Genomic DNA, 922746 nt, shown 5'->3' with positions numbered 1-922746 from the left:
ACAGTGATCTTAGCTGGAGACTTGCTTCGTCAAACAATCGGAGAAGTTTTTTATAACGTCGATGACTTAAAAAGAATCAGATTGGAAACGGGTGATTCAGGTTTGCTGGATATTCGAAGTTATTATGACCCTTATCGCAAACAGTATAATCTTTTTCTTACCAAAAATTCTATGAGCCTCCCTAGCACATCGGTTGATGTGCTAGGGAGGCTTCAGGTACGTATCGTTGAGCGTTTTTTGGATAAGGTAAAAATTGAGGTTCAAAGAAAGCTTGCGGAGCTTCGAGCACAAGAAATGCGAGTGACCAGAAAAGAGATCTTTAATAGAAAGAATGGTGCCCAAAGAAAAGCCGACGCTAAGTCCGACAATTTAACTACCCTAACGGAAATAAGGAGTGACCTTGAAGATCTGTCCTCTCGAAAAATTTCACTTAGTGGATTGAATTTGTTTCGCATCGAGAAGACTGAATCTACAGATAGCGGTAATTCTGGAAAAAGCTTATTATTTGCAATTTTGTGTGCTTTTTCGGGCGTAGCGATAGCCGTGTTAGTTGTTAGCTATTCTGCGGTTAGAGGGGACATGACTTATGAATTTAAAGAGACTTAGATTGTATGAAAGTCTCGATCATTAAGGGATTAGGTTTCAACTCCTTAATTTATCTTATTTCAGGAATAATCAGCGCGGTGATTCCATTTCTCGCAATGCCTCTCTTTACTAAACACTTAAGCACTGAAGAGTATGGGATGGTGGGACTTTTTCAAGGTATTTACACAATTTTCCTTGCTGTGGTGGGGTTTGGAGCTTCGGGTTCAGTAAGTAAAAAGAAAGTTGAATTTAGCGACTCTGAATTTGGTGTTTATAATTATAATATTATTCTATTGTGGTTGTTAAGCGGTATTGTAATTTCCATTGTTTTAGCCACGTTAATTAATCCAACTAAAAATCTTTTCGATATTTCTCCATTTATAGTCTGGGCAGGATTTGGATACGCTTTTTTTTCTTTTGGCTTAAATTTCTTGCTTGCGATCCTTCAATCGGAAGGTGAGACGGTTCTTTATAGTATTTTCCAAATTCTCAGTATTCTTTTAAATGTCGTTCTAGGATTAATTGCCGTCGTCCACTTTTCTGGAGGAGGAAGAGAGCGGATTTATTCTATTTTGTTGGCTTCAGCTGTTATGGGTATTGTCTCTATATTGGGAATTGTTAAAAAGCGGAGAGTGGTGGCAAGTTATGATGCTAGGCACATCCGTAATGCTCTTAAATTTGGTGTTCCTTTAATACCCCACGGGTTGACCATTTTTCTTAGTAATTGGGCATCGTTATTTTTTTTGAAGAAACTCGTAGACGCATCCTCAGTCGGTATTTACTTGTTTGCGTTTCAGTTGTCGATGATACTGGGGGTTGCATGTGATGCTTTCAATCGGGCTTTTGTTCCTTGGCTTTTTGAACATCTCAAAGAGGGTTTAGAGCAAACCAGAATCTTGGTTGTTAAAATAACTTATGCACATTTCGTTGTTATGTTAGGCATAGCAGCTCTGGCTTTTCTAGTAGGTCCACTCTTTATTAGTTTAGTCTTTAACGAAGAGTATCAGGAAGCTAAGTCTCTAATCGGTGTCCTGGTGCTTGGTCAGGCATTTGGCGGGATGTATTTAATGGTTACGAACTATCTATTCTATACCGAAAAAACCGCTATCCTTTCTGTTGTTACTATTGGTTCAAATCTTTTGGGGCTTGGTTTAAGTTACTTTTTAATAAAAGAGAATCAGGTAATGGGGGCCGCTTACGCTTTTTTGATCACTCGGGTTATTGCATTTTTTTTGGTTTGGTGGATATCCAATCTCAACTATAGCATGCCGTGGCGATTAAGGTAACAAAGGGAAAGATTTCGATATGAGTGCAGATAAAGCCATAAGGACAAATCTAATTCTACTTGGGATCATTTATTTAGTATTTACATTTGTAGCGTTTGCATCTCAGAATTTTCTCGTAATGTTTTCGTGGGGAGGTATCAGTACATTATTTATTTTCTTATATTTAAAGAAATCTGAGCTAATCCTTCTTCGAGAAGAGCGAACGGTTGTTACTTTTGTAACTTCCATATTATTAGCATGTCTTCTTGTTTTGCCTTTTTCCGTACAGAGAAGTCTTACCAATTTAGCTTATTTTATTTATATTCTTTTAATTTTTTTTGTTTCCCACTTCCTTTCAAAAAATACCAACTATTTTTACGTTTGTTTCAGGGGCTCGTTGTTTCTTATTCAGATGGGACTTATTTCTATAATCATTTTGCATCCGGCATCTGATCCGTTAAGTTCTTTGGTGGGAGGTTCCAGTGCAAATGGTATTACCTCATATCTAATAATTTTGCAGGCGTGCTATAATGCTTTACATTTTCATTATAAAAGAACTCTCCCTTCTTGGGCACAAAACTTTCTCACGCTGTTCATTTGCTATGTAGGATTTGGGCGTGGTTCTATCCTTGCGTCCTTGATGTTGCTTTCTATAAACTTCTTTTATGGGTTGGCCTTTGATAAAGCAAAAAGATGGGTGTACTTGGCGGTCGTAATTTTTGGATCGTTCCTAATTGTAAAGAGATTTGACTCTATTTTAGCATTAATTATGAATACAAACTTAGCGAGAGGATTCTATGATCAACCGCGTATTGAAATGTGGATTGATTATTATAGGCGCTTAACTCCTATGGACCTGATTCTTGGAGGTGATTTTAAAGGCTCTATCATCGGTGATTTTTATTCGGGAAATCCACATAATTCTTTTATTAGAGCTCATGGCAAGTTCGGTATAGTTTATGTAATTTTATTGCTTGCAAGCCCTTTTGTGGTTTTTTTGAAGAATAAAGTTAATAGAAACAGTCTTTATTTGTTAATAACTCTGCTTGTTATATTCTTCCGCGCCATGACAGAGCCTGTCCTTTTCCCCACCCTTATTGACTTATTTTATTTTGCGACCCTGTATGCGATCGTAAGAATCAATTATAGAAATTCAGAACAAGCATAGCTATAGCAATTTGCGTTATGGGGTCCGAAGTAGCTGATTTCTATATATTTATGTTAGATATTTATATTTTAACGATGCGTATTGAACTTTCTAATTAAATTAATTTGGAGATCCAGTGTCTTCGAGCGAGTACAAAATTTGTAGTAATTGTATTATGGATACTAGCGATCCAAATATTACTTTTGATGAGGCCGGTCTCTGCGATTACTGTCGAAATTTCAGCGAAAGTATAAAACCTAGTTGGCATTCCGATATTCGAGGTGAGGCGAAGTTAGAGCGACTCACGGAAAAAATTAAAAAGGACGGAAAAGGACGTGAATTCGATTGTATCATCGGTTTGAGCGGTGGGCTCGACAGTTCATACGCAGCATACATTGCGAAGGAAAAAATGGGCCTCCGTCCACTTTTATTTCACGTCGATGCAGGATGGAATACAGACCAGGCCGTAGGAAATGTTGAAAAGCTTGTCGATGGTTTGGGGCTCGATCTTTATACGGAAGTTATCAATTGGGAAGAAATGAAGGATCTGCAAACAGCGTTTCTAAAGGCGCAAGTTCCTGATCAAGATATTCCCCAAGATACAGCATTTTTTTCGGCTCTATATAAATTCGCGAAGAAGCACAAAATTAAATATGTTTTGACGGGTGGGAATTACTCCACTGAATGTTGTCGAGAACCCGAAGAATGGGGAGCTTATCCAGGTATTGATAAGACCTTAATTAAAGACATCCACTCCAAGTTCGGGAAAAGACCATTGAAGACTTTCCCTATTGTAGACATTTTGTCGTACAAAATTTTCTATCGATATGTATTAGGAATGGAAGTCGTACGTCCTCTCAATTTGGTTCCCTACATTAAGCGTGAAGCTGAGGAAACTTTAGAGAAGCGTTTCGGTTGGAAAAAGTTCCAGCACAAGCACCATGAATCTCGTTTCACGCGTTTTTATGAAGATTACTGGATGCCGCGAAAGTTTGGTTACGAGAAACGTCGCGCGCATTTTTCAAGTCTTATCATGACAGGTCAGATGACGAGAGATGAGGCACTTGAGCGGATCTCTAAACCTGAAATGAATGAAGAGTTTTTGAAAACAGAATTTGAATACGTCGCGAATAAACTTGATATGAGTGTCGCAGAACTTCAAACAATCTTTGAAGGTAAGAATAAGACATGCTTGGACTATAAAAATAAAAGATTCCTTATTGGAATTGGCTCTCGAGCAATGACAGCGATGGGGCTTGAGAAAAGGCTATTTAGATGATTACCATCATCGACTACGGTTTGGGTAACATTCAGGCATTCGTGAACGTATATAAGCGCCTTCACATCCCTGTGAAGGTGGCAAAAACAGCGGACGAATTGATTGGCGCGACTAAACTTATCCTGCCGGGAGTAGGCGCCTTCGATCATGCGATGGAAAGATTTAGCGCTTCCGGTATGCGCGAAGTGGTCACAAATCTTGTGCAAAAAGATCGTGTTCCTGTGCTCGGTATTTGCGTAGGCATGCAAATGCTTGCAGATAGCAGTGAAGAAGGCGTCTTGCCAGGTCTTCAGTGGATACCTGGAAAAGTACGATGGTTTAAGTCGAATCCTGATCTTGCTGAGTTGCCGATGCCTCATATGGGCTGGAATGACGTTGAGCCTGTGACAGGTTGTCCCTTATTCAAGGGAATCGAAAAAGAAGCACGGTTTTATTTTCTTCACTCATACTATTTTGAATGCAGTCAAAATCAGAATATTGCAGCTACGGCGTCTTACGGCTTAAATTTTAGCTGCGTTGTCTCTGAAGGTCATGTGTATGGTGTTCAGTTTCACCCAGAGAAAAGTCACCACTTTGGTGTCACACTCCTAAAGAATTTTGCGGAGTTGTAAAATGTTACGACCTCGAGTTATTCCTTGTTTGTTAATTCAAGATGGTGGCCTCGTTAAGACAGTTCGATTTAAAGATCCGAAATATGTCGGGGATCCCATCAACGCCGTGAAAATTTTCAACGAAAAAGAAGCGGATGAATTGGTTGTTCTTGATATAGATGCAACTGCCAAAGGACTAGAACCGAACTATAAGCAAATCGCGTTTTTAGCTGCGGAGTGCAGAATGCCCCTTTGTTACGGAGGCGGAATCACGACGGCTGCCCAAGCAAAAAAAATTATTTCTCTTGGTGTAGAAAAAGTGGCGATCAGCGCTGCAGCTATTGAAAATCCTGATTTAATCACTCAAATCGCGGATGAGATCGGAAAACAAAGCGTAGTGGTAGTGCTTGACGTTAAACAGCGTCTTCTTGGCAAGACCTATGATGTGTGGACTCATAACGGCACGAAAAACACGAAGAAAAATGCCTTAGAGTTCGCTATCGAAGCTGAAAAAAAAGGCGCAGGCGAAATAGTCATTAACTCAATAGAGGATGACGGACGCATGAAGGGCTACGACGTGGAGCTAGCTCAGAAGCTCCGTCAAAGTGTTAAAATTCCTATTACCGTCATGGGTGGGGCCGGTTCTTTAGCAGATATGGGAAAGGTAATTTCCGCTTGTGGCGTAGTTGGGGTCGCAGCAGGAAGTCTTTTTGTTTTTAAGGGACCCTATCGAGCTGTTCTAATTAATTATCCAAGTTCCCAGCAAAAGGACGACCTCATTCGGTCGTCTTTATCAAAGTAACGGATAGGAGAATTTTAGTGTTATTCAATGGCAAGACACTCTTAATTACGGGCGGAACTGGTTCATTCGGAAATGCTGTTTTGTCGCGCTTCCTAGAAACGGATATCGGCGAAATACGAATTTTTAGTCGTGACGAAAAAAAACAAGACGATCTTCGTAAGAAATATAAATCTAATAAATTAAAATTTTATATTGGCGACGTGCGTGACTTCAATAGTATCGCAAGTGCTTGTCGAGGCGTTGACTTTATTTTCCACGCCGCTGCCTTGAAGCAAGTTCCCTCTTGCGAATTCCACCCCATGGAAGCAGTTAAAACGAACGTCAACGGGACTGAAAATGTTCTTGAAGCGGCGATTCAAGCGGGAGTCAAAAAAGTTGTCTGTTTGAGTACAGACAAAGCTGTCTATCCGATCAATGCCATGGGAATTTCAAAAGCCATGATGGAAAAAGTTATGGTCGCGAAGTCGCGTGGTTTAAAAGATGAAAACATTGTTATTTCTGGCACTCGTTACGGAAACGTGATGGCGTCCAGAGGGTCGGTGATTCCTCTTTTCGTAGAACAGATCAAAGCTGGAAAGCCGATAACTATCACGGATCCTCATATGACGCGTTTTATGATGTCGTTGGCGGATGCGGTTGATCTTGTCTTGTATGCTTTTGAGCACGCAAAAAACGGTGATATTTTCGTGCAAAAAGCGCCGGCAGCTACCGTGGATGTTTTAGCGAAAGCATTGCGTGAACTTCTCGGTGTTCCTCAGCATCCGATCAGCATCATGGGTACTCGTCACGGAGAGAAGCTTTACGAAACACTTTTGAGCCGAGAAGAAATGGCCTCCGCTCAGGATCTGGGCGATTACTATCGCGTACCACCAGATTTACGTGATCTCAATTATGGAAAGTTTGTTGATCAAGGTGAAGTGGCAATTTCCCAATCTGAGGATTATAACTCTCACAATACGGAAAGACTTGATGTTGCGGGCATGAAAGAGCTTTTGTTGAAGTTGGACTTTATTCGTGCCATTCGTGAAGGTCGCGCCGCAAATCCTGAGGAATAGTTATGAAAGTGTTGGTGACGGGCTCCCAGGGATTTCTTGGCAAAAACCTTATCGTGAGACTGCGAGAGTTAAAGAAATTCGACATCCTCGAGTTTCATCGTGGTGTAGCCGAGAGTGAGTTGGCAACGCTTGTTCATAATGCAGATTTCATTTTTCATTTAGCCGGTGTGAATCGACCTCTTGATGTTAAAGAGTTCTCTGAAGGCAATGCGACGCTAACACAAAAGATCTGTGACTTGGTTGCTCACTCAGGCAATAAAACACCCATCGTCTACACATCCTCAATTCAGGCGGAAAAGAATAACGACTACGGCGTTAGTAAAAAACAAGCTGAGGATTTTTTATTTGCTTTGCAAAAGCAAGCTCCGGTTTATATCTACAGACTTCCGAATATTTTCGGCAAGTGGAGCAAGCCTAATTACAACTCGGCGGTCGCGACATTTTGCTACAATATTGCTAATGACCTACCGATCACAATTCACGATGAACAAGCCGTAGTGAACCTGGTTTATGTCGATGATGTCGTGTCAGAATTCATTTCGGTTCTTGAGGATTCTTTTTCTGAAAATCCTCCACCGCAAGGTTACCGTCAGGTGGCGCCCGTGTTTACGGTAAAGGTGGGAGAGTTGGCGGAAAGAATCAGAGCTTTCAAGAGCAGCCGCCACACGCTCGTTACCGAGCATGTCGGAGTCGGACTTGATAGAGCTTTGCATGCCACCTACCTGAGCTTTCTAAAGCCTGAGCAGTTTTCCTATAGTGTTCCGCGGTACGCCGATCAACGGGGTGTGTTTGTTGAGATGCTGAAAACCAAAGAGTCAGGTCAGTTCTCTTTCTTTACTGCGGGGCCAGGCATCACAAGAGGTGGGCATTATCACCACACTAAAACGGAAAAGTTTTTGATCTTAAGAGGCAAAGGTCGCTATCGCTTTCGTCATATTGTGACAAAAGAATTTTACGAACTTGATGTCGATGCATCCGAGTCGAAAATTGTAGAAACGATTCCAGGGTGGTCGCACGACATTACAAATATCGGTTCTGACGAGCTTGTCGTGATGTTATGGGCGAACGAGATCTTTGATAGGCAAAAACCCGATACCATCGGGCATGAGGTTTAGAGTGAAGAAAATGAAAGTAATGACAGTATTAGGCACAAGACCGGAGATCATTCGCTTGTCCCGCGTCTTGGCGAAGCTTGATGAATTTTGTGATCACACTCTTGTCCATACCGGCCAAAATTACGACTACGAGCTGAATGAAATCTTCTTCCAAGACTTGGGCGTTCGTAAGCCTGATCATTTTTTAAATGCTGTCGGCGAATCCGCGACCGACACGATTGGGAACATCATAAAGCTTGTAGATAAGGTGATGGACCAAGTTCAACCGGAAGCTTTACTGGTTCTTGGTGATACGAATAGCTGTCTAAGTGTTATCGCTGCAAAAAGAAGAAAGATTCCAATCTTTCATATGGAGGCGGGTAACAGATGCTTTGATCAGCGCGTTCCGGAAGAAACTAACAGACGAATTGTAGACCATACGGCTGATATCAACCTTACTTACAGCACCATTGCCAGGGAATACCTTCTAAGAGAGGGTTTGCCTCCAGACCGTGTGATTAAAACGGGCAGTCCGATGTTTGAGGTGTTGAATCACTATCAAAGCAAGATTGCATCGTCAGATGTTTTACAGCGTCTGGGCTTAACAAAAGGACAGTATTTTTTAGTTAGCGCGCATCGTGAAGAGAACATCGAATCTGACGTGAATTTCGATAAGCTCGTCAAAGCGCTAAACTCCGTGGCCGAGCATTTCAACCTCCCTGTGGTTGTATCTACTCACCCTCGAACACAAAATCGCATTAATAAAAGAGGAAGTGTTTTTCACGCGAATGTTCGCTTAATGAAGCCATTAGGGTTTTCTGATTACAACAATTTGCAACTGAACGCTCGAGCGGTTCTTTCTGATAGCGGAACAATCACCGAAGAGTCTTCAGTTTTGAATTTCCCGGCTTTAAATATTCGTGAAGCCCATGAAAGACCCGAGGGATTTGAAGAAGCTGCGGTTATGATGGTGGGACTTGAGACGGAACGAGTGCTTCAAGCATTGGAGGTGTTGAGCAAACAGCCTTCCGGCGCAGAAAGATTGTTGCGATTGGTAGGTGACTACTCAATGCCGAATGTTTCGGACAAAGTGGTCAGAATTATTCTTAGTTATACAGACTATGTTAATCGTGTTGTTTGGCGCAAAAGCTAGTTCCAGGTTTTAAGATGAAGGTTTTAGTTGTTAGTCAGTATTTTATGCCGGAAACCTTCATTATCAACGAGCTCGTTGAGGAGATGGAGAAGTTGGGTCATGAAGTTGCCGTTCTCACGGGAAAACCTAACTATCCGGATGGCGCCATCTTTAAAGGTTATCAAGTTTCCGGTGTTCAAACTGAAAAGTTCGGGAAAGATATAGATATCTATCGTGTCCCTCTTCGTCCCCGTGGACGTGGAGGAGCGAAAAATCTTGCTCTTAATTATTTGTCCTTTGCTTTCTTTGCATCGGTTCTTGGTCCTTGGATTCTGAGAAAACGAAAATTCGATGTTATTTTTGTATTCGCACCATCTCCGATTACAGCAACAATTCCTGCAATTGTGCTTAAGTTTTTTAAAAGGTCTACTCTGGCTTTATGGGTGTTGGATCTGTGGCCTGAAAGCCTCGTCGTCACGAAATTTGTAAAAAACCGCATCATTCTAAAAGCAGTTGAAGTGATGGTTCGGATTATCTACCGATGTTGTGATCTGATCTTGGCGCAGTCAGAGCGTTTTATTGCGCCTATTAAAAGTCTCGCAGGCGGAACTGAAGTCCTTTATTATCCTAATTCATTTAAGAGAGTTGCAAATCGCGAAATGTTGGCGCTTCCGGATGAAGCGGAGAAAGTTCTTCGTGAGAACTTCTGTGTCGTGTTTGCCGGAAACATCGGCAAGGCTCAGTCTGTGGAGACTATTGTCGATGCAGCAAAATATTTAAAAGATATCAAAGATCTCAAACTTGTCCTGGTGGGGAGCGGAAGTATGCTTTCCTGGGTGCAAGATATGAAGAAAGAGCACCGTCTCGATAATCTAGAATGTTTGGGACGTTTCGATATTAGTTACATTCCAACGATCTACGCTAAATCCAAAGTGCTCATGCTGACTCTAAACTCGGACGAAATATTGCAATACACCTTGCCATGGAAAACGCAGTCGTACATGGCCGCAGGAAAGCCCATCGTTGGCGCCATCGACGGTGAAGGTGCGCGGATTATTCTCGAATCTCAATGTGGTCTTGTAGGGCCTGCCGAGGACGGAAAGACGCTGGCAGAGAATATACGTCAAATGCATGCGATGGCTCCGGAGAAGCTACAGGCGATGGGAACTTCTGGATTTAACTATTTTGAAAAAAATTTCGAAATGGTTGCGCAAGTCAAAAGACTCTTGGGCATTTTTTCAGAGAGAGCTAAGTAACAAGCTCTCTCAGTCCTTCTCTTGTTGAATACTTCGCCGTGTATCCTAACTTCTTATTGCTAGCGCTACTGTCCATGGCAAGTGAACCGAAAAGCCGTAGAGAGAGTTTTTTTGAGGCTTTGAAAATCAGAGTTAATAAAAAGCTGGGGACGGAAAAAAGAACGACTTTTCTATCCATGGCTCCTGCAATCTCCTTAACGAGCGTGCTGATCGAAACGGCCTCAGCATCCTGTGGTAGAAGTATTCCAGGTGCCTTCTTTTCGACAGTCAAAGCGATGAAGTGACAGAGATTCCCGACGAAAACGATACTTCTTCTATTCTTCGTATAGTCCAAAGGCAGAAGAGGGCAGAGTTTAATAAGTTTTGCCAAGCTTACGATATTGCCTTTGGCACCTTTGCCGTAGACCATCGGAGGACGAATAATCGACACCGTGAAGTCATTGGATTGCACCGTTAACAGGAATTCCTCCGCCGCTAATTTGCTTCGTCCATAAGGATCATGCGGGTGACAGACGGTCTCTTCAGTAAGCCGTGTTTGATGATCTGTGAGGCTTCCAGAGTCGCCATAAACGTGCGCTGTGCTAATAAAGATAAAATGTTTTACGCCTTCTTGTTTTGCTTTTTCTGCAAGAGCTTTTGTCAATTCATAGTTGACCTTAAAGTACTCTTGCTCGGGAGCGCCTTGCATTTGATGAACCAAGGCTGCACAGTGAACCAGACTGTCACATCCTGCAAAGGAAGTCGACTCTAAGGCAACTTTGCGAAGATCCAAACAAGTGATGTCGAAATCATTCCCATGACGTTTTAAAAAATTACTTCCAACAAAACCTGTGGCTCCCGTAAGGAGAACTTTTTTCTTCATGACATCCTAGTGGCTAACGCCATCACGTTTTAGAACTTTTAGAACTGTAAGAAAAAGAATTTTTATATCGAGACCAATAGAGCAGTGTTCAAGATAATACTTGTCGAACTCCACCTTCACAGGAATAGGCAGTTCGTCTCGCCCGTTAACTTGCGCCCAGCCAGTAATTCCAGGCTTGAGTTTTTGAACCCCATATTGAGTGCGAAGATCGCGTAAATCGTCTTGATTAAAGAGTGCCGGGCGTGGCCCGACAAAACTCATATCACCTTTGAGGACCGAGAGTAGCTGCGGAAGTTCATCCAAACTTGTTTTGCGGATGAATCCGCCGATGGGCGTGAGGTACTGGCTCGGATCCGTCAGAAGGTGGGTAGCCACTTGCGGAGTGTTCACGCGCATGGATCTAAACTTAGGCATCAGAAAAATTTCGTTGTTCTGACCGATGCGTTTGGACCAGTGAAGCGCGGGGCCTTTGGATGTCAGCCTTACGGCAATGAAAACGAGAATTAGAGGGATGCCTAAAAATAAAAAGGCAATAAAACATAAAAGTAGATCGAGAATACGTTTGCTCATAAGTCGTTTAAAAACCTACATTCATTTTTTTCAATTGACTAGAAAATGCGCTATTGCGCTGTCACAACGTCATTTGCAGGCGTTGTTGCTGATGCTACGGCCATCTTTTCCAGAATGCAGCCGGGCCCGATCAAAACTTCTGCGCTAATCTGCGCTCCTCCACAAGCGATGGCGCCCTGACTAAGATGTGAGAAATCTCCGATTGAGGAGTCATGATCAAGAATCGCTGCCGTATTGACAATAACTCCGCGGCCGACTTTGGCATCAGGACCTACAAAAGATTTTGCAGCTATGAGAGTGCCAGAGCCTATCTGCGCAGAGGCGGAAACCTCTGCTGTAGGATGCTTGAGCCAAGGCAAATTGTAGTCATTTTTTTCAAGACTTTCGTGCCACAATTTTCGGATGTTATTCTGTCCTATGGCCACAAATGCGAAGCGTACGGCAGGGAAGTGGAATTTCAGGCTTTCTAGAGATGTAAACACCGGCTTTCCGAGAAAAAGGTCGGCTTTAGGTTGCTCGTCGAGATATGCGACAATCTCCCACTCTGAAGACATGTTAACGATTTCTGTAACGACTTTAGAATGACCGCCAGCTCCGACGACAAGAATCTGTTTTTTCATAATACTTCCTTGGGAAGACAGACTACTGGCTCATTGGAGTCTGCGTCAATACGGGGCTCTCCCTTGGGCGCGACTTGTTGCTGAACCTCTTTCGTTATGTCATTATGGTGCGCTAGGCAAATAAAGGGTTTTTAAATGTTTGTTCGAATCGCTGGACTCCCAAGAAGAACTAAAATTTTAATCATGCTTTTTTGTGATGTTTTGCTTCTTCCCTTGGCATTGTATTCTGCGATTGCATTGAGATTCGGCACTTTTTATCCTGAAGTTTCATCTTACTATTGGCTTTTCATCGTTCTTCCGTTTCTGACTGTTCCAATTTTTATTCGTGTCGGACTTTATCGTGCTGTTATTCGTTATATGGACGATAAAATTATCGCGACCGTTTTCTACGGAGTCACGCTATCGGTATTTATGCTGACAGCGGCTGTGGTCATGGGACGCGTGGAAGGTATTCCGCGCTCTTCGATTGTCATATACTGGATCATCGCCATCGCCTACATCGCTTCGAGCCGTTTTATGGCAAGAGGAGTATTAAGAACTTTGGAGAGTAGATCCGATCGACGTCAGAAGGTCGCTATCTATGGTGCGGGACGTTCAGGATTGCAAACGGCATTGGCTTTGTTATCGAGTCCAGAGTTTGTGCCCGTAGCTTTCTTTGATGATAATAAAGAACTACAAGGCACGAACGTGGCGGGAATCCGCGTTTACGATCCTAAAGATGCATTGCAGGTTATGGCCGAACGTGAATGCCATCAGCTTCTCATTGCGATGCCATCGGCTACGCGGTCTCGTCGTCGCGAAGTCATTCAAAAGTTTGAAGGCAAAGACATTGTTCTTAAAACCCTTCCTGGTATGGGTGAGCTTGTTGATGGGCGAGTGCGTATTGAGGACATCCGTGAAGTCGGAGTCGAGGATCTTCTGGGGCGCGATCCAGTTCCGCCTTATCAAGACTTAATTGCGAGTTGCATACTCAACAAAATGGTTCTGGTGACTGGGGCTGGGGGATCCATCGGAGCAGAGTTATGTCGTCAAATAGCGCAAAACTCGCCCGAAGCGCTCATTCTTTTTGAGCGAAGTGAATATGCTCTCTATAAGATTGAACAAGACCTAAAAAGACATCATCCATGTCTAAAAGTTTACCCCATTCTCGGCGACGTACTAAATCGTGAACACGTTCTGAATGTAATTCGTACGTACAAGATCGGTACTGTATATCACGCGGCCGCCTACAAGCATGTGCCCCTTGTTGAAGCCAATGTTATTGCTGGATTAAAAAACAATGTTTTCGGTACTTGGAGTTGTGTTTCCGCTAGTATTGAAGCCGGAGTCGAAAACTTTGTTTTAATTTCGACGGATAAAGCTGTGCGACCTACAAACGTCATGGGGGCGACAAAAAGACTGGCTGAGCTTGTCTTGCAAGCCATCTCAACGGCAGGCTCGGGAAAAACGCGTGTGACGATGGTTCGTTTCGGAAACGTTTTGGGATCTTCTGGCTCGGTAGTCCCTTTGTTTAGGGAACAAATCCGGGCAGGAGGCCCTGTAACGGTGACCCATCCGGATGTCACTCGCTATTTTATGACTATCCCAGAGGCGGCACAGCTTGTTTTGCAAGCAGGGGCGATGGGAACGGGGGGAGACGTATTTGTCTTAGATATGGGGGAACCCGTTAAAATCGTAGACCTCGCTAAAAAGATGATTGAGTTGAGCGGTTTGGAAGTGCGTGATCCAAAAACAGGCTCCGGTGATATTTCTATTGAGTTTGTTGGATTAAGACCTGGTGAAAAGCTTTATGAAGAGCTTCTTATCGGAGAAAATGTGGAGCGGACTCACCATCCGCGAATTCGCAGAGCCGTTGAAAACATGATCGAGGAGCACATATTGTTCCCAAAACTAGAGGAGCTGAAGCGCTCTTGCGAGGTTGGGGACTCGGTTCATGTCAGAAATATCTTAAGAGATTTGGTTAAAGAATACCAACCGGCGCAAGATTTAGAAGAGCGCGTTTAGTTTTTTTAACACTATATGATTGGAATACGTTTTTAACGCTTGTTCGTAACCGGTCTTTGCAAGCTTGTTTCTTATAACTGTATCCGTGCTCAAGGTGTAAAGAGCTTTTGCGAGACCTCGGCTGTCTCTAGGTTTAAAAAGAAGGCCTGTATTTTCGTGTTTAACTATGTCGATAACGCCGCCAGCGTCAGTAGCGACAATGGCACTTCCACTTGCCATCGCTTCAATAATCACGCGCCCAAAGGTCTCCGCATCTGACGCCATCACAACGACATCCAAAGAGGCCATGATATCTGGAACATCTTCACGATGGCCCGTGAAGATTACATTCTTTTCAAGACTCAACTCTTTAGTAAATGCTTCAAGATTTTTTAAAATGCCGGGTTCATTTAAAGTCTCCGCTCCTACAAGAATGATTTTAAAATCAAAAACTTCATGGTCTTTTTTCAAAAGCGCCGCCGCTTCAATAAGAAGCTTTTGCCCCTTCGCTTTATCTAATCTCCCAACGAGTCCAATCAAACAGCATTTTCCCGAAGGATCGAACTCATGACGGATTTTTTCACTGCGCTTGTTCGGAGAGAATTTCTCTGTGTCTACAGAATTAGGAATAACCACGATTTTTTCTGGGTCGATGGCGATATGTTCCCGCAGATTTTGTGCATGGGATGGCGTGAGTGCAATCAGTTTGTTCAGTAAACGATAGAGCCAGCGATGATAGAAGTCTCTTTTGGAGACTCCAACAAACGTATGAGAAAAACCAATTACACGGGGAGAATGGAAGCCCCACATTGCTAAACGTAGCAAAAACAAGTCTCCAAGATGCTGAACCAAAATGCTTTCAATCTTTTCTTCGATGATCAAAGAGCGCAATTTCTGAACGTTGGCCCATGAGGATTTGCGGCGCGAAGAAGTTTCGATGACAGGAAGACCATTTTTTAAAAGGCGTTGCGCCAGAGGTGAATTTGCCGGTGCGAAAGTAACACAACGGTACTCCGAAGAGTTCAATTTCTCCGCAGTCTCAAAGGCGACCATTTCCAGGCCGCCCCATGAAGATGAAAGGCAGATTTGCAGAATTTTTTTCGGCATGAGAACAACTTTCTGTGCTCTCATTGTTAAACTTTTAGCAAAGCATGGCTACATCTTTTTAAGAAGGCCCCCGAACTAAAAGCGCACGCGAACGCCGATACCTAAATCCAAATCGACATCGGTTTCCGGCGTGAGATCCAATGCGACGGAAATTTCACCAAAAAGCTCGATATCAGGATTATTAAAGTTGTAAAGCAAGCCTAGAGGCGCACGCGGTCCGATCGCAACTTCGCCGTCATGTTTGCCGCCGTCGAATGTGATCAAGCGAACACCAAGGCCGTAATACATCTCAAGAGGTCCGCCACCTTCAACGTTAAATGAGCGTGCCCGGTCCCAAAGATAGGTCGCATGCAAGTGCAAATCCTCATCCTTACCCAATGAAAAAGCCACAGCTCCTTCCAGCGAGTGAGCATTATCTAGACCCATTCTCCCAGAAACCCCGGTAGGGTCACCAAGAACAACGCCCAGTGCATTCGTTGCGTGAGCGTGTTCGATTCCAAGAAGAGACAATAGAAGCAGAAATATAAAGAATACCTTCATCATGAAGTGGTCCTCCGCTGACAAATATTATCGCGAAGTCGCCGAGATGTTACCAGCGAACTTCGTGAGGTGTTTCAAGGGTGGAAGCACTGTCAAAAACCTTGGCAAGAATATGCGAAATTCCACATTTCTGCGGACATATATATTCTCAGCGAAATGACGAACTTTTGCTCTATCCTTAAAAAATCTATGTAAAAAAGTATGTATAAAAGTATGGTTATATGCTAAAAACAATAGTAATAAGAGGATCTTTTGAATGGGATCTCGAAAAAGAAGAAGTTAATGTGCGTAAGCACGGTGTTGATTTTTCGTTAGCAAGATTCGTATTCAGGGATCCCAATAGAATATTTATTTTTGATGAACTCCACAGCCAATACGAGTCTAGATACTTTTGTATAGGCAAAGTCGGAGAAGACATTTTGACGGTGCGATTTAAAGTCATCCATAAAAGAATTAGAATATATGGTGCTGGTCGCTGGAGAAAATGGAAGAGATTTTATGAAAAAGAAATCAGCAAAAAGAAGATCTAAGTATTCATCAGAACAATTCGAGGCGCCAATTGGCAAAGTCGAAAAAATGGAAGATTTTTTGCCACCTCCAGAGGTTCTCTTTGCCACAGACGATAAAGTGAAAATCACAATCGAGATCGAAGGAACCACGCTTGATTTCTTTCGAACTCAGGCAGAAAAAACTGGAAATAAATATCAGCGCCTTATGCGAGAAGTATTGAAACAATACGCAAAGAAGTATAGCGCTTAATTTTTCGGCGAAAAACTATCGCTGCTTAACGATCAGCTCCTTATACCCCGTATGTCCGTCCATCTCGCGCGTGAAAGACAGGTCTACGTTTTCAAGTAACACAATCTCCGCGGTCGTGTAGATTTCACATCCATCCATCAAGTGCCCGCCAATCACATCGCCTTCAAAGTTCGACAAAGAAACATGCAAATGAATTCCTTCAGCGCTCAAGGTTCCATTGAGCGAGATGATTTCAAAGGGCCCCTGAAACTCCACGACGTCTTTGCCACCACTCAAGCGAATGTGTGCCTTCGTGAGGCTCCCGACACTGGAAATTACGCAGGCCGCATGCAGATGATGCATTTGGCAATAATAGAGAAGCTCTTTTTTGAGGTCTTGGCCGGGTCTCAAACGGAAACAGTGAGTAGTGACAGAGCTAGTATAAGGTTGGGTCGACATCACGGGCTCCTTTATAAACACAAATAGAACGCAAATTTATTCAACTTAAACTTTTATCGCCGCGCCTCAGGGAGTATCATTAAACAAGGGCCATTTTTACTGTCAAAAGCCCGGCTAAACTGTATGTAACCGACGAGCAGGCAACATATGAAAATATATTCTGATATCACAAAGACAATTGGTCAAACCCCCTTGGTGGAAATGCAAAGGATCGGCAAGAATTTGCCAGGAAAACTTCTTTTGAAGTTGGAATTTTTTAATCCTCTTGGTTCTGTGAAAGACCGCATCGGCCTTGCGATGGTGGAAGACGCAGAGCTTACTGGAAAATTGAAGCCAGGAATGCAGATCATCGAACCCACAAGCGGCAACACCGGCATTGCTTTAGCTTTCGTCGCGGCGGCCAAAGGTTATCCTTTAACTCTCGTGATGCCAGAGACGATGTCAGCAGAACGCAGAACGCTGTTGCTTCTTTTGGGAGCGAAAATTATTTTGACTCCGGGGCCTCTTGGAATGAAAGGGGCCATTGCGAAGGCGATGGAGTTGATCGATAAAACAGGCAACGCTTGGATGCCGGCGCAATTCGATAATAAAGCAAATCCCGAGATTCACAAAGAAACCACTGCTCTTGAAATCTGGAGAGACACTGACGGTAAAGTCGACATGGTGATCAGTGGCGTAGGAACTTCTGGGACAATCACCGGTGTTGGCCAGGTTTTGAAAGCGAAAAATCCGAAGATCAAAATGATCGCAGTCGAGCCTACAGAAAGCCCTGTGCTTTCGGGCGGCAAACCCGGCCCGCATAAAATTCAAGGACTCGGCGCGGGCTTTGTGCCTTCGGTGATGGATCGCTCCGTCGTTGATGGCGTGGAGCAAGTTTCTTCCGAAGAATCCATGAAGGTGGCGCGCGAAGTGATCAAGACAGAAGGAATTCCCGTGGGAATTTCGTCGGGTGCTGCGATTGCCGCAGGTCTTCGTCAGGCATCGCGCGAAGAAAATCGCGGAAAAAACATTGTTGTTATTATTCCAAGTTATACAGAACGCTATCTTTCAACTTTGCTTGCAGAGCAAGAGCGACAAGAAGCGCAAGCTTTGCAAGTTGCAACCGTTGATGAGGCGTACTTGAATCGAGTGAAGTAATGGTTCCTTACGTCATTCCTGCGAAGGAAAAAGTTTTGATGAAGATCGGAGAAGTGGAGTCTTTACCACTTATCACTCCGCCTTCGGAATTTGATATCTTCGTGTGGAATGTCTACAAAGGGCAAAAAGCTCACATCTTTGAAAATGATTTCCGCAAGCTCGGGGAGGGGAAAGATTTTATTCTCCTTCAAGAGGCGATTATTGATCAGCGCATGCCTAGGATTTGGAAAGAAAGTTTTTCTTCTTATGAGTGGCATTTAGCGCAGAGTTTTCACTATAAAAAAGACCTGCGCAGCACGGGTGTGGCTATAGGTTCTAAGTTGCATCCTCAAGCGGTGGATTTTATCCGCGCCAAAACAAGAGAACTCTTCTGGCTCACGCCCAAGCTGACGCTTTTTAACGAGTATGATTTCGGCGGCACGAAAGCTTTATTCGTCTGCACACACGTTCTCAATTTTGTGACCTTAGGTGCCTTTACAGATTCTCTCTATGAAATCGCAGAGAAAATGTCCGAGTTCAGAGGCCCCATCGTGTTGGCTGGGGATTTTAATACTTGGAATTTCAAGCGCTATATGATTATGAAGAGTATTTTCCGCGATCTCAATCTCGAGCACTTGGATCTCGAAGACGACGGTCGTTTGCTAAAACTCGATCACGTCTTCGTGCGCGGCTTCGACGTCGTCAAAGCCCGCGTACATCACACCATCGTAAGCTCTGACCATTTCCCTCTAGAAATCCGCCTCAAACTCAAAGACCCCACAGCAACTCCAAACCCCATCCTCGGATAGGCGGTAGGTACTAGGCCCTGTCTCTGTTACAACATGCCAATTGTTGAGCGACTGATTATATGTCGCGCGTTTCTACTTTGAATGGCCCCGTCGTGATAGTGCCGTCGTTGCCGGGTTTTCCATCGGCGCCATCGACGCCAGGATTTCCAGCACGGCCATTAGCTCCATCTTTCGCGATGGGACAACCGCTGCCAGGATGAGCTCCAGCTTTACCGCCGCGTCCGCCCAGGGTGCCGGGGCTGCCTTTTCCGCCTTTACCGGGTAAGCCACGATATTTCCCAATCTCGAGAGTAAAGTTATCTGATTTATTGACGAAGACAGCGAGATTGCCCGTATTGCCACCGTTAGAACCGGCTTCACCATCAATACCATCATAACCAGGTTTGCCATCTTCTCCATTCGTGGGAGCTTTGCTGCAAATGTAAGTGATATCGTTGCAAGGGCGGTCCATGCGTGAAGCCGTGCATGGTCTTGTCATCTCACGAGTTTCGCCGGCCTGTCCGTTGGCTCCGTTGAGTTTGCTGAGATCGAAGATTTTTTCTTTCGCAAGCTCGGTGCCGTCTCTTCCGTTAATGCCGTTAACTCCTACGAGAGCGACTCGGAGAGTTCCGTAAGCTTCTTCAGCTTGAATAGCGATGGAAGAACCCGAAAGCTCTTCGTTAGCCTTTGCTATTCGCCCCGGAATAAATGTCACGATTTGTGCTGTTTTTGTGAAAGCTTCCCCGGCCTTTGGAATCTCAGAAATAAAGATTTTATTAGCTTTGAAGCTTAAGAGATGGCCTTCAGTTCGGATTTGCCCATTGGTTTGAAAATAGGCACGGTTTACATTAATTGCTTTTGATTCAGTCATTACGATTAAATCATTTAATACTAAATCATCCGGGCTTTTTGTTTCTATTTCTAACGTTGAAATTGGAGATCCAAATTGATCAAAGGAGCGAAGCTTTAGATTGGACACGGAATCGTCGTTTACCACTTCTTCATATCGAGACGTTTGATTCACGATGACTTCAAGGCGGCTGTTAACTTGAATGCTCACCTTGCGAATATTCTCCGGCCATTGAACAATCATTTTATACGAGCCAGGATTCGGCATTTCTTCGTAGGAAACTTTCACGTTCTCCTTCGTAAGTAAGCCCTCAACAGCCTGCTTCGTCTGCTCTTGCTCAATAGTCTCGATCAAATTGGGTTTTACTTCCGGCGCAGGAGCTTCATCGTCCTTTTTAAAAGAACAAGCATTCAGAACCACTGAAATCGAAAGAACAGCAATGGTAAGAAGACGCATGATAAACCTCGTAAAGATTAGAGGTTTATACCGCAAATGCCGTGGGTAGTTCCACTGTCAGGATTTTAGACAGGAAGTATTTGCAGGACTGTTACGGACTAGGACAGAGGGGCAAAAAAATGCCCTTCGGGAGAGGTTAAAAGCTCATTGTCTTATGCTTATGGATCTTACATAGAAATACGGCCAGTCCGTGACAATTGAAGATCAAGGGCTTGTTAACGCTCTACCTTGTTATTGAATTTGTTGCTGCGCCCACTTATACAATCCATCCGGCGACAGCCCCGGAGTGCCCTCGAGCGGCCAGTAGTTCTTGGGCCATACTTGCTTGTTGAAGCGCATGGGATGAGTTGGGATATTTAATAACTTGGCGATGAGCTCCGTGCAGTAAAGAGCGTCGTCAGTCCATGAATACCAAAAATCAAAAGGCAGGCCCATGTAAGGCTTTACTTGCGAAAGGCGCACGGTTTGCGGGATTTCAATAACCTCCGCGATCACGCCGCGATCTTGCAGATCTTCCCATGTGACAATGGCAACACCTTCGCCGGGGTAAGCGTTGAGCCACTTGTCGCCGATATCATCGAATTGAATGGCCGTGTGAGCAAAACGTCCACCGGGTTCATACTGAACAAGACGACCATGACGATCGTAAAGTTCAAGAAAAGCGATGCGAGTTGTTGCACTGGCAAGCGAAGCTGAAAAAAGCAGAAGAGAAGAAAGAAAAAAGCCCACGAATTTCATGGGCTTTAAGTACGTTTATTTTAAGATGATGGCAAGAAACACCGCCGATACCGCAGCGGCTCTTATAATTTATTTAGAGCGGATGCGAGCCCGCCACAACGAGGGCGATTTAATCAAGGTTACAAGCTCTCCGCCGACGGCCGCACCAAAGAGCCATAAAAGCCCGGTTTCAAAATTGACCTCATGACTCACTAAAGAAAGACCGCCCAAAGACACCAAAGCTAAACTTGAAATGCTCAATACTTTAGAGCGCGCAATCATCAACCATTCGTCAGGACGCAAAGTCATACGAGCGATAAGGAAAGAAATAGAGAAATAAAGGGCACCGCAGAAAGCATAACAAAAAGAAGGACTGATCTTCATGAAGAGATGCATCAATCCGCCGCCGTCAAAAAACAACTGCACGCCAAATTGCGAACAGCTCATCAGAGTCACAAAAGAGCCCGCAAGATGTGCAAGGCCTAACTTACTAGCAACTCTCCAGGGTGAAGGGAGTTCCTTTTTGAGTTGCGAATGAATCTTCGACAGCACAAAAGAAGAGCCGCTTTCTGTAGCAGTGTCATTAGCAAAAGACTCAAAATCTTTTTTTATGTCTTTCATGAACTCCTCCTAGCTCTTTTTTCCAAGTCCCCGCAGTAAACGAAGGCTGCGGCTGACGATCTGTCGAATATTGCTTTCTGATTCTTTCAAAATTTCCGCGATCTCGTTGTATTCAAGTTCATCGAGATAGCGCAGTTTCATAACTTCTTGCTCGCGAGGTTTCAGTTCCTTCAACAAGGCTGAAGCTTCCTCTTTCGCTTCATTAATAGGATGCGACGGCTCCGTTTGTGACAAAGAGTCATCCCATTCCGAGAAATCTTTTATTTCGCGGTTTTTATAATCTTTAAGTTCGCTCCGGGTAATGACGTAAATCCAGGCTAAGGCCGAATGGCGAGGATCGTAGAGGTGTTTTTTGCGATGGAGCTGTAAGAATACAATCTGCAAAAGGTCCTCGGCTCTTTCACGCGAAAGACCTCTTTTAAGAGAATAACTTAGGATTCTGGCGGAATGTCTTAAATAGAGATCATCGAGAGCTTTAAAATCACCCCCGGCCAACTTCAAAAGAAGTTCTTCATCACTAAGAGTTTGAAAATTTATTTTCACTACTTTGTCACAATTCCGTCCTTCACATCCTAATAGAAAATAGAAAAATGAAAAGTGGAAAATAAATCATGAGAAAAATGTATTTAGCGATTCTTGCCTTGATTTTTTTAAGTGCCGAGTTTTCTTTCGCGCATCCTGTGTCTTTTCAAGGCGCGACCTCTTTGATGTCTTATAATAAAGAAAATGAAAACGAACTTATGCTGACGTATTCAGTAAAAAACTATCTCGCGGCGGGTTTGACTTATTATAAAGTCGAAGATGTCGAATACACGGTTCCGCGTTTGAATTTTCTGGCGAAGCGCTGGAATAATGAAGATTCTCAGGGAAATATTTATCTTAGTGCCGGATATGGTTCTGAAAGATCTTTCGAGGAAAGAAACGGTGTGACCCTAGTTTCAGCGGATGTAGATTGGGAGTCGCGCAAGTACTACACGTCATTTCAGTACAACAAATATTTCCGTCAAGACACGGAAGCCGCAAACCGCACGGATTTTGAGATGATGAAAGCGCGTGTCGGGGTGGCTCCGTATCTTGCCGAATACAACGAACTCAATGCCTGGTTCATTGTGCAGTTTGAAAAATCCAATGATAAAGCCATTGAGACAACGCAATTCATTCGTTTGTTTTACAAAAACGTTCTTGTTGAATTCGGCGCCACTATCGGCGGCGGCTGGGCATTCAACTACATGGTGCATTTCTAAGGGAGATTTTATGAAAAAGATTATTCTTGCTATTACATTTTTGGCCTCTGCCGCTTTTGCAGGTGAAGTGGAAACAGTGGGTGTTAAGGGCATGGTGTGTTCGTTCTGTGCTCAAGGAATTACAAAAAAATTTAAAGAGCAACCGGAAGTCGCGGAAGTGCAAGTCAGTCTTGAGCAAAAATTCGTAAAGCTGACTTACAAAGACGGTCAGAAGCTTTCTCACGACAAGATCGCGACTCTTTTGAAAGAAGCGGGTTATGAAGCCTCTTTCGGCAAATAAGTTTTTCACGTTTCTAACTCTTTTTAGTTCCGCAGGCACACTCGTTTGCTGTGCTCTTCCTGCACTCTTGGTGAGCATCGGCGCGGGAGCCGTGCTTGCCGGACTGGCGGGGAATGTTCCTGGTCTTATCTGGGTTTCTGAAAACAAACTCGCCGTCTTTATATTTGCGGGAGCAATGCTCGCAATGAATGGATTCTGGATGTGGAAGATGCGCAACGCTCCGTGTCCCATCGATCCCAAACAGAGAGATGCCTGTTTAACAGGCAGAAAGTTCTCGCGCCGAGTTTATTTTCTCTCTGTATTCATTTTCTTAGTCGGATTTTTCTTCGCCTTCCTAGCTCCGACACTTCTTTAATGCGCCGCACTTCAGTTAAAAACCGGTGTACCTGTAGATTGACTAATTGCAATGAAATCAGGTACCCCTAAGTCTTCGTAATTTAAACGAGAAATCAAACATGGAGTGCAACAATGTTCAGTGAATCTTTGCTAATTTCTCCTGCTATTGCCGGAGTAGTTGGTTTGATCGTGGCCTTGGCTTTGTACCTTCGCGTGAAGGCACAACCAACAGGCAACGAGACAATGAACCGCATCGCGACTTATGTTCGTGAAGGTTCGATGGCTTTCCTTGTGCGCGAGTACAAGGTTCTTTTTGTCTACGCAATCGTCGTAGGCGCAGCTCTTTGGTTCGCCTTGGGCGGAATCGCAGCAGGATCTTTCATCCTGGGCGCATTCTTGTCTTTGCTTGCGGGCTTCTTCGGTATGAAGGCTGCGACTTATGCCAACGTTCGTACTTCTCAAGCAGCCGCTGGTGGTTCTAAAGCAGCCGCTTTGCTTGTCGCTCTTGATGGTGGCGCTGTAATGGGTCTTTCTGTTGCAGGTCTTGGTTTGATCGGTCTTGGCGCTCTTTATCTTATCTTCAAAGGCCAAGATGTTGTTGGAACTATCCTTCACTCTTTCGCAGTAGGTGCTTCTTCGATCGCTCTTTTCGCGCGTATCGGCGGTGGTATCTATACAAAAGCAGCGGACGTTGGTGCTGATATCGCTGGTAAAGTGATCGAAAACATTCCTGAAGACGATCCTCGTAATCCAGGCGTTATCGCAGATAACGTGGGTGACAACGTCGGTGACGTTGCAGGTATGGGCGCAGACATCTATGAGTCAATGGTTGCTGCGATCGTTTCTGCTATGGCGATTGCTTTGACAATCCCGGTTGACGCTTTGTCTTCTTTGATGAACGGTGCAGATGCTGAAACAACTCGTATGACTGGCGTGGCTTTGCCATTGCTTCTTTCTACGCTTGGTTTGGTGATCTCTATTCTTGTGATCTTCGCAGCTCGCATGTTTAAAAACGGCAAGCCAGCGACAGTTCTTCGCAATGCTTTGATCGTTCCACCAATTATTTTGACAATCGCTTCTGCGGTGTTGATGCCAATGTTTGGTATCAGCCAATCAGTCACTGTGGCTTTGGCTGCGGGTGCTTTCGGTGGAGCTTTGATCGGTCTTATCACTGAGTACTACACAGCGGCTCGTCCAATCCGTCTTGTTGCTGAAGCAGCGTTGACGGGTGCGGGTACTGGTGTGATCCGTGGTTTGGCAGTAGGTATGGAATCAACAGCGATCCCAATGTTGATCGTTGTTATCGCAGCTTACGTGGCTGACCAAGCTTTGGGTCTTTACGGTATCGCTATGGCGGCAGTAGGTATGTTGGCTGGTACAGCAGTTGTAATGACTGTGGATGCTTACGGTCCTATCGCTGACAACGCAGGTGGTATCTCTGAAATGTCAGGTCTTGGTAAAAACGTTCGTGACATCACTGATGAGTTGGATGCAGTTGGTAACACAACAGCAGCTATCGGTAAGGGTTTCGCGATCGGTTCTGCGATCTTGACTGTTCTTGCTCTTTTCTCTGCATTCAACATGGAAGTAAACCATGTGCGTGAAAAAGCAGGTCTTGCAAAAATGTCTTTGGATCTGACTTCTTCTGGAGTTTTGATCGGTATCTTGATCGGTTCTATCCTTCCATTCCTTGTTGGTTCTACAACAATGACGGCGGTAGGTAAGGCTGCGCAAAAAATCGTAAAAGAAATTGCTCGTCAATTTAAAGAAATCCCAGGCCTTCGTGAAGGTAAAGCAGAGCCACAACCAGCTGCGATCGTAGACATCGCAACTCAAGCGGCTCTTTGGGAAATGATTCTTCCAGGTATGATTGCGATCCTTGCTCCGGTAGCAGTGGGCTTCATCTTGGGACCTCAAGCTCTTGCAGGTCTTCTTGCTGGTGGTTTGGCTGTGGGTGCAACGATGTCTCTTTACATGGCGAATGCCGGTGGAGCATGGGACAACGCTAAGAAATTCATCGAAAAAGGTGGATTGCCTGGTCATCCAAAAGGATCTGACGCTCACAAAGCAGCGGTCGTTGGTGACACTGTTGGTGACCCGTTCAAAGATACTTCTGGTCCTGGTATCGCGATCTTGATCAAAGTTATGTCTGTCGTATCTTTGTTGATCGCACAATTGATCGCTACTATCGGCGGTTAGTCCGCGGACGCGGGCAGTGCCGAAGCGTCGCCAGACGCTAAGGCTGAAGCAGCATCAAAAACTAAAACCCATAGTCTCCCGACTATGGGTTTGTTTTTTTAGGAACTCGCTCTTTCCGCGAGCTCATTCTATCTAGACAAGAGACCGAATCATCGTAATCTCTATGACAAGTATTCCTCTGAATTTTATAAATAAGATCATGAGAAGAATTCAACTTGGAACTATCGGCACGCTTCTGTCTCTGACCATCACATCTTGCGGAGGAATCGAGGGGAGTATTTCCTCGGCTCCGAAGTGGATCCCCGATGAAATGTACTATCAAACGGATGGCCACTGCGAAAATGGCGATCTCGTTTTCAAAATTTTAGCAGCAGGCGGAACTCCGCTCTGGACAGACCCTGCGCAAGTCCTTACAGCTCAATCAGATATGTATTTGCAAAAAGACGGAACGTTCACAGTTCGTTACCGCGAATTTCCCGGAACTTCGGGCGCGGCTTCTTATGAAACTCGGCTGAGTGGCTCTTACGTCGTCAATCCAGAAAACGGTGAGATATCTTTTGCTAATTTAGGTCAGGGGAGAGTCATCCAAAGAAACGGGCGATATGCTTTGGATTTTCAATACAACGTCGATATTCATTCTTCACAGTTGAACGGCAAGAAAGCCCGATTTCATTTGTGGAGCTCACTTACGGGGCTGGACAGCGATCGCGCCCAGTATTGTGGCTACTAGAAGCGAAGTCCTAAGCCTTCGCTGTTAAAACCCAAATACCAACTAGAATAAAAAGAGTTCCGGAAACGTACTTCATCACGGCTGGATTGAGGACGCTGCCAAGGAAGCGGCCGAAAACAACGCCTAAAGCTCCAGCTAGGCCCAAGGCCAAGACGACCGCAATCATCACAGTGACCGTCGACTTTGTTTGTGAGGACGCAGCTAACGCAGCAAATTGAGTTTTGTCACCCATTTCAGCCAAAAAAATTGTGATAAAAGTACTCGCAAAAATCTTCCAATCCATGTCAGGTCCTTTAGAATAGGGGATGCGCCTTTCCCAATTGCAAGAATATTGATAAAGGCTGAGGTTAAGGAAGGCAAGTTTGAAAAGCCGTTTTATTGCAGCCATGGATCTTTTGCAGGCGGAAGCTGCGCAAGAAGATCTCACCCTCCATCGCATCTTCTTTCTAATGGGAGAAGAGGGGCACGCTATTTTGATGCTCTTTTTATGTCTGCCGTTCCTGCAACCGATCCCTATTCCGGGCCTTTCGACTCCTCTAGGAATCCTTATAGCACTCGTTGCGTTTTTCTTATTTCGCCGTCGTCCACCCTGGTTGCCAAAGAGATTTGAGAACTTAAAAATTTCTGCGGAAGTCGTAACGAAAGTATCCGAGGTCGCAGAAAAAATTTGGGGTTATGCTTCACGCATTGTTAAAAGCCGTTGGGTCTTTTTTCATGACCATTGGTTTTTCCGCATCATCAATTTGATCGTGTTTGTTGTGAACTCGATGCTGTTGGCTTTGCCGCTTCCCATACCTTTTTCTAATACCGTTCCTGTCGTCGCCATCATTCTGTGTGCTATCGGCCACATGGAAAGAGACGGCATTTTTATCCTTTTTAGCTACTTCTGGTGTCTTATAGTTGCATCCTTCTTCGCAACTTTGGCGCTGGGGGCGATTCACTTCTCCTAACCCTCTCAAAGTCGAGGTGGCAATCTAAGGTCCTTAAGACCTCAAGGTCTTTGTCGGACTTCGGAAGCTCTTCTAGAATGAGCTGCATAGGAGGTGCATTGTGTTTAAGTTCGTTACCGTGTGTGCATTTATGTTGGGTGTGTCTTCGTTTGCGCAAGCAAATGAGATGCACGGAAATGGTCCTTGTAAAGCCGATCGCGAAAAACTTTGTGCGGGCGTAGAGCATGGCAAAGGCGCGATGATGAAGTGTATGAAAGACAATGAAGCGCAACTTTCAGCGGAGTGCAAAGCGCACATCGAGACGATGAAAGGCGCGATGAAAGAAGTTAAAGAAGCATGTCATGATGACTATGAAAAATTCTGTGGCAATGAAAAGCCGGGACATGGTCGGATCATGAAGTGTTTGAAAAAGCACAAAGACGAATTGTCTCAAGCTTGCAAAGACGAGATGGGCGCAATGAAAGAAATGCGCAAAAAAATGAAAAAAGGATCGTAGTATTTAGATGAGAGAGAAAAGTCTTCGTCTGAGTTTGATAGACGCTTTTCTATATTCGTTAATGATTGGTGCCGGCGAGACGTACTTGCCGGCATATTCTTTATCGATCGGCATGGGTGAAATTTTCGCCGGTGTTCTTTCGACTTTGCCTATCGTGAGCGGGGCGTTCTTGCAGCTCATTACTCCGCGTGGTTTACAAAGAGTTCAATCGCATAAAAACTGGGTCGTTGCTTCCGCGATTCTTCAGGCGTTGACGTTTGTCCCTTTGATATATTTCTCTGCCACGCGCGCACCGAATTTTTGGACATTGTTTTTTATTTTAACTCTGTACTGGGGTTCGGGTTTCTCTGCGGGACCCGCGTGGAACTATTGGATGGGGCGTCTGGTGCAAGTCGAAGAGGGCAACCGCTACTTCGCCAAACGAGCTCGCGTGTCGCAAATAGGTATTCTCTTGGGATTGATCGGCGGGGGAGTCGCACTTCATAATAACGTCGAGATCGGACCGTTTTCTTCAGTCTTTACTCTGTTGTTTGTTTTCGCTTTCGGCTGTCGTCTGGTTTCGTCTTTTGTTCTTTCCAGTCAGTTTTTTGATCCGACTTGGAAGAAGGAGCCGAAGCTGGGTTTCCGCGCTTCGTGGAAAGTCTTTTGGGCGAATACTTCCAAAAGACAGTTCTTCTTTTATCTCGCGCCTTTTCAAGCGGCGGTTTTTGTTTCTTCTCCGTTTGTGACACCCTACATGCTCGCTCAAGTGAAGATGGACTACGGCACTTATATGACGGCCATTGGAGTTCTTTTTGTCGGTAAGATATTAGCGTTATCTTTGATCGATCGTTATCGCGGTAATATTTCAGGATTTAATCTTTTGGTGTTCGGGGCGGGGGCAATCGTGCCGCTGCCAGCGATGTGGGCGATCAGCTCGCACTCGTATTATATTTTTGCGTTGCAGCTTCTCAGCGGTCTTTCCTGGGCCTTCGTGGAAGTGGGTCTGTCTTTAATTTTCTTCAAAGACATTAAACAAGAAGAAAAAGTTCCTGTGCTTACGGTCTACAATCTTCTCAATTCGCTCGCGATTATTTTTGGAACTTACGTGGGCGGAAAATTTCTGTGGTACTTCGGGGAAAACGTTGTGAGCTATTATGCGGTCTTTATTCTTGGCACGGTCGCTCGCGCAGCCGGGTTTGTTCCTCTTTACCGATACATTAAGAATCAGTCTCTGGACCTTGTGACGGCAAAGACTTCTACTTCAACGGAAAAAGCGTCTTAAATTTTCTGTGAATTTCTTTATCTTCGTAAGGATCTTCGGTGTTTTGCAGATCCTCGTCGCTATATCCCGAAAATACGTGCAGCACATCCACCTTGTCAGCATGGACAGAAAACTCAGCTCGCCATGTTCTATAGGCGATAACAAAATTTTCGTTTGTGGGTTTCACGCGTTTTTTCTTTGCGTTTGTCGGTTCGTACTCTAACTGATGCTGTAAAAATCCTTGAAGCTGAGTCACCCCTTGGCTGTTCAGCCACGCGATTTGCTGAAGCGCTTTATCAGATAAATGAATGGTGTGCTTGTCGGCATCGTGCAGCCATGCCGGCTCCACGCCCGGAAACGAGTCAGCGTAAGCGATATAAGGTTTGATGTCTAATATCGGACTGCCATCAAGTAAATCCGCTCCGGCAACGCGAATTTTAAGTTTATCAATGGAGAGCACCTTCACACAGCTCATGCCCACAGGGTTTGGACGATAAGGGGAGCGGGTTGCAAAGACGCCAAGTTTTGTTGTGCGCCCTCGTGGCGGAAGCACCATCGGATTCCAATGCGGATTATGATGAAAGGTGAAGAGAACCCAAATGCGCTCGCAGCCTTCAAGGCCAATAAGCGCTTGTTCAAAGTTGTGACCTGGTTCCAATTCAATGTAACCTTCAGAGTGAAACTCATCGGGTTGTCGACCGGCTTCGTAAGGATGCACTTGGTTGCTGCGAAAAACGCCAATGGCGTTGAGTTTTATTTCTTGTTGCGCCACTGTCTCATCCATTCAAAGCCTGCAATAGCAGCTGTCACACCGACGTTTAAAGAGTTCTTGCGCCCGCGCAGGGGAACGATGCGAACTTCATCAATGACCTTTAAAACTTCAGGATCTAAGCCAAAGCGTTCGTTTCCTAAAACAAAGGCGGTGGGTTCGCTTTCAAAAGGTTCATAGAGATCCGTGGCACTTGCCGCTGTTTCAAGAGCGACTATGCGATAGCCTTCGTCTTTGAGTTCTTCGAGGCATTCCAAAAGTTTTGCGGACTCTTGCCATTCTAAATATTCTTGCGTGCCCATTGCGGTCTTTTCCACTTTCCATTGTGTAGGAAGGGGTGTGTAGCCGCAAAGGTAGATCTTTTCCGCACCCAAGCATTCGGCCGTTCTAAAGATAGAGCCGACATTGAAGGCCGAACGAATATTATCGAGAACAAAAACAAGAGGAAGCTTTTCTGCAGGAGCTGACTCTTTGTCGTTTTCCACGATCAGGAAGTCATCATCTTGTAAATTTCTGTGCAAAAGGCGTTCAAACGGAACGGCAAAGCTCACAAAGTGCTTTAACGTCATAGCAGCAACAAGATGTTTTTCGGTCTCCGCTAGGCGGGAGACGTCAGTGTTGTCGGACGATTTTAAATTTCTGATTTTCTCTTTCAGATTTTTAAGATCACTGTCCGAAAAAGAAAAATCCCCCGAGGACTTTTCAAGCTTTAGAAAAAGCTGATGAATTTCTTCGAGGGATTTTTTATCTGAGTTCGAAAGAGACATTATTTCACACGCTGACCGACTTGAGCTCCGTCATCGGCCGCTAATACAAATAAATCGCTGCCGCCACTGCCGGCTGCGAGCACCATGCCTTCGGACATGCCGAATTTCATCTTGCGCGGTTTTAAATTTACGCACACAAGAATCTTACGACCCAAAAGCTGCTCTGGTTTGTAAGCTGTTTTAATACCCGCAATGATCTGACGAACTTGACCGTCGCCAATGTCCACCTTCAAGCGCAAAAGCTTGTCGGCTTCTTTGATTTCTTCTGCTTCAATCACCTGACCAATGCGCAGATCCACTTTTTCAAAATCCGCAAATTCAATTTCCGCAGGACGTTCGGCGTTGCGATCGTCGTTCTTAGCGGCTGCCGCAACGGCCGTTGTTTTCGCAGGCGCTGTCGAGCTTTTTGCTTTAGCCGCTTGAATTTCTTCGTTGATCTTGCGGCTTTCTTCAACCATCGCTTTTACTTTATCGGCCTCAACACGAGTCGCAAGATGTTCATAGTCATTGATGGGACGATGTTTGAGAACCGTATTGATATCAGACCACTTGTAGTCTTGTTCACCCAAAAGTTTCGCCACTTTGGCTGTGTAATGCGGGAGAACGGGTTTTAAGTAAATCGCAAGCAAACGGAACATATTGAGCGTTGTGGTAATAACTTGCTTCGTGCCGCTTGCATCAGCCTCCAACGTTTTCCAAGGAGCTTTTTCGTCGAAGTACTTATTCGCATCATCCGCCAAAGAGCGGATTTCATTCACAGCTTTTGCAAAATCACGCGCCTCATAGTGACCAGCGATCACTTCGCCTTTTTTCTGAGCATGCTCGATCAGTTTCAAGCCTTCCGCATCAGGTTCACTCATCATGCCGTCCATTTTCTTTTTAAGCATTTGGCCGCCACGGGAACCTAGGTTGGTGATTTTACCCACAAGCTCGGAATTCACACGATTTACGAAGTCTTCAAGATTCAAATCGATATCGTCAACAGAGCTATTCAACTTTGTTGAGTAATAGTAACGAAGATATTCCGGATTCAAATGATTCAAGTAAGTGCGAGCCGCGATGAAGGTCCCTTTGGACTTCGACATTTTCTCGCCATTCACCATCAAGTGACCATGGACGAAAACTTGATTCGGAGATCTGAACTCGGCCGCTTTCAAAAACGCTGGCCAGAAAATTGTATGGAAGCGGGCAATGTCTTTCCCGATGAAGTGATACACTTCGCGGTTGGGATCTTGCCAAACATCTTTCAACGTCATGCCCTTGGATTTCGCCCATTGCTCTGTCGTGGACATGTAGCCCATTGGGGCATCGACCCACACATAGAAGAACTTTTTATTGTTCGTCCCCGGAATCGGGAAACCGAAATAAGGCTCATCACGAGAAATATCCAGATCGTGAAGATCTTCGTTAAACCACTCGAGCATTTTTTTGGAAATTTCAGGCGAGCAGTGCTGTGGAATCCACTCTTCAAGATACTTTTTGAAATCATTAAGTTTAAAGAAAATACTCTCACTGTCTTTCAAGACAGGCGCATTACCACAAAGAGAGCAGTGCACGTCTTTCATATCGCTTGGCGAATAAGTCGATCCGCAGACGTCGCATGAATCGCCATATTGTTCTTTCGCGCCACACTTAGGGCACGTGCCTTTAACAAAACGGTCCGGCAAGAACATTTTGTCATGGTTACAATAAAGTTGTTGAATCGCTTGGCTGCGCGTGTGATTTCCTTCCACCATTTTTTTGTAGAAGTGTTCGCACAAAGCTTTGTTTTCCGCAGAGTTCGTTGATCCGTATAGTGAAAACTCCACTTGGAAATCTGCGAAGTCTTTGGTGTGTTCTTCATAACTTTTGGCAATCAAAGCTTCCGGAGTGATGCCCATTTCGCGAGCTTTCACCATAATCGGCGTGCCATGTGTATCATCGGCGCAAATGTAAACGCATTCGTTGCCTCTCATCGTCTGAAAGCGTGCCCAGAAATCTGCTTGAAGGTATTCCACCAAGTGACCCAAATGGATGTATCCATTGGCGTAGGGAAGAGCACAGGTGATGAGAATTTTACGATTTTGATTCATGGAGCGCCTTTCAAATTCACGAACAGATTAACGCCACTCGACCTTGCCGGAATCGAGGTGGTACATAGCCTTCATTATTTTTACCTCACCTGAGGCCAAAACGTCACGCAGGATTGCGGAGCGTTCAGCAAGATCGCGAGCGACACCATCCACGTTCGCCCAAGACTCGTCCAAAAGTCCTTGGGAAGGTTGGGAAGTGGCGTATTTTTGGATGCGAGGTTTAATATCCTCTGCCAAAGCGTTAATAGCAGGGCTTCCAAGGTCAGATCCCTGAAGCGACGCAAGGCTTGCGCGAACGGCGCCACAGGATTCATGGCCCATAATCACGATCAGATTTGCGCCCAAATGTTGAACGGCGTACTCAATACTGCCGATCACGTTGTTATCCAAAGACTCGCCGGCTGTTCTCACAACGAAAACTTCACCTAGCTTTTGATCGAAAACGACTTCGGGAGGAACGCGTGAATCACTGCAGGAAAGAATCACAGCATGCGGTTTTTGAGTTGCGATCAGGCGTGAGCGATCTTTCGCGCTAGCGCCGTCATTACGGAAAGTGCCTTTTACAAAGCGGGTGTTTCCATTCTTCAACCAGCCCAAGGATTTATCAGCAGGCACGGAGCCGGGCTGTCGGGCAGAGTGTTGTTTGCCGTGAGTGGCTTCAATATGTTGAGCCGCAGCTGCGACCGCTTGCTTCATTTCCGCAGCTTCATGATGAGCGTCCGCTTCGGCCTCATCGACTTGGACCGGCGTGATCTCTTTAATGCCGTTACTTTGTGCTTGAGCAGGGGCTTCCGTCTTTGTGCCTTGCGAGTCTTTCAACAAAACTTTTGTGTCTTGTGTGGGTGTACGCTTCGTCTGAATAGAAGAGCACCCGGATACACTGATAACTAGCAAGCTCAACGTGAATAGTCTTAACATTTAACAATCCTCCTCAAGATGAATTCTATTCTCAGGACCTCTAGCGAGGGACGTCAAATTAAAAACAAAAAAACTTTTACCTCTACCAAGGTGCCATTAGAATACCTGCATTGAGGAGAGTAAATCATGTCTGTTTCAATTCTTTCCCCCTCTGAGATTCAAGCAAAACTACTCGAAAAATCCTACGCCGCTCAGAAAACCTATTTAGCGATGTACAGCACCTGGCTTGGCGGCATCGTGAAAGACCCGAGCTTGATGATGGTGCCCGTTGACGATCATCTTGTGCATCGCGGGGACGGAGTGTTTGAAGCCTTGAAGGTCGTCAATGGCCAGGTTTTCTTGATGCAGGAGCACTTGGAAAGACTGGCTTCCTCGGCCGCGCAAATTCATTTGCAATTACCAATGTCCATCGAAGAAATGCGCAATATCATTCTGAAAACCACCGAAGTGTCTGGTGTCCAAAATGCCGTTTTAAGATTGTACATTTCGCGCGGACCGGGCGGCTTTACAACGAACCCTTACGACTCTATTGCCTCGCAAATGTATCTGGTTGTGACTTCTTATACGCCGCTTTCTGAAGAGAAATATTTAAACGGCGTGAAAGTCGGGCGCAGTCAGATTCCTCCGAAAGAACCATGGCTCGCAAAAATTAAAACCTGCAACTACTTGCCAAACGTTTTGATGAAGAAAGAAAGTGTCGACCGCAAAATCGATTTTACAATCGGCGTTGATCCGCAAGGTTTCATGACGGAAGGAAGCACCGAGAACATTGTTCTTGTCGATAAGAACAAAAACCTGCTTCGTCCGAAGCTGCGCCAGATTTTAAAGGGCACGACGATGATGCGCAGTTTTGAACTTGCGCAAGCGCTTGTTGCCGAGGGGATTCTTGACTCTGTTCAGGAAAAAGATCTGACCGAGAAAGATATTTTCGAGGCGCAAGAAGTGATGATGATCGGAACAACATTAGATGTGCTTCCGGTTACGGAATACGAAGGTGCAAAAATCGGGACGGGCAAGCAAGGGCCTGTGGCGCAACGTCTTTTGCAGCTTTTGCGTGAAGATATGAAACAGGGGCCGAAAGTGACCCCTGTGTATCGAACAGAAAAAGTTTTGGCTTAAACTTCCAATTGAATCTTATCAAGAAGCTCGGGGTCGCTCAAAACGGCCTCGCCGCCTTTCGCGATCGCCGTGAGCGGGCTTTCCGCAATTCTCACTGGCAAACGAACTTCATTCTGAATACGCAAATCAAAGTCGCGAATCAAAGCGCCACCACCGGCAAGCACGACACCTCTTTCGATAATGTCAGAAACAAGCTCTGGCGGAGTATGTTCCAAGGCGCGGTGAATGGCGTTGATAACTTCTTGAATGCAGTTATTCATCGCAAGTCCTACGTCTTCAGAGCTGACTTCCATCGTCTTTGTCATCCCTGTTTCAGCGTCACGGCCTGAAATAGTCGCCGTGCGAATGTCTTTTTTAGGAACTGCGGTGCCGATAGAAACTTTCAGGTACTCCGCCGTCGTTTCAGAGATGATCAGTTTTTTGTAGCGACGGAAATAGTCCATGATCGCATCGTCAATCTTGTGACCGCCTACGCGCGCAGCTTCGCAATACACGATATCCGCCAAAGCAATCACGGCCACCTCTGTGGTGCCGCCACCGATGTCGATGATCATATTGCCTTCAGCGGATTTAATATTAAGACCGGAACCGATCGCCGCCGCCATAGGCTCGTCAATCAGAAATACGTCTTTTGCGCCCGCTGTTTTGCAAGATTGAATGACCGCTTTCTTTTCAACTTCCGTCACGCCGTAGGGAAGAGAAACCACCACTCGTGGACGAGAGAAAACGGATTTAACTCCGGGGCCGCTCAAGAAATGTTTCAACATGACTTCAGTTGTTTCGAAGTCCGCAATCACTCCGTCACGGATAGGTTTTTGTGCGAAGATACTGCCGGGATTGTTCGCCAATTTTTCTTTGGCGTCGTTTCCAACAGCGATCACGCGTTTTTTACCGGGGCTTGTTTGTTGGTAAGCGATCAAAGAGGGCTCATTGAGAATAATCCCTTTTCCGCGCGCTGCGATCAATGTGTTCGCCGTGCCGAGATCCACATAAAGATCTGCAGCAGTGCCGGCTTCGTCCTTAAAGAACCATGACAACATATTACTTCCCAAATCCTTTGTGGCTCTCAAATGGGAATGTCGCAAAAATAGAGAGATATGAATACGACTTATTCAGTTCGATACCGAGTTCGGCTCCCAATGTCACATCCTTCCAGTCGGCATAGTGGAATTCAGTGCCAACTGTCAAATTGGACGCGATCGTGTTTTCTTCTTTTGTGTTAAGGAATGTGAAAGGCAATGCGAAGTAAGGAACGGAAAGTCCGTACTCGGTTTCAAACTTTTTGCTCAACATCGGAGCCAACTGCAGTTGCAGAAGATTTTCGCCTTCGTCACGCGCAATACCTGCGCCGGCACGAAGTCCCATCGCCGGTTGATTGTCGACATCGGGGAATGGCATCCACTTAGCGCTTGCAAAAGCGTTGAAATCAACAGCCCCTGCGCCCATAGAGATACGACCGCTCATAGACTCATTGATCGCGGCATCGAAGAAAACGTTGAAGTTGGCTCCACCGCCCTTATTCAAAAGCAATTGAGGTTCCGCGCCGACTTGGTAAGTGCCGACCGGAAGAAGTTCGCCGGATTCCGCGATGCTTAGATAAGCATGCGATGTCGAACTTAAAAAGAGACCTAAAACGAAGTATTTAGCAAATTTCATGTATAAAAACCTTTCGCAGCAAACGCGCACGCAAAAATCGTAGCGAGTTGCGAATCGTTTGACAAGACCTTGATCCAAAGAGACCCTAAAAGGGTGACGAAACTTCCAATATCTCTCGTGATCATCACTTTGAATGAAGAAAACCACATTGAGCGCTGTATTCGCTCCGCTCCCTTCGCCGACGACGTCGTCGTGGTCGATAGCTTTTCGACGGATCGCACCGTTGAGATTGCTGAAAAATGTGGCGCCCGTGTTTTTAAAGAAGCTTGGCGCGGTTTCGGTCCTCAGAAGGCCTTCGCCACCTCTCAGGCGAAAAACCCTTGGGTTCTTTCTCTTGATGCTGACGAAGCTTTGAGTCCTGACCTGGCGGCCGAGATCATGCAAAAGTTTACGGATTTGGACTCCGAGGCGGGGTATCTGTTCCCGCGCAAGTCCTTCCATTTGGGGCGCTGGATTTCGCATGGAGGCTGGTATCCCGATTATCAGCTTCGCCTGTTTAATAAAGATAAATCGCAGTGGAATTCCGCAGCCTTACATGAAAAAGTGGAAGTAAAAAGAACCCTCAAGATGAAGAAAGATCTGCTTCACTGGGTGTTCGACGACTTAAGCGATCAGGTGCGCACGAACGATCGTTACTCCACTTTGGGTGCTCAGCAGATGGTTGCTAAGGGGAAGCGCTTTTCCTACTTCAAGTTGATCTTTAAGCCCTGGGGTAAGTTTGTAGAGACGTACTTTTTTAAAGGCGGTTTCCGCGATGGTTTACCCGGGTTTATCATTTCTGTCGGAGCCGCTTACTCTTTGTTTTTAAAATTCGCCAAAGTGTGGGAGATGGAACGTGTTCGCAAAAAGTCTCAAGGTTAAAGGATTACTTTCACTTTTGGTGATGATGGTCGCTTTCAATGCTCACGCGGTCGTGAAGTATCCTCTCGTTAAAGAATGGTACGGACAAGTTTGGGTGACGGGCAAAGATGGCAAGCGCCTGCAAGTTCGCAATAAGCAGATTCTGCGCGAGAAGGCTCTTCTTGAAACGTCTTTATCAGGACAAGTCAAAGTTCAACTTGATGAAAACCGCATGGTCACTTTGATGGGCGACAGCGTTCTTTCCATTCCGATCATTAGTTGGGAAGAAGGCGATGCGCCGGTTTTGATTTTAAAATCCGGAGAGATGCAGTGGACTCAACGAGGTAAAGAAAAGCCTCGGTACAACATCGCTCTGCGCTCGGATCTGTTCGAGTTCATTGCTCCGCCGGGTGATTTTATTTTTTCGATTTATCCAACGAAAGCTTTTGCCGGAGTTAAGGTTCTTGAAGGCACAATTGAATTTTCCGCTCTGAACGGGGAGGAATCCGTCACTGTGAAGACCGGGCAGCAAGCCGGGTTTCAAGGGGTCCTTGAGGGCGGGGAAATTTCTTACGATGTTCTTTTAAAAGGAAAGAAGATTCCCAAGGGTCAGTTGACGTCGGTGACTTCGCTTGATGCGAAAGAGCTCAGCCGAGCGGCTGACGAAGAGAAAAAACGTCGTCAGGATATCGCTAAAAAACAGGCTCGTGCGCGGGAAGCTATCGCCAAAGCCAAACGTGAAGGCGTGATTTGCTCGGCTCCTCCGGCGAAATTTAACGAATGCGCGTGGGTTTGTTTGAACAATCCTAAATCAGAAAAGAAGGCCTGCGCGGTCGATGCCGGGGCTTCTTGTGTGCGTCGACGCTGCAACGCAAACGGGGAATGGGCCGAAGAAACTGTCCTGAGTGCTGAAAAATCCAGCACCTCCTGCCGCCCGCAGCCCCGCGTAGCCCCTTGTGATTATTAAGATTTTTCCAAAAAACCCGCAAGTCGGTTAAATTCCCTCTTGCACTTTGGACAACAAAGTCCTATAAAAGACCTTCCTTTGTGGTGGCTGTAGCTCAGTTGGTAGAGCATCGGATTGTGATTCCGAGTGTCGCGGGTTCAAGCCCCGTCAGTCACCCCATTTTTCTTCTCTTTTTATCCCTGAATAATCTAAGTATCCGAAATCGTTAACGAGTCTCGTTGCGCGTTTAATTTCGTTTAAAAATTCGTGCAACACAAAACACCACAATGAAACACAGTGCTTGGTGCAACTAAAGTACAACTTTGAGCCTAACTTTGTTGAATCGTCCCTAAACGCTGACTCGGCCCATATAAGGGATTTTTCTATGGCTGAGTTTTTATCTAAGGGAAATCGTGAGACTATCGGGAGTTATCAGAGAAACACTGAGTGCCTTAATCTCATTACAGAGCAATAAATAGGTTGATGATCTTATATCAATTTTTTTATTTGTGACGATTCAAAGAATAAGGATTCAAGCGTTTCTTAAGGATGTGGATAATGGTTAAGATGACTCCCGAAGCTCGAAAGAATTGGCGGAATTTTATCGCCGATTTTCTTATTGATACGGCTGATCTTGAGAGAACCAAGCTTGAGTGGGCTGGAAATAATCCAAGCGTTATTCGATCTTTTGCTGAAGATGTAGAGATGTTTTTGGGTGATTGTCTTTCAAGCCAAGACCTTGCTTATTCGGTGGCCACAGGCTTACTGAGTGAGTCAGAAGCTAATACTCTCAGTCCATTTTATAATGCCTTTAACGCATTTGCGGAAGATGCAATTAAGCTTGGACTTAAAGAGGAAGAAATTTTGGTGGATCCGCGTTGGGGAGAGATCACTCGGTTAGCAGGCGAGGCGTCGCGATTACTAGATGCTTCTCTGAGATCTTAGAGTGTTTGCAAAATTGCTTTTTCAGTACAGACAACACTCTTTCAGTGATGCACTCCGATCAAAAGCATAGAGATCTTTTGAAAAAGGCGTTAGCGAAGAATTAACTTTGCCTTCCCACAATTCCGTCCTTCAGTATTGACCCTAGGCTGCTCAACTATCGACAATCAAGGGGCATACGGAGTTGTCATGAAATCACACAATCATAATCAGCAGTCGCCGCAAACGCATACTCATACTCATCATCACCACAGCCACCATCATCCAGCACCACCTCCAAAACCAGAGCCGAAAAATCAAACGGCCGACACCGAGTACACTTGCCCCATGCATCCCCAGATCCGCCAAAAGGGCCCAGGAAATTGTCCCATCTGTGGTATGGCCCTCGAGCCCGTGACGGTTTCCTTGGAGCAAGAAGAAGACAACCGCGAATACCTGGATATGAAAAAACGTTTTTGGGTCAGCGCGATTCTAAGTATCCCGCTCTTAATGCTGACAATGGGAGGCCGCCGTCTTTTTGCCTCTGAAACCCTTTATTCGGTTTTCAAATGGGTCGAACTCGCACTCGCAACTCCAGTCGTTCTGTGGGGAGGTTGGCCTTTCTTTGAAAGATTTTGGCAGTCACTTAAAAACAAAAGCATGAACATGTTCACCTTAATTGGACTCGGAGTCGCTGTTGCATACGTCTACAGCGTAGTGGCAATTGTTTTTCCGAATGTCTTTCCCGCTTCGTTTAAAGATCCGATGACAGGGGAGGTGGGACTTTATTTCGAGGCCGCCGCAGTCATTGTCACCTTGGTATTGTTAGGACAAGTCTTAGAACTTCGCGCGCGAGGACAAACAAGCTCTGCTATTAAGTCGCTCTTAGGATTAGCACCGAAGACTGCAAGAAAAGTGAATCCCGATGGCAGCGAAGTCGACATTCCCGTTGAACATATCCACGTGGGAGATCAATTTCGAGTACGGCCCGGAGAAAAAATCCCAGTCGACGGCAAAGTTCTTTCCGGTCAGTCCTCCGTCGATGAGTCGATGGTTTCAGGGGAGCCGATCCCCGTTGAAAAACTCCCGGGAGCAAAAGTTGTTGGCGCAACCATCAACGGCACGGGCTCCTTAGTCATTGAAGCGGAGAAAGTCGGAAAAGACACATTGTTGTCCCAAATCGTGCAGATGGTGGCCGAAGCTCAGCGCTCTCGCGCGCCGATTCAAAAATTGGTCGATCAGGTTTCAGCGATCTTCGTGCCATCGGTGATCGTCATTGCGCTTATTGCATTTGCGGTGTGGTCCTTGTGGGGACCAGATCCAAAACTCGCTCACGGAATTATTAATGCCGTCGCCGTTCTTATTATTGCGTGCCCTTGTGCCTTGGGTCTTGCGACACCGATGTCAATCATGGTGGCTTCAGGACGTGGCGCCTCGATGGGTGTTTTATTTAGAAATGCCGAAGCGATCGAGATGATGCGAAAAGTGGATACGATCGTGGTAGATAAAACAGGAACGCTCACGCATGGAAAACCCAAACTCGTCACTGTAAAACCATTCGGGAAGTTTTCCGAAGAGGAGTTTTTATCTCTTTCCGCGAGTCTGGAAAAAGCCAGTGAACATCCGCTGGCTCACGCAATTGTCGTGGGAGCTGAGGAACGACGTATAACATTCAGTGAAACCCAGGATTTTAAATCCATCACTGGCAAAGGAGCACAAGCTCGAATCAAAAATCATCGCGTGGCGATCGGAAACAAAGCCCTCTTTGAAGAGCTGTCGATTCCTTTAGAAAATGCAGAGGCCGAAGCGAACAAACTGCGCGAAGACGGACAGACCGTGATGTATGTAGGAATTGACGGCAATATCGCAGGTCTTTTAGGCGTTACGGACCCGATCAAGGAAACAACCATTCCTGCGATTCAAGCTTTAAGGGAATCCGGCATCAAAGTAATCATGATGACCGGAGACAATGAGAAAACAGCACAGGCCGTGGCGAAAAAAGTGGGCTTAGATGATTATTTCGCTGATGTTCTTCCGCAAGGAAAAGCCGACGTTATCAAAAAACTGCAATCGGAAGGAAAGTTCGTCGCAATGGCAGGCGATGGTATCAACGATGCTCCCGCACTGGCGCAAGCTCAGGTGGGTATTGCCATGGGGACGGGAACGGATGTGGCTATGAATAGCGCTGGCGTCACCTTAATTAAAGGTGATCTGACAGGGATTGTAAGAGCAAGGGCTTTAAGTGAGGCAACTCTGAAAAATATTAAGCAAAACCTCTTCTTTGCATTTATCTATAACACTCTGGGAGTGCCTGTCGCTGCGGGAGTTCTTTACCCGTTTACGGGGCTTCTGCTAAGCCCCATGATTGCCGCCGCGGCTATGAGCTTAAGTTCGGTGTCTGTTATTGGGAATTCCCTGCGATTAAGGAGTAAAAAATTCGAGGTCTAAGCCTCCACTCTGGTCGAGATTCCAACGACTGGAAGGTTAAGACGCCTTGTAGCGAATGTCCTAAAATGAGGAATTATAACGGTTTTTTACGACACAACCCCCAAAAAATGACTTTGGACCCTTGACCTTCCAACAATTGGAAGCCCTAGAGTGGATTGTGTTGGAGGAACTGAAAATGCAAAACCTAATAAATACCACCGATTCGAAAGTATCTGATTTTGAGACCACCATTCCCGTGACTGGAATGACATGTGCGTCTTGCGTCGCTCGAATCGAAAAATCAGTTCGTAAGGTTGAAGGCCTTATTGATGTCTCTGTGAGTCTCGCTACGGAATCTGCCAAAGTGAAATTGGATAATCCCGCAAAGCTTCCTCTTGTCGTGGCTGCGATTGAAAATTCCGGGTACGAAGTGCCAACTCAAGAAGCTGAACTTAGTATTGAGGGTATGACCTGTGCTTCTTGCGTGGGCCGAATTGAGAAGTCACTCAAAGCTGTGCCCGGCCTAAAGACAGCGTCTGTGAATCTCGCTACCGAGAAAGCAAAAGTCACCTACGTTCCGGGTCTGGTCTCAATGAATGATTTGATCGGTGCGGTCTCCCGTGCCGGCTATGAAGCGAAGCCAGTCGGTTCAGAAAAAGGCTCTGCGGATAATTTAGATAAGGAAAAAGAAAAACTTTTAAAGAAAGAGCGCAATCATCTTATTATTGCGGCAATTCTCTCAAGTCCATTGGTTCTTCCGATGTTGCTAATGCCATTTGGAATTCATTGGATGCCGCCAGGCTGGGTGCAGCTTCTGCTTGCAACCCCGGTGCAGTTTTGGTTAGGCGCGCGCTTCTATAAAGCGGCATGGAAAGCTGTGAAAGCAAAATCCGGCAATATGGATCTTCTTGTGTCGCTGGGCACATCAGCGGCTTATTTTCTAAGCGTTTACTACGTTGCCCGCTTTGGCGAGCATGTCGGTCACGAAGGAACGGGACATCTTTATTTTGAAAGTGCTGCAGTCGTCATTACATTGATTCTTCTTGGCAAATATCTCGAATCGAAAGCAAAGCAGCAGACATCAGCCGCTATCAAAGCGCTTCAAGCTCTGCGTCCCGAAACAGCTCGTGTTAAACGAGACCGTAAAGAATTGGAAATTTCTATTGAAGAAGTCCGCTTGGGGGACCTTGTTGTTGTCCGCCCCGGCGAAAGAGTTCCCGTCGACGGCATCGTCATTGAAGGTTCAAGTCAAATCGATGAGTCTTTAATCACGGGTGAAAGTTTGCCAGTCGCAAAATCCAATGGCGACAAGGTGACTGGAGGATCCGTCAATGCGGATGGTTTGCTAATTGTGCAAACGGCCGCTCTTGGCAGTGAAACAACTTTGGCGCGCATCATTCGCCTGGTTGAGTCCGCACAAGCGGGGAAAGCTCCAATTCAACGTCTGGTAGATAAAGTCAGCAGCATCTTTGTTCCTGTCGTTCTTGTCATCGCAGCTATCACAATTCTTGCATGGGGATTCATCACAGGTGACTGGGAATCGGCAATTATCGCCGGTGTCGCGGTCCTTGTTATCGCTTGTCCGTGCGCTTTAGGTCTTGCAACACCGACGTCCATCATGGTTGGAACAGGTCAGGGCGCGAAAGCGGGCATTCTTATTAAAGATGCGGAGGCTCTGGAAGTCGCTCACTCCGTTACGACAGTTGCATTTGATAAAACGGGCACATTGACGGAAGGCCGCCCTCAAGTATCAAGCGTTCTTAGTCAAAAACCGCAAAACGAGATCATCACTCTTGCTGCCAGCGTTCAAGCTGGATCTGAACATCCGCTTGCAAAGGCGGTCATGGAAGAGGCTAGAAAACGTGGTCTTGAGTTTGATGACGCTCGCGAATTTCAAGCGATCCCCGGAAGAGGTCTTGAAGCCCGGGTTGCCGACAAGCTTGTTTTCATCGGCACCAAAAGGCTGATGGATGAGCGTCGTGTTAGCACCCACAAGCTAGAAGCTGAGTCCGCACGCCTTGCTGCTGAGGGAAACACAGTCTCTTTCATCGCGCAGGAAGGCGAAACGGAAGCTCTGGGTCTTATCGCATTTAGAGACAAAGTAAAGGCCACATCCAAAGCGACGATCGAAGAGCTAAAACGTTTAGGCGTGAAAACCGTCATGATCACTGGCGACAACCGCGGAGCGGCAGAAAAAGCAGCGCGTGAGCTTGGGATCGACGAAGTCAGAGCCGAAGTTTTGCCACAAGACAAGTCGCGTATCATTGAAGAATTGAAAGCCAAAGGCGAAATTGTTGCGATGGTCGGAGACGGCATCAACGATGCTCCAGCACTTGCCGCGGCTCACGTAGGAATTGCGATGTCGACAGGAACAGATGTGGCGATGCATACTGCCGGAATTACGTTGATGCGCGGAAATCCTCTTCTGATTCCCGATGCGATCGATATTTCCAGAAAAACGTATCGTAAGATCAAGCAGAATTTATTCTGGGCCTTTATCTACAACGTAATAGGAATCCCGCTTGCAGCATTGGGACTTCTAAGTCCCGTGATCGCAGGCGCGGCAATGGCTTTAAGTAGCGTGAGCGTTGTTTCGAATGCGCTTCTTTTAAAGCGCTGGAAACCTTCAAGTCGTACAGAGGCAAATGCTTCTTACGAAGCTGAAGCAGCTTGTCCGTTGCCGATTCAAGCACAAGGTTAGTGAGTTAAGAAAGAATAGCGAGAACAATTATGAAATATGTAACACTTTTACTTTCAATTTTATTTTTTGCCTCAATAGGGGAAGCCAAAACCGTTCGCTATGAACTGACTGTTCGTAATGAAAAGGTCAACATGAGCGGCAAGAAAGAAGTCGACTTTGCGCTGACAGTCAATGGCGGTATTCCCGCGCCAACTCTCGAATTTACAGAGGGAGACGACGCAGAGATCCTCGTAAAAAATGAAATCCCCAATGAGGAGGTTTCCATTCACTGGCACGGTATTCTGCTTCCGCCGGAAGAGGACGGCGTTGCTTATGTTAACACGCCGCCAATTCATCCCGGCAAGTCTCGTCTTTTTAAATTCAAGATTCGCCAGAATGGAACGTATTGGTACCATTCCCACACGGCTGTGCAGGAACAAAAGGGCGTGTATGGTGCGTTCATCATTCATCCGAAGAAAAAGGCCTTTCAGTATGACAAGGATGCTGTCGTTGTCTTAAGTGACTGGTCTGATGAAAACGCGGATCAAATTATTCGTAATCTCCGCAAAGACGGAGATTACTATCTTTACAAGAAAGACTCCATGCGCTCGTACTTCGGCGCTGTTCAAGCCGGGGGTTTGAAAACTCATCTGCAAAATGAGTGGACGCGCATGGGAGGAATGGATCTTTCTGATGTCGGTTACGATGCCTTCTTGATCAACGGTAAAAGGGATGCTCAACTCGTTAACGCACATCCAGGAGAAAAGATCAGAGTGCGCATCATCAATGCGGCAGCCTCGAGCTACTTCTATGTATCTATGGGTGTGCCGATGACAGTTATCGCTGCTGACGGCGTTGACATTGAGCCTATTCAGGCCAAAGAACTTTTGATGGGAATGGCTGAAACATATGATATTCTTGTCACTCTGCCAGAGCATAAGAATTACGAACTGCGTGCCACCGTTCAAGATGTCACAGGCTTTGGTTCGGCGTGGATCGGAATGGCGGGCGCTCCCAAGGTCGTAGCGCCGGATAAACCTCTTCCAGATATGTATGCGTCGATGGACCACAGTGGTCACGGTACTGGTTCCATGTCAGGAATGGACCACTCAGATCACGCGGATCATGCAGGACATCACTCGATGGATCACTCCGCCCACACGATGCATGAGCCACCAAAGGCTAAAAAGGCTGAAAAAGAAAGTGCTCGTAAAGAGTCAATGCCGTTGTCAATCGAACGTGGTGCGATCGATTGGTCAACTCAGTCGGATGCCATGTTAAGACAAAACGCCGGCGCCCGCGATCCAAAAGCGGCATCGACAACACCTGCGGTTGAAACACTGACGGTGGATGCATTGACAGCACTTCAGTCTACAACTCTTCCTAAAGAAGCCAAAGTTCACGAGCTAAAACTCGTACTTGGTGGGGACATGGAGCGCTACGTATGGCACATCAACGGAAAAGCAATCAACCAGGACAGCCTGCTCAGAATCAATAGCGGTGAAGTTGTTCGTATCGTTTTTCAAAACGACACAATGATGCATCACCCGATGCACTTGCACGGACATTTTTTCAGAGTTGTAAATGCGCAAGGCGAGCGGTCTCCACTTAAGCACACGGTCGACGTTCCGCCACATGGGGCGCGCACTATTGAGTTCTATGCGAATGAGCCCGGCCAGTGGATGCTTCACTGTCACAACCTTTACCATATGAAGACCGGCATGGCGCGAATCGTTCGTTACAACGATTATAAGCTGACACCGGAGATGGAAGCGAACGTCCATAAAGATCCGCATCTTCACGAACACATCTACAGTCATACTCAACTCGAAGCAGCCAGCAATCACGCAAAGGCGCAGGTTCGTCTGATGAGAGTATGGGATGAGATCAACTTGGAAGTTGAATCTGCAAATATGGATGGTAAAAATTTCTCCTTCAGCGAAGACTGGGAGACCGAAGGCGATCTCGTCTACCGTCGTTGGTTCTCGAATTACTTCAACGTGTTCGGCGGAGGTACGCTTTACCATGAAGAAGGATTCGGAATGTTGGGTGTAGGATACATTCTTCCGATGTTGTTTGAGGTCAACGTTGCTATCAATCACGAAGGTAAATTAAGATTTGACCTTGAGAAACGCTTTCAATGGACGAAGAATGTATTTTCGGATGCTGAATTCACATGGAGACCCGACTGGGGTGGAGAGCGTGACAGCGAATTTGAAATCTCGCTTATGTATGGACCATCTTGGCATTGGTCAGCGGGGTTTATGTTCACGGAAAAGAGTGCCGGCATTGGTGCTCAGATCCAGTTCTAAATAGAACACGTATTAAATTTTCACAGCCTCAGATTTTATCTGGGGCCTATTTAAGGAGGATTCGATGAAAGATATTACTAAAGCACTTTTGGTGGCTTTTGTTTTGAATTTCGCAGGCGCAGCCTACGCACAAGATTCACATCAAGGGCATCACCCGACGTCCGCATCTGATGAAGCAAGCAAAGGGCACCATGGTGGCCACCATGACCATGATATGTCACACATGCAGAGCATGATAGATGACTGTATGAAAAAGAAGAATGATAAAAAATTCTGCGAAGAAAAAGCGATGAAAGAAATGAAAACAAAAAAGAAATAATACAAAAAAGCGCCGAAGACGGCGCTTTTTTTAATTTAGCTAATAGATAAGCTATCAAGAATCGGACAGTCGGGTCTATGATCGCCGTGGCAGTTCCTGGATAGATTTTTTAATGTTTTTACCATCTCTTGAAGCTCAAATATCTTTTTTTCCATTTCCTCTACGTGTTTCAGCGCGAGAGACTTTACCTCGGAGCTTGCTCGAGATTTGTTTCGCCAAAGGCTGACAAGTTTCTTAATTTCTTTCATTGAAAAACCCAGAGAGCGGGCTCTTTTCACGAAAGACAAAATATGCACGTCCGCTTCGGAGTATGTTCTATAACCAGCATCACTTCTACTGGCTTTGGGAATAATTCCGATCGACTCATAATGACGAATCAATTTAGCATTTACGCCTGAAATTTTTGCGGCCTGACCAATGTTCATAAAAACCTCTGTGCTAATTTTAACCCAACCTTCTAAGAGTTGGAACCTTTATTTTGGAAGTAAAATGGATCTGAGAAAATGTTGTGTTTTTTAAATCCACGCTCGAGGAGGTGAGGATGGATAGAATCAACCATCGGCGGTGGACCGGCGATATAGGCTTGCCAAAGGCCTTCAAATTTTGGCCAGTCTTGCAGAAGAGCCTCGCCGACCCGTCCCGTGCGAAATGAAGGGGAGCCTTGATCGACAACAGGTATAAATTTAAAGTTAGGATATAAATCCGTGAGGTGCTCCATTTCGTTAAGAAAGAAAAGTTCCTTTTCCGCTCGAACACCAAAATAGAAATATATTGCCTGTTTAAATCCGCTTTTAAGCGCCGTACTGACAATCGAATGAATCGGAGCAAGACCCGAACCGCCGGCAACCGCCAGAATAGGTCCCGTGTGATCCGTTCTTAAATGAGCATTTCCAAATGGACCCTCGAGTTGAACGGAATCGCCAACTCTAAGTTCCTTGTGAATGAATGAACTGGTTTTCCCTCCGGGAGTTAGACGAATGAAGAACTCAAGATGAGTTTCTCCCGGCTGATTTGCCAGCGAATAACTCCGCGGTTCATAGCCGTTGACGGAGAATTGAACGTACTGACCAGGTTTAAACTTAAACACTGTTGTGTCGGCAATCTTAACAACAACCCTGCGAATGTCGTGAGTCAAAGCCTCGAGATTAGTGACCTGACCCACAAACTTCTGAGCGGGAATGGCGTCCTCAGATTCTTCTAACCATGAAATCACGACATCGGATTTCGCCTTTGTTCTGCAAGCAAGAAACAAGCCTAACGATTTTTCTTCATCATCCAATGTTGTCGGACGATGACTTAGCTGTTCAATCTCGCCGGCAACCAATCTTGATTTGCAAGCACCACAGTTTCCTTTTGAACAAGAAAACGGGTAGGGAACATTTTGTCTGCGTGCTGCTGCCAATAGAGTTTCGTCTGCTTCGACAGTGATTTCCGAATCCGTCTGAATAATTTTTGCTTTAAAGCGCATTGTGCGGCTCCTTAGTTATCAATCCAATAAGCCTAGAGCTTCCAACTATTGGAAGGTCAACGGTCCTGCAGAACGCCCTTCTCATTTTGATATTTTTTATTATTTGCTATTGACCTTCCAACGGTGGGAAGGCCGAAGATGAATCTAACAAGATCTCAATAGTAGGAGGATCTCATGTACGAATTTAAAGTAGAAGGTATGACGTGTGGAAGTTGCGCAATTTCAATTCAAAAGGTGATCAAGAAGGTTGATCCGGATGTCAAAGTCCAAGTGGACATAGGTCAACAGCTAGTCCAAGTTCAAAGTGAAACCGGAAAAGAAGAAATTGCATCACTCATTGAAAAAGCCGGATACGAAGTTTTAAATAGCCGAGACCTTGAGTCGTGAGGTTATCGCCGTAAAGAGGGAGCTCATAGAGCTTCCTCTTTTTGGATCATTCCTTCGATATAAGTCTTTTTCATAGTCTGAGCTGCAGCCTTATCACCTTGGGCAAGCAAAGAATCCAACCACAAGGCGGAAGCATAAAGCTGCATAAGCTGATAGCGCACCAGCTGCAAATCAAGCTGTTCGTAATACTTCTCATCCATCAACCCTCGCTTTTCGTAAAGTGCTTCTCCGAAAAGAGTGTTCATAGATTTTTTCTCTGCCGAGGTTTGCAAATTGGCATTCACCAAGCTGATAAAGTTTTTCGCCAGGGTTTTAAGTTTTTCCGCATTTTGTTGCGCCGTAATCCGCGCAGTAGCCGTTATCCCGGGCCCCAGTTTTGGGAAGTCGGCCACTGTAAACCTTTGCAGCAAAGCGCTTTGAACCCTCATGGAGTTGTAAATGTCCTCAATCGCGGCAAAGTTCTTCTCAATTTCCCTAGAGCGCAGGTCATAGCTGTCTTTAACGATTGTCGCTTCAAAGGTGGCTTGTTGAAACTTTACTTCCTCCAGTAAGATTTTCATATTTTCAAGGCGAAGAGCTAATCTGTTTTCGCCATCAGGAATCGGTTGCGCGTTCCCAATGTTATTAAAAACAAACGGATAGTTTTCCGTTAGTAAGGCCGGAGCAAAGTCACTCATGTAAGATCTTTTTACGCATTTACTGCGTACTTGTACTGGAGCAACATAGACAGCCTTTGGGTCTTTCATTTTCTGATAAAGAGTAAACATGAAATTATCCCATCCGCCATATCTGCGAGCTTCACTCCAGAAGATCGCCGGGCTAAATGAACATAAACCGTGAATTCCAGCGTCTCCTAACTTCATGCCTTCATAAAGCCCTAGGAAATTTCGTACACGCTCTTCCGCTTTTGCTAAAGGTCTTTCCGGCAGCACAAGATAAGAGGCCAGGGTTGTCGCTGCATTTACTTGGATAAGATCCTTTTCAAGGTCAAAACCCGAAGGAATAATCGCGTATAGATTATTTTGGCGTCCGTCATCAAGCACGACTTGAACGGCATAGCCCGCGAGATGGGCCGTCGGCGCCTCGATCGCAAAAGATCCGTCTGCTTTCACAACATTCATGTGCGCGGCGAAGTACTGCTTGCGATCCGGAGTGAAAAGAAAGACATCGCCTTTTTTAAAACTCCCGCCATACATCACCGTTCCAGCGATTCTCCAGCCATAGCGAGAGCCGACTTCACCCATTTCAACTTGGGGAGCAGGACCATCCGTCGCAAATCCCGTGCATTTTAAAGTCGGCGCGCCGTTGATTCGTTCCACGGTCACTTGAACCCAGTCGCGGGCTTTAGTAGTAAAAAAACAACTCGGAGAAAGAAATTTATGCTCTGCTAAAAAAACCTCGACGGGATAATCCGAGCGCCCAAACTCCGCGCACTGCCACTGCTGATCGGGCTCCTGTTCAAAAACGTGTCTTCCCGGGTCGCGATAGTTCCAAGAAAGCTTTTGTCCCGAAAAATTCCCCACGCAGAAAGGCGCGGCCAGAGTTAGAGACGGGAAGAACAGTAATAATAAAAACGCCTTAAAAATATTTTTCATGATTAACGTCCCTTCTGAAGAGCATTGAACTCTTCAACGGTCAGAGAATCCTTTTTAGATTTCGCATGGGATTTGAATTTACGATCTGCTGCTTCGACGACGTCAATAATTGTGACCTGTCTTTCGGGGCTCGCCGCTTGAATCTCTCCCAGCCACGACGGGAGCTTTGCCGTTTCGTCGTTACTTAAGCGGCCATCACCATTTTTATCGACATACTGAAAGTAGTCGCAGGCGTGATCCCGAAACTCCTCATCGGTGACGCCCTCTTCCAGATCGACAGTGGGCGCTTTAACTAAAGTCGTTTTTTGAGGCTGATGAGAACACGCAGTCGCCAGCAATAAAAAGAGAATAGTAAACGGAAAATTTTTTTTAGATTTGCACATGCCTAATTGAAACACATTCTTCGCGGAAACAGCAACGGGACTCATTGACACCTCGCTTTGGGCTTGAAGTCTCCAAACCTACAAAGAGTGGTAGCAATGAACAGACCAAGGATGAAAATCCTCAGAACAAAACTATAAAGAGACGAAGCGTCTCGTCCTGGAGCGTTGCCGAGTCTCCGGCAAGAAGCTGCCGGTAACCCGGCAGCTTGATATTTTAGCGAGAAGCGTTTTTAGAACACAACTCGGTATATTCTTGGGTGCTCATCGAACGCTCTTCTTTATTTCTGATAACCCAAAGATGTTCGTTCGTCTTTGACAGGAATAGATAGTAGTTGTCGCCCTGGTTATAAATAGAATTTTCTTTACCAAAGGTAACGACACCGTTTTTCATGCTCCATTTTCCGCTCTCAAATACCGCCCCACAGGATTCACAGTCGACAAATTTCTCTGTAAAAGTGTAGTTTTCTCCGACAAGTTGAAGGCTGTAGCGTTTTTTACGATCTTGCGTCGTGATGTCAAACGTCTCCTCAAGAACCTTGCCGTTGTGACAATCAACTGCAAGCGGCCCAACCTGGTGATAAAGAACTCCACCACCGTCGTCACCTTGGCAGCCTGAAAGCGCGACTACGAATATAGATAGTAAAGTTAATTTTTTCATTTGTTTCCTCCTGTTAAATGGATGCGTGTCCTTAATGCAAAACCATTCCCAGGCTGGGGTGCTGATATATTTGAGCTGACGTAAAAACGGCTGATTAAAATCTTATTTAAAGGAAAGCAATCCCGGATTCAGGAAAAGAATCCGGAGATCGGTGGGGGGCCTTAAGAACACACTCCCTTACGGCTTTTTCTTAAGAGAGCCCCGAATCTTCTCTAAAAGAAGTCCCAGCTTGTTTTTGCCTGTGCGGTCGCCGCAGTCGCCCCAATAACAGTCATTCTTCGTGTGTTCATAAAGGCGGGCGTCGCCGGTTGAAAGTAAAAGCGTCGTGAGCTCCGGATAGCGAGTGAATTTATCCCAGACGGCCTTCTCCATAAATTCATCTTTACGCTGTTCCCAATCGGCTCTTTTGGGAATGCTTTTGTCGCGTCCACGATTGGCGGCTTCCATAGGCGTCGGCGCCTCTTGCACCCAGGCGATCAGCTTCGCGTCTTCGTACTTATGTGCCTGGTAATAGTGTTCACTCGTGGGCCACCATTGGCCATCAACAAAAACCGGGAAAAGAGCAAAGTTGGAAAACTCGCCATAAGCTTGCTTCGTCGAATAAAAGTCTAAAACATCTTCTGTGTAAGGAGTCGATGCCGTTCGCGGGAAACTGTCGTAGTGAGAAACCTTTCTGTGTGTGCAAGAGACAGCAAGCGCAAGAAAGAAAATCAGGTTAAGATAACGACATCTCACAGAAAAATTCATCATAGAGATGGTTATTTCAAAAACGCTTCTAAAGCTCAATCAAATTTTAGCGTGTTGCATTCTGCTATCGACGGTTTTAGCATAGAAACTCATCATCAAAGCGAGGGGCCTCCAATGCTTAAAGTCAGTCTTATGGTTGCCGTTTTATCTCAAGCAGCTATTTCTCGCGCGGCAGATCGATGTCACTTCGTAAACGTAAAAGTCACGGCCAAAACTTCGGAATTAAGTGAATTAGTGATTTCTCCGTCGAAAAAAATCCTTTTAGAGGGAGCCAGCGCAGACAGAAAAACGCACGAAGGTCCTCTATGGCTTGAAGTGAAGGGAAAAAAGGTTTGCAAAATAGACGGTGGCATTTTTTCCGACATCTATTTAAATCGCTCCGCGAATGTGCTTCTGGTTAAAGAATATAGCGGCAGTTGTGGGCAGCATCGTATTTTGAGTTTGAAGGACTGCAGCCCCATTGGAGAAGTGGCCGAGTACTGTGGAGACGCTTCTATTCTCGAAAATAAACTCGTCAATGAGCCTCCGTGTGAGCCGCTGGATATGCATACGTCTTCTTGCAGTTCGGGGAAGGTCTTTAATTTTTCAAAGGGCAGTTGTGGTTTGAAGCTAGACCCGAAAGCGTCCGTGCAGCTCACAAAAAAGAAATTGGGAGTCGAACTCCCAATCGATAAAAAGTCTTATAAAGTTCTATATCCAGGGACCCCAAAGGCCGCACTGGGTGCTCCATAAATATCAAGCAGTCAAAAAGCTTACCAGTTCTTGTTTAACTTCTTGTAAACGTCAGGATCGCAATAGGTAGCGACCTTAAGGTTGACCCAAGTACATTGAAGTTGCGCGGCATTGGTCAGCAACAGTCGCAGACTTGCAGAGCTCGAACCCTCAGACAAATTGATGTAGTTTACTTGAATATCATCAAGTTCACGTGCATTCACGTCAGCGGGGCGCAAATCAATCATCTTGGTGGCGACAACCTGACCGTTGCGAACAAGGTTGATACGAAGATTCAGTTTGCCAAATGTTTGCGTGACAGGAATCTTATCGACCACATCCATATAGTAACGGACATGGCTGACGGGGATAACGACTTCGTCTTCAGAGGCGATGCCGAGAAGATTTCCTTCGAGCTTGCGTTCGTATCCGCCACCGACCAAAGCAAGTTGAATCTCTGCATTTTTTACGGATGTCATTCCGCGAATGTTGATGTTGTGAGTTTGCGCGATGTTGATATTAGAATATTCCCAAAACGCAAAATCGTTGTGCGTGGTGCATTCGCCATAACATGTTTTAGGGGCGCTCTTTGTTTCCGCCTGAGCAGAAAAACCGAACGAACCGATCGCCGCCGCCAACAAGAGAGTTCTTTTAAACATTTCTAAGCTCCTTAGTTTTATGATTTCGATGCTGCTTCTCATGCCAGTTCGATGCCACTTCAAACAACATTTATTTTGTGTTCCGCGCACGTCGGTGATTATCGTATAAACACTGCAGACGTCGATTGTCGTCTCATGCGTACGATTACACGGTCCTCTCGGTAATGATGAAACTTGCGAAGAGTGCGCAAGGGCGTACGAGGATTTTTTATTTTATCCGCATTATCGATTTGTAAATGGTCAGTCGACGTTTTCTTGAAATAAGAACTCCGAAAACTTTCAAGCACAAGGATTTGTATGCGGTTATTGTCTTCTTGGAAAACGCTCTTAGTTTGCATTCTCGTGGCAGCTTGTGCTCGCGGGCCCGAGGACGACGATTTCTCCGTAAACTCGTCAGGGCAGATTTTCGGCGGGGAAAAAGTAGCTTTCTCAGAGGCGATCGCTCGTTCGACCGTAGGAATTTATAATCGAAAACAAAAGACTTACTGTACGGGGACGTTGTTAGCAAAAAACATTGTACTGACCGCAGGCCATTGCCTTACGAGTGCTGACAGAGATCACGAGATCCGATTCGGATTGAAGTTGGAGCGAGCGTCACGAAGAGTTTTGAAGGCTCTCAGGGAGCCTCACTATACAAAGGATCCTATCTTCGGCCCTGCGAATGACGTTGCTCTTGTTAAATTCGAAGGCCGTGTGCCCGAAGGATACGTCCCAGCAAAACTCATCGAGAATTTTTCGAGCCTCAGAGTAAATGCGCCTGTTCTTATTGCTGGATACGGAATGGCTTATCCGCGCTTAAGAACGGGCCTTGGCACTCTTCGCAAGACGACGCTGCCTCTGTCTAAGCCTGACTATAAACCCAACGAGTTTAAGATTCTTCAAGAAGGTAAAACAGGAACATGCTTCGGAGATTCAGGAGGACCTGTCTATGCGATGGAGAGAGGCGAGTTCAAGCTCATCGGTGTTACAAGCAAAGTTGCTCGGAAAGAAAACGGGCACAGATGTTTAGGCTCTTCTATTTACTCTCGGGTGGATTTCTATCAGGCGTGGATCAATTCTGCGCTAGAAGCTTTAAATAAATAAAAAGAGCCCTCTCTTTTGCGGGAAAGGCCTTGAGTTTTTTTAAAGTCCGCCGAAAAGTTCGCGCTCGATCGCTCATTTATTGTGAGAGATGTTTATGTTGAGTGGGTGAAGTGCTGAATTACATAGCTGCTTTTGTACTTTTGCGTAGGAATTCAGCAAAAACGTGCTAGTATGCTCAGAAGTTGGGCATTAAAAAAGCTTGCAAGCCAGAAGCTTTCCCACTATAACCCGTAATCTCTTCAACGGGACATGTGCTTTTCAAGCTCTTGTAGACAGCTAACCATTTGATTTGTATTCAAAAGTCAGCGTCGAACTTGTTTTAGAGATTTTGAGTTTTTCTTTTTAAAAGTTTGTTTAAATTTTTTTAAAGAAAATGCTTTTTGGGTGTTGACAAGGTCGCTGACCTTCGATAAAACCTCTACCTCGTCGCTACGAAATATTAACGACGAGTAAGAATTCGCTCTTTGAAAACTGAATTAATATACATATATATATATATACTTTATTACTATTATTATTTTATTAGATTTAATGTGTGTTTTACCAAACACACAAAATTTTTTTTCACTTACAATTATGCATTATCATCCTTTTACACCTTGACATTTATGTATTTGAGCTTTTTACCAAACGCTCATACCCCCCTACTTATGAGAGCTAGTAAGTTAGGCTTTTCGTAAGAGTGTATAATGTATATTCTACAATTAACACTCTTACAATTTGCTTGACATCCCATCACCCTCATGTACTCTCATATCGTACACTCAATCTAACCACACTACACGAGGTTCCACAATCATGGCTCAATTCGACTTTAACGCTATAAAGCAAGCCGTGCATGACGCGCACGCGGAATCATCCGACCCGCACGCGCAACCGTCCGACGTCCAATACATCGACCCACGTTTGCCCGAAGCCGCCATAATCAATAACGGTGCTTTTGGTAAGTTCGGCTCGCAAAATCCATCACTAGCCCAGACTGACGCAATGCTCACCTATCCAGGCGCGGGCGACGTAGTGGTTGACTATAAAACTGGGCCGGAGGTTGTGAGCGGCTCCCCTGATTCATCGGATATCATGACCGCATCGGTTGCCGCCTCAAAAGAGACATTGCAGCGCCGCGCCTATATTGACGACCTGCCAACTTCCAACAGCCGGGGCGCTGATACGCCGCTGGAATGTACGCCGGGAATCACTATCCACAATTGCCCGCTCCTGGTATGGCTGGCGGTCGCGCGGCTCGACCTTGATGGCAAAGTGACGGCGTACGCCTTTGAACGTGATACGCAACATAATATTTATCTGCGCCCGTTTAGCCCAAATGCAAACGCCACTAAATTAAAAATAGATGTCCCGCTTACCATCCCGTATAAATTCAACGATGATTTTATTGTGGTTACATCTGAAGTCCTGAAGGGGGCGCGGCTTGAGCTTTACGACATCTTAGGGGCTGCGGAGCATTGTTTCCCTGAGATACGGCAGACGATGAATCTTGCGCTTGCTGGTAAGCTGTCAGGGCGTAAAGATTCACGCGACGCAGATAAGCGCGTACGCGTTGAACGTGTTAGCACGGTGCCACCTGCAAAGGTTAAGATGTTCGACGCATTATATCACCACATCATTAAACACGGTTTCAGGATGTTTGGCAGCGGTCGCAAGCCCATTTACTGGGATTGGCGGCATGATGCAAACGGGCGATTCCCGGCCCTGGGGTATGATGGTAAAACGTTGACTTATTCATATGACGTTAGCCAGGCGCTTGAATCCTGGGATGGCTTAGAGTTCGGGCGCGTTAACCTGGCTGAGTTTACGCAATCAAACAACACTCGCGTAAGCTCTCACGATTATGTAACGATAGCTGATTGGATGTTCCGAGCGGCTAACCTTGCGTTAAAAGACGGTGACGCGCGGGCGGTGCTGTTCGACGCTGCAAACGGCAATCCTGAGCATATCAAACTAGTTAATGCGTTTATTGACATGACGCCGGGTGTAACGTATCACCATAACGCAGCCAATATGATTGCGGGCGCAAGTCATGATGCGGCCTGGCATAACGTGATTAGATGTATGATGATTGGGGGCGTACTGCTCCAGAACGCGCAACATAGTGAACAGGATTCATTGATTGTTACTGAATCGATATTCAACTCAATAAAACGCGCATTTAGTTAAAAATGTGACGAATATCACTTGTATCTCCTGTACGGAACAGCTATAGTTATTTCAACAGAGCGACATGCTCAATAGCTAACAGGAGATACATCATGACCACATCAAGCCAACTCAAATCGCTCCACCTGGAAGCACAGCCGGATTCCAAATACTTTGACCGTGACACAATGAAGTTTTTCGGTGACACCATGTCAAACTTTGCAGTGTCAAAAGACGTTGTAGAAACTAACGACGGCGACCGTATCGCAGTATATGAACTGCGCCGTAAAGCTAAAACCCATAAGGGTGCGCCCGCTGGTATCGTTGCTTTCTTTGATATGAACGGTTTCCGCCGCCACGACATTAAAAAAGACCGCTTTTAATTATCATCGGGCGCTAGTCGCCCGAATACTAAACACATTCGAGGATAAGAAAATGATTACTTACGCTCAATATATGGCTGACCCGTCTAAACTGCATCAAGCATATTTCCTACAATTCGTTACTCCTTACGTTATGGGCCGTGTGCGCAAGGCTTGCAAGCTGGATTCCCTGAAGGCGTCACAATCGCCGTATTTTAGCGACGTTTACTCATGCGAGGATGTATGGAATAAACTTGCGTGGATTCCGACCGAAGCACTCCAGAAAATGAAAGCATGTGGTGAAACTAATTGCAATACGATTAGCAATGGTGTATGCATCGCAAAAGCGGCGGCGCGTCACTGGGTAGCTACTGCTGATATGACAGGGGTAAGAGTTGGCACCGCTAATTTTGTGAGTCCGAGCGCCGCGCGTACCTGTTACGCTTCTTTCGGTGAATCGCCTGAAGCCGTCAAAGCAATGATTGTTAATGGCGACGTTGTAATCGGTGAGCCTGAAGCCCGCGCGGGTTACTGCCTGGTGATTGACCAGGACGGGCGCTATCATTATGAGGTGATGTAATGGCTAACTATACACCCGCCCAGGTTACTAAGATTATGGCGCTCGCAGAAAATGCGAGCGTAGTTGAGGCCCGCAAAGTTATTACACTGTTCCGCGCTGGTGATGATAGCTATGCACTTTTCAGGCTTCAGGCCGCTAACCACATTCAACGCGTGACTATCTGCGCAGCGCTGAAACGCAAAGCGCTCAAAGGTGACGTAGAATATGCGGAAAAGCGTATTCATGACGGTAACACAATGTTTAAAGACTTTTACGCAGCGTTAAACGCCGCAGCAGGTTACACGGTTATTGAGGTGATGTGATGGATATAATCAAGCGCGTACCAATTAATAAAATTGCGGCCCGCGTGACTGAAGAGGGCGAACATTACACCCCACCTAAAAAGGGCAACGGTGTAGACCGTGAAACGCCGTACCCGGTCGTTAAAATCATTGATTGTGTTAATCCGACTCAGGCGCAAGCAATAATTAATATGGTTGGCAAGCGTCGCGGTCGTCTGGTCGTGATTGGGCGCTTAGACCACGTTTATTATAAGCAACGTTGGGTGTGTCGCTGTGATTGTGGTATGTATACACTACGCAGCACGAAAGCAATGAAAAACACGGCTCACGTTGATATGTGTGAACAATGTCAGCATTTGCTTTATTTAAAGCGCAATGATATATGGAGGCGCACAGGCAAAGAGCCTACGCCTAACGACGTTGCAGATTATACACCAGAGTGATTATATGTGATGCATATCACGGCAATGATATGTTGAACGTCTATACTTAATTCATCTTATACAGGAGGCACAATATGAACCGTTCAACTCAGATTGATAACGATGTTAAATACCTGGCGTACGCTTTCATTAGCATCATTGGCACTGATAAGTTTACGCCTGAGATGTCAACAGCGCTTGACCGCGCCGCTTTTGAAACGGCTCGCATGGCTGACATCTGCGACTTTTGCAACATGGAAACATACGCAACTATTTTCCTTAGCTACATTGAACAGAGTCAGCTTTTTAAACCGTTCATTGCTGGTGCTGTTGATGAATATTCAGTATGCGGCGTCCAGTTCGGAGCGCAGCGGTTAGTTTTCCGCGCGTGCAACATGCAGTCAAACGGCGTCACTATTCAATAATGTGATATGTGTCACTTGACTTACTGTACGCAACAGCTATACTGTATTCATCAAGACAACAACGGAGCAAGACGATGAAAACAGCACATTATTTCGCAAGCGGTAAGACAAAGTTTATTGAGTTCGGTTGGAATGGTAAGTTAGTTGGGAGTGAGCGTATTAGGGTAGTTGGTAAAGTCGATGCCCGCGCAACCGCCAAACGTCACAACGCTAAACCCTGGAACTTTTAACAATCGGCCCCTAGTGGGCCACCCTCACCCTGGAGGTGACTTATGACAAAGCAAAAACAATTTAAACCGCTGAAAGGCAAATGTCCGGTTTGCTCTGGTGAAATCGAAGCGCTGAAGCCGCCGCGCTATGATGTTTGGGATAGCGTTTGCGAGTGTCCGAACTGCAAACACGTATTGTATAAAATCGCTACTCACTGGAAAGTTTCTTTCCATACGGTGCCCAAATTAGCGGAGCGCGTAGCATGATTAGAATGTGGATTGACCAGCCGTCGACGCTTCAGCATTTCCATCACTTACATGGTGTGAATGTACTGGCTGAATTCCCGAACGGCAATTATAACGTAAGGATTTATTTTCTTGATGGGCCAATAGTCTCTCAAATGATTCCTTATTGTGCATTATCAAAAGGCTGGAATAAGAAGGATAACAACTAATGTTACCATCAATTAAAATTCACATTATCGATTTGCTAATTAAGACGGCTCCCGATGACCACAATTCATCATACGCGCTGGATTCCCTAAGCTGCAATATCCCGGCGAGCATGTTAAAGGTCGGTTGCATTGTGTGGAATAAAACCGCAAATGCGCCGATGGTCGTTAACGATATTAGCCGCTTTGCTAATACGAACCATGACGGGCATGATTTAATATTGCATTTGAGCCGCCGCGATGCTGACCCAATTATGTACTTTTGCGCCCGCAAAGAATTAGTGACCCTTTACAGAATCTGAGGTGTATTATGTTTAGTGTAACCTGGCTTTTAGTTTATACCCTGTGCAACTCTGACGGCGTTTGTGATGAATTTATTGCAGACGAACTAAATAACCGCGCTGATTGCGTCGCAGCAATGCCAGCCGTACCACGTGAGGCCGTAGAATTGCGTTGCGTCCTGAACGGTGTAAGCGATAAGGATAAAATGTAATGACTGACAGCAAATTGGATTTAATCAAAATCACTGGTTTTGATTCATATTGCGACGGTGCGCCGCACGATTATAACCCGTATCAACACGGCTCGCCTGAGTTCCGGGCCTGGTCGGACGGCTGGTATGATGCCGCAAAGCAATACAGTTCGCCGCATGACGGATTTAGCGGCCTTATCTCAGCAGTAATAACGGTGATTGTTTTCATTGCCGTTATCGTTGTAAGTGTGGTTAGTCTTATCAACTTTATTTTCGAGGTGTAAAATGAAAAAGTTATGTTTAATGTTGTTTGCAGTCCTGGCGGCGGCGATGCTTTCCGCTTGCTCTCACGGTGATTATTCTGTCGATACTAAAGCGACCGATTACAGCAATTTAAATTTTATCGGTACACCCTCCGCACTTATCGGCGGTATATCCGGCAGCTCAACGCCGTTAACCGAATCGACGTCGGTCACGGCAAAACATGCCGCGCATATGTTGCTTAAAACATCCGTTAAGGAAAGTAGCCTATGTGATGTAAGCGTTATTGCGCAAAGCAATAGCAAGTCGGATATTCATAAATACAACGTTGCTAACGTTGGCGACAATATCACGATTTACGGCTATTCCGGCTTTACCGGGTTGCCCGTATCGAGCAAAGGGCGCATAGTTGCTAATGTTCCGGCGTCGGATTGTTCGTACATGGTGACAACGGCGGGCGGCGTCCAGGGCATGTCCGGGGGTGCGGTAGTCAACGATAAAGGCGAGGTGATAGGTATCCTGTTAGGGCTGGATAAGAAGCGTCAGCAGGTCGCAATTCTCCCGGTACAGAAGTTTATCGGTATGCTGCCAATCGCCATGCGTGACCAGATTAAGGCGGAAAACCCGGATATATTTCCCAAACTGGCAAGCAATTAAAGAAGTGTGATGTTAATCACAGCACGCTTTTCGGAGCGTGCTAGAATTAAATCATACAGAACAGGAGACACAATATGTTAATCGATGCTAGAGACAACGGACATCCTAAACCGATTCAGTACATGGGAACGGTGATAATGGTTCCGCGTCATGCCAAATGGGTAGCTATTGACGCCGATGGCGTAGTGTGGGCATATCTTATCGAGGATGAACCGCCGCACGTACCCGCCGTAAGAGGGGCAACGCGCTGGTGTACTATGTGGAGCAATGACAAAGTATTTTGCGGTGCTGCTGAACTGGGCGGCGTTAACTGGAAAGAAACATTGATGAGGGTTGAATAATGAAAACTGCACATTTGATTAAATATAGTGTTGGTGGCGCTGTTCCGATGATGATGGTTTGTTTTGGCATCGACGGAAAGATGGAACCTGGCGACTATGTAGGGTATTCAGTTAACAGCGTTGAAGAAGCTAGACTTCTGGCAATTAAACACTTTGCAACGCCGCATAATTTCTAAGAGGTGATGAAATGGCGAGATTTAATGAAGTACAAAAAGCATTTGCGCGGGCCATTTCTCTGACTGAGAAATCACCGCTTGATATTAGCGATATCAACTACGCCGCCGTTAACCTGCTTGACTGGGCTATGCGTAACGTCCCGGCTATGAAGTATGAAGCGCGGGCATGTTTACAGGGTCACAGGGGCGCAGATGATGCGATGCGTTGCTGCTGGCGCGTGATGCAAATCAGAGCTGACGAGGTGACGCAATGATGGAATTTAAATGCGTTGTCTCTCACGAGCAGCATAAAAAGATAGTCGAGCAGGTTAAAAAGATAGTCGCAGAGCTTGATTTAGATGAGGCTGACGCATTTATCTACGCTCACGAACTGATTGAACTGGCTTACCGGGAGGCGACTGAACGATGCACTATGAAATAGGCGGGACGTATTATTTAAAGCGTAGTTATCTGGCTAACGGTATCGAGTTAAACAATTATAACGCCGATAACGTGCTACGCGGTAGCGCCGTTTGTTTACGCGCCGTTACGCCTGTGCTTAGCTTGCTGGCTGATACAGTTCAATTAGCCACAATCGAAGCGGTGATTGATTATTGTAATGGCAAAGAGTCAGTTTTCTTTGTCGCTAACCTGGCAGACCTTGCCGCAACGCTGGAGGATTTAGAAAATGAAACGTAGTGATTTGCTGTTGGTGCTGCTGGCGTTGCTGGTATCACTGTTCTACCTGGTTCACATACTTATTCAAGCTCTGTGAGCTGGTTCACATAAAGGCGAGAAATTAAAAATTCTCGCCTTTTTCTATTGCGTTATTGTACGAAACAGCTATAGTTAAATCACCGGGCAGCATTGAGTTGCCGGATGTAAATCAAATCAACCTAACGAGGTGTATCATGGATATCGTATTTGCAATCATTACCGTAACATTGTGGGTCGTAGTTGGCGTTGTCGCTGCAAGGCGTGAGCGCTCTGTCGTAGGCTGGATGTTTATTAGCGCGTTCATTAGCCCCTTTATTGTTCTGCTTATTATCCTGTGCCTCCCTAACAAGCGCAAAGTGCGGTTGGCTGAGGAAGAAAAAGAATTACAGCGCCGCCGTGAGCACTTGGAAATCGTCGCAGCCATTGCGGGCCGCAAAGATTGATGCTCACCCCGGCAGAATATAAGGTAAGGGATAATTTTCGCAACGGTCATTATATTCTGCACGATACCTTAACAGACCGCTTTACCTGGACAGGTAAAATTAGAGCTAACAAGATTAACAATGTATTTATTGAGCATCTTGTTAACGTACAGCTAATCGAATATATCAAGGTCAATATTGACTGTGAAAGATATAAACTAATGGGGCCGGGAAGATGCATGTTACCCAAAGTAAAGTCAGTGAAGAAATCGAGCGCTTGACTGGCTTGATGCGAAATAACCCATACGCATTATCACTAAGGGAGGATTTTTATTTAGCGGTGTTGGTAGCGTTGCGTAATCGGATGACTCCGGTTTATATGGGGCGACCTGTAAACCGCGAATCTGATAACTGGATTCAGCTGACAGAATCCGAATACAGCAACGCCGTAACGAATCCCGATATCTGGGAAGTAACAATTTTCTGGACTAAGTAACACGTCACGGAATGACCTTAACCACAATAATTTAAGAGGTGATAACATGGCTCAACCTAAATTGTTTTGTGACAAAGCATCGGCTCGCCGTTTTCTGGTAAATCTGGGCGTACCGCGTGAATGCGCAGCGCCGCTAATCGAAGGAACAGCCGCGCCCTATGCCGTAAGTGAAGACAACGTAGAAGACACGTTGATGAATCTGAAGGCGCAAGGCCGCTATTCCGCACCCGTTCAACCTGTAAAAAGCCGCAACATCCCGCGCTACGAGCGCAATGGTGTGGTTAAGCCGCTAAGGGGCGTCACGCTGCGAATCTGGGACTGCCTGGACGAACTGCGGGCCGAAATTAGCGGGCGTTTCCCTACTCCCCAGGACGTGAATGCACTGGCTGACGTACACGGATGGAACCGCATAACAGCTAACCGCCAGTTTAACGCATGGCGTACGTTCAACGGTGCCGCATAATTATTTTTAAAATTAGCGTCATTCTACTTGTAATCCTGTACGGAATGACGCTAAATAGTGGCTCACCCTGGAGGCATCACAATGACAATCTTCAAAGACGACGTGAATATTCAGCAAGGGATTTTCGACCGGGATTATATCACCGTTGGGGAAATCTGCGACACGTACAACGTCAAGCGCTCTTCCATCAAGTTCGCACGTGAGTGCGGAAAACTCCCTCACGCTATCGCCGTTGGTACGCAATACATCTGGAACCGCGAAGCGCTGCAACCGTTTTTAGACCAGTGGGTTAACGAGGTAATGGGGCGTCGCAATGGTTGATTACATGGATAACTTTCCTTCGGAAATCCGTGTATTGCCAAACTGGTACCCAGCGAACTCGCAAGGCGCTCCTTGCGCATATTCATCAACCGCCGGATTGTTACCAGTAGACCCGAAAGTCGTGGGCGGCATGGATTACGACACTGCGATTCAAATTGCTGAATTGACAGGCTGTTTCATTGGCTATTATCTCACTGCCAATGATGAATACTCATGCATTGATTTAGATGTTAAAGACGCTGAAACGAATCCGGGCGAACCTGCAAAATGGACTACGCCGGAACAGTTCGCGAACTATCGTCGCATCATGGAAATTTTCGACAGTTATACCGAAGTTAGCCGTCACGGTAAAGGCGTGCATATCTGGTTTAAAGCTAACATTGGCAAGGGTTGCCGTCGATGGGGCGTTGAGCTGTATAGTCAGGAACGTTTTATGATTTGCACCGGGAAATTTCTCGGAAAAATCAAGCCTGTCAATTCATACATCCTCGAAGCTCAACAGCTGGCGGAGTCGCTGCGCGATGGCGACGAGCCTGATTACGAATTGATTGAATTCGATGCTACTGAATCGGATGAAACTATTTATTTGCGTGCTCGCGGTGCTGAGAACGCGGCTAAGTTTATTGGCCTTGCTGAAGTTGGCGACTGGAATAATTGGGGATATCCGTCCCAGTCTGAGGCTGATTTATCGCTCATGTCGATGTTTGCCTTCTATACGGAAAGCAACGAGCAATGTCGTCGACTGTTCCGCATGACTCAACTGGGCTTACGCGAGAAGGCAACGAAGAGCAACTATCACGTTGACCGCTTGCTTAAAATCTGCCGTTCCCGTATGGCTCGCGAAGCGGCTCAGGCGACCGCAGACCTTGAGCACGGTAAAGCCCTGGCTGACAGCCTGATTGCTCGCATGAATGCGCAATATGCCGCCGTTGGCGCTGCGCACATTGAGACTGAGGCCGAAGACCCGTTTATGCCTGAAGACGTCGAGCCAGCTGTCGCCGCACGTGCTGCCAGCTATGTCCCGATGGAATGGCCTCCCGGCTTCGTGGGTCGCCTGGCGCAATGCTTTTATAAATCGTCGATTCGCCCTATCCGGGAAGTGTCAATTATTGCGGCGCTGGGCGTCATGGCGGGCATCGCGGGCCGTAGCTACTCTATTCCGCGCTCTGGCCTTAACCTTTATCTGGTGCTGCTGGCGCAATCTGGTGTGGGCAAAGAGGACATGCATAGCAGCCTGTCGATGACTATGGAAGCGCTGACGCGTACCGAAAACGCATCGCCTCACGCTTATTCTATTTTCGACATCACGCGCTACGCGTCCGGCCCTGCATTAATGAAGGCGCTTGCAACTAATCCGTATAAGAGTTGCATCAACGCGAACGATGAATGGGGTAAAACCATCGAAATGCTTAGCAGCGGCAAGACCCCTAACGGTCTGGATACGTTAAAGCAGGTGATGACGACGGTTTACCACAAATCAGCGGTAAGTAGTACCCTGGGCGGGACGGCTTACGCCGATAAAGAAAACAACGTTCAGGCGACTGGCGGCGTTGCATATTCGTTCATCGCTGAAGCAACGCCGGATACTTATTACGGTGCGCTTGACCGTAGCATGATGGAAGATGGATTCTTATCCCGTTTCCTGTGCATCGAATATACCGGGATTCGACCGCCGCGCGTTAAGAAGCCAGCGGCCTATCTGCCGGATGATGTTATTTTCATCCTGAAGGCCATTGTCGCAAACGCATCGCTTGAGGTTGGTAAGAATTCATCTACTGACGTTTCAAGCTCTCCGGTCGCTGAGAGTATTCTCGACGCATTTGAAAAGGAATGTGATGAGGGTGTAAACGGAACGGATGACGATTCAAAGCGCCAAATCTGGAGCCGTGCGCACCTTAAAGCGCTGCGCCTTGCGTGCCTGTTGGCGGTAGGTGATGATTACCATACGCCATGTGTACAGGAGCAGCACGCTCGCTGGGCTATTGAGCTGGTTAAAACTGATATGCGCACCATGTTCACGCGCGTAAAAGATGGTTCAATTGGTAAGTCTGACGATGCGAGAATTAAAAAGGTTATCGGTCTAATTTCGGAATACTATTCGCAGAAATTAAAACCTGTTAACCCGGTTGCGCGAGCTAATGGAATTGTAACGCGTGCCGATATTCAGAAACGCGCATATAGCTATGCTGCATTTTCTAAAATGAAGGGTGGCAACGCTACGGTTGCAATTGACCAGACGATGCGTGCGATGCTGGATATGGGATATCTGGTTGAGTGCGACCCTAAGAAAATGGCAGAGCTTAATTTAAAAGGTAAATGTTACACAATTACCGAAACTTTAATTAACGTTATAAATGAGGATTATTTACATGATTAAAGCGCCTCAATATCGCCAGCGCAATAAGCCTGGCAAGCGTGAATTCGATTGCGTAGGTGGGCCGTATCATGGGCAGCGCATCCCGTTGCACGCGGTCGACGGGCAAATCTGCTCAGCCTATTTTAGCGTGCCGTCGTACAACAATGGCGAGCGCGGGCGTTATGTTGATTCACGCGGTGACGGTTCCCGCGTAGTTGAATGGGAGCCAATTGTATGAATAAAGTAGTGTGGTCATTATTCGACGGCTCCGGGTTGATGGTTGAAGAATATGCCAAATACGGCTATCAGTGTTATTGTATTAACGCTGACGAAGGTAATCACGGCGAATATTTTATCAAGGTCAAGCATCCAAATATTCATTACGTTAATAAGTGGATTGATACCGATTGGTACGGCGAAGAGCTGCCGCAGCCCGATATCATTTTTGCGTTTCCTGATTGTACTTTCCTTGCCGACAGCGGCGTTAAGCATACGCGTAGTCAAGACGACATCCTTATGGCTGTTAATCTGGCTAAGCACGTTGAAATTATTGCTAATCATTATGGCGTACCCTGGTTCGTCGAAAATCCGGTAGGTAAACTGTCTAAGCTATGGCGTAAGCCTAACGTATACATTGACCCATACCAGTACGGCGGATACCTGGAAGATAGCGATGGGTCATTTCATGCCCGTATGCCGCTCAGGGACGCATACACCAAAAAGACGGGTATTTGGTGCGGCAACCGCTTTGTCATCCCTGAGCGCAAGCCTGTCCCGCATATCGGCTGTTTCTGGGGATGGGCCTACCTGGGCGGGAAGTCGCCGCGAACGAAACAGCTCCGGTCACTGACCCCGCGCGGCTGGGCCAGGGCAGTTTTCCAGGCGAATTGAGATATGCATCACATCTAAGACCCTTCGGGGTCTTTTTTATTGTTGACAGTGTACGCAACAGAGATTATATTTACCACATATCAACAAGAGAGGTGATTTATGACACATTCAGAACTGATTGCGCTGGGCCTGTTACGCATCGCAGAAGCTGAGCCGTTTAAGCTGCGCCCGGTACGCGTACTGACCCGCAAGCGCTCAATGACGCAACCGCGTGCAATTGTCGATATCATGAAAGACGAGGGTGGGCGCTTTGACAACATTCCATGTCGTACAGATGACCTTGAAAAAGATATGCGGGCCGTTGAAAAGTCTCGTGAACGTCGCAATAAGGCTGAAACTCTCCTGTGCGGAGGACGCGGGCGCGGTAAATCGGTTATCGATAAGGCGGTAAGGGTCAGCGAAGCTGCATTAAAGGCTGCGCGAATGATTCAGGGTAAGCCGCCGTATAATACCTGGACTAACTATTGTTACGGTGACGGATATTTTGCTCGCAGCTGCATTGATAAGTTCGGTGAGAAAATGTGGGAAGCAGCAAACGAACTCGTGAGAGGTGAATGATGAAAACGATAGCTCAAATCCATACAGCTGCTCGTGCTAACTACCGCGCTAACTATCGCTCGTTGATGTATAAACTGGTGAAGCTGATTATTGCCAAGCTTGACCGTACGGTTGACCATAATTGTTTCTTCAATCACGACATCTTTATGTGGCGTGATGTATTAGACCATAACGAGCATGTGACATTGATGCGTATGTCTGACACTGCCAAACGTACGGAATCAAAATTTCACGTTAAGCTCTTTAAAATTAAAGAATATACGTTACGTATTCACGTTAGCGAAAGTGGTGTGTCTGCGTTTCTATATCAGGTTAGGGGTGAATGATTATGGCTTTTAAACCTTTCCGCGATTCGCGACCTATGGAAGAAAGGCCGATTGAGATACAAGTCGAAGCTGTTTTCTTTCAGTATATTCGAGATGTGCAACCGCCTTTGTCTAAGAAGCAGCAAGGTAAAGTAATGGGTGCATTTCGTGAGATAACGAGCCGCTTTAAGCTGGAGGTAAAAGATGAAAAAGGTTCGAATTAGCAAAATACTGCATTTTGACGCCAACACGCGTTTGATGTGTCCAAATTGCGGAACTATCAGTAACAAGCATAAGCCGCATTCTCCGCGCGAAGAATGCTACTGGGATGAGCAGCTGAGTCCTAGATTCGTTTTCCTTCATACGTGTCATCGTTGCGGCTACACTGACAATGAAGGAAGTGGCTTCACAGATAGCGGAAACGATTTGCGAGATGAATTTGTTAACATGAATAAGTGGGACGAAGAACTTGACAAGCTGCATGACCAAATTGCTGAATTGCAATTAAAGCTCATTAAAGCTCGCGAGCTATGGGAAAAATGCTGGGAATCTACGGAGGACTACGCCGGATAAAAATAATTTCAAAAACTACTTGTCATCCAGTTTGTGATGAGTACATTAGGTTCCAAGACGAAGAGGAATCGCGCAAGCGTGAACTCCATCCCTGGCGGCGGGGCAGATGACCACACAATACACCGCACGTTGAGCCAGCTTAGTCTGGACAGGGCCGCACGAGGCGCTGACGGAAAAAGATTCGTGACGTAGTTGGGTGAGTTAAGCGGAGCCTGGGGAAGAAGGTCGACCAGAACCGGGAAAACTTAGTCACTCAACAAACAGCAAGTAGTAGGCCGCTATTTGCTGCGCAGTGATAGTGCTCAAAGCTGCTTAAATGGGTAAATAGTCGTAAAGCCTAGTTGACTACCATCTATCAATACTGCACCAGAGATTGCACGTGTCCAGCTCCGCGCTGGAATTAAACGAAGCTACGGCAAAGTAGGCGTGCAGCCTCACCAGAGAGTATTTAAGGATGAGTATTCTCTTGTGAGGTACTATGGTCTATCGGAGAAGATATAGCCCTGTCACGGCTAAGAGCCGGGTTCGATTCCCGGTAGTACCGCCAGAGCATGACGCGTGAGGTGATTGTTTGCAATCGGATAGCCCTAACCATTCCCCTTCGGTTAGGGTTTTTTTTTCGCTTGCAATCAGGTTTAGATGTGTGACAATGCTTCGCACATACAGGAGGGTTACAATGGTTAATATCAGAACTAAAGGCGCAAGCGGTGAACGTGAGATTTGCGACGCCATTAATGAGATTTACGACGAGCTTGAAAAAGAGCTTAACATCACCATAGATTCAATCCTACGCGCTCAGCGTAACCAGATTCAAACGGCTGTAGGCGGCGATGACGTCACGAATACGTGCGGTATGTCCATTGAGGTTAAGCGACAGGAAAAGCTGGCGATTAATACCTGGTGGAAGCAATGCATGGAGTCATCGCGCCGCAGCGGTAAAATCCCTGTGCTGCTGTATCGCCAGTCGCGCAAAGCGTGGTCATGCATCACCTTTGCCGAACCGTACCGCCGTTACTCCCAGGAAAAACAATTATTCGTGCGCGTTGAAATGAGCTTTGATGACTTTAAGAAGTGGTTCAAAGAACATGCACGCGTTTACATCACTATGAACGGGAATCCAAAATGAAATTTATCGACAGTTACAATATTGAATGCAAAGACGCGCTTCATAGCCTCAACTGCGACGTCACCAATGCAATTTCGTTCACTTTACGTAGCAGTGAAACAAATCCTGATATTACATCTAAAGAGATGTTTTACACGGTTAAGGAATTGCATAACCAGATTGTTAAAGACCTGTTCCGTCCGATGGAAAGTCGTCAGGATGAACTGCTCCATGCCGTAGTCGGTATCGGTGGCGAAGCTGGTGAGCTGCTGGATTGCGTGAAAAAGCACGTATATTACGACAAGCCTCTGGATGTTAAAAACATTCTGGAAGAAGCTGGCGACGTACTGTTTTATCTGAAAGCGATGCTCATGCTTATCGGTATGGATATCACTGACGTCGAAGCGTACAACTTTAAAAAGCTGTCGGCCCGCTATCCTGACGGGAAGTTTACCACACTGCACGCAGCGGCTCGCCTCGATAAAGCCGAAGAAGAAAAGCCAGCTTGCGAGCACAGAAATGTGCTGTATAGCGTGAATGGCGCTTACTGTCCTGAATGCGGAAATGATGTGTTGTGACTTAAAAAGTGATGTGCGTCACATCTTCTAACAGATAACAATAAAATCCGTCGAAAGGCGGATTTTTTATTTGACTCGCAATACATCTAAGCATATAGTTAACACATCAAGACGAGACACGGCGACAACGCCGAAAGATACACAACAAAGCGAGGCATCAAAATGGCAACTCCAATTTCACGTTCAATCAGTGACCTTAAAGGTCAAAAGGTAGCACAGTTTAACGACGTTAGCGCCAAATGGTATAACGCTAAACAAAAGCTGGATGCCGCGAAAGAAGAAGAGCGCGAACTCCGCGACGAAACTTTCAGCATGGCGTTTGACGGCAAAGCTGTTGAAGGCACTAACAAATTCGGCATGGCACAGGGTTACGTGCTGACGGCAACTCTGCCGTACAACTACAAAGTCGACCCGGCAATCGCAGCGGCAGCTAAACATCTGAAGGAAGTATGCGATATCGACGTCGCCGCCCTAGTCGAATGGAAGCCGGAACTGCGCATCGGTGAATATCGTAAGCTGAACGCAGAGCAGAAGAAGGAATTCGATAAATTCCTGACCATCACGGCGGGTACTCCGCAGATGAAGATTGCTAAACCGAAACGTTAATTTAATCGGCCCGGTTCTCCGGGTCAGCTTTAAAACAAATCATATTCAATCTGGAGCATTACAATGAACACTATCAGCAAAAACTATCTGTCACGCGTTGTAGATTCTGCCGTCGAAGTCCGTATTGTTTACGACTACGACAACATCGACCAGGCGATTCAGGCCAAAGCTCAGACTGCTATCACGACCAATGTCGTCAGCCGCAACCGCGCACCGTCGTCGGTCGCCGTGGGTCGCGTAGAAGAAGACCGCCCGCCGTTCAAGACCTGGAGCTACCTGGCGGCGAAAGGCTCCGACCTGCAACTGGGCGATGCTGTAATTGTGGTTAACCCGCACAATGGCGCTCCGCAAATCGCTTACGTCTATGACGAGCGTCCGATTAATATCGACCGCATGTCACGCAGCGCTGGCGGCAAAGACAGCTCGAATCCGTACTTCTGGCAGTGGATTGTTCAGGTGATTGACTTCACCGAATACAACAAGCAGAACTCTCTTCGGCACGAGTTTGCTGAAAGCTGTGAAGCAGAGCTGTCTAAACTTGAGCAGTCTGTACGCACGCTGGACTTGCCGAGCAGTCTGCCGTCTGCGCAAGTTGCTCTGAATAATATCCCGTTCGGTACCGCTTAATCAAACTTGCCAGGGACGGCAACCACTAAGGTAATCATTATGGCACAATATGAATTTAACGCATCGTCCTATGGCCGTTGCACCATGATTTGCGATGCATCTTTTTGCCCGGACACTGGCGCGGCTGGCTTTGCTGGCTGGATTAACGGAACTGGTGGAGGTGGTGCGGTTGATGGTGGCGTACGCGAAAAAGTTCGCAGCAGTAATGATGCTGAATTTATTGCAGTTATTAACTGTCTGCACATGGGGTTGCAGCGCGGATTGATTCGGGAAAACTTTTCTGTACTGATTCAATGCGACAATGAGAACGTCGTCAACGCGCTGACCGGGAAGAAGAATGCTACATCACAAGTCGGTATAAAGACGGTCACGCTGCTGAATGAGTACAAGAAGCGTTTCAGTCTCAGCGTATCGATTCGCTGGATGAAGGGTCATGCACAGAATACATGCAGTAAGAACGTTGCCCACAATAAGTGCGACGAGACCGCTAAGCGTCACATGAAGCGTCGCCGCAGCGAGATACGTGCAAACGACTGTCGCAACCTGCACGGCATCGGTCGCGATAAAGCGCCGGAAAAGGTTGACTCCAGTTTTAAAAAGCGTACATATGAGCGCATGGAAATCGACCAGCTCGATATCGATACGCGCAATAGTAGAATTCGCACTATGTTAAAAACAGCTTCTCGCCTCTGGGGGTAATGATGAGCTTTAAACCACTGAAGGCGTGTGACTGGGATGAGACGAAAGTTAAATTCCCGTTGTTCGCACAGCCTAAGATTGACGGTGTTCGCGGTCTGCATCCTAAAGACTTTATGGTTGCTCGCACCCTGAACCGTTTCGATAATAAGTTCTTCAGTACGTCGAATAAATATAACAATTCTAGCTTACGGGGTATTGACTCCGAATTAACGCTAGGGCACGATATCACTCGACAAGATTTGTGCCGTATCACGTCAAGCGCATTGAGCACTATGGCTGGTGAGCCTGAGATTGTGATTAACGCGTTTGACATCTGCGACGTTAACGCCGCTGAAGTACCGTATGAGCGCCGTTATGAAATGTTGCAGCTTCACGTATACAACATGAATCGCGCTGGCTTTAACCACATTCAAATCGTACCGTCGTTCTTGTGTAACAATCTGGACGAGTTTTTGGAGCACGAAGAGCGCTGGCTAGAGCAAGGCATTGAAGGCGGGATTCTCCGCTCACCAACCGGACGCTATAAGCATGGTCGTTCGACGGTGCGCGAGCAGCTGAGTATGCGTGTCAAGCGCTTCGTTGATGAAGAGGCCTGGATTGTCGGCTTCACTGAAGCGATGGAAAACCTGAACGAAGCGACGATTGACGCGCTGGGATACACGAAGCGCAGCTCGCACCAGGCGAACAAGGTCGGCAAAGGCATGGTAGGTAACATCATCATGTTCAATGACGAGATGGGTGACTTCGAAGTAGGCCCAGGGAACTTGACTCATGAAGAGCGTGTGCTAATGTGGAACGCCCAAGAGCAGTACATAGGGAAGATTGGCAAGTTTAAACACTTCCCTCGCGGGCGCAAAACAGGTTATCGCTTCCCGACCTTCATTAGCGTGCGTGACCCGAAAGATATGTAACGCAGCAAAGAGAGGATATATGTTTTCAACTACAGCACAGGAGATATCGACCAGCGGCGTCAAATGTATGGTGTTCGGTCGCTCTGGCATGGGTAAAACCATGCTGGCTGCAACACTGCCGCAGCCGATTATTATCAGTGCTGAATCCGGTCTGCTCTCACTGTCTCGTGAGAACATTGTAAGAATCTACGGTGAAGGTGCATGGGGTGTGAATTACGACCCTATCAACGTCATCAAGATTAAGACAATGCAGGATTTAGCAACGGCGTTAACGTGGTGTAAAGACCCGAACAATCATCAATACTTCCAGTCAATCATGCTCGACTCACTGACTGAGCTGGCTGAAGTAGTGCTGAAAAACGCAAAAGGTCTTGTAAAAGACCCGCGCCAGGCGTACGGTGCTTTACTCGAAGAGATGATGGATGGCGCTCGCCAGTTCCGTGATATCCCGAATAAGCATGTTGTTCTGGTTTGCAAAGAAGAGCAGTTCAAAGATGAGCTGACTGGCTCGAACAGAATGGGGCCGATGATGCCGGGTACTAAGTTATCCGCTCAGCTGCCTTACCTGGTGGATGAAGTTTTTGCATTGCGCATGGGACGTGCGCCGGATGGTTCGAAGTATCGTTACATCCAGACTCAACCGGATATGCAGTACGAAGCAAAAGACCGCTCTGGTCGTCTTGCTGAAGCGGAATTCCCGCACATGGGTATGATTTTTAACAAAATTTTAGGAGTTTCACAATGACTATGATTGCAATGATGGCTGGCTTCTCTTTCGACGCGTCTCAGATTGCACCTGACCAGGGTGTTGCTGGCCCGGTTCCCGCTGGCTGGTATGTGGGTATGGTCGAAAAGTCTGAAATCAAGGCGACCAAAGACGGCACAGGCGCGTATATCGCGATGACCGTCAACATTGTTGAACCGCAGCAGTTCGCGGGCCGCAAGGTGTTTACCAACTTCAACATTAAGAACAACAATCAACAGGCTGTTGATATCGCGTACGGTCAGCTGTCGGCGCTGTCTCACGCTGTAAATATCATCAACTGGAACGACACGAGCATGTTGCATAACATCCCGTTTAAGTTCCGCGTTAAAGTGCGCAAAGGCGATGGTAACTACAGTGATTCGAACGACATCACCAAATACTCACCGATGACTGAAGTCGTCGTGCTGGGGCCGGAAGGCGGTGCGACCGCAGCAGCTCCGGTAGCTGTTCCGGGTATGCAGCAGCCGCAGCAGCCGATGCAACCGCAACAGCCGCAGCAGCCGATGCAGCAGCAAGCTCCGGTTCAACAGCCTGTGCAGCAGCAGGTACAACAGCCACCGATGCAAGCTCAGCCGCAGCAACAGGTTCAGCAGCCTGTCCAGCAGATGCAGCAGATGCAGCAGCAGCCGCAACAACCTCAGCAGCCTGTACAGGCTCAGCAGGGTCTGCCGCAGCAGCCGTGGGAGCAGAATCCGGCCCAGCAGCAACAGGTTCAGCAGCCGCAGCAGGTTCAGCAGGGTGGCGCTCCGGGTTGGACTCAGCAGCCTGTACAGCAGCCGCAAGGCCAGCCTGACGCAGCAGCTCCGGCTAACGCAATGCCCTGGGCGAACCAGCAGTAATCTGGATGTGATGTAAATCAAACGCCGCCGCGAATGGCGGCGTTTTTCTTAGGAGGATTCATGCCAATTTATATCGCATCAAAAACGCTGGCAGCAATCGACGCGGCAATTGAGCGCGACGATGGTGCTGCATTTCGCGTTATGTCTGGGCGAGTATTACCACATATTGAAGATGCTTATCGAGGCGAGGATTCTGGCTATCGTACGCATCTGGGCGCATCGCTTATTGGACGTCCGTGCGGTCGCGAGCTATGGTACGGGTTCCGCTGGGCTAAGAAGGCCAAATTCAGCGCCCGTATTCTGCGCCTGTTTAATCGCGGGCATCTGGAAGAAGGGCGGTTTATCGCCATGCTGCTGATTGCCGGGATGCGTGTCGTTCAGCAGGATGAGAACGGGCATCAATTCCGAATCTCACGTCTGGGCGGTCATCTGGGTGGCTCCGGCGACGGTATCGTTATTGGATGTCCTGACGTGCCTGAAGGTCACAAAGCGCTGTCTGAGTTTAAAACTCACGGCTCCAAATCCTTCGCAAAGCTGAAGGCGAGCGGCGTACAGAAAGCGAAGCCTGAGCACTATGTACAGATGCAGTCCTATATGTACGAGATGTCAATCCTGTATGCTCTGTATGTCGCCGTCAACAAAGACACTGACGAGCTATATGCGGAGATTCTTGTACGGGAAGACACGGTAGCGCACCAGTATTTCGACCGTGCTGAAAAGATTATCATGATGCAAAAGCCGCCGTCTAAACTTCATGAGTCGGCTGCAATGTTCGATTGCAAATTCTGTGATAAGAAGGATGTCTGTCATTATGGTGTGCCGATGGATAAAAACTGTCGAACTTGCATCTTCAGCGAACCTGTCCCGGATGGAACCTGGCGCTGCAACAAATACAACGCCACGATTCCGAAGGAAGCTCAGTTAGTAGGATGTGGTGAGTATCAACAAATCACTTGATATCATATTTAACCTGCACTATAAAAGACGTGTGACAAATCATAAGGAATAATCATGGCACTTCGTAATTACCAACAAGCAGCAGTCGACTCGTTTTTCAGTCACTACGCTAAGGGTTACAAAGGGCATCCGTTAATCGTGATGCCTACTGGTACAGGCAAGTCACACGTCATCGCATTTATCTGCATGTCGTTGCTGAAGCAATGGCCCGGTATTCGCATTCTGATTCTGACTCACGTCAAAGAGCTGATTGGTCAGAACGCCGCTAAGTTACAGGAAGCATGGCCCGAAGCTCCGATGGGTATCTACTCCGCTGGTCTGGGTCGCAAGGAAACTTGCTACCCTGTAACCTACGCTGGCGTGCAATCAGTCGTTAAGGCTCTGGATAAGTTCGGCAAGTTCGACATCATCCTGGTCGATGAAGCTCACATGATTAACCCGCAAGGCGAGTCGAGCTACAAGAAAATATTCAACTATTTCGAGCAGCTGAATCCGCGCATTGCTATCGGCGGGTTGACCGCGACTCCCTGGCGTATGGGATACGGGGCGATTTACGGTCAGGAAGATTCGCTGTTTGAACGCATCGCGCTTGACCTGTCGAACTATGAATGCTTCAACTGGTTCATTGAGCAGGGCTTCCTTGTCGACGTCGTGCCGCGTGCTGTTAACTTTGAGCTTGATACAAGCGGCGTGCATCTCTCAGGCGGTGAATACAATCTGGGTCAGCTGCAAGCAGCTGTTAACGTCGACAAGGTGACGGTAGCGGCGCTGCAACAATGCGTTGCTGAATGCTCACACCTTGACGCATGGCTTATCTTCTGTACAGGGATTGAGCACGCTGAACGCGTAGCTGAGCTATGTACGGAGATGGGTATTCCATGCAAGGCTGTGCATAGCGAGCTGAGCGCTGGCGAGCGTGACCGGATTCTGGACGACTTTAAGTCTGGACGCCTCCAGGCGGTCGCTAACAACGGCGTATTGACGACAGGCTTCGACTATCCGGGCCTGAAGCTGATTGTCGGTCTGCGCCCGTCCAAATCCTCCGCGCTCTGGACGCAGATTGTGGGCCGTCTGACGCGACCGCATTATGCGCCAGGCTTCGACCTGAGCACACAGGAGGGCCGCATAGAGGCAATTCGCCAGTCGGACAAGCCAAAGGGTTACGTCTACGACTTCGCGCGTAATATCCGCACGCTGGGGTCAATTAACGACCCGGTTTATCCTAAGCGCAAGGGTGACAAGACCGGGCGAGCGCCTGTGAAGAAATGCTGTGCGCTTATCAATGGCAAGGAGTGCGGGACAGAGAACCATGCTAAGGCGCTGTACTGCATTGACTGCGGAGCTGAGTTTAGCTTTGAAGTCAAGCTATCCTATACAGCAGCTGACGATGCGATTGTATCTAAGAAAAACGACATGCCTGTGATTGAGGAATTTGAAGTTGACCGTATCAGCTGCCTGAAGTCAGGTGGAAGGCACGGTAAGCCGTTCCATATGCGCGTCGTGTATTATTGTGGTAATCGCATGTTCAACGAAGTTGTTTGCTTTGAACACATGGTAGGCTCATACCCGCTTCGTTTAGCACATACCTGGTGGATGTCGCGTAGCAAAGACGCAATTCCGGCGACTGTCGACGATGCGCTTTTACTCATGAATTCGTCAGGTGTTCGCACGCCTACGCATATTCGTGTTCATACCAACCTGAAATACCCGGAAGTAAAAGCGTTTGATTTTGAGGGTACCAACTTTGGACGTCTGCCGAAGCCTGACTTCGCACGTCCAATTGAGACATCTATTGAATTGCCTGACGGGAGTTATGGCAAGGTCGGGGGAGCAGCTAACCACACTATTCCACACAGCGACGATGACATTCCGTTTTGATTCGATGTCAACCTGATTATTTCGCAGAAAGTTGAAATTAAGGGTTGATATCATAAAAGCAATTGCTAGTATCTACATCACTCGATGAGTACAGGACTCTTTAAACAACAACTGAGGTTTTAACATGACTGAGAAAAAAGCCACCGCGTCCAAAGCTAAAGGCAAGAAAGACGCCGTTACCGTTACCGAAACCGCTGGCGTTGAGACTGTTGACGCGGGTGTAGTTGATGGCGCAATCGCGGCCCCGGTCGCCGCACCGAAGCCGATTACCGAACGCCGCCAGCGTCAGATTGACGGTGAAATTGCTATCGCCACCACTGGCGCTGAAGCGACCTACGATATCATCGCATCACTGGCGAACGACGCTCGTACTCAGCTGGAACTGCTGACCCACGACGCGGGCGAAGGTGAAGTTCAACCAGAGCCGACCGTTGAAGATTTTGACAACCTGGCTGAAAACGCAAGCATTGCGTTAAAGCAAGCTAAAGTTAGCGCACGTTCGCTGAAAACGTTCCTCCGTGCGGGCCATAATGCGCCAGCAATCGCCGGGTTCGTAACTGAAGCTGACAAATTGATCGCTGAAATCTCTGACGTGATGCACAAAGCGAAAGCTCTGGCAACGTCAGCACGTGCCGCTGACCGTGAAGCCAACAAAGCCGCAGCCGCAGAACGTCGCGCTGCCAGCCGCGCACCGAAAGTGAACGGCGTAGGTAAGCCAGCTGACGGCAGCATTTGCGGTAACGTCTGGTTGCTGATTGAAGCAATCGGCGCTGCGCTGGGCCAGCACGCTCCGGTCGCGTACGTCCTGTCTGAAGGCCTGGCACGCGGTTACGATGCCAATACCCTGAAGACCCAGTACGCTCGCTGGAAGAAGTATCACGGTCTGGATGGCGAGATTAAACTCCCGCTGCCGCCGCTGGATATCGACGTGCCGCACGCTCCGGCTAAGGCTGACGCTGAAGTGGTCGAAGACGGGCAGGATGATGACGTTGATGCGCTGTTAGCAGCTAAGTCTGTTCAGCCGTGGGACGCAGATACCTCCGCTGAATAAGATGTGAAACACATCACAAAAGCTCACTTCGGTGAGCTTTTTTATTGCAATCGAAAAAGTAGGTGATATATTTAACTTGTAGCAACATACAACCAACGAGGTGTAAAATGGGTAATCCAAAAATGCAAGCTGATTTAATCCGTCAATGTGCAGCAGCGCTTAACGCCGCAATTGCTGCCAGTAAAGACGTGCATGTTGAATTTCATATTCATCAAATCATTGAGCCATATAAGAATGACGATGTTACCGCTCGCTTTCACGACAGTGTGGTAATTGACCGCATCGTAACTCTTCCGGTTCATAAAGGGAAATAATCATGACCACACCAGGCAGCAAGTACCTCCGCACAATTTCCGGTAAGAAAGAAATCACTCTGCCGGATGGTCGCAAAGAAGTGATGCGCGTCGAAGTTCAGGTTGACATCTACGACGTAATTAACGCGTGGAATTTAACCGACCCGGCTTTACAGCACGCGCTGAAGAAGCTGATTCAACCTGGTCAGCGCGGCAATAAGACACGCTCACAGGATTTGCAGGAAGCTATTTACAGCATCGAGCGCTGTCTCGAAAACACGCGCCCTGAATGCGTTCCGCTCCACGAGTCGCTGAACATCCTGGCGGCTGTAGCGCCGCCGATGCCGAAGATGCCGCAGATGCGGAAGCATGAGCTTCCGCCAGCTCCAACCGGGCCGGGGCCAGCTGTACCAGAGCTTATCAAAACTGTAGCGCCCGATTATTTTATCCAGGAAGGCTCTGCGGTGCGCCGTCGCGCAGGTACGCGCGACGGTTTTTGGGCTGGATTTTGCACAGCGCATAAAGTTCCAGTAGATGCCATTTTTGTAGTAAATTCCGTTGACAGAGGTAAGGGAACGGTATTCCTTGACGTTGAAGATGGCAAGGAATGGAATATCAAAAAGTTTGAGCTTGTTTAACTGGAGGGCCGTCGAAAGGCGGCTTTTGAATATGAAAGCAATCATCAATGACGAATTCTTTGAAAAGTGCAGGGCGTTTCATTTAGAGCATAAATGCAGCGCAGCTGTTGTCGGTCGGCAGTTTAATGTTGCCGCAACGACTATTCAGAATATGGGTAAGCTGTACAATTACAGTTTCACCATTCCAGATTCAGGACATGAGCGACGCGCGTTGTTTGCCAAAGCTAAAGAGCTGCACAGAGAGCTGAAGTGCGGTCACAAAGAACTGTGCCGCAAACTCAATCTAACTACGTCAGAGCTGTATCAACTCCAAAAGCGATACGGTTACAGCTTTGCTGAAATTAACGCATATACTCGCGAAGAAGCAGAAGCAATGGTGATGCCGATGCGAAAATACGGCGTGTCTCTTGCGGTGACTGCCAGATTCAACAACGTAACGGTTCATCGGCTAGATGCTTTAATTAAACGATTTGACCTGGTGATTAAATGATTAAGTACGTAGCCAACCTGGTCAGCGCTGGCTTTTGCCCTGGTCAGGATAATTTCGATAAGCTCAACGAGCATGAGCAGCATGTTATTTTGCAGCTCGCCAATGTCCGGGAGAAATACGACCGGAATATTCACGAGAATGCTGACGTGCTAAAGCGTGCTGGCGGTTGTGCGTTTATTAGCTACACCGAAAAGGGGATAGGTAATGTCTACGACTATCTACGTTTTATCGAGTACAATCAGCAAGTCATTCAAAAGCGCGGCACAAGCGCTATGTACACTGGAATTGCATATCCGGGGGATGAGCAGCAGACGTGGAACGCGCTCGCTTTTATGGAGTCTCGCGGTTTTTCGCCAATACCTGTCTACGTTATCGGTCATGACGTCAGGCTACTCAAACACTACTGTGAGAATTACTCCAATGTGGTCATCATCGGGGCGGAAGGCTCACCGCGTCAGCAGTTTGAAATACTTGACCACATCTGGACGAACTATGTCGTCGCAGCAGACTTCGAAACAAAGGCTAAGATGCACGCGCTCGAATTGTCGTCACCAGCCATAATCGACAGATACAACTGGGACAGCTACGATAATGCTGACTGGCTCCGCGTAGCGAATAGCGGCGATATTATGATGAGCAATGGATTCCAGCTGTGCCTGACCGATAACGAATCTAAAAAGGTAACACGGAAGCACATTGCGACAGTGCCTAGCTTATTAGCACATGAGGCTACCGTTGAAATAACCGTTGCCGGATTTGATATTAATCGCCTCATGTCCAGCCGGGAAAGTCGGGCCGTTTATAATATCTATAAAATGTTGCAATCCAAATATGGCGGGGATAATATCAAATCCCAACCAAAGCCAATGATACAAGGGCTATTCTCATGAAAAAATCACTCTTAGGTTTATGCGTCAATCACATCTTCTGGCAATCGGTACGCGAAGAATATTACCAGGACGAGCCAGCTGGATATTATGTGTTTGCTAATCAGCTGCACGTATTCCGCACCACATTCAATCTACTGAAGGCGAGCCGCTATGCTTGATGACCTGCACTTTGTAAAAGGCGCGGTTGGCAAACGTGAGCTTGTCAAGGGGATGACTCACTTTCAGATTGAGAACGGGCGCATCTATTCGTACAACGGGAATATCTCGTTGTCGAGTCCGATTGCGCTCGACTTCAACTGCTCGCCTAAAGCCGATCTAATGATTAAGGCTATCGAGAATTGCCGTGATGCGACGCAGATGGTACTGACCGGGAACGGCAAGCTATCAATTCGCTCTGGTGGCTTCAGTGCGAACGTGACGTGCATCGACGAACCTTTGCCGCACGTAGTTCCGGCTGGTGAGATTGTTGCGCTGGATGCTGAGGCGTTTATCAACGCTTTCCGCGTCCTGTTGCCGTTCATCGGCACGAATAGCATGTACGCATTCTCGACAGGTGTGCGTATGAAGGGTAGCTGCGTGACGGCGACGAACAACGTCATTTTCGTCGAATACTGGACAGGTTCAGCTTTCCCGCATGAGGTTGTCATTCCTCGTGCTGCGGTTCAGGAGCTGCTGCGTATCAAAGAGGTACCGACCCATATCCAGTACAACCAGAACAACATGACCTTCCTGTACCCGTCAGGGCGCTGGCTTAATACGACGCTCCTGGACGTGCGCTGGCCTGAGACAGACCCGCTGTTTGCGGCAGAGCATCACCCTACGGAGATTGACCACACTTTATTCGGTGCGCTGGAGACAATCGAGCCGTTCTGCGATGACGTCGGTTCGGTCTACATCGAAAACGGTACCGTGCGTACTCACTTCGAAAAGGGAGAAGGTGCAAGCAACACGATTGCAAATCAGGCTATCTATGGCAGATATCAGATTCAGATGCTCAAGATGCTTAAAGGTGTAGCGCAGAAAATTGACATGACGTGCTACGATGCTAAAAAGTTGTCGCCTTCTATCTTTTATGGTGATAGACTGCGCGGTATCATATCTGGAATGAGGCTTTAACTATGACTAACGAAGAAATTCAACAAGCTGCTGCGCGTGTACATCTAGCAGATATTGACGATGAAATAAAGGCGCTCGAAAAGCGTTTAGCTAATCGTCAGGAAGCTCGCCGCGAGCTTATCAACCGTTACAACCTGAACAAATGCAAACCTCGCGATGATTCGTGGGATGGCGATTACCGCAGCGGTGACTTCTACGAGGATGCAGAATGAATAACGTCAGATTAAAGCACTTACTTGAATGGCATCTCATGCGTATACGCAGCGCTGAAGATGAAGAGCATGAGATGATGGCAGTTAAAACCGAAGACCTTAAAGCTCTGCTGGAAGAGCTGAAGCGCCTGACTACTGAGGTGAGTTAAGTATGAAATACAAAGTCGGCGGTATCATGTATTCGTGCTGGCCTTATACTCATGATGACGGACGCGTTGAAGTTACCGTTGATGAATGGGTTATTCGCTCAGTACAGAAGAAGCGTAACAGCCAATCGCGCTACGGCGTACCTGTGCTCAATCCCGATGAGCGCCGTTACGTAAACCTGGCACAGCGTATCGAAGGCTTGACGGTGAATAAGAAAGGTGAATGGCTGAAGACAATTCCGACGTGCTGCAAGTTCCAGTTTGCGGAGAATGTGCCGCCGTTTCATTTATTCACAACACATCTTCAGGCGCTAAAGTTTGCTCTTAAGAACTGTGAGAGTGATGCAGAAACTCGCGCAGTCAAGAGCAAGATTACCAGATTCCGTAACGCTCGCGCTAAGGAGAAAGCTGCATGAAGATGCGCAAGGATGCTCTGGGACTATTCTGGCGTGACGAACCGAAGCCCAGAGCTAAGAAAGCCAAAATCAGGCGTGCGCCACCAGACCCAGTGTGGTTACGCGATGATTACTATCCTCACCTGGAAGAAGCTCTTTCGACCAGGTTTAATCTTATGGACGACCAGCGGCTTTGCTGGCACGCAGCCAACGGCACGCCGCTCGAATTCGATACCGAAATTTATCCCAACTATACGCTAATCGGCTTCCGTACTTTCGATGAGAATCGGGAATACATCATCATGGAGAAGATTCCAGGTGTTTGCGACGTCGATTATGAAAAGTTGCGCTGGATAATGAATAACTTCGTGACGGTCGGCTTTAACAACGCGGCATTCGATAACCCGATTGTTGAGATGGTGCTTGCGGGTCTGGATACGTACCAGCTCCACGAAGCGGTCGGGATGATGATTAACGCGCGTTTGCAGCCGTGGCTTGTTATGCGTCACTTCAAAATCAACCGCAAAGCAATCGGTATGTATCCGCGTTGCATCGACTTGATGAACGTATCCCCTCGCTCCGGCTCATTGAAGAAGTACGCTGGTCGCTGCGGTATTCGCCAGATGCAAGACCTTCCGTTTGCACCAGGTACACACCTCAACGGCAACCAGATTGCAATTCTGCGCTGGTACTGGGCGAACGACCTTAACTCGAACGAAATCCTGCACGCGCACCCGGTCATGCAGGAACGCATATCGCTACGTGAGAAGATGGGTCAGAAATACGGCGTTGACCTTCGCACGAAGTCGGATGCGCAGATTGCAGATGCGGTGTTTGCGGCTGAGTACCATCGTCGTACTGGTGACAAGGTTCAGAAGATTGACCTTGATGAGTATCGAGGCACGTCATTCCACTTTGACCCTCCGCAATTCATTCACTTCCAGACGCCTTATATGCGTGAGGTATTTAAGCACGTTGTCGACGCTCCGGTTTACATCAACTTCGACGCACGTCTTGAATGTCCTGGGCTGGAAGGTCTGAAGGTCACAATTAACAATACCGTATACACGATGGGTATTGGTGGCTTGCACAGTAACGAGAAGTCGCGCTACTACGTGAGCCGTGACGGTTGGAAGCTGAAAGACCATGACGTAACGTCTTATTACCCACAACTTATTTTGAATAGCGGGCGCTATCCTAAAGCTCTAGGCCCGGTCTTCGTTGCGGTATACCAGACGATTAAAGATGACCGTGTTGCTGCGAAGCGTAGCGGCGATAAGGTTGTCAACGAATCTCTGAAAATCGTAATCAACGGCTCATTCGGTAAGTTTGGCGACCCGTACTCAATTCTGTACGCACCGCACATGCTGATTCAGACTACAGTTACCGGACAGTTGTCAATCCTTATGCTTATCGAGCGTCTGGAGCTGGCTGGGATTCAGGTCGTATCTGCCAACACTGACGGACTTGTAACTTACGCGCACGACAGCCAGCAAGCGACTATGGATGCAATCATTGAACAGTGGCAGCGCGAAACTACGCTGGAGCTGGAGCACACTGACTATGCTGCGTTGTTCAGCCGCGACGTCAACAACTACTTCGCAGTTAAAGAAGGCGGGAAGTTCAAAGGTAAAGGGATGTATAACACATCCAGCCTTGAAATTGACCCGAAATTCGAAATCTGCGCAGATGCTGTGATGGAGTTTTGCAGCAACGGTATCCCTATCGAGCAGACTATAAGAGCTTGCTCAGATGTGGCTAAGTTCGTTAAGATTGTTGCAGTGAACGGGGGCGGTGCTGTGCAGGGTAGCGAGTACCTGGGGAAAACAGTACGATTCTATAAATCGACGGCTGAAGTGGAAGAAATGCTTGTTGCCAAAACAGGCGGGATTGTTCCAACATCAACGGGTTGCCGCAGTGCTCAGCTCTTACCGGAAGCACTTCCCAGCGACATCGATACGGAATGGTACATTGACGAAGCCTACCGACAGTTACCGCTGATAGGAGTGATGGGCTACCAGCGGGCCGCATAATCGAATCTGGCGGGGGTTTTATGGGGGTAGGTCGGGACATCTGGCTTACCCCTTACCTTATGACCACATTAATTTCGACAGCTCAGAGGGCCGCACATGACGTCTAAGACCGTGCAAGAATTGGAAGATTTGATTCGCGACCGCGTGGAGAGCGAAGAGGATGCCGATAACCTGATTTACCTGTCGTTATCGATAGCGGCAGAGCTGGCTGACCTGGGTGAAGACGGGCAGCTGATTGCGGAACTGGTGCGAATGCGAATGCTTGAGATGCATTGCGGCAATGAAACGTTGCACTAATAACAAAGGCTCCCGAAGGAGCCTTTTCTTTTACTCGATATCGTCGTCGCCTGAGTTGCGCGGGTCGAAGACAATTTTCGGGAGGTCTGGAGCTGGTGCAGTATTTACTTCCTGTTCCAGAGGGTTTACGTATACTTCGTTTTCTTCATCCATCATGTCACCGGGTATAAGGTATAAGTCTGATTTTGCAGTTCCTGTTCAGTCAGAACCTGCATCGTGCCACCCGACCAGGTAGCTTGCATCGGTGAGTCACCCGCCACAATCGACGCGACCAGCGTGGCGTTGAATGTGAAGTCTTGCTCGTGACCCAGGTCAGTGAAGTTAATGAACGCGTGTTGCGAACGACGGTTGCTTACTACTGCATGGCGCAGACGTGCAGCGATATCGTAGTCGCCTGACGGGTCCTGGTCGTTGTAGACGTGAATCATCAAGTGACGGCTAAGCGAGATACCGCGCCCCAGCGCCCGGATAGTCCGGTCAGGGTTGTACCAGCCTTCCGTCGTGGTGCCGACAAGACCCTGGTTGTTGATGATGGCCTTCACCTTCGAACCATACAGCGAGTAGTTAAAGGTGTTCGTCTGCGACATCATCGACCAGGTGAGTAGCGTAGCGCCACCCTGAGATTTGCCGATAGCAAACAGGTTCGTAATGTCGATGTTGAACAGTGAACGGTCATCAACCAGCGTGTCGACCGTGTATTTGAGGCAAGACTGGAAGTTTTGCACACGGCGATTCAGGAACTGGTTGTAGTTGCGGCGGAAGAATCCCCAGTCATCATACCACGGCGGCTGCGGAGTGTAATCCGGGTCGGTCGACGCAGAATGATGATAGTAGATTACAGCAACCAGCTGGCCCCGGTCAGTATGTGAGGTGATTGCTACTGAGTTAGTTGCATAGCGCTCGTACACACCTGCACCGGGCATAATGTACACCAGCGGGCGCGGGTTGATAGATGGGTTCCACGTATCGTTGTAGAACACGTCCATCAATACCCAATATTTAGAAGTATCAGTAATCGACGTATACGTACTATCGTAGGTAAACGTCGGGTCAAGGGGAACCTTGACCGCGAAACGTTGGATTGCCATTAGAATTTACCCTCAATCTGGTTGGCATACAGGGCCGACATACGAGCACGAGCATTATATTGCATACTTAATCCGCCAGATGCAACGATTACGTCGCCTGGACGTGCGAAGTTAGGTACCGTCAGAATGCTACCAGCTTTGACGACGCTAGTCAGGCTGAAGCAATACTGACAATCCGGGTAGAATGAGACATCCATATCGACCGGGATGACGAACTTAGCATAGAAGCCCTGGCCCCATCCGGCGAACGTTTCCAGCTTAACCTGATTCGGGTCAGCTGTGGTTAGATACAGCATCTCTTCAGACACTAGCTCTGCCGGAACGTTATCTGCCATACCCAGACCGATAAGCTGCTGAGTGTCAGTAATTGCCGCTGGCTGCGAGTACACACCGCGAATAGACAGTTGCACTTGCAGTCTGGTAGTCGCGTCCGGCACTTTGCGATACAGAGTCAGCGAACCTTTCAGACGACCATGCAACGGAGTAGCGTTTGAGAGCGTCCAGTACAGCCAGCCACCTTCACACATTGCAAACGGGCGGAACATCATATGGTCAATCATGCTGTTCTCAGTTCCTGAGTCAATCGCCAGGAGTGGGATATCTGCGCGAGTGCCGATGAAGAAGTTGTACTGACGGTCAAAGCTGTTCTCAAGGCAGCTGTTGAACAGGAAGCTGATATTACCAACCGACGACGGCGGCAGAATACCATGATTGCCGTTGCGAGCGGTGACGCCGCCATTCAGGTCAGCGGTATGCTCAGCAATCGGGTCAATCCCCAGGCGAGTCGATGACGTCTCAGCTGGAGTGGTGCCGAAGCTCGGACGCGGCAACTTCAGGTAATTGGTTGCGTCAACGGCGTACTCGTATCGAGACTCATCGACGTAGAGCGTATAGCCAGTATGACCAGTGTTCCACATTACCAGCTCACTACCCTGGTAACTCTGCATTGCGTCAGTGTCGACAGTCAGCTGCACAGTTACGTTGTGACCAGCCGATGCGTTAGGGCCATTGACGACAAACGTATACGTGCGGATACCCACACCTAATTCAAAGCCGACAGCCGCGTTGTGCAGAAGCTGACGCGTTTCCTGAGTGCGGTAGTTGGTCTTGTTGATTGCTTCGAACTGCACAGCGCCATTCGTGTCGCACATCATGTAGCCGACTTTATAGAACCAGCCCGGTAGCGCACCGATAACTTTGACATCCATGATGACATTGTTAAGGATATCGCGAGTCGTCTGGGATAAGCCTGAGACGCTAGGTGGGTTGACGTTGTTACGGCGACCGCAGTTAACATACGGGAAGATAGTCCCACGGTTCAGCGTAGTGCTTACCGGGACATACGTGTAGCGAGTCTCGTCAATAATCCAACCATAGCCGCTGTTGCTGGTGTTGGTTGCGACGTATGCAGCGCCAGCATTTGCAGCAATGGCGGTTGAGTCCATCGTCACACGCAGAACAGCTTTGTTGTTCAGCTTGTCATATCCAACCGCACCGCGACGGCTGTCAGGAATAACAAGGTCAAGCTCGTAGGTGTGAATCTTACCATCGAGTACCGGAACGACAGGGCCATTGTAAATCATGGTCGTGTCGGTACCAGTCGCGAAGCCTGTCTTGTTAATCATGTACACCTGCATCGTGTACGCGCTTCCCAGAATGTAGTAGCCAATCTGATAATAGAATCCTGGGATAACGTTGATAAATTCGACGTCGAGGAACACTTCGCGAGCAATGGTGCCGTTAGTGCCGCTCAGGTCTACGCTGGTAACGTTGTTACGCTGCGCAGTCTGAGTGAACGGGAACAGGCTACCTTTATTGCGTGATGCATTTTCAGCGACAGCTGAGATGTTCGCAGCATTGGTATCAATCTGAGATTGCAGAGCTGTCACAGCACGGTCAAGGTACACGTATCCGCGCGGGTCGATAATCCACGCATACGCGCTGTGAGTGTTGTTCCAGCCAACGAAGTCAGATGCCATTGCGTTGTAAGCCGCCAGATTCAGCGTCAGCACTAACACAGGCTTGTGGTTAGTTGCACTTGCCAGCTCTACGCGGAAAGTAACGTCGGTATCGCCCAGAGTGGTCGTTACAGCAAGAGCTGCATTGAATACCTGACTGCTTGCGCCAGTCGACGCGTAGGTTGCACGTGGGACAGCATAGACCTGCAACACTGGTGCAGCGCCGCGCCCAAGGAAGCCAATCTGGTAGAACATGTTCGGGTCAGCGTCGTCAATTGTCGCCCCGATGATGACGTTCTTAATCCATTCCTGAATCGCGCCGGACATGCTGGCAATCGGCACTACAGCGGTACCGCCACGGCTACCCTGGTTGTTGAACGGCTGGCTTACGCCGATGTTGCGAGCGCTGTTTTCACCCTGCACAGGCAGGTCAGCTTCCAGAACGCTAACACGGCTTTCAAGGTCGTCGACTTCCGACTGATTCATTACGATGTAATGACGCGGGTCGATAATCCATCCGTATGAACTGGATGTAGTTGCGGTTGCAGTATAGTCGCCAGTCATCGCATTGTAATTCGCAACGTTGATGGTCAGGCTGAACTTAGTCTTGTAGTCAGGCCCGGTTACTGAAGTGTTCAAATCGACCAGCACAGTCACGTCAGTATCTGTGATACCTGTATTGATTGCGACAGTGGCGTTGAAAACCATAGTCCCGGTATTGCTGGTCGCAAACGAGGCTTTTGGCAGAGCGTAGACTTGCAGCGTCGGGTTTGCACCGCGACCCATGAAGCCAATCATATAATAGTAGTCAGGATGCGCGTCGATGACGCTGATATCACTGAATACGTTAAGCAGCCAGTTACGGATGCTGGTCGACATGCTGGACAGCGGCAGCGGTGCCTGATTGTTGCGGTTGCCCTGGGTGCAGTGTGGCTGCGGTACGCCAATGTTACGGCTGGTTGCGTCGAGCTGCGCTGGCATCCCGGCTTCAAATGCTTCCAGAGCCGTTACGCGGTTGCCCAGGGAATCAATCTCACCTGTAACCACACTATTGTCGACGAATTCGTAATGGAACGGGTTGACAATCCATCCGAAGCCACTGTGCGTAGTCTGGAACGCAGTATAGTCGCCAGTCGATGCGTTGTAGTTGTCAATGTTCAGGTTGACTTTCAGACGCGTCTTGTAGCTGGGGTCGAGCGGAGCCGTGTTAAGGTCGATAACGTAGGTGAAGTCTGTTCCGGTCAGGGAAGTATCGACTGCAACCGTAGAGTTGTATACGCTAACGCCGCCAGTGCTTCCGTTGAATGCGCTACGCAGCACAGCGTACACCTGAACCAGCGGGGTAGCATTGTGCGCGTGATAGCCGATATAGTAGAAGTAGTTCGGGTCAGCGTCGATGACTTCGATACCACGGAAGATGTTCAGCATCCAGTTACGGACGTTGAATGCCATGCTTGCAATTGGTAGCGGAGTCTGCCCGTTACGCGTGCCTTGCGTAGTGAACGGGAAAGCAACGCCACGGTTGCGATAGTCGGCTGTAATCTGGTATACGGACTTAACCCAGGTAGATGAAGAAACTACCCAGTAGTAAGTTTCACCAGTCGTGCCGTCGATACCGTAGGCGTTGTCGTTCAGTGGCGTATACGCATCCATTGCCGTCTTGTCGGCAAACATCAAGGCTGTGCAGTTTTCCTGAACACGGTCGGTCAGCCCGCGCCAGGTAAAGCGCTGCGTACCCGACTCATCCAGATAAAACCTGGTAGTCGAGTTCACAATCGCATTAAAGCGGTCGGCGTTACGGTCTGCTAACTCCAAATCAGCGATGGAGATAATTGCCATGTCTTAATCCTCAAGGATGATAGTCTTTATCATGCAGATAATATCTTGAATCGTAGTTGACGAGTTTCAGGTCAACAGTCATATCGTCGTTGCTGGTAATCTCATCTACGAGGAATGCCCGGATTTGAGTTTCGTCAGACGCCACAATATGAAACAGCGTTGTTGCATAATATCCTGAATCCGTCACCAGTGGCAAGCGTGGCGCATACGACAGCATAACTTTGTCGTAAGACGGGCCTTGCACAACCGGGATTGATTCAACGGTGCCGTCACTGAGCTGTAAGAACATGCTGTAAGTCTTGCTGGAATCCAGCCGCACTTGTGGTGATACGGTCAGCATTGTTCCCAATACCGCAGTAACGCTACCCTCCAGCAAGCTGCTGCGAGTGTTGTCAGAATTTAGCACACGTTCAGTCAATAGCAAGATATTTGCGTCATCCATCGCAGACATTTCAATCTTGACATTCTGATACGTCATTTTCTGGTATGCACGCCATGCTAAAACGGTTGCTTGCTTCAGGTTGCGGATACCTCGCACTTCTAACTTTTTATAGTTGCTGCGACCATCGTCAGGGATACGTAAAGTCTGCTGGCTGTCGAAGTCATCCGGGTCGTTCCAGTTAATCTCTACGCCATCATAGTCCTGATAACGACCGAAAGATACAGTACGCTTCTCAGACCCTGGACGTTTGTTGCGATGGTTAAAAAGCAGCACAGCGTCGTTAGTCTCCTTCTCAAAGAAGATGCGATACTTATTACCGCGACGGTACGCTACGCAATGGATAGCCTGAGCAACAGAGCTGAGCGCTTCTTCGAATGAGATACTTGCATCGTCAAACGTATAGTTGAAGCCAACGGACTCGCTATAGCCGAAGTAGTCGCGAGCCTCAGCAACGGTATCGTAGATGTTCTGCACATCAATAGTGCTCTGAGGCTTCTTGCCGAAGTCAGTGTTATAGATGATATAGCACATGATGTCAGCCGCATCTGCTGTAGGAGCGTATGCTGCCGTATTGCCAACATCAAACGTGTTGTCAGGCAGACGTGGCGGCAGACGTGATGTTACACGCAAGTTAGTCTTACGCTCGCTGGCGCTCAACGCAGATGCTGTGCTGTAAATCTTAGTACGCATATGGGTATGAGGCACGTGATACGATGACCACAATCTTGACGAGTAAATCTCCGTGACCTTAATCGTCTCAACATGCTGCGCACCTGAGTCGTCGCCGGAATCGCTGGTGCGGCGCATACGTACACGGCATGGCCCGGTAAATGACGTTTGATAGATGACGCTGACGCCAACGCTATCGCGAGACGTAGCTGACCCGGTAATGCTGCCGTTGTAAACGTCGACCGGGCCGAGCGGGTTCCCCAGGTTATCAATCTGGATAAACTCAATGGTAAAGTCGACCGTAGTCTTGTACTGGTTGCCTGAGCTGTTGCCGACATAGTACAGACCTTGGGGGCCGCGAATGTTGACGATGACATATGAGCGGTTAGCCTGAGTCGTCATGTCGAACGGGCCGACCCACTTATCCGCGTCAGGAGTCAGGTTAGCTGAACAAGTCGGAGTGCTGCCGGACAAGCTGCCCCAGTTCGGGTTAGCGAGCACCGGGTTAGACAGTACAATCTTCTTAGCAACGACAGTCAGAACAACGTACGTTCCGTTGAGGTCGAGGGTGTTACCATTAGATACGCTGTTCGTCACAGTAATTTCTGTGCCAGCTTCAATGTAGTCAGTAAAGTCGCGGTCAGAACTGGAAGACAGCTCGATTGAGTCCGGCCCGGTAAAGAAGATATTGTTATCGCCTTCGAACACGTCAACGTTAGGTGGCAGCAGCGTTTGTCCGGTAACGGACGCGACCGGGTAGACTTCGTGCCAGGGGTCAGTAATCTGCGCACCGATGGAGAAGATAGGCGTATCGTTGATGAAGTCTTTACCTGGGTCGTACACCTGGAGCGATGCGCCAGCCATGCTGTCAAAGCGCGTCTCGCCTTCGAAGGCGTCATGGATTTGCAGATATCCGCGACTAATCACCATGAGACTGTGCTCAATCTCCTGAGTCCCTTCGAGCAGCTTGTATGCTGGCGAATACTGGTCTGGATACGAACGAACGGTGCCGAGAATATTCGGGATACGCTCACCGATTCGGATATCATTCTTACGTTCAGATAGCGAGTTGTTCGACGAGCCGCGTGAGTTGCTTTCGCGCTGCGAGACGACCGGAATAGACGGCTTCAGGAAGAAGGCCATTGCGACAACGGCGACGATTGCGACGACGGCAATAATTGCTACCGGGCCTTCAGGGTAATGCACGACAAAGAAGGTGCCGCGCATATGCATGAATGCGTTAACTGAATCTTCAGTCGACGGAGTGACGTCAGTTTGCTCTGACACCTGCTCATGATAGATGCGAGCGTTAGACGGGAATGAGTCACCGTAGTGCTCGACAAGTGTGGCTAACACGTCATCGGTTTGAATCTCAATCCACGTTGAAGGGTCGAGACAGTTTTCAGCAATCCAGAGAGTGTTTAACATGATAGTAACTTACCTTTTTATATAGCGGCAGCACAGTTTCAGGCAGCTCGAAGAATACGCCGCGATGTGTGTTGTGCAGGATTCGGCCCCGCAGATACATCCCGACATGAATCAAATCTTTCCCGGCATTCATGAGAACAATACACGGCTCTTCCGGCGCACGCAACGGTTTGAAGATGCGCAGCTCACCCAGGGTGACGCGACGCTCTGCCCTGGGTGCGTACAGTCCCGCGATGTATGGCCCCAAATCAAAGCCGTACATATCTAACCACACCTTAGCGACAAAATGACCGCAATTGCGGTCACGAAGGTGATATGGCTCGTAAAAAAACCCGGATTACTTTCGTAACCCGGGTTCGAGTAAAAAAGAGCTGGCATCGTGCTACTCTCCCACATGGTCGCCCATGCAATACCATCGCCGCAAGAGGACTTAACTTCTGAGTTCGGAATGGGATCAGGTGTGGCCCCTCTGCTATAAACACCAGCAAAGCGTTTTTCTTATACAATTCGTTCTTTGAACAGACAACCAATCCAAATGGTGCTGTTCTTTTTATAGATAATTGAATGATTGATTTAATTGATTTTTAGCGATTATCGGTTAGTCCCATAATCTTCATTCTCTGCTCATTGATACCCTAGAGTATCCAGAGAACTAGTCTCTGACTTTAAAAGTTTTCGAGACGAGATCTTCGTTAACTGTCGTTAAGAAGAAAAATTTAAAAAAGCCTCACGACCTATTAGTACGGATCAGCTGAATGTATTGCTACACTTACACCTTCCGCCTATCAACCTCGTAGTCTCCAAGGGGTCTTTAGGGGGCCGAAGCCCCAGTGAAATCTAATCTCGCAGTTTGCTTCCCGCTTAGATGCTTTCAGCGGTTATCAATTCCGAACATAGCTACCCTGCATTGCCACGGGCGTGACAACAGGAACACCAGAGGTTCGTCCATCCCGGTCCTCTCGTACTAAGGACAGGTCTGCTCAAATTTCATGCGCCCACAGAAGATAAGGACCAAACTGTCTCACGACGTTCTGAACCCAGCTCGCGTACCACTTTAATTGGCGAACAGCCAAACCCTTGGGACCTGCTCCAGCCCCAGGATGTGATGAGCCGACATCGAGGTGCCAAACTCCATCGTCGATATGGACTCTTGGATGGAATAAGCCTGTTATCCCCGGAGTACCTTTTATCCGTTGAGCGATGGCCCTTCCACGCGGGACCACCGGATCACTTTGGCCTGCTTTCGCACCTGCTCGACTTGTAGGTCTCGCAGTCAAGCCCCCTTATGCCAATGCACTCGACGCCTGGTTTCCAATCAGGCTGAGGGGACCATCGCGCGCCTCCGTTACTTTTTGGGAGGCGACCGCCCCAGTCAAACTGCCCACCAGACAGTGTCCCTCTCCTCGTTTCGAGGAGCAGGTTAGATTTCAAAGTTGCCAAGGGTGGTATTTCAAGGTTGACTCCACCGGAGCTAGCGCCCCGGCTTCAAAGTCTCCCACCTATCCTACACATGCCAACTCTAAAATCACTGCCAAGCTACAGTAAAGGTTCACGGGGTCTTTCCGTCTTTCTGCGGGTACTCGGCATTTTCACCGAGAATTCAATTTCGCGAGGCATTTGGTTGAGACACCGGAGAAGTCGTTACGCCATTCGTGCAGGTCGGAACTTACCCGACAAGGAATTTCGCTACCTTAGGACCGTTATAGTTACGGCCGCCGTTTACTGGGGCTTCGATTCTCTGCTTCGCTTGCGCTAACAAATCCTCTTAACCTTCCAGCACCGGGCAGGCGTCAGCATGTATACGTCGTCTTGTGACTTTGCACATGCCTGTGTTTTTGATAAACAGTCGCTACTCCCATTTCTCTGCGACCTGAAAAAGCTTGGGGAGCAAGTCCTTACACTCTCTCAGGCACACCTTTTCCCGAAGTTACGGTGTTAAGTTGCCGAGTTCCTTAACCAAAATTCACCCCATCGCCTTAGGATATTCACCCCACTCACCTGAGTCGGTTTACGGTACGAGCTAACTAAGCTAAATTTACGAAACTTTTCTTGGATGCATGGCTTTTCACACTTCCGGGACAAAGTCCCTCGCATTCACACCTCAGAGTTACGACCAGCGGATTTGCCTACTGATCCTCCTACATGCTTACACCTCAATCCAATAAGAGGCTGTGATATCCTACACCGTCATTCCTTAAACACACTTAGCTAGGTAACGGAATATTAACCGTTTTGCCATCGACTACGCCATTTGGCCTCGTCTTAGGACTCGACTAACCCTGGGAGGATTATCCTTGCCCAGGAATCCTTGAGTTTTCGGCGCCCGGGTTTTTCACCCGAGTTCAACGCTACTTATGTCAGCATGATCACTTCTAGTTCGTCCAGCTGTCCTACCGGTCAACCTTCATCCTACACTAGAACGCTCCCCTACCACTAAAATATAAAATATCTTAATCCAAAGCTTCGGTAACACGCTTAGCCCCGTTGTATCTTCCGCGCAGAGTCACTAGACTAGTGAGCTATTACGCTTTCTTTAAAGGATTGCTGCTTCTAAGCCAACCTCCTAGTTGTCAAAGTAACTCCACAACGTTCTCCACTGAGCGTGCATTTAGGGACCTTAGCTGTTGGTCTGGGCTCTTTCCCTCTCGACTCATGACCTTATCACCCTGAGTCTGCCTGCTGAGGAACATATCTGTGGCATTCGGAGTTTATTTGGGTTTGGTAATCCGGTAAAGACCCCTAGCCCATTCAGTGCTCTACCTCCACGATACTTTTTACTCAACGCTATACCTAAATATATTTCGGGGAGAACCAGCTATCACCCAGTTTGATTGGCCTTTCACCCCTAATCACAGATCATCAAAAGAGTTTTCAACCTCAACTTGTTCGGCCCTCCACGAGGTGTTACCCTCGCTTCAGCCTGTCCATGATTAGATCACCGGGTTTCGGGTCTATGCCTGCATACTAAATCGCCCTATTCAGACTCGCTTTCGCTACGGCTCCACCTGCAACGGCTTAACCTCGCATGCAAACATAACTCGCTGACTCATTATGCAAAAGGTACGCTATCGCCCATATAAAGGGCTCTAACTGCTTGTAGACTTACGGTTTCAGGTTCTATTTCACTCCCCTCTCGGGGTTCTTTTCACCTTTCCCTCACGGTACTTGTCCTCTATCGGTCACTAAGGAATATTTAGCCTTAGGAGGTGGTCCTCCTGGATTCCCACGAGATTTCACGTGTCTCGTGGTACTCGGGATGCCGCTAGGGCCATTGAAGTTTTCAATTACGGGGCTATCACCCTGTTTCGCCAGACTTTCCAGACTGTTCTTCTAACTTCTCCGGTCCCACATTGCGGTCCCACGACCCCTCATTCAAATAAATGAATAAGGTTTAGGCTGTTACCCGTTCGCTCGCCACTACTAGGGTAATCTCGGATTTGATTTCTCTTCCTGAGGGTACTGAGATGTTTCACTTCCCCTCGTTCGCTTCAGACACCTATGTATTCAGTGAATGATACCATAAAATGGTGAGTTGCCTCATTCGGAAATCTCCGGATCAAAGTGTGTGTGCCACTCCCCGAAGCTTATCGCAGCTTACCACGTCCTTCATCGCTTCTTAGTGCCAAGGCATCCACCGTAAGCCCTTTGTAGCTTAAAAAAAATGGAACTAACCTCGCTAAAAATCAACTAAATCAATCTATTCAATTGTCAAAGAACGAAAAACGTTCGCGTGTCATCTCTCTCACTCTAACAGTCCAACTCGCTAGTTGGTGGGCCAGGGAAGACTCGAACTTCCGACCCCACGCTTATCAAGCGTGTGCTCTAACCAACTGAGCTACTGGCCCGTGTTAGATGCTTAAGAGATTTCACTCTTTCAAAACTAAATAGCTAGATAAGATTTTTGGGACTCACTCGACTCGGGAAGAGTCAAGTTGACCTAAGATTGGGTCATTTTAACTTACTAAAAACAAGTCTTAGTGAAGATTGACCGGATAATCCTTAGAAAGGAGGTGATCCAGCCGCAGGTTCCCCTACGGCTACCTTGTTACGACTTCACCCCAATCATCGACCATACCTTGGGCGCCTGCCTCCTTGCGGTTAGCGCAGCGACTTCTGGTACAGCCGACTTTCATGGTGTGACGGGCGGTGTGTACAAGGCCCGGGAACGTATTCACCGCGGCATTCTGATCCGCGATTACTAGCGATTCCAACTTCATGATCTCGAGTTGCAGAGATCAATCTGAACTTAGATAGCTTTTCTCCGATTTGCTCCGTCTCGCGACTTCGCTTCAGTTTGTGACTACCATTGTAGCACGTGTGTAGCCCTAGGCATAAGGGCCATGAGGACTTGACGTCATCCCCACCTTCCTCCGGTTTAACACCGGCAGTCCATTTAGAGTGCCCAACTGAATGCTGGCAACTAAATGCAGGGGTTGCGCTCGTTGCGGGACTTAACCCAACATCTCACGACACGAGCTGACGACAGCCATGCAGCACCTGTGTACCGGCCCTTGCGGGCGACGGCGTTTCCGCCAATCTTCCAGTACATGTCAAGCCTAGGTAAGGTTCTTCGCGTTGCATCGAATTAAACCACATGCTCCACCGCTTGTGCGGGCCCCCGTCAATTTCTTTGAGTTTTAATCTTGCGACCGTACTCCCCAGGCGGGATACTTAACGCGTTAGCTTCGTCACTGAAGGGGTCAATACCTCCAACAACAAGTATCCATCGTTTACGGCGTGGACTACCAGGGTATCTAATCCTGTTTGATCCCCACGCTTTCGGGTCTGAGTGTCAGTGTCTAGCCAGTTACCCGCCTTCGCCACCGGTATTCCTCTTGATATCTACGTATTTCACCACTACACCAAGAATTCTAGTAACCTCTCTAGCACTCAAGCTACGCAGTATCAAATGCACTTCTAGGGTTGAGCCCTAGGCTTTCACACCTGACTTACATAGCCACCTGCACCCGCTTTACGCCCAATGATTCCGAACAACGCTAGGATCCCTCGTCTTACCGCGGCTGCTGGCACGAAGTTAGCCGATCCTTTCTTACAAGGTACATTCATTGTGTTATTCCCTTGCGACAGAGCTTTACGACCCGAAGGCCTTCATCACTCACGCGGCGTCGCTGCATCAGAGTTTCCTCCATTGTGCAATATTCCCTACTGCTGCCTCCCGTAGGAGTCTGGACCGTGTCTCAGTTCCAGTGTGACTGATCATCCTCTCAGACCAGTTAAAGATCGTTGCCTTGGTGAGCCATTACCTCACCAACTAGCTAATCTTACGCGGACTCATCTTGAAGCGAAAAACCTTTGACCCCTAGAGCCTCAGCCCCTGTGGTCTTATGCGGTATTAGCTAATCTTTCGACTAGTTATCCCCCTCTTCAAGGCAGATTATCCACGCGTTACTCACCCGTGCGCCACTAGTACTCACCCGAAAGCTTTCCCCGTTCGACTTGCATGTATTAGGCACGCCGCCAGCGTTTGTTCTGAGCCAGAATCAAACTCTCCAGTTTAAATTCTGTTTAGAAGCAAACAACTAGCTTTTACGCTGTGTTTGTTCGAATATTTTTTGAAATTGTGAATATCAATTACTTGATATTCAAAGAGCCCAAAAATCTATATCTCTAGCTATTCAGTTTTCAAAGAGCGAAAAACTTACGCAGTACAGTCGTTTGCTTTTTTTAAGTGAGGCCTCAACTTACTATTTGGCGCTCTTTGAAACGCCCACGCTGACGAAAGAACTTGTCAAAATCACCAAAGCCACAGCAGCTTTAACACCTGTGACCTGCGCGGGTTTTGAACAGCCCAGCAATGCCATCGCACAAGGAGACCTGCTTTATATTCGTGGCATGAAAACGGGACCCGGCTCCGACGTCATCAATTATTTTGACGGAACGACTTGCGCGGAGATTCTTGATCCTGCGACGAACGGCAATTTCTGGTTTTATAAAATCTCTGGCAAAATTTATCTTTATGGCGACAACGGTTCGCTGTGGAAGATCACCGGCACAACGGTCACCGAGTTGCTGGGCGGCACTTACTCAAGTCTTTCTCCGCACGCGATGCCTTATAAGGACAAACTTTATTTCATCGCAACCAATGCGACCTTCACCAATCATTTTTTCAAATTAGATACAGGCACAGACTCGATCCTTCCCGTCAGCGCGGCAGGTGCTGCGGAAATCCGCTCCAAGTCTTTTGAAGACACGAACTACACGTGCAATCCCAAGCTGTGTATCGGCCCGAGCGAAGACACTTTTACAACTCTTAACGGTCCTCCCGGAGGAGACTTATTCAACACGAACTTCGGCACACGCGTCTACTACACTGAAAATGCGGGGGCGACAGATACGCTTTATGTGATAAACCCCGGCGATGCGGCCCCCACGGTGGTGGCGACAGACTTGCCAGTTGAGGAAGGTATTTTAGGCGGCTCCTCGTGGACGAATCCGCGCAATATCGCAAGAACCGGAAGCTATCTTTACTTCAGCAAAAAAGATGGTGATGTCCGTCGATTGTACATGCACCGCGGAGATTCATTTTTAACTCCAGCCATTATAGCCAATCACCTTTTACCGAAATCTTTAGAAGAACATAGTGGCAGCATTTACTTCACCTCTTTCAATAATCCCACAGGACAAAGCCTTTACAAAGCCACAGGAAGTTCGATTGCTACCGTTCAGGAAAACTTCACAACCGTCAATCCTTACCTCAGCCGCTATCAAAGTATTGGCTACATGAATTTGGATACGGAGCCGGTGATTATCGCACCCGAATATAAACCATCTTACATCGGCTATTACTCCGCAGGTGTTTACAAGAAAATCGAAATCCCTTTTGCTTGGGGCAGCGTCAATATTTTGGGTCTTAACGACAACGGTTCGATGGTTTTATCAGGGCTTCGTGTGCCGTCGCTGGCAATGAGCTCTGACATGGATCCATTAAAGGGTTCCCAGGAACTTTGGGTTTACGACGGGACCAAATTCACCGCTTTGGGCGTCGACGTTCCCGTAGATCCGCGCAAGCCCGTTCAGTACGACGGCGAATACTTTTATATTGCTTCTCTTAAAAGCGGGAGCGAAAGCACATGGCGGATTAATGATGGAAAAACCTCGTCGGCCAGTCCCAGTATTACGGCGGTTTCAACAAGTCTCGGATTGCTTCTTTATCCTTTTAAAGGCCTCTATTATGGGGGCACCGCGACGGGTCTTTATCAATTCACTCCATCATCCGGTGCGCTGACTCCGCTGAACACATCCATCGAATCTGTGAAGCTTATTCGTAAAGCCGGAGACGATCTTCTGATCGTTGCCAAAGACGCCACAGATCCTGCAGGGCCCGATCATCTTTACAGTTATCGTCCTTCCGACGGAACGCTTGTGAAAGTCTTTGCATCGCTTGTGCACACTGGTGAATACCTCAACTATCAAAATGTCGCCCGCGAGGAAAAAGAGTTCTTCCTTAATGGCACGTATTTTATCGATCTGCCCGAAGGCGATTACATGGGTGTCCCGCAAACAAATGTCTATCGCTACAATCCCTCAACGCGTTCGGCAGCGCCGATTATCGCGGGCTACACAAGAGCGTGGAGAAAAACCTCCAACGCGTTCTATGCAACTGTCTGGGAAAACAGTATGGGTCTTATGAAGATTCTTAAGTTCACCGACTCTGGTGTTTCGCAAGTTGGAAAGTACGGCGCGTACATCCATCTCGATGTTTTTAATGACGAAGTTTATGCTGTGGGAGGAGAAGTGGACCTCTCCCCATTCCACATCAATCCGTATTACTTATTTAAAGCCAATGAAGATGGCACTTTGACGTCTTTGGCGAGTGCGATCGCGCCCGGCGAAGATTGGGTCGCATATTATTCAAGACCGATTTCCATGATGATGCTTAACATGGAGACCTATTCGCACCTGATGTTTACAAGCTCGGGACAAATTATTTATCCATCTGTTCTTGATGCCGAGGCGGCCCCCCAGTACGGAACGGTGGAGCTTATGTCTTACGATAAAATCACCGGCACTGCGACGAAAGTGGCAGGCACCGCACCTCTGATCGGCAGAAGCCTGCTGCACAATCAAACACTCATGACCTTTTCAACTCAAAAGACCTTCCTGAATCTTAGCGGCGACGCAAATATTTGGGTGGACTCGCTTGATGCCGCCATCGGCAACACCGAAAAAGTCAAAGTTCTTACGGTCACTGGCGAAGAGACTCTTTTTTAAGCGAATTTGTCATTTCGACCCCAAAGATTAAGCTTTCTTCCGGCACGGAACTTGGATATACAACCCCGCGGGGCTTTTTAAGCCCCATTTAGTGCCGAGATGACACTGATTCGGCGGGGGGACATCATGAGATTTATTTCTTTCCTGGTAATTACTTCTTTGCTCGCAGCAGGCTGTACACCTTCCCCTAAAAACGATTTAGGAAACCAAAGCTTCTTGGACGGTCTTTTCGTGACAAGACCGACTGTGGAAGAGCCGATGATCGCCATCTTGAAATTGCAAACACCGGCTCTTTTAGAAATGGCCGAGCGCAAAGACGGCCGTTTGACAATCAATCCAAAACTTTTGAAAGTGATTCTTGCCGAGCAAGAAGAAACGATTGCCGCTCTTCAAGAAATTTCACCAAAGATCCGCGTCTTGATCCGCTATAAACTTGTGTTGAATGGTTTGGCTATTTGGGCTCCTGCGGATGTCTATGAAGAAATCCAAAAAATTCCAAATGTTGTCATGGCGGAAAAACCGGGAACTTTCGCTCGCCCTGCCCTGGCTGAAACAAAAGCTGTCGTGCCCGTGGGAGAAAACACCTCCGTAAAATTTATTGGCAGCGAAGAAGCCTACAAACAAAACATTCGCGGCCAAGGCATGAAGGTGGGCATCATCGATACGGGCATCGACTACACTCACAAAATGTTTTTGGGTGAAGGCACGGAAGAGGCTTATAAAAACAACGATCCCCGCCAAGCCAATGCGGCATTCCCGAATAAAAAAGTTGTCGGCGGCATTGACCTCGTTGGCAGCGATTATCACTCGGGGTCTTTGAATTTTGAAAAACGTATTCCCGTTCCTGACGCAAATCCTTTGGACGAGAGCGGTCATGGAACTCACGTCGCGGGAACCGTTGCGGGATTTGGTGACGGCGTGAATACTTATGATGGTGTCGCTCCTGCGGCGGATCTTTACGCAATCAAAGTTTTTGGCGCGAAAGGTTCTACAAGTGATGAAGTCGTTATTGCGGCTTTGGAATATGCGATTGATCCTACAGGCGATTTGACTTTCAAAGATCAATTAGACGTTGTGAATCTTTCCTTGGGAAGTGGTTACGGTAATCCACATATCATGTACAACCATGCGATTCGCAACACGGTTCGTGGTGGTACAATCGTGGTTGCTTCCGGTGGTAACTCTGGCGACAAACCTTACATTGTCGGGGCTCCGGGCGTTTCTGATGATGCGATCTCGGTTGCTTCAAGTGTTGATAACATGAACCAAAACGTGCAATTCCCTGCTGTTGAGTTTACAGGATCTGCGGGAACAACAACGACAGAGTACGTTGAGGCTGCGATCACAAAAACTTTAGCAACGATCCCGGCTTTACAAGGCGAAATTATTCACTTGGGTGTCGCGGATAAAGATTTTGATTCCGCGTTGAAAGAAAAAATCAAAGGCAAAGTCGCGTTCATTGACCGCGGTGTTGTCGCGTTTGCCGACAAAATCCGCCGTGCGCAGGACGGCGGTGCTATCGCCGTTGTTGTTGCCAATAACGACAATGAGCCGCCGTTTATCATGGGCGGTGACGGCGCTTTCGATATTCCGGCCGTGATGATTTCCAAAAAGGTCGGCGACAGTCTTAAGGCGCAACTTAAAGCGGGTCCCGTCACTGTGGATTTGAAATCTCAAGCAGTGATTGAAAAACCTTGGTTGGTTGATACGATTTCGAATTTTTCTTCTCGTGGTCCCCGCTCTGAAGATGGAATGATTAAGCCTGAAATTGCGGCTCCTGGTTCGAACATCATTTCCGCTTCTGTTGGCGGAGGTGATAAAGGCGAAAGCATGTCAGGCACTTCGATGGCGGGTCCGCACATCGCCGGTGTGATGGCGCTGCTTAAACAGAAATACACGGATCTTGATCCGTACGAACTTAAATCCGTTTTGTTAGGTCATGGCAAAGTGATCGCGGATGCAGAACAAAAAACGTACACGGTCAGCCGCCAAGGCGCGGGCCGCGTGCAAGTGGGCGCTTCTTTGACAGCACAGGTTGTCGCTATTCCTTCCACACTTTCCTTTGGCATTACGGACGTTGAGAAACAAAAAACTCTGAACAAAACGATCACGCTTAAAAATATCGGTACAGAGGCTTTGACTCTGACGCCGGTTTGGAAAGGGTCACAGGCTCTGAAAGTTTCGGCAGCGGCCGTGACTTTGGCTCCGGGCGAGGCGAAGTCCGTTGTCGTCACAGCAAAAATCAATGCGACTTTGATGGCTTCTGCCAATGACGAGCTTGATGGCTTCTTCACATTTATCGCGAACGACAAACAAATGATTCAGTTGCCGGCGCTAGTGGTGGCTCGTCAGATTTCGCAAATCAAAGCAACGGCTTTGACGGTGTTCTCGACTTCCGAAGCGGATGCGGCAGGCAGCGCTGCCGAGTTGAAACTTGAAAACAAAGGCTTGAATAAAGGCCCGGCGTATCTTTTCAATCTTCTTGCCTTGGATACTCGCAAGAAAGAAACAAAGCCCGATCTTGTTCACAATCGTAACTGCGATATGCAATCGGCGGGATATCGCGTCTTGGAAAAAGACGGCGTCCGCAAGTTGCAAGTCGCTGTAAAACTTTATGAAGGCATGACGACTTGGGATACATGCGAAGTGAACGTGCAAATTGATGCCGATAAAGACGGCGTCACCGATCAAGAGATCGCGGGTCTGACACAAGAAAGTCTTGCCGGCCACAAAGGCAGCCAGTTTGTCAGCCTCCTTTTGGATGGCGCAACGGCGCGCGCTCTTCGTCAGCAATACGAAAAGGATTATGTTATCAACCCTGACAAAGCGGAAGAAAACTACACTCCTGCCTTGATTGACGAACAAGAAATGCACGTGTTCGACAACTCGACATTGGCGATCATCGAAGCAGATATTTCTTTACTGGCTCTAGCTGATACGGGGGAGCTTAATATCAAAGTTTCGACTACGCATCAAGATAACGGCGCGATTGAATATGACGATTATTTGGCTGGCCAGGATAAAGAGTGGAAGAAAATCTCCCTTCGCTCAGAGGCTCAAAGCTTTACGGATCTTCCTGAAATGATCGAGTTGCAAGGACGGGATTCCGTTGTCGTCCCTTTGACAAAAGGTTATGGCACAGGTGATTTGATTCTCTATGCTCCTCAAAACAAATCCGTACGTGACGTTTTGTTAGAAGATGCGCAATCACAGATTGTTCCTGTGATTTACTCTTCTGACGAAAACTAAAGTCCTTCTTTAGCAATACGTTTCCACTCTTTGAGAGTGCGAACGTATTGCACTTTCCCTTTAAGATGTTCTCGTGAAAAAATTCGGAGCAGCTCGGGGCGCATTTGTTTGTGCACGCGCCACAAGGTTCTGTAAAGCTTCAGCGTGTGCTCCAGACTGACTTCATCGCAGCCGGGAGGAAGTTCTTCACGTCGTGACCATAAGTTTTTAATCTGTCTTTTCGTGCACCACCAATAGTGACGCCACAGTGGAAAGTCGATGAAAAGAATACGGTCGGCTTTCGCAAATCTTTTTTCAATGATGTCAAGCGGACCATAGCCGTCAATAATCCAACGCTCTTGTTCTTCCACTGCCAAAAGAATTTCAATGGATTCTTTGTGCGGACGGATTTTCATCCCTTGGAGAAATTGAATCGAATCCACATGCGTGAGAGGAAGATCATAAATATGAGCCAAACGACGGCTCAACGCCGTTTTGCCTCCCCCGGCGTTTCCGACCACGGCTATTTTTTTGACGGTGCGATCTTGTGACATGTTCAAATCACATTGCGGTCTTGCTGAAAAAAAAGCAATCGCTAAGATCGCTTACCTGCAGGTCATAAAGGTTGCGAAATTCTGACGATTGGCGTTTCCGCCGACAGAAGCGAAGCTGCCTCCCCCATGCAGATATTTTCCACTCAGAGCAAGAGCATACACGGGGCTGCCAGCCGTTCCGAACCGTGGGTTTAGTGAAAGCGGCGTTCCAGACGAAGCCTCTAGGGCCGCGAAATTGTAGCGCAGAATGCTGTTGAGACTGCTGAAATATCCGCCGACATAAACCATGGAGTTGTCTGCGCTCAGCACGATAGACTTAATGTACGTCGAACCGGGGGCATTGAAAGAAGTTGCGCCTCCCGTGGTGGTATTGAGTGCTGCGATATTTGCTCGTGAAGCACCACCGGCTAAATCAAAGTCTCCGCCGACGTACAAGGTGTTACTATCTGACGTAAGAGCTAAAGTGTATACGACGTCGAATGATCCTGAAAAACCGGCCGGATTAAATCCAGTCACTGTTCCTGCGGCCGTATCAATGGCAGCGAGTGTTCTGCGAGTTAGTCCCCCCGCCGATGTGAAGTCTCCTCCGACATAAAGAAGAGATCCATCTGATTTCATCGTCAACGCGTAAACGATGTTGTTCATGTTGATGTTAAGAGAATTCGCAAGACCTGTGCTTGAATCCAAACCCGCAAGTTTTGTGCGAGCCTGACCACCTATGTTTGTAAAGGAGCCACCGGCATAAACAACAGAACCATCGGGACTGAGAAGCAGCGACCATACGTCTGAATTGGCATTGGGATTAAACGCTGTTGCAACACCCGTGGTGGTATCTACGGCGGCGATGCGATTGCGAAATGACCCGCCGAAAGTGTTAAATGCTCCACCGACAAATATACTAGAGCCAGAAACAGCAATCGTATTCACTGTGCCGTCGGCTCCCTGATTCATGGCCGTGACGTTGCCGGCGGCGTCGATGACAGCATAGCGGTTGCGTGTCTGACCGCCCACGGTTGTAAAACTTCCGCCCATGTAAATGCTGCTTTCATCCGGAGACAACGCGAGCACATTCACAGGGCCATTGGCGTCGGGATTGAAAGACGTCGTCGCTGCCGTCGCTGTGGAAACGGCAGCGATACGGTTGCGGGCAACACCGCCCATTGTTGAAAAACTTCCTCCGATATAAATCGTATTGCCGTCCCCGCTTAACGTCAGCGCACTCACGACGTTATTGGCATTCGGATCCCATGCGGTCGCGGCTCCCGTGCTGAGGTCCAGCGCGGCGATGCGATTGCGGCTGGCTCCACCGATCGTGATGAAGGAGCCTCCCGCATACAGCAACGTTCCTCCGGCATTGATTTCAATGGCGTTGACGACGTTGGAGGCACTGGGGTTCCACGACGTGACCTGCCCTGAAGTCACATCAAGGGCCGCCAAATAATTGCGAACGAAGCCACCGACTTCCCCTACAACGTTGTTCCCGATGTAAACCGCAGAGCGCGCGCCATCAACAGCCAGTGCGACGGCAGAGCCACTACTCCACGACGGATTGAAGTCTTCAACTATTCCGGTCGTGACATTCACGGCGGCGACCCTAGGTCTGTTTTCACCGCCCACTGTGGTGAACATTCCCCCGACGTAGAGCGTGCTTCCATTCAGAGCTAACGACAAGACGCTGCTATTTGTCGTTGGCGCAAACACCGTGGCATCGCCTGTTGTCGTGCTTAAGGCGGCAAGACGGCTTCGGACTTGTCCTCCGATATTGGCGAAAGCACCTCCTGCGTAAATCGTGCTCCCGTCCGGAGACAAATGTATAGAATAAATATCGTTGTCGGCCTTTGCATCAAAAGAAGTCAGCGTACCTAGCGTCGTATCTATGGCGGCCATACGACTGCGGGCGGTGCCTCCAAGCAAAGTCATAGAACCGGCGATAAAAATGCGGCTTTCATCCGCTGATAAAGCGACAGAAAATCCATTGCCGTCGGAGAACGGAGCAAAAGAATTAGCAAGCCCTGTGCTCGTATCCAGAGAAGCGATATAAGTTCTGTTTTGACCGCCCACTGACGTAAACTGCCCCGTTATATAAAGAGTCCCTCCGTCAGCGGAAAGAGCGGAACTCAGAACACTCCCGTTTGCGTTGGGATCAAAGGAAGTCGCAAGCCCCGTGCTTGTACTCAGTGCTGCAATTCTGTTGCGTGTTTGCCCTCCGGCAGAGGTGATTGCTCCGCCGATATAAATAATAGAATCATCGGGCGACAAAGCCAAAGTGTTGACGACGCCGAAAGAAGAAGGATTCCATGCTGTCGCGACGCCGGTCGCAGTCGTCACCGCTGCGACAGAGTTTCGCGACTGCCCTCCGATCGTGGCCGTTCCCGACAAACCGACGTATAAAACAGATTCGTCTGAGTTCAGTAGTAAAGCATTCACATTGTTGGTCGAACCGGGGTTCCAAGCGTTTAAATTTCCCGTAGCAGTGTCGTAGGCTGCCAGACGGCTTCGTGATTGACCGCTCACACTTCCAAATTGGCCACCGACATACAAAGTGGATCCATCGGACTTCAAAGCCAGTGCATTCACTTGCGCATTCGGTGCCGGATTCCACGCTGTCGCCGTTCCACTCGCCGCATCCACCGCCGCAAGATACGAACGCGTCTGACCGCCGATGGTGGAGGAAGCGAACGTTCCTCCCACATACAGCGTCGATCCGTTTAACGTCATAGTCAGAATAGAGCCGTTGCCAACATCAGGATTAAAAGCATGAACGGTTCCGTCGGCGTTAATACGCGCCAATCTTTTGCGCGCGGAACCTCCTACCATTGTGAAATTCCCACCGATGAACCAACCGCCGGCGCCATCCGGGATCACTACGAAAACGGTTCCATCTATTGCGGGGAAATTTTGGTTCACAGCACCGGCCGATGAAAATTCAGCGCCTTTTGTGGATTCAACAAAATTACCGGTCGTCTTGAAGCTGCCTGCCACCCATAAAAGATCATTGTAAGCGGCCAGTTCAGAAACCTCCGCGCTGAATCGCGGATTGAAACTTTGGACCGCTCCCGTTGTTTTATCCACCGCCGCCAGACGAATTCGTGAAACTCCTCCGACGTTTTTAAACGTTCCACTCAAATAAAGATTGTTACCGATCAACGCAAGCGCCAGAACCGTCGAGTCCACGTTGGGATCCATCGCCGCTACGGCACCTGTGGCAGCATTGACAACAGCTAAGTTATTACGTGTTTGTCCACCGACCGAGGTGAACCCACCGCCGATATATAAATTCGCTCCATCGAGAACCAGAGCGTTGACCTGACCACTGACGTTCGGATTAAACGCATGCAGAGTTCCATCGGAATTAATGCGAGCAACACGGCTGCGCGCAACTCCGCCCACGGTCGTGAAACTTCCACCGATGTACCAGCCCCCACTGCCGTCCCCTATCACCGTAAGAACGGGACCATTCACGGCAGGAAAGTTCTGGTTTGCATCACCATTGAAATTGACTTCGGCTCCCGTAGTCGCAGAAACGAATGCACCGGCTCTGGTGAAAGACCCGCCAACATAAACTGTATTACCGAACTTGCGAATGGCGGAAACCGTGTTATTGAAACGCACGTTCAAGGGCAAAAGACTGCCGTTATCATCCACCGCCGCGAAGTTCGAGCGTGATTGCCCGTTGACTGAAGTGAAGGTGCCCCCCGCATAGATCGTGCTTCCTTCGCGTAAAAGCGTCTGCACGGAGCCATTCATTGAGGGACTGAAAGAATGTAAAGATCCATCCGCACTAAGACGGGCCATTCGTGAACGGCTCAATGCGCCCACCGTGGTAAACGCACCACCAAGATACCAACCGCCAGATCCATCCGCAACCGACGACAAAACATCACCGTTTGTGGGCATGGTCGCAAAAGTGTTATTAATAACTCCGGCTGGATCCACAACGACGCTGCGAGCGTTTTTGAAATCGCCAATGGAAGTGAATGCTCCGCCCATGTAAAGGGTTCCCGCTTTCAAAGCCAGCGAGTAAACCGAACCGCTGGCGCCCGGATTGAAGCTCGTCAAATTTCCTGCGGCATCAAAGGCGGCAACACGGTTTCTGGCAACTCCGTTCACCGAGGTAAAATCGCCGGCAATGTACGTTGTTGTCCCGTCGGAAACAATCGCACGTACGGCATTGTCCACTTGATAATTGGGACCAGGAAACATCGGGCATTGCCAGAACCCCACGTTCGAGCGGAAGGCTTCTGCAGAAGTCGCGACGAAGAGAACAAAAAGACATATAAAGCCGCGCATATTAGAACCCCGAAATCCAGGACACGTAAACGATATTGCCAACACGAATCAGCGAATACACTGAATGAGAGTTGGGATCTCTTGTTCCATTCGTAGGCTTAAATCTGTAAGACACGGTGGCGGCGCCATCGCCTGTCAACGCCGTCGCAAAATTGCATTGTGTGCTGCCGGTTCCGGTGACAACCAGCGTGTAAGAACCACCGTCACGCATATTCGCAAATGAAATATTGCTGCCGCAATCGAACGAAGTCGTCACTGCGTTTCCTGTGCTCCAATCTACGGCTCCTGTGGTTATTGAACCAGATGCGGAAACGATTTGCCCCGCGACATTCAAACGCGTATTTGCCCCTGGAGAAGACGTGCCGATGCCGACATTGCCATTGAGAATCGTCGCTCCCGTTCCACTGGGCGAGAGCGTGATATTTTGATTCGAACCACCCGCAGTGAACGCCAAAGCTCCCGTACCGGTGATAGATCCATTCGTAGTTCCTGTACCACCTTTAGAAACGGCCAAAGTTCCCGTTGCCTCTGCAGTGCTTAGATCCACGACGGACTTTGTTGCGAGTGAACCCAAACCCGAAACTTGTGTATTGGAAATCGCAATGTTGGAACAAGTTAAGTTGTCAGAGACCGACGTGTACGTGAGTGTTTGTGAAGCCGTACATGACGTCGCCGATTGTGCTCCCGTCACTGTCGATCTTAAATCTTGCATGGAAACAAATGCAGGAACAAGATTTGTGCCGTCGTAACGCAGAATTTGCCCTGCGAGCGTAGGTGTGGCGGAAACGGCGACGCCTTTGATTTTATCTACGCTGGGGTTCGGATAGGTTCCGCCTAAATCCCCGCCAGCAGTTCCTGTCGGTGCGGCTCCCGTTGTTGCGATCGTGATACTGCCAGCCCCATTGGTGATGCTCACGCCGCTTCCCGCTGTGAGTGTAGCTGCTTGCGGAGCTGCTCCCGTTGAACCAATTAAAACTTGTCCATTCGTCAGCGCGGCAGCTTCAACGATGGCCCCACCACTGGAAACCATAATGCGATTGTTATTGAGCGCCGTTCCTGAGTTGGTGCCTCCGTTGGCGACCGGAATCACGCCGCTAATATTCGCAGAGGAAACCGAAGGCGTGGTCCAAGATAAATTTCCTGAAGTATCTGATGACAGCACCTGCCCGTTCACGGATGCTGTGGCCGTTGGTAATTTCAAAACGTAACTCGTTGTGACGGTCGTTGGAGCTGAAAGGGTCACCGTATTGGAACCAGCGTCCGTGAATACAGCTCCTTTCGTTGTGATAGTGCCCGCGGAAAAATTTCCAGAAGCATCACGCTTTACGATGGTGCTTGCGGTGTTGTTGTTGGTCGCAGCGTTGGCAAGCAATTCGGCGTTATGAACATTCGCCGCACTGGAACCTCCAACAGAATTCACTGTTGCCGTGACGGAGCCGCTGCCGCTTGCCGAAACATCTCCCGTTAAAGCCGTGATGGTTCCAGGATTCCCCGCCGGAAGATTCGCCGGTGCCCACTTCGAACCATCCCACTGTAATACCTGATTCGCCGAAGGAGCGGTAGCATCGACAGGTTGATTTTGTAATGCCACCACTTTGCTTGCACCGATGGAACCAGTCACATCGCCTGCAAGACCGACGTTGATCGCAAGACATTGAAAACTATTACTGACGGAATTCCATGATAACGTTTGGCTCTGTGTGCAGTTTGCGGAAGCGACGTAACCGTTGAATGCCGATTGCGTGACATAGTTCGACAGTGTCGCGCTGAGACCGGAAACATCTCCTGTTGCCACCACCGAGTTCACCCAGTTCGTTCCGTTGTATTTTAAAAACTGACCTGACGCCAAAGACGCCACTGACAAAGCTGTACCGTTGAGTCCCGTCACCGTCGGCGTGGGATAGTTGCCGCTAAGATCTCCCCCTGCAGCTCCACCCGGAGCGACACCGCTGATCGTAACACTGCCTGCGGCAGTGAGACGTCCTTGAGCATCGACCGTGAATGTACCGACTTGGGTGGCAGAGCCGTAACTTCCCGGCGTCACCGCCGTATTGGCAAGACTGATCGTTCCCGTGGAAGTGATGGGACCTCCGCTCAGACCCGTGCCTGTTGCGATATTTGTGACCGTACCACCGCTGGCTCCTGACACCGCCGCGCACGTCATGACTCCAGAGGTGGCGTCCCAAGAAAGAAATGTATTCGCAGCACAGTTCGGCAGTCCCACTTTTGTGAGAAAGTCGCTCGCCACATTGTTCCCGAGCTTTTGCGCCGACTGCGCGAAACCGGCGAAGGGAACAGAGCGAATCACATTATCCGGCGAAATTGTTTTCCAGCCGCTACCGTCATAAAAAGAAACCCGCAGCTTACGTCCATCGCCCATCGCGGAGGGGTAAGTACTCGAAGCATTGCTACATGAATAAGAACTTCCAGAACTTGAACACGAGCCACAGGTAAAAACCGTCACATTATTAAAGACATCTAATAGAGTGCTGCCTCCGCCATTGGGAAACTGCACGGTGCCCTGACCGATCGGCACGTCAAAGACACCTCCGGAATGAGCCATGTTAATACCGGTGATTTGTTCCTGATAAATCAGACATTGTCCTGAGGGATCTAAAATCTGAAATAGAAAGGAAACATCGTTGTACTCCAACGGAGTTCCATCTGCTTTTAAAATGCGGCCTTGGTAAGTCATTGCTGCTGGCGCGGCGAAAGCGGTCTGCATTCCCCAAATGGAAAACGAGATTATTGTAAGAAAGCGTACCATTCCAAGACGAACCACGAAGCCTCCAAGAGTGAGCCTTACCTCGCTATCGGACTCTTTGGAGACCTTATAAAGATTCGGATAAAGAAAATGTTCGTTCACATTTTTGCGAACGTCGTTATAGACCTAAAAACGATGCGCTCTTTTTTTCGTCTTGGATTAGGAAATGGTTTCATTGCCGTAAGGACTTTGGACTGATGAATCCTCACCATCAACAAAAGATAGTTTTCGATTTTCTGGGAATGCTCCTTCGCTTGCCGGCAATCCGGCAGGCGCCGAAAATTCAACAAATCTCCTTGCCGGGTTCTCGGCAGGACTTGTTTCAAAGTCTCTATATTGCATCTAAGAGTCAAAAAAGTTGGTATCGCCATTGCTTTTAAAGGAGGACATCAACAACCCTTTAAAAGGAAAACAATATGAAATCACTTACTAAAAAAATCACACAAACTCTAGTTTTCGCACTTCTTGCGTTACCGGCAATGAGTCATGCCTCTATGCGTGTCGATAACGGCACTCAACATTTGGTCAAATTTGCCATCTATCAAGGAGATGTCATGATCGACAAATGTTTCGGAATGTTGCCCGATCAATTCTATATTTCCAAATACGACGGCACGCTCTCGCTGACGGCAACGACCATTCTTCGCGGCAACACGTATGTCTCTCAACGAGTAGACATTGATACAGAGAGATCCGGTGACTACAGCGCCATCATTCACGCGAGAAACGGACAACAAGAATTTAGTCTTGAGCAAGGCGAGGGCTCTACAGTGGGTGCCATAAATCTAAATAACACTCTACTCGAAGAAACGCAGTTCACTTTTCAATCAGAGGGTCGCCCTCTGCAAAGCATCGTCGTTCCGGGAGGTACACAGAGAACTCTTTCATTAGCAAGACAGTACAAAATCGTAGTCGTGGTTGACGGTGTGACTTTGGATCCTGTGGTGACTGCAAATCCAAATGCGTCTTTCCGAGTGGTTTCTTCCGTTGATCGAGATGGCAATGAGGTTTTCGCGGTTCAGTAGTAATCACAATCCATCAATAAAAAACGACCAGGCCCTCTGGTCGTCACCCCCAGCGGCACCCCCCCCCCCTCCCGCGGAACTCGATACGAACGGGGCCTGCTTCTTTTTTCTGGCGACCGCGCGTTCGCCGCGCTTTCGCCATAAAAAAGAAGCAGGCACCTTTTAAAAAAGCCGCGGGGTTCGCGGCTTTTTTTTAGTTTTTACTTTTTTGTTTTCTTGGATTTTTTCGGGTCTTTGACTTCGGCTTTTTTCTCGTCAGCGACCGGGGTTTTTGCAGGGCCTCTTTGTTTTAAGCGAACATAAAGAGGGAAGTGATCCGCGACACCGTCCATGCGGTCATAGTCCCAGCGTTTTGGGTATTTACCTTTTTTAAGATGGACGTCGCTGTAGCGAATGACGTCGATCGTGTTGGGTTCCATTTGATAGCTGCCGGCACCTTCTGCTAACAAGGCTTTTGAGTAAATGTGTGCATCCAGGAAAGACCAGGATTTGCGATAGTTGTGAGTGCCATCGCAGTCTTTACAGCCGACGAAGTGAGACACCGCTCCAACAGGACTGAAAGTGTCGCGGAAGATATGAACTTTTTCTTCCTCTTCATGCGTGATGTTCAGGTCGCCGCCGGCAATCACCATCGCGTTCGGGCCTTTGTCTTTGATCAACTTTGCCACGAACTCCGCCGCTTGTTGACGCCAGTATGTTGGATTCGCTTGCGAAGGAAAGTGCGCAACAAGGAAGGTCATTGGATCTCCGTTGGGAGCCTTCAGTGTCACTTCCAAAACGCCGCGAGATCTCTCCATCCATTTTTTGTCTTCGTCATTAGCAGGCTTCCACGGAATCGGGTGAAGAACAGGTTTACCGACGACAGGGAAACGAGACATCAAGCCTACGTCGATACCGCGCTTATCGGGACCTTCCAAAAGCACGATCGTTTTGTAAGCGGCTTTTTGCAGATACTTCGCGTTCCAGATATTCAGAACATTTTCATTCTCAACTTCGATCAACATCAAAACGTCAGGGCCGTTGCCATCAACGTCTAAAACCACCTGAGTGAGGTTCGTGAGCTTCTTATCAAGCTGAGTTTCGTTCCAATCCGTTGAAAGACACTCGGAACGGCGATAGGCGCTGTCGTTCTGCTCACAGCCTTTACGCACTTCGGGATCCTGCAATTTCAAAGAACGCGGCAAATAAGTCCAATCCTCACGGTCCTTATCGTGAGTGGTGTCGAACAAGTTTTCGACGTTAAATGACATCACAGTCACTTCGTCGGCCGCACGGGGAGGCAAATCCCATTGCTTCTTTTTGAAGGAGATGGCGCAGCCAACTGTGAAGGATAAGAGGAGGACGAGGATCAGATTCTTAAATGACAGTAATTTTTTCATGCCCCTGTTGTATCGGAATTAAGACGCAGGACTCAAGCCGAAAGAGTTTTAAGAATAGGTTGAGACTCGGGCTGTCTAAACTTTGACTATTGTGTAACATATCGCATTGTGGCATATTCCTGCCTCAGAATTCCCGCATATTTGTACTGGAGCGATCATGTTTAAAAAGGCTTTGGCCCTCACTTTAGCTTTGTCTTGTTTTGGAACTCTTGCGCAGGCCCAGGAACGTGAAGAAAGCATGGTGATGTCGGTCGGTGACTCCCTTCGCAAAAACTGGAACGTGACGCTTTTCTCTATCGCGTCTCAAGCCAATATGAAGCCGGGAAAAACCGAAACAGCGGGCCGCTCGCAAGATTCTTACACTTACTTCGGTATCAACTATAAAATCGACTCAGACCGTAAGGCTTCTTTACGACTTCCATTCTTGTTCAATACAGCGGGACAAAACGAATACGGCGATCAAGTGAAATCAGAGTTTCAACTTTCTGACATTCACATCGCATACTCGATGTACGACCTTGGCTATATCGGCGACGTTGACATCTCAGGAAATGCAAAACTTTATTTCCCAACAAGCAAATATTCGGAAAATTCCGGCATGATCACTAAGCTTCGTTTGGAAGCGTATTTTGAATATGCTTTGGGTCGTTTTTCTTCGATCACTTACGGTATCAAACCTGATTTTTACTGGCAGAGCAGAACAGCGAGCTTCAATCAGGATATCCCACAATTCGACGATGGCAATTACGTGACGGATCCACGTCAAACGAACAAGCAATACTCTTTGATGCAAACAATTGAAGTGGTTGCGGATATCAACAAATACTTCTCTTTAAAGCCGCGTGTGGGCTTTGACGAAGACTGGTATTACTCTTCAGACGTTGAGGATCTTGAAGGTAGTCACGTGACGAAAGCTTTCTATGGTCTTGGTTTGGAAATTCGACCTATGCGTGGTTTGACATTCACAGTGGCGATGGAAAACAGCGCGATCTTGAATTCTTACCGTGGTAAAGACATCGAGTTCTTTAAGCCCGAGAATATTCAATACTCATTGATGACGAACGCGTTCCTTTTCTAAAGAACGAAGTGATGTTCTTCTCCTGTGAGCGGGTTTTTGAAACTGAGCTCACAGGCTTCCAGTTCGATCTTTTCCTCTTCCCAAATTTTCTGCGCGCCATAAGTATGATCACCCACGATGGGATGTTTTTCGTATCCCAGTTGAGCGCGGATCTGGTGAGTGCGACCTGTCTGCAAATGAATCAAAAGCTCACTGCGATTCTCCGGCAAAACTTTCTTCGCTAAGATATCAAGGACACAGTTCTGCCAGCCTTCGCGAGCTTCATGCGACACGGTTTTCGGTGCGCGAGGCGACGGCTCCATATAATGAGTTAGAACTCCGGTGGATATGTTCTGGCCTTCGACGATCGCGCGATAGATTTTTTTCATCTCACGATCGACGAGCATTTTATTAAATGCGCTTAAAAACTCGGCCGTCTTGGCATAAACGATCAACCCGCGTGTGGGTACATCTAGGCGGTGAGTGACATACAATTCATGTCCTAGAGCATTTTCTAAATATTTTTGCAGGTTCTCTTGAATATTGTCGACGCTGGCGTGAACGGGAAGGCCTGAGACTTTCCTTACAACAAGAAAATGTTTATTTTGAAACAAAATGCGCTCTGACCAATTTCCATCATCGCGCAGAAAGCGCCGGGGTTTTGTATGCACGCGCAAATAATCGCCGGAAGAAACCGAGGAATCTTCTTTAACTCTCTTGTGATTCAAATAAATAGAGCCAAGGTCCAAAAGAAAAGTGATTTCTTCACGATCAAGATCCAAAGTGCTTAATAAAACATCACTCAGCCTTCCGGACTGAGGGCTGATTATATGTCGGACTCCGTATTCAAATCCTCTGGCACTCTGCATACTATTCCTTAGTGAGTGAAATACACATAGCACGGTGTAGCATATGTGTTCAAGTCGGACAGTTTACTCCATAGTAGGTGCCTTAGGAGACAGGAAATTTGGAATTTGCTAACGAGCCGATTTTTCAGTGGATGTCGCAGTTCGCCTATCAGCCGGGAACTGTCTATGCTGCATTGATCGGAATGATGATTCTGTCTTCCGTGGGCTTTCCGCTACCGGAAGAGGTGACCCTCATCAGCGTCGGTATTCTGGCGTTTATGGGCGCGCACCCGCAACACTTTCCTCCGCCTTATGAAGGCGCGCCTGTCGTGAACGTTCATACCGCCTCTATTATCGCTTTTTCTGCCGTCGTCATGAGTGACACGTTTATTTATTTAATAGGGCGGATCTTCGGAAGAAAATTACTCTATCATCCTCGCGTGCATAAACTCTTTCCGCCACACATGATGAAACGTGTGGAGGAGTGGACTCACAAGTACGGCGCCTATGCGTGCGGGATCTTCCGTTTTACGCCGGGTCTGCGTTTCCCAGGACACTTGGCCTGTGGAATGCTCCGATATCCTGCGTGGAAGTTTATCGTCATTGATGGGGTTGCGGCTTTGATCAGTGTGCCGACGCAGATTTACCTGTTGGCTCATTATGGCGAGCCTATTCTGAATAAGCTTCGTCAGTTCAAGCTCGTAGTTTTCGCCATTATCGGTTTGCTGTTGGTGTATTTCTTGGTCAAGAAACTGCGGGAACGCTGGGCCGCTCGCCCGCAAAGTTAAACAAATAAAAAAGGCCCGATGAACGGGCCTTTTGTTTTTTGAAATGTCGTCAAAATTAAGCGCTTTTCTTTCCGTAAACAGCTTCTTCCGTCAATGAGCAGCAGAGCTGCAAATGAAACGGTTTTGCATGAAACTTCGGCTCGATGTCTTTCCAGAAAATCTTTTCGTAACCGCTTTGCAAAGAGAAAATCTCTTCACGGACTTTGAAAAGAAGTCCCGCCGGAGAGCCCAAGAGCCAATCCATTTGGACAAGATAGAAGGCCTCTTCAAGTTCCACGGGATTCATGGAGTTGATAAAGTCCTTCGGTAAATTATCGACCAAGTGACATGCATTGTGTGAGTATTTGTGGAAAGCCTTTTCCAACGGATTGACTAAAAGCTTCTCAACACGGCTGTCGGGAGTCTTAGGGCCCGCAAACGGTTGCGAAAACTTTTTGAAATTCCAATACAACAAAGCGTCGTTCACAACGTATTCCGCGCGCGGCAAATAGTCTGTGATCGCATCTACTTTAACACCCTCATGCGAAGGATCTTCCACGTGCGCGTTATGATCTACCGCCACAAGGCTGCGCAAGTGATAAAGGAAAGAGTACAGGGAGTGAAGCTTATCCATAAACGGCTTCGAGAAATTCAAACCGAAGTTATAGAGCAAAGGCGCACCGACTTTATTTTCAAACCAAGTGAAAGTATCCAGCAAAGGCCAGAGTGCCGTAAGATCCACACCCCAAGGTTTGATCGCCATTTCGAAGTGTTCGTTAAAATGATTTTCAAACTCGGCACAAAGCTCGGGATTCACAACTGCCAGATGAGATTGCAAAGCACGCACGCGAGGTTGGGAGCGTTCAAAAAGCTCGACATGCGGGTCCAAAGCTTTCCAGGCGTCAAAGGCGAAGGAGTAATCTAGGTGAGGAGTCGCTACCGGGCTTTTGATATAGTGATTCAGTTTGACCAAAGACAAACCCACCAAAGCATCGGCCATGTATTTAAACGGCTCGCTGGGTTTAAATTTCGAGTAGTTCTCTTCCTGATTCCAGAACTGAACCTTCAAGGGCTTCCAAGTGGAGCCTTTCTCCATCGTGACATCAAAACCTAAACGCAAGCTTTTGTGCTTCATACATACTCCTTCACCTGTCACATATCGGTGAAAGTCGAAGGTTGTTCGAGTCGGGTTTTTATGAGAAAAACAGGGACTATGGTCGGGTTTGGATTCTGGATAGATGCACATGGGCACTTGGCAGACCCTCGCTGGGAGGGAAAGCAGGCGCAGATTATTGAGGACGCTCGTTCGCGCGGGATCCATTTTTTTATGCAAGGCGGAGTCGGTCCCGAAGACTGGCAAAAGCAGCGCGAGCTCAAAGCGCAATTCCCCACGCATATCGGTCTTTGTTTTGGTCTGCACCCTTATTGGGTCGTGGATCATGATGACGAGCAATGTGAAGAAGCTTTGAATCTTCTGGCCACTCAGCTTGTCGATGCCATGGGCTTGGGAGAGATGGGCTTGGATTTCCGCCCGCATATCATGAAAGACTCCCGGGAACGTCAATTAGACGTCTTTACCGATCAACTGGAGTTGGCGCATATCTCGAACAAACCTATGGTTTTGCACCTCGTGCAAGCGCACGAAGAAAGCCTCAGGATTATGGACCTGTACGGGCTGCCAAAGCAAAAAGGCATGGTACACTCCTTCAACGGCAGTTGGGGAAAGGCGCAGGATTTCCTAAAAAGAGGCTTGTTCCTTTCTGTCGGTGGACCGGTGTGCCGGCCCGACAACCAAAAGCTTCACCAGGCCGTGAAAGAAATGCCTTTGGAGTTCCTCTTGATCGAAAGCGACAGCCCGGATCAGGCTCCACCGGCGTATAAAGGCCAATTGAACCCTCCTGAAAGCATTTGGGAGGTGGCAAGAACTATAGGGGAGTTGAAATCACTTGATCCCCTGGAAATATTAGATATCACTACGGAGAATTTCCGTCGTCTTTTTGGAGAGTTTGCCTCATGGAAACTAAAGTAGAAAACACTTTGCCTCAGCCGCAAGAAACTGAATACGTTTTGCACCGTCGTTTTGATCGTATGGGTCGCCTCGTTGGCGATACAGTGATGAAAAAGCTTTTCGACACGCATGTGATGGTGATCGGTCTTGGCGGCGTGGGTTCGTGGGCGGCAGAGTCTTTGGCTCGCTCAGGCGTCGGCAAAATCACGGTTGTTGATTACGACGAAGTTTGTATCACGAATGCAAATCGCCAGATCCATGCGTTGCAAGGTTTGGTCGGAAAGAAAAAAGCCGAAGTGATGGGTGAGCGTTTGCGTAAAATCAATCCGCAAGCGACAGTCAACGTGATCCCTGAATTCTACAACGAAGAAAATTCTGAAATGATGTTGGCGCACAATCCGGATTGGATCGTGGATGCAATCGACAACTTGACGGCAAAAGCGCACTTGCTGGCGACATGCCGTCAGCGCGGTTTGAAAGTGATCACTTCCGGTGGTTCTGCCGCGAAGATGGATCCACTTCGCATTAAGCTTGTGGATTTGGCGGATACTTACGTCGATCCTCTTTCGCATCAAATGCGCAAAATCTTGCGCCAAAAGTACGACTTCCCGGAAAAGAAATTCGGCATTCCTTGCGTATTCTCTGACGAGATTCCGATGCAACCGGAAGAATTGAAGTACGATAACGGTCAGGGCTTTAAATGCGTGTGCCCACAGGGGTCGAAAAACAATCTTCATGGTTGTGACAATCGCAATGTGATTTGGGGTACCGCGAGTTTCGTAACGGGGGCCTTTGGTTTGGCGATGGCTTCACATATCGTGAACGAAATCTATTCTTCCGTTAAAAATCCGGAGGCGAACGCATGATCGTCGCGGCTTGGTTCACCATCGTAGCATTGGTTATTCTTGCGGGCTTTGTGATGCTGGGTGCGACTTTCGTGCACTGGTATCGTGAAAACAAAAAAGCCAGCAAGCTGCAAAACACCTCTTCCAATCTCAAAGTATAATCTTGCGAGCGCCGTGTGCAGGCGCTCGATCTTAAGCCGAGGAATTCACAAAATCTTCGGGATCTCTTCATCAAACGCCTAAGATAGGCTTACACGATGAAGGGGCTTATGGACGTTTTTAAAAAAGCACGAGTACCAGCAGCGAATCTTGCAGGCGTCGAAGAAGGGCGTCTTTTTATTCAATCGACATTAGAGCGACTCTTGGCTCACAAGAGTCACATCCATATCGGCATAGAAGCAGGCGAATATACGACCGTGTATAGAGTTTCTTGTCACCCTGACGATTTAGGAAAGCTTATTGGTAAGAAAGGAAAGACTGTGGGAGGACTTCGCACATTGCTGATCGCGATTGTAGCGAAATATGGACTGCGAGTGGTTGTTGAAATTCCCTTTTTGCCTAAGAAGAAAGACGATTTTGGCGATTTTGAAGACTGAGCGTTTTGCAGGGTGAGCGCACTCCAAAGGCGCTCAGTTGTTGAAAATTATTCTAAAAAAGGCTCTTGCCAGAAAACATACCGCGATACTAAGGTCGACACTTCGGGAGCCTTTATATGAGAAAGAAATTTCCACAATTTCTGAAGAACTTATTGGAAGAGCGCCAAAGCCGCAACGAGCGCTATTCTAAAAGAGCCTTTGCCAAACATTGTGGTATTTCCATCGGCCAACTGAACGATTATTTGACGGGCCGCCGAGTCTGCTCCGCGAAAACGGCGCAAAAAATCATTCTCAGCCTAAATCTTTCCGAAGAGCAAGAACGCCAGGCTTTGAAAATCATCAACAGCAATTCCAATAATCTCCATTCTCTCGAGGTCGAGCACTTTTCGATCATTTCTGATCCCGCACACTTTGCTTTCTTGGCGCTGAGCACGGCCACTGACTTTGTCTTAGACGTTGATTGGATCGCGCAGAAATTGCGACTGACCGAAGACAAAGTGGAAAAGATCCTCCACAACTTAACGACCGTGGGCTTGGTGGAGATTCACGGGGAAAAGCTGACGATCCGCCATGAGCACATTATTACTTCGCTGGATGTCCCTTCGGAAGCCCTTCGTCGCTCCCATAAAACGTCCCTTCAGCGAATCATCAACAGTATGGATGACGTGCCTCTTGAAAAAAGAGAGGTCTGTTCCGTGAGCGTTTGTATTGATCCCAAAAAATTGCCGATCGCAAAGAAACGAATTTTGAACTTTGTCGAAAAAACCGCGCGCTTTTTAGAAAGCGGAGATAAAAAGGAAGTTTATGAAATCAATGTTCAGCTTTTCCCTTGGTCTTAAAAAAGCGTTTTCCGTTTTGGTTTTATTGACGTTTTTTGCAACAAACGCTCAAGCCATATTCATTCGCGGTAACGGTGGGTTTGGGATTCGGGTTCATGACGTGTGGCTCGCTCACGATATCTATGATTTGCAAAAACAAAGCGCACACATGCCGGTGTATTCTCCGCAAGTGTTATTGGATGCCAAGGTCACAGATTATATTTTCCGCTTGCAATATCCGATTATGGTGTTGTCCGTTTTCAAATCTCTGATAATCACTCCGTGTTCAGTGGAAGATTTTAACCGCTCGCAAACCGACTATACCTACGTCTCCACAGCTGAGCAGCTTAAGTCAAATCTTCAGGCAGATCCTGCTGTTTCTGATTTTGCTTTGCTTGCGATTAATTTTTACGATCCGCAAACAAAAAACTACCGTGTTTGCACGACAGCAAGTTTCGAGAGATTGAGTATCGAACAAAAGGCCGTTCTGCTTTTCCACGAAATTATTTATATTCATCTCGAAAAAGAAGGCCACTCAACGCCAACACCGGAATCAGTTCGTAGCACGGTCGTCAACGCGCTCCTTCGCCGATAAAGCTGTAAGCGGGCGGCCTTGTATTTACTTACATGTGAAAGTGGAAGAGACGCTTTCGCTGCCTAGTTTTACGTACAAGCGTCCGATTTTGACTTTACCGGGGAAAGGACGACTCCCGACAGAGAATTCTGCCAAGTCTTCAATGGGAAAAACGGTGGCTCCGGCACGCACGCTTGGTTTCGTCAGAACGGGTTCAGGCCCTGAGCCTTCGGCTTCCACCGCGATGAATGTCTTAGATCCCTTCGTGCAAATTTCGATCGTGTCGGCGATTTGGCCTGCGATTTCATGATCACCCTCTTGCGGAGTGGATTTACACGAAAGAACTGTTTTCATATCGGCATCGCACTTCGCATAAGCACTGCTTGCGAATCCTGTTAATAAGGCCGTTGTTAGTAAGATTGTTTTCATTTTTACTCCTTTGGTTGAATTGTTTTTTAAAATCTTCTGCGTTGGCTCTTCAAAACCTAATCCAAACTGAAAATCGTTTTAAAATGACACTAGAAGAGCGCGTGTAAAATGCGCTCACCATTCAGAACGCAAATTGGCGTGAGGTTTATCATCGGCGCAATGAGCGCGCAGATCCTGCGCTCGCAATAATACGCAGATCCTTTTTGGAGGCGGCCTCAGAACCGATAAGGAACGTAGTGACAATAGGGGAGCCACCTTATGAAAACTTGGATCGTTTCAGGACTCGTAGCATTTCTCGGGGTTTCTTCGAGTTATGCTTCTCCTTCGTCTCTGACCTATCAAGGGCGTATTCTGAAATCTGACGGAACTCCGTTGGAATATGGAAACGTTTCCTTTCTATTTCAAATTACGGATCCTTCGGGAAGCTGCGTGATTTATCAAGAACAGTTGACGGGTTATAATATGGTGAACTCCGGAGGCATCTTTGATGTGCCTATCGGTAACGGGGCCGTTCAATATCCCTTAAGCGGTCCTTCCAGCGTTCTAGATGCCTTTAATAATTCAGCGAATTTTTCGTGTGGTGTTTGCTCTATTTCCGGAAGTCTTTATTCTTGCGTGAATGGCACGCATACTTACAATGCTTCGGCGGGAGACCTGCGTAAGCTTCGCGTTTCTTTTTATGATGGAGTCGGCTGGAAAACGATTTCTCCTGATAATGTGATTCGCACCGTGCCCTATGCGTCCTATGCGAAGTTTTCAGAAAAGCTCGGGGCGTACTCGGCGTCTGACTTTGTTTTGAAAACAGGTGTGCCGACATGCCCGGCAAATACATTTCTTTCTTATAACGGCACGAATTTAAGCTGTATTTCTGCGACATTCAGTCTTGCGAATACGACGGTGGTGCCGGGGACCTATGGTTCTAGTTCGCAGATTCCGAGTTTCACGGTCGATGCCCAAGGACGTTTGACGAGTGCTTCTCACTCCGCTCTGAGTGTAAGTACAAGTCAGGTGACGGACCTTTCGGCGACACTTGCGAACTATGTTACAACAACGGTGTTTGCGGGATACGTATCGACAGCGAATTGTACTGCAGGACAAACAATGTATTGGAATTCTGTCAGTTCTCAGTTTGCTTGCGCAAGTATCGCCATAGATGCGAGTGGAATTACATCAGGGACGATCGCGACGTCGCGCTTAGGAACTGGAGTCGCGGATGCAACGACGTATCTGCGCGGTGATGGCAGTTGGTCCGCACCTCCCGTAGGTCCTTGGAGTATTAATGGCACCGACACTTTTTACAATGCGGGCAATGTCGGCGTGGGAACGAATCTTCCTGAGCGCAGATTGCATTTGCTCTATGATGAATCTGCTCAGGACCAGGGACTCATGATTGAAAACAAAGGGGGGGCGGGTGCGAATCTTTCGTTGAAAAGTTCTGGAGCAGGAGGGCGCGAATACTCTTGGATCTCGACGGGCACTTCGAATTCGACAGGGCCCGGTTATCTTGGATTATTCGATTATGCGACCTTCAGTTATCTTCTAGTCGTTGCACCAACAGGCGATATTGGTATTGGGACTGTTTCTCCTGGTGCGAAACTTGAAGTCAACGGACAGATAAAAGTCACCGGCGGCACACCGGGAGCGGGAAAAGTTTTAACTTCGGATGCGGCGGGTTTAGCGACATGGCAAGATTTGCCATCTTCTGCGAAAGTATGGAGCCAGGGAGGAAGCGGCGGGATTTATTACAGTGGGAATGTCGGCATAGGAACGAATACGCCGACGCAAAAGCTTTCCGTTCTTGGTGTGATCGAATCTTTATCCGGAGGATTCAAGTTCCCTGATGGCAGCACCCAAACATCTGCATCGCAGTGGGCGTTTAGCGGAGGCTACATCAGATCTATTTACCCCGTTAACATCACAGGTGATCTGTTCATAGATCGGGGAGGGCCTACGCAAGTGAGAATCGGGGCCTCCTCAGGAATGTCGACTTATTTTAATAACGGCAGCAACGTCGGCGTCGGAACGGTCAACCCTCTTGCCGGCATTCATGTTGTTAAAGATAACGGAACCGGTTTGGCCTCCATGTTTCAAGCCAGCACGGCAATGGGCGGAGTGGCTTTAGGTTCAAGCGGTACCTCTACAGGTTTGATTCAGGGAATCGATTTTTCGGGAGCCGCAGGCCATCTAAGCATCAATCGTATTGGCGGTAACGTGGGAATAGGAAATTTAACGCCGGCCTCTAAGCTTGATGTTGGCGGTGATATTAATATCGCCTCGGGATCTGCTTTACGGTTTGCAGGCGTTGCTGTTTGTACAAGTTCAGGATGTACTTCTGCGTCTGACGAAAGACTCAAAGAAAACATTAAACCTCTTGAAGACTCGCTGGAAAAAATCTTACGACTGCAAGGTGTAGAGTACGATTATAAAGACAAAGAAAAATTCAGCGCCAGACATCAAGTGGGGGTCATCGCGCAGGAAGTTGAAAAGGTGTATCCTGAAGTGGTGGTGACGGATAAAAAAACCGGGTATAAAACGGTGGCCTACGATCACTTAGTTGCACCGTTAATCGAAGCCGTCAAAGCCCTGCATGGGCAGAGTCAGTCACTTGCCACAGAAAACATTCGCATCACGAGTGAAAATGCACGGCTTCGCCAGGAAAACGCGGAAATAAAAGCGCGCCTCGATAGAATTGAGACGATTCTCAACGCGAAATAACGCGCAGAAGGTATCTGCGCGGTGAGGATTTATTTCATTTGTACGTGAACCGTTCCCGCTTGGTCAAAGATCACATACATTTCGTAAGAACCATTAGAAGTTGGAAGGCGCAAAAGGAAACGACGAGTGTCCCCAGTGTAAATATCTTCGTTGTTAAAATATAAAATCACTTGGTGAGTCACATCATCGAGACGAGAAACTCTTGGAGTCTCTGCGATGGCGTTGCTTGAAGAAAAATCCAAGTCAGACAAAAACGCCCTTGCGAAATGATCTGAGTAAATTGGGACCATTTTTCCATATTCGCAGTTCCCCGCCGCCACGGTCAGAACTACTTTCGTAATATCATTTTTCGTGATTGTCAGACGGACCTGGGGAAACAGAAGTTCGCGAATCACAGTGTTTTTGTCGGGGCCGCAAAGGTATTTTGAGTCTGTCGGAGCATCCACTTTTACATTCTGAGCTAGGGACAAAGAGGGACCTAAAAGCAAAGATAATAAAATCAAGAAACGCATGTTTCCTCCTGTTTGTTTGGTGGCGGATAAATAGCAGCGCTGCCAAAGAAGTCATACAAAATCCGCAAGCTTTCAAGATTAAGTGAGCGCAGTTTTTCGGCGCTCGAAGAAAAATCTTTTTTCGCGACTGAATGGGAAAGTCTGACTATCGTCAATGAGATACTGCTGGAGTTTTGCAGTATATGGCTTCCTAATAAAGGAGAAGAAATGAGACTTTTCGTTTTGATTTTGTCGGGTTTGGTTTTTGGCTGCGCCAGTGTTCCGAGAGAAACTTTACAGGCCCGGGAACTTTCCTCGGTCGAAAGATATTTGAATTCCGAGTCGATGAGAACGATCGATCTTACAGATTTCTCTATGAGAGATGGGGAAGGTAACAATATCTTTCCTTACAAGGTCAGTGCCGTGAAATCGCCGTCGCCAAGTTTGATGCAGGCATTGACAGAAGCCATGAAGGGGGATGTGATTTTATCGCGAATTTTCAAAGCCGAAACACCTAATCAGATTGTTTATGCTTTTATTGCTGAGGAAAAAGATCCCGATACAGGCACGGTTGTATTCAGATTGAATACGGTTTTGCAATCCCGCAGAGGCTCGGCATATTTGGTCGATTATGTTATTACCCGCGCGTCGCCTCGAGAGATGACGGCGGAAAATGGGCCTTCGGATGACCGTCAAAAAATAACGGTGATAGCGGGAACTTCGTTCTTTCCATACTAATAAAGATCTTCAGAGAGATAAACCAAACACGTTCGTCGAGATCCTCGAGTGGCAATTATTGTTACCGCGGTGAGCGCAATAGGCAAGCGTGCGTGGCGGGATCAAAAATAAGCAGGGTAGAGAGTGGCATAATTATGGCTCCTTAGCATTCATATCTAAGGAGTTTATATGAAAACAAACATTGCCCTGTTTTGCGCCTTCGCGGTTACGATGAGTATCGCGCTTTCGTCATATGCGGCTCCCGCCATTTCGATCAGCTCCGAAGATAAAGTTTTCTTTGATGAATCCTACGAGTTTTTAAAAGCGGTCTATACGCTTGATAAAAACAATCAGTTCACTTCGATCAACGGGGTTGAGCTCTTTAAAATGCCGACGAATAATATCTATACCACGGACTATGTGCGCGTGGTGCCTCCTGTTGTGTCTTGGGCCAAAGAAGTGAAAACAAACGAGGAGTCTCGTCATTTTGATCATTGTACGGGATTTGATGCGCACTCTCTTGATGGGTCGGGGGCTTTCCCTGCTGCCGAGATTGCGCGCCGTTTTTATTCCGGATTTAGAACGATCAATGGTTACTACAATTCAGCGCGACTCCATAAAGCCTACAGAGTGGTGCAGTTGGCAGACGGTCGTCAGGCTATGGCAACTGAAGTGATCGAAGGCGCTCTTGAATCCCATGACCGTTATAAAGAAAAGTATATCAATGAGCAGATAAAGGTTTTTCACGAAAAAGGTATCGCCGCTCTTGATAGAGCTGACAAATATGTGCCTGCGCTGATTACTCACACGATCATTTACCGTGATCTAGAAACGGCAAAGGTTGTGGGCATTGAATACTTTGAATCCTCTTTGGAGAGAACTCACCAGTTGGCCCGTGTGCGTGCGAACGATGCAGCTCTTTTAGCACAAGGGCAAATGCCAAAGGCGCTTTCGGCATACGCACGTTGCATGCTTCCTTTAACGAAGACTCCTTAAGGAAGGTAGGAACTCGTGCGCTTTTCTCTGAACTGCATTTTAACTTTATTGAGTTTTCTTTTGCTGGCAAATCATGCGCAGGCAGGAATGTTTACTTGGGTGCGCTGGTTGAATCCCGCCGTGAAAGTCTGTTTTGCGAATCCTGTTCCTGACTCTAAAGAAAAGTACAAACGCGCACCGTGGACTGAAGAAAAGAAGCTTCAAGTTCAGCGTTGGATTGAAGAGGAATACAGCGCCTCTCGCACCGGAGTTCATTTTGTCGGTTTTCAGGATTGCGTGCGCGGAGACCGAAGCAAGGTGATCATTAACTATCGTAAAAAGCTATCATTGGGTCTAGGCGGCATCACTTGGGCGAGTGCAACGGTGGGTGAACAGCTGTCCTTTGTTTCAAAAGATTTCCCCGGCGCTGTCAGTGAAGTTCATTTTTTCGTCGGTGGTTTTGATAAAGCCACTGTTGTGCACGAGTTTGGTCACGTTGCCGGACTTTATCATGAACACGATCATCCGCAGGCGCAGGGTTGCTCGGTCCGCACAGAGGACAACAAGGAACTTGTCTATGTGCGCGGGTACACGGAGTACGATCGCGAATCCGTCATGAGTTACTGTGTGACTCGGGAATTCAAAGACCGGGGACTGAGTGCCGGTGATATTCTCACTTTGAGACTGATGTACATCATCAACGTTTCTCCTCCTCCAGAGCCTACTATTTTGCGCTGATCACGATCGCATATTTTTTGCGTTCGGAATCATAGTCTAATGCCTGTTTGGAACGCTTTGCGAAACCGATAAAGACTCAGTGATTAAAATCACCGAGGGGAACATCGCCATGAGAAGCGGAATCATCGGCCTTTTTTTGATTGTCTACAGCGCTAACGCTGTCGCCTCGGGCGGATCCCAAGGGGTTGAGACGAGAAGTGCGACTCCCTCCGTGCACCAAGGGGCGGAACAAGTTAAAAAAGAAAACGAAAAAGGCAGCGACAAATCCAACATGACGGGAGCTTTGATGTTTGCGATGGCGGCAGAAAGAACGGCCGCGTGCATGGCGATGGATTTTGCTGCTTGTGCGATGGCGGCGTTGTTGGCAAAGCTCGGCTCTGACTCCATGAAGCAGGCAAAGGCTCACGATCAGGCGGCGCGCCAAGCCGGTCTTACGAGCAATCAATCCGATGGTTTTATGGATAGTTCACTGGGTAATGGCAACGATGGAAGCTCTGATATTCCCATTACAAGTCCCAAGCATCCTCTGACAAAAGATCCGAACGTGGCGGCGCTGAAAAAGAATCTCGATACTCTTAAGCCCATTTTTAATTCAAAAACAGGACAGATCACGTTGCCGGATGGAAAGACCTTCAACGCCTCAGATTCGATGAACTCCATGATTGATGGAGGCATTCCTAAAGGCGCCGTCCTGGGAGCCATGGAGTTTTACGGAAAAGCCGCAAAAAAAGTTGAAGAAAAGTACGACAAGATGAATGTCGCAAGAACGAAAGCAAACGGTTTTGAAGAGGGTCGGGGTACGGCTTCGGAGATCAGCGCTGGCTCTTTTGCTGAAGAACCTATCGCTGCGAAAGTTGTCGAAAGAAATCCTTTAGAGCGCGATCCATCGCAACTGGCTGGACTGCAAAAGAACTTCAACGGTGAACCTATCGGAATCGCCGAAGACAATATTTTTCAGATGATGACCCGTCGGTACAAACTCAAAGAGAAACAAGACAGTTTTTTTTCAAGCAGAGATTTTTAAAAAAATGGCGTGGGGGAGCGTATGCGCTTAAGAGGTTTATTTTCACTTTGTGTGCTTTATATCTCGGCCACGGCCGTTGGCTGTGCACTGGAAGGTGATGTTTCGCAGCTCGGTTCAGGATCTCTTATTGGCGGCAAGGGTGACTTTGTGACCGGCAATTCAAATCAAAGTTTTACGGCGGTTTTCAAAGCCAACAATACGGATTATTATGGTGTTTACGATGAAAACACAACCTCGGCGGTTATTGGCGGTAAATGCACTCCGGGTTCGGCGATACGGGTTCAGGTTCAGTTAGCCGCGCGAATCGTTACGCAAGAAGGAACGTTCTGTGGTTCCGACGGTACATGGAGTATTGACGCTGCTAGTGGCCTTTTTATGGGAGGAGTTTTAACAGGCGGGGGTGATGGATTAAAAGGTGGATCTTTTCCAGGAGTTTTGGTCACGGAAACGGGTTCTGCCGCATCGAACGCTCAGGTATCTGTTTTATTCTCTCCCACTCGGTTTCCTCTGGACGTATCTGCGTCCTTAAATGACTCAGGCGCGTTTATCACGGCTTATTCCGGAGTCGGTGGACCGAATGCGAGCGGCATTGTTCGCAACATTGGGCTTACGAATAAAAAGCAATATCAATATCGATTTGAAATTATCAGAGCAGGTGCTCCGATAGTAACGATGGGACCTTTTGCATCTGCTGCGTTAGAGTATGTTCCCGTTCCTTCGGATTATTCATGGCAAAACGGCGACACGGTGAGAATAACAGCTTATGATAGTGAGGGAACCGCCGACACGATAGATATTCCTCTTAGTAGCGGAGTCGTATCGGTAAAGCTGTTTCTAAATAATGCCAAGGAACATAAAACCATGTGACGTGGAGTCTTGAGTAAAAAAGGCTCCCGCAGTATGCTTCTAAGGGAAAGAAGGGTTCATGAAACTCAAAATTCCCTATCAAGACAAAGTGACTTTAGGATACTCTTTGGCGCGGACGGCGCATTTCGCGGCTCAACAGCTGTCCTTGCCTATTTTTGAGTTTCTGACGACTGGCAAGACCCGCCGAAAGCACTCTCTCGAGCCGCAAAAAATGAAGGCGGCTTATCTTGAACTTTTTCATCTTTTAAAAAAAGACAGCGAGAATATTGCGCAAGGATATTATCCGATCGAGGTCTTGAAGCCCGAGAAAATCACGCAGCATTTTATGCGTTATCCGCGCATTGTTATGGATGGCTATCAAATCTCCAAGCGCCGCGCTGATCACAAGGCTCACGATTTTGACAGAGAAGCGGAAGAGTTTCTGCGCGAACTGCCCGAGTATTATCAGCGAAACTTTCATTTTCAGACCGGCGGATATCTGACAAAAGACTCTGCTGAGCTTTACGAGCATCAAGTGGAGATTCTTTTCTCTGGCGCTGCGGATGCGATGAGACGTCTGATTATTCCTCTGGTGAAAAAAGCGCACCCTGGCAATGGAGAAGGATTGCACTTTTTGGAAACGGCCGCGGGAACGGGGCGGCTGACTCGGTTTATGAAGCTGGCATATCCTAAAGCAAAGATAACCGTGTTGGACCTCAGTTATCCGTACTTGAAAAAAGCTCAGGACAATTTGCACGAGTTCGATCGCCTAGATTTTGTGCAAGGAGCGGCGGAGGATTTGCCTTTTCAGGATCAAAAGTTCGATTTGGTCTATTCCTGCTTTCTTTTTCATGAGTTGCCGATTGAAATTCGCCGTCAGGCCGTCAGCGAAGGCTATCGAGTTTTAAAGCCGGGTGGTCTTTATGGTTTGGTCGACTCTGTGCAAAAAGAGGACGCCAAAGAGTTTGAGTGGGCTTTAGAGCAATTTCCCGTGGATTTTCACGAACCTTTCTATAAGAACTACATCATGAATCCGATGGAGGGTTTGCTGCTCCACCAAGGCTTTGAAAAGATCCACAAGGAGCGAGGATTTTTTGCCAAGGCTGTTGTCGGGCAAAAGCCATTCTCTTCTTGAGTTTTACGTTAAAAGTGCTACTTTCGGGGTCCTTTGATGGCAGCTAGAAGTCTTTAAACGGTCCGCCGGTGTGAAGCCTTTCAGCTTTCATTAAAAACACAAGGAGCTGAAATGGGACCTATTACACAGTTTATCGATCATCACTACCGCCACTTTAATGCCGCTGCATTGAAAGACGCAGCTAAAGGCTACAAAAAGCATATCGATAACAAAGGCCAAATGCTTGTGACTCTAGCGGGTGCTATGTCGACAGCCGAATTGGGTCTTTCATTGGCAGAGATGATCCGCCAAGGAAAAGTTCACGCGATCTCTTGCACAGGTGCAAACCTTGAAGAAGACGTTTTCAACTTGGTTGCGCACAATCACTACGAGCGTATTCCGAACTACCGTGATTTGACTCCGCAAGATGAGCAAAAACTTTTGGAAAAGCATTTGAACCGCGTGACCGACACGTGCATCCCTGAAGAAGAAGCGATCCGTCGTATCGAGAACGTTGTTCTTGAGTACTGGCAAGACGCTGACAAAAAAGGCGAGTCTTACTTCCCGCATGAGTTCATGTACAAAATCCTTCTTTCTGGAAAGTTGGAGCAGTACTACCAAATCGATCCTAAGAACTCTTGGTTGTTGGCTGCGGCAGAGAAAAACCTTCCAATGGTTGTTCCAGGTTGGGAAGACTCTACGTTGGGTAACATTTTCGCTGGTCACTGCATTAAAGGCGACATCAAGAAATCCACGACTGTTAAAGGTGGTATCGAGTACATGAAGACTTGGGCGGAGTGGTACATGGGCGCTTCTAAAGCGGCTCCTGTCGGCTTCTTCCAAATCGGCGGCGGTATCGCGGGTGACTTCCCAATTTGCGTAGTGCCAATGCTTGAGCAAGACTTGGGTCACGAAGACGTTCCTTTGTGGAGCTACTTCTGCCAAATCTCTGACTCAACAACTTCTTACGGTTCATACTCTGGCGCTATTCCAAATGAGAAAATCACTTGGGGTAAATTGGCTCCAACAACGCCAAGCTACATCGTTGAATCGGATGCAACTATCTGTGCTCCGTTGATCTTCGGTTACGTGTTGGGTTGGTAGTATCCACAGAAATTTGAAAAATGATGAAAGCCCCTTGTGAAAACAAGGGGCTTTTTGCTTAAGGGTAAATCGAAGAAGAGTAGCAGTCGATAACCTGAGGTGAGGAACCCGGGCCCGTCGTAATCGTCAATGGAACCGTCGCGAGTTCCTGAATGTGCTCGGCCTTGAGTGAAGCAATATCAAAAATAAGATGGGTGCGGTGAAGCGTGTAGATTTGTCCGTCTAACTTATGAGTGAGGCTTCTTGATGTCTCGGCATCGAGCCAAAGGCTTCTCAGAAAAAGGCGCGATACCGAAAACTTTCTTTGGAAGGGCCCGTCTTTTTCGTATTTTAATTGATAGCGTGGATCTTGATTCTGTTTTTGTTCTTTTCCGTCATAAAGCAGTGAAAGGCCTCGTGCTGGACGCAGAAGTTTTCGACAGGTTTGTGGGTTTTGTAAAGTCTCTTGGGCATTTTCCATCACGCGGCGGACGGCTTTGCGAAACTGCAGGCGAACAAAAATCTCTTCTCTTAGAAAGTGGCTTTCTGAGTGAACTTCTGCTAACGCAATAAGAATCAGAGCCACGGTCAGGGCCGTCAGTGGCCAGCGCGGAGTTGAAAACATCGCGGCCTCACGGTTTGCTGATGGGGCGAAGAATCACCTCGTAAACGCCGGCGCTGAATTCATCTTCCAACGAATTTCTGCGTTTTCGGCCGTACATTTCCTCAATAGAGACGTTAAGCGTGTCGCAGACTTTAAACACATGTTCGATCTTCCGCGGTTGTTGCCCCGAAAGCCAATGATAAATGGTCTTCGCGGGAACCCCCGTGCTGCGCGAAAGTTGTGCGACGGTCATCTTTCGAATTTCCAAAATACGGCGTAAGCTTTTTGCCAGGCTCATAAAAGACCTTTCGACCAAACCAAGATTAGTTTTGATAAACTTTCCTGATTCAGAAACAAAATTCTCTAAAACGAGTTGTGAATTCTCGTTTGTGAGAAAAAATATTTTGATCTTGGGTATGAGCTGAATGACATCGAAAAGAATCAGCTCCGCGAGTATCTATGTCGGCCATAGATGAGCCTGTAAGCCGTTTGGCATTTTTATTCTGGAAGAAACCGAGTTAAAAAACAAGCATAAACAAAAATTAAAACGCGATTCGAAGGACTTAAACCTTGATTTCAAAACGGCCCAGCTTACGATAGTTCTATGCAAGTTGAAGAGCTCTATATTTATCCATTGAAGTCCGCACGCGCGCAAAACATCAAAGAGATGAAAATCACCTCCGAAGGCCCGGAAGGGGATCGTCAATGGATGTTGGTTGATGAAAACGGGAAATTTATTTCGCAAAGAACAGTTCCGCGCCTCGCAACCGTGGACGTTTTCTATGAGCAGGACACATTAAGTCTTGGACTGCAGAAAATGTTCTTCAAAGTTCCCAAAAACTCCTTTCAAAGAAAAGTGAAAGTGCAAGTTTGGAACGACACGTTTGAGGCGGCTCTTGAACCCGATCTTTTTTCGCAGGCGTTGTCACAGCACCTCGGTGTGAATGCGCGCTTGGTCCGCTATGCGCCGTATTCGCAACGCCGCGTGCGTTCGACGACGATGGAATGGAAACCTGAAGTTCGTTTTGCTGACGGACGACCATTGCAACTCGTAAACTTAAAAAGTCTTGAAGAGCTGAATTCCCGTTTGGCCCAGCCCATTGGTGTCGACCGCTTCCGCACGAACATTCTATACTCTGGTGTCAACGCCTACGAAGAAGAGCAGTGGAAACGCATCCGGATCGGCGACGTGGTTTTTTCCCTGCCAAAAAAATGCGCGCGTTGTACGATTATCACCATCAACCAAGAAACGGGTGTCCCTTCAGGTCCCGATCCTTTAAAGACTTTGGCAACCTACCGCCGCGAAGATAAAGACATCTTCTTTGGCACCCTGTGGATCCCCGAAAATGAAGGAGTTATCCGCAAGGGCGACACCGTCGAAGTTTTAGAGTAATTTGCGGTTCGATATTCCGGTGGAAGTTCTATCTCGAGGATAAACCCCACTGCTTCGCCGCAAGCAGGTTGTGTGTTCGGCATAAGACTCTCAGATTTTCTTTCTTGTCGCTTCCGCCTTTTGCCAGCGGAAGCCGATGATCAATTTGCAGTTGATATACGCTGTCGCATTTCTTTTTCGTCTTAGGATTGATGTACTCGCAACAGTAACCCGCATTTCGAAGAAGCTCTCTTTTTAAAGTAAGCTTAATGTGAGCGCGTTTTGTTGATGACGCTGGGTTTCTTGGCAGCGCGGTTTGATCTGGCATTTTCGGAGATTTTTGATTTGGGTTGGATTTTCCCAATTCCTTTTGGATGTGTTTCTTTGCAAGATGAGTGAACAAGTCGGCCCAGGTTCTTCCTGGGAGGACGTGGGATAAAAGGCTTTTTGCTTCTTCCAATATTTCCATTTGATCTTCGCTGAACGTAATTTCGAGTCTTACGCTGTTGTCTTGTTGTGGTTTTCTGATCTCGTGAGCTTGGATAGGTTGATCAAATTCTTGCGCCAAGTATTTTAAAGTTTCAAAACTCGACTTGTTTTGGATGTCTTCCAGAATTTGCTCTGTCTTCGCGGTTTCAACTCGATTTCCTATTTTGATTTCTTGTTTTATGCATTTTTGAACTTGGGTCAGCTGCGTGAGATTCAAAGAACCTTCTTCGAGTTTTTCTGCGACTGCCGGAACTTGTTTTAAAAGTCTCGCGGCCTGAAGTCTTCGATAGGCGCTGTCTTCGCCGTAACCGAGATGCTTAGTTAAATATTTAAACATGGAATCAAATCCCAACTCAGCAAACAGTCTGCGCGACTCGACTTCATTTATGTGCCACAAAATCAAATGCGTAATTTTTCTTTCCGTGCGAGCCAGCTTTTCTAAACGATTTAATAATTCGACATTAGAAATTTTTGAAAGATCCATATTTTGCTCCTTCTTTATTGCTGAGAAGATTGCGCCTCATAATCGACGAAGCCACGAATGAGTTTTTCATTCGTAAGAACCTTGTATCACGGGTTTTATTTTTCAATTTTTGAGCTTTTTGAATCTACGAAGATATTTACAAAAAGTGTAATATTAGGGCGACACAAGCGCTTCATCGCCTTCTGCAAGAGAGTAAATTTCACTCGAAGGGCCGGCTATCGCTTTACAAAAATCAATGCGCTGAAGGATTCCTCTCGCGAAGAAAACCTCGTCAACAATTTTATAAAAAATGTTTTGTTTCTATGATTCTGTCACAATTTTCTAAAAAACTTTTTAATAAATAGTGTCTCTCGACGCTTGTATTTTTTGAAGGCCATTCCAATGAGCTTTCCTCAAAATCTTCTTACGGAAGTCTTCTTCGAAGAGCACCGTCCCTATAGCTGCTCGCACGCAAAAGCGCCGAAGTTGGTAACGTGTTTATTTCTTAGGCAGCTCAGTGCAAATTAAATTACACCCTTAGCAGGTCTAAGAAGTGCAGCTAAGAACCCTGACTCATTAGATTTAAGGGTGTATCATGTTGAGACAGCTCAAATTCCTGTTGTTTTTGTGCGTTTTTGCGTTTCGCTTTGTTTGGGCCGCGGCTCCGGAAGCGACCGGGCTGCATTTGTCATTCGAGCAACGCTTGGCCATTACTTACGCTCTTCTCGCTCAAGGTGAGAGTGAGGAAAAGAAGCAAGAAATTCTTAAGCGCGCTAAAAATTATTTCTCTGGCGTTTCGCAACAAGAAATTCAGACTGTAAAAGTGAAAAACTTTGATGAGTTCCTGAAGCTTTTCAAAGGTTCTTGGCCTAACACGCACAGTGTGGATTTGGATGTCGCTCTTATCGAAAAACAGGGCGCGCGCGCTTTGATGGTGTTTGAAGCGGAAAGTCCGCGCGTACAAAGACAGATTGATCGTTATATCGAATGGCAACAAAATCAGCTGGCAGAGATGTCGGGCGCTAACAAGGCAAATCTCAATACAGAAGCGATCGGCGCTCGAGTGATGGGTCTTTTGCAAAATCCAAATGGACAGCAAATCGCAGAGAAATGGGCTTTGGCTGAAAGCGATGCGATTCTCTCTGAGAAAATGAAAGAGCTCGACCGTGTCGGTGAAAAGATGGCGTCTTCAAGCTTCGCGCAACAGCAAGATGCGACGATGCGTATCTTTATGGAGACGATGTTCAGTGAATACTTCTCGCGCTTAAGTTCTGATTCCAAAAAACTCATTGTGTCGTCTTATTTGGGCGGAGACCTTAACATCAGTGACATCAAAAAGTTTGAAGTCATGGTGCAAAACAGCGGCCCGCAGTTGCAAAAGCTTTTGCAGGTGGTCGCTCGTCAAGCGGATTTGAGTCCCGAGATGCTCGAGGTTTTTCGCGGTCTTGAGAATTCCGTCCGCCCAGTTCCTTGGGTGCAGGTGGAAGAGATTCTGAAAAATGAAAAAAGTAATTTCAAATTTACGTATTTCGAACGTAAGGCTTTAGGCGTTGGGACAATGGCGCAGGTTCACCGCGCAAAAATCCTTGTCGACGGTGAAAGAAAAGATGTCGTTGTCCGTTTTATCAAGCCGGGCATTGCAGAGCGTGTGGAAGAAGACAAACGCGTACTCACACATGTCGCGGAAATCCTGGATGCCAATCCGGAATTTAGAAAGACCGGCGCGCCAAAGCTCACGCCGATTATTGAAGATATCACAGCGACAGTGACGGCGGAGCTCAGCCAAGAAGACACGGTGGCTCGACAAAAACTTGCGAAAACCCGCTACGATAAAACAGTCTTTATGAAGACGCCAGATTACAAAAACTATATCGAGTTCAATGTGCCAAAAATCTACGACTCGAAAGAAAAATCCCAATTCATGGTTCAGGAATTGGTGATCGGTAAAAAGCTTGATAAAGAAGCGGCGATTTACGCGGAAGTAGCGCCACAATTAAAACGTGGCATTATCGAAGAGATGGCCAAAGTGTGGGCGTTTGAGGTTTTGTTCGGAGGAGGTTTTTACCACTCGGATTTGCATCAAGGAAATTTCATGATTCAGCTGACGGAGCCTAAAATCCGCGTCAACGTTCTGGATTACGGTATGGGCGGTGTGATTTCTTCCGAGATGCAAAAACAGGTGATGGTGTTAGGAGCCGGAACTGAGCTGAACAGTCATGAGCTTGTCGCGCGTGCTTTCTGGAAGTTAAGCAATAAAGAAAAGAACTCCGTGAACGAGACTCAGTTCAAGTCGCTGGTGCGTGCCCGTATGAATGACGTGATTTCCGGAAAAGAGCCGAACCGCTCTTTAGAACACTGGACCGCTTGGGCGATGGACAATGGCCTTAAGCTTCCGTACGAGTTCATCAGTCTTAATCGCGGAATCGTGATCGTGAACAAACTTCTGGCGGATGCGGGGAGCACTTTGACATTGACGTCCTTGATGAAAACCTTCGCCAAAAGCAATCCGCTTCTGGTCTATAAAAAACTCGTGCTCGAGGAAAAAGTATCGCACAAGGACCTGATCAAACTGGGCTGGTCGGAGCTTAAGAGCATGGTCGTCGGTGAAACTCCCGTGACAAAAATGAAACAACCGGCTCCTTCAACATCTTTAGGCGCAGCCGTTCGCTGTGAGATGGTTTTCCAATAGAAAAACTAATCCTTCTCGTTTCAAATCGAGACGAGAAGGCGCTCCTTGTCTGAAAAATGACTCAGATATCCCTCGTAAAAATCCGATAAGTTTCCTATGCACATTCGCGGTGGAGAGGGGATAGCACAGGCTTTCGGACTGAAGGGGACTTGGTTACCCCTTTTGTTTGTTTTTATTCTCAGCGCTTGTAGTGAGCGTGAACTGCAAATCGGTTTTCTCAACAAAGCCCTCTCTGAAAAATCGGAATTCAAAATCACCAACGTTCAAGGAACGGGCGATATGCTGCCTGACGCTGCGAACGAGTTTATTCCTTTTGAGATTACGTGCAATAAGGCGGTGACAAGCTTCGAGATTCAAAACGCAGAATCGAAAGCCTGGAAAAAAGTTTCTGAACTTGTGGCCGGTGCGACGTTCGATTGCGCGGCGACGGGAACCGTGTCTTTGCAAATCCCTTTGCAACAGATCGTGCCTTTCAGTGCTCCGACGTCCGCCGGTGATCAGCGCAAAGACTTCCAGATCCGTTGGATGGTGAAGAATCTGGAAGGGGAAACGTCCGTTTATTATCGAACGCTGTCGGCATTCTTTAAAGCGCCCGCGGTGACAGTCGCAGCTCCCAATGCCTCTTTGGCGAATGCAGCGAACGGGCAGTATGTGGTGACGGGAACGTGCGCTGAAAATGGCGGTAGAATTGAAATCAATGCCGAGTTTCTGACGAGCGCCTTTGAAGGAACTTGTACCGACAACGGCTTTTCTATTCCGGTGTCTGTGAATACAAGCACTCCTGAAAAAATCAGTGAGCTCAAAGTCGCGCACATGATCGGAACAAATTTCCGTGCTTATGGAGTTGCTTCAACTCAAGTTACGGTCGATTTCACCGCTCCGGTTGTGACCTTTACAGAGCCTTCTTCCGGCAAGATCTTTACCTCCGTTGACTTTGTGACGGTGGGCACGGTTCATCTTGCCGGGACGTGTTCAGAGACGATGAAGGCTGTCGCCATTGAATTGAACGGTGCCAGCTCGCTTGCAAATGCCACTTGTTCGGCCGCGGGAACGTTCGCCGCCGATGTCGTCGTGCCCGAGGGACCTTTTACGCTGACGGCGAAACAAGCCGATGATGCTGGCAATGAAGGCGCCTCTTTACTGCTTTCTCTCGAGAAAGACACAACGGGCCCGGGCAGCTTCAGCATCAGCGGAGTGCGATCTTCCGAAGGACCTGCAGATGTGGCGATTGATGCTCTTTTGACGGACAAGGGCTTGCGTGTGGATCTGTCTTCGTCAAACGGGGCTGCGACTTATGAAGTGATGGTAAAGGACTCCGCCGGTGTCACGGTCTGCCCCATGCAAAGCACGACAAATAGTTACGTGATCTTCACGTCCTGTGTTTTGCAGCAAAGCACGTCTTATAGAATTTACGCCCAAGCAAAGGATGCCAATGGCAATGGCACCTCAGCCGGGCAGAATCCTTTTACGTTTACAACGCAGTTTCCAGTTCCCGTTGTCACACGTGTTACTACACCGATGACAGTGAGCACTCGGCACGGCGGCGGAGCGACCATCACGATTTATGCGGAATATGACCGCCCTATCACACTGACTGGGGATGTGAAGGTCCTTCTCAATACCGGCGAATATGCTTTCTCTGCCGGGTTGGTCGGCGATCGTGTCATCAAATTTATTTATATCGTTCCGCCCAATAAATATGCGGCACCGTTGAATGTGCAGGGCACGGAGATCGAGCTTAATGGCGCGACAATCAAAGACGGATTCAATAATGAGGTTCTAGCTTCAAGAACATTGCCGAATAATTCTTCGTCAAATCCAAACTCTTTGGCTTCACAGAATATCACGATTGATTCGCAGCCGCCTCTGGATCTGACAAGTTTCAGCTTGTCTGCTGTTCCGACCAGAGTCATTGACTCGCCACTGGTGAATTTTACTTTGCCTGCAGATCCGGATGTTCTGACAGTGACGGGAAAGCTTGTTCGCGTTTCAGATAATTTCGTTGTAAGCACGGTTACGGATTTTACCACTGGCTCCGGTTTTGCGATTCCTCAGGGGAATGTCGTTTTAGGCGCGCAATATAGAATAGAAATCGTTTTGGCGGATTCGCTTGGAAACACGACAACGAACTCTCAGCTTTACACGTCTTTTCAGTGTCCCGCAGATTTTGTTTATGTATTTAATCCTGCGGCACCGGCTGTAGATCCGTTTTGTGTTGCGAAGTTTGAGGCGAAAAACTCAATAGCCAATCCGCAGTTCACCGCTGCGGGGGCTCCGCTTGTTAACGTGACCTTGCAGCAGGCAACAGGGGCGTGCTCAAGCATGGGGGCTGGATATAAACTTATCAGCAATCAAGAGTGGAATACGCTGGCGGACTGGATTCGCAGTCAAGCCGCGAACTGGACTTACAACAACGGTGGCGTTTACGAAAGCATTGTTGAAAAAGGCGTTTTGCAAAGGGGAAACAATCAAGTGTCGACACCTGCCGTTGCGAGTGAAGGCGATCCTTGTTATCCCAACTCGGCATCGATTTGTCAGAGCAATGCTCTTCGCCGCACACATCACCTGCCTTATGGACAAGTGATCTGGGATATTTCCGGAAACGTTGCGGAAGTGACTTACGACACGGATAATATCGTTTATTCACCGACAAGCGGGTGGGTGGCGGCTTTGATCTCCACAGCGGGTCAGTTGCGCAGCAAGTACGGCACGCTCAATTCGTGCACTCCCGGCGGAAGCCCTGACTATTGCGGTTATGGAAAATTGGATTTTACTTTATCAGGCCCGGTGATCTGGCGTGGAGGTTCGGGAGGAGACGGTAATGCCGCCGGAGTTTTCACCGCCGTTCGCGATCTTCAGTCGAATCAAGGAAAAACCACGGGCGGATTCCGCTGTGTCTACAATCCGTAGAATTATTTTGTGATAAAGCGATTGCTAAGAATATGAAAACGCCACGTCAATAAAACAGAGGCGAAGATCAATCCGACAAGAAGGCCAATCCAAATTCCCACGGGGCCAACGCCTAAATGAAAGGCGAGCAAATAACCAAGTGGAAGACCCATAATCCAGTAAGCAAAGAACGCGATCACACTCGGCCACTGCGTATCACTCATTCCGCGCAGAGCGCCGATTGCGACGGCCTGAATTCCATCGAAGATTTCAAAAATCGCAACCACGATAAAGAACTGGGCGGCCCACATGATCACGTCTTCATCTTTCACATAGATTGTCGGGAACCAGTGACGAAGAAAGAAGAAACCCAAAGCACACAAGCTCATATAAGCTCCGCCAAGCTTGATCGCGGTGAATCCCGCAAAACGTGCGAGGCTGTAATCTCCGCGCCCTAACTCATAACCGACACGGATGCTTGCGGCGATGCCAATGCCCAGCGTGATAAGGAAGCTTGTGCTGGCCAAGCTGATCGTAATTTGGTGAGCGGCCAGAGGTGTTGCTCCGAACCAACCCATCATCACAGCCGCGGAAGAAAAAGCACCGACTTCGAAAAGGTAAGTGAGGCCGTTCGGAATCCCCAAACGCAAAATATTCTTCATCAAGTGGTGATCAAAACGATGCGTCCATCTTTCCGTAAGGTAGTGATGAAAGTGCGGGTGGAAATGCACGTAAGCTATCATGATCAACGCCATCGCAACACGCGCAATGAGAGTCGCCCACGCAGCACCGTTGAGGCCCAGCTCTGGAAATCCCCATTTACCATAAATGAGAATGTAATTTCCAAGAACGTTAAAGATAACTCCAAAGAGCATCACGTACATCGAAACTTTGGTTTTACCGATGCCGTCTGTGAACTGTTTATAAGTTTGATAAATCAAGCTCGGCAAAACAGACCAAATCGTGATTTGAAAAAAACCTTTTCCCAAAGCCAAAACTTCAGGCGTTTGCCCGAAGAGATGCAGATTCGGCAATAAAATATAAAGAAGGCCTATCGTAAAAAAACTAATGCCGAGGGCGATGACCACGCTGTGTTTTAAGAGCGTGCCGCCGTAAGGATAGTTTTCCTGTCCCTGCATGCGCGCAAACAACGCCGTGAGCGGGGAAAGCATCCCGATACCAAAAATAAGAAAGACGATAAAGACGCTTCCGGCGAAAGCGGAAGCCCCTAAAGCGGCGGGACCGAGCTTACCGACCATGATAGTGTCGGCAAGTGTGATCAGGTTTTGACCAACCTGACCGACAACAATGGGACCTGCGAGTTTAGCAAGGAACTTGCTTTCGTGAAGAAACTTAGACCGCGACAACTTCTTGAATCTCCGGGAAAAGTTCTTTCATGCGCGTTTCGATACCCTCTTTCAGAGTGATCGACGAACTTGGGCATCCCGAGCAAGCGCCCTTCATGTGGATATAAAGAATATTGTTTTCGTATTTATAGAACACGATATCGCCGCCATCCAATGCAACAACAGGACGGATTTCGCGATTGAGTACCGACTTGATATTACGAACCATCGGAGAGTCATTTTCGTCATCTTCCGGAGCCGCCACAAATTCGACAACGATCGGCTCATTGCGATCCAAATGCTCTTGGATCAAGCCGCTCAACGGCTGCGCCAAAAGCTCCCAGTCGACCCAGTCTTGTTTTGTCACAGTGATGAAATCAGGACCTACATAAACTGAGCTTGTCCAAGGAAAGCCAAAAATCTTTGAAGCCAAAGGCGAACGTTCGGCCTCTTGAGCTGTCGGGCAATCAAAGCCTTCCGCCGTGACCTGGCGGTGAAGCAAGAACTTCATTGTCGCTGGATTAGGGGTGGATTCGAAAGTGACTTGGTTATTTGTGCTCATATTCATAGGAACCTCAATGCGGACAGAGCGAACAGTATATCACAGAGTGTCTTCTGCCAAGCGTGTTAATCTCTGAGACGCACTTGATTATATGGGAAAAACTCAATAAATTCTTGGCGCACTGGACTTTTCTAAGAACAACAGGAGATAGAGATGACGCCAAGAGTTAGAGAGATTTTAAGCTGGTACGGAGCTGACAACCCAGGAGTACTTACGAATTTAGCTCGCATGATGAATCACGGTAAACTTGCCGGCACAGGTAAGTTGGTGATTTTGCCAGTGGATCAAGGTTTTGAACATGGTCCTGCTCGTTCTTTTGCGAAAAATCCAGATGGATACGATCCTGCGTACCACGTAGAACTTGCGATCGAATCAGGTTGCAACGCCTACGCGGCTCCACTCGGCGCGATCGAAGCTATTGCTCGCGACTATGCCGGCGAAATTCCTTTGATCTTGAAAATCAACAACTCTGACACACTTTACGGCGATAAACGTCCAATCTCTGCATTGACGTCTTACATTGACGATGCTTTGCGATTGGGTTGTGCGGGAATTGGTTTCACAATCTACCCGGGATCTGGCGAACGCAAGCACATGTACGAAGAGATCGCGGAAGCGTCTCGTTTGGCGAAACAAGCGGGTCTGGTCGTTGTGATCTGGTCTTACGCGCGTGGTGAACAAATTTCTAAAGAAGGTGAAACTGCGATCGACGTGATTGCTTATGCCGCTCACATCGCCGCTCAATTGGGCGCTCACATCATCAAGGTAAAACCGCCAACTGCGCACATCGAACAAGCAGCGGCTGCGAAAGTTTACCAAGAACAAGGCATTAAAGTAGCGACATTGGCAGACCGTGCTCGTCACGTTGTTCAGTCTTCTTTCAACGGCAAACGCATCGTGATCTTCTCTGGTGGCGAAGCTAAAGGCACGGAAGATATCTTGAAAGAAGTGACGGAGCTTGCTCAAGGTGGCGGCTTCGGTTCCATCATGGGCCGTAATGCATTCCAACGTCCTAAAAAAGAAGCGATTCAATTGTTGCACAACGTGATGGAAGCATTCGCAGGGAAAAAACTGTAATGAGTATTCATGAAAATCCATTAAGAGCCGAAAAACGTAAAAAATTGCATGCTCTTCGCGAGAAGGGCATCAATCCGTACCCGTACGTTTTCGAAAATAAAGCGAAGATCTCCGAAGTCGTGGCAGAACATGCGGCGACTCTTCAGCCAGGCGAAAAGAAGCCGGAGTTCGCTTATCGTATCGCAGGGCGCTTGATGACTTTGCGTATGATGGGTAAAGCGTCTTTCTTTAATATCCAGGATCAAACAGGCACTGTGCAAGTTTACGTGAAAACGGAAGAGCTTTCAGAGCAAGACCGTGAAGCGTTCAACTTGGTGGACTTGGGGGATATCGTTGGTATCGACGGCTTTGTATTTAAGTCGCAAAAAGGCGAGTTCTCGATTTACGCGAAGAGCTTCCAAATTTTGACGAAGACGATCGAGCCTCTTCCAGAAAAATTCCACGGCGTGCAAGATATCGAGATCAAGTACCGTCACAGACACTTGGATTTGATCTCCGATGCGGATTCACGCAAGGTCTTTGAAACACGCTCTAAGATCATCAAAGAAATTCGTCGTTTCTTGGATGACCGCGGATTTATGGAAGTGGAAACACCGACGCTTCAACCGGTTTACGGTGGAGCTGCGGCAACGCCTTTCACGACTCACCACAAAGCTTTGGACATGAAGCTTTACATGAGAATTTCTCCAGAGCTTTATTTGAAGCGCCTGATCGTAGGCGGTTTTGAAAAAGTTTACGAGATCTCTAAAAACTTCCGTAACGAAGGTATCGATCGCACTCACAATCCTGAGTTCGCATTGCTGGAGTTCTACGAGGCTTATACAGACTACAACTATCAAATGAAACAGTTTGAAGAGTTGATTTCGTCTTTGGCTTTGAAAATCACTGGCAGCATGAAAGTGTCTTATCAAGGAAAAGAGATCGACTTCACTCCGCCGTGGAGACGTTTGACGGTCTTTGACGGTGTTCGCGAGTACGCAGGCATCGATCCCGATAAGGCCACAGAGGAAGAATTGTTCCAAGCGATCCGTAAAAACGGTGGCGACATTGAAAAGCCTGGTAAAAAAGGCGAAATGATCATGGAGCTTTTCGAACTCACGGCAGAACAGCACTTGTGGCAACCGACGTTCGTTTTGGATCATCCGGTCGAGATTTCGCCATTGACGAAGATTCACCGTCGCGACAACCGTCTGGTTGAGCGTTTTGAACCATTCGCAGCTTGTATGGAAATCGGCAATGCTTACTCGGAGTTGAATGATCCAGAAGATCAGTTAGCTCGTTTGAAAGAACAAGAAGCCAATCGTGCTAATGACGAAGAAGCGCATCCTATGGATGAAGATTTCTTGTTGGCGATTGATGCCGGCATGCCGCCAACGGGTGGCGTGGGTATCGGAATTGAACGTATCGTGATGATAATGACGGATCGTCCAAGTATCCGAGACATCATTTTCTTCCCGACGATGAGAATTACGAAGTAAAATAAAAAGGGAGCGCAAGCTCCCTTTTTGATTTTTGAACACCGAGGTTTTTCGATGAAATACATAGCGCTGAGCTTGCTCACAGTTTTCACAATGATGGCGTGTCAGCAAAAACCGACAAAGGTTGTTAACCAAGAACCGGTCATGGGCGAAAACGTCACGGCAGAAAGCCTTATAAAGGGTTTGCCTGTGATTCTCGATGCGCGTCCCGCATTTGAATTCAACCTTGCGCATGTACCCGGAGCGATCAATGTGCGTTGGGAGGATTTCTCTCAGCAGAATCCGAAGTCCCGCGGTGTTTTGCAGAATGATTTGTTTGCGATCGCTCGTCGTTTATCTCTTATCGGAATTGATCCCGAAACGAAGGTTCTTGTTCTCGGCAAAGGTGCTCAGGGACAAGGTGAAGAGGGACGTGTCGCGTGGACACTGAAGGTTCTTGGCGTCAAAGATGTCTATACCTTGGCTCACAATTCTTACCGCCAAATAAATCCGACGAAAGAAGTTCCCGCGGTGAAAAATAAACCGTACTGGAAGCCGCAAGTGCATGAAGAACTGATGATTGATTTCAAAGACTTTAAAACTTTGGCGCAAAGTACAGAAAGTCCTTTAGTGATTCTTGATGTGCGTTCCAGCCAGGAGTTTGCTTTGCGCAACCTTTCCCAAATCAAAGGTGTCAAAGCCGGCGTTGTAAATGTGGAATGGAAAGAGTTTTTTGACGAAAAAGGTTTGCCACGCAAGCAATCAGAACGACTGCTTTCAGAAAAAGGCATTGGCAAAGATTCGCAAATTCTGGTGATTAGCAATCACGGCGTTCGTTCAGGAGCTGCCGTTTATGCTCTCAATTATCTTGGTTATAAAAAAGTGCGTAACTTTGCCGGAGGTTACGAGCAATGGAAGTAAATGCGGAAGAGCTCATAGCGACTCTTAAAAATAAAATCACGCTGTATGAGCATCTCGGAATTGAGGTTCTTGAAATCAATTCTGAGAAAGTGCGTTTCCGCGTTTCCTTGGAAAAGAATAAAAATCACAAAGGCACGGCATTCGGTGGCAGTCAGTATGCGACGGCAGTGATGGCGGCTTACGCTCTGGTTTTGGCAGGGCTGCATGCACGCCAGATTCCGACGGAAAACATCGTTATCGCCAAAGGGGACATTCAGTATCTTCGCCCTGTAGAATCCGATTTTGAAATCATCTGTGCTTTCCCTTCGCGCGAAGAGGAAAACGCTTTCTATGACGAACTCGTCAAAAACAAAAAAGTAAAAGGGACCTTAAAGTCTCAGATCGTGGCTGACGGGGGCTCTTTAAAAGCGGTCTTGACGGGCGTATTTGTCGTTAAGCTTTGATATAAGATATCAATGATCTCGCTTTTTTTCACGGGTTTCACGGCATAAGAGTCACAACCCGAGGTGATCGCGCGTTCCAGGTCTTCAACAACGGCGGTGGCTGTCAAGGCGATGATCGGTGTGTGCGGCAAGCCGTTCTGTTCCTCATAGTGGCGAATGGTCTCGGTCGCTTTGTATCCGGTCATAATAGGCATTTGCATATCCATAAAGACCAGATCGTATTTATTCTGCTTGAACTTATCGACCGCCTCTTGTCCGTTGATGGCTTCGTCACACGCAAAGGGAAGATTTTTGAGATAGTGAATAATAAGGACGCGGTTGTCTTCCGAATCATCGACTAAAAGAATGTGGAAACGTTTTCCTGCGGGAATATTCCAGCGAATCGGGGCGGTGGTTTTCTTTTCTTGAGAACTCGCAAGATCGGGCCGGTGCGGTAAAAGAATGCGAAACGTTGTGCCTCGGCCGGCCAGACTTTTCATTTCCATTTTTCCGCCCATGATCTCGACAAGATTTTTCGAGATCACAAGCCCTAGGCCGGTGCCGCCGTATTTTCTGTTAATGCCGGGATCCGCCTGAAAAAAAGGAGAAAACAGTCGGGCTTGTTTTTCGCGGGGAATGCCAATTCCCGTGTCTTGCACTTCAATCAAAAGTTTTTCGCCTTGCTCACGATCAATGCGCACGCCGACGTGAACCGCGCCTTCGGTTGTGAACTTCAAAGCGTTTCCAATAAGATTAAAAAGCACCTGGCGAATACGGGTCGGGTCTCCGCGCTGAAAGACGGGGACCTCTTTATCAATCATAAGCTCAAAGCGCAGACCTTTTTCTTCGGCTTTGATTTGCAGAATTTCAAAAACACTGCGCACAGTCGCATGCAAGTTGTAACTGACGTCTTCAACGGTGAGCGCTTTGGCTTCGATTTTGGAAAAGTCCAGAAGGTCATTGATCAACGCTTTAAGATTTTCGCCGGCATGACTGAATAATGTCAAATAGCGTTCCTGATCACGGGAAAGCTGGGTTTCTTTTAACAGCTCCAACATGCCTAGAACGGAATTTAAAGGAGTTCTGATTTCATGGCTCATACGTGCCAAGAACTCGGACTTGGCTTGCGACGCTTCTTCCGCGCTGTCGCGAGCGGCTTTCAAGGCGCCTTCCGTTTCGCGCAGTTTATCGATTTTTTCGGTCAAGGAACTGACGGCGGCGCCTGTAATAAGTGAGCAAAAACATAAAGTCAGCAAGGTCGCGGGTGTCTGAATTAAAACCGGCTCATCCGCCCACGGCAGATTCAATGAGCGCGGCAGAGTGATCGTCAACGCCATCACCCAGGTGTTAATCAAAAGAGCCGCATACAGTCCATACCACGCGGACAGAATCAGAATAAGAATTCCGTACACGTACCAGGTTTGCGAAAGAGGCAAAGACAACGCAAGCACAAGGCTTCCGGCCATCACTCCGGCCAGCATAAACTTTTCTTTGCGCGTGAGTTTTTCAAGTCGCAGGGGCGGCATCGTGTGATAGACAAAAAGAGAAAGACCTTTCTTGTATAAAAACGGCGTAAAAATAATCAAAAGAGGAAACGTCAAAAACACGGCTCCCGTCAGATCGCCAACGGCGGTGATGAGAGTGTTCCAAAGAAAAACTTCCTTTTGCATGAAGCCTGTGGCGACAAAGATTGCCTGAATCGCAAACGACGCAACGATGGAGGGAATCAACAAGCCATAGACAAAAAACAGACTGATATTTTTTGGCGTCGGCTTCCAAGAAGAAAGACTTTTAAAGCGTTCACGCACGAGCATGTATGCCATAAAAACCTCTGCCAATTCCGGGAGAGCATAGAGCGGGTAGAGTTGCGGTTTAGGAAGTCCGATCAATGGCATGGCAAAGAGCGCATTTAAATAAACGGCAATAAGAACTCGCGGGCCCCACCAGAGGGCCATCACCACGCCAAGATTTATCGGGAAGTAGAGCCAATAAACGCTTTGAGCAGTCGTGAAGGGCACGCTCACTAAAGTAGCTAGCATTAAGAGCAATAAAGGGGCGACCCAAGTCCACCATGGAAGGCGTTTTGTATCCATAGCGGTATTGTATTACTTTATAGAGGTCTTACGAAGAGCGACTCGTAAAAGTGCTAAAGGTCAATGTGCGAGGCCTTCGTAAAGGTTTCGCCGAAACAAGTGCCGTTCTGACAGCGGTTGAAGCCAAGGCAGCCGCCTTCTTTCTGAACGCGATAGATGTCATCTTCCAGAATGTCTTCCATACCTGTGCTAAGAATTCCCAGAAGCTCTCCTTGCGCATTGAAAAGCGGAGAGCCGGAGCTGCCACTAAATGTGTCAACCTCCACCTTAAACGAACTCATGCTGTCGTTGTAGCTTAACACTTTGCCGAAGTCTTGTTTCAACGGCAGGCCCAAGGGATACGAAAGGCTCAGAACTCGTTCTCCCACGGTCACGGAAGTTTTTGTCGCGAAAGTGACGGGTGTGACGTCCGTGACGTCGCGATCAAGCTCGATAAGGGCATAATCCAACTTTCCCCGCTGTAGGGTGCTTTTAAGAATGCGTTTGCAGAGGTAAACGTCGTCTTTAGAAACGCTCAAACTTTTTGCCACCGGTGCGGTCCAGCCGAAAAGGAAGCGGGTTTCCTGGCAGAAGTTTTTCGCGGTGACGCAATGACCGGCCGTAAGCACAACCTTCGGCGCCACTAAAACACCTGTGCAAAACCCCAAAGCGGGTTGATCTAAAAATTTTTCGTCAGGGCACAGCGGAAAAGACTGCTGCAGTGTCGGGGTTTTTATTTGCCAAAAAGTTTTTTTATCAGCGAGCCGGCGTTCTTCCACCAAAGTGACGGTGGCTTTTGCGAGAGCATATACGGAAGAAGCGGCGCTTACTTCCGCGCGCGAGTCGTCGCCATAGATAACCGCATTCTTTTGCAACTCATCGGTTTGGTAAGTTTCTTTGCTTGGAGCGCAAGCCGTGAGGATGAAAGAAACCCAAAGAGTTTTGCGAAGGATAGACATTACTTCACCGGCTTGGGATTCACTTGTCCAGTCAGGACGCCGTTAATGATAAGAAAACCGTGCTCATGGGGACCGCCCTTTTTCGGATTCATATGCACCCAGTGAATCACGCCTTTGTGAGGAGAATAAGGGTCCGCCACAAAGTCACCGCAAGCGATGATCTCATCACCGGCGCGGAAATCGGGAATCTCTCCGAATTTGGTGTTGTAGATGACTTCGATGCGATCGTCACTGGTGGAAAAGTCTTTGTCGAAGTCGACTTCGAAGTGAATGTGTTTTTGTCGGTCTTCCATCAGGCGCACGATGGCGCCTTTAACAAAGGCACGCGCGGTGAATTTCTTTTCCATCATATTGCGATAGACAAGAACCTTGTTCTCATTAAACGTCATGCGATCTTTGCGATCCATGCACGCGGGCGTTTTTACGCTGGCAAATGAAGATGTCGACAAAACAAAAAGAATAGTGACAAGAAAAACCCATTTCATAGGCGTGACTATATCAGAGAGGCTTCACGTGCAGTTCCTTGATGCACAGACAGAGAAAACATTTTAAGGCTGTCAAAACATTAGACATGAATATTAAAAACACCTCGTCTTCTCAACACGTTATCTCTGCGCTTTCTTCCTCTTTTCAATTCGCTTCTAAGGCGCCGAAGCGTTTGCGTTCCGCAAGCGAAGTGCTTATGGAAACTCTTCTGTGAAGGAGAAAGCGCAATGAAATTTAATTCGCGGTTCAAACTATCAGTGTTTGTTTTTTTATTCTCGCCACTGATGGTCCACGCCCAAGAAAATGCCAATGAGTCGGAAATTGAAACTATTCAAATTAAAGACGACGCGAAAACCCCCTCGAAAACGATCATCAGCTCAGAGCGCTTAGAGCAAACGCAGGCGGAGGACGTCAAAGAATCCTTGAAAGGTGTTGCCGATGTGATTGTCGGCGGAGGGCAGAAAGCTGGACAAAAAGTTTACGTGCGCGGTGTGGAAGACACGCAGCTCAATGTCACTATCGACGGCGCTCGCCAGAGCGGTTATCTTTTTCACCATCAAGGTCGTTTAAGTATCGATACGGAACTGGTAAAAGAAATCGATATTGAGGCGGGCACAGGAAACGCGTTGGCAGGACCCGGTGCCTTAGGCGGCAGTCTGCGTTTTCAAACGAAAGATCCAGAAGACCTTCTTTTGCCGGGGCAACGTCATGGTGCTTTTGCAAAACTCCGTTATACAACCAACGCAGACGAGAAAGGCGCAAGCCTTGGAGTTTTTGGTAAAGCCACGGACTCGGCCGGTTACTTGCTTTATGGAAATTTCGCAGATTCAGGAAACTATCATGCCGGAGGCGGCGACGCCGTCAACTACACCGCGGGAACACCCAAAAGCGGACTTGCAAAGCTGACTATTGCTGTCAGTGAAGTGCAAAAGCTGACGGTCACAGCGAATCTTCGTGAAGACAATGCCAAACGTTCTTTGCGCGCGCACTTCGGTGATTTGCCATTCAATCCTCCGAACGACCAGAAGTTCGGAAGTGAAACGTATACTTTGCAACACGTTTATGCTCCGATCAGTTCCTGGGTGAATCTGCGCTCTGAACTTTACGTAACAAAAACGACGTTAAGTCAGGAGAGTGCGACGGGAAAATCGCAAGCGTACGCGCAAAGTTTTGGCGGCCAGATTGCAAATAAAACCGAATTCAACTCTTTGCACTCTATGGTGATAGGGACGGACTATAACGTGGATCGCTCTGAAGGGGAGCGCGCGACAGGGACGGAAGCAGAAACCGGAAAAATTTTCGGGCTCTTTGCGCAAGATCAGATCCAGCTGGCTGAAGATTGGAAGATCTCTGCCGGTCTTCGTTTTGACAGCTATGATTTGGAAGACGTTGCCGGCCAAATAATCAATGCTCATCACTTCAGTCCCAATATTAAATTGAGCTATCAATGGAACCTGGTTTGGAGTTCTTACGTCTCTTGGTCGCAAGCCTTTAAAGGGCCTACGCCGATGGAGGCCTTTGTAATGAGTAATGTGAAAACGGTGACTCCGGTGGTGCATCTTAAAGGGACGACCGCAGAAACGTCCGAGGTCGGCGTGCAGGCGAAATGGGCTTCTGTGCATCTTGACACCGTTTTTTATTCAACTGTGATGCGTGATGCGATCGACGTGAGCACGAACCGCATCACCGGTGTTATGACTCGCTCGAATGCCAAGGAAGATTTGAAATTCCAAGGGGTCAATATCAACGCCATTTATTCGCAGGATGTGTTTTCCCTGCGGGGCGGATATGCGCATAATAAATCGGAGTACGGCGACGAACCGCTGGGATACATCGCTTTCAATCAGGGAAGCTCTTTTGGTGATCGCTTCGTCTTGGGTATTGACTATAAAGTCGTGCCTTACAATGTTTTGCTTTCGTGGGACAGTTTAGTGACTTTGAAACTCACCGATGTACCCTCAGGAAGTCGGGAGCAACCGGGATACGATACGCATGACATAGCGGCGAGCTGGATTCCCAATGAGCATTGGCGCTGGGGACTTTCCATCTTAAATATTTTCGATAAAAAGTATATCGCGCAAGGAACGCCTTACCAAGTGCAAGGAGGCGAGAACACCGTGTACGAACCGGGTCGCGATTTCAGATTTACAATGAGCTATTTATTTTAAAGAAAGAGGGGCTCTTAAAGAGGAGCCCCTGCATCAATCCAGCGTTTGAGGTAATCGACTTCATCCGCAGTTAAAGGTGCGATGCCGTACTTGCCGTTTTGTGGGGGCATGAAGCGTTTATAAAGCCCCGGCACGACGATTTGATAAAGAATGCTGTCTTCCGCTTTTTCTTTAAGGAAGCCTTTTTCTCTGATGACATTGACGTCTTCAAGAACAGTGCGTTTGGCGCGTTCTTGCGAGTGGCAGGCCATACATTTGGGACCAAAGATTTCGGCTTGAAGATTGGCAAAGCTTAACTCCAAGGATTTCAAATCGGTTTTAGGTTTTTCTTTCGGAGCTTCAACTCCTGCGCAAGCCGCGAGTTGTCCGACTTTTTGCGTGCTTTTGCGCTCATGAGTTTGGTCTTCAATCCACGTCTCTAGAATCTGTTTTTCACAGGCCGTCAAGGGCTTATAACCGCTGGAACGAGGAGGCATGCTTTCCTTGTGAACAGCACTCAAGATCGATTCTTTTTGCGCGAGCACCTCTTCAGCCGTATCCATGCTGCGACTGCCGCTCGTGTGACATTCAAGACATGTTCGCATGGCTGTGAGTTTCACAGTCTCGAAATTCACTGCTTTTGTTTGCAAAGAGCCCAGGCCAGGAATACCCGCACCGTCGGTTTTGTAAAGACCGAGTTCTTGAAAAGGATAGCTACAACCGCCGGCAAGAAGAACTGAAAATACCAAGAAAAGGAGCGACTTTTTTTCCATAAGGGAAGGTTTTAGCAAACTTCCCATTGCGAAGGGGAGACCTTCGCGTTGCATAGAATAAATTACATAAGGGTGTTAAAACATTCGGCAGCTCGCCGGGCTGTTAATAGCGAACCTTGGATTTTAAAGGCTGGAAAAGACCGTCTTGGGATGTAGAAGCGGGTTTACGTGAACCTTTGGCTGCTTGCACGCAGGAAAGTCTTTGTTCGTCGGAAAGCTCCGCACTGTCTCCGCAGGCATCGAGTGCTTGAGGATTAAAACTTTGTCCTTTGATGCTGTCCCAACAAGTCCAAAAGGCTTTGTCATCTTTTTGCAGATTGCAAATCGTGGCGGCATACCAATCAACTTCGTCTTTTTCTGTGCGGCCTTTGCAAAGCTCAATATCTTTTTCACCGATAAAGCGGTCGCAGAAGCCGGAAGGGTTTGTCGGTTCGATGGCGAAGGCAATAAGGGGCACGCTCGCAATAAGAGCCAAGGAATGAAAAACGATCTTCATGAAGCCACCTTGATCTTAAATAAAACCGAATACATCGCTTTCAACATGTCGGGATCATAACGGCCCGCCAGTTTTTCTTTCATCATCGTCACCGCGTCTGTTGGAGTCATCGGGACGTTGTAAGATCTTTGTGTCGTCATCGCATCGTAGGTATCGGTAATAGCCACGATACGTGCGAACGGGTGGATTTCATCGGCAACCAGTTGCTGAGGATAGCCGTTGCCGGCCCAGGATTCATGATGTTCAAAGCACGCCGCTTTAATAGCGTCACTGATGTTCGGGTGATTGTTCAAAATGACCAAGCCATATTGAGGATGCATTTTCATCTGCTCCCACTCCGCATCCGTCAAGCCGCCTTTTTTGCACAGAATATCGAGACTGACGTTGCGTTTACCGATGTCATGGAAAAGAGCGCCGACGCCGAGTTCTTCCAACGTATTGGCGTCATAGCCCAAGGCTTTGCCCAAGCCGAGAGAGTAAATGCTCACATCCAAGGAGTGGTTGTAAGTATAGAAGTCATGGCCCGAAAGGGAAATCATAAAGCCCATCGCTTCAGGGGCATTCTCCATCAAATCAATAAAGTCTTTGATGATCGGGCGGGAATCGTCGAGGGCTTTGTTAACGTCAGGATTTTCGAAAAGATCTTCCATCAAAGCGACTGAAGACTCGCGCAGGATTTTCGCCTTTTCGAAAGGATCTATAAGGCTTGAGTTCATTTCCTCACGCACCCAATCACGATACTTTTGTTTGTCTTCCGTGCGCACAAAGAACGAATCCCCGGTGTCTTTGCGATGCATGGCTTTGATTTTTCCATCAGACAGGCGGTCGCCTGCGCGCAAATACAAGAGATGCTTTTGATCTACATAAACGTAGATGTCGAAAGAGGTGACTTTGTCAGGACGGATGGTGCTGAGACGGATGCGAAAGAAAGAAGAAGACTCCATAGTTAAAATTCTGCCATGGATACATTGACTTAGATACAAAATCCTGAATAATCGAAAGCCATGGCCCTTCGTCTAGACACGCAAATTCAGTACCTTAAAGGAGTCGGTCCCAAACTGGGAGATCTCTTCACGCGCAAAGGGTTAAAGACTCTAGGGGATTTGTTTGAGTTCTATCCGCGAGCTTACGAAGACCAGAGAGCCGCTCGCAACATTGCCAGTCTCAAACCGGACGATATCGTGAGTATCAAAGCGACTGTTGTCGGTGTTCACAGTATCAATATGGGGCGATCGGCGCGCAAAATGTATGATGTTGTCGTGCGCGACTCATCAGGACAAATTCACTGCAAATATTTTCGTGTCCCGTACAAAGGATATTTTGAACGCTTTAAGCCACACACCGAAGTTCGAGTTGTCGGCAAAGTGACGGAGTATCGCGGTCGCATTGAATTCCATCATCCTGACATTCGAGACATTGAGCCTGACGAAGAAACGAAAGATGCGTTGATTCCGCTTTACACCGAAATTGAGGGGCTCGCGACAGCAAAGATCATGAAGATGATACGTGCCGCCTTCGCGCAAGTCGAGGAATGGCCGACAGAAGCTTTGCCCAAATGGATTCTCGAAAAATACAATCTGCGTCCGCGCAAAGACGCGCTTAAAGAAATTCACTTTCCTGATCCCGCTAAAGCCGCAGAGTACGCGGAGTTCAAAAGTGCTGCGCAGAAAAGAATTATTTTCGATGAATTCTTCTGGCTTGAACTTTATTTGGCGTCCAAAAAAACAGGCTTTCAAAAAGAAGGCGCTCCGCAAATTCAAAACAAAGGCGAAAAACTAAAAGTTCTTGCGCAATCTCTGCCGTTTGAAATGACGGGTGCGCAAAAAAGAGTTTTTTCGGAAATCAAAGCAGACTTGGAAAAGCCGCACCCTATGCATCGCATGGTTCAAGGCGACGTAGGTAGCGGTAAAACTTTGGTGAGTTTTATGGCGGCGGTTTACGCGGCCGAAAGCGGTTTTCAATCCTGCTTGATGGCGCCGACGGAGATCCTCGCTGAACAGCATTTTAAGAACGCGCAAAAAGTTTTATCACCTTTGGGAATCCGTTTGGCATTGCTCGTAGGAAAAACCAAAGCGTCCGAGAAAAAACAAATCCTCGCAAACCTTCAAGCCGGCGACGTAGACCTGATTATTGGAACGCACGCTTTGATTGAAGATGAAGTGCAATTTGCAAATCTGGGGCTTGTTATTATCGACGAGCAACATCGCTTCGGTGTTGAGCAGCGCGGGATTCTAAAAAACAAAGGCAAATCACCACATTTTTTGGTGATGACAGCGACGCCGATTCCAAGAACTTTAGCGATGACCGTGTACGGCGACCTTGATGTTTCCATTATCGATGAAATGCCGGCAGGACGCAGTCCGATTCAAACGCGCGCGACTTATGAAAGTAAAAGACCGCAAGCTTTGCAGTTTATGCTTGAGCAATTGCAAAAAGGGCGGCAGGCGTACATCGTTTATCCTCTTGTGGAAGAGAGTGAAAAGATTGACCTCAAAGACGCTGTTTCCGAATACGAAAAACTCAAAGAACAATTTCCGCAAGTGAAGTTCGGCCTTTTGCACGGGAAAATGAAGCCTGACGAAAAAGATCAGGTCATGACACAATTCCGAAACCAAGAAATTCAAGTTTTGGTTTCTACGACCGTTATCGAAGTCGGCGTTGACGTTCCCAATGCTAACATCATGATTATCGAGCACGCCGAACGCTTCGGTCTTTCGCAATTACATCAATTGCGCGGACGTGTCGGTCGGGGAGAATACAAAAGTTTTTGTATTCTGATTATGGGCTATGCGGTCTCTGAAGAAGGACGTCAGCGTACGGAGATGATGGAAAAAACTTCGGATGGTTTTAAGATCGCCGAGTTCGATCTGGAAATGCGCGGCCCCGGAGAATTCATGGGCACACGCCAATCAGGACTTTCAGGATTTAAGATGGCAAATCTTGTGCGCGACATGCAGATTCTTCAAGATGCTCGCCAAGCCGCCTTTGAAGTTTTAAAGAAAGATCCCAAACTCAGCTACGTCGAAAATCAAGAGTTGCGCGCCGAGCTTTTACGAGAGCATGGTCCCGCGGCACTCGCCGGGATTGCATAAAATAAATCAGCAGATTTCTTGTCTCGAATTAAGACGGGTTTTCGAATTTTTCTTATTTTGGGTGCTAAAACAGCGTTAAAAAACTCCGATAAATAAAACATGATTCAGTCGATTTCTTGCGCGTTTCAGGGACTGGTTCTTTTCATGATCGTATTACTATCGTCAGGTTGCACGATAGAAGCGTTTCTTGAAAAGGAGGCATTATCTTTAAAAGAGGAAGCCATTCCTCTTTCTATTATAATGGATGTAGGTTCCACAAAAAAATTGGAGCCACTCGGTGGCACTCCGCCCTTTAGTTACAAGCCTGCAACTTCTGGATATTTAGACACATCGGCGGGGGAGTATTCAATTCCCGTTAATGCTCCCCTTGAAAATGAGACCGTCGAAATCACCGACAGCACTGGAAAAACATTTGCCGTTACCATTCGTCGAAAAGGCTTCGCGCCTTTTATGAAGGTGGAAATGCCTCAAGTTACGGAGATGGATCAAAACTATGTCTCGGATGCCGTATGGTTGAGTTCTGGCCATGTTTTGGCAACGGCGATTGGCAGTGACTATATGGGAGAGCGCTGGGCCACTTATCGAAGCGCGGACGATGGTGCGACCTGGAGTCGTGTCGATCAGTTTATGGGATTCAGTTACCTCGGTGAATCACACCCTCTCTCCATGGTGGCAAAGGGGAGTATGGTTTTTGTTTGTGGTTATGCCTATCTTTATGACACGACTCCATCAGATCCAAATTCTGGTTGGTTCGTTCGTCGTTCTACTGATGAGGGAACGACGTGGACCACTGTCGACGCCTGGTGGGAGCCGCCTCTGGGAGACCATGTTTGTTACGATATTGCTGTTTCTCCGGTAACTGGATTTATTTATGCCGTGGGGTATGCCGATTCGGGGTTGGGTTCTGATTGGATCGTACGAGAAAGTCGAGATGACGGAATGACATGGCAAACGATCTATCGTGGTGTTCCGGGTGGGGGAAGCTATGCGCTTGCTTATCAAATTGAAATTTCACCGTCCGGTCAACTGTTCATTATGGGTGAAACGAATACGATGTATTTTTTGAGGGGCGAAGAAAATGCGGGAGTTTGGTCATGGACTCCGGCAACAAGCATTCCCGCAGTCACTCCCTACGGAGATTATCAACTTCGTGGCAGTCTCAAAGTTGTCAGCAACACGACGGCCTTTTACTCATGCCGGGTTTCAAGCTCCGGCAAGATCTATAGAACCACGGATGCAGGAGTTACGTGGTCAGAAGTTTACTCCGGACAAAGCTTCTTGCAGGGGATGACGCTGACAAGCTCTGGCAGTCTTGTCGCCGTCGGCGGTAATCGCGTTTCATCCACAGCGGATTGGAAAGTCGTGAGATCCGCTGACAGTGGTGCCACTTGGAACGTCGTCGATTTGGATGTGCAGTTTGGATCAACAAATAAACCGTACGGACTGTCCATTGCATCCCATCCCACCAGCTCCAAGGTGTTGGCATTTAGTTACAATCATGTCGGCGATCAATCGACAAGCGCCTTTTCTGCGGACGATGGAGTGAATTGGAGTGAGCGGGGAAAAGTACGTTTTTACTGGGCCTTTTGGAGTTCGTTGACGAAGATCATTCGCGCATCGTCAACCACACTGTATGCAGTTTTTGATACTGGCGACGAAGAAGGCGGTTGGCCGTGGTTGATTATGAAAAGCTTGGACAATGGGGTGTCCTGGCAAGAGGCAGATCGCTTCAAACTTCCTTCCGGCCAAACTTACGTTCACGATTTTATACAAGGTCATGATGGGGGTCTTTACGCCGTAGGAATAAAAGGAGCCGATCGACTTATCCGCCGCTCTCCAGACGGTGTGACGTGGACGGACGTGCTTTATGCCGGCGCAGGATACAGTGATAAGATGCTGCTCGCAAAGCGAGGGAATACTGAAACCATCTTCGCCTATGATGACGGCTTAACCATTCGCATCCACAAGTCAACGGATGGAGTGACTTGGAGCGAAGTCACGGCACTAACGACCCCCGGAGGAATTGACGACATAACTTTAAAATCCGTGTTGGTCGACGATATAGGGAATCTTTATGTCGAGCTTCGTGAGAGAACCGGAGGCAATGGCAGATGCGTTGTGCATCAATCAAGAGATGGTGGTGTGACCTGGACAGAATCCTTTAGAGGAGCTTTTGTGGGAGACTACTATAGTTTTAACTCAGCCTTAAGGCAGAGCCCCTCAGGTGAAATATTCGTTTCTGATGGCGGTGGTCTTTTCGTTTCTACCGACCACGGTGTAAGTTGGAGTTCATCTAGCAATGCCCCGAGCAGCAGTATCAAAGATATTGCATGGATCGATAATGAAATCTATTTCATGGTGGCAGATACCGCACATAAAACGGCCGTTGTGAAAGCGGGAGAAGCGTCGGGGGCTTGGGTCGTCATGGAAAGTTCGCAGCAACGACGATTAGTCGGTGAAACCGTCGATGAATATGACGTGGAATTGCACGAGGATAAATTTATATATCTTGGACCGTCGGATATTCTGTTGAATTACACCTACAATGATCCATATCTTGGTGCACGCGCAATGCTAAGATCGCTGACTACGTCGTCGCACTAAAGTTCATGTAATTAATCCGTTTCATTCTGAGACGGATTAATGAACTCATGAGAAATGCGAGCAGTTTTATATAGGCCTGTTAAATAATCATCAAAAAAATCCGATAAATAATCTATGACACTCTTTTGTCGGTACGTCTCTTGGATCAGTTTTATGATTCTCTGGTCGAGCGCTTTGTTCGCGTCGCCAGGGTCTTTGACTTATCAAGGGCGTATTTTAAAATCCGACGGAAACCCGCTTGAATATTCCAACGTCAGTTTTATTTTTCAGATTACCGATCCCTCGGGCCAGTGCGTGGTTTTTCAAGAGCAAGTTACCGGCATCAACATGGCAAACTCCAAAGGGGTGTTTGACGTTCCGATTGGCAAGGGAACTGTTAATTATCCATTGAGTGGAAGCACGAATATTCTTGAGGCTTTTAATAACTCCAAGACTTTTAATTGCGGCGCTTGCGCTGGTTATACTTGTGCGGATGGGACGAGCACTTACACTCCCGTGAGTTCGGACGGACGATTATTGCGAGCGCAGTTTCACGACGGCAACGGATGGAGATTGATTTCTCCCGACAATATGATTCGTTCCGTTCCGTACTCTGCTTATGCGCTTTCATCGCAAAAATTGGGAACGAATATCGCCAGTGATTTTTTGTTGAAAGCGGGAATTCCGACTTGTGCGACAAATGAATTTCTGAGTTGGAATGGAACGACGTTGGCGTGTGCTCCCGTCAGCGGCGCCAGCGGAGGTACGGTCACTTCGGTGACGTCGACGAATTCTTATCTTAGCGTGGTGAATGGGACATCCACTCCGGCTTTAACTTTACATGTTGGTACGACAGCGGGAACAGTGGCTGCAGGGGATGATGCCCGATTCAGCGACGCTCGTCCTCCCACAGGCGGTGCTGGTGGAGATCTGAGCGGCACTTATCCGAACCCTTCGGTCGCTAAAATCCAAGGTGTGGCTGTTTCTTCCGCAGCTCCGTCGAATGGTCATTTCTTAAAGTATGACGGCACACAATGGGTGGGCTCCGCAATTGCCATGAGTGATGTGACGAATCTGAATTCGACTTTGAGCAACTACCTTACGGTATCGGCCTTTAATTCTGCAGTAGGTGGGGCGAACTGTGCGGTCTATGAAACGCCTTATTGGAATTCCGTCTCCGGTTCGTTTTTATGTCAGGCGATCAATGTGTCGGTCGCAGGTGACGTGAGTGGAACGATTGGCGCGGTCACTGTAAATAAAATCAAAGGTGTCACCGTTGATACGACAGGGCTGACATCCGGGCAGATTCTTAAATATGACGGAACTAAGTGGGCGCCTGCGAATGACAGCAATGCTGGCGGAACAGTGACGAGTGTTGCAACCGGCACGGGACTTACCGGTGGACCTGTGACGACGACGGGAACGATTTCCTTGGCGAACACTTCAGTGACGGCAGGTTCTTACGGCTCGGGCACGCAAGTTCCAAGTTTCACGGTCGATGCACAAGGGCGTTTGACAGCGGCAAGCAATGTTGCGGTTCCAACGGCTAATACTGCCACGACGGGTTTACTTACTTCCGCGGATTGGAATACTTTTAATAACAAACTTGGCACAGCGACTTCTTTCAGCGGTGATATTTCCGGAACTTACAATGCGACAAGCGTAGACAAAATCAAAGGCACCGCGGTGAGCGCAACGGCGCCCACGACAGGGCAAGTTTTAATTTACAATGGAACTCAGTATGCTCCGTCGTCCTTCAGTGGGGATGCGACGATCTCAGGAACTGGAGCCGTCAGTCTTAAGAACACGGGCACGGCGGGAACCTACACGAAAGTGACAACAGATGCGCAAGGCCGAGTGACCTCGGGAACGACTTTGTCTGCCACGGACATTCCGGCGTTGGATTGGAGTAAAATCACAACGGGAAAACCAACGACTCTCAGTGGTTACGGAGTCACCGACGCCGTTCAAAATACCGGGGGAACACCGAGCATTAAATCCGGCACCGATGCGACGAAAGGAAGCGCCGGTACTGCGGGACGTCTTTATGTCGCGTCGGACACTTTAAAAATCTATCGCGACAATGGAACTTCTTGGGATGTGATTGCTTCCGCTAACGGAAGCGGTGGAACAGTGACGAGTGTTGCAACCGGAACGGGACTTACCGGCGGACCTGTGACGACGACGGGAACGATTTCTTTGGCGAACACTTCAGTGACGGCGGGCTCTTACGGTTCAGCCACGCAAGTCCCAACCTTCACCGTCGATGCGCAAGGGCGTTTGACGGCGGCAAGCAATGTTGCGATTCCAACAGCAAACACCTCTACGACAGGGCTTTTAACTTCGACGGACTGGAATACTTTCAATGATAAGTTAGGTACGGCCTCTACGTTTAGTGGAGACGTCAGCGGAACTTCAAGCACAACAAGTGTCGATAAAATCAAAGGCAAAACAGTGGCGCCTGTCGCTTATGCTGCAGGTCAGACGCTGAGATACGACGGCACAAACTGGGTGAATGCTCTTTTAGGTTTTAGTGATATCAGCGGAACTATCGCGACGTCACAACTGCCCACGGTGCCAGTCAGCAAAGGCGGAACGGGTGTGACATCTTTAACGGCAAACCGCCTTCTTGCAAGCAATGGAACGGGTTCTGCCGTCACCGTATTTAATTGTGCTTTGGGTGAGCTTATCACTTTCGATGCTTCCGGAGTGATGGGATGTTCCAGTAATACCTCGCTGGGATTTTTTACGAATGGCGGTAATAGTTTTGGAGGCGCAACAATCCTCGGAACGAATGACGCTTTTAATCTTAGCTTTGAAACTGCCGGAACCACGCGAATGACCGTCGATACGAATGGTAACATCGCTATCGGTACGAATAGCCCTACGCTGGGAAAAACATCCAACTCATTTTCTCGTTATGTCGGTATCACGGGAACGGGTGGCAACTCAAATCAATCCCATGGTGTTCTTCGTTTGGGAGGAGATCAGCCAACGGCAGCCAGTGGGGATAGAATCGGAGCCATTCAGTTTACGTCTTTAAATAACGTGTCTCCTGGGACGACAGGCGGGGATGCTTATATCATGTCGTCTTTGGAGGGCACCGGCGGCGCCAGCGGATTTGGCACCAACATTTCTTTTTCTACTCGGACTGACAACACCACGACCGTGAGTGAGCGCATGCGCATTTCTGGTTCAGGATATGTGGGTATTGGTACGAGCTCACCGAGTTCCACTTTGCATATCGGCACCGGACAGATTTTAATGCCGAATGGAACGAACACGGCTCCATCGTTGGCCTTCTCTGGCAGCACAACGACGGGAATTTACTCACCCACGGCGGGGCAGGTCGGTATCTCTGCCAGTGGAACTTTTGTGGCTCGCTTTAATGCTGTCGGCACCACTTTTTATAACACGACAGCTACATCGAGCGCGACCGCGCCTGTTTTTCAGACAATGAGATCCGGCACCGTGAGTAATGGCGCAAGTCTTGGAATGATTTCATTCGTCGACGCCAATTCGATCACGCCTCCTACAAACAATATACAAGTGCTTGCGACGGAAGATCACTCGACCACGGCGCAAGGGGGCGCGATGCACTTTTCGACGATCCCTAATGGCACAACCAACAGTGCTGTGCGTATGACGATCAATGACGACGGAAATATCGGTATTGGAACAACGTCGCCAACCTATCCGCTGCATGTTTACAAGAACTTCAATGTGAATAATGCAGGGGAAGAATACGGGTTGCTGACACAGACCTATTTCACGCAAAACAGTGCGAACTGGAAAGCCGGCATTCGCGCTAACGTTTACCCCAGTCATACAAGTGGCACGCTTGCCAAAACGGTGGGAGTCCAATCGCTTATCGTAGGCGGAGCAGCCGGTGGAACAACAACAGAGGCCATGTCGCATTGGGCGAGGGTAGACAGCAGCGCGGGGCAGACGCTCACGAATGCCTACGGTTACTACGCGGAAAACGGCGGAGGAACGGGAACTCCCACAAATCAATACGGACTCTTTATACAAAACCTGACGAAGGCCACGAATAACTTCGCGATTTATGCGGATGGAAGCACGAAAAGTTATTTCGGCGGAAATGTGGGTCTCGGGACGACAAATCCAAATACGAAACTCCACGTTGAGGGTAACACTTTCATCAAGGACAAACTTTATGTGTACGATACTTCCGGGTGGGGTTCGACAACACCTTCTCTTGCGCTGACAATTGGTGATAACGACACGGGACTGGACTGGGTTTCGGACGGTGTCTTAGAACTTTGGACAAACAACTCGCCAAGAATTCACGTCAATACCTTAGGTAATGTCGGCATTGGCACAACAGCTCCGGGTTATAGGCTGGATGTGAACGGCACGCTGCGGGCGTTTGGTATCACCGACTCTTCTGACGTTCGTTTAAAGCGAGACATCGCATCTCTGTCGCCTCAGCAAGAGTTGAATAAGCTATTGCAAGTCGAAGGTGTCAGCTACCACTGGAAAAACCCCGAACACGGCGAGCGTCTGCAATTGGGATTTATCGCGCAAGAAATTGAGAAGATTTATCCAGAGCTTGTCGACACCGACGCCCACGGGATGAAATCGGTGAACTACTCTCACTTGGTGGCGCCCTTTGTCTCGGCTCTCAAGGCTTTATACGCTGAAATAACACAGTTAAAATCCACCGTGGCAGAAAAAGATCAGCGCATCCAAATGCTCGAAAATGAGAAGGCTCAAAAAGAGAAAGAACTTGCAGAAATCAAATCGCGCCTGGATCGTCTGGAGAAGGCTGTTTATCAAAAATAGCAGCGGCAAATATTAGTAGGATGCAAGCCTTTGAACAACAGCCTCGCTGTCAGCAAAATAAAGATGAACCGAAGTCGTTCCGTTGCCAACCTCGCCGAGAAATTTGTCGTGGCGATAGATTCTGTACTTAAACGTCCGGTTCGTCGTTAAAAGGGCTTCAGGACAAGGCAGAAAATCTGGATTGAAGTAATCTTGCTTTAAATACTGCAAAAACTGTTCGTCGTTAAGCTTGTCCGAGATTTCTTTAAGCGTCAGCGTTTGGCCGCCGACGCCTTCATAGATGGCATCCATGGCTAAATGAACGTTCAAATCTTGCGTTTGTGCGAGGGCAATCACCGAACGCGTCGTCTGACAGGCGCAAACTGTAAAGTTTCCTCCCGCAATAACCACGTGTCGGCCTTGCATAATAATTCTGTGCGTGTCGCCCTGAAACGGATAGACTTCATTCGCTGCGATCGGCACAGGCAGGTAATTTTCTTTAGCGATATGCGCTCGGTCTTGAATATCGGCTAAATAAAATAAAGAAAAATTTTGTTGGCGGAAAAAAGCCGCCAGCTTTGCCGTTCCTCTCCAGGTGATCTGTTCGCGATCCCAGTACGTGGAGTTGTGTGTGATTAAAAGAACTTTGTCACTTGTAACGGTCACAAACGGATAAGGGAAGCTGTCCATAATCGTCGCTTTGTACGTATAACCACCCGAGGTGAATACGTGGTCAATGACTTCGCCCGCGAAAGCGCTATTGGAAGTCAGCAAAACAAAGAGAAGAACAAGAAAATTCATGACATAGAAATACCACGAAAACGCGAGGATCCCTAGATCGGCGAAATGGAGCCGTAAGCACTTTGCAATTTTTTTCCGGTTGAAAAGTTTCAGGACATCCAGACCGTCAGCCAGCGTTCCCTGAAAAGCCCAAAGGGAATTTCGATTACTTATCAGATATAAACTAAGAAATATGTAGGGAACACCGAAGAGTGTTGCGTAAACACGGTCGGAGCGTTCATGAATTGGCAGCCTTTTTTAAAATTATTTTTCGCAGTTCTCTTGCTGAGTGGTTGTAATATCGATGCGCATTTTTTTCGTCCAACAGGCAGTCTTCCTGATCTGGGCTCGATCACTCCGCCTTTAACCCCGACAGGAAAAATTCAAATCGGCGGTCGCGTGCAGAAAGTCGCAACGGGCTTTCATCACACGTGCGTGCTGCTATTTTCCGGCGAAGTAAAATGCTGGGGGTCTAATAATTACGGTCAGCTTGGTTATGACGATCAAGTCGCGCGCGGAGCCTCGGCGGGATCGGTTTCTTCTCTGGCACCGGTGCATTTAGGTGCGGGACGAACGGCGATTGATATTGCAACGGGCTCTTACTTTACATGTGCGGTCTTGGACAATGGCGACGTCAAATGTTGGGGCGATAATTGGGCGGGACAGCTAGGACAAAACGATATCGCCAATCGAGGCGGCACGGTCGGAAGTATGGCGGCTCTTTCCGCCGTGAATCTCGGTGCGGGAAGAACGGCGAAAATGATCACGGCGGGATACGATCACGTCTGCGCGATTCTTGATACGGATGATATAAAATGTTGGGGCAATGGCGGCGATGGGCAGCTTGGTTCTGACGACAGCTTCGACTTGGGCGATGACGCAAACGAGATGGCGACCCTCGCGATCGTGAATGTCGGGGCCGGTAGAAAAGTAAAATACATTGCAGCAGGCGGTCTGCATACATGTGCCATTCTGGATAACGACGATCTAAAGTGCTGGGGATATAATGGCAGCGGTCAGCTCGGATATGACAGTTGGGATAACATCGGTGATCTTCCGGGACAAATGGCGGCTTTGGGTCCCGTGAATATCGGCGCTGGTCGCAAGGCCCAACAAGTCGCACTCGCAGAAGAACACACCTGCGTGATTTTAGATACCAATGAAGTGAAATGTTGGGGCAACAGCAATAACGGAGAAACCGGTTACGACGATGAAAACTATCGCGGCGGAGATCCCGGCGACATGGCGGCGTTGGTGCCCGTCAATCTCGGCGTCGGTCGCACCGCCAAAGAAATCAAAGCTGGTTATTATCACACGTGTGTGATTCTCGATAACAATCAAGTGAAGTGTTTCGGAAATAACGTCTCCGGTCAGTTAGGATACAACAACACGGAAGAATACGGGAATACCCCGGGCTCGATGGCCGCTTTGCCGACGGTGAATCTTGGCAGTGGGCGAACTGCGAAGTCGCTCTCTTTGGGGAATTCTTATTCTTGCGCCGTTTTAGACACCGACGTTCTTAAATGTTGGGGCGACAATACTCACGGAAAACTGGGACAAGAAATTTCCCACAACTTCGCTGCCGTTGACGCTAATCTCGCAGATTTGCCGCCGGTCGGGGTGGGTGCTGTCGCTCAAGTCGTTACAGGCGTTAACCACACTTGCGCCATTCTGTCTTCTGGGGATCTTAAATGTTGGGGCAGCAATACCGCAGGGCAATTGGGCTATGACGACACGGTCGCGCGCGGAGGCACCGCAGGCAGTATCGCGGCCTTAGCCCCGGTCAATTTAGGCGCAGGCCGAACAGCGAAAGCCGTGGTCCTCGCGGGAGGTTACACGTGCGCGATTCTCGATAATGATCAAGTCAAGTGCTGGGGTTCGAATGGTTCGGGACAATTAGGTTATGACAGTACGACAGCGAAAGGAAACACGGCGGGCTCGATGGCAGGACTGGGGTATGTCAATCTTGGAGCGGGACGAACTGCAAAAAGCCTCGCAGTAGGCACGGGGCACACGTGTGCCATATTAGATAATGATCAAGTGAAATGCTGGGGCTCGAACCTCAACGGTGAACTTGGCTACGACTCAACCACAAACAAAGGAAACGTCGCGGGTTCAATGGCGACACTGGCTTATGTGAATTTAGGTGCGGGGCGAACGGCAAAAGCCATTGCAGCGGGTGCGATGCACACGTGCGTGATTCTGGATACCAACGGCGTGAAGTGCTGGGGTTATGGTTGGTATGGAAATCTGGGAACGGATTCGACCGCAAACAAAGGAAACAGCGTGGGTTCTATGGCGACTCTTGCAGAGGTCAATATAGGAGCGGGCAGAACTGCTCTTGCTATCGCCGCAGGATTGCATTCGACATGCGTTTTGCTTGATACCGGCGATCTCAAATGCTGGGGAGAAAACACAGATGGCCAACTCGGTTATGGCAACTTCACACATCGTGGGAATGTGGCGGGCTCGATGGCAGGCTTGACGACTGTGAATCTCGGCGCCGGAAGAACGGCGAAAGCGGTTAAGATGGGATGGTACGCCACGTGTGTGATTCTCGATAACGACCAAATGAAATGCTGGGGCCGAAATTCCGATGGTCAGCTCGGCTATGAAGACACAGTCTCTCGCGGAGGAACGGCGGCTTCTATGACGCCTCTTACAGAGGTGAGTCTGGGGGCGGGTCGCACGGTGCAAAGTCTTGCTGTTGCTCAGCATGTCTGCGCCATTTTGGATGGGGATGAGCTTAAGTGTTGGGGTCGCAACAGAGACGGGCAGGCCGGCACCGACAATCATATCAAATATGGTTCAAGTAAAGTCCTTGAGGATCTTTTGCTCATCGGAGAATAGTTAGTGTTGATTGCGTTCGGCTTGTTCAAGATAGCTTGCGGGTAGAGCCTGACGATAAATCGGTTTGTCGTGCCATTCTCTGACGATTTCTTTGTAGCGTCCCGACTTATGAAGTTTTTTAAGTCCGGCATTGAATTTCTCAATAAGAGCCGGTCCGTTTTTGGCTTTTTTGGATATGACCAGATGATACTCTGCTTTTTGAATGGCGCGCGAGTTGTGCGTGAATTTTTCCGCGTCTTTACCGTAAAGTTTGCGCAAATACACGTATCCCACTTCCAAGTCGCTCGGCACGGCATCGACACGTTGGCTAAGAAGCATGTTGAAACTCTGCTTATCCGAGGTCAGCCTTAAAACTTTAATAATTCCTTTTTGCTCTGCTTGAATAAACTCCTCACCCATTCCGCCATATCCGCGAGTGGCGGCAATGGTGATGTTTTTCAGATCGCTGATGTTATTCCACTTCAAGGGACGCGACTTTAAATGAAAAAAGACATATTGGCCGGTATAAAGCACGTCGCTGTAGTAGTAAAACTTTTCACGTTCTTTAAGGCGTACAAAAGCGATCGTCCCGTCCGTAGTCCCGGCCTTAGAAAGTTCCGTGGCGCGCACCCACGGAAAAAAACCGAGATCCATGGTGATGCCGGCGTTAGCGAAGGCTTCGCGGGCCAGTTGCGCGATCAAGCCTTGATGCTCTAAGGATTCTGAAATGTACGGGGACCAATCGCCTGTGGAAAGATGGATTTCTTCTTTCGCGAAAGTGTCGGTTGCGAAGAAAACAAGAAGCAATGCCAAGGCGATTTTTGCGCAAATCAAGAGAGCTCCTTTTCTAAAAGAGTAGTGGCAAAAAAACAAGGAAGCCAGAATATTCCTCTTGATACGTGTGTAATTCCTTGTCACTATGAAAACAGAGATCACAAGGACGTGTTCGATATGACAAAAAGTTTTTTCAGCGCAGTAACGGCATCCGTTTTATTTTCTATTTCTTCTTTCGCGGCAACACCTGCTTACAAGGTGAATATGCGTGTTGGTCTTAAAGGCCAATCTCCTATTTCAATCAACACAGTGGCGAAATCCGGCAAAAAGAGTTTTGTCAGTCAGTTCTCTGATGACGGACAAACGGAAACGTTGGTCGAAGTTTATTCAAAAAAATCTCACGTGAACAAAAAAGACGGTCTTTATATGGATGTCGTCGTCACAAAACGTGTGAGAGGGCAGAGCAAGATCACGGAGCGCGCCCAAGTCTTCGCTCCCGAGAATCAAGAGATGGAATTCGGCATGAACTCCAAAGGCAGAACAGCGGGAAATCTTTCTCTCGCAGTGATGGCCCATAAACTCTAAGAACACTTCTCGAGTTTTCGCTCAGCGCGTAATCATTTTCCTTATTGCACCCCGACCTCGGTCGTGATCTGATTTTTCCCGTAGAGGGGGTATCAGATGATTCAACTTGTGAAAAATCTCACAGTGACCACGGCCGTTGCGGTTCTTTCCGTTAGTGCGGCACAAGCGGGCACAGTGCTTAAGCTCAACGCGGGGGCGATTGAGACAAGCAAACTCGCAAATAACTATGCAGCTTCATGGATGATGGAAAGTCATGCCACGGAGTACATCGTTCAATTCAAAAAAGCGATCACGGAAAACGACAAAGCGAATTTGAAAGCTGAATTTGAAGTGTTCGGCTATCTTCCAGACGATGCTTTGGTTGTTCGTGGTACGTTTGCGAAATTGATCTCTTTCAAAAATTCTCACCCAGAAGTGCAAGCGGTTGTGAAATATGCTCCTGCTTATAAAATAAGCTCTTCTTTTGATGCGGCGAGCATCTTCAACAAAGACACTGTTCAAAGTGTCACTGTAAAGACATTCAAAGCTAACGAAGCTCGCATTATCGCGGCGAAAATGGCGAAACTAAATCCTCAAGTAGAACTTCAAGTTGTTGATGGAAAGTCCATCATGGCTTTGGTTCCTCGCGGATCTGTTGCGCAAGTCGCAGCTTTGACAGGTGTTGAGCACGTTCAACCGACTCCTGAAATCGAATCCTTCCATTTCGTGATGGACGAGACTTTGACTTCAGACGTCGTTGCGACGGCTGCCGGCGACTACTCTGATTTGACAGGTGATGAGCCCGGCACACGTGTGATGAAATTTGACGCTGCTTGGAGCATGGGCTTCACAGGCCGCGGTCAGGTTGTTTCTATGGCCGATACAGGTTTGGATTCTGGTAACATCGCGACGATCCATCAAGATTTCGCAGGTGGTGTGATCTCCGGTTATCCATTTGGTTTGTGGTCGAAGTCTTGGGATGATCCAATGGGACACGGAACGCATGTTGCGGGTTCTGTTTTGGGTCGCGGTACTGCTTCAAAAGGTCTTCTTAAAGGCGGAGCGTTTGAGGCGAAAATGGTTGCTGAAGGCATGTGGTCGCCAATGATGAAGAACCTCAGCGTTCCTTCAAAATTGGGTGATCTTTTCACAAAAGCTTACGCTGATGGCGCGCGCATCCACACAAACTCTTGGGGTGGCGCACGTACTTTCGGAGCTTACGACAACTTCGCGGTGCAAGTGGATGAGTGGCTTTACGCAAATCCGGATATGCTAATTCTTTTCGCAGCAGGGAACTCTGGTGCGGATAAGAATAAAGACGGCCGTATTGATGCGAACTCTATGGCGTCTCCGGGTACAGCGAAAAACGTTCTGACTGTAGGAGCTTCTGAAAACAAAGTTTCGACGGGCGGTATCCAAGTTCCTATCAGCAAATTGAGAGCGGCTAAAGATGAGTGGCCTGCAGAACCTATCTACAGCGACTATATCTCCAACAATGAAAACGGTATTGCGATGTTCTCTTCTCGTGGTCCAACAATTGATGGTCGCGTGAAGCCTGATATCGTGGCTCCGGGAACAAACATCCTAAGCGTGAAATCTCAGGTGAAAGATGCTTCAGATCTTTGGGGCGCTTACAATAAAGACTATGCTTGGTCTGGCGGGACTTCAATGGCGACTCCATTGACGGCAGGGGCTGCGGCAATTGCTCGTCAAGTGTTGGTAGAAAAATTGGGCTTCCAAAATCCTTCAGCGGCTTTGATGAAAGCGACGATGATCCACACGGCGGTTGACATGTATCCAGGTCAATTCGGTGAGATCGGTGCTTCTCGTGGGCAAGAGATTTTGACTCGTCGTCCAAATTCGGATGAGGGTTATGGTCGCGTGGATGTTTCAAATATCGTAAATTTGGGATCACAAACGCAAATGATCGACAACCGCCAAGGTGTTGCTCAAGGAGCTGAGGTTTCCTACGAATTCACATTATCTCGCCCAGGCAACCTTTATGCGAACCTTGTTTGGACGGATGCTCCGGGTTCGGCCAATGCGGCGCAAGCTTTGGTCAATGACTTGGATTTGGTTCTGACAATGCCTAACGGTCAAACGTTGAGCATGAACGATCACATCAACAATCTTGAGATGATCGAGAAGGCGAATCTTCCAGCGGGCACTTACAAGCTTTCAGTAAAAGGCTTTAAAGTTCCGCAAGGTAAGGGTGGGGCTCAAGCTTACGCTCTTGTGTACACAGCAAAAGAGCTCTAAGATTCATATCTAAATAGCTGAAATTGTTAATAAAGGGCTCGATGCTGTCGAGCCCTTTTGCATTTGAAATTTCCTCTGAAAATATTTCCTGCCACAGCGCTCTCATTTGATAACTCGTGTCAAATTTGATAGAACGGACAAGGTCGTAAATCCCTAAACTTTCAGGGGGAGGTTCAATGCAGACGTTTAATATCGGTGATAATGCAGTTTATCCCGGCTATGGCGTTGTTAAAGTGGTTTCTATTGAAACCAAAGAAATGTTGGGCACAAAAACAACATTTTATAATATGCAGTTGGTGGACACAGGCCTGAAAATCATGATTCCTACGACAAATGTTAAATCTGCGGGGCTTCGTCCGATCATTTCTAAAACGGAAGCTGCGCGCGTAGTAGGCATTCTCAAAGAAAAAGACATCAAGATCGACAACCAAACATGGAACCGCCGTTATCGCGAGTACATGGAGAAAATCAAGACAGGATCTGTATTCGAAATTGCTGAAGTTTTACGCGACTTGTTCCTGTTGAAAGCGGACAAAGAGCTTTCTTTTGGTGAGCGCAAGATGCTTGATTCAGCTCGCAGCCTTCTTCTAAAAGAGCTCACTTTGGCAACAAGCCAAGAAGAGCTTTTCAAAGAAGAAGAAGTCAAAGCGATCTTCGGTATCACAGGCTAATCCAGCCTAGACGAACTCCAAAAAACATAATAAATTCAAGGCTTGGTTTTTTAACCAGGCCTTTTTTTATTTGGAGCTGTCATGACCTCAAAAATTTCTCCGCATCCTCGTGTTCGTTTTGCCCCTTCACCAACAGGTTATCTGCACGTGGGTGGCGCAAGAACAGCTTTGTACAATTATCTTTTCGCGAAAAAAAATGGCGGTGAGTTCATCCTGCGTATTGAAGATACGGACGAGGCGCGTTCAACAGAGGAATCTCTGCGTGGCGTGGTTGATGATTTAGTATGGTTGAATCTTCTTTGGGACGAAGGTGTCGATCCAAAAACTTTAAAAGACGTGGGGCCCATGGGACCTTATCGTCAAAGTGAGCGCCAGGACATCTACAAGAAATTCGCCGATCAGCTTTTAAACGCTGGCAAAGCTTACTATTGCTTCCTCACGGATGAAGAAATCGAAAAGCAAAGAGAAGAAGCGAAAGCTGCGGGCCGTTCTCCTCACGTAAATTCTCCTTATCAAGATTGGGATTTGCAAAAAGCCCTCGCGCATATTGAAAAAGGCAACAAGGGCGTCGTGCGCTTTAAAACAAAAGGTTTGGCGAAGGATTATGTGTTCACAGACCTTGTGCGTGGTGAGGTGAAGTTCCCTTCCGACATGGTGGGTGACTTTGTTCTTCTGCGCTCTGACGGAATGCCTGTTTATAACTTCTGCTGTGTGATTGACGATCATTTGATGAAGATCACGCACGTCTTCCGCGCGGAAGAACATCTGCCGAACACTCTTCGTCAAATGATGATCTATGAAGGCCTCGGCTGGCCTTTGCCGGAGTTTGGTCACATGGCTTTGATCCTTGATGAAGACCGCCAAAAACTTTCCAAGCGTAAAGGGGCAGTGGCTTGCGGTCAGCTTAAAGAAGAAGGCTATCTGGCTTCGGCGGTTTTGAACTTCATCGCGCTTTTGGGTTGGTCGCATCCCGAAGGTAAAGAGATCATGACTGTCGACGATATGATTCAGGCTTTCGATATCAGTCGCTTGAATCAGTCCGGTGCGATTTTTGACCGTGTGAAATTTAAATGGATGAACTCTGTGCATTTGCGTGCTCTTCCGAATATGGAACTGTGGAAGGCGATTCAACCTTTCTTGGCGCGTGAAAAAATGGAACTTCCCCAGGATCCTGTGTGGCAGGAAAAATCCATCGAAGTGTTTAAGCCTTACATGGAAATCCTGGCCGATGCGATCGAACTTTATAAACCTCTGAATGACAAGTCTTACGTGATTTTGCCAGAGGCCGAAGAGACTTTGAAATGGGAGCCTACTAAAGCCGTTCTAACAGCTTGGAAGGAATTGGTCAGTGCACATCCATCGGAATATATGACGGAAGATGAGTTCCTGAAGTACCAAGACGAAGTGAAAAATAAAACGGGAGCGAAAGGCAAAAATTTATTCATGCCGATTCGTGTGGCCGTTATCGGAAAGCCGCACGGGGCAGAGCTGAAAATTTTGGTTCCGTTAATGAAGAAAACGTCTTTGATCGCGCGTGCTGAGCAGGCTTTGGCGCAAACATAGGTGATTCATGTCTTTGAAGATTTACAACTCCCAGTCGAAACAGCTTGAAGACTTTGTACCGCTAACCCCGGGCCAAGTGAAAATGTATGTGTGCGGTCCAACGGTTTACAACTTCCTGCATGTCGGAAATTTCCGCGGGGTTGTGTTTTTCAATCTTGTGCGCAACTGGCTTGAATCTAAGGGGCTGAAAGTCTCTTATGCTCTGAATTTTACCGACGTGGATGATAAAATCATCAACCGTGCGCATGAGTTGGGGATGACTCCTCATGATCTTTCAGAGAAGTATATTGCCGAATACAAAAAAGATTTTGCTTCGTTGGGGCTTCGTCCTCACGATTTCAATCCCAAAGTCACTGAAAGCATGGATGATATTACGTCCATGGTGCAAACCTTGGTTGATAAGAAGAAGGCGTACGAAACTCACGGTGACGTGATGTACTCCATCGAATCGTTCGACGGCTATGGCAAACTTTCCGGCAGAAATCCGGAAGAGTTGCAGGCTGGTGCGCGCGTTGACGTTGACGAGAAAAAACGCAACCCAGGGGACTTCGCTCTTTGGAAAGCAGCGAAGCCGGGTGAAATTTCCTGGCCGTCTCCTTGGGGGCCGGGTCGTCCTGGCTGGCATATTGAGTGCTCGGCGATGATTAAAAAAATCTTCGGTGATCAGATTGATATTCACGGCGGGGGAATGGATTTGATTTTCCCGCATCATGAAAATGAGATCGCGCAAAGTGAAGGCTGCACCGGCAAACATTTTGTAAAATACTGGATGCACAACAATATGCTCAACTTCGGCGGTCAGAAGATGTCGAAGTCCTTGGGTAATATCGTGACGATGCGCGAGTTCTTGGAAGAGAACAATTCTGAAATTTATAAATGGATGGTCTTGTCCGTGCACTATCGAACAATGAGTGACTTTAGTGATGCGGCTGTCGAAAGAGCTGTTTCAGGATTGGCGCGTGTTTATTCTGCATTGTCTTTGGCGGAAGATTATCTTTCTGAAGAGGTCTCGGCTGCCGATGCGAGCTTTGAGAAAGTCACAACGGAAGCTTGGACAAAAATTGAAAAAGCCTTGGATGATGATTTCGGAACTCCCGATGCATTTGCGACAGTGTTCGAAGTGGTGCGCCAGTTCAACAACCAAGTTCGTCGCGGAATGAAATCAAACCCGGCCGTTCAAGGTAAAGCCTTGGCTTTCCAAAAGTTCGTAAAGAAATTCGGCGCTTTGATGAGCTTGTTCCAAGAGCCTGCGCATGAATTCTTAGTGAAACTTGACGACATGCTTTTGAAAAAAATGAATGTTGAAAGAGCCGCCGTGAACGCGCTAGTTGCCGAACGCTCACAAGCTCGTGATGCAAAAGACTTTGCAAAGTCCGACGAATTGCGTGCGAAGCTTACGGGCATGGGTATTTCCGTAAGCGATACGCCAACAGGAAGTTTCTGGGAAGTTACGAAGTAGAAAAAGGAGCAAGCATTGTTTCTTGTCGCCTTTTTCTCGGCGCTTTTCACCTTGGTGCTTTGTTCGATCTTAGTGGTGAAGGTGTGGCCCCATCGCAGGTCGCCTCTTCATCGTTTACTTCTTATAAATGAAGCCGCCTATGCCATCTGGATGATTCTGGTTTTGGCGATATTCGTGATTCCTGAATTTGAAACACGGGTTCTTTTGACAAGACTCAGGCCCGTCGTTGTCGCATTTATTCCGGCGAACTGGCTCATCTTAGCGTGGGGCGTTTTCTTTCGGGAGCAATGGGAGCGCTGGAGAAAATGGGTCTTCCTTCTGTGGATATATCCGGCGGTTTCCTTCGTTGTTTCTTTAGCGGCCATTCTCGGTATGCCTTTTGCGCAGAACTTAGTCCTTTACGATTTTTTTGAAGCAAAGCATTTCGGTTTTCTTACGTATAAGTTTGGACCTGTTTTTCGTTTGTTCCTACTGCACAGTTTGATGTGTCTTTTCTCTATCTACACTATCTATATTCTTACGGTTTTCAGAAAAAGGGGCCCGCTGCGAAAGTACGCTTTGCTTTTTGCGGCGGGAGGACTTTGTCATATATCGAGTGAAATCTATTTTCGCTACATCGTGCGTGATCCATTGGCGATGCAGGTCAGCTCGACTTTCGCGTGGCCTATGGTTTTGATGTTTTATATGGCGATTACGCGTTTGGAATTCCTGGATATTAAAACTTTAGCGCAAGAACGGGTCTTCGCCGATTTACCAAGCCCCGTAATAACACTCAGTTCGCGTGGGGAGCTCTGGGATTTAAATAGGGCCGCGAGCCGCTGCTTAAATCTGAGTCCCAGGGATATGGGAAAACCTTCGCAAGATATTCCAATTATCGCCAAGATCACAAACAGCCGCGAGATTGTGGAAATTGAAGAGAAAAAATATCAGCTGTTTCATCATGAAATTCGTGGAAGCTTTGATGGAAAGAAAGCTTCGGTTTATGTATTGAACGACATCAGCCGCCTTCTTGAACTGAATCAAGAGCTCGAAGAAAGCAATTTGGTCCTGCGCGGACTTAACGACGAAATTCTGCGGATGACTGATTTCAACCGTAAGGTGCAAGCCGTTCTTTCTCACGATATGACAGGAGCACTTTCTTCCGTGAATATCTTATTGCACCATACGCGTGACCTTGCCAAAGAGACCTCGCAAACAGATTTGGCAGAGAAAATCGCAACAATACAACAAGCGAATTTTGGAGCTATTGAATTGCTGCAGAATATTCTGGCCTGGACTCAGGATGCGGATCACGCCGTCAATCAGGATGTCGAAAACTGTCTGGATAAGGCTTGGCGGCAATTGCTGCCTCAAGCGTTGCAGAAAACGATTCACCTTGAAAAGAATATTTCCGAAAAAGGAATTACGATCAATACTTCGAGCTTTGTGCTTGAGTCTATTTTTAGAAATCTGCTTTCAAACGCTGTACGCTATAGCGCTTCTGACTCCAGTATTGGAGTTCTCATAACTTCGCGCAAGGAAGGAGTTGAGATACTCGTTGCCGACAAAGGGCAGGGCATGTCGCAAGAGACGGCGAAACAAATCTTGGATCCGCATTCGAAAAGAAAAATGGCCGGCGAAGGTTATGGTTTAGGAATGCGTTTTACGTTGGGTTTCATCGAAAAACTGAATGGGTGTTTGTCGATTGATTCCGTTTTGGGAGAAGGAACCACCGTAAAAGTGTTTTTGCCGAAGTAAATGGGATCAGGCATTCCAGCAGAGAGAAGCTGGAACGCCGGCAAAACTATAATCCTGCAATAATCGAATCAAGATCCGGTTTTTCGTATTTAGAAGGCTTTTCATTACGCGTATTTTTGCTCACGACTCCGAAGGGAATATTGCCCCACCATTTTTCGACGACGACTCCCTCGGGTGTCACGATCGTCATTTTGCAGGTTTCATAAATTCCTGGGTCGGTCGTGATCACTTCAATCTTGCCGCCCTGAGATTCGCATTTGCTGATAATTTCTTTGTAGCGTTCTTTCGAGTAAAGATTGTCGACGTCAAGAAGCTGGGTTGAAGTTTCTTTTCCCATTGTCGCTTCGTATTTCACCGACCATTTTTTCGTCGATTTATTATAGTCGATCACTTCTTTCGTGATCTTTACCGGAACAACGGTGCCATCGGCTTGATTGATGGAACCGGTCCAGCTGACTTTGTCTCCGACATTAGGGTAAGCAAGAACCGTACTCCCAAATAGAATTGAGAAAGAAAAGATCATCATTCGAGAAAACATGGGACCTCCTACTTTGCAAGACTGAGGATGGCACAGCCCGCCCCCGAGGAGACCTGAACTTTTCGTCATCTGTGAGGATACATTATTGTAAAATCAGCTCGTGTGATTTCGCATTCTGGATGTCGCTTTCGTCCATCAATTGCTCTCGGTATTTTCCATGAAGGAACATCTGAACTTGGTTGTCATAGAAGGGTGACAAAAGGTGACCCGAAATTCCAATCGGATTTATGCCCCAGCTTTTTTGAGGATTCGCAAAGTCGACGATTCTGCGGGTAGAGGGACCTGCAACGACTTTGAAATCTCCGCCCAGCGCGCGCATTTTATTGTTGTTTATTTCGTTGTAGGCGCCGCTCATAGGATAGGGACCTAAGTTGAATATTTTATTGAGCGGGAAACTGCGCCCCAAGGGATGCGTGTACTCTACGGTGTGAATTTCGCCCCACTCGGGATTGTGACGGAATTTTTTAAGGGTCGCTTTAAATCCTTCAGTCACAATGTTTTCCATAGAGCGCTTCTTCCAGACCGCGGAGTTTTCGTTTAATAAAGCTCTTTCGTAAAACACCCAAGCGTAAGGTGTGTTCAGGTAAGCTCTTTTCGTTTCTTCATCCCAGTCGTTTAGCATAAGGAGGATGTTTTCGTTGTGCCACTGATGATAGAAGCTCGCTTCTGTTGAATGTGTTTCCGAACGAAGGTTCCAGTTTTTGAGCTTTGCAATTCTTTCGCTGTATTTTTCTTCATCCTTTTTGTCTAAATGAAGTTTATCAAAAAGTTTTTCCAGAAGAACCTTTGTTTGCGCATTGTAGTTCTCAGTTTGGAGGAATTTAAAATCTTCAGCACTCCACTGATCTTTTTCGTTCAGAGCTTTGCTGATTGTTTGAAAGCGGTCATCGGATTGCCAGTCTCCGCGGACCGTGTCTGACAAACCCACCGGACGGGAGTTTGCCGTGACAATGATACCACTTGGAGGATTCACAAGATGCGGCTTTTCCTGCCAGGCAAGAGTTCGCTCGTATTCATCCTCTCCGGAAGCACCGTTCAATATTAAATCGGAGTTCGGGTTTTTCTTAATCGCGACGTCTCCGAACATCCACCACGCGATGTTTTCAGCATCTGCATACATGACGTTCAGGCCCGGCGCGGTTCCGTATTGAAGAGCAGCTTCAAACTCTTTGATGTTCTTGGCTGCACCCATCGCGCGAAGGGCTTTCATCGGATTATTTTCGCGGCGATGAAAGGCCCACTTAAGAGCAAGATTTTTTTCTTCAAGAACTTCATCCATCAAAGGCCCGTGTGACGTCTCGATAACATTCAGGACGACGTCGCCTTCATTTTTAACTTTGATGACTTCTTTCCACTCTTGATACGGCGTTGGCGAGTTTTTAAAAAGTGCCGTCTTCTTTTCCTTGTCCAAGATTTCGCGGTACAAATCCATGTCGTCCGCTAAAGACATCGTAAAGCCCCAAGCAAGCTGGCGACTGTGGCCAAGGATTGCGAAAGGCACAAGCGGGAGATAATGGCCGTAAAGTTCAAACTCTGGAGTTTGAATGTGTGCCTCCATCCACACAGCCGGGTGCGAGTAGCCAATATGCGGATCGTTGGCAAAGATACTTTTTCCCGACTGCGATCTTTTCGGGCTTACCAGCCAAGCGTTACTGCCGTCAAAAACCGGCGCGAATAAGCCTTCCGTAGAAAATTCAAAAGGCGGAATACTTAAGCTCGCGATTTTGAGAGGGCTTTTTAAAGGATCGTTGCGCAAAGCTTGAAATGCTTCCTCGGAAAGCTGTCCCGCCAGTTTTGTCATAACGGGGTCCGCTTTCAAAGCGATTCCGAAACTGTACGCCATGTGACCGGTCATAATGTAAGCATCCATGGGCGTGAATGGTTTTGGTTTTATTCCGACAAGTTGCAACTCAAAAGGGCGCGGCTGCGATTCGATGTATTGATTGACGCCATCGAAATAAGCTTCCATCTCGGTCCACATTTTTTCATCAAAGCGGCCTTGTTCTTTTTCGTAAGCCAGCATCCGCTCGACAGATTTTTCGAGCATCAAGCTGCGATAAAGTTTATCGCTTTTTAGAGCAAGGTTTCCGAAGACCTCGCTGAGCTCTCCTCGGACCATGCGGCGAGAAAGCTCCATCTGAAAAAGTCTTTCGCTGGCCATGACAAAACCCAGTGCACGAAGAGCGTCGAGTTTGTTTTGCGCTTTAAGATGCGGAATTCCGTAAGTGTCGCGAGTGACCGTGACCGGCGCGGAAAGACCTCGCAAAGCCAGCGTCCCATCCAGCGGAGCCAGTGAGTTTCTCATAAAGAAATAAAAGCCGGTAGAGACGACAATAAAAAGGATCAAGAGTCCGAGAAGGCTTCGCTTTAGGATTTTCATAATGCAAATTTCGGACGGAGTTTCCGATTTAGCAAGCGTTAATGTCACTGTGCAAGATTTGAGGGGTTTTCGGAGGAGTCTGGACGAAGGGTTGACGCGGGATTGCCAGAAAAAAGAAGCAGGCACCTTTTTTTGGGAAGTGGTATTCTTGGAGGGATGGGCTCAGCTTTTAAAAAGAACTTTCAACTGGTGTCGGAGTTTAAACCTTCAGGGGATCAACCTAAAGCGATTCAACAGATGTTGGAGAACTTCGAGGCTGGATTAAAACATCAAACTCTGCTTGGCGTGACAGGATCGGGAAAGACCTTCTCGATGGCGCATACTATTGCGCAACTCAATCAACCGGCGCTGGTGTTGGCGCCGAATAAAACTTTGGCGGCACAACTCTATGCCGAATTCAAAGAACTTTTCCCCCACAACGCGGTTGAGTACTTTGTCAGTTACTACGATTACTATCAACCGGAAGCCTACATTCCGTCGACAGACACGTATATCGAAAAAGACTCTGCGATCAATGAGCAGATCGATCGTATGCGCCACTCGGCAACGCGCTCTTTGTTTGATCGCCGAGACGTGATCATTGTGAGTTCGGTTTCTTGTATTTACGGTTTAGGATCTCCGGAAGCCTATGAAGGCATGATGATTCAAATCGTCTCGAACACCGAGATGAAGCGCGATCATTTGCTGCGTGAGCTGATCCGTATTCAGTATCAACGAAACAACGTCGATTTCTCGCGCGGGACCGTGCGGGTTCGCGGCGATAATGTTGAAATCTTTCCTCCTTACGAAGAAGAACGCGCCGTTCGCGTCGAATTCTTCGGTGATTTCATCGAAAGACTTTCGTGGATTGATCCGTTGACAGGCCAGGTTTTGGAAGAACTTGATCAGATCGGCATTTATCCGGGAAGCCATCACGTCACCAGCGATGACAATCTGAAGCGCGCCATTAAATCCATTCAGGACGAGTTGCGTGATCACTTAGGTAAACTCAATACCGAAATGAAGTTTCTCGAAGCGCAACGTCTTGAGCAAAGAACCTATTACGACATCGAGATGATGGAGCAAATGGGTTTTTGTCAGGGAATTGAAAACTACTCCCGTCATATGACAGGCCGTGGGCCTGGCGAACCGCCACCGACGCTTTTGGAATACTTCCCCAAAGACTTCGTCACTTTTATCGACGAGTCGCACGTCACAGTTCCGCAAATCGGGGGCATGTATCGTGGCGACCGCGCAAGAAAAATGACTCTGGTCGAACACGGTTTCCGTTTACCTTCGGCCTTGGACAACCGTCCGCTGAACTTCCAAGAATTTGAAACGATGATGGACAAGGTCGTGTATGTATCGGCAACGCCAGGCACCTATGAACTGCAAAAGTCGGAAGGTATCATTGTCGAGCAGATCATCCGTCCAACGGGATTGATTGATCCTGTCGTTGAAGTGCGGCCCGTAAAACATCAAGTCGATGACTTGCTCAAAGAAATTCGTGAGCGTATCAAACGCAAAGAGCGCGTACTTATCACAACGTTGACCAAACGCTCGGCGGAGGATTTGACCGAGTACTACGAGAACCTTGGAATCAAAGTTAAATACCTGCACAGTGATATTGCGACGGTGGAACGAACGGAAATTATCCGTGACCTTCGTTTGGGTGTCTTTGACGTTCTTGTCGGGATCAACTTGCTTCGTGAAGGTCTGGATATTCCCGAGGTCAGCCTTGTCGGCATCACCGATGCGGATAAAGAAGGCTTCTTGCGCTCGGAGCGTTCGCTGATTCAAACGATCGGCCGTGCCGCAAGGAACGTCAACGGCGTCGTGATCCTTTACGGGGATGTCATCACCGAGAGTATGCAAAAAGCCATCGGAGAGACCGATCGTCGCCGTCGTATTCAACAAGAATACAATGCCGCAAACGGAATTACTCCGCAGTCGATTCGTAAAAGAATCAAAGAAGGTCTTGGCGAAGTCTTTGACGGGTCCGTCGGAGCGACTCCGCTGCAAGGTGAAAACAAAACCGGAGCGATCGTTAATAAGTTCGCGCATCAGCCGGATAAGTTGCAGACCGAAATCGCAAAACTGCGCGCGCGTATGAAAGAGCTTTCGGCGAATCTGGAATTTGAAGAAGCAGCGAAGATTCGTGACGAAATCAAACGTTTGCAGATTGTTGAATTGAATTTGCGCAGCGGTGAAGTGGAATCCGACAGTGCGGAGGTGCTCAAGGATGGCCTCAAATAATATCAAGTTCGAAGAGGTTCGCCTTAAGGTGAAAGAGTTCCCCACGCAGAGTGGGGTCTACCTTATGAAGAGCGTCACCGATAAGATCATCTATATCGGAAAAGCCAAAAATCTTCGCAACCGCGTTCGCAGTTATTTCACGGATAACAAAGATCACTCGCCGAAGACACGCCTGCTAGTGCAGAACATCTGCGAGGTTGAATACATTCTGACGAAAACCGAAGTTGAAGCGTTTTTGCTAGAAGCGTCTTTGATTAAAAAACATCGTCCTAAATACAATATCCGTTTGCGTGATGATAAAGCATATCCTTACATCCGACTAAGCTGGAGCGACGATTTTCCGCGTTTGTATTTGGCAAGAAAAGTGAAGAAGGATGGTTCGTTGTACTTTGGCCCGTACACTTCGGGCTTTGCAGTGCAAGGAACGATTCGTTTTCTGAACCGGACTTTTAAAATTCGCGATTGCACGGATGTGATGTTTAAAACACGTCGACGTCCTTGTATGACTTATCAAATTGGCCGTTGTACGGCGCCATGTGTGAATTACATCTCAAAGCAGGATTATCGTTCTGAGGTCGAAGGCGCTAAACTTTTCTTAAAAGGTCAAAACAAAAAAGTCGTCAAAACCATGACCGAAAAAATGATGACGGCGGCGGAAGAGGAAAAATTCGAAGTAGCCGCTCGGTTGCGCGATTCCGTGCAGGCGATCAAGGCGATTTTAGAAAAACAAGCGGTCATCAATGACACTTCTGAAAAAGACCAGGATGCGGTGGGATTCTATGGCGATCATCGCGGTTGTCTTGTCGAAACAGTTCACGTGCGCGCGGGCCGCGTGATTGGAACAAGACCGCATTTCTTGCCGCATTTTGATCCCAACGATCCGGCGGAAGATCCGCGCGAGTGGATGGTGGATTTCCTCAATCAGTATTACGAAGACAACTTTATCCCTGATGAAGTTTCTTTGCCGTTGGATATCGGTGCCGATTTGACTAAGCTGATGGCGGAAGTCTTAAAAGAACGCTCGGGCAGTAAAGTGACCGTGCGTTTTGCAACGGATGAGCGCGGCCGCAATCTGGTTGATATGGCCAACGAAAATGCGAAAGCCCACTTCTTAAAATACGTATCCAAATCCGAAGAAAAGTTGCGTGGTTTGGATGAGATCAAAGAAAAGTTCAACCTTCCCGATATTCCTCACCGCATCGAGTGCTACGATATTTCGACTTTCCAAGGTGCCGAGACGGTGGCCTCCCAAGTGGTTTTTGAGGACGGTGTGCCGGCGAAAGAACACTATCGCCGCTATAAAATCAGAACGGTGGAGGGTATCAATGACTTTGCCTCCATGTATGAAGTTTTAAGTCGCCGTTTCAAACACACTGAATACGAAGATCCGAACCTGATCGTCATCGATGGGGGTAAAGGACAACTGGCGCAGGCGATGCGTATCTTGGAAGAAATCGGTCGTAAAGACATTCCGGTTGTGGGTCTGGCTAAGGCGCGAACGGAAAGCGACTTCCAAAAACAGGAAGTCGAGTCGACGGAAGAACGCTTCTTCCTGCCCGGACGGCAAAATCCCGTGATTTTTAAAAACAACGCCGAGGCTTTGTATATTTTAACGGGCATTCGTGACGAAGCCCATCGTTTCGCGATCACTTATCATCGTAAGTTGCGTGAAAGTACGTCTTTGGAAAGCGAACTTGATTACGTCGTGGGCTTAGGTGAAAAAAGAAAGAAAACTCTTTTGACTCACTTTAACTCTATTGATGAAATCAAGATGACCGTTCCCGAAGAAATCGCACAGCTTAAAGGATTCAATCGGGTTCTGGCCGAGCGCATTCTGTTACAGTTGAATGAGCCGGAAGAGGAAGAAACTGAGGTTGAAGAGTGAAAAGTCATGCTCTCTTAGTGGGTTTGGGAATTTTTTTAAGTCGTATCGCCGGACTTGTTCGAGAGAGAGTATTCGCCCACTTCTTCGGAAATTCGGATGCGGGTGACGCTTTTAAAGCGGCTTTAAAAATCCCTAACTTTCTGCAGAACCTTTTCGGTGAAGGTGTTCTTTCCGCAAGTTTCATCCCGGTGTATGCCCAACTTCTCGCAAAAAAACACGACGAAGAGGCCGCGAAAGTCGCTTCGGTTGTCGGCAGTCTTCTTTTTTTGCTGACGTCTTTTTTGGTTCTTGTGGGCGTGCTTATCACTCCTTTTATGATTGATCTGATCGCGCCCGGCTTCACAGGGGAAAAACGCGATCTTACGATTCAAATTGTTCAGATTCTTTTTCCCGGCACGGGCTTCCTTGTCATGTCGGCTTGGTGTTTGGGTATTTTAAACTCGCACCGTAAATTCTTTTTGTCTTATGTGGCGCCCGTTATTTGGAACCTTGCAATCATTGCAACGCTTGTGATGTGGGGAAGCAAGCAAGGACAGTTTGAACTCGCGCAAACCGTGGCCTGGGGGCTTGTTGCGGGAAGTTTCCTGCAGTTTGCCGTGCAGTTGCCCTCGGCTTTGCGTTTGGGAAAAAAGATCGCACCGTCTTTGGATTTAAAACTTTCAAGTGTCCGGACCGTGACAAAAAACTTTGTGCCGGTGGTTATTTCCCGGGGTGTCGTGCAGATTAGCGCCTACATTGACAATATGCTGGCGAGTCTTTTGCCAACAGGCGCGGTCTCTGCATTGGCCTACGCGCAAACTCTTTATCTTCTTCCAGTCAGTCTTTTCGGTATGAGTGTTTCCGTGGCGGAGCTGCCGGCGATGTCACAGGCTACGGGTTCTGAACATGAAATCAAAGAGTATCTGCAAGGGCGCTTGAATCGCGGGTTGCAGCAGATTGCTTTTTTTATTATTCCTTCGGTGGTCGGTTTCTTGTTATTGGGTGATCTTATCGTCGGAGCGGTTTTTCAAACCGGTGAGTTCCAAAAAGAAAACACGCACTATGTGTGGATCGTGTTGATTGGTTACTCCATCGGTCTTTTGGCTTCAACTCTGGGACGTTTGTATTCTTCGACTTTTTACTCTTTAAAAGATACTCGGACTCCTTTGCAGTTCGCGATTGTACGAATTATTTTTGCCACGTTAATCGGCGTTCTTTTTGCGTTTTATTTGCCAGAGACTTTGGGTTTTGAAAAACAGTGGGGGGCTCCGGGATTGACAGCCGCAGCGGGTTTAGCCGGATGGTTGGAATTCTATTTCTTGCGCAAAGCTTTGAATAAACGCATCGGTAAGACGGGGCTTCCTTGGAAATTTCAGCTTAAAGTGTGGTTTATCGCGACCATCAGCGCAGGCTGTGGTTTTGCATTTGATTATTTGATTATCCCAGAGCATTTGCACGTTTTATGGCACGCGATTGCGGCGCTCTTGGTTTATGGCATTTTGTATTTTGCTTTGGGAATTTTATTTAAAGTAGAGCAAGCGCACGGCCTCGTGCAAAAAGTCTTGAAACGCCTCCGCTAGAACTAAGAGTACGCTACCAGCGTACTCCCCAGCCATAAAGGTCCACGTAGATATTGTCATACGAAAATGCGAAGCGCAGTCGTCCTGCGAAATGGCCGTCGTACCAGGGGCGAAACTCCACCCGGGTGGCACAGGTTTCTCGAGGTTGTAACCAGCGCGGGCAGTTGCTCCAGGCATAAAAAGCGGAGCCGGTGATAAAGACGCCGCGAATTTCCACGGGGTAGGCCCCTGTGTTTCTAAGAATGACGTTTTCATAACGGCTCCAGTGAACCCTTACGCTGCCGAAGTTAATGTAATAATACTGATTCGATTCTTCTTTCAGGGTTTCATTGTTTACGGAAATTTGCAGGGGCGATGTAGGAGCAAGGGGTGGAGAAGCATCTTTGGCGTAAACATCAGAGGTAAGACTTAGAAAGGTTCCTAAAAAGAAAGCAAGAAAGGTTCTCATAATAAACCTCCTGATATTTTTAGTATTTAGTAATAAGAAATTGGTCGCAAAGTTTTTCCGTAGTATGCTGCTGTTGTCATGAATGAAGCCGGTGTTTGGTCTCCGATGAAAATCTCTGTGTACAGGTCTTTTTGGATCTGTGCTTTTGTGTCAAATGTCGGGACTTGGATTCAAGATGTGGCGGCAAGCTGGGTGATGACACATCTTTCAACGTCGCCGCTGATTATTTCTTTGCTTTCTTTCTCCGGCAGTTTGCCGGTTCTTTTTTTCAGTATTCCTTCGGGATATTTTTCCGATCTGGGACATCGTCGTAAGATTCTTCTTTTTGCGCAATTAGGGATGTTTTTTGCCGCGGGTCTTTTGGCTTATTTAGTTTGGCAAGAAAGAGTCACGGAGCTCAGTCTTCTTTTGCTTTCGCTCTTAATGGGAATCGGTTTTGCTCTAACAAACCCGGCATTTCAGTCCGTGCTTACGGATTTGGTTCCCAATGGGATGCATGCGCAAGCCGTCCTTGTCTACTACATGGGCATCAACATCACTCGTGTGTTGGGCCCGACGGTGGGCGGTGGAGTTTTGAGTGCCTTCGGTCCTAGTACGGCGTTTTTATTGAACAGTATTTCATTCTTAGGTCTCATTTTGTTTTTCTGGAAGTGGCCGGTGCAAGAAAACCTTGAAGCAAAAAAACATTTGCGTTTAACACCGGAAGATTGGCTGCCGCTTTTCTCTTTGCACAATTTGAAACTGTGGATGGAAATATTTTGCGTCACGTTTTTTGCGTCTTCGCTGTGGGCCTTGTATCCAACAAGGGGACGTATTGAATTGGCGTTGTCGTCGTGGCAATACGGCGGACTTCTTGGCAGCTTAGGTTTAGGCGCATGTGTAAGTGCTTTTCTTTCAGATAGAATCATGCAGCCCCATCATACGCAAAAATCTTTGGCGGGATCTTACTTGGTCTATGCTTTCGGAATATTTTTACTGGCTCTTGCGCCGAATTTCTATTTTATGGCGGCAGGAATGTTTTTAGGCGGTGTCGGTTGGCTGGTGCTTTCCACTTTGATGAATATGAGTTCTCGCCAAATCACAGGAGCTTCGCAATTAAAAGCCACGATGCTCGGCGTGTTTCTCGCAGTCTTCTACGCCGGAATGGCCTTGGGCGCTGTCAGCTGGGGAGCCTTGGCTCGCCTTTCTCAAACTTCGCACGCCTTAATTGCGGCCGCTGCCGGCCTCAGCCTCATCGGCCTCTACAAAGCCTTCAAAGAATTCTCCAAATAATAACTTTATCAGGCCTTTTTAGAGAAGACGGCTTTTTCTAATTTGCTGAGACGTTCTTCGATAGAGTTTTGCGGTTCCATGGATTTTCGCAAAAACCAATTGAGGAAAGTCTGATAACCCATTCCTTGCTTTTCTGCTTCTTGCTCCAACCACTCCAAAACATCTGAATCTAACCGAATGGTTTTAAGGACTTTTGTTTCTTTCACAGGCTTTGCTTTTTTCGCCTTCGAAAAATCATACTCTTTTCTCATAAAACACCTCTTATCGAGTAGTATCGCGCTTCCTTTTTTGTTGCTAACCGAGCAGAGATGATGCGAACTCGCTCAGGAGATGCTCTTTCGCAATAAACCACAACAATAAGTCGCGACTTTGAAGATCTCCCAAGGCGTATCCATCTCTCCTCAGAGGAAGAGTTGTCGGGATCGAAAATTTCTAATGCATTTAAGTCATGAAAAACGCTGGAGGCTTCTGAGAATCTAACACCATGCTTTTTGAAGTTAGAATCCGCCTTGTCATTATCCCATTCGAAATACACATTATCACCTTTACTTTGTAAATACAATATAAATACGAGGGTAAAAGCATGTGTTTATTGCAATTTATAGGTGCAGCCAGTAGGGCTGGTATTGAACGAGAACGAATCCGGTAGGCGCATAAAAAAATGCCTAGCGATCCAAGCTAGGCATTAACATTAAAGGCGAGCGTATTTATCAGTGTACGCGGTGGTTGGTGGCTTCTTTGATGAAGTCGCAGCAGGGGCATTGGGCGTCTTCTTTTAAAACGGCGAATTCGGAAAGCTGTTGGTAGCTGAACTCCAAAGCGCTGCCGCAGATCTCGCAGTTGTTGATGGCCTTGCGGAAGTCTTCTCTTTTATTAAATTCTTCAGTGGGAATGATGTTGAATCTGAAAACTTCCATGGGACCTCCTGCGTTGATGTCTTTCTTATCGGCGGATTTTGTCTCAACTTGAGACTGGAAATGTGGCTTTACAGGGTATTGAGCGGCGCATTAGGGTCGGTTTTATTGGTCTCTCGCTTTAGGTCTAGGTAGAATCCTGCCATGAAAGATTACATCCAATACTTGCAGGACGTTCTAGGACTTCAAAATGTGATGCTGCCTGCTTCCGAAGAGGGTGCCGTGAAGGCGCGTTTTTTTACCGCGCAAGGCCCTTTTGAACCTTCGGAGTCTCCTTATTTCGAACTTATTTTTCTAAATATTCTCACGCAAGCCAAAGAAAGCTTCTTTCTTCCGGAAACCCGCGATCTTTTCGAAAAAATGAAAGCGGCGATGAAGCTTAAAAATCTTCAAGTGCTTGAGCTTGATTGCACTGTTGAAGATCGTTCGCAACTGCCTTCGGAATTAGCCGCGATCTGTGAAGGCAAAGTCGTCGTGGTCTTTAGCTCTTTTCCGAAAGACTTAGGTGAGATGATTCTTAAAGGTCCGGGCAAGTGGATTGAGACTTACAGTCCCGCTTACTTAATCGAAGATCCTGGAGCTAAAAAAGTCGTGTGGAATGATCTTCAGAAAGTGATGAAAGAGTTAGGCTTATGAAAAAACTCGCTCTGATTTTCTTTTTGCTTTTTTCCGTGGGCGCTTCGGCGCAAGCCGCGTGCACCTTGGCGGTGACGATCAACGAAGCCATCACGGCGTCGACATCGGATTATCTGGCAAGAGCGGAAAAAAGAGCGGAAGAAAACAAGTGCGAATCTTTGTACGTTCGTATGAACACACCGGGCGGAAGTCTGCAGAGCACACGCCTGATCGTCGAGCGCATCCTGGCTTCGAAAATTCCTTATCTTTGTTTGATCACTCCCAGTGGAGGCCACGCAGGCAGCGCCGGCGCGATTATTTTGCAGGCTTGCCACGTGAACGGCGGACTTGTGGCAACGAACATTGGCGCGGCGACTCCGATTCTGGGTACGGGAGAAAAAACACCCGAAGACCTTAGAAAGAAAATCGTCAACGATACCGTTAGCTGGCTCGAAGGCGTAACAAAGCTTCGCGGTCGCAATTTGGAGTTTTCAAAAGAAATCGTCACAGAGGCGAAATCTTTAAGCAGTGAGCAGGCTCACAAAGAAAAAGCGCTAGATATTCTTGCGAATAATGAACTGGATTTTTTACGACAAGCGCAGGGCCGAGTTGTTCTGACGGAAGAGCGTAAAGAAACCACCGTGAAGGTGGATGCCTTGCAAGAGTTTGCGCCGGATCTCCGCTACAAAGTTCTAAGTTTTGTCGCAGATCCCGAATTCGCTTATTTGTTGTTCATGGGAAGTTTGGCTCTTCTCTATGTTGAGATCACTCATCCTGGCATGATTGCTCCAGGAGTGATTGGTGGCATCGGTCTTGTGTTGTCTTTGATTGCTTTCCATAAGCTGGAAGTTGTCTGGGGCGGGCTTGCATTGATTCTTTTGGGAATTGCCTTTTTGGTGCTTGAGATCTTCCTTCCTAGTTTTGGTATTTTAGGTGCGGGAGGATTGATTTCCATTTTTGTGGGAAGTTTGTTTTTATTTGATGCTCAGTCTACGGGGTATACTTTGCCGTTACCACTTATCATTTCGGTTGTGGGTCTTATCGGGGCCTTCTTTTTGGGATTGGGATACTTGGCTGTGAAGACCATTCGCTTCAAATCGAGTGATGTCGATTCCGATCTGAAAAGGACGGACGGCGTTGTGACATCCGTGGAAAACAACGGGCACTCGGGGCAGATTTTAATTATGGGTGAAACTTGGAAGTTTGTTTCCGAGGATTCGCTGCGAGTGAACGACACCGTGAGCGTGACGGGCCGCCAAGGTTTAACTGTGAATGTAAAAAAGGTGAAATAAGGAGACAGCATGGAGTTTTTAATAGCGATAGTCGTTATCGGCGGAATCATCTTAAGTTCGATGATTAAAATCTTAAATGATTGGGAGCGCGGTGTGGTTTTACGTCTTGGTAAAGCCGTGGGTGTGCGCGGACCTGGTTTGATTTTGCTTATTCCTTTTATCGAAAGAATGATCAAGATTGATACGCGTACTGTGGCAATGGACGTGCAACCCCAGGATGTTATCACTAAAGACAACGTGAGCATGCAGGTGAATGCCGTGGTGTACTTCAAAGTGGTTTCTCCTCTCGAGGCGATTACAAAAATCGAGGACTACTACTTCGCAACAAGCCAGCTTGCACAGACGACTTTGCGTTCCGTGATGGGGCAATATCCCTTGGATGACGTTCTCGAACACCGTGATAAAATCAATGCGGCTCTTCAAGGTATTCTTGATAAGCATACGGAAGCCTGGGGCATCAAAGTCACTATGGTTGAAGTAAAACAAATTGATCTTCCTAAAGAGATGCAAAGAGCAATGGCGCGTGAAGCAGAGGCAGAGCGTGAACGTCGTGCGAAGGTCATCAGCGCGGACGGGGAAGTGCAAAGAGCGCAAAAGCTACAAGAAGCTTCTTTGACTCTCGCTGGATCGCCTTCCGCTTTGCAGTTGGCGTACATGCAAACATTGACGGAAATCGCTGGCGACAAATCCAATACGATCATTTTCCCTTTGCCGCTGGATATCATTAAGCCACTGGTAGAGATGAATCACAAAAACTAGACTTTCATCCGCGCCAGAGTTTGCGGTTTAATAGGGGGGATAGAGCAAGAAGCTCTATCCTTTCTTATTTGTGCGATCTCTACGGATGGAGTTCTAGTGAAACTGGTATGGGCAGCGTGTTGTTTCATCTTTGTTTTTGTCAGTTTTATTTCAGAGGCGCACTCTTCGTTGGTGCAAGATCCTGAACTGGTGCGCGTGCGTCTTCTTTCGGTGGCGCAAAAGATCCAAATTTCTGGCATAGGCCTGCGTTTTCAGAATATCGATCAGAACTACCGTCAAGTGGCTATTCCCAATTCTTCGCAAGCAGAAGTCCGTTTGCTTAATAAAAACGGAAAGAATATTTGGGCTTTGCGCCTTGGCAATCAAGAACCAGAACGTCTTTTCACGCAAAAATTTTTAATGATTCAAGGAGAGGGCTTGCGTATCGGCGCGCAAACTCTTCCGTCGCGCGTTCTTCTCAGCGTCAACAAGCAAAAAGTCGATGTCATTGGTGTCATGCCTTTGGATGAATATATTGTGGGCGTTCTTGCGAGTGAAATGCCATTATCCTGGCCTCTTGAGACACTGAAAGCCCAAGCGGTGGCCGCTCGGTCGTACGCTCTGGCCGTGAAGAGTGAAAGAAAAAATCGCGCCTATCACTTGGAAAGCAACGTTCTTGATCAAGTGTTTCGTCATGTGGTTGCGGAAGACGAATCAAGTCCATTGATTAAAAAAGCTCTGCAAGCTGTGCGTGAAACAAAAGGTTTGCGTCTCTACGCTGCGAACGGTGAAGTGCTGAAAGCTTTTTTCCACTCCGATTGCGGAGGCCGAACGACGTCTCCACGCAATGTGTGGGACCATGGCGTGAATGCGGGTGTGGCAGTCGACAGCTCGTGCCCTACGAATCCGCGCGGGCAGTGGAAGTTAGAACTGACAAAAGAAGAGTTGCAAAAGCGTCTTGGCGTTTCTGAAATCGCGCATCTTGAATTTGTTCATGCGCCTTCAGAGAAAAGAATTAAGGCTGTGCGCATCGCTTTGAATCAAGGATCTGAAAAAATCATCAGTGCGAATAACTTCCGGCAAATGCTGGGGTTCCAGGATTTGCGCAGTTCTCTTTTTGAAATGAAAAAAATCGGCGAAACTTACCTCTTTGAAGGTCGGGGATTTGGACACGGTGTGGGACTTTGTCAATGGGGAAGTCGGACGCTGGGACAGCAAGGAATGAGTTTCACGAAAATCTTAAAACACTATTATCCGTTGGCTCGACTAAAGTAGTTTTAGTTCGCTCTTACTTCGCCCGAAAAGAAGAACATGAAAACACAAAGTCTGATGTTCGTTCTCGTGGGCTTCTTGAGTTCTTCTTCTTTTGCAACAGAGGCGCAGCCTCCTTGTATAGACTGCTCGACTTCGAGTGAAGAGACGGAGTCTCTCAGCACCATTAAGCAAGTCACGCAAGCTTTGACCTCCGGCCAAAGACATTTAGTCGATGCCTATTTCTTTGCGGATACGAAGCCTGTCGGCAAAGAACTCGATATCGTTTTTAAAAATCCCCAAGACCTCGGGCTTTCCTTAAACAGTTTGACGAAGGTTCACACGGACTTTAATTCGTTCTTAGCACAGAAGAATCTGCAAGAGGCTTTGAAGTACACGAAAACCGCCGGCGCAAAGTTGAATCATGAAGAAAAAATGCTTCTTCTCAGTATGCTGGGGAGTCGTCTGTCTGCGGGTTACAGCGCGACGGGTACGGAGAATAAAAATCTCGAAGCCGTTTATCAAAATGCCGTTCGGGCTCACAGAGAAGGCGGCGTTTGCGGAGACATCCATAAACTTCTCGGCGAAGTAGCGAAAAGTTTAGGCTTTGAGGCCGTGGGCCGTCACAACGGGCAGTGGCAGCAGAATCTTTCTAAAGACGATACCGGTGGACACGCGATTCTTCATTTTAGAGACCCCAAAACCGGCGAGTACTACGTTCAAAACTATTCACAGATTTTCAATACGAAACAAAAATCTTTGCAGTCGGCAGTGGATGTCTCTTCAAAAGTTCTTGGTGTTCTGACAGGAACGCAGTACGTAGAGTCTCGCCCTGGAAAATTGCACGAGTACGTACCGGCAACGGCGCAATGGGTGCAGGATCAAATTCAGGGTGTGGCAAGATTTCGCCCACATCAGTCGACGTTCACGGTGCGTGCGGGTGAGCACGAACAAACTCTCGCGATGCAATTGGGAAACGACAACGTCAAAGGTTTCATGCTCGGCTCAAGAGTCGTCACTGATGAAGGCGCTTATCGTCTTGAGGCCGCAGGTATTTCGACAAGAGCCTCCACGGGTATTGTAACGGATGGTATGGTCGTTGATGAAATCCGCGCTTCTGCAGAAGCCTATGGCGGAGCACTGCGAATTTCCGCTCCAGGATTTGATGCGATGTCGAACTCTTTTAAAGAAGGCGAGCGCAGCACTTTGTTCTTCGGTTCTCACTTGAAGGGCACAGCTCGGGTCAACAACACGACGGGACGCCTGGAATTCAACGCCGTCAATTTCGACACGAGATTAAAAGGCGGAGAACAATCAAAGAATGTCTCATCAGGAATGCGCAACGAAATCAAGGCAGGCGTCGATCACGAGATCGCTCCGCTGAATTTGACCGTGTCTGCGGATCGTACGTGGAGCTGGGTGCCGATGGACATTGAGCAGAAACATAAAGGCGAGATGGTCACTTCTTATGATCGTGTAGGTATCATGTACGACACCAGCAAGCCGGGTAAAAAAGAAGCTTACTTGATTGTGGGTACGGATGTTTATTTCTTGGAAGGTGTGAACACAAGCTCGGCGGTGGCTTTGAAGAATTCTATTAAGGCCGTTATTCCAACAGAAAAACTAGGGACATTTAGTGTGGGCGCAGATTTGGGGCGCGTTGTCTCAAATAAAAGCAAAGATCCGTTTTATGATTTGGTGCCGGCGGCATCCGTATCCGTGGATTGGAATAAGAAGTTGAATAACTTTGTCGAGATCGGTGCAACCGCTTCTTACACAAAGGGAAATCAGATCACACCGTTTGGAGTTATTGGGCCGATTACACCGGTGATGGGAACGACTGAAAGAAAAGTGCAGGGGATGATTTACCTACACGCCAAGTTCTAAGAAAACTTTAGAGAAATTGTTTTTTTAGAATCCCAAAAAAACTCGCGCAGCGAACATGAAGACTGCACCGAGGATCAATACATTTGTAGCTGTGATTGTCATGACTAATTCCTTTATAAAATATGTACGAATCCCATTTCGGTAAGATGAGGAAAAATCTTAAATATTTGCTTTTTCGTCGAACTTTTTTCCATCTCAAGATGTGACAGAGTGCCCTTTTTGCGCCCCCTCCCCAGACATTAGACGCTCAACGGGTCTTTGTTTCACCCTGAGAAAGCCCTTTATTCCTTCGAGATTTCAGTAGCTTGCCCGGCTTCTTAGACATTGGCACAGGCATCGCAATAGAGTCTGGGTGAGAGGTCCTTTAACAACCGGACTTCTTAAGAGAGGCTGATATGAAAACATTCAACTCCAAATTGATCTACCTAGTAGCTGCGATTTCCCTTATGGGCGTAGGTTGCGGTAAGAGCAATTCGTTCCAAACGAACTCAGTTGATAACGTATATCAGCCAGGCATCGGCGCACCTAGCACAATCCCAACTGCTCCAGATGGATCAGGCACTGGTGGTTCAACAGGTGGCACGACAAGCTCTAACACAGTGAATTTTGTTCCAGTATCTATCGCTGAAATGAACTCTTACGTAGCAATGCATCCGTTGAACAACCCAACAAACTTCAAGTTAACGGTTGATTTGCAAAACGTAGGTAACGGTCGCTACGCAGGTTCTGTGAAAATCGGTTACACAGACAGCGGTTATAACTATGAAGGTCGTTTTGAAGCAGGTTCTGGTACGAACGTAGACATGTACAAATTAAGAGATGCAGGTCTTTTGGAAGCGGAATTCAACAGATGGTTCATCATCAACGGTAAGTACTACTTCTCAGCGTTCTTCCAAGATCAGTACGGTGCGATCGTTCTCGTGGTTGATAACTATGTAAACCAAGGTGATGCGCAAGGTTCAGGATTCGTGTCAGGTTCGGTATACTACAAAAACTTCGCACAATCTTACGCTCAGCAATCTCCTTACAGAAAGTGCTGGTACATCTATGACGGTCCCTACAACTGCCGCGCTTCTGCAGTGATCAACAAAAACACTCCATACCCTGGAGACGGTTTCAGAAAGCTTGGCACATTCAGCGGTTTGTCTAAGTCAGCAGCTTTCAAACAACAATAATAACAAGGACCGCAAGGTCCTTGATGGAAGAAGCAAAAAAGTTTTAGAAACGTTTAATTAAGAAGAATAATAAGAAGGATTAACTAGGAGAACAATATGGAAACACTTAAAAAGAAGAACTTAAGTTTTCCAGCAAAGACTTTCACTCGTGTTTTGGCAGCGCTGGGAATTATGTTAGCCCTTGCGGCCTGTCAAAAAGACAGCGGCGGAAGTCCTGTGATCGGTGTTGGCATTAACAACTGCGCGAACTGCGTGGGTGTGATTCCTCAACCGGTTGTTTTGACGACTTACCAATCCAAGAGCACCGACGGCAACGTGGTCTTCCAAAACATGCAGATTCTTGTACAATCAACAGGAATCCAGCCTAATGCAACTGGCAATACTTGGAAGTATTATCGCGGTCCGATTTATGTGCAAGGAACAATGGTTGTGACGACTCCTCAGTATGATTACTACCCTGGAACGAATTATCCTATCACTGGATGTGTTATTCCAGCGGGAACGTATCAAGTACAGTCTACAACTGTAGGTCAAATGGACTACGATGGCGTGAACATTGTGCTTCCATCATTGGTAACAGTGGGTGGCGGTATCACGATGAGTGTTGAAGCTCCGTATCCAATGGGACTTGTTGAATCCGGTTCGAGACTTTATGCTGCCGTGAAAGTGACAAGCGTCAACGGAATTGCTTGTTCATCAAATTTCTTCGGTACATTCAACTAATCAGACTTAAATAAGTAATCACCAAGCCCCGGGGACTGTGCTCCTCGGGGTTTTTCTTTTTTAAAGATGACAAGAGAAGTGAGTGGGGCTGTTCGCCATGCAACGAAGACCTTGATTGCAATAGAGGTTCGTTCCTGTCTGATGGCAGTTGTTGCCATTATTGCATGAAACCATCCCGGATTCCCAAACAGTGCAGGTCATTCTGTTGTTACATGAAACAAAAGCACTTCCAGCGCCGGGCTGAATTGTGCACATGACGCCGTTAGAACAACTAATATGGTTACCTACGTGGTTGCAATGAACGATGGGTGCAGGTGCTGGGTTTATTGGGATCATCAAAGAGGCAAAAGCAGAAGACGCGGTCCATACAATTAATGTGATAATTGAGAGAAGTGTTTTCATGTTTTCTCCTTTGATTTGTTCTTAGTTCACTTTAGCAGCCTTATAAAGTGAAAAGAACATGATGATGTGCAGAAGAATCAGGTGATATTCCTTGCCGTTGGAATAAAGTCTGGGTGTAATGGTTGTATGGAATTACCTCTTTGGATCGACTTCTTTGATGAACTGCAAAATGTAAGAGGACGTTCTCAGAATACGGTGATGGCTTATCGCCGCGACCTGGAACTCTATCTTGAATACCGTAAAACAAATAAATCAGTGAGCGGGTTTTATGAGTTTATGAAAAAAAATAAACTCTCGACACGTTCTCAGGCGCGCGTGATCTCTTCGTTGCGCACCTATTTCAAGTTCTGCGAAACACGCGGCATGAAATGCGAAGAGCTGCGTGAGCTGCGTCCGCCGAAAGTCAAAGTCGGTTTGCCGAAAGTTCTGACTCCGCAAGAGTTCCAGCAACTTTTCGATGCGGCGGAAGTGCAAGATCCGGTAAAGACGGCGCGCAACCAGCTGACTCTTCTTTTCCTTTATGGATTGGGTTGCCGCGTGTCTGAGTTGATTTCTTTGAACGTCGTTGACTTCAATGCCACGGATCGCTGGATCAAAGTTCTTGGTAAAGGCAGCAAAGAGCGTTTGGTGCCTTTGACAGAGCGTTTAGCTGAAAACCTCACGACCTATCTTAAAGATCATCGTCCGCAATTGATGAAAGAAAGCACTCCGGCGATTTTGATCAATGATCGCGGTCATCGTCCATCGCGTGTTGATGTGTGGAGATGGCTGGCAGCTTGGTCGGCGCGTGCTGGATTTCCAGAGCCTGTGAATCCACATCGTTTCCGTCACGGCTGTGCCACAGCTTTGTTGGAAAGCGGCGCGGATCTGCGTTCGATCCAAATGCTACTGGGTCACGCAAGCATCCAGACGACACAGATCTATACCAATGTGACGACAAATACGATGACTCGAACTATTGAAGAGCATCATCCGCTCTCGCAAATGGTCGAAGTCGAAAAATAATCCGATCCTCGAAAGAGCCTCTCGCTGAGAGGCTCTTTGTTTTTAAGGCGCCGGGAGATTCTTTTTGCATTCTCGCGAGCGTATGAAAATACATTCCCTTATTCGCGAAAATGACCGTCTTGTTCCTGTCGAAGTAGAGCTGAGCTTCGTTCCAGGTCTTCCTAATATTCAGTTTCTTGGATTGCCTGATCAGGGTATCCGCGAAAGTATTCACCGAATAAAAAGCGCCATTCGCGCGCAAGGTTTTGATTTTCCCAAAGCACAGCAAGTGTTGGTCAATCTTCGGCCTTCGCATCTTAAAAAGAGTTCGCGCGGCTTGGAGCTCGCCGTCGCCGTGGGGCTTTTGTGGGAGACTAATCAAGTCAAAAAGCCCACTGAAGCCTCGGCTCTTGTTTATGGGGAACTCGCCTTAAATGGAGAGGTGTATGAACCAGACGATCTTATTACTGACTTTGATGGCGAAGACGTGACCGTATGGACGGGAGTTACGAAGAATGCAAAATCACCTTTTGCGCGGTCCTGCGTGAAAGAGTTGAAAGATTTATCTGAGCCTGAGGTGATTCCCGCTCAAGCTCGTGAATATAAAATAGAACGTCCTTCCTTTGGTTTGGATCTACAGTTTCCCGTACGGCAAGGGCGAATTCTAGAGCTTGTTGCTTTAGGAGAGCATTCGCTTTTGTTGGCGGGGCCCTCGGGTTCCGGAAAAAGTACGTTCGCAAAAACGTTGTCGTCTCTTTTGTTGGCGCCCTCACAAGAAGACATGCACGAGATTCATCAAAGTAATAAGGGCAGTTCGGAAAAATTAAATTGGCGTCCTTTGGTGCATCCCCATCACTCGACATCGCCCCTCGGGTTGATTGGTGGGGGTGTGCCTGTTTCTCGCGGCGAAATCTCGCGGGCACACAAAGGTGTTTTGATTTTAGATGAACTTTTAGAATTTCATCCGCGCGCACAGGAGGCTTTGCGCGAACCGATGGAAGAGTTTCGCATTCGTTTGCGACGAGGACGGTTTGTTGATGAGCATCCCGCGGAGACTCTGGTGATTGCCACAACAAATCTTTGCCCTTGCGGCGACTGGGTTCCCAATGCTCGCGTGATTTGCGGAAGATCGATTCGTAAATGTCAGTCGTACATGGAAAGACTCTCGGGACCGCTCGTGGATCGTTTTCAGATGACGTTCTTCACACAGAAAAGTGAGTCGGGCGAGCGTGTATCTGGCGAAGAAATTTTGCGAAAGCTAGAAAAGGTTCGAGCCTTTCGCAAAGAAATCAGTCATCGGGATTCAAGGTTTCTGAAATTGGCGGGGAGATGGACCTGGGAAGAACTCATTCGCGACTTGCCGGAATTTTACATGCGCGAGCTTTTCCCCAAAGAGATGATTTCCCGCCGCCGTGACCTTTCGACTCTTCGCGTTGCGCGCAGCATCGCTGACCTCAACCAATCCGAAAAACTCCTCCCGGCCCACGTCGAAGAAGCTCTGAAGTTCACCTATATACCTTTCGAGTCTTTGAAGCGCCTCGGCTGTTAAGGTTGATTGTATGGTTAAAATATGTGCTGCTTCAGGAGTACCTTCCTGATTGGAAATTAGAGGGCTTTGTTAAAGCGAGGTTTCGTTAAAAAAGGCTAGCCCTATTTAAAGTTGACTTAAACGGGCTCTGACCTTAAATTGAGACTCCTTTTAAGGTGGTGTAGCCAAGTGGTTAGGCCGCGGTCTGCAAAACCGCTCACGCCGGTTCAATTCCGGCCGCCACCTCCAAATTTTTCTCAATCGAAGTAAAAACAATACGTCTTAAAAAGCATTTGGCTTCTGTTTCATTGTTGAATCTACTATTAGAAACAATGAGAGGGTCTTCGCGATGACTATTACGATTACTGCTTTTGAGCGTTCACCTGATGGCGGCAAAGGACTCGCACGTGATACTCGTGTTCGTTGGGCTCTTGAAGAAGTAGGCCAGCCTTACGAAGTCCGTCTTGTTTCGTTCAGTGCAATGAAGGAGCCTGCGCATTTAGCTCTGCAACCTTTTGGTCAGATTCCAACGTATGAAGAAGGTGATCTTGTCCTGTTCGAGTCAGGAGCTATTGTTTTCCATATTGCTGAAGGTCGCCCAGGTCTTCTGCCAAGTAATGCCAACGCCCGAGCGCGTGCCATAGCGTGGATGTTCGCGGCTGTTAACACCGTAGAGCCACCGATACTTGACCTCGTCACCGCTAAATTTATAGAGGGTAATAAGCCCTGGAGCACAGAGCGCTTGCCGCTCGTGGTGGATCGTATTCGCGACCGATTAAAACAACTCTCGGCTCGCCTCGGCGATAACGAATGGTTGGAAAATGAATTTACTGCCGGTGATCTGATGATGATTTCAGTACTTCTCCGCTTAAAGCCTTCGGGCATTCTCAACGAATTCTCAAATCTCGCGGCCTACGTCGCTCGCGGCGAAGCACGGCCAGCTTATCAACGCGCTTTTGCCGCACAACTTGCTATTAACGCCAAATAAATCTCTAAAACAGACTGCTATTGTCTGTTTCAAAATCGAGCTACGTGAAGCCTCTCTTTACTTTCACGCGAGGCGGCTATAAACTTATTATTATTTTCCTTCTTCGCAAAGTGAGTTGAAGCATGATCAAAACAGGCTTCCGACATTTCAACGCTGGATATCTATTCTTCGCGCTGGCAGCTATCGGATCTGTCATGGCGTTGGTTCTTCCAAGCATCACGGCAAGTCTTGAACGAGCTGAAGAGTCAGAAGCCCGTATTACATTAGGCTCTATTAAGACCTCCTTAGAGGCTTTCCATCGCGAGTTTAGGACGTATACAGATAACTTAGAAAAAATAGGATTTTCGCCTCAAGAGAGTCAAAGATTTCACTATTATCTTAGCGCCTCCAAGATTCCTGATGAGATAAGATCTCTGCTCCAAGAGAGTGAACTGCCTTTTACATCAAAAGATAATTATCGAATTTTAGCCGTCATAAAGAGCCGTGACCGACTGAAGATCATTATCTGTGAAAAAGAAGATTGTAGGACAAGGAAATTATAATCGTTCGGAAGTTGGGGATCCAATTTTATTTGTATTGATCTTTATCTTTTTGCGAGGAAATTTAACTGATGACGATGCTTCCTGAGGATATTTTGCAGAGACCTTTTGCGGCAAAGGAAGGGCTGAAGTCCTTGAATGAATTTGTCCGCTGGGAAGATATTAAATCTGCAAGAATCAAGCACTGGTATATTGAAGTGAAACGGAAAAATTCTTGGTTTCCAATGAAGGTCCCTCTTCATGTGTCGGACTATCCGCGATTTCGTCAACTCGTTTTGCAAAATGCTCCAGTGGGAAATCCCTTTAGAGAAGTAATAGAGAAAAATGAAACCATTCCTAAGGTTCACCTCTCTCACCTCGCGAATTTTAGAATTATTATTTTAGGTGTTCTTAGAATTCTAACGTGTCTTTGGCTGCTATATATATTATTTTGTTTTTTAAAAAAACAGGTGAGTTAAAAAGAGTCTCAGTAAAACTCGATATCGGGACAGTAAGTTTCCTTGCATTTAGTACACATCTTTAAAGAGAAGAATTTCCTTTATTTTCGTCTCGTTCATTTCTGGAAAGCCGCATCGACTTGCAAAATCATCAGTATCTTTAAAAGTTCCAAAAATTCGATCCCACCATGTGATGTCAGAATAATTATATTTGTGAACCCCTAGTTGATGATGAATAGAGTGGTGTTCGGGACGTTGAATGAAGTATCCGAACCAACGAGGTGTCTTAATATTTGCATGGTAAAAGTACTCTCCCGTTGCTGCGTAGAGTGCATACCAGGCGCCAGCTTCGGCCGATCCGCCAAACACTGTATAAATAATAAAACCGATGAGAATGGAATCCGCTGCAATTTCCACGGGATGTTTATAGAATGACGTCAAAACTTCGATTCGGCTTGGGCTATGATGTAATTGGTGAAATATGAGCCACCAGCCATTGGTGTGTCTAAGTCTGTGCCACCAATAAAAAACGAATGTGCCGATAAACCAATAGAAAAAACCTTCTAACGCAGGAGAGGGCCATCCGCCTACGTGAAATAATGTGTATTCTCTAAAATATTTATTCCAGGTCAAGCCTGCAATGCCAACCATCGCAAGTTGAACTAGATTTATAAGAATAGCGCGAAGATACCAATTTTTAGAATGAGGCAATACTCTTCCTGGAAACACTCGTTCCCAGATGAAGAAAAAGAGAGTGCTTACGAGCAATAATATTGAGGGTAATATTTGGCCGTTCATCTCTATCTCCATATATATTTTGTCCCATCATTAAAGCGTCAATGAGTCGAATAAAAAGTGGGAGGAGATTTCATTTCTATTCCAGCCCGTGTTTTCTAAAAGATTGAGTCATTCTATCGCACGCTGTTTGTAAACAGCAATATATTTGTGGCGACAAGAAAGGCCGTAAATGGGGAGTGTAACTTACTGGACAAAGGGTTGTTTGATAAGCCTCTTAGAAAGCCGGATTCGACAAGGGATCTCTTTGCGCCTATCCTGAATAAAACGTGTAGCGACGGAGCGAAGCAACTATGGGTAAATCAGCTGCTACTTCAAAAGCCTCAAAGAAAAATCAAACTACAATTCCAGCGCGTGTGCGAAGAGCTTTAGGGATTTCTAAAGGGGACACTCTGCTCTGGACGATCAGTGGCAATGAGGTTTCTATACGCATCATCAACAAAGTCAATATCGATTGGACAAAGACTTCCGAGATGTCTCTTTTGGAATGGTCTCCTGAAGAGGATAAAGAAGCCGGTTTGTAAGCTTGGCTACCGAGCGCATAGTACTACATCACAAATCAAAACAACTCCTTTTGCGAAGGGCAAACGCTCTTGACGTTTCGTCGTTGCGTTTGTTGCTGAATATCTCTTACAAGGAACTTGCCGATCAAGGTTGGAACTTTACTGGCAGTTATCAAGACGAAGCCGTCACTTTAAAACAGGTTCTAGAAAGAAGAGTCTTCGTTCTTTGCGATGAAGACGAACTGATCGGTACAGTCAGTGTGCGGGATGAGAATTGGTTCACGAATCGCAAAAGCCTGTATGTCGGTAAACTTGCGATTTTACCAAGGCTGAAGCGCCAAGGACTGGGGGGTTTGTTGATGAACTTTGCGGAAAATCTCGCGAAGAATGAAGGCTATGAAAGTTTGCAGTTGGACACGGCAAAATCAGCCGTTCATCTCATTAAATGGTATCAAGAGCTTGGATTTCAAATTGTCGGCGGTACGCAACACCAAGGGAAGACTTACGAATCGCTAGTGTTCGAGAAGTGTTTTTCTTAAAAAACTTAACGATACCGCTTAAATAAAAACTGCCGTAACCAGCCGAAGGCTGTCACAAGTAAAATTCCGGCAAATACTAAGAGGGCGCCAATTACGAAGCTTGATTCTAAAGGTTCATTCAACAAAAGAACGCCGAGAGCTATTCCGAAAAAGGGCGTCATAAATGATAAAACTCCCAAGCGGGACGCCAAGTAATTTCGCAGCATCATGAACCAAATCAAGTAGCTTATAAACGAGACAATAATGGACTGAAAGAACAAACTCGCCAAAGCTCGAGAGGTCAGTTCGAAATGGTTTTGGCTGAAAACAAAACTTCCCAAAAGCAGCAGAAAGAAAGCGACGGTGAGTTGATAGAAAAGCGTTTGCGATGCGGGAGCATTTGATAAACGACTTGAACGAATGGCGACAGTGGTGGCTCCCCAGGCCAGGCCGCCGAGAACGGCAAAGAAATCTCCTAATATCATATTTGGTGATGAGGTCGTAGCGGCGTGAGGTTTGGCACCAAGAAATGCATAAGCGACTCCGGCAAACGCTAAGAACAACCCAAACCATTGAACTTTGTGAAGTCTCTCTGAAGGAAGTTTCCAGTGCAATCCTAGGGCGGCGAAGGCCGGTGCGGTATATAAAAAGACCGACGTATGAGAAGCCGTTGTAAGTCGAAGAGCTTCACTTAAAAAGAGAAACTCTAAGGCAAAGAGAAAGCCGACCAACAAACCTGCTTTTATAGTTCCATCGCGTAAGGAAATGGTTTCTTTCTTAAAGACCATAACGATGCCAACAAGAAGAGCCGCGATTCCACAACGAATGGCTGTCTGAAGCATGGGTGAGATATCGGAAGCGACATGTTTAACGGCAACTTGTTGCGCACCCCAAATCAGACATAACAAAACCATGATTGAAGCGGCTTTGGCATCAATGCCTGTACGGTGCTCCATCGTTTCTCCCGAAGACTCTTAATAGTTCTTTTGATAAAAAGCTTTTTTGGCGGGAGCTAAGCGCTTTTTATCGTCACTGCTTAACCAGCGATCAACACCATGAGCAATATTATCTAAGGTCTTCTTATCGTGCAGGGCTTTATTTACATTGGCAATGACTTTTGCGCCCCAATCCGTTCGGGGACAGGCGATCACGACTTCGACGAAAGGAGCATTGTCGGCAAGCGGAATGTGCACGACAGTTTCACTTTGCGGTCCTAGAAGTTGGTTATAATAGACAGCCTCAAAAGGATATCCCAAAGTATATTGAATACGATCCGCTTGAAGCATTTTATGAACCCGCAGGCTTGTTGCGATGGTGATGATCTTCGGATTCTTTTGATAGTTGTTTTTTCTAAGCACATCGTCGATGCCTTCGCCATAAAGCCTGCCGATGCCCAACTTCCACTGGGGTTTTTTATCAAGGAGAGTTTGTAAAGAAAAAGGGCGCTTCAAGTCGGCCAGCTGTGAAACGTTTTTCTTCTTAATTAAAACCCCGTTTGTGGGAATTAGGAAAACAGGTTTAGAGAAGTAAAAGAGTTTGGCCCATTCGGGAGTATCCAACCAACCCGCATTGCATATAGGAGATTTAAGCTCCGCTTCTTTCAGAACGCGCGGAACGGTGGCGTCCAGGCGTTTGTGCTGATACTGCGGAAGTTTTTTTGTGATTTCATTTTCCACGACATCAAGAAGCCCCTGATTTTTAAAAGGGCCCTCGAAAATAAATATGGGCGGATCATCCCAGCGAATCCAGACAAGTTCTTTGGGGTTTTTGTTAGAAGAGTTTTGCGCGAAGGAGCGGGGGAGAGCCACAAAGAAGCTTAAAAGGATTACAACTGCGAATAAAAATTGTTGCCAGCTTATCATTGCAATCCAGGGCCCCTTTCGTTAAGGCTCACCTTAGTCCTTGAGCGGTTCGATAGCAAGAAAGTCCTCAAAGGACAGGTAAATTACCAACAATGCCTTTGTGTAACTTAAAAAAGTCCAGGTCCAAAAGTCTTTTTGTAAATAAAAAATGTTTAGTTATCGTTTGCTCCTTCGAGGAGAAATTGCTAGCTTCATAAACACGAGTGTGATTATGGCATATGTTGCAGTTGTTTTAATAGTCGTGGGGCCACTTCTCTTTATCGGCAGTTATATTCTGCGAAAACGTCTTAAGAAGAGGGTTGTTGTTATTCTGCTGGGGGGCTTGCTCTCGTCAGTTTTCGGTTTGTTATTAGCTTTGGCGATGGCCAGTAATAAGAGGCTTCCGAAAACGCATCCAGCTCAAGAAGATAAAAGTTCCATTTCAAAAATCTAACGAGCTGTTTACGTCGGGCTGGGGTAAGTTCGGCGGATGAAAAAAATTATTGCGACATATCTTTTTGGAGTTCTGGGGTTAGGATTTGGAACTGCCGAGGCATCTATAGCCAGGCTTGAGACGGCCATTCGTAATTCGAGTGATTACAAAAAAATCGAAGCCTCTTATCGAAAAAGAGGAGGCTCACTTGTGTGCCATAGTTTTACCGAATTCGGCTCTGTGGACCTAAAGCCGGCATTGTCTGATTACACCATGCATGCAAAATCCATAACGGCCGATTGCAAGGCGGACCCTCATGATGGCTTGGATCCGATTTCGGAAAGGTTGCTTGCCATTGTGACGGTGACGACCGAGCGCTCGCTCCCAGAGAGCATCGATGTTCAGTCTGTTACATTCGTAACTCCACCGCAGCCGGATTGAGATCGCTTTTTGGCGCGAGTTCAAGAGAAATATGTGACAAAGGTCTCTTTGAAATTACAGCCTAGACGGAGTCCTGAACTGACTTTACACTGAGGTCATGCGAATCAGACAAATGGCCTTTTCCTCACGATTGAAAGCTCACCGAAAACTTCTTACGCTCGAGACGTTGCGGTTTATTGTCGAATTTTTTAAAGACGGGAACGCGCGCATGGCGGCGTTGCGATCGGGGATTCCTGAAACTTATGCTGCTCGGCAAGGGCAGTGGCTGAAAAAGCATCCCATCGTCGTGGCTGCTCTAGAGGCTGACGTGGACGAAAGAGACATGTTGAAACTCGACAAGGCACTTGCAGAAATTGATCGTCAAATGGAAATCTGTAAAGAGATTTTGGGTCTTCAAGATTTTTAGTTATCTTTTCCAAGTAAAAAGGCCCGGCGAACCGGGCCTTTTTCGTTGCAATTATTTCTTCTTAAATTACAGAGACGAATCAAGATAGAAAAGCATTCTCATTGGTTGAAGATGTTCTCCTAAATCCATATTCGCTCCGGTCGTTTTGCCCTCCAGAGCAGCCTTAGCCGCGGCTTGGCAGGCGGCTGTCGTGCTTGCCATACGGCCTTGCTCTTTGAGATCCAAAAGCAGGCGAGTTGCAGAAACTTTTTTGAACGTGATATTCGTGCGACGAACCACTTTACAGAATGTGCTGCTGTTTAATCCCGTTGGAAGAGTGATAGTTTCCTCTTGCTCATCTTCTAACGTTGCGGACTGTCCGTCGGCTGCGTAGTTTAAGATATTCGTCACAAACGCATTCTTAGGTTTACCGCGATAGTCTTGAACTACGAACTCAGCAGATGTTGTCGCCGCCCAATTGAAGCGGAACTCGCGTGAACAAGAACCGGCACCGGCTTGATTGCTCCAATAGCTTTCCGCGTAACAGCGATAAGCAGCAAGCTTCGCGGAATCCGTGGCGTCACCAATTGAAGAGCAGGCTTGGCCTTGCGCGACCAGTTCTTCTGGTTGGCCAAGGTATTCGCCTTGGTTCATTGTCGCAGGAGCCGCCATGTTTGGAGCACCACTGTTGTCATCGAAGAATCCATGTGTTCCGCCGCATGTGAAAGTGATTGCAGCTGTGTTTGAATCATTGTCATGGTCGGCATTGGTATAAGTGCAATTATTTGTAGCAAAGCCAGCGCCGTAAGTTCCTGTTGCGCTGGATTGCGAGCAGCTTGCAGAGCCACCGATGTTGCCCCAGTTCGTAACGTTGACAGGTTTTCCGTTGCTAAAGCAACCTCCACCTTCAACATTCACCATCCATTTTGTTTGACCCGTCGGAGTTCCCGGCCACTGACCTGACATCACTTTCGATTTACAAGCCCAGCCGCGATAAAGCGAGTTGATCGTCATTGGGCGGCAATCGTGAACGGGGTGATTCGATTGTGCGCCCGTTTTCATCCAATCTTGATTGAAAGGCGCGGCATCGCCACCGAAACCGGTTTTCGTGAAAATGTAATCGCCGAACGTGATCGAGTTTCCTGAAACTGTTGGCAACGAAGGAATGTGGATTCGTCCGAAGGCTCTGGCTTCATCCGCAGAGAAACCTGCTTTTGATCCGCAAGCTCCGATACTTTGTGAAAAGTCGCCACCCCAAATAGAAAGCGCGTAACGATCTGCACTCCCAATGGTGCCGTCTGACGACGCACACGCGCCGCTCAGCGATCCGTTGGTGACTGAACAATTGCTTGTCGGTGTAAATTCTTTTCCGGCATAACGAACGAATGTGACAGGGAAGTTTACGCACGGGCCATGGCTGCAATCCGCTGTGACGGTTTGATAGCCTGTCGCCAGCGTGCCAGTGAAAGGTTTCATGTACCAAGTTCCGGTCGGATCAAAGGCGCTGCCCGAGCTCACGTCGCTTGCAGAACCCAGCTTATCCGCGACTTGTGCAACGGGCACTTTCACCTTTCCGTCGGAAGAAAGTGAAATACTTCCCAAAGCCACGCTATCTTCAAGAACAACAGAAGAGCTTTGCGAGTTATTTCCATTCAAATCTTTTTTCGCGGAGTCTTCAAAAACGAGAACGCCAATCTCTGCTTCCGTATTTTTATCTCGGAAGATAGCGGTGACAGGGGCGCCCTTTGCGCCGGGAATGGAGATTGTAAAGCTGCCATCAGCGCCGATGCTGGCGGTGGCTGATTTCATACCATCAGCGGTGAATGCCTCGGCATAAACTTCAAGATCGCTGACGGAAACGGCCTCTTGTGAAGACACGTCGTCGCCGGCTTTGGCTGAAACTTTCGAGAGACTCTGCAAAGAGGCACCTCCGAGAATTCCACTGATATTCAGACTGTTGCTTGTAAGATCGGCGCCGCCACCCCCGCTACATGCGGTAATAAAAGCGGGCAGAGAAAGTGCGACCATTTTCTTGAACGCATTACCTTGAGACATTCATCATCCTCCATGGATTGTTGTGCTTAATTTGACCTCCGAAGTATTTCATCTAACAAAAAGCACCTCAACTCACATTGGTGTAAGAAAGCAAAACTGGATTTCCGTGTTGTGGTCAGTTTGAGAAAAGCGAAAATCATCAATAAATTGGAATTTATATAGGCACGACGAAAACGGATGAGGTTTCTAGAGTTTATAAAGAGGTGAGGATTGCCTCGCAAAGAGCGAGTCGAGTTTATTACACGAATTCAAAGTTCGATTTAATGTCGAAGTATGAGACGAAAAAAATCGGAAATCATTTTTTATTCTGGCTTTCAATCTTCGCAATATATTCTTCCACGTACTTCTTCAGTTCCGGAGCTTTGTTGTTCAGTGTTTTTAAAAGTTCCGAATTAGCGAAAGATTTTTTCAAGGCGATACCGTACTTCTCAATCACGACAGGTTTCGGGTTGAGTTGCAGATTGTTTTTGTAAGGCCTTAAAGTGGGATCCGTTGACACAAGATAACGAAAAACCAGAGGATCTGTAAAAACAAAGTCCACACGTTTGGTCGCAAGCTTCAGGATATTATTAGTTTGGGAAGAAGTCGTTTCCACTCGGAGCTTTTTTTGTTCAACGAGTTCTTTTGTGCCAGGTCTTAACTCCACACCAAGCTGATTGCCGGCAACATGCGCGGTGAGATCGTCAAAGCTCTTCCAGTGAATCGGGTGGTCTTTTCTTTCGCCGATCATCCACGGACTTTCAAAAAGATAATTGGAGAAGACAAAAACATCTTCTTTTTCGGGCACGCGATAGGGAGCATAGCCGTCTATTTTCGGATCTGTCTCTGCAAGCATTTTCGTGCGAGTCCATGAGGGTGCGAATTCAGCGCGCAGATCGTAACCCATTTCTTTGAGGACCTTGCGAAGCGCATAGAACATAGCGCCTTGGTCAGGAAGAGTCTCAGACATGTAAGGAGGTGATTCGTGAGTGACTAAGGTGAGAGTCTCTTTGGCGAAGGAGATTGAACTGCAGAATAAGAGAGCCGCTATAAAAGATACTAGTGGAACTCTCATTCTTCCTCCTGTTTCCACAGTATCAACCCTGGGGAGCAGTGGCAACCCCGACTAAACATTTTCTGTTTTGTGAGTGAAGTTTATTTAGGAGAGATAAATAGTACGATTGTTCGAAAATTTGCTTAAGTCAGAACATTACAGGTCCGAAAGGTTAGGTACCATATTGTCGGGGTGAATGAATGTCTGGCCTGAAAGAGATCAAAGTGATCCGTAAAAGACCTGAAAGTCCAGTTGAAGGAAATGATAATCTCGCGCGCGAAGAAGGACGAAAGCTCTTAGAGGGTTTGATCCGAGGTCTAGTGGATTATCCAGACACCATTCAGGTGAGTTACGCTGTCGGCGATAAGACGACGGTTTATAGGGTTGAATGTGATCAGCGTTGCCTAGGGCAAGTGATTGGCTCTAAAGGGAAAAATATTTCCGGCGTGCGAGCCGTGCTTTCTGCAACGATGGCCCGCAAGGGGATTCGAGCCGTCGTTGAGATTCCGTATTACTGCATTGATGTCTAAGGTTCTACGTCGACGTTGTACTGCGCTTGTTCGCCGTTAACGAAGAAGCGCACTTGCCAGCGTCCGGCCATGACAAAATAAGCTTCTGAAACAAAGTAAACGCCTTGATCCTGTTTCACGATCTTAACAGGTGAAGATCCGTGGCCGTGATGGCCCATATTCATCCACAAATCTATTTTGAGATGGGCCGGATCTTTCATAACGTGCTCGCCGTGAGCAGAGGCATGATCAAAAAACTTCACGATAAACTGGGACTCTTCGCCGTTAAAAGGCCCTTTTGCAAATTCAATTTCCGCGCAAAGCTGATTGTTTTTGAAATAGATTGGACAAGCACTGTCTTCGTGCACAACCTGCGTGTGTTCGGTCGCGTGTTCCGCGCAGGCATAAGCGGTAGAAGCACCGACGAGAAATGCGGAAATTAAAGTAAATAGTATTTTCATAAAATCTCCTAGCGAGGCCAGCGTTGCTGGTAGCTTAAATTAATTGTTTTACTTAAACTTGAATTAATTGGATTCCCGATCAAAGTTTGATCGTTGTAACTCACCGTGATGGCAGACTCTAAGCTCAACATGTAGCTGCCAGAAAGACCCCAGGTAAAGTTTTTTTGCGCAGTTCCCTCAGAGTGAGTGACACCGTCGATAGAAATCGCTTCCTCATAAAGAAAACTCAGCGCACTTCCCAAGCGAAGATCACCACGGTTCCATCCCACCCCGAGAGTTTGCGACGTGCCCCAACCCGGAATCACCGTCGCGTTTCCTCCGAAGTTTTCATTGGAGACATCTCGCGTGAAAGAGCGATGAATTTCGGCGCTCACGTGGTAGTCCCAAACGCGCAAAGTTTTTAATAAGGCAAGACCGGCTCCCAGACTGTAAAACCCGCGTCCGCGAATTTCGTTAGCGGTCGTTGCGTCTTCGTCATAGACAGACGGACTGGTCGGTAGGGTCAGCTGTAAAAACGTAACGCCTTTGGGTTTCCATTGAGAATAGGTTGTTTCCGCAAAGGTCTCGTGTCCCAAATAAATCGAAACATCACCGACGCCGGAGCTTCTCTCGGAAGAGTCCGAAGATTTTGCGATCATCGGAAGAGAAATTCCCGTTTGCAGTCCCTCCGAAAGAAGCAAGGCGCCTTCAAGTTTAAGAGTTTGCGAATTGTTGCCGTCATCGCGACGAAGCCATTTTCCGTTTGCGAGCACTTCGTCGCTGACTTCAGAATAAGAATAAGTGCTGGTCACCTGTGCTTTATCGTCGCCAAGAATCAACGCGGGGATAGAAAATCCGCCGCCGCAGCAACTCGCAGCCAACGAAAGGGAGGGCGAAAGAGCGAAAAGAAAAAGAATTGATATTCTCATGGTACCATCAGCGGAATAAAAAGTTCATCCACAGTTTGACTGTTTTTCTTTAGATACAGTCGGACTTCCCAATCGCCAGGCATAATAAAATAGATATTGGTGATGCGATAATGGGTTTCGTCGAGTTTTTCTATTTTTACCGGCGCAGAGCCGTGGCCCATCGAAGGCATCCATAGAAGTGCTGAAAGCTCCGCCGGTAACGGAGAGGCAAAACTCAAAAGCAAAGAAGAAGCTTCGCTGCTGGAGGGCGGTGTCAGCCATTCGAGGGTTCCCGGTGCTTGCGAAACCGGGAACATGATGGATTGCTGTTTTGCGTGCGGATCCATTTGCTTTTGTAAATCACCGCTAGAAACATAATCGGGGCGCGCACATCCACCAAGGAGCAGAACCGCGAGTGAAAAGAAGATTTTCATTAGTCGTCCTCTCTTTGAATATAGCATCCTAAGGCGCGGCCTTCTTTGTGGCGTGGCTTTTTGCCAGCGCGGATGTCATCAAGCACTTCTTTCAGAAAATTCTTTTTTGCACTAGGCCCCACATGGCTGTCGGTCACTCCACCTTGATAGATAAGCTCGCCGTTCTTACTGAAAACAAAGACGTGCGGAGTTTTGAGAGCGCCCAGTTCATTGGCCCATTTGTTTCTTTCATCTTGAAGAATGGAAAAAGGTAAGGATGCTTGAGTAAAATGCTCTTTCGTGATTTCCGGAGTTTCATCTGAATTAGAATGGATTCCGATGAATTTTATTTCTGAAAACTCTTGGCTTAGGTTTCTAAGAACATCTTCATGACTGGCAGAGCAGGGACATTGGGCGGAAACAAAAACAATCACCGTGGCGAGAGTCGATGTTGGGAACTGCAAATTTTCTTCTTTGGCTGTGACAAGATCGGAGCCCTTGATAGCGGGCGCAGCACCCAAGGCAAACGATGTCGAAAAAATAAGCAAAAGAAATAAAAATATTTGTCTCATGAGGGAGGGTTTAACACGCGGGGTCTTTTAATGAAATGCCTCAAATTGTTGCGCTCATCGGAGATTACGGTAGAATTTTTTGTATGTTTAGAAAATTAAAAGCGTTTCGAGCGCGACTACTTCAATACAAACAAAGTGGCAAAGTTCATAGTGATCTCGACGTCTTGCTGTCGACGGCAAAAGACAACAGAGCTTTGGAAGACAAACTTCAGTGGCTTGTGAAACTCCTGCAATGGATTCGTTATGAAGGCTCTGTCGATTCCCATCTCGAAAAAGAAACGGGTCGTTTACCTGTCGCAAGATTGCGCTTTTTGCTGCTCGTTTTAGACCGCAATCCCGAATGGAAAAAAAACGTCGCGATCATTTTAAGAACCGTAGTTCATGAGGTGAGCGGACTTGAACTTTATACGGAAACGGGGCTGCCTCGCGAAATGGGTTTGTGGGGCGAGCTCTCAGATCGTTTGGCGATGAAGATCTTGCCAACGCCGCCGTTGGATCATGAATTAGGATATTTGTTCTGGGCTCTTTTTCCGGATAAAGACGATCCGTTGTGGGTGGCTTCCATCGACAACACGACATTTGAAAAACTAGTTGAGCTCTTCCAGTATGAAGTCGGATCTGATGAAAAAGATTGGAACCGCCTGAATACGGATATCGAGGATGCTCTGACATATCTTGTGATTCAAGTGCGGGCGATTGGTTTGTCGCCGGCCGTTCGTTATCGTCTTGATAAACCGACTTTCCGCGATTCTGCTTTTTTTGCTTTGGTGCGCGGTCTTGAAGAGTTCATGCATGCGTATCACGCAGGTGATAAAGACCAGTCCTTTGAGAAAGCGTCGCGCTTTCGCATGATCGTGTGGGAGTGCCGTCGAGAACTGCAGCAAGTGACCAAACATTTGGAAGAATACGGTGTCAGCCTGAGTCTGGTTTTCCAGATGATGCTTTTGCGCACTTATTTGCAGCGAATCGACAGTCTGCTTGAAATTCTGCTGACAGAAAAACTGGATCATCGCAAAGTGACGAGCTTTCTTTCAAAGTTGATTGAAGAGAATCAAGATCTGCGCAGTATTAAATCTTTATTGTCGCAAAACGTTTCCTTGCTTGCGAAGAAAGTCGTCGAGCGCGCCGCTGAAACCGGGGAGCACTATATCACGCGCACGCGTGAACAATATCGCCACATGGTGCAGGCGGCCGGCGGCGGCGGCGCTGTGACGGCGCTGACGGTTTATGTAAAAGTCGGCATTTTGGCTTTGGGACTCTCCGGTTTTGCGGAAGGGATGCTGGCTTCCGTGAACTATGCCATCAGTTTCGTGGCGATTCATTTGTTGGGATTTACTCTTGGAACAAAGCAACCGGCGATGACCGCACCCGCGCTGGCAGAGAAGATGCAAGATGTCGCCAGCGATAAAGGGATGGATGATCTTGTTACCGAGATCACGCATTTGATCCGTTCGCAAGTCGCCGCTGTTTCAGGAAACGTTTTGTTCGTTGTTCCGTGTGCGATACTTATTGATATGGCTTTTTTCCTGCTCTTCGGAAATCACCTCATGGGTGAGGATAAAGCGCACTACGCTTACAAGTCCGTGGATATTTTGGGGCCGGCCGTTTTATACGGCGCTTTCACGGGGATTCTTCTGTGGCTTTCGAGCTTGGCGGCAGGCTGGGGAGATAACTGGTTTGCGCTCAACTCCTTACGCAAGACTTTAGCTCGCAGCCCGACGTTGCGAACTATTTTTGGCAAACGGGGCGCGCGCAATATCGCCGTGTTTTTAGAAAAAAACATGTCGGGTTTGACGGGGAACATCTGTCTGGGTGTTTTCTTGGGAATGACTCCGGAGATTTTAAAATTCATGGGCATTCCTCTGGATGTTCGCCATGTGACGCTGTCTTCAGGAACCTTGGGCGGCGCTTTACCGGTTCTGGGTATGGACTTTTTAAAAACCTGGGATTTCTGGCGCGCCGTGATTGGTATCTTCTTTATTGGCGCGTTTAACGTGTTGGTGAGTTTTGGATTGGCCTTGATGGTCGCAATCAAAGCTCGCAGCATTGAGCCGCCACAACGTCGTGCGATTCGTCGCGCGGTGGTTCGACGTTTCTTCTCGTCGCCTTTAAGTTTCTTCCTGCCTGTGGGAGCCACGGTGGCAAAGACCTCTGAAGGATCGAAGCACTGATGTCTTCTATTTCCGTGGTGATTCCCGCATATAACGAAGAAATGCGTTTGCCTAAGACGCTGCAAGCTTTGCAGCGTTATATGGAGCAGCCTCACCGCGAGTGGAAAATCCACGAAGTGATCGTCGTGAATGACGGTTCCGACGACGGGACCGTCGCAACCGTAGAGCAACACCAGAAAAACTGGACCGCTTTGCAGTTGCACTCTTTTGCGCAAAATCACGGAAAGGGAGCGGCCGTGCACGAGGGCCTTCGTGTGGCCAAGTCCGATTGGGTTCTGATAGCTGACGCGGATATGGCGACTCCATGGGAGGAGCTTGAAAAGTTGTGGATAGAGCATTCCGATGCGCACTTGGTGATGGGCTCGCGTGCTCTTCCGCAAAGTGACATCGTTGTTCGCCAACACTGGCTTCGTCAGAGCATGGGAAAAACTTTTAATAAGATTCTTAAGCTCTTCATTGGTCTGCCGTTCAAGGATACGCAATGCGGGTTCAAGCTTCTTCGCAACGACAGTTTCTTTCGCGCGGAAGTTTTGTCAAAACTGCGCGTGCAGAGATTTGCTTGGGACGTGGAAGTGATTTTGTTTTTGATGAACAACAAAAAGAAGATCGTCGAAGTGCCCATTCGTTGGCAGCATCAAGAGGCTTCGCATGTGCATATTCTAAAAGACAGTCTGGAAATGCTGATCGCCGTATTGAAAATGAAGAGGCGTGTTCGCCAAGAGTTGCGAAACGGGCGGTTGTAGCTGCTTCTTTTATGTTCTGGAACAACAATTTAGAGACTCGCGGCGTTATTTTCTGTGATTTAATATTAAGCATCATTTCACCAAAAAAATGATGGTAACTATAAGAGTTACTAATAATTTAGCTTCATGTGGTCCTAAAATTGAACTGGGGTTCCACTTTGGAACTAGTGTGGTCATGACAGAAAATTTCACTTTTTTCCCTCTAAAAAAATATTTAAGTGGTTCCAAAAGAGTACTTGATAAAACTTTCAACCTGAAATGAAGTGCTTCCCCATAAGAGGACTTCAATAGTTGGAGTCCATGGATATGGGGGGATTTAATGAAACTTAACGTGTTTGCAATCATCCTTACGGTGTTGTTTGCGACGGCAGCTCAAGCAGAGCGCGTGATCGTTATTATGAAAGACAAAGAGGCTTTCAAGTCTGCACACATGGCTTATAAGATGAAGGGGTCTTATGCGCTTAAGGGCTTTACTTGGGGATCTTCTTCCGCTTTGGCGCAAGTAGACGGTCAAGTTGAAGACTCACTTGCAAATTTGAACACTCTCATCATCGACGCTAAGAACGATGCTGAAATCGAAAAATTGAAAGCGAATCCAGCAGTTGCTTACGTAGAAAAAGAAATCTTCCACGAAGCTCCACGTCCGGTAAAAGGAATGTTGGCAAGCCCTCGTACAAAACAACAAAAATTGGGTCAAAAAACTCCATGGGGTATCCACACTGTTAAGGCTCCTCAAGCATGGGCTGTTTCTAACAAAGGTGAGGGCGCTCGCGTTCTTGTGTTGGACACAGGTATCGATGAAGCTCACCCTTCTTTGAAAGCGAACTTTGAAAAAGGTCAAGACTTCACAGGTGACAGCAATGGTTCTGACTACACTGATAAAGTAGGTCACGGAACTCACGTTGCAGGTACAATCGCTGGTGTGATGGACAGATCTGGTTTCACAGGTGTTGCGCCTAAAGCAAAAGTTCTTGCTGGTCGCGTATGCTCTGACAACGGTTGCTCTAACATCGCGATCGCTCAAGGTATCAACTGGGGTATCTCTGAAAAAGTAGACGTTATCTCTATGTCATTGGGTGGTATGTGGTCGACTCCTGCTGAAAGAGACGCTGTTAACAAAGCGGACAAAGCAGGTATCACAGTAGTTGCAGCTTCTGGTAACAACGGCACTGGTAAAGTTTCTTACCCAGCGGCTCTTCCGACTGTTATCGCAGTAGGTGCTATCGACAACACTCTTAAGAAAGCGGACTTCTCCCAATACGGTCCTGAATTGGCGATCGTAGCTCCAGGTGTTGCGGTTGTTTCTTCTGTACCACAAGGTACTGGCCGCGAGTCTTCTGTGACTATCGCGATCGGCACGAAAGCAGGAAAAGTAAACTCTTCTACTTTCCAAGGTGCTAGAGAAGTATTGACTCCTGAGACAAACGTTCTTGTTCCAGCAGGTCTTGGTAAAGCTGAAGACTTCGCAAACGTAGACGTTAAAGGTAAATACGCTTTGATCGCTCGTGGCGAAATCAAGTTCTCTGAAAAAGTAGAAAACGCTATTAAAGCGGGTGCATTGGGTGCGGTTATCTACAACAACGCTCCTGGTTTGATCCAAGGTGCTTTGACTGAAGACGGTTCTGTACTTCCAATCGCAGTATTCATGATCGAACAAACTGTAGGTCAAGAGATCGTAAAACAAATCGCGGCTGGTAAAGAAGTGAAAGCGACTTTGCAAACTGTAGCGACTGATTACGCAGCTTTCGACGGTACTTCAATGGCGACTCCTCACGTATCTGGTGTGGTCGCTTTGATGAAGTCTGCAAACAAAGCTTTGACTGGCGCTCAAGTTAAAACAATCTTGAAGCAAACAGCTCAACCTTTGGGACCAAACACTGCTAACGAATACGGTGCAGGTCTTGTAAACGCTGAAGCAGCAGTTAACGCAGCTCTTCAAGCGAAGTAATTAGATTCTTAAAATCCAAATCCTAAAAAAGAAGGCTCCTTTCAGGAGCCTTCTTTTTTTGCGTTGTGGGCTTCATCAAGTCTTGTCATACTTGAAGCATGCACACATTACCCGCGATGATTTCTGACTTGGCTCTGATTTTAGGTACGGCAGGGCTTGTTACTCTTATTTTTAAACGCCTGAATCAGCCGATTGTTCTTGGTTACTTGGTGGCGGGTTTTCTAGTAGGACCGAAAACAACGATCTTTCCTACGATTGTAAGTGGTGAAAGCATCAGCCTGTGGGCTGAAGTGGGTGTGATCTTCCTTCTTTTTGCTTTGGGGCTTGAGTTTAGTTTTAAAAAACTTTTCCGTGTTGGTGGGACAGCGAGTTTCACGGCCTTGTTTGAAGTTTCTTTGATGATCGTCTTTGGCTACGTGACCGGACGCCTTTTAGGCTGGAGCACCATGGACAGTTTGTTCCTGGGCGGTATTCTCGCGATCTCATCAACCTCGATTATCATTCGCACCATTGAAGAGCTTGGTTTTAAGAACATGAAGTTCGTCGGCATGGTTTTCGGTATTCTTGTCATTGAGGACTTAGTCGCCGTTTTGCTGATGGTATTGCTGACAACGGTGGCATTGACCCGTGATTTTGCTGGTGGCCAGATGCTGGGCGCGATTGTGAAGCTTTCATTTTTCCTCGCGATCTGGTTTGTGGCTGGTATTTTCCTTTTACCTTCATTCCTTAAGCGCGCGCAGAAACTTCTCACCGAAGAAACCGTTTTAGTTGTGGCGGTCGGACTTTGTCTTCTTATGGTGGTTTTTGCCAGCAGCGTTGGCTTTTCATCGGCGCTGGGTGCGTTTATCACAGGCTCCATTCTGGCGGAAACGATTGAAGGAGAGCGTATCCATCATCTGGTGGCTCCGATTAAAAATCTTTTTTCGGCCGTCTTCTTTATTTCTGTTGGGATGTTGATTGATCCACACGTGATTGCTCTTTATTGGCGCGAGGTTTTATTGCTGTCGGCCGTGGTGTTAGTAGGAAAGACTTTCAGCGTGACTTTGGGATCGGTGCTCGCGGGACAAACCTTGAAGTCTTCAGTGCAAACGGGAATGGCGTTGTCGCAGATCGGGGAGTTTTCCTTCATCATCGCGACTTTAGGTTTAAATCTCAAAGTCATCAGTGAAAAACTTTATCCGCTGGCTGTTGCGGTCTCCGTAATCACGGCGTTTACAACTCCGTATATGTTGCGCTCCTCGGAAAAAGTGTATGGTGTTTTAGAACGTATTCTCCCGGTGCGCTTTATTGCGGCTCTTGACAGCTATAGTGTGATTTCATTTTCGATGTCGGGGAATAAAGAGTATCGCGAGCAGGTGCGTGCTTATATCTTGAAAGTTCTTCTGAACTCTGTCGTGATCGTCGCGATTTTTCTGTTTATGGCTCGCGTGTTTTTGCCGTTCTTGCTGGAAAGGCAAATGGAAGAAGGTTCTGCAAAATTTATTTCACTCAGTGCGACCTTGTTCATGAGTGCGCCGTTTCTTTGGGCTCTGGCTTTCGGTAAAACCAAACAGTTTGAAGTGCTCATGATGGAGCAAGGAAAAGGAAGTCACAACTACGTTTTCCTGGTTTCACGAATCATGTTGGCCGTTGGTTTATTGGGGGCGATGGTCGCGCAATTCGTACCCTTGGCCTGGGCTGTCGGTATTACGTTATGGATGGTGGTTGTCGTCGGCTACGTTCTGTCGCACAAACTGCGCAGTATCTATCAGTGGTTTGAAAACCGCTTTCTTACGAACTTGCACGAAGACGTTGAAAAAAAGCACGCCCGGAAAAGCAATCGTGCGCTCGCTCCTTGGGATGCGCACATTACAGAGTTTATTATTCCGCCGGAAGGACCCTTCGTAGGAACACCTTTGCATAAACTTTCTATTCGCGAAAAGTATGGAGTAACGATTGCTTTGATTGAGCGCGGTCGCTTGCGTATCACGGCTCCGGGCAGAAATGAATGTCTGATGCCTTTTGACCATGTCCATGTCATCGGCACGGATGACCAACTGATTCAGTTTAAAACTTTCATTGAAGGCGAGGGCGACACCATCTCCATGCTGGATTCCTTGTCAGAGTATTCCTTGGAGCAATACCAGCTGAATGAGGACTCGCCTTATCTGCATAAAAATATTCGCGAGTGTGGTTTGCGGGAAGTGACGCGGGGGCTGGTCGTGGGTATTGAGCGTGAAGGTCACCGTATTTTAAATCCCGACTCCAGTGAGGTCCTGCAAAAAGGGGACGTTCTTTGGATCGTGGGAGATCGCGAAAAGATCTTACATCTTGATAAAGTTAAATCTTCCAGCGAATCAATTTAAATAAAAGATTCAATTTGAAAGGTGTGTACGGGGGATAGATGATTCGCATCAGCTTTCCCAAGAACCCCTGTTTCAGCAAAGCCTTTTCATGCGAGAAAGCCTTAAAGCCGAAATGCCCGTGATAATTTCCCATTCCGCTTTCGCCGACGCCGCCAAAGGGCAGGTTGGGATTGATAAAGTGAATCACGGAATCGTTAATGACTAAAGCGCCCGAGCTCGTTTCTCGAGTCACATCTTCGATATTCATTTTGCTGTTTGAATAAAGATACAAAGCCAAAGGTTTGGGTCTTTCATTGATAAAATGAATGGCTTCGTGCAAATCTTTAAAAGGAACCAGCGGCAGAAGAGGTCCGAAGATTTCTTCTTTCATCAGTTTCGTATGCAGATCTACTTTTTCCAAAAGCGTCGGGGCCATATATTTTTCGTCAACGTCGCATTCGCCGCCATACACGACTTCAGCGTTTTTGCTGACAGCCTCATCAAGCATGTTTTTAAGGCGGGCTGTATGCATCGGGGAAATCACGCGTGCTAAATCCGGCGAGTTCTTTTTTTCCAGCGGTGACTTTCCGTAAAACGCATCGATTTTATGCATAAGCAGAGTTTTGAACTGTGACAGAACGTCTCTTTGCACAAGAATGTAATCTGGAGCGATGCAAGTTTGCCCGGCATTCACGAACTTCGCCCAGGCGATTTTTTCAGCGGCAATCTCTAAGTTTGCGGAAGAGTCAACGATGGTCGGCGATTTTCCACCGAGCTCTAAAGTAACACTGCTTAGATGTTTGCTGGCCGCCTCCATGACGATCTTTCCCACGCGCGTACTTCCTGTAAAGAAAATGTGATCGAAAGGCAGTTGCAAAAGTTCCTGCGTTTTCTCTACGCCGCCCTCGATGAGGGTGACGTGTTCTTCGTTAAAGGTTTTTTGAATAAGCGTTTTAAGAAGTGCGGAGGTGTGTGTTGTGAACTCGGAAGGTTTAATAATCGCACAGTTTCCCGCAGCCAAAGCTGAAACCAATGGAGAAAGACAAAGTTGAAACGGATAGTTCCAAGGCCCGACAATAAGGCAAACGCCTTTAGGTTCGGGGACAACGTAACTTTTGGTGCCGGTAATCAGCAGAGGTGTGCGAGCACGCCGAGGTTTCATCCACTGCCGCAAATTCTTTTTTGCCACGCGGATTTCTTTAAGAACCGGATAAATTTCTGAAAGAAGCGTTTCCGCAGGAGGTTTCGAGAAGTCTTGGCTGAGTGCCGTAAGAATCGCTTCCGTGTTTTCGGAGATCATTTTCTCGAGAGCCGAGAGATGCTGCAGCCTTGTCGCCAGCGATTCTTTACGCAACAAAAGACTGAACTGTTTTTGATGAAGAAAAATCTGCTCGACCATAAATTTATGTTAGTTCACTTGTTTTAAGAGGCAAGGTTTTATTCCGGTATGACAAAAGGCACATCAGAAAGAAAAGATCTGCGAGCATCTTCGTGGCATCACGACGTTTTTTTGCTGAATAACGCGCCAAAGGATTTTAGAACCCAGTTGGTTGTTCATCAGCTCAGGGTGAAATTGTAATAAAAGGCCGCGGCCATTTTTGAACTCCGTGGCTTCCGTAACGCCGTCATGACTGCGAGCTGCGATCTGCAGCGGGCCGCCTTCGGTGTATACAACAGACTGATGGTGCAGAGAGTTCACGTAAAGTTTGCCCGTGCCGTCGGTCAGGCTTTTGAGGAGGCCATGCTTTGTGTCTTTGACGTCAATGTCATGCCAGTCGTTTGCGTGGGCAACGTCGTTGCCGACATGAAAGGGCACATCTTGAATAAGTCGATAACCTAATGCGACCGAGGAAATTTGCGAGCCACGGCAGACTCCGAAAAGAAAACCTTTTTCTTGTGCAACATAAGACTTGATCAACTCGATTTCAAACTGATCGCGCGCGGGAATGGTGTTGCGCGCATGAAAGTTCTCTTGTTTATAGAGCTGGGTGTGAACGTCGTCTCCGCCCATGGCGACAAGGAACGGAAATTTCTCGCCGATTTGTTTAAAGAGGTCGCGGGATTCTTTCGCGGAAAGGCCCAAGTTCGCGTTGATTGGCAGAATGTAAGATTGGTGTTTGGCCTGCTGAAAGATCTTTTTGAAATTAACGACTCGTTGTGAGTTCTTCGTGTAGTCTTTGGGAAGGTTGGCAATGAGCAAAGCGCGGGCTTCGCGATTGCCGTCTTGAAGAGGTTTAAATCCTTGAAGGCGAATATCAGGAGTGCGACCTTCAAAAAGTTCCATCAAGTCTGAATTTTTGTTGAGTTCTTTCAGATAGCGATTCGCCGCCATCTCGGGCGTCTCGTTACCGCGTACAGGCAGTATAAGGGGGGCTAAAGTATTTCCAGGGTTCCATTCGTAAAGACGAATAGAGTCCGTCGCAGCGAAGGCCACCGAAGTGAAGAATGACAAAAGCAGAGCGCAAAGAGAAAATCTCATACAGAAGAGTTCTTCAAAAGAAATGCCTAAGGGAAGGTCCCCGGTCGACGCTATATTGAAGCTCTTAAGAGCAGCGCTGTCTCAATATGAAACAGCGCCGTTTTTAGGAGAGTGATGTTCACTTTTCTAACGAGTTACTTGAGATCGTCTTCGAAACTGTCGCAGAGGAAATCCACAACGGCTGGTAAAGATCCTGTCGATTCAAAAAGCTCTCTTTGTATTTGATAACTGGGTTTTGCCAAATCGTTTTCCACGAACTCATCAATGTATTTTGCATAGCCCAGTGTCTGAATATCCTCTTTCATCTCGGAAACCAGATCTTTGATGTCCTGAAGAAGAGGCTTCGTATTTCCGTCCGAATCCACAAGAATCTCTGCATGCACTCCGAAGCGGGACGCGCGCCATTTATTCTCGCGCACCATCCAATCCGGCGGCGTTGGGCGCGATCCTTTCGTGTCCAAACGCTTTTGAATAAGAAGGGCTAAGAGATGGATGAATGCCACAAGACGTGTGGTACGGCGAACTCCGGGAACGCCATCGCAGATTCTGATTTCAAGGGTGCCATAGTTAGGACTCGGACGCAAATCCCACCAAATATCCTTGAAACTTGTGATCGATTGACTGCGCGTGAGTTTTTCAACAATGCTCTCGAAATCTTCCCAGCTTTGCAGCGTGCACGGCGAGCCGCCGGCAGGGTGCGCTTCAAAGACAGTAATACGTGACGATGACAACCCAGTGTCGTGACCTGTCCAAAACGGAGAGCTTGCAGAGGCTGCCAGCATATGCGGAAGATAATAAAGAAACTCATTCATCATCTTAATACAATGCTCGCCGCTCTTCATGCCGATATGGACATGCAATCCGTAAATCATCAAGCGCCGGGCGATATGCTGATTGCGTTCCAAAAGATACTGATAGCGATCTGCGGGATAAAAGATGCGGTGGTGCCATTTTGCAAAAGGATGCGTGCCATTGGAAGAAAGACGGCGGCCGTGTTTACGGCAAATGCGCGAAAGCTCCCGCGATGAAGACAAAAGGGCGTCTTCCACTTCTTGAGCCGTTTTACAAATAGGCGTGTCGATCTCCAGCATGCTTTGAAAAAGCTCTGGTTTAATGTGAGGGCTTGTGAGCGACCAATCCTGAAGTATGTCTGGTGAAATCGGGCTGAGGTCCCGTGTTTCAGGATGAATAATCTGTAGCTCCACCTCGACGCCTAATGAGAATAGGTCGGATTTCCCGAAGGAAATTTTTGGTGAAAAAGTCATAATTCACCTTAAAGGAATTTACACAGTAGGTGCAAATTTTTATCGAGAAAAGTGTGACATAGCGCGATTTTAGACTGGATTATTCGCTTTCGGTCACTCGATAGTGTCCCGAGTTGGAACAAATTCCGGGGCCAAATTTTTTATCAAGGTTCGCTGAAAAAGACGCAAGACTGCTAACGTAGCCAGGACCGCCGTGACTCTGCCACACGCGAAGCCACTCGGAAAATGTGTAAAGAGAAGCCGAAACATTTCTTAAAACTCTTTGCGCCGCCAGTTCCACCTCCGAGTCGCTGAGTTGACGATTGGCTTCTTGCAGGCATCGTTTTATTTCGCTCTTGCGAGCATTAAATTCTTGCAGACCCCTAGTGAAATCAAAATCTTTTTCTGTGACGTAAGAAAGCGCGTGTGCACGGTCTGCCGCCGTCAGCGCGCCCAACATGCCGATGTTAAACTCCTGACTTTTGCGGCGAGTGAAGTCGATGCGGCTGAATAAATACTCTTGCAGATTTTTTACCGCGACAGCGCCACCGGTGTTATAACCAAGAGCCACGAGGATTTTTTTCAGACGGGAATGGTCGCGGGAAGCATATCCCGCCTCTGCAAGAAGTTCCGCGATATTTCTTTTCGCGAATTCTTTGCTGACGTATTGTTCGTTGAGTTTATGAAATATCGCCGCGTAAAGAAGATTGCGAAGAGGATTGGAGTTTTTAGACATCAAAGCACATTTGCTGGCTCCGGCAACAGGTTTCCAGAACTGACTGCGGTACTGGGTCGTTTGCTTAAGCCATTGACAGCTTTTTTTGGAACTCTTGAAGATAAGATTTTTATACGCAGGAAGCGCTTCATCGACATCCGCAATAGCTTTTCCTGTGAGCTGGCCGATGCCAGCGTCTCCATTGGAGATTTTGGATTTGCACGTGAAATCCGCTCTCCATCATAAATTTCGGAAAAAGCCATTGCGGCTCGATCTCTAAACAATCCGTGATCGCTTGATAAGCGCGGCTCAAAGCTTTGATTTCCATGGAGGAATAGCGCGGGCGGGGCTGATGGGCTTCCGGAGTGCTCTTTTCTGAAACGCATTTTACAAAAAATTTTGATTTTTCGCCGACGGCGATTTTAGGAAAAGACTCCTCTAAAGCGAACTGCACGCAGCTGTCAAATTGTTGCGCATATGAAAACAGGGGAGACAAGATTCCCGCCAGAACTATCAGGAATGATTTAATAATGAATAAAAAGGCGATGCGGTTTTTGCTGAGCATGTCTTTCTAAAAAGCAAAACGCCGACCTTGAAACAAAAAAATGGGGGAGCTCATCGCTCCCCCGGACTCGTGTGAGGGGAACCACCAAACCCTCAAAGAGTCGCCACATAAACTACTTATTAAATTTCTTGTGCCTTACTTCTGCTCTTGCCGGTCTTCTGGTCACCGTGATCCACAGAGCGTACATCACGACTCCTGAGTAGAAGAGGCAGAACATTGCTACGTCATGTAAATCCGTCATGTTCTTCTCCTTTTTTCGGCCTTCCTTGGCCTCGGAAATTTCAAAGTGCCATCCTAGCGTCTTCTTGTTTCCGTCTAAGAGCATCCATGCTCTTGCTATATAGACTGGGGAGGGTAAGCCTAGGGTTAAAGAATTTTGCTAAAAATGTGGGCAAAAAGGTCCAGGAAGGCTTATTTTTCTCTATTGCAATCTATTGACTCTGAGAGGGGAAATGATTACCTTGAATCTTCCCTCGGTCCTTGAAATTAAAGGACAATTCCTTATGTGCGCGCGCGGGTGGTGGAATTGGTAGACACGTACGTTTGAGGGGCGTATGCGCAAGCGTGAGGGTTCAAGTCCCTCCCCGCGCACCAAATCTTCCCCATGCAAATCCTTCGAACAGTCCTCGCGGACGCGGCCCTTTGGGCCTGCTGCTGCGGAACTTGTATTTGCATGGGGAAGATTTGGTCGGCCCCTCCGCCTTTGGGGTTGGAGTATATCGAAAACACGAAATTAATTTGTGCACTCGTACATTAAGGTTTGTGCTGCTGTCGAGAGTTGGGCGGTTTTTCTTTTTATGAATTTGAGGTGAAATAGCAGATCTTCTTTTGGTAGGAGGTCGCTTAAGAGTCCTTCTTTGAGTTCTTCGGCGACGAGGAATTCGGGGAGAACGGAAACACCGAGGCCGCGCAGAACCATTTCTTTATGGGCTGTCAGGTTGTTGCTTGAGATTTTGATTTGTGCGTTTGGATGTATCTTTCTAAGTTTTTCCAAAGTTGGAAATTTGCGAGTAGATGAATCGTCGATTTCTCGCGAGCCAATAAAACTTTCTAGGACATCTTTCTTTCTTCGTAAATCTTTGCGGATGACAAGGTGGTACTGAATTTCTTTTTTCGCAAAAATCTCGAGTTTTTCTGAAAGATCGGGAATGTGAAAAAAGAGTCCCAGTTCAAGCTGGCCGTTTTCAATTTTTTCTAGAAGCATCGAAGCTGGGCCGGAGAAAATGTTGGGATACACTTGAGGGTGCTTCGCTAAATACTTTTCTAAAACTTCCGGCAAAAAATGACTGGCGATGGGTTCTGAGGCCGCCAGCTTTAAAGGACCTTTGACTTCGCCGGAGATTTTTCCCAAAGACTGCTTTAAATCATCGACAGAGCCGAAAATTCTTTGGCAGTGTTCAAACACCTCCATGCCTTTCGGAGTCAATTGCACACGGCGACCGACTTTTTCAAAAAGATCAAATCCGATGTCGTCCTCTAAAAGTTTCACCATGCGGCTGATGGCGGGTTGTTGAATGCGAAGTGCTTTGGACGCATTCGTGAAGCCTTGTTCTTTAGCGACCACATAGAAATATTGCAGATGCAGGAGATTCATATTTATACCTTTTTGGCATGGAATATATCTGAATTATATATTTTATCTTTATCTCTTGGCGGCCTAAAAGAATACGAAAAAGGAGACATTTATGAAAAATTTATTTCTTGTTTTAGTCACTTTCATCTTAGGTCACATGCAAACTGCCCATGCTTCAGGTTGTGGCGGCCCGGAGTACAGCATCGAAGAGACCCGTGTCCTGCAAACCTTTTCGTTTGCCGAAGCTGTGAAGAACTTTTCGATGTCGCTCTCTGCAGATGCTCAGGCAAAAATCACTGACACCAGTATTAGCTTTTATAGCGAAAAAATGAATGTTCCTGAATATCTATTCTTTTACTGGCATGAGGCGCGTTCCAGCAAAAAGACTCCAGAGAATATGACTTTCAACGAATTGGCGGCGCACTTGAAGTCATCTCAAGTAGAGCTTGTCGAGGATAGATTTTTTGTCAATTGCGGATATGCAGAGACAAATACGAAGAATAACTTTCGTATTCGTTTCAATTACAACGGACAAGAAGTCGAACTAAGAACGGGTTATGTGCCGGAAGCACGTTCTTGGTGATTGAAGCACTGATCTTAGTCAATCATTAAGTCCTAAGCCTTTTAAAATTCTTGGTATGCATTTCTCAATTCGTGAAGTTCGCGTAGCAGCCTGCTTTGCGGAAGAGAAATGCATTAAGTAATGTCTTTGACGGCCTGGGGTGAGGGCTTCGAAAGCGGATTTTAGTTTTTTGTTTTCTTTAAATTTGGTTTGAAGTTCGGCCGGGATTGCGGGAAGCGCCGGTTTTTTCTTTTCTGTTTTTGCGGGCGCTCCTTCGGCTTTTAGGGCTTCTTTGATGTAGGACTTTATTGCCGCTTTCATTTTCTTAATTTCTGCAACGTTTGTAAATTCAAAGCGCCGGGCTGTTTGGGAGTTTTCTCCCGGGCTTTTGAGTAGGTGCTTTGGGTCCTTCAGGCGGTGGCCGTCGAAGAACATCAAGGCACAGAAGTTTTTAAAGTTTTGAATGATGACGATGTTGCGGTCGCTATTTGTATAACACGGTAGACGCCATTTGAAGTCCTCGGTCAGGTCGCATTCCAAAGCTATTTCTCTTAAGAGTTGAATCTCTTCTTTCCACTTTTTCTCGTTCTTAATAAAAGCGTCGACTTGGGAATTACGTTCTTTCATATCGTTCCACCTTGTTAGGACTCCGAAATTGAATTGTGTGGCGAGACACCGCTAAAAATATGTTGAACGGCTCGCGAAGCAAAGTCACTGGAATTTATTTAACTGGGACGTAAGCGGGCTCTGCGAGGACGCACGAGCACCTTTGAAGTCTAACAGAGTCTTGGAAATTATCTTTTCTTTTCAGACGGCTCCATGAACCATTTTTAGTTGATGGGGGGCCTGTATGAAAAATGTTTTCTTTTTTCTTTTGGTTGTTTTCTGTCTTCAATCCGCTGTTGCTGCGACAGATCCTCTGCCTTCCTGGAATAATGGAGAGATTAAACAGTCTATTATCAAATTTGTGGAAGATGTCAGTCGAACGGGGAGCCCCACGTTTGTAAAGCCCGAAGATCGCATCGCCACATTCGACAATGACGGAACTTTGTGGAGTGAAGTCCCGACAGTTGAAGTCGAGTTCACGAAAGTGCGCTTGCAGGAGGTTCTAGAAAAAGATCCTTCTTTGAAGAATAAAGAGCCCTATAAATCTCTTCTGGCGAAAGGCAAGGCGGCACTTCCGATGCTCTCGCAAAAGCAAATCCTCGACATCATGGCGCGAACCCACTCGGGAATGAGCGAAGAAGAGTTTGAAGAGCAAGTGCGCAGCTTCTTCGAAACAGCCCGCCATCCGAAGCTGCAGGTTCCGTATACCCAGACCACTTATAAACCCATGCTCGAGCTATTGAGCTATTTACGCGAAAACGGGTTTAAAACTTTCATTAGCTCCGGTGGAGACATCGCGTTTATGCGCGCGGTGGCTTTTAATATTTACTCGATCCCACCAGAAAACATCATTGGTTCTTTTTTTGTCGACAAGACGATTGAGAAAAACGGGCGTCTTGAGGTTATGCGCACCGCGAACTTAGGTTTGATGAATGATAAAGAGAATAAACCCGTCGGTATCGTTCGTCATATCGGCAAACGGCCGATTTTCTCTGCGGGCAATGTGCGCTCAGGTGGAGACGTGGAAATGCTTCGTTATTCGAGTGAAGGGCAGGGGCGCACTCTGCAATTGATGATCAATCATGACGATGTCGATCGTGAAGCGGCCTACCAGGAAAAGGATGGGAGATCGCTGGCTGCCGCCAAAAAATTTGGCTGGAAAGTGGTTAGCATGAAAAGCGATTGGAAGCAGGTTTTCGCAACAGAACAACCTCTGGCAAAAAGAAATAAATAAGACAAAGGAGTGTCTATGGCGACTCGGAAGGATACCGGCACAGGGACGAAAAAACCCAACATTCTTGTGATTTGGGGGGATGATATCGGGATTTCAAATTTGAGCTGTTACAGCGACGGCATGTTGGGTTACCGCACCCCCAACATTGATCGTCTTGCGAAGGAAGGAATGAAGTTCACCGACTCTTATGGCGAACAGAGTTGCACGGCAGGCCGAGCCTCCTTCATTACTGGGCAGAGCGGAATTCGCACGGGTCTAACGAAAGTGGGTGTGCCTGGCGCGACAGTGGGGCTTCAAGCTTCGGATCCGACAATCGCGGAACTCCTTAAAGATCATGGTTATGCCACAGGACAGTTTGGAAAAAATCATTTGGGTGATCGCAATGAGTATTTGCCCACTGTGCATGGGTTCGATGAGTTTTTCGGCAATCTCTATCATCTGAATGCGGAAGAAGAACCCGAGTTGCCGGATTGGCCTCCACAAAAAGATTTTCCAGAGTTTAACAAAGGTTATCGACCGCGCGGTGTCCTTCGCTGTGTAGCGACAGATAAAGAAGACAGCGCTTCAGATGCACGCTTCGGTAAAGTGGGAAAACAGAAAATCGAAGATACGGGAGCTCTCACAAAAAAAAGAATGGAAACTTGCGATGAGGAATTCGTCGCTGCTGCCAAAGACTGGATCACTCGACAAAATCAGGAAGGAAAACCGTGGTTTTGCTGGGTGAATACAACACACATGCACTTCCGCACGCACACAAAGCCCGAAAGCCTCGGGCAAGCAGGGCGTTGGCAAAGTCCTTATCACGACACGATGATTGATCATGATAAAAATGTCGGGGATCTTCTAAACCTTCTCGATCAGTTGGGTATTACGGAAGACACGTTTGTCATGTACTCCACGGACAACGGACCGCATATGAACTCTTGGCCGGATGGAGCGATGACGCCTTTTAGAAGTGAAAAAAACACTAACTGGGAGGGAGCGTTCCGTATTCCTCTTTTGGTGCGCTGGCCTGGAAAGATTGCCGCGGGTTCCGTTTCAAATGAGATTGTGCAACATCATGATTGGTTGCCGACTTTCTTGGCAATGGCGGGCGATGATCAAATTGTTGAGAAACTCAAGAAAGGCCATAAAGCCGCCGGCAAGAGTTTCAAAGTGCATATCGATGGCTATAACCTTCTGCCGTATCTGTTGGGCCAAGAGAAGCACAGTCCTCGGAAAGGATTTATTTATTTCAACGACGATGGCGACATGGTGGCCTTACGCTTCGATAACTGGAAGCTCGTATTTATGGAACAAAGATCGCCCGGAACACTCCGAGTTTGGGCAGAGCCGTTTGTGACGTTGCGTTTACCGAAGCTTTACAATCTGCGCACTGATCCTTTTGAAAGAGCCGACGTAACTTCGAACACTTATTACGATTGGCTGCTGGATCACGCCTACATCGTCTTAGCAGCACAGGTGGTGGCAGCTGATTTCGCTAAAAGTTTGAAAGACTTTCCGCCGCGACAAAAACCTGCAAGCTTCACCGTCGATCAGGCCATGATGAAAATGAATGAGGCAGCCAGTGGCGCGCATCACTGAGATTGAACTCGAGAGACCCTTAAACAAACCTGATTTGTCAAAAATGACTTGGATCCCGGGAGGAACTTTCCTCATGGGATCCAACGACCATTATCCTGAAGAAGCTCCCGTACATCGAGTGATCGTCGACGGGTTTTGGATGGATACGTCGCCCGTGACCAATGCCGAGTTTAAAAAATTCGTTGATGAAACCGGATATGTCACCTTTTGTGAAAAAGCACCGGAGGCTAGTCAGTATCCGGGAGCAAGGCCCGAGATGCTCGAAGCGGCTTCCGTCGTCTTCGTAAAACCGTCACAAAAGGTCGATCTGCGCAATCCGCATTTATGGTGGAGTTTCGTCTTCGGTGCAAACTGGAAACAGCCGCAAGGACCTGGAAGCACAATTCAGAATCGCATGGATCACCCTGTCGTCCACATCGCTTTCGAAGATGCGCAAGCTTACGCAAAATGGGCGGGGAAAAAACTTCCGACGGAAGCAGAGTGGGAGTATGCCGCTCGCGGTGGCCATGAGTCTCTCGAGTACGCCTGGGGAAGTGAACTCGAACCGGGTGGTGAACATCGTGCGAATATTTGGCAAGGGGAGTTTCCATGGCAGAACCTAACGAAGGATGGCTATGAAGGCACATCGCCGGTGCAATCTTATCTGCCGAATGACTATGGCCTTTACGATATGATTGGGAATGTGTGGGAGTGGACTGTGGATTGGTACGCCCCTCGTCATCCCGAGGAAAAACAAAAAGCCTGTTGCATACCTAAAAATCCCCGTGGTCCCGCTCAAGAAGTCAGTTATGACCCGCGATCGCATGTCAAAATTCCAAGAAAGGTGATGAAGGGCGGTTCACATCTGTGCGCACCGAACTATTGCCGTCGCTATCGACCGTCAGCACGGATGGCCCAACCTATTGATACGTCCACTTCACATCTGGGCTTTCGCTGTGTTGTTCGCGGGGAGCGCTCTGAAATAAAGAGGTAAGATGGAGCCGGAAAAAATAGATCCGAACGAGCTTTCACAAAGAAGAACAGAAATGTCGGTCCAAAGAACCGATATGTCGACTCATCGAACAGATATGTCGGAAGAGCGGACCGATCTTTCGGTGGCACGCTCGCATTTGGCTAATGAGCGAACGCATCTTTCGTACTTGCGAACCGGAGTCGCCTTAATCAGTTTCGGTGTAACCCTCAACCGTTTTGCTTTGTACTTGCTTCAATCCGAAGAGATGGAGCGTTTTCACAGAAAAATGTTTTTGCATGACTTGAAAAATGTCGGCATCGGTATGGTTCTTTTAGGAAGCATTCTGCTGGCATGGTCTATTCGTCATTTTATCAAGATTCAGAAGAGCATCGAAAACCTCTCCTTTGTTCCAGCAAAGTGGTCGCTCATATTTTTCTCGTTGGCTGTTATTTGTATTGGGGCGGTGACGACGATCTGGATGATCTTAAGCTGAGGTGAAAATGGAAAAAGAATATCTTGTCAGCGCATCGCAAATATTTACTTTATTCTTTATTATGTTTGGCCCGTTTCGAGTTCTGGGACCCTTCTTTAAGTTGACACAGCCATTAGCACCCGCACAGCTCCGAACAGTCGCATTTCGTTCTGTGATTATTGCGATGACCTCGTTAGTCCTCGGAGGATTTGTCGGGAAATCGCTTTTGGAGAAATGGAAGATTCCCATTCCCATTCTTGAAGTCACGGCAGGACTTATTTTCGCGATTGTCGCATTCTCGATGATTTTAAAAATCAAAGTGGAAAAAGGAGAGACTTCAAATACCGAGGTCAAGATGGAGGGACTCGCTCTCAATACCGCTTTATCCATGATCATCACGCCATTTGGCATGGCCGTTCTCGTTATTTTTTTGGCCATCAGTATGGATTGGGCGCGAACGATGACGGTTTTTTCTATGTTGGGGCTCGTCATGCTTCTAAATCTTCTTGCTATGATATTAGTTCGGAAGATTATGGGGAAGGTCGGTCTCGTGATCTTGCAGGTCCTTGGTGCAATCCTGGGGGTGCTTCAGGCAGCACTGGCTGTGAATATGATTCATGTGGGGCTCATGGCCCTGCGAGCCTCTTAGGAGTGTTATGAAAGAAAATCTTTTGCGTGTTACGCATATGTTGAAAGAAGTGCACCGTCGGTTTTTGGAACTTGAAAGGCTGGACGCGGAAAAGTTTTTCGAAAGAAGAATCAGCCCCTTTGATTTTTTGCAGATTCTTACACACGACAAAAACTTTAAATGGCTTCAGCCATTTTCAGCGCTCATCGCTGAACTCGACGCGTTTCTTGAGGAATCAGAAAATGTTTCCGACGAAGATCTGGTGTGTATGAAAGATCAAATCGCCTTCGTGCTTCGTCGCTCGGTCGGAGACTCGTTTTTGTACGATCGCTACCAAACACACTTGAACAATGATCCCAACTTTGTTCTTTTGCACGCGAATCTAAACGAGGCTTTGAATCGATTGAAACCCACGGATATTTCGAAGAATCTCTCTTAAGAGCGCAAATAAAAATTCTTTTACAAATAGATTGCTGTTTTTATGCAGCCCCCTGTTCGAGAGCGATACCAAGAGAGTAGCTGTCGAACTTTCGGGCAGGGGCGTTTTAACGGCGTTAAAAAGCCACATAACTATGAGCGGCGCAGAGTTTTTACGCGGCACGTTTGACAAGATTTAAGACCTCTATTATGCCTTTTTGTGATTTGCGAGGTCGAAAAATATGAATCAAGAGTGGACCCTAAAAAAAGAAATTCTTCGTATGGTCGTCGGATTCAAAAGATTCCGCGATCGCTTTTTTAAAGAAGAGCATTCGCTTTACGACCGTCTTGCCAGCTCCGGCCAACGTCCTAAAACCTTGATGATTGCCTGCAGTGACTCTCGTGTTGATCCCGCGATTCTTTTTTCTTCTTCTCCCGGTGAAATGTTTGTTATCCGCAACGTTGCGAACTTGGTTCCTCCGTTTGAATCCGACCGCGGCTTCCACGGGGTGAGTGCGGCGATTGAATTTGCCGTTGTGAATCTTCAGGTTGAGAACATCGTTGTATTAGGTCACCGTCAGTGCGGCGGCATTCGCGCTTTGTTTGAACCACAAAACGTCAAGCAGGGCGGATTCGTCGCGCAGTGGATGAGTATTGCGAAGGATGCGAAACAAAAATCTTTGACGAAAAATCCTCATGCGGACACGGATACGTTGTGCCGCGAGTGCGAGCGTGATTCTATTGTGATCTCTTTACAAAATCTTCGCACGTTCCCGTTCATTGAAGAAGCGATTCAAAAAAACGGTCTGCAACTTTTCGGCGTCTATTTCGATCTTGAAAGTGGGCAGCTCTGGCACTATGACGACTCTTCCGACGCTTTCCAAGAAGTCGATTTCTCCGTTCTAAAAAATCAACGTTAATATTTACTTCATTCGTCTAAAGCTGGATGAAAGTACCATGTTAAGTCTTAGCTATGTGCGAATTGCAAGTGGCAATTCGCGCAATCCTTTAGGGGCAAGTCGCCTCTGCTTTGTTATTTCGCGCGCTCTTCTGCAAATAAGCCCTCAGTGACCGCTGTTTACTCTGGCCCTCTTTTCGCTTCGTAAAGGGTGCGCAGGATTGCGTGCTGACTATTAACAAATGGCAAAGGAGAAGGTCATGATTCACTCAAACATTCCTCAAGGTGACTGGAGCAAAGTCAAAAGCGAAATTCAAAAACAGTGGAGCAAACTGAGCAGCAGTGACTTAGAGAATACCCATGGCGATGTTGAAGCCATTTCTGAGTTGGTGCAGGAAAAATACAATCTGCAACCGGATGAAGCCGAAGAAAAACTGGATGAAGTTATTGAACGCTGTGGAACGGCGGCGGGCTCCCACTCTGTGTCGGGTTCGTCCTCTCAAAATATGAGTTCGTCACGAGGCTCGCAATCTCAATCGCAACAACAATCCAGCTCTCGCAGCTCGGGTGAATTTACACAAGGATCAAAAAATGCAGGTCAGCAACAATCAAGACAAACGGGAGATTCCGGCGCGTCTCGTTCGGGCTCGAACCAATCAATGCAAAGCGGCTCAACTCAACAGCAACGCGGTCAAAGCAGCCAATCCCAAACATCGGGATCACAACAAGCCGGATCCCAGTCGGGATCGCAACAATTCAGTCAAGGTTCCCGAGATTCCAGTGGATCCCGCGGCAGTTCGCAAGAACCACGAGATTCACGAGGAGGAGGACAGTCGTCTTCGTCGGGAGAAACGCGACAAACCGGAAATCAAGGACGATCCAGTTCATCCAACCCAAGCTCCGGAGATCAAAGAGGATCCTCATCGAATCAGGGAAGACAAGACAAGCGCAGTTAATTTCTATTAAGGAAATTGCAACCAGCAAGGAGCTTCAGAGGTTCCTTGCTGGGACTTTCAGAGAAAGGATGTGTCTATGAACTCAAAGCTGATTTTTGCCCTGACTGTTTTTATTCTCAGTTTAGCGGCATCGCAAGCAGAGGCGGCCATTGATTCTGCCACCGAAAAAGCGTCGCGCGCTTTGGGAGCTGCTATGGCCACGGAAATTTCTTTTAAAGAAGGCAGCGCGGATCTTAACGATCGTGCAAAAAAAGAAATTCAAGACATCATCGCGAAGAGTGGCAACTCCGGAAAAATCGAAGAGGTCAAAGTCGCGGTATGGGCGGATCGAGAATATCCAGCGGCGGATACGCGAGCGTCAGATCAAGACATCGACTTAGCAAAGCGAAGAGCAGACAACATCCGTCGTTATATCAAGAGCGAAACCGCCGTGCGGGATGTTGACGTCTTTAATATGAGTGAAAGACCGAACGCTTTACAAAAGTTTTTGTCGACTCCGGATGCAAAACTAAAAAAGAAAATGGAAAGCAGCGGAGCGGCTCCGCGAACGGATAAAGAAGCAGGCGTTTTCAATCAACGCGCGAAAGCTTCCAAAGCTTTGATTATGGTCTACACCGAATAGGGACTTGGGAAAGGAGTTCGCCATGAAATACATGGGCCTATGCCTGCTATTAGTACTCTTCTTGCTGTCAAACCAGGCGCATGCCGTCGGGTTTTATATCGAGCCCGGAATTACTTACGAGCGCGGAGACAACGAATTGGATTGGCCGGCTCCGTTAAGCAGTTCGACGGGAAATCAGACGGGATTTGGTTTGAACCTGAAGCTCGGCATCCACGTCAATGATGTATTCTTTATGGGGCTTGATGGCTCCTATTCGAAACCTGATTTTGACAACTCGGCAACGAACTATGATGCCGAAGCCGTGTCGACCACTTATGGCGCGATCCTCGGAGCGCAAATGCCCGGAATAGGTCTGCGCATATGGGGCGGTTATATTTTCGGGGGAGATTTGGATCCCGATAAGAGCGGCGACGTTGATTTGAAGTTCACCGGAGCCCATGGTCCCAAGGTCGGTTTAGGATTCCGCATTTTCTTCGTGAGTTTGAATGTCGAGTACATGGATCTTCAATACAACGAATCTGAATTGCAGGAAGCCGGGCCGGTCACGGGAACTTTTGATGAAGACTTAAAAAACAAAGTGGGTCTGATCAGCGTGAGCATTCCTCTGACACTTTAACAACTACAGACTTAGCAGAACGGCGCCAAGACCAATGCCGCAGGCGCCGACAATCTGCAAACGGGAGAGGGACTCTTTAAGGAAGTACGAAAACAAGACGGCGAAAAAAATCGAGGTATTGCGAAGGGAAATGGCAAAGCCCGGCGCTGAAACTTGAAGCCCGTAAAGAAAAATTAAAAAAGAACCTGTCGCCGCAGAACCCGTCACCATCACGGCCCAAGGATGGCGAGTGAGCGTGTGGCGAAGACGCTTGATGGGCTCTTCACGCAAACTCCAAAATAAAAACGGCAGACTGACTAACATCGCGATACAAAACAACGAACGCGGATCCGCTTGTGCTGCTAAAGCCTGGTGATAGCTTAAGTGATACCCGGCGATAAAAACTGCGCTCATCGCAGACCAAAAACTTCCGTTTAAAAGATTGCCGCCCGAAAATCCTTTAAAATTCATCACGACAATACCAAGAAAGATAAGAAAGGCGCCGAAGTACTGAAAAAGGCCCGCAGTCTCTGCAAAGAAAATCGTCGATACCAGCCAGACGATGATCATGGCTCCGCCGCGCATAATGGAATAGGCCTTCCCGAGTGCGGATTCTTTCAAAGCTTTGGCTAAAGTGATAAAGTAAAGCCCCTCGAAAACGCCCGAAAGAACGCTGATCCAACCTACTTTGCCGGAAGGAATTTGAAAGCCGCCATATGTGAGGACGATGCCTAAGGTGATCAGGCCGCTCAGAAGAATCGTGAGGAAAAGAAAGCTTTCCTTGTCTTTTGCTGATTTCGCAATGGCATTCCACGAGGCGTGGAGAAAAGCTGAGAATAAAAGCAAAAGAGGCCCTAAAGTCATGTCATCGTTGTAGGCTTTTTCGCTCTCTGAGGCCAGAAAAAAGTGCCAAATTGCGGTCCGCTTATGATAAATAAGAGGATCTATGAAACTGACGGATCTCGAATTCACTTTTCCTGAGGAGCTGATTGCTACGTCTCCCCAAAGACCTTCACGCGTGATGTGGGTGGATGCTGTCACAGGTCCGCAAGAAATCTCTCTGCAAGAGTTAGTACAGCGTATTCCAGCTGGCGACGTGCTTGTCGTGAATAATACGAAGGTGTTAAAGCGCCGTGTGTTTTCAGGGGATCTGGAAATTCTGTTTCTGAAACAAATGAATGCCACGGACTGGGAAGTTTTATTTCCTTCCAAGAAGTTCAAGCCCGGCGCTGTGATTGAGCTGCCCTTGGGGTTGCAGATGACCTTGATTGAAAAAGGCCGTCCGCAAAAAGTACGTTTGAGCCGTGAAGTCAGCGAAGATTATTTTCAAAAAATCGCAGAGCTTCCACTGCCGCCATATATTCAAAAAGCGCGCGACCAACGCCACACGGTGGAGGCCGACGAGTCCTGGTATCAAACGGCTTGGGCTAAAACGCCGGGCAGTTTTGCAGCACCCACTGCGAGTTTGCATTTTTCCGATCAAGACATGCAGAACTTGCGCGCCCAAGGCGTGCAGATTTGCGAAGTCACTTTGCATGTGGGGCTTGGAACTTTCTTGCCGGTCACGGCGGAAGATCTGAACGATCACGATATGCATGAAGAGTATGTTGAAGTTACGGCCTCTTCCTGGAACACCATTCAAGCCGCGCGGGCGGCAGGAAAAAAAGTGTGGGCGCTGGGCACCACCTCGACACGTTCTTTGGAAAGCGTGGGGCAGGGGCTTCTTTCCGGATCTGATTCGGAAGGATATCGCGGCTTCACAAAACTTCTGATTCAACCGGGATATAAATTTAAAATCGTCGATTATCTCCTGACGAATTTCCATCAGCCGCAATCAACGCTCTTGGCGTTAGTGGCGGGATTTTCGTCTCTAGAAAGAGTTAAAGCTTGCTATCAATGGGCTATTGAGAGAAAGTTCCGGCTCTTCTCTTACGGAGATTTAACGTGCTGGTCCCGCTCGGCGGGCTCCGCGGATGCCGGCTCGGCGGATGCCGGCAGTGCTGGAGCGCCTGCAGGCGCGGAAGCTGAAGCAGCTCTCAAATTGAAATGAGTGAAATATGTTGGACGGAAAACAAACTATGACCACAGGTGAATTCAAAGTTCATCAAACAGAAGGCAACGCTCGCCGTGCGACTCTGATGACGGCGCATGGTCCCGTGCAGACACCCGTTTTCATGGCGGTAGGTACCAAGGCGACTGTAAAAGCGATGACTCCGGAAGAGCTTAAAGATTGCGGCACTCAGGTTGTCCTCGGCAACACGTATCACTTGCATTTGCGTCCTGGCGAAAAGACCATTAAAAAAATGGGCGGTTTGCACAAGTTCATGAACTGGCACGGCCCGATCTTGACGGACTCTGGCGGCTTTCAGGTTTTCTCTCTTTCACAACTTCGTAATATGTCCGAAGAGGGCGTGGAGTTCCGTTCGCATCTTGATGGAGCGAAACATTTTATTTCTCCGGAAAAAAGTATGGAGATTCAAATGGACCTGGGCTCCGATATCATCATGGCTTTTGATGAATGCCTTCAGTATCCGGCGACGGAAGAAGAGATCGATAAATCTATGGCTCTTACGTATCGTTGGCTTTTGCGTTCAAAAGCGGCGATGACTCGCAAAGAAAGTCTTTTGTTTGGGATCGTGCAAGGGGGCTTGAGTCTGCCGCATCGTTTGAAGTCCATGGAGCAAATTTGCTCCGTCGATCTTCCGGGTTATGCTTTAGGCGGATTCAGCGTCGGTGAACCGATTCACTTGATGCACGAACTTCTTCCGCATGTGGCGCCAAGAATGCCGGCAAATAAACCGCGCTATTTGATGGGCGTTGGAACGCCGACGGATTTGATCATTGCGATTGATTCAGGAATCGATATGTTTGACTGCGTCATGCCTACAAGAGTGGCACGCAATGGAACGATCTTTACTTGGCGAGGCAAAGTCAGCATTAAAAGAGCGGAATATCGCGAAGACAGTTCTCCGCTGGATCCTGAATGCGATTGTTACACTTGTACAAACTATACAAAGGCGTACCTTCGTCACTTATTCTTGAGTGGTGAAATTTTGGGCTCGCGCTTGAACACGATTCACAATATTCATTTCTATATGAAGTTGATGGAACGTGCTCGTAAGGCCATCGAAGAAGGTCGTTGGGCGGAGTTCAGAGACGACTGTTTGACACGATTCGTAAAGAAGGACAGCTAGACTTAAATATTGATTCTTCCTAAGAATAATGCTGAATTTTACTGTCAGTAAAAATTGGAGGAATCAATGTTATTCGGACTTCTTGTATCGACAGCTCATGCGCAAACAGCTCCTGGCGGGCAGCCTTCTGCCTTTGAAATGTTTGTGCCTTTTATCTTTATCTTCGTGATTTTCTATTTCCTCATCATCCGCCCTCAAGCGAAAAGACAAAAGGAACATCAGAAATTCTTGTCCGAAGTTAAGCGTGGTGACGAAGTGATCACGTCCTCCGGTATCTTGGGTCGTGTTGAAGGAATCAACGAGCAATTTGTTACTTTGGAAATCGCTGACGGCGTTAAAGTAAAAATGCTTCGCAGCCAAATTGCTACATCTCAGAAAGCAGCAACAGCAGAGGAAAAGAAATAATGGAAGGACTTCGTTGGAGATCAGCTCTCGCGGTTATAGGTGTTGTGGCAGCCCTAGTTTGGGTTATGCCAAACGTGGTGAACTTTGGTGAAAAATCTTGGTGGCCATCTAAGCAAAAATTGAACTACGGCTTGGATATCCAAGGTGGTTTGCATCTTGTTATGGGCGTGGACGTTGACGGCGTTGTTAAAGAAAGCCTCAATCGTTTGATGACTTCCATGAAAGCAGAGATGCAAAAGGAAAATGTTGCATTTGCTGACATCAAGTCTGAAAAGCCGGAACAAGGTGAAATGACGATCACAGTGGCAAACGCAACGGATCGTGCTGCGATTGAGCAGTTCCTTTCTTCGAAATACAATACAGTGCTACAAGTGATGGGAACGACAGATACGTCTGTAACGGCTCGTTACTTTGATGCTTACTTGAATGAGTACAAAAATCGCGTGATCCAACAGGCGATTGAAACGATCCGTAACCGTATCGACGAATTCGGTGTGGCGGAGCCTTCTATCTCTCAACAAGGCGCCAACCGCATTTTGATTCAGCTTCCGGGTATGGCTGATGCGGAAAAAGCAAAACAGCTTATCAATACAACGGCGAAGTTGGACTTCATGATTGTGTCTACGGAAAAAACTCCGCAAGAACTTCAAGCAATGATCGCGGAAGCTGAAAAAGCAGGGAACTACTCAATGGAGACATTGAAGTACTCTGACTACGTAACGCGCGTGAACGAAGATCTTAAAGGAAAGCTGCCGGAAAAAACGGTTGTTTATTTCGAGAAGTCTGCCAATGCGACAACAATGGAAGCAGGCGCAGTTCCTTATCTTTTGAAAACGGACACGGATCTTGGCGGTGGCGCACTTGATGACGCTTTCGTTGGTTACGACCAATACAATATGCCGCAAGTTTCTTTGAACTTTAACGCTGCTGGGGCTGCGAAGTTCGCAGACTTGACGGGCGCAAACGTTGGCAAACAAATGGCCATCGTGCTTGATAAAGTTGTAAAATCAGCGCCAAGCATTCGTGATCGTATCGCGGGTGGTTCTGCGGTTGTTACTTTGGGCGGAAATCGTGACCGTAACCAAATGATGGATGAAGCGAAAATGATTTCAACGGCTCTTCGTGCGGGTGCTTTGCCTGCTTCTTTGGAGCAATTGGAAGAAAGACGTGTGGGTCCGACATTGGGTGCGGATGCCATCAATAAAGCGAAGATGGGATCTTATGTAGGCGCTTTGATCGTCGTCTTGTTCATGGTTATCTACTACCGTTCTATGGGAGCTATCGCGAGCGTGGCGTTGGGAATCAACATCCTTTCAATCTTCGCTTTGTTGACAAGCTTCGGCGCGACTCTGACTTTGCCAGGTATTGCGGGTATCGCTTTGACTGTCGGCTTTGCTGTCGATGCGAACGTTCTGATCAATGAGCGTATCAAGGAAGAGCTGAGACTGGGACATAGTATTAAGGTGGCTGTGAAAGAAGGTTACCATCGTGCGATGTCTGCGATCATCGATGCCAACGTGACGACAGCGGCAACAGCTGTGGTTCTTTTGTACTTCGGTACAGGTCCGGTGCGTGGTTTTGCGGTGACTCTTTTGATCGGTATCGTAACTTCTATGTTCGCGAACGTATTCGTATCTAAAGTGATCGTTGATACGCTTGTGAATAAATTCAACTTCAAGAAGCTTTCGGTTTAGTAGGTGAGTATGGCTAACAATAATAAAGTAGAATCTTTTGGCCGTTTTGATTTTGTTGGTAAAGCTTGGTTCTTCGGCGGTATTTCACTGCTTTTGGTCGTAGCTTCTTTGATTTACTTGGGTGTTCACGGGATCACTTACGGTATCGACTTTAAAGGTGGTACTGAGATTCAAGTGAAGTTCGCTCAACCGGTCACCATCGACCAAGTTCGTGGTGCCGTTGACGAATTGAAGTTGGGTGACGTGGGTGTTCAGTCTTTCGGTGAAGGCAACGAATTCATCGTGCGATTCCAAGGAAGACAAGGCGCGACTGACAAAGAAACGAATGAAATTTTGAATGCGGATATTTCTAAAATCCGTGAAAAAATCACGACGGCTTTTGCTGCCGCAGGCCCTGATATCCGCCGCGTGGATACAGTGGGACCTCAAGTGGGTGCCGAGTTGAAGCGTAACGGTGTGTTGGCGGTATTTTACTGTCTTCTCGTTATCTTGATCTACGTGGCTCTTCGTTTCGACTATAAATTTGCTCCGGGTGCAGTTCTTTGCTTGTTCCACGATGCTGTGATCACGTTGGCTGTGTTCGTGGCTGTTGGGAAAGAAGTGAACGTATCTATCTTGGCAGCGATCATGACTTTGATTGGTTTCTCTCTGAACGATACGATCGTCGTATTTGACCGTATCCGCGAAGTGGAAGGTCACGAGCATGGTAAAGGTTTTGGATTTATCATCAATAAATCCATCAACGAAATGTTGGTTCGTACATTGATTACGTCAGGAACGACTTTCGTTTCTGCATTGTGCTTGTACATCTTTGCTGATGGAACTGTTGAAGACATCGCGTTCTCTATCTGCATCGGTATCTTCTTCGGTACTTACTCATCTATTTACGTAGCCGCTCCGCTTGTTCTTCTTATGGACAAGTTGAATCTAAAAAAGGCTGCTAAGCCCGCAAGAGCTTAAAAAGGAATGCATGAATCCTCTATGGAAGCCGCGAGACTCATCAACTGAAGTGGAAACTCCTTCGCATGTCGAAGGTCAGTGGCCGCCTCTGATTGGCAAGATTTTAGCGGCGCGAGGATTCGCAGAGTCAGGGGATGTAGAAAAACTTCTCTTCCCCAAGCTCGCGGACTTGAAAGATCCTCTTTTGATGAAGGGGATGTCTCAAGCCCTTGAGCGCATCAGTCAGGCTTATCTCAATAAAGAAAAAATCTGTATCTATGCCGACTTCGATTTGGACGGGACTTCGGGCCTGGCTTTGTTGAAGACAGGCTTATTGGCTTTGGGTTTCCCTGAGGTTTTGCACTATCAGCCGAAGCGCCTTTCTGAAGGTTACGGCTTTCATGCGGCGGCGGTTGAAGAGCTGCAAAAGCAGGGTGTGTCTTTAATTATTACTGTCGACGTCGGAATTACGGCTCATGCCGCGATCAATAAAGCTAAAGAGATCGGTGTTGATGTTATTCTGACGGATCACCATTTGCCGGCGGATACTATTCCTGAGGCATATGTTGTTGTGAATCCCAATCAAGGGGATTGTCCCTCGGGATTAGGTTATCTTTGTGGTGCGGGGGTGGCGTTTTATCTTTTGCGCGGCCTCAAAAGGCACTTTCAAGATCATCCGCAACTTCCTAAAAACAATTGGGATTTAAAAGAGGTTCTTGATTATTTCACGATTGGTACATTGACCGATATGGTGCCTCTGGTGGACGACAACCGCGTTTTGGTGAAGCACGGTCTTATGAAGTTGGCGGAGACCAAAAAAGCCGGACTTCGAGCATTACTTGAAGAGTTGGATTTGGTGGATCGTCCTTTGACAAGTCAGGATGTGGCGATTCGTTTTGCTCCGAAATTGAATGCTCTTTCTCGTATGGAGTCGGGTGTTCTGCCTATTGATATTTTCTTGCTGGATGAGCCTAAAAAAGCCCGCGATATGGTTCGCGAAGTAATGAAGAACAATTCCACGCGCGTGCAGCTACAAAACGATGCGGAAGTGGAAGCTCAAGAAATACTTAAAGGTTGGCAGTATAAAGACTTTGTTTTCGTGGCTTCGCGAAACTTTCATCGGGGTGTTGTTGGCTTGATCGCCACCAAGCTCACGCAAGTCTTTAACAAGCCTGCGTTTGTAGGTTCTTTGGGTGACGATGGTATGATTGTGGGAAGTGCGCGACTGCCGCAGGGGCAGGAAGCTTGCCTGGTTCAGGCCATGTCATCAGCACAAGAGCTCTTAAGTCGTTTCGGTGGGCACTCGGCCGCTGCGGGATTTGAAATTGCTGAAACGCGTGTGAGTTCTTTTATCGAAAAGCTGAACGGACACTTTTCAGATCTTCGGGAAAAACCGAAGCCGCTGGAAATTTTCTATGACGTCGAAGCTCAGCTGTCAGAGGTGGGAGCACCTTTGATGAAGTGGTACGATTTCGTCGGCCCATTTGGTGCGGGCTTTTCGATTCCTTTGATTCATTTTTCCAACATCCAGGTTCTTTCTAAAAGGGACCTGAAGGGTGGTCATCTTCGTTTGAAAATTTCTGACGGTGAGGGAAAGTCTTCGGCGGAAGCTTTGTTGTTTACGCCAACACCTCGGCAGTTAGAAACTTTGCAGAATGTTCCTGGCTTCTATAATATTTTAGGAGAGCTGCAGTGGAACTATTTTGCAGGTCAAAAAACAGTTCAGATTCTTATTCGTGATCTAAAGGCTGCAACATGAAACCAAAAAAGAAAGTGGTCGTTCTTTTATCGGCGGGTTTAGACTCGACGGTGAATGCGTTTGAGGCTATCAAACATCATCATGAGGTCGTTCTTGCATTGACCTTCAATTATGGTCAAAGAGCGGCGCAAAAAGAGGTGGAGTGCTCGGCGAAAATCGCCGCTCACCTGAAGATTCCACACAAGGTTGTGGAGTTGCCCTGGTTTAAAGATTTCAATAAATCGTCATTGCTTGTTGAGTCCGAAGAGGTGCCAACAGGAGCCGCTGTAGAAATCGACAATATGGAAAAATCCACACAAAGTGCGAAGTCCGTGTGGGTTCCAAACCGCAATGGGATCTTTTTGAATATTGCGGCGGCTTTCGCCGAGGCTTTGGGAGCGGACGCCGTTATCCCGGGTTTTAACGCGGAAGAAGCGGCGACTTTTCCCGACAACTCGCGGGAGTTTTTGGAGCAGGCGACGAAATCTCTTTGGTATTCGACGGCCAATCACGTGACTGTCGGTTGTTACACCGCTCATCTTAAAAAACCCGACATTGTTCGTTTGGGACAAGGATTGAAAGTTCCTTGGGAGTTGATCTGGCCTTGTTACTTCTCGGGCGATCAATGGTGCGGGCAGTGCGAATCTTGTCAAAGATCGAAACGAGCCTTTGCTTCCGCCAATATTAATGTCGCCTCTCTTTTTAAGGAGTAGATATGCACACGCATTTTATCGAAAAGAATTTTGCCTATGACGGAACTCAGCTGCGTTCGTTATTTGGCTATTTGGATCACGGTATTTTGGGACCTTCGATTGTTTCTTGGCGTGGGCCTTGCTCTATTTCCTTTGATCACATGGTTGATGGCGAAGACCTTTTGGCAAAAGCCGTCATTCAAGGCGATGAGATGCTTCATTTTATTATCGAAGTCTTTGATCGCGACTTGTTTGCGGGCGTTTCGCTGCAAAGACTTTTTGCTTCTATCAGCAAAGACTATCTCCAGAAAAATGCCAAGGCGGGCTTAGGGGAGGCCTCTCTTCATCGGGATGGCGATGATATTTATCTAGGCGATCGCAAACTGAGTATCAGTATTGCGACGAAGTCTCCGGTATCTACGCTGGTGCATTTTGCAATGAATATCACCAATAAAGGAACGCCGGTTCGTACGTTGTCTCTGGAAGATTTAAAATTAGATCCTCGCCGTGTGGCCGAGGACCTCATGACATCTTTTAGAAACGAGTATGTTTCCATCGTCACGGCGACGCAAAAAGTGCGCCCCGTTCCTTAACTAAGGTTGTAGTAATCTTAAGGGACAGGACTTAGCCTTTTTCTTTAGCCTTGATGTAGGCCTCGCGAAGCCACAGGCGGATGTGTTTCAAATACATGTCTTTCATACCGAAAAAAACGAAGTGATTTAGGAAATAATCAGCGCCTTTATCTTTCTCAGTGAAATTCACTGTGCCTATGATTTCAGGCGTATCCACTTCTTCGGGACGCCATAAAACGAACTCTCTAAAAGCGCCGGTGCTGATTGCGCGATAATATTTCAGGACAAGTCCTGCTTCAGAGATTTGTGTGATCTCGACGGGGTTGGCGACTTTTAATGTGCTTTTATCATTGATGCTGGCGACAGAAGCGGGCGCTTTGTTCACAAGGCTTGAGTACTGCGAAAGAGTTTTTTTAAAGATGTATCCCTTATCAAGAGGCGTAAAAAAGATTTCTTTAATCCATAAAGAAAGATTTTTAATTTCATCAATGGGGATCTTTTTTCTGGAAACAATAAAGAGTTCCGGCTGACGATACTCCGTCGTGTGTTTCTTCGCGCGTTCTTTCAGGTACTCGCAAATCTGTTCCCATCTTCTTTGCTTTTCAATTTCAAAAATCTGATAGTTCGAAAACACCAGATCGAATTGCGCCGGTAATTCTTGTTTATTGGGAGTGTCCTTGTCCGCAAGATCCGACAAAAGCTGTCCATAATGCGAGTAAGAGAAGACCTCCACGTTGCTAAATTTTTCCGAAAGAAAACCTTTCATTTCAACGTTTAAAGGCATGTCCTCGTCTAAAATCAAAACTTTTAGAGGGTTGCCGTGCGTGTTTTGGACGTCTTTGGCTTCGTGATTTTTATCTTGAAGAATGGTGCGGCGAATTTGGCTGATTTGATCGTTGTCAGCGCCGAAAAAATAAAACTCACACAGGAATTCTTTGGGCGAAAGCTCTTTGCAAGAGTTGCAATAGGCGAAGATGCTGCGCTTGTTTCCGCTCTTAAAAGAATCACTGTAATACTTAGTCATCGCGCCCAGTTTGATTTCGTGATTGTTCAAAGTCGTAAAGCCGATTTCGGAGATGCTATTTAAGGAAACTTCCTTAAGCATTTCGATGGTTGAATGGATTTTCATCGCAGCGACCGTGGATGTGTTTACCGGGTGATGTCCAGTCAGGGCGTACTCAAGGTGCTGTTTAAGAATCAGCTTGTCGAATGGCTTAAAAATCACATTGTTGATGATGCGTTCTTCCGCGAGTCCGATGTCGAAATCCGGGCTGTCAAAGGCGGTAAGAACTAAAGCCGTTGGCTCCTGGGGGGAGCACATTTTCTTTCGCAAAAAGAATTCTTGAGCCCGTTTTATCAGGCCGATGTTCTGAACGCCTAAAAATTCATTTTTTGCGACAACAAGACGCAGCTCATGCGTACTCGCGGGTTCGATATCTTCACTTGTATCATCTTTGTATTTTTGGCCACCGGGCGCGAGAGCCTTCGGGCCTTCATGGACCGCAACCTTAAGCCATTCGTGGAATTGTGCTAGGTTGAGAAAAAAGCGAATATGAAGCTTTGGATCTATGCTTTTTAAAGTTTCAAAAAGATCCTTTTGTATACGTTCATCATCTTCGAGCACGTATATGAACTTCATATGAGTTCATTATATCTTAAAGTGAGATGAAAAATGCATTATTTTTTAAGGGGACCTAAAAATAAAGTAAACGGCGCCAATAAGGCATAAACCCGCCCAGAGAAAATCAAGCTTCAGCGGTTGTTTCATATAGAGAACTGAGAACCCCGCAAACACCGCCATGGTGATCACTTCTTGAATGATTTTAAGCTGGGGCAGCGTGAACTGACCGTAGCCCATGCGGTTGGCCGGGACCTGTAGGACGTATTCAAAAAAGGCGATACCCCAGCTGATCAAGATCGCGACCCACAAGGCCGAATCCTTAAACGACTTCAAATGCCCATACCAGGCAAATGTCATAAAGATATTTGAAAGAATAAGAAGTCCGACAGGGGTCGCTGCTTGCATCATGTGGATGACCTTTGATTATAGGCGTGATTGCAAAGCAAGCTTGCAATACGGCGATACTCACTCAAAAGATCTAAGTGGATCGAACTTGTATTGATAGATGTATGCATTCCGCGGTTTAAACGACTGATATGGTTTTCGCGAAGGGTGATCTCTGTTTTTGCAAGATCGCGCTTAAGCTGAATAGCTTCTTCACAAAGTTCTTTATTTTGGTAGGCGTTGATCGCCATCGCCGCAACTTTAACCACCTGTTGGTGCATATTGCAGATCTCCGACCAGCCCTCTTCAGAAAACTCCAATTTCAAAGCATTCTTCTTGATGGCCAAAGCCAGGATATTGATATCAATAGCGTCGGCCGCGCGCTCCAGGTCACTTAAAAACATGATCATATTCATCACGTTTTGGTGAACAACCGTATTGGATTTGTTCGCGTGATCAAGCAAGAACATCTTTGTCTCGCGATACAGGAAATCCACCTTGTTGTCGCGGTCTTTGATGGAATCAAAATCTTTCGGATCATTCGTCTCGAAAAGACGGATCGAGTCTTTAATCATGCCCAGAACGATATCAGCGGTGCGCATGATCTCGCGGTTGGCGTAAGAGACGGCGAGGGCCGAACTTTGATAGTTATTCAAGTTCACGAACTCAGTCCCAAACTCTTCGGAAGCGGCTTTGGGGAACATTTTTTCAATGAGTTCCGCGCCTTTGTTGATGAATGGATAAAAGATCACGGCCGAAAGAACGTTGAAAATCAAATGGGCGTTGGCAATCGAGCGCGCCAGAGTCGTATCGAACGTCAAAAGGAAGTCGATAAAAATCTGTGTGAAGGGATAAAATATCACCACACTGATCGTTTTGTAAAAGAAGTGCGCCCATGCCACTTGGCGGCCGACGTAGTTTCCTCCTGCGGCAGCGATCAAGGCGACCGAAGTCGTTCCGATGTTAGCGCCATAAACCCACAGCATCGCATCGTAGAATGTGATCGCCTTCACCATGGCCAAGCTCATCGCCAAACCGATTGTCACGGCACTGCTTTGAACAAAAGCGCAGAACACGATGGAAATCAGCAACGAATAACCTGGGTTATCACGAACACTTTGGAATAAATCTGTTAAAAGAGGATTTTCCGCAAAATGATGCGAAGAAACTGAGATAAGATTCAAACCCAAGAAAAGAAGACCGAAGCCCATGAAAACAAGAGAGAGATTTTTGAAAACCGTTTTCTTGGCTTTAAAATAAAACGCAAACGCGATCGCAAACGTAGGAAGCGCGTACTGACCCAAATCTAAAGAAATGAATTGCACCGTCAGTGTGGTGCCGATCGCGGTCCCAATGATCACGCCCATCACTTGACGAAGATTGATAACGCGTGCGGAGCCCAGGCCCACGAGCATGGAAGTCACCGCTCCCGAACTTTGCATCAGAGTCGTCAGAATAACGCCTGTAAGAATCGCTAAAAATTTACTCTGCGACAGACGATTTAGCAGGCTTGTGATTTTCCCTGCCATCAATTTCTCAAGAGATGAAGACGCTAAACCCATCCCGTACAAGAACAGCGCGACACCGCTGACAAGGATGATGAAATAGGAGTTATGGGTGTCAATCATGATGCATTATCCAGCTTTTTGTTAAAATGTACTAAGCTCCAAAAGAAAAGAATTGTAGCAATTCCACATGGAATTAGGAAGCCCCAATACTGCGCGTGAAGATAAACGTAAGCGGAAACGAAGGATCCTAAAGTGAAGAAAGAAATGAGCCCGATACGCATCCAGTTCGCACGAATCTCATTGTTGCGCGGTTGGATTTTGTGGGAGTGGCTGATCACTCGAACCACCCCGATCCCCAGATCCGTGGTAATTCCTGTTAAGTGGGTGGTTCTCACAATCGCGCCGAAAGCAGAAGTGATCGTGGCGTTTTGAATTCCGCTCGCCAAACAAAGCGCGGCAAGAAGATAATAATCGCGCGCAAGAAAACTTTCGCCGAATTTCCCGAAGAGCCCCATGTTTCCCGCAACGGCAACCATTCCCGTCAGTGCTAAAATCAAAAACAATACGATCGGGTAAAGAGGACGTCGGCCTGTTTGAATACGGCGATCTACGAAGAACGCCGAAAGCATCGTGCCGCCGATGAAGAATCCCGGAACGGAGAGGGCTCCCAAAGTATGAAACCATTTTCCTTGAGCCGCTTCCGTTCCCACCATCGTGCCGAAGCCTGTGACGTGACTGACGAAGCGATGACAGGCTAAATAGCCGCCCGTATTGATGGCGCCTGCTTGAAAGGCCATCGAGAGCCAGATTGCAACATTCGATCGATTGAAGTGAGAGAGAGTCTGCGAGTAGGAAAACATACTGCAAATAGAGTAAAACATCTCTTCTAAAAATACAAAAGACACCTATATACTTAGGTCTATAGGGAGTTATTGATCATGTCTCAGAAGACCGAACCCGTCCTTGTTGTTGCTGCAGTGATTCGGCGCTATGCGGACCCCGAAAAGAAGATCTTAGTCGTGCGCCGTGGGCCAGAACAAAGTGGCGCGGGGTTTTGGGAGTTTCCCGGAGGCAAAGTTGAAAGAGGCGAGTCGCCAGAGCAAGCGCTGATCCGTGAGATCGACGAGGAATTATCGCTCTCTATCCGCGTCGGAGATTTATTAGGTGAGCAAGATTTTGCTTATCCGACCAAGCTTATTCGTTTGCGGGTTTATTGGGCTGAAACCGATCAAGGGGATATTGTTCTGACCGAGCACGACGCCTTTAAGTGGTGCAAGTCCGAAGACATCGTCGTTGACGAGCTCTCCGCGGCCGACAGGCCTTTTGTGCAGATGATTCAAGGGAGTAAGTAAGAGCGCTCTTCCGGAGTCGGCAGTCGGCAAAACTCTCTTTGACCAAACCAGGCATAGCGATTTTTTGCGATAATACGATAAAGGAAATCGCGCAGGGGAGCGGGAATAATCCACGCAATGCTAAAGAGTTTATAGACTCCGCCCAGGCTCGTAAGAATTTTGAGAATAGCGGCCGACCGATAATAAATTTTGCCTGCCTCAAAGTAGATCACTGTATCAAGTTTGACCCGGTCTTCTTGCGGCAAAACGTCTTCGGCCGTCGTCCCTTGTAGTGGCGCAAAAAGCAAAAGGTGAGCTTTGTCCCGGCTGATCACAGCATCGACAAAACCATTGCAAAGGTGACAGACACCGTCGAAAAAGACTACGTTTCTCATTTTTAAGTCCACCTTTTCCATAGCAATTATAGGCTACAGTCTTTATAATAAAGGTTCAAGTTGAGGAGTCTGGTTCGCATGGAAGTCTTTCTTTTTCCACTAGTCAACGTGACTTTGTTTCCGAGGACGACGAAGCCCCTCAATATTTTTGAGCCGCGCTACCTTTCTATGATTAAGGAAGCCGTGCAAACTCAAACACCTATTGCTCTCGGATATATTGAAGACCCGTCTAAAGTCTCATCCGTTCGCCCGGGAGAGAAAGTCCCCTTCGTGCGTGAGATCGCAGGATACGGTTACGCGCAAATCATTGAAGAGCGAGTGAACGGGACCCTTTTGATCTTTTTGCAGGGGCAAGGCAAGTTACGTTTGGGAAAGGTCCTTGATCGCGGGACGCCTTACATTATTTGCGAAGGACAAATCATTCCGGAAAAAACAATTCTCGAACCTGAATTTAAACCGGAACTCGATTCGCTTTATAAGATTCTTACAAGATGGATTCAAACTCATATCCCAGAGCCTGCTCAGCGTGATCTTTTCATGCGCAGCTTAGTGCATCCCGAAGAAATTGTCGGAAGCTTCGCCTCTTATCTTGTGCGTGATTACGATCTGCAACAGATGGTTCTTGAATACGACGACATCAACGACAAAGTTCATTTCCTTCATCGTTTGATGGAATCAAACGAACTTACAACCTAACAGATTCGCTGCGCACGAAGAAAACCCATTGCAACAAAATCACCCAAATAGTGTGCGCGAGTGCCAAATGCGCGATTTTCATCCACACTGGAGCGTGAAGCAAAAGGGTCGCAATTCCAAAGACAATGCCCGTGATCAAAGTTAAAGCCATTTGATAAGACCGTCTTTGAATTAAAAGAGACTCTGCCGTTTGCGCTTTCACCCAGAAAAAGAGCGCCAGTCCACCTCCGCCTAGAAGAGCTAGAAGTGGATGAAGGCCTCTCAGGCGAATGAGAAAATGCGACTCGCCGGAGAAATCCGCCATGAAGCCTTCCCAAAGATTGTCAGTCGGAAAAAGAGAATTCGAGAGGGACGCCCAAGCTCCAGTGATGCCGATTATGACAATCACCCAAGGAAGAAGCCGATAACGGCGGTCCGCTTCAGAAGGTTTTTTAAGATCTTCCTTTAATGTCGCCGCAGCGAAAGCTAAAGCGACGGCCCCGGTGAGCATAAAAGAGTTGATCTGATGAAGAGCCATAACGAAAGCTCTGTAAGGAGTGTCGTTCGTTGTAACAAGTTTAAAGAGGACGAGTTTTGCGCCGAGCAGAGCTTCCGTGATTGTAAAAATCAAAGTCGCCAGAGCGGCTTTGCGTACGAAGTGAGTCTTCGGATAGATTTTGCGCGCAACCCACCAAAAATAAATCACGACAAAACCGTAAATTCCCGACATCAAGCGGTGAGCGTACTCGACCCAAGTTTTTCCACGTTGCGCTTCCGGAATGAGCTGGCCATGACATAAAGGCCATGTATCGCCGCAGCCGTCTCCGGAATGAGAAATGCGCACCCATGCACCCCATAAGATGACGAGCAGGGTGTAAAACAAAAGGCCAAATGCAAGTTTCTTGTATTGAGGTTTTGTCATAGGCTTAAAGGGATATCATGATGGTCAAAAGGGGTCAATGTGAGGGGCCTTTGATTGACTTCCAATCCCAGAAAAGAGTTTAATAACGCTATGTCAGAAGCAAAACAAAACCAGCATCATCACTCTCATTCACATTCGCATGGTCACCATCACCACCATGGTCATGGCGATGTTTTAGGCCGAATGAAGATGGCGTTGGCGCTGAATTTGGGATTTGCTTGTATCGAACTTGTTGGAGGATTGTGGACCAACTCCGTTGCGATCCTCAGTGATGCCCTTCATGATTTTGGTGACGCGATCGCCGTCTTGCTGGCGATCTTCCTCGAGAAATTTTCGCATAAAAAAAGTGATGGCAGTTTTTCTTACGGGTACCGTCGTTTCTCCACCTTAGGGGCGGTGATTACCGGTGTGATTCTTGTCGCGGGCTCCATTTTCATTCTTATCGAATCCGTTCCGCGCCTGCTTGTGCCTGAGCAGCCTCACGCAAACGGCATGATTCTTTTGGCGTTCCTCGGTGTAGCCGTGAACGGTTTTGCCGCTTATCGCGTATCCAAGGGCGAATCTTTGAACGAAAAGATGTTGATGTGGCACATGATCGAAGACGTCATGGGTTGGGTGATGGTGTTAATCGGCGCGATCGTGATGAAGTTTTTCGATATCCCCGAGCTCGATGCGGGGATGGCGATCGCTTTGGCGGCGTGGATTCTCTATAATGTTTTCAGAAACCTGCGTGAAGCTCTAAAGGTTTTCCTGATGGCTTCTCCGGCGCAAATCGCGGAAGGCGCGGTCGAGGCTGCGGTTCGAAAAATTCCCAAGGTCGTCGATATCCATCACGGACATTTATGGTCTTTGGACGGTGAGAATCATATTTTCACGGCTCACGTTGTTCTTGCGGATGGCTCCACCATCGAAGATATGGAAAGCGTGAAGGTGCAAGTCAAAAATCTGGTGAAAGAATTCGGAATCGTCGAAGCCACGATCGAAACTGAAACTTTCAGTGCTTCTTGTGTCGATCCCGAACACAAGTAGGATGCCAAGGTCCCATCTTGAGATATGAGTTTTTCACGGCGCCTCACTTTCTCACTCTGAGACGCTGTTAAATTTCAAATTATTTATAATCTCGATTTTGTGCAAGTTTTCGTCCTTTTCTGCCGATAAGAAAACCAGGAAAAGTAAGGAAACATTTATGCTTAAGTCGGTACGTAACTCAGCAGGTAATGTTTTGTTGCAAATCTTGGCTGCCACCGCCGTGATGAGTACTTCTTTTTACTTCCTCACGAACTACGTGATCGGACAGAAGGAGCAAGTAGGGAAAACGGCCAACTTGGTCAACCTTCGTTTTGCGCTCAACAGTGCTATGGATTATGTGATTTTCGGAATTCGTCAGAAGTACTGCTTCACGAATGACGATATGTTGTTGAACGATACTCCCGAAAGATGCGGTCTTAAACACGACGGGAACGTCGAGCGCATCATTATGTCCAAAGAAACAGAACAATTTATTCGTAGCTTGGGCAATAACGATCCAGACATTCGCATGCAAAGAATGTATCGCTACCTTCGCGTTTCCGCAGCTACGGAAAAACATCCCATGTTTCCGGTTCTTCGCCAGCTTAAAATGGTAAAAGGAATGGATGGCAATCCTCTGAAGGTGGATGGGATTGCTGTGGAGATTTCTCGCGACGAAGGTGCGTATTTGCCGAAAGCCGGTAAAGAAGTTTATTTAAAAGTCAAAATCTCTCTTAAAGCCAACCGTGACATCGTAGACCCTTTGCAAGTGGGCTCGACGAAGCTGACTCTTGAATCACAAATCGTCATTTATCCGCGTGAGGTGGGTTCCTTTGCGTTGGTTGTGCCTAACGATTTGCATCTGGATACACAGTGGGATGCGAAGATGGATCCGGGCGACATTTCGTTGCATAAATTTGACAGCAAAAAAGAATTGGGTAAAAGCCAAGGGCTTATTTTTCAAAGCCCGGTTTTCGTGAATCGCAATATTCACTTGCCACAAGACGTAGCGCCTGAGGGAAGCGACGTGAGTGCGTTGCCTTATGCGGGTGTCACTTTCGCCGACCGTGTTTATTTAGGAAACGGATGGGTTGTCTCTAAAGGTGAAAACTTTGCGCCTCGAACGGCCGGTGGTATGACGGATCGTTTCTGGTCTGACAATCGTACGTTCGGTGGATTCCTTAAAGGTATTGAGAATGACGGCGGTTTGGATTTGGGACTGCAATACTTTGCGGGAATTCTTAATGCCACTCAGCCGAGCACGGACTTGATGTCGCGGTGTATTCAATTGAGTTTGCAAAAGGCTTCGAAAGAAAATCTTTATAGATCAGAACTGGCAGCGAATCTTTTAGATTCGGAATACACGTCAGTAAATGACGAAAGCGAATTCAACTATCGTCTTTTCCTAACACGGGGAAACTATTTCTCGAGCCAAACCAATCGTTTGACTTCAAACACCATAGGCTGGGGAAGTGGAACAATTGATGTAGACGCCTCTGACTATAATGATGCGATGGTAAAAATTCGTCTGGATTTGGGTGATCGTTGGGTGGAAGCCCAGCTTCCTAGATCAGGTACGATCACACTAGTTCCTGAGGTTGGATCCGCAGCTCTCAAAAGCAGCTTAGAAAAAGCAGTGACAACGGCTAAAACGGCCTATGATGCTGCTGTTTCAAGTTATGATAAGCTGCTTAAAGACGTGGATGATCTTCGCAAAGATCTTTCAATTGCACAAAACAAATTGAAAGAAGAGGAAGCTAAGCCTGTAAAACCAAAAGCTTCGCCGTCTCCTTCGCCATCGCCGTCTCCAACAGCGTCACCAAGCGGTGGCGGTAAAGAGACTAAAGAAACGGAAAGCCAGATTGTTGCAGAGGCTTCCCCGACACCGACGGCGTCGCCAAGCCCTTCGCCTACTGCGGATCCTTCCATGTATCAAGATCCTGATGTGATTGCGGCACTGAAGGCGGAAATTTCGAGTTTGCAAAGCGCTATTAGTAACTATAACAACAACAAGTTGCCGGAACAGCAAACAGTCGTTAATTCGACATCTAAAACGTACGACGAAAAAAGAACGGCTTATAACTCGTATCTGAACATTGTTGCAAATCCGCCAGTGATCGAATTCAAAACGTCGCTTGTGCGTAAATATAGTTATTATTTGCAAGATAAGTTGAATCTTGACGTGACCGTTGAGAGAGCCCGAAATCTGATTGATAAAAACGGAAATCTGGTGGCTCCAGTCGTGGGGATTCAGGCTTACGACGGTACGTACTACCGTTCATCATCAATTACAGATCCGGCGAATAAAAAATTATTGGGTTACTTAAATTTCTCTTTCAATGCGGCTCAGACGCGTTTAGAAGCTCCGTACAACGTATCAAGAACTCCGAACACTTCAGCCTTGAACTTGGCAGAAGACAACACGGACTATGGTGCCTTGGAAGAAGAGTGTGAAAAGGCACGTAATGCGCAAAGTTCTCAATCCTTCGGTGGAACTGGATGGGCGACGAACTTCGCGCCAAGTACACGCACTTCTTGGAATTTTGCCGGAGGCACTCAGCCAGGTGTGATTCCGGGAGTAAAAGAACTTATTCTGGAAAATCGCACGCGTGCGAATGCCACATTCATGGTGTATTCGATTGTTGGAAAATGCGTTATTAAAAGCAGTTCTGATTTCATCACGGGTTTCTTTGCCTGCGATGAGTTGGAAATTGAAAAACGCACGACTCCATTAAGAATCATCGGTACGTTTATCGTATCAAAAGCGCGCATTGATAAAGAAGCTATTAAAGCCGGTATTACTTGGAGTTCCATCTATCACCCGCAAGCGACGCGGGAGTTGCGTAAAGCGGGAAATCCGGCGATTCTTTCCACGCAAACGGGTGTGAGTTGCGATGCGGCCCCTAAAGATCCGATCTGGCATCCGATTCCATCGGTACAGCAAGTGGCTGATCGTATGACATGTAATACAATAAGTCTTCGTGCGAAAGCGGATCCGTTCCAATGGACTGCTGTCGATCCTGACTGCGGGATGTTGCCAGGAGCTTCAAATACTTCTTGTAAGCGTCGTCTTGTTCGCTTCTTCGTGGTCGAGCAATCGCGTGAAGGAGGCATCTAATGAGAATAGGAAATAATAAAGGTCAAACAATCATAGAAGCCCTTGTGGGACTTGGTTTGATCACCATCGTCGGGTTCGCGTTTACGGGCGGTATGGTGCAACTTCGTAAGACGACGGCGAAAACGGTGAATTTTTCTTCAACAGAAAAACAAGTCAACGATATCGCAGAGAATATTAAAGCTGGCGTCGAAAACTATCAAATTAACTTTAACTACAAAGATGAAGGCACATCCAATGCCTTAGCGCTGGAAAATCTGCCGATGGCGTGGGACGTAGGTAAAGTTCTCCCTCGCAGTGAATGTAAGGAGTGCGCCGGAACGTATGGTTACACGATTCAGCCTTATGGCGACTATCGGGGACTTTATAAAGTGACGTTGCGTATGACACATAAAACGTGGTCTGAACCCAAAGATTATATTTTTGTGGTGAGTGCAAAATGATGACTTTAAATAGAAAAGGTTTCACAGCAGTCGAAGTTGTTGTTGGCGTGGGCCTGGTGGCCTTGCTGACATCTGTTATGGTGGCGACGCAGCTTATGGTGACGAAAGATCAAGCGAATCTAAAAGAGAAGCTTGAAGATTCGATCGACACCACTTTAGCTGAGCGAATCATCTTTCAAGATCTCAACAATGTGGATCCCTCTTATAATAATTTAACTGTGAAGGATGACGAAGGACGCCCGTTCTTCGATTACTATCCTGATATTCCTGCGAATATTTTGACGACGGAAGCTGAGCGCAACGTCAGCTTAAAGTTGGGTGGTCGAACAGAATTTTTTATTATGACTCAGGATACGACGGCGGGTGCAATTATGACCTATGACCCTCCGATGGCGTATTTAATCGGCAATCCTCCTGCGGATTTCAATACGTCGGCGACGTTAGAGTTTCAAAGTTTGAATAGAAATAAATCTGTGGAGACCTATCGAAAAAATTTCTGGGTGCCCGGCAAAGCATTGATGTTGGATACGCCGGCTCGTTTGCGTCCCGTGGAATCTAATGGTTCCGTCAATATGACGGTCGCGCCGCGAAGTCCGATTTTTGTGGGCGCAGTTCAGGGGCAGGCTCTAGCGATTGATCCTGTGATGAAGAGTCTACTTAATATCAAGCATCCCGAAACGAAGGCGGACATCAACTCCGCGGATGCGTTTTTGAGAACGCTGCCTTCCATTGGTGGTGGTCAACCGATTGTACGGTTACGTGCTGTGAAAATCGTGAAGTACTTTATTAAAAAATACGAGGACACGCGCCTGCAGACGACGCCAGCCAATCTCTATAAGTCGGTTTATGAGAACGGCCAGTGGAGTGAACCATTTTTAATGGCGGATAAGGTTGCGGAGTTAAGCTTCAAGCGCGATTCCGTACTTAAACGAATGATTTATTTTAAAGTTAAAAAAGTAGAGAAGAAAAAAGACGTACAGACGGCAGGTCTGTAAGTTTTAGGGGGACGTTATGGGGAAATCAATCAAATCGACAAGCTTGCTCGCGCTGCTACTTGCTTTAGGTTCATCCTCGTATGCCGCGGAGTCTGACAAAGACTTTCCGATGTCTGTGAATTCCACAACGTCAGGAGAGACGGTTATTTCAGCGCCGGCGACAGGTTTGGTGACCCGCTCAGGGAAGGCGACAACAATCGTTAAAATTAACAATTCTTGCTTTGGAACGAACTTGCGTGGTGTCGGAAATCCTGTGGCTCCAACGGCCATCATCAAAGGTGATCTTGTCGTTAATATCGGCGGGAAAAGTTATCCGATGAGTGTTGAGTATCCCGCGGCCTTGGTTGCTAAAGGTGGGTTGACGTCGAACGAACCTATTCGCGCTATGGACCCTGACAAGTTCAAAATCAACGGCGGCGGAAGCGCGGCTATCTGGGGGAACTCAGTCATTTTAAGAACACCCATTCCAGCAGGTGTGACCGTGGATTCTTCGGGTAATATCGCCGTGTCTGCCGACCGCGATGTTTACTTGGAGAGTTATTCGTTCTCGCAAATAGTTACTGAATGCGGAGGTCCTGCAGTCTATGGCGCTTATGGATATTCCTCTTACACTGCGACAACAAACTGCGGTGACTATATGGGAAAAAACGGTCCTCTTTCTGTGACATTCGGAGGAGTGACGATTTCACCAGATAAATCCAACGTGGATATCAACGTTTCATTCCCAGGACAAACGGGATTCTGTGGCGGTTACTGGTCGCCTTTAATGGTTTTCTTTGATGACAATCGTCCTACGTTTGCTAATACCACGGACTTTCCGTTAAACCCTATGGGAAGAACTTCTTGGCCTGAAGCCAATGCGCCAGGTTGGTTCGTAGCTCTCGATCGCGATCACTCGGGTAAAATCGATAAAAAGGACGAGTTGTTTGGTGACAATGCTTCTGAAGAAAACGGATTTGAGGTCTTGAAAAAGTTCGATTCCAATGGCGACGGATTTATTGATAAAAAAGATAAAGAGTTCAAAAAATTAGTCCTTTGGAATGACAAAAACGGTGACGGTGTTTCTCAGAAAGAAGAGCTGGTTGCGCTTTCTAAAAAGGTGATGAAGATTTCCTTAAACTACGAAAAGGGAATTGTGCAGCCTATCGGTCAAACAGCTGAAGCGCGTGAAAGATCTAAATTCTGGTGGAAAGAAAAAGGCAAAGTTCGTGAAGGTCAGGTTGTCGATATCTGGTTGGCTCCTGTGAATACGAAGCTCAGCCAAAGATAATCACCGCGCTAAAAGTTCCTGAATTTTCTTCTCTAAAGCCTGTGGCTTTTTGTCGTCGAAACCGCGATACAAAGCCGCAGGTTTTAAATTTTTATCAAAGACAAAAAGCGAAGGCAGAGCCTGGATTTTAAAATCTTTGGCCATCTCTTTGTTTTTATCCAGATACTGCGCAAACTCAATGGCTTGAGATTTTAAAAACGCATCCCGTTCTTTCGCATCATCGTCCTCGTTAATGCCGATAAAAACAACGCCTTGATCTTTATACTTCTTTTGCAGTCGATTGTAGTGAGGAAGGGCTTCCTTACAAGGCCCGCACCAGGACGCCCAGAAGTCGACAAGGACGACCTTTCCTTTCAGATCGCCCATTGATAAAGGAAGTGCCTGTTTGTTAAAAGGAACGGCCGTGAAGCGCCTAAAGTCGACATTAGGAATATTTTCCGCGAAGGCTGCTTTGGCAGTCGCAAGCCCACAAAGAATCACGAATAAAAATCTCAAGTTTGGATCCTCTCAATGTATTTCGTCAGAACGTCGCGCCCGCGAATCTTTGCTCCCATAACAGAAAGGAAAATGAAAACGCCGCCTGTTTTGCGGTCTAAAAAAATCATCTCACGGGGAGGCGTACGCCACGAAAAATGCCGGATAATTTGAAACACTTTTTTCGAAAGTCGTTGCGGCAAGTCCGTGTTTTTCCAGTCATAGGTGCCGTCAGGATGAATTTGCTTGTTCTTATTGCGCGAATCTTCGTAGGTAATAAAAGGCTCGACCGTTTCGAAGCAGAATTCTTCAAAAAGGCGTTTCAGCTCTTCGTCGTCTTTTTCACGAATAAAACGCAGGTCCAAGGCCGCCGCGGTGAAAATATCACTGCGATTTAATAACGAGCCTTTGATCATGCGGCGGTAAGGATTTAAAAATTCTTCCGGATAAGAGCGAGTCGCGCCAAAATCCAAAAGAACAAGCTGATCCCGTCCCTGAGGATCAATGCGAATACGATAATTCCCGCTGTGCGGATCGGTTTGCACGACACCCCATTCAAAAACTTCTTTGAAATAAAGGTCCAAGAAATTCAAAGCTAAACGATTGCGCCTTTCTTGCGGAAGACTTTGAATTAACGGGTCGTCGGCGCGCAGGCCCCGCTCAAACGTCGTCGCCAGAATTTTGGGTCCTGAGAATTCGCGCACAACGCGAGGAACAACATATCGGGAATCGTCTCGCAAACGATCATGAAAATCTTCGGTCAAGCGTGCTTCTAATTCATAGTCAGTTTCTTGCACCAACATCTCGCGAACTTCCGCAAAAACAGAATCCATATTAAAATCTTTTGGCAGAAGTTTTAACGTCGCTAAAAGAGTTCGAATGGCGCGAAGATCACTGTCAATGGCGCGATCGACGTTCGGGTACTGAATTTTTAAAACGATAGATTCGCCTGTGGTTTTGATGCGGGCGCGATGCACTTGCCCCATCGAAGCCGACGCCAAAGCTTCGCGCTCAATCTCTAACTGCGCCAGCTTTTCCGGCGAAAGATGTTTCTTTAAAGTGGGTTCAATAGCCTCCCATGTCAGGGGAGGTGAATCATTCTGCAGAGATTTCAAAAGCTGATTGGCCTCAGGAGGCAGGAAATGTTCTCCATACATCGAAAGCATCTGCCCGGCCTTCATCAGGCTGCCTTTTAATTCACCCAACTCAGAACTGATGATGGATGCTTGATTTTGCAGCAGCTTCTTCCAGTTTTGTTCGCGCTCTTCTTTGTTTTTAAGAGCGGATGCAACACTATGTTGCGCTAGATTCGCTCCTGCCTGAAGAGTCAGCTTGGCTATGGACATACTACGGGAAAACATCGACGATTTGATGCGCTCAATGCTCTTGGTTTGTTTTTTAACAGACTTCTTGTCGTCCATGCCCTTCGAATTTACCCGAACTTTGTTAAATGTTAAACTTTTATTATGGCAAAGCTGACGCTGTATTGGTTCCGCCGGGATCTTCGTTTGGAAGATAATGCCGGCCTTTTTTATGCGCTGAAAGAAAATGAAAATGTTCTTCCGCTTTTTATTTTCGATACTGACATCCTGAGTAAACTTGACGATTCCTCTGATGCTCGAGTGACCTTTATTCACCAAACTGTGACGGAACTCAAACAGGCGTTGCAAAAAAAATCCAGTGACGTGTGTGTGCGACACGGGAAGCCCCTCGAGGTTTTTAGAAATCTCCACGAAAAAATGGAAATAAAAGCCATTTATACCAATCATGATTACGAGCCGTCCGCGCGAAAACGCGATGCCGCCGTCGAGAAATGGGCGAAAGCACAGGGAATTCTATTCAAGACATATAAAGATCAAACGCTTTTTGAAAAAGACGAAATCCTGAATGGCAGCGGCAAGCCCTACACGGTTTTCACTCCCTACAAGAACAAAGTCCTTAAAACGTTGTCAGAGTTCTACTTAAAATCTTATCCCAATCACTTGTATGAAAGCTCTTACGCCAAAGTAAAACCGGAGAAAATGATCGCCCTTAATGATATCGGTTTTAAGGAAACACAGATCGAACTGCCGGGTAAAGAACTTAGTACAAAGCTTCTCAAAAACTACGCCCAAACCCGCGATCTTCCGGCTTTGCAACACGGGACTTCTCATTTGGGATTGCATCTACGATTCGGAACTCTGAGCATCCGGGAGCTGGCGCGCGAAGGCAGAAAATATTCCGCAACATGGTTAAGCGAATTGTTGTGGCGGGATTTTTTCATGCAGATCCTGTATCACTTTCCTCAAGTTGAAACTCAAAGTTTTCGTCCCGAGTATGACGAAATTTCCTGGAGAAACTCGCGGGCGGACTTGCAGCGATGGTGTGAGGGAACGACAGGATATCCTTTGGTGGACGCCGGTATGAGGCAGCTTAATACCACCGGGTATATGCATAACCGCGTGCGAATGGTCACCGCAAGTTTTCTTACGAAACATTTATTGATTCACTGGTACGAAGGCGAAAGATACTTCGCCAAAAAACTTTTGGATTTTGAACTTTCGTCGAACAACGGCAATTGGCAGTGGGCGGCGGGGTCTGGCTGTGATGCCGCTCCGTACTTTCGAATTTTTAATCCAGAAACCCAGGCGAAAAAGTTTGATCCTCAGTATGAATACATAAGAAGATGGGTGCCGGAATGGAATACGCCACTGTATCCGGCACCTATGATTGAGCATGCAGAGGCTCGAGGGCGCTGCTTGCAGGCTTTTACGAAAGTTTTAAAAAAGTAAGGGTGTTTTATGAAAATTCTGATGACGGGCGCTACAGGTTTGATCGGTCGTGAGGTTGGAAAAATCTTGGCGAGGAAAGGACATCATATCGTGATTGTCAGTCGCAGTCTTGCGAAGGCGCGCGAGATGGCGCCATTTCCCTGCGAAGTGATCAAGGGTGATCTGAGCGAAGGACCTTTGCGGGATGATCGACTTGAAGGCGTTGAGGCGGTGATCAATTTGATCGGTGAACCTGTTGTCGGTGAGCGCTGGAGTGAAGAAAAGAAAAAGAAAATTTTTGAATCGCGAGTCACTGGCACAAAAAATCTGGTTGCGAGTTTGCCCAACTCGTTACGTGTTTTCGTTAGCGGTTCAGCGATTGGCTATTATGGCCATGCCGGGAACGAAGTTATCAGTGAAACCCATGAGCCGGGACGAGACTTTCTTTCCCGCGTTTGTATTCAGTGGGAGAAAGAAGCGGCGAAAGCGCCCGGGCGTAAAGTTTTTATTCGAACAAGTGTCGTACTGGCTCCGCAAGGAGGCGCTTTAGAGGAAATGTTATTTCCATTCCGGGCCGGTGTCGGCGGTACTTTAGGAAACGGCTCTCATTGGATGAGCTGGATTCACCTGACCGATATTGCAAATCTTTTTGTTTTTGCTCTTGAAAACAACAATGTCGAGGGACCTTTAAACGGCTCCGCACCTGTGCCGGTCACGAATAAAGAGTTTTCCAAGCAGTTGGCGGCAGCCGTCGGCAGAAAACTCGGGCCGCCGATTCCGCTTGTTGCCTTAAAAGTTTTATTCGGGGAAGTCTCGACGGTGATGCTGTCTTCTTTGCGAGGCTCCGCGGAAAAGGCCCAAAGCTTGGGGTTCCAGTTTAAATACCCAACCCTTGATAAAGCGCTCACTGAAATCTGTGCGCCTTACAAGGTTCAAGAGGAGTTTTTTTATGCGGAACAATTCATTCCCGAGCCTCCTGAAAAAGTATTTCCTTTTTTTCAAGATGCGCAGAATCTGGAAATGATTACGCCTCCGACGTTGAATTTTCAGATTGAAAACATGCCCAAAGAAGATCTGCATAAAGGAGCGGTCATTGATTACCGCTTAAAGATTCGTGGTGTTCCGGTAAAATGGAAAACCGAAATTGATGAGTGGCAACCACCGCATCGTTTTGTCGACAATCAGGTGCGTGGGCCGTATCGCTTCTGGCATCACACGCACGAGTTTCAGCCTTTCTGCGGCGGAACCTTAATGGTCGACCGGGTTCGCTACAAACTTCCAGGAGGATTTCCCGGCTGGCTGGTGGCCAGTCAGTGGGTGCGTCAAGACGTTGAAAACATCTTCATGTTCCGCCGCCGTTACATCGCGACGATGGATATGCCTAAGAAAGAAAAATGATTATTGTTTGTTGCGCAGTTCCCGCAGATACGTGAACTGCTGGACATTGCGCGCTAAAAGAAACGGATTTACTTTCTTTTCAATCACAAGTTTCAAGGGAACGCTGGGCAGATCCAGGCTGCGTCGATTAACGAGTTCGTTTTCGTAAAGTTCAAGATCTTCATTGTCACCCGTGATCGGAGAATCATCATGATTACAAAGCATTTTGCAAAAAAGCAGGTTGGTCTCTGTATATTCATGAGTGCAGTAAACTAAAGTTTCGCCGGGAAGAGCTTTTATTCTTTGCAAGCTTTGATACATTTGTTCATAAGTGCCTTCGAAAAGACGACCGCAGCCAAGCCCGAATAGAACATCGCCTGAAAAAAGCCATTTCTTACTTTCATTCCAATAAGCCACGTGTCCCAAGGTGTGTCCCGGAAGCTCCATCACAGTAAATCTGTAATCAGCGAGTTCAACAATGTCGCCTTCTTTGACGAAATGATCGGCGAAGGAAAGCTGGTTTTTATTTTTCGCCGGAGCATAGACGGGGACTTTGAATTTTTCCATAAGTTTGCGCACGCCATTGACGTGATCGCTATGGTGGTGAGTGAGCAAGATGCCCTTAAGCGCATACGAGTTTTTGCGTAGGTAATCCTCGACATGCTCCGCCTCGCCTGGGTCCACAATCAAAGCTTCTTTACGGTCTTCGTTTAAGATCGCAAAGACGTAGTTGTCTTCAAAAATAGGAATGAGTTCTACGCGTTGAGCTTTCATAGAAACTATTCTCCTCCGTCTTCTATGCGGACACAAGACCTAGGTTGGATTGATTAATAACAATAACTGGTCTTGGTCGTATATGAGCGATGCTTTAACATAGATTCTTATATGAAGATCAAAGTGGAACTTGAAGGCAGAGACTATATCGAGGTGGAGTGTGAGGGAGATAATCCTCAAGCGCCGGGCGCCGTTAAAAAAGTCTCGTTGCTGGGGTGCTCTGACTTCCTGGGCATGATGCAATCCATGCGCAAGAATTTTGGCAAAGATCCCTCGAAGTGGCCGCTGCCCGAAGGTCATGATCATTCCAGTCTTTTGCTCAAAGAAATGATTTTAAAACTGCGTGGCGAATGGGAATTTCCTTATGCGCATGAAGAGCTTTGTCATTGCCGTACTGTTTCCGCTCACACCGTGGATCAAGCCATCATAGCCGGCGCCCACACGCCGGAAGTCGTGACTCGTCAGACCTCGGCAAGTACCGCCTGCGGTACGTGTCGTCCTGAAGTTCAAAAAATTATCAATTATCGTTTGGGAAAAAAATCCGCTTAAGACGTGGGTTTTTTAGGATCGTCTTTGCCCGTAAGGTCTTCGGTGATCTTTTCGGGGAATGTCCCATGTTTCAGATAATATTCTAAAAGAGGGCCTAATTTTCTGCGGCACGAGCCGCCACAGGGGCCAACCCCCGCCGAGGTGCTATCGAAGATTTCATTCAACGTCTGAGCGCCATTGAGGATGGCTTCCTCGATGGTTTTCCGGCTGACGTTATTGCAGCGGCAAATAATTTCGGTCTTTTTCTTCGCGCCCATAACGTAATTGTAATGCCACGCATCCGAAAAAGGTATTGGATGCCAGCCTAAGGTGCGGCGCATTACATTGCGTTGATAACTGGGGCGGAATCCTGTAAAACAGGTGTCCTTCTAACAACGGAGCTGAAATGGCTATTCCTACAACTGATAAACTTCCTATGACAATTCGCGGAAAAGCGATGCTTGAAGCAGAGCTTAAGAAGCTTTTGTTAGAAGAAAGACCCTCTGTGATCCGTGCAATCGAAGAAGCCCGTGCGCAAGGCGATATCTCTGAAAATGCGGAATATGAGTCTGCAAAAGAGCGCCAGGCGATGATTGAAGGCAGAATTGCTGAAATTCAAGGCAAATTGGCCGGTGCTGAAGTCGTTGATACATCTCTGATCAAAGCAGACCGCATCGTTTTCGGTGCTTATGTGAAAATCGTCGACACGGAAACTGAAGAAGAGTTCAGTTATCAAATCGTCGGCGTGGATGAAGCGGACGTTAAAAAAGGCATGATTTCAATCTTGTCTCCTTTGGCGCGTGCCCTTATCGGCAAAAAGTCCGATGACACGGTGACTGTACAAAGCCCTAAAGGCGACAAAGAGTTCGAAATCCTTTCTTTCGAGTACAAGTAATTTTTCTGTAAAAGACATTGTCGGTCCATGGCTGAACCTGTGAGAATAGGTCATGGACTCGCGCAGACGCTCTTCTTCCTCAGATCGACATCTTATTGCTGAACAACCTGGTATGGCCGTGCTTATGAGCGGGCTGATTCTGGCTTTTTTCTTAGGCTATACGACGAAGTCTTTATTGTCTCCGTCGCGAGTGGCTTCGCGAATTGAAAAAGCCGCAAGCCACATTCATAAAGACATTAAAGTCACATTTGGTTCGGCTCAATTCAGTCTTAATGACGGCATCCTTCCGCGTTTTGCCGTGATCATTTCCAATGTCAAAATGGAGTCGCAAAAAAAATGTTGGGGTGCGCCCGTTCTTGAAGTGGATGAGTTTCGTCTGCCTCTTTCTTTATGGGGATTGCTTCGCGGGCGAGGACCTGTGCAAGCCATTGAAGCCAATAATGTGAACCTCACTTTGCGGGAAGCCCCTACGGATTGCGACGGTGAAGAAAAAAATGCCGAAATCGCCGTTTCGCCCGCAACGCCACAACCGTTGGTGACGCTGTCACCTTCAGAAAAGTCGCAGAAATATCAAAACGATGTTTCGTCGGTGTTTGTGCAAAAGCTGCACATTCGCAGCGAAAAATATCCGCAGTTTTCCTCGGAGCTTTTGAATTTTTCCGTCAAAGTAAAATCTTTTGAGCCAAAAGTGATTGAAGTCACGGCGAAGAGCAATTTTTTGAAAGACGCGCAAGTCGGAGATTATCTTTCGCACGCAAATCTTTTCGTGCAATACAAAGACTCTCCGGAAAAAACCGTGCAAACTCATTTTTTCGGAAACTGGCGAGAAGGTCATTACAGTGTTATCGCCAACTACACGATCGATGAGCGTCTGCTTGCGATAGAGACCGATCTCAAACACATTCCTTTGAGTCAAATCCTGGCGATTCTTCAGAAGTACGACCTGGCTTCAAAAGATCTTAATGGCCGTCAGGTATGGCTGTCGTCCAAAGCGCGCATGGTGAGTGATATCGACAAGATTCGCAAGGCCCCATTAGAAGTTCGCGATCTCCGTTTGGAGGGTGATTTGGGAGAGATGCGTGTTGATACAGTGAATATCATGTCGTTGGATCCTTTCGCGTATCAACCGATGAAGATCGACGTGAAGAAGTTGGATATCGATAAACTTCTGGTTTTACTCAATCGACCGAAAGACACCAGCATGTTGGGGCATCTCGGCCTTTTCACCGGCCGGGCCGAGATCGTTTCCGATAAAAAAATGCGTATGACGGGCGAGCACTCGGGTCTGGAATTTGTTTTTTCCAACAAAGGCCAAAGAGAATTGCAAACAATTGACCTGATGGTCGGTGACATTTCTTTGGATGGTGACACCTGGGATTTTCAAGTCAAACGAGTTGAGCCGCGCGGAGGCCTCTTCTTAGGAAACGTGCGCGTGAAAGCGGATCGCGATTTCCGCGATGTCGATGTAAAAATGCGCGTGGATGAATTATCGCTGGCCTCTTCCGTCCAAAAACTCATGACGGACGGAGGTGACATCGGCGTTATCAGTATTGACGGCGACGTCAAGATGTCGCAAGGGCAGACGAGTTTCATGAAGGGTCTTATCCGTGTGGATGCGATGAACGTAGAGGGAATGCAGTTCACAAAATCGAAAGCGTCGGTCGATTGGTCGCACGGTGAAGTAGTACTTAATACGCAAGTTCGCAAAATGGTTGTGAATGCGGCGTCTCCGGGCGCGGAAATTCTTCGCAAAGTGACGGAGCCGGCGTGGTGGCATCAAGGACAGTTGTCGCTTCATGATGTGACGGGAAAATTCCAATCAAAAAGTTTAAAACTTCTTTCCTGGAAAACCTTCCAAGGACAGGTGGGAAAAACGGGACGTCTTCTGACAGAGGGCTCTTGGGATGAACAAGGTCGTCTGAAAGGACACGTGATGATTCGTGAAGGAAAAAATCATCGCAGATGGTCCATTGACGGCACTCGGGAAAAACCGTCGTTTGTTGAGGAAGGTTCCTCGAAAGCGAGAAGATGATGTTCGTTGGAATCACGACGTTTGTTGTTGTCGGCTTTGTCCTCTACAAACACTTCTCCTGGAAAGCGTTGCCGTGGCCGGCGCACGCGATGAAACCGCCGCGTTATCAAGGACACCGCGGCTTCTGGAAGGGCGGCGCTAAAGAAAACACCATGGACGCTTTTAAAGCAGCGGCACAAAAAGGTCTTGAGATGGTGGAGCTTGATGTTCGTCTTTCTAAAGATCTTATTCCCGTTGTCTTTCACGATAAAGATCTTCGACGTCTGGGCAATTCGGCAAAGTTTGTTTTTGAAGTCACCGCTGCTGAAATCAAAGAAAGAGCGAAAGCTCCCACTTTAGAGGAAGTTCTTACTTCCAAAGAAGTGCCTCCTAAAATCAATATAGAAATAAAAACGTCCGCTATTTTAGATGGGCGTCTTGAACAAAAAGTCGCAGAGTTGATTCTTAAACACAAAGCGGAAGATCGCGTTTTGTTTTCAAGTTTTAATCCTTTGGCTTTGTGGAGATTGAGCTACCACTTGCCGCAGGTTCCGCGAGCGCTGTTAGCCTCCAAAGACCCCGAAGATCCGGAGAATAAAATCTATCTGCGCCACTTGTGGCTGGCTCCGTATGTGCGTGTGCACGCCCTGCACTTGGATCATGAGTTTGTCAGTGTGAACGAAGTAAAGAGATGGATGAAAAGAAAAGTGCCCGTCGCGTTGTGGACTGTGAACAATAAAGAAAAAGCGCTGGCTTACTTAGAAGCGGGAGCGCTTAGTATTATCAGCGATACTCTGGGTGGCTCTCAAGATTCTTAAAAGCCACCTGCGAAAAACTACGAACGCTGTGTTTCGTTTTGTTTTTGCGATTGAGTCGTTGTTTGTTGCTGATTGTGACTGACTTGTTGGTGATCGCGGATATCTTTTGGATCCACGTCGATTTCATTAAGACCTTGTTTGAAGCCGCGGATGGCTTTACCCAAACCTTGACCCAACTGAGGCAGACGGCTTGGACCGAAAAAAATCAACGCGATAATAGCAAGAAGTAGAATGTGTGTAAGGCTAAACTCACCCATGGGGGTTCCTCCCAGAAATTTAAAACAGTCTACACTTTTTAGACCCGACTGGGAGGAAAATCAACGCCGGACTGGGTTATTCCACCGGCATTTCGATAATTTCGACTTGGTCCGCCTCAGCGGCTTCTTTTTCAAGACCTTCAGCGACATCCTCTGTTCCGACAGCAACCACTTTGGTGCCTTCAGAAACCACTTGAATAGGAGCCGCTTCCGTATTTACGGAGCCACGGCCAGGAAGCTGTTTCGCGATACCTTTAACGGCTTTAGGCGCTTGAACTTCACGGACTGTAGGAGCACCGTTTTTGACGGCTTTTTTAGCTCCGCCACCGCCCATTTTTTTGAGTTCTTTGTCATATTTCGCCTTCAGATCCGAAAGTTCTTTTTGATAATTCTTACGAATCTCCTCGACCTGGTTGTTACGGGCTTCCGTAACACAGGAAGAATAGGTCTGAAGAGCAATCTCTTTCGCTTGCGCACGGCAAGTGAGTTCTGCTGATGTCTGAGTGAAAGCGTTAGCAGCAAATAAAATAGTCGCAAAAAATGAAAGAATAGTTTTCATACGAACCCCATTTCACCCCATGCAATTAACAAGATTCGTGCCGCCTCTGCTGCAAGAAATGAGGACTTTAGGCCCTGGGGCCCAGGTCATTTTTACAGGGATGAACAGACATTTGTCGGCAAAGCGGCGCCTTATAAAAGAAGACAAAATACATGGCAAGGATGAGGGATTAAGAGGAATAAACTTAAAGAAGATTGAGAGGCGAAAAATGAAACCCCGAACCGCCGCTTTTTTCATTCTAGGCCTGGCTTTTTTAGGAATGCTGGGCGGTTCTTTGAGGCCTGCGGCTGCCGAACCGAAACCGGCTGTTATTCCATGGGCCATCACAGAGTGGCCGCCTTATTACATTGTGAAAGGACCCTACGCCGGAGAGGGAACTATCGATCGACTCAAAAGATTGTTGCAGAACAAAATGCCGGGCTATGCGTTTGAAGACGTGAAGTCGGACTCTGCCCGTATTGTCGATCTTTGGCGCGAGGGAAAAAATGTCTGCGGAGGCGCGATGCTAAAAACCGCAGAAAGAGAAAAGCTGGCCTACTTTACCGCCTTGGCTTTTTCACTGCCGCATCGATATGTTCTCGTTACCAGTCGACCACAAATGCTTGACGAATTGGGGTCTTTCACATCTTTGCAGGATGTTTTGCATAACCGGAAATGGAAAGCCGTGATTGTGAAGGATCGTTCTTACGGTCCTTTGTTGGATAAGATTATTCACGACAACGAAAGCCTGCTTAAAGAAAATCACTTTTACGGAAAGTTTGGCGAAGGCTATTGGCCTGTTCTTAAGATGATTCACAAAGGTCGTTACGATTACACGGTGGAGTTCCCAGTTGTCGTGCGTTCCTTTAATGAAGAAGTTTTTCCGGAAAAACCTCTGCTAAGTATCACTCTTAAAGAGGAAGCTCCGTCGTTTGTTTATTATGTCGCCTGCACGAAAAATGAGTGGGGGCGAAAGATTATTAAAGCCGTCGACAAAGTCATGCAGGAATTAGCGTCGACCGAGGAGTATCACAAAGTGGTCGAGTCGTGGTTGGAACCCGCGGCGTTGAAATCGGGTCGAAAAGATTTGAACGAGTTTTACAAGAAGAGAGCCAAAGGGCCGTGGACGACGGCCCCATAATAAGACCCCATAATAAGAATTAACGACGAAGAGCTTTAGGGTCGATCGCATCCTGAAGGCCGTCACCCAAATAGTTAAAACTCATTGTCGTCATCAAGATCAAAACTCCGGGAAGGATCGCTAAGAAAGGAGCTTGATAAATAAGCTCTTGGGCGTTGTTCAGCATGTTACCCCAGCTTGGTGTGGGTGGCATGATGCCAAGGCCCAGGAAGCTAAGAGCCGCTTCAAACAAAATAGACTCGCCCACGCCCAAAGTGATCGACACCAGCATCGGCGCAATCACGTTCGGGAACATATGACGAACGATGATCGTGCTATCCTTCGCGCCTAGCGTTCGAGCGGCAAGGACGAACTCTCTTTCACGGATGGATAAGATACTGCCGCGAACCAAGCGCGCTACAGTCATCCAGGAGAACATGCAAAGAATGATCACCATTTTAAAGATGCTCTCATTAGACGTGCTGACAACCGCTTTAAGAAGTGGAAGTTTTGTCATATCAATAGCGGCCATCACGATCAAAATAGGAATTGTCGGTAATGACAAAAGTGAATCCGTCACCCGCATCAAAACCGTATCGATCAATCCGCCATAGAAGCCCGCGAGGGAGCCGATCAAAAGACCAATCAGCGCGGACGCAATAGCGACAAGAACACCAACGCCCATCGACACGCGTGTTCCATAAACAAGACGAATGAAGACGTCACGACCTAATTCGTCGGTACCGAAGAGATGGAATGTTTCAAACTCGGAAAAAAGAGAAATCAGCGAGCCCGCTTCGGCGATTTGCAAAGAACGCAAAGCTGCGACGGACTCTTTCACTTCGCGAGCTGCGAGTTCATAGATCGCATCGGCCTCGGCGACTGTGACGATACCTTTTTCGATCAATGCCTTTTGAACTTTATCGGCGATTTCGGGATTGTTTGTGATGAATCGTTCGACTTCGGTTTCACGCACGTCTTGTCCGACTTGAGCTGTCGTCATCGGCGCCAGATAACGGTTTGCGACGTTTTGGGCGTCGGGATCAAGTCCTGTGAAGCTTTGAATCTGTCCTGCGAAAACAGAGATCAAAATAAAAAGCGTGATAATGATGCTGCCGACGACAGCAAGCTTGTGCTCGAGGAACTGGCTTAGCACCATCTTCCACATGGGTTGCGCTTTTTCCAGTTCCGCTCTTTCTTTTGCGGAAAGGACGGATTCGCTAATTTGCACGTCGTTCATTGTGATTTCGTTGCTGCTCATAACTTACTCCGCCGACCTATTGATAAGAAATTCTTGGATCCGCGAATCCATAAAGAATATCCGCCACAAGATTCATTAAAAGAACCATACTTACAGAGATCACGAACGAGATCATCGCCACGTTGTAGTCATTACCGATGATAGAGTCGTAAACAAGTTTACCAACACCTTGGTAAGCGAAAACGGTCTCTGTCAAAATGGCTCCCGAGAACAAACCCGAGAAGCTCAACGCCAAAATCGTAATAAGAGGAATAAGTGCATTACGGAAGCCGTGCTTCCAAATGACGATACTGCGGGCTAAACCTTTTGCGCGCGCGGTGCGAATGAAATCATTGCGCATAGCTTCGAGCATTGCTGAACGAGTAAAGCGCGAGAAACGCCCGATCTGCTGAATCGAAAGACTCAGAACGGGGAGGATTAAATATTTCGAGCGATCCATAAGATCCGCCCAGAATCCCGGATTCTCAAGGCCGATCGTTTGAGTTCCGCCGGCAGGCAGAATGGGGAATTTCACCGCGAAAATAATAATCAAAACAATCGCAAGCCAGAAGGAGGGAATCGAGATCCCGGCAAACGAGAAGAAGTTCGCGAAGTAATCAATTTTACTTCCCGGTTTTAATGCCGAAAGCACACCCAAAGGAATTGCAATCAGAATTGATAACGTCAAAGAAACGGCTGACAACAAGAACGTGTTCCATAAACGAGGCCCCATAAGCTCTTGCACCGGAACGCGATACGTACGGCTGTAACCCAAATCGCCCTGACCGATGGATGTCACCCAGTTGAAGTAACGTTTGTAAACGGGCTGGTCCAAACCGTAAAGGGATTTCAGACGAGCCACGTCTTCTGCTGTGATCTTAGGATTTGAAGCAACCATCATGTCGACAGGATCGCCCGGCATTAAGCTCATAAGATAAAAGCACACGTAGGACAGGATCACTATCACCGCGAGTGTTTGCAAAATGCGACGAGTAATAAATGTAGTCATTGATGACTCCTTAAAATCGGGGAAGGAGGTGTCAGCAGGGAAAAAGGTACCTGGTACCTTTTTCCCTATCTTCCCGCTAAATTAGTTCAAAACCCAGTCTTCGACGTTGTTTGTTTCGTAGAACTGGTGGCCGGACATTTTGTAATTCTTCAAATTCTTCGGAGTTACAGAGATGTCAGAGCGGTAGTAAAGAGGAAGAACCGGAACTTCCGCTGTGTAAGCCTTCAAGATGTCATGAACAAGTTCTGTGCGTTTCTTCGCATTGAACTCGACGTCCAAAGCATCCAAGTTTTTATCAACGTTTGCGTTGTTCCAACCGTGGAAGTTTTGGCCGGACCAACCGTTATTGGTATTAGGAATTGCTTTAGATGAGACTGTCGAGCGCGGGCTGTTTTCTGGAGAAGAAACCCACGCAAAAAGCGCCAAGCCGTCGAATTTTCTTTTCGTCATAGTTTCGCCGAAGAAAACACGGGCTGGTTCGTTCTTAACAAGAACTTCGATGCCGGCTTGCTTCCACTGATTTTGCAAATAAACCTGAACAAGCTCACGAGTTTTGTTGCCCGCCGTTGTTTGGAATACCAAAGAAAGACGCTTGCCATCTTTCGCGCGGTAACCATCAGCGCCCATTTTCCAGCCAGCTTCATCCAAAAGTTTTCCTGCTTCACGCTTAGAGTAGCGGTAAGTCGTCACAACTTTAGGATCTGCCGTAAACCAAGGGTCTTTCGGAGAAACGTTGTGGATCGCGACTTGTTGTTTGCCCTCAAAAAGAGCTTTTACCAAGTCATCGCGATTGATGGAGTAAAGAAGAGCTTTACGTACGCGAACATCCTTCAAAATCGGATTGTCCAATTTAAGATCAATGTGTTCGTAAGTTACAGAAGGAACGAAGTGAACAACGTAGGGAAGATTTTCCGCTTTTGTTTTCTTATCGAAAGCCAAAGCTTGGTCGAAATCAAGACCCAATACAGAGATCATGTCGATCGTGCCTGAGCGCAAGTTCGCTTCCAAAGTTCCTGTATTTGGAATCAGCTTCACGATGATTTTTTTGATCGCAGCAGGTTTGCCGTAGAAATGCGGATTCAAAGCGAAAGAAACGTGTGAACCCAATTTCACGTCAGTGATCACGTAAGGGCCATTGTAAAGACCTGGGTTTGTCGGGTTGCGAACGTAGTTAGAGTTCTTTTCGTAACCCTCTTTTTGTTTCGCGTACTTTTCAAAAACAGCGGCTTCAAGATGTGTTGGCACTGGGTAAAATTGCGCCAATTGATAGAAGTCCCATTTTGCTTTGTCGTATTTGAAAGTACATTTTTTTGGATTCTTGGCATCAATGTCGATCTTTTCAACTTGCGTCCAAGTTTCTTTTTCACCCACGCTTACGGTCGGGCTTGTTGCGATTTTATGAGCTGTGATGAAGTCTTGGCAAATGACAGGTTTTCCGTCACCCCATTTCGCGCCTTCAAGGATTTCCCAGTGAGCGACGATTTTTTTCTTGCCGCCGTCTTCGATGATTTTAGCAGTGCCTTTGTCCAAAGAGGGAATTTCTTTCGCAAGCTGAGTCACCCATTTGCCTTCTGGTGTAAGCACCACAAGAGAACGACCGGTCATGCGATGCATGTAAGCAGACGCGGACATCGTCATAATGATAGGGTTCAGCGTTTCGAACTCCTGAGAGATACCGATTTTGAGCTCGTTGTTGCTAGGAGCAGCTACAGCTTGAGCACTCAAGCCCACACTTGCCGCTAGCAAAAGTCCTTTTGCAATTTTGTTCAACATACATTCTCCTTGTTAATTAAGCTTCATTTCCTAAAGAGGGTGTCGCCGTCAACCAGCACGCTTTTTTGTGGGCGCCTTCTCCCGTCAACGACGGAACTTGTTGCGCACACACGTCCATTTTGTGCGGGCAGCGCGGATGAAACGCGCAACCCGATGGCGGATTGATCGGGCTTGGAACTTCTCCACTCAAAGACTTTTTCATTTTCTTTTTGCCTTGGCCAACACGAGGAATCGCGCCGATCAATGCTTGAGTGTAGGGGTGTTGCGGATTTTTAAAGAGTTCGTCACGCTCGGCGATTTCAACGATTTTTCCCAAGTACATCACGGCGATACGGTCGCACGTGTGTTCAATCACGGAAAGATCGTGAGAGATGAAGACATACGTGAGCTTGAGTTTTTCTTGCAGATCTTTCAACAGATTCAAGATTTGCGCTTGAATCGAAACGTCCAAAGCGCTGACAGGCTCGTCACAAATAATCAATTCCGGATTCAGGGCAATAGCGCGCGCGATACTGATACGCTGTCTTTGTCCGCCGGAAAATTCGTGGGCATAGCGGTTCACGTGAGCTTTTCTAAGGCCCACGAGTTCAATCAACTCAAGAACACGTTGATTGCGCTCGGCCATCGTGCCGACGCCGTGAATATCCATCGGTTGACGAATGATTTGGCCCACGGTCATACGCGGATCCAAAGAGGCATAAGGATCTTGGAAGATCATTTGAATGTTTTTGCGTTTCTTGCGAAGAGCATCGCCTTTCAAAGACAAGAAATCCTGTCCATCAAATTGAATGCTGCCGCCCGTGGGTTCATAAAGTCGAATCAAGGTGCGGCCCAAAGTTGATTTGCCACAGCCGGATTCGCCCACAAGACCCAGAGTTTCCCCTTTGCGCACAACCAAGGAAACATCGTCGACGGCTTTGACGCTCGCGACTTCGCGTAGAAGAAGGCCTTTCTTAATCGGGAAGTGCTTTTTAATATTCTTTGCTTCAAGAATGATTTCGTTCATTTCTAACTCCCCGGACTCTTAAAGAGGATTGAAGCAAGCCACGGTGTGACCTGATTTAATTTCAACTAAAGGCGGCTTCGCACTGGCGCATTCGCTTTTTACACGTGTGCAGCGATTGACGAAAGGACAGCCCTTGGGCAGTTCAAACGGAGCGGGCACGCTGCCTTCGATCGTCGTTAAACGTTTCACGCGTTCGCCAAATTTAGGGCGAGACGCAATCAAGGCCGCCGTATAAGGGTGGCGAGGGTTCAGGAAAAGTTCTTGCGTGTCGGCTTGTTCACAAGTTTGTCCGCCGTACATGACCATCACGCGGTCGGAGATCTCAGAGATCACTCCCAAGTCGTGGGTGATGAACTGCACTGTCATGTTGAATTTTTCTTGCAGGTTTTGGATGAGCTCCAAAATTTGCGCTTGGATCGTCACGTCCAAAGCTGTCGTCGGCTCATCGGCAATCAGGAAGGTCGGATCACAGGAAAGAGCCATTGCAATCATGGCTCTTTGGCGCATACCGCCCGAAAGCTGGTGCGGGTAGGACTCATAACGCTCTTCCGGAGATGGAATGCCAACCAGACGAAGCATTTCGATCGCGCGCTCGCGGGATTCTTTCGGGGAGCATTTTTTGTGTTTCATAATCTGTTCATCCATCTGATAGCCGATGGTTAAAACAGGATTGAGTGCGGTCATAGGTTCCTGGAAGATCATCGCCATTTCGCCGCCGCGGACTTCTTCCATTTCTGATTCCGCGAGTTTCAAAATATCACGGCCGTTCAGCAGGACCTGGCCGCCGCTGATTTTGCCCGGCTTTTCAATTAAGCGCATCAAGGAGTAAGAGGTGACGGATTTACCGCAGCCTGATTCTCCGACGATTCCCAAAGTTTGCCCGCGATCAATTTTATAACTGATGTTGTTGACCGCGCGGACGGGCCCGGCTTTGGAGGAGAAAGTCGTTTCAAGATTTTTAACTTCAAGAACGGTTTGATTTTGCACTTAAGAATTCCTCTGCTTAAAGAAAGCGACGCGTTTCAAGTTCTTGCAAAATAGAGAGGCTTCCTTTGTGAAAAGCCTTTCCGATAATTCCCGTGAGTTTATCACTTAAACTCTCATGTTGTTCGAATTTTACTTTAACTATTTGGTGTTTCTCGGAAAGAGCCATGAGGTAGTCGTCGCTGGTGCGAATTTCATCGACTAAGCCCTTCGTCAAAGCCTGATCGCCGTACCAGTACTCGCCGGTTGCGATTTCGCTCATATTCATATTTGGACGGAATTTTTGAACGAAGCTCTTAAACAAAACGTGAGTTTCTTCAAGTTGTTGTTTAAATTTTTCTTCGCCTTTTTCCGTGATTTCGCCAAGCAAGCTGACTGTGCGTTTGTATTCGCCCGCCGTGTACTCTTTGTATTCCACGTCATGACGTTTTAGAAGACGGTTGAAGTTAGGAACCTGGGCCACAACACCAATGGACCCGACGATCGCAAAAGGTGCGCTCAGGATTTTATTAGCCGTACAGGACATCAAATAACCGCCGCTGGCCGCGACTTTATCGATGCAAACCGTAAGAGGAATTTGTTTTTCGCGGATACGCAGAAGTTGTGAAGCCGCAAGACCGTAGCCGTGCACCACGCCTCCGGGACTTTCCACACGAACGACAACTTCGTCTTCCGGTGTGGCAATGGTAAGAACAGCTGTCACTTCTTCACGCAGATTTTCAACCGCAGATGCTTTGATGTCGCCCTCAAAGTCGAGGACGAAGATTTTTTTCTCGTGATCTCGTGGTTGTGTCTCTTGAGCTTTATGTTCTTCTTTAAGTTTTTTCTTGAGCTCTTTGCGTTCGTTCTTAGTCATCGTTTGTGACTTAAGAAGATTACGAAATTCCTTGTATCTTTTGTGCAGAAGTTCGACTTGAATCTCCGTTTTCGGGCCTGCCGCTCGTGATGCGATGAGGGCGATAACAATGATCACAGCTAAAATAGCGAACAAAATGATGAAGGTTTGTGCCGCGAAAATTCCAATATTTTGCAAAGCGTCCATGGGGCTCCTTAGATGCAAGGATTTAAGTTATTCAGGAAATAGACAAAGGTCGAGCATCTTTTTTGTTTGCTCAAAAAAAATTAAGAGCCCTGATAGACTGGGGCCAGAATGATTCTTCCGCGTCGTCTGAATCTTATTATTTTTGTTCTTCTTGTAAGCACAACGGTTTCTGCCAAGAATGCCGAAGAGGAGCGTCTTTCCGGTTTTGCTGGGCATCATAAAGAACAAAATCAGTTCGAAACCGCTCGCCAGAAGGGCGAACGCGCCTATCTCGAGGAAGAAGAGCAGTGGGAGAATCAAAAGCTCCGCAATCTTGAAGCATATAAAAAGACGAAAAAAGAAGAAAAAATGAGCGAAGACGGCCCTGAGGCAAAAGCTGATGCGGCTGCTAAGAAAGCTTACGACGCTTCTTATGAAAAGGAGCGTCGCGAATACATCGTCGAAAAATCAAAAAAAGACGACGAAGTAGTGCGTGATTTTTTTTTTTTAAATTTTTTTTTTTCTCGCCGCCCCCCCGGGGGCGCCAAAATAACCAACCCCCCCCTTCCTTAAAAAAACTCCCACGACGCTGAAACCTTTTTGATTTTTCACGACTCCTCCTTCAAATGGCTTTTCGGAGGAACAAACTGAGATCTATATATGGTCTCCGCTCTATCCGTTCCGTTTGATTTAGAACGGCTAGAGCGGGAAATGAGATGGCATTATTTGCATGCTCCAAAACGTACAACTGTTGTTGGAGAATCATATCCTTGAGAGTTTCTGGAATACCAATAAATTGTCGCATCCGAAGTGTTCAAGTTGTTATTAACCATCGAATAATAAAACGATCCGTTTCCTTGATAACTCCAGTTTTCACGTCCCAAGGCAGAGAAGCACCCAACTCCCGGCGCACAAACTTGCAAACCGCTATCGCCTTCAAAAGAAGCCGAGCAGGAGACGGTTTCTCCGCAGGCATAATAGGATTTGCTGCAACTAAATCTCGGCATGCATGTTTTGATAGTTCCGTTCACTTGAGAGGAACGAAGTCCATTTGAATCCAACGCTCCCCATGAGACAGACTCGAAGTAACCGCCAGAATTGGTATTGATTTTATAGTAAGAAAATTTACCGTTACCCAAGTAAGTCCAATCCGGTCTTCCCATAAGAGGATAACAATTTCCAGTCGCGTAATCACACGTCTTCAAATTACTGTCAGAGCCTGACGCTGTACAGATGATGGGTTCACCGCAAGTCCACGCAGTTTTATTGCAACTAAACGTAGGCGCTTGCGGAGTTGGCGCCGGTGCAGGAGCACAATTAGAATATCCATAAGAGCCGCTTAAAACTCCATTGTTACAAGACCGCACTTGCGAAGAACACGAACTGCCTGATGCAACCGTGGCCGTTAAATAGGCTGTTACAGTTTGCCCATGAGGAATGGTTGCTCCGTTGAAGAGACAACTGCTTGCCTGCCCCACGCTACAAGAAGAATAGGAATAAGTTCCCGTCAACAAACCGTTATTACAGCTGCGCACTTCGGACCTACATGAGTTTCCGAAAGGCGCAGATGAAGATTGAAACGCTGTTACCGTACTTCCGTGCTTAATTGTCGCGCCATTAAACAAGCAACTAGCCGCCCCACCGATGGCACAAGAACCGTATGCGTACGATCCTGATAAAACGCCGTCTTGACATCGGCGTTGTTCAAATGCACAGCTCCCACCATAGGGAACGGTGGAGTTTTGATAGGCAACGACAGACTGGGAATGCAGAATAGTTTGTCCGTTAAAAAGACAGCTCTTTAACGATCCGGGAGTACAAGATGCAAAACGATACGAGCCGGTAAAAGCCCCATTTGTACAAACTCTGATCTCAGATCGACAGGCAGTTCCCGATGAGGTTTCGTAGGCAATGACAGTTTGCCCTTCCTGATAAATCACACCATTAAAAGAACATGTCGAAGCGATTTGTTCGGGATCAATGGCGCCGACAGGTTCCAGTTGTTCTTCGGGAAGTGCAAATTGCATAGGAGGCGAGCAGTTTTGAAAAGCCACAACCGTTACAAGAACGCCTGAGGATATGAGTGAAGAAAAAAGCAACGCCTTAGACTTTTTGAAAATCTGCATAACTTCCCCCTGTACTAACGTATCGGTCACTGAAGTCGAGCATTTGAATAATTTGGCAAAATAGCGTTCTGAATAATCCAGAACGAAATCCCGAACGCTTACTTAACACTAGCGTGTCTTAACTTCCGGCTCCGCCACCAGCGCCGCCATCACCACCTTCGCCTCCCCCGAGTCCTCCGCCACAAATTTGACTATAAAGAGAGGGGAAAAGGCGCATATCTTCAGGATATGGAAGCCATTCGTTGGGATTATTCTGATCGTTACCGGGGCAAATCCATTTACCAGGCGGTCGCGTTGGAGTTGGTGTTGGTGTCGGAACTGGCGTCGGTGCCGGTGGACAACCAAACGCAGTACATGGTGGAGGTGAAGGTGGACCCGCCACCGTGTATATCACACCCGGAGGGCCCGGCGGTCCTTGCGGTCCTCTCGGTCCCATCGGTCCTCGTGGTCCCGTATCTCCCCTTGCCCCTTTAAAAAAGCTGATGTTCACGCAACCATCGGCGTCTGCTCTGGCAACGCCTCCGCTGGGAGCATTAAAGGTTTTCCCAAATCCAATGAATATGTAAGGACCTTTTGCCAAGCAGCTCGCAACGGGTGAATTATTGACGCCGAAACTGTGTCGGTTCATTGATAAAACATCAAAACGGCGTAAGCGAAATTGTGCGTCCGCATATTTTTTAAAGCTCTCGTGTCTTGAATAAAATAAAACACTCAGCTGATCACTCGGGTATCGGCAGCCTTGCGCGGATGTGGCTACGCAAACATTCTTCCAGAAAACACGCGCCTTGATTTGGCAGGGAGAATTCGCAGAGCCGTAAGTCGCGCAAGGTTTCCCGTCAGCCGTAAAACCATATCTTGGATTTGAACTGCCGACATACAAGCTGCCATCACTGCGGTAAATATTTACTTCACGGATTTGATTGTCAGCGCATGTGGAAGGAAAAGTCAGGGAACAAGCCATTCCCGGATTCAGAGATTTGGTTTTATCCCACGCTTCTTGGCTGGCTACTGTCGCAATAATAGATTCGCGCAAAGAAACTATGGAAGCATAATCCACGTTTTCTTTCTGACTGTAAAACTGCAGCTTGGCGATACTCAGCATAATCCCAGCGGAAACCGTTAAAATAAAAAGTCCCACAAGCGATTCGACTAAAGAAAATCCAGATCGGTTCTTTATGGACATGTAACACTTGCCCCCGCCGGTCCCATCGGCCCCATTGGGCCCATAGGTCCCGTAGGCCCCATAGCTCCCGTGTCGCCCTTATCACCAAAAAACGCGGCGTAATCAATACAGCCTAGAGAATCGGAAGAGTAACCTCGGAATGTTCGTCCCGTGCCCACGTAAATCTTGCCTTGATCTCCACAGATAACTGACGGAGATGCATTGTTTTGCAGACGCATCCTGCTTTGTTCCACAAGATTATAATTTAACGAATTAAAGGAAAACTTTCTCTCCGAAGAAGACGGCGAGTACGTGAATCTAAGCGAAACGAACTCTTCAGCGAGAATCCGTCCTGAAGCGACGACCGCATTCGAACAAGTGGCTGGCGTACACCCTGCGCGCCAAAAAACCTCAACCCGCAGCGGACAAGCGTCGTTTCCCGTGGGCGAATACTGATTGCAGGGTTCTCCTTGCAATGTAAAGCCCGCTGTCGGAACTGTATCGACAACGACATTTCCTCCTGAATCCATAAGTTTAATAGGTGTGACTTGCGTTGAGTTCGGATTGCAATACGTTTGCCCTGGGGAGCGACACATCATACTGAAATTCACGGCATAAGTTTGTGCCCAAGAGTTTTGATTTCCTATAAGTGCCACGATATTCTGGCGCATTGCCAAGACATTGGCTTTCATGTTGATTTCATGATTGGTGCGGTTGTTTCTCTGCATCACTGTAATGGTGCCGAGATTGATCAAGCTCATCACTCCAAGAACCACAAGTGCCTGTACGAGTGAAAACCCTCGATCATTCATAGTTCCCCTCTCTATTATCGACTAACAATGATATTGTTTCTTCGACAGATTTTCGGTTTGCGAGAAGAGTCCCCGGATAAATTATTGTTCTGAATAATTCAGAACGCAGATCTCCTAAAATAGGACTGTGAGGACCGTCCTATTTTGTTCTGGATAATATAGAACACAATCTGCCCTCCCCTGCGAAGCTTCCCATATTGATACTTGAGCAACTGCAGGTACTGCCGATAGGCAACAGGATGACCGTTAAATTGAATATTTCCCGTCTTCAATCTGTTCTTCTTTTTGCGACGATAACATTTTCGCTCGAAATGCTCGACGTGATTTATCTGTTTTACAGAGTTAAAGACATCGTTCGCTTCCGTGGCCTTCTTGCCGACACCGGCTTTACGATTCATCTCATCGTTATTTATTTTTTTATTCGCGTCTTCGTTCTGCATTGTCTATTAGGAGCCCTCTCAGAGCTGTATGTTTATGTTTTCGATTTTAAAAAGAGGCTTGGGGTTTATATTTCGCTGTATATCTATGTTTTTATTTTTCTCACCCTGCGCACGCCACAAATTTTCGATGAATTCTCTACAATTCAAACTGCGATTGTAGCCGTTAGAATTTTTAAACATCCATGGCTTCCTATGGCCTTTGCAAACTTGCTGGGACTTTTCTTGGTTTATAAGGCCATCATTCTGGCTCAATCCCGTTCTCGAAAAGCCTACTTCACGATACCTCTTATCTGCGCTTTTTTCGCTGTACTAAATTATAGCAATGACGCAAAAACCGAGGCGGTCCTTCAAGCGGGATCTACGAGCCTGAAACAGACATCGCATCCCCACATCATCGTAATTACGACGGACTCCATTCGCGGGGATGTCAATTTTCCGGCTCACGCCAAAATTAATTCGTCGTTCAGAAAGTATTTGCAAAAGAGTTTTCATTTTCAGAATGCCATTTCTCCTTTGCCACAGACGCATGTTGCAATGACCTCTATCTTAACGGGCAAATCCCCGCACAATCTCCACATCAGAACGAATCTGTCGCATCCCGCGCCCTCCGGAAAAAACATTCTGGATCAGGGAGCTATTTTGGATCTGAAGAATGCAGGATTTCAAACGACTATGTTGATGGACGTTATGGAGTATAGCAACCACCGTCCAGGGCGAGCCATCGATACGATTAAAGCCCCCGTCTACTCGGTCGCAAATGTTTTCATTTCAACTTTTTTTAAAAGTAAGACCATCTTTGCTCTTTTTAATAATCCTTTAGGCCATTTGTTTTTACCTGAGATCAAAGACAACACGTCTTTTCCATATGCCTATCACGTAAACAATTTTACAAAGAAAACCTTAGATGAAATCTCGAAAGTGGCACAGCAATCAGAAAGCCAGCTTCTCTATCTGCATACCTGCTCGGTTCACTGGCCTGGCATCTTCCCTTATCCGCATTACCCTCAGGATAATTTAGATCAAGTCACGCAAATTCCGTTTTCGTACACCTCCAAGTTTTTAACTCTTGAACAGATGTCGGCGGGACAGTGGAATGCCCGCTCAAAACACAATTCGCATATTTATACAAAAGGTATCGATATGCTCGTCGAGGAATATCTAAATCCGGTATTCGCAGCTCTCGACAAGCAAGGTTTTCTTGATAACTCCGTCGTCATACTCCTTTCCGATCACGGGGAAAACTTTTGGAATCCCGCAAGCACATATCCTTATGAAAAAAAACCGGAGCATGGTGGAAGTTTTCTTTTTGGCGCCGATTCTGAAAAAGCCGTTCTTCATATGAGCTTTCCGCAGTGGCAGGGACGGCCAATTCTACAAAACGTGGGTTTGATTGATGTTGCTCCTACTTTATTAGATTACTTGAAAATCCCCGCTTCGTCCGTTTCGGAACGGGGTGATGGTACGTCCGTTTTGGAACTTTTAAAAACAGCCTCACAGAGCGAAAAAATGTACTACTCTGAAACCGGATTATGGCCGTTTCGCACCTTCAACCTTCAATTCGTTACGACACCGCTGACGGATCTGGCCCCTATGCTTTCCTACGATGAAAAACATGACACTCTTTATATTCAAGATTCGCATCTTCCCGCGATCATCTTGCAAAAACAACGCGTCTTGAATTGGCGGGATTACAGATACATCGTGTATCCTACCTTCTATGGATTTCAGGATTTTTTATGTTACAGTAAAAACGACCCGCAATGCACGATGGATATAAAAGTCTCATCTCCCAAAATCGCCACGAAAATGAAATCGGAAATGCTTCTCTACATGACAGCTGATTTTTCGGGATACTCCCGTTTAGGTCCCTGCAACACTCCGGACCTATTTAACGAAAATCTTGGTAGCCATCTGGAATCCCGTCAATGGCATCTGCTATTTTCCGCAAGTACTTGTATAAACAAATGGCATGACTACCGATCTGGCTTCGAACTTCTAAAAAAAATTTTAAAAGAGAGCCCTGAATCGTCTACTGTCGCGGCAAAGGCGCGCCGGCTGCTCTTTACTCTTTGTTCGAATAAAATCGGCACTGAAACTCCTGAAAGCCTGTTGTTTATTAAAGACGAATATATGAAGACGCCGGAAATGAATCCAGGGTGTGCGCAAGTACTCAATATTGAGCTGGAGCAATCACTGGAGACTTTCTCCTCTGAAGAGGAATCCCAAGAGGATTCCGAAATAACAATCACTGAAGACTTTGCTGAACGCCGATTGGACTTCATACATTTAAATGAAATTTTTTATCTTGAAGCCGATTCACTGAAAAGAAACATGATCTTGGATAAAATGGCAGCTCATGAGGCTCGAGAGTCTTTTGAGCAAATGTTTAAAACAGCGCAAATTTATCAGCTGCACTTCGCCGATTCACATCGCCTTAAACAAGAGCTGGATCAGCTTTACCACGCCGAAATATCATATAAAATGACTCTCAAGCTTACGAATTACTATTACGCATATTACATGTCTCTTAAGCGGAAATCTGAAAATCTGGTATTTATAGACGCCATTAAAAGAATGGACGAAGGAACTCTGCCATTTTCTTTCTTTTATTCTATTGCGGGACGCCTGCAATTTCTAACAAGAGAATCTGAATCACTCAGTTTGCTGTCATTCCGAAATCTGCTTTTTAAGTACCCGTATATTGCTGGGATTCCTGTTTATGACATCGAGGTTTCATTTTTCAAGAAACGTCTGCAAGAATTTTTATGCAAGGACAAAAAGAATCAGCAACTTTGCATCTCACTCAAAAGAACTCTGAGGGAAGACGAGCGACATCTCTTCATTCAAAAGGCTTTTCCTCCCCTCGACGATCTCAATGAGGAAAGCTTAAGAAAGTTTGCAATATCGTTTAAAGAAAAATTTTATCGCGACCCGATATATTTTTAAGCAGCCTTTTTGTTTGTTAAAGGACCGCATCCAAAGCTCAGCAGATACACGTCCTGGCGTTTCGCTTCATCCCTATGCAAAAAGTCCTTAGATTCTTCTATTATATTCATAATTCGGGAGCGGATCAGTTCAAACTCCGATGGATCCATAGCTAAGACCAACGTTTCAAAGAACTGCGTCGTAGCAAGAACTCCTTGTCCATCACTTGCAGAGCATCTCAAAAATGAAGCCTTAGTGCATTCAGAGATATACGCTCTTAAGTCTTGATCGTCGAACAAGCCCTTTTCGATCTTTTCGATACTCTTGCGCGAAATGCGACGCTTGCCTTTAAGGATTTCGTTAAATGTCGAAACTGAAAACCCCAACAGATTTGCAAAAGCACGCTGGGAAAACCTTGGGTTGCGCTTTTTTTTGACCTTTATCAGATTTTCAAGACAGTCCCGGATATCCAGATCATACAGCTCACCTCGTTTTACCATAACCCCTCAGGCCTCATCGTATAGCAGGGATATAGAGGCCTAAACTTATTTTAATAAACTCAGTGAGTGGAGGAAGTAGACTTTTTATTCTAAGACCATTATCTGTTCCCATTTTAAAGAACCAGAGAAAAGCGATCACCAAATCTAATATATAGGACACATGCGAGCTTTTGATCGCATTCCCTGCCAACGCTCTTACTGGAAGTATATTTCCTTAGGCCTCTCCGGAAACCTTTTTTGTGAGCGGTACACAACCAAAGCTGAGCTGATACACCTCTTGTCGCTTCACCCCGTCGCGATTAAGGAAACTTTGATGTTCTTTCATAACATCGACCATCTTCGCTCGAATGTATTCAAAGTCTTTGGGATCTATCGCAACGACGACGGTGCCAAAGAAACAGTCCTGTGATGGAACCTCTTTAACTACTTGTGAAAGCTTTGCGATTTCGTCTTGTGTTTTTTGTTCGGATTCGGGAGCCACCTCCGCGAGTGGTGAAAATGCCCGCGAGGCAACGGCCACTAATTTTCCGGCAGAATTTCTTTGCACTTTTCTATCACGGAGCAATTCGTCCAACATGATGGCCGCCTGGTCTTCCGTAACACCGAGTCTTCTTGAAATCCATTTGAGGTCTTCGTGAAAACCTTCCGTTCCGACCAACTCTAAAAACACGCGAAGATGCCACATTTCAATGAGGTCTTTACGATGCTCTAAAAGATACTGTTCAAAATCTTTGTCTCCAGCCAAACCCGCTTTTAGTTTTTCGCGGCTTTTCTTGGAAAGCCCCCGCTTACCTTTGATAATTTCGTTCAAACTCGACGGCGAAAAACCTAGCTGATGAGCGAAAGCTCTTTGGGAAAATCTTGGATTTCGTTTTTGTTTTAAAAGAATCAAATTTTGCAGAAACTCTCTTATATCTAGATCCAATACGTCCGATAGTCCTTCCACTCAAGTCCCCTTTTAAACGATCAGAAAAAACCGAAGTAAGATGTGCTTGTCAGGAGAATGCAAATCCGTAAACACCCCCCTGTATAAATATTTTAGCGGACAAATAAGAAGGAGAGCGAGACCCGGAATCTTTATGAGATTTTTTACTGTTCTGTTTTTTCAGAACATCTCAATTCAGAAAAAGTCATGCCTTGCTTAGAGATGTTCTGAAAAATAGAACAGTAATTCGAGAATTATGACGCCCGTGATTCTAATTTGAGCAGAACGTTTTGTTCGCTTTGCCACAGTACCTTTACTTTAATAACCTTTTCTAAGAATCAATTTCGTCCGAGAGTAATACTAAATTAATACTCATATACTGGAGAATTCCATGTCAGAGGCGAAAGTTATACCTGTCTTCCACAAAAGAAACGCGGATCCATCCACTGAATTGCGAGAAGAAACAAGAACTCTTTTGGAAGGCATCATTAAGAGAATGGTGGATGACCCTCAAAGTGTCAGTGTTCGATTTTCTGTAGGAGAAAAAACAACGGTTTTTGTTGTCGACTGTAGCAAAGAAGCCATTAGCCGACTTATCGGAGCCGGCGGAAAAAACATCATGGGTCTTCGACACGTGATTGCATCAATTATGGCCAAGAAGGGACTTAGATCAGTTATTGAAATTCCTTACTATAGACAGGATCGATAACACTGACTCGAGAGGTGTTCTGATTAAATCAGAACACAAAATTTTTTCTACTCTAGTAAACCACATTGAAAGATTGTAAAAAAATTTTCTGACTATCGATTTGAATTTTCAGAAAGTCTAAGATGAGCAACGTTGGTAAAATACTTCAGTATGACATTAAAGAGTTTCTTGCTCGTATTATTGAACACAAGAAACAAAAAAACCCCCGCTTCTCCCAAAGGGCCTTCGCAAATCAAATCGGCCTGACTAGCACAACTCTCAATGAAATTCTCAAAGGAAAAAGACGAATCTCGGCGAAGACTATGGCGAAACTAAAAGCTGCCTTCGCCCAAAACGAAGAACTGCTTCAACTTTTGGACAATCAAAATTACACCAGCTTCTCGACATTTCACGTGGACACTTCGGCTTTGAGAGCGCCACTATCAAGCTGGTTTCACATCGCCATTTTGGAGCTTATGCAGACCGAGAACTTTTGTGAAGACCCGGCTTGGATAGCAAAAAGACTGGGAATTTCAATTGCAGAGACGACGCAAGCCCTTGAAGATTTGCTTAAGATCGAAGCCATTAAACGAAATCAGTTTAACAAACTCATTCCTACCCATAGTAACCAGATTAAGTTCGCCGACGACAGCAGCCGTGAATCTATGCTTCGAACTCACAACGAATTTCTCAAAATTGTTGGTAATTCCGTAAGCAGTTTACCTTTAGAGAAGATTTCGTGTGGTTATTTGCTTGTGGCGGCCTCGGAAGAGGATAGAGATTATATCCTGGCCAAATCTCTTTCGTTTGTTCGCGAGTGCGAGGAGTATCTGGGACGAGCCAACGTCTCTAAAAAGGAAGTGTTTTTACTTAACGTCAATTTCGTCCCGGTCACAAAAACGATTCCGGATGACCCTTAAGACATTAAAAAAAAGCGACCAGGACTCCTGGCCGCCTCCTTCGCTCTCTTCAGCCCAAGTCTAACTAGGGATGATGATAGCGATCCGTCTTGCTGCCAGCCGATTTCTGACTCACCTCGCGTGAGTTAGAAATATCTTTGGCGCCAGCATTTTCAAGAACTCTTTCAGCCTTATCTTCCCACTCTTCGTCATCCACGTGAACAGAGAGAAGAATACCGCCGTCCTTGACCATCTTTTCATATCTTTTGGCTTCGTATTCAGGAATACCGATGCCCGCTAAAGCACCCGCGACTCCGCCGACGGCGGCTCCGGCACCAAGCCCGGCAAGCGCACTCATGATCGGTCCGGCCGCGACCAAAGGTCCCAAAGCTGGGATCGTTGCCACGGCTCCAACTCCGACAAGCCATCCCAATGTGCCACCAAGCACCGCTCCTGTGCCGCCTCCAATGGCCGCACCTTCTGGAGCTTTCGTTCCTTTTTCATGAGCGAAAGTTTTGGTGTCGCCTTTATCCGGCATCAACACCGAAACGTCTTCAGGACGAAATCCTTCCGCCTTCAAATTGTTGACACAGTTTTCAAGACTCATTCTGTTTTGGAAAATTCCAAAAACAACTTTTCTTCCTTGTTTTGGCATGTGTTCCTCCGTTTTATTCCGTTGCTACATCAGTTTGATTCGTCACGGTTTGTGCGCCCGCGGTTTTCTTCGCAATTTCTTCTACTTTCGCTTGCTCCTGATCAGACGCGACGGTTCCTTTCAGCAGCACCTTTCCATTATTTGTAATAATGGTGATATTTTTCGCTCGCGTTGATAAAGATTTATCGGCGTTAATGCGCTCGCGAATCGTGCGGGTCAACGCGGTGTCTTTTTCCGTTTTCCCCTGGTCCATGGCCGTTTTACGAGAGCTGTCCATGGCGTCTTTTTCCATGGAGGCGGCTTCATCGCTGGCCTTATTCATCGTACTGCCTGTTTGCGACGTCTGACTGGTCCCTTTGGCAAATCCTAGCGCGGGAACCAATAGCAATGCCAACATCAATGTCATCACTTTCATATTGTCCTCCGATTCTTAAGCCAGGTTATTACGACTCCGAGTTCTTTCCCTAGATGTAAGTTTGCATCTTTGTATTTTTGCGGCGGTCTTTCTTGTTCCAGGATGCCGTCATACAATTGCCGTTCACAGGAGGAACTATGGATAGAAGAGCGACTGCAATCTGGAGAGGAAATTTACAAAATGGCCGAGGCGAACTTTCGACAGAAAGTGGCGCAATTAAAAGCACACCATACTCATTTGCCACACGATTTGAAAATACTCCCGGTACAAATCCGGAAGAGTTGATCGGTGCGGCTCATGCCGGGTGCTTCACTATGGCTCTTGCCGGAGCGTTAGCAAAAAAAGGCTTTATCGCTGACAGCCTTGAAACCTCCGCAACGGTGTCCCTCACAAAAAAAGGCGAAGGTTTTGAAATCACTTCTTCAAAATTGAAACTGCGCGCACAGGTTCCCGATGTCGACGCCAAAACTTTTGAAGCGATCGCGCAGGATGCTAAGAAAAACTGTCCCGTTTCAAAAGCGTTGAATATGGAAATCACTCTGGATATCGATTTTCATCCGTCATTGCACAGCACTAGCGCGTCTCATTAATGACTATTTACAAAAGAGAAGGTCTTACTGCATACTTTAGGAAAACACTCTTAAGGAAACCAGCATGAGACTTTCTCTTTTACTTTCGTGTCTTCTTCTTTCCGCTTGTGCGATGACAGGCAAATCCATCAAAGATGTTCCCGCAGTGGATGCTGCAAAAATTCAGGTGCCGCCCTTTAGTGGACTGGAGCGACGGACTCTTTCTTTAAGTATTATCGACGAGCGCAAACCAGAGTTTAAAAACAACTCGGAAGAACTGCGTGCGGAACTGAATAAAGCTATCACTGAAGCCCTGGCCAAAGAGAAAATCACGGTTCAAGCATCGGGTGCAAACTCTTTAGTTGTTTCCATTCACGACACGCAAATGAATAAGTTTAAAGAGGGCTGCGTGCGTATTTCCGGTTCTTTGATTATTCCCAAGAAAGCGAAACTCAATGCCGAAGCCAGCGGTTGTTATGAACTCCGCCATCCTTTTGGATTTAAAATGGGCACGGACATTACGAAAGCTTATGAAGAAAGCCTGAGCTTGTTCTTTAAAAATCTTGATCAGGCTTTAGGACAATTGCATTTGAAAATGTAATTAGCGGTATGCTTTGCCGCGGCCGTTGTTCCACAGAACCAGACCGGCGGGAGCATTGACATCTTGTGCGCCCGTCGGAGAGAACCCCATACTGCGACTGTCGACATCCGAGTCATTCGAAATCGTCGTTAAATAAAATCCAGAAATATCATTCCAGACAACTCCCGCGATCTGACTGCCTCCGCCAGGAGTAATCACGATATTGATACCGCTCGGATCAGTGACTGAGTTGGGGACTTCAATAGCGGCCCCACCGTGTCCTCCGTTGTATCCGTTCGTGTCTGTATTTAAATTTCCCGCATCGTTATTATCAGCTAAACCGCCGGCTCCACCGCCACCACCAAAATAACCGCCGCCGCCGCCGCCGCCATACTGAACCGCACAGCCACCGGCACCACCGCCGAAGCCTGCACCGAATCCTCCGCGGCCGAATTTAGCCTCACCTGGATTATTACCCAAAGCGGAGCCGACAAAACATGTGCTACCACCTTGGCCTGCGCTTCCGTTAATTATCGCAACACCATTAGAAGGAGCATAGTCGCCCGTCTCTGTATTTCCCGCAGCTGTACTGCTCGCGCTGCCACCACCAAGAATTCCACCGACACCGGCCGCTCCGTTTTGCGCCGTCGAGAAGGCGCCTTCACCCACGCCTCCGGCACCGCCCGCTCCCGCGTCGGAGTTGTTAGTTCCACCGCGTCCGCCGCCGCCGCCACCACCATAGATCACGCCATTGTTGAGAATCGTAACATTCGCCAACATGCTCGAAATTTTAAACGCGGTTCCGCCTGTTTGCCCTTGACGTAAAGAGCCTGGCGCTCCCGTCGCGGCACTCCCGCCCGCTCCTGCTGCGCCAATAATTTGACCGTTGTTGATTAAACGAACGCGCGCTCCCGTGGCAAGAGTTCCAGTCTCCATCGCCGGCAGAGCAGGATTTGTACTATAGACTTTGGCGCCACTGTTGACAGTGACCACGAAAGTACGAGTCGATCCAGCAACGGCCGCGCCATATTGCGCATTCGCCGTCGCATAAATATTATAGTTCGCTTCATCTGAGGCAATCGCAGGCAACACAACGGCATCCGTCATCGTAACGTTGACGGTCGCTACCGTCGACTCGTACGTACCACCGGCGTCATCTTGAACTTTCACCGTAACAACCGCACTTGTGTCAAGCCCTGCCGTCGCAGTCAAATACACCGTCATTGTTCCATCACCTGTGCGTAATTGTGAACAATCGACCGTCAACCGCGATGGATTTGAATTTGTACAAACCAAATTTAAATTCTGGGCATTTTCATTCGGCGGCCCCACGTCAACTGTCAAATCGAAATTTGAATTTGTCGTGCCCGAAGGATTCAAAAGAATCTCGTGACTTGTCGGAATCGCGGTAATCGCTGGCGCATCGTTGACAGGGTTTACGATAATCTCGATTTCTTGTTCCAGCACCGAGTTCGGTTCACCGTTGCCGTCATCGAAACTGATTTTCGCAAAACAGCTTCCGAAATATTGTGCCAAGGGTTTAATGCTAACAGCGCCCGTCGTCGCATTGATCGTGATATCCGTTGCCGGAGTCGCCACAACAGAAGCGTCATTACACGCCGTGCCCGATAGACCTGTGAAAACAAGCGCGTAAGTTCCATCACCTTCGTCAAGCGAAGTCACATCCGCATCCGCCAAGACTTCAACACTGGCGCTGGCAAACGCGGGATCATCTTCCGTCAACTCATCAGGAACACCGATCGTCAAAGTCGGTGCTGCATTCACCACAGAGATAACCAAAGACTCGGTATCGGAAGCAGCCAAAGTATCTGTCGCCTTGATCGCTAAAGTGCACGGACCGAAATTCGCATTCACAGGCGTTCCCGAGATTGCCACACTTCGTCCGTCGGCAGACGGAGTTGCGGTGATCCACGCACACGTGTCCGCAGCGTCTCTTGTCACCGTTAAATTTTCTGGATCAGGATCTGTCACAGGAATCGTGCAAGTATACGCAACATCTTCCGTCGCCGTTGCCGAACAAGGCGCAAGACTGCTGGATACGACAGGAACGTCCTGCACGTTATTCACAGTGATCGCAATATCTGCATAACCCGTGGATGGGAACGTATCTGTCAGAGCAATACGAATCTGACATGTTCCCTGATAGTCAGCCGCCGGCCTAAAGCTGATAGCACCCGTTGTCGCATCGATAGTCAGATTTGTCGCAGCCGGAGCCATCGCATGATCTTCACACTTGTCGCCCGCGACTGTCGGCGCCACCAAACTATAAACACTGCCGCCACCTTCTTCGATAGAAGAGATATTAGCATCAGGAATAACAACAGCCAAAGCCGCATCTTCGGAAATACTAAAAGGAGCTCCCGTGACATTAATGATTGGCGGAGAGTTGGTGATCGAAATACTCCATGAGAAGCGTGCACTCTGACCACCGACATTGTCTTCAGCGTAAACGTCGACATTACATGTAGTACCCACTTCAGCCGCTGTGGGGGTCCCGCTGACTTCTCCGGTTGAAGAGTTGATTGACAGCCAGCCTCCGCACGTCGTCGTGGCATCAAGATAATAAGCCAGGGTCAAGGGCGAAGGTAAGTCGATATCCGTTGCCGCAATCGTGCACGAATAAAGAATGTTCTCTCCGACTGAAGACGCACACGCCAGCGTATTGATCACAGGCACGTCATTCACAGGCTGAATGTCTAAAGTCACCGTCGCCACAACAGATTCGTTGCCGGCACGGTCGACTATTTTATAGGTGAAAGAATCATCCGTTTCATTATCTGCATCCGGAGTGTATGTACAATTCAGGACCGCCGAATTCGCAATACATCCCGTAAGAGTTCCCTTTGTCGGCGTCGTCATGAAGACAATGTGAAACTGGTCATTTTCCGTCGGCGTATTCAACGTAAAATTTTGCACCGTATCTTCAGTTACGGAAATAGTTTGATTGGCACCAATCACAGGAGTCTGGTCATCAATAATGAAACTTCCAAGATCCACGATCTCTTCCGTGCCGCGAATAACCGCAACAAGTCGCACTTTATAACTTTGTTCAGTCAAAGCCGACACGTTCCAATCGTAAGAGCCCGTATTTGATAAGCTCGACTCTACTGTTGTCCAAGTCATTCCTCCGTCGTCGGAGTATTCCAAGCGCAGAAAATCAGGAGACATGTTTCCACTCGCCGTTTGCCAGCGTACCGGAATGACATCGGAAGATTTATATGCTGGATTCAGCGCAGCCGTGCTTCTAAGATCAGAACTAAAGACATCGAGCCGGGCGTTCATACACCCGGTAAGAGCGAGAATTGTGATATACAAAGATAGACGTACAAGCATCACGTTCTACTTATCGGAATTACACAGAAAATCTGGATTGTTCTGGACTTAAAAAACTGTCATGATTGTTTCATTATGAGAATTCTTGTTTATTTTGGACTTTTCTCTAGCCTCTTGTTCGCTCCGCCGACGACTTTAGGAGCGTCTTTAAGCCCATCCCCTCTCAGCGGCCAGATCCATGAAAGATTCGATTTCAAAGAGAAGCCCTTAGCGATGGCGCAAATTATTAACGCCACTTTTAAAGACAGCACTTTTCTTGAAGGGACTTGGTTTCAAGTGTCTCTACGCAATACAAAATGGCTTCGTTCGCAGCTTCAAGGTGTTCGCGGTTCACGCGTTGAAATCCTGGACGTCGAGTTTAAAGACAGCAATCTTTCCGGTTTCAAATGCTCCCATTGTCTTTTGGACAATGTGGAATTTCGTAACAGCAAGCTCGACGGATCTCGGTTTGTTTCGAGCGTTTTCAAGAATGTGCACTTTATAAATGTTGACCTGAGCCGCGCTGATTTTGTGTCGAGCCGTTTTCAGAACTGTTCTATGGATGCGCGAAGTGCGGCAAAACTGGATCCTGAAAAAATTAAAAAATGGAACATCCGTGTGATTGTCCTGCAGGAGTCGCAATGAGAGAAATTCTGTCTTCGAGAGCTCTGCAGGTTTATGGCGGTCTTTTAAGCCTCACACATGTTTTAAGCGCGTACTTCTGGATGGATCGTTCTTTGGATCTTGTCGTGAAGGCTTCTGAAATCGGTACGCCCCTTTGCTGGCCCCTGGCTCCTTTTTGTAACGAGCTTCGTTTTGCAAACACGATTTCCGCCGCCAACTTCTTACAAATCTATGCTCTCTTGGGAGTTGTTGGCGCAGGTCTGTTCTTTTTTAATAAAAGCCGCTGGGGTTTTATCGCGTTAATTCTTTTACTGGCTGTGAAAATCTTTTTCACGTCTCTGTCCTATGGCTTGATGGGAAATTATCACTACATGAGTTTCTTCGCGCATGTGGCCTTCTTGTTTTTACCGCACAAGAAAATCATCATCCCTTTCTTCCTGGGCATTTTTTATTGGGGCGCTGGCATTTTGAAATTCGATCCGGAGTGGCTTTCTGGAGTCGCTCTGATCACTCCCAGCTTCCTTCCCCCGGTTTTACAGCATCTGAGTTTGCTTTATGCAGTGGTCTTGGAGTGCATCTTGGTGTTTGGCCTATTTTCCGCCAACAGATGGATTCGCTGGTCGGTGCTGGCTCAGTTTGTTTTATTTCATATTTTTTCCTGGCACATCGTCGGATACTTCTATCCCTTGACAATGTTTTTGCTCTTGGGAATCTTCGTGCTCATTCCGCTTTACAAAGAATCCTGGGACGCGGTTCTGTCCGGGGGAACTTTGCAAAAGAAAAGCGTTTCGATCGCATGCGCGGTTTTATTACTTTTGCAAATCATTCCCACAGCGATTGCCGGAGATCCCGCAACCAGTGGGGCGCCCCGCATTTTATCTTTGAATATGCTTGATGCCCGCGTAGAATGCGAAACCTTGTTGATCCGTCATCAGGCCAGAGCCATGGAAGTCTACAATCCGTTTATCAAAGCGCCTTCCGTTCGGACTCAGTGCGATCCGCTTATTTTCCTTGCGCAAATTAACAACGTCTGCCGAGACTCCTCTGAAAAATTTGATTTCTGGTTGCAGTCGCGCAGAACAACGGCGGATAAGTTCACAACCAGATTATTTATCAAAGACGTCTGCAGCAAAGATCCCCGTGCCTTGCCATGGGCGGAGGTTTTATGAAAATAAAAGCTCTGTTCGCCGTCTACTGTCTTATTGTTGTCGCTTTTCTGGTGCGCGCTGAATTGAAAACGCTGCCGCTTTTAGAACCGGATCTTAGCTTTGTAAAACTCCAGCATCCCATCCAAGGCGCGACGATTGAATACGCCGTCAGCGAGCTTTCCACGCGCTCGCCGCTCTCGACGTATCGTGGAGGGTCGCAACGTCAAGGCTGGGAGCAAAGCTCTGCACCTCTGTTTAAGAATTTTCAGTTGAAATGGAAAGTTGAAAATCTAAATACCGGTATTCATCGCGCCAGCAAAAGTTCCCCGGCTGCGGATGAAAGCGGATTTTATATCGCCGACGACACCGGATTCTTGCGGGCTTACGATTGGGAAGGCCGTTTGCGTTGGCAATTTTATGATGAAGTCAGTGCGAAGGGTTTTCACTCGACACCGCTCACCGATCAAGACACTGTCTATGTCGGAGATTACGCCGGTTACATCTATGCCTTCAATAAAGAAAACGGCGAGATTCGCTGGATCACCAAAGCCGGAATCACCGTCGGTTCATCCCCATTCATGCACGAAGGTGTTCTTTACGTCGGGATAGAACTTGGTGATCCTGATGGATTTTTACTTGCGCTCGATGCTCGAACTGGAGCGTGGTTGTGGACGTCCCCCTTTATCGGCAATCACCCGCATGCATCTCCGGCGTTGAGCAGCGATGGCAAAAGTCTTTTGATGGGATCCAACACCGGGGAAATGAAAGCCTTCGCCCGCACCAACGGGGAACCGCTTTGGTCCTTTGCCACGAAGGATGATATTAAGTGCGCGGCAAGTATTTATGATGATCAAGCCTTCTTCGTTTCCTGGGACGGATATCTTTATGCACTGGATGCGAACTCGGGCGTCCAAAAATGGAAAGTGGCTTTAGATGACGGGGCCATGAGTTGTCCATCGCTGAGTGCCGACGGTCAAAAGATCGCCGTTACCGGCTATCGCAGAAATTTTGTTGTCGACAGAAAAACCGGAAGCACCCTCTGGTCGGCGCCGATTGCAAACAAAGAATCACGCGCGCAAGCAAGTCCACTGATCTTGCAGTATGCAAATCAAGAGGTTGTTCTTTTCCTTTGCGCGGAAACGGCGTTGTGCGTGCAGGACTTAAATTCCGGTCAGGTCCTTCAGAAAATAGAAATGGGGAGTTCTTTTTCCGCCTCCCCTATTTACTATAAGAATCATCTTTTATTATCGACCGTCGACAACGGCCTTTTGGTTTTTACTCAATAGAACTTAAAGGCCCTGCTTTAAATTTATAGCCGTTGCCTTCCGCCGAAGCTTTATCGAATTGCGTTCCTACCGTCGCTGTCATTTTCCAGCCCGAAGGACTTGTTGCTTCGCCAACGTCTCCGCCGGAATTGTCCACGACGGTTTGTTCTTTTGTTGGAGCGTCGAACACCAAGTCTGTTTCTACATGATGGTCGGCGATGTTATTGAGCTCCATCGTTTTAATACCGGCATCATGCGAGCGCAACGAACATATTGAAACGCCGAAACTGTCGCTCACGCTGCAATCGGTTTCTATCACACCTGTGCCTTTGGTGATCGAGTAGTCAGGTCGATATCCTTGAATCACTGTATTGTCAGAGTTCATCAAGCGAATGACGACAAAAAGTTCCGTTGTGCCGTCTGCCAGACCATGTTGGCCCACGACGATTTCCGTATTTTTAAAATCTGATTTGCTCACATCAGTGACCACACCAGTCACGGGTCGTTTGGGAAGTTCAATACCTGGGGGAAGTTTAGGACTCGTGAGACCTAAGCTCTCCAACGAAGCTTCCAGACCGCAACCTGTTAATATAAAGACTGATGTTATAGAGAGCACAGCCAAAACGTACCGGTACATGCTTGCCTCCGTTTAATATGAGCTTTATCGGCCCAAACCGACATCTTCTTTAGAATTTCAGTAAAGGACCGATAAAGATGTCATGAATTTCCGGAACGTGCTTCTTTTTGGTATATTCACCGTCGCGGTGTCGATGACATCCGCGTTTATTGCCGTGCGCTTGTTTCAAAAAGAACCGAGCGCCGTTGAAAACACAGTTTCCTCACAACAGCCGCCCTCGCCGGTTGCAATGGCGAAGACGCCTGTCTTATATAAAGGACAGCCGCAAATTCCACCTCCACCGCCACCTCCTGCGGCGCCACCACAGCAAAAGACAGGAACACCGGCGGAGGCGAACGCTCTTTTGGCAAAATACCTGACACCGAAAGAGTACGATTCTGAGTATGACGCCAGAAAGCCGATCAAGCCTGAAGAGGCGAAACATACTTTATTAAAAGCCGTGCCCGCCTGCGGTGATGATTATGAAAAACTTTGTTTGGAAAATCAGTATATGTCTGAACACCCGATGGCTTGTCTGCGCGCTAAGAAACAAGAACTTTCGGGCGCCTGCTTTGGGCAGCTTCGCGCAGCTCAAGATACATTTAGAAAAGCATGCGGTTCTGACATTCAAAGATTTTGTGATCCCAAGCTGAGACATTACTTTCCCTGTTTGAAGAAAAAGATGGCCGAGCTCTCCGCGAACTGCCGCGCGAATATACAGGCTTCCTCGCGTTAGTAGGTCTTGCGGGTGTTTCAACCAGAGACAATAAGAGTAATTTCTCGCAATCAGGCGGTGTACCCGTAAATTTTTTCGGGGAATTACCCGATAAGATAGGTATCAGAAATTAAAAAGTGTCCCCTTTTTCCCGGAACGTATTGTTAAAAAAGGAACGACTTATGGTAGGCACAAAAAGAAAAATAGCTCTTCATAGTGTTGTGATGACAGCTCTTCTTGCCGTGGCGAGTACTGCGAGTGCGCAGGTTTCGTTTACGGAAGTTCCCCAAGGCCTCACGGTTCAAGGTCGGATTATTCAGCCCGACGGTTTGCCGTTAGAAGACAGCAGCGTCTCTTTTAATATCAAAGTTCTTTCGCCCGGTCCTGAAGCCTGTGTGCTTTTTGAAGAAAATCGCACGGTGAACATGACCAATAGTAAAGGGATGATCAACTTTGTAATTGGCGCGAATGAAGCCGGTGCGACTTCCGTTGCCGTAGGCCACAGTCTTCCTTTAAACAAAGTCTTAAAAAATTCCGGTGCGATCACAGGACTCACAAAGTGTGCGAGTTCTTATAATAGTTATGCTCCGCAAGCTGGTGACAGCCGTAAAGTGCGCGTAAGCTTTACTGTCGGCAGTGAGACAGTTGCACTGTCTCCTGACTTTAATCTGCGTTCTGTGCCTTACTCGCTTGAAGCTGAAAATGCCGTTGCCTTGGAAGGCAAAAAGGCCGCGGACTTCCTGATGAAGTCTGCAAACATCACGCAGGAAAAACTCGAAAGTCTTTTACTGCCTGCAAACTTTGATGGATTGGTTTCTATGTTGAATCCGTCAACGAGCGCGCCGGCGACGGGAACGATCGGTATTCCTTCGTCGGATGGTTCCGCAACACCGGCCCGCGACGGTTTGATGAGATATGATGAAACGACACAAACCGTGCAAGTTTCTGTCGGCGGCCAATGGCAGGATGTAACGACTGCGAATAATTCCAGTGTTGGTTCTGATAAGATTGTCGATGGTTCGATTACAACAGCGGATATTTCAAATGGCGCCGTGACAGGTGGTAAAATCGCCGATAACGCGATCACGACTACGAAATTAGGCGATGAGGCCGTCACATCAGATAAGCTGATGAACAACTCCGTCACCACTTCAAAAATTGCCGATGGTGCGATTACATTTAATAAGATCGCCAATGGCGCGATCAGCACCAACAAGATTGTCGATTCAGCGATCACCTCAGTAAAAATCCTGGATGGCACAATCGTCACTGCGGATTTAGCTAATAATGCCGTGACAACAGCGAAAATCTTGGATGCCAATATTACGACGTCGAAGATTGCTGATGGCAACGTCACTACGGATAAAATCGCTGACGCCAATGTCACGACGGCAAAGATCGCAGACAGTAACGTGACGACGGCTAAAATCGCCGACGGTAATGTGACGACAGCGAAGATCGCTGACAGCAACGTGACAACTGCTAAAATTGCCGATGGCAATGTGACCACGGCAAAGATTGCCGACAACGCCGTCACGACGGCAAAAATTCTTGATTCGAATGTAACAACTTCTAAGATCGCAAACTTGGCAGTGACAACGGCAAAAATTGCGGATGCAAACGTGACGACGGCCAAAATCGCTGACGGCAACGTGACCGACGCAAAAATCGCGTCTGTCTCTGGCGCTAAGGTGACTGGCAATATTCCTGGAAATGCGGCGGGCTTTTACGGCGCTCTTTCAGGAGATGTGACTGGCGGACAAAGTTCTACGTCTGTACAAAGAATCCAAGGACGCTATGTTGCTAACGTGGGCCCTGGTGTCGGCCAAGTTCTTAAGTGGGATGGCGGTCAATGGGTGCCGCAAGCCGATAACAACTCGGGTGGTGACATCACGGCGGTTTGGGCAGGTACGGGTCTTTGGGGCGGCGGCGGAGCTGGTGACGTCTCACTCAGCCTTTCGAACACAGGTGTTGGAGCTGGGTGGTATGGTAACGGTCAATACGTTCCGCAATTCTACGTCGATGCTCAAGGTCGTATTACAGCAGTGAATAACGTGGCTGTTGCTGCAGGGGTTTCTTGCGGTGGTTACCAGCACGGGCAAGTTTATCTGGCATCACCATCTTGCGGTATCACATCGCTTTACCAATGCCTTAACGGCGGTATTAACAACGTCGGCGCTGTCGAAAATGTCGGCTGCGATGGCGACGGAGACGGCTTCTAAAGAATGAAGAAACTGGGCCTCTATTATTTCTCTATCATTCTTCTCGTTTTAGTAAGTCAGCTGACCCCTTGGGGTCAGCTTCTTTTTCAAAGGCCTAAATTCAATCACTTGCAGTTCCCCACAAAAGAACAAAGTTTCACTCCTGCCATTCCGATTCTTAACCCTGGAGTTGTTCCGGCGTTCCCCGCTTCTGAGATTATCTTGCAGGAAAAACTTTTTGCTCCTTTTGTTGTTCTAAAAGGTCAGGACCTTTCTAATAAGAATCTCAGTCACGCGCACTTAAGTTTCGCTGATCTGCGCGACACAAATCTCAAAGGTAGTGATCTGTCCCAGGCACTTTTATATGGCGCTCGCCTTGAAGGCGCGAAGTTCAATACAAAAACCAAACTTCCCTTCAGCAAAGAAACAGCCCGCAACCTTGGAATGCAGGAGGATCTATGAATTCCCTTCTGCAAGAACTTAAAAAATTTCCGCAACTGTTTTTGGTCGGAGCCATTCTTTGCGCCGAGCACTTGCTCACTTTGTTTTTCTGGTTGAGCGAGCGTCCCCTGCACTGGATTTTATCCCCTTCGACACCTTCGGTGTGCTGGCCGATATTTTCAGCCTGTGAGAAATTCAAACCCTCAGAACAAGTTCTGAATATCCTGCTTTCGGCTTACGGACTTATCGCTGTAATTGCTATCGGTTGCTGGGCCTTTAAGAAATTTCGTTGGGGCGTCGTTCTGCTTTGGGCGCTGACTTTATTCAAGGTCGCAATCATTTTGCAGGACTACCGCCTGACCGGAAACTATCACTATCTTCCAACCGTAATCACTCTGTGCTTCCTCTTGGTGCCGCAAAGAGTTCTGGCCCTGCCCGTTGTGTTTTTTTTGATTTATTTCACCGCAGGACTTTTGAAGCTTGATATGAATTGGCTCAGTGGGGCCGCGATCAACGACACTCTTTTGCCGCCGCTCCTTACACGCGTGGGTGTGTGGTATGTGCTGGTTCTCGAACTTGGATTGATTTTTCTTCTCTTCGCCAAAAAAGAACGTTGGTTTTATTTTCTATTTGTTCAGCTCGTTATTTTTCACTTGTACTCGTGGCATTTAACGCGTTTCTTTTACCCCTCGGTGATGTTGCTTCTTTTGGGTGTTCTGCTTATCACGCGGCCGGCCCAGCCGCCTTTAGGTTTTAAAGAAACTTTCCGCCGTGTCTTTGCCAGCAAGATCAGCGTCGTTTTAACAGTGCTATTTATCGGTTTGCAGCTTCCGCAATATTTAATTCCAGGCGACGCGGCTTTGACGGGCGAGGGTCGCATGTACGCCATGATTATGTACGATGGGCGCGTGCAGTGCCAGCCGCATTTGACTCTCTGGAAAAAGAACCAAAGCCAAGAGCAATTGCCTTTGCAACCGCCGTGGCTGATGACGAGAACTCGTTGTGATGCGATGGTGTACTGGCGCCTTACGGAAAATATCTGTGCGTGGGTCAAACACGACCCGGAAATCGTGCAAGTGGACTTCATGCTCCCAGTGCGTTCTGAAAGAACGGAGGAGTGGCGTCCCCTCGTTTCAGCAACGGACGTCTGTGAAAACAAACTGGGATATTCCAGCTTCTTTCCCAATGCATGGATCAACAAGCTGGTACGTGAAGAAGGGCCCTAAGGACTTGGCTCTGTATAGTTAGGCCGTTCCCTGTGCTGCATGAAAGCTCTTCTTTCGTACTCCCGAAATATTTCATGCACACGTTTGTCATCAAGATGCTCTAGCGCCTCTTCTACTTGCAGGTTTTCAAGATCACGCCCCACCGTCAACAAAGCCGCGACTCTTTGATCTTCATAGTAAGCGACGGCAAAATCTCTTTTATCAATGTCACCGATCACATCCATGCGATCAAAGCGGTCCGAAAAGCCAATATATCCCAGGGACACGTCATAATGGGTTGTCCAGAAGAATGGCACGTCGTCAAATTTAACTCGGTCTCCAAGCATGTTTAACGCCGCCACTTGCCCTTGCCGTTCCGCCACCTCCCAATGTTCGACACGAATCAGTCGCTGACTGCGCGGATCAGGCCATTTGGCGATGTCTCCCGCAGCGAAAATACCCGAGGAGCTTGTCTCTAGATATTCATTCACTAAAACTCCATGATCCGTTTTTAAACCGGCTTGTTCTGCCAATGACGTGTTGGGACGAATGCCCGTGCCCACGACGACGAAATCGCAGTCAAGGCTTTGACCGTTATCCAGAACAACACTGCGATCGCGGATTTCCTTCACGTGATAGCCGAGATGAAAGTGCACTCCGTGTTCCTCATGCAGCTTTTTTAAAAAACTTCCGACATGGACACCGACGACCCCCATTAAGGGCATCGACTCTGGAGCAACAACGTGCACTTCCATATTTCGCATGCGTAAAGACGCCGCCACTTCAAGACCGATAAATCCGGCTCCGATAATCACTACGCGCACAGCCCACGATGTGCGAGCAATAATACGCCGGCAATCCTGCAGAGTCCTTAAAAAATAAATATGATCTTTGTCGATCCCGGGAATCGGCGGTTTTACAGGATGTCCTCCGGTCGCGATCAGGCATTTGTCATAAAGAAGACTTTTCCCATTCGACAAGAGAATGTGTTTGCGATGAGCATCTATTTTCTCGGCTACAACTCCAAGTTCCAGATGAATTTTATTCTCGCGATAAAACTCTGGCGGATAAAGAGGAATCCATTCTTCCGGGGCATTCCCAGCCATAAAGTCTTTCGATAAGTTGGGGCGATCGTAAGGCAAGGCTTTGTCTTCGCTCACCACCGTAATCGTGCCTTGAAATCCCTGACGCCGTAACATGACGGCCGCTGAAATCCCGGCGGCCCCGGCACCGATAATCACGTGACGGTGAAACTCCGTCCCGAAACGCGGTTTGATAACGGGGGCTTTTTTATCGGTGACATAGACCTTGTTTTCACAAACTTCCACATGCCAGGCGGCGACAGGGTTAAGAGCGGGAGCCTTCAACGCTTCCCCCGTGCGGATATCAAAACAGGAATGGTGCCAGGGACAACGTACTTCCCTGCCCGTGATTGTGCCTTTTTCCAAGGGCCCGCCATAGTGGGTGCATACGGCCCCGATTGCGAAATATTCTCCTTCTTGGCGAACAAGTAAAACAGGTTCATCACCAACGTGGCCAAGCATTGTTTCGCCATCAAGAAGACTGTCCTCGGAAATTCCTTGCGCGAAGTTGGGGCCGCTGACTTTTGCACTCGTAGCCATCTTAAAACTCCTTGAAAACTCCATCATAGGAAAAGACCTTCACCTTCGCAGTTGGGGTCCAGTTCCTATGTATAAAAACAACACTGCGGCCCGAATTCCACAGAACAACACGATGAATTTTTTGTTAAACGTCTCATTATGACACGATTGCCACCTTCACTGGAGCCGGCGAAATTCCGATGAGAAAATGAGAAAATAGCCAGGAGGCGACAGTTGAAAACGTGGGTGAAAAAACTCGTTGAGCAATTTGATATGGACTGGGGCACCTCATCTAATGGAAAGGATGCACAGGGACCGGTTCTGACTGAAGATCGCGCGACTTTGCTTTATATACTGGATATTTACAATAAACATCTTTTCGAAATCCAGAATCACTCGGTTCGAAAAGTGCGCGCAAAGCTCGATACTTTTGCGAAAGAGCTTGTTCAGCCCGACACGGAGGCGACGGAAAAGACGCTCTTCCGCCTGCGCCAATTTATTTCCAGCTATCGCATTGATGAATACACCTACGTGCAAAATACTTTTGACGATTTTAAGCGTATTATCTGGGACTTTGCCGATCATCTCAGCGAGGAAGCTCACGTCGAAGAAGCGTCCCAAGGCGATATTAATCAAAGCCTTGAACAGCTGCGTGAAGCCGTAGAGTCGAACTCTATCGAGGAACTCCGCGCGAAATCCCGTGAGTTCATCAACTTCTATTTAAAACATCAAAGTACGAAAAACGAGCGTCGCTCGAAACGCATGGAGTCCATCAAAAAGAACCTGACGACCGTGAAGAAGCAGTTGATGGAAGCCAATCAAACTATGCGTCGCGACCACATGACCGGCGCACACAACCGCCGCAGTTACGACGAGCAAGTGCGTCGCTATCTGCAATTGCACGAAATCGACAAAGATCCGATGACTTTGATTCTTTTAGACATCGACTTCTTTAAAAAGATCAACGATGCCTACGGACACGATATCGGGGACTTCGTTCTTAAAGAATGTGTGCGTCTTTTAAATGAAAGCTTCTCGCGGGAAGAGGACTTTATCGCCCGCCTCGGCGGTGAAGAATTTGCCGTGATCCTCCCCGGTTGCAACGTGGACTCTGCCATTAAGATGGCGGAAGAAGCCATGAACCGCATCCGCAAGGAAGTTTTTGTTCAGGATAAATTGGAAATTCGTTTTACCATCTCTATGGGGATTGCCGAAATCACTCCGGGTGAAACAGCGGATAGCTGGTACAAACGGGCTGACGAAGCCTTGTATGAATCCAAACAAACGGGCCGTAACAAGTTCACTCTGGCGAAGAGTCCGCAAATCAAACGTGTCGCTTAGGGAGTGTCTAATTATTTGACACCTGCCTAGTAGCTTCTGGTGACCAGAAAAGCCTGAACAGACGTTCGGGCTTTTTTTATGTTTAGAAATTTCTGAACAGTTTGAAACGATTTTCGGCTCAGCTTCATCACACGCGCTGAAGAAGCTGGTATCACCGTTGCTTTGTGTCTCTGTCATGAAGACACAAACACTTTTCCCAAAACTTTTTGTTCTCTTTTTACTTCTTGTATTCACGATCAACGCTTTTGCAAAAGACCGCGACATCGTGGTGGCGATCATTGACACCGGCGTGGACGTCCATCACCCGTTGATTCGCGAGCACCTGTGGGAAAATCCGCGCGAAAAAATGAATTTATATGATGACGATGGCAATGGATATGCCGATGACCTCCATGGATGGAACTTTTCTTCAAATACGAATGATCTTTCAGACAATCACGGCCATGGCACCCACGTTGCCGGAATTATTCTGCAGAAGGCCCGCTCCGAGCGTCTGAAATTCATGATCTTGAAATATTATGATTCTTCGAAATCGAGTGAAGACAATTTACTGGCGACGGTGAAAGCCATTCGCTATGCCACAAAAATGGGGGCTGACATTATTAATTACTCCGGCGGCGGCGACGAACGAAGTGCCATGGAAGAGGCGGCGATTCGCGATGCCCAGAAGAAAGGAATTCTCTTCGTCGCTGCTGCTGGTAATGAGGGACGAAATACCGATCGTTTCGGTTATTATCCCGCAGGATATAAGCTCAGCAATATTATTTCAGTGGCAGCGATGGATTCGCAAAAACGTCTGCTTGCAAGCAGCAACTTCGGCGCAAACTCCGTCGATATCGTAGCGCCGGGGAAAAACATTTACTCCTCTTTGCCCGGTGGAAAGTACGGTTTGATGACGGGAACGTCTCAAGCCACCGCCTGGGTGAGCGGCCTTGCCGCCTCTCTCATGCTGCGTTCCGAGAAAAAGTGGTCCCCGGAAGATATGAAGATTGTCCTGGAAAAGAATGCGATCAAAGACCGTCAGTTCGCGAAGAAAATCCGTTCTGCCTCGCGCATTTCCACACTTCAGGCTTCTAACTTCTAAGGAAAACTATTACACTGAGTTCATGTTTAAACATCTCGGTGTCAGCGTCTGCTTACTTGTGTTCGTTTCCTGCTTCCAAGCTTTTGGCAAAGAGGCCTCTTGCCGTCACGATGAAAAAGTTTTTCGCTGCGTTGAAGTGGTGAACAACTATGACGGTGACACCTTAACGGTTAATATTCCGCATGTTCCTGCATTAATAGGTAAAAATATTTCCGTGCGCGTTTCAGGCATTGATACGCCTGAAATAAAAACAAAAAATCAGTGCGAGAAAAACGCCGGTCGTATCGCACGCAACCTGGTTTCCGCCACTTTAAAAAAAGCCAAATCCGTCGAGTTGCACAACGTTCAGCGCGATAAATACTTTCGCATCCTTGCCGATGTCATTGTGGATGGACAATCGTTGAAAGATATTCTGCTAAAGAACAATCTGGCTTACGCTTACGACGGCGGCACCAAAAAACATCCCGACTGGTGTAAAGTTCTGCGCTCTCCTGCAAATCATTAACTTGCACGGCTTCGCAACCCGCGCACAATAGAGCCATGAAAGTAAATGGATTAGGGGGCGTTTTTATCAAAGCGCAAAACCCCGACAAACTTTACAGATGGTATGAAGAAAATTTCGGTTTCGCTCGCAACGAAAGCGGCGACGGTTTCTTGATTTCTTCGGACCATCTCTCCGCAGATTTTAAAGTCGCTTTTTCATCGTCACCGTCCATTATGAACTTTCAAGTTCCGAACTTGGCGCAGTTTCTGACTTCGTTAGCGGAAAAAGGTGTCCGCATCGATGACCACATCGAAGAGACATCCTATGGAATTGTCGCCTGGGTGTTTGATCCTGAAGGCAATAAAATTGAACTTTGGGAGCCGCGACCTTACAAAGAAAACATCATCGTGAATCCGGAACCAGATTAGCTCCTTGTAATTGGTAAAACACCTGTTGCTGAGCATAGTATTTTTTCCTTCTAGAAAGCGTGAAGGAAAAATCTATGAGCGTAAAAATACCCACCTCCGTTATTCAATGTCTTAACTATGTAAATGGAAATTTTCAAAAAGCCTCCGGGCCAAAGATCGAAGTTCGCAGTCCCTACAACGGAGATTTAATCGGTGAAGTTCACGCGACAACGGCCGGAGAAGTGGACACTGCGGTCAAGCAAGCCGCCAAGGCGCAAGAAAGCTGGGCGCTTTTACCAATTAAAGAACGCAGTAAAGTCATGTTTCTATTTCGGCAGATTTTATTGCGCGACCTTGATGAGATCGCGCACCTCAAAAGCTCCGAATCGGGAAAAACTTTCGCTGAAGGCAAAGCCGGTCTTCTCAAAGGCATTGAAGTTCTGGAGTACGCGCTTTCATTGCAGAATATGGACGTCGGCGGAAAAATGGAAGTCTCTCGCGGTGTAAGCTGCGAATACCGCCGTGAACCTCTGGGCGTTGTCGCAGGCATCACGCCGTTTAATTTTCCTGCCATGGTTCCTCTTTGGACTATTCCCATCGCACTCACTTTGGGAAATGCCTACGTTTGGAAACCTTCTGAAAAAACTCCGCTGACCTCAATGAAAATCGCCGATAGCTTGAAAGAAGCAGGATTGCCCGATGGGCTCTTTCAGGTCTTGCACGGCGGAGTTGAAACCGTCGAGGCCATTGTCGATCATCCACTGGTAAAAGCCATTGGCTTCGTCGGATCCACCAGAGCCGCACGTGCCGTGTACGAACGAGGCACACAAAAGTTTAAACGCGTTCTTGCTTTGGGCGGAGCAAAGAACCACATCGTTCTTCTCCCCGATGCTTCTCCGGATTTAGCGGGCCCGGGAATCAGTGACTCTTTCACAGGATGTGCCGGTCAACGTTGTATGGCGGCGTCGGTTCTTCTTGCCGTGGGGGATGTTACGCCACACATTCAGAAGATTGTTGAAAAAGCCCGGTCCCTAACTTTAGGCAAAGACATGGGAGCCATCATCACGGCCTCCCAAGTGGAATTTTTGCGTGAAGCGATCAACCAAGCCGAAAAAGAAGGCGCAAAAATTCTTTTAGATGGTCGAAAAACACCCCCGCCCGCGGGGCTTGAAAAAGGCAACTGGATCGGACCGACCATCATTGACTACGTAAAGCCCGCAAGCGCGATCGCGAAAGTAGAGTTATTCGGTCCCGTTCTTTGTATCATTCGCTGTGAAGACATTTCGCAGGCGATGACGATCGAAAACAGCATTCCTTACGGCAATGCCTGTTCTGTTTTCACCGCGAACGGCGGTTTAGCGGAAAAAGTGATTTCGCGAGCTTCGGCAGGAATGGTCGGCGTCAATGTCGGTGTTCCTGTACCGCGCGAGCCCTTTTCTTTTGGCGGTGTCAACGCCTCCAAATTCGGTCACGGAGATATCACAGGAGCCCAGTCTCTCGATTTTTGGTCCAACGTCAAAAAAGTAACAATCAAATGGGAAAAACAAGAAGACAGCAATTGGATGTCTTAATTTTCAAGGACAAATGGTGAAGACTATGAAAAAAGCGTCGCACGTCGTTTTAACATCGCATTCGACCCATGTTTTTAAAGACAGTTTACCGGTGCACTGGGGCGCCAAAGAACCGATGCAAAGGGGGCCCATCGTCGCCTCTTTGACGGACACCAAAAAAAGAAATGCCATCGGCACGCATAGCGGAAGTTATGCAGTTTATCGCGCCCTGTCCATCGCGCAGGGAAAATACTCGACACGCCATAAACCGGATCTTCATAACACGCAAAGCCCCGTGAAGATCGGACCTTACCCGTCGTGGTTCGATTCCGAAAAAATCGTTTCCATCGATCCGTGGGGCTTTGACGTCCCCATTCATTTTAAAAAGTTTTATGACGAGGGTTACGACGTGCGCCCGACGATTGCCGTCACTCAAGCGCATTTGCAAATTCCAGAGATTCACGACGCCATCGAACGCGGTCGTCTGAAGGTTGACGGCAAAATTATTAACGCCAACCGCGATATCAAAGTCACGAAGATCGCCTTTGAGCCCGTATGGTATTTACCCGGCATCGCAAAACGCCTGCGCGTCGACGAAGGAGAACTTCGCAAAATTCTTTTTCAAGAAACCGGAGGCATGTTCCCCGAACTTGTCACCCGCCCCGATCTTAAAGTGATGTTGCCGCCGATCGGCAGCACGACGGTTTACGTTTTCGGCGATCTTCAAGATCTTTCCAATCGCAATGTCGAACTCACCTGTCGCGTGCACGATGAGTGCAATGGATCGGATGTTTTTGGTTCGGATATTTGCACATGCCGTCCCTATTTGATTTATGGAATCGAAGACGCCGCGCGAACCGCGCAACGAGGTGGTGTCGGTGTTATCGCCTACTACCGCAAAGAAGGCCGCGCTTTGGGTGAAGTCACAAAATTCCTGGTTTATAACGCCAGAAAACGTCAGGAAGGCGGAGACTCCGCGGCGACTTATTTCCATCGCACCGAGTGTGTCGCCGGCGTTGAAGATGCGCGTTTTCAGGAACTCATGCCGGATGTTTTACATTTCTTTGGCATCACGAAAATTCACAATCTGCATTCGATGTCGAACATGAAATACGACGCCATCGTTAAAAGCGGCATTGAAGTTGTAAACCGCATTTGCATTCCTGCCGAGCTTATTCCCGCAGACGCGCAAGTCGAGATCGAAGCAAAAAAGGCCGCGGGATATTTCAATCCGGGCATCATGAAAACTCTTGAAGAAGTTCAAAGCGTGAAAGGAAGACCGATCGATGAATAATATCAACTACACCCTCAAGGATTTAGATTTTCTGCTTTCTCCTTCAGCCATCCGCCAGAGTTCCGAAAAGATCTTCGAACTCACGCAAGAGGGACAAACGCATTTTCGTTATCATCCTGATCGTTTTGCGCCCATGGTGGACTACGTTGTCGAAGTCATTCACGAAAATTATCCCGACTTAAACATTCCTCTGCACTCGCGCTGGGGACACTTCCGCATCGGCGGGACGGATCGGATCAAAACTCTTGAAGAGCGTATGGTTTATATGGATCCTATCGAAAAAGCGCGCACGAAGTTTGATCTGATCATCACGTCAGTCCTTTTGGATGCGGGTGCCGGCAATGACTGGTGCTACAAAGAATATACGACAGGCAATGTGTTTTCCCGTTCGGAAGGCTTAGCTGTCGCCAGCTTTTATCTTTTCCTTAGCGGCGCTTTTTCCGACGATTCCCAAAAACCTTTGCAAGCAACGGCGAAAGGCCTGCAGCATCTTTCTGCCGCTCAACTTTCCGCCGCCTTTCAAGTCAATGAAGGAAATCCTTTAGTGGGCATTGACGGCAGAATGCATCTGCTGCACAACCTCGGCGCAACGATCGAATACAAGAAAGACATGTTTGTCGGCGAACGCCCCGGAGGAATGGTCGATTACCTTTACAAGAAATACGGTCGCAAAGTTACAGGCCCCCAGCTTTTACGTGCGGTCCTCGACGGCATGGGAGACATCTGGCCTGGTCGCGTGAAAATTTCCGGCGTCAATCTGGGCGACATCTGGTCGTACGGAAAAGTGCCGGGCGGACTTGCCGCTTTTCACAAACTTTCTCAGTGGATGACTTACTCATTGGTAGAGCCTCTGCAAGAAGCCGGCTTTGAAGTTATCGAAATCGAAAAGCTCACCGGCTTGGCGGAATATCGCAACGGCGGCCTTCTTTTGGACCGCGGTGTGATCTCATTGAAAAACGAAGACCTCTCCAGCTTTAAACACTTTCCGGATTCTGAGTTGATTGTCGAGTGGCGCGGCCTCACGGTCTCCCTCTTGGATCGTATCGGCGATGAGGTCCGGGTCAGGCTGGGTAAAACCCCCGCGGAGTTCCCTTTGGCAAAAGTTCTTGAGGGCGGCACGTGGGCTGCCGGGCGAAAAGCCGCCCGCTCTTTACGAGCTGATTCCTCGCCGCCTCTGAAAATTGAGAGCGACGGCACCGTTTTTTAAAAGGAGATTTAAAAGTGAAACAAGTTCGAGTCATTCAACACCCCTTACTTAAACACAAGCTCGGTTATTTGCGCGATAAGAACACGTATTCCCACGAGTTTCGGGAGATTGTGAAGGAAGTATCCAAAATCCTTATTTACGAAGCCATGCGCGACTGGAAACGCCTGGATCAAGTCGCCATTGAAACCCCCATTGCCAAAGCTATGGCCGAGCGGATCGTCGATCCCCCCGTCGTTGTATCGATAATGCGAGCCGGGAACGGAATGCTGGATGCCGCTTTATCGATGATTCCGTTTGCCAGCACTGGATTTATTGGAATCTACCGTGACAAATTTATAAATAACACGGTCGAGTATTATTTTAAGATGCCTCATGATGTAAAAGGGAAAGATATTTTGCTCTGTGACCCTTTGATCGCGACAGCCGATACGATCATCGCAGCGATAGACCGCCTCAAAAGCTACGGGGTCGGGAATATCAAAGTGATCAGTATTCTTGCGAGCCAGCTGGGTCTGGAAAGAATTGAACACTTTCATCCCGATGTGGAGGTCTACACTCTCAACATCGAAAGTGAGATCAACGAGGTGGGCTACTTAGTCCCGGGACTCGGCGATGCGGGAGACAGACTCTTTCAAACGAAGTAGGTGCTCATGATAAAGCCCCATGTAATCGGTGTCGCCGGTGGGAGTGGATCAGGAAAAACTCATTTCGCCCTGGAACTGCAAAGAATCCTGGGCGCCGAGAATTGTTTGATCGTCTATCAGGACAACTATTACATCGATCAATCCGCGCGCTTCGATGGCGACGGAGGCTCTGTCAATTTTGATCACCCTAGCAGCTTGGATTTTTCTTTATTAGCGCAAGGTCTGCGCCAGCTGAAACAAGGTCAGACCATTCAAATTCCCATTTACGATTTTCACACACATTCCCGCCGCAAAGAAACCATTCGCGGCGAACCCAAAAAAATCATCCTGGTCGACGGCATTTTAATTTTGAATTCTCCGGAAGTCCGCGCGGAGTTGGACGAAGCCGTGTTCTTTGATACTCCGGAATCTTTGCGTTTCGCGCGCCGTCTGGCTCGCGACGTTCATGAACGCGGTCGCACGCCTGAAGGAGTGCGCAAGCAATTCGAATTGCAAGTTCGCCCCATGCACAATGAATTCGTAGAGCCTTCGAAAGTTCACGCGCACACACTCGTCAAAGATTTAGGCGAGTACAGCTCCGCACTCGAGGCCTTCACGGAAAGATTGTCTGTAAAGCTTTTTAATTAACCGGGGTTTCCTTCCATGAAAAAAACAATGTTCGTCAGCGTCTTCAGTCTTGGACTTTGGGGCTCTTTTTTTGCCGAAACGGCATTTGCAAAACAAGTCGATCTGCGCGCTTTTCAAACTCCCGCAAAAGAACAGGGACGTCGCGACACTTGCGCTTATTTCGCAACGACGGCGCTTGTTGAAGGCGCGATCAAAGCTCACTTTGGCCAGGAATACGATATCTCGGAAGAGTTCGAAATCTTTCGCCACAAAGTTTTAAACCCTTGGCGTCCCGAAGTCGAGTTTGGCAACACCTATGATTTAATGAAAAGTTTCGCCGACAACTTGATCGTTTACCCGGAAGCAGTTCTTCCCTATCAAAATAGCAGCCCTGATTTCACAAAACCTCTGTCTGCGGAGCAAATGGATTTTTACAACCTGAAGAAAAAATCCGTGCCTGTGATTGAGTATCGCAGCCTCAAATTTAAACAACTCACGAAGATGTGGGTGAATCGTCCGTGGTCGACTCTTGTGATGGCGGAGCTCGATCAGAAAAGACCGGTCGTGATCACTTTGAAAGTCGCGATTCCGCACGTCGACGATAAAAAAGGCACTTTCACATACAACGACGCCATCAATGCTCAATGCGACTCGGGCCAAATTCCCTGCGGCGGGCATGCCGTTTTATTAGTCGGCTATGATGATGAACGCCGTCTTTTTATGTTCAAAAATTCGTGGGGCCCGACATGGGGCAATGAAGGCTATGGCTACGTGACATTTGACCACGTCGACGCCTATTCTGATCAGGCTTTGACGGCGTTTTTTGACAAACTCTCCGGTCCTATGGTGAGAGTGCGAACGCCCTAGCTTAAAATAACCAACATGGAACAAGAAAAAACCGTCAGTACTTTTGAGGATAAAAAATGGTTTGAGCTTTTTAGCAATAAAGCTCGCGTGCTGTATCCTCATTCGGATCCCTCGCACGATTATCTGCACGTCATGCGGGTCGTGAACACGGCAAAGACTTTGTGTCTGGCGGAAAATGCTGACTGGGCCGTCGTGATGCCGGCGGCGTTCTTTCATGATTACATCAACGTTCCAAAAAACGATCCACGTCGCCCCTATGCTTCGCAACTTTCAGCCGAAGCCGCCATTGAGTACCTGAAGTCTGTCGGCTATCCCGAGGCTTATTACGAGCGTATTCGTCATGCTATTGAAGCGCACAGCTACAGCGCCGAGATCAAAGCGGAAACACTCGAGGCAAAGATCGTCCAAGACGCCGATCGCCTCGACAGCCTTGGTGCTATCGGTATCGCTCGCTGTTTTGCCACGTCGTCTTTAATGAGCCGACCTTTTTACGCCGAAGAGGATCCCTGGGCCGAATCTCGAAATCTTGACGATAAGAACTACGGTTTAGATCACTTTTTTCAAAAGCTTTTTAAGCTGGTCGATCATCTCAACACGCCGACCGCAAGACAGGAAGGCGAACATCGCATCGCTTTCATCAAAACTTACTTGGATCAAATTAAAAGAGAGATTTAGACTTTTTCTTCTTCGAACATGGGCGCGGAAGCATTCTCGATAATTCCCGCCTGGTGCACGAACTCTTTCATCAGCATAGCCAGCGCCGCCGTTTTTTCCGGAGACATTCCCTGCAAAGAGTCGATCATTTCTTCCTGAATCGTGCGCGGAATTTCACCGAGCTTTTTAAGTCCTTCTTCCGTCAAAGATACGATCACGCGACGGGAGTCCTCTTTGGAAATCGCGCGGAGAACTAAGCCTTGCTCTTCCAATTTTTTGACGACAACAGAAACCGAGCTCTGATGAGTCGTAGTTCTCGCCGAGAGATCATTGATGGAAAGACCTGGTTCTTCTTTTAATTTTTTTAAAACAAAAATCTGTGCAGCACTTAAACCGATTTGTTTTTCGAATTGGCTTGAAGACACGCGTAGAGCTTTAAAAATATGGCGAATGTAGTCCATAACTTCATTCACTTCAGAACGATAACCAGAAAACGAGGACTTGTTCATAAACCTCATTTAGTACGATTCAATCTTAACAAGCAACTGCAAATTTATATGAGAACTCATATATGACGGTTCGCAAAGTCAAAGAGCTGTTACGTCGATCACCGTGGGAAGCCCTAGAGCTGCGGCTCCTGGCGCTTGAGAAAAATCGATTTTATAAGCGCGAAGAGCGATGCTGTTTTCGTCACTACTCCGTTCGGATGAGCCGTAAAGCTTATCGCCGACAATAGGAAAGCCATGACGGCTTAAATCGAATCTTAACTGATGCGAACGCCCTGTCACAGGCTGCAAATCCCATATTTGGTATCCCTTGGAGTTCACACCTAAATACTTCGCCAGTGTCAGACTGTCCTTACCTTGCGCACTCTCAAAGGCGCGTTTTTTTCCGCGCAAAATTTTGCATCTCCATTCGAACGATTGTTGTAAATGCAAGTCAATTGCTAAGCGAGGATTTGGAACGTTCGCTGGAATATGAGAAAAGCTCTGTCCTGTTGTGAGCGCGCGATAAGTTTTCTGCACCTGTTTTTTCTCAAACCAGGAATTGGCTTTGCGATGAGCGTCCGCATTCTTTGCATACATCACAAGGCCGGAAACTTCGAAGTCCAAACGATGTACAGGATAGATTTGTATTTTAAGTTGTTCTTGAAGTTGTGTACCAAGACATTCTCTCGCATCGTTGTCTTCAAAGCGGCTGGGTGTGGAAAGCACGCCGCTTTTTTTATCGCAAACAACGAAATGAGAATTTTCGAAAACGATAGAAATCATTTTTTCTTGATACCGATAAGAAAGATCTCTTTAGAAATTTTGCGAGTTGAATCCGGACGAACAGCTTCAAACTTTGTAAAAGACTTTTTGATTTCGTCGCGAAGTTTACCGAAGTCATCACTGTGAAAAAGTTTGCAAACAAAGTGGCCGTCTTTTTTTAGAAAACGACGAGCGACATCTAAAGCCAGTTCACAAAGTTCCATAGAGCGCGCCTGGTCTGTCAAACGAATGCCGGTCGTCTTCGGCGCCATGTCTGAAAGTACAAGATCAAAAGGGGGTTCGAATCCGTGCTCTTTAAAAATCTCTTCCAAATTTAAATCGCGCAAATCCGCTTGAATGAAAACGGCGTTTTTTAAACTGACTGTGACCGGGCTTAAATCCACGCCTAACACACGCCCTTTTTCGCCCGCCATTCTTGAGGCATATTGCGACCACGAACCTGGGGAAGCACCCAAATCCAAAATCGTCTGGCCGGGCTTAAACAATTTGTACTTCTTGTCGATCTCTTCGAGCTTAAAAACGGAGCGCGCCGCGAAGTTTTCTTGTTTAGCTTTTTTGAAATAATGATCGCGAGGATTGTAAGTCATATTGAGGGTTTATGTCTCTTTCCCTGGGCAAAGTCCACTACTTCTTTCCGACTTTCCCTTAAGGCTGGATTTATCTTAGAAAAGATTCATTATTCCGTCTTAAGAGCGGGCTCTTTAACCAAAGCCAAAAGCGCGCCGCCCGAGATAAATAAAACCAAAAGCCCCATCATTCCCAAGCGTGAATTCCCTGTCACCGTCACACCGACAGCGACCACGAGCGGTCCCAAAATCGACGCAAAACGCCCCACGAGATTGAAAAGTCCAAAGTACTCTCCGCTTTTTTCTTTCGGGCTCATTCGGCCAAAAAGAGAACGACTCAAAGACTGCACGCCCCCTTGCACCATCCCGATAATCGTCGCTAAAAGATAGAAATGCCACGCCTGGGACATCCACGTCGCCGCAATCACCGTGAGCGCGTAAATCGCGATGCACACCAAAATCGGTTTGCGTGCGCCCCAACGTTTTGTCACTGTTCCAAAATAATAAGCACACGGAAAACCAATAAACTGCGTGATCAAAAGCGCCGCAATGAGGTCTTTCGACTCAAGCCCAATAGAGACGCCATAATCCACGGCCATCGTCATCACCGTGTACACGCCGTCGATGTAAAGCCAGTAAGAGATCATGTAGATAAGAAGATTTTTTTCAAGATAAAGCTCGCGCAGAGTTTTCTTCAGTGTCGCAAAACTTTGTTGAGTCAGCAGAAAAATATTTTTAGAAGTGCCGTCTGCGGCAGGCTCAGGAACATTTTTCGCCAGAGGAAAAGAAAATACCAGCCACCATACCGCCACCGTTAAAAAAGAAATTTTAATCGCGGCCGGCCCGTCGGCGATGCCGAAGCTTGCAGGAAACAAGTACATCAAGACATTGATAAGAAAAAGAACGCCTCCACCTAAGTAACCCATGGCATAACCCAAGGAAGATGCGTAATCCATCATCTTGCCTTCCGCCACATAAGGCAGAAGAGAATCATAGAAAACGCTTGCGGCATTAAAAGCCATCATCGCAAGACCGTAGGCCCAGATGGCACTCCACCAGTCCCCTGCCGGAATAAAGCCCATCCAGGCACACGACAATACACCGAGCAATGTGAAGATCATGCAGAAAAGTTTTTTGTAGCCGTTCATATCGGCGATGACGCCAAGAGTGGGACTCAAAAGCGCGACAAACAAACTGGAAACAGAAATCGCTGTCCCTAAGCGCGCGGTTGTAACGATGGAATCCGTTCCGTGACTCCAGTACATCTTAAAAAAGATGGGAAAAAAACCGGCCATGACTGTTGTGGAGTAAGCGCTATTGGCCCAATCGTAAAGAGCCCAACTAAAGATTTTTTTCTTCTGCACTCGATCCATTTTTCCTCCGGCTTCCTTCAAAGAGAACACGGAAAGAGGAAGAACGGAAGAAGAAAATAGTGATCAACAAAGTCATTAAAAACATCAAGCTCGACAAAGCATTCAGCTTGGGGCTGACCCCCATTTTCATTGCGGTGTAAAGCTTCACCGGCAGCGTATCCTGCCCGGCTCCGTTAACAAAGTACGTGATTAAGAAATCGTCGAACGAAAGTAAAAAGCTTAGAATAAATCCCGCCGAGATCGCAGGTTTCAATAGCGGCAAAAGAATGGACGTCTGAATCTGCCAAGAACTCGCACCCAAATCACGAGCCGCATCTTCATAAGAAACATCCAAAGCGGTCAAGCGGGCTCCCACTGTCATCATCACATACGAAATAGAAAAACTGACATGCGCGATGATAACCGTCCACAAACTCAGTTCCATTTTTATCAGAAAGAACAAAGACAGCAGCGAAAGAGCAAAAACTATTTCCGGAAAAACCAACGACGTCAAAGACAAGGCGCTCACAGCATATCGCCAAGTCTTTTCGTTCGAACGCAGCCCCATAGCCGCGGCCGTCCCCAAAAGCGTCGCCAAAAAACTAGCGGCACCCGCGACCAGCACGCTGTTAAGAAGACTTTGCATCCACGCGCTCTCAGAGAGAACTTCCGCAAACCACCGCAAACTGAAAGAAGTACCGCCTGCTTCTTTCACCACCAGCGCACCGAGAATCATCACGGCGATCGGCAGATAAAGGAAAAACAAAAGGATCCAATGCACACATCGCGCGAACAAAGGGGCCGCCGGGCGACTTCTTTCGACGGGCTTCATGCTTTGCTCCCGCGCTTTTGCATGACAAAAACAATCGCCAGTAAAATCACCATCATCACCACCGAGAGAGCTGACCCCAAAGGCCAGTCCCGCGATTTTAAAAACTGTTCGGTGATAAGGTTTCCGTAAAGCATGGTCTTCGCGCCGCCAAGAAGATCCGGAATCACGTATTCGCCAAGGGCCGGAATAAACACCAGCAAGGATCCGCTCCACAAAGCTTTTTTCAAATTCGGCAAAATTACGGTGAATAGAATTTTCCACGCACCGGCCCCCAAATCCTGTGCAGCTTCGACAAGCTGATAGTCGAATTTTTCGAAGGCTCCGTACAAAGGAAAAACCATGTACGGCAAATAGGTCGTCACCATTCCGTATACAACAAGAGCTTTGTTTTGCGTCAGTGCATAAGGGTCAAACTCAATTCCGCTCCACGAAAGCGCCGACTGTAAGGGGCCTTCGACTCCGACAAAAACTCGAATCGCATAGATACGAATAATCAGATTGGTCAAAAATGGCAAAGCCAAAGCCATCACATAAAACGGACGCCACCGCGCCGGAGCCGTCGCCATCGACCACGCAACAAGAACTCCGAGAAACAAACAAAGAATCGTCGTTAACAATGACAGCTTTAAACTTTCAAAAAGAATTCCGGCATAGGCTTCGGAAAAAACGCGCCCATAATTTTTAAAGCTAAAAAGCCACTCGATACCACCATAAGTTCCGCGGGTAGCAAAGCTCACTGCCGCAACGATAAGAACAGGCGCTAAAATAAAACTTAAAAACCACAGCAAGGCTGGCAACAGCAGATAATCTTTAAACTTCATCGAGGGCGGTCCCCAAAGACCATAGCTTTACGAACATAGGCTTCGAGGCTCATACCGATGCGCGCTTGTTCCGGCGGTAAATTGAATTTGCCTTTGATCAGACTGCCGTCCCCTAAGCGAATCGTCGCAAGATCCTCACTGATCTCCACCAGCTCCCCTTTGAGACAGGTTGTCGCCTCGACAAACTGTGCGGCGAAAATAGTTTCGGGGTTTTCATAGATTTCGCGCGGAGAGCTCACATGCTCCAACACACCGTGATTCATGATGCCAATACGATCGGAAAGAGCCAGGGCTTCTTCCTGGTCATGGGTCACACAAATAAACGTTAAGCCAAGTTTGCGTTGTAAAGCCCGCAATTCTTTTTGCATGTGCTCGCGCATACGCTGGTCCAACGCGGACAGGGGCTCATCCAGCAAAAGCACTTTGGGCTCATTCACCAGCGCGCGCGCCACGGCAACTCGCTGACTTTGCCCGCCGGAAAGAGTTTCAGGCTTGCGATCGCGAAACTCGGCCATGTCGACCAAAGCCAAGACCTCGGCGACCTTCGCTTCAATGTGATCGCGATGAAGCTTTTTAAGCTTCAGACCGTAAGCGATGTTCTCGCCGACCGTCATATGCGGAAAAAGAGCGTAACGCTGAAAAACCATGTTGAAGGGGCGTTGTTGCGCCGGAAGTGTGTCGATGCGTTGCCCATTAAAGAGAATTTTTCCCTCGCAGGCTTTTTCGAGACCGGCAATGATTCTAAGCAGAGTGGTTTTCCCGCAGCCGCTGGGACCGAGTAAAGAGAAAAACTCTCCCTCGCCGATCGAAAGGTTGATTCCCTTCAAGGCTGTTTGACTGGAAAAACTTTTGCCTATATTCAGAATCTCTAACATTCTTCAACAATAAGAAGGAATTGAAACAATGTCGAGAATATTGATCGCTGGAATGATTCTTTGTGCGCTTCTCACGGCCTGCACGAAAAAACAAACGGCAGAGACAGCTCAGGAAGTAAATCTGTCGATTTGGGGCAACTACTTGTCTCCTGAATTACAGGCTCAGTTTGAGAAACAAACGGGAATCAAACTCAACATTTCAAACTATTCCTCAAATGAAGAGCTTCTCGCTAAAGTTCAGATGGGGGCTTCCGGTATTGATGTCGCCGTTCCGTCTGATTACATGGTCGATATCATGCGCAAGATGAGTTTGCTGGAACCTTTGAAGGCCGAGCTTCTTCCGAACCGTGATTTGGTTTCCGCCGATTTCCTAAAACAAAGCTTTGATCCCGAAAATCAGTTTTCCATGCCTTATACCTGGACAACTTCGGGAATCGCCGTAAACCGCGATGTCTTTAAAGGGACGGTGACGGGCTGGAAGGATCTTCTCGATAATCCGCAGCTTAAAGGCAAATTCGCGCTGCTTGACGATGTCCGTGAAACGACAGGCGCGGCTCTTAAAATGCACGGTTATAGCGTTAACACCGTGAAACCAGAAGAACTCGCAAAAGCCAAGGCGACTTTGCTGGCGGCTAAAAAGAACATCAAAATGTTTGCTTCTGACACGATCGACATTTTGAACAACAAGGAAGTGGTGGCGGCGCAAGCGTACTCTTCCGATGCTTTACAGGCGGCTGCGAAAGCCCCCGGCCGTATTGAATATTTGATTCCCGCAGAAGGCAGCACGATGGCGATCGATAATCTTGTCATTATCAAAGGCGCAAAACACATCGAGGCGGCTCATAAACTTATCAATTTTCTTTTAAGTGAAGAGGCGGAGCTGGCGAAAGTGAAAACAACTTTGAGCGGGCCGGTTCTTAAGAACACACAAGCCCTTTTGCCCAAAGACTTGCAAAACAACAAAGCTCTTTTTCCCGAGTTAAAAACGCTGCAAAAGCTTGAGCGCATCCAAGACTTAGGCGACAACAACAAACTTTACGAGGACGTCTGGCTGGAAGTAAAAACGAAATAGTTTTATTTCTGCGCGGGCGTGGCCGCCGACACAGGAGGAGGCTCTCCTAAGAGCTTCCCGGCGGTTTCTACAGCCTTCACCTCTTCGCCCTTAAACTCCACATAAAGACACACACCGCCGATCAGCGAGAACGCCACACCCAGCGTGAGATAAACAATGACGCTTCTCCGATCTTGTTTGAAGAGATAATAACTAAGGCCTGCGAGTATCAATATGGGACCCATCACGGCCGTACCCGCGAGGATCTGTCGAAGCGCGAAAGCTCCGAGCTCTGTATTCATAACCTTACCACCTACGTTCAATCTTGGTTATTCTGTAGAACTCTTCGGCAGGACCAGACGGTTTCTTGATGGAATATGCAAGGTTTATGACGACGGCGAAAGGATTTAATCTATCCAACTAAAAACGAGACACCACGGCATCTGGTTTTGAGACGAGAGTGAGATGATTCAAGCCCGGAAGAATTTCAACGGGAACTCCGGCCTCGGTGAAGATCTGACGATGCACTTCCGGGCGCGCCACTTCTTCATCCGTCCCCGTCAGAACTTTGAGCGCAGGACGAAGGCTTTGCAAGCGAGCAACAAGATCTTCAGGCGCCTGCACGGCTGCCAGGAACTCGGGACTGTAAGAAAGCTTTTCTTGGCCCGAGCGAAAATTTTCCGGCATATTCACGCGAAAGCCGCCTTCTTCTGTCAGCGAGATCCAACCGCCAAAACCTTCTTGGAAAGAATGAAATGACAATGGCAGATGCGGCGCTAACGCCACGAAGTTTGCAAACTGAGTTCGAATATCCGAAACAGCCACCCGCAAAACAAAACCGCCCCCTAAAGAGTGCCCCGCTAAAGTGATGCGACTGACGGCTCTTTGCATACGCAGGTGAATGATCAGCTCTTCCAGATCGATTTCTAACTGCGCGGGTTTTATTTTATCAGAGAGAGGCAAAGAGATTCCATGCCCACGAAAATCCGGCGTCACCACAGTGCCTAATCCCGCCGCCGCCAAAGCGGAGGCTAAGACACACATGTAACGGCTGTCACTTCCCACCCCGTGATAGAGGATGATCAGATCTTCGGACCAAGCGGGATAAAGACGGTAAGATAAAACGTCCCCTTGGCGCGTGCGAAAAGATTCCTGAGGGGCTAATTTCCCCAAAGGAATCTTAAAACTTCGCAGATCCAAGGAGCCGCTCATTAAGCCATCTGCTCCTGTTTCTTTTTGTGATGATAGTATTCGTAGTCGCCTTCGTAGATGCGGATTTGATTTTTATCCACCTCAAAGACACGTGTCGTGATAGCGCGCAAGAAGTGTCTGTCATGGCTTACGATGATAACGGTGCCTGGGAAGTTTTTTATCGCCTCCAACAAGACTTCGCGGGATTTGATATCCAAGTGATTCGTCGGCTCATCGAGAATCAAAAGATTCACTGGTTGCGCCAGGATCGTCGCTAAAACAACGCGGGATTTTTCACCGCCGGAAAGAATGGAGATTTTTTTCTCTGCCTCTTCGCCAGAGAATTTAAACGCTCCCAATAAGCTGCGCACAAAACCCATGCCCGCATTCGGGATGCGAGAGTGGACTTCGTCCAGAATCGTGGCTTTAGGATCCAGAACGTCCAAAGAGTTTTGACTGAAGTAACCCACATTGATCGAAGCCCCCAAAGTCATTTTACCTTCGGTCGGGTCTGCGTGACCTGCGATGATTTTTAGAAGCGTGGACTTCCCGGCACCGTTCACTCCCACAAGAGCAATACGGTCCATGCGTTTCACCAAGGCATTGGCGCCCGAAAAGACCAGCTTTTCTTTGCCGTCATCGCGCTTCCAGATTTTTGCGAGGTTTTCAAACTTCACGACTTCTTCCCCGCCACGCGGTGGAACCGGCCATTCGAACTTGATCTCGTCCTCTTCAGGCGGAATTTCGATGCGATCGATTTTTTCCAATTTCTTTACACGTGATTGCACTTGCGCCGCATGCGAAGCGCGGGCTGCGAAACGCGCGATGAATTCTTCTTCTTTCGCAAGCATGTCTTCCTGGCGTTTGGCCGCTGCAATCAACTGCTCTTTGCGGATGTCGCGTTCTCTTTCATAGAAATCGTAATTGCCGCCGTACACGGTGATAGTTTTATTGGCAATCTCGACGATTTTGGAAACCAGGCGATTCATGAAGTCACGGTCATGGCTTGTCATAAGGATGGCGCCTTTATAGTTCACGAGCCACTCTTCAAGCCATACGATCGATTCGACGTCCAAGTGATTCGTCGGTTCGTCCATCAGCAAAACTTCGGGATTCAAAGCAAGAATTTTCGCCAAAGCAATACGCATTTTCCAACCGCCCGAAAAACTTTCGGTGGGACGATGGTAATCGTCAGGCCCAATACCTAAACCCGTCAAAATTTCCGCCGCGCGAGATTCAAGATCGTAACCGCCCAAGCGCTCAAACTCTGCTTGCAGCTCCCCGTACTCTTCCAGGATTTTGGTCATCTCATCCGCATCCAGTTCCGGATCCGCGAGCTTCACTTCGCACTCTTGCATGCGCGTTTGCATGTCGCCGATATTGCCGACAGCGGACTTCACTTCCTCTAAAGCGGAACGGCCTCTCATGTCTTCGATGTTTTGCGAGAAATAGCCGATCACGGTGCGATCGGATTTAGAAACGGTGCCCCCGTCGATGCCCTCTTCGCCCATGATGATACGAAAGATCGTGGTTTTACCGGCGCCGTTAGGACCGACAAGACCGATTTTCTCTCCCGCATTGATCTGAAAAGAGCCGTTGCGATAGAGAATCTTATTACCCTGCTGTTTGCTGATATTCGATAAGTGAATCATGTGTCCCTGTATATCTTGAATTCAGCTCATGAGTCTACACGGAAATCCCCGGTCTTTCCCTCGAAGGCTTCGGAAACCCAGCTCTTTGTCGCCTTTTTCAGCAGAATGTGAGAGCGTCTATAGCGCTTAAGACACACTAGAGAATATGCGAGGGTGCAAATAGTTCATAGTCGAGCTAAAGCCAAAAAATAGCGAGCTTTTACCCTCGACATCGTTTATCTTGAGCCACTCTTTTTCTGAAAGGTTCCCTTTAATGACTCCATTGACAACGCTCGATAACTTCGAAAGCTTTGGCCTCAGCGCGCCCGTATTGGCGGCTATGCAGGACATGGGCTTTACGACGCCTACTCCTATCCAACGCCAAGCTTTGCCTCTTTTGCTCGCAGGAGCTCAAGATTTTATCGGCCTTGCTTCAACTGGAACTGGTAAAACTGCCGCATTCGGCATTCCTCTCGTCGAAAACATCGACGGCACAAGCAAAGACACGCAAGCTCTGGTGATGAGCCCAACACGTGAGTTGGCTCTGCAAGTGGCTGAGCAATTGACTTTGCTTGGTAAGAAAAAAGGTCTTCGTGTTGTGACGATTTATGGTGGCGCCAGCTACCGCACACAAATCGAAGGCATCAAAAAAGGCGCCCACATCGTGGTCGCAACTCCAGGCCGCTTGGTGGATTTCCTTGATCAGAAAATCATCAAACTGCAAAAAGTAAAAACCGTTGTTTTGGATGAAGCGGACGAAATGCTTTCTATGGGCTTCAAAGAAGACCTAGAAACAATTCTCAAAGCGACTCAGCCGGAAGAAAGCGATTCGCAACGTGCGGCTTGCCGTACTTGGCTTTTCTCTGCAACGATGAGCAACGAAGTTCGCCGTTTGGCTGACCTTTACCTTGAAAGCCCTGAAACGGTTCAAGTGAATAAGTCTGTCGGTACAGCGGACACAATCGAACAAATCTACTACACGGTGAAAAACTCCTACAAAACGGAAGTCATCGGTCGTCTTTTGCAAACTCTTCCCGAATTCTACGGCATCATCTTCTGCCAAACGAAAATGGAAGTGGCAGAGCTTGCTGACGTATTGACTCAGCGTGGATTCCCGGCGGATTCTTTGCACGGCGATAAGAGCCAGGCAGAGCGTGAAGCGACTTTGAAAAAATTTAAAGCGCGCCAAGTGAAAGTGATCGTGGCAACGGACGTTGCCGCGCGCGGTTTGGATATCAAAGATTTGACTCACGTGGTGAACCACTCTCTTCCTTGGGATGTCGAGTCTTACGTTCACCGTATCGGTCGTACAGGCCGTAACAATCAAAAAGGAACTGCCATTACTTTGGTGAACCCAGAGCAATTGAATCTTCTTCGCCGTGTGATGATCACGACGAAAGCGGTTCTTACTAAAGGCGTTGTGCCTTCCGCTGACGAAGTTGCCGGTCTTAAAATCAAAGACGTCTTAGACCGCGTAAGCACAATGGAGACAGAATCTCCAGAGTTGCAATTGGCTGGTGATTTGATCCAAGATCTTATTCAAAGCGAAGACATTGATCTTACGAAGTTCTCGAAAGAAGAGCTTTTGGCTCGCTTTATCGTGGCTTACTTCCCCAACGTGTTCGTGAAAAAAGACATCATGTTGGATTACATGGGCGATCGCATTCCTCGTGAATTGCTTCCGCGTGATCCTAACGAGAATCGTTTCACTCGCAATCGTCGTGACGGCGATCGCAGTGACCGTGGTGAGCGCAGCGACCGTGGTCCGCGCCGTTCTTTCGGCGGCCGTCGTGATGGCGGTGGCTATCGCGCTCGTTCATCAGAAGGTGGCGACAGAGACAGAGCGCCTCGTGGCGAAACTTCGGACACTCCGAAGGCTCGTTTCGCGAATCGCGACGACCGTCCCGCGCGCAGCGAAGTGACGGGTTATCGCCCGCAACGCGCGAGCAGCGATCGTCCCGAGCGCAGTGAACGCAGCGAGCGTTCCGAACGTGGCGGCGAACGCACGGAACGTCGTGACCACAGCGGCATCAAAAGATTCCGCGGTCCAAAACGTCGTTTCAAAGACTAGTCGTCTCAGAGTGATACAAGCCGTATTTTCGGCACAACCCTGTTAGACAGATAGACAATGGGAAGGTTTGATACCTTCCCATTTCTATTTTGCGGTGTTCTCACGTCCTCCCCTTTGGCATCTTCGTTGCTTTATTGTCATTGCAAGTGGAGATGCTTATGAAAACACTATTACTGACTTACGCACTTCTTATGACTTTTTCTTGGGCGCAAGCCAAGGCTCATAAAAGTGCCTCACGTATAGAAGGCTCTGCCTGCATCGAGTGTTCATCATCGACAAATCGCACACAACAACAGTTGCGCGAACTCCGCGACACAGTAACCGCTGACGCTTCCGTTGAAGATATCTTTAAAATCAATGAACGCATGGACTTTGCCGACAAGTGCGAAAACTTCGCCGATGGCGACAACTATGGACGTTGGGGTAAAATCATTATCGATGAAATGCACCGCTCCCGTTACGAAGAACTTTATAAAGGCGCGGCCGATCTCACAGCCGTGTGCCCGGCATATCCGACTTTGAACGATAACTCGAAAGAGCTTGTCTGGGTTATGGTCCTCAATGCGATGGCACACTTGGAAAGCTCTTGTGATAAAACGGAAAGAGCACAAGGTCCTAACGGTCGCCTTGTCGGTCTTTTGCAGCTTCACGATGGTCGCGAACAGGTTTACGCAAAGAATTGCCGCCGCGGTGACGGTAAAACGGCTGAAGGCACTTTCCGCTGCGGTCTTTCGATGCTCAACCAGCAATTGGCAAAAAGAGATTCTCTTTTCAGCAGAAACTCTTACTGGGATGTTTTACGCCCGCAAGCCAAGTCACAAAAATTTAAAAAGGTGAAAGCAGCCATCAGCAGACTGAGTGTTTGTAAGTAAAGACAAAAGGAGCGGCAACGCTCCTTTTTAGTTTTAAGCCGCACGGCCAAATGACAAAAGCGCCGTCTTTAAATCATCAGCCACTTCAAGTCCCCGCACGACGCCCATGCGCACCAATTTTTCCCGCAGACTTTCTTTGAGAGAACACAAACGTAAATCCGCCGGTTTCGAGCGAATCTCCCTTTGTATTTGCGCAAGAATCGGAATGGCATCCATGCTGATCGTTTCCACATCCTGGAAGTAGAGCACCACGCGACTGACTTCACTTTTTGCTAAAAGTTCTTGTCGGCAGGCCTCGAGCGACGGAATGACTTGCGGAGTGATTTCTCCGATCAAAGAGATCACCAGCATATTGTTCTTCTGATTAAAATTATAGTGAAACGACTTCTGTTCTTCCAACGTACAACTCCTAGAAATCGAATATAAATTACCATCCATTTTAACATAAATGGGAGTTCATTAAAGTTTTCTCATTCTGCTATCCCACGCTGAAACGCAAAAAACGCTTCATAACTGGACAGAGGCGGAAAGCAGAATGAAGATCGTATTTGCACGTTAACTTTTAACCGCGAGGTTCTCTATGCGTACACGGCCTGTTTTTGTTTCAGGAGGGCTGCGCACTCCTTTCGTGAAATCCATGACCACGTATATGGATGTCACTTCCACAGAGTTGATGACGACGACTCTGAAAACATTGGTTCATAAATACAAACTCGAAGGACAGATCGCAGGTGATGTCGCGTGTGGCGGCGTCATGCAAAGTTCTTCCGACTGGAACTTCACGCGTGAGTGTGTTCTCAGCTCGGGACTCCATCCGCATACGCCGGGGTATAATTTGCAACGCGCTTGCGGAACAAGTTTGGAGGCGGCCAACCATATGGCGATGAAAGTGGCTGCGCACCAAATTGAATTTGGCATTGCGGGAGGTGTGGACACCAACAGCGATCTCCCCATCATGATGTCAAAAAGTCTTGCGCATAAATTTGTCGAACTCAACGCCGCCAAAGACAGTTTTGAAAAAGCCAAAATTCTGGCGACTCTGCGCTTAGCGGATCTCAAACCGCAGATGCCCGCCGTGGTGGAGCCGCGCACAAAACTCTCCATGGGCGAGCATACCGAAAAAATGGTGCAGGAATGGAAAATCCCGCGCCAAGAACAAGATGCGCTGGCACTGAAGAGTCATCAAAATGCCGTCAAGGCCTATGAAGACGGTTTTTACAAAGACCTGGTGTTTGAATTTCATGGTCTCACGAAAGACGGTACTATTCGTCCCGACACTTCCTTGGATAAACTCGCAAAGCTCAAGCCCGCTTTTGAAAAATCAGATATCGGAACTTTGACGGCGGGCAACTCAAGTCCCCTGACGGATGGTGCCTCTGCTGTTATTTTGACAAGCGAAGAAGGCGCGAAGAAACACAACCTTCCGATGTGGGCGCGCTTCGTGGACTGCCAAGTGGCGGCAGTTAATTTCGTCGCGGGCGAGGGTCTTTTGATGGCGCCGACAATCGCGGTGAGCCAAATGCTTGAGCGCAACCGTTTGACCTTTGACGACTTCGATTTTTTTGAAATCCATGAAGCTTTTGCAGGGCAAGTCCTCTGCACCCTGAAAGCGTGGGAATCCGATGAATACTGCAAGCGGGTTCTGGGCCGAGACAAAGCTTTGGGCCCTTTAGATCGCAGTAAAATGAATTTAAAAGGCGGCAGCGTGGCTTTAGGTCATCCCTTTGGTGCAACAGGAGCCCGCATCGTCGCGACACTTGCGAAAATGCTGCACGAAAAAGGCGGTCCTCCGGGGCGAGGGTTGATTTCGATCTGCACCGCGGGAGGTATGGGCGTCACCGCTATTTTGGAGTCCGTATAAAGACCTGTTTGACAAGTTTCCCTCCTCCTAATAACTCTTTAGATCGCATCAATGGGGGAGGGTTTTTTTATGAAATTATTGACCGTGGTTCTTACGGCCTTCTTGGTATCGACATCGGCGTTTGCAGCTCCCAAAAAACAGCAACAATCAGGGCCTGTTCGAATCAATCCGACATCTTTGCGCACACTTCTTCTTTCTCGCAATATCGACATCGCGATTGCCTTGAATGAAGTTCACCAAGCCAAAGCCCGTGTAAGCCAAGCCCGTGGATCTCTTTTACCATCTGTGAATTTGGGCTCTGTGATTTCAAGCGGTCCGAGCTTCATGCTGACGTCTGTGAACTTCCTTCTTCCCTTCTTAATGCCTAGCAACTGGATGGACTTGAAGGAAAACACGCACCTTTTGCGCGCTCAAGGAACTTCCTACTACATCGCGCAGTTAAACACTTATGCTTCCGCGTATTCTTTGTATTTGACAGTGATAGGCGACATTCAATTGCGTAACGCTCTTCAAAAGCAGTACGAAAACTACAAGTCGATCGAAGAGTATCTTCGTCTGCCTGCCGAAGAAGGCATCATCAGCAAAGAAGAATACTTGCAAGCGCAAGCTCAGGCCGAGTTGGCGTTGGTGCAGGTTTCACAAGTGGACGAGTTGATCAAGCGCGAAAAAGCGTCTGTTCGCGAGATGCTTGCTCTTGAGTTAAACCAAGAGATCATTTTTGAAGATGCGAAAGTCGCGTCTTCTGAAATTGAAGGGTTAGCGCCACAAGTCGTTTTGGATCGCGTGCATGACAAATCTCCTGAAACCGCGCAAATGAACTCTTTGATCACAGCAGCTGAGTACAATAAGTGGAGCAAGGCTTTCAGTTTTCTTTCTGGCAGCTCTTTAGGAATGACTCGCCCTGTTTCCGGGGGGTCTTTCAGCTCCGTGACTCAGTCTGGCTCTGTAAGTTTTGGTTTTGGTTACTTCCCGGCTTTGGAATTGAGCAACCTCAACATTAAACAGCTGCGTTTGCGCAAACAAGAATTGAAATTGGAACAAGCGCAGTTGATTGAATCGACGTTGGGTTCTTTGCAAGAAGCGCAACGCCAGTATGCAGCGGCGGTACAAGCTGAAACGAACTTGAACCAAGTCTACAACGCGGAAGTGATGAGATACAAAGAAGGCATCACGGATCTTTTGCACGTTCTTGAAGCCGGAAATGCGCTGACGAACTCTGTCGTGAACAGAGTGAAGGCAGCGACTTCGGTTGCAAACCTGCGCATCAGCTTGCACCGTTTAACTGTCAGTGATCAATTCACCGCGATTGAAAAGTGTGAAATTGAACGCCGCAGTTCCGGCGGAATTCGCGGCAAACTTGGCCGCATCTTTAATCCTGGCAAAGATCGTGTGACACTCGATCAAGTTTGCGGCAACTAAGTTAATTCGCACAAAATAAAAAAGGGAGCCTGGAAACAGACTCCCTTTTTTTATTATTCTTGTCAGACCCGGCCTAAATAATAAATCATAGAGAGAATGCATAAACTCAGCGTTGTTCTTATCGGACTCTTAATTGCGAGTTGCTCTAGCTTGCCAAAACAAGATTCGAGGCCTGTGACAATGACATTGACCGATACCGACAGCACTCCTTTAGGAAAACGCCTGTTGCCTCGACTGGCTGAGCATCCTGGTCAGTCCGGTTTTTACGCCTTGGCGGAAGGCCCCGAAGCTTTGGTCGCACGCATTGCCTCAGTACGTGAAGCGGAAAAAAGTCTCGACCTGCAATACTATATTTGGCATGGCGATCAGAGTGGTCAGCTTCTGATGTACGAAGTTCTGCAAGCGGCCGATCGCGGAGTGCGTGTGCGCCTGCTGCTTGATGATTTGCATGGAAGCGGCTTTGACGATCCTTTAAAAGTTTTAGATTCCCATCCCAATATCGAAGTACGCATGTTTAATCCTTTTGCCTACCGCAAATGGAAAATCTTTAACGTCAATCGCTTTTCACAGTTAAACCGCCGCATGCATAACAAGGCCTTCATCGCCGACAACCAAGTCGGGATTATTGGCGGACGAAACATCGGCGACGAGTATTTCACTGCTTCGAAAGAAATGAACTTTGGTGACTTCGATACGTGGTGCCTGGGCCCAGTAGTCAAGGAGCTTTCCGCCTCGTTCGATCTTTATTGGAATCATGAATTGGCTTACAGCATTTCCACGCTCAACAAAGATCAACCGGACTTTACATTAAAGCAGCTCCGGGAGCGTTTACAAACCGAACTCACTCATCTGGAAAGCTCGCCCTACTATGCGGCTTTGCAAAACACCCACTTGCTGAAGGCCTTCAAGCACGGACATATTCCGCTTACGTGGGCGAAAAGCGATTTGCTTTATGACTCTCCCGACAAGGTAGATCCTGACAAAAAAGCACCGCCACATTTAGCATCGCAGATTCAACAGTTGTTGGGTGTCGTACAGAAAGAAGCTATTTTGATTTCCCCCTATTTCATTCCCGGGGAAAAAGGTCTTGAACAGATCAAAGAAGGACTTAAGCGCGGAGTCAAGTACACGATCCTGACAAACTCTTTAGCATCGAATGATGTGGGAACTGTTTTTGCCGGATACAAAAAGTACCGTGAAGATTTGTTGCGCGCGGGTGTGCAGTTGTACGAATTGAAAGCGCGGAATACGACAAGAAAACGCAAAGGCTCGTGGTCGCCGGGGTCCGTTTCGGGATTGCATGGCAAGGTGTACGTTTTGGACGCTGACAAGGTTCTTGTTGGATCTTTGAATTTAGATCCCCGCTCTATGGATCTTAACAGCGAAGTGGGTGTGATTATTTACTCTTCCGATATGGCCAAGCAGTTTGCTTTGGAATTGCACGAGCACTTGGCAGAGATATCTTACAAATTGTCTTGGGACGAAAAAAAAGGAAAAATTCTTTGGACCACACTGGAAGACGGCAAAGAAAAACAGTTCGACTCGGAACCCGAGGTCAGTATCTGGCGTCGCATGGGCGTGGGCTTTTTAAGTCTCTTCATTCCGGAGAGCCAACTGTGAGGTGAAATTTTGGCGCTGAAAGGATATCCTCCCGCACCTGTTCCCGGAAAAGGAAGCTTGAAGGATCTCAAGGAAGCCGCTGAAGATTGCCACGCCTGCCCTCTGTACAAAACAGCAACCCATGTCGTCTTTGGCGAAGGATCTTCGCGCTCAAAGATTGTGATTATCGGCGAACAACCCGGAGACAAAGAGGATTTAGCTGGCGAACCTTTTGTCGGGCCCGCAGGCTCAATGCTGGATTACTGTCTGGAGAAGGCCGGCATTCCACGCAACACGGTTTATGTCACCAACGCCGTTAAACATTTCAAATGGACACCGCAGGGAAAAATCAGATTGCATAAAAAACCGAGCGCCGGTGAAGTCAAAGCATGCAAACCCTGGCTGGAAGCCGAGCTTGGCAAAATCAAACCTGACGTGATTATCGCTCTGGGAGCGACGGCGGCGCTTTCCGTCTTAGGTAAAGCCACTGCCATTACTAAAGAGCGCGGTAAAGTCATGGAACAAGAGGCTTATGGTTCCCCGGTGATTGTGTCGTGGCACCCTTCCGCGATTTTGCGCAGTATTCGCAGCGAAGATACAGAGCAGAAGCGCGAACAATTGATCGAAGACTTAAAACTCGCCGCAAAGGTCGCGCTTAAAAAACCGCAGTGATCAGCGTTTCTCTTTTTTGATCCAATTGGAATATGCCTCCCAATATTGTTGCAGAAGTTTTTTAACATTTTCGTCTGTCAATTCTCCTTGATCATTAAAGGCTTTTGAAACGTTGAGATAACATTCCGGTTGTCCCATCACATTCATGTTCAAATACGCCAGGACTTGTCGCAAGTGGTGTTGCGCACCGAACGTTCCGATATTGCCGATGCTGGCGCCGATGACTCCAGCAGGCTTGTGATTCCAAAGATTTTGACCATAAGGCCGGGAACCCCAATCGATGGCGTTCTTAAGAACTCCGGGAAAACTGCGATTGTATTCCGGACTGACAAACAAAACGGCTTCGGCCTGTTTAATGCGTTCTTTGTATTTTTTAACGACATCGGGCGGATCATTTTCCATGTCCTGCGTAAAAAACGGCAAACTTGCTATGTCAAAATCTTCGATCTCCATGCCCTGAGGAGCCATCGCTTTCAACGCACGATAAAGTTTCTTGTTAATAGATCCCTTACTGATACCGCCAACGAGTGCCAAAATTTTCATAGACTCCTCCAAAGGCCTTTATTGAAAAAAAGTTTTCGGCGGGTCGCAACCGCAAAGCGAGCAAATGCAAAAGAACATTTAGCCGAAAGCGAAAACCCTTGGCACCATAAACTCACGGAGGACACTATGGCTTCGTTTACGCTGGAATCATCCGCCTTTAAAAACAATTCAGAAATTCCGAAGCAGTACACCTGCGAAGGCGCGGATATTTCCCCACCCCTGAAATGGAAAGGGGCTCCGGAAGGCACAAAAAGTTTCGCACTGATCGTCGACGATCCCGATGCTCCAGATCCAGAGGCGCCGAAAATGACATGGGTGCATTGGGTAGTCTATAATATTCCGGCGAATTTAAATTCTCTTCCAGAAGGAGCCCGCGATTTCCCGCCCGGCGCCAGTGAAGGCGTGAATGATTGGAAGGCCGTCGGTTACAGAGGTCCCTGCCCTCCTATCGGCCGCCATCATTATCATCATAAACTTTACGCTTTAGACACTGTCTTGCCTGAGCAAAAGAAAATTTCCAAACCGGATCTTTTAAAGGCGATGAAAGGACACGTGCTGGCGGAAACAGAATTGGTCGCCACCTACAAAAAACAGCACTAGCGCAAAAGATTGAGCTCTTGTTCTTTTTGTTTTAGATTGGCTTCCAACTGTTCGACTTGCTTGGATTGATTGTTAAAGGCTCTTTGCGCATCTTGAATCTGAGTGCGCATCGACATTTCACTCATCAGGCTTTCGCCTTGGGCTTCTTGCATTTTTCCCATCTCTTCACGAATAGTGCGAACTTCTTCGCGCATCTGACTGCGATTTTCATTGAGCTCTCGCAACTCGGCCTCTTTCTGCGCTTGCACGTTTTGAGTGCTTTCTAAAACCGTCGCGGATAATTGTAGACGTTGATCACGCATCGCCTGTAATTGCTGGTTTTGTTGATCCAAGCGGGCATTGAGCTCTGCCATCCGGGCTTCGCGTTCATTGACGTAAAAGCGATTATTATCGGCGTTAAATAGATCTTCCTTCGTTTGTTTGATTTGCTCCTCTTGCAGACGAATATTATTGTCCAGTTCATCCCGCGCCAACTGGGCCGCACTGCTTTGTTCACGCAAGGCTTCTTGAGCGCGGCGATTGATCTCCGCCTCGAGCTGATCGTAAGAGCGTAATTGTTCTATCACAGTTTGAATTTCGTCCCGGCCTTCTTCAATTTGCGTGCGATACTGAGGGGTCGGAGTTTCAGAGGCCGCGGCGGTTTGTTGGCTTTGCAGCTCTTGTAAAAGACTGCGTTGCGCTTCTAATCGCGTGCGCTCGACATCAAGGCGCTCGCGCAGGTTTTGTGTTTCAACTTGCAGACGGGCGCGAGCGGAAGTGTTTTCTGCCATTCTTATCTGCGCGGCCGTCGCGGGCCGACGTGACGGTGTGCTTTGTTGCACAATAGCTTTTTGCGTTTCCCAGAGTCCTTTATTAACATAAAAGATCCAGACGGAAACTCCGACCACGAAGGCAATCACAAGAAAGAAAAGGTTCTTTCTAGTCATAAAAAATCCTTGCTGGGTTTATTTTCCCTCGAACCAAGGATCTTTTTAAGTCCTATTGCTAAATTACAATTTCTAGGATTTTACAAGACGAATGCCATCGTCGTCCACGGTGATCAGGCGCTGCTTGTACAAGCCACCCAGCGCGATCTTGTATTTCTTTTTACTGACACCGAACAGATCATAAATAGTCTCTGCCGAGGTCTTGTCGTTGACGGCCAGAAATCCGCCTTTTTCTTTCAAGAGGCTTAATATCAAAGGGCCAATGTCTTCACTGGCAGCTTTGTGCCCGGCTTTTTGCAAAGTGAGATCTATCTTTCCATCGGGTCGGATTTTCTTAATATAGCCGTCGACTTTTTGGCCGTAATCCAAGTCCTGAAAAACTTCGTTATTATATAAGACACCCCAATGCCGGCCATTGATAATGGCTTTGTATCCCAAGTCGGTTTTCGCTGCGATAAAAAGCTGAACCTTTTCTTCCTCTTTGTATTCAGCGCCGTCTTTTTCGATAAAACGGTCTAAACGCATGGAGGCAGAAATACGATCACTCTTATCAAGATACACGTGCACGATAACATACTGACCGACGCGAAGTTCGCGCGTTTGCTCGCTGTACGGAAGAAAAAGATCTTTACTTAAACCCCAATCAAGAAAAGCTCCGACGCGTTCAATAGCTTTCACGCGAAGTTTGGCAAAGTCACCGACTTGAGCGAAAGGAAGTTCAGTGGTTGCCAAAAGACGATCTTCAGAATCGTAACAAATAAAAACGTCCACCTCGTCGCCGACTTCGCACTGCTCGGGCATATAGCGCAAAGGCAGAAGAATTTCTCCATCCTCGCCGCCTTCCAAGAAGACGCCATAGTCGACATGTTTTACAACTTTAAGACGATTGAACTTTCCAATTTGCACCACGAAGAAATGCCCCTTTTTGCGCACGATACACTTCGCTGTGAAAAGTCACAAGGGCTTTTATACTCTCGGCAGTAAGCTCAGTGCTAAGATCTTCCTATGGACTTGATTCGTGTGACCAATGAAGGCCTGTATTGCGAGCCCGGCGATTTTTATATCGACCCATGGCGCCCTGTACCTCAAGCTGTAATTACACACGCGCACTCGGACCATGCCCGTTGGGGATGTAAAGTTTATTATGCCACGGATCGCTGTGCTCCCCTTCTGCGCTTACGTTTAGGCGAAACTCTGCCGATCGTTGAAAAAAAATGGAGTGAAAAGTTCAAACTGGGCTCCACGTGGGTGTCTTTTCATCCGGCGGGACACATCCTGGGGTCAGCCCAAGTACGAATCGAGCACCGGGGAAAAGTGTGGGTCGCTTCGGGAGATTACAAAAGAACTGACGACCCGAGCTGTGATGCGTTTGAGCCTTTAAGCTGCGACACTTTTATCTCGGAAGCCACCTTCGCCCTGCCTGTCTATAAGTGGGATGCGGGCGAAGTCACCGCCCGAAAAATTTATGACTGGTGGAAAGAAGACCCCGACCGTCCGTCGCTGCTTTTTTGTTATGCTTTAGGAAAAGCGCAAAGAGTTCTTGCAGAGCTCATGCGGTTCACCGACAAACCGGTTTACATTCATGGCGCCATGGAGCAGATGACACATATATATCGTCAGGCTGGAATTCCCATGCTGCGAACGCGCTCGATTTTTGAACATGACAAATCTTATGGATTTAAAGGCGAACTGATTCTGGCGCCGCCTTCCGCGCACAGATCTCCGTGGATGAAAAGATTTAAAGAACCGCAAACGGCCTTTGCTTCGGGCTGGATGCAGGTGCGAGGAACCCGCCGTCGCAAAGGTTACGAAAAAGGGTTTGCTCTTTCCGATCACGCCGACTGGAACGAACTGAATCAGACTATTTCTGAAACCGGGGCTTCGACTATTTTTCTTACACACGGGCGCACGGATGTGCTGGCCCGTTATCTTGAGGAACAAGGTAAAACCGTGCGCCTCTTTCAGACGGAGTACGAGGCTGAAGAGGAAGCGTCATGAAGGCATTCGCAAAACTTTTCGACGATTTAGACTCGACCACATCGACGAACGAGAAAGTCGAAGCGCTTAAAAAGTATTTTGCAAACGCAGAGCCAGAGGATTCCATGTGGACCATCTTGGTTTTGACCGGGCGTCTTTCAAAACGCATTCTGACCGGAAGAAATCTTGTGCAAATGTTTCTCAACTCCACGCAATACCCAGCTTGGCTTTTTGACGAAAGCTACGATCATGTGGGTGACACGGCAGAAACGCTCAGCCTGCTGGCCCACTCTCTGAATTTGTGCCGTGAAACTTCCGGTCGCAGTGACAAATCTTTGACGACGTGGATGGAGAAAGAAATTCCCGCGCTCGCTCAGCTTGAAAACGAAAATCTTCAGGCGGAAAAACTTTTAAAGTGGTGGCGCCAGCTCACCTATCAGGAAGTTTTTATTCTTAACAAACTTATCACCGGGGCCTTTCGCGTTGGCGTCAGCGAGAAACTGGTTATCCGCGCCGTCGCCGAAGTCTATCAGATTTCTACCGACCAAGTGGCGCATCGCCTGACAGGCAATATTCAAGCGGGGGCAGAGACTTTTCAAAAACTGATTTCCACGGAAGCGACAGAAATCACTTATAGTCAGCCTTATCCTTTTTGTTTGGCCCATCCATGGAACGAAAGAAGTGAAAAAGATTTTGCTCCCGAAAACTGGTGTATTGAATGGAAGTATGACGGCATTCGCGCGCAAGTCATTCGTCGCGAAGACAAAGTATGGATTTGGTCCCGCGGTGAAGAACAGATCACGCACAGTTTTCCCGACCTCGCCGAAATCTTCATGCGACTTCCCGAAGGGACAGTCATAGACGGCGAAATTTTAATTTATAAAAACGGAACCATTTTCCCGTTTCAGGATCTGCAAAAAAGACTGGGTCGAAAAAAAGTGGCTGCGGCATTGTTGGAAGAAAAACCTGCGGGATTTTTTGCCTATGATTGCCTTGAGTTTAAAGGCAAAGACATCCGTCCTGAACCCTTGCGGGAACGAAAAAAGTTTTTATTGCAAGTGATTGAGAATCTCGATGATCAACGCGTTCGTTTTTCTCCATTAGTGACGGTCTCGTCCCTTTCTGAACTGGATGAGTTGCGCAAAAAAGCCCGTGAAAAAAATGCGGAAGGCTTGATGATCAAACTCTGGGAAGGAACTTATTCCGTGGGAAGAAAAACCGGCAACTGGTGGAAATACAAAGTCGACCCGCTGACTTTAGATGCCGTGCTCTTGTATGCGCAGTCCGGCACGGGACGACGATCCAATCTTTATACGGATTATACCTTCGCCCTTTGGAACGACGAGGAAGAGCTCATTCCCTTCGCCAAGGCTTACTCCGGCTTGGATCAAAGCGAAATTGACGAACTCGACGCGTGGATCCGGCGGCACACCAAAGAAAAATTCGGCCCCGTTCGTGCCGTCGAACCCGCCCATGTTTTTGAAATCGGTTTCGAAGGCATCAGTCCGTCGACCCGTCACAAATCGGGTATCGCCGTGCGCTTTCCGCGAATTTTACGCTGGCGTCGCGATAAAAAACCGGAAGACGCCGACACTCTTGAGACCGCCAAGGAACTTCTCGCGGGAGTAAAGAAAAATGAAGGAACTTAAACCCATTCATAAATTCTTCCACCACCGGGGATGGAAAGCTTTTCCGTTTCAAGAGGAGGCTTGGAGCGCGTATTTGAACGGTGAATCGGGTCTCTTGCACATTCCGACCGGCTCAGGAAAAACCTATGCCGCCGTTATGGGACCTTTTGCGAAAATCTTAGCAAAGCCGCAGAAGGGACTGAAGATTCTGTATCTGACTCCCCTGCGCGCCCTGACGCGCGACCTTTCGGCGGCTTTGCATGAACCGATCTTGCAGGAAAAATGGCCGCTCAAAATAGACACCCGTACCGGAGACACCTCAGCGGCGCACAAGAAAAAACAACTGAATAATCCCGGAGACCTTCTCTTAACAACTCCGGAATCCTTGGCCGTTTTAATTTCGCAAACCGAGGCTGATGAGTTTTTCAAAAATCTGCAAGTCGTGATTCTGGATGAGTGGCATGAACTCATGGCAAGTAAGCGCGGCAGTCTATGTGAACTGTCGCTTTCTTATTTACGCTCCCTTAATCCCGATCTGCAAACGTGGGCTCTGTCGGCTTCCGTTGGAAATCTGGATGAAGCCGCGAAGGTCGCCGTCGGCCGAGGACAAGAAGCGCGCATTATTTCTGGCAGTTCGGATCGCAATCTGGTTTTAGATTGTCTGCTTCCCAAAAAGATCGACCGCTTTCCTTGGGCTGGGCATTTGGGATTTGCTTTAAAAGAAGCCTTGATCGAAGAACTTGATCCCGAAGTCTCCACGTTGATTTTTACGAACACACGCTCGCAGGCCGAGCGCTGGTATGAAGTGATGTTGCAAATGGCTCCGCACATGGCACCCGTCATGGCGCTTCATCATAGTTCGCTGGATCGTGAAGAACGTGAAGCCGTCGAAGAAGGCGTTAAAAACGGCGCTTTAAAATGGGTGGTGAGCACGTCCTCGCTGGACCTGGGCGTGGACTTTCAACCGGTCGAACGCGTCGTACAAATTGGCAGCCCCAAAATGGTCGCACGCATGATTCAAAGAGCTGGCCGCTCTGCGCATCGTCCTGGAGGAAAAAGCCGCCTGCTTTTTGTGCCGACGAATTCCTGGGAGATCCTCGAACTTGAAGCCGTTAAAAAAGCGCTAAAACTAAAACACGTCGAACCGCGCCGGCCTTTGCGTAAGCCGATCGACGTGCTTTTACAGCACATGATGACGTTAGCGTGCGGCCCGGGACTGCGCATGGATGAGCTGTGGCTTGCACTCAAAGAAACTTATTCGTTTTCTGAGATCACTCAAGAAGAATTGAAATGGTGCCGGCAGTTTCTGACCCAAGGAGGTGAAACTCTGCAGGCGTATCCGCAATTTCATAAACTTGTCTATGAGGAAGACGAAGGGAAGTATCGTCCCGCTTCTCCGAAGGTGGCGTACCAGCATCGTATGAGTATTGGCACTATTGTCTCTCGGGAATCAGTGCAGGTCTCTTATACCAATCGCAGCCGTATTGGCTCTGTCGAAGAAAATTTTATTTCTAAACTTAAAAAAGGTGATGTCTTTCAGTTTGCGGGGAAGAAGCTGGAATTTGTTTTGCTCAAAGATATGACGGCGTATGTCCGCGCCAGCAAAATGCCTACGAACGTGGTGCCCTCCTGGGATGGCGGGCGTTTTCCGATCTCAGAAACTTTGGGGCAGGCGTTTCGCGAAGTTCTTACCGAAAAACATCCTGGTTTGGATCGGCTCTTGTCTCCTCTTTTGGGAACTCAGAAAGAGCTCTCGATTCTTCCGGGAGCGGACCTTCTTCTGATGGAAAAATGGAGTTCCAAACAAGGGGAACATATCTTTGTCTATCCTTTCGAGGGACGCTCGGTGCACGAGGGTCTGGCGCAACTGTGGGGGTATCGTTTTGCGCGTCGCAGGCCCACGACATTTTCGTTTGCTGTTAACGACTATGGATTTGAAATCACGGGCCCTGCGGATTATGACTTTGAAAGTCTTTTCGATGACGACTTTTTTTCCGATGACAACCTTATTGAAGAAATCGGTCAGTCTTTGCAGATTGGACAGCTCAGTCAAAGACAGTTTCGGGAGATTGCCCAGATTGCGGGACTCGTCTTCACGGGATTTCCCGGTTCGCCTAAAACCGGACGGCAAATGCAAATCAGTTCGTCCCTTCTTTATGAAGTTTTCAAAAAACACGAACCTCATAATCTTTTGATCAAACAAAGCTTCGAAGAAGTTCTGGCGAATTCTTTAGAAAGCGGACGTATGCGCAAAACTTTGCAACGCCTGCGCACGCTCAACGTAAAATGGATTTCTTTGGAAACGCCTTCACCACTCGCGTTCCCTTTGGTGGTTGAAAATATCGCGATTGGCAATCTTTCAAATGAAAGTCTTGAGGCGAAGATCGCTCGTCTTAAAAAAACCTGGGAAAAGAAAAATGAAGATCACGGTCGCGAACGAAGACATTGAACTTCTTCCTGAAAAAGCATTCTTCTGGCCGGCCCAGCACTTATTGGGCCTTTCGGACGTGCATTTGGGAAAAGCGGAAAGTTACCAAGCCGCCGGAGTTCCCCTGCCATCAGGCACGCACCGGGAGGATCTTTTGCGCATCAGTCAATTGATTCAAACTTATCATGCTGAAAAAGTCATCGTCCTGGGGGATTGGATTCACAATAAATTCAGTCTGAGCGAAATTATCGTGCGCGATTTTCGCGAGTTCTTCGCGGTTCACGGCCATGTTCATTGGACTTTGCTCTTGGGAAACCACGAATACGGCGCGCATGAAATCCTGCGCGGTCTTCCGTTTCATATGGTGGAAGAAGAAATACAAATCGGTCCGTTTCTGATGACCCATGGCCACAAAAATCCACGCTCTAAAATTTTTCAAATCCAGGGACACACGCACCCGTTGGTTCAGCTTCATGAAGGTCCGCTGCGTTTAAAACTTCCGTGTTTTGTTTTAGAGAAAAATGCGTTAACAATCCCGGCCTTTGGCAGCCTGACAGGAGGCTATGTGGTTCGCCAGCAGCCGGGACAGAGGATATTTGCCGTCGCAGATCGAGATATCTTCGAAGTGAAAGGCCGTCATTAATGAAGATTTTTAATGACGACTTTTACACAATCATCGCTTTTATTTAAAAAGCTTTTATACGCAGTTGGTGCGTCTTCAATATTTATCCGATGCGTGATTAAAAACGACGGGTCGATATTTCCGTCTAGAATATGCTGCAACAAAGTTTCCATATACTTTCTTACGTGCGTTTGTCCCATTTTTAGAGTCAGACCTTTCGCGAAGGCAGCTCCGAGCGGAACTTTGTCGAGCAGTCCCCCGTACACTCCGGGAATTGAAACATGCCCGGCTTTACGACAGGCTTGAATCGCTTGGCGAAGTGCGATGGGACGATCGGTGGCGAGTTTTACACCCATCTTCGCTTCCTCATATTTACTGTAGAGGTCGGTACCGTGTGCTTCCATTCCCACAGCATCGATACATGAGTCAGGTCCTCGACCTCCCGTCATAAGATTCAGCGCTTCTAAGACATCGACTTCATCGTAGTTGAGCACTTCTGCTTTGCAAATATCCCGGGCCATTTTTAATCTTTCAGGAACATTGTCGATGGCGATCACACGATCCGCCCCCAACAAATAAGCACTTTCGATAGAGAAAAGGCCGACAGGACCACAACCCCAGACGGCCACGGTGTCACCAATTTGAATATTGCAATTCACTGCAGCCATATAACCTGTCGGAAAAATATCACTTAAAAAAAGTAATTTATCGTCATCCATGTCTTTCGGAACAACCAGCGGTCCGACATCACCAAAAGGCACGCGCGCATATTGCGCTTGTCCTCCGGCATAACCGCCGTACATGTGCGAATAACCGAAAAGTCCCGCGCCTCCATGTCCATAAACTTTTTCGGCAAGCTCCGGTTTGGGATTGCTGTTATCGCAAAGGGAAAATTCTTTACGCGTGCAAAAGAAACAGTGCCCGCAAGATATGTTAAAAGGTACGACGACTTTATCGCCGACCCGCAAGTTGTTCACTTTGGGCCCAAGCTCGACGACTTCTCCCATAAACTCGTGACCCAGAATATCTCCTTTTTGCATGGTGGGTATAACACCGTCATAAAGATGAAGATCGGATCCGCAGATGGCGGTGGAGGTGATTTTCACGATAATATCGCGCGGATTCAGAATATGCGGATCAGGTACCGTTTGCACCTGCACGTTTTTTGTTCCCTCCCAACAGACCGCTTTCATTTGTGACCTCCTTAATGAAGTGCCGTTTTGGTTTCATGTTCGCGGTTATGACCCGCAGGCTGTCCCTCTACGGTCGGAACTTCTCCCGCTTCGAAAAGCTCCCGAAGTTTAAACAAATTCATTTTCAAATTTCGGTGCGGGCTTTCGCCCAATAATTTTTCAAGCACATTAAGCATTTTTCCTGCTGGAGCATCATAGGCGATTTTCACTTTAACGGTTGTGCCCCGTCCGTACGGCAATTCCTGGAATTCCACCCGTCCCGAATGTTGAATGTCTTGATCGCCATGCGCGCGCCAGGCAATGACGGAGTTGGGAATGTCTTCAACGATTTCACTGTCCCACTCTATCGTTTTGCGTCCCTTCAAGGCTTTCCAAACCCAGTGAGACCGCGTTTCCGAAATCTCCGTCACAGATTGCAGTTGATCGGTAAATAGAACGAAATGAGAAGGATCACGCCAATATTGATAGAGTTCTTGAGGAGTGGCTAATATCGTCACCGCTTCCTCTGTATAGAGTTCTTCATCAAGAAGCCGTTGCCGCGTTTCCCCTTTGGGGACGAGGTTCTCTTTCTCCATAGCTACCTCCGATGTCTATCAAGGTAAGCCTTGGCTTAAAAACCACAACCCCCGAAGGTCAGGGGTTGCGAAGATTCATTCTTCCACTGCGATGAAGGTCTGCTTGGAATGTTATAATTCACTTTCTGGAGGGGGCAAAGGTGGAGGCTGTGGAACGGATGTCAACTCACCTCTTGTGTAACCTCCGCCTCGCGTGGCTCTTGCCATGGCGTTGACGGAAAATTTTGGCGTTCTATCGGGACGAAAAAGACCGTTAGCTTCCTGAAACGTATCAGTGAACTGCGTATAACAAAAGCCGCAGAAGGTTTCGATACGATAAATCGCCGCGAGCAGATTTTCATAACGTTTGCGCAGATCTTGAATAGTCCCCGAGGCCGAGTAACCCCATGTCGTACCTTCCGGTTTGTCGACATAGGCAATACCGCCGAATTCCGTGATCATGATGGGCTTCCCGCCATGAGGATAACCTTCAACGGTAATCACGCGGCCGCCGGGTCGATAGCGCGTCAGCATATCGGCGATATTTTCGTGGCTGCCGTATTTTTTTATCAAACGTTCGGGTTGATCGTCATAGTCGTGAATTCCCAAAAGATCCGTCGCCGTACTTTCCCAACCGTCGTTACCGATACAAGGGCGCGTCGGGTCCAAGGTTTTTGTTAAATGATAGAGGGCCTGCACGCAATGTTGATGGCTTTCTTTTTCCGCCAGATCCGGCACTCCCCACGACTCGTTGAAAGGCACCCACAGTATAATGCTTGGATGACTCATGTCCCGGTCAATGACTTCGGTCCATTCTTTGAGAAGACGTTCCACCGAATCGTGCGTGAATCGATAGGCACTCGGCATCTCGGCCCAAACCACCAGACCTAAAACATCCGCCCAATAATAAAAATTCGGGTCTTCGATTTTTTGATGTTTTCTGACGCCGTTAAATCCGGCGGCTTTCACCAGCTCCACGTCTTTTCTAAGAGCTGCCGAATTGGGCGGAGTTAAAAACGTGTCAGGCCAGTAGCCCTGATCCAAGACAAGTCTTAGATAGTAAGGGCGTCCGTTTAACAAAAAACGGTCACGATTAAAGCCCACACTTCTTAAAGCGGTGTAAGATTTTACTTCATCAAGCAACTCGTTTTCTTTCCACAGTTCAAGATGCACTTGGATGAGCGTCGGTTTTTCCGGACTCCACAACATTTCGTTGCGGAAGTCGTCAATCCCGGGATCCGACAAAGCTATGCGACGATGGACTTCGCGATGGACAACCTCGTAGGTGTCCTGCACCAAAAGTTTTCCGTCACATTCCATTCGCACTTTAAGTTGCAATCCCGAGATGTTGGGTCCCCCGATAAAGGCTTCGCAGCCAATTTCCCAGCGCTCAATGAGAGGAACCAACCGAAGTTTTTCTATATAAACATGCGCCACTTCTTCGCACCATACGGTTTGCCAAATACCCGAGGTGCGATGGTACCAGATGCTATGCGGTTCTTTTTGCCAATCTTGCTTGCCGCGCGGTTTTTGCAGATCGAGCGGATCGTCTTCGACTAAAACGGAAACGACTTGTTCTCCGCTGTCGGAAAGAAAATCGGAGATTTCGAAATGAAAAGGCGTGTAGCCTCCCTCGTGAGAGCCCAGATACTGCGAGTTCACCCACACATGCGTTTGATAATCGGCGGCTCCGAAATGCAGAAGAACTTTATTTTCGGTGCGTTTCAATTGAAACTTCCGCTGGTACCAGTACCGCGTATGAAATCCGGTATCCCCGATACCGCTTGCGGGCGACTCCGGTGCATACGGCACCACAATCTTGTGAGGCCAATCTTGAATTTGCGAAGGATGACTGAAAATCTGATCATCATCATAAGAGAACGACCACAGACCGTTCAGATTCAACCAGTGTTTTCTTTGAAAATTTTTGCGCGGATAGTTTTCGAAGTTGGTTTCGGATATTGACAACATGTCTCTATCACATAACAGGACCCTGTTTTCGGCAGCATGTTTTTAAGCACCGGGCCGCACATTCTTTTGCAAGTCCAATAGGGTCACTTCATATTTTCTATTACACCAAACAAGTCAGAGATTTTAAAAAATGTGGAGGATAACACAATGAATGTATCATGCGCGCCTTCGGATCTTCTCGTTTTTTGTCATCTTCGCTGGGACTTCGTCTTTCAAAGACCGCAACATCTTATGTCCCGCTTTGTTTCCCACCGCCGGGTGTACTTTATCGAAGAACCCCATCTCGACAAGGTGACACATCCAAAAATAGAACTGCGACAAACGCAAGAAGGTGTGACCGTTGTAGCCGCGCGTGTGCCGGAAACGTTCACGCATGAACAGCAGATGCAGACGCAAAAAAATCTCTTAGACCGTCTTCTTGAAGACGAAATGATTGAAAACTACAGTGCCTGGTATTACACGCCAATGGCTTTGCATTTTTCTTCGCATCTCAATGCGGAAATCACGATCTATGACTGTATGGACGAGCTGTCCAAATTCAAAGGTGCGCCGCAAGCTTTGATTCACCAGGAATCGGAACTTTTGCAAAAAGCGGATCTGGTTTTTACAGGCGGTCATTCACTTTATGAAGCCAAAAAAGACCGTCACAACAATATACATCCTTTTCCAAGCGCTATTGACGCCGCTCATTTTGCACAGGCGCGAACGCAACAGCCTGATCCCGACGATCAAAAAGATATTCCTTTCCCGCGCCTGGGTTTTGTCGGAGTGATCGACGAGCGTATGGATATTGATCTTCTTGCCAAAATGGCAGAGCGCCGTCCCCAGTGGCAATTCATCATGATCGGCCCGGTCGTGAAAATCGATCCGGCCACTTTACCGCAGCGGCCAAACATTCATTACTTAGGAATGAAGAAGTATGCGGAACTACCCGCGTACCTTGCCAACTGGAATTGTGCTTTGATGCCGTTTGCGAAAAATGAAGCGACTCGCTTTATCAGCCCGACAAAGACGCCAGAATACCTCGCGGCAGGACTGCCTGTCATTTCCACGTCAATTCGCGACGTCGTTCATCCCTATGGCGTTCAGAAATTGGTTGCGATTGCCGATGATGCAGACACGTTTACTGCCGCCGCCGAAAATATTTTTCAGACCTTTGACAAAAGCACGCACTGGCCCCGCCATGACGAGTTTCTGCAACATATTTCCTGGGACGAAACCTGGGGGAAAATGGCGGCACTCGAATACGAACTTTACAGAAAAAAGATCGACCAGAAATTTTCAAAAATGTACGGAGTTCTTGAGTGACAGATCTTCAATTGTGGATAGGTGTCGAATGCACTCTCAATCGGGTTAGAGATCAATATCACAACCAACTCTATAAGAACGGTCATCTTACCCGTATTGAGGATCTTCAGCTTTTTGCGCAAATGGGAGCGAAGCGCATTCGTTATCCTTTTTTATGGGAAATGGTGCAACCCCTTCCGCATATTTGGGATTGGAGGTGGACGGATGAACGAGCTGCGCATCTGGAAAGACTCAATCTCACGCCCATTGCGGGATTTCTTCATCACGGCAGCGGGCCGATGCACACAAATCTTTTAGATCCGCAATTTCCCGAAAAGTTGGCGTTTTTCGCCCGCAACGTGGCCGAAAGATATCCATGGATTGAAGATTTCACTCCCGTGAATGAGATTTTGACAACGGCGCGTTTCAGTTGCCTGTACGGTCACTGGTATCCGCACCAGGCGAATGACGGCGCATTTATTCGCGCGCTCTTTAATCAATGCAAAGCAACGATTTTGTCGATGCAGGAAATTCGCCGACTCAATCCGCGCGCACGATTGATTCAAACAGAGGACATGGGGCGAACACAAAGTACGGAAAAACTTGCGTATCAGCGCGATTTCGACAATGAACGGCGTTGGCTCAGTTTCGATCTTTTAAGCGGTCTTGTGAATACACATCATCCTATGTATGACTATCTGACCCAGTCTCTTCACCCGGACGAATTAAAGTGGCTGCAAGATAATGCGTGCCCGCCGGATATTCTTGGTATCAATCATTATCTTTTAAGCAATCGCTTCCTGGATCATCGCGTGGATCTTTATCCTTCGTTTCTGCATGGCGGAAACAAGTTTGAACCTTATGTCGACGTCGGTGCCATTGATACGGGCCAGGCGCAACCTCTGCCGGTGAAAGACGTTTTGCAGGATGTGTGGAACCGTTATCACCGTCCTATTGCCGTGACGGAAGTGCATGCTCGCGGTTATCGCGAATCGCAAATGCGCTGGCTTCACGAAGTCTGGCAGGCCGCCGTTGATCTCAAAAATGAAGGCGTTGATATTCAGGCCGTCACGGCATGGAGTCTGCTGGGCAGTTTTGACTGGAACATGCTGTGCACCCAAGACAATCGTTTTTATGAAACGGGAATTTTTGACTTGCGTTCCGCCAATGGAAATCCCCGCCCGACCTTGCTGTCTGAAATGACGACGGGGTTGGGAACCAAAGGCGCCTTCGAACATCCGGTGTTGGAAACCGAAGGCTGGTGGAAAAACAATCGTCGTATCATCATGGCGATGCCGGAAAATGTTTTACACTCTCCCCTGCGAAAATCCGGACGACCGCTCTTAATCACAGGAGGCCAAGGAACTCTATCACGGGCTTTTGCGCGCACGTGCGCCGCCCGCGATATTTCCTTTCATATTCTGGGACGAAAAGATTTGGATATTACTGATCGCCACAACATCCGCAAAGTTTTGCAGGAACTCCGTCCGTGGGCGGTGATCAATGCCGCTGGTTACGTCAAGGTCGACCAAGCTGAAAGCGAAGCGGAACTCTGCTACCGCCAAAATGTTGAAGGTCCGCAGTTTCTTGCTGAAGAGTGTGCCCTTTTAGGAATTCAATTTATGACTTTCTCTTCAGATCTGGTTTTTAACGGGGAAAACAAAGAGCCGTATCTGGAAAGTCACGACATAGCACCGCTTAATGTCTATGGACGCTCAAAGGCGGAGGCTGAGAAAAAAGTGCTCGCCGCCTATGACAAAGCTCTGGTCATTCGCACCAGTTCTTTCTTTGGTCCCTGGGACGACGCCAATTTCGTGACTCAATGTCTCCGTTCGATCTCACAGAATAAAAAATTCTATGTGGCGCACGATCTGAAGATCTCTCCAACTTATGTTCCACACCTTGCAAACGCCGCCTTGGATTTTCTTTTAGATCGCGAAAATGGGATTATCCACGTCGCCAACGGCGATCAGGTGTCTTGGTCCGACTTTGCCACAATGGCGGTTCGCCGGCATGCGCCTCACAAACAAGGTTTGTTGGTGAAGCGCAGTTTCGCGGAATTTCAGCACGTCGCCCGTCGGCCTCTGAACAGCGCTTTACTCAGTGAACGCGTCAAAGTTTTGCCGTCTTTGGATCACGCTTTGGAAAATTACTTTCATCAAATCGAAGTCATGATTTAAGGAGAATGAGTGTGGATACAATAGGAATTGCAGGAACAGGTTTTGCCGGCGCCGTTTTAGCAAGAAAACTTGCCGAAAGCGGACGATATCAAGTCACTCTTTTCGACGAACGCCCGCACATTGCTGGGAACTGTCACACCACGCGCGACACGGGCACAGGTATTATGATACATCACTATGGCCCGCATATTTTTAATACCAGCCGCAAAGATGTCTGGGATTACGTCAATCAATGGTCCGAGTTCGCACCGTTCGTTAATCGCGTCAAAGCGATTACAGAAAAAGGCGTTTACTCTCTTCCCGTCAATTTGCTGACGATCAATCAGTTTTTTAAAAAACAGCTGAAGCCCAAAGAAGCAGAAGCTTTTATTGAAGGCCTTGCCGACAAATCCATTTCCGATCCCCAAAATTTTGAAGAGCAAGCGTTGAAATTTCTCGGTCCGGATTTATATAAAAACTTTTTTCACGGATATACAAAAAAACAATGGGGCGTGGATCCCAAAGAACTCCCCGCCTCTATTCTGAAAAGACTGCCCATTCGCTTTAATTACGACGATAACTACTACAATCAAAAGTACCAGGGAATTCCCATCGAGGGCTACACTCGCATTGTCGAAAAAATTCTGGATCACCCGGCTATTACGGTGAAGCTCAACAAACGCCTCGAACCGGAAGACAAAAGCCTTTATAAACACATTTTTTGGAGCGGACCTATCGACGGATATTTCCGCTTTAAACTGGGACGGCTTCGTTATCGCACTTTAAAATTTGAACGCTTCGAACAAGACGGAGACTATCAAGGTAATCCCGTCATCAATTATTGCGAAGAACACGTGCCGTTTACGCGCATCACTGAACACAAACATTTTGCCCCTTGGGAGACTCATGAAAAAACCGTGTGCTTTAAAGAATTCAGCGCCCTTGCTGGGCCTGAAGACACACCTTACTATCCCCTGCGCTTAAAAGAAGATCTCGCCCTCTTAGAAAAATATATCAGCCTTATTGAGCACGAAGACAAGGTGACCTTCATCGGTCGCTTGGGAACTTATCGCTATCTGGATATGCACGTGGTGATCGGAGAATCTTTGGATTTGGCGGAAATCTGCCTGAACAAAGAAAGCTCCGAGTGGCCGCGCTTCAGTCAACGTCCTATATAGGAGGTTTTATGAAAGTCTTGGTTACAGGCGGAGCTGGTTACATTGGAAGTCACGCCGTGCGCGAACTTCTGGATCAAGGACATGAGGTTTTGGTTTTAGACAATCTTTCGCAAGGACATCACGAAGCGATTGATAAGCGCGCGATCTTTTTGCATGGAAGTACGGCGAACTTCGAACTTTTAAAAAGAACTTTCAAAACTCAAGGCACGGAAGCGGTTCTGCATTTCGCCGCACACATCGAAGTCGGTGAAAGCGTCGAAAATCCGCGCAAGTATTATCAGAATAATTTCGGCAACACTTTAAATCTGCTGCACGCCATGCACGATGCGGGCGTAAAAAAACTTATCTTCTCGTCAACGGCCGCAGTGTACGGCGAACCGTTGAAAACGCCATTGGATGAAACGCATCCTTTAGCGGCCATCAATCCGTACGGCCGCAGCAAAATGATGAGTGAAATGATGATGGAAGATTTCGCCAAAGCCCATGATTTAAGTTACGTGGTGCTTCGCTATTTCAACGTCGCCGGAGCGCACCCCGACGGTACGATGGGTGAAGATCACGAACCCGAAAGTCATCTTATTCCCCGTATTTTAAAGGCCGCACATTCTTTAGAACCGGAAGTCAAAGTTTATGGCGACGACTATCCGACCCCGGATGGAACGTGCGTGCGTGATTACGTGCATATCATGGATCTTGTTCGCGCCCACACTTTAGCTTTGCAGTCGCTGCAGCCGGGACAAAGACGTACCTACAACGTCGGCAGTGAAAACGGCTTTTCTGTTTTGGATGTGATCAAAGCCTGCGAAAACGTCACTCAGAAAAAATTTAAGATCGCTCGCGAGCCCCGACGTGCCGGAGATCCCGCCGTTCTTGTCGCCAGCAGTAAAAAAATTCAGAAAGAACTTGGTTGGAAAAGACAGTTCCCCAAAATCGAAGATATTGTGCGCGATGCCTGGAACTGGCATAAAAACACACCGCAAGGATACAGGAAACCGGAAGAAGGCTCGTCCCCAGACCGGGGCCCACTGCCTCCGCTATGAAAACAACAGCGTGGCCTTATATCATTCTTTCTTATATGAGCCTTTTCGTCTATGGCTTCACGGACAATATCCGGGGACCTCTCTTCCCCGAGATTCTTGCGAACTACAAAGTCAGTGACACAGTCGGCTCGTGGATGTTTGCAATGAGTTCTTTATCGGGCTTTGCCGCCAGTTATCTGGCACGCCATTTTTTGCGCAAGTTTGACCGAAAAAATGTCCTGCAAGTCGCCGCTATCATCGCCATTCTGGCCTTAGCCGGTATGGCTTTTTCACGGAACTTTGCTTTCTTCTTAACGTTTAGTTTTATCAGCGGCATCAGTCAGGGAATTTTGGCTCTTGTCCCGAACATCCTTGTGCCCTTAGCTGCGTCAGCAGAACGCAAACAACAGTTTCTGTCGGGACTTCATGCAATGTACGGTTTGGCAAGTTTTCTGGCGCCGCTCGCCGCTGCGGCTGTGGCGCTGGCGACTCCGAACTGGCGTTGGACTTTTCTTCTAGCTGGCTTGGGGCCGTTGTTTCTTTTTTCTTATTCTCTGCGCGCGAAGCATCCTCTTTTCGATAACGAAGACAGAAATGAAACGCCGCCGCCGCCCGCCCCCACTTCGCACCGTCATGCCTTGCCGCAAATTTTTTTGGCGAGCATGGTGAGTTTCAATGTCGCTGCAGAGGTTTTGATTTCCTCCCGTCTTGCCCTCTACATGCGGCGGGAAATGAATTATTCTCTGGAGGCCGCAAGTCTTTACGTCACGTATTTTTTTATTGGAATGTTGGCAGGCCGGTTGTTCTTTGCGGCCTATAAGTTTTCACTCCCGACCCGGCAACAACTTTCAATTTCTCTTTTGAGTACAGCGGTGCTGATCGTTTTAGGTCTTTTTGTCCATCCTCTTTTTCTGCCATTAACAGGATTGGCTATCGCACCGTTTTATCCTCTGTCGATCTCCTTTATATCTTCAGAGTTTCCGGAGGATCTCGATAGCGCTATCTCATATATGACGGCGATGGATTCTTTCATGTTGATTGTCATGCATCTGACTGTCGGAAAATTGACGCAGAGTTTTGGCATCAAGCAGGCTTTCTTTAGCGGACTCTTCTTTTTGCTGGTGTCCTATTTTCTGACAAATACTTACGCCTATTTCTTTCACCGCAGAAAAGTGACACCCCAGGCCTAACGGACCAAGGCAAAGTAACAACTTACAAAGAGATTTCATTCTTCAGCCGTCGCAGAATAAAGCCAAAAGATATTAACAAGACCGGTTCCGCCGGTCACCAACAGGAGGTCATTTCAATGGCAACTCGATCATCTACAAGCAGCAGAGGCAGCTCTTCCGGTGGAAGAGGTCGTTCTTCATCATCCCGCTCTAGTACGTCAGGTTCTCGTTCAAGATCCTCTTCACGCGGCGGCATGTCCGCTTCTTCTTCATCCAGAGGAGGCTCAAGATCTTCCGGCGGCGGCCGTGGTTTCGCCGGCATGTCTGAAGAAGAACATCGTCGTATTTCAGCTATGGGAGGCAGAGCTTCGCACGGCGGAAGAGGATCATCTTCTTACGAGGATTATGATGAAGATCGTTCTTCATCGCGTTCAAGTTCTCGTGGTGGCGGTCGAGGCTATTCGACGCAAGGAGGCCGTGGCTCTTCTCGCGATTACGATGAAGATCGTTCATCATCTCGTTCAAGTTCTCGCGGTGGCGGCCGCGGATTTGCTTCTATGTCAGAAGACGAACATCGTCGCATTTCATCCATGGGCGGCAGAGCTTCGCACGGCGGCCAAGGACGTGGCGACTACTATAGCGACGAGTACCTTGAGGAGCGTGGCCGTGGCGGCAGAGGCAGTCGCAGCGAAGACTATTACGACGAAGATCGTTCTTCTTCACGCGGCGGCGGAAGATACGCTTCCGAAGAATCGCGCTCCACAAGCCGTGGCGGAGGCCGTGGTCGCAGTGATTGGAGCGAAAACTATGACGAAGATTTTGAAACCGGCGAAGACGACGATACAATGCGCGCGGGATCTCGTCGCGGCCTTAGCGGCAACTGGCAGCGTGACGAAGACGAGGATTTCGATGAAAACGAATACTCTGATGAAGACAGCGATTTCGATGATGAAAGAGAATCTTATCGCGAGTCTTCTCGTTACTAAGATCTGCTAAAAAGAAAAAATAAAAACGGAATCCTGAGGGATTCCGTTTTTTATTTTCCGAGGGTTAGTGCGGTAAGCCTCGCGACGAAGACGTCCCGGTACTCCATGAAGGCGGATCACTGGCGGGAAATGAATCATCCGACGTCTCATCCACACGATCGTTTTCGAGAGTGCGTCTTTCAGGCCGTCTTCGCGATGAAGGCCCTTTTTGAGTTTGTTTTGAAGCCAGAGCATAAACTCCGGCGGCTGCCGCTGCTATCAGAAGCAATGTTGATATACGCATATGGTTTCCTCCCATTTTTCATTTTTTCAAGGGAAGAGAGCCACGTCGAGTCCTGGCGTGCATGTCTTTCAGCAGCTGGATTTACCTTGTTATCGGAAATTGAAAATTGAGACCCACAAAAGTCTGATAGTTAGGAACTCCGTCCCCTTCGTGCGCCACGGTCCATTGCGGCTCTGCAAAAAGATTAAGTGTGATTCCACTTTCCAGTTTCCATACTTTACCGACTCCTAAACCAATCGGAAGATAATAGTCGCCGGTTTCCCAGTTGAAATACCAGATTCCTGTCGATCTTAAGTAAAACGCCTGAGGCAGATTGTGCATCACTAGCGGCTGCAGAGTTGCGATATTTTGCGTAGGTCGATCGTCGTCACCCGCGACGTCGTGCTGGTAGGTCAAAAGCGCACCCACCATGCCCCACGTCTGCGGCGCAATCACAACTCCCGATGCCCCGAGTTGCCATTTGCCTGCCCCCGTTTCGTCCTCTGAAGCACTGGGAAAAATAAAGTAAGGACCGACACCTAATTCCAGATTTCCTGCTTTCATAAGAAAGATGTCAAAGAGGTTTATATCTCCCAACCCGCTGACTTGATCTCCGCCCGCCTCAGGCACAGTTTGATAAGGCACCGTCAGCCTTGCTAGCTGTGGGTGTCCGCCCAAAAGGTGCGGCAAGGCGCCCCGCAGATTAAAACTATTTGAAGTTTCATCTGTGTCAAAAATAGAAGACGTTATATAGTCATGCAGATTAAGTCCTACCATCGGAGCTAACGGATTGTTGGATTTATTCATATCATCTGAGCTGACCGCGGCTTGAGCAATCCACGGAGCGCAATGAATACAGATCGCAACGGTAAGAAATGTCTTTCCTAATAACACAATAGGCCTCCCGACAACTTTCGACATAAGCTCATTACTCCACACTTCTTGCCGCGAAGGAAATACCGGCCCTAATCCCCGCAAAAAAACAATTTTCCGTTTTCGCGAAAGAACATATTGGAAGGAACCTCCATCTAAGTTTCAATACTCTTGAAGGAGAAGACCATGCGCTGGCTGATTGTACTATCATTAGTTCTTTGTTCATGCACAGAAGGTGATCCGCAAAAATTAGGTGAAACACAGTTTTGCCTCGACAACGCCGGACGTGATGAAGCGCATGCGTGTCTTGCGGAGATTAGTGATATTCATACTCCCTACTCTTACGTCTTGCGCTGCTCTGCCGGATTTATTTCTGAAGACTTCGGCCGTGGAGATAAATTCAGACGTTCCTTTCAGCAACTCGATGATCCCAGCCAGGGTATGGCGGCGTTGCTGGCGATTTTTACGTTCGGAAGTAAGCCCACTCCTGAAGACAATCGGGAGTACGCCAAAGACACGAATGAAGATTGCTTCCGTTCAAAACAGCGCAGTCTTCGTCTGTTTGGCGCTTTGAGTGTCATCGCAACAACCATTGCCCAAGCGGGCGGCTTAACTTGGGATAGAGACAATCCCCCTACAGCCGCTGATATGAAAACCGCGATTGCCGCCATGAAAGCCAGCGTCGATCCCGCCAATTTAGAGGCTATCAAGGAAATTGGTGAAAATGTCTTGGCCATTTCTCAGAACAGCTGCCGGGTGAAAGGCAACGTTCCGAACGAAAAACTTTGCAATCACTTTAGAAGTGCGGAAGGCGATCCTGCGGTGGTCGCGGTCAATTTTCTTACACAATGGGAGACCGGCGCTTTCTAAAAAATGAATTTGAATTTGGTGATGTAAAGACGGCTATCCTGGTCAATCTCCAAGGTTCCGACGTTTTCCGCGTAGGTCGCAAAGTCCCACGAGAAAAATCCAAATCTAGCCGTGAAGCCAGCGCTCCATAAAAGTTCGCCGAATCCGGCACGAACGGCAAACGTCGACTCTTCAAGAAACGGTCTTTCGATTTCGACTCCAAGATGTGTCATCTTTTTCCAATTGATGTTGGGATGACCGATATCTCGCGCATCAAAAGCCCAACGCCCCTGCCACTCTCCCCACGCTGGAAGATTCATGCTGTACCCGACGTCGACAACACGATGCAAAGGTTCCGGGTCAATTTCGTTGGCTGTTTGAATAAGACCGAATGAATTTTTAAAACCCAGATTCAGGATATTGCGAATGACTAAACCCACAGTGGCACCTTGTTCGGATTCAGGCAACGCCCACAAAAGACCTGCATCGAAATCGAACGTATACCCTTCAGAAATATCTTCACGCGAAATAACATTTTCATTCGCCGCAAGCTCCGAGGCACTGACAGCTTCGCTAAAATAGAGTCGATTGACGATCTTTCCTGAAACACCCCAACCGAGAGTTCCCGGCAACAACCCTGTCCACTCCCCGCCTTTCGCCGCGGTGATGCTGGTGTCTCCGAAAATAGTGGTATTGACGGCAGGTCCCACTTGTTGATGCAGAGTTGCTTCTACGGTGGTGTCGAGCGGAATAAAACCAAAGGCCCAATCTTCCCGGTTCCATAAAACTTCAAAAAGTTTCGTGCGCACCGTATAAGTATTGCCGTAGTTGCGTGTAAGCAGATCAATCAATTCACCCTGTTTATCAGTCTCACTGCCACTTGATGACTGAATGTCATTGATGTCGTTAACAAAATCGACGGTGTCGGGAGACGCGCCAAGATCTAGGCTTAAGCTGACACTTTTTTGATCGCTAAAATAAAGAGACGCCGGATTATAATAAAAAGAACTTTCATCGTTGTTGATAGCAACGAAAGCATCTCCCATGCCAAGGGCACGAACCGATTGATAAAAGTGATGCACGGTAAAACTGACGGTCTCTTGTGCCTTTGCGAAAAAAGGCATCATCATGAGCAGCCCGAAAAAAAATATTTTGTTTTTCATTAGAATGCCTGTCCTACGCTGAAGTAATAACTAATTTTCTTATCCCCATAAGCAGCATCGAAACGAAAATCGACCAGGTTCTTTTCTGCAATTCGAAAGCGCAAACCTAAGCCGCATCATCTTGTCGCGGTATTTTCCCGTTTCATAGCCTCTCAAGTCTCCCATTTGCCCGAACATGCTCAAGTTGTAAAAAGGCACTTCCCGAATGAAAGACGTGTCATCAAACGGTAAACTTTTATCGTCTTCCAACAAATTTCCCTGCCCCCCATGCTTCGATACAAAGGGTACATATAAAAAGAAAAAACAATTTTCTAATCAAGCGCGAATGAAAGGTTTAATCCAACCGCTTTGTAGTCTGCCAAGCCGCGGGCGACGTAACCATTTCCTCCATCAATATAAAAATTCAGCCCCCACTTCGGAGTCGCCTTGTACAAAAAGCCAAACAGAACGGGAAAATTCGGCGTATCTACGTCAAGAACCTGACAGGCGGGATCTCCCGAACACGATTTGGAAAGATTGATACTGGTGATGAAGCCCATGTAAACACCAAATTTTTCAGAAGGCCGTATGAGAAGAGCTATTGGAATGTCCAAATAGTCGAGATCGAAATCAATTTCATTTCCGGTTACATCGTTGTGTGATTGCAGCGGTCTTTGCGTATAAAGAATCCCCGTACGAAAATGCGCGGGTCCCTGTTCTGTGGCTATATTCGCAAAGAACCCTCCTTGAAAACCCCACTGTGAATTCGCGGAGAAATTCAAGCCAATCACGTCGCCGGCCTGCTGCCGCCCGCCTATTTCAAAACCGTAGTCGGTGGCTGCGTGGACCTCGTGTAAACCGAAGAAAATAAAAAAGGCTAATAACCCTTTCAAGTTCATAGATACTCCTTTAATAAAAGTTAGCGGCGAAAGCCTCCGTGAAAACCTCCGGCACGAAAACCACCTCCATTAAGATGCGGTCTGCTTTCAATGTTAAAGCTTCTTCCGGTAGGGGGATTTGCCAGATGTTCTTCTTTAGCACCCTCGTGAATTTTATCGAGATTCGCAGAGACACCGGCTTTATCGACATTGGACCACGACCCAGGACCGACATATCTTTGCCATCCGCCGTCAGCTTTGCGATACACTTGGCCTTCGTGACTCGCATAGAGATTGTCGCGATAGTTGCCACGATAAAACTTCGTTTGACCGACGGTGTTTGTTGTAATCCCGCGACCGGCAGGCCCTGAGATAACGGAGTGCTTACCCCACTGAGTATATGTGTTCGTCACGTTGACGTTTACGAACGTAGGGCCGTAACAACAATATCCCCAGCCCCACGGATACATAAGAGAACCCATCGCAAAACCCATAAAAAATCCGTCATCGTAGCCCCACCCATATCCCACACCAAAACCATAAGTGGTCGGCGCTGGATACCATTGAGTGCTTGAGATGTAAGAGGTATAATCATAGCCTGTTCCATAGACGATCGTGCCATCAGCGGAAACAAACGTACCATGATAACCCGGCGTGTATCCCACCGTGACCATGTCCTCTGCCGAGCCATAGACCTTCACAAAAGTGACATAGTAAATCGGAGAAGATACCGGAATTTTATAAATTTCCGACGGCACAGCTACAGCAACAACCCACGGTCCTTCGGCCGAAGTTGAAGAAAACCACACTCCATTTTGAACGGCATAAAACGAAGATCCCAGCTGAATAATGGGCGTGTTACAATTGCTCGCAAATTGCAATGACGTACCGGAAATCGCCTGCCATTTTTTTTCTCCGTCGCAAGAAATTTCTTTGGGTTTTAAGTCTCGCTTTACCTGGGCCGTCTGTGGAATCTGACTGACGACCAAAGCTTCTTTTGCCTGAGGTGTTCCAGGCACCGAAACCAAAACTTCCGCCACCGGGCTTGTCACCGGAATTTTGGCAAAATCCTGAGGCAGTTCTTTGCCCCTGACGTAGTCCCACGGACCTTGAAGAGTCGTGGAACGAAACCATCTGCCTGCGACAAGCACGTAGTAGTTTTGATTTTTTGTATTCAAAAAAATTGAATTCGGCGAGTTCGACATGAAAAGAAGCGATGTCCCCTCTACAGCCGCGTACTGAGGATCTCCCATACTCTGTAAAAGCTCTGAGGGGCGTGTCGTGACAATAATATTCGGCGTGACGTTCGCCGGATAAAGAGGCTTGCCATCCGTCTGTTTGCCTTCAAGGGGATCGACTTTTTTCCCTTTCACCAGATCATCTTTGATCATCACAAATTTAGACGAGGGTCCTTTTTTTGCCACGCTATAAGGACCTAACACCTGTCCCGACGAAAACCATTTGTTTAAGGCCCAAAGATAGTATTCATTTTTTCCGCGTTCATGCATGATAAGAGCACTTGTATTGATAATGCGTTCTACTTCCTTGGCACCTTTTGCGGGACTCCACACGGGATCACCCGATATCCTTATAAGGATACTTGGCTCTTTCACAAAGATAAAATCCGGAGGCGTGTTTCTGACCGCTGTCGATATGTGTTTTTCTTGGACGTTAGAATTTGTCAAATTATCGACCAAAAACTTGTACGAAACCAGGCGAGGTTTTTCGTTGAGTTTCTTTTCGAGCTCCGTCCGAATGTTCTCTAGGTCGACTTTGGCCGTTGGAATCCGCAAGTCGCTGATCTGAAAATTCTTAAGAGCCACAGTTCCCGTATCCTTGCTGATCAGGGCTATAGCATTCACGGCAAAACTTCCGTAGAAATCTTTCTTGTCTTCCGTCAAACGCATTGCCGAGCGTGCTTTTATTTGAGTGTCGGACATGGCTTCTACTTGCGGCTGATAAACCGTCACCGTGTGCTTTTCTGAAATCTTGAAGTCTTGGGGCCATAAGACGGCAGATGCGTGCTTGTCTTGCGCTTCTCCCGCAAAAGACAGCAAGAATGAAAACAGCACAAGACTATTTCTCATGTCATCCTCCACCAATGCCTTTGAATTTATGCCTCGGTTCTTGCCGTCCACAATGCAAGCGCGTAAAAAACACACTGCTTTTGAGTTCTCGTGCTGACAAGAGACAACTAACCTTTGATCTTTAGAAGGATTCAGAGTATTCCCAAGTCATGGATGCTTTTAACAATTCCAAACCTCTGAATGCCTTGCTGATAGGCATCCAACTTCCCAAAATTTCTGACGAAGAGACACAAGGTTCTTTGGCGGAACTTGCCCGACTTGTGACAACTTTGGGTTACAATGTTATCGGGCAAACATCGCAACGCCGCAGTTCACAGAAAACCGCCACAGTTCTTGGTGACGGCAAATTGAAAGAAGTGGCGGAGTGGACCGGCGGCAGCGGTGTCGTGGGCCCTCTCGTCGTAAAGAAAAAACACAAAGCTGCTCTTAAATTCAAAAGCAATCAGCCTGAAGAAGATGAAGAAGACTTTGCAGACGAGATTCTAGAAGAAGCTGAAGAGGAAGATCTGACGGAATCCCTTTCCGCTCCCAAAGAAAAAGCGGAAGTCGTTATCTTCGACTGTGACCTTTCCCCGTCCCAACTGCGCAATCTAGAAAGTGCCTTAGGCGTCACCGTCTTAGATCGCACCGGTGTGATCATCGAAATTTTCAGCCGTCACGCTCGCACTCGAGCCGCGAAACTGCAGGTCGAAATTGCACGTTTAACTTACGTGGCTCCTCGTTTACGTGAAACCGGCGGCGGTGAAGATCGTCAGGGTGGAGGCATCGGCGGAAAAGGTGCCGGCGAAAGCAGCATCGAGTTGGATCGTCGTAAAATCCGCGATCGTATCAAAGAACTGAAAGAAGAATTGGCGTCCATTTCGCAAGAGCATGACACGCGTCGCGCGCGTCGTGGTCAAGAAATCACAGTGGCTCTTGTGGGTTATACCAATGCGGGTAAATCGTCTTTGATGCGGGCCTTGACCGGCAGTGAAGTTCTTGTTGCCGATAAACTATTCGCTACGCTCGACACGACCGTGCGTTTGCTTTATCCCGAGTCCCGTCCGAAAATTTTGATATCTGATACGGTCGGCTTTATTAAAAAACTTCCACACGATCTCGTTGCGTCCTTCAAATCGACTTTGGATGAAGCCTTGAATGCGTCGTTGCTTTTGTATGTGGTGGATTCTTCCGACCCGACATTCCGTTCACAATTGGAAGTCACAAAATCCGTGTTATCGGAAGTCGGCGTCAGCGATACGCAAAATCTTTTGATCCTCAACAAAGTGGATCGTTTGGCACCCGAGGAGCTGGCTTCTTTGCAGGCGCAATATCCCGAAGCGGTCTTTTTATCGACACGAAACAAAGAAGATGTTTCGTCTTTGCGTTTAAAACTGATCAGCTATTTTGAAACGGCGATGATCGACCAGGACATCTTCATTCCTTACGACATCCAAGGAGTCATCGGTGAGATTCGCGGTAAGATGCGGGTTCTTGCTGAATCTTATGACGAAAAAGGTGTCACCTTAAAGGTGCGCGGCCACGCCGATGCCATCGAGCGCATAAAAAACCGCTTCGGTCTTATTTAAGGCCGAGCAAGAAATCAAAGTCGTCTTTGCTAAGAGCTCCGCTGCCGGTGTCGATGTCTTTAATAGATTCAGCATTGGCGAAAAGGGACTGGAACTTTTGACTCTTGCGAAGTTTTAGCAGCTCCATCTTTTCTTCCAAAGATTCGTGCATGATATAGCGGAACACCTGAACGGCTTTCTTTTGTCCCAAGCGATGCGCACGATCCGTTGCCTGATTTTCTACCGAAGGATTCCACCACGGCTCCAAATGGAAGACGTAACTGGCCTTCGTCAAATTCAGCCCCACACCGCCCGTTTTAAGCGTCATAATCATGACCGCCCCGCCGCCTTGTTCGTCGAATTCGCGCAAAAGTTTTTGCCGTTGTTTCGTCGGAACTCCGCCATGCAATGTGAATACGGGAATGCCCGCGGCACGCAGCAAATTTTCTGCACGCTCCAGAGTTTGAATAAACTGCGTAAACACCAACGCACTTTCGCCGGATTCGATGATCTCTTGCAAGGAGTCCATCAAGGCTTCGATTTTTGGCGGTGTTTTTTCGTATTTTACTTCCGGCAAAGCTCCCGGATCAGAACACGCCTGACGTAAACGCAAAAGAGCCGTCAGCATTTGAATCTGCACTTCGCCTTCACTGGAATCACGCATGGTCTCTTTGATTTTCTCGTTATAGGCCATGGCGATGTCGCGATAGATCTTTTTTTGTCTTTCTTCAAACGCGATACTGACCTTGGTTTCCTGTTTTTCCGGCAACTGATCTAGAATTTCTTTTTTCGTTCTTCGCAATAACAAAGGTTTTGTGCGCAGTTTTAAATCCTGGACGTCTTCGACCAGAACGATCTCGGTATTGACATAATGACGGCGGAAATCCTCGTAACGCCCCAGACATCCGGGCACCACTAGATCCATCAAAGAATAAAACTCTCCATAATGGTTTTCCATCGGTGTTCCCGTCATACAAATCTTAAAGCGCGCTGAAAGCATTCGTGCCGAGCTGGTTCTTTTCGTCGTGATGTTTTTTAAATTCTGAGCTTCGTCAAAAATGATGACGTTCCACTTGTACTGACTTAAAAACTGATCGTTTTCCATCAGGAGGCCATAAGTGGTCACAACCACCATGGGTTGTTTGCTCTCCAGTTTTTTGCCGATTCGGTCGACTTCTTTCGTCGTGAAAATTTCGAGCGGCAAATCGGGCGTGAACTTTTCAAGCTCGCTTTCCCAGTTGTAAACCAATGACGAAGGCACAACGATTAGGACCTGTCCTAGTTGTTCTTTCGTGCGCAAGTACTCCAGAAAACTTAAAGCTTGCAACGTTTTTCCAAGACCCATGTCATCAGCAAGCAAGGCGCCCATTTTCAATTGATACAAATCATACAGCCACTGCACACCTTCATGCTGGTAGTGTTTTAGTCGACCGTGAATCGTTGGCGGAATATCTAAAAGTTTTTTCGACGTTCCTAAAGAATCATAGAATTCGCAAAGTTTTTTCCACTCTTCATCGCCACGAATCGCATAACCGGAAGCGCGCAAAGCGAGCAGCTCCAAAGTTTGACTTTTAGGAACCTGATAAACCTTATCGGACCATTTCTTCTTTGCGGAAGAAGGTCCCTTGCCTTGTTGCAGCTTCAGCCAGAAATGCTCCAAACGGCGCAGCGACGGGATTTGAGTTTTCGGCACAAGGTAAAAACGACCGTTGTATTCAAGAACACCACCGCCGCCCAGATTTTTTAACGAGCCGCCGTCAACTTCCTGACCCTGCAGGAAAAATCGCGGGTTGAGCTCAAACCAATTGAGCATCCCTTGTTCTACGTTACTGACAAGTTGAAAATCGACTTTGAATTCGTCTTCACTGAGCTCAATCAGACTTTGCCCGTGCAATAACAAACGAAGGCCAACACCTTTAAGATTTTGCAGCAACACAAGGACCTGACTGATCGCCAAAGGCTCTTTGCCGTTACCAGGAAAGAAAAAATTCCCGCTTTGCAGAAGAACGTCTTTAGAGATATCTCCTTCCCACATACGAGACAGCAGCGGCGTGCGCGCTTTTTTAAAGCACGCACCTTGCGTCGACAAAGCCAAGTGCTGTAGAATTTCATAGATCATGCGGAACTCACGCTCAATCGCGCCCGAGAAAATTAATTCCCCTTCCGCAGAAAAGACCGAGTGGGGCTCCCCTGCCATTTTTAAAATTTTTGCGACGTAGTTTTCAAAACAGCTTAAAGCCTGACGCGAACAAAGCTCCGTCAATGGCAGATTGCGCTCAAGAACCGAACCTTCTCCGCTGACCAGCAACGCTTGTATGCGTTCGTGCAACGTCGGAATAATCATCGCCGGATCACAGGCGCGGGCGTCACTTAACTTCCCTTCGAAATGGTGCGAGAGAGCTTCAAACGTGACGTATTGAAGAATTCCCAGATGTTTCAACAAGCGCAGATCCCAGTCGCGTTTTTTACCCGCTTTTGAGATTAATGCTTTCACGTCCATATTGAAAAGAGAGGACAATCCTTCGCTTAAAGTGCGAAGAACCAATACGGTCGGAATGCTCCAGCCTTTTTGACGTAAAGTTTTACCTTCCGGCAGAATATAAACTCTTTCCGGAAAAAAAACGCCTCGATCTGAAAAGTTCAGCTCCAGAAGACTTGCTCTGGTTTCTAAATAATGCGATCCACCTTTGATTCGAATCGGTAACGGACGCGATCTTAAGAACTTTAAAAGAGCGCGCGCCTCATCATGCCCGTCCAAAGATAAATCCGTAAAATCTTCCGGGGCTTTTTGTGCTTGCGCCCGGACAAAGAATTCTTTGTTGAGCTCTTTTTCCCGCGCCCACGGAAAGACGACAACGGATTTGCTTTCAACGTCGACCGCGAAGCTTTGGAAGAAAGTGAATTTTTTATGGCGCGAAGTGGGTCTAAGCTGCGCCTGCGTGTGCAGAGTGCTTTCTCCAGTAAAGGCCACGTCCCACACGAACTCTTCGGTCCCCTCAAAAGAAATATCTTCAATTAACATCGCCCTTTCAGGAGCGACTTCTGACTGTAAAAAGAAAGGCACCAATGAACGCGGCGTCCTTTTCGCAATACGCGAAAGCAACTGCTGCATCACCTCTTCGATTTCGCTGAGGTCCCGGCTCAGGAAACCTTGCTCGCTTCTTTGTAAAAGCGGCCACCCCGGCTCCGCAAATGCTTTACGCGCGGAGGTCGGTAACAACTCGCGAGGCACCACGTTACGATACGCATGACGAAGAATATCGCGGCTGCTAATAGAGACACCGTCACTAAAGCAGTAGCGCACCAGACTGGAAATCTGATTTTGTTTTTTAAGATCGGACCAATAAACCGCCGACTCGATATTTACAGGACGGCGAAAAACCTGCGGCATATCCCACAGGAAAGAATTGCGCGGGTCTTCCTCATAAGGGACTTCCAACGCGCGGTATTCGCGGGCGGCCTCGGGAAGAATTTCCTGGAGGTACAGGCCTCCCACTGTCGGCATTTCATCAAGACTGATACAGATGGCTTCCAGTTTTAGATCTGCCGGGTAAAGCGCTTCCGCATCTTTGTCTTCTGAAGCTTTGTTATTGAAATAAAGCTCCTGGAAGTCGCGACAGAAATACGCGATTTGCGGGTCCAACCGACGCAAGAAGGAAGCATCTTGCGCAAAAGCCCACCACAACAATACGCATGAAGCCCACTGATGCGTGCAAAGCTGGCCTTCTTTCTTTTTGCATCCCGAACACTCAAAATGCAAAGGGCCCTGAGGTTGCGTTTCTTGCAACTTCACGACCGCTTCCGGGAAAACCTCTTCGTCATGAAAATACAGCTCAAGATGAATGCACTCGTCGACTTTTTCGACTTTATGGCCTTTGAGACGTCCCTTGTGCAGAATATCCAAGGCTTGCAGCAAAGAATCCTGCTGATCCAGTGGCGCCAGGTCCTTTAGATTTCGGCATTGAGATATTTTTACTAAACTCAAGGGTAAAAAAGGCATAAAGGCCATTTTAGCAGAAAGCGCTGTAAAGTGGAGTAATTTCTGGTAAAAGAAGTCATGAATTCATTCTTAAACCTCCCCCTCTCTGCAGAGCTTCTGGCTGTCGTCCAAGAGCTTGGATTTGAGCAAATGACGCCGATCCAAGCTGAAAGCATTCCTCACTTACTCGCAGGAAAAGACTTTATCGGCCAATCTCGCACCGGCAGTGGCAAAACCGCCGCTTTCGCCCTTCCTATTTTGCACAAACTGGATCTTCAAAATCGCTCGGTCCAAGCCATTGTGATCTGCCCCACTCGCGAGCTCACAACACAGGTGGTGAATGATATTCGCAAACTAGGCCGACGCCTTGAGGGACTGCAAGTTCTACCACTTGTGGGAGGCCAGCCCAGCCGCCCTCAGGCCGAAGCACTTGAAAACGGCGTGCATTTGGTTGTTGGAACTCCGGGCCGTATTCTTGAACACATTCAGCGCGGTCGCATGGACCTTGCAAACTTAGACGTTCTTGTCCTCGATGAAGCGGATAAAATGTTAGAGCTGGGATTTGATTCCGAAATGAAGTCGATCCTCAATGCCGCACCGAAAGAGCGTCAGACCGTTTTGTTCTCTGCCACGTTCCCCGACGGTATCGAGTCTTTAAGTCGCAAATATCAAAAAAATCCATTGCGCGTAACCATCGAGGAAGAAGAAAGTCCGACATCTTCGATCGAACAATGGGTCTATGAAACAAAGCCCGAAGACAAAGTCGGCACTTTGATGCGCGTATTGCAACAACATCCTTCCGAATCGACAGTGATTTTTTGTAATACGAAAAATGACGTAGCTTCCCTGTCAGAAAAGTTCACGCAAAACAAAGTGCTTCACTCTGTCTTGCATGGCGACCTGGAGCAAAAAGAAAGAGATCGCGCCTTGGCTCTTTTCCGCAACGGCAGTCATCGTATTCTTGTCGCGACAGATGTCGCGGCTCGCGGTTTGGATATCGAGAACCTTGAGCTTGTCGTAAACTTTGATCTTCCGACAAAACCTGAAACTTACGTTCATCGTATCGGCCGTACCGGCCGTGCAGGCAAACAGGGTGTCGCTGTCACGCTGGCGGAAGCGCAAGATACGCTGGAGTTGTTAGAGCTCGAAAAAGCTGCCGGCAGCAAATTCAAAAAACAGAATCTAGGATTTAAAAATCAAACCGGACTTAATAAAAACTTCCGTGGTGCCGTGATGCAAACCATCTCGATTTCCGGCGGCAGAAAAGACAAACTCCGTCCCGGCGACATCTTGGGAGCCCTCACGGGGGCTTCCGGCGGACTGAGCGCCGAACAGGTCGGGAAAATCGAAATCCATGACAAGATCTCTTATGTCGCGATCGCCGCGGATGTGGCAAAAGTGGCGTTTGATAAACTCCGCGACGGTCGCATCAAAGGTCAAAAGTTTCAGATCAAAATCGTAAAGTAGGTTTGTTATTTTAACAAACCTGCTCCCGGAACGACGTTTTCCCTCTAAAATACGGGTATGACATTATTCACCATTGGATACGAAGCCAGCACTCTCGAAGAGTTTATTGACGGACTGAAAAAGAACAAAATCAAAGTCGTCGTGGATGTACGCAAAAATCCCGTCAGCCGCAAAAAAGGATTCTCGAAAAGAAAACTCGCCGAAGCGCTAGAGAAAAATAAAATCGGTTACGGTCATTTCCCCGGTCTGGGTGTTCCTTCGGCCTGGCGCAAAGAAGCCAAAGAACACAAGATCACGCGCGAACACATGTTTAAAAATTATCAAAGACAGATCCTGCCTAAACAAGACGACGATCTGGAGAGTATAGCGGAAATGCTGCGAACACCGAAAAACCGAGTGGCTCTTTTATGTTTTGAAGCGAATGCAGATGACTGCCACCGCCGCTACGTCGCGGAGGAGTTGCACAAAAGAACAAAAGCCAAGGTTAAAAATATCACCTTGGCTTCGCAGGACGAGCTGCTCGAAAAATCTAAATAGGCGGGCTTCCGTTTCTGAAGATCCCCGAAAAGCGCGGTGGCATCATATTCGCAACCATATCCAGCGTTGTTCCCATGATACTTTGTTCACGAATTTTAGGTTTAAGTTTTTCAAAGGCGGCGGCAAACATTTCTGCCTCTTCGCGTGTGAAGTTGCTGCGGGCGGCTTCAAAGAAGCGCGTTTCTTCCTCTTGAATATGATGTTCAAGAGCTTGCTGCAGTTTCGCTGCTGTGGCCTTCCAATCCATGTTGGCTTTGTCTTGAAGCTGCATCAAACGCAACAAAGCTTCGGCCTCGATATGCTCCCGGTAGCCGTCAACGGCAAGTTCCTTCGTCAGCTTCAGCTCTCGCAGAGAATTATAAAAAACGGTCTCTTCGGCGCGCGCATGAGGAATGAGTTCGTCGCGGATTTGTTCGATCAAAGCTTTGCGATTTTTCGTATCGTCGTCGCGCAGACTTAAAAGGTCGCGAAATAGTTGCTTGATCGTGTCGTGATCTTTTCTTAGCGCTTCATAAATTTCCATAGGAGGCCTCCCCGATTTATCGAATGAAGGCAGAATCATGCGAACACAGGTTCTTATCAATAAAGTTCCTTCTGATTCTTTACAGTATCCAGACTCTCTCATACCCAAGGATTTAATTTTTAAGGACATTTAAATAAATAGGAGACTCACTTGTTACTCAAGGCCTTACTTTTGACACAAGGAATGTACTATTTGCTGACGGGAGTTTGGCCTCTTGTCCATATGCGCTCTTTTGAAAAAGTCACCGGCCCCAAAACAGATCATTGGCTGGTTAAGACTGTCGGCATTCTAATCACCGTCACGGCCGTCATTCTTCTGCTCGCAGCTTATCGCGGCGCCCTTATCTCCTGGGAACTTCAGTATCTGGCGATCGGAAATCTTTTGGTGCTTTCTGCTGTCGATATTATTTACGTCTTACGCCGAGTCATCTGGAAGATCTATTTAGTCGACGCGGGAATCAGCATGATATTTCTTTTGTGGTGGAGTTTCATCGAGCTATAAAAAAATGCAAGATTACAAAACTTATGTTACCGTTATGATATGAAAAAAGTTTTATCCTTCGGTCTTGTATGTTTTCTTTTAACCTCTTGTTCGCATTTCGCCAGTCGCTTTTTGGAAAAGCCCGAAGTGGAGTTACAAAGCGTTTTTGCCAAAGATACATCTTTCATCGGCACTACTTTGGTTTTTGTTGTGAACGTGAAAAATCCCAACAACCAGGATATTAACGTCAAAGAAATCGCTTACAAGATTTTCGTCGCCGACAAAGAATTGACAGAAGCGAAAACGGAAAAACCCATTCACGTTCCCGCAAAAAAAGATGCCAATATCGAGATTCCGCTGCCACTTAAGTATGACAGCCTCTTAAGTCATTTAGGAAACGCGCTGATGGCAGGGGAAATCGGTTATCGCATCGAAGGGGACGCCAAACTTTCTTTTATGACAATCCCCTTTAGTGAATCTGGAAAAGTAGAACTTCGCTAAGATAACAGCGAAAGCCCTTAGGCTTTCACTGTTTCTGTTGGTGCTTTCCCCAGACTTTTTTCGCGACGATCAAAGAACGCGAACAAGCTGTAAACACAAGGCACCACATACAACGTCAAGAACGTAGATACAAACACGCCCCCGATCACCGCAATGGCCATCGGCTGACGGGCCTCCGCGCCCGGACCCAAGCTCAGAGCCGCCGGGACGGCTCCCGCAATAGTTGCAAACGACGTCATTAGAATCGGACGAAGACGTGTTGGGCAGGCTTCAAGCAAGGCTTTGTTCACGTGCACGTGCTCCAAATCCCGTCTTTGATTTGTAAAATCCACAAGCAAGATCGAGTTCTTCTTTACGATACCCATCAAAAGAATCAAACCAATCATACTGAAAATATTCAGTGACTGATTGCCAATCAAGAGCGCGAGAAAAGCCCCCGAGAAGCTAAATGGCAACGCCATAAAGACCGTGATTGGATCGATAAAGCTATTAAACTGAGAAGCCAAAATCATATAGGCCACGATAAATCCAAGAACCAAAGCGAAGATCAAACTGATGAAGCTTTGCTGAAATTCCTGTGCGGAACCTGAGATTTCAACCTTATAGCCTTCCGGTAAGATTTTGCGCGCCACTTCTTGCGCTTTTTCCACGGATTGCTGCTGACTCAGTCCCTCGCCGACGTTTCCATAGATCACGATGGATCTTTGACGATTTTTCCTAGAGATCGTCGAAGCCACATTCGCCTGCTTAATATCGACGACCTCGGCAATCGGCACAAGCTCCCCGCGATTGTTACGCACTTTAAGTTCTTTGATACGCTCTTGCGGGCCACGGCCATTTTCACTCATCTTCACGCGAATGTCGTAGCGGTGCCCGCCCTTTTCGTAGCTGCCGACAACGACTCCGCCCATCATTGCATTCACGACTTCACCAACGGCGATAACGCTGACACCACGATCCGAAGCTTTTTGACGGTTCGGGATGATCTGCACTTCCGGAGCTCCCGCTTGGTAATCCGAACTGACATCCGTCATCACTTTTTGTTTTTTTAGCTCGTCAACGATCTGCTCAGAGAATTTTCCAAGTTCGTTCCAGTCGGGTCCTTGAATACTGAACTCCACCGGAAAACCTTTTCCTCCTCCGCCGCCGAAACCTTGAGTGGACGGGTCTTGCACCTGAGGCTTGGAATCAGGAATCGCTTTATTCAAATACTCACGAACAACTTCAATGAATTCTTGCTGACTGAGTTCTTTACCTTTTTGCGCATCTTTACCGCGCTGACCTTTTGGTTTCATGTCGACAAAGACGATGGCATTATTCGCCTCGCCGCCCGTGAAACCGCCGGCCGCAACGAAGGTCGATGCGACTTCCGAGCGCTTCAACAAGAAGTCTTCGATGATTTTTACTTTCTCATCGGTGAACGAAATCGCCGACTTCGGCGGGTTGCTGATTTGAATCATCAACGAACTTTGATCTTGCGCCGGCTGAAACTCCCCGCGCAAAAACGCGACGGAACTAAAACTCAAAAGGAAGAAGACGAAGGAGGCGCCAATTACTTTCCAACGATGGCGCAAGGACACCGCCAAGGTTTTTTCATAGAAGTGGCGCATTCTTTCAAAACCGTGCTCAAACGCCCGGCCCAAACGCGTTTTTCTTTCGCCTGATTCTACGAACTGAGACGCACGCATCGGAGTCAGAGTCAGGGCTTCCAACAAGGAAATCATCACCGCCGCACTCATCGTGACACCGAACTGGAATAAGAAACGACCGATCAATCCTTCCATAAAGGCGATGGGTAAGAAGATCGCGACAAGCGACACGGACGCGGCCATTGCTGCGAACGTGATTTCGCGAGCGCCGACCAAAGCGGCGTCTTTTTTACTTTTTCCCATCTCAAGATGACGAATGATGTTTTCCAGAACCATGATGGCGTCATCGACAACGATACCAATCGCCAAAGAAAGACCCATCAATGTAAAGATATTCAGCGTGAATCCGGCAAAGTATAGAATGATGAAACTTCCCAAAACCGAAGTCGGAATCGCCAACAAAACGTTGAACGTTGACGACCAGGACCCCAGGAAGAGCCAGCACACTAAAGATGTCAAGATAGCGGCCAAGATCAAAGTTAAAACCAATTCGTGAACGGATTCTTCAACGAACTTGGTTCCGTCGTAGTTCACGACGATCTGCATTCCCTCGGGCAGCGTTTTTTGAATTTCAGCAATACGGTCTTTCACCGCGTGCGCGACAGAAACCGCGTTGGAGCCACGCTGTTTCACAACACCCAAACCGACGGCCGCTTTGCCGTTAGCGCGGGCAAACTGCACAACGTCGACCATGCCCTCTTTAATATCCGCGACTTTATCTAAAGTGATAGGACTGTAGTTCGGCCCGCCACCGCGCGTGTTAATAAGAATTTTATTGAACTGCGGAATTGTTTTAGCTTCACCGAGCGTACGCAGGCTGTACTCTGTCTTTTCAAATTCAGAACGACCCGCCGGAGGTTCCGCATGCTCCGCACGCAACGTGTTTGTCACGTCCGCCGCGGAAAGCGCATATTTATGGAGATCTTCATTGCGTACCCATACGCGCAGATTCGGCTCGAGATAACCAGGCATCCAAAGATTTCCCACGCCGGGAACTGTTGTTAGACGGTCGCGGATTTCGTCTTTCACGAAAACCATCATCTCTTCCAAAGGCATTTTGGAACTTGAAAGCGACAACCACATGATCGGGAAATCTTCCGGGTTGATCTTCATCACCGTTGGCGTATCCATATCCTGTGGCAAGGCACCTTGGATTTGCGAGATTTTCGCCTGTACGTCCTGGAAGGCCACGTCGATATTTCGTTCAAGGTCGAATTCAACTGTGATATCCGCCGTACTGTTGCGGGCGACGGAAGTGATATTCTTAACACCTTGAATACTGATCAAGGCATCTTCGATCGGGTCGATCACGTCCGCTTCCATGACTTCAGGGGCCGCCCCTTCGTAACGCACAGACAGTGAGATCACCGGGAAATCCACGTCAGGAAGTTCACTCACCCCCATACGCATAAAGCTGATCGCACCGAAGACGATCAAACCAAACATCAACATCCACGCAAACACGGGTCTGCGGATTGATAAATCTGACAATACCATTTTAATCTTCCTTCACTTGCGGAGCGATGATTTCCGCAGATGCAATTTGCAGACGGACAAGATCGAGTTGCGCAGCATAGCGCGCTTGATCCAAAGCGCGGCTGGCAATACGGAAATCCGTTAAAGCGATTTGCACGTCGATATTGCGTGCCAGTCCGCGACGATAATCACGTTGCAAGACTTGATAGTTTTTCTCGGAAAGGCTTTCCGCTTTTTGTAAAGCTTCGACCTGACTGATCCGCGCTTGATAGTTTTCATGATAAGCGCGGATCTCTTGCTCGGCCTGACGACGCAAACGCGCCAAAGTCAAATCGGCTTCCATTCTTTTAGCGGCGGCTTCCCGCACCTTTGCTTGAGTCGAACCACCTTCAAATAGCGGCAAAACCAAACGGAACTGCAAATCCCAATTTAAATCTTCACTAAACCCTTCAGGTCGTTTGAAATAATAATTTCCCGTAAGATCCAAAGAAGGCCAGTGTGCGCCTTTGGCGATTTTCACTTCTTCTTCCATGGCCTCAAAAAGTTTCACCGCGGATTTGATATCGTAGCGGTTTTCCGCGGACTTTAAGTAACTTTCTAAGGGAGCCAGGTTTTTCTTGGAAGCTAGATCAGGATCAACCAACGGTTCATTCGTGGGAAGACCCGTGACAAAACCGAAAGTCTCGCGCGCCATTTTCAGATTTCCGCGCAGGACTTGTTCTTCCGCTTTCAAAGCGGCTTCACTGGATTGAGCTGTCAGAATTTCTGTCGAATTGGATTCTCCGCGACGGACGCGACCGCGCAGCTCTTTCACGCGCTCGTCGTAAATTTTGATCTGCACTTCCACGTTTTTAAGATCCTGCTCCAGAGTCAGAACATTCAGATAAGCCGTTGTGACATCCTGATAAAGAAGGACCAAGGCTTGGTTGCGTTTTTCCTCTGCCGATTGCTCAAGATCTTTCGCTTGGCGAACACCCGCAAACTCTCGCAAGCCACGGAATAAAACCTGATTAGCTGTCAGCGCGATGGTCGTCTGCCTGTCTGGAAAGAATTGCCGCGCAATCGGATCGGACGGCTGCGGTTGAATCAAGTATGTCGCATTGGCGTTGATCTGAGGATACAAACCGCCGCGCACTTGTTTCACCTGCTCGCGGATCTGCGTAACCTGAGAATTCTGCAAACCGACAATCTCATTTTTTTGCAAAGCTGATTGATAAGCTTCCTGCAAAGTCGCTGCTGGAGAGGAGTTGGAGGAAAGAAGGAACACACACAAAACGGAAAATAGAATCCTATTTGACATGCCCCCATTCTTACTTAGGTCGGGGAATTTGCAAAACAAAGATTTTTTATTCGGCGCACGCTGTCAGTCAACGGCACGGCATTTCGTATGCGAAACACCATGGACCTATTGGAAACCATGTTCCCGCACACGATAAAACTAACGCTGACAGTGGGAAAGATAGACGACTTTTGCCTTAAGAGCGCTGTTGAGCATTTGGTAATCGCGCACTTCCCCTTTGCCCGTGCGGTAGTCCACTTCGATAGCCTGCTTAGAATAAGTCATACCCAAACGTTTTTTTGCCGTCATAAGAACGAGGCCTTCGCCGTCATTTTTTACGACTTCTTCCGCAACGTTGATACGCATCAAAAGACCGCGAGAATTTTTGTACTGGCCCTCAACAAGAACGTCGCCAAAATCCGTAATAGAGATCGTGTAGTTTTCGCTCGTGGACATGTCGGCAAGAACTGACCCGCGGCAAGTCACAACCACTTCGTTGGCATGAGCCACCGTAGATACCGAGAACACAAGGGCTGAAGCGGCTAAGATTTTCTTAAACATGGGACACTCCTCAAAAACGAAAACATGCAGATGCCCCCGTATTTACAAAGTCCATGCCTCCTCTTCTCGAATATAACTCCCTCTGAAGAGCGCACAAACGGCGAAGGCCGTGACAGCCATGAAAAAAGGTAAACCCGCCACCCTCGCCCGCCTTGACCGCGAGCGCGGCTCTTCCTAAGATGCCGTCCATGAACATCCTTTTTGAAGACGAACATTTCTTTGCCATCGACAAGCCCGCGGGTTTCTTTGTGCACCCTCCAGAGCTTTCTCCCTATCCCGTGCCGAAGGAAAAGATCTGTCTTTATCTTCTAAAAAAAATGATGAAACAGGATGTGTTCCCCGTGCATCGCTTGGACGCCCCGACAAGCGGGGTTTTGCTTTGGGCGAAATCACGAAACGCCACACGTGAACTGAGCCGCCTGTTTATGGAAAGACAGATGCACAAAACATATCAGGCTGTGGTGCGCGGGTTTACCGATAACACGGGCTCCATCGACATTCCTCTGGAAGTGGAAGGCGAAATGGAACCCGTTGCAGCGAAGACGGAGTATAAAACTTTGCAGACTCTTGAGCTTCCTTTCGCAGTCGGGAAAAAGTATCCGACCTCGCGCTACTCTTTGGTGGAAGTCCATCCTGTTACGGGCCGCTGGCATCAGATTCGACGTCACTTTGATCGTATCGCCCACCCGTTGCTTGGGGATATCGAGCACGGCGACTCTCATCACAACCGTTTTTTTCGTGATCATTTAGATATCAAGGGTCTTTGCCTGAAAGCGACTTCTGTGGAGATGCAACACCCGTGGACCGGCGAAGTTTTAAAAATCGAAGCTCCGTCCTGTGAGAAATGGGAGAAAATCCACGCGCTCTTCACTGGTAAAATCGAGCCCGCATAGAAACTGTCGAAGAGTTCGACAAAAACTGAAAATCAGAATTCTGTTTAAGGACCTGTTAAACTGAACTCTATGATCAGAGAGCTTTGGAGTTCGTTTCCGCGTTTATTGGAAGAAAAAATCAACGCCCTTTTGGATGAGGCCGAGCCCACGCCGACAAAAGCCTTTCAGCTTTACAAAACCTGCCAACGCGAAAGCTTGTGGCATGAAACGTTTGAAAAATTCTCTGAACGCTTGAATGACTTTTTTATGCTTCCGAAAAATGAGCGCAAAAAAAGTGCGTTCGATCGCTACTTAGACCGCCCCATGCACATGGCGGTTTTTGAAAATTTCCATTTGGATTTTCGTTCCGCGCTTGTTAACAATGGATCCGTTCTTAACATCGCCAGTTGGGCGCACCATTTGATGCGTTTAAATATGAAGTCCAATAGCGCCGTCATCGGGACGGATGTTTTGACGAAGACTTTGCACTATATTACGAATCCTCCGCAGTTTGAAAAAGCGCAAGATATAACTTTTGACGACTTCTGCGCGGCTTGGAAAAAAACGGTCTTTAAACTTTTCGGCAAAAAGTACGACAGCGAATTTCAAAAAATAGAAGCAGAGTTGCGCTGGCTTAACACACAAATCAAAGCCGCGGAAAGCTCTTCACAAGAGCCGGTTTCTTTTTTCCCGACAATTTATCTCACCCAAACTGAAATCGACTGGGTGACGGCGGTTCAAACAGCGACGCAGGAAAATATCACGATTCCGAAGTTTCCGCTTTCCCGCGGCCCCCAGAAACAACGACTTATTGATCTTGCACGCACCATCAGTCTTTATAAAATCGTGCAGACCACAAAGCTGCCGGAATTTATTCAACACCGGGACCGAATTCGCGCCACTCTATTAGACCAGTGCGGGCGCATTCTCGCCGAGCGGGCCCGCTAAAGAATAACCGCTTTTTTCACTTTCTTCTTTTCTTTGGTCCAGCGTGAGTGTGCAAATTTCTTTGCATGAGTTTGTCTTGTGCTAACCTCAGGGGGTTTTTATCCCTTGGGAGGAGTCTAGATGAAATTCAATGCCCTTCGCTATTTGATGCTTCCTTGGTTTCTATTTTTCTGTCTTATTATAACGGCCATGGTGTTGGATGGAACCGTTATTCACTTTCTTCCCTTCGTCCATGACTATTATTTATGGATGATCGGCACCGGCGCATTTGTTTGTCTTTATATGAACTTCCGCACGCTGACCAAGGCGGGCATTTGGATCGCTCACTCCCTTCCCGCCACTCTGCGCACGAATCCTTGGTGGTGGTTTCTCCAAGCAGGGATCGCGATCGGCATTGCTTATACTGTCTATGGTGTCGGTAAGCTAGATTGGGCTCCGGTGATTTGGCAGGCGGCGGTCATTCCTTTTTTTGCATTGCTCTGTTTGTTCTTTGCCATCCGCGGAGTCATGGGCCCTATTCTTGTATGGTGTTCACGCGTGGCCTTCAGCCGGGTTTCAGCGTTTGTTCTAAGCTGGCCGATTTTCTTGATTGTGCCTATCACAGCGATTTTTGTCGGACGTACGGTGGCGACGGCATATCGCGAAAGCCGACCTGATTTTGTCTTTTCCCAAGATGCGGCGTCAGAAAATAACGAAGCCACTGCGACCGCGAAATCCGAGCGTCCTAACGAAGAATCCATTCCTGCTGTGCACCCGACCGCTCTGGAATTGCAAGCGGCAGTTCAGACAGGCACGTCGTGCAACGACAAGAACAAACTGATTCAAAGAACACTGACGGCGCAAGGAGACGCTGACACGGTCTTCTGGGCTATCAAAGCCGTGGGATGCGCGGAAATTAAATCGATCGTCGGCTTGCCTAAGCTTGCTGACATTATGCTGAAACACCCCCATGCCGTTGTTCGCGCAGAAGCGATTCAGCAAATGATGAAATTCGGTGTCAGCAACGTAAAACAAATTGGTTATCTTTTAGTGAAACGCATCAGCGCGGCCGAGCCTTTGCCTGTGATTGAGGCATCCTCGTTAGTGATGCTGAAGCTTGGTGAAGACGAAAAGGCCTGGGTCAGCAAACGCCTTACGACTTTACTGGATACGCCTAAGACCAGCGCTTTGGCTTCCGAGCTTCTTGTGTCTGAACTTCAGCGCGAAGACCTTGTCACCAAGTTCGTAAGCGAAAATCTTTCCGCCAATGATGAACATCGTGACCTTGCCGTGCGCATGATTTGTTCGCTTCCGAAAAAAGCGCGCGAACTTAGCGAGGAACAAATCACAAATGTGCTGCAAGCGATTAAAACCGGCGAAGCGGAAGACCCCGCTGTCAAAGCCCTTTCTTGTCTGGGCTCAACTGGCCTGATTGCTTTGCAAAAAGAAATACTGACTCCGCAAGTGACGTCCAAAGAAGTCGCAGCCCGCGCTTTTGCCGAAACCACATGGAGTGACGAAAAAGTCGCACTGCAAACCGCAGCGGCTTGTGTGCATGATAAAACGCCTTCCGTTCGCGACTGGTGCAGTCAAGCGCTGGGCAAAGCCGGGGCGCCCGCGATACCCGATATTCTCAAGTTGTTGAAATCAGATGATCAAGAGATGAAAGACGCTGCAACGCGCGCCCTCAGTTATCTGCAAGATCCCGAAGCCAAAGACGCTTTAATGAAGGAGCGTGCGATGAATTCAGGCTGGATGGCCAATAAAAAGAATTTGGAATTGGCGCGCGCGATCGACCAGGCACTCGTAAATATGAACTAAATTCGCAGGCAGTTCTCCTCTTGCCGAGACAGAAGGAAAGGTTTAAGTTCTTCTTAGACAACCTTCTTTCTCGGTTTGTGAGTTTCTATGAACGAACAGTCTCCTTCTTCTTCTGCGCCGGTTCTCTCTAAAAATCTTGTTTTTCTTCTTGGCTTTGCCGTCGCGGTTCTGGCCTCGAATCTTTATTATGCTCAGCCCTTGATCGCTTTGATTCGTGAGAGTATCGGCCTTAGTGCCTCGTCTTCGGGTTTGATCGTCACGTTGACTCAAGTGGGTTACGGACTTGGTGTCTTGCTTCTTGTTCCGCTCGGGGACCTTTTTGAAAATCGTAAACTGATTCTTACAATGATTGGCGTCGCCTTTGTCGGCGTCGTCGGACTCGGCTTTGTGAGTGACATCATTCCGTATTTTTTAGCGGCGCTGGTCACGGGACTTGGCGCTTCGTGTGTGCAAATCATTGTCCCTTACAGTGCACACCTGACTCCGGAAAATATTCGTGGTCGCGTTGTCGGCAATCTGATGAGCGGTCTTATGCTTGGAATTATGTTGTCACGTCCTGCTGCCAGCATTCTTGCGGATTTGTTTTCGTGGCACGCGATTTTTTATTTGTCGGGTTTGCTTCTTGTGATTTTGGCCATTGCTCTTTACAAAATGCTTCCGGCGCGAGAGCCCGCTCCGCTCAATACACCTTACCCGCGCTTGTTGGCGTCAATGGGTCATCTCTTTGTGCGTACGCCGGTCTTAAGAAGAAGAGCGATTTATCAAGCGTGCATGTTTGGCGCATTTAGCTTGTTTTGGACGACAGCTCCGCTTTATTTGGCGGGACCTGATTTTCAATTAAGTCAGACGGCGATCGCCTTTTTCGCTCTTGCAGGTGTGGCGGGGGCGATCTCGGCTCCGTTCGCAGGCAGATTAGCGGATAAAGGATTTAGCAGATCTGCGACGGCTGTTGCGATGATCTCGGCGTCCCTTTCCTTTTTAATCACACATCTTTTTGCGCCGGGTTCTTTGCTTTCTTTGGCTATTCTGGTATTTGCGGCGATTCTGCTTGATGCGGGTATCACAGCCAATTTGGTTCTTGGTCAAAGAGCTATTTTCTCTTTACGCGCGAAGTATCGAAGCCGTCTGAATGGACTTTATGTCGCGACGATTTTCGTCGGCGGAGCCTTGGGATCTTTCTCAGGAGCTTGGGCTTATGCTAAGGGAGGATGGGTTTTAACCTCGTGGGTGGGCTTCCTCTTTCCTCTGGTCGCTTTCATTTATTTTGGCACCGAATGGTTGACGGGCTTTCAGCGAAAGAAATCCCGAAAAGCCACCGCTTAGGCCTATTCGGCTTTTGGAAGTTTTTCCCGACTGTCTAGAAACGCGACACCCGCGAATCGAATATCTCTCACTATATCTCCCTTGATAGAGTTCATACTCCATTTTTCTGGCATTCTTTCTGCTGAGTCTTTTTCCAAATAATTTTTGGAGGATTCTATGCTTCGGGACTCTCGTTTGAAATCCCTTGTGTTGTTGGCTTGTGCTGGCGGTCTTGTGTCGGCCTGTGAGATGAAAAAGAATCTCGATGATATGCACAAAGCCACTGTCGAGATGAGCGAAACCACGAAACGCATGGAAGAAAAAACCACCGAGCTTGATAAAAAGTCCGAATCGCTCGACTCAAAAACGGCGGAACTCTACGATGCTCTTCGCCAAGGGAATGCCGCGATTCTTCGCAAAGAATTTTTAGAGCAAATGAGCGAAGCCACCGAGATACCAAAGAAATTGGCCTTGGGCGTGAAATACTATTGGGCTTTTGAATTTCAATTGTGGTCGATGCAAGGTCTCGACAATGATGTGCGCCGTGAAGAACTCGCCGTTTCAGCCGCACGGGAATTCATCCGTGAGATTCACGAGTATGCGCCCACGAATGATTTTATCTCTCCCACAACGTCGGATAATAAAGAGAAAAACTTTTTGGCTTTAGCGACCACCATGCATGAAGTAAATGACAAACAGAAAAACCGCGTGGATGCCAAAGGCCTTGAACACATCTCGATGCTGTCACTGATCGAGAAAGCTCTGGCCGAAAAAACGGCGCTAGATGCCGGCAAAATCACCGTCAGTGAATTGTCGCACTCCTCATATGAGCTTCTTAATTTTGAAGAGAAACTTGTGCAGCTCTTGCAGGCTCGTCACAACTTTATTTTGGCCACCATTGTTGCGAAGATGAGTAACGTCGATAAAAGCCTTAAAAACAAAGTGAAGCTGGGCGTGCTCGGCATGGATTGGACCCTTGATCTTGCGAAACTTAACGACGTGGAAGTCGCCGAACTTAAGCGTTACACGAAAGCGGTGCTCGACACCCGCGCTATCCTAACTCGCGCCGGTCATCCGATTGAAGTTGATGAAACGATTATGAAGATCGTGAAAAATGGCCAATGGGCCGCAGGCAAAGCGAAAGCCCTCGCCCGTCAAAGTGTGGAAAATGATTTGCGCAACTACCTTACCCAGATTAAAAATGCCAAGGTAGAGTTGAAATAACTGTCTGAGAGTCTTGTGCCTACACTGAAGTTTTCGCTTTATGGCAAGGCCCTGGCAGAACGGCTCTTAGTCAGAGTTCCCTGTTTCAAAAGCGAACAGTCTTCACTTGTTTTGTTTTCTGGTCCTTAATTCCCCGGCTTTTTCCTCGACTCAAGGTGAGTCTTTAAGCTCTTTTTAAGAGTGAAACTTCCCGATCTTTGCAAAAATAAATTAAGATCCCAAATGCGTTCGGGAGAGTCATGGATGTCTAAAAATAAAATTCGCGGTTTTCTTTTTTGCTCCGTTTTATATTTGGCAGTTTGTTTCTTCTATTCAAACTGCGCTCGAAACGAGGACGTGCGCGTCCCCGCTTCTGTCGGGCCGCAAATCTTTAGTTCCCAGTAGGTTTATTTTTCCCGCAAGGTTCCTGAGCGTATAAAACCCGCACAAGCCAATCAGAGAGCGTCGGCTGGGCAAGATCCCGGACTTCGCCAGCGGTAAAAACATCGCCGCAACCGTTCACAGCAACACCCCAACCACCGACCTGCAATCCGCCGCTTAAAGCATTGTTCGCGATTTTGTCGGAATTTTTAAAGGTTGTGTTTTTACTTTCCAGTGAAGCTTTGCGTGTAAGATAAAAAGGCACTAAAGCTCCATTTTGATTTTCCAGCGAGCGACCTGTGACAAAAACTTCTTCTTGCAGATTGAAGGCGCAATCATTGGCGCGCTGGCTGCCAAAAGAGTCGGCTCCGTTCGTCGGCACAAACGAGTCAATCGTCTTCCATTGATCGGGCGACGCGACGTTAGCCAAACGCACTTGCCACCGACTGACATTCGCCGGCGTCAGCACAGTCCCAACGACAGCGATCTTCCCCTTCACGGAAAAACACGCACTGTAGGGAATGGCAATCCCTTCCCCGCCCGTGTCTGATCTGAAGGAATCCACCGTCCGCCAATCATCGACTCCATTGACCGCATAGCGCACGCGCCATTCGGGAATTTGCGGTAAGGTCGCTGCCGAGGCTCCAACCACGACAACGCCGCCAATAAATTTCCCTGCGACAACGGAGTAAGCAAATCCCGGGAAGGTGTCCACTGTTCGCCATGTCGCCCCCTCGTCGCTGGAACGAAGTACTTGGTGGTTGTCGACAATAGCATAGACGATACCATTCCAATCGACAGCGACTCTTTTAAATCTCTCGTCGACGGCCGTGGCACCGTCTTGCTCCAAAACCGTCGTCCACGTTGTTCCATTGTCTTCACTGCGGCGAATGATCGTGAAGGGATTTTGGTGGCCGGGAGCTTCCCCAACGACACCATAGACGTAAATAGTGTCATTATTATCAGACACAATAGAAAGAGCCCGCGCATTTTTATAACCTTCAGGCAAACGCCCGACAGTTTCCCATGTTCTTCCCGCATCCAGCGAACGGCGAACTGTCCATCCATTTTCAACCGTCACAAAACCGACAACCAGGACAGCTTCCGTGGTCACCGTCACACTTTGCGCCCAGGAACTTCCCAGCGATTGAGTGTTTGTGATTTGTTCTGCCGTCTGCCAGGCGGCCCAGCAAAAAGAGGAAAGAAAAAGAGAGGCCGTCAAAATGGAAGATCGAATGAGATTCATAAAAAACTCCTTCAGTAAAAACACACTAAATCGAGAATTGATTGCAACGCAAAACTCTTGAGGTCAGGTTGTTAAAAAAATTTCCTTCTGCTACAGTCAAGACATTGCAGGAATTTTCTATGGCACAAAACAAATATGACGACCCTGAATAAGGTGTCGATGTGTCAGAAAAATGCTCGCCGATTCACATATTGAATATCGACAAGGTGCTATTGAAATTCTCATCTTTCCCGAGAGAGAATTTAATGTGATCATAAACATTGAGGAGTCCTTTTTTGCGTAAAAACCACTGGCTAAGATATTCTCTCCTAATTCTTTTCTTAGCGCCTTTCGCTTTCGCCGACCGCAGACCTTTAAGTGAAGTTACGAAGCCGCGATGGAACGGACCTCACCAAGGTCCCGTCGGAGTTTTGCAAAAACAAGTAGATTATATTGCCTCAGATCTGCGCAATGAAGGGGCCTCCACCGTAGGCGAAGGATTTCAATCGGCCGCCCGCCATTTAAAATGGAAAGTGCAAATCAAAGACGGCATGGGCAGCAAAAGGGTGATTGAAAAACATCTGCAAGATGCCATCAACAATAAAGTTCACGGCATTGTTCTTGGCGGCTTCGATAGCGAGAATTTTGAATACTCCATCAAGGAGGCGCAAGAAGCCGGAATCAAAATCGTCGGCTGGCATTCGGGCGACAAGCCGGGTAAATCAAAGTATCTTTTTACGAACGTCACTACGAACCCCGTGACGGTTGCTGAAAATGCAGCGGCGCTGGTTTCCTATTTTGGCGCAAAAAGGCGCGGCGTTATCATTTTTACGGACACGCAGTTTAGCATCGCAAGAACAAAATCCGAAACGATGAGGCAAGCGGTAGAGAAAATCAAAAACGCGACCGTTTTGGATGTGCTCGACATTGCTGTTTCTGAAGCTCACGAGAAAATTCCTGCGACAGTCCAAGCCTTGAACGCAAAATATGGAAAGAAATGGACACATAGTCTGGCGGTCAACGACATCTATTTTGATCATATGAACTTTCCGTTAAAGTCCATCGGCCGTAAAGATATCGTGAACATCTCCGCCGGAGACGGCTCACCCAAAGCGCTAAGCCGCATCAGGTCTGGTGTCTCGCAACAAGTCGCCTCGATCGCGGAACCTCTTCACGCACAAGGATGGCAGGTCGCTGATGAGCTCAATCGCGCTTTCACGCCCGGCGCCAGCGAAAGCGGATTTGTCTCTGATCCTTTGGTTATTACCCGCGAGACTTTGGGTTCTGCCAATATTCTTTCGATTGAAGCGAGTCTGCCTTTTGTAGATACGTATTTGAAAGTCTGGTTTCCAAATCAGAAATAGTGCTTAGATTTCTTCGCCCAGAATCAAGCGATAACTGCGTTGCACGTTCTTAAGCAATTTCAAGATCGCGTTCGCCGCCGTTGCTGAAGCCCGGTCGTCTTCTAAAGTCGCGACAATGGCGTCGAGCTTTGTCGCAAAACTCATGGGCAGATAACCGTTGCGACCTAAAATCCAGTCGGCAAGAAGCACGGCGGTGCGACCGTTAGCATCCATAAAAGGATGCAAGCTCACCAACCAGTATTGGCAAAGGGCCGCGGCGACCAAGGCGTTTGCATGTTTTTGCGACGGCAGAATATGCTCGGAAAAATACCCGAGCGTTTCGGCCAAAAGATGCGGATGACAGGCTTCGCGCGGACCCAAATAAATCGATGTCGTGCGAATCTCTGCTTGTGGGGCCTTTAGTAACAATGCATTCAGATTTAGAATATCGTTCCAGGCCGGATCTTGTTCCGCTTGAATTTTTTGAGCCGCATAGAGATTGGCTTGCTGCCACGACTCGACATCGCCTTTTTTAAGAGTGCCCGAAGATGTCAGGCGATAAGGCGCTAAACGAGAAAAGCCCTCTTCCCATTGTTGCGAAGAAAGGCTTTCCGTTTTTTCGCGAAGACTTTCAAGAATGAGGGTTTGCTCGCGAATCTGCTGAGATTCAGAATCGCTCACCTTTCTTGAAAGACGTTCAACGACAGTGTTCATTTTTTACTTAGAAACTTCCACCATGGGAACTTGCCAAGTTTGTTTTGTCCATTCGGATTGACCGTTGCCGTACTCGACAAGAATTTCCAAACGGAGTTCGTCTGCAAATTTCAAATTCAGATCGGCTTTCTTATCCGCCTCAATGGTCAACTCGTAGGTGTCTGCCGTGCAACTTGTTTGCGTCGAGTTGCAACCATAAAGCTGATACGTATTCCCCGTCGCCGATTTATGAGTGCGATCCAAAAGAACTTCGCCATCATCGCCCGTCAAAGAAACGATCGTTTTATACTGACGGCCATTGTACTCGCTCGTGTATTCATCACTTTCGAAATAGAAAGAGCCTGTCATTTCTCCGCGCAACTGATTGTTGTAATCAGGAGTGAACGGTGTTTGCTCAAGACTCAAATAAATACGGCCCACGATCACCTTGCCGTCATCTGCCGTATAACGAACAGGATTTTTTGCCATCAAACGGAAACTTTTTGCGAATTCTTTTTCAATAACTACGGATTTCGCCAGCGCCGTTTGCGGAAACGACAACGTCGTCGCCATGCCAGCCGTTAACGTAAGAACACTCGCCATAAGCTCTTTTTTCATAAAGGCTCCTAAAATTATGTTTAAATTTCGCGATTGTTATAGCGAATTCACAGGACGTTTTCCAACGGTCTCGCCGGAACATATAAAGCTGATAGGACTGTCTAATCTGTGTACAGAGATCAGACGTTCTTCGCTGATCGCTCAGGAATATCGAACACTTGAAGCGGAAAGCGTTTTCAAGAAATGTCTCTTCGTCAATTTCTTGGCGGGGTGACTCTTATCAGCTCGAAATAAAAAGAGCTGGTTTGGATTTGTTTTTGCTCCTTGGAAGCTTAAGAAACTATGCTTCTAAAACTTTCGTCTTTCTTCATTTTATTTTTGAGCTGCTTGCTCTTGTTGGCTGCGCGCCCGGCCGCGGCCACCGAGATTTCTTATTCTTATTACAATACAAGCACACCGGCCTCCGAGTACAACCTGGGCGGCAAAAGGCCTCTTCTTTTATGGCTTCATGGGTGTCGACAAACGACCGAAAAATTCGTTGATATCACCGACGTCGTCGCCAAGACCCAACATCTGGATCCTCTGATTATCGCCCCCTTTCAGAAATCGAAGTTGAATATTCTGAAGTGCTGGAATTTCACTTCGTCAGAAATGCAAAAACGCGATGGCGAATTCATGCAAGTGATTGATGAAGTGAAAAAGCATATCGACTCCGGCGAAGTCGATCCCGACCGGGTTTTTGTCGGAGGTTTTTCTTCAGGAGCCATGTTTGCAAATCACTTGGCTCTTTGTTTTCCGGATATTTTTAAAGGAGCTTTGATTCACTCGGGAGCGCCGTTTAACGTGACTGGAAGCATGACTTTAGCTTCGGCCCGGGATCAGGTTCGCGACGCTTTAGCCTGCGCCCAAACAGGGGCTCACGATCAAGGTCTCGCGTCTCGCCGTTTGAAAACTCTGTTTTATATTCATGGGAAGAAAGATAAAATCGTTCCGACCTTCATGGGAAGAAACGCTTTTACGCAGTCGGTTTATTATCTGGATGCTTTGGATGACAAGAAATTCAATAAGTCTTTTAGAGTCACACACATCACATCCCCCCAAGGATATTCCGTGCGTTTTAACGATGGCAGCTCTGCTACGTATTTGGAAATCGAAGGGATGTCGCATCGCTGGTCAGGGAGCAAGCCCGGATCGGACTTTAGCTCCCCTGAGACTCTTTCAAGTATAGACGTCTTTTTAGAGCTGACCCAGCAACTGCGATAATAACGGAATTAGTGGCATTCACCTTCAGAAAGAACGGTTCTTTCCGTGTAGTTGTTGCTGTAAGAAAACTCCGCCAAAAGTTCATTCGTTGATGCGTTCAAAATCTGCACGTAAACGTTTCTGATACCTTCGCGAGTTTGATTCTTCACGATGCGCTTTTGCTTGGGTGTTTCACACTCTTCGTATTCTTCGTAAATCGTCGCGCCTTGAGCTACAAATTCACTTCTGCCTTGCATGGAGATATCGTGATTGCGAATTTCTCCGCCACCGACTTCGAAGTCGCCGTTAAGAGGAAACATCTTAAAACCGACGAAATCGAACTTCACGATCCCAGAAGATGTGTTGTTCTCGTCAGAGAAAAAGTTCGCGTAGAAGTCCGAGCCGAAAAGAGAGTATGGCGTAATATAAACGCGGTACTCCTGTCCTTGCTTCAAAACAACATCGGAGCCGTCTGCCGCTTTGAGAATAAAATCCTGGTGAACAACCAAGGCCCCGTTATCAGAATTACAACCCGCCAACATCAATACGGACACTAAAACAAGCATCAACTTTTTCATGTTATTCCTTTTTTGAAAGCGATGTATGTACGCCTCTCCCCTATAAACGCCAAGAGGACTAAGAAGGCCCTGTAAAAAAGGTATGTTTCCATGGTTTTCCACCCACGATCCACCTTAAATTGCCGCCGGGAGATGGCGGAACTCCTAGTGACCGCTATTTGGATACGGCACATTCTTTCATAGGAGGAGTGCCCAAAATCTGGGTCAGATCCTGCCCTTGCTTAAACTTGACCTTCATAATGTAAATAGAATTGTAGACCGCATCGAAAACATCCTGAGCTTTTCCAACACCGTCATGTGCTGACTGGATCGCATTCTCTGAGAGGACGTGATTTGCTGAAAACTCATTCACAGACTGATATCTTCTTACCCGCCCTACTTCGGCTTCCAGAACATTATTGGCAATCGTCAGCTCTTCATTTTGTCCATAGTTTACATTTTGGAATTCGCCATTTTGATCCAAACGAGACAACTCGATATTTTCGATATCTTTTGAATACATCAAGTCCACATCCAGTCCGACCCGAACATCACTCAGAATCTGCCTTTGGGATTTTTTTACCGGAAGATACCCACACTGCGTATTCAAAGAAACAGCTCCTATAGCTCGTGACGGGACGTGAACAGCAAACGGAACCAACTCAGGAAGGTTCGCACAGTTATACCGATCCAAACACTCTTCCGCGCGCATGCGGACGTCAGCGATAAGTGATTCAAGAGCCGACACCTTGGGCGCAAAATAAACTGCATAAAGCGCTCTGCTGACCCGTGTTTGCATATTTTTGATTTCCATCAGCAATTCGTCGTGCTCAAAGAGCCAGTCCGCCATGGCCTTCAGTTGTTGCCACTTTTTCTGTTTTGGACGGATACTTTCTGCTCCCTCGAAAATATCCAAGGGTTTTACCACGTAGGCAAAAACAGGAGAGTTCTCGATCGTAAAACTTTTGAAGTATTTCTCTGCGGCGTTTTTAATGCTTTGCAAATCATCAACCGCAATTTCGTTGGCAAATACAGCCAGTGCATCCGCTCCCTGCCCACCGACAGAAACCACCTTGACTTCCACGGAGCCAATCTTATCCAGCTTGCGGATAAATTCTTTGTACTGAACATTGAGATCCGCGCCGAAATTCAGTTTGGGAACTTTCAGTTTATTTTTCAGATCCAAGATCTTCTCTTTGATATCCTCGGTGCGAGAATTCTTCACATGGATCAGTACGATCACCTTAGAACGGTGGATCTCTTCCGAAACAAAGTGAGTTCCGCATCTTCTTAAGACCTCTTGCCACTGGCCATTATCCAGCAGGGTCTGATACTCGGGTTTCAGGGATTCTTCCGTCAGACCTTTGCGACCATATGAAAACTCGGCCGTCAGTGCAAAGTTCAGACTGTTCTTGTTTTCCAAGAACTTATGAATGACCCGATAAGAATTCTGACTGTCGATGTTCACGGCCTTGATTGTTCCCGCCGCATTCAGTTGAACATCAAAATTCATTCTTCTTTCCAGCTCATTAGACGATTCAATCATGCTAAGATCGAATGATGTTGATATCGGCGTATTTCCATCCAGCCATTCACGGTCAGTACTCTGAACACAATTGGCTTTGCCTTTATCGGGATGGTCCATATCAACCCCGGCCCCGAGCCTCAAGGAGCCATTTTCCCTATAACTGATGGTCTGAGCGAATGTCTGCACTGCTAACAACAACATCGCCAAAATAATTTTTTTCATAAATTTATCCCCTTCCTTTAAGGAAGTTTCATTCTGAATATTTTTAGATTCTTTTCTGTTCCCAGTTCAGGCAGTTTATCGAAGTAATCGTCTGGCACTGATTTCACAAATTTGAATTTTGGATCTAGAATTTTGACTCCGGCCAATCCATCCTGTCCTAAGCGCCCCTGCGGACCTGCCAGTCCCGGCTTTCCATCAAGGCCCTTTTTACCGTGACGACCGTTATCACCTTCACAAGGCGGGACCTCGCAACGAGTGGTCACCAGGGCAGCACCGGATGAGCCACCTTTACCTCCGTCACCGCCTTTACCACCGATGCCGCCTTCACCGCCCATACCCGGTTGCCCACCTGGCCCCCCACGGTTGTCGAACTCATCGCCTGTCAGTTCCAGCGTGTTAAAGATTTCCGCAACGTACAAGGCGATCTTACCGCCGTTCCCTCCGCGTCCTCCGTCACCACCAGCTCCGCCGTTACCACCGTTGCCGCCGTGACCACCATCACCACCATCTCCGCCGTCACCCGAGCGATTCCAAATGGCATATTTTTGGTGACCACCGCGACCACCTTCGCCGCCAACACCACCATTACCACCCTGCTGACCCCGGCCACCTTTACCACCAGTGCCCCCTTCGCCACCAACAGCGCGAATGCGAAACCCCACAGTCCCTTCGATTCTGTTGATTTTGATGACGATATCCGAAGCATGGCCCCCGGGTTCGCCAGGAGCGCCGTTGTCGCCATCCCGCCCGTCCATACCGTTGTAGCCATGCTGACCACGCTCCCCATCTTCAGGCGCATCTGTCAGGCTTCCAGCTCTGCCATTGCCACCGCGGGCACCATCGGAACCCTCATTAGCAATTTCCAACACTGCGGAAGCGAACTCGCCCTGTCGTCCTTTGATTCCGCGAATACTTTCCACATTCATGAAACCCTCCACAGAGTTGGCGACGATCTGTAAATTTGATTGCGTCAGAATTCTTCCGCCGTTTCTGAATTCAATTCGTTTGCAGATCAAATCGATATTTAACGGTGCTTTACGAAGATCCTCATTCTTGCGACTGAGTTCAACATCCCCATTAATCACAAGAGTTTCATCCTGACTGCAAAGGAATTTTTGTTCTTCAAGCAGCACACGGGTTCTTTCCGAGGGATCGCCAAGAATTCGTGCCCCGGCAGGATTTGCAATTGTCACGATCACAGCAAAAGGGATCCATTTTTTAAAAATATTTTTCATAGTCATTTTCCTTACTAAAATTGAAAGCTCTCAATGGAAACATCGTTAGAAATATAAATCTCTGCCTTAGTGACAAGTCCCTCGCGTCCTTCAACACCGGGGCGCCCCTCTTGACCGTCCTTGCCATCCTGACCTTGCTTTCCGCCCCCTCCGGCAAGACCCGAGCTACCACCGTGACTGAAGACAGAACCATCTCCTCCATTACCACCTTCACCAGCGAGGCCACCACGGCCACCTTTGCCTGCAAGCCCTTTCGCGCCACCTGGTCCGCCTTTGCCACCAGCGACCACTACGTTGATGTTGTCGTTCACTTTCACCATATCCAGAAACCGCGGTTTCACTACGATGACCACTAAACCTCCGTCTCCACCTTTGCCACCATCACCGCCATGGCCACCGTCACCTCCGTTGCCGCCGGCGCCACCATCGCCGCCTCGACCGCCACGACTCGCTTTGCGATCCCACTTCGCTCCACCGCCACGTCCGCCTTTGCCGCCATTGCCTCCCTGTCCGCCATCTTGAGCATTGAGACCTTTGTGGCCCGCCAGCCCCATCCCGCCAGCAGCGACAATTTCCACACCACTGCAGAGGTCCACACTTTCAAATTGCATAAAAAGTTTATGAGCATTCAGCCCCGCAACGCCTGGAGCACCGTTGTCGCCATTGCGACCATTCGCACCAGCCCCTCCGGAAGCTCCTGCTCCGCCTTCAGAGCTGGGTGTGGATCTTGGAATTCCCCATTTTATTTTTCCTCCAGCATCACGGCCATTGCCCCCCGCTCCACCGTGACTTCCGTTAGCTGCAGCAACACCAGCACATGACATCAACGTGCATTTTTTGAAGGGCTCCGTTTGTTCAGGATTGTTTTTGAGTTCTGTCAAAGAAACTATCTGACGAGTGCGATCTATTTCCGCTGAAAGGTTCAATGCCGCCACATCCAGCAATTGAACTCGCGAGGACTTCATGACCTCCGCAACAACCAGTCGCGCATTTTGTGCATAAAAAATCTGGGCATTATTACGAACAGTCAGCTTGCCAATCCGTGCCGGATATTGCGATGGGTTTTCAGGCAACACGAGAAGGGTGTCTTCCGTAATCAGAAGGTCTTCGCCCTGAAGACGAGCCCACAAAGGCTTCGCCGCCTTCGCGCGTTCCTGAAGAGATTGCAGTTGCTCAGCCAAAGATTCGGCTGTCCATTTCAATCGGTAGCGGTCATTCAGACACAGCGGCCCTGCATAGGCTTGCGCCTGAGCCAGAACCAACAACACGAAGATCAACTTGGAAAATTTCATAAAAACTCCTCACACGATTCATTTCGTATGAGAAGCTTTTTACAGAACCCGGGAGAATTCCGCGAAGTCCGGTTGGTTAAAACGGCGGGGTTTCAGTTTACTTTTGGTAAAGTCAGTATTCGTACCAGTCTATGTTAAGACAATAACCGACCTCAGGATTCCCCTCGCGCGAGATATTGATGATTTCCTTAATGTTTGCACGTAGGTAATCCCGAATCTTCTGCGCCCCTTCGGCGGACAAAGACATGGGGCTTGTATAGTGGACATGGGGATCTTTATAAAAGTCCATCTTTGCAATGGCTCTTTGGCGCCAGTTCTGGTGATGTCTTAAAATCATCGGATGGGTTGAATCAAGGTGAGTAAATCCCTGCTTATAATAAAGTTGTCCGTTCTTTCTTTCACACAAACCCACTTCGATTAAAAACTGAATGGCAGTGTCCACTTTTTCCAATGGTACACCTAATTTTTCGGCGATGGTTTTCAACTCTTTTCCCGCAGGAGTCGGCAGCAGATTCCTAACACCGGTATAAAGCCAAGAGGAGTAGTAGGTAGCTCTTTCCACATCACTCAATACGACATCTTTGGGAACCCTGGCACTGATGGATTTCGCCTCTGACTGCAACACCTGAATCTTGCCCTTGAGACGCGATTGCAGCTTGACGGAACCCGCCCGTCCCAGCTCAATCATCAGCATAAATACATCGGTTTCTTTGTCACCGAAACCGAAGAAGGCTGCGGCCTCCAAGCCCTGTTCCGAGGAAAGATTTTTTTCACCTTTCAAGATCTGTGAGAACAACGAGGTGCTCATTCGCATGGCCTCTACCAGTCTTCCCCGATACTTCTTATCAACCCTTTCTTGGGATTGAAGAACATCTTTAAAGAAAAGCCTGTAGTCATCGTAGTTGTAGATATCCAGCATGTTCCCAGTTTACTAATAGTAAACAAAGCCCGACCTGTTTTTTGAGTTTTCGAGGCCTAAATCAGGACCTTGTTCTTGTTTCAAATTGAGACTTTCGGACCAACGACGAGGCACGGCACTTGCTCTTTAGACCGGAAGGAGTCGAATATGACCGTACGAGCATCTCTAAGCAGATTCTTATTGAGCCTCATGCCGTGGATTTTTTGCGGAGGCATGGCGTTTATCGTCGCCTGTCAACCCAATGAGCACACCAGCACCGGTCCTACTGAAACCAGCGGCGGCGGTGGAAACACGGGCGATGGCGGCGGCGGCACGGGATTTAATTCCAAAATGTACGAACAGTACATCACTAAACTTGAAACACTTGGCATCTGGAAAACTGAGATCAGCAAAATTCTGGAAAGAGCCTCCTCATTTAACATGTCCCTACTGAACGTGCTGCAAAAGAAAACTTGGATTTTTGTACCCCAGAAATTGAATCGCATTGATGCAGAAAAAATGGGGATGGAATTCAGAACGAAGGACTATGAACAGTATGCCTTTCAAACAGAAGGTGAAGTCTGGATCGACACCACGGCCTTCACTAGTCTGGCGCCAGAAACGCAAGCCTATTTGATCTTCCACGAGACGATCATGGATCTCTATGTGCTGTCTAAAGTACGTCAAATGGGTGATAAAAATCCGGAAGATTTCGCGCCCTTGAAAAAAGCTTACTGCACGCGCGTGAAAGATCTTTTCCCCGAGCCTCAATTCTGTGCTGACTCAGTCACTGTCGCTGCTAAACCGAAATCTCTGTATTCGGTCCTGACAGCTGCTGACTATCCCAAAATCCGTGAAGCAACACACCTGCTGATGGATTCCGCTTCAGAAAAAAACTCAGACGAAATTCTTGTGTCTCTTATCGGTCTCGGCTTTGACGAAAGAGTCGTAGGTTCCGCGCTGCGAACGAGCCCCGCCGAAGACAATGGTGCTAAAGATTTAAAGAACCTGATCGGCTGGATCGAATACAAATCCATCGACGAAAGTTGCGTCACCAAAGATCCGGCAACCAATCAGGAGCAGAAACAAAAATGCTCCCTGAGCTTAAGCGCAGACAAGAAGGCTATTATTATCAAAAATAATGATTCTTCGTTTCACTTTCCGCTTCCCGGTCCTGAAAAAGGAATTGGCTTTCAAACCCGACACCTGGTCACACGTGAATCCACAGTCAGGTTCTCCTATTGGGCCGCGCAGCCCGAAGACGAATCTGGCTGGTCGACCCAAATTCCCCACGAGATCCTGATCTCCTATGCGGCAACAGGGAGTCCGGTCTCAGTTAAATTTGAAGCCAATAAAGGTTTTACGCCGGAGAGACTCTGGATATTCTCGAAGATATTCTCTATAGAACCGGGAATAGGTTTCCAACTTTGAATAACTCTTGATCACACTCGTGGCGGCGTGGGATGTTTCCGCCACATTCTGTCCACAGGACTTTTTTGATTTAAATTTTCCAGGCAAACACTTTTGCTAAACACTTCAAAGTTTTAACTTGTTGCTCTCGAGGAGTTTGCGATAATAGATCTTGATGCTACGACTATTTCTCTCGCTGTTATTCTTCTGGAATTTTTCATCTGCTGTCGCAAAAACCATCGTCATTAATGGCGAAGATGATTGGGCTCCTTACTCTTCAGCCACCAAAGACTACAAAAACGTGCAGGGACTTGCTCCTGATATCGTAAGAGCGGCCTTCAAAACTCAAGGCATCACAGTCATCACCCGCCCCGTGCCTTTTGCCCGATGTCTTTATGAAGTGAGCGAAGGCTCTGCCATCGGCTGCTTTGACACCGTGATGAGTATTGAAACTCAAGATGGTTTCATCTTTCACACAACACCGCTTTTTAAAGCGGATATGGTGGTGTATGGACGCGTGCATGAGCCGCAAAGAACCTTGAGCTTCAAAGACCTCGAAGGAAAAGTAGTAGGCACAACCAACGGCTACACTTATCCGACTGAATTCATCGCCAATACAAAAATCATTCACTCACCGGGACCCACGGAAAAATCCCAACTCGAAAAATTGGCGAGCGGACGCGTGCAATATGCGATTTTGTGGGGACTGACGGCGCCCTACCTTTTTGAAGAACGTCCCGACCTTGCGGCAAAGATCAAATCCCTGGGCGTAATTTCCACGACAAACCTTTATCTTAGTTTTTCTAAGAAACACAAAGACGGTGCGAAGTATGCCGCCGTGTTGGAAAAAGGCCTGCAAGCCATCATCGCTGATGGAACTTACGCGAAGATTGTGAATGAGTTTAACTCTCGCTATGCAATCCCAACGAAGCCCTAAAGCCTCTTGACCCAAATCTGCAATTTGTCTTCTCCGGGCACGCTGATATCCGCTTTGCAATTTTTTGTAGCCGTATCTGTGACCGCTTGAACATAGAAGGTGATATTTGTTTGGTCCGTGGCATATTGAAAGAATCCATGCAAGCTGCTGATTTCACTTTCATAGACACCACTGGTTCCCGAGTGATTCGTTCCATCCCAAATACGATAGCGACAATACACGTTAGCATCGTAGGGATACATGGAGTAAAGAAAAACAATAATCTCATAATCCCCTGCAGGTAAGTTCGCAAATTTGATCGCCGGGATTTTCCCCTCCGACGGCGCTGAGGCTGAGCCCGTCACTGTCGCGGCATTACAATTGGTGTTAGTCGCAAAGATTGTGAAGGTCGTGTTCGCATGCTGCCAAACACAGTTCGTCGCCCCCAGCATTGTGAGTGAACCGACCAGTGAGTTCGTACCGGGGATGTTGGTGTTACAGATGATACCACTTGCAGTTCCGTCGGAAACACACATCTTGTTCGCCACCATTCCGCTCACACCCAAGACTGGGACATTTCCCGCAGCACTTCCTGTTGTCGCCGTCGCTGCAGTTCCAAGACCTAAAGCGGTCCGTGCATTCGCTGCGGTTGTTGCGCCTGTTCCTCCGTTAGTTATACTCAACGCGGAAGTTCCCACGACCGCCGCTGAAGAAAGATCAATAGCTCCAAAAGCGGGAGCGCCTCCGCCTGCGGGAATACGCAAGATTTGATTGGCTGTTCCTGCTGCTGTTGTCGACGGCGCAGCCCCAGCGCCACCGCCTAACACAACTCCGTTTTGAATAAGCACCGCCGACGAGGCCATTGTCGTTGCCGAGTTAAAATAAGGAACTCCACCAGAGGTCCCTGACGTCAACCCCGTTCCGCCTTTGTTCACGGCCGTTGTTGGCAAGACGCTTGTTGCGATCGTTCCTGAAGAAATATTTGAAGCATTCAGATTTGTCAGGGCAGAACCATCCACTCCCGGAAGTTTTGCAGAGCCGTCCAGTTTCACAATTTGATTGGCCCCTGTGCCGGCATTCACACTGGCTATTCCTGCTGCGATTGAAATTCCTGACACCGCGGCACTGGTGTCGAAACTCACAATCCCTTTGCTTGCGTAGCTAGAGTCCCCCGGCGAAGTTCCCGAAGCATCGGCAGCACAATCCCACGTTTTTGCAGTGTCGTTCCACTTAAGGATCTGTCCCTCGGCGCACGCGGAGCTGCTCGCCGCCACTGTGATTTTCACCGCACCATCATAAAAGCGCATCGCTTTCATATCCGTGTTGTACCAGCTTAAACCTTTGTGAGCTGCCGTCAGCACCAACGCATTTTCTTGAACTTGTGTAAGATTTCCGACTAACAAAGTTTTGTTAGCACTCATGGTGATATGACCGGTCGCCAAGACATCCTTGCCGCCCATATTCAAATCACCCGTCATTGTACCGCCCGCTAGCGGCAATTTGGGAGCACCACTTTCTGCGGAACTGATTCGCGCATCAACAGCCGTATTAAAGTCAGATATCTGACTGGCAGTGATAGAGATATTTGCACACGTAAACGTGTCGCTCGCGGATTGCCAGATCAAGACTTGGCCTGCCGTGCATTGCAGAAGCTGACTCATCTGAAGTCGCGAGTCCAACGCTGTTTGCAGACCCGTCGTTTGTGAAATGGGAAGAGCTCCGACACTGAGCAATCCTGAGCCATTAATCGCAAGACCGGAACCGATTTGCACAATCCCTGTCGACGTTGTTGTCGCAAGAGGTACGGCTCCTCCCGTATCAGTGACACACGAAAAGCTGGTTCCGTTGGCTTTCAAAACTTCGCCGGCTGCGCATGTCGGTAGCGCTGCCTTCGCAAAGTTTTGCACTGTGGGGTCGGACTCATTATTTGGAACTTCTGCCGCGAGGTCTGTTAGTTTTGCATAATCAGTGGCGGCCACTCCTCCGAGCTTTTCAGAGTCACCGGCTTTGCTCGCCTCTTGCGCGACCATAGCGTAAGGCACTGTGCCGATTTGATGATAAGGTAAAATCGTGCGCGGCCCGCCGGTTCCCGTGTTAAAAATAATTTTTACTTTGCGAATGTCACTGGCCGCCGGAGTGTACGTCCCGCTGCACACCGTGGATTCACTGCCTTGATCTTCCGACTGCAAGCTATTGATCGTTGCTGTCGAGTTGGAAAATACTTTGAGTAGATTCTCGCGAGTTTGCTCTTGGCCGGCCGACGCGTAAACGTTCACGGCAGAGACTCCTGAACCAACGGAGAGAGAAAAAACTCCGTCTGTCGTGGAAAGGTCTTTTGCCAGATGTTGTTCTTCGTACAATAAGCAGTTGTCGGGACTTAAAACTTTCACGGTGAAATCAACACTCAATGAAGCTAAAGGTTGATCGCTGATATTGTCTATTATTCGACCGGAAATATGCACGGTTTTAGGCCCATTGGCTGTGGCGGCGGAAGCGATGAAGAGAGTCAACAAGAACGTGCCATATTTTATCTTCATGATGTGCCTCACATGACCTGAAATCGAATATTCACTTCAGCGCGATAGGCGCCGTCGTGGGATTGAGCTTGATCTGTCGTGGTGACTTCTCCGACGACTCCTTCAATACTGTATTGCCCTGTTTGATCTTGCGCTGAATTTTGTTGCGATGGAGAGATGGCCATCTTTCCTGAAGCGGAAAGCTTCGGCTCTGTGGAATGATTCAACGATAAGAGAGAAGCCTCCAAAGAGCACCCAACCAGAAATACCACTAGAGTAAAAATGAGACATAGACGAGCACGCATTCCTCAATATCTCGGTGTTTACTTAGCTGCACTTAAGACAATTTCCGACTCTTAATACTCCCTCGCAAAACTCGCGGAATTACCTGGAAAACATGGGAATGCACGAGTCACGTTTTAGGCGCGTTCATTCTATCTTCGTCAATGAAGAAGAAGGTTATGAAAAATTTCAAGCCTGTCGATGAAATTGACGGTGTAGCAAAGAGGATGATGTTCGCCTCTATTTGCAGAACACAAAAAGCGGCAATCTCAGAGAAGTAAATTCAAAAGTTCTTTCGGCCTCTTTCATATCGACGGCTCACCTTTTATGATCCACGCAATCGGAGTAAGTATGAAAATGACGCCAACAAACGCCCTCATTCTAAGTTTGCCTCTCTTGTTTGTGACTGCTTCCTGCTCAAAGCAGCAAACCCCTGAATCGGTGAAGCCGACATCATCCAGCAGCATTGTCGGCGGAGAAGAGATCACATCTTATAAATCCGACATCGGCAGACACACTGTTGCCATCATTGCTAACAGCGGAAACTGCACGGGAACAATCATCCGCCATGATTTGATTTTGACGGCAGCCCATTGTGTGAATGAGGTAGCGTTCAAGAATCAAATCTATTTCACCTTGAACATTGCAGAAACGATCATGGAGGGCGATCCAAGAATGTATGTCAGCCTTGTCGATCCGGAAACTGGCGAAAAATTTATTTTGCATAAATCAGCACGCTTAGCTTCAAAAGTGATCATCAATGACCTCTACGATGAAAGTGCTGAGGCTACGGTTGAAAACGACACAGGGGATTTGGCGCTGTTAAAATTCGAGGGCGGCTTGCCGGAGCAATATCAACCCGTGCGTCTTCTAGATAATTCGAAACTCCTCAAAAAAGACGCGGCCGTTGATATTGCTGGATACGGATCCATTGCCGTGAATGCGGAAGAAATCACCGAGCAACAGCGCCGTCGTCATGAATCATTGGGAGCTTTTGTTATTGAAGATGAAGGAAAGCTTTATGCGGTTTCTTATCTCGAGGGCTCTCAACTAAAAACGGCGCAAGTGAAGTACCGCACTGAAACGTCGAATGAACTCGTCGTCCTATCACAAAGTGAAAATGGAGCCGCTTGTTCTGGCGATTCTGGCGGCCCGGCATTCCTGAGAAACAATAATGGCGAATATCTTTTATTTGGTGTCGCTGCGATGTCGGACATCACTTGCTCAAGCGAGTCTTACTACACGAATGTGACTTCACCAAAATCAAGAGCGTGGTTACGCAAAGCTATTGAGCAAATGGATAGATAATTCGGGAAACCTGAGCAGCTATTCGTCCTCAGGGAATAAAAAAAGGAAGCTCCAAGGCTTCCTTTTTAATTTCCATCGCTTTGTGGGATCGGCCATTTCTTTTGAAATGGCGGGCCGTATGGGACGAGTTTAGAACCAATTTACTCACACGACCCGATATCTATGCATCCGATATTTTAAGAAGGAATCTCTTGTGATCGCGCCTAAAGCTCAAGACTTCAACTGCGACTTCATCGCCAATCTCGTAATCTGAAGCCAAAAAAGAATCAGGATTTGGCGTCTGAGATTGGTGTATAAATCCTACACCATGAAGGCCAAACTCAACGAATATTCCATAATTAACAATATGAGATATACGGGCGGAACACTGATATCCTGGTGGATAACTTTCTATCAATTTTTCCAATTCGTTGTAACTTGAATCCTTCATTTTAACCATCTGAACGAACTGATGAATCTCATCAAGTAAAAATATTTTTTGCTGATCTTCTGATTGCAGGAAAGCCTCAGGATTTGACAGAAAATACTCCCTATATTCCTGTAAGTATTTAATTAAATTTTCAGCATTGTCTATCGATGCAAACTTCGACATATGTTGATGCTTTTTACCAGTCATATTATCGGCAATATTCTGAGCTTTCTCCAGCTCCCTAAAAAGAGAATCTTCAGCAATTGATGATAAATAATCAATATTACTTCTCGACAATTCTAGGTGAACGAAACCCGATGGGGCAATTGATACGAGATCGTTTTCATCAATGCTATCTAACGTCGACTCGGAAAGAATGCATGCCGCTTTTGTTAGGCTTCCAACCTCATCTAGAATTCGTTTCTCGGAGTGCCCCCTAGAAAGCATGTCGCGCACAAGACTCTTAACCGGATGAAAACCCTTAATATTATTCGGACCATGTGTACTGTACTTATCCTTTAGCCAGATTAATATTTCATGGCGAATATAAGGATCTGGAATCTCGTCGGTAGCATAAGAATGAAAAATATTTTTTACCATAGAATTTTCATCGTTATAATACCTTCTTGTACCTCTAAAAAAAATCCTAGAAATAATATGATTTGGTAATGTGAAATCTCCATTAGACTGTCGAATTTTCAAGATGTCATCTTCTGAAATATGTCCACTCTTACAAAAGTCCAAAAATATTTCCAACCCTTTTCTTATATCTCGTCCTGCAATACCAGTAATGAGTCTCTTAAAAAATTGATTTTGAAACAATGAAGTCAATATACATTGTAAATACTTTTTAATTTCGGTTCTATTGCAGGAAACTCTCATTCCATTACTGAGGGAATAGTAAAATTCAGAGCTGTCTTTCTCCATCTCCCTCATTGCAAATCTAAATCTTTCATATATTACTTTATCTAACAGGGGAGGCTCAATTCTGAACACCATATCTTTAATGACCGTATCTAAAGGTGGTGTTTTTCTAAAATTGTCAAACGTTGAGTCCCTCAAAGGAAGTAATATTGTGCAAACAAAAGACTCCTTGAGCCAATTTGCCACTTCAAACAACAAAAGCTGGGTGTCTCTATCTCGCTTATCAGAATTGTCAAACACGACCATTAGGATTTTGTTTTTATCTACATAAAAATATTTAATTACGGCTTTTAAAAAAGATCTTTTATCTCGCTGCAAGCTAACAAGATGCTCAACAAACATCTCATCGTATTTATTCGGATTACTATCTTTGAGAAGACTCGCGGGCCCTTTGACGAATGCCAGAATTTGAGGAGCGAATATTTTTTTGACAAATTCAGCTTCATCAAAATCAAAGCTTGTATTTTGCATTTTGATAACGCTTAGAATCTCGTCAATAACCCACTCATATATTACATCACGGGAGGTCGGAGCATTGTTTAAATTCAGATGCACCCAAAAGGTTTCTTTCCTAACATCTTCAGGCAGGGCAACTTCTCTCAAGTAATCAGTAAAAGTAGTTTTTCCAGATCCGACACTACCAACAAGTAGACAAACATTATTTTTTATTCTTTTTTTATCTTTCAATAAATCAATAAACTCTAACGGTTTCGCCGTATCCTGAATTATAACCGATTCATTGTCTTTTACTGGCTTCACGGAACTTCTGATGATCTTATCCATGTGTGCAACCTGCGAAAGCTTCTTTTTCGAAGCTATATAGGCATTCTTCGCAATCAGAGCCCGTTCTTCAAGATTTTCAGGGTTAAATAGATACTTATATTCGAGAGAAATATTCACACCAAATGAGTTTTCACCGACTGATTCATTTTGAACGGTTCTCCCTCCTAGTAGGTGTATTGGCTTTAGAAATTTAGTCTCCTTTCTTCTCTCTTTTTTTAGACTAGTCACCTCTCGAATAAGAATACTCTTTTCGCAATACTCGACAAACTTCGCGAATTCCGGATTAGTCGCATCTACATCGGAATACCCGAATTCAACATCAATTTCATTAGAGTCCCACTTACATGCAATAGTTTGATTTCCATTTGAGGCAATAATTCTTGCACAAGGGTTGACCTTATTTGGAAATAAAGCATTGATCTCACTCGCGTACAAACGCGCCTCACGCAATGCTTCTTCAAGATTTTCTTTAGGAGCTTTTGCCTCGACAATTAGTACTGGTAGGCCATCAATAACTATGACGTAATCCGGGTAGTAAAGCTTTTGATTCTGTCCTTTTCCAATTACTATTTTTCTGATATCGGCCTTTGTTCGTATATCTGTTGCGCTCAAGCCCAACCCTAGTGGCTTTGGAGTTACCAAAATTCTATATAGAAACTTCTGTTCAACATCACTTTCAGTAAGGATATTTTCATGCTCCATATGCACCTATTAAAATAGAGTAACCTTTTAATAACTATAAATAACTTATTTTTATAAACAATATCGAGTTATTAGAGATACTCTAACCTATACTTAAATCCATGTATTTTATAATTATACTCAGTATTGCAGCCCTTTTTACTATCGCTATTTTTTTCGCAAAGGTGTGCCCTACAAAGCCAATTATAAGCCGATCATATCTAAAGACCTTTATGGCCAAGTTCAAAGGGTCACGGGCTAAACGAAAACTCCACATCTACGAAAAGGGACCTGACATATAGGGATCTAATGACATGTGCTCACTGTGGCGGCTCATACAGGTGAAACAAAAAAAGACGTTACACATATTACAGATGCACCAATGGTCGAAGGGTCTGTGAACTCGTCAAAAATCGCCGTAAGGGTACCTTGAAGAAGAGTTTAAAAATGCACTTAGGCAAATAAGACTCTCCGCCGAGGTAGTGCAATGAACGAAGGAAGAACTTCGTAAAACCGAGACCGAGGGAAATAAAAGAAGCCCAGCTCCTAACAGTCAAACGCAGATTTAAGGAAGTAGAAAAACGTCTTTCAGAAGCTTGTGACCGCTATCTGGATGGCAAAATTCCAAAAGATATTTGGGAATCGAAGTCAAAACAATGGCAGGAAGAAACGATAGCCCCTCCAAAAGCAATTAACAACTTTAGAGCTCGAAGATACGGGTGCGCAAAACCTCCTGATTCCCTTGATGGATATGGCTTCCAAGGCACCGATGCTGTTTAATTCTATGAATTCTGATGAAAAACGGGAGCTAATGAATTTGGTACTATCGAGCCCACAAATAAAAAAAGGAAGCTCAAGGCTTCCTTTTTATTTCCATCGTTTGTAGGGTCGGCCATTTTAAAATGGCGGGGTGGACGGGACTCGAACCCGCGGCCTTCCGCGTGACAGGCGGACGTTATAACCAACTTAACTACCACCCCACATCGATTTGGAAGGTCTTTTATAGCCAGACTGGGGACGTAATTCAACAATATTTTGCAAAATAACTTTAGCATGGCGTTTAATGCTCCCTTTTTAAGCAGCCAGATTGCTGGAAAATCCCTGAAAAGGGGTATACTGTGGTTCCTAACACACTCTGAGGAGATAATTTCATGAAAAAGGCCCTTATTTTCGCCGCTCTTTTGATCTCTCAAACAGCTTTGGCTGAAACTATCACTTACAACGTTGAAGGCATGCACTGCGGTTCTTGCGCGAAAGCGATTCAAGCCCAAGTTTGCAAAATGGACGGTCTAGAAAAATGTGAAGTGAGTGTTGGAAAAGTCGTGATCTCTCCAAAAGCAGGTATCAACTTTTCTCAGGAACAAATCCAAGCAGCGATTTCTAAAGCTGGTGAATACAAAGTCACAGGCTCTTCAAAATCCAAATAAAATAGACTCACATCAGGCATACAAAATACTGTTGAGTAAAAATAATTTGACCAGCCCACCGGCGCTTGCCGGTGACGTTGGCGCGAAAATTTGTCATAATAAAAATGTTATGGCGAATGATTCTCTGGTTCTCTCTAAAGGTAAATTGCTTATCATCGACGATGAAAGTGAATTGCGCGAAGTGCTTATGGCTCTCCTGGAAGAGTCCGCTTCAGAGATTTGCCAAGCCTCCAACGGCCTTGAGGGTATCGATCTCTTAAAAGCCCGGAAATTCGATGCGGTTCTCTCGGATGAAAAGATGCCGAAGAAATCGGGTCTTGAGGTTTTAAAATGGATGCGCGAAAACGGCCTGAATATTCCCTTCATCATCCATACGGGCTATGGACAAAAAGAAATGGTCATAGAGGCGCAACGCCTGGGCGTCTATGCCTTTATTGACAAACCTTGGGACGAAAGAACGCTGATTCGCACGGTTGAAGAGGCTTTGCGCTCCGGCATGGGGCAACAGAAAAGCTAAACCTTGTGTCCCCCACTCAAATCCATCATTATAGGAAGTCTGCCGGGTCAAAGACCCTAGAATAGGATTTCCTCATGACGAAACTTTTTTGGCTCGATATGGAGATGACAGGTCTCGATGTCGAAAAAGAAGTGATCATCGAAGTCGCTGCCATTGTCACCGACTTGAATTTCGCCGAACTCGATACATTTGAAACCGTGGTCAAACAGCCGCAGGTCTACTTGGAGAATATGGATGCTTGGAATACCGAACACCATAAAAAATCCGGCCTGACAGCGAAGGTCCCGTTTGGAATGCCTCCCGATCAAGTCGAGGCAAAGCTTGTGGATATGGTGAAGAAACACTTCCCTGATCCTAAAGATCGCCCGGTGCTTGCGGGGAACTCCATCATGCAAGATCGTCTTTTCATTAATAAGTATATGCCGGATCTTGCGAGTCGCTTGCACTATCGCATGTTGGACGTTTCTTCTTGGAAAATCATCGTTAACAACAAGTTCAACTACGTTTACCAAAAAGCGAACAAGCACCGCGCCTTGGATGACATCCGCGAGAGCATTCAAGAGCTTCGTCACTACTGTGACAAAATGACCTTCAATAAATAATTTATTCAGGCGAGTTCATGACTCGCCTTTTTTTCTTTCGAGATTCCAAATGCCGCAAAAGAAAACTGAAACTTCCGAATCCGCATTCAAGAACTGGATCAATGCAGAGCTGGTCGCTCGCATGGCACAACATATTTCTTACCACTATCCCGCTTTCGAAGCGAAAGAGTTTCAGAAACTCAGCAAAGAACTGCCGGCTTTAGAGATGAAACCGCGCATGAAGCTGATCTGTGATTTTTTGAAAGAGCATTTGCCAGAGAACTACAAAAAATCTTTGAACATTCTTTTAAACTCCACACGCAAGCCTCATCCAGACGTGCCGCCTTTGAAAGGCTTCGATCTTTGGGCCTATACGGAATACGTGCACCGCTACGGCCTTGCAGACTTCGACGAATCCATGAAAGCTCTGCACGAACTGACACAGCTTTTTACGGCGGAGTTTGCCATTCGTCCCTTTTTAATTCACGAAGAAGAGCGCACTTTAAAAACTCTGCACAAATGGGCGAAAGACGAAAGCCACCATGTGCGCCGTTTGGTTTCGGAAGGCTCTCGTCCGCGCCTTCCTTGGGGCGAACAGCTCCGCTCTTTTATTAAAGACCCTTCACCGACTCTGGAACTTCTTGAGAAACTGAAATACGACGAGGAACTTTACGTTCGCAAATCCGTCGCCAATCATTTAAACGACATCTCAAAAGATCATCCGGATGTCGCGATTAAAACCGCGGCGAAATGGCTGAAAGAAACTCCGGCGAAACACCAAGAGAAAATAGACTGGATTATCCGCCATGCCTTGCGCACATTGATTAAAAAAGGCAACCCGGCGGCTTTAAAGATTTTGGGTTATGACTCGAACAACTCTGTGAAAATCAAAAACTTGAAGCTGAATAAATCGACAGTCAAAGTTGGTGATCAACTGGAGTTTTCGTTTGAGGTCGAAAGCTCCAAGCCCGGAAAGATTATGATCGATTACCTCGTTCATCACAAAAAATCGAATGGCAACACGAGTCCGAAAGTCTTTAAATTGACCAGCAAAGACGTGAAGGCGAAAGAAGTTTTTAACATTAAAAAGAAACACTCTTTCAAACCCGTGACGACGCGAGTTTATTATCCGGGAACGCACTATCTAGAAATTATGGTGAACGGCAAACTCTATTCGAAGGTTCCGTTTAAGCTCGCAAAATAACTGTTCTAAATAAGAGGTTCTCTTTTACCATAGAAATATGGAGAGATTACGGGGAGACCTATGAAAATACTGGGGCCGTTCATTATTTCGGCGCTGTTGATGGCGGTTTCTCCGGCTTATGCAAAACAGGTCCTTACGCTCGTTGTTTTAGAAGAGTCACAAAAGATTCCAACCTATACCGATCTTGTTAAGTTCGTTTCGGATGTCCTGAAAGACAGCAAGATCGAAGTGAAAACAATTGAAGCTCCTATGGAGCGCGGTTTGCATTTGGTAAATAGCGGCGAAGCGGATTTTTACATTGTTGGTCCTCTGCCGTTGAAAGAACGATTTCAAAATCTTATTCCGACAGAGATTCCTTATGTTAAAACTTACAACTGGGTTTATTTTCGAGTGGACGACCCACGCTTTAAGAAAAAAATCGTAACGAAAGACATGAAGGGCGTCGCTCTTTTAAACAATCCCGCTATCTTTAGAAGCGAGAAAGCCGGAGATCTCAATATCATCGGCGTAAGCAACTCTATTGTGGGGATCAACATGCTTCTCTCAAAAAGAGTGGATTACTACATCGGCACCCGAGGCACCGTTCAGAGCATTCTTGAAACGCAGCCCGAACTGCAAAAGAAAATCGACCATTTGGAAAAACCTTTTGGGGAATACAATGCTTATCTGTGGACCCACAAAAAACATACTTCTTTAATGCCGCAAATAAATAAAAGCCTGCGGAAAATACTGAAAGGCGACACGGCAAAATACAAATACATTCAGGAAACTTTGAATAAGAGTCTTACACCGTGAAACCTATTTTTTGCAAATCGCGGCTTGAGGGTCTTTTTCGCAAATGTATTGCTTAAGCAGTTGCACTTCTTGTTTGAGCTCCGCGTTTTCTTTTTTCACACTCGCGATCTCCCGCGACTGTGTGGCAAAAAGATCTGCAATTTTTTGGCGAAGGATGTGAATCTCTGCCGTCAGATATGGCGTGATCTTACTATAATCGACCGTCCAAAGTTTAAACCCTTCATCGCCTCTTTGGCCTTGAGGATTTTCATCGCCTTTCGTAACGGCTTCAGGAATTACTTCAGCCAGTTCTTGCGCGATAAACCCTTCACCATGTTTGTCGTCGGATTTCCACTCCCACTGACGTGGACGTAAACGCGAGATCACGTCATCGACATAAGCTGGATCGAAATCGCGAATGTTTTGTTTTAGCCGACGGTCTGAAGCGGTTCCAAAGATCGTGGTGTTGCCGTCGGTATTTACGTATCCCACTTCTCCATTAGGATTTGCAAAAATAATATGATTAATCGCACTCGTCGTCGCCGTATAACTTGCGATCGTGGGTGTCGTGCCATTGGCCGAAACTACAAGCGTCGGAGTTTTACCTGCGATCGTTTGCGCGGTTGTTCCCATACTGACGCCGGTGTTGGTGACACGCATTCTTTCGCTGCCATTTGTTTTCATCACGACATTGCTTGCCGAACTCGTTGCTGTTCCGGCATCAAGCACCAAATGGACGTATTGATTATCCGCTAAACCGGACTGATTCGACTGCAAAACGAGTTGGCCGTTGGATTTAATAACGTAATCGCTATTATCGTCCGTAGCACCACTTTGCGCCCCAAGATGAATATTGCCTGCAACGTGCAACTTCGCACCGGGAGTTACAGTGCCAATACCCACGTTCCCCGTGTCCATTTGAAAAGACATGTAATTAAGAGTATCCGCATCGTTAGCAAAACGCGTGAAGTTGGCAGCCGCATCCTGCACAATTCGCCACGACTTATTTGTAGAGGTCAGATTTGTATTTCGCAGTCGGATTTCTTGCGCTGAATTACTCTCAACGTTCAAGCTCCCCACGACGTGAAGATTGTGTGTTGGATTTAACGTGCCAATACCTACGCGGCCGCCAAAGGCACTGTTCCCATTCGCGATCTGCAAAGCAAGCGGATTTGTAATCGTGACATTTGTTCCTGCACTTGGCGGGCTCGCAATATACATCGTCGAAGCTGTCGTGATGGTTTCTGCATTCGAAGCCGCCAAGGTGCTTGTGCCAATAGAAGTGATTGCGCGATTCGCGATGGTTCCCGAACCTGTCGTGTCTGTGATCGTGACACCTGGAATGTAAAGCTGAGCTCCCTGAGTGGTCCACGACGTCGTGGAATAATTATTTCCACCGATTTGCAGAAGCGAGATCGGACCTGAGGTTCCGATTCCGACAAAACCACCGGCGCCGTTAATCACGGTATTGGTATTACCGATATCGTTGATCTGGAACGTTGAGCTTGTGCCATTCCAATAGATGTTTCCTTTTTTCGAGCCATTGTTAAAGAAATCAACATAGCTATTAAAACCGGAAGGTGCATTCACTCGCAGACCCGAATTTGCCGTCGCAGATTCCACTTCTAAAAGGGCTGTGGGGCTTGTGGTCCCGATACCTACCGCTCCCGTATTTGTAACCGTGATCCGTGGCGAACCGTTCGTTTCCAAGGTTAAACTATTATTGTCGTTCGTTCCCAAACTTGCAGCGACACCAAAAGAGTTTCCTCCGTTGATGTAAGATCCCGTCGCTCCCGTCGTCGGTAGGTCCGAAGAAGCAAGGGTCCGGAAACTTGCTGCCCCCGAGCCACTTGTCGGGCCCGCAAGAAATGTATTTGCTGAACGCGAGGTCGTAAACGTCAGTTGTCCGTCATTGATGGCAACATTCTGACACTGAAATGTATCCGTTGAGGACTGCCAGTACAGACTTTGTCCTGCTGAACATGCGGCACTCGCAAAGGCTCCACCGAAAGGAGTGATTGTCGCACGAATATCTGCCAGACGTAAAAAAGCCGGAGCATACTGCGTGGTTCCGTCATAACGAAGAACCTGTCCCGCCGAAGAGGGAGCTGTCGCACTGACTGAGGTGCCGCGCACTTTGGTAACAGTAAAGGCCCCGGCATTAGTCATCGTTACGTCTCCACTCGGAGCGACGGCGGTGGCCACGTTGGAACCATTTCCGACCCAAATATTTGCCGAGGTGAGAGACGTTCCTTGTTTATTATTGAAAGTATTCCAGTCTGTATTGGATAGATATCCTGACTGTGACGTTGTTGCTTGCTGAATACCAAGTACGGGCGCACTGGCCGTTCCTGTGTTTGTAAGAGGTGCGTTCACAGAAAGCCCCGTCACTCCCATCGAAGACAGACTTGTCCATGTCAAATTTCCCGCACCGTCATTTATTAACAATTGATTCGCGGAACCTTGGCCTGTCGGAAGTTTTAAAAAATAACTTGTGCCGATTGTCGTCGGTGCCTGCAGGGTCGCGGTGTTACTTCCCGTGTCTCTAAAAATAACGGAGGAAACATTCACGGCACCGGCTGCGAAGTTTCCGGAACCATCGCGTTTGACGATGGTGCTGGCAGTATTCAGATTCGTTGCCGCATTAGCCGCAAGCTCTGCCGAGCGAATATTCGCCGCGGAAGATCCGCCCACAGAATTCACCGTGGCTGCCACAGATCCAGAACCACTTGCCGTGACATCGGAAGTAAGAGCTGTAATCGTACCGCCACTTCCCGCCGCAGATGCCATAAGACTCCAAGCTCCGGAGTTGTATTGATAAATGCGATTGGTATCTGTTGCGAAATAGAGAGCTCCAGCGGTCGGGCTTGCGGGTTTGCTTGCATCTAGACCCGTTTGCACCGAAGGACTTCCTCCGAGATTTACGACCGCATCAGTAATGCCATAACCACTTAAGCTCGTAGGTTTTCCCGAGGTAATACCAGCCCAACTCAAAGAGATCGACTGACATTGAAAACTTCCAGAAACGGAATTCCAGTACATACTCTGGTTCGCAGCACAATTTGCAGAAGCCACATAACCGTTGAACGTCGATTGCAGCACATAGTTCGAAAGAGTCGAAGAAAGATTCGAGATATCACTTGTCGTCAACGAGATCGCAACATTACCTGCGGCCGTCAAACGACCTTGAGCATCGACACTAAACGAAGGCACTTGATTAGCCGAACCATAAGAGCCGGGGGTTACGCTCGTATTCGCGAGACTGATCGTACCAGTGGAAGTGATCGGCCCCCCAGAAAGCCCCGTGCCTGTGGCGACATTCGTAACAGTACCACCACTAGCTCCTGCGACCGAACCACAGGTAAATGTGGAGCCATCCCACGTTAGAAAACTATTTGCAGGACACGTCGGCAATCCCGCCTTTAAAAGAAAGTCACTCGCAACATTTGTCCCAAGTCTTTCCGACGAATAAGAGTAGCCGGCAAAAGGCACGGAACGAATGATAGAATCCGGCGAAACCACTTTCCAACCCGTTCCATCATAAAAAGAAACACGCAGTTTACGAAGATCCCCGACCGACGCCGCATAAGTGCTAGAGCCATCAGCACAAGTGTAAGTTCCCGCGACCAACGAACAAGTTCCACAAGTAAACGTCGCCGTATTATCAAAGGCCTTCAAAACATTTGAAGCCCCACCGAGAGGATACTGCACGGTCCCCGTCCCGATTGGCACGTCAAACACACCCCCAGAATTAACCATGCTATAACCGGTGATCTGCTCTTGATAAATCACACAACTGCCAGAAGGATTCGTAATCTGAAAAAGAAATGAAACGTTGTTATACTCAAGCGGAGTTCCATCCGTCTTAAGAATACGTCCTTGGTAAGTCAAAGACGCCGGCGACGCCCAACTCAACAGCGGCAAAAAAATTATTGAAAAAAACAGATAAGAAAATATCTGCACATCCAACCCCAGGAACGTCCAAGTTGATAAAAAATCCTTAACAACTTATCGGCCCCCAAAGCCCCACTCTAAAGCCATCGCCCCACTTTAATACAAAGGTCCCGATCCCCTCAAACCCCCAATGAAACAAAAACCCGAACCTTCATCGAAAACCCAAGCCGTATTCCCAAGGACTGCTCAATCGGAGGAGCCTATCGTTACTAATGAACCTTGTCGGAGCGGTTTTAGGAGTGCTGTCTGCTAAACCGAGTTCCGCAGCGCCAAGAAAGATCAGCCGTGGCAATCAGAAGAGTAAGGAAAAAGAAAAGGGAGCCAAGATCGGCTCCCTTGCGCGAGGAAAAAATGGCCATGACGGCCATTTTTCGCGAAGTCCAAAGGATGAAGGCCAGGATGGCCTTCACACTGTCCGAGAGTTTAGCAGACAGCACTCCTAAAACCGCTCCGCAGAACGGGTGATTAGTAACGATAGTGCTCCGGCTTGAACGGCCCTTGCGGACTCATGTGCAAGTACTTCGCCTGCTTTCCAGTAAGCTTCGTCAACTTCACTCCGAGTTTATCAAGGTGAAGAGCCGCCACTTTTTCATCAAGGTGTTTCGGCAAGCGATACACAGCGATGTTTTCGTACTTATCACGGTTGTTGAAAAGTTCCATTTGCGCCAAAACTTGGTTCGTGAATGAGTTGCTCATAACGAAGCTTGGGTGGCCCGTAGCACAGCCCAAATTCACCAAACGGCCTTTTGCAAGAACGATGATTTGTTTTCCGTTTTTCAAAGTGTGGATATCCACTTGTGGTTTTACTTCACGGATTTTTGAGTTCTTATTCAACCACGCCATGTCGATTTCGATGTCGAAGTGACCGATGTTACATACGATGGCGTTGTTCTTCATCATGTTGAAGTGTTTGTCAGTGATGATATCGCAACAGCCCGTTGCCGTTACGAAGATGTCAGCGACTTTCGCTGCTTCATCCATCGTCGTCACTTCGAAACCTTCCATTGCTGCTTGCAATGCACAGATAGGATCGATCTCAGTGATAAGAACGCGCGCGCCCAAACCACGCATAGAGTGAGCAGAACCTTTACCTACGTCGCCGTAACCAGCTACAACCACGATTTTACCCGCAACCATCACATCCGTTGCACGCTTGATACCGTCGGCTAGAGATTCGCGGCAGCCATACAAGTTGTCGAATTTAGACTTCGTTACAGAGTCATTGATGTTGATCGCAGGAACTTTCAATTTGCCTGCTTTCAAAAGAACTTCAAGATTGTGAACGCCTGTTGTTGTCTCTTCAGAGATACCGATGATTTTCTTCATCTCTTTTGCGAAACGCGGCTCGTGCATCATGTTCGTTAGATCACCACCGTCGTCCAAGATCATGTTGAAGCCTTCTTTGCCCCAGCCCACGATTGTTTGTTCGATACACCAGTTGAACTCTTGCTCTGTCAAACCTTTCCAAGCAAATACCGGGATGCCCGCTGCTGCGATCGCAACAGCTGCATGGTCTTGCGTAGAGAAGATGTTGCAAGAAGACCAACGAATTTCCGCACCAAGCTCAACAAGCGTTTCGATAAGAACCGCTGTTTGGATTGTCATGTGAAGGCAACCAGAGATGCGTGCGCCTTTCAAAGGCTTTTGTTTGCCGAACTCTTTACGAAGAGCCATCAAACCAGGCATTTCAGTTTCAGCAATCTTGATTTCTTCACGACCCCATTTCGCCAATTTAGCGAAAACTTCTGGGTTCTCCATAGCTTCTTTGCAGACTGCATAGTCTACAACAGGAGTTTTTGCTGCCGTCTTAGAAGCGGCTTTTGCATTTTTCTTCATAAGGGACTTTCCATTCGTTGTCGTTAGAGACATTAGTTAATCCTTTGGTTTGTAATAAAGTCTAAAAATCTAATTAAGTACTGCTTCAGTTCCGGGCCTAGCGGCCCTGCACTCTGCTCGCGTGGCGGTTACGATAAAGTCAAAATTTCGTAACCAGTATCTGTTACAAGCACGGTATGTTCAAACTGTGCGGATAATAGACCATCCGCAGTATGGTAGTACTTGATGCTGGAGCCGGGAATGGCGAATTCCACGACTTCGTCGGTGCCTTGGTTGACCATCGGTTCGACCGTAATGCAGTGGAAGGGAACCAAGCGCTCGCCTTTGCCTTTTTTACCGAACGCGGGAACAAAAGGCTCGTCATGGAAAGTGCGGCCGACACCGTGCCCGCCGATTTCGCGCACAACAGAGTAACCTTTGCGAGTCACAAGTTTATTGGTCTCAAAACCAATATCCCCTGTCCAACCGCCAGGAGCAATAGCTTCGATACCGCGATCGCGAGCCATGCGCGCTGTTTCGACAAGGTCTTTAGCTTCCTCAGAAACGTTCCCGATCATGTACATTCGCGAAGTATCCCCGAAAAAGCCGTCAATCCAAGCTGTCACGTCGACGTTGATAATGTCGCCATCTTTCAAAATTGTTTTGTCGTCGGGAACTCCGTGACAAACAACTTCATTCACCGAAGTGCAGGTGTATTTCGGGTAACCGTGATAACCCAAACAAGCGGATTTCGCTCCTTTGGATGCCATAAAATCATAACAAAGCTGATCAATCTCGTTCGTCGTCATACCCACCTTGATGTACTTCTCAAGGTAAGTGAGAGTGTCAGCAGCGATACGGCACGCGACGGTCATTTTCTTAATTTCTTCAAGTGAAAGAGGCTTAATTCCCATAGAGGGGATTTATAACACAGAGGCTGGTCCTTGGATAGGACAGATATAGGGAGATCGTGGACCAAGATCCCTTTAAAAAAGAAAAAGCCCAAGGTTTCCCCTGGGCTTTTGAATCTAGTTCAGCTTAAGGCTGATTCTAAGACTACTTAAGGTGCTTAGAAACAAGCTTAGTCATATCGAACATAGAAACAGTCGTTTTACCGCCGAAAACTTCTTTAAGTTTTGCATCAGCGTTGATGTTTCTTCTGTTCTTAGTGTCTTGAAGATTGTTCTTCTTGATGTAAGCCCAAAGTTTTTTAACAACTTCAGTACGTGGCATTGGAGAAGCGCCTACAACTGCTGCCAAAGCTGCAGATGGAGTCAACGCTTTCATGAATGCTGCGTTTGGTTTACGAGCAGATTTTGCTTTTGGAGCAGCTTTTTTCGCAGCTTTTTTAGGAGCAGCGGCTTTCTTTGGAGCTGCTTTTTTAGCAGCTTTTTTTGGAGCAGCTTTCTTAGCTGCAGCTTTTTTCGTAGTAGCTTTCTTAGCTTTTGCCATTCTAAATTCCTCCGTTAGGTTTTTAGTCTCGTTTATACGAATGGACTTAGTGTGTATCTAAGTCCAGGTGTTTGTCCAAAAAAAAATGAGGGGTTCATGCATTTTTTTGCATTTTTCCCTCTAGAAATCGGCTTTTCCCCTGGGAAACAGCCCTTTTTCCCTCGGCAGAAGGACCGTTTTCCCTCGGAAAACCCCTTCTGGACTGCGGTTTCCGCCATGCAAACCGATAGGAAAAGCATGAGTTTTCAAGCAAGCTTCAAACAAATTCTTCGAGAGAAAATGGGTCAAAACACCGCTTCTTCCCTCGGAAATGAAGCTTCTCACCTCAACTCCGACCCGGCCCATCTAGCTTATTTGCTTGGACAAATCGGTCGCGTGGAGTTGCAAACACCTCGTGGACATTATCCCGCCCCTAAAGTTCGTCCACAAAGAAAACCGCACAGTTTCTCCCCCAGCCAACGCCAGGCTTACGAGTTCATGAAGTCATGGATTCACGATCTGTCGGAAGGGTTCACGGCGACCGAGCTTAAGAAAGCGTTCCGCCAAGCTGCGCTGATTCTGCACCCCGACCACGGCGGAAACGCACAAGATTTCGTAAATCTCAAACATCAGTATGAAGTTCTTCAATCGGTTGTTTCAATCTAAGACAGTAAACAAAATTACATTAGTGAAATATCTTTGTGTCTTTTAGTATAGAACCGATAGGTATTTAGAAGTTCTAGCGAAAGACCGTTGAATGCACGACTTAGAATTTACATCAGAGGATGCCTACAAAAAAAGACTGACTTATTTCAAAGTCATCTACTTCATTGGTATCGCCGTCTGCCTCGTCTATGTCATCAAGTACAATTTCGAATACAAAGTTTACGACTACAATCCTGTGATCATCCCGGGCTGGTTAGCATTCGCCATACTCCCGCCCCTGGTTTTACGTTTATCAAAAAGCTATCTTTATGCCGCCGCCACTTTGGGGGCTGTTGCGATCTTTATGCTCACCTACCTTCTTTGGACGTCTGGAGGCGGCGACGCCCCCGGTGTCTTCTGGCTCGCCGCCATTCCGTTGGTGCTGGGTATTTTAATAGGCCTGAAGGGAGCTGTTACCGGTTACGTCATCGTTGGCGCTATCATTCTTTTCTTTTGGTACTTGAAAGCCAACAGCCTGGGGCCGAATGTTATCGGCGAATATGGCAATTATGGCCGGGAGAAACTTTTTAATCTTGTGACCTTTCTGATCTTCTCTTGTTTTACGACGCATCAATATATCATGGGCGAAGAACGCTTCATGAAACGCCTGATGGAGAAGAACCTCGATATCGAAAACCTCCTGCGTGTCTTGATTCACGATATCGCCAACACTTTGTCTTCGATGACCTACAATCTTGTGAAAGCCAAGGAAGACCGGGAAAACGTCAGCAGTCTTGAATTTGAAAAAATCGAGAAGGCCGTAGACGATATCAACAACCTGCTTGCCCAAGTGCGCCATTTAAAAGCCGTCAAAGACGGTAAAGCGGCTTTGCCGTTAAAACCGATTTCTCTAACTTTGGTTCTTCATGAGGTCTATGAAAGCACTCTGGGCCTGGCTCAGCAAAAAGGGATCAAACTATCTTTGGATATTTCCCGCGACCGAATGCTGATCAACGGCGAAAAAACGATCTTAAGCAACGTCGTCCTGGTCAATCTCGTGAACAATGCCATTAAATTCTCGCACCCTGGTGATCGCATTGACCTTCGCGCCTATACAATAGACAGCGAGGTCGTCATTGAGATTCAAGATTATGGCATCGGGATTCCTACAGCTATCCTGGGGCAGATTTTCAATATCAACGCACAAACCACACGTGTAGGCACACAAGGTGAAAAAGGCACAGGATACGGAATGCCTTTGGTCCGAGAGTACCTACAAATGATGAACGGAACGATTGAGATCACATCGCATGAAACTGCGACGTCCGGCAAACCTCGTGGAACACGGGTGGTGTTAAAATTGCCAATGGCGCAACCTTTGGCCTAATTTCACCAGCGATCCTCACATATTCTCAAATCGACATGATTTTCCTGTAAAGAACTGAATAATAAGATTGTTTCTGCCGATATAATCCTTATGAAAAAACGGAACGTCATCGGCATATTCATTTTAATACTCATAAATTCTTCTTTGGCTTTTGCCGCTCCGGGATCGCTCACTTATCAAGGGCGAATAAAAAATGCGCAAGGCGATGCTCTTGAAGTCAATGGCGTTCAATTCGAATTTACGATCATGAATCCGACAGGAAGCTGTGCGCTTTATCGTGAAACTTCAAGTGCTGTGGATATGCGTAACTCTGGCGGCGTCTTTGACGTGCCGATCGGTACGGGTACGAAAAATTATCCAGCGGCTGCGGGTTTTAAACTCTTAGACAGCTTTGACAACGCGACGACATTTAACTGTGAAGGCGGTGGCGTCTATACTCCCCTCACCGACGATAAACGCGTGTTGCGCGTGCAATTTTACGATGGCACCGGCTGGAAGCTCATTACACCCGACAGTGAGATTCGCTCTGTCCCATTTGCTGGACATGCGAAGGTGGCGCAGACTGCGCAAAAACTGGGAACGTATGCTGCTGCGGATTTCGTGGCAAAAGCAGACCTTCCTTTTTGTGGTGCCGGAGAGTACCTGCGCCATATCGCCCCAGCAGGGACTTTTGAATGTACGGCCCCTTCCGTTTCAGGAAGCAATGTTACAGGAAATATTGCAGGAAGTGCCGCGGGTTTTACGGGCAATCTGAGTGGCGATGTTTCCGGTGCGCAAACCGCCACAAGCGTTGATAAAATCAAAGGTGTTGCTGTCGATATGACGGGCATCGCCAGCGGAAAAGTTCTAAAGTACAACGGCACCCAATGGGCTCCGGCGGATGATCAAGGAACCACGGGTGCTTTAACGGGATTAAGCGGAGATGTGTCGTCGAGTGGAAGTCCTACTGCCACCGTGACTTTAAACGACAACACTGTTTCCACAAACAAGATCGTCGATGGAGCGGTCACATCCTCTAAAATTGATGACGGCACCATCGTTAATGCCGATATCGCAGCGGGCGCCGCGATTGCTGACAGCAAACTCGCAACGATCTCAACGGCAGGCAAAGTTTCCGGTGATGCGGTCACTTCGGGAACTATCGGCGGCTCAACAGCGATTAATACCAGCGGCCTTATTCAAACTTCCAACGGCGTGCGCGTTTATCAAGGCAGTAACTATGTCGAGCTGAAAGCTCCAACAACGCTTGCGACGGATTTGACGTTGCGTTTTCCTGACTCTGCAGGAAGCAACGGTCAAGTGCTTACAACGAATGGTGCAGGTGTACTTTCTTGGTCGACACCTTCTTCCGGCAGCGTCACTTCCGTGACCGCAACGGCTCCCGTCGTCAGCTCTGGAGGAGCCACCCCCGTCATTTCTTTGGCGGATTCAGTCACGGCAGGAAGTTACGCGAAAGTCACTGTCAGCGCCAAAGGCCTTGTCACCGCAGGGGGAACGCTGGCGAATACGGACATTCCGAATCTGAGTGGCGATGTCACATCCATAGCAGGAACGAACAGCACAACCGTTGAAAAAATTCGCGGCGTGAATGTTTCAACGACAACACCACAAACAGGTCACACTTTTGTTCATAACGGCACGGACTGGGTGCCGCAGTTTTTCGGCTTTGGCCAACTGCGCTCGACAGTGACGGGAACGGCGCAAATGCCGGCCTCTTGTGCGACCGCAGACAAAACTTTGACTTGGAGTGCGATTACAGACACGTTCGCATGTACGACGATCGCCATTGCAAACACCCAAGTAACAGGACTTGGAACCGCAGCGACTAAAAATTTTGGAACAGCCGCCGGGAATCTTGTTGAGTTGGACGGCACTGGAAAAATTCCTTCCTCTCTTCTCCCCTCTTCGGGAACAAATATCGTCGATGGCGGTAACACGACTGGCGCGACAATCACGATCGGCACTAACGACGCGCAAAAATTTGCGTTTAAAACAAACAACGCGACGGCAGTCACAATCGGAAACACTGGATTCGTCGGTATTGGTACGACCTCCCCCGGGGCGAAACTGGATGTTTCGGGCGGAGCCATTCGTTCTATGGGCGTTGGCGGAAAACTGCATGTCAAAGGTGAAGCGTTTTCTGCAAATGGTGGAACAACGGATGCTGTCGCTATCTTTGAAAAAGAAGCCATCGGCGGCGTGGGTCTTAATTTATATACTACAAACGGAAACAGAGCTTCTATTTACTTTGGGGATACCGGAACGATCACCCATGGCGCGATTAAGTACAACGTCAACTCGTCGACTTTTTCTAACCAGCGAATGGATTTTGTCGTCAACAATGCCGAGCGTATGGTCATTAACGGCAGCGGCAACGTGGGTATCGGTACTCTGACTCCGGGCACAGGGATAAAGTTGGATGTAAATGGTATCGCGCGCTCCACGGCGTCCATTGTTGCGGGTGGAACTCCGACCCTTGAGGTGCGGGACACTGACAACACCAACGCTGAAGTCGCTCGAACCAACTACATCAGTTTTACGGATTCCGTGGGAACGCAATCCGGTTATATCGGTGACGGACTCGGCACCGCTAACGGATTGACGTTAACGACCACTCAGCCTGAACCAGTTTCTATTGCAACGAACAGTGTGGAGCGCATGGTTGTTGATTCTTCGGGGAACGTCGTGATTGGCGCGGCAAGCACTACCAAACGCTTTGAAGTACAAAAAGCCTTTAATGGTTTGACGAATGTGACAGCCGCTTTCATCGGTGGTACGGACAACTTGTTTGGGAATACCGGGATTTACGTTTTGCAAAAAGACAATACTGGCTTTGCTTCTGCAAACACGAAACTTGTGAATGTCGTTATTAATGACGTTTCAAAACTTACCGTCACCGGCGAAGGAAATGTGGGTGTTGATGTCACGACGCCAACGTCGAAACTCCATGTCAACGGCGGGATCAAACAACCTAACTTTGGCCAACTCGTATCGATATGGGATGGTACAACTCGCACGACAAATATGCCGGCCTTTCTCACAGCTTCTTATATGGATACACATCAAGACGAAACTTTCACGTGGAGAGCCGCAGGTCCTCGCTTTAAAGACACAGTCGGTTGCGGTGCAGGTCCCAGCGCCAACAATTTTTTTGACGGTTACGATACGACTTGGAATGGAACTTACCGAATGACGATCGGAAAATTGAGTGCCACCGTCTATATTGTCGATGTCGAGTGGAAAGGCTGGGGAACTAACCTAAGAGATCCGGCGGGTGCTGTTGTTACAACGAACACCAACCTCGGAAGCGTCTACGCTACGGTCGCCTTTGACACCAGTACGGGCGTCTGGTCCGTGCAACACATGCAAGGCCTCGTCGGCAACGTCGCCTTCACTTGCCACTAAAATAAAAAGAGCGGGTCGCCCCGCTCTTTTTCTATCGGAAAAAGGTACCTTTTTTCTTTAAACCATTTTGAAGCGTACGCGTTTGGGTCCTGCGTTTTCGCCAAAACGTTTCTTGCGGTCTTCTTCGTATTCGGAGAAGTTGCCTGGGAAGAATTCGATTTTAGAATCACCCTCAAACGCCATGATATGCGTGCACACACGGTCCAAGAACCAACGATCATGCGAAATCACGACCGCAGATCCACCGAACTCGAGAAGCGCTTCTTCAAGGGCACGCATTGTGTTCACGTCCAAATCATTCGTCGGCTCATCGAGAAGCAATAAGTTCGCACCTTGCTTCAAGATCTTCGCCATGTTCACGCGGTTTCTCTCCCCACCCGACAACTGACCGACTTTTTTCTGTTGATCCGTACCGGAGAAGTTAAACCAAGAAACGTACTGACGCGCATTGATCTCACGCGATCCCAATTGGATCACGTCAGCGCCGCCCGAAAGCTCTTCAAAGATTGTTTTGTTCGGATCCAACGTTTCGCGCGTTTGATCCACATAAGCGATCTTCACTGTTTCACCGACTTTGAAAGAACCGCTGTCTGGTTGCTCTTTACCCGTGATCATACGGAAGAGCGTCGATTTACCGACACCGTTCGGCCCGATAACGCCGACAATCGCACCACGCGGGATTGTGAAGCTCACGTCGTCCAAAAGAACCTTGTGATCGTAAGCTTTTGTGATGCCTTTGGCTTCAACAACGATATCCCCCAAACGAGGTCCCGGTGGGATGTAGATGGACATCTCTTGGATTTTCTCTGGAGACGCCTCTTTAATCAGATTTTCGTAGTTAGAAATACGCGCTTTGGACTTCGCCTGACGAGCTTTAGCACCCTGACGAATCCACTCCAACTCACGCTCCAAAGTTTTTGCTTTGCGGGCTTGGTCTTTGGCTTCATTTGCCATACGCTTGTCTTTTTGTTCCAGCCAAGATGAGTAGTTTCCTTTCCAAGGAATACCTTCACCGCGATCCAACTCCAGGATCCAGCCGGCCACGTTGTCCAAGAAGTAACGGTCATGCGTCACCGCGATAACAGTTCCCGGGAATTTTGAAAGATATTGTTCCAACCATGCCACGGATTCAGCATCCAGATGATTCGTCGGCTCGTCCAGAAGTAAAATATCCGGCTCTGACATGATCAATCTTGCCAAAGCAACACGACGTCTTTCACCACCGGAAAGATTTGTCACAGGCAAATCACCATCTGGACAACGAAGAGCGTCCATCACGATTTCAATCTTTTGATCAACGTCCCAAGCTCCCAACGCTTCCAATTTTTCTTGGATCGCGCCCTGCTTTTCGATGAGCTTGTTCATTTCATCCGGATCCAAGTCAGGATCGCTGAATTTATCGTTGATGGCATTGTACTCTTTCATGAGTTTGGGAAGCTCCCCCATACCGGCAAAGATATTTTCTTTCACCGTCAGAGTTTCATCCAATTGCGGTTCTTGCTCGAAGTAACCGACTTTCATTGTTTTCGATGGGAAAGCTTCACCGAGGAAGTCTTTATCCACACCTGCCATAATTCTAAGCAAAGTCGACTTGCCAGAACCGTTCAGACCAAGAACGCCGATCTTAGCTCCGTAGAAGTAAGAAAGATAAATATCCTTCAACACGTATCTTTGTGGAGGATATACTTTACTTACGCCCTTCATTGTGTAGATAATCTCTTGAGACATGATGTCACACTCCTGAAAAACAGTATCTTTACCAGGCTAAAAATACTTGTCAAATGGAGTTCCATTTATCACACTATCGCCCCTGCGCATGAAGCGCTTTCGGTAGAAAAAATAAGCAGAATTTTAGATACGAATGAGTGACGGCATCATAGAGAGACAACAGAACAATTCCCAGGATTCTTCGGCAACGACCGAAAAGAAAGAATCTTCGCGGAAATCTTTGTTTGGGAACTTGAATCAAGATCTCAAGCAGGCTCTTGACAGTTGGGACGTCCTCAGCGAGCAAATGTCCAACAAGCTCTCTCCTGACGAAGAACAGCTCCTTGAAGTCAAACGCCTCTTAGGCGAACTCAAATCAAAATTAAACGAATTCGGTGAATAGACGAGGAAAAAGGTCCCAGGTACCTTTTTCCTACTTTTTGTCGTGCTTTGAACCACCCAGACACTCTGGAGATTCAAAAGCCATTTTGGCGCGTTGCTGATCCCATTCCTGCGGGGTCAAAGCACGCTGGGTGAGCGCATGGAGCCCAGAACGAAGCTCCGTTGCTAAAAGCTCGTTCACGAGGCGCTGACGATCAATACGACTCTTTCCCTCAAACTGCGGGGAAACCACCAAAACTTTGAAATGAGTTTCGCTGTTTGCGGGAACGGAATGCATGTGGCTCTCGTTTTCGACCTCCAAATGGAGCGGAGCAAGGGCCTGAGTCAAAATTTCGCGGATACGAGCTTCACGGGACATTAATGTTTCTTTTCAATCTTCGATTTAACGTAATCAAGGCCCATCTTCGCCATTACGAAAACGCCTTTTTCCTCGAGCTTCTTTTCCACATCTTTGGCCGTACGTAAAGCTTTTGCTGCGGCGATTTGCGCCAAAGGATTTCCGACAGGAAGTCCCTCGAACTGACCGTCTTTTTTCCACTCTTCAGCTACGGAATCAGCCAGCTCCATCACTTTCGGAGCTTTTTGACGGATCAATTCACTGCCGTAAAACTCTAGATGAGTTTTCTCCTCGTGTTTCTCCGCTTCCGTTTCAAAAGAATTATCATCTTCCGCCATATTCGATTCCGCCATGTTGGCTTCCGCATGGAAGTCATGAATCGGAGCTTCGTCTATTTTAACACCTTCGTTTTGCGCTTCCGTGTTGATCGCATCCGTTTCTTCCATAATATCGGCAGCTTCTAGAATCGTGCCTTCAGCGTCTGTGATAATTTCGTCGGCCTCGCGAGGTTCCTCATGGTGAGGACGGCGTTTATTCGCTGAGTGTTTGGCATGATGCTTTTCATGCTTTTTATGATGATCACCTTTGTGACCGTGTTTCTTTTTTCCGTCGTAATTTTTAATTTCTGGCATAGGCACCTCTTAAACAAATCCTAACATTTCACGTGTGACAAAATCATAGTCGGCTTTTACGGGAGACTTGCCTGCAAACAAACTCTTGCCGGAACGCACGGTGTTCTTCACTTCCGAAGAAGTTCGAATATAGCCTTTCATCAAAGAATCCTCAAAAGATTCAATGCACTTCTGTAGAAGCTCATGACTCGTGTTTTCGCGCCCGTCGAATTTCGTGAATAAAATTTTTCTCTCGAAACTTAACTCAAAATCCTGCTTGATATCTTCAAGCTCGCTCAAATTCTTTTGCAGCCCCAAGAAAGCGAACTTATCAGGGTTCACCGGAAGAATCACCTCATCGGAAGCCACCGTCACCGCAGTATTGATTGCACTCAGGGCAGGAGCTGTATCAATCAAAATCAGATCATAGCGATGTTTGATTTTCTCAAGTGGAGCCTTCACCGCCTGCGCCCAGTTGCGGTTGGAATTCAGAAGAACGCGGTCCAAAACGGAGTTGTTCAAGCTGGATGGAATCAAATCCACATGCGGTTCGACGAAACGCACACACTCTTCGATAGACTTGCGCTTTTCGACGATGTCGACCCAAACCGGAAGACTTTCATCCTCCACGCCCAAAGCGAAACTCAAATTCGCCTGTTGATCGAGATCAATAAATAAAACACGCGCACCATACATCGCCGCACGAAGCCCCATATTCAGAACCGACGTCGTCTTCGCAACGCCGCCCTTGAGCATTTGAATGGAAATAACTTTGCGCGGATACTTATATCCTTCTGCGAGAAGAACCTGACGAACTTCCTCTGGCATCAGCCAAGGAGTTTTCACTTTCTTTTGCAAAACCGTTTCGATTTTCTTTTTTATTTCGGCCGGAGAAATTTCCATAAAAGAGGCCAAATCACTGAGGGTGATACAAAACTCTTGCTGCGCCAGTATGGACATAGAAAAGACCTCCGCTTTGCCAAAAGCGTACCTAGAGCCGGCAGGGAGAGCAAGAACGGCGCGCAGAGTTATTATAATTCCGGCGGAGTGAAGTTTTCCAGATGAGAAACTTCCTCCTTCAAAAGCGAGCGCATCTCTTCAATGTTGTCCTTATAAGACCAAAGCAATTGCTCGCGAATCTTACGCAGTTGCCATATCTGTTCGGGAGTCAGAGGTCTTAAGGACTCGATCATATAGCGCAGATGAGCGTCTACTTCGCGTTTAAAGTCGCCATAGTCCGTGTCGTCCTCGTGATCCAAGAAGATCAAGAACTCATCAATGGCTGGGTTCATACGGCCCTCCTCCGAGCAACAAAACGCTGCACTTCTTATTCTGCCGTTGCGACTCCCGACCACAAATGTCCCTAGCCTGTCCTTGCTAAGAATCAAAATCGGGCCTATTCTTAGGCCAGAAAAGAGGACAGTTATGGCTCCCGAATTGGCAGCGGCATATGTCGTAGGTTGGATTCCCTCCGCCATTGTCACTGGCCTGCAAGTAGGCCTGCATCGCAAAAAAGTAAAAACACCTTCCTACAGACTCTTGCAAAACAACCTGCAAAAAGTCGGTTTGATTTGGCGCGAATCCCGCTCGGACATAGAACCTTATTCCGAGGGAAAAGAAGAACGAGATCTTCATGCCTACGAAAAGAATCTTTTTTTGATGGGTGCGGGTTTTCTGTTTTTGAGCTGGATGGGATTTCTTTTCAACTTGATCGTGTTAATCTCCGTGCATTCATTGGCGGTCTCTCGCAAAGAAAGAAAAATTTTTGAGAGTGATCTCACAAGCAAAGACCTTGGCGTCGATGAAGTCCGTGCTATTTTAAAAGAGTGTGAATAACGTGACTGCCTTGCCTATTATTGAGAAGTCGAAAAACTGGCTTGTGATCGACAAGCCTCCCGGAGTTTCCGTTCATAACGAAGCGGGCGACGTGCGCGAACTTTTAAAAAAACAACTTCCCAAAGGAAGCTATCACGATATTTATCCTGTGCACCGTTTGGATAAAGAAACCAGCGGATTGCTTTTGATCGCGACGGAACAGGAAACGGCCGCAGAGCTGGCTGAACAGTTTCAAAAACACCAGACCGAGAAAATCTATTACGCCGTTCTGCGCGGAGCTATGCCGGTTTCGCAGCAATGGCAAGAATGGTCATCCCCTATTTCCGACAAAGCGGAAGGCCGAAAAAATCCGCAAGGTCTTAGCAAAGACCGTGTCGAAGCTCGCACGCTTTACCGCGTCCTTCAGGCCAATCAGTATTTTTCTTTGGTAGAGCTGCAACTTCTTACCGGACGCCAACACCAAATTCGCAAACACACCGCCCTCGCAAAACATGCGATTGTCGGCGACAGCCGTTATGGCGATCCCAAATACAATGAGCGTATGGCACAGATTTACAAAACCGACCGTATGTTTCTGCACGCCGCGAAGTTGACATTAAACATCGGCAGCACCGCCAAAACTTTTACGGCGCCCTTGCCGGAAGATTTTAAGAATCTGGTGAAATAAGAAAAGGCCTGTCGTTTCAGACAGGCTATTTTTTTGTGCCTAATTGACTGTCGAGCTTCGACAAGAAATTCGCGACAAGATCATCACGCTCTTGACCCACGACCGGGCGGGCGCCGAGAGGATACTCTTTGTAAAGTTCTTTGGGGATCTCAAGCAAGAATCGTGAAGGCGTCACGGGACGAACCGCGCCGTTTTTCTTACGTTGTTGACAACGGGACATCACTAAGCGCTTCTTCGCGCGAGTGACACCGACATAAAACAGACGACGTTCTTCATCGATATCCGAGCCCAGGTTTTTGTGCGGCAGAAGATCTTCTTCAAGACCTGCCAACACCACTACGGGGAACTCAAGTCCCTTGGATGCATGCAAGGTCATGAGCTGCACTTTGTTCTGCTCTTCTTCTTCCTCGCCCATATCATCGCGCAAAAGCATCGAGTCTACGAAGGACTTGATGTTTTCCACGTCGTAAGAACGCCGGCCTAAGTAAGAATCCAGAATGCGACCGAAGATTTCAACGACCATCCATTTTTTCTCGGCACTGGTCGGATCTGCCGCGGTTCCATAGACGTATTCGCGATAGCCGATGTTCTGGAAGATTTCGACCATCTTTGCACCGGGTGTAGAGCCCACTTGGAAATCCAAAATATTTTTTGGCAGATCTTCAATGAACTTCATCAGGTTGTCGATGGACTCCCCGGCTTTGTCCTGCACTTCCGCTTCTTTCCAGAAACGGCAGGCGTCGACAAAATTGATTCTCTTTTTCAAAGCGAACTCACTGAGTTTTTCAATCGTCGTATCGCCGATGCCTCGCGAAGGGACATTGATGATACGTCTTAACGACACTTCATTCGGAGCCAAAGCCTGCTTTAAATAAGCCATCATGTCTTTGATCTCGCGGCGGTCGAAAATAGAAGTTCCGCCAGTGATCGAATAAGGAATATTCGCTCGGCGCAAGGATGATTCGATCAAACCACCTTGCGTGTTCGAACGATAAAGGACCGCAAAGTCTTTATACTTATAACCTTGTCTCTGGAAATTCAAAATTTCAGAGACAACGAATTCACACTCGTCCTCTTCACGATCCAGGACAAACAGTTCCGGCAATTCGCCCGTGTCCTGAGCGGCTTCGGAACGCAAGATTTTACCGTGACGATTTTTATTTTTGGAAATAGCGGCGTTCGCCACTGCCAAGATTTCCGCAGAGGAACGATAGTTCCGCTCGAGCTTAATCACTTCACAGTTTTTAAACTCTTGCGGGAAGTTCAGAATGTTTTTCACCTCAGCGCCGCGCCAGCCGTAAATCGATTGGTCATCATCACCCACCACGGTCAGATTGTTGTGGGATTTGACGATCTGATGGATCAAGTCCATTTGCATACGATTTGTATCTTGAAACTCGTCGACCATGACCTGGCTGAAAGATCCTTGAACTTTTTCAAGAATGTCGGGGTTTTCTTTAAACAACTGAAGCGGCTTAATCAAAAGCCCTTCAAAATCCACGACACCTAAATGCTCGAGGCGCTTTGCGAATTTCGGCGCAAGCACTTCGGCCATCTCGTGATACTCGTCGAAAGCCTCTGTTTTTGGCGCGTGTCCTGTACGACGATCATTGATCATCGCTAGAATTTTATCGACGTCGAATTTATCTTTGCCGGAGTTTTTAACGTCTTTGATCAGGTCTTTCAAAATCGCATTGCAATCCGTTTGATCGACAATCCCGAAATAGGGAGAAAGACCCGCGTGCTTATGGAAACGCCGTAAAATCTGCAAACCAAACGAGTGAAACGTCCCTGCCCAAAGACCTTTACCCGTATTGCCCAGCTTGGCACCCACGCGATGTTTGAGTTCGCGCGCGGCCTTGTTCGTGAACGTCAAAACGCAGATCTCCTGAGCCTGTGCGACTCTTTCAGAAATCAAACGCCCCGTTCTTGAAACAAGAACTGTAGTTTTGCCTGAACCCGCGCCCGCTAAAATAAGCAAAGGGCCGTAATTGTGTTTTACGGCCTTTTGTTGCTCGGGGTTCAACCCTTTAAGCCATTCCATTTAAAATCACTATTCCAAGAAAGGAAAAAAGGTACTAGGTCCCTTTTTCCCAGAAAATATTACGGACGATTGTGGATCAAAGTTCTTACTTCGTCTTCGAAAACCACTTCGATTTTGTCAGACAAAGCGTCTTTGATAAAACCCATGCCGAACTTTGGATGTTGCAACTTTGTGTTCTTTTCGAACTTCGCCTTCATATTGTACGAAGCTGTTGGCGCCGATTCGTTCGACATCAACATTTCGTATTCATTGCGGTGGCTGGATTTACGTGAGTTCATCGTTTGTTCACGCTTCTTCGCGGCAGCTCCCGTCAAAGGCTTGCCCGTGCGAGTTTGCGCTTTTGGAAGAGAATAAGTTTTTTGCGAACCACAAATTTCACATTTGATTTTCGCAGACGTCGACGAAGTGTGCGCCAAAACGACATGGTATCTGTCAGCATCACATTTTTTACAGAATGCAAAAAAAGATTTCGCGACGGGGGGCAGAGTATTCATCGACATTATTTCTTCCTATCTAGTATTGTTGTTTCAAAGTATAAATCGTTAATTTTTCGTCCAACTTCTTTTGCGCGATTTCACTCGCACTCAAATAGAAGGGTCCCTCACCGCGTTCGATACGCTGCTGGAAATTCAGCATACTCTCTTCGCTCTTGGGATCAATAAATGTCTGCGTCGGCCCGTAGTTCTCTAGAAACGCCAGATCCGGCTGCTTGCTAAAGAACTGCTCCCAGCAGTTTGTATTGACCTGAACACGGTAAGTAATAGTTTTAGCATGAGAGTGCACCGGAGCATAAGCCCCAATCACCTCTAAATGGCCATAATGCGAGTGAAGTTTTAAAGCTGGACTGCCCCACTGAGTCATTCCAGAGCACTGGCCCACATTCGCATACCAAAGACCGAAGGCCTTCGAAAGGAAACCAAGACCATAAAAGCCTTGGCCTTGCGGCAATAGTGAGTTCACAGAACAAAGATTGTGCGCCACCCACTCCCCGCGATGCATTGTCGGGATAATGATGAACAAAGACAGAGGCACCCAGTCCATGTCATCCAAAGACGTTACTTCTTTCATGACGTTGGAGGTTTTAATCGGAGAGCCCGTCGCCGGAAATTTTTTAGGATCAAGAGCTTCGCGTACTTCTTTGGAAAGAGCCCGCGGACGAGCGGCAAAACCCGCCACAAAACCCGGCATCACCGCGCAGTCATAAAAAACCCAACGAGGCATTGCCATGTTGGACGGACCAAACGCACGCTCTTCGATGGAGTAAATACGATCTGCAAAAGAGATTTCCGCGATGTCGAGCGGATCTTTGAAAATCGGCTCTTTCTTAAACCAGTCGAGACGATGAACCGAACCTGGCTGCGCGATTTGATTTTCAGGACGAACGAAAACGTAAGGACGAATATCATCGCTGTCCATCCAACTCGCTTTTGCCAATAACGGATTCATTAAATACTACTCCAGTTCCGGGGCTTTGCCCTTCCACTCTGTGCGCCTCGCGCCTTTAGTTCCGCGCCTCCGGCGCTACACTCTACCGGCATCCGCCGATTGCGCGCCGATCATTTTTTCTGGTTTTACTATCTTATCAAATTCTTCGCCAGAAAGGAGTCCAAGATTGATGGCTTCTTCGCGCAGTGTTGTGCCATTTTTGTGGGCAGTTTTGGCGATTTTGGCGGCATTGTCGTAGCCAATGTGAGGGTTTAGAGCCGTCACGAGCATCAGTGATTGCTCCAGATGCTTCTGAATCTGTTTGGTGTTTGCCTCAATGCCGGAAACGCAATGATCTGTGAACGATTCGCAGGCATCGGCTAACAAGCGAACTGAATTCAACACGTTAAAAACAATAAGAGGTTTAAACACATTGAGTTCAAAGTGTCCTGTGGCGCCACCAATAGTGACCGCGACGTGATTACCCATTACCTGCGCACAGACCATGGTCATAGCTTCGCTCTGGGTCGGATTCACTTTCCCCGGCATAATAGAGCTGCCCGGTTCGTTTTCAGGAAGATGCAGCTCGCCGATCCCGCAGCGAGGTCCCGACCCCAGCAAACGAATGTCGTTAGCGATTTTCATCAATGACACCGCCACTGAGTTCAAAGCGCCACTGACTTCCACCAAGGCATCGTGACTAGCCAAAGCTTCAAACTTGTTTTCCGCAGTGACAAAGGGAAGTTTCGTTTCATTCGCGATTTCTTTGGCCGCTTCCACCGCAAACCGCGGATGCGTATTGAGTCCCGTTCCCACGGCTGTTCCACCCAATGCCAGTTCATGCAGATGCGGAAGTGTGTTCCGCACGCGCTGCAAAGAGCGTTTCATTTGTGTGGCATAACCGGAAAATTCCTGTCCCAGCGTTAACGGTGTGGCGTCCATCAAGTGAGTGCGCCCGATTTTCACGATGTCTTTGAATTCATCCTGTTTTTTGTGCAAAGCTTTATACAGTTTCTCCATCATCGGCAAAAGACGATGATGGACCTGCTCCGCCACTGCGATGTGCATTGCGGTCGGGAACGTGTCGTTTGAACTTTGCCCCTTGTTCACGTCATCATTGGGATGAATTTCTTTGTTGGGAAGCTTAAGGCCCATCATATCCATCGCCCGATTGGCGATGACTTCATTCGCATTCATGTTTGTTTGCGTTCCCGAACCTGTCTGCCACACGACCAAAGGAAAATGCGCATCGAGTTTTCCTGAAATCACCTCATCCGCCGCCTTCACGATCATGTCAGCTTTTTTTGCATCCAAAAGCCCAAGGCGTTGGTTCGTCAGTGCCGCCGATTTTTTAAGAATTCCCAGAGCGCGAATCATCTCGCGTGGGAAGTGATCTCCGCCGATACGAAAGTTTTCAGAGGACCTTTGTGTTTGCGCTCCCCAGAATTTATCTGCGGGAACTTTCACTTCACCCATGGTGTCTTTTTCGATGCGAAATCCATTTTGTGCCATCACGGCCTCCTCAGAGTTAAACCTTAACCTTTGCGTGCTACTTGGCCTACGTGGGCTTGATCAGTTGGATAAATGACAAGCTCCTGAATGTTGACATGCGCAGGGCGCGCCACGCACCACGCGATAGTATCGGCAATATCCTTCGGCTGAAGCGGAGTCATGCCTTCATAAACTTTGTCGGCCTTGGCTTGATCTCGCAAACGAACTAATGAAAATTCGCTGTTCACCATGCCGGGCTCGATATTCGTCACACGAATGTTCGTGCCAAGAAGATCCATGCGCAAACCCTCTGAAAGGGCTCGCACGGCAAACTTGGTTGCGCAATAAACTCCGCCACCTGGATAAGTCCAGCGTCCCGCAACAGAACCCAGGTTGACGATGTGCCCGGAATTTTTGCGAACCATGTGGCCGATCACTCCGCGGGTCATGAAAAGAAGGCCCTTGATGTTCGTGTCGATCATGTCTTCCCAGTCATCCAGGGAAGCGTCTTGCATTTTGTCGACACCCTTCGCAAGTCCCGCATTGTTGACGAGAACATCCAAATGCGCGAGTTCGGCATAATGCGCTTTCAAAAATTCACTGACCTCGAAACGATCGGAAAGATCGAATTGCGCCATTTTGAATTCCACGTTCGGGAAAGTCTGTTGAATGTGTTTGCCCAGTTCTTGGAGACGGTCCAAGCGACGGCCCGTCGCAAAAATCGAATAACCATGTTCTGCCAAGGCATGCGCTGTCGCCCAGCCGATCCCTGCAGTCGCCCCTGTGATAAGAGCCCATTTTGCCATAAATTCACCTCACCTAAGACGATAACAGTGAAATAAATCCCTGGCACCCCTGGCGCAGTGCATTTTATAAGAGTCCTTACTGCCTCTCTCGAGGGAGTTCTGGTATTTTGCCCCGCATGAAATGTCCCTGCGGTTCCGAAAAGAAATATACAGAATGTTGTGGTGTTTACCATTCAGGAAAAGCTTTGGCTCCCACGGCCGAAGCTCTAATGCGAGCTCGTTATAGCGCTTTTGCGAAAAATCAAATGCAGTTCCTGCGTGATACGACGGATCCTCAGACTTTGGATCTTATCGATGACGACGCGAACAAGGAGTGGGCCGAGCGCGCGAAGTTCCTTAAGCTCGAGATCGTTCATGCCGAAGAAAAGGCAACCAAAGGCATTGTCGAGTTCAAAGCTTTTTACTCTGTCGACGATGAAGACTACATTCATCACGAAGTGAGCACCTTCCGCAAACAAGCGGGAGAGTGGTTCTTTAAATCCGGCAAAATCAAAGCGGAGAAAACAAAATGAAATACTGGCTCATGAAATCAGAACCAGATGTCTTTTCGATTGATCAACTTCACAAAGACAAGACGACATGGTGGGAAGGCGTTCGCAATTATCAAGCCCGCAACTTCATGATGAAAGACATGCAAGTCGGAGACGAAGTTTTGTTCTATCACTCCAATGCCGAGCCACCGGGCGTGGCAGGTCTTGCCCGTGTTTCTAAAGCCGCTGCCGCCGACAAAACTCAGTTTGATAAAAAATCCGAGTACTACGATGAAAAAGCGACGAAAGAAAAACCGATCTGGTTTTGCGTCGAAGTCGAGTTCGTCAAGAAATTCAAAAATCTTGTGAGCCTTGCGGACCTTCGCGAGAACGACAAACTTGCCGACATGGTGGTGCTGCAAAAAGGCTCGCGTCTTTCTGTTCAGCCGGTCGATAAAAAACATTTCGACATCGTCAAAAAAATGGGCGGCTAGGTTTTCATGAAGTTGTTTTTGGCTCCGATGGAAGGTGTTGTTGATTGGGTGATGCGCGATACGCTCACTCGTATCGGCGGCATTGATCAATGCGTGACCGAGTTTTTGCGCGTCACCGATCGCCTGCATCCCGAGAGCGTTTTTTATAAAAACTGCCCTGAACTTAAAACCGGTTCACGCACGCGCTGGGGCACTCCTGTTTTCGTGCAACTGCTTGGCGGTCATGCCGAGCCTTTGGCTTTAAATGCACAGCGAGCCGTAAAACTGGGTGCTTTGGGGATTGATCTGAACTTCGGTTGCCCGGCAAAAACGGTGAACCGTCACGATGGCGGAGCTTCATTGCTGAAATCCTGCGATCGCGTGTTTACAATCGTCGACACCGTTCGCAAAGCCATTCCGGCGGAGATTCCCGTCACCGCAAAAATCCGTTTAGGCTTTGATGATCCAACGAAGTGTATCGAAATCGCGCAAGCCGTAGAACAAGCCAATGCCACATGGCTCACCATCCACTGCCGCACGAAAACCGACGGTTACAAACCACCGGCGTATTGGGAATGGATCCCGCGTATCAAAGAAAAAGTGAATACAAAAATCATCGCCAATGGCGAGATCTGGAACGTCGCAGACTTTCATCGCTGCGTAGAGGTCACGAACTGCCAGGACTACATGATCGGCCGAGGCGTGATGAGCAATCCTTTTATCTTCCGCCAAATCAAACAAAGCCTGTCACAAGAACCGGTCGAAGAAATGAATTGGCAAAGAGCCAAACCACTTTTGCCGCAATTCTTTGAAGCAAGCACCTTGTATATCAACGACTACTTCGCCGTCTCGCGCACAAAACAATGGCTCAAAGCTTTGTCTTTGAAAAACGCCGAAGCCAAAAACGTTTTCGACGAAATCAAAATCCTCAAAAAACCGGTCGAGTTCCGCGCAAACCTTGAGCGCATTTGTCAGTAAAGCTTTTGAAAGATCCAGTACGGGCTTTTGGCTTTGATCACATGCAGCCTGAAGTGCTCCGCCAACCACTGCATGGTTTTTTCAGAAAAGAAAACGACGTGTGTGAGATCGCGACGGTAGTGCCAATCATGAAATGCGCCTTCGCCTCGGTGGGCAGAGGTCATAATTCCTAAAAGGCCGCCTGCCTTGAGCATCTTGAGTTGCCGTTCAATTTCTTCGCGTGGGTTGTATAAATGCTCCCACACTTCCGTGCTTGTGATCAGATGATACTGTTTTTTTAAAAGTTCCTGATTAGGATTGTAGTAAAGATCGTAGTTCGCAACGCGATATCCTTTTTGCGCGAAGAGTTTCGATAGGACCGCCGTCGGACCGCAACCAAAATCCAACACCGACAATTGCGCAGGATCAAGATTCGCCGCTTTAAAATACTTATCTATTTCGTTCACCAAAGGTTCCAAGAAGGACACGTAACCCGCACTTTCTTGGTTTTCATGATGATCGTAGCGCGCTTTTTCCTGTTGAGGATCAAGACGCTCTGCGGGGTTCATAAAGATCAAATCGCACTCTGCACAATGAAAATAACTGCGCTCAGGCTTCTTCTCGACTTTAAAGGCTTCTGAATGTGGGGATTGGCAGAGTAAACATAGCATCGCATTTGAATCCTTGTCTCTGTGTGGTGGCTATGTCAAAAAGAATTATGGCTAAAGTACTTATCTATAAAAAGAACCCGTGTCCTTATTGTGATCGTGCGATCAATTTCCTCGAGGGAAAAGGGATTGCTTACGACGTTGTTGATCTCACTGACAAACAGGAAGAGATCGACCGAATTAAAAACGAAACCGGCTGGAGAACGGTGCCTATCATTCTTATCAATGGGCAATTGATCGGTGGTTACACGGATCTAAAAGCTCTGGATGACGAAGGCAAACTGACGCCGATGCTTGAAGGAAAATAATTTTTAAGAAGACCTTTATGAAGTCGATTCTTTGGGCTCTGATAAGAACTACGAAGTCCGACGTTCTGCTTATGGCGAGCCCGATCGTACTCCACGCCCGGCGCATTTTCCTTAATCTATTGTCTTAATTCGGTGCGAGGGCTCATCTCAACAGGGCCCTCGAAGAATTTGCGAACCCCTTCGATCATCTCATCGATATTTTTCGCTTTCGCACAAACACCGACAAGAGCATTTCCAAACACGAGCCATACACTGGTTGTGCGCACGTAAAAACGCACCTTACGCATCGCCAGATCTTCGCCAAAATACTGACGGGATAATTCAATCAAATGCAAAAGGCAGCGACCGTATTCAGAACCTTCCTCTTCCGGAGTCCGCGGCGCTTTCATACCCTCTTTCCCTGCGGGAGGTGCAAAGCCCAGGTCCTCACCCAACTGCCACATCATCCAAGGACGGGCGGCTAAACCACGACCCGCCATCGCCATGTCACAGCCGGTTTCTTGCAACATCAACATCGCGTCTTCCGCCGTTTGAATATCGCCATTGCCAATGACAGGAAAATCAACCGCCGCATGCAGTTGTTTGATTTGTTCCCAGTCTGCGGAACCACGGCGTTTTTGCGCCGCTGTTCGCGGATGCAAACACACCCACGCAGCTCCGGAGTTGCGAAGCCCTGTCACAAATGAAAGAAGCTCGTCAAATTCCTTAGTGCTACCCACGGCACGCAGCTTAACACTGACAGGCACCGTTGAGTTTTTGACAGTCATACGCACGACTTCCGCGGCGTAGGCAGGATCTCCCATCAACGCGACTCCGTAGTTGTGCTTCAAGGCTTTTTGCACGGGACAACCCATATTGATGTCGATGGCTTCCGCTCCCCATTCGACAAGTCTTTTCACGCTCTCTGCAATCGGGATTTCTTCGTTGCCAAGAATTTGCGGAACGAGACCAGTTTCATGGGCGGCTCGCAAAGTCTCGGGTGTTTTTTCAAGATTTTCAGCGGGAATACGGCGCGAGTTGAGCATCTCTGTCGGCCAAATCGTAAACGCATTTTGCGGGAGATAGGCGCGCATGACCTCACGTAAAGCAACGTGAGTCAAACCCACCATAGGCGCCAGACACAAAGGAAAGTTCACCCTTCCATCCAAGATAGGACGATGCAAACCGAGTTTCATTTTCGAAGAGCCCATTGAGTCTAATGCCATGCCAAGCTTGTACCAAAGAAGCCTTTATACTTGCAATGAGCGAGTCACATTAACGGGTAAAACGCGGCAAAAAGCGTAAATATTTTTCGGGAAACACGTCCAAAGACATGCGATTCAAATCCGAGTCTAAGACAAAAGGCATTTCGATGATCTTCCCTTTACTGAAATGCTCGCCCTGGCGGAAAAGAATCTGCGCTTCCTCGTCCGTCACTTCGGAGTAATAAGGCGCATAGAAAGACAGAATCACGGAGTTTTCCGGAAGAAATCCATGCACGTTATTTACCTGATCGATAAAAACGCGCGGGCATTTCTGCAAAAACATCCAGCGAAATTTCTGTTTGCTGATCCATTCAATCCAAGAGCGGATTCCGACAGAGTTGATGCTTTCAAAACGAGAAAGGTCCACCAAGACGTCACGATTTTCGGCAAGAACAAGCTCCGGAAAGTCCACATGCTCATCAATGATGCCACTGATTTCAAGCAAGAGGTGCTGAGGAAGATTTTGAATTGTAAACTGCGCTTTGCTCACGGGGACACCATTTCATCGAGTTCCCCGCTTATCGGATTTTTTTGAGAAAGGAATATCGTATTTTTAAAAGATGAAACTTTAAAGTGTTCTTCGTCGTTTCATCAAAGGCATTACTACTTACTATACGCGCGACGCGACTGGATTTAAGGCCCAGCGTTTTAAAGCTTCATAGCCACCAAACAAAATTCCCGAGAAGAAAAGATCGCCATAGATCTGGTTATCAAAGAACGGGATCGCAGCAACGTAACACTGAACCAGACCAGCCCATGTCGGCGCATAGAAACCTTCCATCAACCAGACGCCCAAATTTGAGATCAAAAAGAAGACAGAACTCGAAACAAGAGCAAAGGTACCAACGCGGAAAACTGATTTTTGTTCACGCAAATTCCAGCCCAAAATCACGATCAAAGAAAATGCGAAATAAACAAAAAGCATGGTTGAGTGGAACCCCAAAACAAAGTCACTGACCAACAAGGCCGCCAAAGGAAGAATCAGGGAAAGCTTTTTTGAAGGAAAGTTCGCACCACCGAAAAGAGCCATCGCTCCGATCGCAGTGAAGTTCCAAGGATGAGGAATCAAACGGCTGAATGCCGCTGCAAGAACCATCAATACCAACGTGATCAACTGAGTTTTCTTCATCTCAAACTCCCTTTAAAAGGCTTTCGACTCTCTATTTGTGCGGGGCGAAATTATCATCGATTCATTCTATTGTCTACCAGTTCTTGGACGACTCCCGGCTCTGAAAGAGTGGTGATGTCCCCCAACTGATCTGGTTGATTTTCCGCGATTTTTCGCAAAATTCTGCGCATGATTTTACCTGATCTTGTCTTTGGCAAACGGGGCGCCCACTGGATCAAATCCGGCGTGGCGATCGGGCCAATTTCCTTACGAACTGTCTGGATCAGCTCTTTACGCAGATCCTCAGAAGGCGTTTCTCCCGTCTTCAAAGTGACGAAGGCATAGATTCCTTGCCCTTTGATATCGTGAGGATATCCCACCACAGCAGCCTCTGCGACTTTAGCGTGTGCCACTAACGCTGACTCAATCTCGGCCGTTCCCAGACGATGACCCGAGACATTGATAACATCGTCCACGCGACCGGTGATCCAATAATATCCATCTTTATCGCGGCGACATCCATCACCTGTAAAATAGTAACCGGCATAGGTCGAAAAATAAGTCTCTTCGAAACGCTTGTGATCGCGATAGACCGAGCGCATTTGTCCAGGCCAGGAATCCGCGATGACCAAGACACCCTCACCGGCTCCGTGAATCTCTTGTCCTTCGTTGGAAAGAAGCTTCGGTTGCACTCCGAAAAATGGCAAGGTCGCAGAACCTGGCTTCGTCGCGATAGCTCCCGGCAACGCGGTGATCAGAATACCACCTGTCTCTGTCTGCCACCAGGTATCGACAATAGGACATCGCCCCTCACCCACAACATCGTGATACCAGTACCAAGCTTCGGGATTAATCGGCTCTCCCACAGAACCCAAAACTCGCAATGTTTTACGAGAGGTTTGTTTAACAAAGGCATCTCCTTCCCGCATCAACGAACGAATCGCCGTCGGAGAAGTATAGAAAATCGTCACATGATGTTTATCAATAATTTCCCAGAAGCGCGCCGGCGTTGGATAGTTCGGAACACCTTCAAAAAAGAGAGACGTAGAACCATTCGCTAGAGGGCCATAGACAATATAACTGTGCCCTGTGACCCACCCTACGTCAGCACTGCACCAGTAAATATCGTTTTCGCGATAGTCGAAAACATATTGGTGAGTCATACTGGCATAAACCAGATAGCCGCCTGTCGTGTGCATCACGCCTTTGGGTTTTCCTGTTGAACCGGATGTGTAAAGAATGAAAAGAGGATCTTCCGCATCCATCGGCTCGGCTTCACACTGATCGTTCACGGTTTTAACAATATCGTGATACCAGATATCGCGGCCACTTTGCATATCGACGTTTTGATCTGCGTACTTAAAAACTAAAACGCTTTCGAGATTAGATACTTTTGCGAGCGCCTTGTCGACGTTGTCCTTAAGATGAATAACCTTGCTGCCGCGAAAGCCCGCGTCTGCTGTGATGACGAAACGTGATTGACCGTCAATCATACGATCCGCGATGGAATCAGGAGCAAAACCTCCGAAGACAACCGAGTGAACCGCACCGATACGCGCACATGCGAGCATCGCATAAGCAGTCTCAGGAATCATCGGCATATAGATCGTCACGACGTCGCCTTTTTTAACGCCCATTTTTTTTAGCACGTTCGCAAGCTTGCAAACTTCGTGGTGCAATTCTTTGTAGGTGATTTTTCTAACGGGAATTTCGGGAAGATCCGGCTCCCACAAAAGGGCGACTTTGTCGCCACGGTCCTTAAGATGGCGATCAATGCAGTTGTAAGAGACATTCAGCTTTCCACCCTGGTACCACTTGATGCTCACCGGTTTGTGAAAGCTGGTTTCTTTGACTTTATCCCACTTCTTAAACCAGTGCAGACGCTCGCCTTGCTCGGCCCAAAAACCTTCGGGGTCTTTGACAGAGCGTTCGTACATTTCTTTGTACTTTGCCTCGTTGATCAATGCATTTTTCGCAACGTCCGCAGGGACAGGATAAAGTTCTTTCTGCATAACAACCTCGTAACTAAATCGTAACTCCTAAGGTCACGAGGTCAAATGTTTACACGCAGATGCAGGATTATATTTTGGTACGACTCTGATAGAGACGATGTAGAGACATCCCTACAATCATCGCCGCGACAAAAATGCCTGCTTGAAAATTTCCGGATCCTAAAGAGGACAAACCGGGTCCGGGACAATAGCCTCCTAGGGCCCAGCCAAATCCAAAAAGCGCGCTTCCTACCATAAGAGGTTTGTTTAACTCCTTCGCCTTTGGAATATGCCATTGAGAATCAAAAAGAGGACTTCTTTTCCCGCGAATCCACAAATAGGACAACGCATGAACCGGGATTGCCGCCATCATCACAAAGAGCAACGATGGATCCCAACCCTCCCCCCATTGCAAAAAGCCGATAACTTTTTGCGGTTGAGTCATTCCCGCAATCGCAAGACCGATAGAAAAAATCACTCCAACAAAAAAAGCGATAAAAAGCTGTCCGTACTTTTGCATATCAAAATCCCGCCCAATATTTAAAAGCCGTCGCGGTTACAATCCCCACTATCATAAAGATCAATGTAGCGACGATAGAACGCACCGAAAAGCGCGATATTCCGCAGACGCCATGGCCACTTGTACAACCACTTCCCAGAACAGTTCCAAAACCCACGATCACGCCCGCCAACGCAATCATCCACGTCGTGCGATTTGTAGCGTTTGCAAATAAAGCCGGTCGCCATTGGTTCATGGCAAAACCGCCCAGCACGAGTCCCGCGATAAAAAGTCCGCGCCACAGTTTTTCGCCAGAAGAAAATCCTAAAAATCCATTGAGAATGCCACTGATACCTGTCACGCGTCCGTTAAACACCAGCATCAGCGAAGACGCGAATCCAATCAACGCTCCGCCAAGCAAAGCCCATAATATATTATCTGGCATAGGAAACCTCTTTTTAAAAATATACTAACCGACCCTGAGAGCGCACGTCGATGATTTCGTTGACTTCATTCTACGCTGTCCTAAAACTAAAGACGCTCACTTCCGAGGAGAAAAACCATGGCTCTGCAGATTCAGCATTTTTTTGATCGTGGGACTTCGACACTTACTTATGTCGTAGCGGATCCTGCAACCAAAGATGCCGTCGTTATTGATCCAGTTTGGAATTTCGATCTCACGTCAGAAACACGGTCCACCGAATCTTTGGACGCCGTCGTCGCGTATCTGCGCGAAAATCATCTTACTCCGCACTACGTGATGGAAACTCATGCCCATGCCGACCACTTGTCGAGCTCGCAACTTTTTAAAAACTATTATCCGAACATCAAGGTCGCCATCGGCGAGCGCATCACGGAAGTTCAAGCCGCCTTCAAAGAAGTTTTGAACCTGCCTGACTTGGACGTGCACGGAAAAGAGTTCGACGTTCTTTTAAAAGACGGCGACACCTTGCAAGCAGGATCGTTAAAATTCAAAGTCATGTTCACCCCCGGCCACACACCGGCCTGCGCTTGTTATCTGATTGAGGATGCGCTTTTCACCGGAGATGCCATTTTTATGCCCGACTCCGGCACAGGCCGCTGTGATTTTCCTAAGGGCAGCGCCGAAGATCTTTACAATTCCATTGAAAATAAAATTTATTCTTTGCCTGACTCCACCCGCATCTTTGTCGGTCACGACTATCAACCGCAAGGCCGCGATCTGAAATTTCAAACGACGGTGAAAGAAGAAAAAACACAGAATATTCATCTGAAAGACACAACGAAAAAAGAAGAGTTTGTGAAGTTTAGAACGGAGCGCGACAAAACTTTGGCCGCGCCGAAGCTGCTTATTCCCAGCATCAAAGTGAATATTCGCGCTGGCCGCATCTAGTCCTAATTCAAGATCCTGAAAATAAAAAAGCCGGATTCTTTCGAACCCGGCTTTTTTGTATTTAGATTTTAATCAGTCTTAGTTGACGTCTTTGTAGTCAGCATCGATCACGTCGTCGCCGCCTTTGTTCGGCTCAGACGGCTCTTGCTGTCCGCCGCCAGCGCCTTGATCGCCACCTTGAGCTCCTTGCTTTTTATAAAGCTCAGAAGTCAATTTGTGTGTCAAAGCTTGCAACTTTTCGAAAGAAGCTTTGAGTTCATCAGCTGAAGAGCCTTTGTTCTCAAGAACTTTTTTCGCGTCAGCGATCGCTTCATTCGCAGATTTCACCTCAGCTTCTGGGATTTGTGCGCCAGAATCTTTGATCAACTTCTCAGTTTGGTAAACCAAGTTGTCGAGGTTGTTTCTTTGCGTTGCTGCTTCCGCTTTACGCTTATCTTCTTCCGCGTGACCTTCAGCATCGTTCACTGCGCGCTTGATCTCTTCTTCAGAAAGACCGGATTGCGCCGTGATCTTGATTTGCTGAGTCTTACCAGACGACATGTCTTTCGCACTCACGTGCAAGATACCATTGGCGTCGATATCGAAAGTCACCTCGACTTGAGGAACACCGCGCGGAGCTGGTGGGATACCAACAAGCTCAAAGCGTCCCAAAGTTTTGTTGTCTGTCGCCATCTTACGCTCACCTTGCAGGACATGGATGTCCACCGCAGGTTGGTTGTCTGCCGCTGTCGAGAACACTTGTGATTTCTTTGTAGGAATCGCTGTGTTTCTCTCGATCAATGTCGTCATCACGCCACCCAAAGTCTCGATACCGAGGCTGAGCGGAGTTACGTCAAGAAGAAGAACGTCTTTCACTTCACCCGCAAGGACACCACCTTGAACTGCGGCACCAACGGCCACAACTTCATCTGGATTCACTGTGCGGTTTGGCTCTTTACCGAAGAAGTCTTTCACTGCTTTTTGGATAGAAGGAATGCGTGTTGAACCACCCACAAGAACGACTTCGTCGATCTCAGAAGCTTTCAATCCCGCATCCGCCAAAGCCTTACGGCAAGGCTCCATAGAGCGTTTTACAAGGTCTTCCGTCATCTGATCGAACTTTGCGCGAGAAAGTCTTGTTTGCAAATGTTTCGGACCAGATTGGTCAGCCGTGATGAATGGCAAATTGATCTCTGTTTCTTGTGTTGAAGAAAGTTCGATCTTCGCTTTTTCAGCCGCCTCTTTCAGACGCTGCAAAGCCATTTTGTCATTCTTAAGATCAATACCTTGATCTTTTTTGAATTCAGAAATCAACCATTCCAAGATCACTGTATCGAAGTTGTCACCACCCAAGTGAGTGTCCCCGTTCGTCGCACGAACTTCGACAACACCGTCACCGACTTCAAGGATAGAGATATCGAATGTACCTCCACCGAAGTCATAGATAGCGATCTTTTCGTCTTTCTTTCTATCAAGACCGTAAGCAAGCGCTGCTGCTGTCGGTTCGTTGATAATACGTTTTACGTCAAGACCTGCGATACGACCGGCGTCTTTTGTCGCCTGTCTTTGCGCATCGTTGAAGTAAGCAGGAACAGTCACAACGGCTTCCGTTACAGGTTCACCCAAGTAGTCTTCAGCCACTTTTTTCAATTTCGCGAGAACAGCTGCACCGATCTCTTCCGGAGAAACTTGTTTGCCTTGAACTTTGAAAGCACAGTCGTTGCCTTTAGCAACTACAGTGTAAGGAACAAGTTTGATTTCTTCAGAAATTTCTTCGAATCTGCGACCGATGAAACGTTTTGCAGAGTAGATCGTGTTTTCAGGATTTGTTACAGCCTGACGTTTAGCAATTTGACCCACCAAACGGTCGCCGTCTTTCGTGTACGCGACAACGGAAGGAGTGGTACGCGCGCCTTCTTCGTTCACGAGAACTTTAGGCTCACCGCCCTCCATAATCGCGACGCATGAATTCGTCGTTCCTAAGTCGATACCAATAATTTTACCCATACCAAGTCTCCTATTAAGCTCTTTTAGATACTTTCAATGTGGGGCTCCATTCGCATTCGTCAAGGTGCCCAACTTAAAAAAACATGACAATATTTTAACAAATAATATCAATATGTTACGGACATTTAACTCGTGTTATCGGGCAGCTTTGGGCATGATGTGACCTCACAACAGCCCCTCTCTCTCAGGCCCCGGCGCAAACCCTTCAACGCTGGGGCCTCAATTTCAAGCGCCTATTTTTTACGTCCGAACAAACCGCCGCCTTCCGCTGCGACTTTTAAACCGCGTGCTTTCGCGATTTCTCTTAACGCTTTTTCCTCATCCTTGTGGAGTTTTTCCGGGAACTGCACGTTCACATGGAAATAGATATCACCGCGACGGCTGCCGCGAAGTGAAGGCAAACCTTCTCCGGAAAGTTTCACGTTGTCGCCAGGGTGAGCGCCGCGAGGAATTTCGAGCGTTGCTTTACCCATCACTGTCGGTACTTCGACCTCCGCGCCCAAAAGCATTTGCACGTACGGGATGGAAACTTCCGCGAACAGATCGTCTCCACGACGTTCAAAATGAGGATGTTGTTTTACGCGGATTTCGACATAGAGATCTCCCGGAGGACCTCCCATGTAACCGCCTTCGCCTTCGGTCGCAACACGCAGACGTGTGCCTGTGTCGACTCCCGCCGGAATGTTAAGACGGATTTTTCTGTGTTCAGGTTGACGGCCTTTGCCTTTGCACGACTTGCACGGATTTTTGATCACAGTGCCTTGCCCGTGACACGTTGGACATGTCGAAGCCATCGCAAAGAAACCTTGAGAGCGCACCACTTGGCCCGAGCCGCCGCATGTTCCGCATGTAGAAACTTGCGAGCCTTTTTCTGCGCCGGTGCCTTTACACTCGTCGCAGTTTTTCTCTGTGTCGAATTCGATTTCTTTTTCAAGACCCGTGATCACGTCTTTCAGAGTGATTTCTGTGACGTAGCGAAGATCTGATCCACGACGAGGCTCATTGCGGCTTTGACGGCGCTGACGTTGACCGCCCATGCCTCCACCGAAAAAGTCGCCAAAGATATCACCGAAGTGAGCAAAGATGTCGTCGACATCCTGGAAGCCCGCTCCACCACCGCGGCCCGAGAAAGCGTCGTGACCGAAACGATCGTACTGCGCACGTTTTTGTGGATCACTGAGAACCTCATAAGCGCCAGCGGCTTCTTTGAATTTTTCCTCCGCCTCTTTATTGCCCGGATTTTTATCAGGATGGAGTTGCATGGCCAATTTGCGATACGCTTTTTTGATCGTATCTTGGTCTGCATCGCGGGCGACGCCCAGAATTTCGTAGTAGTCTCTTTTGCTCATATTCTGTCGAACCTAACGTTGTGCGCTAATTGTCAGATAGGACAAAATATGGTGTTAAAACCGCAGCCGTCAATGGGTTCGTGGAAAATTGTCGCTTACTTTCGAAGTTGCTTGTTAGGATCTCGCGATTTCGTCGCGCGGGGCGTCTAATGGACTCGTTAACAAAGTCTCTTCCGACTTAAGGGGTGGAAATTTAAGAGTCAGACTCTCAAGAGTATCGTCGGCAGCAGGAGGGCGACCAACAAACGCTTATATCCTCCTTTTTAACCCCAATTTTTCCGCCATAAGATTATTGTGAGTGCGACAGAGAATTCTTAAATTGCTAGAATCATCCGAACCACCCAGCGCCTTGGGAACGATGTGATCCATCTGAAGTTGGTAGTTGGAACCACAAGTTTTGCCGTTTTTATGTTTGTACTGACATCGATGATTCGCAGCCGTGAGCAAAGCGCGTTTTGTTTTGATGGAAATGTACGGTCGAGAGTTGGCTCCTCTTGCGATTTGCTCGGATTGCTTGGATTGCGATGATGGGTTCTTATTCAAATTCTGCGAAATGGATTTTTTTGTTTTGCGCGATTCTGCCTTCGAAGCGGCGAAGCTCTGCGTAACACTGTCGTCGCTTTTATTTCCTAGTTTAGCCTTGTTGTATTTCTGAGCCAGCATCGTGATGACATCACTCCAGGAACCGTGTGGGCAAATATGTGAAAGCAGTTCCTTAGCTTTCTTGAGTTCTTCAAATTCTTCCTTGGAGAGCGTGATCTCCAAACGAATCGTTTCGTCAGCCTGAGGCTTTAGAGATTCGTGTGCTTGGACTGGTTTGTTAAATTCCACCGCCAAAACTTTTTGCGTTTCAAAAGTATTTTTATGTTCAATCTCGTGAAGAATCTTCTGAGTTTGCAGTGGAGAAACGGCGGCACCCGTTGCTCGCTTTTCTTCTTTGAGGCATTTCTGAACTTGCGTCAGTTGGGACAAATTCAAGGCGCCGGTTTCAAGCTTTTCCGCGACAGACGGAATTTGTTTTAAGAGGCGCGCCGACTGCAGCCGTCGGTAAGCGCTCGACTCAAGGCTTTTTGTAAGATAAGAAAACATACCATCGTAGCCAAGTTCCGCATAAATTTTGCGCGATTCAATTTCGTTGAGGTGCAGAAGAATAAGATGCGTGATCTTCCTTTCGGTACGCACCAATTTTTCTAGGCGTTGCGTGAGCTCATTATTTGAAATGTTTTTGAAATCCACTTTGACTCCTTTTGATCGCGAACAAAGGCACCATAACATGGGTTTTCGAAATGTATTTTTGACGGTTTTCTTGAAGTGAAGATGAAATTTCAATTGAGCTTTAGAGGATGTTTAGAGCGCTTAAGAAGGGCATGGTGAAGACTTTTTCCTTCTCGGCAGCGGGTTCTCATGAAACTTTTTAAGTAGCGATAGATGCGATCCTAAAAACACGAAAACCACGGCAAGAAAAATTTCATTACAAATAGATTTTCGACTCATGGCTTCTGCAAAGCGGTTTTTCTAGAGTGATGCTAAATTACTTACTTAATTTTTTCCTAAGAAGACCTTCTAAGTAATCTAATTTTCTTTGATCACCGAGATCCTCTGGCATGGAGAAATCGTCTAAAGATGGCAAAACTATTTGCCCACTGTTCGTGAAAATCACTAAACGAGTATTGAAATCGTTTCGCTCAATTCCCCTTATATCGCTAAATTTCACACTCATAACTTTTTGTGTAAGAAAGATTCCTCTGCTGCGAAGGGTAATACTGTCACCCTGAATGTCGATCTCTTTTTCATGAGCAAACTTGAGATACAATCCGAATAATGCCATGAGTACTAATGCGAATCCTCCTTGCTCAGCATCTAGTTTTTTTGCATGGTTGATATCGCAATGGCCGATATAGATAAAAAATGCTCCCACTGCAACGCCAGCGAGAGCAAAAGGCCATATAATGTTTAAAATCCGTTTATTAGTTATATACACTTTATTTACTCATAAGAATTGTACTCAGAATGTCTAAAGGCTGGGTCGCTATTCCTAACCCGATATCAACGGCAGCAGCTCCGCCGCCCGATAACCCACTGCCTAAAGCTGGTCCCCCCGCGCCTCCAATGGCGCATAAGCCCGCGCTTACTGCTGCTGCCTTAACGTCAACCTTATTATTGAAAAAGTGTTGGCTCAAGATATTACTTGTGAATGCCGCTTGCCCAGCTCCAAACGCAGACGATAGAATCTGTCCTCCAAGCCCTACTTCCATGATAGCTGCCGCTTTCAGCAAAAGAGCACCACCCGATCCGGCAGCAAAGCCCGTAACTCCTCCCATCGCAATTCCAGCCAGAATACTTTGATTGGTAGCATACGCCCCAATACCCCCAGCCACCGCACCGATAATGCCACCTACAGCACCGGAAACGAGCCAAGGAAGCCTTCCATTTTGATCAAAGTAGTTAACTGGGTCATTGAAAACGTAGCTATAAAGATTGACCATTTGCCCCTTGAAGAGAATCGGGTCCTTTAATGTCCATCTTCCAATCTCCGGATCAAAATCCCTCGCACCGAATCTCACCAAACTAGTTTGGTTATCATAAACCCCACCCGCAAACCCAAACGGCAAATACCCAGGATTCGTATCAACGATAACTCTACCAAACTCATCATGATCCATCCTTTGGATGACCGCTCCATCGGATTGTTTCACTACAAGTCTTGGCGAGCCCAGGTGGTCAGAGATGATTCTGTATTTTACTCCTGAAGCGATCATGTAATCAGGAATGTTTGCTTTCGATCCGTAGATGAATCTTTTTGTGATCGCGCCTGCCGCGTTTAACTCCGCAGCGATTCGATATTGATCCATGTAGATCCAACGCTTTTGGACGACTCCGTTTACTTTTTTGCCGATTCTTCTGTTAAGGCCATCGATCTCGTAAGAAATCACAGTTCCATTTGGCAGTGTTACTTGAGTCAAATTACCGAAAACATCGTACACATACTGAGTCAGTGCGCTTGTCGTATTGTTCAGCTTACTGACAAGATCTCCGTTCGCATTATATGTAAAAGAATAAGTGTTATACGTGAGCAAACGATCTTGATCGTCATATGTTGCCGATGTTGGCTGAGCGCCGATAGTACCACCGTTGCGGTTACTATTCGTGTCATAAGTATACGTGGCGGCTACAGCGGAATTCTTGTCCGTTTGACTTAGCCGACCTGAGTTGTCGAAGGTATAAACGTAGTTATCCGTAGCTCCGTTCATTGTTTGGGTTTTGCCGTCAATTCTTCCCATGGCATCGCGATTCAACGTCAAATCATAGATAACTGTCGTGCCTCGTTTAGCTTGGTAGCCAACAATTTCACCATAGGTATTGTACGTGTATGTATCCGAAAAACCAGTCGTACCCGTTCCCATTGTCGTCCCAGTCAACTGACCGTCTGGTACGTTATAAGTGAGATTAACGTCTCCCGCCTTCTTAAGATCTTCGTCATCGTTGTACAAATAAGTAACCGTCGATGTTGTACCGATTGGATTCATGACTGTATCAGAGTCCTTGCGATTACCTGCGCCATAAATAGAAGAATAGCTGCCAACACTATTGCCGGAAATATATGTGTTGTATCCAGCAGGCTCTCTTCCAATATAGGTGATTTGCGTACTAACTCCAAACGGAGTCTCAACAGAGGAAGGAAGCCCCACTGTTGTATCAAGATATTGATAATAAAAACCATCAGGAGTTTCATAGTTCTCTAGAACTCCCGTCGTGGCGTTAAAATTATAATTAACAAAACCGCCATCGGGACGCGCAATCGCAGTGAGTTGCTTGTCGAGATTATACGTGTAAGTCGTGTTAACGAGGGAGACTCCAGATAGCACTGGAGGCTCGTAAGCTCCAACTAAACCATGGCCATTGAGAGAAAACGCATGAAGAGGACGCCCCGGCGGAGTCACTCCCGTCAAGTTTCCAACACCATCATAAATAAATGAGATCACGCGACTGTCAGGCAAGACCTTTGACGCCACTCTGTTCGCCGTATCGTAAACGTAGGAGGTCGTTTGGTTCAAAGGGTTCGTAATACTTTCGAGAAGACCCAAAGCATTGTAACCAAGAGTTGTCGTTCGTGTTCCATTAACGATCGAAGTTAAGTTTTCATTCGTATAGATGAAATTAACCGCATTCAAATTACCTTGTTTCGCCGAGACAATTCTTTCATATGAATCTATCGCCCACTCTTTTACCTTTCCGAGGAAAGACGTGGCCGTAAACTTTTTCGTAAGCGGATCGAATACTGTTGTGATTTTGGTGTTTTCACCTGAAAGTTGCGAGGTTTCCTGCCAGCTCGTGATTGAGAAAGGATCGTTCATATTCGCAAGCATAACACTTTGTGTACGGTCGATTGTGCGAGTACCGCCTCCTTTGGATACACTTTCCGATTGGGGAAATCTAACCATTCCTCCAAAGCGTGCATCCTCGATCGATGTCACCGCTCGAGTTACTCCGTACGACGTTTCATTTAAACTGTGATTTGGTCCTTGTGGCGTATAAGAAACTGACGTAGCCGTGCCCATCGAGTTATTTACATTCCTTGAAATGCTGCCATCTTGGAGCGAGCTTGTTTGTATTTGGCTCATGCGCCCCAACGCCGTATTCATGGAAATATCAAACGCATAGCTAGAATTAATATTCTTAATTAATTCAAAAAAATATCCGCCAGAATGAGAGTCTTTTGTTAATTTACCACCGAGGTCATATTCGAACGTACTAATTTCACCATTTGGCTTCTGAAATGTGTGCAGCAAGCCACCTGAAGAATAATAACTCATACTATATATTTCGTTGCGTGGATTCTTTATGGAGGAGATATAGCCATTTGAATCAAGACCAACGAGAGTTAACTGACCACTGGGTGCTTGAATTGAATTAAAGTTGCCTGAGGAATCACGGTTAAAAGTTGTGACTTTACCAAATGGTTCAGCAATCGAGATCAAACGTCCCTGACTGTCATAATTAAATGAGTAAATGTTGGTACCCAGAAGCGCAGTCTTTGTATATAAATGTCTCCCGTTTAAGTCGAATATATAAACTTCATTTCCTGCTGCCGAAGCGATATAAAGCTGAGATACACTATAGGGTTTTGCTTCGACATCCTTAAATCCACCTTCGGCAAAATAAATTCGTTTCAAAAATGGATCGTAGAGTCTAAAATTCTTTGGCAACCAGCCTCCAAGCCCAATATCTCTGGCATTGAAGTGACCTAACGAAACATTGAATATATTGGGGAAACTTCCCGCCGGTGACGTTTCAACCATACGCACCTGAAATTTCGCAGATAAAACAGGAAACGTATTGCTTGCATCGAGACCGTTCCAGACATACTGATATGTTTGATTCGGAGTTGTATTAGAGAATGAAGCCGTATCTACGACAACACCATCTCGTTTCGTTTCAATTGAAAAAGATTGAATGTAATCCCTCGGAGTGTCTCCAGATATCTTAACCTTTATTCTGAAATCATCTTCTCGTCCGGGCTGAAATACTGAATTATAAACGAGCGGCTCCTTCACTCCCGTTATTCGGATTTCTTCTGACAAAGACTGACTTTCAATATGAACTATCGATCCGGAGACAGGACATCCGCCAGGGGGACCGCCAGGGCCACCTGGCCCGCCCGGAGGCGGATTAATTGGTTCGGCAGGAGGTACCATAAAACATCTCGGAACTAAAAGAATATGCTCATCCTCCCACTCGTTATGATAGGGAGGATAAGGAGGATCATTCACTATATCCCACGAATCCTCAACATATTTGACCTTGCATGAGAGACGGTCTGTTGATGAATCGACATGAGTAATTTGCATCGGCTCATATGTGGCACAAGATTGCCAGCCTGGAGCAGTCCAACACTGACTAGTGCATCCCTCACTAAATGCTTTAATTGTGTCTGCCCTTCCTTCCTCACAAGTTTGAGACCGAGAAAAACTTGAATATCCAAATAAAAAACAAAAAATACTGGTATTTAAGAAGATAAGCCGCATTTTCACCCCATAAATAATGATTTATTTATGAATTAAAAATGTACTGTTCTCCGCAATCAATACCTAGATTTCAAATCAATACCTACTTGTTTAAAGTTTGTTGCTACCCCGCAAAGTCGCGCAATCTTGAACAACAAACCGTAAAAGAGAACCGATCAATATCAGCTTTTTTATTTGAATTTTATTGAGTTGATTTTGTCTTGAAGACGCTTGATGAGAACCGGGTCTTGGTTTGTTGCGATCATTTCTTGTAGCAGTGATTCTGCCAACTCGAGATGCCCGGAGTCCGAATAAAGACGACCCGCAAGAGTGAACACCCATTGGGGAGCTCCGTTTTGCCCCGCCTGAATTAACAGTTCGGCAGCGCGCTTCTTGTCCTTCACTTCATAGAGATAATGGTAGGCAGCTCGATACAGAATCGGCCAATCTTTAGGAAAGGCTTTTACACCTTTATCAAATATTTTTGTCGCACCGTCTACGTCCGTTATTAAAACAGTTAAAGCCAATGCCCCAGCTGCATAGGGAATCCTAAAATGCGGAGATAAATTTGTAATTGCATCTAGCATCTGGTACAACCAAGAATTATTACGGCACACTTTCTTAGCCACTTCTTGGTCACAATAATCAAAGTCTTGAAGTGTTCTAATCCACAAGCTGTCTGCCACAATTTCCGAAAATCCAAAAGAGAAACGTTCGAGCATCGGCGGAGGCGCAATAAGCTGACGCCTCGTCTCTATCTGTGTCTTGGGCAGTGATGTTGAGTACACAATTAACAAAAAAGAAAAAATCCCAAGTATTACGCTTGGGATTTTTTCTTTTACGCAATCTTTTTTATAGATAGCCATAATTCCTTAAGGAATACCATTTCGGTAGTTTTGTAAATCTTTGTTGTGATCAATAAACCACTGATCATTTCCGCCATTAGTATGAATGACAGCTAGAGCTTCTGCTCGGAATGTTGAACCTGTAGCCGGAGCTGTTACCGTAGCCGTTCCAGGTAGCGCTCCCGGCAAAGCATTTGTGGCGCCACGAAGAATTGTACATCCCGTAGCTCCAATAGTACCAGTTTGAGTGCAATATGCCATGGTGTTTCGCACGTTACCAGGAGCCACTGGCTGATTCTGATAACCATTCGCTGCACCAGCATCACCAGTTGAAGTTGAAAAGCCCACATTATATCTCAATTTCCCTTCAGGAGAAAAACCAACAGCCCCGAACATACTGTGATAAGCAGTATACTCAGCATAAAAAGCTTTTTCAGATGTATATAGCGAAGACAAATTAGTTTTAGCTTCAGACTGACGTGCCTTTGCAAGATATTTATTAACAGCAGGAACGGCGATCGACGCCAACACACCGATGATTGCCACCACAACCATCAACTCAACAAGCGAGAAACCTCGTTGAGAATTTCTAGATGAAAACATTAAGACCTCCATGGTTCTTTTTTTCTGTTTACCAACATAAGTGTGTCAAATGTAAATGGTAATTGCAAGGTACTGTCTCTAATATGAACCGAGAATGTATTCGGTGTAACACTCACTCGACGGAACACTCTCCCTCGACGAAAAACCAGCTTTTGTTTCTCCCCTAGACTTGTCAAAGACGAAAGAGTGCTCAAATTGAGGCATAAGGTAGAATAAACATATGGGTGACAACAACAATAATAACAACAGCAACTATCCATTTTCGAATCCCGAAGGGGAAGCGGGCGTCCAGATTGTTCCAAAACTAGACACTCCGAAGATGTATAAAGTGATTCTTCTCAATGATGATTACACTCCCATGGATTTTGTCGTTCTTGTATTGCGTCGTTTTTTCGCGAAAACAGAAGAGCAAGCGACGCAAATCATGTTAGATGTACATAAGAAGGGTGCAGGTGTCGCTGGGGTCTACAGTCTTGAGATTGCCGAGATGAAAGTGATGCAAGTGAACCAATTCGGCCAACTCAATCAGTATCCCCTTAAGAGTACACTGGAGGAGGAAGCATGATGAGCCGAGAACTTGAGCGCAAGCTCGCGGAAGCTACGGAACTCGCCAAGCGTCATCGCCACGAGTTTGTGACTCTCGAACATATCCTACTTGTCCTCACTGAATCTCCTGTGATGGTTGAAATTCTCGAAGCCTGCGCCGTGAACGTGCAGAAACTCAGACAAGATCTCAAAGATCATCTTAAAGTCGGAATTCCTCAAATCACCGATGATCAATTGTCTTCTTACGGCGGCTTTGATTCTTGGACACCGGAGTTCACTTTGGCTTGCCATCGACTGATTCAACGGGCTGCGATTCAAATGAAAAGCGCAGGACGAAATCAGATCAGCGAAGGAAGTTTGCTTGTATCTTTGTTCTATGAACAGGATTCACACGCGACTTTTGCTTTGGCAAAACAAGGTCTCACGCAATTTGACATTATCAATTACATCTCGCACGGAATTACTAAAGACGGTAAAGAGCATGACATTCCTCCTGCAGGATCTTCCACGCCTCGCGCCGCCGATTATCAAGGCGAAGCGTACGAGGAAGGACGCGGCTCACCGCTTGAAAGTTTTTGTGTGAATCTCAATGACCGCGCCAAGCAAGGCAAACTCGATCCTTTGATCGGGCGCGAAGATATTATCGATCGCACGATCCAGGTCCTGTGCCGCCGAACAAAAAACAATCCACTTCTGATTGGCGAACCCGGTGTTGGTAAAACGGCGATCGCGGAAGGCCTTGCGCAGAAAATCGTGCAAGGAAAAGTGCCCGAGAAATTAAAAAACGCCGTCATTTACTCTCTGGATCTTGGAGGCTTGCTGGCGGGAACAAAATTCCGCGGTGACTTCGAAGGCCGACTTAAAGCGGTCGTGAAAGAGATCGGCAAACGCCCGAACTCTATCTTGTTCATTGACGAAATTCATACGATCGTCGGAGCGGGCGCCACTAGCGGCGGCTCGATGGACGCTTCCAATCTTTTGAAGCCGGCGCTTGCAAGTGGTGATGTCAGCTGTATTGGTTCGACCACGCACAGTGAATATCGTCAGTACTTTGAAAAAGACCGTGCGCTCAACCGTCGTTTCCAAAAGATTGATGTCAATGAGCCTTCAAAAGAAGACTGTATTAAAATCCTCAAAGGTCTGCGCGGCTCTTACGAAGACTTCCATCACGTGAAATACACGGACGAGGCTCTGCGTTCGGCCGTAGAACTTTCGCAAAAACATATTCATGGAAAACTTCTTCCCGACAAAGCGATCGACGTTTTGGACGAGGCCGGAGCTCACTTCCGTTTGAAATTTGAAAATGCGGAAGAGATTAAAATCGACTCTGCCGAGATTGAAGAAGTCATTGCGAAAATGACAGCCTTGCCTATCGCGAGCATTTCTTCGAGTGAAAAAACGCAACTTAAAGATCTTGATAAGAAACTCAAAGCTCTCATCTTCGGTCAAGACGATGCGATTGATCGCCTTGTTGCAAATATTAAATTTGCGCGTAGCGGTTTGGGACGACCGAACAAACCGATCGGAAGTTTCCTTTTCACCGGCCCGACCGGTGTCGGTAAAACCGAAGTCTGCCGTCAGCTCGCGCAAATTATGGGAGTCCATTTTGAGCGCTTCGACATGTCTGAGTACATGGAGAAACATGCGGTCGCTCGCCTTGTTGGCGCGCCTCCGGGCTACGTTGGTTACGAAGAAGGCGGTCTTTTGACAGAGGCCGTGACAAAAAATCCCTATGGCGTTCTGCTGCTCGACGAGATCGAGAAAGCGCATCCGGATGTAACCAACGTTTTGTTGCAAGTCATGGATGCGGGTCGCCTCACCGACTCTAACGGCCGGGTTGCTGATTTCAAAAACGTGATCCTTGTTATGACATCCAATGCCGGCGCTTTGGAAACATCGCGCGGCACGATCAGCATGGTCGAAGAAAACCGCAGTTCGCTTTCTATGGACGCGATTAAAAAAGCGTTTTCTCCAGAGTTCATCAACCGTTTGGATGCGGTGGTCTCGTTCCGCGATTTGAGTGAAGATATGGTTCTCAAAATCACTCAGAAATTCGTGGATGAGTTGAAAATGACTCTTCTCGAGAAAAAAGTGGAACTGAATGTTTCGAGCGATGTGATTAAGTGGCTAATGAAAAAAGGCTACGACAAAGTTTACGGAGCTCGTCCTTTAGCTCGCTGCGTGGATGAACATCTGAAAAAAGCTCTGGTCGACGAACTTCTTTTTGGACGTTTGGTTGACGGTGGTCGTGTCAATGTGGAACTGGAAAAAGACGTCCTCAAGTTCCATTTTAGCACCACCCCTAATGGCACCGGCCAAAAGAATCAAAAACAACCCGTCACGACGTGATGTGATGGCATTGACATTCCTTTTAGAGTTATCATTATTAATGGTGACTCTAGAAGGAGTGTACTTAAATGGCATTTTTAAAACGTATCGGTTTATTTGTTCTCACAAACATTCTGGTCATGGTGACTATTGGTATCGTTTGGTCTCTTGTGAGCCGATTCCTTGGTCTCGCAGGTCTTAACTCTTACATCCCATTCTTGATGGCGTTCTGTTTGGTTTGGGGTATGGGTGGAGCATTCATCTCTTTGCTCATGTCAAAGTGGATGGCGAAAATGTTCCATGGCGTAAAAGTCATTGAATCCAACAATCCAAATCCAGAACTTCGCGCGCTGGTTAATAAAGTTCACGAACTTGCTCGCCGCGCTCAACTTCCAAAAATGCCAGAGGTCGGTGTTTATGAATCCATCGACATCAACGCCTTTGCGACAGGCCCTTCCAAAGGCAATTCGCTTGTTGCCGTGTCTACGGGGCTTTTGCAAAGAATGAATGACAAAGAAGTCGAAGGGGTTTTGGCCCACGAAGTGGCGCATATCGCGAACGGTGACATGGTCACAATGACTTTGATCCAAGGTATCGTGAACGCGTTTGCGATGTTTTTCTCTCGTATTTTGGCCAACTTGGTTGCGTCCAACGTCGAGGAAAGATACCGGGAGATCGTGCGCTTTGCCGTAACTATCCTGGGCGACATCGCCTTCACATTGTTGGGCTCTATCGTCGTGAACTACTTCTCTCGCCGTCGTGAGTTCCGTGCGGACGCTGGCGGAGCGAAGTACTCTTCCCGCGATAACATGGTAGCGGCTTTACAAAAGTTGCGCTCCGTTTATGATCTGCCAATTCCTCCGGAAGAGGGGCAAACGGCGACGTTGATGATTTCAAATCGCGACAAAGGTGGTCTTGCAAAATTGTTCATGACTCACCCGCCACTCGAAGTTCGTATTGAAGCTTTGCAACGCGCACGCATCTAGTCGTTAGTAAGTTGTTCTTTTCTCTAAAAGGGCGTAGCCTATCAAGGCTATGCCCCGAATAATAATCACACTTTCATTTTTTTCTGTTCTTATGGGTTGCGCGACAACGTCGCGTTTCGACACGCGCATTGATAAGCGCCTGACTCCTCCCATCGCGAGCTTTCAAAGCAAATGGAAAAACGCGCCTCTTTCCGAACTTGAGAAACTCGAAGTAGGATCGAAGGAAGATAATATTCTTTGGTGGAAAACTTATACGCTGGCTCTGGCAAAAAAAGAATCCGCACCGACGCAATCTTGCGAAGGCTTTAAGCTTCTTAGCACAGCCGCGAATTTCCCGTTGCATGACTTGGCTCTTTTGCGCGCTTATGAAGTGTGCGCTAAAAACGAAAACCTCGCGGACCTGCCAGCAAGCGCAGCACCGTGGTATCGCGATCTTTTTATCGACATCAAATTGAAAAAAGCTCTCGAGACGCCGGACTTGCGTGACGATCTGGCGGCTTACATCGACAAAGCCAAAGCGGATAGCAACAAGAAGAACAAAGAAGACTTCTACATGAAGGCTCTTTTGATCGCGCAAAAATTAGAACTCAAAGAAGAAACGGCAGAGATTCAAGCCCTTCTGTATAAGAACTCTCCCCGTCTGAATCCTCTTCCGACTTACAAAGATTTAAGCGGTGTTGCTGGAGACTATCGCTTTCATCGCGATTTCGACAACGCCCTTAAAACTTACAAGCAGATCTTAAATTCCAAAGAAGCTTCGGTGGATGATACTTTCCAAACTTTGAAAAACATCCGCCAAACTTACAAGGTGGCACAAAAGCGCACAGACTATATCAACGCGACAGCGGACCTTGTGAATTGGTCAAAGAAACAATTCCAGAAAAACAAAAAAGACCGTCGCGCTATCACGCGCTATCATGATGCCCAGGTTCTTTTCGCCAAAACACTATGGACAGAGGATCAAACGTCGCAAGCCGTGAAGGTACTTAAAGAAACTCACCGTTTGTTGCGCGGTTCTTATCCCATGGATGAGGTGTACTTCATCTTGGGTCGTATCGAAGAAGAGAAAGGCAATTTCACTAAAGCCATTGAATATTTCGAGGCCAGTTACCAACAACCTGTGAGCTTGGCCGGTTTGCGCGATAAGATTTCGTGGTTGAAGTCCTGGAACTACTACAAGCTTGAAAAATGGAGTGAAGCTCAAACAAGTTTCGAGCAAATGAAGGACACCGTAAAGGATCCAGCTGATAAATCCCGGGCTCGCTTCTGGTTGGCTCGCGCTTATGACAAACAGGGATTAAAGGATAAAGCAAATAACGAGTTGCAAGAGCTGATCAAAGAAGATCCTCTCGGATATTATGGCGTGGTCGCTGTGCGTGAGTTGAAACAGAATTTTGGACCTCTAAAAACAGAAACAAAGGACTTGTCGGGTCTCAGTCTTTTAGGTGTTCAAGAATTAACGCCCCAAACTCGCCTTACGACGGAATGGCTTATTTCCGTGAATGAAAAACCTTTCGCAGAGAAAGTTCTTAACAGCGCCGTCGAAGATCTTAAAAAACGCAACATCACTTCGGAAGAAACTTGGCTTGCCATTTCTTCTGGTTACGCGAGAACAGGTCTTTATCTTCCTCTGTTCTCTGCTTTAGGAAATTTGCAGCCGGAAGTGAAAGACCGCTTGCTTAATGACCATCCGGATTTGCTTTTCCCTCAGCCTTTTTCAGATATTATTTCTGAAGCCTCCAATAAAAGCGGAACGCCGCAGGAATTTATTTACTCCATCATTCGCCAGGAGTCGGCATTTAATCCCGAAGCGCGCAGTTCCGTCGATGCCTTCGGTTTGATGCAGCTTCTTCCGAGCGTGGCGAAGAATCTCGCGAAGTCGAATTCACTTGAATATAAAGAAGCCCTGGATCTTTTTAAACCTGAAGTGAATATTCCACTGGGGGCTTTTGAATTGAAGTCCTTGATGAAGAAGTATGACAATCAGTTTATTCTGGCAGTATCGGGTTACAACGCCAATGACAGCGCTATTCGCGGCTGGTTGAAAACGCGTTATCGTCCCGACTCTGTAGAGTTTATCGAAGAAGTTCCTTACGAAGAGACACGCGCTTACATCAAGCTTGTGATGCGCAACTACGTGTTCTATCAAAGACTGCTCAATCAGGAAAAACCAACAGCTTTCCCCGAAGAGCTTCTTTCTCTTAAAAAGTATAATTAACGGTCACAGAAAGTGTCTGGCGCCAAAGCCCCGGTATCGAGAGCATCGTATTCGGGGTAGGTGGCGTAATTGATGTTTGTCATATCAACCAGATCCGCATCGTCCTCCACAGTCTCTGGCTTCCACTTCAGACTTTCATAGCTGACTTCACGCAGGTCGTAGCGCTTCTCGACCGGAGTTCCCAACGCCACGCCATTAACATGCGTAATCGTCGCAACAAGCTCGTTACCTTCGGCGGAATGAGCATCGGGAACGGGAATAGCCCACGTTCCCGTCAAAGAACATTTTGTACCGACGCCTGTCTCATCATCCCAAACAGCTTCGGATTGTGCGAAATCACCATTCGCTTTCATATCAACGCGAGTGTAAGAAAACGCCTTATCAAGAGTCAGACTTTCTGTTTGATTGTGATAACTCACGTCTTGATCCAAACTGCTGAAATCGGAAGAACCGCTTTCAGGTTTTTGACTGCAAGCCATGAGGAACGCCACCAATGAAATAAAGGTAAACTTTTTCATGTTCTTCTCTTCGGAGGCAGGAGTTTCCACTTTAAGCTGAGAACTTTTATCGACTTCATTCTCATTATCCCGCTTTTTGTCTCAGATTGATACGCGACTATCGCAGAGACCGGTTTAGATAAAATTTCAAAGACCGATAAGTCCTAATGGAAAAGGGGACATTTCATGTTTTCTCGCAAATTGTGGATTGCAGCTGGTTGTGTCGGTTTAGTGTTTTTTGGCGGGTTAGGACTATACCTTCTCTCCATTGAAGAACACTCCCCTTCTCGTACGCAAAGCTCCAGCAAGAAAGACAACAACCGTCTTTTTGAAAATTCTTTTATCACATCGAAAACAGACAAAGTTGAAGATGAACCCAGTGCTCTATTTAATGATCCCGCAATTAGCCAGGCTTGGGGTTTGAAAAAATCCGATGCCGCTCGCGCTTGGTCCGTCACCAAAGGGAGTCGTGATATCGTCGTTGCCGTCATCGACACGGGCATTGACGTGAAACACGAAGACATGGCGGGAAATCTTTGGCGCAATCCGGGCGAGACCGGCAAAGATGCGCAAGGTCGCGACAAAGCGACAAACGGTATTGATGACGACGGCAATGGTTTTGTTGATGACGTTTACGGTTGGAACTTTGTTTCGAACAATAACAAACTCGACGACAATCACGGTCACGGCACTCACATCGCCGGAATCATTGGAGCACAAGCTGGTAACGGCAAAGGTATTACAGGCATCGCACCTGAAGTCAGTCTGATGATTCTTAAATACTATGATCCAAAAGTAGCGGGCACCGACAACTTAAAGAATACGGTCGCCTCTATTAAGTACGCCGTGAAAATGGGCGCGCACATTATCAACTATTCCGGTGGTGGTACGGAGTTTTCACAAGAAGAGCACGATGCCATTGCGGAAGCCGAGAAAAAAGGAGTTCTTTTTGTCGCGGCCGCGGGAAATGAAAGATCCAACTCGGATCAGCATCACTACTACCCTGCAGATTACAAACTTCGCAATATTATCTCTGTGACAGCGATCGATCCTTCAACACAAGTTTTGGCGTCTTCCAATTATGGTGTTGAGACAGTGGATATCGCAGCGCCTGGACAAAATATTTTGTCGTGCCTTCCTGGAAACTCTTATGGATATATGACTGGAACTTCGCAAGCGACCGCTTTCGTGAGTGGTGCCGCGGCTTTGGTGATGGCGCACAAACAATCCTTCGATGCAGAAGGTGTTAAAAAATACATTCTTGCAACGGGTGATGCGCAAACACAGCTGGCCTCAAAGACACGAACGTCCCGTCAGTTAAATCTCTACAAAGCACTGACGATTCTAGACCAGGGCGTTTCCGCTTCCGGCGTGATCGCAGTGAACACCCAAAACATGAAGTACTTCTCTGCCGATCCAAACGAAAAAAATTCGACAGGTGAAGACGGCGTTGATACCGCCGCGAAAGAAATGTCCCACTTCGGCCGTTCTTTGATCGATGCCATGGGCACCAAAACCCGCACCCCAAAACTCGGCACAAAACAAGGCTCCGAAAGTTTTTAGTTTAATCTATAAAATCTGACAGGCTGATCTTTCCGCGAATCATGACGATCAGTCCCGCCGCCATAAATGCCAAGGCGACGCCAACACCGATCAGGTTGCGGTGAGCAAGATTGATCATTCCCAATAAAATCAGAAACGCACTGAGACCGAAAGGTCCCCAGTACATGTACTTTTGCCACTTAGGGCGCGCGGCTGCTTCCGTCTTTGCAACCGGCTTTTGAGACAAGCCAACCATCATAAGGCTGTTGATTCTTGCGATCATTTGATCACAAAGAGGATCCCCGCCTTGAGCGGCCTTCAACTCTTCATACTTCAACGTCGCGAAGCGCAGAGCATCCAACTCGTGGCAAGCGCGGATAAACTCGTCATGAAGACTGTCATTTTCGAAATTATCCAAAAGATTTTTCCATTTTCTGACCAAGCTCGGTTGTGCCTTGAGAGCGGGATCTTTGGGAAGACCCTCGAGCTTTTCAAAAAGAACGTGGCAAGAGTAACACTCTTTTGCGCGACGACCGTTCAAAGCGCCACACTTAGGGCAGGATTTCATCTCCTGTGCACCAGGCTCGACAGCCACTGACGCCGCCTCTTGCTGCTCAGCAGCACTAGAAACGGCTGCCGCAGTCGCCACTGTCACTGGAAAACAAAGAATGTTTGCGGGGTCCGAAGGAGGAAACTCGAAACTGAATCGTGTCTCGCAAGAAATGCACGCAAAAAGCGGATTTTCAGAGTGAATTTCATCACTCTCAACTTCATATAATTTCACGCAGCTCGGGCATCTGATCTTCAATTTCACGTGGACTCACTCACTCTTTGTGTTACTAATACCATGATGAAGAGATGGTTTCAATTTTTCAAGCATAAAGCCTACGATTTTCGTTGGGCGATTCTCTCGGGCATTTTAGTCGGCACAAGCTACATTCCTTTTCCTCCATGGGCTTTGATCTTTTGCTACACGCCTTTGTGGCTTTATGTGACTGAAGAAAATCGTTCTGTGAAAGATTCTTTCTGGGCAGGATGGGTGACTCAGTTTGTGTTGAGCTTGATCGGCTTTCACTGGATCGCCTACACCGCTCACGAATTCGGTCAAATACCGTGGTCCGTTTCCATTCTTGCCCTGCTGCTTTTTTGTGCGTTCATGCATTTGTATATCCCTGTGGCCATCGCCATTGGAGCCTGGCTGCGCTTGAAGTTCTCGCTGTCAGCGACACAAAGTCTGTTTACAATAGCCCTCCTCCATTCCCTGCTGGAGCGTGCTTGGCCGGTGATTTTTGACTGGCATCTTGGCTATACTCTCTTCTGGGTGAAAATCCCGATTTATCATCTTGCGGATCTCGTCGGATTTTTGGGATTGTCCACGATCATTCTTCTTTTCAATGCGTGGATGGGAGCGATTTGGCTTAAGCAAAGTTACGTGAAAAAATCTTTAACTCAATTAAGTCTTCTCACTCTGACTTTTGCCGCTTTAGTGGGCATTGGCTATTGGCATGGCCAGCAGTGGAATCGCTTCGATCGTGAGATTCGCGCGACCGTGGTTCAAGCCAACATCGGAAATCTTGAGAAAGTTTATGCGGAACAAGGCCGCGGTTACCAAGAGGCGATCACCAACAAGTTCATCGAGCTGACCCGCGATGCGGCCCAGAAATTTCCGCAAACGGACATTTTCATTTGGCCCGAAACCGCATTCCCCGATTACTTGGATCAGCATCTTTTGGGACGAAAACACACGCAACTTTTGGCGGAGGGGCTCAGCCCTTTGGGAAAACCGCTGATCACCGGAGCCTACTCTAAAGATCCTCAGTCTGATGAAAAACTGGATAAGTCGACTTACAACGCTCTTTTCTTAGTCGATGCGAACACAAACAATTTGGACAAGCCTTATCGCAAAACGGAGCTGCTCGCTTTCGGAGAGTATTTGCCGTTGAGTGAACGTTTTCCTTTTCTTCTCAGTCTTCTGCCTTTTGTTTCGAACTTTGGGAGAGGCGACGGGCCGCACGCGATGGCTTGGCAACACGGTGGTGAAACCATTCATTGGGGCGGGCAAATTTGTTACGAAGGTCTTTACCCCGCTTTCACGCGCGGCCTTTCTAAAAAGGGTGCGGAGATTTTAGTGAACGTGACAAATGACTCTTGGTTCGGCCAAACCTTTGAGCCACAACAACATTTGTATATGACCTTGGCCCGCGCGATTGAAGTGCGCCGCCCACTGGTGCGTTCAACAAACACGGGCATTAGCACCGCCGTTCTTGCGAATGGTGACGTTCTACATAAATCACCGCTTCACAAAGAATGGAGCGGTCAGTTCGTGGTAAAATATTTGAAAGACGCCCCCACTACTTTCTATGTTACTTGGGGCCATTATGATTGGATTTTGATACTTCTCGCTCTGGCAGCGGTTGTTATTACAGGAGCTCTTCATGCAAGATCTCGTCGTTCTTGATTGGGTCGAAATTTTAGAAAAAATCCGCTCACACGCAACAAGTGAAGCGGGCCGCGAAGCGGTGATGCTGACTAAACCTCTTTCATCTCAAGAAGAGTGTTACGCCAGCTTTAAAGAAATCGCCGACGCCACGGAAGTTTTAAACCAAGGCGTGCGCCCCTACATGCAAAGTTTGGATCTTTACTCCACCTGGATCACACGTCTTAAAAAGAACGCGGTCTTAAAAACTTTAGAGATCAAAGACGTTCGCAGTTTCTGCTTAGAGGCTTTGGCTCTGAAAGAAGCTCTTAACACGGTCGAAAACGATTGGGCGCAAAGAATCTCGGCAAGCCTCATGAAAGCCGACGAGCCGGTTTCCGCGATTGACCAAATTCTGACTCCGGGCGGAGAAATTCGTTCTGACGCCAGCGAAACGCTGTATCGTCTTTTCAAAGAAAAAGAACGCTTAGCACGCGAAGTACAAAGCACGCTGGATCGTTTGGTGAAAGATCACCAGATGGAAAACGTTTTACAAGACAAGTACGTCACGACTCGCGATGGACGTTGGGTGCTGCCCGTTCGCTCCGGAATGCAACATCATCTGCCGGGCGTCATTCATGGCTCTTCTCAGACAAAACAAACGGTCTTCATGGAGCCTGAAAAAGTCATTCCTGCAAACAACCGTCTTCGTCAAATCGAAGTTGAAATTGAAGATGAAATCGAAAGACTTCTTACGGATCTTTCGCGCTATCTTTCCTCGAAGGCCGTCGACATTGAAAGCACGCGCGTTTTGATGGAAGAGTGTGACGTGCGTTTCTCGCAAGCGCAGTTCGCTACTCACGTGAACGCGCAACCGATTCATTTTTCAACCGACAGTATGGAGCTGATCGAAGTTCGCCATCCTCTTTTGCAACTGTCCGGCAAAAGCGTTGTTTCGAACTCTGTTCTTCTTGAAGGCACGAAGAGCATTCTTTTACTGAGCGGCCCTAATGCCGGCGGTAAAACCGTCCTCCTCAAGTCCATCGGTCTTGCCGCACAGATGGCGCGTTGTGGACTCCCGATTTGCGCCAGCGAAACTTCAAAGATTCCATTCTTCAAAAACGTTCTCATCGGTATTGGAGATGCACAAAGCGTGGATGAAGAGCTCAGCACCTTCGCCGCGCATTTAAAAATTCTTGGTAAGGCGGCTTCCGTCAAAGGACGCGAGAATTTGATCCTGATCGATGAGATCTGCGGTTCAACGGACCCGGAAGAAGGCAGTGCCCTCGCGCGCAGTTTTATCGAAGCCTTTTCCACGAATGATGTTTTCGCCGTCATCACATCGCACTTGGGTCCGCTCAAGTCTGGATGGGACGAGACAAGCCGCGTGTTGAATGGAAGCCTTGAATACGATCCAAAGACAGGCCGTCCGACATATCAGTTTATCGCCGGCATTCCCGGGGATTCTTTGGCTATTCAAACGGCGAAACGCGTGGGTGTTGCGCAGTCGATCGTGCAAAGAGCTCTTGAAGTTTTAGCTCCAGCGACGCGGGCCCGCTTGGAAGGTCTGGAACAGATCGAAAAACTGAAAAGCGATATCTCTCTTTTGCAGGATCACCTGCGCAAAGAGACCCACAAAGCTCTTGAGATGAAAAAGAAGTACGAAGGTCTTCTTGAGCAATTCAATCGTGACAAAGAAGAGTGGCTGCAAAGAACTCTTAAAAAGGCGGAGCGCAAAGTAGAAGAGGCCATTGCTCAAGCGAAGGTCACGGAAACGTTTAAGCGTCACACGGCTTTGCAGGAGATTAAATACAAACTACCGGAAATCGTGAAAGCAAAACCTGTCACGCAACCGGGAGCTCCGGAAAATGCGGAAGATTTCGCCAAGAAATTTCCACCAGGAACAAAAGTCTTTGTTCCAACACTGAACCAAGATGGGATTGTGCAAAGCACGCCGAATAACAAAGGCGAAGTTTTGATTCTTTCCGGCTCTGTGCGCCTGCAGTTAAACTGGCAGGATTTGCGCCCACCGGGAAAACCGCAGAATCCAACTTCCCAGCTTGTTCGCCAAAGTTCTTCTTTTTCAGTGTCACTTGCTGACCAGGATCGTACTTTGGATTTGCGCGGCAAAACCGTTGAGGATGCTTTGCAGGAACTTGAGATAGCTCTTGATAAAGCCGCTCAAGCGCGCGAAGACCGCATGAAAGTCATTCACGGACATGGCACCGAGGCTTTGAAAAAAGCAGTGCGCACTTATTTGTCGCGCTCTATTTATGTCAAAAAGTGGAAGGCCGGTTCGCCGGAAAGCGGTGGAGACGGCATCACATGGGTGGAATTAGGAGAAGCTTAAACTAAAAAGCCCTTCGCGAAACGAAGGGCTTTTTCTTTTTTATTCTTGGGCTGTGGATGACATAGAGGGCTCAGGTTCACCCCCGCCGCGGATCGGTTTGCAAACATAACCGCAACGAACCAGACGGCCGCCTGTGCTTGGATTCAACCAGCAATATTTCACGACTCTTTCGTGCATAGGCGGGCATGAGATCTGCAATCCGTATTCGATCGGTTCAATCACAAACGGCTCTTGAATGTTAGAGATATTGGTGATTTCTTCAGTGGCATGTGCCATTGTACTTGCGAGCAAAGTCGCCGCAGCCAAAAGCGCTAGAACAAACTTCATTGGAACCTCCTTATGTTGTTCGGGTAAGAAGGTAAAAGAGAGAGACTGAAGCTTACCAATTATTTTGCGGAAGAGTGTGAGAAGTCATGGATTACAACATTTCAAGCTGGATCATTTCGAAAACTTTAAGCATCAGCTACTTCATCGCGTTCTTGTCTTTGCTTCCACAAGTGCTGGGACTCTATGGCCAACAAGGCATTCTTTCGATCGATCATCTTTTAAATCTTCTGGATAAAGAACTTAAAGGCGAACGCTTCTATCACGTACCTTCGTTTTTTTGGTTTTCCTCGACGGACTTCACGCTGAAAGCGACTTGCTTTATCGGCATGATGGCTTCATCGCTGGCGTTTCTTGGTTTTAGCCAAAGCATCATGTTCGCCGTTTGTTTTCTTTGTTATTTATCATTCGTCAGCTGTGGACAAATATTCTTAAGTTATCAGTGGGACAGTTTGCTTTTGGAGCTCGGATTTTTGGGATTGTTTTTTGCTCCCTGGAAGTGGGAATGGCTCCCTTTGGGCACACACCTTCTTCATCCGATGGTCTATGGTTTAGTGCTTCTTTTGCTTTTTAAACTGATGTTTCTTTCCGGCGTTGTAAAGCTGACTCACAAGGATACCTGCTGGCGCGACTTTACCGCACTCACCTATCACTATTGGACTCAACCTCTTCCGACGCCCCTTGCATACTTTATGAATAAAATGCCGCTCACGGTGCAAAAGCTCAGTACGCTTTTCATGTTCTTTGTCGAACTGGTGACGCCATTTTTTATTTTTATCCCAGGGCCTGCGCAAACGGCGGCTGTCGTGTTCTTAGTACTTTTGCAAGTTTTGATTTTTTTGACCGGCAACTACTGCTTCTTTAATATCATCACATTGGGGCTGAGCCTCGCTGTGCTTCCCGATTCTACCTGGGGCTTTAAGATCAATTGGGTTGAAAACACGACAATCCCATTTTGGCTTGCGATGGTTCCGGTTGTTTTACTTGTCCCGGCTTCTCTTTTTTGGATTTTCAAAACCTTGTCGGAGAAAAGCAAGTCTCTGGATTTTCTTTTACCGTACATGCGCTTTTGGTATCCGTTTCGTATCTCAAATCCCTATGGTCTTTTCGCCGTCATGACCCGCACGCGTCCGGAACTGGTGCTTGAAGGCAGTGACGACGGCGTCCACTGGAAGGAGTACGAATTTAGCTATAAACCTGTCTCGACGAAAAAAATGCCGCCTATTGTGGCTCCTCATCAGCCGCGCTTGGATTGGCAGATGTGGTTTGCGGCTCTGGAAAATTTTTACGAAAATCTGTGGCTGCAAAATCTAATGACTCGGATTTTTCAGGAATCGCAGGATGTGCTTTCTCTTTTTGCGAAAGATCCGTTTCAGGGAAAAGCTCCGCAATTTCTTCGCATTCAACTTTACACTTACCAGTTTTCCTCTTTTAAGGAATGGCGAGAAACCGGCGCCTGGTGGTCCCGCGAGCTCAAGGGTCCTTACAGCCCTGTCTTTGAAAAAGAAAGCGAGGAAGAGCCCGCCGAGAAATCGGGACCTTCGTAGGAACTTTGCTTCTATAAAGGTCCAGCCTTCGGTATTTCTCTTTTCATGTTTTAAAATTTTGGAAAAATGGCTTTATCCACAAAGGAAAAGCCCTTCATGACTGAGCAAAATAAAGCCCTGGCCCTGGGAGCTCTCGACGAATGCATTTCTCAATACTGTGACGAACGTCGCCAAGCTGTTGATACTTTTATCGAGCGGCACTTTTCCTTACAAGAAAGTATCGACCTGCAAAAGAAACACTTTTTAGCCGATCTCCTTTTAAATCCGCTGAATGCCTTGTGGTCAATCCCCTATTTGACTCTTAAAAAACTGATCGAGACCTCCGACAAAATGGGCTGGACAAAGCCCACACCCTTTTTAGAAAAAATTCCGTCAGGGTTTAAAACACGCTATCAAAAGGAAATCGAAAATCTTATTTATCGCGAATTGTTAGATGCCGACAAAGAAGGCGCTTTATGGCGCAAGCTCAACGATTCTCCAGCACTGCAAGGATACCTCGATCGAAACGAATTCATGGTTCGAGATCTGATCCAACTGGAAGTGCGAAAAGAAATTGAAAAGTACAGCTCAAGTCAAACGATGATCTCGGACCTTGCGAGTTCTTTGGCAACATTGGGAACCGGCTGGATTTTCTTTGGCGACAAGTCGCTTTCTATTGGCGGTCTTGGTGATCGCATCGCGAGGAAATTTGCGCGCGACAAAGCCGCGTCTAATTTCTTTCTTGGTGAAAAACTGGGTAAAAGTTTTTACGGTTTCTTTCCGCCTCAACCTTCGCGCAAAGACATTTATATCGCGACATTCATCGTCGGCCTTGGTTTGACTGTAGTCAGTCTTATCGTGACGACCATGAGCGATCCTCTTCGCAAGCGACTGGGACTTCACCGCAAAAAACTTCTTAGCATGATTGACGGTTTGGAAGAGCGTCTCTTTTTGCAGCTAAAGAAGGAAATCAAATCCGTCAAAGCGGCTTAAAAAGCCACCTGAATCATGGGGGAACATATTTGCAACAATGATTTGCAATAATGTCCTCTACTGCAACAGTGAATTTTCGGCGATTCTAAGAGCATAGATACACACTTTCCTGAGGAGGAATACTATGTCTACTTGGAATATTGATACAGCTCACTCGAGTGCGAACTTCTCTATCAAACACATGATGATTGCGAAAGTTCACGGAGGTTTCGAAAAGCTTTCAGGCGTTTTGCAATACGATCCTGCCGATGTGACAAAATCGTCTATTGAAGCCACTATTGATGCCTCAAGCATCAATACTCGCGAACCGCAAAGAGACACGCATTTAAAAAGCGCCGACTTTTTTGATGTCGAAAAGTATCCGACCATTCAATTTAAGTCGAAAAAAGTTGAAAAAGACGGCGATGACTTGAAAGTCACCGGCGACTTAACAATTCACGGCGTGACGAAAGAGGTGGCTCTTCAAGTGGAAGGTCCTTCTGAGGAAATGAAAGACCCGTATGGAAATATCAAAATCGGAATTTCGGCGACGACCAAAATAAAACGCAAAGATTTCGGTCTGAGCTGGAATGCGGCTCTTGAAGCCGGCGGAGTTCTGGTCGGTGATGACGTAACCATTTCTCTCGATGTTCAGTTCGCAAAGAAAGTTTAATCTAAAAAGGGCGAGACAACAGTCTCGCCCTTTTTTTATTGCGCCGAAATCTTTTTAGGGGAGACTCGCTTAGAGCGCTCCAGATATCTAAAAGCCTGGTCAATTTCTCTTTCAAAGGCTTTTTCATCCTGACGAAGACCGTTCAGCACCGTACTCCAATGACGAACGATGCCGGCCATGGTGATCGCTTCAGAAATTTCATTCGGTGTCGCCCCGTCTGCTTTGGCAAATTCGGTGTCCGCATAAATGCAGTACTGACATGGAATTTGGCTTGAGACGGCAAGACTGATTAAATCTTTTGTTTTTGGAGTCAACACCGTTTGCGGATTCATATCCATGCCTTTAAACGCCTTCCACGCGCCAGGCAAGCCTTCTTGCGAATATGCTTTCATGAACTCCGGCACGAACCCTAACGTGTTTTCCATGTCGGCCATAGCTGTTTCCGCATTCGTCACGACAACAGGTTCCGGAACTTTGTCGGTTTTGTTCTTAGCCATGACAATGATTTTATCGATGTCGTTTTTAAATTTCATCAGATCCAGCTGCGCGCCGTAAAGATGTGTGCTCCATTTGCGTGTGCTCGCGGCGACGGCGATTGCCATTTTAATTTCTTCCGGTTTTGCGCCGTTGAAGGTCGCGGCCTTCTTATGAAAGTAGATACAATAACGACACGGGATTTGCGAAGAAACCGCTAAGCCAATCAGTTCTTTCGTTTTCGGGTCCAACTCCGTACCGGGACTCAATTGCACGTCCCGGAATTCCTGCCAGGCTCCCGGTAAAGCTTCGGGTGGAAACTCTTTCATAAAAGTAGGAACTGCGCCGAAGACGCTTTTAATTTCCTTCAATGTCGCCGTGTACTCTGATTTCATGTTGGGTTTCGCTGGCGCAGATTTGTTCTGAGCCGCACTCACTCCCACCGCTAAACTCAGAATAAGAAAGACCCACTTTGCTTTCATAAAATCACCTCTCTGAAGAGCTATTTCGAGACACTCCCCTTCGTTCTTCAAGGTGTTTATATGCACAAAGTGACGTCCCTTGTGCGGCACCATCCCAGAAGTTTGACGGCTCACTCTGGGACCGCCTCAGAGTGAGAATGCCGCTTTTTCCAAACTGCTGAAATCACAAGATTTTTAAGTTCGTATCAGAGTGAAATATGGCACCGACGTTGCTTTATAGTCTGGCATCAGGGGGCTTTATGAAAAATACGAAACAAATCTTCACAACGATCTTAACAATGACGGCAGTCGCTTTCTTGACTGCATGTGGTTCTAGCAACCAAATGGCTTCAACAGATCTTTCCAGCCGCGTACCTTCAACAAGCGGTTCAACTTCCAAACCTCTTGCTTATTGCAATCAAGCAAACGGTGAGGTTTCAGCTAAACTTAAAGTTTACACTGAATCTTCAAACTCTGTTCGCATGGACCTTGTTTACGTGAGACTGACTGCTCTTCCTACAAGCTTTAAAAACGACAACTCTTACATCACTATGTGGAAGTGGTTGGCAAACTCAAGCGGTTCTACATATCTTGATAACACAGCTCTTCGCTTCTTCTTGATCGACGTATCAACAGGCAAAGCGTTGACTGACTGGAAAACGACTCTTCGCTGGTCTGATGTTGTTACAACGGCATCTGCACTTGGTATCACTGACGTACAAACATTCTTTAACCGCGTGAACATCCTTGTTGATCTTAAAGATGCTAACGGTGAATACGACGTATTGAAAATTGCAAACTACGACGTTTCTACAAACAAAGCGATCACACAAACCGACGCTCTTTTGCCGATGTTCTACGCAAACCCTGCGGACTACGCTGTAGAGTCAAACGGTTCCGCTCGCGCCCAAGCTCTTCAAGGTTTGCACCCTTTCGCTTCTTACACGAACCAAGGCTTCTCTTCAGCACAATTCCAAAGCATGGCTAATAACTTCTGCTTCTAATAAAAACAAAAGCCCCCACCCCTGATAAACGAAAAGCCCGGTCTCCCGGGCTTTTTGTTTTTAGTGAGCTGATTCTTGGCTGACTTCGTCTGCTTGTAGATTTTCGCCTTGTCGGTAGCGATCGACCAGTGTGCGATCTGTCGTTGGAAACGAGAATAAGAGCGAATGCACATTGGAATCTTCGTCTTCTTGTGTGACCGCGATATAAGTCAAATCCTTCACTGTCTCATGATCGGGAAATTCTTTGATGAAGCTGACAAGCACATTGCCGTCGAGATCATTCTTGCGCCAAATCTCGTCGGCACTTTCGATGGTTTCTTCGCGAAGAGTTGCGAATTCTTGAAACTTGTCTTGCGGAATGTCTTTTTCGCCGCGCACTTTGAGCATGGCAAGATAAAGTCCCATCGCCAAAGGATCGCCTTCGCCCAGAGCATCGCCTTCGATGCTGCCGCCAGACACTTCTTCGTAAGTCTTGTCATAAACCAACTCGCCGCGCTGGTTGTTTTGCCACAAGCGGCTGTCTTTAGTTGGATAGTGAATAAATACAAACGTCGGATATTCGTCCTCTTGGGAAACGTACGCTACGGCGACATACTTGAAAGCTTCATCGCCTTCTTCAAAAGAGCGAATGAAATGATACAAAGGATAGTCTTCTATCGTTTTGTCATCCATCCATACTTCATCCGGTTCGTCGAGTGTCGCTTCCAGGTAGTTTTCACGGGCAATTTGTTCTTCATCAGAAAAATCGTCGTCAGAACGCAAAGATTGATACTCAGATTCCAGTTTATTGATGGCTTCTTGAAAATATCCAAACAACTCTTTCTCTGATTCAAAAATAAGTCCCGCCGCTTCATCTACGATGATGAGCTCCTTCTCGCCAGAGGAGGAGGGGGTTTTCTTCTTTGCTCGGGATTTTGTCTTCGCCATATAATTCGTATTCCTTCACTTTTATTATCGAGTCATTCGCGACACCCAACAACTAGAAAGAAAGCCGCTCGACGAGCCCCGTCAAAGGCCTACTTTTGGTCTTGCAACGGAAAGAATTATTCCTCACCATCGGAAGTAAGACGTCGCAAGGAGGCGATCTTGGTCAATATAGAAGAGACAAGTTTGGAAAGAATGGAGGCGTTGCTCTCTCATTCCGCCATGGGTGTTCATGTTCTTTTTGACAATAAAGCAATCGCGGATGTTCTCAAGGAAGTGAAAGACGATAAGGACTTTTACAGCTTTGATAAGATGAAAAAAGTCCAGGACGTGATGACGGAACTCATAGCGAAGAAAACGTACTTCGAAAAGATGGCGTATCTTCAAGCTCTAGATCCCGAATCCTACCAAATGCTAGTTCGCGCGTATTTCCACATTGTGGAAAATACAGTGCGTGCGAACCACGAGCATCGTCACTAGCACTCGAGAGAAGAGTTTGTTTGCATTATGTTACGAATACGTGGGGCGATAAAGCTCCACGGTCTTCCTTTACGTAATGCCTTTTAAAGTGATCTTCCCAATCATCGTATTTGTTTGCAGCAGCCGGTGCGCTTCGCTGAGATTTTCCGCATTCAGAACTCCCAGCTCCGTGGTCTTCGTTGAACGAATCTTTCCTGCCTCGACTAAATCTGCCACTTCATTAAGCAGTCGATGCTGTTCAATCATATCGGGCAATTGATAAAGAGATCGCGTGAACATCGACTCCCAATGAAAGGTGACACTCTTCGCTTTTAAGGGATTGCTGTCGACCGCCGTATTCATATCGACAATCGAACAGATCTCCCCGAAAGGATTTATCGCGCGAGCCATGTTATCATAATGCATGGCTGTGTCGTTGAAACAAAGAATCACGTCAACGCCGGGCCAGCCTTTTTGCTCTAACTGCGTTTTGAAATCTTCTTTATAGCTGATCACCTCATTCGCGCCCATTTCACGAACCCATGCCACAGATTCGGGCCGAACCGCTGTGGCCGCCACTTGCGAACGTGTGAGTTGCTTTATCAACTGCAGAGCCATTGAGCCAACACCCCCCGCCCCGCCGATCACAAGAATTTTCTTTTCAACCTGGCGATCCAACCGAACTTTCTCGAAAAGGCATTCGTAAGCGGTGATCGTCGTCAGTGGCAAGGCCGCCGCTTCCTGATAAGAAAGATTTTTCGGCATGCGCCCCACAAGGCGCTCATCGACGACGTGAAATTCCGAGTTTGTGCCGGGTCGATTCACAGCCCCTGCATAAAACACATCCATTCCCGGAAAAAATGTTTTCACGCGCTCGCCGATTTCAACGACTGTTCCCGCTGCATCCCAACCAAGAACACGGGGTCCCGGATTTTTAGCATCGATCGTGCGCGCTTGTTTGTAATCGACGGGATTAACGGAAAGAGCTTTCACTTGCACCCGCAGATCATAAGGGCCTAAGGGAAGCTTTTCGACCGTCATTTCCTTGAAAAGACTTCGTCCCTGTTTTTCGTCGTACACACATGCGACTGCTTTCATAGAAGCTCCTTTGACTTTAAAAGTACTCCCTGAAAAATATGTCGACAACCTTTGGGCATCCGCACTGTCAAAAGATTGAGCGAAATTTATAACATTCATCTTGCATTAGGTTGTCGCGAGCACATTTAAAAAAATGTGTCGAAGTCTTAGAGTTTTAAATCGACACCGTCAGCGATAATTACTGCAATGCTTTGCGGGAATGGTATTCTGAGCAAGAGCTTCAGGTTTGGAATTAAGTTTCCCACCGCAAAGCCGATAGGGAGATTTGTGAAATATCGGATTTTCTTATCGGCTTTCTTTTTTCTTCTTCCCCTCTGCGGGCACGCCGAGTACCGAGTGTTTTTACTGAAAATTTCAAAGAAACCCGCGGATCCCCGCGCTCCGGCCTCCCAAGACTTCCGTCTGGTGGAAAGCACATTGGATCACGTTCAGTATCGCTATTATTATCCCGTGGCTCCCAATGAAGAGGTTACCTACATCGATACCTGGCGCTGTTATGGGCGCACGGATGACTTCAAGCCTCACTGCCCCAACCCCAAAGGCCAGATTCCAAACGCGCCACAGGAGTGATGTTTAAGGCCGGTGTGTCTTTTTGATACACTAGCTTTATGTCGTCTATTGACTCTTCCACGCGAAAAGCCCAACAAGCAGAATTGAACGAGCTTCAAGCGGATTACGCGCGCAAAAAGAAAGAATACGTCAGAGAAAACGAGGCGGAGCTCGCCGATCTTAAAGACTATTATGGCGACAAAAGAGCGACTCTGGCCGAGCAAAACGAAGCTGCCATCAATCACATTCGGCACAGACAAAAAGAACAAATGGAAGAAGCTTCTTCCGAGCGTCAACGTCTGACGGAAACGTACAACGCCAAATCCTCGGCGATGTTAAAAAATTACGAAACCAAGCTCAACGAAACGCGTGAGAAAAGACAAAAGCAAGTTGCCCTTGCGCAAGAAGGCGCTCGTCAAAAAGTCAAAGAAGTAGAAAACAATGCGGAATCTCGTATCGAAGAAGTTCGTGCGCGCAGTTCGGAAGACATTCGCTCTGCCAAACAGAAATACAACCGCGACATGACACAGATCAATGAGTTCAGCCAAAAACGCCTGGAACGTCAGCGCGAACAAAACGATGCCGTCCTAGGAAACGAAATCGAGCGTGGCCGACACGTGCAGGAAAAAGTGCGTGCCCGCAACGAAAAAGAAGTCGGTGAACTGCAAGCCAAAGGCGAGCGTATGATCGCCAGCGAGCAAGAAACTCAAGAACAAAAGTTGAACCGTTTGTCAGAAAGCTCAGCCAAAAAATACGAGCAACAACAACGCCAATGGGACAGCAAAGAACAACGTTTGAATCAGCAATACTCTGAGCGCATCATGCACTCAAAGAAAGCAAACGAGAATCAGCTGAAAATGCAGCAAGAGCATTTTAAAGATCGCTATCAAAAAAACGAACAAGCCAACCGCGAGTCTCTCGATATTCAAAACGAACGCTACGTGAAACAAATGGCGGAAACACGCCGTGATTTCGTGAAGGCCGCGGCGAAGTACGATAATAAAGAACAAGATCCTTTCTACAAAGTTGAGGATCGCGGCAGCTACTTGCGTGAAAGTTCCGATTTCTACGTTCTTCGCGCTTATGTTCCCGAGCATGAAAAAGACGCTGTAAAGGTGTCGATCCAAAATGACAAAGCGACGGTGACGGGACAACGCTCTTTCAAAGATAAGATTGAAGAAAACGGCAAAATCGTTTCAAGCTCCAACTATCAGACATTCCGTGAAGAGTTTCCTTTCGAAACACCCGTTATTACAGAAGGCCTTACTCGCGAGCGCGATGGTGATTGGGTTGAATATAGAATTCCCAAGGGGATTCCGCGCTTAAGCAAAAAAGCCTAAGAGTCTGCAGACTCGGCAAGCAAATGCTCAATAAAAAAAGCGGACAACTGATGGCGCCCCTCTAAGGACGCCTTTTTATACAAACTCAAAGCTTGTTGCCGTGTTGTGGTTTCCGAAGTCCCTCGTTGAATTGAGATCTCTTTCAAACTCATTCCTTTCAGAATAAGAAGGCCAATCTCCGCTTCGGTTTTCGTAAGCTTCCACTGGACGAAGTGATCCTCAATTAATTTTCGGAATTCTCCGAGGTTTTTTCCCATACGGAGATTTAATAGGGTATTTAAAGGGCTGTCATCTAACATGCGTTCGCAGTTCATGTCTTTTCCACCTTGGGTGGAGCAGAACTGCTCGGCGAGATTCGGGAAATTAAACCTTCATGAGATAGCGGACTTCTCTCATCACAAAAGAAAGACGAGATTGAAGATCCGTGAGCATTTCAAGATTGCGGTGAAGCTGTGCCAAAGCATCCGCCTCAACCACAGGAACATCCGACATTTCGTGATAAGACTTGTGCGTAATAGGAGACGATTCCGAAGACGACAGCGAGCCCATATAATCAGAAGCTACTTCTACACCGTTGTTTTTTTCGAAATTTACGATTCTCATCGGGATCTCCTTTAGCTCGATTTCTCGAGCGCAGAACTCAAAGTCTAGTAACCTTTTTTCTTTTCCAACAACTTAAATAAACTTACATAGAACTTTTACAATGCTGAGTGCTAATACTCGCACTGCAGGGATTGTTCATCCGTGAGAGCCACTCTCACGCGATCATCCCCGGCAGCCAAATAGGTCGCCATCACGGAACCCGCTCCGTCCTTATGTTTCAGACCAAGCACGTGTCCCATTTCATGAAGGACCAAAGCTTCGATATTTACCGGTGCCGAGCCCTGACGACGAATTGACTGCGTTAAAGTTGAATTATTCCAATAAAATCCGAAGTCAGCGCCATTCAGGCGAATATCCGCTTCCTTAATAAGGTCACCGATCCAGTAAACACTCGTGCGACCTTGCTCTGACGCCCGGTTGTCTTCCCATGTATTCATAAGATAGATGACGTTCTCCCCGTCTTTGTGAGGATTCAGAGGGCCCTGCACCCGAGGGTATTGAACAATATTAAAGAGTTTGCGACCGGCCGTGCGCTCCCACGTATCCGCCGCTGAGAGAATTGCGGGAACCATAGAGTCAGGAACGGAAGAGTGAATTCGCATCGTGACAGGAACATCGCTCTTCCACGAAATGCGCTCGCCGTACACGTTTTGCACGAAGCCGCAGTCTTCTTGCGATTTCGGAGCGCAGGCTTGAATAGTTAATACTGATGTTAGGACCACAAAGATCCCAAGCCACTTCCACATGAGAGCGACCTCCACACTGCTTTCTATTACAAAGACAGGACCATCTGTTGCCGAGCACAGAACAGAAGCTAAACATTTGAATTAACAGCGTTTTAGATGTCCAGTTGCGATTTGGAAGGAATTTCGGCTTCGTTGAGTATCGTCTGTCTTTCCACCAGACAGGCGCGCGATTTCTCTCTAAACCTCTGAAATTATTTGGGGTTTCTAGTGTACAACCTCTGAACACCCCCTCGCCGCAAAGTGTGGTGCAAAATGTCTCCGAAGGCGCTGGCAAGCCGCTTGCTTTACTCAATTAGCAAGTCTCAGTTTGAGACAAAAATGCCAGGATGGCATTTTTGAGCGTAGCCCCGTCAGGGGTTGAGGGCAGGAGCCCGAAACACCATCCGGGCCCCACCCCACTCGGGGATACCTCGCGGCCTACAAAACCCATCACCCATCCTACCTTCCCTGGTAGGGAGTTTAAAAAAGCTCCCCCTGCCAGTCCGCGCGTGTTAAATAGGGGCCATAAAAAAGTGAGAAAGTAGGACCCGCAATGACGAAACTGACCGTAATTCCCGGTGATGGCATCGGCCCTGAAATCATGACTCAGGTGATCCGTGTACTTAAACACGTAAGAGCTCCTTTTGAATACGAAGAGCATCAAGCAGGCGAAACAGCCCTTCACAATTTGGGCGATCTTCTTCCACAAACAACAGTGGACTCTATCAATAAAACAAAATTAGCGATCAAAGGCCCGACGACAACTCCTGTGGGTGGCGGTCATAAATCTATCAACGTGACGATGCGACAGAAGTTCGATCTTTATGCGAATGTTCGTCCCGTGCGCTCGTTGCCAGGCGTGCAATGTGTTTGTAACGACGTGGATTTGACTATCGTGCGCGAAAATACCGAAGACCTTTATGCCGGTATCGAGCGCATGGTTGATGAAAACACGGCAGAGAGTATCAAGCGCATCACACGCAAAGGTTCAGAGCGTATTGCTCGTTACGCTTACGACTTGGCGGCAAAAACCGGCAAGCAGCGCATGGCGATCGTGCACAAAGCGAATATCATGAAAATGTCTGACGGTCTTTTCTTGAAAGTCGCGCAAGAAGTGGGCTGGCAATATCCAACCATCACTACAAAAGATGTGATCGTCGATAATGCTTGTATGCAGCTTGTAACAAAGCCACAGCAATTCGACGTGATCGTGACTGAAAATCTTTACGGAGATATTTTAAGTGATCTTTGTGCAGGTCTTGTCGGCGGTTTGGGTGTTGTGCCTGGCGCGAACATCGGTGAAAAAGCCGCGATCTTTGAAGCGGTTCACGGGTCTGCTCCTGATATCGCAGGACAAAACAAAGCCAACCCGACGGCTCTTTTGCAATCGGCGGTGATGATGCTTCAACACATCGGCGAAAGCGCGAAAGCGGATGCGATTATGAAAGCATTGATCGCCGCTCTTTCTGACGTGAACGCTCGTACGGGTGACCTTGGCGGTAAAGGAACAACGGTTTCTTTCACAGATGCGATCATCCAGAAGTTGAGCTAATAGTTGAACTCTTTGACGGTCTCCCCCATTCAAACGGCGGTTTTTCATCATGGCGATGATGTGGTGGAGTTCGTTCTTAAGCATGTGGATCGTTCTCTACTCGGGGAGCGATCCATTCTGGCCATTACGTCGAAAATCTTGAGCGTTGCAGAGGGAAATCTTATTCCCGCTGGTTCCATCGACAAAAAAACTTTGATCGAAAAAGAAGCTGATTATTATTTGGGCGAGATCGGACATAATGTACAACTCACGATCAAAAACGGCTTGTTGATTCCTTCGGCAGGAATTGATGAATCAAACTCGGAGCATGGCGATTACATTCTTTATCCCAAAGATGCTTATAAGTCGGCTGAAGATTTGCGCCGTCAAATTTGTGCCCGCCTGGGACTTCGCGAGTTCGGTGTGATTGTCACGGATTCTAAATCGAATTTCTTGCGCTTGGGTGTGGTCGGTGTCGCGTTGGCGTTTGCAGGTTTTCATCCTGTGCGTAACATGGTCGGTGAAAAAGACATCTTTGGTCGTGCGCTGAAAACAACCAAGATCAATCACGTCGACAGCTTGGCCGCATCGGCAGTTTTGATGATGGGTGAAGCCGCGGAAAGATGCCCGCTCGCTATTCTTAAAAATGCGCCTGTGAGTTTTACGGATTCTCCCCGTCGAGCGGATCTGGAAGTCTCCCCGCAAGAAGACATGTACCTACCCGTCTATAAGCATTTATTGAAATAGTTCCAGCCCTAAAGCCAGTCAGCAATCGTTTGCCAGCACCCGTGTTTTAAACTTAAAATTGTCTATATGAAATTTTCAGTATTGCTTCTGAGTTTGGGCTTCCTTTTTTCTGCATGTTCCACAAATCAAAAAAGCCGTTTGGCTGCGACCGCTCTCGGCGTCGGTGTGGGGGGTGTCGTAGGCGCCGCTACAGCTCCTGATGATGAGCGCCCCGAGCTGCACGCGCTTTACTGGGGCGGTATTCTTGGCGTTGTGACCGCCGTTGCTGCCAATTATTATTTCAGCGATGAAAAAGATATGGAAGTCATGCGTTTGGAAAACGAAAAGATGAAAGCGCAGCTGGATTTTTTTCAGAATGGTCCTGCGACTTTGTTGAAAGAGTCCACAGGCTCTGCGGATAAAAAGTATTTTCAAAAAGGCAAAGCGAAGATCAAACTTTACAAAATCGATCAGTGGGTGGAAGAAGGCCCGAATAAGCGTTATCACCGCGATCAGATGATTGAAATTCTGCCTCTTGAGAAAAGCGAATAATGAAAACAAAGATTTTGTCTGCTTTGTTAATTTTTTCATTAGTATGGGCGGTCTCGGTGACGGTCTTGTACTGGAAACTGAAAAACAATCCGCGGGTTGTCGCAGTCACAATGAACGTGGGGCAAGAGTCTTTGCAGAATCTGCAACTGGGCGAAATGGAGAAGCTGACTTTTCTACGCCAGTATCTCGATCGTTTCTTTAATTATGATTCGAATAACTTCTGGCAGTCACAAACGTCTTTGGCTTTCTTAATGGCACCGGCTTTAGGTGAAGAGCGAGTTCGTGAAGTCAGCCGCCTGCGCGCAAAAATTCAGCAAAAGAATTTTTCGCAACTGGGGAAAATACAGTCTTTGCGCCAAACTAAAAACGGAGCTTATGAAGCCCTTGTTCATTTGCAGACGATGGATGGAGCCACGAAAAACACATCCGCCAAAAGAAATGATCTTTATGTGACTGTGATGCTGACTTTGATTAACTCCGAAAGAACTTTGGAAAATCCGTGGGGGCTTTTGGTGCAAAGTATGAATTTTGCAAACTCAACACCGCAGGAGCCTCCGTTTCAATCTGAAGTTTTCGTGCAAGCGAAAAGTCCGACTCTTGTGACCTTTCCCTGTGCGATTGAAAATATCGAAAATCCGGACGAAAAAAATCTGAGCATTAAGATCACGACTTTGAATGTCAGTGAATTACAAGTCTCCCCGGCTCCGGGATTGCAATTGCCAGTGAAACTCAATGCGACATGCAAGGACTCCGAGTTTGCGTTTGAGTTGAAAGCCCATGAAGAAGCCCGGCATCTTTTTGTCGCGTTTCCTGTCTCCGCAGGACAAATTAGAAAAAAGGAAACTCCGAAAATACGCAAGAAAGACGTTTACGAAAAAACCATCGAAAATGTTTTAGGGATTGAGCTCGACAACTAATCTGCAGCGATTGATTTAAAGTGCCGCGTGATTTTTAGCGATTTCTTTATTGAGCTTCGGGAACAAAAGAACGACTTGAGTTCCAACACCGACACGCGAGCGGATCTGCAGTTCACCACCGACAGACTCTACCGTTTTACGAGCGTCGTAAAGTCCAAGACCGTGTCCGTTTTCTTTTCCATGACTTACACCCTCTTGTGCAAGTGACGGCAGGATGTCTTCAGGGATGCCGCTGCCATTATCCATAATTTGCAAAAGCCAATGCTCTGGGCGCTCCATCAAAGTGATATTGATAGAGGCTTCCTTTTCTGGAAGCGCTTCCAAAGAATTGTTAATAAGGTTGCTGACGACACGTTGAACTTTCAGCGCTTCGAGCGTGACAGGCACGTTCTCTGAATGGATATGCTTGTGCCATGTGAAGTTCACTTTAGGATTTGCAAAACGGTATTCCTTAAGCAACGACTCCAACAACTGCGTGAGGTCTGTCTCTTGGCTTGTTCGCATTGAGCTCACGGTGGATTTTTCTTTTTGACCTTTGTTGAGCAAATCGTCCGCGATACCGCGGATTCTTGCGACGGCCAAATTTAAAAGCTCTCTTTTATCTGAACCCATTTCGTGCGAAAGCTGACTCAGAGTCGTCAACGCCATTAAAGGACCGCGAATATCGTGCGCCACTTGGCGAGAGACCGAAGCGATTTCTTTATTCAGTGCCAGCTCGGCAGCAAGCTTTTGCTCGTGCAACTGATTCTGAAACTCGCGGCGCAAACTAAAACCAATGAAGATCATGCCTAAGACGATGCCCAACATAAACAAGGGCGACAGAAGAGCTTTCAGCGCAAGATCTGCAGAACTGAAGCACACCCGCATACTGCCACTTGGAAGTGAATTATACGTAATCGGAACGTCAGTGAAAATACGGCATTGAAGCTTCTCTGGACTTTGTACTTCGGTTTGCGCAACAGCCGTATGCACTTCTTTAAGCTGCTCCAAAATTTTATTTTGCAGGCTGGGATCGCCTTGAAAGATCTTGGCTTGAGCGATGTCGTCTTCCCAAATACCGACGTATTTTTCGACGGAGGCTTTGGCGCTATGAACCTCAAATCCAAAACTCAATACCGCCACCAGCGCACATGCACCGATAAAAATCGCCAGAAGCGACTTTGACAAGTATTTGATTTTTTTGAGTCTACTCGGGTCCATACCCCAGAAAACAGCAAGTCCCGCTCCCGCCCTAAACACGCGGTGGTCGCCGGCGGGTGTTTATCCCCTTGACGGTGACTTTCTTGGCAAAGCACCGTCTCGATTCGAGACACTGCAACAAGCCGGAGCATTCCTAAGTGTTATCCTCCCAGTCTCATTGCTTTCTTTATTTAGCCGGTTTTTTAGATACCTTCATCGAGTCTGGAATGCCTTTGCACTCAAAGCTAGATGCAATCTTTTTAAAGTCTTCCGGAAAATCAAATTTTTTGCTCTTTATAAGATCCAGGGATTGTTTGCCTTGGTGAGCTCTGGCTCCAACACCGTAAACTTCACCACGACAAATAATTCTCACTGAATAATTGAGCTGTATCTCGTAGCCTATTTTCATATCTCTTACAATACTGTCCAATGTGATGAAATAAGCAGCGGGATATCCATTCACGGTACCCCTTTGATCATAGATTGCATTCCCCGGCGACAAATCATCTGCAGTTTTCGCGTTCTTGTAATTCCCTCTTGTCCAATACACGGCAAGCCAGCCTACCCACTCGCCTTTGTACCCGGGACACTTGTCTGTTCTGTCAATTGAGATGTGAGGAGAGATTTGAACATTATCTTCTTCACTTTCGTCTTCCGGTTTAAAGCATTTAGGATATTTAATTCTGTAATATTTCGTGTCAAGGGAACTCATCTCACGAACATCCTCGGGAGTTAACTTCCAATTCAACGGCTCTTTCGCGCGGAAAGAGCCAGAGTCACGAAACTCTTTAATTATGCGACTGATATCATCAGAAACAGTTGCGCTTCCACTATGTACGTAAAAAATTAGGAAGAATAATACCCAGTATTTTGCATTCACTCTTTTAAACCCTCTTTGTAAATAGCGGGATTCCTTTAGTACGCTTGAACATCCAACTTTCTCATTCCGCAAAGTCGTCAGATTCCCAAAAAATGCAAGCACCTCTTTCTTTATTTCTTACCCGTTTTTTTCAAAACCTTCATGGAGTCTGGAATGCCTTTGCACTCAAAGCTGGATGCAATCTTCTTAAAGTCTTCCGGAAAATCAAATTTTTCGCTCTTTATAAGATCCAGGGATTGTTTGCCCTGCAAAGCGCTCGCGCTAATAGCGTAGACATCTCCTTTGCAAAGAATCAGAACAATATAACTAAGCTGCACCTCGTAGCCTATTTTCATGTCTCTTACAATGCTATCCAATATAATGGAATACGCAGCGGGATAACCATTAACAGTACCTATTTGATCATAGATCGCATTCCCGAGCGTCAGATCATCCGCAGTTTTCGCTTTCTCGTAATGCTCTCTGGTCCAATAGACGGCAAGCAAGTCTACCCACTCACCTTTATACCCGGGACATTTTTCCGTTCTGTTAAATGTGATGTGAGGAGAAATTTGGACGTTGTCCTCCTCGCTTACATCTTCCGGCTTAAGGCATTTAGGATATTTAATTTTGTAATACTTCGTATCGAGGGAATTCATCGCACGAACATCGTCGGGAGTTAATTTCCAATTCAGTGGCTCTTTCGCGCGGACAGAACCAGAGCTGCGAAACTCTTTGACTATACGTCCGATTTCATCTGAAACAGTGGTCCATCCATTATTGCAGGAAAAAATTATGGAGAATAATATCCAATATTTTGCATTCACTCTTTTAAACCCTCTTTGTAAATAGCGGGATTCCTTTAGCACGCTTGAACATCCAACTTTCTCATTCCGCAAAGTCGTCAGATTCCCAAAAAATGCAAGCACCTCTTTCTTTATTTCTTACCCGTTTTTTTTCAAAACCTTCATGGAGTCTGGAATGCCTTTGCACTCAAAGCTGGATGCAATCTTCTTAAAGTCTTCCGGAAAATCAAATTTTTTGCTCTTTATAAGATCCAGGGATTGTTTGCCTTGTAGAGCGCTCGCGCTAATGCCGTAGACATCTCCTTTGCAGAGAATCAGAACATTATAATTAAGCTGCACCTCGTAGCCTATTTTCATATCTCTGGTTATGCTCTCCAAAGTAACCAAATAAGCGGCGGGGTAATTATTAACTAAACCTCTCTGTTCATAAACACTTCTTCCAAGTATAAGATCATCAGCTGTCTTCGCTTTTTTAAAATGGCCATCTAACCAATAGACGGATAATAGTTCCACCCATTCCCCTCTATATCCGGGACATTTTTCCGTTCTGTTAAACGTGATGTGAGGAGACATTTGCACGTTGTCCTCCTCACTTACATCTTCCGGTTTAAAGCATTTAGGATATTTAATTCTATAATATTTCGTATCGAGGGAGTTCATCTCCCGAACATCCTCAGGTTTTAACTTCCAATTCAACGGCTCTTTCGCTCGATACTCGCCGGAATCATGGAATTCTTTCGAAATGCGATAAGTTTCAGAGAGATGCGCTCCTACGGGGGATATATAGGAAACGGTGATGAGTAATATCCAATATTTTTGCATCCCAACCTCAGAACTTTATTTCTTTTCCAACGAAAAAACTTTGATCAATCTCGATAGAAAAGTTGCCCTATAATTGTCTCTTGCTTCCTGAGAATTAGGAGAACTATCGCATAAAACAGAAATTTGATTAATGCATACTTGGTTTATAATCTTAAAACAGTTTATAGGTCTTGCTTAAGAAAACAACAGTGGCCGCACTTTCCCTAGACAAAAATCCTTTATATTAAGGCGCCGTCACAATCCGCGAAGGGTTTAGTGCATAGACTCTTTGTGCACGCGGCCTTTGATTTCGCCGATTTCTGCGACGGTGACTGTGTAAGGGCGGCCGCAGATTTGGCAAGTGACGGCGGCGTCGTCGTTTTTGTTGATCATGTCTTGAAGTTCTTCTTCTCCTAAAGTTTCAAGAGCGCGCACGACGCGTTCTTTTGTACACGGGCAGAAGTATTAAATATGAAAGTAATCCGGGTTTTTTTGTTTTCAAAACACAGAAATCTAAATCTCTGAATCTGATCTACTATAGATTTTTTATTAATACTTTCCAGAAAGCTTCGAAGTCTTCGATGAAGGGCATGTGACCCAAGCCTTTCAGTGTCACAAGTTTTCCTTTTGGAATCATTTGTGCGACTTGTTTGCTGATGACAGGATAATTTCCCATTTTCTTTTTCATTTCATCAGAAGCCCAGGCTTTGCCGATGGCTGTACGGTCGCGATCTCCGATGATTAATACTGTCGGCATTTTTAGATTTTTAAATTCATAAAAAACCGGTTGAGTGAAAATCATGTCTGAAGTTAAAGCCGCATTCCACGCGATCAACTTATAGTCGGGGCCTTCAAGCCAGCCTGTTGGAATTTCCAACCACTTGTCGTACTCAGACTTCCATTTTCCATCGTAATAACTGTCGAGTTGGTATTGTTTGATTTTTTCAGGTGAGCTCGCGAGTTCCGCCTTAAATCCTTCATCGATATTTCTATACGATGTCATCGTTTTCCAATCTTCAAGACCGATAGGATTTACTAAGAAAAGTTTCGTCACGCTTTCGGGATACATCAATGCAAAACGAGTCGCGACCATTCCGCCCATCGAGTGACCCAGAAGATTAAATTTTTCAACACCTAAACTTTGCAAAAGATTCTTAGTGTTTTGGGCAAGTGTCTGAAAGCTATATTGATAGTATCCAGGCTTCGAAGATTTCCCGAAACCGATTTGATCAGGAACAATCACACGATAGCCTTCTTGGTTCAGACCCAATATGACTTGTTCAAAATAAGCGCCGGGAAAATTCTTTCCGTGAAGAAGAACGATAACTTTGTCAGAGGGTCTTCCGGCCGGGATATCTATATAAGCCATTTTCAAATCTTGCTCTTGAGATTTGAATGCAAAATATTTCACTGGAAACGGGTATTGATACTGAGTCAATTCCGCATCGAAACCTTTCATCGCGGCGGCTTCCGTCTTTTTTGTCGACGGTGTTGTCGCGCAAGCTGAAAGTAAAAAAGCGGAAGCAAGAAGAGCGATGAAAGTTTTCATATTTTCTCCTTATTTTTGCGCGCCTGCAGGTGGGGTCGCAGTCGCCGCTGGCGGTGTTCCTTGTTGATTCTGAGTCGGTGATGAAGAAGGTTGTGCGCTTTGGTTATTCTGTGTAGCTGGCGGTGTCGCTTGATTTGCCGAAGCAGAAGGAGCAGCTTCTTTTTGTACCGGAGCCTGTTCGGCAACCGCAGGAGGAGTCACTCGATTCAAATCATTCATCGTGTAAGTACGACCGATTTCGAAAATTTTGTTTTTCGATTTAATGTCGAAGAGACTGGCTTGAATAATCACGCCGGGATTTTCTTCGTCAGGAAGATCCATGAACTCCAACTCCAGATAAGAGGTGCCCTCTTTCACGCGTTGGATTTGTGGACGTTCTTTACCGAGAATCGCGCGAGCGAGTTCCGAATTCATGCGAATCTCTACAGTCGCTATGGAATTCCACTGAGCGGGAAGCTCGCCTTGTTGGGACAAGCTTTGAAAATCGTCGTTGATCATTTTAGAAAGCTGTTGCGCCGGAGTCAGTTGCACACAAGACTCTTCCGGCTGTGCATTTTTAGCGCCTTTCTTGCCTCCCATTTCGTCTTGAAAAGTTAGATAGGCTAAAATACCAGCGGCCACAATGATGAACGTACCAAGAAGCTTATAAACCATTTCTCACCTCGCTTAGTTATTATTGGAAAGAAATAAAGGAGCCTCAAAGGCTTTCCTCTGGGAGACCAAAATCGCTCCTTCCGGCCAGGTTCCCTAAAAAGTCGTAAACCTCTGAAATTCCACATAAAAAAGTGTCTTTGAGGGGCTCTTGTCAAAGAGATCGACAACCTTACGGCTCAGACAGAGACAGGGGCGAGGGTGCCAATTCCTTATGAAAACAAGGACTTAGAGTGTGCCAAGGATTCTGGCACTGAGCTTGGAAGTAAAGAAGTGAGAGAGGTGTCTATGAATACACTCACAAGACTAGCAGCATTGTCCTTTTTGGTAGGACTTTACGTGGGATGTTCCCCTGTGAAGTTCTCTTTGGACGACAGTAAATGTAAAGACTCGGGCTGCGTGGTACAGAACGGTAAGTACTCGTTCAATTATTCCGCGACGGCGGGTTATGGGAAGGTCGATATCCTTATCGTCAACGATAACTCGGCATCGATGTCTTTTGAACAAGCGCGCTTGGCACCTCGATTCGCGAATTTTATCTCTGAATTGGACAGTCGCAAGATCGACTATCGTATCGCGATGACGACGACGGATGTTTCAGGCTCACGCGGTGGCAACCTTATTTATTTTAAAGAGGGAACGCCCTTCATCACGCCAAACAACACGGACAGATACACTTTGTTCAATCAAACTATTCAGAGACCGGAAACTTTGTCTTGTGAAAAGTTTATTGCAAACTGGATTCGTAATAATGGAGGCAACACAAGCTCCATCAATTCAACGGCATATCAACAGCAGTATGCTCAAAACTGTCCTTCGGGCGACGAGCGTGGTGTTTATGCTGCGAATATGGTTGTGAACAGCAACCCCTCGAATTTTATCCGTAACGACGCTCACTTGGCGGTGATCTTCTTGGCGGACGAGGATGAAAGAAGCGGTCTTTACGCAAATCAAGGCTACCTTCTTGATCAAATGGATCAGCCCGCTTATTTGGTTTCTAATATTAAGAGCAAACTTGGTGAGGATAAATTCAACTCATTGAGCGTGCATGCAATCGTGGTTAAAGACCAAACTTGTTTGAATCAGCAAAACAGTCAGACGTTGGATGGTTATGGGCCAACAACGGGATTGGTGAGTGGAAGTGTAGGGCATGTGTACCTTTCCTTCACAAATCAAGGCTGGGGTAATGCTGCAGACATCTGTTCTTCAGACTATACGAGCCAGCTTGGACAAATCCGTTCGCAAATCACGGATCGTATCAAAGATATCGTGTTGAACTGTTCTAATCCGACAGACCTTGTCGTGACGGTTTCAGGAAGTCCTGTCTCTTACACGGTGTCTGGTAAGACGTTGAAGTTCACTCAATATTTGAATCCAGGGACAAGCGTCAGTCTTTCTTATAAATGTGATTCGCTTCAGTAAGAAGTCACAACAAATCAAAATACCAAAGCAAGGTTGTTGAACAACCTTGCTTTTTTTATTTAAACTCGTGGTAGGGTCTGTTTCCGAGGGCGAAACTGTTTCTTTTCGAGGAATGTAACGATAAGTTTTCTCGAAGTGAGACGTGCGCGAAAAAATCTTTAATAAAATGTGGAACTCTTGGACAGCAACATCAATCTTTTTTGTTTTGTGAAAAAAAACGCGTTCCGCCTTTAGTCCTGAAAGTCGATTCCGATAAAGTTCACCATGGGCATGTTAGACAGATACAAAAAAAAGGGCGGCTTCTTTCAACTTCTTCAACTCTTGGAAACATCACCGAATGCGAAGCGTGAGCAGTTTTTAAGTCTCATCGCAGGGGAAAGTCCTGCATGGGAAGAGGCTTTAAGAAAAAGAATTCTTACCATCAATCGGGTTTACTCGTGGGAGAGTCAGTACCTCGTAGAGATATTCTCTCGAGTGCAACCGCTGACTCTTTCAAATGCGTTGCATGGAAATCCGCCGGAACAGGTGGAGCAATTGCTAAGCTGTCTGCCGCCGATTTCGAAAAGGAAAATTACGGATTTGATGGCAGAGTCGAATCCCACTCCTGCGGAGAAGGGAACGTGCGTTTCTAAAATTCTTTCGGAAGTGCGCGGCTTTGTTTCGCAAGGTATATTGAAACTGGAAAAGGTCGATCCCGAGTTGCTTGTTCCTGAAAACATCGAGGAGATGTTAAGTGTCGGTGGCTACGTCACACCACCGGTGATGGATTCCGAAGTAACGAAAAAAGAACCGAGACCAAATGCGATCGGTGAAACGACGGATCCGGGCGCGCAGCAGGAAGTTGATTTCTTAAAGCGCAAAATGAATCAACTGGCTGCGGAGGTAAATGCTTTGAAGCATGAAAACTCCGTGCTGAAAGATAAGCTCGCGCAAATTAAAAAAATCGCTTAGAACAAACTCCGAAAAATGCCGCAAAAGTTTTGCGGCATTTTTCATTCTTAGCAGCTCCTTACAACGGGGAGCTTTGAAATATTTGTCTCATTCTGAGATCGTGAATCAGACTCGCCGAAAGTCTTCCGAATTTGTAAACGGATTAGACAAAGTGAGTTTTTTCTAAACCCAGCCTAACATTTAGTCCGATAGACCTCATGAAGTACGTGAGGTAACAGCAATGACGTTTCAGACTTTCAGTATGTTTGTCGGTTCTTTTTTGTTCGTAAATGTAGTGCAAGCGCAAACACTGGGCGTATCACCCAACCAAGATCTTGAGTCCAAGTTCTACGAAGAAATGGCGAAAGAGGCGGGTGTAGACCAACCAAAAAACCTGGGCTTCTTTGAGGAAGTGCCAGATGGTCTCAGCTCTAAGGACATGAGTCCAGAGTGTGATCCGCGCCGTTTTGAAGATAGCGTTGTCGGTAAAAAACTTTCAACGGCTCAGTATTATAAAACCGCTAAGAGCTATTTTAAGAAGTGCGGAAGTGAGTTAACGAAGAACTCAACAACCGGTATCTTGGGACTTCTTAAGTTTTCAAAATATCAGTATCCTTTTCTTTCGCATCCGCAAATCAAAGAATTTCTTGTGAAGCTTCCTAATGGAACGCGCATTCCTGGGATTTTGGCTTTGAAGCAGGATCCGCGCCCACGCCCTTTGGTGATCGTGAAGTGTGGCGTTTTCTGCTCGGCAGGTCCGACGGCTTCGATGAAGAGCTATATGATGCATCTTTTTGATCAAAGTCCATTTAATGTGCTCTTGCTCGCGAATCAAACGGGCATGGATTACATTTATCTGAATAAGACGGTCACATTGGGCGGTTGGTCTGAGGGGTATGAAGCCATCGAAATCGGGAAATGGATGCAAGAGAAATGGGAGCATCGCGATCGTATTTCGAGTGTTCATTTTATGGGTATCAGTTTAGGCGGAAACGCGGCGGTGATGGGCGCGGCATTCAACGATAAGTATCTGCTTTCAAACGGCCGTAAAGTATATAACTCTGTGACGGCGATTTGTCCTGTGATCAGTTTAAGACCGACATTGGATAAACTTTATGGCAGCCAAATTGTGGGGCGCATATTCGCCAGCATGACGCGCGATCATTTCAGGGAAGCTCGTCAATACATCACGGATGTTCCTGATCTTGTTGTCGACAGCAAGATTCCTGGCAGCCGTCATGCAATGGCCGATTATATTGGCGAGCTGGCGTCTTCCTCTTTACAACGCCGAGGTATTGCAAGCACGCCGCAGTCTTATTTTAAAAGTAATAACTTTTGGAATTGGAAAGAAGAAGTAAAAACGCCTTTGCTGGTGTGGGCTTCTAAAGACGATATGGTGGTAAATAATAAGATTAATGCTTATGTGATGGAAAATGACGATTTCTATCAAAACTCTCCGCACGTAGGTGTTTTGAATTTAACATACGGTAACCACTGCGCCTTTTCTTCTGCTTACGGTGCCCAAGCGGCGGGTGCTGTATTGCGCACTTTCGTTTTGAATCACAGTCCGGAGTTTGTAGACGAGTATAATACGAAGCAACAGCTCCCTTGGACATTGGGATTTAAAAAGATGGGTGCTCAGTTTGAGCATATTGGTCAAACGTGGAATTTCTATTCTCAATCAGAGCAGGCTAAAGTTACTTTCCGGTTGTTCAATTGGCGAGCTCACGACAAGTGTTTTGAAGAAGGACCCTGGTCCGCCAATCCTTCATGTACGACGAAAAAAGAATATTGGGTACCGCTGTCATCCCTTAAAGCTATGGGTGCACGTGTGCCTCGCACTGACGCCGAAGCCCAAGCTTTGACGCGTGAATTTAACACGAAGGTGGAATTCAGAGTGCAAGGCGGTCCATTGAACGGTACGAATAAGAATGAATTCTTTATGACGTGGAGAAATAATTTTGAATAGGATTCTGGTAACGGGTTTTCGTCCGTTCCTTGGAGAAAGAATAAATCCTAGTGAAATCCTTCTTGAGTGGATCAAGAAGGATTTTGCCGTTTCATATCCTGTCCAGACTTTGTTGTTGCCGGTGTCATTTGCCAATGCCTCTGTGGAGCTTGAAAACAAACTTGCTGAAAGCAGCGTCGACATCGTGTTGATGCTAGGGCAGGCAGGAGGAAGAACCAAGATTTCGCTTGAAAGAGTCGCCTTAAATTGGATCGAAACTGAAAAGCCAGACGAAGATGGTATCACGCCTAAGCAAGGTAAAATAGATTCGCAAGAGGCAGCGGCAACCGCTTTGTTTTCGTCGTTACCGCTCACGGAATGGAAAGAGCATCTTACGCAAAGAAATCTGCCTGTGGAGATATCTCTGAGCGCCGGCGGATATGTTTGTAACCACGTCTATTATAAAACTCTTCAGGCTATTTATAAAAAACACGTATCCATGCAGGCGTGCTTTATTCATGTTCCTTATTTGCCGGAACAAGCCGTTAATAAGCCCGGTATGCCAACGATGGAGCTGGCGGTCATGCAAGAGACTCTGTCTCAAATTCTGCAGCTGTCCTCGAAGAAAAAATAGACACAGGTCAAAATAAAAAGGCGCTAAGCTTTTGCCTAGCGCCCAACTAAATATTTATCACTATTCAATTTCTGAAAGAACCTCACGCAACTTCTCTTCATCTTTAACTCCGACAAAGACAAGTTCAGCACGGCGGTCACCCGAGGCCATGCCAGTGGTATCGGATGTTCCTTTACCGACAGCGACGACGTTGTTAACACCATTTTTTTCTAAGATGGAAGCAACGCTTTCAGCTCTTTGTTGAGAAAGTTGTTGATTGAAGTCAGCACTACCAGTGGAGTCGGCATATCCGTGAATTTCAACTCTTTCTACAAGATCAGGGTTTTCACTTAATGCTTGAGCTACTCGAGAAATTTTTTGCTGGTCTTGAGAGCTGATATTTGATTTTGCAGTTTGGAACTGGATGTTCGCACTAGTGCCGGCAATCATACCGTAATTCACTTCTTGAAGAGCGGAGCCGGGAGCTGTTTCAGCAACAGGTCGAGCGGGTTCTACTTCAGTGAATTCTTCGACAGCGACAACTTCTTCTTCTTCGGCTACGGGATTTTCAGAAGCTACTGTCGTTCTGTAAGCTTGAGGATTCCAACCGATTTGTAAGTCGATAAGGTATTGATACACTTGACCGTCCGTATTGTTAGTAAGGGCCATGGCACGAGCACCAAGACGAGCTAACCATGCGGGAGATAAGTTGAAATCTCTAAGGACTTGCAAACCTACGAACTGAGCATCCGCTTGATCGGCAGTATAGTTAGGGCCTTGATCAAAGAATTGGTTGGCAACAACGCCGGCTTGCCATCTATTGGCCCAACGGTAACGAGCTGCAATCTCTAGAGCTCCGTCGGTGTCGGAGTCATCGAGTTGCGTATAGTTTTGGTAGTTAATACCGTAACCTACGTCGATCACTGTCGGGTTGTCGAAGTAATAAGAACCTAATAATTTAAGTGTTGCTGGTGTTCCTTCCACATCGCCATCGGTGTCATATCCGGTGTAACCACCGCCAAGACCGATAAAAGGTAGGAGGCCACGGGGAGCGCTCGCTGCTTCTTCTCTAGTAAATTCGAGGGCGCTCGTTGTTGCCTCCTCCTGATTTGCCTGTGCAAAGAAACCGACAACTAATAGTGTGGTGAGAATTATTGTTTTCATGGCAGTCTCCTTTTCTGGACGCCTTCAGTATTGTCCTGTGGCCAAATATTTCAATTTTTTGCGGGGCCAAAGAATGTGGCTTTGTCGGAATAAATGGCTTTTCCTGGGCAAAAGGTACGGTTTATGAATTACGAAGATGCAATAGGCAAGACCTGTTGCTAATGTCACTGGAAAGGAGAAATCTATGCGCTTTATTTCATTGATTATAGTGAGTTTGCTATTTGTAGCCTGTTCATCAAAACACAAAGCGAAAGATGTCGATACAAATGTAGATATGTCAGCTCCTGTAAGAGGTGACTCTGTCATTGGTGTGAAGGACGGTGACATGGTTTACCAGCGAAAAGTTGCAATGAATGAGGAGCTTCGTCGCCTTGAATTGGATGTCTATGATCTGGAAGCGCGCGTATTGGGCGGCCCCCGTTATTTAGATAACAGAGGTTTGTACGGTGTTTTGCGTGATTGCAGAGTGCAGTTAGGTGATGCCGGCAATAATGGGGATGGCAAAGTACGCTGGACCGAAGCGCGTGAATACGTCACGCCGGAAGAAGACTATTCCTCCGTAGGTGTTGAAGATAAAAAACGCATTGTTGGCGTGTCTGAAGAATATTTAAAAGATCGTATGGCGAGATACAGAGAATATAAAAAGGTTCTTGAAAAACGCCAAGACGAGTATGAAACCAAAGTCAAAGTCTGTGAAATGGAACTTGCAACACAGAAAAGAAAAGCAAAAAGTTCCGAAGCCCAAGATTAGTATCAGAGGTGGGAATCAAAACTTATTTTGCTCTCCCACCTTTTATCCGCCGGTCCTAAAAATGCATTGGGATCGCTCTTCCAGAAAAAGCCTTTAAAATAGAGCATCATTTTTTTCCTCAGACGTTCGCGGGACATTTTGTTTTGCGAGGTCCATGCGAACCTGCCAAAGTTATCCTGATTGCTGATAAAGTTCCCGAAATAAAACATGGTATCCATGCCGTGAACGGCTCCAAAAATTTCTTTCCAAGGAGAAGGCGTTTCCTTCCACTTAAAGATGTAGTGGTACACGTGCTCTTGATGTATCTGCAAAAGCCGGTAAATATTGTTAAGAGTTAGATGGATGGAGGCGCTGGCTGCAGCGCTGCTGGATTGAAACTTGTCAATATCCTCTACAAAGTCCCCGGTGGAAAGAGAATCGGGCGGAGATTGAATCCAGCGCCAAAGGGTTTGAGCATCGGGTTTAAAATAGAATCCGCCGACAAGATAACTTCCATCATCAAGAGTTGAACCCACGATCATAGGTACTTTGTTGTAATCTCCTAAAGTCGTTCCGACAAGGCCGTGGGGAAACACGGTGCCATCAATGATGTGTTGAAGGGGGACCGTATAAGTGTAAGCTCGCGCGAGGTCGTCACTTGAAAGCGAATAAAGAAATTTTTTAAGCCAAGCAGAACTTTTCTTTTCTAAAAACAGGGCTGCCGTCTCTTTGTCTTTGGCATAGCCGGCATTCACAATTAATTTTTCAATAAAATTTTGGGAGCGCTTTTCCGCCATGGCTTGAGGATAAGCGTTGGGCATTCCAGATGAACAAACAGCCTTAGCATAAAGACCTAGTGCGAGAGGACTTTGCAGAAGACCCCACACGTTCATGCAGCCGGCCGACTGACCCATAATCGTTATATTTTCGGGATCGCCGCCAAAGACAGCGATGTTTTGACGGACCCATTTTAAACCCGCAATAAGATCCAATGTCGTATAATTGCCAGTGCGATCCAAAGTATTTCCGCTAAGAATTTTGTGTTGAAATGCGCCCAATAATCCAATGCGATAATTAATACTGACGAAGACCACATTGGCATGTGCTGCGAGAAATGCACCATCGTACATCGGGTCCTTCGCGGTGCCTTTAAAGTTCGAACCTCCATGAATCCAAAAAACGACGGGGAGTTTTTCGGAAATTTTCCGAGGCTTCCAGATATTCAAATAAAGACAATCTTCATTACCGACAGGAAGACCGAATTGATCACTCGGCACACGCGCGAAAAAGTTCCCAAGTTGCGGGCAAGCTGGAGGAAGTGTCGTCGCATTCAGGATCTGGTTCCACGGACGCGGAAGGCGCGGCGCCTTCCAACGGAGTTTATCAACGGGCGGTTGAGCGTAAGGAATACCTAAGAAGAGTTCAGTGTCGTAAGCTGTATTCTTGCCAGAGATAGCGCCATAGAACGTATTATAGACATCTGAGGCCCATAGTGACTTTGCAAAAAGAAAGCTAAGAAGAACAACAAATATTCGGCCCATACTTTTTCATACTCTGCCGAAATGCTGGTGCCTAGTTTTATACTCGCAATGATGAATGTTACCTGTTGTTCGCGGTAAAAACAAAAAAGGCGCTGGAAGCACCAACGCCTTTTGTGAATTTCATTAACGAATGAAATTATTTTTTCGCAACAAGTTTCAAATTGAGTTCGAATTCGTCAGCGATGATTTTGTCAGCCGCAAGTTCTTTGAAGAAGTTGCCAGAGCCGTATTTAAGACCCCATTTTGTGCGGTCGATTTTTACCAAAGCTTCGCCGGTCATAACACCTTTATCCAAAGTTACTTTTGCAGGGAATTCGATTGGATTTGTTTTTCCGATCATTGTGAATTCACCTTTAACCAAAACTTCGTCTTTTGATTTTGGCGTGACGCTCAAAAGCTTGAAAGAAGATGTAGGGAATTTTGTGACGTTGAAGAAGTCTTCATTGGAAAGGTGACCGATAAGTTTTTTCTGATAATCAGGGCTGTCTTTAAGATCGTTATTTGTGATTGATGCCATATCAATTGTGATAAGACCACCCGTGATCTGACCTTTTTTATCTACTTGAACTTGGCCTTCTTTGACAGCGATTCCACCATTGTGAGAGCTGCCCATTTTTTTCATGCCTTTCCAAGCAACTGTAGAGGCTTTTGCGTCGACTTTGTAAACGTCTGCGGCGAAAGCATGTACACCAAACAAAACTACCAAAGCTGCGAGAACCGATTTCATCATTTTTTCTCCTTTGTAAAATCGCATGTGCCATTTTAGATAAGAAATTACCAAAGAGAGTAGGAGAAAAAAGAGCGGACTCGACTTGGGGAGTAAAACTTGGGTTCCCGAATTTTTATCCAAAAATCCGGCGCAAACGATTCATGAAACCCTGCTCAACATAATTTTCCGGATCTTCGCATAAACGCAGATAGTTTTGGTCTATATAAATGAGATGCTCATAGATCTGTATGACGGCTTCCTGTGCGGAGGCGTAGCCCGACTTTGATATGGTGTTTTTGTATATAACACCGTCTATATCAATGCTGCCGTTTTCGTGAATTATTACGTGGATATCGTTAAAACCGTATGTGCGGGCTATCTTCTGCGGTATGGAAATCAATCCCTGGAATTTAAGATGGCGAAAAGACCAAGCACTAGAAGCCTGCTCTTCAAGCTTTGTTGCAATATATTGAATGACGCCTGGGTTGGACATATTTACCTCTTACATATACGTACGAAATAGAGAGTAAATAGAGACCAGAGAACCTCCCTGGTCTCTTTCTGCGTTCCATATCGGAATTTCGCGGAAAGTTCTTTAGATCCTAATAAACAAATAAAGTTTATCTCATATTTATCGTGTTAAATCGCGACAATAACTTCCAAGGTGAGCCGGAGTTCATTCACAGTGTATCGTAATGTTTCACCGCTTCTCACCGCGGGTCGATAATTGCTATTTTACGTGTTTACTCAAACCAAAACGATAACGGAAAGTCAGATTGAACTGTGTTGCTGTCTCTGGGTAATTCAAAGAGGCTTTCTTGCCGTCCGCATGTTTTAGATTTGTTTTTCCGTATTCGACACCGACTTCGAGATTGCGAATGCCAAGCAAGTTGCGGCAGTTCGTTCCCACGGCCCAGCCGTCAACGCCTCGAACATTTTCAAAAGTGAATTCTCCGTCGGCGAATTTTCCGTTATTTTCAAAAAGATGTTTGTTCACGTAAAAGTCCCAAGAGCAAAGCGTCGTTTCCAAACCGCGATAGGCCACCTCAACACCGTGAGCATCGGATTTTACTTGGTCGCCGTGACGTCCATTGCCGTCATTGACTTTGTTGCGATTGAACTCGGAGCGGAAAACACGAACTTCGGCTTCTCCGTATTTGGAAGTAAACATGTAGCCCAAATAAGTCGTTAAATCATCTTGCGATCTTTTTTGTCCTGGATAGCTGCCGGTGTCTCCGTGGCTTCCTGTCACACCGATATAGATATCGTGGTTCTTCAAATAAGGTGATGAAGCCGCGAATACTTTGCGAAGAGCATTTGTGATTCGCAATTCCATTGTGCCACCATACGCGGGATAAGAATTGGCGCGGCTGTCGGCAGGATCAATATTGGATTCACCTTTTAAACCGTCGCCATCAATCACGCTGAAGGAAGTTAGAAGGACGCGGTCCAACTCTTCTTTGAGCTGATAATTGAATTGAATGCCTTTGTCGTAACGAACCATGATTCCGTAGGGCGCAGTCATATAATAACGACTCGGCTTTCCCTGAAGAGGATAAAGACCGTTTACAGGAAAACTTCCGGCGAGCACGGTCACCTCTTGCGAATCCGTTAAGGCGATATTCGCGCCGATGTTGGCAAGCAACCATGGACGATCCACATAGCCATCGGCGCGAAGTCTGTTGGCGTTGTGAAAGTTCTGTTCTTCTTTTTCGTTATAGTTCAGAACCTGATTTTTGGGGATAGCGCTGACAGAGATAAATATCTGGCGAAACTTTCTGTCTTCGAAAGTGCGCGAAAGTTTTGCTTCTCCTTCCACGACAGCGTCACCCATGGAAGCCTCGTTGCCGCCGTTTCTGCGCAAATCATTTTTAAGAAGAGCCGCGACTTGTGCATCCGCGGACGTCTCGACGCAGTAGCCATTTACATAGACACCGTTACGGATATAGCAATCATTTATGCCGTCTTGATTTTTAAGATAGGTTTCTGAGTCCCAGCCAAAAGTTTCCGCTGAGGCCGTGGATGCACCGAAAAGAACGAGAAATGCCGCTACAGGCAGGTGAGTTAATAATGAAAACCCTTTTTGCATAAAATGCTCCTTATGAAATTTGCTGACGAGCGTCTTTATGCCATGTGATTTGGCAATCTCCTCATTAAGAAAAAGAAAAAATCTGTTTAGTGTTTTGCAGCTTGGAACATCTTGGAACTTGCTAGAACAAAGCTTAAGAATGTGAAAGGTTAGAACTTCCAATTCAATATGAGCGGACTGATGTAGTACTGCCCCCAGCGGTCTTCCTCCAAGTAAGGGGAGACATACTTGAACTGCACCTGCCAGAAATTCCACTTAAAACCCCAGGCCCATTCATAGCGGTAGGGACGAGGGTTCGCGTAAACCTTACTGGTCTTCTGATTTACGAAACGATTCTCTCCGGCAATGGAAAAGTTGGCTGACAGAGGAAAAATCAGCGACGTTGCGATTGTTTCTTCTTCCATGATCTGACTTCTTCCGTAGTAAATCATCGAAAGTAAATAGTCGCTCCACAGATATCCGATGCCGACAGTTCCAGCTCCATAGGTCCCTTCATAGCGGCGCCCGAAATCCTCCCAAAGATCGTCCGAGGCAAAGACTTCGTGAATATAACGATAAACGTTGTCACCCGCAAAGTTGCCGAAAAAATCTCCTGCGAAACTGAGTTCCAATTTGACTCGGCCAAAAAGCCGACTGTAGGCGATTTGCAATTCGAGCCATTCAGCGAAGATACCGACTTTCTGATCAAGATCTTTATGGTCGAAACGTGTGCTGGTGATCGGAGTCAGTAAACGCGTATTGAGCGCAAGCTTTAGGGCCTCTGGTGTGGGAGAAAAAGCTCCCATTTCTTTCTTTGTTTGCAGGCCTCTAAAGTATGCCAGCGCAGAGGAAAATGTAACGAGTTTGTCCGTTTGCCCAAGCCAGTCATTATTGTGAACGTCGAAGAATAATCCTGGATCGTTTAAATAGAGAGTTCCCGTATCACCGATAGCCGTGCTTGGAGGATTCGGAAGACCGAGATCGCCAAAACACAAAGCGGGCAAGAGGACAATGAGGATCACAATCCACGAATTCATTGGGCAAGTTTACTGTGAGACAGTTCCGACGACACTTTAGAGAGTACTGTGTTTTGTCTACGTCGTGTGGGTTTACAGATCGTAGGGGTCAGGACCGGTCACTGACAGACCAGTCCCCTGGATTAACGGCAAACATGTCCTGGATAAACGTTGTTACCTAAGGTGCATTTACACGGTTGACCAAAGCGATCGTAATAACCCATATCGCAATAAGTTCCTCCGCGACGAATGCAGCAATAGCGTGAGGTCGACTCGGTGGCGAATTCGGAATCGCGCGTTTCCGAAGTCATTGGCACCGAAGTTTCAATCTGCACTGGAAAAAAAGACGACTCATTGTCGAAGTCGATGCTGGCGTGTGCCGCTAAAGTAACACCGAAAGTGAAGAACAGGACAAGTGCAAACAGTTTCATAGATTCCTCCTTTAAAGAATTTCTCTATTTTTTAAACTCCATAAGGACCCGGCAATATGTATTCATTCATGGAAAAAGAGCTCCACGAGATTCCGGATTATTACCGGTAATCTAACGGCCAACCTGAAAGCATTATAGAGTTTTGATTTAGCTTTATTCATAGGCAAAATCCCGTGAGAGACAGATCTGCATGAACCGATTCTTATCTTTCATTGCAGTCTTTTTCTTCGTCGCGGGTGCGCTGGCTTCGGACTATTCCGAATATGCGGAACTTCTGAATCGTCATTGGCCTTTGAATTTAGATCCAAGCCAAGAATGTCAAAATCATGATCCTCATTTTTGGATGGGTAAGGCCGAGCGCATGATTTCCGTGGAACCGCTCAAGCAGCGTTTTGCACTGAATGACGACGAAGTGATGGTGCTCAGGAATCTTCTGATTAGTCAGGCGTACAACCGCCTTTTCGTGCACTCTCTTCGCGTGCAAAAAACGGAAATCCCGGTCATGAAGTTCTTTTGGATTGCGGCGGGATCACAGGCTTCAGTGACTGTGGGGCATGCGCTACAAGTGGGTCTTGCGGATAAATATCCGTTAGGCTCGAGACAAAGAAAGATCTTTCGTCGACTCGAATCTCTTTATCCAGATGTTCCTGGCGTGCCGGCGCTTTTGCTGAAAAATATTGGCAAAGTAAAAGCGAAGACAGCTGAAAACAACTGGCGAGTGTATTCGGATATTTATTGGCAGCATTTGGCTTATATGACGTGTGGTTTTGACAAGATAGTCTTGTTGAACAAAACACTGGTTGCGGAAAAGACGACGCAAAAGAAATTCGATGAGGCCCGTCACTACGAAAAATTTATTTCTGTGTGGCAGGACATGGAAGAGGGACGATATCTCGCGGCGAACCTCAAGCTGGTGTGGATCGAGCAGCATAATATTTTGCAGCGATATATGTATAACGGAATCGATGCGAAGACCGCGAATGCCTTCTTGCTTTTTAATAGTATGGCCAAGGCGGATTTAGCAGGTGCCGACGGGAAGCCGCTAGAGTCTTTTACAGAGTACTCGCTGAACCACGGACTTTATCCAAATCTCAGCCACTTTCCCTCACGCTTTAAGTGGATGACCTATGTCGTGAGCGGTCAGGCAGCCTATCTTGAATCCCGAGAATCCGTGGCGGCGATTGAGGCTGTTTTACAGAGGTCTTTGAAAGAGTCTTACCAATTCGTGAATGACTACTTGTCTTTGCGGAAGTCGGCGATCTCGCCGTAACCTTGGCCTTTGAATTCAATCAGACAGAATCCATGTCCAAAGGGATCTGAAAACGTCGCCAGCTTTCCATAGCTGTGTTCGCTGATATCGTATTCGGTTTTGGCGCCGGCAGCGAGAGCTTTGGCCTTGGCGTCTTCAATAGAGTCCACCACAAAATCCAAATGAATCGGACTCCAGTGCCGCAAGTAAGTGCGACCCAGCCGGGCCCCGGGGAAAGGCCGCGTTCCTTCCTCATTGCCAAGAAGATAAATCGGGACAGGCAGTCCTAAGAGTTCTATGAACTGCGTATCGAAACGTCGACCCACATGAAGACCAAAAGCTTCCGTATAGAATTTGACGGCTTCTTCGGTATTATTGACATCTATATTTATCAGAACGCCATTTAGCATACGCTGGGTTCCTTTCAATGGGTCTAAAAAGGTTATTAAAAATTGAAAGGGATCGTGAAGGGTAGCTGTTTTTTTGCGGCCCACAGATGATTTGCTAGACTTATTATTATCCGGGTAAAAAGAAGTCTTGCTATTTTAATATTACCCGGGTAATAATCACCGGCAGAGGAGTTTCCTATGCAGCAAGCCGCTCGCCCGAATATGGCCTTTACAGGTTATCAAAAGTTTATCATCGCTTTGTTGGCGTTTCTTCAATTCACCATCATTCTTGATTTCATGATTTTGTCGCCGCTGGGTGCGTTTCTGATGCCAGCCCTAAAGATCAATACCTCCCAATTCGGAACGGTGGTTTCGGCATATGCGATCAGCTCGGCGATTTCAGGGTTTTTGACGGCAGGCTTTGCAGATAAATTCGATCGCAAGCGTTTGCTGCTCTTTTTCTACGGTGGATTTATTATTGGAACATTCCTGTGCGGAATTGCACCGACATTCGAGTTCCTTTTAGGCGCGCGCATTGTAACGGGCCTGTTTGGCGGAGTGATCGGTTCTATTGTTTTTGCGATCATGACGGATCTTTTTCCTCTTGAACAAAGAGGACGAGTGATGGGATTTTTGCAGACGGCCTTTGCAGCAAGCCAGGTTTTGGGTCTTCCGGCGGGACTTTTTCTGACAAATCATTGGGGATGGCATATGCCGTTTATGATGATTGTCGTTGTCAGTTTGTTAGCGGGGATCGCGATTGTATTTTACATGAAGCCTTTGCGTGGTCATCTGGCTTTGCAGACGGATAAAAAGGCCTATCAGCATCTTTTGCATACGGTTCAGGTTCCTTCTTACCTATTTGCTTTTCTTGCCACGGGCCTGCTGTCGCTGGGTGGATTCATGATTATGCCTTTTGCAAGTGCTTTCACGGTGAACAACCTTGGCATCCATGCCGATGAGCTACCGCTTATTTATTTTGTGACCGGGATTGCTTCTATTCTCATCGGTCCGTTTGTAGGTAAGATGACGGATACTTTCGGGAAATACAAAGTTTTCGTTTTTGGCTCTTTCGTAAGTATCGTGATGGTTCTTATATATACGCATTTGGGCGCAACACCTCTTTATATGGTGATGCTTGTGAATACAGCGATGTTCATTGGAATATTCTCTCGCATGATCCCTTCGCAGGCATTGATGTCAGCGATTCCAACACCGGCGAATCGGGGCGCGTTCATGTCCGTGAGTTCCTCGTTGCAGTCTTTGGCGGGAGGCATCGGCTCCATCGTCGCTGGGGCGATTGTCGTGCAAGCAAGCACGGGTGAGATTCAGCACTTTGACATTATCGGCTACATCATGTGTGTGATCGCCATCGTGTGTATGGTGATGATGTACTATATTAATCGTTCTGTGATGAGATCGCAGACGTCACAGGCACAGCTTTCGAATTAAAAGAGTCTATTTTTTCAAACAAAGTATCGACAAGCTCCACGGATTTTTTAAGATGTGGAGCATAGCATTCGTCGTACTTCTTTAAGCTTTCCGAACAATTTAAAAGATACCACTGATAAGCCGCGGATCTGGCGAGAGCATAACGATACTGTCCTTCCGCGTTGTCAGTGACAGGTGCATCTAAAACTTTGAGAAGCCCGTTGCTCTCGAAGTGCGGAAGGATTTTATTTATAATTGCCGTTTCGACGTCTTTTGGTTCGGAAAGCACGACGACTTCTGCGAGAACTTTCCGAAATTGCAGAAGGGTTTTGATATGAGGAAGGTTGTTGAGTGACTCGAGTCGCTTTCGGTGTGTCGAGGTTTCATCACAGGAATATATTTTAGCTGTGTGCTCCTTCGAGCCCGCGAAGATTTTTTTGAAGTACAGTGAGTTCTTTAGAGCATGAACAAGATAAACTCCCGGCGAGGGATCTCCCTCAAACGCTTCTGTGCGTCCGCCATACAAACTGTTCTTTTCCAGAATTTTTCCGTCTGCTAAGGCGACAGCAGAATGAGAGATTTCGCCATCGTTTTCTTGAAATATAATGACGTCTCCAGCCAAGGTTTCTTTCTGTGGCAGAGGGCCTTTCTCGCGACAAAAAGTCTCAAGATAGAAACTCATTTCTTCAACAGAGGAATAAACAATGTCCTTGGTGAACCCTTTAGCATGCAAAGTTGTATTGAAACAGTTCGGTCCATCATTAAGGCTTGAAGTCGTCGCTCCGGCAGAACAGCCCATGAAGACGTAAATAAGAGTTAAAATCGAGCGGAAAACCACATCAACCTCATGCTAAATAAATACACGGCCCCTCTGTCTAAGAATAAGACGGAGTAACCAGGATCGGCTTCGTGAAGAGTCTGAGGAGAGCCCCATTGAAGCTTGGCCTTCAGCAAGAGTACATAGCAAAACTGGCGCCCGAGGCCCTAAACCTCTATGTTCTCGCCATCTTCGGGAACTAAGATGCGATTTTGCATGTCGAGGCCGCGTGCGATTTCGCGCACTTCTTTACGGGTTGTTGGGCAGTGATCCAAGGCTTCGAGGTGGTTGACGATAAGTTTTCCCTTAAAGAGATGCGCCATAGATGGGACGTCTGCGGCTCCCATGATGACTTCGCTTCCGATATCAAAGCGCGCCCCTCCACCGGGCATAATCACCACGTCGGGTTCATGGTTGCGAACCGCGGCTTGAACTTCAGTACTTAGAATAGAGTCGCCAACGACATAGACAGTCGGCTGATCCGGGAACTTAAGAATGTAACCATAACCATGAGCCATGAAAGATCCAACAATGCCTTTGCCATGCAGGCAGGGGATGAGAGTGATAGAGCCGTTCAAAAATAGATTTTCTTTTTCGGTATTCAAGCCTTGGACTTTCAAGCCCTGCTTGGCAAGATAGTTGCGATCTGACTCGGGACACAAGACAGGAATCTGATTCTGGCGAAGCCAATGAGTTCCCGCGCGATCGAGATGATCGAAATGGCCTTTCTGACAATGCGTGATTAAAACATGAGTGACGGAATTCAGAACTTCGGATGTTCCTTCGGGGAGTTCCACCAAGGGATTTCTTTGTCGGCTTTTTGTAAGCCATTTAAGACTCGGGATGCGCCCTTTCTTTGCAAGCATCGGGTCGATAAGAATTTTGGTGAAGCCATAGTCAAGCAATAGAGTGGCGTTGCGAATTTGACGGATTTTCATAAGGACTCCCTTCCGCTATAAGGATATTGTCGCTGGTACGGCTTTAAGGTAATATGACCTAAAAGGACATATTTAGGTCTTTTTGGGACTTTCTTGTAAGGGAGCCACAATGCTGAAGGTGGGGTTTCTTGTTTATCCTGACTGCATGCCTGCAGGTCTTTTCGCGGGATTAGATCTTCTTAAGACAGCGAATACGGTGAGTGCCAAGAAGCTGTTTGAAGGTAAAATAGTGGCATTAAGCCGTGGGCCGGTTCTATGCGCTCATGGGCAAACGGTTGTGCCTGAAACTTCCGTGCGCGAGTTCGATTTCGACATGCTGATTATACCCGGGTTTTGGGCCTACTCCGCGGAGAGTGTGAAGAAGATCTGTGACGCTAATGCGGATGTACAAAAATATCTGAACCGAATTTCCAAAGAAAAGATGATCGGAAGTTACTGTGTCGGGAGTGTTTTCCATGCAAGGACTTCACGGCTGCACAATCGAACGGCTACAGCGACCTGGTGGCTGGCTCGCGATTTGAAAAATGAATTTCCAAAAGTGCGTTGGCAGGTGAACAAAATTTCAGCTGGCGACCTTCATGATATGACAGCCTCGGGAGCCAACGGCTTTTACCCTCTAATGACTCGTGTCCTTGCAGAGTTTGCAGGAAAAAAGATTTTGACTGAGGTTCAGAAATATCTGATGACTCCGACACAGTTCAACGCCAACGATCCGTTTTATGAGCTGGAAACTTTGACCTCGAAAGAAAGAGTTTTGAAACTTCGCAAGTTTGTCGAGAAAACTCCGGCAAGAGATTTAAGCTTAGTCGCAGCGGCGGATTTCTTGGGAGTCTCCGTGAAAACCCTGTCACGAAAAATGCGAGAGGACTTAAAGTGGACTCCGGCCGTTTTTTTCCGAATGGTTAAATTCAAACAAGCTGGCGCTTTTCTTATAACAACAGAGGATTCGGTCGCACAGATCTGCGACGCTCTTGGTTTTGACGACGAGGCTAGCTTCCGTAAGGGCTTCAAGAACTGCGTCGGTATGACGCCGACAGAATATCGCAGAAAGTATCAGCGATGACTCGTTCTGGGCCTTGATCCAGAAGTCTCAAGATCATCCAGAATTATTCCGATAAAAATCCATATTTGTTCAATTCCAAAGGAACTCGGGATGAAGACTGGAACTTTTTTATTCACTCTGGTTTGCTTCTTTGCTCTCGCAGCGGGGGCCCAAAATGCATTTTATAAAGCGACAGACAAAATCACACTGAGTTACGACGAGTTCCGCGCTTTGACGCCTGAAAAACAAGAACTGTGGATCAAAGAGCTGAGAGCTTTTAACCATAATATCGAGTTGATTGAAAGTGGTCAGCGTATCAGTGAAAAGCGTTCCAAACTCTTTTCCATCTTTCCATGGCTGGAGGAAATGACGTTCTCGCCCAAAGTGTGCGCTACGTGGGAGCTGCTCAAACCTGCGGCGTCTTATGCGGCTGATGAAAGATGCCAAGTCGAAAAACGTGTGCAAGGTGGATCGCAGTATTTATGCGTGAAATGCCCTGGCGACGCTCACAGCGGAGTAAACGTCTGTACGTCTCCGTGGGGCAGCTCTGATGAGGTATCTCGTAATCTTTTAAAAGAATTTGAGAAAAAAGATTACTCCGGTGCGCGTGTGAATATTGATGCCGCGACGCTGGCTCGCCATGTGGAAATCGCGCAAGACGAAGGCTCTGCGGCTTTCTCGGCTCCTGTGGAAAGAAAAAACACTGTCGTAAAAACAGTGGTGACTCCAGCATCTTCGCAACCGGTTGTCATTGAATTGGGCCCGGACGCGAAAGTGGAAAGACCATCCACAGCGGATCCGATAACGACTGTCGAGAGCCGTGATGCCAGTGGCGCGGTGTTAGAGCGCGTGAGCAATGATCGCAGAGTGGAGGACTTCCGCTTACGTAATCTCAGTGACGTTGGAAACCTTAAGGGCAACGACAACTTGGATGTGGATGAAGTCACTTCTAAAGGACGTCTGGCTTGCATATACGCAGGGTGGGCTTTGCAAGGTTCCGGTCGAGATGGCAAGGGACGCTGCCTGCCGGTGTCTGAAAGAGAAGTGATGGATGCCAGCGGAAAAAGAGTCACCTATTCGTGTAAACATCCTCCTTCCGATGGATCCATTTCTGGAAATGACGGGGGCGACGCTGTGGTTCTCTGCAATCCTGTTATCTTTGGAATCAAAAATAATAAACCTCTTTGTATCAAGCGTTCAAAAACCGCGACGGAAGATTGCACCAAGCTTGCGGGATCCGCGAAAGATACTTTGGATTTTGCGCGCAACAATCCGCAGGAATACCGTGCCTTGGTTCGCCGTGTGGATACGCTTTGCCAGCAAGATGAAACAGCTTTGCGCGAGCACTTTAACAAGCGTGGCTATGGACAAAGACAAATCAGTAACGCTGTAAAAGATTTGGGATCGACATGCTCTCATTTGCGCGAGCGCATGGCGGAACTTGTTGATGCAAACAAAGCGACGGCTCCGCGCGCGGGCGTTCGCTAGTTTTTTTGCGATAAGATATTGCGATTACCTCAAAAACTCAGCGCGCTTATCTGGTTCAGCCGTCATGAACTTCCAGAAAGATCCTAGATCCATAAAAGATCCGTCTTTAAACAAGCATCGATCCAGTTCAGTGGTTTTGCCGTCAACTAGGAAGTTCACAACTTGCGCATGACCGCCTAAGCGTGTGCATAGATTGGCGCCGGGTGTTCCGATGGCGGATATCTTATGTTGATCCTGTGAAAGAGGATAAGGTTTTGTCATTGCCTCGCACGAACCTTCCAGGCAATTTTTCGAAAGAATACGCAAAGGTTCCGTCGTCATGCAGATAATTTCTTCTTTCGATTCTTTTTGGTCGGGACCGAAAGGAATCTCGACATTTCCAGAACGACACTTGAAAGAATGCGCAAGGGCAGACAGAGGCATTAAAGAAATCAGAATAAGAAATCCGCCAAATTTATTTTTCATAAGATGTCGCTTCGTAGGTGGTGTTATGAAGATCTTCCCGCGGAATCCACACCGAACCATCGGCGCTGTTGCACTGGTATTTATCCATATAGACACAGGCTTTGCCCCAACTGTTGCGCAGCAGGTATTCGCACTGTCCGGTTTGCTGATTCACTCTGCGGCCTACGATGATAGAGGCATGTGCCATTTGCGCGGGCCGGATGTCCAGCAAGTCTTCCACTTCGTAAGCAATGGCCGACGGTAGTTTTTTATTTAGCTTGTTATCGATGAAATCTACGATCTCTTTCCGCTTTTCATGCGACGGTGTCGCGAACTTTGCTTTATCTGTGATCCTTTCGACCTTCGGCAAATTGACGGCCACGCGATTCTGACAGCGTTGTTCATTGTAATTGTAAACGACGTTACTAGGATAACTTTTCTGAATAATCTGATACATTTCTTTTCGAGTCGTGTGGGGCTTCTGGTCGCAGTCCTCTCGCAAAGAAGGCTCGGTGAATTTGGTGTAAAGATAATCCACCTTCGACTTGTCGGAAGCTTTCTCCAGCAGATCCACGAAGCCCTTAAGGTCGCGGTTGCCGTAAAATTCTGAAGGAGAATCTTTTTCCCGGCAGAATCCTTTGTTGCGAAGCTGTTCAATGGCCTTTGCGGGAATACCACCCATGACATCAGTGTGAGTCTCGCCCTTCTTCAGCAAGAATCTTTCCGTTGCGGAGGATCTTTCCGGTGAAAAGTTCACGGCCATATCCATCGCAGAAACGCGGAAACCACTTTTGAATGACACGAGATCTGCGGCAACAAAGGCGTAACACCAGCCAATCGAGTCTTGATTGCGTGGCGGACCAAAATGTTTTCTTAAATCGACGGGCGCACAGTTTTTCGCAGCGGCTCCGTGATTTTTCTTTCCCGTTGCAAGAGCCGCGTGCAGGCGTTTTTTATCGGCTTGACCGCCGCCTTCCCGTAGAAGCTGTTCTATGCGCGCGACATCTTCGCTGACGTCGCGATACTGAGCCGCGGATTCCAGTCGTCCGAGTTGATGATTGGCTTCAGCCATTTTTCCCTGTTTATAGTACTGATCTAGTTGAGCCATCTCTGCCGCAGAATATTCAGAGCGGCACTTACGAACTTCGTTCACTAGATTTGTGACGTCATAGTGTTGCGATCGTTCTTTAATCGAACGAAGGATGGAACGCGTGACCTGGCATTTCTCGGCATGCGCACAGAAAGGTGCGAGCACCGTAAAAAAAAGAATCAACATCACCTGTTTTTGGGATCTGGAAAAGTTCCAACACTGCATTAGGAACTTTTCGGCTTTTCCTCGCGGTATTCAAGTTTTCGCACTGAAAGATCGAACAGATTATTCCGAGGCTTTGGTAAGTCTGAGGCCTGCGTGGGCGAGCCAGAGCAAAAAACCAAAGCTGCTAAAAACACTACCGAGGATGCACACGCCCATCCAGCCAAAAGCAGAGTAAATCATCGTCGAGGTAATTGCTCCAACGCCGCTACCAAGAGAGTAAAAAATCATATAGGTCGCGACGATTCGACTTTGTGATCCTGGTCTTAGTTTAAGAATCATACCTTGATTCGTGACATGAATCGCCTGAATCGCGAGATCCATCAGAATCACGCCGACCACTAAGACAGCGATGGATGAATAAAGACGACTGATCAATAGCCACGACAAAGTGAGAAGGAAAAAGCTAACTCCTGTGGCTTCATTTCCTAAGCCTTTGTCAGTCAATCGACCCGCCTTTGTTGCAATCAAGGCTCCGACAGCCCCGGCTAAACCAAATAGACCTATTTGGGTATGTGAAAACATAAATGGCGGAGCACTCAGTGGCAGTACAAGCGGAGTCCAGAAGCAGCTAAAGGTTGCAAAAATTAAAAAACAAAACGAAGCACGAAGCCTCAAAAGTGGTTCATCCAGAAAAATCATGACTGTGGATTTTAATAAATCAAAATAGGGCAGGACGGTTTTTTCATCTCTTTGAGGGAGGAGCTTAAAAAGCAAAAGACTCATTAGAAAAGTGCACGCAGCAGAGAATAAATAAACGGCTCTCCAGCCTAGAGCGTCGGAGATAACTCCTGCAACAGTCCTTGAAAGAAGAATTCCCAAAATCACTCCGCTTGTGACGGTGCCAACGGCGCGACCCGCGTGCTCTGGAGAGGAAAGAGTCGTCGCATAGGCCACCAGCGTTTGAATTACCACGGCTAAAAGTCCTACGCCGATGAGTGCACCCAGCAAAACCCAAGAATTGGAAGAAGTAGCAACAAAGAGCAACATCACACTTGAAAGACCAAGGTGGGAAGAGATCAGCCAACGTCGGTTAAGGATATCTCCCAATGGAACGAGAAAAAACAAACCAAACGCATATCCTATTTGAGTCAGAGTGATCGCGACACCTATCGCAGCATGAGAAATTCCAAGACTGAGAGATATTTGATCCAGCAAAGGCTGAGCATAATAGATGTTGGCAACACTCAAACCTGCCGCAACAGAGAATAAGACAAACAGGCCTCGCATAGAAAACTCCTTAGACAACTAGTTTAATAATGAAACCAGTTGTGGTATAGATAAAGTAGTTTTATAATGCAACTACTTCGAAGAGGTGAGAAATGAAGAGGAAAAGCTTAAAACAAGCCCCTTGTCCCGTCGCAAGAGCTTTGGATTCCATTGGAGATTGGTGGTCGCTCCTCATTATACGAGACGCCTTTGATAAAGTTTCTCGATTTGGGGAATTTCAAAAAAGCCTCGACATAGCAAAAAATATCCTCGCCGAACGGTTGAAACATCTGGTTGACGAAGGAGTCTTAGAAATCCGTCCTGCGGCAGACGGCAGTGCTTACCAAGAGTATCATTTGACTGAAAAAGGGGAGAGCTTGTTTACGGTTATCGTTGCTCTCCGTCAGTGGGGTGAAGACTATTTTTTCAAAAACAAAGAAAAGCATTCTGTTTTGCTGGATACAAAAAACGCTCAACCTTTGCGTCGAATTGAGGTGCGTGCGCAAAGCGGTCGCCTTGTTAAACCTCGGGATACATTTGTAAGGAAAATAAATGGGACTTGATGGGCTGCGGGACTCTTGGGAGGGATGGGGCTCGCGCCATCGTGGCGCTCGGGGCTTCGCCCTGCCTTCGGCACCCTCGCGCTAGCATCCTGCTAGGGCGAGCGAACCTACGACCCAAGCTTGACCGATAAATTCGAAGCCTATCGCTTCCAGATCATAAAAACAAAAAAGCCGACTGGCATCTGCAATGCCACTCGGCTTTTTTGTAAAATTGGTCGGGGAGATAGGATTCGAACCTACGACCCTCTGGTCCCAAACCAGATGCGCTACCAGACTGCGCTACTCCCCGACGAGGACAGGACAATAAATAATTAATGGGCCTGTTGTCAAATCACTAGATCCTAACGCACGACATTGCTATTCTTTTTTTCATGGAAAACTTCATAAACTCGCTTCCTAAACCCGTTCTCGCATTTTTAGCCATATTAGTAGGCATTGTCGTCTTCATGATTATGAGCCCGCCGCACACTGTTTGTGACACGCAGGCTACGACTTTGCGGGAATTGCAGGCCGGGAACATCTTTCCTACGGAAGTGAAGAAGAACAAGATTCCTCCGGCGATCACACGCGCTAAAGAGGCTTGTCAGCTGGGCAACAGTCCGGGGTCTTGTTATGAGTATTTCTTGGCGCTTAAAAAAGTGGCAGACGATGTTGGCAAAGCTTCGAGCGAATGTACGACTCAGCTTTTTAATATCAATGAAGTGAAGGCCGCCTTGAATGACGGCCTCGAGTTGATGGTGCGTTTAGCATGGGGAATTAAACCTCCTGAGCCGGGACTCGAGCGATTCGGCTGGATGCAAGAGGCGGAGATCGCGAACTTCTGTCGCTTAAAAAGTATTTTCATTCGTGCGAACGGGGAGGAAGGCTGGCTTGCCTTCCGTCAAAGAGTCGTTGCGAAACTTCCTGGGGAGGAAATTCCGCCTCCTTCAGACCCTGCTCAAGTGGCTGTTGAGCCACGTCCCGCAACGGCGGTGATGTCAGAGCAAGATATTTGGAACCGCAGCTTATTCTCCGTCCGCTGTGAATCCTTCTAAAGAGAAACTAGCTCGAGCGATTTCCAGCGCCATTTCTGGTTGCGGAACTCGAGCTTTCCGTACAGGGCGAAATTCTTGTCTTCATTATTCTGAATCAAACATGTGAGAGAGCGGATTCGTTGCAAGGTCCACTCGCGTGGATTCAAACCGAAGTTTTGCAGTTGGGATTGCAGAGTCAAAAGCGTCATTTCATTATTCATAAAAGGTCCTCCGAAAGTGTTCGCAGACCCTTTTTGCAAAGCGGGAACCGGAACAAATTGTTGCGGTTGTGCATTTATTTGCATCTTAGCTGCGGCCGGGCTTGAGTTGTCCTAAGTGGTGGACTAGCTTCTTGGACATGAGACGAAATGCTTTTCTTGGATATTTGCTTGCCCAGTTTATTGTGATTGTTCTTGTGATGGCGATTTTTAAGGTCATTCCGGATCGCCAGATCGCCGCGACCGTGGCTGGAGTGCTTTTTGTCGTTCTGCCGGCGGTGCTGATGGCGTTGGAATATAAGAGGGCCGAACTCACTGAGTTTTTCTGGTTCGTGGCTGTTCTGCAGTTTTGGACTCTTTTTGCGCTCCCGATTTTGGGAATTCGCCTCGCTAACTGGGGAGTGCCTTTTGATCAGCTTTCCTTTATCGGGATTCCCGGGCCGATTTTGCATCAGTGGTCGAGTAAAAGTTACACGATTATGATGGCTTTCACGGCCTATGTTTGGTGGAAGCTCCGCCGGAAACGTCCCATACAGGGTTGATCCTTCGTTGCTCGGTCGGGCGGCTTGTGCGGCGTACTTAAAAGTACGCCTCTGCGCCTTCCTCGGTCGCGCCTCGGCTGAACCCTGTCTGTGACGTTTCTGTTTTGCGAAAGGGTAGAAACGCAAAAAGCCGGTTTTCACCGGCTTTTGATTTCGGGCATCCTGCCCTCAACCCCTTCGGGGTAAAAATGAAAAAAGGGCCGTAGTGACCCTTTTTTCGTTTTCCAATAAGGAAATCTCAATTTTTCAACGAAATCTAATTAGATCTCGAATGGAGCAGGGGAAATAGCTTCCGCTCTAGAGAAAGTGTCGTAAGCGTCAGAACCAGATGGCAATAGGCCAAGGTTACGAGCTTTCTTAACAGCAGCAGCAACGCGTTTTTGTTGAGCTACGCTAAGTTTAGAGATTCTAGATGGAGTGATTTTACCACCGTCACCGATAAAACGAGTCAAAGATGCTGGATCTTTGTAATCGAATACGTGGTCGCCTGAGAATTCCTGACGGTATTTGCTACGAGTTGTCTTTTTCATTACTATCCTCTTTCGATTTCCTATTGGTTAGCGAGTTAATGTGTGTACAAGAAAAAAGAGTTGCCATCAAGTGTCTTTTTACTTTATATGGTTACTTCTTGTTTGCGGCGCCCCTATTTAATTTGAAGGATGGCGTTGACCCAGACTTGTATCCAGATTGAATTAGAGGAGCTTAGTATGAGCAGATGTGAAATTACTGGAAAAGGCCCTGTTGTAAAAAACTTGGTGTCTCACTCCAACATTAAAACAAAATCAACAGCTCAACCAAATGTTCAGAAAAAACGCATCTTTAGCCGCGTTTTGAACCAAATGGTGAGATTGCAAATCGCGACCAGCGCTATCCGTGACATGGAGCATATGGGCGGTTTCGATAACTACATCCTTAACTCTGACGACTCCAAGCTTTCTAAAAGAGCTATGGCCGTTAAGATGAGAATCAAAAAGAAAATCTCTTCTAAGAACTAATTACGAGGCCATCCATGAAATTGAAAATTAAAAAAGGCGCAACTGTTCAAGTTATCACTGGCTCTGACAAAGGTAAAAAGGGTTCAGTTTTGGCTGTAGACGCTAAAAACATGAAAATCCAAGTTCAAGGTGTGAAAGTTCAAACACACTACGACAAAAAAGACGGTCTTTTGAAAAAAGAAGGCTTCATTGACTACTCTAACGTGAAGTTGGTTGAAGCTGCTTCTAAAGAGAAAAAGACTTCTAAAAAAGCGACTAAGTCTAAGTCTGCGTAGTCACAAAACTCCGGCCTAGCCGGAGTTGTTGATGGGCAAAGTTTGCCTAAGACAAAGTCTAAATTTGGTCCTTAAGGCGATCTCTTCGTTTTAGTCTCATACTTAGCTGCGTAAAATCAAAGTTGAGTTTAGGAAGTACATTCCGCAACTTTGACAAAGAGGAGAGCAGCTTGAAAAGAGACCAAATCTCTGCAGTAAAAAACAAAAAAGCACTGTTCTCGGCAACGATGGCAGTGCTTTTTTTTTCGTCGTTGTCGTACGCTGATCTGGGGGACTCCCTGGTTCTGTGTAAACACAACAAAACCGTGCGTACTCTGCGTGTTGAAATGGGTTCCGATCAAAAATGCCGTGCGATTTACACTAAGCAAGGTGTGGATGAGACGATCGGTTCAGGTTTAAATCCAAATTCTTGTGTTGAGTTTGTTTCCAACGTCAGAAAAAATCTTGAGGAAGCAAAGTGGAATTGCCGTGAAGTGAAAGAGGCAAGAACATCCACAATCAACCTTGATAGCGCGGAGTAATTTCGATGAGCACGGAGTTGGTGGTCGCAGCAGTGCAAATGACATCTATTGATGATGTTGACGCCAACTTGATGCAGATTGAAAGTCTGCTCGAAAGAGCTTTCCAAAATGCGAAGCCTCGCTTCGTAAGTTTTCCGGAAAATTGTTTGTATCTACGTCTTGTCGAGGGTGAAAAAATCCAAGGATTTTCTCTCGAGCATTCTGCTTTTTCTCATTTAGCAAAACTCGCTCAGCAGTATGACACATATTTGCACTTGGGTTCGGTTCCCTTGTTGCTCGAAGGACATTTGTATAATTCGTCGGTGCTTGTGACTCCCAAAGGGGAGGTGAAGCCGACGTATCAAAAGCTGCACCTTTTCGACATTCAGCTTGAAGGCCAAAAGCCTATTCGTGAATCCGATGTTTTCCGTCACGGTCAGAAACCCAGCATCATCGACATTGATGGTTGGAAGATCGGCGAGGCGATCTGTTATGACGTGCGTTTTGCAGAGCTCTTTTCGCAATATGCGCGCAAAGAAGTGGATCTTATTCTTCTTCCCGCGGCTTTCCTTGTGAAAACAGGGGAGGCGCACTGGGAAATTTTATTAAGAGCCCGTGCTATTGAAAGTCAGGCTTATCTTATTGCGGCAGCCCAAGGTGGCACGCATCTGGGAGCGCGTGGCGGCACGCGAGAAACCTACGGCCATTCCCTGATTATCGACCCTTGGGGCACTGTTGTTGGCCAGGTCGAGAAGCGTGATCCGGGTGTGGCTATCACGAAACTCACGCGCGAACGGATCGAAGGCGTGCGTCGCCAGATTCCTATGAAATTTCATCGTCGTCTGCCGGTTCTTTGAGAATCATTTTCTTTCGCAAGTAAGAGCGCTTAAAAATGCATTCCTCCTCCGAAAATGAGTTCTCAAAAGTCTAGAAATCCTGCACTATTTCAATGACAATTTTCTCAATTAGCTTTTATTATGCGCTCAAAGCGCAAAACCAAGGAGCTGGATATGATCCGAGTATTCTTTGTTTTTATTCTGCTATTCTCTGTCAGTGGTTTTAAAGCCTTGGCGCAAGAGTCTGCGGCAAATCCGCAGTACGATGAAGCCAAAGAAGCCGAAATCGCACAGAAGGCGAAGAAGCGCCTTTATCCTGGCGGACGCGATGAGGAAGACTTGAAAGTGCAAGCGCAGGTGACGACACCTGTTCGCAAAGTGGCACCTCAAGCTGAAATCAAAGACGAGCCGGTTGAAGAATAAGTTTTTTGGAGAACAACATGTCAGTTTATAACGAACTACCAGAAGGTGTAACACGCGAAACGATGGACGTAGACGTTCTTATCGTGGGCGGTGGTGCTGCCGGTCTTTCCGCAGCTCTTCATTTGCAAAATCAAATTCAAAAACACAACGAAGACGTTTCTGCAGGTCGCAAGCAGGGCGAACAAATTCCTGATCAAATGATCGTTGTTCTGGAAAAAGCTTCTGAGATCGGCGCGCACAGCTTTTCAGGAGCCGTGTTAAATCCAAAAGCATTGGGCGAGCTTATCCCTAACTTCAAAGAAGAGGGCTGCCCTCTGGATTCTGAAGTGAAGAAAGACGCCGTTTACTATTTGGGTTCTGATTTCTCTTTCAAACTTCCTATTACGCCTCCTCCGTTTCACAACGAAGGCAACTATATCATCTCTTTGAGCAAGTTTAACCGCTGGTTGGCGACGAAGTGTGAAGAGAAGGGAATCAATATCTTCCCGGGTTTTGCCGCTGTCGAAGCCTTGTATGAAGGCGACAAAATTGTTGGCGTACGCACGGGCGATAAGGGCCGTGATAAAAACGGAAAGCCTAAGGCGAACTTTGAGCCTGGTTTGATTTTGAAATCAAAAGTGGTGATCTTTGCGGAAGGAACACGCGGCTCTCTTTTCCGACAAGTAGAAAAGAAATTAGATCTTCGCGCGGGCAAAAACCCTGAGGTTTTTGAAGAAGGCGTGAAGGAAGTGATCCAAATGCCTCCGGGCACCGTGGAAGCGGGCCAAGTGATTCACACTTTGGGTTTCCCTCTTTCTAAGTCTATCGGTGGAACTTTCATCTATACTCTTCCGGGTGACAAAATCATCGTGGGTCTTGTGGCTTACCTTGATACGAACGATCCCTTGTTGGATCCACACCGTGAATTGCAGAAGTTGAAAACTCATCCGTTCTTGCAAAGCATGTTGAAGGGCGGAAAAGTTGTCGCTTATGGAGGAAAAACTCTTCCTGCCGGCGGTTGGTATTCTATGCCGAAGCTTTACGGCGATGGTTTCATGGTTTGTGGTGACTCTGCCAGCATGGTCGACGTGCAAAAACTTAAGGGTATCCACTTGGCGATGAAGTCAGGCATGCAAGCTGCTGAAACTGTGATGGAAGGCCTTATGAAAGGCGGGGACTTCACAGAGGCGACAACGAAGTCTTATGAGCAAAAGGTTCATGGCTCTTACATCAAGGATGACTTGTACCGCGTTCGTAACTTCCACCAAACTTTGAGCAAAGGTATGTTTGCCTCTATGCCGTTGATCGCTTTGCAAGAGATCACTGGCGGTCGCGGTCTTCATGATTTCATGAAAATCGAACATATCGACGCCGATACAACGGAAAAGGTGGTCGACGTTTGGGGGCCTTATGGTTTGGACCATGAAGACAACAAATTGCCGAAACCTGACGGGGAGCTCTTCTTTGATAAGCTTTCCAGCGTGTATTTGACCGGGACAATGCATGACGAGGATTCTCCGAACCATTTGATCCTAAAGGACGGGGATATCTGCCGTACGGTATGTGAGCCTCAGTACAAATCACCATGTAATCATTTCTGCCCGGCCAACGTATACGAGATGGTACCGTCTACAAAAGAACCAGGTAAGAAGGACTTACAAATCAATTATACGAACTGTATTCACTGTAAAACTTGTGATATTAAGTGCCCATTCGAAAACATCGAGTGGACCGTTCCTGAAGGGGGCGGTGGACCACAGTATCGCGAAACATAGAAAGCTCAGCGAGGGACTGGGCTTTCTGAACCACAGAAAGGACCCAGTCTCATGCCTCAGTTTTTTGCCTCCGCGCCTCGCGGCCTCGTCGAAGCCCTAGAACAAGAAATCAAAGATCTCGGACTCAAAGTAACCGATCGTTATATCGGTGGAGTATTCTTTGAGAGCAATTGGGAAGGTTGTTATAAAGCCAATCTTCACTCGCGCTTGGCCAGCCGTATTTTGAAACCTGTTTTGGATTTCACGGCGTATCAGCCTGAAGAGCTGTACAATCAAATTCTTCGTCACGACTTCACTAAATATATTAAACCGACTCAAACGATTTCGATTGATGCGAGCATCACGGATTCAAAAATGCGTGATCAACGTTTTGTTGCGATGAAAGTGAAAGACGCTATCGTCGATCAATTCCGCGAAAAATTTGGTGTACGTCCTGACGTTGATAACGAAAATCCTTCTTTGCGCATCCATGTTCGCGCGATCAAAAATCAATTCAATGTTGCCGTGGATACTTCTGGCGATAGCTTGTTTAAGCGCGGTTATCGTAAAGAAGTGGGCGAAGCTCCGTTGAAAGAAAACTTGGCAGCGGGTTTGATCAAGCTTTCTGAGTGGGATCAGCAAACGCCGATCGTGGATTTTATGTGTGGTTCTGGAACGTTCTTGATTGAAGCCGCGATGATGGCGATGAATATCGCTCCTGGTATCAACAGAAAGAAATTCGGTTTCCAAAACTGGCTGACTTACGAGGAAGATACTTGGGAAAAAGTCGTTCAAGAAGCGATGGATGCGGAAAAAGAAGAGCTTCCATTTAAGTTCTATGGCTACGATATCGACCGCCGCGTTCTTATCAACGCCAAAGAAAATGCGAAACGTGCCGGCGTGGACGACGTCATTGAATTCAGAAAAGAAGCCGTATCGACTGTAGAGCCTCCTGTGGAAAAAGGCCTTATCATCGTGAATCCTCCTTACGGAGCGCGTATCGGTGATGAAGATAATCTCCGTGACGTGTATCGCGATCTTGGTTTCACTTTGAAGCACAGATTCAAAGGTTGGGATGCATGGATTCTTTCCGGCAACAAAGAGCTGATCGCGGATTTGAAATTGAAATCGACTCGTAAGCACTTTGTGTTCAACGGCAATATCGAATGTCGTTTCCTAAAGTATAGTATGTTTTAGTGACAGGAGTGATTGTGAAAACTCTTATTGTAGCTTTATTTTTTGCAATTCCTGGGGTGAGTTTTGCGGCAATGCCGGTACTTTCTTATAAACATGTTTCTTGTCGTTTGTATGTGGAAGAGAAACAAGTAAAAGAAGTTTCTCAGCCGCTGATGACATTGATTATTGAAGACAGCATCGGGCGTTTTGCGCAAATTCAGTTTGGTGATGAAAATCTGAAAATTCAATATCAGCTTTTGTTTGAAGATGATCTGAAGGTGCCGGGCTCTGTTTTGGTTTTGCAAAACCTCATGGTGGGCTCTGTTGAAAGTTCTGCGGAGTTTTCCGCCAAAGACGCCACCTGGGTGCGAATCAGACAAGGGACACATAGTGTTTCCTGTGATGTGACGGATAAAGTTCCGGAACAAAAAGTCCAATAAACTTAGAAAAGCGGCTATCCTCAATTTGATGGAGCCGCGATTTCTGGTCGATGAAAATCTATTAGGCTTGTTGAGGCGTCTAAGGATCATGGGAGTTGATTCCGTCTCGCTCATGTCATCGAGCGACCAGGAAATTCTTCTATATGCGACTCAAGAGGGTCGCATCATATTAACTCAAGACCGATTGTTTTATCAGAGTATACCGGAAGGAAAAGCATTTCTGGTGCGCTCGGATATTCCGAAGAGTCAGTTGGTCGAAGTGCTCAAGGCATTTCCGCTGGCGGGAAAAAATCCTCTGACACGATGTTTAGAGTGCAATGGAGTGCTTCGACTGATTGAAAAAACCGCCGTTAAAAACATTGTCGACGAAAATACGTTTCGTTTGTTTGACACGTTTTACGAGTGTTCCTCTTGCCACAAGATATATTGGGAAGGCTCGCACTATGACAAACTTCGCAAAGAAGTGGCGAATATCAATGCCGCTCGCCATTTGTGATTAAGACAAAAGACATATCAAGTTCCCTTTCGTTTCGTAGCAACATGGCCTCTTAAGAGGTTGTATGAAAAAGAGAGCTGCATTCATTCTTGGATTGTTGTTGTCGAGTTCCGCTTTTGCTCAAGAAATTATTCCGACGGAAACCCGTCCTTTCGCGGCGGAACTCGAGGGCGGGATCATTCATATTCGTGGCAATGCCGAAGTTGAAAACTACTCCGTGCGGGGAGTCGCCTCGTATCTTCAGGAAAAAAATCGCTACTCGCTCTATGGTCGCTACATTCAGTCTCAAGATGACGGAGTGGAGAGTTCCAGAAATTGGTCGACGGGACTCAGGTATGACTTCGAACTGACAAATCGCTGGGGTATTTTCGCAGGATACAAATATGAAGGCGATCGGTTTGCCGGCTTCTTTCAGAGAGACTCGACCGATATAGGCTTGCGATATTATTTTATCAGAAATGACGACACAAGCTGGGCCGGTGAAGTGGGGTATCGGTATTCTCACGTGTTTTATATTTTGGAGCCGTCGAGTTATGACAGTCTTGTTCGCTTGTACACGGCGTATTTGCAAAATACTGAAAATCGGAATGTCGCGTGGGGAATCTGGCTTGAGTATCTACCGATTGTAAGTTCAGACACGAATTGGCAGGCGAACGGAGAAGCCTTTGTCACGATGATGTTCAATCAGGTTTTTGCGCTGAAGATTTCTTATTTAGCCATGTTTCAAGACTCGCCCGCCGAAACTGTCGAGCGGATGGAAAAGACTTTTCAAACGACTCTTCTAGCGCGCTTCTAAAAAAAAGCCCTGGTTAAATGCCAAGGCTTTTTCATTCTTACGAGCGCAACGGATTAGTTTTGTTGTTGGCAAGTAGAGTAGTTGTAACCGCGAGCCATGCACTCGATCAATTTTGCATTTGATTCCAATTTACGAGAGCACAATGCCATAGCGTCAGCGTAGTTGATGCCGTGGTTGTTTTTGATGATTTCAGAAACGTTGCAAGTAGATTGAGCTTTGCGGCACATGCGAACAGCTTCTTCGCGGTTACCTTGAGCTGCACCTGCCATCATTTCGCTTACGCAGTTTGCGAAAGCTGGAGCAGCAAGCAACAAAGACATAGATACAAGAAGAGATTTCATAAAGATTTCCTTTCGGTTTCAGTGGTTCATTTAAGTTTCGCGCTATGAATCTTAAAACTTCATGAAACAGTCAATGAAGGCGGGAAATCCGATGAGCAATACTGTTCCGGTAAAATACGAATGGCGACATTTCTGCCGCCATCTCGAATATAAGCCAGAATTTTTCGTGAGGACTAGAAAGGTTTATTTACCGCAATGAACGCAGCCGATGTGCCGAGACCCCAAAGAAGGATTGCCACGGGCCAACCGATGTATCCTTTTCTTTTCACCAAAGAAATTGCAACTCCCAAAAGAACCCAGATACCGATCTTTGCTTGAACCCAAGCAGGTAGACCTGACACAAGACCCAAGCGAGCAGCCATACCAAAACCACTCACAAGAATGATCAAGAGACCCAGTCCATGAGTGACCATGCCCATGATGCGCGCTGGTTTTTTAAGCTCTGTTTTGGAATAAGCTGACAAAAGGATGCCGCCGAATCCAAAGAACAAAAGCATAAAGCCGATAAGATGTAGGACTTTATAAAATTGATAAGACATGCTGTTTCTCCCTATTCTTCTTTAAGGCCCAAGTGCTTAATGACGCGAGCCAGGTCTTTTCTCATGCGAGTGAGTTGTGTTTTATTAGCTAAAGTTTTGAGGGCGTCGCGCAGAGGCTCCAATGGATAGCCGCCGTATTGGCCCGATTGTAGGATGTCGTTGGTGACACCGGAGCGTCCCGCAACAACAACGCGATCTGTGATGTGAACGTGGTCTGAAACTGCGGCATCTCCACCGAACATACAATTGTTGCCAATCGTGCTTGAGCCCGCGATTTTAAATCCGGCCGCCATCACGCAGTTTTCGCCGATAACAACGTTGTGAGCGATGTGGCAGAAGTTGTCCATCTTCGTTCCGTTGCCGATTTTAGTTTCCGTCAAGGCGGCTCTGTCGACGGCGCAGTTAGCGCCAAGCTCGACGTTGTTGCCAATCACCACGCGACCGATTTGCGGAATCTTTTTGTGAGTTCCCTCACGAGTCATCGCAAAAGAAAAACCGTCCGCGCCGATAGTCGTGTGCGGGTGAATTTCACAGTGAGAGCCTAAAGTGCAATGAGCTCCGATGAAAACTTGCGGGTGCAGGATCGAATGATCGCCTACTTCCGCGTAACATTCGATGACGGTGTGGGCTCCGATGGTCGCGCCCTCGCCGATTTTTGCGTGCTCACCAATCACGACGAAAGGTCCTACGCTGACATTCTTGCCAAGGTGCGCGCTTTCATGGATGAAGGCAGACGGGTGAATCTTTGTTTCTTGATTGAAGCGATTCATCTTGCCGTCAAAAAGTGGCAGGATGGCGGCCATGCTCAGTTGGATTGAGCCTGTGCTAAAGAAAGTCGATCTGCTGTCGGAGGGAGTTTGCAGTGCCTTATGCGCGACAATAATAGGAGCTTGCGCCTTGAGGGCTTGTTCCAATTGCTCGGGCTTTGAGACAAAAACCAAACTTTCTTTGTCGCAGGAATCGGGCGGCAGAACCTTCGTCGCCACAGATTGCAGAGCACCGGACACGAAAGAGAGATCGGACGAGTTAAGATCTTTAATAACTTCAGCTGTAATCATAGTGATGCCTCGCGCTAACACTTTCCTATTATTTTTTTGATGTCAAGACACTGGGTGATAGTATAAGTCTGCTTAATAAACACTTTTTGATTCTTTCTCACCTTGTAATTTCAGAGAGGAACTGAGATGGCAAAAAAGGCTGCAAAAAAGGAAGCACCTGCGGCAAAAGCGAAGGCAGCGAAAGCTGCTCCCGCAAAATCATCAGCGAAAACAGCGAAGCCTGCGGCAAAAGCTGTGAAAGCGCCTCCTGCAAAGGAAGTAAAACCAGCAAAAGCGGCGAAGGTTGAAAAACCGGTTAAAGCTGAAAAACCAGCGGCAAAAGCTCCTGAGAAAAAAGCAGCTCCTCCACCGAAAGCTGAAAAGGTCGAGAAAAAAGCCAAATCAGCTCAAGCAGCTCCAGCTCTTGAAGTGGTGTCTGAGGCTCCGAAAAAAGAGAAAAAAGCTAAAGTTGATAAGTCCAGCATGTCTGAAGACCAGGCAAAATGGCACGATCTTCATGAGAAGTATAAAGCGATGAAAGCTCAGCCTTACTCAATTTCTGGGCAGTTTGAGGCGAAAACTCCGATCCAGCACAAGATCTTTGGATGGGGTTTCATTCTCTCGAATGAATACGATCGCTTGGAAGTGCTTTTTGAAGATGGAAAGCGAATGCTGATCAGCAACAGAAAGTTGTCATAAACTGGTAGCGCAGAAAGTTATTGCAAGGCGCTGCAATCTGACCTACTAATTTACCTGCATGGCAAAAGACGATTTAGTACAAATTGACGGAAAAGTGATCGACGCCCTTGCTGGGGGTCTTTACAAGATCGAACTCGAAAATAAGGCGATCATTAACGCAAAACTTTGCGGAAAAATGAGACGTTTTAATATTCGTGTGGTTGTGGGCGACCGTGTGAGCGTAGGGGTTTCTCCTTACGATCCTACTCATGGTCTGATCATGTTCCGTCACAAATAAAGATTTAATTTCTAATAATTCCAATAAATCTAGAGGTTCTATGGATCAGGCTCTTCAGAGTTATTTGGCTCGTATTGTCCCAACAGTTCCCGCAAAATCAGCACAAGCTGTGATTGAACTTGCGGCCGAAGGTGCGACAGTTCCTTTCATCGCTCGTTACCGTAAAGAGAAAACCGGCAATTTGGACGAAGTTCAAATTCGCGGCGTTATCGAAGGTTTCGAAACTTACAACGAAATCGTGAAGCGTAAAGCTTTCTTGATCAAAGAGATCGGGGAGCAAAACAACCTCACGGCCGAAATCCAAAAGCGTATTGAGCTTTCTTGGGATTTGGGCGAGTTGGAAGAAATCTACAAGCCATTCAAGAAAAAGAAAAAAACCAAAGCGACGATTGCGCGCGAAGCGGGTCTCGAACCTTTGGCAAATTGGATTTGGGAAATGGGCCATGGTTTGATCAAAGACGATCAGACAATGGAGATGAAGGCGAAAAACTTCCTCAACCCTGCAGCGAAAATCCAAACATACGAAGAAGCGCTTAAAGGCGCTCAAGACATCATCGTCGAGAAAATCGCCAATGATGCCGATCTTCGTGCGATGGTTGCGAAAAACTACAATGAAAAAGGTCGCGTGATTGCGAAGGCAGCCAAGGGCTTTAAACCAAATTCCAAGTACGACATGTACAAAGAGTTTGAAGAGCCTGTTAAAAATCTCATGGACGCGAAAAACAATCACCGCTACTTGGCGATGCGACGTGGCTGGCAAGAAGAAGAATTGTCTGTTGACGTTAAAGGCGACGATGAAGACATCTTGAAGTCTTACGAAAAATTCGCAACTTCGACTCCAGACAATGCGATTGGCGATTACTTGAAACAATGTGCTCGTTTGGCTTTGAACGTTTACGTTCTTCCGTCTGTTGTGAACGAAGTGCACCGTGTATTGAAGGAAAAAGCTGATCAAGACGCGATCACAGTTTTTGCTGAGAACGTGCGTAAGCTTTTGTTGGCTTCTCCTTACGGACCAAAATGCGTTTTGGGTGTCGACCCTGGTTTGCGAACGGGTTGTAAAGTCGCTTTGATCGATAAATCAGGCGCTTTCATTTCCCACACAGTTCTTTACACTTTGGGTGACGATGCCGAGAAAAAAGCGAAAGCTTTGTTCGGTGACGTTTTGAAACAAATCCAGATCGAAGCGATCGCTGTCGGTAATGGAACTGCGGGCCGCGAGACTGAGTCTTTCTTGCGTAAAGTTTTGAAAGATCTTGGCAAGAACATTCCAGTTGTGATGGTTTCTGAGTCCGGCGCTTCCGTTTACTCGGCGTCTGAAGTGGCTCGTGAAGAGTTCCCGGATCTTGATGTGACTGTGAAAGGTGCGATCTCGATCGCGCGTCGTTTGCAAGACCCATTGGCGGAGCTTGTGAAGGTCGATCCTAAATCTATCGGCGTTGGACAATACCAACACGACGTGAACCAGTCTCAATTGAAAAAATCCTTGGAAGCAGTGGTTGAATCTTGCGTGAATAACGTGGGTGTTGACGTGAATACAGCTTCTGCGGCGTTGTTGTCACACGTAGCTGGTATCGGTCCTGCCCTTGCGAAAGGGATCGTGGAAGCTCGTAAGAAAGCCTTGTTCACAGATCGCGCGGAGCTTTTGAAAGTTCCTAAGTTCTCTGCCAAAGTTTTCGAACAGGCAGCGGGTTTCTTGAGAATTCCAAACGGGAAACAAGTTTTGGATTCAACGGGCATCCATCCAGAGCGCTACCAAGCAGTTTTGGATATGGCGAAAGATATCAACGCGTCCGTTTCTGAAATCATCGGTGAAGGCGCGAAGAAACTTTTGGCGCAAAGAACGAAGTGGGCTCAACTTGTCGGTGAATTTACATTCGACGACATCGTGAAAGAACTTGAAAAACCAGGTCGCGATCCGCGTGATCCGTTCAAGGTTTTCCAATTCCGCGATGACATCATGGAAGTCAAAGACCTTCAAGAAGGTATGATCTGCCCTGGTATCGTTACGAACGTCACTAATTTCGGTGCGTTCGTGGATATCGGCGTTCACCAAGACGGTCTTGTGCACATTTCCGCTTTGTCTCACAAGTTCGTGGATGATCCTCGTAAAGTTGTTAACCCGGGCGATCACGTCACTGTGAAAGTTCTTAAAGTAGACACAGTGAAAAATCAGATCTCTTTGACTATGAAGATGGATGACGCTCCCGAAGCGTCGGCTCCTCGTGGTGAGAAGCGCGCTGATCAACGTGGTGGTGGTCCAAGACCTTCTGGCGGCAACCGTCCTCACGGCGGTGGCGGACGTGATCAACGTCCTTCAGGTCCTCCAGCGAAACCTGCAAATCCGTTTAACAATCCGTTTGCGGCTTTGATGAACGTTCCAACTAATAAGAAGTAAACTAAGATTTTTAGAAGGAGATTAACATGGCAGCAAAAGGCAAATCTAGAAAAGGCATCCGCCACAAGAAAAAAAGAATCGCGACTAAAAAACGCATGATCAAAGCAAAAATCCGCAAGTAAGATTTTTCTGAAAGCAGAAATAAAAAAAACCCACACGAGAGTGTGGGTTTTTTGTTTTATGCGCTTTTTTAGTTTCTAATCCCAGTCGTCGAATTCATCCAGTTCTTTATTTTCTTCAGTTATCGTCAGCTCAATCGTATAAAGTGGTTTTGCCCAAATATCTCTGCATGTAAACGTATAGTTAACCCAGTTAAAAGCCCCTCCCGCTCTTTCTTTAAGGCCAGGGGGTTCGGCAACCGATTGCGATGCCTTGGTTAAACTATTTGAAGCTAAATAATTCACTCTTGCTCCACCGTACAGTCGAGTAGCGTTCTCCGACTTCAAAGTAAAGATCGCACTCGGATTCAATGACGGAAGAAAATAGACCCCCACATTTTTAGGAAAGTCTGGCGCAATATTGGTTGCGGCTCCTCCATAACATTTCGCAGGTTTTTGAGTTGGCGAACAATCTACTGTACTAGTCTCTCCCGGAGGCAGATAAGCGGCATCAGTAGAGCGAAGATAATAATAAGGCGAAAAGTTTATGTGAGCACAGGAGTTGTCAGCGAGCGTGCCCACGTTAAAATGAACATCACTATAGTATAATTTTAGTTCGGGTATACTAATTGTGCATTCTTCCAGATGTCCAATGGGGGCAAGATTGGGAATTGAGCAATTGCCGATTCGCTCAATTGTTTTTCCGTCTGTGCCTTCCCAGCTCAAACCAAGTTTGAGATATAATGGAGTTCCATCGACCACGCCATCATTTAGAGGTTCATCAGTGGAAGGCAGGGCTACCACTCCAGGCTCTTCACCGCAGGCGGTGAAAAGTGATAACAATCCTATAAAAATTAATAAACGTGCCGTTGTTTTCATGATCGTTTAAATCGGAAGGAAAAATTCATGTTTAAGTCTGGTTTTGTAAATCAATTATAATTTGTTTGCTTTTTGTTGGGTGACGAAAGGATTCCCAAGGATTTTTCCCAAGGGGTAGGTCCAGGAATGTGGTGCTTTCGGGACCAGGGATCAAATGGTAATACTTGTGGTCTTCGGCGTAGCTCCTGTCGAATTTGCTTTTAGGGGTCTTGGCTTTCGCGATATTCTTTTTGGATCAAGGAGGTCTTATGATCGTTCAACCTCATATTTTGACGAAGGCACTCGATGCGGCTTTGAGCACCGGGGCTGACTTCGCTGATATCTTTCTCGAGGACACTTATTCTTCTCAACTTTCAGTTCTCAACTCCAAACCAGAACAAGCTATTGTCGGCCAACTTTATGGCGCGGGCATTCGTTTGTTTTTCGGGCACGAGATTGTTTATGTGACGACGAATGACCTAACCGAAACAGGCTTGGTGAAAGCGGCTCTTAATGCAGCACAAAGTCGCGGTACGGGTGCTTCAAAAAAATCTATGCCTTTGATGCAGGTTCCGTTCGATACGATTCATACTTATGGTGAAAAGCCATGGGAGATGGATCGTAACCGCAAGTTTCAATGGTTGAACGCTATTGATCAGCACTCGCGCGCTCGTCACTCTTCGGTGACCCAAGTTGAGGCGGGACTGAATGAAAAATTCCAGAGAGTGCAAATTGCGAACTCTCGCGGCCTTATGGCTTATGACGAACGCGCGTATTCACGCATTCGGATGCAAACCTTCGTAGAAAAAGACGGAGTTAAAGAAAGTGCGAGTGAGGATGAAGGCCACATGGGAACTTCCGAGGTTTATGATCAAATCGATCTGAAATCATTAGCGGAACAAGCTGTCGACCGTGCGGTGATGTTGACGACAGCGGCATATGCTCCGGCGGGAGAAATGCCTGTGGTGATTGATAATGCTTTCGGTGGAGTTATCTTCCACGAAGCTTGTGGTCACGGTTTAGAAACAACAAGCGTGGCAAAAGACGCTTCCGTCTTCTGTGGCAAGATGGGCCAGAAGATCGCCCACGAAAGTGTGACGGCAATTGATGACGGAACAATTGAAAACGGGTGGGGTTCTCTCAATATCGACGACGAAGGAAACAGAACAAAGAAAACGACATTGATCGAAAACGGCGTTTTGAAATCTTACATCGTGGATGAAATGGGATCGCGCCAGACAGGATATGAAGCGACGGGCAGCGGTCGTCGTCAGTCTTACAAATATGCTCCGGCATCGCGTATGAGAAACACTTACATCGCGGCAGGAAAAGACACATTTGAAGAAATGATTCGTGATGTGGATTACGGTCTTTACGCGAAAAAAATGGGCGGTGGTTCTGTGAATCCAGGTACTGGCGACTATAACTTCCAAGTTGGCGAAGCCTACATTATTCGCAAAGGTCGTATTGAAGAGGCTGTGAAAGGCGCCTGCCTTATCGGTCGCGGTATCGATACGCTCGGAAAAATCACGAAAGTGTCTAACGATTTGAAGTTGGCGCGCGGCATGTGCGGCTCCGTCAGCGGCAGCATTCCTGCAGCCGTAGGGCAGCCGCAAATTCTTGTTTCAAGTCTTATGGTCGGCGGGAGAGCAAAATAATGGATTCGATCAAAAACAATTTTGAAAAAATCGCAGAGCAAGCTCGTAAAGACGGTGCCAAAGTCGAAATGCTTCTTTCCGGTGGGGAAAGCTTGAGCATCGGTTACTCTAAGAAAAAATTGGAATCCTTCGAGTCTACGCAATCACAAATGGCGGGCCTTCGCGTGATTTTGGGAGCGAACCAAGGTTACGCTTACACCGAGAATCTTTCTGATGAGTCTTTATTGCGCACTTATCGTGAGGCTCTGAATAATGCGAAGACGGTGCAAAAAGAGGGCAGTCATAATGTGCCTTTGCAGAAACCACAAACCGTGCAAGCGATGCGGAATCTTTTCAATCCTGAAGATATTGCGATGGATAAGAAATTGGAAGTTGCACGCCTTCTTGAGGAACAATGTCTGGAAAAAGACGCGCGCATTCAGGCCGTGCCTTATTCCGGCTTTAGCGAAACAACCAGTTTTAAACGTGTGTTGAACTCGGAAGGATTGGATCAAGAATTTAAACAAAGTTATTTTTCCGGTTACGCTTATCCATTGGCGAAAGAAGGTGAATCTTCGAAGATGGGCGGTGAAGGTTTCTTCGCCCGCAACTTCAAAGAGATCAATCCTGAAGAAGTGACAACAGAAGGTGTGCGCAAAGCCGTGTCCCGCTTAGGAGCACAAAAGCTCGCGACGGGGAACTATGCTGTGGTGATCGACCGTGATCAGTTTCCTATGATTCTTCAGATGATTCACTCTTACTTTTCTGCCAAGGAAGTGGATGAGGGTAAGTCCTTGTTCAAAGGAAAATTAGGACAAAAAATTGCAAGTCAGAAGTTTCAACTTCTCGATGATCCTTTCGAGCTTCGTGGGACTGCGGTTCGTCCGTTTGATGACGAGGGAGCTGCCTCACAAAAAACGGTTCTGTTTGAGAATGGCGTTTTGAAAAACTTCCTGACCAATTTGGAATACGCGCAAAAAATGAATTTGCCGCATACTTCTCATGCGCGTCGCAGCCCGGCTTCTCAACAGGCTATTGCCGCGACGAACTTGGTGGTGGCGAAAGGTACAAAATCTTTGCAGGATCTTTTGCAGTCGCACCCGAAGGTTGTGTTTTTGACGGAGTTCTCGGGCGGTTTGCATGCGGGTTTTAAGGAATCCACAGGTGATTTTTCAATGCCGGCAGAAGGTTTCCTTTACGAAAATGGAAAACTTGTTGGAGCTATTGATCAATTTGTTATGTCCGGGAATGTCCTTGATCTCCTTCGCGATATTGAAGACCTCGGCAATGAGTACAACAAGCCAGGCAGCTCGATGATCTGCCCGGATGTTCTTGTGAAGTCTTTGAGTTTCGCGGGAGCTTAAAAGTTTTTCTGGAGATTTGCTAAAAAAGCACTGACTGCGATTGTGGTCAGTGCTTTTTTTTCATCTTAGCGTTTACCTAAATTCGCTAGAAGCATTTGCATGAACATCATCATCATTTGTTGTTGTGACGAATTCATTCCCGTGGAAGGAAGAGCTGCCGATTGACCTTGAGTCAAACTGCCAAGAAGGGTTGAGATCATGGAGTTGTTGATAACTTGTGAGCCTGCGAGCTGCCCTAAACCGAAGTTAGACCCTGAAGTGAAGGCACTCAACAATGTTTGCAGCATTGAGGTATTCATACCGCCAGGAAGATTGATTCCCGAAATTCCAGTCACAGAACCTATGCCAATTTGTCCAAGAATACTACTCAGGAGTGAGGAATTAAAGCCTGATTTGCCGATCCCCAGTGTTGCACCCGATGAAATACTTTGAATGATACTTGAAAGATCTGCTCCACCCAGCCCCGTATTGCCAAGGTTGCCAGTCAATGAACTCATCAGCGAACCAGCAACTTGTGAAATGTTTCCGGAGGTCACTCCTGCAAGAGGAAGGTTCTGAAACAATGATCCCGTCAAAGTTTGAATTAAACCTGTCGGAAGACCGCTACCTGTGCCTGATGCTGAATTGAGAATCGAACTTAGAGATCCATTGCCAATAACTCCTAGCAAGTCACTAAGCTGTGAACTTGGTAGTCCGATATTCCCCGCGCCTTGGGTGGCACCACCAATAAGAACAGGAATAATGGCGCTCAGATCATTGCTGTTGCCAAGACCGGCTCCATTTAAAGCGGAACCCGCCATCCCAAGGATCATATTGATCTGAGAACTATCTAGCATCAATCCGGAAGGCAGCTTTTGATTTGTGATTTTGGCAGCGACGTTATTATCAACGGAATGTTCTTTCAATGCGGCTTCGATATTATGAAGCATTTTTTGCGCTTCAGAGTTATTCACTGCCGGAGCTGTTGAAGCGGCTTCTTGCGAAGAACTGTCGTTCGTTGCGCTTAGTGGAGTTAAGTTATTATTGCATCCTGCAAGAAACCCAATCGCTAACAATGCTGAAACGATAACCTGTTTGTTCATGTGGTTCCCTCCTCATTGAGATCCAAATTCAGGTTAGTTCTAAATTTTCAAAATAAAAACCGGGTGGAAAAAATAAATTTCGCCCTGTTCACGCTTCCGACAGTTTTGAAAAACTAAGTGTTCAAAAGGTTTTCACTAGATTCGAGATAACATAAGAATGACTGATCATTGTTCGGTTCAATAAACTTACAGCGTGTTTTTCGTTTATTATGTAAATATCCGCAGTCTCAATACGAAGCTGCGAGCAACGATGCTGCTTTTCTTCTGAGAGTAGAATGTTCGCTACAAAGACTTGTGCGAACAATTGCTATTTTTTCAAAATCGCAGCGGCAATTTCGGTAAACCCTAAACCGCCACGGGCCTTTGTCACATATGTAGGTTTGTTTTTAATCTGATCGATAAAGTTTTGAATATTCGCAACAGCAAAACTGTGAGGGAAGTAAGCAAACATCGGCTCATCATTTGGAGAATCTCCACTAAAGCCGCACACCTTTTTTGCATCTTCGGCATTCACGCCGAATTCTTTTTCTAAAAAACGCAAAGACATTGTGAGTTTGTCGTAACTGCCGAACCATCCGTTCACATGAATTGAACTGACCTTTGCTTGAGCACCGTGCGATTGAAAGATGTCGACAATCTTTTGCACTTCACTGCGGGGTAAAGCAGGGACGTCTTCACAAAAATCAATCGCGAGATCCATCAAGCGGCAAAACTGATCGCTTGCCAAATCACAACCGGGAACTTTCTGCAGGATTTCTTTTTCCAGTTGCTGAAGTTTTGCGCGGTTTTCTTTTTGGGTTTTTTCGTCAAAAAAGAAATGACGGTGCATCTTGCGATTGTGATAGCGGAAATAAAATCCGCCGTTTTCTCCAACGATGCCGCTGACGGGCCACATGCGTGCGATCATTTCGCACCATCCTGCGGGACGACCTGTTACTGGAATCACGTGGACTCCGGCGCGGTGCAAACTCCACAGAGCTTCATAAGCTTCAGGACCTAAATGGCCTTCATCCGTGAGTGTGTCGTCGATGTCAGTCAGAAGAAAACTTAAGCGTTGAGAAAACTTAGTAACGTCTTGCATACCTCAAAGTACCAAGGGAAAAAGGTACCTGGTACCTTTTTCCCACGGAGGGAAGCGGGTACCTTTGGTGTGGGTTGTCAAAAATTAGACTTGCACCTTTGCGTAAGTACCTTCATTTTTTGTCTATATATATAGTACTGGCTACGCGCTGGTCTTTAGTCAAGGAACGATCATGGCCAAAAAAAGTGACGCATCAGAGGGAATCAAGCTTGTCGTTGTGGAGTCTCCCACAAAGGCCAAGACGATTCGTAAGTTCCTCGGAAAAGATTATGTGGTGGAGTCCTGCATGGGACACATCCGCGATCTTCCGCAATCCGCGAAAGATATTCCTGAAAAAGTAAAAAAAGAGAAATGGGCGCAATTGGGCGTGAATGTTGATAAAAACTTCGAGCCTCTTTACTGCGTTCCAAAAGACAAAACCAAAGTTGTAAAAAATCTGAAAGATAAACTCGATGAAGCCTCAGAGCTATACCTCGCGACCGATGAAGACCGCGAAGGGGAGTCTATCAGCTGGCATTTGCTTGAAGTTCTAAAACCAAAAGTGCCGACAAAGCGAATGGTTTTCCACGAGATCACGAAAGACGCGATTCAAAAAGCGTTGAAAGACACGCGTGAAATTGATTTGAATCTTGTGCGTGCGCAAGAGGCGCGTCGTATCCTCGATCGTTTGGTGGGTTATACGATTTCTCCCTTGTTGTGGAAGAAAGTCGCTTACGGCCTTTCAGCAGGCCGCGTGCAGTCCGTAGCTGTGCGTTTGATTGTAGAAAGAGAACTCGAGCGTATTCGTTTCAAAAAGTCTTCTTATTGGGGAGTTCTTGCGGAGCTTTCCAAAGACGGCGTTAACTTTGAATCACGTTTACAGCAGTACAAAAATCAAAGAGTCGCGACGGGTAAAGACTTCGATGGTCTGACGGGGCAGCTTACAGCAGGTAAGGATGTTCTTGTCCTTGATGAAAAAACGGCGGCAAAACTTGCAGCCGATTTGAAATCGGGCGCATGGACTGTTTCTGATGTTGAAGAAAAACCGACATTTAGAAAACCAGCACCTCCCTTTATCACTTCGACATTGCAACAGGAAGCCAACCGTAAATTGGGTTTGAGTTCGCGAGAGACAATGCAAGTCGCTCAGAAGTTGTACGAGCAAGGTTTCATCACCTATATGCGTACGGACTCGACCTTCCTTTCTAACGAAGCGATCAATGCGTCTCGCGATTGTATTCAGAGCAAGTACGGTAAAGAGTATTTGACTCCGCAGCCGCGCAATTACGCTGCGAAAAAAGTAAAAGGGGCTCAAGAGGCCCATGAGGCGATTCGTCCTGCGGGAAATCAGTTCATGGATCCGGATGAAACGGGTCTGACAGGCACGCAATTCCGTCTTTACGATTTGATTTGGAAGCGCACAATTGCCTCACAAATGGTGGATGCTCGTCAGAAACAAGTCAGTGCAAAGATCACAGTGGGTGAGGCGTTGTTCGGTGCTTCGGGGATGACAATTGAGTTCCCGGGTTTCTTGCGCGCCTATGTCGAAGGCAGTGATGATCCAGAAGCTGATTTGGCAGAACGTGAAGTGCGTTTGCCGGCGTTGAAAGTGAAAGACGCCGTGAAGTGCGGAAAACTAGATCCAACGTCTCACGAAACAAAACCACCAGCTCGTTATACAGAGGCGAGTCTTGTGCAAACGATGGAAAAAGAAGGTATCGGTCGTCCGTCAACGTACGCTTCCGTTATCGGTACAATTATCGATCGTGGTTACGTTCGTAAAAATGGGACGGCCTTGGTGCCGACGTTTACGGCGATGATTGTTTCAAAACTTCTTAGCCAATATCTTTCCGAGTATGTCGATTTGGGTTTCACTTCCGAGATGGAGCAAAGCCTCGATAACATCGCGGACGGTGATTTGGATTGGGAAAAATATCTCGCGTCGATTTACAAAGGACCGAAAGGTTTAAAAGCGCGCGTGGATGATCAAGGTGAAAAAATCAATCCTGATGAAGCTCGTACGATGACTTTGGAAGGAATGGATAAATATAAATTCCACGTCGGTCGTTATGGCGCTTACGTCACAACGACAAGAGACGGCGCGGATGTCAGTGCTTCTTTGCCAGACAATGAATCTCCGGCGGATATCACTCCGGAGATCGCTGAAAAACTGATCGATCAAAAGATCAATGGTGCTGATGCTTTGGGCGTGGATCCGACGACAGATCTTCCAGTGTATGTTTTGAACGGTCGTTATGGGCCTTACGTGCAGTTGGGTGATGTGACTCCGGAAGATGACAAACCGAAACGAGCTTCATTGCCTCCGGGCACTCAGCCAGAGCAGGTCGATTTGAAAATGGCTTTGGATCTTTTGGCTTTGCCGAAGACGTTGGGTAAGCATCCGGGCACGGGCAAAGAAATCAAAGCGGGTTTGGGGCGCTTCGGACCGTTCATTGTTCACGATGGCGATTATCGTTCTATTCCAAAGGGTGAGAGTATCTTTACGATCACTCTTGAAAGAGCTTTGGAAATGCTCAGTCAGCCGAAGAAGGGACGCGGTCGCGCGGCTCCTCTGAAGGAGTTGGGGACTCATCCTGATTCGGGCGATGCCATTCAGGTTTATAATGGACCTTACGGTCCTTATATCAAGAGCGGTAAGGTGAATGTATCGCTTCCTGAAGGCACAACGCCGGATACAGTGACTTTGGAACAAGCGGTCGCTTTGATTAATGAAAAAGGTGGCACGAAAGCCAAAGGAAAAGCGAAGGGCGCGCCGAAAGCGGCGGCTCCGAAAAAATCCTTAAAGAAAGCCGAGACAGCGAAAGAAAAAGCTGCCGCTCTGGGTGTCAAGAAAGTGGTTACTCGTAAGTCTAAAAAATAAAACAAAGCCTCCTGAAAACGGGGGCTTTTTCGTGAGGGGACTATGCGATTCTTGTACTTTATTCTACTGATGTCTTTGCCGTTGCCTTCGTGGGCTCAAGAGCAAACGAAGAGCCAATGTATGTCGACGGTGCGTGCGCGTTCTCTTTCAATCACTTCTGCTCAGGCGGAAAAACTCTGCGGAGATGATGCACCGGAAGTGGTGGATTGCGCGATCTCTGCGATGCAGTCTAAAGGTGGTAGCATCTCTGAAAATACCCTGAAAGGATGTCGAGAGCAGTGGGACGTTAAAAGCCGTCGCCCAGAGCCGACTCCATCGCCAAGCCCTGCCGTAAAGAAGGGCGCCGAACCAGTTTTAAAGGTTCCAGTAGAGGAATTAGAGTCTTCTGAAGCAGCTGACGAAGGCGAAGTGTCAAACTAGTAGACAAACACAATCTTGACGGGAAAATTGTTCAGCCCTCTTTCCGGAGGGGGGATTCTTTGCTAAATTTGCTCCACGAATTTCGCGCGAACAGCGCAGGATGTGGAGTGTTTATGAGCAACAGTCCCCTGAAGGGACAGTTGGAGTTAGGAATCAATCGCGCACCGGAGAAAGATAGAAACTTTCATCTCGGTGGGCGCAGTTTTTATTTTTTTGATTTCGACGACAATATTGCTTTTCTGACGACACCCCTGATTCTTTTTAACAAGAACGATCGCAGTGAAATTAAAATTTCGAGCGGTGATTTTGCCCAACATCATTCCAATATCGGTAAGTCGGGCCTCTACGCCGATTACCAGATCGATTACTGCGACTCTACGGGAACGTTCCGCAATTTTCGCGACGTGCATATCGATGAGCTTCAAAAACTCCAGGGCAAAAAGCAGGTCTTCGTTCAAGACGTTTCTGAGGCCTTAGGTTTTGCCGACTTCCAATGGAAGGGACCTTCTTGGGAATGTTTCTATCACGCGTCCTTCAATCAGCGACCTCTTTCGGTGATCACAGCACGTGGTCATCATCCAGAAACTTTGAAAGATGGCATTCGCGTTTTCGTGCAAAATAAAGTTTTGCCATTGGAGCCCAACTATCTCAGCGTCTATCCTGTGAGTCACAAAGAGACACGCATCGAACTGGGCGACAGTGAATTCAAAGAAGGCACAGCGGAACTAAAGCAAAGAGCCATCCGCGCCAGTGTGGAAAAAGCGATTGATATTTATGGCTACAATCCGCATCACCGCTTCGGGATGTCTGACGACGATCCGAAGAACATCCAACTGATCGTGGAAGAAATGACTCGACTAAAGGCGAGATTCCCTGAGATGTCATTCTTTATGATCGAGACGCAGCACGGAAGTTTTATTAAACACGAAGTAAAACTCAGCGGTCTTCGCGGCGATAAAGTGGAGAACCTCTCACAACTTTCTTTTTTCGAAGAAGATCGACAAAAGTCTTAAAGATCCTCACCACGTCCTAATTTATGACGAGCTTCATAAATAGAATGCTCTCTACTGATTATTTGATAATCTAGGGAAATTAGTAGGGGCTTTCCTCGAGGGAAGCTGGACACGGAAGGATCATCATGAGTTTAATCTCGAAGGGTGTAAAAGGTTTCATTGTCGCTGGTTCACTAGCGGTTTCTTCTCTAGCGTCGGCGCAACTCAAAGATGGGTTGGAGTGCCGTTACCTTACAGTGATTGAGCAAGGTTTCTTGGCAAATCACGTGAAGTATTCCAATCGCGATACAGATTTACAAACACGTGTCGTTGAACAATATCTTAAAAGATTAGATCCCTCCAAAATTTACCTGACTCAAGCAGACGTTGACCAAGTGAAGAAACTCACTGGCAATGTGTTTGATAAAACAAAAGCCAGAGATTGTGCCTTCCTTAATGAAACACAAAAGATTGTGTTAGAGAGAGTGCAAGACCGTGCGGCCTTCGCTAAAAAATATCTGGGCAAGGATTTTAAATTCGACGCGCAAACTGAATTCACTTTCGATCCAGAGAAAAAACCTTGGCCGAAAGACGCGAATGAAGCGAATGAGTACTTGAAAAAATACATCCAGTTCCAAATCGGCAATTACTTGGCGACAGACATGAAATTGGATGAAGCGAAAAAGAACGTAGTAAAAAACTACGAAAGAGCCGTGAAAAGAACCCAAGAGACGACGCAAGACGATTTGTTCTCGGGCTATCTTGATTCTTTTGCCCGTGCTTTGGATCCACACTCGAGTTTCTTTTCTCGTGATGTTCTTGAAGATTTCGAAATTCAAATGCGCCTTTCTTTGGAAGGCATCGGCGCGACACTTTCTTCGCAAGACGGTTTCACAGTTGTTGAACAACTTGTACCGGGCGGAGCCGCTGCAAAATCAGGCTTGATTGAGCCGCAAGATAAGATCATCGCTGTAGGTCAGGAAAAAGGGCCTATGGAAAACGTGATCGACATGGATTTGAAAGATGTCGTTAAAAAGATTCGCGGTAACAAAGGTACGAAAGTTCGTTTGACGATCTTGCGTAAATCGGGCGAAGGTAAAAAACGTTTCGATGTCGCTTTGACTCGTGAAAAAGTAAATCTTGAGGACGAAGCGGCTTCCATCATTTTCGTGGATAAAGAAATCAACGGTCAGAAAAAGAAGTTGGGTATCATCAACTTCCCTTCATTCTACGCGGATTCTCGCCGTGGTGGTCGCTCTTCTGCGGCTGACATGAAAAAACTTGTGAAAGAAGCGAATGATAAAAAGGCTGACGGGATTGTTCTTGATTTGTCGAACAATGGCGGCGGCTCTTTGGAAGACGCTGTTAAAATCGCAGGTTTGTTCTTCCAAACTGGAAACGTTGTAAAACAATCTTCTAAAAATGAAGGTCGTGCAGAGTCCGCTCTTCGCGATACAGATCCAGCGGTTGATTGGGCGGGTCCGCTTGTTGTTTTGACAAGCCGTATCTCCGCATCTGCATCTGAAATCGTATCTGGAACTCTTCAAGATTATAAACGTGCTGTTATCGTTGGTGGTGACCACACGTACGGTAAGGGCAGCGTTCAGTCAGTTCTTCCGATTCCAAATAACTTGGGCGCGATCAAGGTGACTGTGGGGATGTTCTTCATTCCAGGCGGTAAATCGACTCAACACCGCGGCGTGGATGCGGACGTTGTTCTTCCGGGCCCATTCAGCGCGGACGATATCGGTGAGAAGTACATGGATTACTCCCTTCCTCCGAAAACAATCGAAGCTTTCTTGTCACCAGACGCTTATGTCAAAGAAGGCCCGGGCACGTGGAAAGAGTTGAAACCAGAGTGGATCAAGTCATTGAAAGAAAGATCTTCAGAGCGCGTTGCTAAAAACGACGAATTCAAAAAGATCGTGGATGAATTGAACAAAGCCAAAGCGCGCGGAAAAGTAATCCGTGTCAGCGAAGTGCTTAAAGATAAAAACGAAAAAGATAAAAAAGATAAGGCAAAAAAGACCGCTAGTAAGGCTAAGAAAAACGAAGAGTACTTGAAGCGTCCTGATGTTCAGGAAGCAGAGAATGTTCTTCTTGATCTGATTCAGTTGCAAGAGGGTAAAGCTCTTGTTCCACCGAAGCAGGCAAATGCTAAATAAGCAGTTTTAGTTACCACGTTCGTTGTTGTTAAAGCCCGGCCACAAACCGGGCTTTTTTATTTTGTCTTGGTCCGGGATTTCAGGTACGAAAAGATATGACACACTTTCTTACAAAACAAATCGCATGCGCTTTGGCTGTCGTAGTCTCTCTGGGATCGGTAGGCTTAGCTAAAGAAACAGTTTCACCGGTTCTTCTGAGCCAAACGTATTCTTACGACAATCATCTTACAAATGCCGATGATCTGTACGTTATCACTCTCAAGAATTCGTTGGCGGCGGTGAGCGATTGGGACGGTAGGACCCTTGAGATGAAAGTAAACGGCTTCACGACAGTGAACGTCACTTCAAAGAAGGCGGGTGTTTTTACTGTCGTTACTGATAAAAACTATCCCAAAAATTTGGGACAGCCTGTTGCTAAAATCGAAAATGACAAACTCGTTATTGAAGTTCCGCAGTGGCATGCTCTCAAAAACGGAAACGTAACCACGCAGTATCGTTTCGTCAATGGTGACGATGCGAGCCCATGGGTGCAATTTCCGAATACGCTTGTGCCGCTGATCATACATCAAGAGGAAATCAAACTTACGACGGTTCTCAATTCGCCGGAAAAGAAAGAGATGAAGGCGTGGCTCGAGCTGTTGCTAGCGAAAACGGCAGGTGTCAGCCCCAACCTTATGTATTCCTTCCGCGTTTCTTATGAGTTTCCGATAGGCTTGCCAGATCAGTGGAGTATTATGCCTGTCTTATTGGTGCCCACTAAAAAATATGAAAAAACGGATGCCGAACAAATGGCTGCCGGTATCGAGAACTTTTTTGCAGGACGTCCTTCTAACTCGGGTGCGCAGTTGGTTTTCTCAATCATCGTCTACAAAAATGCATTGCCGTTGTTAGAAGTTCAAGAAATGGAACTTCCGTTATCGTTGACGGATTTGGACTAAAATTTTTAGAAGTGTTTGAGTTTATAATATAAAAGGGACAAGCCGAAGGTGACAGTGACAAGCCATGCGTAGCCTTTCCAAGTTCCTTTAAGATCGGCGTCGCTTAATTCCATTTGCGAGAAAATCGCAAGCGTGACATAAAACCACAGAGCTAATTTCCAGGTGAAGGCCGGGAAGTTCAAGAATCGCGGATTGTGAACAAATGTCTTTCCCCCAGGAATTAAAAAGTAAAAAACGGCGGCGCAAATAAGAGGCCCGATAATAAGCGGGGCGATTCCAATAAACAGTTCACCCATCTTTTGCCATATCTGCAATAGCATCGGAACATTTCTGGCGCGACTGATGACGTGCCCGTGTGTCCCGCCTTTAGCTTTAAGATCGAAAAACTTGATGTCGATAATCTCATGCAGAAATAGAAACGCCATGAGTGCGTGACTGATTTCATGCATGACGATGCCGATTCCAAAAAGAACGTTAAAGCCTTTATCGCCCAGGAGTGAGGATATTTGCACACGTAAAAATCCTGAGAAGTGATGCAACAAAAAACCCGCGGCAAACACACCTCCGGAAATTTTGATCAAGGTCCAAACGCTTTGAAAGCCGAAAAGCAGGGTGGGATACGTGTTACTCATGCACTCACTTTCATTCTACTTCGCAAGACTGATTCCGATGTCGCGGGGATCCGCGACGCCGTGAAGTTTGTCGCCCTCTTTGGCCACGGCCATAACGTAACAAGGCACCGGTTCAATTTTGATATTGTAGCCCATGCGTTTAAGCTGCTCGAGTACTTCTTTGCGAGGGCCTGGTGGATCAATGTAAAGCACATCGGGTTGCCATTGTTGATGGTAACGAACCGTCGTAACCGCGTCGTACAGCGACGTTTTGAATTCAACGTAATTTAGAATCGTTTGTGCTACACAGCTGATGATGCGTGTCCCGCCGGGAGCTCCGACACTCATCACAGGTTTATTGTTTTGCAGTAAGATCGTTGGCGACATGCTGCTCAGCGGAGTTTTCTTTGGCTCGATCGCATTTGGTTTTCCGCCGACGGCCCCGAAAAGATTTTGCGCACCTACTTGCGCAGTGAAATCGTCCATCTCATTGTTCAAAACAATGCCAGTGCCTGGCGCCACAATGGCAGCACCCATCCAGCCGTTGATGGTTTGGGTTGTGCTGATGGCATTGCCTTGCGCATCGATCAAAGAAATATGCGTCGTTTGGGTTGACTCATAAGGAAGAGGTTGTCCTGCCTTCACTTGATTTGCCGTGCGCGCACGATCTGCCGGGACTTCTTGACGGCGGCTCTCAATGTATTTTGGAGAAATAAGACCGTCCACGGGCACTTTCACGAAATCGGGGTCACCAAGGTAAGTCGCTCTGTCGGCAAAAGAGGATTGCAGTGCGGAAGCCGCTAGATGGATGGATTTTGTGGAAAGAATGCCCGCGTCGGCCAAGTGGTCTTTTTCAAGGAAATCAAGGAACTGAATGACGTGGACTCCGCCGGAGCTTGGCGGTGGCATGGAAGCGACATCGTAACCTTTGAATTTTCCCATGACAGGTTTACGCCAATGTACTTTATAAGTGTCGAAATCTTTTTGTGTAAGAAGTCCTTTTTTTTCTTTGGAAAACTTGAGAATCGCCTTAGCAACCGAGCCCTTGTAAAATCCGTCGCGGCCTTTTTCGGCAATAATGCGCAAGGTGTTTGCCAAGTCTTTTTGCACCAGCTTTGTTCCGACTGTGGGAACTTGCCCGTTCGCATCCAGGAAAATACTTTTCGCCGAAGGATCTTTACTGAGGACCGCGGCTCTGTTTTCAAGAGCATTGAAAAACTCGGGATAAATCTCAAAACCGTTTTCAGCCAGATCAATCGCCGGTTGCATGACATCTTGCAAAGGCAGGGAACCAAACTTTTGATGGACTTCTAAAAGGCCCGCAACTAAGCCTGGTGTGCCGACGGCGAGAATTCCATCTTGAGAGAGATGCGGGTCTGCCTTGCCATCTTTCCCGATGAACATATTTCGGGTCGCGCGAAGGGGGGCCCTTTCGCGGAAATCAATGGCGTACGTTGATCCTGTTTTCGCTTCATGGAAAAGCATAAAGCCGCCGCCGCCGATGCCTGTTGACTGAGGTCGCTCCACAGAGACCGCGAAAGACGCCGCAACGGTTGCATCGATAATATTTCCGCCCATGGCAAAAATCTTTTGAGCCGCGTGGCTCGCGTGAATGCCTTGTGTGGAGATCGCATACTCTTTGCCAAGCGCCTCCGCGCTAGCGCGGTCTTTGCGCTCTTTGCTCGTGTGAATGACGCCATCGATACTTCGCGATGTTTGGCAACTGAGAAGAAAAATAAAAACGGGTACACATAAAATTCTTCGCATCATACGCTCCACCTTTATTATCTATTCTTTCACAGAGATGTTTTAAATCAAAGCACGATTGCGCTTTTGCTAAATTACTATTTGTCGGTGAAGTTTGTTTACCTGCGCCTGAAATTTTTGACATAATTCCTCTGCAAAGGAGTTTTTATGGAAGTAAATGAAATGCATCGCGGACGATTGATTGATCATATCCAGCTTGTCGTGCGTGATCTTGGCGCGAGTAAAAAGTTTTATGCAGCTGTCTTTGAATCTTTGGGAATTCCCATGGGCGGTGAGGGGCCGGATTTCTTTTGGACGGATGAGCTTTTTATTTCCTCCAAAGATTCGAGAGCTGCGGCGGGTGAACTGACGGGTCGAGTGCACTTGGCGTTTCAGGCCAAAGACCGCGCTATGGTGGAAGCATTTTACAAAGCCGCTTTGGCAGCGGGTGGAAAGGACCACGGAGCCCCAGGCGAGAGGCCTTATCATCCCGGTTATTATGCGGCATTCGTTCTTGATCCCGATGGAAACAATATTGAGGCTGTCTTCCATGGACCGGCTAAAAAGTCAGCAGAGTCCGTGAAGATTACGTGGTAAGTGTGCCCGCAAGATAGGCAATGGGGGCGAGGGTGCGTTTTATTCGATCTGGGCCTCCGAAACACTTTATTCAGGAATCTCTTGGAACCGCCGAAAAGAGGGGGCTAATTGTAGTGACAAAAGCCCCTCTTTTCGCTTACATAGACGCAAAAAGATGAGCCTACTTAAGGGGAAGAAGAATGTCTAAAAAGACCACTGTAAAAGCAGGGAGCAAACCCGCTGCGAAAAAAGCGGCGAAGCCCACTGCAAAGACAGCCGTGAAGACTTCGAAAAAAACAGCCAGGAAAGATAATTTCGGCGGACTCTCTGAAGACATCTTGCTGCGTATGCACGACTTGATGGTGAAGTCTCGCGTTCTTGAAGAGCGTTTAATTAAAATCTATAAAGCGGGTGAAGCGTATTTCTGGATCGGTGGACCGGGCGAAGAGGCTTTCGGTGTGCCACTCGGAATGCTAGCGCGTAAAGGGCAAGGGCCTGAGTACGACTGGTTCCATCTTCACTATCGTTGTACTCCGACGTTGTTGGCGTTGGGTATGAACATGATCGACTCCATCCGTTTGATCATGAACAGATCGACGGATCCGTCAACGGGTGGTCGTAACTTCGCGAACCATTATTGCTTCCCACAGTGGAACGTGGCTCCGGTGACGTCTCCGATTGAAGTGCAATATCCGATCGCTTGCGGTACGGCTCATGTGCAAAAGCGCGCGGGTAAAAAAGCTCTTTCTATCGTGACAGGCGGTGACGCGGGAACGGCAGAAGGCGATTTTGCTTCAGCGTTGATCTTGGCTTCTCGCAAAGGCCAGGAACTTCCGGTTCTCATTACTGTACAAAATAATAAATTCGGTATCTCGACGCCGTTTGAGGGTCAGCATGGTGAAACCAACATCGCGGACCGTGCGAAGGCATTCAATATTCGTTCACGCGTGATCAATGGCAATGATCCTGTAGAGACATATTTAGCAATCCAAGAGGAGATGGAGTACATCCGTAAAACAGGCAAGCCTTCGTTCATCGAAGCACATGTGAGCCGTTTGTATGGTCACTCCTCTGCCGATGGTGCGAATAAAAAAGCGCATCTTGTAGATCCTGTGGTGGTATTTGAAAACAGACTTCTTGATGCTGGCATCTTGACGGAAAAAGCGATCAAGAAAATTTGGGAAATTTACGAAGCGGAAGGCATTGCGGCTCAAGAACAAGCTCGTCAAGAGCCGGTGCCAACAGGTGAATCTGTTTGGGATCACGTTTTTGTTGGCAATGAAAATGCGGACTGGAGGAAGTTCTAATGGCAAGCGTAGCACAGGCTATCAGAATGGCCCTTCACTACGGTGAAACAAACATGGGCGTTAAAGATATTTTCGGACAAGACGTGGGCGCGCCACTGGGTGGTGTTTTTACGGCGACTCAAGGTCTGAAAACAGCTTGGAACTCTCCACTGGATGAGCGCGGAATCATTTCTATGGCAATGGGTATCGCTATGGGCGGTGATCGTTGCGTAGCAGAGATTCAGTTCGCCGATTACATCTTTAATACCATTGATCTTTTGAAAATCGCTGGAAACACTTTGTGGTGTACGAATGGACAGATCCAACTTCCAATGGTTGTGATGACTCCAGTGGGTGCGGGAATCTTTGGTTCCGTTTATCACTCACACTCGTTCGATGCGTGGGCATCTCGCTTGCCGGGTTGGAAAATCGTGATGCCGTCGAATCCTTTGGACGCTTATGGTTTGATGCTTGCGGCGATTCAGGATCCGAATCCAGTTTTGTATTTGAAATCCAAAGCTTTGATGCGCCATAAAGGCGACGAACTCATTCCGGGCGAACCGGCGGATGAGAAAGAATTGAAAGCGATGATCGATAAACCGGTGCAAAACTCTGAAGGCTGGAAGCCGCGTTGGCCGGGTCTTGAAGAGTACATCGTACCAATCGGTAAAGGTAAAATCACTCGTTCCGGCGAACACATTACGGTTGTTACTTACAGCCGCATGGTTCATTTGTGTGACGAGGTTGCAGATAAATTGGCGCAAGAGGGCATCTCTGTTGAAGTGATCGATCTTCGCTCTATTTACCCATACGATTGGCAAATGATTAAATCTTCTATCGAAAAAACAGGCCGTGTTCTTTTCGTGAATGAAGATACGGAAGTGACGAACTTTGGTGAGCACTTGGCTTATAGAGCAACGCAAGAGTTGTTCTATCAATTGATGGCTCGTCCACGTGTTCTAGCTGGTAAGAACTTGCCGGGGATTGGTCTTCACCCTAATTTGGAGAAGAACTCTGTGCCTCAAGTCCATGACATTGAACTCGCAATTCGCGAAGTTGTAGCGGAAGTACCTTAATGGCTAAAGCTGAAACGTCTCACAGAAAAAAAGTCCGTCGTCGCGTAAATAAAAAAAGCGCGAAGATTCTTTTCGACAAATACGATCTTTACCGCAGAGCTGTTCAATCAGCTGAAAACGATGTGGTTTTTATCCGCGACACCTACAAGGAACTCAAAGGTAAAAGCCCGCGTACTTTCCGTGAAGATTTCTGCGGGACGTTCGCTCTTTCCACAGAGTGGATCAAACTCAATCCTCGTCACGAGGCTATTGGGATTGATCTCGATCCAGAGCCAATGGCGTATGGACGCCAAAATTACCTGGTCAAATTAAAGCCGGAACAGCAACGTCGTATGAAGTTGATCGAGGGCAACGTCCTTGATCCCAATCTTCATAAGGCTGACATCGTCGCCGCGATGAATTTTTCATATTTCTGCTTCAAACAAAGAGACGTTCTTAAGAAATATTTCGCGAACGTTCTTAAGACATTGAACAAAGACGGAATGTTTCTTGTGGATATTTTTGGTGGCAGTCAGTGTTACGACGCTATTGAAGATACAATTCGTCACGAGGGTTTCACGTATTATTGGGATCAAACGAACTTTGACCCAGTAACCAACGAAGCTCTTTTCCACATCCATTTCCGCGTCGGCGGTAAAAAGATCGAACAGGTTTTCACTTACGATTGGAGACTTTGGTCGATTTCAGAAATCCGCGACATCATGCAAGAGGTGGGTTTCCGTAAAACGCACGTATATTGGGAAGGCACTGCTAAAGACGGCTCCGGCGACGGCAATTTCACGCGTGTAGATCACGGGGAGTCCTGTCAAAGCTGGATCGCCTACATCGTCGGCGAAAAATAAGATCGGTGAAAAAGGCCCCATCTTTGATGGGTCTTTGTTTGGCTTTTTCTTTGCTCTGTATCTAGAGCGTGTTTTTAAAACATTCTAATTGGATTTTGGAACCTGGCAGGGCCGCGGGCTGGCGCTCGCTGTCTATCTTTTAGTCATTGGGTTCGAGGTTCAGAGAAGGAGAAGTCGTATGATGAAGCTTACTACTTTGGTTTTATCTTTGTCTTTGCTGTCACAGGCGGCGTTGGCGAAGATTCTTGTTGTTTCCGATATCGACGACACAATCAAGGTGAGCCACGTTCTTTCAAAGAAAGGGGCTGCGACTTCTTTCCTCGACGACGACAGTCGTTTTGCCGGAATGTCCGAGCTTTATAACCTCTTGGATTTTTACCACAACGACATCGAGTTTCACTATGTGAGTTTGGCGCCGAAGCTCTTGATGAATGAACAGCACGGTGATTTCTTGGAGGAAAATGATTTTCCGGTGACGAAGTTGCACATGAACTCTGGCATTAAGCAAGACCCGGAGTTGAAACAAAAAGTCATCCGCAAACTTTTAGAAGATAAAAAGCCTGAACTCGTTATTTACTTCGGTGACAACGGTCAGTTCGATGCTGTGGTTTACAATCAAATGGAAAAAGAATTCCCGCAAATTCCGGCGGTCAGCTACATTCGCGAAGCATATTCTGCCAAAGGGGAGTCGAAATTTCCAACGATGCCGGGACAAATTGGTTTCGTCACATCCGTCGAGCTTACGATCGACCTCATTCAAAAAGGTCTTCTGCCTCACAAAGCCTACTCGATCATTGAGCGCGAAGTTTACAAACGCTTGAAGCGCGATGAAGCGAAAGGCGAGACCTTCGGAAAAATGGTTTTCCCATGGTGGCAGGACTGCCGCGACTTCAAGTGGCAGTGGGAACTAAAAAACCCTTCCGAAAAACTTGTGACCATCCAAAAAGCCATCGAAGAAAAGTGCTCGAAGTAATTTCCTAAGGTTGAAGTGGAGCGAAAGATGAAACCATCTCTTTCTTTTAAACTAGTCTTAGCATCATCATTAATGGTGACGGCATGCTCTTTTCAAAAGAACCCCGACAAAACTCCACCCAAACCCGAAGTCATAAAAGTCGGAATGACCAAAGAAGAACTCCAAGAGGAGATTGAAGGTAACGCCGGAATTAATTTTCCCGATCAAATTTCTTTTGCTCTCAAAAATGAAGATATGTCTCTCTTTTATAAACTAATGGATGACGTGTCTGAATATAGAGTTAACGACTACGGAAAAGACGGCACTACTGCGTTGGATTTCATGATCCTTCATGAGCAAGATCAATGGGCCGCTTCTCTTTTGCAAAAAGGAGCATCGCCGTACAAAAGAAGGAGAGGAACACAGTATTCGATTTTAAAATTATTAGAAGAGAAAAAAGATCAGTTACCATTTACAAAAGCGGCTCTATTGGCGGCAGATGAGGACCTCTATAAAAGAGGAAGGCATAGTATGTCCAATGGATCATCTGCTTTAATGTTCTACTGGTCTACGCACTTTCCTATGAAAGCATCCATTCAGGGAAAACGACCTTTATTGTATACTCTTTTTGATGAAAAAGAGTCTCTTAAGGAAATTAGAAACGAGGGGCTTTTGCATGACTCCCATTTAAAGCTTCTTTATTTGATAGAAGGCGCGGAAGGAGAAATTAAAGAAAAAGTTGATGAGTTCTTAAACTTTTTCTTTGAAGTAGAAGACTTGGGTGCATTTGAGTTTTTCTTGAGAAAAAGAACCATTGAGGCAGATCAGCGTAAAAATTTAATTTCGAAATTCCAAGATGCAAACTTATTCTGGCTAAAACAAATCACGCCTGTCTTACGCTTTAGTGACGAAGAAAAAAGTGAAGTGTCTAAGAATATCATTAACTCTCTAAAGAACAGGAAGGATAGCGCTATTCTGAAAGCTTTTCGACTTCGATCTGTTCTAGAGTTTACCATGGAGACGTATCCAGAGGTTTATGAATATCTGTATGAAAGATTCAAAAATGCAGAATTTCAAATCAAAGAAGATGTCGTCGATAATGGGGACCTTCCGGGCGGTAAAGTTCCCAACCCGGAAAGAGACGCTGAGGAAATATATCGAGACTTCTTACACGACGAAAACAGAACTCGATATTTCGAAGATTAAACTACCTTGTCCCTTTACGACTACCTGACGACCCCGGAGATGGGGGAGGAGCGATTGGACTAATAGGATTAGGTTGCTTTACCGATGCTGGCCTCAACCCCATTCCGTTGTGAACACAGAAGTCTTGTCCCTTAGCCATAGGAACACGTGGAATGTCACAAGCATCTGCAACCACTTCGCACATTTTATATGTTTCTCTATCAGTCATTCTTTTAGTAAAGAACTTCTCGCGGATTTCCCTTAAGCATGATCGAAGGCCTTGATCGTCTTTGCCATCATTCGAAAAATCATCGAGCTCATTTAGTTTGCTCGCGAATTTATCTCTTTTTGCATCAAGAAAAATACCGTCAAACATGCCTTCAAAGAGATAATCCATGTTCTTACGTGCAGCTGTATTCGACATCCACGCATTTTTGAAGCCGAGTTTTTTTGCAGCGTCGTTATATGATTTTTCTGCTGGTAGAGCTTCAGTAGTCAGAAACTTGAAAAAATATTCCCAATCTTTTGCACTCATATCGTGAGACGCTTTTGAGCGGCCATTCTTCAGTGTTTCCTCACCCAAATATTGATTACAGAAGCCATACGATTGAATAGCTTTGATAACAGCCATCTGCATCTTTTGCTTGTCATTACTTGAGCCTTCTTTTCTTACCATTAACGAAAGTAATACTAGCCACTTGTGTGAAGGATCTACCACCTCTCCTCTGTCTGCATAGTATTTGGTAATACCGCAGGATACACATTGAAGGCCGGAAGCTTCTAGATTTGAATTTGTCGTACAATCAAAAGGATCATATTCAGCAAAGCTCGGAACTACAGAAAGTAGCGCTGCTGCAAGAGTAAGGACTGAAAGATACTGTTTCATCCGGATTTCTCCTGGTTAGTAAACCAGTCCTTTTTATCGGCTAGAAATCAGATTTCTTGAACAGTGGACTAAGGGCTAGGCCGACTTCTTCGAGCTTGGGTTCGGGGAAGACGGGGCCGCGGTGAATGACGCAGAGGACGTGGCTGATATTGGCTCCTAAGGAACGCAAATCCTTTGTGGAGATAACGACTTGGCCGCCCGTTGTGACAACATCCTCGATCACGCAGACTTTCTTGCCTTTGATATCGAGGCCTTCAGCGAACTGGCAGGTCCCGTATTCTTTGGCTTCCTTGCGCACGAAAACGCATGGAAGGCCCGTCTCTAAAGACAAGGCCGTCGCGATGGGGATGCCGCCCATTTCAAGGCCGGCTAAAACTTCCGTTCCCGGAGGAATTAGCGGAGCCATGTGTTTGGCAATCTCGCACAGCAAAGCCGGCTGTGCCTCAAAACGATACTTATCGAAGTACTCGTTGGAAATCTGACCCGAGCGTAATTTAAACTCGCCCGTCAAGTGAGCCACATCGTAAATCTTTTTTGCCAACTCTTGCTTTGTCATGATTCCCCCGAAGTTTTAGGAAATCATAGAGGTTACTTCATGCTTTCTTCAAGCCACTTCTTATAAGAGTCATTGATTCCCAAGACGGGAAGAGTCATGACACAGGGGACTTCATAAGGATGCAGAGCTTGCACGCGTTCGCGAATTCTTTTCTCTGCGTCAGGGGTTTTCAAGGTTTTGAGGATCAGGATATATTCAGAGCTTGTCTCTATTTTTCCTTCCCACCAATACATCGATTCCATTCCAGGAATGATATTCGCGCAGCCGATAATTTTTTCTTCCAAAAGAGCTTTGGCGATTTTCTCGGCGCACGCTTTGTCGGGGCAGGGAATATAAAACAGAATCATAAATTAGCTGCGGCGGAGCTTCTGCTTGCGAAGCTGCCATTGCTCCAACGCAAACTTACGCATGTCTTCGACGTTATCAAGTTCGTCGACGATTTCTACACCCAGCAGTGTTTCCACGGCATCTTCCAAGCTGACAAGACCTGCAACGATTCCGTATTCGTCAACAGCCAAAGCGATATGCTCCTTTTCCTTGATGAAGAAATCAAGAACCTGCGACACCGTCATGCGCTCAGGAATGCTAGAGATGGGGCTTACCATGTCGCCGACAACTTTATCATGTTGGTCGTTGGAAAGAGCTTCGTGAATTTTATAACGATACGTCATGCCGACAATGTTATCCAAGCTGCCTGAATAGATAGGGATGCGGGAAAAACGCAAAGGCTTGTACTTGTTAAAAACTTCTTCGACGGTCAAATCTTTATCCAAGGCAAAGAACACTGAACGCGGAGTCATGATGTCTGACACGTAAATCTTATCAAGCATCAAAAGATTTTTGATGATGTTCGACTCTTTGCCTTTCAAGGTTCCTTCTTCAACGCCGATCTCTGCGGTCATCAGGATTTCTTCGCGAGTGACTTCAGGATCTTCAGAAGTTTTCGCGAAGAGACGACCCAGCCATTCTGACATGATCACCAGCGGATAAAGCAAAATGATCATAAGTTGAATCGTATAAGCGGAAAAGGGAATGAGGGCCTTCCAGTGAGCGGCTCCGATAGATTTCGGAATGATCTCTGACACGATCAAGATTAAGAAAGTCAGGATGAAGGACGCGGCCGTGACAGCTTCTTCTCCGTAATGAACTTGAATTTGGTAGGCGATAGCAGCGGAACCGAGAGTGTGAGAGACAGTGTTCAACGTGAGGATGGCAGAAATCGGGCGGTCGATGTTTTCTTTGAGATGTTCAAGAAGCTTGGCGCTTCTTTTATTCTCTTTGACCAGGACTCCAATGTAAGCCGAGGTCGAACTGAGCAGAACTGCTTCCAGCATTGAACATAAAAATGAGATACCAATCGTGGTGAAAAATAAAATGGCTATGATTGTCATGCGTGTTGGGAATCTGAGATGTTAATGAGAGAGGGCCTAAGCCTGTAATATTCCATTCGTTTATTAGTGTATCATAGGCAGGAAGGTCCCTGTCTATAACGCGACTTGCAAGAAGTCTTGGAATATCTCAATAAAAATAAAAAATGATAAGCGGCAGATCTAACCTTCCGTTTTTGACCTCGACCTTCGCCCTGTATATCCTGTTCTTAGGGAGAAGGAGTTCTCGATGAAAATGTTTGCAGGCCTTTTGAGCATTCTTACTTTGCAATGGACGATGTCGGCATCGGCAGGATTAAAAACAGAAAACATCGAATACAAAGACGGCAAAACCGCTCTTGAGGGTTTCATAGCCTATGATGATTCGTTGAAGAACCCTCGTCCCACGATTCTTATCGTTCATCAGTGGATGGGTTTAACCGACTATGAAAAGATGCGTGCGCAACAACTCGCAGAAAAAGGTTACGTCGCTTTTGCCGTCGATATTTACGGAAAGGGCGTTCGACCGACCTCTACGGCCGATGCCGGGAAGCAGGCGGGAATTTATAAAAACGATCCGAAACTTTTTCGACAAAGAATCAAGGCTGCGCTGGACGCCGTGAAAACGGATCAAAGGGTTGATCAAAAAAAACTTCTGGTGATGGGGTACTGTTTCGGAGGAATGGGAGCTCTTGAGGCCGCACGCGCTGGATTCCCGTTCGTCGGAGTGACAAGTTTTCATGGAACTTTGAAAACGAAAACTCCGCAAGACGCGAAAAATATCAAAGGCAAAGTCTTAGTTCTTCACGGTGCGATTGATCCCAACGTACCGATGTCGGAGGTGGAGGCTTTCCAAAAAGAAATGAACGATGCGAAGGTGGATTATCAGTTCATCGCTTACTCAGGGGCTGTTCATGCCTTTACCCAGAAAGAGGCTGGTAACGACATTTCTAAAGGGGTGGCCTATAATGAAAAGGCGGACCGCCGGTCTTGGCAGGCCTATATGGACTTCCTGGGCGAAGTGGCGCCGGTGTCTAAATAAACGACAATAATGAAATTTCGGTAAGAGCAGCCCTCGCCGATAGCGGGGGCTTTTTCTTTGTGCTAGAGAGATCTCTTCCAAACTAGAAGGAGTTCAGAATGAAATCTCTTATTTTAGCAGCGTTGCTTACACTTTCATTTGCTGCCCAAGCTGAGCCTAAAATCAAAGGCACGCCTGATCGCGATAACAAAACTACTTGCGATGCTTTCGGTTGCACAGACGAAGATACGACAGATGTTATCTCTAAGAAAAAAGACAAAGGCGAGCCCGCTCCCAAAGATCGTGATGAGCGCGGTAACGGAAACGAAGAAGTAGATCCTCGCCAGGAAACTTACGAAGGTAACGACCGCGGTGGCGGATCTTTTGATGGCGGCGGTTATGAAGGCGATGGCGGAGGCGGCGGAATGATCGGTGAGATCTTCTATGTTCCAGGCAGCGCTCACCAACCGGTAACAACAACAAGCACAAGAGAAGATCGCGGAGACGTGATCGTGTATACAATCATCACTCGTCAAGCGGTCAGCCCCACAGAGCTTTGCACAACAACGACAGTGACAACGGTTCATAAAACAACAGAAAAAGTCATATCTTCAAATACAGATACCTATTGCCTTAACTTCTAAAAGTGCGGGGCGAGAGCTGAGAAGAATGTAAAAAGGGAGTCTTCACCGACTCCCTTTTTTATTTAACTGGCTTGGTGATCTTGTTGTTCTTTTCTTCGGCTTTGTCTTTCCTCGATAAAGTCCATGACTAATAAAGCCACAGCACTTTCTAAAGCACCGCTTTTATTTTGTGCCGTCTGCGGTTTCTCCGCAAAACCCATAGCCTTCAGCCACGTTTGGCGGCGAAGACTGTAAATTAAAACGCCGGCAGCAAGCACTGTCATTCCAGAATAGATCCACATGCTCGTTGAAAAGTAAAAATCCTCAGTGCTATCAAACTGGCTCGCGATTCGAGAGATTAACAGAGAAAGGCCCACGCAAAACAAAGCCAATGCGCCCACGCACGAAGTTACGATCAATCCCAAAGCGCGCAGGTGTAAAACCAACTGCTGAGTCAAAGCGACGCCTGGTTCCTTAAAAAGGTTTTTCGCGCTGCCCATGAAAAATGAAAGCAGGGGGAGGATGAATTTCATCATTGTTCATCCTTTCTTCTATAGATCATGCGTGCAATCACAAAACCTGCAAGCAATGCCATGCCGACAGACGCCCACGGATTTTCTTTTACGAAGGCCGTCGCGACATCTTTGGCCTCTTTAGCTTGTTTCTTTTGTTCGTCAGGAATTTTGTCTTCAAGAGATTTCTTGTAGTACTTCATTTCCTCGTGCAGTTGTTTTTTAATTTCCGCAATCAATTCACTGCGATCCATGCTGCCGTCCTCGGTTGAATAAACACCTCTCTATTTCGGCAGATTTGGATCTCAGTTTAATATGCGATGCGAACTCCAGGTCCATGGTCTGGAGGAGTTCGCTAAATCAGTTTCCGAGTAGCAAGAACCGCCACATAACAGGCAAGGAGGCCTAGGGCGGGGCTTGCGAAAAGATATCCAAGGCTCATACCCAATTTGCCTTTTTGAAGCAAATCAAACGACTGCAGAGCATAGGCCGAAAAGGTCGTAAAACCTCCACAAAAGCCGACCATCAATCCCGTCAGCAACGTCTGCGACAAATACCCACGCTCACCGACGGCATAAATAACGCCCGCAACAGAGCATCCGAGAATATTGATCAAAAACGTACTCAGCGGAAACCCCGCCGAAGTCGGCGCCAGCCATCGGTCCACACCATAACGACAAAAAATCCCGCCCAGCCCAAACAATCCAATCCAAAAAATTTGCATACAACCATCGAACCAACCAAAGAATCCGAAGTCAAAGGCACCCGGTGATTTTCTACGTCCATCAGGCATTAGACGCACTATAGCCAGAAAAAAGAAGCAGGCACCTTTTTACTTCGCTCCGAGAGTTCTGTTGAAGGCAAAAAAAAAGCCCCGGTGTTTCCACCGGGGCTTTGAAGTTCTGAATAAGAACTAAAGAATTACTTCTGCTCAGCTGCGCGCTTAGCTTGGTATTTCTTAACAAGCTCTTCTTGGATGTTGCGAGGTACTGCAGCGTACTTCGCGAATTCCATAGAGAACTCACCTTTACCTTTAGTTGCAGAACGAAGATCAGTTGAGTAACCGAACATTTCTGTTAGTGGTACTTCTGCTTCGATCACACAGTTACCTTCGAATGCTGTAGTAGCAACGATAGTACCGCGGCGTTGGTTGATTTGACCAACAGCTGCACCTTGGTATTCGTCTGGAACTGTTGTCTCAAGCTTCATGATCGGCTCAAGAACAGTTGGTTTCGCTTGCGGGTACACTTCACGAAGAGCCGCCATACCAGCGATTTTGAACGCCATGTATGAAGAGTCGACGTCATGGTATGCACCGTCGTCCAAGTGAACTTCAACGCCTACGATTGGGAAGCCAATGAGTGGACCTTTAACAGTTTGCTCTTTGAAACCTTCTTCAACCGCTGGGATGAATTCCTTAGGAATACGACCACCAACAACGTTGTTAACGAATTTGAACGTAGAGCCATCTTCTTGAGGCGCAAGTGGAAGGATTTTACCCACACACTTCGCGTACTGACCCGAACCACCCGTTTGTTTTTTATGAGTGTAATCGTAAGCAGCCTCTTGAGAGATCGTCTCACGGTAAGCAACCTGTGGTTGACCCACGATCACTTCACAGTTGAACTCACGCTTCATACGCTCAATGTAGATCTCCAAGTGAAGCTCACCCATACCAGAGATGATAGTCTCGTTGGATTCCTCGTCACGGTGAACGCGGAATGTAGGGTCTTCCTTACGGAACTTTTGCAACGCTTTAGAGAAGTTATTAGCACCGGCTTTGTCTTTAGGAGCAACAGCCAAGCTGATAACTGAATCAGGAACGTGCATTGATTGCATAGAAGCATTGATGTTTTCGTCACAGAAAGTATCACCAGACGCACAGTCGATACCGAACAATGCTACGATGTCACCAGCGTAAGCTGTGTCGATATCTTCCATTTTGTCAGAGTGCATACGAACCAAACGAGGAATCTTAACAGATTTCTTGTTTGATTGGTTGATGATGAAATCACCTTTGCCCATCTTACCTTGGTAGATACGCATGTAAGTCAACTGACCAAATGGAGTCTCTTGAAGTTTAAACGCCAAAGAAACCAATGGTTTTGAGTTGTCTGGGAACAAGTCAAACTTCTCTTCGTTCTTGTTAAGATCAAGAGCTTGCTCTTTTTTCTCAGCAGGAGACGGAAGGTAGTATGTAACCGCATCCATCAAACGTTGAACACCTTTGTTCTTAAACGCAGACCCGCAAAGAACCGGAACGAACTTCAAGCTGATAGTACCCTTACGGATAGCCGCGCGGATTTCTTCAGTCGTTGGTTCCTCTTCCATCAAGAATTTCTCTTCGATAGCAGAGTCGATGTCAGCCAATTTACCGATCATGATTTGACGGTATTTTTGAGCCGTTTCAACAAGGTCTGGTGGAATTTCGCCAACAGTGACGTTTTCACCGTTTTCACCTTCGTTGATGTAAGACTTCATATCAGTCAAATCTACGTGACCTCTGTGTTGATCTTCCAAACCGATTGGAATTTGGATCATCACAGCGTTCAAACGCAATTTTTCGATCAAAGCGTCAGTAACACGGTATGGGTTCGCACCTTGGCGGTCCAATTTGTTAACGAATGCCAAACGAGGAACGCTATAGCGTTTCATTTGACGGTCAACAGTGATGGATTGAGATTGAACGCCGGCAACACCGCAAAGAAGAAGGATGGCACCGTCAAGAACGCGAAGTGAGCGTTCCACTTCCACTGTGAAATCCACGTGGCCCGGTGTATCGATCAAATTGATAGTGTAGTCCTTCCAGTGAACTTGCGTCGCCGCAGACTGGATAGTGATACCTTTTTCTCTCTCTAGATCCATGGAGTCCATTGTCGCACCGACGCCGTCTTTACCACGAACTTCGTGGATGGCGTGGATTCTTCCTCCATAGAACAAAATACGCTCAGAAGTCGTCGTTTTTCCCGAGTCGATGTGAGCCGAGATACCGATATTTCTGACCATATCAATATTCCATTTTTTGGACATATTCATACCCTTCGTTAGCTGTTAACTGAGTGATTTTTAGCCACTGTTTTTCATTACTTAATTTAGTTACTTTTATGAAAGTACTCGAAGTATCATCAATTACATTTAAGTGCAAAAGACTAGATTTGCAACGCAATGCGCCAGCTAGCCTCTCTTCCGAGCATGGCGTAGACTGGAACCATGAAGAACCTCCATGAATTGCTGACAACGAATTTCAAGTTTACCTCTTTCCGGGGAGAGCAAGAAGCCATTTTGCGCAAAGTTTGGGCAAATGAAAATCTCCTCGCATTAATGCCTACCGGAATGGGAAAAAGTCTCTGCTTTCAGTTCCCGGCCAAGATCCGTGACGGCCTTGTGGTCGTCATTTCTCCCTTAATCGCTTTGATGCAGGACCAGGTCTATAAAGCGCAAGACCTTGGAATTCCTGCCACTTTTCTTAGTTCAACATTGAGTCGTGATGAGCGTTTGTCAAGGCAAGCTCGTTTAGCGGCAGGGGACTTTAAGCTCCTCTATGTGACGCCTGAGCGTTTTCGCAAAGCCGAATTTCTCGAAGCCATCCAGGGGAGAGAAATTCAATTGCTGGCGGTTGACGAAGCTCATTGTATTTCCCAGTGGGGTCATGATTTCCGCCCGGATTATTCGCGCGTCGGGGAGTTTCGCGCTCTTCTAGGAAACCCGCCGACGCTGGCTTTGACGGCGACGGCAACGCCTGAAGTGCAAAAAGATATTTTGGCAAAACTCAATATGCCTCAGGCAGAAATTATTTCTGCGGGCATCGAACGACCCAACCTCGCGCTGAACGTTCATGACATTTACGGTATCGACGAAAAAATTCGCGCCATCGTGGGGCTTCGCCATCAGCACTCCGGGGCGGCGATCGTCTATTGCTCATTGATTCAGACGCTGAAAAAAATCTCGGCGGCTCTGAATCGTCTGAACGTTGATCACATTATTTATCACGGTGATTTACCGCCTCAGGACCGCAAGCGAAATCAAAAAAGATTTATCAACGAAGAGGCGCCTTTGATGATTGCGACACCGGCATTTGGCCTCGGCATTGACAAAGACAATGTCCGCGTTCTGATTCACGCCGAAACGCCCAATGCTTTGGAATCCTATTTCCAAGAGGTCGGACGGGCGGGGAGAGATGGCAAAGAGTCGTTCTGCCATTTGCTCTATGATCAGGATGATGTCAGTATTCAAATGGAGTTTTTAAAATGGTCGCATCCCGAGCCCGACTTCATTCGTAAAATCTATCAACTGATAGAGGACAAACGCACGCAGGTGGATCAGGGCGGATTTGATTTTTTGCGCGAGCAAATGAATTTTAAAAATCGCCGCGACTTCAGAGCGGAAGCCGCCGTGAGTATTTTAGAACGCTGGGGTTGCCTGGAGAAATCGGAAGATCCGTTTCCGTACATGACAGTGCACGCGCCCACAGAGGAGCAGTTCGCAACGGAAAACGGCGTGGAGATTTTGAAAGCTCAGAACACGAAGCTTTTAAAAATGGTGCAATGGGCGACGCAGGAAGAAGAGTGCCGACTGAATAGAATCTATCACTATTTCGGTCACGAGCACGAAGCTCCCTGCGGAAAATGTGATGTGTGTGTGAACAGAAATTGAATTCGGCGGAGGTGAATGTGCGTGGAATAGCTTTGCAGTTAGCAGTTTTATTTTTGGCATCGTCCGGCTGGGCGCAAAAACTTCCTCTAGAAAAATTAAAGCTGCCGATGGGATTTAAAATTTCCGTGTGGGCGCAAGTTCCGAATGCGCGCTCGTTAGCGCAGGCCGAAGACGGGCGTATTTTCGTAGGCACACGTTCCGGCGATAAAGTTTATGTTGTGAATAATGGCAAAGTTCAAGTTCTTGCCGAAGGCCTCGATACTCCGAATGGCGTCGCTTATAAAGATGGAAAACTTTACGTCGCAGAAATCAGCCGCATCCTCGAATTTGACGTCAGTAAACCGACCAACAAACCTTTGAGACCCGCGCGAACTTTGCCACAAAAGTTTCCTTCCGATACTCATCATGGCTGGAAGTTCATTCGCTTTGGACCTGACGGCAAGCTTTATGTCCCTGTGGGGGCGAACTGCAACGTCTGTGACCCAGGAACGGATTTCGCTCGCATCTTTCGCATTGACGTCAACGGAACCGCGAAAGAAGAAGTGGCTCGCGGCGTGCGCAACACGGTGGGTTTCGATTTTCATCCTCAGACAAAAGAGCTGTGGTTCACCGATAACGGTCGCGACTGGATGGGAGATGATCGGCCGCCCTGCGAGCTCAACCATCTTTCCAAAGTGGGAGAGAACTTTGGTTTTCCCGTATGTCATGGCAAAGACACTTTAGATCCTGAATTTGGCAAGGGGAAATCCTGCAAGGACTTCACTGCGCCTGTCGTTGAGCTGAAGCCACATGTGGCTCCGCTCGGAATGCGGTTTTATACGGGAAATCAGTTTCCCGCCCAATACAAAGACGCTGTGATTATCGCCGAGCACGGCTCGTGGAATCGCTCAACACCTTCGGGATATCGTCTGACGTTCGTAAAACTCAATGGCAATCAGGCTGAAAAAGTCGAAACTTTTGTCGACGGTTGGTTGCAAGGAGACACTCATTGGGGAAGACCTGTCGATCTTGAAGTTCTTAAAGACGGCTCCCTGCTGGTTTCCGACGACAGAGCCGGCGTTATCTATCGTATTACGTATCAGGGGAAATAATGGTGATGAAGCTTCGCTCTTCGGTTGAATTCCCGGATCCGCGCGACACCTTGGCCGAAGGTATCATTGCTGTCGGAGGCAAGCTTGACGTGGGCACGCTTTATTCGGCGTACTCGCGCGGGATTTTTCCGTGGCCACAGCCGGGGCTTCCGATGTTGTGGTTTTCTCCTGAAAAGCGCGGCGTTTTGCTGTTCGAAGACTTTCACGTTTCGGAAAGCCTTAAGCGCTACCGCCGCCGTCATCCAGAAATTGAATTCACGATTAACAAAGACTTCCATCAGGTGATTGAAGAGTGTTCAAAGCAGCCTCGTCCCGGCCAAGAAGGCACGTGGATCACGCCGATGATGAAGCGCTCTTATGTGGATTTTTTCAATGCCGGATTTTGTATGTCTGTGGAAGTTCGGGAAAACAATATTCTGATCGGTGGAATTTACGGCGTGCTTGTGCAAGGCGTATTCAGCGGCGAGAGTATGTTTTATAAAAAAGCCAACGCTTCGAAACTAGCCCTTTGGCACCTCGTCGAAGTCCTGCAGGCGCAAGGCCATGAGTGGATTGACGTGCAAATGGTCACGCCTGTCGTCGGAAGCATGGGTGGAAAGTACGTCGATCGTGAACAGTACTTGGAAATGCTCGAATTAAGACATCAATCCCTTGGATTCTAAGATAAAAGGCAGTAGGTTAGGTCCATGCTTCTTATCAGTACATATAAACTCGAAAAGTCCTTCGCCGGAAAAAATCTGTTTCAAAACGTCAGCCTTGGTATCGAAGAAGGCGAGCGCGTAGGTCTGGTCGGCCCGAACGGCGCCGGTAAATCCACACTTCTGAAAATTCTCGCAGGGCAAATGGATCCTGATGGCGGCGACGTCACGATGAAAAAAGGTTTGCGTCTGGGATTTCTAGAGCAAACGCCATTATTTAAAAAAGGCGAGACCATTTTTGAGGCTGTACAAAGCAAATCCAAAGATCCGCATGAAACCCTAGGGGCGGCATACGAGTGGATGGCGCGCTTGGAGCTTTCGCAATTCGGTGAAGATTTTTTAGTGGAAGATCTTTCCGGCGGATGGCGTAAAAGAGTCGCATTAGCGCGTGAGCTGGTTTTGGAGCCGGAACTTTTAATGCTCGACGAACCGACGAATCATCTCGATGTTTCCAGCATCATGTGGCTCGAGGAGTTTTTGTCCAAAGCGCCTTTTGCGACGTTAATTATCACGCATGATCGTTTGTTCCTGCAAAGAGTGGCGAATAAGATTTTCGATCTAGATCCGCGCAATCCCAATTACCTGTTGTCGATTAATGGCGGCTATCTTGAGTATCTCGAGGCCAAAGATCTTTTGCTTAAAGGCCAGGAAGCCCGCGAACTCGTTCTAAAAAACACTCTGCGCCGGGAAACTGAATGGTTGCGCCGTGGGGCGAAAGCTCGTCAGACAAAACAGAAAGCGCGCATTGAGCGTGCTGGAACGTTGAAAGACGACGTGCAGGATCTGTCACAGAAAAATGCCGCTCGCAAAGTAAAGATTGAATTTAAAGAGACCGAGCGCAATCCGCAAAAGTTAATCGAAGCCGATCATGTCACTAAGGCCTACAACGGTCGCGTGCTCTTTAAAGATTTTTCTTATCTTGTAAATCCAAAAACGCGTTTAGCTTTGCTGGGCGATAACGGTTCTGGGAAATCCACATTGATTCGTATTCTTCTGGGCGAAGAGGCACCGGATTCGGGCCGCGTGGTTCAAGCGGACAAACTTAAGATCGCTTACTTTGAACAAAACCGCGAAACGCTAAAACCCAAAGAGTCCGTTCTTAAGAACATCTGTCCTGAAGGAGATTACGTTCACTACCAAGGACAGTACGTTTTTGCGCGCAGTTATTTAGAGCGCTTCCTTTTTAATCGCCAGCAGATGGATCTTCCTGTCGAAAAACTTTCAGGTGGAGAGCAAAGCCGTCTGCGTATCGCGCAATTGATGTTGAACGAAGCGCAAGTTTTGATTCTGGATGAGCCGACCAACGATCTTGACGTGGCGACTCTCACGGTCCTAGAGGACTCTTTGAAAGAATTTAACGGAGCGGTTATTCTTGTGACCCACGACCGTTACTTTATGGATCAAGTGGCTTCACAGATCATGTCGTTCCATAAGAACCTCGATGGTTCAACGTCGCTTGAAAACTTCGCAGGTTATTTGCAATGGGAAGAATGGTTCGAAGAGCAAAAAGAATTGCAGGCCGCCGAGCTTAAAGCTGAAGCTAAAAAAGAAGCCGCGAAAGCCGCAGGCAAACCGGTGAAACTTTCTTTTAAAGAAAAGTTTGAGCTGGAAAATATGGAAGCGACGATTTTAGAGTTGGAAGAAGGACTCAGTGCCTTGCAAGCCGAGTCGGTAAAACCTGAGATTGTCAGTCAAGCTTCGAAGGTTCAAGAACTCTATGCAAAGATTTCAGAAACCCAAAGTAAAATTGAAAAACTTTACGCGCGCTGGGCGGAGCTTGAAAAGAAAAGCAAAGGCAGTTAGGGCTGCCTTGGTGTCCTAGTCATCAAGATACGCTTTGAGTTCTTTAAGATGATATTTCCAGCCCACAGTGAAATCTTTAATGAGTTGGCCGCGTTTGTTTTCTGGAAGTGCATTCCAGCCCTCGTGTTTCACTGTGAGGGTTCTTTCTTTGCCTTGATCTTCAATTAAGAAGGCACATTGCGTTTGCACTCCCGCAGGCCAGTCTTTTTCACGCCATGAAAAGATAATAGATTTTTTCGCGGTCACAGAGATCACTTTGCCGGAAGCGAGCTGCTTGCCGCCCTCATCGTCTTCCCACGCTTCGCGAAAGGCGCCTCCGACTTTGGCTTCGAGTTTCACGTCTTCGCTCCACCAGTTTTCCAGTTCGTCACTATCGGTAAGAGCGCCCCAAATTTCAGCGGCGGTGGCTCTGACATTGATGCTTAACTCGATGCTGTCTTTCATAAGATCCTTTTAAAACGCTTTATCTTTCATTCCTACGCGGCCGACCATCGGCAATTTTAAAGCCGGACTTAGAAAGTCGACACCAAAGTTCAATCCCAAAAGATTCACTTCGATACCTTCGTTCAAGCCGACCGTAAAACCGAATAGACCCAGCAGTGAAAATTGCACGCCGGTTCCGGATTCACTCCATCCTACGACATCGGCTTGGTTAATCCAATCTTTCCCGATAGCGTGGGGTGGCAGCTCGACTGTGAGTTCGGGGACGTTGCGGATGATGTGCGAGATGAACGTATTGCTGTTCGGTCCCGGATACGCGCGGTAAGTGCCTTTATAAGCGTAATTGCGTGCGAGTTCGTTAATTTGCGGAATCGCCTTTTCCGCAGCTTCACCACGCACGTCTTCGATAAGTTCCGGTTTCGCACCGAACCAGTGTCTGTCGGGAATGTCGTTTTGAATAACAACGGCTTCAAGGCCGCGATTCACGCGCCAGCCGATTACATGATAGGTCGTGTATTCGGTGGCATCTTTGGCTTTGGTTGCGATCCACGAGTGCACGGCGAAATAACCGCGCCAACTCACAGTGCGAGCGGCATAGACTTGCACCACAGCTTGTTTTTCAGTCGCTGGATCGGGTGCAAGGCCCGCACTTTCTCTTGTCGCCGTACGCCAGTCTTGAGCGAAGGCGGGAAGAGCCGTCATCAAAAAAGCGAAAAGTGTGGAGAGTGTTTTCATTCGGCTATTATGAAGTAAATTTCCGCGTTTGGGGGAAATAAATAGTGAGAGGTCCTAGAAAATAAAAAACCCAAGCAGGATCACCGCTTGGGTTTTTTGACGGCCTAAATAGTCTTCAGACTAGTTCGCTTTTTTAAGCGTGAAGTTGCCTTTGAAGCCTTGAATGTTTGTTTTCCAAGAACCCGTGTATTCGCCATTCACGATAACGCCATCGAAAGACGCTTCGTACGGAGTCGACGTGTTGTAACGAGGTTTGCCAGTCAAGTTAAGAACTGCTGGAGTCAATTCGGGCTGGTAAACCGCGGAAAGATTCAAAGTCAAAGAACCATTCGGATCGTCTTGACGAGTGAACTCACCCACAATTTGTGGAACCGCGCGGGATCCCGTGTTCACTTTGATCGCCTCAAGCTTTACAGTCATGCGATACGTGGCTTTACCGTTGAAGATATTTTCGCCAGTGTAAACGCCTTCAATCGCTTTGTATTCGCGGTAAAGTCTTTCGTAGTATTCGTTTTCTTCGTTGTTGCCCGGTTTCGTAGATTGAGAAGACGACATCGTCATCTCAAGGACGCCAATCACGCCGGAAATGGACTTTGCTTCACCAACGATTTTTTGACCGAATACTTTGGCATTCACCGTGTGAATGTCATCGGCAGACAAAGTCGTCGCTTCGTTTGTCAGGATCAACTCGCCAGTCTCAGGAATGTAACGGGCTTTGAAGTTGTAACCAGGTCCTACCGGATTGATTTTTTTGTAGTTACCACGAAGAACGATGCGGTAGCGATCGTCACCGTTTGCGTTTGTGCCGGCTTCGCTTTCCAAAGTGAAAAGACGCAATTCAACATCTTGCTGAGTTGTGGATGTCGTCAATTTACCTGTGTAAAAACCAACAACGCGGCTGTAAGAGCTCAGCTGTCTTTGGCGGTCTGCCAATTCCGCAGCGTTATTTGCGTCGTTGTCCTTGTCAAAAGCACAACCAACAAGACCGATAAGAGCTGTTGCTAGAATGAGTTTTTTAAACATGGGAACTCCCCTCTATTTCTTTTCGTAATCTACTGACGCGTCGTCAGGAATCAATTCGTCTCGTGCGGCGGCCCATTCATTCAAAGCGATCGCATAGTTACCGATCGCGCGGCTGAATTGGACTTCAGAGTCGAAGAAATTATTTAATGCTGTAATCAAAATTGAAATGTCCGTACGTCCTTGATTGTAAGAGCGAGTCAATTCTTGCGCCGCTTTTTCACGGAAGCTTTTTTGTTTTTCCGCGCTTACAGCCACGGCATAAGTGGACTGCACATTTCTTTGTGATTGGTTTTCAACGTCGTTGGCCTGATTTAAACCCAATTGCAAACGCGTTTCTTCCAAATCTTTGGTGAGCTTTTTATTGATCACTGTTTCGTTTTGGACGTCAGATCCAAAGTTGTATTGGAAGCGCAAGCCTGCATAGTATTTCGGACGCGTGCCTGAAGCCAATTCCGAGTAAGAACTTTCGGAATCTTCATCCACGCCGGAAGTGTACATGCGGCCGACAAAATTCAATGTCGGATAGCTCAAGGACTCTGCGGCATCCAAAGATTCTTTCGCTGCTTCGACTTTGAGTTTTTGCGCACGGATCACGCGCAGCTCTTCCACTTTTTTGGGAGTGAGCTTCGGTACCGGCGGAATTTCTTTAGGAACGTCGAAACGGATTTCCGTGCCTGGTTCTAAAGCCAAAAACGTCACAAGGTCTTCAACACTTGCCAAGTACTCCGCTGAAGCGGTTTTTACTTTTTGTTCACGCGTTTCAAACTCTGCTTGAACCTGAGGAAGATCGCCCGGATTAGAATAACCTAAAGAAGTTTTTCTTTTCACCGCATCGACGAGTTTTTTGTAACGATCGCGAGAGTTGACGGCCTCTTTAAAGTTTTCTTGTGCAACATAAGTGTTCCAGAACTGACGAATCGCTTCAAGAACCACGTCCTCAAGTTCATTGGCGCGAGCGATGTTATTCGCTTGATAAGTCAACTCTGCCGCATTCACAGTGCCACGGTCAGCGACCCCGAAGAAGTTGCCAAGAAGGGCTTGCTCAAGAAGAATGCCTGCGCTGTCGAGAGTTTGTTGGGACGGCGGAGGATTGGAAGAAAATCCGTCAAGCTCTACCTTTTGCGACAAGCGGCTCAATTCCAATCCCAACGTTGTTCCCGTCGTGAAAGGTTTTTCCAAAAGAACCGTTGTTCTGTAGCGCTCGTATTTCGCGGTGTTTTGGCTGGACGATGTCAGAATGCTGGCGGATTTATCGTATTCAAAACCCGTTTCCGCCGTGAGATTCCAGTCATAGTTTGCAAGTACCAAAACCGGGTCCAAGCGGAACTGCTGGTAGCGCAAGTTCACTTCTTTCGTGCGCGGGCCTTGTTTCAAAACAAGCTCCGCGACGGTTCTTTGGTTCAAAGTAATTTCCTTCGGAGCCGGTGCTTGCGCCCACGCTCCCTGTATTGCTGTCGTACTGAGAAGAATCAGAAAAGTTTTTACCATGTGACTTTAGTTCCTAGTTCAAAGTTGTCGCGTTGAAGTGCGATGTCTTTGTTGTCCTTCAAATCTCGTTGAGTCCACTCTGTAAAAAGAGACCACTTGTTCGTCAAAGCGATGTCCAAGCCATAACCGATCGAGTTGAAACCGGCTTGTTTCGAGAACGTCGCAAAGTCATTTGCACTTGTTTGTGTGTAGTTCACAGAACCCATTTGCGGAGACACCGTCAAAGACAACCAAGCAAGACGCTCCCACTGCATGCTCAAAAGAAGTCCGCCGCTAAAAAGTGTCGAGTTCAAACGAGCATCATCGACCTTAAAGCCCGAGTCCAAAGTGACGTCAGTGCCTTGCGAAGCAAAACCTGCTTTCGCGCGCACGCCAAGTTTCCAAAGAAGCGCTTTAGTCTGCAAAGACGGGCTCATCACGCCCAACTCGAGAGCGGGCATCACGGTTTGACTGTTTTTGCCAAGATCAAAAGTGCCGGCGCCTTCTTTGCTTGTGACGCCTTCTGCTTGGAAAGATTGTGCGGAAAGAGCCGCGAAATATTTCCAAGAGCGCGTGATAATTTCAGGGCGAGGGTCTTGCAAAGTCAGCATTCCCGAAACTTGCGCATCCGAAGCAACGGCTTTTTGTTCGCCTTTGATTTCGTTTTCCGCAAGAGCTTGTTCACGCAAAGTCGGTGCTGGAGCTGCGATTTTTGTCTTGGAAGATTGAGCTGAGCATACCGCTGAGAGAAGCGTGACAGCCAGAAGGAACGACCATTTCATTTTCCCACCCCTTGTCTCTGAATACAGGCCATTTAAATGCGGCGTCAGGAATAGTCGGTGGCTGCAGTCATGTCAACACTCTTTGGGGTGGTTTGGGGGGCTAATAAATCTATTGATTTCAATGCTTTGAGAGCGATGTGTTGAAAGAAAATCGTAATGACTAATTTACACTGATTGCACTAAAGTGACCGCGAACTTTGTGAGGGGTGTTAAATGAAGCTCTCGGATATCTCGATTAAAAATCCCGTTTTTGCGTGGATGTTGATGTTTGGACTGATGATTTTCGGTCTGATTTCATTCTCGCGCATGGGCGTCAGTCAATTGCCTGACGTGGACTTTCCAACAGTGAACGTCAGCGTCACTTTGGATGGAGCTGCGCCAGAGGTGATGGAAACGCAGGTCGTAGACCCTATTGAAAGCTCCTTGATGACGGTGGAGGGAATTCAATCCATCAAATCAAGCAGCAAAACGGGTTCCGCAACAATCACAGTCGAATTCGATTTAGATCGTAACATCGACGTGGCTTTGCAAGACGTGCAAGCCAAAGTCGCGGCGACGCAAAGATTGCTTCCTGACGACGTGGATCCTCCGACTCTTTCGAAAACCAATCCGGATGACCAGCCGATTATTTGGCTTGCGTTGACTTACGCCAAAGACGATCCGGAATTTTTGATGCGTTATGCGCGCGATTATTTGAAAGACCGTTTCACAACGGTGGAAGGCGTTGGGGATATCTTCTTGGGTGGTTACACGGATCCTGTGATGCGTGTGCATGTTCGCCCGAAGGACCTTCTGCGCTATAATATTTCCGTCAACGATGTGATGGACGCTGTGAAGAACGAGCACTCCGAACTTCCCGGCGGATACATTGAAACCGACAAAAAGACTTTCAACGTTCGTACTTTGGGTGAGGCGAAGACGGAAGAAGAATTCCGTGCGATCGTAATCAGTCGCCGTGCCGGTCAGACAGTCGCGGACCCGACAAACATGGTGAAGATCTCGCAAGTCGCCGATGCCAGCATGGGTCTTGATAAGATCACAAAAATGTCGCGTTTCAACGGACAGACGGCCTTGGGTTTAGGTATTCGTAAACAGCGTGGTACGAATGCGGTGGCGGTGGCCTCGGCGGTGAAAGAAAAAATCAAAGAGATTCGAACTCAGTTGCCTGAGGGGATGCAGATTCACGTGAACTTCGACAGCACGAAGTTCATCGAACAATCCGTGCATGAGTTGAACAAACACTTGATCTTGGCCGTGATCTTAACGTCCTTGGTGTGTTGGCTCTTTTTGGGAAGCTGGTCGGCGACCTTCAACGTGCTTTTATCGATTCCGACATCGTTGCTTGGGGCCTTCATTGGTTTGTACTTCCTGGGTTATACGCTGAATACGTTCACTCTTCTGGGTTTGACTTTAGCAATCGGTATCGTTGTCGACGATGCGATCATGGTTCTGGAGAATATCTTCCGTTATAACGAAAACGGGCGCGGCCGTATTGAATCGGCGATTCTTGGGGCGCGGGAAATTTCATTCGCGGCGATGGCGGCAACAGCGGCCGTGATCGCGATCTTCCTTCCTGTCGCCTTCATGAAGGGAATTATCGGTAAGTTCTTCATGCAGTTCGGTGTGACGATCTCCATCGCGGTTTTCCTTTCTCTGGTCGAATCATTGACAATCACGCCGATGCGTTGCGCGGGCTTTGTTCACCACGGTGAAAGAACGACGAAAATTGGCCGCGCGTTTGAGGCGTTCATGGAGCAACTCAAAGTTTCCTATGACGTATGGTTAAGAAAATCTTTGCAGCACCGTTGGAAAGTTTTGATCGCTTCGATTGTTTTTGTATTGATTTCTTTCGTGTCGATCAAATTCTTGAATAAAGAGATGAGTCCGGCACAAGACCAAAGCATCTTCATCGCTCGTCTGATGTTACCGGTGGGAACGTCTTTGCAATACACGGATGCTCAGACGAAACAGGCGGAAAAATGGTTGATGTCTCGTCCTGAAGTGCAGCAGGTTTATGCCGCGATCGGCGGTTTTGGCGGCGGTGTCTCTGACGCCAACACGACGATGATGTTCGTGACTTTGAAAGAAAAGCACGAGCGTGGCAAAGACCCTGAATCTGGAAAAGTTTTGTCACAACAAGAATTCATGCAAGTCGCGCGTAAAGAACTAGCGAAAATCCCTGACGTGCGCCCTGTCTTGATGGACTTGTCGCAACAAGGTTTCTCGGGCGGTCGTGGCTATCCTATCGAGTTTACGATTTTGGGTTCTGATTGGGATAAGCTTGCGAAGTACACGCAAGACATGATGAAAGAGATGGAAAAAAGCGGTTTGATGGTGGACGTGGATTCTAACTACTTGTTAGGTATGCCAGAAATTCAAGTAAAACCAGACCGTATCTCGGCAGCCCAGCACGGTGTAAGCATCACTTCTATCGGCTCGACAGTGAATGCGCTTATCGGCGGCGTCAAAGTGGGTGAGTATCCCCAAGGTGGACATCGCTACGACATTAAAGTGAAGCTTGTCGATCAAGGCAATCCGATGGACGAGATCAAAACGTTGTTCGTCGGTAACAGTCGCGGCAACTTGATTCCTCTTCCTCGCGTGACGGAAGAAGTGATGGGTTCGAGCTTGCAGTCGATCTCGCGTTCAAACCGTCAACGTGCGATTACGGTGACGGCGAATATGAAACCGGGCGTATCGCAACAAGCGGCGATGGCTTACGTCGAACAAACGGCGAAAAAGATGCTAGAGCCGGGCTATATGATCGATCAAGGCGGAAGCTCGAAGACGTTTAAAGAGTCTTTCCAAAGCTTGATCTTCGCATTGGTGTTGGGTCTTGTGATCGCGTACATGGTTTTGGCGAGTCAGTTCAACTCGTTCATTGATCCTGTCACGATTTTGATGGCCTTGCCGTTCAGCTTTAGCGGGGCTTTCTTTGCCTTGCTGATCACGGGACAATCTTTGAACATGTTCTCGATGATCGGATTGTTGCTTTTGATGGGTATCGTGAAGAAGAACTCGATCTTGTTGATTGAGTTTACGAATACGGTGCGAGACCGTGGAACGAGCGGCGCGGATAAAGCTTTGATTGAAGCGTGCCCGATTCGTCTGCGTCCGATCTTGATGACTTCTATTGCGACTATTGCAGCGGCGATTCCGTCAGCGACGGCGACGGGCGCCGGTTCGGAAACAATGCGTCCGATGGCGATTTGTTTGATCGGGGGCGTGTTCGTTTCGACGGCTTTGACTTTGTTCGTGGTTCCTGTGGTTTATTCATTGATGGATAAATTCAAGACTCGTGACGAAGTTCGTGAGAAAACAAAACAAGCTTTTGCGGCGGTCGGAAACGAAGCCCTTGAGTAAAGTCCTGACCTTCCTATGCAATTTCACAGATGAAAGCTCTTTCAGTTTTGAAAGTGCCATAATGGAAATTGCAAAAGGAGGGTCTTATGGCCAACCCAAATAAACCACAATCTTCTAAGAAAGGTTTTTCCGACAAAGTCGGTGAAAGCCTAGAAAAGGCCGGCAAAAAAATTTCTGATATGGGCGCTGAAAAGGCGGGTCAGAAAGTCCACGATCTGGGCGATAAAATGGAAAAAACTCATCGCAATCCAAGTCATCCCGGCAAAGTATAATTTAAGATACTTAAAAAGAGGGAGTTCGATACAACGAACTCCCTCTTTTTATCTCAATTCTTCGCAATTAAAAAAAATCCCTGCGCCAAAATAAAACTGGAAATATGGAACACAATGGAACATATTGAGCGCCTTTAATGACGGACCGTCAGTGACACTGAGTTCGAGGTTAAGTTATGCCTTTTAGCATGAGTCAAAAATATTTGAATTACAGGTCATTTTTGGTCAACGAGCTTGAAATCAGAAAGAAGCGCAATCCTTCTTATTCTCTGCGAGCATTTGCTCGCGATCTTGCGGTGCCTGTATCCCGTCTCAGTGAAGTCATCAATGGAAAAGTCGGTTTATCTGAAGAGCGTGCGGTAAAAATCGCCGAACGCTTGGGTTTTTCGGACTCGGATAAAGAGCTTTTTATCAATCTCGTTCTATCAGAACACGCCCGCAGCACGGTGATCAGAAATCTCTCGATTCAGCGGGTGCAGCAGCGCAACGAAGCCTTTACGCGCATCGGTGAGGACGAGTTCAAACTTGTTTCGGACTGGCATAATATTGCGATCCTCGAGTTGCTTCAAACTCCGAGCATTGAATTTACGCCGGATTTTATTGCCAAGCGTTTGGGAATTAATGCGAATCTAGTGATGGATTCCTTAGAACGCTTGGAAAGATTGAAACTTATCGTGAATAAAAACGGAGTGTGGGAGCCGACGCATATGGCGCGCACAACGACGCCGGATATTCCGCAAGAAGCCGTGCGTAGTTATCACAAACAAGTGATCTCCAAAGCGTTGGTCGCTATCGATAAACAACCGATGGAAATGCGCGACTTTTCTTCGATCATGCTTTCGATCAATAAAGAAAAGCTGCCTTTTGCTAAAGACCGCTTACGTCAGTTCCGTCGTCAATTGATGGCCGAGCTGGAAACGGATCCTGTTCGCGACTCCGTTTATTGTATGAACTTCCAACTTTTTGAAATTACGGAGTCTTGATGAAAAGCCTGATCCTGACTGCTCTTTTGTTTTGTGGTTTTGTCGCGCATGCTGGCACCGAAGTTGTGAATGGCGGCGGCGGAGTTGAGATCAACGGAGAGTATGCGACTTTTGGAAGTGCGAAGATTCCCGTGCAAAAACGAACTTTGGGGCCTACGGAAGTTCCGGGATTAAATCTAATTGCACCGATGATGCAAAAGCTGATGCTGACGGATGAGTCTAAGAAAACCATTTTCGAAAATCTTATTCCGTCTTCGCGCCGAGCTTTCTTTAAGGTGGATGAAGCTCGTCTTGATGACAGCTCATTTGCATCTATTATTCGCGAATATTCCGAGATAATGAAGCTGCCAAAAGAAGAAGTGGTATTGTTCGCTCTGACATTCCCTAAAAAGAAGCAAACCGTTCTTTTTCCGGCGTTCTTTCAGTTGAAGCCGGTTGAGCAAGCGGCGATTCTTTTGCATGAGGCGATGTGGGTTGTAAATCCCAAGATTCGTTATGATCAAATGATTCAGCTTGAAATGGCGACCCAAGTTCTTTTGGAAAACCCGGAACCAACAATCGCTCAGCAATGGACTTTTTATTCCAACTTTCATCAAGTCATCGGCGATGGTGCAAACTTGGTGAAAGTAGCCTTTGTCCTGGATATTCAAGCAGGTCATAACTTTGCCGCGGATGTGCTTATTGGGCAGGACACTTTTCAATGCATGCAGCGTTCGGCAGCACAAAGCCCTATTGACGGATGTGTAGATGCTTGGTCGAACCAATTAGCTGTGTCTTTGTCTCTGGGGCAGGGTGGATTTTTAGCGGAAGCTCTTTATGAATATCTTTTGCTGAACAGCCCGCGCAGTTTTATGAGCGACGCCTTCAGAAAAGAACGTCATAACGTTTCTGATTTCGAGCTTATTTACAAAGAAGACAGTATTGCGCGATTCTATATTAGAAATAAAGTGACGGGGCGAATTTACGGAAATTTCATGCTTCTGTAGAAGAAAAAGGAGGTGTAAAACCTCCTTTTTTTATGACCAAAGAACCGAGCGCATCGAGAGACTGCCCATTTCGTAACCCTCATAAGGGAACGAAAGTTTATCATCTTTTTCACTAGCCCCATAACAATAGAGTAATGGAAGATAGTGCTCAGGCGACGGAACTGAAAGATCGGCGGCTTCTCCGAACTTTTGCTCGTAGTGCAAGAGTGTCTTCTCATCGCGTTCTTCCAAGGCCTTTTTGATTCCTAGATCAAACTCTTCCGCCCACGGAAAAACGGCTTTAGGGTCCCGCCACTGTAGCATTCTCAAGTTATGAACGATATTGCCTGTTCCTAAAATCAACACACCTTTTTCACGAAGGGACGCAAGATGACGGCCCATCTCAAGGTGTTGTTCCGTAGTTTTAGTGACGTCGATGCTTACTTGATATGTGGGAATATCCGCATGCGGATACATATGCACTAAGACCGACCAGGTTCCATGATCCAAGCCCCATTTTTCATTCAGTGTCGCATTGGGGAGGAGCTTCTGTGTTTCATGTGCCAGCGCCAAAGGGCCGCGTGCGGGATACTGAACGTCGAATAAAGGTTTCGGAAAGCCGTAGAAATCATGAATAGTCGGAGGCTCCGCATTATAAAGAACTTGCGTCCCTTGTGTCTCCCAGTGAGCGGAGACACAAAGGATGGCCTGTGGTTTGGGAAGAGATTTTCCCAAGGCTGCGAGTCCCTCTGTGAGAGGATTTTTCTCCAACGCATTCATCGGAGAACCGTGACCAACAAACAACACAGGCATTCGAGACATGATATTAACCTTTCTTTTCGATTGGCTTGTTGGCTTCAATCTTGATGATCAAAGTCACTTCGTCACCAACCACCGGGCCTACTTCGACAGCTTTGTGCCAAGAAAGACCGAAGTCCTTGCGATTGATTTTACCTGTCGCAGAGAATGCGATCTTGTGATTTCCGAACGGATCGTTCACATCACCCAAGTATTTCGCATCCAGAGTCACTTCTTTAGTTTTACCTTTTAACGTCAAATCACCAACTAATTTCAACTTATCCGGTGTGCCGACGATTTTCTTTGTGACAAACGTCATTTTAGGGTTCTTTGCAGAGTCAAAGAAGTCCGCACTTCTCAAGTGGTCGTCACGGTCTTTATTGTCTGTATTCACGGTTGCCACATCGATGTTCATATTGGCTTTTGATTTTTCCAATTTTGGATCAATTACGATAGAGCCATCGAATTGCGTGAAGCGGCCTTCCACTGTCGCGATGACCAAGTGAGGCACTTCAAAACCGACTTTAGAGTGAGCCGCATCAATAGTATAAGAACCTGCAGGGATCGATTTACCTGCGAAAGCGTTCAATCCAGCAAGCGTCACCAAAGTTCCAAGAATAAGTTTTGTCATTGTAGTTCTCCTTTTTTGTTTATTTGACGAACTTAGTATCGACCGATTTAGATTATTGCGGTAGGTGACATCTTTAGGATATACTGTTGCATATATGGAACAATTAGATCTCAACCAAATACGTACTTTTGTGAGACTTGTGCAGGCCGGAAGCTTCACGCGTGCGGCGGAAGTTTTGCGGCAACCGAAGTCACGCGTCAGTCGCCGTTTGGCGGCATTGGAAAAAGAACTGGGTGTGCAGCTCATCTATCGCACAACAAGACAGTTTCAGCTGACCGAAACGGGACGGGCTTTTTACGAGCGAGCACAAGGTCTTGTGGAAGGTTTAGAGAGTCTAACAAATGAAGTGAGCGAGTCCACGGCCGAAGTTTCAGGGCTTATTAAAATCACAGCCTCTGACGACATGGGCGTGCGTCATCTGCCGCCGATTTTGGATGAGTTTACGAAACTTTATCCGCGAGTGCGTTTTGAGATTTTGCTGACTCAAGCCGTGGTTGATTTGGTGAAAGAATCTGTGGACGTGGCGATTCGCGCGGGGCACCTTAAGGACAGTTCTTTGCGAGTCAGAAAGATCGGAACCATCGGAAATATTTTTGTCGCTTCGCCGGGATTTTTGGAACGCTATCGTCATTGGGAAGATCTGTCGCAGTTTAGCTCCCTGCCTTTTTTGGGAATGACGCAAAAATTGGATGTGTGGAAATCGCCGGAAGGTAAAAAAGTTCAACTCAAAACGAATCCTATTTTCACGGTCAACAATCCTTCGGCACTTGTAGAGCTGGCCCTTTTAGGAAAAGGTGTCGGGTTTATTCCGGAATTTCTTTGTAGCGCGCACATCAAAGCGGGACGCTTGGTGCATATCTATAAGAATCTTAAAGGCGCGGAAGTTCCCTTAAGCATCGTGATGCCGGAACAAAAAGAAGTGCCCTTAAAAATTAAGAAGTTTACCGAGTTTGCGGCGAAAAAACTTAAAGACATGGTTTGGGCGGAAACTTAGAAAAGACCGAGCAGTTTTTTATAAAGGCCCACGTACTCGAAGCGGAAAAGCATCCAAATGGTAGCGCACCAAAAAGTTGCAAGCAACGCCATCATCACGAGTTGCGGCAGGCTTGTCAGGCTGATTTTTGTAGCGGGGCGATTGAGCAGATCGTCAATGTGACCTCGGTCTTGAGTCTCTTTGAACTTGCGCGCAAGCCCTTGTGCGAGGACGATTCTTTGTGACATTTCGAGCTTATAGAAATGAACGCCAACAAGAGTGCGAGAGTCGGTGATATTTTCCAGGCGGGTGACGATGCCATAACAAGCCATCTGTTTTGAGCCCGGAGGAGTGAATTGAATTTTCACCACTTCGCCAAGAAGAGGGCAAAGGTCGTCGGGAGCCGTGAATGCCAATCCCGTAAGCGAAACATTTTTGATTTCAGTGCCTTCTTCCCAAGGAACCTGTTTGGGGCCGGCCACGCGAATGAGGCTGTCGTCTTCCGTATTTAAAATGTAGCGGGGACTGCGCCCATGATATCTCGCGAGACTCGTCATGTCTTTCTTTTCGGACAAATGGCGTTCTGTCTTAAGGAAATCTCACTCTGAGACGGCGTTTTTCGCGGGCAAAAACAGAAGTCTGTGAATTAAAAATGTCTCCAGCCCTTAAATTCTTTTATTTCCTCTTTGCCGTCGGCATAAGTGACAAAAACTCCGGGTGCATTTGTGAACTGACCAACAAGTTTCCAATTTTGGAACTTGTCATAATCGTCCGGAGAAATCGCAATGAGCAGCTCGTAGTCTTCGCCGCCCCACAAAGCCAGATCCTCGGTGGCGACATCCAGTTCAAAAGACATCTTGGCGGTTTCTTCGTGGATCGGAAGGTTGTCGATAAAGATGTGGAGGCCGCTTTCATTCGGTATTAATTGCAAAGCATCGTTCACCAGGCCGTCGCTGCAATCCATAAGCGCGTGAATTTTATCTTTCTTTTCTTGTAATTCCGCGACGAGATCCAAACGTGGTTTGGGGCGAAGATGTTTTTGTTTGGCTGTAAGAAAATCTTCTTTGTTTTTTTTCAAGGCGATGAAGCCGGTGTAAGACAAACCTAAAAATCCGCTGGAAAGAAGAAGATCTCCAGGCTGTGCGCCTTTTCTAGTCAGCGGTTTCGGACAGCTGCCGTGGATACTGACGTCGATCGTGAGTTTGTCTCCGGAAGCGGTCAGATCTCCACCGACAATTTCACAGTGATGTTCGTCGGCGAGCTGACTCATGCCCATGTAGAATTCGTCAAGCCAAGAATCGTTTATTTTTTTCGGCAAGGCCAAAGACACTTGGGCAAAGTGCGGTTGGGCTCCCATAGCGGCGATGTCGCTCAAATTCACTGCTAAAGCCTTGTAGCCAAGATCGAAAGCGCTGAAATAGTCGAGGCTAAAGTGCACATCTTCAACCATCATGTCTTGGCAAATCACCGAATAGCCAGGGAAGTTCTTAAAAACGAAAGCATCATCACCCAACGGCACGACCGTGTGATCGTTTTGACGCTGGACCCGATAACGAATTTTTTGAATAAGAGCCCATTCCTTGGGAGTGTTTTGCATAGTATTTTTCCCTGAGAAGACATTGCCAAAAAATTGGCTTTATTGTGAAATAATGAGCGAGAGAGTCAAGGAGGATTCTTTGAATACGCCAAAAGTGGCTTCGCCGAAACGCACATCTAAAAAGAAATCGACGAGAAAGCCCAAAGTTGTAGAGCATCCTCTGTCATCTGAAAGTCTTTTTTCGAGCCGTGAAATTGGATGGCTGAATTTTAATAGACGAGTGCTCGCAGAGGCGGAAGATGTCCGCAACCCTCTGTTAGAGCGCGTGAAATTTCTGAGCATCTCGGGTTCGAACTTAGACGAGTTTTTTATGAAGCGCGTAGGCGGATTGAAGCGCCATGTGGCTTACGGAATTTCACCGAAGTCTTCCGACGGAAAAACGCCGCTGCATCAGTTGCATGAAATTCGCCAAGTGGTCGTGCCGATGTTGCAGGATCAGGCTCAGTGTTTCAATAAATCACTGAAGCCTTCGTTGGAAAAAGAAGGTGTCTTTCTTGTATCCTGGAAAGAACTTTCTGAAAAAGAAAAAGAACTTGTTAAAAAGTACTATAACAAAAACGTTTTCCCGGTTTTAACGCCACTTTCAGTTGATCCAGGACATCCGTTTCCGTTTATTTCAAATTTGTCTATCTCCTTGGGTGTGACGTTGAAGCATCCCAACGGCGAAGATAAACTTTTTGCGCGGGTGAAGATCCCCAAAGTATTGCCGCAGTGGATTCGCGTCGATCCGGAATCCTCGGTTTTGCGTTTCGTCAGTCTGCTCGAAGTGATTAAAGAAAATTTGGCCGATTTGTTTCCATCAATGCAAGTGCTCGATGTCATGCCATTTCGTCTGACTCGTAATGCGGATTCAGATCAGGATCAGGAAGATGCCGAAGATTTGCTTGAGGCGATTGAAGAAGAACTTCGTCAGCGCCGCTTTGCGGAGGTGGTCCGTCTTGAGCATGGTCCTCATCCGGATCCATGGATGCTGAAATTTCTGATGGAAGAATTGGAAATTACCGAAGAAGACATTTATGAACTTCCATCAATGCTGGATTACACCGATCTGGCGGCGATTTCCGATTTGAATTTGCCGAAGCTAAAGTTTGAGCCCTACACGCCGGTGGTGTCCCCGGCATTTGCCGAAGAAGGCACGGGGATTTTTAACTCGATAAAAATGGCTGATCAGCTTGTGCATAATCCTTATGAAAGCTTTGCAGCTTCTGTCGAAAAATTCATTCGTGTGGCCAGTGAAGATCCTAAGGTTCTTGCGATTAAAATGACTTTGTATCGCACCGGCGACAACAGTCCTTTCATTAAGGCGTTGATTCGTGCAGCGGAGCAGGGCAAACAAGTCGTGTGCTTGGTCGAACTCAAAGCGCGCTTTGACGAAGAAAGAAATATCTATTGGGCGACGGAGCTGGAAAATGCCGGCGTTCACGTCGTTTACGGCGTCGTGGGTTTAAAGACCCATGCGAAAACTGCCTTGGTGGTCCGTCAAGAAGTCGAAGGCTTGAAGTGTTACGCCCACATCGGAACGGGGAATTACAACGTGACGACGTCCAGATTTTATACAGATCTGGGATTGTTGACCGCGAAAGAAGAAATCACGAATGACATTGTCGAATTCTTTCACTACCTCACCGGTCGTTCGTTAAAAAGCAACTATCAAAATCTTCTGATTGCGCCCGTGAATATGTTCACGAAGTTTAAAACGATGATCGAGCGCGAAGCGGAGCATGCCAAAGCGGGAAGGCCCGCGCATATCGTCGCTAAGTTCAATAACTTTGAGGAAAATGATATTGCCGTGGCTCTTTATGCGGCTTCGCAAAAAGGTGTCGACATCGACATGGTCGTGCGCGGATTTTGCTGTCTTCGTCCAGGCGTGCCCGGAATGAGCGAACGTATTCGCGTCAGCTCTATCATCGGGCGTTTCTTGGAGCATTCGCGGCTCTTTTATTTCCGCAATGGCGCTAAAGACCCTGTCGATGGCGAATTTTTTATCGGCTCCGCCGATTGGATGTATCGTAATTTGCACGCGCGTGTCGAGGCGATCGTGCCAATTTTAGATCGCACCCTCAAAGAAAAGTGCTGGGAGATTCTTAACCTCTGCCTAAAAGAACAAAGACAGGCGTGGCACATGAACTCGGACGGTTCGTACACAAGAAAAACCTCTCAAGACATGGGAATTCATCAAACTTTGATGCAAATTGCAAAAGCGCGAGTTACATTGGTGGAAGAGACTCACTCTGGAGCGGAATAGGATTTGTGGAGCTGATTATCATTCGCCATGCAGTTGCAGAAGAACGGGAAGACTTCGCGAAAAAAGGTCTTGAGGATTACTTTCGCCCTTTGACTTTGAAGGGGCGCAAGAAGATGCAAAAAGTCTGCGTTGAATTGCGCGAGCATGTGAAAGAGCTCGACGTTATCGTTTCCAGTCCGCTGACTCGTGCGCGGCAGACGGCAGAAATCGTCTCGCAAATTTATTACGAAACTAAAGTGCTTGAAGCCGCGGAATTAGTTCCGCACAGTCCGCCGCAGGCATTTTTGAAATGGCTGCGCACGCAAGCGCGCCAGTACCGTCGTATTGCGATCGTGGGACATGAGCCGCACTTAAGCGCCTTTGCCAGTTTCATGTTAAGTGGAAAAGCCGAAAGTTTCATTGATCTTAAAAAAAGCGGGATTCTTGCTTTGGAGATCGAATCCTTTGCCCAAGCGCAGGCGGGGCACGCGCAACTTCTTTACGCTCTTCCGCCCAAATTTTTAATCGACTAATTTTGCGGAATCATCGACCAAACCAGACCGTCCCGTAATCCCACGCTGGGAATGAGTATTTTTTCAGTCTCTGCCTGGCGAAGGATGGTTTGCACCAGCACGGCAGCGGGCACGATGACATCGGCGCGGTCAGGTCGTAATCCTAATTTTTCAATACGTTCTTTGATTTTTAATTCGCTTAATTTTTCAATGATTGTGTTGAGTTCCGCAAGAGTCAAAAACGTGTGTGGCGTTTTCTTAAGAAGCTGGATTTTTAGTTGTCCCAGGCACTCAAGGTTGCCGCCTGTGCCGATGGCAAAGTCGACCGGATCGTGATCGCAGTTTTTGTAAATATGCTCTCCCAGGTCTTTTAAAAACTCGCCCATGATGATGCTGAGATGGGATTCATTGAGCTTTCTTTTCGCCAAGTTTTCCAAAACCCGAACAGTGCCCATCGGAAAGGATTTCGTCGCCATCATTTTGTCGCCGTGGGAAAACGTGACTTCCACACTGCCGCCGCCGATATCAATCAACATGGTCTTTTTGTTGTCGAGGTCTAGTTCTTTGCGGACGGCAAGATGGATCAGACGTCCTTCTTCAACCCCGTCGATGACTTCGATTTTAATGCCCGAACTTTTAAGGATCTCTTCGACAAAGTGATTTCGGTTGCCGGCCTCACGGCACGCGCTTGTGGCGACGGCCCGGCATTGCTCCACTTTAAGTTCTTTATTGATCTGAGCATAGTGATGAAATGTCGCTCTGGCGATATCCAAAGACGCTTCAGAGATCACACCTTGGGTGAAAACGTCATGACCCAAACGAACGGCCGCGCGGAATTTTTTAACGACGTGAATTTTCGGAGAGCCCTTGGCAACGTCGGCAACCATCATGCGGATGGCGTTGGAACCAATATCAATAGCGGATACTCGACGTGACACGATATGCGTCTCCTTTCTTGGCTTTAGTATATAAAGGTGAGAGCATAAGAGGCATGAAAAAAATGATGATCGTTGCGATATTTTCTCTTTTTGCCTCTGCACAGGCTAGGGCTCTTTCCGAGATTGAAATTGGCGGGGAACTTGATATCAATGCCTCTGTTTGGAATCTTCCTACGGGCGAACGTGGCAATTCCGCGGTGCAAATTCCTTCTTTGTTTCTCAACGTCAATGCGCCTTTAAAAGGCGACAACCTTATGGTCATCACTTTGGAAGGTTCTGAGCAAAAGACCTCTTCGGCAGAACGTTTTGATGTCAAAGTCCGCGAGGCCTATCTTGACGTCGTCAGTGTCTTTCAAGGAATGCATGCTTTGCGCTTCGGTTTAATTCCACAGACGTGGCAAGAGGCGCAGTATGAGTTGTGGAATTACCGTTTTCTTGGCCGCGACGCCTGGGCTATGACGGAAAAATGGAAGTATCTTAACTATTCAGATTTGGGTTTGTCGTTTATGTCACAAATCCCCAACGATTTGGGGGAGTGGGCTTTGACGTTGGCAAACGGCGAAGGCTCTGAAGAAGAAGAGTCCGGACCTCACAAAGAGTTTTCTCTGTTTGCGCGTTTCACAAAATGGGAGCCTTGGAGTTTTTCATTGAATTACGTGCGTGGCAGTTATGACAAATACGGCGAAGACATTGCCTTGAAGGAAAGAATTCAGGCTTTGATCACTTATGAAGTGCGAGATAGCTGGTACGCAGGTCTTGAAGTTTTCGAAGCCAAAGATCCTGCAGATGCTCTTCAGGATTTAAAAATGGCTGAAGGCGTGGATGTGACCGATTTACTGGGTGAATCCGTGCAAGGTCGAGGTGCGAGTTTGTTTACAGTTTTTAGCACAGGACCCCAAGCAGAGGTCATGTTGCGCTACGATTACCTCAATGCCGTGACTGAAGAAAGCGGCAAAGATTTGCAAACCGCTATGATCGCGCTAGGATATGAGGTGAGTGAAGATATTAAGGCGGCTTTGGCCGTGGACTACACTCGTTATGGAGAGGATTTTGCGCCGGGAATGCGCGATCGCTCTAAATTAGAGTTAGCCGCTCAAGTTCTGTTTTAATATGTTAAGATTCTGTTAGAATGCAATTAGATGCCGTGTTAAGCGGTGTTTTTCTATCATAAATAATTATAACAAAGCCATGCGCTGGGGATAAAAACCATGGAAAGAGCGATTGATACTCAACTCGAAGACCTGAAGAAAATGATTCTTTTGATGGGTGGTCATGTTGAGAAATCTTTAGCCCAAGCTACAGCGGCTTTGCTGTCGCGTGATCTCAGCATGTTCGAACAAGTGCATGCGATTGAAAAACAAATCAATGAAGATCACATTCGTGTCGACAGTGCTTGCATGAACTTGTTGGCAAAGCAGGGGCCTGTGGCAAAGGATCTTCGTTTGATTCTTTCCGTGATTAAAATCAACAACGACCTTGAGAGAATGGGCGACCAGGCTGTGAATATTTCTCACTCTGGGAAAGACTACTTGGGCCGTAAGCCGATTCAAGCTCAGCTCAACGACATTCAAAGAATGTCCGAGATCGCGGGTCGCATGGTGAAGGGATCCTTGGATTGTTTTGTTCGCGGCGACGTTGAACAGGCAAAAAAAATCCTTCTCATGGATGATGAGATCGACAATTTGAAAAACAAAGTTTTCAAAGATTCGATGGCGCACATGAAGACTCATTCCGAAGATGTGGAAGCGAGTCTTGATTTGATTCTGATTGCGAGAAATCTGGAGCGTTTGGGGGATCATGCCACCAATATCGCCGAAGATGTGATCTTTGCCTTCACCGGCAAAGACATACGACATGGGGGCAAGTTTGGCTGACAATTCGATTCATGTGCTAGTGGTGGAAGATGAACAAGAGATCCGTGAACTCATGGCCTTGCATCTTCTCAGACAAGGTTACCGTGTGACCGAGTGTTCTTCCGCCGAAGAAGCCTTGAACGAAATGAATCGCCAAAATTATCATGTATTCATTCTTGATTGGATGCTGCCGGGCCTGAGCGGCGTCGATATCGTCGATAAAATCAAAGCGAAATTCCCGCACGCGGGTATTCTAATGGTGACTGCGAAAGCGGAGCCGTCAGATATTGTCTCCGGTCTTGAAAGAGGCGCCGACGATTACATCACAAAACCTTTCAATCCCACGATTCTTGTAGCTCGCGTGAAGGCTCTGGTTCGCCGGGCTCTTCCGGTACAAGCGTCATCGTCCCAAGATGACGGTGAAATGCAATTGGAAGGTTTACGTATCAATTTCAAATCTTATGAGATCTCTTACAAGGGTGAACCTCTGCATTTGACCCCTTCAGAGTTCAAGCTGTTAGGCGCTTTGGTGCAAAACCACGGTTGCGTCCTGACGCGCGAACAATTGATCGAAAACATCCAAGGGGAAGGTATCAACGTCGTCGGACGCACCATCGATACCCACGTTTTCGGATTACGCAAGAAGTTAGGGGAATGGGGAGACCGCATTGAGACTATCCGTGGAGTGGGATATCGGGTTAAAGTAGATATCGCATGAAGCGATTTGTAAGATTCCCGTGGCGCATTTATTGGAAATTCTTTTTCTACCAAGTGGTGGCGTTCAATATTCTCTTTATTGCCGTCATCTCTGTGATTGACGTTCGTTACCGCGTTCGACCTTGGGTTTACAACGAAGCTCTTTTAAATTTCTTTTTATTCAGTCTTCTTGTCGCGGGTTTGACCTCGTATCGTTTTGCACGTCCCATTCATCGTGTGATTTTAAAAGCGCTGCGTATTTCAAGTAAACGCACGTATGGCGATCTGGTCGATCCTTCCGAAGAAGATCTTTTGGATGACGAGATCAATGATATCGCCGAACTGGATGTCGCTTTGAACCGCATCCACTCAAAAATGAAGCGCCGTAAAGCGCAATTCCTGCAATCGCAAGAAGAGTCCCAGGCTTTTATGAGTGCCGTGGCCGAAGGTTTGGTCAGCGTAAGCCTTGACGAAAAAATTCTTTATTTCAACTCGCAGTTCGCGACGCAGTTTTTAACGAATGATCAGGTGCAGGCGCCGGTTTTGCGTTTGAAAGATGCGATCCGTTCCTCTGATGTGTTGGAAGGTTTTTCGAAAGCGATTCACGAAGGTCAAGTTCATCGTTTCACTGTGAAGCTCAACACCATGGTTGACAATCAGCCTCGTTATTTTGCCGTTTCGGTGAATCCCACGCGTAACGAAAAAACCAAAGAGATTTACGGCGTCGTGGGAATTTTCCATGACATCACCGAGATCAAAAAAGTGGAGCAGATCCGCATTGATTTTGTCGAAAATGCTTCGCATGAACTGCGCACACCTCTGACTTCCATCAAAGGTTACGTGGATACTTTGAAAGAAGACGTAAGAACCGGACACATCCAACAGGCGGGGAAATTTTTGGACATTGTTTCGCGCAATGTGGACCGACTGATGGATCTGGTGAACGATCTTTTAAGTCTCAGCGCTTTAGAGTCGCAATCTGAATTGAAGCTTGAAATGATTCATCCTCTGCAAATTTCGGAGCAGATTTTGGCGGAGATGGCTGTTCTCGCTGCGGAAAAGAACATCTCTGTACGTGTGATCGGGGATGTGCCTCCATTTATGGCGGACGCTCATAAAGTGGAGCAGGTTCTAAGAAATCTTGTTTCCAACGCGATTAAATTTATCCCGGCCGGTAAATCTGTCCAGATCCGCTGGGAAGGCGACGGAAAAAATGCGGTCGTCTTGCGTGTGATTGATGATGGTCCGGGAATTCCTGCCGAGCATTTGGGCCGCCTTTTTGAAAGGTTCTATCGTATTGATAAAGGCCGTACTCGCGATGCGGGTGGAACGGGACTAGGCCTCGCGATCGTAAAACACATTATGCAAAGTCACGGCGGGACGGTGGCCGTTAAAAGCTCCGCTGAAAAAGGCTGTGAGTTTATTTGCACCTTTCCTGTAAGAAATTAGAAATCGAAATTTGAATGTCGAGCCAGAGTGGATTGTCACTTTGGTTTGTGGTAGTTTGTTTTCATGATTTCTGAATCGCACCCATTTTATAAGCATTTCGAGAAAGTTTATGGCGCCCGTTGGCCGGCTCTTTATGCGGCTTTGCTGAAGCCCGAGCAGCAAGTGGCTCGGCGTAATAATCTTAGTCCTGTTGAAAATCTCTCTGCGAAAAAATGGAGTGTTCTTCCCGAGAAGCCGGAATTGCCGGGATGTTTTTGGATTCCTGTTGGCGAATCCTGTCAACCCGAGCGCAATGCTGACGAGCTTTTGGATTCCTATATTATGGATCCGGCCAGTGTCATGGTGGCGCGCGCTTTGGAAGTGCAGTCAGGCGATCGAGTTTTAGATATGTGCGCGGCTCCCGGTGGTAAAAGTCTTGTGATGATTGAAAGCCTTGCGGAAGACGGCGAGATTTTTTGCAATGACTTGTCCCCTGAGCGCCGTGAGCGTCTTAAAAAAGTGATTCAACAATATGTTCCTCGCGACATACGTGATCGCGTGTGGGTGACCGGTAGAGACGGTGTGCAGTTTGGTTTGAAAGAGCCTGACAGCTTTGACCGAATTCTGCTCGATGCTCCTTGCTCGGGCGAGCGCCATATTCTTGAAAACAAAGCGGCTCAGGATGAGTGGAGTCCGCGACGAACGGAACATCTTGCGACTCGACAGTATTCTCTGCTCAGTGCCGCTCTTTTGGCTGTGAAAGAGGGCGGGCGTATCGTGTATTCGACATGCTCGATCAGTCCTGATGAAAATGATGGGGTTATCAAAAAACTTCTTAAAAAGAAAAAAGACGGCGTGAGACTTCTTGAAGCGCCTTTAGGTGTCGGCGGCGAAAGAACTGAGTATGGCGTCGCTTATCTGCCGGATCAGAGTGGCTTTGGTCCATTGTACTTTGCCGTGATTGAGAAATGCTAGAAAGCAGCTAACAGACTTGCAATTACCTCTGCGGAAGGAAGTCCTTTTAAAATAAAAACTTCAGGGGAGGTAAAGTATGAGATCCGCTTTGGCTATCTTGATTTTTGCTTTGGCAACAAGCTTGGTGATCGTGTCCCAAGCCCGATTTTAATTGTCGTTGGGTTGGCGGAATTTGTGGCGGCGGTATTCTTCGAGGGTGAGGAAACCGTACGTTTTTTTGCGGTAGATTTCGATTGTTTCGGCTTCAATATCGCTGAGCACGTCTTCCATAAAGTCGACCGGGATGTTTCCTGACTTCATCAGTTGCAGGGTGTAGATGTGCACCACTTTGCGGATGAAGTCCGGAGTTTTCTCACGCATGTTTGTGGTTTCTTGCAACTGGGTCTCAACGATCTTAATTAGCAAATCTGTATTCATACCTTCCAACTATCGGATTTCTTTTTACGAACCTGAGCATCACCCGTAGAAATTTGGTCCAAAGAATGACAGACTGGGTCTTATGAAAGCATTGTCCCAGCAGGAAGTTCAGCACATTGTCGGTTACTTCGCTCCAATCTTAGACGGAGCGCAGTTGCAGGATGTTTTGGTCAATGACCGAGGTCTGGCTTTGGGATTTCACACAGACCGCCATTATTGGATGGTCCTGGACCTTGTGCCGAACACGCCTATGATGCTCGTCTTCGAAGAAACCTGCCCTTTTAAAAAAGGGCCTAAGACCAAACCCGTCAGTCTTTTTCTGAATTCGCACGGGCGGGATTTGTTTTTGACGTCATTGACGGTGAAAGAAGAATGGGGCCGCGTGATCCACATGCAGTTGAAAAATTCGCAAACAGAGTGCGAAGTGGAAATCCGTCTTATCCCCAAGCAGGCAAATCTTCTGGTAAAAGCGCACGGCAAACAAGTCGCGTGGGAAAAGCCGTTGGAGTTAATGCCGCCTCCGTTTGTGGAAAATCCCCCACCACCGCGCACGCTCGAGGAAATTCATGAAGAGTGGCTGAACGAGCAATCGTCAGGAAGAAAGTCGTCTCTCGATCCCGTGGCGCAATGGGAAAAGCAGAAACAAAAAGACCTCGAGAAAAAGCGCAAAGCTCTGGGGGAGATTCAAAAACAAATCGAGAGCGACAAGGATCAACAGTGGTCCGAGGCGGGGCAGTATCTGAAAACTCATGGAACTTTGCAGGTGCCAGAGCATTTAAAAAGTTTCGTCAGTGCGGAGCAATCTTTAAGCTGGAATATTGAAAATACGTTTTCCAAAGCCAAACAGATGGCGGCAAAAAAGGACGGCGCGCGCGAGCGTCTGGAAACTTTGCGTGAAGAAATTCTGCGGCTGGAAAAAACAAAATACTCTGAGAAAGCGGCCAAGCCCGCCCTCGTCGACTTAATGCAAAAGGCGGAGGCGCGAGGACGCAAACTGCATTTAAGCTCCGGCGCCCTGGCATATTGTGGGAAGTCCGCGGCGGATAACCTTGCGCTTTTACGTCAGGCGAAGGCTTGGGATTATTGGCTGCATCTTCGCGATTATCCGGGGGCGCATGCCATTATTCATCGCCAAAGGGATCAACTCATTTCCGATCAGGAGATTCAAGAGGTCAGCGAGTGGGTTGCCAGGGAGTCTTTATCTTCCAAGTCGTTGATGGTGGGACAAAAAGTCGCCGTGGTCATTGTTGAGTGTCGATTTGTTCGTCCGATCAAGGGGGATAAGTTAGGACGCGTAACCTATCATTCGGAGAAGACACTCAGTTTTACCTTGCGTCATTCTTAAGCGATCTTGACTGACAACATGTTGGGTCTAAAATTTTCTTTTATCAACTAGAGGAGATTCACCCATGATTGAAGTCAGAGATCTCACCAAAGACTATGGCCCAAGACGGGCTATTAACAAACTTAATTTCTCTATTGCGAAGGGGGATGTGGTTGGTTTTCTTGGTCCCAATGGTGCGGGAAAATCAACGACGATGAAAATCATCACGGGCTTCATGGCGCCAAGCCATGGCACGGCATCCGTCGCTGGATTTGATGTTTTTGAAAATCCCCTGGAAGTAAAAAAACGTATCGGCTATCTGCCGGAGATTCCCCCGGTTTATGGCGACATGTACGTGCGCGACTACCTTCGCTATGTGGCAGCTCTAAAACAAGTGCCTAAAGCGAACATCGAAAAGTCCGTCGACAATGCGATCGAGAAAACCAACCTCGGCGACGTGCAAAAGCGTTTGATTCATCATCTCTCGAAAGGTTTCAAACAGCGTGTGGGGATCGCCCAGGCAATTGTTTCCGATCCGGAAGTTCTTATTCTTGACGAGCCGACAGTGGGTCTCGATCCAAAACAAGTCGCGGAGATCCGCGAGTTGATCAAGGCATTGAAGGGTCAACACACAATCATTCTTTCCACACATATTCTTCCTGAAGTGGAAGCGACGTGTGAAAAAGTCATCATCATCAACAAAGGCCAGATCGTTGCGGAAGACAGTATTCATAACTTGTCGACAATGGAAAAAGGTCAAACCCGTTTGCACGTGCGTTTGCGCAAAGACGTCGACGATATGAAAAATGTGATTGGCGATATTCGCGAGGTCACAGGGATGTCTTTCGGTGCTTCCCGCAAAGAGTGGGATATTGATCTGACGGGTGGTGAAGACGTGATTGATACAATCTCATCACGTCTAGTGACCAAAGGTTTTGGTCTGCTGGAGTTGAGCCCTGCGAAGCAGGATCTTGAAGACGTGTTCTTGAAATTGACTTACGGACAAACAGAAAAGGGAGGTGAAGCATGAGCGGCATTCTCACCATTTTTAGAAAAGAACTAAAAGGCTTTTATCTTAATCCGACTTTTTGGGTTATTTGTTTTCTTATGAGTTTGGTTTTCAGCTGGGTGTATCCGATTCAGTTGAATCTGTTCTCGCAACTTTTGATGAACTACGTGATGCAACAGGGAGTTCCGCAAAATCAATTGAACATTCATTACGGTGTGTTCTTAAGACAGCTTTCGTATTTGAATCTGCTTTTGATCTTTGTTGTTCCGGCGTTGACGATGAAACTTTTTGCGGAAGAAAAGAAATTGCGCACGTTTGATCTTCTTTTGACCTCTCCTGTGACGTCGACACAGATCGTGCTCGGTAAATATTTTGCGGCATTAGGGGCTGTGGCGGGGATCGTCTTTTTGGCGTTGTTGTATCCTTTAGCAACGTCGACAATGGCGACAGTCAATTGGGCGCCTTTGTTCATCGCGTTCTTCGGCATCTTCTTAGTTGGTGCGGTTTATGCGGCGATGGATTTGTTTTCGTCGTCTTTAACTGAAAACAGCATTGCGGCGTACGTGACTTCTGTCATGTTCAACGTGGCTGTTTGGTTTATCGGTATCGGTGCGGAAGTGGTCGATACTGAAAAAGGTCGTAAGATCTTCGAACATGTTTCATTAAGCAGTCATCTTTCCAGTCTGGTGGAGGGAACTGTGCGCACGAATGGCGTGATCTTCTTCCTCAGCCTTATTGTTTTGTTCTGCTTCCTTGCAGAACGTGTTGTTGAATCATCCCGTTGGAGATAATGATGAGCAAACTAGGTAAAATTTCATTTGTCTTTGCTGGTGTTTCTCTGGTGTCTATGTCGATCATTCGCTATATCGTCGGCGAGTGGGTGCCTTTTTGTTGGCTGGCGCTCGGTATGGCCGTGTTCTTTACGGTTTTGGGTTTGATCAAAGACCGCGCTTTCTTTAAAGAATTTTTTACGATGAAAACGACGAAAGAGGGAATGAGCATGGGTGTGCTGATTCTTCTTATGCTCGCAGTTTTGATTATCGTGAATTACCTGGGCGCGAAGAATCTGAAAACGTGGGACTTTTCTTCGGCAAAAGCGAATACTTTGTCAGAGCAGTCTATCAAGCTTGTCAAAGCTTTGGATTCGGATTTGAAAGTTCTCTTTTTCTATAAAAAGGGTGTTGAAGGCAACGAAGAAAACCGCCGTCTGTTCCGCGAATTGATTAAGAAATATCAAGATCAAAGTTCCAAAGTGCAGCTGGATTTCGTTGAAGTGAACGAGCGCCCTGACTTAGCAAAAGAGTACGGTGTGGATAAAGGCAGCGGCGTTGTCTTTTTGGATTACAAGGGCCGTCGCAACCGTATTGAAAGAATCGACGAACAAGAATTCACAAGTGCCTTGGTCAAAGTGACGCGTGAGAAAAATAAAACGATCTACTTTACAATCGGTCACGGCGAAAAAGATCTGAAAGACGCGCGTGAAGGTTTGGGTTTGGGTTCTTTGAAGCTTATGCTTGAAAACAACCGTTACACGGTGAAAGAGCTTCCACTCATCCAGAATCCCAAAATTCCTACTGACGCCGATGTAATCGTCATTGCGGGTCCGATTCAGAATTTCCAGGATTTTGAAATCACGGCTCTTGAAAACTACATCAAGGGCGGCGGCAGTGTATTCTTTGCGATTGAGTCACAAAATTCTGCAGGCTTAGAAAAACTGATCGCGAAACTCGGTGTGGTGTTAGAGAACAATTACATTCTCAATATCGTCGATACCGTTATGGGCCGTGGTATTAACCAAGGGCCGACCATGGGCGCGGTATTTTCGGGCACGAATAAAATCACCAAAGTTTTTGGTCGTAGTGAAGTGACTCTCTTCCGTTATCCGCAGGCGCTGAAGCGCGGTCAGGTGCCAGAAGGCATTATCGTGGATGACATTGTGAAGACGACACCGGATGCGATGGCGTTTAACAGCATGCAAATCCGTGGCGAGGGCCCTGAAGGCAGTTATACTTTAGTAACTGAAGTGAGCGGAAAATGGGGGAACGACGCCAACGCCAAAGACTTTACGGCGATCGTCGCCGGCGACGTCGACTTCCTGACGAATCAAATGCTGTATCAAAACTTGAACCGTGATTTGGTTTTGAATTCCATCGCTGCATTGGCGAAAGAAGAAAATCTTATCAGCATCACTCCGAAAGAACCACAAGCGACGCAGATGCTGATGACAGAGACAAAGTTCAGCGTGTTCCTCTTTGCGTTCATCATCCCATTGCCTTTGCTTCTTTTAGGAACAAGCATTGGACTTTGGATTAGAAGGAGAAATGCCTAATGAAACTCAAAGGACGTTCGATCTTGGTTTTGGCTCTGCTTTTGTTTGGCGGCTATGCCTATTATGATTACGTCCGCGAGCAAAAGGCGGCGGATAAGGATATGAACGAAGCGCGCCTGTTGACGGTGAACTTCGAGCAGGTCGATACCTTCGAAGTGCAAAAAGGCGATCAGAAGATCGTTTTAAAACGCAACGTCGATGGATGGGAGCTTGTCGAGCCAATCAAAGATCTGGCTGACAACAATGCCGCTGACGATTTCGTTAAAAACGCCGTTCCGGAACGTATTATTGAAGTGGCTCGTGAAGGAAAAGACGTGGATTGGTCTCTCTATGGTTTGGATAAACCTCTTGGCAAGATCACTTTCAAAACGACTTCCGGAGAACAAAACGTTTTCGAAATATCTGAAAAAAGAAATTTCGAAGAAAATGTTTTCGCCCGCAGAGACGGTGGCGACAAAGTTTTGGTTCTGAATTCAGCGTGGCAAAGCCGAGTCAACAGAACGGTTAATGATTTCCGTGACCGTCGTTTCTTGCGTAATAAAATTGCCAGCGTCGACGAAATTAAGTTGAAAAATGCCAAGGGTACGGTGGAAGTAAAACGTGTTGACGGCAAATGGGTTGCAAATAAGAAAGACGTCACCTTGGATCAAAACAAGGTGCGTGAGTTGTTGACTGCGATTGCCGACGCGAAAGGTGCGGAAGTCATCGACAATAAAAATGCCGTGCCCGTTTTAAAAGAGCTCTTTACGTTGAGCTTGAAAATCGCCGATAAAACTTGGAAAGCGGAAGTCGGTCAGGCGAAAGATCTTTTGATTTTTGCGAAGATTTCCGAATATCCGTTCTATCTGAAAATGGAAGCGGGAGCTTTGGATAAAATGATTGCGCTGACTCTTGAGGATTTGAAAGAGGCTCCGCCGCAACAAAAGAAACCGTCTATTGGAATTGATGAAGAACAAGCCATGATGGCTGATCAGAAAGATAAAAAGTAATGCAGAAAATTGTAGTGAAATCACCGACGCGGGTGGATTTGGCCGGAGGCACATTGGACTTGTGGCCTCTTTATCTCTTTATCAACGGAGCTTCAACGGTCAATGTTGCGATAGATATTTACACGACGGCGGAAATCACGCCGCATGACGATTCGACGATCGTTCTTGAATCCGCAGATTTGAAAATGAAAAAGGCGTACACGAATTTGGTGGATGCTCTTTCGGACAACGATCCAAAGATGATTTTGCTGCAAACGCAATTACGCTACTGGATGCCGCAAAAGGGTTTCACACTTAAAACTTCCTCTGACAGTCCTGTAGGCGGAGGTCTAGGTGGCAGTTCCAGTTTGACTATCAGTTTGATGAAAGCTTTTTCGCAATTCTGTGGACGTCCTTTTAAAGATATTCACCAGATGGTTCATGCCGCTCATAATATTGAAGCGGAAATTTTGAATACGCCGACGGGCACGCAAGATTATTACCCTGCGGCCTCTGGCGGACTGAATATCCTTCGTTATGGATATGACGGAATCGCGCAAGACGTGGTGCCTGTAAGTCACACGCCTCTTGCGGAGAAATTCATGCTTGTCTATACGGGGAAGGCACATCATTCGGGGTTGAACAACTTTGAAGTTATGAAAGATTCCGTGATCAAGGACGCGACCACTTTAAAAGCGTTGCGTGACCTCAAAGTTATCGCGATTGAAACAGAGCATGCCGTTCGTGCCGGAAATTGGAAAGAACTTGGCACGCTTTTTAAACGCGAATTTGAGGCCCGTGTACGTTTGGCACCGGAATTTTCCAGTCCTGAGATTTACAAGCTCGCGGAAGTCTCTTTGCAGAACGGGGCTGAGGCTGTTAAAATTTGTGGAGCTGGAGGCGGTGGGTGTGTTCTTGTTTGGTGTCCTCCCGAGAAACGTGAAGGAGTGGCCAACGCATGCCGAAAGTCCGGCTTTCAGGTGATGGACGCAAAACCCGTCGATCCTCTGTAAAAACAAAGACGAAAAGAGCGGTGGTTCCTGCGGGAGCCTCCGCCGAGACGTCGCATGCCGGAGTGGTTCATCGTTTTATCGGCATCTCCTTAAGCGGCGGAAAATCCGACAAAGCCTGTGTTGCTGTTCTCGAATATTATCCCAAGCACAAAAAAGTTTTTCTTTCCCGTCTTGTTGAAAAAATCAAAAGTGATGAAGTGCACTCTGCCGATTTCAAGATTCACGAAATCATCGCCCAGTATCATGGCGACGTGGATTTGATCGCTTTTGACGTTCCCTTTCGTTTGCCGAATTGTCTGACTTGTCCTAAAGGGTGTCCGGGCATTGAGGCCTGCAAAGAGCCGCACGTGCAGTGGATGTGGGAGTACACACGCAAACTTCATAAAAAGAAAAAACCGCGCAAGCTCTTTACTCCCTACACGCAGCGCTGTGTGGAAATGTATCTTTCTTCAGAGCTGGAAGAGCCTTTCAATATGCAACATGCGATGGGCGCGAACGTCGCCCCTTTATTGGCGCGCGCGATGTTCTTGCGTCGTCGCCTGGAAACTCCTTGTGTGGAAGTTTTCCCGAAGCTTTCCGTATGGAGAATCGGTCGTTCTTTGGGTGTGATGAAAAGTCACCTGCGTTTTCATAAACATTCCATCGGCGGCGACGAAAGCCGTCGTGAGATCTTGCAGGCGCTGAGCACGCACAACGTGGCTTTTGTGTACGATCAGGACGTGAAGTTGATGATCGAAAACAATCATGCTTTTGAAGCGTTTGTTTGTGCCTTCACGGCTTTTCTTAAATACAAGAATCTTACGGAACCTCGACCTGAGGGTTTTCCGGGGAACGAAGACTGGATCGAGTTTCCTAAGTCCTCGATTAATTGGAATAGCTTCTAAGCTCTTTTTGTGTAAACATATATACAATTAAAGGGTTCTATGAAACTCAAGAGTGTGGCTGAAGGCGTATGGACAGCGAGTTGCATGGTGCGAATTCCGGGTGGATTTCGTCTGCCCACGCGCATGACCGTGTTACGTTTAAGTCCCGGTCAGTTAATGGTGATTTCGCCGATCAAAGTGACGCCTCAGATTGAAAATGAGATTCGAGAATTAGGCCGAGTTCGCTACATCGTCGCTCCGAACTGCATGCATCACTTGTTCTTCAACGATTTTGTCGAGCTTTTCCCGGAAGCAGAACGGTGGGGCCCTCGCGATTTGCGCCACAAAAGAACCGACATTATTCTTGCCGGTGTCATTGAGGAAGGGACTTCTTTGCCGTGGGAGCCTGAAGTGGCATCGGCAGTGATCAAGGCCAGTCCTCCGCTTTTTGAAGAGATCATTTTTTTTCATCATGAATCCCAAACACTGGTCGTAACGGATCTCTTTTACAATCTGCATAGATTTAATAACGGGATAGAGAAATTTTTTGCGCGACTGAACGGTGTTTATAAAAAATTGACGATGTCGCGAATTGGCCGCCGGTTTTTTTCAGATAAAAAATCTCTGCGTGCTGCTGCCGAGCGAGTGACCGTGTGGAAACCACAAACTCTGATTATGGCACACGGGAAAGTTCTCACATCCGAGGTTCCCTCCGAATTAGAGAAAGCCTTTACTCACGCTTTGAGATAAATTAGCAGACCCAACTACTCTCATTTTCCTTTCACTAGGTTGTCAGTTAGGTGCTGAAGTGCTCGCTGAGATTCCACAAAGATTGAATATGCTTTTGAATGTCTGTATCACACAGGCATGAAAAGACTTGTTCGCAAAACTATGTTGTGGGCCCATCGTTGGCTTGGATTGATTGTTGGATTTCATTTTGTTTTATTGGGTTTGAGCGGAAGCTATCTCGTTTATGCTGACGAAATAGAATCTGTTTTTAAACGTGACCTTAAAATCGCCTCGCAAAAAGGTGACTCAGTTCCTTTGGATAAAATCGTCGAATCTGCGAAAAACGGATTAGAAACAAATATCGATCCAATGCGCATTCTTATTGGCGATCGCGAAGCCCGCTACAATCACACGGTGATGTTCAATATTCCCAAAGGCGAAGAAAAACGCCGCTTCGTGCGTGCTTACGTAGATGCCGCGACTTTTGAATTCAAAGGCGCGGATGTTTATAAAGAAACTCTGACGGGATTTCTTTTCGTCTTTCATCACGATTTGTTTTCAGGTCCGACAGGACGAACGATCACGGCGGCCACGGGTGTTTTGTCACTGCTGATTCTTTTAGGAGGTCTTTATCTTTGGTGGCCTCACAAGGGTAAATCATGGAAACGGGCTCTTCGTTACAACAGACAGAGATCGTTTCTAGGTTTGAATCTTGAGCTGCACAAAGTGATCGGTTTTTACTCTTTGGTTTTGATGATTATTGTGACGTTTTCGGGGATTTATGTCGCGAGATCGGATTGGTTCTTTCCAAGAAAAACTCCGACGGCCGCGGCGCCGGGCCGAGAAGCCGGTGTTCCGCTGGAAACACTTTCATTTGCGCACGTTCAACCGGGTCTCAACGCCTTGTTCGCTGGGGACGAAGTCGAGCAGCTGCGTATTGATACGAAGACAGGGCTCCTGCAGGCGCGGGCTCGTAACGATGCCTTTGGAATTTCGGGCTGGGAGTGGAAACTGACAACCGGCGAACTTCTTGCGACAAAATACAAAAAAGATCGCAACTTTGAACAAAAATTCGGGGATCTGCAACGTTCATGGCATTTCGGGAATTTCTGGGGAGAATTAGGACGGTTCCTCATTTTTGTTTCAGGTCTTTTGCCATTGTTCTTTTGGGTCACGGGATTTTACGTTTGGCGTAAAAAGTAATCTGCTCTTGTGGAAAATCGGAATCGGTTGTTTAACTAACAATAGATCCCGAGCAAGGAGCTGACGATGTCCAAAACTCCAGATTTTCCTTACCTACACGGTTTCTCAAAAGACGAACAAGAGCGTCTGCGCAAGCAGGCGCGTTTCGGCGAACATACGGTGTACCAGAATATCAATTTTTCGGGTGTGCGCGATCTTTTGGAAGTGGGTTGCGGTGTCGGCGCACAAAGTGAGATTCTTCTGCGACGTTTTCCTGATCTGAATTTGACGGGGATTGATCGCAGTCCCAAGCAGCTGGCGGCGGCGGATCTGCGCCTTTCAAGTCTGCCATTCGCCGAAAAGCGTTTTACGTTGAAGGAAATGGATGCGACGGCAATGGAGTTTTCCGCGAATTCTTTTGACGGCGCATTTTTGTGTTGGATTCTAGAGCACGTTCCGGATCCTATTCGCGTTTTATCAGAGGTCCGTCGTGTTCTTCGTCCTGGCTCTGTGGTCTATGTCACAGAAGTGATGAATGCCTCGTTCTTTTTGGATCCGTATTCACCTAACGTGTGGAAATACTGGATGGCTTTTAACGAATACCAACTGCAACAAAAAGGCGATCCTTTTGTGGGAGCAAAACTTGGCAACTTCATGATGCAATTGGGATATCATGATATCAATACCGAAGTGAAAACCTGGTTCTTGGACAATCGATATCCGCAAGCGCGCAAGGACTGCGTAGAGTATTGGACCGAATTGTTATTAAGCGCGAGCGATCAATTGGTCGCGGCCCAGTGCGTGTCCGAAGACGTTGTGCAAGGAATGAAAGAAGAAATGGCGAAGGTCGCAAACGATCCCAACGCCGTCTTTTATTATTCCTTCATTCAGGCACGGGCGCGCACTTAGACCTCGTCTTTTTTTAACCAGCCTTTTTTGTAAATCCAGAAGGTGATCCCAAGAACCACGATCACCATCACTGCCAAAGTCATAAAGTAACCATAGGGCTGACTAAGTTCGGGCATGTACTCGAAGTTCATCCCGTAAATTCCCGCAATGAAATTCAATGGTAAAAAGAAAATTGAAAACACGGTGAGGACGCGCATCACTTCATTTGTCCTGAAGGAAGCTTCGTTGGTTTTTTGCGACATCAACGACAGGTGCAGATTTAATAGACCTGTGATTTCTTCTTGAATGCCGTCGGCATAGAATATCAGTTTATCCAAAGGCTCGCGGATTTGCCCGAGATCGCGCAGGGAAATGTCCACTTCTCCTTGAAGTTTTTGAAAGATATCCAAAGTGAATTTAAAGATCTTGCGATAGGAAGAGACTTTGCGCCGAATGACGTATCCCTCACGCAAAATACTTTTTCGTTTCAAAGCAAAGACTCTGGTTTCGATGACGTCCGTCTTTGCATCCAGGGCATCCAAAGGAGCATCAAAGCTTTTAATTGTTTGCAGGCAAAGGTGTTTCACCAAACCCACCAGAGTCATTTTTTCGAAAGCCACTTTTTCTTTTTTGTCGCTGACGCAGGGAAGTGGTTTGCGATGAATCGTAAGAACAAAATCTTTTCCGACAAATAACACAAGCTTCGTCGTGAGTTCTTGCATCGTTCCCGCGTTCGGCCGCGCTTGCAAGTCTTGATGACGTAAAATTAAGAATACACATTTGTCGAGAAACTCTGCATGCGGCAAGTGCTCCGGATCCAGACAAGAGGATAACACCTGTAAAGGAATAGGGAATTCGTTCGCGAGATGCATAAGATCTTCCTGCGAAGGAGCTTCACAGTCGATCCACTTAAAGTCTTGCCATTGATGTTCGAACCGTTTCATATTTCCATTATGGCAAACTTTACGTCTGTCTGCCGTACCTTTTTAAAATGCGTAGCGTTGCTGCTCTTGGTGGGCTGCCAAAGCTTCTTCTATTATCCCAAAAAAGAAAAACTGTTCGATCCGACTTCTCTCAGGATGCAGCCCGAAGACGTATATCTTAAGACGCGCTCCGGAGAGCACGTGCATGGATGGTTTTTTGCCTCTCAACAAAGTGACAGCAAAGGCACGCTTTTATTTTTTCACGGAAATGCCGAAAATCTCACTTCGCATTTTCTGATGTTTCAGTGGTTGCCGGCGCAAGGCTATAATTTTTTTGTTTTCGATTATCCCGGTTACGGAGCTTCTTCGGGAAAGCCCGACCCAAAAGGTTCCGTTGAGGCGGGCGTGGCCGCCGCAGAATATCTTTACGAGTTTAAAGATTCCCGCCCTTTGATTTTGTATGGTCACAGCCTGGGCGGAATCGTTGCCATGCGAACCGCCGAGGAAGTTCAGGGACGAATTCCTTTGCGCAATATTGTGATCGAGGCAAGTTTTGCATCGTACAAAGAGATGGGTCGGCAAGTGATGAAGCGCCGCTGGTGGACGTGGCCCTTGCAGCCGTTAAGTTACCTCGTGATCAGTGATCAATATGCGCCGAAGTCGTTAAAGTCGATATCGCCAACGCCTCTTCTTTTTATTCATGGCAGTGGTGATCGCGCTGTGGAAGTCGAAAGCTCCGAGCGTATGTATGCCGAAGCGTCCTTCCCGAAAGAGCTTTGGGTTATACCCGAAGGAGGTCACGGCGATCTCTATGAAATGAATCACGGGGAGCTCCGGGAACAATTCCTGTCGTATCTATCTAAAACTTCGACAGCCTCGCAATAAGAAGCTCTCTTATATTGCATTTCAGAAAGCATGTTTCGTGCATTGAAACGCGCAGGATGAAGCGCCTGATTCAAGCCCTCAGTATCATAAGTCTTTTTGCACTCTTTACAGCGTGTGCGCCGGACTCGCGCCAAGAGCCTTCGCAGGCGACAACAACCTATGAACCGCCTCGTCCCGTCATCCTAAACGAAGAAGGTTATCAGATCGCCCGCGGCGCCACACGTGTGCAAGACATGGCTGTGAAGTGGGATGCCGAAACAAAATCAATGAGTCTGCGCGGGAAGATTGAATATCTTCCAATGAAGGGCAACTCCGTACAAAGTTTAGAGATTGATCTTAGTGGTCTTTACGAGACCGGCGGTTTCGTCACGTTGAAAAATCAACGCCGCGATTTACCGCAAAAAGAAGACGTCAGAATTGCTGCGAAAGCAACTTGTCTAAGTGCCGAGGGTCGCTGTGCCTCTTCGTTTATTGATATTTACATCTATACGGAAGGCGTTGTGTATCACCATCAGTTGGAGTCGCATAACGAATCTCCTGTTGACGAGAAAAAAGAGGAAACTCCCTCTGAAATTGAAGAAGAACTGGAAACGGAAGGCGGCGCTGACGAAGTCGAAGGCGAGCCCGGCCACTACGTTGGAACCGTGATCGAAGATATCGAAAAGATTCTTGAGGTGAAGCCGCAACCGAAAGCGGAAGAGCCTAAAAAAGAAACACCTAAAACGGAAACTCCTAAAACGGAAACACCCAAGAAAGAGACGCCAAAAGAAGACGTAAAAAAAGAACAGCCAAAAAAAGAAGACCCTGCGGAAAAAGAAACTCCATCAGCGCCGACGAAGCCTGCGATCAAATCGACAAACCAAGCTGTGGGTTCCGTGAATGCGGGACGTTTGGAAAATGCGGTGGATCTTCTGAAGTATGAAGAAAATCACAAGCCTGCAGGCTTTCATATCATTCGTCCGAAAAGAAAAACCCATTTTGCGACGAACGAGTTGGCGTATCTGATTGTGCAAATCAGTCAGTTCGTGAAAAAAGAAATTCCGGGTTATGTCTTGTCTGTTGGCGATCTTTCGCGCGAAAGCGGGGGACGTTTGGGCAGTCACAAGTCCCACCAAAATGGTTTGGACGCTGACATTGCGTTCTTATTCAACAACAAGAGTTTTCAAGGTTATTTCGCATCTGCGGTGGCAGTCGATAAGACGCACGGAAGCTGGATGGTGGCAGAACAATATGAGCTTTTCAAGCAAGCTGTGCAAACTCAGCTGGTGGATCGCATCTTTATTCATAAAACCTTGAAAAAGGCGCTTTGCGCGCACGCGATTAAAGCGGGCGAGCTGCAAAAAGGACAGAACACAGGTCTAGCTCACGAAACTCTTCGTCGTTTGATCGCCGATACGGACCATCACAATCATTTCCACTTGCGAGTGAAGTGTTCGAAGGCGCAAGTTCGTTGCCGCCAAATGGCAGAGCCTGCACCTGGTTCGGGATGTTTTTGACATAGCTTTTGAATCCTCTAAAATAAGATCATGGCTGATTGGCGTGATCGCAGTGAAATGAATGGGGACGTGGTTTTCTTCCGCTATGTATCGGAAGGTATGGAAAAGAGCCACGAAGAGGTCTTTATCTGGGATCTCGATAAAACCTATTTGGACACAACCATCGACTCCTTGTCAGGTTTGATGACGACCATTCTTGAACGCGCCTTGAATAAGAAAAACATTCCGGGAACAAACACTCTTTTGCAGAACTTGTCGGAGTATCGCAAGCAGCAAAAGGGTTACATGTATTTCCCGATTTATTTTATCACGGCATCTCCTCCGCAAATGGAGGAAAGAATTTCTGAGAAGTTTGCGCTCGACAACATTCGTCCTTTCGGTTGTTTTTATAAAGACAACTTGGCGAATTTGCGTCCCGGTCGTTTTTGGCGTTTGACGAAGCAGGTGGGATACAAGCTGCAAGCTCTCTTACAACTGCGTACGCGTCTAAGCGATAATGTTCGACAGATCTGTTGGGGAGACGACTCCGAAACAGATGCGATCATCTATAATCTTTATTCAGATATTTGCTCTCGTCGTTTAGGGGCGCACGAAATACGCACGACACTGGAAAGATTGAACGTCTCGGGCGAACAGGTCGACACGATTTTAGAAATTCAAGCGAGCATTCCCGAAAACGACCCGGTTGAAAAAATCTATATCAATCTCGCGACAGACACGGACCCGGATTATTATTTAAAATTTGGCCGCCGCACTTTAGCGACTTATAACACTTTTCAAGTGGCGTTGGATCTTTTCCAAGACCATCGCATCGGACTTGAAGGGCTTTACTCTGTCATTCAAGACATGATTTACAACTACGGTTATACTCCGGAAGAACTCATGAAAAGCTTCGACGAATTCATCCGTCGCGGCATCTTAGGCGAAAGAGCTTTTCAAGAAGTCCGTCCTTTCTTCGAAGAAAAAGGTTTGCTCCATTCCTCTTACGAACCCAAAGTCGCTCCACTGAAAGAAAAGACAGTGGCAGACGGAAGAGTCTACGAACTCGAAGGAGTTCACGAGCCTTGGATTCCTGATCGCATCGATTATCTTCACGATTACCGATAAAAATATCTAGCGGGTGTCTTGCACGAGGAATGTGCTGGGAAAGGCTTTGTTCTTTCCTCGCTCCGTCGGCACAGCGTCCAGCTTCAATCGTCGCCGATCCTACGGCTCGGTTCGCGCCATCGTGGCGCCGACGAAGGCCGACTCCGGAGAAAAGAACAAAGCCTTTCCCAGCAAATTTTCGTAAGAACCCTAGATAATATTCACGCGTTTATTTAAAGGATTATTCGAAGCGCAGCGGGAATACTGTCGAGATTGGGTCCCCGGAGAAGGATTTGAATTCGACTCGGCGGATGGCTTCGATCAAGCATTTTCTGAAAGAGGCATCGTTGATGCTCGAAGAAGCGATTTCAGCTTGCGCGACTTTGCCGGTTCTTTCGATGGTGAAGCTGATGGAGGCTTGGCCGACGATGCCCGGGGTTTTTTGCAAGAGTTGCGTGTAGCACTTGAAGAAAGAGCCGCGGTGAGTTTTCAAAGTGTCTTGAATAAATTCAGAGGTAAGACCTTCGGCCATGGTTGCCGCCGGCGTAGAAGTTCCTTCGGCAGGAGCAAGTTCGGGCAAAGTTTCGGGCGGAGCTTGTTTCTTGTAGTTCATCTCGTAGTCAGTGGCGCTCCAGCGGATGCCATCGCGAGAAACGTAGACGCTGCCTTCACGGCCGAAGTTTTCTACTTGCACGTCGCCGCGTTTGATAATGATAACGATGCGGTCGTTTTCCTCGTCCAAAGTGATCAAAGAGTTTTCTTGCACACGAATACGATAAGCCGAATCGAACTCCATCGTTGCGTCACCATCGACGCTGGTTTCAACGGAATCCAATGCAAATAAAGTCGCACGGCGAGTGAGAGTTTCTTTCTGAGTCATGTTTTTGCGAAGAACAAAGACTTTACCAAGATTGAGCTCAAGACGCGCGAGAGGACGAGTCCCTGGTTTTTGTTTTTCAGTTTGTGTCGCGATAAAAAGAGAAAGGGCTACGCTAAAAATGCCAATGATAATCAGAATGGAGATCAGCCAGTTGTTCTTCGCCATAGAGAAACTATAGCGAAGAACTCAGCGAGAATGTACTAAAATTACTTTTTCTCTGGAGCTGGTGTTGCCGCAGGAGAAGCTGCAGGTGTTGCTTCCGTTGTCGGAGCTGCTGTTGCCGCCGCTGCATTTGCATCAGCTGCAGGCGCTGTCTCTGTCGTTGCAGGCGCAGTTGCCGGAGCCGTTGGCAATGGCAAAGTATCCACAACAGATTTCGTTTTAGATGAAGTCAAAACAGAAAGAGCCAAGCAAGTTACTGCGAAGATGATGGCTGCCCAAACAGTCATTTTTCCAGCCAAAGTTTGTGCACCTGTTGCGCCCAACAAAGAGTTAGAACCGCTAGAGCCACCCATGCCCAAAGCGCCGTCGCTCTTAGAATCTTGAATCAAAACAAGAATGATCAAAACAACAGCAACAAGGATATGCATAATTCCGATGAAAGTAGTCATTTTCTAGTATCTCCCAAAGACCCCTGAATATAGGGACAAAGAGGGGGCTTCGTCCATCCCAAAGTGCTTGAAATCTAAGGCAATGATGCATAATGTCGTGAGCTGGCCTTTTCAAATGCGCACAGACCTATAAACTCAAATCTATGAAGACTTTAAAAATCCTCCTGCCACTTATTCTCGGTTTTACTCTCGTTTCCTGCACTTCGGACGAAGGAATGCTTAAAAAAGAAGCAACAAAGATCGGGCAAACGAAATTTGCAGAGCAAATCCAGCAGGAGGCCCAAGGCAGCCTGTCCCACTCCGACGTCCTTCGTGAGGCTTTCATCAATTTCATTCAAAAAAGTTCTGAGGTCGAGGTCGAAGAGATCAAGTTTCAGGGTGAGAAGCTGGCCACTGTTTCCGTAACGGTCACAACCTATCCGGCGAAATTGCGCCGCACTCTTCTAGCGATTGCGAGCAAAGTGGACGCCTCAAAGAGCCGCCGCTTTAACTTTGCCGAAGCGCGAAGTCTGATCGGTCAGCAGGGGGAAAAAATCGAAGTCGAAAAACAAGCCCTCACCACAATCAAATTCCACAAATCCGGAGATCAGTGGCAAAGCGAGTAAGGGCTTTGTTATCCGTGCCGATCGTATTTGTTTCGCGAGAGTCGACAGTCATCGGTTCGTGAGAGCAAGAAATAGCGCGCTGTTGAAATCATAGACAGTGTTTTCTCCTCCTTTCGCGGGCTTAGAGAAGTTTTTCGAGGGCCTTGGGATTGCAATTTGCCCTCATCATATGAAAAACACACTTCGCTTTTGGCTGTTAGTTTTAATTTTAACTTCTCCATTCACGCTGGCGTGGTCGGACGATTCTCATATTGAGACAGAGGTTGAAGAACGTGTTTTAGACGAAGCGAAAGTCGCGCAAAAAGAAAAGACCTTGATTCGTCTTTCCGAAGGCAAAGTCTTTGAGTTTGATTCTTTTCCTGACCGCGAAGAAATGAAAGCCGCTCTGGGCTTGAAGCTCCCGGAAAAAGTTAAACAGCAAATTCTTGCGCACGGTGGATCTATTGAAGAGGCGAATCCTCTTGAAGCGTATGAAAATCTTCCGGAAGACCGCAAGCAGAAGTTCCAAGAAATGCGTTTGCACTTCTTGGCGAATGCGGCCCGTATTCTGAATACGACGAAATTCGTTTTCGGAGCGGGCAGTCTTGTTGGCGACGGGTTTAGCTTCGTCAAAATCAAAGTTAAAAAAGCTTTCGGAAAAGAGTCCGAACAAACCGAAAAAGTAAAAAGAACCTTTAACGAGCGCAGTCACCAAGCCGTGCAAGCGGTTTTGAAAGGCATCGACTATAAACTGTGGTCGCAAGCGCCTCTTGTGATTGACTCGAATGAATTCGGTGTCAGCGTTTCCGCAGGGATCGTTGCCGAAACGGGTGTGGTTCGCAAAGGTGCGGGCGGAGCTGAAGAAGTGGGACTGTCTTTCGCCTTCAATAAAAAATCCAAAGCTTTTGTCTTTGAAATTTTCCATAACTCCGAGCATTTCGATAACACGAAAGCCGCCGTTTCGGTGATCGGCGTTGTGGGTAAAGCCGGTATGCTGATGGGCCGTCGTAACGGAGCTGAAACTTTAAAAGGACACTCTTTTTATCCGCCAGCAATTCCTGGTTACAGTGTCTCTTCGCCCGAGTTTTTCTCTGCCGGATTCAGCTCGAGTTTGGGTTTCCCACCGCCGCCTTTGGCCGATCTTTTGACCTTTACAAACCGTTTTGAGCGCAACTCGTTGATCCGCATTACCGTCTCCCCTGTGGTCAAGGGTTTTGTGCGGGTGCAAATTGGCGATGTGAAGGGTTCAATGCGCCTTGTTGCGATGCGATTTGTTGACGTCTACCGCGCAATATCTGACAAGGTTCACATGGCCGGAAGACGATCTTGCGGCCCCGTTTTCAACTAAGATAAAAGCAGGCATATGAAGTTTCTGGTGTTTGAGGGCCTTGATGGGTCCGGGAAAAGTTCTTTGATGGCGGCCTTGGAGCGCGAGCTGCAAGCCCGTGGCATTTCTTTTAAAAGAACTCGTGAACCTGGCGGCACACCGCTAGGAGATGAAATCAGAAACATGATCCTGCGCACAGAGGGGCCGTCGCCTTTGGCCCGTGCGGAGCTTTTGTTGTACGAAGCCAGTCGCGCACAACACGTTGAACAAGTGATTCGCCCTACGCTCGCTGCGGGAACTTGGGTTCTTTGCGATCGTTTTGCGGCAAGCTCTGTGGCTTTTCAGGGCGGAGGCCGAGAGATTTCCGAAAAAGATGTCATGGCTTTGAACGAATTTGCGACAGGCGGGTTGAAAGCGGATTTAACGATCCTTCTTGATTTGTCTGTGGAGGAGTCGCGCCGTCGCCGTCAAGGTCGTGGCGCCGCTTTAGGGGAAAGCGAAGACCGCATCGAATCGGAAGCGGATTCTTTTCATGAAAAAGTGCGCCAATCGTTTTTAAAACAAGCGCGCGAAGATGCGGATGCTTGGTTAGTGCTCAACGCACAGGAAACTCCGGAAGTTTTATTTCAACAGCTTTTAAAAGCTCTGACGGAAAAGAAAATTTTAACGTAAGGTTTTAATAATCATGGCTCGGACGCTGGATTTCGTTTTAGGACATCAAGAGATCATCAAAAAACTGGTGACCTCTTTTGAACAGGGAAAACCTGGGCAAACGTATTTGTTTGTCGGTCCTCACGGCGTCGGCAAGAAGCTCACAGCCATGGGGTTGGCGCAGGCTTTGGTGTGCCCGCAAAGTCCTCGTGGTTGCGGCAAATGTCCTTCGTGCTTTCGCATGAGTCAAGGCAGTCACGAATCCGTTAAAGTGATTGAGCCCTCCGGAACACAGATTAAAATTGAACAGGGTAAAGAAGTCATCGAGTTCCTCAGCCTAAAAAGCTTGGGAGGAAATCGCGTTGTCATCATCGATCAAGCGCAGACGATGAACGCGCAAACGGCGAACTCGCTTCTCAAAACTTTGGAGGAGCCGCCCGAAGGCACGTTCTTCTTTTTGATTGCTCCAAGTGTGGCAGGCTTGATGCCGACGATTCGTTCCCGCTCGCGTATCGTTCAGTTCAAACCTTTGACAGCCGAGGATTTGGGAAAGAAAGTCAAAGCTCCTTCTTGGGCTTTGAAAGCCGCCGGCGGCAGTTTTGAAAAACTCGCGCAACTTCAAGAGGGGCCCGAACAAGAGCTGCGCCAAAAATCCATCGAAGTGCTGAATTTGTTTTTGAACGATCCTGATTTTATTTTGAATGAAAAATGGCGTCCTGAGTTTAAAGATCGCTCGCAAGGACAACGTTTGATTTCCTACTGGGTGAGCTTCGTAAAAGACGCTGTGTACTTCCAAGAGGGTGCAAAATCACAAATCGTGAATATGGATCAGGCGTCTTTGATTAAGACTTTGGCCGAATACAGTCGCGAGTTCCTCTTGGATCTGATCCAAAAAGCATTGCAAGTCGAGCAGGCTTTTGGCGCCAACCGTGACCCGCAATTGGTTATGGAAGAATTCTTTATCACTCATCGCCCTTAATTCGCCTCAGAGTCGAACCTTTTTGACCCGTTAGACCTTTTTAAGCTAGAATGTGTGTATGGAATGGATTGATATTCACGCGCATTTAAACATGCTTGAAGAAGGTGTCGAGGCGGCAATCGCCAATGCAAAGGCGGTCGGCGTTCGTAAGATCATTACGATTGGCACCGAGCCTGGAGATCATCCTGTTGTTCTCGAAATCGCACGCAAATATTATCCCGATGTGTATTGCACATTGGGCGTTCATCCTCACGACGGCAAAGTCTATACGACAGAGGCCGGGAAATTTATTGAAGAACACGTGAAAGAGCCCTGCGTGGTTGCTGTTGGCGAGATCGGTCTGGACTATTACTACGATCAATCTCCACGTGAACAACAGCAAGAGGCTTTTCGCGAACAGCTGGCGATCGCTTCACGTACGAATATGCCCGTGGAAATTCACACGCGGGATGCGGAAGAAGACACCATTGCCATTCTCAAAGAGTTCAAAGGTAAAGTGAATGGTCTCATTCACTGCTTTACAGGTACACGCTGGTTGGCAGAGCAGGCTTTGGATTTGGGATTTAATATTTCCATCAGTGGCGTTGTGACTTTTAAAAACGCTGATGATCTGCGCAGCACCGTGAAGATGTTGCCGCTGGATCGTATTCATGTCGAGACGGACTCTCCGTTCCTGGCGCCGATTCCGATGCGCGGGAAAAAGAATACACCGGCTTATGTTGTGCACACCGCGAAGTTCGTCGCCGACCTCAAGGGGATCAGCGAAGAACAGCTGTGTGAACAAACGCGTCTTAATGCTCTAAAAATGTTTCCGAAAATTCAGTGGTAAGAGTGTAGCGCACGGATTTAATCCACTCCGCAAACGGAGCCACTTTCGTCGCCTGCGCAATACCCTTGCAGCTTGTGAGTCCATTAGGCAACTCCGGTCCATAGACGGCGGAGTTTACACCGATCAATTTTAACTCGCCATTCTCGTGACGGAACTGCGGACCTCCGGAGTCGCCCTGGCAAATAAATGTCGGGATTTGATGGTTTGTCCAATAGCGATCTGGGAAACGATCGTAAGTTCCTTCAATTTGCATGACTCCGCGATGCAACTGACCGATGTGCAGATAAGTGAGTTCGGTTTTCTTGCCGCTATAATCCTGCGAGCGGCCGTAACCATAAACGTACACTTTGTCGCCGGCGTATTTCGCGTTGACGTCTTCATCATAGGCGACCGGCTCGTAATCTTTTGGCAGAGGTCCCTGGAAAACCGCGACCGCCAAATCATGATCAAAGAACTTTTTAGTGCTGTTGTAATCGGGGTGAACCATATGCGCTTTGCCCTTGCGGCGTTCATCTTTGGAGAACGATTGATAGTCATTGGTGAAGACGACGTTAAAGCCCGCAAGTTTTGGGATGCGAGTTTTGTCGAAGCAGTGACCTGCCGTCAGGACGGTATTTCGACCGATCAAAGTAGCGCTGCAAAACCCTAAAGGAAATCCGCTGGCATTCGTCATTTCGATAAGCACCACGCTTCTGGCTGCGGGACTGCTTCGCTCTTCCACGCGAGTCCCGCCAATAATACCGGCATTGTCGGAAGAATGAGGATTCAGATGTGTTGCAATGTCAGGAGAACACGCTGAAAGGAAAAGACACGCAGAGAGCAAAGAAAACGACCGTATTTTCATGTTGAAAAACTCCTTTTAGATCCGAACGGAATAGCGCGTTCGCAAGGAGTCTTTCATCTAACGAATTTGAAAACTGTGGGATTACAGCATAGCGCCGCCAAGTTCTGAGAACTGACATAAGGAACAACGGCGGGGAGCGATTACTATCTCAACTCTTCAAGCGCCTCGGGATAATAAGCCGCAAAACGCGCCAGGAGTTTTTCTTTGACGATTTCATTTTGGTTGGCAGCAAGACTGTCCTTCATATAGCGAAGAACGTCGTCTTTTTGGGCATTGTTATTCTTAAGCATAATAAGCGCCGTCGTGATGTTTAGTGAGTCGGGACTCAGTCTGCCTTCATTATCCAGAAAGGCTGTCCGCGAAACTTCGTTTCCGAAGAAGCGGATTTTTTCTTCGGGAGGAATGTTCATCTGATTTACCATATTGAGCAACTGACTGCGGATGAAGCTGTCTTCGGGTCGCAAAGATTTTACCGCTTCTTCGAAAGACGACATATTGATGCTGACATTGTCATTTATTCTTTCCATAGAGTATTTCAGAAGCTCGCCATATTCCGGATCGGCATCCATCACAGTTCCAAGACTGATCCATAAAGCAATGTCTTCGGCGTTAGGACTGTCTTTAAAAATCCCTTTGGCATGCGTGAACGCCGCGGCAACAACGCCGTCATCCAGCAGAGGTTTAAGGTAAGCACTGTTCACGTAATGCGGATTTTCTAAGGTCATTTTTTGAATCTCTTTAACAACGACTTTCGTATTTTGTGTTTTCGGACCGGCAGCGGGTTCCTCTGTGGCGTTCGCACGAGCCGTTTTTGCTTCTTCCGAAGAAGAAAGATCGGCTTGCGCTTCAAAAGACTCCGAGCCTTGTTGGGTGAGGTAAACGAGGCCGAAAAATGCGAGAGCTGAAGCGAATAAGGCTGTTTTCATAAGAATTTCCTCAGAGTTTAACTTTTATCTTTTAAGTTTCCCAACGATGCCCGTCTGATAACCGTAAATCGCGATGTAGTAGTAATTGACCACTCTGCGCGAAACAGGTTGAGGTGCGCCTTTGGGGAGGACGGTCTTTTGCACCACGTCTTCCATCGAGTCGGTCATTAAGCCGGTGTCTCTGAAATATCCTTCGGCTCCGACAGGAATTGCGAGTGCGACTTTCATATTTAAGTTCGGAACGTCCGTTTTTTGCAGAACCCGAAGATTGTAGGTTTTTCCCCAAGGGTCATAAATTTTCACATAGTCTTCTTCAAGACCGTTTACGCTCAGGGCGTGAGTTTGTGCCGATTTTTTCCATGTACACTGGTAGCCGGAGGCCTCCCAATAATCTCGCTTGTCGTCGGATTTTACCTTCACAACTTTTTGCGGATAACAATCGCGGATAATCGCGTGCCCCCGGGCAAAGTTCACGTTGTTTCCGACAGTGAGGTTTTGAACCAAGGCTTCTTTGGACCATTCGTCAGTCAGAATTTTAAATTCTCGTCTAAGGACTTCGCCGTCATAATAAATTCCGTTCAAATTGCGGATCGACGGATCTAAGCGACTGTACAAACTCGCGATACCTCGTTCCGTCGTCGTGCCGCCTTTTGCCCAGTTGGTGCCGATAACATTGCCTATCTTGTGAATCAGATTCGCGAACAACATGGTTCTTTCATTCATATCCGTGACGGAGGTGCCTTCCGCCGCTGTTGGCAAATTGCTTTTCCATAAGAAAGAATCTTGCGCGATTTCCGCCGGAGAAGAATGAAGTGCTCCCAAAGAGGACATTGTTAACGCAACGGCCGCACACCATCCCATATCTCTTTTAATGGAGCTAATACCTGTGGCTTTAGCCAGAAACTCAGGCAGTTTAGGTGCTGACTGTGATAATAAGGGAACGTTTGGATTCACACAAAACTTCGTCTGCGCGTAGTTGCAAGATCCTACTTTGGACCACAGAACGCCTTTGGTTTTACTGAAGTAGCTTGCGGTCGCGCACTGAGCGGCCGGCAACACAATGACGCTGCTGCCTTGTTGAAGCGAAACATTTTTAATGCCACCTGAAGTATTAAAAATAAGCTTCTCGTCGGCGGAGTCTTTCAGAACACCGATGACAGACCAATATTTATTGTCGATCTCCGGCAGGCCACAGGACTCGTGCGAGAGATAATGTTTTTCAAGAAAAGCCCTGCATGCGGCAGGACTTTTTGTCGCTTCCTTGCTGAAACTTTCGCTGATGATCGAATTCATTCCTGGGTGAGACGTATAGAATTTGTAAAGGGTGCAGGACTTAGCGGCGTTATAAGTGGAGCCCGGATTGTTCAGGAAGGCTCTTGCTGGAAGCTGTAACCAGCCAGAGTATAAAAGGGAAGCATCGGCCGTCGTAAAGCTGATTTGTCCAATAGAGCTTTGCACTTTAGATTGCGTGCTTTCGCAGGCGACATAATAGGTGTAAGCAGTCTTGGGAAGTAATCCCGTAAGTTCGTGAAGGTGAGAAGCGCTTCCCGTGGATTTAAACTCGGACGTCATTTTATCAAATGTCTGTTGCGTGCTAGAGTAGCGGCAAATTGCTTTCTCGGAAGTCGTCAAACTTAAACGGGCCGTATCGTAAGTAGTGACTGCACCGTTTGGAGCCAAAGAGGACAACGTGACGGGAGCTGCAGCGGTGATGAAGTTGACGACGCCGGTGGAGCTGACTTTCTTGCTTGTCGGCGATTGACAGGCAATGAAGTAAGAATAGGCCTTATTGGGTTCCAGCCCCGAAAGTCCGTGCGCATGAGTTTTCGTGCCCGTTGTTTTAAATTGAGACGGCATTTTTACGAAGGACTCATTCTTTGTTGAGAAGCGACAGACGACATTTTCGGATGAGTTTAGATAAAGAGTCGCCGTATTTTTGGAAGTGATTTTCCCATGAGGCAATAGAGACTTCAAAACCGGCACTGTTGTCGCTTGCGCTGGTTCGATGAAAAACAATGCCGTAATGAGTGTTTGAGAGACTAAAAGTCGCTTCATTCTGATTCCTTTAGTAAGAGTACTCCGCCTAGACTACGGACTCGACGAAGTACTTATCGAATGGAATCTCTCAAGACTTAATTATTGTTAAATTTTTGGACATCAAAAGTGTTTCCGCAAATTCGTCGGACGCCTTCTTTTGAAATTCCTAAAAAATAGAAGCGCCCATCTTAGGCCCCTGTCTAAAAACGAGACAGCTGGCTAAGGGTTATAAACAATATATCCATTTCGATGGAGGCACAGAACTTGGAATAAGGAACGCGGATCAGAAAATAGGAGCCTTTTTATATGAAACGTTGGATGGCGAGTGTTCTCGCGGCTACTACATTATTACAGAATCCCGCGTATGCGGATATTATGGACCTTCCCAATCCCGGAGACTTTGGGGACGGGGAAGTCACGCCGTCGCCTGTGCCTCCAGCGCCAGGTCCAGAGCAACAACAAACTCAATTCGTGGGTTCCGTCTCTATAAGTGCGATGTCGAGAAAATCCGGCGGGACTCTTTATATCATCGATCTCAAACAAGCCCTCTCTCTGCAACGTTTAGATATTCGTGTTACAAAGAATCGTCTTAAGATCCTGCAAACAGCGCTTATTACGGATGCGGGACAAAAAGTCAGCGTTCGTCAATTGACGAATACGGATGTTTTGAACACGGGTTCTGTTTTTTCTTCTGAATCTTTAAATCAAAGCGACCGCGTGGCGCGTATTGAATTGGTCGCTGAATCTTACGGTGGCGAAGCCGATATTCTTGTGACGGTCGTTGCCGACCGTGAAGTGCCAAAACTGACTTTGCGTGAACAACAAGTCGTGACTCCAACAAAGCCCGAGGTGCCGACGCAACCGCAGCGTCCAACTCCACCGGCTCCTCCGGGACCAAGCCGCCCGCCCGTTTATAATCCACGTGAGGACAGCGTCATTCGCTCGGGCGACGTTGTTTACTATCAAAATTCCGTGGGCACGGTGAGAGGCGTTTACTCTAACGGGCAAGCGCTTTTAGTGCGCGATGGATACTATGATACAAATGTGCAGGTCCGTGATTTATCTAAATCTGTCAGATGCTATGAAAGAATTTGCGCGGGAGACGGAGTAGAATATTCCAACTCTGCGGGAACGGCGCTCCGAGTTTTTGCGAATGGTAAAATCTTGCTGCAAAGAGATGGATACTACGACTCGTTCGCTGACGTGCGAAATGTCGGCAAAAAGGTCGCGTGTGTCGGTAATGTCTGTGCTGGCGCCAAGGTTCTTTACCAAGGCGTTGCCGGTGTCGCGGTCGCCGTCTATGACAATAGCAAAGCCCTTATTGTGAGAGACGGTTATTACGATTCATTTGCAGATACGAAAGCGCTTGGTGTTAAAACGTCTTGTGACTCTCGCGGTGTCATCTGTGAAGGCGATGTTGTTTACCATTCAGGAACCATCGGTGTGGCAAGAGCCATTTATGGCAATAAGGTTCTTCTTGTTCGCGACGGCTACTATGACACGTCTGTTGACGCTGACAGTTTGGCGAAAAGAACGAAGTGTGTTCAAGGAGTCTGCACGGGCGCTCGTGTGTATCTTTCAGGAACTATCGGCGTGATTGCGGATGTCTTCACCAACGGCAAAGCTCTTTTACAAAGAAACGGTTACTACGACACCATGGTGGACGTAGGATCGGTTTCTCTTGCTGTTAAGTGTGACTCTCGTTCGGGAATCTGTCTTGGCAGTACGGTTATCTATCAAAATACAAGTGGTCGTGTTGTCGAGCTTTTTGCAAACGGCAAAGCGTTGGTCGTCCGGAACGGCTATTACGACACCTGGTTCGATGTATCTTCTCTGGCAAGACTTGTACGTTAAGTGAAGAAAGGTTTCGGAAAATGAAAAGATCTATCACAACATTTGTCGCAGCTCTAACAATGATCCAAAGTTCTGCTTATGCGGATATCGTGGATTTACCAAATCCTTTCGATGGCGGTGATTCAGCTCCGGAAGTTCCCAGAGTCGAAACTCCGACACCTCCTGCGGCTCCGGTGCAAACTCAATATATCGGCTCAGTCACCGTTGCAGGTATGTCGCGCAAGTCGGGCGGAACGGTTTACAGAATTAATCTAAATAAGGCGCAGTCTCTTTCCCGTTTGGACGTGCGCGTGACCAAGAACCAATTGAAAGTGCTGCAAACAACTCTGCTGACAGACAACGGCCAAAGAGTTTCCGTTCGTCAATTGAGCAGTACGAATGTGTTGGCGACGGGTTCTTTGAACTCTTCGGAAGTTTTAAATCAAAGTGATCGTGTTGTCGCGATCGAAATTCTTGCCGAGTCTTTCGGCGGCGAAGCGGAAATTATCGTGACAGCGGTCGCGGACCGCGAAGTTCCCAAGTTGACTCTTGTGCCGCAAGAAAAAAAGCCGGTGACGCCACCGGCACCTCCGGCTTCGTCTGAAACACGCGTGGAAAATTACAACCGCAATTTGCGCGAAGGCGATGAAGTGATGGTGATGGACCGCGAATACGCCAAAGCAGTGGTCGTAGGTTTTGACAATAACGGAAATCACATCCTGCGCTTTACGACGGGAGAGTTGCGCGGCAGAGTCGGCGGTGGTTGGTTGCGCGAAAATCTCTCTCTTATGTCCGGCTGTACAAAAGAGTACTGTGTTGGACAACTCGTTTTCAATAAATCCAGAGATAACATGCAAGTGAAAGTAGTCGCTGTGCAATTTCACGGCTCTGTCATAATTGAATTTATGGAAGGCGAATTGAAAGGGCGTTTAGGCGGTAACTGGAATTCTGATGAACTGACTCTGCCTAAGAAATGCGGAAGTAAATTCTGTATTGAAGATAAAGCTTATCTCCTCAACGGAGACAAGTTTCAGGGAAAGGTTCTTATTCTTGGCGTCGACAAGAACGACAGATACTCTGTTTATTTTTACGATGGAGAATTGGCAGGCCGCCGCGGTCATAACTGGAGTAAAGAGGACTTAGCGAAAATTTCCGGCTGCGGAAGAAACTTCTGCGTGGGTGATGTCGTGACGAATATCACTCGTGACTACGCGAAGGTTCAAGTGATGGGCATTCAAGAAAACGGCCGCTACGTTCTGAAGTTCCTGGAAGGTCAAGTAGCGGGTCGCTTCGGACACAACTGGGAAGACAGCGACTTAAGAAAGTTCAGATACTAATTGTATTGCAAAACCGTCATAAGGAGACGCTTCGGTTTCCTTTTGACACTGATTTTTTGGCATAGAGTTTGGATAAAGGGTCAACGGATTCACTAAGACTTTAAATTTAAGGAGTCTCCATGAAAAAGAACCTCGTTTTAGGATCAGTAATTGTCGCTTCCCTTGTACAATATACAAGCCCGGCGTTCGCGAACAAAGAAATCATCGGTAATATCATCGGTGGTGTTATCGGCGGCGCTATCGGAACCCAAATCGGTAAGGGAAATGGCAATAAGGCTGCCATCATCATCGGCGCGATCGCCGGTACGATGATCGGTGGGAAAATCGGTTCCGACCTTGATGAGGCGGACCGTCGCGCTCTTGAAGAGGCACAACGCCGTTCTTTGCAAGATCGTTTGGGTGATCGCTGTGACTGGGATGGTCGTCGTTATGGTTCACGCACAGGCGCGCGCGGAAGCTTCACTTCGACTCGTGAAGGTTACAACAATCGCACCGGCGAATACTGCCGTGAATATACAAGTGTGATCTACGCTGGCAACCGCACAGAGGAAACTCGCGGTGTTGCATGTTCTCGTCGTGATGGTTCTTGGTATGAAGTTCGTGAAACAGAAGTTCGCTTCCAGCAACGTGGTGGCGGTTCTTTCGGTAACGGTGGCGGCCATGTGCGCCCTGACCCTCGTCCAGAGCGTCCTTCACGTCCAGTTCCTCCGCCTCCACCACCTTCGTCGCAAGGTCGCTATGAAGGTACGACACAGATTTCTTCTGTGACTCGACGTTCAGGCGGTGAGTGGTTCCGTATCACTCTTAGAAGACCGGTGTCTTTGGACCGTGTTGAAGTTCGTGCTTTGTCTGCGGGTGTGAGAATCCACGAAGCTTCTGTCTACACGGTGTCAAATCGTCAGATCCGCATCCGTGAGTTGTCTCCAACTCCAACATTCTATGCGGGCGATACAGCGGTTTCTGAGAGCCTCAACTCGGGCGAGCGTATCCAGGTGATCGACATCCGCGCTGAGTCTATGGGCGGAAGTGCAGATATTCTTGTGAAGGCGCTTTCCAATGATGACTATCCGTCATTGAGCGTGTCTCGCTACTAGGCGGTTAAGCCTCGAAATTTAAGAGAATTTCATTAAAAAGCCAGTCTAATGACTTATAGTGTCTAGACTGGCTTTTTAGCGTTCAAAGGCCGATATTGAGTGGGTTTAAAAAGGAGCTCACTCATGTCTAAGTTGCGTGTTGGTATCAACGGTTTTGGTCGTATTGGTCGCGTTCTTTTCCGCGCGGGTTTTGAAAAACTCGACATCGTCGGAATTAACTCTTTGGACAGCATCGAAGGTGATGCTCACTTGCTTAAGTACGACTCTGCTCACGGCGTATTCAATGCCGACGTTTCTACTGAAGGTCACAACCTTGTTGTTAACGGTAAAAAAATCGCAGTTTCAAAAACGCGCAATCCGGCGGAAGTTCCTTGGAAGGACTTGGGCGTAGACATCGTTCTTGAGTGCACAGGCGCTTTCAAAGACAAAGCGGATTTCATGCAACATATCTCTGCCGGCGCGAAACGCGTTTTGGTTTCTGGCCCTGCTGAAAAAGGTGCTGACATCACAATGGTGTACGGTATCAATCACGAAGCTTACGATCCATCCAAGCACCAAGTTGTTTCCAATGCGTCTTGCACGACAAACTGCTTGGCGCCTTTGGCGAAAGTTTTGAACGAGACATTCGGTATTGAACACGGAACAATGATGACGGTTCACTCTTACACGAATGACCAAAAAATCTTGGATGCTCCTCACAAAGACTTGCGCCGTGCTCGTGCCGCGGCTGTGAGCATGATCCCGACAACGACAGGTGCCGCGAAAAACGTCGGCCTTGTCTTGCCAGAGTTGAAAGGTCGCATTGACGGCATCTCCGTACGTGTGCCGACTCCAAATGTGTCTTTGGTGGATTTCACTTTCACGGCGAAAAAAGATGTGACGAAAGAATCTGTGAACGAGGCTTTGATCGCAGCTTCTCAAGGTGCTTTGAAAGGTGTCTTGGCTGTCGAGAAAAACGAACTTGTCAGCGTCGACTTCAACGGCAGCCCCTACTCTTCAATCGTAGATCTTGCTTCCACAATGGTTGTCGGTCCGCGCATGGTGAAAGTTCTTTCTTGGTACGACAACGAAACAGGCTTCTCAAACCGCATGGTTGACGTCGCTCTTCACATGGCGAAGAAAGGTCTCTAGGACGAGAGTCCATAGAGTGGTGGCGTCGACGGGCGCCGGAGCTGAAGTAGTAAAGGATATATATGGCAAATGGTTTGAAGGGTATTAAAACGGTTCGTGATTTTGAATTGGACGGAAAAGTTGTTTTCCTTCGTTTGGATCTGAATGTCCCGATGGAAAACGGCAAGATCACGGATGAAAACCGCATCACGGCGTCTTTGCCGACGATCAAGTACTGCATGGAAAAGGGCGCCAAGCTTGTTATGGCTTCGCACTTGGGCCGTCCAAAAACAAAAGACGATAAAGAATTTTCTTTAGAGCCGGTTGCGAAACGCTTGCAGGAACTTTTGAGCGCCGAAGTGATCTTGGTTGAAGAACCGGATTCAGACGCTCCTCGTGCTTTGCTGCAATCTTTGAAAAAGAATCAGTTGATCCTTCTTGAAAACGTCCGTTTTGAAGAAGGGGAGACAAAAGACTCTGTGGAGTTCGCGCAAAAAATCGCAAGCTACTCTGATATCTATATCAACGATGCATTCGGTGCTTCTCACCGTGCGCATGCGACGATTCATGCTTTGCCTTCAGTGATGAAAGACAAAGGCATTGGTTTCTTGATCGAAAAAGAAATCAATATGTTGGATTCTCTTTTGCAAAATCCAAAACGCCCTTACTTGGCGGTGATGGGTGGTGCCAAGGTTTCTGACAAGATTGCCGTGATTGAAAGATTGATGGACGTTGTTGACGGCTTCATCATCGGTGGTGCGATGGCTTACACTTTCCAAAAAGCACAAGGTCTTCCGGTTGGAAAATCTTTGGTGGAAAATGACAAGTTGAAGTACGCGAAAGAAATGATCGAGCGTATTGAAGCTCGCAATAAGACCATTCTTTTGCCAGTGGATCACTTGGTAACAAAATCGATTTCTGATACAGCGAACGCGCATCTGACAAAAGACGTTGCGATTCCTGAAGACGAGTTGGCTGTCGATATCGGACCAAAGACTCTTCAGAATTATTCGACGGCTTTGCGTGAGGCGGGCACGATTTTCTGGAATGGCCCTATGGGCGTTTTCGAAACTCCGGCTTTTGCAAAAGGAACTTTCGGTGTCGCGAAAGCCATCGCTGAAAGCAATGCTGTAAAAATCGTCGGTGGCGGTGACTCTGCAGCAGCTGCGGAAGCCTCCGGTTACGCTGACAAGATGACTCATATCTCAACGGGCGGTGGCGCTTCTTTGGAATATCTCCAAGGCGATAAACTTCCGGGTCTTGAGATTCTTCGCTCCAAACGCTAATTCCTGAAGGGAAAAAGGTACCAGGGACCTTTTTCCCATCTTCTTTGAGGTTCTCGAATGAAAAAGATTTTTGCAGCCAACTGGAAACTTTTTAAATCACCAAAAGAAACGCGTGAGTTTTTCGCTCAGTTCAAAGAAATGAGCGGCAAAGCCACAGGAGAGTTGGTGTTTTTTCCGTCTGCAATCTCTTTGGAAGCCGCGAGCATTTCTTTGCAAGGTTCAAATATCAAGTGGGGCGCACAGAATTGTTATTTCCAAGCCTCCGGTGCCTTTACTGGTGAAAACTCTGCACAAGTTGTGAAAGAGTTGGGCGGTACTTACGTTCTTATCGGTCACAGCGAACGCCGTAAGATTTTTGCGGAAAACGACGCGATGATCGCCGAGAAAGTCGCTTTCGCACAAAACTTGGGTTTAACTCCGATGCTTTGTATTGGCGAAACTTTGGAAGAGCGTGAAGGCGCACAAACATTCCGCGTTCTGGAAACGCAACTTCACTTGGGTCTTGCGAAGGCTGACAAATCAAAACCTCTTGTCGTTGCTTACGAACCGGTATGGGCGATCGGAACGGGAAGAGTTGCAACACCGGAACAAGTGGCGGAAACGCACACAGATGTTCACTCGATTCTTACAAAATTGGGCTACGGTTCAACGCCGATCCTTTACGGTGGCAGTGTAAAGCCAGACAACGCCGCCGGCCTTATCAAGCAACCGCACGTCAACGGCTTCCTCGTCGGCGGAGCTTCCTTAGAAGCAAAATCCTTCATCGAAATCGCTTCCGTCTAATAGGTACCAGGTACCTTTAGAAATAAAAGGAACCCTGTTCCTTTGGTGCGAAAAGGGAAGCGGGTACGTTTAGCCGTTTCCTTCTTCGTCTTCTCGGTCAGCATCTTTTAATGCGTCTTTGAGGGATTTGTTGTCTTTGGATGGCAATGTGCGCATGGCTTTGTCGAAAGCTTTTTTCTCTTTTTTGTAGAGAGGTAAAAGAAGTTCGGCTGCTGCCAGGGAAGGGTCTGCTTCAAACGTGAGAATCGCGACGCGAGCGAGTTGCTGCAAAACATCCGCAGAGACTTTTTCTTTGCCCTTCGTTGCAAGGTCCACAGTGTCTTCGATTGTTTTTAGCATCTCCGTTGTCTTTTCAGACACGGCTTCATCGTCTTTCGCTTTCGGAGCTTTAAGATCTTCCGCGCTGTAAGCCTGAAGTTTCTTTTGCAATTCCTCGAGCGTCGCCGCTTGCGCCGCCACAGAAGAAAAAACAAATACAAGAGCGGTGAGTAGAGACATCAGTTTCATGGATTCTCCTTAATCATCACACCAATAAGCTCACGGTTGTAGAGATTGCTCGTCGCTTTACGATAGAAGTCACTCACATAACCACCACTGCGACCCCAGTCCGTTTTGATCTCGGCATGGCCTGCATGGTTGCGGTCACGAGTGTTGCGATAAATCAGGATCGCGCCTTTCGGAGCGTCCACGGGACTTTTAATCATTCGTTTGTATTTTGGATCTTCCAAAAGATTTTTGAAACCACGACGTTTTAAATCGCCGACGCCATAACGAGCTTTGGAACCCGGAAGATAGTCGTCGACCAAGTCACCGCCAAGCAAGGCCCTTTTGACGTAGCGATAACAAAGTTTTTTTGAACGAACTTCTTTGTTTCTCATTCCGTACTTGATCGCTTTTTCAACTTCTTTCGAAGTCGAGTAGCGTGCAATCAAAGGATCATTGGCCCATTTGTTGTCTTTGGGAATTCCGGCGAATGCTTGTTTTACTTTGTTCAAGTCTTCGCGATTTTTTTCCTCAACAGTCGGAGCTTGTTTTGCTGAACACTCCGCACAGAAGCCACCCTCGGTTTTTGTTGGATCCGGGTTCTTCGCGAGGTTCGGATCTTGTTCTGTCTTTTCAGGTTTCTCGGGCTTCTGCTCGCGCAGAACTTCTTCCTTCGTCGGAAGATGCGGAGCTTGTTCGGTTCCTTCGATAGGCAGACCCTCACCATCACGTTTTGCACGCGAGGTGAGAGCGATTTCAGGGTCTTGTACTTCGGACCCTTCTTTATCTTTAAATGTCAGCCAAGGATCTTTTTGCGAGAAGTAAACCCAGGTTTCGTCGCCTTCTTTTGGAGTCAATTTACCGCGCGTGCCGTTCACTTTGGTTAAACGAATACGAATACCGTAAGAACCTGTGCGGCTGAGTTTGCGTGTTTCAAGAACTTTTCCTTCGGAACCTTCTGGAATCAGGGACTGAATATTTTTGGCTTTTTTTCTGAAATCGACTGTTTTACGGCCGTAAAGGTCGCCCGTAAGTACAAGTTCATTGAGGTCTGTCGGAAGCTGCGCAAACGCAGAGCTGCCGAACAAACTCAGAGCGACTAAAATGCGGGTGAAACGAATCAACAATTTCAAATTGATACTCCTAAACCTCTCTTCGGAGTTATCGTCCTAAAAGAGAGGCTAGGAGTCTGGAAACTAGTCCTTGGACTAGAACAATGCGTTCTTAGGCGTTCTAGGGAACGGAATGACGTCACGAATATTTGTCATGCCCGTGAGGTACATCATCATACGCTCAAAGCCCAAACCGAAACCGGAGTGAGGGAAGCTGCCGTAACGGCGCAGGTCCATATAGAAAGCATAATCTGCAGGATGCAATCCAACTTCGCTCATGCGCTTCTCAAGAAGTTCCAAATTATCTTCACGCTGAGAGCCGCCGATAATCTCGCCGATGCCTGGAGCTAAAAGGTCCATCGCACGCACCGTTTTTTGATCCGGGTTGAGCTTCATGTAGAAAGCTTTGATTTCTTTTGGATAGTCCGTCACGAATACCGGTTTTTTGAAGTGTTCTTCGGCCAGGTATCTTTCGTGTTCGGATTGCATGTCGATGCCCCACTCAACAGGGTATTCGAATTTCTTGCCGGATTTTTTCAAGATGTCGATGGCTTCTGTGTAAGTCACGCGACCGAACTCGTTGTTCAAAACGTTGTTCAATTTATCGAACAAACCTTTTTCGATGAATTGGTTGAAGAACTCCATCTCTTCAGGGCAGTTTTCCATGACGTAGCGGATGATGTATTTGATCATCGCTTCGCCAAGTTCCATGTTGGCGCCAAGATCCGCGAAAGCAATTTCTGGCTCGATCATCCAGAACTCTGCCGCGTGTCTTGAAGTGTTGGAGTTTTCGGCGCGGAAGGTAGGACCGAATGTGTAGATGTTTCTGAAAGCAGAACAGAATGTTTCACCGTTCAACTGACCGCTCACTGTGAGGTTCGTCTCTTTACCAAAGAAATCCTGGCTGGTGTCGATGCTGCCATCTTCTTTGCGCGGAGGTTTATCCAGTTTCAACGTCGTTACACGGAACATTTCCCCGGCGCCTTCGGCATCAGAGCCCGTGATGATCGGAGTATGAACGTAGACGAAACCTTGATCTTGGAAGAACTTGTGAATCGCATAAGCCAAAACCGAGCGCACGCGGAAAACTGCAGAGAATGTATTTGTGCGTGAACGAAGATGTGCGATCTCGCGCAAAAACTCAAAGCTGTGCCGCTTGTTTTGCAGAGGATATTCCGGATCTGCTTTTTGCACGATCTCGATTTTTGTCGCCATCACTTCGAAACTTTGTCCAGCTCCTTGCGACTTCACGACTTTTCCTGTGACGTAAACCGAACTTGAGATCGTCAGTTTTGCAACGTCGGCAAAGTTCGACATATTCGTATCAAAAACCACCTGCACGCCTTTAAAGAATGAACCGTCATTCAACTCAATGAAGCCGAAATTCTTTTGGTCGCGGATCTTACGAACCCAACCGCTTAAGAAAACTTCTTTATCGAGGAATTTTTCGGTGTCTCGAAATAGTGATTTGACCAATGTCGTTTCCATGTATGCCCTTTCGCAAAACAGTGCTTCATAAAGTAGCGTTTTTTCACGAATTTGTCTAACGGCGATACAAAAAGGAGATGGGCTTTCTGAAAAGACCGAGCCTCTTTCTGAATCAATAACACATAGAGTCAACAAACTCTAGTTTCCGGTACAAAAGACCGAAACGTCTGGATGGACAGAGGGAGCTGCCTATGGATCGCAAAACTCATTTTCGCATCTGCCACAAGTGTGGCACCGTGAACTCGGCGGAGGGATCTCTTGTGACATCCTGCCAGTCTTGCGGAAAGCATCTTGCACCCTTTTATTTTTTCGACGAGAGTAGGGCGATGGGAATGACCCCGCCGAGACATCCACCTGATGACGAAGAGACTCGGTTGCCTCATAAGGAGTACCCTCCGGTTTGGGGACTAACGGTTTACTGGGATTAGTGAAAATGAAAGTCACCTTTGCAGACATCCAAAAAGCTCGCGAACTTATTAAAGATATTATCTGCCAGACGGAAATGAGCCATTCCATCAGCGCGAGCAAACTGCTCAACAGCGAAGTGTACTTTAAGTTTGAAAACACCCAGCGCACAGGAAGTTTTAAATTCCGGGGTGCTTACAATAAGATTTCCAATCTGACAGCTGAAGAAAAATCCCGCGGCGTTGTTGCCAGCTCCGCAGGAAATCATGCTCAAGGTGTGGCATTGTCTGCGACATTAGCGGGAGTCAAAGCCACCATCGTCATGCCGGAAAACGCTTCCATCAGTAAAGCCTCTGCGACTCGCGCTTACGGAGCGCAAGTCGTTCTCAAAGGCGAGATCTACGATGAAGCTTTCGAATACGCGCAAAAACTTGAAAAAGAACACGGCTACACGTTCGTACATCCTTATCAAGATCCTTATGTGATTGCAGGACAAGGCACGATCGGCATTGAAATTCTCGAAAAAGTGCAAGATCTGGATTCTGTGATCGTGCCGATTGGCGGTGGCGGCCTGATCAGCGGTATCTCTTTGGCTGTGAAATCAATCAACCCGAAAATCCGCGTGATTGGCGTGCAGAGTGACCGCTCTCCGGGGATGGCGCATCTTTTCAAGAAGGAGCCGCTGACCGCGATTAAAAGAAGTCCGACAATTGCCGACGGGATCGCGATTAAAAATCCTTCGGCAGTGATGTGCGATAATTTTATTTCTAAATACGTCGATGAAATCGTGACAGTGAGTGATGATGAAATCGCCGAAGCTATCGTCTTCTTGATGGAGCGGGCGAAAACCGTTGCAGAAGGCTCTGGAGCCGCAGCCATGGCGGCAGCAATGTCGCGCGGACTCGATCTTGGCAAAAAGACCTGTATTATTATCAGCGGCGGCAACATCGATTTGAATATCGTTTCAAAAATTATCGATCGCGGGCAAATTCTGCGCGGTCGTCTTTGTGAGTTGTCTGTGATCGTGGATGATTTGCCGGGAAATCTCAGCAAGCTGACGCAAGCGATTGCGGGACAAAAAGCGAATATTTTGGAAGTTCGTCACGACCGCGTTTCCAAAGGTCTTTCGCTTCGTGAAACGCGAATTGATTTTGTCTTAGAGACTTCGAGCATTGAACATGTCGAGAAGATCAAGCGGGCTTTGGAGGAGACGGGAGCTAAAATCATCCAAAGCTCTTAGGGCCGCCATTTTTCGGTTCACTTCCCAATCTTCCAAATTATACTTTTCTAAAATGCGCCGCAGTTCCCCGCTGCGACGAAGAGAATCTATCCCGCCACTCAGGATCTCAGCATACTCTGCGGATTTCGGGTTGGTGGGAGCAAAACCCACATATAAATACGGATCTTCACCGATCACCCATCCGCCGACACGCAAATCATCGACATCGCGTTTGTGCTCCATCAAATAAAAGTGCAGAGCGACCGGATTTTCTACGAAGGCATCCAAGCGGCCCGTATCGAGCATTTTCAATATTTGTTCCAGCGGACGCTCGCCAGAAAAAGGAATGAAGGATTTGTGACGGCTTTTTACCAATGTATCAATGCTGTTGCCATAGGTGTAACCGTTGATTACGCCAATGCGTCGACCGTGCAAAGAATGGCGGCCTTTATAAGTCCATGAAGATGATTTCTTAGTGAAGTAAGCGGCCTTCATCACACCTAAGGACTTGCGCGGATAAATGAAATCAGGTGCATCCGATTGGCTCGCCGAAATCAAACCATGAACGCGGTTCGAGCGAGTGTCTTTGATCGCGCGGACCCAATTGCTTAATTTGAATTCGACTTTGTGTCCGTGTTTTTCAAAAACGGCGCGAAGAATTTCAATCATGTAGCCTGGACGCGAAGAATCGGGTTCGCAAACGTAAGGACACCAGTAATCCGAACGAAACGACAACGTCTCTGCGCGAACTTGATTGGAAAGTAATGCGGACAAAGTCACAAGAGCATAAAGCAAAAGCTTCATCATCACGAGTTTCATGGCCCCCCCTTCCACTCATAACTAACGAAGCGAATACTTTGCCTAAAGACAAGTTGCACGAGGAAAGCCGAGCTTTACCGAGTTGTAACCTAGATTTCTAGAACTGGAGATTTCTTTCATAGTGGCACGTGTAACCGCCAGGATTCTTTTGTAAATAATCCTGATGGAACTCTTCGGCCTTCCAGAATTCGCCAGCCTTGACCACTTGAGTGACAACAGGTTTTTTCCAAGCACCTGATTTGTCCACACGAACGATCATGCGTTCCGCGTCTTCTTTTTGTTGGGGAGTCGTGTAAAAGATAGCGCTGCGATATTGCGTTCCAACGTCGTTGCCCTGACGATTGCTTGTTGTTGGATCGTGAATTTTAAAAAAATGCACAAGCAACTCTTCGTACGACAATTTGCTCGGATCAAAAGTGATTTTCACGGATTCGGCGTGATTGGTCGTCCCGGTTTTTACGATGTTGTAGTTCGCATTGGGAGTGTCTCCTCCCATGTAACCGACTTCGGTGCCGACAACTCCGGGAATCTTACGCAAAAGATCTTCCATTCCCCAAAAACAACCACCAGCCAAATAAGCGATTTCTGTTTTTGTATTCATAGAAGATCCTTTCTTCTTCACGGACTTCGCGTGAGAGCTCAAAGACGCCATGACGATAAAAGCAAAAAGCCAGCTAAAGAGACGTTTCATTTCATTAGCATAACAAGTTTTGCTGTTTGCCGCTAGAGGCGACTGTTATTCGGCACGGCCGAAACCACCGCCGGAACCTGAGCAAAGTGTTAAAACGTCTCCTGCCACGAAGTTCTGTTGGCCCAAAACGGGAAGATTTTTGTGAGTCCCCTGATGTTCCATCGTGACTTCGCAAGCATCCCCTTGTGAACAATTTTTGGGAAGGCGAGGGCGGTGCAACGTCAAATCAGTCAACCAAGAAGCTTGCACAGGCTCGCGGACTTCCATTTTTAAAACAACACCACGTCCACCGTTGAATTTGCCTTTGCCGCCCGCAGACTGGCGCAAATCCACACGTTGCACTTTCACGGGGAAGTTTCTTTCCAATTGTTCCACAGAAAAAGAACTGACGTGCGCACACTCTCCGTCGTGCGCCGACGTAGCGCCTTCGCCGCCAGGCAAAGTCAGAAAAGTATTTTTGCCTTCATGCTGCAAATCGAAGTGCAACGGGCAGTAACTGGAAAGAGCTTTTTCTTGTTTTTGATGGATCTGGGTTAACGCGAGCTCGATGGCAGTATTCAGAGCAGCCACTCCGCACGTCATGCCTTTAAAACTTGGTGCCGGATATTTTCCTACAAGCCAACAACCTGTCGGTTTTGTGATCTGGAGAATTGAAAAAGATCCTGTGTTGGCAAAGTGCGTGAATCCGTAAAAACGGCTGATCGCGTGAAAACAAGCCCCATATGTTGCGGACTCGGTCAGAGAGACTGTTTTTGCGCTGGTTGTGCCACTGAAGTCCATGGACACGCGGCCATCATGAATTTCCAAATTCAAGCGCAAGAGTTCGCCGCTATCTAAAACCACGTCAACGCGCGCTTCGCCCGACGCTTTTTCGCCGATCTTTTGTGTTGCCGACTGACGGGAAAGTTCCAAATACTCCGCAATCAATTCGGCCGTGATTGTGAAACCGGTGTATTCGATGGCTTCGACAAGTTTTTTCGCTTTCAAAGTTAAATCCGCACATTGCTCTTTAAGCCAAGGCACGAAGTGCGCCGGGCAGGCGGGATGCGCCGACATCGCCGACAAAATCATTTCATTGAGTTGATTTTTTTGGCGCAAAGGCGTCGGCGGAATACGCAAGCCTTCTTCTTCGATTGATTTCGCCAATTTAACAGAGGAACCCAATGAACGGCGAGTGACCCACAAAAGATCCTCGGAAACCGCCATCACGAAAGTCATGTCGCAAAGAATGCTGCCACCGCTGTAAGGATCGTTCAAAAGAACGATGTCGCCTTCTTGCAGCTTCAAATACTTTGATGCCGTGGATGCGGCTGTTGTCAAAGTGCCGAAGCTGACGGCCTGTGAGCCGCGCACGCCCAAGACATCGCCATCCAAAGTCAGAAGAGCGGATTCGCCGTCAAGAAAGTCATTTAAAAGAGAGTGAAAAAGTTCGATTTGGTAACTCATGCATTCTCCTGCAAAGCGGTCCACCCACAAAGCGCGACGGCTTGGGATTCACTAAATTCGTTCGTATCGATGATAGAGTGCGGATCTTTTTTAAACGCGTTAGCAAACACGGATACCAAGGGGCCCGTGACAAACATTTTTTCTTTACGACGGTGCAGAGCCGCTTCCATCGCCAATCTTTGAAAGGCGAGGCTTTGCAATTCCTTCGTAACATGATTGATGTCGGTATTGCGACTTTGGCTGACTTTGGAAAGAGCCAAAAGGGCATTTTTAAAACGCTGAATACCTTGTGCGGAAAAACGATCCTCCAAACCGTGCAGTTTTGTGAGCTTCGTATTTTCCGACCAAAGATCCAAGAGCGTGAGTTTTTGCCCGCGACCTAAAAGCATCGGACCTGGCTCCCAGCCTTCTTGTTGTTTTGAAAAATCAAAGCGGTGGAAGTCATTCAAACTAATGCCCAAGGTCGGTTGGATGCCGAGTTCCTGAACACGCAGATGCGGCATTTCAACGGAACCCCATGAACTGTTCCACTTTGTTTCCCATTGATCGCCGGAAATTAGCCAGAAGTTTTCCAAACCCAAATACAAAACATCGGCCTTCTTTTTGTTGGCCAGAGCCAAGCCTAAAGAAGTCGAAGCTGAAAACAAGCTGCCAATCTGGCGGCTCGGTTCTTCTTGAAACAGCTGTCCTTGAGAGTCGATGAAATGAATATTTTCTTTCGCGACACCTTCGAGGGCGGAAAGAATCTCGGCCTTGCGTTCGCTAAAAACACTGGAAACAGTGGCGTTCAAGGCGTTTTTATTCCAGCGTGACACTTCATCGGGATTGTCTGTTTTTTCCGGAATAAAAACTTCCAAACCTTTTTCACTCAAGACTTGTTGCGCCTTAAGCGCATTCTCAGGTTGTGTCGAGGAGTGCAGGAAGTGAAGACAGACTTTTTTACAGTCCATCATTTGCAACTTCGCGGCAATCGCTTCGAGATCCGCTGTTTCGACAGGAATTTCCACGGTGCCGTCAGCCAGAGTGCGCTCGCGCACGGCAAAAAGCAGATCTTTATTGGTCAAAGGAAATGTCGTATTTCCAGAGAGACTCAACCAGTGTTCGAAGCCTTCCGTCGTGACGTGCGCAACCGCGCCGCTTAATTGAAAACTCAAAAGTTTTTTAGGAAGGCGCAGGCTGACGAAAACGTGCTCGAGCTTTTTATCTGCGTGCTGCGATACAAATTGTTGTAACGATTGTTTTAAATTTTCGCGGGAAAGGTAGACCCTTTTTTGCGAAATGGGCTCTGAGCCTGACAGGAACGAGTATTCAGCGAAGGATTCTCCGACACTCACGCCTAACAAGAAACGGTTTTGCATTTTTAAACGCTCTCTATTGAAATTACACTGGAATATGTTAAAGCTAGTCGCACAGGTATAGCAAAATAATCCCCCTAAGAAAAGGATTCTAAAGTGAAGATTTCTCCCGAAATTCTGAACCTGGTTCCCTACAAACCTGGTAAGCCGATTTCAGAAACACAACGCGAGTACGGACTCACAACAGTTTATAAACTTGCAAGTAATGAAAATCCTTTAGGTCCTAGCCCGAAAGCGATGGCCGCGGTCAAAGAAGCTTTGGCGCGCCAAAATCTTTATCCGGATCCTTCTCACTATGAACTTTTGCAGACGATTTCCAAAGAGTGGGGGTTTCCGACCAAACAATTGGCGATTGGCAACGGAAGTGATGAGCTGATTGATTTGTTGACTCGCATTTTTTGTGAGCCGAAAGAGGGCGTTTTAACTTCCGTCGCGGCCTTCAATGCCTATGAAGTCAGCGCGCAGGCCAATCGTGCGGCGATTTTGCGTGTGCCTTTGACGAAAGATTATCGTTTCGATTTACCAAAGATCGCGGATTATTTTTTCGCGCATCCTGAACAAAATATCCGTCTTATTTTCGTGTCGAATCCGAACAATCCTACGGGGACTTTCGCAACGAAAGACGAGATGGAAGCGTTCTTTGAAAAAGTGGGGAATCGCGACGATGTGATGATCGTTTTCGACGAAGCTTACAATGAATTCGTGCGCGATCCGCAGTATGTTTCTGCGCAAAAATACATCAATAAATATAAGAATCTGATCGTTCTGCGCACTTTCTCGAAGATCTATGGTTTGGCGGGTTTCCGCTTGGGCGCTATGATTGCTCCGCCGGAGGTGGTGGAAGTCTTTAACCGCGTGCGCAAACCTTTTAATGTCAACGATTTAGCGCAAGTGGCTGCAAATGCGGCTCTGCAAGATAAAGAATTTATTGAGCGTTCGCAGCAGATTTGCTGGAAAGGGCTTGATTACTTCTACAAGAAGTTAGAAGAATTAGGCCTGCCTTACATTCCATCTCAAGGGAATTTTGTCATGTTTGACACCCTCCGTGACGCCGCCAAGGTGAATGAAGCCTTGTTACGTCGCGGTATTATTATGAGACCGCTATTGAACTATGGGTTCAAGACGCATCTGCGTTTGAGTGTAGGGTTGGAGCACGAAAATGAGGCGGCTCTGCAGGCCCTCGCTGAGGTTCTGAAAGAGATTCCACCTCTTTAGTTTGGTTTGGAGATATATGGGAATGGTCATTACGATAGACGGGCCTGCGGCCTCTGGAAAATCTTCGGTGAGTCGCGAATTGGCTCGTCGTTTGGGCTGGAATTGGGTTTCTACAGGTGCTTTCTATCGTGGCTTGGCATTCGCTGCTCTTCAATTGCAAATCGACCTTGATGACGTCAAAGCGTTGACGGAATTAACTCACAATCCGGTGTGGAGTGTGCGCATGGATGAAGAGCGCACGCGCGTGTTCTTCAAAGATCAAGACGTCACAGATTTGATCGCTCATGAAGATGTCGGCAATTTTGCAAGCAAGGTGAGTCATTACCCTGAAGTTCGCAAAGCTCTTCTCGACAAACAAAGAGATTGCTCCAATGGTCCGCAAGGTTTGGTGGCGGAAGGCCGTGACTGCGGAACCGTCGTGTTTCCTCAAGCGGAAGCGAAAGTTTATTTGACGGCTTCCAGTGAACATCGTGCGGCTCGCCGTGCTGCGGAGCTGGGTCTTGAGCATGAAGACATGGTGAAAGCACAACAAAAGCGCGATCACCAAGATTCTACTCGAAAGGTCGCGCCCATGGCCGTTCCAGAGGATGCGTTTGTCGTGGATACAACGACAATGAACCTTACTCAGGTCGTCGATAAAGTCGTTGAATTCGTTAAAGGCAAAATCTAAGCGTCTTTTTATTCTGCAAGGTGCACTTTTTTAAGTTTCTTTGCAGCCGCTTCCAATTTCTTTTTAGTTTCTTCGGGCAGACTTTTCTTACGGCAGATAACAGCCTCTAAGGGCTTGTTATTGCTGTGATAGGCGACGAGTTTTTCTGAGTACTGAGCTTTCTCTTTATAGAAATCAATCACCGATACCAATCCACAGACACCCTGAAGCCGATTGGATTTCAGCATTTCAATGGCCTGTTCCATAGTTGTGACCTCAGTGAGCATCTCCGGTTTTACATACTGACTGATAAGATCGGTACAGGTGCCGCGCAACCGACCGATTCGTAAATTGTGTTTTTTAATATCCACGGAGTCCTTCAAATAAATTTTAGGCGTGGATGTGTAAAGTTTTTCCTGGATCTCGTAGTGTTGTTTGTACTTCAAACACGTCACTGAAAAGAATATCGCAAGATCGGGGCTTGAAGTCGCCATGGCGTTGACCATGCGGGCATGCGGGTAAATTGTATATTCAAAGTGCAGACCGGACTCTTTGGCGAGTTGAGAAAAGAGATCGTAGTGAATGCCTTTGATCTGCCCTTGTTCTTCATAAGCAAAAGGCGCCACATCGGACATTCCCACTTGCAGAGTTTGTGCTTTCGCCAAGAACGGAAAGAGAATTAAGAAAACGACGATACCTGACATTGATAAAGAGTAAGTCTCTAAAGAAGTCTTGGCAAAGAGGTTCTGCCAAAAAAGTAAAATGCAATAAAAGTTAACAAGGGAATGTTTTTTTACTTTAAAACGTCATCGATCGCGCGCAGAAGTTCGGAGCGGCTGACAGGCTTTGTGAGATGAGCGTTGCATCCCGCTTCGATCGACTTTTCAATTTCTTCAGGCAGCGCGTGAGCCGTCAAGGCGATGATCGGTTTTTGATATCCTTGCGCGCGCAGCTGTTTGGTGGCTTCTAAGCCGTCCATGCCCGGCATCTGCACGTCCATCAAAATGACATCGAAATCTTCATGCAAAGCTTTGTCGAGAGCTTCGTAACCGTCGTTAGCCGAGTCGATTTTAAAAGTGTCTGACTTTAAATAACGGCGAATCAGCAATTGATTGTCAGGTGTGTCTTCCGCCAAAAGAATTCGGCGCGTTTTTCCCTGGAAGTCCTGAAGAGTCACCGTACGCTGTTGGGATGCCTTTTCTTCCTCTTTCGTTTGGCGAAGCACGCCTTTTAAGTGCTCTTCATCGTCACTTAAGAGCGTGAAAAGAAACGTACTGCCTTTGCCTTCTTGGCTGTGCAACAGAACAAGATCTCCGCCCATGGCGCGTGAGATATGGCGTGAAAGGGCCAGCCCCAGTCCTGTGCCGCCAAACTTTCGCACGATCGAAGTATCGGCTTGTCCGAAAGCCTGAAAAAGTTTTTTCTGTCCTTCTTCCGAGATGCCGATTCCTAAATCCTCCACTTCGGTTTGAATTTTATTTTTGTCTTCAAGATGCTCTGAGCTGACGCGAATGCGGATGGGACCTTTTTCAGAAAATTTAATGGCGTTACTTAAAAGGTTCACAAGGATTTGTCGGACACGAACGGGGTCTGAACAAACGAGTTCGGGAATTTCACTTTGATAATCGACCTGAATAAGCATGCCTTTTTTCTGAGCCAACAGCGACAAAGAGCTGACCACCTCATCCAGCAAGTCCGAATATGAAAACAGTGCTTTTTCTATCGGCACTTTGCCGGCTTCAAACTTAGACAAATCCAGAATGTCGTCGATGATGCGTAAAAGCTGCGTTCCGTTGTCCTGAATGCGCGCCAGATATTCTTTTTGCTCCTCGGTCATTTTTTCGTTAGCCAAAAGATCGGCAAATCCCAGAATGGCATTCATCGGCGTGCGGATCTCGTGGCTCATGTTGGCCAGGAAGTTCATTTTTGCGTGTGTTGCCGCTTCGGCCATTTCTTTCGCTTTTTTTTCGCGCTTTAAAGACAGCTCCAGCTCCGCTGTTCTTTCGCGCACGCGTTTTTCAAGTTCCATTTGCGCCTGGCGCAGCTCTTCTTCGATTCTTTTTCGTTCGGTGATATCTTGAGTTGTGCCTAAAAGTTTCAGTGCTTTGCCATCGCTATCGTATTGGGCCTTGCCGCGCGTTTGCACATATTTTGAAGTACCGTCGGGGAATGACAGGCGGTGATCAATATTCACCGGTTGATTCTTTTTAATGGATTCGGAAATCGCGGCGCGCAGTCTTTCCCGATCGGAATTCTCTGTCGGTTGCAGAATCAGCTCTACGGAAAGTGTTTCCAGATTTTTGGGAAGTTTTAAAATGTCGTACATCTCATCCGACATTGAAATGCTCTCGTCCTCAAGATTCCATTCCCAACTGCCGACGTGAGCGATCGCTTGAGCCTCCCGCAATTGCGCTTCGCGAATGCGAATTTCTTCGTCGGCCTTTTTGGATTGCCGCACCAGAATCCGATCAAAAATAGATGCCGCCAAAGCGACGACTAAAATCAGGAAGGTGGTGCCAAACACCGCGTAAGCAAGCGCCCGTGTACCTAATAACATCACATCATCTTGCAAGCGAGAATCATGGTCGTGCACAAAAGTGGCCGCCGCCATGCCAGTGTAATGCATGCCAGAGACCGCCAATCCCATAAGCAGACTGGCAAAGACGTGCAGTCGTGTCGTACGGCGCGTGGTGCGAAAACGCAAAGACACGCCCAGAGCCGCAAACGAGGCGAACGCAGCAATCAGCACCGAAAGGGCAATCAAACCATAGTTCCATTCAATTCGGGCCGGCATGCGCATCGACGCCATACCAATATAGTGCATTCCTGAAATCGCGACGGACATCATAAGACCGCCGATCACAATGGAAAAAAACGAAACGGAAGGACGGCTTACAATATAAAAAGCGAGACCTGAAGCTCCAATCGCCACAAGAACGGAAAGCACGGACAGCGGGAGATCATAACCGACGGTCATTCCCATCATATCCATGGCAAGCATACCGACGAAGTGCATGCTCCAGATTCCCAGCCCCATGGCTACGGCGCCGGCAAAGAGCCACGTCTTCATTCCGCTACCCAGGGTTTCTTTAATTCGTAACACGATATCAAGAGCCACATAGGCCGCGAATGTCGCCACCAATATTGAAAGAATCACAAGTTCTGAGTGATAAGAATGGGCTAAGCTCACGCTCTCTATAATATCACTGTGTTTATAGGGGCCTAGCTAATTTTGTTTTGCAAAGAAATGTTTGTGCAACGACGTCTGCGTGCAGGCTGACAAACTGTTCATGGCTATTTTGCTATTCGAGAAACCGATCTGCCATCAACAAAGCTTTCGCGGCTAATGCGGTGGTGTAGGATGTAGATCGCCATACGACCGGATAGCGCGCAATAAAGGTGGCGGCATAAAAAACCTGGCCGGGCCAATAAAGACGTCCTGAAGAGTCACGCTCTGCTTGTGACAATAAAAAACGCAGGCCGCGACGGATGCGCTTGCGATGCAGTTCATTCTCAGGATCGCCCAAGATCATCAATGTGTTCAAAGCCCATGCGGTGGATTGAATATAATCTGGTCTTGCCAAGAAACTGTTTCGCCACGAGCCGTCGCGATGTTGTTTCGCAATGATAAAATTAAGCACTCGTTCTTGCGCGGACTCTAAACAGGAGGCGCCGCCGTCAAGAGCCGTGGCGATGGTGTAGGGAAGTGCATAGTAGCTGGGATAGTACATTCCGCAAAAATAAAACTGTTTTTGTCGGACCACGCGATTGAGATGATCGCAAGCGGCGCGATAGCCGGGGCCGGAAGTTTTCCCCGCCGCCGTCAGAAGTTTCACGACATTCGCATTCACGACACAATCCACGTCATTAAAATTAAATGGAATGCGTGTGCCGCGATGAGGAGCTGCAAAAATATTTCGTGGCATCGCAGGATTTTTTTCGTCCCAAAGCCACGTTAGAAAGGCGCCCGTTTGAAAATGCCCTTGAGCAGCGTTGTAAACATGAGGCGCTCGGTGCAAATCGCGGGCGGACGAAAAAGCATTAAGCACTTGTGCGGGGAGCTCGGCCGGTGTTTGACCTTTGATTTTTTGCAAGTAGTGCAGAGTCGTGTAAGCAACAGAAGTCGTATCGGCGTCCGGCGGAATGTTCGCGAAACCTTTCCACTGCGGCGCTAAGTACATGTAGCGGGGCTGGCGGACTTTGACTCCTTTAAAGCGCGCGGGAGGATAAAAGTTGAACAAACTTCCCCAATAATATTTTTGATAACCGTCTACGGTGCGTGCAATCATCGCGGGGATGCGATCGTAACGATCATCAAGAAAATAAATCTCTGCCAAAACATTCGCGACGGAAGAGGCGACAAAAGCGGTGGGTTCTTCGAAGGGCACGTTGAATTTGCCGACGCCAATCGCACTCGGCACGTAGGACGTCACACGCGCGCGCCACTGGCCGACGTCGTAGCCGTCGTCCCCTGTTGTTTGATAGGCTTCAAGAAAGCGCAAGGCCGACGTGATTTCTTTGTGATAGATGGGACGCGCCCCTGAAATGAGGGGCAGTAAGAGTAGGAAAGCTCCGATTCCAAGGCCACGCATAGATCCCTCCGCCGCGGGATAATGCTTTTGAAGAATCCCAGACTTGTCAGTGAAAAGAGTGAATCCTTGCCTCAAATCAAATAGGTTCGTTTTGACGCCCCTCCGTTGAAGGCTTTCAAAGGAGCTGTCGGCGCCATGCGTAAAACCTTTGACTTTCGCCCCCTTAGCTCGCTAAACCAGTGATTCGCCCAAAGAGGTGAAGAAAGGTAACGGGTAGGTTCCAGGAGAACTTACTACGTGGGAGGTTTTAAAAAAACGATATGACGAAACAATTAAACAAAGCCGAGCTTGAAAAACAGAAAGTTCTAGCTTTCTTGGATGCGGAAGACTCTAAAGTTCCTGCAAATCCTGGCATCTTGAGTGCAAAAGCAGACAAAGGAGATTTCGAAAATCTATTCGAAGCTTCCATGAAAGAGCAAGACTTCAAAGTCGGCGACGTTGTCACTGGTACTGTAGTAGAAGTTCAATCTGACTATGTTCTAGTAGACATTAACTACAAGTCTGAAGGTTTGATCGCGATCAATGAATTCCGTATTGTTGACGGCGTTCGTGAAGTGAAAGCTGGAGACAAAGTAGAAGTTCTTATCGACCGTATCGAAAATGAAAACGGTATGATCGTTCTTTCTAAAGACAAAGCTGACATGCTTCGCGCATGGACTGATATCTCTAAAGCAGCTGAGAACGAAGAAGTTATCGAAGGTACTGTTGTTGCTAAAGTTAAAGGCGGCTTGAGCGTTGATATCGGCGTTAAAGCATTCTTGCCTGGATCTCAAATCGATCTACGCCCTGTTCGCAACATGGACGTATACCTTGGCAAAAAGTTCAAATTCAAAGTTATCAAATTCAACAAGAAACGTGGCAACATCGTTCTTTCTCGCCGTGCGCTTCTTGAAGAAGAACGTGACAGTCTCCGTTCACAAACTTTGGACACTATGGCGGAAGGTTCTATCGTTACTGGTGTTGTTAAAAACATCACTGACTACGGAGCATTCATCGACCTTGGTGGCATGGACGGTTTGTTGCACATCACAGACATGTCTTGGGGCCGCGTAAAACATCCATCAGAAATGTTGAATGTTGGCGACGAAATCCAAGTTAAAGTTCTTAAATACGACAAAGAAAAAGAACGCGTTTCTTTGGGCATGAAGCAATTGACTTCTGATCCTTGGGAATCTGTTAAAGCTTCTTATCCTCCAGGCACTAAGCTTAAAGGAAAAGTTGTTTCTTTGGCTGAATACGGCGCATTCGTTGAACTTGGCGAAGGCATCGAAGGTTTGATCCACGTTTCTGAAATGTCTTGGACAAAACGTGTAAAACATCCTTCTCAAATCGTAGCTGTAGACCAAGAAGTTGAAGTTGTAGTTCTTGAGGTTGACACTGAGAACCGCCGCATCAGCTTGGGTATGAAACAGCTTCAAGCAAATCCTTGGGTTGAGATGAAAGAATCTTATCCTCCAGGAACAATCATCGAAGGCGAAGTGAAGTCTGTAACTGACTTCGGTATCTTCATCGGCATCGAAGAAGGCATCGACGGTCTAGTTCACATCTCTGACTTCTCTTGGACTAAACGCGTGAACCACCCAAGTGAAATGTTCACTAAAGGTCAAAAAGTACGCGCGGTTGTTCTAGGTGTAGACATCGAGAACGAAAGATTCTCTTTGGGTATCAAACAACTTGAATCTGATCCTTGGGCTAACATCGAGAACAAATACGCTATCGGAACACAACACGACGTTAAAGTAACTAAGACAGCTGATTTTGGTGCTTTCGTTGAGCTTGAGTCTGATATCGAAGGTTTGATCCACATTTCTGAACTTACAACTGACAAAATCAACTCAGTTGAAGACTTCATTAAGCCAGGTCAAACTGTAAAAGCTGAAGTTATCTCTATCGACAAAGACGCTCGTAAGATCGGTTTGTCTGCAAAACTCGTTAAACTTCGTGAAGCAAAAGCGGATGTTGACGATTACGTTAAAAAAGCGACTGCAACTTCCAAGTCTACTTTCGGTGACTTGTTTGCTGACCAGTTGAAAAACGTAAAAACTGACAAGCAGTAATTGTCTTTTAGACTCTGACTGAAATGTCTTAAGAAAGGACCCTGAAAAGGGTCCTTTTTTTTTGCTGAGGCGCCTCTAGGACTTACGTGCCAATGGTAGGGGTCCTCTGCGCCTGGCATTGACTGTAAAGTCTAAAAAAGGGACCCTAATCTGGGTCCTTTTACCATTTAAGGTCTAGGACTCTTCATCAAGTGCAGGTGCCATATGAAAGGTTCTTTTCTTAAGAAGTTAGTGATCATTTTTCTCGTTTTTGTCGGCATTGGGGCTTTGCTCAAAATGGGCGGCGACTTTTTCGGTGATGCTGAAAAACGAGTGACGGCAAGAAACACCATTCTTCAATTGGATATGAATGGCGTGATCTTAAACGGAAAGAAGTTCCTTAAAAATCTCAAAAAATACAGAGAAGAAGATAAGGTGAAAGCGATCCTTATCAATATCAATTCTCCAGGCGGGGCGGTGGGGCCTTCGCAAGAAATCTTCCACGAGATCAAGCGCGTGCGCGAAGAACTTAAGAAGCCCGTGATCTGTGTCACAACCGGAGTCATGGCGAGCGGCGCTTATTATGCCGCTGTAGCCTGCGACAAAATCGTGGTGGCTCCGGGCGCACTGATCGGTTCGATCGGCGTCATCATGGAATTCGCGAACATCGAAAAACTTTACGAGTGGGCGAAGATCTCTCGCTTCTCGATCACTTCCGGAAAATTCAAAGACTCTGGTGCTGAATACAGAGCGATGCGTGAAGATGAAAGAGCTCTTTTTCAAACGATGATCGACGAAGTGTACGGTCAGTTTAAAACGACTGTGATGAAAGAGCGCAATCTCAAAGAAGACGTTGTATCAGAGTACGCCGATGGCCGTGTTTTCACAGGCGCGACGGCTGTAAAAATGGGTTTTGCGGACCAAGAAGGTTTCTTTGAAGACGCCGTGAAGTTGGCGGCAGAGACTGCAAAGCTGGGTGACGATTACGACATCTTTGAGGTTCCCAAAAAACGCGTGAGCATTTTCGATTTGGGTGCTGACGATCGCGAAGACGACGTCAACAGTCTTGCAGAGTATGCGGATATTCTGAAGGGCAAATCTTTCGGACCTGATATTGAAGGCGCGATGAAGTTTATCTTGCGTGCCCAATTCCTGAATCAACCTTTATTGTTGATGCCTGGTTACTGGGAGTAGCCGGGAATGGCCGTAAAGAAAAAAACGAAATCAAAAGCGACGAAGAAGATGGCGAAAAAAGGAAAGGCTTCGGCCTCTTCAGCCGCACGGATTCAAATCGCTCAAGATGTTTGGCCGATGGAGCGTGACGTTCTTTTCCGTCCTGACCGGATGAAGTATGTGCGCAAACTGATAAAGCCGGAAGGCTGCGTTTTTTGTCGAGCGGCGAAGGAAGATGTTTCATTCGAAACTTTGTGCGTGCATAAAACCAAGCACTCCATGGTTGTTCTTAATAAGTTTCCTTATAACAGTGGGCATGTGCTTGTATTGCCGCAAAGACATTGCGGAGATCTACTCAAATTGTCAGAGGAAGAATTTCGCGATTTGCAGGATACCATTCGTTTGACGATGAAGGCTCTGACGGAAGTCTACGAACCCGGGGGCATCAACCTGGGACTGAATCATGGCGCCGTCGCCGGGGCGGGCATTCCTGAACACTTGCATTATCATTTAATCCCACGATGGGCCGGCGACCTTAATTTCTTCCCGTTGATCGCTGAGACTAAGGTCTTGGTTGAAAGTCTCGAGCAGACCTACGAGAAGCTTTGGAGTATTTTAAAAAAATGAACAGAGGCATGACCTTCCAAACGGCTCCGCTAACTCCAGCAGTGAAGTGGTTGCTCATCATCAATGTGGCTGTGTGGTTTATCTTCCAGGTAATCATGGAAGGTTTCTTGCGCGTGCCTTTTACGTCCATCTTTGGTCTTTTCCCGGGTAAAGTTCTTTTCGATTTTCAGATCTGGCAACTAGGCACCTACATGTTCCTGCACTCTTTGCAGGTCACTCATATTCTTTTCAACATGTTGATGTTGTGGTTCTTCGGCGCCGAGCTTGAGCAACGCTGGGGCACGAAATTTTTCCTGATCTATTACTTCGTTTCTGGCATCGGGGCTGCGATTCTTTACTGTTTGGGCGTCTGGATTTACGCTTTGGCTACGGGCTCACAAACAGGTTTGATCGTTCCTGTGATCGGCGCTTCGGGTGCGGTCTTCGGGCTTTTGCTCGCACAAGGAATCATCTTTGGTGAGCGTATCGTTTACTTCTTTATGCTTTTCCCAATGAAGACTCGCTACTTTGTCGCGTTGATGGGGCTTGTGCAATTAGCATCGATGATGACCTCCAGTGTGAGCGGCGGCGAAGTCGCTTATCTGGCGCACTTGGGCGGCCTTGTCTCCGGTTACGTGTGTTTGAAAATCAAATCGTGGTTTGACCGCAATGAGTGGAAGAAAAAATCCAAATCCAAGGGTCGTAACCTTCGCCTCGTTGTAGATAACGAAAAAAACAACAAACCCCCAAAGTACTGGAACTAACGGTCCTAAAAGCCGCAACTGACTGCGTCGCTCGTCGGCGGCAGACTCGGAGTACGCCTTTCTCCTCGCGCCTTGCATTTGCGGTTTTTAGAACCGGTTAACCGTTTTTTACGATTGTTCGCACATTAACTGTTTATAAATTTTGTTGGTATCCTGGCTTTGTTACCGTGGTTTCAGGAGGACTTTGTTATGGAAACGTCTCTTGAAGTGGGTAAGAAGCTTGTTGAGTTTTGTAAGCAGGGTAAGAATTTAGATGCGGTGGAGAAGCTTTATTCTCCTGACATTGTCAGTATTGAGGCGATGTCGATGCCGAATTTTCCATCTCAGGCTAAGGGCATTGATGAGATTCGTAAAAAGAACCAGTGGTGGCTGGATCACCACCAGATCAACTCCGTAGAGGCCCATGGCCCCTTTCCCTTGGGAGACCGCTTTGTCGTGCATTTTAAGTACGATACCGTCAATAAAGACACCCAACAGCGGGAGCAGGGCGAGGAAGTCGGGCTCTATACGGTCCGGGACGGCAAAATCGTGAAAGAAGAGTTCTTCTATAGCATGTAATGCAAATAATGCGATTTGGCGCCGGTCGGGGTTGCTCAAGGACTGGACAACCTCGGTCCAATTCGCTATAAAGAATTCTTCAACTATAAAGGGGCTTTTACTATGTCTTTGGCTCAGGCTAATAAAAATTTGAAATTCGATAAAAGAATGACTGAGAGAAATCTCACTGTAGGTGAAGTTTCTAAAGAAGAGTGGCAAAAGCACTTGGAACAACTTCCTGATCTTTCTCACAACGTTGAGAAGTTCACAATCGACGGTAAGAACGCTTCTACAAGCACAGAAGAATCTCACTAAGATTTTTTTAAAATAAAATAAGATGTATCGGCTAAGCCTCGTCAGAAATGACGGGGCTTTTTTTATTGTTGAGATTGGTTGGCTTGCGCCGTCATCGAGTTGTCGCGAGCGATCGCTGCAGCAACTTCTTTTTGATTAAACGGCGTCCACTCTTCACGAATGATTTTGTAAGAGTCGCCGGCTTTCAACGCATAGATTGTCTTCACGCCGTAGTCGACGTGTTTGTCAGATTCGTAGCGCTGCAAAGTTTTCACCAACAGCTGATCGTTATGTTGAACGATGTAAGGTTGCGAGAGGTGAACTTTGATGTACTCGTACTTGCTCTTCAAGTTCGATTTATGATTTTTCCATGAATCAAAGTTAAAGCCGGGAGCTTTGAAGTCTTTGTCATAGAAGTTCATGTATTTTTCAATGTCTTGTTGTTCCCAAGCTTGGCGCCAAGACTCCACGAAAGCATTCATGCTGACACGGCGTTTTTCGTGTTCGTCTTTAGACAAGTAATTGACGTGATCAAAAATCAAAATCGGCGTTTCACGAAGTTTGATATAGTCGTCGAGTTTTTTGATGACCTCATTACGAACAACCACACAACCGCGCGAACCGCGAGTCAAAGGAACTGTATCGGGAATCGCATGCAGCCAAATGCCTGAACCTGTTTTCTTTTCGCGTTGATCGAAAAGATTCGGGTAGTTGGTTGTGAAAGCCAACGCGCCATACAAGCTGAAAGGAATTTTCGGCTGAGTCAAACGCTGCTCAAGGAAGTAAATGCCCTCCGGCGTTTTGTGATCGTCACGCTTGGTTTTATTTCCACCGGCTTTACCGATGTCGGCAGGGTACTCGTCTACTTTTTTAATCTTCTCACCATTGCGTTCGAAGACGGTCAGCTTGCGCTGCTCTTTATCGACAAGAAAAACATAGCGAGAAAATGCATCGGTTTCAGAGATTTGCAGAAGAGGTGCGGGAAGAGAATCCGCAGTTTCGTTTTGAGACGAGGGCATAGCAGCAGGGCCCGCCCAAGATGGCAGACTGATTAAATATAAAGCGCAGCCTGTGAGGAAAAGTCTCATGACTTTATTATGCGCGGACATGTCTCAGTCTTGTCAAGTGCTCGTCCAGGTGTGTTTAAAGCTTGGACATTTTCGGCAACATTTCCGCTGAAAAAAAGCAGCCCAAGATCTTAAGACCTTCGCCTGATTCACCGATACCTTCAATGATACGAGGTTTACATGGCTGAAACACAAGCGCAGGCTCCCGCACAAAAACCAAAAAACATGGCAATGATTTTTCAAGTGGCATTCGCCGTTTTGAATCTTGCTGTGATGGGTGCCGGCGGTTACATGGTGTATGCCTCGACAATGGGATGGGAGAGTCCCAAAGTGACGGAAGAAGAAGCGGAAAGAGAATTGGCCTCGACCTCGGAAGAAGACACAGCACCGTTGGTTTACACAATGGATAAGTTCACTGTGAACCTCGGTGGCGAACCGAAGCGCACGATCCGTCTTGAGGTGAATTTGCAAATGTTGGGCAAAGAAGGTTTTGAAGAAGTGATGGAGCCGGAAAACCGCGCCAAAGCTCGTGACCGCATTGTCCGTCTTTTAAATGATAAAAATTTTGCCGAGCTCGACAGCATCCAAGGCAAACTTTTCCTTAAAGATAAAATTGCCGGAGAAGTGAACGGCATTCTTCATCGCGGCGTCGTGAAGGATGTGTTTTTCTCTGACTTCGTTGTGCAATAGAACACACCTCTGCCAAAAGTCTTAAAAGTCCTCAAGTCGTTGAATTCAGTCGTCTAGGGTTTCAAACTAGAACCTATTGTATATTCAACGAAAGAAGCATCTATGAAGACACGTTTCTCGATTTTGCTTTTGGGGCTTTGCATTTCCTTAACAGCACAAGCCATCGATCCCACACCTAACACGAAACCGGAAGTCAAAGAGCCGCTCGGTGCCATCAAAGGGTGGACGGCTCAGGATTCTTTAAAGATTTCTTTGCCGGTCACGAAGTTCGTTTTGGATAACGGTCTGACAGTGATTTTGTTGGAAGACCATGCGGTCCCGATGGTGAGTTATCACACATGGTACCGTGTTGGATCGCGCGATGAGTATCCGGGTGTCACGGGCGCGGCGCACATGCTCGAGCACATGATGTTTAAGGGTGCTAAGAAATATGACGGTAAAGCCTTTGATCGTATCTTCCACGAAAACGGGATCACGAACAACGCTTTCACAACAAACGACTACACGGGTTTTTATGAAAACCTGCCAAGTTCAAAGCTCGAGTTGGTGATGGATATGGAAGTGGACCGTATGAGTTCACTTTCGATCAGCCCGGAAGATTTAAAGAGTGAAAAAGAAGTTGTAAAAGAAGAGCGCCGTTGGCGCGTGGATAACAATCCGATGGGATTGTTGCGCGAACTGATGATGGGAACGATGTTTAAGGTGCTTCCTTATAAATGGCCGGTCATTGGTTATATGAAGGACATCGACAACTATGACTCGGAAAAACTGCGCTTCTTCTATAATACGTTTTACGTACCGAACAACGCGGTTCTTGTTCTTGTCGGAGACTTCAAAACTTCTAAAGTTAAAAGCCTGATTGAAAAATATTATGGCAAATTGCCTTCTCGCGCGTTGCCGGAAAGAAAACTTTTGACCGAGCCTCCGCAGAAGGTGCAACAAAACGCGATTTTAAGAAAAGACGTACAGAACAGTTCTTTCGTTGTCGCGTTCCGCAGCCCCGAGCAGGGCTCTCAAGACATGTATGCTTTGGATCTTGCAGCCAACATTTTGGGCTATGGCACGTCCAGTCGTTTGCATAAACGTCTGGTTTATCAAAAACAAATCGCGACATCAGCTTACGCATATAACTATGCGATGAAAGAAGCCGGTGTGATGGGTGTCGGCGTGAATATGAAGCCAGGCCTTGGAACACAAGAAGCTCTGGATATCGTTTACAATGAGATTTGGAAACTAAGAAATCAAAAAGTTTCGGACAAAGAGCTCGAGAAAGCTAAAACCCAAGTGATGAAAGACTTGGTTGATAGTTTGAAAACGATGGATGGTAAAGCGCGCGCCTTGGCGGTGAATGAAATCGTCACAGGAACTTATGAAAGTCTTTTCACGGATCTTGAGAAGTATCAGGCAGTGACTGCCGACGATATTAAAAAGGTCGCGGACAAGTACACGCAACAAACGCAGCGTTCGATCATCACTCTTGAACCTAAGGCGAAGAAGGAATAGTTATGAAAAGAATTTCACTGGCAATCACTCTGCCTCTTATTTGCAGCACTTTCATAGCATGTTCGAGCTCCTCTAAAAAAGACATTCCCGCGGGTTATGTCAGCAAAGGCAACGGCTCGTTCAAGTTGCAGCCTTACAAAGAACTTTCTTTGGATAATGGTTTGAAAGTTTTCTTTATTCGCGACAACAGTCTGCCGCGCGTGAGTCTTACTTTGATGTTGAAAACGGGTTCTGTACAGGAACCCGCTGCCAAAGCGGGATTGAATGCATTGACATCTTATCTTTTAGAGCAAGGAACGCAAAGCCGTGACGCCATGAGAATCGCCGATGATTTTGGTCAATTGGGCTCGGGCATTGATATCACTCCGGGCGCTGATGCGACGACGGTCTATGCGGACGCATTGATCACCGGCTCTGATTTTCTTTTGGATTTATTCGCTGACGTGACAATGAATCCGGCGTTTAAAGACGGCGAGATCCAGCGTCTGCGTTCGCAAATGCTCGCAGGTTTGCAAAAGAAAATCGACAATCCATCTTCGTATGCAGACGACCAAATGGACCAATACCTTTTCGGTGCGCACCCTTATGGAAGAGATATCAACGGTACTCCCGAAGGTCTGAAAGCGATTACGAAACAAGACGTTATTAAGCATTATCTGACTTTCTATCGTCCTAACAATGCTTCTTTGGCCGTGGTCGGAAACTTCAACGAAGACTATGAAAAGAAAGTGAAAGAAGTTTTTTCGAAGTGGACAAAAAGAACCATTCCTGTCGTGACAGCAGAGGCCGCTCCGGCGATTGACGGTTTGAAAGTGAAACTGATCGTTAAAAAAGGCCTCCAGCAGACCCAAGTGCGTGTCGCCCAACTGGGTATTGCCCGCAGTGACGAAGATTATCTTCGCTTGCGTTTAAGCAATGAAGCCTTGGGCGGCAGTTTTGCCAGCCGATTGAATCAGAAGGTGCGCGATGATTTGGGCCTGACGTATTCGATCTATTCCTATTTTGACGTAAGAAAAGAAAAAGGCAGCTTCGAAGTTTCGACATTCACAAAGAATGAAACTGCAGGAAAAACATTGGAAGAAACGTTGAAGGTCGTCAGCGACTACGTCACAAAAGGTTCTCAGGAAGCGGAGTTGGCAGGTGCAAGAAACCAATTGATTGGTCAATTCCCGCGTGCGATCGAAACGGCCGACCGTTTGGCTTACAACCTTTTGGCTTTGGATTTTTACGGAATTCCGGTGGATTACCTGACGAATTTTAATAAAAACGTCGCAGGTATCAGCGTGAAAGAAGCCAACAACAGCATCAATAAGCACCTCAGCCCGACAAATTTCAAAGTTGTCGTTTACGGGGATGAGAAAATTATTCCGCAGTTTGAAAAGTACAAGCCGGAAATTCAAAGAGTAAAATAGATCGGCGAAAAACCAAAAAGGGCGTGCGGAAAGTACGCCTTTTTTTATTGGCGGGGAGATTTCAAGGCGACCTTGTTTAAGCCCTCTTTCCCGACCCATTTTTCCAGAATCTCTTTGTAGCGAGCGGACTTTTTAAGTTTAATAAGTCCGGTTTCGAATTTCCGCAAAAGAACTTTTCCTTCCGAGTTTTTCGCAAAGTGCACAAAGATGGGCTCTTCACTGAGATGCAAAGTGATGCGCAACGTTTTTCTGAACTCCGGATGATGTTTCAAATAATAATAAAGAACGAATTCATCCACGGCGGCGAAGGAAATCCTTTGGGTGTGAACCATACGTAAACTGTTAAAGTCATTCGCTGTAAAGACTTTCAGAATTTTTTTGTTTTCGTCGAAAGCTGTACCGAAGGGAAATCCCGTCGGAAGGGCCACCTGTTTGCCTTCAAGGTCTTTTAAGCTATGAACGTGGTTTTCCTTTTTTTGAATATTAAAAACAATCAAGCCGCGGCTTTTGAAAAGCGGCTCTTTGGGGAACAAAAACTCTTTCATCTCGGCACTGTAGGCAGAATTAAAACAAGCAGGGTATTTTCCGTTGGCTGTAAGAGCGATACAGCGGGGATAGGGGACTTGCATCAGCTCAAGAGGTTCCCCAGCCAGGAAAAATGCTTCTGAAACCAGGTCCACGGAAAGACCGACCGGAAAATTGTCCTTCTTAAATGCAAAGGGCGGCCAACTGTCCTCAACCAGGATCTTATGTGCCTGCCCCGCAAGACAGAAAAGCACTATTAGAAGCGCAGTAAGAAAAGCACGAATGCTCAACATGCGCGCAACGTAACATAACCATCTTTTCGCTGTATCTTAAGATTCTGCAATTGTTCGAATTTTGTTTAGCCGGAAAATAAAAAAAGGGCGCACAGATCGTGCGCCCTTAGAGTTTCTAAGGAATTACTTTCGTCTTTTACGCGCTTTAAGAAAGATAAAGGCGCCCAAAGCGGCCAGAAGAAGAGCTCCGCCTAAAAGAAGGTTCTTATTCTTGTTACCTCCGCCTTCAGTGCCATCGCCTTGAAGCATATCTGCAGGCATCGCAGAACTGATCGGAGCACCCAAAGTTTCAGATCCAGGGCGGATTGGTCCCAACTCGGGTTTTAAAGTCAGATTTTTTGAAGCGATCACACGCAAGCTCATGACGGCTTTAAAGAAGTCCTGACTGTACTTCGTGTAGTATTGTTTGTGCGCGCTGAACGTCACAAGAATCGCGATTTTGTCTTTGATTGTCGCTAGATAACGAGTGAAGTAGTTCGGGACTTCCGAACCCAAGTGCAAAGAGTCCACCCATGTCTGGTCATTGATTTGTACGCTCTTCGCTTTATAAACGATTTTCGACTCGCTCACGCCGCCGCCTTTAAGGTTGATCGTGATAGGAGAGTTCAAGTGAGATTCGTAAAGGGCGAAGGTGTCTGTGGGGCCCACTTCTTTGGCTGTAAGAATGATAATGGCTTCTTTAGCTTCTTTTGTTTGTTCAGAACGACAGACCCACTCGGTTTGTTCCAGATTGCACTTCCAAGTCTCTGGCATTTCGAATGCTATATAAGCATTACGAAAGACTTTTGCATGGGCGCTAAAACTGAGTAGAATAACAGCGAGTGATGCGAAAATTTGAGACTTCATGCTGACCTCTTAGTTGGTAATGCGTTAAGTATAATAACAATTTACCTTCGGATCAAAGAGCAAAGGAGAATTTTTCTGTGAAGAATCTTTATCAACTGACGACCTTTGTGACTGTCATCAGCGAGGGAAGCATGACTGCAGCGGCAGACAAGCTTTATCTTACTCAGCCGGCGGTGAGCCAGCAGATCCGGAACCTAGAGGAAGATCTAGGTGTTGAGCTGCTTGTGCGCGGTGTACGTCAGATCAAGGCGACGCCGCAGGGTGAAGTTCTTTATGAGTACGCTAAAAAAATTATCAATCTGACTCAGCAAGCGGAAATCGCGATCAAATCCATCGGCAATCAAATGAAAGGGCAGTTGCGCATTGGAACGCTCAACTCTTTAGGACTGCACTTGATGAGTCCCATCGTTGGTCGCTTGATGCGCCATAATCCCGATCTCATGTTGAAGATTGATTACGACCGCGGCGATGAACTCATTAAAAGTTTCAAAAAAGGCCAGTACGATATTCTGATTCTGCCGGATGTGAAGACCGAGTTCGCGACGGAACTAGAAAACTCCGATGCGAAATTTTTGGTTAAAGAGGAGATGTGGCTTGTCGGCTCCAGTAAAGACGAAAAGATGCCGCAGCAAATTTCTTTTAAAGATATCGGCGCCTTTGCATTGGTGAACTTCACAGAGGAGTTCCCCGGTTTCACGCATCTTGTGAATGAAAAAATGAAGGCGAACAGCCTCCAGGTGCCGTCCATCTTTGAATCTGCCAACGTAGGAACACTGAAACGTGTTATCGAAGCGGGGTTAGGTTGGGGGTTCTTGCCGGCGCATTCAATAAAAAAACAAGTGCGTTCAGGGCGTTTGAATCGCGTCTATGTCAAGGATCTGCACTATGAAATCGACCTGATGTTCTATAGTAAAAAGAATTCCGAGAACAAACCTCTGATCGATATCTTCTACCAAACCATGGCCCAACAAGAAAAAGGCTAAAGAACGCTCGATCACGCCCAACTCCTGCGTTAGGCGTCGTCGCCGTACTTTTAAATACGGCTTCCTCCTTCCGCCTTGGATTTGGACGTGCTTGAGCGTTCTTCCGGAATTTGGTCGAGTCCAGAATAATTCCTTAATGGTTGGAACATTAAACATTGTTCGCTTTTTTGCCGAAGTAACTCATTGAAACTATGGCACATAAAGGACAGGCAATGACGAAACATCGCTCCATTCAAGTGAAACTTGCAGTTCCCATTATTCTTATCGCGCTTCTTGTATTAGGCACGATGACTTTTTTAATGGCGCGCAAAGGACATGAAACCGCGAAAAAAGCGGCGACAGATAAAACCGTTGCAACAGCCCGCGCTTACGCGACAGAAATGCGTTTGGAAGTCGAGCATGGTCTTGATATCTCTCGCAACGTGGCGCATTTTTTAGAGGCTTATAAAAAGAACGGTCACACGAACCGCGACTCCGTAGCTGATGCCCTTCGTGAAATCCTGGTGAAAAATAAATTTCTTATCGGGGCATGGACGGGTTGGGAGCCGAATGCTTGGGACGGTCGCGACAGTGATTACGTTTCTGCAAAAGGACACGATCAAACAGGTCGCTTCGTTCCGTATATGAACTGGGAGGGTGGCAAAGCATCCTTAACTCCCCTGATTGGTTATTCGAATCCGGGGGAAGGCGATTACTACCTTGTTCCAAAGAATCGTCAAAAAGAAACAATGGTAGAGCCTTACCTTTATCCTATCGACGGCGTGCAAGTTCTTATGACTTCGGCTGTTGTGCCTATCGTGCTTGACGGTAAATTCCTGGGTGTTGCCGGTGTGGATTTGCCTCTGAAGGAGATTCAAAAGAAAGCGTCTTCCATCAAACCTTTCGAAACTTCCGAAGCCTATCTTGTGACAGCGCACGGAAACTTTGTTTCTCATCCTGACGAAAAACTTATTACGAAGCCTGCGGAGTATCCGTTTGAAGCGGATAAATTTAAAGCCGCGATTTCAAAAGGTGAAGAGTTTGTTGTAACGGGTGTGGATCCTAAAGATCAATTGGAGTACCTCTATGTCGTTACACCGTTGCCTGTGGGTAACACCGAAGAGCCTTGGGCTCTGATCGTGCGCACGCCGACAAAAACGGTTTTGGCGGAAGCGAACTCTATGGTGTGGACACAGATGATCATTGCCTTAACAGGCGTTTTATTCCTGCTAGCTGCGGTTATTTTAATCGCTCGTTACATTTCTAAATCAGTCAGCCGTCTTTCAGAGAAATTGCAGAACTCCGGCGATCAAGTGTCAACGGCGATTCAGCAGTTGTCCATTGCGGGACAGTCATTGTCTCAATCTTCCAGCGAATCGGCGGCTTCTTTAGAAGAAACTGTCGCTGCTTTGGAAGAAATGACATCCATGGTGAAAATGAACTCTGACAATGCGAAACAAGCGGCGTCCCTTTCTGCGGCGTCTTCGGACGTGGCGGTTCAAGGTGAAAAAGAGATGCAAGAGCTATTGTCTTCTATGACAGAGATTTCCGCATCTTCAAAACAAATTGAAGAGATCATCAACGTCATCGACGATATCGCTTTCCAAACAAATCTTCTGGCGCTCAATGCTTCTGTCGAAGCGGCCCGCGCTGGCGAACATGGAAAAGGATTCGCAGTTGTTGCTGAAGCCGTTCGTTCTTTGGCGCAAAGATCTGCCTCCGCAGCCAAAGACATCACAGGTCTTATCAAAGAATCTGTAGAGAAAATTGAACGCGGTACTCAAAAGTCTGCGAAGTCAGGCGATATGTTGAAGAATATCGTTCAGTCCGTGAAAAAGGTTTCTGATTTGAACACGGAAATTTCGTTGGCGAGTGAAGAACAGTCCACGGGAATTCAACAGATCAGTAAAGCGATGAATCAATTGGATCAATCCGTTCAGTCGAATGCGGCATCGTCAGAAGAGATTGCAGGCACGGCGGACGAAATCAACACGCAAGCGCAAATCATGAAAGCGGTCGTTGACGAGTTGAACCTCGTTGTTTACGGCGAGCGTGAAGCTTCTGCCTCCGCTCAGGTGATTTCTTTCGAATCTGCAAAGGTAGCTGCTTCGAAAGCGGCTTAAGCTCTTAGCTTCAGGCAATAATTTCAACTGTGTCAGAAGTTGACACAGTTTGTTTCAAAATAGTGGACGGTCGAAACCGAGGGGTGTAGATCGTTCGCTGCATGGAACCTTCCCGGGAAAAACGTAAAAAGGTCACCGCGACCAACTTCAGAAGTCTTCTGCAGGCTGAGCTTGTGGAAAGATGCCGCTTTAACCCCAGCTACTCTTTAAGGGCCTTTGCGCGCTCCTTGCGTGTAGAGCCGTCGGCGTTGTCCCAAATGATTAATGGCAAGCGTCCTATCACAGAGAAAATGAAGCTGCGCCTGGGGTCTGCCTTGGGGCTTTCGGTTGAGCAAATTCGTCGTCTACCAGTCTCTGAACAAGAAGAGTCATTCAACTCGCATGAACCTCAAAAGCAAAGTTTGGACGAGTTTGCCCTGATTTCGGATTGGTATCATTACGCGATATTAGAACTGACTCACGTGTTTGATTTTAAACCGGAGTCGGGATGGATTAGTCGCCGCTTGGGAATCACTAAGTCGGAAGCAAATATTGCGATCGAACGTTTGTTTCGCATGAACTTACTCCGCAAAGAGAAAAGCCATCACTGGGTGGAAACTTCGGAAAATGGAGAGTTGACGCATTTAACTCCGGCGCAAACTTCGGATGCAGCAAGAAAATATCAAATTCAGCTTCTTGAGCTTTCCCAAAGAACCGTGCAAGAGGTCGAGTTAACTCAGCGTAATCATACGTCAGCGACCTTCTGTTTTGACGCCGCCGACATGACAGAGGCCGTAAAAAGAATTACGGAATTCCGCCGCGCTTTTGCACGGGAATTCCGTCGTCCTAAAAACGGCAAAGAAGTTTATCAAATGCAGATTAGTTTTTTTCCTTTAACCACAAAAAAATGAAAGGAATAGTTATGAAAATGCACATCATTCTTTCCATCATAGGTCTTAGCCTTCTTGTCGCGGACTCGGCGATGGCAAGATTTAAAGAGGGCGGCGGGGACAGTGTTTCCTTTTATTGTGAAAGTGCCGAAGGCGGTCATCCAATCAGTGTGAAAGGCTCATCACTTGGCGGCGAAAAAATGTCAGTCACGGTGTATAGAGGCGCGCAGATTATTCTCGAGGAAGAAGGTGTGTTTTACGCGGACAATCTCACCTACTCGGGCCCCGATGTTAAACTCACGTTGGGCACGCCTGGAGGAATGATCTATAGCTGGGGCAGAATGTACTACTCGCTCTCTGTAAACTGCACGTACTAGTAGAAACTTCCTGTGTCAGAAGCTGACACATATTGTGTCAAAAAAACTGGAGTTCAATAAGAGTTCATCGTAGAAGTGCCGCAACTTCAAACCCTACGAAAGGAACTCTTTATGAAAATGAACTTGGTGGTAATGATGGCAGCTCTGACTTTAATCTCAACGGCGGCTATGGCGCGCGATTCACAAGAAAGTCACGATGTTTTTGTCTGTGGAAGTCTTCCCTATGTTGACTCCGCTTTAGAGGTTGTAGGTATTGCAGATGAATACACGGGCGCGATCGATGTTATTGTTCTCCTCGGAAACACAGTGGTTGCTCAAGACCGCGGGCAGTTTGTTGAAGGCACGACGACGTGGGAAGGTGACATCTTCTCTATCTACTTCGACAAGATGACCGTGTTAACCGCGAAAAAAGAAAATGCTGTGTTGAGTGTAGGACAGTCAGACTCTTTGCTCTGCCAATATCCGAATCTTCCATAACTGAATCCCCAAAAAATGAAAAGGAAGGACGCAAAGTCCTTCCTTTTCGGCTTCAGCACGCCTTGCAGGAATGATGGCTGTTCTTGGTGCCACGGACAGTTTAGATGTGATCACTTCTGATGAGAGCATCAAAATTCAATGTGGACGTAACGCCGAGGCAGCCACTTGCGCCATGCGCTTTACGCCATCCGTTTCTGCAGAGCAGTTGGGTGTAACACCTTCTGCTGATTTGGAAGTTTCCTTTGAAAGCTCTATGCAAGATTTTTTGTGATCAACCTTAGTAAAGGGCGTATTTCCGTTTTGACGCAAAAACGCGGTGCTGAAAGAGCAAAGTAGAATTAAAAGATCACGCTGTCAGGAAGACCCAAACGAGCCGCGATGATACGCACGATTTCACTCGCGGTTTCTTCCAAAGCGCGTTCTGTCACGTTGAAGACAGGCCAGCGGCGGTTTTGTTTGAATATTTTCTCGGCGTATTCGATCTCTTTGGCGATGTGGCTCATCGAAGCGTAAGAGCCGCCGGGATCTTGCCCGAATTTTTCCAATCGACTTTTACGAATTCTTTGTAGTGAATCCATATCGATAATCAGTCCAACCACGCGGCGCTGATCAATCTTAAATAACTCTTCTGGCAGGGGTGTATCCAACACCAACGGGACATTCGCGACCTTCCAGCCTTTATGACTGAGGAAGATCGACAAAGGCGTTTTACTTGTACGGGAAATGCCGACTAAAACGATGTCGGCTTTATCCAGCTCTGCAAACGTTTTTCCGTCGTCGTGTTTCACTGTGTACTCAATGGCTTCAATACGCTTGAAGTAACGCTCATCCACGGCACGCAAAGCACCCACTTGGTCCTCGGAGTGCTCGCCAAAGAAAGTATCTAAAGTGGAAAGTAAAGGCCCCAGCAAATCATAATGAGGAATGCCTTTGCCTGACGCCATTTCGCGAATCTTTGCGCGCAAATGCTGGCTTGCCACCGTATATGCGAGCATTCCGCGACGCTCGAAACATTCCTCAATGACGGCTTCGGCTTGGGTTTCTGTGCGCACGTTTTTACAACGAATGATATTGATGTCTTTGGTTGAATACTGCACAAGCGCCGCACGAATCATCGTCGCCGCCGTTTCGCCAGTACTGTCCGAGAGAATATAAATCGTGTAGGTGTTAGAACCGCCGTCAGTCATTAGTCGGCAAATCCATTAATCAATGCGCGACGCACGTTTTCGATATGTTCTTTCAACCACAAATCCGCCATCTCTGAAAACAATAAGAATGCGAAATCGGGACTCGCTTTCATCAGCAAGCATGTCGTTTTATTTTCAGGATCTAAATGTTGTAGATGAAGTTTTTCAAGCATTGCTTGGGAGTCCGTGCGCAGAATCGACATCATCGTCATCTCGGGAACTTTCACGATCATCTTTGCGTTGTTTTTAAGAAGCTGAGACGCGCCTTTGTAAAAAGACGCTTGCGCGCGCCATTGCCCGTCGTTGTTTTCCAAAAGTATGCCGGCATCAAAAAGCAAAGCAAGACGCGAGAACACGACAATCGCGCGATCAATGTGATCTTCAGGTAAACCGTGAGAAAGGCCGCGCACCAAAGCCAGATCGCGGGATGCTTCGAAAGGCGCTTGTTTGCGATCGGTCTCTTCCACTTTGCTTTCAAAATCATTGTCCAAGAAAGACTCGAAACGTCTTTGCAACATGGTGATTTTTGAAACTAAAGTTTGCGACAATTTTTCCATCCGTGAATGCTCCCGCTAAGCTGTGTCACTTTTATTTTGGGGAGGATTCGGCTTTTAATCAAGCACGACAGTGAAATCTTCGAAGGTGTGGTGAGTCTGCCACGCGAGTTGCAGGTTCCCGGTACTTTGTCCAGGTGGCAAGAAAACACGCAATGATGGCTCTTTCAACTTTTGCCAAATTTCAAAAACTTGCGTGGTCCATTGTTTCAGATTGCCGTCCCACGGAAGCAGAACAACCCATTTGTTCGGCAGAAGTTCGTGAGTTGCAATCATCAAAGGCGCCGACGGTTTGATGTCGATGGATTTTTTCTCGAGCTCCGTCTCGGCTAAGACTGTGCGCAAATAGTTGGGAAGAGACGGGGAGAGGTGACGAGTCGATTTACAAATTTGAAAATTCAAATACCAATCGAGCTTAGCTGTCCATTGCGACTTGTCCAAGTCAGGCACGATCCACAGGTCGGAACCGGGATTGAGGGCGCTGGCTTGGGAAAGCACGCTCATCGCCATCAGTGCACCTTGCTTACTTGATCAAGAAGGCCGTTTACGAAGCTTGCAGATTCTGTCGTGCCGTATTTTTTCGCGATCTCTACAGCTTCGTTGATCGCGATGTTTTCTTTGATCGGCTCGTGCGAGAATTTCATTTCGTAAACCGCGACACGTAAAATGTTACGATCGATCGTTGCCATGCGCTCGACTTTCCAGTGGGCGCTGGATGCTTGGATTTTAGAATCAATAGCCGCTTTGTTCTGTTGCACGCCTGTCACAAGCAGGTCGGCATAGCTGATCACTTCAGGATCAAGGCTTTGCTCGAACACGTCTAGGAAAGTTTGGTAACTGATCTGAGGAGCGAACTCAGTTTGAAAAAGGATTTGGAGTGCGAGTTCGCGGGCTTGTCGTCTTGCTGTCAGTTTCATTATTCGGCTTCTTTTCGTTTTCTACAAAGTTCATCGCTGTGAGACTTAATTGTGGATTATTTGCATCGACAAAATCAAGCAGTTCAGCGTCCTCAAGAGTCTCCACAAACTCTTGCACGTCTTTGAAGGTTCTGTACACGCTGGCAAAGCGAACGTAAGCCACGTCATCCAGTTGCTTGAGTTCGGCCATAACCTTTTTGCCGATAAGACGGGAAGAGATTTCGCTTTCTCCGCGGTTCACAACCCAAGAAGCGATTCTTTCCACGACAGCATCAATCTGTGCCAAACTCACAGGACGTTTTTGGCAGGCAGCTTGAAGTCCTTTAAGGATTTTTTCTTTGCTGAAAGGTTCGCGGCGACCGTCTTTTTTGATGATGAACGGGAAGGCCAACATGATGGTCTCGACTGTCGAGAAACGCGCCTTGCATTCCAGACATTCGCGACGACGACGGATGCTTCCGTCTTTTTGCACGCGAGTATCTAGAACCCGGTCATCAGCATGTCCACAAAATGGGCATTTCATAGTCTTTAGTCCCGTCCTTCAAAAGCTGCCTGGAGATTAGGGAGAGGGGCTCTATGAGTCAATACTCATTATGTCCAGGATCAAATAGCATTATGCGTCATAGACTTACCCACCGAGTTAAAACCTGGCTAAAATAGAGCTTAGAAAATGAGGTGCGTGTGAAGACTTTTCTATCAATGATTTTGCCCTTGTTCTTAAGCACAGTCGCTTTGGCACAGGAATCTCAACCCATTGTCGGCCGTGAAGCCGCTGCGAAGTATTTTCAAAAAAGAGATCCAGCGCAAACATCTTATCAAGGTGGTTCGTCATCGGATCATTATCTGGCTTTGCACTTTGGCCGTTATATCTCTTCGCAATCTTATGATTGGGGACCGAGCGGGCAAGAGGATGACGTCGGAGGAAATTCTTTCGGTGTCACTTATCGCGTGGGCGAGTGGTACAACTCCATGGATCTCAACATTCGTATCGAGTATGCGGATTATGATCTTACGGGTGAAAAACCTTCAAAACTTTCTTTCATGCCGTTGATCACCTTTCCTGATGCGGGTTCACGTTTCCCTCTCTATTTCGGAGCTGGTGCAGGCCTTGGCGTGTTTTTAAAACAAGTCGACAGCAAATCCGCTCTTTCGCTCGATTATCAGTTGGTTTTGGGCGCACGCTTTTTCGATATCTTGGAAAACACTGGATTCTTCATTGAAGCTGGTTTAAAAAACCACCTGCTTTTGCTCTCTTCTGGGCAGTTGAACGGAACCTTTTTAGCCGCTGGCTTGGTATTTACATTTTGAAAATTCATAAACATCTCGTAGAAACAGTGATCTCGGCCCTTGATGAAGTCTTTGAACAAGGGCAATACGCCGACAAAGTGATTCAAAGAAATTTGAAAGCGCAAAAACAATGGGGCTCTCGCGACCGTCGTTTTTTTGCGGAGACTGTCTATGAGATTGTGCGTTGGGAACGCCTTCTTAGTTATTTAGCGGATGACAATGATTTCTGGAAAATCTGGGGAGCTTACTGGGTTCGTCAAGGGCACGAGCTTCCGCAATGGGATGAACTGGAAGGTTTGTCGGCGCAACAAGTTTTGGCTCGGCAAAAAGACATCCCTTCATTCGCCGTGGCGCAGTCGATTCCAAACTGGATGGACGAGCGTTTGGCGCAAGAGTTGGGAGCGGAATACAAAGATGTCGTGCGTGCTTTGAACCAACCGGCGGAAGTTTTCTTGCGCACGAATATTTTGAAAACAACTCCGGATGAATTACTGAAGACTTTGGCAGATGCAGGAATTTCTGCAACGAAAGTGTCGCCGGATTTGCCGCACGCCTTGAAACTCACGGAAAGAAAAAATGTTTTCATCACCGAACCTTTCAAAAAAGGTCTTTTCGAAGTGCAAGACGCCGCTTCACAAATGGTGGTGCCTCTTTTGGATGTGCAACCGGGTCATCGCGTCGTCGATGCTTGCGCCGGCGCCGGAGGCAAGAGTCTGCACATGGCTTCCTTGATGAAGAACAAAGGGAAAATTATTTCTTTGGACATTCATGAGTGGAAACTGAAAGAACTCAAAGTGCGCGCTCGCCGCGACGGTGTGGATGTGATTGAAACGCGTGTGATTGACTCCAGCAAAGTCATCAAACGTATGAGTCAAACGGCGGATCGCGTGTTGTTGGATGTACCTTGTTCCGGCATGGGCGTTCTGCGCCGTAATCCTGATTCAAAATGGAAGCTGACTAACGATGAGATCTCGCGCTTGCAACAGCTGCAGTATGAAATTCTTACGACTTATTCGGATATGACGAAAAAAGGCGGGAAGATGGTCTATGCGACGTGCAGCCTTCTGCCGAGTGAGAATGAAAAGCAGATTGAAAAATTCATGGCCGAGCACGGAGAGCACTGGACTTTGCTCAAGCAAATTCACCTTCGTCCAGATAAAGAAGGTTACGACGGCTTCTATGCCGCTCTTCTTGAAAGACGATAGTCCAAAAATCGCTGTGGGGCCCTGAGTTTTAGGCCCCCTTCGTCCGATAAAGATTCTGTGAAAAAGTTCTTTATCTTTCTTAGTTTTGCGGTGACTCACTTCTTAGCAACGTCCTCTTTGGCGGGAACTCTTGTCGAAGTGGGCGGTACTTATTTGTCTGACAATCTCACGACATCGAGTACGACGACTTCGACGAAGTATTTCTATAACGTCGGCATTCTTTTTAATTTCAAAAAGACGATTTGGGGCGGGTGGAATTATTCGGGCATCTCGCACACTGATAAAGTGACAGAGACGACGACGTTCACCTCTCAAGACACCGGTCCTTACATGAAATGGCAGTTCGGCAAAAACGAATTTTACAGTCTGAGCGCCGCCTATAATATTTTGAGCCGCGGTACTTTCTCGGATGGCACAACCAGCGAAAGCTGGCAGGGGACAAGTTTCTGGATTCAGTTCGGCTTGATGCCCGAATTGAAGCCGGGATTGCACGTCGGAGCTTCCATAAATTATTACCTCGCGAATTACACAAAAAAGACTGTGAGCGGCGTGGAATCGAGTGCTTCGAACTCTAAGTCCTGGATATTCCCCATGTTAGGCTTCACGAAGCAGTGGTGACGCACCAGGACGAATAATTGCCTGTTCCGTGTCTTTTCATTTGAAAGCTCGTATTCACCTTGATAGAACCCCTGGGCAACAAACAGGGGGTCCTAAATGATTCGTTCACTAGTAGCTATGGCTTTGACTTTGGGAATGGCTTCTTCAGCTTTCGCAATCGACAAAGCATACTTCGAAATCAAAAAAGTAAAAGTATCTGACGTTACAGAGCAATACGCTCAAAAAGAATTGTTCGCGAGCGGCGTGAACGGTTTGAACCAAGACTGCAACTCTTCTCAATTGCCTTTGGAGCCAAAATTCACTGGCGACAAAACTTTGGGTTCTGTAAATCCTTTGGATGCTGTTGAGTTGATCGTAGACCAAATCATCAACATCGGTAAAAAGATCTTCAACGTGATCAATGCAGGTCGTCCTGTAGTGAACATCAAGATCGACACTGCGAACGCTCTTCCAAAAGGTTTGACTTGCTGGTCTGATCTTTCTGGCTGGAACATTCCTCAATCTAAAGTTTACAACGTTCAATACTTGAACGGTTTCGATATGGTTGTTGTCGATTACTCTTACCGCGTGACTTACACTGCGGGTGGTTCTGCTGACGGTATCGGTAAATACATCACAAACGCGACTTTCCAACCTGCGAACGTTTCTGTTGGTTGGGGCTTCCAATTGGATGCAACAGCTGTGATCCCTTCTGTATTCAACACAGGTTCAAAGCGTGATCCAGTAGCGGGTATGCAAATGAACATGGAGTGGAAAGTAACTTCTCCAATGGCGCATGAGCAATCTGTTGAGTCTTACTTCGTAAGCGGTGAGAACAAACTTATTCAACTAGACTAGTTTGCACTTCGGCTAAAAGAAAATCTTGAGGCCTGACCTAATCCCTGCGCGATCGGTGACTGTGTCATCCGTCGCAGCAGGGATCTTTGTTTTCTGGCTCTCCTTGTACCAGGCACCGAATATGCGCACGGCTTTGAAGTCTATAAAAAGCCCTGCTTCAGTGATACTTCCTTCGACATCTCCTAATTCATCCGTGGAGGTGGGAAGGAAATAACGATAACTTCCATCAAGACCAAAATACTTTGTTAAATAAACCTGCAAAGACGCCTGTCCAAATTGTTGTGACAAGCGGCCCTGAGCGCTATCCGCGTATTCGCGCGTGCGCAGTCCATAATGAATCGTAAAACTTGTGTTCTGAATCGAGTTTCCTAAAAGCCTGATGTTCAGCATTCCCGTCGTATCTGTGAAATGTTCTTCGGTGTTGTTTTCATATTCTCCTGTCAGGCCCACAAACTGCGCGTAAGCAGACAGCTGTCCTGCATAGGACGTAAAAGAAGTTTCACTCGGAGTCGTGCCTTGCACTTCCGTTTTGAGTGAATTGTAAGAACCGCCGAGCATGAATTCAAACGGCGAAGGTGAGTTCATCGACAGCCACATATCCATCATGCGATTGCGATTTTTCATCTCCAGCCATTCCGTCAGAGACCAGCGACCTTTTTCGCGATTGGCAGCTCTCTGAGTGAAGTCGATACCGCTGCCCCAGCGGCGGCCGCTCTGAGCCTCGGCCATGGCTGAAAACGTGATAATGCACAGTAGAAGCAAAGATGAAAACCTAGACATGTCCCTATTTTCTCGCTTTTATGTGGGAAGGTCTAAGAAATCCCATATTGATACGACGTTAACGTCTCAGAAAAGGATACGTTGTGGTTCATGATTTTGATCCCTTTGCATTAAGAATTTCCGGTGATTTTGGAATTCGTTGGTACGGACTCTCTTATATGATGGGTTTCATCTGCGCTTACTTGTTGATCAAGTGGTTGGCGCAAAGACAAAGAGCAGGGCTTGCACCCAACATGGTCGGTGACTTTATCACGTACGCGGCGATTGGCACTTTGGTGGGCGGTCGTTTGGGATACGTTTTGTTCTATGCTCCAGATCTTCTCTGGAAATTCAAATCGTCCTTTCCCTTTTGGGGAGTGCTTGCTGTCAACGAAGGCGGGATGGCGAGCCACGGAGGCATGATCGGTATCGTTGTGGCGTGTTTGCTTTACGCGCGTAAATACTCTGTGAACGCTCTTTATCTTTTTGACCTTGTCGCCGTTTCCGGTCCTGTCGGTGTGTTCTTTGGTCGTATCGCCAACTTTATCAATGGCGAACTTGTTGGTCGTCCTTGCGATCCTTCTTACCCTTTGGCTGTGAAGTTCCCGCAAGATATTTTCGCATGGCCGGGGCAAGATATGGCGAAAGTGGCAGAGCTTTCTCCTGTCGTTGAAAAAGTGGGTGTAACACGCGAACAATGGTTGGAGCTGGTCGATAAATTCCGCTTCGATGTTGCTGCCCGCGATCAGGTTTATTCTGTGATGAATAAAGTTGTCGAGTCGATCCAAGAGGGCAACACGGCGGTGAAAGAAGCTATAGCTCCGTTGTTGACGCCTCGTTATCCGTCGCAGTTGTTTGCTGCTGTCGGTGAAGGCTTGCTTGTTTTCCTTGTGCTTTTCTTCTTGTGGAGAAAACCGCGTAAGCCGGGCTTTATCGCTGCTTGTTTTATTTTGATCTACGCCGTGGTTCGCGTTGTTGATGAACACTTCCGTATGCCTGATGCGCACATTGGTTTCCAATGGCTGGGTTTGACTCGCGGGCAGTGGTTGTCGGTGGCCATGTTTGTTGTCGGCTTGATCATGATGTTCGTTTGGACTCGTGCTAGTTCTTTGAATATTCCTGGATGGGGCAGAGGGCATTCCATCAAGTTGAATCGCAAGTAGTTTCTTGTAAGCGCGAGGTTTTGGAGTTCAGAAGCGTCTTTGCTGACGCTTCGTTCGACCCGGGCCTCCTGCCCTTGTCGCTCCTGCCTTAGGCAGGGGGCCATCCAGGCCCCGCGAAGGTCTCACTCGGTCATCAAAGCCGCTTCTGAACTCCAAAATTGCGTTAAAGAAAATTTCAATTCAATTGATGAAATGCTTTCGCATCAGAGAAGACTTTAACTCAACTGATAGATGCTGTGCTTTGCAGGCTTTTCTTTGTTTAAAGGTGTCTTGATATTTCTATTTGTTGGCGGTGCCGAGGACTCGGTTGGCTTCGGATTTTAGTTGTTTGATGAGTTTTGGGTCGAATTCGGGGAGTTTGGGGTTGAGGGATTCGAGGCGTTTGACCAGGATTTTGGAGATGATGTAGTTGCGCAGGCGCTTGTTATCGGCAGGGATGATGAACCACGGGCATTCTTCGGTGTGGGTGGCGGTGATCGCTTCTTCGTAGGCGTCGTGATACTTGTCCCAGTATCTGCGTTCGGTGAGATCGCTTAAAGAAAATTTCCAGTGTTTATTAGGGTTGTCGAGGCGCTGTTGTAAACGATGCGCTTGTTCATTCAAACTGATGTGCAGGAAGAATTTTAGCAGGACGGTTCCCTCGTCTATGAGCATGCGTTCAAAGCCGCGAATGTCTTTGAGGCGTTGTTTGGTCATGTCTGAAGGTAATGTTTTGTGAACTCTTGGCACAACATAGTCTTCATAGTGACTGCGATTGAAAATCACCAGTTCGCCTTTCGCGGGAACATTTTGGTGGATTCGCCAAAGATAGTCGTAAGACATTTCAAGATCCGTCGGCGTTTTGAATGAGACGACCTTGACCCCCTGGGGATTCGTCGTACCGAAAACATGTTTTACGGTTCCATCCTTTCCAGAGGTATCAAGGCCTTGTAAGACGATGAGTATCTTATGCTTGCGTTCGGCAAAAATAACTTCCTGAAGATCCGCAAGCTTGTCACCCAGGCGGTTCGTTTTTTCTTCCAACTCGCTGTTGCGAAGATGCACGAAATGATCGCCGTGAGTGGGAAAAGAGGAGAGGCTCTTTTTACCTAAGAAGAAATCTTTTTCCTTGGCCATGCTCTCCTCTTTTCTTTGTTGAGAAGTTTTTTTTACCAGACTCGCGAGATCGATACCGATTTCGCTGAGATGTTTCCTGCGGCATCGACAGCAGCTACTTGGTAAGTGTATGTCACTCCTCGGGCAATGTTGTTGTCTGTGTAGTTCAAGTACGTTGTTTCCGCATACTTCACACCGTTGCGATAGATGTAGTATTTATGAACACCGACGTTATCGCTGGAAGCGCTCCACGCCAGATTTACGCGCGCAGCTTTACCACCGCGAATCGTGCGCAAGTTGGCAGAGAAGTTCTGCGGCACACTTGGCGCTGTTGTATCAACGGACGGCACCGGAGTTGGTGTGGGTGTCGGCGTTGGCGCGGGTGTTGTACCCGCCACGAGAATTCGGGATGTCGCATCGACCGCGACCGGAACTCCAGGAGCGGAAAGCAGGGTGTTTCCTACGCTTGGATTCACGATATTAAATGCGGACGTCGTCAATGCAGATCCCGCAGTGGAATCTTTCAACGTCAGATAAAACTTCTGCGTGTTGATATCCGAAGCAGCCAAAGAAGAAATATCGAAGTAGAAGGAGCCCGCTTTTTCAACCGTAGTTCCATCAAACGCATATCCGCCACCACGGTTCACGAAAGCAAACGGAGTCCACGTTAGTGAAGGAGTGCTTGCCGTGTTCGCGGAAGAACCGAACGTCAACGCCATTTGCGAGCGCAGAGCATGTGACATATTCACTTGTGCCAAAAGTTTCGGCGTATAAGGCGTGTAAATTTGATTGAATGAATAACCGCTTTGAGTCAGTTGGACACGACCTGTTGGAGCAAAGTTAGGAACTGTCGACGTCGCACGGAAAGCATCATAAGAAGCCCACGCATAGCCTTGATTTCCCCAGCCTGTGCCAAAAGAGTTTGCGAATTTAAACGCACCCAGCTCTTGGCTTTCGACGGCTCCGTTGTTGTTGATGTCGACCCAAATGTTGTCGTCATAACCGACAATCGTCATCGCATGTCCTGCGATTTTTCCATTCAAGTGAGTGGCAATGTATTGACCCACGAATGGATTTGAACCCACAAGCGGATTCGCTTGAACGCTACGGAAGACCCAGCTGTTAATATAAGTTCCGACAACAACCACGTGACCGTTGGCAAGGAACTGCTTTACGTTCGCCATTCCCGCGTCGGTGTTGATGACCATATAGGTATTAGGTTTCAAACGCGAATTGATCGCGCGCTTCCAGTGCTCTGAATTCATATCCCATCCGCGCACATCGGCATCGTAGGGAAAGTCCGTCATCAAAGCGGCGCCATGTTTTTCCTGTACGGCAAAAGCGTCAGAGAAAGCCGAACCGTTGTCGACGCCACCGTTGATCATATTGTAAGTCCACTTCGGAGAGTAAACGCGGGCTCTTTGTGTCTTGTTGTCACAGCCCAATGTCAGACACACTTCGTGGCTCATCATATAGTAAGTCGACGCGAAACCGACGCAAGAGCCGATCGAGCCTTGATTGGCAATCGCAGGAAAGGCGGGAAGATTGGAGTTGTCCACTTGCGCAGGAGCTGAGCCTAAAGTAGCTTGCGCCATGTCTCCGGAAGATGTAGCTCCATTGGTTTCTTCCACTTCTAATTCAGGCAAAGAAGGATTCTCCGCGATCGGAGCTTCGCCGCGCGCGCGACGTTCTTTGTTCACACGCTCAACACCCAAACGATTGGGACGAACCTTTTTGATTTTTCTTTTGTGCAGTTTTTGATTTTCTTCCTTCGTCATCTCTTTAAGACCTGGACGTTCGAAGGTAACTTGCGCGATGGAAGGAGAAACGTACAGACTTAGTGTCAGAGAAATCGCGACTCCGACAGGTTTTAAATAATTCTTCATTCAAGATTCTCCTAATTTTTTTAAATATATTAGAAGACAAACTGCAAAGTTCCCTAGATGAATTCTGGCAACAAATCCGAATGCGAGGAGACAATAGCGCTTTTGCGTTTGAAAGATCGACATATTTTTTTGACAAAACAGATCTGCAAAAACGGCGAGAAGTTTAATGTTTTAGACTTTGGCCAAGTGTTAAACGCTGAAAAAACAAAGGGCCCGTCACCGAGCCCTTTTGATTTTTTAAATTTTGAAATCGAAGGTCTTCAGATTTTCGCGGCTGATCTCGAACTGCTCTCCAGAAGAGAAGTTCTTCACCGTCACAGTTTTGTTTGCGACTTCGTTGCCGCCCAAAATAAGAGCGTAGTGCGCGCCGACTTTATTGGCTTTTTGCATTTTCTTGCCCATTTTTCCTGACAAGAAATTTTCTGCCTTTAAGCCGCGGGCGCGAATTTCGTGGGCCACTTTCACACTTTCGTCTTCGCCCTGATCGTCAGCGCCAATCACCGCGATCAAAACTTCTTTTTTGTTCGCGAGTTCTTTCGGAGTCAAATCGGCAAGACGGTCGATGCCCGCAGCCCAGCCGACTCCGGGAGTTTTCGGGCCGCCCATTGTTTCAATCAAACCATCGTAGCGACCGCCGGCAAGAACAGTGCCTTGTGCGCCGAGTTTCGATGTCGTGAACTCAAAAACGGTGTGACAGTAATAATCTAAGCCGCGCACGAGATGAGAATTTACTTTATAAGGAATTCCCAAACTCTCGATGCCAGCTAAAACTTTCTTGAAGAAAGTCTGTGACGTTTCATTCAAGTATTGTTCAAGCTTCGGCGCGTTTTCGTTTAATTTTTTGTCGCCTTCGTCTTTGGAATCCAAAATGCGCAGCGGATTTTTTTCCAAGCGCATTTTGCTATCCGCAGAAAGCTGCTCTTGGTGAGTGGTAAAATATTGAACAAGAGCGTCGCGATAAGCGGCGCGGCTTTCGCTGTCTCCCAAAGTGTTGATTTCCAACGTACACTCTGCGGAAATACCGATCTTTTGTAGGAGATCCCACGCAAGTGCGATGCATTCGACGTCCGCAAGAGGAGAGTCATAACCTAAACACTCTGCGCCCAATTGGTAAAATTGACGATATCGACCTTTTTGTGGTCGCTCATAACGAAACATGGGACCGGAATAATAAAACTTCAATGGCAGGTTCTGCATCATGCCTTCAGAGATAAAAGCGCGTGCAACTCCCGCAGTCCCTTCGGGTCTCAATGTGAGTTTTTCTCCGCCGCGATCTGTAAAATCATAAGTCTCTTTATTCACAACGTCGGAAGTTTCGCCCAAAGTGCGATGAAAAACGTCAGAAAATTCGAAAATAGGAGTTTCAATCTCGCCGTAACCGTACAAAAGAGCCTTTTCGTAGGCAGATTCTTCGACAAAACGGAAGACAATGCTGTCCTCGGGAAGAAGATCACGGGTGCCGCGCACTCTCTGGATTTTATTGCTCATATTTCGGCCTCACTCTTATCAGGAATTTCCTTTATATCAGAGCGCCGGGCAGTGCGCAAAGCTATTGCAATTAAGAGGGGGCCGATCTTTAATAGATTTATGGATATGAAGAAGTGGGTCCTTGCAGGTGTTTTTATTATGGCGGCCATCGCGGGTGCGGTGATCTATCAAGTCGTGGGGTCCCGTGGCGCGGCTTCCCTGAATGGTGTAGAGGTCGATTGGCGTCTTCTTGGCGAAATGGACTACATTACCGGCAGTTCTTCTTCCGAATTAAAAGCTCTCAATGGCCAGGCAGTGAAAATTCCCGGCTTTATGGTCCCGTTGGAGGATAATCAACGCGATGTAGTTGAGTTCCTCCTAGTGCCGAGCCCGCAGGCTTGCATTCACGTTCCTCCTCCGCCGCCGAATCAAATGGTGTATGTGAAGATGCGCAAGGGGACGGAAGTCGCGGTGGGACCGATCTGGGTGCATGGCACTTTAAATTTAGTCACTAAAAAGTCGATGTACGGTGATGCTTCGTTTGAGCTCGTTGGTGAAGTCGTGGAGCCGTACAAATAAATTTTCAAGGAGGTACTTATGTTAAAAGTTCTTCTCTTTTCGATGATGGCCCTGGCGGCACGCGAGCACGGAGCCCATGTTCATGGTGAAGGTCACATGAGCATCGGTATCGATGGTAAAAAAGGAAAAATCGAATTGCATGCGCCGGCGAATTCCATCATGGGATTTGAGCATCAAGCCACTTCAAAAAAAGACAAACAAAAAAAGGATGCGGCTTTATTGAAGCTGGAAGAGAAAATTTCCGAGATGGTTTCTTTTGATCCTTCGTTGAAGTGCGAAATCAAAAAAGAAATCTTCGAAGTGAATCAAGAAACGAAACATGCTGATATCGAAGCGGAGTTCAATATCAGTTGTGAACAGGCGCCTGCGGGCAGCACGATGACTTTCAATATCCAAAAAGTGTTTCCGCATCTTAAAAAAGTTCAAGTCGATGTCATTGCTGACGGCGTTCAAAAATCAGTGCAAGTACTGAAGAACGGAGACAGTCTTGAACTCAAATAGTCCTCTTGTCGAGATTCGCGATCTGCAGTTCACTTATCCTAATCAAACGACTCCCACTCTTGAGATTTCCGAGTTTTCGGTGAAAAAGGGCGAGGAGTTGTTCCTCTTTGGGCCAAGTGGTGCCGGTAAAACGACGCTTCTTGAACTCCTTTCCGGTGTTCTTCAACCGAGCAAAGGCAGTTTGAAAATTTTAGGTCGTGATTTGATGACAATGAGTGCTCCGGAGCGTGATGCGTTCCGGGCGGAACACATGGGCTATGTGTTTCAAAGCTTTAATTTGATTCCTTATCTGTCCGTGCGTGAAAACATCGAATTGCCGTTGTATTTAAGTCCTGCACGCAAAGCGCGTTTGGGTACGACGGTAGATACCGAGATGGTGGTGCGCGCCCTGTGCGGGAATCTTGGTATTGCCGAGCTTCTCGATAAAAAAGTGACTGAACTGAGCGTCGGGCAGCAACAGCGTGTCGCTGTGGCTCGTGCGTTGTTGGGAAAACCGGATCTGCTTTTGGCGGATGAACCGACCTCAGCGTTAGACGCTGATCACCGCGAAAAATTTTTGAAACTTCTGTTTGAATTGGCGGAGCTCTACGGGACGACCGTTATCTTCGTCTCACATGATCGCAGCATTGAAAAACTTTTCACTCGTTCCATCTCGTTGAACTCTATTAACAAGGTTGTGTGATGATCTTCTTAAAATTGGCCCTGAAGTCTTTGAAGAATCGCGCTTTTGCCACGGCATTGACGGTTATTTCTATTGCTCTGAGCGTGGCTTTATTGTTCTCGGTGGAAAGAGCCAAACGAGCTGCGGAAGAAGGCTTCACGCAAACAATCAGCAAAACGGATTTGATTGTTGGTGCGCGCAGTGGTCCATTGCAACTGATTCTTTATACAGTTTTCAATATGGGAAATGCGACTCACAATGTTTCCTATGAGAGCTATCAGGACATTAAAAAACATCCGGCCATTGCCTGGACGATTCCGTATTCTTTGGGGGATGGTCACCGCGGGTTTCGCGTGGTGGGTACGAATAATGATTTCTTTAAGCACTATCATTTCCGTGGCGACCGTAAAGTCGAGCTTGCACAAGGTGTCGAGTTTCAACGTCTTTGGGATGTTGTGATCGGCGCCGATGTTGCACGCACCTTGAATTATCGTTTGGGAGATCGCATTGTTGTTTCTCACGGCGTGACTCGGGGTGAGGGTGTGCAACAACATGATGACAAACCATTTGTCGTCTCCGGGATCATGAAGCCGACGGGGACGCCATTGGACCGTGCTCTTTATCTTTCTTTAGAAGGAATGGAAGCCTTGCACATCGATTGGCAGGAAGGGGCGGCACCTACAGCGGATAAAGCCATTCCTTTCGATAAGATTAACAAAGACAGTTTACAGATTCACACGATCACTTCGTTCTTTATCGGCACGAAGTCGCGTATTGAAACTTTGAAACTGCAAAGAGACATCAACACCTACAAAGAGGAACCGCTTCTTGCGATCATTCCCGGTGTGACCTTAAGTGAGTTGTGGCAAAACCTTTCTTATGTTGAAAACGTTCTGCGTATTATTTCTTGGATGGTTGTTGTCGTTGGATTTATGGCGATGCTGATCGCTTTAACAACAACATTGAACGAGCGCCGCCGTGAGATGGCGATTCTGCGCGCTGTTGGCGCGAAGTCCGGGCAAATCGTGGGACTCTTGGTTTTTGAGTCTGCGGTCTTGACCGGAGCGGGCATCCTTCTTGGCATTTTCTTGTCGTGGGCTTTGGCGCTGATTCTGCGCCCATGGATTGAAATGGAATTCGGTCTTTACTTGCAAGGCCCGCTTTTCACATCGCGCGAACTGATCTACGTGCTTGTGACCTTTGTCGGCGGAACAATCATCGGCCTTATCCCCGCACTGCGCGCGCAAAAACTCGCACTCAAAGACGGCCTCTCCGTAAGACTCTAAAAAAGGTGCACGGTGCTTTTATGCGTCCACGCAGCGTTAAATGCGCTGTAGACGTAAAAAAATCACCGGGCACTTTTCTTATTTAAAGATGGGTGTTGTGTTTTTTTCTGCAAGAGCTTCTTCAAGCCAGAATTGAACGCCGTGGTGTTCTTGGATGTTTTCCATGTAGCTCAGGGCGGTTTTGTTTTTGATTTTTACTCCGTAAGAGAGGAAGCGGAAAACGATCGGTGCAAAGAAGGCGTCGGCAATCGTGAACTCACCGAAAAGATACGGGCCTTCGCTTTTTTGGAGGGCCCCTTCCCACATAAAGAGAATGCGTTCGATGTCTTTCACGGTGCCGCTCAATAGGTGGCGCGCCTCTGACTTTAATTGCAAATCCATGCTGAGTTGCGAGCGCAAGGACATGAAGCCGGAATGCACTTCGGCAGAGTAACTGCGAGCCAATGCGCGAAGGGCAGGATCCGCCGGCCAAAGCTGAGCCTCTGGGGACAGTTCGTTGAGGTATTCCGCAATAGCTAAGGAATCCCATACAATGGTTTTCCCGTGTTTGAGGGCGGGGACTTTGCCGGAGTTTGTATATTTTGCTATGTTTTGCCCCGTTTTAGGGGTGTCGAGCTTTATAAGAATTTCCTTAAATGGCAGGCCCGATTGGACCGCCACCAGCCATGCCCGCATCGACCAAGAAGAGTAGGTTTTATCGCCAATAATGAGTTCAAACACGGGCTTATCGCTATGTACGTGGTAGGTCATTCCGGGCTCCTTTTGACCCTCAGTCTATACCTTTGTCCATGTGTGTCAATATTTTCCTGGACCCTACTTTTTTTTAACTATGAAACGTGAATGAATTGGTTTATCAATCAGTTTCAAATCAGTCTCTGTAGAGTGCTTAGGGCATGGTGCCCGTTTCCTCTTAGGGCTCCCAAATGCCAGTGGAGGTTATAATGGGTAAGAAAATTTACGTAGGAAATCTATCCTACTCTTTGGATGATCAATCAATTGCAGACGCTTTTGCTCAATACGGTAACGTAGAATCTGCACGTATCGTAACTGATCGTGAAACAGGTCGCAGCAAAGGTTTCGCTTTCGTAGAAATGTCTACTGACGAAGAAGCTCAACTTGCTATTTCTAAATTGAACGGCGTTGAACTTGCTGGTCGTGCTATGAACGTTAGCGAAGCTAAACCAATGGCTCCTCGTGAAAATCGTGGTGGCTTCGGTGGTGGCAACCGTGGCGGCGGCCGCGGTGGTTTCGGCAACCGTTCTCGCAACTAATTTTTCTTCTTTATTCGAAGAATGATAAAGGGAGTCTTTATGGCTCCCTTTTTTTTGCCTTCTTCTTGTTTGGTTAAGCGGGTCGGCTTTGGCAAAAAAATCTTCCAAAGAAATAGCGAGAATAAGATCCTTGATATTCGGAATGAAAATTAGGTTTGAGTGGTTTTTCTCAACACCGCGATCCGGTTCAGGCCCTGTTTCTGTGGACGGAACGTTGGGGTTGAGGGGTGGAAAAGTTAAGGGAGCTTTTGGCTCCCTTTTCTTTTTTTTAAGCAGCGTCTTTGATTTTTACTTTGTCGGCGGCTTCGGCTTCGTAGTCGGAGTACGGGGTTTTTACTTCGATCATTGTGCCGTCGGCGGCGCGGTAGCCTCGGACTTTGTACATTTTGAGGGCTTCGGAGCGGCCTTTGACTTCGGCGGCGCCGGCGAGTTCGACTTTGAATTCTTCGCCGACTTTTTCAATGACGGAGTCAGTGACTAACAAGTCAGCGCCGAAGGCTTTCGTTGAAGCTTCGATACGGGATGCCGTGTTCACTGTGTTTCCGATGACCGTGTACTCCATGCGTTCGTCAGAACCGATCGTTCCTGAAATTGCCGTGCCGGCGTGCAGGCCCATACCGATGTTGATGGCAGGCTGGCCGCGAGAGATGCGCAGTTCGTTCAGGCCTTCCAAAGCTTTGCGCATTTCCAAACAAGCGCGAACGGCGTTGTGTGAGTCGCGGTCGGTGCTTCTCGGCGCGCCCCATACGGCCATGATCGCGTCACCGATAAATTTATCGACGACACCGCCGTGAGCGTTGATGATTTTAACCATCACACCAAAATACTCATTCAACATTTCAACGACTTCTTCCGGAGAACGTTTTTCAGAGAAAGCCGTGAATCCACGGATGTCCGAGAAGAAGACGACAACGTCTTTAGATTGACCGCCGACACCGATGTCCTTGCTGATCAAATCTTCCGCAACAGAGGAGCCGTGGAACTTCGAAAAAAGACTTTTTACTTTGTCGCGTTCTTTAAGACCTTCCGTCATGTGATCGAAGGCTTCGGCGAGGTCGCCCACTTCGTCATGGGATTTGACCTGTGTGCGGGCTTTCACATCGAAGTTACCTTTAGAAACCAAGTTGATCATCTCGGCCAATTTTTCAATCGGGGAGGTGAGGGTCATTGAGAATAAGAAGATAAAAAAGATCGCCATCGAGATCGCAGAACCTGCGACGAAAATCGCTCGGCGCTTGACCTCGTTCGATACTTCTAAAATAGTTTCTTCGGAAGTTTGCGAAATCACCGTCACACCGAAAGAAGTTTTAACGGAGGCTCCGAAAAAGTTTTTATCGGTGTCGGGATCAATAAACTTCGTCTGGAATTGCGGGGATTTTTGCACCAAAGCTTTTTGTACAATCGGGTACTTGCCCATATTGTAGCGAGCCATCGCTTTTTGCTCGTCTTTGTGCGCGATCAATTCGCCGTGACGGTCGATCAGGTATTGCGTGCGCTCTGAAGGATCCGTAAATGGTTTTTCAAATGGAGCAAGTGTCACGTCGGCTAAAGCAATGTGCGTGATTTTGCCGTTGGCATCACGAATGAGCGGGATACCAATCGTCACCATCGCAGGAGCTTTTGGATAAGAGGCGTTCTTAAGTTCGACAGTTCCTTGTGCGACGGAACGCAAAGGAAACTTCTGCCAAGCGCGAACGTTGATCATGTAGTTGCCGCTTAAACCGTACGGTTTCAGCACATCGTCTTTCACACGGCGAGCGACCGTTTCAACGGACGTACCATCGAGTTTCAAAACTTCAAGGGCGACAAAGTTTTTATCTTTTGTGAAAGCAAAGTCGAAGTCATCACTTGTGGAGGTTTGCGAGTTCGTGCCTTTCACCAAAAGGGAAGCACTGGTGCGGGCTTTGTCGACCAATGAACTGATGATGTTTTCAACTTCCTTCGCTTTTGCAGAAGCGGATTCCAAGTTCGAGATGTCGACTTGTTCGGCGGCTTTTTTCTCGAAGTATTCAGAAGAAATCCAAGTGATCGTTCCGGTTGCGGCAACCAGGATAAGGATCGTGACGGTAATGAGTTTTGTTGAAATAGGTATTCTCATAACATCTCCATGTCCTAGAAGGCCCACTCGGCGAAAATATTTAAATAGTTCCCTACGATCGTGGACTCGTTCACGTCACCTTCCACAGCGAAGTTGTCGGCGGCAGGCACGGCTTTGTAAGACATTTTGTCTTCGCGGCGTGCATAGCCTACAAGGCCTGTGAAAGTGGGTGTGAAACGGTAGCTTCCTAAGAATCCATATTGAGTTGATAACGAAGGCGTCAGCGGCTCGCCATTCGGAGTGCTGATTTTCATCAACGACATATACATGTGCGCATTGACTTGAATACCCAGCTTTGGAGTCAAAGAGAACCAGTATTCCGCACCAAAGTGCGGACCCGCCGAAGTGATTTTTAGATCCTGAGAGGAGCCCGAGAAAGGATCACCCACAGTTTCAGGAAGTTCTTTGTAGTAGGGTCCAATCTGGAAACGCAGTTCGCCGCGATCGCCCATGGTTTTGCGATAAACGGCATTCGCTTCTGCGGAAGCAAATGTCTGAGTTTTTCCGTTGAACGTAAAACCACTCATGTCAACGATACCTAAAAATCCCCACGGCGTGTAGGGGCTGAACCAGCCAAGACCCACGCGGCCTGTGCCGCCCAAAGCGCTGTAAGCAACTGCAGAGTTCTTTTCAGGGTTAGAACCGCGGAATTGCATCTCGGTGATGAGGTAACTCGCCACCGCATACCATCCGGTGACGCGGTCGATGGACTTACGCACTAACGCCGTATACTCCGCTGCCGGAGAACGATCGCCATGACGAACCTTAAAGCTTTGTTTTGCTAATGGAGAGCTCGGGCGCATTTCTGATTTCGCGCGCACAGCCACTTGATAGCGACCACCGGGCCATGTTTCGTCGAATGGCAAAGTTTCTTCCTGCGTGTCTTGAATGACTTTGTATTTTTCCCATTTCTTCGATGCCTCATCGAAACGAAGAACGTAGACGTCGTACTTTGTTACGTTGTCGGGACGTGTCCAGCGGATTTCACGCACGAATTCGCTTTCAGGCTTTTCGATTTTTGGATTTTCTAAAGCCTTACCAAGAACAGAGAATTGTCCCACGGAAGTCGCGTCGCTGACGATGCCTTCTTTATTGGAAGAAGAAACTTTCCACGTATAGTTCATCGCAACGGGAACTTCTAAAGAGAGTTTGGTCTCTTTCAGTGTTTCCGTGATTTGGGTTTTGCCGTCTTCGGAAGTTAAAACGAATTGGTATTCATCAGCGCCACCGACCGGAGCCCATTGGAAATCCATCTTCACTTTGTCATTTTCTTTCGTTGCGATACGCGAACGTGAAGCCGGGAATTTCAAAACAGCCGTTTCCAGACCGACGTTGAATTCACTTGGCGGGGACCAGTCCCCAGGAACGCCACGATAGTCGCGCGAACGCAGTTTCATCATGTACTTTCCAGGAGTCAAACGTCCGTTCCACGCGGCTTCTTTCACTTTGAAAGTAAAAGTTTTCGCTTCGTCTTTTTCGGACTGTTTGACTTGTTGCAGTTCGATCTCGTAAGACTTTGCACCTTCAATGGCTTCCCACTCAAAGTTCACTAAACGGCGATAAGGCGCCGCCCAGGCCGTCGCCGCCCAGAAAGTGAAGAGGAGAATAAAGAATGTGCAAATCCGCTGCATCAATTCACCTTGATTTTCTTCAGTGTCGGCGCGCGAACGTTGGATTTGTCAGGCACCAACAAACGACGAACACCGCTTGTTTCACTCGCGCGTCCATAATTATCTGTGGCGAAAACTTCCACTTCGTATTCACCGGGAAGAAGATTCTTTAATGACGTCATGTTATTCGTGTAGCGCGTGCGCTTCAGCTCTTTGCCATTTTTGCTGATCGTGAGCCAGTATTCTTTAGCACCTTCGAGTTTGCTCCACTCAAGTTGCGTGCGACCGTCCAAGGAAGCTTGCAATGTTCCTTCTGCAGGCACGAATTGCGGTGCTTGCAACAATGGCAGAGGTGACACGGTCAAAGTTTGTGATGCCGCCGTTCCTAAAACTTCACCGTCTTTATTCAAGGCCTCAATCGAAGCGATGTAGCGACCCGGTTTAGGTACCGGAGCCACGGCTTTGGTTTCTTTGACTTCCATCGTTTCGGCCAAAGCAGGATCTTCATTTTCCGCATGGTATTTCACGCGCCATGTGCTGACTTGGTCCGCTTTGTCGACTTTCCAGCTCAGACCCAGACTTGGTTTTTCGACGTAATATTGAGTGTACTGAGTTTGCGGAATTGTGAAGTCAACCTGCACAGGCACAAGCGGAGGTCGTTCCACCTTCGCTTGCACTTGGGCGGCCGGTTTCACAGTGAACTTCTGAACTTTGCCTAAAAGAGGTTTTTCAGAATCCATATAGTAAGAACTCATGCGCCAGTAATAAGTTCCCGCATTTAAGCCAGGTAAAGTGTACGAGTCTTCTTTGGTGAAAGTTTTCGCCGTGAGCTTTTGTTTTAAAGTCGCGTCCGTCCAGACTTCCAAAGTCATCTGTTTTGTATCATCGCCTTTTTGCCATTTGAAAGTCATATCAAATGGAGTCGCCGTTGCGGGGATCTCGGCATCCGCTGTCGGGAAGACGACTGTCGGTGCATAGCGGGCGAGCACCTCTGTTTTATAGATCGGGCTTTCGGCGACCATCTTTCCTTCTGGTGACATCGCTACAAGTTTCCAGTAGTGACGTCCGAAGGAAAGCGGAGCCATTAATTGATTTTGATTCAAAGAAGCTTTGCTGATCTCTTTCAAGTTTTTACGATTAGGGCCCGCCAACAAAGACACTTGCGTGTTTGCAGGGAAGCCTGTCCATTGGAACGGAATCGGCTGAAGAGCCTCCGCATCCATAGCGATCGGTTTTTGTGGAAGGGGAGTCAGGATTTTCACTTCCGTGCGTGACGTCAGATCTTTGCTTTGACCATCATTGCCTTTGATCGAAGCTTTACCTTCCAGGACATGGACATCGACGTTATTGCCGCGACCTTTTGAAAGAGACGCCGAAGCTTGCGAGAGGTCGACTTTTCCATTTGCTGAATTCAAGACAAGCCCCGGAGCGTCTTTTTCTTCTCCACCGGACTTGGCGTTAACGAACAAACTACCTTCCATCAAATCAAGAGCGATTTCGCCTTCGGATTTTTTAATCACGATCAAAGACTCCGGCTCCAAATCCAAATAGCGATCGGAGTCGACGAATTGAATGCGCACCTCGCCCGCTTCACTCGTACGAATGGCTTCGCCGTTGTAAAGAGGTTCACCGGTGTTAACGAGTTGCCACAGAAGACGGGAGGCGGGACGGCGTTGAATATCATCAACAACTTTACCCACGTACGCTAAAGGTTTTTCATTTCCGTAAGAGGAATTGCGCGCGCCTGTGGACTGATACCAGTACCACGTCACTGCGAAAACAGAAGATGAAATCAACGCCGCGACAAGCAGACGTTTCCACTGTTTTTTCATCAAAACCTCCTCAATTCTTTTTCGGAGGATATGTCGCGATATTAAATGGAGCTTAAGTCTAGGTAAGACCCGCTGTTGAAATTTTGTTAAGATCTGGCTCTGGCACTTTGCTGGGAGATGGTCTAGAGTCTTGCAATATGGATAACAACAAGAACTACATCACCCCCGAAGGTCTAGCAAAACTCAAAGCCGAGTATCATGAATTAATGCATGTCGAAAGACCCAAGCTTGTTGAAGTCGTCGCCTGGGCCGCGAGCAATGGCGATCGTTCCGAAAACGCGGATTATCAATATGGTAAAAGACGTTTGCGCGAAATCGATAAGCGCGTGCATTTTTTGACGAAAAGAATTGAAGATGCCGAGCTCGTTGATCCTAAGCAGATGACGGGGGAAAAGGTTTTGTTCAGTGCCACGGTCACCTTAGTAAATGAAGACGGTGACGAAGTCGTTTACCAAATCGTCGGCGAGGATGAGTTTGACCCAAAAAAAGGAAAAATATCCTGGAAGTCGCCGGTAGCGCGAGCTCTTCTCGGAAAAAAACGGGGCGACGAAGTGCGAATTGTTAAACCCGCCGGAGAAGAATTCGTCACGATCGAGAATGTCGAATACAAGTAAATTTTTCAGTCTTCTTTAAGATCATTTTATTGTTTGTCTTTGCGGGAAGAATTGGGGACACTCCGTTTAATCGGGGGGTCCATGAAATCACTTATTCTTTGTGCATTGTCGGTTTCTATCGTTTGTTCATCTCACTTTGCGGAAGCAAAACGCCGTCACGGCCAAGAGCCAAGATCTTCTCGTACATTTGAAACTCAGAAAGGATCGCAACAAGGGGCCTTTGTTGTGGATGAATCCGCGAGTGACTCGGATATTATTCGTGCTATCAACGACCAACGCCGCGTGAATTTCGTTGAGGGCGGCAGTATGACGGTGGTGAGCGTGTTGCCTGACGACACAAACGGACGTGAACATCAAAAATGGACGGTCCGTCTTTCTAATGGAAAGACGATGCAGGCTGTGTATAATTTGGATATGTGTCCGCGTGTGCCGCTTAAAAAAGGTGATGTAATCGCGATGGGTGGCGAGTTCGTATGGACACAACGTGGAGGCCTGCTTCACTGGTTGCATAAAGATCCGCGTGGGAATCGTCCTGCTGGATATGTTTACGTGAACGGGAATTACTATTGCAAAGACTTGAACTAATTCCATGTGAAGCTCCGTTCTGGGCCGATAGCGGTCACGGACAAACTTTGTGGGCGCATTTCCTTAAGTCGCCTGAGCTCAATCATTTAGGGAAAAATTTTGAAGTCGATCTTCCGGATGGAGATCGACTTTTTTGTTTTTATCTCCCGGGTCCTTCCGATATCGTTGTGAGTCTCTTTCATGGTCTTTCTGGAGACGTCTCGGCAGACTACATGCAGAGAACTGCGCTCTTATGTCAGCGCATGGGACACACTGTGGTGTTAGTCAATCATCGCGGGGCGGGGGTGGGTCTGCATCACGCGAAACACCCTACGACGAAGTAGTGCGTGATGGAGTTCGCTATCCTACGCAAGCTCAGGAATTGGGTTTAGATCAAGAGCGTCCTCGCTATGATTATCGTAAGCGCGCCGCTTTCGGTGCGACTCCGAAATATGGCAAGTCAGGGACACCGTCCTCGAGTGGAGGCGGTTATTCCGGTGGATCTTCGCCGTCGCCTTCGTTCCCACCGCCGCCGACCTTTGATGATTTTGGTGATGGCGGGTATGTGCCAGCGCCAAATATGTCAGATGATTTTGGAGACGTTCCGCCGCCACCACCACCTCCACCGCCTTCTTTTGGCGATGATTTTGGAGGAGGGGGATTTGGTGGAGGAAGTGATTTCCCACCACCGCCGCCGCCACCACCTTTCGGTGATGAGGGTGGAGACTTCTAAAGGAGCGCTGTCGTTTTAAGATTCGCGCAGAAGTTCTTCGGTTTTAAGGCCGGCGTATTGTTTGATGCCTCGCATGAGGTACCAGAAGATTCCCAAGAGGAAAATCATAGAAGGCACCATGATGATGGCCATCGACCACGTCGTCATCTTCGCGATTTGTTCATTGAGAACTTGCGATTGCGCTTCCGCCGTCAGATTCGTGTCTATATTAATGAAAATACTGCGTGCAAGAACGAAGTTGCAGACCGCGCTGAAAGCAAACGACAAAGACAGCCAGTAAGTCGCTTTTCTCATGTGATCATGAAATTCTTTTTGTTTGCCATGTTCGGCTAAACGCTGCTCTAGCAAATCCACTTTCATTACGGAGGGATTTAAAAACAGAGTTTCGACAAAAGGTTTTTTCGTAAAAGCCGAGCCCAGGACAAAAAGACCTACAAGAGTTGGAAAGGCGGCTTCTTTCACGGCAAACCAAAAACCATGCAAACCCAAAAGCGCGAGACCTCCCGTCAAGAGAACATTGAGAAGACCCAACGCCGAAAAGGCATTCACTTTCTTACGTTGAATAAGGTCGTACGTTCCGTACGCCAAGGGAAAAGCCAGCGCTAAAATAAGCGCGGCGACCGGCCCGATAAATTTACTGAGTTTGTTTAATATAAGGACGGGAAGAACGATGTTAAAGACGAGGTTCCACAATCCATTTTCTTGTTTCTGAGCTGGAGTATCGGCGCGCATAGCTAGCATCCTTGTCGTCTTCCGACAAAAATGCAAGCTGCGCTGTGCGTAGGAACAAGTTAGCGATTCAAAATGGCGTTGTCCAAGCGGAGCAAATGGTTCTTATAGTTATAGCGAACCAAACGGCATTTATCGCCAAGTTCCAGTCCGCCCTTGATGCAAAGATTTCCGGCAGGCGTATTCAAAAGTTCTTTGATATCCGTCAGGATATTGTGGGCAAGCTGGGCATTTTCTTTAGGAAGCACATTGGAATAAGAAACGACGATTTCGAGGCGCGCTTGCAGGGGCTCTATGGAGTTCGCCGCATAACCGAAGTCTTCGAGCACTTGGCTATACATCTTCTTCATTTCTTCATAGTCACCGGGAGCGGCCTGACCTACAGAGGTGAAGCCCGCGAGAATCGCAACGGCCAAAAGCGCTTTTTTAAAAGAAACCAATGTCATGTGTTCATCCTTTCTGAATGATTTTTTTTCTTCAGCGAAATATAAACCAAGTCATCCAGAAAAAAATGAAAAAGCAAACGTCGTTAAACTCTTTCTAGGGCTGTTCTTAACTTCTGCGAAAGTTCACTTTGTGTGAATCCTCGAGGGTCTCTTACGTCGACGGCGAAGGCGCTGCAAACTCAGCGACTCCGTTGCCGATAAGCTCTTCATTCAAAAAGATTTTGTACTCGATGGGGCAGGCTTTCGAGAGCATTGCGGCTGTTCCGCTATATTGATGCGTGGATCTTTTCACGGCCTCGAGAAGGGATTCTTTCTTTTCTGTCGCGCTTGTGAGGGAATACCGAAGATCAATCCGTTTAAAAACTTTAGGGTGAGTGTCCGTAAGATCAGCACGCGCTTCGAGTTCGAGGCGGGAATATTCAACTGCGAATTTTTTGAGCAGATCAATGACGTCCGTGCCCGTGCAGCCACAAAGAGCGGCCAACAGAAGCTCCTTGGGGGAAGGGCCCATCGGCTTTCCTTCAATCGCGACGTCAATGTCTCCAGTCATGCCGCGAATTGAAAAACGAAAATGATGCTGATCTATTCTTTCGACCTTGGCGCGCATAAAAACTCCTTCGCTTCCGTTGTGTGCTCTTAGAAAATAACGGGTTCGGAGTTCTGTTCAAGTTCCTTCTTTGAAATATGTGAGGCCCTAGGCTTGGTGCTGAAGTCTCCGGTGGAAATTTCGCGTCGATAGGGTAAGATGGGGGCGTAGAATTTTAACGCATATGCGTCATGGGTGATTGAAAAGCAGGTGTCTTATGCCCGAACTTCCCGAGGTTGAGGTCGTCCGTCGCGGCCTTGAAAATATTCTTAAAGAACAGCCGGTGCTGGAAAAAGTGGAACTCAAGCGTAAAGATTTGCGTGAACCTATTCCTGCGAAAAAAATAAGCACGCTGGTGGGGGAGAAGCTTCTTTCGGTGGAAAGACGAGCCAAATATCTTCTTTTGTGGACGCCCAAAGGCGCGATGCTTTCACATTTGGGGATGACTGGAACCTGGCGGGTGGCGGAGCCCGGGGATGAGCGTTTGCATGATCATATTTATCTTCACTTTAGCGGCAACCTCCGCTTGGCGTATCGGGACCCTCGGCGTTTTGGTTATTTCGATTTTGTGCAAAATCCTCTAGAGCACCCGAAACTAAAGGGTTTGGGGCCGGAGCCTTTAACAAAGGACTTCACCGGGCGAGTGCTGTGGGAGAGCTTACGGGGAAAAAATGTCGCATTAAAAGTGGCATTGATGGATCAGAAAATAGTCGTCGGTGTGGGAAATATCTACGCCAGCGAAGCCTTGTTTGCCGCGGGAATCAAGCCCACTTTGCCGGCGCAAAAGCTGTCTGCAGAACGTGCGGAAGTGCTTGTTAAAGAGATTAAAAAAATTTTAACTCGCTCCATTGAGCAGGGTGGTTCTTCGATCAGTGATTTCGCTCAAGCCTCTGGGGAGAGTGGATATTTTCAGATGAGTTTTCAAGTGTACGGCCGAGCGAAAGAAGCTTGTGTGACTTGCGGGCAACAGGTGAAGTCGCAAGTCTTGGGTGGACGAAACACCTTCTGGTGTTCGCGTTGCCAAAAATAATTTTAAAATTTCGTTTGCTAAGCGGCGGCGTTTTTGTGTAACTTAAGCCCTAAGTCGAGTTTGAAAACAAAAATGCGGACTCATCGAGCCAACTGATAAGGCGAAGGTGGGAAGGCACAAATTAATAAAAACGAAGGGACAACAACAATGAAAGCAATCGTTATCGCTGCTTTGCTAGCACTTTCTTTCACAACTGGTTTCACTTGCTCTAAAAACCAACCTGCTGAGCAAGCTCCAACAACTGAAGCTACTCCTGCTACAACAGAAGCAGCTCCTGCTGAAGGTACTCCTGCAGCTACTACTGAAGCAGCTCCTGCTACTACAGAAGCAGCTCCTGCAGCTCCTGCTGGCGAAACTAAGTAATCTCTGCGCAAGCTGAATACTTAGATTTGGAAAAGCCCTCGCAAGAGGGCTTTTGCTTTTTTAGAGTTCTTACTCAACTGTTTTTGCTCCCGACATAATTAAGTTCTCTCTTCGAACAATCATGCTGTTTGAAAGGAACTCTTCCTCACGTTTTCGTATCTATATAGATATGGACCTGAAGCTCTTGCACATCCTCACATTAAAGAGTCTAATTATTGGTGTATTCAATAAAGGAGATACATCGTGGATTCTATCAACTCTTTATACGGGTTTTTTCTGGAGAACTGCACGTGGGCTTGGATACTGGGCTCCCTCGTTCTCTTGTTGTTCGTAGGCTTTTTTGGCAGCCCTCTGATTGTGTGGACAATCGCTTTGGCAGCGATCCTTTTCGGATTCGGTGCTCCGACGTGGTTATGGATCGTGTTTGCTGTTGTGGCTGTGATCTTTAACATTCCAGCGATTCGCGCGGCTTTGATTACTTCCGGCGTTTTCGGCATTTTCAAAAAATTCGAATTCCTGCCAAAAATCTCAGATACAGAAAAAGCGGCTTTGGACGCGGGTGTCGTGTGGGTGGAGAAAGATCTCTTCTCTGGAAAACCGAATTTCTCCAACTTGATGAAAGAGTCTTACCCTGATCTGACTCCGGAAGAAAAAGCTTTCATGGAAGGCCCTGTGAACAATCTTTGTAAGATGATTGATCACTGGAACATCTATAAAACAAAAGAAATCCCGCAAGACATCTGGGATTATATCCGTAAAGAAAAATTCTTGGGCATGATCGTTCCGAAAGAGTACGGCGGATTGGGCTTTTCGGCTCTTTGTCACTCGGAAGTGATCATGAAAATCTCTTCGCGTTCATTGCCAGTGGCGATTCAAGTGATGGTGCCAAACTCTTTGGGCCCTGCAGAGTTGCTTGCGCACTACGGAACTGAAAAACAAAAATCTCACTGGTTGCCGCGTTTGGCGGATGGCCGCGAGATTCCTTGTTTCGGTTTGACAGAGCCTTTGGCGGGATCTGATGCCGGTGCGATCAACTCCACAGGTGTGTTGTTCAAAGGTCCGGATGGAAAAATCCAAATCAAATTAAATTGGAACAAACGTTGGATCACTTTGGCAGCGATTTCTTCTGTGATCGGTTTGGCTTTCCGTCTTCGCGATCCAGAAAATCTTTTGGGTAAAGGTGAAGATCTTGGTATCACTTGCGCGTTGATCCCTGCGACAACTCCTGGTGTTGTCTTGGGCCGTCGTCATGATCCATTGGGAACTCCTTTTTACAACTGTCCTACGCAAGGTAAAGACGTTATCGTTGACGCTGAAGAAGCGATCGTTGGTGGTATTGCCGGTGCTGGTCGCGGTTGGATGATGTTGATGGAGTGTTTGGCAGCAGGTCGTGGTATCTCCTTGCCGGCACAAGCGACAGGCGGAGCGAAGCTTGCGACACGCGTGACTTCTGCACACGCTGTTGTTCGCCGTCAGTTCGGTGTTTCTATCGGTAAGTTCGAAGGTGTTGAAGAACCTTTGGCGCGCATCGGGGCTTCCACATACGCTCTTGAGGCGATGCGAAGATACTGCTTAGGTGCTCTTGATAAAGGTATCAAACCGGGCGTTATCACAGCGATGCAAAAATACTATGCGACTGAAATGGGTCGTAAAGTGATCAACGACGCGATGGATATCATGGGTGGTGCGGGTATCTCTATGGGACCTCGCAACGTTTTGGCTGAAATCTATATCGCAACTCCAATCGGTATTACGGTTGAGGGTGCGAACATCATGACTCGTACTTTGATCATCTTTGGTCAAGGCGCTTTGCGTGCGCATCCATTTGCGTATTCTGAAGTCAAAGCATACGAAGCAAACGACTTGAAAGGTTTCGACAGAGCCTTCTTCGGTCATATCGGTCATATCGTGCGCAACACGTGCCGCGCGATCTTGCTTTCTCTTTCGCGCGGTTACTTGGCAGCAACTCCAGAGTGTCATCCGCAAATGAAAGTGTACTTCCGCCGCCTTTCTTGGACGTCGGCGACTTACGCTTTGTTGGCTGACGTGGCGATGGGCGTTCTGGGTGGCTCTTTGAAAATGAGAGAGAAAATCACAGGTCGTTTTGCCGATATCTTGGCAAATATGTACATTGCAACAGCGATCCTGCGCCGTTTTGAAGCGGAAGGTCGCCGTGATGAAGACTTGGCATTCGCACATTACAACTTGAAACATTGCATGGCCGAGATCCAAAAAGGTTTCGATGGTATCTTCGACAATTTGAAGATCCCAGGACTTCGTTGGTTCTTCAAAGGCTGGATCGGCGCTTGGTCACGTATCAACTCCGTTGGTTCGCAAGCTTCTGACGGCTGGTCCCACGCAATTGCTTCTGCCATGATGAAAGAAGGCGGTATCCGTGATCGTTTGACTGACGGTATCTACCTGCCAAAAGAGCGCGATCAGCAACTGGCGCGTCTTGATTACGCTTTCTCTGTGTCTTTGCAATCTGAAGCGGCAGAAAAGAAAATCAAAAAAGCCATCCGCGAAGGCGTTCTCCCTAAGAAGAAAGCGCACTTGTTGTTGGATGAAGCCCGCAGCAAAAACGTCATCACAGATGCTGAATTCAAATTGATGCAAGAATCTGATGCCGTTCGCTACGACGCGATCCTGGTAGATGACTTCTCTGAAGAGCAATACCACGCAAATAAAGTTCTCTAAGAAATTTGCAAACTAAAAAAGAAAAGGCGCTGATAAACTCAGCGCCTTTTTTGTATAAAAACCCGGTGATTTTTAGAGAGGGCGGCGGCGGGATTTTGAGGCGAGGATCTTTTTGATCAAGCCGTCGTCGTCTTCGTCGAAGACATCGCCGATGATTTCTTCAAAGATGTCTTCCATGGTGACAAGTCCCACGCAGTTGTCGCGTTCGTAAATCACAGCCAAGTGCGATTTCTGCTCTTGCATGCGCAGAAGAATTTTAAATAACGGTTCAAACGCTTTGAATTTTAAAATCGGACGAATCAAACTTTGCCAGTCGGTGTTGCCATAGCGTCGAGCTGTTAAAAACTCCTTGGTGTTGATCAAACCGATGACTTCAGCGCCGTCTAAAACCGGCAGACGTGTGTGGCGCGAATTCATGATAATCGTTTCGACGTCTTCCAACTCGTCATCTTTACGCACGTAAATGACTTCTTTCCAAGGCAGCATGATCTCACGCGCGACTTTCTTATCCGCACTGACGATATTCACAACGTACTGCTTGGTTTGCTGAGGCAGATCCTCCAGCGCGATATCGTGATGGTCGTGCGGAACGCTTTTAAAGCTGATGCGTGTGAGTTTTAAGATCAAGTTCGTCGACGACTCCAGAACCGTTACGGCCGGAGATAAGATTTTTTCTCCGAGGTAGAGTCCTTGCGATGTCCAAAGTGCGATCGACAACGGATTGCGCAGAGCCACCGTTTTAGGGACCAGCTCGCCGATCACAACGCTCAAATAAGAAATCGGAATAACAACGGCGGCAATGGAAATCGCTTCGGCCGTTTGTTCTCCGACAGCGAAGGTCTGCATAAAGTAAGGCGTCAGCGCTTCTTCGGCTCCGGCACCGCCGACAGCTGCGGCAATAGCGCCAACAACGGTGATGCCGATTTGAATCACGGAAAGGGTTCTTTCGGGATTCTCTTTGAGCTTCAAAAGCAATCGGGCCCGTCGGTCTGTGCCGGCAAGACGGCGAAGCTGCTGTCTATTCACGGTCACAAAGGCCATTTCGGAGCCAGAAAGAATCATATTAAATAAAAGACAAATAGCGACGACCAGAACCTCAGTCACGGAGGTCTCCAGGCAAAGAGCTATTTATAAAGGGGATTGAGAATAAAAGAGTCCGGTAAGGGTCAGGGTCCATAGAGGGTGAGTATAGGGGAGAAGGGGGAGTTTTAGAAAGTTGCAGCGCAATACGCTCCGTAAGAATTACCAGCGGGATCATGAGTGCGCCGCGTCAGTGCGCCTCCCAGGGCTTTGTCATTGCCTTTCGGTCATTTAAACGAAATAAAAGGCCGCAAGTTCAACCTTATGTGTCAGGCGGTGTTCAGCACCGTTTTATATGGAGTCTTTTTATGAAGATGCTTGGTTTCTTTTTCGCTGTGATTCTTTCCTCGACAACTGTTTTTGCCGATTGGGCGCAAGACTTTGCAGAGTTAAAAAATATTCCCCGCAGCTATGAAGATTCCGGTTCTATTTGCGAAGAAATCGCACGCTTGGATTTGCAAAAAGAATTTCCAGCTCCTCAGTATGAAGTGATCGTGGGAATTGCCTATGGCGATGCCACACGCGTGATTGGTGAGCTTGATGTTGTGATCTTTGATAAAAACATTCAAAAAGTGATTAAGATCGCTGAAGTCAAATGCTGGAAAGACATGCGTGGCGGTCTACAAAAAGCTCTTGAGCAACGTGCGCGTTTCTTGAAAAGCATTCGCTCCAGCAAGCAGTTGGTTTTCAAATCCACTTCAACGAAAGAAGTTTTCGACGCCGAAAAGTTTGAATACGTCGAAGAATTTTTCACGATGGGACAAAAAGGCACAGTCGCTGTCGGTTATGAAAGAGAGATGGAGTACACTCACAAAGAGATGCAAACTCATCGCTACGAAATGATCCGCTGTCAAAATCAAGGGCAGTGCGTACGCCCTTAAATGGGTTGGGGGCCTCCGGGCGTCTTATCCGGAAGCCCCTCGACTTGCGTTCCTAGCAGAGCTAGATCGAACGCAAAATAAAATTAAAAGATCTCATCATAGAACTGAAGGCTTGGCGCTTATTGATAAAGCCCATGTAGGTGAAGTTGCGCACCAGAGGAAGTTCGAGTTCCTCTTCAGAATGCCCGGTATAAATCACAACCGGAATCGGCTTTCTGATCTTATGCACTTTTCTTTCCGTCAAAAGACGATCCATTAAAAGCAAAGTATCGCGGCCGCCCATTTGCGGCATCTGCCAGTCTAAAATCACTAAATCAAAGTGTCTGTTCACAAGAAGAGGTATCGCATCCTGACCGTCAAAGGCCATTGTGACATCACACTTATAGTGATCAAGAATGTGCGACATTAGCTTTACAGAGTCCAAGCTATCATCGATAACCAGAACACGTTGCGTGTGCTGTTTTTCAAGAGACGTTTCGATCACCATTTTTGTTATCTCCCTTTTAAAAGTACTTCCTTATTTGAACTGATGTAGATCTGAGAATCTTCTAAAAGAGCTATAATGATGGGATTTTAATGAAAGGTCTAAAGGGACAGAGAAAGAACTCGCGTTTTATGCGAGCTCTTTCCTTGTTTGTTCTGTGACAACAGTTTCGCGAACAACGACCACTTTGATTTGGCCGGGATAATTACACTCTTCTTCAATACGTGCGGCAATCTTGCGGGACAAATCGAGCGCTTGTGTGTCGTCGACTTTTTTTCCATTCACAAGGACGCGACATTCGCGGCCACCACTTAACACGAAGCAGTCTGTAACTCCAGGAAAGCTGCGGGCGATATCTTGAAGTTCGGAAACTTTTTGATTGTAGGATTCAATTGTTGAACGACGCGCCCCCGGGCGAGCTCCTGACACAGCATCGGCGGCGATCACAAGGAACGCATGATCTGTGGAAGGTTGTTCATCAAAGTGATGGGCTTTAACGGCATGAACCACATCCGGCGCTTCCCCGCGAGCGGCAATAAAATCCGCACCGATCACGGCGTGGCCGCCTTCCATCACGTGGTCCATAGATTTACCGATATCGTGAAGCATGCCCACACGGCGCGCTTTTTTAATATCAAGACCAAGCTCTGCTGCCATAAGGCCCGCAAGCCAGCCGACCTCACCACAGTGAAAATATTGGTTCTGCGTGAAGGAATAACGATAACGCAAAGAACCCATCATCTGACGGATCTCGGCATTGAGTCCTTCAAGTTTCAATTCTTTTGCGAGAGCGTCGCCATCGTGTTTGATGTTTTTGAAAAGTTCTTTTTTCTGATTCTCAGCGATTTTTCTGATGAAATCAGGATTGATATTTTTCTTTTCTTTGAAAATACGCTCCAGCGTTCTGCGCGTCAGTTCACGGCGAACTGGATCGAAGCCGGCGACGCCGACCATATCCATGCCTTCTTCGACGATAATGTCACAACCGCATGCATCTTGAACGGCCTTGATGTTGTTTCCTGCGGGATCGCAGAAAAGTTTGCGAATGTGATTGTCGGGAAAGTTCACCGCGCCGATACCGCGTTCCGCACAGTACGGACGCGCGAAACGGTCAATAACCAAACTTAAAATGCGCTTGGCTCTGGTTTCGGCATGCTCTTTCAAATCTTCTTCAGACTCCTGAATGAAACGGGCGGCGCGACGGCGGGACTCTTCTTCCAATTGATTTTTCAATTGAGTTTTAAATTCCTCCGCGGACGTTCCCAGCTTTTCAGTCAGCTTTTGCACAAGATCTTTATTAAAAGATTTCTGCGTGTCTTTGAGTTTATTAAGTTCGCTTTCTTGAGAGCGCAAAACTTGTTCTTGCGCTTTGATGTCGGCCTCACGCTCCTGAAGCTTTTTCTTTTCTTCATGAACGATCGAGTCGGCTTTGGATTTTTTCTCGCTGGCAAGCTCTTGCAGTTCTTCGATGCGGCCTTCAACCTTCAACATATCAGGTTCAACTTTGGTCCACATCTCCATTTCAATTTCTTGGACGCGTTCGCGCTCTTCGAGGGCTTTGAGTTCGGCGGCTTCTTTGGCTTCACCGACGATATCTTGAGCTTCTTCACGAGCATGGCGTAACGTGCGTGCATTCTGAAATTTGTGCAAGGCCCAGCCTGCGCCACCACCGGCGATAAGTGCGAAAAGGGCTGTAGCAATCATTGCAATCATTCTGTGTTACTCCTAACCATACAAGTGTAGCCGTTGATGTGAATCAACGCAAATTCTCGTGTTATTTGAGGTCTTCTTTACTTCTGGCGTTATGAAATGTAGCCTAGGAAAGTGCAGGAGGACGTATGTCGCATATGGAGTGCAAAACAAAATGGTTGGGTGGGCTCGGTTTTGAGGCGCAAATTCGCCAGCACAGCTTCGTAATGGACTCCCGCGGCGAAAACGGCAAGGACCAAGGACCAAGCCCGAAAGAAGTGCTTTTAGCGAGTATCTGTGTTTGTTCGGGAATGGATGTCGCCTCCATCCTGCAAAAGATGAGAGTCGATTTGATTTCGTGCGAGGTGAACGCGCAAACGGACACGACCGCGGGCTATCCTTCGATTTTTGAAAAAGTAATGCTGCAATATCGTATTGACGGCTCGGATATCAAAGCGGAGCAGGCTTTGAAGGCTGTTCGGCTTTCGATGACGAAATACTGTGGCGTCAGTGCCATGGTGGTGAAGGCTTCTCCCATGTTTTATGAAGTCTTTTTGAATGGCAATCCCATCGGTCAGGGGCAAGCTGACTTTTCAGGTAACGCAGAATGATTTCCGTGCAGATTCCATTTGCAGAAATGGATTTCACTTATGCGCGTTCGCGGGGACCGGGCGGGCAAAATGTCAATCGCACCAATTCGGCGGCGATTCTGCGCTGGAATCTTTGGCAGTCGCAAGTTTTGTCGAGCGAGGTGAAAGAAAAACTGGCGTTAAAACTTCACGGCAAGCTGACGGAAGAAGGGAACTTAATCATTCGCAGCGATGTGCACCGCGATCAGGACCAGAACCGCTCTGAGTGCATCCGCCGTCTGCACGAGACGTTACGCAAAGCTCTTTTTGTTCCGAAAAAACGTGTCGCCACGAAGCCCACCAAAAGCTCCGTTCGCAAAAGACTTGAAAGCAAAAAGCAGCATTCTGAAATCAAATCTTTGCGCCAAAAAGTTCGGACTTAAACGACCGGTTCACCCACGTGAGCTTCGACCACAGGAGCCGATTCCGTGCTTTCGATCGCGTGAATTTTGCGTGATAGATAAATCGCCACGAATGTGAAAGCAATCGCGACATAACCCACAACATTGTAACGTTCCAAACGTCCATTGGTTCCTGTTGTGACGATCCAGCCTGCGATGTAAGAAGAGGCCGCCGCGGAAAGTTGTTGAATGCAGCTCACGATGCTCATAAAGCTGCCGCGATTGCGCGGTAAAGCCGTACCTGAAACCAGCGCCGTTGCGGGAATCATGCGCCCACTGGAAGACATGAAAAAGAAAGCGCAGATCGCCAACACAAACCAAAGAGGTGTTATGCCCAGATTCGTAATCACTGCATAAGGAATCAGCGTGATCAACGCACCCCAAACGAAGACTTTATGTTTTCCATAGCGATCCGCCAGACGTCCCACGAAAGGCGACGAGAAGATCGTACACAAGCCACCTGCCATATACATGAACGGCAATTGCGCTTCGGTCATTCCCGTGTTCGCCACCAGGCCCGGCGATAAAAATGGAATGATCGCAAAGTGGCCAAACATCACTGATGACATGAAAACCAAAGCACGACGTTGATTCGTGTTGCTCCAGATGCGTGTGAGGGTGCGCAGAAGCGGTTCTTTCTCCTGCTTCTCTTGCAAGTGAATGCGCATCGGCGGAATGAAGAACCAGATAACTGCGCACAAAACTAAGGAAGCGATGCCGAGAAATAAAAACGGCGCGTGCCAGTTGAATTGGTTTGCTAAAAACAAACTGAAAGGCACGCCAAGAATCGACGCCATTGAAAAAGACGTCATGACCACACCCATCGCACTGCCGCGACGAGCGTAAGGAATCGAGTCACTCACGATCGAAAGAACAAGCGAACTAAGAACGCCTCCGAAGATTCCCGTCAGGCCGCGCGCGAAAAGAAGGACTTCGTACGTCGGTGAAAGAGCGCACGCAATCGTGCCCAGTGAAAAACCAATAAAGAAAACAAAAAGTGTCAGCTTGCGATCAAACTTATCCATAAAGAACGAGCCCGCGAATCCACTTAAGCCCGCACTGAAGGTATAAGATGACACAAGGAGTCCGAATTGGTGCGGATTGATCGCAAACATGCGCATCAACTGCGGCCCCAGCGGCATCATGATCATGAAGTCCACGATCGAGCTAAATTGAATGGAAGCGAGAATGCCTAAGAGGATTTTTTCTTGTTTGGAAAACACGGCGGGGTCCTTTTTGTTGACGACTACCAAACTAACCGATAATCCATTTCCATGGCAACTATTTGGAAGTTTACGAAGTTTATTATAGTTCTCGTGGTTATCGTCGGTTTGGCCTGGATCGTATTGGCGAACTACAGTGTTATTTTCTCAAAAACAGTCGTCGGCGAGATCACAGGTGTTGAGCGCGTCGAGCTTCCCGTCGCCTTGGTCACACGTGCGAACAGTGATATCACGTCTAAAGTCTTTTCTTTTGCAATTGGTATCAAAGACATGAAGACCGGAGAGATTTACACAGCGTCCTCTGAAGACCGCCAATGGGCTGTCGCGCAGAAAGGCCAGTGTGCGGAGGCGGTTTTCCTTCCTTATCCACCTTGGGAATTCACAAAGAAAGACACTTTCTTTGGCGCGCGTCTGGTTCGCCTTTATGAGTGCCCGAAATAGTTAGGAACGCTAAAGGGGATGTTAGAGATTCTGTTACTTCTCACGGCTGTTGCTGCTGGCTTTCTCGGAGCCTTGTTAGGTTTGGGAGGCGGCATTATTATCGTGCCGGTGTTAACGCTTCTTTATCATGTCGATATTCGCTATGCCATTGCCGCAAGCTTGATTTCAATCGTGGCGACTTCTTCCGGAGCAGCGGCTAGTTATCTTAAAGATTCACTCACAAATTTACGTCTGGCTGTTTTTCTTGAAGTGGGAACGGTCAGCGGCGCCATTGTCGGCTTTTTGATTTCTTCTTACATCAAGTCGCAATTTCTTTTTCTTCTTTTCGGAGTCTTCCTTCTTTTCTCAGCCTTGATGATGCTTCGAAAGCGTCACGAGCATTTGTCGACGACAAATCATCCCTGGGCCGAAAAACTTCGTCTTGATGGTTCCTATCCTGAAAGCGACGAACGTTGGGTTTATTACAAAGTTCAACAAGTGCCCTTAGGACTTTTTGTGATGTTTGGCGCCGGGGTGTTGTCGGCTCTGCTGGGTATCGGCAGCGGTATTCTGAAGGTGCTTGCGATGGACGGGGCGATGAAGCTTCCGATTAAAGTTTCTTCAGCAACTTCGAATTTTATGATCGGCGTAACGGCCTCTGCGAGTGCAGGTGCTTATCTTTTGCGCGGGGATATCAAGCCCGAGATTGCCGCCCCTGTCGCTGTGGGAATTATCATCGGCTCTTACCTGGGTGCGAAAGCAATGGTGAGAATGCCGGCGCAACGGATTCGTCAGATCTTTGTTGTCGTCTTGAGTATTGTTTCTATCCAAATGATTATCAAAGGTCTGTCATGATAAAAGAAACGAACGCTCCGGCGCCGCAAGAGGATTCTCTTCACAAGCTTGAATATGCGATCAGCCGCATGTTGCGCTCGGGTGTTTTGCTTGCAGGAGCTTTATTGAGCGTCGGCTGGGTCTGGCTTTGGTACAATAACGGCGATCAATTGCAAAGCTTCTCGGTCTATGAATCTCAACCTCTGTGGGAGAGAATTCAGTGGGCCCTCATTATGAACGACCGCGCTTTTATCGTGAGCTTTGTCGGATTGGCGGCGCTGGTGTCGCTGCCTTTGTTGCGTGTTCTTTTAACGTCTTTTTTATTCGTAAAGCAGAAAGATTATCTTTTGGCTGTGATGGCCTTGCTGGTCTTTCTTGCGTTGATCGCCAGCTTTACGCTGGGAATTGAAATCTAATTACAGCAGTTTGTTCGCAATATACCACGGCAAGATAATGTACAAAGTGACGTCGCGAACCAAGTAATAAACGAAAAACACAGCAAAGATTTTCCAGCCATAACGACGAACGACGCCTTTGATCCCAGATTCTTTGAAAACCTGTTTGGCTTCGCGGACTACTTTCGGAGTCCAACGATCTAAGAATTTCGGTTTTGTTGCCGGTGCTTGTTCCATGTCCATACAAAAAGCCCCTTGATTCAAGTCTCCTCTCCTTTAAAGGCCTTGAACGAAGGGGTCAAGGAAAGTCCGTGAGAAGGAGGGATGAGATAAGGGGATGAGGAAATCCACGGACTCTCCATAGCTCTATTTCACTCCTCATGGTGCGTTTTGTCAAAAGGCGAGGCGGTCGAGTAAAATCGCTGGTCCATCTCTAGGCGCCGGTCCTAAGATGTAAATATGAATATGAAAAATCTCAAATACACAATGTTCGTGAATCTTTACGGTCTTTTTAAGATCCCCCTGGTTCTTTTCGTCAGTCCGCGCGTTATCGAAGCTGGAGACAAGCGGTTTGTGTTAAAGATCCCTCTTTTGTTTAGAAACAAAAATCACCTGGGCTCGATGTATTTCGGAGCATTGGGAATCGGCGCTGAACTGTCCATTGCGGCAGCGGCAGTGATGGCCATTGCCGAAAGTAAGCAGAAAATCGATTTCGTGTTTAAAGACTATTCGGCACAGTATTTAAAACGCGCGGATGGACACGTGCATTTTATTTGCGAAGAAATTGAAGCGGTGAAAGCTTTGATTGAAGAGGCGAAAACCAATCCGGCGCGTATCGAAAGAAAACTAAAAGGTTACGCCGTTGTGCCTTCGGTGAGTGAAACGGAGCCCGTCATGACGTACGAGCTCACGCTGTCCGTGCGCAATCGCTCACTCAAGTCCTAACGACGAAAGTTTTTTTACGCTGTCGTCGTATTCGGCGATAAGTTTTTGATAAATTTCTTGCACAGTCAGAATTTCTTCAACCAGGCCCACGGATTGACCGGCACTCCAAACGGTTTTCCAAGTGGGCTTCACTGCGGCCTCTTCCAAGGACTTCATACCCATCAGATGAATCAATGGCGTCATGTATTTCTTTGTCAGCTTGTGATCTTTTAAAACTTTCATTGCCCACGGTAAATCAGTTCCCAGTTTTTGCACGTAAGGCGTGTTGATCACGGCCGCCGGTGTCCCGGAAACTCGCGTCGTCATAACGATGTCTTCAGGAGTGGAACTGACAATGGCATCTTTGTAGGCTTGATCTACTTGCGCTTCCTGGCTGGCGATAAAACGTGTTCCTACGCTGACGCCTGAAGCGCCGAGGGCGAGACATGCCGAGATAATCGAGCCGTGAGAAATTCCGCCTGCAGCGATAATAGGAATTTGCAAACGTGTTTTCAGCCAAGGAATTAATACGAGAGGAGAAATCGGTCCCGCGTGCCCGCCGGCTCCCGTGCCTACCGCAATCACACCGTCGGCACCCATGTCCTGCACCTTAACGGCGTGTTCAAGATTGGTGACGTCGCAAAGAACTTTTGCACCGTTTTTGTGAGCTTCTTCGATAACTTTTTTAGGACTGCCTAAAGAGGTGATGAAAAGATCAACGCCGTGATCAAGGGCGATTTTAAGATCCTGCTCCTGGCGGGCGTTGCTTTTATTAACAATAATGTTCACGCCCACAGGTTTCTTCGTGCGGCTTTTAATAATCTTTAAAGCCTCTTCGTACTTTTCAATCGGACGATAATTTAAGGCCGGGAAAGTGCCGATACCGCCGCTTTCACTGGCTTCCACCACGATATCCGTATTGCTGACCAAAAACATCGGCGCGGCGATGATGGGAAAATCCACATTCATCATTTCCGAGAAAGGCGTTTTAATTTTTTTAAGCATGGTGAAAACCTCCGGGTCAAAAAAAGACCCTCCTCATTCTTTTCAGGATACGAGGAGGGGCGGAGGAGGCAAGGGAATTTTTAAGGATTCAAGTAGCGACGAATAAGAACGAAAACTTCTTTCTTAATCGCTTCTTCTCTTTCAGGAGATTGAGGACCTAAAAGAGCCAAGTGCAAGATGTTGTTGAAACAGCTCACGATAAAGAGAGCCATCATCTCGCGGTCACGGCCTGGAACTTCCGGCATATGAGCCAATACCGCTTTTTGGTAGTGCTCAAAGAACACGCGGCGAGTGTCCCAATAATCCAGCATGCCTTGCACGCCTTGCAACGCCGTTCTTAAAGGACGGTTGTCGTGGAAGCGCGTAAAGCCGATGTCGATAAATGCGTGAACTTTCGAATCCAAATCCGTTGTCTGCAATTTCGCTAAGTTTTCTTCAATGTATACAAGGTCTTTTTGAAGAAGATCGTCGATCACCGCAGCCACAATGGCTTCTTTGTTCGCGAAAAACTGATAAAGAGAGCCAATACTGACGCCTGCCATTTCGGCAATCTTATCGGTTGTAATCGCATGATAAGGTTCTTGGACAAGCAATCGTGCACAGGACTCTACAATGCTCGCAACCGTTTCTTTAGAACGTTTTTGCACCGGGATTTTGAGCATGTATTTCTTTTCAGGATTAGTGTGTTGAATAGGAGCTGCACCCATAAATTCCTCCTTTCGAGGCTTATAAACTTTGCTCAGGTTCATATTCGGTCTTTAGGGACTAATATTCAATACCAGGACCCGAAGTATCGTTTTATGGTACCAGAGTCCTCCGTGGTAGGACATCTTTACTGAAACTTAACAATTATTACCGAACTATCGTCTTATTTTGGTTCTACTGGGCTATTTTCTAGAAGTATTACTCTACTGCAATCAAAAAACAGTGTAAATAAGAGCTTAACCTTATGTTTTCACTTAATAAGTAACAGTTTATCGAGTTTTTGTGGACTCATTTTTTAAAATTTTTGAATCTTTCTTGAAGATCAACACCCCTCACAAGAGTAAAAAGAGCCTATTTGTGGCCATTTTCGCGTTTATGTAGAAGCCGAAACGCATTCGTATGGCGCGGCGCGAATTTCGATTTTAATCTCGTTCCTCACATTTTGCGGAATCATGACGGCGGTCATCGACAGTCTTATTTAGTGAACTAAAATAAAGAGTATGAAGGAGGGCTTCATGGACGCAAATCATGGTGAAAAGCACTTTCTTAATTTAGGCAAAAAGATCGGTCTTTGCGTGCGCGGGCAGGACAAACGAGTTCTTTTTCAAAACGAAAACTGTGTGAAGACCTGCGGCCTTATGATGGGTGAAGTTTGCGCCAAAGCTTGCAACACTCTCTATACCCAAGTGGAAGAGTGTTCTGCGATTTCCGAAGGTATGCGTCTTTTTAAAGCTGTCGACGTCGAAGGCCACAAGGTCGATGCTCTCATCGTGAACGACGGCGAGCGCATCACAACTCTTTTGTATCCTTTGGATGAAGACCAGGAAAAATTTAAGAAGCAAGAGCTGTACTTCCAGGAGCGCGGTCTTACAAAAAGCGAGATTCGTATCATGCAAATGGTTTTGCAGGGCATGACGAATGCATCGATCGCGGAAAAACTTTTTATTTCGAAGGCCACCCTCAAGACGCATTTGAACAATATCTATAAGAAATTGCCGGCATCAATGCGCCCGTCACAAGTGCGCGGCTAAGGCGCCGGCACTTCCGTGAAACGATCTTCCTGCTTATCGTAAAAGTGTCGTGTCAGAACATAGACAGGACACGGAGCCTTGCGAACGACGTTACGAGTGTAACTTCCTAAAAGAGCGGCGCTCATCGGGCCGCTCTGAGCTTCCATCACAATCAAATCGGCCTCATGCTTCTGAACGGCTTCTAAAACCAACTCGTCGACAGCTTTAAAGCTGCTATCAATAAAGAAGTGCGCGGTGACGCCTTCTTTTTGCGCCCAATCCACCCAGAGTTGGGCGTGGTGGGATTGGCTTTCAATTTGGCTCTCGACGATCTGTTCAAGCGTCAGCATCTTTCCTTTGTAATTGTAAACTCGCGGGCGCGTGTCGAGATCAAACAGACTTTCAATCGGTCGCGCAATCGCGTGAAGCAAAAGCACTTCCGCTCGAAGCATTTTTGCCAGTTGCAGAATGTGTTTGAAATTGTCTTTAGAGTGTTCACCGAACTCGGTGGGGAAAAGAATATTCTTTGTTGAGCGCGTGCTCATGGCGTGACTGCCGACGACGCATACCGGGACCTCGGATTGCAAAAGCAGGCTTTCCGCAAAACTTCCCAGAATGAATCTTTGAAAACCTTGGCGGCCGTGACTTCCGACAACAATAAGATCGGCTTTTACTTTCATCGCGTAATTCGACAAAGTTTCCGCAGCTCCTGCATGCGATTGTGAAGCGTGCGGAATAACCTTAGCGTCCATCAGGAAAGGCAGATTGTAATCCGCCAATACCTCTCTAAAAAGCGATTCCGCGGTCCGTGAATGATCCGTGACCCAGGCAGGGACTTCGTAAGTAGGAAGAACAATTTCATTTTCTCGAAGCAAATAAAGTGGCTCAATATCGGCCCCCGTCGTGTTGTGAAGATGGGTGATATAGTCGGCCATTTTTTGGTTGAGTTCTTTATTGTCTTCAAACGCGTCTATCGCCCAGATGATTCTCATAGACCCTCCGCCTTTAATACTATTGCGCCGAAGGGGAGAAGACAGAGCAAGGCCTCTGCGAGGCCTTTGTTATGAAACAAGAAATTGCATGTTACTTGAAAAGAAGTTCCTGAGATTCTTTGATGTAGCTAAGACCGCGAAGATACATGTCTTCGCCCTCGGTCGGGCACGGTAGCTGATAGTGGAAAGCCATGTCCGTTTTCCAGCGATAACAACGATAGTTGCCAAAATCACGAATATTGAAAATGACAGCCCACGGTCCTTCAAACCACACCGATTGGCCTAAATGGAAAATACTCGCTCCGTCGGCAAAGTCCTGGGGGCGCAACATAGAACGACCCAGAAACGAAGGCGCGGGACTTCCCGTAAAATCCGCCAAGGTCGCGCCGACATCGTTTTGGGTGAAAGCGCCTTCAACAAGTTTTTCCGCAAACGGAATCTTGTCTTTTTTCTTCTCGCTGACAGAGTGATATTTCATCAAGAACGGAATGGAATAATTGTCGTAAATACTGCTGGCAGAAAAACTTGTATGATCGGCAACAAGAACCAATAGCCAATCTTTTTTCCACGGGCGTTTTTTGAGAGCCTCATAGAAGTCGCGCAACTCTTTGTCGGCGTAATGCGCGACACTCAGATGACGGGAGCCTTGGTTCTCTTCGCCGAAAGCGGGGCGAACGCCTTGAGGCAACATCATGTCGTGAGTCGTATTGGTGTTAATACCGATTAACAAAGGCTCCTGCATCTGATCCATGCGGGCCATGGTGAATTTGTACAAATCCTGATCGTAAAGACCCCATGTGTTTTGCTCACGCTCTTGCCACTCCGGCACTTCTCTTTTTCCGAAAGATTCTTGAAAGCCTGTTTTTAGAACAAGCAGTCCCACACCGCTGGTGAACTGATCAGAGCCTTGAAAAAAAGCCGAGCTATAACCTTTTTGCGTCAAGAACTGTGGCACACACGGAAAGTCTTTGTTCTCAATTTCCGAAAACATAATGCTTTTCCCTGGAGGATTCGGAAGACTGCAAAGTGTCGCGAAGATTCCTTCCGAAGTTCTGTGGCCGCCCGCGAGCATCACGTCGACATGCAAGGATTCTTTTCTGAGTGTGCTAAAGAAAGGGAGCACAAGTTCATCGCCTACTTTTTTGTCGACGTAAGATCCCATCCAGCCTTCAAGAAAAACAATCACGATGTTGCCGTCGAAACGGCCGTGCGGAGTTTGAATGCCGCGAAGGGATTTCCACTTTTCAAAGATCTCTTGGCTTTTGATATGCTCCGGAACGTCGATGCGCTCTTTGCTGGATTTTTTTCCGGCGAAGGCCGCCCAAACAACGCCGTAAGCGCCGTTCAACGCGAGCGTCGCACCTTTGCTGCCTCCGCCAGAGCGGTAAGCCCAAGAGGGGTCTTGCGGAATGCCCTCGAAGCCGCGCGCAAACACCACGCTGATCACAAGTACGAACAGAGTTGCAAAGAGACGTTTGAATAATCCTTTAACGGGTGTGTATCGCGGCGTTAGGAAGCGTCCTGCGAAAGAGGCCGCAAGAAATGCGAAAAGCGCCTGCAGCCAGTACTGTTTAATCAATCCACCTAGTGTGCCTTGAATGGTAAGAAGATTATAAACCTCATAAGAAATGTGACGGCCTGATTCTTTCGCATAGATCGCATCCGTCGTAATAAAAACGGTGTAGATCAAAAGAAATAAAGAGTTCAGGCGAAAGAACGTTTTCTCTTTAAAGCCGAAGATAACGGAGCTTCCATAAAGCAAAAGATAAAAGAAGCTCGCAATCGCAAGATCGAAATGCCATCCGTACAAGAACGGACCGGCTGTATTGCTGAAGCTTTCAGGATTCGCAAAGTCCCAAAGATTGAGATAAAGCGCGACGACGGCCCGGGCCGCCATGCCGAAAAGAACCATGCGAACTAAGTAGCGAGCGGAAGATAATAAGAACGACATAGAAAAGATTTAATACAGAAAAATAAAAAAGCCCACCGGGAAGTGGGCTTCTTTTAGAATTTTATTAAGATTAAAACTCGAGATTACGCAGGGTCCGTGCTTGGAGTCGTGGAAAGAGCTCCTTGCTGTTGTTGCTTTTTCTCTTCCGCTTTTTCGACTTCAAGGATGTATTTCTTTGTCGCCGCGGGAAGTTCATTCCACATACGAATCGACAAGAAAAGACCCATGGCTGCAAACGGGATCAAGAACAAAGGCCAGTAGTGCCAGTCTTTGTGTGAAAGATAACCGATCGCCAAAGACTGAATACCGCTTCCCAAGTACACGCAACCGTCAACGATACCGGAAGCTGTTGCAGTCATTTTCTTTCCGCCGAAATCCGCAGCGGCAGTTCCTGACATCAAAGAGTGAACGCCGATAACAGTCAATGTGATCATGACTGCGGCGATACCCAAGACTGTCGGGTTTTTCATCAATGAGAAACTCATGACAATCAAAAGAACGATCATCAGCGCGTTGTTAATAGCCGCCGGAGGACCACGTCGAGACTGGAAGAAACGGTCTGACATCATACCGGCCATGAAGCCGCCGAAGATACCGGTCAAGCAGAGCAAAAGACCCCAGTTTTTAATGAAGAATTGCGAGCCTTCATAAAACACAGCATCTTTATCTTTCATTTCATGAGCGAAAACCAAGTACCATTGCATGATACCGTTACGCAAAACACCTGAAGTGAAATCCACAAGAGCGATTGTGATCATGATTGGATTCGTGAAGATCTTTTTTAGCATGAAGCCGATAGAGATCTTCAAGTTTTCGTCGTTTTCACCTGGAGCAGAAGATGCGTCGGCTGTATCGAAGTCGTCGAAGTTCGCATCTTTGGGAGAATCTTTCAAAAGCACCATGTCGATCAAAGCCCAGCAGATCAAAAGGAATGCCGGGATCGTGAAGACCAACCAAGTTGCATTTGTCGTGCCGGTGTCGATCGCAAAGATGTGTTGAATGAAACTTTGGAACGCTGTTTTTGTACCTTCGATTTGGAGTTTGGAAGCTTCAACAATCGCCTGACCCCAGTCAAACGCGAAGTACACCCCGAAAGAAATCAAAGTTCCAAAGATCGCGCCGAAGACGCCGCGCTCACGCACGTGGAACCAATAAGCTTTGACCTTGATGATGGAAACCGCACCATAAGATTGGAAGAACATGTTCAGTGCGAACAAAACAGAGAACGCAAGAACCATGTTTGTTTTTAAACGACCCATCAAATAAAGATAAGTCACGCCACCCATCAAAAGGTTCATCAATGAAGAACCGAGAGCTGCGATGATGATGCCTTTTTTACCACCGATTTTATCAACGATAGGTCCGTTAAGAAGGAAAGAGAAACCGTAAGTGATTGTACCGGCTGCGAAGATCAAACCAAATTGTTCTTTGGTCATCATGTCGCCCAAGGCGTTTTTGGAAACGTTGAGATTGTAACGTCCCATGTACAAGAAAGCGTATGTCATTCCGAGAGGGAACCAGTTGATGAAACGACGGAACATGAACTTGCGAGAGTGACCCAAAGGGTTGTTCTTAAAGTACAGCGTGATGACCGCCGCGAGACATAAGCCTACGAGGAAAAGCGCCATGGAGCCTCCAGTAAAAAATTTCCGCAAAACTAAATGAAAAACCGCACAATGTCTATCGAAAGAGCCTTAGAGAGGACTCTGGGAATTTTAGGATTGTGTTAAGACGGAAGGAAAACCGCTCCCAGCTTGAGTTTCACTCTGAAATAAGAGTGATACGATGCAAAAACTTCAAACCTCGGCGCCCAAACTGTGTTTATTTTGAAGGCAGAATTAGCATAAGCAAAACTTATGGAAAGTCTAAAAATTATGAGTTTGTGCTTATAGGTCCAGGGCGATATGTTGTGTTTCAGAAGGAGACAACGAAAAATCCTTCGACCCTCGGTAAGGTCCTTGACCACCTCTCCGACGCAAAGAGAGAGCCCGGTCCCCAAAATTTGCCGTACTCACGGCTCCTAAATTCCCACCAAAAAATCCCATCTAAAAGCCGCACCGAGGCTTGCGCGCGCTCACGACGCAATGCTACTTTCATGGCATGTCATTCAAATATTTTCCTCTCTACGAAAAACAAAAAGATTCCACACAATACAAAAAAATCACTTCCGACCACGTGCGCGTTGAAAAATTAGGCGATCGGGAAGTTCTTGTTGTTGAGCCTCAGGCCTTGGAGCTCTTGGCGCAAGAAGCTTTGAGCGATGTCTCGCATCTTCTTCGTCCGAGTCACTTGGAAAAACTTGAAAAAATCTTGCAAGATCCCGAGGCGTCTCCGAACGACCGCTTCGTCGCGGTAGACCTTCTTAAAAACGCGATCATCGCGGCGCAAATGGAGTTTCCATCTTGTCAGGACACGGGAACAGCCATCGTTGTCGGTAAAAAAGGCGAGCGCGTATTTACGGGCGTCGATGATAAAGAGCATCTTTCTAAAGGTATTTTCAATACCTACCAAAAACGCAACCTCCGTTTCTCGCAAATGGCTCCCTTGTCTTTCTTTGAAGAGAAAAACACAGGTTCGAATTTGCCGGCGCAAATTGATCTTTATTCCGAGCAGGGTGACGAGTACCACTTTTTGTTTTTGGCAAAAGGGGGCGGTAGCGCCAACAAATCTTATCTTTACCAAAAAACGAAAGCGGTTTTGAATCCGGAAGGTTTTGAAAAATTCGTGCGCGAAACGTTGAACTCTTTGGGAACGGCGGCGTGTCCTCCGTATCACCTGGCGTTCTGTGTGGGCGGTACTTCTGCGGAAGAAACATTGAAAATCGTAAAGTATGCTTCTGCAGGTTATCTTGACGGATTGCCTACCTCTGGCAGTGAAGGCGGTCGCGCTTATCGTGATCTTGAAATGGAAAAGAAAATTGAAGGCTGGGCGCGTGAGACGGGGATTGGCGCGCAATTCGGCGGGAAATACTTCGTGCACGACGTGCGCGTGATTCGTTTGCCTCGCCACGGAGCAAGCTGTCCTATTGGTGTGGGTGTGAGCTGTTCCGCGGATCGCAACATCAAAGGTAAAATCACGCGTGAAGGTGTCTTCTTAGAACAATTGGAATTGCATCCGGAGCAGTATTTGCCGAACCATTTGCAAAGCGCTGAAGCCGAAGCGGTTCAAATTGATTTGAACAAACCGATTCAAGAGACATTGAAAATCCTGTCACAGCAAAAAGTCGCAACGCGTGTGATGTTAAGCGGCCCGATGATCGTGGCGCGCGATATTGCGCATGCAAAGCTTAAAGAAAAAGTCGACAAAGGCGAAGGCGTTCCAGAGTACTTCAAAAACTACGCGGTCTATTACGCGGGTCCTGCGAAAACTCCGAAAGGATACGCTTCAGGTTCCTTCGGTCCAACGACAAGTGAGCGTATGGACCCTTACGTGGGAACTTTCCAAAGCATGGGTGCTTCCATGATCATGCTTGGCAAAGGGAACCGCAGTCCGCAAGTCACGGAAGCGTGTAAGCAGTACGGTGGCTTCTATCTTGGCTCCATCGGCGGGCCGGCGGCGCGTTTGGGGAAAGAGTGTATCACGAAAGTGGAGGTCTTAGACTTCCCTGAATTGGGAATGGAATCGGTGTGGAAGATCGAAGTGAAAGACTTCCCGGCCTTTATCATTGTCGATGACAAGGGGAATGACTTCTTTAAGTCGGTGATTCGCAAACTGTAAAAGTATTATTTCATGTAAACAACACTATAGAGGGACTCTTTGAGTTCCTCTTTTGTTATCCAGATATTACCTTTTTCGCAGCGGCCTTGAAACTTTTTATAGTAAATGGAGCAGTCGCTGCCCCAGGTATTGCGAATCAAGTACTGGCATTTTCCCTGAACCATTTTGCGTGCGGCAATCACACTTGAGTGATCGGCGTGTTTGGTGTCCGCTCCCTCTTCAGGCTCCATGATGTTGTAGGCGTTGTAACCAATGGCCGCGATGCGACCATTTTCAAGAGCATAATCAATCGTCTCAAAAAGTTTTTTGGAACCTTGCTCTTTCGTGATTTCGCCTTTTTTGATCGCCGTTTCATATTCTTCATGGCTGTCGCCAAACTTCGTCATCACCGGAATCAGAGGCACCGGCCAAGGCTTGCGCTGGCAGCGGCGATCGCGCTCTTCATCATACACGCTCGTAATGGCGACGGAAACAGGGTTGACGACGGCAGAGGTAAAGTCGGCCTGGGTCTGAAACAAGTCACAATTATTTTGTTTTATGTGGGCGGCGTTTCGTTTTTTGTAAAGCTTTACGATTTCATCTAGAAACTTCGTCTGATTGGACTCCGTAGAAGGAAACTTTTCCTCGGCACAAAGTCCTTTGGTGTTCGCCAGCATAATCGCTGCGTCTTCTTGCCCGCCGGTGTCGGTGAGGCCTTCCTTTTTTAGGATGTGCTGCGGATCATACTTTCCGGCGGCTTCCGCACGAACTTTTTGTAAGCGCGTATAAAACTGAGGGTTTTCCTGAAGGTATTCTTTCACTGCGGGCTGAGTTGCGTCTTCGAGTTTGTAGGGATCGGCTAGAATAAATGTCGATGCGATGTCTGTGGCCGAAACACGTTTTTTCACACGCTGAGAAATAAGATCTGCGGAAGTGTAGGCAAAACACCAGCTCAAGTCGCCTTGATCCCGGTTGGGTCCTAGCTCCTTGCGATAATCAATGGCAGAGCACTTTTCTTCCGCGTGCGCCCAAGATAGCAATAAAATGAATACGATCCCGAAAGCTTTCATGGTGAGAAGCTTATCGGCTTGGCGGTTTGATATCTTTATTAGACGCGACCTTGTGCTAGGGGCGAGCGCGACGTTTAAGGAACCTCGCCTTCGCCATTGCTGCCGATCTCTTGCTCTTTTAAAAGCAGAGGCGTGATCCCCACGAACAGATTCATTATTACAGGACCGAGGATCAACCCCGGTAAGCCCATCATAATGATCGCGCCTACGACGCTGGTGAAACCGATCACAGGATTGATGTCGAAGTCTTTCCCCAATATAAAAGGCTTTAGGATATTATCGATACTGCCGGCGATAATTCCGACCACAGTTAAGCCTATGCCGGGGCCGATGCGTCCTCCAATGAAGGCCAACACCGCCAGAAGAAAGCCCACAGGGGCCGCGCCAATCACCGGAATGAAAGACACAAAGAAGGTGACAGTTAGGACCAGCCAAAAATCACCTTCACCAAAAATCAAACTGCCGACACCGATGATGGAGGCCTGAATCATACCGACCACCAAAGTTGAAAACAGTGTGATGGAACAGCTGCTTTTAAAAACCTTTACCAGAGACTCCGTTGTTGTCTGTGAAAACGGAGTGTATTTTATGACGACGCTTTTCACGGAGCTGGCTTTCACAAGAAGAACCGCTAACACAATGACGAAAACAAAGCTCGCCAAAAAGATCGCAGGCAATTGTCCCAGAAGCTGTGTTGAGAAGTTTAAAATAATCTCGCCTGTTTTGCGCAGAATATTTTCCATCATGGCGCGGGCTGGGCCGGCAAGGTCCGTGCCGGTCCACTCAGAAATTTTTTGCAGCCACTCTAACAAGAAATCTTTCAGCTTATGAATTTGTGAAACGATTTGGTCTGAACCCATTGCCTGGGGATCGCTGATGTTAACAACAATACGATAGATCGCCAGAGAAATAGGAACCCAGAACAAAGCCAGGCCTGCAAATAAAGTTAAAGCGATGCAAAGATTGCGGCGAATTTTAAATTTAGAACTCAAGCGCTGAATAAGATCGTTCAGCCCGAGGGCGAAGATTCCCGCAAGGGCCAACGGAACGACAAACGGGAAATTGATAAATAGAAATGCGGAAGTAAAGAGGATCAGAACAATCCAAGAAAAAGTTTGCGATTTGGATTTAAAAATATCAAACATAGCACTACACCTTTTTAATAAAAATGTCAGACGAGCCGCGAATTCGTTCTGCATAAACGCCGTTTGTTGCGCGTTTCCCGGCGCTGATCACCATTGTGACGCTGGCTTCGCGGGGCAGACCCAGAAGTTTTTTAACCCGGACTTCGTCAAAGCCTTCCATCGGGCAGCTGTCATAACCGGCAGCACGAAATGCAAGCATCAGATTTTCACACGCGAGCGATGTCGTTTTGGTAGCCCACAAAAGATTGCCGCTGCGACCGAAAGGCCCGCGAGGGACTACGCGAAAAAGGCCTGCGAAGAAAACTCCCAAAGTTTTAAATGGAGCGAAGATATGCAAAGGACCGTTACCATACACAAACGGAACGAGTTTTTTATAGTAGGACAGCACCGCTGGGGGCGTGTCCTTGCGAGTTTTAAAATAATCAAGATTGATTTTTTGCCCCAGCTTCCATAAATCCGGTCGCGCCACACAGACGATTAATGTCGATGCGGTTTTAGCAGCGGGTTGATTTAAACAGTAATACTTCAAAGTGCGCAGCTTATCAGGATCAAGCACCCAATAAAACTCCCACGGTTGCAGATTGGAAGAGTTGGGCGCAAGAAGAGCGAGTTCCAAACATTCGCGCACGGTTTCTTCAGGAATGGATTCTTCAGTAAAGACGCGTACAGAGCGACGGCTTTGTACGACCTTTTTGAATTCATCAAAATTCACAGCCGCGGCAGGTTCAGAGTACTTCAGTTCTGGAACTTGGCTAAAAACCGTATCCGACATAATTAATCTTGCACTTCACATTGCATACGACAGTCCGAACGGCAATTCACCCACGTGCCGTCATGATTCGGCGGAAGGTAGCTTGGCGAGCAATATGTGTTGCAAGACAAGGTGTACGTGAGCGAGCGCCCACGCTGGTTCATCTCGCAAGTCCATCGCGTATCGCGTTCGCCTTCAGAGATTGCGCGCCGTTTGATATTGTCGAAACAAAAATATCCGCTATTGGCGTTGCAGAAAGAGTTCTCAGCGCCGTGACCCGAAACATAAACCGTCCGGGCCCAAGCACTCTGTGACATAAGAATTGCAAAAGTTGGAATTGCAAGCATTGCAAGAAGTGTTTTCGTCATAGGTTCCCCCTATGAAACAATCAACTCACAGTTTAGAACACGAAGCAATATGTAGGTTGGGAGTAACAGAGCGTCACAAGGAAAAGGGTCCGTGAGGACCCTTGAGTTATGTTGAAACAAAGTGAACGCCCAGTTCCTGGGTTTGTTCTTTTTCATTCCATTTTGCCCAGCGCACTTGACCTTCGAGCGTGACAAACTCGCCCTCGTTCGTCTGATACGTCAGATTCACGAAGTCTTTCTTGTCATAAAACGGAGCTTTAATGCGCAGGCAAGACCCGTGTGCGGAAAGATTCTCAAAGCTTCCGCCCAAGATGGGCTGAAAGCCTTTGTTGGCGGTGCCTTGCGGGAGCAGTGAAGGACTTAAAAGGGCCTTCATAGGATGAGGCTCCCGGCGATCTTGGCGCAAACGGATGTCGCGGCCTTCAAGATAGGTCATAATGTTTTCTTTGATTTGGCCTTCTTCCGTTCTCCACAGGACAATAAAGTCTTTGTTGTGTTTCAGTTTCAGCTTCATGTTGCTGGAAAGCTCGTTCACCACAAAAACAGTTTTCACATGGGGTGTTGTCTTCTGAATAAACGTATAAAGTTCGAAGTGCCTGATTTCAAGGAACGGCAAGAAGGCCACAATGATTTTATCTCCTTCAGAGCCTTGTAAAGCGGAACGCAATTCGTAGGGGTTTTCAACCAGACTGCACTCGAAAGATTTTTCTTCTTTGAGTTTTTTTGGAATAACCGAAGCCCCTGTAATTAAGATCTTTGTTTTCATCATCAAGATCCTCCCTTGCGAGTCTCTAAAGCAAGGACGGAGCCAAGAAAACAGCGAGCCAGGAGCGAGTTCGGGCGGAAATTCTTTAACACCTGTAAAGTCTCCGCTAACAGTGTTAAAGAATCCCGGGAAACTCTGTCTCAAAATGAGAACTCACCCTGCGGGAAGCAAGGGAGTTCCTGGATTGATCGAGGATTGATTCCATTTTGGCAGCTCGATACCCACTGTGAGTTTAAGAACTTCATTCACGTTATCTACGAGGTGAAAATGAATGTCCTTACGAACCTCTGCCGGAATCTCCTTAAGATCTCTTTCGTTTTTACGGCACAAGATGATCTCACGAACGCCGGCGCGATGGGCCGCGATGACTTTTTCTTTAATTCCACCCACAGGCAAAACGGTGCCGCGCAGGGAAATTTCACCGGTCATCGCAATCTTAGGACTCACGGACTTATTCAAGAACAGAGAGGCCATCGATGCGAGCATCGTCACGCCTGCAGAAGGACCGTCTTTAGGAATGGCTCCAGCGGGGACGTGAACATGCACGTCTTTTTTGCTGAAATCCAAAAGAGGATCGTACAGCGGCAGACGTGACTTCAACAAACTCAACGCAATCTTCGCGGATTCTTGCATCACTTCGCCCAGTTGTCCCGTCAAGAGCAATTGGCCGGTACCGTTCATTTGCGCCGACTCGACAAAAAGGATGTCGCCACCCACAGGCGTCCAGGCAAGGCCCGTGACAACTCCCGGAGGCAAAAGGCTTTCGATCATATCGGACTGAAAGCGTTCAGCGCCTAAAATTTCTTCCAGGTCTTTTTCAGTCACGACCAAACCTTGTCCGTCTATCTTCACAAGCTTTAAACTCATGAACTTACAGATCGTCGCAATCTTTCTTTGCAAATCGCGAACGCCGGCTTCGCGAGTGTAGTGCGTGAGAAGCGCCGTTAACGCTTCATCCGTAATACTTAAAGATTTTTCGTCTAAACCGTGTTCTTTAAGCTGTTTAGGCCAAAGATATTTCTGCGCGATTTGTTTTTTCTCATCCAAAGTGTAACCACTTAAATCGACGACCTCCATACGGTCGAGCAAAGGCAGTGGAATGCCTTCCAGAGAGTTGGCTGTGGCAATAAAGAACACTTTTGAAAGATCAAACGGCGTATCCAAATAATGGTCTTGGAACGAGTTGTTTTGCTCAGGGTCCAAGACTTCCAGCATCGCCGAGGCGGGGTCTCCGCCAAAACCGCGTGTCAGTTTATCGATCTCGTCGAGCACAAAGACCGGATCGTTTTCTCCCGCCTTTTTTATTCCCGCAATAATACGTCCGGGCAAAGCGCCGATGTATGTTCTGCGATGCCCGCGAATTTCCGCGTCATCACGAACGCCGCCTAAGCTCACGCGCACATATTTTTTACCCAAGGCGCGCGCAATACTTTTTCCTAAAGATGTTTTGCCAACCCCAGGGGGGCCAATGAAGAGCAGGATCGAACCCTGATGGCTTTTACGCAGTTTCATCACCGCTAAATGCTGCAGAATGCGTTTTTTGATCTTCTCAAGTCCATAGTGGTCTTCATTCAAAATTCTTTCCGCAGCATCCAAATCGATTTCTTTTTGCGCGGAAGATTTAGACCACGGCAGATCCAGCATCAATTCTAGATGCGTGCGAATCATCTGATATTCAGGAGAAGCGGCATTGATTGTCTCAAGACGTTTTAGCTGTGTGCGTGCTAAATCCAAAGCTTCTTGCGGCATTCCGGCCTTGTCGATGCGGTCCTTGAATTTTTTGAAAAGATCTTCGCCTTCTCCTTCGCCAAGCTCTTCGCGGATCACGCGCATTTGCTCGCGCAAAATACTTTCTTTTTGCGTTTGCTGGAAGGACTCGTTGAGTTTATCGCGAATGCCTTTTTGAATTTTCAATCGTTCTTTAAGATCTTGCAGGCGATCCAATAATTTCAAAGCACGATCTTTTAGAACGACAGTTTCCAAAAGCTCCTGCTTTTCAATCGGGGAAATATCCGCATAAGCCGCGCACATATTTACAAGCGTTTGCAAATCCTCAATTTCATTCAGAACATCTTTGACTTGTTTCGTATTGCCGGGAAGTTGATCCAACAGATCTTCCGCAAGTTCGTGCAGACTTTCCAAAAGAGCTTCCTCGGTTTTCTTATCCAGATAACCGCGATCTTCCAAGGCTTCCGTTTGCACTTCGAAAAAACCATCCGTAATTTTGTGTTGCACCACCTGCACACGCTGGCGTGCTTTGACAAAAATACTGTAACTTCCATCTTCATCCATTCGGAACGACTCGACTTTAGCAAGTGTTCCTATTTGATAAAGATCTTCAAATTTTTCTACCGTCGCTTGAGGATTTTTTTGTGTTAACAACACAATCCACTGGGTTTCTCGCAAGGCTTTCTGCAACGCAGAGATGCTTCGTTCTCTTCCGACTCGTAAGGGCATACTAATGTCAGGAAACAAAACTGAGTTCTTGAGAGGAATCACTGGGACAAAACCAGAGACGTAAGACATGTGTACCTCACTTTTTCCCCGAATAAAGGGCGGGGGATTATAGTAAACATGAGTCCCCGGTGAGATTCGTCAAGTCTGCAAAAACAAAAAGCGCTGATGTCAGCGCTTTTGTTTGAATAAAATTTATTTTGATCTTCTAAGTTTTAAATGCGTCGTTTAATGCTATATCGCGGGTAAGGCCCCCAAAAGGCCCGCAATAAACAGTTTCCTCAAGCCACTTTAATTCGCCGTGAACGTCGTCTTTAAAAATCGTTTTCGCCCAGAAGCGATTGGTGCTGTCCCAGCTATAGCCGCGGCTTTTTAAATGATCTTTTGATTCAAACGGAGCGGCACTCGCAATAACTTGTGTCATTGTTCGGCGGGCGTTATTTAACAACTCGAATAAATAAGGCTTTTGTGTTTCCGCATCCGGAAGACTAATTAGATAAAGAAGAGCATCGACGTCGTTGATCGCGCGATGTGAGTCCGTAAAAAAGCCATGATAGATATTCAGAAGTTCAAGCTTGGAACTCGTGAAACCTTTGTCGCTCCAAGAAATTTGTTTTACAGTGCATGCCCAGATTTTCTCGCTGGAAATTTTCGCCTTGCGATCAATAAAGGGACGATCGAAACGTGCATTGTGTGCGATCACCACGCTGGCTTCTTCAAAAAGAGAGTGGACGGCAGTCCAATCAATCTGTTGACCTTCGACCATTTCGTTCGTGATTCCCGTCAACTCTGTGATCTCTGCAGAGATGGAACGACCCGGATCTTGAAAACTCGAGTAAGATTTTCCTAAGCCCAGAATTTCGCCGGTGTTGCGATTGAAAAGAAACTGTCTGATACCGATTTCGATGATGGCATCTTCGGCTTGATTCAGGCCTGTCGTTTCCACGTCCAAAACGATTCCCGTGCGCACGATGTCTGCGTTCATTTCGATCCAAGCGGGAACGGAATAAGTTGGGGGAGTCACGGGGCAGCCTTCAAGTTTATGAAGGGTGACGGTTTTACCATCTGCTGATTTTCCTAACCATCGAAACGCCAAAGATATCCTCCTCGAAAAGATCGATAAAATCTTTTCTGAAATCATATCTTTGTCAAATTCATTTCTCTAGAAGGAAATAAGAAAAGCCCGCTAGTGCGGGCTTTTTTTCTAGTGACGAGGTCGTTGTTCAGCGCGCGCCGCTTTGCTTTGCGGAGTTTGATGACGTCCTTCGGCGAACTCTTCAATCATTTTGCGATTAAAGGCGGGGATGTCTGCGGGCTTTCGGCTTGTGACCAGGCCTTGATCGGTGACGACTTCTTCATCCACCCACTCGGCGCCGGCGTTTTCAAGATCTGCACGCAGCGACGGCCAAGATGTCATGCGTCGACCTTCCACGCCTTCGGCATTAATAAGAGTTTGCGGCCCATGGCAGATAGCGGCGATGGGTTTTCCTGAATCCACAAAAGAACGAACAAATTCGACGGCCTTGGGCTCCATACGAAGTTTATCCGGGTTGATCACGCCTCCTGGTAACATCAGTGCATCGAAATTTTCCGGGCGAGCTTTATCCAACGTGAGATCCACCTGAATAGGATCACTCCAGTTGCCTTCCGACCAAGATTTAATTTGCCCCGACTTTAACGAAATCACGGTCACTTCAGCGCCTGCTTGTTCAAGAGCTTTTTTCGGATCCAAAAGCTCCGCTTTTTCAAAACCGTCGGTGGCGAGTATTGCGACTTTTTTCTCTGAGAGTTGTGCCATCTTTCCTCCAAATATGAGTGGAGTCGTTATCTTAGGAAAAGCTCGCAGCAAGGGCTAATATCTTAAAGACGGGATGTGCGAATGCATGAATGGGAACTGTCTTTCCGTCCAGGGTTTTTCAAAACACAAAAATATCTTATAGTAGAAAAATGTCGAAAGTAAGAAAGCTTGCGAGTATTCAAAAACAGATTCGAGAGTGCCGCTCTTGCCCGCAGATGTGCGGAAGCCCTGTGCATGGCGCGCCCGTGGACTCGGCGGTATTTCTTATTGGTCAAGCACCCGGTCCTCATGAAGCGCGTTTTGCAAAACCGTGGGCTTACACTGCGGGAAAGACTTTGTTCAAGTGGTTGGCTCAGGGAGGCGTTACCGAAGAAGACGTGCGAGAGCGCGTCTACATTGGCGCTGTCGCACGGTGTTTTCCCGGCAAATCACCCAGCGGACATGGCGATCGTGAACCGTCAGCCGCAGAGATTGCGCAATGTCGGCGCCATCTGCAAAAAGAGATAGGTATTTTGAAACCGAAACTGGTCATAGCCGTGGGTCGTCTGGCTATTTCTGAAGTCTTAGGTCCCGAAGTCTTTTCTAAGAAGAGCACACTGAATGACGTCGTCGGGAAACCGCTGAAAGCGCGATTCCACGGTGAGGACGTGGAAGTGATTGCCCTTCCGCATCCGAGTGGGGCGTCGAGCTGGCCGCACACAGAGCCCGGTAAAACAAAGCTGGCTCAGGCGTTGCGAAAACTTTTTAAACATCCCGAATGGCAAAACTGTTTTATTCGTGATTCGGATTCTTAAGATTTCTGAGCGCCTTCATTTTCCATAAGTTTGAGACCTCTTATTGCACTTCTGATTTTTTTAAAAAAAAGGAGTGCCCCATGTTTCAGTGTTCAGAAAATAATTCCCTGCAAATGAACGATTTTTTTAAAAAAGAAAACTTCCGCAAAGATATTTTGCTCCAGCTTTTTTCGTTAATAGAAAAAGAGGAATTGAGTTTGCGCAAGCCGGCTTCGGCGGAAAAGAAATACGAACGAATGTATCGGGGGATGGTGCTTGTAACAAAAGTTTCCGGGCAGACCGTGACGCTGGCGCGGGATAGCGGCGAAAGCTTGGGAGTGTTGGCTCTCAATAAAGAGATTTGCCAACGTCTGCGTGTCGGCGACCGTTTTGATATTATGCTCGGGCTGCGCGAACAGCAATGGCGCCCCCTCTTTGTCGGCGCCATTATCAGTCAGGTTCCGCAAGAGCTTCTTTAATGTCGGTTCTTTTTTTCTGAAGGGCGCACGGCGGAAGAGCGGCCAGCTCCAATATCCGTCAGTGCTCCCGTCGGAGTACCAGGAACATCTTTTTTCGCCAGATCGACAGCCTTGCCTTCTTTGTTTGTATAACCTGAAGCCCGCGCTTTTCTTTCAGAAGCGCGTCCGCCGAAATCAAAACGTTTGCTTTCGTTGACAGTGGATTTTGGAATTTTGCTTTTATCCATAAAAGCCTCCAAGAATATTATAACAAGTTTTAGCAGCGCGGCCACTGTGTCAGATATCATAAGCCGGACCGACTCTCGTCATTTTTAATTTATAAAACTTAAAAAGCTTTAACTCTTTAACGAGCTTCCCTAGTCTTATCTAAGAGGTGTGTATGAGTGCTAAAGAGAATATAGCGAAAGCCGCCTTAGGAGTGACTTTAGGCGCCCTGGTGATGGGTCTTTTTTATGTGACGTCGGCTAAAAAAAACAGCCTGGACCAAATAGCGGTGCAACTGGAAAAAGAATTTTTCGCAGATCCAGTGGTGAAAGCAAAGCTGTCGCGCATGCCGGCGTCTGAGGTGGCCGCCTTTGTTTCGCGAAGTGCGCACAATGGTTTGTATTGGCTGTCTCCTCAAGAACTCGATACCTGGAATCAGATTCGCATCGCTATGGCCAAGAGTTCGCCGGAACTTTGCGTGTCCTACATTCGCGGAGGCACATCACAAAAAGATATCACGCAAGCTTTTGCCCAAATCGGCGAAAAGAGCGCCAGAACGTGGATCGCTCTTTCTCTGACCGCGGCAAAACAATCCATCCAGCGCGCCGAGCCCCTCGACAACCAAAACATTCAAAAAGAATTTCAAGAAGGCTTGCTTCAGGTTGTCAGCGTGAATGGCCCGGAAGAGCAATTCAAACTTGCTGAAATTTTGCACAATTATTTGATCAAAGATGACGAGGAGACGTGTTGGGCTGCCATAAAAATTCACGAGAATGCGATGAAGCTGGACTCTAAGGCGCGTCATAGTTTTTTAAGAGTGTTAGCGGTGCTCTAAGAAAAATATTTATCCGGCTACAAACTAAAACTTGATTGTAGACATGGGGGTGTTTACAATCGGTTGAGTGACGGTTTTCAAGATCTACTTCTATGCTGAGCTTGATTCAGAATCCAAAGCGGGTGCTTGGGTTCACTGTATTACTTCCGACGATCATGTTCTAGCTCTGCGCTCGGGAATTGCGGTCGCGGAACAAACGTTAGAGGCCCTGCAGTTCACGGCGATCCTTCAGGCTTTACAGAATCCTCCTTCTCCAGCAGCTCAAGACTTCCGCGCTTTGATTCTCTATACCAGCGATCAGGCAAAAGCTCTTGAAAGTGTTTTTAAAGAGCCTCTGCGCCGTAAAAACATCGTGGGAATGAGTGAACCCGTCAAAGAACTTCTCTGTGTTCCGGTCGATTATGAAGTGAATATTGAAATGGTCGGCGATTCTTCCATTTATCAAGAATTACGTCTTCGCGTGAAAGAGCTCCTCAGTGCACCAGCATAAAAAAGGCCACGGCAAGGCGGCCTTTTTTATTGAACTCGCGTTAGTTACGATACGCGCGGAAATAAACGCGGAAGTCTGTTCCAAGAACAAAGACCATCAATCGACCTGGAGCCGAAGAAGTCGCGCCAGGTCCCGACGTCAAGGTGCCGCCTAAAGATTCCCAAGCGGACCATGAGCCCTGGAACCATTTATGCCAAAGAGCATTGTCAGTGCCGCGACCGAAAACATCCAGTCGGCCATTAGACCACGAAGCGGCGTCAGGAGATGAAGTCAGAATACCACCCAAAGACTCCCATCCTGACCACGAGCCATTCCACCATTTGTGCCAAAGAGCATTGTCACCGCCTCGAACAAAAACGTCGATGCGATTGTTACCCCAAGACACAGCCGCAGGATCATCCTTGAAAGTGCCTCCCAAAGATTCCCAGCCGGACCATGAGCCACGTGTGAACCACTTGTGCCATAGAGCATTGTCGGTGCCTCTGACGAACACATCAAGGCGTCCGTGCGCCCATGAAGAAACTCCGGGACCGGAAGCAAGAGTTCCGCCCAAAGAAACCCACGGTTGCCAGCTACGGCGGAAAGTTCTTTGCCAGAGAGCATTGTCAGTTCCACGCACAAAGACGTCGATGCGGTTCGGACCCCAGCACGCAACTCCCGGAGAAGACGTCAGCACGCCACCCAATGAAACCCACGCAGACCACGAAAAACCATTCCAGTGTCGATACCAAAGAGCATTGTCCGTGCCTCTCACGAAGACATCGGTTTTATAACCGTCGCGCGAGCAGGCCGCGGGATCGGAAGTTCCGATGCCACCAATGTTGAGCCATGGTGACCATCCGGGTGTCGTGGGATCGTCATGCAGAGGTGTGAGTGTGGCCGGCGGACCTGCGACGACGAAAGGCTGAGTGTTTTCCGTTTCAGTCTCGGCCCAGCTTGTAGCTGCTCCGGCGACAGTCCATACAGTCAGTGCGAGCGCAATGAACTTAAGCATTTTTCCTCCATTGGATGTAGGTTGTTGAGGAGTCACGGTAACGGAAGAGATCGAAACCTAAAAGCCGAAACGAACTCTTTGCTAAAAGGGGGAGAGATTCCGTGTTGGAATAGAGGGATTTGTTGAAGGTAGCTCTATCTAAGTCCTCATTTTGGTATAAGAAATTTGTAGCGACGCAATCTCAACTCAGACTCATTGACCTCCTAAACTAGGTTTGTTGCAGTAAGAGAAGATTTTTATCAACTACTCTTAAAAAGGACTCGATATGAAATATGCCGTGTTGTTTTCCTCGGTCGTTTCTTTGCTGGGCGTTTCCGCAGTTCAAGCGCAAGACACTGTGGTGTCTCCTCCGAGCGGAGTTGTAGGAACAAGCTCGGATGGAAAATCCATGGAGGCTTTCGACGCGGTGGAAGTCGAAGCTAAAGTCGTGTCTGTCGATAAAAAGAAGCGACAATTAAAACTCAAACCCGCAAGCGGCGAAGAGATGACCGTCACCGCCGGGGACGAAATTCAGAATTTTGATAAAATCAAAAAAGGCGATCTTCTGCGCGTGAGCTATATGGAGTCTCTGGCGCTTGAACTCAAAAAAGGCGGCGGCGAACCTCTTATGCGCACGGAAGAATCGGAAATGGATCGTGCTAAGAAAGGCGAAAAACCTGCGGGCGTAGCTTCACAAACGGTCAAAGCCCGCGGCAATGTCATCAAAGTCGATCAGAAAAATCAGCAGGTCACTGTGCAAGGCCCGCAAAAAATCGTCGTGCTGCAAATACCCCAGCCTGACGTAATGAAGAACATCAAAGTCGGTGATCAGATCGAAGCGACCTATACAGAAGCGATGGCCGTTTCCATTGAGTCGGTCAAGAAGTAGTCCGATTAAAGGTGCTGTCTCATTTTTAGACAGCACCTTTAATCGTCTCTTGATTAAGAAATAGACATGCAAGCTTTCATTAAGAAGGCGTAATAGAGGTATGCTCCTTGCTATCCATTACAGAACGGATAGGGAGGACGCATGAAAAAAGGCTGGTTGCTGAAAGGTTTTATCGCTTCGATGATTTTTGCGCAGGAGTTTTCTTGGGCGCAAAATAAAACCGTGCAAAGACCGCCTCAGTTTGTTCTTTTTGCGTTTGACGGTTCTTATAACAATGAAGTCTGGCAATACTCCCGTGATTTTACAAAACAGCTGAAGCAAAAAGGCGTCGACACGCGTTTTACTTACTTTATAAATCCCGTCTATCTTTTAACGCCGGAAACTTCTTCCAATTATCAACCTCCTGGATATCGTTTAGAAACCCGCAAAGGCGAGGTCGTTACGGTTCGCAATCGTGGTTCTGCGATCGGGTGGGGTGATGACAATCAAGATATCGGGATTCGCATCGACCATATGAACGATGCTTACCGTGAAGGGCACGAGATCGGCTCCCATGCCGTGGGGCACTTCGATGGCGGCTATAAAGAATGTCATATCGATCCGGCGACAAGAAAATGCCAGCGCGACGGCAGTGGCGGTATTCTTTGGAAATGGAATCTGGCTTGGAGTGAGGCTGACTGGCGCAGCGAGTTTGAACAGTTTTATAATATCGTTGAAAACGTTTTCCGACTCAATGATCTGCGTTCCGTAAAAATGAAATCCCGAAAGTGGCTCTTTGGCAAAGAGGACATCAAAGGATTCCGCGCTCCTGTATTGGGTGTGAGTGAAGGGCTTTGGTCAAATCTTCCCAAGTTCGGTATTTCCTATGATACGTCGAAAGTAAATCGTGAAACTTACTGGCCTCAGCGAAATGAGTATGGCACTTGGAATTTCCCATTGGCAGAAATTCAAGAACCAGGCGGAGCTCGCCGCTGGATTTCAATGGATTATAACTTTTGTGTGCGCGATTCCGCGCGTGTGCTTTCTGAAGAGCCGCAAACCATGGCTCTGACGGTATTTGATGCCAAGAAGAACCAGGAAGTGAAAGCAAATAAAAACAGAGCCTGCTTGAATATGGTTTCACCTGCGCAAAAAGCGAAGGTGAAAAAGAATATGATGACATTGTACCGCTCATACTTCGAGAAAAACTATTACGGCAACAGAGCACCCGTGCACATTGGCCATCACTTTTCACAATGGATGAGCGGCGCTTATTACGAAGTGTTTTATGAGTTTGCAAAAGAAGTTTGCGCAAAGCCCGAAGTGAAGTGCGGTACTTACGCCGAACTCATGAATTTCGTCGAGACGAAATCGCCCGCGCAGTTGGAAGCATATAAAAATGGCGCCTTTGTTAAAATGTCTCGTCCTAAATCCGCAGCGATCGCGCATCACTGGGACCTGCAGATTGATATGACTGCGGATGCCCAAGCTATGAAATTTGTATTGACGGGTGTTGATGCCGAGCGCACGGGACTTAAGCCAAAAGCGACGGTGAATGGCGTGTCCGTTTCTGAAAGCCTTGTTGTGCAACTTGACGACGTTCGCAAAGCCGCTCAAGGGGACAAAGACGCTCTTGTCAGAATGGCGATTTCGGACCGCCATGGAAAAGAAGTGGCGACAGCGACGTACAAGATCTTCGCTATTGGAAGTGAGAATGAAGCCGTGCTTGCAGAAAATCTCGAAGAGCGTTGGGTGCAAGGACACCTGCCTGAAGCCCATGCGGACGAGATGGATTTCTCGAAAGGCCATTAATGCATAAGCTTCACGCTCTTTTAGGACTGCTCTTATTTCAGATGCTAGGTTGCGGGTTGGATCCCGCAACAGGCATTATTGAGAAAACGCCGTCTCAAAGTGCCGTGATTTATGGGACTGATTCCCTAGTCGAAGTGGATCTCGAAACCCCGAATGCCAGTGTGAGTGTGGCGCTCACCAGCCAAAGCGTGGCAACAGAGTATCTCGTGGGGAATTCGGTGGCGACCGTGTCAGAATTGTACGGACGTCATCCTCTTTCGTGGACAGATCAGCCCGCCGTGGCTCACTGCTCGGGTGTTTTAATCAAAGACGATGTTGTTCTCACGGCCGCGCACTGTCTAAGGTTTGCTCCCTGCAAAGAAACGGTTTTTCTTTTTAACTTTCAGAGCAGCAAAACAGAGGACGTGATCTCTCGTACTTGTGCGGAAGTTATTGCACAGGAAAATGCTGAAGATTTGGACTATGCACTTCTGCGTCTGAGCGCCCCGATTTTAGGGACCTCGGTGCGCATCTCTAATTCTTCGCCGAAGCTCAAAGGCAAAATCTATACTCTTGGTTATCCGCTCGGAGCATTTAAGAAAAAGGCCGAGGGTCAGATCCTTTCTCTAGACCGCAATATTGTACTTTCTGATCTCGACGTTTTTGCGGGCAACTCGGGGTCTCCAGTCTTTTCATCTGAAACGCACGAACTCCTCGGTATTTTAGTGGGCGGTGAGTCAGACTTTGTGTCTTCTGAAAAGAATCCGGATCAGCTTGTACTTAAAGTCTGCGGCGCTGCCGATTGTTTAGGCGAAAAGATCATTCCCATTCAAAAAGTCTTCAAGAACTTGTAGTATGCGGCTCATGACAGCCGCCCATTTTCATTCTTTAGCTCAAGAATTCCTGCAAAAACTTTTTTCCGAACTTCAAGAGCATCAAGTGCAGATTGAAGAACACTGGGATATCGATCATCTTTGTTATCGTGTGAGCAGTATCGAGCGCTACGTTGAAATGAAGAAAAGCTTCGCGAGCTTTGCAGATCTTCTGATTGAAAGCGACGTGAACGGTCGTCCTATTGCAACTTATAAACTGCATTCCGCAGTGCCGTTTATGAATTGGTCTATTGAAGTTGTCGAGCTTCCGGCGCCGAAACCGACAAAGCCCACGCCCGAAGGCTTTGAGCATATTGAAGTCGTTTGTGATATGCCGTTGGCGCACCTCATGGAAAAATACAAGGCTCTGAAAATGGATCACGGAGGCCTGGCGAAAGATTTTAATCAAGAGCTTGAAATCTGTTTGGGAGAAAGAAATCTAAAATTTCATCTACTTTCGCTCAACTCTGTTATCAACCTTGAAAAGAATCAGCGTGTGTACAAGGCCTTGAAAGAATCACGCATCCTTAAGGACTTCAAAAAATACGATCCGCTTGTCGCGGGAACCTTTCCGCTGGATATCGCGACAGCGGGCTCAGACTTGGATATTCTTTTGCGCGCGGATGATCTGAGTCAGATAGAGCAAGAACTGCGCGAGCATTATTCTGAGATCCCGGATTTTAAAGTTCAAAAGCTTGTGGTGGACGGTTTGGATACGCTGATGGCGAACTTCCGATTCGACGAAATTCCTTTCGAGATTTTTGTTCAGAATCGCGAGACCGTCCAACAAAAAGCGTATCGACACTTCTTAGCAGAAGAACGTCTTTTAAAGTGCGGTGGATGGCCTTTGAAAAGGAAAATTCAGTTGCTGCGTGCGCAGAAGATAAAAACAGAGCCGGCTTTCGCACAGGCTCTGGGTATCCAAGGGGATGCTTACGCAGAGATTTTAAATCTGCAAAAAGAATCACAGGGGACGTTGCAAAAACGCGTGCAAGCTTCGCACTAAGAGTTCGAAGCTTCGTCTGCCACAGCCGGGAAGTAAACCCCTTTGGCGTTAATGACGTGACCTGCAGGAATGCCTGTTCCAAGCTCTTCGGCTCTGAATACAGTTTCAGGCAAATTTAAAGATTTGCGAAGCTCGTTCATTGTTTCTGGAACGAACGGTGCCAACATAATCATCAAATTCTTCAGCACATAGAAGCACGTGAACAAGGCATCTTTTCTTTCCGCTTCGGGGGCACGGTCATCGTGCGGTTTGTATTGCGAAAAGAGCGAGTTGATCTGTCTTGCATAGTTTTCAACTTGGCCCAACAAAATGGCATAATCGCCTTTTTGCATTGAGCGCAAATACATTTGCACAAGTTTTACGGTTTCAGCTTCCGCTTTGCCGATCAACTTTCCTTCAGGAACTTTTCCGCCATACTTCGAGTGACACGCCGAAATCGGTTTTTCGAAAGCGGCATTCATCGGGCCGGCAAGGAATTTGTTTCTTTCTTTGAAGTGTTCGAAATCAAAGTTCGAAGCTTTCACCGCAAGACTTAACATCGCCAGGAAATAACGGACTTGATCCGGCGCATAGCCCATCTCAAGCAGTTGATCTCCGGTATAGAAGTTGCCTTTGGATTTGCTCATTTTTTCGCCGTTCACCATCAAGTGGTAACAGCTCAAAATTTCCGTCATTTGCAAATCACCTTTTTGCGGAAGATGCTGCGGATCTTCCTTGTGACCAAGCCACATCGAACCCTGCATGATCGTATAGAAGAACACGTTGTCTTGTCCCAAGAACTGAACGACGGTTGCGTCAGGATCACACCAGAAATCTTTGTACTCATCCGCTTTGCGGCCTGCTTGCGTCAGTGCCACTTGCGTGAAAATAATCGGCGCGATCAATGAGTCCGGCCACACGTAAAGAGTTTTGCCTTTCATTTCCGGATCCAGCTCTGCCGGAACAGGAATACCCCAAGAAACGTCGCGCGTGATTGGGCGATAGCCCCATTTGTCTGTGACGACAGAAGGAATACCGTTGGCTTCAAGAACCTGTTGCGCTTTTGCAAGATCCGCTTTCGTATCAAACAAGCACTCGACTTTTTTGCCGGGAACGTAACGGGATTTATGTTTTGGCAAAGTCTCTTTGATCTCTTTGTATTTTTCTTCGTGCGTGTTTTCAAAACGACAGCCGATCAAAACAGTGTTGCTCACTTCTTGAACGACAGCAGAACGCCATACTTTTTGTTTCGTCTCGATCCAAGCTTTCAAAGGATCTGCGACCTTCCACATATCAAGCCACCAGTGAGCGGTATCACGAAGCTCCGGCTGGGCGTCGCTCAACTGGCTGCGTGGATCTTTCAGTGTGCTTGGATCAAACTGAGTGCCGCAGGCATCGCACTCGTCAGAATAAGCTTCGTTGTTGCCGCAGTTCGGGCATGTCCCACGCACGAAGCGGTCTTGCAGGAAGCGATTCATTTTCGGATCGAACCACTGTTTTGTGATGCGTTTTTCTAAAAGACCGTTCTTATACAATCGGCGCAAGAAATCCTGTGAGTAAGCTTCGTGCAGAGGATAGGTCTCTGGACGGGAAGTTCCCGTGAACACATCCGTTTGAATGGAGTATTTTTTTAGAGTCGCTTTTTGTTGTTCGTGAATCGTGTCGATAAACTCACGAATTGTTTTTCCCGCTTTAACGGCGGCGACTTCGCTCGTGGAACCATGATCGTCATTGCCGTTAACGAAAAGAACATTCTCGGCTCCGATCAACATGCGCATCCAGCGAGCGTAAATGTCAGCAGGAACGTGAGCTCCCGCCAAGTGACCTAAATGCAGAGGGCCGTTGGCGTAAGGCATGCCGGCTGTGACCGTGACCTTCTTGGGCTTTTTGTGGTTGCTCAAAACAGATTTAACGTCAGAAGGGGGTGCAAATTTATTTTCTGGTTTTCCTGGCTGCATGATGTGTCCTCTAAAGGCTCTAATTTAGCGAAAATAATAAATTCATGCACCTATTTGCTGTTCGAAAACGAAGGAACTAGGTTGCGGGTTGCGTCAGGGCCTGTTTCGATATCAGCAGATAGGGTCATTTGTATTTGATTTCTTAACTTAAGTCGATGCGACTTGCTCAAAGTAGGCAACAGCAGCCGACTCAGCCTCATTTTTTAAAACAAGTGTGCTCAAGGAGGCTTCGGATCGAAGAGTTCGGTACAACTCGATCGCAGCTCTTATCGCTTGCACGCAAGAAGAGCGTTCATAGCCTGCAACCGTCTGCTTCATCATTTCTAAATGCCGAGGGGCCAACATCTCCAGCCTACGTACTCCTTGGGGTAAATGTCCGTGTTGCACCAGGGATAAGGGGCCAAACACGGCTTGTCGCATGAAGGAGAGATGATCAATCACTTCAAATAATTCACCTCGGCCAAGGCGCAAAGCTGCGTAGTGAATCCAAATCCAAAAACGGTCTTCGATCCATTGCAAGTCGGGCGTTGGGTAGTGCGGAGTCGTTTTTTGGATAGTATCCGACAAGTCTGTGTCCCTTTCCCAAAGCACGACGGGATTTTCAACTCGATTGCCAAAATCAGAAAGGGAGACAAACTTAACATCGACGTGCAAAAGAGGTTCGTCAAAAAGAGAAATGATCAGTCTCGGCTCTCCGACATGTTCTCCCGTGAAGCCAGTGAGGTGGTTTCCCAATCCTGCAACAATTTTGAATCTTTCGGCCATGATTTCGTTGAATTTCGTATCAGGCACAACGACGATAAGATCCAAATCGGAATACTCATCCATTTTTCCAGATATAAGGGATCCGGCACCCGCCACTCCCAAAATTCGCAAGTCAGCTTGTAACTTTGATAAAGCTTCATCTAAGAACTGTTGATGAATCTTCGGTAACATGAATTCTGCTCCTTAATGCCAGAAAATGGCATTATTACAGGATCGTGGGAGAGCAGGTTTGTGTCAATGCTGTCTGGAGAGAAAAGCGAGTTGCGAAGAATCCATAAAAATGGAAAAGGCCCGATGGTTTACCATCGAGCCTTTATTGGTTGCGGGGGCAGGATTTGAACCTACGACCTTCGGGTTATGAGCCCGACGAGCTACCAGACTGCTCCACCCCGCGACAAAGCGTTACGCTAGAAGGACAGTTATAGGTGACATCCTCGGTAAGGTCAATGCTTCATCTTTGTTATTTGAAAGATAATACCATGTATCATTTTGTCTCTTAGCCGAACTTTCTGATCTCGACTTCTGCTTCTTTTTTTTCTGAATGAGAATTTCCTCATAACCCCAAAGCAGGAGAAAAAATATGAACGAGTCAAAAGACAAATCAGGTGGCGGTGTCATGGGCTTTCTTCTCGGTGCCTCGTTGGGTGCTGCTGCGATGTACTTCTTTGATCCAACAAGAGGAAATCAAAGAAGAGCTGTCGCACGCGATAAATTCTTTAGTTTAGCGAAAAGAATTGAAAGACGAGGCGAACAAATCACGGAAGATCTCTCAAATCGCGCCCGTGGCACGGTCAAAGAAGTTCAACGTCACATGCGCCAAGAGGAGATCGACGATGCGACTCTCGAGCAGCGGGTGCGCTCCGAGTTTGGGCGCAAAGTCAGTCATGCGCGCGCCATTCATGTGTATGCTGTTGATGGCCGTGTGACTCTTTCAGGACCCATTCTTAAAAAAGAGGTCGATCAGCTGCTCACTTGCGTGCAAAGCGTTCCGGGCGTGAAATCGGTCGTGGATGATTTGCAGAAGTATGACAAGCCCGGTGATATTTCAAGTCTGCAAGGTAAAGGCAAAGAGTACTTTCAATAGATTAAGAATGCCGAAGGAACGCCTGTTTCTTCGGCAGCTTTATTGTCACGTAAAACAATCCATGTTGTATTCGCCTCCGCCGAGGAGATATTCATGAACTGGAAAGGCGCTTTCAAAATCGTTTCCGTCAGTTTTTTTGTTCTCTCTGCCACTTTCGTAGGATTGATCGTGTGGGGGCTTTCGCGCCTGCCGTCCGCTTTTGAAATTAAAAAAAGTCTGACGCCTCCGGCGCTTGCGGCAGCAGACAGGAATGCCGGTGACAGAAAAGTTTCTCGGATGAAAACAAATCCTCTTATGAAAGGGGCCGTAGCCCAAGCCGCGGAGTCTGCAAAAGGGCCTTCTAAAAAATCCTCAGAACCGCCGATCCCGCAGAATCAAATCGTGATGGATACGACAAAGGTTTTACTCGAAGACTTCGTTGATTCTCGCAAACCGCTCGTCACAGGATGCCGGCATCTTGAAAAAGCGTCCCAGAGTGATCTTTTAAGAGATCCCGAAAGCGCGTCTTCAAAATACTTTTTTCACAGTCTCGCGCAAGAAGAAAAAGACCCTTTGGTGGAAACGGCCGCGCCCATTTTGCGTTACGTGTTTCGCGCGCCGGGCATGCAGTCCGTCGTTGATATGATTGTGCGGGCCGAGGAGGCTCAAGATCTAAGTCTTCTTAAGAAAGCCGAATTCTACTATGAAATTTATCGTGCCGGAGATTTTTTGAAAGGGCACATCGCCGATATGGATGTGATTCTGCAAAAATCTTATAACATGCACTATCTGACTCGCGCGATTGCGCAAAGGCCGGAACTGGCCCGGGAACCCGCAGCACTCAGTTTTTGCGAGCAGATGGAAAAAAACCTGAATACCAACGGTGTTTACAATGCGGACGTTGCCGCCCAAGAGATGATGAAATTTCTGAGTGCAGCTGGTGTTGATCCGCGCTCGATAGGATACGATCCGCATTATCGCTCGCAAGTGAAGTTAGATCTTTCCAATTCTCAAGTGATGCTGAACGATACGTGGGTCGTGCGGCTTTTCGCCCGGGATTTTTACCGGGCGCAACGTCAGCCAGCCGGCGGCGGAAATTAGTTTTTGCTCGTCACTGTTTCCGATTCGCCTTTGTCGTTCACGGTGACGATTTTGGTTTTGGAAACACGAATGGTCGGCAGTTCGTCGGTGCCTAGTGCCTTCATCTTTTCGATCTCAAAAGGCACAAGTTGTTTGGGGCCTTTCTTGCCGGGATGAAGTTTGTACTGATGCGCACAGTTTTTTGAGCAAGTGTCTTTTCTAAATTCCATTTCAGAGCAATCAACACAGATCAACTCTTCCGAGTCGCAGCGTTTGCACGAAATCTTGATTTCAGAAGGTTGACCGCAGTGCGGGCACAAGCCGTATTTGGTGGAAGGCTGCAGATCTTGATCCAAAGCCACGCGATGATCGAATACGAAACATTCACCTTCGAACTGATCGTTCGGGAACTCTTTCATGTAGTTGATGATGCCGCCTTCCAATTGGAAAACGTTGTCATAACCTTGCTTCTGCAATTCAAGAATGCCTTTTTCACAGCGAATGCCGCCGGTGCAGAAGATCAGCATTTTTTTGTCTTTGGCAATACCTTGGCTTTCAATGTACTGCGGGAAGTCCGTGAATTTTTCGATGTTGGGATTTAAAGCGCCTTTGAAGGTGCCGATTTTGTATTCGTACCAGTTGCGCGTATCAATCATCACAAAGTCATTTTCTTCTTTAAGGACGCGATTCCATTCGGCAGGACTTAAATGATGATTTTTTCCTTCCGGAGGCATCATCTCAGGAATACCTGTCGTCACGATCTCCTCACGCACTTTCACTTTGAAACGGCGGAAAGGCGCCTTCGGAGACACGGAATCTTTAAAGAACAAGTTCGGAACAGAGAAGTAATCGCGAATAAACTGCTTCCACGCTGCGAAGCTCTCAACCGAAGAGGCCGCCACTGTGGAATTAAAACCTTCCGTGCCCAGGATAATAAGACCCTTGATGTTCAATTCATCCGCTTTGTTTTCAAGATCTTGTTGTACTTTAGGAACGTCCGAGAGGACGAGAAATTTATAGAAAGTCGTAACATAATAGTTCGACGTCGCAGTCATATATGCACCTCAGTTATCCAGTCCCGGCTCCAAACCAGGGGGAGTTGAAAGTTCTACGAGGTTATAAGGGCAATTTGCGAATCCCGCAAGTCTAAGCCCTATCTTGGCCTCAAACACCCCGGAAATTTGAACGAAATTCCAAGTTGAAGCTATGACCGTGCTCATATTTGCGGCGAAATCCACCGTCGGTTGTTTTTTCTTGAGGTCGTTCGTGGTGGCGCTGCGGCAAATACTTGTAACCCCCGGTGTTTTCCCGTAAAAAGGATGTTTTAAATAGGACACGCAATATGCTCGCTACGCCCCAAGTTCAAAAAGAAATTCAACGCCGTCGCACCTTCGCCATTATCTCGCATCCGGATGCGGGTAAGACGACTTTGACGGAAAAGCTGCTCTATCATGGGGGCGTGATTCACGAAACGGGAGAGGTGAAAGGGAAAAGCGGAACCAAAGCCGTGACTTCCGACTGGATGGCGATGGAGAGAGAAAAAGGGATCTCGATCACGTCTTCGGTCATGACTTTCGACTTCGATGGTTTGCGCGTGAACCTTCTCGATACTCCCGGCCATAAAGACTTCTCGGAAGATACGTATCGTGTTTTGATGGCGGTCGACTCTGCGTGCATGCTGATCGACGTTGCGAAAGGTGTCGAGGAGCGAACGAAGAAACTTTACGAAGTTTGCCGTCTTCGCAATATTCCTATTTTTACATTCGTCAACAAGCTTGACCGTGAAGGTAAAGATCCTCTCACTTTGATTGATGAAGTGGAAAAAACTCTCAATATGCAATGTTATCCTGTGACATGGCCTTTGGGGATTGGACAGCGTTTCCGCGGAATTTACAACCGTTTGACAAAAGAGATCTGGATTTACGATCAGCGCCGCGAAGAGGTTGAGGACTACAAAATCATTCCATTCGAAAAAGGCAAAGACGATCAGATTCTTTACGAATACCTTGATAAAGAGTCCGCGGATCAAGTGATTGATGAGCTTGATTTGATTGAAGGCGCTCTTCCGCCATTTGATGTAAACGAATTCCTGAGCGGCACGATTTCGCCGGTCACATTCGGTTCTGCGAAACAAAATTTCGGTGTGGATACCTTCCTGCAGTTCTTTACGAAATACGCACCAGGTCCGCAGCCTCGTCGCACGAAAGACGATAAGGAAATGGATCCTTGTGATGCGAACTTCACGGGCTTTGTCTTTAAAATTCAAGCCAACATGGATCGTCGTCACCGCGACCGCATCGCTTTCATTCGTATTTGCTCAGGAAAATTTGAGCGCGGCATGAAGGTGAAGCATTCTCGTCACGACAAAGAATTGCGTTTGTCTTATGCCAGTCAATTCGTAGCGGCGGATAAAGAAACGGTCGATGACGCTTATGCAGGCGACATCGTCGGTGTCGGCGATACCGGCAACTTTGCAATCGGAGACTGCGTTTACGCCTCTGGAAAAATTCATTTTGAAGACATTCCGAAATTTGCTCCCGAGCTTTTTGGTCGCCTGTCCGTGCGCGACGCTTTGAAGCGCCAAAAAATGCAAGAAGCTTTAAATCACTTGTCTGAAGAAGGCGCGATTCAGCTTTTCATTGATCCTCTTATCGGTCCGCAAGATCCGATCATTGGTGCGGTCGGTGAGCTCCAGTTTGAAGTTCTGTTGCGTCGTCTTATGGATGAATACAATCTGGAAGTTAAACTCAATCGCCTGCCTTACGGTGTCGCTCGTTGGCCAAGAACCGCCGACGGCAAGCCGGTCAGTGATCTTAAGGGCGGCGCGAATATGTTCCGTGATTTGCAAGACAACCCGGTCGTTTTGGTGAACCAAGAATGGGATTTGAACTGGCTTAAACGTGAAAATCCTGATGTTGAGTTCCACACCAGTATTTCACGCGCACGTTAGGCATGAACCCTTGGGTTCAGAAGGGGAGTAGAAGTGATTCTGCCATTAGAAATTACGAATCTTCGTAAGCGCTATCAGGATGGAATTGTGGAAGCCGTCAAAGGTGTTTCCTTCAATGTCAATCCCGGCGAAATCTTCGGTCTTTTAGGGCCTAACGGCGCAGGAAAGACGACGATCATTTCGACCATCACGACCTTGGAAACCCCCACTTCTGGCGAAGTGAAAGTCTTTGGCATGGATGTCACAAAAGATCCTATGTTCACAAAAAGACAGATTGGTGTCGTTCATCAGGAGGTGATCAACTCTGGATTTTTTGATGTCGAAGAAATTCTGCAATTTCATTCGGGATATTACGGCCTTCGGAAAAACACTGAACGTATTCATTTTGTTTTAAACAAACTGGCTCTTTACGAACATCGAAAGAAAAAGGTGAAGCAGTTATCGGGCGGGATGAAGCGTCGCCTGATGATCGCCAAGGCCCTTGTTCATAATCCGAAGTTATTGCTTTTGGATGAACCGACCGCAGGGGTCGACATCAGTTTGCGTGAAGATCTGTGGAAGTTCGTGCGCGAGTTGCGCGGGGAGGGGATGTCCATCCTTCTCACAACTCATTATCTTGAGGAAGCCGAGCAGCTGTGTGATCGTGTGGGAATCATTAATCTCGGCGCTCTGGCTTGTTTGGGGGATACCAAAGAAATCATCCGCCAATACACCCAGAAAAAAATCCGCGTTGTGTTGACAGAGCCTTTGCATTTGCGCTCGCAATTCCTTATCGAGGAAAAGGGCAAAGAAATGCTCTTCATCGTTCCCCAGAACAAACCGCTAGGGGAGTTTCTGAGTGAGGTCGCCATCCCGACAAATCTGATCAAAGACGTGCACATTGAAGAGGGCGATCTGGAAGAAGCTTTCTTAAAACTTGTCAGCAATAACAAAGAAGTGCGAGAGGCTCTGTAATGTCTGGCTTTGTCACAATCTTTCAGCGAGAAATCGCACGTTTCCTTAAAGTGATCGTTCAGACGGTTGTCACGCCGTTTGTATCTTCATTCTTATATTTGCTTATTTTCGGAGTTTCCTTAGGCGAACAAATGGCGTCCCATCAAGGGGTCAGCTATTTGGCTTTTTTGATTCCCGGGTTGATGATGATGGGACTTATCAACAATGCCTTTCAAAACTCGTCATCGTCCATTGTGTCTTCTAAATTTTCCGGGGACCTTGAAGATCTGCGCGTGGCACCCATCACAGATCAAGAAATTATCTGGGCTATGAGTTTGGGCGCGGTTGTGCGCGGCTCGTTGGTGGCGTTGATCACGTACATTGTTGGCTCTGCATTTCTTTGGTATCAGCAGGGACAATGGCTGACGGTGGCTCATCCTCTGCTCACTTTGTTCTTCCTTCTTGTGGCGGGACTGATTTTTGGAATGATCGGGATTAGCATCGCGTTCTGGGCGACAACATTTGACCAGCTTTCGGCGTTTTCAGCCTTTATCTTGCTGCCACTGACTTATTTGGGAGGCGTGTTCCTGTCGATCGAACATCTTCATCCGTTCTGGCAGATGGTTTCTAAATTCAATCCTCTCTTGTATCTGATCAACGGACTTCGCTACGGAATTCTGGGTGTGAGTGACGTGAATGTCTGGACCGCAGCCACGATTTCAGTGGTGGGCTTTTTGTTCTTTTATGTTGTCGCACGCTGGAGTCTTAAGAAAGGCTCTTTCCAACGCTGGTAGAAATAAAATATCTGATAAAGAAAAATAAAAGAGGGAATTTAAAGCCCCCTCTTTTATGTGATACTAAAAAATGAGGACTTAGAATGTCGCAGGTTCTGTTGTCGTAATCACAGCTGCAGGAGCTGGAACAGACGTTGGTTCAGCGACCATATTGAAGTTCAAAGTTTCCACAGTTTTCATGCGGTTTCTTTCTTCCTGAAGACGTTGTTGCTCGAGAGCCTCAAGAAGTTTCAACTCAGTTTCTTTTTCCATCTGAACGCGAGCTTGTTTCAAACCCTCCGCAGCGGAATAGTGATAAGATGCTTGTTGAGCTGCAGCTGTTATCGCTGCACCAAGAATAGAAATGAGTACGAGTTTTTTCATAGTCAGTGCCCCTTTTTCGTAGCTCATACCGGGAAAGATTCGCGATTGAATCACTCAATGCGCCGTGACTAACCTTATTACAGGGTGGCTTTGAATGCGGGGCGTGTTAAAAGTCGTTCCTTCAGGAGTTTCAAATGTTTGAGAATTTATCTGATAAAATCATGGCAAGTCTTAAAAAGGTGCGTGGTCAGAACAAGATCACGGAAGCCAATATTGAAGACGTTATCAAAGAAATTCGACTCAGCCTTCTTGAAGCCGATGTGAACTTCAAAGTGGTTAAAATCTTTATTGATAAGGTGAAAGCCAAAGCCTTAGGCGCGGAAGTTCTTCAAAACGTCAATCCAGGTCAAATGTTTGTTAAAATCGTTCACGATGAACTTGTGAACGTTCTGGGTGGCGGAGCCGTGGATATTAACGTGCGTGAAAATCCGAGCGTGATTTTCCTCGTGGGCTTACAAGGGGCGGGTAAGACGACTTCGGCGGCGAAGCTGTCTCTGTATATTCGCCAGAAGTTGGGCAAAAAGCCGGGCTTGGTTCCTGCCGATATTTATCGACCTGCAGCGATTGATCAGTTGCAAACTCTCGGTCGTCAAAACAACATCCCCACATTCCCAACACAAGCGGGGATGAAACCGGAAGAGATTTTAGAAAAATCCAAACAATGGGCGCGCGACAACATGGTCGACGTCGTGATTGTCGATACGGCGGGGCGCTTGCAAATCGACGATGAGTTGATGGGCGAGTTGGGACGTCTTAAAGAGATCTGGACTCCGCAAGAAATTCTTCTTGTTGCGGATGCGATGTTAGGTCAGCAGTCCGTGAATGTCGCGGAAGGCTTCCATAAGCGCCTCAGTTTGACAGGTTTAATCTTAACGAAAGTAGACGGGGACGCGCGCGGTGGTGCGGCTTTATCCATTCGTGAAGTGACAGGAATTCCAATCAAGTTCCTCGGTGTGGGCGAGAAAGTTTCCGCGTTGGAAGTCTTCCATCCGGATCGTCTTGCGGGCCGTATTCTTGATATGGGTGACGTTCTTTCTTTGGTTGAAAAAGCGCAGGAAGTGATCGACGAAAAATCGGCACGTGATTCTGCGAAGAAAATCATGAAAAACGAGTTCACTCTGGAGGACTTCCTAACTCAGATCCAACAGCTTAAAAAGATGGGCGGGTTTGAAACGATTTTGAAATTTTTACCGGGAATGGGAGATTTGAGTAAGCAACTCAAAAATATGACTCCGCCGGATGCTGAAATGAAGAAGATTGAGGCGATCATTCGCTCTATGACCCTTCAAGAGAGACACAACCATAAGCTTTTAAACGCTTCGCGTCGTCAAAGAATCGCGAAGGGGAGCGGCACTCAAGTTCAGGACGTGAACAAGCTGATTAAGCAGTTTGAGGATGCAAAAAAGATGATGGGTGGGCTCATGAAGATGGGAATGGGTCGAGGTGGGATGAAGTTCCCATTTTAAAGCTTGATATTTAATTGTTAACACAGTACACACTTGGTCTTACTGTTTTTGATACATGAGGTTTAAAACATGGCAGTTGTAATTCGTTTGGCTCGTATGGGCGCTAAGCACGAACCTAAATACCGCATCACTGTTGCGGATTCTCGTCGTTATGTAACTGGAAAATTCCTTGATATTCTTGGAACTTACATCCCAACTCCAAAAGGTAACGATAAAAAAGTTGAGCTTGATCTTGCTAAAGTTGAAGAGTGGATCAAGAAGGGTGCTCAGCCTACTGATCGCGTAAAACACGTTATTAAATTGGCTCAAGCTAAATAGTGGTTGTGAACGAACCCGATTTCAGTAGAATATCGGGTAAGTGGTAAAGTACTATCTGTTGGGGGTAATTATGGATAGCTTGAAAGACCTCGTTGAATTCATGGCGAAGTCCCTTGTGGACAAACCTGAAAAAGTCGAAGTTGATGAAATCCCTGGTCAGCAAACTACTCTTCTTGCTTTGAAGGTTGATAAAGAAGACCTTGGAAAAGTTATTGGTAAGCAAGGAAAGACTGCTGCGGCTATGAGAACAATCATCCGCGCGGCTGGTACTAAGCTGAACAAGCGCTATCACTTAGATATCGTTGAATAGTGATTTTTTAAATAAGTCTCTAGGGAAGGGGTTGTCTGAAGAAGGCAGCCCCTTTTTAGTTTCAAGATTCTTTCTTGAAGGTCTAGGGTTGGAGTGAAGTATGAAATTAGTAGGAAAAGTTCGCGAAGCGCACGGTCTTAAAGGAGATCTTTACGTTATCATCCCTTCCGGTGATATCTCTTGGGCAAAGCGCATGAAAAGTTTTGCGTTGAAAGCGAAAGACGCGGAAGAACTGGAGACTTTTGAAGTGGAAAGAACGAAGCCTTTTAAAAAAGGTCTTATCGTTAAAGCCAAAGAAGTCACAGATCGCACAATGGCAGAGTCGTTGGAGCACATGGAGTTCCATATCGAAGACGACCTTTTGATTTCTAAGCCTGGCGAAACAATTTTTCTCTCGGAAATTAAGAATTTCAAATTGAAGGATCCCGAGCAAAAACTTTTGGGCGAGATCGTGGCGTTTTCTTCCAATGGTGTGCAAGATCTTTTGGTTGTTGAAGCCGGCGGGAAAAAAGTGGAAGTGCCTTTCGTGGACGCTTTCATCAAAAAAATCGATTTCAAACACCAGACTGTCATCATGGATTTGCCTGAAGGTCTTTTCGATCTAGAGAATGCTTAAGATTGATGTGATCACTCTTTTTCCTGAAATGATCGAGGGCGCCGTTTCGCACGGAGTTCTCGGGCAGGCATTAAAGAGTGATCTTCTTGTGGTGCAAGCGCACACACCTCGTGAGTTTGCATCAGATCGTCATCGCACAGTGGACGATCGTCCTTTCGGTGGCGGCGACGGCATGATCATGTTGCCTGAGACTCTCGAAAAAACAATTCAAAAGGTGCAACATAAGAATTCCAAGGTCCTTTATCTGTCTCCGCAAGGAAAAGTTCTGACAGACGAGAAAGCCCGTGCGCTTTCCAAGGAAGAGCATCTGGTTTTTATCTGCGGAAGATATGGCGGCATCGATCAGCGGATCATCAACTCGTTTGTTGATGAAGAGATTTCCGTCGGCGATTATGTATTGTCTGGCGGGGAGTTGGGGGCCTTGATTGTTATCGATGCTCTCGCGCGATTTATTCCGGGTGTGCTGGGGCACAATGAATCGGCGGATAAGGACAGTTTCTCTGCAGGCCTCTTGGAGCATCCGAATTTCACGAGACCTCGCGAGTATTTAGAGCAAGAAGTTCCTGAAATCCTTCTTAGCGGCAATCACAAACTTATCGAAGAGTGGAAGACGAAAGTGTCTGCTCTCGTGACGCTGAAAAAACGACCGGATTTATTTAAAGAATATCTTCAACAAGAGAATGAAAAGTATCAGGCTTTAAAAAAGAAAAAGACGGGGCCTCCGCTGAAAGAGCTCAAAGAGTTCTGGCTGAGCTTGGCTGAAAAAGACCGTCGTGTTTTGGGACTTGATGATTTGAGTGAGGAAGACTTCCATGAGTGAGACACCCTACGTACCTCGCCTGGCAATTGGACTGGTTCACCATCCCGTGCGCGATCGTTTGCAGAAAACGGTGGCGACTAACATCACGAACTTCGACATTCATGACATCGCCCGGGCGGCGACTGTGTTTGGAGTGGAAAAATATTACATTATCCATCCCATGCAAGAGCAGCTCATGTTTGTAGAGCGGGTTTTGGATCATTGGCGAACAGGGCAGGGATCGAAGTTCAATCCCATGCGAAAAACCGCTTTAGGCGTCGTTAAAACTGCCGAAAGTGTGGAGAGCGCTTTGGCGGACTGGGGTGCCCCGGATTGCCTTACGATCGCAACAACAGCCCGTACGGAATGGGCGCAAAGAAAGTTCAGCTTTGCAGAGTTGCGTCATGAAATGCATGTGGAAAAGAAGCCCGTTTTTATGCTATTTGGTACTGGTTTCGGTATGACAGAAGGCTTGATTAGGTCTTGCTCTGGAGTCTTAGAGAGTATTCGAGGGGCTCCCCCTAATGATTACCGCCATCTTTCTGTGAGATCGGCAGTAAGTATCTGTCTTGACCGCGTAATGGGTCCATGGTAGACCCTTGTTTTACTTTTTGTGAAAATTGACTGCTACAAGGATTAAGCAATGGCTAAAGAAACAAACCTCGTTCGTCGCGTTAGTGTTAAAGCTGCTAACAAAAACATTCAAACTTTCGACTCTGGTGATACTGTTAACGTATTCGTTAAAGTAAAAGAGGGTGAGAAAGAGCGCGTTCAGCTTTACAAAGGTATCGTAACTAAGATCCAAGGATCTGGTGCTGCGAAATCATTCACAGTTCGTAAAATCTCTGCAGGCGTTGGCGTTGAAAGAACATTCCCGTTCTCAAGCCCAGCTCTTGATAAAGTTGAAGTAGTAACTACTGGTAAAGTACGTCGCTCTAAACTTTACTACCTTCGTGCATTGGAAGGTAAAGCTGCTAAGATCGAATCTGAATTGGTTAGCTCCAAAGCAGAATAGTTTCTCAAGCTTTCTGAATTTCACAGAAAAAACCACTGAAAAACCTAGGACCCAAAAGTCCTGGGTTTTTCATTTTGTACCTAACTCAACTCAATTTCTTTCAGTGTAGTTTTTCGCTTCAAACCCTCGCTCGAAGCGAAGCAAATCTCCGCGTTAAAAAGTATATTCAAGTGACCATGAACTGGCTCTATGTCTAATATGCACTCGAAAACTTTCGGGTGTGTTGGTAATGGTAGTAGTATCTAAAAAAATCTCTTCAAAGAAATCATCAGTAAAGAAATCCGCAGCGAAGAAGATCGTCTTAAAAAAGACAGCAAAAAAAGCGAAGAAGGTTGAGTACCCGAAAGTGGATTGGCGCACGTATTCTCCAATGCCTGTGATTGGTGTCGATGAAGTGGGACGAGGATGTCTTGCGGGACCGGTCTATGCAGCGGCAGTGATTTTTAAGTCTGAAGCGCTGGAAGACATTGTCACAGATTCAAAGTTGATCTCCGAAGCTCGTCGCGAAGAAATCGCGGAGCAAATTCTCAAAGAACATCAGGTCGGTATCGGTTTCGCAACAGTGGAAGAAATCGATGAGCTTAATATTCTCCAAGCTTCACTCTTGGCGATGAAAAGAGCTGTCGAGCAACTGGGTGTTCAAGGCGGTCACATTTTGATCGACGGCAATATGAAGATTCCGGGAATTGTAGGCTTTGAACAAACGACTTTGGTGAAAGGCGATTTGCGAGCAGCTCCGATCTCGGCGGCGTCTATTGTCGCGAAAGTCACGCGTGACCGTGTGATGAAAGAGTTAGGGGAGAAGTATCCTCACTATGGCTTCGAAGTTCACAAAGGCTACTCCACGGCCGTTCACATGCAAAGCATCGTCGAGCACGGGCCGTGTATCGTCCACCGCAAATCCTTCGCGGGCGTTAAAGAGTACGTTATCACCGAAGAGTGAGTATTGGGCCCATCAACGTGGTCTGGACTCGGAAGAAAGAGTTCTCCGATTTTATCAAAAAGCCGGTTACGAAGTTCTTGCGCAAAGAGTGAAAACACCTTTTGCGGAAGTGGATCTGCTTTTCAAATCTCCTGACGGAAATATTTTAATGGTTGAAGTGAAGACCGCAAATCTTGCGGAGTTTCACTTTTACCGGATATCGCAAAAACAGAAGAATCGTCTTTTCCGGGCGATGCAGTTTCTTGCATGTCAGTTCGAGGTGCTCGTGGAGATCCACTGGGCCTTTGTCACGAAAGAAGGCAAGGTCACAGTGATTGAAGACATCAGTGGTTGACCGGATGCCATGCATTCGGGGGACAATGATGTATGAAAAAGATTTTCTTCGTTCTTCTGAGTGTTCTTGCTTTCACACCACCTTCACATGCTCAAGGGCTTCAGGCTTTTTTAAAGTCTTGTGCTTGGGGAACTCTTGGCGGAGCCGCCGTCGGGGTTGCAAGCCTCGCGGTCGAAGATCAGCCGGGAGAGTCTTGGAATAATGTGGCTCGCGGAGCTTCCTTGGGACTCTACGCCGGGATTGCTTATGGTTTGTATCAAGCCAACAAAGAACCGAAAACCTATCAACAACCTGACTTTGCCGTATTCCCGAAAATGGATAACGGCAGCGTGGACGGCATCGAAGTTTCCGCAACGATTGTTAATTTCTAGAATCCGTAAGTGTCGAGAGCTTCTGGCGGCAACGCCGGTTTCGGCACGCCATCGAATGTAAACTCGAAATTAAGTTTCAAGTTCGTATCCCCGCCAGTGACTTGGTCTTGAATCAAAGTGATGATCAAGCAGTCTCCAGGTGGTTTGAATTGCGCGATATATGCCCACGATTTGATTTTATCTTCAGAGCCTGAAGCGGCCCAGTTCGCATCGTAAACGAGCTTTCCCATCAAGTTGATATGACGGGAAATGAAACCCGCCGAAAACGTATAGTCTTCCGTGCGGTTGTCTGTATCCACAGGCTGACCGGGAGTGATTTTATACTGACGAGTCAGTTGCACTTGCCCGAATTGGCCTTTTTCATTCATCACACGCACACGTGAAGAAATGTTCGTGACGTTCTGATAAGGATAATAATTTAAAATAGAATAAGTTTGAAAACGATCTAAGCGCACATCGAGTGTCGCATTGATGTCGGACCAAGGCTCGCGTCCGCTCGAGCCTTCTTGAGTGGCGTCGTACGACTGGGCAAGTTTTAAATAACCGATCTGACGATATTCCGGGCGATCTCCAACCCAGCGTTTTTCGGTGACTTTGTTGATAAGACCGACGGTCACAAGATTGCGATCGTAAACGCGGTCGTTGTAATCAAATTGCACGCGATAATCACTGGCGACGTCGCCGTCATTGATGCTGTCACGTGAAGAGTAGGGAGCATCGTCGACATTGCCAGGGCCGAAGAAAGGGTGATTTGCTTGCTCAATCCAAGGAATGTTGGTGTACGACACCTCAGGAATGATTTCGTGTTTGTAGCGGGTGGCTTTGGAACTGACGAGGTCTCCGTACACGCGGCTGAAGTTCATGCGGCCCGCAAGTTCGGTGCGCAGATAACGGCGTACGTAGTTTTTCTCGTCACCAACGTTAAAATTATAATGGGTTTCGCGATAAGAAAGTTTCGGTAAAATATCCAAGCCATCTGACACCTTCACCGGATAGTAAAGAGCAGGGCGGAAATCGAGACGTTGTCCTGTGCGAATGATATCGGTGTCAGGGTCGTAGGTGCCGTCGTAAATGCGTTTACAGTTCGGGTCGTCTTCCCAGTTCGGGCTGTTGCAAGTATTTTTGATGTAACCGATGCGCTGACCATTGGGCAATGTCGTGTAGGTCATGTCATCATAAGCGATACCCGCACGCGCAAAATCCACATAGTTCAAATCAATGTTGTAAATGAAATTTGTGTTGCCGATATTTTTTTGTGCTTGAGCAAAACGCAATTCAGGCACGCGATGAACGGCATCGTCATTGCTCGCCAACGGGTTCGCATTCAAAAGATTTACGTAGTAAGAGGAATCCACGCTCCAATGCGTGTCTTTCGAATTCTGCGTGAAAGACATGCGGTTTTCCATCGCCGAGTCCCCGTGATTCAAAGTTTCAAGCGGGAAGTCCTTAGGATATTGCAAGTCGCTCGCAAGATTGATCTCGGCACGATGAACAAAGTCATTGGGCATTTCAAAGTAGTGATCGTACTTCACAAACCAACGATCAATGACCGTGTCTTTCTCGGATTCAGGACGGAAGGTATTAAGGCGGGAATCTTCGGCAAAAGAGTTGTCGTAGATCGTTCCTGTATTCAAAGTCCCGCTGGAGTTTTCATCCAAAACATAGCGGTATTCAAGAAGACCCTTGTTACCACGTTTCGCGTAATTTTTGAGGGTAAACGTGGCATCGGTGTTGCGGGAAATCGCCCAGAAGTAGGGTTGTGAAAGTGTGAAACCCCCTTTGTCAGAAGACTCGAAAGAGGGAGTTAAAAGACCCGATTGACGATCACTCTTCAAGGGAACGATCAGATAGGGAAACCAAAAAACGGGGATGTCGGCAAAACGCAAGACGGCGTTTTTGATATAAGCATAACCGCCTAATTCCGCGCGAACAGTCGTTCCTGAAAAACTCCAGCTTGGCGGACAGTTCGCACAGGCTGTGTAATCGGCGGAACTCACGATGTATTCGGACTCTCCCACTTTCTGTAAAAGAGATCCCGAGAACATGATCGAGCCGGATTGCACAAAGCCGTTGTAAATGACACCAGTGTTGTTTTCATAATCCAAGAACACTTGATCGCCGACAATGGTGTTTTTGGCATCCATGATTTCAACATTGCCGAAAAGTTCAACTTGGCGAGAACGCAAATGCACGCGGGCTTTGTCGGAACGAATGTGCTGTCCTTGGAAAACGATTTGCACGTTGCCTTCAAGTTCGGCCAGTTCTTTTTCGGAATCGCGGTACATACTGTCGGCATTGATCAAAATACCATGGATCTTCGCCGTGGGTTCGGCAGCCCATAGGGGAGTGCCTGCAAAAACAGACACGACTAAGAATAAAAACAAGAAGATCCAGCTCTGAAGCACCAAACTATTGTAGGGACCAGTTGGGCGTTTGTCGAGTTGGAAAAGTGTTTTTGCCTGGCCTCTTTTTGGACTCAAAATGTCACGAAATTCGGCCGTAAAGATCTATGCGTTTAACCAATTCGTGAGGTTCTACATGGAAGTCAAACTCGTGCTCGACGGTGATATCACTGTTGTGTCTTTGAGCGGTCGTATTGAAATTGAAAAAACACAGTCTTTCAAAAAAGCATGTCTGCAGAATTTTGCCCATAAAAAGGTCGTTTTCTGCATGAAAAACCTCCACTTTGTCGGTTCTTCGGGCATTCAGAATTTCTTTGGAGTTTTGAATGATTTGAATTCTAAAAACACATTCAACGCGAAAATCGCGGGTTTGAACCCGGATTTCCAGCGCCTATTCAGTTTTTCAGAGTGTTCGCACTTGGAAGTGCATGAAAGTATCGAAGGGGCTCTGCAAAGTTTCTAGAGCCCGTCCTGCTTACGAAGTTCATTGAGCTTCTGGCTGAGCTCAAGGTTGAGTCGCTCTAAAGCGGCTGTCGCGACCTTGAGCTTTTCGTGTTCCTCATTCTTCGCCGTCCACATATAACGAAGGCTCTCCAGTTGCTCTTGGAATTGGAAGTTTTCTTTTTCCAATTGTTTAATGCGCTCCTGGTCTTCGACAACGCGAATTTGCAAATCGGCGTGCTCAACGCCCAGTTTTTGATTCTGACGAGTTAGTTCAGACATGCGTTCTTGCTGGCGAGTGATTTCACCTTCAAGACGTTCTTTCATTTCCTCTTTGCTGCGGCGAAGTGTCACGATCTCGTTTTCAAGAGTGTCCTGGCGCTCCAAAGCGGAATGCAGCTTCAGAGTTTTTACTTCCAGGTCCTCTTGAATTCCGTGAAGCATTTGCAACTCACGGTTGAGGCTTTGGATTTGCTCTTCATAGAAGTGCACCATTTCTTGAGCCTTCTTTTCAGAAGCTTCGACTTGATAGCGCGAGTTTTTCGTCACTTCGATCACTTGATGGCGAAGGTCACGCAACTGTGCTTCCTTGTGGCTCAAAGAATTTTCAAACTCCTGCAGACGGATATCCTGGATGCGGGAGTATTCCTTCAGCTGAGAGATGTAGGGTTTGACCTGCGTTTTGATACGCTCATGGTATTTCACATGACGGGAAAGCTCCGAAGACATCGTCTGGATTTTCTCTTGCAACGCACGCAGTTTTTCAACATGGATTTCTTTGTCTTTTTCCAGTTGATCGACTTTTTGTCTCCACATCGCATCCTTTTCTTTCCAGACAAGGATTTGATCTGTCACAGAGGACTGAGAGAGGCGGGCTTTGTTCGATTCGTCGCTGAGCTTTTGATTTTCAGTTTCAAGAATAGAAAGGCGGCGCAACGCCACTTTAAGACGCGCCATCAAATCTTCGTTCTGGGAAATCAGGTTTTCTACAGTGGAAGATTTAAGAATCTCTTTGGGAAGATGACTGAAGTCATTACGACGTGGAAGCTCATCCGGCAGGGGAATGTTCCCTACGGCAGGTTGAGTATTTTCAAAGTCGAGATGTCCTAATACCGCTGTTTGAAATGATTCGGTTTCCATAGCCCTCCTCCATGAAGTCTAGGTCGCCCTATACCTCATATTCTCAGACCGAGACGAAAGTAGTCAAACTAACGGCTTAAGACTAGACTTTGGAATAGCGAAAAGAGCTTTATGATCTAAAAGAAAATTCCGAAAAGAACTTCATGTCAGTACCCGCAGTTAAGGAAGTCAACAACCCGGATGAGCTTAAGAAAAAGGAAGAGTCGGCCTTTTTCGACGTGGGCGTGGATCGTGCGGAACTAGGCAGACCGGATTCCTTGCGTTTTAATATTCTGACGTGGGTTCTGGATGAGCGCTACGATCGGGCGATCGAAGAACTTAAAGATTTCCTTGAAAAGCCTTCGGAATACCCTAATTTTCAATCCAAGATCACGCGCTACATTCACCATTCGGTGGATCTAATCTACGCGATTAAAGCAAAAAGAAGTTTCCCGGGTATCAACTCATTGACTCGTGCAAAGCAACAAGAATTGCGCGAGAAATTCAAAGAGCACTTTAGAGAACTTCAATATGTATTGAAAATTGTTGAGAAAATACAAGGCGATTTGCGCGTGCAAGACGTGCGCTCAACAATCTATGTTGTGCGCGCTCTATGGTTTTCGTTCCTGGCTATTATAATTTTAGCTTTTTGGATGGAAGTCGTTCATGGTCTCGCGAAGACGAGTGTCATCGTCTTCGACGATCTTTTTGGTAAAGCGGCCAATTGGTTGGCCAGCATTATCGGATTCTAAAGAATTACTTTAAAGTTTTATAGGCGCCTTCAAGAACGGGGATCAATTGTCCTCCGTTCAACCATTTGCCGTTAACAAAAACAGTGGGCGTCCCTTGAATCTTCGCCACTTCGCCTTCTTTTGCCATTTTGCGGATAAGCTCCAGAGTCTCTGGAGATTTCACGCAAGTCTTAAGGTCTTCAAGAGGAAGTCCCACGGATTTTGCGGCGTCTTCCAAGTTCTCATCTAAGTTTTGCATTTGGATGATCTGCATTTGGTTTTCAAAGAAGTAGTCGTGTGTAGCCCAGCCTTTTTTGTCCATTTTCTCAGCACACATAACCGCTGCGGCCAATCCGCAAGAGATGCCGTCGCCGCCACCACGCATAGCTTCGTTGCACGTTCCGTCAAGAGGGAATGGTTTGAAGATCAGTTTCACATCAGGATGACTTTTTGTGAAAGCGTGAAGGCTAGGGGCTGCGTGTTTACAGTGCGGGCAGCGGAAGTCAGCAAACTCCACAATCGTCATTTTTGGTTCGCCTGTGCCGGTTTGCAGAACCAGTCCTGCATTAGGATCAAACTCTTGAACCGGAGCGACTTGCCAGTAAGCCACGCGCTCTTTGGTGACTTTTTCGATTTCCGTCAGACCATGGCTTTCAAGGTACATAATATTTCCAAGGAAGGCCAAAGCTGGAATCGCCAAAAGAAATCCTGCCACCCATCTTTCGCTGACAAAGATGTCTTTGATGTCTTCTTTAAGATTGGAAACGGAGAGGTCTTCAGCCCCTTTCCAGATTCCGAAGAAGCCGATCAGAGAAAGAACGTACGCGGAAACGCAGAAAATGCAGATGTTGCTCATAGCGGTCAAGCTGATCGCGCCCATAACAACGGAAGCTAAAACTGTGACGGAAGAAAGCAAGAACGCGTAACGAGATGTCTTCGCAGGATCTTGAACAAGGTTAAAGCGAGTGACCAGCAAGAAGTAAAGAAGGATGAGGTTGGTTGCGGCTCCCCAAAGTGCGATAGGTACACCGAGGAATGCCGAAAACTTGCTGGCTGTCACAGCATCGCAATTCATCACTTCGCTGATGTTACAGACGGAGTCCCCTTCAGCGATACCGAACTTGATGCCGTAGTAGTGCTGCGTAAGATAAGTGTGGACTCCGATAGCTACCAAAGTCGCAATAATCGCAAGAAGAAGATAGTTGTTTTTGCTGGCTGTAGTTTTCATGTCCCCATTGAACTTAGATTCGTGTTTGAAATCAATCAAAATTATGTAAAAATCAAAAGGCTATCAAGGAAGACAGCTTTGAACGACCTACAAAAGTGGATAAGAATTCGGAAGGATCTTTACTTGCAAATGGAACGGCAAGTGCAGCATCGCCTTGGGGAAGACACTCCAGAGTTGATGCGTTATCGTAAGATCTACGAAAAAGAATTCTCGAAAAAATGGACCGCATCAACCAAAGAAGCTCTGTGGGAGCAAATCGAAAAATCCCAAGTTGTGATGGTGGGGGACTTTCACGCGCTCCATCAATCACAAAAAGCTCAGCTACGTATTTTACGGGGGCTGCCGCCGCAACGAAAAGTGATTTTGGCGGTCGAATTTTTTGAAGCCGCGGATCAGGAAAAGCTCAATAAATTTCTTTCCGGAAAAATGTCAGAGAGGGACTTTTTAAAAGCGGTTCAGTGGCAATCCAAGTGGGGCTTTCCATGGGAGCATTATCGTCCTCTATTGCGGTGGGCTCAGAAACATAAGATTTCCGTTCAAGGAATTAATAAAACCTACAAAAAAAGAAATGCAGCCACTTTGAAGTCCCGGGATGTCTTTGCCGGAAAACTGATTGCGGATCTGGTGAAGCAGAATCCAGAGCATCTGGTCTTTGTCATTTATGGAGACTTGCATTTAGCCGGGGCACATATACCGCAGGAGCTCGAAAATATTTTAGGGAAGTCCTTTGCCAAGAAGGTGCTTCGCATTTTTCAAAACTCCGAGAAGATTTATTTTCAGCTTTTAAATCGCGAGATGGAAGCCACCACGGATTTGGTGCGTTTGTCGCAGAATATTTTCTGTTTGATGAGTGTGCCGCCGTGGGTGAAGTGGCAAAACTATCTGATGTATCTTGAGCAGGCTTATGATCTCGAACTCGATGAAGACGACGAAGATGATGACGACACATTCTTAGATTACACCGATCATATTGGCCGCTACGTGAAAATTATCTCTGAAGAGTTAGGCACACCTGTTTCTATTGCGGGGCTTTCTGTTTATACGGCCAGAGACAGCGCTTTTTGGAGTCAGGTCCGGGAAAAATGCGATGCTAAAAAATTGCGTTGGATCGAGGCGATGATTGCGGAGCAGATGTCTTTTTACGTTCCCGAGGTCGGGGCAGCTTATCTGGCGCGAGCTTCGGTGAATCATGCGGCGTCCTTAGCGATGCGCTACGTGCATGCCCAAGTCAGCGGCACGAAAGAGCTGCACTCTGAAATGCCGGGGGACTTTCTGCGTTTGATTTGGATGGAAGGGGTCGCGTACTTCGGCTCTAAGATCATTAATCACAAAAGAAAAGCAGACACGATTGCGGATATCAAAGCGACTTTGGCGGCGCGCGGTCCGCAGACGGGAAAAGAAGCCCTGCAGTTGGCGCTTGCGCAAAAGATGCATGAGCTTATGGTGATTACCGGCGTGGCGAAACACCGGTTGCAGGCTTTGCCACGAAAAAAATGGAGTTACCTTGTGGCGGCTCAACTCCTTGGCGGAATGATTGGGGAGCGATTGTATTTTGGATATCGCAAAAAAATGATCTCTCCAAAAACGATTCTTACGTTTCTTAAAAAAACGGTGGATAATGAAAACTTCAATGTCACTTATTACGATATTTTGGAAGTGATCGAATCCTTGCCGGCGCCATTTCACAGCAAGAAAGAGAAGTTATGAAAAAGATCTCTTGGTATTACAATGAGAACCTCAAACCGCAAGGTCCACTGACTTTGGAAGAAATGCGTGCGCGCATTCATAGCGGCAAAATAGGTTTGTTCGATCTTATCAGCAGCGATGCCACCGGAGAGTGGAAGGCGGCCTGCGAGTGGCCCGAGTTTGAACGCTCTCTTTTTCCGGCTATTCAAGGTTTTATTCCGGGCGCGGAAATTCTTGAAGATGAAAAAGAATGGGTTTTGTTAGTGCCCAGTGAGAATGGCAAAACGTCTTTGCAAGAAGGGCCATTTTCCATTCGCGAACTGAAGGCTTCCTTAGCGGCAGGCACTGTCTCGGGAAATCAATATATCTGGAAAACAGGGTTGAGCGGCTGGTGCCGGCTTTTAGATCGCCCCGAGTTTAATTAAGAGCGTCTTTAAGATCTTTACCTGGTTTAAAGCGGGGGACATAAGCGCTGGGGATTTTCACCGTTTCGCCCGTTTTAGGATTGCGTCCCTGGCGAGGTTTGCGCGCGCTGCGGGAGAATGTGCCAAAGCCGACCAATTTCACTTCGTCGCCTTTTTTCAGGGCTTCTTGAATCACCTTCAAAGTTGCATCCAAAATAAGTTCTGATTGTGATTTTGTGGACTTGGTTTTTTCCGCAACGAGTTCAACGAGCTGAGCTTTGTTCATGAGGTACTTGTCCCTTCACTCAAAGGATCTCAAGCTAATTTTGCCGTTTAAAATGGTCAAGATATTTGCGTTGTCGGAGTCCAGGATGTGATGCAGTATTGTAGACAAACATCGAGGAGGTTTCCGGTGTCCGCTTTACTGGCAGTTCTTTTTCCTGTTTTCGCGTTTGCACAAAATATAACTTCTGGAACGCTTTACGATCTTAAGTCCAATCAGACGAAAAAACTCTATACGGTCCATATCGCGATTCAGCCTGCCGAGGATGGAGTTCATACTGAAGCGACTTATAAGGATCTCAACGGCGCGATGGTGGTGCAGGAAAAGGGCGTCCTTAAAGGAGCGCAAGTCCTACGCTATGAAGTGAATCGCCCTCAGACGCAAGAAAAAGGCAGCTTCTCGGTGGTCGATGGCAAGATTCATTTTGAATACGAAGGTCCCGGTGGCAAAAAGAAATCGGCCGAAGAAAAAGTGAAAGGCACGGTTCTATCGACAGCAAACTTCAACGCTTTCGTGACGGAAAACTGGAATGATCTTTCGAGCGGAAAAGCTTTGGATGTTCGATTCGCCGTTTGGGATCGGCTGGAAACCGTAGGCTTTACTTTAGAAAAAAGAGGCGAGACGGAGCACAAAGGGGAAAAATGGATGGAGCTGCGTATGAAGCCGACAAGCTTTGTGATTGCGGCGTTGGTGGACCCTATTTATCTTTGGTACTCGACGGCGGATAAGAGACTCACAATGATGAAGGGTCGAGTTTCGCCAAAAATCATGAAAGACGGCAAGTGGAAAGACCTCGACGCTGAAGTGGTATATACCTACGGCCAGAATTAAAGTTTTTCCGGGGTCTCAAACTGAGACAGGTTCTTCGAGTCTCAATTTTTATCGGTTTTTGCCGATAAGTGAGACATGAAGAATCAAAACTCTTTCTTTATTGTTTTCTGTTTGTGTCTGACTGTAGGGCTTCTTTTTGGCTACGCGCTTTTAGTCGGACACTTTAACGGTCACGAACAGTATGAAATGCGTTTGGCGCAATTGCAAAAACAGGTGGAAAAAGAGAGATTTAACAACTCTCTTTTAACTTACCAGTTAAAGGACTTCCAGCAAACGGTTGCGCAAGTTCTTCCTGACGACAAAAAACTTCAAGCACATTATGAGCTTCGTAATTTATCTTCCGTTGTGCGTGCTCCGGCAAGTGAATCGGCTCTCGATCTTTCCTCTGTTTACTATGAAAAGGGAAAGCGTTTCTTTAACAGTAAAAACTACGACAAGGCGATTCGTGAGTTTTCGCAGCTTCTGGATAAGTACCCTTTGTCTTCGCACGGGGTCGAGGCGCGTTTTTTCATTGCAGAAAGTTACTTCCTTAAAAAAGACTTCCGCAGTTCTTTAGCGGAAATCGACACTATGGTTTTGCAATACCCGCAGCATGATCTTACGGGTTTCATCCTTTTGCGTATGGGGCAGATCAGCGAGTTTAATAATCAAGCGGAAGAAGCCTCTGAGATTTATAAAACCGTCCTGAAAAATTTCAAGAACGACGACCTTAAGCAACAAGCGAAGAAACTCGCGCAGAACGTTGAGTATCGATGAGAAAGTGGATTCGTCTTTTTATTTTTCTAATGGCTTTTCAAATGGAAGTTCGCGTGCGGGCGTCAGCGGATTACATGGAACAGCCGGCCTCTTGTATGAAATCAAAAGAAACATGTGCCGTACAAGCTTTGAAGTCGGGATTTCATTTGCTTCAAGACTCGTTGAAGTTGCATGCGACGGCGGGTTCGACGCTGGTGCGTTTGTCTGCGCAGCAATGGCGTCTGGTCAGCGGGGCTTTGTGGATGGAAGAAGGCCCCGGGGTTGAAGTCGAAACCCTGCACGCCAAGATGAAGGCGACGCACGGGGAGTACTGGGTTTTGTGGAAAAAAGACCAAGTGATTGTTCGTAATATGACGGCGAATCTTCAAGTGGTTTTGCGCGACGGAAAGACCTTGCAAGTTCCGGAAGGTTTTGAATTCTGGATTGGTGCGATCAACTCTAAAAACAAAACTGAATACGGAATGCTTCAGCCGGTGGACATGAAAGAGCAGTTGCCATTGTGGAGCCATCTCTATCGCGGCAGCAAAGAGGAGTTCATTAAAGAAGTCGTTCATTTGCGTGAAAACTGGGGTGACCTAGCGGAGCGAAGTGCGGTTCTTTACAAAGCTGTCGCCGAGCGGGAAATCGCTTCTGTTCAGGAAAAGCAGCGTTTGCAGGCCGAAAAAGTTCAACGTCAAGAGGCGGAGCGCCGCCGTGTGCAGGAACTCTACCGCGAAAAGGTATTCGGTCGCTAGACCAGAGTCCTGATTTTAAATTTGCCTCAATCTGATATGAAGTTTCTTCCAAGCCCTCATGATAATCTGAGGTCTGGGAGGATAGGATGTCTTCTATTTCATCATCAGATCGCGCACGTCAGGAAGAAAAGATTCGCCAAACTCGGGAAGAGTATGAAAATCGCGAATCGGAAAATGCGAAACGACGTAACGCGGAAATCAAGCGTTTGGAACAACGCTATCATGACGAAATCAAAAATATTTCCGACACATATGAAAATCGCATCGCGGATCTTAAAGAGCGCAACCGCGAAAGTTTGAACGAAAAAGATTTTGAGAACAATCGTAAGATTGATGAAGTTCGTCAAACATATCGTGAATCTTTGCGTAATAAGATGGAAGATGCCTACAACGCGCGTGAAGAGGCTCGTTCAAGCTTTGAAGGAAGTCTGCGTAAGCAAAAAGAAATTTCTGAATCACAAAAGGACAACTTGGTGGGACAACTCAGCAATGAAGTTGAAGCCCGTGACCGTCGTTTTGCTGAAATGTCAGAACAAAATCGCCTTAAATCCCAAGAGTCTATTCAGAACAACACGCGTAAGATGAACGAAGCCCATGAAAAAGAAAAAAACGCGATGTTGACGGGGTACGAAGACACCCTTCGTTCGAAGGACCGTAATCAAAACGAAATGCGTAAATCTTATGAAGCTCGCTTAAGAAATAGCGAGCGTCAAAGAGAAGCCGATAACGCTCGTTGGTCGCAAAAGTATTCGGACACCGTGAAAAACAAAGATGCCGAATATTCGGACTCTTTGGATATGAAACAGGAAATCATGAACGAAGAGCGTGAAGGCATTCGCGCGAAGTATGAAAACGCTTTGGCGAAAAAGGCCGACACCATGGATTCGCAAAATCAGGATTTCCGCGATTCCGTAAACGGCCGTGTGAATTCGCAAATTCGTTCTCGTGACAGTCAGATTCAGCGTTTGAACAGCAAGCTGAATAATGAAATGTCTAAAAACGAAAGATTGCGCGGTATCGAACGCCGCAATTTGACGAATGCTTACGAAAAAAGAATCGATCTTGTGAATCAACAGCGTGAAGACGCGGTTGAGCGCATGAAAGAGATTAATGACGAACGTATCACGAACGTGTTGCATGAGAATAACAAGCTTCTTCGCAACGTCGATCGCGAAAACCGTTCTCAAGCCATTGTCTCAAATGCGCGTCATCGCGAAGAGCGCGAGAACATGATCCAGCAGCATAAAGACCAAGTCACTCAGGTCAGCAATAATGCTGAGGGTCGTGTGCGTAAGATCTTGGATTTAACAAATAAGAATACGGAACAACTGGGGCAGTACTATCAAGACTCTCTGGATATGGTGAAGTCGAATTACGTAAACCGTATGGATGACTACCGTGATAAAACCGTGAATGATCAGGTGCAGACAAACAAGGTTATGACAGAGCGTTTCCGTAATATGGAAGCGACGTTTAATGGCCGCCTTGAGCAAACAGTGAAGAACTATGAGGACAAAATTGCTCAACTCAAGGAAAGTCAAAACCGTGAGATCAAACGTTTGGAACAAATGTATTCCCAGCGTGGAGAAGATCGCGAAAAGGCGACAAAAATGGAAAAGGAATCCTTGTCCATGAAGTATGAAGCCAAGCTCGCGCAACTCAATGAGTCTCATCAAGATCAACTTGATAGAATGAATAGACGCCATCAGGAAGATATGCAAAACTTGTCTTTGAAGATGAGTTCATATAGCAGGAAGGCGTAAGGAACATGTTAGCAGATCGTCGAGCAAAAATTGTGGCCACTATCGGGCCGGCGACGCGTGAAGAAAAAAATCTAGAAAAAGCAATTAAGGCGGGCATGAACGTGGCTCGCCTTAACTTTTCCCACGGCAGTCATGAAGACCACCTCAAAGTTATTCAATCTTTGCGTAAACTTTCAAAAGAGTTGCGGGCTCCCGTAGCGATTCTTCAAGACCTGCAAGGTCCTAAGATTCGCGTAGGCAAGTTTGAAAAGGGTTCAATTGAAATCAAGCCTGGTGAAAAACTTGTTGTGACGACGGCTCCCGTTTTGGGAACCACGGGGCTGATTCCTTCGGACTTTAAAGAATTGCCGTTAGCGTGCTCTCCGGGGACGCGCATCCTTTTGGATGACGGTTTGATGGAGCTTAAAGTTTTGCACGTGCGGGGTGAAGAGGTCGACGTTGAAGTCGTTTACGGCGGTATTCTTAAAGACCGCAAAGGGATGAATCTTCCGGGCGTCAATCTTCCTGTCGAATGCATGACCAAAAAAGATTTGGAAGATTTGGAATTCGGTCTTGCCAATAAAGTCGACTATGTCGCTTTGAGTTTCGTTCGTCATGCCCGCGATATTCGTAAGTTGCGCGAAATCATCGAAGCTAAAAAATCAACGGCGAAAATCGTCGCGAAAATTGAAATGGTGGAAGCGCTCGAAAACCTCGAAGAGATCTGCCGTCTTAGTGATGTGGTGATGGTCGCCCGCGGTGACCTCGCTGTCGAGGTTGGGCAAAGTCGTCTGCCAGGTTTCCAAAAACGCATCATCCATGTTTGTAACGAACTTGGTAAGCCGGTGATCACAGCGACGCAAATGCTTGATAGCATGGTTGAAAATCCTCGCCCGACACGCGCGGAAATCACGGATGTGGCGAACGCGGTTTTGGATGGCTCTGATGCCTTGATGTTGTCGGCGGAATCCGCAAGCGGAAAGTATCCGTTTAAGTGTATTCGCACAATGCACGAGATTATCAGCGAAGTTGAGCGCAATGAAGAAGAGTATTATCGTCTGTCGTTGGAGAATGAATTCTTGAGTGCTCCGGCGGCGATTGCCGCCAGCGCTTCATTGAGTGCATTAAAGCTGAATGCGACAGCGATTATCTGTCTGACGACTTCAGGAAAAACGGCGAATATTATTTCCAGCTTCCGTCCTCGAGCGCGGATTATCTCCATCACTCAGCACATGGATGTTTTAAATTCCATGGAGTTGATGTGGGGTGTGCAAACGCACACGATCAAGCCTTATAAGACAATGGAAGATATTTTATCTCAGGTGGATCAGTTGCTGGTGACGCATGGTTTGGCGAAAACAGGCGATCGCGTGATATTGACGTTGGGGCAACCCATTGCTCAGGGCGCGAAGACAAATTCCATCTACGTACACACTGTGAACGGAGAGGAATATCAAAAGTTGCCGGACGATCAATTGCCATTAAGATGTCAGGTGGATCCTGTTGTAGAGTAAAAAAGCGGGGAGCGTCAGCTCCCTTTTTTATTTTCCCTGAAGAATGATTTTTTCGAGTCTTTCAAGACGCGCTTTGAGTTCTTGATTTTCTTTTTCTAAAACCCGAACACGTTCTTCCGTTGCGGATTGCGCGCTCGCGATTTGGCGGGAAATGTTTTTCACTTCCGCTTGGCAAAGATTTTGGTTTTCGACGCGCTCACGGTGTTCCTGTTTAAGCGCTTCAACAAGCACCGCCACGATATTTCCATATTGCACGGCTTTGTATCCTGATTTTGCATCTGTGCGCACAAGCTCTGGATACACTTGTTCGACTTCCTGGGCGATAAAACCGACAGTTTTCTTATTGTCGGCTTTCCAAGTGAAGTTGACGCCGCGAAGTTGCAACGCTTTTTCCAGAGCATCAGGCAAAGTCACAACGTCTTTTTTCAAACGCGCATCCGAAGTATACAGAAATTCCGTCGCTTTGACATTTCCTGCAACTTCCAATTTTTCCGATGGATTTATCGTTCCGATCCCGACATTTCCGACGTTAGAGATACGCATACGCTCGGCAGGAGTCGTGCCCGTTGCGAAAATAATATTATTGTTGCCGACAGAAAACCCTATTCCATTGGCTGGAATCCCGTTCACGGCGGCACCGGAAAAATTCACTCCCATCCACAGGCCGCCGAATGTGGAATTCATAAGTTCCATGGCGGTCACGGATGACGCGCGCACGGCGACGGTGTTGTTTGTATCAGTATTCGCACCGATATCTAGCTTGTATGTCGGATTCGTGTTGCCGATAGCAACGTTTCCGCCATCGGGATTTAGGGAAATATTTTTTTTCGTTGTGAAGGTGGTTCGATCGGAAGCTTGGATCCAAGTATTGCCGCCGGCGTATTCACCGAAATCAAGGGCTGTTGAAAGTCCTAAACGCAAGCTGGTACCGCTGGCAGTTCCTGGTCCGCTTTGCCCGCTGGAGTTCACTGTGACCCGGGCGCCGGTGGTCGTGGTTGTAGAGAACCCTACGTTCCCTGTCGAAGATATTTGCATTCTGTTGGATCCTGCAACGGAGACGTCGAGGGTGTCTGCAGCAGAACTGTACAAACCCGTATTCGGATCGCCAGAGAAAGTGAATACAGGGGAGCTTGCCGTACCCAAGCTGCTTGCCGCAAAACCAGCCGCCGTCGCAATTCCACCGACGGTCATATTGTTTGTCACAGACAGGCCTGTGCCGGCTCCGCCTGCAGTCAGAGTTCCCGTGAAAGTTTTATTTCCCGCGATTGTAGTTTGATTTGTCGAAGTATCCACGTACGCGCCGGGATTAAATACCGTGCCGCCAATTCGCAAAGTCGTGGTGTTGAGCGTGCCGTTGACATCCACTTCGTATGCCGGAGTTTCTGTCTTAAAGCCGACTTTGCCGTCCGAAAGCATGGTGATTTTATTTGTGTTCGAAACACCGATCATCATACTTGAGGCAATACTGTTCGTAATGCTTCTGCCGATGGAGATGGAGTTTGAAGCTGAGACGGTATTGCCATAACCAAGGACAATCGCGTTTCCAGCGTTATTGTTGACGGTATTGGAACTTCCGAAGACGGATAAGTTATACGAGAAGTTCGCAAGAGATGTTGTGATGTTATTGCTTCCACCAACGATATAGTTGCCAGAAGCATTTCCGCCGCTAGAGTTCGTTACGGTGTTGCTGCTTCCAAGGATGTAGTTAGCGCCTTGGAACGTGGTATTGCCATTGCCGATAATCGCATCGCCATTGACATGTAATTTCGTGGCAGGTGTATTGGTGCCGATGCCGACTCTTCCGTCGGTAGCGATCCAAGCCCCCTCGCTGTCGCCATCGTTGGAAAGCCAAAAGCCGCCTGTTCTGAAGTTCCCAGTCATGGCCACAGTGCCGTTCGCGAGGAAGTCACCGCCCGCGCCCGCAGGCCATGTGGCACGGCAGTCCGCACCGATACAAAGCTGTGTCGCTTTCACTTTTCCTGCGACTTCCAGTTTTTCAGTCGGAGTAGAAGTTCCGATACCAACGTTACCAGCCGCTGTAATCAACATTTTTTCTGTGCTGTCTGTGCCTGCAGGAGATGTCGTAAAGAACCCGATATTCGCAGGAACCGAACCCGCCGCCGGCGCGCCTTCACCACGAGACAGAATGAATGCGGAACGCTGTGAGGTCGTACCGTCATGTCCATAGAAAGAAATGTAACCAAGCTCGTCGTTGTTCTGTGTCGCTGTGTAGTTTCGATTTTTCCAGAACGAGAAAGACGGTCCCGCGGATGTTGCCGTGTTATTTTCAAATGCGGCAGAGCCGTTAACATGCAACTTTGCTCCAGGATTTGTCGTACCAATGCCGACATTGCCCGTATTGTAGTAAATATGCGAACCCGTTGTCGTCCATTGCGTCGATGTCCCGCTCGGCAGAACGGAAGAGTTCAACTTACCGCTGCCATCCAGTTGAGGAATTTGATTGGCGCCAGTGCCGACATTCACAACAAGGTTGCCTCCGCTTGTTGTCAGGCCTGTGCCGATACTCAAGCCAATATTCGTACCTGTATCAATCAAAGGAGCCGTCACACCCAAAGTCGTATAAGCGGCAGCGCCAGTTCTTTTCACGATGCCTGTCGAACTCAGCGACGCGAGTTCCGTTGCGGAAACATCGCCGTATTCTAAGCCCGTCGCCGCTGCAGAGTTCGCGCGCAGGTATTTAAAATCCGCGCCCACGGGCAAACGAACGTTGTTTGTGCCATCTCTTGTAACCAAATCGCCTTTGCTCGTCAGAGGACTCAAAGCATCGAAAGCTGCAGTCGCTGTCGTTTGCCCTGTACCACCTTTATTGATAGGTACGGCGGCCCCGAGATTTGTCGGCGTTAAATTTGTTAAAAGACTTCCATCAACCGCAGGGATTTGTGATGAGCCATTCAATTGAAGAATTTGATTCGCGCTCGTACCCACGTTCACATTCAATGTGCCAATCGATGTGATCGTGCCACCCGGGCCTGCGCCCACATTCAATCCGGTTCCTGCTGTAACAGACGTGACCGAGCCCGCACTTGCGGCCACCCAAGAAAGAACGCCGTTTCCGTCGTTTTGCAAAACCTTGCCGGCGCTGCTTGTGTTCGTCGGCCACACGACAGAGAAATTCGCATTCGCCGCAGGGTCCAGATTGAACTTCACTGTGTTGTTTCCGGCGTTACGAATGTACAGATCTGTAGCGTAAGTCGAGTTGGAATTGATTTGATTCGCCGAAATATTTCGTGCGGCGAAATCACCGCTGGAATCTCTTAAAACCAACGTGTCGGGAGTGTTGGCGGCCGTTCCGCTGGTGGCGGAGTTGGCCACTTTTCCCGCTGTGGAAATTGTCGCAAGTTTTGTATCTGCGATAGCCGCTGTTGCCGAGATGTCGGCGTTCACGATTTCACCATCTTTGATTTTTGCCGAGGTCACGGCGTCAGCAGCAAGCTTTCCTTCATCCACAGCTAAGGCGTTGAGCGTCGGATTCGGATAAGTTCCTGTAAGATCTCCGCCAGCATTCCCACTGGCGCCGATTCCAGAAATATCGACCTCCGTGACGGAAGTGATACGGCCTTTACTGTCGAAAGTAATTTGCGGAACTTTTGTCGCCGTTCCTTTCGTTGCAGCCGTTGTGACATCTTTCAACGCGACGGCACCTGTGGAAGTGATTGTGCCGCCCGTGAAATCAGCAGGGCTGAAAGCGACGGAAGTAACACCGTTCGTGGCGCTCGTCACATACTGAGTCGATGAACCCGCAATCAAATTCATCAGCTCGTTGTAGTTCGCCACAGTCATTGGCGAGATGGTGCCATCGCTGACACGCAAAAGGTTTTGTGAAGTGAAACCTGAGATCTGATAACTCTCGATCGCAAACGGCACGTAAGAAATTGTTTGCGAAGGAATTGTTTCTAAAGTCGGCGTTGGTAAAGTCAAATCTTCAAAGCTGACAACGATTTTGCGATCGTCATCCGCATTCGGTGCATAGGTGCCGCCCGTACAGCCGCTCAAGCCCGTGAAACTGCCACGATTGGTAAAGACCGAACTCAAAGAAGAGCCGACATAGTTGTGAATATTTGGCGCCGGCGCTGAACCGATATTTAAGGAAAAAACACCACCCGAAGTGGAAAGATTCGCGGTTTGAGTTTCTTGATAAAGCAGACAATCATTGTAACTTTTAATTTCAATTGTGAAGCGCACATTGCTGGAATCCAAAGGCATTCCATCAGGTTTTAGAATGCGACCTTGATATGTTAATCCTATTCCGGCGTAAGATATGGAGTGCAAAGCAAAGAGAAAAAGCGCAATGCCGGATTTAAATAGGAGATGTGCCTTTACGTTCATTATTGTTCTCCACTGTTCCGTAGAACTTATCGGACGAATCTGAATAAATTTTGAACGTTTGGAGATGAAATGGAGGTAATTTTTAACAGTCTTTTGATCGAAAAGAAAGAAAGCGCCTCAGGGTGAGACGCTTATATAAGCTCTATCTTAATTTACGTTTAAGATTATTCACGATAGTCCAGTTACGCGCCAAAGGCTCGACGTCTTCCAAGGCCATCATAATATATACGCCTTGCTCATCCATGATCTTTTCCGTGAGATATTTTTTCTCGATCAAAGGGTTCACGTCTTCAGCGCGAATCAAGTTGCCGGTCTCTTTCATTGATTCGTTTTGTACGTCATTCAAATTTACTTTTCTAAAACCTTTATTATTTGGTTCTACTCGGCGGGCGAAAAGCAGAATGCCGTTAAGAACTTTGACCTCCGCATCCGTCAAAGCAGGCAAGCGGTCTTTTTCTTGTTTAAAGAGCCAGTCATTGTACCAATCCACAAACTGGAAAAGTTCTTGTGGTTTTTGATTGATGATTTTTTGTGTGCCGTCCCCGCGATCTTCTTGCACGACGTATTCAAGATCGGTCAGTGCATTGACCACGCTTTGCATTTTGTTTGTGGCTTCTTGGAAAATTTGAATCGTATAGTTGCGCAGCAGAACGGAAGAAAAACTCACGCCGCCGCCTTCTTCCTGTTTGCCATATTTGTGACCGACAAGATTCAAAATGGAAATATACTTATTCACGATGTGGGGCGGGAAACGCTCTTCATCGGGGTTGGAGTTTTCAAGGATTTTAATTTTCTTGTTCGCCTCGCGCAGATTTTCATTCAGCGTTTTCATAATCGCGCGCACCCACACTGGCAGTTGTTCCATCTGCTTTGTCAGGGATTCGTAGGGGAGAGCGATCACCTCGGAATCTTTAGTCGCTTTGACGTTCGCACTGCGCGGTTTGTTGTCGAAGAGAGCCATCTCTCCCACCATCGCACCCGCATTGATTTCAGCTAAAACAACCTCGGAAGTTCCTTTGGTTTTGGTGACCGCAAAGGCGCCGGATTTGATGATGTACATGGCGTCGGGAGCATCTCCGTCACGGAATAGATAAGTGTCTTTTGCAACTTTCTTCGCCTCAGCCACGTGCAGGTCCTCTCTGTTAACAATAAGTCAAAATCATTATCTATGGAAAATCAGAGGGGAGCAATGAGAGCTGGGATCGAGTCTAGGTCTGAGACGAAAAACCCCGAGGGGATCCTCGGGGTCAAAAATAACCTAAAATGTCAGCAATAGAGTTAGACAGTCATCGCTTTACAGTCAGGAGCGATGGTCATTTTTCCTTCTGTGGCGGCAAGAACTTTTTCTGGAGTGAGGTCGGGGGCGTACTCCTTCAAAACAAAACCTTGAGGAGTCACTTCGATCACGCCGTAGTCACTAACGATTTTCTTGATGCACTTCACGCCGGTCAAAGGCAACGTGCACTTCGTACGAAGTTTCGAGTTCCCTTCCTTGTCCGTGTGCTGCATGGCTACGATAACGTTACGAGCACCTGCAACCAGGTCCATCGCGCCGCCCATACCTTTAACCATCTTACCAGGCACCATCCAGTTCGCTATGCTTCCAGTTTCGTCCACTTCCATAGCACCTAAAACTGTGAGATCAACGTGACCGCCACGAATCATCGCAAAGCTGTCAGCGCTGGAAAAGAAACTGGCTCCCGGAAGAGCTGTCACAGTTTGTTTGCCGGCGTTGATCAGATCTGCATCGACGTCTTTTTCGTAGGGGAAGGGGCCCATTCCAAGAAGGCCGTTTTCACTTTGTAACATAACGAATTTATCGTGGGGAATATAGTTCGCAACCAAAGTTGGAATGCCGATTCCAAGATTCACACAATAGCCGTCTTCAACTTCTTGCGCGATACGTTTCGCAATTTGTTCTCTTGTTAATGGCATGACTCTAGTCCTTTCTCACAGTTTTTTGTTCAATGCGCTTTTGATATTCCTTACCTTGGAAGATCCTTTGCACATAAACACCTGGAGTATGGACTTGATCTGGATCCAACTCGCCAATTTCAACAAGTTCTTCCACCTCAGCCACTGTGATTTTGCCAGCCGTCGCCGCCATCGGGTTGAAGTTGCGCGCTGTTTTTCTGAAAACAAGATTTCCGAATTTGTCGCCTTTCCAGGCTTTCACGAAAGCAAAGTCGCCTTTGATTCCGCGCTCAAGAACATAATCACGGCCCTCGAAATTCTTGATCTCTTTGCCTTCAGCGACCAGAGTTCCCACGCCTGTTGGCGTGTAGAATCCTGCGATACCCGCACCGCCGGCACGAATACGCTCTGCCAAAGTTCCTTGTGGGCAGAATTCTAATTCCAATTCTCCGCTCATGTAGAGTTTTTCAAACAAGGCGTTTTCGCCGACATAAGAAGAAATCATTTTTTTGATTTGGCGATTTTGCAAAAGCTGCCCCAAACCAAAGTCGTCAACACCGGCGTTGTTGGAAACGCAAGTAAGACCTTTCACACCCATGTCACGCAAAGCTGCGATGCAATTCTCGGGAATTCCGCACAAGCCGAATCCGCCAAGAACTAAAGTCATATTATCTTTTACGTCAAAGAGGGCGCTCTTCGCGTCTGTAAAGACTTTTTTGCTCATAGCAATTAAGCCTTCTCGACGATCAATGCCACCGCTTCACCGCCACCGATACACAAAGTCGCTAGACCGTAACGTTTTCCGTGCGTATGAAGAGCGTGAACAAGAGTTGCCAAAATACGAGCGCCTGAAGCGCCGATCGGGTGACCGATAGCAACTGCTCCACCGTGCACGTTCACTTTTTCCGCAGGGATCTCAAGCTCTTTCATCGCCACCTGAGTCACAACCGCGAAAGCCTCGTTGATCTCCCAAAGATCAATGTCACCAACATTCAAGCCGGCTTTTGCCAAGGCTTTTTTGATCGCGCCTACAGGAGCTGTCGTGAAGTATTTTGGCTCGTGCGCGAAAGTGCCGTGGGCTACGATTTTCGCCAACGGTTTTAAGCCGCGTTTTTTTGCTTCGCTTTCAGACATCAAAACGTGAGCCGCAGCACCGTCGTTGATTTTTGAAGCGTTCGCCGCTGTGATTGTTCCTGCTTTATCGAAAGCGGGTTTCAAACCAGGGATTTTATCAAAGTTTGTATTGAACGGCTCTTCGTCTTTATCAATAGTGACCGCGCCTTTTTTACCTTCAACAACAACCGGAGCGATTTCGTTTTTGAAAACACCTTTGCTCCAAGCGTCTTGCGCTTTTTTGTAAGAGTCGATCGCGAAAGCATCTTGTTGCTCGCGTGTGAAGTTGTGCTCTTTCACGCAGATCTCAGCCGCACTTCCCATGTGGAAGTTGTTATACGGATCCCAAAGACCGTCTTTGATCATAGAGTCTGTCATTTGCGTTGGACCCATGCGGTAACCAGCGCGAGAATTTTCAAGCAAGTGCGGAGCTAAAGTCATGTTTTCCTGGCCGCCGGCGACAGCAATTTTTGTGTTGCCAAGAGCAATCGAGTCCGCTGCCAACATCACCGCTTTAAGACCAGATCCGCAAACTTTATTGATGGTCATACAAGGTGTTGTGTTTTTAAGTCCTGCATAAATCGCCGCTTGACGAGCCGGAGCTTGCCCCACGCCTGCAGTTAAAACCTCACCCATAATGCACTCATCGATTTCGTCAGCAGAAACACCCGCGCGAGTGATCGCTTCCTTGATAGCAACCGCACCTAGCTTTGGTGCAGGTAGGGAAGAAAAACCACCCTGGAAAGAAGTTACTGGCGTTCTTACGCTGCTCACAATCACGACATTTTCCATATTTCACCTCAATTAATTGTAGTAAATGCCCGGATACTTTTTTATATTTTGAAGTCAGAGTCAAATGCAGGAAGCCATTTGCAGGGAGTCAACGCATGTCAGCGATCTTGTTCATATTGTCCCAACTTCTTTTTCAGCCTTTGATGGCAGCCACTTTCGAAGTTCCCGTGAAAGAGGGAGATCGTCTGGTCCTCAAAGGATTAGAAGCCCAGGTGCTCGTTGTGGGACAGGCTGGCAGTTCGCTGCGTGTGTCTGGCGTGGAAGATTCCAGCACCGAGGGCGTATTCGTCGTTACGAAAAAAGATAATATCATCGAAGTCCGCATGAATGAATACAGCGGCAAAAGATCCTGGCTGAACATCTTGCCAAAGGCCGGATCACAAATGAAAAAAATTGAGATTTCAGGAGTTCCTGTACCGTTGGAAGCTCATCTTCGCGGTGGCTCCGTTGTGGCGCAAAAATGGAACAAAGACTTAAAAGTGAGTCTGACTCAAGGGCGCGTGAGTTCTTTAAATGGCTCAGGTTCCCTGCAAATTTATGTGCAAAAAGGGGATGTGAACGTCCAAGATCACGTAGGTCGCGTTGCAGCAGACGCGTACAGTGGTACGATGGCTTTGCGAAACATTGTGGGCGATGTGGATGCGACTCTCTTTGCGGGCCAATTGCAGATTGAAAAAGTCCGTGGCTTTTTGTCTTTAGCGACGCAGCAATCGAATAGCAAAATCAATCAAGGCAGCGGCACGATTCAGTTTGAAAACGGCAAAGGCACAATGAACATTCAAACTTTCCAGGGCCGCATGGAAGGTCGCAATCAAGACGGGACTGTGACCATCAGTATGGCGATGGACTCGGAAGTCGACGTGAAATCGAAATCGGGGAGAGTGAGCGTGCAGACTCCCGCGGGCTCGGGCGCAAGCTTAAATCTGATGACAGTGGAAGGGGAGATCACGGTGCCTTCCGAGTTGCGAGTGACTAAATTAAGTGCAGAGAAAAGTGTTCGCGGTCGTTTGCGGGGCGACGCACAAAGAGCGAGCGTGTTTGTGCGCAGTCAAGAAGGCACAATTTCAGTGAAATGAGTTGACCACTTTCGTTTAATGCTTCATTCATGAATGAGCTGGTGAAAAAGGCTCATCCGACTGCGTTGTCGGGACTTATCTTACACTCCGACGTACTAAAAGTACGCCTCCGTTGCAGCTAAGCCCCTCCGCCTTGCGGCTGAACCTTTTTGACCAGCTCCAAAAGAGATAGCTAGGTAGAATTATGGCAAAAATAGTAAAAAAGAAGCCCGCGGCTAAAGCCGCAGCAAAACCGGCAAAAAAAGCTCCAGCAAAAGCGGCGAAGCCTGCTCCTAAAAAAGCAGCTCCCAAAGCTGTTGTGAAAAAGAAGGCTGAAAAAGCGCCTGCGAAGCCGGCTCCGAAAAAAGTGGAAATGAAGAAAAAACCGGAAGTGAAAGCTCTGGTTAAGGCCGCAAAACCTGCAGCGAAAGAAGCGAAGGAGACGAAAGAATCCAAAGCGGAAGCCGCTAAGAAACAGGAAAAGAAAGCCGCAGCTCCACAGCCTGTTGCCGAAAAACCTGCGCCGAAAAAAGAAGCGAAAGCTCCTAAAAAAGGCAAAGCTAAAAAAGAAAAAGACGAATCCGAATTGGAAGATGATTTTATCGCCGATGACGACATCATGGGCGACGAGATTGGTGAGTACGAAGAGGAATTAAAAGCCGTTGAAGAGGCTGACGAAGAAATCGAAGTCGATGAAGAGTGGACAGGCGAAGAAAAGCCAAAGACAGATGAAGAAATCATTCTGACAGACGCTGAAGGCCGCCGTTATTGCCGCGCTCGCGATTGCGATCAAATCGCCGCTGTCGATGCGTACTGCCGTTACCACTATCTTCTTTTCTGGAAGAAAATCCAAATCCGTAAAAAGATTTTGGCTGACGGAAAACTCGAGCGTTACGTGGAAGAGTTGACGTCTCGTTACCCAGATAAATTCCTTGAGATGATCCGTCGTGATCTTCGCACGGAAAAAGACTTCTTGGCTGCTATCCAAGAACTTGAGATCGACGAATCAGCCCAGGATAACGAGTTTGAAGAGGATACAAGCGCTTACATCGAAGAAGTCCGTGGAATGGGCGATAATGGTGGGTCTGGCGTCGAAGACGACGAATACTAATCGCGCGGACCGCGAAGCGGTGAAAAACGCCCGGTCGGGCGCTCCCTGCGGCGTACGAATGTACGCCTCAGTCGCTTCCTCTCTCCCGCCTTGCATCAGGGCATTTTTGACCGCTTCGCTGACATCTCTGTTCGATGTGTGAGTTGAATAATAAATGGTCTATTAGGTATTTTTGTTTTGATATTTTTTATTTTAAAACCTCGCTTTAAGCGGGGTTTTTTATGTTTAAAGCGATTTTTTTAGGGGTCTTTGTTTCTTTTGTATCTGTTGCGTCTTTGGCGGCTGCGAAGGCTGTTCGAGCTTGTGCGATGAGTTCTTATGATAAGGAACGTGTTGAAGAGGTTTCGCAAGAAGTGGCTTTGGATGTTTTTAATTCACAAGGAGAAATTGTCGGGGCTTTAGAGTACGACTCTGCCTCGGGGAAGATCCATTCTTTGTATTTGTGTGGGCGCAATTCTGGTTTTTATTATGCTGAAGGGAATCTTTGGGCTGGTCAGCTAGATGCGATCTACAATGATGAATATGATGCGGAGTTTGTGGTCGCCCGCAAAGGTTCTGTTCTGAAGATTTCTCTTCTGTCGGTAAAGTTTGTCGGAGAGCCGGAGGATGCGGATTACCCGCCGTTTTCGGCTGAAATCTTCGTTAAAATTCCTGTGCGCTAACATTTCCTGGTTTAAACTCCCTGCGTTAAGGGAGTTTCTGCGTACTTTTTTCATTGCAAATTGGAAATCGGATCGCTACTACTAACCGCGGTTACTCAAATATAAGTCAGAGATAGGGTCTGACGTTTCTACCTGCCACCGTAAAGGGCAGTCTATTTGGAGGGGAAATGTTTAAGGGCGTAGCTCTTTTCGTTGGTGTGTTGTTATGTGCAACTTTGTCTCACGCAGGTGAGGCGTTTCCAAAGGGACCGGATGCAAGTCTAACTCCGGGCGCTCTTTGTAATCATCCGGATTCTTACCGTTATCCAGAGAAAATCAAATACTGCGAGCGTGATGTTTCTACATCTCAAAAAGCCGCGATTTTCCAAAAATACGATCAAATTGGCTATAGAACTCGTTCTATGAAGCGCCAAGCATTCAAAATCGATCATTACATTCCATTGTGCGCAGGTGGATCTAACGATTCTCGCAACTTGTGGCCTCAGCACGAAAGCGTTTACGAAATCACGGATAAGTTGGAACAACTTGTGTGTGAAAAAATGGCTGCGGGGCGCTTGAAGCAAAAAGAAGCGGTTGAGTTGATCATGCAAGCGAAGAATCACTTGGATGAAGTTCGCGAAATCCAATCTTACGTAGAATCTCTTTAATTCAAATTTAAAATTTATCTCTCTTTGAGGGGTGGCCCACGCCGTAAAAAGCGTGGGTTTTGTTTTGGACATCCTGTCCAAAACCCCTGCGGGGCTGGCGCGCAAAAATGCCGTCCTGGCATTTTTGTGTTCATATTGGTCCAATTAATCATATCAAATGTATAAATTGTTGCTCGAAGTAAGGAAAAAATGAATTTAGTAAATTTAAGAATAGATATTCTTTCAGAGGAAATTTTGCAGAAGTGCAGCAAGTTCAGTTATGTTTCCCGAGATCTCACTACGTCCGCTCGTCGGTCTCTTCTTGAAAATGAACTTGCTCCTTATTTTATCGAAACTAAGGCGACAGATTCTTGGCCGGGCACAGTTTTGCTCGATGGTACTGCAGAGGTTTCATTTTACCGTGTAACTACAGATTCTCTGAAGATTTTGGAAAAATACGGCCCGAAATTAAGTGATTGGATTGCACCAAGATTGCCTGAGGATTTGGTGTTCTACCGAATTTCGGGAGCCCCATATATCGTGTCGATAGCCCATGAAGGAGACTTCTACTACGCAGAATAATCCTGGAAGGTAAGCTTAATAAAAAGGCGACCGAAGGGTCGCCTTTTTATGGGAAAAAGGTACCAGGTACCTTTTTCTTAATGAAGTTTCTTTTTTGATTTGCCGCTGAACATTTTAGGGCCGTTGTCTTCGTCATCGCGGTCTTCGTCTTCGTCCTCGGCGCCTTCTTCGTAGTCTTCGTCGTCGCGCGGGGGAGAGAGTTCTTCGCTTTGTTCGGCGCGAGAAAGAGCGTCCTCGTCCGACTCGTCTTCTTCATGTAAAAGCGTGTCGTCTTCAAGACCCAAAAGTTTGTTGGCTTCGGCTTCAAGAGAGCTGTTCTCTGTCGTGAATTGCAAATAAAGTTTTTTGCCTTGGAAAGGATATTCTTTCCACACATAAGGGAAGTCGACTTCGCCCTCTTTTTCGAAATACTCCATCATCATGCTAGCCGCTGCATCGACACAGTTGTGGATGCGTGAAACCGCGTCTTGTTCAGATTGAGAGTAATTCATAGAAACTTCAAAGTTGGCTTGAGCTAAACGGCCTTCTTCGTGATGTCCGACGCGCAGCACTATTTCTTCGGTATAGATGCGGCCTTCAATCAGAAGCTCGGCATTTTCGAGATATTGAGAGAAATTTTCTCTAAAAACAGCCTGGATCTGTTCTGAGTATTCCTTGGGAAATGCGGTCCACTTTTTAGAGCTTTTGAGGCGAGGATTCATGACGTAGGTCTCCATCTATCTTGCCATTTTTGAAAGTGTCCTCTATAACTCACTTTCTTTAATGACACAAGAGGTAAGAACCGTGGAAAACACTTCGCAAAACCCTGAAAGCCTTAAGCAAAATCACGATGTTGGACAAGGCCGTGGTGTTTATATTTCTACCTACGGTTGCCAGATGAACGTGAACGACACGGAAAGAATGTACTCTCTTTTGGAGATGCAAAATTTCACGCCAGTAGAAAAACCGGAAGATGCGTCCTTGATCATCATCAACTCTTGCAGCGTACGTGAAAAGCCGGTGCACAAGGTTTATTCCGAAGTCGGCACATTCCGCAAAATGAAAGAGAAAAATCCCGATCTTAAAATCGGTGTCGGGGGTTGCGTCGGTCAGCAGGAAAAAGACAACCTCATCAAAAACCAACCGATGATTGATTTCGTATTCGGTACCGATCAGATCGACAACCTGCCGAACTTGGTAGCGCAATCTTTCGCGGGTGAAAAACGCCTGATCAATGCGAAGTTCGAACACCGTGCGCCTTATCACATCGAAACGATGGTCAGAAATCCGGGTGTGGCGACATTCGTGAATATCACAAAAGGCTGTGATAATTTCTGTACGTTCTGTGTAGTGCCTTACACTCGCGGTCGTGAGAAATCTCGTCCATTGCAGCACATTCTGACGGACATTCGCCACCTCGTAAAACGCGGCGTGAAAGAAGTCACTTTGCTTGGTCAGAACGTGAATTCATACAAGGCCGAAGAAGGCTTGGATTTCGCCGATCTTCTTGCGAAGGTCGCGACGGAAACGGATATCGAAAGAATTCGTTACACGACGTCGCACCCGAAAGACTTCAATCAAAAACTTGCAGATACGATGGCGGCTCATCAAAACAAAGTGATGGAGTACATCCATCTTCCGTTCCAAAGCGGTAACTCCCGCATCTTGGATCGTATGAACCGCAATTACACGCGCGAGCATTATCTTGAAAAAATCGCGATGCTGAAAAAGACGATCCCGAATGTTGTGTTCTCCACGGATATCATCGTTGGCTTCCCTGGTGAAACAGAGGAAGAGTTCATGGATACAGTAACGATGGTTCAAGAAGTCGGTTTTGAAACGATCTTCGCATTTAAATACTCTCCTCGTCCATTCACGAAAGCGGCGAAGTTCGAAGATCAAGTGGATGAAGAAGTAAAGACAGAGCGTTTAAATCGTCTTTTCGATGCGCACGATAAAATGGCCTTCGAATTGGTAAAACGTTATGAAGGACAAGTGATGAAAGTTCTGGTTGAGTCTGTGGACCGTGATCATGGAAAAATTCAAGGTCGCAGCACAGGCAACAAGCTGGTTCACTTCTTAGGAACGCCAGACATGATCGGTAAAACAGTGGATGTGAAAATCACGAAAGCATTCCCTGCGGTTTTTAGAGGAGAAATTGTTCAATAATGAAAGACCTTTCAGATTTTAATAATCTCAAAGCTCAAATTATTTTTGCGCATCCATCGCAAGAAGAAGAGACCTTTCATCAGAATGATCTCGTGCAGCTCTTTCCTTATGGTTTGTCGGTAACGACAGATGCCATGCGTCCGTTTTTGCTTTTGAAAGACGAAGCCCATCAGTACACATTGCCTGTGGCGGTGAGTCCGATTGATGCCGGCGTTGCTCTTTCGCAGTCGAACAAGATGATTCTGGAATCATCTCCGCATAAATTTACGGCGATGTTGATGGAGTCCTTAGGACTGGAAATTAAACAAGCTGTGTTTGTTGAGATTCGCGGATCGCATCAGTATTTGCGTCTTTACATGAGTGGTAACGCGCAAAAAAATTCTTTCAAACTTCGTTCAGATGAAGTGATGTCTTTGTGTTTGTATTTAGGCGTTCCTCTTTTTGCGACAAAAAATTTCATCGGACGTTCGCGTGTGATGAATGCTGAAGTCGAGAGCAGCGCACAAAAACTGCAAAATATCGGTTTGATGGACAAAGGGTCTGGCTATCTGAATTAGTTTTTGCAAAAATGGGGCATGACACACTTGCCTCATCTTATCACGGATCTTGGATTTATTCTTATCATTGCGGCACTTGCGACCTTGCTCTTTAAAAAGCTTGGTCAGCCCTTGGTGTTAGGGTATTTGATCGCGGGTTTTTTGGTCAGCCCGCATGTTCCATTTTTTCCAACGGTCACAGATAAAGAAAGCATTCAAGTTTGGTCCGAAATCGGCGTGATCTTTCTTTTGTTCAGTCTGGGGCTGGAGTTCAGTTTCAAAAAATTATTTAAGGTCGGCGGATCCGCCGGTTTTACCGCCGTGTTTGAAGTCATCTTTATGGTGGGCTTCGGTTATTTCGTCGGCCGGGCCCTGGGCTGGAATTATATCGACAGTCTTTTCTTCGGGGGAATTCTTTCGATTTCTTCGACAACCATTATCGTGCGCGCCTTTCAAGAACTGGGCATGAAGGGGCAGAAATTCGTCGATCTGGTTTTTGGCATTCTCGTCGTTGAAGACATTGTCGCCATTTTGTTGCTGGTTCTTTTGGCTGCTATCGCCGGATCGGGAGCGGTGTCAGGGACGGAGCTGGCTTTCTCGGGGCTTCGTCTTTTATTTTTTATCGCTTTGTGGTTTGTCGTCGGTATTTTTCTTATTCCGATTTTCTTGCGCAAAATCCGTTCACTTCTTGAAGATGAGACGACGTTGCTTGTCGCCATCGGACTCTGTTTTATGATGGTGATGATTGCCGCCAACGTCGGCTTTTCGCCCGCATTGGGCGCGTTCATCATGGGCTCGCTTTTGGCGGAAACACCTGAAGGCCACGACATGGAAAATCTTCTCCAGCCGGTGAAAAATCTTTTCGCGGCGATCTTCTTTGTTTCTGTCGGTATGATGATTGATCCCAAGGTCTTGATGGAGCGTTGGGATCTGGTTCTTTTGGTGACTGTTGTGACGGTCGTCGGAAAATTTATCAGCACATTCCTGGGAGCTTTGCTTTCGGGGCAAGGTCGTCGTCAGGCGTTCCAAGCCGGAATGAGTTTGGCGCAAATCGGAGAGTTCTCTTTTATTATTGCGTCCTTGGGTGTCTCGCTGAAAGTGACAAGTGACTTCCTGTATCCGCTGGCGATTGCCGTTTCCGCAGTGACGACGTTTACGACACCGTATCTTATTAAAGTGGCGGAGCCTCTGAATAGATGGTTTGAATCCAAACTTCCTGAAGGAATCAAGGTCAGCTTGGATCGCTACCAGATGTCGTTCAATCAAGACGGCAAAAGTGGAATTGGCGCGCTTCTTTTTAAAGCGTACGGCGTAAAAATTATTCTCAATACCGTCGTTGTTATCGCAATTTTAGGAGCGTTCAAAGGATTTCTCACGGGAGAAGTGCAACAGTATCTGCAAGAAAGCCCGTGGGCGAGCAGCGTATCGCTGATGCTTTGTCTGTTGGCCTCAGCTCCGTTTATGTTTGGTATCGTTATGAGCGGGCCTTCGTTGGGCGCTTCGCGAGAGCTTGATGAGCTGCAAAAGTTAAAAGGCCTGCAGTTTGGTTTGTTTCTTGGCCGCTCGCTTTTGGCTTTGCTTCTGTTATCGGCGATCTTATCGCAATTTGTTTCACTCAAGATGACGACGGGCGTGATGATTGGTGTCTTGCTGGTGGCGATCGTCTTGGGTCAATTCTGGGTGCGTAAGCTGTATCAGTTTATCGAAAAGAACTTCCAAAAAAATCTGACAGAGAAAGAACGGCAGGAACTGGTGAGTCCTGTGGTGGCGACGAATATTCTTCCTTGGGAAGCCAGTCTTGGAAGTTACGATATCTCTCCGGAATCTAAAATCGTCGGGAAGACATTGCGGTCTTTGGAATTTAAAGAAAATTTCGGCGTAAATGTCGCGGCGATTTTCCGCGGTTCAAAACGAATTTTTGCGCCGGACGGGGAATGCGTTTTGTGGCCTTATGACAAAATTCTTTGCTTCGGAAGTGAAGAGGAACTGCAGAAGTTTCACGAGATTCTCGAAGAAGAAAAAGCGCATCTGGAACGCCAAACGGCGGAAGAAAAAGTTTTGCGCGAAGAGGATTTCCGTTTGAGTTCTTTCATTGTCACGGCGGAATCCGCGTGTCGCAATAAAACGATTCGTGACAGCGGAATTCGCGAAAGCATGCGAGGCATGGTGGTCGGCATTGAGCGCGGCTCTGAGCGCATCTTAGGACCAAGAGCAAGTTTCCAGCTTTTAGAAAATGATCTCGTGTGGTTTGTATCTGACCGCAGACAAACTTAGCTTTGTATTTCCTCGCTTGCGCCGCTGTCACCTTTCCTTCCGCTTAAAGAAGATTTAGTTTAAGGAGGGAAGGAGCAGGGCATGCCGAACATTGGTCTTGTTCTGTCAGGCGGAGGCGCGCGTGGCGCTTATCAAGCGGGTGTGCTGGCCGCGATGGCGCACATCTGTGAGCGATTGAATCTGCACAATCCTTTTCAAATTTATACAGGCGTGAGTGCTGGAGCTATTAACGTCGCGATGTTAGTGGGTTACCCCGGTGATTTTGTTGAAAGTGCCAAGCGTCTGGTCGGTCTTTGGAGTCATCTGAATTCAGACAAAGTTTTCTATGCGGATTTGATGGCCTTGTCGCGCGGCGGATTGCAGTGGATGACCGAGCTTTCTTTAGGGGGAGCGAAGAAAGAAACTTCTTTACGATCTCTTTTAAGTACGCATCCTCTGCATAATTTGATTTCGGAAACCTGCCAGTTTGAAGAAATTCAAAAGAAAATAAAAGCGGGGATCATTCGCGGTGTTGGTGTTTCAGCTTTGGATTATGAAAGTGTTTCGACAGTGACTTTCTTCCAGGGCGCCAAGGACATCAGCGTGTGGGAAAAAGGTCTGCATCGCAGTGAAAAAGCGATTTTGACTTCCGAACATATTATGGCTTCAAGCGCGATACCGCTTCTTTTTCCGCCAATAAAAATCGGCGATCGTTATTTCGGAGACGGCTGCATTCGCAATCAATCTCCCTGCGGTCCTGCTATTTACATGGGCGCGGATAGTTTGATCGCTGTCGGAGTTCGCCGCCGACAGGATACTTGGTACACTTATCATCACGCGACGGGCGGTGAAGTGCCGACGGTTTCGCGGGTCGCCAACGTTTTAATGAACGCTGTGATGATGGACGGTCTTGAGTCGGATATCCAGAGAATTGAAACAATCAACAAAGGTTATTCCACGTTAAGTCCGCAAGAACGAAAAAAACTTTCCGTGCGTGAGATTCCCAGTTTGTGGATTGCACCTTCGATAGATTTCTCGGAGATTGCAGCGAAGAAAAGTGGCGAGTTGCCGCGAATTATTCGTTATCTTTTGCGCGGACCGGGCTCGATTGAAGAATCCACCGAGATGTTGAGCTATCTTCTTTTTACGCCGACCTACTGTAAGCAATTGATTGAGATAGGTTTTTCCGATGGGATGAAAGAGAAAACCCGTATCGAAGAATTCTTAAGCACCGCAGAAGAAAAGGGAGCGCGTCCCCACCGACACAATGCCCGTCATGCATAGTCCTCATTTTCGGGGCTTTGCGATAATCTTGCCAGATAAATTTTGAAAGCGTAGCCTGAAGGAATTGAGGTGTTTATGAGCGATGTATTTGTGCGAGCACGTGGCGTTTCTCCTGTGGTGGGTGAGCATGTTTTTATTGCGGATAACGCGCGCATTATCAGTGACGTGGAGATCGGCGATAAATCCTCGATTTGGTACAATGTCGTTGTTCGCGGCGATGTTATGCCGATCCGTATTGGCAAAGAAGTGAATGTCCAAGACGGAACCGTGATTCATGGAACTTACGGAAAATGGGGCACGACACTGCATGACCGCGTAACAATCGGGCACTTGGTGATGTTGCACGGCTGCGAAGTCGGTCGCGGCACTTTGGTGGGGATGGGTTCCATTCTTATGGACGGTGTGAAGGTGGGAGAGCATTGCCTTATTGGCGCGGGCTCACTTTTAACTGAAGGCACTGAGATTCCTCCGCGCAGTCTGGTCGTAGGACGCCCTGCGAAAGTAAAAAGATCCCTCACAGATGAAGAGGTCGAGTTGCTAGAAAAATCTGCGGATAACTATTTGCTCTATAAGTCCTGGTACGAATAAGATGGGGAAACCCCCACCACGCCAGGAGTTAGTTTATGGAACGCGACGTCCCTTATGCTTTAACTTTCGACGACATTCTTCTTCTTCCGCAATATTCAGAAATCACGCCGACAGAAGTTGTCCCTCGATCTCTCTTTGCGAGAGAAAAATATCTCAACACGCCGATCATCTCGGCGGCGATGGATACAGTCACTGAAAATCGTATTGCGCGAGTGATGGCTCAAAACGGGGGCCTCGGTATCATTCATAAAAATATGGATATCGAGAAACAGGCTCTCGAAGTGGAAAAAGTAAAAAAATACGAATCTGGAATGATCATGGACCCGATCACATTGGGACCGGATCATCAAGTGCAAGAGGCTGTGGAGCTGATGGAGAAATACTCCATCAGCGGTGTGCCGATCACAGTCGACGGAACTCTTGTTGGAATTCTTACGAATCGTGATCTTCGTTTTGAAGAAAATTTCCATCAGCCCATTCGTAATGTGATGACCAAAGAAAATCTTGTCACAGCGAAAATGGGAACGACCCTGGAAGAAGCGAAAAAGATTTTGCAAAAACATCGCATCGAAAAACTTCCTGTCGTGGATGCCAAAGGAAAACTGAAAGGTCTTATCACGATCAAAGATATCGAGAAGGCAAAAAATTATCCGCAAGCGACGAAAGACGAGCACGGCCGTCTTTTTGTAGGCGCCGGTGTGGGGGTCGGTTCTGACTCGCGCGACCGCGTGGATGCGTTGGTGGCGGCGAACGTTGATGTGCTCTGTGTGGATACGGCGCACGGGCATTCTAAAAACGTGATCGAGATGGTTCGTTATATCGCGCAGAAATACAAAGACGTGATTGTTATTGCCGGAAACGTCGTCACGGCGGAAGGCACTCTGGCTTTGCTTGAAGCCGGCGCGGAAGTCGTGAAGGTGGGTGTGGGGCCGGGAAGTATTTGTACGACACGTGTTGTGGCGGGCGTCGGTATGCCGCAAATTTCTGCGGTCGTCGAATGTGCGAAAGCGGCAAAGGCGCGCGGAAAAACGATTATCGCCGATGGCGGGATAAAATTTTCTGGCGATATTACGAAGGCTTTGGCTTTGGGCGCGAACTCCGTGATGATCGGAAATCTTTTGGCAGGTGCTGAGGAATCTCCGGGTGAAACAATTCTTTTCCAAGGCCGCACATACAAAGTTTACCGCGGCATGGGCAGCATCGGTGCGATGGCGAAGGGTTCGAAAGACCGTTACGGTCAAATGGACATCGAAGAAAATGAAAAACTTGTTCCTGAAGGTATCGAAGGAAAAGTCGCTTACAAAGGCGCGGCTTCCGGTATCATTCACCAACTTGTGGGCGGTTTGAAATCTGGTATGGGTTATGTCGGCGCGAAGAATATCGATGATCTTCAAGCGAAGGCGAAATTTGTGCAGATTTCCGCGCAAGGTTTGCGTGAGTCTCACGTGCATGACGTGAGCATCACGAAAGAAGCTCCGAACTATCGTATGGAGTCTTAAAAATGCGCGGTTTTATTATTTTAGATTTCGGCTCGCAGTTCACGCAATTGATTGCACGTCGTCTGCGTGAGCTTGGTTTTTATTCAGAAATTCATTCTTACCAATATCCGACCGAAGAAATTCGTAAGAAAAATCCTTACGGAATTATTCTTAGCGGCGGGCCCAATTCGGTTTATGAACCGGGTTCTCCGCAAAGAGATATTCCGGAACTTCGTAACATAAGTCCTCTCATGGGTGTCTGTTATGGAATGCAGCTTTTGACTCATCAGATGGGCGGCAAGGTTTCTCGCGCTGAACATCGTGAGTACGGACTTAATTATGTAACATGGACTTCTGTCGTAGCGGGTGTTCCCGAGCGACAAAAAGTTTGGATGAGCCACGGTGATGTGGTTGAAAAAGCACCGGAAGGTTTTCAAGTCGTCGCAATGTCGGATGGAAATCATCCCGCAGCGATGAAAGGTCCCGGAGTCTTGGCAGTGCAATTTCATCCCGAGGTGGCGCATACGGATCACGGGAATGATTTGCTTCGTCACTTCGCTCACGACATGTGTAAGGCACCTGCAAACTGGGATGCTCCGCATATCAAAGACCTTTTGATTAAAGAAACTCAGGAAAAGGTTGGCGCGAAAGATCACGTGCTTGTCGGTTTGAGCGGTGGTGTGGATTCCACGGTTGTGGCGACCCTCTTGACCAAAGCTTTGGGTGCAGAACGTGTGCATTGTGTTTTTGTCGATAACGGACTTCTTCGCAAAAACGAATTCGAAAATGTTCTTGAAAGCTATCGCCGCATCGGCTTGAACGTGAAAGGTGTGGATGCTTCAGAAGAATTTCTTTCAGCTCTTAAAGGCAAGGAAGATCCTGAAGACAAACGTAAAACTATCGGGCGTGTGTTCATCGAAGTGTTTGATAAAAGTTATGACCACAGTCTTCCGATCAAGTGGCTTGCACAAGGCACACTTTATCCCGATGTGATTGAAAGCGTTTCTTCCGTTGGCGGCAGTGTCACGATCAAATCACATCACAACGTAGGTGGTCTGCCTGAGAAAATGAGGCTCGGTCTTGTGGAGCCTGTGCGTGAGCTGTTTAAAGACGAAGTGCGTGCCTTGGGAGCGCAATTAGGATTGCCGCATGAGATGTTGTGGCGTCATCCGTTCCCTGGCCCGGGCCTTGCGATCCGGGTCTTAGGTGAAGTGACTAAAGAGAAACTTAAAATTCTTAAAGAATGCGATGATGTGTACATTTCTGAGCTTCGCCGCCGCGGACTTTACGAAAAAATCTGGCAAGCCTTCTGTGTTCTGCTTCCAGTGAAAACCGTGGGCGTGCAAGGCGACTCACGAACTTACGATCACGTTCTTGCCTTGCGTGCAGTGACTTCCAGTGATGGTATGACAGCGGATTGGTATCCTTTTGATTTTCAATTCTTACGTGAGGTTTCAAATCTTATCACGAACAAAGTCAAAGGCGTGAATCGCGTCGTGTATGATGTTACATCAAAGCCTCCTGGCACCATCGAATGGGAATAAAATAAAGAGCCGGGTTTGTTGCCAGTTGTAATGCAACAGAAAACAGACCTGGCATTTATGTATCTTCTCTTTTTACGCTTAGAAATTTTGCGTCAATACTTCGGAAGAGTATCTTAGGAGTCCAAGATATTCCGAGGAGAAAAATATGCGCGCATTTTGGACTGTTCTTGCTTTAACTTGTTTTTGTTTTTCATCAATGGCCGCCAATGAATCCGATCACGTGATGCTGCAAGCAAGTGAAATTCAGTGGAAAGAAGGGCCGGCTGTTTTGCCTCCGGGTGTAAAATCTTATGCGCTTTACGGAGATCCCTCTGTCGCAGGTCCCTTCAGTCTTCGTCTGAAGTTGCCGGCGAAATATAAAATTCCTCCGCATTTTCATCCTCAAGACGAAAACATCACGGTGCTTTCCGGATCGTTTTTCATGGGGCTTGGCGACGATGCCAAAGGAAAAATGACGGAAATTAAAACGGGCGGTTTTGCGAGTATGAAAGCGGGGACGCATCACTTCGCGCGCGCGGAAAAAGAAGCGATCATTCAATTGAACGGCATGGGGCCGTGGGGAATTACTTATGTGAATCCTGCGGATGATCCGCGCAATAAAAAATAGAATTACTCCTCGGTCATGATGAGCTTGTAACTCCATTGCTTTGGATGTTTTTGTTACCTTTCTGCGAATGAAAACAATCAGAATTATCAAAACATCCAAAGTTCTTTCGCTCTTTATTATTCTTTCTGTGATCGCCGCGATGGCCGGCGGTGCGGAACTTCTTTATGAAGCTTCAGGCACGGCGAGTTTTAAACTTTTCAAAGATGCCAACGGCATTCGCTCTACGCTTACGACTTCACAAAATTATGATCTTTATCGCGACTACACCGAAGTCGATGGTGAGCAGCTTTATCTGGTAAGCAGTCATAAATCGGTTCAAACCTACCTGGATGCCGAGGGCCTCACCGGCACGATTTCTTGGACAGTTCGCAAAGGCGCACAGTTGCAAAACGTGCTGTGGGGGAAAACTGAAACAGCGACCGAGCTTAATGTTCATGGGAACAAACCGGTTTTAGTCACAGGCTTGGGCGGTTGTTGTGCTGCGATGACAGGCTATCGACTTTACGACATCGAAAATGGACGTCTCTTGATGTCTTTCAATGATTTTTCATTTCGTGAAAAAGTCACGCAGCCTTTTTCTTTAGAAGTTCCAAACTCGTCTCTTAAAACCCGCTGGGTGGGGGTGCTTTCCGGTGACAGCACGCGCGATCGGGATTTTGAAACTCCGCAAACGGGAAAAACGGCGACGCTGCTTGTGAAGTATGCGTCGAACGTGCTTAAACAAAAACTGCAAATTGATATGGAAGTCGAAAAAGGCTGGGCGCCCAGTGTTTTGGAAGTGAAGATGGAAAAGGATCCATCGATTGCGAACAGCGATAAAATCGAAATTCATGACGAGCAAGTGACTCTTTGGAATATCGATGGCAGCACGAATCCCGCCGAAATTTCCGGAGTTATTCTCAAAATCACACTTAATGGCGGGAAAGGCGATAAAATCGTGAAAATCCCTGTCAAAGGCGACCAATTGGACGTGGATCACGCCGTCGTTCCAGCGGGTGTGGATCTTTATCCGATTATGCTCTTAAGAGGCTATTAACGCAGTGAGGAATAAGGGGTCTAGAGACCCCTTTTATTGAATTAAAAAAGGCCCTAAGATATGAAATTATCATGTCTTTTGTTCATTTACACGTTCACTCTGAATACTCTCTCTTAGAAGCCGCTTGCCGGGTTAAAGCCATTGCTAAAAAAGCCGCGGCGATGCAGATGCCTGCGGTGGCTCTTACCGATAACGGCAATATGTTTGGTGCCGTCGAGTTTTACTTCGCCTGCAAAGACAATAACGTCAAACCTCTGCTTGGTTTGGATGCTTATATCGCGCCGGGTTCGCGCTTAGAAAAAAAACAAGATCGCGATCAAGTGAATTCGGGACCAAGACGTTTGGTTTTCTTGGCGCAAAATACGGAAGGCTATCGCAACCTTTGTAAACTTTCGACAATCGGCTATCAGGAAGGTTTTTACTGGAAGCCGCGTATCGACTACGAAGTGATTCAGAAATATCACGAAAATCTAATCTGCCTTACGGGGGGACTGCGCGGTGAAGTCGCCGACGCGTTTTTGCGCGAAGGTCCTGACGCCGCTTTGGCGAAGATCCGTCAGCTCAAAGAAATCTTTGATGATCGTTTGTATCTTGAGATGTGCCGCACAGGTGTCGCCGAGTGGGATCAAATCAATCCGTTCTTGCTGGAGGCTTCTAAAATCACAGGAGTGCCTGTGGTGGCGAGTAACGACGTCCACTACATGACTCAGGACGATCAAATCGCGCAAGAGGTTTTGATTTGTATCGGAACGAATAAAACATTGAGTGATGAATCGCGTTTCCGTTTGGGGACGGACGAGTTCTATTTCAAAAAGCCGGAACAAATGGTGGAGATCTTTTCCGATATTCCGGAAGCGATCAGCAACACTTTGCAAATCGCTGAACGTTGCGATGTGAAATTTAAAATCAAAGACGATTCCGGCAAGCCGATCTATCACTTGCCGACATTCCCGACAGGTTCCGGGGAGTCGCTGAAGGACTTTATCGCGCGCAAATCCAAAGAAGGATTGTTAGTGCGCTTTGAAGAAGCCGAAGCACGCGGTGAAGCTGTTCCTGAAGAAAAAAAGCCAGAGTATTACGCTCGTCTTGATTACGAACTTGGCATCATCGACCGCATGGGTTTCAACGGTTACTTCCTGATCGTCCAGGATTTCATCGGCTGGGCGAAGGACAACGACATTCCAGTCGGACCGGGTCGTGGTTCCGGTGCGGGTTCTCTTGTCGCTTATTGTTTAAGAATTACGGATCTGGATCCGCTTCCAAATTTCCTTCTCTTCGAGCGTTTCTTGAATCCAGAGCGTATCTCGATGCCGGACTTCGATATCGATTTCTGTCAGGATCGTCGTCAGGAAGTGATCCGTTACGTAACCGAAAAATACGGGCAGGAATCCGTCTCGCAAATTATTACTTACGGTAAATTGCAAACACGTGCGGCGTTGAAAGACGTGGGTCGTGTTCTAGGCATGTTGTTTTCTGAAACCGATCAAGTGACAAAACTGATTCCAGATAAACTCGGCGTGACTTTGAAAGAGTCGCTCGAGATGGAGCCGCGTTTGACGGAACTGATGGAGATGAATCCAACGGTGGCAACGCTCATCGACCTCGCACAACGAGTCGAGGGGATGGTGCGAAACGCCGGTATCCATGCGGCGGGTGTCATCATCGGTGACGGACAGCTTGTAAGACATGCTCCTTTGTACAAAGGCGCTGATGGCGAGCAGGTTGTCCAGTACGACATGAAGCACGCCGAAAAAATCGGTTTGATTAAGTTCGACTTCTTGGGACTTAAAACGCTCACTCACATCAACATGGCGCTGAAGCTCATCAAGAAAAATCGTGGCAAAGATATCACCACGAAGATGATTCCGATGAATGATGCGGCGACGTTTGAAATGATGTCCCGAGGAGATACTGCGGGGGTGTTCCAGTTCGAAGGTGAGGGCATCACCGATGCCACTCGTAAAATCCGTCCATCCTCCTTCGCCGATATCACAGCGATTACTTCATTATACCGTCCAGGTCCGATGGCGAATATTCCCGATTTTACAGACCGTAAACATGGGAAAGCGCCGGTGGAATATCTTTTGGAAGACACACGCGAGGTCTTGTCAGAGACCTACGGAATCATGGTCTACCAAGAGCAAGTTATGGGTATCGCCTCTAAGATCGCCGGATACTCGCTGGGTGAAGCCGACATGCTTCGTCGTGCGATGGGTAAGAAGATCAAAGAGGAGATGGATAAACACCGCGAACGCTTCATGAAAGGGGCGGTGGAACGAGGTCACAACAAAGAGAAATCTTCCGAGCTCTTTGATTTGATGTACAAGTTTGCCGACTACGGTTTCAATAAATCGCATGCGGCGGCCTACTCTGTCGTGACTTTGCAAACAGCATGGTTGAAGTGTCATTATCCTGCGGAGTTCTTCGCTGCTTTGCTCAGTACGGAATTGTCGGATACTGAAAAGATCGTCAAGTACTCGAAGGATGCAGCAAAACGCGGGCTGACGGTAAAATCCCCACACGTGAATTTTTCCGATTATCTTTTCGACGTCCACGGAGATGAAATTTATTTCGGTCTGGGCGCCATCAAAGGTGTCGGACAGAATGCGGTTGAAGCGATTATTGAGGCTCGGAATGCGTTGCCGGAAAAGAAGTTTTCGTCATTGGATGAGTTCTTCAACAGCATCGATCTTCGCCGCGTGAATAAAAAAGTGATTGAGTGTTTGATTAAAGCGGGCGCGTTTGACGGCTTCGGCGGTCATCGTGCGCAATTGATGGCGAGCTATCAGAAGTATCTGGATCGTGCGCAAGGTCTGCAGAAAGATCGTGAGCTGGGACAAAGTTCATTGTTTGATTTAGGACCATCGACGGAAACCACGGTGACTTTGCAGGAATGCAAACCGTGGACACGAACGGCTTCGCTGTCTTACGAAAAAGAAGTTTTGGGTTTCTATCTGTCGGATCACCCTCTCAAAGGTTTTGATACGCTTTCAGAGTTGTGGACGACATGCAAAGTCGCGGATCTGCCGCAGCAAATGCCGCCACCGGGTTCTCCGGAGGCAGAGGCATTGAAAGCTGCGAAAAAAGACTGGAAAAACCGCGACGCCGGCAAGAAGCGCGTGATTGTCGCAGGTTTGATTTCTGAACTTCGCGAATTGATCACGAAAAAGGGGACGCGGATGGCATTTGGTAAGATCGAGGATCTTTCCGGAGCTTGTGAGCTTGTGATCTTCCCGGATTCGTTCGCGCGTTTTGAGATGCAGCTTCGCGATGAAAGGCCGGTCCTTATCGGGGGTGGTCTTGAGGTGGAAGAGGGGGTCGCTAAGATCATGGTCGATGCGGTCTCGCCTCTTGAGGATGTCCTTAAGAAAACCAAGCGCATGGTGCTTCGTCTGGATAAAATCAATCCAGCCGATTACCCGCGTTTGCATTCTTTGATGAAGGATTATCCCGGACCTACAGCCGTGAGCTTTGAAATAGAAATGCCTGAAGTCAACCGCCGTGTTTTGATGGAGATGGCGGAAGCGCAAGGAATCAACGTGAACAACGAGTTCTTTGAAGGTGTTCATTCTCTTTTTGGACGAACTGATTTTATTGAATTGAGGAGTTAAAAATGCGTTTTCATATGGTGGTAGCTGCAGCTGTGACATTCTTCTTGGGATCTCCACTTTATGCGCAACAGGCGGACCTGATTGATCGCACGTATTCAGGGTCTTCGAAAGAAGCGACACCGCAAGGAGCGAAGAAAGAAATTCAAGACCAAGCGTCGCAAAAAGTCTCTGAAGAAATCATCAAAGAATTGATTGGTGAAGAAAGATTTATGAAAAATAAGTCTTTGATCCAAAACAAAGTGATTAAAAATTCCGCGCGCTATATTCCTTTTTCCAAACCTTCAGCGATGACCCAAGAAGGTGAAGAATACAAGATGTCCGTGGCGATGAAGGTCTCTTTGCGTGACCTTAAACAAATGCTTCAAGACAATACTTTATTAAACGAAAACGACGCCATTCCAGTTGTGCTTCCGGTGATCAGTTGGGTTGATCGCGTGCAAGGTCGCAGTTACCGCTGGTGGCTGCCTTTGGAGAAAAATCCGCAAGGCTTTTTGGTGAAAGAAGGGCGTTTGTTGGAAGAAGCACTTCGCGATTCTTTCCAGAAAAATAATTTCTATGCTCTTCGTCCGATTGAATCGAATTTAGGTTTAAGCGTCCCTGCAGATTTTCAAAATGAACGTGTGGCCAGCGGCGAAGATGCGCAATTCTTCGCGCAGTTCTTTAATGCGCCTGTCTTGATCGACGGCCAAGTTCTTTTGACAAAAACGGATAAAGGCAACGCCTATCGAATTGAAATCCGTATGACTGCGCTTCAAGTCAGCAACGGTCGTGCGATCGCCGATGTTTCCCGCCGTTATGAAACAGAAGGCGGCACTTTGGAAAATGCCGTCGATAAAAAACTGCGTGAAGTGGCTGAAGCGACCGCAAATGACTTGGCTTCGCAAGTTTTAGAAGCATGGCAAAGAGGTTCCTTGGGAACTTCGGTGATTCGTTTGACGATCAAAGGACGCAATACTTTGCCGATGATGGAAGGTTTGAAAGATAAAATCCGCTCACAAATCACTCAGGTAAAAAACATCCGCGAGCGTCTGGTGAGTTCTGAGTCTGTCAGTTTTGAGGTGGATACATCCGTTCCAGCTCCTGAATTGCTCGCGAAGCTTGAGTCTTTGGACGTCGATGGCAAGAAGCTTGCGAAAGTCTCTGAAGGCCGTGATGAAATCGTTCTTAAGTGGGCACAATAGGAGGTGCTGTCGTGAAAAAATGGATTTTGCTTTTCTCTCTTTTGAATTTGGCAGCTTGTACGACGTTTGATCGCACGACACCGACTATGCGCCGGGAAATCAAAGACGTTAGTTATGAGGCCCGTCGCGAAGACTCTTCACCGCGCAAACGTTTGATGGTCTTGCCGTTCCTGGATGCATCAGAAAAGCGTCCTCAGGATTTGCGTGATCGCGCGCGTGCCGCTTTTATTACGGATTTGAATCGCACGGGTGAAGTGATCGCTCTGGACAGCCGTGAATTGAATTTAGATCTTTCGAAGATGACTCAAGGTGGAGAGTACAAGCTTCAAGAAGTGGCCAAAGCAGCACAAGCTTTGGGGGTGAACGCCGTCCTTGAAGGGAAAATCATCGACATTCGTATTAAAAGAAAAGCGGACAATGTCGGCGTTGTTCGTCATCTGACAACGGCTTTTGAAGTCGTAGCGCAAGTGCGTGTCGTCACCGGCAGAGCCGGCCGCGAAGTATTTAACACGGTCAAGACAGTCACTGTTGAGGAGCAAGGCGTTCGCGTCGCTGAGAGAGTCGAAACAGATAAGTTTCTCGCAAACAACCCTGAGATGATCGAAGTGATCGTGAAAGATGCGTTCTTAGATTTCACTCCGCAGGTTTTGGCTTCTTTGGATAAAGTCACATGGGAAGGTCGTATTGCGGCCATCAACGGCGATAGAATTTATTTAAATGTTGGCCGCGTTTCCGGTTTGCAAGTCGGAGATCTTTTGAAAGTCACCGAAGACGGTGACGATGTTTATGATCCTGAAAGTGGCAGTCATATCGGTCGTGTTCCAGGCAGACTCAAAGGAACTTTGGAAGTCATCAGTTACTTTGGTAACGACGGCGCTATCGCTGTGATCCACTCTGGGTCTGGCTTTCGCGAAAATGATCGCGTAGAACTCTACTAAGAAAAAAGAGATCTCGCGAAATATTCTGTAATGAATGTTCCGCGAGATACCTGACAAATCTTTGCTGTTTCACTCTTAACAAAATAGTAATGCACCTAAGCTTCATTGTTATTTCATTTTGCTCGGGTATACTGAACGGGTGAAATCAAGCTTATCCCTGGTCATTATTCTTTCTTTTTTTTCCTCCAACGCTTTTGCAAAAACTTGGGACGTCGCGGTTCTCTACTGGAGTATGAAAATCGAAGGCCAAGTAGCCATGCGCAAGGGTTTTGAAGAGGAGATCAATCGCTTTAATGGAAAAGGTAAAGACAAGATCAACCTCATCTCCTACGTCGGTGGAGAAGGTCGAAAAGGCATTCTCAATCAGGTGGTGCAGTTTGATGAAGCTTTGAAAAAGAGTCCCCACGCGATTGTTATTCAACCAACGGACAACTCGGCGTTGGGACGAGGTCTGCAAACCGCCAATGAAAAAAAGATTCCGGTGATTGCTTACGATCAATACATCGTTAACGGAGTTCTTGAATCTTTTATCACCAGCGATAACTATCAGGCGGGGCGCGATAACGGCGATTATATTGATGGTCTTTTTGATCGTAATCAGGAAATTCGTCTTGTCGTGTTTGAGTATCCTAAAGTGTCTTCGACCATTGATAGAGTCGACGGTTTTTTTGATGCGCTTCGCACGCGCGGTCGTAAATTTCACGTTCTCAGAAGATATGAAGCGGTCGATCCTGATTCCGGTGCCGCCGCAGTAAAACAATTCTTAAAAGATTTCCCGGTAAAGGGCAGTGTGGATTTGATATTGACAGTGAATGACGGCGGGGGGCTTTCCATCGTGAAGTCGCTGTGGGAAAAGAAACGCACTGAAATTCGTCACGCGACATTCGATGGCGATCCGTTATCTATTGAAAACATCAAAAACAAACGTCTGACAGTGATTGATTCCGCACAATTTTGCGCCGAATTGGGGCGAGAAAGCGCACGCACTTTAATTGCAAAACTAAATAAAGAATCAGTTGCTGATAAAAAACTGATTCCGACGTTTGCGGTGACGGAAAAGACTTTGTCCTCTTATCCGGGATGGATGGGACATCCTGACAAAGGCCCTATCGTTTCAACTGACAAGAAAAAATTATTGCCCGTACCGGCACGTCAGCCGACGCAGGTTTATAAAGATGCCAGTCGCTTGATTATTAAAATCGGTGTGGCTCCTTTGTGCCCTTATCTGTGTGAGAAAGGTCCCGGCCTGTGGAGCGGATATATCTATGACATCATCAAAGACGTCGCGCAGAAAGAAGACTTTGAGGTGGAGTTTGAGAGCATTCCAAACTCGCGTCTGATTTCAAGTTTAAAAACGCGCAAAATCAATTATGTGATCATTCCTGCTGATATGGTGAGATATCTCGATGATATTCGTATCGTGGGCCCGAAGCTGGGAGTGAACTATACTGGCGCGTTGGTTTCTCCCGGAAAGAAAGATCCGTTGATTGACGCTCTTTTTATTCAGGACAAAAAAGTCGTTTATGCCGATCTGGGATTGGATTCGACGAATATCGAAGGGGAAGGGGTTTTGCCTTCTCGATCCACGAAGCTGACTGGTGCCGATGCTGCTGATCGCATGATTAAAATGATCGGTGATCGCCGTGCTGAAATCGCCTTAGGTGACTACAACGTGCTTCGCTATTTTCTTGCTCGCAAACCGATGGTGAGCTTGCAGCTTCTGCCGACATCCTTGACCGGATTTAATTCTTTGGTTTTGGTGAGCGTTCCGAAAGAGCCCGAGTTCGGGTATTTTCCGCGGCATTTAGAAAACTGGTTCTTACAATCACGCGAGAACGGTACTTTGGAAACCATTCTGCGCAGATACAACCTTAAGGATTGGAAGATCTTTAATCGCGATTAAGATGCCGACTTGATAGAAGTCGCCTGTTGCATCGAATTCACCAATGTTGAAAGTTTCTTTGCGTCTTCCAAAAGGGAAACAGACGTTCCGTTAAGATTTTCCGCATAGTTCTGATTTGTTTTTGAAACTTCGTCCAAAAGATTCATCGTGTTCTGAATCGTTTTCATTTCATGCGACTGAATTTCGCTAGCCTGGGCGATTTCAGAATTTAAGTTATTAAGCTTGTCGATCGATTCCAGCGTTTGTGACAGAATCTCTTTGCTCTTTGCTGCATAATTTTCGCTGTCTTTAATCATGCTGACGTTTTGATTTACAAGGGCGGAAATATCCTTTGCCGAGGTCGAGCATCTTTGCGCGAGCGTTCTGACCGCTTCGGCAACGACGCCGAAGCCTCGCCCGTGTTCTCCGGCTCGCGCTGCTTCGACGGCGGCGTTGAGGGCCAGTAGATTCGTTTGGAATGCGATGTCCTCAATGAGGTCCACGATCTCTGTGATTTTCTTAGAACTTTGAGCCAGAAGTTTCGTCGTATTAAAAAGATTTTCAATATGCGAAGCGCCCTCTGTAACGGAAACTTTCGAGGCGGATGACAAAGACTGCGCCGTCATCGAGTTTTCCGTGTTCTTTTGCACTTGTTCTAAAAGAGCGTTAAGAGCCTGCAGGGATTCGACCACTTGCGAATTAGCGCGATGAGCGGAATCAAAAATATTCTTTCCGGTTTCATCAATAATCGTGCAACTTTCAAAATTCTGCGACGAAATCTCGTCGAGTTTTTTCACGGTCGTATCCTGAAGTTCAATAAAACCGCCATAACGGCGAGCGATCAGCATGACAGGTCCTGCTTCGATCAGCACGAAGGCCGCGTGCAGAATCACAATTCCCAAGCTGGCGTCGTAGTTGAAAACGCTGCGGGGAAGAAAAAAGAAAAAGAGGAGATGGTGAAGGGCGATTACGACTGTAGCCACCAGGATAGGGCTGACAGCGCCAAAGAGCATAAGGACCGCTAAACTTACAAAGACGTGAAAATGCATTTCGATCATCCCGTTGCCCAGATGAATCAGAAGTCCCGAGAAGCTCATACACGTCGCCGCGAGCATGCATGGCAGCAGCAGACTTGTGACTTTAGAAAGATACATCACTGTCGGGCCTGAAAGAATGAATAGACCCAATCCCAAGGCAATCCATTGGCTGTGACCGTTATAGTGGGCCAGAAACGCAAAAATCGGAAGATGCAGATACATCGCGATCAGAAAGGCAAGACTGCGTGATCGGTTGAATTTTTGTCTGAAATTCATAAGCCCTCTTTGTTTGCTAAAAGAATACCTTGGGGATCGAAAAACTTCTGTGCCCGAACGCTGTTGCCGCATCCAGAAATAGGAAATGTGGAAAGAGTTTTATTCGAATAGAAACTTTCGACGATTTTTAAATCTTGTATCTTGTTTCCATAAGGTCCCACGAAAACACCCTCGCCCCGGGGAGATGAAACCAGGAAATAAGGAGGTGTCAGAGCAGGAAAGTTTTGTTCGGCCTCCTCAGAGGAGCGCAAGGTTACGATAAATCCTTTGTCTTTAAGGTCTTTTTCTATAAGAGGAGCGGGCTTTAAAAGAATCACTATTTCATCATACGAGGCGTGCGCGCCGCGCCCGATTAAGTACTTTTGAATGTCTTGGCTTTGCAAGGACTCAGGATCGAGAATATGCAAAAGGCTCCACCGACCTCGCGGCTGCGGATCGAAAACATGAGAGCCATGGAGCATAGAAACTGAAAAAACACTCAGTGATGCCCACACAAAAATAAATAAGTTACGTGCCATAAGCATATTGCTTTGGGCTTTTTCGGATTTAAATACCAGGAATGATAGTGAATTTTGTTTAACGTGTCTTAGGGTGAGACAGATCTGTATACAACAAGTGTTAGATCAATAACTTAGCTTCTGTTTATGGAAAAATTGTAAGAAAAGCATCACAGCATAAATGTCTTCATAAGGGCTTTGTTCGCGTTTTTAAAAGTCTCCGCTTCGCCGCGCAGACGCGCGACAAGCAATCCGCCTTGAATACTCGTAAGTAAAAGGTCTGCCGTGGCTTCGAGATTGACGTCTTTGCGGATAGATTTTTCCTCAATGCCTTGTTTAAGAGTTTTGATAAGCCACTTCCGTTGCAGAATATGGAATTCCAAAACTTTTTTGCGAATTCCTTTGGGCAGAGTGTTGTAGTCCGAGCACAGGGCCCCCAGAGGACAGATTTTACTGTTATCCGCCGCCATCTTATTGAACATCTCAAACATTTTTTCGATTCTTTTTGCCGCCGGAAGATCCGCCACCTTAAGAGACCAGTCGGTATAGGCTTTGGCATAGTCTTCCAACACAGCCAGGCCCATATCTTCTTTTGAGGCGAAATAATAATGCAGGCTCGCTTTGCGAATACCCAAAGAGTCGGCAATAGTCTGGAAGCTGAACCCGTTAAAACCCAGTGTTTGAAGATAGTTGCGCGCCAAACTCAGTGCTCGGGACCGTGTGTCCATAAAAATCCTTACTCTTGTAATAAACTCGGATCTGCTTTATTATCTACCTATCGGTAGGTAGGTAGCAAGCATTTTTATCGGTTAATACAACAAAGGGATACATTATGAACAACAAGACTTTAAGACCTGTAGCAATTCTCGGCGGATCCAGAACACCTTTCACCAAGTCCTTCACGCAGTATTCGCGCACGTCAAACAGAGAGCTCATGACGGCGACATTAAGAAATCTTGTCGATAAAACCAATCTGCGCGGTGAATTGTTGGGTGACGTATCCCTTGGTGCGGTTATGAAAAATGCCTCCGATTGGAATTTGGCCCGTGAATCTGTTTTGAGTTCGGGTCTCGATCCGCACACGCCGGGTTACGATGTTCAAAGAGCTTGCGGAACCGGTCTTGAAACGGCGGCGCAAATCGCACTTAAAATCGCCTCGGGGCAAATTGAAAGTGGTATTGCAGGCGGGACCGATACAAACAGCGATATTGCCGGTGTTCTTCCGCATGAGTTTTCGTGGATTATGATGGAGGCGCAAAAGGCTCCTTCTTTAATGGAAAAAATTAAAAAGTTTGCGGAGCTGAAACCGCAATACATCAAACCGCGCTTCCCGAACGTGCAAGAGCCGCGCACAGGTCTTTCCATGGGACAACACTGTGAATTGATGGTGAAAGAATGGATGATCTCGCGTGAAGAACAAGACAAGCTGGCTTTGCAGAGTCATCTGAATGCCGCGAAAGCTTATGACGCCGGCTTTTTTGATGATTTGGTTTTTGAGTTCAAAGGCCTAAGAAAAGACGTCTTTGTTCGCGGCGACACAAGTTTAGAGAAACTCGCTAAATTAAAACCTGCATTTGATTTTACTGGAACGGGAACGTTAACGGCAGGAAACAGTACACCTTTGACTGACGGTGCGTCTGCGGTTCTTTTGGGAAGTGAAGATTTCGCGAAAGCAAAAGGTCTTCCGGTATTGGCGTATTTGACGGATGCGGATTATGCAGCGGTGGATTACGTCAATGGCGAAGGTCTATTGATGGCGCCGACAAGAGCTGTCGCACAGCTTCTTCGTCGCAATAATTTGAAACTGCAGGATTTCGATTTCTATGAAATTCACGAAGCGTTTGCAGGACAAGTGCTGTGCACTCTGAAAGCTTGGGAGTCCGACGAGTACTGCCAAAAACATTTGGGTGAAAGCAAAGCTTTAGGCTCTATTGATCGCAGCAAGTTGAATGTGAATGGCGGAAGCTTGGCCTTGGGGCATCCTTTCGCAGCCACTGGTGGAAGAATTTTGGCGAGCCTTGCTAAAATGCTTGCGCAAAAGGGTTCCGGTCGCGGCTTGATTTCTATCTGTACTGCAGGAGGAATGGGCGTCGTCGCTATCGTCGAACGTCCGTAAATTTTATGCAAAATTCGTTGGCACAAAAAGCGTGGTTTTTAACAGTTCGATATGCATCCTGGGTGCTTCCTGAAACGGGAGCACGCTGGGCGCAGAATATCTTTCTTACTCCCACGCGTGTGCCACGGCCTGAGTCTGAAAAAGCGTATTATGAATCGGCACGCAAATACACGTTGGTGAACGGGATGGCTGCCTATGAGTGGGGACCCGCCACAGGTCCCATCATTGCGCTCGTGCATGGCTGGAATGGTCGCGGGACTCAGATTGCGGCGTTTGCGGGACCGCTGGCAGAAAAAGGTTATCGCGTCATCGCACTTGACGGCCCTGCGCATGGGGCTTCCCTAGGCGCACGAACCAATGTTGGTGAGTATGCGCGCGCTTTGATTGATGCGCAAAAAGAGCTCGGGCCTTTCGTCGCCGTCATTGCACATTCTTTCGGAGCGGGAACTTCCGTTTTAGCAAAGCACTGGGGGCTTCAAGCTGATAAGCTGATCCTGATTGGTGGCCCTTCTCGCTATGAAAAAGTGGTGGGCAATTATCTTAGTTTTATCAAAATCAGTCCTCGCGCAGAAAAAGTATTTCTGGATCTTCTTACGAAGAAAGTGGGACTGAGCCCGCGAGATCTCAATGTTGGAACTATTGGGGCGAAGGTATCTGGGCCTGTTCTTATTGTTCACGACAGTGAAGACAAAGAAGTGTCTTACAAAGCTGCGATTGAAATTCACGAAACGTGGCCTGGATCACAGCTTATGACGACGACCGGCTTAGGACATCGTCGCATACTAAAAGCGCCCGAAGTCATCGAGCGCGTAACCCAGTTTATTTTGGAAAATTGAGTTTTACTTTTTAGAAGTAAATTCTCCAGCCGATGTTAAAGACAGTCTGGCGGGCTTCGATTTCAATCTTTGGAGCTTCGTCAGTCTCCATGGTACCGGATTCTCCGCGTATACTCATATCAAGTGCGAAGATTTCCGAAAACGGAAACCATTTTAAGCCCACACCGAAGGCGCCGGCAGAGCCTGCAAGTTCCGTTTTTCCAGAAAGCGACTCGCTGGTGTAACCGATAGCTCCCAGCATGGCCGTAAGATAGGGAATGACATCATTGCCTGGTTTATTGGGAACGAAATTGAAGTCCCCCGTAACCCAAACCCCGGTTTGCGTTCCTTCAAAGTCATCATCTTTCACTCGGCTCGACGTCAGTTTGAACCCGACTTCGAATATTTCCAGATTTTTTGCGAATCCGATATTAAGCCGACTGCTATCCACCGTATCAGAGGTTGAAGTGCCGCCGGTTTTTTCCGTAGTTTTCGTGTTGTAAAAGTCATAACCCCACGTCATGACGTTTTCGCGGGGACGCAAAAGTTCTGCATCGTTATTCAATGAAACTTCGGGGTCGTTTTCCTTTTTCTTTGCAGCAGGCGCTGCGGAAGTCGTGGGAGCAGCAACGGAGGGAACAGGATTTGTCTCTTGTTTTTTGTTCTCGCGAACTTGTTTTTGCAACTCTTCGATCTGCGTTTGCAGAGCTTGCAGTTTTTCATCGACAGCAGCATTATTTGCGGGAGCCACAGGTTGAGACGTTTCTGCTTCGGCAGCAGCCATGGGAACGGGTGGGGTCGGTTGGACTTGTGTGACTTCTTCAGTTGGGGACGCCGTCGTTTCGGGAGTAGGACTTTCGTTTTGCGCAAAAGAGAGTCCGCTGAAAGTTAAGAGTCCTGTAAAAAGCAAAGATGTTTTCAAAGCTGTCACGATTCCTCCGCTGAGTAACTGCTTGTCGGGGCTCGATAAACAAAACTTTAGTTTCTTGACCGTTATTTGTCCTTGCTTATGGCCCCCCGCATCCAAGATTGCCGAGGTCCGGGGCCAATGCTAGTTTATTGATTCCTTTTTGGTCTGTTGGCGTAGTTGGTAGCGCGTTCCCTTGACATGGGAGAGGTCACTAGTTCGAGTCTAGTACAGACCACCAATTTTTTCTTATTTGCGATGCATCCATAATTTTTGTTCTTAAGGCTCGAAGTTTTGAGGCGTATGCTTTCTCCATAAGGAGATTGTTATGATCGATTTTTATACTGCAGCCACTCCGAACGGTCGCAAAGTGGCGATCATGCTTGAAGAGCTTGGTGTTTCTTATACGGAACACAAAGTGGATCTTGGAAAGCTTGAACAAAAAAGTCCTGATTTCTTGTCGATGAATCCCAATGGAAAGATTCCAGTTATCATAGATCACGAAGGACCGTTCAATAAGAAGACCACGGTGTTTGAAAGTGCCGCAATTCTTTATTATCTGGCGGAAAAACACGGCGGTCGTTTTTTTGGTCACTCCTTGGATGAAAAAGCGCACGTGATGCAATGGACGATGTTTCAAATGTCAGCCATCGGTCCTATTCTAGGCAATTACTACTATGGCATGAACACTCTGACGCCGAAGAATCCCGGCTTCATTCAGCGTTTTGAAAAAGAAGCCACTCGTCTTTTGGGAGTGATGGAAACTCAGCTTCACAAGAATGAATACTTGGCGGGCAAAAACTATAGCATTGCTGATATTGCAACGTATCCGTGGATTGCAAACTTTATTAAGCTGCAACCCGCATGGTTTGAATCTAAACCTTCAATTCGTCGTTGGGCGCAAATGGTGGGTTCGCGTCCTGCTGTGAAGAAGGTAATGCTTTAAGGCCTTTAAAATCCCAAAGCTCTTGATCCATCAACTGACTGGGCTTCACATTGCTCAATGAAGTTTGGATTGAAGCATAGATGTTCGGGATCTCTTTTTCGAGATCTCGAACGAGCTTCTTAATTCTTTGTCTTTTAAGACCGTCTTGTGAGCCGCAAAGATTGCAAGGAATCACGGGGAAAGCCCAAGCTTGCGCAAGTTCTTCGATATCTCTCTCTGAAACATAACACAAAGGACGTACCAAGATATTGCGTTCATCGTCGGAACGAAGTTTCGGCGGCATCGCCGCGGAAGTTCCCACGTAGAACATGTTAAGCAAAGCCGTGTGAACCACGTCATCGCGGTGATGTCCTAAAGCGAGTTTTGTAAAACCATTGTCATAAGCAAAATCATAAAGAATCGCACGGCGCAGACGAGAACATAAAGAGCAGTAAGTCGCTCCTTGAACTTTTTCTTTTACGATCGAATAAGTGTCTTTTTCAACGACATGAAGTTGAACTCCAAGACTTTCCACCCAAAGTTTAAAAGCTTCGGCGTTAAATCCCGGCTGTTTTTGATCGAGGATCGCGGCTTCTAATGTAAAACGTCTTTCGGAGCGTCTTTGAATCTCTGTCAAAAGAGCCAAAAGAACGCTGGAGTCTTTTCCGCCGGAAACGCAGACCATGATTTTGTCGCCGTCTTCAATCATATTGAAGTCGTTCAAAGCCTGTACGATCTGCTTTCTAATTTTAACCGCTAAGGGATGTTCAAAATCTACTACCGTCTTCATACGGACGGAGTTTTATCTGATAGCTCAATCACTTGTCGAGCTAATTTCACTCCCGCTGAGCGCAAAGCTTCGATCCCGCGCACCTGCACTTTATCGCCCACGTTGAATTGCGAGCCATAATTATCGAGGAAATATATGATTTTGAGCTCGATCCAGTGCTCGTTGGTGCTGCTGACATAGGCCCATGGCGCCGGAATGCCGCGAACCTCGCCGATACCTGCGACCGTTCGTTCAAGAATCTGCTTTGCAAGTTCTACATTCTCCCCGTAAGCCAGACGGAAAAACTGGCTGCGCACAATCGGATTTTCAGGTGGCGAGAAATTGGAAATGGTTGCATTCGCCATAAAGCGGTTGGGGAGAGTGATCAGCTCGTCAGAAAACCCCACCAATGTTGTCGATCGCCAAGTAATCTCTTTCACTTGCCCTGCGGTTTTTTGAATACCGCTGACAACTTCCAGCCAGTCGCCGATTTCAAAACTGCGATCGACCTGCAAGGAAATCCCCGCGAATAAATTGCCTAAAGTATCCTGCAACGCCAAACCGAGAATCACCGAAGCTGCGGCCGAGGTCGCCAGCAAAGGCCCGATCTGCAAACCGAAGACATGCGTTGCGCCCCAGAAAAGAAGCACGATCGATAAAATCAGCGAGAAGATATTTACCAGCAAAAGCGGCACGCCATGTTTCATCGAGCCTAAGAACAGATACTGCAAAACAATTAGGCGGCAGGTTTTGACTAAAACGACGTTACCCCAGATGAAAGTTAAAAAGGCGATGTAAGGCGTGATCTTCGCCAGCGTTCCCAATTGTGGTTCAGACGTTTGTAAGAAAATAAAAAACACAAACAAGAAAGCCAAAATCACGTAATTGCGAATCAAAGCGCGGAAGTGATTGCGGATACTGCGGTGTCTTTCCTCGGTCGCTTCACGCAAAAAGAACTTGTAGAAGACCCAAGTGATCGCAATTAAACAGCCTAATAAAATAAAAGGTTCGAGCTCCAGAAGTCCGTAGAGTGCCTGAATTTTGATAAACTTTTCTGCCATGATGTGTGGGTCCTCTTCAACTTCGATTATAGTGACTATTTTTTAGTCTAGTCGAGTCTAAAATTTGTGAGGAGGGTCAATCCTGCTCTCAGAGCTGCCGATAAAGACAGCATGAGAAAACACACTTTATATTTTGCATTAGGGATGATGATGACGGCCTGCGCACCGCAAGGTTACGAGGCTGTGAATAATATTGCTTCACAAACGGTTCAGGACATCGCTTGTAAAGACCAAAACATGGAAACGAAGCTTTGGGACGGGCTGAAAACTTATTTGCTTGAGCAAAAAGAAATTCCGTCGGCTGAAACCTTTAAGCAAGCCATGCACGACAATGTGGATAAACTGGCTGAACAGAATCCTGACATGACTTCGGAACAAAAAGAGCGTCTCTCTGCGGATCTCGATAAACTGGTAGAGTCTTTATTGGCGGAGGCGCCTCAGGGCGAGCGCGTGGAAAGCCCAGAACAGCTTTTGATCCTTTTGTCAGCGATTGACGTCGGGGACCGCTCCACAGACTTCCGCTCTTACATGCAAGACAAAGTTCGCGGCAACTTTAAGCAGCTTTCAAAAACCGTTCAATCGTTTAATCTTAACTGTCCTTCTTCAGGTGGCGAAACAACGGCTGGTACCGAAACACCTGCGCAAGGAGAAGAGCCGGGTTCGAATGTGACGGAGCCGACTCCAGCTCCGGTAAATCGCGATTACGAATATCATAAAGCGCAGGCGCTGGCTTCGGGAACTCCGCTCTCGGTGTTTGGTGGACGCTGGGCTTTTGCGACAGCTTACCAAAGCTGCCAAAGCGTGCAGTTGCCATCGATGAACGATCAAACTCCGGATGTAAATGGAATCAGCATCGTGGGTAAACACTCTGACGGTGTCGGCAGTAAGCGTATGATCGCAAGTCTTGCGAAGGTGCAAAGCTCGCACTACTATATTCGTGACATGAGCAGTTATGGTGAAGGCTGCTTCAACGTCCGTCAGAATCCTTTGATTTACGATTACGGCGGAAAGCCTTATGCAACAACGGCGACGACATCGCCGATTGATCTCTTTAAAAACAACGGTGACGGTACAAGCGTTTTGGGTATTGACTGTTCCGGTTACGTTTTCACGAGTATGGCGACGGCGGGTCTGCGTTTGAAAGCGGGACGTGCTTTGAAAGCTTCCGACTCTTGGGCGTGGGGCTCCAGCTCCTACGTAGAGCCGCAAAAAAATGGTCTGACATGTCTCGATAAAATTTCTGTCACGCCGGCGGTTTCCATGAAGGCCGGGGATATTGTGGCCGTCTATGGACACGTTCTTTTGATTGATAAAGTCGGTGCGGATCCTTTCGGTATCGCGGCGGCGAAAAGCGAAGCGGATTGCAAGAAGATCACTTCCAATCAATTTGACTTCGTCGTAGCGCAAAGTGCGCCAAGCAAGGGCGGTATTGGTATCAATTACTATGAAGCCCGCAATTATCTTCCAACGAGCAGTAAAATGAAAACGGGTCTTGAGAAGTACGCCTACTATGCGTGTCTTGCGAAAGTAAACGGCAAGTCTTACACGCCGAACGTGGGAACTCTTTCAGTGGTTCGTCATAAAGGCACGGCAGAGTGTACGGCGCCGCGAGTAAAAATGGCGCGTGAATCTTGCATCCAATCTTGTTCGTCTTTTGTTCGATAGGACTTAAAACTTAGGTCCTGTCTTGCAATAAATCGTCCTCAGTCAAACCTCTTTCGTTTAGCATTAACTGGGAGGTTTGATGCAGCCGGCGACATTGAAAAAGCCTACAGGTGTATTCTTCTTAGCGTTTCTTTTCATGCTAGCGCCTTTGGGAAATCTCCTCTTGTCATTCGCAGCCAGTGGCGTTCCCGGTTGGTATGAGATCCCCGTACTGAAAGCGTTCTTGCAGACGGTTTCTCCGTTAGATTGGTTTTGGCTCAGTCTTTTATTCATTACAGGGATTTTGCTTTTAAAGCCGCACAAAACGACGTGGACGCTGGCGATTGTTTCTCTGTGTTTTGTTCTGACAATCAACTGCTATCGTTTTTTTACGAAAGACTTTGCACCTGACAGCACGCTCGTGCAGTGGCAGCTTGTTCTTTCCAGCATTCTGACTTTCACCATTCTTATTCTGGCTCTTTATTTCCGCTTTCCTTATCTGGATCGTCGTGCGCAATGGCTGTTTCCGACGGCGCATCGATATTCTTTTAGAACACCGGTGGACGTGGTCGCCCAAGATATTTTCCAAGGTGTGACCGAAAGTATTTCGGTCAGTGGGGCAAGGGTGCGTTTGCAACGAGATCTTGAGGGCGGGTCCAGGAACCTGCGTTTTGTGGATGTGATTTTCCCTGAGGTTCGCAACGTCAAGATCAAAGCCCGCGTGGTCGAGTATGAAGACAACGTGCTTCGTTTGAAATTTAAAGAGCTTAGACGTCTGGAAAAGGGTTATTTGCAGGACTGGTTTCGGTCTCAACTTGAGATGGAACAAGAAACGTCCAGTTAAGTCTAGGTTCTCGTTAAGTTTTTTAGAATGTGTACCGAAAAGACTCAAAAGTATGAGGTCGTTATGAGATGGAAGTTTAAACCTGTTTCTGTGATGAAAACGCTCGCGGCGGGATTGTCAGTGTTTACAATGACAATGTCTCCAGTTGCTGAAGGTGCGGCAGCTTCGAATCAAAGGAAGTTGATCAATCAATATTTGAAAGAAACGGGTCTTACGACAAAGAAGATGACGGTCGGTGAATTCTGGAAAATGGTTCGCCACGTGTATCCACCGGTTTTGCAGAAGCAAATGGATCAATGGGTGGCGATCAATCGTCATGAAATGATGCCTTCAATTGAAGCGACAAGTTTCAAAGATGCCGACGGCAAAGAACAAGTGCGTTTGACTTTGACGAAGGACGGACAGTCTTCGACTCTTACTTTTACAAACAACGAAGACAATCCGTTGAAAGTAAACGGCGTTTCCTTCTCGCAAAAAGAGCTTTTGAATTACAACAGCTTCAACGACCTCGCGAGAAAATTATCGAAACAAGATCCTGCTATCGGTAAAGCGCTTAAAACCGGCCAGCAATCCGTCATTGGCAAGCATCCGGTTTTGACGTTGAAAGAGTATTCAGCGCTTTCTCCTCGTCAAAGAGCGGAATATATGATTCGCATGCGTCTGGCGATGCAAGCGGCGGAAAAAGTTTTCGAAGTCAGATACAGAACACAATCTTCCTATGAAGTTGAAAACAAATACGAGTACGTATTGAATGTTCTTTTCGGGGATATGGCTCATGCGGGTGCTTTGACAGGCAAACCTTGTATTATTGCCGGATACATTTCTAAATACGGTTCTGATGATTCCTGCGGTAGCGAACGCAAAGGTGGCGCTTTGAATGCAGATTTGCGTTCTAAAATGTCAGCGACTAGCGCGAATTGCGGTGGTGGCGTTGCGTGTAACCCGCTTGTTTACGGCTTTAAAGACGGTGGTTCTTCTTACTGTGTTCCGGGCGGCGAAGTAAAATATGCGACTCGTTATTGCAACGGTCAGTCTAAACTGCGCATCATGGATGCAAAAGCTTCCGGTGAAGATAAAAAGCGTATCATCGAGTCTTACTTGAAGTATCACGAAGGTAAGAATGTTGATTTGAAATTGAATGAAGAAGGCAAGATTTCTGAAGAACAGAAAAAAGAGATCGCGCCCTTCTTGTCGGACTTGGAAGGCTTGATTAAATCTGCAGATGCAGAATGTAAAAAAGCGCCGTTGGCGAATATCGCGAAATCCCGCGAAGAACAAGACAGTGCTTGTAAAGAATTGCAAACACGCATGTTCTCATTGCAAACATTTGCGGTGAAACAAGAGCCACCTCCTCCTCCAGGACCGCTCCCAGAGCCGCCAACACAAACTTGTAACGACAAAACGCCAGGCTCGACTCAACAAGGTAAAGACTGCGTTTGCGGTGAAGGTTCTAAGAAAGATGAAAATGGAACTTGCGTTGTCATCGAAACAGGCGGCAGCGGCGATCTTCCTGGCGGCAAAGAGACTGTAAAAACTAAAGAAGACAGCTGTGGTTTCTGGTGCCGTAATAAAAACTGGATCATCCCAGTGGGCGTCGGTGTTCTTGCACTCGGCCTCTTCTGGTGGTTGTTCAAAGATAAGAGCAAGGCGAAGAGCAAAGACCCAGGTTACACGCCTCCGCCACCAGTCCCAGAGCCAGAAACGCAACCAACAGCGACTCCGGCTCCGACTGTAGAGCCGCCACCTCCGGCACCAAGTCCATCTCCGACAGTGCCTCCAGTGGTGGTACCTCCTCCGGTGACAACACCAACGGAGGGGGGATCAAAAGTCGATGAACCAGGCCGTGCGGGCGGGGTTCGTTAGGTAAGAAAAGAAAATGATTCATATCGATAAAGACAAAGAGAAAATCATTCCGCAGCGGGCTCCCCAGAAAAGGGAAGCCCCTGTGCCGTTAAGGGGGCCGACGATTCGTCGTCGAACTCCGGGAACGCCTGCGCCTTCAAAGCTGAATGAGATTTTTAAAGACTCGAAGAGTCTGCAATTCGATCAGAACACAGGGTTTCATGGCGGCCCGTCGGCACGCCGTAAAGGATACCGTTTGGCGTTGTGGTCGTGGTTGGCGTCTTTTATTGATGCGTTGATTTTGATTTCCGCGAGTTGTGTTTTTATTTTGGCTTTTTCTTTGATCGTAAAAACTTCTGTGGGCGCATTGTTTGGCGGTCTTGCCAAGAGTCAGCATCAAGCGTGGACCTTTGCAGAAGTTTTTTTCGTTTGCGGCTGGGTCTATATGGTTGCGATACGCAGCTTTATGGGGTCGACGATCGGTGAGTGGGCGTGTGATTTGCGCTTAGGTCAACCGCATGAAAGACTGAAGTCAGGTTATCTTTTCAGAGTCGCTTTGCGAAGCACGTTGATCTTGCTTACAGGAATTGTGACACTGCCAATTCTATCGTTGATTCTGGGGCGAGATATCGCCGGCATTCTTTCGGGCTTACGCCTTTTTTCTTTGAAGTAAAGTCAGCACTTCATAGTGCGCCGTCTGCGGAAATTGATCGACGATAAAAACTTCTTCGATAGAGTATCCGCAGGCTTGCAGTCTCTCCATATCCTTCACCATGGATTCTGGAAAACACGACATATAAATAAAAAACGGCGGACGCTGATCAGCGGATAAACTTTCCAGAGGATTTAAAAAGTTCATAAGTCCCGAGCGCGGCGGATTTGCCAAGACACCATCGAATTCGGAAAAATCTTTCGTCAGTTTTTTCTGAAAATCACCGCGATGAATAGTGAGCTTGTCGCGCAGACTCTGAAGATCCCCGGGAAGCATCTCTAAAGTTTTCTGCAAACCTTGCAATGACAGCTCGTCAATTTCACAAGCCACAACGCTGTCTGCCGCCACCAAAGCGGGAAGAGTCAGATTGCCAATACCCGATCCGAACTCAATCATCCGAGCCTGCGGAAAAGATTCCACCCAGCGTGTGATGACATCGCAGATGATTTTATTTGCGTGCAGACTGGGTTGAGTAAAGCTCGCCACCTGGCAGTAAAGAGAAATCGCTCTTTCTTTCATCCAAGTTTGAAACCACACGTGCAGTTCGGGATCGCGCAATTTAAATTCTGTGCCGGTCCACACGGGGACTTTGCGGCGCTGGCCGATTTCGACGAACGCGCTTTCCTGCAGACGATGCAAGATCGCCTGTTCGTCTAAAAGAGCTTTGATATCGACGTTGGCTAAATCAATCCAAAGACCTTTTTGACCTTGGGGACCCACGCGCAAACGAAAGGAACCTTTTTTAAAGGGCCAGCGAATCTGCCGAAACTCTGTGAGCCAGTTTTGTAAGGCCGGGGAAAGTTGCGCACATTCGGGGAGGTCGGTGATTTCCCGGCGGTCTTTGCGATAAAGTCCCAGGCGCCCGTCTTCCAAGCTGAAATCAAGGCGATCCCGCAAGTGGGCCGGGCCCGCGGAGAGGACTTCAAGGGGCTTGGAATATGTTAAATTTGAGGACCTAAATAACTCAGAAAGCTGCTGTTTCTTGCGTTCTGTCTGTTCCCCATAGGGCGAATCGAGGAATTGACATCCTGAGCAAAAATCTTTGAACGCACATGCCACTTTTTCAAACAAGATTGCCATTGAATGCTTGCCCCGACCTATTAGCTGTTATATTTCTGGGGTTCATTTTAGCAGGAGTTTGCGGCGATGATGAAGGTTTTCTTGCTTTCCATCTCAATGATTATCTCGGGTTCACCTTTGGCTTTGGCTAACAAAAATCCATGGATGAGAGCCTGTCGCATTGACCAAGGTCAGTTCTGGGTTCTGAAAGCCGCCAGCGAAGAGCTTGCGATGTGCTTTTTTGAGGACGCCGGCGTTGGAGCTGAGACTTTCTTTCTTTTTAAAACGAAAGCCGGCATGCAGGACTCACTAAAAGCTTACAAAGATAGAAATATGTCGTCTCCGCGCGGAGGCGTGTGCGGTTCTTTCGGTGCTGAGTTGATTCAAGGTAAAGATACGGAAGGTCAAACTTTCAATATCTGCCGTTTTGAAGATCAGTCTTTGATTGAAGAAACCACTTTGTGGTTGGGGCCTGGCGCGGGTGGCAGTGAATCCCTCGACCGCGCTCTTTCTAGCACTTACTAGTTTTTCGCCGTCGCATCCGGGCGCAAAGAGTAAATGCACGAACTTGCGTCCTTCGTTACGCCGTCTTCGAAATGAAGATCTCTTTTCGTAAATCCTAAAGTCACATGCGGATAAAACTGTTCAGCGTTGAAATCCGCGGCGTTACCGCCTTTGGAAGTGTAAAGCATGTGCACAGCTTTGCGAATTTGGAAAAGACGGTCTGACTCAACAACAACAAAATATGTCGAGATGTCTTCGCCGCGGTCTTTGATCGCGCCTTTACCCACGCAAAGAAGTTTGTAAGGGCTGTTATTCAGACCCATTTGCTCGGCCAATGCGTGAATCTCTTTCATCGAGATCTTCTTTTGGATCTTTTTATATTCAGGCGGCGTGATCACGGTGATATGCGCCTCCCCACGGTGCTGCAAGGAAACGTGTTGAGTTTTTTCAACGTCAGCGCGCAGTTTCTCAAATGCCGTGAAAGGCAAGTCCAAGGAAAGGTAGGATTTGTTTTTAGGAGTTTCGACGGAAGCCATCGTGCGAGAGGCTTTTTTCAAATCCTGGGGAGAGTATTCAAGAGAAGAAAGTGCATACGGTGAAGTGCTTGCACAGGCAGTCAGTGAAAGTGAAATGATAAACCAGTGAAACGTGCGCATCATAAGGTCGCTTTTCCTTCCGTTGGGTTGACTTAACTAGGCCCTTCTTTTAGCGTACACACACTATGAAAAAAGTGAAAGTTCTTCTTACAAGTGTCTGCATTTTCTCGGCTATTTCCTGCCAGTTTAAGGAAGCAAAACCGACAAAATCCCCCTCTGAGACTATGGCTTCTTCAGGCTCTTTCGTGAATGAGCCCAACACTCTTCTGGGAGAAGCGCGCCAGATGACGTTCGTGGGACCGAAGTCGGGGGAGGGTTACTTCAGCCCGGACGGAAAGAAGATGATTTTTCAAAGTGAACGCGAGCCGGGAAATCCGTTTTACCAAATGTACATCCTCGACTTGGTCAAAGGGACAACGACGCGAGTTTCGCCGGGCCTGGGGAAGACGACTTGCGGTTGGATTCATCCTTCGATGAAGAAGGTTCTTTATTCTTCAACTCACTTGGATCCGGAAACAAAAAAGAAAACGCAAGACGAGTATGACAACCGCAAGAAGGCCGTAAAAGCGCGCTACTCTTGGAGCTTTGACGAAAACTACGATATTTTCAGTTCGGATCTGCAAGGGAAAAACGTCGTTCGTTTGACGAAAGAAAAAGGTTACGACGCTGAAGGTTCTTACTCCCCGGACGGCCAATGGATTGCCTTTGCCTCAAACCGGGCGGGTTATACAGACAAGCTCGAAGGTGAAGATAAAAAACTTTTCGAGCAAGATTCTTCCTACATGATGGACATCTACATCATGAAGGCCGATGGCACGCAGGTAAAAAGACTGACGACCTCTAAGGGTTACGATGGCGGCCCGTTCTTTAGTGCTGATGGTAAAAAGATCACGTGGCGTCGTTTTGCTCCGAATGGATCGACAGCGGAAATCTACACGATGAATGTGGATGGCACAGATCAAAAAGAGATCACGCGTTTAAAATCCATGTCCTGGGCTCCGTATTTCCATCCATCAGGAGATTATATTATTTTTGGATCCAGTGTTTTGGGTTACTCGAACTTCGAACTTTTTATTGTCGATGCGCAAGGCAAGCATGCTCCGGTGCGTGTGACGTTTGATGACGGGTTTGACGGTCTTCCGGTTTTCACTCCGGATGGGGGCAGTCTTTCTTGGACACATAGAAATGAAAAAGGCGAGTCACAAATCCTGATTGCGAAATGGGACGACACTTTAGCAAGAAAACTTCTAGGTTTACCTGCACAAGATCCTGCGGCAGGTGCGCTTTCTCCGGAAGTGAAAGTCGAGGATGTAAAGAAATGGGTTTACTATTTGTCTTCGGAAAATCTACAAGGTCGCGGCACGGGCACACCGGAAGAAAAGGTTTACACAGAAAAACTCGCGCAACTCTTTAAGTCTTGGGGGCTTGTCGGTGCGGGACCTCAAGGTTCTTTCTTTCAAACTTTCGAATTCACTTCAGGTGTCGGTCTAGGACCTAACAATTTACTTGAAGTCGTTGGTTCTTATAAAAAGAAATACGATGTTTCTAAAGATTTTGAGCCGGTTTCTTTCTCGAAGGCGGGAACTTTCAGAGAAGCTCCTGTTGTCTTCGTTGGTTATGGAATCAAAGCTCCGGCGAGTGATAAAGAGTCTGAATACAACTCTTACAAAGGTCTTGATGTAAAAGGGAAGTGGGTGATCGCTCTTAAAGATCTGCCCAGTGATATCAAGCCGCAACGTCGTCAGTACTTGAACTTGTACTCGCGCCTACAGCACAAAGTCACTGTGGCGAAAAACGAGGGAGCTGTCGGAATCATTTTCGTCAATGGACCTGAAAGTGGTTTGCCCGAAAAATTCGGCAACATCAAATTTGAAGGTTCCTTGTCTGAAAGCAATCTTGCGGTTCTGCGTATGTCGACGGCTGCCGCCGCGGAACTTCTGAAATACGCAAAGCAAGATTTAAGCGATTTGCAAAAGAAGCTGGATAAAGGCGATATGCTTGAAGGCATCGTGATTCCTTCGGCGTACATTAAAGCGCAAGTCGATTTGCAGTTTAAAAAATCTCAAGGCACAAATGTTATCGCGAAACTTCCAGTGAAAGGTGCCACAGCAAGTATTATGATTGGCGCGCACGGAGATCATTTGGGTCATGGACAATTCGGAAGCTCTTTAGCGAAAGGCTCTGACATCGCTCGGCCGCATGTTGGTGCTGATGACAATGCTTCTGGTGTTGCGGGCGTGATGGAGATGGCGCATTACTATTCACAGCTTGTTAAGACAGCACCGGGCCAAGTGCAAAAGAACTTGTACTTTGGCGTGTGGTCCGGGGAAGAACTGGGAAATCTGGGGTCTTCTCATTTCACCAAAGAGGTGTTGAAACATAATATCACCGCTTATATCAATATGGATATGATCGGTCGTTTCAAAGACCGCGTTTTTGTACAAGGTTTGGGTTCCGGTGATCACTGGGCGCCATTGACCGAAGAAGTCGGTGTTCGCGCGGCTCTTCCGATGATTGCGCAAGAGGATCCTTATTTGCCAACCGACTCTTTGGCTTTCTATATGGCCGGAGTTCCCACAATCAATTTTTTTACGGGCTCTCACGCGGAATACCACAGTCCGAAAGACACCGCGGATTTGATTAACTACGAAGGTGTTGTTCGTGTCTTGGCGGGGGTAAAAACTTACGCCGATCTTTTGTCGGATTCAAAAATTCCGATGGTGAAATACGTGAAGGTCGCAAGCGCGCAAAACAAACTGGAAGGCCGTACTTTCCGCGTTTATTTGGGAACAATCCCCGATTATTCTCAAGAAGGTGTTAAAGGCGTTCGCATTACCGGGGCTTCGAAAGACAGTCCTGCGGAACAAGCCGGTCTTAAAGAGAAAGACATCATTACGGAATTTGATGGCATTAAAATCGAAAATCTTTACGATTACGTTTACACGCTTCAATCTGTAAAGCCGAATAAGGAAACGATGATGAAGATTCTTCGGGACGGCAAAGTGATCGAAGTCAAAATCACGCCGAAACTCAAAGAATAAAAAGACGAAGCCCCGGAAACGGGGCTTTTTAATTAGTGTGGCTTATCGAGATTCACCATCCATTGAATGCCGAATTTATCAACGAGCATTCCAAAACGATGCGCCCAAAAGGTTTCCGTCAACGCCATGGTGACTTTGCCTTTCTCACTGAGAGCGGCGAAAACTTTTTCCGCCTCATCGACCGTCGTGCAGCCGACTGAAACAGAAAAATTATTGCCTTGCTGAAAAGGGGTGTCTGGCATCGTGTCTGACGCCATAAGAGTCGCACCACCTTTGGCTAAGCGAGCGTGCATAATGCGATCTTTCGAGCTTTCCGGGCCCATCTTGGCTTCACCGAATGTTTGCATGAAAAGATCGCCATTCAGGCAACGCGCATAAAACTGCATAGCTTCGCGACAGTTGCCGTCAAAAGTTAAATAAGTGGTGATTTCTTTCATCATTCATCCTTTCTGTGGATTTGAAAGACTTATTAAGGTTGAAACTGAATTTTCGGGCAACGTTTCTTTAAAAAATTTGCTAACTCTTCATCTGTGTATTTAAAGAAAACATCGCGGTCGGCGGTATAACCAAAGACCTCGCTGTTTTTTACTTTGCAAGTAGATCCCAAGGAATCGGTGAAGGTCGAAGAAGCATTGGGGTTTTGCGTAGGCGCAGAGCCGACCTTAAATCCCGCATCAAGCATGAGGCCTTGGTATTTGGAAATCTCGACGCCGCCTTTATTGCTGGGGTGGACTTTGTCAGCCACCTTCACTACGCCCTTGGAGGCTGCGGTCATCGCAGTTGTTTCATAGTCAAAAAAGACAACATTTCCATCCGTGGCTGTCACTTCTAGACGTCGGTCTGAAGAATTCCAGGAAAACTGTGGAATGACATTCTTGCGCGGGAAAAAGTAGTACTCGCGAGCGCCGGTGCTTTGCGAAATCGGACCATCGCCGAAGGAATTAAAAACCATGAGGGAGTCTTTGGTAAAAAGATAATCGCGGTAAACAAGCCCGCCTTGTTTGAAGTTATGCAGAGAAAGATAACAATCGCCATTACTGGAAGGGCGCATCTGTACTTGAATACTGCCTCCGCGTTCCACGACGTCTTTGCACATCGGTTCTTGTTGGGCAAAAGCCACAGTAAATAAAACGCTAAGTATCATCATACGCACCTCTTAAGGTAAGCACATCTCAGGCGCCAAACAGTGTCATCAACAAAACTAAATCCACAAAAAAATTTAACCAATTCTGGACTCGGATGCGTCCTGCTTTTGTGATTCCATGAAGGAGCGGTCAGTGAGGTTTTTATCTATGTCAACTTTCGTAAAAGAATTCAAAAAGTATCAGAAACAAGAACGACTTCTAACAGGCTCTATGGTGCTTGTGTCGGTTCTGGCTCCGATATCTTTTACGTGGCTGATGGAGAAAAGAGCGCATTGGACTGTTTCCACAGCCGTGGTTGTTTTTATGTGTGCAACCGCTTTGTATCTTCACGCCATTCGCGCTCGCGTGGCTTCTAAGTTGATGAAGAAATACGAAGATCTCGATGTTGGTTCTGTGTTGGCCAAAAAACTTGCGCCGACAGATCCGCGCAAGTTCATGGTGACGAATAGAGGTTACAATCACTTCTATCTCAAATGCCTGAGCACAGGTGAACAAGTGCTCGTGTCCAAGCACAGAGTGCAAGAAGATTTCGATATTGCAAATTGATTTTATCTAAAGCCGGAAGGACCCTTTTTATAAGCGGGGTCCTTCATGAAGATAATTTCTTTTATGTTCGTCCTTGTGTGGACGTCCTTAGCCTTTTCTCAAGAAACTGAAACAGAAATCATCGAGACCGAAAGTGTGGATTACGTTTGCGGTCATGAGACTCTCAAAGGGGTGAGTTTCAAATATTGTCTGCGCGATATCGACCGTCGGCAAACTCAAGACATTGTTTATTACCTGCACGGTCTCGGCGGATCGGAGAAAAGCTGGTTCAGACAACTTTTCAGCACGCGAATTATACAGCACCGTTGGAAACGCAACGGATACTATCCCATGGTCATCACGGTCTCTTTTGGAAAGGAATGGCTTCTTGTAAATAACAGGCGCCACAAGCTTCTGCCGTTTTTCACGAAAGTCGCGATGCCTTATCTTGAAAAGAAAGTCGGTGGTCTTAAAAAAGGAAAGCGTCACCTGATCGGACAATCGATGGGCGGTTTCAATGCTTTGCAGTTGGCCCTTAAAAACCCAACGCTCTTTAATAAAGTCGTTCTGCTTTGTCCGGCTATTTCGACGATCAGTCCTTTTGCCGACAATCGCGAAGTGTGGCGGTATATTTTCAGAACAAAAGCGATTCCTTTCTTTGTCAGGAAAATGCAAAAGATCTCGCAAAGAGCTTTTATAAATCAAAAAGATTGGGAGCAGCATGATCCTCTTTTGTTAATGCGCAATTTTAAAGGTCGCATCAAACCGAAAATGTATCTGTCTGTCGGCATGGCTGATGGATATGGTTTCCAAGAAGGCTCTCGAGAGCTTTATAAATTAGCTCAGCACGATTCGTTTTGGTTCTGGTGGGTTCCGGTTTTTGGAGGTCACTGTGCCTTTGATCGTGGAACATCCGCAAATTTTATCATGGGGGACTGATCGATGAATGACATGGAATCCTACAAATATGATGAAACCCGTAGCAAAGGCGCTGACATCGATCCAGAGCTTTATCGTGAAGAGATTCGTTTGTTGGTGGAGCACATCGTCCGTCTTCTTGTGGATAAGCCTGAGACGGTCACTGTGAGCACATACGTCGGTCCTAAGACAACGGTGTATCGTGTGAACTGCGCGAAAGAAAATCTTGGTCAAGTGATCGGAAGCCAAGGTAAAACGATCATGGGTCTGCGTGCGGTGGTGCATGCGATGACAGCACGAACCGGCATTCGTTCGATCGTGGAAATTCCTGTATAAGGCGGGGAGTCAATTCCTCTTCTTTTGGGTATTCCCAATATGTTTTCATTTAGACCTCATTACCCTTTCAACTAGAGCCTAAAATACTCCCCTTCCTTGTCTTGGGGGGAGTCGGCTTTTAAAAATAGAACCCATGCGAAGTGAAGGGTTCGAGGTCTATAACTCGAAAAACGGCAGCTACTACTCATTCCATCCTCTCTCATTTGAAAGAGATTTCGATATCTATTGCAAATGGATGGATACGCCTTACATCGCGGAATGGTGGGGTTTGAATAAAACCCGCGACGAAAAAGCCCGCAAGCTTATTTCTGAACTTGAAGACACACATCAAGAGCTTTTCATCGGTTGTATCGACGGAAAACCCGTAGGGTATTGGGAGAAGTATTGGCTGAACGAAGACGTTTTAAGTCAGTATATCAAAACGTCTCCTTACGATCAGGGCCTGCATTTTTTGATTGGTGAAAAAGAATACTTGGGGCGCACGCATACGTCGGCTTCCATTGCCGCTTTCACAAAAATGATTTTTAGCGACGCCAGAACAATGAATGTCATCGGTGAACCGGACGTTCGCAATATCAAGGTTCTGCGCTACGCCGAAGCCAACTGCTTTGTCCAAAGAGAAATCGTAGATCTCCCCGAAAGAAGATCCGCGATCATGGTTTGTGAGCGGGAAAGATTTTTCGCGAAGTTTGCAAAAGAAGATTCCTATCTTTATCAGCCAGCAAAAACCACAAATGCAAGAAGAGAGGCTTCCCTCTCTTCCGGCGAGTTGTTTTATTAAGTTAGTGGTTAATTAATCGCGAACTAGGTCAAAACCGTATTTTTCGCGAAGCTCATCAAGCGTTTTAGCGCGCCAGCGGCCCAGGATTTCACCCACATAGTATTTTTCAAGCAAGTGCGGGATCGGCATATACACGTTATGCATCATCGTCGCTTGAATAGATGGATAAGACACCGTGCGAACGCCCTGTGCGGTTTCCACAGAGAATTGCGCTTTATAGCCTTCTTTTCTTAAGACGATCGCTTCGTGATCGCGGTTGAAATAACAGTGGCCGATTTCATGAATCAAGAGATTGAAAAGAGGCGAGGCAAAGCCGGTGTCTCTTTCGTAAACTCTTTGCGTGAAGAAAGACTTCTGCAGCGTGATGCGTGCATTTCCTCCGTCTTGCACACAAGAAGACGACTTCAAAGGCTCGATCAGATTTGGTTTTGAAGTCACCACAATCGGAATTCGACTAAGATCAATGTCGGCAGAGAACTCCGCCGCATATCTCTTGATGAGGTCCAGATTCTCCGTAATCAAATTACGTTCTTCTACGGACGCCTCGTCGAGACTTGTGTCAGGTTTATTATTTCCAGGTTGTCCGGGATTTCCTGAGTCGTCACTTCCGCTAGAGCAACCAAGAACAGCCAATAAAATGATTGATGTGAGTAATAGTTTTTTCATGGACCCAGGCTAACCAAATGTCTCAAGGAACTGAAAAAAACTTTTCTGATTTTGATAACTATCATTCAAAATCGCGGAAATCCATGTCGGCCGTTAATAAGGCGTCCCGTTTTTATGTTGGAATTTCCATTTACCATCTTCACCCATCACGGCTTGTAAATCATCTTCGGGGTAAAATGCCTCGTCATCGCTGATCCGATCGCCCATTTCCAGATAAACAACAGGCTCTGAGGATTTATTAATAAGCTTGTGCGCTTCTCCCGATGGCGCAAATCCCGCGCAATCTCCCGGGGAAAGCAGGTACTCTGTTTTATCAAGAACAAGCGTCGGTGTCCCCGATATCACATAGACGAACTCTTCTTGTTTCGTATGGCGATGAAGAAGGGCGGATTCGGCGCCCGGCAGAAGTGTGGTGAGATTTACGCCGAACTTTTTAATTCCAAAAAGATCTCCGAGGGGGCGCTTTTCACGTTTTTCGACTCTCTTGGCGAATTCGGGAGGATAGCTTGAAGGGGTTGTTCTTAATGGAGCGGCACTGGCTTTAATGAAAGGTTTTTTCTCAGTCGTCATATATTCATTCTAGAAAGGCTTTTGGGTCGCGACAAGCTGTCTAATTGTTAAACGGACCTTTCCTTTTTATTCTGGATTTGGGTGGCACTGGTTGGGATTCCTGATTTGTGGCAAAGTGCCGCTATCCAAATGGGGGTCCCATGCTTAAAGCTTTCGTTTCACTCAGTCTTCTTCTTGTCACATCCAGCGCTTTTGCGGATCTAGCCGAAAGCTTTGAGAAGATTAAAACGCATGCGCGCCACTATCGTGACCCCGGTGCCGTCTGTGAGGAAGTCGCACAAGTCGAGTTCTCGGAACAATATCCTGCTCCCCAATATGAAGTGATTGTCGGGGTTGCTTACAATGTTAAGGGTCGCACAGTCGGTGAGCTGGATATGGTTCTTATGGACAAGAATACGCAAAAGGTCGCAATGGTCGGGGAAGTGAAATGTTATACCGATCTGAAGAATGGTCTTAAGAAAGCCAAACAACAAAGAAAGCGTTTCTTACAGACTTTAGGTTCCGGCGTACCGATTGAGTTTGTCAACACCAGTACGGGCGAGAAATACGCTTACGAGCAATTCCAATACGTGACTCAATTCGTTTCGATTTCGCAAAAAGGCGGCCGCGCTGTCGGGTTTGATTACGAGCTTGAGCACTCTCTGGATGAAATGTCTCAATTGCGCGATCAAATCATTCACTGCCAAAAAGATCGCCTTTGTCCTGTTCCATAAATTCAGGTAGGCTTGATTGCACGAGGGTGTAATCAATGAGTATTTTCATAGCTTTATTGTTGGGCGTTTTAGCGGGCGTTGTTGACGCTCTTCCAATGCTGAAGAATCCAAATGTGCCGCGTTTTTCTGTCTATTCCACTTTCGCTCAGTGGATTTTCATCGGACTTGTTATTCCCTTTGTCGACTGGGATATAGCGCCTTGGCTTAAAGGTTTGCTCTTGGGCTTTTTGGGAATGCTACCGACAATGATCACGGTCTTTTTTAGAAATCGTAAGGCTCTTATTCCCACAGCGATCATGGCTTCTTTTTTAGGAATGGTGATTGCTGTTGTGGGCGCGCATTTTATTTCTTAAGGTGGGTATGGCCTCTTTGATTTCGTATCTCTCATCGTCGCAGCGTAAAGAGCTTCTTGAGCAACTTTATTATTTGAACATGGCGGAATATAAATCCGTCTGCGATAAGTTCAAAATTCCCTATCATCTTCATATCGAGCTTCCCGGGGGCCGTCTTAAGAAGACTTCGGTTCGCGATCGTAAGGGCATCGTCATAGGACGGATTAAAGAATATCTGCTGACGGGCAAGCTGCCTCAAGCCACCGTATTGAGTGAAAAAGTGGTGCGTCTTAATGAGGCGGCGCACTTCACTAAAAATTCCGATCGCATTTTCTACGGTCACTATGACAAAACAGATCGTCAGCTTATGAAGTTGCTTAAAGATCTTACTGCAGGGCAGTTCAAAGACGGTTCTATCGCTCGCGAAGTCCTGCGCGATTTTTGGACCAAGGGGCAAGCGCCGACATTATCACGATTTGCAAAGGCCTGGCTGCGTGCTCAAGCCGACGAAGATCAAGAGCATCCAGAATGGGCCTTTCTCACAGACCGCGCTAAAGGTGTCGCTGGCGCGGATTGGAAGACCTTAAGGGTGAAAAAGGCCAAGGCTGCGTTGCAGATTTTGCGAAGTCTTTAAAACTGTGTTACATAAAACCATGTCTTACGATCTTTTCCTCTTCGACCTCGACGACACGCTTTTGGATTTCAAAGAATCCGAGCGTCTTTCTTTTTCATTGGCGATGGAAAGTCTGGGAATCCAGGCCGACATGGCGGGTCTCTTTAAGCTTTATCAGACGGAAAACCGCGCATTGTGGGAGGCCTTTGAAAAAGGTCAAACAACGAAAGATCATCTCAAGGTTGAGCGTTTTCGCCGTGTTTTTCAAGCGCACAAAATCGATATTGATCCTGAAGTCGCAAGCAATCGCTACCTCGACGCTCTTCCTGAAACGGTCGTTTTGATTGATCACGCCGTGGAGATTTGCGAGCACCTCAGTCATCGCGGCGAGATCGGCATTATTACAAATGGAATTCACGCAACCCAAACGCAAAGGCTCAAGCGAGCGCCCATTGCTCCCTATATTAGCTTTATGGCGGTCTCTGAAGAGTGCGGATATGCCAAACCCGACGTGCGCTTTTTTGAGTACAGCGCAAAGAAGGCCCAGAAGTTTGCAAAAGCCTCTTCGCTTATGATTGGCGACCGCATGGAGACCGATATTTTAGGCGCACAGAATTTTGGGATCGACTCTTGTTGGTTCAATCCTAAAGGGGAGTCTGCAGGAATGTTGCCCCCGGCGAAATTCGAAGTAAAACACCTCTCTGAAATCAAAAATGTGTTCTAAAAAACTGCGTTCACAAAGCGTGAACAATGTGCGAGCCGTTAGTCATTCGGTGATTTTTGTCATAGAGAGGCTCTAAGAACAGCTCTCTAATGGTTCTTAATTTCTTCCTGTCGTTCTTTTATAAGGCACAGGCATTGCTTATAACCTAATCCGAGCTGGCCTCTTTGAGTCGGCAAAGGATGAAAAATGAAAACATTTAAAAAGATTTCTTGGGTGTTTGCTCTTGTCTTAGGTTTCGCAAATATCGCTCAAGCGGGAAAGGCGCAAATTCTTTGCACGGGCATCGATGACTCCGGGGCGGAGTTTGCAGTGCAAATGTTGCCGGAAAGTTCCACATTGGGCGTGAGCGGTTTGTTGCGTGCTAAAACTTCGCAAGGTGTAAAGACTTTAAGTAAAAATGCGGCGCTTGCCGATCTTGATGGAAAGTCAGAAGACTGGGAATCCCGCAAGTTTACCGGCGACCTGTTTGTTGAAGCCGACGTCGTGTTTATGAATTTAATCAAAGCAGGTCGAGGCAAGTACGAAGGCGAGATCTGCGGTCCTCACAATAAGATTGTGGTTGGTGGAATCGTTTTCCAACAAAACGACTGTCTTGCGATCACGTGCAAAGCGAAAAATCTAAGCACGCTAAGATAAGCTGAACTACTCGCGCGGTCGAACTTCAAAAAGCTCGACGTGAAAGATCAGATTGGAATGAGGTTTAATAAATTTTCCGATCTGTCTTTCACCGTAAGCAAGATGAGAAGGAATAAAGATCGTGCGTTTCCCGCCTTCTTTCATTCCCATGATACCGAGGCTCCAGCCTTGAATCACTTTCTTGGATCCGACAACGAACTCAAAAGGACGACCATGGTCGTAAGAGGAATCAAACTTCGTTCCGTCCTCAAGAAAACCTTCGTAATGACAAAAACAAAGCGCGCCTTTTTCCGCGGTTGTGCCTGTTCCTTCGTGTGTATCGGTGATCTTCAGTTCATTTGCGCTCATAGAAAAGAGATATACCGTCTCCTGGAACGCCAGGGAACCAAATTCTTTCAAGATTGACCGTGAATAAATTCGGGGCAACCATCAGAATATGAAATACATCCTTCTTTTTTCCGTAATTCTTATCGGTGCTTGTGCGACGAAGCCTTCAGAAACGACGCCTCGGCTTTCTCCTTTAGGAAAATTAGACCTTATTGCGCAAGACTATCTGGCAAAAACAGGCGTTCCCGGCATGGCGATCGCTGTTGTTAAAAATGATCGAGTTGTCTTTGCCAAAGGTTATGGGGTGCGCGAACTGGGTAAGCCAGAGACTGTGGACACAGAAACCGTATTTCAACTAGCCTCCATGTCAAAACCCCTCGGCGCTTCCGCTATCGCGGCTGCTGTTAGTGCAGGAAAACTAAAATGGCAGGATCCTATTCAGAAACATCTTCCGGCATTTAAACTTGCGGATTCTAAGATCAGCCAGGAAGTGACGATTGAAGATATGTACTCGCATCGCAGCGGCTTGCCAGGTGGCGCCGGCGATATTCTGGAAATTCTCGGTTACGAGCGTGCTGATGTGCTTTCAAAATTACGTTACGAAAACTTGCACGAGTTCCGAGGTATTTTTGCTTACTCTAACTTTGGTATGACCGCAGGCGGGGAGGCGGCGGCAAAAGCGTCTGGTCAGAAATGGGAAGATCTCACGCAAATGAAAGTCTTCGCACCATTGGGGATGAAGTCGACAAGCTCGCGCTATGCGGATTTTATCGAGAAAAAAAATCGCGCGACACTCCATAAAAAAATCGAAGACACGTGGCAGGTGTCGCCATTTAAACGAAATCCTGATGCGCAGTCTCCGGCAGGCGGCATTTCGTCCAACGTTCAGGATCTCGCTCAATGGATGCGGATGATCTTGGCGTCTGGAAAATACGACGATAGAGAGATCATCAAAGCGGATGTTTTAAATGACATGTTTCTTCCGCGTATTGAAGATAAAACCGAATCGTCTGCGAAACATAAAAACTATTACTCCTTAGGATTTTTCAGCACGACGGATTCACAGCAAAGAATTCGTCTTAGCCATTCCGGAATTTTCGATGCTGGAGCTTCGACCACAGTTGTTCTTGTACCTGACATTAAGATAGGTATCGTTGTCTTAACGAACGGAGAGCCTGTAGGCCTGCCTGAAGCTGTGGCGGCCTCTTTCTTAGATGAAGTGTTCGAGAAAAAACAAACTCAAGACTGGCTTTCTTATTATCACGAACTTCACGCCGCAAAACCGATTCCGCCGGTGGCTGATGATCGCAAAAAGCCAATTAAATCCAGCAAACCGGCTTCAGCTTACGTGGGGATTTATAAAAACAAATACTATGGTGATGCGCGGATTACGTTTTCTGGAAAAGGTCTTGTTTTGACATTAGGCCCTCGCAAATTGAAATTTCCTTTAACCTCGTGGGAAAAAGACACATTCCTGATGACTCATGTGAATGAGTTCACCATGGCCGGAAAAAACTCTCTTGTTCATTTCGGTGTTGGTCCGAATGGAAAGGCCACAAGCTTTAAGGTTGATCTTTTAGATGGAAATGTACAGGGAACATTCACTCGTAAGTAAGCATGTCCCACATCGGGAACAAGAAGCTCTTATACTGGATTTAATTGCGAAGTTTCTGCAGTGAATTTAGTATGGAGTCTTAAGGTCGAGGTAAAAATGTTTAAAAGAGGGTTCGCCGTTCTTTGTTTGTCTGTTGCGATGGCTGGTTGTGCTGGAATGAAAGTCATCGATCCCAATGAGCCCGATAACAAAGGAACTTTGGCTTTAGATATGAGTGGCGGCAGCCCCAAGCTGGTTGCCACTTATACTTGTAAACTGAAGTCGATGGGAAATCGTTTCTCTGCTGTCGCAAAAACCGAAGAAGAGGCTCGCAAAGAAGTGATCGCTCAATGTAAGGACCGAACACTTCTTTCCGTTTGCGAGCCCGACAAAGTCGAATGCGCTAAGAATTAATTCCTTGGCTTGCGGACAAAGCGTGATAACCACTGAGGCTTTGAGCGAATTATTTTTTTGGTTCCAGCCGAGCAATGTGTTGCAACAGATCTGCTTTGCGCAAAGGTTTTACAAGATGCAGGTTGCAGCCAACGGCGAGGCTGCGTTCGATTTCATTTTGTAAAGCATAAGCCGTCAAAGCCCAAATCACTGTCGGTGTTTTTTGATGTTCCTGTTCCCACTGACGGATCTTTTGTGTCGCCGTAAATCCGTCCTCGACCGGCATCTGCATGTCCATCAAAACTAAATCATATCTTTTAATCTGGATCATTTCAAAAGCCTGTTTACCATTCGAAGCTTCGTCAATTTTGTGAGGAGTGTTTTTCAGATAGGCTTTGATTAAGACACGGTTGTCATCGGTATCATCGACAATAAGAATCGAAAGACTTTTGCCCGCAAGAGTCGTTTTTTCCGACGCCGCTGTTTTAGAACCCGGATTGGTTTCTTGTGAGTTTGTTCCGCGCAACTCAGGCAGATCGAGTGTGAAATAAAAACGGCTTCCGCGTTCAAGTTCACTTTCAACGTGAATCTCGCCATTCATCATTTGCACTAAACGCTTCGAAATGGAAAGGCCTAAACCAGTGCCGCCGAACTTTCGGGTGATGGAAGAATCCGCCTGTGTGAATGGTTGAAACAGATCAGGAATAATTTCTGGGGAGATGCCAATACCTGTATCTTTTATTTCAAAAAGAAGATTGCCAGGCAACTCAGTGCGAGTGTTTCTTGCAAGCTGAACGTCAACAGATCCCTGCATTGTGAACTTAATCGCATTGCCAATAAGATTCGCCAGAATCTGGCGCAGTCGAGTCGGATCTCCCATGTACAGGCCCTTTGTATCGTCACTTAATTTTACGTTGAGCGTGAGATTCTTTTTCTTGGCCTTGATCGAGAACATCGCACAAACTCCACGAACGGTTTCGTGCAGATCGACCGGTGTGTTTTCAAGAGTGATCAATCCTGATTCAATTTTAGAGATATCAAGAATGTCATTAACGATATCAAGTAGATTTTGTCCCGCTTTGCGGGAGATGTCGACATACTGAGTTTGTTCTTCATTTAAGCTCGACTCATCCAGCAGGTCTGACATTCCTAAAATGACGTTCAAAGGCGTGCGAATCTCGTGACTCATGTTCGCTAAAAACTCGGACTTCGTTTCAGAAGCTTTCTTGAGTTGCGCATTGAGATCCAGAAGATGCTGGGTCTTATCGTCGACGATTTTTTCGACTGTAATTACGCGATTCGCGATAGTCAGTAAAAGAGCACAAAGAAGGAACGTAAACGTCAACGAGATCAACAAGAATACTTGCGCGTCTAAGAAACTTCCGCCGTGGACTGCAGAATCCTGCTTGATCGTGACTTCCCAAATACGATCGCCGACGGAAAAGCGGGCGCTCCGTTCAAAATCATAGTTGTTGTTAAAATTATTTTCGCCCGAAGTCTGCGCAACGATTTTGAAAGGCTGTTGAGTGATATCCGAGATTGTGACTCGATAACTCTTATCATTCAAAGCAGTTTCGAGGTCTTTTAAAATTTGATCCGTATAGACGACTTCGCTAAGAACTCCTAATGGATCTTCTAAAGACAAAAATAAAAAGACTCTGGGGCCGGCCGCTGTCTGAAGAGGTTCGGAAGCAACGACGTTTTTAGTGGCTAAGGATGCTTTATAGAGAGAAGAAAGGTCGGGGAGGAGACGTGCATGAAATTCTCCCGGCTCGGCGTACTTCATCTGAAAAAGATCCGGTGTTTTTGCATTCACCGGGGTCCACACTAAAGCATGAATGTTCGGCCGGTGTTTACGCAATTGGCTTGAAAAAAGTTGAAACTCTTCTTCTGTTACGGTTTCGGAGCTTTCATAAAAACTGCGCAGAGAGCTTAAGACATCAATATTGGAATGAAGATCTTTTTCCAAGTTTTTAAAGGTGAATTCCACCTTCTTATTAAACTCCGAAAGTCCTCTGTTTTGTTCAGCGGAATTCAAATACTGAAATATGAGCAAAAATAAAACAAAGGAAAACCCCACTGGAATAAGAACTTTAGAAACAGATCTCAGCCAATACTTACGCGATTGATTCGAAAAAAACAGCGCCAGGGGAGCAAAGATAAGACCACCCATAGCGTCTCCGACAAACCAATAAATCCAGTTGGCGGAGTAATTTTTCACCGTGACGACACCAACCCAATAAAGAATCGTGACGTCGATGGTTGCTGTGATCACAGAGGAAACAAAACAAGACAGAAACAAAAATAGAAAGATGTCTTTTTCGCTATAGATCTTTTTGGGAAACTGAATAAAACGACGAATCAGGATGACACTCGCGACAATACCCAGAGTGCTTCCTATAGCGACACCAAATGGAACGATGAGATCTGCGAGCTGATTGAGCTCACGAATATTGATTAAAAACGACCCCAGAAAGACGCCGGGCCACAAGTTCGTCCCAAATAGCAAAAGAGCGGCAATACTCAGACCTAATGGAGCCCATGTTAATGTGGCATAACCCGGCGGAAGTGCTAAGAGCAAACCTACTTTTCCCGTAACGTAATAAAGAACCGCGACGGCAAAAATGTACAAAAGGTTTTTTTGTTTATCACTCTTCAGCATTCGTTCAAATTTAGCGATCTTCTTTTTCATAGACAATACATCTCTGCACTTACGTTACAAAAAGAGCGTAGTTGTAATGAACCTTGAAACGAATTTCTCTTGGGGGCGCTTCCCGGTTTATAGATATAAACGGCAAGAGTGCCGTACAGTGAATTAGTTGACTCTATGAAGCGCGACTCTGTTAGAATTCTTTGAAGGAGTCTGCCATGCCGACAGTACGACGAGCTTTGCCTGAAGATGCATTGGGAATTCATGAAGCGCACATGCGTTCCATCCGTGAAGTGTGCTGCAAAGATCATTCGCCGCAGGAAATTCAAGGCTGGGGGCATCGTCCTTACCGTGAAGACCAAAGAGTGAATGCTATTAAAAATCAGTTCGTTTGGGTCGTCGATAATTCCGGCAAAATTGAAGGCTACGGGCACTTAGCTATAATCACTGAAAATGGACGGGTTCGGGGGCATATCATGGGGCTTTATTTGGTTCCCGAAGCCAAAGGCCAAGGTTTCGGGGTCACAATAGCTAAAGAAATGATTGCGGAAACTAGAAAACAAAATGCTTTCGAAATAAATTTGGAATCAACTTTAACGGCGCACAGTTTTTATCAAAAAATGGGCTTTGCGGACGCCGGAGAATTAGCAACGATCGAACTGGGTGGCTCTAAGATCCGATATATTCCGATGAAGTTGAAACTCTGAAAAACATCAGGGAAGTCACCCATATATTCTTCTGATAAGTTATATTATGTAACATCAGGTATGGGTGTTCTTGAATAAACGCGTTTATAGGCTCACTATTTGATTCATTTCGGGAATCTGAACGTCACAAGCCATGTCCGTTTTTATGCGTTCCTTGAGGCTTTCTGCTGCGTTTATTTCCCCATGCACCAGGAAGAGCTTTTTAGGTGGCTTTATTGATGCCTTCAACCAGTTCATAAGATCCGTGCGATCGCCATGGGCTGAAAATGAATCCGAAGATACGATTTGAGCGCCGATATCGACATACATTCCATGAACTTTGATTTCTTTGGCTCCATTTATCAGGCTCCAGCCACGAGTTCCAACGCTTTGAAAACCTGCGAGCAAAATCATATTTCGCGGATCCGGGCCGAAAGCTTTTAAATGATGTAAAACTCGGCCGCCGGTCAACATGCCACTGGCAGCGATAATGATCATGGGTCCTTGAGACTTATTAAGACTCTTGGAATCTTCCGCGGTTTTGACCGAGTGGATTTCAGACATCAATTCAGCGAACTGTCCCGGACCTAGACGATGAAAGCCGGCATGATCTTCGTAGAGTCCAGAAACTTCATGACCCATAGGGGAGTTGAAGAAGACGGGAATTTGCGGCACTTCCCCTGCCCTTTTTAATTCGGAAATTTCATAGATCAGATTCTGTGCGCGTCCGACTGCAAAACTCGGTATTAAAAGAACACCTCTGGATCGCGCCACATCTAAAATGCACTGTTTTAAGACGTCTTTGGAAGGTGTCAGCGAATGATCTTTATTCCCATAGGTCGACTCCATCACGATAAAATCACACTCCGGCGGAGGTTCTGGCGGCCACATCAATGGATCATTGCTGCGACCCAGATCTCCCGAGAAATAAACCGATTTTTCGCCGTTTGAAACCAGCGCTGAAGCTGCACCTAAAATATGTCCGCTGCCGTAGAATTGAATATTGAGGCTTCCCACAGGAAAAGTTTCATGAAGTTTAATGCCTCGTAAAAGCGGCAACGTTTTTTCAACGTCTTCGGTCGTATAAAGAGCCAATGCCGGCGCATGTTTTGAGAAACCTTTTTTATTGGCGTATTCCGCATCTTCTTCCTGGATCTTTGCTGAATCCATAAGAATGATTTTCGTAAGTTCAAGCGTCGGTTCCGTACAATAAATGGGTCCTTGAAACCCATTCTTCACCAACAATGGCAAAGCTCCGCAATGATCCAGATGCGCATGAGTTAAAACCACAGCGTTGATGTCACGCGGATTAAAAGGAAACGGAGACCAGTTCAAAAGACGCAATTCTTTGAGGCCTTGAAACATGCCGCAATCGACAAGAATTCTGGTGTTGTTATTATGTATCAGAAACTTAGATCCAGTGACGGTGCCTGCCGCACCAAGAAATCCGATTTCCATAGAGTGATCTCCTGCAAAGTCTCAGGAAATCACTCTAGCGTGTCTAAATAAGAATGACTATATTAAAAAACCTTCGAGCAGCTCATACCTTTTAAGGACTTCATCTCTGTCATTTGTTTGAGGAACTCATGTCCTTCGCGGTTGTAACGCTGTTTTAAACCTTCATCATTCGCATCTTTAGCTGAATGCCAGTTTGTAAAATCAACCCCGGTCTTATCCGAGATTTTTTTAATAAACTCCGGCCACTCACCTTGCTTGAAAGAACCTTCTTTGTACTCGACGACTTCATCAGGGAAGACAATCAGAGGTGCCAAAAGTTCAATTTCATTACCGTACATCGAAGGGATGTTAGGAATCATACGACGAGAATCCATTTTTACGACAAGCATGCCACCATAAGGAACCGTGACTGTCTCGCCTTTTACATGTTTTTGAATATCCTGTCCCATGAAACGCATAGCAACGCTTGGATCGTAAGTGAACGAGATAAAGCTTGATGCCTTGGGGTCTTTCGCATGCGAAGTCATTTGATCCGTTATTCTCACAGACATAACATCCGTTGTTTTCGTCATCTCTGGCTTGGAAAGGAACTTCAAAGAAACGTCCCCGTTCTTTTCGCGATTTGTTGAAAGAGAACGCAAGCGGCGTGTGTAACTGCCTTGGTTTTTAGTTAAAACTGTCGACATAAAACCATACACTTCACCGTGCGCTGTTTGTTTGCGCTGAATTTTATCCGTATCGTATTTCAAACCGCGGAAAGCGATCGTGGTCTTGGAAAGATCCGGATGTTCGATAGCCTCAAGCCAGATTTTCCACGTGTTGGCCTCAACAGGCTCCATCACAGCCCATGGCAAATAAGCTTCCAACATCTGACGAACGCCTTTACGATCATTTTTCAAAATAAGATCGTCGAGTTTTTCCTGCATTGCTTCGAATTTATCCAAGGTGCCGGTTTGCGCTTTCCACGCATCCAAAGCTTTTTGCTGTTTGCGAATGTGCTTTTGCGCTTCAGAGTCCAAGGCTGCTTGCTTGTTTTCCAAAGCCGCTGCTTGATTAGCGATTTCATTAGAGCTGAGGTTTAAATTAATCGTAACAATATTCCAAAGGCTCGTGGATCTAAGAATACGCGCCTCAAGGAAATTCAAACGCGCTTTCGCAGAAGGGCTGCCTTCACGTGCGTTCATGATCAACTCTGCAATAGAATGCGGAGATTCAATTTCGGAACGGACAGCGCCCTCCGAAAAGTTCATAGTAAAGACCTCTGTTTGCAGAGCTTTTGTCAGATGCGCCACAACAGCAAGATCCTTCATAAGCAGTTCAGGATTTTGCAAAGCTTTGTCATCATAACGAAAGCGGAAAACCAATCCCTTGTCATTATACTCAGGAATGATTTCTGTGTGCGTCTCGGTATTTACAACCGCCACCTTTTCTGCGACGGCGCTTGCGGCACGACGAAGATCATTGGAACCGAAAGAAGCATTCTGAGCTGACTTAATGACTTTCGCGATCACGTCGGCTTCTACCGAAAACGGTTTCTTTTCTTGAACAACAGAATCGGCAGATGTTTCAGGTTGCACAACCTTGGCCGGTCCACCTGGCTTCGTTGCTGCATTTATAAAATGAGTCGCAGCACTTTTTAATTTCCCAAAGAAGTTCGTTTGCGCATACGCTGGCGAGGCCGAGCTCAAGGCTACAATCACTGCCAAACAAGGAAGAGTTCTTTTTACAAAAGGATGGCTTCGCATCTCATACCTCCAGCAGTCTCAGTGATTTCGCGGAAACGAACACCACCGTTTTTATCGATTTCTTTTGTTAATCCTAATTTCTTTAAAATCTTACCTTCATAGTGCTGAACCAGAACTTTGCGCGAGCGCGAGTTAAAGAGGATCGCCTGGCGCGTTTTCTCTGCATCAAAGTTCACCAGTTCAATCTGCATTTCCGCACCTAATGAGGTTTGGATTTTCGCGAGTTCCGCAGAGTAAACTTTCTTAGCACTTTCCGCCGTCATATTGCCGATCATCATTTGGATCTTTAAAACTTTTTTAGGATTCCATGTTCCGTTCAAAAGCTCTTCTGGACCGGTGATCGCAAAGCTGACTCCGGACATTTTCTTTGTGATCAACTCGAGGCCGCCCGAGAACTTCTCAAGCTTGTCCATTAAAAGCTGACGATCAAAAGAAGGTTCCGCCTTGATTAACGCTTCCAATTCCGCATCCGTCGTCAAACCTTTACGAAGCGCTAATTGCGTTAATTGCAATTTCGAAGTGATATCGCGCGAAGGTCTAAGAGTATCAATTTTATGATACATTCTTTGTACAGCAGACTCTGCAGAGATCATTTGCACGTTGGAAATAGGCGCCTTGATCCCGTTGCTTACAAAAAGACTTTCAAGAAGTTTCAACTGACCGTTTTTACGTTTGCCGGAATCCGCTGCTGCGACCGCCAACGTTTCATGCTCAGAGCCGACAACATCTGAAACAAGAAGATACGGTTGGAAGCTCACTTTATTGCCGAGGTTTTCTTTTAAATAACCTGTCTCGAGCTCGACAACGTCAATCTTGCTGCCCCATTTGTTAAGCCATTTTTTGGTTTCATCAAATGGAGATGTCACTTGACCTAAAGTCTGACCCGTTTTTACGAAGTCCGTACCATAAGAAGGTTTTTCAAGATTCAACAATTTTCCGTCTTGCGTGTATGTGTGCGCAGGAGCCACCACATCCCCGACTTTCAAACCTTTACCGATAATCCCGCCAGCCGTACCGATATAAACGACTTTGTCGTGGCCGGAGTTTTTAATAGCGCGCGCGACAGGAACGACTTCATCTCCCCACATGTTCGAGATAAATCTCCAGCGCACAACACGGCCGTCTTTTGTTTCAAGCAAGACGTCAGAAACGTCATGGCTAGGTTGTTCAGAGTTAAAGATTTCATAAGAAGACGCCATCGGGTTCGTCATTTTCTCAAACTCAGTTTTTACGACAGACGCTTTTGTTGTTACAGAGAAGTAAGTGCCCGTCTCTGAAACACGTTGTGCGAGTTTTTGAATTTGCGATTTGTCTGGACCCACAACTTCTTTAATGTCCGGCTGAACTTGCGCCATCATGCCGGCCATTGTGATCACGTTAGCGATCGCTGACTTTTGACCGATGACGATCATGTCCGCTTTAGGAAGCGTTTTAAACATCTCAAGAAGACGTTGTTCTTGCTGTCTATGCACTTCGTTGGCGTTTCCATAAACGCGCACAAATTCATCTTTCAAAGGAACTTTGTTTTCATATTTCAAGATACGCAATTGTGCGATCAAGTGTTTCACACGGTCATCGCCCGAAATACGCGTAAACGCATAGGAATATTCTTTCGAGCGCGGATCAAAAACCAAATAGATTTTATTGTAGTTCGCTGAACGTGTTTTAACTTCCGCAACAACCTCACGGTCTTCTTGAGAGATTCTCTGACGGAAGTCGCGTTCCGTGCCTAAGTGAAACTCGATGGATTTATGAGTCAAAGCGGCATCCCAGAAAAGCGCGCGTGTTGTCTTTTCAGAAATGTATCTTTCAGCATCCAGAAGGATGGTTTTTCCATCTAATTTCGGGATGGATCTTTTATTGTATTCAACTTTTCCTTTAGAAAGATCTGACACTGAGGCTTCGCGTTTCAACGTAATAGGATCGGCTTTAAACCCTTCCATGAGCTTTTTACGGAAGAAGTTATAATTCCACTCGATATCTTTCAAAGTGAGGTGCTTAAATTCCGGGAATTTTTTATGTAACGTAGAAAGAATCAACTCATTCCATTTGTCTGGATTGTTGAGGTCTTGAAAACGGAATTGTTCTTTTGTGTAGTCTTCAGGCTCAATACGACGAATGGCCTCCGCCGCCAGCTTCTGCTCGTGATCCATCAAATAGTCCGCAAGACCGTCTGAATAAAAGTCCAAACGATCTACAGCCAGAAGATATTCCAACTGAGTCAGTTGTGATTTATGTTCTGCCGTCATTTCCGCACGGACAGGAGTACTGAAACCGCTTTGGAAAATCATAAACGCCAGGAGCAGAGTATAGATCTTACGCATAGAAAACACCTCAAAGGGTTTCTATGCAATCTCCGTGGCTCAGGCTAAGTGCTGAATATACTTAGGAATCTCATTGTGAGAAGGGGAGTGAATTCAAACTTTGTCACCACCCTGTCGAGCGGGAAGACGTCTCAGAACGACACACCCTCCCCTGCTAACATGGAAAGACTATTCAAAAGTCCATTCTTTGAAGCCTGCTTTAAGGGCGGCTTCAAGATCTTTGCGATCGATCTCATAGACATTGTTATTACCTGTCGGAGACCCGCAAACTTGAATGCGCATAAGACCGTCATTCTTATTTGCTGCCGAGTGAACTTGAATTCCTTTAAGATCTTTTTGCATCTCCGCCAAAGGAATCAGTTTTCCTTGCCCGCATTGCAAAGTACCGTCGGGTTTATAAACTTTCACACGATCCGTCGCTGCTGACTTTGCCACAGGAACCTCACTTGTTGCGCCTTCCTTCGTCGGAGGCTTTTGAGAACGGCAGTTTCCAGAAGTGCATGCTGCTAGAATCAGGACAAAAGGCAATGCGACAAGTAGCTTTCTCATCTCTTACTCCTTGAAATAAGGGGATTTAATCCAACCGGCATCAATCGCATACAAATTCGCCTCTCCGGAGATGAAGTACACACGATTTGTTGTTTCATCTGTTTGCGGAGCGGAGAGAATGCCACGTCCTGGCTCCATAGAACCAAGAACAGCACCTGTATTTGGATCAAGGAAACGCAAGCTGCCTTGAGACTCGCCGAAAACCAAAGATCCTTTATAAGGTTTTACTTGGGTCGCGATGCCTTCTTTTAGTTTATAGCTCCATACCTTGTCGCCATTGGCTTTTTTAAGAGCCCAGACTTCGCCATTCGTCGTTGGATAAAAAATCTTATCCCCGGCAACAGTCACAGCACTGTAACCGCCACCATCCACACGCCAAAGGATTTCGCCTTTGTCTGCGGAGACACTGTAAAGCTTGTCATCATAACCTGCGACAAAGACCTGATTGCCATCCACCACAGGAGTTGCATCAATATCACGGAAACGTTTGTTGCGGTTCAACTGAACTTCCCAGTTCACTGCGCCCGTCTTTGCATTCAAAGACACCAGCGCCCCGTCAGAGAAGCCGACGTAAAGAGTGCCATTGCTTAAAGCCGCCTGACTGCCGCCACGGATAGAGAATTGCGACGTATCCTGACGTGAGTACAGCCAGACCTGTCTTCCTGTTGCGGCATCGACGGCATAAAACACGTTATTACCCGCGAGGAAATAAACCACGCCCTCATCTAAAAGAGGCGCCGCTAAGTTTTCAGATTTCGTTGCAAACGTCCATTGCACCAAACCTGTGCTGGCTTCGATAGAATAAAAATTGCCATCGCTTGCGCCAACGAAAAGGCGATCTTTAATGATCGTCGCGCTGGGCTCAACACCGTTTGTAATAGGAAGACGCCATTTTTCACGGCCGCTTTCTTTATGATAAGCGACCATGCCATCCAGACCATTTCCCTGGATAATAAGATCGCCGACCAAGACGGGTGTCATACGGTTGATTTTACGAAACCCCAGATTGTCTTTTTCTGTTGTTTGACGAATCCACGCGGTCTTAACTTCGTATTCTCTTTTGCTGCTGTTGCGGTCGCTCCAACGCTCTAGCGTGCTATTTATAGTCGTACAACCAGCAAGAAACATCAAAAGAGACGCGAAAAGAACTGACTTCATCTAAATCTAATCTCCGAAATTAAAGATTCTTTTTCGCTTTAAGAAGGCGCAAATATTTTTGAGCTTCACGAGCTGCAGAGAAATCCGTTGTAGCTTGATCGTCTTTTTTACCGATCTCTGTGTAGATCTCTTCCGCTTTAGCAACGTCGTTCATAGATTCAAAACAAAGGCCCATACGAAGTTTTGCTTCGTCATGCGCAAACGCCAACGCTTTTGTATTCGCCAATGTTTGCCATTTTTCGATCGCACCTTTGCAATCGTCTTTCGCAACCATGACGTTACCGATTTGCATCCACACCAAAGCTGTCAGCATATCGCTTTTATCAAGACCTTTTTCGACTTTAGTCAAAGCCGCCAAAGCCTCGTCCGTCTTTTTGTAGTTCATGTAGATTTCGCTCAAGTTCAAAGCCGCCATTTGTGCGGCTTTCGTGTTTGGAGCTTCCGAAATGAAAGATTCAAAACCACTCACGATCGTTCCATAGTCTTTTTGCAAATCGCCGGAAGCTTTTTTAGAGGCATCCACCGGAGGCGTGTTCTTTTTATCTTTCGCTTGAGCGGCAATCATTTCTGCACGCGCAGCTTCGTCAAAGCCACGTTTTTTCTCTGTGTAGCTTTTTTCAAGCAAGAAATACTTCTCTTGTTGAGAGACTTCTTTTTTCTCGGAGAAGTAGTTCATCAGGGAAGCGCCTACACCGATCACGATAAACACAGCGATGGCTGAAATAACGATTTTAGAGTGCGCTGTTGTCCAAACAAAACCCTTTCGCAAAGTTTGAGTCATTTGATCCGGGGATTTTAGGTCTTCTTTAGAAATTTTAGTGCTCAAGATATTCCTCGCTGTTAATCAGTACTTACGAGGAAAGATTGTTCTAGGCGCTAGTGCTTTAGTCAAGAAACCGAGGGGAAATAAACCCACCGCGTTGCGCGGAGAGCCGTCTGCAGTAAATAGAAAGGGCCCGTCTTTGCAACGAGCCCTTTAAAAGTCTTTTTAAAATACCGTCTCCTGGGGAGATTAGCGGTTGTGGACTTCTTTCAACGTCGTGAACGCACGAGAAGACTTACCAGGATGGCGTTGTTTCAAGCGACCAATTGTGTTGATACGCTCTTCAGCCAAACGGTCTGCCGCTGTGTGAGTTCCGATATTGTCGCGTTTTGCGATCTCGTACACTTTCAAGATATTGTCATAAACGCGTTTCGTTTTCTCAAAAGCACGTTCTGGAGAATAACCTTCAAGTTCCACGAATACGTTCATCAAACCACCGGCATTGATCACGTAGTCTGGAGCATAAAGAACGCCCAACTCTTTCAACTGATCACCGTGGCGAGCTTCCGCCAAGACGTTGTTCGCGCCGCCAGCGATCACTTTTGTTTTAAACTTCGTGATAGTTTGGTCGTTCACGATCGCACCCAAAGCACATGGAGCCAAGATGTCCGTTTCAACAAACAAGATTTCATCCGGAGAAACCGCTTTAGAACCAGATTTTTCAGCGACAGCTTTCGTGCGGTTCATATCGATATCAGCCACAGTGACAACAGCGCCTTCTTGAACAAGGTAATTTACAAGGTTTGAACCTACGTTACCAAGCCCTTGAACGGCCACTCGCATACCTTTCAAAGAATCCGTGCCGAATTTCTCTTTTGCAGAAGCTTTAATCCCCATCAAAACGCCGTGCGCCGTGTATGGAGATGGGTCCCCAGATCCACCGAAGTCCTTAGGAATACCAGTCACCCAAGGAGTCTCCATGTAGATGTGTTCCATGTCTTGAACGCTTGTACCCACATCTTCCGCCGTGATGTATTTACCGTTCAAAGAGTTTACGAATTGACCGAATGCACGGAACAAACCTTCGGATTTCTGAGTTTTTGGATCGCCAATGATAACAGCTTTACCACCGCCCAAGTTAAGGCCAGATGCTGCCGCTTTATATGTCATCCCTTTAGATAGACGAAGAACGTCAATAAGAGCCTCTTCTTCGTTCTTGTAGTTCCACATACGCGTACCACCAAGAGCCGGGCCCAAAGAAGTATTGTGAATAGCGATGATCGCTTTCAAACCAACATGAGGGTCATTACAGAATACGACTTGCTCATGATCACCATGCTTAGAAATAAGCTCAAAAGTTCCCAATGTAGGCTCCTTCTTTTTTTAAATTGCCGGGAGATCATGGTTCCATTTGAGTAAAAAGACTAGCAATAATGCGCTGCCGCCAAGACGTTCCGACAGAAGGAACTTTAGGCTCTGAAAGACTTCTTCTTTTTTAGCCTAGCCTTGCGGCAAGTTTCTTTACTCTGCCCAAGAGGCGGGTAAATTTATTCTATGAAAAAGCTCTGCCTTGCACTCTCTTTTCTCATCTCCCCTTCAGTCCAAGGAGCCGAAACGATGGCCTCTGCAAAAAACAAATATCAGAATTATTCTGCCGAACTTAAACAATACATCAATCCCTTCAAAGAACAGCGCCAGCGTAACATGGGCGGCTTTTGGGAGATGATGGGCGTGATGAAACAAATGTTTATCGATCGCGTTTCCCGCGGACCCAGCTCTATTCCCCAGGTCAAACCCGACGTCATGGAGTTCTTAAGACCTTCCTCTCATTTGAAGTTCATTTGGTTTGGGCATTCGACTTTGCTTTTTAATCTCGACGGCAAGATCATCCTTGTGGATCCAGTGTTTTCTGATTATGCCTTTTCACTGGATATCTTCGTGAAACGCTTTCAGGCTCCCGCGCTGTCTTTGTCGGAGCTTCCGCACATCGATTTAATTCTTATCTCTCACGATCACTATGATCATTTAGACGAGAAAACGATCAAACACTTTGTTGATAAGAAAACGCGGTTTCTAACTCCGACCGGTGTCGGCGACGAACTCGTTGAATGGGGCGTTTCGCGCGAACGCATCACAGAGCTTGGCTGGGACGAAAGCACGACAGAGTTTGGAATTAAGTTTACCGCCACACCGGCACAGCATTTTTCCGGGCGCAGTCTATTCAGCAAGAATCAAACTTTGTGGGCTTCATGGGTGATTCAAAGTCAAAACGACAAGATCTTTTATAGTGGTGATTCCGGTTATGCCGAGCACTTTAGAGCGATCGGTGAACAGTATGGACCTTTTGACATTACTTTTATTGAAAACGGTCAATACAATGAACGCTGGCTCGACGTACACATGCTTCCTGAAGAAACCATTCAGGCGCACATCGACTTAAAGGGAAAGGTTTTTGTTCCTGTGCACTGGGGAATGTTTGCTTTAGCACTTCATCCTTGGACGGAACCGGTGGAAAGAACCTATGCCTTGGCCAAAGAAAAAGGCATCCCTTATCTAAGTCCTTTACTGGGGCAAACTGTGCTTCTTGGCGATAAAATTCAGACGACCGCTTGGTGGCGCTCTGAGCTCAACACGCAGCCAAATCCTGTCTTGAGTGTGACAACCCCAGTACAAGAAAAATAAAAAAAAGGGGAGTCGAGCACTCCCCTTCTGATTTCTACATTTTTTCCGGAGCGGGGATACCCAGAAGAGCCATCCCCTGCTTCAAAGTCACACCCACGGCATGGCTTAAAGCCAGACGAGCTTGTTTGATCTTCTCGTCTTCCGCCGTACCAATAGGACATTCGTGATAGAACACATTGAATTTCTTCGCGAGCTCATACAAGTACGTACATAGAGCGGCCGGTTTATAATTTTCCGAAGCCAGCGCCACGCCCGAATTGAAGTTCATCAACGACTGCATCAAGTGATGTTCCGCTTTATGAGTCAAAAGATCCCACTGCACGGAAGCCTTCGGGTCGAAGTTGAATTTACGGCCTAGACTTGCAATACGCGCATACGAGTACTGCACAAAAGGTCCTGACTCGCCATCCAGGCGCAACCATTCGTTGAGATCGAAAACAATCTTCTTATTCGTATCCATACGCAGCATGCCGTAGCGGATCGCACCTTTCGCGACTTTTTCTGCCGCTTCTTGGATCTCTTGCTTCGACCATTCGTTTTCGTACCGGCTCAGATAGTTCGTCTTTACGTGCTCTTCCATGCGCTGAATAAGATCCATAATTGGCACAATATTGCCTTTACGAGAACTCATCGCTCCATCTGGAAGTTCGACGAAATTGTATTGCAAGTGGAAACAATCTTTCGCTTGTTCGAAGCCTAGCTTCTCTAAAACCTTAAAGACTTGCTTGAAGTGCAAGGCCTGACGAACGTCGACAACATAGATACTTTTCTCAATACCATTTTCTTGAAATTTACGACGAGCTAACTCAATGTCTTTCGTTGCGTAAAGACCGTTACCGTCACTCTTTAGAAGCAAACAGAAACCAAGACCCTCCGCTTCGAGATCCATACCGATCGCGCCGTTGGATTGAACCAGTTTACCTTCTTTGTAAAGCTGCTGGGCCCATTTTACTGACGCCGAATCCACATCGGACTCCCAGTACCAAATGTCGAATTTCACATCAGCCCATTTGTAAACTTCCTGCATCAAATCAATGGACCATTGGCGTGTCGTCTTCCAAAGCTCGTAATACTCGCCTTGCTTGGATTCAAGTTCACGCAAAATCAAAGTCAGCTCTTGGCGGTTTTTCTCTTCGAGATCTGTGCCGAGCTGATCTTCTAAAAGCATATTCCCTTTCGAGTACATGCGCCCCAGCCATTCCCCTTTGCCGGTTTCAGGAATCGGCTCTGAATTATGCTTTTGCATGTACCACAGGCATTTCGCCACGTGCGTTCCCACGTCCCCCGGAAAGGTACAAGAAACCACATCACGACCGCAGTATCTGAGCATACGAATGAGTGCGTCTCCCAAGCAGAGATTTCGCATGTGACCCACATGCAGTTCTTTATGCGTATTCGGCTGAGAAAACTCGATCATGCTGCGCGGGCTTTTGGAGATCAGTTCTTTTTTGAAATGAGATCCGTCGATCATCGGCGCAATAACGTTTTTTCCCAAGCTTTGACTTGTGAAAGTGATATTTAAATAAGGGCCAACGGGCTCAGCCTTGGCAATGTTTTCGTCGGAAGGAATATTTTTAGCCAGTTCGGCCGCGATCATCGGCGGCGCTTTTTTTAGAGCCTTTGCAAGAATGAAGCAACCAAAAGTGAGATCTCCCATGTCTGGATTTGGTGGCTCTCCCAAAGATTTATAGATTTCTTCCAAAGACATTTCAAAGCTTAAGGCTTTGGCGGCGTTTTGGATTTTCTGGCTGACTAAGAGTCTCATTTGATCGTGCACGGTTTCGTATCCTTATAATTAGACGAATCACTATTTCATTTTTCAGATATTTACTCAAGGAGCTCTTGCTAAATAAGAGGACGAATCAAACTGAAAATCCCCAAAATACTGACCGAAACAAGCGCTACAAAGAGCATTTTCTGCTGTTTCTTAAGGGCGCGATTTTCAACTTCCAAATGTCCCAGCGAATTTCGCAAATTCTGCAGCTTTTCTTCGCGCTCCAAGCGCTCTTCCGCGATCATTTTCACCGTTTTCTCATGCAAAATTTTTGGATCCTGACCCAGGAAATATTGGGGAGTTAAACCCGGGATCTTTTCCCGTAAGGCCAAATACCATTGCAAAGCCCGCCAAATATGTGGGGGCGCTTCGTCACCTTGTTTTGTCCAACGAGTCCAACTGGAAGGGTCGACTAAAAGAAGCTGGGCCATTTTGCGTTGAGAAAGGCCTAAATTCCCGCGAATTTCTTCGAGATTTCCAATCTGTTTTTGGATGACTGAAACCTGGGCTTCGTAATGCATCCTTAAAGATGTCTTTGAGCGAGGGTTTAAATCCCCCTCCAAAAAGCCCTCGTTCGGGGACCCCATTTCAAAGCCGTCTTGACCTTGCTCTAGAACCTCGGTTTCCATATCAACCCCTTCCAGACTATTGTTTTTCACAACATTTGTGTTGTTTTTCACAATAAATAGCGTTGTATAATACAGATATAGTTCCAGAGGATGGTTTTGAAGGTCAAGCTAAGTCATTGAAACCACGAAAGATTCTTTAAAAGGGTGCTGGGATATACCCTTTTTCAATTTCGCCTAAAGCTTTTGGCTATTTTCTTTAGTATTAAGTTATTGATTTTATTGGTTATTTTAAATGTGGATATTCGAGAGTCTTCTCTCAACGCAGCGCAATATATATCAATGCATTGCATCTAAACAGTCTTTGTTTATCTATCACCACTTTGGATGCAATGCGTTAGTAAATCCCCTTGTCAAAGGCACCTCGACCTTTTCATGATGAGTTATGGCCACGGCAGCACCTCGGTATCAGCTTAATAAAAACAAATATCTTCTCGCGCCCGAATCAGAACGTTTGCGAAAAATTCTCACAGACTTTCAAGACAAGGACCCCCGCAACTGTTTGATGATTCAGGTGGCTTTGCGGACCGGAGCGCGGGCTCAAGAAGTTTTGAACATTCAACGAAGCGATCTAAACGCCTACGATGAAACGGTTTTTATCCGAGGTTTAAAGAACTCGAACGACCGGGAAATCCCTCTTCATTCCGATATTTTCGCAAAACTTCACCGCTTCGCCGAAGCTCAAGGCGGAACAAAGGTTTTCCCTATCTCGTACAATCGGCTCTATCAGGTCTGGGAAATGTATCGCCCCGTTCCAAAGAAATTCCATGCGCTCAGACACACTTTTGCAATCGAACTCTATCAAAAGACGAAGGATTTACGTTTGGTGCAAGTCGCTTTGGGGCATCGAAACATTACAAATACGATGGTTTATGCCGACTACGTTTACTCTCAGCAGGAACTTCGCAAGCTCATTTTATAGCTCAAAGAGCGAAAGGTTGCGGACTTGCTGCGGATCCACCAGAAGCAAAAGTAACCCTATGTCTAAATAAAAAAGCCCTCTTTTCGGAGGGCTTTTTCTTAAATTTTCTGCAAGTTTTTAAGTCTTAGAAGTCAGAGGAATTAATCTCATTCGCCAACCGCTCGAATTGCTTTTCTTCTGAAGCGCGGTGGTGAGTTTTCTCTTTTTTGAAAGCCAAAAGATCCTTTTTCGTTGTGGCATTATAGGAAGTGCCCGAGTTTTCAACGATCACAATGCGTTCGCGCATCGCTGAAGCATCGGCAGCGTCACGAGCTTCATTGAGGTTTGTTTTCACTGTGGAGTGAAGTTCATTCTGAGCCTTGACGTTCTCAGTGATAAGAGCGTTAAAGTCAGACACTTTTGCGAAGCTCATAGCAGGGATCATCGCGATAACTGTTACAAGTACTTGCTTTTTCATATATTCACTCCTTGCAGATACTGATTTCTAAAGCAAAGCCGATGCCACACGGGCCCCCGTTTCTATTCATTTCAGAATGGCCGACTGAAAATCACGATGACAGCTGTCTAACAAATAGCGTTCATTTCTTGTCTTGAGACGGAAATAGACCTATCTTGGAGTTCTCAACCTCAAGGTGTCTCAAAATGATAAAGACGTTGTTCCCCACCTTTGTATATTATGCGCCCTTAAAAAATCAGGGCCTCACTCAGCTCAATAAAGAGCTCAAGGAAGAGGCTTTAAAATTCTCAGAAATAGACGAGCAGGGTCAGGCCTGGTCTTTAAAGAACTACAAAGGCGGATACACGTCGTACGGATCCATTGCACAACTGCATCAGATTTCAACGACCTTTGAATTGCTGGAAAAAGAGATCAACAAACACGTTCGCAAGTTCGTAAAACATCTGGAAATGGACATCGATCCCAAAGAACTTAAAATGAGTTCTTGCTGGATCAATATCATGCCGACGGACGTGATTCACACGATGCACTTGCATCCTTTGTCCGTCATCAGCGGGACCTATTACGTACAAACACCCAAAAACTGCTCTTCTTTGAAGTTCGAAGATCCTCGACTGGATTCTTTCATGGCGTCACCGCCACGCAAGCACGACGCGAAAGATATTAATCAGCGTTATCACTCTTTGGCTCCGCAAGAGGGCCATGTGGTGCTTTTTGAATCATGGCTGCGCCACGAAGTTCCCAAGAACAATTCATCCAAAGAACGCATCAGCATCAGCTTCAACTACGATTGGGTCTAGTGATGACTGAAGCGCTGGGAATTCGCATTCAGAATCTTCATAAGAAATTTGCCCAACGTCAGGTGATCGAAAATCTGAGTCTTGAAATCGCGCCAGGTTCTTTTGTTTCTGTCGTGGGGCCTTCGGGCTGCGGGAAATCTACACTCTTACGTCTTATAGCAGGTCTAGAAAAACCAACAAGCGGGGAGGTGAGCCTCTCCCCTGCCAGCGCTAATTTTAGTTTCGTCTTTCAAGATGCGAATCTGCTGCCGTGGAGGACTGTTGCTGAAAATGTCTCTCTCCCCTTTGAATTAGATTCGAAACTTCAACAGATTTCACAAGCAGAGAAAAACAAACGGGTGCGCGCCGCTTTAGAAAAAGTAAAACTTGAACATTTCGAGTCTGCGTTTCCGCACGAGCTTTCCGGCGGCATGAAAATGCGCGTGTCTTTAGCGCGAGCTTTGGTCAGTTCTCCCCGACTTTTGTTGATGGATGAACCTTTCGCGGCTCTTGATGAAAACACTCGTTTTGAAATGCAGAATCAACTCCGAGAATTATGGTTACAGGAAAAGATGACCGTGGTGTTTGTAACGCATTCTCTTTTTGAATCCACTTATCTTGCCGAGCGTATCATTATGTTAAAGGCTCCGGGCGCGCAGAAAACTCTTGATCAAAAAATCGAGTTACCGTCGCAAAGATCCGAAGACCTTCGCACGTCCGAAGATTTAAATAAAATCGTAAAAGAGCTTTCGATGAGGTTGCGAGAATGAAACGTTTTGTTCCTCCCTTCATTACGCTCGTTTGTTTAACGCTTCTTCTAGAGATCTTGGTGCGCAAAGGGCTTATCAGCGAAACACTTTTCCCGGCGCCTAGCACGGTGGCTTTCACCTTGCGCGATCTGTCAGCGGACTTCACGCAAGCCTTTAACGAAACGCTTTTAAATGTTATTGGCGGACTTCTTTTAAGTATTTTGACGGGCAGCCTGATTGCCTTTGTTTTTTCTCTTTCAGAACTTCTTAAAAGAGCGATTCTGCCTTTTGCTGTTTTCTTTCAAACAGTCCCGATTATCGCGATTGCACCTCTGTTGGTGATTTATTTCGGTTTTGGGGCTCCGACTGTGATCGCTTCCAGCTTTATCGTGTCGATCTTTCCGATTATCGCAAACACTCTTATGGGGCTTGAAAGTTCAAGTGATGCACAAAAGGATCTTTTCCGCGTTTACAAAGCAAGCTCGGTCCAGATGCTTTTCAAACTTAAACTTCCCAATGCTTATTCGTATATTTACTCGGGGCTTAAAGTGGCGGCGGGACTTTCTATCATCGGTGCTATCGCCGGGGAGTTTGTGGCCGGCGGCGGCCTGGGGGCGATGATTGATTCAGCACGCACCCAGCAAAGAGTCGACATTGTCTTTGGCGCTCTTTTACTTTTATCGTTCATGGGATTGATGTTTATTGGTTTGCTTGCTGGAATTCATAAATGGATTCTTACAAGAAGACCGTTTGCGACTTCCTCGCAAGAATAAAGGAGCTCAAATGTTTCGTTCTTTGCTTTTCGCATTTTCATTTTTGGCGACGACCGCGTTCGCGCAAACACCCGTAACAATCGCTCTTAACTGGAAAGCGGAGCCCGAATTTGGCGGCTTTTATGCGGCAGCTCTTCAAGGTATTTATAAAAAACACGGTCTTGACGTGAAAATCGCCGAAGGCGGCTCAGGCACCCCGACGGTGCAAATGCTTGCTAACAACAAAGTTGAATTTGCGATTGTCAGCGCCGACGAAGTGATTCTTTCCCACGACCGGGGCGGAAAAAACAAAGTCAAAGCTTTGTTCTCGGTCTATCACACGTCCCCGTACATCATTATGACTCACGCGGAACGCGGATTTAAATCTCTTAAAGACATTTTCGCGGCGGAAGGAGTTCTTTCTGTTCAATCGGGACTTCCCTACTTCCAATATCTCACAAAGAAACTGGGTAAACCGCGCGGGAAGGTAGTGCCTTATTTAGGCGGCGTGGGAAATTTCGTAAATGACAAAAACTTCTCGCAGCAAGGATTTATCACCGTCGAACCTTTGGCTGCAGAAAAAGCCGGAGCCAAAGTACAAAGCTTCCTCGTCGCTGATGAAGGCTTTAATCCCTATCTTGTGGTTCTTGCTGTGACGGAAGAAACTCTTAAGACGAAGGGCGACTTGGTGAAGAAAGTCGTCGCTGCCTCTCGCGAAGGCTGGCAAGAGTATTTAAAAAATCCGCAAGCAACCAATGAGGCAATGGCGAAGCTTAATAAAGCTTTTGATCTGAAAACGTTTAACAAGGCGGCAGAAATTCAAAAGCCTTTGATTGAATCTTCTCAAGACGGCTTGGGAACGATGTCAGCGGAACGCTGGACGACTTTAGTGCAACAGCTGAAAGACCTTAAGCTGATTAAGAGCGCACCGAAAGCGCAAGATCTTTTTATTAATTTATAATAGCAAAAAAAGGCCCCCTAGAAGTCTTAAGTTTGGGGAGCCTTCGCTGTTTTTTATTTACCAAAGATGTCGAAAGGACGATTGAGCGGCGGCTTCACGGGCCCGCGCTGCCAAATGCCTTTCGATCTTACTGACGAAAGAACGAATGTGTTCGGCCACCTCTTCAGGTTGTTCAATGACGAGAGCGTAACCTGCATGATGAATCGTTCTGTATTCAGAGCCATCAATATTTCTTGCAAGACGACTATAAGCTTCAAGATTTGTCGTCGAATCCTCATCGCCGGCAAGAATCAGGACAGGACAGTGAATTTTCGCGAGATCTTCACTGACGTCGTTACGATGGAAAATCTGTGTTGCGGCATCGAGCTCGTTTGGTTTTGCCTTCGCAATACGGCGCAACCATTTTTCACGGCGTGTGACTTGCACGGGATCTCGTGTCGCCCGGAAAGTGGGACCAAACCACATTTCTGAAAAGACCTGCGTATCAAGTCCTGTCTCTTTCGCGCTTTTTATGAATTCATCCATATCCTGGACGGTTTCTTCACTGTCTGACTCCGCCACAGCCCCCATCAGAATGCAGCTTTGTAAAAGTTCAGAATGCGCTACCGCTAAATGCAAGCCGACGTGCGCGCCTAGACAGTTTCCAACAAAGTGACAAGGATCGAGTTGCAGCTCTTCAATCATTTGCGCGACGTCTTCGGCCGCTTCCGTCAAACTGGGACTGGAAGGCGTTGCGCTCTTGCCAAGCCCCGCGTGATCGTAACAAATCACCCGGTACTCTTCCGAGAGGATGCGCACGATGGGTTCATAAACAGAAGTGTCCGTATATAAAAGAGGACTAAGAACAACCGCCGGGGCATTCTTCGGTCCCTTCTCTTCATAGTAATACTCATGATTATTGATTCGGAGTGTAGCCATAGGAACCCCCTTAGACTTCAAGATCCAGACTACTCCTCGGCCCCGAGACCTCAAGCCTCCCTCGACGAAAACAAACCTTGACCAACCGCCCCATATCTAATAGAACAGTCCGTCCGCCAAAGGCCCTAAAAAGAGGGCAAAGACCTAGACCTTGTGCGGTGGCAGCCTTGCCTTAAGGGGCGTAGGATGGCCGAAGGAGTGAACCTATGAAAATCAATCTGACTGAAATTCCTGAAGAAGGAAGATCCTATCAATACAACTCTCAAACAGGCGAATTGAACGCCGTTTTGAAGGATCTTATTGGCGGCGCTCATTACGACGCCGAATTCTTTGTGAAGCCTTTAAACTCCAAAGACTTCGAACTTGTAGGTAAAGTGCGCACGAAAACGCCGGAGCAGTGCTCACGCTGCGGTATCGAGATCGCTTTCCCCGTAAATGAGAAGTTTCACGAAATCCTCATCCCCAAACAAAGCCAGCCTCGCGGCAGTAAATATTCCAAGGTCAACCACGTGAGTGACCTCCCTGAGGAAGGCCCAGATGTCTCTGAATATGAGGGGCATCTATTTGATATTGGCGAGTATATCCATGAAGTTATCGCTCTTGCTGCGCCTTTTAATCCGGCCGGCCCTGAGGATGAAAATGGAGATTGCTCAATTTGCAAAATTCCCGTGAAAGGACAAAGCTTTAGCTACGATGAGGAACTCCCTCTCGAGAAGCCGGCTAATCCTTTTGCGGTTTTAAAGAATATAAAAATCAATTAAAGGGTTGATTTTTATCATTCTTTGGTTAAATTAACGTGCTTCATTACCAATGACTTTAAAAGAGGTTCGAAATGCCAACTCCTAAGAAGAAAACGTCTCGCTCACGCCGTGATATGCGCCGCTCACACGATGGTTTGGATACTCCAGCTATCGCTATCGAGAAAAAAACGGGCGAATTGATCCGTCCTCACCGCGCACACAAAGGTGCTGATGGCGCTTTGTACTACAAAGGCAAACAAATCAGCGCAGCGAAGTAATAACTTAAAGCAAGGTTGACTCCATGGCAGGAATGTATCGATCTCGAGTTGCAGGGATAGGCTCGTATCTACCAGAGAAAGTTCTCACGAACTTTGATCTCGAAAAAATGGTAGAGACGAGCGATCAATGGATTGTTGAAAGAACCGGGATCGAACGCCGCCATGTCGCACATGCTGACGAAGCTACGTCAGATCTCTGTCTTGTCGCTGCTAAGCGAGCTCTCGAAGACGCCAATATTAAAGTTGAAGATCTTGATATGATTATCGTGGGCACCGTCACTGGTGACCATCAGATGCCTTCAACTGCCGCTTTCTTGCAAGCAAAACTCGGTGCACGCAACGTGATGTCTTTTGATATCAACGCGGCTTGCTCTGGTTTTATCTATGGCGTTTCCGTAGCTGACCAGTTCATTCGCTCAGGAATGTATAAAAACATTCTTGTTGTCGGCGCTGAAGTTCTTACTCGTTACATGAACTACAAAGACCGCGAAACTTGCATCCTCTTTGGTGATGGTGCTGGTGCGTGGGTTGTTTCTCGTGCAAATGAAAATGAGAAAAATCTTATCGAGAGTTCTCACATGCATGCGGATGGCAACCTTGCGGATCTTTTGATTCTTCCTTCTGGTGGAAGTAAAATTCCACAATCTCACGAAGCCATCGACAAAGGCCTCAACTTCATGACTATGAAGGGCCGTGAGATTTTCAAAAATGCCGTACGTACGATGGCATTGTGCTGCCAAGAGGCGATGGAGCACAACAAGGTCGCTCCAGATCAAGTCGACTGGATCGTTCCTCACCAAGCCAACAAGCGCATTATCGAAGCTGTGGCTGATCAATTTAAATTCCCTATGGAGCGCGTGATCGTTTACTTAAACGAAACTGGTAACACGTCCGCTGCGTCCATTCCTTTGGCCTTTGATTGGGCCGTGAAAACCGGAAAAATCAAAAGAGGACAAACTATTCTTTTGACTGCGTTTGGCGCAGGTCTTACTTCCGGTAGTATTCTTTTGAGGTACTAAAACATGTTTACATTAGCATTTCCTGGACAAGGCAGCCAGCAACCTGGCATGGGCCGTTTTTTGTTTGATAACTTTCAAATCGCGCAAGAAACATTCGAAGAAGCTTCCGAGGCTTTGCAGCAAGATATGAAAAAGCTGTGCTTCGAAGGCAGCGAAGCGGAATTGGCTTTGACGGAAAACACTCAGCCGGCTCTGCTTCTGGTTTCGACAGCGACACAAAGAGTTTTGCGCAAAGAGTACTCGCCAAAAATCGTCGCGGCTGCGGGCCACTCGATCGGTGAATACGCGGCTCTTGTTGCGGCTGACGTCATTCGTTTTGACGAAGCTTTGCGCGCGGTTCGCACTCGCGGTCAAGCGATGCAATCTGCAGTTCCTGTCGGTCAAGGCGGAATGGTTGCAGTGCTTGGTTTAGAGCCAGAGCAAGTTGAAACTCTTTGTACGTACGTTGTGAAAAATTCCGGCTTTGCCCCTCTCTCTGCAGCGAACTTCAACTCTCCTGGACAGATTGTTATCTCTGGTTCGCAAAAAGCGATTGATTGGTTGAAAGACAACTTCAAACCGGAATTGATTTTCACGGAAGCTCCAAAACGCGCGAAATTGATTCCTCTTTCTGTATCAGCGCCTTTTCATTGCGAAATGATGAAACCTGCTGAAGACAAAATGCGGGAAGTTCTGACTGCAATGGAGTTCAAGAAAGCGGCGTTCCCGATCATTCAAAACTTCCATGCGAAGGCCGAAACAGAAGGCACTCCTTTGCGCGAAAACTTGATTCGCCAGGTGTCGGCTCCTGTGCGTTGGACTCAGAGTATGGAAACTTTGAAATCCATGGGACATGCCCACGTGATCGAGTGTGGAGCAGGAAAAGTTCTGCAGGGATTGCTGAAAAAGATTGATGGCGATTTCTTTAAAGTGATGACTACAACAAGCGCGGAAGACCTCAAAACTATTGAGGAATTTTTGAAAGCTTCGAGTCATTGAAATTTCTTGAGCTTTATTCAGAGTTCGGTCAAAGTGTGCTGAAAAAAGGATTTTGCACATGAGCGGAAAATCGCTTCAAGGAAAGAAAATTGTCGTTACCGGCGGAAGCCGCGGAATCGGAGCTTCGATTGTGAAGCTCCTTGCTGAAGAAGGCGCACAAGTCGCTTTCACCTACTCTTCCCGCGAAGAAGCAGCCCAACAAGTGGCCCACACTCTTCCTGGCGAAGGTCACTTCTATATCAAAATGGATATCGCTAACGAAACTTCTGTGAATGAAGCCGTTGAACATATTCTTGAAAAATGGCCTGAGGTGGACGGCGTTGTGAACAATGCCGGTATCACGAAAGACCAACTTCTTCTGCGCATGAAAGCAGAAGATTTCGATTCAGTTATTAACACGAACTTGCGCGGCACTTTCTTAGTGACGAAAGCTTTCACAAAACAAATGATGAAGGCACGCAAGGGTTCGATCGTGAACATCACTTCCATCATCGGCGAAACTGGAAACGCAGGACAAGCGAACTACGCTGCTTCTAAAGCTGGAACAATCGCATTTGCGAAATCCGTGGCTTTGGAGCTTGCTTCTCGCAATGTGCGCGTGAACAATGTCGCTCCTGGTTTTATCGCGACAGAAATGACGGATGTTCTTTCTGAAGACGTAAAAAACAAAATGATGGAACGTATTCCTTTGCAGAAAATCGGCGAAGGAAATGATGTTGCACAAGCCGTTCGTTTCTTACTGAGTGACGAATCAAAATACATCACAGGACACACTCTGGATGTAAATGGCGGAATGCACATGAATTAAAAGTTTTTTCGTTAATAGAGCTCGCATTGAGTTCTGACGGAAAAACGCGACAGGCTTTAAAGCAATGTAACGCAGATGAGCCTGCACTGGACTTGAGATTTAAAATAGATGAACGCATATTAGGAGGACAAATGGCAATTCATCCAAAAGTAAAAGACATCATCGTTGAGCAATTAGGCGTAGATCCAGATAAAGTTAAGCCTGAAGCTTCTTTCATCGACGACCTAGGTGCAGACAGCCTTGATATCGTTGAACTTGTGATGGCAATGGAAGAAGAATTCGATCTTGAAATTCCAGACGAAGACGCTGAAAAGCTTAAGACTGTTCAAGACGTAGCTTCTTACCTTGAGAAAAAAGGAAAAGCTTAATTTATTATGAACTCCCGATTTGAACGTCCATCAAAACCACAAAGAAGAGTAGTCGTCACTGGAGTGGGCGCCGTCACTCCCCTTGGAAACACCATTGAGGAGAGTTGGGCTGCCGCAATTCGTGGTCAATCTGGCATTGCCAAGATCACGAAGTTCGACACGACAGGATTCGATGTGACTTTTGCCGGTGAAGTGAAAGGATTTAATCCAGATCTTTACATCGAAAAGAAAGAGCAAAAGAAGATGGACGAGTTCATTCACTACTCGATCGCAGCTTCAAAAATGGCCATTGAAATGGCTAAATTGGAGCTGACTTCGGAAGTGAAAGATCAAACGGGAGTGATTATCGGCGTGGGCATCGGTGGTCTTCACACTATCGAAGAAACGTCGATCAAGATGAAAGATAAAGGACCGGGTCGTATCAGTCCTTTCTTCATCCCTGCTGTCATTACAAACTTGGCAGCGGGACAAGTTTCTATCGCGTTGGGACTAAAAGGTCCTAACTATTCCATCACATCGGCATGTGCTTCCGGCGTTCACTCTATCGGTGATGCCGTTCGCTACATTCGTGATGGCAATACGGACGTGATGCTTGCGGGCGGAGCGGAAAGCACAATCTGTGGACTTGCTGTCGGCGGATTTGCTTCTATGAGAGCTCTTTCCACTCGCAACGATGCTCCGGAAAAAGCCAGCCGTCCTTGGGATAAAGACCGTGATGGTTTTGTTCTTGCGGAAGGCGCTGCCGTTCTTTGCCTTGAGTCTCTTGAGCACGCTGAAAAACGCGGCGCTAAGATTCTTTGCGAAGTCACAGGCTATGGTGTGTCTTCAGACGCTTATCACATGACATCTCCGGCTCCTGAGGGTGAAGGCGGATATCGTGCCATGAAAGCGGCTTTGGAAGATTCTGGCTTGCAACCTTCTGACATTCAATACGTAAACGCCCACGGCACAAGCACTCCTGTGGGAGACGGTCTTGAGTCCGCGGCTATTAAACGTCTTTTGGGTGATCACGCGAAAAAAGTCTGGATTTCCTCAACGAAGTCTATGACAGGTCACGCTTTGGGCGCGGCAGGTGCTATCGAGTCTGCTTTCTGTGTGATGGCGATTCGCGATCAAATGGTACCACCAACAATCAATCTCGAAAACCCTAGCGAAGACTGCGATTTGGATTACGTTCCTAACAAAGCTCGTGAAGGCAAGATTGATAATGTTATCAATAACAGCTTTGGTTTCGGCGGTACAAACGCCAGCATGATTTTCTCAAAACTGAAATAGGTGGAGCATGGTAGTTTACACGGGTTGTGATCACGCAGGTTTGGATTTAAAACTTAAAGTGATGGCAGCCTTCCCGGAGTTTCAATGGCAAGACATGGGAACTCACAGTGGAGAATCCGTAGACTACCCCGACTATGCCGATCAGGTTTGCAAAAAATTAGTTCAAGTAGAACTTCAAAATAAATCGAAAAACATAACTGATTCCGCAGATGGCGAAGCTCTTGGTTTGCTGATTTGCGGCTCAGGACAGGGTATGGCGATCAGAGCCAACCGTTATCCTGAAATTCGTGCGGCTCTTTGCTGGAATGAAGATATCGCACGCCTGAGTCGTGAACATAATAATGCGAATGTACTTTGTTTAAGTGCCCGCTTCACATCTCCAGACCAAGCCATCAAAATGGTCCGCGCTTTTTTTGCCGGAAAATTCGAAGGCGGACGACACCAACGTCGAGTTGATAAACTCTCTGCGAGTTGCTCTTAAATCTCTCTCTTAGTACGAAAACTATTGCGGTCCGTTGAGGCTTTTAAATTCCCTTTATTCAAGGGATACTTGAGATGTCTATCACGAGGAGAGTCTTATGCATGCAACGTCCCTATCACTATCTCAAGTAGATCCTGAGGTTTTAGCAGCCATCAACAAAGAGTCCGAGCGCCAACAGTTCGGTCTTGAGATGATCGCATCTGAAAATTACACCTCACGCGCTGTTATGGAAGCGCAGGGCTCCATCCTCACGAATAAGTATGCGGAAGGTTACCCTGGCAAGCGCTATTACGGCGGCTGCGTGAACGTAGATACGGTAGAGACTTTAGCTATCGAACGCGCGAAAAAACTTTTTGGCGTGTCTTATGCGAACGTTCAGCCGCACTCGGGATCACAAGCAAACATGGCCGTATACTTGGCTGCTTGCAAAGCGGGCGACACCATTTTGGGAATGGATCTTTCTCATGGCGGGCATTTGACTCACGGATCTCCGGTGAACTTCTCAGGCCTTTTGTTTAAAGCGGCGTCTTACAAACTCGACGCGGAAACAGGCCGCATCAATTATGATACAATCCGTGCGACGGCGAAAGAAGTGCAACCGAAGTTGATCATCGCCGGCTATAGCGCTTACCCTCGCCTTCTGGATTTTGCAAAATTCAAAGAGATCGCGGATGAAGTGGGTGCGCAACTCCTTGTTGATATGGCGCACTTCGCAGGTCTTGTCGCGACAGGACACCATCCTTCACCAGCACCTTACGCGGATTACATCACAACGACGACACATAAAACTTTGCGTGGTCCTCGTGGCGGTATGATTTTGACGAACTCTGAAGAAAAAGCGAAGACGATGAATTCGCGCATCTTCCCGGGAATCCAAGGCGGACCTCTTGAGCACATTATCGCAGGTAAAGCCGTGGCTTTCGGCGAAGCCTTGAAACCTGAATTTAAACAATACAGTGAACAGGTCATTAAAAATGCCAAAGCGCTTGCGGATGAAATGCTGTCGCAAGGTTTTAAATTGGTGACTGGCGGGACAGACAATCACTTAATTCTTGTTGATTTGAGTGATCGCGAGATTACAGGGAAATTGGCAGAAGCTTCTTTGGATGAAGCCGGCATCACTGTGAATAAGAACACGGTTCCGAATGAAAAACGCTCTCCGTTTGTCACAAGTGGTGTTCGTATCGGAACTCCTGCTTTGACCACAAGAGGAATGGGTGTTGCCGAGATGAAACAAATCGCAAAATGGATTGCTCAAGTTCTCAATAATCCAGAAGATGCGACTTTGAAAAACAGAATTCACGAAGATGTGAAGCAACTCTGCAAACAATTTCCTATCTACTAATGTTTCTTTTTTAGAATTTTCGGAGCCTCTTTATTCAAAATAACATTTTGGAATCGAGGCCTTATGTCGTATACTCAATGTATGACACCAGGATGGAATCAGCTCGTTAAACTTGCAGGAAGCATTTTTCTTGTGGGAGCCTTAGGCTCTTGCGCCACTTTTCATACCCCCCTTTCACGTGAATACTTTGCGCCCGGAAATAACACTCCGCGCGTGACAGCTTCGGATCACGCCCCGACTATCGAAAAAGAAATGAGTTTCGATTGGCCTGTGGATCGTGCTCGCATGACACGTGGATTTCTGCCTAATAAAAAACGCCCGCATTTGGGTATCGATCTTGCCGCCCCCAAAGGAACGCCGATTTTGGCGTCACAATCAGGCACGGTGATTTATGCCGGCCGTGAGTTCCGTGGTTACGGAAAAATGGTTTTGGTGGAGTCTGGTGAAGGCTGGGCGACTCTTTATGCGCACTTTGATAAGATCCTCGTTTCTGAAGGGCAAAAAGTCCGTCAAGGCGAAGTGATTGGTGCGATGGGAAGAACGGGCCGCGCGACCGGTGTGCATTTGCACTTTGAGATTCGCAAAAACAAAGGGCCTATCGATCCTTTGCCGTTGCTGCCACAACCACTGACAGCCGGTCTTTAATTTAAATTAAACTTGTACGACATCTTTGCTTCGGAGTTTCTAGGTTATGGAAGCTATCATCCGCTTTGTCTTGTCCAACTTCACTTTAACTTTTTTGCTGATTGGATTTCTTTTTGGATTTCTGAAAAGCATTTCCCGCAGAAAGCCTAAAACACGCGAAAACACGATTGAAGCTTTTTTTTCGCAGTACTTGTTTTGGGCGATTGGTGCGACGTTCTTTTATAACTTCGTGATGCACACATTTTTCGGAGACATGTCGGCGGCCTTTATTGGATGGTCACCAAGTCCCTTTCAAACTGAAGTGGGCTTTGCCAGTCTCGGCTTCTCTGTGGTGGGCTTTTTAGCTTTTAAAGGCTCTTACGGCTTACGAATCGGAGCCGTGATAGGTATGAGCTGCTTTCTACTTGGCGCAGCGGCTGGGCACGCCTATCACATGATCGCAAATCACAACTTCGCCCCCGGCAACGCCGGCATCATCTTTTACACCGACATCCTTGTGCCGCTGATAGGCTTCTGGTTCCTCTACATCTCTCGCCCTAAAGGCAAATAACATAGGATCGCAAAAACACAAAAATGCCAGGAAGGCATTTTTTCGCGGCAGCCCCGAAGGGGTTTTTTGCTAGGAATGGCAAAAATAAAAAACCCACAGTTTTGCGACTGTGGGTTTTTTATTTTTCTAGATAAGAACTGATGTCTTAATTAGAACAAGTTCAAGTTCGCAGACAAAGCTACGTTCGTTCTGTCAGAACGCAAGTCTTTAGGAGTGAATTGAACGTTAGGGTACAAGTAGATATCACGAGTTACAGAGATACCAACGCCCATAGATTGATATGGCTCAAGTTGGATCAATTCGTTTTGACCTTCGTAAGAAGCGAATTGGAAGTAACCGAATACAGTTCTGAAAGAGTAAGTGTCGTTGAACGCGTACTCAGCAAATGGGAACAAACCAACGCCGTAGTCATAACGAAGACCGTCGTTGAAATCACCTTTAGTAAGGTCTTTATCGTAAGATACAGACACGCCACCTTGCCATTTAGAATCGCCAAGGTCAGCCAATACTACTTGGCTCAAAGAAACGTTACCCAAAAGGTTGTAGTAATCAGTAGCATCTTCCTCAGTGTAGTGAGTGTAAGTGATGCCAGAGATCATTTGCATGCCCATAGCACGGTAACCGTGGCTATAGTCGATGTATGGGTTAGAAACTTGTGAACGCTTCTGAGTAGCACCTTGTCTTGAAGCACGTGGATCTTGGAAATCCTTAGTGATGTCGCCCTCAAGTGGAGCCATAACAACAACGCCAGTACCCAATGACAAGTTACCACCTTTAGAAACACGGTAGTTAACACCTACGTTACCAGACAACGCAGTCAAAGATTCGATAGATGCAGATGCACGGTAGTTAGGACGGATAGAATCGAATGGTTTTTCGATAGATCCACCAGAGTAACCCAAGCTAGATTTGAAAGACCATTGAGACTTAGAGCCCAACTCAGAACGCATACGAGCATTCGTGATCTCTTGGTCGATGTCTTCTTTCTTCTCGTCTTTGTTTTGAACGTCAGTCACTTTTACAGTGCTTGTGTTCGCGTTTGAGTTTTGCGCTTGCTCTTCAGCTTGTGCAGAAACCGCAACCATTGATCCCGCCAAAATCAGTGACAATAAAACTTGTTTTTTCACTGTTTTCCCTTTCATTAGTGGTTAATTATGTTTTCCTAAAAACATTTATTTAAAATCAAAGCCAATACGTTCCAGTCTTTCGGATCCCTGAATACCCACCTGGTTCCGAAAGGGGTCATAATGGTCCCAAATTGGAGCCACGATCCCTAATGAGCAAGTAAGGTGCCATGACTTTGGTCCCGTTTCAACACCATTTCTTGACGAAATCCTAAATTATTCCGGGCTTATATTCGATTTGAGGTGGAAATAACCGTTGAGCAATGGTGAGTCCTCGTGCGGACAACACGTCGCGCTGTTGAAATGACAAAGCCGGGTGAAAATAATTCATCTCTGTTCCGCCTGCCGGATGGAACTGAAAATCTACAACTTGCCCGTCTTCACAGCTCTTTCATACTGAAGGTTAGGAGGTTTCTATGAACGCCCCGCAAAATGATCCGTACATGGAAAGAGAGTTTTTGCACCAGATTGGTGTGTCTTTGAATGCGGCTCTTTTTATTGTCGATCGGCTGACCGAAGAAATTAAAGAAGAGGAAGGGCGATTAGAAACAGATAAAGAAATCGAAAAGCTTTTCCATCATCTCGCCAATTATTTAGTGAAGATTGATACGCTTGTAAAAAGCCGCCGCACACAGCTTTCAGAAATTCTCGATGAAGAGATAAAAAGAGAAAAGGAGAGTTTGCGACACTCTCCCCGTCAACCGATTTAATTTTTAAACTCTGCTTTTACTTTACGATACCAGAGCCCGCCGTTGTGGAAGCGGCGTTAAGGTAGCCGACCATACCGCGTGTGTCTGTTACGCTAGAACCCAACAATGGCAAAGCTTCGTTAGGCTGAAACCACTGGTACAAGTCTTTGTCATTGGCAGAAGTTTTTTCGAAGTACTTGCGCACACCTTCTTGAATGACCATTTTTCCGTTCTGATAGACCTCAAGAGCCGCATAGTAAGGATTGCAATCTTCAGAGCGGCCACACATGGCATGGAAAACAACAGTGTAGCCGTTGACTTCCACTTGTCCTTCAGCGATCTCCGTTCCGAAGTGATGCGTGGTCACCGGCATTTCGCGATCGTTAATAAGAATTTTTGAAATCACCACCCGTGGTCCTGGTTGTCCTTCCGGAGTCCAATATCTTTCGATTCCAACAACATCCGCCTGAAGACCTTGCGCCGCTGCTCTTTCGCCGGCCGCTTGCGTTTTCTTACCGTCAGCAACCTGTGCGCCCATTTTATTGCGTGCATAACGAGCGGCGAACTCCGAGTTTTGTTTCGCACACGCCGTCAAACCAAGAGCTGTTGCACACATCAAAACAATGAAAAGAAATTTTGCGTCTTTCATGGGTTACTCCCTATTCAAAACAAAGAGATGCAAATTGATGTCCACGACAAGACCGCGCTTAAGATACAGAAATCACTCTTCAATCTCATTCTGAAACAGCGCACCTCAAAACGCTGAGAAGGTCGGACTGCCAAAGAATGTCCCGAGGCCGCCAAGGAGATCGACAGCGTTATGATGCACAGATTTATTTAAAATAATTTGTCGCCTCTCTTGGTGCTCCTTAAAATAGTCTGGCACTTGGAGGTGTTTATGAAACCTGCGTTTGAAGTTTATATCATCGTGCAAAAGCCCGTCGCCGAAGTCTTCGACGCCGTTTACAATCCCAAGAAAATCAGTGCTTATTTCACGACGGCTCAAGCCTCGGCTCCTCTTGTTGAAGGCACGACGGTGCAATGGGAATTTGCGGATTTTCCCGGCGCGTTTCCCGTGCACTCTAAACAAATCGTTAAAGACAAATTAATCGTTATTGAATGGGGATCTTCGGAAGAAAACGGCCAAGACAATCGTGTCGAATTTTCTTTTGAAGCGCTGAACGAGCAAGAAACAAAAGTCAAAGTCACAGAGACAGGCTGGAGTGAAACTGAAAAAGGTGTGAAGTCGTCATACGGCAATTGCATGGGCTGGTCACAGATGCTCTGTGCGATGAAGGCTTATCTAGAGTATGGAATTAATTTGCGTCAAGGCGCTTACAAAACGATCCACGAACAAAAATAAGAAGGGAGCCGCTGTGGCCCCCTTTAACGAGGCAGGTCTTCCTTCAATGGAACCGATAACCGAAAAATATGATTATCGTGGCCTCGTACATAGCTAGTATCTCGCCGCTATGTATTTTCCTACAAGTCTAGAAATCCGCTGTTGAAGAAGACACGAGTGTATTAGCTTTTAAGCGAGGAAAAAGAGATGTCCGTAGGTCTTGTGTTATCTGGCGGTGGCGCCCGCGGCGCTTATCAGGCAGGAGTTCTTTCCGCTATTGCTGAAATCAGCAAGGGCCATGGTATTTCACAACCTTTTAACTACTACACTGGAATCAGCGCCGGCGCTCTGAATGCGACTTTTCTCGCAGCGGCTGAAAACAACGATATTGTCGCCGGCTGCAATAAACTTCTAGATCTTTGGAGCCATGTCGAATCACAACAAGTTTACATCAGCGACCCGGTGTCTTTGTCATTTGGCGGTTTGCGCTGGCTGACCGATCTTTCTTTTGGAGCCATGAAACCCACCTCGCCGCGCAAATCTTTATTGGACACGTCTCCGTTGCGGAAACTGGTTTATGAAAATTGCCGTTTCGAGAATATTCAAAAAAATATCGACAAAGGTCACTTCCGCGCGTTGGCGGTTTCGGCTTTGGATTACATGAGCACATCGACAGTGACCTTTATTCAAGGCCCGGACGATATTCCACTGTGGCGCAGAGTGCGCAAACAAGCCGAGCGCAGCACGATCACAGCCGATCACGTTTTAGCTTCGTCCGCGATTCCTCTTTTATTCCCGCCTGTGGCTGTCGATCATCGGCACTTCGGTGACGGGTGTATACGCAATCAATCTCCGTGTGGGCCTGCAATCTATATGGGCGCACGAAAACTTCTCGCTATTGGTGTGCGACGCAGACAGGATGTTTGTTACAGCGCTCATCCTCCGACGGAAAGCAAGCCGCCGTCTGTGGGACGTGTGGTGAACGTGCTTCTGCATACTTTGATGATGGACGGACTTGAAATCGATATTGAAAGAATCGATCGTATCAATGCAAACATCGCAAAACTGACACAGCTTGAACAAGCGGCGGTGGATGTTCGGCCGATTGATTATTTGTGGATCTCGCCTTCCATTGACGTGGCGGAAATCGCCGCTAATAAAGTGGAAAAACTGCCGCGCATGATTCGTTATCTCTTGAAAGGTCTGGGTACTCTTCAAGACGCCAGTGAGGTGGCCAGTTTTTTATTGTTTGAGCCGGAGTACTGCCAGCACTTGATTAAAATCGGTTATGCTGACGGCATGAAACACAAAGAGGAGATTCTTCATCTCCTCTCGTCTTAAATCTCGACTTGGATTCCCACTTCAATCACTTGATTGGGTGGAATACGGAAGAACGCTGTTGGTCGTTGCGCATTTTTCGACATCACAGCAAAGAGTCTTTCGCGCCAGTGCTGCATCCCCGGTTCATCCGTGCGCTGCGGACCTTTGTCGGCGATGATTGTTTCTCGGCCCAACACGAAAGTCGTTTCATTCACGTTGAAGTTGATGTCTCTTTCACGACATGCCTCCAAAATGTGTTTCATCTTTGGTGTTTCCATGAAGCCGTAATACGCCAGAATGCGGTACATGTTTGGAATCACTTCTTGAATGGAGATGCGCTCTTTTTTCGAGACAAAAGGAACTTCGCGCGTTTGGATTGTGAGAATTGCAACACGTTGGTGAAGTACTTTATTGTGTTTCAGATTATGTAACAGAGGAACCGGCACACCCCAGGGATCTCCCGTCATGTAGATCGCTGTACCTGGCGCACGCAACGGCGGCTCGCGCAGAAGTTTCTGACAGAAGTCTTCAATCGGCATGGAGCGCTCTTTAAGACGGCGGAAAAGAACCTGACGGCCTTTTTGCCATGTCGTCATCAAAAGATAAATCACAGCACCAATGACGAGCGGAACCCAACCACCGTGCGTAACCTTCCGGGCGTTCGCACCGAAGAAAGCAAGGTCAATGATAAGAAATCCACCAAAGATCGCGGAAGCTTTCAGAAGACTCCAATGCCATTTTTGACGAGCCACTTCAAAAGCCAGGATCGTCGTAATCACCATTGTGCCTGTTACGGCAATACCGTAAGCGGCCGCCAAATGCGTGGAAGAACGGAACGTCAGAACCAGCCAAATGACTCCAAGGAAAAGAGCCCAGTTGACTGTCGGCACATAGATCTGACCGATTTCAGTGCTGGATGTATGAATAATTGAAATACGCGGGCAAAAACCCAGCTGAATCGCCTGACGAGTTAAAGAGAAAATACCTGTGATCAATGCTTGAGACGCAATCACGGTTGCCATCGTTGCAAGAATAACCAACGGCAGAATCATCCACTTCGGAGCGAGAAGATAAAACGGATTTGAAATCGCCTCGGCATTATTCAAAAGCAAGGCGCCTTGACCGAAGTAATTGAGAATCAACGCAGGCAAAGCGATGAAGAACCACGCTAGACGAATAGGTCTTTTTCCAAAGTGTCCCATGTCGGCATAAAGGGCTTCTCCCCCGGTGACGACAAGGACGACAGACCCCAGAACGATAAATCCGTGCCAGCCGTTTCTAAAAAAGAACTCCAGCGCATGATGAGGCAAGACCGCTTCGAAGATATGCGTGTTTTCAGCGATTCCATGAATACCTAAGGCGCCCAACGTCGTAAACCATACCAAAAGAATCGGCCCGAAGATCACACCAATACGACCGGTTCCATATCTCTGCATCAGGAAAAGCGCATTAATCACGAAAATCGTAAGAGGAATAATATAAGGCTCAAATTGCGGCGCTACATAAGAAAGCCCTTCCATCGCAGAAAGAACCGAGATGGCCGGAGTGATAATTCCATCCCCGTAAAGAAGAGCGGCACCAAAGAGCCCCAACACTGTCATAATCCAACGGCGGCGTGTGATGTCTTTGCTGTGCTGACTGCGTACGGCTAATGCCATCAGAGAAAGAATACCTCCCTCGCCTTTATTGTCCGCTCTCATGACGAAGGCCATGTATTTCACACAAATAAGAAGGATCATTGTCCACACGATCAAAGACAAAATCCCGATGATATTTTCAGGCGTCGGAGCCAGGCCGTATTCACCACCAAAACACTCGCGAAGGGCGTAGAGAGGGCTTGTTCCGATGTCCCCAAAGACGACACCGAGCGCACCTAAAGCAACCATTAAAACATTGGCATTTTTGTTGTGATGACCTGGATTTTCGATAAAACGAGCCCCGTCTAAAATAAGAAACAAGGCTTTAGTTTAGATAAGATCCGGAACCTTGTCAGCTCTCTCCATGAAAAAATGACGCAGAATCCCTCATTACAGGAAGTTTAGTTGCCTAAGATTGAAGCCTTTTGCGAACATAAACCTATGGCGCCGAATACGATTCTTCGTTCCAAATGGCTCTTAGCCGCTCTTATTATCCTGGGTCTGATCTATTTTGAAGGCCGCGTTCACGACCGCCTGGTGGATCGCGAACCTACTGCCGCTTCTTTTGCTCGATAAAAGCGTTGGCATCAATCTTCGCCGTCATCAATGCGTGCGTGAATTTTTGAAAGCCTTTCGCTTGTTGCAATAAAAGTCCTTTGATGAATTCATCCTGCAACTGACCTTCCGAGTTGATGAGTTTAAACACGTTTTGAATAAACACACGCTCTGGATAAATGAAAGCATTGCGATAACCGAAGACCTGCTGCAAATGCTCGACAGGACGAAGAGCTCCAAACATTCCACCCAAGCCGACAAAACACACCGGACGATATTCGAAAGACTCGGGAAACTTCAAGTGATCGATGAAGTACTTCAAAACTCCCGGCATGGAGCCGTTATATTCAGGGCAGACAACAATCAAACCATCGCTTGTTAATACTTTGTCCACATACGGCTTCCAAGCCTCGCTGGGTTTTCCGTAGTGAAGAACATCATCATGCAGATGCGCCTTCATTTCTTTCAAATCCAAAATCTCAACTTGTTCTCCCAAACCCGCATAGACAGACTGAATGTATTTTGAAATTTTCAAAGTGTTTGAGTCAGGGCGATCCGTTCCTGAGATAATGTACTTCATACCTAATTCTCCTAGACAAAGCGGTATACATTTCGCTGTAATAAAGCACAAGAGTCAACTGAGGAGTTCACCTGTGGCGGATCCAAAAATTTGGTTTATTCTAAGTGAAGGTCAAGTGACCGGTCCCTACAGTCATGAAGAAGTGGAAAGCCGCCTCCCTAATACGAAGGAACCCCAGATCTGGGGCCGAGGTCAGTCGGAATGGATGACGCCGTCGCGCTGGCACCAAGCTCTGCAAGATACAACGAATGTGGCCACTCGCCCTGCTGCTGAAAATCAGGGCATCTGGCATGTGCGCGTGGAAGGCCAACAAAAAGCACCCTTGAAATACAACGAACTGATCAGTTATCTGAAGACCCTGACTGATTACTCAGCCGTGGATATTCGCCCTGATTCAAATCCTGCGTGGAAGGAAGTCTATTCCGTTCCCCGTGTGGTGGACGATTTGGGAATTAGCCGCCGCTCTCACCCGCGTGTCCCGATGGTGGGAACATTGGTTTGTCAGGGACCGAAAGGTGAATTTAAGTGCCGCGTGATCTCAATCAGCGAAGGGGGTTTGGGTGTCAATGACGCGCAAAACTTGCAGATCGGAGAGCGCTTTGAGGCCACCCTGACAAGCCCCAATCTTTTCGTCACGATCAATGCCACCTGCGAGGTGGTTTATGTCGGAAACGATGGCTACGCGGGCCTGCGCTTCGTAGAGTTGGGCGAAGAATTTAAAAGCTCCATTATCGAGTACGTCAATAAGTTCACGACGACTTAGTTTCTGCGAATTCACATACTGATTTTAAATGCAAAGATGTGTTTCCTAGAGGGAGATGAAATGCCTCTTTCTTTTTTTTCTTAGTATTTTTATGTTGCAGACAGCGGAAGCCAAACGGGCGACTGAATGGGCTTTGCATATTGATACGAAACTGGAAGCCACTTATTTTCCGCAGGATATCGGCGACAATACAAATCGGGATCTCTATAAACTCGAACTCGATCCGAACTATCTTTGGAAATACAAAGATAATTTTCGCTTTTACTCCAAACTGACTTTCGTTGCGAATCCGAACAACAACTCAGACGAAGAAAAATATTTCTTCGATGTGACTGAAGGATACTTTCGTTATACCGGTGAAACTTACAGTTTGCAGGCGGGCGCAAATATTTTCACCTGGGGCGTGACTGACGGTTATAATCCCGTCGATATCGTCAATCAAAAGCAATACTTCGACCCGCTTCACAGTCGCAAGCTGGGATCTCTGTCTATGGTGTTTTCGCAAACGCTGGGGAATTGGGAGTATGAACTCATTTACATTCCGCGAAGCCGTGAGGCGATTTTACCAGGCACGGAAAGCCGCTGGCTGCCGCGCGAAGTGTACGTCCCTTACACGCCTGAAAACGATCTGGTTCTTCTATTGCCGGAGACACTTCGCTATCATTACGGAACAAAGGAAAGCTTGGATAATGCTCTGGATAACAACGGTGCTTTTCGCGTGCAACGACGCGGGGATGTTTTTGATATCGGTCTTAGTTTTTATGAAGGTGTCGCTTCATTCCCGATTGTCCAACCCGTTGTTACGGGCACCATCGTCGCCGTCTCGCCTAAGACCATTGTGCAAGTAGATCCGGACGTCACGCTCAACACCAAAAACTATCGTCTGCGCCAGGGAGGCCTCACCCTCACGGCGACATTTTGGGAAATGCTGTTTAAGTATGCCAGTGCTTATTCGCAAAGTATCGGCGATGACCCGTTACTGCCCGGCTGGACCCATGAAAACGTAGCCGCGCTGGAAAAGAACTTCCCTCTGGGCGACAAGGGCTTTTTAATCGGTGTCTTGCAGTATTCTCTTATCACATCGGAACGAGCCAACGATTCAAACTTGTCCGTCACAGAAATTTTTCGCGAAGCCTGGATGCTCGGCGGTCGCATGACGTGGAAAGAAGTTTGGAATTATTCTCTTTTAGGTCTTTATGATCAAAAACACGGAAGTAATTTTATCGAAGCCAGTATAGGACGAAGATTTTTCGACCGCTGGGTTCTAACCTTCACGGCCGATTTTATTCAAGGCTCGCAAGAAACACCTTTAGGAGTGTACGAGAACAATGACTCGTACACTCTGAGCTTGTCGGCTTCTTTTTAAGGAGCTAATTGCAAGAGCATATCTTGATCTGCCGGAGCAATCAGTTTTTTCACGGACAATGACAAATCTTCAGCAATAGGGATTTGCGGAAGCTGCACGGTCACCCGTTTTCCCCAAAGACCCGAGACGATTTTATCGCGGATCTTTGATGTTGAGAAACGACGATTCGGTCCGTATTTTTTTACGTACGAAGCATCCCATTGCGGCGTCATGCCTAACGAAGGGTTTGCAAAATAGGCCTGTGCTTTTCCGCCGTCGACTTTGATTTGCACTTTGGAGCTAAACGGCAACGTGAAATTCATAAAAGGCACATACTTGCCGCTGCGGGGGGCTTGCATTTTCGATAAGAACGTCGCTTTCACTTGATAATTGGTTCCCGCACCTTGAATATCCACATCTTTATTTGAGTACACGTCAAACAAGAACTTTGCGGACTTCGAATAATTCATCAGTTCCGGCCAAACGAAGAATTGCGCAAATCGCGATCCGGTCAACGCGGAAAATCCGGGAAGTTTGTTCGAGTAGACTTGATGAATCCAAGAATTTGCCCCATAAGCCATGCGCAGGACTTCCTTAGCGAATTCCTTGGGCAGTCGTAATTGGGCTTCCGATGACACGGGCATTGCCTTCGTCGCATCCAATGTAAGTATTTTCACTTCCTCTGTTTTCGATTGAGTGAATTCAATTTCAAGATGACCTTTGACCAAAGCTCCCGCTTCGCCGGTGTCTTGATAATTGTCGATTTTCATCAAAATACGTACGTCCGGTCGCATGGCTACGAGCTGTTTGGCTCCGCCGAAATCAAATTTGAATTCTTTAAGAGAATCTTGGATGTATTTTTTAATCAGCTCTTTCTGTGGCTCTACGAAGCGCTGTGAATCGTTGGCGATCTTGGTGATCTCCTGACGAAGAAGATCGTCGAAACCCTCAACACCCTCACATTTAATTTCCGGCGTCGTCCAGCTTCCTGGTTCCCAGGCTAGGTGGACGGATTGCACGGCCATCCCCGCCTGCGTGCTTCCCAACTGCGGAGCCACGACCATCGCAAAAGATCCTTTTCCCGGAGAAAGAGTCAGCACCACATCTTTACAGAGAGCGTGCACGCGAAAACGACCGATGATTCCCCCGACAACACGTTCTACGACGTGATCGACGGAAACTTCACCCATGTGAATTTCCGCATTGAGGTTTTTCGATGCAAGCTCCAAGACACTTTGCCCATTTCCTAAAGCAGGTTTGTGCAGGAAGGTCTTCATCTGCAAAGAAATATTTTTTAACTTCACCGGAACATCTTGAGAGAGAATTTCCTGATCAGGAAATTGCCAGTTTCCCTGAAACTCTTTGTTCACGAGGGATTCCCATTTTTTCTCAATCAAACTTTGTTGAAACTGTCTAGGAAGTGATAGTTCAAATTCAGAATTAATTTGTGAACTTGCAAATGCGTGTGAAGATATCAAGAATATAAAAAGCGCCGCCGATAGGCCTTTGGTCGTTATCTCTCTTCTTTGTTTTTTCATCATTGTTCCCATCATCATGAGTTTAAGATACGGCGAAGTACGATTTTTCTAAAGAAACTTGTTAACGAAAGAATCGAAAGAAGACACTGCATGAAGAAACAAAAGAAAGAGAATCCGAATTTCCCGCTTTCCGTCAAAAGACTCTCCATCTCTACTCTTCTTATAATGTTTTTACTTACCATTCTTAGTTTGTTCGCTTTGCCAAAACTGCAAACTCAGTACAGCCTTAAGCAATTTCTTCCTAAAGATAATCCTCTTCTTAAACGCGATGAACATACACGACAACTTTTCCAACTGTCCGATTCGCAACCGTTCATCATTACAGCAAAAGTGAACGCAAATAGCGAGACCTGGTTTAACAAAGATAAAATCGAAAGCTTAGAAAGACTCACAGATTTGCTTGCGCATTTTCCCGGCGTCAGAAACACGATGAGTCTTGCGACCGTTCAAGGAGCTTTGAGCAGCGAAACTGGTCTTAGTGTCGGACCTCTATTAAAAAATCTGCCTGAAGAAAAATGGCAAGCGGAAACGCTGGCGAATCCGCTGATCGCTCCGACGCTGATTTCCCAGGACGGAAAGACCGCTTCTATTATTGTGAACATCAAACCTTTGAACACACAGGAGCTTCTTCATCTTCGCCAGAATCTGGAAGTAACGGCGAGCGCTGCTATTCCTTTTTCAAAGGTCGAGATCGGCGGAACCCCCGCAGTGCAAACGGATGTCGGCGTGCTTTTGCAGACGGAGATTCGCAACTTCGTTGTTCTGGGTTTTATCGCCTGCTTCCTTGTTCTGGGATTGGTTTTTGCGAATTGGTCGCCATTGATCATTTCTTTTATTGTTATTTTAGTTGCGAATATTCTGGTCCTCGCGGTCATGGCCTTGGCGGGATATCCGTTTTCCATTCTCTCCAGCACCATTCCTATTTTAACGACGGTCGATGTCGTCTCGCTGTGTATTCATACGTTATTACGTTATACCGAAGAGCGAAAAAATCAGCCGACACTGTCCCATCATGAGGTCGTTAACTTTACCTTTAAAAAACTGATAGGACCGAATTTCTTTGCATCGACAACAACGATGATCGGTTTTCTTGCCCTTTTAACCGTTAAGGTGCCTTTGATCCGCGATTATGGAATTACAGCTTCTATCGCGATTATGATCGGCTGGCTGGCGACAACCGCTTTACTCTTCCCGCTTTTGCATTTTCTTCCGGGACCGCAAGCGCGATTGTGGGCTTGGGCGAAAGCGCGCTGGGGACTTTATCTTTTCCGTCGTTCGGGAATCTGGGCATTTCTTATTGTTCTTGTCTGTTCGGCTTTAGCTATCAAAGGCCAAGGTCTTTCGTGGTCCGCGCGCCTTTTTGATGATCTGCCGACAAATCATCAAGTACGCCTTTCCACCGAAACTATTGATCGAGAACTCGGCGGTATGATTCCTATTGATATCGAAGTGAAAGGCGCCTCTGACGTATGGAACGACCCGAAACTTTTGGCTACCTTGGACCAGCTTCTTACCGCCATTCGCCGTATCGACGGTGTTGGCAGCGTCGTGGGTCTGCCGGATTTGATTGCGGCGGCGAATCTTCATCACTCGCGCCTCCCGGCAAGCCGCTCTTCGACCGCCGAGGTTTTCTTTCTTTATTCACTTTCAAGTAACAGTCCTTTGAAGAACTTCTTGAATACGGATTCTTCGAACACACGCATTTCCGTCAGAACAACGGACTTGCCAGCGAATCAGCTGCAATCGGTGGTGAACACAATTAAAGACATGACGGAAAAAACTTTTCCACAAATGAGTGTCACCATCACTGGCATGGGTTCAACGATTCATCATTTGAATAACGAGCTTTCGCACGAACTGATTTTTGGCTTTTGGCAATCGATGGCGGCAATTTGCTTGGTCTTGGTCTTCGTCTTCAAATCTTTACGCTGGGCTTTGGTGGCGTGCATTCCCAATCTGGTGCCACCGGCCGCCTTGTTAGGATTTTTGGCAATTTCTGAAACGCCGATTAAACCGAGTGTGGCCATCATCTTCTCGATCGCACTGGGTCTGGCATTTAACAACACCGTGTACTTGCTGGAGCGTTTGCGATTAATTCAAAAGACTTCGAAGTCGAAAGAACTAGAGATCGAAAAAACTCTGTGGCGAGAAGGCAATCCTTGTCTCATATCAAGTTTGACGTTGCTTGCGGGCTTCTCGGTCTTTATGGCCTCGTACTTTGCCATGAATCGTATTTTCGGATTTTATATGTTGTTATCCATGCTCGCAGGACTTGTCGGAGATTTGATTCTTCTCCCAACTATGTTGAAAAGTTGCCCATGGCTCTTGGCTCCAGTACCGTGGAAAAAGGAGAAAGCTATGGCCACAGCATCTGCGATTTTATTAACTTTGTTTATTTCTTTCACTCCGGCTCCTACTCACGCACAAGCCCCCACCGTAGAAAAAATCGGACAAGAGATGTCGGACCGCTTGCGCGCTCACGATGAAGAGTTTGTCGTAAAAATGAAAATCATCGAAGCCGACGGTTCCAGCAAAGACCGTGAAATGAAAATTTGGCGCTTAAGTCCTCAGAAAAAAGAACACTATCTTATGGTGCGCATGCAAAAGCCGCAGGATCTGAAAGGCACCGCTTTGCTTGCAACGTTAAAAGGCACAGAGGAAGACAAATGGATTTATCTTCCTTCGACGAAACAAACGCGTCGCTTAACCGGAGAATCCGGCCAAGGCGGCATTCTGGGATCTGAATTAAGCGTCGAAGATTTTGACTTTAATCGCGAGCAAGGCGCTCAGAATACTCTTAAAAAAGAGATCGAAGTGAAAGGGAAGAAATATTATCTCATCGAAAGTGACGTAAATGCCACGTCATCATCCTACGCCAAAGTGATAAGCTATGTTGCCGCTGAAAACTTTCTGCCCGTGAAAGCAGAGTGCTTCGACAAGCAAGGAAAGCTTCTGAAAGTTTTGGATATCACCGGCTATAAAAAACTGGCCGGCAATAAATGGCGCGCAAGCAAGATCAAAATTCGCAACGTACAAAACAAGCGCGGAACAGAAATTACGATTTCCCAGGTTAAACTCGATCAGAATTTGAAACCGAACCGCTTTACTCCGAAAGCTCTTTCCGAAGAGTGATTCTAAAAATGCCGGGCGTTTTCGTAGTAAGACGCTTTCGGCAACACCTGAAAGACCACAACGACGTCTTCATAAGCTCCCAAGGCATTGACTTTTTCAGTAATAATGACAGCACAACGGTCCTGCACTTCTTGCGGACGCTCAAACCACAAAACCTCAACAAATGGATACGACGGCGTTTCTTGACCTGACGCAAAGTATTGCGTATTTACCAGCTCAAACGTGAAATTATCTTCAGATGTTTGCATTGCCGCAGCCAATTCTTTGGGAAGAGAGCTGCTGAGTTCCCGGACTTCAGCTGCAGATGTCGCACGAAAGCGCAGATGAGGCATAATACTCCTTAAATATAACTTTCAAAAAGTTCGTTCACACGTTCTTCAGGGAGTTGATAAGTGATGGCGCCCAACTCTTTCAAATAGATCTCAAGAATTTGAATATCAGAAAGCTTGGGAAACTCCACCTTCAAAGCTTTCAATAAAAGCTTTTCCGCATCTTTGATCATTTTACCGATCTCACCATCGTTGTTTCTCTCGAGATAATACAACACAAAAAGATAAGGCATTTTTTTAACGTCACGAAGAACTTGCTTGAGACGCTCGCGGATGCCCATAGTCTTTGTTCTTTCGATATTGAAGAACTGAGAAATAACGAACTTATAAGCTTCTTCCAGAACGGATTTTTTCTCTTTCCCGAAATAATAATAAATCAAAGAACGCGTGATTCCTGATTCACGGGAAATATCCGAGAGAGTCCACTTCAAGTGTCCCTTTGCGACTTCCATTTTCAGGATTGCATTACATACGGCGAAATAGATTTCTTCTTTGGACTGTGTTGCCATCGGGTAATTTTGACAAAAACCCCCGAAAACTGTCAATGGAAACGCGAGTTTTAGACAAAAACGCGCCAAACCTGTCAACCCGATTCAACGACAAAGCACTGAAGCCCACATAAATTAGCTCCATCAACAATTAAGGACAAAAACAAAAAAGGAGTACGTTTATGCTAGCAATGGATTCTGTAGTGCAAAACTTAGGTCAAAAATACTTGAAGACTTACGCTCAATACATGAGTGTGAGCCGTAAAGATATGTTGAATAAGCAAGAAGATAACTTCAACAGCCTGCGCCGCTCCTTGCGCGGAACACGTCTTTACCGCGATCTTCGCCTTTCTCACATTCACACATATGAAGAGTTCGTGAATCACGTTCCGGTCTATGGTTACGATGAATATGCCCCTTACATTGATATGGTCGCAGCGGGCCACCAAGACATTCTTTTCAAAGACGATGTGGCCCACTTTGGTCTTTCTTCGGGTACTTCTGGAAAAGACAGCAAGCGTGTTCCATATAACGAAAAAATGATTCGTATGTTCTTAAAGTCGCAAAAGCGCATTGCGAGCAAGCTCAGCGCTCTTGAGCCTGATATCAATTTCTTAAAAGTCGGCCGTTTGACTTTTGGATCCGACCCTTATCTTTATTCCCAAAACGGTTTCAAGTTCGGCTATATCTCCGGCATCTTGAGCACGCGTGTTCCGAAGTCTCTTGCAAAAAACACTTTTCCATCTAAAGAAGTTCTAGCGATTTCCAATTGGGATAAGAAAATCGATGTTCTTATTCAAGAGTCATTGCATCAGGACATCCAGGTTGTCAGCGGTATCCCGACTTATATTATCAGTATCTTTGAAGCCATTTTACAAAAAACCGGAAAAAAGCACATCAACGAAATTTGGCCGAATCTTAAAGTGTTCGTTTATGCCGCGACACCGATTAAACAATACAAAGAGCGCATTGACCGCCTTGTTGGTCATGAATTGAACTACTATGGCGTTTACGCTGCGACAGAGGGAGCCATCGGTCTTCCGTACGAAAAATACAATGAAGGCCAGCAACGTTATATTTTGAATCCGGATTTGTTGTACTCCTTCACTCCTGTTGAAGGAGAAAAACGCAATCTCGGCTTGCACGAAATCAAGATGAACACTCCTTATTCAATCAACATCGGCACGCCTAACGGCCTTATTCACTACGCAATGAAAGACGTCGTGGTATTCACGGAGTATCAAGGCGACCTCGTCTTTGAGTTTGTCGGCAGAAAAAGCACGGGTATGAACCTCGCCGCCGAAAAAGTGAGCGACGACGAAATTCTTGACTGCTACCTTGCGACTAAAAATGCAACGAACGTGGATCTGCGCCATTTCTTTTTGTCTCCAATAAATCACGACGGCAAAGTTTCTTATCTTTGGACTCTGTTTATTCCAACACACAGCGAAGTCGATAAAGAGCTTTTAGCGCAAACTTTGGATAAAGAAATGCAGCGTCTTAACGGCGATTATCAGGATTGCCGCGAAATTGAAGTATTAGGCCGCGCGCAAGTCACACTTATGAGCGCTGACTATTTGCAAGCTTATTTCGAAAAGAACCGCAGTCGCGGACAATTCAAAATGAAAACGACTTTCGAAACAGCAGAAGAATATTTAAAATTCATCAGTGCACACATTGCAGCACCTGAGGTCGTCCAATGATCCTCTGGTTTAGCGGTTTAGGTTTTATTTCAGCATTCGCCTTAGGGCCGGCGACGTTTAATATTATCCGCAACCTGATTGCGAGAAAAGCGTGGCCCTGGAGATCCATCGCCGGATTTCTTCTGGGCGACTTAATCTATATTGCCGCAGCGGTTTTGCTTTTACGAACATCGCTTTGGCAAATCGTGTGGTTGAAAGCTCTTCTGACGTCCCTCACCGTCTTATGTTTGCTTCTGTATTCTCTGAAAGTTCTTTTCCCGGGAAAAGAACAACAGGAACAACCGTCGACGGTGGGTGCACCGAGTTTTCGCCGAAGTTTCTTTCTGACTCTGGGGAATTTTCACCTGGTCTTTATCTATGCAGGCCTGTTTGTGAATCTTACCGAAAATAACCTCACAATGTTCGCCGGCGTTCTGGCTTATTTGAGTGCATTTATCGTGAGTTTCTTTGCACTCTTGTGGGTGCTTCGCGTTTTCCACGGATCTCTTCAACAGATCCTTAGAAAAATCGAAGTGGTCGCCGCCTGTGGTTTTTTAACTTTTTCAATCTATCTATCAATGGGAATTCTATGAAACACCTTATTTATTTTCTGAGCTTCCTTCTGAGCCCGACAATCAGTTATGCCGATTGCACTTTGCAAAATGAATTGCATGGACAAAAACACTTTATTTGCCGTGCACCGGGTACTAGCAAAGACGTGCATGTTTTGGATTTCCAAGGCGGCTTTGCAGAAACGGCCTATTATCACGGCTATTTCTTACGCCCTGAAATCGAGCGCGGCATTCTACGCGGCGTGCAGGTGCGTACCGAGCGTGCCTTCAACGAGCTCTCGAATAAAGAAAAAGAAACATTCATGCTCATTAAAAACTGTGTGATTGATAATTACCGCCACAGTGTCTCGAATGAATTTAAAGCGGGACTAAAAAACCTGCATAAAGGTTTGCGCGATGCCGGCGGCCACATTGAATGGAACGCCTTTGAAGAGACCAACTATATGGTGGAATTTTCTATCTTCGTCGATGCCATGCAAAGACAACTCGAAGAAAGTCCAACGAAAGGCAAATTCAAAGTTTTCTCTTCCTGCGCTCCTTATTTCGTCGGCAATTCACTCTTAAAGCCTTTTAAAAAACTAGCGCAAGGTTTACGTTCTTTAAAAATGGGTTGCACAGGGATTAGTGCCTCAGCAACAGGCTCCACGGACGGAGCACTCGTTCACGGGCGTAACTTCGATACCGGTCTTTTGGGGTTCTATGAGGGTCAACAAGTGATCGTCATCAATCGCCAGAAAAACGGAATCACCTCTGTCGGACTGGGCTCTGCAGGTCTGCACTATGCCGGTGGTATTAGCGGCATCAACAATTATGGTCTGTCGGTAAGTCTGCACGAATTGCAAACAGAAGGCACTCGTTTGCGCTATGAGAGAGGCGAATCCGATATCGCACCTTATCTTCTTCATACGGTTTTGCAGAACGCGCGCACATTAAATGAAGCTATTGGCATGATTCAAACCCGCAAAGGCTTCGGCGCTTGGACGTTCTTTATTTCCGACTCCAAAACCGATGAATCCGCGTCCATCGAGATGAGTGGCGACACCGTTGTTGTGGCTCGTCGTCAGCAACACGCTTTCCTTGGACAGTCGAATCACTTTCTGGCGGCGGCAACAAGTGTGGAAGGGTATGAATACAGTCTAAATAAAACGCTCGAAACAAGAGCCCGCATGACCCATGTCAACCGTACCGTTCAGGAAAACTGGGGCGCGATTGATGCTCAATGGGTCATCAATCGTCTATCTGGCCACTATGACGAGTTGGTGGGACCTCGCAGTTTTGGTCGCACAACAACAAAAGTCTATACGGCAGCCACTCACGTGATGGTGCCAGGCCGCCAGGAATGGTGGATGAGCGTCGGTGAAACATATCCCACAAACCGTTCCCACTTTGTGGGCTTCCGTCTGACCCAAGACAGATCCAATCCCGTGCAGATTTTAGGGGTAACCAAAGCCGCTGAAGACGGTGACAAAGCTTCTTGGTATGACTCCATGGGTTTTTATGTTCAGGCTTACCTTAGCAATGAATCCGATTCGAAGTCTTTAGCAGGTCTCGACCAAACGCTCAAACTTTTGCAACAAGCTCAAGAGGGCTCCCGCATGAACGGCGTCTTTGAATTCCCTTATCACTTCATGTGGGCGCGAATGAAAGTTTACCGTGCAGCTCGCGCTATCTTGCAGGGCGATCGCGCGACGGCTTTTGCAGACCTTACGGAAGCTCAAGAAAAAATCCGCGAGATCACCGAGACGGCTTATGCATCACTGCATCCTTACGAGCAGTTTCAGCTGGCCTTGTGGAATTTCCGCGCAGAAACGTTAAAGCCGCAAGCAAAAACAAATAAGAACGTGCAACACGCTTCCCGCGTGCAAGCGCAAACTCTTCTCGCAGGTTTGATCAAAAAGCATCCTCAGCAACGCGAGCTTTATGATTTGCGCTGGAGCTTACAGCAGACAGAACAACTTGATATTGTCTTGGATGCGGATATCCGTTTAGGCACTGTGGAGTAGATTATTCTAAGGAGTCTCGTTAAGAATTTTAGCGAGACTTCCGTCTTTACGCATGGACTCAATTGATTTCGAGAACACTTCCGCAAGATGCCGGCCTTGTTCCGAGTTTTGAAACGCATAATAAACGGTTTGCTCTGACAAAGGCGCGTTTTTATCGAACTCAATGCCTTTTTGCCCGCTCATCTGTAAGGCTTTTAGACCGGATCTTTCTTCAACGACAAAAGCATCGATCGTACCTTGCCCCAACTTTTTCATATTGATGACATCGTCAGCGGCAAATTCGAATTTAATTTTCTTATTGCTGGTCAGCTCTTTCACGTAAGGATAACGGAACGTCAGTCCGACTTTTTTGCCTTCTAAGTCTTTCAAAGACTTCAACGGGCGGCTCTTTTTATAAAACACATAATCTATCTTGTTATAAAAGGGCGCGCTCTTTGCCGCGACTTTAGGAACATAGACATCGAGGGCCGGGAAAAAACCGTCGATTTTCCCGCTGCTGAAAGCAAGCAGCGTTTTTCCAGTCGGAAAAATCACGATTTCAATATCCCGGCTGTTTCTTTTGGCGATTTCTTTGGTCAGATTCACAAAAAGCCCGGAGTGCGGGTTTTCCACCATCAACGGAATAGGAAACGTCGCGAGTACAACAGGCTTTGCGGTAACAAGAAGAGGCGCAAACAAAATTAAGAAGACGTACAACAACGTTCGCATGAACTAATTTAAAATTTGTTGAGAATTTTTATCAAGCGATTTAACGAAAAGACTAGGTTACAAATTATTAGAAATTTTTCGTCGCCAAAGTAGAGTTCCTTTTTCCTTGAAAACCTTCGCGGACAAAAATCTCAAACCCCTGACTTTTCAGTGCGCGTTTAAGACTCCCCTTACATGCGTAAGTGGAAACAACACACGTGTTCTCCGCCGCCTGATTTAGAAATGACGTTAGAAAAGACTCTTCCCAAAGAAAAGGCGACGTCTTTGAACTAAAGGCATCATAAAGGACGCAGTGATATTTTGACTCCACTTGCGAATCTTCACTGAGAGGTCCATAAATGTCTTCTAGTTTAGCGAAGCGAGCCCGCAAAAAGACCTGAACGTCTTCTTTTTTAAGATGGGTTCCCACGAACACATGATGGAAAACCGCTTCATAGGTTTCCCACACCTCGGGATGCACTTCTGTTTTTTGATCATAAAGCCATTGATAGAAAAACAAACGCAGCTCGGGAACGCTTTCGTAACTGGAGATACGCCCGACATCCGCACTGGATTTTCCCAGCAAGAGAGCTTCGCGAGCCACCACCATTTCGATGTAGCCCAAGCCCAAACCAACCACTAAAAAGTGAGGCTTCTGTACTTTTTCAAGAACATGGCGAATCGGTTCGCCATAGATTAATAGCGTTTCTGCGCAGGCTCCGCCTGAGTGATGCATGGATTCGCCGCGATCCTTAAGTGGATCTACGGACTGCAAAAGACGAAGACTTGGGCTGCCGTCTCCTGTGATTTCAATTTCAAATCCGATGTCCTGCCAAGACTTCATTGACTTCCTGCAAAAGAAACTTATAAACGTCTCTATGGAAAAAGGTTGGTTAGGTCTTCCCTATCATACTATCAGCGAGCACTACAATAAGCTCTTTGGAGAAAAGGTCTATAAGGTCCCTGTCTCCGTCGTTGATGATTGCCCAAACCGCCGCGGCCTTAAAGGCATGCAGACCTGCGTTTTTTGTGACGTTTGGGGTTCTGCCGCTAATAAAGAAAGCCTTTCCATGGAGCTTCGCACGCAGATCGAGAAATACCAAACTCAGATTGGAGAGAAGTACAAGGCGAAGGCTTTTTTGATCTACTTCCAGGCTTACACAAACACGTTCACAAAAGTCTCGGCCCTTCGCCACAATTTCGATGTCGCTCTTTCTTATCCTTGGGTGAAAGGTTTTACTCTCGGCACGCGTCCTGACTGTCTTTCCAAAGCGGTTTTGGATCTGTGGCAAGAATATCATGAGAAATCTTTTGTAGCCGTCGAGCTGGGTGTGCAAAGTTTCTTTAACGACCAGTTGGAGTTCATGCGCCGAGGCCACACGGCGGAGGCTTCTATCGAAGCAGTTCACAAGATCGCGGCCGCAACTAAAGTGGATCTAGGAATTCACTTAATCTTCGGCAACCCCGGCGAGACGGACGAGCATATTATAAAAACAGCCGAGATCGTAAATACTCTGCCGATCACGAACGTGAAGCTGCATAATCTGCACGTGTTAAAACAGACTCCTCTTGAGGAGATGTATCATCGCGGAGAATTCATGCCGATTGATCGTGAGACCTACGCTCGTCGCGTGGAGCTGTTTTTACAGCATCTCTCGCCGAGATTTGCGATGCATCGCTTGGCGGCTTACTCTTCTCGTTGGGATGAGCTTGTAGCGCCCGAGTGGACGAAGGATAAAATGGGCACGCACCAGTTTATTATCGACTATTTGCGCTCGCAAAAGTCGTTTCAATCGCAAAAATTCACTGCCCACAGCGAAGAAGACATCGCGGGCCAAAAAAGACTGCAAGAAAAGTCCGTTCCTGTTCCGCCAACTCATGCCTAGTTTCTGCACAATTTAAGATTCTGTAAGATCAGTACAGGAAAACAGTCCTTCAAAACAGCCAAAAACAGACTTCTGCGGCTGGACTTTGGTTTTACGAGGCAAAATCATCAACTCTTGCTAAATTTGTTTGCAGCATATTTATGTCAAGCTGATCACCCTATCTGCTTAAATGATGAGCAACGTCACAAAAAAGTTGGCGTTATCGCAAAAAATATTCTTGCAACTTTGGCGAAAGAATTACACAGTTGGAATTGAGATCGATACCCGCCTTATGGACAAGGCACCTGTAAGAGACCCCTAGATATAGGGGTGGCCGAAAGAAAAACCTGACGGCAACTTTGGGGAGGTTCACCAGGACCAACAGCTAAGGATTAGCAACTCAGTCTCAAACAATACCTGACATTTATATATTGAACCACGACCTGATTTTTTGCGAGGGGCAAAAGTTCGGGCGGGGATTTTTTTGCCCAAATGGAATCGGGGCAGAGGGGATACATCATGTTGGAAACAACAGCTCACATCATGAGAGTTAAAAAAAGAGATGGCACTTTGGAGCCTGTCGACGTCACGAAGATCGTTGAACGTGTGACAAGAAATTGCCAAGGCTTAACTCAAGTCGATCCACTTCGTGTTGCGACAAAAGCAATCAGCGGTCTTTATGATGGCGCGACAACAAACGAACTTGATAATCTTTGTATTCAGACAGCGTCTTTGCTTATCGGTGAAGAGCCTGAGTATTCTCGTTTGGCGGCTCGCCTTCTTTCTACATACATTGACGAAGAAGTTCGTTCTCAGAAAATCCAATCTTTCGCAGACTCTGTGGCTTTCGGTCACTCTGTAGGTCTGTTGTCTGAAACGACTTACAAATTCGTTGAAGCTAACAAAGCAGCTCTTTGCGCAGCGATCGAACCGTACCGCACAGACCGTTTTGAATACTTCGGTTTGAGAACTGTTTACGATCGTTACCTTTTGAAGAACCCTACTTCACGTCAGGTGTTTGAGACCCCTCAATACTTCTTCATGCGTGTGGCTTGTGGTCTTGCTCAATCTGTTGAAGAAGCGATCGAATTCTATCGTTTGATTTCTTCTCACGATTACATGGCTTCAACTCCGACGTTGTTCAACTCTGGAACAACTCGTCCGCAAATGTCATCTTGCTACCTCCTCGATTCTCCAGATGACGATTTGCAAGCGATCTACAATAAATACACAGACATCGCTTTGCTTTCTAAATTCGCTGGCGGTATCGGCGTTGCTTACTCTCGCGTTCGCTCCCGTGGTTCTTTGATCAAAGGAACAAACGGTCACTCGAACGGTATCATTCCTTGGTTGAAAACAATGGATTCTTCCGTTGCAGCTGTAAACCAAGGTGGAAAACGTAAAGGCGCGGCTTGTGTGTACCTTGAAACATGGCACGCCGACATCGAGGAGTTCCTAGAACTTCGCGACAACACAGGTGACGAAGCGAAACGTACACACAACTTGAACTTGGCGAACTGGGTTCCAGACTTGTTCATGAAACGCGTTGAAGCGGATGCGATGTGGTCTTTGTTCGACCCGCGCGTGGTTCCTCATTTCGTAGACACTTACGGACCTGAGTTCGAAGCGGCTTACGAAGATGCTGAATCTAAAAAACTTTATGTTAAGCAAATCAAAGCTCGCGACCTTTACTCTCGCATGATGAAAACTCTTGCGCAGACTGGTAACGGCTGGATGACTTTCAAAGATGCTGCCAACATGAAGGCCAACCAAACGGGCGAAGCTGGCAACGTGATTCACTTGTCGAACCTTTGCACAGAGATCTTGGAAGTGACTTCAAATAAAGAAACAGCGGTGTGCAACCTTGGTTCTGTGAACTTGGGCCGCCACGTTGAAAACGGTCAATTCAACTTTGAAAAGTTGGCGAAATCCGTTCGCACAGCTGTGAAATACTTGGACCGCGTTGTTGATATCAACTTCTACCCTATCCAAACGGCTCAGGACTCCAACCACAAATGGCGTCCCGTAGGTTTGGGTGTAATGGGTCTTCAGGATGCTTTCTTCCAATTGAAGCTTCCGTTTGACTCTGCAGCGGCTCGTGACCTTTCTGCGAAGATCCAAGAAGAGATTTACTACAATGCCCTTCTCACTTCTTGTGAATTGGCTGAGAAATTCGGACCTCACGGCGCTTACGAACAAACAAAAGCGGCGAAAGGTTTGTTGCAGTACGATCTTTGGGGTGTAACACCTTCTCAACCAGAGCGTTTTGAGAAATTGAAAGAACGTATCAAAAAGCACGGCTTGAGAAACTCTTTGATGATCGCTATTGCTCCAACAGCAACAATCGCTTCTATCGTAGGTTGCTACGAGGCGATCGAGCCACAAGTATCCAACTTGTTCAAACGTGAAACACTTTCTGGTGAGTTCATGCAGATCAACAAATACTTGGTGTCTGAATTGAAAGCGATCGGCCTTTGGAATGAAGACCTTCGTAACGAAATCAAAATGCAAGACGGCTCTATCCAAGACGTGGCTGCAATTCCTCAGCAATTGAAAGAATTGTACCGCACTGTTTGGGAAATCCCGATGAAGTCATTGATCGACATGGCTGCAGACCGTGGCGCATACATCGACCAAGCTCAATCTTTGAACTTGTTCATGGAAAGCCCGACGATCGGTAAAGTTTCTTCTATGTACATGTATGCATGGAAGAAAGGCGTGAAAACGACTTATTACTTGCGCTCTCGTCCTGCGACGAAGATCGCTAAGACAACTGTGAAGTCTTCGAACTCTTCTGGTCTTGCTATGAACGCAGCTGGAAATTCAATGGATGCAGCTCCTGCGGTTGAAGCGCAAGAAGCCGCTCCTAAAAAGACTTACACAGACGCTGAAGTCATCGCGTGCTCTTTGGAAAATCCAGAAGCTTGCGAGGCTTGTCAGTAGGCGGCTCGTCCGCGGAGAGTGGCGGCGTCCTGTGGACGCCGAAACTGAACCAGCTCGGCGGCTTGCCCGCGGAGTGCTGAGGCGACTTCGGTCGCCGAAGCTGAACCAGCTCCCCTAGGAGCGTAATAATTCGGAGAACGTTTTTATGATTTTAGATCCTGGCTTTAACTTAACTTTGCGCCCAATGAAATACCCTGTTTTCTACGAAATGTACAAAAACGGGATTAAGAACACTTGGACTGTGGATGAAGTTGATTTCTCTACAGACCTTGTGGACCTTCACTCCAAGATGACTCCGGCAGAAAGACACTTGATCTCTCGCTTGGTGGCTTTCTTTGCAACAGGTGACTCTATCGTTGGTAACAATCTTGTATTGAACTTGTACAAACACGTAAATACGCCAGAAGGCCGTATGTACTTGTCTCGTCAGCTTTACGAAGAAGCTTTGCACGTGCAATTCTACCTCACTCTTTTGGATACTTATATTCCAAATCCAGACGAGAGAGCGGAAGCGTTTGCTGCGATTGAAAACATCCCTTCTATCAAGAAAAAAGCCGACTTCTGCTTTAAGTGGATGGATTCCATCAATGAAATCGATACTCTTCAGACAAAAGAAGACCGTCGCCGTTTCTTGATGAACTTGATCTGCTTCGCAACTTGCGTTGAAGGTTTGTTCTTCTATGCAGCGTTTGCTTACGTTTACTTCTTGCGCTCTAAAGGTTTGTTGTCAGGTCTTGCATCCGGCACAAACTGGGTTTTCCGTGACGAATCTATGCACATGGCTTTCGCTTTGGAAGTCATCAAAACAGCTCGTAAAGAAGAACCAGATCTTTTCAACTCACAAATGGAAGACATGGTTACACAAATGCTTGAAGACGCTATCGAGTGTGAGATGGAATTTGCGAACGACGTATTACAATTAGGTGTAGCTGGTTTGTCTCCAAAAGACATGCGCCAATACCTTGAGTACTGCGCAGATCAACGTCTTGAGAGCTTGAGCATTGCTCCTCGTTACAACGTGAAAAATCCATTCGCGTTCATGGAGCTTCAAGATATGCAAGAACTTGCAAACTTCTTTGAAAGACGCGTTTCCGCTTACCAAACTGGCATCAGCGGCTCTGTGGCTTTCGACGAGGCTTTCTAATCGGCACATGCCGAGATGTCGTAGCGCCCACGGCGCGGAGACTGGACTGATTGAAAAATAACATTCTTTGGATCTTTTTCTTTCTTATCTGCATGGGGGTTGGATTTCTTCACGGAGTCCTCCCCCAAGGTCTTTCTAAGAGCTACTTTATCAGTCCGACAAAAATCCAAGTTCTGACCACGGACGAAATCTTTTTCCCTCCCGAAATTCGCAAAACCCTTGAAGATGAATTCAATGTGAAGTTTTCAGTCACAGTCACACGTGATTGGGATTCGATCATTGCGAATACAGTTTCAAGCCCTTCCGTCGATCTGCTTTTTCTTCCCTCTTTTTGGGCTCATACGCTCGCGCATCAGAACCTTCTTGCAAATGTTGCGGGAACTCGCGGGGAGCTTTTGCAACGAGTGGCTTCAGACTTCACAGCTGCAAAGACACCGGATCAGTTTTTCTTTTTGCCTTTTTACTGGATCAAGACAGGCATTCGCACGCCGAGTGACGAGTCATTCACCATTTTTTTAAAGAACAAAAACGACACAACGTTGTTTTTGCTCGCGGATGAGGATCTCATCCTAAAACATTTCCAAGTCTGGAAAGAACAAGGACTTTGGGAGCAAGTAGCGCAAAAGAAAATTCTGACCTTGCAGCTAGACCAGCTTACTCGCCGGGATATTCATGAAGAGGCGATTGAAACTCCCTTAAGTGAAGATATTCGCAACGAACTTCCGCAACTCAGCGCCCTGCTTATTTATGGAGCGGCCATTCCAGCCAATGCTCCTCATAAGAAATTTATTATGGAAATTCTGGATGAAATGACTTCATCAGAACTTCAAGAAAAGCATTTGTTAAAGACACCGTTTAATTCGGCTTTCTCGACGGTGACTGCCAATGAAATTCCTTTGCAAAGACGCGCTTCTTTTATTCGCGACTTGCAGTTAAAAGATGTGATCTTGCTTGAAAGTAAAGATCAGGATTCGAAGAAGAAGTTGAAGGAAGAATTTAACTTCATCCTTTAACGAAGTTCGCGAGGTTTCTTAATGTAACCGTCTCAACTTGAGACATGGAATCTCCCGTAAAAGTAAATGCCGCATTCTAGACCTCACATACTCACAATATCCTGTTAAAAAACCGATAAGATATGCATGAGAAACGGTACGTATTATCTCTTGGCTCTAATCTTATTTTTGTCTATGAAGGTTTTCGCCTCACCGAATTCCTTAACCTATCAAGGACGAATTTTAAAGTCAGACGGAACACCGTTAGAATATAATAACGTCAGCTTTCTTTTTGAAATCACAAATCCCAGCGGAAACTGCGTTTTGTACAGGGAACAAAGAAACACCGTGAACATGATGAACTCCGGCGGTGTTTTTGATGTGCCCATTGGTTCTGGCACAAAGCTTTATCCCACAGACCCTCTTTACACTCTTCTTGATTCCTTTAATAACTCGAAAGTTCAAAACTGTGATGGCGGAGCCACTTACACTCCCGCTCAAGGGGATATTCGTCTTTTAAAAGTTCAATTTCACGACGGTGTCGGCTGGAAGGCCGTCTCCCCTTCAAGTGAAATCCGTTCTGTACCTTATGCTGCTTTTTCACTCGCGACAGAAAAATTGGGAACTAAGACGGAAAATGATTTCGTTGCGAAAACTCTTCTTCCCACTTGTGCTGCGGGAACTTTCTTAGCCTGGGACGGCACTAACTTTAGCTGTAATGCCGTAAGTGGTGCCAGTGGCGGAACCGTGACGGATGTGACCTCCGCAAATTCTTATTTAACTATTATCAATAACACCTCGACGCCCCTGCTGACTTTAAACGTGGGAACCTCTGCAAACACAGTGGCCGCTGGTAATGACTCCCGGTTTACGGATGCTCGAACTCCGACAGGCTCTGCCGGCGGGGATTTAAGCGGCACTTATCCCAATCCTTCTGTGGCGAAAATTCAAGGGACAGATTTAGGGATCTCGGCTCCTGCGAGCGGACAGTTTTTGAAATACTCAGGCAGTCAATGGGTGAACTCGGCCATTGCGATTTCTGATGTGACAAATCTTTCATCGACATTAAGTGGCTATTTAACGACGGCGGCGTTTGATACCGCTGTAGGAAGTGCGAATTGCGCTGTTCATGAAACACCGTATTGGAGTTCGGTTGCAGGAAAATTCCTCTGTCAAGCCATCAATGTCTCTGTTGCCGGTGATGTGAGTGGAACGATTGGCGCTGTAAGCGTAAATAAAATCAAAGGTGTTTCCGTCGATTCAACCGTGCCGACTGCAGGACAAGTTCTTAAATATGATGGAACAAAATGGGCACCCGCGGCTGATAACAACGGCGGCGGTACCGTCACCAATGTCAGCGGCACGGCTCCTATCAGTGTCGCGTCGGGAACGACGACACCGACGATCTCAATCTCTCAGGCGACGACATCCACAAACGGATATTTAAGTTCGACTGATTGGAATACGTTTAACAATAAACAAGCTGCCGGAAATTACATCACGGCTCTTACCGGTGATGTCACGGCAACAGGCCCGAACTCGGCAGCGGCAACAGTGGCAAAACTTCAGGGTACAACTTTAACGATCACTTCACCGTCGACGGGGCAATATCTAAGACACAATGGAACTGCATTTGTAAACTCCGCACTTAATGCCAGCGATTTAAGTGGCACTATTTCTGCTTCTAATATTCCTAATTTAGACTGGTCAAAAATTACCACGGGGAAACCGACAACACTCAGCGGATACGGCATCACGGATTCTTTAGTGAGCAATGCGGGAGGCACTCCTTCTGTTCAAACGGGACTTGATGCAAGCAAACCCGCTTCACCTACGGCGGGTTCTATTTATTTTGCGACGGACACAAATAAAATCTATCAATACAACTCCGGCGCCTGGAGTGTCATGGCCTCCGCATCAGGTTCAGGCGGGACAATCACAGGGGTCACTGCAGGAACAGGACTCAGTGGTGGCGGCACTTCCGGCAACGTCACGTTGAGCCTTCCCAACTCGGGAGTCGCGGCAGGCTCTTACACACGCGCTAGTATCACCGTCGATGCGCAAGGGCGTATTACGACAGCGAGCAATGGCGCTGCGATTAATTTAACTTCTGACGTCACGGGAGTTTTACCGATCACGAATGGTGGCACCGGTGCAAACACCGCAGTCACCGCATTTAATGCTCTCTCACCTATCACAGCAAAAGGCGCATTAATCACCAACGATGGCACCAATGATGTGAGTCTTGCCGTCGGAACCAATGGCCAGGTCCTTTCTGCCGACTCCACACAAGCTGGCGGACTTAAATGGATCACACCAACAACTGGAACTGTCACGAGTGTGACGGGAACTCTTCCGATTGTGGTGGCAACAGGAACTTCGACTCCTGTTATTTCAGTCAATGATGCGACAACGTCTGCGAAAGGTGTCGTGCAGGTTGGATCCGGTATTGCGGTTTCTTCCGGTACAATCAGCGCGGACCCAGCGAATTTTCCTTCTGCGGTTCCAGTAACCAAAGGAGGTACGGGCGCCACCTCTATGACAGCCAATCGCTTGGTAGCCTCCGATGGGACAGGTTCCAGCTACACTCCATTTACGTGCGGAGTGGGGCAAACGATCACCTTTAATGCGAGTGGTGTTCCAGGCTGTCAGACATTCACCGCTGCCGGGTTTTATATTAACGGTGGAAACTCTTTCGGTGGAGCTGCGACCTTAGGAACAAACGACGCGAATTCTTTGTCACTAAAAACAAACAACTCTGTTGCGATGACTATCGATACCACAGGCAAAGTGGGTATCGGCAGCACAGTTCCGAGCGATCTCTTAACGATATCTCAAGCTGACGGTTCCGGTGGTCTCACGATTTTTAATAATTCATCAACCGCTTCACGGTCTCCGGGAATTATGATTAAGAACTACACCGGAACTTTCTCAGGCGGTGGCGATCTTATTTTTGAAAATGCTCGCGGCAGCAGTGTTTCAGCGACAGCCGTTGCAAGTGGTGATAACTTAGGACAAATTCTTTTTCAGGGTTTAAGAAGTGGCTCCAGCTATTCAACAGGAGCGCAGATTTATGCGCAGGCCTCAGAAAACTGGACATCATCGACATCAGGAACAAATTTAATTTTCGGCACTATCAGCTCCGGAAGCACAAGCGTGACAGAACGCATGCGCTTGGACGGCAACACAGGGAGATTCGGTATCGGTGCCAGCTCTCCGAACAATCTCTTGCAAGTGGGTCCTACTGGATCCCAATCAAGCAAATATGGTGTTTATGTCGGATCTTACTTAAGCAGTGCTGGACAAGCTTCTTATGTGGGGAACTGGACGAGCTCCGGGTATTGGGGTATCGGTCCTGCGACGAATGCATCTGACAATGCTCTTCGTATCGGTATTTCCGCTGATCAACAGGGCACTTGGGCGACGACTCAAAATATCAATTTACAAATTGGTGGTACGGTCACCACGAGCTACGAAGGCGGAGATGCCGCTTATTGGGCGAAGTCTTCAACCTCGGGTTCTGCAAACTCCGGTGGCTCTTTTATAGGAACGCGCACTCGCGGAACGCTCGCAGCGCCGACCCACCCTCTTGCTAATGATTTATTGGCGCAGTTTTTAGGTAAAAACGGCATTACAAATACGGCCAACCCCGGAATGGTGATTTGGGCCTCTGAAAACCAATCGGCCACAGCCTTGGGTGACTACATCACTTTCTATACGACACCAAATGGAGCAACGGCATCACTGCAACGTATGCGCATTACGAATGACGGTAAGGTGGGTATCGGTACAAGCAATCCAGGAAATCTTTTAACGCTCGCTAACGCCACGTCAGGAAGTCGTTTGCTCAACATTATGCCTGTGGGAACCGCTTCGGACCAACGGGCCTCCATGCTCTTTGGCGATTACGAGGTCGGACAAGATTCCATGGTGAACGGAACAAAAGATTTCTACATCTGGGATGCGAATGGACCTGCAACACGCTTTCATATCAACACAAGCGGATGGGTCAGCTTCAACAAAGGCGGATCCAATCCCGCCATTGCTCCTTTCACCCTGTACAATGCAACGGCTCCTTACATGGGTTACGAAGAAGCCGACACCGGTCAAAGATTCTACGTCGGTGTCGATGCATCGCACTTCTGGATTCGCCCGGGACCGACCACGGCCAGCGCCAATGCCTTCACGGTTTCACCGGGAGGTCTTGTCATGATTAATGCTGCAACCAATCCAAGCAGTTTGAATTTCTGGGTGAATGGGACTGCCGGCGGAACGAGTGCGTACCAGAACCTTTCTGATAAGCGTCTTAAAACTCATGTCGAGGTGATTCCTCAAGCCTTAGAAAAGGTTCTGCAGCTTCGCGGAGTCACCTTTGATTGGCAACAGGATGTCCGCCCCGATTTGAACTTACCTAAAAATAGAGACATGGGAGTTATCGCGCAGGAAGTGGAAGCTCAGTTCCCTGAAGCCGTACAAACCGACAGCCAAGGTTTTAAATCTGTGGCCTATACGAAGTTGATCGGACCGCTGATTGAATCAACCAAAGAGCTTGCAGGCCTCTGCAAACTTAACGACTCGCAAATCGCGAAATTGCAAAATCTGGTTGAAAAACAAGAGCGTGAGATTGCTTCCGTAAAGAAAGAAAATGCGGAGCTTCGTCAGGCTATCTGCGAAGTGAATCCAAAAGCCAAAATCTGTAAAAAATAAGGGGAAGCTCGAAGCCTCCCCTGGTGTGTTCATTCCTGTTATTTCAGGCTATTACTCACGAACGATTTCTTGAACATGGACGTGACGAAGAACGACGGGATTACCTTCGTTCAAACGAGGGTTCGTTCTTGTTGTCGTCACTCGCGCTGTAACGAGTTTTCCGCGGCGGGCTTTATCTTCCAAGATCGAAGCCGAAACACCGATATCTTGCGCTAGCCCCAGCTTGAAAAAACCTTTCGTTGCCATCGGCATTTGTTCACGCGCCAACTCTTTGGTCGCAACCACTGTGCCGCTTTCTCCACCGATCAAGATTTCGATTTTGTAGACGGTACGAACCCCTTCATCTGCCGGAGATTGGTCGCGGAAAAGAAGTTTTGCTGCTGATCTTTCGCCGCGAATTTCAAACGTATTGATTTGATCACGACGCATATGAAGTTCCGCATTTTTCAGAGGCGTCACTTTTTTAAGTGCCGTCACCACCTCATCCACCGGTCCTGCCAATGGCAGACCTTGTCTTTGCAGACGAAGTTCTAACTGGTATTCTTTGTTGTCCTCAAGAACCTGCGCCAAACGGATTTCAACTTGCGCAGGACCACCCACAAGTTCACCGGCAATCAAAACATCGGGAGAACCGACTTCTTTGATTTGATACGCGTATCTTGTCGCAATTCTCTTTTTCAAGCCCTGATCTTGGAAGCGAATGATAGAACCGTTGGTAACCTCTTCCAAAGAAAGATTCTTAATCGAAGCTGCACCTAATTGCGCCTGTGTGTACAAAGGAACTGTCTTGAGTTCAATCAAAACACCGCCCGCGTGATTTTCCTGACGGAGAATTTGGTAACCGAAGATCGCTTCACGCACCGTGAACGTCACGGAGGGAGCCGCTTCTGTACCGGATAATTTCACGCTGAAAGTTTCTTGTTCATTCCCCACCAACTGTGTTTCCGCAGGGAAAATCACAGTCACAGGGACAGAATATGTGTGATCGAAAACATCACGATATTCCGTTTTACAGCATACTTGTTTGTCACGGTACCGAGTCACCGTACGTGTCCGCTGTTCTTGACGATAGCGAGTCACCCAACGTGATTTCTGAACAGGGCGAGTGCGGCGCACTTGTTCCCAATTACAGACTTGTTCGTTACGAGGAACACTTTCACAGATGGGACTTGTCGTACATTCACGGCGGGGTTCCCCGTTAGCTCCACGACCAGGAACAATATGACAGTCGACTTTATCGCGGCAAACCCGTTCATAGCGTGTACGGTTTTCGCAGCGATACTCTCGGTCCCAGTAGTCTTCGTAGTCTGTGTAGTATTCTTGCTCTTGATAAGGAACGTCTTCCCAGTAGGTTTCCGTTGTCTGATACGGCTCTTGAACCGTGTACGGCACTTGATAGGATTCCTGGCGATAGACGTCTTTAGAGAGCGTCTCTGTCAGCTGCAACTGTGAATTGGCATTTCTTACAAGAGTCGCCGATGTCTTTTCAGCGAACGCTGAGGAAGCCAAGGTCAGCAAGCCCGCCAGAGCTGCCGCGGCAAAATAAGTAGTTCGGTGCATTTTTGTCCCCCTGTGGTTTTGGAATTTTCCAGGAGGACGAAAAAGCAAGACCTATACCATAAAAATATGGTGTCGCTTTGACTCAAATTTCGCAGAAATTAAGATTTGAGGACAAGAGTGTCCCCGATTAACGAGTGACTGTCAGTGTACTCGCACCTTGGGCGTCGTTGGTGATCGGTGTTGGATTATTGGCCTCATACGCTCGAAGAACAAGGCGAACGGTGTAAACGCCCGCAGCCCAAGAACCTGTTTCGATGGCCAAATTGAATTTTCCATTCTTACAAGTGGCAATCCCTGCACCGGCCGCTGTTGTGGCATTCAAATCCAAAACGGCTCTTTGCGTTCCGTTCACGTAAGAAATGATATCGTGGGAGGGGTATGTTGAAACGTAGCACTCACCTGAAATTTCGATCTTTGAAAGGCCCGATGCCGCCGCCGAAGGACTGAAAGATTTCAGATAAATCTCTTCCTGCTTCGGAGTTTTATCCAAAGTATGAGTCGATGGATCATCTTTTTGATCTGTTAAAAGGGAATTGCCCTGAATTGGCGAACAGCTCGCCAAAGTCATAAGAAGACTGGTTAAAACCATAATCTTGAGCGCTGAAGATTTCATAGATCCCCCACCCCTTTAGGATAATAGAGACCTTATCGGAGCTAAATCAGTTTTTGCTAAGGGTCCAGACTTGAGACACTCCCAAGTCTTTTCTTTGTCTCAATTTAAGTCGTTTTGAAGAGTTTAAACGGCAGATGCTGTTTGGCGTTTTGCAAATGCCGCGGCTCCAAGAAAAGGAAATACGTCGACATCATCGTCGTTGCAAAAGGTCCGAGCCCCATAAAGACACCAATACCTATATGAAAACCGACGCCAAGAAGTAGCCACAAGTAACGTGTTTTCGGCCAAGCCACCATCACCGGGAAATAAACTTCAAAAATAATTGTCAGATAAGCAATCACCGGGATCACCCACGGAATCGCCCGCAAGAACGAAAAATCCAGCGTTGTCATCTGTGGGTTTGCAAGAACACTCCATAGAGCCGTTCCATCCCACCAGCTTCCACCCTTGAGCTTTTCCCATCCTGTGTATCCGTAAATCACGCAGATCTGAAATTGCATCATACGGATCATCAAAGAACTCATCATGTCGGATTCTTTGAACGCCGTTTTTTTGCGCCACAAATTAAGAACACTCAATCTTTCGCAAGACTGCGTGAAGGACATATAAAATAAAAACAATGCTGCGATAATATCCGCACCGAAATTCACCGCATAGTTACGCTGAATAAAACCGGCATTGATCACCCATGCCAGCCACATAACCCAACGCCCGCCCACTCCCAAAGTTAAAAGCAACAAGAGAACAACGAGCAACAGATGAGCCGCGAAATTCATCGAGTCCGGCCAAAAACTCCAAAGGAAAAACGGACGATATAGATCGTGCATCACTTCCAATGCCAAAGAGCGCGGAATGAAACTCTCGTCGGTATAATACTTCAAATTAGCAAAGCGAATGATGTACATGTAGAGCATTGTTCCGCATAGAACAATGCGCATCCACGCTAAGCCCAATAAATTCTGCGGAGCAAACCAAAAACGGTCCCAGCGCTGCCAAAGCTGCTTCATCATAAAGCCTCCTCGTCAGAGCCACCCGTGCAGGAATGATACTCACGGATGAACTGCAATTCTTGGGAAAGATCTTTCACGGTTTCGTCCTTTAAAGTGACGACTTGATCTAACGGAGGCACTGTTTCAATGACGTGTTCCATCTCAATAGACGTGGCTTCAGGATATTGACGACACAGCCAAGGACCTAGCAAGACCCGCAAACGCTTAGGATCAATGACCATAAAGCGCATGGCATAGAGTTCTCTTTTGCGGAACGGTGACGAGATCCCAAGATTTTTCTCTTCAGGGAAAAATCCTTCGACCGATTCCTTTGTTTCATTGCCCTCTTCATCGAGGTAACGAACGACATACCGAATGTACATTGTGTGTGCCGGATCTGGAGAAAAGAAATTCCAGCTGGCATTCAGCCCCACGGTGTTCGCATAGGGCGTGATAAACTTAGATGTGACCCGCCCAAAGTAGGCTCCTACATTGGGCATCACCAACATGGTCAATATATTATAGACAATCCAAAGGCTCAGCAGAGCCTTAAACAGAAGCTTCGCCTTCTTCATCAATATCGTCTGCCTCACCTAGGAAAGGCAATTCTTCCTCGTCAGAAGATTCTTCATCTCCATCAGCGAAAAGTTGATCGTCAGAAGCTTCTTCCAAGTCTTCGTCATTGTCGAAGTCTTCAATGGCTTCAGTCATCTCGTCGGACATTTCTTCAGACATTTCATCGTCAGAAAGATCCGCTTCGGCAGCTTCAAGACCTTCGCCCTCTTCAACACCTTCCGCAGACTCAGATATTTCCGCAGTGTCTGCAGAAACTTCACCGTCTTCATTTACAGAAGCCGCTGGCTTCTTCATGAAGTTCGCTTTTTTCTCGGCCGCGATAGCAACCAAAGTTGTTCCTGCCGCCAAAGCTTCGTCGTATTTCTTCAACCAGTTCGCATCACGAGTGGACACTGGTTCGCCGAATGCCAAAGCATCGCGGATATTCTGTGCGCGCTCTTGATCGCGTTTTTCAGCCTGACGGCGTTTTTCTTCTTCAAAGAAGTTTGTCGTCGTAGAAATGTCTTCCAATTGTTCTTGGATCTTCATCAACTCTTCTTCACCTTGTGAGTAAGAGCCTACGAAAGTCTCAGACATAGAATCCGTGATTGTCGACAACGTCGGTTTTTCTTCCGCTTGCTGTTCGTCGATACCTTCCGGCAACAACTCGTCGATTTGTGACAATGTTGGAAGTTCTTTCAAGCTTCTTAAACCGAAGATTTCCAAGAATTTTTTTGTCGTACCGTATTGCATAGGACGGCCAGGAAGCTCGGATTTACCTTCGAAGCAAACCAAGTTCTTTTCCATCAAAGCACGCAACAAGTGACCCGATTCAACGCCACGGATCTCATCGACTTCCGCTTTTACCGTTGGCTGTTTGTAAGCCACGATAGAAAGAACTTCGAGAGCCGGACCGGAAAGTTTGAATTGACGTGTTTTCAACGTGCGCTTCAAGAAATCCATATTGTCGATTTTTGTGCGCAACTGGTAGCCACCTGGAACTTCTTCCAAAGTCACACCACGACGGCCGCCGGCATATTCCACAGCCAGTTGATCAAGAGCACGGCGGATTTTGTCGCCTTTAATATTTGTCCCTTTAAAGAGCATTTTCAAAGAAGCGAGGCTTACCGGACGATCAGAGGCAAAAAGCACCGACTCAACGATACTTTCAAGACGTTCTTCTTCAACAAACTCCGTCTCTTCAATTTCAGCAGAATCAAAACCGTCAAGTTCCGTACCTTCTACAGACACGTCATCTTCAGATGATGCTTCCATATCTTCGACATCTTCATCAGATGCTTCAGGCAGGAAACCTTCGGATTCTTCCTCTTCTTGAAGGAAAATCGACGCCTCAGTCTCTACACCTTCTTCAGAAGAAAGCTCTTCTGATTCCTCAGCTTCAACCTCAGAATGATCTAATTCATCGTTCATCAATTCGTCTTTTTCTTCTGACATTGTCCCCTCTACTAAACTTCCGCGTCTTCTTTAAAAAGTTCGTTTTCAGCAGCTAAGATTTCGTCATCCGTGGCGATATCTGCACCCGCATCAGCAAGCAAAGCCGACGCTTCATCTTCAACAAAATCGACTCCAAGATCCATTTGAAGCTGTGTGTTTTGTTCTTCCATGTTTTCTTCCGCTTCCGCGAGCATCAGCTCTTCTTCCGCAGAGATTTTTTTCGAATCTTCCATCATTTTCGCCGCGACTTCGTCTGCGCGCATAGAATCGTATTCTTCCACGCGAGCCAGAACGTCGGTTTCAATCGGCTTTTTCGTATCCACCCAGATGTCAGAGTAAGCTTCGCTTTGATAAAGGCTGACGAAGCCCATTTTTCCAAGCTCTAAAAGAGAAAGGAACGTGATCAAAGCCTGACGCGCACGGTTTTCCGTCGTCGTGACAAGCTCCATCAGTGTGGTCTTTTGACCCACAATCAAACGATCTTTGATTTCCAAAACACGGCTGGCGATAGATTGTGCTTTCGCCGCCACTTGGTGCACTTTTTTCTTCACAGAGCGAAGTGCACGACGGTAGGTCGCAATCAAAGAGAACAAGGCATTGTCTTCAAGAACAATTTCTTCTTCTTTGGTATCCAAAGACTCGCGCGTTCCACGCAACCAAACATCACGACCGACCAAAGGACGATCGTAAAGAAGCTTCGCCGCCTCTTGGTATTTTTGGTATTCAAGCAGCTTTTGTACAAGCTCTTTACGCGGATCTTCTTGCTCGATCACTTCGCCATTTTCATCGTATTGAGGCAGAAGCATGCGAGACTTGATTTGAATCAATGTCGAAGCCATCGCGACGAACTCGCCGGCGACTTCAAGATCCAACTCTTTCATCAATTTGATGTATTCAAGATATTGCTTTGTGATCTCATGAACTTTGATGTCCATGATATCCATTTCTTCTTTACGGATAAGGTAAAGAAGAAGCCCTAGAGGTCCTTCAAATTTAGGCAACTGAACTGTAATACTCATGAAAGATGGTCCCCTCTTACCATTTCATACTAGAACGCACGATTTCCAAAGTCTTCTGAGCTTCCTTACGTGCCTTTTCGCATCCAGCGTCGATGATTGAATCAAGCAGCTTTGGATTATTCAACAACTCTTTTTTCTTTTCGCGCGGGCCTTGGGACATTTTTTCGATGTTCGCAGCCAATCGGCCTTTGCAATCCCCGCAACCGATTCCGGCTGAGCGGCAGCCCGCTTCCACCCATGACACGTCTTCCGCTGAAGAATAAAGTTTATGATACCCATAGACTGAACATTTTGTGGGTTCGCCCGGATCTTCGCGACGAACTCGCGCCGGGTCCGTGACCATCATATTTACTTTTTTCTTCAGATCTTTTTCAGAATCCTCAGTTAAGAACAATGTATTGCCGTAAGACTTGGACATCTTGCGACCGTCCAATCCCGGCACCAATGGAATATCCGTCAAGAGCGGCGTCATCTCTGGCAATTTCGCCTTATAAAGATGATTGAAACGACGCACGATCTCGCGTGAGATCTCCAAATGAGAAATCTGATCCGCACCGACTGGAACTTTTTGCGCGCGGTAAATCGCAATATCCGCCGCCTGAAGAACAGGATAACCGAAACGACCCAAGTTGTAGGTGTCGTTGGCTTTCATTTCTTCAATCGCGTCTTTCCAAGTATTCACGCGCTCTAACCAGCCCATCGGAGTGAGGTTGGTGAAGATCATATTGAGTTCAAGATGCTCGGGAACGCGGCTTTGCACGAACAAAGTCACCTTCTCAGGATCAATACCCCAAGCTAAAAACTCGGCGATCATCTCGCGAGTCCAAGGGCCGATGTCTTTCGGATTTTTATAGGCCGTGGTCATGCCATGCCAATCCATCGCGCCAAAGAAGCACTCATACTCGTCCTGAAGCTTCAGCCAATTTTGCAAAGCTCCCCAATAGTGACCAATATGAAGTCGACCCGTGACACGCATTCCCGACATCACGCGCACTTTACGCGCAGGAGCGGGAGCTGGATTTACAGAGCTGTTTTCAGCCGTCATATTCCGAAACCTCCCAAAGCAAGAGTAACAAGATGGTTATAACTCCAGAACACAGGCACCGCGAGAACGCGTAATACACCTGTAAGAACCAGGGCCATAAGAACCATGCTCGTGATGTGCTCGTTTTGTTCCAGCTTGTAGTTCAATTGCGCCGGAAGAAAACGCGCCAACACTTTTCCTCCGTCAAGAGGATGAAGAGGCAAAATATTAAAGAAGGCCAAAAACAAGTTGGTCACGATAAAGGTCTTTAGAATTTCGATAAGACCACTAGCGTAACTCAAGGTCAGAAAATACTTCGCCACAAGAGCGATAAGAACCGCGCCAACAACAGCCAAAAGAATGTTTGAAAGAGGTCCCGCTAATGCAATCCAGAACATATCCACGCGGGGATTTTTAAGATTGCGCGAGTTGACAGGAACAGGTTTGGCCCATCCAAAAAAGATCGGTGTTGCAAGAACGATGGACACCAGCGGAAGGATCAGCGTGCCGATCATATCCATATGAGCCACGGGGTTCATCGTCAAACGTCCCATCATCTCGGCCGTGTTATCACCGCGACGACGCGCCACCCAGCCGTGAGCGTACTCATGGAAGCAGAGTGCAAAAAGAAACGGAATAAAGTAAATACCTATCTTGGCGCCAATTTCGACGAAATCCATATCACCTCACGCTAAATCACACCTAGACTCTTGTCTAGCATGTCGAAACACTTGCTTATTTAAAGTGCAAACAGTGTAACACAGCTTGTTAAGAGAAAAGCTCTCGTCTTTCCAAGGCCTTGAATAATTTCTTTGAAGCAGATATTTTCAGCGCCACTGTTATAACTTATTCGAATGGAGATACTCAATGTCTGACGTTACTAATGCACGTCCAGCTCTCACAATGCTCTCTGAAGACGAAGCGGCTTTCCGTGATGCGGTTCGCGCTTTTGCTGAATCTGAAATCAAACCTCATGTGACACACATGGACGAAAAAGCAGAGATGGATCCTGCGATCGTTAAAAAACTTTTCGAAATGGGCTTGATGGGTATCGAGACTCCGGAAAAATTCGGTGGCGCTGGCTCAACATTCACAATGGCCTGCCTGGCTGTTGAAGAAATCGGCCGCGTTGACGGTTCAGTTTCTGTCCTTGTTGACGTGCAAAACACTTTGACGACAAATGCGTTCCTTAAATGGGGAACGGAAGCGCAAAAAGAAAAGTACTTGGGTAAAATGGCGACAGAATGGGTGGGCGCTTACGCTCTTTCTGAGTCTTCTTCCGGCTCTGACGCTTTCGCCTTGAAGTTGAAAGCGGAAGACAAAGGTGACAAATGGGTTTTGAACGGTTCAAAACTTTGGATCACAAACGGTAAAGAAGCGAATGTGTTCATCGTATTTGCCAACATCGATCACGCGAAAGGCTACAAAGGCATCACAGCGTTCATCGTTGAAAAAGATTTCCCTGGTTTCAAAGTCGGCAAAAAAGAAGACAAATTGGGCATCCGCGCTTCTTCTACTTGCGAACTTTTGTTCGAAAACTGCGAAGTTCCTAAAGCGAACGTTCTTGGCGAAGTCGGCAAAGGTTATAAAATTGCTATCGAAACTTTGAACGAAGGTCGTATCGGTATCGGCGCCCAAATGATCGGTATCGCCCAAGGCGCTTACGAAGCGGCTCTTGGTTACGTGAAAGGCCGTGAGCAATTCGGAAAACCAATTGCTCATTTCCAAGGCGTGCAATTCCAATTGGCTGAAATGCGCACAGAGCTGGAAGCAGCTCGTTTGATGGTTTACAATGCAGCTCGTTTGAAAGACGCTGGCCAAGATTTCATCGAAGCGGCAGCTATGGCGAAACTTTACGCTTCTCGCGCGGCTGAGAAAATCACTTCTAAAGCGATCGACCTCTTCGGCGGCAACGGATTCACTAAAGAGTACCCAGTTGAAAAGTTCTGGCGCGACGCTAAGATCGGCCAGATCTACGAAGGAACAACAAATATGCAATTGCAAACAATTGCAAAGATGGAACTCGATAAGTAGTTCTTATGAAAAAGGCCTCCCCACGGAGGCCTTTTTACTTTCTAAATCTTCTCTTCTTTTTCCCGGTAATTGTGGTTACACTTTTCCCATGAAAATCTTCTTGGCGATTCTACTTTGGGCATCGGGGTCTTTGGCGGCAGAAAAAGTTTTTCGTCTTCATTTGGCGAATGAACCAGGCGGGCTTGACCCGAACAAACAGCGCACCTCCGCTTCAAGTTATCTTTTAGGAAATCTATATCGCAATCTCTTTACTTTCGATGACAAGAAAGGCCTCGTTCCGGATTTAGCTCTCGGCTGTAAATGCGACAAGAAAAAGAATCTCATCTGCACTCTGAAAAAAGATCTTAAGTGGAGTGACGGCTCCCCTTTGCTGGCGCAAGATTTCCTGCGTACTTATAAAAAAATTCTTAACGCCAAAACCGCGGCCCCTCGCGCAGATCTTCTTTTTAAAATTAAAAATGCGGAGGACATCTACTCCGGCAAAAAGAATATGGAAAGCCTTGGGGTTACAGCTCCGAACGAGCTCACTTTGAAGTTTGAATTTCAAACTCCCGACCCTGATTTCGAATACAATCTTGCGAACTTCCTCCTCGCTCCCACAAAAGAAAATCTTTCTGTTTATTCCGGTCCCTACAAAATGCGTGAATGGAAAAAAGGCCACAAGATCGTTTTAGAGCCTAATACGCAATACAAGTTCGCGCACCCCGCGCGCCCCGTCGTGGAGTTTCTTTTCGTCGAGGAAGACACCATCGCCTTACAGCTTTATGAAAAAAATGAATTGCAGTTTTTGCGTCGTTTGCCCACGCTGTTCATTCCTAAATACAAAACCCGCACTGACTTTTATTGGATCCCCGTCACTCGCCTTGACTACTTAGGATTTGGGCCGGATCTCGCGGCTCGTGAAGATGTGCGCGAGGCTTTAACGTACTCGCTGAACTACGTAGAACTGCAAAAAATATTTTCTTCGGAAGGCAAACCCGGCTGCATAGGACTTCCCGACTCTTGGTTTCCTGAAAAAGCGCCGTGCTTTGATTTTGATCTTAAAAAAGTGCCGAAAGTGCAAAACAGTCCCACCTACACTTTGATGTTTTCCGCTTTGGGCGGCGAAGACCACAAACGCGCCACCGAGTGGCTGCAAAATCAGTGGAGCAAGAACGCCGGCATTAATACGCATTTGGAAGTGAAAGAAAACAAGGTGTTCCTGCAAATTCTGGCGCAAAAACCCCCGGCGATATTCCGCAAAGGAGTCGCTCCGGATCGCCCGACCTGTTTGGCCGCACTTGAAACTTTCTCGCCCTCGAGTCCCGAGAACTATCTGCGCATTAAATCCGATGATTACCAAAAGATTTTGTCCTCGCTCGCAAATGCAGCGAACACAAATGAACAAAAGAAGTGGTGCCTGAAGGGCGCGCAGTATCTGATGGAAAACCATCTCATGATTCCGTTGGGAGCCATCCATTTCTCGATGCTGGCTAAACCGGAATTTGTAGGCTGGAAATTGAATCAAATGAATCAGCTGGACTTGTCGGACCTACATCCTAAGCCCTAAAATGGGAGTCTATGAATTCAGCAACTCAGTCCGTCGAGATACATAAAGATCAGATCATTTTCAGCGAAGGCGACGCAGGTGACTGCGCCTATATCATCGAAAAAGGCCGAGTGCTGATTTACATCAGCAAAGACAAAGAAGAAATTCCTCTGACAATTCTCGGCGAAGGTGAAATCTTTGGCGAGATGGCTTTGATCGACAATCAAAACCGCTCTGCCTCCGTGCGCGCGTTGGAAGATGTTCGTTTAGCTATCGTCACGAAACAGCAAGTTCTTGAACGTGTCTCTACCGCCGATAAAGTCGTGCAACTTTTGATGCGTGTTCTTTTAAAACGTTTGCGCCGTAAAAACATCAACACCCCCGGCGGCACAAAGATCGCTGACGTGGAGTTCGACAACTCCGGCGCCGGAGACGACGGAACGCAAAGCGCTTTAGATCAGATCAAACTTGAAAATCAGATCTTTCAAGCGTTTCAGAATAAAGAATTCGAATTGTTTTACCAGCCGATCGTGAATTTAAAGACCAAACAAATCACAGGCTGCGAAGCTTTATTGCGCTGGAACAGCCCCTTACACGGCTTGGTATCCCCGAATCTTTTTATCGACGTGATTGAAAACTCCTCGATGGTCATTCCTATTGGTCACTGGATTATCAATCAGGCTTTAAAAGATTTGCGCACGATTCAAGATCAATTGCGTTTGAATAAAAAAGATAAAATGGCTGACGACTTCATGATGAGTATCAATATTTCGGGCCGTCAGTTTACGCACTCTGATTTCGTAAACAATCTGGAAGACCTGCGCGAAAAGCACGATCTGCAAACTAAAAACATCAAACTTGAAATGACCGAAAGAATCATGATGGATGGTGCGATTGCTTTGGAGGCGTTAAACCAGTGTCGCAATCAAGGATATGCCATCTCTATCGATGACTTCGGAACGGGCTTTTCCAGTTTGCAGTATCTGACGCAAATGCCGATCAGCTTTTTGAAGATCGATCGCTCTTTCGTCATGAAAGTTTTAAACGATCCCAAATCCAAAGCGGTCGTCAGTTCGATCATCCACTTGGCGCACGCCATGGACATCGAGATCATCGCCGAGGGCATCGAAAATAACGAAGAATGCCTAGTTCTTGAAACCCTGGGCGCTCGTTTTGGCCAAGGCTATTTGTTCTCAAAGCCCGTCGACATGGGCCGATTCCTCAAGCTCATCTAGGAAAAAGGTACCTAGTACCTTTTCCCCATCCGCTTAATTTGTTTAATACCGTTTCATTTTGAGATACATGAAACTCAACCCGAGTTTCTTTCGAAGTCCTCAAGTAAGATTTTGCGTCGCCGATAAGTCTTATGTCTTAAGACATTCAACCAGCTTAAGATTTCAACTGGGGGTCACTTAATGGCTGACAAAAAATTCGAAAAACAAATCCCGAACAATGTTGTTTCTTTAGAGTCTGCTCGCTGCTGCGGGGAAGGCTGCAAAAAGAAATCAGAAAAGGCCGGCTTCTGTGCCGAGCACTTTGATTGGTTTAAGGCGGGTTTGATTACGAAAGATGGTATGAAGGCATCGGACTTCGACAAAAAGTACTATCATTACGTAGCTAAAAAAGCCGCTTAAGAAAGCACTTTAACTCCGTTAATAACAAAAGGCCGGCATTCCCCGGCCTTTTTCTTTTTAAAGTATTACTTTAGAAGTGCGCAAAGAGGGCCCCAAACACCAAGAGGCCGACAAAGAAAAACTTAAAGCTGATTGTGAACGCTTCGCGCATGGACATAACTTCTCTTCGGCCCCCGTCTTTGCTAACATGAGTCCAGCAAAAAGAGGATTCGTGTGAAAAAAGCTGCCTTGATCACCGGTGCCAGCAGCGGCATCGGAGCTGCCATCGCCATTGAATATTCCAAAAACGGTTATTTCGTGTACCTCATGGGACGCGACAAAGAACGTCTGCAGGAGGTTGCCTTGAAATGTCGCAGTGGTGCGACGTTGCTTTCTTGCGATATGACCGATGAAGCGGCCCTTAACAAACGGCTCGATGAAGTTCTCAGCATGAAGGTTCACCGCGTGGAAGTCGTGGTTAACAATGCCGGGATCTTTGAAAGACACACAACCGAAGAAGGCAGCGATGAAATCTGGCGCCGACAGTTTGAGATCAACATGATTGCTCCGCTGCGTGTGGCTCGCGCTTTCTTTCCTTATTTCAAACAGCACGGTGGCGGAAACATTGTGAATATCTCCTCCACTTTAGGCATGCGCCCGCAAGGCCCGACCTCAGCTTATTCAGCTGCGAAGGCTGCAATGATCAACTGGACCCAAAGCCTCGCTTTGGAAGGCGGTCCGTTTAATATCCGCGCGAACTGCGTTTGCCCGGGTTTGGTAGACACCCCGATTCATAGTTTTCATTCTCTTCCTAAAGAAGAAAAAGCTCAGGCCCTTGAAGGCATGAAGAACCTGCAACCGCTAGGACGCATCGGTGTCCCTGAAGATGTCGCACGCGCGGCTTACTTCTTGGGGTCAGACTTATCAAGCTGGATCACTGGCGCGATTCTTCCTGTCGACGGCGGGATCAACCTCAAATGATTCTGACTTTGGTGAGTTCTTTTAGCAGTGCGCATTTTTATTCTCAACCGCAGTGGGATGAGAAAAAAAATCTCGCAACCTTTGGCCGTTGTTATACGCAATACGGTCACGGGCATAATTATAAATTAGAGGTCGGTTTTCGTGTTGCTGCCGCAGAGCTTTCCGATAAAAAAGAAAGCTACCAAGAACTGCTTTACCGTCTGACAAGCATTCTGGATCATGAACATCTAAACTTTGTGATTCCCGAATTCAAAGAGCAAATTCCGACGACGGAAAATATCGCTCTCTATTTTTTGAACAAATTTAAGCTCCATGTTTCCGAGAAGGATCTTTCTTATCTCCGACTCTATGAAATGGACAATCTGTGGACGGAGATCCGCCTATGAGCGAAGACAAAGTACGTTTATCCAAACTGATGGCTGAAAAAGGCATTTGCTCGCGCCGTGAAGCTGACGAGTACATCGCGAAAGGCTTGGTCTTGGTCAATGGCGTGAAGGTCGATCAATTGGGAACCAAGGTCAGTCCGGACGTGAAGATCACACTCGAAGCGCAAGCCTTGAAACAGCAAAAACGTTTGGCGACAATTATTTTAAACAAACCTATTGGTTACGTGTCGGCGCAACCCGAGCCTCCTTATCAGCCGGCGATTAAGTTGATCACTCCAGAAAATCAATTCGGCACTTCGAAAACGAAATTGCGCCAGGAACATTTTCAAGGTCTTGCCGTGGCGGGGCGCCTGGATATCGACTCGCAAGGTCTTTTGCTTTTCACGCAAGACGGCCGTATCGCGAAGAAGATCATTGGTGAAGAATCCAAAGTCGAGAAAGAATACATCGTGCGCGTGCAAGGCGTTTTGCCTGACGAGAAATTGAAACTTCTTAATCACGGTTTATCTTTAGACGGCAAAGCCTTAAAACCCGCAAAAGTCGAATGGCTGAATAAAGACCAATTGCGCTTTGTTCTGCGCGAAGGAAAAAAACGTCAAATCCGCCGCATGTGCGAAGCCGTAGGACTCAAAGTCACTGGCCTTAAACGCGTGCGCATCGGCAAACTCCGCCTGGGCGACCTCCCCGAAGGAAAATGGCGCTTCCTCGAAGACGGCGAATCCCTCGACTAACAGGTGCCTGGCACCCTATCGGGGGATGAGGAAGTCTTGACGGAGGGTTTCGTAGTAAGCGATTTCTTCGTCGGTGAAGCCGGCTTTTTTGCGAAGATCGTGGTTGAGCGGCTCGATGCGCTTGGGAAGACGGCTTCTTAAAGAGTTCATGCGCTCTGGGAAGTCTTGTGCGGGATCGATTTTTTCGTCGCGGCAGATGTGGCGATACCAGCGCGAACCGAAGTCGACGTGACCGATTTCTTCAAAGTTGATTTGTTTCACGATTTTTTGAATCGTTTGTTTGCCAGCGGTTCCTTCCAAGCGACGGATTAAAGTGTCGCCGGCATCAAGCCCACTGCCCTCAAGATAACGATGCACGATCAAGATACGATCCAACAAAGAATCTTCCTTATCGACCGCGCGCCATAAAGCCGCATGCACCGGCCAGTCTCCCCACTTAAATCCTAAGGACTCGATTCCCTCCAGACACATACGCAAGTGCTGGGCTTCGGAAACCGTCACAGCCAGAAGTTCTTCTTTAAAGCCTTGAGGTGCATCGGGATACTCAACCAGCGTTCTGACCCCTAACTCCATCGCTTGCAGTTCAATGCTAGCCAAATCGTGCAGCATGCGCGCCTGCCCCTCGATGGTGGAGAATCCTTTTTTCGGAGGGTGGAGCTTGGGATGCAAAATGAGGACATCGCGAGCGGGCTCTTCTGGAACCAGCTCCCAAGGAGTGCTCAGTTTTAGAGCGGCCTCACAGGACTTTTCGATGTTTTCGATCTTTTCCCAGACATCCGGGACTGAAAAAGTGAACATACGGTCTTTTACATCCCGCTCCTATTCTTGCCAATTATTTCCTCATTTGGTGCAATAGCGGTGGCGCAGCATTTATTAATTTCACTGTGCTATGGAGATATATGGGAAAATCATGGAAAAACGCCGGAAAAGTAGAAAAGGCCCAACAAAAGGGTCAAATATTCACAAAACTTGCGCGCGAGATTGCAGTCGCTGCGAAAGCCGGTGGTCCTGATCCCGCAGCCAATGCTCGTCTCCGCCTTGCTATCGATGCCGCCAAAAAAGTTTCCTGCCCGAATGATACGATCGAACGCGCGATTAAAAAAGGCGCGGGTCTTTTGGATGACGGAAAAATTATCGAAGAGATCACTTATGAAGGTTACGGTCCGCATGGCGTGGGCGTGATCGTTGAATGCCAAACGGACAACAAACACAGAACTGCCCCTGACATGCGCCATGCTTTCAAATCGCATGAAGGCAATATGGGCGAGGTCGGTTCTGTGGCATGGATGTTTGATCGCGTGGGCCTTATTGAAGGCACAAAAGAAGGTACTTTCGATCCAGATGAAGAAGCGATCGAAGCCGGGGCGAACGAAGTTTACGTGGATGAAGGAACTTACGAGTTCTACACAAATGCGGAAGATCTTGATGCTGTTCGTGAAGCTCTCACGAAACGTGGTTGGAAAATCACCAAGGGTGAGCTTTCTTATAAAGCGAAAAACATCACAGAACTGAGTGACGAGCAAAGAAAAGAAGTTGAGGAATTTTTGAACTACCTCGACGATATGGACGACACTCATCGCGTTCACGCAACGATTTAATCACATAGTCCAGCGTTAAATAACACATCCGTTCTGAAGTCAGGCGGATGTGTTAAAATAAGGCTAGTTCGGGTTATTAACTCTCTTACAAGGGAGGCAGTTATGAGACTCGCTCTACTAGCTCTTGCACTCCTTGTAATTCCTCATTTCACAAATGGCTCCCCTACAACGAACCAACAGGTTAACGGGACTCCTTACGATGCTCAGAACCTCGTTGAGCGTGAGGAAATGCGGGAAGAAATGCTGAGCGAAGATGAATCTCTGCGAAGAGATCCCGCAAGCGTTCAGCAAAATCCTTCGTTGTTAGCGTGCCCACCTGCTCGACCTCAATCCGATGAGTGGACTGATATGGCCCAACTCGATACGGAAGCGCACAGCACAGAATGTCCAGCCTCTGGAGCAATTCAACAAATGCCCGATCAGAATGAGCAAGTTCCTGAGGAATCCACGGAGTTAAAATAAAAAAGGGAGCTCACGCTCCCTTTTTTACTAGGTGTAGATTCAGACTTTAAAACTTAAGCGGATTACTTATTAAGAGCGTCGACGATGTAAGAGATGTTCGTGACATCTTCGCCGCGGCAACCGTCGTTAGAGCATTTGTTGCTTGTTGTGCATTGTCTTGCTCTGTCGTAAGTGAAGTCTTGAGCGCCACGCACAAGAATACCTACAACTTCGTGAGTCTCGGCATTGAAAACCGCAGAACCGGAGTTACCGCCATAAGTGTCCAAGTTCGTTTGGAAGTAACCTTTTTGTTGAGCACGCACGTTGGCGCCATCAGCTACTTTCGTCGGCAATCCTGAGGGGTGACCGACAACGTAGATCGCATCACCCGGTTGCACAGGCGTTTTTTGCAAAGACAAAATGCGGTGACCGCGCACAGGTCTATCCAAACGCACAAGAGCGTAGTCTTGTTGGCCCGTAAATTCACGCGCGACGATTTCTTTACAGTTGTATACTTCGCTTGCAGGAACTGTCTCGGGACCGGATTTAGCGCTGTTCATTTTGAAACCGAAAACGAAAGCGTATTTTGAACAATCAGAATTACTTACGCAGTGACCGGCCGTTGCGATCAAATCATCACCCACAAGTGAGCCTGAACAGTTTGCCGCCGTCGGTTGATCGAAGAAAGGTTCGTCAGAGCAAAGATTCATATCAACACCGTATTGAGACGAGTTGATTTTCACAAGTCCGCCGGCTTGAGTAGAAAGATCTCTTGTCGGGATCAATGCCACTGTCGAATCCGCGATTTCACGAATGTCGGCGCGAGGCACTTCATAAACGTCGCGACGATTGTCTTCTCCGTAAATAACTTTGGGTGTGATGTTAACAAATCCAACTGAAAACGTTGCTGCTACTGCGACACTGACGGCCGCTACGAATGAATTCCTTTTCACTTTTTCCCCTCTGAATGTTCATCCTGAACATTCCCCTCATAAAAAGTTTGTGGGGATCGTGAATGAAAAACAAACTATTTTTTTGTTTTCAAAAGATAATCGAAGGCAGTCGCGTAGAGTTTGATTTGCTTAAGCATCGAATGCAAGCCGTTGGCCCGGCTCGGAGAAAGGTTTCCTTCGAAGCCCAAAGCTTTCAAAAACTCTGGCGGTGTCGAGAGAATTTCATTCGGAGTTGCACCTGAATACACATACAAAAGAAGACCCACAAGACCCTTCACGATGAGGGCGTCGCTATCACCTTGCAGCTGCATCTGACCTTGGTCATTGAGATTCGCAGAGAGCCAGACTTGCGACTGGCAACCCTTCACGGCGTTCTGCTCTGTCTTCAAATTTTCCGGCATTTCCGGAAGAGCTTTACCCATCTCGATGATTTTTTTATAGCGATCTTCCCACTGTGCAAGAGCGGAGAAATCGTGAATCACTTTGTTCTGTCTTTCTTGGATGCTGAGCATTTCTTAAATCACTTTCAGATTCGGTAAGATGGTGAAGATATCTTCCTCGAGAGCTTGTCCTTGTTCGCCAAGCATTTCGTGAAAAGATTTTTTATCAAGATTCGCGATCACATCGAAGCATTTTTTATAAAAACCTTCTTGATCGTCATAGTAACCATTCCAAAGTTCTTTGGCTTTCGCCTCTGGCAGAACCCAGGATTTCTTTTCCGCAGCGGTTCCTTCAAAGCGGTTGTGATAATCCAACAACGTCATGATTTGGCGCGGAGAGAAATCCAACATCACAAGCGCTTCTTCAAGCAGTGCGAGTTCCACATACCAAAGATAGCTGCTCAATTTTTCCCAGAACTTCAATCCCGGTTTGCCGTAAGAGCTTTTACAGAAAAACGTCGTGCATACGACACCGCGATTGCGCCACACATTGCAGTTCTGTTTTTCTTTATTGTAGTAAGGGCAGAGCCAATCTTCCCTCTGCCCGAATTCGTTTTCTGTACGATGATTGAACTCCACTTGATAGCGAACCGGTGCGACCATGCCAATGGGAAGTGCGTATTCGCGACGTTCAATTTTATCGCGAAAAATACGGTGCGCCTCGGTTGAAGACGTTTCGTTGAAAAGAGCCCCCACCATGTAATTTGGAAGAAACGGATGAAACGTGCAGCATTTCAAATCTTCGCGGTAGTGCACTTTTCCTTTGTGTCGTGGGCGAGACATCGCGCACGTATCACAAGTCGCCTTCTTTTCTTCCGGAGAGAAATCAAGAATCTCTCGCGGAAGGAGATTTTCATAAACACGAGGTAACTGGTACTTTAAAATCATAGAATACTTTGCGGCTGACAACGATCTGCCAAACGCGCTTTGAACATCTCAAGAATTTCAAAACGCGGAAGACTTGCGTCCCACTTCCAAACGAAGTTACGGCAGTTCATAAAATAAGGGAATGCCACTTCCCCTTTCGCTCCGTGGGATTTCTGCATAAGAATTTTCGGAGCCAATTCGTGCATCAAACTTTGCAGAGAAGAAAAAGTCAGAAAGCGCTTTTCTTCCAGATCCAAGGCTACTTCAATAGGAGTGACAAAGCCAACTTGACCGTCGTGAAGTCGGGCTCCCCACTCTACGAAAGAGTTGCGGGAATATACAATGCGAATAAACTGCGTAAACTCGACGCCGGGATTTTCATCGGCGATGGCCTTGTAAATATCAGCGTCCTGCTCGCCGTTATCGCCGATAAGAATGACTTTTTGTGGTTTGATTTCGGCGATAAGACCGCGCAGGGTTTTTAATTTATGAACGTCGCTATCGTAATTCGTGCGCGGAATATAGCGGCCTTCAGGAAAGTTCCCGTTTTTTAAGAAGCGACGGTGCGTGCCGCCCATGAACCACTCAGGAGCTTTTGAAAGATACACGACATGAATATCAGGCTGGTCGCGCTTCAGAAGATGATAGAGCTCGCTCATACCCATGAAGCGGCTTTCATCATCAAAGGCATAACGAGCCGCTTCGGCCAGATCCTTCACATTGGCAAGCTTGATCGTGTCATCCACATCACTCACAAAAAGAGTCTGCGCCGACGCTCCCAGAGACCAAAGAAACAGAAATAATGCGATACCGTTTTTCATAAAAAAGCCCTCGCTTCGAGGGCTTCTATAGCACAAACATCCGGTCTATTCAGGTGCTTTTGAATATTATTTATATGCCATCTGCTTCATATACCATCACGAAGCGCTCGGGCGTGGCCTCAATACCAAAAGTGTTGGCTTCGTCACGGAACGTGAAGCGGCCATTTTGCGAATGGAACTGCTCAAAAAGCGCCTTGGCCTGCTCTCCACGCACGTCAAAACGCGCTTTCCCCGGAGCAATACGCCCGAATGAGGACTGATGTATGTAAATGGAACATTGGTAATTGTTCTCACCTTTACGCGCACAAATGAAATTCAAAACCTTTTGTGGAGCCTCCAGAGTTTTACCTCTACCGAGCATGGAATCCTGCTCAGGGCGGTCCATAGCATCAAAAAGAATCTGCGGAGAGCTGTCGTTTGAGCCATCATAGGCGACAGAGGCGATATTCACCATAAACTGCATTCCTGTGAACTGGCCGCGAGTGATCGCTTGAGCTTGCGAAACAGAAAAAAGAGCCAAGAGTGTAAGTAGAATTAATCTCATTTAAAACGTCCTTGTTGAGTTCATTTTCGAGCTTAGCCACTGTCTAAAACATATTCAACCGCATTCCCGGAGCTGTCACTTCCCGGCACCCTCGCCCCGCTCTAGAGTTGACCCAATTTGAGACTGTTTTCCCTCGTTATTTCCAGTAGTTACAAGCGCGGGCGAGGGTCCCAGTTGAGGGAGGTTGGCCTGCCCCTTGCTCCTCTTAAAAAACAAAGATTGAAACCTGAACAAGGGGGAACTTATGAAAACACTAATGATGATCGCAGTGATGGCCTTCTCATGCAGCTCTTTCGCATGGGTGAGCAAAGATGCGGGAAGCAAAGAGTACACATTTAAATACAAACTCTCGGGGCAGTCTCTCGAGATCAAGAAACAAGCCGGAAGCTATGAAGAAGCCTATGAAATGGCGGCTCAACAGTGCTTTAATTTCTATAAAGGACCTGGAAAAGTCTCTGAGGATAAAGGCCTCGATATTATCGACGTCTGCGCGAATCCAAGATCCTAGTCTTTTGACAAGTAGCATAAGTTCCTTGATTCAATCTTCCCCAAAACACCGCTCCTGGCTTATATTAAAGAACGCAATCTAAGGAGCGGTTTTAAAAATGGGAATTCTCAAATCCATCGGTGACTTTTTGTTCGGCAAAGACCCAGATATTTTCGACGAAAAAGGAAATGTCTCCCACAAACTTCCTAAAAAGAAATGGGAAGCTTGGCACAATCGCACAAAAACAGATCCTCAATACAACTGGCGCAATCATACTGGTATCACGGGCGCTTCTAAAAAGAAGAACAACAACCAGTCTCACTAAGATTTAAAGGCGGAGCTTTTAAGTTCCGCCAATCTTGTACTTGGACTTCAACGAAGCAATCAGCTCTTGAGGTTCTCCACTCAAAGTCTTCACGAAAAAGATATCGTCCACCTGACGGCCCCACGTATGCACGCGCGCAGATTTAACACTGACGCCGGCATCACTTAATGATCTCGCGGCCGAAGCCAAAAGACCCGCCTGATCGGGACCTTTAAAGCTGATCACCCATTCTTTATCGTCAGCACTGACAAGTTGAATACTATCAAAGCGCACATCAGGAACTGGTTTCGTTCCTAGCTGTGAATTTTCCAAGAGCTTGGCAATCTGGGGAATACTCTTGGACGTTGTCACTTGAAACCAATCGTACACGCCTACTTTCGGAATGGTGTGAATAGCGGCGTGACGAATTCCCAAGCCGAGAGAATAAAGCTGACCCACATAATCACTCAGAAGACCCTTGCGATCTCTTTTTTCGTGGAAGCGAATCCAGATTTCACCTTTACGAGTTTTATAAACCCATGGCTTTAACGACGTCTCGGTGGATTCTGCTTTCTTTAGATCGTCGACAAGATCTTTGATCGCCAGACTGTCCAGCAAAACAGGTCCCAATTCTTCGACAAGTTCAGGAGCGATTTTTAATTTTTTGCGCGCTCCCCATCTTTGGAAGTCAAAATAATCCTGCACTTTCTTCGACTGCAGGCTGAGTACTAATTCTTTAAGAAGCTTTGCTTTCCATTCGTTCCACGCCTCAGGATTTGTCGCGCGAATATCAATCGCTGTAAAAAGAGCCAGACGCAAAAGTCGCGCGCCTTCAATTCCTTTTTCGCGAAGCTCGTTCCACACTTTCGGATCTTTAGGATTTTTTCTAAAAGCGGCTTGGGAAAGCTCGAGATGGTTTTTCACCATCCACTTTACTTCCTCCGTAAATCCTTTGGCAAAACCGTACTTGCGGAAATCCCGCTCGACGATCTGTTCACCTAAATCAGAATGATGGTCGCCGGATTCTAAACCCTTTGCCAGATCGTGATACAAACATGCCCAAGACAGAATCCGCCAGTCTTCAGGGCTGAGCTCTTTGTGAATAAATTGCAGAGGCCCCAACTCGCGAGGCTTTTGATAAATGCGTTTTACTTCGCGACACGCTTGCATGATGTGTGAATCAGCGGTGAAGCGATGATATTGATCGTGCTGTACGTAACCCACCAAGCGACGGACTTCAGGAACCAGTTTGTCGATCAAACGCGAGCGAAAAACGCTCACCAGAAATTCATCGGCGGCTTTCACCGAAAGAACCTGCTCCAGAGCTTTTCCGCGCCGACGCGCCGATGTTTTTTCCGCCTTGTCTGGAAGAAGCGCATCAAGATTTTCACGGACTTTCTTTTGCACAAGTACGCTGGGATTTTTATGTAACACAGACACAAGATCGTCGGACTTGGAAAATTCCAGCTGTTCGATCTGCTTAAGTTCTTTATCCGAAGCCTCAGCAACTTCGACAATCCAGTCGGAGTAAAAATGCACGCGGGAAAGACCGCGCTGAAGATCGCGCATAAAATCTTTGTTCGATTTAAATCCCATCCAGCGCGCAATATCGAATTGCACAGCATTGGAGAGAATATCTCCATGACCTTCCAAATGCAGCTTCTGACGAATATTCAAAAGGTAACTGCGGTAATAACGAAGAACATTTAGCGCATGACCAGGATGAGTGAATTTTTCCGCAAAGAGTTCATAAATCTGAAGACCTTGCTCAAGATCCCGTAAGCCACCGGGTCCGAATTTTATATTCGGCTCCAGATAATTTGTGATGGAGTCAAATCTCTCGGCGCGTTTTTTTCGTTCTTCCTTAACGGCTTTGAGTAAAATACGGCGGTAGTGTTTCTTTTTACTCCAGATGGCTTTCTGTTGTTCAAAAAGTTTCTGGGCCGCTTCGGGCGTCCACGGACGTCCTTTGAGTAAAGATAAAATATCGAAAGCTTCGACGTTCTCGGTCCAGTCTTGCGGATTCTGCGGCATCCGATAGCGCAGCTTAAGACCTTGCTCTTGCATACGATGAACGAAACTTTTTACTTTTTCTTCATCACCGCAGAACAAAAGATCAATGTCGGATTTCGGCGAGAGCTCGCCACGCGCCCAAGAGCCAAGAATTACCGGATGACAGTCTTTCCATTCCGGGGAGGTTTTAAAACTCTCTTCTAAACGCATTCCAAGCCATGCGGAGAAATTCTCGCTTGAAAAACAAAACACCTGACGAACATCTCCGTCAGGTGTCATCAGAGGCGGCGTTAAGACTTCTTTCGCTTGTTCCCATTGTTCCGAGGAAAGAAAACCTTTTTTTGCCATGATCGTTTACACTTCCTGCGCGGAACGAGCGACGATCTCTTTCCATTTCGCGATTTGGTTCATGGCATCGAGTGGACTCATTTGCATCAATGGATATTTCTCCACTTCCGCCATCAAACTCTTAATGTCTTCAGGAACTTCTTTAACCAAGACCTCAGACGGAGCTTCCACTACTGCGACGTCAGATCCCAATGAATCCAACAAAGATAGCTGACTGCTTGCTTGAACGCGACGGGATTCAATATCACGTAAAAGACTTTTCGCGCGTTTTGTGACGGAAGCAGGTAAGCCCGCAAGCTCCGCCACTTGCACCCCGTAGGATTTAAGAGCAGGACCTTTCACCAAAGTGTGCAGGAAACGAATCTCGCCGTTTCTTTCTGCCACGGTCATGTGGGCATTGACGATTTGCCCGAAGCTTTGATCCAGGCTTGTCAGCTCATGGTAGTGTGTCGCAAAGAACGTCAACGCTTTCACTTCGCTTAAAAGATGTTCAAGAATGGATTGCGCCAAACACATTCCGTCGAAGGTGCTGGTGCCGCGCCCTACTTCATCAAGAATAACCAAAGAGTCTTTTGTCGCGTTTTTCAACATCGCAGAGGTCTCTGTCATTTCCACCATGAAAGTAGAAAGACCTTCTGACAACTGATCGCTTGCACCAATACGCGTGAAGATCGCATCAAAAATCGGCAATTGCGCTTCATCCGCAGGCACGAAGGATCCCATTTGCGCCAAGATCGCCATCAAAGCCACTTGTCGCATCAATGTCGACTTACCGGCCATATTCGGGCCCGTCAAAAGCAAACAGGAATGCGGGCGAAGTTCGATATCGTTTGCCACGAAGTTTTTCTTCACCGTTTGTTCAACAACCGGGTGACGGCTGGCTTTTAATTTCAAAGAGCCATCTTGAGTGAATTGAGGGCGCACGTATTTTTCTTCAAGACTAAGCCATGCGAGTCCCGCAACAACGTCGACTTCAGAACACTCATGCGCCAAAGCCAACAACGCTGGACATTGCGCGAGAATCTCTTTACGAAGAGCTTCAAAAAATTCAAATTCCAGATCCGCACGCTTCGTGTTGGCGCTTAAGACTTTTCTTTCCAGCTCGACCAACTCGTCCGTGCAGTAGCGTTCCGCATTCGTCAAAGTTTGTTTTCTTTGATAGTGCGCCGGCGCTTTGTCTTTATGCGTATTCGTGATTTCGATGTAGTATCCGAAAACGTTGTTATAGCGGATCTTAAGACTGGAGATGCCCGTCTTTTCTTTCTCTTCCGCTTCCATACGCGCGACAAGAGTCTGTGAATGCGTAGAAAGTTCAATCAATTCATCGAGCTCAGCAGAAACGCCCTGACGAATCAAGTAACCCTGTTTCGTCGCCAACGGCGGATCTTCAACAAGAGTGCGCTCGATTTTATAAGCCAACCCGCGCAGAGATTCAAAATTGGCGCTGCCGCCAGTTGCATGTACAAGAACTTCCAGTGCGCTGATTCCGGCATGAACGCTGCCCGCCAACGCCAACAAGTCGCGCCCGTTGCATTGCGGTTGCGAGATCTTTCCAAGACGTCTTTCGATGTCGCCCATTTGGCCCAGGATTTGGCGCACGCGTTTCAATTCAACAACGTGGCTGCGCCAGAACTCAACAGAGTTTAAACGCGCTTCGATCGCTTTAGAATCACGCAACGGAAAGCTCAGCCATTGACGAATCAAACGGCTGCCCGCCGAGGTCTGCGTGCGATTGATCGCATGGAAAAGACTGCCTAAGCCTTCGCCTTTATAAGTAGAAAAGATTTCCAAGTGACGAAGTGTCGTTCCAGAAATCTCAAGACGATGCTCAAGGTCTCTTTCGACAAATGGAGACAAGGTCGCAAGAGATTCTTCACCAGAAAGATTTTTTACGTACGACACAAGTCTTGCCGCGGAAAGAGGCGCCGTGTTTTTTAGAAGCGGATGAAGAGCATCGGCCACTTCTTCGTGATGGCTGATCAAAACGCCTTCAAAACCTTGCAGCAAAGCCTCGTCGTCTTTCGAGATCACAATCTCTGCGACAGGCAGGATTTGGATCAAACGCAAAAGATCCGATGTCTTTTTTGATTTCAGATAAAAGGCTTCGCCGGTTGTCGTATCAAGAAAGCTGACGGAGTCCGTATCCAAACTCACTAGATAGTGCGGCTTCGTGCCGTCCAATGTGTCGGAGTCATAAACCATTCCGGGAGTCAGAACGCGCGTCACGCCTCTTTTAACGATCCCTTTCGCCATCTTGGGATCCTCAAGCTGATCACAAATCGCGACCTTAAAACCGGCAGCAAGAAGTTTATTGATAGGACCTGCGATTGAATGGTGAGGCACACCACACATCGGCGTTTCATCTTGTGATTTTTTATTTCTTTGCGTGAGAGCGATCCCCAAAACCGGAGCCGCTTTCACCGCATCGTCAAAGAACATTTCAAAGAAATCCCCCATACGGAAAAGGAGGATTTTATCTTGATGAACGGACTTAATGTCCCAGAACTGTTTCATGAGTGGCGTGAGATTCGACATAGGCAAAAAAAGTAGCTAAGCCGACCCGCCAATTCACTCAAAAACGCTACGCATCAAGAGCGCTATCTTAAGATAAAGCGCTCATCAGTTTGCCATAGATGCCATCGAAGCCGCCATTGCTCATAATCAGAATGACATCGCCTCTTTTTGCACGCGATTTAAGCGCAGAAACGATCTGATCTGCAGAGTCAAAATCTTCCGCCTTGACACCGGATGTGTGCAAATCGGCGACTAACTCGTGAGAAGAAAAACGATTTTCTTCGTCAATTTTCGATTGGTCAAAAGCCTTCGCCAAAAGAACTTCGTGAGATCCTTTAAACGCCTCCACATAGTCTTTTTGGAAAACCTTACGACGAGAGGTCGCACTTCTTGGCTCAAACACCGAGAACACTTTGCGGCCGGGATATTTCTTTTGAATGCCCTTCACTGTTTCACGCACTGCTGTTGGATGATGCGCGAAATCCTCGATCACCAGAATGCCGTTAGGCTCGCCGAGGATTTCCTGACGGCGTTTCACTCCTTCAAAAGACTCCATCGCGATTTGAATACGATTTTCAGAGAAACCTAAAACTTTCGACATCGCCACAACAGCCGTTGCATTGAGAATGTTGTAATCGCCTGTGATCTGCATGGAGTAAGGACCCAAGATCTCACCGCGATGATGAACTTCAAAACCCACACCTTTTTCATTCTGGAAAAGCACTTTCGCCTTGAAGTCCGCGTCCTTATTAAAACCATACGTGAAAGAATTTTTGCATTTTGCCAGAGCACGAAGTTCCATCACGTTCGCGTCTTCCGCGCACGCAAGCAAGGTTCCTTCCTCCGGAATCAACTTCATCAAACGCGCGAAAGAATCTTTCACCGCCTGCAAATCTTTATAGATGTCGGCGTGATCGAATTCAACCGACGTCAAGATCACATGTTTTGGTCGGTAGTGAACAAACTTGGGAACTTTGTCGAAGAAAGCCGTGTCGTACTCATCCCCTTCGATAACAAAGAAATTTCCCTCTGGATTTTTGAAAGATTGCGAGAAGTTTTTGGGGATTCCACCGATAAGAAAGCCTGGTTTCACGCCCGCATTTTCCGCCACCCATGACATCATGGACGTCGTCGTTGTTTTTCCGTGCGTTCCTGAAATCACAACGCTTTCCCGCGAGCCGATAATGAATTCACCCATTGCTTTTGGCAAAGATGTGTAAGGAATGCCCAGCTTCATCAGCTCTTGCGCTTCTTCATTATTTGCAGAGATCACATTTCCCACGATAACAAAGTCCGGCTGTGGATGCAGATTCTCTGCCTTGTATCCTTTCATGATAGCAATACCTAGGCTTTCAAGCTGCGTTGACATCGGAGGATAAGGGTTCAAATCACTGCCCGTGATTTTATACCCGCGGTCTTTTAAAAGTCCCGCAAGAGAGGCCATCGCCGTTCCACAAATACCCATCAAATGAATGTGGCTTCCTGCTTTTAAATTCATTTACTACTCCAGTTCCGCGCCTGCGGCGCTCCACTTTGTGGGCTCCCGCCCGTTCTGTGGGTTCCCGCCCTAAACTCCGCTACGGCGATAATTTTCGACAATCCAATTATGTATGTCAGGACGTAATTTTCCAAAGGCTTTGTTGTCTGATCCATAGAGTACTCTGTTTGAAAGGATCAAGACACTCATATCCATCTTTGGATCGTACCAAATCGACGTTCCGGTAAATCCTGTATGACCAATAGAATCCAAAGAGAAGTAACTTCCGCAACTCGCCGAACCCGGAGTCGGCATCATATAGCCCATCGCCCAATCGCCTTTTCCCTCGGGAAGCGCGCGTTTCGCGAATAGCTGAGCCGTCTTTTGTCGAATAGAATAACGAGCAATACCCATCAATTGCGAACGCAAATGCAACGAGAACCAACCGATATCGTCGATACTGCCAAAGAGTCCGGCGTGAGTGGAAACCCCACCCAAAGACCAGCAGTTCAAATCATGAACTTCGCCTTGGATCAGCTTTTTACGCACGGGACATTCTTCGGTCGGAGCAAACAACTGCGCTCTTGTCGTGAATTGATTATCGGGATGGAACTCCAAAGTTGTTCCAAGATAGAACTTGTTCTTTGTATCTTCCCAAACATCCAAAAGAGGTTTGTCGAAAATCTTTTCCAGAACAAAACCCAAAACCAGAAAGCCAACATCAGAGTAGACAGCTGTTTCTTGTTTTTCGATCTTAAGACTTTTTAAAATATCACGCAGCTGTTCACGGCGTTTTTCTGTCGGCAACTGCATATTAATCTCTTGATAAAGCGGCAGCCACCAAGCAAGGCCTGAGCTGTGCGTAAGAAGCTCAGTGACTTTCGTTTCTTTGTGCGGGAACCAAGAAAGAAGATCCGCCACCTTCGTCTCGAAATTCCATTTTCCCAACTCATAAGCATACATCATCGCTTGTGTTGTGAAGATCACTTTCGTCAAGCTTGCAAGGTCATAGTACGCGTAAGTATTCCCCACAGCGACGTCACAAATAATACGCCCGCCTTGATAAGCCCGCACCATCACTCCGGGAGTCGTATCGCGAATACGTTCTTCCAGTTGCTTCATTAAATTTTTCTCTAAGACTGAAAACTTCATTTTTACTTACCTCCACCCGTCTTGATGACGAGACGAGCTTTGCCGTTTTCCGCATTCAAAACACAAGGCGTGTTGAATGGAACAGGCCTTTGCACCATCGCATGCCCTGCCTCCAAACCTTGGAACAGCGGAATGTCGAGATCTTGCGCCCAACGTTTAAATACCAGTTTAAAATTATTCTTTCCTGTCGCAGGCTCTTCCCCGCCAAGGAAATCGCCAAGAATAAGACCATGACATTGTTTGAAAAGTCCCGCCTGACGGAATTGTTCAAACATTCTATCAATGCGATAACCGCGTTCGCCTAAATCTTCCACAAACAAAAGAGATTTTTTCGTCTCAAGCTGCCAAGGTGTTCCCAGAGTGCTTTGCAAAACCGTGAGATTCCCACCGACAACTTTTGATTTCAGATTGCGCACTTTACGTGCCGCCTCGTTAAGCGGCTTTAACTTTTTAAACTCAATTTCATTCGTTCTTCCGAAAAGAATGTCATGCAGTTCTTTTTCATGTTTCGGAGAAACAAGATTTCTTCCCAGACGATCCAATAACGGACCGTGCAACGTCGACCAACCCCACTCCTGAATGAAAAAAGTGTGCAAAGAGCTGATATCGCTGATTCCAATCAACAACTTGGGCTCTTTGGGTTTTTTAAGTTTTGCGAGCATAGGAAGCAGACGATTGCTGCCGTAACCGCCGCGCAAACACCAAATCACACGAGAATCCTTGGATTCAATCGCCGCCTTCAAAAAAGCAAAACGCTGTTCGTCCTCGTGCGCATGCAAAAAATGCGGCTTGATAAGTCCCTTTGGAATACGCGCTTGCAAGTTCCATTTTTTCAGAAACTCGCGCGCACCCTCAACTTCGTGAGGCTGCGACGGGTACCCTGGCGCCACCACGTCGATAATGTCATTCTCTTTAAAAAACTTCCATTGCGCCATTTTTACTAAACTCTCTTAATCACGTCTTTGATTGCTTTTTTATGTTTTTTACCTGTGAAGATCTCGTCGATCTCTTTGGGCTTTAAAAGCTCACGAACAGTGTCGTCAACAAGCAGCTTGTCTTTCAAATGTTCGCCATAACCCAAAGAGTGACAAAGACGTTGAACAAGTGCGTAGGCCTCTTCGCGGATCATGCCTTTTTGCACCAACGCCAAAAGAACGTGCGAGCTGAAAATCTGTCCTTGTGAACTGTCGATATTTTCCAGCATGCGTTTTTTATTTACGTCCAGACCATCAAGCAAGATGCTCATACGGTTTAATGCGTAGTCAGCCACGATGAAAGCATCCGGGAATACCACACGCTCGACAGAGGAGTGACTGATATCGCGTTCGTGCCACAGCGCCACGTTTTCAAGCCCGGCGAGAGCGTAACCGCGTAACAAACGGGAAAGGCCCGTGATATTCTCCGCACTGATCGGATTCTTTTTGTGTGGCATCGCGGAAGAACCTTTTTGCCCTTTGGTGAAACCTTCCGTGACCTCAGCCACATCGCTGCGCTGAAGGTGACGCAGCTCAACCGCCAGGCGCTCAAGTCCCGTTCCCAACATTGCCAACGCCAAAAGCATTTCGGCGTGACGATCGCGCGGAATCACCTGCGTTGCGATCGTCTCTGGCTTGAGCTTTAATTTTTTCGCAACAGCCGTTTCTACTTTCACGGATTGAGAAGAATAAGTTCCCACCGCTCCGCTCAACTTGCAGATCATCATATTGTCGAGCGCGGCTTTAACGCGTTTTTTATTGCGTTCTGTTTCGGCCAGGAAGCCCGCCATTTTAAAACCGAACGTCGTCGGCTCGGCAAACATTCCATGCGTGCGTCCCGCACAAAGCGTCTCCGCATGTTTATTCACCAGACCTTGCAAAGATTTTTCAAGAGCGTCGATGGATTTCATCAGAACAATGCCTGCTTCGCGGACTTGCAAGCTGAACGCCGTATCCAAGACATCTGAAGAAGTCAGACCATAATGAATGAACTTTCCTTGAGGACCGACATTTTCCGCAAGATTGCTCACAAACGCAATAACATCATGTTTGGTTTCTTTTTCAATTTCCGAAATACGCTTGACGTTGAAGCGCGCTTTTTGTCTGATCGCTTTCGCCGCCGTTTTGGGAATGATCCCCATCTGCGCTTGAACTTCCGCCACCGCGATTTCTACTTCCATCATTTTTCCGAATCGTTGATCTGAGTGCCACAAAAGGCCCATCTCAGGTCGAGTGTATCTTTCGATCACGTGGCTTGTTCCTTTCTTTTCTCTTTTTGTTCACGCAGGAGTTTCTCTTTCCACCACTGCACGATGCTCGCTTGAATCGATTCGTGCTGTTCAAAGTAAGATCCCCACGAGTAATGCGGCCACACTTCAGGACCATCGAGGTGCAAGTTGCTAAAAAGAACTTTCCCCCGGCGTGACGTCTGCTTTTCCCCAAACACCGGGAAACGCGAAGCTCCCAGTTGAGCGTAAGTGTAATAATATTCTTGCGGGAAGCTCAGCACTTGCGGATCGCAAAGAGACATTCTTTCTGCGAGATGTTTATTCATACGCAGACTGCGTGTCGTGAGATATTCCTTGTTAAAACGCTGCACGGTCGGAATTCTCATCCACACATCGAATTGATCCGCCAAAGTCGTTCTTTGTAGGATCATCATGTTTTCATGAGTCCATGGCGAATCCAAATCCGCCATTACTACCGTATGCAGCGGCAAATGATCTCTTTCAAAACATTGCTGTAAACCCAGACGATAACGGACCCAGCACCATTCCGGCTCGAGAGGTCCTTCCGGGAAAAAGTATTTTCCCAGGCGTTCATTGAGATAATACGTTTCCTCACTGCTCAACATCCACACGATCTGCTCAAGACGGAAGAGACCTTGTTTTTCTCCAGCAAGCTCAAGGCCCGTGATCGACTTTCCTCCACCGAAGGAAACGTCGACGATCTGCTGAGGACGAAGAACTTCAACACCTTTTGTTGCCAACCACTCGAGTGATTTTTCCAAACCATTGCGAGTCGCGCGACGAACAAGATAAGAAGAAAAAAGCGGCAGCGAAGCCCCGACGTGAGCTGCTTGCGCATTCGCTTTGTAAGTCGTTCCCGCCCACTGATGCCCCAAGTGCAGCAACCAACTTTTTTCAAAATTAAAAGCATCGAGATTTTTGTAAAGAGTTTTTGCCGCTTTGCCGCCCACGCCACCAAGAAGATATTCTTTGATAGGTGGAGCCAGCGTCGAGGTGTCGATTTTGAATTTTGTCGTCGGGCCTTTGCACTCGAAAGGTCCCTGACTTAACCACAAAGTGAATCCATTAGAAACTTCTTCGTAAGGATCGTCAGCATAGAGTCTTTCTAGCTGAGATTCAGAGATGCGCTCATTACGAAAAAAACCAAATGGACCTTCAACGTCTTCTGAAGGCCATACGCCCAACTTCGAAGACACATCGACCAAGGTTGTTTTAATACCTTCTTGCGCTAAAGCGGCAGCCAACCAGTGGCCGCGACCAAAAGCAGAAATCAAGATGACGGGACTTCCCAACTCCATCGATGTTTTGAACTCCTCTAATTGCTTTGCAGGATTACCTAAAGGCTCTTAAAGATTAGAAAATCAGGCTGTTTCAAAGTCAAAGCCGCGCACTGCATCTAAACACTGTATCGGCCTTTTTCTTGTGAAAAAAGAGAGGGCCCTTTAGACTGTTTCACGATGGAGGTCGTTATGCGTTTTATTTTCCTTCTATCCCTCTTATTCGCCCCGCTGGCGCAGGCGGAGACGGCGAAAAACTTCTTCGAACTTTCAGCCACGACTCTGCAGGGAAAAAAGGTCAATTTCTCGACTTATCGAGGGAAAGTTGTCCTTGTCGTGAACACCGCCTCACAATGCGGCTTTGCTCCGCAACTTTCCGAACTTGAGGACTTGTACAAAAAATACGCAAGTCGTGGCTTCATTGTCTTGGCGTTCCCCTCCAATGACTTCAAGCAGGAAAAAGGCGACGCCGCCGAAGTGCAATCCTTCGCCGAAAAAAAGTATGGCGTCACTTTCCCCTTCTTTGAAAAAGCTCCGGTGAAGGGCGACGACAAACAACCCGTTTATCAGTTTTTAACGGAACAAAAACCCGGCATTCTTTTTAAAGATGTGAGCTGGAACTTTGAAAAGTTCCTCATCAACCGTCGTGGGGAAGTTATTGACCGCTGGAGTTCCATTACAAAGCCATCGTCTAATAGCATCACAAAAACTATCGAAAGAGCGCTCGAGGAACCTCTCTAGGAAAAGGCCTGTTTCGAATTGAGACAAATCGCGAAGACTGGACTTCGATTTGATACTTTTTTTTGAAGTTTTACCCCCTTTTATTCGATAATACTAAGAGGGGGATCACAGTGAAAACCACAGCGCTATTCAATCAACTTGGCCTACTTACTTTTGTGCTTGGTCTTAGCCTCGCTATTCCGTTTCAGGCTCATGCTCAATCAGATCACAAATCTTATCTTATCTCTCAGGTTGATCCCGACGAAGCTTACGATCCGTTCACTGACTATTCTGAGTTCGATGAAGAATCCGACGAAGAAGCGGATATCAACTTTTTCCGTAACGGCCGTTTCTTCACGATTGGTCTTGCGGGCGGTTACCGTGGCTTCACAGGAAACTTTGCGGATGCTTATGAGGCCGCACCGACTTTCGGTATTTTCCTCAGCTACTTCTTTGATTTGAGCCTGGCGATGAGTTTGGGTTTCCAAACAGGCGACCACGCCGTGAACTTTACCGTGAATAATCAGTCAAAGACCTATACTGGTAACGTCTCCATCACGTCGGTAAATTTCGACTTAAAGTATTACATGAACACACAAAACGTCACCCGCGGCCTTGCGGACTTAAACCCGTACATCATCGGGGGCTTGGCGCAGTTCTACCGCACTTACACGATCGCCGGCCTTGACGGTTTTAGCCGTGACTCGACGATGGGCTTTGATATCGGTGCCGGTCTTGAGATTCCTTTGATGCGTAAGAAAGCTTATTTGGGTCTTCAAGGAACTTACAACTTTGTGAACTTCGCTGACGAAAACAAATCCTACGTCGACGGCACCGAAAAGCTCGATAAAAATCTCACGGGCGACTTCTACAATTTCATCTTTATTTTAGGAATGAACTTCTAGTCTTTCACAAAGGCAAAGCACAATTTCTTAAAATTCGAGACAAAAGAGTCGAGAGTCGGTCTCTTGTTTGATTGCAACGTGACTTAGTTCTCATCTGCCCTCTACGATCTCGTCATGAAAACAATTATTTTCGTTCTAAGTTTTTTGATCGCGTCTATGGCGTTTGCTCAGGACTTGCTCGTTGAAGATCCTTCTTCACTTGATAAAATTGAACGCGCGGGGCTTTCGCTCAGCTTGCAAGTTTTTCGCAAACACGCAGAGAACAATCAAAAACTCTTTGAGAATATTGTTTATCAATCTTTGGTGAATGATCTTGATCAAGACTTAAAAGAACTACAAAAATCTGATCCTAAGCTGGGTGTCGGCATGAAGTACACGCACCGCCTCTTTGATATTCGTTGGTTGAAATCACCAGCGGCACATTTTGAGCTTGTGGGTGTTGTGAATCGCATGGATCGGGCGGTTTTCGATCCAGGTTCTTGCGGAGAACTTCGCTTGATTTACCGTCTGTCTTATGAAAAGCAGCAGAACGGGACTCTTGTGACATCCCGCCTGCCATTGACTATCAATACGGTTTACCTCCTGCCTGCTGCCCCGGGATGCATGACAATTGCAAAAGCTCTGGCGACCTTGAATGAGAGAACCGTGAAAGAGTGGGCCACATCTGCGAATTTAAAGTCAGTGGAAATGAATCTTCAGGCCGTGCGCTGGCCCTCCACTGTTCGCGGGGATATGGGCGGCCATGCGGAATATATTATGCGGGTTTATCGCGCACTTCCAAACGGAGGACTTAAACTCAGTCCTCTTGAAAACACCCCGAATCTGGAACTGCTTAGAGATCCCGCGAAGAAAAAAGAACTTCTCTCTTGGCTTCTAAAGCCGGAAAATATTCAAGCCCTGGATCAAGGTGTTTTAAATATTCCAGAGAAATTTCTGACAGGCAAAACAGCCTCATTCGCTTTGCATGGTATGAATCGTCTTGCCAATAGGCCTTTTGATTTAATCTTTAAAAAAGAAGATTTCGCATCCATCGACTATTCGAAACTTAAAAACATTTACGGTGCGTCCTCCTTACGACGACGTCTTAACGACATGAGTTGTGTGGGCTGCCACCAGGGTCGCACCATTGCCGGATTTCACTTTCTAGGAAAAGATTCTGCAAAAACGGTTTTCGCAAATTCCATTTTCTCTTCTCAGTCACCACACATGATAGAGGAATTGCCTCGTCGCCAAAAATACGTGGAAGCTGTTCTTAAAGGACAGACGCCCGACAACTCCCGTCCCTTTTCCGAACGGGATCCACAAAGGCCTGGAAAAATGAATGATTATTGTGGGCTTGGCAGTGAATACAAGGCCTGGGCTTGCGCTTCGGGTTTAAAGTGCATTCCTGTTATCACACCGGGAAACAATGCAGAGATTGGCGAATGCCTTCCTGATTCTCGTATCGCTGGCAATCCGTGTGAACCCGGCAGCATTTCCCAAACCGCAAATGCTCATAAAGATTATCTGAAAGATGCACTGGCGATGTCTTGTGGAAACCAAAACCACTGTGAAACAACTCGCGTTGGTTTCCCCGGAGGCATGTGCTCGGGAGGCTGTGATAACCTCAAAGTCGGAGAAACTTGCGGTGCGATCGCAGATCTTTACGGTTTGAATAATTGTCTCGCTAAGAAAAGACCTTTCACAGCGTGCCTTGCCGAAAATACCCGACCGGGCAGCTTACAAGCTTGTGACGAATTCACGCCTTGTCGAAGTGATTACATCTGTATGAGGACTAAAGCAGGAAAAGGCGCTTGTATTCCGCCGTATTTCCTTTTCCAACTCAGAGTCGACGGACACCCTGATCCTTTGTAAAGGATTACTTGGAAAAAACACCGATCACTTGCATAGCAAGTGCTAGAACAATGACTGCGGGAGCCACCCAACGCAAGATAAAAATCCAATGCGGATACATTGTGTAACTGACGAACTTGTCTTTATCGACAAAGCTCAGCTCTTTTTCTTTTTCCGAAGTTCCACGATAGTACGCGATAAGAAGCGCTAGAGCCACAAGCGGTAAAAGCCAATTGATCAGCAATGAATCTAAGGACTCGATCAACGATCTTCCCGCAACACGGACGTCTTTAAAGACAGAGCTTGAAAGCGCCGGCAAAGTCGTCAGCACAAGAGCGATAAGGCCTGAATACCACGTGGCCTTTCCCCGCTCCATCTGCTTTTGCGCGTCCACCCAGTTGGAAACCACAACCTCCAGCAAACCAATACTGGCATTCAAGGCTGCCATATACAAACACGCAAAAAAAGCCAAACCGAAAAGAGTCCCCCCGCGAATCCCCAAAAGATAACGAGGCAAAACTTCAAACATCAAAGCCGGATCCGTCAAAGGAACGTTGGTTGCCTGGAATGCGACCGGAAAAATCATCACAACAGCGATCAAAGAAATCGCCGTATCCACCAATGTGACGCGAAAGCCCGCTGTCGGTGCGTGATCTTCTTCACGCATATAAGAACCAAACGTTACCATCGTCCCAAAACCCACGGACAACGTAAAAAACACGTGCCCCAAAGCGTGATTCAAAGACGACAATGTCAGTTTTGAAAAGTCAGGATAAAAAAGGAAACGCAAAACTTCCGGAGTCGAAGGAAGGGAGAATGAACGCATAACAAGAACGATCACAAGGATCGCAAAAAGCGGCATCATATAACTGATCCACTTTTCCAAACCTTCTTGCACCCCTTTTACAACCACTACGACCGTAATAAGAAGATGCGCGCTCGCTAACATCAACTGCAGCCAGCCATTCGACATCAAAGCGGCAAGATTTGTTTTCGCCGTAACCATCTCGGGCGGACTAAAAAGCGAGATCAGGAATTGCGTCATAAAATGCAAAACCCAACCACTGATCACCGCATAGTAGGAAAGAACAACAATACTTAAGATAACGGCAAAGCGACCGGCCCAGCGAAATCCACGACCGGCTTTATTACTGAGCTGTTGAGTCGCCACGATCACGGAACGACGACTGCTTTTGCCGGCAATCAATTCTGAAATCAGCATCGGCGCACCGATCGCCAAGGACATAAAAACGTAAATCAGAATGAAAGCGCCACCGCCGTTTTCGCCGACCACGTAGGGAAAACGCCACATATTACCCAGACCACAGGCAGAGCCGATAGCCAAAAGATAAAATCCAAAGCGTGTTCTCCACGAGCCGCGTTTTGCCATACTACTCGGAACCTCTGCGTGATTTCATACAGAAAATACGAATCGGAAGACCGTGCAGGCCCCATCGTTCTTTGATGTTCTTAATCAAGAAGCGACGATAAGAATTCGTTACGCCATCCGGATGATTTGCAAACGCAATAAACGCCGGAGGACGCTGGAAAGTTTGTGTAAGGTAATAAAACTTTACGTTCGTCGTTCCCCACACAGGAGCTGGAGCTTTACGAATCGTCTCAAAGAAGAAGTCGTTGAGCTCCGCTGTTGGAACGCGGAAGTTCATTTGATCAGAAACTTTTTCGATCATCTCGAAAAGTTCTTCCACTCCATAGCCTGTTTTTGCACTTGTAAAGACCACGTTCACATCATCAAAGAAATGGAACGTGCGCTGAACTTGCTCGCGGAATGTCTTGCGGTATTCAGGAATCTCGCGACCGCCTAAATCCGATTTATTCGCCACCAAGATCACGCCTTTGTGATCTTCCAAGATCGCCTGCATGATGCGCGCATCTTGATCCGTAGGTCCGATGGTACCATCCACCATCAAAAGCACGATGTCGGCGCGACGGATCGCTTCTTGGGATTTAAACGCAGAGATGATCTCAAGATCTTCCTCACGCTTCGCCGACTTACGAAGACCCGCCGTATCCACCAATGTGTAGCGTTTGCCGTTGTAAATAAACGGAGAGTCCACGGAGTCAATCGTCGTTCCGGCAACGTCCGATACGATCATACGATTTGCGCCAAGAAGACAGTTACAGATCGAGCTCTTACCGACATTCGGTTTGCCGACGATCGCGATATTCATGCCTTCTTTTACAGCGGCAGTGGCTTCAGGAATTTGATTCGTGATCCACTCAAGGATTTCACCCACGCCACGGCGTTGCTCAAAAGAACATGCGATCATATCAACGCCGAACTCGTAAAAGTCGGCTTTAATCATCTCTTCATCGACAACTTTGTCGACTTTGTTGATAACAAGAAGAAACGGCTTACCCGTTTGTTTCGCCACACGGATGATATCACGGTCTTCAGGCATAAGGCCTGAACGTCCGTCCATCACCGCCACGATGAAATCGACGGAGTGAAGAAACTCGGTCACTTGTTCACGAATAAGCTTCGAGAAAATGTCGCCCGCCTCCGTGATACCGCCTGTGTCGATAAGATCAAACTGCTTACCCCAGATATCAACAGGTTCAATGTTGATATCACGAGTAACTCCCGCTTGGTTTTTCACCACGGCCTTACGTGTATCCGTAATAATATTAAATAAAGTCGATTTGCCTACGTTGGGACGACCGATGATCGCCACCTTCGGCGCGAACTCAGCCCTCGGATTTAATGACATAACCCAACTCCTTCATCATACGTTTGTTGTCGAACCATTCTGGTTTGCATGCGACGTTCAAATCCAAGAAGATCTTTTCGTCCATGAGTTTTTCAATTTCTTTACGCGCATCCATACCGATTTTTTTGATCACTTCAGCGCCTTTTCCGATCACGATGGCTTTATGACTTTCCTTCGCGACGATGATCTCTGCATGAACTTTCGGTACAGGCTTGGCTTCTTCATCAAATTTTATGATACGCACTGCCAACGAATATGGAATTTCATGGTGAAGCGCTTCGAAGCACTTTTCACGAATAATTTCCGACGCCATTTCACGCATGTTTTCATTCGTGAAAAGTTCGATATCGTAAAGAGGCGCGGGTGACTCCGGCAAAAGCTCCAAGAAATCAATCAAAAGAGCTTCGCGCTCTTCTTCATCCTTCGCGGATTCTTTAACGGAAACAGAGAATGCTTTTCCTCCGCGCTCTTCGATCATCTTTTTTAGAATCATAATACGGTGAGCTTTTTCTTCGATGTCAGTCTTTGTGATAACACCGATCCACGGCTTGCCACTTTTAGAAACCATGTCGATCACTTTTTCTGCATTTTCCGGCTTCTCTTCATCGACACTGACAATCGCAAGCAATGCATCGGAATTATCAATCACGTCTTCGGCTTCTTTCGCCAAGAAGCTGTTCAAACCTTTATCCGCTTTAATCACGCCCGGAGCATCGACAAAAACAATCTGCCCTGCTTCCGAACTCCAAATCCCCAAAATACGACGGCGAGTCGTCTGAGGTTTGGCAGAGACGATGGACACCTTTTCATCGACAAGGAAGTTCATCAATGTGCTCTTCCCTGCATTCGGCTGTCCGATCAGACCTAGAAATCCCGCTTTATAACCCATTTTAATTCGTCTCCTTGTATTTCATCTCTAATGCTAATTTCGCCGCGGACTGCTCGGCATTCTTTTTACTACGTCCTCTACCTTGCGCCCAGACTTCCTCTTTCACTTTCACACAAACCAGAAACTGGCGATCATGAGGAGGTCCTTCTTCAGCAAGAACCTCATACCGAGGTGTCTCTTTCAGAGCTTTTTGCACGAGCTCTTGCAAACGTGTCTTATAATCTTTTTCGAAATCTTCCGTCCCGCACACACGCTCTGCCAGCGGTGTGAATTCCTGACGAATGAAAGCCTGAGCCACATCAAAACCGCCATCAAGATACAAAGCCCCGATGATGGCTTCAAAGGAGGATGAGATCAGGCGGGGCTTTGTGGCTCCCCCGGTGAGAGTCTCCCCTTTGCCAAGAAGCATGCGCTTATTTAACCCCATCTCCAGAGCCAACTCGGAAAGAACTTCTTCATTCACGATACTGGCGCGCTTTTTAGAAAGACCGCCTTCGGTATCATTCGGGAATCTTTCAAAAAGAAACTGCCCGACAACAAGATCCAAAACGGCGTCCCCTAAAAATTCCAACTTCTCGTTATGCTCAATCGTGTTTTTGAGCTCGTTTGCATAACTCTTATGAGTTAGAGCACGTTCTAACAAAGCCGGATTTTTAAATGTGTAACCAAGGCGTTTTTCCAACTCACTCATGAAATCACCTCGCCTTGCAAGTGACCTTCCATGTGCTGTTTATTGGAATGATCGTAACCCGTAATCTTAACATCAACCTCTTGGCCCGCCCAGTGTTCAAGGAAGCTGTCAGCACCGAGGATATTCACCGGCCAATAATCATGACTAAGGCCCTGCCCGCCTTTTGCGGCATTTTTCAGAACCAAAACTTTTTTCGTCGAACCGATTTGCAATTGCGCCTGATCCTGATAGCGGGACAAACTCAAATTGCGTAATTGCGCCGCCCGTTCCGCGCGAATGTGCGGATACACGGAAACATCCATCGCCGCCGCACGCGTGCCTTGTCTTTCACTATATGGAAAGACATGAAGCTTCGTCCAAGGAAGCTGACTTAAAGTCGTATAAGTATCTTGGAATTGCTCGTCCGTTTCGGTTGGGAAACCCGTAATCACATCCATGCCCACGAATGAATTCGGAACACGCACGGCAATGGCTTCCAAAGATTTACGAACGTCGTCTTGCGTGTACTTGCGTTTCATATGGAACAAAACGTCGGTATTAGCACTTTGAATGCTCATATGAAAATGCGGGCACAGGCGCGAGTCTTGATAAAGATCCAAAAGTCTTTCAGAGACTTCGACAGGCTCAAGACTTGAAAGACGGAAGCGAGGCATTTTGGTTTTCGCCAAAAGATTTTCGATCAGGTCTTCAAGTACGTACTTCTTGCCGCCCACTTCATCTTCATAATCTCCGATGTGAACGCCCGTCAGAACGACTTCGCGGGAACCTTCCGCATAAAGATCATTAATACGCTGAACAAGATCCGCAACCGAAATAGAGCGGCTCTTGCCCCGCGCGTAGGGAATAATACAGTACGTGCAGAAGCTATTACAACCATCCTGAATTTTGAGGAAGGTGCGCGTGTGGCTTTTCTCGATTCCGCCACCCGCTTCCAGGTCTTCTTTTTTAAAGATGTTCGACTTAAAAACTTTTTCAGTCAGTTCACCACGAAAGTGTTTTGTCAGAAGCTCTGGCAGAGAACCTTTGTGAGAGTTTGCAACAACCAAATCCGCACCCGGCAGATTCGAGAACGAGCCTGTATCCACCTGCGCCGCACACCCTGTCACAACAACCGTGCAGAACGGATCTTTCACTTTTAAACGACGGATATAACGAAGAGCTTCTTTCGTCGCTTCTGCCGTCACAGCACACGTATTAAGGACGTGAACGCGCGCGGTTTTATCTCCGGAAACAACCGGCATAAAACCGTTGGCGTTAAGATTCTTTTGAATCAACCCCGCATCGTAAGTATTCACCTTACAACCAAAAGTATGAACTTGATACTTTACAGGGTGATCCATCCGCCCCCCACAAGTTCACGATCACGATAAAACACCGCTGCTTGTCCAGGTGTAACGGCTCTTTGCGGCTCTTGAAATTTCAACTTAAAGCCGTTGTCCGTTTTGAAAACCTGCGCGGGAGATCCCTTGTGTTGATAACGGATCTTTACGTTCATAATTTCGCCGTCTTCAATAGTACCAAGAAGTTGAGGATCAACCACATCGACTTCGTTGGCGAAAAGATATTGTTCGTCACCGACCCATACCGTGTTGTCTTGAGCATCAATCTTGATCACAAAAAGTTTTTCGTGATGATCCATGCCAAGGCCTTTGCTCTGGCCGTATGTGAAGTTATGAATGCCTTCGTGTGAAGCCATCACTTCGCCGTGAGGATAACGTTTAATCAAACCCTTTTTTGAAGCCAGGATCGTTTTATCCACTTGGCCTTTGATAAAGTTTTGATAGCCTTGATTACCGACAAAACAAATCCCTTGCGAGTCTTTTTTACGAGCTGTCACCAGACCGCGGCTTTCAGAGTATGCGCGCACTTCTGGCTTTTTCATATCACCCACAGGGAACAAAAGTTTAGGCACCAAGGCCGGATCGATCGTGAATAAGAAATAGGTTTGATCTTTCCAATCGTCCGTCGACGTATGAATGGACGCGCGACCTTGTTCATCGTAAACGATTTTCGCGTAGTGACCTGTCGCCAGGTAATCACATTCAAGCTCTTTCATCTTTTTCACAAGATGATCAAATTTTAAATACGTGTTGCAGTTCACACATGGAAGCGGCGTTTGTCCTTCCAGATACGCTTTCAAAAAAGGATCAATGACGGCAGCACGGAATTTTGCCTCGCAGTTAAGAACGTAAAATGGAATTCCCAAACGGTCGGCCACCGCACGCGCATCATCCACGTCGATGCTTGAACAGCAGGTGCCATTGCCTTCTTCGATATCGCAAGTGGAGTAATCCCATACTTGCATCGTAGCACCAATCACTTCATAACCCTGTTCGACCAAGAGCGCAGCCGCGGCTGAACTGTCCACGCCTCCGCTCATAGCAACAAGGACTCTCCCTTTAGACATGACAAGAGTCTCCTTCATCATTTTGTAAAGATCGCAACCTTGCGACCACGACTTTCAATGCTTCTACAAACGCATTCACTTGCTCTAAAGTGGTTTCCCAACCGATGCTCACACGCAAACTGTTTTGCGCTTCTTCGCGAGTCAGCCCCATCGCAAGCAGAACGGGACTTGGTTCCGGGTTTCCGCTGGAGCAGGCTGCTCCCGTTGAGACCGCATACCCTTTGATATCCAAGGACATCAACATAGTTTCACCATCCACGCCTTTAAGAACCAACGAGCTGGTGTTTGGTAAACGCGGGCTTTCACCGGCGGTGATCGTAACTTCTTCGATCTCGGAAAGAATGCGTGCTTCCATATGATCGCGAAGTTTCGCCATCTGCTCTGCTTTTTCAGGAATAAGGGCGACACGTTTTGCGACAACACCTAAAGCACCAATGCCGAGCGTGTTTTCAGTCCCACCGCGACGGTGTCTTTCTTGACCTCCGCCGTTAATCAAAGAGCTGAAATTCGATCCCTTACGTGAGTATAAAAATCCAGATCCCTTCACAGAGTAAAACTTGTGACCGGAGAACGACGCGAAGTCCACACCAAGCTCATGCAAGTTCACCGGCACTTTACCGAAAGCTTGAACAGCATCCGTGTGAAACAAAGCGCCTTTCTTGTGAGCGATCTCAGCCATTTGTTTGATTGGAAAGAGTGTGCCTGTTTCATTGTTTGCAAACATCACAGAAACCAAAGCTGTTTCTTCGGAAAGATGGCTTTCATAAAACGCCATATCAATTTCCCCACGGCGATTGACTGGAATGAAATCCACGCGAGCTCCGAGAGATTTCAAATGCTCCATCGCTTTAATGACTGCGGGATGCTCAACAGCTGAACACATGTAGTGCGTACGACGGCGTTGTTCAGGAGTTAGAAACTGCGCTGTTTGATAATAATCAAAAAGACCCTTGATCACAGTGTTGTTTGCTTCACTTCCACCAGAAGTGAAAACAATTTCTAGCGTGCTCGCACCAACAGCATCAGCCACCGCTTTTCTTGCTTCACGAAGAATGTTCTTCGGCTGACGACCACCCCAATGAATAGAACTCGGGTTTCCCCAAGCTTGCGCCAACTCTGGCAAGGCCTCGAGAACTTCTTTGCACACGGGAGTCGTGGCATTATGGTCGAAATAGCAGAATGCTTTGGTCTGAATCATAGGTCGCAGGAAACTAGCACATTTCTTAAGTATTGAAAACTCCTAAGAATATCTGAGGTTTTAGGGTGTCTATTGCGTTAACTAAGGTGCAATAAATTCATGCACACCCCAGGGACTCAGAACGCCAGGAACGGAATAAAGCTAGACTAGACCTCGGATTTGCTTATGTTCTGTCTCAAAATACCGATAAACAACCAGATGAGTTATCATGCTTGGTTTGAACATTTTAAAGAGCAACTTCAAGGACTTACCGAATCTTTTGAACAAAGTGGTTCGCACTTAAGCCTTTTGGGTTACGCCTTGAAAGAACAACGCCTCAGCTCTCAGGAATATTTAAATTGGGCGATGACCCATTTTAATTTGCCAAAGCTTCAGTCACGATTTTTTACAGAGACTCCCGTGTCCCAGGAAATGTTCGCAAAGTGGGCGACCCATTACCCGTGGTCTGCGGAGTGTCTGCCTGTGGCGGAGTGGGATGGTTCCCTCATCGTAGCATGTCTTCAGCCGCCGCAGGATTTTCCTTCTACTCCTTCGTGCATCCTTGTCCTTGCCGATTTCGAAAGTCTCGAAAGCGCATGGAACAAATTGCATCCGGAACGAGCGGCCCTCCCGATTTCCGCGGTCACATCTAGTATCGAGGAAGCGCCGGAAGGCATGGATCTTTCCGTAGCGACTTCAGCGAAAGGTCCTTCTGACAGTTTCTCTTTTGATGACCTTGCTGTTGCAGAAAACACAGCGACTTCTTCGCCTTCTTTGGAAGTTCTTTCTTTGGATGATGAGTCTTCGGGAAAACCTTCTGAAACGATGGATGGCTTGTTTGACGGCCCCACTGTGATTCGTCTGGAAGCTCTTTCGCCAAAAACGGAAGAACCTGTCGCAACCACAGAAGCGGTTTCTTTAGAGCCGGCTGAAGCTGTCGAATCTCGCGACGCTAAAACCGTGGTGTCTTCATCTGCGGATGACGCATTAGAAATGCTTGCAACGGAGCTTGAACCTAAGGCCGCTGCTCCTGCGAAAGAAATCCCGGCAATTCCTGTTGCCAGTGCTTCTGCACCTGTTGCAAGTGAATCTTCTGCGCCGAAGAAAGCAAATATTCCGCCTCCACCACCGAAGTCAGAACTGCCGCCTCCTTTTGAAGACAGTTTTGGCAATAAGCCGATTCCTATCACGCCTCGTCCTGCCGGAGTTGCGAAACCCACCATCAATCCTGTGGCGAGCGGCAACTTTGCCCTTGATAAGTTGAAAAAGAAAAATGCCGCAGCCATGGGCGAAAAAATCAAAACGATTTTAAGCGAAATGAAAGCGCACTTCGACAAATCCATGATCTTGACTTTGGATGAGCAAGAAACACAGTTAACGGCGTTTGCCTGGGATGAAAACTTCCAAGGTATGCGCGACACAAGCATGCGCTTCCCGCTGCAAACTCCCAGCATCTTTAATATCGTGGCTTCCACGCAAAAGTCCTTCCACGGCTACATTTCATTGAACGAAATCAACGAGAAGTTTTTCGAAGGCTGGAACCAGGGGAAAATCCCTGATCACGTCACGATTGCACCTATTATTGTAAATGAAAAGCTCGTCGGTATGCTGATGGGTTTTGCAGAGAAATCCGCTTACAACAAAGTCTCTTTGAATCTCGCAGAAAAACTCTCTGTCGACTTTATCAAAGGTCTTCAAGCCGCCTAAGACCGCGCGGTTTATTTTATTTGCGATTCCGTGTTTTGCGCGGGCTTTTCGCCCGGAAACAGCACTTGAATTTTATAAGCAGTTCCTTTTCGCGACACAAAACTTTCAATCCAAGCTTTAACGAATCCTTCGACGGACGCTCTTGCCTGCTCTCGCACGAGGTTGCGATGTTCAATTCCTCGCTCCACCAAGAGTCCCGGGAGCTCCTGTTCAAAACGTTTCACAACATCAGTTTCGTTGCGAAGAAGACTGCCCTTTGCCACTCCCACCTTGAGCTTCGCGATATTAATAGCTGGCGTGCTGTTCGTCAGTTCAGGGATAAAAACGTGGAGCACATTCTCAATAACTTCAAAACGCCAGCCGCTTGTCAGATTCACGTAGTAGTTGTACTCGACGGGAACTTCCGCTTTGACGACGATGGAAGGAAGCGCAAACCACAAGGCTTTTGCCTCAGAAGTTCTTTCAAAAACTTCCATCTGATTGAGTTTCGCGACGTAGAGACTTTGCTTCCCCGTGATTTTCGTCGCATAGGCATAGAAGCGATCTTGAATGTTTTCACTGAACAAATCCGGGAGCCCTGAACTCGACCTGCCCGTGTTGCGAATAAGCTTGTAGCCCGTGAAAAGGATCCCCACGATCACAGCGGCATAAACACACTTCTTAAAGAGAGAAAGACCCTTCATCATTGGATTATTCTAGGGTCTTTTCCCGGATTATTCTAAGTATATTTCAAAAACCAGCTCACTCAGAAACGCCCTTCACTGTTTAAAATGTAGACAATCCTGAAGAGTTCACCTTCTTGCTCAGAGCAGATGATGGACGCGAACCTTTTTGGTATAGTCCCTGCCTATGACAAAAATCTCTATAAAACTTCTTCTCTTTGTATTCATTTTTTCTCCTGTCAGTCTTTACGCTCAAAGCCTGCAAATCAAAGTTACGAGCGTTCACGACGGTGATACTTTGAATGCGATCGGCGTGGCGGATTCGCAAAAATACAAAGTGCGTCTGATGGGTGTTGATACTCCGGAAGTGGATTTCTATAAAAACACGCAAGGAGCTGTTGCTCTGAAAGCCCGCGATGTCTTAAGAAGTTTGATTCCTGATGGCAGCATTGTGACTCTTTCCGACGACAGCCAAGTCGACAAACACGGCCGTGTCCTGGGGCGTTTGCTCAAAGACGGTCTGGACGTGAATAAGGAAATGTTAAAACAAGGCTGGGGAGTCATTTACTTCATCTATCCATTTGAAAAACGCATTGCGAGTGATTACAGCCAAGCTGCTAAAGAAGCCTTCGATAACAAGCGCGGAATCTTTTCAAACCAATATCGCGGCACTGAAATTCCTTACCAGTTCCGTCTGCGCGTGCGCGACCAAGTCGGCAGAAATCCCGTCGGCGATTTAGAACTTAAAAAAGTGGTTTCTCCGGATGACGTCGAAAAAATTCCGGTTTGGAAACGGGTCTTCTTCCCCGACTACGAACTCGCTTATAAAAACGGATACAATTAATGCGCCGGCCCCAGAAAAGAGGGCCTGACCTAGATAAGGCGGCAGGAGATTTTTCTTTCTTCTGCTGAGATTTTTGTAAAGGTGACTTCTACGCGTTGCCAGTTCAAAGGCAGATAATCGAAGTCGAGGCGATTGGCCCATTCAATGACGACGAGCCCTTCTTTGCTTGAAAACAAATCCCAAAAACCGGAGCTTTCCAAATCGTCGTCGTCTTTAAGGCGATAAAGATCCACGTGGTCCAGGGATTTTCCTTGGGCATTTTCGTAGCGCAGATGAATCGCAAATGAAGGCGACTGAACGTCGCGCATTCCTAAGATCTCCGCGATCATTTGTACAGAGGTTGTTTTGCCCGCACCCACTTCACCGCTCATCAACAGAATGCAGCGGTTGTTGAGGTGAGGCAAAAATTCGTTCCAGAACTCTTTGAGCTCGCTGAGATTTCTCACCGTTCTTTCGGAGTTCAGAATCGTCGGCATTACTTCAAGATCTTTCGCATCTTACGAACAGAAGCTTCAAGACCTTCTTCAAGAGCATAACAAATCAACGAGTGACCGATATTCACTTCTTGAAGATGAGGAAGCTTGTTGATCATTTTTGAATGGGCATAATCCAGACCATGTCCCGCATGCACGTTGAGTCCCAGGTAGTTGGCCCATTCCGCAGCGTCCACGAGACGTTTCCACTCGGCGTTTTTGCGTGCACCTGAAAGGTGAACCCATTTTCCCGTATGAAATTCAACAGCATCCGCGCCAATTTCATAAGACGCTTCCACTTGTTCAATGGACGGCTCGATGAACATGGAAATCTCAATTCCGATACGCTGAAGTTTTTCAACCATCGGAGCCATTTTCTTAAAGCCTTTCTTGACGTCGAGGCCGCCTTCCGTTGTTAGCTCCGCTCTTTTTTCAGGAACAAAGCACACCCAGTCAGGACGATATTTTTTCGCGAAGGCCACCATTTGCGGTGTCGCTGCCATTTCAAGATTCAGAGGCACAGGACAAGACTTCGCGAGAAGCTTTAAGTCCTCCAGCTGAATATGGCGACGGTCTTCACGAAGATGGATGGTGATTTGCTCAGCGCCACCCTTCACGGATTTTTTTACCATGTTCAAAAGATTTGGATAAGGCGTAGTTCCCCCACGCACCTGGCGAAGAGTCGCCACATGATCCACATTCACACCCAAACGAATTTTATGTTTCATACTATGATAGCTCTTTTTCTAAGAAGGACGCGATCTCTTCAGCGAACTGATTGATCTGCGTTTTATCCGGACCCTCAACAAGAACGCGGATCACCGGCTCTGTTCCTGAGAAGCGAACAAAGACGCGGCCGTCGCCGTTGAGTTTCTTTTCAATACTGCGAATAAGATCGTTGTAACCAGCGATATCGTGCAACTCAATACGGCGTTTAACACGGCAATTGATAAGGATCTGCGGCACGTCTTCAAAAACGCGATTAAGATCACTCATCTTTTTACCTGTTTGTTTCATCACCGCAAGAACACTTAAAGCCGCGATACAACCGTCACCCGTCGTTGTGTGATCCAAGAAAATGATGTGACCTGATTGTTCGCCGCCCAGGTTGTAACCATTTTTTCTCATCTCATCGACAACGTATTTATCACCAACACCTGTTTTCACAAGCTTGATGCCGGACTCATTCATGCGTTTTTCAAGACCGAAGTTCGACATCTGTGTCGCGACCAGAGTATTACCTTTCAACAGGCCACGCTCTTTCATGTGCAATGCGCAGATCGCAAGAATACGGTCTCCGTTTACGATCTCCCCTTTTTCATCCACCATGATCACGCGATCGGCGTCACCATCCAGACTGATACCGACATCCGCACGATACTGCAAAACCGCTTCAGAAAGTTTTTGCGGATAAAGAGCACCGACCTTGTCGTTGATGTTTGTGCCGTTAGGATCGTCACCCATTTGAATGACTTCCGCGCCGAGTTCCTGGAAAACCGATGGAGCGACTTTGTAAGACGCACCATTGGCTGTATCCAAAACAATGCGCATTCCATCCAGAGTGTACTCCAGAGGGAACGTGCCCTTCACATAAACGATGTAGCGACCTTGGGAGTCTTCAATACGACGAGTGCGACCGATTTCTTTGCTGGGCGGAAGAAGCTGCGTGAGGTCTTCTTCAAGAACCAAACGCTCGATCTCTTTTTCCATTTCGTCAGAGATCTTAAATCCATCCGGACCGAAAACTTTAATACCGTTGTCATGAAAGGGATTGTGAGACGCGGAAATAACGATACCGGCCGCCGCTCTCATCGTGCGTGTCAGATAACCGATTCCAGGAGTTGGCAGCGGACCCACAAGCTGCACGAAGATACCCATGGAGTTCAGACCGCTCGCCAAAGCTTGTTCGATCATATAACCCGATAAACGCGTGTCTTTACCGATAACGACTTTACGAGTGCCCGCAGGAGAACCCGCCGCTTGTTTTTGCAAAAGATAACCGATGGCTTGGCCGATTTTTACAACCGTTTCTGGAGTCATAGGCCATTGATTGGCCGTGCCACGAATGCCATCCGTACCGAAGAGCTTAGTATGTTTTTTTTCCACTTTACTGACCTTTTTGTTCGTCATCGGAAGGTCCTTTCATTTTCACGACCTCCGCCTGAATCTGATTAGGGCGAACGCCGAGAATTCTTACACCAATAGGGACTTCTATTTTATTCAAAGGAATGTCGACATAAACGACCCCTTCGCCCTTTTGCGAAATATCAAGAGAAATACTCTGAGAAAGAGAACTCTCCAAGAACTTCTTAAGGGATGAACGGGGACCTGAAACCTTTACTTTAATGTGGTCTGTAGTCTGCGCCACCACCTGCGTTCCCGGAGCCGTAATGAGCTCAATATCTATGTTTTTACTCAAAACAAAGTCCCGGCGCCCCAGAATAGTGAGCCACAGGATGAGGGAAATGAAAAGTGCGACGACTTTATAACTGAAATTCTCGGTGACAACACCCGACCAGCGACGTTTCACGAAACCTCCCCTTGCTGCGAGAAGGCTTTGTATTTAAGTCCAAAGGTTTCATAAAGGGCTTTACGGATATCCCCCAGCTCCACGTTCGGGCTTAAATGACCGCCTTGAACGATACCGATAGATTTATTTTCTTCAGAGACAACGAAAACCAAAGCATCGGTTTCTTCCGTCAAGCCGATCGCGGCTCTGTGACGAGTTCCGAGGTTTTTATCCAACGCCGGGTTTTTACTGAGCGGCAGGAAGCAACCTGCTGAATGAATTTTGCCATTACGAATAAGAACCGCCCCGTCATGCATGGGGCTTTCCGGATGGAAGATCGAGGCTAGGAGTTCCGCGGAAACCTTGGACTCCATCTCCGTACCGAATTCAATGTGATAGTCGATAACGATCTCGCGCTCCACAACCACAAGAGCGCCAAAGCCCTTTTGAGCCGTGAGGATAATCCCTTTGGCGATCTCTTCTATTACTTGGGTTTCTTGGATTGTCGAGGCATCTGTGAAGAAAGGATTGCTACCGATATGTGCCAAGGCACGACGAATCTCGCCCTGGAACAAGACAACGACAATCACGAATAAATTTGAGAAGAATTTTTCAAGAATCCAGTTAAACGTGAAAAGTTCAAGCCAGATACTGAGGATATAACCGATTGCAAGAACACCCAGGCCGGAGAGCATTTGAATCGTCCCCGTTCTCTTGATGAGAACGAGGATTCGATAAACAACCATCCAAACAAGCAGCATGTCGATAGCATCTTGCACACGCAAGTGCTGCACGATGAAAATCAAGTTGTCGACAAACTGCTGCAACATCAAGGTGCCCTTCTACAACGCGAAAACTTTAGATCGTGACAGGTCCTGTATTTCCAACCGGGTCGCCGGAGGAATCTTTTTTAGGAGTTCCTACCACAGCACCCAAGCCTCCGTCTTTTTTGTTAGAACGGTACTTCTCGATTTCAGCGACAGCAGCGCCGTTCACAAGCATTTCGACTTCGTGACCGTCGATTGTTTCGTATTCTAACAACGCTTGCGCCAAGCGCTCCAAAGCGTCTTTATAATCCGTAAGAATCTTCACAGCCAATGTGTAGCCTGTGTTGATAATTTTAGAAACTTCTGCATCGATCTCTTCCGCTTTCGACTCGGAGTAATCTTTGTGTCCTGAGTGGCCATACTGCATACCCAAGAACACTTCACCACTGCGTTTTTCGAAAGCCAAAGGTCCGAGCTTACTCATACCCCATTCGCATACCATGCGACGTGCGATTTCAGTCGCGCGCTCGATATCGTTGCCAGCTCCTGTCGTGATGTCTTTAAAGATCACTTCTTCCGCCGCACGACCACCGAACAAGAACGCGATCATGTTTTCAGCTTTATTCTTCGACAACGAAACGCTTTCTTTCTCTGGCAATGTTTGCGTTACACCCAACGCCATACCGCGAGGAATGATCGTCACTTTATGGATAGGATCAAGACCTTCCAATTTCTTACCCACAAGAGTGTGACCTGCTTCATGGTAAGCCGTGACTTTTTTATCTTCTTCAGAAATCACCATGGATTTTCTTTCAGAGCCCATGATGACTTTGTCTTTTGCTTTTTCAAAATCTTCCATCTCAAGATACTTCTTGTCGGTACGAGCTGCGATCAAAGCCGCTTCGTTGACAAGGTTCTCAAGATCCGCACCCGAGAATCCCGGTGTGCCACGCGCGATTTTAGAAACCTCAACGTCAGGTCCCAACGGCGTTTTGCGCATATGTACACTCAAGATTTGCTCACGACCTTTAAGATCTGGCTTGTTCACAACCACACGGCGGTCGAAACGGCCTGGGCGCAACAAGGCAGGATCCAAAACGTCAGGACGGTTTGTCGCTGCGATCATGATCACACCTTCAGAAGATTCGAAACCATCCATTTCGACAAGCAACTGATTCAGAGTTTGCTCACGTTCATCGTGACCACCACCCATACCAGCACCACGGTGACGACCAACAGCATCGATCTCGTCAATAAAGATCAAGCATGGCGCGTTTTTCTTACCTTGCTCAAACAAGTCACGGACACGGCTCGCACCGACACCCACGAACATCTCAACGAAGTCAGACCCGGAGATTGTGAAGAATGGCACACCCGCTTCACCCGCCACAGCGCGCGCAAGCAAAGTTTTACCTGTTCCCGGAGGACCTACAAGGAGAACCCCTTTTGGAATACGTCCGCCCAATTTTGTGTATTTTTTAGGATCTTTCAGGAAGCTCACGATTTCTTGCAAATCTTCTTTGGCTTCGTCCACACCCGCGACTTCTTTAAACGTCACGCGGTTCTTGTGCTCCGTCAGCAGACGCGCGCGGCTTTTGCCAAATGACATTGCCTTGCCGCCACCCACTTGAATCTGGCGCATAATAAATAAAAACATCGCCACGATCAAAATCAATGGCAACCAGTTCACAATAAACGTCTGGAAAAAACCACCGGTATCAGCACGCTCGTAGTTGGGCGTGATCCCGTGTTGTTGCAGAAACTTGTAACCTTCGTCTTGCGTGTTACCCACGATAGCGAAGTGAGTTCCATTATATTTCTTTTCGAATTCGGGCTTCATCTCCCCCACAACTTCACTTGTATCTTGACGGAAAGTGACGGTCGCCACTTCGCCCGCTTTGACAGCTTCAGTGAACTTAGAGTAGTTGAAGTCAGAAATAGTTCTTTGATGCTTACTCTCGTAGGCTTGAAATAGAAAAACAGCCATGATGATCAGGAAGAACCAGAGAGCCAGCGTTTTCTGAGTTGATCGCATTTCATTTCCTTTCAGTCGGAAGTCCAAGTCATTCTCAAGGGTAGCATGATTACACGGAATTTGCCTCTCTCAAATCAGGACTGGACCTTGATTTGCTCTGCGTTAACATCCCAATGACACCCACCGACCTTGAATGTGATCACTTTTTGTGACTTGTCCAGGCGCTTTTGAATTTCTTCGAGATGAGATTGCGAAAAATCGCGTTTCCCGAGGGCAAAAAGATATTGCGCCAGCAATCTTTTCTGCTCAAAAGGGCTTAAAGTGAGATAAAAACCTCGAGAAAGGCCCTGTGTCTTATAAGCCTCATTTTGACTCAAGAGATCTCCCCACGGGCGATTCTCAATCTCTTGCGCGATGGTTTCTAGAGAGCGCGCCAAAGCACTTGTGGCTCCGCGAGAGCGCTTTTCGAGAGCCTTCAACCATTCGTTGCGCACCCAGTTGCGCAAAGGGTCTAAGGATTTGTTAGAGGGATCTTCGAAGCTGCGGATTTTTTCTTCGCGCAAATATTTTTTTAAATCACGCTTTGTCACTTCCAAAAGCGGACGAAAAATACCGTCGCGCAAAACATGCATCGAATGAAAACCTTGCGCCCCGGTTCCGCGAATAAGACGCAGCAAACGCGTTTCCAAAAGATCATCACGATGATGACCTGTCGTTAAAATCTGAAATCCTTCTTCTTTCATCAAGCGCTCAAGAGCTGTATAACGAAGTTCGCGGTACTCCGCTTCGGACTTCGCCAAAACCGCGGCTTTCAGAGGGAAAAAATCCACGCCCAATTTCTTGCAAAGTTTTTCGCAAAACACTTGCGCTTCTTTGCGATACTCTTGATTCGCATCTTCTCCGTGATGAAAATAGCACACACCTAAAAGATTTCTTTTATGGATTTTCGAAAAAACTCGCAATAAGGCCACGGAGTCTATGCCACCGGAAAGAGCCACCAGAATCTTTTTTTCCTGTAAAGAGTGAAGCTTTACCAACTTCCACACGTGATGATCTAAATCCTGCTTCGCCTTTGCTAAAACGGCCACTCTTTACCTCGAAAATTTTCGCATTCTATTTTTCGTTATTCACGACCGCGACGGTTTTAATATTCACAAATTCAAGAATACCAAAATGCCCCAGTTCCCGGCCGTAACCAGATTCTTTCACGCCGCCAAAGGGAATGCGCGGATCTGACTTCACATAATCATTCACGACGACAAATCCGGCTTGCAACTCTTTTTCAATCAGCTCGCGGCCTTTATCGATATCTTGGGTGAAGATACCGCCACCGAGTCCATAAGGCGAAGAGTTTGCGACGCGCAAAGCTTCCTCAGTGCTTTCCACAATAAAGACCGATGCAACAGGTCCGAACACTTCTTCTTTGTGAATCTCGGGAAGATCGTTTTCAAAAACCACGACGGTGGCTGGATAAAACGCGCCGGGTCCTTGCGGCGCGGAACCGCCCAAGACGACTTTGCCTCCCCAGGATTTGAGTTTTTCCACCTGCGAAATGATTTGCTTTTGAAACTTTACGGAGGCCAAAGGAGCCAGCTCCGCCGCTTTCATTTCCTCCGCAAAAAGATGAATGAAATCTTTTGCGACTTTCTCGTGCACGATGAATCGTTTTCCGGCGACACAGCTTTGTCCGCAATTCACCAAGCGCGCTTTTGCACAGATTTTCGCCGCCATTTTTATATCTGCATCATCGAGGACGAGATAGGCGTCGCTGCCACCCAACTCAAGAACAATCTTTTTCAGATTCTTTGCCGCTTCCATCGCCACCGCGCGACCGCCGGCACTGCTCCCCGTGAAAGTCACACCTCGCACTTGCGGATGCGCGATCACTCGCGCCGCCGTATCATGATCGACGTGAATATTGCGCAGAAGTTGATATTCGGAAGTGAGCTCAGAGAAAATTTGATGAATCAACTCGGCTGTTCCCGCTGTGAGATCCGCATGCTTCAGCAAAATCACATTCCCCGCCATCAATGCGGGAGCGGCAAAACGAATCACCTGCCATAAAGGAAAATTCCAAGGCATCACACTGAAAATCACTCCCAGCGGTTGAAAACTGACTTCCGCCGAAGTGTAAGGGGATGCAGCCGGTTGATTGCGCAGCATGCCCGGAGCTTCTTTCGCATAATACTCGCAAGTCACCGCGCACTTTTCGACTTCGGCTTTTCCTTCGGAAATAAGTTTTCCCATCTCACGATTCATCACTTCCGCGATTTCCGTTTTATGATGGCGCAAGGACTGCGCTAAAAGATGCAACACGCGGGATCTTTCGTCCCATGAGGCCGCTCGCCAGAGCTGAAAATCTTGCGAGGCTTTGATGATTTCTTTTTCCGTATCTTCCCAAGAAAGATGTGTGTAGGTTTTAACGACATCGCCTGTGGCCGGATTGACTGTTGAAAAAGACTCCATAAACAACCTCCACCCAAGAGGCTGCCATAGGAAAAAGGTAGCTGGTACCTTTTTCCCGACTAGATTTGCGTGAAAACTTGCTGGAACGAAAAGACAAGACCGATGAGGAATGTCGCCGTCATCGTGCCCCACGCGATGGATTTATAGAACTTGCCAAGCTGCATAGCCGCACGCGCATAACGACGCTCTGTTGCGAGAAGCGGGATGGGCGTTACCACTGTTTTGATAAACTGATGGCAGCAAGCGCAGAACAAAATCACCGATAAAATACTAAGAAGAGCATTTTCCATACTCCTCTTATCGGCCGAAACTGTCTCAACTTGAGTCAGACTGTGGTCTAGGATTTTTTAGATTCGTGGTCGTGCGGATCTTTCTTTACGATATCGATTTCCGCAGTAATTTTGAACTTATGGGTTTCAGCAAACTTCGACGCCTCTTTAACGAAGTCGATCTTTTGAATGATGCTGACGATTTCTTTCGTCACACGATTTGTGACTTCTTCCTTCGACTTATTCGCGCTTTGCAAAAGCAGATTCAGCGCTTCTTTGGGAAGTTTCAATTCAGAGACATAGGCGCGAAGACTTTCTTCGGTCATAAAGGCCGCACTGACTCCGGCTGTGAAAACCTTTTTCACAGTATCGCCAAGGAGACCTTTTAAATCTCCCGCGTCTTTCTCGTCCTTTTTGTGACTTCCATCAGCCGCCATAAAGTTGTTTCACTCTTTTGTGATAAGAACTAATCATATTGGGAAGATTCACGCTGACCAACGCATTTGCAATCGGACCGGGAACAAACATACTGAATGTCGCTTCCACAGAGTACGTCGCTCGCGTTTTACCGGCTTCGTTTTCAAGTTTCCAAGAGCCGACAGACGTTTTGAAGATATCGCCGGAAGCGAATTCCCAAGTGATGCTGTTCGGAGCATTTTCAGTCATCCAAAGATTGTATTTGAACGACTTCATGACTTGCACATTGTACTCAACAAGCTTCTTATTGCCTTCGGTTTTAAGCACAGTGCACTTTTTCACTTCAGGAAGAAACTCGTGATACTTTTCATAGTCCGAGATGATTTTAAAAAATTGTTCGGGCGTACAATTGAAAACTTCGGTGGTGGATGCTTTTGCCATATGTTTCAAGTGTGACTATTTGCTAACACTCAGTCAACTTGACGCCTAGACCTTCTGCAGGCCTGAACGATTATGTTACGACTTTTTAAAAAGAGCTTCGGCGGCAGCCCGAAGAGCGGCGGCTTTATCAACGGAACCAGGTCCGCCTTTGCGCGGAGAGAAGAAATCGCAAAAGTTCGCGCGATCTTTTTCGCGAACGACATCCGCGGAAGTTTCACGACACTCGTTATACACTTTGGAATCATAGAACTCGCAGTTTTTGCAAACGTGAACATCCGCACGACAGTGAGGACATTCCTCGCGTCGTCCGATCGTTCCCGAGAACGAGAGTTCTTTATTGCAACTAAAACAAACTAACTTCGTATCCATGATCCCTTTTTTTTAGGAAAAAGGTACCTGGTGCCTTTTTCCTATCCGATTACTGTTTCGGTTTTCTGTTCAAATCGTGGTGCGCTTCAATCGTACGGATTGTGCCTGTTGCCGATCTCATCACCACAGAGTGAGTTTTTGCTTTTCCTTCTGGAAGGAAGCGCACACCCTTTAACAACGATCCGTCTGTTACGCCGGTTGCGATAAACATCACAGATCCAGATGCCAATTCGTCAATTGTATACTTCTTGTCGGGATCCGCAACCCCCATGCGTTTTGCACGGGCTTTCTCTTCTTCATTTCGGAATTTGAGGCGACCTTGGAAATCTCCGCCAAGACATTGCATCGCCGCTGCGGAAATAACTCCTTCAGGCGCCCCACCAATACCCAACAGCAAATCAATACCTGAGTCGGGCCATGCCGCTGCCACCGCTGCGGAAACGTCGCCGTCGCCGATCAAGTTAATACGAGCACCGGTTCTGCGAGCTTCAGCAATCAAAGCTTCGTGACGAGGACGATTCAAAATCACAACCGTCACATCGCTCACCGGTTTGCGAAGAGCTTCCGCAACCGCTTTAATATTTTCAGTCGCTGACTTATCAATATCGATTTTCCCTTTCGCCGCCGGACCGCAAGCGATTTTATCCATGTAAGTGTCTGGTGCATGCAAGAACTTGCCTTTTTCAGCCACCGCGATAACAGAGATGGAACCCACGCCACCCGTCGCACAGATTGTTGTTCCTTCCAAAGGATCAAGAGCGATGTCCAACGCCGGTGCCTCTGGATCTTTGTGACCGACTTTTTCACCGATGTAGAGCATCGGAGCTTCATCGCGCTCCCCTTCACCGATCACAACGGTGCCATCCATACGAACAGCATCGAAAGCTTTTCTCATCGCATCGACGGCCGCAGCGTCAGCGGATTTTTCATCTCCACGTCCCATCCAACGAGCGGATGCAACGGCAGCAGCTTCTGTCACACGCACAAATTCTAAAGCCAGGTTTCTGTCCATGATTCTTTCTCCACAACGGTTTTAATTTCAGCAGGTAATCTTAATAATTTTAGATCAGGTCCTAACGCCACGTGAACAGTTTGCGCCACAGAGCACGTGCTGTTACCACGGCCACGCAAACGGTATTGAAAAACCAAGCGGTTGCCATCAATACGCGCCTGCACTTCGATCTCAAGATCGTCACCAAAGAAGGTCGGTTTAAGGTGCTTCACCTGGGTTTCATAAACAGCGAAGTGACTGGCAGAGCCCGGCTTCTGGTAATCAAGAAGTCCTTTAGCGTGCGCCCAAGCCACCCGAGCCTCTTCATAAAAACGCAGATAATTACTGTGATGGACAATGCCCATCAAATCAGTTTCGTAAAACTGAACTTTGTGACGATGAATAAACATTGCCTATTTCTATTCTCAGTTGATAGGGTTAGTCAATTATCGGCAGAGGGGCAAATGTCTGTTACAGAGTTTCAAAAGAATCTTCCTATGAGAATCACCATGAGTCGCATCTTTGCTGTGCCTGTTATTGTGGCAATGATGTGGCCGAACACACTCTCTTGGAATATCGCTGCGGCTGTGTGCTTTATTCTCGCTTCGATCACGGATTACTATGACGGATACTATGCGCGAAAATACAATGCCGTGAGCAACTTTGGAAAATTCATGGACCCGATTGCCGACAAAATCTTGGTCACAAGTGTTTTGGCGATGCTTTTGGCGCAAGGTAAGATCGATGCTTGGATGGTGATCATCATCCTGGCTCGCGACAACTTTATCGGCGGTATCCGCTCCGTTGCTGCAGCAGATCAAATCATTATTGCGGCCAAACCAGCGGGAAAATGGAAAACAGCCATGCAGATGGTGGCCATTCCCATTGTAATTATTGGAAATATGGAACCGTATCTGCCTTATTTGGACAAAATCGGCTACGCCGTCTTGTGGATCAGCGTCATTTTGAGTATAACCAGCGGTATCGAATACTATTTAGGTTACCTTAAAAGCCGAAAAGGCTGATTTGGACGTTTATGCTTTTGCAGTTAACACCCAGCAATTGGTTCTTTATCTTTCTAGCGCTTCTTTTGAGCAGCTATATAAAGATCGCTTCTGCTAAACAACCGCAAAAGCCCGTTTTCTTCGCCAGCTCTTCTTTGTCACAAATTATCCGCAACTAAATTCTCTCAAAATCTAGTGGGAATCCACGACGACGTTGGTCTTCTCTTTATAACGAAGGAAATAAAGAGGGATAAAAGACACGGCAAAAATAATCATCATCAAAAACATCAGCTGTTTAAAACTCAACATAAACACCTGATTCTGAATACGGCCGTAAAGAGATCGTAAAGCCGCTTCACTGCCCGTCGCCATCCCCAGACCATCTGACATTTTACCGGCCATGCCGTTCGCCGTGGAATAGTAAGCGCTCTGAGCGTTGCTGTTTAAGAGTGACACTTTCGAAGTAAGATCCAAATAATTTTGATGACTGTTTTTATTTAACAAGGTTCCAATCAGCGCAATCCCGACACTGCCGCCGATTTGTCGCGCGAGATTCAGCAAGCCCGACACCTGCCCCATTTCAATGCCCTTAAACTGACTTAAGATCGAAGAGTTGATTGGAACGAAAATAAAGGCCATCCCGAAACCGCGCACGTAAAGCATCCGCAAGATCTCCCCTTCCGAAGAGAGCGGCGAAAGCTGCGTCATCAGGAACAGACACACTTCCAATGACAGCAATCCGACAAGGATTAACATTTTTGGACTCGTGCCTTTGTACATCTGCCTTCCGACGAAAGGCATAAGAGCCGCCGTCAAGAGCGAGCCCGGAATAAAAAGCATGCCCGTCTGCGTGGCATCAAAGTGCAGCGTGCGCGAAACAAAAATCGGCAGAACGAAGACCACACCGTAAAGAAAAAATCCCACCATGGCCATCAATGCCACACCGTTTGAGACGAGCGGTTTTAAGAAAAGGCGCACGTTGATGATGGGATTTTTCACGCGCAATTCCCACCACACAAAAAGCGGTAAGCTGATCGTCGCAACAATCGTATTAAACAAAATCACTTTCGAAGAAAACCAGTCATCCGCTTCACCACGTTCAAGCACGTATTGCAGACACCCGATTCCGAGCACGAGCAACGTTAAACCCCAGATATCGAGCTCTTTCTTTTCGTGCTTCTGAGTCGGGTCTTTTTCAACGTTGAAGATCACCATCGCTCCGATAAAGAAAGCGATAAGCCCCAAGGGAAGATTGATATTAAAGATGGATCTCCAGCCAAATGTGTCCGTCAGATAACCACCCATTGTCGGTCCCAATGTCGGACCAATCATCACGCTCATCCCGAAGATCGCGCCGGCAATCCCCGCCTTTTCCTTCGGGAACTGCTCATAGATCAAAGTTTGCGATGTCGGCAATAAGGCGCCTCCCGCCAATCCCTGCAGAATACGGAAGAGTGTAAGAGTTTCTAGATTCGGGGCAAGACCGCACGCAACCGAAGTGGCTGTGAAAAGAAGAATACACCCCAGGAAATAAACGCGGCGACCGATACGCTCACCCAGCCAAGCCGAGACAGGAAGAACAATGGCATTGGCAATCGCATAACCTGTGATCACCATACTGATATCTTCCAGCGTGGCGCCTAAATTCCCCATCATAGTCGGGAGAGCCACGTTCACGATCGAAGCGTCGATGATCTCTAACAAAGAGGCCATCACAGCGACGACAATAATCAGTACGGATTCCTTTTTCATAACGACCTCAGTGCTTTTGCACTTTCACGAAAGCGGAAAGACCCGCTTTAAGAATTTCCACTTCATTCGCACTGATGTTTTCAAATTTAATTTTTACAGGAACACGCTGAACGACTTTCGTGAAGTTTCCCGTCGCGTTGTCTGGCGGAAGCAAAGTGAATGTCGCACCCGTCGCAGAACTGATTGACTCGACAACACCTTCGAAACTTTTTCCTGAAATCGCATCGACATCGATGTACACACGCTTACCTGGCTGGATGGATTCAATTTCTGTTTCCTTGAAGTTCGCCGTCACCCAGCGCTCCCCCGCATCAACGAAACCAAGCAAAGGAACGCCTGGGCTCGCCAACTGACCGACTTCCGCCGCCTTCTTTGCGATGAAACCGTCGGATGGCGCCACGACCTTTGTATTTTCAAAATTCAACTCTGCTTGCGATACGTGTGCTGCGAGAGCCTCGTATTTCGCGCGGGCTTCCGCCAACGCTGTGGAAGCTCCGTCGTATTGTTGTTGCGAAACGACGCCTTTAGAGAACAACTCCGCAATGCGCTTTTGATTTTTCTCAAGATCGCGCTTTCTTGCTTCCAACGACAGCAGTTCACCCTTAGCCTGTCTGAGGGTATTCTGATAATCACGATCGTCGATCTCGATCATCACATCACCCTTTTTTACGCGAGAGCCCTCGGTCACATGGACCGCTTTCACATAGCCGCCGACTTTGGCAGCGATCATGACGGAATGCGCTTCCACTTGCGCATTGTCTGTCGTCACGTACATCACATGCTCGTAAAGAAAATAAAGAGCTACTAAAACGGCGACCCCGCCGACACCAGAAAGAATCTTTTTCTTTTTATCCATCTTATCCAACCTTAATTAAACTGAACTAACTTCTGTCCTACACTTAATTCCAGACTGACAATCGCCTCGATCGCGCCAATCTGCGCATTCACCGCACCCGCTCGGGCGCGATAAAGTTCCGCCTCGGCATCCAGTACGTCTGTGTTTGTTCTGGCTCCAACTTTTTGTCCTTCGCGAGCCAGGCGAACGCTTTCTTCCGCTTTCACAATATCGCTGAGGCGCGCCTCATAGACACTGCAGTAGTAAAGATATTTTCTTTTCCAGAAATCAAAATCGCGGCTGGCTTTGAGTTCTGCCTGACGCAAAGTTTTTTCCGCCTGATATTTCTGTTCGATGCTTTGTTTTGAACGTGCAATAGAAGTCATGCCGTCGAAGAGATTCCAGTTCAGCATAACACCGAACTGATAGGCATCACGGAAATTATCGTAATTATCAAAACGATCGTCGCGATTGTTGTAATACTGATACTGACCCATCAAAGAAATCCGAGGAACCCAATATCTTTCCGCAGAATTTTCCTGATATTCGAAGGCCTCTGCTTTTTTACGCAAAGACTGTAAATCCTTACGATCCTCGATTTGCGATTTTTCGAGTTTCGCTACCACTTCAGGCTTAAGGCGAGGCAAACGGCCTTCGACCTCTGGAACATCCTGATCCAAACCCAAGGCTTCACTTAAGCGCGCGCGCGACAAATCGACATTGTCGGTGGCATTGAGCAATTCTGATTGCGCCTCACTCATCTGCACTTCCACGCGCAGAACATCGAAGTTTGTAGACGAACCCACTTTCTTAAAGAGACGAACGTCTTTAAGATGATCCTCTAAGGCGCGCACATTTTGTTGCGCAACCTCTTTCAGTTCTTTCGCGGCGACCGCCTTGTAAAACAGAACTGTGACTTCCCGTTCTGTCTGAAAACGGGTCCAGTCGAAATCGTTTTTTGCGGACTCTTCAAAAGAAGAAGCGCTGTGATAGCGATTCGTACTCGCAAAGCCATCAAACAACGACCACTGCGCCGTCAGGTACGCGTTTGTTGTCGGCACGACTTGCGGGATGGACAGTGGCGCGCCATTTAAGTTCACGTCAACCAGTGCATACTTTTTATCAAAAAGATAACTTGCCTGAGCTGAAAGCGTAGGAAGGAAACCGGAAAGACTCTCTGTCTTTTTCCATTCGGTTTCACGATATTGAGACTCCGCCCGCTGGACTTTAGGGGATTTTTCCAGAGCTTGCTCGACAGCGTCGCTCAACTGAAGACCTTGTGCGAAGGAGGAGAGGGATACAAAAGAACAAAAAAGAGAGACCAGTAGTGCGTACTGCTTTTTACTGAAAGTCATAAGCCACCTAACCTTCAATCGTTTTACTCCCAAACCGTTTGCGTTGCAAACGATTTGTGTTACTATCAATTAACTGATCAATGAGTTATCAAATAGGAGGCTTTCTTGAAAACCAAAGCTATAAAGATCACGGATGGCTGTTACACTCCTGGTGTTCACCCCGCGCTTCGCCAGTACTTTGGTTATTGCCTGATGAAAGCCGCCATGAAACACAAAGCTATGCTCGCACAGGAATTGGATAAATATAAGATTGTGAGTCCACAACTCGGTATCCTGAAACTTCTTCAGATCCTCGGCCCCGTCAGTCAAATTGCCTTAGGACAAGACATGCACATTGATAAAGCTTCGATGGTGAAATTTATTGATGGCTTGGAAAAACAAAAATATGTGCGCAGAACTCCGGATAAAGAAGATCGTCGCATCAAACTTGTCGAACTGACTGATAAAGGCGCGCAAGTTTTAGAAAAGCTCGTGCAGATTCGCGCCGACGTTGAGAAAGCTTTCTTGGCTCCCCTTACACAAAAAGAGCAAAACCTCTTTCGCGAACTCGTTGGCAAACTGCTGTAGGACTCTGTAATTTGAGTCCCGAGATTCACTTTTGTTTAGTTGTAAGTTGTTAATATTACAAAATCTTTAGATCTCGTAAACTCGTGGAATCAATTGGAACGAAGTGCAGCGCGTTATCAACTAGAGCAGTGACTCTTATTCAAAAATTGCTAAAACCCATCGCCATGGCAAAGCATCATTATCGCGACTATATCCTTAAAGAACTCGAACGCAGACAAAGGAAAAATCCTTCGTATTCATTGCGCGCTTATGCTCGCGATCTGGAGGTCCCTTGCTCTCGTCTGAGTGAAATTCTTAACGGCAAGGTAGGACTTTCTGAAACGCGTGCGATGAATCTAGCTACGAAGCTCAACCTCAGTCCTTCAGAAAAAGATTTCTTCGTGGACTTGGCTTTGGCGGAGCACGCAAGAAGCGCTGTTCTTCGCAGCATGGCCGCAAAACGCGTTCAGGCACGCAAAGAAGCCTTGGCAAATATCGGCGAAGAACAATTCAGTGTGATCTCCGATTGGTATCACCTCGCCATCATTGAAACTCTGCGCCTCCATGACTTCAACCCAACAGTTGAAAACTTATCGAAAAAACTCGGTGTTGCTGAAGACCTTATCGAAAAAGCTTTGGAAAGACTGGCTCACCTGAACCTCATCACAAAGAACCAAGAAGGACAATGGGTGCCGACTTCGGAAGGAAGTGTTTCTACTTTCGGTCAAAGCTATCTAGCTGTTCGCAATTACCACAATCAGTTGGTTGAAAAGTCCAACGAGGCGATGGATCCGACAAAAGGAAAGAAGTGGGACAAGAGCTCTTTGCTTATTCCAGTCAACCACCAAAGATCTCCTGAACTTGTCGAGAAGATTCGCGCCTTCCGTGCGGAACTTATGACGGAAGTACAATCCATGGAAGCACGCGACTCTGTCTATTGTTTAACGATGAGCTTCTTCGAACTAACTGAACGCGCTTAACGACATCTCTTGATCTCAACTAATGTTGAGGTTGTAACCTCCAATGAAAACATGTCATTGGAGGAATTATGACAAGTCAAAATGCAGGTTGGAAAGATCTGCTTTCGGGAAAAAACGGAATCTACTCCGTCGCACTTGCCGGCGGCGTGACTCTTCACGCACTTAATATGTACATCGCGATCACGATCATGCCTTCCGCGGTGAAGGAGATCGGTGGTTTAGCTTTTTACGCCTGGACCACAACTCTATTTGTGATCGCTTCAATTTTGGGAGCCGCACTCACAGCAAAGTTACTTAAAAACAGCGGGCCGCGCGGAGCTTACGTTATCGCGACGGCTTTGTTTACCGCAGGAACTTTGATTTGTACTTTAGCTCCAAGCATGATGGTGATGCTTATTGGCCGAAGCCTGCAAGGACTCGGCGGAGGTTTTCTTTATGCTCTCGCTTACGGAGTCACCCGCCTGGTCTTTCCAGAAAATCTTTGGGGACGCTCTATCGGCTTAATCTCAGCAATGTTTGGAATCGCAACATTGGTAGGGCCTGCGGTTGGTGGTTTGTTCGCGCAACAAAATGCATGGCGGACGGCTTTTGGTTCGCTGATTCCGATCGCGGTGTTATTTGCTCTTCTTGCGTTTTTTACTTTACCGAAAAAGAGCGATGATAAAAGCGCGGACTCCCCGATCCCTTATTTGCAATTGCTTTTCTTAAGCGGTGCCGTGCTTGCGGTTTCAACAGGAAGTCTTTCAGAGAATATGACTTGGAAAATCGCGGGTCTTGTCGGCGCTTTGGCGATGATCGGTCTTATCGCGATTGCGGAAAGTACTTCCTCGGCGCGGCTCTTACCGAAAAATTCGTTCAGCCTGTCGTCGCCGCTGGGTGTGATTTATTTTCTGATCGCGCTTTTGATGTTGAGTATGCAGCCTGAAATCTTCGTGCCTTATTTGTTGCAGAATCTGCATGCGCAGTCTCCGCTGTGGGCAGGCTACTTGGGTGCGTTTATGGCGATTGGCTGGACGGTGGCTTCCTTCTTAAGTTCAAAGTGGCAGGATAAAGGCGATCGACTTGTTCTGCTGGGTCCCGCGTTGGTTCTTGGTGGATTAGTTTTATTAGCGGTTTTTCTTCCGCAACAGAGCACAGGGCAATGGACACTGCTCGCACCAATCTGCGTGGGGTTGATTTTAGTGGGCTTCGGAATTGGTTTAGCATGGCCCAGCCTTGTGAGCCGCGTTTTCCAAAACGCACCCACAGATGAACAAGGACTCGCCGCTGGCGGCATGACCACAGTCCAACTTTTCGCCATCGCCTTTGGCGCTGCGAGCGCCGGCATGGTCGCAAACTTCGCAGGTCTTTCAAATCCTGGCGGAGTGACGGGCGCCGCGAGCGCAGCGTTTTGGTTGATGTGTTTGTTTGCCGTACTCCCTGTGATTTGCCTTTTGGTCGCGGTGAAATCCATGAGTCTTACTAAAAGAGCAATGTCTGTGAATTAATTCGTTCACTAACAACAGAAGATTCCTGAAACACGCGCGAGGGATCTTCTGTGATCGCGCGTCTAATGCGCTCGCCAGCGCACGTCTTTTTTTGTCTCCCTCGAGAGAACGCCTTCTTTATCTGAGTTTAAACACGAGACTATTTTCTACTTTCCCGGCATGAGGGTTGCAAAATCGAATTTCGTGACGTGCTAACTTAACAAAAGAAAGGATCTATATATGATCACAAAAATCATCGTTTCGACGGCGTTATTATTGGGAGCTTTCCAAGCGCAAGCCTTGGTGATTGAATCAGAACAGATCAATAATCCCGCGACACTTCAGGTGGTTCAAAGTGAAAGGGATGTCTGGTCAGCCCCTAGCGGACGAACGCACTCAGGTGACTTTTATCGAGATGCCAAAGGAAATGTTCGAGTCAGATTGGATTTGCGGCCAGCGTCTAGAGCAGGTTGTGAGATTGTTACTTACAACTCTTTCGGCGCCGTAGTTACCGTCGAGGAATTCAGCGATTGTATGGGTATCGAGCAAGCGCTCAGCACCGCAGGAAAGAATACGCCTGTGACAATCACAATTGATCGCGCATCGAAAAAAATAAAGTCCATCAAAACGACCGTCGATTACCTTTCGGCTGTCGAGACTACTGTTAATGAAGGTTGATAAGAATTTAACTCTCTCTAGTTTCCAAAGCGGAAAATGCTTTGGAAACTAGAGAGACGAAACAATGGTTACGAGCCTTACGAGCGATTCGCCTTATTGCGAAAGCATATCTCCTGAGGCCGACTGCTTTGTATGCGCGGCTTTCGCCATAACATCTTTATAGTAGATGCGCTTCATATTATGGAAAACTTTTTGCTCAAGTTCTTCCAGTGAGTCATGAATAGTCAAACGCCAATCAGCAGTTGCCAATTTGTTCAAAGGCCAAGCCTTCAAAACAAGAATATTCTGGCCTTTTCCTAAGACGGTATGTACCTCTAGAAAGTGACGAACAGGATGTTTCTTATCCTTATAACTAGACAAATCAGAAAACTCTTCGTGGATAAATAGTTTATCTGTGATCTGTCTATATCCGAGAACACGTAATTTTGAAGATATTTCCCCCACAGATAAATCATTTAAATTATAAAAACGATATTTCACTCTAGAAAATCGATACTCATCACTTATTCTTAAAAGTGGAAGAAACGAAACAATCAGGCCAAATACCAAAACAGCAAGAAAAATAGGACATAGTATCTTAACCTCGCCCCAACTCATTGAAGCGCCCCGATATAGCCATAAGAAGAAAATCGCAACTGTAGCAAAAATAAAAATACCACTGCCCGCAACAAAAAAAGATAAAATTTGTCTAGGCTTATTAATCATTGCTTCCCCGTCACACGTCACATTCCATCCTAGTTTTCTTAAAAATAAAATAAGCAACGTTGTCGGCAGCTGCATATCGTCGGGCATCAACTGTCTGTACTATTTTATCCCTTCGCAAGGCTTTCATCGCCCACATTAGCTTTTTTCATAAAAATATTTAATAAATCAAAAAGAGTATCAGCATTTGACTTATGTAAAAAGAAAAAAGGAGTAAGGAAAACAGACATAACGGCATTACCTTCATCAATGGCCTTATATACGGACTTTTCATTATGGAAAACCTCTACCTCATACTTCGTCTTGGCAACGATAGGAATTATTCCAAGACTCAAAATAAAATAGTCTCCTCGTACTCTCTCTTGCCACTCTCTCAAAACTATCAAATACTTATCTTCCGCTGCACAATTCTCAACCATATACGGATATCTTCTACGAATTTTATCCTGAATTTTCTTTTTGGTGTCGTTACGAGTTTTTGAAGTGACCAAAGAAGAATCTTGTCCTATTAATATTTCTCCTTCCGTAAAACAGATCGATAGAGGCTTAACATC

The 922746-nt window shown here is 47.1% G+C and carries 892 protein-coding genes, 9 tRNA genes, 3 rRNA genes, 1 pseudogene and 1 riboswitch (2 of these 906 only partly in view); of the genes and pseudogenes, 522 read left to right on the top strand and 383 right to left on the bottom strand.

What is annotated here, in order from left to right; genetic code table 11:
* The 10 genes from QJS83_RS15275 to QJS83_RS15230 all read left to right on the top strand — a co-directional run.
* Positions 1–606 carry the 3' portion of a hypothetical protein gene (locus tag QJS83_RS15275; protein WP_284606109.1) on the top strand. 186 nt of this gene lie to the left of the window's left edge, so 606 of the gene's 792 nt are visible here — the last part of the coding sequence; its start codon lies off the left edge, out of view; its stop codon occupies positions 604–606.
* 5 nt (positions 607–611) lie between these two features.
* Positions 612–1871: an oligosaccharide flippase family protein gene (locus tag QJS83_RS15270; RefSeq protein WP_284606107.1), complete on the top strand. Its 1260-nt coding sequence runs from the start codon at positions 612–614 to the stop codon at positions 1869–1871.
* A 19-nt stretch (positions 1872–1890) separates the two neighbouring features.
* Positions 1891–3018, top strand: a complete 1128-nt coding sequence (locus tag QJS83_RS15265) for a hypothetical protein (RefSeq protein WP_284606106.1) — start codon at positions 1891–1893, stop codon at positions 3016–3018.
* Between the two features lie 115 nt (positions 3019–3133).
* Positions 3134–4276, top strand: a complete 1143-nt coding sequence (locus tag QJS83_RS15260) for an N-acetyl sugar amidotransferase (protein ID WP_284606104.1) — start codon at positions 3134–3136, stop codon at positions 4274–4276.
* Complete coding sequence (gene hisH / locus QJS83_RS15255) at positions 4273–4887, top strand: imidazole glycerol phosphate synthase subunit HisH (protein WP_284606102.1); 615 nt, start codon at positions 4273–4275, stop codon at positions 4885–4887. The genes QJS83_RS15260 and hisH overlap by 4 nt, the downstream gene beginning before the upstream one ends.
* A 1-nt stretch (position 4888) precedes the next feature.
* Positions 4889–5668: an AglZ/HisF2 family acetamidino modification protein gene (locus QJS83_RS15250; protein WP_284606101.1), complete on the top strand. Its 780-nt coding sequence runs from the start codon at positions 4889–4891 to the stop codon at positions 5666–5668.
* Positions 5669–5679: 11 nt separating this feature from the next.
* On the top strand, positions 5680–6723 hold the full coding sequence (locus QJS83_RS15245) for a polysaccharide biosynthesis protein (RefSeq protein ID WP_350159295.1): 1044 nt from the start codon (positions 5680–5682) through the stop codon (positions 6721–6723).
* A gap of 2 nt (positions 6724–6725) precedes the next feature.
* A complete protein-coding gene (gene wbjC, locus QJS83_RS15240; RefSeq protein ID WP_284606097.1) occupies positions 6726–7838 on the top strand; it encodes a UDP-2-acetamido-2,6-beta-L-arabino-hexul-4-ose reductase in 1113 nt (370 codons plus the stop codon).
* A gap of 1 nt (position 7839) precedes the next feature.
* Positions 7840–8970, top strand: a complete 1131-nt coding sequence (gene wecB / locus QJS83_RS15235) for a non-hydrolyzing UDP-N-acetylglucosamine 2-epimerase (RefSeq protein WP_350158967.1) — start codon at positions 7840–7842, stop codon at positions 8968–8970.
* Positions 8955–10205 carry a glycosyltransferase family 4 protein gene (locus tag QJS83_RS15230; protein ID WP_284606094.1) on the top strand — a complete coding sequence of 417 codons (1251 nt, stop codon included), beginning with the start codon at positions 8955–8957 and terminating at the stop codon, positions 10203–10205. The genes wecB and QJS83_RS15230 overlap by 16 nt, the downstream gene beginning before the upstream one ends.
* Here QJS83_RS15230 and QJS83_RS15225 read toward each other — a convergent pair.
* The 3 genes from QJS83_RS15225 to QJS83_RS15215 are packed head-to-tail and all read right to left on the bottom strand — an operon-like array spanning position 10198 to position 12257.
* Positions 10198–11067: an NAD-dependent epimerase/dehydratase family protein gene (locus QJS83_RS15225; RefSeq protein ID WP_284606093.1), complete on the bottom strand. Its 870-nt coding sequence runs from the start codon at positions 11065–11067 to the stop codon at positions 10198–10200. The genes QJS83_RS15230 and QJS83_RS15225 overlap by 8 nt on opposite strands.
* Before the next feature lie 6 nt (positions 11068–11073).
* Complete coding sequence (locus QJS83_RS15220; protein ID WP_284606091.1) at positions 11074–11637, bottom strand: sugar transferase; 564 nt, start codon at positions 11635–11637, stop codon at positions 11074–11076.
* A 50-nt stretch (positions 11638–11687) separates the two neighbouring features.
* A complete protein-coding gene (locus tag QJS83_RS15215; RefSeq protein WP_284606089.1) occupies positions 11688–12257 on the bottom strand; it encodes an acetyltransferase in 570 nt (189 codons plus the stop codon).
* A gap of 183 nt (positions 12258–12440) precedes the next feature.
* On the opposite strand from QJS83_RS15215, the gene QJS83_RS15210 reads away from it, so the two are divergent.
* The gene (locus QJS83_RS15210) at positions 12441–14261 is read left to right on the top strand and encodes a polysaccharide biosynthesis protein (RefSeq protein WP_284606087.1); all 1821 of its coding nucleotides are present in this window, start codon (positions 12441–12443) and stop codon (positions 14259–14261) included.
* On the opposite strand, the gene QJS83_RS15205 is transcribed toward QJS83_RS15210, so the two are convergent.
* Together QJS83_RS15205 and QJS83_RS15200 are read right to left on the bottom strand one after the other, a co-directional pair.
* Positions 14244–15347, bottom strand: coding sequence for a glycosyltransferase family 4 protein (locus tag QJS83_RS15205; protein ID WP_284608801.1), 1104 nt, complete (start codon positions 15345–15347; stop codon positions 14244–14246). The genes QJS83_RS15210 and QJS83_RS15205 overlap by 18 nt on opposite strands.
* Before the next feature lie 75 nt (positions 15348–15422).
* Positions 15423–15890: a hypothetical protein gene (locus tag QJS83_RS15200; RefSeq protein ID WP_284606086.1), complete on the bottom strand. Its 468-nt coding sequence runs from the start codon at positions 15888–15890 to the stop codon at positions 15423–15425.
* A 218-nt stretch (positions 15891–16108) separates the two neighbouring features.
* Between QJS83_RS15200 and QJS83_RS15195 the strand changes: the two genes are divergently transcribed.
* Complete coding sequence (locus tag QJS83_RS15195; RefSeq protein ID WP_284606084.1) at positions 16109–16417, top strand: BrnT family toxin; 309 nt, start codon at positions 16109–16111, stop codon at positions 16415–16417.
* Entirely contained in the window at positions 16386–16646 is a 261-nt protein-coding gene (locus QJS83_RS15190; RefSeq protein WP_284606081.1) for a hypothetical protein, read from the top strand. Before QJS83_RS15195 ends, QJS83_RS15190 begins: the two co-directional genes overlap by 32 nt.
* Before the next feature lie 15 nt (positions 16647–16661).
* On the opposite strand, the gene QJS83_RS15185 is transcribed toward QJS83_RS15190, so the two are convergent.
* Positions 16662–17084: a PPC domain-containing DNA-binding protein gene (locus QJS83_RS15185; RefSeq protein WP_284606079.1), complete on the bottom strand. Its 423-nt coding sequence runs from the start codon at positions 17082–17084 to the stop codon at positions 16662–16664.
* Between the two features lie 147 nt (positions 17085–17231).
* On the opposite strand from QJS83_RS15185, the gene cysK reads away from it, so the two are divergent.
* Complete coding sequence (gene cysK, locus QJS83_RS15180; RefSeq protein WP_284606077.1) at positions 17232–18221, top strand: cysteine synthase A; 990 nt, start codon at positions 17232–17234, stop codon at positions 18219–18221.
* Positions 18221–19009 (top strand): endonuclease/exonuclease/phosphatase family protein, encoded by a 789-nt coding sequence (locus QJS83_RS15175; RefSeq protein ID WP_284606075.1) that lies wholly within the window; start codon positions 18221–18223, stop codon positions 19007–19009. The genes cysK and QJS83_RS15175 overlap by 1 nt, the downstream gene beginning before the upstream one ends.
* Positions 19010–19064: 55 nt before the next feature.
* Here the strand turns inward: QJS83_RS15175 and QJS83_RS15170 are convergent, their stop codons facing one another.
* The 4 genes from QJS83_RS15170 to QJS83_RS15155 all read right to left on the bottom strand — a co-directional run bounded on the left by QJS83_RS15170 (position 19065) and on the right by QJS83_RS15155 (position 22175).
* Positions 19065–20294 carry a collagen-like domain-containing protein gene (locus QJS83_RS15170; protein WP_284606073.1) on the bottom strand — a complete coding sequence of 410 codons (1230 nt, stop codon included), beginning with the start codon at positions 20292–20294 and terminating at the stop codon, positions 19065–19067.
* Between the two features lie 231 nt (positions 20295–20525).
* Positions 20526–21032, bottom strand: a complete 507-nt coding sequence (locus tag QJS83_RS15165) for a C40 family peptidase (RefSeq protein WP_284606072.1) — start codon at positions 21030–21032, stop codon at positions 20526–20528.
* A gap of 69 nt (positions 21033–21101) precedes the next feature.
* Positions 21102–21632 carry a hypothetical protein gene (locus tag QJS83_RS15160; protein WP_284606069.1) on the bottom strand — a complete coding sequence of 177 codons (531 nt, stop codon included), beginning with the start codon at positions 21630–21632 and terminating at the stop codon, positions 21102–21104.
* Between the two features lie 9 nt (positions 21633–21641).
* Positions 21642–22175, bottom strand: a complete 534-nt coding sequence (locus QJS83_RS15155) for an RNA polymerase sigma factor (RefSeq protein WP_284606067.1) — start codon at positions 22173–22175, stop codon at positions 21642–21644.
* A 68-nt stretch (positions 22176–22243) separates the two neighbouring features.
* Between QJS83_RS15155 and QJS83_RS15150 the strand changes: the two genes are divergently transcribed.
* The 5 genes from QJS83_RS15150 (at position 22244) to QJS83_RS15130 (ending at position 26421) form a co-directional block, all read left to right on the top strand.
* Positions 22244–22876, top strand: a complete 633-nt coding sequence (locus QJS83_RS15150; RefSeq protein ID WP_284606066.1) for a hypothetical protein — start codon at positions 22244–22246, stop codon at positions 22874–22876.
* 10 nt (positions 22877–22886) lie between these two features.
* A complete protein-coding gene (locus tag QJS83_RS15145) occupies positions 22887–23156 on the top strand; it encodes a heavy-metal-associated domain-containing protein (RefSeq protein WP_284606065.1) in 270 nt (89 codons plus the stop codon).
* Positions 23134–23511: a hypothetical protein gene (locus QJS83_RS15140; protein ID WP_284606063.1), complete on the top strand. Its 378-nt coding sequence runs from the start codon at positions 23134–23136 to the stop codon at positions 23509–23511. The genes QJS83_RS15145 and QJS83_RS15140 overlap by 23 nt, the downstream gene beginning before the upstream one ends.
* Positions 23512–23624: 113 nt before the next feature.
* Positions 23625–25691, top strand: coding sequence for a sodium-translocating pyrophosphatase (locus QJS83_RS15135; RefSeq protein WP_284606061.1), 2067 nt, complete (start codon positions 23625–23627; stop codon positions 25689–25691).
* A 199-nt stretch (positions 25692–25890) separates the two neighbouring features.
* The gene (locus QJS83_RS15130) at positions 25891–26421 is read left to right on the top strand and encodes a hypothetical protein (protein WP_284606059.1); all 531 of its coding nucleotides are present in this window, start codon (positions 25891–25893) and stop codon (positions 26419–26421) included.
* 10 nt (positions 26422–26431) lie between these two features.
* Here QJS83_RS15130 and QJS83_RS15125 read toward each other — a convergent pair whose 3' ends face one another.
* Positions 26432–26704 (bottom strand): TMEM165/GDT1 family protein, encoded by a 273-nt coding sequence (locus tag QJS83_RS15125; RefSeq protein WP_284606058.1) that lies wholly within the window; start codon positions 26702–26704, stop codon positions 26432–26434.
* A gap of 79 nt (positions 26705–26783) precedes the next feature.
* Here QJS83_RS15125 and QJS83_RS15120 point away from each other — a divergent pair, with 79 nt between their 5' ends.
* The 3 genes from QJS83_RS15120 (at position 26784) to QJS83_RS15110 (ending at position 29131) form a co-directional block, all read left to right on the top strand.
* Positions 26784–27371 carry an exopolysaccharide biosynthesis protein gene (locus QJS83_RS15120; RefSeq protein WP_284606056.1) on the top strand — a complete coding sequence of 196 codons (588 nt, stop codon included), beginning with the start codon at positions 26784–26786 and terminating at the stop codon, positions 27369–27371.
* A 100-nt stretch (positions 27372–27471) separates the two neighbouring features.
* On the top strand, positions 27472–27867 hold the full coding sequence (locus tag QJS83_RS15115; RefSeq protein ID WP_284606054.1) for a cysteine rich repeat-containing protein: 396 nt from the start codon (positions 27472–27474) through the stop codon (positions 27865–27867).
* 7 nt (positions 27868–27874) lie between these two features.
* Positions 27875–29131, top strand: coding sequence for an MFS transporter (locus QJS83_RS15110; RefSeq protein ID WP_284606052.1), 1257 nt, complete (start codon positions 27875–27877; stop codon positions 29129–29131).
* On the opposite strand, the gene tsaA is transcribed toward QJS83_RS15110, so the two are convergent.
* The 4 genes from tsaA to QJS83_RS15090 are packed head-to-tail and all read right to left on the bottom strand — an operon-like array spanning position 29106 to position 33636.
* Positions 29106–29894, bottom strand: a complete 789-nt coding sequence (gene tsaA, locus QJS83_RS15105) for a tRNA (N6-threonylcarbamoyladenosine(37)-N6)-methyltransferase TrmO (RefSeq protein ID WP_284606050.1) — start codon at positions 29892–29894, stop codon at positions 29106–29108. The two genes, QJS83_RS15110 and tsaA, sit on opposite strands and share 26 nt — an antisense overlap.
* Positions 29864–30646: an RNA methyltransferase gene (locus tag QJS83_RS15100; RefSeq protein ID WP_284606048.1), complete on the bottom strand. Its 783-nt coding sequence runs from the start codon at positions 30644–30646 to the stop codon at positions 29864–29866. Before QJS83_RS15100 ends, tsaA begins: the two co-directional genes overlap by 31 nt.
* A complete protein-coding gene (metG, locus tag QJS83_RS15095; protein ID WP_284606046.1) occupies positions 30646–32718 on the bottom strand; it encodes a methionine--tRNA ligase in 2073 nt (690 codons plus the stop codon). Before metG ends, QJS83_RS15100 begins: the two co-directional genes overlap by 1 nt.
* A gap of 27 nt (positions 32719–32745) precedes the next feature.
* Positions 32746–33636, bottom strand: a complete 891-nt coding sequence (locus QJS83_RS15090) for a carbonic anhydrase (RefSeq protein WP_284606045.1) — start codon at positions 33634–33636, stop codon at positions 32746–32748.
* Between the two features lie 126 nt (positions 33637–33762).
* On the opposite strand from QJS83_RS15090, the gene QJS83_RS15085 reads away from it, so the two are divergent.
* Positions 33763–34755 carry an aminotransferase class IV gene (locus tag QJS83_RS15085; RefSeq protein WP_284606044.1) on the top strand — a complete coding sequence of 331 codons (993 nt, stop codon included), beginning with the start codon at positions 33763–33765 and terminating at the stop codon, positions 34753–34755.
* Here the strand turns inward: QJS83_RS15085 and mreB are convergent.
* Together mreB and QJS83_RS15075 are read right to left on the bottom strand one after the other, a co-directional pair.
* Positions 34752–35795, bottom strand: coding sequence for a rod shape-determining protein (gene mreB, locus QJS83_RS15080; RefSeq protein ID WP_284606043.1), 1044 nt, complete (start codon positions 35793–35795; stop codon positions 34752–34754). The genes QJS83_RS15085 and mreB overlap by 4 nt on opposite strands.
* 1 nt (position 35796) lies before the next feature.
* Complete coding sequence (locus QJS83_RS15075) at positions 35797–36411, bottom strand: hypothetical protein (RefSeq protein ID WP_284606042.1); 615 nt, start codon at positions 36409–36411, stop codon at positions 35797–35799.
* Between the two features lie 93 nt (positions 36412–36504).
* On the opposite strand from QJS83_RS15075, the gene QJS83_RS15070 reads away from it, so the two are divergent.
* The 8 genes from QJS83_RS15070 (at position 36505) to QJS83_RS15035 (ending at position 46856) form a co-directional block, all read left to right on the top strand.
* Complete coding sequence (locus QJS83_RS15070; protein ID WP_284606040.1) at positions 36505–37272, top strand: glycosyltransferase family 2 protein; 768 nt, start codon at positions 36505–36507, stop codon at positions 37270–37272.
* Positions 37247–38218: a hypothetical protein gene (locus QJS83_RS15065; RefSeq protein WP_284606038.1), complete on the top strand. Its 972-nt coding sequence runs from the start codon at positions 37247–37249 to the stop codon at positions 38216–38218. Before QJS83_RS15070 ends, QJS83_RS15065 begins: the two co-directional genes overlap by 26 nt.
* Before the next feature lie 83 nt (positions 38219–38301).
* Positions 38302–38377, top strand: a tRNA-His gene (locus QJS83_RS15060).
* 378 nt (positions 38378–38755) lie between these two features.
* Entirely contained in the window at positions 38756–39142 is a 387-nt protein-coding gene (locus QJS83_RS15055) for a hypothetical protein (RefSeq protein ID WP_284606036.1), read from the top strand.
* A 186-nt stretch (positions 39143–39328) separates the two neighbouring features.
* Positions 39329–41566: a copper-transporting P-type ATPase gene (locus tag QJS83_RS15050; RefSeq protein ID WP_284606035.1), complete on the top strand. Its 2238-nt coding sequence runs from the start codon at positions 39329–39331 to the stop codon at positions 41564–41566.
* Between the two features lie 175 nt (positions 41567–41741).
* Entirely contained in the window at positions 41742–44246 is a 2505-nt protein-coding gene (locus QJS83_RS15045; RefSeq protein WP_284606034.1) for a heavy metal translocating P-type ATPase, read from the top strand.
* A 29-nt stretch (positions 44247–44275) separates the two neighbouring features.
* Complete coding sequence (locus QJS83_RS15040) at positions 44276–46537, top strand: multicopper oxidase domain-containing protein (RefSeq protein WP_284606031.1); 2262 nt, start codon at positions 44276–44278, stop codon at positions 46535–46537.
* Positions 46538–46601: 64 nt separating this feature from the next.
* Positions 46602–46856, top strand: coding sequence for a hypothetical protein (locus tag QJS83_RS15035; protein ID WP_284606029.1), 255 nt, complete (start codon positions 46602–46604; stop codon positions 46854–46856).
* 35 nt (positions 46857–46891) lie between these two features.
* Here the strand turns inward: QJS83_RS15035 and cueR are convergent, their stop codons facing one another.
* Both cueR and QJS83_RS15025 read right to left on the bottom strand, forming a co-directional pair.
* Positions 46892–47281 (bottom strand): Cu(I)-responsive transcriptional regulator, encoded by a 390-nt coding sequence (cueR, locus tag QJS83_RS15030; protein ID WP_284606027.1) that lies wholly within the window; start codon positions 47279–47281, stop codon positions 46892–46894.
* A 32-nt stretch (positions 47282–47313) separates the two neighbouring features.
* Positions 47314–48324 carry a 2Fe-2S iron-sulfur cluster-binding protein gene (locus QJS83_RS15025; RefSeq protein ID WP_284606024.1) on the bottom strand — a complete coding sequence of 337 codons (1011 nt, stop codon included), beginning with the start codon at positions 48322–48324 and terminating at the stop codon, positions 47314–47316.
* A gap of 174 nt (positions 48325–48498) precedes the next feature.
* Here QJS83_RS15025 and QJS83_RS15020 point away from each other — a divergent pair, with 174 nt between their 5' ends.
* Entirely contained in the window at positions 48499–48711 is a 213-nt protein-coding gene (locus QJS83_RS15020; protein WP_284606023.1) for a heavy-metal-associated domain-containing protein, read from the top strand.
* 23 nt (positions 48712–48734) lie between these two features.
* On the opposite strand, the gene QJS83_RS15015 is transcribed toward QJS83_RS15020, so the two are convergent.
* The 4 genes from QJS83_RS15015 to QJS83_RS15000 all read right to left on the bottom strand — a co-directional run bounded on the left by QJS83_RS15015 (position 48735) and on the right by QJS83_RS15000 (position 52097).
* Positions 48735–50306, bottom strand: a complete 1572-nt coding sequence (locus QJS83_RS15015; RefSeq protein WP_284606021.1) for a hypothetical protein — start codon at positions 50304–50306, stop codon at positions 48735–48737.
* 2 nt (positions 50307–50308) lie between these two features.
* Entirely contained in the window at positions 50309–50734 is a 426-nt protein-coding gene (locus QJS83_RS15010; RefSeq protein ID WP_284606019.1) for a PLC family EF-hand domain-containing protein, read from the bottom strand.
* Between the two features lie 169 nt (positions 50735–50903).
* On the bottom strand, positions 50904–51347 hold the full coding sequence (locus tag QJS83_RS15005; protein WP_284606017.1) for a hypothetical protein: 444 nt from the start codon (positions 51345–51347) through the stop codon (positions 50904–50906).
* 177 nt (positions 51348–51524) lie between these two features.
* Positions 51525–52097 carry an NADAR family protein gene (locus QJS83_RS15000; RefSeq protein ID WP_284606016.1) on the bottom strand — a complete coding sequence of 191 codons (573 nt, stop codon included), beginning with the start codon at positions 52095–52097 and terminating at the stop codon, positions 51525–51527.
* 111 nt (positions 52098–52208) lie between these two features.
* On the opposite strand from QJS83_RS15000, the gene QJS83_RS14995 reads away from it, so the two are divergent.
* Positions 52209–52826, top strand: coding sequence for a hypothetical protein (locus tag QJS83_RS14995; protein ID WP_284606015.1), 618 nt, complete (start codon positions 52209–52211; stop codon positions 52824–52826).
* A 20-nt stretch (positions 52827–52846) separates the two neighbouring features.
* On the opposite strand, the gene QJS83_RS14990 is transcribed toward QJS83_RS14995, so the two are convergent.
* Positions 52847–53464, bottom strand: a complete 618-nt coding sequence (locus tag QJS83_RS14990; RefSeq protein WP_284606013.1) for a hypothetical protein — start codon at positions 53462–53464, stop codon at positions 52847–52849.
* A gap of 297 nt (positions 53465–53761) precedes the next feature.
* Between QJS83_RS14990 and QJS83_RS14985 the strand changes: the two genes are divergently transcribed.
* The 39 genes from QJS83_RS14985 to QJS83_RS14795 all read left to right on the top strand — a co-directional run bounded on the left by QJS83_RS14985 (position 53762) and on the right by QJS83_RS14795 (position 78434).
* Complete coding sequence (locus QJS83_RS14985; RefSeq protein WP_284606012.1) at positions 53762–54547, top strand: S1 family peptidase; 786 nt, start codon at positions 53762–53764, stop codon at positions 54545–54547.
* Between the two features lie 798 nt (positions 54548–55345).
* Positions 55346–56719 (top strand): hypothetical protein, encoded by a 1374-nt coding sequence (locus tag QJS83_RS14980; RefSeq protein WP_284606009.1) that lies wholly within the window; start codon positions 55346–55348, stop codon positions 56717–56719.
* 92 nt (positions 56720–56811) lie between these two features.
* The gene (locus QJS83_RS14975; protein WP_284606007.1) at positions 56812–57081 is read left to right on the top strand and encodes a hypothetical protein; all 270 of its coding nucleotides are present in this window, start codon (positions 56812–56814) and stop codon (positions 57079–57081) included.
* A 52-nt stretch (positions 57082–57133) separates the two neighbouring features.
* A complete protein-coding gene (locus QJS83_RS14970; protein ID WP_284606006.1) occupies positions 57134–57640 on the top strand; it encodes a hypothetical protein in 507 nt (168 codons plus the stop codon).
* The gene (locus QJS83_RS14965) at positions 57640–57942 is read left to right on the top strand and encodes a hypothetical protein (RefSeq protein WP_284606004.1); all 303 of its coding nucleotides are present in this window, start codon (positions 57640–57642) and stop codon (positions 57940–57942) included. The genes QJS83_RS14970 and QJS83_RS14965 overlap by 1 nt, the downstream gene beginning before the upstream one ends.
* Positions 57939–58364, top strand: coding sequence for a hypothetical protein (locus tag QJS83_RS14960; RefSeq protein ID WP_284606002.1), 426 nt, complete (start codon positions 57939–57941; stop codon positions 58362–58364). The genes QJS83_RS14965 and QJS83_RS14960 overlap by 4 nt, the downstream gene beginning before the upstream one ends.
* A gap of 74 nt (positions 58365–58438) precedes the next feature.
* On the top strand, positions 58439–58768 hold the full coding sequence (locus QJS83_RS14955; protein WP_284605999.1) for a hypothetical protein: 330 nt from the start codon (positions 58439–58441) through the stop codon (positions 58766–58768).
* 74 nt (positions 58769–58842) lie between these two features.
* Positions 58843–58998 carry a hypothetical protein gene (locus tag QJS83_RS14950; RefSeq protein WP_284605996.1) on the top strand — a complete coding sequence of 52 codons (156 nt, stop codon included), beginning with the start codon at positions 58843–58845 and terminating at the stop codon, positions 58996–58998.
* Positions 58999–59040: 42 nt separating this feature from the next.
* Complete coding sequence (locus tag QJS83_RS14945) at positions 59041–59244, top strand: hypothetical protein (protein ID WP_284605993.1); 204 nt, start codon at positions 59041–59043, stop codon at positions 59242–59244.
* Between the two features lie 187 nt (positions 59245–59431).
* Complete coding sequence (locus QJS83_RS14940) at positions 59432–59731, top strand: hypothetical protein (RefSeq protein WP_284605990.1); 300 nt, start codon at positions 59432–59434, stop codon at positions 59729–59731.
* A gap of 190 nt (positions 59732–59921) precedes the next feature.
* Positions 59922–60185, top strand: a complete 264-nt coding sequence (locus QJS83_RS14935; RefSeq protein WP_284605988.1) for a hypothetical protein — start codon at positions 59922–59924, stop codon at positions 60183–60185.
* Position 60186: 1 nt separating this feature from the next.
* On the top strand, positions 60187–60819 hold the full coding sequence (locus QJS83_RS14930; RefSeq protein ID WP_284605986.1) for a S1 family peptidase: 633 nt from the start codon (positions 60187–60189) through the stop codon (positions 60817–60819).
* 74 nt (positions 60820–60893) lie between these two features.
* Positions 60894–61160, top strand: a complete 267-nt coding sequence (locus tag QJS83_RS14925) for a hypothetical protein (RefSeq protein WP_284605983.1) — start codon at positions 60894–60896, stop codon at positions 61158–61160.
* Positions 61160–61336 (top strand): hypothetical protein, encoded by a 177-nt coding sequence (locus QJS83_RS14920; protein WP_284605980.1) that lies wholly within the window; start codon positions 61160–61162, stop codon positions 61334–61336. The genes QJS83_RS14925 and QJS83_RS14920 overlap by 1 nt, the downstream gene beginning before the upstream one ends.
* A gap of 11 nt (positions 61337–61347) precedes the next feature.
* A complete protein-coding gene (locus QJS83_RS14915; protein ID WP_284605978.1) occupies positions 61348–61590 on the top strand; it encodes a hypothetical protein in 243 nt (80 codons plus the stop codon).
* Complete coding sequence (locus QJS83_RS14910; RefSeq protein WP_284605976.1) at positions 61587–61757, top strand: hypothetical protein; 171 nt, start codon at positions 61587–61589, stop codon at positions 61755–61757. The genes QJS83_RS14915 and QJS83_RS14910 overlap by 4 nt, the downstream gene beginning before the upstream one ends.
* The gene (locus QJS83_RS14905; protein ID WP_284605974.1) at positions 61742–62014 is read left to right on the top strand and encodes a hypothetical protein; all 273 of its coding nucleotides are present in this window, start codon (positions 61742–61744) and stop codon (positions 62012–62014) included. Before QJS83_RS14910 ends, QJS83_RS14905 begins: the two co-directional genes overlap by 16 nt.
* 212 nt (positions 62015–62226) lie before the next feature.
* On the top strand, positions 62227–62475 hold the full coding sequence (locus tag QJS83_RS14900) for a hypothetical protein (protein WP_284605972.1): 249 nt from the start codon (positions 62227–62229) through the stop codon (positions 62473–62475).
* 521 nt (positions 62476–62996) lie between these two features.
* Positions 62997–63413: a hypothetical protein gene (locus tag QJS83_RS14895; RefSeq protein ID WP_284605971.1), complete on the top strand. Its 417-nt coding sequence runs from the start codon at positions 62997–62999 to the stop codon at positions 63411–63413.
* A 57-nt stretch (positions 63414–63470) separates the two neighbouring features.
* Positions 63471–63734, top strand: a complete 264-nt coding sequence (locus QJS83_RS14890; RefSeq protein ID WP_284605969.1) for a MerR family transcriptional regulator — start codon at positions 63471–63473, stop codon at positions 63732–63734.
* The gene (locus QJS83_RS14885; RefSeq protein ID WP_284605967.1) at positions 63727–66111 is read left to right on the top strand and encodes a DUF3987 domain-containing protein; all 2385 of its coding nucleotides are present in this window, start codon (positions 63727–63729) and stop codon (positions 66109–66111) included. The genes QJS83_RS14890 and QJS83_RS14885 overlap by 8 nt, the downstream gene beginning before the upstream one ends.
* Before the next feature lie 68 nt (positions 66112–66179).
* Entirely contained in the window at positions 66180–66305 is a 126-nt protein-coding gene (locus QJS83_RS14880) for a hypothetical protein (protein WP_284605965.1), read from the top strand.
* A gap of 19 nt (positions 66306–66324) precedes the next feature.
* A complete protein-coding gene (locus tag QJS83_RS14875) occupies positions 66325–66981 on the top strand; it encodes a hypothetical protein (RefSeq protein WP_284605963.1) in 657 nt (218 codons plus the stop codon).
* A 99-nt stretch (positions 66982–67080) separates the two neighbouring features.
* Positions 67081–67539, top strand: coding sequence for a hypothetical protein (locus QJS83_RS14870; protein ID WP_284605961.1), 459 nt, complete (start codon positions 67081–67083; stop codon positions 67537–67539).
* Entirely contained in the window at positions 67536–67865 is a 330-nt protein-coding gene (locus tag QJS83_RS14865; RefSeq protein WP_284605959.1) for a hypothetical protein, read from the top strand. Before QJS83_RS14870 ends, QJS83_RS14865 begins: the two co-directional genes overlap by 4 nt.
* Positions 67866–67867: 2 nt before the next feature.
* Positions 67868–68068: a hypothetical protein gene (locus tag QJS83_RS14860; RefSeq protein ID WP_284605958.1), complete on the top strand. Its 201-nt coding sequence runs from the start codon at positions 67868–67870 to the stop codon at positions 68066–68068.
* The gene (locus QJS83_RS14855) at positions 68049–68417 is read left to right on the top strand and encodes a hypothetical protein (RefSeq protein WP_284605956.1); all 369 of its coding nucleotides are present in this window, start codon (positions 68049–68051) and stop codon (positions 68415–68417) included. Before QJS83_RS14860 ends, QJS83_RS14855 begins: the two co-directional genes overlap by 20 nt.
* A 472-nt stretch (positions 68418–68889) precedes the next feature.
* Positions 68890–68964: transfer RNA gene (locus QJS83_RS14850), tRNA-Asp, on the top strand.
* Between the two features lie 129 nt (positions 68965–69093).
* Entirely contained in the window at positions 69094–69543 is a 450-nt protein-coding gene (locus QJS83_RS14845) for a putative PDDEXK endonuclease (RefSeq protein ID WP_284605954.1), read from the top strand.
* A complete protein-coding gene (locus tag QJS83_RS14840; RefSeq protein WP_284605953.1) occupies positions 69489–70100 on the top strand; it encodes a nucleoside triphosphate pyrophosphohydrolase family protein in 612 nt (203 codons plus the stop codon). The genes QJS83_RS14845 and QJS83_RS14840 overlap by 55 nt, the downstream gene beginning before the upstream one ends.
* 162 nt (positions 70101–70262) lie before the next feature.
* Complete coding sequence (locus tag QJS83_RS14835; protein WP_284605951.1) at positions 70263–70706, top strand: DUF7173 family protein; 444 nt, start codon at positions 70263–70265, stop codon at positions 70704–70706.
* A gap of 63 nt (positions 70707–70769) precedes the next feature.
* Complete coding sequence (locus QJS83_RS14830) at positions 70770–71333, top strand: hypothetical protein (protein ID WP_284605949.1); 564 nt, start codon at positions 70770–70772, stop codon at positions 71331–71333.
* A 39-nt stretch (positions 71334–71372) separates the two neighbouring features.
* Positions 71373–72032, top strand: a complete 660-nt coding sequence (locus QJS83_RS14825; RefSeq protein WP_284605947.1) for an RNase H family protein — start codon at positions 71373–71375, stop codon at positions 72030–72032.
* On the top strand, positions 72032–72943 hold the full coding sequence (locus QJS83_RS14820) for an ATP-dependent DNA ligase (protein WP_284605945.1): 912 nt from the start codon (positions 72032–72034) through the stop codon (positions 72941–72943). Before QJS83_RS14825 ends, QJS83_RS14820 begins: the two co-directional genes overlap by 1 nt.
* Positions 72944–73010: 67 nt before the next feature.
* On the top strand, positions 73011–73688 hold the full coding sequence (locus QJS83_RS14815; RefSeq protein WP_284605943.1) for an ATP-binding protein: 678 nt from the start codon (positions 73011–73013) through the stop codon (positions 73686–73688).
* Entirely contained in the window at positions 73685–74548 is an 864-nt protein-coding gene (locus QJS83_RS14810; protein WP_284605941.1) for a DUF669 domain-containing protein, read from the top strand. Before QJS83_RS14815 ends, QJS83_RS14810 begins: the two co-directional genes overlap by 4 nt.
* Positions 74549–74608: 60 nt before the next feature.
* Positions 74609–75505 carry a hypothetical protein gene (locus QJS83_RS14805; protein WP_284605939.1) on the top strand — a complete coding sequence of 299 codons (897 nt, stop codon included), beginning with the start codon at positions 74609–74611 and terminating at the stop codon, positions 75503–75505.
* A 54-nt stretch (positions 75506–75559) separates the two neighbouring features.
* Positions 75560–77383, top strand: a complete 1824-nt coding sequence (locus QJS83_RS14800) for a DEAD/DEAH box helicase (RefSeq protein WP_284605937.1) — start codon at positions 75560–75562, stop codon at positions 77381–77383.
* Between the two features lie 124 nt (positions 77384–77507).
* Positions 77508–78434, top strand: a complete 927-nt coding sequence (locus QJS83_RS14795; protein WP_284605936.1) for a hypothetical protein — start codon at positions 77508–77510, stop codon at positions 78432–78434.
* Between the two features lie 134 nt (positions 78435–78568).
* Here QJS83_RS14795 and QJS83_RS14790 read toward each other — a convergent pair whose 3' ends face one another.
* Positions 78569–78736, bottom strand: a complete 168-nt coding sequence (locus tag QJS83_RS14790; RefSeq protein WP_284605934.1) for a hypothetical protein — start codon at positions 78734–78736, stop codon at positions 78569–78571.
* 14 nt (positions 78737–78750) lie between these two features.
* Between QJS83_RS14790 and QJS83_RS14785 the strand changes: the two genes are divergently transcribed.
* From QJS83_RS14785 to QJS83_RS14745, 9 genes are all read left to right on the top strand, one after another.
* Entirely contained in the window at positions 78751–79365 is a 615-nt protein-coding gene (locus QJS83_RS14785) for a hypothetical protein (RefSeq protein WP_284605932.1), read from the top strand.
* Positions 79366–79396: 31 nt separating this feature from the next.
* Complete coding sequence (locus tag QJS83_RS14780; RefSeq protein WP_284605930.1) at positions 79397–79855, top strand: hypothetical protein; 459 nt, start codon at positions 79397–79399, stop codon at positions 79853–79855.
* A complete protein-coding gene (locus QJS83_RS14775; protein WP_284605928.1) occupies positions 79852–80745 on the top strand; it encodes a hypothetical protein in 894 nt (297 codons plus the stop codon). The genes QJS83_RS14780 and QJS83_RS14775 overlap by 4 nt, the downstream gene beginning before the upstream one ends.
* 150 nt (positions 80746–80895) lie before the next feature.
* The gene (locus QJS83_RS14770; RefSeq protein WP_284605926.1) at positions 80896–81861 is read left to right on the top strand and encodes a hypothetical protein; all 966 of its coding nucleotides are present in this window, start codon (positions 80896–80898) and stop codon (positions 81859–81861) included.
* 2 nt (positions 81862–81863) lie between these two features.
* Entirely contained in the window at positions 81864–82073 is a 210-nt protein-coding gene (locus QJS83_RS14765; RefSeq protein WP_284605923.1) for a hypothetical protein, read from the top strand.
* The gene (locus QJS83_RS14760; protein WP_284605921.1) at positions 82070–82222 is read left to right on the top strand and encodes a hypothetical protein; all 153 of its coding nucleotides are present in this window, start codon (positions 82070–82072) and stop codon (positions 82220–82222) included. Before QJS83_RS14765 ends, QJS83_RS14760 begins: the two co-directional genes overlap by 4 nt.
* A 2-nt stretch (positions 82223–82224) precedes the next feature.
* Positions 82225–82635 carry a hypothetical protein gene (locus QJS83_RS14755; RefSeq protein WP_284605919.1) on the top strand — a complete coding sequence of 137 codons (411 nt, stop codon included), beginning with the start codon at positions 82225–82227 and terminating at the stop codon, positions 82633–82635.
* Positions 82632–84647 carry a hypothetical protein gene (locus tag QJS83_RS14750; protein ID WP_284605917.1) on the top strand — a complete coding sequence of 672 codons (2016 nt, stop codon included), beginning with the start codon at positions 82632–82634 and terminating at the stop codon, positions 84645–84647. Before QJS83_RS14755 ends, QJS83_RS14750 begins: the two co-directional genes overlap by 4 nt.
* 96 nt (positions 84648–84743) lie before the next feature.
* Positions 84744–84944, top strand: a complete 201-nt coding sequence (locus tag QJS83_RS14745) for a hypothetical protein (protein WP_284605915.1) — start codon at positions 84744–84746, stop codon at positions 84942–84944.
* Positions 84945–85096: 152 nt separating this feature from the next.
* Here the strand turns inward: QJS83_RS14745 and QJS83_RS14740 are convergent, their stop codons facing one another.
* From QJS83_RS14740 to QJS83_RS14705, 8 genes are all read right to left on the bottom strand, one after another.
* Positions 85097–86032 carry a hypothetical protein gene (locus QJS83_RS14740; protein ID WP_284605913.1) on the bottom strand — a complete coding sequence of 312 codons (936 nt, stop codon included), beginning with the start codon at positions 86030–86032 and terminating at the stop codon, positions 85097–85099.
* Positions 86032–89829 carry a hypothetical protein gene (locus tag QJS83_RS14735; protein ID WP_284605911.1) on the bottom strand — a complete coding sequence of 1266 codons (3798 nt, stop codon included), beginning with the start codon at positions 89827–89829 and terminating at the stop codon, positions 86032–86034. The genes QJS83_RS14740 and QJS83_RS14735 overlap by 1 nt, the downstream gene beginning before the upstream one ends.
* Before the next feature lie 10 nt (positions 89830–89839).
* Positions 89840–92368 carry a host specificity factor TipJ family phage tail protein gene (locus QJS83_RS14730; protein ID WP_284605909.1) on the bottom strand — a complete coding sequence of 843 codons (2529 nt, stop codon included), beginning with the start codon at positions 92366–92368 and terminating at the stop codon, positions 89840–89842.
* Positions 92343–92630 (bottom strand): hypothetical protein, encoded by a 288-nt coding sequence (locus QJS83_RS14725; RefSeq protein WP_284605908.1) that lies wholly within the window; start codon positions 92628–92630, stop codon positions 92343–92345. Before QJS83_RS14725 ends, QJS83_RS14730 begins: the two co-directional genes overlap by 26 nt.
* A gap of 107 nt (positions 92631–92737) precedes the next feature.
* Positions 92738–92854: ribosomal RNA gene (gene rrf, locus QJS83_RS14720) — 5S ribosomal RNA — on the bottom strand.
* Positions 92855–93084: 230 nt separating this feature from the next.
* A 23S ribosomal RNA gene (locus QJS83_RS14715) occupies positions 93085–96026 on the bottom strand.
* Positions 96027–96136: 110 nt separating this feature from the next.
* Positions 96137–96213, bottom strand: a tRNA-Ile gene (locus tag QJS83_RS14710).
* Positions 96214–96371: 158 nt separating this feature from the next.
* A 16S ribosomal RNA gene (locus QJS83_RS14705) occupies positions 96372–97885 on the bottom strand.
* Together the 16S, 23S and 5S rRNA genes with 1 tRNA gene alongside form the textbook arrangement of a ribosomal RNA operon.
* A gap of 192 nt (positions 97886–98077) precedes the next feature.
* Between QJS83_RS14705 and QJS83_RS14700 the strand changes: the two genes are divergently transcribed.
* Entirely contained in the window at positions 98078–100600 is a 2523-nt protein-coding gene (locus QJS83_RS14700) for a cupin domain-containing protein (RefSeq protein WP_284605906.1), read from the top strand.
* Between the two features lie 126 nt (positions 100601–100726).
* Entirely contained in the window at positions 100727–103849 is a 3123-nt protein-coding gene (locus QJS83_RS14695) for a S8 family serine peptidase (protein ID WP_284605904.1), read from the top strand.
* Here QJS83_RS14695 and QJS83_RS14690 read toward each other — a convergent pair.
* From QJS83_RS14690 to QJS83_RS14680, 3 genes are read right to left on the bottom strand one after another with little or no spacing between them, the layout of a single operon-like run.
* Positions 103846–104382: a P-loop NTPase family protein gene (locus QJS83_RS14690; RefSeq protein ID WP_284605902.1), complete on the bottom strand. Its 537-nt coding sequence runs from the start codon at positions 104380–104382 to the stop codon at positions 103846–103848. The two genes, QJS83_RS14695 and QJS83_RS14690, sit on opposite strands and share 4 nt — an antisense overlap.
* A 51-nt stretch (positions 104383–104433) precedes the next feature.
* Complete coding sequence (locus QJS83_RS14685; protein ID WP_284605900.1) at positions 104434–108672, bottom strand: beta strand repeat-containing protein; 4239 nt, start codon at positions 108670–108672, stop codon at positions 104434–104436.
* Between the two features lies 1 nt (position 108673).
* On the bottom strand, positions 108674–111454 hold the full coding sequence (locus tag QJS83_RS14680; protein WP_284605898.1) for a beta strand repeat-containing protein: 2781 nt from the start codon (positions 111452–111454) through the stop codon (positions 108674–108676).
* A 398-nt stretch (positions 111455–111852) separates the two neighbouring features.
* Between QJS83_RS14680 and QJS83_RS14675 the strand changes: the two genes are divergently transcribed.
* A complete protein-coding gene (locus tag QJS83_RS14675) occupies positions 111853–112461 on the top strand; it encodes a hypothetical protein (RefSeq protein ID WP_284605896.1) in 609 nt (202 codons plus the stop codon).
* A 200-nt stretch (positions 112462–112661) separates the two neighbouring features.
* Here the strand turns inward: QJS83_RS14675 and QJS83_RS14670 are convergent, their stop codons facing one another.
* Positions 112662–113840, bottom strand: coding sequence for an endonuclease/exonuclease/phosphatase family protein (locus tag QJS83_RS14670; RefSeq protein ID WP_284605894.1), 1179 nt, complete (start codon positions 113838–113840; stop codon positions 112662–112664).
* Between the two features lie 157 nt (positions 113841–113997).
* Here QJS83_RS14670 and QJS83_RS14665 point away from each other — a divergent pair, with 157 nt between their 5' ends.
* On the top strand, positions 113998–114918 hold the full coding sequence (locus tag QJS83_RS14665; protein WP_284605893.1) for a hypothetical protein: 921 nt from the start codon (positions 113998–114000) through the stop codon (positions 114916–114918).
* On the opposite strand, the gene QJS83_RS14660 is transcribed toward QJS83_RS14665, so the two are convergent.
* A complete protein-coding gene (locus QJS83_RS14660; RefSeq protein WP_284605891.1) occupies positions 114915–115766 on the bottom strand; it encodes an RluA family pseudouridine synthase in 852 nt (283 codons plus the stop codon). The genes QJS83_RS14665 and QJS83_RS14660 overlap by 4 nt on opposite strands.
* 98 nt (positions 115767–115864) lie before the next feature.
* Between QJS83_RS14660 and QJS83_RS14655 the strand changes: the two genes are divergently transcribed.
* Complete coding sequence (locus QJS83_RS14655) at positions 115865–116533, top strand: DedA family protein (protein ID WP_284605889.1); 669 nt, start codon at positions 115865–115867, stop codon at positions 116531–116533.
* Between the two features lie 55 nt (positions 116534–116588).
* Here the strand turns inward: QJS83_RS14655 and QJS83_RS14650 are convergent, their stop codons facing one another.
* Positions 116589–117647, bottom strand: coding sequence for a hypothetical protein (locus QJS83_RS14650; protein ID WP_284605867.1), 1059 nt, complete (start codon positions 117645–117647; stop codon positions 116589–116591).
* Between the two features lie 60 nt (positions 117648–117707).
* Between QJS83_RS14650 and QJS83_RS14645 the strand changes: the two genes are divergently transcribed.
* The 6 genes from QJS83_RS14645 (at position 117708) to QJS83_RS14620 (ending at position 121374) form a co-directional block, all read left to right on the top strand.
* Positions 117708–118541: a TatD family hydrolase gene (locus QJS83_RS14645; protein ID WP_284605865.1), complete on the top strand. Its 834-nt coding sequence runs from the start codon at positions 117708–117710 to the stop codon at positions 118539–118541.
* Entirely contained in the window at positions 118526–119386 is an 861-nt protein-coding gene (locus QJS83_RS14640) for a tRNA threonylcarbamoyladenosine dehydratase (protein WP_284605863.1), read from the top strand. Before QJS83_RS14645 ends, QJS83_RS14640 begins: the two co-directional genes overlap by 16 nt.
* The gene (locus QJS83_RS14635; protein WP_284605861.1) at positions 119383–119526 is read left to right on the top strand and encodes a hypothetical protein; all 144 of its coding nucleotides are present in this window, start codon (positions 119383–119385) and stop codon (positions 119524–119526) included. The genes QJS83_RS14640 and QJS83_RS14635 overlap by 4 nt, the downstream gene beginning before the upstream one ends.
* A gap of 108 nt (positions 119527–119634) precedes the next feature.
* Entirely contained in the window at positions 119635–119961 is a 327-nt protein-coding gene (locus QJS83_RS14630) for a KH domain-containing protein (protein WP_284605859.1), read from the top strand.
* 116 nt (positions 119962–120077) lie between these two features.
* Positions 120078–120800 carry a DUF4423 domain-containing protein gene (locus tag QJS83_RS14625; protein ID WP_284605857.1) on the top strand — a complete coding sequence of 241 codons (723 nt, stop codon included), beginning with the start codon at positions 120078–120080 and terminating at the stop codon, positions 120798–120800.
* The gene (locus QJS83_RS14620) at positions 120766–121374 is read left to right on the top strand and encodes a hypothetical protein (protein ID WP_284605856.1); all 609 of its coding nucleotides are present in this window, start codon (positions 120766–120768) and stop codon (positions 121372–121374) included. The genes QJS83_RS14625 and QJS83_RS14620 overlap by 35 nt, the downstream gene beginning before the upstream one ends.
* A 24-nt stretch (positions 121375–121398) precedes the next feature.
* Here the strand turns inward: QJS83_RS14620 and QJS83_RS14615 are convergent, their stop codons facing one another.
* Entirely contained in the window at positions 121399–121782 is a 384-nt protein-coding gene (locus tag QJS83_RS14615) for a hypothetical protein (protein WP_284605855.1), read from the bottom strand.
* 258 nt (positions 121783–122040) lie between these two features.
* Between QJS83_RS14615 and QJS83_RS14610 the strand changes: the two genes are divergently transcribed.
* Complete coding sequence (locus tag QJS83_RS14610) at positions 122041–124497, top strand: tail fiber domain-containing protein (protein ID WP_284605852.1); 2457 nt, start codon at positions 122041–122043, stop codon at positions 124495–124497.
* Positions 124498–124526: 29 nt separating this feature from the next.
* Here the strand turns inward: QJS83_RS14610 and QJS83_RS14605 are convergent, their stop codons facing one another.
* A complete protein-coding gene (locus QJS83_RS14605; RefSeq protein ID WP_284605850.1) occupies positions 124527–125009 on the bottom strand; it encodes a hypothetical protein in 483 nt (160 codons plus the stop codon).
* Positions 125010–125216: 207 nt separating this feature from the next.
* Here QJS83_RS14605 and QJS83_RS14600 point away from each other — a divergent pair, with 207 nt between their 5' ends.
* From QJS83_RS14600 to QJS83_RS14570, 7 genes are all read left to right on the top strand, one after another.
* Positions 125217–125726, top strand: a complete 510-nt coding sequence (locus QJS83_RS14600) for a hypothetical protein (protein ID WP_284605848.1) — start codon at positions 125217–125219, stop codon at positions 125724–125726.
* 168 nt (positions 125727–125894) lie between these two features.
* On the top strand, positions 125895–126701 hold the full coding sequence (locus QJS83_RS14595; RefSeq protein WP_284605846.1) for a hypothetical protein: 807 nt from the start codon (positions 125895–125897) through the stop codon (positions 126699–126701).
* A 15-nt stretch (positions 126702–126716) separates the two neighbouring features.
* Positions 126717–127418, top strand: coding sequence for a zinc metalloprotease (locus QJS83_RS14590; RefSeq protein ID WP_284605844.1), 702 nt, complete (start codon positions 126717–126719; stop codon positions 127416–127418).
* Between the two features lie 109 nt (positions 127419–127527).
* The gene (locus QJS83_RS14585; RefSeq protein ID WP_284605842.1) at positions 127528–128442 is read left to right on the top strand and encodes a hypothetical protein; all 915 of its coding nucleotides are present in this window, start codon (positions 127528–127530) and stop codon (positions 128440–128442) included.
* A gap of 21 nt (positions 128443–128463) precedes the next feature.
* On the top strand, positions 128464–129309 hold the full coding sequence (locus QJS83_RS14580) for a hypothetical protein (RefSeq protein WP_284605840.1): 846 nt from the start codon (positions 128464–128466) through the stop codon (positions 129307–129309).
* A gap of 58 nt (positions 129310–129367) precedes the next feature.
* A complete protein-coding gene (locus QJS83_RS14575) occupies positions 129368–130423 on the top strand; it encodes a class I SAM-dependent methyltransferase (RefSeq protein ID WP_284605838.1) in 1056 nt (351 codons plus the stop codon).
* A gap of 111 nt (positions 130424–130534) precedes the next feature.
* Positions 130535–131506, top strand: a complete 972-nt coding sequence (locus tag QJS83_RS14570) for a deoxyhypusine synthase family protein (protein ID WP_284605836.1) — start codon at positions 130535–130537, stop codon at positions 131504–131506.
* Positions 131507–131564: 58 nt separating this feature from the next.
* Here the strand turns inward: QJS83_RS14570 and QJS83_RS14565 are convergent, their stop codons facing one another.
* A complete protein-coding gene (locus tag QJS83_RS14565) occupies positions 131565–132110 on the bottom strand; it encodes a hypothetical protein (RefSeq protein WP_284605834.1) in 546 nt (181 codons plus the stop codon).
* 7 nt (positions 132111–132117) lie between these two features.
* A complete protein-coding gene (locus tag QJS83_RS14560) occupies positions 132118–132387 on the bottom strand; it encodes a helix-turn-helix transcriptional regulator (RefSeq protein ID WP_284605833.1) in 270 nt (89 codons plus the stop codon).
* A 306-nt stretch (positions 132388–132693) separates the two neighbouring features.
* Here QJS83_RS14560 and QJS83_RS14555 point away from each other — a divergent pair, with 306 nt between their 5' ends.
* Entirely contained in the window at positions 132694–133482 is a 789-nt protein-coding gene (locus QJS83_RS14555; RefSeq protein WP_284605831.1) for an MOSC domain-containing protein, read from the top strand.
* A gap of 28 nt (positions 133483–133510) precedes the next feature.
* Here QJS83_RS14555 and QJS83_RS14550 read toward each other — a convergent pair whose 3' ends face one another.
* Positions 133511–134434, bottom strand: coding sequence for an HNH endonuclease (locus tag QJS83_RS14550; protein ID WP_284605829.1), 924 nt, complete (start codon positions 134432–134434; stop codon positions 133511–133513).
* A 574-nt stretch (positions 134435–135008) separates the two neighbouring features.
* Between QJS83_RS14550 and QJS83_RS14545 the strand changes: the two genes are divergently transcribed.
* Both QJS83_RS14545 and QJS83_RS14540 read left to right on the top strand, forming a co-directional pair.
* Positions 135009–137102, top strand: coding sequence for an AarF/UbiB family protein (locus QJS83_RS14545; protein WP_284605827.1), 2094 nt, complete (start codon positions 135009–135011; stop codon positions 137100–137102).
* A gap of 162 nt (positions 137103–137264) precedes the next feature.
* On the top strand, positions 137265–140012 hold the full coding sequence (locus QJS83_RS14540) for a hypothetical protein (RefSeq protein WP_284605825.1): 2748 nt from the start codon (positions 137265–137267) through the stop codon (positions 140010–140012).
* 2 nt (positions 140013–140014) lie between these two features.
* Here the strand turns inward: QJS83_RS14540 and QJS83_RS14535 are convergent, their stop codons facing one another.
* Positions 140015–141358: an MATE family efflux transporter gene (locus tag QJS83_RS14535; protein ID WP_284605823.1), complete on the bottom strand. Its 1344-nt coding sequence runs from the start codon at positions 141356–141358 to the stop codon at positions 140015–140017.
* Positions 141345–141905, bottom strand: a complete 561-nt coding sequence (locus tag QJS83_RS14530) for a NifU family protein (protein WP_284605821.1) — start codon at positions 141903–141905, stop codon at positions 141345–141347. Before QJS83_RS14530 ends, QJS83_RS14535 begins: the two co-directional genes overlap by 14 nt.
* Positions 141906–142052: 147 nt before the next feature.
* Between QJS83_RS14530 and QJS83_RS14525 the strand changes: the two genes are divergently transcribed.
* The 4 genes from QJS83_RS14525 to QJS83_RS14510 are packed head-to-tail and all read left to right on the top strand — an operon-like array spanning position 142053 to position 145797.
* Complete coding sequence (locus tag QJS83_RS14525) at positions 142053–142976, top strand: class I fructose-bisphosphate aldolase (RefSeq protein WP_284605819.1); 924 nt, start codon at positions 142053–142055, stop codon at positions 142974–142976.
* Entirely contained in the window at positions 142976–144454 is a 1479-nt protein-coding gene (gene lysS, locus QJS83_RS14520) for a lysine--tRNA ligase (protein ID WP_284605817.1), read from the top strand. Before QJS83_RS14525 ends, lysS begins: the two co-directional genes overlap by 1 nt.
* Before the next feature lie 54 nt (positions 144455–144508).
* Positions 144509–145354, top strand: coding sequence for a sulfurtransferase (locus QJS83_RS14515; protein ID WP_284605815.1), 846 nt, complete (start codon positions 144509–144511; stop codon positions 145352–145354).
* Entirely contained in the window at positions 145345–145797 is a 453-nt protein-coding gene (locus tag QJS83_RS14510; protein WP_284605813.1) for a YiiD C-terminal domain-containing protein, read from the top strand. Before QJS83_RS14515 ends, QJS83_RS14510 begins: the two co-directional genes overlap by 10 nt.
* Here QJS83_RS14510 and QJS83_RS14505 read toward each other — a convergent pair.
* The 3 genes from QJS83_RS14505 to QJS83_RS14495 are packed head-to-tail and all read right to left on the bottom strand — an operon-like array spanning position 145731 to position 149292.
* A complete protein-coding gene (locus tag QJS83_RS14505; RefSeq protein ID WP_284605811.1) occupies positions 145731–147869 on the bottom strand; it encodes an ATP-binding protein in 2139 nt (712 codons plus the stop codon). The genes QJS83_RS14510 and QJS83_RS14505 overlap by 67 nt on opposite strands.
* A 53-nt stretch (positions 147870–147922) precedes the next feature.
* Positions 147923–148807, bottom strand: a complete 885-nt coding sequence (locus tag QJS83_RS14500) for a trypsin-like serine peptidase (RefSeq protein ID WP_284605810.1) — start codon at positions 148805–148807, stop codon at positions 147923–147925.
* Positions 148807–149292 carry a hypothetical protein gene (locus QJS83_RS14495; protein ID WP_284605808.1) on the bottom strand — a complete coding sequence of 162 codons (486 nt, stop codon included), beginning with the start codon at positions 149290–149292 and terminating at the stop codon, positions 148807–148809. The genes QJS83_RS14500 and QJS83_RS14495 overlap by 1 nt, the downstream gene beginning before the upstream one ends.
* Positions 149293–149378: 86 nt before the next feature.
* On the opposite strand from QJS83_RS14495, the gene QJS83_RS14490 reads away from it, so the two are divergent.
* Positions 149379–149507 (top strand): hypothetical protein, encoded by a 129-nt coding sequence (locus QJS83_RS14490; RefSeq protein WP_284605806.1) that lies wholly within the window; start codon positions 149379–149381, stop codon positions 149505–149507.
* A 13-nt stretch (positions 149508–149520) separates the two neighbouring features.
* A complete protein-coding gene (locus QJS83_RS14485; protein ID WP_284605804.1) occupies positions 149521–151461 on the top strand; it encodes a TonB-dependent receptor domain-containing protein in 1941 nt (646 codons plus the stop codon).
* A gap of 14 nt (positions 151462–151475) precedes the next feature.
* Here the strand turns inward: QJS83_RS14485 and QJS83_RS14480 are convergent, their stop codons facing one another.
* From QJS83_RS14480 to QJS83_RS14470, 3 genes are all read right to left on the bottom strand, one after another.
* Positions 151476–152213, bottom strand: a complete 738-nt coding sequence (locus QJS83_RS14480) for a hypothetical protein (RefSeq protein WP_284605802.1) — start codon at positions 152211–152213, stop codon at positions 151476–151478.
* Positions 152214–152316: 103 nt separating this feature from the next.
* A complete protein-coding gene (locus QJS83_RS14475; protein ID WP_284605800.1) occupies positions 152317–152709 on the bottom strand; it encodes a hypothetical protein in 393 nt (130 codons plus the stop codon).
* Positions 152706–153653: an HD-GYP domain-containing protein gene (locus tag QJS83_RS14470; protein WP_284605799.1), complete on the bottom strand. Its 948-nt coding sequence runs from the start codon at positions 153651–153653 to the stop codon at positions 152706–152708. Before QJS83_RS14470 ends, QJS83_RS14475 begins: the two co-directional genes overlap by 4 nt.
* Before the next feature lie 60 nt (positions 153654–153713).
* Between QJS83_RS14470 and recG the strand changes: the two genes are divergently transcribed.
* The 3 genes from recG to QJS83_RS14455 all read left to right on the top strand — a co-directional run bounded on the left by recG (position 153714) and on the right by QJS83_RS14455 (position 163190).
* Complete coding sequence (gene recG / locus QJS83_RS14465; protein WP_284605797.1) at positions 153714–155801, top strand: ATP-dependent DNA helicase RecG; 2088 nt, start codon at positions 153714–153716, stop codon at positions 155799–155801.
* Between the two features lie 99 nt (positions 155802–155900).
* Positions 155901–158405: a WD40/YVTN/BNR-like repeat-containing protein gene (locus QJS83_RS14460; protein WP_284605795.1), complete on the top strand. Its 2505-nt coding sequence runs from the start codon at positions 155901–155903 to the stop codon at positions 158403–158405.
* 114 nt (positions 158406–158519) lie between these two features.
* Positions 158520–163190 (top strand): tail fiber domain-containing protein, encoded by a 4671-nt coding sequence (locus QJS83_RS14455; RefSeq protein ID WP_284605793.1) that lies wholly within the window; start codon positions 158520–158522, stop codon positions 163188–163190.
* A 12-nt stretch (positions 163191–163202) separates the two neighbouring features.
* On the opposite strand, the gene QJS83_RS14450 is transcribed toward QJS83_RS14455, so the two are convergent.
* Positions 163203–163970: a hypothetical protein gene (locus QJS83_RS14450; RefSeq protein WP_284605792.1), complete on the bottom strand. Its 768-nt coding sequence runs from the start codon at positions 163968–163970 to the stop codon at positions 163203–163205.
* Between the two features lie 219 nt (positions 163971–164189).
* On the opposite strand from QJS83_RS14450, the gene QJS83_RS14445 reads away from it, so the two are divergent.
* Positions 164190–166799, top strand: coding sequence for an RCC1 domain-containing protein (locus QJS83_RS14445; RefSeq protein WP_284605790.1), 2610 nt, complete (start codon positions 164190–164192; stop codon positions 166797–166799).
* Here the strand turns inward: QJS83_RS14445 and QJS83_RS14440 are convergent, their stop codons facing one another.
* Positions 166800–167612, bottom strand: a complete 813-nt coding sequence (locus QJS83_RS14440) for a substrate-binding periplasmic protein (protein WP_284605788.1) — start codon at positions 167610–167612, stop codon at positions 166800–166802. It lies immediately after the preceding gene.
* A gap of 24 nt (positions 167613–167636) precedes the next feature.
* Here QJS83_RS14440 and QJS83_RS14435 point away from each other — a divergent pair, with 24 nt between their 5' ends.
* From QJS83_RS14435 to QJS83_RS14410, 6 genes are all read left to right on the top strand, one after another.
* Positions 167637–168137: a hypothetical protein gene (locus QJS83_RS14435; protein WP_284605786.1), complete on the top strand. Its 501-nt coding sequence runs from the start codon at positions 167637–167639 to the stop codon at positions 168135–168137.
* A 96-nt stretch (positions 168138–168233) separates the two neighbouring features.
* On the top strand, positions 168234–170375 hold the full coding sequence (locus tag QJS83_RS14430; RefSeq protein ID WP_284605785.1) for a S8 family serine peptidase: 2142 nt from the start codon (positions 168234–168236) through the stop codon (positions 170373–170375).
* A 176-nt stretch (positions 170376–170551) separates the two neighbouring features.
* Entirely contained in the window at positions 170552–171046 is a 495-nt protein-coding gene (locus QJS83_RS14425; RefSeq protein ID WP_284605784.1) for a CarD family transcriptional regulator, read from the top strand.
* An 81-nt stretch (positions 171047–171127) separates the two neighbouring features.
* A complete protein-coding gene (gene gltX, locus QJS83_RS14420; protein WP_284605783.1) occupies positions 171128–172609 on the top strand; it encodes a glutamate--tRNA ligase in 1482 nt (493 codons plus the stop codon).
* Positions 172610–172616: 7 nt separating this feature from the next.
* Entirely contained in the window at positions 172617–174068 is a 1452-nt protein-coding gene (gene cysS / locus QJS83_RS14415) for a cysteine--tRNA ligase (RefSeq protein WP_284605782.1), read from the top strand.
* A gap of 15 nt (positions 174069–174083) precedes the next feature.
* Positions 174084–175805: a sensor histidine kinase gene (locus QJS83_RS14410; RefSeq protein ID WP_284605780.1), complete on the top strand. Its 1722-nt coding sequence runs from the start codon at positions 174084–174086 to the stop codon at positions 175803–175805.
* 46 nt (positions 175806–175851) lie between these two features.
* On the opposite strand, the gene QJS83_RS14405 is transcribed toward QJS83_RS14410, so the two are convergent.
* Both QJS83_RS14405 and QJS83_RS14400 read right to left on the bottom strand, forming a co-directional pair.
* Positions 175852–176343: a hypothetical protein gene (locus QJS83_RS14405; RefSeq protein ID WP_284605778.1), complete on the bottom strand. Its 492-nt coding sequence runs from the start codon at positions 176341–176343 to the stop codon at positions 175852–175854.
* 82 nt (positions 176344–176425) lie between these two features.
* Positions 176426–178648, bottom strand: coding sequence for a penicillin acylase family protein (locus QJS83_RS14400; protein WP_284605776.1), 2223 nt, complete (start codon positions 178646–178648; stop codon positions 176426–176428).
* A 231-nt stretch (positions 178649–178879) separates the two neighbouring features.
* Between QJS83_RS14400 and uvrB the strand changes: the two genes are divergently transcribed.
* From uvrB to murJ, 3 genes are read left to right on the top strand one after another with little or no spacing between them, the layout of a single operon-like run.
* Positions 178880–180958 (top strand): excinuclease ABC subunit UvrB, encoded by a 2079-nt coding sequence (gene uvrB, locus QJS83_RS14395; RefSeq protein ID WP_284605775.1) that lies wholly within the window; start codon positions 178880–178882, stop codon positions 180956–180958.
* A complete protein-coding gene (gene uvrC, locus QJS83_RS14390) occupies positions 180945–182843 on the top strand; it encodes an excinuclease ABC subunit UvrC (protein WP_284605773.1) in 1899 nt (632 codons plus the stop codon). The genes uvrB and uvrC overlap by 14 nt, the downstream gene beginning before the upstream one ends.
* The gene (murJ, locus tag QJS83_RS14385) at positions 182840–184402 is read left to right on the top strand and encodes a murein biosynthesis integral membrane protein MurJ (protein ID WP_284605771.1); all 1563 of its coding nucleotides are present in this window, start codon (positions 182840–182842) and stop codon (positions 184400–184402) included. The genes uvrC and murJ overlap by 4 nt, the downstream gene beginning before the upstream one ends.
* 13 nt (positions 184403–184415) lie before the next feature.
* On the opposite strand, the gene QJS83_RS14380 is transcribed toward murJ, so the two are convergent.
* Positions 184416–184850, bottom strand: a complete 435-nt coding sequence (locus QJS83_RS14380; RefSeq protein ID WP_284605769.1) for a hypothetical protein — start codon at positions 184848–184850, stop codon at positions 184416–184418.
* A 78-nt stretch (positions 184851–184928) separates the two neighbouring features.
* Between QJS83_RS14380 and QJS83_RS14375 the strand changes: the two genes are divergently transcribed.
* Positions 184929–186122 (top strand): MFS transporter, encoded by a 1194-nt coding sequence (locus tag QJS83_RS14375; RefSeq protein WP_284605768.1) that lies wholly within the window; start codon positions 184929–184931, stop codon positions 186120–186122.
* Between the two features lie 8 nt (positions 186123–186130).
* Here the strand turns inward: QJS83_RS14375 and QJS83_RS14370 are convergent, their stop codons facing one another.
* The 3 genes from QJS83_RS14370 to QJS83_RS14365 all read right to left on the bottom strand — a co-directional run bounded on the left by QJS83_RS14370 (position 186131) and on the right by QJS83_RS14365 (position 187039).
* Positions 186131–186373 (bottom strand): BrnA antitoxin family protein, encoded by a 243-nt coding sequence (locus tag QJS83_RS14370; protein WP_284605767.1) that lies wholly within the window; start codon positions 186371–186373, stop codon positions 186131–186133.
* Positions 186370–186657, bottom strand: coding sequence for a BrnT family toxin (locus QJS83_RS17485; RefSeq protein ID WP_374030125.1), 288 nt, complete (start codon positions 186655–186657; stop codon positions 186370–186372). Before QJS83_RS17485 ends, QJS83_RS14370 begins: the two co-directional genes overlap by 4 nt.
* A gap of 175 nt (positions 186658–186832) precedes the next feature.
* On the bottom strand, positions 186833–187039 hold the full coding sequence (locus QJS83_RS14365; RefSeq protein WP_284605765.1) for a hypothetical protein: 207 nt from the start codon (positions 187037–187039) through the stop codon (positions 186833–186835).
* Between the two features lie 141 nt (positions 187040–187180).
* Here QJS83_RS14365 and QJS83_RS14360 point away from each other — a divergent pair, with 141 nt between their 5' ends.
* The 7 genes from QJS83_RS14360 (at position 187181) to QJS83_RS14330 (ending at position 194717) form a co-directional block, all read left to right on the top strand.
* Positions 187181–187672 carry a hypothetical protein gene (locus QJS83_RS14360; protein ID WP_284605763.1) on the top strand — a complete coding sequence of 164 codons (492 nt, stop codon included), beginning with the start codon at positions 187181–187183 and terminating at the stop codon, positions 187670–187672.
* Entirely contained in the window at positions 187669–188943 is a 1275-nt protein-coding gene (locus tag QJS83_RS14355; RefSeq protein WP_284605762.1) for an NfeD family protein, read from the top strand. The genes QJS83_RS14360 and QJS83_RS14355 overlap by 4 nt, the downstream gene beginning before the upstream one ends.
* 9 nt (positions 188944–188952) lie before the next feature.
* Positions 188953–189702 (top strand): slipin family protein, encoded by a 750-nt coding sequence (locus tag QJS83_RS14350; RefSeq protein ID WP_284605760.1) that lies wholly within the window; start codon positions 188953–188955, stop codon positions 189700–189702.
* Between the two features lie 96 nt (positions 189703–189798).
* Entirely contained in the window at positions 189799–190956 is a 1158-nt protein-coding gene (locus QJS83_RS14345; protein WP_284605758.1) for a SpoIID/LytB domain-containing protein, read from the top strand.
* Positions 190957–190992: 36 nt separating this feature from the next.
* Positions 190993–192819, top strand: a complete 1827-nt coding sequence (locus QJS83_RS14340; protein WP_284605756.1) for a hypothetical protein — start codon at positions 190993–190995, stop codon at positions 192817–192819.
* Positions 192820–193214: 395 nt separating this feature from the next.
* Positions 193215–193994, top strand: coding sequence for a hypothetical protein (locus QJS83_RS14335; RefSeq protein WP_284605754.1), 780 nt, complete (start codon positions 193215–193217; stop codon positions 193992–193994).
* A 96-nt stretch (positions 193995–194090) separates the two neighbouring features.
* Entirely contained in the window at positions 194091–194717 is a 627-nt protein-coding gene (locus QJS83_RS14330) for a hypothetical protein (RefSeq protein WP_284605753.1), read from the top strand.
* Between the two features lie 60 nt (positions 194718–194777).
* On the opposite strand, the gene QJS83_RS14325 is transcribed toward QJS83_RS14330, so the two are convergent.
* A complete protein-coding gene (locus QJS83_RS14325) occupies positions 194778–195119 on the bottom strand; it encodes a hypothetical protein (RefSeq protein WP_284605751.1) in 342 nt (113 codons plus the stop codon).
* Between the two features lie 126 nt (positions 195120–195245).
* On the opposite strand from QJS83_RS14325, the gene QJS83_RS14320 reads away from it, so the two are divergent.
* The 6 genes from QJS83_RS14320 (at position 195246) to QJS83_RS14295 (ending at position 199616) form a co-directional block, all read left to right on the top strand.
* The gene (locus QJS83_RS14320; RefSeq protein WP_284605749.1) at positions 195246–196124 is read left to right on the top strand and encodes a site-specific tyrosine recombinase; all 879 of its coding nucleotides are present in this window, start codon (positions 195246–195248) and stop codon (positions 196122–196124) included.
* A gap of 82 nt (positions 196125–196206) precedes the next feature.
* Positions 196207–197652: an ATP-binding protein gene (locus tag QJS83_RS14315; protein ID WP_284605748.1), complete on the top strand. Its 1446-nt coding sequence runs from the start codon at positions 196207–196209 to the stop codon at positions 197650–197652.
* Positions 197653–197806: 154 nt separating this feature from the next.
* A tRNA-Cys gene (locus QJS83_RS14310) sits at positions 197807–197880 on the top strand.
* A 100-nt stretch (positions 197881–197980) separates the two neighbouring features.
* A complete protein-coding gene (locus tag QJS83_RS14305) occupies positions 197981–198619 on the top strand; it encodes a glutathione S-transferase family protein (RefSeq protein ID WP_284605746.1) in 639 nt (212 codons plus the stop codon).
* 122 nt (positions 198620–198741) lie between these two features.
* A complete protein-coding gene (locus tag QJS83_RS14300; RefSeq protein ID WP_284605744.1) occupies positions 198742–199161 on the top strand; it encodes a hypothetical protein in 420 nt (139 codons plus the stop codon).
* Positions 199162–199229: 68 nt separating this feature from the next.
* Positions 199230–199616, top strand: a complete 387-nt coding sequence (locus QJS83_RS14295; protein ID WP_284605743.1) for a hypothetical protein — start codon at positions 199230–199232, stop codon at positions 199614–199616.
* A 48-nt stretch (positions 199617–199664) separates the two neighbouring features.
* On the opposite strand, the gene QJS83_RS14290 is transcribed toward QJS83_RS14295, so the two are convergent.
* The gene (locus QJS83_RS14290; protein WP_284605742.1) at positions 199665–200393 is read right to left on the bottom strand and encodes a sterol desaturase family protein; all 729 of its coding nucleotides are present in this window, start codon (positions 200391–200393) and stop codon (positions 199665–199667) included.
* A 290-nt stretch (positions 200394–200683) separates the two neighbouring features.
* Between QJS83_RS14290 and QJS83_RS14285 the strand changes: the two genes are divergently transcribed.
* Both QJS83_RS14285 and QJS83_RS14280 read left to right on the top strand, forming a co-directional pair.
* Positions 200684–200914 carry an AbrB/MazE/SpoVT family DNA-binding domain-containing protein gene (locus QJS83_RS14285; protein ID WP_284605740.1) on the top strand — a complete coding sequence of 77 codons (231 nt, stop codon included), beginning with the start codon at positions 200684–200686 and terminating at the stop codon, positions 200912–200914.
* A gap of 50 nt (positions 200915–200964) precedes the next feature.
* Positions 200965–201432: a GNAT family N-acetyltransferase gene (locus QJS83_RS14280; RefSeq protein WP_284605739.1), complete on the top strand. Its 468-nt coding sequence runs from the start codon at positions 200965–200967 to the stop codon at positions 201430–201432.
* Between the two features lie 5 nt (positions 201433–201437).
* Here QJS83_RS14280 and QJS83_RS14275 read toward each other — a convergent pair whose 3' ends face one another.
* Complete coding sequence (locus tag QJS83_RS14275) at positions 201438–202367, bottom strand: DMT family transporter (protein WP_284605738.1); 930 nt, start codon at positions 202365–202367, stop codon at positions 201438–201440.
* A gap of 18 nt (positions 202368–202385) precedes the next feature.
* The gene (locus QJS83_RS14270; RefSeq protein WP_284605736.1) at positions 202386–203219 is read right to left on the bottom strand and encodes a TIGR02285 family protein; all 834 of its coding nucleotides are present in this window, start codon (positions 203217–203219) and stop codon (positions 202386–202388) included.
* 265 nt (positions 203220–203484) lie between these two features.
* Here QJS83_RS14270 and QJS83_RS14265 point away from each other — a divergent pair, with 265 nt between their 5' ends.
* The 3 genes from QJS83_RS14265 (at position 203485) to QJS83_RS14255 (ending at position 204532) form a co-directional block, all read left to right on the top strand.
* Complete coding sequence (locus QJS83_RS14265; RefSeq protein WP_284605734.1) at positions 203485–203706, top strand: hypothetical protein; 222 nt, start codon at positions 203485–203487, stop codon at positions 203704–203706.
* A gap of 36 nt (positions 203707–203742) precedes the next feature.
* Positions 203743–204126 (top strand): hypothetical protein, encoded by a 384-nt coding sequence (locus QJS83_RS14260; RefSeq protein WP_284605733.1) that lies wholly within the window; start codon positions 203743–203745, stop codon positions 204124–204126.
* 97 nt (positions 204127–204223) lie between these two features.
* Positions 204224–204532 (top strand): terminase small subunit, encoded by a 309-nt coding sequence (locus QJS83_RS14255; protein WP_284605732.1) that lies wholly within the window; start codon positions 204224–204226, stop codon positions 204530–204532.
* A gap of 66 nt (positions 204533–204598) precedes the next feature.
* On the opposite strand, the gene QJS83_RS14250 is transcribed toward QJS83_RS14255, so the two are convergent.
* Together QJS83_RS14250 and QJS83_RS14245 are read right to left on the bottom strand one after the other, a co-directional pair.
* Positions 204599–206566: a hypothetical protein gene (locus tag QJS83_RS14250; protein WP_284605730.1), complete on the bottom strand. Its 1968-nt coding sequence runs from the start codon at positions 206564–206566 to the stop codon at positions 204599–204601.
* 295 nt (positions 206567–206861) lie between these two features.
* Complete coding sequence (locus tag QJS83_RS14245; protein ID WP_284605728.1) at positions 206862–207620, bottom strand: substrate-binding periplasmic protein; 759 nt, start codon at positions 207618–207620, stop codon at positions 206862–206864.
* Positions 207621–207799: 179 nt separating this feature from the next.
* Between QJS83_RS14245 and QJS83_RS14240 the strand changes: the two genes are divergently transcribed.
* Entirely contained in the window at positions 207800–208129 is a 330-nt protein-coding gene (locus QJS83_RS14240; RefSeq protein ID WP_284605726.1) for a KH domain-containing protein, read from the top strand.
* Here the strand turns inward: QJS83_RS14240 and QJS83_RS14235 are convergent.
* From QJS83_RS14235 to QJS83_RS14220, 4 genes are read right to left on the bottom strand one after another with little or no spacing between them, the layout of a single operon-like run.
* Positions 208126–208569, bottom strand: a complete 444-nt coding sequence (locus tag QJS83_RS14235; RefSeq protein ID WP_284605724.1) for a FixH family protein — start codon at positions 208567–208569, stop codon at positions 208126–208128. The two genes, QJS83_RS14240 and QJS83_RS14235, sit on opposite strands and share 4 nt — an antisense overlap.
* 8 nt (positions 208570–208577) lie before the next feature.
* Positions 208578–209477 carry a serine protease spb1 gene (locus QJS83_RS14230; protein ID WP_284605723.1) on the bottom strand — a complete coding sequence of 300 codons (900 nt, stop codon included), beginning with the start codon at positions 209475–209477 and terminating at the stop codon, positions 208578–208580.
* Positions 209474–209890, bottom strand: a complete 417-nt coding sequence (locus QJS83_RS14225; RefSeq protein ID WP_284605722.1) for a serine protease spb1 — start codon at positions 209888–209890, stop codon at positions 209474–209476. Before QJS83_RS14225 ends, QJS83_RS14230 begins: the two co-directional genes overlap by 4 nt.
* The gene (locus QJS83_RS14220) at positions 209890–210441 is read right to left on the bottom strand and encodes a DUF6436 domain-containing protein (protein WP_284605720.1); all 552 of its coding nucleotides are present in this window, start codon (positions 210439–210441) and stop codon (positions 209890–209892) included. The genes QJS83_RS14225 and QJS83_RS14220 overlap by 1 nt, the downstream gene beginning before the upstream one ends.
* 83 nt (positions 210442–210524) lie before the next feature.
* Here QJS83_RS14220 and QJS83_RS14215 point away from each other — a divergent pair, with 83 nt between their 5' ends.
* The 4 genes from QJS83_RS14215 to QJS83_RS14200 all read left to right on the top strand — a co-directional run bounded on the left by QJS83_RS14215 (position 210525) and on the right by QJS83_RS14200 (position 217648).
* Positions 210525–212612 (top strand): site-specific recombinase, encoded by a 2088-nt coding sequence (locus tag QJS83_RS14215; protein WP_284605718.1) that lies wholly within the window; start codon positions 210525–210527, stop codon positions 212610–212612.
* Entirely contained in the window at positions 212612–213355 is a 744-nt protein-coding gene (locus QJS83_RS14210; protein WP_284605716.1) for a dolichyl-phosphate beta-glucosyltransferase, read from the top strand. Before QJS83_RS14215 ends, QJS83_RS14210 begins: the two co-directional genes overlap by 1 nt.
* 319 nt (positions 213356–213674) lie before the next feature.
* Positions 213675–215303: a S8 family serine peptidase gene (locus tag QJS83_RS14205; protein WP_284605714.1), complete on the top strand. Its 1629-nt coding sequence runs from the start codon at positions 213675–213677 to the stop codon at positions 215301–215303.
* 98 nt (positions 215304–215401) lie between these two features.
* Complete coding sequence (locus tag QJS83_RS14200; protein WP_284605713.1) at positions 215402–217648, top strand: monovalent cation:proton antiporter family protein; 2247 nt, start codon at positions 215402–215404, stop codon at positions 217646–217648.
* Here QJS83_RS14200 and QJS83_RS14195 read toward each other — a convergent pair.
* From QJS83_RS14195 to QJS83_RS14175, 5 genes are all read right to left on the bottom strand, one after another.
* A complete protein-coding gene (locus tag QJS83_RS14195) occupies positions 217623–219026 on the bottom strand; it encodes an aldehyde dehydrogenase family protein (protein WP_284605710.1) in 1404 nt (467 codons plus the stop codon). The two genes, QJS83_RS14200 and QJS83_RS14195, sit on opposite strands and share 26 nt — an antisense overlap.
* A gap of 63 nt (positions 219027–219089) precedes the next feature.
* Complete coding sequence (locus QJS83_RS14190; protein ID WP_284605707.1) at positions 219090–220106, bottom strand: gamma-glutamyl-gamma-aminobutyrate hydrolase family protein; 1017 nt, start codon at positions 220104–220106, stop codon at positions 219090–219092.
* Positions 220107–220240: 134 nt separating this feature from the next.
* Positions 220241–221311 carry a carboxylate-amine ligase gene (locus QJS83_RS14185; protein WP_284605704.1) on the bottom strand — a complete coding sequence of 357 codons (1071 nt, stop codon included), beginning with the start codon at positions 221309–221311 and terminating at the stop codon, positions 220241–220243.
* Between the two features lie 139 nt (positions 221312–221450).
* A complete protein-coding gene (locus QJS83_RS14180; RefSeq protein ID WP_284605701.1) occupies positions 221451–222086 on the bottom strand; it encodes a hypothetical protein in 636 nt (211 codons plus the stop codon).
* Between the two features lie 127 nt (positions 222087–222213).
* The gene (locus QJS83_RS14175) at positions 222214–222630 is read right to left on the bottom strand and encodes a hypothetical protein (protein ID WP_284605699.1); all 417 of its coding nucleotides are present in this window, start codon (positions 222628–222630) and stop codon (positions 222214–222216) included.
* Positions 222631–223141: 511 nt separating this feature from the next.
* Here QJS83_RS14175 and QJS83_RS14170 point away from each other — a divergent pair.
* Positions 223142–223224 (top strand) — tRNA-Leu (locus tag QJS83_RS14170).
* Positions 223225–223363: 139 nt separating this feature from the next.
* Here the strand turns inward: QJS83_RS14170 and QJS83_RS14165 are convergent.
* Positions 223364–224224 carry a LysR family transcriptional regulator gene (locus QJS83_RS14165; RefSeq protein ID WP_284605697.1) on the bottom strand — a complete coding sequence of 287 codons (861 nt, stop codon included), beginning with the start codon at positions 224222–224224 and terminating at the stop codon, positions 223364–223366.
* 91 nt (positions 224225–224315) lie between these two features.
* Between QJS83_RS14165 and QJS83_RS14160 the strand changes: the two genes are divergently transcribed.
* Positions 224316–224786, top strand: a complete 471-nt coding sequence (locus QJS83_RS14160) for a hypothetical protein (RefSeq protein ID WP_284605695.1) — start codon at positions 224316–224318, stop codon at positions 224784–224786.
* Between the two features lie 18 nt (positions 224787–224804).
* Here QJS83_RS14160 and QJS83_RS14155 read toward each other — a convergent pair whose 3' ends face one another.
* A complete protein-coding gene (locus QJS83_RS14155; RefSeq protein ID WP_284605693.1) occupies positions 224805–225392 on the bottom strand; it encodes a YdeI/OmpD-associated family protein in 588 nt (195 codons plus the stop codon).
* 223 nt (positions 225393–225615) lie between these two features.
* On the opposite strand from QJS83_RS14155, the gene QJS83_RS14150 reads away from it, so the two are divergent.
* From QJS83_RS14150 to QJS83_RS14105, 10 genes are all read left to right on the top strand, one after another.
* Entirely contained in the window at positions 225616–226605 is a 990-nt protein-coding gene (locus QJS83_RS14150; RefSeq protein ID WP_284605691.1) for an HAD family hydrolase, read from the top strand.
* Between the two features lie 15 nt (positions 226606–226620).
* Positions 226621–228189, top strand: a complete 1569-nt coding sequence (locus QJS83_RS14145; RefSeq protein WP_284605689.1) for an arylsulfatase — start codon at positions 226621–226623, stop codon at positions 228187–228189.
* Between the two features lie 43 nt (positions 228190–228232).
* Entirely contained in the window at positions 228233–229162 is a 930-nt protein-coding gene (locus QJS83_RS14140; protein ID WP_284605687.1) for a formylglycine-generating enzyme family protein, read from the top strand.
* A 1-nt stretch (position 229163) separates the two neighbouring features.
* The gene (locus tag QJS83_RS14135) at positions 229164–229634 is read left to right on the top strand and encodes a YidH family protein (RefSeq protein WP_284605685.1); all 471 of its coding nucleotides are present in this window, start codon (positions 229164–229166) and stop codon (positions 229632–229634) included.
* Positions 229635–229641: 7 nt separating this feature from the next.
* Positions 229642–230262, top strand: a complete 621-nt coding sequence (locus QJS83_RS14130) for a MarC family protein (RefSeq protein WP_284605684.1) — start codon at positions 229642–229644, stop codon at positions 230260–230262.
* A gap of 7 nt (positions 230263–230269) precedes the next feature.
* Complete coding sequence (locus tag QJS83_RS14125; RefSeq protein ID WP_284605682.1) at positions 230270–230680, top strand: hypothetical protein; 411 nt, start codon at positions 230270–230272, stop codon at positions 230678–230680.
* Between the two features lie 220 nt (positions 230681–230900).
* Complete coding sequence (locus QJS83_RS14120) at positions 230901–231578, top strand: carbonic anhydrase (RefSeq protein ID WP_284605680.1); 678 nt, start codon at positions 230901–230903, stop codon at positions 231576–231578.
* Between the two features lie 238 nt (positions 231579–231816).
* Positions 231817–232512, top strand: coding sequence for a CsbD family protein (locus QJS83_RS14115; RefSeq protein ID WP_284605678.1), 696 nt, complete (start codon positions 231817–231819; stop codon positions 232510–232512).
* 76 nt (positions 232513–232588) lie between these two features.
* Positions 232589–233134: a hypothetical protein gene (locus QJS83_RS14110; RefSeq protein WP_284605676.1), complete on the top strand. Its 546-nt coding sequence runs from the start codon at positions 232589–232591 to the stop codon at positions 233132–233134.
* Positions 233135–233156: 22 nt separating this feature from the next.
* On the top strand, positions 233157–233750 hold the full coding sequence (locus tag QJS83_RS14105) for an outer membrane beta-barrel protein (RefSeq protein ID WP_284605675.1): 594 nt from the start codon (positions 233157–233159) through the stop codon (positions 233748–233750).
* Positions 233751–233753: 3 nt separating this feature from the next.
* Here the strand turns inward: QJS83_RS14105 and QJS83_RS14100 are convergent, their stop codons facing one another.
* The gene (locus QJS83_RS14100) at positions 233754–234593 is read right to left on the bottom strand and encodes a DMT family transporter (protein WP_284605673.1); all 840 of its coding nucleotides are present in this window, start codon (positions 234591–234593) and stop codon (positions 233754–233756) included.
* Between the two features lie 82 nt (positions 234594–234675).
* Between QJS83_RS14100 and queA the strand changes: the two genes are divergently transcribed.
* The 8 genes from queA to QJS83_RS14060 all read left to right on the top strand — a co-directional run bounded on the left by queA (position 234676) and on the right by QJS83_RS14060 (position 242984).
* A complete protein-coding gene (gene queA, locus QJS83_RS14095) occupies positions 234676–235779 on the top strand; it encodes a tRNA preQ1(34) S-adenosylmethionine ribosyltransferase-isomerase QueA (protein ID WP_284605671.1) in 1104 nt (367 codons plus the stop codon).
* 7 nt (positions 235780–235786) lie between these two features.
* Positions 235787–236923 (top strand): tRNA guanosine(34) transglycosylase Tgt, encoded by a 1137-nt coding sequence (gene tgt, locus QJS83_RS14090; protein ID WP_284605670.1) that lies wholly within the window; start codon positions 235787–235789, stop codon positions 236921–236923.
* 66 nt (positions 236924–236989) lie between these two features.
* Positions 236990–237328, top strand: coding sequence for a preprotein translocase subunit YajC (gene yajC, locus QJS83_RS14085; RefSeq protein WP_284605667.1), 339 nt, complete (start codon positions 236990–236992; stop codon positions 237326–237328).
* A complete protein-coding gene (secD, locus tag QJS83_RS14080; protein ID WP_284605664.1) occupies positions 237328–239022 on the top strand; it encodes a protein translocase subunit SecD in 1695 nt (564 codons plus the stop codon). Before yajC ends, secD begins: the two co-directional genes overlap by 1 nt.
* Before the next feature lie 9 nt (positions 239023–239031).
* Positions 239032–239982: a protein translocase subunit SecF gene (secF, locus tag QJS83_RS14075; RefSeq protein ID WP_284605662.1), complete on the top strand. Its 951-nt coding sequence runs from the start codon at positions 239032–239034 to the stop codon at positions 239980–239982.
* A 10-nt stretch (positions 239983–239992) separates the two neighbouring features.
* Complete coding sequence (recJ, locus tag QJS83_RS14070; protein ID WP_284605660.1) at positions 239993–241720, top strand: single-stranded-DNA-specific exonuclease RecJ; 1728 nt, start codon at positions 239993–239995, stop codon at positions 241718–241720.
* Entirely contained in the window at positions 241717–242412 is a 696-nt protein-coding gene (gene queC, locus QJS83_RS14065) for a 7-cyano-7-deazaguanine synthase QueC (protein WP_284605659.1), read from the top strand. The genes recJ and queC overlap by 4 nt, the downstream gene beginning before the upstream one ends.
* Positions 242413–242414: 2 nt before the next feature.
* Entirely contained in the window at positions 242415–242984 is a 570-nt protein-coding gene (locus QJS83_RS14060) for a DUF366 family protein (RefSeq protein WP_284605658.1), read from the top strand.
* Between the two features lie 31 nt (positions 242985–243015).
* Here QJS83_RS14060 and QJS83_RS14055 read toward each other — a convergent pair whose 3' ends face one another.
* From QJS83_RS14055 to QJS83_RS14040, 4 genes are read right to left on the bottom strand one after another with little or no spacing between them, the layout of a single operon-like run.
* Positions 243016–244602 carry a hypothetical protein gene (locus QJS83_RS14055; protein ID WP_284605656.1) on the bottom strand — a complete coding sequence of 529 codons (1587 nt, stop codon included), beginning with the start codon at positions 244600–244602 and terminating at the stop codon, positions 243016–243018.
* A gap of 45 nt (positions 244603–244647) precedes the next feature.
* Positions 244648–244992, bottom strand: a complete 345-nt coding sequence (locus QJS83_RS14050) for a DMT family protein (RefSeq protein WP_284605654.1) — start codon at positions 244990–244992, stop codon at positions 244648–244650.
* Positions 244989–246596 carry a Na/Pi cotransporter family protein gene (locus QJS83_RS14045; protein WP_284605652.1) on the bottom strand — a complete coding sequence of 536 codons (1608 nt, stop codon included), beginning with the start codon at positions 246594–246596 and terminating at the stop codon, positions 244989–244991. Before QJS83_RS14045 ends, QJS83_RS14050 begins: the two co-directional genes overlap by 4 nt.
* On the bottom strand, positions 246593–247273 hold the full coding sequence (locus QJS83_RS14040) for a YoaK family protein (protein WP_284605650.1): 681 nt from the start codon (positions 247271–247273) through the stop codon (positions 246593–246595). The genes QJS83_RS14045 and QJS83_RS14040 overlap by 4 nt, the downstream gene beginning before the upstream one ends.
* A 141-nt stretch (positions 247274–247414) precedes the next feature.
* Between QJS83_RS14040 and QJS83_RS14035 the strand changes: the two genes are divergently transcribed.
* Positions 247415–247828 (top strand): (deoxy)nucleoside triphosphate pyrophosphohydrolase, encoded by a 414-nt coding sequence (locus QJS83_RS14035; protein WP_284605649.1) that lies wholly within the window; start codon positions 247415–247417, stop codon positions 247826–247828.
* Here QJS83_RS14035 and QJS83_RS14030 read toward each other — a convergent pair.
* Positions 247813–248202: a thiol-disulfide oxidoreductase DCC family protein gene (locus QJS83_RS14030; RefSeq protein ID WP_284605647.1), complete on the bottom strand. Its 390-nt coding sequence runs from the start codon at positions 248200–248202 to the stop codon at positions 247813–247815. The genes QJS83_RS14035 and QJS83_RS14030 overlap by 16 nt on opposite strands.
* Before the next feature lie 78 nt (positions 248203–248280).
* Between QJS83_RS14030 and QJS83_RS14025 the strand changes: the two genes are divergently transcribed.
* Entirely contained in the window at positions 248281–248898 is a 618-nt protein-coding gene (locus QJS83_RS14025; protein WP_284605645.1) for an LON peptidase substrate-binding domain-containing protein, read from the top strand.
* On the opposite strand, the gene QJS83_RS14020 is transcribed toward QJS83_RS14025, so the two are convergent.
* Complete coding sequence (locus tag QJS83_RS14020; protein ID WP_284605643.1) at positions 248888–249799, bottom strand: COX15/CtaA family protein; 912 nt, start codon at positions 249797–249799, stop codon at positions 248888–248890. The two genes, QJS83_RS14025 and QJS83_RS14020, sit on opposite strands and share 11 nt — an antisense overlap.
* Before the next feature lie 90 nt (positions 249800–249889).
* Between QJS83_RS14020 and QJS83_RS14015 the strand changes: the two genes are divergently transcribed.
* The 5 genes from QJS83_RS14015 (at position 249890) to QJS83_RS13995 (ending at position 256630) form a co-directional block, all read left to right on the top strand.
* Positions 249890–250828: a cation diffusion facilitator family transporter gene (locus tag QJS83_RS14015; protein ID WP_284605640.1), complete on the top strand. Its 939-nt coding sequence runs from the start codon at positions 249890–249892 to the stop codon at positions 250826–250828.
* 157 nt (positions 250829–250985) lie between these two features.
* Entirely contained in the window at positions 250986–253925 is a 2940-nt protein-coding gene (locus tag QJS83_RS14010) for a hypothetical protein (protein ID WP_284605638.1), read from the top strand.
* On the top strand, positions 253925–254365 hold the full coding sequence (locus QJS83_RS14005) for a hypothetical protein (RefSeq protein WP_284605636.1): 441 nt from the start codon (positions 253925–253927) through the stop codon (positions 254363–254365). Before QJS83_RS14010 ends, QJS83_RS14005 begins: the two co-directional genes overlap by 1 nt.
* Positions 254362–255360: a hypothetical protein gene (locus QJS83_RS14000; RefSeq protein WP_284605634.1), complete on the top strand. Its 999-nt coding sequence runs from the start codon at positions 254362–254364 to the stop codon at positions 255358–255360. The genes QJS83_RS14005 and QJS83_RS14000 overlap by 4 nt, the downstream gene beginning before the upstream one ends.
* Positions 255361–255376: 16 nt before the next feature.
* On the top strand, positions 255377–256630 hold the full coding sequence (locus QJS83_RS13995; RefSeq protein ID WP_284605632.1) for an EF-hand domain-containing protein: 1254 nt from the start codon (positions 255377–255379) through the stop codon (positions 256628–256630).
* Here the strand turns inward: QJS83_RS13995 and QJS83_RS13990 are convergent, their stop codons facing one another.
* Both QJS83_RS13990 and QJS83_RS13985 read right to left on the bottom strand, forming a co-directional pair.
* On the bottom strand, positions 256631–257125 hold the full coding sequence (locus tag QJS83_RS13990; protein ID WP_284605631.1) for a TlpA family protein disulfide reductase: 495 nt from the start codon (positions 257123–257125) through the stop codon (positions 256631–256633).
* A complete protein-coding gene (locus QJS83_RS13985; RefSeq protein WP_284605629.1) occupies positions 257122–258525 on the bottom strand; it encodes an ABC1 kinase family protein in 1404 nt (467 codons plus the stop codon). The genes QJS83_RS13990 and QJS83_RS13985 overlap by 4 nt, the downstream gene beginning before the upstream one ends.
* Before the next feature lie 45 nt (positions 258526–258570).
* Between QJS83_RS13985 and QJS83_RS13980 the strand changes: the two genes are divergently transcribed.
* Positions 258571–259875 (top strand): cryptochrome/photolyase family protein, encoded by a 1305-nt coding sequence (locus QJS83_RS13980; RefSeq protein WP_284605627.1) that lies wholly within the window; start codon positions 258571–258573, stop codon positions 259873–259875.
* A 9-nt stretch (positions 259876–259884) separates the two neighbouring features.
* Positions 259885–261252: a TIGR01777 family oxidoreductase gene (locus tag QJS83_RS13975; RefSeq protein ID WP_284605626.1), complete on the top strand. Its 1368-nt coding sequence runs from the start codon at positions 259885–259887 to the stop codon at positions 261250–261252.
* Here QJS83_RS13975 and gloB read toward each other — a convergent pair whose 3' ends face one another.
* On the bottom strand, positions 261253–262005 hold the full coding sequence (gene gloB / locus QJS83_RS13970) for a hydroxyacylglutathione hydrolase (RefSeq protein ID WP_284605624.1): 753 nt from the start codon (positions 262003–262005) through the stop codon (positions 261253–261255).
* Positions 262006–262116: 111 nt separating this feature from the next.
* Between gloB and QJS83_RS13965 the strand changes: the two genes are divergently transcribed.
* On the top strand, positions 262117–262554 hold the full coding sequence (locus tag QJS83_RS13965) for a (2Fe-2S)-binding protein (protein ID WP_284605622.1): 438 nt from the start codon (positions 262117–262119) through the stop codon (positions 262552–262554).
* Here QJS83_RS13965 and QJS83_RS13960 read toward each other — a convergent pair.
* Positions 262551–262811 (bottom strand): (2Fe-2S)-binding protein, encoded by a 261-nt coding sequence (locus QJS83_RS13960; protein WP_284605620.1) that lies wholly within the window; start codon positions 262809–262811, stop codon positions 262551–262553. The genes QJS83_RS13965 and QJS83_RS13960 overlap by 4 nt on opposite strands.
* 128 nt (positions 262812–262939) lie before the next feature.
* Here QJS83_RS13960 and greA point away from each other — a divergent pair, with 128 nt between their 5' ends.
* From greA to QJS83_RS13945, 3 genes are read left to right on the top strand one after another with little or no spacing between them, the layout of a single operon-like run.
* Positions 262940–263428, top strand: a complete 489-nt coding sequence (gene greA / locus QJS83_RS13955; protein ID WP_284605618.1) for a transcription elongation factor GreA — start codon at positions 262940–262942, stop codon at positions 263426–263428.
* A gap of 52 nt (positions 263429–263480) precedes the next feature.
* On the top strand, positions 263481–265460 hold the full coding sequence (locus tag QJS83_RS13950; protein WP_284605617.1) for an AsmA family protein: 1980 nt from the start codon (positions 263481–263483) through the stop codon (positions 265458–265460).
* Complete coding sequence (locus QJS83_RS13945; protein WP_284605615.1) at positions 265457–266257, top strand: glycerophosphodiester phosphodiesterase; 801 nt, start codon at positions 265457–265459, stop codon at positions 266255–266257. Before QJS83_RS13950 ends, QJS83_RS13945 begins: the two co-directional genes overlap by 4 nt.
* Positions 266258–266274: 17 nt before the next feature.
* Here the strand turns inward: QJS83_RS13945 and tatA are convergent, their stop codons facing one another.
* Together tatA and QJS83_RS13935 are read right to left on the bottom strand one after the other, a co-directional pair.
* A complete protein-coding gene (tatA, locus tag QJS83_RS13940; protein ID WP_284605613.1) occupies positions 266275–266514 on the bottom strand; it encodes a twin-arginine translocase TatA/TatE family subunit in 240 nt (79 codons plus the stop codon).
* A gap of 76 nt (positions 266515–266590) precedes the next feature.
* Complete coding sequence (locus QJS83_RS13935; protein ID WP_284605612.1) at positions 266591–267073, bottom strand: hypothetical protein; 483 nt, start codon at positions 267071–267073, stop codon at positions 266591–266593.
* A 208-nt stretch (positions 267074–267281) separates the two neighbouring features.
* Here QJS83_RS13935 and QJS83_RS13930 point away from each other — a divergent pair, with 208 nt between their 5' ends.
* A complete protein-coding gene (locus QJS83_RS13930) occupies positions 267282–268193 on the top strand; it encodes a TIGR02285 family protein (RefSeq protein ID WP_284605610.1) in 912 nt (303 codons plus the stop codon).
* Positions 268194–268212: 19 nt separating this feature from the next.
* Here QJS83_RS13930 and QJS83_RS13925 read toward each other — a convergent pair whose 3' ends face one another.
* The 6 genes from QJS83_RS13925 to sohB form a co-directional block, all read right to left on the bottom strand.
* Positions 268213–269433, bottom strand: coding sequence for an ABC transporter permease (locus QJS83_RS13925; protein ID WP_284605608.1), 1221 nt, complete (start codon positions 269431–269433; stop codon positions 268213–268215).
* A 16-nt stretch (positions 269434–269449) separates the two neighbouring features.
* Complete coding sequence (locus tag QJS83_RS13920; protein WP_284605606.1) at positions 269450–270421, bottom strand: ABC transporter permease; 972 nt, start codon at positions 270419–270421, stop codon at positions 269450–269452.
* A gap of 81 nt (positions 270422–270502) precedes the next feature.
* The gene (locus QJS83_RS13915; RefSeq protein WP_284605604.1) at positions 270503–272194 is read right to left on the bottom strand and encodes a peptide ABC transporter substrate-binding protein; all 1692 of its coding nucleotides are present in this window, start codon (positions 272192–272194) and stop codon (positions 270503–270505) included.
* A gap of 16 nt (positions 272195–272210) precedes the next feature.
* Entirely contained in the window at positions 272211–273200 is a 990-nt protein-coding gene (locus QJS83_RS13910; RefSeq protein ID WP_284605603.1) for an ABC transporter ATP-binding protein, read from the bottom strand.
* Positions 273201–273218: 18 nt separating this feature from the next.
* Entirely contained in the window at positions 273219–274187 is a 969-nt protein-coding gene (locus QJS83_RS13905) for an ABC transporter ATP-binding protein (RefSeq protein WP_284605602.1), read from the bottom strand.
* Positions 274188–274203: 16 nt separating this feature from the next.
* Positions 274204–275226, bottom strand: a complete 1023-nt coding sequence (gene sohB / locus QJS83_RS13900) for a protease SohB (protein WP_284605601.1) — start codon at positions 275224–275226, stop codon at positions 274204–274206.
* Positions 275227–275334: 108 nt separating this feature from the next.
* Between sohB and QJS83_RS13895 the strand changes: the two genes are divergently transcribed.
* On the top strand, positions 275335–275778 hold the full coding sequence (locus QJS83_RS13895; protein ID WP_284605600.1) for a hypothetical protein: 444 nt from the start codon (positions 275335–275337) through the stop codon (positions 275776–275778).
* A 149-nt stretch (positions 275779–275927) separates the two neighbouring features.
* Here the strand turns inward: QJS83_RS13895 and QJS83_RS13890 are convergent, their stop codons facing one another.
* The 3 genes from QJS83_RS13890 to QJS83_RS13880 form a co-directional block, all read right to left on the bottom strand.
* The gene (locus QJS83_RS13890; protein WP_284605599.1) at positions 275928–277331 is read right to left on the bottom strand and encodes a hypothetical protein; all 1404 of its coding nucleotides are present in this window, start codon (positions 277329–277331) and stop codon (positions 275928–275930) included.
* 118 nt (positions 277332–277449) lie between these two features.
* Positions 277450–278514 carry a type IV pilus modification PilV family protein gene (locus QJS83_RS13885; protein ID WP_284605597.1) on the bottom strand — a complete coding sequence of 355 codons (1065 nt, stop codon included), beginning with the start codon at positions 278512–278514 and terminating at the stop codon, positions 277450–277452.
* On the bottom strand, positions 278505–279305 hold the full coding sequence (locus QJS83_RS13880; protein WP_284605595.1) for a type II secretion system protein: 801 nt from the start codon (positions 279303–279305) through the stop codon (positions 278505–278507). The genes QJS83_RS13885 and QJS83_RS13880 overlap by 10 nt, the downstream gene beginning before the upstream one ends.
* Positions 279306–279544: 239 nt before the next feature.
* Here QJS83_RS13880 and QJS83_RS13875 point away from each other — a divergent pair, with 239 nt between their 5' ends.
* The gene (locus QJS83_RS13875; protein WP_284605593.1) at positions 279545–282691 is read left to right on the top strand and encodes a sulfatase-like hydrolase/transferase; all 3147 of its coding nucleotides are present in this window, start codon (positions 279545–279547) and stop codon (positions 282689–282691) included.
* Here QJS83_RS13875 and QJS83_RS13870 read toward each other — a convergent pair.
* Together QJS83_RS13870 and QJS83_RS13865 are read right to left on the bottom strand one after the other, a co-directional pair.
* Positions 282688–283170 carry a hypothetical protein gene (locus QJS83_RS13870; RefSeq protein ID WP_284605591.1) on the bottom strand — a complete coding sequence of 161 codons (483 nt, stop codon included), beginning with the start codon at positions 283168–283170 and terminating at the stop codon, positions 282688–282690. The two genes, QJS83_RS13875 and QJS83_RS13870, sit on opposite strands and share 4 nt — an antisense overlap.
* A 214-nt stretch (positions 283171–283384) precedes the next feature.
* Positions 283385–284116 (bottom strand): DUF4423 domain-containing protein, encoded by a 732-nt coding sequence (locus tag QJS83_RS13865; RefSeq protein ID WP_284605589.1) that lies wholly within the window; start codon positions 284114–284116, stop codon positions 283385–283387.
* A 370-nt stretch (positions 284117–284486) separates the two neighbouring features.
* On the opposite strand from QJS83_RS13865, the gene QJS83_RS13860 reads away from it, so the two are divergent.
* The gene (locus QJS83_RS13860) at positions 284487–284804 is read left to right on the top strand and encodes a KH domain-containing protein (protein WP_284605588.1); all 318 of its coding nucleotides are present in this window, start codon (positions 284487–284489) and stop codon (positions 284802–284804) included.
* Between the two features lie 122 nt (positions 284805–284926).
* Positions 284927–285703, top strand: a complete 777-nt coding sequence (locus QJS83_RS13855) for a DUF4423 domain-containing protein (protein ID WP_284605586.1) — start codon at positions 284927–284929, stop codon at positions 285701–285703.
* Between the two features lie 64 nt (positions 285704–285767).
* Here the strand turns inward: QJS83_RS13855 and QJS83_RS13850 are convergent, their stop codons facing one another.
* Both QJS83_RS13850 and QJS83_RS13845 read right to left on the bottom strand, forming a co-directional pair.
* Positions 285768–286337 carry a quinol:electron acceptor oxidoreductase subunit ActD gene (locus QJS83_RS13850; protein ID WP_284605584.1) on the bottom strand — a complete coding sequence of 190 codons (570 nt, stop codon included), beginning with the start codon at positions 286335–286337 and terminating at the stop codon, positions 285768–285770.
* 13 nt (positions 286338–286350) lie between these two features.
* A complete protein-coding gene (locus QJS83_RS13845) occupies positions 286351–286752 on the bottom strand; it encodes a BON domain-containing protein (RefSeq protein WP_284605582.1) in 402 nt (133 codons plus the stop codon).
* A gap of 137 nt (positions 286753–286889) precedes the next feature.
* On the opposite strand from QJS83_RS13845, the gene QJS83_RS13840 reads away from it, so the two are divergent.
* Together QJS83_RS13840 and QJS83_RS13835 are read left to right on the top strand one after the other, a co-directional pair.
* Positions 286890–287342: an OsmC family protein gene (locus tag QJS83_RS13840; RefSeq protein ID WP_284605580.1), complete on the top strand. Its 453-nt coding sequence runs from the start codon at positions 286890–286892 to the stop codon at positions 287340–287342.
* Between the two features lie 64 nt (positions 287343–287406).
* Positions 287407–287922, top strand: coding sequence for a hypothetical protein (locus QJS83_RS13835; protein ID WP_284605577.1), 516 nt, complete (start codon positions 287407–287409; stop codon positions 287920–287922).
* Here the strand turns inward: QJS83_RS13835 and QJS83_RS13830 are convergent, their stop codons facing one another.
* Positions 287923–291255 (bottom strand): Ig-like domain-containing protein, encoded by a 3333-nt coding sequence (locus QJS83_RS13830; protein WP_284605575.1) that lies wholly within the window; start codon positions 291253–291255, stop codon positions 287923–287925.
* A gap of 75 nt (positions 291256–291330) precedes the next feature.
* Between QJS83_RS13830 and QJS83_RS13825 the strand changes: the two genes are divergently transcribed.
* The 3 genes from QJS83_RS13825 to QJS83_RS13815 are packed head-to-tail and all read left to right on the top strand — an operon-like array spanning position 291331 to position 294292.
* Positions 291331–291879, top strand: a complete 549-nt coding sequence (locus tag QJS83_RS13825; protein WP_284605573.1) for a pentapeptide repeat-containing protein — start codon at positions 291331–291333, stop codon at positions 291877–291879.
* Positions 291876–293027 (top strand): hypothetical protein, encoded by a 1152-nt coding sequence (locus tag QJS83_RS13820; RefSeq protein ID WP_284605570.1) that lies wholly within the window; start codon positions 291876–291878, stop codon positions 293025–293027. Before QJS83_RS13825 ends, QJS83_RS13820 begins: the two co-directional genes overlap by 4 nt.
* Positions 293024–294292 (top strand): outer membrane protein assembly factor BamB family protein, encoded by a 1269-nt coding sequence (locus tag QJS83_RS13815; RefSeq protein ID WP_284605569.1) that lies wholly within the window; start codon positions 293024–293026, stop codon positions 294290–294292. The genes QJS83_RS13820 and QJS83_RS13815 overlap by 4 nt, the downstream gene beginning before the upstream one ends.
* On the opposite strand, the gene QJS83_RS13810 is transcribed toward QJS83_RS13815, so the two are convergent.
* Entirely contained in the window at positions 294282–294908 is a 627-nt protein-coding gene (locus QJS83_RS13810; protein ID WP_284605567.1) for a hypothetical protein, read from the bottom strand. The genes QJS83_RS13815 and QJS83_RS13810 overlap by 11 nt on opposite strands.
* Before the next feature lie 82 nt (positions 294909–294990).
* Between QJS83_RS13810 and QJS83_RS13805 the strand changes: the two genes are divergently transcribed.
* From QJS83_RS13805 to QJS83_RS13790, 4 genes are all read left to right on the top strand, one after another.
* Positions 294991–295623, top strand: coding sequence for a hypothetical protein (locus tag QJS83_RS13805; RefSeq protein ID WP_284605565.1), 633 nt, complete (start codon positions 294991–294993; stop codon positions 295621–295623).
* 161 nt (positions 295624–295784) lie between these two features.
* The gene (locus QJS83_RS13800; RefSeq protein WP_284605563.1) at positions 295785–297824 is read left to right on the top strand and encodes an autotransporter outer membrane beta-barrel domain-containing protein; all 2040 of its coding nucleotides are present in this window, start codon (positions 295785–295787) and stop codon (positions 297822–297824) included.
* A gap of 3 nt (positions 297825–297827) precedes the next feature.
* Positions 297828–298265 (top strand): pentapeptide repeat-containing protein, encoded by a 438-nt coding sequence (locus QJS83_RS13795; RefSeq protein ID WP_284605561.1) that lies wholly within the window; start codon positions 297828–297830, stop codon positions 298263–298265.
* Positions 298262–299470, top strand: a complete 1209-nt coding sequence (locus QJS83_RS13790; RefSeq protein ID WP_284605559.1) for a hypothetical protein — start codon at positions 298262–298264, stop codon at positions 299468–299470. Before QJS83_RS13795 ends, QJS83_RS13790 begins: the two co-directional genes overlap by 4 nt.
* Here QJS83_RS13790 and QJS83_RS13785 read toward each other — a convergent pair.
* The gene (locus QJS83_RS13785; RefSeq protein WP_284605556.1) at positions 299467–301071 is read right to left on the bottom strand and encodes an FAD-dependent oxidoreductase; all 1605 of its coding nucleotides are present in this window, start codon (positions 301069–301071) and stop codon (positions 299467–299469) included. The two genes, QJS83_RS13790 and QJS83_RS13785, sit on opposite strands and share 4 nt — an antisense overlap.
* 213 nt (positions 301072–301284) lie before the next feature.
* Between QJS83_RS13785 and QJS83_RS13780 the strand changes: the two genes are divergently transcribed.
* The 11 genes from QJS83_RS13780 to QJS83_RS13730 all read left to right on the top strand — a co-directional run bounded on the left by QJS83_RS13780 (position 301285) and on the right by QJS83_RS13730 (position 311209).
* Positions 301285–302391, top strand: coding sequence for a GGDEF domain-containing protein (locus QJS83_RS13780; RefSeq protein ID WP_284605554.1), 1107 nt, complete (start codon positions 301285–301287; stop codon positions 302389–302391).
* Positions 302392–302566: 175 nt separating this feature from the next.
* On the top strand, positions 302567–303475 hold the full coding sequence (locus tag QJS83_RS13775) for a S8 family peptidase (RefSeq protein WP_284605551.1): 909 nt from the start codon (positions 302567–302569) through the stop codon (positions 303473–303475).
* A 22-nt stretch (positions 303476–303497) separates the two neighbouring features.
* Entirely contained in the window at positions 303498–303980 is a 483-nt protein-coding gene (locus QJS83_RS13770; protein ID WP_284605548.1) for a thermonuclease family protein, read from the top strand.
* Between the two features lie 35 nt (positions 303981–304015).
* Positions 304016–304387, top strand: coding sequence for a VOC family protein (locus QJS83_RS13765; protein ID WP_284605546.1), 372 nt, complete (start codon positions 304016–304018; stop codon positions 304385–304387).
* Between the two features lie 74 nt (positions 304388–304461).
* The gene (mmsA, locus tag QJS83_RS13760; protein ID WP_284605543.1) at positions 304462–305937 is read left to right on the top strand and encodes a CoA-acylating methylmalonate-semialdehyde dehydrogenase; all 1476 of its coding nucleotides are present in this window, start codon (positions 304462–304464) and stop codon (positions 305935–305937) included.
* Positions 305938–305962: 25 nt separating this feature from the next.
* On the top strand, positions 305963–307210 hold the full coding sequence (locus tag QJS83_RS13755) for a GTP cyclohydrolase II (RefSeq protein WP_284605542.1): 1248 nt from the start codon (positions 305963–305965) through the stop codon (positions 307208–307210).
* Entirely contained in the window at positions 307203–308417 is a 1215-nt protein-coding gene (locus tag QJS83_RS13750; protein WP_284605541.1) for a URC4/urg3 family protein, read from the top strand. Before QJS83_RS13755 ends, QJS83_RS13750 begins: the two co-directional genes overlap by 8 nt.
* Before the next feature lie 14 nt (positions 308418–308431).
* Positions 308432–309061 carry a uracil phosphoribosyltransferase gene (upp, locus tag QJS83_RS13745; protein ID WP_284605539.1) on the top strand — a complete coding sequence of 210 codons (630 nt, stop codon included), beginning with the start codon at positions 308432–308434 and terminating at the stop codon, positions 309059–309061.
* Positions 309062–309067: 6 nt separating this feature from the next.
* A complete protein-coding gene (gene udk / locus QJS83_RS13740) occupies positions 309068–309688 on the top strand; it encodes a uridine kinase (protein WP_284605538.1) in 621 nt (206 codons plus the stop codon).
* Positions 309689–309703: 15 nt separating this feature from the next.
* Positions 309704–310534 (top strand): C1 family peptidase, encoded by an 831-nt coding sequence (locus tag QJS83_RS13735; RefSeq protein ID WP_284605536.1) that lies wholly within the window; start codon positions 309704–309706, stop codon positions 310532–310534.
* A gap of 15 nt (positions 310535–310549) precedes the next feature.
* Entirely contained in the window at positions 310550–311209 is a 660-nt protein-coding gene (locus tag QJS83_RS13730) for an HD domain-containing protein (protein ID WP_284605534.1), read from the top strand.
* Here QJS83_RS13730 and QJS83_RS13725 read toward each other — a convergent pair.
* From QJS83_RS13725 to QJS83_RS13695, 7 genes are all read right to left on the bottom strand, one after another.
* Positions 311206–311697 (bottom strand): MarR family winged helix-turn-helix transcriptional regulator, encoded by a 492-nt coding sequence (locus tag QJS83_RS13725; protein ID WP_284605532.1) that lies wholly within the window; start codon positions 311695–311697, stop codon positions 311206–311208. The two genes, QJS83_RS13730 and QJS83_RS13725, sit on opposite strands and share 4 nt — an antisense overlap.
* A 78-nt stretch (positions 311698–311775) precedes the next feature.
* A complete protein-coding gene (locus QJS83_RS13720) occupies positions 311776–312459 on the bottom strand; it encodes an RluA family pseudouridine synthase (RefSeq protein ID WP_284605529.1) in 684 nt (227 codons plus the stop codon).
* Positions 312456–313046 (bottom strand): RlmE family RNA methyltransferase, encoded by a 591-nt coding sequence (locus QJS83_RS13715; protein ID WP_284605527.1) that lies wholly within the window; start codon positions 313044–313046, stop codon positions 312456–312458. The genes QJS83_RS13720 and QJS83_RS13715 overlap by 4 nt, the downstream gene beginning before the upstream one ends.
* 89 nt (positions 313047–313135) lie before the next feature.
* Positions 313136–314398: an MFS transporter gene (locus QJS83_RS13710; protein ID WP_284605525.1), complete on the bottom strand. Its 1263-nt coding sequence runs from the start codon at positions 314396–314398 to the stop codon at positions 313136–313138.
* Complete coding sequence (locus QJS83_RS13705) at positions 314367–315209, bottom strand: ABC transporter permease (RefSeq protein WP_284605523.1); 843 nt, start codon at positions 315207–315209, stop codon at positions 314367–314369. The genes QJS83_RS13710 and QJS83_RS13705 overlap by 32 nt, the downstream gene beginning before the upstream one ends.
* Positions 315206–316030 (bottom strand): ABC transporter permease, encoded by an 825-nt coding sequence (locus QJS83_RS13700; RefSeq protein WP_284605521.1) that lies wholly within the window; start codon positions 316028–316030, stop codon positions 315206–315208. Before QJS83_RS13700 ends, QJS83_RS13705 begins: the two co-directional genes overlap by 4 nt.
* Positions 316027–316905, bottom strand: a complete 879-nt coding sequence (locus QJS83_RS13695) for an ABC transporter ATP-binding protein (protein WP_284605519.1) — start codon at positions 316903–316905, stop codon at positions 316027–316029. The genes QJS83_RS13700 and QJS83_RS13695 overlap by 4 nt, the downstream gene beginning before the upstream one ends.
* Before the next feature lie 28 nt (positions 316906–316933).
* Between QJS83_RS13695 and QJS83_RS13690 the strand changes: the two genes are divergently transcribed.
* Positions 316934–317977, top strand: coding sequence for a polyamine ABC transporter substrate-binding protein (locus QJS83_RS13690; protein WP_284605517.1), 1044 nt, complete (start codon positions 316934–316936; stop codon positions 317975–317977).
* 2 nt (positions 317978–317979) lie between these two features.
* On the opposite strand, the gene QJS83_RS13685 is transcribed toward QJS83_RS13690, so the two are convergent.
* The 3 genes from QJS83_RS13685 to QJS83_RS13675 form a co-directional block, all read right to left on the bottom strand.
* Positions 317980–318258: a hypothetical protein gene (locus QJS83_RS13685; RefSeq protein ID WP_284605516.1), complete on the bottom strand. Its 279-nt coding sequence runs from the start codon at positions 318256–318258 to the stop codon at positions 317980–317982.
* A gap of 118 nt (positions 318259–318376) precedes the next feature.
* On the bottom strand, positions 318377–319168 hold the full coding sequence (locus tag QJS83_RS13680) for an alpha/beta fold hydrolase (protein WP_284605514.1): 792 nt from the start codon (positions 319166–319168) through the stop codon (positions 318377–318379).
* Entirely contained in the window at positions 319168–320799 is a 1632-nt protein-coding gene (locus QJS83_RS13675; protein WP_284605512.1) for an ABC-F family ATP-binding cassette domain-containing protein, read from the bottom strand. Before QJS83_RS13675 ends, QJS83_RS13680 begins: the two co-directional genes overlap by 1 nt.
* Positions 320800–321052: 253 nt before the next feature.
* Here QJS83_RS13675 and QJS83_RS13670 point away from each other — a divergent pair, with 253 nt between their 5' ends.
* On the top strand, positions 321053–322849 hold the full coding sequence (locus QJS83_RS13670; RefSeq protein WP_284605511.1) for a DEAD/DEAH box helicase: 1797 nt from the start codon (positions 321053–321055) through the stop codon (positions 322847–322849).
* Positions 322850–323007: 158 nt separating this feature from the next.
* Positions 323008–323721: a hypothetical protein gene (locus tag QJS83_RS13665; protein WP_284605509.1), complete on the top strand. Its 714-nt coding sequence runs from the start codon at positions 323008–323010 to the stop codon at positions 323719–323721.
* Between the two features lie 33 nt (positions 323722–323754).
* Here QJS83_RS13665 and QJS83_RS13660 read toward each other — a convergent pair whose 3' ends face one another.
* Entirely contained in the window at positions 323755–324120 is a 366-nt protein-coding gene (locus QJS83_RS13660) for an STAS domain-containing protein (protein WP_284605508.1), read from the bottom strand.
* Between the two features lie 181 nt (positions 324121–324301).
* On the opposite strand from QJS83_RS13660, the gene QJS83_RS13655 reads away from it, so the two are divergent.
* The 4 genes from QJS83_RS13655 (at position 324302) to QJS83_RS13640 (ending at position 329272) form a co-directional block, all read left to right on the top strand.
* Positions 324302–325582, top strand: a complete 1281-nt coding sequence (locus tag QJS83_RS13655; protein WP_284605506.1) for an acetyl-CoA C-acetyltransferase — start codon at positions 324302–324304, stop codon at positions 325580–325582.
* Between the two features lie 69 nt (positions 325583–325651).
* Positions 325652–327001: a TolC family protein gene (locus QJS83_RS13650; RefSeq protein ID WP_284605504.1), complete on the top strand. Its 1350-nt coding sequence runs from the start codon at positions 325652–325654 to the stop codon at positions 326999–327001.
* Positions 327002–327181: 180 nt separating this feature from the next.
* A complete protein-coding gene (locus QJS83_RS13645) occupies positions 327182–328621 on the top strand; it encodes a phospholipase D family protein (protein ID WP_284608800.1) in 1440 nt (479 codons plus the stop codon).
* Between the two features lie 57 nt (positions 328622–328678).
* Positions 328679–329272 (top strand): UdgX family uracil-DNA binding protein, encoded by a 594-nt coding sequence (locus tag QJS83_RS13640; protein WP_284605502.1) that lies wholly within the window; start codon positions 328679–328681, stop codon positions 329270–329272.
* Here QJS83_RS13640 and QJS83_RS13635 read toward each other — a convergent pair whose 3' ends face one another.
* Positions 329273–329815: an NADPH-dependent FMN reductase gene (locus QJS83_RS13635; protein WP_284605500.1), complete on the bottom strand. Its 543-nt coding sequence runs from the start codon at positions 329813–329815 to the stop codon at positions 329273–329275. It lies immediately after the preceding gene.
* A gap of 126 nt (positions 329816–329941) precedes the next feature.
* Between QJS83_RS13635 and QJS83_RS13630 the strand changes: the two genes are divergently transcribed.
* Complete coding sequence (locus tag QJS83_RS13630; protein ID WP_284605498.1) at positions 329942–330415, top strand: YbhB/YbcL family Raf kinase inhibitor-like protein; 474 nt, start codon at positions 329942–329944, stop codon at positions 330413–330415.
* Here the strand turns inward: QJS83_RS13630 and QJS83_RS13625 are convergent.
* Positions 330412–331341: a coiled-coil domain-containing protein gene (locus tag QJS83_RS13625; RefSeq protein WP_284605497.1), complete on the bottom strand. Its 930-nt coding sequence runs from the start codon at positions 331339–331341 to the stop codon at positions 330412–330414. The two genes, QJS83_RS13630 and QJS83_RS13625, sit on opposite strands and share 4 nt — an antisense overlap.
* A gap of 72 nt (positions 331342–331413) precedes the next feature.
* The gene (locus tag QJS83_RS13620; RefSeq protein ID WP_350159293.1) at positions 331414–332250 is read right to left on the bottom strand and encodes a CvfB family protein; all 837 of its coding nucleotides are present in this window, start codon (positions 332248–332250) and stop codon (positions 331414–331416) included.
* Positions 332251–332346: 96 nt separating this feature from the next.
* Between QJS83_RS13620 and QJS83_RS13615 the strand changes: the two genes are divergently transcribed.
* Genes QJS83_RS13615 through pdeM form a run of 4 tightly spaced genes read left to right on the top strand, consistent with a single transcriptional unit; the run spans position 332347 to position 338017 of the window.
* Positions 332347–333339: a ligase-associated DNA damage response exonuclease gene (locus QJS83_RS13615; protein WP_284605491.1), complete on the top strand. Its 993-nt coding sequence runs from the start codon at positions 332347–332349 to the stop codon at positions 333337–333339.
* Complete coding sequence (locus QJS83_RS13610; protein ID WP_284605489.1) at positions 333336–334967, top strand: ATP-dependent DNA ligase; 1632 nt, start codon at positions 333336–333338, stop codon at positions 334965–334967. Before QJS83_RS13615 ends, QJS83_RS13610 begins: the two co-directional genes overlap by 4 nt.
* Complete coding sequence (locus QJS83_RS13605) at positions 334954–337395, top strand: ligase-associated DNA damage response DEXH box helicase (protein ID WP_284605487.1); 2442 nt, start codon at positions 334954–334956, stop codon at positions 337393–337395. Before QJS83_RS13610 ends, QJS83_RS13605 begins: the two co-directional genes overlap by 14 nt.
* Positions 337364–338017 carry a ligase-associated DNA damage response endonuclease PdeM gene (gene pdeM, locus QJS83_RS13600; protein WP_284605486.1) on the top strand — a complete coding sequence of 218 codons (654 nt, stop codon included), beginning with the start codon at positions 337364–337366 and terminating at the stop codon, positions 338015–338017. Before QJS83_RS13605 ends, pdeM begins: the two co-directional genes overlap by 32 nt.
* On the opposite strand, the gene QJS83_RS13595 is transcribed toward pdeM, so the two are convergent.
* From QJS83_RS13595 to QJS83_RS13585, 3 genes are all read right to left on the bottom strand, one after another.
* Positions 338014–339189: a zinc-dependent alcohol dehydrogenase gene (locus QJS83_RS13595; protein WP_284605485.1), complete on the bottom strand. Its 1176-nt coding sequence runs from the start codon at positions 339187–339189 to the stop codon at positions 338014–338016. The genes pdeM and QJS83_RS13595 overlap by 4 nt on opposite strands.
* Before the next feature lie 11 nt (positions 339190–339200).
* On the bottom strand, positions 339201–339764 hold the full coding sequence (locus tag QJS83_RS13590) for an SRPBCC family protein (protein WP_284605484.1): 564 nt from the start codon (positions 339762–339764) through the stop codon (positions 339201–339203).
* A gap of 111 nt (positions 339765–339875) precedes the next feature.
* On the bottom strand, positions 339876–341714 hold the full coding sequence (locus QJS83_RS13585) for a glycoside hydrolase family 2 TIM barrel-domain containing protein (protein ID WP_284605482.1): 1839 nt from the start codon (positions 341712–341714) through the stop codon (positions 339876–339878).
* A 147-nt stretch (positions 341715–341861) separates the two neighbouring features.
* Between QJS83_RS13585 and QJS83_RS13580 the strand changes: the two genes are divergently transcribed.
* The 6 genes from QJS83_RS13580 to QJS83_RS13555 all read left to right on the top strand — a co-directional run bounded on the left by QJS83_RS13580 (position 341862) and on the right by QJS83_RS13555 (position 349512).
* Positions 341862–343022 (top strand): glycosyltransferase family 1 protein, encoded by a 1161-nt coding sequence (locus QJS83_RS13580; protein ID WP_284605481.1) that lies wholly within the window; start codon positions 341862–341864, stop codon positions 343020–343022.
* A complete protein-coding gene (locus QJS83_RS13575) occupies positions 343019–345181 on the top strand; it encodes a sugar nucleotide-binding protein (protein WP_284605480.1) in 2163 nt (720 codons plus the stop codon). The genes QJS83_RS13580 and QJS83_RS13575 overlap by 4 nt, the downstream gene beginning before the upstream one ends.
* A 5-nt stretch (positions 345182–345186) precedes the next feature.
* Positions 345187–346338, top strand: coding sequence for a UDP-galactopyranose mutase (gene glf / locus QJS83_RS13570; RefSeq protein ID WP_350158894.1), 1152 nt, complete (start codon positions 345187–345189; stop codon positions 346336–346338).
* An 8-nt stretch (positions 346339–346346) separates the two neighbouring features.
* Positions 346347–347378 carry a UDP-glucose 4-epimerase GalE gene (galE, locus tag QJS83_RS13565; protein ID WP_284605478.1) on the top strand — a complete coding sequence of 344 codons (1032 nt, stop codon included), beginning with the start codon at positions 346347–346349 and terminating at the stop codon, positions 347376–347378.
* Positions 347375–348547, top strand: a complete 1173-nt coding sequence (locus tag QJS83_RS13560) for an MFS transporter (protein WP_284605477.1) — start codon at positions 347375–347377, stop codon at positions 348545–348547. The genes galE and QJS83_RS13560 overlap by 4 nt, the downstream gene beginning before the upstream one ends.
* A 116-nt stretch (positions 348548–348663) precedes the next feature.
* Positions 348664–349512: a KGG domain-containing protein gene (locus QJS83_RS13555; RefSeq protein WP_284605476.1), complete on the top strand. Its 849-nt coding sequence runs from the start codon at positions 348664–348666 to the stop codon at positions 349510–349512.
* Between the two features lie 64 nt (positions 349513–349576).
* Here QJS83_RS13555 and QJS83_RS13550 read toward each other — a convergent pair whose 3' ends face one another.
* Both QJS83_RS13550 and QJS83_RS13545 read right to left on the bottom strand, forming a co-directional pair.
* Positions 349577–349795: a hypothetical protein gene (locus QJS83_RS13550; RefSeq protein WP_284605475.1), complete on the bottom strand. Its 219-nt coding sequence runs from the start codon at positions 349793–349795 to the stop codon at positions 349577–349579.
* Between the two features lie 81 nt (positions 349796–349876).
* Positions 349877–350668 carry a hypothetical protein gene (locus QJS83_RS13545; protein ID WP_284605474.1) on the bottom strand — a complete coding sequence of 264 codons (792 nt, stop codon included), beginning with the start codon at positions 350666–350668 and terminating at the stop codon, positions 349877–349879.
* Positions 350669–350833: 165 nt separating this feature from the next.
* On the opposite strand from QJS83_RS13545, the gene QJS83_RS13540 reads away from it, so the two are divergent.
* On the top strand, positions 350834–351517 hold the full coding sequence (locus QJS83_RS13540) for a hypothetical protein (RefSeq protein WP_284605473.1): 684 nt from the start codon (positions 350834–350836) through the stop codon (positions 351515–351517).
* Here QJS83_RS13540 and QJS83_RS13535 read toward each other — a convergent pair.
* From QJS83_RS13535 to QJS83_RS13525, 3 genes are all read right to left on the bottom strand, one after another.
* Complete coding sequence (locus QJS83_RS13535) at positions 351514–352626, bottom strand: PorV/PorQ family protein (RefSeq protein WP_284605472.1); 1113 nt, start codon at positions 352624–352626, stop codon at positions 351514–351516. The two genes, QJS83_RS13540 and QJS83_RS13535, sit on opposite strands and share 4 nt — an antisense overlap.
* 344 nt (positions 352627–352970) lie before the next feature.
* A complete protein-coding gene (locus QJS83_RS13530; protein WP_284605471.1) occupies positions 352971–353537 on the bottom strand; it encodes a PorT family protein in 567 nt (188 codons plus the stop codon).
* Between the two features lie 20 nt (positions 353538–353557).
* Positions 353558–355603: a hypothetical protein gene (locus QJS83_RS13525; protein WP_284605470.1), complete on the bottom strand. Its 2046-nt coding sequence runs from the start codon at positions 355601–355603 to the stop codon at positions 353558–353560.
* 149 nt (positions 355604–355752) lie between these two features.
* Between QJS83_RS13525 and hflX the strand changes: the two genes are divergently transcribed.
* A complete protein-coding gene (hflX, locus tag QJS83_RS13520; RefSeq protein WP_284605469.1) occupies positions 355753–357171 on the top strand; it encodes a GTPase HflX in 1419 nt (472 codons plus the stop codon).
* On the opposite strand, the gene QJS83_RS13515 is transcribed toward hflX, so the two are convergent.
* Positions 357164–361150, bottom strand: coding sequence for a DEAD/DEAH box helicase (locus tag QJS83_RS13515; RefSeq protein ID WP_284605468.1), 3987 nt, complete (start codon positions 361148–361150; stop codon positions 357164–357166). The two genes, hflX and QJS83_RS13515, sit on opposite strands and share 8 nt — an antisense overlap.
* Positions 361151–361207: 57 nt before the next feature.
* On the opposite strand from QJS83_RS13515, the gene dbpA reads away from it, so the two are divergent.
* Positions 361208–362596 carry an ATP-dependent RNA helicase DbpA gene (gene dbpA, locus QJS83_RS13510; protein WP_284605466.1) on the top strand — a complete coding sequence of 463 codons (1389 nt, stop codon included), beginning with the start codon at positions 361208–361210 and terminating at the stop codon, positions 362594–362596.
* A gap of 57 nt (positions 362597–362653) precedes the next feature.
* Positions 362654–363133 (top strand): DUF488 domain-containing protein, encoded by a 480-nt coding sequence (locus QJS83_RS13505; protein WP_284605465.1) that lies wholly within the window; start codon positions 362654–362656, stop codon positions 363131–363133.
* Here QJS83_RS13505 and QJS83_RS13500 read toward each other — a convergent pair.
* A complete protein-coding gene (locus tag QJS83_RS13500) occupies positions 363126–363656 on the bottom strand; it encodes a hemerythrin domain-containing protein (protein WP_284605464.1) in 531 nt (176 codons plus the stop codon). The two genes, QJS83_RS13505 and QJS83_RS13500, sit on opposite strands and share 8 nt — an antisense overlap.
* Before the next feature lie 150 nt (positions 363657–363806).
* Between QJS83_RS13500 and QJS83_RS13495 the strand changes: the two genes are divergently transcribed.
* Positions 363807–364157 (top strand): hypothetical protein, encoded by a 351-nt coding sequence (locus QJS83_RS13495; protein ID WP_284605463.1) that lies wholly within the window; start codon positions 363807–363809, stop codon positions 364155–364157.
* A 39-nt stretch (positions 364158–364196) separates the two neighbouring features.
* The gene (locus tag QJS83_RS13490) at positions 364197–364637 is read left to right on the top strand and encodes an LEA/WHy family protein (protein ID WP_284605462.1); all 441 of its coding nucleotides are present in this window, start codon (positions 364197–364199) and stop codon (positions 364635–364637) included.
* A gap of 17 nt (positions 364638–364654) precedes the next feature.
* On the opposite strand, the gene QJS83_RS13485 is transcribed toward QJS83_RS13490, so the two are convergent.
* The 3 genes from QJS83_RS13485 to QJS83_RS13475 form a co-directional block, all read right to left on the bottom strand.
* Entirely contained in the window at positions 364655–367783 is a 3129-nt protein-coding gene (locus QJS83_RS13485; RefSeq protein WP_284605461.1) for an efflux RND transporter permease subunit, read from the bottom strand.
* 1 nt (position 367784) lies between these two features.
* On the bottom strand, positions 367785–369062 hold the full coding sequence (locus QJS83_RS13480; protein ID WP_284605460.1) for a TolC family protein: 1278 nt from the start codon (positions 369060–369062) through the stop codon (positions 367785–367787).
* 138 nt (positions 369063–369200) lie between these two features.
* The gene (locus QJS83_RS13475) at positions 369201–369602 is read right to left on the bottom strand and encodes a hypothetical protein (RefSeq protein ID WP_284605458.1); all 402 of its coding nucleotides are present in this window, start codon (positions 369600–369602) and stop codon (positions 369201–369203) included.
* 188 nt (positions 369603–369790) lie between these two features.
* Between QJS83_RS13475 and QJS83_RS13470 the strand changes: the two genes are divergently transcribed.
* The 5 genes from QJS83_RS13470 to QJS83_RS13450 all read left to right on the top strand — a co-directional run bounded on the left by QJS83_RS13470 (position 369791) and on the right by QJS83_RS13450 (position 375748).
* Positions 369791–370495, top strand: coding sequence for a pseudouridine synthase (locus QJS83_RS13470; RefSeq protein WP_284605457.1), 705 nt, complete (start codon positions 369791–369793; stop codon positions 370493–370495).
* A gap of 69 nt (positions 370496–370564) precedes the next feature.
* On the top strand, positions 370565–371422 hold the full coding sequence (locus QJS83_RS13465; protein WP_284605456.1) for a hypothetical protein: 858 nt from the start codon (positions 370565–370567) through the stop codon (positions 371420–371422).
* Positions 371423–371542: 120 nt separating this feature from the next.
* Positions 371543–373222 carry a HEAT repeat domain-containing protein gene (locus QJS83_RS13460; RefSeq protein WP_284605455.1) on the top strand — a complete coding sequence of 560 codons (1680 nt, stop codon included), beginning with the start codon at positions 371543–371545 and terminating at the stop codon, positions 373220–373222.
* An 87-nt stretch (positions 373223–373309) separates the two neighbouring features.
* On the top strand, positions 373310–374545 hold the full coding sequence (locus QJS83_RS13455) for an MFS transporter (RefSeq protein WP_284605454.1): 1236 nt from the start codon (positions 373310–373312) through the stop codon (positions 374543–374545).
* A gap of 156 nt (positions 374546–374701) precedes the next feature.
* A complete protein-coding gene (locus QJS83_RS13450; RefSeq protein WP_284605453.1) occupies positions 374702–375748 on the top strand; it encodes a hypothetical protein in 1047 nt (348 codons plus the stop codon).
* 370 nt (positions 375749–376118) lie between these two features.
* Here the strand turns inward: QJS83_RS13450 and QJS83_RS13445 are convergent, their stop codons facing one another.
* The gene (locus QJS83_RS13445) at positions 376119–377354 is read right to left on the bottom strand and encodes a WD40/YVTN/BNR-like repeat-containing protein (RefSeq protein ID WP_284605452.1); all 1236 of its coding nucleotides are present in this window, start codon (positions 377352–377354) and stop codon (positions 376119–376121) included.
* A 275-nt stretch (positions 377355–377629) separates the two neighbouring features.
* On the opposite strand from QJS83_RS13445, the gene QJS83_RS13440 reads away from it, so the two are divergent.
* Positions 377630–378697 (top strand): substrate-binding domain-containing protein, encoded by a 1068-nt coding sequence (locus QJS83_RS13440; protein ID WP_284605451.1) that lies wholly within the window; start codon positions 377630–377632, stop codon positions 378695–378697.
* A 3-nt stretch (positions 378698–378700) separates the two neighbouring features.
* Here QJS83_RS13440 and QJS83_RS13435 read toward each other — a convergent pair whose 3' ends face one another.
* Together QJS83_RS13435 and QJS83_RS13430 are read right to left on the bottom strand one after the other, a co-directional pair.
* On the bottom strand, positions 378701–379390 hold the full coding sequence (locus QJS83_RS13435) for a Fic family protein (protein ID WP_284605450.1): 690 nt from the start codon (positions 379388–379390) through the stop codon (positions 378701–378703).
* Positions 379391–379393: 3 nt separating this feature from the next.
* Positions 379394–379987 (bottom strand): hypothetical protein, encoded by a 594-nt coding sequence (locus QJS83_RS13430; RefSeq protein ID WP_284605449.1) that lies wholly within the window; start codon positions 379985–379987, stop codon positions 379394–379396.
* Between the two features lie 282 nt (positions 379988–380269).
* Between QJS83_RS13430 and QJS83_RS13425 the strand changes: the two genes are divergently transcribed.
* The gene (locus QJS83_RS13425; protein ID WP_284605448.1) at positions 380270–381190 is read left to right on the top strand and encodes a CE1 family esterase; all 921 of its coding nucleotides are present in this window, start codon (positions 380270–380272) and stop codon (positions 381188–381190) included.
* A gap of 8 nt (positions 381191–381198) precedes the next feature.
* Here the strand turns inward: QJS83_RS13425 and QJS83_RS13420 are convergent, their stop codons facing one another.
* The 5 genes from QJS83_RS13420 to QJS83_RS13400 all read right to left on the bottom strand — a co-directional run bounded on the left by QJS83_RS13420 (position 381199) and on the right by QJS83_RS13400 (position 386922).
* Positions 381199–381747, bottom strand: a complete 549-nt coding sequence (locus tag QJS83_RS13420) for an META domain-containing protein (protein WP_284605447.1) — start codon at positions 381745–381747, stop codon at positions 381199–381201.
* A 154-nt stretch (positions 381748–381901) separates the two neighbouring features.
* Positions 381902–383476 (bottom strand): hypothetical protein, encoded by a 1575-nt coding sequence (locus tag QJS83_RS13415; protein ID WP_284605446.1) that lies wholly within the window; start codon positions 383474–383476, stop codon positions 381902–381904.
* A 17-nt stretch (positions 383477–383493) separates the two neighbouring features.
* Complete coding sequence (locus QJS83_RS13410; RefSeq protein ID WP_284605445.1) at positions 383494–384711, bottom strand: hypothetical protein; 1218 nt, start codon at positions 384709–384711, stop codon at positions 383494–383496.
* A gap of 14 nt (positions 384712–384725) precedes the next feature.
* Positions 384726–386003 carry a hypothetical protein gene (locus tag QJS83_RS13405; RefSeq protein ID WP_284605444.1) on the bottom strand — a complete coding sequence of 426 codons (1278 nt, stop codon included), beginning with the start codon at positions 386001–386003 and terminating at the stop codon, positions 384726–384728.
* A 112-nt stretch (positions 386004–386115) separates the two neighbouring features.
* Positions 386116–386922, bottom strand: a complete 807-nt coding sequence (locus QJS83_RS13400) for a TIGR02147 family protein (RefSeq protein ID WP_284605443.1) — start codon at positions 386920–386922, stop codon at positions 386116–386118.
* A gap of 147 nt (positions 386923–387069) precedes the next feature.
* Between QJS83_RS13400 and QJS83_RS13395 the strand changes: the two genes are divergently transcribed.
* Together QJS83_RS13395 and QJS83_RS13390 are read left to right on the top strand one after the other, a co-directional pair.
* Complete coding sequence (locus QJS83_RS13395) at positions 387070–388332, top strand: hypothetical protein (RefSeq protein ID WP_284605442.1); 1263 nt, start codon at positions 387070–387072, stop codon at positions 388330–388332.
* Between the two features lie 154 nt (positions 388333–388486).
* On the top strand, positions 388487–389248 hold the full coding sequence (locus QJS83_RS13390; protein ID WP_284605441.1) for a substrate-binding periplasmic protein: 762 nt from the start codon (positions 388487–388489) through the stop codon (positions 389246–389248).
* Here QJS83_RS13390 and QJS83_RS13385 read toward each other — a convergent pair.
* Together QJS83_RS13385 and QJS83_RS13380 are read right to left on the bottom strand one after the other, a co-directional pair.
* Positions 389245–391764, bottom strand: a complete 2520-nt coding sequence (locus tag QJS83_RS13385; RefSeq protein WP_284605440.1) for a cell wall anchor protein — start codon at positions 391762–391764, stop codon at positions 389245–389247. The two genes, QJS83_RS13390 and QJS83_RS13385, sit on opposite strands and share 4 nt — an antisense overlap.
* A gap of 8 nt (positions 391765–391772) precedes the next feature.
* Positions 391773–391970, bottom strand: coding sequence for a hypothetical protein (locus QJS83_RS13380; RefSeq protein WP_284605439.1), 198 nt, complete (start codon positions 391968–391970; stop codon positions 391773–391775).
* A gap of 406 nt (positions 391971–392376) precedes the next feature.
* On the opposite strand from QJS83_RS13380, the gene QJS83_RS13375 reads away from it, so the two are divergent.
* Complete coding sequence (locus QJS83_RS13375; RefSeq protein ID WP_284605438.1) at positions 392377–393333, top strand: S1 family peptidase; 957 nt, start codon at positions 392377–392379, stop codon at positions 393331–393333.
* Between the two features lie 160 nt (positions 393334–393493).
* Here the strand turns inward: QJS83_RS13375 and QJS83_RS13370 are convergent, their stop codons facing one another.
* Positions 393494–396151 carry a type I restriction endonuclease gene (locus QJS83_RS13370; RefSeq protein WP_284605437.1) on the bottom strand — a complete coding sequence of 886 codons (2658 nt, stop codon included), beginning with the start codon at positions 396149–396151 and terminating at the stop codon, positions 393494–393496.
* An 882-nt stretch (positions 396152–397033) separates the two neighbouring features.
* Positions 397034–397110, bottom strand: a tRNA-Asp gene (locus QJS83_RS13365).
* A gap of 171 nt (positions 397111–397281) precedes the next feature.
* Here QJS83_RS13365 and QJS83_RS13360 point away from each other — a divergent pair.
* From QJS83_RS13360 to QJS83_RS13340, 5 genes are all read left to right on the top strand, one after another.
* Complete coding sequence (locus tag QJS83_RS13360) at positions 397282–397557, top strand: heavy-metal-associated domain-containing protein (RefSeq protein WP_284605436.1); 276 nt, start codon at positions 397282–397284, stop codon at positions 397555–397557.
* Between the two features lie 31 nt (positions 397558–397588).
* Positions 397589–398074 carry a response regulator gene (locus QJS83_RS13355; RefSeq protein WP_284605435.1) on the top strand — a complete coding sequence of 162 codons (486 nt, stop codon included), beginning with the start codon at positions 397589–397591 and terminating at the stop codon, positions 398072–398074.
* Between the two features lie 74 nt (positions 398075–398148).
* Positions 398149–398676, top strand: coding sequence for an oligoribonuclease (orn, locus tag QJS83_RS13350; RefSeq protein ID WP_284605434.1), 528 nt, complete (start codon positions 398149–398151; stop codon positions 398674–398676).
* 49 nt (positions 398677–398725) lie between these two features.
* On the top strand, positions 398726–399859 hold the full coding sequence (locus tag QJS83_RS13345; RefSeq protein WP_284605433.1) for a DNA alkylation repair protein: 1134 nt from the start codon (positions 398726–398728) through the stop codon (positions 399857–399859).
* A 60-nt stretch (positions 399860–399919) separates the two neighbouring features.
* Positions 399920–400654 (top strand): substrate-binding periplasmic protein, encoded by a 735-nt coding sequence (locus QJS83_RS13340; protein ID WP_284605432.1) that lies wholly within the window; start codon positions 399920–399922, stop codon positions 400652–400654.
* A gap of 3 nt (positions 400655–400657) precedes the next feature.
* Here QJS83_RS13340 and QJS83_RS13335 read toward each other — a convergent pair whose 3' ends face one another.
* From QJS83_RS13335 to QJS83_RS13320, 4 genes are all read right to left on the bottom strand, one after another.
* A complete protein-coding gene (locus tag QJS83_RS13335; RefSeq protein ID WP_284605431.1) occupies positions 400658–404557 on the bottom strand; it encodes a tail fiber domain-containing protein in 3900 nt (1299 codons plus the stop codon).
* 495 nt (positions 404558–405052) lie between these two features.
* Entirely contained in the window at positions 405053–406456 is a 1404-nt protein-coding gene (gene ahcY, locus QJS83_RS13330) for an adenosylhomocysteinase (RefSeq protein WP_284605430.1), read from the bottom strand.
* A 95-nt stretch (positions 406457–406551) separates the two neighbouring features.
* The gene (gene map / locus QJS83_RS13325; protein ID WP_284605429.1) at positions 406552–407316 is read right to left on the bottom strand and encodes a type I methionyl aminopeptidase; all 765 of its coding nucleotides are present in this window, start codon (positions 407314–407316) and stop codon (positions 406552–406554) included.
* 142 nt (positions 407317–407458) lie between these two features.
* The gene (locus QJS83_RS13320) at positions 407459–407854 is read right to left on the bottom strand and encodes an SWIB/MDM2 domain-containing protein (protein WP_284605428.1); all 396 of its coding nucleotides are present in this window, start codon (positions 407852–407854) and stop codon (positions 407459–407461) included.
* 237 nt (positions 407855–408091) lie between these two features.
* On the opposite strand from QJS83_RS13320, the gene QJS83_RS13315 reads away from it, so the two are divergent.
* The 3 genes from QJS83_RS13315 (at position 408092) to QJS83_RS13305 (ending at position 413270) form a co-directional block, all read left to right on the top strand.
* The gene (locus tag QJS83_RS13315) at positions 408092–408499 is read left to right on the top strand and encodes a J domain-containing protein (RefSeq protein ID WP_284605426.1); all 408 of its coding nucleotides are present in this window, start codon (positions 408092–408094) and stop codon (positions 408497–408499) included.
* Positions 408500–408590: 91 nt separating this feature from the next.
* Positions 408591–409865 (top strand): sensor histidine kinase, encoded by a 1275-nt coding sequence (locus QJS83_RS13310; protein WP_284605425.1) that lies wholly within the window; start codon positions 408591–408593, stop codon positions 409863–409865.
* Between the two features lie 90 nt (positions 409866–409955).
* A complete protein-coding gene (locus QJS83_RS13305; RefSeq protein WP_284605424.1) occupies positions 409956–413270 on the top strand; it encodes a beta strand repeat-containing protein in 3315 nt (1104 codons plus the stop codon).
* Positions 413271–413327: 57 nt separating this feature from the next.
* Here QJS83_RS13305 and ettA read toward each other — a convergent pair whose 3' ends face one another.
* The gene (ettA, locus tag QJS83_RS13300; RefSeq protein WP_284605422.1) at positions 413328–414998 is read right to left on the bottom strand and encodes an energy-dependent translational throttle protein EttA; all 1671 of its coding nucleotides are present in this window, start codon (positions 414996–414998) and stop codon (positions 413328–413330) included.
* A 133-nt stretch (positions 414999–415131) separates the two neighbouring features.
* Here ettA and QJS83_RS13295 point away from each other — a divergent pair, with 133 nt between their 5' ends.
* On the top strand, positions 415132–415380 hold the full coding sequence (locus QJS83_RS13295) for a hypothetical protein (RefSeq protein ID WP_284605421.1): 249 nt from the start codon (positions 415132–415134) through the stop codon (positions 415378–415380).
* 30 nt (positions 415381–415410) lie between these two features.
* Here QJS83_RS13295 and QJS83_RS13290 read toward each other — a convergent pair whose 3' ends face one another.
* The 4 genes from QJS83_RS13290 to QJS83_RS13275 all read right to left on the bottom strand — a co-directional run bounded on the left by QJS83_RS13290 (position 415411) and on the right by QJS83_RS13275 (position 417619).
* Complete coding sequence (locus QJS83_RS13290; RefSeq protein ID WP_284605420.1) at positions 415411–415737, bottom strand: BolA family protein; 327 nt, start codon at positions 415735–415737, stop codon at positions 415411–415413.
* Entirely contained in the window at positions 415737–416348 is a 612-nt protein-coding gene (locus QJS83_RS13285) for a hypothetical protein (protein WP_284605418.1), read from the bottom strand. Before QJS83_RS13285 ends, QJS83_RS13290 begins: the two co-directional genes overlap by 1 nt.
* A 9-nt stretch (positions 416349–416357) precedes the next feature.
* Positions 416358–417287, bottom strand: a complete 930-nt coding sequence (locus tag QJS83_RS13280; RefSeq protein ID WP_284605417.1) for a ParA family protein — start codon at positions 417285–417287, stop codon at positions 416358–416360.
* Positions 417288–417358: 71 nt separating this feature from the next.
* Positions 417359–417619, bottom strand: coding sequence for a hypothetical protein (locus QJS83_RS13275; protein ID WP_284605416.1), 261 nt, complete (start codon positions 417617–417619; stop codon positions 417359–417361).
* Positions 417620–417752: 133 nt separating this feature from the next.
* On the opposite strand from QJS83_RS13275, the gene QJS83_RS13270 reads away from it, so the two are divergent.
* Together QJS83_RS13270 and QJS83_RS13265 are read left to right on the top strand one after the other, a co-directional pair.
* A complete protein-coding gene (locus tag QJS83_RS13270; RefSeq protein WP_284605415.1) occupies positions 417753–418163 on the top strand; it encodes a hypothetical protein in 411 nt (136 codons plus the stop codon).
* Positions 418156–418830, top strand: a complete 675-nt coding sequence (locus QJS83_RS13265) for an RluA family pseudouridine synthase (protein ID WP_284605414.1) — start codon at positions 418156–418158, stop codon at positions 418828–418830. Before QJS83_RS13270 ends, QJS83_RS13265 begins: the two co-directional genes overlap by 8 nt.
* Positions 418831–418855: 25 nt before the next feature.
* On the opposite strand, the gene QJS83_RS13260 is transcribed toward QJS83_RS13265, so the two are convergent.
* The 5 genes from QJS83_RS13260 to QJS83_RS13240 all read right to left on the bottom strand — a co-directional run bounded on the left by QJS83_RS13260 (position 418856) and on the right by QJS83_RS13240 (position 424596).
* Positions 418856–420874 (bottom strand): ATP-dependent helicase, encoded by a 2019-nt coding sequence (locus tag QJS83_RS13260; RefSeq protein WP_284605413.1) that lies wholly within the window; start codon positions 420872–420874, stop codon positions 418856–418858.
* Between the two features lie 59 nt (positions 420875–420933).
* Positions 420934–421374: a hypothetical protein gene (locus QJS83_RS13255; RefSeq protein WP_284605412.1), complete on the bottom strand. Its 441-nt coding sequence runs from the start codon at positions 421372–421374 to the stop codon at positions 420934–420936.
* A gap of 13 nt (positions 421375–421387) precedes the next feature.
* On the bottom strand, positions 421388–422320 hold the full coding sequence (locus QJS83_RS13250) for a hypothetical protein (protein WP_284605411.1): 933 nt from the start codon (positions 422318–422320) through the stop codon (positions 421388–421390).
* 75 nt (positions 422321–422395) lie between these two features.
* Complete coding sequence (gene fumC / locus QJS83_RS13245; RefSeq protein WP_284605410.1) at positions 422396–423811, bottom strand: class II fumarate hydratase; 1416 nt, start codon at positions 423809–423811, stop codon at positions 422396–422398.
* Positions 423812–423834: 23 nt separating this feature from the next.
* The gene (locus QJS83_RS13240; RefSeq protein WP_284605409.1) at positions 423835–424596 is read right to left on the bottom strand and encodes an SDR family NAD(P)-dependent oxidoreductase; all 762 of its coding nucleotides are present in this window, start codon (positions 424594–424596) and stop codon (positions 423835–423837) included.
* 116 nt (positions 424597–424712) lie between these two features.
* Between QJS83_RS13240 and QJS83_RS13235 the strand changes: the two genes are divergently transcribed.
* From QJS83_RS13235 to QJS83_RS13225, 3 genes are read left to right on the top strand one after another with little or no spacing between them, the layout of a single operon-like run.
* The gene (locus QJS83_RS13235; protein ID WP_284605408.1) at positions 424713–425108 is read left to right on the top strand and encodes a YchJ family protein; all 396 of its coding nucleotides are present in this window, start codon (positions 424713–424715) and stop codon (positions 425106–425108) included.
* Positions 425105–425560: an EVE domain-containing protein gene (locus QJS83_RS13230; protein WP_284605407.1), complete on the top strand. Its 456-nt coding sequence runs from the start codon at positions 425105–425107 to the stop codon at positions 425558–425560. The genes QJS83_RS13235 and QJS83_RS13230 overlap by 4 nt, the downstream gene beginning before the upstream one ends.
* 6 nt (positions 425561–425566) lie before the next feature.
* Positions 425567–426517: a tRNA dihydrouridine synthase gene (locus QJS83_RS13225; protein ID WP_284605405.1), complete on the top strand. Its 951-nt coding sequence runs from the start codon at positions 425567–425569 to the stop codon at positions 426515–426517.
* Here the strand turns inward: QJS83_RS13225 and QJS83_RS13220 are convergent.
* Positions 426511–427167, bottom strand: coding sequence for a class I SAM-dependent methyltransferase (locus tag QJS83_RS13220; RefSeq protein ID WP_284605404.1), 657 nt, complete (start codon positions 427165–427167; stop codon positions 426511–426513). The genes QJS83_RS13225 and QJS83_RS13220 overlap by 7 nt on opposite strands.
* A 47-nt stretch (positions 427168–427214) precedes the next feature.
* On the opposite strand from QJS83_RS13220, the gene QJS83_RS13215 reads away from it, so the two are divergent.
* Positions 427215–427472: a glutaredoxin domain-containing protein gene (locus QJS83_RS13215; RefSeq protein ID WP_284605403.1), complete on the top strand. Its 258-nt coding sequence runs from the start codon at positions 427215–427217 to the stop codon at positions 427470–427472.
* Positions 427473–427588: 116 nt separating this feature from the next.
* Here QJS83_RS13215 and QJS83_RS13210 read toward each other — a convergent pair whose 3' ends face one another.
* The 6 genes from QJS83_RS13210 to QJS83_RS13185 form a co-directional block, all read right to left on the bottom strand.
* Positions 427589–428677, bottom strand: coding sequence for a tRNA-dihydrouridine synthase family protein (locus QJS83_RS13210; protein ID WP_284605401.1), 1089 nt, complete (start codon positions 428675–428677; stop codon positions 427589–427591).
* Positions 428678–428726: 49 nt separating this feature from the next.
* Positions 428727–429206, bottom strand: coding sequence for a hypothetical protein (locus QJS83_RS13205; protein WP_284605399.1), 480 nt, complete (start codon positions 429204–429206; stop codon positions 428727–428729).
* Positions 429207–429326: 120 nt separating this feature from the next.
* Positions 429327–429845, bottom strand: coding sequence for a DUF6580 family putative transport protein (locus QJS83_RS13200; RefSeq protein ID WP_284605398.1), 519 nt, complete (start codon positions 429843–429845; stop codon positions 429327–429329).
* A 53-nt stretch (positions 429846–429898) separates the two neighbouring features.
* The gene (acs, locus tag QJS83_RS13195; RefSeq protein WP_284605397.1) at positions 429899–431836 is read right to left on the bottom strand and encodes an acetate--CoA ligase; all 1938 of its coding nucleotides are present in this window, start codon (positions 431834–431836) and stop codon (positions 429899–429901) included.
* Between the two features lie 67 nt (positions 431837–431903).
* Positions 431904–432335: a DUF6691 family protein gene (locus QJS83_RS13190; protein WP_284605396.1), complete on the bottom strand. Its 432-nt coding sequence runs from the start codon at positions 432333–432335 to the stop codon at positions 431904–431906.
* A 1-nt stretch (position 432336) separates the two neighbouring features.
* Positions 432337–432759 carry a YeeE/YedE family protein gene (locus tag QJS83_RS13185; RefSeq protein ID WP_284605395.1) on the bottom strand — a complete coding sequence of 141 codons (423 nt, stop codon included), beginning with the start codon at positions 432757–432759 and terminating at the stop codon, positions 432337–432339.
* A 117-nt stretch (positions 432760–432876) separates the two neighbouring features.
* Here QJS83_RS13185 and QJS83_RS13180 point away from each other — a divergent pair, with 117 nt between their 5' ends.
* Positions 432877–433686: an MBL fold metallo-hydrolase gene (locus tag QJS83_RS13180; RefSeq protein WP_284605394.1), complete on the top strand. Its 810-nt coding sequence runs from the start codon at positions 432877–432879 to the stop codon at positions 433684–433686.
* 78 nt (positions 433687–433764) lie between these two features.
* Here QJS83_RS13180 and dnaK read toward each other — a convergent pair whose 3' ends face one another.
* The 7 genes from dnaK to QJS83_RS13145 form a co-directional block, all read right to left on the bottom strand.
* Positions 433765–435672: a molecular chaperone DnaK gene (dnaK, locus tag QJS83_RS13175; RefSeq protein WP_284605393.1), complete on the bottom strand. Its 1908-nt coding sequence runs from the start codon at positions 435670–435672 to the stop codon at positions 433765–433767.
* Between the two features lie 233 nt (positions 435673–435905).
* Complete coding sequence (dnaJ, locus tag QJS83_RS13170; RefSeq protein ID WP_284605392.1) at positions 435906–437021, bottom strand: molecular chaperone DnaJ; 1116 nt, start codon at positions 437019–437021, stop codon at positions 435906–435908.
* A gap of 249 nt (positions 437022–437270) precedes the next feature.
* Positions 437271–438257 carry an HNH endonuclease gene (locus tag QJS83_RS13165; RefSeq protein ID WP_284605391.1) on the bottom strand — a complete coding sequence of 329 codons (987 nt, stop codon included), beginning with the start codon at positions 438255–438257 and terminating at the stop codon, positions 437271–437273.
* Between the two features lie 295 nt (positions 438258–438552).
* Positions 438553–439002, bottom strand: coding sequence for a hypothetical protein (locus tag QJS83_RS13160; protein WP_284605390.1), 450 nt, complete (start codon positions 439000–439002; stop codon positions 438553–438555).
* Position 439003: 1 nt separating this feature from the next.
* Positions 439004–443047: an RHS repeat domain-containing protein gene (locus QJS83_RS13155; protein ID WP_284605388.1), complete on the bottom strand. Its 4044-nt coding sequence runs from the start codon at positions 443045–443047 to the stop codon at positions 439004–439006.
* Positions 443048–443217: 170 nt separating this feature from the next.
* Positions 443218–443892 carry a tetratricopeptide repeat protein gene (locus tag QJS83_RS13150; protein ID WP_284605387.1) on the bottom strand — a complete coding sequence of 225 codons (675 nt, stop codon included), beginning with the start codon at positions 443890–443892 and terminating at the stop codon, positions 443218–443220.
* Positions 443893–443898: 6 nt separating this feature from the next.
* On the bottom strand, positions 443899–444474 hold the full coding sequence (locus QJS83_RS13145) for a type IV pilin protein (RefSeq protein ID WP_284605386.1): 576 nt from the start codon (positions 444472–444474) through the stop codon (positions 443899–443901).
* 220 nt (positions 444475–444694) lie between these two features.
* Here QJS83_RS13145 and clpS point away from each other — a divergent pair, with 220 nt between their 5' ends.
* The 4 genes from clpS to QJS83_RS13125 all read left to right on the top strand — a co-directional run bounded on the left by clpS (position 444695) and on the right by QJS83_RS13125 (position 450552).
* Entirely contained in the window at positions 444695–445039 is a 345-nt protein-coding gene (clpS, locus tag QJS83_RS13140) for an ATP-dependent Clp protease adapter ClpS (protein WP_284605384.1), read from the top strand.
* On the top strand, positions 445036–447369 hold the full coding sequence (gene clpA / locus QJS83_RS13135) for an ATP-dependent Clp protease ATP-binding subunit ClpA (RefSeq protein ID WP_284605383.1): 2334 nt from the start codon (positions 445036–445038) through the stop codon (positions 447367–447369). The genes clpS and clpA overlap by 4 nt, the downstream gene beginning before the upstream one ends.
* Positions 447370–447437: 68 nt before the next feature.
* Positions 447438–448334: a protease HtpX gene (gene htpX / locus QJS83_RS13130; protein ID WP_284605382.1), complete on the top strand. Its 897-nt coding sequence runs from the start codon at positions 447438–447440 to the stop codon at positions 448332–448334.
* A 91-nt stretch (positions 448335–448425) separates the two neighbouring features.
* Entirely contained in the window at positions 448426–450552 is a 2127-nt protein-coding gene (locus QJS83_RS13125) for a tetratricopeptide repeat protein (RefSeq protein ID WP_284605381.1), read from the top strand.
* Here the strand turns inward: QJS83_RS13125 and QJS83_RS13120 are convergent.
* Positions 450549–451070 carry a hypothetical protein gene (locus QJS83_RS13120; protein ID WP_284605380.1) on the bottom strand — a complete coding sequence of 174 codons (522 nt, stop codon included), beginning with the start codon at positions 451068–451070 and terminating at the stop codon, positions 450549–450551. The two genes, QJS83_RS13125 and QJS83_RS13120, sit on opposite strands and share 4 nt — an antisense overlap.
* A 165-nt stretch (positions 451071–451235) precedes the next feature.
* On the opposite strand from QJS83_RS13120, the gene QJS83_RS13115 reads away from it, so the two are divergent.
* A complete protein-coding gene (locus tag QJS83_RS13115) occupies positions 451236–452612 on the top strand; it encodes a S8 family peptidase (protein ID WP_284605379.1) in 1377 nt (458 codons plus the stop codon).
* A gap of 1 nt (position 452613) precedes the next feature.
* Here the strand turns inward: QJS83_RS13115 and QJS83_RS13110 are convergent, their stop codons facing one another.
* Positions 452614–453405 carry a hypothetical protein gene (locus QJS83_RS13110; protein WP_284605378.1) on the bottom strand — a complete coding sequence of 264 codons (792 nt, stop codon included), beginning with the start codon at positions 453403–453405 and terminating at the stop codon, positions 452614–452616.
* Positions 453406–453438: 33 nt separating this feature from the next.
* Between QJS83_RS13110 and lnt the strand changes: the two genes are divergently transcribed.
* Both lnt and QJS83_RS13100 read left to right on the top strand, forming a co-directional pair.
* A complete protein-coding gene (gene lnt, locus QJS83_RS13105; protein ID WP_284605377.1) occupies positions 453439–455049 on the top strand; it encodes an apolipoprotein N-acyltransferase in 1611 nt (536 codons plus the stop codon).
* On the top strand, positions 455027–457357 hold the full coding sequence (locus QJS83_RS13100; RefSeq protein ID WP_284605376.1) for an endonuclease MutS2: 2331 nt from the start codon (positions 455027–455029) through the stop codon (positions 457355–457357). The genes lnt and QJS83_RS13100 overlap by 23 nt, the downstream gene beginning before the upstream one ends.
* Before the next feature lie 39 nt (positions 457358–457396).
* Here QJS83_RS13100 and QJS83_RS13095 read toward each other — a convergent pair whose 3' ends face one another.
* Positions 457397–457684, bottom strand: a complete 288-nt coding sequence (locus QJS83_RS13095) for a hypothetical protein (protein ID WP_284605375.1) — start codon at positions 457682–457684, stop codon at positions 457397–457399.
* 86 nt (positions 457685–457770) lie between these two features.
* Here QJS83_RS13095 and QJS83_RS13090 point away from each other — a divergent pair, with 86 nt between their 5' ends.
* From QJS83_RS13090 to QJS83_RS13080, 3 genes are all read left to right on the top strand, one after another.
* Positions 457771–459228 carry a lipase maturation factor family protein gene (locus QJS83_RS13090; RefSeq protein WP_284605374.1) on the top strand — a complete coding sequence of 486 codons (1458 nt, stop codon included), beginning with the start codon at positions 457771–457773 and terminating at the stop codon, positions 459226–459228.
* A 96-nt stretch (positions 459229–459324) separates the two neighbouring features.
* Positions 459325–460200 (top strand): DUF6635 family protein, encoded by an 876-nt coding sequence (locus tag QJS83_RS13085; RefSeq protein ID WP_284605373.1) that lies wholly within the window; start codon positions 459325–459327, stop codon positions 460198–460200.
* A gap of 124 nt (positions 460201–460324) precedes the next feature.
* The gene (locus QJS83_RS13080) at positions 460325–460852 is read left to right on the top strand and encodes a YceI family protein (RefSeq protein ID WP_284605372.1); all 528 of its coding nucleotides are present in this window, start codon (positions 460325–460327) and stop codon (positions 460850–460852) included.
* Between the two features lie 35 nt (positions 460853–460887).
* Here QJS83_RS13080 and QJS83_RS13075 read toward each other — a convergent pair whose 3' ends face one another.
* A complete protein-coding gene (locus QJS83_RS13075) occupies positions 460888–461808 on the bottom strand; it encodes a carboxymuconolactone decarboxylase family protein (protein ID WP_284605371.1) in 921 nt (306 codons plus the stop codon).
* Between the two features lie 239 nt (positions 461809–462047).
* Here QJS83_RS13075 and QJS83_RS13070 point away from each other — a divergent pair, with 239 nt between their 5' ends.
* Complete coding sequence (locus QJS83_RS13070) at positions 462048–462791, top strand: hypothetical protein (RefSeq protein WP_284605370.1); 744 nt, start codon at positions 462048–462050, stop codon at positions 462789–462791.
* Between the two features lie 60 nt (positions 462792–462851).
* Here the strand turns inward: QJS83_RS13070 and QJS83_RS13065 are convergent, their stop codons facing one another.
* Positions 462852–463718, bottom strand: coding sequence for a PBECR2 nuclease fold domain-containing protein (locus QJS83_RS13065; protein WP_284605369.1), 867 nt, complete (start codon positions 463716–463718; stop codon positions 462852–462854).
* Positions 463719–463877: 159 nt separating this feature from the next.
* Here QJS83_RS13065 and QJS83_RS13060 point away from each other — a divergent pair, with 159 nt between their 5' ends.
* Complete coding sequence (locus QJS83_RS13060) at positions 463878–464195, top strand: hypothetical protein (RefSeq protein WP_284605368.1); 318 nt, start codon at positions 463878–463880, stop codon at positions 464193–464195.
* Between the two features lie 69 nt (positions 464196–464264).
* Here the strand turns inward: QJS83_RS13060 and QJS83_RS13055 are convergent, their stop codons facing one another.
* Positions 464265–465272, bottom strand: a complete 1008-nt coding sequence (locus tag QJS83_RS13055; RefSeq protein ID WP_284605367.1) for a zinc-binding alcohol dehydrogenase family protein — start codon at positions 465270–465272, stop codon at positions 464265–464267.
* Positions 465273–465539: 267 nt separating this feature from the next.
* Here QJS83_RS13055 and QJS83_RS13050 point away from each other — a divergent pair, with 267 nt between their 5' ends.
* Both QJS83_RS13050 and QJS83_RS13045 read left to right on the top strand, forming a co-directional pair.
* Positions 465540–465842, top strand: coding sequence for a hypothetical protein (locus tag QJS83_RS13050; RefSeq protein WP_284605366.1), 303 nt, complete (start codon positions 465540–465542; stop codon positions 465840–465842).
* Positions 465843–465880: 38 nt separating this feature from the next.
* On the top strand, positions 465881–467161 hold the full coding sequence (locus QJS83_RS13045; protein ID WP_284605365.1) for an Hsp20/alpha crystallin family protein: 1281 nt from the start codon (positions 465881–465883) through the stop codon (positions 467159–467161).
* Positions 467162–467524: 363 nt separating this feature from the next.
* Here QJS83_RS13045 and QJS83_RS13040 read toward each other — a convergent pair whose 3' ends face one another.
* Both QJS83_RS13040 and QJS83_RS13035 read right to left on the bottom strand, forming a co-directional pair.
* Positions 467525–467764: a hypothetical protein gene (locus tag QJS83_RS13040; protein WP_284605364.1), complete on the bottom strand. Its 240-nt coding sequence runs from the start codon at positions 467762–467764 to the stop codon at positions 467525–467527.
* Positions 467765–467874: 110 nt separating this feature from the next.
* Positions 467875–468510, bottom strand: a complete 636-nt coding sequence (locus QJS83_RS13035; protein ID WP_284605363.1) for a matrixin family metalloprotease — start codon at positions 468508–468510, stop codon at positions 467875–467877.
* 532 nt (positions 468511–469042) lie between these two features.
* Between QJS83_RS13035 and QJS83_RS13030 the strand changes: the two genes are divergently transcribed.
* The 4 genes from QJS83_RS13030 to QJS83_RS13015 all read left to right on the top strand — a co-directional run bounded on the left by QJS83_RS13030 (position 469043) and on the right by QJS83_RS13015 (position 472215).
* Entirely contained in the window at positions 469043–470041 is a 999-nt protein-coding gene (locus tag QJS83_RS13030; protein WP_284605362.1) for an isocitrate/isopropylmalate dehydrogenase family protein, read from the top strand.
* A 3-nt stretch (positions 470042–470044) separates the two neighbouring features.
* Entirely contained in the window at positions 470045–470767 is a 723-nt protein-coding gene (locus QJS83_RS13025; RefSeq protein WP_284605361.1) for a coenzyme F420-0:L-glutamate ligase, read from the top strand.
* Positions 470768–470833: 66 nt separating this feature from the next.
* Positions 470834–471298, top strand: a complete 465-nt coding sequence (locus QJS83_RS13020; RefSeq protein WP_284605360.1) for a hypothetical protein — start codon at positions 470834–470836, stop codon at positions 471296–471298.
* The gene (locus QJS83_RS13015) at positions 471298–472215 is read left to right on the top strand and encodes a hypothetical protein (protein WP_284605359.1); all 918 of its coding nucleotides are present in this window, start codon (positions 471298–471300) and stop codon (positions 472213–472215) included. Before QJS83_RS13020 ends, QJS83_RS13015 begins: the two co-directional genes overlap by 1 nt.
* A gap of 15 nt (positions 472216–472230) precedes the next feature.
* Here the strand turns inward: QJS83_RS13015 and QJS83_RS13010 are convergent, their stop codons facing one another.
* From QJS83_RS13010 to QJS83_RS12980, 7 genes and pseudogenes are all read right to left on the bottom strand, one after another.
* Positions 472231–473382, bottom strand: coding sequence for a sensor histidine kinase (locus tag QJS83_RS13010; RefSeq protein ID WP_284605358.1), 1152 nt, complete (start codon positions 473380–473382; stop codon positions 472231–472233).
* 199 nt (positions 473383–473581) lie between these two features.
* Entirely contained in the window at positions 473582–474274 is a 693-nt protein-coding gene (locus QJS83_RS13005) for a hypothetical protein (protein WP_284605357.1), read from the bottom strand.
* A gap of 110 nt (positions 474275–474384) precedes the next feature.
* A complete protein-coding gene (locus QJS83_RS13000; protein WP_284605356.1) occupies positions 474385–475080 on the bottom strand; it encodes a hypothetical protein in 696 nt (231 codons plus the stop codon).
* Between the two features lie 117 nt (positions 475081–475197).
* Entirely contained in the window at positions 475198–475881 is a 684-nt protein-coding gene (locus QJS83_RS12995; protein ID WP_284605355.1) for a hypothetical protein, read from the bottom strand.
* 252 nt (positions 475882–476133) lie between these two features.
* Positions 476134–476313 (bottom strand): annotated as a pseudogene (locus QJS83_RS12990) (Hsp33 family molecular chaperone HslO); the annotation flags it as partial.
* Between the two features lie 82 nt (positions 476314–476395).
* On the bottom strand, positions 476396–477409 hold the full coding sequence (locus QJS83_RS12985) for an alpha/beta fold hydrolase (RefSeq protein ID WP_284605354.1): 1014 nt from the start codon (positions 477407–477409) through the stop codon (positions 476396–476398).
* A gap of 9 nt (positions 477410–477418) precedes the next feature.
* Complete coding sequence (locus QJS83_RS12980) at positions 477419–478063, bottom strand: hypothetical protein (protein ID WP_284605353.1); 645 nt, start codon at positions 478061–478063, stop codon at positions 477419–477421.
* Positions 478064–478348: 285 nt separating this feature from the next.
* Here QJS83_RS12980 and QJS83_RS12975 point away from each other — a divergent pair, with 285 nt between their 5' ends.
* The 4 genes from QJS83_RS12975 (at position 478349) to QJS83_RS12960 (ending at position 482994) form a co-directional block, all read left to right on the top strand.
* Positions 478349–479482, top strand: a complete 1134-nt coding sequence (locus QJS83_RS12975; RefSeq protein ID WP_284605352.1) for an MIDAS family adhesin — start codon at positions 478349–478351, stop codon at positions 479480–479482.
* A gap of 264 nt (positions 479483–479746) precedes the next feature.
* Positions 479747–480433: a FliG C-terminal domain-containing protein gene (locus QJS83_RS12970; RefSeq protein WP_284605351.1), complete on the top strand. Its 687-nt coding sequence runs from the start codon at positions 479747–479749 to the stop codon at positions 480431–480433.
* A 220-nt stretch (positions 480434–480653) separates the two neighbouring features.
* Positions 480654–482381 (top strand): alpha/beta hydrolase family protein, encoded by a 1728-nt coding sequence (locus tag QJS83_RS12965; RefSeq protein ID WP_284605350.1) that lies wholly within the window; start codon positions 480654–480656, stop codon positions 482379–482381.
* Positions 482374–482994 carry a pyroglutamyl-peptidase I gene (locus QJS83_RS12960; protein ID WP_284605349.1) on the top strand — a complete coding sequence of 207 codons (621 nt, stop codon included), beginning with the start codon at positions 482374–482376 and terminating at the stop codon, positions 482992–482994. The genes QJS83_RS12965 and QJS83_RS12960 overlap by 8 nt, the downstream gene beginning before the upstream one ends.
* A 60-nt stretch (positions 482995–483054) precedes the next feature.
* On the opposite strand, the gene QJS83_RS12955 is transcribed toward QJS83_RS12960, so the two are convergent.
* On the bottom strand, positions 483055–484137 hold the full coding sequence (locus QJS83_RS12955) for an OmpA family protein (RefSeq protein WP_284605348.1): 1083 nt from the start codon (positions 484135–484137) through the stop codon (positions 483055–483057).
* Positions 484138–484321: 184 nt separating this feature from the next.
* On the opposite strand from QJS83_RS12955, the gene QJS83_RS12950 reads away from it, so the two are divergent.
* Positions 484322–484888, top strand: a complete 567-nt coding sequence (locus tag QJS83_RS12950; RefSeq protein WP_284605347.1) for a hypothetical protein — start codon at positions 484322–484324, stop codon at positions 484886–484888.
* A gap of 2 nt (positions 484889–484890) precedes the next feature.
* Here QJS83_RS12950 and QJS83_RS12945 read toward each other — a convergent pair whose 3' ends face one another.
* From QJS83_RS12945 to QJS83_RS12920, 6 genes are all read right to left on the bottom strand, one after another.
* Complete coding sequence (locus tag QJS83_RS12945; protein WP_284605346.1) at positions 484891–486408, bottom strand: carboxylesterase family protein; 1518 nt, start codon at positions 486406–486408, stop codon at positions 484891–484893.
* Between the two features lie 136 nt (positions 486409–486544).
* The gene (locus QJS83_RS12940; RefSeq protein ID WP_284605345.1) at positions 486545–487138 is read right to left on the bottom strand and encodes a YceI family protein; all 594 of its coding nucleotides are present in this window, start codon (positions 487136–487138) and stop codon (positions 486545–486547) included.
* A gap of 112 nt (positions 487139–487250) precedes the next feature.
* A complete protein-coding gene (locus QJS83_RS12935; protein WP_284605344.1) occupies positions 487251–487610 on the bottom strand; it encodes a hypothetical protein in 360 nt (119 codons plus the stop codon).
* Positions 487611–487847: 237 nt separating this feature from the next.
* Complete coding sequence (locus QJS83_RS12930; RefSeq protein WP_284605343.1) at positions 487848–489206, bottom strand: hypothetical protein; 1359 nt, start codon at positions 489204–489206, stop codon at positions 487848–487850.
* Between the two features lie 149 nt (positions 489207–489355).
* Positions 489356–490222, bottom strand: a complete 867-nt coding sequence (locus QJS83_RS12925; RefSeq protein WP_284605342.1) for a hypothetical protein — start codon at positions 490220–490222, stop codon at positions 489356–489358.
* 122 nt (positions 490223–490344) lie between these two features.
* Entirely contained in the window at positions 490345–490632 is a 288-nt protein-coding gene (locus QJS83_RS12920) for a hypothetical protein (RefSeq protein ID WP_284605341.1), read from the bottom strand.
* Positions 490633–490822: 190 nt separating this feature from the next.
* Between QJS83_RS12920 and QJS83_RS12915 the strand changes: the two genes are divergently transcribed.
* Positions 490823–491902, top strand: a complete 1080-nt coding sequence (locus tag QJS83_RS12915) for a DUF2515 family protein (RefSeq protein WP_284605340.1) — start codon at positions 490823–490825, stop codon at positions 491900–491902.
* Here QJS83_RS12915 and QJS83_RS12910 read toward each other — a convergent pair.
* The gene (locus QJS83_RS12910; protein ID WP_284605339.1) at positions 491866–492291 is read right to left on the bottom strand and encodes a VOC family protein; all 426 of its coding nucleotides are present in this window, start codon (positions 492289–492291) and stop codon (positions 491866–491868) included. The two genes, QJS83_RS12915 and QJS83_RS12910, sit on opposite strands and share 37 nt — an antisense overlap.
* 177 nt (positions 492292–492468) lie before the next feature.
* Here QJS83_RS12910 and QJS83_RS12905 point away from each other — a divergent pair, with 177 nt between their 5' ends.
* Positions 492469–493722, top strand: coding sequence for an MFS transporter (locus QJS83_RS12905; protein ID WP_284605337.1), 1254 nt, complete (start codon positions 492469–492471; stop codon positions 493720–493722).
* On the opposite strand, the gene QJS83_RS12900 is transcribed toward QJS83_RS12905, so the two are convergent.
* The gene (locus tag QJS83_RS12900) at positions 493670–494539 is read right to left on the bottom strand and encodes a hypothetical protein (protein ID WP_284605336.1); all 870 of its coding nucleotides are present in this window, start codon (positions 494537–494539) and stop codon (positions 493670–493672) included. The genes QJS83_RS12905 and QJS83_RS12900 overlap by 53 nt on opposite strands.
* Positions 494540–494685: 146 nt before the next feature.
* Positions 494686–495456, bottom strand: coding sequence for an MBL fold metallo-hydrolase (locus QJS83_RS12895; RefSeq protein WP_284605335.1), 771 nt, complete (start codon positions 495454–495456; stop codon positions 494686–494688).
* A gap of 109 nt (positions 495457–495565) precedes the next feature.
* Here QJS83_RS12895 and QJS83_RS12890 point away from each other — a divergent pair, with 109 nt between their 5' ends.
* Together QJS83_RS12890 and QJS83_RS12885 are read left to right on the top strand one after the other, a co-directional pair.
* Positions 495566–496519, top strand: coding sequence for a GlxA family transcriptional regulator (locus QJS83_RS12890; protein WP_284605334.1), 954 nt, complete (start codon positions 495566–495568; stop codon positions 496517–496519).
* Positions 496520–496609: 90 nt separating this feature from the next.
* Entirely contained in the window at positions 496610–497986 is a 1377-nt protein-coding gene (locus QJS83_RS12885; RefSeq protein ID WP_284605332.1) for a hypothetical protein, read from the top strand.
* 24 nt (positions 497987–498010) lie between these two features.
* Here QJS83_RS12885 and QJS83_RS12880 read toward each other — a convergent pair whose 3' ends face one another.
* The 3 genes from QJS83_RS12880 to QJS83_RS12870 form a co-directional block, all read right to left on the bottom strand.
* Positions 498011–498451 (bottom strand): hypothetical protein, encoded by a 441-nt coding sequence (locus tag QJS83_RS12880; protein WP_284605331.1) that lies wholly within the window; start codon positions 498449–498451, stop codon positions 498011–498013.
* Positions 498441–499706, bottom strand: coding sequence for a C1 family peptidase (locus QJS83_RS12875; RefSeq protein ID WP_284605329.1), 1266 nt, complete (start codon positions 499704–499706; stop codon positions 498441–498443). The genes QJS83_RS12880 and QJS83_RS12875 overlap by 11 nt, the downstream gene beginning before the upstream one ends.
* Before the next feature lie 99 nt (positions 499707–499805).
* The gene (locus QJS83_RS12870; protein ID WP_284605328.1) at positions 499806–500972 is read right to left on the bottom strand and encodes an MFS transporter; all 1167 of its coding nucleotides are present in this window, start codon (positions 500970–500972) and stop codon (positions 499806–499808) included.
* A gap of 92 nt (positions 500973–501064) precedes the next feature.
* On the opposite strand from QJS83_RS12870, the gene QJS83_RS12865 reads away from it, so the two are divergent.
* Entirely contained in the window at positions 501065–501514 is a 450-nt protein-coding gene (locus QJS83_RS12865) for a winged helix-turn-helix transcriptional regulator (RefSeq protein ID WP_350158855.1), read from the top strand.
* A gap of 212 nt (positions 501515–501726) precedes the next feature.
* On the opposite strand, the gene QJS83_RS12860 is transcribed toward QJS83_RS12865, so the two are convergent.
* Positions 501727–501803 (bottom strand) — tRNA-Pro (locus QJS83_RS12860).
* Between the two features lie 82 nt (positions 501804–501885).
* On the opposite strand from QJS83_RS12860, the gene QJS83_RS12855 reads away from it, so the two are divergent.
* Positions 501886–502548 carry a hypothetical protein gene (locus QJS83_RS12855; protein WP_284605326.1) on the top strand — a complete coding sequence of 221 codons (663 nt, stop codon included), beginning with the start codon at positions 501886–501888 and terminating at the stop codon, positions 502546–502548.
* Here QJS83_RS12855 and QJS83_RS12850 read toward each other — a convergent pair.
* Positions 502545–502748, bottom strand: a complete 204-nt coding sequence (locus QJS83_RS12850; protein ID WP_284605325.1) for a hypothetical protein — start codon at positions 502746–502748, stop codon at positions 502545–502547. The genes QJS83_RS12855 and QJS83_RS12850 overlap by 4 nt on opposite strands.
* A 137-nt stretch (positions 502749–502885) precedes the next feature.
* Between QJS83_RS12850 and QJS83_RS12845 the strand changes: the two genes are divergently transcribed.
* Positions 502886–503287 (top strand): hypothetical protein, encoded by a 402-nt coding sequence (locus tag QJS83_RS12845; protein WP_284605324.1) that lies wholly within the window; start codon positions 502886–502888, stop codon positions 503285–503287.
* A 260-nt stretch (positions 503288–503547) separates the two neighbouring features.
* On the opposite strand, the gene rpsR is transcribed toward QJS83_RS12845, so the two are convergent.
* Complete coding sequence (gene rpsR / locus QJS83_RS12840; RefSeq protein WP_284605323.1) at positions 503548–503817, bottom strand: 30S ribosomal protein S18; 270 nt, start codon at positions 503815–503817, stop codon at positions 503548–503550.
* A gap of 177 nt (positions 503818–503994) precedes the next feature.
* Between rpsR and rpmB the strand changes: the two genes are divergently transcribed.
* From rpmB to QJS83_RS12790, 10 genes are all read left to right on the top strand, one after another.
* The gene (gene rpmB, locus QJS83_RS12835) at positions 503995–504282 is read left to right on the top strand and encodes a 50S ribosomal protein L28 (protein ID WP_284605321.1); all 288 of its coding nucleotides are present in this window, start codon (positions 503995–503997) and stop codon (positions 504280–504282) included.
* A 14-nt stretch (positions 504283–504296) separates the two neighbouring features.
* Positions 504297–504557: a KOW motif-containing protein gene (locus QJS83_RS12830; protein WP_284605320.1), complete on the top strand. Its 261-nt coding sequence runs from the start codon at positions 504297–504299 to the stop codon at positions 504555–504557.
* 170 nt (positions 504558–504727) lie between these two features.
* Entirely contained in the window at positions 504728–505078 is a 351-nt protein-coding gene (locus tag QJS83_RS12825; RefSeq protein ID WP_284605319.1) for a hypothetical protein, read from the top strand.
* Between the two features lie 5 nt (positions 505079–505083).
* Positions 505084–505914: a carbon-nitrogen hydrolase family protein gene (locus QJS83_RS12820; RefSeq protein WP_284605318.1), complete on the top strand. Its 831-nt coding sequence runs from the start codon at positions 505084–505086 to the stop codon at positions 505912–505914.
* A 153-nt stretch (positions 505915–506067) separates the two neighbouring features.
* On the top strand, positions 506068–506316 hold the full coding sequence (locus QJS83_RS12815; protein WP_284605317.1) for a hypothetical protein: 249 nt from the start codon (positions 506068–506070) through the stop codon (positions 506314–506316).
* Between the two features lie 17 nt (positions 506317–506333).
* Complete coding sequence (locus tag QJS83_RS12810; RefSeq protein WP_284605316.1) at positions 506334–508070, top strand: electron transfer flavoprotein-ubiquinone oxidoreductase; 1737 nt, start codon at positions 506334–506336, stop codon at positions 508068–508070.
* A 51-nt stretch (positions 508071–508121) separates the two neighbouring features.
* A complete protein-coding gene (locus tag QJS83_RS12805) occupies positions 508122–509246 on the top strand; it encodes a THUMP domain-containing class I SAM-dependent RNA methyltransferase (RefSeq protein WP_284605315.1) in 1125 nt (374 codons plus the stop codon).
* Positions 509247–509260: 14 nt separating this feature from the next.
* Positions 509261–509665, top strand: a complete 405-nt coding sequence (locus QJS83_RS12800; protein ID WP_284605314.1) for a hypothetical protein — start codon at positions 509261–509263, stop codon at positions 509663–509665.
* A gap of 28 nt (positions 509666–509693) precedes the next feature.
* Positions 509694–510161, top strand: coding sequence for a DUF5615 family PIN-like protein (locus QJS83_RS12795; protein ID WP_284605313.1), 468 nt, complete (start codon positions 509694–509696; stop codon positions 510159–510161).
* Between the two features lie 64 nt (positions 510162–510225).
* Entirely contained in the window at positions 510226–510957 is a 732-nt protein-coding gene (locus tag QJS83_RS12790; RefSeq protein ID WP_284605312.1) for a DUF481 domain-containing protein, read from the top strand.
* Positions 510958–511010: 53 nt separating this feature from the next.
* Here QJS83_RS12790 and QJS83_RS12785 read toward each other — a convergent pair whose 3' ends face one another.
* The 3 genes from QJS83_RS12785 to lpxD form a co-directional block, all read right to left on the bottom strand.
* Complete coding sequence (locus QJS83_RS12785) at positions 511011–511298, bottom strand: hypothetical protein (protein ID WP_284605310.1); 288 nt, start codon at positions 511296–511298, stop codon at positions 511011–511013.
* A gap of 173 nt (positions 511299–511471) precedes the next feature.
* The gene (locus QJS83_RS12780) at positions 511472–511837 is read right to left on the bottom strand and encodes a hypothetical protein (RefSeq protein WP_284605309.1); all 366 of its coding nucleotides are present in this window, start codon (positions 511835–511837) and stop codon (positions 511472–511474) included.
* Between the two features lie 11 nt (positions 511838–511848).
* Positions 511849–512895 carry a UDP-3-O-(3-hydroxymyristoyl)glucosamine N-acyltransferase gene (gene lpxD, locus QJS83_RS12775; RefSeq protein WP_284605308.1) on the bottom strand — a complete coding sequence of 349 codons (1047 nt, stop codon included), beginning with the start codon at positions 512893–512895 and terminating at the stop codon, positions 511849–511851.
* Positions 512896–513021: 126 nt separating this feature from the next.
* Between lpxD and QJS83_RS12770 the strand changes: the two genes are divergently transcribed.
* From QJS83_RS12770 to QJS83_RS12760, 3 genes are read left to right on the top strand one after another with little or no spacing between them, the layout of a single operon-like run.
* On the top strand, positions 513022–513573 hold the full coding sequence (locus tag QJS83_RS12770; RefSeq protein WP_284605307.1) for a hypothetical protein: 552 nt from the start codon (positions 513022–513024) through the stop codon (positions 513571–513573).
* A gap of 58 nt (positions 513574–513631) precedes the next feature.
* Positions 513632–513850, top strand: coding sequence for a translation initiation factor IF-1 (gene infA / locus QJS83_RS12765; protein WP_088616707.1), 219 nt, complete (start codon positions 513632–513634; stop codon positions 513848–513850).
* 40 nt (positions 513851–513890) lie between these two features.
* Positions 513891–516248, top strand: a complete 2358-nt coding sequence (locus QJS83_RS12760) for a helix-hairpin-helix domain-containing protein (protein WP_284605306.1) — start codon at positions 513891–513893, stop codon at positions 516246–516248.
* A 197-nt stretch (positions 516249–516445) separates the two neighbouring features.
* On the opposite strand, the gene QJS83_RS12755 is transcribed toward QJS83_RS12760, so the two are convergent.
* Complete coding sequence (locus QJS83_RS12755; protein WP_284605305.1) at positions 516446–517225, bottom strand: hypothetical protein; 780 nt, start codon at positions 517223–517225, stop codon at positions 516446–516448.
* A gap of 248 nt (positions 517226–517473) precedes the next feature.
* On the opposite strand from QJS83_RS12755, the gene QJS83_RS12750 reads away from it, so the two are divergent.
* Entirely contained in the window at positions 517474–518862 is a 1389-nt protein-coding gene (locus QJS83_RS12750) for a TldD/PmbA family protein (protein ID WP_284605304.1), read from the top strand.
* Entirely contained in the window at positions 518862–520205 is a 1344-nt protein-coding gene (locus tag QJS83_RS12745; RefSeq protein WP_284605303.1) for a TldD/PmbA family protein, read from the top strand. Before QJS83_RS12750 ends, QJS83_RS12745 begins: the two co-directional genes overlap by 1 nt.
* 65 nt (positions 520206–520270) lie before the next feature.
* Here QJS83_RS12745 and QJS83_RS12740 read toward each other — a convergent pair whose 3' ends face one another.
* On the bottom strand, positions 520271–521287 hold the full coding sequence (locus QJS83_RS12740; RefSeq protein WP_284605301.1) for a hypothetical protein: 1017 nt from the start codon (positions 521285–521287) through the stop codon (positions 520271–520273).
* A 307-nt stretch (positions 521288–521594) separates the two neighbouring features.
* Positions 521595–522368, bottom strand: a complete 774-nt coding sequence (locus QJS83_RS12735) for an HAD family hydrolase (RefSeq protein WP_284605300.1) — start codon at positions 522366–522368, stop codon at positions 521595–521597.
* 172 nt (positions 522369–522540) lie between these two features.
* Between QJS83_RS12735 and topA the strand changes: the two genes are divergently transcribed.
* The 5 genes from topA (at position 522541) to QJS83_RS12710 (ending at position 529743) form a co-directional block, all read left to right on the top strand.
* Complete coding sequence (gene topA, locus QJS83_RS12730) at positions 522541–525228, top strand: type I DNA topoisomerase (protein WP_284605298.1); 2688 nt, start codon at positions 522541–522543, stop codon at positions 525226–525228.
* Positions 525229–525270: 42 nt separating this feature from the next.
* A complete protein-coding gene (locus QJS83_RS12725) occupies positions 525271–525648 on the top strand; it encodes a hypothetical protein (protein ID WP_284605297.1) in 378 nt (125 codons plus the stop codon).
* A gap of 113 nt (positions 525649–525761) precedes the next feature.
* Positions 525762–526661, top strand: coding sequence for a hypothetical protein (locus tag QJS83_RS12720; RefSeq protein WP_284605296.1), 900 nt, complete (start codon positions 525762–525764; stop codon positions 526659–526661).
* A 125-nt stretch (positions 526662–526786) separates the two neighbouring features.
* Positions 526787–528805, top strand: coding sequence for a S41 family peptidase (locus QJS83_RS12715; RefSeq protein WP_284605295.1), 2019 nt, complete (start codon positions 526787–526789; stop codon positions 528803–528805).
* A gap of 95 nt (positions 528806–528900) precedes the next feature.
* Complete coding sequence (locus QJS83_RS12710) at positions 528901–529743, top strand: hypothetical protein (RefSeq protein WP_284605294.1); 843 nt, start codon at positions 528901–528903, stop codon at positions 529741–529743.
* A 5-nt stretch (positions 529744–529748) separates the two neighbouring features.
* Here the strand turns inward: QJS83_RS12710 and QJS83_RS12705 are convergent, their stop codons facing one another.
* Together QJS83_RS12705 and ggt are read right to left on the bottom strand one after the other, a co-directional pair.
* Positions 529749–530375 (bottom strand): hypothetical protein, encoded by a 627-nt coding sequence (locus QJS83_RS12705; protein ID WP_284605293.1) that lies wholly within the window; start codon positions 530373–530375, stop codon positions 529749–529751.
* A 15-nt stretch (positions 530376–530390) separates the two neighbouring features.
* Positions 530391–532124 (bottom strand): gamma-glutamyltransferase, encoded by a 1734-nt coding sequence (ggt, locus tag QJS83_RS12700; RefSeq protein WP_284605291.1) that lies wholly within the window; start codon positions 532122–532124, stop codon positions 530391–530393.
* Positions 532125–532268: 144 nt separating this feature from the next.
* On the opposite strand from ggt, the gene QJS83_RS12695 reads away from it, so the two are divergent.
* The 6 genes from QJS83_RS12695 to QJS83_RS12670 all read left to right on the top strand — a co-directional run bounded on the left by QJS83_RS12695 (position 532269) and on the right by QJS83_RS12670 (position 538038).
* Positions 532269–532697, top strand: coding sequence for a VOC family protein (locus QJS83_RS12695; protein WP_284605290.1), 429 nt, complete (start codon positions 532269–532271; stop codon positions 532695–532697).
* A 179-nt stretch (positions 532698–532876) separates the two neighbouring features.
* On the top strand, positions 532877–533983 hold the full coding sequence (locus tag QJS83_RS12690; RefSeq protein WP_284605289.1) for a thiamine pyrophosphate-dependent dehydrogenase E1 component subunit alpha: 1107 nt from the start codon (positions 532877–532879) through the stop codon (positions 533981–533983).
* Positions 533983–535038 carry an alpha-ketoacid dehydrogenase subunit beta gene (locus QJS83_RS12685; protein ID WP_284605288.1) on the top strand — a complete coding sequence of 352 codons (1056 nt, stop codon included), beginning with the start codon at positions 533983–533985 and terminating at the stop codon, positions 535036–535038. The genes QJS83_RS12690 and QJS83_RS12685 overlap by 1 nt, the downstream gene beginning before the upstream one ends.
* A complete protein-coding gene (locus tag QJS83_RS12680; protein ID WP_284605287.1) occupies positions 535038–535880 on the top strand; it encodes a class I SAM-dependent methyltransferase in 843 nt (280 codons plus the stop codon). Before QJS83_RS12685 ends, QJS83_RS12680 begins: the two co-directional genes overlap by 1 nt.
* Before the next feature lie 178 nt (positions 535881–536058).
* Positions 536059–536853, top strand: a complete 795-nt coding sequence (locus QJS83_RS12675) for a phosphatase domain-containing protein (protein ID WP_284605286.1) — start codon at positions 536059–536061, stop codon at positions 536851–536853.
* Positions 536854–536880: 27 nt separating this feature from the next.
* Positions 536881–538038, top strand: a complete 1158-nt coding sequence (locus QJS83_RS12670) for a hypothetical protein (protein ID WP_284605285.1) — start codon at positions 536881–536883, stop codon at positions 538036–538038.
* 1 nt (position 538039) lies between these two features.
* Here QJS83_RS12670 and QJS83_RS12665 read toward each other — a convergent pair whose 3' ends face one another.
* The 4 genes from QJS83_RS12665 to QJS83_RS12650 are packed head-to-tail and all read right to left on the bottom strand — an operon-like array spanning position 538040 to position 540850.
* Positions 538040–538903 (bottom strand): hypothetical protein, encoded by an 864-nt coding sequence (locus tag QJS83_RS12665; protein WP_284605284.1) that lies wholly within the window; start codon positions 538901–538903, stop codon positions 538040–538042.
* A 40-nt stretch (positions 538904–538943) separates the two neighbouring features.
* The gene (gene pyrE, locus QJS83_RS12660) at positions 538944–539459 is read right to left on the bottom strand and encodes an orotate phosphoribosyltransferase (RefSeq protein ID WP_284605282.1); all 516 of its coding nucleotides are present in this window, start codon (positions 539457–539459) and stop codon (positions 538944–538946) included.
* Between the two features lie 32 nt (positions 539460–539491).
* Positions 539492–539806 (bottom strand): divalent-cation tolerance protein CutA, encoded by a 315-nt coding sequence (cutA, locus tag QJS83_RS12655; protein ID WP_284605280.1) that lies wholly within the window; start codon positions 539804–539806, stop codon positions 539492–539494.
* A 3-nt stretch (positions 539807–539809) separates the two neighbouring features.
* Positions 539810–540850, bottom strand: coding sequence for a CNNM domain-containing protein (locus tag QJS83_RS12650; RefSeq protein ID WP_284605278.1), 1041 nt, complete (start codon positions 540848–540850; stop codon positions 539810–539812).
* 226 nt (positions 540851–541076) lie between these two features.
* Here QJS83_RS12650 and QJS83_RS12645 point away from each other — a divergent pair, with 226 nt between their 5' ends.
* Both QJS83_RS12645 and QJS83_RS12640 read left to right on the top strand, forming a co-directional pair.
* Positions 541077–541868, top strand: a complete 792-nt coding sequence (locus tag QJS83_RS12645; protein ID WP_284605276.1) for a dienelactone hydrolase family protein — start codon at positions 541077–541079, stop codon at positions 541866–541868.
* 98 nt (positions 541869–541966) lie between these two features.
* Positions 541967–542491, top strand: a complete 525-nt coding sequence (locus tag QJS83_RS12640) for a hypothetical protein (RefSeq protein ID WP_284605274.1) — start codon at positions 541967–541969, stop codon at positions 542489–542491.
* Positions 542492–542553: 62 nt separating this feature from the next.
* On the opposite strand, the gene QJS83_RS12635 is transcribed toward QJS83_RS12640, so the two are convergent.
* The 4 genes from QJS83_RS12635 to fusA all read right to left on the bottom strand — a co-directional run bounded on the left by QJS83_RS12635 (position 542554) and on the right by fusA (position 546012).
* Complete coding sequence (locus QJS83_RS12635; RefSeq protein WP_284605272.1) at positions 542554–543006, bottom strand: hypothetical protein; 453 nt, start codon at positions 543004–543006, stop codon at positions 542554–542556.
* Positions 543003–543236 carry an ElaB/YgaM/YqjD family protein gene (locus QJS83_RS12630; RefSeq protein ID WP_284605270.1) on the bottom strand — a complete coding sequence of 78 codons (234 nt, stop codon included), beginning with the start codon at positions 543234–543236 and terminating at the stop codon, positions 543003–543005. The genes QJS83_RS12635 and QJS83_RS12630 overlap by 4 nt, the downstream gene beginning before the upstream one ends.
* Before the next feature lie 101 nt (positions 543237–543337).
* Entirely contained in the window at positions 543338–543775 is a 438-nt protein-coding gene (locus QJS83_RS12625; protein WP_284605268.1) for a fluoride efflux transporter FluC, read from the bottom strand.
* A gap of 128 nt (positions 543776–543903) precedes the next feature.
* Positions 543904–546012 carry an elongation factor G gene (gene fusA / locus QJS83_RS12620; RefSeq protein WP_284605266.1) on the bottom strand — a complete coding sequence of 703 codons (2109 nt, stop codon included), beginning with the start codon at positions 546010–546012 and terminating at the stop codon, positions 543904–543906.
* A 180-nt stretch (positions 546013–546192) separates the two neighbouring features.
* On the opposite strand from fusA, the gene QJS83_RS12615 reads away from it, so the two are divergent.
* Genes QJS83_RS12615 through QJS83_RS12600 form a run of 4 tightly spaced genes read left to right on the top strand, consistent with a single transcriptional unit; the run spans position 546193 to position 551227 of the window.
* Positions 546193–547635 carry a RecQ family ATP-dependent DNA helicase gene (locus QJS83_RS12615; protein ID WP_284605264.1) on the top strand — a complete coding sequence of 481 codons (1443 nt, stop codon included), beginning with the start codon at positions 546193–546195 and terminating at the stop codon, positions 547633–547635.
* 17 nt (positions 547636–547652) lie between these two features.
* Positions 547653–548726, top strand: coding sequence for a PQQ-dependent sugar dehydrogenase (locus QJS83_RS12610; protein ID WP_284605262.1), 1074 nt, complete (start codon positions 547653–547655; stop codon positions 548724–548726).
* On the top strand, positions 548726–549388 hold the full coding sequence (gene aat, locus QJS83_RS12605) for a leucyl/phenylalanyl-tRNA--protein transferase (protein ID WP_284605261.1): 663 nt from the start codon (positions 548726–548728) through the stop codon (positions 549386–549388). Before QJS83_RS12610 ends, aat begins: the two co-directional genes overlap by 1 nt.
* A 24-nt stretch (positions 549389–549412) precedes the next feature.
* Positions 549413–551227, top strand: a complete 1815-nt coding sequence (locus QJS83_RS12600; RefSeq protein WP_284605260.1) for an ABC-F family ATP-binding cassette domain-containing protein — start codon at positions 549413–549415, stop codon at positions 551225–551227.
* Between the two features lie 15 nt (positions 551228–551242).
* Here QJS83_RS12600 and QJS83_RS12595 read toward each other — a convergent pair whose 3' ends face one another.
* From QJS83_RS12595 to QJS83_RS12575, 5 genes are all read right to left on the bottom strand, one after another.
* Positions 551243–551671, bottom strand: a complete 429-nt coding sequence (locus QJS83_RS12595) for an SRPBCC family protein (RefSeq protein ID WP_284605259.1) — start codon at positions 551669–551671, stop codon at positions 551243–551245.
* Positions 551672–551680: 9 nt separating this feature from the next.
* Complete coding sequence (locus QJS83_RS12590; protein ID WP_284605257.1) at positions 551681–552403, bottom strand: DUF3750 domain-containing protein; 723 nt, start codon at positions 552401–552403, stop codon at positions 551681–551683.
* Positions 552404–552523: 120 nt separating this feature from the next.
* Positions 552524–553426 carry a hypothetical protein gene (locus QJS83_RS12585; protein ID WP_284605256.1) on the bottom strand — a complete coding sequence of 301 codons (903 nt, stop codon included), beginning with the start codon at positions 553424–553426 and terminating at the stop codon, positions 552524–552526.
* Between the two features lie 12 nt (positions 553427–553438).
* Entirely contained in the window at positions 553439–554914 is a 1476-nt protein-coding gene (locus QJS83_RS12580) for a TolC family protein (protein ID WP_284605255.1), read from the bottom strand.
* A complete protein-coding gene (locus tag QJS83_RS12575; RefSeq protein ID WP_284605253.1) occupies positions 554908–555675 on the bottom strand; it encodes an outer membrane beta-barrel protein in 768 nt (255 codons plus the stop codon). The genes QJS83_RS12580 and QJS83_RS12575 overlap by 7 nt, the downstream gene beginning before the upstream one ends.
* 213 nt (positions 555676–555888) lie before the next feature.
* Between QJS83_RS12575 and QJS83_RS12570 the strand changes: the two genes are divergently transcribed.
* From QJS83_RS12570 to QJS83_RS12555, 4 genes are all read left to right on the top strand, one after another.
* Positions 555889–559038 (top strand): efflux RND transporter permease subunit, encoded by a 3150-nt coding sequence (locus QJS83_RS12570; RefSeq protein ID WP_284605252.1) that lies wholly within the window; start codon positions 555889–555891, stop codon positions 559036–559038.
* An 86-nt stretch (positions 559039–559124) separates the two neighbouring features.
* Positions 559125–559310, top strand: coding sequence for a hypothetical protein (locus QJS83_RS12565; RefSeq protein WP_284605251.1), 186 nt, complete (start codon positions 559125–559127; stop codon positions 559308–559310).
* A 188-nt stretch (positions 559311–559498) separates the two neighbouring features.
* Complete coding sequence (locus QJS83_RS12560) at positions 559499–560293, top strand: TIGR02147 family protein (RefSeq protein ID WP_284605250.1); 795 nt, start codon at positions 559499–559501, stop codon at positions 560291–560293.
* Positions 560293–561279, top strand: coding sequence for a hypothetical protein (locus QJS83_RS12555; RefSeq protein ID WP_284605249.1), 987 nt, complete (start codon positions 560293–560295; stop codon positions 561277–561279). Before QJS83_RS12560 ends, QJS83_RS12555 begins: the two co-directional genes overlap by 1 nt.
* A gap of 30 nt (positions 561280–561309) precedes the next feature.
* Here QJS83_RS12555 and ygiD read toward each other — a convergent pair whose 3' ends face one another.
* Positions 561310–562080, bottom strand: a complete 771-nt coding sequence (ygiD, locus tag QJS83_RS12550) for a 4,5-DOPA-extradiol-dioxygenase (RefSeq protein WP_284605248.1) — start codon at positions 562078–562080, stop codon at positions 561310–561312.
* 4 nt (positions 562081–562084) lie between these two features.
* Positions 562085–562687: a YceI family protein gene (locus tag QJS83_RS12545; protein WP_284605247.1), complete on the bottom strand. Its 603-nt coding sequence runs from the start codon at positions 562685–562687 to the stop codon at positions 562085–562087.
* 94 nt (positions 562688–562781) lie between these two features.
* Here QJS83_RS12545 and QJS83_RS12540 point away from each other — a divergent pair, with 94 nt between their 5' ends.
* The gene (locus QJS83_RS12540) at positions 562782–563681 is read left to right on the top strand and encodes a LysR family transcriptional regulator (RefSeq protein ID WP_284605246.1); all 900 of its coding nucleotides are present in this window, start codon (positions 562782–562784) and stop codon (positions 563679–563681) included.
* Here the strand turns inward: QJS83_RS12540 and QJS83_RS12535 are convergent.
* Positions 563678–564217, bottom strand: coding sequence for a PilZ domain-containing protein (locus QJS83_RS12535; protein WP_284605244.1), 540 nt, complete (start codon positions 564215–564217; stop codon positions 563678–563680). The genes QJS83_RS12540 and QJS83_RS12535 overlap by 4 nt on opposite strands.
* Positions 564218–564306: 89 nt before the next feature.
* Positions 564307–565257, bottom strand: a complete 951-nt coding sequence (gene thiL / locus QJS83_RS12530; RefSeq protein ID WP_284605243.1) for a thiamine-phosphate kinase — start codon at positions 565255–565257, stop codon at positions 564307–564309.
* 79 nt (positions 565258–565336) lie between these two features.
* Here thiL and ppk1 point away from each other — a divergent pair, with 79 nt between their 5' ends.
* Both ppk1 and QJS83_RS12520 read left to right on the top strand, forming a co-directional pair.
* A complete protein-coding gene (gene ppk1, locus QJS83_RS12525; protein ID WP_284605242.1) occupies positions 565337–567502 on the top strand; it encodes a polyphosphate kinase 1 in 2166 nt (721 codons plus the stop codon).
* Positions 567503–567507: 5 nt separating this feature from the next.
* Positions 567508–568014 carry a SixA phosphatase family protein gene (locus QJS83_RS12520; RefSeq protein WP_284605241.1) on the top strand — a complete coding sequence of 169 codons (507 nt, stop codon included), beginning with the start codon at positions 567508–567510 and terminating at the stop codon, positions 568012–568014.
* On the opposite strand, the gene QJS83_RS12515 is transcribed toward QJS83_RS12520, so the two are convergent.
* Entirely contained in the window at positions 568011–568931 is a 921-nt protein-coding gene (locus QJS83_RS12515) for a Ppx/GppA phosphatase family protein (RefSeq protein WP_284605240.1), read from the bottom strand. The genes QJS83_RS12520 and QJS83_RS12515 overlap by 4 nt on opposite strands.
* A 53-nt stretch (positions 568932–568984) precedes the next feature.
* On the opposite strand from QJS83_RS12515, the gene QJS83_RS12510 reads away from it, so the two are divergent.
* The 5 genes from QJS83_RS12510 (at position 568985) to QJS83_RS12490 (ending at position 573883) form a co-directional block, all read left to right on the top strand.
* Entirely contained in the window at positions 568985–570040 is a 1056-nt protein-coding gene (locus QJS83_RS12510) for a hypothetical protein (RefSeq protein WP_284605239.1), read from the top strand.
* Positions 570041–570139: 99 nt separating this feature from the next.
* Positions 570140–570805 carry a phosphate signaling complex protein PhoU gene (gene phoU / locus QJS83_RS12505; protein ID WP_284605238.1) on the top strand — a complete coding sequence of 222 codons (666 nt, stop codon included), beginning with the start codon at positions 570140–570142 and terminating at the stop codon, positions 570803–570805.
* Positions 570798–571502, top strand: a complete 705-nt coding sequence (locus QJS83_RS12500; protein ID WP_284605237.1) for a response regulator transcription factor — start codon at positions 570798–570800, stop codon at positions 571500–571502. Before phoU ends, QJS83_RS12500 begins: the two co-directional genes overlap by 8 nt.
* Positions 571499–572929, top strand: a complete 1431-nt coding sequence (locus QJS83_RS12495) for a sensor histidine kinase (RefSeq protein ID WP_284605236.1) — start codon at positions 571499–571501, stop codon at positions 572927–572929. Before QJS83_RS12500 ends, QJS83_RS12495 begins: the two co-directional genes overlap by 4 nt.
* A gap of 63 nt (positions 572930–572992) precedes the next feature.
* Positions 572993–573883, top strand: a complete 891-nt coding sequence (locus QJS83_RS12490; protein WP_284605235.1) for an RsmB/NOP family class I SAM-dependent RNA methyltransferase — start codon at positions 572993–572995, stop codon at positions 573881–573883.
* A 147-nt stretch (positions 573884–574030) separates the two neighbouring features.
* On the opposite strand, the gene QJS83_RS12485 is transcribed toward QJS83_RS12490, so the two are convergent.
* Positions 574031–574300, bottom strand: a complete 270-nt coding sequence (locus QJS83_RS12485) for a DNA-dependent DNA polymerase (RefSeq protein WP_284605233.1) — start codon at positions 574298–574300, stop codon at positions 574031–574033.
* A gap of 82 nt (positions 574301–574382) precedes the next feature.
* Between QJS83_RS12485 and QJS83_RS12480 the strand changes: the two genes are divergently transcribed.
* The 10 genes from QJS83_RS12480 to QJS83_RS12435 all read left to right on the top strand — a co-directional run bounded on the left by QJS83_RS12480 (position 574383) and on the right by QJS83_RS12435 (position 584626).
* On the top strand, positions 574383–575645 hold the full coding sequence (locus QJS83_RS12480; RefSeq protein ID WP_284605232.1) for a DUF814 domain-containing protein: 1263 nt from the start codon (positions 574383–574385) through the stop codon (positions 575643–575645).
* A 64-nt stretch (positions 575646–575709) separates the two neighbouring features.
* Entirely contained in the window at positions 575710–576654 is a 945-nt protein-coding gene (locus QJS83_RS12475) for an ABC transporter ATP-binding protein (RefSeq protein ID WP_284605231.1), read from the top strand.
* Complete coding sequence (locus QJS83_RS12470) at positions 576651–577424, top strand: ABC transporter permease (protein ID WP_284605230.1); 774 nt, start codon at positions 576651–576653, stop codon at positions 577422–577424. The genes QJS83_RS12475 and QJS83_RS12470 overlap by 4 nt, the downstream gene beginning before the upstream one ends.
* Positions 577424–578962 carry a GldG family protein gene (locus QJS83_RS12465; protein ID WP_284605229.1) on the top strand — a complete coding sequence of 513 codons (1539 nt, stop codon included), beginning with the start codon at positions 577424–577426 and terminating at the stop codon, positions 578960–578962. The genes QJS83_RS12470 and QJS83_RS12465 overlap by 1 nt, the downstream gene beginning before the upstream one ends.
* Positions 578962–579951 carry a DUF4340 domain-containing protein gene (locus QJS83_RS12460; protein WP_284605227.1) on the top strand — a complete coding sequence of 330 codons (990 nt, stop codon included), beginning with the start codon at positions 578962–578964 and terminating at the stop codon, positions 579949–579951. Before QJS83_RS12465 ends, QJS83_RS12460 begins: the two co-directional genes overlap by 1 nt.
* On the top strand, positions 579951–580943 hold the full coding sequence (locus QJS83_RS12455; protein WP_284605226.1) for a GHMP family kinase ATP-binding protein: 993 nt from the start codon (positions 579951–579953) through the stop codon (positions 580941–580943). Before QJS83_RS12460 ends, QJS83_RS12455 begins: the two co-directional genes overlap by 1 nt.
* Positions 580889–581827, top strand: a complete 939-nt coding sequence (locus QJS83_RS12450; protein ID WP_284605225.1) for a DUF429 domain-containing protein — start codon at positions 580889–580891, stop codon at positions 581825–581827. Before QJS83_RS12455 ends, QJS83_RS12450 begins: the two co-directional genes overlap by 55 nt.
* Positions 581828–581866: 39 nt before the next feature.
* The gene (locus tag QJS83_RS12445) at positions 581867–582556 is read left to right on the top strand and encodes a DUF4336 domain-containing protein (RefSeq protein WP_284605224.1); all 690 of its coding nucleotides are present in this window, start codon (positions 581867–581869) and stop codon (positions 582554–582556) included.
* Between the two features lie 117 nt (positions 582557–582673).
* On the top strand, positions 582674–583738 hold the full coding sequence (locus tag QJS83_RS12440; protein ID WP_284605223.1) for a PepSY-associated TM helix domain-containing protein: 1065 nt from the start codon (positions 582674–582676) through the stop codon (positions 583736–583738).
* A 66-nt stretch (positions 583739–583804) separates the two neighbouring features.
* Positions 583805–584626, top strand: coding sequence for a class I SAM-dependent methyltransferase (locus QJS83_RS12435; RefSeq protein ID WP_284605222.1), 822 nt, complete (start codon positions 583805–583807; stop codon positions 584624–584626).
* On the opposite strand, the gene QJS83_RS12430 is transcribed toward QJS83_RS12435, so the two are convergent.
* Entirely contained in the window at positions 584623–585549 is a 927-nt protein-coding gene (locus tag QJS83_RS12430) for a magnesium transporter CorA family protein (RefSeq protein WP_284605221.1), read from the bottom strand. The two genes, QJS83_RS12435 and QJS83_RS12430, sit on opposite strands and share 4 nt — an antisense overlap.
* Positions 585550–585558: 9 nt before the next feature.
* Between QJS83_RS12430 and QJS83_RS12425 the strand changes: the two genes are divergently transcribed.
* The 3 genes from QJS83_RS12425 to QJS83_RS12415 are packed head-to-tail and all read left to right on the top strand — an operon-like array spanning position 585559 to position 589016.
* A complete protein-coding gene (locus QJS83_RS12425) occupies positions 585559–586413 on the top strand; it encodes an alpha/beta hydrolase (RefSeq protein WP_284605220.1) in 855 nt (284 codons plus the stop codon).
* 56 nt (positions 586414–586469) lie between these two features.
* Positions 586470–587909 (top strand): penicillin-insensitive murein endopeptidase, encoded by a 1440-nt coding sequence (locus tag QJS83_RS12420; protein WP_284605218.1) that lies wholly within the window; start codon positions 586470–586472, stop codon positions 587907–587909.
* A gap of 30 nt (positions 587910–587939) precedes the next feature.
* The gene (locus QJS83_RS12415) at positions 587940–589016 is read left to right on the top strand and encodes a phosphatase domain-containing protein (RefSeq protein WP_284605217.1); all 1077 of its coding nucleotides are present in this window, start codon (positions 587940–587942) and stop codon (positions 589014–589016) included.
* Positions 589017–589236: 220 nt separating this feature from the next.
* Here QJS83_RS12415 and QJS83_RS12410 read toward each other — a convergent pair whose 3' ends face one another.
* A complete protein-coding gene (locus QJS83_RS12410; RefSeq protein ID WP_284605216.1) occupies positions 589237–590040 on the bottom strand; it encodes an AgmX/PglI C-terminal domain-containing protein in 804 nt (267 codons plus the stop codon).
* Between the two features lie 41 nt (positions 590041–590081).
* Positions 590082–590486, bottom strand: coding sequence for a preprotein translocase subunit SecG (gene secG / locus QJS83_RS12405; RefSeq protein WP_284605215.1), 405 nt, complete (start codon positions 590484–590486; stop codon positions 590082–590084).
* 143 nt (positions 590487–590629) lie between these two features.
* Between secG and QJS83_RS12400 the strand changes: the two genes are divergently transcribed.
* The 5 genes from QJS83_RS12400 to QJS83_RS12380 all read left to right on the top strand — a co-directional run bounded on the left by QJS83_RS12400 (position 590630) and on the right by QJS83_RS12380 (position 594856).
* Complete coding sequence (locus QJS83_RS12400; protein ID WP_284605214.1) at positions 590630–591091, top strand: hypothetical protein; 462 nt, start codon at positions 590630–590632, stop codon at positions 591089–591091.
* A gap of 169 nt (positions 591092–591260) precedes the next feature.
* Positions 591261–592418, top strand: a complete 1158-nt coding sequence (locus QJS83_RS12395; RefSeq protein WP_284605212.1) for a hypothetical protein — start codon at positions 591261–591263, stop codon at positions 592416–592418.
* 15 nt (positions 592419–592433) lie between these two features.
* The gene (gene tmk, locus QJS83_RS12390) at positions 592434–593069 is read left to right on the top strand and encodes a dTMP kinase (protein WP_284605211.1); all 636 of its coding nucleotides are present in this window, start codon (positions 592434–592436) and stop codon (positions 593067–593069) included.
* Between the two features lie 13 nt (positions 593070–593082).
* A complete protein-coding gene (locus tag QJS83_RS12385; protein WP_284605210.1) occupies positions 593083–594027 on the top strand; it encodes a DNA polymerase III subunit delta' in 945 nt (314 codons plus the stop codon).
* A gap of 58 nt (positions 594028–594085) precedes the next feature.
* Positions 594086–594856, top strand: coding sequence for a TatD family hydrolase (locus tag QJS83_RS12380; protein WP_284605209.1), 771 nt, complete (start codon positions 594086–594088; stop codon positions 594854–594856).
* Here the strand turns inward: QJS83_RS12380 and QJS83_RS12375 are convergent.
* The 3 genes from QJS83_RS12375 to QJS83_RS12365 all read right to left on the bottom strand — a co-directional run bounded on the left by QJS83_RS12375 (position 594819) and on the right by QJS83_RS12365 (position 598681).
* On the bottom strand, positions 594819–595700 hold the full coding sequence (locus QJS83_RS12375) for a S1 family peptidase (protein WP_284605208.1): 882 nt from the start codon (positions 595698–595700) through the stop codon (positions 594819–594821). The genes QJS83_RS12380 and QJS83_RS12375 overlap by 38 nt on opposite strands.
* Before the next feature lie 143 nt (positions 595701–595843).
* Positions 595844–596626: a hypothetical protein gene (locus QJS83_RS12370; protein ID WP_284605206.1), complete on the bottom strand. Its 783-nt coding sequence runs from the start codon at positions 596624–596626 to the stop codon at positions 595844–595846.
* A gap of 24 nt (positions 596627–596650) precedes the next feature.
* Positions 596651–598681, bottom strand: a complete 2031-nt coding sequence (locus tag QJS83_RS12365) for a hypothetical protein (RefSeq protein ID WP_284605204.1) — start codon at positions 598679–598681, stop codon at positions 596651–596653.
* A gap of 288 nt (positions 598682–598969) precedes the next feature.
* Between QJS83_RS12365 and QJS83_RS12360 the strand changes: the two genes are divergently transcribed.
* The 6 genes from QJS83_RS12360 (at position 598970) to tpiA (ending at position 606106) form a co-directional block, all read left to right on the top strand.
* The gene (locus QJS83_RS12360; RefSeq protein WP_284605203.1) at positions 598970–600517 is read left to right on the top strand and encodes a beta-sandwich domain-containing protein; all 1548 of its coding nucleotides are present in this window, start codon (positions 598970–598972) and stop codon (positions 600515–600517) included.
* Between the two features lie 20 nt (positions 600518–600537).
* Entirely contained in the window at positions 600538–601833 is a 1296-nt protein-coding gene (locus QJS83_RS12355; RefSeq protein WP_284605202.1) for a beta-sandwich domain-containing protein, read from the top strand.
* 119 nt (positions 601834–601952) lie between these two features.
* On the top strand, positions 601953–602927 hold the full coding sequence (locus QJS83_RS12350) for a beta-sandwich domain-containing protein (RefSeq protein WP_284605201.1): 975 nt from the start codon (positions 601953–601955) through the stop codon (positions 602925–602927).
* Between the two features lie 123 nt (positions 602928–603050).
* Positions 603051–604058: a type I glyceraldehyde-3-phosphate dehydrogenase gene (gene gap, locus QJS83_RS12345; protein WP_284605200.1), complete on the top strand. Its 1008-nt coding sequence runs from the start codon at positions 603051–603053 to the stop codon at positions 604056–604058.
* Between the two features lie 62 nt (positions 604059–604120).
* Entirely contained in the window at positions 604121–605323 is a 1203-nt protein-coding gene (locus QJS83_RS12340) for a phosphoglycerate kinase (RefSeq protein WP_284605198.1), read from the top strand.
* A gap of 57 nt (positions 605324–605380) precedes the next feature.
* Complete coding sequence (tpiA, locus tag QJS83_RS12335; protein ID WP_284605197.1) at positions 605381–606106, top strand: triose-phosphate isomerase; 726 nt, start codon at positions 605381–605383, stop codon at positions 606104–606106.
* A 69-nt stretch (positions 606107–606175) separates the two neighbouring features.
* Here the strand turns inward: tpiA and QJS83_RS12330 are convergent, their stop codons facing one another.
* From QJS83_RS12330 to asnS, 3 genes are all read right to left on the bottom strand, one after another.
* Positions 606176–606613, bottom strand: coding sequence for a hypothetical protein (locus QJS83_RS12330; RefSeq protein ID WP_284605196.1), 438 nt, complete (start codon positions 606611–606613; stop codon positions 606176–606178).
* Positions 606610–607722, bottom strand: coding sequence for a hypothetical protein (locus QJS83_RS12325; RefSeq protein ID WP_284605195.1), 1113 nt, complete (start codon positions 607720–607722; stop codon positions 606610–606612). The genes QJS83_RS12330 and QJS83_RS12325 overlap by 4 nt, the downstream gene beginning before the upstream one ends.
* Before the next feature lie 75 nt (positions 607723–607797).
* Positions 607798–609189 carry an asparagine--tRNA ligase gene (gene asnS, locus QJS83_RS12320; RefSeq protein ID WP_284605194.1) on the bottom strand — a complete coding sequence of 464 codons (1392 nt, stop codon included), beginning with the start codon at positions 609187–609189 and terminating at the stop codon, positions 607798–607800.
* A gap of 433 nt (positions 609190–609622) precedes the next feature.
* Between asnS and ilvA the strand changes: the two genes are divergently transcribed.
* Positions 609623–610834: a threonine ammonia-lyase gene (ilvA, locus tag QJS83_RS12315; RefSeq protein WP_284605193.1), complete on the top strand. Its 1212-nt coding sequence runs from the start codon at positions 609623–609625 to the stop codon at positions 610832–610834.
* Here the strand turns inward: ilvA and QJS83_RS12310 are convergent.
* From QJS83_RS12310 to QJS83_RS12295, 4 genes are all read right to left on the bottom strand, one after another.
* Entirely contained in the window at positions 610751–611632 is an 882-nt protein-coding gene (locus tag QJS83_RS12310; protein WP_284605192.1) for a substrate-binding periplasmic protein, read from the bottom strand. The genes ilvA and QJS83_RS12310 overlap by 84 nt on opposite strands.
* Before the next feature lie 97 nt (positions 611633–611729).
* A complete protein-coding gene (gene msrA, locus QJS83_RS12305; RefSeq protein WP_284605191.1) occupies positions 611730–612323 on the bottom strand; it encodes a peptide-methionine (S)-S-oxide reductase MsrA in 594 nt (197 codons plus the stop codon).
* 45 nt (positions 612324–612368) lie between these two features.
* Positions 612369–613769, bottom strand: coding sequence for a hydantoinase B/oxoprolinase family protein (locus QJS83_RS12300; RefSeq protein WP_284605190.1), 1401 nt, complete (start codon positions 613767–613769; stop codon positions 612369–612371).
* Complete coding sequence (locus QJS83_RS12295) at positions 613766–615127, bottom strand: hydantoinase/oxoprolinase N-terminal domain-containing protein (protein WP_284605189.1); 1362 nt, start codon at positions 615125–615127, stop codon at positions 613766–613768. The genes QJS83_RS12300 and QJS83_RS12295 overlap by 4 nt, the downstream gene beginning before the upstream one ends.
* A gap of 93 nt (positions 615128–615220) precedes the next feature.
* On the opposite strand from QJS83_RS12295, the gene hisC reads away from it, so the two are divergent.
* Together hisC and cmk are read left to right on the top strand one after the other, a co-directional pair.
* The gene (gene hisC / locus QJS83_RS12290; RefSeq protein ID WP_284605188.1) at positions 615221–616339 is read left to right on the top strand and encodes a histidinol-phosphate transaminase; all 1119 of its coding nucleotides are present in this window, start codon (positions 615221–615223) and stop codon (positions 616337–616339) included.
* Between the two features lie 16 nt (positions 616340–616355).
* Positions 616356–617009 carry a (d)CMP kinase gene (gene cmk, locus QJS83_RS12285; RefSeq protein WP_284605187.1) on the top strand — a complete coding sequence of 218 codons (654 nt, stop codon included), beginning with the start codon at positions 616356–616358 and terminating at the stop codon, positions 617007–617009.
* A gap of 8 nt (positions 617010–617017) precedes the next feature.
* Here cmk and QJS83_RS12280 read toward each other — a convergent pair whose 3' ends face one another.
* The 3 genes from QJS83_RS12280 to QJS83_RS12270 form a co-directional block, all read right to left on the bottom strand.
* Positions 617018–617692, bottom strand: a complete 675-nt coding sequence (locus QJS83_RS12280; protein ID WP_284605186.1) for a substrate-binding periplasmic protein — start codon at positions 617690–617692, stop codon at positions 617018–617020.
* A gap of 89 nt (positions 617693–617781) precedes the next feature.
* Positions 617782–620178, bottom strand: a complete 2397-nt coding sequence (locus QJS83_RS12275) for an MHYT domain-containing protein (RefSeq protein ID WP_284605185.1) — start codon at positions 620176–620178, stop codon at positions 617782–617784.
* A gap of 112 nt (positions 620179–620290) precedes the next feature.
* The gene (locus QJS83_RS12270) at positions 620291–621580 is read right to left on the bottom strand and encodes a prenyltransferase/squalene oxidase repeat-containing protein (protein ID WP_284605184.1); all 1290 of its coding nucleotides are present in this window, start codon (positions 621578–621580) and stop codon (positions 620291–620293) included.
* 260 nt (positions 621581–621840) lie between these two features.
* Here QJS83_RS12270 and QJS83_RS12265 point away from each other — a divergent pair, with 260 nt between their 5' ends.
* The 6 genes from QJS83_RS12265 to QJS83_RS12240 all read left to right on the top strand — a co-directional run bounded on the left by QJS83_RS12265 (position 621841) and on the right by QJS83_RS12240 (position 627011).
* On the top strand, positions 621841–623637 hold the full coding sequence (locus QJS83_RS12265; protein ID WP_284605183.1) for a 30S ribosomal protein S1: 1797 nt from the start codon (positions 621841–621843) through the stop codon (positions 623635–623637).
* A gap of 204 nt (positions 623638–623841) precedes the next feature.
* Positions 623842–624810 carry a signal peptide peptidase SppA gene (gene sppA / locus QJS83_RS12260; protein WP_284605182.1) on the top strand — a complete coding sequence of 323 codons (969 nt, stop codon included), beginning with the start codon at positions 623842–623844 and terminating at the stop codon, positions 624808–624810.
* Positions 624811–624816: 6 nt separating this feature from the next.
* Positions 624817–625416 carry an HIT family protein gene (locus QJS83_RS12255; protein ID WP_284605181.1) on the top strand — a complete coding sequence of 200 codons (600 nt, stop codon included), beginning with the start codon at positions 624817–624819 and terminating at the stop codon, positions 625414–625416.
* A complete protein-coding gene (locus QJS83_RS12250; RefSeq protein ID WP_284605180.1) occupies positions 625413–626159 on the top strand; it encodes a rhomboid family intramembrane serine protease in 747 nt (248 codons plus the stop codon). Before QJS83_RS12255 ends, QJS83_RS12250 begins: the two co-directional genes overlap by 4 nt.
* 189 nt (positions 626160–626348) lie before the next feature.
* On the top strand, positions 626349–626717 hold the full coding sequence (locus tag QJS83_RS12245; protein ID WP_284605179.1) for a nuclear transport factor 2 family protein: 369 nt from the start codon (positions 626349–626351) through the stop codon (positions 626715–626717).
* A 102-nt stretch (positions 626718–626819) separates the two neighbouring features.
* Positions 626820–627011 carry a hypothetical protein gene (locus QJS83_RS12240; RefSeq protein WP_284605178.1) on the top strand — a complete coding sequence of 64 codons (192 nt, stop codon included), beginning with the start codon at positions 626820–626822 and terminating at the stop codon, positions 627009–627011.
* Between the two features lie 62 nt (positions 627012–627073).
* Here QJS83_RS12240 and QJS83_RS12235 read toward each other — a convergent pair whose 3' ends face one another.
* Positions 627074–628078 (bottom strand): L,D-transpeptidase family protein, encoded by a 1005-nt coding sequence (locus QJS83_RS12235; protein WP_284605176.1) that lies wholly within the window; start codon positions 628076–628078, stop codon positions 627074–627076.
* Positions 628079–628237: 159 nt separating this feature from the next.
* Between QJS83_RS12235 and QJS83_RS12230 the strand changes: the two genes are divergently transcribed.
* The 3 genes from QJS83_RS12230 to QJS83_RS12220 all read left to right on the top strand — a co-directional run bounded on the left by QJS83_RS12230 (position 628238) and on the right by QJS83_RS12220 (position 631662).
* Positions 628238–628747 (top strand): flagellar basal body-associated FliL family protein, encoded by a 510-nt coding sequence (locus QJS83_RS12230; RefSeq protein ID WP_284605175.1) that lies wholly within the window; start codon positions 628238–628240, stop codon positions 628745–628747.
* A 102-nt stretch (positions 628748–628849) separates the two neighbouring features.
* Complete coding sequence (locus QJS83_RS12225; protein ID WP_284605174.1) at positions 628850–630250, top strand: M16 family metallopeptidase; 1401 nt, start codon at positions 628850–628852, stop codon at positions 630248–630250.
* 2 nt (positions 630251–630252) lie between these two features.
* On the top strand, positions 630253–631662 hold the full coding sequence (locus QJS83_RS12220; protein ID WP_284605173.1) for a M16 family metallopeptidase: 1410 nt from the start codon (positions 630253–630255) through the stop codon (positions 631660–631662).
* 44 nt (positions 631663–631706) lie between these two features.
* Here the strand turns inward: QJS83_RS12220 and QJS83_RS12215 are convergent, their stop codons facing one another.
* Both QJS83_RS12215 and QJS83_RS12210 read right to left on the bottom strand, forming a co-directional pair.
* Positions 631707–632480 (bottom strand): substrate-binding periplasmic protein, encoded by a 774-nt coding sequence (locus QJS83_RS12215; RefSeq protein ID WP_284605172.1) that lies wholly within the window; start codon positions 632478–632480, stop codon positions 631707–631709.
* Between the two features lie 123 nt (positions 632481–632603).
* Positions 632604–633326: a hypothetical protein gene (locus tag QJS83_RS12210; protein WP_284605171.1), complete on the bottom strand. Its 723-nt coding sequence runs from the start codon at positions 633324–633326 to the stop codon at positions 632604–632606.
* A 77-nt stretch (positions 633327–633403) separates the two neighbouring features.
* Between QJS83_RS12210 and QJS83_RS12205 the strand changes: the two genes are divergently transcribed.
* From QJS83_RS12205 to QJS83_RS12180, 6 genes are all read left to right on the top strand, one after another.
* Entirely contained in the window at positions 633404–634309 is a 906-nt protein-coding gene (locus tag QJS83_RS12205) for a LysR family transcriptional regulator (RefSeq protein WP_284605170.1), read from the top strand.
* A 212-nt stretch (positions 634310–634521) separates the two neighbouring features.
* Complete coding sequence (locus QJS83_RS12200) at positions 634522–636411, top strand: methyl-accepting chemotaxis protein (protein ID WP_284605169.1); 1890 nt, start codon at positions 634522–634524, stop codon at positions 636409–636411.
* A gap of 101 nt (positions 636412–636512) precedes the next feature.
* Positions 636513–637301 carry a TIGR02147 family protein gene (locus QJS83_RS12195; RefSeq protein WP_284605168.1) on the top strand — a complete coding sequence of 263 codons (789 nt, stop codon included), beginning with the start codon at positions 636513–636515 and terminating at the stop codon, positions 637299–637301.
* An 11-nt stretch (positions 637302–637312) separates the two neighbouring features.
* The gene (locus QJS83_RS12190) at positions 637313–637657 is read left to right on the top strand and encodes a hypothetical protein (RefSeq protein WP_284605167.1); all 345 of its coding nucleotides are present in this window, start codon (positions 637313–637315) and stop codon (positions 637655–637657) included.
* Between the two features lie 111 nt (positions 637658–637768).
* Complete coding sequence (locus QJS83_RS12185; protein ID WP_284605166.1) at positions 637769–638134, top strand: hypothetical protein; 366 nt, start codon at positions 637769–637771, stop codon at positions 638132–638134.
* A gap of 70 nt (positions 638135–638204) precedes the next feature.
* On the top strand, positions 638205–638405 hold the full coding sequence (locus tag QJS83_RS12180) for a hypothetical protein (protein ID WP_284605165.1): 201 nt from the start codon (positions 638205–638207) through the stop codon (positions 638403–638405).
* A 67-nt stretch (positions 638406–638472) separates the two neighbouring features.
* Here QJS83_RS12180 and QJS83_RS12175 read toward each other — a convergent pair whose 3' ends face one another.
* Genes QJS83_RS12175 through nrdR form a run of 5 tightly spaced genes read right to left on the bottom strand, consistent with a single transcriptional unit; the run spans position 638473 to position 641315 of the window.
* Positions 638473–639321: a pyruvate, water dikinase regulatory protein gene (locus QJS83_RS12175; protein WP_284605164.1), complete on the bottom strand. Its 849-nt coding sequence runs from the start codon at positions 639319–639321 to the stop codon at positions 638473–638475.
* The gene (locus QJS83_RS12170; protein WP_284605162.1) at positions 639321–639878 is read right to left on the bottom strand and encodes a GTP cyclohydrolase; all 558 of its coding nucleotides are present in this window, start codon (positions 639876–639878) and stop codon (positions 639321–639323) included. The genes QJS83_RS12175 and QJS83_RS12170 overlap by 1 nt, the downstream gene beginning before the upstream one ends.
* A gap of 54 nt (positions 639879–639932) precedes the next feature.
* Positions 639933–640385, bottom strand: a complete 453-nt coding sequence (locus QJS83_RS12165; protein WP_284605161.1) for a hypothetical protein — start codon at positions 640383–640385, stop codon at positions 639933–639935.
* Positions 640385–640792 carry a transcription antitermination factor NusB gene (gene nusB / locus QJS83_RS12160; protein WP_284605160.1) on the bottom strand — a complete coding sequence of 136 codons (408 nt, stop codon included), beginning with the start codon at positions 640790–640792 and terminating at the stop codon, positions 640385–640387. The genes QJS83_RS12165 and nusB overlap by 1 nt, the downstream gene beginning before the upstream one ends.
* Positions 640731–641315, bottom strand: a complete 585-nt coding sequence (gene nrdR, locus QJS83_RS12155; protein ID WP_284605159.1) for a transcriptional regulator NrdR — start codon at positions 641313–641315, stop codon at positions 640731–640733. Before nrdR ends, nusB begins: the two co-directional genes overlap by 62 nt.
* 158 nt (positions 641316–641473) lie before the next feature.
* Here nrdR and QJS83_RS12150 point away from each other — a divergent pair, with 158 nt between their 5' ends.
* The 4 genes from QJS83_RS12150 (at position 641474) to QJS83_RS12135 (ending at position 644739) form a co-directional block, all read left to right on the top strand.
* Positions 641474–642100: a hypothetical protein gene (locus tag QJS83_RS12150; RefSeq protein ID WP_284605158.1), complete on the top strand. Its 627-nt coding sequence runs from the start codon at positions 641474–641476 to the stop codon at positions 642098–642100.
* Positions 642097–643284, top strand: a complete 1188-nt coding sequence (locus QJS83_RS12145; protein WP_284605156.1) for an RsmB/NOP family class I SAM-dependent RNA methyltransferase — start codon at positions 642097–642099, stop codon at positions 643282–643284. Before QJS83_RS12150 ends, QJS83_RS12145 begins: the two co-directional genes overlap by 4 nt.
* A gap of 57 nt (positions 643285–643341) precedes the next feature.
* Entirely contained in the window at positions 643342–643902 is a 561-nt protein-coding gene (locus tag QJS83_RS12140; RefSeq protein ID WP_284605155.1) for a hypothetical protein, read from the top strand.
* A 96-nt stretch (positions 643903–643998) separates the two neighbouring features.
* The gene (locus tag QJS83_RS12135; RefSeq protein ID WP_284605154.1) at positions 643999–644739 is read left to right on the top strand and encodes a hypothetical protein; all 741 of its coding nucleotides are present in this window, start codon (positions 643999–644001) and stop codon (positions 644737–644739) included.
* A gap of 12 nt (positions 644740–644751) precedes the next feature.
* Here the strand turns inward: QJS83_RS12135 and QJS83_RS12130 are convergent, their stop codons facing one another.
* Entirely contained in the window at positions 644752–645519 is a 768-nt protein-coding gene (locus QJS83_RS12130; RefSeq protein WP_284605153.1) for a hypothetical protein, read from the bottom strand.
* Between the two features lie 83 nt (positions 645520–645602).
* Between QJS83_RS12130 and lgt the strand changes: the two genes are divergently transcribed.
* A complete protein-coding gene (gene lgt, locus QJS83_RS12125; RefSeq protein WP_284605152.1) occupies positions 645603–646661 on the top strand; it encodes a prolipoprotein diacylglyceryl transferase in 1059 nt (352 codons plus the stop codon).
* A 279-nt stretch (positions 646662–646940) separates the two neighbouring features.
* Here lgt and QJS83_RS12120 read toward each other — a convergent pair whose 3' ends face one another.
* From QJS83_RS12120 to hisS, 3 genes are all read right to left on the bottom strand, one after another.
* Positions 646941–647777, bottom strand: a complete 837-nt coding sequence (locus QJS83_RS12120) for a PPK2 family polyphosphate kinase (RefSeq protein WP_284605151.1) — start codon at positions 647775–647777, stop codon at positions 646941–646943.
* A gap of 32 nt (positions 647778–647809) precedes the next feature.
* Positions 647810–649642 carry a C1 family peptidase gene (locus tag QJS83_RS12115; protein WP_284605150.1) on the bottom strand — a complete coding sequence of 611 codons (1833 nt, stop codon included), beginning with the start codon at positions 649640–649642 and terminating at the stop codon, positions 647810–647812.
* A 237-nt stretch (positions 649643–649879) separates the two neighbouring features.
* Positions 649880–651130, bottom strand: a complete 1251-nt coding sequence (gene hisS, locus QJS83_RS12110) for a histidine--tRNA ligase (protein ID WP_284605149.1) — start codon at positions 651128–651130, stop codon at positions 649880–649882.
* Positions 651131–651229: 99 nt separating this feature from the next.
* Between hisS and QJS83_RS12105 the strand changes: the two genes are divergently transcribed.
* From QJS83_RS12105 to QJS83_RS12090, 4 genes are read left to right on the top strand one after another with little or no spacing between them, the layout of a single operon-like run.
* Positions 651230–651688: a DUF3299 domain-containing protein gene (locus QJS83_RS12105; RefSeq protein ID WP_284605148.1), complete on the top strand. Its 459-nt coding sequence runs from the start codon at positions 651230–651232 to the stop codon at positions 651686–651688.
* Between the two features lie 18 nt (positions 651689–651706).
* Positions 651707–652189: a ZrgA family zinc uptake protein gene (locus QJS83_RS12100; RefSeq protein WP_284605147.1), complete on the top strand. Its 483-nt coding sequence runs from the start codon at positions 651707–651709 to the stop codon at positions 652187–652189.
* Entirely contained in the window at positions 652176–652871 is a 696-nt protein-coding gene (locus QJS83_RS12095; protein ID WP_284605146.1) for an ABC transporter ATP-binding protein, read from the top strand. The genes QJS83_RS12100 and QJS83_RS12095 overlap by 14 nt, the downstream gene beginning before the upstream one ends.
* Positions 652871–654136 carry an ABC transporter permease gene (locus QJS83_RS12090; RefSeq protein WP_284608799.1) on the top strand — a complete coding sequence of 422 codons (1266 nt, stop codon included), beginning with the start codon at positions 652871–652873 and terminating at the stop codon, positions 654134–654136. Before QJS83_RS12095 ends, QJS83_RS12090 begins: the two co-directional genes overlap by 1 nt.
* Before the next feature lie 78 nt (positions 654137–654214).
* Here the strand turns inward: QJS83_RS12090 and QJS83_RS12085 are convergent, their stop codons facing one another.
* Positions 654215–654886, bottom strand: a complete 672-nt coding sequence (locus QJS83_RS12085) for a glutathione S-transferase family protein (RefSeq protein WP_284605145.1) — start codon at positions 654884–654886, stop codon at positions 654215–654217.
* Positions 654887–655077: 191 nt separating this feature from the next.
* Between QJS83_RS12085 and QJS83_RS12080 the strand changes: the two genes are divergently transcribed.
* A complete protein-coding gene (locus QJS83_RS12080) occupies positions 655078–655407 on the top strand; it encodes an RNA recognition motif domain-containing protein (protein ID WP_284605144.1) in 330 nt (109 codons plus the stop codon).
* Between the two features lie 268 nt (positions 655408–655675).
* Here the strand turns inward: QJS83_RS12080 and QJS83_RS12075 are convergent, their stop codons facing one another.
* The 3 genes from QJS83_RS12075 to QJS83_RS12065 are packed head-to-tail and all read right to left on the bottom strand — an operon-like array spanning position 655676 to position 660947.
* Positions 655676–657505 (bottom strand): adenylate/guanylate cyclase domain-containing protein, encoded by a 1830-nt coding sequence (locus QJS83_RS12075; protein WP_284605143.1) that lies wholly within the window; start codon positions 657503–657505, stop codon positions 655676–655678.
* Positions 657506–657519: 14 nt separating this feature from the next.
* Positions 657520–659136 (bottom strand): fibronectin type III domain-containing protein, encoded by a 1617-nt coding sequence (locus QJS83_RS12070; protein ID WP_284605142.1) that lies wholly within the window; start codon positions 659134–659136, stop codon positions 657520–657522.
* A complete protein-coding gene (locus tag QJS83_RS12065; RefSeq protein ID WP_284605141.1) occupies positions 659136–660947 on the bottom strand; it encodes a FecR family protein in 1812 nt (603 codons plus the stop codon). The genes QJS83_RS12070 and QJS83_RS12065 overlap by 1 nt, the downstream gene beginning before the upstream one ends.
* A 137-nt stretch (positions 660948–661084) precedes the next feature.
* On the opposite strand from QJS83_RS12065, the gene greB reads away from it, so the two are divergent.
* The 4 genes from greB (at position 661085) to QJS83_RS12045 (ending at position 662858) form a co-directional block, all read left to right on the top strand.
* Complete coding sequence (greB, locus tag QJS83_RS12060; RefSeq protein ID WP_284605140.1) at positions 661085–661561, top strand: transcription elongation factor GreB; 477 nt, start codon at positions 661085–661087, stop codon at positions 661559–661561.
* 81 nt (positions 661562–661642) lie between these two features.
* Complete coding sequence (locus QJS83_RS12055) at positions 661643–662146, top strand: DUF3465 domain-containing protein (protein ID WP_284605139.1); 504 nt, start codon at positions 661643–661645, stop codon at positions 662144–662146.
* Positions 662128–662469, top strand: coding sequence for an alpha/beta fold hydrolase family protein (locus QJS83_RS12050; protein WP_284605138.1), 342 nt, complete (start codon positions 662128–662130; stop codon positions 662467–662469). Before QJS83_RS12055 ends, QJS83_RS12050 begins: the two co-directional genes overlap by 19 nt.
* Positions 662469–662858 carry a hypothetical protein gene (locus QJS83_RS12045; protein ID WP_284605137.1) on the top strand — a complete coding sequence of 130 codons (390 nt, stop codon included), beginning with the start codon at positions 662469–662471 and terminating at the stop codon, positions 662856–662858. The genes QJS83_RS12050 and QJS83_RS12045 overlap by 1 nt, the downstream gene beginning before the upstream one ends.
* 15 nt (positions 662859–662873) lie before the next feature.
* On the opposite strand, the gene QJS83_RS12040 is transcribed toward QJS83_RS12045, so the two are convergent.
* From QJS83_RS12040 to QJS83_RS12030, 3 genes are all read right to left on the bottom strand, one after another.
* Positions 662874–663590 carry a VC0807 family protein gene (locus QJS83_RS12040; RefSeq protein ID WP_284605136.1) on the bottom strand — a complete coding sequence of 239 codons (717 nt, stop codon included), beginning with the start codon at positions 663588–663590 and terminating at the stop codon, positions 662874–662876.
* A gap of 59 nt (positions 663591–663649) precedes the next feature.
* Complete coding sequence (locus tag QJS83_RS12035; RefSeq protein ID WP_284605135.1) at positions 663650–664033, bottom strand: hypothetical protein; 384 nt, start codon at positions 664031–664033, stop codon at positions 663650–663652.
* Positions 664034–664184: 151 nt separating this feature from the next.
* A complete protein-coding gene (locus QJS83_RS12030) occupies positions 664185–664640 on the bottom strand; it encodes an OsmC family protein (protein ID WP_284605134.1) in 456 nt (151 codons plus the stop codon).
* 196 nt (positions 664641–664836) lie between these two features.
* Between QJS83_RS12030 and mutM the strand changes: the two genes are divergently transcribed.
* The 3 genes from mutM (at position 664837) to QJS83_RS12015 (ending at position 668709) form a co-directional block, all read left to right on the top strand.
* The gene (gene mutM, locus QJS83_RS12025; protein ID WP_284605133.1) at positions 664837–665649 is read left to right on the top strand and encodes a bifunctional DNA-formamidopyrimidine glycosylase/DNA-(apurinic or apyrimidinic site) lyase; all 813 of its coding nucleotides are present in this window, start codon (positions 664837–664839) and stop codon (positions 665647–665649) included.
* A 147-nt stretch (positions 665650–665796) separates the two neighbouring features.
* Positions 665797–666012 (top strand): acylneuraminate cytidylyltransferase, encoded by a 216-nt coding sequence (locus QJS83_RS12020; protein ID WP_284605132.1) that lies wholly within the window; start codon positions 665797–665799, stop codon positions 666010–666012.
* A 243-nt stretch (positions 666013–666255) separates the two neighbouring features.
* Complete coding sequence (locus QJS83_RS12015) at positions 666256–668709, top strand: acyl-CoA dehydrogenase (protein WP_284605131.1); 2454 nt, start codon at positions 666256–666258, stop codon at positions 668707–668709.
* 72 nt (positions 668710–668781) lie between these two features.
* On the opposite strand, the gene QJS83_RS12010 is transcribed toward QJS83_RS12015, so the two are convergent.
* Positions 668782–669813, bottom strand: a complete 1032-nt coding sequence (locus QJS83_RS12010; RefSeq protein ID WP_284605130.1) for a hemolysin family protein — start codon at positions 669811–669813, stop codon at positions 668782–668784.
* Between the two features lie 284 nt (positions 669814–670097).
* Between QJS83_RS12010 and QJS83_RS12005 the strand changes: the two genes are divergently transcribed.
* The gene (locus QJS83_RS12005) at positions 670098–670670 is read left to right on the top strand and encodes a hypothetical protein (RefSeq protein WP_284605129.1); all 573 of its coding nucleotides are present in this window, start codon (positions 670098–670100) and stop codon (positions 670668–670670) included.
* Positions 670671–670731: 61 nt separating this feature from the next.
* Here the strand turns inward: QJS83_RS12005 and QJS83_RS12000 are convergent, their stop codons facing one another.
* Positions 670732–671157: a response regulator gene (locus QJS83_RS12000; protein WP_284605127.1), complete on the bottom strand. Its 426-nt coding sequence runs from the start codon at positions 671155–671157 to the stop codon at positions 670732–670734.
* A 126-nt stretch (positions 671158–671283) separates the two neighbouring features.
* Positions 671284–672867, bottom strand: a complete 1584-nt coding sequence (locus QJS83_RS11995; RefSeq protein ID WP_284605126.1) for an Rnase Y domain-containing protein — start codon at positions 672865–672867, stop codon at positions 671284–671286.
* A gap of 125 nt (positions 672868–672992) precedes the next feature.
* Between QJS83_RS11995 and QJS83_RS11990 the strand changes: the two genes are divergently transcribed.
* Positions 672993–673454: an OsmC family protein gene (locus QJS83_RS11990; protein ID WP_284605125.1), complete on the top strand. Its 462-nt coding sequence runs from the start codon at positions 672993–672995 to the stop codon at positions 673452–673454.
* Positions 673451–673855 (top strand): alternative ribosome rescue aminoacyl-tRNA hydrolase ArfB, encoded by a 405-nt coding sequence (gene arfB / locus QJS83_RS11985; RefSeq protein ID WP_284605124.1) that lies wholly within the window; start codon positions 673451–673453, stop codon positions 673853–673855. Before QJS83_RS11990 ends, arfB begins: the two co-directional genes overlap by 4 nt.
* Here arfB and QJS83_RS11980 read toward each other — a convergent pair.
* Positions 673852–675096 carry an MFS transporter gene (locus tag QJS83_RS11980; protein WP_284605123.1) on the bottom strand — a complete coding sequence of 415 codons (1245 nt, stop codon included), beginning with the start codon at positions 675094–675096 and terminating at the stop codon, positions 673852–673854. The genes arfB and QJS83_RS11980 overlap by 4 nt on opposite strands.
* A gap of 51 nt (positions 675097–675147) precedes the next feature.
* On the opposite strand from QJS83_RS11980, the gene QJS83_RS11975 reads away from it, so the two are divergent.
* The 3 genes from QJS83_RS11975 to QJS83_RS11965 are packed head-to-tail and all read left to right on the top strand — an operon-like array spanning position 675148 to position 676766.
* Positions 675148–675537, top strand: a complete 390-nt coding sequence (locus QJS83_RS11975; protein ID WP_284605122.1) for a hypothetical protein — start codon at positions 675148–675150, stop codon at positions 675535–675537.
* Between the two features lie 18 nt (positions 675538–675555).
* Positions 675556–676371, top strand: coding sequence for a sulfite exporter TauE/SafE family protein (locus QJS83_RS11970; protein WP_284605121.1), 816 nt, complete (start codon positions 675556–675558; stop codon positions 676369–676371).
* Entirely contained in the window at positions 676368–676766 is a 399-nt protein-coding gene (locus QJS83_RS11965; RefSeq protein WP_284605120.1) for a DUF1634 domain-containing protein, read from the top strand. Before QJS83_RS11970 ends, QJS83_RS11965 begins: the two co-directional genes overlap by 4 nt.
* Here the strand turns inward: QJS83_RS11965 and QJS83_RS11960 are convergent, their stop codons facing one another.
* Positions 676767–676988 carry a hypothetical protein gene (locus QJS83_RS11960; protein WP_284605119.1) on the bottom strand — a complete coding sequence of 74 codons (222 nt, stop codon included), beginning with the start codon at positions 676986–676988 and terminating at the stop codon, positions 676767–676769.
* Positions 676989–677210: 222 nt separating this feature from the next.
* Between QJS83_RS11960 and QJS83_RS11955 the strand changes: the two genes are divergently transcribed.
* A complete protein-coding gene (locus tag QJS83_RS11955) occupies positions 677211–677690 on the top strand; it encodes a DUF4442 domain-containing protein (RefSeq protein WP_284605118.1) in 480 nt (159 codons plus the stop codon).
* Here the strand turns inward: QJS83_RS11955 and QJS83_RS11950 are convergent.
* Together QJS83_RS11950 and QJS83_RS11945 are read right to left on the bottom strand one after the other, a co-directional pair.
* Positions 677676–678674: an NAD(P)H-dependent flavin oxidoreductase gene (locus QJS83_RS11950; RefSeq protein ID WP_284605117.1), complete on the bottom strand. Its 999-nt coding sequence runs from the start codon at positions 678672–678674 to the stop codon at positions 677676–677678. The two genes, QJS83_RS11955 and QJS83_RS11950, sit on opposite strands and share 15 nt — an antisense overlap.
* An 80-nt stretch (positions 678675–678754) precedes the next feature.
* On the bottom strand, positions 678755–679381 hold the full coding sequence (locus tag QJS83_RS11945; protein ID WP_284605116.1) for a TetR/AcrR family transcriptional regulator: 627 nt from the start codon (positions 679379–679381) through the stop codon (positions 678755–678757).
* Between the two features lie 513 nt (positions 679382–679894).
* On the opposite strand from QJS83_RS11945, the gene QJS83_RS11940 reads away from it, so the two are divergent.
* The gene (locus QJS83_RS11940; RefSeq protein WP_284605115.1) at positions 679895–680410 is read left to right on the top strand and encodes a helix-turn-helix transcriptional regulator; all 516 of its coding nucleotides are present in this window, start codon (positions 679895–679897) and stop codon (positions 680408–680410) included.
* On the opposite strand, the gene QJS83_RS11935 is transcribed toward QJS83_RS11940, so the two are convergent.
* The 3 genes from QJS83_RS11935 to QJS83_RS11925 form a co-directional block, all read right to left on the bottom strand.
* The gene (locus QJS83_RS11935) at positions 680407–681381 is read right to left on the bottom strand and encodes a universal stress protein (RefSeq protein WP_284605114.1); all 975 of its coding nucleotides are present in this window, start codon (positions 681379–681381) and stop codon (positions 680407–680409) included. The two genes, QJS83_RS11940 and QJS83_RS11935, sit on opposite strands and share 4 nt — an antisense overlap.
* Before the next feature lie 91 nt (positions 681382–681472).
* On the bottom strand, positions 681473–683332 hold the full coding sequence (locus tag QJS83_RS11930; RefSeq protein WP_284605112.1) for an LTA synthase family protein: 1860 nt from the start codon (positions 683330–683332) through the stop codon (positions 681473–681475).
* A gap of 83 nt (positions 683333–683415) precedes the next feature.
* The gene (locus QJS83_RS11925; RefSeq protein ID WP_284605110.1) at positions 683416–684960 is read right to left on the bottom strand and encodes an MFS transporter; all 1545 of its coding nucleotides are present in this window, start codon (positions 684958–684960) and stop codon (positions 683416–683418) included.
* 472 nt (positions 684961–685432) lie between these two features.
* Between QJS83_RS11925 and QJS83_RS11920 the strand changes: the two genes are divergently transcribed.
* Positions 685433–687049 carry a fumarate hydratase gene (locus QJS83_RS11920; RefSeq protein WP_284605109.1) on the top strand — a complete coding sequence of 539 codons (1617 nt, stop codon included), beginning with the start codon at positions 685433–685435 and terminating at the stop codon, positions 687047–687049.
* A gap of 5 nt (positions 687050–687054) precedes the next feature.
* Here QJS83_RS11920 and QJS83_RS11915 read toward each other — a convergent pair whose 3' ends face one another.
* The 8 genes from QJS83_RS11915 to QJS83_RS11880 all read right to left on the bottom strand — a co-directional run bounded on the left by QJS83_RS11915 (position 687055) and on the right by QJS83_RS11880 (position 695380).
* Positions 687055–688098 (bottom strand): hypothetical protein, encoded by a 1044-nt coding sequence (locus QJS83_RS11915; RefSeq protein ID WP_284605108.1) that lies wholly within the window; start codon positions 688096–688098, stop codon positions 687055–687057.
* Between the two features lie 74 nt (positions 688099–688172).
* Positions 688173–689243 (bottom strand): AI-2E family transporter, encoded by a 1071-nt coding sequence (locus tag QJS83_RS11910; RefSeq protein WP_284605107.1) that lies wholly within the window; start codon positions 689241–689243, stop codon positions 688173–688175.
* Between the two features lie 4 nt (positions 689244–689247).
* Entirely contained in the window at positions 689248–690015 is a 768-nt protein-coding gene (locus QJS83_RS11905) for a nitroreductase family protein (protein WP_284605106.1), read from the bottom strand.
* Positions 690016–690017: 2 nt separating this feature from the next.
* Positions 690018–690362, bottom strand: a complete 345-nt coding sequence (locus tag QJS83_RS11900; protein WP_284605105.1) for a hypothetical protein — start codon at positions 690360–690362, stop codon at positions 690018–690020.
* 106 nt (positions 690363–690468) lie between these two features.
* Positions 690469–691131, bottom strand: a complete 663-nt coding sequence (locus QJS83_RS11895; RefSeq protein WP_284605104.1) for a PilZ domain-containing protein — start codon at positions 691129–691131, stop codon at positions 690469–690471.
* Between the two features lie 150 nt (positions 691132–691281).
* On the bottom strand, positions 691282–693654 hold the full coding sequence (gene lon, locus QJS83_RS11890; protein WP_284605103.1) for an endopeptidase La: 2373 nt from the start codon (positions 693652–693654) through the stop codon (positions 691282–691284).
* Between the two features lie 136 nt (positions 693655–693790).
* A complete protein-coding gene (locus QJS83_RS11885; RefSeq protein WP_284605102.1) occupies positions 693791–694678 on the bottom strand; it encodes a 3'-5' exonuclease in 888 nt (295 codons plus the stop codon).
* A gap of 108 nt (positions 694679–694786) precedes the next feature.
* Positions 694787–695380: a type 1 glutamine amidotransferase domain-containing protein gene (locus tag QJS83_RS11880; RefSeq protein ID WP_284605101.1), complete on the bottom strand. Its 594-nt coding sequence runs from the start codon at positions 695378–695380 to the stop codon at positions 694787–694789.
* Between the two features lie 149 nt (positions 695381–695529).
* On the opposite strand from QJS83_RS11880, the gene QJS83_RS11875 reads away from it, so the two are divergent.
* Positions 695530–696174, top strand: coding sequence for a uracil-DNA glycosylase (locus tag QJS83_RS11875; RefSeq protein ID WP_284605100.1), 645 nt, complete (start codon positions 695530–695532; stop codon positions 696172–696174).
* Positions 696175–696254: 80 nt separating this feature from the next.
* The gene (locus QJS83_RS11870; protein WP_284605098.1) at positions 696255–696632 is read left to right on the top strand and encodes a hypothetical protein; all 378 of its coding nucleotides are present in this window, start codon (positions 696255–696257) and stop codon (positions 696630–696632) included.
* Here QJS83_RS11870 and QJS83_RS11865 read toward each other — a convergent pair.
* Complete coding sequence (locus QJS83_RS11865) at positions 696629–696859, bottom strand: hypothetical protein (protein WP_284605096.1); 231 nt, start codon at positions 696857–696859, stop codon at positions 696629–696631. The genes QJS83_RS11870 and QJS83_RS11865 overlap by 4 nt on opposite strands.
* 152 nt (positions 696860–697011) lie before the next feature.
* On the opposite strand from QJS83_RS11865, the gene QJS83_RS11860 reads away from it, so the two are divergent.
* A complete protein-coding gene (locus QJS83_RS11860) occupies positions 697012–697671 on the top strand; it encodes a hypothetical protein (RefSeq protein WP_284605094.1) in 660 nt (219 codons plus the stop codon).
* A 67-nt stretch (positions 697672–697738) separates the two neighbouring features.
* A complete protein-coding gene (locus tag QJS83_RS11855) occupies positions 697739–698161 on the top strand; it encodes a hypothetical protein (RefSeq protein ID WP_284605093.1) in 423 nt (140 codons plus the stop codon).
* 40 nt (positions 698162–698201) lie between these two features.
* On the opposite strand, the gene QJS83_RS11850 is transcribed toward QJS83_RS11855, so the two are convergent.
* Complete coding sequence (locus QJS83_RS11850; protein WP_284605091.1) at positions 698202–699155, bottom strand: PLL family lectin; 954 nt, start codon at positions 699153–699155, stop codon at positions 698202–698204.
* Between the two features lie 265 nt (positions 699156–699420).
* Between QJS83_RS11850 and QJS83_RS11845 the strand changes: the two genes are divergently transcribed.
* The 4 genes from QJS83_RS11845 to QJS83_RS11830 all read left to right on the top strand — a co-directional run bounded on the left by QJS83_RS11845 (position 699421) and on the right by QJS83_RS11830 (position 703671).
* A complete protein-coding gene (locus QJS83_RS11845; protein ID WP_284605089.1) occupies positions 699421–700023 on the top strand; it encodes a hypothetical protein in 603 nt (200 codons plus the stop codon).
* A 141-nt stretch (positions 700024–700164) separates the two neighbouring features.
* The gene (locus tag QJS83_RS11840) at positions 700165–701814 is read left to right on the top strand and encodes a polysaccharide deacetylase family protein (protein ID WP_284605088.1); all 1650 of its coding nucleotides are present in this window, start codon (positions 700165–700167) and stop codon (positions 701812–701814) included.
* Positions 701814–702647 (top strand): trypsin-like serine peptidase, encoded by an 834-nt coding sequence (locus QJS83_RS11835; protein WP_284605086.1) that lies wholly within the window; start codon positions 701814–701816, stop codon positions 702645–702647. The genes QJS83_RS11840 and QJS83_RS11835 overlap by 1 nt, the downstream gene beginning before the upstream one ends.
* A gap of 10 nt (positions 702648–702657) precedes the next feature.
* Positions 702658–703671 carry a VOC family protein gene (locus tag QJS83_RS11830; protein WP_284605084.1) on the top strand — a complete coding sequence of 338 codons (1014 nt, stop codon included), beginning with the start codon at positions 702658–702660 and terminating at the stop codon, positions 703669–703671.
* On the opposite strand, the gene QJS83_RS11825 is transcribed toward QJS83_RS11830, so the two are convergent.
* The 3 genes from QJS83_RS11825 to QJS83_RS11815 all read right to left on the bottom strand — a co-directional run bounded on the left by QJS83_RS11825 (position 703668) and on the right by QJS83_RS11815 (position 706767).
* Positions 703668–705608, bottom strand: coding sequence for a methionine--tRNA ligase (locus QJS83_RS11825; protein WP_284605082.1), 1941 nt, complete (start codon positions 705606–705608; stop codon positions 703668–703670). The genes QJS83_RS11830 and QJS83_RS11825 overlap by 4 nt on opposite strands.
* Positions 705609–705755: 147 nt before the next feature.
* On the bottom strand, positions 705756–706544 hold the full coding sequence (locus tag QJS83_RS11820) for an aminoglycoside 6-adenylyltransferase (protein WP_284605080.1): 789 nt from the start codon (positions 706542–706544) through the stop codon (positions 705756–705758).
* A 146-nt stretch (positions 706545–706690) separates the two neighbouring features.
* Positions 706691–706767: transfer RNA gene (locus tag QJS83_RS11815), tRNA-Met, on the bottom strand.
* 186 nt (positions 706768–706953) lie between these two features.
* Between QJS83_RS11815 and QJS83_RS11810 the strand changes: the two genes are divergently transcribed.
* The gene (locus QJS83_RS11810; protein ID WP_284605078.1) at positions 706954–707457 is read left to right on the top strand and encodes a BON domain-containing protein; all 504 of its coding nucleotides are present in this window, start codon (positions 706954–706956) and stop codon (positions 707455–707457) included.
* Positions 707458–707550: 93 nt separating this feature from the next.
* Positions 707551–708537 carry a hypothetical protein gene (locus tag QJS83_RS11805; protein WP_284605077.1) on the top strand — a complete coding sequence of 329 codons (987 nt, stop codon included), beginning with the start codon at positions 707551–707553 and terminating at the stop codon, positions 708535–708537.
* On the opposite strand, the gene trhO is transcribed toward QJS83_RS11805, so the two are convergent.
* Positions 708534–709571, bottom strand: coding sequence for an oxygen-dependent tRNA uridine(34) hydroxylase TrhO (trhO, locus tag QJS83_RS11800; protein WP_284605074.1), 1038 nt, complete (start codon positions 709569–709571; stop codon positions 708534–708536). The two genes, QJS83_RS11805 and trhO, sit on opposite strands and share 4 nt — an antisense overlap.
* A gap of 287 nt (positions 709572–709858) precedes the next feature.
* Here trhO and QJS83_RS11795 point away from each other — a divergent pair, with 287 nt between their 5' ends.
* Genes QJS83_RS11795 through QJS83_RS11785 form a run of 3 tightly spaced genes read left to right on the top strand, consistent with a single transcriptional unit; the run spans position 709859 to position 713193 of the window.
* Complete coding sequence (locus tag QJS83_RS11795) at positions 709859–711466, top strand: peptide chain release factor 3 (RefSeq protein WP_284605072.1); 1608 nt, start codon at positions 709859–709861, stop codon at positions 711464–711466.
* A 33-nt stretch (positions 711467–711499) separates the two neighbouring features.
* Entirely contained in the window at positions 711500–712420 is a 921-nt protein-coding gene (locus QJS83_RS11790; protein ID WP_284605070.1) for an ABC transporter ATP-binding protein, read from the top strand.
* Positions 712420–713193 carry an ABC transporter permease gene (locus QJS83_RS11785; protein WP_284605068.1) on the top strand — a complete coding sequence of 258 codons (774 nt, stop codon included), beginning with the start codon at positions 712420–712422 and terminating at the stop codon, positions 713191–713193. Before QJS83_RS11790 ends, QJS83_RS11785 begins: the two co-directional genes overlap by 1 nt.
* 78 nt (positions 713194–713271) lie before the next feature.
* Here the strand turns inward: QJS83_RS11785 and QJS83_RS11780 are convergent, their stop codons facing one another.
* A complete protein-coding gene (locus tag QJS83_RS11780) occupies positions 713272–713556 on the bottom strand; it encodes a hypothetical protein (RefSeq protein WP_284605067.1) in 285 nt (94 codons plus the stop codon).
* A gap of 134 nt (positions 713557–713690) precedes the next feature.
* On the opposite strand from QJS83_RS11780, the gene ffh reads away from it, so the two are divergent.
* The 10 genes from ffh (at position 713691) to QJS83_RS11730 (ending at position 719728) form a co-directional block, all read left to right on the top strand.
* Positions 713691–715022 (top strand): signal recognition particle protein, encoded by a 1332-nt coding sequence (gene ffh / locus QJS83_RS11775; RefSeq protein WP_284605066.1) that lies wholly within the window; start codon positions 713691–713693, stop codon positions 715020–715022.
* A 69-nt stretch (positions 715023–715091) separates the two neighbouring features.
* Complete coding sequence (gene rpsP / locus QJS83_RS11770) at positions 715092–715340, top strand: 30S ribosomal protein S16 (RefSeq protein ID WP_284605064.1); 249 nt, start codon at positions 715092–715094, stop codon at positions 715338–715340.
* 70 nt (positions 715341–715410) lie between these two features.
* The gene (locus tag QJS83_RS11765; protein ID WP_041875527.1) at positions 715411–715650 is read left to right on the top strand and encodes a KH domain-containing protein; all 240 of its coding nucleotides are present in this window, start codon (positions 715411–715413) and stop codon (positions 715648–715650) included.
* A gap of 100 nt (positions 715651–715750) precedes the next feature.
* Positions 715751–716266, top strand: a complete 516-nt coding sequence (gene rimM / locus QJS83_RS11760; RefSeq protein WP_284605061.1) for a ribosome maturation factor RimM — start codon at positions 715751–715753, stop codon at positions 716264–716266.
* Positions 716259–717086, top strand: coding sequence for a tRNA (guanosine(37)-N1)-methyltransferase TrmD (trmD, locus tag QJS83_RS11755; RefSeq protein ID WP_284605060.1), 828 nt, complete (start codon positions 716259–716261; stop codon positions 717084–717086). Before rimM ends, trmD begins: the two co-directional genes overlap by 8 nt.
* The gene (locus QJS83_RS11750) at positions 717079–717660 is read left to right on the top strand and encodes an RNA methyltransferase (protein ID WP_284605059.1); all 582 of its coding nucleotides are present in this window, start codon (positions 717079–717081) and stop codon (positions 717658–717660) included. Before trmD ends, QJS83_RS11750 begins: the two co-directional genes overlap by 8 nt.
* 48 nt (positions 717661–717708) lie before the next feature.
* A complete protein-coding gene (gene rplS, locus QJS83_RS11745; RefSeq protein ID WP_284605057.1) occupies positions 717709–718080 on the top strand; it encodes a 50S ribosomal protein L19 in 372 nt (123 codons plus the stop codon).
* A gap of 229 nt (positions 718081–718309) precedes the next feature.
* Positions 718310–719023, top strand: a complete 714-nt coding sequence (locus tag QJS83_RS11740; protein ID WP_284605056.1) for a ribonuclease HII — start codon at positions 718310–718312, stop codon at positions 719021–719023.
* Positions 719024–719045: 22 nt separating this feature from the next.
* Positions 719046–719357: a YraN family protein gene (locus tag QJS83_RS11735; RefSeq protein WP_284608798.1), complete on the top strand. Its 312-nt coding sequence runs from the start codon at positions 719046–719048 to the stop codon at positions 719355–719357.
* A 32-nt stretch (positions 719358–719389) separates the two neighbouring features.
* Positions 719390–719728: a hypothetical protein gene (locus QJS83_RS11730; RefSeq protein WP_284605055.1), complete on the top strand. Its 339-nt coding sequence runs from the start codon at positions 719390–719392 to the stop codon at positions 719726–719728.
* Here QJS83_RS11730 and QJS83_RS11725 read toward each other — a convergent pair.
* On the bottom strand, positions 719725–722133 hold the full coding sequence (locus tag QJS83_RS11725) for an LPS-assembly protein LptD (RefSeq protein ID WP_284605054.1): 2409 nt from the start codon (positions 722131–722133) through the stop codon (positions 719725–719727). The two genes, QJS83_RS11730 and QJS83_RS11725, sit on opposite strands and share 4 nt — an antisense overlap.
* 133 nt (positions 722134–722266) lie before the next feature.
* Here QJS83_RS11725 and QJS83_RS11720 point away from each other — a divergent pair, with 133 nt between their 5' ends.
* Positions 722267–722593 carry an STAS domain-containing protein gene (locus QJS83_RS11720; protein WP_284605053.1) on the top strand — a complete coding sequence of 109 codons (327 nt, stop codon included), beginning with the start codon at positions 722267–722269 and terminating at the stop codon, positions 722591–722593.
* On the opposite strand, the gene QJS83_RS11715 is transcribed toward QJS83_RS11720, so the two are convergent.
* Positions 722590–723711 (bottom strand): coiled-coil domain-containing protein, encoded by a 1122-nt coding sequence (locus QJS83_RS11715; RefSeq protein ID WP_284605052.1) that lies wholly within the window; start codon positions 723709–723711, stop codon positions 722590–722592. The genes QJS83_RS11720 and QJS83_RS11715 overlap by 4 nt on opposite strands.
* Positions 723712–723854: 143 nt before the next feature.
* Here QJS83_RS11715 and QJS83_RS11710 point away from each other — a divergent pair, with 143 nt between their 5' ends.
* Positions 723855–724442, top strand: coding sequence for a hypothetical protein (locus QJS83_RS11710; protein ID WP_284605050.1), 588 nt, complete (start codon positions 723855–723857; stop codon positions 724440–724442).
* Between the two features lie 4 nt (positions 724443–724446).
* Here QJS83_RS11710 and QJS83_RS11705 read toward each other — a convergent pair whose 3' ends face one another.
* Positions 724447–725649: a vitamin K epoxide reductase/DsbA family protein gene (locus tag QJS83_RS11705; protein WP_284605049.1), complete on the bottom strand. Its 1203-nt coding sequence runs from the start codon at positions 725647–725649 to the stop codon at positions 724447–724449.
* 129 nt (positions 725650–725778) lie between these two features.
* Between QJS83_RS11705 and QJS83_RS11700 the strand changes: the two genes are divergently transcribed.
* Both QJS83_RS11700 and QJS83_RS11695 read left to right on the top strand, forming a co-directional pair.
* Positions 725779–727356, top strand: a complete 1578-nt coding sequence (locus QJS83_RS11700; protein WP_284605048.1) for a ChaN family lipoprotein — start codon at positions 725779–725781, stop codon at positions 727354–727356.
* Entirely contained in the window at positions 727353–727760 is a 408-nt protein-coding gene (locus QJS83_RS11695; protein WP_284605047.1) for a DUF4339 domain-containing protein, read from the top strand. The genes QJS83_RS11700 and QJS83_RS11695 overlap by 4 nt, the downstream gene beginning before the upstream one ends.
* On the opposite strand, the gene QJS83_RS11690 is transcribed toward QJS83_RS11695, so the two are convergent.
* A complete protein-coding gene (locus QJS83_RS11690; protein ID WP_284605045.1) occupies positions 727753–728025 on the bottom strand; it encodes an HU family DNA-binding protein in 273 nt (90 codons plus the stop codon). The two genes, QJS83_RS11695 and QJS83_RS11690, sit on opposite strands and share 8 nt — an antisense overlap.
* Before the next feature lie 126 nt (positions 728026–728151).
* Here QJS83_RS11690 and QJS83_RS11685 point away from each other — a divergent pair, with 126 nt between their 5' ends.
* The 5 genes from QJS83_RS11685 (at position 728152) to pyk (ending at position 733599) form a co-directional block, all read left to right on the top strand.
* Complete coding sequence (locus tag QJS83_RS11685; protein WP_284605044.1) at positions 728152–728853, top strand: hypothetical protein; 702 nt, start codon at positions 728152–728154, stop codon at positions 728851–728853.
* A 75-nt stretch (positions 728854–728928) separates the two neighbouring features.
* Positions 728929–729609, top strand: a complete 681-nt coding sequence (locus QJS83_RS11680; RefSeq protein ID WP_284605042.1) for a tetratricopeptide repeat protein — start codon at positions 728929–728931, stop codon at positions 729607–729609.
* Positions 729606–730343, top strand: coding sequence for a hypothetical protein (locus QJS83_RS11675; protein WP_284605040.1), 738 nt, complete (start codon positions 729606–729608; stop codon positions 730341–730343). Before QJS83_RS11680 ends, QJS83_RS11675 begins: the two co-directional genes overlap by 4 nt.
* An 86-nt stretch (positions 730344–730429) precedes the next feature.
* Positions 730430–732106, top strand: coding sequence for a hypothetical protein (locus QJS83_RS11670; RefSeq protein ID WP_284605039.1), 1677 nt, complete (start codon positions 730430–730432; stop codon positions 732104–732106).
* A 5-nt stretch (positions 732107–732111) separates the two neighbouring features.
* A complete protein-coding gene (gene pyk, locus QJS83_RS11665; RefSeq protein WP_284605037.1) occupies positions 732112–733599 on the top strand; it encodes a pyruvate kinase in 1488 nt (495 codons plus the stop codon).
* A gap of 27 nt (positions 733600–733626) precedes the next feature.
* On the opposite strand, the gene QJS83_RS11660 is transcribed toward pyk, so the two are convergent.
* From QJS83_RS11660 to QJS83_RS11640, 5 genes are all read right to left on the bottom strand, one after another.
* Positions 733627–737946, bottom strand: a complete 4320-nt coding sequence (locus QJS83_RS11660; RefSeq protein WP_284605036.1) for a tail fiber domain-containing protein — start codon at positions 737944–737946, stop codon at positions 733627–733629.
* A gap of 142 nt (positions 737947–738088) precedes the next feature.
* Complete coding sequence (locus QJS83_RS11655) at positions 738089–739072, bottom strand: Crp/Fnr family transcriptional regulator (RefSeq protein ID WP_284605035.1); 984 nt, start codon at positions 739070–739072, stop codon at positions 738089–738091.
* 152 nt (positions 739073–739224) lie between these two features.
* Positions 739225–739881 carry a CoA transferase subunit B gene (locus tag QJS83_RS11650; RefSeq protein ID WP_284605033.1) on the bottom strand — a complete coding sequence of 219 codons (657 nt, stop codon included), beginning with the start codon at positions 739879–739881 and terminating at the stop codon, positions 739225–739227.
* Between the two features lie 4 nt (positions 739882–739885).
* Positions 739886–740584, bottom strand: coding sequence for a CoA transferase subunit A (locus tag QJS83_RS11645; protein WP_284605031.1), 699 nt, complete (start codon positions 740582–740584; stop codon positions 739886–739888).
* Positions 740585–740589: 5 nt separating this feature from the next.
* Positions 740590–741765, bottom strand: coding sequence for a thiolase family protein (locus QJS83_RS11640; RefSeq protein WP_284605028.1), 1176 nt, complete (start codon positions 741763–741765; stop codon positions 740590–740592).
* A gap of 95 nt (positions 741766–741860) precedes the next feature.
* Here QJS83_RS11640 and QJS83_RS11635 point away from each other — a divergent pair, with 95 nt between their 5' ends.
* The 5 genes from QJS83_RS11635 to QJS83_RS11615 all read left to right on the top strand — a co-directional run bounded on the left by QJS83_RS11635 (position 741861) and on the right by QJS83_RS11615 (position 745801).
* Positions 741861–742841 carry a DUF4097 family beta strand repeat-containing protein gene (locus QJS83_RS11635; RefSeq protein WP_284605027.1) on the top strand — a complete coding sequence of 327 codons (981 nt, stop codon included), beginning with the start codon at positions 741861–741863 and terminating at the stop codon, positions 742839–742841.
* Between the two features lie 184 nt (positions 742842–743025).
* On the top strand, positions 743026–743931 hold the full coding sequence (locus QJS83_RS11630; RefSeq protein ID WP_284605025.1) for a hypothetical protein: 906 nt from the start codon (positions 743026–743028) through the stop codon (positions 743929–743931).
* 221 nt (positions 743932–744152) lie between these two features.
* Positions 744153–744593 (top strand): hypothetical protein, encoded by a 441-nt coding sequence (locus tag QJS83_RS11625; protein WP_284605024.1) that lies wholly within the window; start codon positions 744153–744155, stop codon positions 744591–744593.
* A gap of 77 nt (positions 744594–744670) precedes the next feature.
* Positions 744671–744768: riboswitch (purine riboswitch) on the top strand.
* A complete protein-coding gene (locus QJS83_RS11620) occupies positions 744761–745240 on the top strand; it encodes a hypothetical protein (RefSeq protein ID WP_284605022.1) in 480 nt (159 codons plus the stop codon). (Overlaps the previous riboswitch by 8 nt.)
* Positions 745241–745429: 189 nt before the next feature.
* Entirely contained in the window at positions 745430–745801 is a 372-nt protein-coding gene (locus QJS83_RS11615) for a hypothetical protein (protein WP_284605021.1), read from the top strand.
* 77 nt (positions 745802–745878) lie between these two features.
* Here QJS83_RS11615 and QJS83_RS11610 read toward each other — a convergent pair whose 3' ends face one another.
* Positions 745879–746502, bottom strand: coding sequence for a hypothetical protein (locus QJS83_RS11610; RefSeq protein WP_284605019.1), 624 nt, complete (start codon positions 746500–746502; stop codon positions 745879–745881).
* A 61-nt stretch (positions 746503–746563) separates the two neighbouring features.
* Here QJS83_RS11610 and miaB point away from each other — a divergent pair, with 61 nt between their 5' ends.
* The 13 genes from miaB (at position 746564) to QJS83_RS11545 (ending at position 764908) form a co-directional block, all read left to right on the top strand.
* Positions 746564–747949, top strand: a complete 1386-nt coding sequence (miaB, locus tag QJS83_RS11605) for a tRNA (N6-isopentenyl adenosine(37)-C2)-methylthiotransferase MiaB (protein ID WP_374030172.1) — start codon at positions 746564–746566, stop codon at positions 747947–747949.
* Positions 747949–748506, top strand: coding sequence for a bifunctional nuclease family protein (locus tag QJS83_RS11600; RefSeq protein WP_284605017.1), 558 nt, complete (start codon positions 747949–747951; stop codon positions 748504–748506). The genes miaB and QJS83_RS11600 overlap by 1 nt, the downstream gene beginning before the upstream one ends.
* Before the next feature lie 18 nt (positions 748507–748524).
* On the top strand, positions 748525–750759 hold the full coding sequence (locus QJS83_RS11595) for a monovalent cation:proton antiporter family protein (RefSeq protein WP_284605015.1): 2235 nt from the start codon (positions 748525–748527) through the stop codon (positions 750757–750759).
* An 81-nt stretch (positions 750760–750840) separates the two neighbouring features.
* Positions 750841–752022, top strand: coding sequence for a patatin-like phospholipase family protein (locus QJS83_RS11590; RefSeq protein ID WP_284605014.1), 1182 nt, complete (start codon positions 750841–750843; stop codon positions 752020–752022).
* Positions 752023–752097: 75 nt separating this feature from the next.
* Positions 752098–752610, top strand: a complete 513-nt coding sequence (locus QJS83_RS11585) for a gamma carbonic anhydrase family protein (RefSeq protein ID WP_284605012.1) — start codon at positions 752098–752100, stop codon at positions 752608–752610.
* 35 nt (positions 752611–752645) lie between these two features.
* Positions 752646–754109, top strand: a complete 1464-nt coding sequence (gene guaB, locus QJS83_RS11580) for an IMP dehydrogenase (protein WP_284605011.1) — start codon at positions 752646–752648, stop codon at positions 754107–754109.
* Between the two features lie 2 nt (positions 754110–754111).
* Positions 754112–755632: a glutamine-hydrolyzing GMP synthase gene (guaA, locus tag QJS83_RS11575; RefSeq protein ID WP_284605010.1), complete on the top strand. Its 1521-nt coding sequence runs from the start codon at positions 754112–754114 to the stop codon at positions 755630–755632.
* A 145-nt stretch (positions 755633–755777) separates the two neighbouring features.
* Entirely contained in the window at positions 755778–756239 is a 462-nt protein-coding gene (locus QJS83_RS11570; RefSeq protein WP_284605009.1) for a cupin domain-containing protein, read from the top strand.
* A gap of 67 nt (positions 756240–756306) precedes the next feature.
* Positions 756307–757275 (top strand): hypothetical protein, encoded by a 969-nt coding sequence (locus QJS83_RS11565; RefSeq protein ID WP_284605007.1) that lies wholly within the window; start codon positions 756307–756309, stop codon positions 757273–757275.
* 71 nt (positions 757276–757346) lie between these two features.
* Positions 757347–760886, top strand: coding sequence for a DNA polymerase III subunit alpha (dnaE, locus tag QJS83_RS11560; protein ID WP_284605006.1), 3540 nt, complete (start codon positions 757347–757349; stop codon positions 760884–760886).
* Between the two features lie 2 nt (positions 760887–760888).
* Positions 760889–762067 (top strand): hypothetical protein, encoded by a 1179-nt coding sequence (locus tag QJS83_RS11555; RefSeq protein ID WP_284605004.1) that lies wholly within the window; start codon positions 760889–760891, stop codon positions 762065–762067.
* Between the two features lie 11 nt (positions 762068–762078).
* The gene (locus tag QJS83_RS11550) at positions 762079–763005 is read left to right on the top strand and encodes a hypothetical protein (RefSeq protein ID WP_284605002.1); all 927 of its coding nucleotides are present in this window, start codon (positions 762079–762081) and stop codon (positions 763003–763005) included.
* A gap of 139 nt (positions 763006–763144) precedes the next feature.
* Entirely contained in the window at positions 763145–764908 is a 1764-nt protein-coding gene (locus QJS83_RS11545; protein WP_284605001.1) for a substrate-binding domain-containing protein, read from the top strand.
* Here the strand turns inward: QJS83_RS11545 and QJS83_RS11540 are convergent.
* The 3 genes from QJS83_RS11540 to QJS83_RS11530 all read right to left on the bottom strand — a co-directional run bounded on the left by QJS83_RS11540 (position 764905) and on the right by QJS83_RS11530 (position 767425).
* Entirely contained in the window at positions 764905–766200 is a 1296-nt protein-coding gene (locus QJS83_RS11540; RefSeq protein ID WP_284604999.1) for a methyl-accepting chemotaxis protein, read from the bottom strand. The two genes, QJS83_RS11545 and QJS83_RS11540, sit on opposite strands and share 4 nt — an antisense overlap.
* Positions 766197–766661, bottom strand: coding sequence for a hypothetical protein (locus QJS83_RS11535; RefSeq protein WP_284604998.1), 465 nt, complete (start codon positions 766659–766661; stop codon positions 766197–766199). The genes QJS83_RS11540 and QJS83_RS11535 overlap by 4 nt, the downstream gene beginning before the upstream one ends.
* 206 nt (positions 766662–766867) lie before the next feature.
* A complete protein-coding gene (locus tag QJS83_RS11530) occupies positions 766868–767425 on the bottom strand; it encodes a TetR/AcrR family transcriptional regulator (RefSeq protein ID WP_284604997.1) in 558 nt (185 codons plus the stop codon).
* Between the two features lie 101 nt (positions 767426–767526).
* On the opposite strand from QJS83_RS11530, the gene QJS83_RS11525 reads away from it, so the two are divergent.
* Entirely contained in the window at positions 767527–768813 is a 1287-nt protein-coding gene (locus QJS83_RS11525; RefSeq protein ID WP_350159291.1) for an acetyl-CoA C-acetyltransferase, read from the top strand.
* Between the two features lie 5 nt (positions 768814–768818).
* The gene (locus tag QJS83_RS11520; protein ID WP_284604993.1) at positions 768819–769649 is read left to right on the top strand and encodes an alpha/beta fold hydrolase; all 831 of its coding nucleotides are present in this window, start codon (positions 768819–768821) and stop codon (positions 769647–769649) included.
* A gap of 10 nt (positions 769650–769659) precedes the next feature.
* Here the strand turns inward: QJS83_RS11520 and QJS83_RS11515 are convergent, their stop codons facing one another.
* Positions 769660–770559 carry a type IV pilus assembly protein FimV gene (locus QJS83_RS11515; RefSeq protein WP_284604991.1) on the bottom strand — a complete coding sequence of 300 codons (900 nt, stop codon included), beginning with the start codon at positions 770557–770559 and terminating at the stop codon, positions 769660–769662.
* A 141-nt stretch (positions 770560–770700) separates the two neighbouring features.
* On the opposite strand from QJS83_RS11515, the gene QJS83_RS11510 reads away from it, so the two are divergent.
* Positions 770701–770776: transfer RNA gene (locus QJS83_RS11510), tRNA-Val, on the top strand.
* Between the two features lie 87 nt (positions 770777–770863).
* Complete coding sequence (locus QJS83_RS11505; RefSeq protein ID WP_284604989.1) at positions 770864–771481, top strand: glutathione S-transferase family protein; 618 nt, start codon at positions 770864–770866, stop codon at positions 771479–771481.
* Here the strand turns inward: QJS83_RS11505 and ttcA are convergent.
* Both ttcA and QJS83_RS11495 read right to left on the bottom strand, forming a co-directional pair.
* Positions 771411–772250 carry a tRNA 2-thiocytidine(32) synthetase TtcA gene (gene ttcA, locus QJS83_RS11500; RefSeq protein ID WP_284604988.1) on the bottom strand — a complete coding sequence of 280 codons (840 nt, stop codon included), beginning with the start codon at positions 772248–772250 and terminating at the stop codon, positions 771411–771413. The two genes, QJS83_RS11505 and ttcA, sit on opposite strands and share 71 nt — an antisense overlap.
* Positions 772247–773290 (bottom strand): mechanosensitive ion channel family protein, encoded by a 1044-nt coding sequence (locus QJS83_RS11495; RefSeq protein ID WP_284604986.1) that lies wholly within the window; start codon positions 773288–773290, stop codon positions 772247–772249. Before QJS83_RS11495 ends, ttcA begins: the two co-directional genes overlap by 4 nt.
* A gap of 111 nt (positions 773291–773401) precedes the next feature.
* Here QJS83_RS11495 and QJS83_RS11490 point away from each other — a divergent pair, with 111 nt between their 5' ends.
* The 4 genes from QJS83_RS11490 (at position 773402) to QJS83_RS11475 (ending at position 778293) form a co-directional block, all read left to right on the top strand.
* Positions 773402–774955, top strand: coding sequence for a hypothetical protein (locus QJS83_RS11490; protein ID WP_284604984.1), 1554 nt, complete (start codon positions 773402–773404; stop codon positions 774953–774955).
* Between the two features lie 79 nt (positions 774956–775034).
* Positions 775035–775778: a PilZ domain-containing protein gene (locus tag QJS83_RS11485; protein ID WP_284604982.1), complete on the top strand. Its 744-nt coding sequence runs from the start codon at positions 775035–775037 to the stop codon at positions 775776–775778.
* A gap of 63 nt (positions 775779–775841) precedes the next feature.
* On the top strand, positions 775842–777641 hold the full coding sequence (locus QJS83_RS11480; protein WP_284604980.1) for a hypothetical protein: 1800 nt from the start codon (positions 775842–775844) through the stop codon (positions 777639–777641).
* Positions 777642–777654: 13 nt separating this feature from the next.
* Complete coding sequence (locus tag QJS83_RS11475) at positions 777655–778293, top strand: RDD family protein (RefSeq protein ID WP_284604979.1); 639 nt, start codon at positions 777655–777657, stop codon at positions 778291–778293.
* Here the strand turns inward: QJS83_RS11475 and QJS83_RS11470 are convergent.
* Positions 778270–779229: a class I SAM-dependent RNA methyltransferase gene (locus QJS83_RS11470; protein ID WP_284604978.1), complete on the bottom strand. Its 960-nt coding sequence runs from the start codon at positions 779227–779229 to the stop codon at positions 778270–778272. The two genes, QJS83_RS11475 and QJS83_RS11470, sit on opposite strands and share 24 nt — an antisense overlap.
* Before the next feature lie 249 nt (positions 779230–779478).
* Between QJS83_RS11470 and QJS83_RS11465 the strand changes: the two genes are divergently transcribed.
* Positions 779479–779916, top strand: a complete 438-nt coding sequence (locus QJS83_RS11465) for a hypothetical protein (RefSeq protein WP_284604976.1) — start codon at positions 779479–779481, stop codon at positions 779914–779916.
* Here the strand turns inward: QJS83_RS11465 and QJS83_RS11460 are convergent.
* Positions 779913–780554, bottom strand: a complete 642-nt coding sequence (locus tag QJS83_RS11460) for a hypothetical protein (protein ID WP_284604974.1) — start codon at positions 780552–780554, stop codon at positions 779913–779915. The genes QJS83_RS11465 and QJS83_RS11460 overlap by 4 nt on opposite strands.
* A gap of 62 nt (positions 780555–780616) precedes the next feature.
* On the opposite strand from QJS83_RS11460, the gene QJS83_RS11455 reads away from it, so the two are divergent.
* Entirely contained in the window at positions 780617–783532 is a 2916-nt protein-coding gene (locus tag QJS83_RS11455) for a M28 family peptidase (protein ID WP_284604973.1), read from the top strand.
* A gap of 32 nt (positions 783533–783564) precedes the next feature.
* Here QJS83_RS11455 and QJS83_RS11450 read toward each other — a convergent pair whose 3' ends face one another.
* On the bottom strand, positions 783565–783972 hold the full coding sequence (locus tag QJS83_RS11450; RefSeq protein WP_284604971.1) for a VOC family protein: 408 nt from the start codon (positions 783970–783972) through the stop codon (positions 783565–783567).
* A gap of 29 nt (positions 783973–784001) precedes the next feature.
* On the bottom strand, positions 784002–784679 hold the full coding sequence (locus QJS83_RS11445; RefSeq protein ID WP_284604969.1) for a hypothetical protein: 678 nt from the start codon (positions 784677–784679) through the stop codon (positions 784002–784004).
* Positions 784680–784824: 145 nt separating this feature from the next.
* Here QJS83_RS11445 and QJS83_RS11440 point away from each other — a divergent pair, with 145 nt between their 5' ends.
* From QJS83_RS11440 to QJS83_RS11425, 4 genes are all read left to right on the top strand, one after another.
* On the top strand, positions 784825–785223 hold the full coding sequence (locus QJS83_RS11440; RefSeq protein WP_284604967.1) for a hypothetical protein: 399 nt from the start codon (positions 784825–784827) through the stop codon (positions 785221–785223).
* A gap of 45 nt (positions 785224–785268) precedes the next feature.
* Positions 785269–786141 carry an alpha/beta fold hydrolase gene (locus tag QJS83_RS11435; RefSeq protein ID WP_284604965.1) on the top strand — a complete coding sequence of 291 codons (873 nt, stop codon included), beginning with the start codon at positions 785269–785271 and terminating at the stop codon, positions 786139–786141.
* A 3-nt stretch (positions 786142–786144) separates the two neighbouring features.
* Positions 786145–786456 (top strand): KH domain-containing protein, encoded by a 312-nt coding sequence (locus tag QJS83_RS11430; protein ID WP_284604964.1) that lies wholly within the window; start codon positions 786145–786147, stop codon positions 786454–786456.
* A gap of 133 nt (positions 786457–786589) precedes the next feature.
* Entirely contained in the window at positions 786590–787237 is a 648-nt protein-coding gene (locus QJS83_RS11425; protein ID WP_284604962.1) for a GNAT family N-acetyltransferase, read from the top strand.
* Between the two features lie 12 nt (positions 787238–787249).
* Here the strand turns inward: QJS83_RS11425 and QJS83_RS11420 are convergent, their stop codons facing one another.
* Together QJS83_RS11420 and QJS83_RS11415 are read right to left on the bottom strand one after the other, a co-directional pair.
* Complete coding sequence (locus tag QJS83_RS11420; protein WP_284604960.1) at positions 787250–787903, bottom strand: hypothetical protein; 654 nt, start codon at positions 787901–787903, stop codon at positions 787250–787252.
* Positions 787904–787996: 93 nt separating this feature from the next.
* Complete coding sequence (locus QJS83_RS11415) at positions 787997–788473, bottom strand: cupin domain-containing protein (protein WP_284604958.1); 477 nt, start codon at positions 788471–788473, stop codon at positions 787997–787999.
* Positions 788474–788613: 140 nt separating this feature from the next.
* Here QJS83_RS11415 and QJS83_RS11410 point away from each other — a divergent pair, with 140 nt between their 5' ends.
* The 5 genes from QJS83_RS11410 to QJS83_RS11390 all read left to right on the top strand — a co-directional run bounded on the left by QJS83_RS11410 (position 788614) and on the right by QJS83_RS11390 (position 791491).
* Positions 788614–789186: a hypothetical protein gene (locus QJS83_RS11410; protein ID WP_284604956.1), complete on the top strand. Its 573-nt coding sequence runs from the start codon at positions 788614–788616 to the stop codon at positions 789184–789186.
* Between the two features lie 35 nt (positions 789187–789221).
* Positions 789222–789539 (top strand): hypothetical protein, encoded by a 318-nt coding sequence (locus QJS83_RS11405; RefSeq protein ID WP_284604954.1) that lies wholly within the window; start codon positions 789222–789224, stop codon positions 789537–789539.
* A gap of 7 nt (positions 789540–789546) precedes the next feature.
* Positions 789547–790152, top strand: coding sequence for a hypothetical protein (locus tag QJS83_RS11400; protein ID WP_284604952.1), 606 nt, complete (start codon positions 789547–789549; stop codon positions 790150–790152).
* A gap of 19 nt (positions 790153–790171) precedes the next feature.
* Positions 790172–790855 (top strand): YjjG family noncanonical pyrimidine nucleotidase, encoded by a 684-nt coding sequence (locus QJS83_RS11395; RefSeq protein ID WP_284604950.1) that lies wholly within the window; start codon positions 790172–790174, stop codon positions 790853–790855.
* Positions 790856–791041: 186 nt separating this feature from the next.
* On the top strand, positions 791042–791491 hold the full coding sequence (locus QJS83_RS11390; RefSeq protein WP_284604947.1) for a hypothetical protein: 450 nt from the start codon (positions 791042–791044) through the stop codon (positions 791489–791491).
* Between the two features lie 6 nt (positions 791492–791497).
* On the opposite strand, the gene QJS83_RS11385 is transcribed toward QJS83_RS11390, so the two are convergent.
* Entirely contained in the window at positions 791498–791839 is a 342-nt protein-coding gene (locus QJS83_RS11385) for an FKBP-type peptidyl-prolyl cis-trans isomerase (RefSeq protein WP_284604945.1), read from the bottom strand.
* 88 nt (positions 791840–791927) lie between these two features.
* On the opposite strand from QJS83_RS11385, the gene QJS83_RS11380 reads away from it, so the two are divergent.
* Both QJS83_RS11380 and QJS83_RS11375 read left to right on the top strand, forming a co-directional pair.
* The gene (locus QJS83_RS11380; protein WP_284604943.1) at positions 791928–793433 is read left to right on the top strand and encodes a serine hydrolase; all 1506 of its coding nucleotides are present in this window, start codon (positions 791928–791930) and stop codon (positions 793431–793433) included.
* A gap of 96 nt (positions 793434–793529) precedes the next feature.
* Entirely contained in the window at positions 793530–793826 is a 297-nt protein-coding gene (locus QJS83_RS11375; RefSeq protein ID WP_284604942.1) for a hypothetical protein, read from the top strand.
* 49 nt (positions 793827–793875) lie between these two features.
* Here QJS83_RS11375 and QJS83_RS11370 read toward each other — a convergent pair whose 3' ends face one another.
* Positions 793876–796497, bottom strand: a complete 2622-nt coding sequence (locus QJS83_RS11370; protein WP_284604941.1) for an ATP-binding protein — start codon at positions 796495–796497, stop codon at positions 793876–793878.
* A gap of 176 nt (positions 796498–796673) precedes the next feature.
* Here QJS83_RS11370 and QJS83_RS11365 point away from each other — a divergent pair, with 176 nt between their 5' ends.
* The gene (locus QJS83_RS11365) at positions 796674–797162 is read left to right on the top strand and encodes a GNAT family N-acetyltransferase (protein WP_284604940.1); all 489 of its coding nucleotides are present in this window, start codon (positions 796674–796676) and stop codon (positions 797160–797162) included.
* A gap of 84 nt (positions 797163–797246) precedes the next feature.
* Here the strand turns inward: QJS83_RS11365 and QJS83_RS11360 are convergent, their stop codons facing one another.
* The 7 genes from QJS83_RS11360 to QJS83_RS11330 all read right to left on the bottom strand — a co-directional run bounded on the left by QJS83_RS11360 (position 797247) and on the right by QJS83_RS11330 (position 806503).
* A complete protein-coding gene (locus QJS83_RS11360; protein ID WP_284604938.1) occupies positions 797247–798599 on the bottom strand; it encodes an MBL fold metallo-hydrolase in 1353 nt (450 codons plus the stop codon).
* A gap of 62 nt (positions 798600–798661) precedes the next feature.
* Entirely contained in the window at positions 798662–800344 is a 1683-nt protein-coding gene (locus QJS83_RS11355) for a hypothetical protein (RefSeq protein WP_284604936.1), read from the bottom strand.
* On the bottom strand, positions 800323–802668 hold the full coding sequence (locus QJS83_RS11350) for a hypothetical protein (RefSeq protein ID WP_284604935.1): 2346 nt from the start codon (positions 802666–802668) through the stop codon (positions 800323–800325). Before QJS83_RS11350 ends, QJS83_RS11355 begins: the two co-directional genes overlap by 22 nt.
* A 168-nt stretch (positions 802669–802836) precedes the next feature.
* Positions 802837–803217, bottom strand: a complete 381-nt coding sequence (locus QJS83_RS11345) for a hypothetical protein (RefSeq protein WP_284604933.1) — start codon at positions 803215–803217, stop codon at positions 802837–802839.
* A gap of 3 nt (positions 803218–803220) precedes the next feature.
* Positions 803221–804375, bottom strand: coding sequence for an outer membrane protein assembly factor BamB family protein (locus QJS83_RS11340; RefSeq protein ID WP_284604931.1), 1155 nt, complete (start codon positions 804373–804375; stop codon positions 803221–803223).
* Positions 804376–804394: 19 nt separating this feature from the next.
* Complete coding sequence (locus QJS83_RS11335; RefSeq protein WP_284604930.1) at positions 804395–805201, bottom strand: tetratricopeptide repeat protein; 807 nt, start codon at positions 805199–805201, stop codon at positions 804395–804397.
* Between the two features lie 186 nt (positions 805202–805387).
* Entirely contained in the window at positions 805388–806503 is a 1116-nt protein-coding gene (locus QJS83_RS11330) for a Glu/Leu/Phe/Val family dehydrogenase (RefSeq protein WP_284604928.1), read from the bottom strand.
* A 252-nt stretch (positions 806504–806755) separates the two neighbouring features.
* On the opposite strand from QJS83_RS11330, the gene QJS83_RS11325 reads away from it, so the two are divergent.
* Positions 806756–807820, top strand: a complete 1065-nt coding sequence (locus QJS83_RS11325; protein WP_284604926.1) for an MBL fold metallo-hydrolase — start codon at positions 806756–806758, stop codon at positions 807818–807820.
* Positions 807821–807854: 34 nt separating this feature from the next.
* Here the strand turns inward: QJS83_RS11325 and argS are convergent, their stop codons facing one another.
* Together argS and QJS83_RS11315 are read right to left on the bottom strand one after the other, a co-directional pair.
* Positions 807855–809585, bottom strand: coding sequence for an arginine--tRNA ligase (gene argS, locus QJS83_RS11320; RefSeq protein ID WP_284604925.1), 1731 nt, complete (start codon positions 809583–809585; stop codon positions 807855–807857).
* Between the two features lie 80 nt (positions 809586–809665).
* Positions 809666–810253 carry a helix-turn-helix domain-containing protein gene (locus tag QJS83_RS11315; protein ID WP_284604924.1) on the bottom strand — a complete coding sequence of 196 codons (588 nt, stop codon included), beginning with the start codon at positions 810251–810253 and terminating at the stop codon, positions 809666–809668.
* 352 nt (positions 810254–810605) lie between these two features.
* On the opposite strand from QJS83_RS11315, the gene QJS83_RS11310 reads away from it, so the two are divergent.
* Entirely contained in the window at positions 810606–811142 is a 537-nt protein-coding gene (locus QJS83_RS11310) for a tyrosine-type recombinase/integrase (RefSeq protein WP_284604923.1), read from the top strand.
* Between the two features lie 124 nt (positions 811143–811266).
* Here the strand turns inward: QJS83_RS11310 and QJS83_RS11305 are convergent, their stop codons facing one another.
* Complete coding sequence (locus QJS83_RS11305; RefSeq protein ID WP_284604922.1) at positions 811267–811599, bottom strand: hypothetical protein; 333 nt, start codon at positions 811597–811599, stop codon at positions 811267–811269.
* 185 nt (positions 811600–811784) lie between these two features.
* On the opposite strand from QJS83_RS11305, the gene QJS83_RS11300 reads away from it, so the two are divergent.
* From QJS83_RS11300 to QJS83_RS11285, 4 genes are read left to right on the top strand one after another with little or no spacing between them, the layout of a single operon-like run.
* Positions 811785–812399, top strand: a complete 615-nt coding sequence (locus QJS83_RS11300) for a 2OG-Fe(II) oxygenase family protein (RefSeq protein WP_284604920.1) — start codon at positions 811785–811787, stop codon at positions 812397–812399.
* A gap of 2 nt (positions 812400–812401) precedes the next feature.
* Entirely contained in the window at positions 812402–813148 is a 747-nt protein-coding gene (locus tag QJS83_RS11295) for an ABC transporter ATP-binding protein (protein ID WP_284608796.1), read from the top strand.
* On the top strand, positions 813145–813900 hold the full coding sequence (locus QJS83_RS11290; RefSeq protein ID WP_284604919.1) for an ABC transporter permease: 756 nt from the start codon (positions 813145–813147) through the stop codon (positions 813898–813900). The genes QJS83_RS11295 and QJS83_RS11290 overlap by 4 nt, the downstream gene beginning before the upstream one ends.
* Before the next feature lie 10 nt (positions 813901–813910).
* A complete protein-coding gene (locus QJS83_RS11285) occupies positions 813911–814840 on the top strand; it encodes an ABC transporter substrate-binding protein (protein WP_284604917.1) in 930 nt (309 codons plus the stop codon).
* 57 nt (positions 814841–814897) lie between these two features.
* On the opposite strand, the gene QJS83_RS11280 is transcribed toward QJS83_RS11285, so the two are convergent.
* On the bottom strand, positions 814898–815758 hold the full coding sequence (locus QJS83_RS11280) for an alpha/beta fold hydrolase (RefSeq protein WP_284604915.1): 861 nt from the start codon (positions 815756–815758) through the stop codon (positions 814898–814900).
* 206 nt (positions 815759–815964) lie between these two features.
* On the opposite strand from QJS83_RS11280, the gene QJS83_RS11275 reads away from it, so the two are divergent.
* The 11 genes from QJS83_RS11275 to QJS83_RS11225 all read left to right on the top strand — a co-directional run bounded on the left by QJS83_RS11275 (position 815965) and on the right by QJS83_RS11225 (position 824245).
* Positions 815965–816519: a YceD family protein gene (locus tag QJS83_RS11275; RefSeq protein WP_284604913.1), complete on the top strand. Its 555-nt coding sequence runs from the start codon at positions 815965–815967 to the stop codon at positions 816517–816519.
* Positions 816520–816590: 71 nt separating this feature from the next.
* The gene (gene rpmF / locus QJS83_RS11270) at positions 816591–816776 is read left to right on the top strand and encodes a 50S ribosomal protein L32 (RefSeq protein WP_284604912.1); all 186 of its coding nucleotides are present in this window, start codon (positions 816591–816593) and stop codon (positions 816774–816776) included.
* Between the two features lie 23 nt (positions 816777–816799).
* The gene (locus tag QJS83_RS11265) at positions 816800–817795 is read left to right on the top strand and encodes a beta-ketoacyl-ACP synthase III (RefSeq protein WP_284604910.1); all 996 of its coding nucleotides are present in this window, start codon (positions 816800–816802) and stop codon (positions 817793–817795) included.
* A gap of 3 nt (positions 817796–817798) precedes the next feature.
* Positions 817799–818773, top strand: coding sequence for an ACP S-malonyltransferase (gene fabD / locus QJS83_RS11260; RefSeq protein WP_284604908.1), 975 nt, complete (start codon positions 817799–817801; stop codon positions 818771–818773).
* A gap of 58 nt (positions 818774–818831) precedes the next feature.
* Positions 818832–819581 carry a 3-oxoacyl-[acyl-carrier-protein] reductase gene (gene fabG / locus QJS83_RS11255; protein ID WP_284604906.1) on the top strand — a complete coding sequence of 250 codons (750 nt, stop codon included), beginning with the start codon at positions 818832–818834 and terminating at the stop codon, positions 819579–819581.
* A gap of 131 nt (positions 819582–819712) precedes the next feature.
* Positions 819713–819949, top strand: a complete 237-nt coding sequence (acpP, locus tag QJS83_RS11250; protein WP_041871683.1) for an acyl carrier protein — start codon at positions 819713–819715, stop codon at positions 819947–819949.
* Positions 819950–819955: 6 nt separating this feature from the next.
* On the top strand, positions 819956–821224 hold the full coding sequence (fabF, locus tag QJS83_RS11245) for a beta-ketoacyl-ACP synthase II (protein WP_284604902.1): 1269 nt from the start codon (positions 819956–819958) through the stop codon (positions 821222–821224).
* A 7-nt stretch (positions 821225–821231) separates the two neighbouring features.
* A complete protein-coding gene (locus QJS83_RS11240; protein WP_284604900.1) occupies positions 821232–821705 on the top strand; it encodes an RpiB/LacA/LacB family sugar-phosphate isomerase in 474 nt (157 codons plus the stop codon).
* Between the two features lie 97 nt (positions 821706–821802).
* Complete coding sequence (gene glyA / locus QJS83_RS11235) at positions 821803–823050, top strand: serine hydroxymethyltransferase (RefSeq protein WP_284604899.1); 1248 nt, start codon at positions 821803–821805, stop codon at positions 823048–823050.
* An 81-nt stretch (positions 823051–823131) separates the two neighbouring features.
* Positions 823132–823695, top strand: a complete 564-nt coding sequence (locus QJS83_RS11230) for a M23 family metallopeptidase (protein ID WP_284604897.1) — start codon at positions 823132–823134, stop codon at positions 823693–823695.
* 46 nt (positions 823696–823741) lie between these two features.
* A complete protein-coding gene (locus QJS83_RS11225; RefSeq protein WP_284604896.1) occupies positions 823742–824245 on the top strand; it encodes a DUF6790 family protein in 504 nt (167 codons plus the stop codon).
* Positions 824246–824394: 149 nt separating this feature from the next.
* On the opposite strand, the gene QJS83_RS11220 is transcribed toward QJS83_RS11225, so the two are convergent.
* Positions 824395–825387, bottom strand: a complete 993-nt coding sequence (locus QJS83_RS11220; protein ID WP_284604894.1) for a hypothetical protein — start codon at positions 825385–825387, stop codon at positions 824395–824397.
* Between the two features lie 425 nt (positions 825388–825812).
* Between QJS83_RS11220 and QJS83_RS11215 the strand changes: the two genes are divergently transcribed.
* Positions 825813–826079 carry a hypothetical protein gene (locus tag QJS83_RS11215; RefSeq protein WP_284604892.1) on the top strand — a complete coding sequence of 89 codons (267 nt, stop codon included), beginning with the start codon at positions 825813–825815 and terminating at the stop codon, positions 826077–826079.
* Positions 826080–826095: 16 nt separating this feature from the next.
* Here QJS83_RS11215 and QJS83_RS11210 read toward each other — a convergent pair whose 3' ends face one another.
* Entirely contained in the window at positions 826096–826707 is a 612-nt protein-coding gene (locus QJS83_RS11210; protein ID WP_284604890.1) for a hypothetical protein, read from the bottom strand.
* A gap of 249 nt (positions 826708–826956) precedes the next feature.
* On the opposite strand from QJS83_RS11210, the gene QJS83_RS11205 reads away from it, so the two are divergent.
* Positions 826957–827421 carry an SRPBCC domain-containing protein gene (locus QJS83_RS11205; RefSeq protein ID WP_284604888.1) on the top strand — a complete coding sequence of 155 codons (465 nt, stop codon included), beginning with the start codon at positions 826957–826959 and terminating at the stop codon, positions 827419–827421.
* Between the two features lie 186 nt (positions 827422–827607).
* A complete protein-coding gene (locus tag QJS83_RS11200) occupies positions 827608–828741 on the top strand; it encodes a patatin-like phospholipase family protein (RefSeq protein WP_284604886.1) in 1134 nt (377 codons plus the stop codon).
* On the opposite strand, the gene QJS83_RS11195 is transcribed toward QJS83_RS11200, so the two are convergent.
* Positions 828738–830678 carry a potassium transporter Kup gene (locus QJS83_RS11195; RefSeq protein ID WP_284604884.1) on the bottom strand — a complete coding sequence of 647 codons (1941 nt, stop codon included), beginning with the start codon at positions 830676–830678 and terminating at the stop codon, positions 828738–828740. The genes QJS83_RS11200 and QJS83_RS11195 overlap by 4 nt on opposite strands.
* Positions 830679–830762: 84 nt before the next feature.
* Between QJS83_RS11195 and QJS83_RS11190 the strand changes: the two genes are divergently transcribed.
* Entirely contained in the window at positions 830763–830933 is a 171-nt protein-coding gene (locus QJS83_RS11190) for a hypothetical protein (RefSeq protein WP_284604882.1), read from the top strand.
* On the opposite strand, the gene QJS83_RS11185 is transcribed toward QJS83_RS11190, so the two are convergent.
* On the bottom strand, positions 830908–831492 hold the full coding sequence (locus tag QJS83_RS11185; RefSeq protein WP_284604880.1) for an NADPH-dependent FMN reductase: 585 nt from the start codon (positions 831490–831492) through the stop codon (positions 830908–830910). The genes QJS83_RS11190 and QJS83_RS11185 overlap by 26 nt on opposite strands.
* Positions 831493–831565: 73 nt before the next feature.
* On the opposite strand from QJS83_RS11185, the gene QJS83_RS11180 reads away from it, so the two are divergent.
* Both QJS83_RS11180 and QJS83_RS11175 read left to right on the top strand, forming a co-directional pair.
* Positions 831566–832255 carry a PilZ domain-containing protein gene (locus tag QJS83_RS11180; protein WP_284604879.1) on the top strand — a complete coding sequence of 230 codons (690 nt, stop codon included), beginning with the start codon at positions 831566–831568 and terminating at the stop codon, positions 832253–832255.
* 91 nt (positions 832256–832346) lie between these two features.
* A complete protein-coding gene (locus QJS83_RS11175) occupies positions 832347–833621 on the top strand; it encodes a hypothetical protein (protein ID WP_284604877.1) in 1275 nt (424 codons plus the stop codon).
* Here the strand turns inward: QJS83_RS11175 and QJS83_RS11170 are convergent.
* Positions 833618–834970 carry a hypothetical protein gene (locus QJS83_RS11170; protein WP_284604875.1) on the bottom strand — a complete coding sequence of 451 codons (1353 nt, stop codon included), beginning with the start codon at positions 834968–834970 and terminating at the stop codon, positions 833618–833620. The two genes, QJS83_RS11175 and QJS83_RS11170, sit on opposite strands and share 4 nt — an antisense overlap.
* 258 nt (positions 834971–835228) lie before the next feature.
* Here QJS83_RS11170 and QJS83_RS11165 point away from each other — a divergent pair, with 258 nt between their 5' ends.
* A complete protein-coding gene (locus tag QJS83_RS11165; protein ID WP_284604873.1) occupies positions 835229–838270 on the top strand; it encodes an outer membrane lipoprotein-sorting protein in 3042 nt (1013 codons plus the stop codon).
* Between the two features lie 2 nt (positions 838271–838272).
* Here the strand turns inward: QJS83_RS11165 and QJS83_RS11160 are convergent, their stop codons facing one another.
* Together QJS83_RS11160 and QJS83_RS11155 are read right to left on the bottom strand one after the other, a co-directional pair.
* Positions 838273–838602: a DUF1904 domain-containing protein gene (locus tag QJS83_RS11160; protein WP_284604871.1), complete on the bottom strand. Its 330-nt coding sequence runs from the start codon at positions 838600–838602 to the stop codon at positions 838273–838275.
* 8 nt (positions 838603–838610) lie between these two features.
* Positions 838611–839108: a TetR/AcrR family transcriptional regulator gene (locus tag QJS83_RS11155; protein ID WP_284604870.1), complete on the bottom strand. Its 498-nt coding sequence runs from the start codon at positions 839106–839108 to the stop codon at positions 838611–838613.
* 161 nt (positions 839109–839269) lie between these two features.
* Between QJS83_RS11155 and QJS83_RS11150 the strand changes: the two genes are divergently transcribed.
* Genes QJS83_RS11150 through QJS83_RS11140 form a run of 3 tightly spaced genes read left to right on the top strand, consistent with a single transcriptional unit; the run spans position 839270 to position 843344 of the window.
* Positions 839270–840790, top strand: a complete 1521-nt coding sequence (locus tag QJS83_RS11150; RefSeq protein ID WP_284604868.1) for a GH3 family acyl-acid amido synthetase — start codon at positions 839270–839272, stop codon at positions 840788–840790.
* The gene (locus tag QJS83_RS11145; RefSeq protein ID WP_284604866.1) at positions 840787–841362 is read left to right on the top strand and encodes a hypothetical protein; all 576 of its coding nucleotides are present in this window, start codon (positions 840787–840789) and stop codon (positions 841360–841362) included. Before QJS83_RS11150 ends, QJS83_RS11145 begins: the two co-directional genes overlap by 4 nt.
* The gene (locus tag QJS83_RS11140; RefSeq protein WP_284604865.1) at positions 841359–843344 is read left to right on the top strand and encodes a C45 family autoproteolytic acyltransferase/hydolase; all 1986 of its coding nucleotides are present in this window, start codon (positions 841359–841361) and stop codon (positions 843342–843344) included. The genes QJS83_RS11145 and QJS83_RS11140 overlap by 4 nt, the downstream gene beginning before the upstream one ends.
* 6 nt (positions 843345–843350) lie before the next feature.
* Here QJS83_RS11140 and QJS83_RS11135 read toward each other — a convergent pair whose 3' ends face one another.
* Positions 843351–844052 carry a substrate-binding periplasmic protein gene (locus QJS83_RS11135; RefSeq protein ID WP_284604863.1) on the bottom strand — a complete coding sequence of 234 codons (702 nt, stop codon included), beginning with the start codon at positions 844050–844052 and terminating at the stop codon, positions 843351–843353.
* Between the two features lie 67 nt (positions 844053–844119).
* Complete coding sequence (locus QJS83_RS11130) at positions 844120–844875, bottom strand: MnmC family methyltransferase (protein ID WP_284604862.1); 756 nt, start codon at positions 844873–844875, stop codon at positions 844120–844122.
* Between the two features lie 34 nt (positions 844876–844909).
* On the opposite strand from QJS83_RS11130, the gene mnmL reads away from it, so the two are divergent.
* The 5 genes from mnmL to QJS83_RS11105 all read left to right on the top strand — a co-directional run bounded on the left by mnmL (position 844910) and on the right by QJS83_RS11105 (position 855682).
* On the top strand, positions 844910–845917 hold the full coding sequence (gene mnmL / locus QJS83_RS11125) for a tRNA modification radical SAM protein MnmL/YtqA (RefSeq protein ID WP_284604861.1): 1008 nt from the start codon (positions 844910–844912) through the stop codon (positions 845915–845917).
* A 498-nt stretch (positions 845918–846415) separates the two neighbouring features.
* Positions 846416–848839 carry a ribonucleoside-diphosphate reductase subunit alpha gene (locus QJS83_RS11120; protein ID WP_284604859.1) on the top strand — a complete coding sequence of 808 codons (2424 nt, stop codon included), beginning with the start codon at positions 846416–846418 and terminating at the stop codon, positions 848837–848839.
* A 145-nt stretch (positions 848840–848984) separates the two neighbouring features.
* A complete protein-coding gene (locus QJS83_RS11115; protein WP_284604857.1) occupies positions 848985–849983 on the top strand; it encodes a ribonucleotide-diphosphate reductase subunit beta in 999 nt (332 codons plus the stop codon).
* A gap of 50 nt (positions 849984–850033) precedes the next feature.
* Positions 850034–850996, top strand: a complete 963-nt coding sequence (locus QJS83_RS11110) for a hypothetical protein (protein ID WP_284604856.1) — start codon at positions 850034–850036, stop codon at positions 850994–850996.
* A 126-nt stretch (positions 850997–851122) separates the two neighbouring features.
* Positions 851123–855682, top strand: a complete 4560-nt coding sequence (locus QJS83_RS11105) for a tail fiber domain-containing protein (RefSeq protein ID WP_284604853.1) — start codon at positions 851123–851125, stop codon at positions 855680–855682.
* 51 nt (positions 855683–855733) lie between these two features.
* On the opposite strand, the gene QJS83_RS11100 is transcribed toward QJS83_RS11105, so the two are convergent.
* The 8 genes from QJS83_RS11100 to QJS83_RS11065 all read right to left on the bottom strand — a co-directional run bounded on the left by QJS83_RS11100 (position 855734) and on the right by QJS83_RS11065 (position 863577).
* Positions 855734–857242, bottom strand: a complete 1509-nt coding sequence (locus QJS83_RS11100) for a hypothetical protein (protein ID WP_284604851.1) — start codon at positions 857240–857242, stop codon at positions 855734–855736.
* Between the two features lie 127 nt (positions 857243–857369).
* On the bottom strand, positions 857370–857855 hold the full coding sequence (locus QJS83_RS11095; RefSeq protein ID WP_284604849.1) for a hypothetical protein: 486 nt from the start codon (positions 857853–857855) through the stop codon (positions 857370–857372).
* A gap of 104 nt (positions 857856–857959) precedes the next feature.
* Positions 857960–858865: an HTTM domain-containing protein gene (locus tag QJS83_RS11090; RefSeq protein WP_284604848.1), complete on the bottom strand. Its 906-nt coding sequence runs from the start codon at positions 858863–858865 to the stop codon at positions 857960–857962.
* The gene (locus QJS83_RS11085; protein WP_284604845.1) at positions 858862–859353 is read right to left on the bottom strand and encodes a hypothetical protein; all 492 of its coding nucleotides are present in this window, start codon (positions 859351–859353) and stop codon (positions 858862–858864) included. The genes QJS83_RS11090 and QJS83_RS11085 overlap by 4 nt, the downstream gene beginning before the upstream one ends.
* Positions 859354–859393: 40 nt before the next feature.
* On the bottom strand, positions 859394–860854 hold the full coding sequence (gene scpB, locus QJS83_RS11080; protein ID WP_284604843.1) for an SMC-Scp complex subunit ScpB: 1461 nt from the start codon (positions 860852–860854) through the stop codon (positions 859394–859396).
* Between the two features lie 11 nt (positions 860855–860865).
* The gene (locus QJS83_RS11075; RefSeq protein ID WP_284604841.1) at positions 860866–861873 is read right to left on the bottom strand and encodes a segregation and condensation protein A; all 1008 of its coding nucleotides are present in this window, start codon (positions 861871–861873) and stop codon (positions 860866–860868) included.
* Between the two features lie 16 nt (positions 861874–861889).
* Entirely contained in the window at positions 861890–862918 is a 1029-nt protein-coding gene (trpS, locus tag QJS83_RS11070; RefSeq protein ID WP_284604839.1) for a tryptophan--tRNA ligase, read from the bottom strand.
* Positions 862915–863577: a site-2 protease family protein gene (locus tag QJS83_RS11065; protein ID WP_284604837.1), complete on the bottom strand. Its 663-nt coding sequence runs from the start codon at positions 863575–863577 to the stop codon at positions 862915–862917. The genes trpS and QJS83_RS11065 overlap by 4 nt, the downstream gene beginning before the upstream one ends.
* Before the next feature lie 187 nt (positions 863578–863764).
* Here QJS83_RS11065 and QJS83_RS11060 point away from each other — a divergent pair, with 187 nt between their 5' ends.
* From QJS83_RS11060 to QJS83_RS11030, 7 genes are all read left to right on the top strand, one after another.
* Entirely contained in the window at positions 863765–864931 is a 1167-nt protein-coding gene (locus tag QJS83_RS11060) for an acyl-CoA dehydrogenase (RefSeq protein WP_284604836.1), read from the top strand.
* 88 nt (positions 864932–865019) lie between these two features.
* On the top strand, positions 865020–866480 hold the full coding sequence (locus QJS83_RS11055) for a peptide ABC transporter substrate-binding protein (RefSeq protein ID WP_284604835.1): 1461 nt from the start codon (positions 865020–865022) through the stop codon (positions 866478–866480).
* 11 nt (positions 866481–866491) lie between these two features.
* Entirely contained in the window at positions 866492–867694 is a 1203-nt protein-coding gene (locus tag QJS83_RS11050; RefSeq protein WP_284604833.1) for an EAL domain-containing protein, read from the top strand.
* A 180-nt stretch (positions 867695–867874) separates the two neighbouring features.
* Entirely contained in the window at positions 867875–868093 is a 219-nt protein-coding gene (locus QJS83_RS11045) for a hypothetical protein (RefSeq protein ID WP_284604831.1), read from the top strand.
* A gap of 213 nt (positions 868094–868306) precedes the next feature.
* Positions 868307–869053: an SDR family NAD(P)-dependent oxidoreductase gene (locus QJS83_RS11040; protein ID WP_284604829.1), complete on the top strand. Its 747-nt coding sequence runs from the start codon at positions 868307–868309 to the stop codon at positions 869051–869053.
* Entirely contained in the window at positions 869050–869439 is a 390-nt protein-coding gene (locus QJS83_RS11035) for a 6-carboxytetrahydropterin synthase (RefSeq protein WP_284604827.1), read from the top strand. Before QJS83_RS11040 ends, QJS83_RS11035 begins: the two co-directional genes overlap by 4 nt.
* Complete coding sequence (locus QJS83_RS11030) at positions 869436–870170, top strand: pseudouridine synthase (protein WP_284604826.1); 735 nt, start codon at positions 869436–869438, stop codon at positions 870168–870170. The genes QJS83_RS11035 and QJS83_RS11030 overlap by 4 nt, the downstream gene beginning before the upstream one ends.
* Before the next feature lie 15 nt (positions 870171–870185).
* Here the strand turns inward: QJS83_RS11030 and QJS83_RS11025 are convergent, their stop codons facing one another.
* A complete protein-coding gene (locus QJS83_RS11025; RefSeq protein ID WP_284604824.1) occupies positions 870186–870968 on the bottom strand; it encodes a DUF455 family protein in 783 nt (260 codons plus the stop codon).
* Positions 870969–871069: 101 nt separating this feature from the next.
* On the opposite strand from QJS83_RS11025, the gene QJS83_RS11020 reads away from it, so the two are divergent.
* Together QJS83_RS11020 and QJS83_RS11015 are read left to right on the top strand one after the other, a co-directional pair.
* Entirely contained in the window at positions 871070–871768 is a 699-nt protein-coding gene (locus QJS83_RS11020) for a YebC/PmpR family DNA-binding transcriptional regulator (protein ID WP_284604822.1), read from the top strand.
* Between the two features lie 102 nt (positions 871769–871870).
* Entirely contained in the window at positions 871871–872230 is a 360-nt protein-coding gene (locus QJS83_RS11015) for a hypothetical protein (RefSeq protein ID WP_284604820.1), read from the top strand.
* Positions 872231–872292: 62 nt separating this feature from the next.
* Here the strand turns inward: QJS83_RS11015 and QJS83_RS11010 are convergent, their stop codons facing one another.
* The 5 genes from QJS83_RS11010 to QJS83_RS10990 all read right to left on the bottom strand — a co-directional run bounded on the left by QJS83_RS11010 (position 872293) and on the right by QJS83_RS10990 (position 875834).
* Positions 872293–873162 carry a trypsin-like serine peptidase gene (locus QJS83_RS11010; RefSeq protein ID WP_284604818.1) on the bottom strand — a complete coding sequence of 290 codons (870 nt, stop codon included), beginning with the start codon at positions 873160–873162 and terminating at the stop codon, positions 872293–872295.
* 74 nt (positions 873163–873236) lie between these two features.
* Complete coding sequence (locus tag QJS83_RS11005) at positions 873237–873674, bottom strand: SufE family protein (protein ID WP_284604816.1); 438 nt, start codon at positions 873672–873674, stop codon at positions 873237–873239.
* Between the two features lie 3 nt (positions 873675–873677).
* Positions 873678–874490: a hypothetical protein gene (locus QJS83_RS11000; protein WP_284604814.1), complete on the bottom strand. Its 813-nt coding sequence runs from the start codon at positions 874488–874490 to the stop codon at positions 873678–873680.
* Positions 874487–875290 (bottom strand): phosphatase domain-containing protein, encoded by an 804-nt coding sequence (locus tag QJS83_RS10995; protein ID WP_284604812.1) that lies wholly within the window; start codon positions 875288–875290, stop codon positions 874487–874489. Before QJS83_RS10995 ends, QJS83_RS11000 begins: the two co-directional genes overlap by 4 nt.
* A gap of 70 nt (positions 875291–875360) precedes the next feature.
* Complete coding sequence (locus QJS83_RS10990; RefSeq protein WP_284604810.1) at positions 875361–875834, bottom strand: hypothetical protein; 474 nt, start codon at positions 875832–875834, stop codon at positions 875361–875363.
* Between the two features lie 244 nt (positions 875835–876078).
* On the opposite strand from QJS83_RS10990, the gene QJS83_RS10985 reads away from it, so the two are divergent.
* Both QJS83_RS10985 and QJS83_RS10980 read left to right on the top strand, forming a co-directional pair.
* Positions 876079–876342 (top strand): hypothetical protein, encoded by a 264-nt coding sequence (locus tag QJS83_RS10985; protein ID WP_284604809.1) that lies wholly within the window; start codon positions 876079–876081, stop codon positions 876340–876342.
* 97 nt (positions 876343–876439) lie between these two features.
* The gene (locus tag QJS83_RS10980; RefSeq protein WP_284604807.1) at positions 876440–876646 is read left to right on the top strand and encodes a hypothetical protein; all 207 of its coding nucleotides are present in this window, start codon (positions 876440–876442) and stop codon (positions 876644–876646) included.
* A gap of 18 nt (positions 876647–876664) precedes the next feature.
* On the opposite strand, the gene QJS83_RS10975 is transcribed toward QJS83_RS10980, so the two are convergent.
* From QJS83_RS10975 to QJS83_RS10945, 7 genes are all read right to left on the bottom strand, one after another.
* Entirely contained in the window at positions 876665–878986 is a 2322-nt protein-coding gene (locus QJS83_RS10975) for a [protein-PII] uridylyltransferase family protein (RefSeq protein ID WP_284604805.1), read from the bottom strand.
* A 6-nt stretch (positions 878987–878992) separates the two neighbouring features.
* On the bottom strand, positions 878993–881500 hold the full coding sequence (gene mutS / locus QJS83_RS10970; protein WP_284604802.1) for a DNA mismatch repair protein MutS: 2508 nt from the start codon (positions 881498–881500) through the stop codon (positions 878993–878995).
* Between the two features lie 88 nt (positions 881501–881588).
* Entirely contained in the window at positions 881589–882998 is a 1410-nt protein-coding gene (gene mpl, locus QJS83_RS10965) for a UDP-N-acetylmuramate:L-alanyl-gamma-D-glutamyl-meso-diaminopimelate ligase (RefSeq protein ID WP_284604800.1), read from the bottom strand.
* A 69-nt stretch (positions 882999–883067) separates the two neighbouring features.
* Entirely contained in the window at positions 883068–884129 is a 1062-nt protein-coding gene (locus tag QJS83_RS10960) for a serine hydrolase domain-containing protein (protein ID WP_284604798.1), read from the bottom strand.
* Between the two features lie 2 nt (positions 884130–884131).
* The gene (locus tag QJS83_RS10955; protein WP_284604795.1) at positions 884132–885064 is read right to left on the bottom strand and encodes a S66 peptidase family protein; all 933 of its coding nucleotides are present in this window, start codon (positions 885062–885064) and stop codon (positions 884132–884134) included.
* Between the two features lie 5 nt (positions 885065–885069).
* On the bottom strand, positions 885070–886353 hold the full coding sequence (gene purB, locus QJS83_RS10950) for an adenylosuccinate lyase (protein ID WP_284604792.1): 1284 nt from the start codon (positions 886351–886353) through the stop codon (positions 885070–885072).
* On the bottom strand, positions 886350–887651 hold the full coding sequence (locus QJS83_RS10945; protein ID WP_284604790.1) for a hypothetical protein: 1302 nt from the start codon (positions 887649–887651) through the stop codon (positions 886350–886352). The genes purB and QJS83_RS10945 overlap by 4 nt, the downstream gene beginning before the upstream one ends.
* 171 nt (positions 887652–887822) lie before the next feature.
* On the opposite strand from QJS83_RS10945, the gene QJS83_RS10940 reads away from it, so the two are divergent.
* The 3 genes from QJS83_RS10940 (at position 887823) to QJS83_RS10930 (ending at position 891109) form a co-directional block, all read left to right on the top strand.
* Positions 887823–888371 carry a glutathione peroxidase gene (locus QJS83_RS10940; protein ID WP_284604787.1) on the top strand — a complete coding sequence of 183 codons (549 nt, stop codon included), beginning with the start codon at positions 887823–887825 and terminating at the stop codon, positions 888369–888371.
* 110 nt (positions 888372–888481) lie between these two features.
* Entirely contained in the window at positions 888482–889255 is a 774-nt protein-coding gene (locus QJS83_RS10935) for an outer membrane beta-barrel protein (protein WP_284604785.1), read from the top strand.
* 114 nt (positions 889256–889369) lie between these two features.
* Positions 889370–891109 (top strand): hypothetical protein, encoded by a 1740-nt coding sequence (locus QJS83_RS10930; protein WP_284604783.1) that lies wholly within the window; start codon positions 889370–889372, stop codon positions 891107–891109.
* Positions 891110–891113: 4 nt separating this feature from the next.
* On the opposite strand, the gene QJS83_RS10925 is transcribed toward QJS83_RS10930, so the two are convergent.
* From QJS83_RS10925 to QJS83_RS10895, 7 genes are read right to left on the bottom strand one after another with little or no spacing between them, the layout of a single operon-like run.
* Positions 891114–892478, bottom strand: coding sequence for a sodium-dependent transporter (locus QJS83_RS10925; RefSeq protein WP_284604781.1), 1365 nt, complete (start codon positions 892476–892478; stop codon positions 891114–891116).
* 1 nt (position 892479) lies between these two features.
* Entirely contained in the window at positions 892480–893820 is a 1341-nt protein-coding gene (gene der, locus QJS83_RS10920) for a ribosome biogenesis GTPase Der (RefSeq protein ID WP_284604779.1), read from the bottom strand.
* Positions 893798–894709 (bottom strand): GTPase Era, encoded by a 912-nt coding sequence (gene era, locus QJS83_RS10915; protein ID WP_284604776.1) that lies wholly within the window; start codon positions 894707–894709, stop codon positions 893798–893800. Before era ends, der begins: the two co-directional genes overlap by 23 nt.
* A gap of 1 nt (position 894710) precedes the next feature.
* Entirely contained in the window at positions 894711–895400 is a 690-nt protein-coding gene (rnc, locus tag QJS83_RS10910; protein ID WP_284604774.1) for a ribonuclease III, read from the bottom strand.
* Positions 895397–896740 (bottom strand): tRNA (N(6)-L-threonylcarbamoyladenosine(37)-C(2))-methylthiotransferase MtaB, encoded by a 1344-nt coding sequence (gene mtaB, locus QJS83_RS10905; protein WP_284604772.1) that lies wholly within the window; start codon positions 896738–896740, stop codon positions 895397–895399. Before mtaB ends, rnc begins: the two co-directional genes overlap by 4 nt.
* Complete coding sequence (mnmA, locus tag QJS83_RS10900) at positions 896725–897807, bottom strand: tRNA 2-thiouridine(34) synthase MnmA (RefSeq protein WP_284604770.1); 1083 nt, start codon at positions 897805–897807, stop codon at positions 896725–896727. Before mnmA ends, mtaB begins: the two co-directional genes overlap by 16 nt.
* A complete protein-coding gene (locus QJS83_RS10895) occupies positions 897800–899005 on the bottom strand; it encodes a cysteine desulfurase family protein (RefSeq protein ID WP_284604768.1) in 1206 nt (401 codons plus the stop codon). The genes mnmA and QJS83_RS10895 overlap by 8 nt, the downstream gene beginning before the upstream one ends.
* Before the next feature lie 198 nt (positions 899006–899203).
* On the opposite strand from QJS83_RS10895, the gene QJS83_RS10890 reads away from it, so the two are divergent.
* Positions 899204–900691, top strand: a complete 1488-nt coding sequence (locus QJS83_RS10890) for a hypothetical protein (RefSeq protein WP_284604766.1) — start codon at positions 899204–899206, stop codon at positions 900689–900691.
* A gap of 11 nt (positions 900692–900702) precedes the next feature.
* Here QJS83_RS10890 and QJS83_RS10885 read toward each other — a convergent pair whose 3' ends face one another.
* Positions 900703–901377 (bottom strand): hypothetical protein, encoded by a 675-nt coding sequence (locus QJS83_RS10885; protein ID WP_284604764.1) that lies wholly within the window; start codon positions 901375–901377, stop codon positions 900703–900705.
* Positions 901378–901540: 163 nt separating this feature from the next.
* Between QJS83_RS10885 and QJS83_RS10880 the strand changes: the two genes are divergently transcribed.
* Entirely contained in the window at positions 901541–902197 is a 657-nt protein-coding gene (locus QJS83_RS10880; protein WP_284604762.1) for a thermonuclease family protein, read from the top strand.
* A 29-nt stretch (positions 902198–902226) separates the two neighbouring features.
* Here the strand turns inward: QJS83_RS10880 and tsaE are convergent, their stop codons facing one another.
* The 14 genes from tsaE to QJS83_RS10810 all read right to left on the bottom strand — a co-directional run bounded on the left by tsaE (position 902227) and on the right by QJS83_RS10810 (position 913284).
* Positions 902227–902673, bottom strand: a complete 447-nt coding sequence (tsaE, locus tag QJS83_RS10875; RefSeq protein WP_284604760.1) for a tRNA (adenosine(37)-N6)-threonylcarbamoyltransferase complex ATPase subunit type 1 TsaE — start codon at positions 902671–902673, stop codon at positions 902227–902229.
* On the bottom strand, positions 902673–903398 hold the full coding sequence (locus QJS83_RS10870; protein ID WP_284604756.1) for a pyridoxine 5'-phosphate synthase: 726 nt from the start codon (positions 903396–903398) through the stop codon (positions 902673–902675). The genes tsaE and QJS83_RS10870 overlap by 1 nt, the downstream gene beginning before the upstream one ends.
* A 1-nt stretch (position 903399) precedes the next feature.
* Positions 903400–904800, bottom strand: coding sequence for a phosphoglucosamine mutase (gene glmM, locus QJS83_RS10865; RefSeq protein ID WP_374028691.1), 1401 nt, complete (start codon positions 904798–904800; stop codon positions 903400–903402).
* Complete coding sequence (locus QJS83_RS10860) at positions 904778–905200, bottom strand: YbbR-like domain-containing protein (RefSeq protein WP_284604755.1); 423 nt, start codon at positions 905198–905200, stop codon at positions 904778–904780. The genes glmM and QJS83_RS10860 overlap by 23 nt, the downstream gene beginning before the upstream one ends.
* Positions 905197–906009 carry a diadenylate cyclase CdaA gene (gene cdaA, locus QJS83_RS10855; protein WP_284604753.1) on the bottom strand — a complete coding sequence of 271 codons (813 nt, stop codon included), beginning with the start codon at positions 906007–906009 and terminating at the stop codon, positions 905197–905199. Before cdaA ends, QJS83_RS10860 begins: the two co-directional genes overlap by 4 nt.
* Before the next feature lie 28 nt (positions 906010–906037).
* Positions 906038–907981, bottom strand: a complete 1944-nt coding sequence (ftsH, locus tag QJS83_RS10850) for an ATP-dependent zinc metalloprotease FtsH (protein ID WP_284604751.1) — start codon at positions 907979–907981, stop codon at positions 906038–906040.
* Positions 907982–908055: 74 nt separating this feature from the next.
* The gene (gene tilS, locus QJS83_RS10845; protein WP_284604749.1) at positions 908056–909009 is read right to left on the bottom strand and encodes a tRNA lysidine(34) synthetase TilS; all 954 of its coding nucleotides are present in this window, start codon (positions 909007–909009) and stop codon (positions 908056–908058) included.
* A gap of 25 nt (positions 909010–909034) precedes the next feature.
* On the bottom strand, positions 909035–910387 hold the full coding sequence (locus QJS83_RS10840) for an NAD-dependent succinate-semialdehyde dehydrogenase (protein WP_284604747.1): 1353 nt from the start codon (positions 910385–910387) through the stop codon (positions 909035–909037).
* Positions 910388–910446: 59 nt separating this feature from the next.
* A complete protein-coding gene (locus QJS83_RS10835) occupies positions 910447–910677 on the bottom strand; it encodes a hypothetical protein (RefSeq protein WP_284604745.1) in 231 nt (76 codons plus the stop codon).
* A 47-nt stretch (positions 910678–910724) separates the two neighbouring features.
* The gene (locus tag QJS83_RS10830) at positions 910725–911093 is read right to left on the bottom strand and encodes a hypothetical protein (RefSeq protein ID WP_284604742.1); all 369 of its coding nucleotides are present in this window, start codon (positions 911091–911093) and stop codon (positions 910725–910727) included.
* Positions 911083–911514: a type II toxin-antitoxin system RatA family toxin gene (locus QJS83_RS10825; protein WP_284604740.1), complete on the bottom strand. Its 432-nt coding sequence runs from the start codon at positions 911512–911514 to the stop codon at positions 911083–911085. Before QJS83_RS10825 ends, QJS83_RS10830 begins: the two co-directional genes overlap by 11 nt.
* A gap of 75 nt (positions 911515–911589) precedes the next feature.
* On the bottom strand, positions 911590–911883 hold the full coding sequence (locus QJS83_RS10820) for a hypothetical protein (protein ID WP_284604738.1): 294 nt from the start codon (positions 911881–911883) through the stop codon (positions 911590–911592).
* A gap of 49 nt (positions 911884–911932) precedes the next feature.
* Complete coding sequence (gene glpX, locus QJS83_RS10815; protein WP_284604736.1) at positions 911933–912895, bottom strand: class II fructose-bisphosphatase; 963 nt, start codon at positions 912893–912895, stop codon at positions 911933–911935.
* Positions 912874–913284 carry an acyl-CoA thioesterase gene (locus QJS83_RS10810; RefSeq protein ID WP_284604734.1) on the bottom strand — a complete coding sequence of 137 codons (411 nt, stop codon included), beginning with the start codon at positions 913282–913284 and terminating at the stop codon, positions 912874–912876. Before QJS83_RS10810 ends, glpX begins: the two co-directional genes overlap by 22 nt.
* A gap of 54 nt (positions 913285–913338) precedes the next feature.
* On the opposite strand from QJS83_RS10810, the gene pgsA reads away from it, so the two are divergent.
* Entirely contained in the window at positions 913339–913899 is a 561-nt protein-coding gene (pgsA, locus tag QJS83_RS10805; RefSeq protein WP_284604733.1) for a CDP-diacylglycerol--glycerol-3-phosphate 3-phosphatidyltransferase, read from the top strand.
* Positions 913900–914070: 171 nt separating this feature from the next.
* Here the strand turns inward: pgsA and QJS83_RS10800 are convergent, their stop codons facing one another.
* From QJS83_RS10800 to QJS83_RS10790, 3 genes are read right to left on the bottom strand one after another with little or no spacing between them, the layout of a single operon-like run.
* A complete protein-coding gene (locus tag QJS83_RS10800; RefSeq protein WP_284604732.1) occupies positions 914071–915630 on the bottom strand; it encodes a DHA2 family efflux MFS transporter permease subunit in 1560 nt (519 codons plus the stop codon).
* A 7-nt stretch (positions 915631–915637) separates the two neighbouring features.
* Entirely contained in the window at positions 915638–916486 is an 849-nt protein-coding gene (locus tag QJS83_RS10795; RefSeq protein ID WP_284604729.1) for an HlyD family secretion protein, read from the bottom strand.
* Positions 916487–916497: 11 nt separating this feature from the next.
* Positions 916498–917820: a TolC family protein gene (locus QJS83_RS10790; RefSeq protein ID WP_284604727.1), complete on the bottom strand. Its 1323-nt coding sequence runs from the start codon at positions 917818–917820 to the stop codon at positions 916498–916500.
* 105 nt (positions 917821–917925) lie between these two features.
* Between QJS83_RS10790 and QJS83_RS10785 the strand changes: the two genes are divergently transcribed.
* The 4 genes from QJS83_RS10785 to QJS83_RS10770 all read left to right on the top strand — a co-directional run bounded on the left by QJS83_RS10785 (position 917926) and on the right by QJS83_RS10770 (position 921490).
* Positions 917926–918387 (top strand): MarR family winged helix-turn-helix transcriptional regulator, encoded by a 462-nt coding sequence (locus tag QJS83_RS10785; RefSeq protein WP_284604725.1) that lies wholly within the window; start codon positions 917926–917928, stop codon positions 918385–918387.
* A gap of 164 nt (positions 918388–918551) precedes the next feature.
* Positions 918552–919346, top strand: a complete 795-nt coding sequence (locus QJS83_RS10780) for a TIGR02147 family protein (RefSeq protein WP_284604723.1) — start codon at positions 918552–918554, stop codon at positions 919344–919346.
* Between the two features lie 68 nt (positions 919347–919414).
* Complete coding sequence (locus QJS83_RS10775) at positions 919415–920833, top strand: MFS transporter (RefSeq protein WP_284604720.1); 1419 nt, start codon at positions 919415–919417, stop codon at positions 920831–920833.
* Positions 920834–921052: 219 nt separating this feature from the next.
* Complete coding sequence (locus QJS83_RS10770; RefSeq protein WP_284604719.1) at positions 921053–921490, top strand: hypothetical protein; 438 nt, start codon at positions 921053–921055, stop codon at positions 921488–921490.
* 93 nt (positions 921491–921583) lie between these two features.
* Here QJS83_RS10770 and QJS83_RS10765 read toward each other — a convergent pair whose 3' ends face one another.
* Together QJS83_RS10765 and QJS83_RS10760 are read right to left on the bottom strand one after the other, a co-directional pair.
* The gene (locus QJS83_RS10765) at positions 921584–922282 is read right to left on the bottom strand and encodes a hypothetical protein (RefSeq protein ID WP_284604718.1); all 699 of its coding nucleotides are present in this window, start codon (positions 922280–922282) and stop codon (positions 921584–921586) included.
* 17 nt (positions 922283–922299) lie between these two features.
* Positions 922300–922746, bottom strand: the 3' portion of a protein-coding gene (locus QJS83_RS10760; RefSeq protein WP_284604716.1) for a hypothetical protein. The gene runs 99 nt beyond the window's last position; 447 of the gene's 546 nt are visible here — the last part of the coding sequence; its start codon lies off the right edge, out of view; the stop codon is at positions 922300–922302.

This window comes from Bdellovibrio sp. 22V (genome assembly GCF_030169785.1).
Lineage (GTDB): Bacteria > Bdellovibrionota > Bdellovibrionia > Bdellovibrionales > Bdellovibrionaceae > Bdellovibrio.
This window is presented reverse-complemented; position numbering and strand designations above follow the sequence as displayed.

Excerpts from the sequence above, each read along its gene's own strand:
- QJS83_RS15270 (WP_284606107.1), top strand. The coding sequence starts at position 612 with ATGAAAGTCTCGATCATTAAGGGATTAGGTTTCAACTCCTTAATTTAT.
- QJS83_RS15265 (WP_284606106.1), top strand. The coding sequence starts at position 1,891 with ATGAGTGCAGATAAAGCCATAAGGACAAATCTAATTCTACTTGGGATC.
- hisH (WP_284606102.1), top strand. The coding sequence starts at position 4,273 with ATGATTACCATCATCGACTACGGTTTGGGTAACATTCAGGCATTCGTG.
- QJS83_RS15250 (WP_284606101.1), top strand. The coding sequence starts at position 4,889 with ATGTTACGACCTCGAGTTATTCCTTGTTTGTTAATTCAAGATGGTGGC.
- wbjC (WP_284606097.1), top strand. The coding sequence starts at position 6,726 with ATGAAAGTGTTGGTGACGGGCTCCCAGGGATTTCTTGGCAAAAACCTT.
- QJS83_RS15225 (WP_284606093.1), bottom strand. The coding sequence starts at position 11,067 with ATGAAGAAAAAAGTTCTCCTTACGGGAGCCACAGGTTTTGTTGGAAGT.
- QJS83_RS15220 (WP_284606091.1), bottom strand. The coding sequence starts at position 11,637 with ATGAGCAAACGTATTCTCGATCTACTTTTATGTTTTATTGCCTTTTTA.
- QJS83_RS15215 (WP_284606089.1), bottom strand. The coding sequence starts at position 12,257 with ATGAAAAAACAGATTCTTGTCGTCGGAGCTGGCGGTCATTCTAAAGTC.
- QJS83_RS15210 (WP_284606087.1), top strand. The coding sequence starts at position 12,441 with ATGCTTTTTTGTGATGTTTTGCTTCTTCCCTTGGCATTGTATTCTGCG.
- QJS83_RS15205 (WP_284608801.1), bottom strand. The coding sequence starts at position 15,347 with ATGCCGAAAAAAATTCTGCAAATCTGCCTTTCATCTTCATGGGGCGGC.
- QJS83_RS15200 (WP_284606086.1), bottom strand. The coding sequence starts at position 15,890 with ATGATGAAGGTATTCTTTATATTTCTGCTTCTATTGTCTCTTCTTGGA.
- QJS83_RS15195 (WP_284606084.1), top strand. The coding sequence starts at position 16,109 with ATGCTAAAAACAATAGTAATAAGAGGATCTTTTGAATGGGATCTCGAA.
- QJS83_RS15190 (WP_284606081.1), top strand. The coding sequence starts at position 16,386 with ATGAAAAAGAAATCAGCAAAAAGAAGATCTAAGTATTCATCAGAACAA.
- QJS83_RS15185 (WP_284606079.1), bottom strand. The coding sequence starts at position 17,084 with ATGTCGACCCAACCTTATACTAGCTCTGTCACTACTCACTGTTTCCGT.
- cysK (WP_284606077.1), top strand. The coding sequence starts at position 17,232 with ATGAAAATATATTCTGATATCACAAAGACAATTGGTCAAACCCCCTTG.
- QJS83_RS15175 (WP_284606075.1), top strand. The coding sequence starts at position 18,221 with ATGGTTCCTTACGTCATTCCTGCGAAGGAAAAAGTTTTGATGAAGATC.
- QJS83_RS15170 (WP_284606073.1), bottom strand. The coding sequence starts at position 20,294 with ATGCGTCTTCTTACCATTGCTGTTCTTTCGATTTCAGTGGTTCTGAAT.
- QJS83_RS15165 (WP_284606072.1), bottom strand. The coding sequence starts at position 21,032 with ATGAAATTCGTGGGCTTTTTTCTTTCTTCTCTTCTGCTTTTTTCAGCT.
- QJS83_RS15160 (WP_284606069.1), bottom strand. The coding sequence starts at position 21,632 with ATGAAAGACATAAAAAAAGATTTTGAGTCTTTTGCTAATGACACTGCT.
- QJS83_RS15150 (WP_284606066.1), top strand. The coding sequence starts at position 22,244 with ATGAGAAAAATGTATTTAGCGATTCTTGCCTTGATTTTTTTAAGTGCC.
- QJS83_RS15145 (WP_284606065.1), top strand. The coding sequence starts at position 22,887 with ATGAAAAAGATTATTCTTGCTATTACATTTTTGGCCTCTGCCGCTTTT.
- QJS83_RS15140 (WP_284606063.1), top strand. The coding sequence starts at position 23,134 with ATGAAGCCTCTTTCGGCAAATAAGTTTTTCACGTTTCTAACTCTTTTT.
- QJS83_RS15135 (WP_284606061.1), top strand. The coding sequence starts at position 23,625 with ATGTTCAGTGAATCTTTGCTAATTTCTCCTGCTATTGCCGGAGTAGTT.
- QJS83_RS15130 (WP_284606059.1), top strand. The coding sequence starts at position 25,891 with ATGAGAAGAATTCAACTTGGAACTATCGGCACGCTTCTGTCTCTGACC.
- QJS83_RS15125 (WP_284606058.1), bottom strand. The coding sequence starts at position 26,704 with ATGGATTGGAAGATTTTTGCGAGTACTTTTATCACAATTTTTTTGGCT.
- QJS83_RS15110 (WP_284606052.1), top strand. The coding sequence starts at position 27,875 with ATGAGAGAGAAAAGTCTTCGTCTGAGTTTGATAGACGCTTTTCTATAT.
- tsaA (WP_284606050.1), bottom strand. The coding sequence starts at position 29,894 with ATGGATGAGACAGTGGCGCAACAAGAAATAAAACTCAACGCCATTGGC.
- QJS83_RS15100 (WP_284606048.1), bottom strand. The coding sequence starts at position 30,646 with ATGTCTCTTTCGAACTCAGATAAAAAATCCCTCGAAGAAATTCATCAG.
- metG (WP_284606046.1), bottom strand. The coding sequence starts at position 32,718 with ATGAATCAAAATCGTAAAATTCTCATCACCTGTGCTCTTCCCTACGCC.
- QJS83_RS15090 (WP_284606045.1), bottom strand. The coding sequence starts at position 33,636 with ATGTTAAGACTATTCACGTTGAGCTTGCTAGTTATCAGTGTATCCGGG.
- QJS83_RS15085 (WP_284606044.1), top strand. The coding sequence starts at position 33,763 with ATGTCTGTTTCAATTCTTTCCCCCTCTGAGATTCAAGCAAAACTACTC.
- mreB (WP_284606043.1), bottom strand. The coding sequence starts at position 35,795 with ATGTTGTCATGGTTCTTTAAGGACGAAGCCGGCACTGCTGCAGATCTT.
- QJS83_RS15075 (WP_284606042.1), bottom strand. The coding sequence starts at position 36,411 with ATGAAATTTGCTAAATACTTCGTTTTAGGTCTCTTTTTAAGTTCGACA.
- QJS83_RS15055 (WP_284606036.1), top strand. The coding sequence starts at position 38,756 with ATGGTTAAGATGACTCCCGAAGCTCGAAAGAATTGGCGGAATTTTATC.
- QJS83_RS15050 (WP_284606035.1), top strand. The coding sequence starts at position 39,329 with ATGAAATCACACAATCATAATCAGCAGTCGCCGCAAACGCATACTCAT.
- QJS83_RS15045 (WP_284606034.1), top strand. The coding sequence starts at position 41,742 with ATGCAAAACCTAATAAATACCACCGATTCGAAAGTATCTGATTTTGAG.
- QJS83_RS15040 (WP_284606031.1), top strand. The coding sequence starts at position 44,276 with ATGAAATATGTAACACTTTTACTTTCAATTTTATTTTTTGCCTCAATA.
- QJS83_RS15035 (WP_284606029.1), top strand. The coding sequence starts at position 46,602 with ATGAAAGATATTACTAAAGCACTTTTGGTGGCTTTTGTTTTGAATTTC.
- cueR (WP_284606027.1), bottom strand. The coding sequence starts at position 47,281 with ATGAACATTGGTCAGGCCGCAAAAATTTCAGGCGTAAATGCTAAATTG.
- QJS83_RS15025 (WP_284606024.1), bottom strand. The coding sequence starts at position 48,324 with ATGCGCTTTAAAGCAAAAATTATTCAGACGGATTCGGAAATCACTGTC.
- QJS83_RS15020 (WP_284606023.1), top strand. The coding sequence starts at position 48,499 with ATGTACGAATTTAAAGTAGAAGGTATGACGTGTGGAAGTTGCGCAATT.
- QJS83_RS15015 (WP_284606021.1), bottom strand. The coding sequence starts at position 50,306 with ATGAAAAATATTTTTAAGGCGTTTTTATTATTACTGTTCTTCCCGTCT.
- QJS83_RS15010 (WP_284606019.1), bottom strand. The coding sequence starts at position 50,734 with ATGAGTCCCGTTGCTGTTTCCGCGAAGAATGTGTTTCAATTAGGCATG.
- QJS83_RS15005 (WP_284606017.1), bottom strand. The coding sequence starts at position 51,347 with ATGAAAAAATTAACTTTACTATCTATATTCGTAGTCGCGCTTTCAGGC.
- QJS83_RS15000 (WP_284606016.1), bottom strand. The coding sequence starts at position 52,097 with ATGATGAATTTTTCTGTGAGATGTCGTTATCTTAACCTGATTTTCTTT.
- QJS83_RS14995 (WP_284606015.1), top strand. The coding sequence starts at position 52,209 with ATGCTTAAAGTCAGTCTTATGGTTGCCGTTTTATCTCAAGCAGCTATT.
- QJS83_RS14990 (WP_284606013.1), bottom strand. The coding sequence starts at position 53,464 with ATGTTTAAAAGAACTCTCTTGTTGGCGGCGGCGATCGGTTCGTTCGGT.
- QJS83_RS14985 (WP_284606012.1), top strand. The coding sequence starts at position 53,762 with ATGCGGTTATTGTCTTCTTGGAAAACGCTCTTAGTTTGCATTCTCGTG.
- QJS83_RS14980 (WP_284606009.1), top strand. The coding sequence starts at position 55,346 with ATGGCTCAATTCGACTTTAACGCTATAAAGCAAGCCGTGCATGACGCG.
- QJS83_RS14975 (WP_284606007.1), top strand. The coding sequence starts at position 56,812 with ATGACCACATCAAGCCAACTCAAATCGCTCCACCTGGAAGCACAGCCG.
- QJS83_RS14970 (WP_284606006.1), top strand. The coding sequence starts at position 57,134 with ATGATTACTTACGCTCAATATATGGCTGACCCGTCTAAACTGCATCAA.
- QJS83_RS14965 (WP_284606004.1), top strand. The coding sequence starts at position 57,640 with ATGGCTAACTATACACCCGCCCAGGTTACTAAGATTATGGCGCTCGCA.
- QJS83_RS14955 (WP_284605999.1), top strand. The coding sequence starts at position 58,439 with ATGAACCGTTCAACTCAGATTGATAACGATGTTAAATACCTGGCGTAC.
- QJS83_RS14950 (WP_284605996.1), top strand. The coding sequence starts at position 58,843 with ATGAAAACAGCACATTATTTCGCAAGCGGTAAGACAAAGTTTATTGAG.
- QJS83_RS14945 (WP_284605993.1), top strand. The coding sequence starts at position 59,041 with ATGACAAAGCAAAAACAATTTAAACCGCTGAAAGGCAAATGTCCGGTT.
- QJS83_RS14940 (WP_284605990.1), top strand. The coding sequence starts at position 59,432 with ATGTTACCATCAATTAAAATTCACATTATCGATTTGCTAATTAAGACG.
- QJS83_RS14935 (WP_284605988.1), top strand. The coding sequence starts at position 59,922 with ATGACTGACAGCAAATTGGATTTAATCAAAATCACTGGTTTTGATTCA.
- QJS83_RS14930 (WP_284605986.1), top strand. The coding sequence starts at position 60,187 with ATGAAAAAGTTATGTTTAATGTTGTTTGCAGTCCTGGCGGCGGCGATG.
- QJS83_RS14925 (WP_284605983.1), top strand. The coding sequence starts at position 60,894 with ATGTTAATCGATGCTAGAGACAACGGACATCCTAAACCGATTCAGTAC.
- QJS83_RS14920 (WP_284605980.1), top strand. The coding sequence starts at position 61,160 with ATGAAAACTGCACATTTGATTAAATATAGTGTTGGTGGCGCTGTTCCG.
- QJS83_RS14915 (WP_284605978.1), top strand. The coding sequence starts at position 61,348 with ATGGCGAGATTTAATGAAGTACAAAAAGCATTTGCGCGGGCCATTTCT.
- QJS83_RS14910 (WP_284605976.1), top strand. The coding sequence starts at position 61,587 with ATGATGGAATTTAAATGCGTTGTCTCTCACGAGCAGCATAAAAAGATA.
- QJS83_RS14905 (WP_284605974.1), top strand. The coding sequence starts at position 61,742 with ATGCACTATGAAATAGGCGGGACGTATTATTTAAAGCGTAGTTATCTG.
- QJS83_RS14900 (WP_284605972.1), top strand. The coding sequence starts at position 62,227 with ATGGATATCGTATTTGCAATCATTACCGTAACATTGTGGGTCGTAGTT.
- QJS83_RS14895 (WP_284605971.1), top strand. The coding sequence starts at position 62,997 with ATGGCTCAACCTAAATTGTTTTGTGACAAAGCATCGGCTCGCCGTTTT.
- QJS83_RS14885 (WP_284605967.1), top strand. The coding sequence starts at position 63,727 with ATGGTTGATTACATGGATAACTTTCCTTCGGAAATCCGTGTATTGCCA.
- QJS83_RS14880 (WP_284605965.1), top strand. The coding sequence starts at position 66,180 with ATGGGCAGCGCATCCCGTTGCACGCGGTCGACGGGCAAATCTGCTCAG.
- QJS83_RS14875 (WP_284605963.1), top strand. The coding sequence starts at position 66,325 with ATGAATAAAGTAGTGTGGTCATTATTCGACGGCTCCGGGTTGATGGTT.
- QJS83_RS14870 (WP_284605961.1), top strand. The coding sequence starts at position 67,081 with ATGACACATTCAGAACTGATTGCGCTGGGCCTGTTACGCATCGCAGAA.
- QJS83_RS14865 (WP_284605959.1), top strand. The coding sequence starts at position 67,536 with ATGATGAAAACGATAGCTCAAATCCATACAGCTGCTCGTGCTAACTAC.
- QJS83_RS14860 (WP_284605958.1), top strand. The coding sequence starts at position 67,868 with ATGGCTTTTAAACCTTTCCGCGATTCGCGACCTATGGAAGAAAGGCCG.
- QJS83_RS14855 (WP_284605956.1), top strand. The coding sequence starts at position 68,049 with ATGAAAAAGGTTCGAATTAGCAAAATACTGCATTTTGACGCCAACACG.
- QJS83_RS14845 (WP_284605954.1), top strand. The coding sequence starts at position 69,094 with ATGGTTAATATCAGAACTAAAGGCGCAAGCGGTGAACGTGAGATTTGC.
- QJS83_RS14835 (WP_284605951.1), top strand. The coding sequence starts at position 70,263 with ATGGCAACTCCAATTTCACGTTCAATCAGTGACCTTAAAGGTCAAAAG.
- QJS83_RS14830 (WP_284605949.1), top strand. The coding sequence starts at position 70,770 with ATGAACACTATCAGCAAAAACTATCTGTCACGCGTTGTAGATTCTGCC.
- QJS83_RS14825 (WP_284605947.1), top strand. The coding sequence starts at position 71,373 with ATGGCACAATATGAATTTAACGCATCGTCCTATGGCCGTTGCACCATG.
- QJS83_RS14820 (WP_284605945.1), top strand. The coding sequence starts at position 72,032 with ATGATGAGCTTTAAACCACTGAAGGCGTGTGACTGGGATGAGACGAAA.
- QJS83_RS14815 (WP_284605943.1), top strand. The coding sequence starts at position 73,011 with ATGGTGTTCGGTCGCTCTGGCATGGGTAAAACCATGCTGGCTGCAACA.
- QJS83_RS14810 (WP_284605941.1), top strand. The coding sequence starts at position 73,685 with ATGACTATGATTGCAATGATGGCTGGCTTCTCTTTCGACGCGTCTCAG.
- QJS83_RS14805 (WP_284605939.1), top strand. The coding sequence starts at position 74,609 with ATGCCAATTTATATCGCATCAAAAACGCTGGCAGCAATCGACGCGGCA.
- QJS83_RS14800 (WP_284605937.1), top strand. The coding sequence starts at position 75,560 with ATGGCACTTCGTAATTACCAACAAGCAGCAGTCGACTCGTTTTTCAGT.
- QJS83_RS14795 (WP_284605936.1), top strand. The coding sequence starts at position 77,508 with ATGACTGAGAAAAAAGCCACCGCGTCCAAAGCTAAAGGCAAGAAAGAC.
- QJS83_RS14790 (WP_284605934.1), bottom strand. The coding sequence starts at position 78,736 with ATGAACCGGAAGAGTTACGATGCGGTCAATTACCACACTGTCGTGAAA.
- QJS83_RS14785 (WP_284605932.1), top strand. The coding sequence starts at position 78,751 with ATGACCACACCAGGCAGCAAGTACCTCCGCACAATTTCCGGTAAGAAA.
- QJS83_RS14780 (WP_284605930.1), top strand. The coding sequence starts at position 79,397 with ATGAAAGCAATCATCAATGACGAATTCTTTGAAAAGTGCAGGGCGTTT.
- QJS83_RS14775 (WP_284605928.1), top strand. The coding sequence starts at position 79,852 with ATGATTAAGTACGTAGCCAACCTGGTCAGCGCTGGCTTTTGCCCTGGT.
- QJS83_RS14770 (WP_284605926.1), top strand. The coding sequence starts at position 80,896 with ATGCTTGATGACCTGCACTTTGTAAAAGGCGCGGTTGGCAAACGTGAG.
- QJS83_RS14765 (WP_284605923.1), top strand. The coding sequence starts at position 81,864 with ATGACTAACGAAGAAATTCAACAAGCTGCTGCGCGTGTACATCTAGCA.
- QJS83_RS14760 (WP_284605921.1), top strand. The coding sequence starts at position 82,070 with ATGAATAACGTCAGATTAAAGCACTTACTTGAATGGCATCTCATGCGT.
- QJS83_RS14755 (WP_284605919.1), top strand. The coding sequence starts at position 82,225 with ATGAAATACAAAGTCGGCGGTATCATGTATTCGTGCTGGCCTTATACT.
- QJS83_RS14750 (WP_284605917.1), top strand. The coding sequence starts at position 82,632 with ATGAAGATGCGCAAGGATGCTCTGGGACTATTCTGGCGTGACGAACCG.
- QJS83_RS14745 (WP_284605915.1), top strand. The coding sequence starts at position 84,744 with ATGACGTCTAAGACCGTGCAAGAATTGGAAGATTTGATTCGCGACCGC.
- QJS83_RS14740 (WP_284605913.1), bottom strand. The coding sequence starts at position 86,032 with ATGGCAATCCAACGTTTCGCGGTCAAGGTTCCCCTTGACCCGACGTTT.
- QJS83_RS14735 (WP_284605911.1), bottom strand. The coding sequence starts at position 89,829 with ATGGCAATTATCTCCATCGCTGATTTGGAGTTAGCAGACCGTAACGCC.
- QJS83_RS14730 (WP_284605909.1), bottom strand. The coding sequence starts at position 92,368 with ATGTTAAACACTCTCTGGATTGCTGAAAACTGTCTCGACCCTTCAACG.
- QJS83_RS14725 (WP_284605908.1), bottom strand. The coding sequence starts at position 92,630 with ATGTACGGCTTTGATTTGGGGCCATACATCGCGGGACTGTACGCACCC.
- QJS83_RS14695 (WP_284605904.1), top strand. The coding sequence starts at position 100,727 with ATGAGATTTATTTCTTTCCTGGTAATTACTTCTTTGCTCGCAGCAGGC.
- QJS83_RS14690 (WP_284605902.1), bottom strand. The coding sequence starts at position 104,382 with ATGTCACAAGATCGCACCGTCAAAAAAATAGCCGTGGTCGGAAACGCC.
- QJS83_RS14685 (WP_284605900.1), bottom strand. The coding sequence starts at position 108,672 with ATGCGCGGCTTTATATGTCTTTTTGTTCTCTTCGTCGCGACTTCTGCA.
- QJS83_RS14675 (WP_284605896.1), top strand. The coding sequence starts at position 111,853 with ATGAAATCACTTACTAAAAAAATCACACAAACTCTAGTTTTCGCACTT.
- QJS83_RS14670 (WP_284605894.1), bottom strand. The coding sequence starts at position 113,840 with ATGAAAAAATTACTGTCATTTAAGAATCTGATCCTCGTCCTCCTCTTA.
- QJS83_RS14665 (WP_284605893.1), top strand. The coding sequence starts at position 113,998 with ATGTTTAAAAAGGCTTTGGCCCTCACTTTAGCTTTGTCTTGTTTTGGA.
- QJS83_RS14660 (WP_284605891.1), bottom strand. The coding sequence starts at position 115,766 with ATGCAGAGTGCCAGAGGATTTGAATACGGAGTCCGACATATAATCAGC.
- QJS83_RS14650 (WP_284605867.1), bottom strand. The coding sequence starts at position 117,647 with ATGAAGCACAAAAGCTTGCGTTTAGGTTTTGATGTCACGATGGAGAAA.
- QJS83_RS14645 (WP_284605865.1), top strand. The coding sequence starts at position 117,708 with ATGAGAAAAACAGGGACTATGGTCGGGTTTGGATTCTGGATAGATGCA.
- QJS83_RS14640 (WP_284605863.1), top strand. The coding sequence starts at position 118,526 with ATGGAAACTAAAGTAGAAAACACTTTGCCTCAGCCGCAAGAAACTGAA.
- QJS83_RS14635 (WP_284605861.1), top strand. The coding sequence starts at position 119,383 with ATGATCGTCGCGGCTTGGTTCACCATCGTAGCATTGGTTATTCTTGCG.
- QJS83_RS14630 (WP_284605859.1), top strand. The coding sequence starts at position 119,635 with ATGGACGTTTTTAAAAAAGCACGAGTACCAGCAGCGAATCTTGCAGGC.
- QJS83_RS14625 (WP_284605857.1), top strand. The coding sequence starts at position 120,078 with ATGAGAAAGAAATTTCCACAATTTCTGAAGAACTTATTGGAAGAGCGC.
- QJS83_RS14620 (WP_284605856.1), top strand. The coding sequence starts at position 120,766 with ATGAAATCAATGTTCAGCTTTTCCCTTGGTCTTAAAAAAGCGTTTTCC.
- QJS83_RS14615 (WP_284605855.1), bottom strand. The coding sequence starts at position 121,782 with ATGAAAACAATCTTACTAACAACGGCCTTATTAACAGGATTCGCAAGC.
- QJS83_RS14610 (WP_284605852.1), top strand. The coding sequence starts at position 122,041 with ATGAAAACTTGGATCGTTTCAGGACTCGTAGCATTTCTCGGGGTTTCT.
- QJS83_RS14605 (WP_284605850.1), bottom strand. The coding sequence starts at position 125,009 with ATGCGTTTCTTGATTTTATTATCTTTGCTTTTAGGTCCCTCTTTGTCC.
- QJS83_RS14600 (WP_284605848.1), top strand. The coding sequence starts at position 125,217 with ATGAGACTTTTCGTTTTGATTTTGTCGGGTTTGGTTTTTGGCTGCGCC.
- QJS83_RS14595 (WP_284605846.1), top strand. The coding sequence starts at position 125,895 with ATGAAAACAAACATTGCCCTGTTTTGCGCCTTCGCGGTTACGATGAGT.
- QJS83_RS14585 (WP_284605842.1), top strand. The coding sequence starts at position 127,528 with ATGAGAAGCGGAATCATCGGCCTTTTTTTGATTGTCTACAGCGCTAAC.
- QJS83_RS14580 (WP_284605840.1), top strand. The coding sequence starts at position 128,464 with ATGCGCTTAAGAGGTTTATTTTCACTTTGTGTGCTTTATATCTCGGCC.
- QJS83_RS14575 (WP_284605838.1), top strand. The coding sequence starts at position 129,368 with ATGAAACTCAAAATTCCCTATCAAGACAAAGTGACTTTAGGATACTCT.
- QJS83_RS14570 (WP_284605836.1), top strand. The coding sequence starts at position 130,535 with ATGGGACCTATTACACAGTTTATCGATCATCACTACCGCCACTTTAAT.
- QJS83_RS14565 (WP_284605834.1), bottom strand. The coding sequence starts at position 132,110 with ATGTTTTCAACTCCGCGCTGGCCACTGACGGCCCTGACCGTGGCTCTG.
- QJS83_RS14560 (WP_284605833.1), bottom strand. The coding sequence starts at position 132,387 with ATGAGCCTGGCAAAAAGCTTACGCCGTATTTTGGAAATTCGAAAGATG.
- QJS83_RS14555 (WP_284605831.1), top strand. The coding sequence starts at position 132,694 with ATGCAAGTTGAAGAGCTCTATATTTATCCATTGAAGTCCGCACGCGCG.
- QJS83_RS14550 (WP_284605829.1), bottom strand. The coding sequence starts at position 134,434 with ATGGATCTTTCAAAAATTTCTAATGTCGAATTATTAAATCGTTTAGAA.
- QJS83_RS14545 (WP_284605827.1), top strand. The coding sequence starts at position 135,009 with ATGTTGAGACAGCTCAAATTCCTGTTGTTTTTGTGCGTTTTTGCGTTT.
- QJS83_RS14530 (WP_284605821.1), bottom strand. The coding sequence starts at position 141,905 with ATGAATATGAGCACAAATAACCAAGTCACTTTCGAATCCACCCCTAAT.
- QJS83_RS14525 (WP_284605819.1), top strand. The coding sequence starts at position 142,053 with ATGACGCCAAGAGTTAGAGAGATTTTAAGCTGGTACGGAGCTGACAAC.
- lysS (WP_284605817.1), top strand. The coding sequence starts at position 142,976 with ATGAGTATTCATGAAAATCCATTAAGAGCCGAAAAACGTAAAAAATTG.
- QJS83_RS14515 (WP_284605815.1), top strand. The coding sequence starts at position 144,509 with ATGAAATACATAGCGCTGAGCTTGCTCACAGTTTTCACAATGATGGCG.
- QJS83_RS14510 (WP_284605813.1), top strand. The coding sequence starts at position 145,345 with ATGGAAGTAAATGCGGAAGAGCTCATAGCGACTCTTAAAAATAAAATC.
- QJS83_RS14505 (WP_284605811.1), bottom strand. The coding sequence starts at position 147,869 with ATGGATACAAAACGCCTTCCATGGTGGACTTGGGTCGCCCCTTTATTG.
- QJS83_RS14500 (WP_284605810.1), bottom strand. The coding sequence starts at position 148,807 with ATGTCTATCCTTCGCAAAACTCTTTGGGTTTCTTTCATCCTCACGGCT.
- QJS83_RS14495 (WP_284605808.1), bottom strand. The coding sequence starts at position 149,292 with ATGAAATGGGTTTTTCTTGTCACTATTCTTTTTGTTTTGTCGACATCT.
- QJS83_RS14490 (WP_284605806.1), top strand. The coding sequence starts at position 149,379 with ATGAATATTAAAAACACCTCGTCTTCTCAACACGTTATCTCTGCGCTT.
- QJS83_RS14485 (WP_284605804.1), top strand. The coding sequence starts at position 149,521 with ATGAAATTTAATTCGCGGTTCAAACTATCAGTGTTTGTTTTTTTATTC.
- QJS83_RS14480 (WP_284605802.1), bottom strand. The coding sequence starts at position 152,213 with ATGGAAAAAAAGTCGCTCCTTTTCTTGGTATTTTCAGTTCTTCTTGCC.
- QJS83_RS14475 (WP_284605800.1), bottom strand. The coding sequence starts at position 152,709 with ATGAAGATCGTTTTTCATTCCTTGGCTCTTATTGCGAGCGTGCCCCTT.
- QJS83_RS14470 (WP_284605799.1), bottom strand. The coding sequence starts at position 153,653 with ATGGAGTCTTCTTCTTTCTTTCGCATCCGTCTCAGCACCATCCGTCCT.
- recG (WP_284605797.1), top strand. The coding sequence starts at position 153,714 with ATGGCCCTTCGTCTAGACACGCAAATTCAGTACCTTAAAGGAGTCGGT.
- QJS83_RS14460 (WP_284605795.1), top strand. The coding sequence starts at position 155,901 with ATGATTCAGTCGATTTCTTGCGCGTTTCAGGGACTGGTTCTTTTCATG.
- QJS83_RS14455 (WP_284605793.1), top strand. The coding sequence starts at position 158,520 with ATGACACTCTTTTGTCGGTACGTCTCTTGGATCAGTTTTATGATTCTC.
- QJS83_RS14450 (WP_284605792.1), bottom strand. The coding sequence starts at position 163,970 with ATGAATTTTCTTGTTCTTCTCTTTGTTTTGCTGACTTCCAATAGCGCT.
- QJS83_RS14445 (WP_284605790.1), top strand. The coding sequence starts at position 164,190 with ATGAATTGGCAGCCTTTTTTAAAATTATTTTTCGCAGTTCTCTTGCTG.
- QJS83_RS14430 (WP_284605785.1), top strand. The coding sequence starts at position 168,234 with ATGATTCAACTTGTGAAAAATCTCACAGTGACCACGGCCGTTGCGGTT.
- QJS83_RS14425 (WP_284605784.1), top strand. The coding sequence starts at position 170,552 with ATGCAGACGTTTAATATCGGTGATAATGCAGTTTATCCCGGCTATGGC.
- gltX (WP_284605783.1), top strand. The coding sequence starts at position 171,128 with ATGACCTCAAAAATTTCTCCGCATCCTCGTGTTCGTTTTGCCCCTTCA.
- cysS (WP_284605782.1), top strand. The coding sequence starts at position 172,617 with ATGTCTTTGAAGATTTACAACTCCCAGTCGAAACAGCTTGAAGACTTT.
- QJS83_RS14405 (WP_284605778.1), bottom strand. The coding sequence starts at position 176,343 with ATGTTTTCTCGAATGATGATCTTTTCTTTCTCAATTCTATTTGGGAGT.
- QJS83_RS14400 (WP_284605776.1), bottom strand. The coding sequence starts at position 178,648 with ATGAGAAACTCACTGGCTCCGCTGGATGGGACGCTGGCTTTGCGAGGT.
- uvrB (WP_284605775.1), top strand. The coding sequence starts at position 178,880 with ATGGGCTCAGCTTTTAAAAAGAACTTTCAACTGGTGTCGGAGTTTAAA.
- uvrC (WP_284605773.1), top strand. The coding sequence starts at position 180,945 with ATGGCCTCAAATAATATCAAGTTCGAAGAGGTTCGCCTTAAGGTGAAA.
- QJS83_RS14380 (WP_284605769.1), bottom strand. The coding sequence starts at position 184,850 with ATGAGAACCTTTCTTGCTTTCTTTTTAGGAACCTTTCTAAGTCTTACC.
- QJS83_RS14375 (WP_284605768.1), top strand. The coding sequence starts at position 184,929 with ATGAATGAAGCCGGTGTTTGGTCTCCGATGAAAATCTCTGTGTACAGG.
- QJS83_RS14370 (WP_284605767.1), bottom strand. The coding sequence starts at position 186,373 with ATGAGAAAAGAGTATGATTTTTCGAAGGCGAAAAAAGCAAAGCCTGTG.
- QJS83_RS14365 (WP_284605765.1), bottom strand. The coding sequence starts at position 187,039 with ATGGAAGTTTTCAGATTCAACATCATTCCCACTGAAGAATTTAATAAA.
- QJS83_RS14360 (WP_284605763.1), top strand. The coding sequence starts at position 187,181 with ATGAAAGATTACATCCAATACTTGCAGGACGTTCTAGGACTTCAAAAT.
- QJS83_RS14355 (WP_284605762.1), top strand. The coding sequence starts at position 187,669 with ATGAAAAAACTCGCTCTGATTTTCTTTTTGCTTTTTTCCGTGGGCGCT.
- QJS83_RS14350 (WP_284605760.1), top strand. The coding sequence starts at position 188,953 with ATGGAGTTTTTAATAGCGATAGTCGTTATCGGCGGAATCATCTTAAGT.
- QJS83_RS14340 (WP_284605756.1), top strand. The coding sequence starts at position 190,993 with ATGAAAACACAAAGTCTGATGTTCGTTCTCGTGGGCTTCTTGAGTTCT.
- QJS83_RS14335 (WP_284605754.1), top strand. The coding sequence starts at position 193,215 with ATGAAAACATTCAACTCCAAATTGATCTACCTAGTAGCTGCGATTTCC.
- QJS83_RS14330 (WP_284605753.1), top strand. The coding sequence starts at position 194,091 with ATGGAAACACTTAAAAAGAAGAACTTAAGTTTTCCAGCAAAGACTTTC.
- QJS83_RS14325 (WP_284605751.1), bottom strand. The coding sequence starts at position 195,119 with ATGAAAACACTTCTCTCAATTATCACATTAATTGTATGGACCGCGTCT.
- QJS83_RS14320 (WP_284605749.1), top strand. The coding sequence starts at position 195,246 with ATGGAATTACCTCTTTGGATCGACTTCTTTGATGAACTGCAAAATGTA.
- QJS83_RS14315 (WP_284605748.1), top strand. The coding sequence starts at position 196,207 with ATGAAAATACATTCCCTTATTCGCGAAAATGACCGTCTTGTTCCTGTC.
- QJS83_RS14305 (WP_284605746.1), top strand. The coding sequence starts at position 197,981 with ATGACTATTACGATTACTGCTTTTGAGCGTTCACCTGATGGCGGCAAA.
- QJS83_RS14300 (WP_284605744.1), top strand. The coding sequence starts at position 198,742 with ATGATCAAAACAGGCTTCCGACATTTCAACGCTGGATATCTATTCTTC.
- QJS83_RS14295 (WP_284605743.1), top strand. The coding sequence starts at position 199,230 with ATGACGATGCTTCCTGAGGATATTTTGCAGAGACCTTTTGCGGCAAAG.
- QJS83_RS14290 (WP_284605742.1), bottom strand. The coding sequence starts at position 200,393 with ATGAACGGCCAAATATTACCCTCAATATTATTGCTCGTAAGCACTCTC.
- QJS83_RS14285 (WP_284605740.1), top strand. The coding sequence starts at position 200,684 with ATGGGTAAATCAGCTGCTACTTCAAAAGCCTCAAAGAAAAATCAAACT.
- QJS83_RS14275 (WP_284605738.1), bottom strand. The coding sequence starts at position 202,367 with ATGGAGCACCGTACAGGCATTGATGCCAAAGCCGCTTCAATCATGGTT.
- QJS83_RS14265 (WP_284605734.1), top strand. The coding sequence starts at position 203,485 with ATGGCATATGTTGCAGTTGTTTTAATAGTCGTGGGGCCACTTCTCTTT.
- QJS83_RS14260 (WP_284605733.1), top strand. The coding sequence starts at position 203,743 with ATGAAAAAAATTATTGCGACATATCTTTTTGGAGTTCTGGGGTTAGGA.
- QJS83_RS14255 (WP_284605732.1), top strand. The coding sequence starts at position 204,224 with ATGCGAATCAGACAAATGGCCTTTTCCTCACGATTGAAAGCTCACCGA.
- QJS83_RS14250 (WP_284605730.1), bottom strand. The coding sequence starts at position 206,566 with ATGTCTCAAGGTAATGCGTTCAAGAAAATGGTCGCACTTTCTCTGCCC.
- QJS83_RS14245 (WP_284605728.1), bottom strand. The coding sequence starts at position 207,620 with ATGAGAGTTCCACTAGTATCTTTTATAGCGGCTCTCTTATTCTGCAGT.
- QJS83_RS14240 (WP_284605726.1), top strand. The coding sequence starts at position 207,800 with ATGTCTGGCCTGAAAGAGATCAAAGTGATCCGTAAAAGACCTGAAAGT.
- QJS83_RS14235 (WP_284605724.1), bottom strand. The coding sequence starts at position 208,569 with ATGAAAATACTATTTACTTTAATTTCCGCATTTCTCGTCGGTGCTTCT.
- QJS83_RS14230 (WP_284605723.1), bottom strand. The coding sequence starts at position 209,477 with ATGAGAATATCAATTCTTTTTCTTTTCGCTCTTTCGCCCTCCCTTTCG.
- QJS83_RS14225 (WP_284605722.1), bottom strand. The coding sequence starts at position 209,890 with ATGAAAATCTTCTTTTCACTCGCGGTTCTGCTCCTTGGTGGATGTGCG.
- QJS83_RS14220 (WP_284605720.1), bottom strand. The coding sequence starts at position 210,441 with ATGAGACAAATATTTTTATTTCTTTTGCTTATTTTTTCGACATCGTTT.
- QJS83_RS14215 (WP_284605718.1), top strand. The coding sequence starts at position 210,525 with ATGTTTAGAAAATTAAAAGCGTTTCGAGCGCGACTACTTCAATACAAA.
- QJS83_RS14210 (WP_284605716.1), top strand. The coding sequence starts at position 212,612 with ATGTCTTCTATTTCCGTGGTGATTCCCGCATATAACGAAGAAATGCGT.
- QJS83_RS14205 (WP_284605714.1), top strand. The coding sequence starts at position 213,675 with ATGAAACTTAACGTGTTTGCAATCATCCTTACGGTGTTGTTTGCGACG.
- QJS83_RS14200 (WP_284605713.1), top strand. The coding sequence starts at position 215,402 with ATGCACACATTACCCGCGATGATTTCTGACTTGGCTCTGATTTTAGGT.
- QJS83_RS14195 (WP_284605710.1), bottom strand. The coding sequence starts at position 219,026 with ATGGTCGAGCAGATTTTTCTTCATCAAAAACAGTTCAGTCTTTTGTTG.
- QJS83_RS14190 (WP_284605707.1), bottom strand. The coding sequence starts at position 220,106 with ATGAGATTTTCTCTTTGCGCTCTGCTTTTGTCATTCTTCACTTCGGTG.
- QJS83_RS14180 (WP_284605701.1), bottom strand. The coding sequence starts at position 222,086 with ATGTCTAAAAACTCCAATCCTCTTCGCAATCTTCTTTACGCGGCGATA.
- QJS83_RS14175 (WP_284605699.1), bottom strand. The coding sequence starts at position 222,630 with ATGCTCAGCAAAAACCGCATCGCCTTTTTATTCATTATTAAATCATTC.
- QJS83_RS14165 (WP_284605697.1), bottom strand. The coding sequence starts at position 224,224 with ATGAATCTCCTGCATCTGCAATATTTCTATGTGGTCGCTAAAGAACAA.
- QJS83_RS14160 (WP_284605695.1), top strand. The coding sequence starts at position 224,316 with ATGAAAAATTTATTTCTTGTTTTAGTCACTTTCATCTTAGGTCACATG.
- QJS83_RS14155 (WP_284605693.1), bottom strand. The coding sequence starts at position 225,392 with ATGAAAGAACGTAATTCCCAAGTCGACGCTTTTATTAAGAACGAGAAA.
- QJS83_RS14150 (WP_284605691.1), top strand. The coding sequence starts at position 225,616 with ATGAAAAATGTTTTCTTTTTTCTTTTGGTTGTTTTCTGTCTTCAATCC.
- QJS83_RS14145 (WP_284605689.1), top strand. The coding sequence starts at position 226,621 with ATGGCGACTCGGAAGGATACCGGCACAGGGACGAAAAAACCCAACATT.
- QJS83_RS14140 (WP_284605687.1), top strand. The coding sequence starts at position 228,233 with ATGACTTGGATCCCGGGAGGAACTTTCCTCATGGGATCCAACGACCAT.
- QJS83_RS14135 (WP_284605685.1), top strand. The coding sequence starts at position 229,164 with ATGGAGCCGGAAAAAATAGATCCGAACGAGCTTTCACAAAGAAGAACA.
- QJS83_RS14130 (WP_284605684.1), top strand. The coding sequence starts at position 229,642 with ATGGAAAAAGAATATCTTGTCAGCGCATCGCAAATATTTACTTTATTC.
- QJS83_RS14125 (WP_284605682.1), top strand. The coding sequence starts at position 230,270 with ATGAAAGAAAATCTTTTGCGTGTTACGCATATGTTGAAAGAAGTGCAC.
- QJS83_RS14120 (WP_284605680.1), top strand. The coding sequence starts at position 230,901 with ATGAATCAAGAGTGGACCCTAAAAAAAGAAATTCTTCGTATGGTCGTC.
- QJS83_RS14115 (WP_284605678.1), top strand. The coding sequence starts at position 231,817 with ATGATTCACTCAAACATTCCTCAAGGTGACTGGAGCAAAGTCAAAAGC.
- QJS83_RS14110 (WP_284605676.1), top strand. The coding sequence starts at position 232,589 with ATGAACTCAAAGCTGATTTTTGCCCTGACTGTTTTTATTCTCAGTTTA.
- QJS83_RS14105 (WP_284605675.1), top strand. The coding sequence starts at position 233,157 with ATGAAATACATGGGCCTATGCCTGCTATTAGTACTCTTCTTGCTGTCA.
- QJS83_RS14100 (WP_284605673.1), bottom strand. The coding sequence starts at position 234,593 with ATGACTTTAGGGCCTCTTTTGCTTTTATTCTCAGCTTTTCTCCACGCC.
- queA (WP_284605671.1), top strand. The coding sequence starts at position 234,676 with ATGAAACTGACGGATCTCGAATTCACTTTTCCTGAGGAGCTGATTGCT.
- tgt (WP_284605670.1), top strand. The coding sequence starts at position 235,787 with ATGTTGGACGGAAAACAAACTATGACCACAGGTGAATTCAAAGTTCAT.
- yajC (WP_284605667.1), top strand. The coding sequence starts at position 236,990 with ATGTTATTCGGACTTCTTGTATCGACAGCTCATGCGCAAACAGCTCCT.
- secD (WP_284605664.1), top strand. The coding sequence starts at position 237,328 with ATGGAAGGACTTCGTTGGAGATCAGCTCTCGCGGTTATAGGTGTTGTG.
- secF (WP_284605662.1), top strand. The coding sequence starts at position 239,032 with ATGGCTAACAATAATAAAGTAGAATCTTTTGGCCGTTTTGATTTTGTT.
- recJ (WP_284605660.1), top strand. The coding sequence starts at position 239,993 with ATGAATCCTCTATGGAAGCCGCGAGACTCATCAACTGAAGTGGAAACT.
- queC (WP_284605659.1), top strand. The coding sequence starts at position 241,717 with ATGAAACCAAAAAAGAAAGTGGTCGTTCTTTTATCGGCGGGTTTAGAC.
- QJS83_RS14060 (WP_284605658.1), top strand. The coding sequence starts at position 242,415 with ATGCACACGCATTTTATCGAAAAGAATTTTGCCTATGACGGAACTCAG.
- QJS83_RS14055 (WP_284605656.1), bottom strand. The coding sequence starts at position 244,602 with ATGAAGTTCATATACGTGCTCGAAGATGATGAACGTATACAAAAGGAT.
- QJS83_RS14050 (WP_284605654.1), bottom strand. The coding sequence starts at position 244,992 with ATGATGCAAGCAGCGACCCCTGTCGGACTTCTTATTCTTTCAAATATC.
- QJS83_RS14045 (WP_284605652.1), bottom strand. The coding sequence starts at position 246,596 with ATGATTGACACCCATAACTCCTATTTCATCATCCTTGTCAGCGGTGTC.
- QJS83_RS14040 (WP_284605650.1), bottom strand. The coding sequence starts at position 247,273 with ATGGCCTTTCAAGCAGGCGCCATCAATACGGGCGGCTATTTAGCCTGT.
- QJS83_RS14035 (WP_284605649.1), top strand. The coding sequence starts at position 247,415 with ATGTCTCAGAAGACCGAACCCGTCCTTGTTGTTGCTGCAGTGATTCGG.
- QJS83_RS14030 (WP_284605647.1), bottom strand. The coding sequence starts at position 248,202 with ATGAGAAACGTAGTCTTTTTCGACGGTGTCTGTCACCTTTGCAATGGT.
- QJS83_RS14025 (WP_284605645.1), top strand. The coding sequence starts at position 248,281 with ATGGAAGTCTTTCTTTTTCCACTAGTCAACGTGACTTTGTTTCCGAGG.
- QJS83_RS14020 (WP_284605643.1), bottom strand. The coding sequence starts at position 249,799 with ATGACAAAACCTCAATACAAGAAACTTGCATTTGGCCTTTTGTTTTAC.
- QJS83_RS14015 (WP_284605640.1), top strand. The coding sequence starts at position 249,890 with ATGTCAGAAGCAAAACAAAACCAGCATCATCACTCTCATTCACATTCG.
- QJS83_RS14010 (WP_284605638.1), top strand. The coding sequence starts at position 250,986 with ATGCTTAAGTCGGTACGTAACTCAGCAGGTAATGTTTTGTTGCAAATC.
- QJS83_RS14005 (WP_284605636.1), top strand. The coding sequence starts at position 253,925 with ATGAGAATAGGAAATAATAAAGGTCAAACAATCATAGAAGCCCTTGTG.
- QJS83_RS14000 (WP_284605634.1), top strand. The coding sequence starts at position 254,362 with ATGATGACTTTAAATAGAAAAGGTTTCACAGCAGTCGAAGTTGTTGTT.
- QJS83_RS13995 (WP_284605632.1), top strand. The coding sequence starts at position 255,377 with ATGGGGAAATCAATCAAATCGACAAGCTTGCTCGCGCTGCTACTTGCT.
- QJS83_RS13985 (WP_284605629.1), bottom strand. The coding sequence starts at position 258,525 with ATGGACGACAAGAAGTCTGTTAAAAAACAAACCAAGAGCATTGAGCGC.
- QJS83_RS13980 (WP_284605627.1), top strand. The coding sequence starts at position 258,571 with ATGGCAAAGCTGACGCTGTATTGGTTCCGCCGGGATCTTCGTTTGGAA.
- QJS83_RS13975 (WP_284605626.1), top strand. The coding sequence starts at position 259,885 with ATGAAAATTCTGATGACGGGCGCTACAGGTTTGATCGGTCGTGAGGTT.
- gloB (WP_284605624.1), bottom strand. The coding sequence starts at position 262,005 with ATGAAAGCTCAACGCGTAGAACTCATTCCTATTTTTGAAGACAACTAC.
- QJS83_RS13965 (WP_284605622.1), top strand. The coding sequence starts at position 262,117 with ATGAAGATCAAAGTGGAACTTGAAGGCAGAGACTATATCGAGGTGGAG.
- QJS83_RS13960 (WP_284605620.1), bottom strand. The coding sequence starts at position 262,811 with ATGGGCGCGAAGAAAAAGACCGAAATTATTTGCCGCTGCAATAACGTC.
- greA (WP_284605618.1), top strand. The coding sequence starts at position 262,940 with ATGGCTATTCCTACAACTGATAAACTTCCTATGACAATTCGCGGAAAA.
- QJS83_RS13950 (WP_284605617.1), top strand. The coding sequence starts at position 263,481 with ATGGACTCGCGCAGACGCTCTTCTTCCTCAGATCGACATCTTATTGCT.
- QJS83_RS13945 (WP_284605615.1), top strand. The coding sequence starts at position 265,457 with ATGATGTTCGTTGGAATCACGACGTTTGTTGTTGTCGGCTTTGTCCTC.
- tatA (WP_284605613.1), bottom strand. The coding sequence starts at position 266,514 with ATGGGTGAGTTTAGCCTTACACACATTCTACTTCTTGCTATTATCGCG.
- QJS83_RS13935 (WP_284605612.1), bottom strand. The coding sequence starts at position 267,073 with ATGAAAACTATTCTTTCATTTTTTGCGACTATTTTATTTGCTGCTAAC.
- QJS83_RS13930 (WP_284605610.1), top strand. The coding sequence starts at position 267,282 with ATGAAACCCCGAACCGCCGCTTTTTTCATTCTAGGCCTGGCTTTTTTA.
- QJS83_RS13925 (WP_284605608.1), bottom strand. The coding sequence starts at position 269,433 with ATGAGCAGCAACGAAATCACAATGAACGACGTGCAAATTAGCGAATCC.
- QJS83_RS13920 (WP_284605606.1), bottom strand. The coding sequence starts at position 270,421 with ATGACTACATTTATTACTCGTCGCATTTTGCAAACACTCGCGGTGATA.
- QJS83_RS13915 (WP_284605604.1), bottom strand. The coding sequence starts at position 272,194 with ATGTTGAACAAAATTGCAAAAGGACTTTTGCTAGCGGCAAGTGTGGGC.
- QJS83_RS13910 (WP_284605603.1), bottom strand. The coding sequence starts at position 273,200 with ATGAACGAAATCATTCTTGAAGCAAAGAATATTAAAAAGCACTTCCCG.
- sohB (WP_284605601.1), bottom strand. The coding sequence starts at position 275,226 with ATGGACGCTTTGCAAAATATTGGAATTTTCGCGGCACAAACCTTCATC.
- QJS83_RS13895 (WP_284605600.1), top strand. The coding sequence starts at position 275,335 with ATGATTCTTCCGCGTCGTCTGAATCTTATTATTTTTGTTCTTCTTGTA.
- QJS83_RS13890 (WP_284605599.1), bottom strand. The coding sequence starts at position 277,331 with ATGCAGATTTTCAAAAAGTCTAAGGCGTTGCTTTTTTCTTCACTCATA.
- QJS83_RS13885 (WP_284605597.1), bottom strand. The coding sequence starts at position 278,514 with ATGTCCATAAAGAACCGATCTGGATTTTCTTTAGTCGAATCGCTTGTG.
- QJS83_RS13880 (WP_284605595.1), bottom strand. The coding sequence starts at position 279,305 with ATGAATGATCGAGGGTTTTCACTCGTACAGGCACTTGTGGTTCTTGGA.
- QJS83_RS13875 (WP_284605593.1), top strand. The coding sequence starts at position 279,545 with ATGACCGTTAAATTGAATATTTCCCGTCTTCAATCTGTTCTTCTTTTT.
- QJS83_RS13870 (WP_284605591.1), bottom strand. The coding sequence starts at position 283,170 with ATGGTAAAACGAGGTGAGCTGTATGATCTGGATATCCGGGACTGTCTT.
- QJS83_RS13860 (WP_284605588.1), top strand. The coding sequence starts at position 284,487 with ATGTCAGAGGCGAAAGTTATACCTGTCTTCCACAAAAGAAACGCGGAT.
- QJS83_RS13855 (WP_284605586.1), top strand. The coding sequence starts at position 284,927 with ATGAGCAACGTTGGTAAAATACTTCAGTATGACATTAAAGAGTTTCTT.
- QJS83_RS13850 (WP_284605584.1), bottom strand. The coding sequence starts at position 286,337 with ATGCCAAAACAAGGAAGAAAAGTTGTTTTTGGAATTTTCCAAAACAGA.
- QJS83_RS13845 (WP_284605582.1), bottom strand. The coding sequence starts at position 286,752 with ATGAAAGTGATGACATTGATGTTGGCATTGCTATTGGTTCCCGCGCTA.
- QJS83_RS13840 (WP_284605580.1), top strand. The coding sequence starts at position 286,890 with ATGGATAGAAGAGCGACTGCAATCTGGAGAGGAAATTTACAAAATGGC.
- QJS83_RS13835 (WP_284605577.1), top strand. The coding sequence starts at position 287,407 with ATGAGACTTTCTCTTTTACTTTCGTGTCTTCTTCTTTCCGCTTGTGCG.
- QJS83_RS13830 (WP_284605575.1), bottom strand. The coding sequence starts at position 291,255 with ATGCTTGTACGTCTATCTTTGTATATCACAATTCTCGCTCTTACCGGG.
- QJS83_RS13825 (WP_284605573.1), top strand. The coding sequence starts at position 291,331 with ATGAGAATTCTTGTTTATTTTGGACTTTTCTCTAGCCTCTTGTTCGCT.
- QJS83_RS13820 (WP_284605570.1), top strand. The coding sequence starts at position 291,876 with ATGAGAGAAATTCTGTCTTCGAGAGCTCTGCAGGTTTATGGCGGTCTT.
- QJS83_RS13815 (WP_284605569.1), top strand. The coding sequence starts at position 293,024 with ATGAAAATAAAAGCTCTGTTCGCCGTCTACTGTCTTATTGTTGTCGCT.
- QJS83_RS13810 (WP_284605567.1), bottom strand. The coding sequence starts at position 294,908 with ATGTACCGGTACGTTTTGGCTGTGCTCTCTATAACATCAGTCTTTATA.
- QJS83_RS13805 (WP_284605565.1), top strand. The coding sequence starts at position 294,991 with ATGAATTTCCGGAACGTGCTTCTTTTTGGTATATTCACCGTCGCGGTG.
- QJS83_RS13800 (WP_284605563.1), top strand. The coding sequence starts at position 295,785 with ATGGTAGGCACAAAAAGAAAAATAGCTCTTCATAGTGTTGTGATGACA.
- QJS83_RS13795 (WP_284605561.1), top strand. The coding sequence starts at position 297,828 with ATGAAGAAACTGGGCCTCTATTATTTCTCTATCATTCTTCTCGTTTTA.
- QJS83_RS13790 (WP_284605559.1), top strand. The coding sequence starts at position 298,262 with ATGAATTCCCTTCTGCAAGAACTTAAAAAATTTCCGCAACTGTTTTTG.
- QJS83_RS13785 (WP_284605556.1), bottom strand. The coding sequence starts at position 301,071 with ATGGCTACGAGTGCAAAAGTCAGCGGCCCCAACTTCGCGCAAGGAATT.
- QJS83_RS13775 (WP_284605551.1), top strand. The coding sequence starts at position 302,567 with ATGAAGACACAAACACTTTTCCCAAAACTTTTTGTTCTCTTTTTACTT.
- QJS83_RS13770 (WP_284605548.1), top strand. The coding sequence starts at position 303,498 with ATGTTTAAACATCTCGGTGTCAGCGTCTGCTTACTTGTGTTCGTTTCC.
- QJS83_RS13765 (WP_284605546.1), top strand. The coding sequence starts at position 304,016 with ATGAAAGTAAATGGATTAGGGGGCGTTTTTATCAAAGCGCAAAACCCC.
- mmsA (WP_284605543.1), top strand. The coding sequence starts at position 304,462 with ATGAGCGTAAAAATACCCACCTCCGTTATTCAATGTCTTAACTATGTA.
- QJS83_RS13755 (WP_284605542.1), top strand. The coding sequence starts at position 305,963 with ATGAAAAAAGCGTCGCACGTCGTTTTAACATCGCATTCGACCCATGTT.
- QJS83_RS13750 (WP_284605541.1), top strand. The coding sequence starts at position 307,203 with ATGAATAATATCAACTACACCCTCAAGGATTTAGATTTTCTGCTTTCT.
- udk (WP_284605538.1), top strand. The coding sequence starts at position 309,068 with ATGATAAAGCCCCATGTAATCGGTGTCGCCGGTGGGAGTGGATCAGGA.
- QJS83_RS13735 (WP_284605536.1), top strand. The coding sequence starts at position 309,704 with ATGAAAAAAACAATGTTCGTCAGCGTCTTCAGTCTTGGACTTTGGGGC.
- QJS83_RS13730 (WP_284605534.1), top strand. The coding sequence starts at position 310,550 with ATGGAACAAGAAAAAACCGTCAGTACTTTTGAGGATAAAAAATGGTTT.
- QJS83_RS13725 (WP_284605532.1), bottom strand. The coding sequence starts at position 311,697 with ATGAACAAGTCCTCGTTTTCTGGTTATCGTTCTGAAGTGAATGAAGTT.
- QJS83_RS13720 (WP_284605529.1), bottom strand. The coding sequence starts at position 312,459 with ATGATTTCTATCGTTTTCGAAAATTCTCATTTCGTTGTTTGCGATAAA.
- QJS83_RS13715 (WP_284605527.1), bottom strand. The coding sequence starts at position 313,046 with ATGACTTACAATCCTCGCGATCATTATTTCAAAAAAGCTAAACAAGAA.
- QJS83_RS13710 (WP_284605525.1), bottom strand. The coding sequence starts at position 314,398 with ATGGATCGAGTGCAGAAGAAAAAAATCTTTAGTTGGGCTCTTTACGAT.
- QJS83_RS13705 (WP_284605523.1), bottom strand. The coding sequence starts at position 315,209 with ATGAAGCCCGTCGAAAGAAGTCGCCCGGCGGCCCCTTTGTTCGCGCGA.
- QJS83_RS13700 (WP_284605521.1), bottom strand. The coding sequence starts at position 316,030 with ATGAAGTTTAAAGATTATCTGCTGTTGCCAGCCTTGCTGTGGTTTTTA.
- QJS83_RS13695 (WP_284605519.1), bottom strand. The coding sequence starts at position 316,905 with ATGTTAGAGATTCTGAATATAGGCAAAAGTTTTTCCAGTCAAACAGCC.
- QJS83_RS13690 (WP_284605517.1), top strand. The coding sequence starts at position 316,934 with ATGTCGAGAATATTGATCGCTGGAATGATTCTTTGTGCGCTTCTCACG.
- QJS83_RS13685 (WP_284605516.1), bottom strand. The coding sequence starts at position 318,258 with ATGAATACAGAGCTCGGAGCTTTCGCGCTTCGACAGATCCTCGCGGGT.
- QJS83_RS13680 (WP_284605514.1), bottom strand. The coding sequence starts at position 319,168 with ATGAGCGGCTCCTTGGATCTGCGAAGTTTTAAGATTCCTTTGGGGAAA.
- QJS83_RS13675 (WP_284605512.1), bottom strand. The coding sequence starts at position 320,799 with ATGATTCACTTATCGAATATCAGCAAACAGCAGGGTAATAAGATTCTC.
- QJS83_RS13670 (WP_284605511.1), top strand. The coding sequence starts at position 321,053 with ATGACTCCATTGACAACGCTCGATAACTTCGAAAGCTTTGGCCTCAGC.
- QJS83_RS13665 (WP_284605509.1), top strand. The coding sequence starts at position 323,008 with ATGAAAACACTATTACTGACTTACGCACTTCTTATGACTTTTTCTTGG.
- QJS83_RS13655 (WP_284605506.1), top strand. The coding sequence starts at position 324,302 with ATGCGTACACGGCCTGTTTTTGTTTCAGGAGGGCTGCGCACTCCTTTC.
- QJS83_RS13650 (WP_284605504.1), top strand. The coding sequence starts at position 325,652 with ATGAAATTATTGACCGTGGTTCTTACGGCCTTCTTGGTATCGACATCG.
- QJS83_RS13645 (WP_284608800.1), top strand. The coding sequence starts at position 327,182 with ATGACATTGACCGATACCGACAGCACTCCTTTAGGAAAACGCCTGTTG.
- QJS83_RS13635 (WP_284605500.1), bottom strand. The coding sequence starts at position 329,815 with ATGAAAATTTTGGCACTCGTTGGCGGTATCAGTAAGGGATCTATTAAC.
- QJS83_RS13630 (WP_284605498.1), top strand. The coding sequence starts at position 329,942 with ATGGCTTCGTTTACGCTGGAATCATCCGCCTTTAAAAACAATTCAGAA.
- QJS83_RS13625 (WP_284605497.1), bottom strand. The coding sequence starts at position 331,341 with ATGACTAGAAAGAACCTTTTCTTTCTTGTGATTGCCTTCGTGGTCGGA.
- QJS83_RS13615 (WP_284605491.1), top strand. The coding sequence starts at position 332,347 with ATGGACTTGATTCGTGTGACCAATGAAGGCCTGTATTGCGAGCCCGGC.
- QJS83_RS13610 (WP_284605489.1), top strand. The coding sequence starts at position 333,336 with ATGAAGGCATTCGCAAAACTTTTCGACGATTTAGACTCGACCACATCG.
- QJS83_RS13605 (WP_284605487.1), top strand. The coding sequence starts at position 334,954 with ATGAAGGAACTTAAACCCATTCATAAATTCTTCCACCACCGGGGATGG.
- pdeM (WP_284605486.1), top strand. The coding sequence starts at position 337,364 with ATGAAGATCACGGTCGCGAACGAAGACATTGAACTTCTTCCTGAAAAA.
- QJS83_RS13595 (WP_284605485.1), bottom strand. The coding sequence starts at position 339,189 with ATGAAAGCGGTCTGTTGGGAGGGAACAAAAAACGTGCAGGTGCAAACG.
- QJS83_RS13590 (WP_284605484.1), bottom strand. The coding sequence starts at position 339,764 with ATGGAGAAAGAGAACCTCGTCCCCAAAGGGGAAACGCGGCAACGGCTT.
- QJS83_RS13585 (WP_284605482.1), bottom strand. The coding sequence starts at position 341,714 with ATGTTGTCAATATCCGAAACCAACTTCGAAAACTATCCGCGCAAAAAT.
- QJS83_RS13580 (WP_284605481.1), top strand. The coding sequence starts at position 341,862 with ATGAATGTATCATGCGCGCCTTCGGATCTTCTCGTTTTTTGTCATCTT.
- glf (WP_350158894.1), top strand. The coding sequence starts at position 345,187 with ATGAGTGTGGATACAATAGGAATTGCAGGAACAGGTTTTGCCGGCGCC.
- galE (WP_284605478.1), top strand. The coding sequence starts at position 346,347 with ATGAAAGTCTTGGTTACAGGCGGAGCTGGTTACATTGGAAGTCACGCC.
- QJS83_RS13560 (WP_284605477.1), top strand. The coding sequence starts at position 347,375 with ATGAAAACAACAGCGTGGCCTTATATCATTCTTTCTTATATGAGCCTT.
- QJS83_RS13555 (WP_284605476.1), top strand. The coding sequence starts at position 348,664 with ATGGCAACTCGATCATCTACAAGCAGCAGAGGCAGCTCTTCCGGTGGA.
- QJS83_RS13550 (WP_284605475.1), bottom strand. The coding sequence starts at position 349,795 with ATGCGTATATCAACATTGCTTCTGATAGCAGCGGCAGCCGCCGGAGTT.
- QJS83_RS13540 (WP_284605473.1), top strand. The coding sequence starts at position 350,834 with ATGCGCTGGCTGATTGTACTATCATTAGTTCTTTGTTCATGCACAGAA.
- QJS83_RS13535 (WP_284605472.1), bottom strand. The coding sequence starts at position 352,626 with ATGATGATGCCTTTTTTCGCAAAGGCACAAGAGACCGTCAGTTTTACC.
- QJS83_RS13530 (WP_284605471.1), bottom strand. The coding sequence starts at position 353,537 with ATGAACTTGAAAGGGTTATTAGCCTTTTTTATTTTCTTCGGTTTACAC.
- QJS83_RS13525 (WP_284605470.1), bottom strand. The coding sequence starts at position 355,603 with ATGAGAAATAGTCTTGTGCTGTTTTCATTCTTGCTGTCTTTTGCGGGA.
- hflX (WP_284605469.1), top strand. The coding sequence starts at position 355,753 with ATGGATGCTTTTAACAATTCCAAACCTCTGAATGCCTTGCTGATAGGC.
- QJS83_RS13515 (WP_284605468.1), bottom strand. The coding sequence starts at position 361,150 with ATGCCTTTTTTACCCTTGAGTTTAGTAAAAATATCTCAATGCCGAAAT.
- dbpA (WP_284605466.1), top strand. The coding sequence starts at position 361,208 with ATGAATTCATTCTTAAACCTCCCCCTCTCTGCAGAGCTTCTGGCTGTC.
- QJS83_RS13505 (WP_284605465.1), top strand. The coding sequence starts at position 362,654 with ATGACATTATTCACCATTGGATACGAAGCCAGCACTCTCGAAGAGTTT.
- QJS83_RS13500 (WP_284605464.1), bottom strand. The coding sequence starts at position 363,656 with ATGGAAATTTATGAAGCGCTAAGAAAAGATCACGACACGATCAAGCAA.
- QJS83_RS13490 (WP_284605462.1), top strand. The coding sequence starts at position 364,197 with ATGAAAAAAGTTTTATCCTTCGGTCTTGTATGTTTTCTTTTAACCTCT.
- QJS83_RS13485 (WP_284605461.1), bottom strand. The coding sequence starts at position 367,783 with ATGGTATTGTCAGATTTATCAATCCGCAGACCCGTGTTTGCGTGGATG.
- QJS83_RS13480 (WP_284605460.1), bottom strand. The coding sequence starts at position 369,062 with ATGTCAAATAGGATTCTATTTTCCGTTTTGTGTGTGTTCCTTCTTTCC.
- QJS83_RS13475 (WP_284605458.1), bottom strand. The coding sequence starts at position 369,602 with ATGTTTAAGAAAATCTTAGCCGCTTCAGCCCTTGTGTTCTCGGTATCT.
- QJS83_RS13470 (WP_284605457.1), top strand. The coding sequence starts at position 369,791 with ATGAACATCCTTTTTGAAGACGAACATTTCTTTGCCATCGACAAGCCC.
- QJS83_RS13465 (WP_284605456.1), top strand. The coding sequence starts at position 370,565 with ATGATCAGAGAGCTTTGGAGTTCGTTTCCGCGTTTATTGGAAGAAAAA.
- QJS83_RS13460 (WP_284605455.1), top strand. The coding sequence starts at position 371,543 with ATGAAATTCAATGCCCTTCGCTATTTGATGCTTCCTTGGTTTCTATTT.
- QJS83_RS13455 (WP_284605454.1), top strand. The coding sequence starts at position 373,310 with ATGAACGAACAGTCTCCTTCTTCTTCTGCGCCGGTTCTCTCTAAAAAT.
- QJS83_RS13450 (WP_284605453.1), top strand. The coding sequence starts at position 374,702 with ATGCTTCGGGACTCTCGTTTGAAATCCCTTGTGTTGTTGGCTTGTGCT.
- QJS83_RS13445 (WP_284605452.1), bottom strand. The coding sequence starts at position 377,354 with ATGAATCTCATTCGATCTTCCATTTTGACGGCCTCTCTTTTTCTTTCC.
- QJS83_RS13435 (WP_284605450.1), bottom strand. The coding sequence starts at position 379,390 with ATGAACACTGTCGTTGAACGTCTTTCAAGAAAGGTGAGCGATTCTGAA.
- QJS83_RS13430 (WP_284605449.1), bottom strand. The coding sequence starts at position 379,987 with ATGAAAAAAGAGCTTATGGCGAGTGTTCTTACGTTAACGGCTGGCATG.
- QJS83_RS13425 (WP_284605448.1), top strand. The coding sequence starts at position 380,270 with ATGCTTCTAAAACTTTCGTCTTTCTTCATTTTATTTTTGAGCTGCTTG.
- QJS83_RS13420 (WP_284605447.1), bottom strand. The coding sequence starts at position 381,747 with ATGAAAAAGTTGATGCTTGTTTTAGTGTCCGTATTGATGTTGGCGGGT.
- QJS83_RS13415 (WP_284605446.1), bottom strand. The coding sequence starts at position 383,476 with ATGAAAAAAATTATTTTGGCGATGTTGTTGTTAGCAGTGCAGACATTC.
- QJS83_RS13410 (WP_284605445.1), bottom strand. The coding sequence starts at position 384,711 with ATGAAAAATATTTTTAAAAAATGGATCCCTTTTGCTGTGATCGTGACA.
- QJS83_RS13405 (WP_284605444.1), bottom strand. The coding sequence starts at position 386,003 with ATGAAATTTTCCAAGTTGATCTTCGTGTTGTTGGTTCTGGCTCAGGCG.
- QJS83_RS13400 (WP_284605443.1), bottom strand. The coding sequence starts at position 386,922 with ATGCTGGATATCTACAACTACGATGACTACAGGCTTTTCTTTAAAGAT.
- QJS83_RS13395 (WP_284605442.1), top strand. The coding sequence starts at position 387,070 with ATGACCGTACGAGCATCTCTAAGCAGATTCTTATTGAGCCTCATGCCG.
- QJS83_RS13390 (WP_284605441.1), top strand. The coding sequence starts at position 388,487 with ATGCTACGACTATTTCTCTCGCTGTTATTCTTCTGGAATTTTTCATCT.
- QJS83_RS13385 (WP_284605440.1), bottom strand. The coding sequence starts at position 391,764 with ATGAAGATAAAATATGGCACGTTCTTGTTGACTCTCTTCATCGCTTCC.
- QJS83_RS13375 (WP_284605438.1), top strand. The coding sequence starts at position 392,377 with ATGAAAATGACGCCAACAAACGCCCTCATTCTAAGTTTGCCTCTCTTG.
- QJS83_RS13370 (WP_284605437.1), bottom strand. The coding sequence starts at position 396,151 with ATGGAGCATGAAAATATCCTTACTGAAAGTGATGTTGAACAGAAGTTT.
- QJS83_RS13360 (WP_284605436.1), top strand. The coding sequence starts at position 397,282 with ATGAAAAAGGCCCTTATTTTCGCCGCTCTTTTGATCTCTCAAACAGCT.
- orn (WP_284605434.1), top strand. The coding sequence starts at position 398,149 with ATGACGAAACTTTTTTGGCTCGATATGGAGATGACAGGTCTCGATGTC.
- QJS83_RS13345 (WP_284605433.1), top strand. The coding sequence starts at position 398,726 with ATGCCGCAAAAGAAAACTGAAACTTCCGAATCCGCATTCAAGAACTGG.
- QJS83_RS13340 (WP_284605432.1), top strand. The coding sequence starts at position 399,920 with ATGAAAATACTGGGGCCGTTCATTATTTCGGCGCTGTTGATGGCGGTT.
- ahcY (WP_284605430.1), bottom strand. The coding sequence starts at position 406,456 with ATGTCTCTAACGACAACGAATGGAAAGTCCCTTATGAAGAAAAATGCA.
- map (WP_284605429.1), bottom strand. The coding sequence starts at position 407,316 with ATGGGAATTAAGCCTCTTTCACTTGAAGAAATTAAGAAAATGACCGTC.
- QJS83_RS13320 (WP_284605428.1), bottom strand. The coding sequence starts at position 407,854 with ATGGCAAAAGCTAAGAAAGCTACTACGAAAAAAGCTGCAGCTAAGAAA.
- QJS83_RS13315 (WP_284605426.1), top strand. The coding sequence starts at position 408,092 with ATGAGTTTTCAAGCAAGCTTCAAACAAATTCTTCGAGAGAAAATGGGT.
- QJS83_RS13310 (WP_284605425.1), top strand. The coding sequence starts at position 408,591 with ATGCACGACTTAGAATTTACATCAGAGGATGCCTACAAAAAAAGACTG.
- QJS83_RS13305 (WP_284605424.1), top strand. The coding sequence starts at position 409,956 with ATGAAAAAACGGAACGTCATCGGCATATTCATTTTAATACTCATAAAT.
- ettA (WP_284605422.1), bottom strand. The coding sequence starts at position 414,998 with ATGTCTCAAGAGATTATCTACACAATGAAGGGCGTAAGTAAAGTATAT.
- QJS83_RS13295 (WP_284605421.1), top strand. The coding sequence starts at position 415,132 with ATGAGTGACGGCATCATAGAGAGACAACAGAACAATTCCCAGGATTCT.
- QJS83_RS13290 (WP_284605420.1), bottom strand. The coding sequence starts at position 415,737 with ATGTCCCGTGAAGCTCGTATCCGCGAAATTTTGACTCAGGCCCTTGCT.
- QJS83_RS13285 (WP_284605418.1), bottom strand. The coding sequence starts at position 416,348 with ATGCCAGAAATTAAAAATTACGACGGAAAAAAGAAACACGGTCACAAA.
- QJS83_RS13280 (WP_284605417.1), bottom strand. The coding sequence starts at position 417,287 with ATGTCCATACTGGCGCAGCAAGAGTTTTGTATCACCCTCAGTGATTTG.
- QJS83_RS13275 (WP_284605416.1), bottom strand. The coding sequence starts at position 417,619 with ATGAACCCAGCCATTGATGAGTTCTTGATCTTCTTGGATCACGAGGAC.
- QJS83_RS13270 (WP_284605415.1), top strand. The coding sequence starts at position 417,753 with ATGGCTCCCGAATTGGCAGCGGCATATGTCGTAGGTTGGATTCCCTCC.
- QJS83_RS13260 (WP_284605413.1), bottom strand. The coding sequence starts at position 420,874 with ATGGAATGGCTTAAAGGGTTGAACCCCGAGCAACAAAAGGCCGTAAAA.
- QJS83_RS13255 (WP_284605412.1), bottom strand. The coding sequence starts at position 421,374 with ATGTCGATGAATACTCTGCCCCCCGTCGCGAAATCTTTTTTTGCATTC.
- QJS83_RS13250 (WP_284605411.1), bottom strand. The coding sequence starts at position 422,320 with ATGAATCCGTTATTGGCAAAAGCGAGTTGGATGGACAGCGATGATATT.
- fumC (WP_284605410.1), bottom strand. The coding sequence starts at position 423,811 with ATGGCACAAAATGGATTTCGCATCGAAAAAGACACCATGGGTGAAGTG.
- QJS83_RS13240 (WP_284605409.1), bottom strand. The coding sequence starts at position 424,596 with ATGGCAAAATGGGCTCTTATCACAGGGGCGACTGCAGGGATCGGCTGG.
- QJS83_RS13235 (WP_284605408.1), top strand. The coding sequence starts at position 424,713 with ATGAAATGTCCCTGCGGTTCCGAAAAGAAATATACAGAATGTTGTGGT.
- QJS83_RS13230 (WP_284605407.1), top strand. The coding sequence starts at position 425,105 with ATGAAATACTGGCTCATGAAATCAGAACCAGATGTCTTTTCGATTGAT.
- QJS83_RS13225 (WP_284605405.1), top strand. The coding sequence starts at position 425,567 with ATGAAGTTGTTTTTGGCTCCGATGGAAGGTGTTGTTGATTGGGTGATG.
- QJS83_RS13220 (WP_284605404.1), bottom strand. The coding sequence starts at position 427,167 with ATGCTATGTTTACTCTGCCAATCCCCACATTCAGAAGCCTTTAAAGTC.
- QJS83_RS13215 (WP_284605403.1), top strand. The coding sequence starts at position 427,215 with ATGGCTAAAGTACTTATCTATAAAAAGAACCCGTGTCCTTATTGTGAT.
- QJS83_RS13210 (WP_284605401.1), bottom strand. The coding sequence starts at position 428,677 with ATGGCATTAGACTCAATGGGCTCTTCGAAAATGAAACTCGGTTTGCAT.
- QJS83_RS13200 (WP_284605398.1), bottom strand. The coding sequence starts at position 429,845 with ATGAAGAAAACTCAGTTGATCACGTTGGTATTGATGGTTCTTGCAGCG.
- acs (WP_284605397.1), bottom strand. The coding sequence starts at position 431,836 with ATGCAGAAAGAACTTTATCCTGTCCCTGCGGACGTTGCGAAAAATGCA.
- QJS83_RS13190 (WP_284605396.1), bottom strand. The coding sequence starts at position 432,335 with ATGCAAAAGTACGGACAGCTTTTTATCGCTTTTTTTGTTGGAGTGATT.
- QJS83_RS13185 (WP_284605395.1), bottom strand. The coding sequence starts at position 432,759 with ATGCCAGATAATATATTATGGGCTTTGCTTGGCGGAGCGTTGATTGGA.
- QJS83_RS13180 (WP_284605394.1), top strand. The coding sequence starts at position 432,877 with ATGGCTCTGCAGATTCAGCATTTTTTTGATCGTGGGACTTCGACACTT.
- dnaK (WP_284605393.1), bottom strand. The coding sequence starts at position 435,672 with ATGGGTAAAATTATTGGTATCGACTTAGGAACGACGAATTCATGCGTC.
- dnaJ (WP_284605392.1), bottom strand. The coding sequence starts at position 437,021 with ATGAGCAAAAGAGACTACTACGAAATTCTGGGCGTCGCCCGCGATGCA.
- QJS83_RS13155 (WP_284605388.1), bottom strand. The coding sequence starts at position 443,047 with ATGCGGCTTATCTTCTTAAATACCAGTATTTTTTGTTTTTTATTTGGA.
- QJS83_RS13150 (WP_284605387.1), bottom strand. The coding sequence starts at position 443,892 with ATGGCTATCTATAAAAAAGATTGCGTAAAAGAAAAAATCCCAAGCGTA.
- QJS83_RS13145 (WP_284605386.1), bottom strand. The coding sequence starts at position 444,474 with ATGTTTTCATCTAGAAATTCTCAACGAGGTTTCTCGCTTGTTGAGTTG.
- clpS (WP_284605384.1), top strand. The coding sequence starts at position 444,695 with ATGGGTGACAACAACAATAATAACAACAGCAACTATCCATTTTCGAAT.
- clpA (WP_284605383.1), top strand. The coding sequence starts at position 445,036 with ATGATGAGCCGAGAACTTGAGCGCAAGCTCGCGGAAGCTACGGAACTC.
- htpX (WP_284605382.1), top strand. The coding sequence starts at position 447,438 with ATGGCATTTTTAAAACGTATCGGTTTATTTGTTCTCACAAACATTCTG.
- QJS83_RS13125 (WP_284605381.1), top strand. The coding sequence starts at position 448,426 with ATGGGTTGCGCGACAACGTCGCGTTTCGACACGCGCATTGATAAGCGC.
- QJS83_RS13120 (WP_284605380.1), bottom strand. The coding sequence starts at position 451,070 with ATGAAAAAGTTTACCTTTATTTCATTGGTGGCGTTCCTCATGGCTTGC.
- QJS83_RS13115 (WP_284605379.1), top strand. The coding sequence starts at position 451,236 with ATGTTTTCTCGCAAATTGTGGATTGCAGCTGGTTGTGTCGGTTTAGTG.
- lnt (WP_284605377.1), top strand. The coding sequence starts at position 453,439 with ATGATGAAGAGATGGTTTCAATTTTTCAAGCATAAAGCCTACGATTTT.
- QJS83_RS13100 (WP_284605376.1), top strand. The coding sequence starts at position 455,027 with ATGCAAGATCTCGTCGTTCTTGATTGGGTCGAAATTTTAGAAAAAATC.
- QJS83_RS13095 (WP_284605375.1), bottom strand. The coding sequence starts at position 457,684 with ATGAAGTTTGTTCTAGCGCTTTTGGCTGCGGCGACTTTGCTCGCAAGT.
- QJS83_RS13090 (WP_284605374.1), top strand. The coding sequence starts at position 457,771 with ATGGATTACAACATTTCAAGCTGGATCATTTCGAAAACTTTAAGCATC.
- QJS83_RS13085 (WP_284605373.1), top strand. The coding sequence starts at position 459,325 with ATGACTGAGCAAAATAAAGCCCTGGCCCTGGGAGCTCTCGACGAATGC.
- QJS83_RS13080 (WP_284605372.1), top strand. The coding sequence starts at position 460,325 with ATGTCTACTTGGAATATTGATACAGCTCACTCGAGTGCGAACTTCTCT.
- QJS83_RS13075 (WP_284605371.1), bottom strand. The coding sequence starts at position 461,808 with ATGAAAGCAAAGTGGGTCTTTCTTATTCTGAGTTTAGCGGTGGGAGTG.
- QJS83_RS13070 (WP_284605370.1), top strand. The coding sequence starts at position 462,048 with ATGAAAAATACGAAACAAATCTTCACAACGATCTTAACAATGACGGCA.
- QJS83_RS13065 (WP_284605369.1), bottom strand. The coding sequence starts at position 463,718 with ATGGCGAAGACAAAATCCCGAGCAAAGAAGAAAACCCCCTCCTCCTCT.
- QJS83_RS13055 (WP_284605367.1), bottom strand. The coding sequence starts at position 465,272 with ATGAAAGCAGTCGCATGTGTGTACGACGAAAAACAGGGACGAAGTCTT.
- QJS83_RS13045 (WP_284605365.1), top strand. The coding sequence starts at position 465,881 with ATGTCGTCTATTGACTCTTCCACGCGAAAAGCCCAACAAGCAGAATTG.
- QJS83_RS13040 (WP_284605364.1), bottom strand. The coding sequence starts at position 467,764 with ATGAGAATCGTAAATTTCGAAAAAAACAACGGTGTAGAAGTAGCTTCT.
- QJS83_RS13035 (WP_284605363.1), bottom strand. The coding sequence starts at position 468,510 with ATGTGGAAGTGGCTTGGGATCTTTGTGGTCCTAACATCAGTATTAACT.
- QJS83_RS13030 (WP_284605362.1), top strand. The coding sequence starts at position 469,043 with ATGACGAAACTGACCGTAATTCCCGGTGATGGCATCGGCCCTGAAATC.
- QJS83_RS13020 (WP_284605360.1), top strand. The coding sequence starts at position 470,834 with ATGAAATTTTCAGTATTGCTTCTGAGTTTGGGCTTCCTTTTTTCTGCA.
- QJS83_RS13015 (WP_284605359.1), top strand. The coding sequence starts at position 471,298 with ATGAAAACAAAGATTTTGTCTGCTTTGTTAATTTTTTCATTAGTATGG.
- QJS83_RS12995 (WP_284605355.1), bottom strand. The coding sequence starts at position 475,881 with ATGCAAAAATATTGGATATTACTCATCACCGTTTCCTATATATCCCCC.
- QJS83_RS12985 (WP_284605354.1), bottom strand. The coding sequence starts at position 477,409 with ATGAAAACTTTCATCGCTCTTCTTGCTTCCGCTTTTTTACTTTCAGCT.
- QJS83_RS12980 (WP_284605353.1), bottom strand. The coding sequence starts at position 478,063 with ATGGTTTATAAGCTTCTTGGTACGTTCATCATTGTGGCCGCTGGTATT.
- QJS83_RS12975 (WP_284605352.1), top strand. The coding sequence starts at position 478,349 with ATGAATACACTCACAAGACTAGCAGCATTGTCCTTTTTGGTAGGACTT.
- QJS83_RS12970 (WP_284605351.1), top strand. The coding sequence starts at position 479,747 with ATGGGCATGTTAGACAGATACAAAAAAAAGGGCGGCTTCTTTCAACTT.
- QJS83_RS12965 (WP_284605350.1), top strand. The coding sequence starts at position 480,654 with ATGACGTTTCAGACTTTCAGTATGTTTGTCGGTTCTTTTTTGTTCGTA.
- QJS83_RS12955 (WP_284605348.1), bottom strand. The coding sequence starts at position 484,137 with ATGAAAACAATAATTCTCACCACACTATTAGTTGTCGGTTTCTTTGCA.
- QJS83_RS12950 (WP_284605347.1), top strand. The coding sequence starts at position 484,322 with ATGCGCTTTATTTCATTGATTATAGTGAGTTTGCTATTTGTAGCCTGT.
- QJS83_RS12945 (WP_284605346.1), bottom strand. The coding sequence starts at position 486,408 with ATGGGCCGAATATTTGTTGTTCTTCTTAGCTTTCTTTTTGCAAAGTCA.
- QJS83_RS12940 (WP_284605345.1), bottom strand. The coding sequence starts at position 487,138 with ATGATGAAATCGGTTCTCGCAGCTTTGGTAGTTTTGTTTGGTGTACAT.
- QJS83_RS12935 (WP_284605344.1), bottom strand. The coding sequence starts at position 487,610 with ATGTCCAACCCAGGCGTCATTCAATATATTGCAACAAAGCTTGAAGAG.
- QJS83_RS12930 (WP_284605343.1), bottom strand. The coding sequence starts at position 489,206 with ATGCAAAAAGGGTTTTCATTATTAACTCACCTGCCTGTAGCGGCATTT.
- QJS83_RS12925 (WP_284605342.1), bottom strand. The coding sequence starts at position 490,222 with ATGAATTCGTGGATTGTGATCCTCATTGTCCTCTTGCCCGCTTTGTGT.
- QJS83_RS12920 (WP_284605341.1), bottom strand. The coding sequence starts at position 490,632 with ATGAAACTGTTTGCACTTGTCCTGTTCTTCACTTTCGGTGTTACTTTA.
- QJS83_RS12915 (WP_284605340.1), top strand. The coding sequence starts at position 490,823 with ATGAACCGATTCTTATCTTTCATTGCAGTCTTTTTCTTCGTCGCGGGT.
- QJS83_RS12910 (WP_284605339.1), bottom strand. The coding sequence starts at position 492,291 with ATGCTAAATGGCGTTCTGATAAATATAGATGTCAATAATACCGAAGAA.
- QJS83_RS12905 (WP_284605337.1), top strand. The coding sequence starts at position 492,469 with ATGCAGCAAGCCGCTCGCCCGAATATGGCCTTTACAGGTTATCAAAAG.
- QJS83_RS12895 (WP_284605335.1), bottom strand. The coding sequence starts at position 495,456 with ATGAAAATCCGTCAAATTCGCAACGCCACTCTATTGCTTGACTATGGC.
- QJS83_RS12890 (WP_284605334.1), top strand. The coding sequence starts at position 495,566 with ATGCTGAAGGTGGGGTTTCTTGTTTATCCTGACTGCATGCCTGCAGGT.
- QJS83_RS12885 (WP_284605332.1), top strand. The coding sequence starts at position 496,610 with ATGAAGACTGGAACTTTTTTATTCACTCTGGTTTGCTTCTTTGCTCTC.
- QJS83_RS12880 (WP_284605331.1), bottom strand. The coding sequence starts at position 498,451 with ATGAAAAATAAATTTGGCGGATTTCTTATTCTGATTTCTTTAATGCCT.
- QJS83_RS12875 (WP_284605329.1), bottom strand. The coding sequence starts at position 499,706 with ATGTTGATTCTTTTTTTTACGGTGCTCGCACCTTTCTGTGCGCATGCC.
- QJS83_RS12870 (WP_284605328.1), bottom strand. The coding sequence starts at position 500,972 with ATGCGAGGCCTGTTTGTCTTATTCTCTGTTGCGGCAGGTTTGAGTGTT.
- QJS83_RS12865 (WP_350158855.1), top strand. The coding sequence starts at position 501,065 with ATGAAGAGGAAAAGCTTAAAACAAGCCCCTTGTCCCGTCGCAAGAGCT.
- QJS83_RS12855 (WP_284605326.1), top strand. The coding sequence starts at position 501,886 with ATGGAAAACTTCATAAACTCGCTTCCTAAACCCGTTCTCGCATTTTTA.
- QJS83_RS12850 (WP_284605325.1), bottom strand. The coding sequence starts at position 502,748 with ATGAATAATGAAATGACGCTTTTGACTCTGCAATCCCAACTGCAAAAC.
- QJS83_RS12845 (WP_284605324.1), top strand. The coding sequence starts at position 502,886 with ATGAGACGAAATGCTTTTCTTGGATATTTGCTTGCCCAGTTTATTGTG.
- rpsR (WP_284605323.1), bottom strand. The coding sequence starts at position 503,817 with ATGAAAAAGACAACTCGTAGCAAATACCGTCAGGAATTCTCAGGCGAC.
- rpmB (WP_284605321.1), top strand. The coding sequence starts at position 503,995 with ATGAGCAGATGTGAAATTACTGGAAAAGGCCCTGTTGTAAAAAACTTG.
- QJS83_RS12830 (WP_284605320.1), top strand. The coding sequence starts at position 504,297 with ATGAAATTGAAAATTAAAAAAGGCGCAACTGTTCAAGTTATCACTGGC.
- QJS83_RS12820 (WP_284605318.1), top strand. The coding sequence starts at position 505,084 with ATGAGCACGGAGTTGGTGGTCGCAGCAGTGCAAATGACATCTATTGAT.
- QJS83_RS12815 (WP_284605317.1), top strand. The coding sequence starts at position 506,068 with ATGATCCGAGTATTCTTTGTTTTTATTCTGCTATTCTCTGTCAGTGGT.
- QJS83_RS12810 (WP_284605316.1), top strand. The coding sequence starts at position 506,334 with ATGTCAGTTTATAACGAACTACCAGAAGGTGTAACACGCGAAACGATG.
- QJS83_RS12805 (WP_284605315.1), top strand. The coding sequence starts at position 508,122 with ATGCCTCAGTTTTTTGCCTCCGCGCCTCGCGGCCTCGTCGAAGCCCTA.
- QJS83_RS12795 (WP_284605313.1), top strand. The coding sequence starts at position 509,694 with ATGGAGCCGCGATTTCTGGTCGATGAAAATCTATTAGGCTTGTTGAGG.
- QJS83_RS12790 (WP_284605312.1), top strand. The coding sequence starts at position 510,226 with ATGAAAAAGAGAGCTGCATTCATTCTTGGATTGTTGTTGTCGAGTTCC.
- QJS83_RS12785 (WP_284605310.1), bottom strand. The coding sequence starts at position 511,298 with ATGAAATCTCTTCTTGTATCTATGTCTTTGTTGCTTGCTGCTCCAGCT.
- QJS83_RS12780 (WP_284605309.1), bottom strand. The coding sequence starts at position 511,837 with ATGTCTTATCAATTTTATAAAGTCCTACATCTTATCGGCTTTATGCTT.
- lpxD (WP_284605308.1), bottom strand. The coding sequence starts at position 512,895 with ATGATTACAGCTGAAGTTATTAAAGATCTTAACTCGTCCGATCTCTCT.
- QJS83_RS12770 (WP_284605307.1), top strand. The coding sequence starts at position 513,022 with ATGGCAAAAAAGGCTGCAAAAAAGGAAGCACCTGCGGCAAAAGCGAAG.
- infA (WP_088616707.1), top strand. The coding sequence starts at position 513,632 with ATGGCAAAAGACGATTTAGTACAAATTGACGGAAAAGTGATCGACGCC.
- QJS83_RS12760 (WP_284605306.1), top strand. The coding sequence starts at position 513,891 with ATGGATCAGGCTCTTCAGAGTTATTTGGCTCGTATTGTCCCAACAGTT.
- QJS83_RS12755 (WP_284605305.1), bottom strand. The coding sequence starts at position 517,225 with ATGAAAACAACGGCACGTTTATTAATTTTTATAGGATTGTTATCACTT.
- QJS83_RS12750 (WP_284605304.1), top strand. The coding sequence starts at position 517,474 with ATGATCGTTCAACCTCATATTTTGACGAAGGCACTCGATGCGGCTTTG.
- QJS83_RS12745 (WP_284605303.1), top strand. The coding sequence starts at position 518,862 with ATGGATTCGATCAAAAACAATTTTGAAAAAATCGCAGAGCAAGCTCGT.
- QJS83_RS12740 (WP_284605301.1), bottom strand. The coding sequence starts at position 521,287 with ATGAACAAACAGGTTATCGTTTCAGCATTGTTAGCGATTGGGTTTCTT.
- QJS83_RS12735 (WP_284605300.1), bottom strand. The coding sequence starts at position 522,368 with ATGCAAGACGTTACTAAGTTTTCTCAACGCTTAAGTTTTCTTCTGACT.
- topA (WP_284605298.1), top strand. The coding sequence starts at position 522,541 with ATGGCCAAAAAAAGTGACGCATCAGAGGGAATCAAGCTTGTCGTTGTG.
- QJS83_RS12725 (WP_284605297.1), top strand. The coding sequence starts at position 525,271 with ATGCGATTCTTGTACTTTATTCTACTGATGTCTTTGCCGTTGCCTTCG.
- QJS83_RS12720 (WP_284605296.1), top strand. The coding sequence starts at position 525,762 with ATGAGCAACAGTCCCCTGAAGGGACAGTTGGAGTTAGGAATCAATCGC.
- QJS83_RS12715 (WP_284605295.1), top strand. The coding sequence starts at position 526,787 with ATGAGTTTAATCTCGAAGGGTGTAAAAGGTTTCATTGTCGCTGGTTCA.
- QJS83_RS12710 (WP_284605294.1), top strand. The coding sequence starts at position 528,901 with ATGACACACTTTCTTACAAAACAAATCGCATGCGCTTTGGCTGTCGTA.
- QJS83_RS12705 (WP_284605293.1), bottom strand. The coding sequence starts at position 530,375 with ATGAGTAACACGTATCCCACCCTGCTTTTCGGCTTTCAAAGCGTTTGG.
- ggt (WP_284605291.1), bottom strand. The coding sequence starts at position 532,124 with ATGATGCGAAGAATTTTATGTGTACCCGTTTTTATTTTTCTTCTCAGT.
- QJS83_RS12695 (WP_284605290.1), top strand. The coding sequence starts at position 532,269 with ATGGAAGTAAATGAAATGCATCGCGGACGATTGATTGATCATATCCAG.
- QJS83_RS12690 (WP_284605289.1), top strand. The coding sequence starts at position 532,877 with ATGTCTAAAAAGACCACTGTAAAAGCAGGGAGCAAACCCGCTGCGAAA.
- QJS83_RS12685 (WP_284605288.1), top strand. The coding sequence starts at position 533,983 with ATGGCAAGCGTAGCACAGGCTATCAGAATGGCCCTTCACTACGGTGAA.
- QJS83_RS12680 (WP_284605287.1), top strand. The coding sequence starts at position 535,038 with ATGGCTAAAGCTGAAACGTCTCACAGAAAAAAAGTCCGTCGTCGCGTA.
- QJS83_RS12675 (WP_284605286.1), top strand. The coding sequence starts at position 536,059 with ATGATGAAGCTTACTACTTTGGTTTTATCTTTGTCTTTGCTGTCACAG.
- QJS83_RS12670 (WP_284605285.1), top strand. The coding sequence starts at position 536,881 with ATGAAACCATCTCTTTCTTTTAAACTAGTCTTAGCATCATCATTAATG.
- QJS83_RS12665 (WP_284605284.1), bottom strand. The coding sequence starts at position 538,903 with ATGAAACAGTATCTTTCAGTCCTTACTCTTGCAGCAGCGCTACTTTCT.
- pyrE (WP_284605282.1), bottom strand. The coding sequence starts at position 539,459 with ATGACAAAGCAAGAGTTGGCAAAAAAGATTTACGATGTGGCTCACTTG.
- cutA (WP_284605280.1), bottom strand. The coding sequence starts at position 539,806 with ATGATTCTGTTTTATATTCCCTGCCCCGACAAAGCGTGCGCCGAGAAA.
- QJS83_RS12650 (WP_284605278.1), bottom strand. The coding sequence starts at position 540,850 with ATGACAATCATAGCCATTTTATTTTTCACCACGATTGGTATCTCATTT.
- QJS83_RS12645 (WP_284605276.1), top strand. The coding sequence starts at position 541,077 with ATGAAAATGTTTGCAGGCCTTTTGAGCATTCTTACTTTGCAATGGACG.
- QJS83_RS12640 (WP_284605274.1), top strand. The coding sequence starts at position 541,967 with ATGAAATCTCTTATTTTAGCAGCGTTGCTTACACTTTCATTTGCTGCC.
- QJS83_RS12635 (WP_284605272.1), bottom strand. The coding sequence starts at position 543,006 with ATGATGAAATTCATCCTCCCCCTGCTTTCATTTTTCATGGGCAGCGCG.
- QJS83_RS12630 (WP_284605270.1), bottom strand. The coding sequence starts at position 543,236 with ATGGATCGCAGTGAATTGATTGCGGAAATTAAAAAACAACTGCACGAG.
- QJS83_RS12625 (WP_284605268.1), bottom strand. The coding sequence starts at position 543,775 with ATGCCTGATGGACGTAGAAAATCACCGGGTGCCTTTGACTTCGGATTC.
- fusA (WP_284605266.1), bottom strand. The coding sequence starts at position 546,012 with ATGTCCAAAAAATGGAATATTGATATGGTCAGAAATATCGGTATCTCG.
- QJS83_RS12615 (WP_284605264.1), top strand. The coding sequence starts at position 546,193 with ATGAAGAACCTCCATGAATTGCTGACAACGAATTTCAAGTTTACCTCT.
- aat (WP_284605261.1), top strand. The coding sequence starts at position 548,726 with ATGGTGATGAAGCTTCGCTCTTCGGTTGAATTCCCGGATCCGCGCGAC.
- QJS83_RS12600 (WP_284605260.1), top strand. The coding sequence starts at position 549,413 with ATGCTTCTTATCAGTACATATAAACTCGAAAAGTCCTTCGCCGGAAAA.
- QJS83_RS12595 (WP_284605259.1), bottom strand. The coding sequence starts at position 551,671 with ATGAAAGACAGCATCGAGTTAAGCATCAATGTCAGAGCCACCGCCGCT.
- QJS83_RS12590 (WP_284605257.1), bottom strand. The coding sequence starts at position 552,403 with ATGAAAACACTCTCCACACTTTTCGCTTTTTTGATGACGGCTCTTCCC.
- QJS83_RS12585 (WP_284605256.1), bottom strand. The coding sequence starts at position 553,426 with ATGTTTAAAAAACTCATTCTAGCAACAGCTCTTATCGGTCTTGTTGGT.
- QJS83_RS12580 (WP_284605255.1), bottom strand. The coding sequence starts at position 554,914 with ATGGTAAAAACTTTTCTGATTCTTCTCAGTACGACAGCAATACAGGGA.
- QJS83_RS12575 (WP_284605253.1), bottom strand. The coding sequence starts at position 555,675 with ATGAAATGGTCGTTCCTTCTGGCTGTCACGCTTCTCTCAGCGGTATGC.
- QJS83_RS12570 (WP_284605252.1), top strand. The coding sequence starts at position 555,889 with ATGAAGCTCTCGGATATCTCGATTAAAAATCCCGTTTTTGCGTGGATG.
- QJS83_RS12565 (WP_284605251.1), top strand. The coding sequence starts at position 559,125 with ATGGCCAACCCAAATAAACCACAATCTTCTAAGAAAGGTTTTTCCGAC.
- QJS83_RS12560 (WP_284605250.1), top strand. The coding sequence starts at position 559,499 with ATGAGTCAAAAATATTTGAATTACAGGTCATTTTTGGTCAACGAGCTT.
- QJS83_RS12555 (WP_284605249.1), top strand. The coding sequence starts at position 560,293 with ATGAAAAGCCTGATCCTGACTGCTCTTTTGTTTTGTGGTTTTGTCGCG.
- ygiD (WP_284605248.1), bottom strand. The coding sequence starts at position 562,080 with ATGTCTCGAATGCCTGTGTTGTTTGTTGGTCACGGTTCTCCGATGAAT.
- QJS83_RS12545 (WP_284605247.1), bottom strand. The coding sequence starts at position 562,687 with ATGACAAAACTTATTCTTGGAACTTTGGTGACGCTTGCTGGATTGAAC.
- QJS83_RS12540 (WP_284605246.1), top strand. The coding sequence starts at position 562,782 with ATGGAACAATTAGATCTCAACCAAATACGTACTTTTGTGAGACTTGTG.
- QJS83_RS12535 (WP_284605244.1), bottom strand. The coding sequence starts at position 564,217 with ATGACGAGTCTCGCGAGATATCATGGGCGCAGTCCCCGCTACATTTTA.
- thiL (WP_284605243.1), bottom strand. The coding sequence starts at position 565,257 with ATGCAAAACACTCCCAAGGAATGGGCTCTTATTCAAAAAATTCGTTAT.
- QJS83_RS12510 (WP_284605239.1), top strand. The coding sequence starts at position 568,985 with ATGAAAAAAATGATGATCGTTGCGATATTTTCTCTTTTTGCCTCTGCA.
- phoU (WP_284605238.1), top strand. The coding sequence starts at position 570,140 with ATGGAAAGAGCGATTGATACTCAACTCGAAGACCTGAAGAAAATGATT.
- QJS83_RS12495 (WP_284605236.1), top strand. The coding sequence starts at position 571,499 with ATGAAGCGATTTGTAAGATTCCCGTGGCGCATTTATTGGAAATTCTTT.
- QJS83_RS12490 (WP_284605235.1), top strand. The coding sequence starts at position 572,993 with ATGATTTCTGAATCGCACCCATTTTATAAGCATTTCGAGAAAGTTTAT.
- QJS83_RS12485 (WP_284605233.1), bottom strand. The coding sequence starts at position 574,300 with ATGAATACAGATTTGCTAATTAAGATCGTTGAGACCCAGTTGCAAGAA.
- QJS83_RS12480 (WP_284605232.1), top strand. The coding sequence starts at position 574,383 with ATGAAAGCATTGTCCCAGCAGGAAGTTCAGCACATTGTCGGTTACTTC.
- QJS83_RS12475 (WP_284605231.1), top strand. The coding sequence starts at position 575,710 with ATGATTGAAGTCAGAGATCTCACCAAAGACTATGGCCCAAGACGGGCT.
- QJS83_RS12470 (WP_284605230.1), top strand. The coding sequence starts at position 576,651 with ATGAGCGGCATTCTCACCATTTTTAGAAAAGAACTAAAAGGCTTTTAT.
- QJS83_RS12465 (WP_284605229.1), top strand. The coding sequence starts at position 577,424 with ATGATGAGCAAACTAGGTAAAATTTCATTTGTCTTTGCTGGTGTTTCT.
- QJS83_RS12460 (WP_284605227.1), top strand. The coding sequence starts at position 578,962 with ATGAAACTCAAAGGACGTTCGATCTTGGTTTTGGCTCTGCTTTTGTTT.
- QJS83_RS12455 (WP_284605226.1), top strand. The coding sequence starts at position 579,951 with ATGCAGAAAATTGTAGTGAAATCACCGACGCGGGTGGATTTGGCCGGA.
- QJS83_RS12450 (WP_284605225.1), top strand. The coding sequence starts at position 580,889 with ATGCCGAAAGTCCGGCTTTCAGGTGATGGACGCAAAACCCGTCGATCC.
- QJS83_RS12445 (WP_284605224.1), top strand. The coding sequence starts at position 581,867 with ATGAAACTCAAGAGTGTGGCTGAAGGCGTATGGACAGCGAGTTGCATG.
- QJS83_RS12440 (WP_284605223.1), top strand. The coding sequence starts at position 582,674 with ATGAAAAGACTTGTTCGCAAAACTATGTTGTGGGCCCATCGTTGGCTT.
- QJS83_RS12435 (WP_284605222.1), top strand. The coding sequence starts at position 583,805 with ATGTCCAAAACTCCAGATTTTCCTTACCTACACGGTTTCTCAAAAGAC.
- QJS83_RS12430 (WP_284605221.1), bottom strand. The coding sequence starts at position 585,549 with ATGAAACGGTTCGAACATCAATGGCAAGACTTTAAGTGGATCGACTGT.
- QJS83_RS12425 (WP_284605220.1), top strand. The coding sequence starts at position 585,559 with ATGGCAAACTTTACGTCTGTCTGCCGTACCTTTTTAAAATGCGTAGCG.
- QJS83_RS12420 (WP_284605218.1), top strand. The coding sequence starts at position 586,470 with ATGAAGCGCCTGATTCAAGCCCTCAGTATCATAAGTCTTTTTGCACTC.
- QJS83_RS12415 (WP_284605217.1), top strand. The coding sequence starts at position 587,940 with ATGGCTGATTGGCGTGATCGCAGTGAAATGAATGGGGACGTGGTTTTC.
- QJS83_RS12410 (WP_284605216.1), bottom strand. The coding sequence starts at position 590,040 with ATGGCGAAGAACAACTGGCTGATCTCCATTCTGATTATCATTGGCATT.
- secG (WP_284605215.1), bottom strand. The coding sequence starts at position 590,486 with ATGACTACTTTCATCGGAATTATGCATATCCTTGTTGCTGTTGTTTTG.
- QJS83_RS12400 (WP_284605214.1), top strand. The coding sequence starts at position 590,630 with ATGAAGACTTTAAAAATCCTCCTGCCACTTATTCTCGGTTTTACTCTC.
- QJS83_RS12395 (WP_284605212.1), top strand. The coding sequence starts at position 591,261 with ATGAAAAACACACTTCGCTTTTGGCTGTTAGTTTTAATTTTAACTTCT.
- tmk (WP_284605211.1), top strand. The coding sequence starts at position 592,434 with ATGAAGTTTCTGGTGTTTGAGGGCCTTGATGGGTCCGGGAAAAGTTCT.
- QJS83_RS12385 (WP_284605210.1), top strand. The coding sequence starts at position 593,083 with ATGGCTCGGACGCTGGATTTCGTTTTAGGACATCAAGAGATCATCAAA.
- QJS83_RS12380 (WP_284605209.1), top strand. The coding sequence starts at position 594,086 with ATGGAATGGATTGATATTCACGCGCATTTAAACATGCTTGAAGAAGGT.
- QJS83_RS12375 (WP_284605208.1), bottom strand. The coding sequence starts at position 595,700 with ATGAAAATACGGTCGTTTTCTTTGCTCTCTGCGTGTCTTTTCCTTTCA.
- QJS83_RS12370 (WP_284605206.1), bottom strand. The coding sequence starts at position 596,626 with ATGAAAACAGCCTTATTCGCTTCAGCTCTCGCATTTTTCGGCCTCGTT.
- QJS83_RS12365 (WP_284605204.1), bottom strand. The coding sequence starts at position 598,681 with ATGAAGCGACTTTTAGTCTCTCAAACACTCATTACGGCATTGTTTTTC.
- QJS83_RS12360 (WP_284605203.1), top strand. The coding sequence starts at position 598,970 with ATGAAACGTTGGATGGCGAGTGTTCTCGCGGCTACTACATTATTACAG.
- QJS83_RS12355 (WP_284605202.1), top strand. The coding sequence starts at position 600,538 with ATGAAAAGATCTATCACAACATTTGTCGCAGCTCTAACAATGATCCAA.
- QJS83_RS12350 (WP_284605201.1), top strand. The coding sequence starts at position 601,953 with ATGAAAAAGAACCTCGTTTTAGGATCAGTAATTGTCGCTTCCCTTGTA.
- gap (WP_284605200.1), top strand. The coding sequence starts at position 603,051 with ATGTCTAAGTTGCGTGTTGGTATCAACGGTTTTGGTCGTATTGGTCGC.
- QJS83_RS12340 (WP_284605198.1), top strand. The coding sequence starts at position 604,121 with ATGGCAAATGGTTTGAAGGGTATTAAAACGGTTCGTGATTTTGAATTG.
- tpiA (WP_284605197.1), top strand. The coding sequence starts at position 605,381 with ATGAAAAAGATTTTTGCAGCCAACTGGAAACTTTTTAAATCACCAAAA.
- QJS83_RS12330 (WP_284605196.1), bottom strand. The coding sequence starts at position 606,613 with ATGAAACTGATGTCTCTACTCACCGCTCTTGTATTTGTTTTTTCTTCT.
- asnS (WP_284605194.1), bottom strand. The coding sequence starts at position 609,189 with ATGGAAACGACATTGGTCAAATCACTATTTCGAGACACCGAAAAATTC.
- ilvA (WP_284605193.1), top strand. The coding sequence starts at position 609,623 with ATGAAAGTCACCTTTGCAGACATCCAAAAAGCTCGCGAACTTATTAAA.
- QJS83_RS12310 (WP_284605192.1), bottom strand. The coding sequence starts at position 611,632 with ATGAAACTCGTGATGATGAAGCTTTTGCTTTATGCTCTTGTGACTTTG.
- msrA (WP_284605191.1), bottom strand. The coding sequence starts at position 612,323 with ATGAAACGTCTCTTTAGCTGGCTTTTTGCTTTTATCGTCATGGCGTCT.
- QJS83_RS12300 (WP_284605190.1), bottom strand. The coding sequence starts at position 613,769 with ATGAGTTACCAAATCGAACTTTTTCACTCTCTTTTAAATGACTTTCTT.
- QJS83_RS12295 (WP_284605189.1), bottom strand. The coding sequence starts at position 615,127 with ATGCAAAACCGTTTCTTGTTAGGCGTGAGTGTCGGAGAATCCTTCGCT.
- cmk (WP_284605187.1), top strand. The coding sequence starts at position 616,356 with ATGGGAATGGTCATTACGATAGACGGGCCTGCGGCCTCTGGAAAATCT.
- QJS83_RS12280 (WP_284605186.1), bottom strand. The coding sequence starts at position 617,692 with ATGTCAGGTATCGTCGTTTTCTTAATTCTCTTTCCGTTCTTGGCGAAA.
- QJS83_RS12270 (WP_284605184.1), bottom strand. The coding sequence starts at position 621,580 with ATGCGTGGCCTTGGAATCGGAGCTTTCCTACTCTTACTGCCCCTCATT.
- QJS83_RS12265 (WP_284605183.1), top strand. The coding sequence starts at position 621,841 with ATGACGAAACAATTAAACAAAGCCGAGCTTGAAAAACAGAAAGTTCTA.
- sppA (WP_284605182.1), top strand. The coding sequence starts at position 623,842 with ATGAAAGGTTCTTTTCTTAAGAAGTTAGTGATCATTTTTCTCGTTTTT.
- QJS83_RS12255 (WP_284605181.1), top strand. The coding sequence starts at position 624,817 with ATGGCCGTAAAGAAAAAAACGAAATCAAAAGCGACGAAGAAGATGGCG.
- QJS83_RS12250 (WP_284605180.1), top strand. The coding sequence starts at position 625,413 with ATGAACAGAGGCATGACCTTCCAAACGGCTCCGCTAACTCCAGCAGTG.
- QJS83_RS12245 (WP_284605179.1), top strand. The coding sequence starts at position 626,349 with ATGGAAACGTCTCTTGAAGTGGGTAAGAAGCTTGTTGAGTTTTGTAAG.
- QJS83_RS12240 (WP_284605178.1), top strand. The coding sequence starts at position 626,820 with ATGTCTTTGGCTCAGGCTAATAAAAATTTGAAATTCGATAAAAGAATG.
- QJS83_RS12235 (WP_284605176.1), bottom strand. The coding sequence starts at position 628,078 with ATGAGACTTTTCCTCACAGGCTGCGCTTTATATTTAATCAGTCTGCCA.
- QJS83_RS12230 (WP_284605175.1), top strand. The coding sequence starts at position 628,238 with ATGGCTGAAACACAAGCGCAGGCTCCCGCACAAAAACCAAAAAACATG.
- QJS83_RS12225 (WP_284605174.1), top strand. The coding sequence starts at position 628,850 with ATGAAGACACGTTTCTCGATTTTGCTTTTGGGGCTTTGCATTTCCTTA.
- QJS83_RS12220 (WP_284605173.1), top strand. The coding sequence starts at position 630,253 with ATGAAAAGAATTTCACTGGCAATCACTCTGCCTCTTATTTGCAGCACT.
- QJS83_RS12215 (WP_284605172.1), bottom strand. The coding sequence starts at position 632,480 with ATGTTGAGCATTCGTGCTTTTCTTACTGCGCTTCTAATAGTGCTTTTC.
- QJS83_RS12210 (WP_284605171.1), bottom strand. The coding sequence starts at position 633,326 with ATGAAGTCTCAAATTTTCGCATCACTCGCTGTTATTCTACTCAGTTTT.
- QJS83_RS12200 (WP_284605169.1), top strand. The coding sequence starts at position 634,522 with ATGACGAAACATCGCTCCATTCAAGTGAAACTTGCAGTTCCCATTATT.
- QJS83_RS12195 (WP_284605168.1), top strand. The coding sequence starts at position 636,513 with ATGGAACCTTCCCGGGAAAAACGTAAAAAGGTCACCGCGACCAACTTC.
- QJS83_RS12190 (WP_284605167.1), top strand. The coding sequence starts at position 637,313 with ATGAAAATGCACATCATTCTTTCCATCATAGGTCTTAGCCTTCTTGTC.
- QJS83_RS12185 (WP_284605166.1), top strand. The coding sequence starts at position 637,769 with ATGAAAATGAACTTGGTGGTAATGATGGCAGCTCTGACTTTAATCTCA.
- QJS83_RS12180 (WP_284605165.1), top strand. The coding sequence starts at position 638,205 with ATGATGGCTGTTCTTGGTGCCACGGACAGTTTAGATGTGATCACTTCT.
- QJS83_RS12175 (WP_284605164.1), bottom strand. The coding sequence starts at position 639,321 with ATGACTGACGGCGGTTCTAACACCTACACGATTTATATTCTCTCGGAC.
- QJS83_RS12170 (WP_284605162.1), bottom strand. The coding sequence starts at position 639,878 with ATGGAAAAATTGTCGCAAACTTTAGTTTCAAAAATCACCATGTTGCAA.
- QJS83_RS12165 (WP_284605161.1), bottom strand. The coding sequence starts at position 640,385 with ATGGCGATGAGCGTGCTTTCCCAAGCCAGCGCCCTCAATCCCGGTTCC.
- nusB (WP_284605160.1), bottom strand. The coding sequence starts at position 640,792 with ATGAAACTGACAGCAAGACGACAAGCCCGCGAACTCGCACTCCAAATC.
- nrdR (WP_284605159.1), bottom strand. The coding sequence starts at position 641,315 with ATGAAATGCCCATTTTGTGGACATGCTGATGACCGGGTTCTAGATACT.
- QJS83_RS12135 (WP_284605154.1), top strand. The coding sequence starts at position 643,999 with ATGATTCGTTCACTAGTAGCTATGGCTTTGACTTTGGGAATGGCTTCT.
- QJS83_RS12130 (WP_284605153.1), bottom strand. The coding sequence starts at position 645,519 with ATGTCTAGGTTTTCATCTTTGCTTCTACTGTGCATTATCACGTTTTCA.
- QJS83_RS12120 (WP_284605151.1), bottom strand. The coding sequence starts at position 647,777 with ATGGCCAAGGAAAAAGATTTCTTCTTAGGTAAAAAGAGCCTCTCCTCT.
- QJS83_RS12115 (WP_284605150.1), bottom strand. The coding sequence starts at position 649,642 with ATGAAGAATTATTTAAAACCTGTCGGAGTCGCGATTTCTCTGACACTA.
- hisS (WP_284605149.1), bottom strand. The coding sequence starts at position 651,130 with ATGAGCAATAAAATCCAGAGAGTGCGCGGCACCCGTGATCTTCTTCCC.
- QJS83_RS12105 (WP_284605148.1), top strand. The coding sequence starts at position 651,230 with ATGGATATGAAGAAGTGGGTCCTTGCAGGTGTTTTTATTATGGCGGCC.
- QJS83_RS12100 (WP_284605147.1), top strand. The coding sequence starts at position 651,707 with ATGTTAAAAGTTCTTCTCTTTTCGATGATGGCCCTGGCGGCACGCGAG.
- QJS83_RS12090 (WP_284608799.1), top strand. The coding sequence starts at position 652,871 with ATGATCTTCTTAAAATTGGCCCTGAAGTCTTTGAAGAATCGCGCTTTT.
- QJS83_RS12085 (WP_284605145.1), bottom strand. The coding sequence starts at position 654,886 with ATGACCTACCACGTACATAGCGATAAGCCCGTGTTTGAACTCATTATT.
- QJS83_RS12080 (WP_284605144.1), top strand. The coding sequence starts at position 655,078 with ATGGGTAAGAAAATTTACGTAGGAAATCTATCCTACTCTTTGGATGAT.
- QJS83_RS12075 (WP_284605143.1), bottom strand. The coding sequence starts at position 657,505 with ATGAGAATACCTATTTCAACAAAACTCATTACCGTCACGATCCTTATC.
- QJS83_RS12070 (WP_284605142.1), bottom strand. The coding sequence starts at position 659,136 with ATGCAGCGGATTTGCACATTCTTTATTCTCCTCTTCACTTTCTGGGCG.
- QJS83_RS12065 (WP_284605141.1), bottom strand. The coding sequence starts at position 660,947 with ATGAAAAAACAGTGGAAACGTCTGCTTGTCGCGGCGTTGATTTCATCT.
- greB (WP_284605140.1), top strand. The coding sequence starts at position 661,085 with ATGGATAACAACAAGAACTACATCACCCCCGAAGGTCTAGCAAAACTC.
- QJS83_RS12055 (WP_284605139.1), top strand. The coding sequence starts at position 661,643 with ATGAAATCACTTATTCTTTGTGCATTGTCGGTTTCTATCGTTTGTTCA.
- QJS83_RS12040 (WP_284605136.1), bottom strand. The coding sequence starts at position 663,590 with ATGCGCGCCGATACTCCAGCTCAGAAACAAGAAAATGGATTGTGGAAC.
- QJS83_RS12035 (WP_284605135.1), bottom strand. The coding sequence starts at position 664,033 with ATGACATTGGTTTCTTTTAAAAAAGCGCTTTTGGCCGTTGCGATTCTC.
- QJS83_RS12030 (WP_284605134.1), bottom strand. The coding sequence starts at position 664,640 with ATGCGCGCCAAGGTCGAAAGAATAGATCAGCATCATTTTCGTTTTTCA.
- mutM (WP_284605133.1), top strand. The coding sequence starts at position 664,837 with ATGCCCGAACTTCCCGAGGTTGAGGTCGTCCGTCGCGGCCTTGAAAAT.
- QJS83_RS12020 (WP_284605132.1), top strand. The coding sequence starts at position 665,797 with ATGAAAGCAATCGTTATCGCTGCTTTGCTAGCACTTTCTTTCACAACT.
- QJS83_RS12005 (WP_284605129.1), top strand. The coding sequence starts at position 670,098 with ATGAAGATGCTTGGTTTCTTTTTCGCTGTGATTCTTTCCTCGACAACT.
- QJS83_RS12000 (WP_284605127.1), bottom strand. The coding sequence starts at position 671,157 with ATGGTGATCGAAACGTCTCTTGAAAAACAGCACACGCAACGTGTTCTG.
- QJS83_RS11995 (WP_284605126.1), bottom strand. The coding sequence starts at position 672,867 with ATGATTGCAATGATTGCTACAGCCCTTTTCGCACTTATCGCCGGTGGT.
- QJS83_RS11990 (WP_284605125.1), top strand. The coding sequence starts at position 672,993 with ATGTCGCATATGGAGTGCAAAACAAAATGGTTGGGTGGGCTCGGTTTT.
- arfB (WP_284605124.1), top strand. The coding sequence starts at position 673,451 with ATGATTTCCGTGCAGATTCCATTTGCAGAAATGGATTTCACTTATGCG.
- QJS83_RS11975 (WP_284605122.1), top strand. The coding sequence starts at position 675,148 with ATGGCAACTATTTGGAAGTTTACGAAGTTTATTATAGTTCTCGTGGTT.
- QJS83_RS11970 (WP_284605121.1), top strand. The coding sequence starts at position 675,556 with ATGTTAGAGATTCTGTTACTTCTCACGGCTGTTGCTGCTGGCTTTCTC.
- QJS83_RS11965 (WP_284605120.1), top strand. The coding sequence starts at position 676,368 with ATGATAAAAGAAACGAACGCTCCGGCGCCGCAAGAGGATTCTCTTCAC.
- QJS83_RS11960 (WP_284605119.1), bottom strand. The coding sequence starts at position 676,988 with ATGGACATGGAACAAGCACCGGCAACAAAACCGAAATTCTTAGATCGT.
- QJS83_RS11955 (WP_284605118.1), top strand. The coding sequence starts at position 677,211 with ATGAAAAATCTCAAATACACAATGTTCGTGAATCTTTACGGTCTTTTT.
- QJS83_RS11950 (WP_284605117.1), bottom strand. The coding sequence starts at position 678,674 with ATGCTTAAAAAAATTAAAACGCCTTTCTCGGAAATGATGAATGTGGAT.
- QJS83_RS11945 (WP_284605116.1), bottom strand. The coding sequence starts at position 679,381 with ATGGGTGCAGCTCCTATTCAACACACTAATCCTGAAAAGAAATACATG.
- QJS83_RS11940 (WP_284605115.1), top strand. The coding sequence starts at position 679,895 with ATGGACGCAAATCATGGTGAAAAGCACTTTCTTAATTTAGGCAAAAAG.
- QJS83_RS11935 (WP_284605114.1), bottom strand. The coding sequence starts at position 681,381 with ATGAGAATCATCTGGGCGATAGACGCGTTTGAAGACAATAAAGAACTC.
- QJS83_RS11930 (WP_284605112.1), bottom strand. The coding sequence starts at position 683,332 with ATGTCGTTCTTATTATCTTCCGCTCGCTACTTAGTTCGCATGGTTCTT.
- QJS83_RS11925 (WP_284605110.1), bottom strand. The coding sequence starts at position 684,960 with ATGGCGCTTTTCCTCGTAGGCTTATGTCTCGCGGCGGTCATCACGCTG.
- QJS83_RS11920 (WP_284605109.1), top strand. The coding sequence starts at position 685,433 with ATGTCATTCAAATATTTTCCTCTCTACGAAAAACAAAAAGATTCCACA.
- QJS83_RS11915 (WP_284605108.1), bottom strand. The coding sequence starts at position 688,098 with ATGAAAGCTTTCGGGATCGTATTCATTTTATTGCTATCTTGGGCGCAC.
- QJS83_RS11910 (WP_284605107.1), bottom strand. The coding sequence starts at position 689,243 with ATGTTTGATATTTTTAAATCCAAATCGCAAACTTTTTCTTGGATTGTT.
- QJS83_RS11905 (WP_284605106.1), bottom strand. The coding sequence starts at position 690,015 with ATGTCGGATACGGTTTTTAGCCAAGTTCCAGAACTGAAGTACTCTGAA.
- QJS83_RS11900 (WP_284605105.1), bottom strand. The coding sequence starts at position 690,362 with ATGACGAAAACACTTCTTGCAATGCTTGCAATTCCAACTTTTGCAATT.
- QJS83_RS11895 (WP_284605104.1), bottom strand. The coding sequence starts at position 691,131 with ATGATGAAAACAAAGATCTTAATTACAGGGGCTTCGGTTATTCCAAAA.
- lon (WP_284605103.1), bottom strand. The coding sequence starts at position 693,654 with ATGTCTTACGTCTCTGGTTTTGTCCCAGTGATTCCTCTCAAGAACTCA.
- QJS83_RS11880 (WP_284605101.1), bottom strand. The coding sequence starts at position 695,380 with ATGGCACAACTCTCAGAGAAAAAAGTCGCAATACTCGCCACCGACGGT.
- QJS83_RS11875 (WP_284605100.1), top strand. The coding sequence starts at position 695,530 with ATGTCGAAAGTAAGAAAGCTTGCGAGTATTCAAAAACAGATTCGAGAG.
- QJS83_RS11870 (WP_284605098.1), top strand. The coding sequence starts at position 696,255 with ATGTTTCAGTGTTCAGAAAATAATTCCCTGCAAATGAACGATTTTTTT.
- QJS83_RS11865 (WP_284605096.1), bottom strand. The coding sequence starts at position 696,859 with ATGGATAAAAGCAAAATTCCAAAATCCACTGTCAACGAAAGCAAACGT.
- QJS83_RS11860 (WP_284605094.1), top strand. The coding sequence starts at position 697,012 with ATGAGTGCTAAAGAGAATATAGCGAAAGCCGCCTTAGGAGTGACTTTA.
- QJS83_RS11850 (WP_284605091.1), bottom strand. The coding sequence starts at position 699,155 with ATGCTTAAGTTCATTGCGCTCGCACTGACTGTATGGACTGTCGCCGGA.
- QJS83_RS11845 (WP_284605089.1), top strand. The coding sequence starts at position 699,421 with ATGAAATATGCCGTGTTGTTTTCCTCGGTCGTTTCTTTGCTGGGCGTT.
- QJS83_RS11840 (WP_284605088.1), top strand. The coding sequence starts at position 700,165 with ATGAAAAAAGGCTGGTTGCTGAAAGGTTTTATCGCTTCGATGATTTTT.
- QJS83_RS11835 (WP_284605086.1), top strand. The coding sequence starts at position 701,814 with ATGCATAAGCTTCACGCTCTTTTAGGACTGCTCTTATTTCAGATGCTA.
- QJS83_RS11830 (WP_284605084.1), top strand. The coding sequence starts at position 702,658 with ATGACAGCCGCCCATTTTCATTCTTTAGCTCAAGAATTCCTGCAAAAA.
- QJS83_RS11825 (WP_284605082.1), bottom strand. The coding sequence starts at position 705,608 with ATGCAGCCAGGAAAACCAGAAAATAAATTTGCACCCCCTTCTGACGTT.
- QJS83_RS11820 (WP_284605080.1), bottom strand. The coding sequence starts at position 706,544 with ATGTTACCGAAGATTCATCAACAGTTCTTAGATGAAGCTTTATCAAAG.
- QJS83_RS11810 (WP_284605078.1), top strand. The coding sequence starts at position 706,954 with ATGAACGAGTCAAAAGACAAATCAGGTGGCGGTGTCATGGGCTTTCTT.
- QJS83_RS11805 (WP_284605077.1), top strand. The coding sequence starts at position 707,551 with ATGAACTGGAAAGGCGCTTTCAAAATCGTTTCCGTCAGTTTTTTTGTT.
- trhO (WP_284605074.1), bottom strand. The coding sequence starts at position 709,571 with ATGACTGCGACGTCGAACTATTATGTTACGACTTTCTATAAATTTCTC.
- QJS83_RS11795 (WP_284605072.1), top strand. The coding sequence starts at position 709,859 with ATGCTCGCTACGCCCCAAGTTCAAAAAGAAATTCAACGCCGTCGCACC.
- QJS83_RS11785 (WP_284605068.1), top strand. The coding sequence starts at position 712,420 with ATGTCTGGCTTTGTCACAATCTTTCAGCGAGAAATCGCACGTTTCCTT.
- QJS83_RS11780 (WP_284605067.1), bottom strand. The coding sequence starts at position 713,556 with ATGAAAAAACTCGTACTCATTTCTATTCTTGGTGCAGCGATAACAGCT.
- ffh (WP_284605066.1), top strand. The coding sequence starts at position 713,691 with ATGTTTGAGAATTTATCTGATAAAATCATGGCAAGTCTTAAAAAGGTG.
- rpsP (WP_284605064.1), top strand. The coding sequence starts at position 715,092 with ATGGCAGTTGTAATTCGTTTGGCTCGTATGGGCGCTAAGCACGAACCT.
- QJS83_RS11765 (WP_041875527.1), top strand. The coding sequence starts at position 715,411 with ATGGATAGCTTGAAAGACCTCGTTGAATTCATGGCGAAGTCCCTTGTG.
- rimM (WP_284605061.1), top strand. The coding sequence starts at position 715,751 with ATGAAATTAGTAGGAAAAGTTCGCGAAGCGCACGGTCTTAAAGGAGAT.
- trmD (WP_284605060.1), top strand. The coding sequence starts at position 716,259 with ATGCTTAAGATTGATGTGATCACTCTTTTTCCTGAAATGATCGAGGGC.
- QJS83_RS11750 (WP_284605059.1), top strand. The coding sequence starts at position 717,079 with ATGAGTGAGACACCCTACGTACCTCGCCTGGCAATTGGACTGGTTCAC.
- rplS (WP_284605057.1), top strand. The coding sequence starts at position 717,709 with ATGGCTAAAGAAACAAACCTCGTTCGTCGCGTTAGTGTTAAAGCTGCT.
- QJS83_RS11740 (WP_284605056.1), top strand. The coding sequence starts at position 718,310 with ATGGTAGTAGTATCTAAAAAAATCTCTTCAAAGAAATCATCAGTAAAG.
- QJS83_RS11730 (WP_284605055.1), top strand. The coding sequence starts at position 719,390 with ATGAAAAAGATTTTCTTCGTTCTTCTGAGTGTTCTTGCTTTCACACCA.
- QJS83_RS11720 (WP_284605053.1), top strand. The coding sequence starts at position 722,267 with ATGGAAGTCAAACTCGTGCTCGACGGTGATATCACTGTTGTGTCTTTG.
- QJS83_RS11715 (WP_284605052.1), bottom strand. The coding sequence starts at position 723,711 with ATGGAAACCGAATCATTTCAAACAGCGGTATTAGGACATCTCGACTTT.
- QJS83_RS11710 (WP_284605050.1), top strand. The coding sequence starts at position 723,855 with ATGTCAGTACCCGCAGTTAAGGAAGTCAACAACCCGGATGAGCTTAAG.
- QJS83_RS11705 (WP_284605049.1), bottom strand. The coding sequence starts at position 725,649 with ATGAAAACTACAGCCAGCAAAAACAACTATCTTCTTCTTGCGATTATT.
- QJS83_RS11700 (WP_284605048.1), top strand. The coding sequence starts at position 725,779 with ATGGAACGGCAAGTGCAGCATCGCCTTGGGGAAGACACTCCAGAGTTG.
- QJS83_RS11695 (WP_284605047.1), top strand. The coding sequence starts at position 727,353 with ATGAAAAAGATCTCTTGGTATTACAATGAGAACCTCAAACCGCAAGGT.
- QJS83_RS11690 (WP_284605045.1), bottom strand. The coding sequence starts at position 728,025 with ATGAACAAAGCTCAGCTCGTTGAACTCGTTGCGGAAAAAACCAAGTCC.
- QJS83_RS11680 (WP_284605042.1), top strand. The coding sequence starts at position 728,929 with ATGAAGAATCAAAACTCTTTCTTTATTGTTTTCTGTTTGTGTCTGACT.
- QJS83_RS11675 (WP_284605040.1), top strand. The coding sequence starts at position 729,606 with ATGAGAAAGTGGATTCGTCTTTTTATTTTTCTAATGGCTTTTCAAATG.
- QJS83_RS11670 (WP_284605039.1), top strand. The coding sequence starts at position 730,430 with ATGTCTTCTATTTCATCATCAGATCGCGCACGTCAGGAAGAAAAGATT.
- pyk (WP_284605037.1), top strand. The coding sequence starts at position 732,112 with ATGTTAGCAGATCGTCGAGCAAAAATTGTGGCCACTATCGGGCCGGCG.
- QJS83_RS11660 (WP_284605036.1), bottom strand. The coding sequence starts at position 737,946 with ATGAACGTAAAGGCACATCTCCTATTTAAATCCGGCATTGCGCTTTTT.
- QJS83_RS11650 (WP_284605033.1), bottom strand. The coding sequence starts at position 739,881 with ATGCCATTAACAAGAGAACAAATTGCGAAACGTATCGCGCAAGAAGTT.
- QJS83_RS11645 (WP_284605031.1), bottom strand. The coding sequence starts at position 740,584 with ATGAGCAAAAAAGTCTTTACAGACGCGAAGAGCGCCCTCTTTGACGTA.
- QJS83_RS11640 (WP_284605028.1), bottom strand. The coding sequence starts at position 741,765 with ATGGAAAATGTCGTGATTGTGAGCAGCGTAAGAACGCCAGTAACTTCT.
- QJS83_RS11635 (WP_284605027.1), top strand. The coding sequence starts at position 741,861 with ATGTCAGCGATCTTGTTCATATTGTCCCAACTTCTTTTTCAGCCTTTG.
- QJS83_RS11630 (WP_284605025.1), top strand. The coding sequence starts at position 743,026 with ATGGCAAAAATAGTAAAAAAGAAGCCCGCGGCTAAAGCCGCAGCAAAA.
- QJS83_RS11625 (WP_284605024.1), top strand. The coding sequence starts at position 744,153 with ATGTTTAAAGCGATTTTTTTAGGGGTCTTTGTTTCTTTTGTATCTGTT.
- QJS83_RS11620 (WP_284605022.1), top strand. The coding sequence starts at position 744,761 with ATGTTTAAGGGCGTAGCTCTTTTCGTTGGTGTGTTGTTATGTGCAACT.
- QJS83_RS11615 (WP_284605021.1), top strand. The coding sequence starts at position 745,430 with ATGAATTTAGTAAATTTAAGAATAGATATTCTTTCAGAGGAAATTTTG.
- QJS83_RS11610 (WP_284605019.1), bottom strand. The coding sequence starts at position 746,502 with ATGAATCCTCGCCTCAAAAGCTCTAAAAAGTGGACCGCATTTCCCAAG.
- miaB (WP_374030172.1), top strand. The coding sequence starts at position 746,564 with ATGACACAAGAGGTAAGAACCGTGGAAAACACTTCGCAAAACCCTGAA.
- QJS83_RS11600 (WP_284605017.1), top strand. The coding sequence starts at position 747,949 with ATGAAAGACCTTTCAGATTTTAATAATCTCAAAGCTCAAATTATTTTT.
- QJS83_RS11595 (WP_284605015.1), top strand. The coding sequence starts at position 748,525 with ATGACACACTTGCCTCATCTTATCACGGATCTTGGATTTATTCTTATC.
- QJS83_RS11590 (WP_284605014.1), top strand. The coding sequence starts at position 750,841 with ATGCCGAACATTGGTCTTGTTCTGTCAGGCGGAGGCGCGCGTGGCGCT.
- QJS83_RS11585 (WP_284605012.1), top strand. The coding sequence starts at position 752,098 with ATGAGCGATGTATTTGTGCGAGCACGTGGCGTTTCTCCTGTGGTGGGT.
- guaB (WP_284605011.1), top strand. The coding sequence starts at position 752,646 with ATGGAACGCGACGTCCCTTATGCTTTAACTTTCGACGACATTCTTCTT.
- guaA (WP_284605010.1), top strand. The coding sequence starts at position 754,112 with ATGCGCGGTTTTATTATTTTAGATTTCGGCTCGCAGTTCACGCAATTG.
- QJS83_RS11570 (WP_284605009.1), top strand. The coding sequence starts at position 755,778 with ATGCGCGCATTTTGGACTGTTCTTGCTTTAACTTGTTTTTGTTTTTCA.
- QJS83_RS11565 (WP_284605007.1), top strand. The coding sequence starts at position 756,307 with ATGAAAACAATCAGAATTATCAAAACATCCAAAGTTCTTTCGCTCTTT.
- dnaE (WP_284605006.1), top strand. The coding sequence starts at position 757,347 with ATGTCTTTTGTTCATTTACACGTTCACTCTGAATACTCTCTCTTAGAA.
- QJS83_RS11555 (WP_284605004.1), top strand. The coding sequence starts at position 760,889 with ATGCGTTTTCATATGGTGGTAGCTGCAGCTGTGACATTCTTCTTGGGA.
- QJS83_RS11540 (WP_284604999.1), bottom strand. The coding sequence starts at position 766,200 with ATGAATTTCAGACAAAAATTCAACCGATCACGCAGTCTTGCCTTTCTG.
- QJS83_RS11535 (WP_284604998.1), bottom strand. The coding sequence starts at position 766,661 with ATGCTCCATGGCTCTCATGTTTTCGATCCGCAGCCGCGAGGTCGGTGG.
- QJS83_RS11530 (WP_284604997.1), bottom strand. The coding sequence starts at position 767,425 with ATGGACACACGGTCCCGAGCACTGAGTTTGGCGCGCAACTATCTTCAA.
- QJS83_RS11520 (WP_284604993.1), top strand. The coding sequence starts at position 768,819 with ATGCAAAATTCGTTGGCACAAAAAGCGTGGTTTTTAACAGTTCGATAT.
- QJS83_RS11505 (WP_284604989.1), top strand. The coding sequence starts at position 770,864 with ATGATCGATTTTTATACTGCAGCCACTCCGAACGGTCGCAAAGTGGCG.
- ttcA (WP_284604988.1), bottom strand. The coding sequence starts at position 772,250 with ATGAAGACGGTAGTAGATTTTGAACATCCCTTAGCGGTTAAAATTAGA.
- QJS83_RS11495 (WP_284604986.1), bottom strand. The coding sequence starts at position 773,290 with ATGGCAGAAAAGTTTATCAAAATTCAGGCACTCTACGGACTTCTGGAG.
- QJS83_RS11490 (WP_284604984.1), top strand. The coding sequence starts at position 773,402 with ATGAGAAAACACACTTTATATTTTGCATTAGGGATGATGATGACGGCC.
- QJS83_RS11485 (WP_284604982.1), top strand. The coding sequence starts at position 775,035 with ATGCAGCCGGCGACATTGAAAAAGCCTACAGGTGTATTCTTCTTAGCG.
- QJS83_RS11480 (WP_284604980.1), top strand. The coding sequence starts at position 775,842 with ATGAGATGGAAGTTTAAACCTGTTTCTGTGATGAAAACGCTCGCGGCG.
- QJS83_RS11475 (WP_284604979.1), top strand. The coding sequence starts at position 777,655 with ATGATTCATATCGATAAAGACAAAGAGAAAATCATTCCGCAGCGGGCT.
- QJS83_RS11465 (WP_284604976.1), top strand. The coding sequence starts at position 779,479 with ATGATGAAGGTTTTCTTGCTTTCCATCTCAATGATTATCTCGGGTTCA.
- QJS83_RS11460 (WP_284604974.1), bottom strand. The coding sequence starts at position 780,554 with ATGATGCGCACGTTTCACTGGTTTATCATTTCACTTTCACTGACTGCC.
- QJS83_RS11455 (WP_284604973.1), top strand. The coding sequence starts at position 780,617 with ATGAAAAAAGTGAAAGTTCTTCTTACAAGTGTCTGCATTTTCTCGGCT.
- QJS83_RS11450 (WP_284604971.1), bottom strand. The coding sequence starts at position 783,972 with ATGATGAAAGAAATCACCACTTATTTAACTTTTGACGGCAACTGTCGC.
- QJS83_RS11445 (WP_284604969.1), bottom strand. The coding sequence starts at position 784,679 with ATGATGATACTTAGCGTTTTATTTACTGTGGCTTTTGCCCAACAAGAA.
- QJS83_RS11440 (WP_284604967.1), top strand. The coding sequence starts at position 784,825 with ATGTCAACTTTCGTAAAAGAATTCAAAAAGTATCAGAAACAAGAACGA.
- QJS83_RS11435 (WP_284604965.1), top strand. The coding sequence starts at position 785,269 with ATGAAGATAATTTCTTTTATGTTCGTCCTTGTGTGGACGTCCTTAGCC.
- QJS83_RS11430 (WP_284604964.1), top strand. The coding sequence starts at position 786,145 with ATGAATGACATGGAATCCTACAAATATGATGAAACCCGTAGCAAAGGC.
- QJS83_RS11425 (WP_284604962.1), top strand. The coding sequence starts at position 786,590 with ATGCGAAGTGAAGGGTTCGAGGTCTATAACTCGAAAAACGGCAGCTAC.
- QJS83_RS11420 (WP_284604960.1), bottom strand. The coding sequence starts at position 787,903 with ATGAAAAAACTATTACTCACATCAATCATTTTATTGGCTGTTCTTGGT.
- QJS83_RS11415 (WP_284604958.1), bottom strand. The coding sequence starts at position 788,473 with ATGACGACTGAGAAAAAACCTTTCATTAAAGCCAGTGCCGCTCCATTA.
- QJS83_RS11410 (WP_284604956.1), top strand. The coding sequence starts at position 788,614 with ATGCTTAAAGCTTTCGTTTCACTCAGTCTTCTTCTTGTCACATCCAGC.
- QJS83_RS11405 (WP_284604954.1), top strand. The coding sequence starts at position 789,222 with ATGAGTATTTTCATAGCTTTATTGTTGGGCGTTTTAGCGGGCGTTGTT.
- QJS83_RS11400 (WP_284604952.1), top strand. The coding sequence starts at position 789,547 with ATGGCCTCTTTGATTTCGTATCTCTCATCGTCGCAGCGTAAAGAGCTT.
- QJS83_RS11395 (WP_284604950.1), top strand. The coding sequence starts at position 790,172 with ATGTCTTACGATCTTTTCCTCTTCGACCTCGACGACACGCTTTTGGAT.
- QJS83_RS11390 (WP_284604947.1), top strand. The coding sequence starts at position 791,042 with ATGAAAACATTTAAAAAGATTTCTTGGGTGTTTGCTCTTGTCTTAGGT.
- QJS83_RS11385 (WP_284604945.1), bottom strand. The coding sequence starts at position 791,839 with ATGAGCGCAAATGAACTGAAGATCACCGATACACACGAAGGAACAGGC.
- QJS83_RS11380 (WP_284604943.1), top strand. The coding sequence starts at position 791,928 with ATGAAATACATCCTTCTTTTTTCCGTAATTCTTATCGGTGCTTGTGCG.
- QJS83_RS11375 (WP_284604942.1), top strand. The coding sequence starts at position 793,530 with ATGTTTAAAAGAGGGTTCGCCGTTCTTTGTTTGTCTGTTGCGATGGCT.
- QJS83_RS11370 (WP_284604941.1), bottom strand. The coding sequence starts at position 796,497 with ATGAAAAAGAAGATCGCTAAATTTGAACGAATGCTGAAGAGTGATAAA.
- QJS83_RS11365 (WP_284604940.1), top strand. The coding sequence starts at position 796,674 with ATGCCGACAGTACGACGAGCTTTGCCTGAAGATGCATTGGGAATTCAT.
- QJS83_RS11360 (WP_284604938.1), bottom strand. The coding sequence starts at position 798,599 with ATGGAAATCGGATTTCTTGGTGCGGCAGGCACCGTCACTGGATCTAAG.
- QJS83_RS11355 (WP_284604936.1), bottom strand. The coding sequence starts at position 800,344 with ATGCGAAGCCATCCTTTTGTAAAAAGAACTCTTCCTTGTTTGGCAGTG.
- QJS83_RS11350 (WP_284604935.1), bottom strand. The coding sequence starts at position 802,668 with ATGCGTAAGATCTATACTCTGCTCCTGGCGTTTATGATTTTCCAAAGC.
- QJS83_RS11345 (WP_284604933.1), bottom strand. The coding sequence starts at position 803,217 with ATGAGAAAGCTACTTGTCGCATTGCCTTTTGTCCTGATTCTAGCAGCA.
- QJS83_RS11340 (WP_284604931.1), bottom strand. The coding sequence starts at position 804,375 with ATGAAGTCAGTTCTTTTCGCGTCTCTTTTGATGTTTCTTGCTGGTTGT.
- QJS83_RS11325 (WP_284604926.1), top strand. The coding sequence starts at position 806,756 with ATGGCCTCTGCAAAAAACAAATATCAGAATTATTCTGCCGAACTTAAA.
- argS (WP_284604925.1), bottom strand. The coding sequence starts at position 809,585 with ATGAGACTCTTAGTCAGCCAGAAAATCCAAAACGCCGCCAAAGCCTTA.
- QJS83_RS11310 (WP_284604923.1), top strand. The coding sequence starts at position 810,606 with ATGGCCACGGCAGCACCTCGGTATCAGCTTAATAAAAACAAATATCTT.
- QJS83_RS11305 (WP_284604922.1), bottom strand. The coding sequence starts at position 811,599 with ATGAAAAAGCAAGTACTTGTAACAGTTATCGCGATGATCCCTGCTATG.
- QJS83_RS11300 (WP_284604920.1), top strand. The coding sequence starts at position 811,785 with ATGATAAAGACGTTGTTCCCCACCTTTGTATATTATGCGCCCTTAAAA.
- QJS83_RS11295 (WP_284608796.1), top strand. The coding sequence starts at position 812,402 with ATGACTGAAGCGCTGGGAATTCGCATTCAGAATCTTCATAAGAAATTT.
- QJS83_RS11290 (WP_284604919.1), top strand. The coding sequence starts at position 813,145 with ATGAAACGTTTTGTTCCTCCCTTCATTACGCTCGTTTGTTTAACGCTT.
- QJS83_RS11285 (WP_284604917.1), top strand. The coding sequence starts at position 813,911 with ATGTTTCGTTCTTTGCTTTTCGCATTTTCATTTTTGGCGACGACCGCG.
- QJS83_RS11280 (WP_284604915.1), bottom strand. The coding sequence starts at position 815,758 with ATGGCTACACTCCGAATCAATAATCATGAGTATTACTATGAAGAGAAG.
- QJS83_RS11275 (WP_284604913.1), top strand. The coding sequence starts at position 815,965 with ATGAAAATCAATCTGACTGAAATTCCTGAAGAAGGAAGATCCTATCAA.
- rpmF (WP_284604912.1), top strand. The coding sequence starts at position 816,591 with ATGCCAACTCCTAAGAAGAAAACGTCTCGCTCACGCCGTGATATGCGC.
- QJS83_RS11265 (WP_284604910.1), top strand. The coding sequence starts at position 816,800 with ATGGCAGGAATGTATCGATCTCGAGTTGCAGGGATAGGCTCGTATCTA.
- fabD (WP_284604908.1), top strand. The coding sequence starts at position 817,799 with ATGTTTACATTAGCATTTCCTGGACAAGGCAGCCAGCAACCTGGCATG.
- fabG (WP_284604906.1), top strand. The coding sequence starts at position 818,832 with ATGAGCGGAAAATCGCTTCAAGGAAAGAAAATTGTCGTTACCGGCGGA.
- acpP (WP_041871683.1), top strand. The coding sequence starts at position 819,713 with ATGGCAATTCATCCAAAAGTAAAAGACATCATCGTTGAGCAATTAGGC.
- fabF (WP_284604902.1), top strand. The coding sequence starts at position 819,956 with ATGAACTCCCGATTTGAACGTCCATCAAAACCACAAAGAAGAGTAGTC.
- QJS83_RS11240 (WP_284604900.1), top strand. The coding sequence starts at position 821,232 with ATGGTAGTTTACACGGGTTGTGATCACGCAGGTTTGGATTTAAAACTT.
- glyA (WP_284604899.1), top strand. The coding sequence starts at position 821,803 with ATGCATGCAACGTCCCTATCACTATCTCAAGTAGATCCTGAGGTTTTA.
- QJS83_RS11230 (WP_284604897.1), top strand. The coding sequence starts at position 823,132 with ATGACACCAGGATGGAATCAGCTCGTTAAACTTGCAGGAAGCATTTTT.
- QJS83_RS11225 (WP_284604896.1), top strand. The coding sequence starts at position 823,742 with ATGGAAGCTATCATCCGCTTTGTCTTGTCCAACTTCACTTTAACTTTT.
- QJS83_RS11220 (WP_284604894.1), bottom strand. The coding sequence starts at position 825,387 with ATGAAAGGGAAAACAGTGAAAAAACAAGTTTTATTGTCACTGATTTTG.
- QJS83_RS11215 (WP_284604892.1), top strand. The coding sequence starts at position 825,813 with ATGGAAAGAGAGTTTTTGCACCAGATTGGTGTGTCTTTGAATGCGGCT.
- QJS83_RS11210 (WP_284604890.1), bottom strand. The coding sequence starts at position 826,707 with ATGAAAGACGCAAAATTTCTTTTCATTGTTTTGATGTGTGCAACAGCT.
- QJS83_RS11205 (WP_284604888.1), top strand. The coding sequence starts at position 826,957 with ATGAAACCTGCGTTTGAAGTTTATATCATCGTGCAAAAGCCCGTCGCC.
- QJS83_RS11200 (WP_284604886.1), top strand. The coding sequence starts at position 827,608 with ATGTCCGTAGGTCTTGTGTTATCTGGCGGTGGCGCCCGCGGCGCTTAT.
- QJS83_RS11185 (WP_284604880.1), bottom strand. The coding sequence starts at position 831,492 with ATGAAGTACATTATCTCAGGAACGGATCGCCCTGACTCAAACACTTTG.
- QJS83_RS11175 (WP_284604877.1), top strand. The coding sequence starts at position 832,347 with ATGTTGCAGACAGCGGAAGCCAAACGGGCGACTGAATGGGCTTTGCAT.
- QJS83_RS11165 (WP_284604873.1), top strand. The coding sequence starts at position 835,229 with ATGAAGAAACAAAAGAAAGAGAATCCGAATTTCCCGCTTTCCGTCAAA.
- QJS83_RS11160 (WP_284604871.1), bottom strand. The coding sequence starts at position 838,602 with ATGCCTCATCTGCGCTTTCGTGCGACATCTGCAGCTGAAGTCCGGGAA.
- QJS83_RS11155 (WP_284604870.1), bottom strand. The coding sequence starts at position 839,108 with ATGGCAACACAGTCCAAAGAAGAAATCTATTTCGCCGTATGTAATGCA.
- QJS83_RS11150 (WP_284604868.1), top strand. The coding sequence starts at position 839,270 with ATGCTAGCAATGGATTCTGTAGTGCAAAACTTAGGTCAAAAATACTTG.
- QJS83_RS11145 (WP_284604866.1), top strand. The coding sequence starts at position 840,787 with ATGATCCTCTGGTTTAGCGGTTTAGGTTTTATTTCAGCATTCGCCTTA.
- QJS83_RS11140 (WP_284604865.1), top strand. The coding sequence starts at position 841,359 with ATGAAACACCTTATTTATTTTCTGAGCTTCCTTCTGAGCCCGACAATC.
- QJS83_RS11135 (WP_284604863.1), bottom strand. The coding sequence starts at position 844,052 with ATGCGAACGTTGTTGTACGTCTTCTTAATTTTGTTTGCGCCTCTTCTT.
- QJS83_RS11130 (WP_284604862.1), bottom strand. The coding sequence starts at position 844,875 with ATGAAGTCTTGGCAGGACATCGGATTTGAAATTGAAATCACAGGAGAC.
- mnmL (WP_284604861.1), top strand. The coding sequence starts at position 844,910 with ATGGAAAAAGGTTGGTTAGGTCTTCCCTATCATACTATCAGCGAGCAC.
- QJS83_RS11120 (WP_284604859.1), top strand. The coding sequence starts at position 846,416 with ATGTTGGAAACAACAGCTCACATCATGAGAGTTAAAAAAAGAGATGGC.
- QJS83_RS11115 (WP_284604857.1), top strand. The coding sequence starts at position 848,985 with ATGATTTTAGATCCTGGCTTTAACTTAACTTTGCGCCCAATGAAATAC.
- QJS83_RS11105 (WP_284604853.1), top strand. The coding sequence starts at position 851,123 with ATGAGAAACGGTACGTATTATCTCTTGGCTCTAATCTTATTTTTGTCT.
- QJS83_RS11100 (WP_284604851.1), bottom strand. The coding sequence starts at position 857,242 with ATGCACCGAACTACTTATTTTGCCGCGGCAGCTCTGGCGGGCTTGCTG.
- QJS83_RS11095 (WP_284604849.1), bottom strand. The coding sequence starts at position 857,855 with ATGAAATCTTCAGCGCTCAAGATTATGGTTTTAACCAGTCTTCTTATG.
- QJS83_RS11090 (WP_284604848.1), bottom strand. The coding sequence starts at position 858,865 with ATGATGAAGCAGCTTTGGCAGCGCTGGGACCGTTTTTGGTTTGCTCCG.
- QJS83_RS11085 (WP_284604845.1), bottom strand. The coding sequence starts at position 859,353 with ATGTTGGTGATGCCCAATGTAGGAGCCTACTTTGGGCGGGTCACATCT.
- scpB (WP_284604843.1), bottom strand. The coding sequence starts at position 860,854 with ATGTCAGAAGAAAAAGACGAATTGATGAACGATGAATTAGATCATTCT.
- QJS83_RS11075 (WP_284604841.1), bottom strand. The coding sequence starts at position 861,873 with ATGAGTATTACAGTTCAGTTGCCTAAATTTGAAGGACCTCTAGGGCTT.
- trpS (WP_284604839.1), bottom strand. The coding sequence starts at position 862,918 with ATGACGGCTGAAAACAGCTCTGTAAATCCAGCTCCCGCTCCTGCGCGT.
- QJS83_RS11065 (WP_284604837.1), bottom strand. The coding sequence starts at position 863,577 with ATGGATTTCGTCGAAATTGGCGCCAAGATAGGTATTTACTTTATTCCG.
- QJS83_RS11060 (WP_284604836.1), top strand. The coding sequence starts at position 863,765 with ATGTCTGACGTTACTAATGCACGTCCAGCTCTCACAATGCTCTCTGAA.
- QJS83_RS11055 (WP_284604835.1), top strand. The coding sequence starts at position 865,020 with ATGAAAATCTTCTTGGCGATTCTACTTTGGGCATCGGGGTCTTTGGCG.
- QJS83_RS11050 (WP_284604833.1), top strand. The coding sequence starts at position 866,492 with ATGAATTCAGCAACTCAGTCCGTCGAGATACATAAAGATCAGATCATT.
- QJS83_RS11045 (WP_284604831.1), top strand. The coding sequence starts at position 867,875 with ATGGCTGACAAAAAATTCGAAAAACAAATCCCGAACAATGTTGTTTCT.
- QJS83_RS11035 (WP_284604827.1), top strand. The coding sequence starts at position 869,050 with ATGATTCTGACTTTGGTGAGTTCTTTTAGCAGTGCGCATTTTTATTCT.
- QJS83_RS11030 (WP_284604826.1), top strand. The coding sequence starts at position 869,436 with ATGAGCGAAGACAAAGTACGTTTATCCAAACTGATGGCTGAAAAAGGC.
- QJS83_RS11025 (WP_284604824.1), bottom strand. The coding sequence starts at position 870,968 with ATGTTCACTTTTTCAGTCCCGGATGTCTGGGAAAAGATCGAAAACATC.
- QJS83_RS11020 (WP_284604822.1), top strand. The coding sequence starts at position 871,070 with ATGGGAAAATCATGGAAAAACGCCGGAAAAGTAGAAAAGGCCCAACAA.
- QJS83_RS11015 (WP_284604820.1), top strand. The coding sequence starts at position 871,871 with ATGAGACTCGCTCTACTAGCTCTTGCACTCCTTGTAATTCCTCATTTC.
- QJS83_RS11005 (WP_284604816.1), bottom strand. The coding sequence starts at position 873,674 with ATGCTCAGCATCCAAGAAAGACAGAACAAAGTGATTCACGATTTCTCC.
- QJS83_RS11000 (WP_284604814.1), bottom strand. The coding sequence starts at position 874,490 with ATGATTTTAAAGTACCAGTTACCTCGTGTTTATGAAAATCTCCTTCCG.
- QJS83_RS10995 (WP_284604812.1), bottom strand. The coding sequence starts at position 875,290 with ATGAAAAACGGTATCGCATTATTTCTGTTTCTTTGGTCTCTGGGAGCG.
- QJS83_RS10990 (WP_284604810.1), bottom strand. The coding sequence starts at position 875,834 with ATGAGATTAATTCTACTTACACTCTTGGCTCTTTTTTCTGTTTCGCAA.
- QJS83_RS10985 (WP_284604809.1), top strand. The coding sequence starts at position 876,079 with ATGAAAACACTAATGATGATCGCAGTGATGGCCTTCTCATGCAGCTCT.
- QJS83_RS10980 (WP_284604807.1), top strand. The coding sequence starts at position 876,440 with ATGGGAATTCTCAAATCCATCGGTGACTTTTTGTTCGGCAAAGACCCA.
- QJS83_RS10975 (WP_284604805.1), bottom strand. The coding sequence starts at position 878,986 with ATGGCAAAAAAAGGTTTTCTTTCCTCGGAACAATGGGAACAAGCGAAA.
- mutS (WP_284604802.1), bottom strand. The coding sequence starts at position 881,500 with ATGAAACAGTTCTGGGACATTAAGTCCGTTCATCAAGATAAAATCCTC.
- mpl (WP_284604800.1), bottom strand. The coding sequence starts at position 882,998 with ATGAATTTAAAAGCAGGAAGCCACATTCATTTGATGGGTATTTGTGGA.
- QJS83_RS10960 (WP_284604798.1), bottom strand. The coding sequence starts at position 884,129 with ATGAAGTTTTCAGTCTTAGAGAAAAATTTAATGAAGCAACTGGAAGAA.
- QJS83_RS10955 (WP_284604795.1), bottom strand. The coding sequence starts at position 885,064 with ATGGCGCAATGGAAGTTTTTTAAAGAGAATGACATTATCGACGTGGTG.
- QJS83_RS10945 (WP_284604790.1), bottom strand. The coding sequence starts at position 887,651 with ATGGAGTTGGGAAGTCCCGTCATCTTGATTTCTGCTTTTGGTCGCGGC.
- QJS83_RS10940 (WP_284604787.1), top strand. The coding sequence starts at position 887,823 with ATGCGTTTTATTTTCCTTCTATCCCTCTTATTCGCCCCGCTGGCGCAG.
- QJS83_RS10930 (WP_284604783.1), top strand. The coding sequence starts at position 889,370 with ATGAAAACAATTATTTTCGTTCTAAGTTTTTTGATCGCGTCTATGGCG.
- QJS83_RS10925 (WP_284604781.1), bottom strand. The coding sequence starts at position 892,478 with ATGGCAAAACGCGGCTCGTGGAGAACACGCTTTGGATTTTATCTTTTG.
- der (WP_284604779.1), bottom strand. The coding sequence starts at position 893,820 with ATGTCATTAAATCCGAGGGCTGAGTTCGCGCCGAAGGTGGCGATCATC.
- era (WP_284604776.1), bottom strand. The coding sequence starts at position 894,709 with ATGGGTTATAAAGCGGGATTTCTAGGTCTGATCGGACAGCCGAATGCA.
- rnc (WP_284604774.1), bottom strand. The coding sequence starts at position 895,400 with ATGAGTGAGTTGGAAAAACGCCTTGGTTACACATTTAAAAATCCGGCT.
- mtaB (WP_284604772.1), bottom strand. The coding sequence starts at position 896,740 with ATGGATCACCCTGTAAAGTATCAAGTTCATACTTTTGGTTGTAAGGTG.
- mnmA (WP_284604770.1), bottom strand. The coding sequence starts at position 897,807 with ATGTCTAAAGGGAGAGTCCTTGTTGCTATGAGCGGAGGCGTGGACAGT.
- QJS83_RS10895 (WP_284604768.1), bottom strand. The coding sequence starts at position 899,005 with ATGATTCAGACCAAAGCATTCTGCTATTTCGACCATAATGCCACGACT.
- QJS83_RS10890 (WP_284604766.1), top strand. The coding sequence starts at position 899,204 with ATGAGTTATCATGCTTGGTTTGAACATTTTAAAGAGCAACTTCAAGGA.
- QJS83_RS10885 (WP_284604764.1), bottom strand. The coding sequence starts at position 901,377 with ATGATGAAGGGTCTTTCTCTCTTTAAGAAGTGTGTTTATGCCGCTGTG.
- QJS83_RS10880 (WP_284604762.1), top strand. The coding sequence starts at position 901,541 with ATGACAAAAATCTCTATAAAACTTCTTCTCTTTGTATTCATTTTTTCT.
- tsaE (WP_284604760.1), bottom strand. The coding sequence starts at position 902,673 with ATGCCGACGATTCTGAACTCCGAAAGAACGGTGAGAAATCTCAGCGAG.
- QJS83_RS10870 (WP_284604756.1), bottom strand. The coding sequence starts at position 903,398 with ATGAAACATAAAATTCGTTTGGGTGTGAATGTGGATCATGTGGCGACT.
- glmM (WP_374028691.1), bottom strand. The coding sequence starts at position 904,800 with ATGACGAACAAAAAGGTCAGTAAAGTGGAAAAAAAACATACTAAGCTC.
- cdaA (WP_284604753.1), bottom strand. The coding sequence starts at position 906,009 with ATGTTGCAGCAGTTTGTCGACAACTTGATTTTCATCGTGCAGCACTTG.
- ftsH (WP_284604751.1), bottom strand. The coding sequence starts at position 907,981 with ATGCGATCAACTCAGAAAACGCTGGCTCTCTGGTTCTTCCTGATCATC.
- QJS83_RS10840 (WP_284604747.1), bottom strand. The coding sequence starts at position 910,387 with ATGGAGTCTTTTTCAACAGTCAATCCGGCCACAGGCGATGTCGTTAAA.
- QJS83_RS10835 (WP_284604745.1), bottom strand. The coding sequence starts at position 910,677 with ATGGAAAATGCTCTTCTTAGTATTTTATCGGTGATTTTGTTCTGCGCT.
- QJS83_RS10830 (WP_284604742.1), bottom strand. The coding sequence starts at position 911,093 with ATGGCGGCTGATGGAAGTCACAAAAAGGACGAGAAAGACGCGGGAGAT.
- QJS83_RS10825 (WP_284604740.1), bottom strand. The coding sequence starts at position 911,514 with ATGGCAAAAGCATCCACCACCGAAGTTTTCAATTGTACGCCCGAACAA.
- QJS83_RS10820 (WP_284604738.1), bottom strand. The coding sequence starts at position 911,883 with ATGGATACGAAGTTAGTTTGTTTTAGTTGCAATAAAGAACTCTCGTTC.
- glpX (WP_284604736.1), bottom strand. The coding sequence starts at position 912,895 with ATGGACAGAAACCTGGCTTTAGAATTTGTGCGTGTGACAGAAGCTGCT.
- QJS83_RS10810 (WP_284604734.1), bottom strand. The coding sequence starts at position 913,284 with ATGTTTATTCATCGTCACAAAGTTCAGTTTTACGAAACTGATTTGATG.
- pgsA (WP_284604733.1), top strand. The coding sequence starts at position 913,339 with ATGTCTGTTACAGAGTTTCAAAAGAATCTTCCTATGAGAATCACCATG.
- QJS83_RS10800 (WP_284604732.1), bottom strand. The coding sequence starts at position 915,630 with ATGAAAAAGGAATCCGTACTGATTATTGTCGTCGCTGTGATGGCCTCT.
- QJS83_RS10795 (WP_284604729.1), bottom strand. The coding sequence starts at position 916,486 with ATGGATAAAAAGAAAAAGATTCTTTCTGGTGTCGGCGGGGTCGCCGTT.
- QJS83_RS10790 (WP_284604727.1), bottom strand. The coding sequence starts at position 917,820 with ATGACTTTCAGTAAAAAGCAGTACGCACTACTGGTCTCTCTTTTTTGT.
- QJS83_RS10780 (WP_284604723.1), top strand. The coding sequence starts at position 918,552 with ATGGCAAAGCATCATTATCGCGACTATATCCTTAAAGAACTCGAACGC.
- QJS83_RS10775 (WP_284604720.1), top strand. The coding sequence starts at position 919,415 with ATGACAAGTCAAAATGCAGGTTGGAAAGATCTGCTTTCGGGAAAAAAC.
- QJS83_RS10770 (WP_284604719.1), top strand. The coding sequence starts at position 921,053 with ATGATCACAAAAATCATCGTTTCGACGGCGTTATTATTGGGAGCTTTC.
- QJS83_RS10765 (WP_284604718.1), bottom strand. The coding sequence starts at position 922,282 with ATGCCCGACGATATGCAGCTGCCGACAACGTTGCTTATTTTATTTTTA.